At 49.6% G+C, this 922746-nt stretch carries 708 protein-coding genes, 1 tRNA gene, 20 pseudogenes, 3 riboswitches and 1 other annotated feature (1 of these 733 running past the window's edge); of the genes and pseudogenes, 179 read left to right on the top strand and 550 right to left on the bottom strand.

What is annotated here, in order from left to right; all coding sequences use genetic code 11:
• The 3 genes from MHI45_RS29165 to MHI45_RS29155 all read right to left on the bottom strand — a co-directional run.
• Window positions 1-852 carry the 5' portion of an HD-GYP domain-containing protein gene (locus tag MHI45_RS29165; protein ID WP_340899546.1) on the bottom strand. It extends 252 nt beyond the left edge of the window, so 852 of the gene's 1104 nt are visible here — the first part of the coding sequence; it begins with the start codon at window positions 850-852; the stop codon falls past the left edge of the window.
• A 150-nt stretch (window positions 853-1002) separates the two neighbouring features.
• Entirely contained in the window at window positions 1003-1830 is an 828-nt protein-coding gene (locus MHI45_RS29160) for an undecaprenyl-diphosphate phosphatase (RefSeq protein ID WP_038588572.1), read from the bottom strand.
• Between the two features lie 77 nt (window positions 1831-1907).
• Window positions 1908-3359, bottom strand: coding sequence for a bifunctional metallophosphatase/5'-nucleotidase (locus MHI45_RS29155; protein WP_076113288.1), 1452 nt, complete (start codon window positions 3357-3359; stop codon window positions 1908-1910).
• 137 nt (window positions 3360-3496) lie between these two features.
• On the opposite strand from MHI45_RS29155, the gene MHI45_RS29150 reads away from it, so the two are divergent.
• On the top strand, window positions 3497-4210 hold the full coding sequence (locus tag MHI45_RS29150; RefSeq protein WP_076113287.1) for a molybdenum cofactor biosynthesis protein: 714 nt from the start codon (window positions 3497-3499) through the stop codon (window positions 4208-4210).
• Window positions 4211-4289: 79 nt separating this feature from the next.
• Complete coding sequence (locus MHI45_RS29145; RefSeq protein WP_076113286.1) at window positions 4290-5330, top strand: HD-GYP domain-containing protein; 1041 nt, start codon at window positions 4290-4292, stop codon at window positions 5328-5330.
• 128 nt (window positions 5331-5458) lie between these two features.
• On the opposite strand, the gene MHI45_RS29140 is transcribed toward MHI45_RS29145, so the two are convergent.
• From MHI45_RS29140 to licT, 3 genes are all read right to left on the bottom strand, one after another.
• Window positions 5459-6916, bottom strand: a complete 1458-nt coding sequence (locus tag MHI45_RS29140; protein WP_076113285.1) for a glycoside hydrolase family 1 protein — start codon at window positions 6914-6916, stop codon at window positions 5459-5461.
• 19 nt (window positions 6917-6935) lie between these two features.
• A complete protein-coding gene (locus MHI45_RS29135) occupies window positions 6936-8792 on the bottom strand; it encodes a beta-glucoside-specific PTS transporter subunit IIABC (protein ID WP_076113284.1) in 1857 nt (618 codons plus the stop codon).
• A 220-nt stretch (window positions 8793-9012) separates the two neighbouring features.
• Window positions 9013-9858, bottom strand: coding sequence for a BglG family transcription antiterminator LicT (gene licT, locus MHI45_RS29130; RefSeq protein WP_076113283.1), 846 nt, complete (start codon window positions 9856-9858; stop codon window positions 9013-9015).
• Window positions 9859-10158: 300 nt separating this feature from the next.
• On the opposite strand from licT, the gene MHI45_RS29125 reads away from it, so the two are divergent.
• Window positions 10159-10407: a DUF7667 family protein gene (locus MHI45_RS29125; protein ID WP_076113282.1), complete on the top strand. Its 249-nt coding sequence runs from the start codon at window positions 10159-10161 to the stop codon at window positions 10405-10407.
• Window positions 10408-10501: 94 nt separating this feature from the next.
• Here the strand turns inward: MHI45_RS29125 and MHI45_RS29120 are convergent, their stop codons facing one another.
• The 11 genes from MHI45_RS29120 to MHI45_RS29070 all read right to left on the bottom strand — a co-directional run bounded on the left by MHI45_RS29120 (window position 10502) and on the right by MHI45_RS29070 (window position 22627).
• On the bottom strand, window positions 10502-12361 hold the full coding sequence (locus MHI45_RS29120) for an ABC transporter ATP-binding protein (protein ID WP_076113281.1): 1860 nt from the start codon (window positions 12359-12361) through the stop codon (window positions 10502-10504).
• The gene (locus MHI45_RS29115; RefSeq protein ID WP_076113280.1) at window positions 12351-14126 is read right to left on the bottom strand and encodes an ABC transporter ATP-binding protein; all 1776 of its coding nucleotides are present in this window, start codon (window positions 14124-14126) and stop codon (window positions 12351-12353) included. The genes MHI45_RS29120 and MHI45_RS29115 overlap by 11 nt, the downstream gene beginning before the upstream one ends.
• Before the next feature lie 497 nt (window positions 14127-14623).
• Window positions 14624-15172: a dihydrofolate reductase family protein gene (locus MHI45_RS29110; protein ID WP_076113279.1), complete on the bottom strand. Its 549-nt coding sequence runs from the start codon at window positions 15170-15172 to the stop codon at window positions 14624-14626.
• Between the two features lie 155 nt (window positions 15173-15327).
• Complete coding sequence (gene sufB, locus MHI45_RS29105; protein WP_038588545.1) at window positions 15328-16725, bottom strand: Fe-S cluster assembly protein SufB; 1398 nt, start codon at window positions 16723-16725, stop codon at window positions 15328-15330.
• Between the two features lie 20 nt (window positions 16726-16745).
• Window positions 16746-17183, bottom strand: a complete 438-nt coding sequence (gene sufU / locus MHI45_RS29100; RefSeq protein ID WP_038588542.1) for a Fe-S cluster assembly sulfur transfer protein SufU — start codon at window positions 17181-17183, stop codon at window positions 16746-16748.
• Window positions 17170-18396, bottom strand: a complete 1227-nt coding sequence (locus MHI45_RS29095; RefSeq protein WP_076113278.1) for a cysteine desulfurase — start codon at window positions 18394-18396, stop codon at window positions 17170-17172. Before MHI45_RS29095 ends, sufU begins: the two co-directional genes overlap by 14 nt.
• The gene (gene sufD, locus MHI45_RS29090) at window positions 18393-19694 is read right to left on the bottom strand and encodes a Fe-S cluster assembly protein SufD (protein WP_340899554.1); all 1302 of its coding nucleotides are present in this window, start codon (window positions 19692-19694) and stop codon (window positions 18393-18395) included. Before sufD ends, MHI45_RS29095 begins: the two co-directional genes overlap by 4 nt.
• 28 nt (window positions 19695-19722) lie before the next feature.
• Complete coding sequence (gene sufC / locus MHI45_RS29085; RefSeq protein WP_038588534.1) at window positions 19723-20505, bottom strand: Fe-S cluster assembly ATPase SufC; 783 nt, start codon at window positions 20503-20505, stop codon at window positions 19723-19725.
• Between the two features lie 230 nt (window positions 20506-20735).
• Window positions 20736-21308 carry a DUF1802 family protein gene (locus MHI45_RS29080; protein ID WP_341118425.1) on the bottom strand — a complete coding sequence of 191 codons (573 nt, stop codon included), beginning with the start codon at window positions 21306-21308 and terminating at the stop codon, window positions 20736-20738.
• 183 nt (window positions 21309-21491) lie between these two features.
• Complete coding sequence (locus MHI45_RS29075; RefSeq protein ID WP_076113275.1) at window positions 21492-21953, bottom strand: Dps family protein; 462 nt, start codon at window positions 21951-21953, stop codon at window positions 21492-21494.
• 371 nt (window positions 21954-22324) lie between these two features.
• On the bottom strand, window positions 22325-22627 hold the full coding sequence (locus MHI45_RS29070; protein WP_076113274.1) for a YunC family protein: 303 nt from the start codon (window positions 22625-22627) through the stop codon (window positions 22325-22327).
• Between the two features lie 201 nt (window positions 22628-22828).
• Between MHI45_RS29070 and MHI45_RS29065 the strand changes: the two genes are divergently transcribed.
• Window positions 22829-23335: a hypothetical protein gene (locus MHI45_RS29065; protein WP_340899557.1), complete on the top strand. Its 507-nt coding sequence runs from the start codon at window positions 22829-22831 to the stop codon at window positions 23333-23335.
• Between the two features lie 90 nt (window positions 23336-23425).
• On the opposite strand, the gene MHI45_RS29060 is transcribed toward MHI45_RS29065, so the two are convergent.
• Window positions 23426-23803 carry a DUF423 domain-containing protein gene (locus MHI45_RS29060; RefSeq protein WP_038588519.1) on the bottom strand — a complete coding sequence of 126 codons (378 nt, stop codon included), beginning with the start codon at window positions 23801-23803 and terminating at the stop codon, window positions 23426-23428.
• A 172-nt stretch (window positions 23804-23975) separates the two neighbouring features.
• On the opposite strand from MHI45_RS29060, the gene MHI45_RS29055 reads away from it, so the two are divergent.
• Window positions 23976-24440 (top strand): hypothetical protein, encoded by a 465-nt coding sequence (locus MHI45_RS29055; RefSeq protein WP_144024441.1) that lies wholly within the window; start codon window positions 23976-23978, stop codon window positions 24438-24440.
• A 107-nt stretch (window positions 24441-24547) separates the two neighbouring features.
• Here the strand turns inward: MHI45_RS29055 and MHI45_RS29050 are convergent, their stop codons facing one another.
• Both MHI45_RS29050 and MHI45_RS29045 read right to left on the bottom strand, forming a co-directional pair.
• Window positions 24548-25435, bottom strand: coding sequence for a hypothetical protein (locus MHI45_RS29050; RefSeq protein ID WP_340899558.1), 888 nt, complete (start codon window positions 25433-25435; stop codon window positions 24548-24550).
• Between the two features lie 173 nt (window positions 25436-25608).
• Window positions 25609-27201, bottom strand: coding sequence for an amidohydrolase (locus MHI45_RS29045; RefSeq protein ID WP_340899559.1), 1593 nt, complete (start codon window positions 27199-27201; stop codon window positions 25609-25611).
• Between the two features lie 142 nt (window positions 27202-27343).
• Here MHI45_RS29045 and MHI45_RS29040 point away from each other — a divergent pair, with 142 nt between their 5' ends.
• The 4 genes from MHI45_RS29040 (at window position 27344) to yhbH (ending at window position 37886) form a co-directional block, all read left to right on the top strand.
• Window positions 27344-27991, top strand: coding sequence for a hypothetical protein (locus MHI45_RS29040; RefSeq protein ID WP_076113268.1), 648 nt, complete (start codon window positions 27344-27346; stop codon window positions 27989-27991).
• Window positions 27992-28156: 165 nt separating this feature from the next.
• Window positions 28157-34879, top strand: coding sequence for a DUF7507 domain-containing protein (locus MHI45_RS29035; protein ID WP_083675849.1), 6723 nt, complete (start codon window positions 28157-28159; stop codon window positions 34877-34879).
• Window positions 34876-36561: a DUF11 domain-containing protein gene (locus MHI45_RS29030; RefSeq protein ID WP_076113267.1), complete on the top strand. Its 1686-nt coding sequence runs from the start codon at window positions 34876-34878 to the stop codon at window positions 36559-36561. Before MHI45_RS29035 ends, MHI45_RS29030 begins: the two co-directional genes overlap by 4 nt.
• 161 nt (window positions 36562-36722) lie before the next feature.
• Complete coding sequence (gene yhbH / locus MHI45_RS29025; RefSeq protein ID WP_076113309.1) at window positions 36723-37886, top strand: sporulation protein YhbH; 1164 nt, start codon at window positions 36723-36725, stop codon at window positions 37884-37886.
• A gap of 193 nt (window positions 37887-38079) precedes the next feature.
• On the opposite strand, the gene MHI45_RS29020 is transcribed toward yhbH, so the two are convergent.
• The 12 genes from MHI45_RS29020 to MHI45_RS28960 all read right to left on the bottom strand — a co-directional run bounded on the left by MHI45_RS29020 (window position 38080) and on the right by MHI45_RS28960 (window position 86476).
• On the bottom strand, window positions 38080-38361 hold the full coding sequence (locus MHI45_RS29020; protein WP_076113266.1) for a hypothetical protein: 282 nt from the start codon (window positions 38359-38361) through the stop codon (window positions 38080-38082).
• Between the two features lie 79 nt (window positions 38362-38440).
• Complete coding sequence (locus tag MHI45_RS29015) at window positions 38441-39433, bottom strand: BtrH N-terminal domain-containing protein (protein WP_076113265.1); 993 nt, start codon at window positions 39431-39433, stop codon at window positions 38441-38443.
• Between the two features lie 33 nt (window positions 39434-39466).
• Entirely contained in the window at window positions 39467-43177 is a 3711-nt protein-coding gene (locus MHI45_RS29010; protein ID WP_076113264.1) for an SDR family NAD(P)-dependent oxidoreductase, read from the bottom strand.
• A 110-nt stretch (window positions 43178-43287) separates the two neighbouring features.
• Window positions 43288-59031, bottom strand: coding sequence for an amino acid adenylation domain-containing protein (locus MHI45_RS29005; RefSeq protein WP_445667525.1), 15744 nt, complete (start codon window positions 59029-59031; stop codon window positions 43288-43290).
• Between the two features lie 82 nt (window positions 59032-59113).
• Window positions 59114-60370: an ACP S-malonyltransferase gene (gene fabD, locus MHI45_RS28995; protein ID WP_256718304.1), complete on the bottom strand. Its 1257-nt coding sequence runs from the start codon at window positions 60368-60370 to the stop codon at window positions 59114-59116.
• Between the two features lie 363 nt (window positions 60371-60733).
• A complete protein-coding gene (locus MHI45_RS28990; RefSeq protein WP_341119822.1) occupies window positions 60734-68491 on the bottom strand; it encodes an amino acid adenylation domain-containing protein in 7758 nt (2585 codons plus the stop codon).
• Between the two features lie 154 nt (window positions 68492-68645).
• Complete coding sequence (locus MHI45_RS28985) at window positions 68646-79451, bottom strand: non-ribosomal peptide synthetase (protein ID WP_341119821.1); 10806 nt, start codon at window positions 79449-79451, stop codon at window positions 68646-68648.
• 155 nt (window positions 79452-79606) lie between these two features.
• The gene (locus MHI45_RS28980) at window positions 79607-80305 is read right to left on the bottom strand and encodes a thioesterase II family protein (RefSeq protein WP_076113095.1); all 699 of its coding nucleotides are present in this window, start codon (window positions 80303-80305) and stop codon (window positions 79607-79609) included.
• A 192-nt stretch (window positions 80306-80497) separates the two neighbouring features.
• Window positions 80498-82609, bottom strand: a complete 2112-nt coding sequence (locus tag MHI45_RS28975; protein WP_076113094.1) for a methyl-accepting chemotaxis protein — start codon at window positions 82607-82609, stop codon at window positions 80498-80500.
• 260 nt (window positions 82610-82869) lie between these two features.
• Complete coding sequence (locus MHI45_RS28970; RefSeq protein ID WP_076113093.1) at window positions 82870-83715, bottom strand: sugar ABC transporter permease; 846 nt, start codon at window positions 83713-83715, stop codon at window positions 82870-82872.
• Window positions 83712-85028, bottom strand: coding sequence for a carbohydrate ABC transporter permease (locus tag MHI45_RS28965; RefSeq protein ID WP_076113092.1), 1317 nt, complete (start codon window positions 85026-85028; stop codon window positions 83712-83714). Before MHI45_RS28965 ends, MHI45_RS28970 begins: the two co-directional genes overlap by 4 nt.
• 110 nt (window positions 85029-85138) lie before the next feature.
• Window positions 85139-86476 (bottom strand): sugar ABC transporter substrate-binding protein, encoded by a 1338-nt coding sequence (locus MHI45_RS28960; protein ID WP_076113091.1) that lies wholly within the window; start codon window positions 86474-86476, stop codon window positions 85139-85141.
• Between the two features lie 778 nt (window positions 86477-87254).
• On the opposite strand from MHI45_RS28960, the gene MHI45_RS28955 reads away from it, so the two are divergent.
• Window positions 87255-89000 (top strand): alpha-glycosidase, encoded by a 1746-nt coding sequence (locus tag MHI45_RS28955; RefSeq protein ID WP_076113090.1) that lies wholly within the window; start codon window positions 87255-87257, stop codon window positions 88998-89000.
• A gap of 94 nt (window positions 89001-89094) precedes the next feature.
• On the opposite strand, the gene MHI45_RS28950 is transcribed toward MHI45_RS28955, so the two are convergent.
• A complete protein-coding gene (locus tag MHI45_RS28950) occupies window positions 89095-96687 on the bottom strand; it encodes a pullulanase (protein WP_076113089.1) in 7593 nt (2530 codons plus the stop codon).
• Between the two features lie 662 nt (window positions 96688-97349).
• Here MHI45_RS28950 and MHI45_RS28945 point away from each other — a divergent pair.
• The 6 genes from MHI45_RS28945 (at window position 97350) to MHI45_RS28920 (ending at window position 105828) form a co-directional block, all read left to right on the top strand.
• A complete protein-coding gene (locus MHI45_RS28945; protein ID WP_076113088.1) occupies window positions 97350-98387 on the top strand; it encodes a LacI family DNA-binding transcriptional regulator in 1038 nt (345 codons plus the stop codon).
• 152 nt (window positions 98388-98539) lie between these two features.
• Entirely contained in the window at window positions 98540-99202 is a 663-nt protein-coding gene (gene pgmB, locus MHI45_RS28940) for a beta-phosphoglucomutase (RefSeq protein WP_076113087.1), read from the top strand.
• Between the two features lie 295 nt (window positions 99203-99497).
• Complete coding sequence (locus MHI45_RS28935) at window positions 99498-101816, top strand: glycoside hydrolase family 65 protein (RefSeq protein WP_076113086.1); 2319 nt, start codon at window positions 99498-99500, stop codon at window positions 101814-101816.
• Window positions 101817-102130: 314 nt separating this feature from the next.
• Entirely contained in the window at window positions 102131-103819 is a 1689-nt protein-coding gene (locus tag MHI45_RS28930) for a glycoside hydrolase family 13 protein (RefSeq protein ID WP_076113085.1), read from the top strand.
• 100 nt (window positions 103820-103919) lie between these two features.
• Window positions 103920-104780, top strand: coding sequence for an AraC family transcriptional regulator (locus MHI45_RS28925; protein WP_341119820.1), 861 nt, complete (start codon window positions 103920-103922; stop codon window positions 104778-104780).
• A gap of 202 nt (window positions 104781-104982) precedes the next feature.
• Entirely contained in the window at window positions 104983-105828 is an 846-nt protein-coding gene (locus MHI45_RS28920; RefSeq protein ID WP_038588465.1) for a DegV family protein, read from the top strand.
• 209 nt (window positions 105829-106037) lie between these two features.
• On the opposite strand, the gene MHI45_RS28915 is transcribed toward MHI45_RS28920, so the two are convergent.
• The 6 genes from MHI45_RS28915 to MHI45_RS28890 form a co-directional block, all read right to left on the bottom strand.
• The gene (locus MHI45_RS28915; RefSeq protein ID WP_341119819.1) at window positions 106038-107717 is read right to left on the bottom strand and encodes a hybrid sensor histidine kinase/response regulator; all 1680 of its coding nucleotides are present in this window, start codon (window positions 107715-107717) and stop codon (window positions 106038-106040) included.
• 283 nt (window positions 107718-108000) lie between these two features.
• The gene (locus MHI45_RS28910; protein WP_341119818.1) at window positions 108001-108705 is read right to left on the bottom strand and encodes an ABC transporter permease; all 705 of its coding nucleotides are present in this window, start codon (window positions 108703-108705) and stop codon (window positions 108001-108003) included.
• On the bottom strand, window positions 108689-109606 hold the full coding sequence (locus MHI45_RS28905) for an ABC transporter ATP-binding protein (RefSeq protein WP_038588459.1): 918 nt from the start codon (window positions 109604-109606) through the stop codon (window positions 108689-108691). Before MHI45_RS28905 ends, MHI45_RS28910 begins: the two co-directional genes overlap by 17 nt.
• Before the next feature lie 143 nt (window positions 109607-109749).
• A complete protein-coding gene (locus MHI45_RS28900) occupies window positions 109750-110685 on the bottom strand; it encodes a sensor histidine kinase (protein WP_076113081.1) in 936 nt (311 codons plus the stop codon).
• Window positions 110682-111410, bottom strand: coding sequence for a response regulator transcription factor (locus MHI45_RS28895; protein WP_341119817.1), 729 nt, complete (start codon window positions 111408-111410; stop codon window positions 110682-110684). Before MHI45_RS28895 ends, MHI45_RS28900 begins: the two co-directional genes overlap by 4 nt.
• 106 nt (window positions 111411-111516) lie before the next feature.
• On the bottom strand, window positions 111517-111792 hold the full coding sequence (locus MHI45_RS28890) for a hypothetical protein (protein WP_340893709.1): 276 nt from the start codon (window positions 111790-111792) through the stop codon (window positions 111517-111519).
• Window positions 111793-111879: 87 nt separating this feature from the next.
• Between MHI45_RS28890 and MHI45_RS28885 the strand changes: the two genes are divergently transcribed.
• Both MHI45_RS28885 and MHI45_RS28880 read left to right on the top strand, forming a co-directional pair.
• Complete coding sequence (locus MHI45_RS28885; RefSeq protein ID WP_341119816.1) at window positions 111880-112851, top strand: phosphodiester glycosidase family protein; 972 nt, start codon at window positions 111880-111882, stop codon at window positions 112849-112851.
• Window positions 112848-113861 carry a bifunctional glycosyltransferase family 2/GtrA family protein gene (locus tag MHI45_RS28880; protein WP_076113078.1) on the top strand — a complete coding sequence of 338 codons (1014 nt, stop codon included), beginning with the start codon at window positions 112848-112850 and terminating at the stop codon, window positions 113859-113861. Before MHI45_RS28885 ends, MHI45_RS28880 begins: the two co-directional genes overlap by 4 nt.
• Before the next feature lie 534 nt (window positions 113862-114395).
• Here MHI45_RS28880 and MHI45_RS28875 read toward each other — a convergent pair.
• A pseudogene (locus MHI45_RS28875) lies at window positions 114396-114467 on the bottom strand (helix-turn-helix domain-containing protein); the annotation flags it as partial.
• Between MHI45_RS28875 and MHI45_RS28870 the strand changes: the two are divergent.
• On the top strand, window positions 114452-114754 hold the full coding sequence (locus MHI45_RS28870; protein ID WP_076113077.1) for a hypothetical protein: 303 nt from the start codon (window positions 114452-114454) through the stop codon (window positions 114752-114754). The pseudogene MHI45_RS28875 and the gene MHI45_RS28870 sit on opposite strands and share 16 nt — an antisense overlap.
• Before the next feature lie 227 nt (window positions 114755-114981).
• Here MHI45_RS28870 and MHI45_RS28865 read toward each other — a convergent pair whose 3' ends face one another.
• The 5 genes from MHI45_RS28865 to MHI45_RS28845 all read right to left on the bottom strand — a co-directional run bounded on the left by MHI45_RS28865 (window position 114982) and on the right by MHI45_RS28845 (window position 121163).
• Window positions 114982-116097: a glycoside hydrolase family 88/105 protein gene (locus tag MHI45_RS28865; RefSeq protein ID WP_076113076.1), complete on the bottom strand. Its 1116-nt coding sequence runs from the start codon at window positions 116095-116097 to the stop codon at window positions 114982-114984.
• 73 nt (window positions 116098-116170) lie between these two features.
• Window positions 116171-117967, bottom strand: a complete 1797-nt coding sequence (locus tag MHI45_RS28860; protein ID WP_076113075.1) for a glycoside hydrolase family 2 protein — start codon at window positions 117965-117967, stop codon at window positions 116171-116173.
• Window positions 117968-118030: 63 nt separating this feature from the next.
• Entirely contained in the window at window positions 118031-118870 is an 840-nt protein-coding gene (locus tag MHI45_RS28855; protein WP_218642539.1) for a carbohydrate ABC transporter permease, read from the bottom strand.
• A gap of 1 nt (window position 118871) precedes the next feature.
• A complete protein-coding gene (locus MHI45_RS28850; RefSeq protein ID WP_076113073.1) occupies window positions 118872-119750 on the bottom strand; it encodes a carbohydrate ABC transporter permease in 879 nt (292 codons plus the stop codon).
• A 96-nt stretch (window positions 119751-119846) separates the two neighbouring features.
• A complete protein-coding gene (locus MHI45_RS28845; RefSeq protein WP_076113072.1) occupies window positions 119847-121163 on the bottom strand; it encodes an ABC transporter substrate-binding protein in 1317 nt (438 codons plus the stop codon).
• A 281-nt stretch (window positions 121164-121444) separates the two neighbouring features.
• On the opposite strand from MHI45_RS28845, the gene MHI45_RS28840 reads away from it, so the two are divergent.
• Window positions 121445-122362 carry an ArsR/SmtB family transcription factor gene (locus MHI45_RS28840; protein ID WP_076113071.1) on the top strand — a complete coding sequence of 306 codons (918 nt, stop codon included), beginning with the start codon at window positions 121445-121447 and terminating at the stop codon, window positions 122360-122362.
• Window positions 122363-122636: 274 nt separating this feature from the next.
• Here the strand turns inward: MHI45_RS28840 and MHI45_RS28835 are convergent, their stop codons facing one another.
• Complete coding sequence (locus MHI45_RS28835) at window positions 122637-122801, bottom strand: hypothetical protein (RefSeq protein ID WP_179091823.1); 165 nt, start codon at window positions 122799-122801, stop codon at window positions 122637-122639.
• Between the two features lie 181 nt (window positions 122802-122982).
• On the opposite strand from MHI45_RS28835, the gene MHI45_RS28830 reads away from it, so the two are divergent.
• Window positions 122983-124377, top strand: a complete 1395-nt coding sequence (locus MHI45_RS28830; protein WP_076113070.1) for a SpoVR family protein — start codon at window positions 122983-122985, stop codon at window positions 124375-124377.
• Between the two features lie 344 nt (window positions 124378-124721).
• Here MHI45_RS28830 and MHI45_RS28825 read toward each other — a convergent pair whose 3' ends face one another.
• The 3 genes from MHI45_RS28825 to MHI45_RS28815 form a co-directional block, all read right to left on the bottom strand.
• Window positions 124722-125609, bottom strand: coding sequence for an AraC family transcriptional regulator (locus tag MHI45_RS28825; RefSeq protein ID WP_076113099.1), 888 nt, complete (start codon window positions 125607-125609; stop codon window positions 124722-124724).
• A 184-nt stretch (window positions 125610-125793) separates the two neighbouring features.
• On the bottom strand, window positions 125794-130293 hold the full coding sequence (locus tag MHI45_RS28820) for an S-layer homology domain-containing protein (protein ID WP_256718219.1): 4500 nt from the start codon (window positions 130291-130293) through the stop codon (window positions 125794-125796).
• A 487-nt stretch (window positions 130294-130780) separates the two neighbouring features.
• On the bottom strand, window positions 130781-132676 hold the full coding sequence (locus MHI45_RS28815; protein ID WP_038588431.1) for a PrkA family serine protein kinase: 1896 nt from the start codon (window positions 132674-132676) through the stop codon (window positions 130781-130783).
• A 248-nt stretch (window positions 132677-132924) separates the two neighbouring features.
• Here MHI45_RS28815 and MHI45_RS28810 point away from each other — a divergent pair, with 248 nt between their 5' ends.
• A complete protein-coding gene (locus MHI45_RS28810; RefSeq protein ID WP_341119815.1) occupies window positions 132925-133776 on the top strand; it encodes a DUF2161 family putative PD-(D/E)XK-type phosphodiesterase in 852 nt (283 codons plus the stop codon).
• Between the two features lie 3 nt (window positions 133777-133779).
• Here the strand turns inward: MHI45_RS28810 and MHI45_RS28805 are convergent, their stop codons facing one another.
• From MHI45_RS28805 to MHI45_RS28785, 5 genes are all read right to left on the bottom strand, one after another.
• Window positions 133780-134553, bottom strand: coding sequence for a hypothetical protein (locus tag MHI45_RS28805; protein ID WP_341119814.1), 774 nt, complete (start codon window positions 134551-134553; stop codon window positions 133780-133782).
• Between the two features lie 24 nt (window positions 134554-134577).
• A complete protein-coding gene (locus MHI45_RS28800) occupies window positions 134578-135270 on the bottom strand; it encodes an ABC transporter ATP-binding protein (RefSeq protein WP_341119813.1) in 693 nt (230 codons plus the stop codon).
• A gap of 201 nt (window positions 135271-135471) precedes the next feature.
• Window positions 135472-136134, bottom strand: coding sequence for an HAD family hydrolase (locus MHI45_RS28795; RefSeq protein ID WP_341119812.1), 663 nt, complete (start codon window positions 136132-136134; stop codon window positions 135472-135474).
• A 553-nt stretch (window positions 136135-136687) separates the two neighbouring features.
• A complete protein-coding gene (locus MHI45_RS28790; protein WP_341119811.1) occupies window positions 136688-137905 on the bottom strand; it encodes an aminotransferase-like domain-containing protein in 1218 nt (405 codons plus the stop codon).
• Window positions 137906-137971: 66 nt separating this feature from the next.
• Window positions 137972-138628, bottom strand: coding sequence for a response regulator transcription factor (locus MHI45_RS28785; protein ID WP_076113063.1), 657 nt, complete (start codon window positions 138626-138628; stop codon window positions 137972-137974).
• Between the two features lie 281 nt (window positions 138629-138909).
• Between MHI45_RS28785 and MHI45_RS28780 the strand changes: the two genes are divergently transcribed.
• Window positions 138910-139317, top strand: coding sequence for a hypothetical protein (locus MHI45_RS28780; protein ID WP_038588412.1), 408 nt, complete (start codon window positions 138910-138912; stop codon window positions 139315-139317).
• Entirely contained in the window at window positions 139314-140381 is a 1068-nt protein-coding gene (locus MHI45_RS28775) for a phosphodiester glycosidase family protein (RefSeq protein ID WP_076113062.1), read from the top strand. The genes MHI45_RS28780 and MHI45_RS28775 overlap by 4 nt, the downstream gene beginning before the upstream one ends.
• A 364-nt stretch (window positions 140382-140745) precedes the next feature.
• On the opposite strand, the gene MHI45_RS28770 is transcribed toward MHI45_RS28775, so the two are convergent.
• The 19 genes from MHI45_RS28770 to MHI45_RS28680 form a co-directional block, all read right to left on the bottom strand.
• Window positions 140746-141000: an AbrB/MazE/SpoVT family DNA-binding domain-containing protein gene (locus MHI45_RS28770; RefSeq protein ID WP_038588405.1), complete on the bottom strand. Its 255-nt coding sequence runs from the start codon at window positions 140998-141000 to the stop codon at window positions 140746-140748.
• 124 nt (window positions 141001-141124) lie between these two features.
• Window positions 141125-141589: a tRNA (uridine(34)/cytosine(34)/5-carboxymethylaminomethyluridine(34)-2'-O)-methyltransferase TrmL gene (trmL, locus tag MHI45_RS28765; RefSeq protein WP_076113061.1), complete on the bottom strand. Its 465-nt coding sequence runs from the start codon at window positions 141587-141589 to the stop codon at window positions 141125-141127.
• A gap of 160 nt (window positions 141590-141749) precedes the next feature.
• A complete protein-coding gene (gene serC / locus MHI45_RS28760; protein WP_038599110.1) occupies window positions 141750-142841 on the bottom strand; it encodes a 3-phosphoserine/phosphohydroxythreonine transaminase in 1092 nt (363 codons plus the stop codon).
• A gap of 105 nt (window positions 142842-142946) precedes the next feature.
• Window positions 142947-143831 carry a hypothetical protein gene (locus tag MHI45_RS28755; protein WP_076113060.1) on the bottom strand — a complete coding sequence of 295 codons (885 nt, stop codon included), beginning with the start codon at window positions 143829-143831 and terminating at the stop codon, window positions 142947-142949.
• A gap of 131 nt (window positions 143832-143962) precedes the next feature.
• Window positions 143963-146584 (bottom strand): GH36-type glycosyl hydrolase domain-containing protein, encoded by a 2622-nt coding sequence (locus MHI45_RS28750; RefSeq protein ID WP_341119810.1) that lies wholly within the window; start codon window positions 146582-146584, stop codon window positions 143963-143965.
• A 615-nt stretch (window positions 146585-147199) separates the two neighbouring features.
• Complete coding sequence (gene glnA, locus MHI45_RS28745) at window positions 147200-148624, bottom strand: type I glutamate--ammonia ligase (protein WP_038588392.1); 1425 nt, start codon at window positions 148622-148624, stop codon at window positions 147200-147202.
• A 285-nt stretch (window positions 148625-148909) separates the two neighbouring features.
• Complete coding sequence (aroF, locus tag MHI45_RS28740; RefSeq protein WP_076113058.1) at window positions 148910-149956, bottom strand: 3-deoxy-7-phosphoheptulonate synthase; 1047 nt, start codon at window positions 149954-149956, stop codon at window positions 148910-148912.
• A gap of 336 nt (window positions 149957-150292) precedes the next feature.
• On the bottom strand, window positions 150293-151249 hold the full coding sequence (locus tag MHI45_RS28735; protein ID WP_038588386.1) for a 4-hydroxy-3-methylbut-2-enyl diphosphate reductase: 957 nt from the start codon (window positions 151247-151249) through the stop codon (window positions 150293-150295).
• Window positions 151250-151307: 58 nt separating this feature from the next.
• Window positions 151308-152756, bottom strand: coding sequence for a sensor histidine kinase (locus tag MHI45_RS28730; RefSeq protein WP_076113057.1), 1449 nt, complete (start codon window positions 152754-152756; stop codon window positions 151308-151310).
• A 2-nt stretch (window positions 152757-152758) separates the two neighbouring features.
• Complete coding sequence (locus MHI45_RS28725; RefSeq protein WP_076113056.1) at window positions 152759-153448, bottom strand: response regulator transcription factor; 690 nt, start codon at window positions 153446-153448, stop codon at window positions 152759-152761.
• 122 nt (window positions 153449-153570) lie between these two features.
• Window positions 153571-155223 (bottom strand): S1C family serine protease, encoded by a 1653-nt coding sequence (locus MHI45_RS28720; RefSeq protein ID WP_076113055.1) that lies wholly within the window; start codon window positions 155221-155223, stop codon window positions 153571-153573.
• Window positions 155224-155560: 337 nt separating this feature from the next.
• Window positions 155561-156214 carry a response regulator gene (locus tag MHI45_RS28715; RefSeq protein ID WP_076113054.1) on the bottom strand — a complete coding sequence of 218 codons (654 nt, stop codon included), beginning with the start codon at window positions 156212-156214 and terminating at the stop codon, window positions 155561-155563.
• Between the two features lie 3 nt (window positions 156215-156217).
• The gene (locus tag MHI45_RS28710; protein ID WP_038588372.1) at window positions 156218-157255 is read right to left on the bottom strand and encodes a HAMP domain-containing sensor histidine kinase; all 1038 of its coding nucleotides are present in this window, start codon (window positions 157253-157255) and stop codon (window positions 156218-156220) included.
• Window positions 157256-157257: 2 nt separating this feature from the next.
• On the bottom strand, window positions 157258-158346 hold the full coding sequence (gene liaF / locus MHI45_RS28705; RefSeq protein ID WP_076113053.1) for a cell wall-active antibiotics response protein LiaF: 1089 nt from the start codon (window positions 158344-158346) through the stop codon (window positions 157258-157260).
• Window positions 158347-158621: 275 nt separating this feature from the next.
• Window positions 158622-158762, bottom strand: coding sequence for a hypothetical protein (locus MHI45_RS28700; protein WP_179091822.1), 141 nt, complete (start codon window positions 158760-158762; stop codon window positions 158622-158624).
• A 126-nt stretch (window positions 158763-158888) separates the two neighbouring features.
• Complete coding sequence (locus MHI45_RS28695) at window positions 158889-159416, bottom strand: 3D domain-containing protein (RefSeq protein WP_076113096.1); 528 nt, start codon at window positions 159414-159416, stop codon at window positions 158889-158891.
• Between the two features lie 436 nt (window positions 159417-159852).
• On the bottom strand, window positions 159853-161790 hold the full coding sequence (thrS, locus tag MHI45_RS28690; RefSeq protein ID WP_076113052.1) for a threonine--tRNA ligase: 1938 nt from the start codon (window positions 161788-161790) through the stop codon (window positions 159853-159855).
• A 456-nt stretch (window positions 161791-162246) separates the two neighbouring features.
• Window positions 162247-162417, bottom strand: coding sequence for a toxin-antitoxin system HicB family antitoxin (locus MHI45_RS28685; RefSeq protein ID WP_038588362.1), 171 nt, complete (start codon window positions 162415-162417; stop codon window positions 162247-162249).
• Window positions 162418-162429: 12 nt separating this feature from the next.
• Window positions 162430-163272: an SPFH domain-containing protein gene (locus MHI45_RS28680; RefSeq protein ID WP_038588360.1), complete on the bottom strand. Its 843-nt coding sequence runs from the start codon at window positions 163270-163272 to the stop codon at window positions 162430-162432.
• 442 nt (window positions 163273-163714) lie between these two features.
• Between MHI45_RS28680 and MHI45_RS28675 the strand changes: the two genes are divergently transcribed.
• On the top strand, window positions 163715-163897 hold the full coding sequence (locus MHI45_RS28675) for a hypothetical protein (protein WP_038588359.1): 183 nt from the start codon (window positions 163715-163717) through the stop codon (window positions 163895-163897).
• A 293-nt stretch (window positions 163898-164190) separates the two neighbouring features.
• Here MHI45_RS28675 and MHI45_RS28670 read toward each other — a convergent pair whose 3' ends face one another.
• From MHI45_RS28670 to metA, 4 genes are all read right to left on the bottom strand, one after another.
• Complete coding sequence (locus MHI45_RS28670; RefSeq protein ID WP_341119809.1) at window positions 164191-168570, bottom strand: bifunctional 2',3'-cyclic-nucleotide 2'-phosphodiesterase/3'-nucleotidase; 4380 nt, start codon at window positions 168568-168570, stop codon at window positions 164191-164193.
• A gap of 267 nt (window positions 168571-168837) precedes the next feature.
• The gene (gene mqnC, locus MHI45_RS28665) at window positions 168838-169974 is read right to left on the bottom strand and encodes a cyclic dehypoxanthinyl futalosine synthase (RefSeq protein WP_038588354.1); all 1137 of its coding nucleotides are present in this window, start codon (window positions 169972-169974) and stop codon (window positions 168838-168840) included.
• A 235-nt stretch (window positions 169975-170209) separates the two neighbouring features.
• The gene (locus tag MHI45_RS28660; RefSeq protein WP_076111521.1) at window positions 170210-171388 is read right to left on the bottom strand and encodes an aminotransferase class I/II-fold pyridoxal phosphate-dependent enzyme; all 1179 of its coding nucleotides are present in this window, start codon (window positions 171386-171388) and stop codon (window positions 170210-170212) included.
• A gap of 65 nt (window positions 171389-171453) precedes the next feature.
• Window positions 171454-172371: a homoserine O-acetyltransferase MetA gene (gene metA, locus MHI45_RS28655; protein WP_038588346.1), complete on the bottom strand. Its 918-nt coding sequence runs from the start codon at window positions 172369-172371 to the stop codon at window positions 171454-171456.
• Window positions 172372-172489: 118 nt separating this feature from the next.
• Window positions 172490-172623, bottom strand: a riboswitch (SAM riboswitch).
• Window positions 172624-173048: 425 nt separating this feature from the next.
• On the opposite strand from metA, the gene corA reads away from it, so the two are divergent.
• A complete protein-coding gene (gene corA, locus MHI45_RS28650) occupies window positions 173049-173984 on the top strand; it encodes a magnesium/cobalt transporter CorA (RefSeq protein ID WP_038588344.1) in 936 nt (311 codons plus the stop codon).
• A gap of 97 nt (window positions 173985-174081) precedes the next feature.
• On the opposite strand, the gene MHI45_RS28645 is transcribed toward corA, so the two are convergent.
• The 17 genes from MHI45_RS28645 to MHI45_RS28565 all read right to left on the bottom strand — a co-directional run bounded on the left by MHI45_RS28645 (window position 174082) and on the right by MHI45_RS28565 (window position 192201).
• Window positions 174082-174378, bottom strand: coding sequence for an immunity 53 family protein (locus tag MHI45_RS28645; protein ID WP_076111532.1), 297 nt, complete (start codon window positions 174376-174378; stop codon window positions 174082-174084).
• A 217-nt stretch (window positions 174379-174595) separates the two neighbouring features.
• Window positions 174596-175612, bottom strand: a complete 1017-nt coding sequence (locus MHI45_RS28640) for an HRDC domain-containing protein (RefSeq protein ID WP_076111519.1) — start codon at window positions 175610-175612, stop codon at window positions 174596-174598.
• 209 nt (window positions 175613-175821) lie between these two features.
• The gene (locus MHI45_RS28635; RefSeq protein WP_076111517.1) at window positions 175822-176703 is read right to left on the bottom strand and encodes an ROK family protein; all 882 of its coding nucleotides are present in this window, start codon (window positions 176701-176703) and stop codon (window positions 175822-175824) included.
• Window positions 176704-176923: 220 nt separating this feature from the next.
• Window positions 176924-178729, bottom strand: a complete 1806-nt coding sequence (locus MHI45_RS28630; protein ID WP_256718143.1) for a cobyrinate a,c-diamide synthase — start codon at window positions 178727-178729, stop codon at window positions 176924-176926.
• Window positions 178722-179837, bottom strand: coding sequence for a cobalt-precorrin 5A hydrolase (locus MHI45_RS28625; protein WP_076111515.1), 1116 nt, complete (start codon window positions 179835-179837; stop codon window positions 178722-178724). The genes MHI45_RS28630 and MHI45_RS28625 overlap by 8 nt, the downstream gene beginning before the upstream one ends.
• The gene (cobM, locus tag MHI45_RS28620; RefSeq protein ID WP_038588334.1) at window positions 179830-180633 is read right to left on the bottom strand and encodes a precorrin-4 C(11)-methyltransferase; all 804 of its coding nucleotides are present in this window, start codon (window positions 180631-180633) and stop codon (window positions 179830-179832) included. The genes MHI45_RS28625 and cobM overlap by 8 nt, the downstream gene beginning before the upstream one ends.
• Window positions 180630-181340, bottom strand: coding sequence for a precorrin-2 C(20)-methyltransferase (gene cobI, locus MHI45_RS28615; protein WP_038599100.1), 711 nt, complete (start codon window positions 181338-181340; stop codon window positions 180630-180632). Before cobI ends, cobM begins: the two co-directional genes overlap by 4 nt.
• Window positions 181341-182356: 1016 nt before the next feature.
• Window positions 182357-183586 carry a bifunctional cobalt-precorrin-7 (C(5))-methyltransferase/cobalt-precorrin-6B (C(15))-methyltransferase gene (locus MHI45_RS28610; RefSeq protein WP_076111513.1) on the bottom strand — a complete coding sequence of 410 codons (1230 nt, stop codon included), beginning with the start codon at window positions 183584-183586 and terminating at the stop codon, window positions 182357-182359.
• On the bottom strand, window positions 183579-184679 hold the full coding sequence (locus MHI45_RS28605) for a cobalt-precorrin-5B (C(1))-methyltransferase (protein WP_076111511.1): 1101 nt from the start codon (window positions 184677-184679) through the stop codon (window positions 183579-183581). The genes MHI45_RS28610 and MHI45_RS28605 overlap by 8 nt, the downstream gene beginning before the upstream one ends.
• 288 nt (window positions 184680-184967) lie before the next feature.
• The gene (locus MHI45_RS28600) at window positions 184968-185642 is read right to left on the bottom strand and encodes a precorrin-8X methylmutase (protein WP_038588327.1); all 675 of its coding nucleotides are present in this window, start codon (window positions 185640-185642) and stop codon (window positions 184968-184970) included.
• A 14-nt stretch (window positions 185643-185656) separates the two neighbouring features.
• On the bottom strand, window positions 185657-186472 hold the full coding sequence (gene cobK / locus MHI45_RS28595; protein WP_076111510.1) for a precorrin-6A reductase: 816 nt from the start codon (window positions 186470-186472) through the stop codon (window positions 185657-185659).
• Between the two features lie 5 nt (window positions 186473-186477).
• A complete protein-coding gene (locus MHI45_RS28590; protein WP_076111508.1) occupies window positions 186478-187716 on the bottom strand; it encodes a sirohydrochlorin chelatase in 1239 nt (412 codons plus the stop codon).
• On the bottom strand, window positions 187713-189287 hold the full coding sequence (cobJ, locus tag MHI45_RS28585) for a precorrin-3B C(17)-methyltransferase (RefSeq protein WP_083675704.1): 1575 nt from the start codon (window positions 189285-189287) through the stop codon (window positions 187713-187715). Before cobJ ends, MHI45_RS28590 begins: the two co-directional genes overlap by 4 nt.
• Window positions 189288-189431: 144 nt before the next feature.
• The gene (locus MHI45_RS28580; protein WP_076111504.1) at window positions 189432-190295 is read right to left on the bottom strand and encodes an energy-coupling factor ABC transporter ATP-binding protein; all 864 of its coding nucleotides are present in this window, start codon (window positions 190293-190295) and stop codon (window positions 189432-189434) included.
• A gap of 70 nt (window positions 190296-190365) precedes the next feature.
• Window positions 190366-191157 carry a cobalt ECF transporter T component CbiQ gene (gene cbiQ / locus MHI45_RS28575; RefSeq protein WP_076111502.1) on the bottom strand — a complete coding sequence of 264 codons (792 nt, stop codon included), beginning with the start codon at window positions 191155-191157 and terminating at the stop codon, window positions 190366-190368.
• Complete coding sequence (locus MHI45_RS28570; RefSeq protein WP_038588318.1) at window positions 191141-191437, bottom strand: energy-coupling factor ABC transporter substrate-binding protein; 297 nt, start codon at window positions 191435-191437, stop codon at window positions 191141-191143. The genes cbiQ and MHI45_RS28570 overlap by 17 nt, the downstream gene beginning before the upstream one ends.
• Window positions 191437-192201 carry an energy-coupling factor ABC transporter permease gene (locus tag MHI45_RS28565; protein WP_076111501.1) on the bottom strand — a complete coding sequence of 255 codons (765 nt, stop codon included), beginning with the start codon at window positions 192199-192201 and terminating at the stop codon, window positions 191437-191439. Before MHI45_RS28565 ends, MHI45_RS28570 begins: the two co-directional genes overlap by 1 nt.
• A gap of 263 nt (window positions 192202-192464) precedes the next feature.
• Window positions 192465-192653, bottom strand: a riboswitch (cobalamin riboswitch).
• Window positions 192654-192816: 163 nt separating this feature from the next.
• Here MHI45_RS28565 and MHI45_RS28560 point away from each other — a divergent pair.
• A complete protein-coding gene (locus tag MHI45_RS28560; protein WP_076111499.1) occupies window positions 192817-193794 on the top strand; it encodes an ArsR/SmtB family transcription factor in 978 nt (325 codons plus the stop codon).
• 203 nt (window positions 193795-193997) lie between these two features.
• Here the strand turns inward: MHI45_RS28560 and MHI45_RS28555 are convergent, their stop codons facing one another.
• The 15 genes from MHI45_RS28555 to MHI45_RS28485 form a co-directional block, all read right to left on the bottom strand.
• Window positions 193998-194273: a DUF6171 family protein gene (locus tag MHI45_RS28555; RefSeq protein WP_038588311.1), complete on the bottom strand. Its 276-nt coding sequence runs from the start codon at window positions 194271-194273 to the stop codon at window positions 193998-194000.
• A gap of 13 nt (window positions 194274-194286) precedes the next feature.
• Window positions 194287-195783: an alpha-N-arabinofuranosidase gene (locus MHI45_RS28550; RefSeq protein WP_076111497.1), complete on the bottom strand. Its 1497-nt coding sequence runs from the start codon at window positions 195781-195783 to the stop codon at window positions 194287-194289.
• Between the two features lie 202 nt (window positions 195784-195985).
• Window positions 195986-196912: a 5'-3' exonuclease gene (locus MHI45_RS28545; RefSeq protein WP_052091936.1), complete on the bottom strand. Its 927-nt coding sequence runs from the start codon at window positions 196910-196912 to the stop codon at window positions 195986-195988.
• A gap of 28 nt (window positions 196913-196940) precedes the next feature.
• Window positions 196941-197306 (bottom strand): arsenate reductase family protein, encoded by a 366-nt coding sequence (locus MHI45_RS28540; protein WP_076111496.1) that lies wholly within the window; start codon window positions 197304-197306, stop codon window positions 196941-196943.
• Between the two features lie 282 nt (window positions 197307-197588).
• Window positions 197589-198446, bottom strand: a complete 858-nt coding sequence (locus tag MHI45_RS28535) for an IS3 family transposase (protein WP_256718146.1) — start codon at window positions 198444-198446, stop codon at window positions 197589-197591.
• 11 nt (window positions 198447-198457) lie between these two features.
• The gene (locus MHI45_RS28530; protein WP_076111493.1) at window positions 198458-198754 is read right to left on the bottom strand and encodes a transposase; all 297 of its coding nucleotides are present in this window, start codon (window positions 198752-198754) and stop codon (window positions 198458-198460) included.
• Between the two features lie 256 nt (window positions 198755-199010).
• Complete coding sequence (locus MHI45_RS28525; protein WP_076111491.1) at window positions 199011-199997, bottom strand: RluA family pseudouridine synthase; 987 nt, start codon at window positions 199995-199997, stop codon at window positions 199011-199013.
• Between the two features lies 1 nt (window position 199998).
• Complete coding sequence (locus MHI45_RS28520; RefSeq protein ID WP_038588302.1) at window positions 199999-200562, bottom strand: cob(I)yrinic acid a,c-diamide adenosyltransferase; 564 nt, start codon at window positions 200560-200562, stop codon at window positions 199999-200001.
• A 173-nt stretch (window positions 200563-200735) separates the two neighbouring features.
• Complete coding sequence (locus MHI45_RS28515) at window positions 200736-201632, bottom strand: alpha/beta fold hydrolase (protein WP_076111489.1); 897 nt, start codon at window positions 201630-201632, stop codon at window positions 200736-200738.
• Between the two features lie 36 nt (window positions 201633-201668).
• Window positions 201669-202295: a TetR/AcrR family transcriptional regulator gene (locus MHI45_RS28510; protein ID WP_083675699.1), complete on the bottom strand. Its 627-nt coding sequence runs from the start codon at window positions 202293-202295 to the stop codon at window positions 201669-201671.
• Window positions 202296-202433: 138 nt separating this feature from the next.
• On the bottom strand, window positions 202434-202685 hold the full coding sequence (locus MHI45_RS28505; protein ID WP_256718141.1) for an aspartyl-phosphate phosphatase Spo0E family protein: 252 nt from the start codon (window positions 202683-202685) through the stop codon (window positions 202434-202436).
• 31 nt (window positions 202686-202716) lie between these two features.
• Entirely contained in the window at window positions 202717-203937 is a 1221-nt protein-coding gene (locus tag MHI45_RS28500) for an aminotransferase class I/II-fold pyridoxal phosphate-dependent enzyme (RefSeq protein ID WP_076111486.1), read from the bottom strand.
• Window positions 203938-203950: 13 nt separating this feature from the next.
• The gene (locus MHI45_RS28495) at window positions 203951-204451 is read right to left on the bottom strand and encodes an Lrp/AsnC family transcriptional regulator (protein WP_038588292.1); all 501 of its coding nucleotides are present in this window, start codon (window positions 204449-204451) and stop codon (window positions 203951-203953) included.
• Window positions 204452-204726: 275 nt separating this feature from the next.
• On the bottom strand, window positions 204727-205113 hold the full coding sequence (locus tag MHI45_RS28490; RefSeq protein WP_076111485.1) for a spore coat protein: 387 nt from the start codon (window positions 205111-205113) through the stop codon (window positions 204727-204729).
• A 60-nt stretch (window positions 205114-205173) separates the two neighbouring features.
• Entirely contained in the window at window positions 205174-205407 is a 234-nt protein-coding gene (locus MHI45_RS28485) for a hypothetical protein (protein ID WP_076111483.1), read from the bottom strand.
• A 182-nt stretch (window positions 205408-205589) separates the two neighbouring features.
• Between MHI45_RS28485 and MHI45_RS28480 the strand changes: the two genes are divergently transcribed.
• The gene (locus tag MHI45_RS28480; protein ID WP_076111481.1) at window positions 205590-206828 is read left to right on the top strand and encodes an NAD(P)/FAD-dependent oxidoreductase; all 1239 of its coding nucleotides are present in this window, start codon (window positions 205590-205592) and stop codon (window positions 206826-206828) included.
• Window positions 206829-206898: 70 nt separating this feature from the next.
• Here MHI45_RS28480 and MHI45_RS28475 read toward each other — a convergent pair whose 3' ends face one another.
• The 12 genes from MHI45_RS28475 to MHI45_RS28420 form a co-directional block, all read right to left on the bottom strand.
• Window positions 206899-208449, bottom strand: a complete 1551-nt coding sequence (locus MHI45_RS28475) for a flavocytochrome c (protein WP_076111479.1) — start codon at window positions 208447-208449, stop codon at window positions 206899-206901.
• Between the two features lie 187 nt (window positions 208450-208636).
• Window positions 208637-209776: a DUF4367 domain-containing protein gene (locus MHI45_RS28470; protein ID WP_083675698.1), complete on the bottom strand. Its 1140-nt coding sequence runs from the start codon at window positions 209774-209776 to the stop codon at window positions 208637-208639.
• Window positions 209758-210315 carry an RNA polymerase sigma factor gene (locus MHI45_RS28465; protein ID WP_256718140.1) on the bottom strand — a complete coding sequence of 186 codons (558 nt, stop codon included), beginning with the start codon at window positions 210313-210315 and terminating at the stop codon, window positions 209758-209760. Before MHI45_RS28465 ends, MHI45_RS28470 begins: the two co-directional genes overlap by 19 nt.
• Window positions 210316-210881: 566 nt before the next feature.
• Window positions 210882-212399 carry a serine hydrolase domain-containing protein gene (locus MHI45_RS28460; RefSeq protein WP_083675697.1) on the bottom strand — a complete coding sequence of 506 codons (1518 nt, stop codon included), beginning with the start codon at window positions 212397-212399 and terminating at the stop codon, window positions 210882-210884.
• Window positions 212400-212657: 258 nt separating this feature from the next.
• On the bottom strand, window positions 212658-214211 hold the full coding sequence (locus MHI45_RS28455; RefSeq protein ID WP_076111476.1) for a M14 family metallopeptidase: 1554 nt from the start codon (window positions 214209-214211) through the stop codon (window positions 212658-212660).
• A gap of 260 nt (window positions 214212-214471) precedes the next feature.
• Complete coding sequence (locus MHI45_RS28450; protein WP_076111474.1) at window positions 214472-215188, bottom strand: response regulator; 717 nt, start codon at window positions 215186-215188, stop codon at window positions 214472-214474.
• A 298-nt stretch (window positions 215189-215486) separates the two neighbouring features.
• Window positions 215487-217448, bottom strand: coding sequence for an AraC family transcriptional regulator (locus MHI45_RS28445; RefSeq protein WP_076111472.1), 1962 nt, complete (start codon window positions 217446-217448; stop codon window positions 215487-215489).
• Between the two features lie 46 nt (window positions 217449-217494).
• Window positions 217495-219099, bottom strand: a complete 1605-nt coding sequence (gene dcuS / locus MHI45_RS28440) for a DcuS/MalK family sensor histidine kinase (RefSeq protein WP_076111470.1) — start codon at window positions 219097-219099, stop codon at window positions 217495-217497.
• A gap of 37 nt (window positions 219100-219136) precedes the next feature.
• Complete coding sequence (locus tag MHI45_RS28435) at window positions 219137-220345, bottom strand: MFS transporter (RefSeq protein WP_076111468.1); 1209 nt, start codon at window positions 220343-220345, stop codon at window positions 219137-219139.
• Between the two features lie 72 nt (window positions 220346-220417).
• Window positions 220418-220960, bottom strand: coding sequence for a hypothetical protein (locus tag MHI45_RS28430; protein WP_256718139.1), 543 nt, complete (start codon window positions 220958-220960; stop codon window positions 220418-220420).
• Window positions 220961-221094: 134 nt separating this feature from the next.
• Entirely contained in the window at window positions 221095-221514 is a 420-nt protein-coding gene (locus MHI45_RS28425) for a DUF350 domain-containing protein (protein WP_038588259.1), read from the bottom strand.
• A gap of 30 nt (window positions 221515-221544) precedes the next feature.
• The gene (locus tag MHI45_RS28420) at window positions 221545-223911 is read right to left on the bottom strand and encodes an endonuclease MutS2 (RefSeq protein ID WP_076111464.1); all 2367 of its coding nucleotides are present in this window, start codon (window positions 223909-223911) and stop codon (window positions 221545-221547) included.
• 140 nt (window positions 223912-224051) lie between these two features.
• Between MHI45_RS28420 and MHI45_RS28415 the strand changes: the two genes are divergently transcribed.
• Window positions 224052-224399 carry a phage holin family protein gene (locus tag MHI45_RS28415; protein WP_076111463.1) on the top strand — a complete coding sequence of 116 codons (348 nt, stop codon included), beginning with the start codon at window positions 224052-224054 and terminating at the stop codon, window positions 224397-224399.
• An 83-nt stretch (window positions 224400-224482) separates the two neighbouring features.
• Here MHI45_RS28415 and MHI45_RS28410 read toward each other — a convergent pair whose 3' ends face one another.
• Window positions 224483-225625 carry a GGDEF domain-containing protein gene (locus MHI45_RS28410; RefSeq protein WP_076111461.1) on the bottom strand — a complete coding sequence of 381 codons (1143 nt, stop codon included), beginning with the start codon at window positions 225623-225625 and terminating at the stop codon, window positions 224483-224485.
• Between the two features lie 226 nt (window positions 225626-225851).
• Between MHI45_RS28410 and MHI45_RS28405 the strand changes: the two genes are divergently transcribed.
• Window positions 225852-226244 carry a cupredoxin domain-containing protein gene (locus MHI45_RS28405; protein ID WP_076111459.1) on the top strand — a complete coding sequence of 131 codons (393 nt, stop codon included), beginning with the start codon at window positions 225852-225854 and terminating at the stop codon, window positions 226242-226244.
• A 202-nt stretch (window positions 226245-226446) separates the two neighbouring features.
• Here MHI45_RS28405 and zapA read toward each other — a convergent pair whose 3' ends face one another.
• From zapA to pheS, 3 genes are all read right to left on the bottom strand, one after another.
• Entirely contained in the window at window positions 226447-228612 is a 2166-nt protein-coding gene (gene zapA / locus MHI45_RS28400) for a cell division protein ZapA (RefSeq protein WP_445667524.1), read from the bottom strand.
• Between the two features lie 207 nt (window positions 228613-228819).
• Complete coding sequence (pheT, locus tag MHI45_RS28395) at window positions 228820-231264, bottom strand: phenylalanine--tRNA ligase subunit beta (RefSeq protein WP_341119807.1); 2445 nt, start codon at window positions 231262-231264, stop codon at window positions 228820-228822.
• Between the two features lie 61 nt (window positions 231265-231325).
• Window positions 231326-232360: a phenylalanine--tRNA ligase subunit alpha gene (gene pheS, locus MHI45_RS28390; protein WP_341119806.1), complete on the bottom strand. Its 1035-nt coding sequence runs from the start codon at window positions 232358-232360 to the stop codon at window positions 231326-231328.
• Between the two features lie 57 nt (window positions 232361-232417).
• Window positions 232418-232706 (bottom strand) — a binding site (T-box leader).
• Between the two features lie 573 nt (window positions 232707-233279).
• Here pheS and MHI45_RS28385 point away from each other — a divergent pair.
• Complete coding sequence (locus MHI45_RS28385; protein ID WP_341119805.1) at window positions 233280-234881, top strand: sensor domain-containing diguanylate cyclase; 1602 nt, start codon at window positions 233280-233282, stop codon at window positions 234879-234881.
• Between the two features lie 108 nt (window positions 234882-234989).
• Here the strand turns inward: MHI45_RS28385 and pulA are convergent, their stop codons facing one another.
• The 13 genes from pulA to MHI45_RS28320 form a co-directional block, all read right to left on the bottom strand.
• Complete coding sequence (gene pulA, locus MHI45_RS28380; RefSeq protein ID WP_341119804.1) at window positions 234990-237383, bottom strand: type I pullulanase; 2394 nt, start codon at window positions 237381-237383, stop codon at window positions 234990-234992.
• 381 nt (window positions 237384-237764) lie between these two features.
• A complete protein-coding gene (gene ptsP, locus MHI45_RS28375) occupies window positions 237765-239477 on the bottom strand; it encodes a phosphoenolpyruvate--protein phosphotransferase (RefSeq protein ID WP_038588239.1) in 1713 nt (570 codons plus the stop codon).
• Window positions 239470-239745: an HPr family phosphocarrier protein gene (locus MHI45_RS28370; RefSeq protein ID WP_038599075.1), complete on the bottom strand. Its 276-nt coding sequence runs from the start codon at window positions 239743-239745 to the stop codon at window positions 239470-239472. Before MHI45_RS28370 ends, ptsP begins: the two co-directional genes overlap by 8 nt.
• Before the next feature lie 98 nt (window positions 239746-239843).
• Window positions 239844-241898, bottom strand: coding sequence for a glucose-specific PTS transporter subunit IIBC (gene ptsG, locus MHI45_RS28365; protein ID WP_038588237.1), 2055 nt, complete (start codon window positions 241896-241898; stop codon window positions 239844-239846).
• Window positions 241899-242149: 251 nt separating this feature from the next.
• Complete coding sequence (gene glcT, locus MHI45_RS28360; protein WP_038588235.1) at window positions 242150-243022, bottom strand: glucose PTS transporter transcription antiterminator GlcT; 873 nt, start codon at window positions 243020-243022, stop codon at window positions 242150-242152.
• A gap of 124 nt (window positions 243023-243146) precedes the next feature.
• Complete coding sequence (locus MHI45_RS28355; protein WP_341119803.1) at window positions 243147-244760, bottom strand: hypothetical protein; 1614 nt, start codon at window positions 244758-244760, stop codon at window positions 243147-243149.
• Complete coding sequence (locus MHI45_RS28350) at window positions 244753-245463, bottom strand: ABC transporter ATP-binding protein (protein WP_038588230.1); 711 nt, start codon at window positions 245461-245463, stop codon at window positions 244753-244755. Before MHI45_RS28350 ends, MHI45_RS28355 begins: the two co-directional genes overlap by 8 nt.
• 74 nt (window positions 245464-245537) lie before the next feature.
• Complete coding sequence (locus MHI45_RS28345; protein ID WP_341119802.1) at window positions 245538-247106, bottom strand: flotillin family protein; 1569 nt, start codon at window positions 247104-247106, stop codon at window positions 245538-245540.
• A complete protein-coding gene (locus tag MHI45_RS28340; protein ID WP_341119801.1) occupies window positions 247106-247642 on the bottom strand; it encodes a protease in 537 nt (178 codons plus the stop codon). The genes MHI45_RS28345 and MHI45_RS28340 overlap by 1 nt, the downstream gene beginning before the upstream one ends.
• Window positions 247643-247873: 231 nt before the next feature.
• On the bottom strand, window positions 247874-249037 hold the full coding sequence (locus tag MHI45_RS28335; RefSeq protein WP_341119800.1) for an iron-containing alcohol dehydrogenase: 1164 nt from the start codon (window positions 249035-249037) through the stop codon (window positions 247874-247876).
• Window positions 249038-249208: 171 nt separating this feature from the next.
• Window positions 249209-250789, bottom strand: a complete 1581-nt coding sequence (locus MHI45_RS28330; protein WP_341119799.1) for a UDP-glucose--hexose-1-phosphate uridylyltransferase — start codon at window positions 250787-250789, stop codon at window positions 249209-249211.
• 98 nt (window positions 250790-250887) lie between these two features.
• On the bottom strand, window positions 250888-251877 hold the full coding sequence (gene galE / locus MHI45_RS28325) for a UDP-glucose 4-epimerase GalE (RefSeq protein WP_076111435.1): 990 nt from the start codon (window positions 251875-251877) through the stop codon (window positions 250888-250890).
• 1 nt (window position 251878) lies between these two features.
• Window positions 251879-253057, bottom strand: coding sequence for a galactokinase (locus MHI45_RS28320; protein WP_341119798.1), 1179 nt, complete (start codon window positions 253055-253057; stop codon window positions 251879-251881).
• 222 nt (window positions 253058-253279) lie between these two features.
• On the opposite strand from MHI45_RS28320, the gene MHI45_RS28315 reads away from it, so the two are divergent.
• The gene (locus MHI45_RS28315) at window positions 253280-254146 is read left to right on the top strand and encodes an AraC family transcriptional regulator (RefSeq protein ID WP_341119797.1); all 867 of its coding nucleotides are present in this window, start codon (window positions 253280-253282) and stop codon (window positions 254144-254146) included.
• Window positions 254147-254729: 583 nt separating this feature from the next.
• Here MHI45_RS28315 and mgrA read toward each other — a convergent pair.
• The 4 genes from mgrA to MHI45_RS28295 all read right to left on the bottom strand — a co-directional run bounded on the left by mgrA (window position 254730) and on the right by MHI45_RS28295 (window position 258184).
• Window positions 254730-255734, bottom strand: a complete 1005-nt coding sequence (gene mgrA / locus MHI45_RS28310; protein ID WP_076111428.1) for an L-glyceraldehyde 3-phosphate reductase — start codon at window positions 255732-255734, stop codon at window positions 254730-254732.
• Window positions 255735-255862: 128 nt separating this feature from the next.
• A complete protein-coding gene (locus MHI45_RS28305) occupies window positions 255863-256600 on the bottom strand; it encodes an NAD-dependent protein deacylase (protein WP_076111427.1) in 738 nt (245 codons plus the stop codon).
• A gap of 34 nt (window positions 256601-256634) precedes the next feature.
• Entirely contained in the window at window positions 256635-257402 is a 768-nt protein-coding gene (locus MHI45_RS28300) for an HAD family hydrolase (protein WP_306080829.1), read from the bottom strand.
• A gap of 41 nt (window positions 257403-257443) precedes the next feature.
• On the bottom strand, window positions 257444-258184 hold the full coding sequence (locus tag MHI45_RS28295; RefSeq protein WP_076111423.1) for an alpha/beta fold hydrolase: 741 nt from the start codon (window positions 258182-258184) through the stop codon (window positions 257444-257446).
• Window positions 258185-258377: 193 nt separating this feature from the next.
• Here MHI45_RS28295 and MHI45_RS28290 point away from each other — a divergent pair, with 193 nt between their 5' ends.
• The gene (locus MHI45_RS28290) at window positions 258378-259418 is read left to right on the top strand and encodes an acyltransferase family protein (RefSeq protein WP_076111421.1); all 1041 of its coding nucleotides are present in this window, start codon (window positions 258378-258380) and stop codon (window positions 259416-259418) included.
• 201 nt (window positions 259419-259619) lie between these two features.
• Here MHI45_RS28290 and MHI45_RS28285 read toward each other — a convergent pair whose 3' ends face one another.
• From MHI45_RS28285 to MHI45_RS28250, 8 genes are all read right to left on the bottom strand, one after another.
• On the bottom strand, window positions 259620-260567 hold the full coding sequence (locus tag MHI45_RS28285; RefSeq protein ID WP_076111420.1) for an ArsR/SmtB family transcription factor: 948 nt from the start codon (window positions 260565-260567) through the stop codon (window positions 259620-259622).
• Between the two features lie 45 nt (window positions 260568-260612).
• On the bottom strand, window positions 260613-262037 hold the full coding sequence (locus MHI45_RS28280) for a family 43 glycosylhydrolase (protein WP_076111418.1): 1425 nt from the start codon (window positions 262035-262037) through the stop codon (window positions 260613-260615).
• A gap of 35 nt (window positions 262038-262072) precedes the next feature.
• Window positions 262073-263821 (bottom strand): glycoside hydrolase family 2 protein, encoded by a 1749-nt coding sequence (locus MHI45_RS28275; RefSeq protein WP_076111417.1) that lies wholly within the window; start codon window positions 263819-263821, stop codon window positions 262073-262075.
• Window positions 263822-263844: 23 nt separating this feature from the next.
• Complete coding sequence (locus MHI45_RS28270) at window positions 263845-265632, bottom strand: glycoside hydrolase family 2 protein (RefSeq protein WP_076111416.1); 1788 nt, start codon at window positions 265630-265632, stop codon at window positions 263845-263847.
• A 55-nt stretch (window positions 265633-265687) separates the two neighbouring features.
• A complete protein-coding gene (locus MHI45_RS28265; RefSeq protein ID WP_341119796.1) occupies window positions 265688-266623 on the bottom strand; it encodes a carbohydrate ABC transporter permease in 936 nt (311 codons plus the stop codon).
• Window positions 266624-266638: 15 nt separating this feature from the next.
• Window positions 266639-267538: an ABC transporter permease gene (locus MHI45_RS28260; RefSeq protein WP_341119795.1), complete on the bottom strand. Its 900-nt coding sequence runs from the start codon at window positions 267536-267538 to the stop codon at window positions 266639-266641.
• 11 nt (window positions 267539-267549) lie between these two features.
• The gene (locus tag MHI45_RS28255) at window positions 267550-269295 is read right to left on the bottom strand and encodes an extracellular solute-binding protein (protein WP_340893868.1); all 1746 of its coding nucleotides are present in this window, start codon (window positions 269293-269295) and stop codon (window positions 267550-267552) included.
• 448 nt (window positions 269296-269743) lie between these two features.
• Window positions 269744-270697 carry a glycoside hydrolase family 43 protein gene (locus MHI45_RS28250; RefSeq protein ID WP_341119794.1) on the bottom strand — a complete coding sequence of 318 codons (954 nt, stop codon included), beginning with the start codon at window positions 270695-270697 and terminating at the stop codon, window positions 269744-269746.
• Window positions 270698-271244: 547 nt separating this feature from the next.
• On the opposite strand from MHI45_RS28250, the gene ilvD reads away from it, so the two are divergent.
• Window positions 271245-272930: a dihydroxy-acid dehydratase gene (ilvD, locus tag MHI45_RS28245; protein WP_340893871.1), complete on the top strand. Its 1686-nt coding sequence runs from the start codon at window positions 271245-271247 to the stop codon at window positions 272928-272930.
• 789 nt (window positions 272931-273719) lie between these two features.
• Here the strand turns inward: ilvD and MHI45_RS28240 are convergent.
• Window positions 273720-274610, bottom strand: coding sequence for an AraC family transcriptional regulator (locus MHI45_RS28240; RefSeq protein WP_341119793.1), 891 nt, complete (start codon window positions 274608-274610; stop codon window positions 273720-273722).
• A gap of 255 nt (window positions 274611-274865) precedes the next feature.
• Between MHI45_RS28240 and MHI45_RS28235 the strand changes: the two genes are divergently transcribed.
• Window positions 274866-277322 (top strand): Ig-like domain-containing protein, encoded by a 2457-nt coding sequence (locus tag MHI45_RS28235; protein WP_341119792.1) that lies wholly within the window; start codon window positions 274866-274868, stop codon window positions 277320-277322.
• Window positions 277323-277459: 137 nt separating this feature from the next.
• Here the strand turns inward: MHI45_RS28235 and MHI45_RS28230 are convergent, their stop codons facing one another.
• Window positions 277460-278290 carry a methyltransferase domain-containing protein gene (locus MHI45_RS28230; protein ID WP_341119791.1) on the bottom strand — a complete coding sequence of 277 codons (831 nt, stop codon included), beginning with the start codon at window positions 278288-278290 and terminating at the stop codon, window positions 277460-277462.
• A gap of 121 nt (window positions 278291-278411) precedes the next feature.
• Entirely contained in the window at window positions 278412-279236 is an 825-nt protein-coding gene (locus MHI45_RS28225; RefSeq protein ID WP_341119790.1) for an NAD(P)H-binding protein, read from the bottom strand.
• A 120-nt stretch (window positions 279237-279356) separates the two neighbouring features.
• Between MHI45_RS28225 and MHI45_RS28220 the strand changes: the two genes are divergently transcribed.
• On the top strand, window positions 279357-280181 hold the full coding sequence (locus MHI45_RS28220) for a MerR family transcriptional regulator (RefSeq protein ID WP_341119789.1): 825 nt from the start codon (window positions 279357-279359) through the stop codon (window positions 280179-280181).
• A 136-nt stretch (window positions 280182-280317) separates the two neighbouring features.
• On the opposite strand, the gene MHI45_RS28215 is transcribed toward MHI45_RS28220, so the two are convergent.
• Window positions 280318-281697, bottom strand: coding sequence for a polysaccharide deacetylase family protein (locus tag MHI45_RS28215; protein WP_341119788.1), 1380 nt, complete (start codon window positions 281695-281697; stop codon window positions 280318-280320).
• Between the two features lie 256 nt (window positions 281698-281953).
• On the opposite strand from MHI45_RS28215, the gene MHI45_RS28210 reads away from it, so the two are divergent.
• Window positions 281954-283147, top strand: a complete 1194-nt coding sequence (locus tag MHI45_RS28210) for an AI-2E family transporter (RefSeq protein WP_341119787.1) — start codon at window positions 281954-281956, stop codon at window positions 283145-283147.
• Here the strand turns inward: MHI45_RS28210 and MHI45_RS28205 are convergent.
• The 8 genes from MHI45_RS28205 to MHI45_RS28170 form a co-directional block, all read right to left on the bottom strand.
• Complete coding sequence (locus MHI45_RS28205) at window positions 283108-284913, bottom strand: peptidoglycan D,D-transpeptidase FtsI family protein (RefSeq protein ID WP_341119786.1); 1806 nt, start codon at window positions 284911-284913, stop codon at window positions 283108-283110. The genes MHI45_RS28210 and MHI45_RS28205 overlap by 40 nt on opposite strands.
• A gap of 174 nt (window positions 284914-285087) precedes the next feature.
• A complete protein-coding gene (locus MHI45_RS28200) occupies window positions 285088-287157 on the bottom strand; it encodes a methyl-accepting chemotaxis protein (protein ID WP_341119785.1) in 2070 nt (689 codons plus the stop codon).
• Window positions 287158-287204: 47 nt separating this feature from the next.
• On the bottom strand, window positions 287205-288167 hold the full coding sequence (locus MHI45_RS28195; protein ID WP_076111397.1) for an acetylxylan esterase: 963 nt from the start codon (window positions 288165-288167) through the stop codon (window positions 287205-287207).
• Window positions 288168-288194: 27 nt separating this feature from the next.
• The gene (locus MHI45_RS28190) at window positions 288195-289217 is read right to left on the bottom strand and encodes a glycoside hydrolase family 130 protein (RefSeq protein WP_076111396.1); all 1023 of its coding nucleotides are present in this window, start codon (window positions 289215-289217) and stop codon (window positions 288195-288197) included.
• A gap of 73 nt (window positions 289218-289290) precedes the next feature.
• On the bottom strand, window positions 289291-290124 hold the full coding sequence (locus tag MHI45_RS28185; protein ID WP_038588146.1) for a carbohydrate ABC transporter permease: 834 nt from the start codon (window positions 290122-290124) through the stop codon (window positions 289291-289293).
• Between the two features lie 5 nt (window positions 290125-290129).
• Window positions 290130-291011, bottom strand: coding sequence for a carbohydrate ABC transporter permease (locus MHI45_RS28180; RefSeq protein WP_340893882.1), 882 nt, complete (start codon window positions 291009-291011; stop codon window positions 290130-290132).
• Between the two features lie 158 nt (window positions 291012-291169).
• Window positions 291170-292540: an ABC transporter substrate-binding protein gene (locus MHI45_RS28175; protein ID WP_076111393.1), complete on the bottom strand. Its 1371-nt coding sequence runs from the start codon at window positions 292538-292540 to the stop codon at window positions 291170-291172.
• Between the two features lie 332 nt (window positions 292541-292872).
• A complete protein-coding gene (locus MHI45_RS28170; RefSeq protein WP_341119784.1) occupies window positions 292873-293646 on the bottom strand; it encodes a response regulator transcription factor in 774 nt (257 codons plus the stop codon).
• A 276-nt stretch (window positions 293647-293922) separates the two neighbouring features.
• On the opposite strand from MHI45_RS28170, the gene MHI45_RS28165 reads away from it, so the two are divergent.
• From MHI45_RS28165 to MHI45_RS28155, 3 genes are read left to right on the top strand one after another with little or no spacing between them, the layout of a single operon-like run.
• A complete protein-coding gene (locus MHI45_RS28165) occupies window positions 293923-294873 on the top strand; it encodes a glycoside hydrolase family 113 (protein ID WP_341119783.1) in 951 nt (316 codons plus the stop codon).
• A gap of 20 nt (window positions 294874-294893) precedes the next feature.
• On the top strand, window positions 294894-296108 hold the full coding sequence (locus tag MHI45_RS28160) for an AGE family epimerase/isomerase (RefSeq protein ID WP_341119782.1): 1215 nt from the start codon (window positions 294894-294896) through the stop codon (window positions 296106-296108).
• A complete protein-coding gene (locus MHI45_RS28155) occupies window positions 296108-297280 on the top strand; it encodes a glycoside hydrolase family 130 protein (protein WP_341119781.1) in 1173 nt (390 codons plus the stop codon). The genes MHI45_RS28160 and MHI45_RS28155 overlap by 1 nt, the downstream gene beginning before the upstream one ends.
• Before the next feature lie 128 nt (window positions 297281-297408).
• Here the strand turns inward: MHI45_RS28155 and MHI45_RS28150 are convergent, their stop codons facing one another.
• The 23 genes from MHI45_RS28150 to MHI45_RS28040 form a co-directional block, all read right to left on the bottom strand.
• Entirely contained in the window at window positions 297409-298350 is a 942-nt protein-coding gene (locus tag MHI45_RS28150; RefSeq protein WP_341119780.1) for an alpha/beta fold hydrolase, read from the bottom strand.
• Between the two features lie 120 nt (window positions 298351-298470).
• Window positions 298471-299052, bottom strand: coding sequence for a hypothetical protein (locus MHI45_RS28145; RefSeq protein ID WP_341119779.1), 582 nt, complete (start codon window positions 299050-299052; stop codon window positions 298471-298473).
• A gap of 49 nt (window positions 299053-299101) precedes the next feature.
• Entirely contained in the window at window positions 299102-300190 is a 1089-nt protein-coding gene (gene tnpB / locus MHI45_RS28140; protein ID WP_341119778.1) for an IS200/IS605 family element RNA-guided endonuclease TnpB, read from the bottom strand.
• A 74-nt stretch (window positions 300191-300264) separates the two neighbouring features.
• Window positions 300265-300588: a class I SAM-dependent methyltransferase gene (locus MHI45_RS28135; protein WP_144024495.1), complete on the bottom strand. Its 324-nt coding sequence runs from the start codon at window positions 300586-300588 to the stop codon at window positions 300265-300267.
• Window positions 300589-300617: 29 nt separating this feature from the next.
• The gene (locus MHI45_RS28130; RefSeq protein ID WP_341119777.1) at window positions 300618-301682 is read right to left on the bottom strand and encodes a LacI family DNA-binding transcriptional regulator; all 1065 of its coding nucleotides are present in this window, start codon (window positions 301680-301682) and stop codon (window positions 300618-300620) included.
• Between the two features lie 44 nt (window positions 301683-301726).
• Window positions 301727-303034, bottom strand: a complete 1308-nt coding sequence (locus tag MHI45_RS28125) for an ABC transporter substrate-binding protein (RefSeq protein ID WP_341119776.1) — start codon at window positions 303032-303034, stop codon at window positions 301727-301729.
• A gap of 17 nt (window positions 303035-303051) precedes the next feature.
• Window positions 303052-304935, bottom strand: a complete 1884-nt coding sequence (locus MHI45_RS28120) for a sensor histidine kinase (RefSeq protein WP_076114237.1) — start codon at window positions 304933-304935, stop codon at window positions 303052-303054.
• Window positions 304936-305185: 250 nt separating this feature from the next.
• The gene (locus MHI45_RS28115; protein WP_076114250.1) at window positions 305186-307405 is read right to left on the bottom strand and encodes a methyl-accepting chemotaxis protein; all 2220 of its coding nucleotides are present in this window, start codon (window positions 307403-307405) and stop codon (window positions 305186-305188) included.
• A 259-nt stretch (window positions 307406-307664) separates the two neighbouring features.
• Window positions 307665-308996, bottom strand: coding sequence for a peptidase U32 family protein (locus tag MHI45_RS28110; RefSeq protein ID WP_076114238.1), 1332 nt, complete (start codon window positions 308994-308996; stop codon window positions 307665-307667).
• A 266-nt stretch (window positions 308997-309262) separates the two neighbouring features.
• On the bottom strand, window positions 309263-310195 hold the full coding sequence (locus tag MHI45_RS28105; protein ID WP_076114239.1) for a peptidase U32 family protein: 933 nt from the start codon (window positions 310193-310195) through the stop codon (window positions 309263-309265).
• Between the two features lie 130 nt (window positions 310196-310325).
• The gene (gene mltG, locus MHI45_RS28100; protein WP_256718277.1) at window positions 310326-311372 is read right to left on the bottom strand and encodes an endolytic transglycosylase MltG; all 1047 of its coding nucleotides are present in this window, start codon (window positions 311370-311372) and stop codon (window positions 310326-310328) included.
• A gap of 172 nt (window positions 311373-311544) precedes the next feature.
• Window positions 311545-311853: a DUF1292 domain-containing protein gene (locus tag MHI45_RS28095; RefSeq protein WP_076114240.1), complete on the bottom strand. Its 309-nt coding sequence runs from the start codon at window positions 311851-311853 to the stop codon at window positions 311545-311547.
• Window positions 311846-312154: a DUF1292 domain-containing protein gene (locus MHI45_RS28090; RefSeq protein WP_038588104.1), complete on the bottom strand. Its 309-nt coding sequence runs from the start codon at window positions 312152-312154 to the stop codon at window positions 311846-311848. The genes MHI45_RS28095 and MHI45_RS28090 overlap by 8 nt, the downstream gene beginning before the upstream one ends.
• A gap of 13 nt (window positions 312155-312167) precedes the next feature.
• A complete protein-coding gene (gene ruvX / locus MHI45_RS28085) occupies window positions 312168-312584 on the bottom strand; it encodes a Holliday junction resolvase RuvX (RefSeq protein ID WP_038588101.1) in 417 nt (138 codons plus the stop codon).
• Window positions 312581-312856: an IreB family regulatory phosphoprotein gene (locus MHI45_RS28080; RefSeq protein WP_036696603.1), complete on the bottom strand. Its 276-nt coding sequence runs from the start codon at window positions 312854-312856 to the stop codon at window positions 312581-312583. Before MHI45_RS28080 ends, ruvX begins: the two co-directional genes overlap by 4 nt.
• A 393-nt stretch (window positions 312857-313249) precedes the next feature.
• The gene (alaS, locus tag MHI45_RS28075; RefSeq protein WP_076114241.1) at window positions 313250-315883 is read right to left on the bottom strand and encodes an alanine--tRNA ligase; all 2634 of its coding nucleotides are present in this window, start codon (window positions 315881-315883) and stop codon (window positions 313250-313252) included.
• 406 nt (window positions 315884-316289) lie between these two features.
• On the bottom strand, window positions 316290-316844 hold the full coding sequence (locus tag MHI45_RS28070; RefSeq protein WP_083675942.1) for a GNAT family N-acetyltransferase: 555 nt from the start codon (window positions 316842-316844) through the stop codon (window positions 316290-316292).
• 597 nt (window positions 316845-317441) lie between these two features.
• On the bottom strand, window positions 317442-317720 hold the full coding sequence (locus MHI45_RS28065) for a hypothetical protein (RefSeq protein ID WP_076114244.1): 279 nt from the start codon (window positions 317718-317720) through the stop codon (window positions 317442-317444).
• A 1368-nt stretch (window positions 317721-319088) separates the two neighbouring features.
• Window positions 319089-319949: a hypothetical protein gene (locus tag MHI45_RS28060; RefSeq protein ID WP_076114245.1), complete on the bottom strand. Its 861-nt coding sequence runs from the start codon at window positions 319947-319949 to the stop codon at window positions 319089-319091.
• A gap of 486 nt (window positions 319950-320435) precedes the next feature.
• Entirely contained in the window at window positions 320436-321224 is a 789-nt protein-coding gene (locus MHI45_RS28055) for an SMODS domain-containing nucleotidyltransferase (protein WP_076114246.1), read from the bottom strand.
• Window positions 321225-321342: 118 nt separating this feature from the next.
• Entirely contained in the window at window positions 321343-322221 is an 879-nt protein-coding gene (locus tag MHI45_RS28050; RefSeq protein ID WP_076114247.1) for an S-4TM family putative pore-forming effector, read from the bottom strand.
• A complete protein-coding gene (locus MHI45_RS28045) occupies window positions 322222-323253 on the bottom strand; it encodes a hypothetical protein (RefSeq protein ID WP_076114253.1) in 1032 nt (343 codons plus the stop codon).
• 215 nt (window positions 323254-323468) lie between these two features.
• Window positions 323469-323636 carry a hypothetical protein gene (locus MHI45_RS28040; protein ID WP_179091880.1) on the bottom strand — a complete coding sequence of 56 codons (168 nt, stop codon included), beginning with the start codon at window positions 323634-323636 and terminating at the stop codon, window positions 323469-323471.
• A 286-nt stretch (window positions 323637-323922) separates the two neighbouring features.
• Here MHI45_RS28040 and MHI45_RS28035 point away from each other — a divergent pair, with 286 nt between their 5' ends.
• From MHI45_RS28035 to MHI45_RS28025, 3 genes are all read left to right on the top strand, one after another.
• Entirely contained in the window at window positions 323923-324231 is a 309-nt protein-coding gene (locus tag MHI45_RS28035) for a helix-turn-helix transcriptional regulator (protein WP_144024496.1), read from the top strand.
• A gap of 4 nt (window positions 324232-324235) precedes the next feature.
• Window positions 324236-324772, top strand: coding sequence for an ImmA/IrrE family metallo-endopeptidase (locus MHI45_RS28030; RefSeq protein ID WP_076114249.1), 537 nt, complete (start codon window positions 324236-324238; stop codon window positions 324770-324772).
• 298 nt (window positions 324773-325070) lie between these two features.
• Entirely contained in the window at window positions 325071-326447 is a 1377-nt protein-coding gene (locus MHI45_RS28025) for a hypothetical protein (RefSeq protein WP_341119775.1), read from the top strand.
• 540 nt (window positions 326448-326987) lie between these two features.
• Here MHI45_RS28025 and MHI45_RS28020 read toward each other — a convergent pair.
• The 11 genes from MHI45_RS28020 to MHI45_RS27970 form a co-directional block, all read right to left on the bottom strand.
• On the bottom strand, window positions 326988-327416 hold the full coding sequence (locus MHI45_RS28020; protein WP_076113578.1) for an ASCH domain-containing protein: 429 nt from the start codon (window positions 327414-327416) through the stop codon (window positions 326988-326990).
• On the bottom strand, window positions 327394-328446 hold the full coding sequence (locus MHI45_RS28015; RefSeq protein ID WP_076113579.1) for a GNAT family N-acetyltransferase: 1053 nt from the start codon (window positions 328444-328446) through the stop codon (window positions 327394-327396). The genes MHI45_RS28020 and MHI45_RS28015 overlap by 23 nt, the downstream gene beginning before the upstream one ends.
• Before the next feature lie 47 nt (window positions 328447-328493).
• Window positions 328494-329033: an ATP-binding protein gene (locus MHI45_RS28010; RefSeq protein WP_076113580.1), complete on the bottom strand. Its 540-nt coding sequence runs from the start codon at window positions 329031-329033 to the stop codon at window positions 328494-328496.
• A gap of 727 nt (window positions 329034-329760) precedes the next feature.
• Entirely contained in the window at window positions 329761-336174 is a 6414-nt protein-coding gene (locus MHI45_RS28005; protein ID WP_341119774.1) for an S-layer homology domain-containing protein, read from the bottom strand.
• Between the two features lie 20 nt (window positions 336175-336194).
• A complete protein-coding gene (locus MHI45_RS28000; RefSeq protein ID WP_076113582.1) occupies window positions 336195-337073 on the bottom strand; it encodes a carbohydrate ABC transporter permease in 879 nt (292 codons plus the stop codon).
• Window positions 337073-338050, bottom strand: a complete 978-nt coding sequence (locus MHI45_RS27995; protein WP_076113583.1) for a carbohydrate ABC transporter permease — start codon at window positions 338048-338050, stop codon at window positions 337073-337075. The genes MHI45_RS28000 and MHI45_RS27995 overlap by 1 nt, the downstream gene beginning before the upstream one ends.
• A gap of 33 nt (window positions 338051-338083) precedes the next feature.
• Window positions 338084-339493 (bottom strand): extracellular solute-binding protein, encoded by a 1410-nt coding sequence (locus tag MHI45_RS27990; protein WP_076113584.1) that lies wholly within the window; start codon window positions 339491-339493, stop codon window positions 338084-338086.
• Between the two features lie 240 nt (window positions 339494-339733).
• Window positions 339734-342148: a hypothetical protein gene (locus MHI45_RS27985; protein ID WP_076113585.1), complete on the bottom strand. Its 2415-nt coding sequence runs from the start codon at window positions 342146-342148 to the stop codon at window positions 339734-339736.
• 78 nt (window positions 342149-342226) lie between these two features.
• The gene (locus tag MHI45_RS27980) at window positions 342227-343270 is read right to left on the bottom strand and encodes a LacI family DNA-binding transcriptional regulator (protein WP_038588083.1); all 1044 of its coding nucleotides are present in this window, start codon (window positions 343268-343270) and stop codon (window positions 342227-342229) included.
• 90 nt (window positions 343271-343360) lie between these two features.
• Window positions 343361-344989: an S-layer homology domain-containing protein gene (locus MHI45_RS27975; RefSeq protein ID WP_340893908.1), complete on the bottom strand. Its 1629-nt coding sequence runs from the start codon at window positions 344987-344989 to the stop codon at window positions 343361-343363.
• A gap of 149 nt (window positions 344990-345138) precedes the next feature.
• Complete coding sequence (locus MHI45_RS27970; protein ID WP_340893909.1) at window positions 345139-349086, bottom strand: endo-1,4-beta-xylanase; 3948 nt, start codon at window positions 349084-349086, stop codon at window positions 345139-345141.
• 261 nt (window positions 349087-349347) lie between these two features.
• Between MHI45_RS27970 and MHI45_RS27965 the strand changes: the two genes are divergently transcribed.
• Window positions 349348-350478 (top strand): glycoside hydrolase family 88 protein, encoded by a 1131-nt coding sequence (locus MHI45_RS27965; RefSeq protein WP_076113589.1) that lies wholly within the window; start codon window positions 349348-349350, stop codon window positions 350476-350478.
• Window positions 350479-350671: 193 nt separating this feature from the next.
• Window positions 350672-351532 (top strand): AraC family transcriptional regulator, encoded by an 861-nt coding sequence (locus tag MHI45_RS27960; protein ID WP_340893910.1) that lies wholly within the window; start codon window positions 350672-350674, stop codon window positions 351530-351532.
• Between the two features lie 192 nt (window positions 351533-351724).
• Here the strand turns inward: MHI45_RS27960 and MHI45_RS27955 are convergent, their stop codons facing one another.
• The 5 genes from MHI45_RS27955 to MHI45_RS27935 form a co-directional block, all read right to left on the bottom strand.
• Window positions 351725-351874, bottom strand: a complete 150-nt coding sequence (locus tag MHI45_RS27955; protein ID WP_340893912.1) for a hypothetical protein — start codon at window positions 351872-351874, stop codon at window positions 351725-351727.
• A gap of 38 nt (window positions 351875-351912) precedes the next feature.
• Window positions 351913-354381, bottom strand: a complete 2469-nt coding sequence (locus MHI45_RS27950; protein ID WP_076113591.1) for a GH36-type glycosyl hydrolase domain-containing protein — start codon at window positions 354379-354381, stop codon at window positions 351913-351915.
• 35 nt (window positions 354382-354416) lie between these two features.
• Entirely contained in the window at window positions 354417-358595 is a 4179-nt protein-coding gene (locus MHI45_RS27945) for a glycoside hydrolase family 2 TIM barrel-domain containing protein (RefSeq protein WP_340893915.1), read from the bottom strand.
• The gene (locus MHI45_RS27940) at window positions 358588-359268 is read right to left on the bottom strand and encodes a hypothetical protein (protein ID WP_340893916.1); all 681 of its coding nucleotides are present in this window, start codon (window positions 359266-359268) and stop codon (window positions 358588-358590) included. The genes MHI45_RS27945 and MHI45_RS27940 overlap by 8 nt, the downstream gene beginning before the upstream one ends.
• A 225-nt stretch (window positions 359269-359493) precedes the next feature.
• Window positions 359494-360225 (bottom strand): GDSL-type esterase/lipase family protein, encoded by a 732-nt coding sequence (locus MHI45_RS27935; protein ID WP_340893918.1) that lies wholly within the window; start codon window positions 360223-360225, stop codon window positions 359494-359496.
• Between the two features lie 131 nt (window positions 360226-360356).
• Here MHI45_RS27935 and MHI45_RS27930 point away from each other — a divergent pair, with 131 nt between their 5' ends.
• Window positions 360357-361223: a helix-turn-helix domain-containing protein gene (locus MHI45_RS27930; RefSeq protein ID WP_076113595.1), complete on the top strand. Its 867-nt coding sequence runs from the start codon at window positions 360357-360359 to the stop codon at window positions 361221-361223.
• A 12-nt stretch (window positions 361224-361235) separates the two neighbouring features.
• Here MHI45_RS27930 and MHI45_RS27925 read toward each other — a convergent pair whose 3' ends face one another.
• Window positions 361236-362147, bottom strand: coding sequence for an AraC family transcriptional regulator (locus MHI45_RS27925; RefSeq protein ID WP_340893921.1), 912 nt, complete (start codon window positions 362145-362147; stop codon window positions 361236-361238).
• 132 nt (window positions 362148-362279) lie between these two features.
• On the opposite strand from MHI45_RS27925, the gene MHI45_RS27920 reads away from it, so the two are divergent.
• The 4 genes from MHI45_RS27920 to MHI45_RS27905 all read left to right on the top strand — a co-directional run bounded on the left by MHI45_RS27920 (window position 362280) and on the right by MHI45_RS27905 (window position 365979).
• Window positions 362280-364265, top strand: coding sequence for a beta-galactosidase trimerization domain-containing protein (locus MHI45_RS27920; protein WP_340893922.1), 1986 nt, complete (start codon window positions 362280-362282; stop codon window positions 364263-364265).
• 372 nt (window positions 364266-364637) lie between these two features.
• The gene (locus MHI45_RS27915; RefSeq protein ID WP_076113598.1) at window positions 364638-365063 is read left to right on the top strand and encodes a DUF5360 family protein; all 426 of its coding nucleotides are present in this window, start codon (window positions 364638-364640) and stop codon (window positions 365061-365063) included.
• A 17-nt stretch (window positions 365064-365080) separates the two neighbouring features.
• Complete coding sequence (locus MHI45_RS27910) at window positions 365081-365656, top strand: TetR/AcrR family transcriptional regulator (protein WP_076113599.1); 576 nt, start codon at window positions 365081-365083, stop codon at window positions 365654-365656.
• A 2-nt stretch (window positions 365657-365658) separates the two neighbouring features.
• Window positions 365659-365979: a DMT family transporter gene (locus MHI45_RS27905; protein WP_076113600.1), complete on the top strand. Its 321-nt coding sequence runs from the start codon at window positions 365659-365661 to the stop codon at window positions 365977-365979.
• A gap of 137 nt (window positions 365980-366116) precedes the next feature.
• Here MHI45_RS27905 and MHI45_RS27900 read toward each other — a convergent pair whose 3' ends face one another.
• The 14 genes from MHI45_RS27900 to MHI45_RS27835 form a co-directional block, all read right to left on the bottom strand.
• A complete protein-coding gene (locus tag MHI45_RS27900; protein WP_144024459.1) occupies window positions 366117-367502 on the bottom strand; it encodes an MATE family efflux transporter in 1386 nt (461 codons plus the stop codon).
• A gap of 205 nt (window positions 367503-367707) precedes the next feature.
• Window positions 367708-368868, bottom strand: a complete 1161-nt coding sequence (locus MHI45_RS27895) for an amidohydrolase family protein (protein WP_076113602.1) — start codon at window positions 368866-368868, stop codon at window positions 367708-367710.
• Window positions 368869-368870: 2 nt separating this feature from the next.
• Window positions 368871-369929 carry a pyridoxal-phosphate-dependent aminotransferase family protein gene (locus tag MHI45_RS27890; RefSeq protein WP_144024460.1) on the bottom strand — a complete coding sequence of 353 codons (1059 nt, stop codon included), beginning with the start codon at window positions 369927-369929 and terminating at the stop codon, window positions 368871-368873.
• Between the two features lies 1 nt (window position 369930).
• Window positions 369931-370698 (bottom strand): ABC transporter ATP-binding protein, encoded by a 768-nt coding sequence (locus MHI45_RS27885; protein WP_076113603.1) that lies wholly within the window; start codon window positions 370696-370698, stop codon window positions 369931-369933.
• Window positions 370689-371456: an ABC transporter ATP-binding protein gene (locus MHI45_RS27880; protein WP_083675887.1), complete on the bottom strand. Its 768-nt coding sequence runs from the start codon at window positions 371454-371456 to the stop codon at window positions 370689-370691. Before MHI45_RS27880 ends, MHI45_RS27885 begins: the two co-directional genes overlap by 10 nt.
• On the bottom strand, window positions 371453-372295 hold the full coding sequence (locus MHI45_RS27875; RefSeq protein ID WP_341119851.1) for an ABC transporter permease: 843 nt from the start codon (window positions 372293-372295) through the stop codon (window positions 371453-371455). The genes MHI45_RS27880 and MHI45_RS27875 overlap by 4 nt, the downstream gene beginning before the upstream one ends.
• Before the next feature lie 20 nt (window positions 372296-372315).
• Window positions 372316-373305 carry an ABC transporter permease gene (locus tag MHI45_RS27870; RefSeq protein ID WP_076113606.1) on the bottom strand — a complete coding sequence of 330 codons (990 nt, stop codon included), beginning with the start codon at window positions 373303-373305 and terminating at the stop codon, window positions 372316-372318.
• On the bottom strand, window positions 373302-374918 hold the full coding sequence (locus MHI45_RS27865) for an ABC transporter substrate-binding protein (RefSeq protein ID WP_341119772.1): 1617 nt from the start codon (window positions 374916-374918) through the stop codon (window positions 373302-373304). The genes MHI45_RS27870 and MHI45_RS27865 overlap by 4 nt, the downstream gene beginning before the upstream one ends.
• A 198-nt stretch (window positions 374919-375116) precedes the next feature.
• Window positions 375117-377138: a sucrose-specific PTS transporter subunit IIBC gene (locus tag MHI45_RS27860; RefSeq protein WP_341159867.1), complete on the bottom strand. Its 2022-nt coding sequence runs from the start codon at window positions 377136-377138 to the stop codon at window positions 375117-375119.
• A gap of 4 nt (window positions 377139-377142) precedes the next feature.
• On the bottom strand, window positions 377143-378636 hold the full coding sequence (locus tag MHI45_RS27855) for a glycoside hydrolase family 32 protein (RefSeq protein ID WP_076113613.1): 1494 nt from the start codon (window positions 378634-378636) through the stop codon (window positions 377143-377145).
• Window positions 378637-378757: 121 nt separating this feature from the next.
• Window positions 378758-379756, bottom strand: coding sequence for a LacI family DNA-binding transcriptional regulator (locus MHI45_RS27850; protein ID WP_076113609.1), 999 nt, complete (start codon window positions 379754-379756; stop codon window positions 378758-378760).
• A 66-nt stretch (window positions 379757-379822) separates the two neighbouring features.
• On the bottom strand, window positions 379823-381655 hold the full coding sequence (locus MHI45_RS27845) for a serine hydrolase domain-containing protein (protein ID WP_341119771.1): 1833 nt from the start codon (window positions 381653-381655) through the stop codon (window positions 379823-379825).
• Between the two features lie 222 nt (window positions 381656-381877).
• Window positions 381878-384262, bottom strand: coding sequence for a phosphoketolase family protein (locus MHI45_RS27840; RefSeq protein ID WP_341119770.1), 2385 nt, complete (start codon window positions 384260-384262; stop codon window positions 381878-381880).
• Window positions 384263-384526: 264 nt separating this feature from the next.
• Window positions 384527-385249, bottom strand: a complete 723-nt coding sequence (locus MHI45_RS27835; RefSeq protein ID WP_038588026.1) for a GntR family transcriptional regulator — start codon at window positions 385247-385249, stop codon at window positions 384527-384529.
• A gap of 234 nt (window positions 385250-385483) precedes the next feature.
• Here MHI45_RS27835 and MHI45_RS27830 point away from each other — a divergent pair, with 234 nt between their 5' ends.
• Entirely contained in the window at window positions 385484-385663 is a 180-nt protein-coding gene (locus tag MHI45_RS27830) for a hypothetical protein (RefSeq protein ID WP_038588023.1), read from the top strand.
• A 141-nt stretch (window positions 385664-385804) separates the two neighbouring features.
• Here MHI45_RS27830 and MHI45_RS27825 read toward each other — a convergent pair whose 3' ends face one another.
• The gene (locus MHI45_RS27825; protein WP_341119769.1) at window positions 385805-386881 is read right to left on the bottom strand and encodes a methyl-accepting chemotaxis protein; all 1077 of its coding nucleotides are present in this window, start codon (window positions 386879-386881) and stop codon (window positions 385805-385807) included.
• A 12-nt stretch (window positions 386882-386893) separates the two neighbouring features.
• Entirely contained in the window at window positions 386894-387925 is a 1032-nt protein-coding gene (locus MHI45_RS27820) for an FIST signal transduction protein (protein ID WP_341119768.1), read from the bottom strand.
• Window positions 387926-388174: 249 nt separating this feature from the next.
• Between MHI45_RS27820 and MHI45_RS27815 the strand changes: the two genes are divergently transcribed.
• Window positions 388175-388468 carry a hypothetical protein gene (locus MHI45_RS27815; RefSeq protein WP_341119767.1) on the top strand — a complete coding sequence of 98 codons (294 nt, stop codon included), beginning with the start codon at window positions 388175-388177 and terminating at the stop codon, window positions 388466-388468.
• 131 nt (window positions 388469-388599) lie between these two features.
• Here MHI45_RS27815 and tyrS read toward each other — a convergent pair whose 3' ends face one another.
• From tyrS to MHI45_RS27790, 5 genes are all read right to left on the bottom strand, one after another.
• The gene (gene tyrS / locus MHI45_RS27810) at window positions 388600-389865 is read right to left on the bottom strand and encodes a tyrosine--tRNA ligase (protein WP_341119850.1); all 1266 of its coding nucleotides are present in this window, start codon (window positions 389863-389865) and stop codon (window positions 388600-388602) included.
• A gap of 490 nt (window positions 389866-390355) precedes the next feature.
• Window positions 390356-391030, bottom strand: coding sequence for an SdpI family protein (locus tag MHI45_RS27805; protein ID WP_341119766.1), 675 nt, complete (start codon window positions 391028-391030; stop codon window positions 390356-390358).
• 2 nt (window positions 391031-391032) lie between these two features.
• A complete protein-coding gene (locus tag MHI45_RS27800) occupies window positions 391033-391299 on the bottom strand; it encodes an autorepressor SdpR family transcription factor (protein ID WP_038588013.1) in 267 nt (88 codons plus the stop codon).
• A 178-nt stretch (window positions 391300-391477) separates the two neighbouring features.
• Window positions 391478-391969: a MarR family winged helix-turn-helix transcriptional regulator gene (locus MHI45_RS27795; RefSeq protein ID WP_341119765.1), complete on the bottom strand. Its 492-nt coding sequence runs from the start codon at window positions 391967-391969 to the stop codon at window positions 391478-391480.
• A gap of 36 nt (window positions 391970-392005) precedes the next feature.
• On the bottom strand, window positions 392006-392437 hold the full coding sequence (locus MHI45_RS27790; protein ID WP_341119764.1) for a MarR family winged helix-turn-helix transcriptional regulator: 432 nt from the start codon (window positions 392435-392437) through the stop codon (window positions 392006-392008).
• A gap of 174 nt (window positions 392438-392611) precedes the next feature.
• Here MHI45_RS27790 and MHI45_RS27785 point away from each other — a divergent pair, with 174 nt between their 5' ends.
• Window positions 392612-393067, top strand: coding sequence for a CBS domain-containing protein (locus MHI45_RS27785; RefSeq protein WP_038588003.1), 456 nt, complete (start codon window positions 392612-392614; stop codon window positions 393065-393067).
• A gap of 74 nt (window positions 393068-393141) precedes the next feature.
• Here the strand turns inward: MHI45_RS27785 and MHI45_RS27780 are convergent, their stop codons facing one another.
• The gene (locus MHI45_RS27780; protein WP_341159866.1) at window positions 393142-393720 is read right to left on the bottom strand and encodes a TetR/AcrR family transcriptional regulator; all 579 of its coding nucleotides are present in this window, start codon (window positions 393718-393720) and stop codon (window positions 393142-393144) included.
• A gap of 190 nt (window positions 393721-393910) precedes the next feature.
• Between MHI45_RS27780 and MHI45_RS27775 the strand changes: the two genes are divergently transcribed.
• Window positions 393911-394798, top strand: coding sequence for an ABC transporter ATP-binding protein (locus MHI45_RS27775; protein WP_341119763.1), 888 nt, complete (start codon window positions 393911-393913; stop codon window positions 394796-394798).
• Complete coding sequence (locus tag MHI45_RS27770) at window positions 394795-395607, top strand: ABC transporter permease subunit (protein ID WP_341119762.1); 813 nt, start codon at window positions 394795-394797, stop codon at window positions 395605-395607. Before MHI45_RS27775 ends, MHI45_RS27770 begins: the two co-directional genes overlap by 4 nt.
• 168 nt (window positions 395608-395775) lie before the next feature.
• Here the strand turns inward: MHI45_RS27770 and MHI45_RS27765 are convergent, their stop codons facing one another.
• The 9 genes from MHI45_RS27765 to MHI45_RS27725 form a co-directional block, all read right to left on the bottom strand.
• The gene (locus MHI45_RS27765) at window positions 395776-396753 is read right to left on the bottom strand and encodes a GDSL-type esterase/lipase family protein (RefSeq protein WP_341119761.1); all 978 of its coding nucleotides are present in this window, start codon (window positions 396751-396753) and stop codon (window positions 395776-395778) included.
• Window positions 396750-398135 carry an FAD-dependent oxidoreductase gene (locus tag MHI45_RS27760; RefSeq protein ID WP_445667515.1) on the bottom strand — a complete coding sequence of 462 codons (1386 nt, stop codon included), beginning with the start codon at window positions 398133-398135 and terminating at the stop codon, window positions 396750-396752. Before MHI45_RS27760 ends, MHI45_RS27765 begins: the two co-directional genes overlap by 4 nt.
• Before the next feature lie 28 nt (window positions 398136-398163).
• Window positions 398164-399177 (bottom strand): glycoside hydrolase family 130 protein, encoded by a 1014-nt coding sequence (locus tag MHI45_RS27755; RefSeq protein ID WP_341119759.1) that lies wholly within the window; start codon window positions 399175-399177, stop codon window positions 398164-398166.
• A 324-nt stretch (window positions 399178-399501) separates the two neighbouring features.
• Window positions 399502-400371 carry a carbohydrate ABC transporter permease gene (locus MHI45_RS27750; protein ID WP_341119758.1) on the bottom strand — a complete coding sequence of 290 codons (870 nt, stop codon included), beginning with the start codon at window positions 400369-400371 and terminating at the stop codon, window positions 399502-399504.
• A 13-nt stretch (window positions 400372-400384) separates the two neighbouring features.
• Window positions 400385-401284, bottom strand: coding sequence for a carbohydrate ABC transporter permease (locus tag MHI45_RS27745; RefSeq protein ID WP_076110547.1), 900 nt, complete (start codon window positions 401282-401284; stop codon window positions 400385-400387).
• 71 nt (window positions 401285-401355) lie between these two features.
• A complete protein-coding gene (locus tag MHI45_RS27740; protein ID WP_341119757.1) occupies window positions 401356-402774 on the bottom strand; it encodes an ABC transporter substrate-binding protein in 1419 nt (472 codons plus the stop codon).
• Between the two features lie 137 nt (window positions 402775-402911).
• Window positions 402912-404528, bottom strand: coding sequence for a response regulator (locus tag MHI45_RS27735; protein WP_341119756.1), 1617 nt, complete (start codon window positions 404526-404528; stop codon window positions 402912-402914).
• Window positions 404521-406272 carry a cache domain-containing sensor histidine kinase gene (locus MHI45_RS27730; protein ID WP_341119755.1) on the bottom strand — a complete coding sequence of 584 codons (1752 nt, stop codon included), beginning with the start codon at window positions 406270-406272 and terminating at the stop codon, window positions 404521-404523. Before MHI45_RS27730 ends, MHI45_RS27735 begins: the two co-directional genes overlap by 8 nt.
• 529 nt (window positions 406273-406801) lie before the next feature.
• The gene (locus tag MHI45_RS27725) at window positions 406802-408088 is read right to left on the bottom strand and encodes a Gfo/Idh/MocA family protein (RefSeq protein WP_341119754.1); all 1287 of its coding nucleotides are present in this window, start codon (window positions 408086-408088) and stop codon (window positions 406802-406804) included.
• Window positions 408089-408235: 147 nt separating this feature from the next.
• On the opposite strand from MHI45_RS27725, the gene MHI45_RS27720 reads away from it, so the two are divergent.
• Entirely contained in the window at window positions 408236-409063 is an 828-nt protein-coding gene (locus tag MHI45_RS27720; RefSeq protein WP_341119753.1) for an AraC family transcriptional regulator, read from the top strand.
• A 467-nt stretch (window positions 409064-409530) separates the two neighbouring features.
• Here MHI45_RS27720 and MHI45_RS27715 read toward each other — a convergent pair whose 3' ends face one another.
• The 9 genes from MHI45_RS27715 to MHI45_RS27675 form a co-directional block, all read right to left on the bottom strand.
• Window positions 409531-411750, bottom strand: a complete 2220-nt coding sequence (locus MHI45_RS27715) for a glycoside hydrolase family 88/105 protein (RefSeq protein ID WP_341119752.1) — start codon at window positions 411748-411750, stop codon at window positions 409531-409533.
• Window positions 411751-411765: 15 nt separating this feature from the next.
• Window positions 411766-413037, bottom strand: a complete 1272-nt coding sequence (locus tag MHI45_RS27710) for a hypothetical protein (RefSeq protein WP_341119751.1) — start codon at window positions 413035-413037, stop codon at window positions 411766-411768.
• A gap of 27 nt (window positions 413038-413064) precedes the next feature.
• Window positions 413065-413874 (bottom strand): polysaccharide deacetylase family protein, encoded by an 810-nt coding sequence (locus MHI45_RS27705; protein ID WP_341119849.1) that lies wholly within the window; start codon window positions 413872-413874, stop codon window positions 413065-413067.
• Between the two features lie 21 nt (window positions 413875-413895).
• Window positions 413896-414603 (bottom strand): DUF1961 family protein, encoded by a 708-nt coding sequence (locus MHI45_RS27700; protein ID WP_341119750.1) that lies wholly within the window; start codon window positions 414601-414603, stop codon window positions 413896-413898.
• 28 nt (window positions 414604-414631) lie between these two features.
• On the bottom strand, window positions 414632-417268 hold the full coding sequence (locus MHI45_RS27695) for an exo-rhamnogalacturonan lyase family protein (RefSeq protein ID WP_445667514.1): 2637 nt from the start codon (window positions 417266-417268) through the stop codon (window positions 414632-414634).
• Window positions 417269-417297: 29 nt separating this feature from the next.
• The gene (locus MHI45_RS27690; protein WP_341119749.1) at window positions 417298-419658 is read right to left on the bottom strand and encodes a helix-turn-helix transcriptional regulator; all 2361 of its coding nucleotides are present in this window, start codon (window positions 419656-419658) and stop codon (window positions 417298-417300) included.
• A 105-nt stretch (window positions 419659-419763) separates the two neighbouring features.
• Window positions 419764-421350, bottom strand: coding sequence for an extracellular solute-binding protein (locus MHI45_RS27685; RefSeq protein ID WP_341119748.1), 1587 nt, complete (start codon window positions 421348-421350; stop codon window positions 419764-419766).
• A gap of 34 nt (window positions 421351-421384) precedes the next feature.
• Window positions 421385-422269, bottom strand: a complete 885-nt coding sequence (locus tag MHI45_RS27680; protein WP_076110538.1) for a carbohydrate ABC transporter permease — start codon at window positions 422267-422269, stop codon at window positions 421385-421387.
• A 17-nt stretch (window positions 422270-422286) separates the two neighbouring features.
• Window positions 422287-423258, bottom strand: coding sequence for an ABC transporter permease (locus MHI45_RS27675; RefSeq protein WP_341119747.1), 972 nt, complete (start codon window positions 423256-423258; stop codon window positions 422287-422289).
• 263 nt (window positions 423259-423521) lie between these two features.
• Here MHI45_RS27675 and MHI45_RS27670 point away from each other — a divergent pair, with 263 nt between their 5' ends.
• Window positions 423522-425510 carry a beta-galactosidase gene (locus tag MHI45_RS27670; RefSeq protein WP_076110536.1) on the top strand — a complete coding sequence of 663 codons (1989 nt, stop codon included), beginning with the start codon at window positions 423522-423524 and terminating at the stop codon, window positions 425508-425510.
• Between the two features lie 100 nt (window positions 425511-425610).
• On the opposite strand, the gene MHI45_RS27665 is transcribed toward MHI45_RS27670, so the two are convergent.
• Window positions 425611-426285 carry an SGNH/GDSL hydrolase family protein gene (locus MHI45_RS27665; protein WP_076110535.1) on the bottom strand — a complete coding sequence of 225 codons (675 nt, stop codon included), beginning with the start codon at window positions 426283-426285 and terminating at the stop codon, window positions 425611-425613.
• A 146-nt stretch (window positions 426286-426431) separates the two neighbouring features.
• On the opposite strand from MHI45_RS27665, the gene MHI45_RS27660 reads away from it, so the two are divergent.
• Window positions 426432-427406: an aldo/keto reductase family protein gene (locus tag MHI45_RS27660; protein WP_038599023.1), complete on the top strand. Its 975-nt coding sequence runs from the start codon at window positions 426432-426434 to the stop codon at window positions 427404-427406.
• A 119-nt stretch (window positions 427407-427525) separates the two neighbouring features.
• On the opposite strand, the gene MHI45_RS27655 is transcribed toward MHI45_RS27660, so the two are convergent.
• On the bottom strand, window positions 427526-428923 hold the full coding sequence (locus tag MHI45_RS27655; protein ID WP_076110534.1) for a transcriptional regulator: 1398 nt from the start codon (window positions 428921-428923) through the stop codon (window positions 427526-427528).
• Between the two features lie 151 nt (window positions 428924-429074).
• Window positions 429075-431750: a YhgE/Pip domain-containing protein gene (locus MHI45_RS27650; protein WP_076110533.1), complete on the bottom strand. Its 2676-nt coding sequence runs from the start codon at window positions 431748-431750 to the stop codon at window positions 429075-429077.
• A 243-nt stretch (window positions 431751-431993) separates the two neighbouring features.
• Here MHI45_RS27650 and MHI45_RS27645 point away from each other — a divergent pair, with 243 nt between their 5' ends.
• Both MHI45_RS27645 and MHI45_RS27640 read left to right on the top strand, forming a co-directional pair.
• Window positions 431994-432521, top strand: coding sequence for a hypothetical protein (locus tag MHI45_RS27645; protein ID WP_076110532.1), 528 nt, complete (start codon window positions 431994-431996; stop codon window positions 432519-432521).
• A gap of 237 nt (window positions 432522-432758) precedes the next feature.
• Window positions 432759-435344 (top strand): beta-L-arabinofuranosidase domain-containing protein, encoded by a 2586-nt coding sequence (locus tag MHI45_RS27640; RefSeq protein ID WP_076110531.1) that lies wholly within the window; start codon window positions 432759-432761, stop codon window positions 435342-435344.
• 125 nt (window positions 435345-435469) lie between these two features.
• Here the strand turns inward: MHI45_RS27640 and MHI45_RS27635 are convergent, their stop codons facing one another.
• The 3 genes from MHI45_RS27635 to MHI45_RS27625 form a co-directional block, all read right to left on the bottom strand.
• A complete protein-coding gene (locus tag MHI45_RS27635) occupies window positions 435470-436372 on the bottom strand; it encodes a carbohydrate ABC transporter permease (RefSeq protein WP_076110530.1) in 903 nt (300 codons plus the stop codon).
• Window positions 436373-436400: 28 nt separating this feature from the next.
• On the bottom strand, window positions 436401-437324 hold the full coding sequence (locus MHI45_RS27630) for an ABC transporter permease (protein WP_038599019.1): 924 nt from the start codon (window positions 437322-437324) through the stop codon (window positions 436401-436403).
• Between the two features lie 102 nt (window positions 437325-437426).
• Window positions 437427-439055, bottom strand: coding sequence for an extracellular solute-binding protein (locus tag MHI45_RS27625; protein WP_076110529.1), 1629 nt, complete (start codon window positions 439053-439055; stop codon window positions 437427-437429).
• 365 nt (window positions 439056-439420) lie between these two features.
• On the opposite strand from MHI45_RS27625, the gene MHI45_RS27620 reads away from it, so the two are divergent.
• Window positions 439421-440308, top strand: a complete 888-nt coding sequence (locus tag MHI45_RS27620; protein WP_341119746.1) for an AraC family transcriptional regulator — start codon at window positions 439421-439423, stop codon at window positions 440306-440308.
• An 87-nt stretch (window positions 440309-440395) separates the two neighbouring features.
• On the opposite strand, the gene MHI45_RS27615 is transcribed toward MHI45_RS27620, so the two are convergent.
• From MHI45_RS27615 to arfA, 6 genes are all read right to left on the bottom strand, one after another.
• Window positions 440396-441358, bottom strand: coding sequence for a glycoside hydrolase family 43 protein (locus MHI45_RS27615; protein ID WP_076110527.1), 963 nt, complete (start codon window positions 441356-441358; stop codon window positions 440396-440398).
• Between the two features lie 55 nt (window positions 441359-441413).
• Window positions 441414-442892, bottom strand: a complete 1479-nt coding sequence (locus MHI45_RS27610) for an alpha-N-arabinofuranosidase (RefSeq protein ID WP_341119745.1) — start codon at window positions 442890-442892, stop codon at window positions 441414-441416.
• 32 nt (window positions 442893-442924) lie between these two features.
• Window positions 442925-443815 (bottom strand): carbohydrate ABC transporter permease, encoded by an 891-nt coding sequence (locus tag MHI45_RS27605; RefSeq protein WP_144024305.1) that lies wholly within the window; start codon window positions 443813-443815, stop codon window positions 442925-442927.
• A 78-nt stretch (window positions 443816-443893) separates the two neighbouring features.
• Complete coding sequence (locus MHI45_RS27600; protein WP_038587920.1) at window positions 443894-444772, bottom strand: carbohydrate ABC transporter permease; 879 nt, start codon at window positions 444770-444772, stop codon at window positions 443894-443896.
• 82 nt (window positions 444773-444854) lie between these two features.
• Complete coding sequence (locus MHI45_RS27595) at window positions 444855-446102, bottom strand: extracellular solute-binding protein (protein ID WP_076110525.1); 1248 nt, start codon at window positions 446100-446102, stop codon at window positions 444855-444857.
• 92 nt (window positions 446103-446194) lie between these two features.
• On the bottom strand, window positions 446195-447712 hold the full coding sequence (arfA, locus tag MHI45_RS27590) for an arabinosylfuranosidase ArfA (protein WP_445667513.1): 1518 nt from the start codon (window positions 447710-447712) through the stop codon (window positions 446195-446197).
• A 359-nt stretch (window positions 447713-448071) separates the two neighbouring features.
• Here arfA and MHI45_RS27585 point away from each other — a divergent pair, with 359 nt between their 5' ends.
• Both MHI45_RS27585 and MHI45_RS27580 read left to right on the top strand, forming a co-directional pair.
• On the top strand, window positions 448072-449028 hold the full coding sequence (locus MHI45_RS27585; RefSeq protein WP_076110523.1) for an ArsR/SmtB family transcription factor: 957 nt from the start codon (window positions 448072-448074) through the stop codon (window positions 449026-449028).
• A gap of 143 nt (window positions 449029-449171) precedes the next feature.
• Window positions 449172-449330 (top strand): hypothetical protein, encoded by a 159-nt coding sequence (locus tag MHI45_RS27580; protein ID WP_038587909.1) that lies wholly within the window; start codon window positions 449172-449174, stop codon window positions 449328-449330.
• Between the two features lie 115 nt (window positions 449331-449445).
• Here MHI45_RS27580 and MHI45_RS27575 read toward each other — a convergent pair whose 3' ends face one another.
• The 12 genes from MHI45_RS27575 to MHI45_RS27520 form a co-directional block, all read right to left on the bottom strand.
• Window positions 449446-450216, bottom strand: coding sequence for a class I SAM-dependent DNA methyltransferase (locus MHI45_RS27575; protein WP_038587906.1), 771 nt, complete (start codon window positions 450214-450216; stop codon window positions 449446-449448).
• Window positions 450217-450267: 51 nt separating this feature from the next.
• A complete protein-coding gene (locus tag MHI45_RS27570; RefSeq protein ID WP_076110521.1) occupies window positions 450268-451200 on the bottom strand; it encodes a CvfB family protein in 933 nt (310 codons plus the stop codon).
• Window positions 451197-451544: a ribosome silencing factor gene (gene rsfS / locus MHI45_RS27565; RefSeq protein ID WP_038587902.1), complete on the bottom strand. Its 348-nt coding sequence runs from the start codon at window positions 451542-451544 to the stop codon at window positions 451197-451199. Before rsfS ends, MHI45_RS27570 begins: the two co-directional genes overlap by 4 nt.
• Window positions 451544-452119, bottom strand: a complete 576-nt coding sequence (yqeK, locus tag MHI45_RS27560; protein ID WP_076110520.1) for a bis(5'-nucleosyl)-tetraphosphatase (symmetrical) YqeK — start codon at window positions 452117-452119, stop codon at window positions 451544-451546. Before yqeK ends, rsfS begins: the two co-directional genes overlap by 1 nt.
• Window positions 452091-452693, bottom strand: a complete 603-nt coding sequence (locus MHI45_RS27555; RefSeq protein ID WP_076110519.1) for a nicotinate-nucleotide adenylyltransferase — start codon at window positions 452691-452693, stop codon at window positions 452091-452093. Before MHI45_RS27555 ends, yqeK begins: the two co-directional genes overlap by 29 nt.
• 75 nt (window positions 452694-452768) lie before the next feature.
• Window positions 452769-453062 (bottom strand): ribosome assembly RNA-binding protein YhbY, encoded by a 294-nt coding sequence (gene yhbY / locus MHI45_RS27550; RefSeq protein ID WP_038587894.1) that lies wholly within the window; start codon window positions 453060-453062, stop codon window positions 452769-452771.
• Window positions 453063-453099: 37 nt separating this feature from the next.
• Window positions 453100-453990 (bottom strand): shikimate dehydrogenase, encoded by an 891-nt coding sequence (gene aroE, locus MHI45_RS27545; protein WP_341119744.1) that lies wholly within the window; start codon window positions 453988-453990, stop codon window positions 453100-453102.
• A 20-nt stretch (window positions 453991-454010) separates the two neighbouring features.
• Window positions 454011-455138 (bottom strand): ribosome biogenesis GTPase YqeH, encoded by a 1128-nt coding sequence (gene yqeH / locus MHI45_RS27540; RefSeq protein ID WP_038587889.1) that lies wholly within the window; start codon window positions 455136-455138, stop codon window positions 454011-454013.
• Window positions 455135-455662: a YqeG family HAD IIIA-type phosphatase gene (locus MHI45_RS27535; RefSeq protein ID WP_076110516.1), complete on the bottom strand. Its 528-nt coding sequence runs from the start codon at window positions 455660-455662 to the stop codon at window positions 455135-455137. Before MHI45_RS27535 ends, yqeH begins: the two co-directional genes overlap by 4 nt.
• Window positions 455663-455748: 86 nt before the next feature.
• Window positions 455749-457983 carry a DUF4129 domain-containing transglutaminase family protein gene (locus MHI45_RS27530; protein WP_341119743.1) on the bottom strand — a complete coding sequence of 745 codons (2235 nt, stop codon included), beginning with the start codon at window positions 457981-457983 and terminating at the stop codon, window positions 455749-455751.
• Complete coding sequence (locus MHI45_RS27525; protein WP_341119846.1) at window positions 457980-459227, bottom strand: DUF58 domain-containing protein; 1248 nt, start codon at window positions 459225-459227, stop codon at window positions 457980-457982. Before MHI45_RS27525 ends, MHI45_RS27530 begins: the two co-directional genes overlap by 4 nt.
• 2 nt (window positions 459228-459229) lie before the next feature.
• Window positions 459230-460186, bottom strand: a complete 957-nt coding sequence (locus tag MHI45_RS27520) for an AAA family ATPase (protein ID WP_076110513.1) — start codon at window positions 460184-460186, stop codon at window positions 459230-459232.
• Window positions 460187-460402: 216 nt separating this feature from the next.
• On the opposite strand from MHI45_RS27520, the gene MHI45_RS27515 reads away from it, so the two are divergent.
• Entirely contained in the window at window positions 460403-461344 is a 942-nt protein-coding gene (locus MHI45_RS27515) for a hypothetical protein (protein ID WP_341119742.1), read from the top strand.
• Window positions 461345-461404: 60 nt separating this feature from the next.
• On the opposite strand, the gene spoVAE is transcribed toward MHI45_RS27515, so the two are convergent.
• The 4 genes from spoVAE to MHI45_RS27495 all read right to left on the bottom strand — a co-directional run bounded on the left by spoVAE (window position 461405) and on the right by MHI45_RS27495 (window position 463598).
• Window positions 461405-461761 (bottom strand): stage V sporulation protein AE, encoded by a 357-nt coding sequence (gene spoVAE / locus MHI45_RS27510; RefSeq protein ID WP_038587876.1) that lies wholly within the window; start codon window positions 461759-461761, stop codon window positions 461405-461407.
• On the bottom strand, window positions 461758-462792 hold the full coding sequence (gene spoVAD / locus MHI45_RS27505; RefSeq protein ID WP_076110511.1) for a stage V sporulation protein AD: 1035 nt from the start codon (window positions 462790-462792) through the stop codon (window positions 461758-461760). Before spoVAD ends, spoVAE begins: the two co-directional genes overlap by 4 nt.
• A 3-nt stretch (window positions 462793-462795) precedes the next feature.
• On the bottom strand, window positions 462796-463293 hold the full coding sequence (gene spoVAC / locus MHI45_RS27500; RefSeq protein ID WP_038587871.1) for a stage V sporulation protein AC: 498 nt from the start codon (window positions 463291-463293) through the stop codon (window positions 462796-462798).
• Between the two features lie 134 nt (window positions 463294-463427).
• A complete protein-coding gene (locus MHI45_RS27495) occupies window positions 463428-463598 on the bottom strand; it encodes a hypothetical protein (RefSeq protein WP_179091735.1) in 171 nt (56 codons plus the stop codon).
• A 152-nt stretch (window positions 463599-463750) separates the two neighbouring features.
• Between MHI45_RS27495 and MHI45_RS27490 the strand changes: the two genes are divergently transcribed.
• A complete protein-coding gene (locus MHI45_RS27490; RefSeq protein WP_076110510.1) occupies window positions 463751-464824 on the top strand; it encodes a M42 family metallopeptidase in 1074 nt (357 codons plus the stop codon).
• 66 nt (window positions 464825-464890) lie between these two features.
• Here the strand turns inward: MHI45_RS27490 and MHI45_RS27485 are convergent, their stop codons facing one another.
• From MHI45_RS27485 to MHI45_RS27410, 16 genes and pseudogenes are all read right to left on the bottom strand, one after another.
• The gene (locus MHI45_RS27485; protein ID WP_076110565.1) at window positions 464891-466036 is read right to left on the bottom strand and encodes a mannitol-1-phosphate 5-dehydrogenase; all 1146 of its coding nucleotides are present in this window, start codon (window positions 466034-466036) and stop codon (window positions 464891-464893) included.
• A complete protein-coding gene (locus tag MHI45_RS27480) occupies window positions 466036-466470 on the bottom strand; it encodes a PTS sugar transporter subunit IIA (RefSeq protein WP_076110509.1) in 435 nt (144 codons plus the stop codon). The genes MHI45_RS27485 and MHI45_RS27480 overlap by 1 nt, the downstream gene beginning before the upstream one ends.
• 16 nt (window positions 466471-466486) lie before the next feature.
• Entirely contained in the window at window positions 466487-468553 is a 2067-nt protein-coding gene (locus MHI45_RS27475) for a BglG family transcription antiterminator (protein ID WP_076110508.1), read from the bottom strand.
• 96 nt (window positions 468554-468649) lie between these two features.
• A complete protein-coding gene (locus tag MHI45_RS27470; RefSeq protein ID WP_076110507.1) occupies window positions 468650-470098 on the bottom strand; it encodes a PTS mannitol transporter subunit IICB in 1449 nt (482 codons plus the stop codon).
• 350 nt (window positions 470099-470448) lie between these two features.
• Window positions 470449-471548: pseudogene (locus tag MHI45_RS27465) on the bottom strand (glycoside hydrolase family 1 protein).
• Between the two features lie 603 nt (window positions 471549-472151).
• Window positions 472152-473015, bottom strand: coding sequence for an aldo/keto reductase (locus MHI45_RS27460; protein WP_076110505.1), 864 nt, complete (start codon window positions 473013-473015; stop codon window positions 472152-472154).
• 107 nt (window positions 473016-473122) lie between these two features.
• Window positions 473123-473437 (bottom strand): DMT family transporter, encoded by a 315-nt coding sequence (locus tag MHI45_RS27455; protein ID WP_076110504.1) that lies wholly within the window; start codon window positions 473435-473437, stop codon window positions 473123-473125.
• A 1-nt stretch (window position 473438) separates the two neighbouring features.
• Entirely contained in the window at window positions 473439-473771 is a 333-nt protein-coding gene (locus MHI45_RS27450) for a DMT family transporter (RefSeq protein WP_038599007.1), read from the bottom strand.
• Window positions 473772-473878: 107 nt separating this feature from the next.
• A riboswitch (guanidine-I (ykkC/yxkD leader) is annotated at window positions 473879-473986 on the bottom strand.
• A gap of 76 nt (window positions 473987-474062) precedes the next feature.
• Window positions 474063-476075, bottom strand: coding sequence for a beta-galactosidase (locus tag MHI45_RS27445; RefSeq protein ID WP_076110503.1), 2013 nt, complete (start codon window positions 476073-476075; stop codon window positions 474063-474065).
• A 21-nt stretch (window positions 476076-476096) separates the two neighbouring features.
• Window positions 476097-476924: a carbohydrate ABC transporter permease gene (locus MHI45_RS27440; protein WP_076110502.1), complete on the bottom strand. Its 828-nt coding sequence runs from the start codon at window positions 476922-476924 to the stop codon at window positions 476097-476099.
• On the bottom strand, window positions 476921-477805 hold the full coding sequence (locus tag MHI45_RS27435; RefSeq protein WP_076110501.1) for a carbohydrate ABC transporter permease: 885 nt from the start codon (window positions 477803-477805) through the stop codon (window positions 476921-476923). The genes MHI45_RS27440 and MHI45_RS27435 overlap by 4 nt, the downstream gene beginning before the upstream one ends.
• Window positions 477806-477906: 101 nt before the next feature.
• On the bottom strand, window positions 477907-479211 hold the full coding sequence (locus MHI45_RS27430; protein WP_076110500.1) for an ABC transporter substrate-binding protein: 1305 nt from the start codon (window positions 479209-479211) through the stop codon (window positions 477907-477909).
• A gap of 79 nt (window positions 479212-479290) precedes the next feature.
• A complete protein-coding gene (locus tag MHI45_RS27425) occupies window positions 479291-480376 on the bottom strand; it encodes a response regulator transcription factor (RefSeq protein ID WP_076110499.1) in 1086 nt (361 codons plus the stop codon).
• Entirely contained in the window at window positions 480369-482153 is a 1785-nt protein-coding gene (locus MHI45_RS27420) for a sensor histidine kinase (RefSeq protein WP_076110498.1), read from the bottom strand. Before MHI45_RS27420 ends, MHI45_RS27425 begins: the two co-directional genes overlap by 8 nt.
• Before the next feature lie 167 nt (window positions 482154-482320).
• Window positions 482321-483664 (bottom strand): glycoside hydrolase family 30 protein, encoded by a 1344-nt coding sequence (locus MHI45_RS27415; RefSeq protein WP_076110497.1) that lies wholly within the window; start codon window positions 483662-483664, stop codon window positions 482321-482323.
• Between the two features lie 218 nt (window positions 483665-483882).
• Window positions 483883-486153, bottom strand: coding sequence for a glycoside hydrolase family 3 C-terminal domain-containing protein (locus MHI45_RS27410; RefSeq protein ID WP_076110496.1), 2271 nt, complete (start codon window positions 486151-486153; stop codon window positions 483883-483885).
• A 112-nt stretch (window positions 486154-486265) separates the two neighbouring features.
• Here MHI45_RS27410 and MHI45_RS27405 point away from each other — a divergent pair, with 112 nt between their 5' ends.
• Both MHI45_RS27405 and MHI45_RS27400 read left to right on the top strand, forming a co-directional pair.
• A complete protein-coding gene (locus MHI45_RS27405; protein WP_083675598.1) occupies window positions 486266-487543 on the top strand; it encodes a helix-turn-helix domain-containing protein in 1278 nt (425 codons plus the stop codon).
• Window positions 487544-487610: 67 nt separating this feature from the next.
• Window positions 487611-488009: a hypothetical protein gene (locus MHI45_RS27400; RefSeq protein WP_179091734.1), complete on the top strand. Its 399-nt coding sequence runs from the start codon at window positions 487611-487613 to the stop codon at window positions 488007-488009.
• A 67-nt stretch (window positions 488010-488076) separates the two neighbouring features.
• On the opposite strand, the gene MHI45_RS27395 is transcribed toward MHI45_RS27400, so the two are convergent.
• The 3 genes from MHI45_RS27395 to MHI45_RS27385 form a co-directional block, all read right to left on the bottom strand.
• A complete protein-coding gene (locus MHI45_RS27395; RefSeq protein ID WP_076110494.1) occupies window positions 488077-488514 on the bottom strand; it encodes a DUF5680 domain-containing protein in 438 nt (145 codons plus the stop codon).
• 203 nt (window positions 488515-488717) lie between these two features.
• Window positions 488718-491543: a glycoside hydrolase family 3 protein gene (locus MHI45_RS27390; RefSeq protein ID WP_076110493.1), complete on the bottom strand. Its 2826-nt coding sequence runs from the start codon at window positions 491541-491543 to the stop codon at window positions 488718-488720.
• Between the two features lie 165 nt (window positions 491544-491708).
• Window positions 491709-492650, bottom strand: a complete 942-nt coding sequence (locus MHI45_RS27385; protein WP_076110492.1) for an AraC family transcriptional regulator — start codon at window positions 492648-492650, stop codon at window positions 491709-491711.
• Window positions 492651-492736: 86 nt separating this feature from the next.
• Here MHI45_RS27385 and MHI45_RS27380 point away from each other — a divergent pair, with 86 nt between their 5' ends.
• Together MHI45_RS27380 and MHI45_RS27375 are read left to right on the top strand one after the other, a co-directional pair.
• The gene (locus MHI45_RS27380) at window positions 492737-493939 is read left to right on the top strand and encodes a sugar efflux transporter (RefSeq protein ID WP_076110491.1); all 1203 of its coding nucleotides are present in this window, start codon (window positions 492737-492739) and stop codon (window positions 493937-493939) included.
• Window positions 493940-493964: 25 nt separating this feature from the next.
• Window positions 493965-494330: a response regulator gene (locus MHI45_RS27375; RefSeq protein WP_076110490.1), complete on the top strand. Its 366-nt coding sequence runs from the start codon at window positions 493965-493967 to the stop codon at window positions 494328-494330.
• A gap of 79 nt (window positions 494331-494409) precedes the next feature.
• Here the strand turns inward: MHI45_RS27375 and MHI45_RS27370 are convergent, their stop codons facing one another.
• Window positions 494410-494913 carry a DUF1036 domain-containing protein gene (locus MHI45_RS27370; protein ID WP_076110563.1) on the bottom strand — a complete coding sequence of 168 codons (504 nt, stop codon included), beginning with the start codon at window positions 494911-494913 and terminating at the stop codon, window positions 494410-494412.
• Between the two features lie 243 nt (window positions 494914-495156).
• On the opposite strand from MHI45_RS27370, the gene MHI45_RS27365 reads away from it, so the two are divergent.
• Together MHI45_RS27365 and MHI45_RS27360 are read left to right on the top strand one after the other, a co-directional pair.
• The gene (locus tag MHI45_RS27365; RefSeq protein ID WP_076110489.1) at window positions 495157-496200 is read left to right on the top strand and encodes a hypothetical protein; all 1044 of its coding nucleotides are present in this window, start codon (window positions 495157-495159) and stop codon (window positions 496198-496200) included.
• 106 nt (window positions 496201-496306) lie between these two features.
• The gene (locus MHI45_RS27360) at window positions 496307-496651 is read left to right on the top strand and encodes a hypothetical protein (RefSeq protein WP_076110488.1); all 345 of its coding nucleotides are present in this window, start codon (window positions 496307-496309) and stop codon (window positions 496649-496651) included.
• 118 nt (window positions 496652-496769) lie between these two features.
• Here the strand turns inward: MHI45_RS27360 and MHI45_RS27355 are convergent, their stop codons facing one another.
• From MHI45_RS27355 to MHI45_RS27335, 5 genes are all read right to left on the bottom strand, one after another.
• Entirely contained in the window at window positions 496770-497447 is a 678-nt protein-coding gene (locus MHI45_RS27355; protein WP_076110487.1) for a sensor domain-containing protein, read from the bottom strand.
• Window positions 497448-497449: 2 nt separating this feature from the next.
• Window positions 497450-498154 carry a TetR/AcrR family transcriptional regulator gene (locus tag MHI45_RS27350; protein WP_076110486.1) on the bottom strand — a complete coding sequence of 235 codons (705 nt, stop codon included), beginning with the start codon at window positions 498152-498154 and terminating at the stop codon, window positions 497450-497452.
• 171 nt (window positions 498155-498325) lie between these two features.
• Window positions 498326-499486 (bottom strand): serine hydrolase domain-containing protein, encoded by a 1161-nt coding sequence (locus MHI45_RS27345; protein ID WP_076110485.1) that lies wholly within the window; start codon window positions 499484-499486, stop codon window positions 498326-498328.
• A gap of 248 nt (window positions 499487-499734) precedes the next feature.
• Window positions 499735-500433 (bottom strand): SDR family oxidoreductase, encoded by a 699-nt coding sequence (locus MHI45_RS27340; RefSeq protein ID WP_076110484.1) that lies wholly within the window; start codon window positions 500431-500433, stop codon window positions 499735-499737.
• Window positions 500434-500570: 137 nt separating this feature from the next.
• Window positions 500571-501026 carry a VOC family protein gene (locus MHI45_RS27335; protein ID WP_076110483.1) on the bottom strand — a complete coding sequence of 152 codons (456 nt, stop codon included), beginning with the start codon at window positions 501024-501026 and terminating at the stop codon, window positions 500571-500573.
• A gap of 200 nt (window positions 501027-501226) precedes the next feature.
• Between MHI45_RS27335 and MHI45_RS27330 the strand changes: the two genes are divergently transcribed.
• The gene (locus MHI45_RS27330; protein ID WP_179091733.1) at window positions 501227-501382 is read left to right on the top strand and encodes a hypothetical protein; all 156 of its coding nucleotides are present in this window, start codon (window positions 501227-501229) and stop codon (window positions 501380-501382) included.
• Window positions 501383-501717: 335 nt separating this feature from the next.
• Here the strand turns inward: MHI45_RS27330 and MHI45_RS27325 are convergent, their stop codons facing one another.
• Window positions 501718-502551 (bottom strand): metallophosphoesterase, encoded by an 834-nt coding sequence (locus MHI45_RS27325; protein ID WP_076110482.1) that lies wholly within the window; start codon window positions 502549-502551, stop codon window positions 501718-501720.
• 204 nt (window positions 502552-502755) lie between these two features.
• Here MHI45_RS27325 and MHI45_RS27320 point away from each other — a divergent pair, with 204 nt between their 5' ends.
• Window positions 502756-503580 (top strand): carbonic anhydrase, encoded by an 825-nt coding sequence (locus tag MHI45_RS27320; RefSeq protein ID WP_076110481.1) that lies wholly within the window; start codon window positions 502756-502758, stop codon window positions 503578-503580.
• A gap of 86 nt (window positions 503581-503666) precedes the next feature.
• Here the strand turns inward: MHI45_RS27320 and MHI45_RS27315 are convergent, their stop codons facing one another.
• From MHI45_RS27315 to MHI45_RS27300, 4 genes are all read right to left on the bottom strand, one after another.
• Window positions 503667-508229: an Ig-like domain-containing protein gene (locus MHI45_RS27315; RefSeq protein ID WP_341119741.1), complete on the bottom strand. Its 4563-nt coding sequence runs from the start codon at window positions 508227-508229 to the stop codon at window positions 503667-503669.
• A gap of 63 nt (window positions 508230-508292) precedes the next feature.
• Entirely contained in the window at window positions 508293-509162 is an 870-nt protein-coding gene (locus tag MHI45_RS27310; RefSeq protein ID WP_076110479.1) for a carbohydrate ABC transporter permease, read from the bottom strand.
• Window positions 509163-509181: 19 nt separating this feature from the next.
• Entirely contained in the window at window positions 509182-510081 is a 900-nt protein-coding gene (locus MHI45_RS27305; protein WP_076110478.1) for an ABC transporter permease, read from the bottom strand.
• Between the two features lie 83 nt (window positions 510082-510164).
• Entirely contained in the window at window positions 510165-511760 is a 1596-nt protein-coding gene (locus MHI45_RS27300; protein ID WP_076110477.1) for an extracellular solute-binding protein, read from the bottom strand.
• Window positions 511761-512067: 307 nt separating this feature from the next.
• Between MHI45_RS27300 and MHI45_RS27295 the strand changes: the two genes are divergently transcribed.
• The gene (locus MHI45_RS27295) at window positions 512068-514389 is read left to right on the top strand and encodes a helix-turn-helix domain-containing protein (RefSeq protein WP_341119740.1); all 2322 of its coding nucleotides are present in this window, start codon (window positions 512068-512070) and stop codon (window positions 514387-514389) included.
• Between the two features lie 87 nt (window positions 514390-514476).
• Here the strand turns inward: MHI45_RS27295 and MHI45_RS27290 are convergent, their stop codons facing one another.
• From MHI45_RS27290 to MHI45_RS27280, 3 genes are all read right to left on the bottom strand, one after another.
• Window positions 514477-514968: a pyridoxamine 5'-phosphate oxidase family protein gene (locus tag MHI45_RS27290; protein WP_076110475.1), complete on the bottom strand. Its 492-nt coding sequence runs from the start codon at window positions 514966-514968 to the stop codon at window positions 514477-514479.
• A 125-nt stretch (window positions 514969-515093) separates the two neighbouring features.
• On the bottom strand, window positions 515094-516572 hold the full coding sequence (locus tag MHI45_RS27285) for a response regulator (RefSeq protein WP_076110474.1): 1479 nt from the start codon (window positions 516570-516572) through the stop codon (window positions 515094-515096).
• Window positions 516569-518299, bottom strand: a complete 1731-nt coding sequence (locus MHI45_RS27280; RefSeq protein ID WP_076110473.1) for a cache domain-containing sensor histidine kinase — start codon at window positions 518297-518299, stop codon at window positions 516569-516571. The genes MHI45_RS27285 and MHI45_RS27280 overlap by 4 nt, the downstream gene beginning before the upstream one ends.
• Before the next feature lie 162 nt (window positions 518300-518461).
• Here MHI45_RS27280 and MHI45_RS27275 point away from each other — a divergent pair, with 162 nt between their 5' ends.
• From MHI45_RS27275 to gtfA, 5 genes are all read left to right on the top strand, one after another.
• Window positions 518462-519730, top strand: coding sequence for an ABC transporter substrate-binding protein (locus MHI45_RS27275; RefSeq protein WP_076110472.1), 1269 nt, complete (start codon window positions 518462-518464; stop codon window positions 519728-519730).
• A 102-nt stretch (window positions 519731-519832) separates the two neighbouring features.
• Window positions 519833-520672, top strand: coding sequence for a carbohydrate ABC transporter permease (locus tag MHI45_RS27270; RefSeq protein ID WP_052092475.1), 840 nt, complete (start codon window positions 519833-519835; stop codon window positions 520670-520672).
• Entirely contained in the window at window positions 520672-521493 is an 822-nt protein-coding gene (locus tag MHI45_RS27265) for a carbohydrate ABC transporter permease (RefSeq protein WP_076110471.1), read from the top strand. The genes MHI45_RS27270 and MHI45_RS27265 overlap by 1 nt, the downstream gene beginning before the upstream one ends.
• Before the next feature lie 35 nt (window positions 521494-521528).
• Entirely contained in the window at window positions 521529-523730 is a 2202-nt protein-coding gene (locus MHI45_RS27260; protein WP_076110470.1) for an alpha-galactosidase, read from the top strand.
• Between the two features lie 33 nt (window positions 523731-523763).
• Entirely contained in the window at window positions 523764-525209 is a 1446-nt protein-coding gene (gene gtfA / locus MHI45_RS27255) for a sucrose phosphorylase (RefSeq protein ID WP_076110469.1), read from the top strand.
• A gap of 77 nt (window positions 525210-525286) precedes the next feature.
• On the opposite strand, the gene MHI45_RS27250 is transcribed toward gtfA, so the two are convergent.
• Complete coding sequence (locus tag MHI45_RS27250; RefSeq protein WP_076110468.1) at window positions 525287-525685, bottom strand: hypothetical protein; 399 nt, start codon at window positions 525683-525685, stop codon at window positions 525287-525289.
• Window positions 525686-526004: 319 nt separating this feature from the next.
• Between MHI45_RS27250 and MHI45_RS27245 the strand changes: the two genes are divergently transcribed.
• Genes MHI45_RS27245 through MHI45_RS27230 form a run of 4 tightly spaced genes read left to right on the top strand, consistent with a single transcriptional unit; the run spans window position 526005 to window position 531103 of the window.
• A complete protein-coding gene (locus MHI45_RS27245; protein ID WP_076110467.1) occupies window positions 526005-526196 on the top strand; it encodes a hypothetical protein in 192 nt (63 codons plus the stop codon).
• The gene (locus MHI45_RS27240) at window positions 526193-526777 is read left to right on the top strand and encodes a hypothetical protein (protein WP_076110466.1); all 585 of its coding nucleotides are present in this window, start codon (window positions 526193-526195) and stop codon (window positions 526775-526777) included. Before MHI45_RS27245 ends, MHI45_RS27240 begins: the two co-directional genes overlap by 4 nt.
• 52 nt (window positions 526778-526829) lie before the next feature.
• A complete protein-coding gene (locus tag MHI45_RS27235) occupies window positions 526830-529916 on the top strand; it encodes an ATP-binding protein (protein WP_076110465.1) in 3087 nt (1028 codons plus the stop codon).
• 44 nt (window positions 529917-529960) lie between these two features.
• Window positions 529961-531103: a response regulator gene (locus MHI45_RS27230; protein WP_179091732.1), complete on the top strand. Its 1143-nt coding sequence runs from the start codon at window positions 529961-529963 to the stop codon at window positions 531101-531103.
• Between the two features lie 77 nt (window positions 531104-531180).
• Here MHI45_RS27230 and MHI45_RS27225 read toward each other — a convergent pair whose 3' ends face one another.
• The 3 genes from MHI45_RS27225 to MHI45_RS27215 all read right to left on the bottom strand — a co-directional run bounded on the left by MHI45_RS27225 (window position 531181) and on the right by MHI45_RS27215 (window position 538217).
• Entirely contained in the window at window positions 531181-535512 is a 4332-nt protein-coding gene (locus tag MHI45_RS27225) for a collagen binding domain-containing protein (protein WP_341119739.1), read from the bottom strand.
• A 356-nt stretch (window positions 535513-535868) separates the two neighbouring features.
• Window positions 535869-536576, bottom strand: coding sequence for a DNA alkylation repair protein (locus tag MHI45_RS27220; protein WP_076110464.1), 708 nt, complete (start codon window positions 536574-536576; stop codon window positions 535869-535871).
• Window positions 536577-537095: 519 nt separating this feature from the next.
• The gene (locus MHI45_RS27215; RefSeq protein WP_341119738.1) at window positions 537096-538217 is read right to left on the bottom strand and encodes a discoidin domain-containing protein; all 1122 of its coding nucleotides are present in this window, start codon (window positions 538215-538217) and stop codon (window positions 537096-537098) included.
• Window positions 538218-538418: 201 nt separating this feature from the next.
• On the opposite strand from MHI45_RS27215, the gene MHI45_RS27210 reads away from it, so the two are divergent.
• Entirely contained in the window at window positions 538419-539306 is an 888-nt protein-coding gene (locus MHI45_RS27210) for a spermine/spermidine synthase domain-containing protein (RefSeq protein ID WP_341119737.1), read from the top strand.
• Window positions 539307-539420: 114 nt separating this feature from the next.
• Here the strand turns inward: MHI45_RS27210 and MHI45_RS27205 are convergent, their stop codons facing one another.
• The 12 genes from MHI45_RS27205 to MHI45_RS27150 form a co-directional block, all read right to left on the bottom strand.
• Complete coding sequence (locus MHI45_RS27205; protein ID WP_341119736.1) at window positions 539421-540524, bottom strand: efflux RND transporter periplasmic adaptor subunit; 1104 nt, start codon at window positions 540522-540524, stop codon at window positions 539421-539423.
• Between the two features lie 74 nt (window positions 540525-540598).
• A complete protein-coding gene (locus MHI45_RS27200) occupies window positions 540599-543190 on the bottom strand; it encodes a hypothetical protein (RefSeq protein WP_341119735.1) in 2592 nt (863 codons plus the stop codon).
• 77 nt (window positions 543191-543267) lie between these two features.
• On the bottom strand, window positions 543268-544239 hold the full coding sequence (locus MHI45_RS27195) for a polysaccharide deacetylase family protein (RefSeq protein WP_341119734.1): 972 nt from the start codon (window positions 544237-544239) through the stop codon (window positions 543268-543270).
• A 43-nt stretch (window positions 544240-544282) separates the two neighbouring features.
• Window positions 544283-545653: an ABC transporter permease gene (locus MHI45_RS27190; protein ID WP_341119733.1), complete on the bottom strand. Its 1371-nt coding sequence runs from the start codon at window positions 545651-545653 to the stop codon at window positions 544283-544285.
• Window positions 545653-546360, bottom strand: a complete 708-nt coding sequence (locus MHI45_RS27185) for an ABC transporter ATP-binding protein (protein WP_038587674.1) — start codon at window positions 546358-546360, stop codon at window positions 545653-545655. Before MHI45_RS27185 ends, MHI45_RS27190 begins: the two co-directional genes overlap by 1 nt.
• 177 nt (window positions 546361-546537) lie before the next feature.
• The gene (locus MHI45_RS27180; RefSeq protein ID WP_341119732.1) at window positions 546538-547686 is read right to left on the bottom strand and encodes a hypothetical protein; all 1149 of its coding nucleotides are present in this window, start codon (window positions 547684-547686) and stop codon (window positions 546538-546540) included.
• On the bottom strand, window positions 547683-549098 hold the full coding sequence (locus tag MHI45_RS27175) for a sensor histidine kinase (RefSeq protein ID WP_341119731.1): 1416 nt from the start codon (window positions 549096-549098) through the stop codon (window positions 547683-547685). The genes MHI45_RS27180 and MHI45_RS27175 overlap by 4 nt, the downstream gene beginning before the upstream one ends.
• A gap of 4 nt (window positions 549099-549102) precedes the next feature.
• Window positions 549103-549804, bottom strand: coding sequence for a response regulator transcription factor (locus tag MHI45_RS27170; protein ID WP_341119730.1), 702 nt, complete (start codon window positions 549802-549804; stop codon window positions 549103-549105).
• Between the two features lie 60 nt (window positions 549805-549864).
• Window positions 549865-551538, bottom strand: coding sequence for a polysaccharide deacetylase family protein (locus MHI45_RS27165; protein WP_341119729.1), 1674 nt, complete (start codon window positions 551536-551538; stop codon window positions 549865-549867).
• 238 nt (window positions 551539-551776) lie between these two features.
• Window positions 551777-552070 carry a putative quinol monooxygenase gene (locus tag MHI45_RS27160; RefSeq protein WP_341119728.1) on the bottom strand — a complete coding sequence of 98 codons (294 nt, stop codon included), beginning with the start codon at window positions 552068-552070 and terminating at the stop codon, window positions 551777-551779.
• A 39-nt stretch (window positions 552071-552109) separates the two neighbouring features.
• Window positions 552110-552859 carry an SDR family NAD(P)-dependent oxidoreductase gene (locus MHI45_RS27155; protein WP_340894057.1) on the bottom strand — a complete coding sequence of 250 codons (750 nt, stop codon included), beginning with the start codon at window positions 552857-552859 and terminating at the stop codon, window positions 552110-552112.
• On the bottom strand, window positions 552859-553335 hold the full coding sequence (locus MHI45_RS27150; protein ID WP_340894058.1) for a heme-degrading domain-containing protein: 477 nt from the start codon (window positions 553333-553335) through the stop codon (window positions 552859-552861). The genes MHI45_RS27155 and MHI45_RS27150 overlap by 1 nt, the downstream gene beginning before the upstream one ends.
• Before the next feature lie 294 nt (window positions 553336-553629).
• Here MHI45_RS27150 and MHI45_RS27145 point away from each other — a divergent pair, with 294 nt between their 5' ends.
• Window positions 553630-554364, top strand: coding sequence for an IclR family transcriptional regulator (locus tag MHI45_RS27145; RefSeq protein WP_341119727.1), 735 nt, complete (start codon window positions 553630-553632; stop codon window positions 554362-554364).
• 569 nt (window positions 554365-554933) lie between these two features.
• Here the strand turns inward: MHI45_RS27145 and MHI45_RS27140 are convergent.
• Entirely contained in the window at window positions 554934-555542 is a 609-nt protein-coding gene (locus MHI45_RS27140) for an ABC transporter ATP-binding protein (protein WP_340894060.1), read from the bottom strand.
• On the bottom strand, window positions 555539-556126 hold the full coding sequence (locus MHI45_RS27135) for a FecCD family ABC transporter permease (RefSeq protein ID WP_341119726.1): 588 nt from the start codon (window positions 556124-556126) through the stop codon (window positions 555539-555541). Before MHI45_RS27135 ends, MHI45_RS27140 begins: the two co-directional genes overlap by 4 nt.
• A 184-nt stretch (window positions 556127-556310) precedes the next feature.
• Here MHI45_RS27135 and MHI45_RS27130 point away from each other — a divergent pair, with 184 nt between their 5' ends.
• Entirely contained in the window at window positions 556311-556781 is a 471-nt protein-coding gene (locus MHI45_RS27130) for an SDR family oxidoreductase (protein WP_341119725.1), read from the top strand.
• Window positions 556782-556865: 84 nt separating this feature from the next.
• On the opposite strand, the gene MHI45_RS27125 is transcribed toward MHI45_RS27130, so the two are convergent.
• Both MHI45_RS27125 and MHI45_RS27120 read right to left on the bottom strand, forming a co-directional pair.
• Window positions 556866-561092, bottom strand: coding sequence for a rhamnogalacturonan lyase family protein (locus tag MHI45_RS27125; RefSeq protein ID WP_341119724.1), 4227 nt, complete (start codon window positions 561090-561092; stop codon window positions 556866-556868).
• Between the two features lie 264 nt (window positions 561093-561356).
• Window positions 561357-562199: an AraC family transcriptional regulator gene (locus MHI45_RS27120; RefSeq protein ID WP_340894065.1), complete on the bottom strand. Its 843-nt coding sequence runs from the start codon at window positions 562197-562199 to the stop codon at window positions 561357-561359.
• A gap of 152 nt (window positions 562200-562351) precedes the next feature.
• Between MHI45_RS27120 and MHI45_RS27115 the strand changes: the two genes are divergently transcribed.
• Both MHI45_RS27115 and MHI45_RS27110 read left to right on the top strand, forming a co-directional pair.
• The gene (locus MHI45_RS27115) at window positions 562352-564061 is read left to right on the top strand and encodes a glycoside hydrolase family 2 protein (protein ID WP_341119723.1); all 1710 of its coding nucleotides are present in this window, start codon (window positions 562352-562354) and stop codon (window positions 564059-564061) included.
• A gap of 133 nt (window positions 564062-564194) precedes the next feature.
• Window positions 564195-564806, top strand: a complete 612-nt coding sequence (locus MHI45_RS27110) for an SGNH/GDSL hydrolase family protein (RefSeq protein ID WP_341119722.1) — start codon at window positions 564195-564197, stop codon at window positions 564804-564806.
• Window positions 564807-565403: 597 nt separating this feature from the next.
• Here the strand turns inward: MHI45_RS27110 and MHI45_RS27105 are convergent.
• From MHI45_RS27105 to MHI45_RS27065, 9 genes are all read right to left on the bottom strand, one after another.
• Window positions 565404-566741 carry a glycoside hydrolase family 28 protein gene (locus MHI45_RS27105; protein WP_341119721.1) on the bottom strand — a complete coding sequence of 446 codons (1338 nt, stop codon included), beginning with the start codon at window positions 566739-566741 and terminating at the stop codon, window positions 565404-565406.
• A gap of 4 nt (window positions 566742-566745) precedes the next feature.
• Window positions 566746-568524, bottom strand: coding sequence for a rhamnogalacturonan acetylesterase (locus MHI45_RS27100; RefSeq protein WP_341119720.1), 1779 nt, complete (start codon window positions 568522-568524; stop codon window positions 566746-566748).
• 120 nt (window positions 568525-568644) lie between these two features.
• A complete protein-coding gene (locus MHI45_RS27095) occupies window positions 568645-569682 on the bottom strand; it encodes a glycoside hydrolase family 88/105 protein (RefSeq protein ID WP_341119719.1) in 1038 nt (345 codons plus the stop codon).
• A 72-nt stretch (window positions 569683-569754) separates the two neighbouring features.
• Complete coding sequence (locus tag MHI45_RS27090) at window positions 569755-571416, bottom strand: ABC transporter substrate-binding protein (protein ID WP_341119718.1); 1662 nt, start codon at window positions 571414-571416, stop codon at window positions 569755-569757.
• A gap of 30 nt (window positions 571417-571446) precedes the next feature.
• Window positions 571447-572346, bottom strand: a complete 900-nt coding sequence (locus MHI45_RS27085) for a carbohydrate ABC transporter permease (protein WP_341119717.1) — start codon at window positions 572344-572346, stop codon at window positions 571447-571449.
• Window positions 572347-572355: 9 nt separating this feature from the next.
• Window positions 572356-573309, bottom strand: a complete 954-nt coding sequence (locus MHI45_RS27080; protein ID WP_445322147.1) for an ABC transporter permease — start codon at window positions 573307-573309, stop codon at window positions 572356-572358.
• A 289-nt stretch (window positions 573310-573598) separates the two neighbouring features.
• The gene (locus MHI45_RS27075) at window positions 573599-575896 is read right to left on the bottom strand and encodes an AraC family transcriptional regulator (protein WP_341119716.1); all 2298 of its coding nucleotides are present in this window, start codon (window positions 575894-575896) and stop codon (window positions 573599-573601) included.
• 252 nt (window positions 575897-576148) lie between these two features.
• A complete protein-coding gene (locus tag MHI45_RS27070; RefSeq protein ID WP_340894079.1) occupies window positions 576149-576976 on the bottom strand; it encodes a polysaccharide deacetylase family protein in 828 nt (275 codons plus the stop codon).
• Window positions 576977-577059: 83 nt separating this feature from the next.
• Window positions 577060-579867, bottom strand: a complete 2808-nt coding sequence (locus tag MHI45_RS27065; protein ID WP_340894080.1) for a sugar-binding domain-containing protein — start codon at window positions 579865-579867, stop codon at window positions 577060-577062.
• Between the two features lie 191 nt (window positions 579868-580058).
• Here MHI45_RS27065 and MHI45_RS27060 point away from each other — a divergent pair, with 191 nt between their 5' ends.
• Entirely contained in the window at window positions 580059-580889 is an 831-nt protein-coding gene (locus MHI45_RS27060; RefSeq protein ID WP_341119845.1) for an AraC family transcriptional regulator, read from the top strand.
• A gap of 260 nt (window positions 580890-581149) precedes the next feature.
• Here MHI45_RS27060 and MHI45_RS27055 read toward each other — a convergent pair whose 3' ends face one another.
• The 12 genes from MHI45_RS27055 to MHI45_RS27000 are packed head-to-tail and all read right to left on the bottom strand — an operon-like array spanning window position 581150 to window position 611316.
• Entirely contained in the window at window positions 581150-586846 is a 5697-nt protein-coding gene (locus tag MHI45_RS27055; protein WP_341119715.1) for a non-ribosomal peptide synthetase, read from the bottom strand.
• A 32-nt stretch (window positions 586847-586878) separates the two neighbouring features.
• Window positions 586879-587625 carry a VOC family protein gene (locus MHI45_RS27050; RefSeq protein ID WP_340894083.1) on the bottom strand — a complete coding sequence of 249 codons (747 nt, stop codon included), beginning with the start codon at window positions 587623-587625 and terminating at the stop codon, window positions 586879-586881.
• Window positions 587588-589954: a bifunctional Gfo/Idh/MocA family oxidoreductase/class I SAM-dependent methyltransferase gene (locus MHI45_RS27045; RefSeq protein ID WP_341119714.1), complete on the bottom strand. Its 2367-nt coding sequence runs from the start codon at window positions 589952-589954 to the stop codon at window positions 587588-587590. Before MHI45_RS27045 ends, MHI45_RS27050 begins: the two co-directional genes overlap by 38 nt.
• A complete protein-coding gene (locus tag MHI45_RS27040) occupies window positions 589935-591074 on the bottom strand; it encodes a saccharopine dehydrogenase family protein (protein WP_340894085.1) in 1140 nt (379 codons plus the stop codon). The genes MHI45_RS27045 and MHI45_RS27040 overlap by 20 nt, the downstream gene beginning before the upstream one ends.
• Window positions 591075-591093: 19 nt before the next feature.
• On the bottom strand, window positions 591094-600456 hold the full coding sequence (locus MHI45_RS27035; protein WP_341119713.1) for an amino acid adenylation domain-containing protein: 9363 nt from the start codon (window positions 600454-600456) through the stop codon (window positions 591094-591096).
• Between the two features lie 37 nt (window positions 600457-600493).
• Window positions 600494-603601 carry a salicylate synthase gene (locus MHI45_RS27030; RefSeq protein WP_445667512.1) on the bottom strand — a complete coding sequence of 1036 codons (3108 nt, stop codon included), beginning with the start codon at window positions 603599-603601 and terminating at the stop codon, window positions 600494-600496.
• Window positions 603602-603630: 29 nt separating this feature from the next.
• A complete protein-coding gene (locus MHI45_RS27025; protein ID WP_341119712.1) occupies window positions 603631-605028 on the bottom strand; it encodes an MATE family efflux transporter in 1398 nt (465 codons plus the stop codon).
• Window positions 605025-606782, bottom strand: coding sequence for an ABC transporter ATP-binding protein (locus MHI45_RS27020; RefSeq protein ID WP_340894088.1), 1758 nt, complete (start codon window positions 606780-606782; stop codon window positions 605025-605027). The genes MHI45_RS27025 and MHI45_RS27020 overlap by 4 nt, the downstream gene beginning before the upstream one ends.
• Window positions 606779-608488 carry an ABC transporter ATP-binding protein gene (locus MHI45_RS27015; RefSeq protein WP_445667523.1) on the bottom strand — a complete coding sequence of 570 codons (1710 nt, stop codon included), beginning with the start codon at window positions 608486-608488 and terminating at the stop codon, window positions 606779-606781. Before MHI45_RS27015 ends, MHI45_RS27020 begins: the two co-directional genes overlap by 4 nt.
• 55 nt (window positions 608489-608543) lie before the next feature.
• Window positions 608544-610025, bottom strand: coding sequence for an ABC transporter ATP-binding protein (locus MHI45_RS27010; RefSeq protein WP_341119710.1), 1482 nt, complete (start codon window positions 610023-610025; stop codon window positions 608544-608546).
• On the bottom strand, window positions 610022-610699 hold the full coding sequence (locus MHI45_RS27005) for an energy-coupling factor transporter transmembrane component T family protein (protein ID WP_340894092.1): 678 nt from the start codon (window positions 610697-610699) through the stop codon (window positions 610022-610024). The genes MHI45_RS27010 and MHI45_RS27005 overlap by 4 nt, the downstream gene beginning before the upstream one ends.
• Window positions 610699-611316 (bottom strand): MptD family putative ECF transporter S component, encoded by a 618-nt coding sequence (locus tag MHI45_RS27000; RefSeq protein ID WP_341119709.1) that lies wholly within the window; start codon window positions 611314-611316, stop codon window positions 610699-610701. Before MHI45_RS27000 ends, MHI45_RS27005 begins: the two co-directional genes overlap by 1 nt.
• Window positions 611317-611572: 256 nt before the next feature.
• On the opposite strand from MHI45_RS27000, the gene MHI45_RS26995 reads away from it, so the two are divergent.
• Genes MHI45_RS26995 through MHI45_RS26985 form a run of 3 tightly spaced genes read left to right on the top strand, consistent with a single transcriptional unit; the run spans window position 611573 to window position 613588 of the window.
• Entirely contained in the window at window positions 611573-612571 is a 999-nt protein-coding gene (locus tag MHI45_RS26995; protein ID WP_340894094.1) for a helix-turn-helix transcriptional regulator, read from the top strand.
• 2 nt (window positions 612572-612573) lie between these two features.
• Window positions 612574-613341, top strand: coding sequence for a thioesterase II family protein (locus MHI45_RS26990; protein WP_340894095.1), 768 nt, complete (start codon window positions 612574-612576; stop codon window positions 613339-613341).
• Between the two features lie 19 nt (window positions 613342-613360).
• Window positions 613361-613588, top strand: coding sequence for a hypothetical protein (locus MHI45_RS26985; RefSeq protein WP_340894097.1), 228 nt, complete (start codon window positions 613361-613363; stop codon window positions 613586-613588).
• 272 nt (window positions 613589-613860) lie between these two features.
• On the opposite strand, the gene MHI45_RS26980 is transcribed toward MHI45_RS26985, so the two are convergent.
• From MHI45_RS26980 to MHI45_RS26970, 3 genes are read right to left on the bottom strand one after another with little or no spacing between them, the layout of a single operon-like run.
• Complete coding sequence (locus MHI45_RS26980; protein ID WP_052092472.1) at window positions 613861-614700, bottom strand: carbohydrate ABC transporter permease; 840 nt, start codon at window positions 614698-614700, stop codon at window positions 613861-613863.
• A gap of 56 nt (window positions 614701-614756) precedes the next feature.
• Window positions 614757-615647 (bottom strand): ABC transporter permease, encoded by an 891-nt coding sequence (locus tag MHI45_RS26975; RefSeq protein WP_341119708.1) that lies wholly within the window; start codon window positions 615645-615647, stop codon window positions 614757-614759.
• 21 nt (window positions 615648-615668) lie between these two features.
• Window positions 615669-617384, bottom strand: a complete 1716-nt coding sequence (locus MHI45_RS26970; protein WP_341119707.1) for an extracellular solute-binding protein — start codon at window positions 617382-617384, stop codon at window positions 615669-615671.
• 225 nt (window positions 617385-617609) lie between these two features.
• Between MHI45_RS26970 and MHI45_RS26965 the strand changes: the two genes are divergently transcribed.
• Both MHI45_RS26965 and MHI45_RS26960 read left to right on the top strand, forming a co-directional pair.
• Window positions 617610-619130 carry a response regulator transcription factor gene (locus MHI45_RS26965; RefSeq protein WP_341119706.1) on the top strand — a complete coding sequence of 507 codons (1521 nt, stop codon included), beginning with the start codon at window positions 617610-617612 and terminating at the stop codon, window positions 619128-619130.
• Window positions 619131-619153: 23 nt separating this feature from the next.
• On the top strand, window positions 619154-620854 hold the full coding sequence (locus MHI45_RS26960; RefSeq protein WP_341119705.1) for a sensor histidine kinase: 1701 nt from the start codon (window positions 619154-619156) through the stop codon (window positions 620852-620854).
• Window positions 620855-620891: 37 nt separating this feature from the next.
• Here the strand turns inward: MHI45_RS26960 and MHI45_RS26955 are convergent, their stop codons facing one another.
• From MHI45_RS26955 to MHI45_RS26870, 19 genes and pseudogenes are all read right to left on the bottom strand, one after another.
• The gene (locus tag MHI45_RS26955; RefSeq protein ID WP_341119704.1) at window positions 620892-621377 is read right to left on the bottom strand and encodes a hypothetical protein; all 486 of its coding nucleotides are present in this window, start codon (window positions 621375-621377) and stop codon (window positions 620892-620894) included.
• The gene (locus MHI45_RS26950; RefSeq protein ID WP_076110458.1) at window positions 621355-621900 is read right to left on the bottom strand and encodes a PadR family transcriptional regulator; all 546 of its coding nucleotides are present in this window, start codon (window positions 621898-621900) and stop codon (window positions 621355-621357) included. The genes MHI45_RS26955 and MHI45_RS26950 overlap by 23 nt, the downstream gene beginning before the upstream one ends.
• 215 nt (window positions 621901-622115) lie before the next feature.
• Window positions 622116-622250 (bottom strand): annotated as a pseudogene (locus MHI45_RS26945) (sigma factor-like helix-turn-helix DNA-binding protein); the annotation flags it as partial.
• A 94-nt stretch (window positions 622251-622344) separates the two neighbouring features.
• Window positions 622345-622899 carry a TetR/AcrR family transcriptional regulator gene (locus MHI45_RS26940; protein WP_076110457.1) on the bottom strand — a complete coding sequence of 185 codons (555 nt, stop codon included), beginning with the start codon at window positions 622897-622899 and terminating at the stop codon, window positions 622345-622347.
• A gap of 11 nt (window positions 622900-622910) precedes the next feature.
• Window positions 622911-624092, bottom strand: a complete 1182-nt coding sequence (locus MHI45_RS26935; RefSeq protein WP_076110456.1) for an MFS transporter — start codon at window positions 624090-624092, stop codon at window positions 622911-622913.
• 177 nt (window positions 624093-624269) lie between these two features.
• Window positions 624270-624338 (bottom strand): annotated as a pseudogene (locus MHI45_RS35275) (RNA polymerase subunit sigma); the annotation flags it as partial.
• Between the two features lie 71 nt (window positions 624339-624409).
• Window positions 624410-624829, bottom strand: a complete 420-nt coding sequence (locus MHI45_RS26930; RefSeq protein WP_144024298.1) for a hypothetical protein — start codon at window positions 624827-624829, stop codon at window positions 624410-624412.
• 175 nt (window positions 624830-625004) lie between these two features.
• Window positions 625005-626765, bottom strand: coding sequence for a glycoside hydrolase family 2 protein (locus tag MHI45_RS26925; RefSeq protein ID WP_076110454.1), 1761 nt, complete (start codon window positions 626763-626765; stop codon window positions 625005-625007).
• A gap of 44 nt (window positions 626766-626809) precedes the next feature.
• Window positions 626810-628639, bottom strand: a complete 1830-nt coding sequence (locus MHI45_RS26920; protein WP_076110453.1) for a sensor histidine kinase — start codon at window positions 628637-628639, stop codon at window positions 626810-626812.
• A gap of 20 nt (window positions 628640-628659) precedes the next feature.
• Window positions 628660-630102 (bottom strand): response regulator transcription factor, encoded by a 1443-nt coding sequence (locus MHI45_RS26915; RefSeq protein WP_076110452.1) that lies wholly within the window; start codon window positions 630100-630102, stop codon window positions 628660-628662.
• Window positions 630103-630214: 112 nt separating this feature from the next.
• Complete coding sequence (locus tag MHI45_RS26910; protein WP_256718094.1) at window positions 630215-631789, bottom strand: extracellular solute-binding protein; 1575 nt, start codon at window positions 631787-631789, stop codon at window positions 630215-630217.
• 154 nt (window positions 631790-631943) lie between these two features.
• On the bottom strand, window positions 631944-632819 hold the full coding sequence (locus tag MHI45_RS26905; protein WP_076110559.1) for a carbohydrate ABC transporter permease: 876 nt from the start codon (window positions 632817-632819) through the stop codon (window positions 631944-631946).
• Window positions 632820-632833: 14 nt separating this feature from the next.
• Window positions 632834-633784: an ABC transporter permease gene (locus MHI45_RS26900; RefSeq protein WP_076110451.1), complete on the bottom strand. Its 951-nt coding sequence runs from the start codon at window positions 633782-633784 to the stop codon at window positions 632834-632836.
• Window positions 633785-633902: 118 nt separating this feature from the next.
• Window positions 633903-634760, bottom strand: a complete 858-nt coding sequence (locus MHI45_RS26895) for a helix-turn-helix domain-containing protein (RefSeq protein ID WP_076110450.1) — start codon at window positions 634758-634760, stop codon at window positions 633903-633905.
• A gap of 163 nt (window positions 634761-634923) precedes the next feature.
• On the bottom strand, window positions 634924-636633 hold the full coding sequence (locus MHI45_RS26890; protein WP_076110449.1) for a hypothetical protein: 1710 nt from the start codon (window positions 636631-636633) through the stop codon (window positions 634924-634926).
• A 416-nt stretch (window positions 636634-637049) separates the two neighbouring features.
• On the bottom strand, window positions 637050-638108 hold the full coding sequence (locus MHI45_RS26885) for a glycoside hydrolase family 130 protein (RefSeq protein ID WP_076110447.1): 1059 nt from the start codon (window positions 638106-638108) through the stop codon (window positions 637050-637052).
• 20 nt (window positions 638109-638128) lie between these two features.
• Entirely contained in the window at window positions 638129-639670 is a 1542-nt protein-coding gene (locus tag MHI45_RS26880) for an extracellular solute-binding protein (protein WP_076110446.1), read from the bottom strand.
• 74 nt (window positions 639671-639744) lie between these two features.
• A complete protein-coding gene (locus MHI45_RS26875; RefSeq protein WP_083675594.1) occupies window positions 639745-640623 on the bottom strand; it encodes a carbohydrate ABC transporter permease in 879 nt (292 codons plus the stop codon).
• Window positions 640624-640635: 12 nt separating this feature from the next.
• Window positions 640636-641574, bottom strand: a complete 939-nt coding sequence (locus tag MHI45_RS26870) for an ABC transporter permease (protein WP_038587622.1) — start codon at window positions 641572-641574, stop codon at window positions 640636-640638.
• A gap of 233 nt (window positions 641575-641807) precedes the next feature.
• Here MHI45_RS26870 and MHI45_RS26865 point away from each other — a divergent pair, with 233 nt between their 5' ends.
• The gene (locus tag MHI45_RS26865) at window positions 641808-644135 is read left to right on the top strand and encodes an AraC family transcriptional regulator (protein WP_076110445.1); all 2328 of its coding nucleotides are present in this window, start codon (window positions 641808-641810) and stop codon (window positions 644133-644135) included.
• 56 nt (window positions 644136-644191) lie between these two features.
• Here MHI45_RS26865 and MHI45_RS26860 read toward each other — a convergent pair.
• The 4 genes and pseudogenes from MHI45_RS26860 to MHI45_RS26845 form a co-directional block, all read right to left on the bottom strand.
• A pseudogene (locus tag MHI45_RS26860) lies at window positions 644192-644344 on the bottom strand (sigma factor); the annotation flags it as partial.
• Window positions 644345-644351: 7 nt separating this feature from the next.
• Window positions 644352-644633 (bottom strand): hypothetical protein, encoded by a 282-nt coding sequence (locus MHI45_RS26855; protein WP_179091730.1) that lies wholly within the window; start codon window positions 644631-644633, stop codon window positions 644352-644354.
• Between the two features lie 41 nt (window positions 644634-644674).
• Window positions 644675-644947, bottom strand: a pseudogene (locus tag MHI45_RS26850) (sigma factor-like helix-turn-helix DNA-binding protein); the annotation flags it as partial.
• Window positions 644948-644999: 52 nt separating this feature from the next.
• Window positions 645000-646049 carry an NAD(P)-dependent alcohol dehydrogenase gene (locus MHI45_RS26845; RefSeq protein ID WP_038587529.1) on the bottom strand — a complete coding sequence of 350 codons (1050 nt, stop codon included), beginning with the start codon at window positions 646047-646049 and terminating at the stop codon, window positions 645000-645002.
• 120 nt (window positions 646050-646169) lie between these two features.
• On the opposite strand from MHI45_RS26845, the gene MHI45_RS26840 reads away from it, so the two are divergent.
• The 5 genes from MHI45_RS26840 to MHI45_RS26820 all read left to right on the top strand — a co-directional run bounded on the left by MHI45_RS26840 (window position 646170) and on the right by MHI45_RS26820 (window position 650794).
• Window positions 646170-646586, top strand: a complete 417-nt coding sequence (locus tag MHI45_RS26840) for a MerR family transcriptional regulator (protein ID WP_038587526.1) — start codon at window positions 646170-646172, stop codon at window positions 646584-646586.
• A 599-nt stretch (window positions 646587-647185) separates the two neighbouring features.
• Window positions 647186-647881, top strand: coding sequence for a response regulator transcription factor (locus tag MHI45_RS26835; protein WP_341119703.1), 696 nt, complete (start codon window positions 647186-647188; stop codon window positions 647879-647881).
• Window position 647882: 1 nt separating this feature from the next.
• Window positions 647883-648938, top strand: coding sequence for a HAMP domain-containing sensor histidine kinase (locus MHI45_RS26830; RefSeq protein ID WP_340894127.1), 1056 nt, complete (start codon window positions 647883-647885; stop codon window positions 648936-648938).
• Window positions 648939-649153: 215 nt separating this feature from the next.
• A complete protein-coding gene (locus tag MHI45_RS26825) occupies window positions 649154-650335 on the top strand; it encodes an alpha/beta hydrolase family protein (RefSeq protein WP_076110441.1) in 1182 nt (393 codons plus the stop codon).
• 72 nt (window positions 650336-650407) lie between these two features.
• A complete protein-coding gene (locus tag MHI45_RS26820) occupies window positions 650408-650794 on the top strand; it encodes an ATP-binding cassette domain-containing protein (protein WP_083675592.1) in 387 nt (128 codons plus the stop codon).
• Here MHI45_RS26820 and sigK (MHI45_RS26815) read toward each other — a convergent pair.
• The gene (gene sigK / locus MHI45_RS26815) at window positions 650776-651348 is read right to left on the bottom strand and encodes an RNA polymerase sporulation sigma factor SigK (protein ID WP_445667511.1); all 573 of its coding nucleotides are present in this window, start codon (window positions 651346-651348) and stop codon (window positions 650776-650778) included. The two genes, MHI45_RS26820 and sigK (MHI45_RS26815), sit on opposite strands and share 19 nt — an antisense overlap.
• A 172-nt stretch (window positions 651349-651520) precedes the next feature.
• Between sigK (MHI45_RS26815) and MHI45_RS26810 the strand changes: the two are divergent.
• A pseudogene (locus MHI45_RS26810) lies at window positions 651521-652712 on the top strand (transposase).
• Window positions 652713-652832: 120 nt separating this feature from the next.
• Here the strand turns inward: MHI45_RS26810 and MHI45_RS26805 are convergent.
• The 5 genes from MHI45_RS26805 to sigK (MHI45_RS26785) all read right to left on the bottom strand — a co-directional run bounded on the left by MHI45_RS26805 (window position 652833) and on the right by sigK (MHI45_RS26785) (window position 660495).
• Window positions 652833-653897 carry an HNH endonuclease gene (locus MHI45_RS26805; RefSeq protein WP_076114360.1) on the bottom strand — a complete coding sequence of 355 codons (1065 nt, stop codon included), beginning with the start codon at window positions 653895-653897 and terminating at the stop codon, window positions 652833-652835.
• A gap of 2 nt (window positions 653898-653899) precedes the next feature.
• Window positions 653900-655462, bottom strand: coding sequence for an AAA family ATPase (locus MHI45_RS26800; protein ID WP_076114359.1), 1563 nt, complete (start codon window positions 655460-655462; stop codon window positions 653900-653902).
• 72 nt (window positions 655463-655534) lie between these two features.
• Window positions 655535-658699, bottom strand: a complete 3165-nt coding sequence (locus MHI45_RS26795) for a DEAD/DEAH box helicase (protein ID WP_076114358.1) — start codon at window positions 658697-658699, stop codon at window positions 655535-655537.
• Window positions 658692-659615 (bottom strand): hypothetical protein, encoded by a 924-nt coding sequence (locus MHI45_RS26790; RefSeq protein ID WP_076114357.1) that lies wholly within the window; start codon window positions 659613-659615, stop codon window positions 658692-658694. The genes MHI45_RS26795 and MHI45_RS26790 overlap by 8 nt, the downstream gene beginning before the upstream one ends.
• Before the next feature lie 358 nt (window positions 659616-659973).
• Window positions 659974-660495, bottom strand: a complete 522-nt coding sequence (gene sigK / locus MHI45_RS26785) for an RNA polymerase sporulation sigma factor SigK (protein WP_076114356.1) — start codon at window positions 660493-660495, stop codon at window positions 659974-659976.
• Between the two features lie 303 nt (window positions 660496-660798).
• Here sigK (MHI45_RS26785) and MHI45_RS26780 point away from each other — a divergent pair, with 303 nt between their 5' ends.
• From MHI45_RS26780 to MHI45_RS26770, 3 genes are read left to right on the top strand one after another with little or no spacing between them, the layout of a single operon-like run.
• Window positions 660799-661338 (top strand): ATP-binding protein, encoded by a 540-nt coding sequence (locus MHI45_RS26780; RefSeq protein ID WP_076114355.1) that lies wholly within the window; start codon window positions 660799-660801, stop codon window positions 661336-661338.
• A 1-nt stretch (window position 661339) separates the two neighbouring features.
• Window positions 661340-662839: a PIN domain-containing protein gene (locus tag MHI45_RS26775; RefSeq protein ID WP_076114354.1), complete on the top strand. Its 1500-nt coding sequence runs from the start codon at window positions 661340-661342 to the stop codon at window positions 662837-662839.
• Complete coding sequence (locus MHI45_RS26770; RefSeq protein ID WP_076114353.1) at window positions 662817-663173, top strand: ASCH domain-containing protein; 357 nt, start codon at window positions 662817-662819, stop codon at window positions 663171-663173. The genes MHI45_RS26775 and MHI45_RS26770 overlap by 23 nt, the downstream gene beginning before the upstream one ends.
• 72 nt (window positions 663174-663245) lie before the next feature.
• Here MHI45_RS26770 and MHI45_RS35270 read toward each other — a convergent pair.
• The 3 genes and pseudogenes from MHI45_RS35270 to MHI45_RS26750 form a co-directional block, all read right to left on the bottom strand.
• Window positions 663246-663814 (bottom strand): annotated as a pseudogene (locus tag MHI45_RS35270) (restriction endonuclease).
• Window positions 663815-663912: 98 nt separating this feature from the next.
• Window positions 663913-665571 (bottom strand): restriction endonuclease, encoded by a 1659-nt coding sequence (locus tag MHI45_RS26755; RefSeq protein ID WP_083675953.1) that lies wholly within the window; start codon window positions 665569-665571, stop codon window positions 663913-663915.
• A 162-nt stretch (window positions 665572-665733) separates the two neighbouring features.
• Window positions 665734-666011: pseudogene (locus MHI45_RS26750) on the bottom strand (sigma factor-like helix-turn-helix DNA-binding protein); the annotation flags it as partial.
• A 129-nt stretch (window positions 666012-666140) separates the two neighbouring features.
• Here MHI45_RS26750 and MHI45_RS26745 point away from each other — a divergent pair.
• Both MHI45_RS26745 and MHI45_RS26740 read left to right on the top strand, forming a co-directional pair.
• Window positions 666141-666497 carry a hypothetical protein gene (locus MHI45_RS26745; protein ID WP_076114350.1) on the top strand — a complete coding sequence of 119 codons (357 nt, stop codon included), beginning with the start codon at window positions 666141-666143 and terminating at the stop codon, window positions 666495-666497.
• Between the two features lie 20 nt (window positions 666498-666517).
• Window positions 666518-668335, top strand: coding sequence for a hypothetical protein (locus MHI45_RS26740; RefSeq protein ID WP_083675952.1), 1818 nt, complete (start codon window positions 666518-666520; stop codon window positions 668333-668335).
• Window positions 668336-668437: 102 nt separating this feature from the next.
• Here MHI45_RS26740 and MHI45_RS26735 read toward each other — a convergent pair whose 3' ends face one another.
• The 9 genes and pseudogenes from MHI45_RS26735 to MHI45_RS26700 all read right to left on the bottom strand — a co-directional run bounded on the left by MHI45_RS26735 (window position 668438) and on the right by MHI45_RS26700 (window position 676599).
• The gene (locus MHI45_RS26735) at window positions 668438-669400 is read right to left on the bottom strand and encodes an SMEK domain-containing protein (protein WP_076114349.1); all 963 of its coding nucleotides are present in this window, start codon (window positions 669398-669400) and stop codon (window positions 668438-668440) included.
• A gap of 48 nt (window positions 669401-669448) precedes the next feature.
• Window positions 669449-670198, bottom strand: a complete 750-nt coding sequence (locus MHI45_RS26730; protein ID WP_076114348.1) for a hypothetical protein — start codon at window positions 670196-670198, stop codon at window positions 669449-669451.
• 308 nt (window positions 670199-670506) lie between these two features.
• Window positions 670507-670886 (bottom strand): annotated as a pseudogene (locus MHI45_RS26725) (sigma-70 family RNA polymerase sigma factor); the annotation flags it as partial.
• 62 nt (window positions 670887-670948) lie between these two features.
• Window positions 670949-671482: a hypothetical protein gene (locus tag MHI45_RS26720; protein WP_256718286.1), complete on the bottom strand. Its 534-nt coding sequence runs from the start codon at window positions 671480-671482 to the stop codon at window positions 670949-670951.
• 846 nt (window positions 671483-672328) lie between these two features.
• Window positions 672329-673057, bottom strand: a complete 729-nt coding sequence (locus tag MHI45_RS26715; RefSeq protein WP_341119702.1) for an ATP-grasp domain-containing protein — start codon at window positions 673055-673057, stop codon at window positions 672329-672331.
• A gap of 92 nt (window positions 673058-673149) precedes the next feature.
• Window positions 673150-673317 carry a hypothetical protein gene (locus MHI45_RS35265; protein ID WP_368665134.1) on the bottom strand — a complete coding sequence of 56 codons (168 nt, stop codon included), beginning with the start codon at window positions 673315-673317 and terminating at the stop codon, window positions 673150-673152.
• A gap of 47 nt (window positions 673318-673364) precedes the next feature.
• A pseudogene (locus MHI45_RS26710) lies at window positions 673365-673877 on the bottom strand (transposase); the annotation flags it as partial.
• Window positions 673878-674117: 240 nt separating this feature from the next.
• Window positions 674118-675416, bottom strand: a complete 1299-nt coding sequence (ltrA, locus tag MHI45_RS26705) for a group II intron reverse transcriptase/maturase (RefSeq protein ID WP_038587459.1) — start codon at window positions 675414-675416, stop codon at window positions 674118-674120.
• A 607-nt stretch (window positions 675417-676023) separates the two neighbouring features.
• A complete protein-coding gene (locus tag MHI45_RS26700) occupies window positions 676024-676599 on the bottom strand; it encodes a hypothetical protein (protein ID WP_052091877.1) in 576 nt (191 codons plus the stop codon).
• A 408-nt stretch (window positions 676600-677007) separates the two neighbouring features.
• Between MHI45_RS26700 and MHI45_RS26695 the strand changes: the two genes are divergently transcribed.
• The 15 genes and pseudogenes from MHI45_RS26695 to MHI45_RS26625 all read left to right on the top strand — a co-directional run.
• Window positions 677008-677532, top strand: coding sequence for a hypothetical protein (locus MHI45_RS26695; protein ID WP_038587455.1), 525 nt, complete (start codon window positions 677008-677010; stop codon window positions 677530-677532).
• A gap of 420 nt (window positions 677533-677952) precedes the next feature.
• A pseudogene (locus MHI45_RS35260) lies at window positions 677953-678198 on the top strand (ATP-binding cassette domain-containing protein); the annotation flags it as partial.
• Window positions 678161-678670: pseudogene (locus tag MHI45_RS26690) on the top strand (ATP-binding cassette domain-containing protein); the annotation flags it as partial. The pseudogenes MHI45_RS35260 and MHI45_RS26690, both read left to right, overlap by 38 nt.
• Before the next feature lie 133 nt (window positions 678671-678803).
• Entirely contained in the window at window positions 678804-679322 is a 519-nt protein-coding gene (locus MHI45_RS26685; RefSeq protein WP_038587452.1) for a peroxiredoxin family protein, read from the top strand.
• Window positions 679323-679652: 330 nt separating this feature from the next.
• Window positions 679653-680141: a hypothetical protein gene (locus MHI45_RS26680; protein ID WP_038587449.1), complete on the top strand. Its 489-nt coding sequence runs from the start codon at window positions 679653-679655 to the stop codon at window positions 680139-680141.
• A 784-nt stretch (window positions 680142-680925) separates the two neighbouring features.
• The gene (locus MHI45_RS26675; RefSeq protein WP_038587440.1) at window positions 680926-682092 is read left to right on the top strand and encodes a cysteine desulfurase family protein; all 1167 of its coding nucleotides are present in this window, start codon (window positions 680926-680928) and stop codon (window positions 682090-682092) included.
• Window positions 682093-682167: 75 nt separating this feature from the next.
• A complete protein-coding gene (locus MHI45_RS26670; RefSeq protein ID WP_038587437.1) occupies window positions 682168-682872 on the top strand; it encodes an ABC transporter ATP-binding protein in 705 nt (234 codons plus the stop codon).
• Window positions 682866-686957 carry an FtsX-like permease family protein gene (locus tag MHI45_RS26665; protein ID WP_083675958.1) on the top strand — a complete coding sequence of 1364 codons (4092 nt, stop codon included), beginning with the start codon at window positions 682866-682868 and terminating at the stop codon, window positions 686955-686957. The genes MHI45_RS26670 and MHI45_RS26665 overlap by 7 nt, the downstream gene beginning before the upstream one ends.
• Before the next feature lie 455 nt (window positions 686958-687412).
• Window positions 687413-688045, top strand: coding sequence for a hypothetical protein (locus tag MHI45_RS26660; protein ID WP_144024501.1), 633 nt, complete (start codon window positions 687413-687415; stop codon window positions 688043-688045).
• A 107-nt stretch (window positions 688046-688152) separates the two neighbouring features.
• Window positions 688153-688527 carry a hypothetical protein gene (locus MHI45_RS26655; protein ID WP_144024502.1) on the top strand — a complete coding sequence of 125 codons (375 nt, stop codon included), beginning with the start codon at window positions 688153-688155 and terminating at the stop codon, window positions 688525-688527.
• Window positions 688528-688616: 89 nt separating this feature from the next.
• A pseudogene (locus tag MHI45_RS35255) lies at window positions 688617-689854 on the top strand (ISL3 family transposase); the annotation flags it as partial.
• A 404-nt stretch (window positions 689855-690258) separates the two neighbouring features.
• A complete protein-coding gene (locus MHI45_RS26640) occupies window positions 690259-692070 on the top strand; it encodes an ABC transporter ATP-binding protein (RefSeq protein ID WP_038587430.1) in 1812 nt (603 codons plus the stop codon).
• 110 nt (window positions 692071-692180) lie between these two features.
• Window positions 692181-693475 (top strand): annotated as a pseudogene (locus tag MHI45_RS26635) (IS110 family transposase).
• A gap of 801 nt (window positions 693476-694276) precedes the next feature.
• Window positions 694277-694519, top strand: coding sequence for a hypothetical protein (locus MHI45_RS26630; protein ID WP_144024503.1), 243 nt, complete (start codon window positions 694277-694279; stop codon window positions 694517-694519).
• A gap of 530 nt (window positions 694520-695049) precedes the next feature.
• Window positions 695050-696393, top strand: a pseudogene (locus tag MHI45_RS26625) (IS4 family transposase); the annotation flags it as partial.
• Between the two features lie 566 nt (window positions 696394-696959).
• Here the strand turns inward: MHI45_RS26625 and sigK (MHI45_RS26620) are convergent.
• Window positions 696960-697529, bottom strand: coding sequence for an RNA polymerase sporulation sigma factor SigK (gene sigK, locus MHI45_RS26620; protein WP_445667522.1), 570 nt, complete (start codon window positions 697527-697529; stop codon window positions 696960-696962).
• Between the two features lie 543 nt (window positions 697530-698072).
• Between sigK (MHI45_RS26620) and MHI45_RS26615 the strand changes: the two genes are divergently transcribed.
• A complete protein-coding gene (locus MHI45_RS26615) occupies window positions 698073-701213 on the top strand; it encodes an amidase family protein (RefSeq protein WP_083675970.1) in 3141 nt (1046 codons plus the stop codon).
• 237 nt (window positions 701214-701450) lie between these two features.
• On the opposite strand, the pseudogene MHI45_RS26610 reads toward MHI45_RS26615, so the two are convergent.
• Window positions 701451-701728 (bottom strand): annotated as a pseudogene (locus MHI45_RS26610) (sigma-70 family RNA polymerase sigma factor); the annotation flags it as partial.
• Window positions 701729-701747: 19 nt separating this feature from the next.
• On the opposite strand from MHI45_RS26610, the gene MHI45_RS26605 reads away from it, so the two are divergent.
• From MHI45_RS26605 to MHI45_RS26595, 3 genes are all read left to right on the top strand, one after another.
• The gene (locus MHI45_RS26605; RefSeq protein ID WP_341119700.1) at window positions 701748-702233 is read left to right on the top strand and encodes a sensor histidine kinase; all 486 of its coding nucleotides are present in this window, start codon (window positions 701748-701750) and stop codon (window positions 702231-702233) included.
• Window positions 702234-702338: 105 nt separating this feature from the next.
• Window positions 702339-702791, top strand: a complete 453-nt coding sequence (locus MHI45_RS26600) for a MarR family winged helix-turn-helix transcriptional regulator (RefSeq protein WP_076114574.1) — start codon at window positions 702339-702341, stop codon at window positions 702789-702791.
• 45 nt (window positions 702792-702836) lie between these two features.
• On the top strand, window positions 702837-703742 hold the full coding sequence (locus MHI45_RS26595; protein ID WP_256718301.1) for an alpha/beta hydrolase: 906 nt from the start codon (window positions 702837-702839) through the stop codon (window positions 703740-703742).
• 636 nt (window positions 703743-704378) lie between these two features.
• Here the strand turns inward: MHI45_RS26595 and MHI45_RS26590 are convergent.
• Complete coding sequence (locus tag MHI45_RS26590) at window positions 704379-704675, bottom strand: Dabb family protein (RefSeq protein ID WP_256718300.1); 297 nt, start codon at window positions 704673-704675, stop codon at window positions 704379-704381.
• Between the two features lie 420 nt (window positions 704676-705095).
• On the opposite strand from MHI45_RS26590, the gene MHI45_RS26585 reads away from it, so the two are divergent.
• Both MHI45_RS26585 and MHI45_RS26580 read left to right on the top strand, forming a co-directional pair.
• Window positions 705096-705413 (top strand): transposase, encoded by a 318-nt coding sequence (locus MHI45_RS26585; RefSeq protein WP_076114677.1) that lies wholly within the window; start codon window positions 705096-705098, stop codon window positions 705411-705413.
• Between the two features lie 11 nt (window positions 705414-705424).
• Entirely contained in the window at window positions 705425-706288 is an 864-nt protein-coding gene (locus tag MHI45_RS26580) for an IS3 family transposase (RefSeq protein ID WP_341119699.1), read from the top strand.
• Between the two features lie 27 nt (window positions 706289-706315).
• Here MHI45_RS26580 and MHI45_RS26575 read toward each other — a convergent pair.
• From MHI45_RS26575 to MHI45_RS26485, 20 genes and pseudogenes are all read right to left on the bottom strand, one after another.
• Window positions 706316-706663 (bottom strand): annotated as a pseudogene (locus MHI45_RS26575) (transposase); the annotation flags it as partial.
• Between the two features lie 144 nt (window positions 706664-706807).
• A complete protein-coding gene (sigK, locus tag MHI45_RS26570) occupies window positions 706808-707509 on the bottom strand; it encodes an RNA polymerase sporulation sigma factor SigK (protein WP_038587424.1) in 702 nt (233 codons plus the stop codon).
• 280 nt (window positions 707510-707789) lie between these two features.
• Window positions 707790-707873, bottom strand: coding sequence for a putative holin-like toxin (locus MHI45_RS35250; RefSeq protein WP_368665130.1), 84 nt, complete (start codon window positions 707871-707873; stop codon window positions 707790-707792).
• 1074 nt (window positions 707874-708947) lie between these two features.
• Window positions 708948-709727 carry a DeoR/GlpR family DNA-binding transcription regulator gene (locus tag MHI45_RS26565; protein WP_038587416.1) on the bottom strand — a complete coding sequence of 260 codons (780 nt, stop codon included), beginning with the start codon at window positions 709725-709727 and terminating at the stop codon, window positions 708948-708950.
• A 43-nt stretch (window positions 709728-709770) separates the two neighbouring features.
• On the bottom strand, window positions 709771-710865 hold the full coding sequence (locus MHI45_RS26560; protein WP_341119698.1) for an ABC transporter ATP-binding protein: 1095 nt from the start codon (window positions 710863-710865) through the stop codon (window positions 709771-709773).
• Entirely contained in the window at window positions 710862-711509 is a 648-nt protein-coding gene (locus MHI45_RS26555; RefSeq protein ID WP_156130827.1) for a carbohydrate ABC transporter permease, read from the bottom strand. Before MHI45_RS26555 ends, MHI45_RS26560 begins: the two co-directional genes overlap by 4 nt.
• A 217-nt stretch (window positions 711510-711726) precedes the next feature.
• A complete protein-coding gene (locus MHI45_RS26550; RefSeq protein WP_341119697.1) occupies window positions 711727-712632 on the bottom strand; it encodes a carbohydrate ABC transporter permease in 906 nt (301 codons plus the stop codon).
• Window positions 712633-712735: 103 nt separating this feature from the next.
• Window positions 712736-714148, bottom strand: coding sequence for an extracellular solute-binding protein (locus MHI45_RS26545; protein ID WP_341119696.1), 1413 nt, complete (start codon window positions 714146-714148; stop codon window positions 712736-712738).
• A gap of 118 nt (window positions 714149-714266) precedes the next feature.
• Window positions 714267-715634 carry an aspartate aminotransferase family protein gene (locus MHI45_RS26540; RefSeq protein WP_341119695.1) on the bottom strand — a complete coding sequence of 456 codons (1368 nt, stop codon included), beginning with the start codon at window positions 715632-715634 and terminating at the stop codon, window positions 714267-714269.
• Window positions 715624-716436 (bottom strand): phosphonoacetaldehyde hydrolase, encoded by an 813-nt coding sequence (phnX, locus tag MHI45_RS26535; protein ID WP_076114310.1) that lies wholly within the window; start codon window positions 716434-716436, stop codon window positions 715624-715626. The genes MHI45_RS26540 and phnX overlap by 11 nt, the downstream gene beginning before the upstream one ends.
• 18 nt (window positions 716437-716454) lie before the next feature.
• Window positions 716455-717558, bottom strand: coding sequence for a 2-aminoethylphosphonate--pyruvate transaminase (gene phnW, locus MHI45_RS26530; protein ID WP_076114309.1), 1104 nt, complete (start codon window positions 717556-717558; stop codon window positions 716455-716457).
• An 11-nt stretch (window positions 717559-717569) separates the two neighbouring features.
• Complete coding sequence (locus MHI45_RS26525; RefSeq protein WP_341119694.1) at window positions 717570-718922, bottom strand: MATE family efflux transporter; 1353 nt, start codon at window positions 718920-718922, stop codon at window positions 717570-717572.
• An 8-nt stretch (window positions 718923-718930) separates the two neighbouring features.
• The gene (locus tag MHI45_RS26520; RefSeq protein ID WP_076114307.1) at window positions 718931-719887 is read right to left on the bottom strand and encodes a PHP domain-containing protein; all 957 of its coding nucleotides are present in this window, start codon (window positions 719885-719887) and stop codon (window positions 718931-718933) included.
• Window positions 719888-719889: 2 nt separating this feature from the next.
• Window positions 719890-720600, bottom strand: coding sequence for a hypothetical protein (locus MHI45_RS26515; RefSeq protein ID WP_341119693.1), 711 nt, complete (start codon window positions 720598-720600; stop codon window positions 719890-719892).
• A 645-nt stretch (window positions 720601-721245) separates the two neighbouring features.
• Window positions 721246-722658, bottom strand: coding sequence for an ADP-ribosylglycohydrolase family protein (locus tag MHI45_RS26510; protein WP_341119692.1), 1413 nt, complete (start codon window positions 722656-722658; stop codon window positions 721246-721248).
• Between the two features lie 83 nt (window positions 722659-722741).
• Window positions 722742-723608, bottom strand: coding sequence for an AraC family transcriptional regulator (locus MHI45_RS26505; protein WP_038587392.1), 867 nt, complete (start codon window positions 723606-723608; stop codon window positions 722742-722744).
• Between the two features lie 349 nt (window positions 723609-723957).
• Window positions 723958-724464, bottom strand: a complete 507-nt coding sequence (locus MHI45_RS26500; protein ID WP_340894163.1) for a chloramphenicol phosphotransferase CPT family protein — start codon at window positions 724462-724464, stop codon at window positions 723958-723960.
• An 18-nt stretch (window positions 724465-724482) separates the two neighbouring features.
• Entirely contained in the window at window positions 724483-725241 is a 759-nt protein-coding gene (locus MHI45_RS26495; RefSeq protein ID WP_340894165.1) for a methyltransferase domain-containing protein, read from the bottom strand.
• A gap of 74 nt (window positions 725242-725315) precedes the next feature.
• Entirely contained in the window at window positions 725316-726128 is an 813-nt protein-coding gene (locus MHI45_RS26490) for a protein phosphatase 2C domain-containing protein (RefSeq protein ID WP_341119691.1), read from the bottom strand.
• 29 nt (window positions 726129-726157) lie between these two features.
• The gene (locus MHI45_RS26485; RefSeq protein WP_341119690.1) at window positions 726158-726592 is read right to left on the bottom strand and encodes a peptidase M56; all 435 of its coding nucleotides are present in this window, start codon (window positions 726590-726592) and stop codon (window positions 726158-726160) included.
• A 127-nt stretch (window positions 726593-726719) separates the two neighbouring features.
• On the opposite strand from MHI45_RS26485, the gene MHI45_RS26480 reads away from it, so the two are divergent.
• Both MHI45_RS26480 and MHI45_RS35245 read left to right on the top strand, forming a co-directional pair.
• Entirely contained in the window at window positions 726720-727184 is a 465-nt protein-coding gene (locus tag MHI45_RS26480; protein WP_144024499.1) for a hypothetical protein, read from the top strand.
• Complete coding sequence (locus MHI45_RS35245) at window positions 727166-727363, top strand: hypothetical protein (protein ID WP_076114299.1); 198 nt, start codon at window positions 727166-727168, stop codon at window positions 727361-727363. The genes MHI45_RS26480 and MHI45_RS35245 overlap by 19 nt, the downstream gene beginning before the upstream one ends.
• 67 nt (window positions 727364-727430) lie before the next feature.
• On the opposite strand, the gene MHI45_RS26475 is transcribed toward MHI45_RS35245, so the two are convergent.
• Window positions 727431-728060, bottom strand: coding sequence for a YfbR-like 5'-deoxynucleotidase (locus MHI45_RS26475; RefSeq protein WP_038587382.1), 630 nt, complete (start codon window positions 728058-728060; stop codon window positions 727431-727433).
• 375 nt (window positions 728061-728435) lie between these two features.
• On the opposite strand from MHI45_RS26475, the gene MHI45_RS26470 reads away from it, so the two are divergent.
• From MHI45_RS26470 to MHI45_RS26460, 3 genes are all read left to right on the top strand, one after another.
• The gene (locus MHI45_RS26470; protein ID WP_038587380.1) at window positions 728436-728654 is read left to right on the top strand and encodes a PspC domain-containing protein; all 219 of its coding nucleotides are present in this window, start codon (window positions 728436-728438) and stop codon (window positions 728652-728654) included.
• A gap of 60 nt (window positions 728655-728714) precedes the next feature.
• Window positions 728715-729401 carry a PspA/IM30 family protein gene (locus MHI45_RS26465; protein WP_076114298.1) on the top strand — a complete coding sequence of 229 codons (687 nt, stop codon included), beginning with the start codon at window positions 728715-728717 and terminating at the stop codon, window positions 729399-729401.
• 300 nt (window positions 729402-729701) lie between these two features.
• Window positions 729702-730964: an IS110 family transposase gene (locus MHI45_RS26460; protein ID WP_341119689.1), complete on the top strand. Its 1263-nt coding sequence runs from the start codon at window positions 729702-729704 to the stop codon at window positions 730962-730964.
• Between the two features lie 505 nt (window positions 730965-731469).
• On the opposite strand, the gene MHI45_RS26455 is transcribed toward MHI45_RS26460, so the two are convergent.
• The 11 genes from MHI45_RS26455 to MHI45_RS26405 all read right to left on the bottom strand — a co-directional run bounded on the left by MHI45_RS26455 (window position 731470) and on the right by MHI45_RS26405 (window position 741444).
• A complete protein-coding gene (locus MHI45_RS26455) occupies window positions 731470-732807 on the bottom strand; it encodes an LLM class flavin-dependent oxidoreductase (protein ID WP_076114534.1) in 1338 nt (445 codons plus the stop codon).
• A gap of 18 nt (window positions 732808-732825) precedes the next feature.
• Window positions 732826-733305, bottom strand: a complete 480-nt coding sequence (locus MHI45_RS26450; RefSeq protein WP_076114533.1) for a DinB family protein — start codon at window positions 733303-733305, stop codon at window positions 732826-732828.
• On the bottom strand, window positions 733305-734480 hold the full coding sequence (gene solA / locus MHI45_RS26445) for an N-methyl-L-tryptophan oxidase (RefSeq protein ID WP_076114532.1): 1176 nt from the start codon (window positions 734478-734480) through the stop codon (window positions 733305-733307). Before solA ends, MHI45_RS26450 begins: the two co-directional genes overlap by 1 nt.
• Window positions 734477-735658, bottom strand: a complete 1182-nt coding sequence (locus tag MHI45_RS26440; protein ID WP_076114531.1) for an amidohydrolase — start codon at window positions 735656-735658, stop codon at window positions 734477-734479. The genes solA and MHI45_RS26440 overlap by 4 nt, the downstream gene beginning before the upstream one ends.
• 49 nt (window positions 735659-735707) lie before the next feature.
• Window positions 735708-736724: an LLM class flavin-dependent oxidoreductase gene (locus MHI45_RS26435; protein ID WP_076114530.1), complete on the bottom strand. Its 1017-nt coding sequence runs from the start codon at window positions 736722-736724 to the stop codon at window positions 735708-735710.
• 11 nt (window positions 736725-736735) lie between these two features.
• Window positions 736736-737488 carry an amino acid ABC transporter ATP-binding protein gene (locus MHI45_RS26430; protein WP_076114529.1) on the bottom strand — a complete coding sequence of 251 codons (753 nt, stop codon included), beginning with the start codon at window positions 737486-737488 and terminating at the stop codon, window positions 736736-736738.
• Window positions 737485-738195: an amino acid ABC transporter permease gene (locus MHI45_RS26425; RefSeq protein ID WP_076114528.1), complete on the bottom strand. Its 711-nt coding sequence runs from the start codon at window positions 738193-738195 to the stop codon at window positions 737485-737487. Before MHI45_RS26425 ends, MHI45_RS26430 begins: the two co-directional genes overlap by 4 nt.
• A complete protein-coding gene (locus MHI45_RS26420; protein WP_341119688.1) occupies window positions 738195-738977 on the bottom strand; it encodes an amino acid ABC transporter permease in 783 nt (260 codons plus the stop codon). The genes MHI45_RS26425 and MHI45_RS26420 overlap by 1 nt, the downstream gene beginning before the upstream one ends.
• 33 nt (window positions 738978-739010) lie before the next feature.
• Window positions 739011-739907: a transporter substrate-binding domain-containing protein gene (locus tag MHI45_RS26415; RefSeq protein WP_341119687.1), complete on the bottom strand. Its 897-nt coding sequence runs from the start codon at window positions 739905-739907 to the stop codon at window positions 739011-739013.
• 4 nt (window positions 739908-739911) lie between these two features.
• Window positions 739912-740427, bottom strand: a complete 516-nt coding sequence (locus MHI45_RS26410) for a GNAT family N-acetyltransferase (protein WP_341119686.1) — start codon at window positions 740425-740427, stop codon at window positions 739912-739914.
• A gap of 123 nt (window positions 740428-740550) precedes the next feature.
• Window positions 740551-741444: a LysR family transcriptional regulator gene (locus tag MHI45_RS26405; protein ID WP_076114525.1), complete on the bottom strand. Its 894-nt coding sequence runs from the start codon at window positions 741442-741444 to the stop codon at window positions 740551-740553.
• A 234-nt stretch (window positions 741445-741678) separates the two neighbouring features.
• On the opposite strand from MHI45_RS26405, the gene MHI45_RS26400 reads away from it, so the two are divergent.
• Window positions 741679-742227 (top strand): hypothetical protein, encoded by a 549-nt coding sequence (locus MHI45_RS26400; protein WP_341119685.1) that lies wholly within the window; start codon window positions 741679-741681, stop codon window positions 742225-742227.
• A 687-nt stretch (window positions 742228-742914) separates the two neighbouring features.
• Here the strand turns inward: MHI45_RS26400 and MHI45_RS26395 are convergent.
• The gene (locus MHI45_RS26395) at window positions 742915-743316 is read right to left on the bottom strand and encodes a hypothetical protein (RefSeq protein WP_076114672.1); all 402 of its coding nucleotides are present in this window, start codon (window positions 743314-743316) and stop codon (window positions 742915-742917) included.
• 1365 nt (window positions 743317-744681) lie between these two features.
• Here MHI45_RS26395 and MHI45_RS26390 point away from each other — a divergent pair.
• The gene (locus MHI45_RS26390; RefSeq protein WP_076114176.1) at window positions 744682-745245 is read left to right on the top strand and encodes a GNAT family N-acetyltransferase; all 564 of its coding nucleotides are present in this window, start codon (window positions 744682-744684) and stop codon (window positions 745243-745245) included.
• A gap of 42 nt (window positions 745246-745287) precedes the next feature.
• Here MHI45_RS26390 and MHI45_RS26385 read toward each other — a convergent pair whose 3' ends face one another.
• Both MHI45_RS26385 and MHI45_RS26380 read right to left on the bottom strand, forming a co-directional pair.
• Window positions 745288-745959: a vWA domain-containing protein gene (locus MHI45_RS26385; RefSeq protein ID WP_256718270.1), complete on the bottom strand. Its 672-nt coding sequence runs from the start codon at window positions 745957-745959 to the stop codon at window positions 745288-745290.
• 201 nt (window positions 745960-746160) lie between these two features.
• Window positions 746161-746631 (bottom strand): annotated as a pseudogene (locus MHI45_RS26380) (TerD family protein); the annotation flags it as partial.
• A 152-nt stretch (window positions 746632-746783) separates the two neighbouring features.
• Here MHI45_RS26380 and MHI45_RS26375 point away from each other — a divergent pair.
• Window positions 746784-747440, top strand: a complete 657-nt coding sequence (locus tag MHI45_RS26375) for a 3'-5' exonuclease (RefSeq protein WP_076114175.1) — start codon at window positions 746784-746786, stop codon at window positions 747438-747440.
• 88 nt (window positions 747441-747528) lie between these two features.
• Here MHI45_RS26375 and MHI45_RS26370 read toward each other — a convergent pair whose 3' ends face one another.
• Together MHI45_RS26370 and MHI45_RS26365 are read right to left on the bottom strand one after the other, a co-directional pair.
• Entirely contained in the window at window positions 747529-748485 is a 957-nt protein-coding gene (locus tag MHI45_RS26370) for a 3'-5' exoribonuclease YhaM family protein (protein ID WP_076114174.1), read from the bottom strand.
• Between the two features lie 220 nt (window positions 748486-748705).
• Window positions 748706-751006 carry an FMN-binding protein gene (locus MHI45_RS26365; protein ID WP_076114173.1) on the bottom strand — a complete coding sequence of 767 codons (2301 nt, stop codon included), beginning with the start codon at window positions 751004-751006 and terminating at the stop codon, window positions 748706-748708.
• A 487-nt stretch (window positions 751007-751493) separates the two neighbouring features.
• Here MHI45_RS26365 and hemH point away from each other — a divergent pair, with 487 nt between their 5' ends.
• Window positions 751494-752522 (top strand): ferrochelatase, encoded by a 1029-nt coding sequence (gene hemH, locus MHI45_RS26360; protein ID WP_076114172.1) that lies wholly within the window; start codon window positions 751494-751496, stop codon window positions 752520-752522.
• 309 nt (window positions 752523-752831) lie between these two features.
• Here hemH and MHI45_RS26355 read toward each other — a convergent pair whose 3' ends face one another.
• The 22 genes and pseudogenes from MHI45_RS26355 to ggt all read right to left on the bottom strand — a co-directional run bounded on the left by MHI45_RS26355 (window position 752832) and on the right by ggt (window position 779020).
• Window positions 752832-753284, bottom strand: coding sequence for an IDEAL domain-containing protein (locus MHI45_RS26355; protein ID WP_038587350.1), 453 nt, complete (start codon window positions 753282-753284; stop codon window positions 752832-752834).
• A gap of 380 nt (window positions 753285-753664) precedes the next feature.
• Entirely contained in the window at window positions 753665-755470 is a 1806-nt protein-coding gene (locus tag MHI45_RS26350) for an adenine deaminase (RefSeq protein WP_231578390.1), read from the bottom strand.
• Between the two features lie 299 nt (window positions 755471-755769).
• Entirely contained in the window at window positions 755770-757002 is a 1233-nt protein-coding gene (locus MHI45_RS26345; protein ID WP_076114171.1) for a pyridoxal-phosphate-dependent aminotransferase family protein, read from the bottom strand.
• A gap of 22 nt (window positions 757003-757024) precedes the next feature.
• Window positions 757025-758320, bottom strand: a complete 1296-nt coding sequence (locus MHI45_RS26340; RefSeq protein ID WP_341119684.1) for a Zn-dependent hydrolase — start codon at window positions 758318-758320, stop codon at window positions 757025-757027.
• Entirely contained in the window at window positions 758317-759711 is a 1395-nt protein-coding gene (gene allB / locus MHI45_RS26335; protein WP_341119683.1) for an allantoinase AllB, read from the bottom strand. Before allB ends, MHI45_RS26340 begins: the two co-directional genes overlap by 4 nt.
• Before the next feature lie 39 nt (window positions 759712-759750).
• Complete coding sequence (gene uraH / locus MHI45_RS26330; RefSeq protein ID WP_076114167.1) at window positions 759751-760140, bottom strand: hydroxyisourate hydrolase; 390 nt, start codon at window positions 760138-760140, stop codon at window positions 759751-759753.
• On the bottom strand, window positions 760137-760463 hold the full coding sequence (locus tag MHI45_RS26325; protein WP_076114166.1) for a hypothetical protein: 327 nt from the start codon (window positions 760461-760463) through the stop codon (window positions 760137-760139). The genes uraH and MHI45_RS26325 overlap by 4 nt, the downstream gene beginning before the upstream one ends.
• 72 nt (window positions 760464-760535) lie before the next feature.
• Window positions 760536-761057, bottom strand: a complete 522-nt coding sequence (uraD, locus tag MHI45_RS26320; protein ID WP_076114165.1) for a 2-oxo-4-hydroxy-4-carboxy-5-ureidoimidazoline decarboxylase — start codon at window positions 761055-761057, stop codon at window positions 760536-760538.
• On the bottom strand, window positions 761054-761584 hold the full coding sequence (locus MHI45_RS26315; protein ID WP_439823195.1) for a (2Fe-2S)-binding protein: 531 nt from the start codon (window positions 761582-761584) through the stop codon (window positions 761054-761056). Before MHI45_RS26315 ends, uraD begins: the two co-directional genes overlap by 4 nt.
• A gap of 7 nt (window positions 761585-761591) precedes the next feature.
• Window positions 761592-763913, bottom strand: coding sequence for a xanthine dehydrogenase subunit D (gene pucD / locus MHI45_RS26310; RefSeq protein WP_341119841.1), 2322 nt, complete (start codon window positions 763911-763913; stop codon window positions 761592-761594).
• A 36-nt stretch (window positions 763914-763949) separates the two neighbouring features.
• Window positions 763950-764858, bottom strand: a complete 909-nt coding sequence (locus tag MHI45_RS26305) for an FAD binding domain-containing protein (RefSeq protein ID WP_076114162.1) — start codon at window positions 764856-764858, stop codon at window positions 763950-763952.
• A gap of 76 nt (window positions 764859-764934) precedes the next feature.
• Complete coding sequence (locus tag MHI45_RS26300) at window positions 764935-765864, bottom strand: ABC transporter permease (RefSeq protein ID WP_038587328.1); 930 nt, start codon at window positions 765862-765864, stop codon at window positions 764935-764937.
• Between the two features lie 30 nt (window positions 765865-765894).
• Entirely contained in the window at window positions 765895-767010 is a 1116-nt protein-coding gene (locus MHI45_RS26295) for an ABC transporter permease (protein WP_076114161.1), read from the bottom strand.
• Window positions 767007-768539, bottom strand: a complete 1533-nt coding sequence (locus MHI45_RS26290; protein ID WP_076114159.1) for an ABC transporter ATP-binding protein — start codon at window positions 768537-768539, stop codon at window positions 767007-767009. Before MHI45_RS26290 ends, MHI45_RS26295 begins: the two co-directional genes overlap by 4 nt.
• Window positions 768540-768646: 107 nt before the next feature.
• Window positions 768647-769810: a BMP family ABC transporter substrate-binding protein gene (locus MHI45_RS26285; RefSeq protein ID WP_076114158.1), complete on the bottom strand. Its 1164-nt coding sequence runs from the start codon at window positions 769808-769810 to the stop codon at window positions 768647-768649.
• A gap of 217 nt (window positions 769811-770027) precedes the next feature.
• On the bottom strand, window positions 770028-770588 hold the full coding sequence (locus MHI45_RS26280) for an NTP transferase domain-containing protein (RefSeq protein WP_256718269.1): 561 nt from the start codon (window positions 770586-770588) through the stop codon (window positions 770028-770030).
• Entirely contained in the window at window positions 770536-771675 is a 1140-nt protein-coding gene (locus tag MHI45_RS26275) for an XdhC family protein (protein WP_076114155.1), read from the bottom strand. Before MHI45_RS26275 ends, MHI45_RS26280 begins: the two co-directional genes overlap by 53 nt.
• 74 nt (window positions 771676-771749) lie before the next feature.
• On the bottom strand, window positions 771750-773327 hold the full coding sequence (locus MHI45_RS26270) for a PucR family transcriptional regulator (RefSeq protein ID WP_076114154.1): 1578 nt from the start codon (window positions 773325-773327) through the stop codon (window positions 771750-771752).
• Window positions 773328-774218: 891 nt separating this feature from the next.
• A complete protein-coding gene (locus MHI45_RS26265) occupies window positions 774219-775439 on the bottom strand; it encodes an IS110 family transposase (RefSeq protein ID WP_076114666.1) in 1221 nt (406 codons plus the stop codon).
• 304 nt (window positions 775440-775743) lie between these two features.
• Window positions 775744-776184, bottom strand: coding sequence for an amidase family protein (locus MHI45_RS26260; protein ID WP_256718196.1), 441 nt, complete (start codon window positions 776182-776184; stop codon window positions 775744-775746).
• A 612-nt stretch (window positions 776185-776796) separates the two neighbouring features.
• A pseudogene (locus MHI45_RS26255) lies at window positions 776797-777378 on the bottom strand (amidase family protein); the annotation flags it as partial.
• Window positions 777379-777442: 64 nt separating this feature from the next.
• Entirely contained in the window at window positions 777443-779020 is a 1578-nt protein-coding gene (gene ggt, locus MHI45_RS26250) for a gamma-glutamyltransferase (protein WP_076112620.1), read from the bottom strand.
• 224 nt (window positions 779021-779244) lie between these two features.
• Here ggt and MHI45_RS26245 point away from each other — a divergent pair, with 224 nt between their 5' ends.
• On the top strand, window positions 779245-779823 hold the full coding sequence (locus MHI45_RS26245) for a chromate transporter (RefSeq protein WP_306080836.1): 579 nt from the start codon (window positions 779245-779247) through the stop codon (window positions 779821-779823).
• A complete protein-coding gene (locus tag MHI45_RS26240) occupies window positions 779823-780362 on the top strand; it encodes a chromate transporter (protein ID WP_076112621.1) in 540 nt (179 codons plus the stop codon). The genes MHI45_RS26245 and MHI45_RS26240 overlap by 1 nt, the downstream gene beginning before the upstream one ends.
• Before the next feature lie 22 nt (window positions 780363-780384).
• On the opposite strand, the gene MHI45_RS26235 is transcribed toward MHI45_RS26240, so the two are convergent.
• Window positions 780385-780762 (bottom strand): PH domain-containing protein, encoded by a 378-nt coding sequence (locus tag MHI45_RS26235; RefSeq protein WP_076112622.1) that lies wholly within the window; start codon window positions 780760-780762, stop codon window positions 780385-780387.
• Window positions 780763-780930: 168 nt separating this feature from the next.
• Here MHI45_RS26235 and MHI45_RS26230 point away from each other — a divergent pair, with 168 nt between their 5' ends.
• From MHI45_RS26230 to MHI45_RS26220, 3 genes are all read left to right on the top strand, one after another.
• Window positions 780931-781098 (top strand): hypothetical protein, encoded by a 168-nt coding sequence (locus MHI45_RS26230; protein WP_179091806.1) that lies wholly within the window; start codon window positions 780931-780933, stop codon window positions 781096-781098.
• Window positions 781099-781221: 123 nt separating this feature from the next.
• The gene (gene abc-f, locus MHI45_RS26225; RefSeq protein ID WP_076112623.1) at window positions 781222-783234 is read left to right on the top strand and encodes a ribosomal protection-like ABC-F family protein; all 2013 of its coding nucleotides are present in this window, start codon (window positions 781222-781224) and stop codon (window positions 783232-783234) included.
• A 35-nt stretch (window positions 783235-783269) separates the two neighbouring features.
• Window positions 783270-783743: an ASCH domain-containing protein gene (locus MHI45_RS26220; RefSeq protein ID WP_076112624.1), complete on the top strand. Its 474-nt coding sequence runs from the start codon at window positions 783270-783272 to the stop codon at window positions 783741-783743.
• Window positions 783744-783947: 204 nt separating this feature from the next.
• Here the strand turns inward: MHI45_RS26220 and MHI45_RS26215 are convergent, their stop codons facing one another.
• From MHI45_RS26215 to MHI45_RS26200, 4 genes are all read right to left on the bottom strand, one after another.
• Window positions 783948-784100 (bottom strand): hypothetical protein, encoded by a 153-nt coding sequence (locus MHI45_RS26215; RefSeq protein ID WP_179091807.1) that lies wholly within the window; start codon window positions 784098-784100, stop codon window positions 783948-783950.
• 202 nt (window positions 784101-784302) lie between these two features.
• Window positions 784303-784920 (bottom strand): NUDIX hydrolase, encoded by a 618-nt coding sequence (locus MHI45_RS26210; protein ID WP_076112625.1) that lies wholly within the window; start codon window positions 784918-784920, stop codon window positions 784303-784305.
• 34 nt (window positions 784921-784954) lie between these two features.
• Complete coding sequence (locus tag MHI45_RS26205) at window positions 784955-785908, bottom strand: methyltransferase domain-containing protein (protein WP_076112686.1); 954 nt, start codon at window positions 785906-785908, stop codon at window positions 784955-784957.
• A gap of 43 nt (window positions 785909-785951) precedes the next feature.
• On the bottom strand, window positions 785952-786407 hold the full coding sequence (locus MHI45_RS26200) for a winged helix-turn-helix transcriptional regulator (protein ID WP_256718191.1): 456 nt from the start codon (window positions 786405-786407) through the stop codon (window positions 785952-785954).
• 114 nt (window positions 786408-786521) lie between these two features.
• Here MHI45_RS26200 and MHI45_RS26195 point away from each other — a divergent pair, with 114 nt between their 5' ends.
• Window positions 786522-787202 (top strand): SDR family NAD(P)-dependent oxidoreductase, encoded by a 681-nt coding sequence (locus MHI45_RS26195; RefSeq protein WP_076112626.1) that lies wholly within the window; start codon window positions 786522-786524, stop codon window positions 787200-787202.
• 157 nt (window positions 787203-787359) lie between these two features.
• On the top strand, window positions 787360-788715 hold the full coding sequence (locus tag MHI45_RS26190; RefSeq protein ID WP_076112627.1) for a dipeptidase: 1356 nt from the start codon (window positions 787360-787362) through the stop codon (window positions 788713-788715).
• A 150-nt stretch (window positions 788716-788865) separates the two neighbouring features.
• On the opposite strand, the gene MHI45_RS26185 is transcribed toward MHI45_RS26190, so the two are convergent.
• From MHI45_RS26185 to MHI45_RS26160, 6 genes are all read right to left on the bottom strand, one after another.
• Entirely contained in the window at window positions 788866-789546 is a 681-nt protein-coding gene (locus MHI45_RS26185) for a hypothetical protein (protein ID WP_341119682.1), read from the bottom strand.
• Window positions 789547-789610: 64 nt separating this feature from the next.
• Complete coding sequence (locus MHI45_RS26180; protein ID WP_076112629.1) at window positions 789611-790186, bottom strand: hypothetical protein; 576 nt, start codon at window positions 790184-790186, stop codon at window positions 789611-789613.
• Between the two features lie 451 nt (window positions 790187-790637).
• Window positions 790638-791366: a hypothetical protein gene (locus MHI45_RS26175; RefSeq protein ID WP_144024405.1), complete on the bottom strand. Its 729-nt coding sequence runs from the start codon at window positions 791364-791366 to the stop codon at window positions 790638-790640.
• Between the two features lie 411 nt (window positions 791367-791777).
• Window positions 791778-791851, bottom strand: a tRNA-Gly gene (locus MHI45_RS26170).
• A 73-nt stretch (window positions 791852-791924) separates the two neighbouring features.
• Window positions 791925-794051, bottom strand: a complete 2127-nt coding sequence (locus MHI45_RS26165; protein WP_076112632.1) for a putative bifunctional diguanylate cyclase/phosphodiesterase — start codon at window positions 794049-794051, stop codon at window positions 791925-791927.
• A gap of 180 nt (window positions 794052-794231) precedes the next feature.
• Entirely contained in the window at window positions 794232-795191 is a 960-nt protein-coding gene (locus MHI45_RS26160; protein WP_179091808.1) for an aldolase catalytic domain-containing protein, read from the bottom strand.
• Window positions 795192-795432: 241 nt separating this feature from the next.
• Here MHI45_RS26160 and MHI45_RS26155 point away from each other — a divergent pair, with 241 nt between their 5' ends.
• The 4 genes from MHI45_RS26155 to MHI45_RS26140 all read left to right on the top strand — a co-directional run bounded on the left by MHI45_RS26155 (window position 795433) and on the right by MHI45_RS26140 (window position 798167).
• Complete coding sequence (locus MHI45_RS26155; RefSeq protein ID WP_038587302.1) at window positions 795433-795675, top strand: FeoA family protein; 243 nt, start codon at window positions 795433-795435, stop codon at window positions 795673-795675.
• Window positions 795672-797684, top strand: coding sequence for a ferrous iron transport protein B (feoB, locus tag MHI45_RS26150; RefSeq protein WP_076112633.1), 2013 nt, complete (start codon window positions 795672-795674; stop codon window positions 797682-797684). The genes MHI45_RS26155 and feoB overlap by 4 nt, the downstream gene beginning before the upstream one ends.
• A 43-nt stretch (window positions 797685-797727) precedes the next feature.
• Entirely contained in the window at window positions 797728-797910 is a 183-nt protein-coding gene (locus MHI45_RS26145; protein WP_052091870.1) for a FeoB-associated Cys-rich membrane protein, read from the top strand.
• A gap of 110 nt (window positions 797911-798020) precedes the next feature.
• On the top strand, window positions 798021-798167 hold the full coding sequence (locus tag MHI45_RS26140; RefSeq protein ID WP_179091809.1) for a hypothetical protein: 147 nt from the start codon (window positions 798021-798023) through the stop codon (window positions 798165-798167).
• 91 nt (window positions 798168-798258) lie between these two features.
• On the opposite strand, the gene MHI45_RS26135 is transcribed toward MHI45_RS26140, so the two are convergent.
• The 6 genes from MHI45_RS26135 to MHI45_RS26110 all read right to left on the bottom strand — a co-directional run bounded on the left by MHI45_RS26135 (window position 798259) and on the right by MHI45_RS26110 (window position 804558).
• The gene (locus MHI45_RS26135) at window positions 798259-799764 is read right to left on the bottom strand and encodes a leucyl aminopeptidase (protein WP_256718192.1); all 1506 of its coding nucleotides are present in this window, start codon (window positions 799762-799764) and stop codon (window positions 798259-798261) included.
• 149 nt (window positions 799765-799913) lie between these two features.
• Entirely contained in the window at window positions 799914-801017 is a 1104-nt protein-coding gene (locus tag MHI45_RS26130) for an ATP-binding protein (RefSeq protein ID WP_076112635.1), read from the bottom strand.
• Between the two features lie 369 nt (window positions 801018-801386).
• On the bottom strand, window positions 801387-801794 hold the full coding sequence (locus MHI45_RS26125) for a hypothetical protein (RefSeq protein ID WP_038587294.1): 408 nt from the start codon (window positions 801792-801794) through the stop codon (window positions 801387-801389).
• 222 nt (window positions 801795-802016) lie between these two features.
• The gene (locus tag MHI45_RS26120; protein ID WP_038587292.1) at window positions 802017-802556 is read right to left on the bottom strand and encodes a peroxiredoxin; all 540 of its coding nucleotides are present in this window, start codon (window positions 802554-802556) and stop codon (window positions 802017-802019) included.
• Window positions 802557-802804: 248 nt separating this feature from the next.
• Window positions 802805-803887: a 3-isopropylmalate dehydrogenase gene (leuB, locus tag MHI45_RS26115; RefSeq protein ID WP_038587290.1), complete on the bottom strand. Its 1083-nt coding sequence runs from the start codon at window positions 803885-803887 to the stop codon at window positions 802805-802807.
• Window positions 803888-804123: 236 nt separating this feature from the next.
• Window positions 804124-804558, bottom strand: coding sequence for a hypothetical protein (locus MHI45_RS26110; RefSeq protein WP_076112636.1), 435 nt, complete (start codon window positions 804556-804558; stop codon window positions 804124-804126).
• A gap of 186 nt (window positions 804559-804744) precedes the next feature.
• Between MHI45_RS26110 and MHI45_RS26105 the strand changes: the two genes are divergently transcribed.
• Complete coding sequence (locus MHI45_RS26105) at window positions 804745-805725, top strand: aldo/keto reductase (protein WP_038587286.1); 981 nt, start codon at window positions 804745-804747, stop codon at window positions 805723-805725.
• Between the two features lie 122 nt (window positions 805726-805847).
• On the opposite strand, the gene MHI45_RS26100 is transcribed toward MHI45_RS26105, so the two are convergent.
• The 4 genes from MHI45_RS26100 to MHI45_RS26085 are packed head-to-tail and all read right to left on the bottom strand — an operon-like array spanning window position 805848 to window position 808500.
• Complete coding sequence (locus MHI45_RS26100) at window positions 805848-806936, bottom strand: DUF4097 family beta strand repeat-containing protein (RefSeq protein ID WP_341119681.1); 1089 nt, start codon at window positions 806934-806936, stop codon at window positions 805848-805850.
• A gap of 19 nt (window positions 806937-806955) precedes the next feature.
• The gene (locus MHI45_RS26095; RefSeq protein ID WP_038587282.1) at window positions 806956-807453 is read right to left on the bottom strand and encodes a hypothetical protein; all 498 of its coding nucleotides are present in this window, start codon (window positions 807451-807453) and stop codon (window positions 806956-806958) included.
• Between the two features lie 28 nt (window positions 807454-807481).
• Window positions 807482-807937 (bottom strand): anti-sigma factor family protein, encoded by a 456-nt coding sequence (locus MHI45_RS26090; RefSeq protein WP_076112638.1) that lies wholly within the window; start codon window positions 807935-807937, stop codon window positions 807482-807484.
• Entirely contained in the window at window positions 807934-808500 is a 567-nt protein-coding gene (locus tag MHI45_RS26085) for an RNA polymerase sigma factor (protein WP_052091868.1), read from the bottom strand. Before MHI45_RS26085 ends, MHI45_RS26090 begins: the two co-directional genes overlap by 4 nt.
• A 227-nt stretch (window positions 808501-808727) precedes the next feature.
• On the opposite strand from MHI45_RS26085, the gene MHI45_RS26080 reads away from it, so the two are divergent.
• Window positions 808728-809861, top strand: coding sequence for a response regulator (locus MHI45_RS26080; protein ID WP_083675793.1), 1134 nt, complete (start codon window positions 808728-808730; stop codon window positions 809859-809861).
• 114 nt (window positions 809862-809975) lie between these two features.
• Here MHI45_RS26080 and MHI45_RS26075 read toward each other — a convergent pair whose 3' ends face one another.
• The 4 genes from MHI45_RS26075 to ilvB form a co-directional block, all read right to left on the bottom strand.
• On the bottom strand, window positions 809976-811517 hold the full coding sequence (locus MHI45_RS26075; RefSeq protein ID WP_038587278.1) for a 2-isopropylmalate synthase: 1542 nt from the start codon (window positions 811515-811517) through the stop codon (window positions 809976-809978).
• Between the two features lie 108 nt (window positions 811518-811625).
• A complete protein-coding gene (gene ilvC / locus MHI45_RS26070) occupies window positions 811626-812618 on the bottom strand; it encodes a ketol-acid reductoisomerase (protein WP_038587276.1) in 993 nt (330 codons plus the stop codon).
• Between the two features lie 192 nt (window positions 812619-812810).
• The gene (gene ilvN / locus MHI45_RS26065; protein WP_076112639.1) at window positions 812811-813299 is read right to left on the bottom strand and encodes an acetolactate synthase small subunit; all 489 of its coding nucleotides are present in this window, start codon (window positions 813297-813299) and stop codon (window positions 812811-812813) included.
• The gene (ilvB, locus tag MHI45_RS26060) at window positions 813296-815044 is read right to left on the bottom strand and encodes a biosynthetic-type acetolactate synthase large subunit (RefSeq protein ID WP_038587272.1); all 1749 of its coding nucleotides are present in this window, start codon (window positions 815042-815044) and stop codon (window positions 813296-813298) included. Before ilvB ends, ilvN begins: the two co-directional genes overlap by 4 nt.
• Before the next feature lie 645 nt (window positions 815045-815689).
• Between ilvB and MHI45_RS26055 the strand changes: the two genes are divergently transcribed.
• A complete protein-coding gene (locus tag MHI45_RS26055; RefSeq protein ID WP_038587271.1) occupies window positions 815690-816136 on the top strand; it encodes a GNAT family N-acetyltransferase in 447 nt (148 codons plus the stop codon).
• Between the two features lie 20 nt (window positions 816137-816156).
• On the opposite strand, the gene MHI45_RS26050 is transcribed toward MHI45_RS26055, so the two are convergent.
• From MHI45_RS26050 to MHI45_RS26030, 5 genes are all read right to left on the bottom strand, one after another.
• Window positions 816157-816507: a hypothetical protein gene (locus tag MHI45_RS26050; RefSeq protein ID WP_076112640.1), complete on the bottom strand. Its 351-nt coding sequence runs from the start codon at window positions 816505-816507 to the stop codon at window positions 816157-816159.
• Between the two features lie 345 nt (window positions 816508-816852).
• On the bottom strand, window positions 816853-817809 hold the full coding sequence (locus MHI45_RS26045; RefSeq protein ID WP_076112641.1) for an ABC transporter permease: 957 nt from the start codon (window positions 817807-817809) through the stop codon (window positions 816853-816855).
• Window positions 817810-818883 (bottom strand): ABC transporter permease, encoded by a 1074-nt coding sequence (locus tag MHI45_RS26040; RefSeq protein ID WP_076112642.1) that lies wholly within the window; start codon window positions 818881-818883, stop codon window positions 817810-817812.
• A complete protein-coding gene (locus MHI45_RS26035) occupies window positions 818876-820414 on the bottom strand; it encodes an ABC transporter ATP-binding protein (protein WP_076112643.1) in 1539 nt (512 codons plus the stop codon). Before MHI45_RS26035 ends, MHI45_RS26040 begins: the two co-directional genes overlap by 8 nt.
• Before the next feature lie 171 nt (window positions 820415-820585).
• Window positions 820586-821590 (bottom strand): BMP family lipoprotein, encoded by a 1005-nt coding sequence (locus tag MHI45_RS26030; protein WP_076112644.1) that lies wholly within the window; start codon window positions 821588-821590, stop codon window positions 820586-820588.
• 309 nt (window positions 821591-821899) lie between these two features.
• Here MHI45_RS26030 and MHI45_RS26025 point away from each other — a divergent pair, with 309 nt between their 5' ends.
• Window positions 821900-822442, top strand: a complete 543-nt coding sequence (locus tag MHI45_RS26025) for an acyl-CoA thioesterase (protein WP_038587259.1) — start codon at window positions 821900-821902, stop codon at window positions 822440-822442.
• A gap of 117 nt (window positions 822443-822559) precedes the next feature.
• Here MHI45_RS26025 and rplT read toward each other — a convergent pair whose 3' ends face one another.
• The 4 genes from rplT to MHI45_RS26005 form a co-directional block, all read right to left on the bottom strand.
• Window positions 822560-822919, bottom strand: coding sequence for a 50S ribosomal protein L20 (gene rplT / locus MHI45_RS26020; protein ID WP_038587257.1), 360 nt, complete (start codon window positions 822917-822919; stop codon window positions 822560-822562).
• Window positions 822920-822951: 32 nt separating this feature from the next.
• Complete coding sequence (gene rpmI, locus MHI45_RS26015; RefSeq protein WP_036696104.1) at window positions 822952-823152, bottom strand: 50S ribosomal protein L35; 201 nt, start codon at window positions 823150-823152, stop codon at window positions 822952-822954.
• 56 nt (window positions 823153-823208) lie between these two features.
• On the bottom strand, window positions 823209-823706 hold the full coding sequence (gene infC, locus MHI45_RS26010; protein ID WP_038587254.1) for a translation initiation factor IF-3: 498 nt from the start codon (window positions 823704-823706) through the stop codon (window positions 823209-823211).
• A gap of 276 nt (window positions 823707-823982) precedes the next feature.
• Entirely contained in the window at window positions 823983-825221 is a 1239-nt protein-coding gene (locus MHI45_RS26005) for a glycosyltransferase family 2 protein (protein ID WP_038587252.1), read from the bottom strand.
• 414 nt (window positions 825222-825635) lie between these two features.
• Here MHI45_RS26005 and MHI45_RS26000 point away from each other — a divergent pair, with 414 nt between their 5' ends.
• Both MHI45_RS26000 and MHI45_RS25995 read left to right on the top strand, forming a co-directional pair.
• Window positions 825636-826163 carry a phosphatase PAP2 family protein gene (locus MHI45_RS26000; protein WP_341119680.1) on the top strand — a complete coding sequence of 176 codons (528 nt, stop codon included), beginning with the start codon at window positions 825636-825638 and terminating at the stop codon, window positions 826161-826163.
• A 56-nt stretch (window positions 826164-826219) separates the two neighbouring features.
• On the top strand, window positions 826220-827335 hold the full coding sequence (locus MHI45_RS25995) for an MGDG synthase family glycosyltransferase (protein ID WP_076112688.1): 1116 nt from the start codon (window positions 826220-826222) through the stop codon (window positions 827333-827335).
• Between the two features lie 111 nt (window positions 827336-827446).
• Here the strand turns inward: MHI45_RS25995 and trmB are convergent, their stop codons facing one another.
• Together trmB and MHI45_RS25985 are read right to left on the bottom strand one after the other, a co-directional pair.
• Window positions 827447-828163: a tRNA (guanosine(46)-N7)-methyltransferase TrmB gene (gene trmB, locus MHI45_RS25990; protein WP_038587248.1), complete on the bottom strand. Its 717-nt coding sequence runs from the start codon at window positions 828161-828163 to the stop codon at window positions 827447-827449.
• A gap of 230 nt (window positions 828164-828393) precedes the next feature.
• The gene (locus MHI45_RS25985; RefSeq protein WP_038587245.1) at window positions 828394-828576 is read right to left on the bottom strand and encodes a hypothetical protein; all 183 of its coding nucleotides are present in this window, start codon (window positions 828574-828576) and stop codon (window positions 828394-828396) included.
• Between the two features lie 354 nt (window positions 828577-828930).
• On the opposite strand from MHI45_RS25985, the gene MHI45_RS25980 reads away from it, so the two are divergent.
• The 4 genes from MHI45_RS25980 (at window position 828931) to MHI45_RS25965 (ending at window position 832731) form a co-directional block, all read left to right on the top strand.
• Complete coding sequence (locus MHI45_RS25980; RefSeq protein WP_038587243.1) at window positions 828931-829884, top strand: TIGR01212 family radical SAM protein; 954 nt, start codon at window positions 828931-828933, stop codon at window positions 829882-829884.
• Window positions 829884-830489, top strand: coding sequence for a tRNA (mnm(5)s(2)U34)-methyltransferase (locus tag MHI45_RS25975; protein WP_076112649.1), 606 nt, complete (start codon window positions 829884-829886; stop codon window positions 830487-830489). Before MHI45_RS25980 ends, MHI45_RS25975 begins: the two co-directional genes overlap by 1 nt.
• A 105-nt stretch (window positions 830490-830594) precedes the next feature.
• Window positions 830595-831563, top strand: coding sequence for a type I phosphomannose isomerase catalytic subunit (locus tag MHI45_RS25970; RefSeq protein WP_076112650.1), 969 nt, complete (start codon window positions 830595-830597; stop codon window positions 831561-831563).
• A gap of 208 nt (window positions 831564-831771) precedes the next feature.
• Window positions 831772-832731 (top strand): alpha/beta fold hydrolase, encoded by a 960-nt coding sequence (locus MHI45_RS25965; RefSeq protein ID WP_341119679.1) that lies wholly within the window; start codon window positions 831772-831774, stop codon window positions 832729-832731.
• A 165-nt stretch (window positions 832732-832896) separates the two neighbouring features.
• On the opposite strand, the gene MHI45_RS25960 is transcribed toward MHI45_RS25965, so the two are convergent.
• Genes MHI45_RS25960 through recQ form a run of 3 tightly spaced genes read right to left on the bottom strand, consistent with a single transcriptional unit; the run spans window position 832897 to window position 837216 of the window.
• On the bottom strand, window positions 832897-833445 hold the full coding sequence (locus MHI45_RS25960) for a GNAT family N-acetyltransferase (RefSeq protein WP_341119678.1): 549 nt from the start codon (window positions 833443-833445) through the stop codon (window positions 832897-832899).
• A gap of 18 nt (window positions 833446-833463) precedes the next feature.
• Complete coding sequence (locus tag MHI45_RS25955; protein WP_341119677.1) at window positions 833464-835365, bottom strand: B12-binding domain-containing radical SAM protein; 1902 nt, start codon at window positions 835363-835365, stop codon at window positions 833464-833466.
• Between the two features lie 15 nt (window positions 835366-835380).
• Window positions 835381-837216, bottom strand: a complete 1836-nt coding sequence (gene recQ, locus MHI45_RS25950; RefSeq protein ID WP_341119676.1) for a DNA helicase RecQ — start codon at window positions 837214-837216, stop codon at window positions 835381-835383.
• Window positions 837217-837530: 314 nt separating this feature from the next.
• On the opposite strand from recQ, the gene MHI45_RS25945 reads away from it, so the two are divergent.
• Window positions 837531-838556: an RluA family pseudouridine synthase gene (locus tag MHI45_RS25945; protein ID WP_341119675.1), complete on the top strand. Its 1026-nt coding sequence runs from the start codon at window positions 837531-837533 to the stop codon at window positions 838554-838556.
• Between the two features lie 101 nt (window positions 838557-838657).
• Here the strand turns inward: MHI45_RS25945 and MHI45_RS25940 are convergent, their stop codons facing one another.
• From MHI45_RS25940 to MHI45_RS25925, 4 genes are read right to left on the bottom strand one after another with little or no spacing between them, the layout of a single operon-like run.
• On the bottom strand, window positions 838658-839533 hold the full coding sequence (locus tag MHI45_RS25940; RefSeq protein WP_341119674.1) for a cysteine ABC transporter substrate-binding protein: 876 nt from the start codon (window positions 839531-839533) through the stop codon (window positions 838658-838660).
• 31 nt (window positions 839534-839564) lie between these two features.
• Window positions 839565-840311, bottom strand: a complete 747-nt coding sequence (locus MHI45_RS25935; RefSeq protein ID WP_076112655.1) for an amino acid ABC transporter ATP-binding protein — start codon at window positions 840309-840311, stop codon at window positions 839565-839567.
• A 22-nt stretch (window positions 840312-840333) separates the two neighbouring features.
• Entirely contained in the window at window positions 840334-841011 is a 678-nt protein-coding gene (locus tag MHI45_RS25930) for an amino acid ABC transporter permease (protein ID WP_341119673.1), read from the bottom strand.
• Entirely contained in the window at window positions 840992-841657 is a 666-nt protein-coding gene (locus MHI45_RS25925) for an amino acid ABC transporter permease (RefSeq protein ID WP_341119672.1), read from the bottom strand. Before MHI45_RS25925 ends, MHI45_RS25930 begins: the two co-directional genes overlap by 20 nt.
• A gap of 284 nt (window positions 841658-841941) precedes the next feature.
• On the opposite strand from MHI45_RS25925, the gene MHI45_RS25920 reads away from it, so the two are divergent.
• The 5 genes from MHI45_RS25920 to MHI45_RS25900 all read left to right on the top strand — a co-directional run bounded on the left by MHI45_RS25920 (window position 841942) and on the right by MHI45_RS25900 (window position 845812).
• Window positions 841942-842457: a hypothetical protein gene (locus MHI45_RS25920; RefSeq protein ID WP_341119671.1), complete on the top strand. Its 516-nt coding sequence runs from the start codon at window positions 841942-841944 to the stop codon at window positions 842455-842457.
• A gap of 20 nt (window positions 842458-842477) precedes the next feature.
• Window positions 842478-842876 (top strand): hypothetical protein, encoded by a 399-nt coding sequence (locus tag MHI45_RS25915; RefSeq protein ID WP_341119670.1) that lies wholly within the window; start codon window positions 842478-842480, stop codon window positions 842874-842876.
• A gap of 62 nt (window positions 842877-842938) precedes the next feature.
• Window positions 842939-843514 (top strand): dihydroxyacetone kinase transcriptional activator DhaS, encoded by a 576-nt coding sequence (dhaS, locus tag MHI45_RS25910; RefSeq protein ID WP_076112658.1) that lies wholly within the window; start codon window positions 842939-842941, stop codon window positions 843512-843514.
• A gap of 218 nt (window positions 843515-843732) precedes the next feature.
• Window positions 843733-844089 (top strand): HIT domain-containing protein, encoded by a 357-nt coding sequence (locus MHI45_RS25905; protein WP_076112659.1) that lies wholly within the window; start codon window positions 843733-843735, stop codon window positions 844087-844089.
• Window positions 844090-844231: 142 nt separating this feature from the next.
• Window positions 844232-845812: an oleate hydratase gene (locus MHI45_RS25900; protein WP_038587216.1), complete on the top strand. Its 1581-nt coding sequence runs from the start codon at window positions 844232-844234 to the stop codon at window positions 845810-845812.
• A 103-nt stretch (window positions 845813-845915) separates the two neighbouring features.
• On the opposite strand, the gene MHI45_RS25895 is transcribed toward MHI45_RS25900, so the two are convergent.
• Window positions 845916-846638, bottom strand: coding sequence for a DsbA family oxidoreductase (locus tag MHI45_RS25895; RefSeq protein ID WP_341119668.1), 723 nt, complete (start codon window positions 846636-846638; stop codon window positions 845916-845918).
• A 237-nt stretch (window positions 846639-846875) separates the two neighbouring features.
• On the opposite strand from MHI45_RS25895, the gene MHI45_RS25890 reads away from it, so the two are divergent.
• Both MHI45_RS25890 and MHI45_RS25885 read left to right on the top strand, forming a co-directional pair.
• Window positions 846876-847808 carry a glycosyltransferase gene (locus MHI45_RS25890; protein WP_076112661.1) on the top strand — a complete coding sequence of 311 codons (933 nt, stop codon included), beginning with the start codon at window positions 846876-846878 and terminating at the stop codon, window positions 847806-847808.
• 205 nt (window positions 847809-848013) lie between these two features.
• Window positions 848014-849132 (top strand): FAD:protein FMN transferase, encoded by a 1119-nt coding sequence (locus MHI45_RS25885; RefSeq protein WP_076112662.1) that lies wholly within the window; start codon window positions 848014-848016, stop codon window positions 849130-849132.
• A gap of 130 nt (window positions 849133-849262) precedes the next feature.
• On the opposite strand, the gene MHI45_RS25880 is transcribed toward MHI45_RS25885, so the two are convergent.
• From MHI45_RS25880 to MHI45_RS25845, 8 genes are all read right to left on the bottom strand, one after another.
• Window positions 849263-849973 (bottom strand): HAD family hydrolase, encoded by a 711-nt coding sequence (locus tag MHI45_RS25880; protein ID WP_076112663.1) that lies wholly within the window; start codon window positions 849971-849973, stop codon window positions 849263-849265.
• Between the two features lie 14 nt (window positions 849974-849987).
• Entirely contained in the window at window positions 849988-850470 is a 483-nt protein-coding gene (locus MHI45_RS25875) for a GNAT family N-acetyltransferase (protein ID WP_256718193.1), read from the bottom strand.
• Between the two features lie 116 nt (window positions 850471-850586).
• Window positions 850587-851093: a metallophosphoesterase family protein gene (locus MHI45_RS25870; protein WP_076112664.1), complete on the bottom strand. Its 507-nt coding sequence runs from the start codon at window positions 851091-851093 to the stop codon at window positions 850587-850589.
• Between the two features lie 167 nt (window positions 851094-851260).
• Complete coding sequence (locus MHI45_RS25865) at window positions 851261-852469, bottom strand: anti-sigma factor (protein ID WP_076112665.1); 1209 nt, start codon at window positions 852467-852469, stop codon at window positions 851261-851263.
• Complete coding sequence (locus MHI45_RS25860) at window positions 852462-852965, bottom strand: sigma-70 family RNA polymerase sigma factor (protein ID WP_076112666.1); 504 nt, start codon at window positions 852963-852965, stop codon at window positions 852462-852464. The genes MHI45_RS25865 and MHI45_RS25860 overlap by 8 nt, the downstream gene beginning before the upstream one ends.
• A 272-nt stretch (window positions 852966-853237) precedes the next feature.
• The gene (locus tag MHI45_RS25855) at window positions 853238-854524 is read right to left on the bottom strand and encodes an AAA family ATPase (protein WP_038587192.1); all 1287 of its coding nucleotides are present in this window, start codon (window positions 854522-854524) and stop codon (window positions 853238-853240) included.
• 1 nt (window position 854525) lies between these two features.
• Window positions 854526-855977 carry an RtcB family protein gene (locus MHI45_RS25850; RefSeq protein WP_076112667.1) on the bottom strand — a complete coding sequence of 484 codons (1452 nt, stop codon included), beginning with the start codon at window positions 855975-855977 and terminating at the stop codon, window positions 854526-854528.
• A gap of 524 nt (window positions 855978-856501) precedes the next feature.
• Window positions 856502-856762, bottom strand: coding sequence for a YqkE family protein (locus MHI45_RS25845; protein WP_038587188.1), 261 nt, complete (start codon window positions 856760-856762; stop codon window positions 856502-856504).
• A 90-nt stretch (window positions 856763-856852) separates the two neighbouring features.
• On the opposite strand from MHI45_RS25845, the gene MHI45_RS25840 reads away from it, so the two are divergent.
• Window positions 856853-857197 (top strand): winged helix-turn-helix transcriptional regulator, encoded by a 345-nt coding sequence (locus tag MHI45_RS25840; RefSeq protein ID WP_076112668.1) that lies wholly within the window; start codon window positions 856853-856855, stop codon window positions 857195-857197.
• Window positions 857198-857240: 43 nt separating this feature from the next.
• Here the strand turns inward: MHI45_RS25840 and MHI45_RS25835 are convergent, their stop codons facing one another.
• Together MHI45_RS25835 and MHI45_RS25830 are read right to left on the bottom strand one after the other, a co-directional pair.
• Entirely contained in the window at window positions 857241-857744 is a 504-nt protein-coding gene (locus MHI45_RS25835; protein WP_076112669.1) for a GNAT family N-acetyltransferase, read from the bottom strand.
• A 13-nt stretch (window positions 857745-857757) separates the two neighbouring features.
• The gene (locus tag MHI45_RS25830) at window positions 857758-858618 is read right to left on the bottom strand and encodes an SDR family oxidoreductase (RefSeq protein ID WP_076112670.1); all 861 of its coding nucleotides are present in this window, start codon (window positions 858616-858618) and stop codon (window positions 857758-857760) included.
• 810 nt (window positions 858619-859428) lie between these two features.
• Between MHI45_RS25830 and MHI45_RS25825 the strand changes: the two genes are divergently transcribed.
• The gene (locus MHI45_RS25825) at window positions 859429-859557 is read left to right on the top strand and encodes a hypothetical protein (protein WP_341119664.1); all 129 of its coding nucleotides are present in this window, start codon (window positions 859429-859431) and stop codon (window positions 859555-859557) included.
• 51 nt (window positions 859558-859608) lie between these two features.
• Window positions 859609-860337 carry an MBL fold metallo-hydrolase gene (locus MHI45_RS25820; RefSeq protein WP_341119663.1) on the top strand — a complete coding sequence of 243 codons (729 nt, stop codon included), beginning with the start codon at window positions 859609-859611 and terminating at the stop codon, window positions 860335-860337.
• 114 nt (window positions 860338-860451) lie between these two features.
• On the opposite strand, the gene MHI45_RS25815 is transcribed toward MHI45_RS25820, so the two are convergent.
• Entirely contained in the window at window positions 860452-861801 is a 1350-nt protein-coding gene (locus MHI45_RS25815) for a PQQ-dependent sugar dehydrogenase (protein ID WP_341119661.1), read from the bottom strand.
• A gap of 210 nt (window positions 861802-862011) precedes the next feature.
• On the opposite strand from MHI45_RS25815, the gene MHI45_RS25810 reads away from it, so the two are divergent.
• Window positions 862012-863106 (top strand): M24 family metallopeptidase, encoded by a 1095-nt coding sequence (locus MHI45_RS25810; protein WP_341119660.1) that lies wholly within the window; start codon window positions 862012-862014, stop codon window positions 863104-863106.
• Window positions 863107-863194: 88 nt separating this feature from the next.
• On the opposite strand, the gene MHI45_RS25805 is transcribed toward MHI45_RS25810, so the two are convergent.
• The gene (locus MHI45_RS25805) at window positions 863195-863920 is read right to left on the bottom strand and encodes a queuosine precursor transporter (RefSeq protein ID WP_341119659.1); all 726 of its coding nucleotides are present in this window, start codon (window positions 863918-863920) and stop codon (window positions 863195-863197) included.
• Between the two features lie 388 nt (window positions 863921-864308).
• Here MHI45_RS25805 and MHI45_RS25800 point away from each other — a divergent pair, with 388 nt between their 5' ends.
• Window positions 864309-865997 carry a methyl-accepting chemotaxis protein gene (locus MHI45_RS25800; RefSeq protein ID WP_076112674.1) on the top strand — a complete coding sequence of 563 codons (1689 nt, stop codon included), beginning with the start codon at window positions 864309-864311 and terminating at the stop codon, window positions 865995-865997.
• Window positions 865998-866109: 112 nt separating this feature from the next.
• Here the strand turns inward: MHI45_RS25800 and MHI45_RS25795 are convergent, their stop codons facing one another.
• The 13 genes from MHI45_RS25795 to cobD form a co-directional block, all read right to left on the bottom strand.
• Complete coding sequence (locus MHI45_RS25795) at window positions 866110-866436, bottom strand: YnfA family protein (protein ID WP_076112675.1); 327 nt, start codon at window positions 866434-866436, stop codon at window positions 866110-866112.
• Between the two features lie 2 nt (window positions 866437-866438).
• Window positions 866439-868043 (bottom strand): cobyric acid synthase, encoded by a 1605-nt coding sequence (locus MHI45_RS25790; RefSeq protein WP_341119658.1) that lies wholly within the window; start codon window positions 868041-868043, stop codon window positions 866439-866441.
• Window positions 868044-868143: 100 nt separating this feature from the next.
• Window positions 868144-868824, bottom strand: coding sequence for an adenosylcobinamide-GDP ribazoletransferase (cobS, locus tag MHI45_RS25785; protein WP_341119656.1), 681 nt, complete (start codon window positions 868822-868824; stop codon window positions 868144-868146).
• A complete protein-coding gene (gene cobU / locus MHI45_RS25780; RefSeq protein WP_341119654.1) occupies window positions 868821-869369 on the bottom strand; it encodes a bifunctional adenosylcobinamide kinase/adenosylcobinamide-phosphate guanylyltransferase in 549 nt (182 codons plus the stop codon). Before cobU ends, cobS begins: the two co-directional genes overlap by 4 nt.
• Window positions 869366-870427, bottom strand: coding sequence for a nicotinate-nucleotide--dimethylbenzimidazole phosphoribosyltransferase (gene cobT / locus MHI45_RS25775; RefSeq protein WP_341119652.1), 1062 nt, complete (start codon window positions 870425-870427; stop codon window positions 869366-869368). Before cobT ends, cobU begins: the two co-directional genes overlap by 4 nt.
• Before the next feature lie 413 nt (window positions 870428-870840).
• Window positions 870841-872004, bottom strand: a complete 1164-nt coding sequence (locus MHI45_RS25770) for an aminotransferase class I/II-fold pyridoxal phosphate-dependent enzyme (protein WP_341119651.1) — start codon at window positions 872002-872004, stop codon at window positions 870841-870843.
• Window positions 872005-872017: 13 nt separating this feature from the next.
• Window positions 872018-873007 carry a D-alanine--D-alanine ligase gene (locus MHI45_RS25765; RefSeq protein WP_341119650.1) on the bottom strand — a complete coding sequence of 330 codons (990 nt, stop codon included), beginning with the start codon at window positions 873005-873007 and terminating at the stop codon, window positions 872018-872020.
• Between the two features lie 15 nt (window positions 873008-873022).
• Window positions 873023-874477, bottom strand: coding sequence for an aminotransferase-like domain-containing protein (locus MHI45_RS25760; protein ID WP_341119649.1), 1455 nt, complete (start codon window positions 874475-874477; stop codon window positions 873023-873025).
• Window positions 874478-874761: 284 nt separating this feature from the next.
• Window positions 874762-875484 (bottom strand): histidine phosphatase family protein, encoded by a 723-nt coding sequence (locus MHI45_RS25755; protein WP_341119648.1) that lies wholly within the window; start codon window positions 875482-875484, stop codon window positions 874762-874764.
• Between the two features lie 59 nt (window positions 875485-875543).
• On the bottom strand, window positions 875544-875744 hold the full coding sequence (locus tag MHI45_RS25750; protein ID WP_341159865.1) for a hypothetical protein: 201 nt from the start codon (window positions 875742-875744) through the stop codon (window positions 875544-875546).
• A 25-nt stretch (window positions 875745-875769) separates the two neighbouring features.
• Window positions 875770-876729 (bottom strand): adenosylcobinamide-phosphate synthase CbiB, encoded by a 960-nt coding sequence (gene cbiB / locus MHI45_RS25745; protein ID WP_341119646.1) that lies wholly within the window; start codon window positions 876727-876729, stop codon window positions 875770-875772.
• Window positions 876730-876766: 37 nt separating this feature from the next.
• Window positions 876767-877723 (bottom strand): adenosylcobinamide amidohydrolase, encoded by a 957-nt coding sequence (locus MHI45_RS25740; protein WP_256718195.1) that lies wholly within the window; start codon window positions 877721-877723, stop codon window positions 876767-876769.
• 906 nt (window positions 877724-878629) lie between these two features.
• Entirely contained in the window at window positions 878630-879724 is a 1095-nt protein-coding gene (gene cobD, locus MHI45_RS25735; protein WP_341119840.1) for a threonine-phosphate decarboxylase CobD, read from the bottom strand.
• Between the two features lie 224 nt (window positions 879725-879948).
• On the opposite strand from cobD, the gene MHI45_RS25730 reads away from it, so the two are divergent.
• Window positions 879949-880950, top strand: a complete 1002-nt coding sequence (locus MHI45_RS25730) for a lipoate--protein ligase (protein ID WP_038587155.1) — start codon at window positions 879949-879951, stop codon at window positions 880948-880950.
• A gap of 202 nt (window positions 880951-881152) precedes the next feature.
• On the opposite strand, the gene MHI45_RS25725 is transcribed toward MHI45_RS25730, so the two are convergent.
• The 4 genes from MHI45_RS25725 to MHI45_RS25710 all read right to left on the bottom strand — a co-directional run bounded on the left by MHI45_RS25725 (window position 881153) and on the right by MHI45_RS25710 (window position 884710).
• A complete protein-coding gene (locus tag MHI45_RS25725; protein ID WP_076114623.1) occupies window positions 881153-882295 on the bottom strand; it encodes an ABC transporter permease in 1143 nt (380 codons plus the stop codon).
• On the bottom strand, window positions 882292-883239 hold the full coding sequence (locus MHI45_RS25720; RefSeq protein WP_076114624.1) for an ABC transporter ATP-binding protein: 948 nt from the start codon (window positions 883237-883239) through the stop codon (window positions 882292-882294). The genes MHI45_RS25725 and MHI45_RS25720 overlap by 4 nt, the downstream gene beginning before the upstream one ends.
• A gap of 21 nt (window positions 883240-883260) precedes the next feature.
• A complete protein-coding gene (locus MHI45_RS25715) occupies window positions 883261-883836 on the bottom strand; it encodes a TetR/AcrR family transcriptional regulator (RefSeq protein ID WP_076114625.1) in 576 nt (191 codons plus the stop codon).
• A 160-nt stretch (window positions 883837-883996) separates the two neighbouring features.
• Entirely contained in the window at window positions 883997-884710 is a 714-nt protein-coding gene (locus tag MHI45_RS25710) for a metal-dependent hydrolase (RefSeq protein ID WP_038587143.1), read from the bottom strand.
• 241 nt (window positions 884711-884951) lie between these two features.
• On the opposite strand from MHI45_RS25710, the gene MHI45_RS25705 reads away from it, so the two are divergent.
• Both MHI45_RS25705 and MHI45_RS25700 read left to right on the top strand, forming a co-directional pair.
• Window positions 884952-885875: a DMT family transporter gene (locus MHI45_RS25705; RefSeq protein WP_076114626.1), complete on the top strand. Its 924-nt coding sequence runs from the start codon at window positions 884952-884954 to the stop codon at window positions 885873-885875.
• Between the two features lie 91 nt (window positions 885876-885966).
• A complete protein-coding gene (locus MHI45_RS25700) occupies window positions 885967-886773 on the top strand; it encodes a Cof-type HAD-IIB family hydrolase (protein ID WP_038587139.1) in 807 nt (268 codons plus the stop codon).
• Window positions 886774-886914: 141 nt separating this feature from the next.
• Here MHI45_RS25700 and MHI45_RS25695 read toward each other — a convergent pair whose 3' ends face one another.
• From MHI45_RS25695 to MHI45_RS25680, 4 genes are all read right to left on the bottom strand, one after another.
• Window positions 886915-888033, bottom strand: a complete 1119-nt coding sequence (locus MHI45_RS25695) for an IS4 family transposase (protein ID WP_341119327.1) — start codon at window positions 888031-888033, stop codon at window positions 886915-886917.
• 427 nt (window positions 888034-888460) lie between these two features.
• Window positions 888461-890272 carry an ABC transporter ATP-binding protein gene (locus tag MHI45_RS25690; protein ID WP_179091759.1) on the bottom strand — a complete coding sequence of 604 codons (1812 nt, stop codon included), beginning with the start codon at window positions 890270-890272 and terminating at the stop codon, window positions 888461-888463.
• Between the two features lie 13 nt (window positions 890273-890285).
• Window positions 890286-890867, bottom strand: a complete 582-nt coding sequence (locus MHI45_RS25685; protein ID WP_179091760.1) for a GNAT family N-acetyltransferase — start codon at window positions 890865-890867, stop codon at window positions 890286-890288.
• A 304-nt stretch (window positions 890868-891171) separates the two neighbouring features.
• Window positions 891172-891951: an MBL fold metallo-hydrolase gene (locus tag MHI45_RS25680; RefSeq protein ID WP_076111176.1), complete on the bottom strand. Its 780-nt coding sequence runs from the start codon at window positions 891949-891951 to the stop codon at window positions 891172-891174.
• 183 nt (window positions 891952-892134) lie between these two features.
• Here MHI45_RS25680 and MHI45_RS25675 point away from each other — a divergent pair, with 183 nt between their 5' ends.
• Entirely contained in the window at window positions 892135-892581 is a 447-nt protein-coding gene (locus MHI45_RS25675) for an HIT family protein (protein ID WP_038587134.1), read from the top strand.
• Between the two features lie 115 nt (window positions 892582-892696).
• Here MHI45_RS25675 and MHI45_RS25670 read toward each other — a convergent pair whose 3' ends face one another.
• From MHI45_RS25670 to cysT, 4 genes are all read right to left on the bottom strand, one after another.
• Window positions 892697-893764, bottom strand: coding sequence for a sulfate ABC transporter substrate-binding protein (locus MHI45_RS25670; RefSeq protein ID WP_341119645.1), 1068 nt, complete (start codon window positions 893762-893764; stop codon window positions 892697-892699).
• 370 nt (window positions 893765-894134) lie between these two features.
• A complete protein-coding gene (locus MHI45_RS25665; RefSeq protein WP_038587129.1) occupies window positions 894135-895199 on the bottom strand; it encodes a sulfate/molybdate ABC transporter ATP-binding protein in 1065 nt (354 codons plus the stop codon).
• Window positions 895200-895201: 2 nt separating this feature from the next.
• Window positions 895202-895999 carry a sulfate ABC transporter permease subunit gene (locus MHI45_RS25660; RefSeq protein ID WP_341119643.1) on the bottom strand — a complete coding sequence of 266 codons (798 nt, stop codon included), beginning with the start codon at window positions 895997-895999 and terminating at the stop codon, window positions 895202-895204.
• On the bottom strand, window positions 895996-896811 hold the full coding sequence (cysT, locus tag MHI45_RS25655; protein WP_341119642.1) for a sulfate ABC transporter permease subunit CysT: 816 nt from the start codon (window positions 896809-896811) through the stop codon (window positions 895996-895998). Before cysT ends, MHI45_RS25660 begins: the two co-directional genes overlap by 4 nt.
• A 198-nt stretch (window positions 896812-897009) precedes the next feature.
• On the opposite strand from cysT, the gene MHI45_RS25650 reads away from it, so the two are divergent.
• Window positions 897010-897411: a secondary thiamine-phosphate synthase enzyme YjbQ gene (locus MHI45_RS25650; protein ID WP_341119641.1), complete on the top strand. Its 402-nt coding sequence runs from the start codon at window positions 897010-897012 to the stop codon at window positions 897409-897411.
• Window positions 897412-897571: 160 nt separating this feature from the next.
• On the opposite strand, the gene MHI45_RS25645 is transcribed toward MHI45_RS25650, so the two are convergent.
• The 3 genes from MHI45_RS25645 to MHI45_RS25635 all read right to left on the bottom strand — a co-directional run bounded on the left by MHI45_RS25645 (window position 897572) and on the right by MHI45_RS25635 (window position 900270).
• The gene (locus MHI45_RS25645) at window positions 897572-898153 is read right to left on the bottom strand and encodes a TetR/AcrR family transcriptional regulator (RefSeq protein WP_341119640.1); all 582 of its coding nucleotides are present in this window, start codon (window positions 898151-898153) and stop codon (window positions 897572-897574) included.
• A 3-nt stretch (window positions 898154-898156) separates the two neighbouring features.
• Complete coding sequence (locus MHI45_RS25640; protein WP_038587115.1) at window positions 898157-898789, bottom strand: YigZ family protein; 633 nt, start codon at window positions 898787-898789, stop codon at window positions 898157-898159.
• Between the two features lie 125 nt (window positions 898790-898914).
• The gene (locus MHI45_RS25635) at window positions 898915-900270 is read right to left on the bottom strand and encodes a glucose-6-phosphate isomerase (protein ID WP_038587113.1); all 1356 of its coding nucleotides are present in this window, start codon (window positions 900268-900270) and stop codon (window positions 898915-898917) included.
• A 293-nt stretch (window positions 900271-900563) separates the two neighbouring features.
• On the opposite strand from MHI45_RS25635, the gene MHI45_RS25630 reads away from it, so the two are divergent.
• A complete protein-coding gene (locus MHI45_RS25630; RefSeq protein ID WP_341119639.1) occupies window positions 900564-901460 on the top strand; it encodes an NAD(P)-dependent oxidoreductase in 897 nt (298 codons plus the stop codon).
• Between the two features lie 199 nt (window positions 901461-901659).
• Window positions 901660-902145: a GNAT family N-acetyltransferase gene (locus MHI45_RS25625; protein WP_341119638.1), complete on the top strand. Its 486-nt coding sequence runs from the start codon at window positions 901660-901662 to the stop codon at window positions 902143-902145.
• 122 nt (window positions 902146-902267) lie between these two features.
• Here the strand turns inward: MHI45_RS25625 and ppnP are convergent, their stop codons facing one another.
• Complete coding sequence (gene ppnP / locus MHI45_RS25620) at window positions 902268-902585, bottom strand: pyrimidine/purine nucleoside phosphorylase (protein ID WP_038587105.1); 318 nt, start codon at window positions 902583-902585, stop codon at window positions 902268-902270.
• Between the two features lie 33 nt (window positions 902586-902618).
• Entirely contained in the window at window positions 902619-904667 is a 2049-nt protein-coding gene (gene tkt / locus MHI45_RS25615) for a transketolase (RefSeq protein WP_341119637.1), read from the bottom strand.
• A gap of 402 nt (window positions 904668-905069) precedes the next feature.
• Between tkt and MHI45_RS25610 the strand changes: the two genes are divergently transcribed.
• Window positions 905070-905714: a hypothetical protein gene (locus tag MHI45_RS25610; RefSeq protein WP_340894328.1), complete on the top strand. Its 645-nt coding sequence runs from the start codon at window positions 905070-905072 to the stop codon at window positions 905712-905714.
• A 31-nt stretch (window positions 905715-905745) separates the two neighbouring features.
• On the opposite strand, the gene MHI45_RS25605 is transcribed toward MHI45_RS25610, so the two are convergent.
• The 14 genes from MHI45_RS25605 to MHI45_RS25540 all read right to left on the bottom strand — a co-directional run bounded on the left by MHI45_RS25605 (window position 905746) and on the right by MHI45_RS25540 (window position 922040).
• Window positions 905746-909552 carry a glycoside hydrolase family 78 protein gene (locus MHI45_RS25605; protein ID WP_341119636.1) on the bottom strand — a complete coding sequence of 1269 codons (3807 nt, stop codon included), beginning with the start codon at window positions 909550-909552 and terminating at the stop codon, window positions 905746-905748.
• Window positions 909546-911816 carry a hypothetical protein gene (locus tag MHI45_RS25600; protein WP_341119635.1) on the bottom strand — a complete coding sequence of 757 codons (2271 nt, stop codon included), beginning with the start codon at window positions 911814-911816 and terminating at the stop codon, window positions 909546-909548. The genes MHI45_RS25605 and MHI45_RS25600 overlap by 7 nt, the downstream gene beginning before the upstream one ends.
• A 1-nt stretch (window position 911817) precedes the next feature.
• Window positions 911818-912408, bottom strand: coding sequence for a hypothetical protein (locus MHI45_RS25595; RefSeq protein ID WP_341119634.1), 591 nt, complete (start codon window positions 912406-912408; stop codon window positions 911818-911820).
• Between the two features lie 530 nt (window positions 912409-912938).
• Window positions 912939-913436: a hypothetical protein gene (locus tag MHI45_RS25590; RefSeq protein WP_038587090.1), complete on the bottom strand. Its 498-nt coding sequence runs from the start codon at window positions 913434-913436 to the stop codon at window positions 912939-912941.
• A 20-nt stretch (window positions 913437-913456) separates the two neighbouring features.
• Window positions 913457-913837, bottom strand: coding sequence for a hypothetical protein (locus tag MHI45_RS25585; protein ID WP_038587089.1), 381 nt, complete (start codon window positions 913835-913837; stop codon window positions 913457-913459).
• 15 nt (window positions 913838-913852) lie between these two features.
• Window positions 913853-913996 carry a hypothetical protein gene (locus tag MHI45_RS25580; RefSeq protein WP_156130821.1) on the bottom strand — a complete coding sequence of 48 codons (144 nt, stop codon included), beginning with the start codon at window positions 913994-913996 and terminating at the stop codon, window positions 913853-913855.
• Between the two features lie 6 nt (window positions 913997-914002).
• A complete protein-coding gene (locus MHI45_RS25575; protein ID WP_038587086.1) occupies window positions 914003-914212 on the bottom strand; it encodes a hypothetical protein in 210 nt (69 codons plus the stop codon).
• Window positions 914213-914271: 59 nt separating this feature from the next.
• A complete protein-coding gene (locus tag MHI45_RS25570; RefSeq protein ID WP_341119633.1) occupies window positions 914272-915141 on the bottom strand; it encodes a hypothetical protein in 870 nt (289 codons plus the stop codon).
• Between the two features lie 11 nt (window positions 915142-915152).
• Window positions 915153-916202 (bottom strand): hypothetical protein, encoded by a 1050-nt coding sequence (locus MHI45_RS25565; protein WP_341119632.1) that lies wholly within the window; start codon window positions 916200-916202, stop codon window positions 915153-915155.
• Between the two features lie 13 nt (window positions 916203-916215).
• Window positions 916216-917799: an ATPase, T2SS/T4P/T4SS family gene (locus MHI45_RS25560; RefSeq protein ID WP_341119631.1), complete on the bottom strand. Its 1584-nt coding sequence runs from the start codon at window positions 917797-917799 to the stop codon at window positions 916216-916218.
• Window positions 917796-918860 carry a hypothetical protein gene (locus tag MHI45_RS25555; RefSeq protein ID WP_341119629.1) on the bottom strand — a complete coding sequence of 355 codons (1065 nt, stop codon included), beginning with the start codon at window positions 918858-918860 and terminating at the stop codon, window positions 917796-917798. The genes MHI45_RS25560 and MHI45_RS25555 overlap by 4 nt, the downstream gene beginning before the upstream one ends.
• 17 nt (window positions 918861-918877) lie before the next feature.
• The gene (locus tag MHI45_RS25550; RefSeq protein WP_341119628.1) at window positions 918878-919669 is read right to left on the bottom strand and encodes a hypothetical protein; all 792 of its coding nucleotides are present in this window, start codon (window positions 919667-919669) and stop codon (window positions 918878-918880) included.
• Window positions 919670-919968: 299 nt separating this feature from the next.
• A complete protein-coding gene (gene purU / locus MHI45_RS25545; RefSeq protein ID WP_341119627.1) occupies window positions 919969-920865 on the bottom strand; it encodes a formyltetrahydrofolate deformylase in 897 nt (298 codons plus the stop codon).
• 47 nt (window positions 920866-920912) lie between these two features.
• Complete coding sequence (locus tag MHI45_RS25540) at window positions 920913-922040, bottom strand: deoxyribonuclease IV (protein ID WP_341119626.1); 1128 nt, start codon at window positions 922038-922040, stop codon at window positions 920913-920915.
• Between the two features lie 170 nt (window positions 922041-922210).
• Here MHI45_RS25540 and MHI45_RS25535 point away from each other — a divergent pair, with 170 nt between their 5' ends.
• Window positions 922211-922675 carry a DUF2621 domain-containing protein gene (locus MHI45_RS25535; RefSeq protein ID WP_038598797.1) on the top strand — a complete coding sequence of 155 codons (465 nt, stop codon included), beginning with the start codon at window positions 922211-922213 and terminating at the stop codon, window positions 922673-922675.
• Window positions 922676-922746: the final 71 nt, after the last annotated feature.

The raw sequence follows: 922746 nt of genomic DNA, 5'->3' as shown, positions 1-922746 counted from the left end.
CTCATACAATGTCCCTGATCCGACATACAGCGCTTCTACCGCCTGATGCGGCAGCATCGCTTTTTTATAGATCCGGTTCGAGGTCATGGCATCGTAGGAATCGGCTATCCCCAGCCACTTGGCATATTCATGGATTTGCGAACCGGTCAGCCCGCGGGGATAGCCGGAGCCGTCAATACGTTCATGATGCTGTAGGGCACAATGCGCCGCGAGCAGCGGGATATTCGGCTCATCCTTGAGAATCCGGTATCCGATTTCAGTGTGGGCCTGCATATGGCGGAACTCCTCGTCGCTGAGCATCCCCGGCTTCTGGATGATTTTGACCGGAATCTGCGTTTTGCCAATGTCATGCAGCAGCGAGCCCAGCCCAATTACCCGCAGCTCCTCTTTGCTGTAGCCATGGGCAATTCCAAGCACCAGCGTATACAGACAGACATTAAGCGAATGGACATAAAGGTAGTTGTCAGCTGTATGCATATCCGCCAGCATAATCATCGGGTCCTCCAGTGATGACATGTCTTCCAGAATGGAGTCCATCATCTTGGAGAATTTTTTGTCGAGATGATAGAAGCCTTTAGTTATGCCGGAAGCACCGGACATATCCTGAAACTGGCTCCTAATGACCTTCAGCGCCTGATTGCGCGTCTCATCATGCAGCATTCCAGTAATTACGATATCTTCCGTGATGGCATCCTCTATATAGATATAGCCGATGTCGATCCTTGCCAGCCGCTTAATTAAGGCATCCGTAAGTTCTATTCCGTCCGCTAACAGAACAAGTCCTTCATCATTATAAATTTTTTTACCCAGCTTCATTCCCGCCTGAAGCCGATTCACGGATACTAAACGCACCTTGGCTCACTCCTGCCCTTAACGGTAAATTACTATTCTGTTTCAAAATCTTAGGGTCAACACGCTGTGTCTATACCGTTGCCTTGAGCGATCCGGCAAGAAATTTGTGATGAACGGATACATCCTTGCCGGTACCAAGTTTTTTGGAGATTAACGCATAATAAACAGCCAGAAAACAGCTGCCAGAATAAACCGGTAGATCGCAAAGTGTGTCGGTCTGATCTTTTGAATCAGCTTCATGAACAGGATTACGACCACATAAGCGACTATAAATGAAATTACGAATCCAATGGCAAAATCCCAAATGGTATCACTTGTAAAATACTTGTACGAATCCAGCAGCTCATAACCGGAAGCCGCACACATAATTGGAATGGCGATGAGGAAGGAAAAATCCGCCGAAGCCTTATAGCTGACACCGCTCAGCATACCGCCTGAGATTGTAGAACCGGAGCGGGAGAAGCCGGGCCAGAGTACGGAAATAATCTGATACATGCCGATAGCCAGCGCCTGCCCGTAAGACAGATCATCAAGCTCATGCGCAGTTACACGGATCTTGCGTTTGTTCACCCATTCTGCAACGATCATTAGAATCCCGCCGGCGACCAGTGCCCATAACACCGTCGTAGCCCCGAAAAGCCCCTTGATAAAGTCACGGGCAAAAAATGCCACGGCCAGCGCCGGAGCAATTCCGAGAATGATGTGCACCAGATTGAGACGTGAAGCAGGCATCACACCGCCTCTGCCTTGACGGCTGCGTCCGATCCCCAGCAAATTCAGAACCCGCTGGCGGTAGACCAGAGCAATGGCCAGAATCGCACCGAGCTGAATGACAATTTCGTATGTCTTCATTATCGGCTCTTGCTCGTTATAGCCTAATAGTTTCGTGGTAAGAATCATGTGGCCTGTCGATGAAACCGGAATAAACTCCGTAATCCCCTCTACAATAGCCAGAATAATTGCTGTAATAGTATCCATCTTAGCCTCCTGTTCTTGAACATATGAAACTTGTTGCAGCTTGTTGCTCTAGATTTACATATGTAGGTGATGCCACATTAAGTCGCTCTGCTCTCCCAGCGGACGAGCATACATTCCTCAAGACTTCCCGGATGCTGCAGCTCCATCCGCAACAGATCGCGCAGAAAATGTGGCAGCAGATACACTGTATCACGCCCGTTAGCGATACTCTCATATCCGCTCCGAAAAGTGAACATGTCCAAAGTCCCTACTTCATATTCCCGGCTTTCCTCCAGCGGTTCTCCATCGACAAAAATGGCAATATCGTTATCATAAGGCATGACCGCCGGATCGTACAAGATTTTTAATCCATCCACAGCCAGGCTTCCCAGCACGTTCCCCCGGAAACCATAGCCGAAGATTGCCTTATTGCAGAACTCGTCTGACAGGCTCTGTTCAAGCGCCGTGCGGATGTCTTTGCCGGCAAGCTTGACAGTACAAGGATTAATCGGTGAGGGACAGAGCGCATGAAGCATCCCTGCAGTGATATTCCCCTTCGGAAGCGGCCCGAGCAGCTGTCCGGTATTGACTAATGCGATCGGACTGCCTGTGAAACGCCGCACCGCCTGCGCCAGCAGATTGCCAAAGGGTGATTCGCCCTGCAGATCCAGCGGCAGCTCGCGGTCACTGATCGCCACCGTCTCCTCCAGCACTTCAAGACCACGCTGCAAATTCATCCTAACGGCAGGAGCAATAACATTCTCTCTCAGATTAGGATCAACAGCAATACATCCGCCGTTCAAGAACTTGAACGAATCTCCAGGCGCTGTCCGTTCAAACACAAGCCTTCCTACATAGCGGCCGAATTTCCCCGCACCGCAAACGGCGGTCCCGTTAATGATGAGCGGCGTTTCCAGCATATGATGCGTATGTCCGCCGAGGATCGCATGCACACCTTCCAGCTTCTCCGCCAGCGCCCGGTCTGCAGGCAGGCCAAGGTGAGAGAGAATAATGACAAGGTCGACCTGCGGGGCCAGAAGACGGCACTCCTCACGCAGCGCCTCCTCAGGGTCCATGACATCCCAGCCCATCAAAGAATAGAAGGAAGTGAAAGCTGCCGTAGCTCCCGTAATCCCGATTCTGATGCCTTCCTTCTCCACAATCGTATGGCGTTTGATCCAGTGCGGAGGTTCTCCCGTCGACGAATCCAGGAAATTGCAGCACACCACCGGGCACTGTAGGCCGGTGAATATCGCAGACAATGTCTCTTGCGCATCTCCCTGCGAGAAGGTCAGTCCTTCGTTGTTGCCGATGGTGACAGCGTCGTATCCGGTCAAGTTTAGAATATCAATGTTCGCCTGGCCCATAGTACCTTCGGTTTCCACAGCTGCCCGGTCCATATGATCCCCGATATCCACGAGCAACACGGGATCTTCACCCGCCTCAGCCTTTAGAAGTTCTATCTGCGCAGCAATCGGACTCATCATTTCGAAGTGGCTATGTATATCATTCGTATGAAGTATGGTCAATCTTTGCGGCGCGGATTCCATCAGCTTCTATCCCTCCCACCTGTTTAGCCGTTCTGAATGTAGCGGCAGGTGTCTCATCTTATAAGACCTAGCATAACATTTTCAGGGCTAATATGGTATATTTGAATCATTATCAGAACCTAAGAGGTGAATAAACCATGCATATAACTATACGTCTGTTTGCCGGGCTGGCCGAGGTAATCGGCTCTTCCACCCTGTCTTTTCACGTTCACGATAACTCCGTAACTGCGGGCCGTTTAAAGGAGCTTCTCTCTGCCTCCTACCCTGATGCGGCGGCACAAATCAGCGTTTCTTTGGTAGCTGTTGACCATGAATACGCTCCTGATGATACTGAGATCTCCGAAACCTCCGAAGTCGCCCTGATTCCTCCAGTTTCGGGAGGAGAAGCAGTACCCTCAACGAGCGAGACCGAAGATGGTCTGTTCAGTATTACCGGCCTGCCGCTGAATGCAGAAGCTCTTCTGGATAAAGTGCTTGACAGTGATCACGGAGCTTCATTAGTCTTCGTCGGAACTACGCGTGAGATGACCGGAGACCAGCGGACAACAGCGCTTCATTATGAAGCTTACATCCCGATGGCGCTGAGCAAGCTGCAGGAAATCGGCAGGGAGGTTCAGGAACGCTGGAACGCCCGCTGCGCCATTGCGCACCGGATAGGGCTCGTAGGCCTTAAGGAAGCCAGTGTTATTATTGCGGTGTCAGCGGCGCATAGGGATGTCTGTTACGAAGCGAGCCGCTACGCCATCGAGAAGCTTAAAGCCTCCGTTCCAGTGTGGAAAAAGGACATCAACGAATCTGGAGAACAGTGGCTCGGCTCTGACCAAAAAGCACAGAATTACCAGATAGATTAACCAGTAATTCAAAACCATTGAATATTCCCGACTTTGTTGCTATGCTGGAAAAAATAGCTAATGTAAGGTGGCATATTCATTGAAAGTACACGTCATGGATCTTAAACCGGGTGATTGCCTGCGGATGGACACCTTTAATTCAAGAGGGCTGCATGTATTACCTAAAGGATCATCTCTCCAGATCGAGGAGATAGCCAAGCTGATACAGCATGGGGTAGATTATGTTGATATCGAGGAGGCGCATGTAGCACAAGTCCCAACCAGCAGGTCTTCCATCATTCAGGCCGTAGCCGCCAACTTTGATACAAGTATTGAAGGCTTTGAATCGGTATATATGGAAGCGTTAACCAAAGGGAGCTTTAATCAAACCGTAGTGGACGATATTCTCCAGCCATCACTGAACTCCTTGGATAAACACAAGGATGTAGTCTCTCTGCTGCTTCTGCTGAACCGGGATGATAATTACACTTATAACCATTCACTTCAGGTGGGCATGCTTTCTTATTATATCTCCTCATGGCTGGGGTATTCCAAGAAAGAGTGCTACGAAATCGGCCGGGCCGGATATTTGATCGATATCGGAAAATGCCGGATCTCCCCCTCCATTCTGAATAAGCCGGGCAAGCTGTCCCCGGAGGAATACGATCAAGTCAAATTACATACGATTTACGGTCACGAAATCATCCGCAGCTCCATGGACGATCCTTATACCGCGTTGGTTGCCCTGCAGCACCATGAGCGTGAAGACGGCTCCGGGTACCCCAACAACCTTACGAAATCAGACATCCACCCTTATGCCCAGATTGCTGCCGTAGCTGATATCTACAGCGCAATGACCACACACCGTGTTTATCAATCCAAGCAAGAATTGATCTCCGTACTGCGTGAAATCAACAATCTCAGCTTCGGCAAGCTAAACGGCAGACCTGTACAAGCCTTTATCCAGCATTTAATGCCTAATTTCATCGGTAAACGCGTGCTGCTGAGCACGGGAGACATGGGTGTCATTGTCATGAACAATCCGCTGGATGTTTTCCGACCGCTTGTGCAAAGCGAAGGCATATTCCTTGACCTGTCCCGCGAACGCAAAATCGCGGTGGTTGAAATTTATATGGAATAGTTAACTTCGGTTTAAATATTCCCACGCAAGAAGAGGTTCCCTTTCGCCAGTGACGGCTGAGGGAACCTCTTCTTTATGATCCATAATTATTGCGTGTGAGAAGCAGCTCACACTATTACTCCTGAGGCCTACAATTCCTCACCATTGCTGGCGATGACTTTTTTGTACCAGTGGAAGGAATCCTTTCTGGAACGGTTCAAGGTACCGTTGCCGTCGTCATCCAGATCAACGTAGATAAATCCGTAACGCTTGGACATTTCAGAAGTGGACATGCTCACCAGGTCTATCGGCCCCCAGCTGGTATATCCGATCAGCTCAACGCCATCCAGTACCGCTTCCTTCATTTGAGCAATATGCTGTCTTAAGTAATCAATACGGTAGCTGTCATGGACAGAGCCGTCTTCCTCAACCTTGTCATATGCGCCAAGACCATTTTCAACGATGAACAAAGGTTTCTGATAACGGTCATACATCGTATTCAGCATAATCCGCAGACCGATGGGATCAATCTGCCAGCCCCATTCCGAAGCCTTCAGGTAAGGGTTCTTCACACCGCCGAACAGATTGCCCTGTGCGCGTTCTCCTTCCGGACTTACAGACACGGTCAGCGTCATATAATAACTGAAAGCCACATAATCAACGGTGTGGAGTTTCAGAATTTCATCGTCACCCGGCTCTTTATGAATAACCACATTGTTTTCCTCGAAAAACCGCTCCATATACTTCGGATATTCCCCGCGGGCATGCACATCCGTAAAGTAGAGATTCATCTGGTTCTCCTGCTGATTCTTCAGGACATCCTCAGGATTGCAGGTATTCGCGTAGCTTTCCATCCGGGCAAGCATACAGCCCATCTGCGAACCCGGGATGATCTCATGCACCAGCTTGGTGGCGAGAGAGCTGGCGACAAACTGGTGATGCAGCGCCTGGTAGATTGTCTGCAGCTTGTTCTCTGCCCGGTCGATTACAACGCCGCCGCCCGTGAATGGACTTAGCGTCATCATATTGATCTCGTTGAATGTGATCCAATATTTCACTTTGTCCTTGTAGCGCCGGAATACGGTCTCCGCATAACGGGTGAAGCAAGCGATAACCTCGCGGCCTGCCCAGCCGTTATATTTGTGAGTCAAGCCCAGTGGTGTTTCGTAATGGGCCAGTGTCACAAGCGGCTCGATGCCATATTTATGCAGCTCGTCAAAGACATCATCATAGAATTGCAGTCCTGCTTCATTCGGCTCGGCATCATCGCCGTTCGGGAAGATGCGCGCCCAGTTGATCGACAGACGGAACACTTTGAAGCCCATTTCGGCGAACAAGGCAATGTCCTCTTTATAACGGTGATAGAAGTCCACCCCTTCACGTTTCGGGAAACGTGCGCTGAATTCCCCGGACAGAATCTGTTCAATCCGCTCGGAGGAGATTTCTATAGCATGGTCATTTGTCCGCTCGGCCTTAGGCACGTAGGCAACCATATCCGCACTGGACAATCCTTTGCCGTCGGCATCGTATGCCCCCTCCAGCTGATTGGCGGCTGTAGCGCCGCCCCATAAGAAGTTCTGCGGAAATCCTTTTTTGATCACTGTCATGATTTAATCTCCCTCTTTTCTAATTGATAATGGTCAACAGCAGGTCGCCATTTTGTACTTTGGCTTCAGTAGTCTTAAGCACATCCAGATAATTTGCAGAGTTGGTCACGATCACCGGTGTTGCAGTTACAAAGCCGGCTTCACGAATCGCTGCTACATCGAATTCCAGCAGCAGTTGGCCCTGCTCGACCTTATCTCCCTCTTGTACCCGTTTGTCAAAATGTTTTCCTTTGAGCTTCACGGTATTGACCCCGACATGAATCAGCAGCTCGGCACCGCTCTCGGAGGTAATGCCAATCGCATGGCCTGTCGGGAATACAGTTGTTACGGTTCCTTTCACCGGTGAGGTCAGCCGGCCTGAATCCGGTTCAATCACGATCCCCTGGCCCATGGCTCCGGAGGCAAAAGCTTCGTCCGGCAAAGCTTCCAGCGGCATAAGTGTTCCTGTCAGCGGGCTGGCCACCGTCTCCTTGTCAATCAGCGAGGGTGACGATGCGGCAACAGGCCCGGGAGCCTCCTCAGCAGGTACTGCAGGGTCATCAAATCCAAACAAATACACCAGAATAACCGCTAATACAAAAGCAACAACGATACCGATGACAACCCAGGAGAATCCGTCGCCAAAATAGGTCGGCAGAGCCAACAGACCCGGTAAGGAGAAGCTTATTGCTTTGGCTCCGCCGATAGCGATGATCGCACCACCGATGGCTCCGGAGATGCAGGCGTAGATGAACGGTTTCTTCAGCTTCAAGGTGACGCCGTAGATCGTCGGCTCGGTGATCCCGAACACAGCAGCCAGTGTTGAGGAGCCGGACAAAGCTTTTAGCTGCGGATTCTTTGATTTCAGGAACACGCCGAATACCGCACCCGCTTGCGACAAGACTGCAGCAGTAAGGATAGGCAGCATGGTGTCATAGCCCAAAGTGGCAATATTGCTGAGCATAACCGGTACGAAACCCCAGTGTACACCGAAGATTACGAACACCTGCCAGAATGCTCCGGCAATGGCACCGGCAACCAATGGACTTAAATTGTAGAGCCAGGTGTAGCCGGAAGCCAGCCCATCGCTGATCAATGAGCCTACAGGACCGAAAGCCAGGAAGGTCAGCGGAATAACGATAAGCAGTGCGAACATCGGAACCAGGATATTTCTAACCGATTCATGAATGAACGAACGGAACCACTTCTCTATATAGGACTGCACCCAGACCGCCAGAATGATCGGAATGACACTGGATGAATAGTTGATCAGTACAACCGGTATTCCCAAGAAGCTGAGCGGGTCCGGTGCGCTGACAGCGGTTATCACTGCCGGATAGACTAAAGCGCCTGCTACAGCAATGGAGACAAATTGATTAGCCTTGAACTTGCGCGCAGCCGTAACTGCCAGAAATACCGGCAGGAAGTAGAATACGCTGTCCGAAGCCGCATTCAGAACCAAATAGGTCCCGCTGGCTGCATTAATCCACTCCAGAGATAAAATTAAGGCGAGCAGCCCTTTGAGGATCCCTGCCCCTGCCAGTGCCCCGAGAATTGGGGAAAAGATACTGGAAATGATATCGACGGCTTTGCCCAGAACACTGGTACTCTCTGAAGACTCATCGGCTTTGCCGGATTTTTCGGCATCCTGGAGTGAAGTTTCCTTCATAATCTGCTCGAACACCTGGCTTACATTGTTGCCTATGACTACCTGAAACTGACCGCTGTTCTCCACCACAGTGATGACGCCTGGAGTTTTCTCCAGTGCCGCTTTATCTGCCTTCCTCGAATCCTTAAGCTTGAATCTTAATCTTGTGGCGCAGTGGAACACAGAGTTCACGTTGTCTTCGCCGCCTACAAGCGTAATAATCTGTTTGGACAAGTCTTTGCTGCTCATATTAGTTTGCTCCTTTACAGCTTAGAATGTAGATCGTTGCAGCAAGTATAGGTTGTGCCAGCTGTTGACCTTATACTCCTGCAAACAAGAAAAACCTGAACTCACAGCAAAAAGGAAACGTCATCACACGCCCATTTTGCCATCAGTTCAGGTTTTGCCTGCCTTACCAGTAACACCCTGTCAGATGATCATTATTTTGTTTTCACTTTCAACCCAAGCTTTACTCCAGATTGTTGCGTTCCGTTACCCGCTGGATATGGATGGTCAGATATACGTATTCATCCTTGCTTAAGCTTTGGCTATAGGACTTTTCCAGATAATCATTGATTTTGTTGGCGCATTCAAACGCCTTCACATAAGTCTGCTTAAGCTGATTGTACAAAAAATCCTCACCGCTGCTGCTGCTCTCCTTCTTCAATACCCGCATGGAGAAATATTGCAAATGTGTAAGGAACCGCGAATAATTCAGTGAGCTCTCGTCCAGTACGACCTTGTAGTGGTAAGTGACAATATTCAGAATGTTCTGGACAATTTCTGTCATCTTGATCGTGGACTTCATTTCACTGCCGTCCATTCTGGCATTTACCAGATGCAGCGCGATAAACCCGGCTTCATCCTCGCCCAGCGAAAGTCCGGTAGCCCTTTCAATAATCTTCAGTGCATCCATCCCAATGGAGAATTCCTTCTTATAGAAACGTTTAATTTCAAACAGCATCGCATTTTTCAGTGCAATCCCCTTTTCAAAACGTTGGACAGCAAAATGGATATGATCTGTCAGGGTCAGATAGAGATTGTCGCTAAGCTCTGTACCGAGAACTCCATTCGCATAGGTGACAATTTCATTCGCTAATTCCAGATGAGCCACCGGAATGTCGTTCAGAAGTTCAGTCAGTCTGGCCGTGAATTGATTTTCGTTCAGCAAAAAGATTTTATCGACCTTTTCCGGATCTACATAGTCGCCGGCTACTTTATTGAAGGAAATTCCCCTGCCCATCACAATGACTTCCTTGCCTTTCTGGTTCTTGGTTAAGAGCACATTGTTGTTAAGTATCTTCTCTATAATCATCTGTTGATCACCCCCCGACATATAGTTTGTACAAAAAAAGCCTAAGCTGATCCCAATATCATTAAAAAAATGATACTCGCATCAACTTAGGCATTGCCCGCCTTACCGGTCACAATCCTGTATTACTGTTATTGTAGCACAAAAAAAAGCGATTTCAAGATTTTTGTGTTCTTTTAGTCAAAATTTTATTATTCCCGGTGATTCTGCATGGTTTGGATTAACCACCGCATGGCGAGGCTTAAGAAGAGGCAGTGATTGAAGTTGTTTGCGAACTGCTCACAACCTTTGAGGAGGAAACCTATGCTACCGGTTCATCAGCGTCTGGCAGAGCTTTATACTGCAAGCTGCAGGCGCCCGCTAACGGCGGCCGAAGAAGCCGAGCAGCGCCATTGCCTGCAGGTGAACACCATGTATTGCTGGGAGATGGCAAGGCTCACCAATGAGGCTGTTCTTGCTGCGCATACAGAGGACACCGAATGGCAGCAGGAGATCAGCGCACAGATGTTTGAAGTGCGTATTTCCGGCAAAGTTGGGAAACGACGTGAATAGAAATCCCATCTTATCCGCTATTGTAAATAGGATAATCCAAAAAAAAGAGCAGCCCCTCCAGCAATTCTCATGCCGGATGGGGCCGCTCTTACTTCTATAAGAAGCGGAACTGCGCTTCGATTAAACCGTTATAAATGCCATCTCTGGCGGTAAGCTCGGCATGATTGCCTTCTTCCTTGATCTCCCCGTGATCCAGCACGATAATTTTATCGGCGTGGCGGATCGTTGACAGACGGTGGGCCACGATAAAGGAAGTGCGGCCCTGCAGCAGAATCTTCAACGCTTCCTGAATTTTGATCTCCGTCTCGGTGTCAATACTCGCCGTAGCTTCATCCAGGATCAGAATACGCGGATCGGCCAGGAGTGCCCGGGCAAAGGAAAGCAGCTGACGCTGTCCCATGGACAGCGCACTCCCCCGCTCCTCCACCTCAGTTTCGTAACCGCCGGGCAGTTTCATGATGAAATCATGGGCATCCACTGCCTTGGCGACCTCTTCAACCTCCTTATCGGTGGCATCCAGCCGCCCGAAACGGATGTTGTCGCGGATCGTTCCTGAGAAGATAAACGTATCCTGCAGCACGATACCAATCTGCTCCCGGAGACTCTGCAGGGTAACCTCACGGACATCCTTGCCGTCGATAGTAATATCGCCGCTCTTAATGTCATAGAACCGGCCGATCAGGTTAATGATCGTACTTTTACCGGAGCCCGTGTGGCCCACAAGTGCGATCGACTGGCCGGCCTTGACGTCCAGATCAATACCCTTCAGCGCCGCACGGCCCTTTTCATATTCGAAGATGACCTTGTTAAAGCGGATATCCCCTTGAATCTTCGGCAGCGGTGTTGCCCCCGGTTTATCCTGAACCGAAGGCTGCTCATCCAGATACTCAAAGATCCGTTCTGAAGACGCCATTGCTACCAGCAGCTGATTGTACATCTGTCCCAGTCTGTTGATCGGGTCCCAGAAGTTGCTCACATACGTACTGAATGCCACCAGGTAACCGACGGTCAGCTCTCCGGATTGGATCAAATATGCCCCCAACCAGAACAGGATCATGGTGCCGAATCCGCCTGTTATTTCAATAATCGGGCCAAAGGCCTGGTTCATCGCTGAAGCCTTGTTCCATGATTTCCGGCTGTCCATGTTCATGGCGTCAAAGTAATGCATATTTTCCTGTTCCTGTGTGTAGGCCTGTGTTACCCGGATACCTTGAATCGACTCATTCAAATGTGAATTGATCCGCGAGTTCTTCATCCGCACATCCTGCCAGGCAATCCGGATCTTCTGCCGCAGCTTGGTTGAAACCAGGAACATAACCGGCACCGTAACCATCACGGCAAGCCCCAGTTTCCAGTTGATCAGCAGCAGAATCACTGTAATGCCGACCAGTTGAACACAGTCGATCATTAAATTGACGACCCCGTTGGTGAACAGATCCTGCAGGGAGTTAATATCATTCGTCACCCGTACCAGTACCGAGCCGGCCGGGCGTTTATCGAAAAAGTTAAAAGATAGCTTCTGGATATGCCGGAACAGGTCCGAGCGTAAATCATAAATAACCCGTTGGCCGATAACATTGGTATATTTGATCCGGTACACCCCTGCAATCCACTGGATCAGGTACAGTACAATTACACTTACCGTAAGTGTGTACAGTAACGTTAAGCTGGGGTTTCCCTCTTTCGGGGCAATTGCCTTGTCAATAGCCATACTGGTCAGAAAAGGGACCGTGAGCTTCGTGACTGTGCCCAGAACCATCAGAGCGGAGACGAGCGGAAGCATCTGCTTCGCGTAAGGCTTCATATATCCGAACAACCTCGTGAACTGCTTCCAGTCAAAGGATTTGTCGATCTGGTCGTCATCCTTGTATACAAAGCGTTCCTCAAGCGTCTGTTCCTCGGTTTTATTGTGCTTTGCACTAGCCGCTGTGGCTTGTTTGGCTTCAAGCTTCATGCTGAATCCCCTCCCCTCTCACCGAATTCCGGGCCAGATAATCGGCGTATTGAATCCGGTACACATCCTGATACGGGCCGGGAACTTCAATCAGCTCCGCATGTGTTCCCTTTTGAACCATCCGTCCTTCATCCATCACGATGATCTGGTCGGCATGACGCAGAGAGGAAATCCGGTGGGCAATGATCAGCGTGGTCCGTCCGCGCATAACCTCCTGGAAGCCGGTCTGGATCTCATGTTCCGTCTCCATATCCACGGCACTCGTGGCATCATCCAGAATGAGGATACGCGGATTCTTAAGCAAGGCACGTGCGATAGCAATCCGCTGCTTCTGTCCGCCCGAAAGTCCCATCCCCCGCTCGCCGACTACCGTGTCATATCCATCAGGCATCTCCATGATGAAATCATGCGCTTTGGCAAGCTGTGCCGCCCGGATGATTTCCTCCATGCTCACATTTTTGAGGCCGTAAGAGATATTATTGCGGATAGAGGACGAGAACAGGAACGTCTCCTGAAACACAGTCGAAATCTGCGAACGCAGGCTGCGAATATTGTACTCCCGGATATCCACGCCATCCAGTGTAATGCTTCCTTTATTTACATCATAGGCGCGCATCATCAACTGGGTAATCGTCGATTTGCCGGAGCCGGTACCGCCGAGAAACCCGATAACCGCACCCGGCTCCGCTTCGAAATGAATGTCTTTTACAGCCGGCATTTTATTCCCGTACGCAAATGTAACATGGTCGAAAATGACCTCGCCCCGCACCTCGGAGGATACAAGCTCGCGGGCATTCTCCTTATCCTTTACATCAATCTGCTGGTTAAGGACTTCAAGTACACGTTCTCCCGAAGCTTTGGATTGCGTATAGTTGTTGATATGGAAGCCAAGACCCCAGACCGGACCGATAATATACCAGATCAGACTGAAGAAGGCTACCAGTTCACCCAGTGACATGCGGCCCTTGATGACCAGCGTTCCGCCGACACCGAGCAGAATGGCTATACTGACGGAGGCCAGAAGCTCCATGACCGGGAAAAATTTGCTCCACAGCTCGGCGGCAAAAATCTGGTTATCCTTATAACGTTCATTACGGTGCGAAAATTTCTCAACTTCATAAGCCTCTCTGGCAAACGATTTGACCGTCCGTACACCTGTAATATTCTCCTGAACAGCCGTGGTCAGAGAGCTGAGGGCCAGCCGCATCTCCTGAAAGGCCGGATGAATTTTCGATTCGAATCTGAGTGCTACTGCAGCCAGAAAAGGCATAGTGATCAGTGTGACGAGCGTAAGCTGCCAGTTGATCGTGAACATCATAATAGACCCAAACAGCACCATAAAAAATACATTCAGCAATTGGGCGAAGCCGAAGCCGATGAAATTCCGGATCGCTTCAAGGTCCCCGGTCAGCCGGGACATCAGGTCACCAGTCTTTGCCGTATCATAGTAGCGGAAAGACAGAAATTGCAGTTTCTCATAGCAGGCATTGCGCAGCCGGTAGGCCAGAAAGTTACCCAGCCGTCCTCCAAAAAAACCATGCGCAAACTGCAGGCAAGCTTTGACGATTACCACGGCCAGTACAGATAGAGCGAGTACGGGCACCTCAGTAAACTTCAGGGGAACAATCACATCATCAATTAACCTTCGTAGCAAATTCGGGGTAATAAGCCCCACTGCAGTTGCGGCAGCCAAGCATAAAATCGACAGAATCAGATAGTGCAGCTTCTCCCGATAAAAGCCCCGCAGTTGCCTGAGAACATCCATATCTCTCCTCCTTAAAGCTTTACGAAGTAAAGCTTACTTCGTAAGCATGAACTTAGCTTTACGAAGCAAAACTCACTTCGTAAGCATGAACTTGTTCCTACTGGGCGGCGCCTGCCCCGTAAGATACATTTGGCTTGCGATGCAAATCTCACATCGCAAGCCAGCTTTTTTAGCGCTTCCATTTTAGGGACTTTAAGCAGTTTATCACCCATAATTTAATGCGGCAAAGGGTAGAAAACGCCGTTTTCCACGTTTTTCCCGAATAAAGATGGCTTATATGATAATAAAAGGATACCTATAGCTTTAATTGCTTCCATTTCCTCGCAAATACTGTTCAATTAAGCAAACACAAGATTCAGGGTGTATTTTTATGCATATTTCATCCATTTCCGTGAAGCTTGTTACAACAAAAAAACGCAACAGCCAAAACATGGGGTTCATGTTCCAGCGGTAGCGTTTTTGCATTGCATTTTGTTGTTTCCTCTGCTGTACAGATGTTAGTTCTTTGCAGGCCGGTAGCAGACTACTGCGACACCGGAGGAGAACCGCTTGGTCTGCACCAGCTCAAAACCCTGCTTCTCCAGCCCATCTCCAAAGAGACGTTTGCCCTTGCCCAGCACCACCGGAAACACCATTAACCGGTACTCATCCACGAGACCCAGCGAGATCAGGGACTGCACAAGCGTGCAGCTGCCAAACACGAGAATGTCTCTGCCGGGCTGCTCTTTCAGCTTCGTGATTTCTTCCACCAGATTGTTCTTAATCAGAGATGAATTGTTCCACCCGGCTTCTGTTAGAGTTGTGGAGACTACATGTTTGGCATAACCATTCATCATCTCGCCGTATTCCCCGGTCTGCTCCAGCATATTAGGCCAGGCAGCCGCAAAGCCTTCATAGGTTACGCGCCCCAGCAACAGCGCATCGGCAGCTTTTAACTCCGCGAATTTAAACTGATCCTGCTCATCCGAGCTGTATTGAAAGGTCCACTGCGGGTCCTCCATTACACCGTCAACAGTTAAAAATTCAGACACAATCAAGTTTCTCATGTGGGCCTCCTGAATACGTAGTGGGCAAAAGCAAAACATGTGCCCGGCAGGCCTGAAAGATAAGAACATCAGGGCTGCTGCGGACACACATTATGGTGGCAACTATAAATATTAATTTAAATTGTAGGGAGGTGGAAAACCTTAGTGCAGCAAGGTTATCCGATACTTCCTTCCATTTCGAACTTGATGAGACGGTTCATTTCGACCGCATATTCCATCGGCAGTTCTTTGGTGAACGGCTCGATGAAGCCCATGACGATCATCTGTGTGGCTTCGGCTTCTGTGAGACCGCGGCTCATCAGATAGAACAGCTGCTCCTCGGAAACCTTGGATACCGTCGCTTCATGCTCCAGCACGATATTATCGTTCATGATCTCATTATATGGAATCGTGTCCGAAGTGGACTGGTTATCCAGAATGAGCGTATCACATTTGATATTCGATTTCGCGCCTTCCGCCTGACGGCCGAAGGAAGCGAGTCCGCGGTAAGTTACCTTGCCGCCGTGCTTGCTGATCGATTTGGATACGATCGTCGAAGTCGTGTCCGGTGCCAAATGGATCATCTTGGCGCCTGCATCCTGGTGCTGGCCTTTGCCTGCCACTGCAATCGACAATACGGAACCTTTGGCTCCCCGGCCTTTTAACACAACCGCAGGATACTTCATTGTCAGCTTGGAACCAATGTTGCCGTCCACCCATTCCATGGTAGCATTCTCTTCAGCAACCGCACGTTTGGTTACGAGATTGTAGATATTTGGTGCCCAGTTCTGAATAGTAGTATACCGAACACGGGAGTTCTTCATACACAGAATTTCAACAACGGCACTATGCAGGGAATTAGTGCTGTAGATTGGTGCGGTACAGCCTTCTACGTAATGCACAAAGCTGTCCTCATCCGCGAGGATCAGCGTACGCTCGAACTGACCCATGTTCTCGGAGTTGATACGGAAGTAAGCCTGCAGAGGCACTTCGCATTTCACACCCTTCGGAACATAGATAAAGCTGCCCCCCGACCACACGGCACTGTTCAGTGCAGCAAACTTATTGTCTGTCGGCGGAATGATCGTGCCGAAGAATTTCTTTAACAGCTCGGGATGCTCACGCAGCGCAGTATCAGTATCGGTGAAGATAACCCCTTGGTCTTCAAGGCTCTTCTGCATGCTGTGATAAACAACCTCAGATTCATATTGTGCTGATACACCGGCGAGGAACTTCTGCTCCGCTTCCGGAATACCCAGCTTATCGAAGGTTTCTTTAATCTCGGAAGGAACTTCCTCCCAAGTTTTTCCTTGCTTCTCGGAAGGTCTTACATAGTACTGAATGTCTTCGAAATCCAGATCATCCATGTTGCCGCCCCACTGAGGCATCGGCATCTTGCGGAATTGCTCCAGAGCTTTCAGGCGGAAGTTCAGCATCCATTCCGGCTCGTTTTTGATTGCGGAGATTTCCTTCACAATTTCGGCCGTAAGTCCTTTACCAGACTGAAATATCGACTTGTGCTCATCACGGAACCCGTACTGGTATTCCTCCATATCAGGCGCTTTCTTAGCCATGGTGTCAGCCTCCTTGTTATCTAATGTTGTTGGTGTTCTTCTTCGACGTCTATTCCTTTGCGAAGCGCGTTCCATGCCAATGTGGCACATTTGATCCGCGCCGGAAATTTATTAACACCGGAAAGGGCTTCTATATCTTCATAGTCTCCGAAATCTACTGTCTCACCCTTCATCAGGGAGGAGAACTTGTCAGCAAGCTCAAGCGCATGCTCTATAGTCTGTCCCTTGACGGCTTCCGTCATCATGGAAGCCGACGACATGCTGATCGAACAGCCTTCGCCGCTATACCGGGCATCTTTGACGATGCCGTCCTCTACCTTAAGCTGCAGCGTAATCCGGTCGCCACAGGTCGGGTTGTTCAGCTCAATCTTCACAGCGTCGTCTGCAAATGAACCACGGTTCCGGGGATTTTTATAATGATCCATAATTACGCGTCTATACAAGTCATCCAAGTTCATAGGCGAAATACTCCTTTGCCTTGATTAAAGCTTGGACCAGCGCATCTACATCCTGTTCCGTATTGTAGAGGTAGAAGCTGGCCCGTGCCGTTGAGCTTACCTCAAGCCAGCGCATCAGCGGTTGGCAGCAATGATGGCCGGCGCGGACGGCAATACCTTCCGCATCCAGCACCGTCGCCACATCATGCGGATGCACATCACCCAGATTGAACGTGACTACACCCACCTGACGATTACGCGGGCCATACAGCGTCAAGCCGTCAACCTCTGCAAGTCGCTGCTCCGCGTAAGCGGCAAGCTGGATTTCATGACGGTGAATTTCATCCAGTCCGATCTCCTGCAGGAAATCAATTGCTGCTCCCAATCCGACGGCACCGGCGATAATCGGTGTCCCGCCTTCGAACTTCCAAGGCAGCTCTTTCCAAGTGGATTCATAAAGACCGACATCATCAATCATCTCGCCGCCGAACTCAACCGGCTCCATAGCTTCCAGCAATGCCTTCTTGCCGTACAAAGCACCGATGCCGGTCGGGGCCAGCATTTTGTGACCGGAGAACGCATAGAAATCGCAATCCAGCTCCTGGACATCGACCTTCATATGCGGCGTGCTCTGTGCTCCGTCCACCACGATAACTGCACCCTTGCGGTGAGCAATGGCTGCAAGCTCTTTAACCGGATGGGTAACCCCCATAACATTGGATACATACGCGATGGCTACGATTTTGGTCTTGTCCGTAATCGTATTCTCGGCATCCTCCAGGGTGATCGTTCCATCCTTCTGCAGTGGAAGAAATTTCAGGGTTGCCCCAGTCTTCTTGGCCAACTGCTGCCATGGAATAAAGTTGCTGTGATGCTCCATCTGGGTGATGACAATTTCGTCGCCTTCACTAAGAACAGCAGGGCCATAAGAAGAAGCCACTATATTTAACGCTGTCGTTGTGCCGCGGGTAAAGATTATCTCCTTCGTGCTGCGGGCATGTATGAACTTCGCAACCTTCTCGCGGGCTCCCTCATAAGCATCCGTAGCCCGGCTGCCCAGAGTATGCACACCGCGGTGGACATTGGCGTTATCCCATTCATAATAGGATTTCACCGCTTCGATGACTTGGCGCGGTTTCTGTGAAGTTGCCGCACTGTCCAGATAAACCAGCGGATGGCCGTTAATCTTTTGATTCAGGATGGGAAATTGCTCCCGGATGTTACTGTTAATCATTGGCCTAACTTCCTTTCCACAAGAGATTGGAGCTGATTGCGCAGTCCCTCCAGTGGAATTTGCGACACTACCGGTGCCAGGAAGCCGTATATGATCAGTGTTTCTGCATCGTGCCGTGTAATTCCGCGGGACATCAGGTAAAACACTTGCTCGTAATTGACCCGTCCTACGGAAGCGGCATGGCCGGCTGTTACATCATCTTCATCTATAAGAAGGATCGGGTTGGCGTCGCCGCGTGCTTTCGGGCTCAGCATCAGAACTTTTTCGGTCTGCTGTCCATCGGCTCTTGTCGCACCTTTTTCGATCTTCGTAATTCCGTTAATAATAGAAGTCGCAGAATCCCGCATAACAGCACGGGTAATCATGTCACTCGGCGTATTCTTGCCGAAGTGCTGTGCCTGAGTCGTATAGTTCAGCTTCTGCGAACCCGATCCTACCGCGATCACTTTGGCATCGGAGCTTGAACCATTGCCTTTCAGCACCGACTTCGTGTCACTCGCTGTATCGCCGTAGTTCATTTCGCCGACAATCCACTCAATAGTTCCATCGTTCTCAACAACTGCACGGCGGTAGGTCACATCTGTAGTGTCCACGCCAAGCTGATGTACCGAGGCAAAGCGCACTTTGGCGCCCGCACCTACAAATACTTCAACCGCACCGTTATGCAGTCCGGCTTCCGTTTTGTCGGATACATAGTTGTCTACATAGGTTACTGAGCTGTTCGATTCGGCAACCACCAGAATATGCGGAACGAAAGCAGCTTCCGCATCGTCCGTCAGCAGCACCGCTTGCAGTGGAGTGTCGATAACCACATTTTTGGGAACATAGAGGAATACTCCGCCGTTCCACAGGGCGGCATGAAGTGCAGCAATGGAATGCTCGTCTGGCAGCACCGCCTTATGCAGATAACGCTGGACAAGATCTCCATGCTCTTTGACTGCTGTCTGCAAATCGGTAAAAATCACGCCTAGCGCAGCAAGCTCAGGAGACAGCCGTGTATAGACAGCGCCTGAATTACGTTGAATAATCAGACTGCCTTCCTCCTGACCCTGAATCAGGGCAGTTATGGAAGCAGGTGCTTCACTAAGTGCTGTAAAAGGCTGGCTTGCTTTGTAGGTTCCATAGTTGTTCACGTTCCAGCGTTCAATCCGTGTCTTTTCCAGTTTCGGCAGCTCCAAGCTTGCTGCCAGTTCCAGCGCCTTTAACCGGCTGTCCTTCAGCCAGCTTGGCTCGCCGCTGCTCTGCGATAATTCGCTGAGACGTCCGGCATCCACCGGAAGAATGGTTTGCGTCGTCATAAGTGGTTTCCTCCTTCCTGGCGTCTCTTTAAGCTTCCTGTCCTACAGTTTCATCTTCAATGCCGAGTTCTTCTTTAACCCATTCATAACCTTCTGCTTCCAGACGCTGCGCGAGTTCAGGTCCGCCGGATTTCACAATGCGGCCCTGCATCATAACATGCACGTAATCAGGCGTGATGTAGTTAAGCAGACGCTGATAGTGGGTAATAACCAGGAAACCGCGTTCCGGGCTGCGCATCGAGTTTACACCTTCAGCGACAATTTTGAGTGCATCAATATCAAGGCCGGAGTCAATTTCGTCAAGAATGACGATCTTCGGATCCAGCATCATCATTTGGAGAATTTCGTTGCGTTTCTTCTCGCCGCCCGAGAAGCCTTCGTTCAGATAACGGTGCAGGAATTCCGGATTCATATCCAGTTCCTTCATCTTAGCTTCCATCTGACGGATGAAACGGATGAGGGAGATTTCACTGCCTTCTTCACGGCGCGAATTGATGGCACTGCGCAGAAAGTCGGAGTTGGTTACTCCGCTGATCTCGCTTGGATATTGCATGGCCAGGAACAAACCGGCGCGTGCGCGTTCATCTACTGCCATCTCCAGCAGGTCTTCACCTTCCAGCACAGCCGTGCCTTCAGTTACTACATACTTTGGATGACCCATGAGTGCCGAAGCCAGTGTACTTTTACCTGTACCGTTCGGACCCATGATAGCGTGAATTTCGCCGCCCTTCATCTGAAGATTGATACCCTTCAGAATTTCTTTTCCTTCGATTGTCGCTTTTAGTCCTTCAATGACAAAATCTGCTGCCATAATAATTATTCCCTCCACTCATCAATTTGCAAAATCAGAAAGCTGTATTGAAACAGGGGATCCCTGTTTGCCAGCACAATTAGATTTTATATCACATTATAATTATTATAAAGTGAATTACAGTGATTATCAATGATTCTCACTAATTTTATTACAAAGGAAGTTTTTTTACAAATATCTATTTTCAATTTTCATACCCGTCATCCACGTTTAGCGCTTTTCTCAGCCTGTTACTGTCCAAGGGCAGAGATGATTTCCTCTTTCCTGATCCGGAACTCTTCGTCGCCCAGAACCGGGCGCAAGTTGCCGGCTTCAGGCGGGGACTCCAGTTCAATCCAGGAGCGGCAGCCTGAATACTCCGGCAGCACTTGAATAATGGCGGGAGCCTCGGGAACGTATACACGAAGCAGCAGGACATGAAGCGGTTCCTTCGCTTTCCAGCGCAATCTTTCGGACGCAAGTCCTTCGCTCCAGATGTGATAGGGATACAGCCGTTCCAGCTGATTCAAATCACGAACCTCCAGATCAGCAGCAACTTCAGCGTATGCATTCAATGAAATCACAGCGGGGTCAGCGCCGCCTGCTTCCAGTGTCTGGCCGACGAGCGGGCGGTATGGCTCCTTCAGCAGTTCGGCACGTTGGTGTTCATAAGTGGGATAGAGATAGAACGAAGGGCTTTTAAGTTCAAAACGCCGTGTTTCTTCCTCTATCCCCCCTTTGCGCATCAGCATAATCATCCGTCCTTCTGTCAGCGTTTGGATAGCTGAGGCCCATTCTTTTAAAGCTACGGGGTTAGCGTTCAAGGACAATCACTCCTTCCACTCATCCTGTTCAAAATTATCATCTTCACTATAAATTATATCCCTTGCCGCAGGAGTCTACAAATTTCGCAGCCTGCCAACGCTCATGCCACAGTAACACAAAAACAAAGCCTCCGCACAGGAGGCTTTGCAGAATTTCAAATGTAATTTCGGGTCAGGCTGGAATCAGCCCAGGAACGAGCGCAGCATCCATTGCTGCTTCTCCAGATCGGAGCGGATCTTGATGAACAAATCGGCTGTCGGCTGATCGCTGGCGTTCTCTGCAAGCTCAATGCCTTCCGCAAGTTCTTCGGATACCGTAGCAAAATCTTCAATGAGGGATTGGACCATGCCCCGGGCATCTTCTTTGCCCGTTGCTTCCTGAATGGTGGCAATCTCCAGATATTCTTTCATTGTAGCTGCAGGGCTGCCTTTGATACTCAGCAGGCGTTCAGCAACTTCATCCATTTTCAGCGTAATATCATCATAAAGCTCTTCAAATTTCACATGCAGGGCGAAAAATTGTTCGCCTTTGACATACCAGTGAAAGTTATGAACTTTAACGTACAATACATTCAGGTTCGCAACTTGACGGTTGAGGACTTGTTCCAATGATGCAGTGTTTACTTTGTTAGATGCTTTAGCCATGATATGATCCCATCCTTATCCATAATTTAGCCGGCTGCTTGTCCAAGGTCCGGCCTTGCAATTGTCTATACTTACTTTACCCTTCCAGCGGTTAGCCGAAACAAAATGGAAGCCACATCTGCAGTGAAATCGAGCTCTCTCCGAGGGCTTAAACCAGCTCCTTATCCGTAGGATGACCAAGATTGCCTGCCTTATGCCCTTTAACTGCCCGCATAAGTGGAAACGGATACCGTCCTCAAAAGGACGGTATCCGTTTCAGCGAGAAATAGAAGGATAATTTATAGCGTAAAGCATATAAAAATGCTTATATTTCAACAAAAGGGCCCACTGGGGACCCTTGCAACACGCCAAATTATTACCTTCATTACCGCTCAAAGCATGCGGAGCAATGCCTCACTGCCTGCCATCCCCGGCACAATCCCAAGATTTTCCGCCTCTATAGTAACAGACTCCAGCGGAGCTGCCAGGAGCTGCGCCAATGTGCGTACGCCTACGGCCCGTGCGGCAATAATCTGCCGGTCACTAAGCATCTTATTCAGCAGTCCCACATCCAGCGCTCCGCACATAATATACCCTCGGCTTGTGCTGATGGTGAGCAGCGTTGTTTTGGGAAGTTTCACCTCGACTCCAACTAAGGTGTGATCTCCGACCTGAATAGGTTCTATGGTAACCAATAGCAGCGCCTCCTTTTTTCGTCATCCACGCTCTATGTGTATGCGGAGCCCTTTTGCTGTGTGTGGACGATGGTCCTATATCCTAATAAAATACAGAGACTTTAAGCCTTATTTCCAAGCAAAGAAGTATATGATTATTGTTTATTTAATGGTATAGTTTATTTACTTTACGAATCGATTTAGTAAAAAGCTGGGGGATTTATGGACAAGAAACTACAACACACGGACGGAAATTATTTATTTAACGTCGACATCCTGATTAATGCCCGTACCAACCCGCTTGCACTGCAATATTTACTTGAAATGTTGAATAACAGCGACAAAATCACAGATTTCAACATTAACTCAGGTCTTGAGCTGGGAAGAACCATTGACAACCTTCTACGTTCTGCGAAGATAGCTCTGCAACAAGAGTCAGCCCCTCCAGTTCCATTTAAATTGCCAGTGAAGCCGGCGGACAAACAACCGGAAAAACCCACAGAGGATAAGCCGTCAGTGGAAAGCCGTGCGGATGCTTATGGAAAGATCAGACAGTACATTCAGAACAATCAACTGGTCCGTATTCGGACGAACCGTCATGGCAAGCAGATGTCCATGCCCTGCCGTATTCTAAATTTTGATGAAGCGGCCAACTCGATAAGCATCTACCACGTTGATGAGAAACAGGTCTATACCTTTAACCTCAATGAAATTGACGAATTTCATTAGCACGAACCTGTGCAGCACAAACAAGCACCCTACCGGAATGGCATTCCGTGAAAGGTGCTTGTTTTATTTGCTTATGCCATCCGGCTGGCTTCAGTTCTTACGGGAAAGGGCTTCCCAGGCCAGACATATCCAGCCGGCAATAAAACATACGCCGCCGAGCGGGGTAACCGCTCCAAGGATTTTTATTCCGGTAATACTCAGTACGTACAAGCTGCCGGAGAAGAGAACAATTCCTGCGATCAGCAGCCTGCCGCTCCAGCGCAGGCGGACACTCTCTCCCCATTGTCCTGCAATAATCGCGACCAATATCAGTCCCAGTGCATGAATCATATGATAATGCACACCGGTTTCATACACCTTCATGTAATCCTCGCTGATCGAAGCCTTCAACATATGCGCTCCGAATGCGCCGATCCCCACTGCCAGCATAGCCAGCAAAGCTCCCCAGGCGATAAATCTCCGTTGCATAATCAGAATACAACTCCTTATTATTGGACTTCCCCTATCTTACCTTATCGGCAGGGGTCAATTCCAGCGGAGTTCCGGGATTTTTTCAATGTGGGACTTGCATTTGAAGCGTTCTTATGAAAAAGTGGATAGTATCAATAACCCATTCTTTTACAAGGAGCTCACTTTTATTATGGACTATAATCCTCCACCAAAATCCGATTCACAGGAAACCCGGCAGGACAGCCTATTTCCAGGACAAAATGATCTGTCAAAACCTGAAGTGCCTTACACCTACCAAGAGAATAAACGTGATTTCAAACATTCCGGCCCGGGTATCGCCTCTTTCGTGATCGCGATGGTCACATTTATCGGTTATGCGATTACTTTTGTGATGGTAGGGATGCAGGCTTCCTCCATTCTTAGTGAAAGCAACAGCATCATCAATGAGTCTGCAGGAACGTTCATGTTTCTGGGGTTGACCGTATTGATTCTTGCAGCTGTTAATGTAATCGGAGCAGTTGTCGGAATTATCGGGCTGACTCTCCGCAACCGCCGCAAAGTGTTCGCCGTTATCGGCACCATTATCAATGCTATCATCCTTCTGTTGTTCATGCTGCTCATTTCTACCGTTCTGGTCAATGCCGGCTCCTACTGATTATCCCGCTATTTACTTCCATTTATAGAAAAGAGCCACTCCCGTTGATCGTGGAGTGGCTCTTTTCTTATTTAATACTGCAACTTAAGCTGAAATGCAGGCACCTGCTAGCGGCTTACGATGGAATCCAGCGATGCGTAGACATGTGGCCCGAAGCCTTCCGAGGCCTCTCTCTGTGGAATATTGAGTTTGATCATGTAGCCCTGACCGTCAATTTCCTTGACGATCGTTTGCCGGGTCAGGCCGGAACCTGTTGCGGTCAAATATAAGCGCAGGTCAGACATTCTGAGATCACGCTCTTCCTTGCTGAGTGCTGTCACCTTGCCAGTAACAGACAATTCCTTACGGCCTTCCTGCTCCAAAAGATCGAGATTAAAATCAGAAGGCAATTTTTCAATTTCGGCGTAATAATCAGGATCCACCTTCATAGATAACCGGTTGCTTGCCGCATCAAAGGTAAAGATATCAAATACATAAAGCGAATAACCTTCTCCGTCCGCAAGCGTGGCAGTCTTCTCTTCCGCCATGCCTTCCAGCGTAAGCTTCATGGTTCGGGTCTCCGGCAGTTTGGCCGCCGGGGCTGCCCCTTCTTCCGCCTTGGACAGCTTGGAAAGAATCCGCTGGACGACGGAAGGATCACCCTCCACCGACTTTTCTACATATTCAAAAACTACAGGGTCCTCCATCTCAAGACCTTCAAGCACACTCTCGGTGCCAGCATCCAGTTCAAAAGCGGTAGGGCCTTCTTCCGTTTCTATTTCAATCGAATGACTGTCAATTTGACCGACATAGCTGCCGGTTCCTTGGATGACCTGTGCTTCAGCAGTAGCGGTAGGACTAGGTGCAGGCGCTGCTGTGTTTGTCGCTGGTGAAGGAGAAACCGTTGCCGAAGGCTCACCCGGAGCCTCAGCAGGAGTGTTGCCTCCGCAAGCGGTTAATGTCAGCATCAATACAGCGACTGCCGCAATAGCCGGTAATGAACGTTGTGATTTCATGTTGACTGCCTCCTCATAGACGTGCGGTATGGTCAATATCTGCTTGCTACCCTTATTAACGTTTAACCCATAGTCGGGGTTGCATAAACTTTGCCGAAATTGGTGGGGAGCGCACTAGAAGTGTATGAGGCGGCATTTCTTCAGCTCATCATCCGGTACCCGGACTGCTTTTTTCATTGCGCACAGTAGGCGATTTTCCCATTGACCACAGTCATCCGTACTTTCACCAGCAGCAGTTCCTCGGGATCACTCAACACGTCACGGTCAATTACCGTGAAATCCCCCTGCAAGCCCGGTGCGATACGTCCGCGTTCCCGCTCTTCTCCCGCGGCAGCCGCACTGCCCGTTGTGAATAGACCTATCGCCTCCGGGATGCTCAGCTTCTCACCCGGCAAGTAGCCCTCATGGGATTCCCCCGGCTTGCGCCGGGTAACGGCAGCGTGCAGCCCAAGAAATGGATTCAGCGGTTCAATCGGCGCGTCACTGCCACCGGCACAGGTAATTCCGGCCTTCATCAGCTTATTCCAGGCATACAGATGCCCTGTTCTTGCCGGGCCTACCCGTTCCAGCACCCAGGGAAAGTCACTGGCCACAAAACGCGGCTGGATATCGGCAATGAGCCGAAGTCCGCGCATTTGCTCCACCAGTGCGCCATTCAGCACCTGGGCATGTATGAAGCGGTCCGGCAGGCCGGCTTCCGGAGACAGCCGGTGATGGTCCATCGCAGCCAGCGTCATCCGGGCTGCCGCATCTCCGATTGCATGCACAGCAACCGGGAATGACAGCCGTCTCGCCGCGCCGACAATTTCATTCAGCTTCTCCTGTGTGTGGATCGCAATGCCGGATGTATCCGGGGCATCGCTGTAAGGCTGCTCCAACAGTGCGGTCCGTCCGCCGATGGCACCGTCGGCGAACAGCTTGACCGCACCAAGCCGCAGCCACTCGTCACCGCTGCCTGCCTGCAGCCGCAGCTCCTCCACCTCCTGCAGATAGCCATAATACAGCAGCTGGTGTGTGCGGAAGAACAAGCCTTCTTCGCGCAGCTCACGGTGAATCTGCAGCATCGTCTCCACACTGTCCAGCAGCCGCAGATCCTCTGTATGCACGGCTGTAAGCCCCAGGGAGAGCGCGTCGGCAATTCCCCGGCGGACCGCATTCTTCTTGGCGGCATAATCGGGCACCGGCTGCACGGCATTAAACGGCTGTGAGGCATCCTCATAAACCCAGCCGTTCAGCTTCCCTTCAGCGTCACGTCCGTAAGCTCCGGAAGCAAAGTCCGGTGTGGATTCGGTCACGCCTGCCCGCCTGAAAGCCTCGCTGTTGCCGAGGAAGGCATGAAAGCAAGTGCGCGTAAGGAATACGGGATGCCGCTCTGTCACCGCATCCAGCTCAGATATATGCGGCGCTGCGGCAGGCCGGAATTCATTCTCGTTCCAGTTCAGCCCGAGGATCCATTCCCCGGCAGGCGTAATCTCTGCGCGTCTGGCAATTGCATGCAGCATCTCTTCTTTGGAGGTCATACCCGTGAAATCCAGCATGTCCAGCTTCATCCCGTGCATGCCCAGATGCACATGCGCATCGGTCAGACCGGGCAGCACATAGGCTCCGTCCCAATCGACAACGGTGTATTCTCTGCCGCTAAGCTGCAGGGCCAAATCCCTGCCCTCTCCAACGGCAGTGATCCTGCCGTCCTCCACGTATACAGCATTATCGCCGGGGTGGCTGCGAAATGGCAGAACGCCATTTTTAAATAAGATTGCGGTCATGTACTTCTGCTCCTTTGTTATAACAACTTTTATATTAAAAGCATGTTTCTTTCAATCTATGGGCATGAGCCGGAAGCATGCAACTGCGGAATTAATACTATGGTGAAGAGCCTTATTTACGTTCTAAAAAGGAGTGGTTTCCTTGAAAATCGATATCGGCTGCGGTTCCGCTAAAGAATTGGGTTATCTGGGAATCGACTGCATTTCATACCCCGGGGTGGATCTGGTCTGCGATATTAATAAAGGCATTCCACTGCCGGACAATACCGCCGAATTCATTATGGCCAGCCGCGTTCTGCCCTATGTAAACAATCTATTTGCGGTGATGAAAGAGATTCACAGGATCTGCATCCATAAAGCCGTTGTCTGCATTCTTGCACCTTATGCACATAGCTTCCCTCACGTCTCCAATCCTTTTTTTAAACAAAAATTCGACGAGTACACTCCCCGGTATTTCACAAACCGCTTTTTCCAGCCTTCCGCAGGTCCGCTCTCTCCGGTGATTCCCGATTATCCGGTCCCCTCTCCGCCCTTCGATTACAGACTGCTGCGGATGGAGCTGTTCTATCAATACCCGTTTAACGACTCGCTCTACGAAGCAGAAGAGCTTGAGATTCTCAAGACGCTGCAATCTAATGTAGTTCATGAAATCATGTACCACTTTGCCGTCATTAAGAAAGAAATCACCCCGGAGGAGCTCGAAACCATGAGCAGGAATCATTATCCAGAACCGCGTGTGCTGCTGGAACGGCGGCTTCTCTCACAGCATAGACAAGATTTCAGCAAGTAGAAAAATAAATATGATTTTTTAAAAAATCCCCCGTGGACAAACAATTATGCCCGTCACCCGTCATAGGCTAATATACCACAAGAAATTTGGCACATCGTCCTTATCCAGGAGACGGTCTGCTTTTTTTCGTCTAAGCAATTGCGCAGTTCAGCAACCTTGAAGGAGGTGAAAATCATTCCTCTAGTCGTTCGGGCTACGATTAACGCAACCGGCGCAATCACATTTACCGGCAATACACTTGGACTAAGCAGATCCGAAACGGCCGGGGTTCCCGGTACACAGGATAGTATAGGTGCATTCAGTACGGTCAACACAGCCTCTGTATTCGGCACCTATCCTGCCGGTACGACCAGCCTGTACCAGAACAACAGCTCAGCCGCCATACTGACGCTTCCCGCAGGAAGCACAGTGCTGTACGCAGAACTGATCTGGGCCGGCTCCTATATTAACGGCTCGGTTAATCTCAGCGCCTTCATCAATAATCCGGTCTCCTTCACCACACCCGCAGGGACAACGGTCAGTGTTTCTCCTGATGCGGCTACAGCTAATATAGTTGACCTGGGAGGCGGCGCCTCCGCCTATGTACGCTCAGCCAATGTCACCAGCATTATTCAGGGCGGCGGTGCCGGAACCTACACGGTCGGCGGTGTCGTAGGCACCATCGTTATCACGGGTGATGCAACCGCCAACCATGCCGGCTGGACACTTGGTGTGATCTACCAGAACCCCTCCCTCCCTTTCCGCAATATGTCGCTGCGGGCAGGAGCTGTGCTTGTACAAGCCACTTCAGCCCCGGTTGTCACGACCATTACGGGTTTCGCCACACCAGTCACCGGTGCTCTGGGCGGACGCATCTTGTTCAGCGCGCAGGAAGGCGACGCGAACCGTTCAGGCGACCAGGCGCTGTTCGGCCCGACCTCCGCCACACAGGTGGCCTTGTCGGGTCCCAACAATTTTGCCAACAACTTTTTTGCTTCGCAGATTAATAATGACAGCGGCGCTCTGAGTACGACCGGAACCTTCGGAACCCGCAACCAGACCAATGGCAGTCCAGGCACCAATATCATCGGTGGACGTCAAGGCTGGGACATAACCAACGTCGACGTTTCGGCAAGACTGGTGAACAACCAGTCCTCTGCACTGCTGACGTTGACCACCTCTGGCGACGCCTATGTAGTCAACGCGAATGCGCTCCAGATCAATATTAACGCACCGGTAATCACGCTGACCAAAGGCTCCAATGTGGCCGGTCCGATCGTCGGTGATAACATAACCTATACCGTTACCATCAACAACACAGGTACTGCCAGCGCTACGAGTGTGGTACTGTCGGATACACTGCCAACCGGCTTGACCTTTGTAGCCGGAAGTGTTGTGGTCGCCGGTATTTCCAGGCCTAGCTATGATATTTCAGCCGGCATTCCCTTAGGATCACTGGCACTCAGCTCTTCTGTAACGGTTACATATCAGGCCAGAGTGACCTCGCTGCCGCCCAGTCCGCAGACGATTGCCAACTCTGCCAATGCCGCATTTACCTTCCAGAGTGTGGCCGGCGGCCCCATTGTTTCGGGAGTTATCCCTTCCAATACAGTAACGGTTCCAGTGTACTCGCCGGTTCTGGGTATGGTCAAAAGCGCCAACACCGTCAACGCAACCGTTGGCGATGAGATTACCTATTCCGTGCAAATCTCCAACACGGGAAATATCGGTGCGTCCACGACGCTGACTGACAACATCCCTGCCGGAAGCACCTACGTTCCCGGGAGCTTTACTGTCAACGGGACTCCCCTGGCAGGCAATCCCGCCACGGGCATCGCAATCGGCACGATTGCCGCCGGAGGAAGCTCCACCGTTCAGTTCAGGGTTGCCGTGAACAGTCTGCCGTCGCCGCCGCGGTTAACCGACCAGGCCGCTGCAGCCTATACCTTCCTGGTGCCTGACGGTCGTACAGTGGCCGGTTCGGCGGCATCGAATACGCTGACCATTCCGGTGACACTGCCCAATGTTGCAGTGGTCAAGAGCACCAGCTTCCCTGACGTTGCGGTAGGGGACACTTTGACCTATACCTCCGTCATCAGCAACAACGGGATTTCGGCGGTAACACATGTGGTCCTGTCCGATCCGATTCCTGCAGGTACCACCTTTGTTCCGGGCAGCGTGACCGTTTCCGACTCAGCCCGTCCTGCCGCAGACCCGGCAACGGGAATCTCTGTGGGAGCAATTCCTCCTGGCAACAGCGCAACCGTAGCTTTCCAGGTGACGGTCACCTCTGTACCGGGAACCGGACAGCTGTCCAACCGTTCTTCGGCATCCTATAGTTCCGGGCTGTTTACAGGCATTTCCCAATCCAACATCACCACAACACCTGTGTATCAGCCTGTCATTGGCATTGTCAAAAGCGCAAGTCCGGCCAGTGCGACTGTAGGCGGCAACGTGCTTTACACCCTTCAGGTGCAAAACACAGGGAATCTGGCAGCAACCGTCACCCTAAGCGACAATATCCCCGCCGGCTCTACCTTTGTTGCGGGAAGCGTTACAGTGAACGGTTCCGTTCGTCCTGCGGATTCTCCGCTCACCGGAATTCCACTAGGGGCCGTAGCTCCCGGTTCTACGGTAACCGTCAACTTCCTGACCACGGTGCAGTCACTGCCCTCTCCGGCGGTATTGACCAACCAGGGAAGCAGCAGCTATACCTACCAGTTGCCCAGCGGGCGTTCCCTCAGCGGGGAAAGCCTCTCCAATACGGTCAGCATCCCGGTTTCAGCACCGAACATCACCTTATTCAAGACAGCCAATCTCTCCGCCATCGCTGTCGGGGAGAATATAACCTATACCGTAGCGGTGTCCAATCCGAGCGGGGTAGCTGTAAACAACGTCGTCCTGTCTGATCCAGTACCCGCGGGAGGGGTATTCGTGGCCGGGAGCGTCACGGTGAACGGGGCAGCTGCACCATCCGCCAACCCGGGGGCGGGCATTGCTCTTGGGACCATCGCGGCAGGGGGAAATGTGATCGTCACCTTCAAGGTGATTGCTGCCTTCCTGCCAAATCCCGCCGAACTGAATAACCGGGCCAGCACATCTTTCACGGCAGGAGCGTTCAGCGGAACTGCACTGTCCAATACAGTGACGACGCCGATCTTCATTCCGGTCATCAATCTCGTTAAAAGTGCCAACAGCGCCCAGGCTTCGGTAGGCAGCTCCCTATCCTTCTCGATCCTGGTCAGCAACACCGGTAATATCGCTGCCACGCTGAACCTGACTGACAGTTTGCCGCCGCAAGCAGTATTTGAACCGAACAGCGTCATCATTGGCGGAACACCGCTTCCCGGTTTTGACCCGGTAACCGGAATCCCGGTAGGTCCGCTTGTGCCGGGCGATAGTGTCACCGTCAGTTTTCTGGTCACCGTGACGGCGCTGCCCCCGGGCCAGCAGTTGCCCAATTCAGCAGCTGCCGCAATCAGCTTCACTCTGCCTGACGGACGGCAGCTCGGAACAACTGCTGTTTCGAACACGCTCAGTGTCCCTGTCTCCGCTCCCAATGTCAGTATCGTCAAAAGCGTGAACGCCATTGATGCCGTTACGGGTGACATTCTTAAGTTCACCTCGGTGCTGACAAACACCAGCATCGCGGCTGTCAGCAACATCATTCTCAGTGATCCTCTGCCTGAGAATGTTACCTTCATTCCCGGAACCGTAATTGTGGGCGGCGTTTCCCAGCCGCAATCAGTTCCGTCCGCCGGCATTCCAATCGGCAGTCTGGCCCCAGGGGCGTCAGTCGCCGTAACATTCGAGGTGAGGATAACAATGCCGATTCCTTCACAGATCAACAACCAGTCGACCGTCAGCTTTACCTCCGGTGTATTCTCCGGTTCTTCCTCTTCCAACGTAACCACGACACCGGTAATACAGCCGCAGATTTCCCTTGTCAAAAGTGCCAATGATCTTAATGCAACAGTTGGCGATACCATTATCTACACGATTGTTGTCAGCAATACAGGCAATCTGGCTGCGAATGTTACTTTGACTGACAACATTCCCGCAGGGACCACCTTTGATCCCAACAGCGTCATCGTCGGAGGCTTCCCGCAGCCGGGAGCCGCACCCGATACCGGTATTACCGTCGGCACCGTAGCTCCGGGGGCCAGTGTTACCGTCAGCTTCACTGTCTTTATTGTTTCCTTGCCTTCACCACAGCAGCTTGTCAATCAGGCCTCATCCTCCTTCACTTTCACTCCGCCTGACGGCCGGCTGCTTACGGGTACGGCTGTATCCAACACGGTAACTATCGCGGTCTCCGCTCCCAACCTTTCCGTAGTGAAGAGCACTCCTGCAACAGCAGCTGCCGTTGGAGATACGATTGCCTATTCCGTAAGCATTACCAATACCGGAATCGATCCCGTAAATAATGTATTGCTCAGTGACCCCGTGCCTGACGGAGCCTCATTTATACCCGGCAGCGTATCAGTAAACGGAGTGCCTTTCCCCAATGCCAATCCGTCTTCCGGGGTTGCGATCGGAACGTTGGCCTCCGGCGCAACTGCAATCGTCTCTTACAGCGTAACGGTCATTTCCGTTCCCGCTGACGCCTCTATTGACAACCAGGCGACCGTTACCTATACCTCTGGTATTTTCTCAGGTACTACTTTGTCGAACCCGGTAGCCGTTCCCGTCTTCCAGCCGAATGTCTCTGCGGTTAAAACGGCCAATACGACAAATGCTACAGTCGGTGATACCGTTACCTATACCTTGACTGTCAGCAACACCGGGAATTATGGAGCCGCTCTGACTGTAACAGACAATATTCCGTCAGGCACCACCTTTGAGCCCAACAGCGTCCTGATCAACGGGCTGCCTCTGCCTCAAGCAAATCCGACTACTGGCATTGCCGCAGGAACTGTCGCTGCGGGAGCCACTGTCGCTGTCTCCTTCTCAGTCGTGATTACCTCACTGCCGTCTCCGCAGGTGCTAATCAATCAGGGAACCGCTTCTTACAGCTTTACATTGCCTGGCGGACGCACAATCAACGGTTCGGCACTCTCCAACACGGTCACGATTCCTGTATCCAGCCCGAATCTCGCCGTGCTCAAATCCACCGTGACAACAGCAACTACCGTCGGGGACACGATTACCTATTCTGTGACATTGACCAATAACGGGATCGCAACCGTCAATAACGTCGTCTTTACGGATGCACTTCCTGCTGGTACCGCCTTTGTGCCGAACAGTGTGCTGGTAGACAGCGTCGGGCGGCCCGGAGCTTCACCCTCTACCGGGGTAACCATAGGCAGTATCGCTCCCGGAGCTTCAGTGACCGTAGTCTTTACTGTAACCGTAACTTCGCTGCCGGCAACCGGACTGCTGAACAATCAATCCTCCGTCAGCTTTACATCCGGAGCACTTTCCAACGTAGGATTTTCCAATATTGTCACCACACCGGTCTACGAGCCGATAGTTGCAGCAGTCAAAAGCGCAAGCTCCGTCAACGCTACTGTCGGGGATACCATTACCTATACCGTAATTGTAAACAATACAGGCAACTATCCGGCTACAGCCACTTTGACCGATACGATTCCGGCAGGAACCCTACTTGTGGCAAACAGTGTGCTGATTAACGGATTCCCGTCCCCGGGAACCGATCCCGCAACCGGCATTCCACTCGGTTCTATTGCTGCCGGTACCAGCTTGACAGTCACTTTCTCCGTTCTGATCACTACGCTGCCGCCAAGCCAGCAATTGACCAACCAGGCTACCATCACCTTTGCGTATACCCTGCCGGACGGCCGGACCTTCAACGAATCGGCAGTCTCCAACATCAATCAGATTTCCGTTTCATCGCCTAACGTATTGGTATCAAAGGCCTCCACTGCAACAGATGCCGTAGTAGGTGATACCGTTCCCTACACAGTCACCGTTACCAATAGCGGGATTGCATCGGTCAACAATGTCGTGCTTAGCGATCCGATACCACCGGGAGCTTCCTTTGTCACAGGCAGCGTAGTTGTCGACAGCACTCCTCTGCCGGGAGCGAACCCGGCCAATGGAATTTCCCTTGGCACTCTGGCTCCGGGAGCTTCTGTCCAGGTCTCCTTCAATATTGTTGTTACTGCGCTGCCGAATCCGCCGAGCCTTAACAACCAGGCGTCCGTGAGCTTTACCTCCGGTGCTTTCTCGGGTGCTTCCTATTCCAATAACCTGATTACTCCGGTGTATCAGCCGATCATCAATATCCTAAAGAGCGCAGATACAGCAAATGCAACCGTCGGAGACACTGTCACTTACTTCTTTAGCGTCACAAACACCGGGAACTTGCCGGCTGTGGTTACCCTTACGGACTCCATCCCTGCAGGAGGTGTATTTGTTCCAAACAGTGTGCTGGTGAACGGTGTGCCGCAACCAGGAGCCGATCCGGCAGCTGGAATCAACCTTGGAACGGTTGCCCCTGGAGCTACAGTCGTCATGACAGTCACCCTGCAGGTTACCGTGGCTTCGCTGCCTTCACCGCAGCGACTCGTCAACCAGGCAGCCGCAACCTTCACGTTCACGCCGCCGGACGGACGACTGCTCTCAGGCTCTTCCTTGTCCAATGTACTTGTGATCCCTGTATCGTCTCCGGACGTCACCGCAGTCAAGAGCACACCGGCTATCGATGCCGTAGTCGGCGACATCCTTACCTATACAATTGTAGTGACGAACAACGGTATCGTCGCCGTCAACAACGTTGTGCTGGTTGACCCGATTCCTGCTGGAAGCCAATTCGTTGCGGGCAGCGTTACCGTAGACGATATCGTCCGTCCTGGGGCCAACCCCGGATCAGGTGTTGTCATCGGCACGATTGCTGCCGGAGCTTCAACGACGGTGACCTTCAAGGTTCAGGTAATCGCAACATGACCCCTGCCTCATTTCCTCAACCTGTCGTGACGAATCAGTCCATGGTACTGTTCAGCTCGGCAGCGGGTATAGACGCTATAACCTATTCCAATACCGTCCATACCCCGGTCCTCAGCCCCGTACTTTCCTTATTCAAAAGTGCAGACAAAACCAGCGTCTCCCTTGGGGAGACGCTGGTATACTCGCTTGTTGCCAAGAACAGCGGCAACGTGGCTGCACTGGCAACGATCAGAGATATTCTCCCTGAAGGTGTATCCTTCATTGCTAATAGTGTGCTAAGAGACGGAGTCCCCCTTCCCGGGGTATCTCCGTCTTCCGGCATACCGCTGGGAACAATATCACCGCAGGCACAGGTCCGCATCGCCTTCCAGGTCATTGTCGTTTCGCTTCCGCCTTCACTGGAGCTTCGCAATGAAGCCAGGGGATTTTATTCGTTCACTACACCGGAAGGCAGGCTTGTGCAAAGCGAAATCCGCTCCAATCCGGTAAGAGTTTCTTTGCTTTCCTACCAGCTCTCCACCCTTCTGGCCGCAAGTACTCCGACTACATTTACCGGAGATGTAGTCACTTATACGCTGCTGCTCAGGAACGAAGGAGCACGGCTGCTGAACGATACTATCGCATTCATTCCCGTGCCGGATGGTGCCATTTTCGTTCCGGGAAGTGTTGTCGCCGGGGGGATCTATTATCCCGATGCTGATCCGGCAGAAGGAATCCGGCTGGGGGTCCTAAGTACAGACACAGCCGCCGAAATTTCTTTTCGCGTGCGGATCACATCGGTCCCTGAGAATTCCGTATTAACAACGCAGGCGCGCACCACTTACCAAGTAGATGAGGTTACTGAGGTTACCGAGAGCAATACCGTGGAAATATCCATTGTCCAGGCAGGCGTTACGGTCAGTCTGAAGGTTGATCGCTACAGCGTGGCGCCTGGAGACAACCTGCATTACAAGTTCACCGTACAAAACAGCGGAAATCTGGCTGTAAATGCTGCACTGGTGGATGCAATTCCTGCAGGAACATTGTTCATCTGGGACAGCGTTATGGTTGACGGTGTGCCCATGAAGGGGATTAGACCGGGAGAATTCATCCCGCTGGGCACGATAAGAGCCGGCTCTGTGGTCCTCGTGGAGTTTCTTGTGTCCATCCCTGCAGCCACTGACATCAAGCAGACCCCGGCGGTGCAGAACCAAGGCAATCTGCAATATACCTTCACACTGCCAGACGGACGAAATGTAAGACTGGTTGCCCGCTCAAATGCGGTTACTACCTTGATTCTCTCGCCGGCCATATCCATTGAGATGAGTGGTGAACCGCCAATTGTCGAGCCTGGTGGGACTGCCCAATTCAGGATTTCAGTGACCAACAGCGGCAATTATCCTGCTGACGTTTCTGTCATCCGGATCGTGCCCCAAGGAAGCCTAATTGAGTCCGACATCGTTACAATCAGCGCCCTTACCTCACCTGAATCCTCTTACCGGGGTACGGTGGCGATGGGCACAGTGCAAGCTGGCCAGACGGTCTATCTCACTTATTTTGTCAGAATCAATGACGATTTCATGGGCCGGGCCCTTCAAGGCTCCTCGACCGCGCTGTACCTGTTCACGATTGACGGCCGGAGATATTCCGGGGAATCCCGGTCCAACAGCTATAGGCTTTTTATTGAAGAGATCAGTGAATAAGGGATTAAAGTTCCCTGATCTGCAGTTTATACCCATTGATATCTTCACATATCCTCCCTACCCCTGAATATACTTTAGTTACAGCATGCCTCAGAGTCACTCTCTTTAAGAAGCATGTGCTTACGCCCGTACCGATTTATATTCCATGGGAGGTGGTCATCCTGTCGCAATCACCCGGTCCATATGCGTTTGTCGTGTCAAAAGAAGACTGGTCCCTTCACCGCAAAGGCCATCAGGATCAGGAACGTCATCAGCAGAAGGTCAGGGAAGCCATTAAGGATAATCTGCCCGACCTCGTTACCGAAGAGAACATTATCATGTCGGACGGAAAACAGATTGTAAAGGTGCCGATCCGAAGTCTGGATGAGTACCGGATTATCTATAACTTCCGCAAGCAAAAGCATGTCGGCCAAGGAGACGGGGAAAGCCAGGTTGGTGATGTGCTCGGCCGTGATTCGCAATCTGCCCAACCGGGCAAAGGTGACAAAGCCGGAGATCAGCCGGGTCAGGATACGGTTGAGGCTGAAGTGAACCTTGAGGATTTGGAGGACATTCTGTTCCAGGACCTGGAACTGCCCCACCTTGCACCGAAGGATAAGGAAGAGATCGAGGTCAAGTCCATCGTCTTCAACGATATCCGCAAAAAAGGCATGATGTCGAACATCGACAAAAAGCGCACCCTGCTGGAGAATCTGCGGCGCAACGCCAGCAACGGGAAACCCGGTATCCATAGCATCAGTCCCGACGATTTGCGCTATAAAACCTGGGATGATATTACGGTTCCTCATTCCAATGCAGTCATCATCGCCATGATGGATACCTCCGGATCTATGGGGACCTTTGAAAAATACTGCGCCCGCAGCTTCTTTTTCTGGATGACCCGCTTCCTGCGCCGGCAATATGAAAAGGTCGAAATTGTGTTTCTGGCTCATCATACGGAAGCCAAAGAGGTCAGTGAGCATGATTTCTTCACCCGGGGTGAAAGCGGGGGCACGATCTGCTCGTCAGCCTACCAGAAGGCGCTGGAGATTATCGACAGCCGGTATCCTCCGGCCAAATACAATATCTATCCTTTTCATTTCTCGGATGGCGACAATCTCACCTCGGATAATGAACGTTGCGTCAAGCTTATCGGGGAGCTGCTGAAGCGCAGCAATATGTTCGGTTACGGCGAGGTGAACCAGTACAACCGCAGCAGCACGCTGATGTCCGCCTACCGCCATCTGAAGCAGGAGCAGTTCATGCATTATGTGATTAAGGATAAGAAGGAGGTGTACCAGGCGCTCAAGACCTTTTTCGGCAAAAGAGATTTGGCGAAATCGTGATGAGCCGGATTTAGATGGAGAACTAATAAAATAATATTCTCTTCGAACCGCATCGGTCAGCATCTGCCGTGAGTGACATATCCCCTAAAATAAAAATGCAGCGCGTAGCCCAAGCGGATACGCGCTGCATTTTTATACTGCACCTAGCCCCTGAAGATCCCTTCCCTAAATACAAGCTTTTTCAGGGCTAACATTAATCATTCCTGTTTTTTGCAATAAATTCAGCAATTTGGATAAAACTCCGATCTGTTAGTATATTCAGGTCTCCTTGCAGCACCACGTTAAACTTTTTTTCAATATTAACGAGAATCATGATGAAATCAAGGGAATTAATATAATTGGACAACTCCAGGTCTCCTTCCAAGCTGGTCAGCAATCCAGTTTGACCCGATTTTCCTGCTTCTTCAGCTCTTTGCAAGAGATGAGCATTGATGATTTCAAGCAATTCCTGAGTAATCGTATCCATGGAATGCATAGTAGACGCTCCTTTGTATGGACCTAGTATGTGTTAACACCATCATCGATCTGTATAATCCCGTTCATCTGTGTACTCTTCATCGCTTCATTAAAAAGGTTTCGTAAAACTTTAATTCGGCATCGTAAATACTGCTGATTCGATCCGGCAATTCGGCGAATTGTTCAACATTAAACTGATTGGAGTATACATATTTGCCCACGATCGTTCTAATCATGCTCCACTCATTAGTAATACTCTGTAGAATGGCACTTAAAGGCTCCTGCTCCATCTGCAAAAGCTTCAGCTTGTAGCTCTCCGCTTGTTTCGCCAATATGATTGAATTCAGCTTATCGAGTTGCTGTGCAGCATAATCTATAGCTATGTGCGCTTGCTGCATCAACCTCCCATACCACAGCTCCGACACTTCCAGCAGCTGGTCTAGACCTTCTGTAATTACATTCATATTTGCCTGAATGAGTTCCTGGTATTGTTCCGCTTCGCCGGAAATCATTGAAGCAGCTTGATTCAGTCTATAAAATTCATAGTAGGAATCCAGCTTCATTTGTCCTTGATTGAATTCATGATCAAATTCAATATAAGCCCGCTCCAAATCTTCCATCCGAATTGTTTTTTTATCATAGGACAGGTTCTCCATCTGCAAATGTTCAATAATATGAAAATGGCCGGTACAATCATTATATCCATGAACTAAGATGGTGTGTGGCAAATGCTTCTTCCGAAAAGTGTCTTTGCGAATCGGCAATTCGTAACAATCAACCCATAGTACGACAGGTCTCCCCATGTCTACCGCACTCTTGATTTTGTCAACGACTGTTCCGGTAAACCGTTCCTTCTCGACTGCGATTCCAAGCCCTGCAAGAGCTTCAATAAGACCCTTATTGCTTCTGTAAGAGATTCCGCAAAGAGTGCCTTCCCCTGTCCGGGCCGTTTCATACACAAGCCAATCGTTAATCAGTAACGGCAATATACTAAGCTGAAAATGCCGTATAACCGGAAACAACGAATTATACAAGCAGCTTTGATAATAGATTTCGTTAAAAGGTTCTATCGGTTCAATGATTTTTGCCATCCCTTTTTCCCCGCTTTCACTTCAAACACGCACTCAGTCCTCAACCTTAGAATTCGAGTTTTCCAGAGTTTCCGCTATTTTCTCAAGCGTCCGGTCTTGTTCAATATTTAAATGGTCTACCGCCACACCATGCTTTTCCAGCTCAACCTCCACCCGGATAAGCAATAAGGAGTGTCCCCCCAAGTCGTAAAAATTGTCATCCACCCTCATCACATCACGTTCGAACAGTTCTCCCCAAATGCTTGCCAATAATTTCTCAAGTTCGGTGTATTCACCGGATTCTCTTCCAACCAGCTGTACGTTCTTGAAGAACGGTTGTTCCTGAATCTGACCATTCATCGCTACTTGATTTGCGTGTACAGCATTCATCTCTCCCAGAATCACTCTGGGCCGATTCGAATATAGGATTTGATCAAGTGCAGCCAGCGCAGAACGAGGTGTAATATGGCTAATATCTTTATCGCTTTCTTTGACGCCGTAATTAGCAGCCATACCGACTTCCTTCCAGGCCGGCCAATTGATAGAACAAGCCGTCATACCTAATCGGGATCGGTAGGAAGCGAATGAATCCATAAACCTGTTGGCAGCCGTGTAGTCCCCTTGACCCACTCCCCCAGTAAGCGAAGCGAGCGACGAGCACAGCACAAAAAAGTCAAGGTCATTGTCTTTCGTAAGCAAGTGTAAGTTCCATGTCCCCATTACTTTAGGAGATAAGACCGCGTCCATTTGCTCTTGGCTTCTCCTGAACAGCATCCCGTCTCCTGCGATGCCTGCAGCATGAAAAATTCCACTAATATTTCCGAAGCTGGCTCTAATCTGCTGGATCAGCACGTCCATTTGATCGAAATCGGTAACATCCGCGCTGTAAGAATGTATGGTTGAACCCAGACTCTCCATTTCTTCTATGCTTTCAATGATGCGTTTTCGTTTAGGATCATCCCCCGCTTTAATAGAGCTCCATTCTTCACGGCTCGGCAAGGGCGTCCGGCTTACAAGGGCAATGGAGATTTGCTGTTGTCTCGCCCAATGTTTGGCCACTTCTAAGCCAATCCCCCCATGTCCTCCTGTAATGACATAGACACCATTGTGGCGAATGGAAACGGCTTCGGTTGTTCCAAGATCCGCTGCCTGTAAGCTTTCTATATATCTAACGCCGTTGCGGTATGCAAATTCTGTCGCTTCTCTGATTGATGATAACATTTGCCCAATTACGGGAGGTTCAATCGTTATGTCCAAATCAAAGCTGCGAGTGTACAGGTACGGATGTTCTTGATGAATAACCTTCGCCATCCCGAGCATAGCGGCACCGATCGGATCGATCTGTGGCTCGTCCCCTGTCACGGCATTTGCAAATCGGGTAAGGACAGAAATCACTGTTTCTTGTCTTCGCTGCTTCTTGAACAATGCTTTTGATAAAGAAGCCAAGCTGTACACGCTGCGAACGAGGCGTTCCTGCAGCTCCAAGGTATGGTGCGGCAGCCGTTCTTCGAGATCAAAGGCATGGATGACATGCCCAACCTTTCCTACTTGCTCGAGCAATAAGAGGTAGTCAGAGTCATTGCCTGAAATCACGTATTCATAATCCGTTACTTTGCTGTACTGGGGTCCATAATAAACTTCAATATAATCCCGGTTTTGTCTTTCCAGCAATGTACAGATCTGGCCGCAAACCGGAGCCGTTGTTCGAAAGAAAACCGTCATCCCGTCAATGGGTTCCGGGAGTTTGTCATTAATACTTTGGGGCACCCATTTTGGCTGGTAATAACAATACTCCTCTTCATGCACGGATGTTAAAGTCTCACGTCTCTCAACAGGCTGTGTATGCTTCTCCGGAATGTTGATCCAGCATCTGCTTTTCGAATAGCTGTAGGTCGGCACACTGACTTTATTGTAAGAACGTGTCGGATATAACAGTTTCCAATTCATCTCTGTTCCTTGTGTATAAGCCTGAGCGAAATCATGAAACGTTCTTCCCGCACCGGACGAATCTTTGCTAATATTGGACAGAAGTTCTTTGACGTGCTCGGAAGCGGAACCGGATGCAGTTTCATAATTCGGCCAGGTGGCTTTGTTAGCGCTGACGTTATGGCTGCCGTAATAAATATGATGCTCTTCCATCGTAACGAATGGGGTTTTTAGAAATCGCTCCAATTGCTGAAGCAGTTCTTCTATGCTGCATGCCTTCAGCACCAAGCGGTGAGCGTAGTGGCCTCTCCCCGTATTAACTGTGTAGCAAATATCCCCGATTCTATGCTGGCCGGCAGAACTCGATAGGAAAAGTATATATCTGTTTACCATATCTAACAGGTTCGTTTGTTCCATGGCAGATAAGGTGAAAATATGATGCAAATTGTCAGGGGAAGCCTCTGTTCGTTCAGGAGCCTCCTCTAATACGACATGGCAATTCGTTCCGCTTAAACCGAACGAACTTACCCCGCATCTTCTTTTTGAACCTGGTGAACGCTCCCACTCGATTAACCGGTCTGCAATATAAACGGGCGAATTAATAAACGAAATATTAGGATTAGGTTGTTTAAAATGCAGCATCGGTGGAATTTGTTGATGCTCTAAGGCCAGCACGGCCTTAATAAAACCAGCGATTCCCGCTGCATGATCCAAATGACCGATATTCGTTTTGACAGAACCGATGGCGCAAAATTGCATCTTTGAGGTATGCTTGCGGAATGCATTGTGTATCCCTTGGATTTCGATAGGATCTCCCAGCTTTGTTGCCGTACCATGGGCTTCCAGATAGGAGATGGATTCGGGATCGATTCCCGCATCTTGCCATGCTCTTAGAATAACCCGCTCCTGTGCGGCTGGATTCGGTGCTGTTAGTCCTACCGAGCTTCCATCTTGATTCCATGCGCTGCCCTTAACGACCGCATAGATATGATCATGATCCAGCATCGCTTGATGCAGTGGTTTCAACAGAACAGCCGCAACTCCCTCTGCAGTATTTGTTCCATCCGATTCTGCATCGAATGTTCGCGTGTACCCGTCTGAGGATTCAGTTCCCATTTTGTAGTCATTCGCCTGACTGGCCGGTAACATATTGATTCTGACGCTTCCCGCTATCGCAGTATTGCATTCGCCTGCGCGAATAGAGCGGCATGCCAAATGAAGTGCAGACAAAGATGAAGAGCATGCAGTATCCACCAAACTGCTGGGGCCTTTAAAATCAAATATATAGGAAATCCTCCCGGCAATAATCGATTTTAGATTACCTGAAGTTGTCAGACCCACAAGCTCCGGAGCGGACATTTGCGCGAGTGCTTTGTATTCATTGAGCCCTTCGCTTGATAATCCGACGAATACTCCGGTTTCGCTGCCAACGAGCTCCCTCCCCCCATATCCCGCATCCTCCATGGTGGCATAGACAGTCTCCAGAAAGAGCCGTTGGTGTGGATCCATTAATTGAGCCTCAATAGCCGGCAGAGAAAAAAACTTATAATCGAACGTGTCGATGTTACCAAGATAAGTAGCTTTCTTAAATTCCTGAGGAGCAATGCCGCTTTGCTTTAGCACATCTGTAATATCTTTTTTGCGTGTTTGCGGAATTTCTTCGATTAGACTCTTCCCTTCAACCATACAATTCCAAAATTCATTTGTATTTTTTGCGCTCCCAATCTGACAGGATACACCAATCACTGCAATATCCTTACTTGAGATTTGTTCAAACTTGATATTCTCGTTCGTTGATAGCACTTCGGAAGTATCGAAGTCGACTAGTTTTTTTTTCACATTGCGCCCTCCAATTCGAAACTTACACTGATGTATAATTGGTAGAACAGAAGAGAAGGACCTTCGCTTGCCTTCTCTTCTCCTCTCTTCTCCTGTTCACTTCACGTCTCTTACAGACCGACCTTTTTTTCGCATTGTTCCAGCATTTTAGCCAATAAGCTTATGAACTGGCGAAGCAGCCTCTCTACAGACGCTTGTAAAATCCGGCCCTGGTTGTACTCACATGTCATGGACTGGACAATGCCAGCCTCTCCACAATTGAGCACGAGATCAAACTGCTTTGCAAAGCCTGACGGCAATGGGTCAGCGCCTGTAAATGCACAAAGGATTTGGCCTTCTTGCGGCTCATAAGCAGCATACTTCACCTGGTCCCAATGAAATCGCCCTTCCGTTTTCAGGTATCCGTCTACTATTGCAAAAACTTCCTCCAACTCTTCGGCTTCCCGGAACGAAACCTCAACCCGGCATACATCGCCGCCTTCTATCAAGCAAGGCAAAGTAACCGTTTCTGTATGTGCGTATTCCGACATTAAATATGCAAAAGCGGTCAACAGCACAGACATCTTTTGAATACTGTAGTGACCCGAAATGCGTTCCAAGCTTTGACTCGTTCGTTCCGAGAGCTCAAAGCGCAATACATCGCCAGGAATGTAGACTCCTTGCTCGGCCATACCTGACGTTGGGAAGGCGAGGGGGAGGTGCTTCCATGTAGATGCATGTTTTTGCACATGGACCGTTTCGATATACTGAGCCAATTGACGCACGTTCGGGTTTCCGAACAAATCCGCTACAACAAGTACGCCCGGATACTTTTGCTCTAGTTTGGAATATATATCCATAATGCGCAATGAGTTACCACCCACATGGAAGAAGTTATCCGTAACCCCGATGTCGTCTTTGTGAAGAACCTCTTGCCATACTTTCAAAATTCCAGACTCAATCTCAGTAGCAGGCGGTAGTTTTTCTTCTTGATCATGCATGGCCACATCTGGAACAGGCAGAAGTGTTCGGTTCACTTTGCCGTTATTATTGAGCGGAATATGGTCCAATTCCACAAAATAGGACGGGATCATATAGTCCGGCAGATGTCTGGACAGGTGAGCATGTATTTGGGCTACAGTCAGCGGCATGCTGCAAACCAGATAAGCGCATAGATATGCCTGCCCTTGCTCGTCCTTCCGGTCGACTACGACAGCTTCACGGATATGCCCATGCGCCTGAAGCTGCGCCTCGATCTCCCCGCACTCGATCCGGTAGCCGCGGATCTTCACTTGATGGTCGGTCCTGCCCAGGTACTCCAGGTTGCCGTCCGGCAGCCATCTCGCCAAATCCCCGGTCCGGTACATCCGCATCCCCGGCTCGAACGGGTTGTCTACGAACTTCTCCGCTGTCAGGTCCGGCCGGTTCAGATAGCCCCGGGCCACGCCGGCTCCCGTGAGACAGATTTCGCCCGGCACACCCATGGGCAGTAACCGGCCTTCCTGATCCAGAATATACACCCGCACATTGGACACCGGTTTACCGATCGGAACGATTCCCATCTCTTCTTCCGCCTCGTCTGCCGGCCACATCGTGGCGCACACCGTCGTTTCCGTCGGCCCGTACGCATTGATTAAGTTGACGTAAGGACTCCACTTCCGCACCACCTCCTGCGGACAGGCCGAGCCCGCCGTGATGACCGTTCTCAACGGGCGGACCTGCTCCGGATGCATCCGTGTTAAGTACGCCGGCGGCAGAGTGATTACTGTAATGCCGTTTTCCCGGATGTACTGCTCGAACTCCCCGAGGTGATGGATCACTTCCACCGGCACTATATGCAGTTGCGCCCCGCTGCACAGGCTCATCACGATTTCCGATAGAGAGGCATCGAACGAGAGCGATGCAAATTGGAGAATCCGGTCATCTCCGGTAATCTGCAGCGTACGTTGAAACATGGACGTCAAGTTGGCCACACTCCGGTGCTCGGCCATCACTCCTTTGGGCCGCCCCGTCGAGCCTGAAGTGTAGATGACGTATGCCAGGTTCTCCGGCCCGCTGACCGCTTCTAAATTGCAGCCATCGATACTGCTGCTTTCACCGACAGACATTGTACCGGTCGCAGCGGTTTCGGCCTTTGCTATCGTCAGTCCCAGCTTCGCTCCCGCAAAGGCAGTTTCCGCCAGCAGCGCCTCATCGCCTATCAGCCACTGACTGCCGCTGTCCTCCAGCATGTATTGGATGCGCTCTGCCGGATAGGCCGGATCGATCGGCAAGTACGCCCCGCCGGCTTTCAGGATGCCGAGCACCCCGACGATCATCTCCACCGAGCGTTCCATCAGGATCGCCACGATGTGGTCCGGCCCCATACCTTGCCCGCACAGCGTCCACGCCAGCTGATTCGCCCGCGCATTCAGCTCCGTATAGGTGAGCTGCTGTTCCCCGTACACGGCCGCCACCGCATGCGGCGTCTTCTTCACCTGTTCCTCGAACAGACCGTGAATTGTCGCTTCCCGCGGATACTCCGCCGCCGTGTCGTTGAACCCGTGCAGCAGCTGTTGCTTCTCCTCTGGCGTGACAAGCTCATACGAGCCGATGCTTGCCTCCGGCTGCCCGGTGATTTGCGACAAGAGCTGCATGAAGTGCATCAGGTACCGCCCTGCCGTCTCCTCGTTGAACAGCGCGCAGCTGTATTCCAGCATCAGTTGAAGTCCTTGATCACTCTCCGCAACGTTCAGCGTTAAGTCAAACTTCGTCGCCAGGTGATTTAGCTCGACCGGACGAACGTCAACATCCGCCAGGGTAAAGCGCGCCTGCTCCATGTTCTGCAGCACCAGCATCGTGTCAAACAGCGGGTTGCGGCTCCTATCGCGCCGCACGTTCAGCTTCTCTACCAGTTCCTCGAACGGATAGTCCTGATGCTCGAACGCCACCAGCGTCCGCTCCTTCACCTCGCGCACGAAGTCCATAAACCGCTTCTCCCCGGACGGGGCGTTGCGCAGCGCCAGCGTGTTCACGAACATTCCGATCATCGGCTCCGTATCACCATGCGTCCGCCCCGACACCGGCGTCCCGACCACGATGTCGGTCTGCCCCGTGTACTTGTGCAGCCACACGTTATAGGCGGCCAGCAGTACCATGTACAGCGTGGCTCCGGTCTCTGCCGCGATTCGTTTTAGGGCCTCTGCCGTCTCGGCGTTCACTTCGGTGTATACCCGTCCGCCTTCACTGCTTGGCACCGCTGGACGCCTCCGGTCGGCCGGCAGCTCCAGCACCGGTGCTTCCTCCGCATAGACCGACAGCCAGTACGCCTCATGCCCTTGCATCCGCTCCACCCCGAGCGTACCCTGCTGCCAGACCGCGTAGTCCTTGTACTGAATCCGCAGCGGCGTCAGCTCCTCACCGGCATACGCCGCCATGAAGTCCGACACCAGAAGGTTCATCGACACGCCGTCCGACACGATATGATGCATATCCCACACCAGCCAATGGCGCTCCTCCGCCAGCCGCAGCAGCCCGGTCCGCAGCAGCCCGGTCCGCAGCAGCGGCGCCTGACTCAGTTCGAACGGCCGTACGAAGCTCCGGGTGAGTTCCCGCGCCTGCGCTTCATCTGCATCCCGGCATACCCATTCCAACGCCACGTCTTCGTGCACCTGTTGCCGCGGTTCGCCGTCGATCCACGTGAACGACGTGCGTAGCGATTCGTGACGGGCGATAACCGAACGAACCGCTTGTTCCAGCCGATCCGCATCAATTTTCCCTGTTAGCTCCACGACTCCCGGCATGTTGTAGCGCGTGCTCTCCGGCTCCACCTCATGCAGCACGTATAGCCGCCGCTGCGCCGAAGACAGCGGATAATCCTTGCCCGGTTTCGCCGGTTCGATGGCGCTGTATGCCATCTTCGACATCCCCTCGATCTTCCGCGCCTGCTCCTTGATCGTCGGCAGTCGGAATACGTCCTGCAGCGTCAGCTCTACGTTCATCGTCTTCTGGATTTTGGACACCAGCGTGGTTGCCCGCAGCGAATGCCCACCAATCGCAAAAAAGTCGTCGCGCATCCCGATGTTCTCTACGCCAAGCACGTCCTGCCAAATCCCAAGCAGCTTCCGTTCCGTCTCGGTACTCGCTGCCTCATACCGTTCTTCCGAATGCATTCTGGCATCCGGCTCTGGCAACGCTTTACGGTTCAGCTTGCCGTTAGGGGTCAGCGGCAAGCGCTCCATCGGCATCATGTATCCCGGTATCATATAGGACGGCAGTGCCCGCCCGAGGTGCTCCCGAATCTCCGCCGAAGCCGTCTCCTCCTGCAGCACCATGTACGCGCACAAGTATTTCCCGCCGGCCGCATCCTCACGGGCGATCACCACTGCTTCGCGGACCGCCTCATGCTTCAGCAACTGGTTCTCGATTTCTCCCAGTTCCACCCGGTAGCCGCGGATCTTCACCTGGTAATCTTGGCGCCCCAGAAATTCCATATTGCCGTCCGGCAGCATGCGCCCCATGTCTCCCGTCCGGTACATCCGCCCCTGCGGCACAAACGGATTGGCCATAAACGATGCGCTGGTCTTCGCCGGATCGTTCAAATAGCCTCTGGCTACGCCCACTCCCCCGATATACAGCTCGCCGGCCACCCCGTACGGCACCGGATGCCGACCTGCGTCCAGAATATAGAAGGTATTGTTCGCCAGCGGCTTTCCGTACGGAATGCCCGTTTGATCCGCCGTAACTTCCTGGATCGGATAGTAGTTAGACCATACGGTGGCTTCCGTCGCACCCCCAAGTCCTATCACTTGGACGTTCGGGAAGTATGCCTTCGCGCGTTCCGCCAAATCGACCGGAATCCAGTCCCCGCTCACCAGCGCCAGCCGTAAAGCCTTCTGGCTGATCGCCTCCTCCTGTTCCTCTAGGCCATGCAGCACATGATTCAGCGTCGTCGGCACCGAGTCCCAAATCGTAATGGCTTCCTCTTCCAGCAACTGCTGCATCTGCTTAGGATCCTGCACCTGCTCCCGGCTTGCAATCACAATCTGGGCACCTGCCGCCAGCGGTCCGAAAATGTCATACACCGACAAGTCGAAGCACATCGACGTGATGAACAACAGCCGGTCTTCCTCATGCACGCCACATTCCTGATTGACCCAGCTGACCAGGTTCACGGCCGAATGATGCTCAATCATGACGCCCTTCGGCTCTCCGGTTGAGCCAGAGGTGTAAATAATGTACGCCAACTCGTGCGAATCTTTGGCAAGGCGAAGCGCCTCACTGGAATGCTCAATCAGCGAAGGGTCCCGGCTGTCGACGAATAGCACAGGCGCTTCTGCATACGCCTGATCGACGACAACGACGCTTACTCCCGCATGGCTGATCATATGTGCGATCCGGCTTTGCGGGTAGTCCGGATCCATCGGTACATACGCCGCGCCGGCTTTCAGAATCGCCAGCATACCGATGATCATCTCAAAACCCCGCCCGGTCATCAGCCCGACATGATCATTGAGTTTCACCCCCTGGGCCCGCAGCCGCCGCGCCAACCGGTTCGACCGCTCGTCCAGCTCCCGGTAGGTCAATGGCTGGCCGTTCCAGTTTAAAGCGGTCCGCCCGGGTGTCCTCGCCGCTTGTTCCTCGAACAGTTGGTGCAGCGTCTTCTCTGCTGCGTACGGCATATCCGTCCGGTTCCATTCGTACACGATCGCTTGCCGTTCCGCAGTCGCCATCAGGCGCTCTACCGACAAGATATCGGTCTCCTCGTCACATAGGGCCTCAAGGATTCGTTCGTACCAAACGAACGCCGTTTCGATCTCCTGATCCTCAAAATAAGCTGGCGCATATTTGATCTGCATGTTCAGCCTGTTAAAGTATTGCGATACTTCCAGATCAAACCACGTATTCGTCATTTCGTTTGCTTCCAAGCTCAGCGCCGCCATCTCCGATGCCAACTCTTGCCCCGGCCCCATCTCCTCCAGCACATGGAAATCCGTATAGTTAAATAGCGTATCGAAGATCGGGTTGACGGACGGGCTCGACACTTCACCAATTGCCTGGGCAATGTCGGCCAGAAACAGTTCATGCGCCTTCATTTGCCCAAGCTGCCGTTTTGTACGGTTCACCAGTTCCCGCTTGGACACTTCGCGCGCTAGCCCCATGCGGATCGGCACCGTATTGAGGAAGCAGCCTAATACTTTGTCTGCATCTTCGATGGCCGGCCGGTCGTGGCTGACCACGCCCGTGACAATCTCTTCCTCCGTCGTCAGGATGCCCAGCAAATACACGTGCGCGCTCAAGCACAGCTCCTTGACGGTACAACCGTGCCGCTTCGCCTGCCGCTTCAAGGCTCCCAGCAGCGTGCTGCTCAGTGGCCTGCGGTAAATTTTGCTGGCCGCTCCGCGGTCCCTCTTCTTGCCCGCGTAGTTAAACGGCAGCTTGTTGCGGGTATACCCCGCCAATTCGCGGATCCAATACTGCCGGCTCTCCTCGTCACTCTCCCGGAACCGGTTGATGGCCACATAATCCTTGTAATTGCTATCCAGCGGCTTGACCTCCGCCGGCTCTCCCTGCAGCAGCTGCTGATAAATGCCTGCAAACTCCTGCTGAAAGGACGCCACGCTCCATCCGTCCAGAATCGCATGGTGGAACGTAAACACCATGCAATAATCGTAGCGTACGTTCAGCCGGAACAAACGAACTCGCCACAGCACCTCGCCGTCGAACCGGAACAAGTTGCGCTGGTCCTGATCGATATGCGCACGGATGACGCGCTCCTGCTCCTCCCGGCTAAGTGAGGAGACATCTTCCACCGAAAACTCTGGCACGATCCGGTCGTGCACAAGCTGGACCTCTTCCTCGAAATGCGTGAGATCGAAGGTGGTACGCAGAATCGGATGCTTGTCGGATAACCGCTGCAGCGCTTCTGCGAACTGTTCTACCGAAACGATTTTGAAATGATATAAGAACTGATCGTGGTAAATCGGCTCCTCCGGCCGCAATCTTGAGTAGAACACCATGCTCTGTTGAATTTTGCTAAGCGGATACACGTCCTCGTAATCCTCTGGCAGGTGCTTCGCCTGCTCGGAATCCTCCATGATGCGCCGCTTCATCTGCTCCAGCATCTCCCGCCCCGACTCCAGCTGCCGGTTCGGCTTGTGCTCCTGCGCCAAAAGCTCAGCCAACTCTCCGATGGTCTGATGCAGGTACACATCTTTTAACGGGAGGGCCGCCTCCATGTCGCGATTCATCCGGCTGACGAGGCGGATCGCCTTGATCGAGTCGCCGCCCAGCACAAAGAAGTTATCGTGGACGCCGACCTGCTCCGCTCCCAGCACTTCCTGCCAAATCTCCGCCAGTTGCCGCTGCGTCGGCGTGCTTGGCGCTTCGTAGACGCTGCCGGTATGCGCCGATTCCGGCGCCGGCAGCGCCTTGCGCTCCACCTTGCCGTTAGAGTTCAGCGGCAGCTTCTCCAGCTCCACAAAATAAGACGGAATCATGTATTCCGGCAGCTGTACCGCCAGGTGCGCCCGTAGTTCTACAACCGGAACAGCTTCGTCACTCACGAGATACGCGCACAAGTATGCCTGCCCTTGCTCGTCCTCGCGGGCCATGACCACCGCTTCGCGGATCTGCGCATGCGCCAGAAGCCGCACCTCGATCTCCCCGCACTCGATCCGGTAGCCGCGGATCTTCACTTGGTGGTCGATCCGGCCCAGGTACTCCAGGTTGCCGTCCGGCAGCCATCTCGCCAAATCGCCGGTCCGGTACATCCGCGTCCCCGGCTCGAACGGGTTGTCTACGAATTTCTCCGCCGTCAATTCCGGCCGGTTTAAATAACCCCGTGCCAGTCCGTCGCCCGTGATGCACAGCTCCCCCGCGACGCCCATCGGCTGCAGTTGCTGCCCTTCGCCGAGAATATAGGCCCGCAGCGTCGGGAGCGGCTTGCCGATGTTGCTGATGCCGTTTGTGATCTCCGCCTCTCCAAGCTTCTTGTACGTCACGTGCACGGTCGTTTCCGTGATCCCGTACATGTTGATCAATTCCGTATGGGGATACTTCCGCTGCCATGCCCGCAACTGGACCGGCGCCAGCGCTTCTCCGCCAAAGATCACGGCTCGCACGCACAGCTCCGCGTCCGCCTCTTCCATTTCCCGCTCTGACAACGCATAAAACGCGCTCGGCGTCTGATTCAACACCGTCACCCGCTCCTGCCGCAGCAGCCGCACCATCTGCTCCGGGTCCCTCGCCGTCATCAGCGGCACAACCACCAGCTTGCCTCCATAAAGCAGCGCTCCGTACATTTCCCATACCGAAAAATCGAAGCAATACGAGTGGAACAACGTCCACACGTCCCGCTCGTTGAAATCAAACGTCATGCGGTCGTTGAACAACAGCCGCACCACGTTCCGGTGCGTAATCATCGTCCCTTTCGGCTTTCCGGTCGTCCCTGAGGTATAGATCACGTAGGCCAGATGCTCCGGCTTCGTCGCCTGCGGCGGATTCTCCGCCGGCATCAGCTCCGTTTCTAAGGCATATACCCGGCATCCCGCAAACGGAAGCGCCGGTGTCCGAAGCTCGACGTCACGGGTCGTCACCAGCCACTCCGCTCCGCTGTCCGCCAGCGTATAGGCGATTCGCTCAGCCGGATAATCCGGATCGATCGGCAAGTACGCCCCGCCGGCCTTCAGGATGCCGAGCATCCCGACGAGCATCTCCACCGAGCGATCCATCAGGATCGCCACGATACGGTCCGGCCCCACACCTTGCCCGCGCAGCGTCCACGCCAGCTGGTTCGCCCGCGCGTTCAGCTCCGCATAGGTCAGCTGCTGATCCCCGTACACGGCCGCCACCGCATCCGGCGTCTTCTCCACCTGGGCTTCGAACAAACCGTGGATCGTCGCTTCCTGCGGATACTCCGCCGCCGTGTCGTTGAACGTATGCAGCAGTTGTTGCTTTTCCTCCGCCGTGACAAGCGATATCGAGCCAATCCTTGCTTCCGGCTGCCCGGTGATTTGCGACAAGAGCTGCACAAAGTGCATCAGGTACCGCCCGGCTGTCTCCCCGTTGAACAGTGCACAGCTGTATTCCAGCAACAGCTGAAGTCCTTGATCACCCTCCGCGACGTTTAGCGTCAGATCGAACTTCGTCGCCCGGTGGTTCAGCTCGACCGGACGAACGTCAACATCCGCCAGGCCAAATCGCGCCTGCTCCATGTTCTGCAGCACCAGCATCGTGTCAAACAAGGGGTTATGGCTCATATCGCGCCGTACGTTCAGCTTCTCTACCAGTTCCTCGAACGGATAGTCCTGATGCTCAAACGCCGCCAGCGTCCGCTCCTTCACCTCACGCACGAAGTCCATAAACCGCTTCTCCCCGGACGGGGCGTTGCGCAGCGCCAGCGTGTTCACGAACATTCCGATCATCGGCTCCGTATCCCCATGCGTCCGTCCCGACACCGGCGTCCCGACCACAATGTCGCTTTGCCCTGTGTACTTGTGCAGCCACACGTTATAGGCGGCCAGCAGCACCATGTACAGCGTGGCTCCGGTCTCTGCCGCGATTCGTTTTAGGGCCTCTGCCGTCTCGGCGTTCACTTCGGTGTATACCCGTCCGCCTTCACTGCTTAACACCGCCGGACGCGTCCGGTCGGCCGGCAGCTCCAGCACCGGCGCTTCCTCCGCATAGGCCGACAGCCAGTATGCCTCATGCGCCTCCATCCGCTCGACCCCAAGCGTACCCTGCTGCCAGACCGCGTAGTCCTTGTACTGGATCCGCAGCGGCGCCAGCTCCTCGCCGGCATACGCCGCCATGAAGTCCGACACCAGAAGGTTCATCGACACGCCGTCCGACACGATATGGTGCATGTCCCACACCAGCCAATGGCGCTCCTCCGCCAGCCGCAACAGTTCGATGCGCAGCAGCGGCGCCTGATCCAACGCGAACGGCCGCACGAAGTTCCGGACGAGCTCCCGGGCTTGCACTTCATCTGCATCCCGGCATACCCATTCAAACGCCACGTCTTCGTGCACCTGTTGTCTCGGTTCGCCGTCGATCCACGTGAACGACGTGCGCAGCGATTCGTGACGGGCGATAACCGAGCAAATCGCTTCCTCCAGCCGATCCGCATCCACCTGCCCTGTTAGCTCCATAACCCCCGGCATGTTGTAGCGCGTGCTCTCCGGCTCCACCTCATGCAGCACGTATAGCCGCCGCTGCGCCGAAGACAGCGGGTACGATGCCTGCGCCTCTGCCGGCTCGATCCGGCCGTAGCCGCTTTCCTCCGTGCTGCGCACATAGACCGCCAACGCCTTCACCGTCGGGCGTGCGAACAGCTCCCGCAGCGGCAGCTCCACCGCCAGCTGCTGATGAATGCGCGACACCAGCGTCATCGCTTTCAGCGAGTGACCGCCGCGCTCAAAGAACGAATCGCCGATGCCGACTTCGTTTACCCCCAGCACCTCTGCGAACAACTCCGCCAATTGCGTCTCCAGTGCATCCCGCGGCGCTTCATAGCCTTCGCTGTACGCCTCCCGGTCCGGCGCCGGCAGTGCCTTCCGGTCCACCTTGCCGTTAGAGTTCAGCGGCAGCTTCTCCAGCTCCACAAAGTAGGACGGGATCATGTAATCCGGCAGCTGTGCCGCCAGATGCGCCCGCAGCTCCGGTACCGGAACGGATTCGTCGCTTACAAGATATGCGCACAAGTATGCCTGCCCTTGCTCGTCCTCGCAGGCCATGACCACCGCTTCGCGGATCTGCGCATGCGCCATGAGCTGCATCTCGATCTCCCCGCACTCGATCCGGTAGCCGCGGATCTTCACTTGATGGTCGATCCGGCCCAGGTACTCCAGATTGCCGTCCGGCAGCCATCTCGCCAAATCGCCGGTCCGGTACATCCGTGTCCCCGGCTCGAACGGGTTGTCTACGAATTTCTCCGCCGTCAGCTCCGGCCGGTTGAAGTAACCCCGTGCCAGTCCGTCCCCCGCGATGCACAGCTCCCCCGCGACGCCTATCGGCTGCAGCTGCCGGTTGTCACTTACAATGTACAGCTGCGTATTGGCGATCGGTCCCCCGACGGTCACTGTCTGGTCGACGGTCGCTTCCCGCACCGCTGACCAAATCGTCGTCTCCGTCGGACCGTACATATTGAACAGCGCGGCCTTCGATTTGCTTTGCAAATCAGCCAGCAGATCGTCCGTCCATGCCTCCCCGCCGACTAGTATTTCCGTTACGCCTTCAAGCCACGCCACGCAGCCCGCCGACAACAGCATCTTCAGCCGCGACGGCGTCATCTGCACCATGCCAATGCGCTGGCGTTCGATCAGCACCGCCAGCTGCTGAGGGTCCTTCTGCTGTTCTTCGCTCGCTGCCACGACCCGCATGCCTTGCGTCAACGCTAGCAGCGTCTCCACCACCGAGATGTCGAATGACAGTGTGGTCGCAAATAAAATCGACTTCGCCGGAGCGAATGGAATCACTCTCGTCATCCCTGTGATGAAGTTAACCACCGAGCGATGCTCAATCATGACCCCTTTGGGGTTTCCTGTTGTCCCCGAGGTATAGATCACATACGCCAACTCGCCCGACGTTGCGTGAAGTGCGAAATTCACCCCGGCCGGTGCTTGCCCGGCTTCCGCCAGGTCCAGCACCGTGCCCTCAAATCCGCATGGATCCAGGCCAGGCTGAATCAGCAGTACCCCCGCGCCGCTGTCCCCGAGCATATACCGGATGCGTTCGGCCGGCAGCGCCGGATCGATCGGCAAGTACACCCCGCCGGCCTTCAGGATGCCGAGCACCCCGACGAGCATCTCCACCGAGCGATCCATCAGGATCGCCACGATACGGTCCGGCCCCACACCTTGCCCGCGCAGCGTCCACGCCAGCTGATTCGCCTGCGCATTCAGCTCCGCATAGGTCAGCTGCTGATCCCCGTACACTACCGCCACCGCATGCGGCGTCTTCTCCACCTGCTCTTCGAACAGACCGTGGATCGTCGCTTCCCACGGATACTCCGCTGCCGTGTCGTTGAACCCGTGCAGCAGCTGTTGCTTCTCCTCTGGCGTGACAAGCTCATACGACCCAATGCTTGCTTCCGGCTGCCCGGTGATTTGCGACAAGAGCTGCACAAAGTGCATCAGGTACCGCCCGGCTGTCTCCTCGTTGAACAGTGCGCAGCTGTATTCCAGCAACAGCTGAAGTCCTTGCTCACTCTCCGCGACGTTTAGCGTCAGATCGAACTTCGTCGCCCGGTGGTTCAGCTCGACCGGACGAACGTCAACATCCGCCAGGGTAAAGCGCGCCTGCTCCATGTTCTGCAGTACCAGCATCGTGTCAAACATGGGGTTGCGGCTCATATCGCGCCGTACGTTCAGCTTCTCTACCAGTTCCTCGAACGGATAGTCCTGATGCTCAAACGCCGCCAGCGTCCGCTCCTTCACTTCGCGCAAAAAGTCCATAAACCGCTTCTCCCCGGACGGGGCGTTGCGCAGCGCCAGCGTATTCACAAACATCCCGATCATCGGCTCCGTATCTGCATGCGTCCGCCCCGACACCGGCGTGCCAACCACGATGTCGGTCTGCCCCGTGTACTTGTGCAGCCACACGTTATAGGCAGCCAGCAGCACCATGTACAGCGTGGCTCCGGTCTCTGCGGCAATCTGCTTCAGCCCCTCGGCTACGTCCGCGCTGATCTGCGCATGAACCTGCCCGCCTTCACTGCTTGGCACCGCCGGACGCGTCCGGTCAGCCGGCAGCTCCAGCACCGGCGCTTCCTCCGCATAGACCGACAGCCAGTACGCCTCATGCCCTTGCATCCGCTCCACCCCGAGCGTGCTCTGCTGCCAGACCGCGTAATCCTTGTACTGGATCCGCAGCGGCGCCAGCTCCCCGCCAGCATACGCCGCCATGAAGTCTGACACCAGAAGGTTCATCGACACGCCGTCCGAGACGATATGATGCATGTCCCACACCAGCCAATGGCGCTCCTCCGCCAGTCGCAGCAGCCCGGCCCGCAGCAGCGGCGCCTGACCCAGTGCGAACGGTTGCACAAAATTCCGGATGAGTTCCGGGGCTTGCCCTTCATCTGCATCCCGGCATACCCATTCAAACACCACGTCTTCGTGTACCTGTTGTCTCGGTTCGCCGTCGATCCACGTGAACGACGTGCGCAGCGATTCGTGACGGGCGATAACCGAGCAAATCGCTTCCTCCAGCCGATCCGCATCCACCTGCCCTGTTAGCTCCATAACCCCCGGCATGTTGTAGCGCGTGCTCTCCGGCTCCACCTCATGCAGCACGTATAGCCGCCGCTGCGCCGAAGACAGCGGGTACGATGCCTGCGCCGCTGCCGGCTCGATCCGGCCGTAGCCGCTTTCCTCCGTGCTGCGCACATAGACCGCCAACGCCTTCACCGTCGGGCGTGCGAACAGCTCCCGCAGCGGCAGCTCCACCGCCAGCTGCTGATGAATGCGCGACACCAGCGTCATCGCTTTCAGCGAGTGACCGCCGCGCTCAAAGAACGAATCGCCGATGCCGACTTCGTTTACCCCCAGCACCTCTGCGAACAGCTCCGCCAATTGCGTCTCCAGCGCATCCCGCGGCGCTTCATAGCCTTCGCTGTACGCCTCCCGGTCCGGCTCCGGCAGCGCCTTGCGGTCGACTTTGCCGTTAGGGGTCAGCGGCAGCTTCTCCAGCTCCACAAAGTAGGACGGGATCATGTAATCCGGCAGCTGTGTTGCCAGTTGCGCCCGCAGCTCCGGTACCGGAACCGCTTCTTCACTTACGAGATACGCGCACAAGTATGCCTGCCCTTGCTCATCCTCGCGGGCCATGACCACCGCTTCGCGGATCTGCGCATGCGCCATGAGATGCGCCTCGATCTCCCCGCACTCGATCCGGTAGCCGCGGATCTTCACTTGGTGGTCGATCCGGCCCAGGTACTCCAGGTTGCCGTCCGGCAGCCATCTCGCCAAATCGCCGGTCCGGTACATCCGCGTCCCCGGCTCGAACGGGTTGTCTACGAATTTCTCCGCCGTCAATTCCGGCCGGTTTAAATAACCCCGTGCCAGTCCGTCGCCCGTGATGCACAGCTCCCCCGCGACGCCCATCGGCTGCAGTTGCTGCCCTTCGCCGAGAATATAGGCCCGCAGCGTCGGGAGCGGCTTGCCGATGTTGCTGATGCCGTTTGTGATCTCCGCCTCTCCAAGCTTCTTGTACGTCACGTGCACGGTCGTTTCCGTGATCCCGTACATGTTGATCAATTCCGTATGGGGATACTTCCGCTGCCATGCCCGCAACTGGACCGGCGCCAGCGCTTCTCCGCCAAAGATCACGGCTCGCACGCACAGCTCCGCGTCCGCCTCTTCCATTTCCCGCTCTGACAACGCATAAAACGCGCTCGGCGTCTGATTCAACACCGTCACCCGCTCCTGCCGCAGCAGCCGCACCATCTGCTCCGGGTCCCTCGCCGTCATCAGCGGCACAACCACCAGCTTGCCTCCATAAAGCAGCGCTCCGTACATTTCCCATACCGAAAAATCGAAGCAATACGAGTGGAACAACGTCCACACGTCCCGTTCGTTGAAATCAAACGCCATGCGGTCGTTGAACAACAGCCGTACCACGTTCCGATGCGTAATCATCGTCCCTTTCGGCTTTCCGGTCGTCCCTGAGGTATAGATCACGTAGGCCAGATGCTCCGGCTTCGTCGCCTGCGGCGGATTCTCCGCGGGCATCGGCTCCGTTTCTAAGGCATATACCCGGCATCCCGCGAACGGAAGCGCCGGCGTCCGAAGCTCGACGTCACGGGTCGTCACCAGCCACTCCGCTCCGCTGTCCGCCAGCGTATAGGCGATTCGCTCAGCCGGATAATCCGGATCGATCGGCAAGTACGCCCCGCCGGCCTTCAGGATGCCGAGCATCCCGACGAGCATCTCCACCGAGCGATCCATCAGGATCGCCACGATACGGTCCGGCCCCACACCTTGCCCGCGCAGCGTCCACGCCAGCTGGTTCGCCCGCGCATTCAGCTCCGCATAGGTCAGCTGCTGATCCCCGTACACGGCCGCCACCGCATCCGGCGTCTTCTCCACCTGCTTTTCGAACAGACCGTGGATCGTCGCTTCCCGCGGATACTCCGCCGCCGTGTCGTTGAACGCATGCAGCAGCTCTTGCTTCTCCTGATCCGAAACCATATCGATCTGAGCAAGCGGCGTATTTATCTGTTCCATTATTAAATCAAGGAAGTAAGCGAGCTGCTGCTTCAACCTGATCAGGCTCTCATGAGCATAGCGACTTGCATCATAATGCATTACAAATGAAAGTGTGTCGTCCTTCTTTTGAAAAGATATGTGTATGAGACATTCAGAGAGGATAGGGTCAATCGTTTGGTGAATGCTGTTAAGTGAGACAATCGTACCGAAACGCAATAACTCGTTACGGTTCATAGGCAGCCCGGTTTTCTCGGCTATGTAAGGATGGGGAAATTTCTGATGTTTGGCGGCTTCCGTTAAGCCATTGCGCACCTGGATTAGCACGTCCCTGAAAGTACTCTCAGAGCGGATTTGGATTCGAATCGGCAATACAGCCGAAGCAACTTCTTCGCTTCCTTTTTTTTTCAGTGGAGGCATACCTACTAATAAATCCGTAAGATTCAGATACCGGGAAAGAAACAACAGCGTTCCGGACATTAAGACCATGAACATTGCCTGTTCCGAGTTTTTAGATAGCGACTCTACACGATGTAAGGTCTCATTCGAAAGTTGCTGCTCAACCTGTCGGAACGACTGGCCGGCTATAACGCTTTCTCTGCCTAGAGAGAGGGTTGTTGGTGCGGGAGATTCCGCAAGCTGTTCAAGCCAATAATCAACGGCCTCCGAGTATTTACCACTAGAAGCCATAAGCCTAACGGTTAAAGAATCCATTTTTGAACCTCCAATACATTGAGTAGCTTTGCGTTCGATCTATATCTCTACCAGTCAGTCAAAACATCAGCAGTCCTTGAAATAAACCGGGCATACCTGTTTCGTTAATCGCCTGTTCCAAACGTAATTTCAGCTCATCGACAGGCAGCTTCTTGCCTTTAAGAATAGTCCCAAGTAGATGTAGGACTTTCTCTGTCTGCTCTAATGTTGGTTCTTTTCCGGAAACAGTTATTTCTTCCTTCATTCTCTGGATCATCTTATACGGCCCGATCACATTTCTTTGATATTCATCCGCATTTGAATTGTGATTTTTGGTGCATACGGCAATAGATAAGCATTTATCCATCAGATTACCCGTGCTTCTTAGGTGATTTCTCTCCGAATCACCCCTCAGGTTGTCAAGACAATCTTGCATTGTCGAATGGATGGAATCTGTTGCATATACCTTCGCTTCTGGAAAACGTTCCTTCAAAAGCGGCCCTAGAGTTTCACGAGGCCCCGTCTCGATAAATGCTTGAACGGGCAGAGTTGCCATCCTGTTCATGCAAGCCGTCCACAAAACCGGGTTCATTAATTGGTCAGTGAGCAACGGAATAATATCCTGTTCACTTTTGTAAAAATCCCCCGTAACATTCGAGACAACTGGATGCTGCAAAGGATGAAGTGTAAGTCCGTCCAAGAATTCGCGAAACGGAGCTAAGGCCGGTTCCATGAGTGGACTGTGAAAGGGCGCGCTGACTTTTAACGGTATCACTTGCGCACCTGCATGTTTCATGGAAATCGCTGCTTCTTCCACTGCGCCCTTTACCCCTGATATTACAGTTTGTTTGCTGGCATTATAGTTAGATGGCACGACGGTCCCTATATTTAGCGAAATCTCCCTGCATATCTCCTTCACTTGCTCTGATGAAAGTCCAACCACGGCATACATCGAACCCCGGCCCTCCGGCACCGCTTCCTGCATATATTTCCCTCTGGCATGCACAAGCTTGACGGCGTCGGCAAACGATATAGCTTCCGCTGCACATAACGCCGATATCTCTCCAAGGCTATGCCCCGCAAGGACGGGTTGCACAATTTCAACCTCTTGAAGTATTATGCGATAGGCAATCAAACTTACAGTTAAAATTGCGGGTTGGGCGATTTCCGTCTTTCTAAGTATTTGAGTGCTTCCCTCGAAACATATTTTTTTAAGATCGAAACCAAGAGCATCGTTGGCCATCTCGAATAATTCCCGTGCGATAGGATACGCTGAATGCCATGCTTGACCCATCCCGACATATTGCGAGCCTTGGCCAGGGAATACAAATGCCATTTTATACAAATACAACACCTCACTATATTCAATCCATCAATGTCCATAAAGTCCAATCATTAACTTTTATCGAAGAGTCACAAAAATCGATGTATTCGCATTAAAAAATGAATAGGAACGTGAAATTATGCATGTAATAAATCTGACAAAATTAGAAATTGATTTTTGTGAATTCTAGTTCCAGCTTCTTTCCAGATCAACTGCCAAGCCAATGGCTCCGAAGCTTTTCATCGCTGGAACTAGAATTCTGTAACTAATTCAGATGAAAGAGTACACACTATCGGTCAGCACAGAAACTAGATTCATATAAACCGACTTGGCCATTGTTACCGAAGATTAACCCTAGTAATACAACAGACCCTGTTATTCAAAATGAATAATATCAAATAATTCGTCTTCCTCCTCTTCTTTTTCATGTTGAAAGATTTCCATTTTTAATTCTCTAATGCAAACGGAAGGAACGGTTGCCGTGGCTTTGATAAGTTCACAAAATCCTTGAAGCAGTCTCGTCGCCGTCCCATGCTCGAATAAATCCCGGCTATACTCTAAAGATAATTGAAGGCCCTGTTCGATTTCGACAACAATCATCGTCAGATCCATCTTCGTTGTCGAAGTCTCTTGTTCAACGGAGCGAACCTCAATATCTGTTAAATAGAGAATCGATTGCTCCATGTTCTGCAGCACCAGCATCGTGTCAAACAACGGGTTGCGGCTCCTATCGTGCCGCACGTTCAGCTTCTCGACCAGTTCCTCGAACGGATAGTCCTGATGCTCGAATGCCGCCAGCGTCCGCTCCTTCACCTCGCGCACGAAGTCCATAAAACGCTTCTCCCCGGACGGGGCGTTGCGCAGCGCCAGCGTGTTCACGAACATCCCGATCATCGGCTCCGTATCCGTATGCGTCCGTCCCGACACCGGCGTCCCGACCACAATGTCGGTCTGCCTCGTGTACTTGTGCAGCCACACGTTATAGGCGGCCAGCAGCACCATGTACAGCGTGGCTCCGGTCTCCGCCGCAATCTGCTTCAGCCCCTCGGCTACGTCCGCGCTGATCTGCGCATGAACCCGTCCGCCTTCGCTGCTTGGCACTGCCGGACGCGTCCGGTCAGCCGGCAGCTCCAGCACCGGCGCTTCCTCTGCATAGACCGACAGCCAGTACGCCTCATGCCCTTGCATCCGCTCCACTCCGAGCGTACCCTGCTGCCAGACCGCGTAGTCCTTGTACTGAATCCGCAGCGGCGTCAGCTCCTCACCGGCATACGCCGCCATGAAGTCCGACACCAGAAGGTTCATCGACACGCCGTCCGACACGATATGATGCATATCCCACACCAGCCAATGGCGCTCCTCCGCCAGCCGCAGCAGCCCGGTCCGCAGCAGCGGCGCCTGACTCAGTTCGAACGGCCGTACGAAGCTCCGGGTGAGTTCCCGCGCCTGCGCTTCATCTGCATCCCGGCATACCCATTCCAACGCCACGTCTTCGTGCACCTGTTGCCGCGGTTCGCCGTCGATCCACGTGAACGACGTGCGTAGCGATTCGTGACGGGCGATAACCGAACGAACCGCTTGTTCCAGCCGATCCGCATCAATTTTCCCTGTTAGCTCCACGACTCCCGGCATGTTGTAGCGCGTGCTCTCCGGCTCCACCTCATGCAGCACGTATAGCCGCCGCTGCGCCGAAGACAGCGGATAATCCTTGCCCGGTTTCGCCGGTTCGATGGCGCTGTATGCCATCTTCGACATCCCCTCGATCTTCCGCGCCTGCTCCTTGATCGTCGGCAGTCGGAATACGTCCTGCAGCGTCAGCTCTACGTTCATCGTCTTCTGGATTTTGGACACCAGCGTGGTTGCCCGCAGCGAATGCCCACCAATCGCAAAAAAGTCGTCGCGCATCCCGATGTTCTCTACGCCAAGCACGTCCTGCCAAATCCCAAGCAGCTTCCGTTCCGTCTCGGTACTCGCTGCCTCATACCGTTCTTCCGAATGCATTCTGGCATCCGGCTCTGGCAACGCTTTACGGTTCAGCTTGCCGTTAGGGGTCAGCGGCAAGCGCTCCATCGGCATCATGTATCCCGGTATCATATAGGACGGCAGTGCCCGCCCGAGGTGCTCCCGAATCTCCGCCGAAGCCGTCTCCTCCTGCAGCACCATGTACACGCACAAGTATTTCCCGCCGGCCGCATCCTCACGGGCGATCACCACTGCTTCGCGGACCGCCTCATGCTTCAGCAACTGGTTCTCGATTTCTCCCAGTTCCACCCGGTAGCCGCGGATCTTCACCTGGTAATCTTGGCGTCCCAGGAACTCCATGTTGCCGTCCGGCAGCATGCGCCCCATGTCTCCCGTCCGGTACATCCGCCCCTGCGGCACAAACGGGTTGGCCATAAACGATGCGCTGGTCTTCGCCGGATCGTTCAAATAGCCTCTGGCTACGCCCACTCCCCCGATATACAGCTCGCCGGCCACCCCGTACGGCACCGGATGCCGACCTGCGTCCAGAATATAGAAGGTATTGTTCGCCAGCGGCTTTCCGTACGGAATGCCCGTTTGATCCGCCGTAACTTCCTGGATCGGATAGTAGTTGGACCATACGGTGGCTTCCGTCGCACCCCCAAGTCCTATCACTTGGACGTTCGGGAAGTATGCCTTCGCGCGCTCCGCCAAATCGACCGGAATCCAGTCCCCGCTCACCAGCGCCAGCCGCAAAGCCTTCTGGCTGATCCCCTCCTCCTGTTCCTCTAGGCCATACAGCACATGGTTCAGCGTCGTTGGCACCGAGTCCCAAATCGTAATGGCTTCCTCTTCCAGCAACTGCTGCATCTGCTTAGGATCCTGCACCTGCTCCCGGCTTGCAATCACAATCTGGGCGCCTGCCGCCAGCGGTCCGAAAATGTCATACACCGACAAGTCGAAGCACATCGACGTGATGAACAACAGCCGGTCTTCCTCATGCATGCCACATTCCTGATTGACCCAGCTGACCAGGTTCACTGCCGAATGATGCTCAATCATGACGCCCTTCGGCTCCCCGGTTGAACCGGATGTATATATAATGTACGCCAACTCGTGCGAATCTTTGGCAAGGCGAAGCGCCTCACTGGAATGCTCAATCAGCGAAGGGTCCCGGCTGTCGACGAATAGCGCAGGCGCTTCTGCATACGCCTGATCGACGACAACGACGCTTACTCCCGCATGGCTGATCATATGTGCGATCCGGCTTTGCGGGTAGTCCGGATCCATCGGTACATACGCCGCGCCGGCTTTCAGAATCGCCAGCATGCCGACGATCATCTCAAAACCCCGCCCGGTCATCAGCCCGACATGATCATTGAGTTTCACCCCCTGGGCCCGCAGCCGCCGCGCCAACCGGTTCGACCGCTCGTCCAGCTCCCGGTAGGTCAATGGCTGGCCGTTCCAGTTTAAAGCGGTCCGCCCGGGTGTCCTCGCCGCTTGTTCCTCGAACAGTTGGTGCAGCGTCTTCTCTGCTGCGTACGGCATATCCGTCCGGTTCCATTCGTACACGATCGCTTGCCGTTCTGCAGCCGTCATTAGGCGCTCTACCGACAAGATATCGGTCTCCTCGTCACATAGGGCTTCAAGGATTCGTTCGTACCAGGCGAACGCCGTCTCGATCTCCCGATCCTCAAAATAAGCTGGCGCATATTTGATCTGCATGTTCAGCCTGTTAAAGTATTGCGATACTTCCAGATCAAACCACGTATTCGTCATTTCGTTTGCTTCCAAGCTCAGCGCCGCCATCTCCGATGCCAACTCTTGCCCCGGCCCCATCTCCTCCAGCACATGAAAATCCGTATAGTTAAACAGCGTATCGAAGATCGGGTTGACGGACGGTCTCGACACTTCACCAATTGCATGGGCAATGTCGGCCAGAAACAGTTCATGCGCCTTCATTTGCCCAAGCTGCCGTTTTGTACGGTTCACCAGTTCCCGCTTGGACACTTCGCGCGCTAGCCCCATGCGGATCGGCACCGTATTGAGGAAGCAGCCTAATACTTTGTCTGCATCTTCGATGGCCGGCCGGTCGTGGCTGACCACGCCCGTGACAATCTCTTCCTCCGTCGTCAGGATGCCCAGCAAATACACGTGCGCGCTCAAGCACAGCTCCTTGACGGTACAACCGTACCGCTTCGCCTGCCGCTTCAAGGCTCCCAGCAGCGTGCTGCTCAGTGGCCTGCGGTAAATTTTGCTGGCCGCTCCGCGGTCCCTCTTCTTGCCCGCGTAGTTAAACGGCAGCTTATTGCGGGTATACCCCGCCAATTCGCGGATCCAATATTGCCGGCTCTCCTCGTCGCTCTCCCGGAACCGGTTGATGGCCACATAATCCTTGTAATTGCTATCCAGCGGCTTGACCTCCGCCGGCTCTCCCTGCAGCAGTTGCTGATAAATGCCTGCAAACTCCTGCTGAAAGGACGCCACGCTCCATCCGTCCAGAATCGCATGGTGGACCGTAAACACCATGCAATAATCATGCTGTGTATTCATCCGGAACAAGCGAACTCTCCACAGCACCTTGCCGTCAAACCGGAACAAGTTGCGCTGGTCTTGTTCGATATGCGCGCGGATGACGCGCTCCTGCTCCTCCCGGCTAAATGAGGAGACATCTTCCACCGAAAGCTCTGGAACGATCCGGGCGTGCACAAGCTGGACCTCTTCCTCGAAATGTGTGAGATCGAAGGTGGTGCGCAGAATCGGATGCCTATCGGATAACCGCTGCAGCGCTTCTGCGAACCGGTCCGCCGACACGATCCTGAGGTGATGCAAAAACTGATCGTGGTAGATCGGCTCCTCCGGCCGCAATCTCGAGTAGAACACCATGCTCTGTTGAATTTTGCTAAGCGGATACACGTCCTCGTAATCCTCTGGCAGGTGCTTCGCCTGCTCGGAATCCTCCATGATACGCCGCTTCATCTGCTCCAGCAGCTCCCGCCCCGACTCCAGCTGCCGGTCCGGCTTGCGCTCCTGAGATAAGAAGTCGGACAGCTCTCCGATAGTCTGATGCAGGTACAACTCTCTTAACGGGAGATCCGCCTCCATGTCGCAATTCATCCGGCTGACGAGGCGGATCGCCTTGATCGAGTCGCCGCCCAGCACAAAGAAGTTATCGTAGACGCCGACCTGCTCCGCTCCCAGCACTTCCTGCCAAATCTCCGCCAGTTGCCGCTGCGTCGGCGTGCTTGGCGCTTCGTATTCCTTTCCCGCCTGAACCAGCCCTTGCGGCTCCGGCAACGCCTTGCGGTCCACCTTGCCGTTAGAGTTCAGCGGCAGCTTCTCCAGCTCCACAAAGTAAGCCGGAATCATGTATTCCGGCAGTTGTACCGCCAGGTGCGCACGCAGCTCCGGTACCGGAACGGCTTCGTCGCTTACAAGATACGCGCACAAGTATGCCTGCCCTTGCTCGTCCTCGCGGGCCATGACCACCGCTTCGCGGATCTGCGCATGCGCCATGAGATGCGCCTCGATCTCCCCGCACTCGATCCGGTAGCCGCGGATCTTCACTTGGTGGTCGATCCGGCCCAGGTACTCCAGGTTGCCGTCCGGCAGCCATCTCGCCAAATCGCCGGTCCGGTACATCCGCGTCCCCGGCTCGAACGGGTTGTCTACGAATTTCTCCGCCGTCAATTCCGGCCGGTTTAAATAACCCCGTGCCAGTCCGTCGCCCGTGATGCACAGCTCCCCCGCGACGCCCATCGGCTGCAGTTGCTGCCCTTCGCCGAGAATATAGGCCCGCAGCGTCGGGAGCGGCTTGCCGATGTTGCTGATGCCGCTTGTGATCTCCGCCTCTCCAAGCTTCTTGTACGTCACGTGCACGGTCGTTTCCGTGATCCCGTACATGTTGATCAATTCCGTATGGGGATACTTCCGCTGCCATGCCCGCAACTGGACCGGCGCCAGCGCTTCTCCGCCAAAGATCACGGCTCGCACGCACAGCTCCGCGTCCGCCTCTTCCATTTCCCGCTCTGACAACGCATAAAACGCGCTCGGCGTCTGATTCAACACCGTCACCCGCTCCTGCCGCAGCAGCCGCACCATCTGCTCCGGGTCCCTCGCCGTCATCAGCGGCACAACCACCAGCTTGCCTCCATAAAGCAGCGCTCCGTACATTTCCCATACCGAGAAATCGAAGCAATACGAGTGGAACAACGTCCACACGTCCCGTTCGTTGAAATCAAACGCCATGCGGTCGTTGAACAACAGCCGCACCACGTTCCGATGCGTAATCATCGTCCCTTTCGGCTTTCCGGTCGTCCCTGAGGTATAGATCACGTAGGCCAGATGCTCCGGCTTCGTCGCCTGCGGCGGATTCTCCGCGGGCATCGGCTCCGTTTCTAAGGCATATACCCGGCATCCCGCGAACGGAAGCGCCGGCGTCCGAAGCTCGACGTCACGGGTCGTCACCAGCCACTGCGCCCCGCTGTCCGCCAGCGTATAGGCGATTCGCTCAGCCGGATAATCCGGATCGATCGGCAAGTACGCCCCTCCGGCCTTCAGGATGCCGAGCACCCCGACGATCATCTCCACTGAGCGATCCATCAGGATCGCCACGATACGGTCCGGCCCCACACCTTGCCCGCGCAGCGTCCACGCCAGCTGGTTCGCCCGCGCATTCAGCTCCGCATAGGTCAGCTGCTGATCCCCGTACACGGCCGCCACCGCATGCGGCGTCTTCTCCACCTGCTTTTCGAACAGACCGTGGATCGTCGCTTCCTGCGGATACTCCGCCGCCGTGTCGTTGAACGCATGCAGCAGCTCTTGCTTCTCCTCTGGCGTGACAAGCGATATCGAGGACACCGGCCGCTGCGCATCCGCCAGCATTTGCTGCGCGATTTCTCGGATATGCCCCTCCATTCGCCGGATGAATGTTCCATCGTATACCTTGGCGTTGTACCGGAATTCAATCGACAACGCTTCGCCCGGGGCTAGCACGACGGTTAGGTCATAATTCGTCTGCTCAAATACTTCAACGTCACGGATCCCAAACGCAGCCTCGTCCGTTCCGCCTGCTTGGCCAATCGCTTCAGCAATCGGATAGTTCTCGAACACCAAAATATGATCGATCAATCCTTGCTTCAGCGCGCTCAGCCCCTGAATCTCATACAGCGGATAATGGCTGTGTGATTCCGACGCCAGCGCCGCTTCCTGCACCTGCTGCAGCAGCACCGTTACGCTCTGGCCGGGGGAACTGCTGACCCGTACCGGCGTCGTATTGATAAACAGGCCGATCATCCGCTCGATTCCCGGAACTTCCGCCGGTCTCCCCGATACGACAGTCCCGAATACCACATCACCGCTCTGGTTGTACTTCTGCAATAGCAGTCCCCAGATCGTCTGCATCACTGTGTTCAGCGTCACCTGTGCCTGGCGGGCCAACTGCTCCAGCTCCCGGGTCATCTCCCGATCCAGACGGAAGGCATGCTCCTGCGGCTCGGCTCCCGTATGCCCTGCTGTCCAAAGCGCTCGCGGCACACTCGCCTGTTGCTCATAGTTTGCCAAGTACCGGCTCCAGTACTGTCGCGCCGCTTCCCCGTCCTGCTTTTCAAGCCATTGCATGTAACTGTTAAATTGTATTGGCGTGTCAAGTCGAATGGGCTGCTTAGTCTTCAAGCATTGATATATATGCATAAATTCCTGCATAAGAATGCTTACACACCAACCATCCATCAAAATATGGTGGAAGCTCCAAATCATTATGTGTGAATCAGAATCCTTTTTTAGAACAGCTAATCGAATTAAAGGCCCCTTCAATAGGTCAAAGCCCTCATCTCGATCATTTTGCATGTACTCGTTCACATACCTAGACTTTTCATTTTCACTCAACTGAGAAATATCTTCGAAAATCAAGTCCGTCTTTTGATTTTTTACTACGACTTGAACAGATTTCTTCACCTTTTTCCAGACGAAGATGGTTCGAAGTATATCGTATCGCTCAATCAGCTTCGCAAAGGATTGATTAACTAGGGTTACATTTAAATCACCTGCAAGCTCCAAAGTATATTGTTCAAAATACTCATTTGATTTGTGAAGCAAAGAATGAAATAACATACCTTCTTGCATCGGCGTAAGATAATAGATGTCTTTTATCGAGTCTCTTCTTCTACTCATGTTTACCTCCCGGCAAATTGTTTAGAGACGCTATTATAAAACCTGGGCTAATTCCTCCGACCATTTAGTTTAGATACTTGGTACCTCGTTCTCTTCAATAACAACGTTAGGGGAGATGTTTTTATCTCTCCCCCTTCTGTTAACCCTTTTTTTCCTAGTCTATTTGTTCAAGCAATGAGTAAATGTTCTCTACTTCATCAATATCTAATCCACTGGAACTAAAATCGCTCGCGGTCTTCTCGCTGTGCGCCTGCCCCATGCAGTGGGCAATCAGTCTGCGAAGCTGTTCCGCATAACACGCCATCCAGCATTCCACCGTTTCCCTCCGGTACACGTCTGCTGCATAGTCGCACGTAAACACGAGCTCCCCGCCGATCACCATCCCGTTCAGGCTCAGCTTGTACTCACTGGGGAGGTTCGGGTCGATGCTGGTGCCCGTCCCGTACACCGACGTTTCGAATACGCCAGTGGTCACGTCCCGGTCCAGCTGGCCCAAGTAGTTGAAGCAGATCTCCGGGCGAAGGTCAAACGTCAACTCCTGTTTGTGCTCCGCTGCTGTCATATACTTCAGCACGCCATACCCCAGCCCTTTGTTCGGTACGCTGCGCAGCCCTTCTTTCACCGCCTTGATGCAGTCGGACAACGTCTCGCATGCCCCCAGGTCAAGCAGCGTCGGCACTATCGTTGTAAACCAGCCCACCGTACGGCTGACATCCACCGCTTCCCCGATCTCTTCCCGGCCATGCCCTTCCAGGTCCACCACAAACCGCCGCTCGCCGATCCATTCCTGCAGCGCCAGGCCCAGCCCCGTCAGCAGGATGTCGTTGATTTCCGTATAGTACGCCCGGCCCGCCTGGTTCAATAACTGCGCCGTCTCTTCCCGTGACAGCCGGATGCTCACCGCTCCGCCGGTTCGCTCCGCTTCCTTGAGCCCTTCGTCCGCCGGCAGCGCCGCAGCCGGCGTCTCCTCGATTCGCTTCCAATAAGCGATTTCATTCAGCTGTTCCTCACTGTCCGCATAGCGCGCCAGTGCCTCCGACCACGTCTGGAACGCGTCCGTCTTCTCCGGAAAGCGGATCTCCTCGCCCCGCTCCGCCTGCTCATAACCGGTCTGCACATCTTCGAACAGGATCCGCCACGACACCCCGTCCACCACCAGATGGTGGATGACGATCAGCAGATGATCGCCCTCGCCGGTCTTCATCAGCCCCAGGCGCATCAGCGGCCCCTGCTCCAGGTGCAGCCCCCGCTGCAGCCGCTCGGCTTCCGCCGCAATACGTGTGTCCACGGCGGTTTCCCCGCGCAAGTCGATCACATCCAGCCCGAAACTCGCCTCTAGAGGCCCGCGGCTCCACTGCACGATGCCCTCCGCTTCTTCCCGATACCTCATCCGCAGCGCATCATGATGCTGGGCGATCCGTTCAAACACACGGCGCAGGACACCTTCGTCGAATCCGTCCCTCCGTTGCAGCAGGACCGCCTGGTTATAATGGTGCGGCAGCTGCGGCGACCGTTCAAACAACCCTTGCTGGATCGGAGTTAATCGTACTTCGCCTTCTACCGGACGCTGATCGATCTGCCGCGCCAACTTCTGCACATGCGGGCTCAGCTCCAGGATCGTCGGATACCGGAACAGATCGCGGATCCCCAAGTGCAGCCCATGCCCCCGCAGCCGCGCGGCGATCTGAACGGCTTTGATCGAATCCCCGCCCAGCTCGAAGAAGTTGTCTTGTATCCCGACTTGTCCGACTTGGAGCACGTCCTGCCAAATCGTTGCCAGCTTCGCCTCCGTCTTGCAGCGCGGCGCCACATATTCACTTCCCGCCTGCATCCGTCCTTGCGGCTCCGGCAGCGCCTTGCGGTCGACCTTGCCGTTAGGGCTGAGCGGCAGCTTCTCCAGCTCCACAAAATAGGACGGGATCATGTAATCCGGCAGCTGTGCCGCCAGGTGCGCACGTAGTTCTGCAACCGGAACAGCTTCATCACTTACGAGATACGCACACAAGTACGCCTGCCCTTGCTCGTCCTCGCGGGCCATAACCACCGCTTCGCGGATCTGCGCATGCGCCAGAAGCCGCGTCTCGATTTCCCCGCACTCGATCCGGTAGCCGCGGATCTTCACTTGATGGTCGATCCGGCCCAAGTACTCCAGGTTGCCGTCCGGCAGCCACCTCGCCAAATCCCCGGTCCGGTACATCCGTGTCCCCGGCTCGAACGGATTGTCTACGAATTTCTCCGCCGTCAGCTCCGGCTGGTTGAAGTAACCACGCGCCAGACCGTCGCCCGCGATACACAGTTCACCCGCGACGCCCATCGGCTGCAGCTGCCGGTTGTCACCCACAATGTACAGCTGCGTATTGGCGATCGGCCCCCCGATCGGCACCGCCGCTTCCGCGAAGGTCGAAGCACTATCATAATACGCGACATCCACCGTGGCCTCCGTCGGCCCGTACAGGTTGTGAAGCGTGGCTCCGCTCCGCTCCATTAACTTGTAGAAGCCGGTCACATGCTGCGCCTTCAACGCTTCCCCGCTGGCAAATACCCGGCGCAAGCTGCCCAGCTTCTCCGGGCTAAACGCTTGTCCGGCCTGCTCCAGGAAGACGCTCAGCATTGACGGCACAAAATGCATAACCGTGACCCCGTGACGCTTGATCGTTTCGGCCAGCAGCGCGGGGTCTTTCTCTCCCTGCGGCGGAAGCATGCAGACCCGGGCCCCGGTCATTCCCCACCAGAACAGCTCCCACACCGAAACGTCGAACGTTATCGGCGTCTTCTGCAGAATGACGTCCTGTTCTCCGATGGGATAGCGATTCTGCATCCATTGCAGGCGGTTGATGACCGCGCGATGCTCAATCATGACCCCTTTGGGGTTGCCTGTGGTGCCCGAGGTGTAGATCACATACGCCAAACGCCGGGAATCCAACTCTAACGGCGGGTTGGCTTCGGATTGTGCTTGACTTCTAGAAGTCAACTCGATTACCGCGCCCTCAAATCCGCATGGATCAAGGCCGGGCTGGGACAGCAGCACCATCGCGCCGCTGTCCCCGAGCATATACCGGATGCGTTCGGCCGGCAGCGCCGGATCGATCGGCAAGTACGCTCCGCCAGCCTTCAGGATGCCGAGCACCCCGACGAGCATCTCCACCGAGCGATCCATCAGGATCGCCACGATACGGTCCGGCCCCACACCTTGCCCGCACAGCGTCCACGCCAGCTGATTCGCCCGCGCGTTCAGCTCCGCATAGGTCAGCTGCTGATCCCCGTACACGGCCGCCACCGCGTGCGGCGTCTTCTTCACCTGTTCCTCGAACAGACCGTGAATTGTCGCTTCCCGCGGATACTCCGCTGCCGTGTCGTTGAACCCATGCAGCAGCTGTTGCTTCTCCTCTGGCGTGACAAGCTCATACGAGCCGATGCTTGCTTCCGGCTGCCCGGTGATTTGCGACAAGAGCTGCACAAAGTGCATCAGGTACCGCCCGGCTGTCTCCTCGTTGAACAGTGCGCTGCTGTATTCCAGCAACAGCTGAAGTCCTTGATCGCCCTCCGCGACGTTCAGCGTTAAGTCAAACTTCGTCGCCCGGTGGTTCAGCTCGACCGGACGTACGTCAACATCCGCCAGCCCAAAGCGCGCCTGCTCCATGTTCTGCAGTACCAGCATCGTGTCAAACATGGGGTTGCGGCTCATATCGCGCCGTACGTTCAGTTTCTCGACCAGTTCCTCGAACGGATAGTCCTGATGCTCAAACGCCGCCAGCGTCCGCTCCTTCACTTCGCGCAAAAAGTCCATAAACCGCTTCTCCCCGGACGGGGCGTTGCGCAGCGCCAGCGTATTCACGAACATCCCGATCATCGGCTCCGTATCTGCATGCGTCCGCCCCGACACCGGCGTGCCAACCACGATGTCGGTCTGCCCCGTGTACTTGTGCAGCCACACGTTATAGGCAGCCAGCAGCACCATGTACAGCGTGGCTCCGGTCTCTGCGGCAATCTGCTTCAGCCCCTCGGCTACGTCCGCGCTGATCTGCGCATGAACCTGCCCGCCTTCACTGCTTGGCACCGCCGCACGCGTACGGTCGGCCGGCAGCTCCAGCACCGGCGCTTCCTCCGCATAGACCGACAGCCAGTACGCCTCATGCTCCTGCATCCGCTCCACCCCGAGCATGCTCTGCTGCCAGACCGCGTAGTCCTTGTACTGGATCCGCAGCGGCGCCAGCTCCCCGCCGGCATACGCCGCCATGAAGTCTGACACCAGAAGGTTCATCGACACGCCGTCCGAGACGATATGATGCATGTCCCACACCAGCCAATGGCGCTCCTCCGCCAGTCGCAGCAACCCGGCCCGCAGCAGCGGCGCCTGACCCAGTGCGAACGGTTGCACAAAATTCCGGATGAGTTCCGGGGCTTGCCCTTCATCTGCATCCCGGCATACCCATTCAAACACCACGTCTTCGTGTACTTGTTGTCTCGGTTCGCCGTCGATCCACGTGAACGACGTGCGCAGCGATTCGTGACGGGCGATAACCGAGCAAATCGCTTGCTCCAGCTGATCCGCATCCACCTGCCCTGTTAGCTCCATAACCCCCGGCATGTTGTAGCGCGTGCTCTCCGGCTCCACCTCATGCAGCACGTATAGCCGCCGCTGCGCCGAAGACAGCGGGTACGATGCCTGCGCCGCTGCCGGCTCGATTCGGCCGTAGCCGCTTTCCTCCGTGCTGCGCACATAGACCGCCAACGCCTTCACCGTCGGGCGTGCGAACAGCTCCCGCAGCGGCAGCTCCACCGCCAGCTGCTGATGAATGCGCGACACCAGCGTCATCGCTTTCAGCGAGTGACCGCCGCGCTCGAAGAACGAATCGCCGATGCCGACCTCGTTTACCCCCAGCACTCCTGCGAACAACTCCGCCAATTGCGTCTCCAGTGCATCCCGCGGCGCTTCATAGCCTTCGCTGTACGCCTCCCGGTCCGGCGCCGGCAGCGCCTTCCGGTCCACCTTGCCGTTAGGGCTCAGCGGCAGCTTCTCCAGCTCCACAAAGTAGGACGGGATCATGTAATCCGGCAGCTGTGTTGCCAGTTGCGCCCGCAGCTCCGGTACCGGAACGGCTTCGTCGCTCACAAGATACGCGCACAAGTACGCCTGCCCTTGCTCGTCCTCACGGGCCATGACCACCGCTTCGCGGATCTGCGCATGCGCCAGAAGCCGCGTCTCGATCTCCCCGCACTCGATCCGGTAGCCGCGGATCTTCACTTGATGGTCGATCCGGCCCAGGTACTCCAGGTTGCCGTCCGGCAGCCATCTCGCCAAATCGCCGGTCCGGTACATCCGCGTCCCCGGCTCGAACGGGTTGTCGACGAATTTCTCCGCCGTCAATTCCGGCCGGTTGAAGTAACCCCGCGCTAAGCCGTCTCCCGCTATACACAGTTCACCCGCGACGCCTATCGGCTGCAGCTGCCGCTTGTCGTTCACAATGTACAGCTGCGTATTGGCGATCGGCCCTCCGATCGGCACCGCCGCTTTCGCGAAGGTCGGAGCGCTGTCGTAATACGCGACATCGACCGTGGCCTCCGTCGGCCCGTACAGGTTGTGAAGCGTGGCTCCACTCCCTTCCATTAACTTGTAGAACCCGCTCACATGCTGCGCCTTCAACGCTTCCCCGCTGGCAAATACCCGGCGCAAGCTGCCGAGCTTCTCCGGGCTAAACGCTTGTCCGGCCTGCTCCAGGAAGACGCTCAGCATCGACGGCACAAAATGCATAACCGTGACCCCGTGACGCTTGATCGTTTCGGCCAGCACCGCTGGATCTTTCTCTCCCTGCGGCGGAAGCATGCAGACCTTGGCCCCGGTCATGCCCCACCAGAACAGCTCCCACACCGAAACGTCGAACGTTATCGGCGTCTTCTGCAGAATGACGTCCTGTTCTCCGATGGGGTAGCGATTCTGCATCCATTGCAGGCGGTTGATGACCGTGCGATGCTCAATCATGACCCCTTTCGGGTTGCCAGTGGTCCCCGAGGTATAGATCACATACGCCAAACGCCGGGAATCCGGCTCTAGCGGCGGATTGGCCTCGGATTGCACCCGCCCTCCATGCGTCAACTCGATGACCGTCCCCTCAAATCCGCATGAATCCTGGCCGGGCTGAATCAGCAGTACCGCCGCGCCGCTGTCCCCGAGCATATACCGGATGCGTTCGGCCGGCAACGCCGGATCAATCGGCAAGTATGCCCCGCCGGCCTTCAGGATGCCATAAAGCCCTACCATCAGCTCCAGCGAGCGTTCCGCCATAATTGCTACAATCGTTTCCGGCCCCACACCTTGCCCGCGCAGCGTCCACGCCAGCTGGTTCGCCCGCGCGTTCAGCTCCGCATAGGTCAGCTGCTGATCCCCGTACACTACCGCCACCTTATGCGGCGTCTTCTCCACCTGCTCCTCGAACAGACCGTGGATCGTTGCTTCCTGCGGATACTCCGCCGCCGTGTCGTTGAACGCATGCAGCAGCTCTTGCTTCTCCTCTGGCGTAACAAGCTCATACGACCCAATGCTTGCTTCCGGCTGACCGGCCATTTGCGACAAGAGCTGCACAAAGTGTATCAGGTACCGCCCGGCTGTCTCCTCGTTGAACAGCACGCTGCTGTATTCCAGCAACAGCTGAAGTCCTTGCTCACTCTCCGCAACGTTCAGCGTCAGGTCAAACTTCGTCGCCCGGTGGTCCAGCTCGACCGGACGAACGTCAACATCTGCCAGGCCAAAGCGCGCCTGCTCCATGTTCTGCAGCACCAGCATCGTGTCGAATAAGGGATTGCGGCTCATATCGCGCCGTATGTTCAGCTTCTCGACCAGTTCCTCGAACGGGTAATCCTGATGCTCGAATGCCGTCAGCGTCCGCTCCTTCACTTCGCGCAGGAAGTCCATAAACCGCTTGTCCCCGGACGGGGCGTTGCGCAGTGCCAGCGTATTCACGAACATCCCGATCATCGGCTCTGTATCACCATGGGACCGCCCAGACACCGGCGTCCCGACCACAATGTCGGTCTGCCCCGTGTACTTGTGCAGCCACACGTTATAGGCGGCCAGCAGCACTATGTACAGCGTGGCTCCGGTCTCTGCGGCAATTCGTTTTAGGGCCTCAGCTACGTCCGCGCTGATCTGCGCATGAACCTGTCCGCCTTCGCTGCTTGGCACTGCCGGACGCGTCCGGTCGGCCGGCAGCTCCAACACCGGCACTTCCTCCGCATAGGCCGACAGCCAGTACGCCTCATGCGCCCCCATCCGCTTCACTCCGAGTGTGCCCTGCTGCCAGACCGCGTAGTCCTTGTACTGAATCCGCAGCGGCGCCAGCTCCTCACCGGCATACGCCGCCATGAGGTCCGACACCAGAAGGTTCAGCGACACGCCGTCCGAGACGATATGGTGCATGTCCCACACCAGCCAATGGTGCTCCTCTGCCAGTCGCAGCAGCCCGGCCCGCAGCAGCGGCGCCTGATCCAACGCGAACGGCCGCACGAAGTTCCGGATGAGCTCCCGGGCTTGCACTTCATCTGCCTCCCGGCATCCCCATTCAAACGACACGTCTTCGTGTACCTGTTGTCTCGGTTCTCCGTCGATCCACCTGAACGACGTGCGCAGCGATTCGTGACGGGCGATGACCGAGCGAATCGCTTCCTCCAGCCGATCCGCATCCACCTGCCCTGTTAGCTCCATGACCCCCGGCATGTTGTAGCGCGTGCTCTCCGGCTCTACCTCATGCAGCACGTATAGCCGCCGCTGCGCCGAAGACAGCGGGTACGATGCCTGCGCCGCTGCCGGCTCGATTCGGCCGTAGCCGCTTTCCTCCGTGCTGCGCACATAGACCGCCAACGCCTTCACCGTCGGACGCGCGAACAGCTCCCGCAGCGGCAGCTCCACCGCCAGCTGCTGATGAATGCGCGACACCAGCGTCATCGCTTTCAGCGAGTGACCGCCGCGCTCGAAGAACGAATCGCCGATGCCGACTTCGTTTACCCCCAGCACCTCTGCGAACAACTCCGCCAATTGCGTCTCCAGCGCATCCCGCGGCGCTTCATAGCCTTCGCTGTACGCCTCCCGGTCCGGCGCCGGCAGCGCCTTCCGGTCCACCTTGCCGTTAGAGTTCAGCGGCAGCTTCTCCAGCTCCACAAAGTAGGACGGGATCATGTAATCCGGCAGCTGTGCCGCCAGATGCGCCCGCAGCTCCGGTACCGGAACGGCTTCGTCACTTACGAGATACGCGCACAAGTACGCCTGTCCTTGCTCATCCTCACGGGCCATGACCACCGCTTCGCGGATATGCGCATGCGCCATTAGCTGTGATTCGATCTCCCCGCACTCGATCCGGTAGCCGCGGATCTTCACTTGATGGTCGATCCGGCCCAGGTACTCCACGTTGCCGTCCGGCATCCATCTCGCCAAATCCCCGGTCCGGTACATCCGCGTCCCCGGCTCGAACGGGTTGTCCACGAATTTCTCCGCCGTCAGGTCCGGCCGGTTGAAGTAACCCCTCGCCAGACCGTCCCCCGCGATGTACAGCTCACCAGCGGTGCCCATCGGCTTCAGCTGCAAGTCGTCACCTACAATGTACAGCTGCGTATTGGCAAGCGGCTTGCCGATCGGCACCGCCGCTTCCGCGATGAGTGGCATGCAATCAAAATAGGAAACCTCAGCTGCTTCCGTCGGCCCGTACAGGTTGTGAAGCGTGGCTCCGCTCCCTTCCATTAACTTGTAGAACCCGGCCACATGCTGCGGCTTCAACGCTTCTCCGCTGGCAAATACCCGGCGCAAGCTGCCGAGCTTCTCCGGGCTAAATGCTTGCCCGGCCTGCTCCAGGAAGACGCTCAGCATCGACGGCACAAAATGCATCACCGTGACCCCGTGACGCTCGATGGTTTCGGCCAGCACCGCTGGATCTTTCTCTCCCTGCGGCGAAAGCATGCAGACCCGGGACCCGGTCATTCCCCACCAGAACAGCTCCGACACCGAAACGTCGAACGTTATCGGCGTCTTCTGCAGAATGACATCCTCTTCTCCGATGCGGTACCAATTCTGCATCCACTGCAGGCGGTTAATGACCGCGCGATGCTCCATCATGACCCCTTTGGGGTTGCCTGTGGTCCCCGAGGTATACATCACATACGCCAAATGCCGGGAATCCAGCTCTAGCGGCGGGTTAGCCACGGATTGTGCCTGCCTTCTGGAAGTCAACTCGATGACCGCGCCCTCAAATCCGCATGGATCAAGGCCAGCGTCAATCAGCAGCGCTTCCGCGCCGCTGTCCCCGAGCATGTATTGGATGCGCTCTTTCGGGTATGCCGGATCGACCGGCAAGTACGCCCCGCCGGCCTTCAGGATGCCATAGATCCCTACAATCAGTTCCAGCGAGCGTTCCGCCATGATCGCCACAATACGGTCCGGCCCCACACCTTGCCCGCGCAGTGTCCACGCCAGCTGGTTGGCCCGTGCGTTCAGCTCCGCGTAGGTCAGCTGCTGATCCCCGTACACTACCGCTACCGCATCCGGCGTCTTCTCCACCTGCTCCTCGAACAGACCGTGGATCGTTGCTTCCCGCGGATACTCCGCAGCCGTATCGTTGAATCCAACTGTAAGTTGACAGGTCCCCTCTTTATCCAATAGACGGATATCTTGGATCATAGGACTAGGCTCCCCAAGGATATCCTGAAGCATGACAGTAAAAGAGCTAAATATCTGTTCTACAATTCCATCCGAATGGTCAGCTTTGTAATCAAAAGCCAATTCGAGTTCACCAGTCAGAGACCAGTCTTTAATCATAAGCTGAAATGGATAAAATTGATGCCCATTGTAAACCTCGTTCGCTTTTACAGTCAGGTTTGCCAAATTCGTCACAAGTCTGGTGCCAAGATTATTTACAACAACAGAAAATAGCTGATCTATTCCCCTTTTGCGCAGTTCTAATTCTTGCACCAGATTATCGTAAGGATATTTTTGATGAAAGTAACATGACATCAATTCCTGCTGTACTTCCCTGCTAAACGAGTCGAAGCTCTGCATAGCATTGACTTGAACCCGAAGCGGCATTGTACTGGCAAACATACCAATTACAGATTTTTCTTTCACTCCGGAACGGTTTAAGACCGGAGTCCCAATGACCAAGTCGCTTTGCCCTGTCGTCCGATTCAAATAGGCGAGTATTAACGAGACAAACCAGGCGTTTAGTGAAACCCGGTTCTCATCAAGTTTTTCTCTGATCCGGTCAGAAAGCTCTTTGTTCAGTAGGAATGATTTCCGTCTCCCGGCCGAATCGCCGCTGACCCCTTTGGAAGTTCCCATAACCGTAGGGGACTCATAGTCCTGATAACGGTGTAACCAAAACTTCTTGTCTTTGATGTACCGATTAGACCTTAAATAATTTTCTTCATGATCTGCAAAATCAAGAAAATTGCTGGACCTGCCAACCGGATTGTTTTCGCCTTTCGCCAGCTTTTCATAAATTTCCAGTGTATCTTGAAGCCATGCTTGCCCTGACCATCCATCAGCAATGATGTGATGTGCCTTGATTAAATATCCCAACTCATCGTCACTGATTTTGAAGAGGGCTACGTAATATAAAGGGTTATTCTCGAATTGGAAGGGGATTGCCGCTTGCTGCTGCGTCCAAAGCTCAAGCGCCTCATTAGGGTTATTTGAAGTACTGAAATCGATTAGTGGGAACGGGGTTTTATGATGGGGCACATAATATTGATAGGGCTCACCGTCCTGGTTGCGGGAGATTCGCAATCCAAAGCCTGCGTGGTTGCTAAGATTATAGTGGATGGCTGCTTCAATCCACTCTAAATTCGCTTCTCCTTTAAAAATAAAATACAGCGTTATATTATTGAGCGAAGTGTCAGGATAATGCTGCTCCATCATCCAAATTCTCTTCTGTGCGTGCGTTAATGGAAATGCAGATTCGCTCCCGCTTAACGGTCTCATACAAGTAGTCCCCCTCATTAATTATGCTGACTCTGAATGAACTGCATGCTTCTGAAGGCAACCGCAAACCAATCTGAGAAAGTGAGGTCGAATTAGGCAGTATGATGATTGGCCTGGAATATAGGTTCTTGTTGTAAAAACACATCTTGTTGCGATTAGCGGAAATTGAGAGCCTTCATAAGAGCCTCTATAACCAATTGCGAATGACTATGAATAAAAAAATGATCTCCATCAAAACCAACATACTTGCAAGCGTTATCAGATATTTGGTCCCACTCTTCTATATCTCCTGACAAGGTGTCATCCTTGTAACCGAAGAATATGTAGACGTCACACCCAAGTTTACTGTTTCTTTCTTTGAACATATGAGTCTCTGACAACCGGAAATCCGACCTGATAATAGGCAAAAAAAGATCCATCAATTCCGTATTATCAAAAAACTGCGGCGGCGTTCCGCCTAATTCCATTAAGTGCCGCTTAAACTCTTCATCCGGGAGCGTGTGAACGATAGTTTCATCCTTGTCTGGTACATGCGGAGCAGATCTTCCTGAGAAAAAAACGACATCAGGCTCCTTATACCCCCCACTTTTCAGTTGATGAATCGTTTCATAGGCAAGATTTGCCCCCAAGCTATGCCCGAAAATCCCATAGGGAGCTCCACTTAATTGCGGCACAATAATCGATGTAATATCTTCAACTGCTTCTTCAAAAGATCGATAAAACGGCTCGTGCACTCTCCTGCCTCTGCCAGCTAACTCCACAGGAATAATCTCAGCGATTCCGTTTAAATGGCTTGACCATTGACTGTAGAAGAAGGCCGAACCACCTGCATAAGGTATACAGAATAATTTCATAGTCCATCTCTTTCATGTTTTATTAATAATTGAAAGAAAATTCCAATTAACTGAGGATATCCAGACTAGACCCCTCCAGCCCGCATCAGCGGGGCTGGAGGAATCTTGATATGTGGCAACTTGCTGAAATTCAGCTATCCGCTGCCTGCCTGGAAAGATATACAACTAATATTGAGGTTCTTCGGAACAACTCTACTGCATTTGTTCCGGACTGTCCGCTTGCGGATTTTCAGCTTGTCCGTGAAAAGATATCAGCGATTGCTTCAAGCTCTCTGCCAGTTCCTCCAGCTGCTTGGACAGCGCCACCAGTTCGCCGCTTACCGTCAATTGCCGCGAAGACATCGCCGCCACTTCCTCTGTAGATGCACTGGTCTGCTGCACCACAGAACGGACACTGCCCATCGACTCGCCAAGACGTGCCTGGAAAACGGTCAACTCAGAAACCGCAGCCGACGATTGTCCCAGGTATTCAATGAAGTCTTCCATTTCCTTGCGTACAGCCGCGAAAATCTGAGACGATTCCCGCACCGAACCGATCTGCTCGCTGAACAGCGGCACGGCTTCGCCCACCACCTTGACGGTGTCCTCGATACTCCGCCCGATCTCCTCCGTAATTTGCGAGACGGAGGCAATCGATTGGCTGGACTGGCCGGCCAGGGCGCGGATTTCGTCGGCGATAACAATAAAGCCTCTGCCGGCCGCTCCGGCACGGACTGCTTCAATGGAAGCATTAAGCGCCAGAATATTGGTCTGCTTGTTCATGGCAATCATAGGCGCCAGAATATTGCGGATCAAATGAGTGCTTTCCTGCAGCTTGGCCGAATTCTCTTCAATCAGCCGCATCATCTCCACCGTCGACTCACTTTGTGCAACCAGTGTCTTCATCAGCGCCGCTCCCTGCTCGCTGACTGCGATCACTTTCTCGGCTGCCGCATCCATTACCCGGTTAATCTGGTCCACCTCATGCATCTTGCCGCCCATCAGCTCCACATCATGGTTGCTGCTCTCGGCTTCCGCCGCCAGACTGGCAGCACCTTGGGCAATTTCATCCGTGGCTACCGCCAGCTCACGGGCGTGGTCCGAGATCGTTGCCGAAGCATGAACCAGCTGTTCGGATGTCGCCAGAACCTCTGTCGCCGAAGCGCCGCTCTGGCCGGCCAGCCGGGAAATCTGCTCCATCATTTGGTTGAAGCTATGTCCAAGCCGGCCGATTTCATCGCGGCCCTTGAAGTTGGTACGAACATTAAGGTTGCCTTGCTCCCCTTCCTCCATCAGCCGGGCCAGCTTACCGAGCGGCCGGCCAATCAGACGGACCAGCACATAGCCGATCAAGAGAGCAATCAGCGCCGCCGCGAGTACTACGAGCAGTGTAATGTACAACAGGCGTTCGGCCGACTTGGTGAAATCACTGACCGGCGCATAGCCAAGCAGTGTCCAACCACCTGTGGTCAGCGGCTGGTACACCGCCAGTTGCTCTGTTCCGGCTTCATCGTCTGCCATAAAGGAACGATCCAATTCTTGGCCCGGCTGCGGCTCGACCTCTGCCCTCGAGGGCTTGATGAATGAGGTCTGCTCCAATTGAGCATCATCCTTCGCATACACAACCTCTCGGTCAGCATCAAGGATGCGCAGCTCACCGTCTTCTCCGATGCGCAGATTCGCTAACATGTCGTTGAGAGAGCTTCGCTTGATCTCAATCAGCATATAATATTCCGCTTGCGGATTTTGCATATTGCGCAGAAGCCGTCCCATCGTGAGAGAAGCTTCCGAGTATGTATCGAAGAAACCCGTCGGCCGGACCGGGAACCACACTGGATTGCCCTTGGCCTCGTCAATCTGCTTGAATCTCGCCAGGATCCCTTCATCGGTGCGGATCCCCGTAATGCCCGAGGTTTTATAAGATTCAACTTCGGCGAGGCTGCGGGAAACAAGCCGGATGCCCAATAGACGATCATCGGAGCTTTTGACTGCATCCAGCTTGCTGTTGATACGCCCTTCGGCGGCAACCTTAGCCACGATCCCGATACCGGGATCATTTACCGCCTCCAGATCTGCCTTGAGCGCCTGATCTACGGCAAATTGCCGCGAGAGCGCTTCATACTCGACAAAGAGGAAATCCAGTTTATCAGCGGCCTGGACAATCGCTTGCGATGAAGCAGCAGCTACTTCATCGGTAATAATACCTTTGGCGGCGTAATAAGAAGTCAAACCAAGCACGGAGGACAACAACAGAATGGTACTGAACAGGATTACAAATAATTTGACGCCAACCGATTGCAGATGCAGGCTTCGCTGCCGTTTCATAAGTCTACTCTCCCATAGAATAAAATAACGCCACATTAGTGGGTTTTATCCTTGAAACCTAATTAGGTGCCCAGCTGAAGTCCCTGAATAACTCCACAAAGTGGTGATTTGCCTGGATGCCGGTTCAGATCCTTTGCGAGGGCCCCGCTATTAAACCCCATAAATTAAATAAAAATACATAAGACAAGGTACACCCTTCGCAGTCAAATGAAGGCTGTACCTTGTTTTCGTTAAATCGCGCAAAGTGGCAAAGGGCCTGATTAACCCTTGCTCGCCCCAGCCGTCAACCCTTCGACGAGCAATTTTTGCAAGAAGCCAAAGAGAATCATGATCGGAATAGAGATCAGTACAGCGCCTGCCGCAAAAGTCGTGAAATTGGAGTTCTGATTCGAATCCACCATGTCCCACATACCGACGGCAACGGTCCATTTATCCTTGGTCCGCAGAATGAGTCTTGCAAAGATAAAGTCAACCCACGGTCCGACAAATTGGGTAAGCGCCATGTAGGTAATCATCGGTCTCGACAAAGGCAGAATAATTCTCCAGAAGATTCCAAAGTTACTTGTTCCGTCAATGCGGGCAGCTTCGTCCAGCGAACGCGGTATCGTATCGAGGAACCCTTTCGCGATTAGAGTCCCGCCTAGCGGAGCACCGGCTGCATATACGATAATCAGAGCCAGATGTTTATCCAGCAGATCAAACTCTTTCAGCAGCAAATAGATGGCAATCATACTCATGAAGCCTGGAAACATTCCAAGCACCAGCAGTCCGGACATGGTGGTCTTCCGCGCCTTGAATCTGAACCGGGAAACTGCATAGCTTGTAAGCAATGTCAAGAAAACGCCCAGGATCATTGAGAACAAGGCAATCTTAAACGTATTAAGCCACCAGGTAGGGAACAGCAGGGTGTTATCATAGAATAGCGCCCGGTAATGTTCAAGCGTAAACGTTTCAGGAATCAGTGTTTTACTGTAAAGGGATTTGCCCGGCCGCAGCGACGATAACAGAATCCAAATGGCAGGATAGAGTGCTGTAACAGACAGAATCAGCAACATCAAATAACTTAATCCGAGCCGTATTTTTGTTTTAATTTTTGCTCCGCTCATTGGATCATGTCCTCCTCCTGGAATGATTTCGACCGCCGGTAATTGTAAAGCGAGAAGCTGGCTACGATCAAGAAGATAATGATTCCGACCGCAGATGCCATGTTATATTTGTTCTGGTCAAGCGTGAGCTTGTAAAGCCACGTCACGAGCAAGTCGGTGGAACCGGCGTACTGATAATCCCCATTTGGGGGACTACCGCCTGTTAACAGGAAGATCGCATTAAAGTTATTGATGTTGCCTGCAAACTGGGCAATCAGTGTAGGCGCCGTCGAGAACAGCACCATAGGCAATGTTATGATGCGGAATTTCTGGTAGTTGGTCGCCCCATCCACTTCGGCCGCTTCATACATATCGCGCGGAATCGTTGTCAGAACCCCCATAATCAGCAGCATGGATACCGGAATACCGACCCACAAGTTAACCACGATAACCGTTACTTTGGCCCAGAATGGATCCGTTAGCCAAGGAAGGCCACCGAGCCCGAAAAATTTTAGATATTGGTTAACTGGACCAAACTGGCCGTTGAACAGGTTACGCATGAGCAGAAGGGAGATCATCTGCGGAATAGCATATGGAACAATCAGAATAGCTCTCCAGAAGCCCTTGAAACGAATGCCTTTCTGGCTGACTAGCATCGCGACCAGCATACCGCCGAAATAGGTAGTAACCGTAGACAAGATCGCCCAGATAATAGTCCAAGTAAGTACCCCGTAAAAGGTCTGGCTCCATGATTTAAGTACCACCAGATTACGGAATGTTTCAAAGCCAACCCAATCTACCAGCTTGGCCGGAGGCATATGGTTAGGCGCGGCATAGTTCGTAAACGCCAGCATGATCATGAAGATGATCGGCATTACTGTAAATAACAGAATACCTACAGACGGCAGGATAAGAAATGTCTGCGCAAACTTGTAATCGAGGATATAACGGATGCTCTGTTTAAATGTAGCCGGAGTATGGCCTGCGTCTCGCGCAGCTCCAGTCTTTTGGGCATCTCGAATGTTCATATACCACGCAAGCAGAAACAGAACAAAGAATATAATTGTAATCAAACTCTGAATTAGAATAAATATAGAATGATCACCTTTGACCAATCTGGCAATCCCTTTGACCTTCTCAAAATGTTGGGAGGTTGTACCCAAGGTAACGATACCCCAGAACGCCCGTCCCAGCTTCTCAATAAAGTAAACTAAGCTTAATGCCTCTACAATCAAAAAAATAAAACCTTTGATAAATTGGCGGTTATATATTTGTCCCAATCCCATAAACAATGTAGACAGTATCGTTGCTGTTCTAGTATGGTGTCGCTGCATTTCCCTTCCGTTCTCCTCTCCTGGGAAATCAGAGAATCGCCCGCCGCTACCAGGCGGCGGGTGATTTGATTTCATAAATATACTGACTGTTGGAATAGACCTGCAGATGTTTACTTCGAAGCGCCGTTGTTCAGATCTTTGATCTGTTGGGCTGCTTTGTCCATTGCAGTCTTAGGGTCTACGCCTTTGTCCCAGATTTCCGGCAGGGCTGCATTTACAGGACTCCATACATTGCCCATTTCAGGAATGGAAGGCATTGGCTGGGAGTTGTTAGCCTGTTCAGCAAAAACGGATACATAAGGGTCATCCTTGATTTGCGGGTCTTCCAGAGCCTCCAAATTGGTTGGAATCGATCCGACCAGTTTGTTCAGCTTAAGCTGGGCATCCTTGCTGGAAGCGAACTCAGCATAGAGCTTGGCGGCATTTGGATATTGCGTATACGCGTTAACCGCGAAGATCTTGAAGCCGGCCAAGGAGATGGCAGTTTTTCCACCGACAGTCGGCAGCGGTGTCAGTCCCAGATTGTCGCCCAGAGCCTTTTTGTATCCGGCCAGTTCCCAAGGTCCGTTGATATCCATTGCGACATCGCCGGAGTTGAAGAGACTGCGCTTAATATCCGGGTTAATATCGCCACTGTTGATTGGCAGAATTTCTTTCAGTTTCTTAAATTCACTCAAGCCTTGGATTGCGCCGTCGGTATTGATCCCGATATCGTCTTTGTTCGTGCCTTTATCCCCGAAGAGATAACCGCCGTTGGAAGCGATGAACGGATAGTCGAAATACATGTTGCCGACTTCCCACATGATTCCATACCGGTTTTTGGATTTGTCGGTGAAGGTTTTGCCGAAGGCGAGTACATCATCAAAGCTCTTAGGCGCTTCAGTAACAAGGGACTTATTGTAGTACAAAGCATAAGTTTCAGCTGCACGCGGGTAGCCGTACAGGAGACCGTCATAGCTGGCACCGGTAATCGAGGATTCTGTATTGTTCTTTACTGTTTCTTGCTCGAACACATCGTTTGGAAGCAAAAGCTGTGCGCTTGCTGCTCTGCCCAGGTTGTCATGCGGAATCAGAATAACGTCGGCAGCCAAACCGGAAGGACCGTCTTGGGACAGCTTGGTAACTTGCTGTACCGGTGACAACTCTTCAATTTTTACCGGAACATTGTATTTTTCAGTGAATTCCTTCGCGATTGCGTCTGTAAAGGCTCTTTCTTCCTTACTTTCCCATACGGTCAGGGTTGCGCCATCTTCCGGGGTGATTTGTGTGGTTTCGGCGCCAGTGTTGTCTGTGCCTGCGTTTCCGGCCGGAGCCGTGCTTTCTGATGGTGCGTTCGTTGCGGTTGAGTTGCTGCCCCCGTTATTTCCGTTGTTGTTAGATCCGCAGGCAGTAACAGAAAGTGCCATAGACGCTGCGGCGGTAAGAACCATAAGCTTTTTCAACTTCATGCTTTAACCCCTCCTAATTTGTGTACGCTTGCCAACAATGATACTGCAGAACTTGCGCAAACGATTTCAGAAGATCCAAAAAAAATGTCTGTTTTATTCTTTCAACCTTCTGTATCCGCTTTAGTCAAGTTCTAGAAAGCGCTTCATTACTTAATTTATAATACAACAGGAATCTTAATTGTTAAAACGTTTGCACATGGTGTATTCGTCCATTTTCGGCTATTTATCCATGATCATAATACAATATATCCCTTATTCGCAAGATTACTCTTATTTTCTTTTGTTTTCTTCAATCTCAAGTCAATCATTTGTTTTTATTAACAATTTATAGCCACACTTATCTCCTCTAATGAATTTCTTGAAAATTGGGTCACCGTAAAAGCGCCTGATCGCAAGTGAATAATTGTGCAATGGTTTGAACAATAGTATTGAACGGCTATTTATTCCGTGCTATAATCCAAACCATTATGAGCAGCTTGATCTGTTGGAAGCAGCAAAAGCATCCGCCCTTTGTTCTTTTATAACTAAAAGGCAATGTTACTTGACACAGGTACAACCTCGGAACTATCTCTTCGGCGGCGGTTGTGCCTCTTTGCTATGGGCGAATGTAAGGGCGATATTGTGCAATCGTGGCACAATGTTTGCGCACTGCGGGCACATGTCCGTATATCACCCCTTAAGTTCCTTATATATCCACTTCATGCAAATTGCGCATAATGCACCGTCTTAGTTCTGCATTGGGATTCCACAACACAAACCAACTTTAGGAGGAATTATCATGTTATTGGAAGCTGTATACCACCGTCCGCGCTTGAATTGGTCTTATGCCTATGACCGCCAAACCATCCATCTTCGTCTACGTGCCAAAAAGGGAGATTTGACAGAGGTGTTCGCCTGGGCCGGCGATAAATATGCCTGGGATGCTACTAAAGAATTGATTCCGATGAAGCTTTTCACTTCGGATGCGATGTTTGATTATTGGGAATGCGAGTCGGTTCCCCTGTACCGCAGGCTGAAATACGGTTTCCTGCTGCAAAAAGGTCATGAGCGGATCTGGATGACGGAAAGCGACTTTCAGACAGAACGTCCGGCGAATCCGAACCGGCTGTTTGAATTTCCGTACATAAACCCTGTAGATGTGTTCGCACCGCCGGCATGGGTGAAGGACGCTGTCTTCTATCAGATCTTTCCGGAGCGCTTTGCGAACGGTGATCCCAGTCTGAATCCAGAGAATGTGCAGCCATGGGGCAGTACGCCTACACCGGAAAATTTCTTCGGCGGAGATCTTCAAGGAGTCATTGACCATCTGGATCATTTGACCGAGCTTGGCATTACCGGCATCTATTTCACTCCCATCTTCGCGGCGACTACCAACCATAAGTATGATACAGAGGACTATATGAAGGTTGATCCGCATTTCGGTGATGTGAAGACACTCAAAAAACTCGTCGATGCCTGCCATGAACGCGGCATTCGCGTGCTGCTGGACGCCGTGTTCAATCATTCAGGCAGAACCTTTGCCCCATTCGTTGATGTGCTGGAGAACGGAGAGAACTCCCGCTACAAGGACTGGTTCCATGTCCGCGAATTCCCGCTGCAGGTGGTGGACAACATCCCGAATTATGATTCCTTTGCCTTCGAACCGCTGATGCCAAAGCTGAATACAGAGAATCCTGAAGTTAAAGAATATTTGCTGAATGTAGCTGAATACTGGATTCGTGAGGTAGGCCTTGACGGCTGGCGTCTGGACGTTGCCAATGAGGTCGATCATGAATTCTGGCGCGACTTCCGCAAAGTAGTAAAACGCGCAAATCCCGAAGCTTATATTTTGGGTGAAATCTGGCATGAATCTGCCCCTTGGCTGGAAGGTGATAAATTCGATGCGGTAATGAACTATCCATTCACCGATGCCGTAATTGATTTCTTCGTCTCCGGCACGCTTGACGCCGAAGCTTTTGCCAATGCCATCGGCAAGCAGCTGTCGCGTTACCCGCTGCAGGCCAGTGAAGTGGCCTTCAATCTGCTGGACAGCCATGATACACCGCGCCTCTTGACCTTGGCCGGAGGAGACAAGAACAAGCTGAAACTGGCCACATTGTTCCAGTTCACCTTTATGGGCACGCCGTGCATCTACTACGGCGCTGAAATTGGAATGGATGGCGAAGGCGATCCGGGCTGCCGCAAATGCATGGAGTGGGATCCCGAGAAGCAGGACCGCGAGCTGTTCGGCTTTTTCCGCAAGCTGATTGAGATCCGCGGCAGCCATCCTGCACTCCGCACCGGCGCCCTCACCTTCCTGGAGGCGGCCCCGCAGGGCAGCAAGCTGGCTTATGAACGCAGTCTTGGCGATGATATTATCATCGTACTGATGAACACAGAAGGGACAGGCCAGACTTTCCACATTGGCGTAGAAGAACGTCAATGGGAGAACCTGTTCACTGGCGAATCCTTGCGCGCTGAGCGTGGCAAGCTGTCAATTAAGCTGCCAGCATACGGCTATACCGTCATTAAGGCGGTAGTATAACAAGCTCCATCAATTCAATCCAGACCTGATATCATTCATAAATAAAAAACGGCACTCTTCGCGATGAAGAGTGCCGTTTTCGTTATGTGGCTATTTATTTGCCAAGCAGATTGTAGATCACTTGTGCGCTTTCAGCGCGGGTCATCAGCTCTTTGGGAGCAAACTTATGATCGGCTTTTCCTTGCACTAACCCCAGCTCTGCAGCGGCATTTACATAAGAGCCCGCCCAGGCACTGATGCCGGAAGCATCTGCAAACCGGGTTGTCCCGGAGGCCACCTCAACCTTCTTACCTTGTTTGACTTCCAGCGCACGAATAACCATAACGGCCATTTCCTCGCGGCTGATGGCAGCATTTGGCGCAAAGCTCTCTTGGCTTCGTCCGGTCACAATTCCCCGGCTAACTGCTGTTGCCACGTACGAAGAGTACCAGGCATCAGGCTTCACATCAGCGAATGCAGCCTGACCTTCCACAGTCACACCAAGCGCACGAACCAGCAGTGCGGTAAATTCCGCGCGGCTGACATTGCTCTTTGGTTTGAATTCGGAAGAGGTAACACCCGTAACGATTTGTTTGGCGCTAAGCGATTTAATCGCCGCTGCCGCCCAATTGGCTGCCGGAACATCCTTAAATGTCTTGTCGAGCTCAAGTGCCGCATATTTGCTGAAATGCGTAACTTGTGCCGTAATGACATTCCCGTTCAAGGTTCCACCCGCATATGCCACACTTCCGCTATCGCCCAGAACATAGATACCGAGCAGATCTTTATCCGGATTGCCGGTAATTTTGAAAGCAAGCGTAACCGGCGCTTTAAAGGTCGTAACCGGAATACGGGTGCCGTCTTTTTTGACAATATGCAGTGTAAACTCATATACATCCGATGCAGCGGTCACTCTGGTATCCTGAAGCTTCAGCCCGGCCAGGAAGGTGTCTGCCGCATTGCCTTGAAGCGGACTGGTTGCGAACAGAATGTGCGCACCCTCCCCCTCAGTCCCGGACAAGCTTCCTAGAATCCCGCTCAGCACTGCACTAGGCAGGGTTACAGAAATGCCGCCCATATGAAGCACCAAATCATTTGTTCCGAGGACGCCCGCTGCCTGAATCGGTATGAGCACTGATTGCTTGCCTGCAGCAACCTGCACTTCCACCTTGCCATCCTTGCCGTTTTTCAAACTGTCTACCCCAATGCTTTGCGGATCTGCAGTTGTTGTTGGCGTTGGTGCTGGTGTCGGTGTCGGAGTGGGTACAGGTCCCGGCGTTCCATCAGATACCACCGCCAGAATAACTGTTCCGCCCTCATCTCTGCCCGGGAGCTCAAGCGTTACTTTCCGGTCGGATGATACGGCATAGGTTCTGCCGCTGTACTCATCTATTACAGAAGCAAATGCTGTGTACGGCACTGGAATACTTGCAGTTACAGCCTTCGTGCTGGTGTTGATGAGCGTCACAATATTTTGGGAACCGTACTGCTTGTCAAAAGCCAAATATCCTAGTTCATCCGAACCTGCCAGCTTCGTACGTGTACCCTTAGCATATACCGCAGAGTATTTGGCACGGATATTCAGCAGCTTCTGATAGTGGTCGTGAAGACCCTGCTCAGCAGTAAGCTGATCCCACGGCATATCCGAACGGTTTTCGCTGAATTCTCCCTTCGACATGTCTCCGGCATTTCTGCCTGAACGTCCGAGTTCTTCACCATAGTAAATAACTGGCTGTCCTTTAGCTGTAATCTGCAGAGCGGCAGCGATTTTCAGCTTGCCTTTGTCCCCGTCCACATAGTCAGACAGGAAGCCGTTCTCGTCATGGCTGCTCAAGAACTGAGCCATCATCCGGGTATTGTCAATCTTCGATTCACGGTCCTGAAGGTAAGCATCCACATCACTGATTTTGCCGTTCGTGAAATCTTTTGCCGCATTCTTGAAGCCGAAATCCAGCAAACCGTCCATTTGCCCGGTTTGCAGCATGCCGCCATCGCTGTCAATGGTGCCTCCGTAGTATTCACCGACCAGTTTGAAGTCGGGATCAATTGCTGTCAGCGCATTTTTGAATGCTTTCCATGTCGTATCTTCCACATGCTTAATGGTATCCACACGGAAATAGTCGATGGTATCGCCACGCGCTGTCCGTGCGTTGTCCAGCCAGCCCGTTTGCCACTCAATAATTTTCGCACGAACTGCAGGATCTTCCGTTTTGAAGTCCGGTAAGCCGGCAAGCTCTCCCTTGATCGGGTCAGTATCGGCCGATATACCGTCCGTACGGAGCATGCCCTCAAAGCGCGCTTTATCCTCTGCGGTAACGGCCGGATAGTTATCCTCTGCTTCCAAACCATAGCCTGCATGATTCAGCACAACGTCAACCATGATTTTGATACCCTTGTCATGTGCCTTCTCAATCAGTTCGCGGAAGGTCGCCATATCGCCAAGATGTTCATCCAGTTGGGTGAAATCCTTGGCCCAGTATCCATGGTAAGCATGCTGCGTACCGCCGAAATCAACCCCCTTATTGAAATCAATGTTGTCGACAATCGGCGAAATCCAGAGCGTGTTGATCCCCAGCTGTTGAAGGTAGTCCAGACTGTTGATCATCCCGCGGAAGTCTCCGCCGTGGTAGGCTTCAAGATGTGTTTTATCGACGTTCTCATTGTTGGTGAGGTCACCATCCTTGAAGCGGTCGGTCAGGGCAAAATAGATCCGTGCCTCATCCCAATCGAAATCCAGCTTGGCTCCCGTATAGGTTCTGGCTTTCACTTCAATGGAGGTGCTGCCTTTATGCGTATTTCCGTACTGGTCAATAAGCGTGACCGGAATGGTTTTGATGCCCGCGGCTACGGTATCCTTCACCGCAATGGTCTGTTTCATGAGCCCGGTATCGAGCTTCACTTCGCTTGGACCCCCAATGGCAGTCAGATCCATGAATCCATGCGTATAGGTTACAGCTTCTTCGGAGGCTGCACTGACAGTCACAATGGCATTTTCACTCGATGTGACAGCTTCCGGTTGAACTTTTGCACTGACTGTAACGTCTGGACGATGATATACGGCAACCGATTCACCGTTCACCGTATTTTTCGGATCGGTGAGTTCTTCAGTAACTCCATCCTTAGTGATCAGGAAGGTATACTTATACGTTCCTTCTTCCACACCAGTCAGTTGATAACTGAACCACTCACTCGACGGATCATACACCATCGGGTATTCTTTGCCGTTTACTTTCACTTTGACCTCGCTGATAGATTCCATGTTGCCGCTGCGGAAAAGCTCGTCATCACGGTACTTGAAGGTAATCGTTCCGTCCTTCATGACCGGACCGCTAATAACCGGCTTGATGTCAAGCTCCTTCACCATACTGGTCACAATGACCTTGGTGAAATTTTCACCCGGGGTAAGCGGAATAACACGGTCATCCGGGTAGTCTTGTTTGCCCGTATTCCAGTCCGTTCCTTTGCGCAGTACGAAACCCACGCTTGTGGCATTTGGCGCCACCTCAATCAGAACACTGGCTTTACCATCCTTAAACGTTGTGAAATCAATTTGATCATTTATAACTCCAGTGTTCCATATCCAGAGATTCCAATCCGTATAATCCTTGTCGTCACGGACATAGGTCAATTGGACATAACGTTTGCTATCCACCGGCTCTTTCGTTACCTTCACGGTTACCTTCGTTGTTTTTCCGCCATAGGTAATGGTAAGGTTGGCTGTTCCAGCCTTGAGCCCCTTTACGAGACCTTTGCTTGTAACGGCAGCCACTTCCGGTTTATCGGAAATATAGGTGGCAGTATTCGTAACCGACCGTTTGCTGCCGTCATCATATTTAGCATATACAACCGATTGATGTGTGCTGCCAATTTGCAGTGAGTAGCTGCTGCTGTCCGTTTCCAGAGAACTCAGCACAGCTGCTGCGGCATCCATCTTGATAATTACAGCAGTCAACGGCTGCAGTTCAATGGACGTAGCCGTTAATGCAAAACCGGACTGGGCTGCAGCAGGGATAACTTCAGTACCCGCTTCGTCATCATCGGCCAGTACGCTGCCGCCTGTTAAATCCTCGGAAAGTGTCAGCGTTCGGGATACATTGTCGCCATTCATGAACACATAATAGATGCCGGTGCCATCAGTGGCCTTGTTCTTGTACCCGATCACAAGACCGGTCTCCTTCATTTCCGGCGCCGGAATCAGGCTGACATTAGAATCCACCAGACTCATGTCGCCCAGACGGAATGCATCTGTAGACTTTCTCAGCTTAATGAGGCCTGAGGTATAATCTTTGGTCATGTTCTGCACCGGGAAGTTCACTTCATCGGTTACCTTGGACCAATCGAACATGTTGACCGCATCCGATGAATCATAGGAATCATGAATGAAATACCCGAATGAATTATTGTTTGCGTCCTTTAGCTCTGTAGCTTTTTGCTCAGGAATAGTATCTGCCTTCCACTGCTTGGTGCGTCCATACTCCTGGCCTGCCTGCAGGAAGGAGGTACCCTGGGAAGTGAATATCAGCATGTTACCGAGCCTGATCCGCTTCTGTATTTCCAGCTCGTTCCCGGGAATTGCCGGATCTTTCTTGATGGACTGCGCAATTACATCATGCAGTGTCAGATTGTCATGGGCTTCAATGTACGGCACGATATCCCCCGGATCATCCGCCGGGATATTGGACGGCTGGCCTTTAATATTGTCCAGTATCGTCTCAATGGAACGTGCCCCGCCCGTAATAAACCTCGGTTCACCTTCCGAACCATAACCTGATTTCAATTCATTGCGGAATTCATCGGAGAATACGCCGACACTATCCGTCTTATTCATCCAATCCTGATCCGCGCCTTTACCTGCAAGAGAAGGATCGGAAGCAGCTCCGCCGAACGTTTTCCAGCCCTCGCCGATGAACAGCGCCTGCGGGTTAATGGCTGCTGCGGCATCATAGGCAGCCTGCACAGCATCTGCCGTGGCATCTCCCATCATGTCCCAGCGCATGCCGTCGATTTTGTATTCACTGAACCAGTACTTGACGGAATCCACCATCAGCTTCTCCGCCATCTTATGGTTTGTCGCCAGGTTGTTGCCGAAACCGCCGATAAAGTTGCCGTTTGCATCCTGGAACGCATAATAATTAGGCACGATATCGTTCAAGAATTCCTTCTTCGCCATATGGGTATAGACAACATCCAGAACGACGCCCATCCCGGCCTCATGCACTGCGTCGATAAGCCCTTTAAGCTCCTTGATCCGCAGTTCTGGATCGGCAGGATTCTGTGAATATGCGCCATCCGGGGAGAAGTAGCTATGCGGATCATATCCCCAGTTGTACTGATTATTTTGCGCTGAATATTCACTTTCTCTTTGTCCCATCTTCGTCTCGTCGCCGTTATACCATGCCATTACAGGCATCAGCTGAATATGGGTTACGCCCAAAGATTTAATATAATCCAGCTTCTTCTCAAAAGCGGCATAGGTGCCCCAGCGTTCGCCGCCCAGACTGCTTTCGATTGAAATATCCGACGTGAAATCACGGACATGGACTTCATAGATGACGGCATCCTCGCGTTGTTCATAACCGGCGATATCTGCCTCATGGAAGTTAGCCGGATTGGTCCGGCTCAGGTCAACGATGGCCGCTTTACCCACTGTATCTCCGCCAGCGCCCGCAGCACCTGTGGTATCCACAGTGAACACAGCCATGGACTTGGCGTACGGATCAAGCACCTGCTTCATAACCCCGTCATTGGTAACTTCATATTGATAATAGTATCCGCTTACATCTGACTCCCCGGGAGCGCCTGTTAAATCAGATGCCTTCAGCTTCGCAGACCAAACGCCTTGTTCGCCCTTAGTCAGACTGATATGGCCGACAAGCTTAGTTGCATCACTCTTATCGTACACATTTGCCACAACAGAACTGGCCACAGGAGCCCATAACTTGAGCGTGGCCGATTTCTCAGCCGCATTATATTCAGCCCCAAGGTCGTCCCCTGTATAATTGTACATTTCATCGATCATTCTCCAGCCGCCGGAAGCAGACACCGTTTTACCGGAAAAAGATACACTCAGCGGCGTTTTACCCAGGTCAAAAGCTGCTGTATCCACCTCAATGGAAGTCGGGCTCTTAATGGTTACTGCATTTACCGGGACAGCTGTACCTTCTTTGTCCTTGACGGTAATTCCAGCTTTTAATGCAGCAGCATCTAAACCGTCGGTTAAGGTGAAGCCCAGAAGGATTTTGCTGGTCGATAGTACTTCAGCCGACACGAGTCCTACCGGTTGTTCCCCGAACGGAGAAACATAGACATTGTTATCCCCTTCTTTTACCCACAGCTGATTGTAACGGTCCAGCAGGCTGAAAGCTTTATCGCCGCCGTCCTTGTCCTCGTTTGTCGGGTTAACGATAAGGAAGCCAATTTTCTTGGCATTTTCTTTCAGCGGAATATCGATATACGCACCGAAGCGGTCCACATTCTCAGGGAGAAACGGAGCAGCATCCGACGGCCAGTTAACCGGTGCTGTTGCGACATCATCCCACAGCCATAAACCGTACTGGCTTTGATGATTGTCGCCTCTCATGTAATGAATCCGGACGGTATTCGCAGGAATTACTGCCGGCTCATACGGCGTCACCTGATCCGAACCTTCCTTGATCCAGATTTCATTCGCTTGCGGAGTATTGATTGTGAACAGCTTGTCGCCGCCGTCTTTGGCCTGATTGTTGCGGTTGACGACTAAGAAGGAGACTTTTTTGGCTCCTGCCTTAAGCGGCACGTCAGTATACGCCCCATAAGAATCAGTTTGACCTTCAGGGAATGGTGTGGCACCCGCAGGCCACCCGGAGGAAGGTGCAGCTACATCATCCCAGAGCCATAAACCCTGATCCGTATAATCACCGGCTGTACGTTGGTAGTGAACCCGCATATGCCCATCGGGTACAGGGGCATTGTTACCCGGAACAACCGGAGCCGTAAATTTGGCACTGACAGCATGATCCGCCGCGTTGTATTTGAAGGTGACCGGCAGATCCGCTGGCAGATTCAAGGCCTGTTCATGCTCAGGATAAGACTTATCCTCCTGCGGGGTTGCTCCCGGCACAAAGACGCTGTACGAATAGTCGCCTTTAGGAAGATCAGCCGTCCGCTCATATACATTATCAAAGTTCGGATCGGACAATGTCGTCTTCGCGTCGGCTGGCGAGGAATCGCCCGCATCGCCAAGCTCACTTTGCAGAGTACCCACCAGCCGCGGCAGTCTGTTGTCTGCTATTGGCGAGTAATACGTCGAGTCGGCAATTTTTTGGGTAATCTCGTTGAAATAGAAGGTAACCGTTGTTTCAGCAGCCAATGTAATCACGATGTTGCCGCCGTCATCGGTTCCTTCAGTATGGGTATAACTGCTGTATCCATAGCTTTCGTCCCAGGTGCCGTTAAGGGCTACCTTGTACTTATAGGTCCCTGCCGGCAGCGTGCCTGTAAAGACATAAGTACCATTGTTTGTGTAGGTCATCTGAGTGACTGTTGCATCTGGTGACCAGTCTTCCACTTGCCCTGAACCAGCAGACAATTCTGACTGGAGGTCGCCTACAAGCACAACTTTGGATGTGGCTGCATCCACTTTTGCCGTGTACCCTGTAAAGTAAGAGCACACAAGAATAAGGATCATACTGATGGCAAAAGCCTTTTTACCCCATAAAGCCAATTTCATTCCTTCAATCCCCCCATATTTGCATTCGATTCCTGAACAGAGATAACACTGATTTCTTATTCCTTGATCCAACATTTCATGCTTCTAAAGCCTGATGGAATGACACCCCCTTATAGATTTCAATTTTGAATTCATTGCGCAAACGTTTGCAAAAATAACAAACCTACACATTCACTGCAAACTTTATTTTGTGCAGCAGACATGTTGCACAAAATAAGCGCTTGTAAGCGCTTTTATACCTTGTTTAACATACTAATCTTAGTCTCAACTTGTTGTCAACCAAAAAAATAAATTGCTAAATCACCCGTCAGCCGGGACAGAAAGTTCATACTAATAGGCCTGCAGTAATGCCATTTATTGCACAGATTTGCATCATCAATAATAGAATAAACATATGTAGCGTAAGACTTTTAAAGAAAAACCGTTTGCGCATTGTATGACTTTACATTTCAGCTTACCCGGCAGCATTTTTACATCATATACAAATATTTTTTATATTTTTCCATTTCATTTGTGGAAATGTGCAAATTTAAAGCGAAGGTTCTAGCCCTTATTCCCAAATCGGCTCTAAAGGGCTTTTAGAAAGACTTTGTCTATTTACAATTTACAGCACTTCGATTAATATTACTTTGTAAAGCAAACGGTTCCATGAGGAGGTTTCTATGACAGTTACCATCAAGGACGTGGCTAAGAAAGCGGGAGTTTCTCCCTCCACTGTATCCCGGGTGTTGTCAGGTCATCCCAGAATCAGCCTAGAAACTTCCCGCAAGGTCAAAGTGATTATGGAGGAAATGGGCTACACTCCGAATATGATGGCTAAAAGCCTCGTTTCGAAGACCACTAACAGCATTTGCATCATCTTACCGAAACCGGCTGAGGAGCTGTTCTCCAATCTGTTTTTTATGGAATTAATCAGAGGGATTGTGACTCAATCGAGCCGATCCGGTTATGATGTGTTGATTAGCTCCGGAGCAAACGAAAAGGAAGAGCTTGAGGCTGTTTCCCGCCTATTGAAGGGCCGCCGTGTTGATGGCGTTATTCTGCTGTATTCACGCAAAGATGATGCGGTTATTGATTTTCTGGAATCAGGCGGCTACCCCTTCGTGCTTGTTGGGCGAAGCGACCGCTATGAGGATATTTTATCCGTGGATAATGATAATGTCATGGCCGCTTACGACGCTACAAACCACCTAATCTCCATGGGACATGAACGCATTGGTTTTGTCAGCGGACCGCCTAACCTCATCGTTTCACGCGACCGCCTCGAAGGATACCGCAAAGCCATGCTGAACAGTGGCCTGGAGATGCGTACAGAGTGGATTGTAGAGGGCGAGTTTCTGCAGGACAGCGGATATAGGGCGATGTCATTTTTCATGAATCTCCCGAACCGTCCAACAGCACTTGTTGCAGTGGACGATATGGTCTCTTTCGGAGTATTGCGCGGACTGAATGAACTGAAATACAAGGTTCCGGAAGATTTGGCGATTGTCAGCTTTAACAACATCCCACTATCGGAACTGTCCAGCCCGCCGATCAGCAGCATCGACATCGGAATTTATCATCTTGGCTATACGGCCTCCCAAGTGCTGATCCAAAGCATCAAGAAGCCGGGTATTCAGGCAGGATATACGAACCGTTTTGTCATTCCCCACCGCTTGATCGTTAGAGAGTCATCTATGTATGCTCCAGGGAAGAAATGATCAGGTCACAAGAATAAATGAAGCGAAAGTGCTTCATTTATTTTTTCGAACTTTGTTCAAACGTTTGCGCTACTTATAAACCGCAATATATCCGTCAAAATAGCTAGTCGATTCAAGGAAGCTATGCTTACAAAACTTTTAGGAGGATCAACATGTCAGAAATTAAAGCCTGCCTGTTCGATTTGGACGGTGTGATCGTCGACACTGCCAAATATCATTTTATCGCCTGGAGAGAACTCGCGGAAACCCTTGGGTTTGAATTCACCGAACAGGATAACGAACGCCTTAAGGGTGTCAGCCGCGCCGCTTCACTGGATATTCTGCTGGAAATCGGCGGACTTTCACTGGACGAGGCGGAAAAAGCCCGGCTGGCCGAGCAAAAAAACAACCGCTATGTCGAATACATCGCCAAGATGGACAGCTCGGAGATTCTGCCTGGTGCCCTGGACTTTCTGAAGAAATGCCGGGAATCCGGCATCAAAGTCGCCCTTGGCTCCGCCAGCAAAAACGCGATGACCATCTTGAATAACACCGGTCTGACACCGTATTTCGATGCGATCATCGACGGCACACATACCAGCGCGGCCAAACCTGATCCTGAAGTGTTCCTGCTGGGGGCCCAGGCACTCGCCGTATCCCCTGAGCACTGCGTGGTCTTTGAGGACGCCGAGGCCGGAATCCTCGCTGCCACCCGCGCCGGTATGCGCAGCGTAGGCATCGGTTCTCCTGCAACACTGGGGGCAGCGAACATCGTTGTGCCTTCTCTCCAGCAGATCAGCGTTACGGAATTGCGGGAATCTTTTGCAACGGTTTGACGAACATTAACATCTATCAGCAACCCTGTGAATTGTCTTTTGCCCTACTCTATTTACCTGAACTATATGTGAGAACAAAGTTACGCTGAGCAGCAGTGAAGGCGGACGGACCTTCGAAGAAGACCCTGCGTTCGTCTTTGTCCCCGGATGCTTGCCCAATACCCCCATTTCCGAGCATCCGGGGACAACAGCGATCGTAACATCCATTCGCCCGAGGGGCAGCCAGCACGTAACCTGAATAGTCGAACTCATAGTTCCATTTATATCATCCCCACCTAAAAAGGAGCCGGTAATAATGAAGCAATATTTAAAAATTGATGAATGGTCAATCATTGAAGAATCCTTCGATCCCCAGACCCAAGAAATTTCTGAGAGCGTATTTAGCATCGGAAACGGATATATGGGCGGAAGAGCCAACTTTGAAGAGAAATACAGCGGACACAGCCTGCAAGGCAGCTACATGGCCGGTGTGTATTATCCGGACAAAACCCGGGTCGGCTGGTGGAAAAACGGCTATCCGGAGTATTTTGCCAAAGTGCTGAACAGCACCAACTGGATTGGCATTAACATCGACATCGACGGCACACCGCTGGATTTGGCTACCTGCACCGTTACTGAGTTCCGCCGGGTGCTCAACATGAAGGAAGGCACACTTTCCCGCAGCTTCACCGCCACTCTTGAGGACGGCAAGGAAGTTAAGGTGGAAAGTATCCGCATCGTCAGCATGGCCCGCCGTGAGATCGGCGCGATCCGCTATTCGATCATTCCGGTGAATTTTACCGGAAAGCTTACCGTTACGCCTTACCTTGACGGCGACATCAAGAACAAGGATGCCAACTATGACGAGAAATTCTGGAACGAAGTGGAGAAGAAAGGCGAGCCGGACGGCGGATACCTCACCCTGAAGACGAAAAAACTTGATTTTCACGTCACCTCGGCATTTGTCTTTGATATTCTGGTCAATGGCGAAAAGCTTACTGCAGAAGCTGAAGTCACCGAGCAGGAGAAATATGTGGGCAGTACGGTAACTATCCCCGTGCAAACCGGCGATCAGGTTGTCATCTATAAATATGCTGCCAATGTCACTTCCCGCAATTACGGCCTGGGACAGCTGGTTGATGCTGCGCAGACGGCACTGCAAAGCGCCCAGGAAGCCGGATTCGTTGCACTTTTGACCGAACAGGCTACTGCGTGGGGAGATAAATGGAAGGAAAGCGACATTATCATTGAAGGTGATGTGTCGGCACAGCAGGCGATCCGTTTTAACATTTTCCAGCTTAACCAGACCTACACCGGTGAAGATGACCGTCTGAACATCGGACCCAAAGGCTTTACCGGGGAAAAATACGGCGGCAGCACCTATTGGGATACAGAAGCTTACTGTGTGCCGTTCTACTTAAGTACAGCGGATTCTTCAATCTCCCGAAACCTGCTGATTTACCGTTACAAACATCTGGAAAAAGCCAAAGAAAATGCGCTTAAGCTTGGTTATAAAAAAGGGGCACTGTACCCGATGGTGACGATGAACGGTGAAGAATGCCACAATGAGTGGGAAATCACGTTCGAAGAAATTCACCGTAACGGCGCGATTGCCTATGCGATTTACAACTACGTTAATTACACCGGGGACAAAGCTTATCTCGGCCAATATGGTCTTGAAGTGCTTGTGGAAATCTCCCGCTTCTGGGAAGAACGCGTTCACTACGTGGCGCACAAGGACAAATATGTGATGCTCGGCGTAACCGGACCTAATGAATACGAGAATAACGTCAACAACAACTGGTATACAAACCGGATTGCTGCCTGGACGATGGAATACACGCTGGAAGCATTGGCATATCTGCAGGAGAACGAGGCTTCCCGGTATGCAGAGCTTGCCGATAAGCTGGGGCTTCTGGACAGCGAAACCACACAATGGAATGAAATCATCGCCAAAATGTACTATCCGGCCGATGAAGAACGCGGCATCTTCCTGCAGCAGGACGGCTTCCTCGATAAAGAGATCATTCAGGTGAAGGATGTTCTGCCAGAGAATCTGCCGCTGAATCAAAAATGGTCCTGGGACCGCATTCTGCGTTCCTGCTTCATTAAACAGGCCGATGTGCTGCAAGGTTTATATTTCCTTGGCGACCGTTACGATCTGGACACCAAGAAACGGAATTTCGACTTCTACGAGCCGATTACCGTGCATGAATCCTCCCTCTCCCCATGTATCCATGCGATTCTTGCCTGCGAGCTGGGGTATAAGGATAAGGCTTATGAAATGTACCTGCGGACTTCGAGACTGGATCTCGACAATTACAACAATGACACGGAAGACGGCTGCCATACTACAAGCATGGCGGGAACCTGGATGTCGATTGTACACGGCTTCGGCGGACTGCGCGTTCAGGAAGACCGCTTGATCCTTAAGCCTTCCAACCCGGGACACTGGACTTCGTATTCCTTCAAGATCATGTTCCGCGGTTCGCGGCTTAAAGTCATTGTTACCGATGTACAGGTTACGGTTGTCAATGAAACCGATATTCCGGCGTCCATCACGATTCACGGCAAGGAGTATACTGTGAACGGACTCAGCAGCGTCACTGCTGAAGGCTCCACCGTCACGGCATAATTCCTATAACCGGCCCCGGAGGCTTCAATCTCCTTCGGGGTTGTTTTTATAGGTTAAACTCAAAAATCTGCAGAATGGGCTTACGCCGTATCTCCGGGGAATGTTTGGACTTCCGGCCGCTGTTATGTTTGGATTTCTTGATTGTTGCCGCAATTTGCGGATGAAATCCAAACATAAAGGCGGACGCTAAAGCTCCTACAGTTCCAAACTTCCCCTCCGTTACTGCTGCCCACTAAGATCTTTTTAAGTTCATCCTATATCTTTTATTATTCATTATGGTTTCATTATAAAATCACTCAAAGGAGTCGTTTAAAATGAAAAAAGCCTTTTGGAAAGAAGCCGTAGTCTATCAAATCTACCCTCGCAGCTTCCAGGACAGCAACGGAGACGGAATCGGGGATCTGCAAGGGATTATCTCCCGCCTCGATTATTTGCAGAAGCTCGGCGTCGATGTTGTCTGGCTGTCCCCGGTCTATAAATCCCCCAACGACGACAATGGTTATGACATTAGCGATTACGAGGATATTATGGATGAGTTCGGCACTTTGAAGGACTGGGAGGAGCTTCTGGCCGGACTTCATGAACGCGGCATCAAGCTGATGATGGACCTTGTGATCAACCATTCCTCAGATGAACACGCATGGTTTGCCGAATCCCGTTCCTCCCTGGACAACCCTTACCGCGATTATTATATTTGGCGGCCCGGCGGACCAAACGGCGAACGGCCCAACAATTGGAGCTCCGTCTTCAGCGGTCCGGCCTGGGAGCTGGATGAAGCTACCGGAGAATATTATCTTCATCTGTTCTCCCGCAAGCAGCCGGATCTCAACTGGGAGAATCCGCAGCTTCGCGAAGCCCTCTACAAAATGATCGCGTTCTGGCTCGACAAAGGTGTCGATGGCTTACGGATGGACGTCATTAATATGATCTCCAAGGTGGAAGGCCTTCCTTCCGCTCACAGAGAGGGTCTGGCTCCGGGAGAACTGGCCGGTGGCGGCGAATATTTTATGAACGGCCCGCGGGTCCATGAATATTTGCAGGAAATGAACCGTGAGGTTCTCTCCAAATATGAGGTGATGACGGTTGGCGAAACTCCAGGGGCCAGTGTAGAGGATGCAATTCTGTACACTGCCGAAGACCGGCAGGAGCTGCAGATGGTGTTCCAATTTGAACATATGGATGTGGACTCCGGGCCCGGCGGCAAATGGGATGTCACCCCTTGGAGCCTCAAAGGCTTGCGCGACATTCTGCATAAATGGCAGGTTGGCTTAGCCGAACGCGGCTGGAACAGCCTGTACCTGAATAATCATGACCAGCCGCGGATGGTCTCACGTTTCGGCAATGATGGTGAATACCGTGTTCTGTCGGCCAAAATGCTGGCTACACTGCTGCATACGCTGAAAGGCACGCCCTACATCTATCAAGGTGAAGAAATCGGCATGACGAATGTGAAATTCCCTGTGCTGGAAGATTATAAGGATATCGAGATCCTGAATATGTACCGGGAAAAGGTCACGGAAGGCGGCGCGGAGCATGAGACGATCCTACAGGCTATCCACACGAAAGGCCGGGACAATGCCCGCACTCCGATGCAGTGGGATGCGTCCGCAAATGCAGGTTTCACTCAGGGCGCGCCATGGCTGAAGCTTAACCCGAACTACCAAGATATCAATGTAGAGCAGGCACTGGCTGATCCGGATTCCGTGTTTTATTATTACCAGAAGCTGATTAGCTTGCGTAAAGAACATCAGATTATGGCTTACGGCGAATATAAGCTGCTGCTGACGGAGCATGAATACATTTATGCCTATACCCGGACGTTAGACGATGAACAGTGGCTTATTCTGCTGAATTTCAGCGCTGACCCGCAGCCGGTTGATCTTCCTGCTGAGCTGGCGGCTGTAACCAGCATCATTATCGGCAACTATCCGGGAGAGCCGGATGCTGCCAGCCTTGCAACCTTGCGGCCTTATGAAGCCCGGGTCTATCAAATTCGTCTATAGCATACACCCGATTTGTGTTAACCTGTCATTAATGAGCAGAGAATAACAGGCTTGATTGACTGGCTCATGATAGTATAAATGCAAAAGGGAGATGGCAAACGTGGAATGGCTGATCCGAATGAAAAATGCCTTGGATTATATGGAGAGCAAAATGACCGAACCCCTGCGCATAGAAGAAGTGGCTAAGGTGGCTCATGTCTCCCCTTTTCATTTCCAGCGCATGTTCGGCATGCTGACAGGGGTAACGGTGGCAGACTATATCCGCAAGCGCAGATTGACTTTGGCCGCCCAGGAGCTGGCCATTTCCAAAATCAAGGTGCTGGATGTAGCGCTGAAATATGGATATGACTCCCCGGAAGCCTTCGCCAAAGCGTTCCGCAAAGCGCATGGACTGACCCCCTCCGCCGCGCGTGAACCGGGTGTACAGCTCAAAGCATTCCCCCGCCTCTCCTTCCATCTATCATTGAAGGGAGATCAGGAAATGGAATACAGAATCGTGGAGAAAGACGCATTTACCGTCATCGGCAAATCAATGGAGGTTACGACCAGGGAAGGAGAGAATTTCCGCAGAATCCCTGAGTTTTGGAATGAATGCAATGCAGACGGCACTTCGGATAAGCTGATTGAAATCGGCACAGGCAAAGATTGGCTTGGCATCTGTATGAGTATGGACATGGAGAAAGAGCTGCTATCCTACTGGATCGGAGTGGAAGGGACGCCGGATACGGATCCCCAAGGCTATGAAACCGCGGTGGTTCCAGCCGCAAGCTGGGCCGTATTCACCTCAGTCGGCCCCATGCCGCATGCGATTCAAAATGTGTGGCAGCGGATTTTCCAGGAGTGGTTCCCGGGTACCGGCTATGAGCATGCAGGTGGTCCGGAATTCGAGCTTTATCCACCAGGCGACCCGGGTGCAGAGGATTATGTCTGTGAAGTGTGGATTCCGGTGATGAAGAAATAAGCAACTGGGCTACCCGATTAGGGTAGTCCTTTTTGTTTAAACCTTGCCGGAAGCAGCCGTGTAAAGAGATTGGCATATTTTCCAGCTCCTTCTCTATTAATTTTCATTTTGAGAATTGGCAATAGCTTGGTATAATAAACAGATTATATGGCTTATTCTATTATGTCATATTGTCATCCGAGATTCGGTGAAGGAGAATTTCATGTCTATCGTAAAAATCTTTTCAGACAGCACTTCCGATTTGCCGCAAGGCTGGAAGGAAACGTATGATATTGGCATCGTCCCGCTGTATGTAGTATTTCAAGACGGTACCTACAAGGATGGTGTAGACATTACACCTGAGGAAGTGTATCGTCGTGTCGCCGCAAATGGAGCACTGCCGAAGACCGCTGCACCTTCGCCCGCCGACTTCATGGCCGCTTTTGGGCCAGTCATCAGCAGCGGAGGAGACGTCGTCTATATCAGTCTTTCCTCTTCTTTATCCTCTACATATCAGAATGCCCTGCTGGCTGCAGGGGAGTTTCCTGAAGGACGCGTACAAGTGGTCGATTCCCAGACGTTATGCGGAGGGATTGCGCTCCTAGTGATGAAAGCGGTTCGCGCCGCAGCCAAAGGCCACAGCAGCAGGGAAATTGCCGCTATGCTGAAGCAATGCCGCGACCGAGTGGAGACAGAATTTGTTGTGGATACACTGGATTACTTATATATGGGTGGACGTTGTTCAGGTATGCAGAATTTTATCGGCAGCCTGTTGAAGATCCGGCCTGTGCTGCGGCTGATTGACGGTGCGATTGTACCGGTGAGCAAAGTTCGCGGCAAGAAAGAGAAAGCTGTGGAACAAATGCTCCAGCATGCCCTTGCCAATGCCGGGGAAATGGATAAGGAGCTGCTCATCGTAGCCCACACACTGGGTGAAGAGGATGCCAACTTTTTGGTGGCGGCGCTGCGTGAACAGACCGATGTTGAAGAGATTGCCGTCATTCATGCCGGCTGTGTCATTGGCAGCCACTGCGGACCCGCTACAGTAGGCCTCATGTATATGCACTAACTGTTGAACAGCCAAGTGGAAACGGCTTCGCCGTCCTCAAAAGGACGGTATCCGTTTCAGCGAGAAATAGAAGGATACTTTATAGCGCGAAGCATAAAAATTCTTATATTTTCAAAAAAAACCAGCAATGCTCCGATAACCGGAGCTTGCTGGTTTTTGTTATGCCTATGTTTAATCCAGTTCGAACATTCAATACAAAGAAGGCTTGTTCACAGGTAGGGTGTGATTCCCGCTTCTGCTTCTGATTCAGCTTCTTCATGGACGAATGGCAGCATAAAGCGGAAGGTCGAGCCCCGTTCTTCTTCACTCTCCACAAAAATCGTTCCGCCCATCAGCTCGACGAGTTGCTTGCAGATGGCCAGTCCCAGTCCCGTTCCGCCATATTTGCGGTTAATGAACGGATGCAGCTGCGAAAAGGATTGAAAGAGCAGATTCAGCTTGCTGTCGGCAATTCCCACTCCTGTATCACGTACAGAAAATTCCAGCAGGTATTCCGGTGAACCCGGCAGCGGAATGTTCTTCACCGACAAGGTTACGCTTCCACGTTCCGTGAATTTAAGCGCATTACCGACCAAATTGACAATGATTTGGCGCAGGCGGCTGGGATCGGTCTTCACTATGGCCGGAACGCTTGTATCCGCCCACCAGCGCAGCGCCAGCTTTTTCTCTTCTGCTTTGGGGGTGAATAAATCTATAATGCTCTCCAGCATTTCGCGCAGATCAAATTTCTCCGACAGCAGCGGCATTTTGCCGGCTTCCATTTTACTGAAATCGAGAATGTCATTTAGAATTTGCAGCAGACTGTAGCTGCTGCTGCGCAGAATCTCGGCGTAGCCGCGCTGCTCTTCTTCCAGCTCTGTTTCCAGCAGGAGGTCGGCCATGCCAATCATCCCGTTCATCGGGGTACGGATCTCATGACTCATCATCGCCAGGAAATCGGACTTAGCCTGAGCCGCCTGCTCTGCTGATTCCTTGGCCCGGAGAATCTCCCGTTCATTGGTAATATCACTGAATGAACCCACAACACCGCAGATGATTCCTTTATGCAGAAGCGGTGCAATCCGGTAGCTGACAAAAAAGCTGGTGCCGTCCTTCCGCCAGAAGATTTCATCCCCTCTACTACGGGTGACACCATCCTGCAGGGTCTGCCAGATCGGACATTCATGCTGCTGGTACCTTGACCCGTCTCCACGGATGTGATGGATCACATCCATCAACGGCAGCCCCCTCAGCTCGTAGGGCTCATAACCTAGCATATCTGCTCCCTCACGGTTGATAAAGAAGGTCCGGCCCAACGTGTCGAGCCCGAAGATTCCGGCTGCAATAGAGTTGAATATCAGGCTAAGATGCCTGTCCTCTGACATCTCCAGCACCAGCTCTGCCTTCTGCTGCTCCTCCACCATAGCCAGTTCTATAAGCTCCTCTTCACGCCCCGGTGTCCGCTCATCCGTCCATTCCATGGGAGAAACTTCCCCGGTCAGGAGCCTGCCGAACCATTCCTGAAGCAGAAGAGGAAGAACACGGCTCTGGTCATATCGGATAATGGCGAATACGCCTGCAATACCTTCTTCAACTTTTACCGGCACATACGTAACCGCAGCCGGGCTGCTTCCGCGGCTCTCATCCGCCTCCAGTTCAAAGCCTGAGCCGATACCCCCGAGCGCTGCAGCAAAATGTTCTTCTCCGGGAGGGTGTAGCCGCAAACCAGACAATGGCTCATGAAGCTCCGGATCTGCGCCAGCGGCAACTTCAAAAGCACGGTTGCTGTCCACATAATATCCCTGCCTGTCCAGCACAATTATCAGGTCGGGGTGATGATCGTATAACGCTTTATAAGCACCTTCTTCCGAAAGCACCCGATCCAGAATAAAAGACCATTGTTTAGTCATAGCCCACCTCCTCTGCTGCTTCAATCCTGTATCTTCATCTATTCATTAACTGCGGATAAACTGTAGACATAACTTCAATCTGTACTCCACTCGAAAATTGCTGAATTAAGAACTATTATAGCAAAAAAACCGCAGTTGGTCGCCATCTAAAACATTGGTGCCAAGCGGTTTTTCAGCAAAAAAGTCCCTCCGGCAGATGAGCAAGAACGGTTGGACCATCCTTAACCTCACAGCAGAGGAACCCAGGAAATGAAAACACTCAAAGCTGTACTTCCGGTTACCTTCAGGCAATATCCTTCTGTTCAATATTCCGGATCGACAGGTAAGCGATGGCTATACCAACCAGACTGAGGAAGATGGAGAGCCATACCAGATTAGGAAGGAAATCACCAAGATTGGAGGCAATCACGCTGACAAGCAACACTGCAGTAACTATGGTGGCTGGTACGGATTTCTTGCGCATTCCGATATATAAAGGAATTAGTCCAATCCCTGCCGCATATGCCGCATCTGCACCTATCCTGATGATTTCTCCAGGAATCACAGCCAAATCCAGCTGTCCCGGAATCGCATGGGTGAAAGAGTTAAGTCCGATCAGAAGAGCGCCAATCAGAACATCCGATACAAAAATACTGACTAGTGTAAAGAAAAACACGATGATAATTTTGGCACCCAGGAGCTTTTTACGGGAGATAGGGTACATAAAGAGCAAAGTAATGGTATTGTTCTTATATTCATCAATAACCAGCTTGCTCAGCACAACCGAAGCAAACACCACAAAGGTAGCCTTGACAAGAACATACAGACCGGAAAACATATCTGCATATGACTTGAACTCCCCGCCGCTGCCGCCGCCTTCAGAATCAACGTAAGTAAGCAGCAGCATAAAGGCAAAAATTGCGAGGTTGGCAATTGCAATGCCTTTGAGCATGCCAGCCAGTTTGTTTTTGCGGATTTCCAGTTGTATCAGCTTAAGCAATGCCCTCACCCCCCATCAGTTCCACAAAATGATCTTCCAGCGAATGATTCTTTTTACTCAGGCTTTCCAGCTCCACACCCGCTTCTACCAGTGCTTTATTCAGTTCAAGCTGCTGTATGGCATCGTAAATGCGGATCGTTCGCGGGTCGAGCACCTTGAAGTTGGTGAGTCCCAGCTTGTGCTCCAGAACATACACCGCTTTGCTGCTCTCTCCGGTAATCAGTTCGATGTATTGCGTGTTCTGGCTGCGTATCGTATCCATCGCCACTTCCTCCAGCAGAATTCCGTCACGGATCATGCCGATGGTGTCGGCGACCTGTTCAACTTCACCCAGAATATGGCTGGAGATCAGCAGCGTCATTCCGTACTCACGGCTCAGCATGCGGAACACCTCACGCAGCTCCTTGATGCCCATGGGGTCCAGCCCGTTGATCGGCTCATCCAGAATGAGCAGCTCCGGTTTCGTCATGACTGCCCGTGCAATGCCCAGCCGCTGTTTCATCCCCAGGGAAAACTGCTTGACCGGCTTTTTGTCCACACCCTTCAGCTTCACCAGCTCCAGCGCTTCTTCCATGGCCTTGGCATCGTAGTAACCCATATACTCCCCGTGCAGCTGGAGATTTTCTCTTGCCGTCAGCTTGTCGTAGAATACCGGATATTCAATAATGCAGCCCATACGTTTCAGCATTTCATAGGAACGGTTTGTCATGAACTCGCCAAAAAATTCAATTTCTCCCGCCGTCGGCTTCACCAGATTGGTGATCATTTTCATCACCGTAGTTTTGCCCGCACCGTTAGGTCCCAGGAACCCGTAAATTTCGCCTTGCTTGATATTCATATTCACGCCTTTGACAGCCTCTTTGCCTTGATACTCCTTGGTTAAATCCCAAGTACGCAGTATGGTGGTCATTTCCGTTATCCCCTTTGGCTTCTTCGTTTGTCTTCCTGGTTCTTATTGTACACAGCGGAATTTTCTTTTTTATTACCTGATTCTTACGAAAATCTTAAGATGCAGCCGTAAGTGCAGGTTAAGCCGCCGGACCAGTATAGTTTTTAGAAGGTCAGCCTGCGAAAAGAAAGCGTAAATACCGTTTTGACGTAAGGTTTGCTGCGTAAGGTAATGCTGCCGTTCATCTGTTCGGTCAACCGTTTGGTGATGGTCAGCCCAAGGCCGCTCCCCTGATAGTCACGGTTGCGGGAATCCTCCAGCGTGTAGAGCCGTTCGAAGACTTTATCCTGATGCCCTTCGGTGACGCCTTTGCCCCGGTCCCATACGTCTATGCACACCTGGTCTCCGGCGCTGTAGAGGGTGAGTCCAAGCACACCTCCGGCATCCCCGTAATTGATCGCATTGGACAGCAGATTGGACAGCACCCGGTCCAGCGCCTCCTCGTTGCCCATCATGTACATCGCCTCATCCGGAATCCCGATCTCCACCTCACTGCCCTTGGCATTCAGGATATCGTAAAAGGAAAGTATGTTCCGCCGGCAGACCTCGCCCAGCTCCACCCGCGACAGCGCGATCTGCTTATCCCCGGACTCCAGCTTGGCCAGATCAAAAAAGCTGTTCATCAGCCGGATCACCTCTTCTGCCTTGGCATGAATCATCCGCAGAATATGCGCCTGCTCCTCTTCCGTTATATTCCCGTCATGGAGAATCGTTTCAATATAGCCGAGCACCACCGTCAGCGGAGTCTTCAGATCATGAGAGATGTTCGCCAGCATGCTGCGCATAGACTTCTCCAGCTTGGCCAGCTCGACCGCTCCCTTGTGATTGACGTCCAGCAGCCGGTTGAGATCAGTCAGCAGCGTTTGCAGATGAGGGTTGCTATTGAACAGAAGCAGCCTTTCGTGCGAGCCCCGGTCAACAATGCTCGTAAGTTTGGTGTGGATATAATCGAGGTGGCGGGAATGCTCCCGCAGACGCAGGTACTGCCAGAGGATCACGATCAGCAGCAGCAGGATAGCCACACTCAAAAAAGCGATCATTCCAGCACATCCCCCAGCTTGTAGCCAATGCCCCATAACGTTTTGATGTATTCCGGCTTTGACGGGTCATCTTCAATTTTTTCACGCAGTCTGCGCATATGTACATTAATGACATTCTCATCCCCGTAATAATCGTCTTCCCAGACGACGCTGTAAATCTGCGCTTTGGTGTACACCCGGCCGGGGCTGCTCACGAACAGCTTAAGAATCTGGAACTCCTTGGCCGTCAGCTTGACCTCTTCCCCGTTCTTCAGCGCCGAGAAATTATCGAGATCGACGGTGAGTCCACGCAGTGCTATCGTGTTGGCGCGCTCCTGAACGGCAGCTGTATCCGTAACAGGACTTCCAGCAGCGGCATATCCTGCCCGCCGGATCGCCGCCTTCACCCGTGCCGCCAGCTCGATCATCGAGAACGGCTTCGTAATATAATCATCCGCGCCGAAGCCAAGGCCCAGCGCCTTGTCCACATCACTGTCCTTAGCCGACATGATCAGCACAGGCACCAGACTGTCCCGGCGAATCGTCTGCAGCACATCGTTGCCGCTTCGTTTTGGAAGCATCAGATCCAGCAGAACCAGATCATAGGTGCCGCCGCGATGAAAAAGCTTTTCCGCTGCCTCACCATCAAATGCAGTCTCCACCTCATAGCCCTCTTTTACCAAATAAGAAAATACCATTCTACTAATATCTTCATCGTCCTCAACCAGCAGTATACGATGCGTCATGACTGAACCTCCTTGCAGCTCTAATAACCGTCTTGTTGTTAAAGTATAGCAATAGATTCCTTGATACAAAAGCTAAAATCAGCGGTTCCCTCAATCGCATCATCGTTTATTCATAACCGCCTTTAGCCTCCGGCAAGCCTTTATAGCTCTCTCCGGACTCTACAATCTCAATAATGAACTTTGCGAGTGCGGTCATTTCTGTGCCATCCCTGCTATTATCGCATTCACTCCAAATGTAATGCTGTTCCCGGGCGTTGATTGCCGTCCCCAGTTCATAGCTTACATAAGGGGCAGGAGCCATTTTAAGGGACGGACTGGATTCATAGCCTTTACCCTCTTTATCATTGCTGGAAATGGCGGGGTCTCTGTTAAAGTATACCAATTGTCCGGTGCGGTTACTATTTCAGTTTCACTAAAGGTAGCCCCGGTATGATGACCTTAACAACTTACATGATGAGGTGATGGTTCAATGATGAACATAAGAAAAAAACAACCCTGGAGTTTCAAACGCAAACTTCTGATCGTGATGATCGTAGTCCTCCTGAGTCTCGGCACGGTGATCTATAGCCTGGCAGACCGTTACTTGATCGAACATGTCGAAGTCGTCGTAGCGGATGACACAGCCACAGCCGGCGTAAGCACAGCAGCAGCCACAGTTGCAGCCGAGGTTAACGCGACTTCCGACGACTGGAGTTATTCCAGCGATGATATCCAGATCCAGATCGACCAGGTACAGACCGGGTCCGGTTCAGACCAGATCACTTATTTTGTCGCCGATGTCGTGCTTAAGGAGGCAAGCAGCCTGCGCTCTGCTTTTGCCGACAGCAGCTTTGGCACAAACATCATAGAGGACACCTCAGCGATTGCCTCCAGCAATAATGCGGTCTTTGCAATCAACGGCGATTACTATGGCTTCCGCGAGGATGGGGTCATTATCCGCAATGGAACGGTGTACCGGGATGATCCGGTGCGGGATGCGATGGCGCTGTTCGATGACGGGACCATGAAGACGTATGACGAGGAAGAGATTTCTTCTTCCGATCTGCTGGCGCAGGGAGCCACCAATACCCTCTCCTTCGGGCCGATTCTGATTCAGGACGGCAACATCGTCAGTGATTTCAGCAGTGTCAAAATCGACAGCAATTTCGGCAACCGTTCCATCCAGAATGCGAATCCCCGGACCGCTATTGGCATGATTGCACCAAACCATTATGTGTTCGTTGTTGTGGACGGGCGCAGTGAAGGCTATAGCCGGGGCATGACCCTTGCCGAGCTTGCTGATGTGATGTCGGATCTCGGAGCCACCGAAGCATACAATCTGGACGGCGGCGGTTCATCCACAATGTATTTCATGGGACGGGTCGTGAATAATCCGCTGGGCAAAAATCAGGAACGCGGCGTCAGCGACATTCTTTATATCAAGGAGGGCGTAACCTCATGACGATCCTTATTCCGGCCTATGAGCCAGATAAACGACTGCTGGAATTAATTGTGCAGCTGCAAGAATATCAGCTTGGACCGATCGTCCTTGTAGATGACGGGAGCGGCCCGGCTTACCGCGGAATCTTCGACATGGCCGAAGCCTTCGGCTGCACCGTCCTGACGCATGAGGCCAACCTTGGAAAAGGACGCGCTCTGAAGACAGGCTTCCGGTATATCCAGGAGAGCGGACTGTCCGGCTATGTAGTTTGCGCGGATAGTGACGGCCAGCATCTGCCTCATGATATTAAGCGGATTGTCGAGGTTCTCCAGAACCAGACCACTCCCGGAATTGTGCTGGGCAGCCGCCGGTTTAGCGGCACCATTCCCCTGCGCAGCCGTTTCGGCAACTCGGTGACACGGGCAGTCTTTTCCCTCACTACAGGCACCAAAATCTATGATACACAAACTGGCCTGCGCGGCTTCTCCTTCCCGATGCTTGACTGGCTCTGCCAGATTCCCGGGGAACGGTTTGAGTATGAAATGAACATGCTGCTGACTGCCCATAGGGAGGGGTATACCCTTACCGAAGAATATATTGATACTGTGTATCTGGAAGATAATAAATCGTCCCATTTCCGGCCTCTGGTGGACTCCTTCCGGATTTATCTGCCGATTCTAATGTTCAGCACTTCATCGCTGCTGTCGGCCCTGCTCGACTTCACGCTGTTGTTCCTGTTCCAGAGTCTCGGCCACAACCTGTTCCTGTCAGTCGCCGCCGCGAGATTGTGCAGCTCCATCTTCAACTATTCCATGAACCGGAAATATGTGTTCACCGGTGGCAAGGCATCCAGGCTCCAGGAGTCGCTGCCCAAATACTTCGCGCTGGTCATTCTCGTGCTGCTGTTCAATTACGGGCTGCTCTATTTCTACAATGAAAAGCTGATCATCCCGCTTGTCGCCGCCAAGCTGATGACCGAGGTTTCGATCTTCCTGTTCAGCTACTGGGCGCAGCGGAGGTTTGTGTACTGAGGGGTCAAGAACTCAGAGACTATACCTTTCGGGTTCGGCCGTGACTGCGGGGAATGTTTGGACTTCCTCCGTCACTACTCCCTTTAATGGTTTATAAGGTCAAAAGATAGTGTGCAGCTCTGTGGCTTCATATCGCCAGGCTGCTCAAGCAAATAAGCTCTCCACGAACGATATGGCATCGTTTATGGAGAGCTTTTGGATTGGCTGTTAGCTGATACAATCAGGGGACAAAGCCAATCGGAGTTGCCACCTGCCATGCGATGGGATGATCGCACACCGCAAATGATCAACTCAAGACTGCTCCGCACACTTTGGGGCATTCAGTTGAACAAATACGGTAGTATGATTGCAATTTGTGCAATAGAATCATCCATTATCACGCGGAAATCGCATTCTGTTGTATTTTGTACATTTGATTTCTGGGATTTCGTCCTCACAGGGGTTTTTTATAGAATTCTAATGTACAGAGTGCAGCAGATTCTCTTTTCCGGTTAATTTGGAGGTAATCTGCTGCAGAGAATGCAATAGATTTAATCATGGAGTGTCTTCGTCAACTTTGTATTCTAAAATATCTCCAGGCTGACATTCTAATGCCTTACATATCGCCATCGCATGCCTTCGCTGCGGTCAAAGCAACGGACGGATACCTCCGTCCTTACGGAGGCCCACATCTATGGTCCTCTGACCAGCTGGAATCCGGCCGCGAGGAATGGCTGGAGCTGGCCTGGACCGCCCCGGTTACCCTCCGCCAGGTGCATGTCACCTTCAATGATGATGTGAATGAGGACCTGATCAACCTGCATCATCACATTACGCCTTACGAAATCCTGCCAACGCTCGTCAAGGATTATCGTATTGAAGCTTACATGGACGGCAGTCGCCGCAGGAAGTGACAATCACAAGCGCAAGCATGTGCACACACTTGCCGAAGCTGTAACAACTGATCGCCTGCGCGTGTGATCGGGGCGACTAACGGAAGCCAGTATGCGGAGATTATTGAGGTGCGGGTTTACGAGTAACTGGGTAAAGAAGATAAAATAGCCTAATCCTTTGGCGTAAATGCTCAAGGATTAGGCTATTTGTATCCAAGAAGAGATGAATAAATGAGCTTACGCAGGGTTTATTTTAAAGCTTCATACAAGGCAATAAGAGCCAAGGACTGTCCGTATGCCATTGGCATGAGGGTAATGTTCTTGTAATGATCTTTATCCAATCCCATACCGGTTCCGGCCGACACATTCAGTACGGTTCCATCTCCGCTAATATTTTGACATACCGACTGAATGGCCTTGTCTGCCGCAGCCTGATATGAGGAATCCAGAATACCGGCTTTAATGCCTTTTATAATACCTGCGGCAATTGCGGCCGATCCGGATACCTCTTCATAGCTGGCCCGGTCCTGCAGGACTGTATGCCAAAGACCGGAAGCCGCCTGGAGTGAAACCAAGGCATTGACCTGAGCTTTATACGTATCAATCAGAAATTTCCGGATACCCGGGCTAATCGTATCCTGGCAAGTTTCCAGGTAATCGACGATACCATAGGTGAACCAGGAATTGCCGCGGCACCAGAAGATACTGCCGAAATTATCATTGCGTTCGAAACTCCAGCCGTGGAAGAACAGGCCGGTATGTTTGTCAAACAAATACTTGATATGGAGCAGAATCTGGTGTTCAGCTTCATGCTCCCACTCCGGCCGGTTAAACTTGCGCCCGGCCTGGTTCAGAAACAGAACCGCCATAAAGAGCGTATCAATCCATAACTGTCCATTGTGCAAGTGAATTCCATCCCGATTGCCAATGGCAGTGACCGTATGCTGAAAGCCTTCTTCTTTGGTTTTGGGCAACTCATGAACGAGCCAATCCGCATGTTCCCGGCATAGCTGTTTCAGTTGGCTGGAAGGCTCAAGTTGATCCAGAAGCAGAACCAAAGCCAAATAAGGAGCTGTCGTATTAATGTTTTTTGAAGGCAGTCCAACCTTTAGATTACGGGAATACCAATTTTGAAAAAATTCCATATAGCGGTGATCGCTGTAATACTTCTGCAGCTTGTAAAGACCATAGAGACCGACGCCCTGAGGCCAGTCCCATTCTTCAATTCCGAAATCCCGTTGCACAATCCCTAATTTTGTATCGGCCTGAACCACGGTTTTATCCTTTTCATAGTCGCTACCGCCCAGATTCATAAGCTTGTCTACTACCAGTTCAATTTTTTGAAGCAGTATTTCATTTGTCATGGATTCATAAACTCCTTATCATTAAATATGTTCCGAAAGCAAGCTTGTGCATTCTTCCCTATGACTGTATATACTAAACTGTCCGTAGATGCCATTGACTATTAATTTCTTTAATTAACGACATATCGCATTTGGGTGTTCGATCATATGCCAATAGACCGTTAATTTCCTGCTCAACATCTGTTAACTGCGTATAACAATAACCATAAATAATCTTAGAAGCGTATACAGCCTTCATAATTCTTTCATATTCTAGAACAAGATCCTCTGAAGATTGTGCACTGGTATATCCCCAACCATCGTCAGCGCCAGCCTTATAGCTTATACCACCAAATTCAGTTAACAAGATTGGCTCTCCCCGATGTTGGTAACCATCTGCATATACATTGCGAGCTGATGGCTTTGAAGCAAGCATCGTTTCCTTCGTGGAAAGAATTCGCTTAAATTCTTCATACTTATCGGGCTCATCTGCTCTGCCATGCTGATAATTGTGTAGCGCACAAATGTCAGTTTGTGTCATTTCCCATCCATCATTCGATATCACTAATCGGGTATCATCCAATGAATGAATAAGACTATACATGGCTAAGCTGTGATACTGCTGCTTCTTATTCGATTTCACCATCGGAATTCCCCAGCTTTCGTTTAGCGGAACCCATGCAACAATAGATGGGTGATTGAAATCACGGTCAATAATTTCAATCCATTCTTTGGTTAACCGGGCTACAGCATCACTATTAAAAGAGGCGTTGGCAGCACATTCTCCCCATACAAGGAACCCTATTCGATCTGCCCAGTATAAAAATCGCGGGTCCTCTACCTTTTGATGCTTACGGCAACCGTTAAACCCTAATTCTTTAGCTAATTCAATATCTTTCCTCAGGTGTTCATCCGTTGGCGCAGTAAGTAATCCTTCCTGCCAATACCCTTGGTCCAATACAAGCTTTTGATAATAAGGTTTGTTATTCAGATAGACCATACCATTCTCTGTATGAACTTTCCGCATGCCGAAATACGATTGTATACAATCCACCTCAACCCCATGATCGTAAAGCTTCATTTCAACATCAAACAAATTAGGAGTTTCCGGAGTCCATGTCCAGCCGGCATGATGAAAGTTTGTTCGAAATATATTCAAACCAAATAGATCTACCATTCTACGTGTTATTGGTTGCAACAATCGTACTTGATCCTGAATAACAGGTACTCCTCGAAAAGAAATACGAATATCCAAAACTAATTCTTCTGATCCATATCCCTCAGATTTAACTTCTATTCCAATACTCCCTTGATCTAAATCGGGCTCAAACTTCACCTGATGAATATAAACAGGGTTTACCGCCTCCAGCCACACTGTCTGCCAAATCCCTGTCGTGCGGGTATACCAGATGCTAGCTGGCTTCTCTAACCAGAACTGTTTTCCCCGAGGTATAGTTTCATCCTTTGAAAGATCCTCAACATGAACAGTTACCTGTTCCTCCTGTCCGGTTAATGCATGCGTAATATCAAAAGAAAATGGAGTGTGTCCTCCCTCGTGCATGCCGATATAATGACCATTGACATAAATCCAAGCTCTATAATCTACCGCACCAAAATGTAATACAACACGCTTCTTATACCAACCTGGATCAAGTGTAAAATTACGCTTATACCAGACATAGTCATGAAAAGAGGTATCGTGTATTCCACTTGCAGGGGTTTGAAAAGCAAATGGAACTTGAATGGTCTGACTAAAATTTTCACTTGGATCAAACCATCGCTGTGCAGCTCCAACATTCCTGTCATCAAATTCAAATTGCCATACTCCATTTAAGTTAAGCCATGTGTCTCGAACTAACTGTGGACGCGGATACTCCATCCTATGTGACATCTATCTTCATCTCCTATCCTATTCATTCATATCTTGCTGCATTGGTCAGTTCTTTATCTGTTATCATCCTTTAATTCCGCCTGCTGTAGAACCGCCAATAAAGTGCTTTTGAGCAGAGAAATATACAATAATCGAAGGTATTAACCCTATAATTGACATAGCAATATTTTTATTCCAGCTAAAATCAACAGATGTCGTATCCATCGCCATTCGAAGCGCAATTGAAACAGGATACTTCTCGACTGAAGAAATATAAATTAAAGGACCCTGAAACTCAGTAAATGTCCACATGAACTGGAATAAAGCTACTGTAATAAGGGTAGGTTTAAGAATAGGGAGCAATACTTTAATTAAAATATTAAAAGAGTTACACCCATCTATTGTTGCTGCCTCGTCCAGCTCCCCGGGAATCGTTCTTAAAAATTGAACCAACATATATACAAAAAATGTATCACAAGCAAATGCAGAATTGGCAATTAGAGGGATATAAGTGTCCAATAGATCTACATTCTTCCAAAAAATATACATTGGTACTCTAGTAACGATTCCCGGAAGAAAAAGAGTAGCAATCATAACCGGAAATAGCACTTTTTTCATAGGAAAGTTAAATCTCGCAAATCCATATGCAGTCAGAATACAAGAAATCAAAGTTAATAACACTTTTGGAATTACAATCAAAAAAGAGTTTAAAAAGTAGGTTCCAAATGTATACTGGCTAGAAGTCTTCCATCCTTCGATATAAGGTGTGAAATCAAAAGACTTAGGCATAAACCATATTGATTTAAAAATCTCTGTATTACTCTTAAAAGATGCCCCAAATAACCAGAGAATCGGATAAAGCATAATTAAAGTCCCTATTATCAAAAAGAAATATTTGAAATATTTTCTCATTGCTTGCTCCATGTTATTTCCCTCCGTCAGCATAAAACACCCATTTACTTGACGTTTTGAACAGGATGGCCGTGAATATCATAATCATAATAAATAACACCCAGGACAAAGCACCAGAATATCCCATTTCAAAGTTTTTAAATGCACTATCGTATATATACATTGGTAATAGGTAGGTGCTCTTCATTGGACCTCCACCCGTAACTAAGAATGGCCCCTCAAATTCTTGGAAGGCTTGCACAAGCTGCAAGATTAAATTAAAGAATATAATTGGGGTTAGTTGGGGTATTGTCACTGAAAAAAACTGTCTAAACTTTGAAGCTCCATCAATGGATGCTGCTTCATATAATTCTTGCGGGATTTCCGACAACGCATTCAAAAAAATTACCATTGCAGAACCAAACTGCCAAATACGTAATAAAACAATAGTAAACATTGCTCCACTTGCGCTAGAGAACCACCCGATACTTTCCAGACCGATCATATTTAACGCCATATTGATTAACCCATCACTTTTAAATAAGAACTGCCATAATACTGCAATAGCTACATTGGCACCTAAAATAGATGGAATATAATAGGCGGTTCTAAAAAATCCGATTCCCTTTAATTTAGCATTCATAATATAGGCAATAAGCAGTGCAAATGTTAATTTAAGAGGCACGGTAAAGAATACAAATTTGATCGTGGCTTTCACCGATATCCAGAAGGTGGGGTCACTTGTAAACATCCGTGAATAATTATCCAGTCCAATAAAAGCAGGCTCATCCAGCAGGGAGTAGTCTGTAAAGCTGTAATACAATGACATGATAAATGGGTAGATTACAAAGAAACAAATCCCTATTAACCATGGTGTTAAATAGAATAAGCCTGTATACCTATTTTTATTCATGGCTATTCGCATTCCTCTCGTGACATTTAACGCCCAAAATCGGAATAAACTTATGCATAAAATTTTGGGCGGTAAATGATTGTTGTTCATTTATGTTTACTTTTTAAAGCTTTGTTCTTGTTCCTTGTAAGCCGCATACAGTTCCTTTGCAGCTTCTTTCGTATCGACCTCACCATAATCCAGCTTAGTGATTACATCCAGTGACACATCATTCAACTTTGCAGTATCCCATTTGAACATAGTAGAAAGCTTGCTATCATTTTTTTCATCGCCTAATTTTGTGATTTCAGCTGTTAGCGGAGTAATCAGATTGTTTTTTTCAAGCACCTCTTTTCCCGCTTTGCTGTCGGGAACACCATTTTCAAGCATTTGAATTTTATTTGCTTCTTCACTATTCATTAAAAAGTTAATTAGCTTCGCAGCACTTTCTTTGTGTTTTGTTTTTTCAGGAATGGAATATACCATGGCAGGCTTCGTCCAGACACCAGTAGATTTTTCATCCTTCATTGAAAGAAAACCAGCTACCTCTAAATCAAAGCCTTGTTCTTTTAGTTGATTTTGAATGGTATTCGTATTCGATGTAAACTCAAATAAGCTAACCCACTTCCCTTCCATTATTTCTGTTGCTGTCGCACCTTCTATTGACCCTGAGTTATCCACTTCTTTTTTGGATGGCATAATTCTTTTCTCTATCAATTCGCGATAGAAAGATAGCATGTTCTCAAAATCAGATTCTTTATAATTTAAATTTCCATTATCATCAGAAAGCGGAAGTCCAGTTTGCTGTGCGAAAATTGAGAAAAATACGATCGGGGACGCATATTTTGACCCTACCAAATTCGCCATCGGATAATGATCCTCTGGCAACTTATCTCTCATTGCAAAAAGATCATCCCAAGATTGGGGTGCTTCAATTCCATATTTATCAGTCACCGTTTTGTTATATAGTAACGGTCTATAGACAGTTGAAAGGGGAAGCCCTAACAGTTTACCGTCCTTTTCTAAGGGCGCAAGCACATTTTGTGAAAAATTAGAAAGACCCAGTTTTTCACCCAACTCTTTCAAATCTGATAATTGATTTTCATATTGATCAACCCACATGGAATCTAAACGAATAACATCAGGAGCAGTCCCTCCAGACAATTGGGTAGTCATTTTTTCTTGATAACCAGCATATCCGGCGAATTCTGCCTTAACTTTAATATTAGGATTTTCTTCTTCAAATTTACTTATAGCTTCTTGCACCGCTTTATTGCGCGAATCCCCTCCCCACCAACTGATGCGAAGTTCTTCTTTTCCGCCACTTTCTTTTCCACCATTACTAGCTGAATCACTGGTTTTCCCACACCCTGAAAGAAGTGAAACTACTATTAGTCCCGCAACAATAATAGTTAACTTTTTTGTGTGTTTCATAGTAAACCCTCCTCAAATTAACTTATTTTTCTTTGTTTCACTTGTCCAAGCAAGCAAATACTATCATTATGAAAACGTTCTTTCAAGCTTGTATCAACGTTATTCCTGATTTTCAACTTTGTGGTATACAAAAAAAAATCACCGCTTAACTAGATCTTTTATTGTAAACAAAAAAGTTAACAACCGGAAAGTATTGGCGGGGTACGAAATGTGAGTTATAATGTTCAACAGCCGCTAGAAGCTAGATTTATGAGGTAGTAAATCCGAGTGAGGAGGTACATATGTTCTTAGAACTCGATGAGAATGGTATTTCTGTTTTGAAAGCACTGGCATCTGACACAAGAGCTTCAATTCTCAAATTATTGTTACATACGCCTCTTAATGTCAGTGAGCTCGCCAAAAAACTAAAATTAAGCAAAGCTATCGTTTCACGCCATATCCGATTACTAGAGGACGCCAAAATAATCAAGCTCCAGGAAAACTTAGAGGTTACCGATAGCAGAAAGAAGAATTTTATTCTTGCTGTTGATCATATTGCCATCAACTTACCAAAAAAACTTCATCTTCCTTTTAATGTAATTACTAATGAAATCAAGCTTGGATACTATTCTAATTTTTCAGTCACCCCTACATGTGGATTAGCTAGCCAAACTAAAGTAATCGGAAAGTTAGATGATCAACGGGCATTCGTATCCAATGACCGGATCGATGCTTCATTACTTTGGTTTGCGGAGGGCTTCGTTGAATATATTATTCCGAATGATTTTAACAAAAATTTCACTGCAGAATTATTAGAGTTATCCTTAGAACTTTCTTCAGAGTTTCCTGAATCCAACAATAATTGGCCAAGTGATATCGCTTTTTATATAAACGATGTTTTTTTAGGCACCTGGACTGCTCCAGGAAATTTTTCAGATGTGCGCGGAAAATTAACACCAACCTGGTGGGATAACAAACTAAGCCAGTACGGCCTTTTAAAACATTTAAGAGTCACCAAAAAAGATACTGGAATAGACGGTCAAAAAATATCATCGGTTACACTTGCCAATTTAAAGATCGAAGATTCCCCCTTCATCAAGTTGAAGATAAGTATTGATGATAATTCTAAAAACAAAGGTGGACTTACTATTTTCGGGGAGCACTTTGGAAATTATTCGCAGAATATTCTACTTAAAATATTCTACACCGAAGCAGAATAATGAATATTACATTGTGAGTGAGACAAATTAGCAATTAACATACTTGCCCATAATCCTTGTTACGTCTTCCTGCTGGACGGGAATTATCTCTTACACGCATGAAGGAATATAAAGTAGACCCCATGAACGTCTTCAGGCGTTCTAAGTCTGTATCGGCCGATGAGCCCAAATACAAAGATGTGTTTTGGGGAATCGATCCAGATGGCGAATAGCCTACCCATTAGCGTATATCGCATATGAGCTAGGCTTTTTCTATATCCTAATTTTCCCCAAATCATATCTGGCCCGATTCTAAGTATAAAAACAACCGGACAAGAATATATCCCGCCGGCTGATTGTATTTGTTGTTATAAACTTTGCCGTTAATTAACTCCCAGGTTCCGTCCCAGGTTAGCCAATCTTGATAGGTATGAATTTTCTTCTCATCCGGATTTGACACAATGTCTGGCCTCCTTCTGATTATGCGTACGAGCTTTAACTAATTGTACCATCTTCAAACAAATCGTTGATAATTTCTGCTCGGCCGTACAGACAAGTTCAATATCCCACCATCATACTCCCTCCACTCCGCCCATATACATAAGAAGAACGGTTCACAAGCTGGAAGGAGAGATGGATGCATGCCCGGTGATGAGATTAAAGCGCTGGAGCGGGCGATTGCCGAGATCACGGAGATTGCGACCGGATTTGGGCTGGATTTTTACCCGATGCGTTATGAAATATGTCCTGCCGATATTATTTACACGTTCGGGGCCTATGGAATGCCTACCCGATTTGGACACTGGAGCTTTGGAAAAACGTTTCACAAAATGAAATCGCAATACGATTTCGGACTAAGCAAAATCTATGAGCTCGTCATTAACTCCAATCCCTGTTATGCCTTCCTGCTGGATGGAAACTCGCTGATCCAGAACAAGCTGATTGTCGCGCATGTACTGGCGCATTGCGATTTCTTTAAGAACAACATGCGCTTCTCCATGTCCAACCGGGATATGGTCGAGAGTATGTCGGCCACAGCCGACCGGATTGCCGGCTACTCGGTGACCTACGGAACGGATGCCGTGGAGAGCTTCATCGACTCTGTGCTGGCGATACAGGAGCATATTGACCCCAGTCTGATCCAGCCGCGCAAGCTGGGCAAAACCCATCTGCTGGAAGCCAAGATGAAGGAACGCAAGGACGCCCCAGCCGGCGGTACCGCTACGCCAAGTCCTTATAGCGAGCTATGGAATCTGGATCCGGCTTCAGCAGAGCCACAGGCAGCGGAAACCGCAGGAAAACGGGCCTTCCCGCCTGAGCCGGAGAAGGATATCGTCTGGTTCATCCAGCAGTATTCGACCGTGCTGGAGGACTGGCAGCGCGACATTATGACGATGCTGCGTGACGAAATGCTCTATTTCTGGCCGCAGATGGAGACCAAGATCATGAACGAAGGCTGGGCCTCCTATTGGCATCAGCGGATCATGCGCGAGCTGGACCTGACTCCTGAGGAGACAATTGAATACTCGAAGCTCAATTCCTCAGTTGTGCAGCCTTCCCGCCAGAGCTTGAACCCTTACTACCTGGGACTCAAAATTTTTGAAGACATCGAACGCCGCTGGGACCGCGACAAAATGTTTGAGGTACGTGAACTGGATTCCGACATTTCATTTATCCGCAGCTACCTGTCCAAAGAGCTGGTCAATGACCTCGACCTCTATGTCTTTGAGAAAAAAGGCCCGGAATGGAAAATCACCGACAAAGCCTGGGAAAATGTACGCGACCAGCTTGTGCTTGCCCGGGTCAACGGCGGCTCTCCCTACCTTGTTGTTCAGGATGCCGATTACGAGCGCAACGGCGAACTGCTGATCGCCCACCGCTACGAGAGTATTGAGCTTGACCTGAAATACCTGGAACGCACGCTCCCGCACATCTATGCCCTCTGGGGCCGGACGGTGCACCTCCAAACCGTAGTAGAAGACAAAAAAGCCCTTTTTACCTATGACGGTAAAAAGGTGCAGCGCAAGTTTGTGTAATAGATTGGTAGTAGCTTTGGTTTCTTGTTGTAAGATTACCTGCACATAGCTGCAGGCGATCCTAAAAATAAAGGCCCGCAAGCACATATTTTGTGCGAGCGGGCTTTTCTTAAGGTCGCTACCCACAGCGACCTTAAGAATAGGAAAACAGGCAAAGGCTGTGGAGGTGAGCGTAACGGAGAGAATTTTGGAACTGCAGGAGCGATAGCGTCCGCCTTTAAGGTTGGATTTCCACCGCTGCACAGCGGCTCAAATCAAGAAATCCAACCTTAACAGCGGCCGGAAGTCCAAATATTCGCGCAGTGAAGCTCATTCACCGGCAGCCTTTGCCCATCTTTCAAATGTTAAAGTCGCACCCTCACCGGAACATAAATCTCCATCACCGTATCCACCCTGGAATGGCAGCGTTCGTCGTAGAACTCGTAATCTAGCTTGCCTTCGTCATAGACATACCCGCTGTCCTTGAACCAATCCTCAAAAATATACTTCCAGGTGCTCTTAATCACCTGAACAAAATCCCCCTGATCCTTCTCTTCCGAAGTATCCACGGGTGGTGTGGTGAATACCGCATAGTCTGCCTCAGGCACCTCAACTGTCAGCATCTCATCGGTCACCCGGCTAAAATCGTCAACGATCACGCCAAGCAGATAAGTAGCGTTTCCGCTCTCAGCGGCCGGAACACATAAGCCGACTTCTCCGTGCCTTGGAGGTGCGAGAATTTCATACATTTTGGATTCCAGGTTCTCTCCATCATAATGGCTCCAGAAAGAAGCGATATCCTTGGTATAATTGCCTTCGGCCACATTGGTTTCAATACCGTAACCGGCGACCTTAAAGGCCGGTTTATGCATAATAACTGGATTCATTAAATAACCTCCGATTTTGACAACAGAACCGCCCTGAAGATAGCCGTCCATACGGGACGCATACTGCGATGGGCTATAGCCATAGGCCTTGCGAAACGCCTTGGTAAATCCGCCTGGCGTCTCAAAGCCATACTCCAGCGCAATATCAATAATTCTCCGTCCGCTGAACAATTCGACCGCTGCCAGTGACAGCTTCCGGCTCCGTACATATTCCATTACAGACATCTCCTTGCACAGACTGAATACCCGGCTAAAATGATATAGCGAATATCCGGCCTCGGCGGCAATCTTCTCAGCAGTCAGGTTGTCTTTGATATTTTCCTCAATATAATCGATACATCTCTCAATATCCTTGCTGTAATTCAATGAGTCACCCAGCCTTTCCCCGTACGGTGATTTCATTATAACAAGCAGTTTGCAAGCGGGCTGTTCCTCGTTTGCTGTTCGGCAGCACACGCTAAAAAAAACAGGCAAGTCCCTTATACCGGAAGCTTGCCTGTTGTATATATGATACTTTTTAAGATATTGTGTTGCTGTGCAAGAGATCTGCTTAAGGAATCGTAATGGTTAGAGAGTCCCCGGGATCTACGACCCCGGCTGCGGCTTTGAACTTCAGATTGAGCGTATAATCCTTGAAGTTATTCATGTCATTGACCCTATCGAGCTGGTAGTTTCCGTCAGGCAAGAGTACGGTGAATTTCCCGTCTTTTATTTGTCCTGAATACGAGTTATTGTTGTCAGTGTCATGCAAGTATAGAACAACGCCAGTCATAGGTTTACCGCCTTTAGTGACTGTACCGGAATACTCCACAGGCACGGTAATCACAAGCGGATTGGGCACTGACTGTCCAGCTGCAACACTAAAGGAATAGTAGATTTTAATGTCCTTCTGACTGGCTTCATCAGTGAATTTATCCACTGTGTAGTCATCCTCCGGGAGATACAAGGAGAACTGTCCGTCCTTGATTACAGCAGAGTATGCTTTGTATTCGCTGCCCCCGACACTGTGGAGAAAGATTGTTCCATTGGCAACTGGTGTTCCATTTGCACTAATGATTGAGCCCGAAACTTTTGGAGGAAGCTTCAGAATATAAGGCTGCGGGTTAAAATGACCATCAGTTACAGTGATGCCAGTATGTAATGGAATATTCTCCCTGGTATCATTAACGGTTACACTATATATCTTATACTTTCCATCGGGAAGATAAAGACTGAATACGCCATCTTGTGAAGAAGTACCGTAGCTCGTATATGTCCCTCCATCAGTGCTGATATTTAAGTAGCTCCTACCAAGTGCTGTACCATCAGCATAGGTTACCTTAATCTCGCTTTTGAAAGGGATGGTAATATCCAGGGTTTTCATTTGCTTATCAACAATTTCGAACGAGTAGGCCGGAATAGCTGAATCGTTGTAACTGTACACATCATATTTACCCGGCGCCAAGGTAAGTGTAAATTGTCCTTTAGCCACAGAAGTTCTGGCTCCTGCCGTCTGACCTCTGACTGACAATATGCCATCGGGAACCATTGATCCGTCCGGATATTTAAGTGTACCCGTTACATTATAATTGGGGACTTTAATATCCAGCAGAGCCGGGACCGGTTTCCCTCCGGCTACCGTAAAGTTGTAGGTGAGATACATATTCTCCTGTGAGCCTGTGACGTTGTATCTGTCCACTTTATACTTGCCGTCAGGCAGATAAGAGCTAAACTTCCCGTCCTTCACTTGAATCGTTACAAAGGCTTGGGTGGTCTCTTCTGTAATGGACAGAAACCCATCTTTTATTGTTGAACCGTCCTCGAATTGCAACGTCCCCGTTATGTTCTTGAGCTGCACGACTACAGACAACGGATCAGGTAAGCTTTTGTTATTCACAACTTTGAAGGTATAAGAGACCTGTTGCGATTCATTGCTGTCTTCGCTATAGTAGCTGCTAATCTTATAATCTCCATCCGGCAGATAGACACTGAAAGAGCCGTTTTTCACTTTGGCACCGACCGAAGTAAGAGTTGAGGGATTTTGATCAAAAATGTAGACCGTTCCATTCTCAACCACTCTGCCATCCGAATACTTCACAGTCCCCGTCACATTTTTCGAAGGAATAATTAGATTTAAATTGCTTGGAACGGTTTGTCCGTCTAACACTGTAAATGAATAGCTGAGTGGAGTCATGTTGTTTTGGCTGTCATAATACGTATATACCTGATATGAGCCATCAGGGAGATACAGTGTGAACCTGCTGTCTTTGATAGCTGTAGCATATTCGATTACTGGAGTGGTTGTGGTACGCACATACAGCCTGCCGGAGTTCACTGGCTGGTTTTCACTATCCACAACAGTTCCCGTAAGCTTCTTGGGAACGACAACCTTAATGGGATCCGGAGCTGACTGACCGTCAGCTATAGTGAAGCTGTAGTTCAGCGATATTCTTTCAGAGTTATCATAATTATTGAATTCGGTCAACTTATACGTGCCGTCTGGCAAGTAGACGCTAAATTGGCCATCTATTACCTCGGAAGAATAGCTGATATAACCGTTTCCGTTCGTTGTGTTCTGCAGGTACACCGAACCGTTGCCGGTGGAGCTTCCATCCGAATAGCTTAATTTTCCTGTAAACAGCTTCGGCAGCTTTATTTCAAGCGGATTCGGACTCGTCTTGCCGCCGGATACGCTGAATGACTGGTAGAAACCAATCATCTGTTCCTCGGGAGTATTAAGATTATAGGTGCGGTAATTCCCGTCCGGCAAGTAGAGGGTAAACTCACCATCCTTGATTGCGGCAAAATAGGTTGGGTAAGTGCCGGAATCTGTCCGGTTCACATACAGCCTTCCGGATGCAACCGGTGTTCCGTCGAAATTGCTGATTGTTCCTGTAACAGCTGCAGGAAGCGTAATACTTAGCGGACTCGGTGAAGATTGTCCTCCTGTAATGGTGAACGTATAGTTCACTGAAAGACTCTCTTGGCTATCGTGTTTATATAAACTGCTGACCTGATAATTGCCATCAGGCAGGTACAGACTGAAGGTCCCATTCCGGACCACAACACTGTAATTGGAAGAAGGATTGGTATTGACGCTGTTGATGCTCAGACTTCCATTGCTGATTGTGCTGCCATCGGCAAATTGAAAGGTCCCCGACAATTTCGGAGACAAGGTCAGCTGCAGCGTCCCTGAATCCAGCTTACCGTCAGCGACAGTAAATTGACGGGACAAAGCAATAACCTCTTGATTCCCCCCGGTATTAAGCTGGTTCAAGTAATACTTACCGTCCGGCAGCTCTATTCCGAACCATCCGTTCTTCAGCTCTGCTTCGTAGGTGATTCCGACTCCATTCTTCAGCCTGTATAGATACAGGGTTCCCTCTTCAACCATCGATCCGTCTGCATACGTAAAACTACCCTTAACATTGCCGCTTAATGCTGGCGGCGGGGTCGCTGTTGGTTTTGCGGTTGGCTTGGCTGTGGCTGTCGCCACAGGCGTTGCTGTAGCCACTGGTGTTGCTGTAGCCGCTGGCGTTGCTGTTGCGGCTGGTGTTGCTGTAGCCACTGGCGTTGCTGTAGCCACTGGCGTTGTTGTAGCCACTGGCGTTACTGTCGCGGCTGGCGTTGCTGTTGCGGCTGGCGTTGCTGTCACCACAGGCGTTGCTGTCGCCGCTGGTGTCGGGGTTGCCGTTGTCGACGGTACAGCCGGATTAGCGTTTCCCGCCGCTGTTGGTGATGGCGTCGCAGCCGACTTGTCAACACCGCCAATCTTGACCTTAATATCGGAGCCGCTGTCTTTACCAGCTTCCAGCTTGACTGGCGAAGTTTCCATCGTAATGCCTACGGCATTGATGACCGCAGTGTCAATTTTACCTTTGCCTGTAACATCCAGGCCAGTATTGATATTCATCGTTGTGATGCTGGCTTCATTCTTCAGTTTATTACCTGTGGCTTCTTTAGCCACGTTTAGACTCTGAATCGTGCCTTCAGGAATATCTACAGCAATATTATGTGCTTGAATGTTGACTTCCTTAAAGCTGCCTTTCAAGCTTATCTTGGCATTTGCCGGCAGCTCTTTCGATAAGGTTACTGCACCAACAGCTGCCCCCGTGATCGATTCAATCGCCGCTTCCGATTGAACCTGCAGATTGGCAACCGTTGTCGTTCCTTCAGCCACAATTCTTACACTGCCATTCTTTTTGTCGATGATGACCGTGCCAAGAATGCTCTTGTCAAAATGAATGCTGTGAGCACCGCCGCCGGAGACGGTAGTCGTTCCCTTGACGGTCACATTCTCAAGGATCGCTTCGCCTTCTGCTATACCTTCTCCTAAGAGTAAATTACCGCTGATCGTCGTATTCCGGAGTTTAATATCCGGCGCGTTGATGATAACATTCTGAAGGGTGGCGGCATTCCCTGCTTCAGGGCCATAGGTCCCTGGTGTACTGTATGTTACGCTTACTGCTGAATTATGTATGTCCAGAGCTCTATCCAAAATAACTACAGCCTCGGCGCGGGTTGCCCGATCACCCGGATGAAAGCTGTTGTCTGCAAAGCCCTGCATAATCCCCTTCTCCTGCACTGCACTGATAGCGTCTTTGCACCACGCCGGACTATCTGCTGTATCGCTGAAGTTGGCATCTGCTGATGCAGTCAACCCGAGCAGTTTGCTGACAATGACCGCTAATTCCTGTCGGGTAACCTTGTTGCCCGGTCCAAAAGAGCCGTTGCCATATCCGCTAATGTATCCAGCAGCATTTGCTTTTAACAACTCCGGATACACCCAGCTCGAAGCTGCCACATCCTTAAACTCCACGGACTTGCTCTCCACAAATCCAAAGGATTTGTTAACTAATGAAACCAGCTCGGCTCTGGTGATGGGATTGGCCGGTTTAAAGCGGCCATCCGGATATCCGGAGATGAAGCCTTTTTCCATCCACTTGCTAATTTGCGGTTCGGCCCAATTCCCGGAAATATCCGAAGCCGTCCCGGCGAATACGGAGGCGTACGGAGATATCGTGAAACAAATCACAAGTAATAAGGCAAAACCTTTCTTCAAAATCTTCATCTTCGACAACGTTCTTCCCTCCAATGATAAAAAAAAATCAATCCGCTATTAAATTACACGATCTCCTAAATTTCGACTATAAGAAAAAACTGATATTCCTATGAAAATGTCGACTTTTGTATGTATTTTTGGTGTCTTTCGGATAGTTTTGCACTTCTCGCGGACTGGGATGCAGCTATTTCTCCAAATTCGCTATATTTAACGGCATTTGCAGCATCACAAGGACTACACGGTCCGTGAATCTGGGGATATGAGCTCAAAGTACATAAGTAAGTGCTGTACGGTCCGTTGCCCCTTTGGCAAGTACAGCATGTATCGTGCACCAGTTGTCTGCTTCAGCGTTTTGCATTGGCGTTCAGCAGTACATTTCACTTAAAAAAACACCACAAAAAGGACCGCCTCATGGCAGTCCGCAGTGTTGCAGTTACATACAAAAGTATGCAGCTTGCAGATTTCTTTTTTTGGAGAATGTGCCTAATGAATGCGGTCACCGGTTCAGCAAACTTCCGACATATTTCAGCAGCTCGTTGGCGCAGATCGGGCAGTAGTTATGCTCGTCGATCAGGCGTCTGGATACCTCGTTAATCCGTTTGAGCTGGCTTTCATCCGGCGTTTTGGAGGAAGTGGTAATCTTGACGATATCCTTGAGATCGGTAAACAGCTTCTTCTCGATCGCTTCCCGCAGCCGGTCGTGGTTGTTGTACTCGAACTTTTTGCCTTTGCGGGAATAGGCGGAAATGCGGATCAGGATTTCTTCACGGAAAGCTTTTTTCGCATTTTCGGAAATGCCGATCTGCTCTTCAATGGAGCGCATCAGCCGCTCATCCGGCTCCATCTCCTCATCTGTCAGCGGATCACGAATCTTGGCCCAGTTGCAGAAGGCTTCGATATTATCGAGATAATTTTCAAACAGCGTTTTGGCGGACTCTTCAAAAGAGTAAACGAACGCCTTCTGCACTTCGCTTTTGGCCAGAATATCGTATTCCTTGCGGGCGATGGAAATGAAATTCAGATACCGTTCCCGCTCCTCCTTAGTAATCGAAGGGTGCTGATCCAAGCCATCCTTGATCGCCCGCAGCACATCCAGTGCGTTCATGCACTGCAGATCGCCTTTGATCAGGGCGCTGGAAATCCGGTTGATGACATAACGCGGGTCGATGCCTGACATGCCTTCATCCAAATATTCGGTCTGCATCTCCTTGAGGTCGGCTTCCTTGTAGCCTTCAACCTCTTCGCCGTCATACATGCGCAGCTTTTTGATCAGGTCCATCCCCTGCTTCTTGCTCTCCTTCAGCCGGGTCAGGATTGAGAAAATCGCAGCGGCGCGCAGCGCGTGGGGCGCAATATGCACATGCTTCATGTCGCTTTGGGCGATCAGCTTGGCGTAGATTTTTTCCTCTTCCGACACTCTCAGGTTGTACGGCACAGGCATGACGATCATACGGGACTGAAGTGCTTCATTCTTTTTGTTGGAGATAAAGGATTTGTACTCCGTTTCATTCGTGTGGGCAATGATCATCTCGTCCGCCGAAATCAATGCGAAGCGCCCGGCTTTAAAGTTGCCTTCCTGAGTCAGCGACAGCAGGTTCCACAGAAACTTCTCATCGCATTTGAGCATTTCCTGGAACTCCATCACTCCGCGGTTCGCTTTGTTCAGTTCCCCGTCGAAGCGGTAGGCGCGCGGATCGGATTCCGAACCGAATTCGGTAATCGTGGAAAAGTCGATGCTGCCTGTGAGGTCAGCGATATCCTGCGACTTCGGATCGGACGGACTGAAGGTCCCGATGCCCACCCGCTCCTCCTCCGACAGCAACACCCGTACAACCTTCACCTGCTCGATGTCGCCATGGTATTCATTCTTCAGCCGCATTTGGCAGGAAGGGCAGAGATTGCCCTCGATCCGCACACCCAGTTCTCTCTCGATCTCCGGGCGCAGCTCCAGCGGAATCAAATGAAGCGGGTCCTCATGCATCGGGCAGCCTTCAATGGCATACACCGCTCCTGCATCCGTACGCGAATACTGCTCAAGGCCACGTTTCAGCAGCGTAACCAATGTCGATTTCCCTCCACTGACCGGTCCCATAAGCAGCAATATCCGTTTGCGTACGTCTAGACGCCGGGCTGCGGAATGAAAATATTCCTCCACCAGCTTCTCCACCGCCCGGTCGAGTCCAAAAATCTCCTGCTCAAAAAATTTATACCGCTTGCGTCCATTAATGTCCTCTACGCCGTGTGACTTGATCATGTCGTATACGCGGGAATGAGCTGTTTTAGCGGGAGAGGGGTCTTTTCTCAGCAGTTCTATATAGTCCTTGAAGGTGCCGCTCCACGCCAAACGGTCGTTCTCAGCCCGATACGAAGCTATACGCTCAAAAATATCCATTGCTCGCTACCTCCTCTTGCGCTCCTACTTGCTCCACAGCTTTAAAAGTGTATTACATACCTATGCGGCGAGCCCGGAATAGTTTACCTCTTTTTTGCTGTGCTATAATAGAGAATCATGATTTCCCTTATAAAATACCGGCACAAAGTGCGGGCTTGTCCTCCAAGCTTATTCAGACACTTTGCCATTCAACCGTAAACCTATAGATTCAGCCGGGGACGCAACATTAGGACACAGGAGTGACAAATATGGCCGTAAAGCATGAAACGGAGCTATATGCTCCTTTGAAGAGTTTTTTTGAGAGACAAGGCTATGACATCAAAGGCGAGGTACGGACCTGTGATTTGGTAGGCCTGCGTGAGGGTGAGGAGCAGCCGCTGATCGTGGAGATGAAAAAATCGTTCAACCTCGCCCTGCTGCTGCAGGGGGTTGAACGATTGCGGTTAAGTCCCAACGTTTATCTCGCCGTGGAGCGCGTGCGTGACAAAAAAGGCGCGGTGAACCAGCGCTGGGGCGAGCTTAGCGGGCTATGCCGCCGCCTTGGCCTTGGTCTGATCACTGTGGTCTTTTACAAGACCAAGGCACCGCTGGTCGAGGTGCTCGCGGAGCCGGGCGACGCGCCGCCCCAGCCCCGCAGCCGCACACGGCGGCGCGAGCGGCTGCTCTACGAGTTCCGCGAGCGCAGCGGCGACTACAACACCGGCGGCAGCACGCGCGTCAAGCTCGTGACGGCCTACCGCGAGAAGGCGCTGCGCGTGGCGCTCGCGCTGCAGGCCGCAGAGGCCGAAGCCGCCCTTGCGGCGGCCGGCCTCGCCGCGAAGCGCGCCGGACGCGGCGGCGCGCCAGGGGCAGACGCAGCAGCGGACGCCGCTGCTGTGTCTGCCCTTAGCCCGGCGGCTGCGGACAGCCGGGCGAAAGCTCCGCTCGGCGTCACACCCGCCGAGCTGCGCAAGAGAAGCGGCGTGCCGGGCGCCGCCTCATTCCTGCAGAAGAACTACTATGGGTGGTTCTTCCGGGTGGGGCGCGGCCGCTACACGCTCACGGCCGCCGGAACAGCGGCGCTGATCGAATATGCGAATATCACCGGAAGCCGAGCCTAGACTTTATTTTCCGTACAGCTCATATTTCCGTCCGTTCAGCAGAAGGGCTGCCCCGCTGCCTGCAACGCAGGCGACCAGCAGATTCATGCCAATAGACTGCCAACTGATCGTATCGTTAATATTGGCCGCCTGCTCCTGATAGATGGGACTGACCGTCAGCAGATTGGCGTATTGCTTGAAGGACTCATTAGCCGACGTTCCTAAGCTCCAGTGCGAGCTGTCCTGGATAACCAGAGCGAACTGGACAGCAACAACCGCAACAATCAGGACAGCAATGCAGAGATGGCTTAACAACGGTTTGCGTTGTCTTTTGCCTGCAGCCAGCGCCAGTCCTATTAAGGCCAGTCCGGCAGGAATACTGCACAGCTTGGACAACAACAGATACAGGATTCCTAGCGCCGGACTGGCCGAATCAGCAATCCTCGCCTGATATAAGCCATCAGGATTTAAAAACACCTCCAGCAATGTCGTCGACCATACCGCCGTGGTGCCGAGCATAAAAACAGCCGATTTCACCAGAAACAGCGATGAAGTCTTGACAGGCAGCATATGATTAACCGGCATCGTACCCGTGAAGAATTCCCTGTAATAATCCACATAGATGTACACCGGGATCAGAATACCGATGACCATGTTTACGGTGAGAATCAGAAATGCCAGATCTTGGCCTGAGCTGAACAGGAAATACAGGTTGATTAAGCAGCTTAATCCGGTTAACGAGGCGAACACAGCTAAATGTCTTTTGCACTCCAATTTAAATTGATGGACTAGAATCACGTAATTACTTCCCTTCTCAAATGATTAAACGATGCTTTTAAACAAATCCTCAATGGGCATGCCATACTCCCGTTTCAATTCCTCCACGCTCCCCTGCAGCTGCACTCTTCCTTCGTCCACAATCGCTATATGCGTAAACAGGCATTCGACATCGCGAATCAGGTGGGTGCTGATCAGAATGGAGCTGTCAGGATCAAAATTATCCAGGATAATCTGCATGATTTTATCACGCGTTGATGGATCGACAGCCGCTAATGGTTCATCAAGTACGAATAATTGGGCCCGGCGTGCAAACGTAAGCGATATGCTCACACGCTCCTGCATTCCTTTGGACAGGGACTTCACCTTATCTTTAAGATTCAATCCGAGCATCTCTATCATTCCGCAGGCCTTGTCCCGCTGAAAATCGGCAAAAGCGTGATGATAAAAATCAATGCACTCCTCAATACTCATCCATGAATACAGAAATTCTCTGTCCGGCAGATAGGATACAATCTTTTTCGTTTCCACACCGGGATGTTGCCCACCGACTGTAATCGTCCCTTTATAATTCCGCAGCAAAGCCACGATCAGCTTCATAAGCGTCGTTTTCCCCGCCCCGTTCGGCCCCAACAGCCCTACTATACTTCCCTTGGGAACTGTTAAATTCAGTCCGTTTAAAGCAGCCTTTTTTCCATACATTTTCGTCAGATTCGCACATTCCAGTACATTTCCCACATTGCCACTCCTCTTCATTCGGTCTTTCTTATATCCATATATATACATTCCAAATTATTAGACTCCTGTACTCGAAACATCCCTGCAAGCTGCGCTGAAATGCCATGTATTTGCATAAACAAAAAGCAAGCCCCCCATACCGGAAGACTTGCCTTTTCACCAATACCAGCCTGCACACTGCCAATATCCAACGATTTGTTATTAATCGACTATTACATACTGAACTAATTCCTTAAGATCTTCAAATATTACATCCGCCTCTACATCCGTAGAAAACTGTGTACTTTGTTTCCATGCTGCTCTGAGGCCTGCGGCGCGGCTCGCCCGGATATCATTCTCCGGATGGTCGCCGACAAACAGCGTTTCCTCCGCCTTAACCCCTAGCTTAGTCAATGCCCGAAGGAAGATAGCCGGATCCGGCTTGCGCAGACCTTCCCACTCTGAAATCAACACCTCATCGAACAAAGGGCTGATCCCCAGAGCTTGAAAATTATCATATTGGAATTGTCCATAGCCGTTGGATACCAGCGCAAGTTTGATTCCGTTTGCCTTTAATGTTGTAAGCATACTCATCAAATTAGGAAATCCGATACAATGTCCTTGGAAACCATGCAGATAATCATTCAGAAGTTCTGCCCAGCTTAGCTCCCGGATAGAAAAGTCCTCAAGTAGCTGCTGATACACTTTATCTTTCCAGACATAACCGTGCTGATCCAGCTCGACAAACCGCTGCAGAAATTTTTCTTTGGGAACAGACTGAAATTGTGGATATCGTTCATACTGATCACGGACAAAAGAGACCAGAGAGGACTCGCGGTCCAATAACGTTCCATCCAGATCGAAGAGCACCGCTTTAATTTCCATCTTCCTGCCCTTCCACACGTAAGTGCGTTGATTATTGAGATTATCGGCCGCTGACTCCCGCCAACCTCTTGATTGTTGTTTGCTGCGGATGAACTCTGGTTTAGGTTGCTTGCTCCGAGTTCAGATAAGTGTATTTGGTGCAGCTATTCGGGAGCAATATAGTTGTTTCAAAGATATAGTTGTATGCTCTGCAATTAAAAATGGCGAATCCTTTCGTTTTGTCCGAATGACATCTATTTAGTTGTACGAAGTGCAGCTATCTCCTCATTCGCCCATCCATATGGAGTTTTAGATGTATAAAGTGCAATTATCGCGTAATTCGCTCATAGGGTAGAGATCACGCCCCCATGTTCACCCAAAAAGCCCATACTCGCCCAATTCTCCTGCACAGAATGCAACAGAATCCTATCAGACTGCCAAAAACAGGGAATCTATTGTACTAAATACAGCAGACGCTACTCATAGCCTCTCATATGTCACAAACTACAACCTCTAACTTCTAAACTCTAACCAATCAACCCAGCTGTCATCAATAACCCTATTCCATTCCCCCTCAGCTCCGGGCCGTAAACTCCGTCACGGCCTCGCTCATCAGGTTCATGCCCAGCAGCAGCTCATCCCGGCCGGGATGGCTGAAGTTGAGGCGGATGCGGTTGCCGCCGCCGCTGACACAACACAGCGGGCCGGGCAGGAAAGCTACGCCTTTAGCAAGTGAGGCCTTAAGCAGTGCCATAGCGTCCAGCCCAGCCGGCAGCGATACCCACAGGAACATGCCGCCTTCCGGCAGACTATAGGTGCTGCTCTTCCAGGCCGGACGCTTCAGCAGTTCAGCCATTAGCTTGAGGCGGGTATTGTATTCCCGGTTCAAGAGGGCAATATGCTCGCGCAGATCAAAAGAGGTGACATCCAGCAGATGATGCAGCAGCCGCTGATTCAGGGAGCTGGACTGCCAGTCGGCCATCTGCTTTGCGGCAGCCATCATGCCGATAAGCTCCCGGCTGCCTGCCGCCCAGCCCGTCCGCAGAGCGGGCGCGACCGTTTTGCTGAAAGAACCGATGTAGAGCACATGTCCACCCTCGCTTACATTCTCCAGCGCATAAAGCGACGGATATTTTACGGACGGATGCTGGCCATAACGCTGAAAATGCAGATCACCATAAGAATCGTCTTCGACAATCAGCACGTTATGGCCGGTACACAGCTCCAGCACCTCCTTGCGTCTTGCCAGGCTCCAGAGAATACCGCTTGGATTCGTAAAGCTCGGTGTTGCAAACAGCATCTTAGGCCGGTGCTGCCGAATTTGGGTACGCAGATGCTCCGGCAGCAGTCCGTCCCTGTCTCCCTGCACGGGAATAATCACCGCGCCCTGCATACGAAGCGCCTGCAGAATGCCCGGTGAGGTGGGATTCTCTACAAGAACCCGGTCTCCGGGATCTATGTATACCCTGGACAGCAAATCGATGGCTTGTTGACTTCCCGTTGTCAGAAGAACTCCGCCCTCGGCAACAGCCACACCTTTGGCTTTCAGCCAATCCCCGGTAAGCCACTCCCGCAGCGGACCGTACCCTTCCGGATCACCGTACTGCAGTGCCCCGGCATCTGCGGAGATGACTGTGGACGCGGTTTCGGCAAGCAAGGACAGCGGGAACAGTTCTTCCGCCGGAAGCTCTTCCGCCAGTGAAATCAACGTGCCCCGGCGCGTCTTGGTGCGGATACTCAACAGCGGTGAAGACAGCAAGGTATGTGCGCGGGCAGAAAACTCATATCTCATATGTTCCCCCCTCCCCTGGTACCAAGAATATTCCAGTCCAGCCGGCAATATGTCGTTAGGGTGATCCTATGCGTAGATTTGCTTGTTCTGCCTTGAGAAAAGAGCAAACTTCTCGATAGCCTGCGCTCTCGTCGACACTTCAAGCTTCACATAAATTTTGCGCAAATAATTGTCTATGGAACGCCGGCTTACCTCTATTTCTAGTGCTATTTTGTCATAAGTGATTCCCTGCACAATTCGCTCCATGATGAACATCTCAGTCTGGGTCAGCTGCATGACGGCATCCAGTCCCTGTGACGATGGTGCCAGCCGAAATCCTTTTTCAATCCAGTCAAACGGTATGGAGAGGAAACCTTCCCGCAATCCGTCAATCATCAGCAGCAACTGGCGGGGAGAAGCTCCCTTAGAGAGTATTCCGCTTGCCCCAAGCTCAAGCAGCGGCTGAAACAATGTCTTGTCCTCTTCTTCAGTCATGATGATGAAATGAGAATTTGGCGAACTGCTCTTCATCTCCGGCAGAATGCTCTCCACATTTCCTTCCGGCATCTGATAATCCGCCAGCACCAGGTCCGGCTGACTTTCACGCACATTGTAAACGCCTTCGTTCCAAGTCGAATACATCCCCAGAATTTCCAGCTCCCCCCCTTCCTCCAAAATCAATTTTGTTCCAAGCATACTTGTGGGATGACATCCCACGATGATCCCCCGCCACACCTTCATCATTAACTCCCTTACCTCCTGCTATCTATATAATTTACCCAGAGTGGAAAACGCCTCGGGGTTTTACGGTTATTGCGCATGCAAGGATGGTTGCATTTTTATCCTTTCTTCCTTCTTTTACCTTGTATACGCCCATCAGATATTCCAATCTATAGAAATTGTATCGCAGTAGTTTAATAGGATGCAATTACTTTTTCACGTTTTCAGACTCTCTTTCACTTTTGCGAAAACTCAAAAAGTCTGATAGAATGGGGACTTGAAAAAAAACAGCCTGAGGTGATGTAATGCAACCGCTAGCGGAATCGACCCCGGTACACTCGCGCCGTACTGCAGCGAGAAGCGGCCCTTCCGTAAAATGGTTTTTACTGTTCTGGATTTTGATGATCGGGCTCGGCTTCTATGCCGTGTACAGCTATACCAACCATCTAAAGCAGCAGGTGCTGAGCGAACTTGGCACTCAAAGCCAGCAGCAGCTTACCGTTTTGAAGACCGATTATGAATCGCGAATCGCCGTTCTCTCTGAAGAGGTGAAGGAATTGCAGAGCACTGTTCAGAGCTTTAATGAACTGCTCACCTTTACCAAAGACAATGCAAGCAGCAAGACAGACAACAGCAACAAGCTGTATACCCAGTTAAACGAGGTCCGCAAGCAACTCGATGCCCTGAAGAAAGAGATGGATCTGCTGAAATGAGAACCCCTGTCCAACGAGTCAACCGGTTCTTTATGCTGCTGACTGCTCCCTTCTTCGGGTTATTGCTCTGTCTGTGGTGGTATCAGCCGCCGCTTGACCTGAAGCTGAACACAGAACAGTTCGCTGCAGCCCCGGGGCCGCTTGAATTAACAACCTCTTTGAAGAATGATTTGAAGCTGGCCGAGTCCTCTGCTTCCTATACCATAGATTCAATAGGTGCCAGTGCACAGCTCTACAAACAAACAACAAACGCGATGAATGCCATTGTTAATACCGCCAAAGCCCAGGCATCCCGCCCGGAGCAAATCTATAACCGGAGAATTTCAGCCAGGCTGGGAATTCCTGCCGATATTGTGAACAGCGACCGCATTACCATCGAACTTTACCGGTTAAACCCCGGTAACTATAAAGCCTATGCCCTAAAAATTAAGCTGAAGGATGCTTCGGCCATGAAAATGAGCCTGGCCGGAGACGGCTCCGGCGGAGCTGAAACTACCATGCGCGCCGTCAACCGTTACGGTGCAACAGCCGGCATCAATGCCGGAGGATTTGCCGATAAGGGCGGTAAACGTTATCCCTTATCTACAACCGTTGTAGGCGGCCAATATTTGTACGGATTCGAGCCGAGTTACAAGGATCTCAGCTTCGTTGGCCTGAATAAATCAGGACAGCTGATCGGCGGTAAATTCTTCAGCCGGACACAACTCGACCAGCTGGAGCCGGTGTTCGGCGCCACCTTTGTCCCGGTCCTGCTGAAGAACAACACCAAGATGGTGATCCCGGATAAGTGGAAGACGAGTCCCAAACGTGCCCCACGCACCGTAATCGGCAAGTACAAGGATGATCAGCTTCTCGTGCTCGTGGCCGACGGCTACAACGAAAACGGCAACTCCGGAGCTACGCTGGAGGAAATCCAGAACAAGCTGTACAACATGGGTGTGATTGATGCCTACAATCTGGATGGCGGTGGATCTTCGTCCCTGATCTTTAGAGGAAAGGTCATTAACAATCCATCGGACGGGAATCTCCGCCAGGTACCGACCAGCTTCCTGTTTTTCAAATAACTTTTCCAGTTGTCTGTGCGGCATCTCACATTTTTCTTTTGTTTTTGATATAGACCAGGTTATAATCAGGATAACGAATACAGATCCTTATGGAGGTGTCCAGCATGTCGTTTTCCTTGACCTTTTGGATCATAACCCTGGTATTTCTGCTGTTCCTGACCGGAATCCTAACCTCCTCCTACAACGATGATAAGACCAAGGGCTTATAAAAGCCTGGATGGACCAAAGCATTCGCTGCTTCAAAAAAAGAGCACCGCACATCTGTGCGGTGCTTTTTTTTAGTAATGGGGACGGCAGACACCCTGCTGCGGCCATACTATGTACAATTAAATTCGCTTGCTTTCAGCAGGAGAAAGCGTAATTTCTAGGCGTGTCTTGAAAGTTGAGTCATTTCCCCAAGACATTCAGCACAAATATAACGATCTTTATATTCACTTACACCCTCAATTGATCCGCAGAATACACATTTGGGGCGGTAACGCTCCAGAATGATATGGTCGCCCTGTACCAGAATTTCTACCGGGTCGCCTTCATTCATTTGATACCTTTTACGCAGGGACTTAGGCAGAACAATTCTACCCAGCTGATCTACTTTCCGAACAACGCCAGCAGGTTTCATATCTAACTTACACCTCTCCTGTTCAACTAATAATTAGTAACTACTACTTTTTTCGGCACTACTCAACTATTTCGTTAATTAATTGTCGAATCCTGCTGAAATAAATAAAAATTCATGTCCGTTTTTAGAAAAGTTGCGGGAAATCCAGCTGGCGCAGCGCTTCATAGACAATAATGGCCGCCGAGTTTGACAAATTTAGCGATCTGACGGCATCACTCATCGGCATGCGCATTCTCGTTTCCTTCCCGGCTTCCAGAATATCGGCTGGCAGACCCTTGGTTTCCTTACCGAAAACGAAGAAATCCCCATCCTGAAAGGCAAAATCGGTATAGCGCTTCTCGGCCTTGGTTGTAGCATAGAAAAACCGGCCTTCCTTATACTTCTCCAGAACTTCCCCAAAAGAATCATGATATTCGATATTTACGGCGTGCCAGTAATCAAGTCCTGCCCGTTTCAGCGTAGCGTCGTCTGTACGGAAGCCCAAGGGGCGGACTAGATGAAGATGCGTGCCTGTTGCCGCGCAAGTGCGGGCGATATTGCCGGTATTCGCCGGAATTTCCGGTTCTACCAGCACAATATGAAGTGCCATAGTGTGAATGCTTCCTCTCTGTAGGCTCTAACAGCCCTATAATGTGTTAGTAAGGACTTCCTCTAAGGTGAGGGCAGCGCTTATAGATCATACACGGCGCGTGGTGTGCCACGCAGAAAACCTTCCGCCTGCAGGCGGAAGGTTCAAAAGCTTTCATACATTAGCCCTGAGTTTGCCGGAAATGCTGCATGAAATCGGTAAGCGCCTTAACGCTCTCATAAGGAACCGCGTTATATATGGAAGCACGCAAGCCTCCAACACTACGGTGGCCCTTAAGACCGACAAAACCTTCTTGTTCGGCAGCTTTGACGAATTGCTTCTCAAGCTCTTCCGACTGCATCCGGAATGTAACGTTCATGATGGAGCGGCTGCCTTGTTCCGCAACTCCGCGGTAGAAACCATCACTGCCGTCAATATGATTATAGAGCAGCCCGGCTTTGTCGCGGTTCTTGACTTCGATACCTGCAAGCCCGCCCTGCTCCCCAATCCATTTTAACACTTCATTAACCATATATACAGAAAAGGATGGCGGCGTATTGTAGAGTGAGTTGTTCTTATAATGCGTATCGTAACGCAGAATCGTCGGGATATTGGAAGGCGACTTCGCGATCAGCTCTTCTTTGGCGATAACTACAGTTACGCCTGACGGTCCGAGATTCTTTTGTGCGCCGGCATAAATCAGTCCGAATTTATTCACGTCAAAGGAGCGGCTCAGAATGTCGCTGGACATGTCTGCAATCAGCGGGATGGAGCCGGAATCCGGAAACTCCGCATATTGTGTTCCCTCAATCGTTTCATTTGACGTAACATGCAGATACGCTGCGTTATCCGCTGCCTTGATGCTGCTAAGCTCTGGAATCGCCAGAAACTTCTTGTCCTCTGAGGATGCGGCGACATGGGCGCCACCAACCAATTTGGCTTCCTTGAGGGCTTTATCCGCCCAGCTTCCTGTCATAACATAGCTGCCGACTTGGCCCTCGGAGACAAGGTTCATCGGAAGCATGGCGAACTGGGTGCTTGCTCCGCCTTGGATGAACAATACCTTATAGCCCTGCGGATTGCCAAGGAGTGACAGCAGACGTTCCTGAGCTTCGTTATGAACGGACTCGTATACCGCCCCACGGTGCGACATCTCCATAATGGACATTCCGCTTTCCCGGAATTCGACAAACTCCGCTTGTGCGCGTTCCAATACTGCAAGCGGCAGCGCCGCCGGACCTGCATTAAAATTGTATGCTCTCTTGCTCAAAATTGCCCCCACCCTTTCTCTCCTGCGAATATGGATAGAGATTATGATAGCAGTAATCTAACACACCATCAAGTATAATTATTCACATAGAAGGTATAATTGCCAGGCTTAAATGGTGAAAAACTGATAGCTGCGGCTCCAATCCTTGCTGTGACGCGGTAAAATGCTGATGTCCGCAAAAACTTCCGGCGAAATAACATGCTTCTCGCCCCACAGCGCCATCTGTCCCGGCTGGAAATTTCCGTATTCCCTGATCCCAACTCTGCTTGGCTGATGAGTGATTTCCCAATAAAAGGAATCCCCTGCATCTTCCCAGCCTCCCAGCTTACAGTAGAAGGGGCGGTCCGGCTCATTCTTCCAGCTTAGTTTATCTCCGGTTCGGCTGAGCAATTCCTCTGTATAAATGGATTCCGCCTGCTCTACCCTGACATTGTCCGGCAATCTCAGTTCATACCCTGATCCGACATTTTTACCGTTAATTCCAACAAAATTATGATTGTACTCCTCCGTCAGAAGCTCCTTTGACCCTCTGTTCTCCAGAGTGTAAGAGATGTTCAGCCTGTCTTCGTCAAGCGAGATCCTCTTGGTCAAAAGCATGCTGTATCCCCGGCATTCCATCGGCTGCACCGAATAGGTAACCGAATCTGTAGTGTGTTCTTCAATCACCTCAAAGGGAATCAGCGGATAACTTCCGGCAAAAAAATAGGGAGCATCTTCCTGCTTCTGCAGCAGCCCTACTCCCGGCTTTGGAAACCATTCTCCAACTTCTGCATCGTCATAGCCAATTGCCCGGGAAATGCCGAATTCATTACATAGCCCAAAACCGCCAGTACCCTGCCCGGGCACGAGGCTTTCCGGAACGCAAAACGTATGTTTACCCTGCTCCAGGGTTACCTGTGTAATAAACCCTGTCCAATCAAATCTAGTGCCGTTATAGGCTCCAGTATCAGCAATCTCTACAGTAAGTATCCCATTAGTGAGAGTGTAAGCCATAAGTTATTCTTCCTCTTTCTTTTGCTTATTATTATTGTTACCAATATTCTCAGAACCTCTTCACCGCTGAAAAAAGCGCCTGCATTCGCATTTCCTGCGAAGCAGGCGCCTTTTCGTATACTTTTATGCAGTTAGGCCAGCGCCACCTGCAGGAGATGCAGTTCTCCTTCCGGCAGCGCACGGAGTATGCTACGCGGTATCACAATACCCTCTGAGACGCGCTGAAGCGTCACCTCAGCGCCGTTAAGCAACACAGAGTGTATTTCATACTCCCCGTATTTTCTGCTTCCTGTGGACGTATAGGCGACCTCCAGCATGCGTTCCGCAAAGATCGTCTTAATCGTTGCCTTCCCCTGCTCATCGAACTGTTCCTTCACCAGTTTAGGCTGAAGCAGCAAATCGCCGAGCCGGCCCTTGACCCCAAACACCTCTGTGACCATCGTCAGCAGCAGCCAGCTCGCTGAACCGGTTAAATAGGTGTACATTCCTCTGCCCTGCTCATTGATATATTCGGGAATGCCGGGATACATCCGGCTGAGCTCGAAATTCGCGCTGAGCTTGTACAGTGAATCCAGCACTTTGCGGCCTTCCTGAACAAAGCCGCGTTTATACAGCGCGTTCCCGTACATCACAGTCATATGGCTGAACATAGCCCCGTTCTCTTTATGACCAAAGGCAAAACCAAAAGCACGGCCCAGATTCTGCTGGATGCCGCCAAAATTGGTATTCAGCCGGTATCCGATATTGTCGTCCAGCAGGTTGCGTTCTACCGCTGCGACGATATGCGGAATCTGCTCTGGCGCTGCTGCATGGCCGAGCAGCGGGAATACCTGGCCTGTCAGTGTCATGCGTACACCTTCGGCATGTTCGCCTTCGACACGGTCTCCGTCATTATTATAATAACCGTTGAACCAGCCGTCGCCATGATCACTTTGCACCCACTCATTCCGGCGCAAGTGATTAAATATCCATTCTGCCTTTTTCGCCAGATCATCTGCCACTTTCGCTATTGGCAGAGTTACCTTGACTCCGCTTACTTTGTTAGGCGCAGCGGCGTAGTAAAGGTTCAGCTGTTCCCGCTTGGCTATTATAGACTCATAGTTCAGCGATTTCTCCAGTGTATCCAGCAGCAGCGTCATCTCTTCCGCCAGCTCCAGCGACTCTAGCCCGGTACGTTCCTGAAGAGTGCGCAGCAGCACGGACAGATCATACAGGTTGCTGCCATAGAAGGCGGTGAAGGTCACACTTTCTCCCCGCTGGGCCGCCATATCCAGCCCGTCATTCCAGTCTGCGCCCTCCAGAAGAATATTGTTATGCTCCCCCACATTGAAGAACGGAACCAGATTCTGCAGCAGAATATGCTCCAGAATCGTCCCCTTGTAGGTCTCTCCGGTTGAGGTCTGCAGATGGCTTCCCCCCGCAGCGTCCCAGGAGGCGTCGCGTTCCCGGCACCGGCTCATGAAGGAGTCGCGGAAATAGCTTTGCTCCTGCAGCAGAAAATCCAGATCCCCGCTCTGGTCCAGGTACAGCATAGTGGTCAGGAACGGCCAGGCCCCATGATCCATCCAAACCCGGGGAATATTGTTGCGGTCGGCAATAAATTCGCCCGGCTGCTGGCCGATAATGGTCGCATTGCTGCCATCGATTCGCACACCTGCATAATTATTCAGCAGCAGACTCCGCACATCTGCCGGCTCCATAATAAGCAGCGCCAGGCAATCCTGCCACAGATCGCGCCAGCCGCGCCCGCCTCTTCCGTAGTCATGATAAGGAAGGAAAGAGTTGCCGTACAACCTGCGCAGCACAGGCTGCAGCGTTACCCATTTCATCCACTGGTCAGCAGCATGATCTCCGGTATGAAACTCAACTGTATTCACCTTGTCCGCCCAGAAAGCCTTGTTTTCTTCCAGTAAAACGTCAAAGGCTGCGGCGGATCCGTATTTGGCCATTAACCCCGGAATATCAATTCTTTCACTTTCAATGGCCAGAATCACCACATAGGAACGGCTTTCTCCTGGAAGCAGAGATGCAGTGGAAAAACGCAATCCGCCGAGAGCTTCATAACCTTCTTTATGTACGCCTTCTTCGCCTGTCTGAGGAGCCAAATTCCGCACAACAGCCTCAGGCCAATCCAGACTTCCACCTTCACCGATAAATTCCTCCTGCACCGGGAAGAAGCCCACAGGAGTTCTTCCTTCTCCTTCTACACCGAAGACGCCATAGGAGGTATGGTTCACGCGATGGCCCCGCTCATCAAAGGAGAGTGCCGGCTGAACCTCGACACCATGTGCTGAAATATAAATCCGGTTGAGCAGAGAGGTCACATGCCGGTGATCACGCAGATCATCCGCTGAACGGGCATACAGCGGAATAGCCGCAGTCGGCGTTATGATGATCTCAGCCGCTCCGGTATTTGTAAGCACTACCTGCATCAATTCTACCTTGTCTTGGCCGCAGGGTACAATGCTGGTGATTTGCGCCTTGATACCAAGCTCACGGCTCTCACGGGTTACCCGATGCCATAGGAGTCCTGCTTCCAATTCCGAATCATCAGAAGTAGACTCATAAGCCTGTGCATGCTGTCTGGCTGAATTCCCCGCTGCCGACCAGGCGCCTTTTCCCTCAATATATACCCAGAAATTGCGGGAAGCACGCGAATTATGCAAATCCTCCACCGAAAGCGGCGGAGTAAGAAATGTATTATGCCCTGAAGTGGCTTGGCCATGAAGATTCGGAGTGACCGAAGACATCATCCCTCCCTCATTCACCAAGGGAAAATATAAAAAACTGCTTCTTTCGGGATACTTAAGTTTAAACTCTCCATTTGTTCCGGTAAATTCCCAACCTGACTTAGACGTTTTTTCCACTGCAATCATCCTCTCCATAGCCTATTGTTTTGTTACTTTTTTATCTATTTTACAGAAACCGCTTTCGGTATTTATTATCACATCGTTAGATATCGTTGTAAAGTAATTTCCGCTTATAAACTCGATTAATAATAAAACATAGAATAAAGCCTGATATATCAAGGGATTAACAGATTTATCACGTAGGGCATCACTTTTCACCAATCAATAATAATCACAATAGTTGGACCGAAACTATTTTCGATAATTCATATTTTCGATAAATTTCACTCGAATGGGCCTAGAAATCTTGAGTTTTCTTATCAAAAATGCCTTAAACCAATCACATTACATATAAACTCTATATTTCATTCATTCTAATTATGTAAATTTATGTTATATTAACGAAACTTTTCGTAATTTTCATGAATTGTTTTTTATTTTGAGACATTGATTAAGAGATACAGACCACAAAGAAGCCCCCGGGATACCCGGGGGCTTCTTAACAAAAATTAAGCTAACTTATAGATCGAAGTACAGGGAGTATTCATGCGGATGAACACGAATCGCAACTTCTTGAGCTTCAGAACGTTTCAGAGCGATATAGTTATCGATGAAGTCTTTAGTGAATACGCCGCCTTCAGTAAGGAATTCGTAATCAGCTTCCAGAGAATCAAGTGCTTCGCTCAGGCTGCCCGGAACGCTGCGGATTTTTTCTTTGTCTGCATCGGACAGTTCGTAGATGTTCTTGTCCAGAGGACCGTAACCCATTTCTTCCGGGTTGATCTTCTTCTTGATTCCGTCCAGACCGGCCATCAGCATAGCTGAAAATGCCAGGTAAGGGTTGGCTGTGGAATCCGGTGTACGGAATTCGATGCGACAGCCTTTAGGTGTCACAGCAGCTACCGGGATACGAACAGCAGCGGAACGGTTTCCTTTGGAGTAAACCAGGTTAACCGGTGCTTCATAACCAGGAACCAGACGTTTGAACGAGTTAGTGCTTGGGTTAGTCAGCGCGATCAGTGCCGGAGCATGATACAGGATACCGCCGATATAGTGCAAGGCCATCTCACTCAGGTTGGCATAAGCGCCTTTTTCGTAGAACAAAGGAGCGTCGCCGTTAAAGATAGATTGGTGAACGTGCATACCGCTACCATTATCGCCGAACAGCGGTTTTGGCATGAATGTTGCCACTTTTCCGTATTGGCGTGCAGTGTTTTGCACAATATATTTGTAAGTCAGCAGATTATCAGCTGTTTTCTTCAAGGTATCAAAACGGAAGTTGATTTCCGCTTGGCCTGCAGTTGCCACTTCATGGTGATGACGTTCAATTTCAAGTCCGGCTTCAGCCAGCAAACGGCACATTTCACTGCGGATATCCTGTTGGGAATCCACTGGCGCTACTGGAACATAACCGCCTTTAACGCCAACTTTGAATCCCAGGTTCCCGCCTTCGTCTTTACGGTTGGTATTCCATACCGCTTCTTCGGAATCTACAAAGTAGGAAGAACTGTTCATTCCGCTCTCATAACGCACATCGTCGAAGATAAAGAACTCGGATTCTGGTGCGAAGAAAGCTGCTGTACCCACACCGCTTGCTTGCAGGAATTCTTCTGCTTTCACTGCAATACCACGAGGGTCGCGCTCGTAACGTTCACCATCAGGGGTGAAAATATCGCACATGATGTTCAGCGTCGGATGAGCTGTAAAAGGATCGATATATGTAGTGCTTGGATCAGGCATCATTACCATGTCAGATTCTTCAATACCGCGGAATCCTTTGATGGAAGAGCCGTCAAACGCAACACCATTTTCAAATGTTTCTGCTTCCACTGCGGATGCTGGCAATGAGATATGGTGAGCACGTCCACCCAAATCTACAAAACGAAAATCCACCCACTCGATATTGTTTTCCTTGATCGTCTGCAACACTTTTTCAACCGACATGAATATATTCCTCCCCAATTTCCGAACATTAGGCCGCTCACAGTATCAAATGTTCTTGTTTATAATTTTTTTGCTGTCGTCATTATAAATCTCAAACCTAACATCGTCAATGCTTATGTCAGGTATTTTTGAAGACAATGTAAGATATTCTAACGCTTTAGTGAAAAAAGCAACTTTCTCTATTTCCTATGTCACATTCATTCAATACGATACATAAAAACCGTCCTTCCCTACGCCCGTAAGCGGAGAAGAGGACGGCCTAAAGGCTGATTTCTGCTTCTTGTACTAAAGAATCGGGGCAGGCTCAAGAGACTCCGAGAACTTGCGTCCCACCAGCGGAGCAAGCTTCTCCAGATCTCTCAGCAGGTTATCAAACTGCTCAGGGAACAGAGACTGGACCCCATCGCCTGTCATGGAATTGTCGGGATCGGTATGCATTTCGATAATAAGCCCGTTGGCTCCCGCAGCAACAGAAGCTTTGGCCATCGGTGCAACCAGTTCACGCCGTCCTGTACCATGGCTCGGGTCAGAAATCACCGGAAGATGGCTGAGGTTCTGAAGCACCGGAATTGCTGACAAATCCAGCGTGTTGCGGGTGTAGGTTTCAAATGTGCGGATTCCGCGCTCACAGAGCATGACATCACGGTTGCCGCCGGCCAGAATGTATTCCGCCGCATTGAGGAGCTCATCGTAAGTAGCACTGAAGCCGCGCTTAAGCAATACCGGACGTCCGCAGGTCCCCAGCTTGCGCAAGAGGTCGAAATTCTGCATATTGCGTGTGCCCACCTGCAGTATATCAGCATGCTCCGCACAAATATCCACATACTCCGGTGTCATTACCTCGGTAATGGTCAGCAGACCATGCCGCTTGCCGGCTTCCGCCATCATTGTCAGTCCTTCTACACCGACACCCTGGAAGCTGTAAGGTCCGGTACGCGGCTTGAACGCACCTCCACGCAATACTTGGCCACCGGAAGCTTTCACCAGCCGGGCGATTTCGTCAATCTGCTCCGGGGATTCAACGGCACAAGGCCCACCCATAATGACAAGATTTTCCCCGCCGATCTTCACGCCGCGGATATCGATAATCGTATCCTCCGGATGGAAATCACGGCTCGCCAACTTATAGGATTTGGAGATTTTCACTACGTTCTCCACACCTTTCATCTGGCGCAAATGCTCGGCAAGCTTCGGTGTGACTCCACCGATCAGGCCGATAACCGTATGATCCGCCCCCCGGGAGAGATGAACCTGCAGCCCTTCCTTTTCGATAACGGAAATAATATCATTTACCTGCTCCTGCGGTGTTTGATTGGATGTAATAACGATCATATTATAGCTCCCCTTTTAGGCAATTATTTAGTAAATGTTACCTTACAAAAAACACGATACTATCACGCTACGACGCGTGTTCGCTTTTAAGCACTAAAGTAATTTTACCGCATTTTTTCCTTTTCGTCAACCTTCAATTACGGTTCCAGCTGCACTAGTTACCATTTATTAGTATTCATGAAGCTATATATCTGGTGCACACTGGAACTTCGCTTGGTATAGTATGGAATAATGAAGGGGCTTTCCTTCCAATAATAAAGAGCACACAGGCTCCGCTGCCGGAATCTGTGTGCTTCATATTTACCTAATTTATAAGTTCAAATGCCGGGACAAACCTTAGGTAGCGCTCGCAGTCTTGTTCTTCACCGGAGGCAGCAGCTTCGCCATATTCACCGTACGTTTGATTTCCCATGTCTCCGGAAGCGCCGGATCATACTGCTCCAGGTAACTGATAACTTCCTTCGTAATCGGTGTAGGCGTCGAAGCGCCGGACGTTACCCCTACCTTGGACACTCCCTTAAGCCACTCTGTATTCAGTTCCGACACGTCAGAAATACGATGGGCAGGCACGCCTGCGATCTCTTCTGACACCTGTGCCAGACGGTTGGAGTTGTTGCTTCTAGGGTCGCCAACGACGATGACCAGATCACATTGACCGGCCTGCTCTGCTACAGCTTCCTGCCGTACCTGGGTAGCCATACAGATCTCGTTATGCACCTCAGCGCCGGGGAACTTCTCCAGCAGCTTTTTCATGATATTTTTAATATCCCACTGGCTCATTGTGGTCTGGTTCGTAATAACGATACGGGAAGAAGGCACAGACAACCCTGCAATCTCCTCTTCCTTCTCAATCAGGTGGACATGCTCCGGGGCAATGCCAACAGCGCCTTCCGGCTCCGGATGGCCCTTCTTGCCAATATAAATAATCTCGTAGCCTTCCTCTGCCTTCTCCTTGATGAGGTCATGCGTTTTGGTTACATCGGGGCAGGTGGCATCTACGGTCGTCAGCCCCTTGGCGCGGGCCATCTTGCGCACCTCCGGCGAAACGCCGTGTGCGGTGAAGATAACGGTACCACTGTCGACTTTATCGAGAATATCCAGACGGTTATGGCCGTCTAGAGTAATAATTCCGTCATCCTCAAAAGAATTGGTAACATGACTATTATGAACAATCATGCCCAGTATATAAATCGGCCGGGGCAGATCAAGATTTTGTGCGGCCTGCCGTGCCATTACCATGGCGTCGACGACACCGTAGCAATAGCCCCGGGGAGATATTTTGATAACTTCCATGAATTCACCGGCTTTCTGCTGTCAATGACGGCTGTAATAGGACCTGCCTAATTATACCCTATTCCAGCGGCGGAGCAAAGAGAAGGGGCAGCCAGATGACAAAAGTAGTCCCCTCGCCCTGGCGGGTAACGACCTCCACTGAACCGCCATGCTCATCAATAATCCACTTGGCGATGGACAGCCCGAGACCAATTCCTTCCGTAATTCCCCGCGACTCATCGGCCCGGTAGAACCGGTCAAAGATATGCGGCACCTCATCCTTGTCCATCCCGATTCCGGTATCCGTGATGCGGATCCCCACCTGGCTCTGATAAAAGACAGCGTCCAGCGTCACAACACCGGAAGGTGTGTACTTGAAGGCATTATCGATAAAAATGAATAACATCTGCTGCAGATAATCCTTGTTGCCGACAATATATTTGCCGTTCAGATGCCCCATAGCCCCTACAGACCATTCCGCCTGCCGCGGCAGGAAGGACGCCCGGCGGGCGACCTCAGTCATCATCGGCTCGAGCGCTACCGGCTCCTTATCAAAGGTCCGCCCGGTATCGGAGCGTGCCAGCGAGAGCATATCTGCGACCAGCCGGCTCATGCGCTGCGATTCATCGGCAATATCCTTCACCGACTCAATAGAGAGCTGGCGGATTTCCGCCTCGCTCATTCTGCTCTCGCCCGGCTCCATCTCCCATATTTTTTGCAGCAGGTCGATGTTCCCGCGAATCGTGGTAAGCGGAGTACGCAGCTCATGCGAGGCATCGGATACAAACCGGCGCTGGGTTGCATACGAATCCTCAAGGTCCTTATAGAAATCCTCCATCCGCCCCAGCATGCTGTTGACCGTTTCAATCAGCCGCCCGATTTCATCCGGCGGACCGTCATATTCAATCCGGGAGCTCAGATCGGTTCCCGTCTGAATTCCGTTCGCAGCTTCAATGACCATGCCGATCGGGCTCATAGATTTACGGGCCAGGAACAGGCCGAAGGTGAAGGCTGCGATCAGCGTGGCAAAGGAGCCGACGAGCAGGATGTTCTTGAGCCGGGTCAGCATTGTCACTTGTTCCCCAATATATACTGCAACCTGAAGTACACCTGCATGATTGCCGCTGCTAGTAGCAACATCAACTGCCTGCTGGTAGATCAGAAAGGGATTCCCGCCATAATAGGACTGAGAGAATCCTTGCTGCTTCTGGATATTTTCTTTCGCGGGGAATTTGAATTCCAGATTGATCTGTGTCATGTTCGTGCTGAGAATCAGCTTTTCCAGGTCATAAATATACACTTGGGCAAATAAACTTTGTCCTGCAGGTCCTCTAAGCACCGGCCCCAAAGTACCGTCATTGTTCAAGCCCATGTCGGGTTGAACCTGCTGTGCCTGCAGTTTAAGCCGGTCCTTCAAATCACCATACGTATTAAAATAGACAAAACCGTAAATTGCGGCTGATAAAGCCAGCAGCATAACGGCCAAAATTCCTGAATACCAGGCTGTCAGCCGCAATTTAATAGACATGTTTAATTGTCACCTCTTAGAATGTAACCGGCTCCCCGGATCGTCTGGATCAAACGTTTGCCGCCGTGCTCCTCCGTCTTCTGGCGCAGCATGGCAATATAGACCTCAAGCACATTGGACTCCCCGCTGTAATCATAGCCCCAAATTTTATCCATAATCAGGTCGCGGGACAATACGCGCTTCGGATTCTGCATGAACAAATGCAGCAGTTCAAACTCCTTGGCCGTCAGCTCCAGACGTTTGCCGGCGCGAGTGACTTCACGCGAGTCCACATCCAGCGTAATATCCTCATACGACACTGCCTGTTCTGCGCCGCCTCCCTGCTCGCTCTTGCGGCGAAGCAGTGCGCGCACCCGGGCCAGCAGCTCCTCCAGCGCAAAAGGCTTCACCAGATAATCATCTGCTCCGAGATCCAGCCCTTTGACCCGGTGTTCGATTTCATCCTTGGCTGTCAGCATCAGTACAGGCACACTGCTTCCGCCTTCCCGCAAACGGCGGCAGACCTCAAAGCCGTCTACCTGCGGCATCATCACATCGAGTATGACTACATCAGGATCGCTGTTCAGAACAGCACGCAGTCCGTCGGCCCCATTAGCCGCAGTTTTAACATCATAACCCTCAAAGGCAAGACCACGGCGCAGCATGGAAATAATTTTTTCATCGTCATCAATAATTAGAATATTCGGTCGCATCAAGCAGCCCCCATTGTCTAAATCGTTTATCTCTATTGTAGCATGAATGTGCGGCCCAGCGCCCTGTGCAGCAAAAACGGAAGGGTTCCCCCTTCCGCTGTTCACTTTACCGTCCGGTGTATTTACTGCTTCTGAGTTTGGGTGGTGTCAAAATCATTTTTGTTGCCGATGGTAACCGGAAGCTCCAGCGTTTTGCCGTCACGGACCACATTCATTGTGACCTTGTCTCCAACCTTCAAGGATTGAATATAAGTAATCAGATCCTGGCTGGTTGCATATTTCGTTCCGTTCACACCTGTAATGATGTCATAAGGACGCAGGTCGGCGGAATAAGCCGGTGATTTAAAGACAATCTCAGCAACTACAGATCCTTCTTTGATGTCAGTACCCATTTGTTTCGCCACTTCATCTGTAATGGTCATGAGCGAGGCACCGATAAACGGAACAGGTTCTTTCGGAATTTCCTGGTTGGCTTCAAGTTTGTCTACTACCTCTTTGATGGTGTTGACCGCAATGGCAAACCCGATACCTTGAGACTGCGTGCTTACGGCAACATTCATTCCGATGACCTGGCCGTTCATGTTAAGCAGCGGTCCGCCGGAGTTACCAGGGTTGATCGATGCATCGGTTTGAAGCAGGTTTTTGTAATTGCGTGTCCCGCTGCCGTCTTCTTCGTTAATATCAATACTGCGGTCCTTCGCACTCAGCACACCAGCAGTGACTGTATGATCGAAACCTTGCGGGTTGCCGATCGCGACAACTTCAGAGCCTACCTTGATGCTGTCGGAATCTCCAAGAGCCACTGTAGGGAAGTCTGCCCCTTCGATCTTCAGCACTGCTAAATCCAGATCTTTGCTGGCGCCGAGCAGCTTCGCCTCATAAGGCTTGGTGGTTCCATCAACAGTTACTTGAATAACATCTGCATTATCAACAACATGCTGGTTAGTCAGTATATATCCGCTCGAATCATAAATGAAGCCTGTTCCAATACCGTAAGGAGTTAGCTGGGATGAATCCGACTCTGGTTCTGACTGGGAATTCTGGTCCGTCCCGGAGGATCCACTGCCTCCGAATTGATCACCGAAGAAAAATTGTGAGAACGGATCGCTCGTGTTTGGATTGGTTGAGCTTCTGCCGGAGCCCGTTTTGACCAAGGTCTCGATTTTGACGACTGCCGGTCCAACTCCATCTACTACACTCGACACATCACCTGATCCGGTAACAAGTGCCGTGGTGGACGTCGAAGGAGTAATATTGGCATTGCCGACTGCCGTCTTGGCTGCCGGGCTGGCCACTGTAGCTGTTGCCGCCTGATCACCACCTGTGAACCAGTTACCGCGGTCTGCCATGAACATCGAGCCTGACAGCACGACCATCCCGGCGAGGAAAGAAATCAAGGCGGTTTTTATCGGTCTCTGGGGCTTGCGGTTATACTGCCAGCCGTTGCCGCCATCCGAACCGTTGCCGCCATTGCCGCCACGTCCACCGCCGTCATTTCCGGTAGTGCGAAGTGAGGTGCTGTAAGGGGCCGGTTTGATCGGCTGCGGAGGAGTGACCTCTACCCGCTCCGACTCCATCCGGTTGTAATGCTGTACTTCATCCGGATTCATCTCGTCTTTGTTCAAAGATTTAAAAGGTCCATAGGAATAGTAGTATGAGGATCCTGAATCGGTTGATTGGTTATTATTGCTGCTGTCATTGTTCTTAGTATTATCCCATTCCCGATCCGGTGAAGGTTCATTATCACGATTGAAGTTGTTTTTGTTATCGTCCATGTTTACGTTCCTCCCGTGCCTTGCCTGTTCGACAAGGAGTATTGTGTTGTTCTCTTGTTCTTATTTTGTACTTTAAACCTTAAGGTCACATTAAAAACAATTTAAGCGGAGATAAAAGATAATAGGGTTCAGACATCGTAGCAGAGGAATAACCACCAAAGCTGTTGTATTTGTTACTTCAGGATATTAAAAAAACAAAAAGGCCCGCGCACACATTGCCGCGCCGGCCCTTAACAACATCTTATTATGATCAAGCTTCATTCTACCATCCAGTAAATAGTCAGGTCCTATTTACTGATAGATTCCTATAAAACCATTTGTATTGAATCCATTTCCTTTATCCCTGCGCCCAGCCCTTGCGGTGGGCGTAAATCGCCAGCTGTGTGCGGTCGTCCAGTTCGCATTTCATCAGCAGGTTGCTGACATGTGTCTTCACCGTCTTGATGCTGATATGCAGCTCCTCGCCGATGTCCTTGTTGGTTTTGCCTTCGGCAATAAGCAGCAGCACTTCCTTCTCACGCTCGGTTAGGCCGGAGGAATCCCCCTGTACGGTCCGCTGGCGGATGCCGCGGGTCAGCGCTTGTGAGACATCGCCGGTCATGACCGGCATGCCGCGGTACGCTCCTTGCAGCGCGTAGATCAACTCCTCAGCCGAGACAGTTTTGAGCACGTAGCTGACAGCTCCGGCTTCAATGGCGTCTACGACCAGATCATCTTCCAGGAAACTGGTCAGGATGACAATTTTAAGCCCGGGGAATTCGGCTAGGACGGCCCTCGTCGTTTCAGCACCGTTCATCACCGGCATCATCAGATCCATCAGCACAAGATCAGGCAGACCGTCCTGTCCGCCGGCCTTCAGCATTTCCAGCGCTTCCTGGCCATTCGCCGCTTCGCCGATAACCTCAAAACTGGGCTCCAGCATCAGATACGTTTTGAGCCCCATCCGCACCATATCATGATCATCCACAAGCAGCACTTTTATAAGACTCATGTTTTATTCCCCCTGTTCCTGATAGCCCTGCACAAACTTTGGAATATGTACGCGGATCGTCGTTCCCGCTCCCTTGCGGCTGATAATTTCCACTTGGCCGCCAAGCTTTTCCGCACGCTCGCGCATCGTGGTGAGCCCGTAGGACCCCTGCTTGTGCTGCACATGCTCAAAGCCCTGACCGTCATCGCTGATGCTCAGTACGACCTGCCTCGGCACTTCGCGCAACGACAGGCTGACCACCCTTGCTCCTGCATGTTTGACGATATTGGCCATCGACTCCTGAATAATCAGGAACAGCTGATGCTCGATCGCTTCCGACAATTCGCCCTGCAGTTCAAGCTCCTTCACGCCTTTAAGCCCATTCTGGCGGCAATAGTCCGGAAACCATTTCTCCAGCGCTTCAAACAGATTACGGCCTTCCAGTTCCACCGGACGCAGCTGTGCAATCAGCGCTCTCATCTGCTTTTGTGCCATTTGGGACATCGTAATTAACTGGTTCATCACTATCTGGCCCTGCTCTTCATTGCGTTCCAGAACTTTAGGCAGCGAAGAAGCGGACATATGAATCGCAAAAAGCTGCTGGCTCACCGTATCATGCAGATCCCGGGCCATTCGCCTCCGCTCTTCCAGTACCGCGCTCTCCGCCGCCTTTTCTTTTTCAATCACTTCCTGTTCCCCAAGCCGCTGCAGTAATTGCATCTTGTTCTCCACGGTGTCCATCATAATGTTGAATTCATGGTAGACCCGCGCAAAGGACTGATCATCACTCTCAGGCATCCGTACAGACAGATTGCCTTTGGCCACCTGCAGCATGTTCAGATCCAGATGATCGATCCGGCGCTGAATCCGCTGTCCCGCCACATAGCCGATAACCACGGTGAACAATACAATCCCAACACACAGGTACACCCACATGCGGTAATCCACAACTTCGATATAGCCCAAGCAAGTTCCGGCATACACAAGTCCGGCAGCCAAACCTCCGCTGAGCAGGAAGTAAACAAGCAGCATCCATTTGGTATTGCTAAAGATCGTCCCCATCCTTAACCTACCGTTTTGACTTTAATGTCACCGATGAAAGCACTCACGTTAATACGGACCTTTTTGCCTGCTTCCTTGTAATACGGTGTCTTGCACTGCACATTGCTCATAAACCCGCTGCGCGACTGTTCCAGCACCTGCATGTCACCAATAAAGGAACTGCTGGTCACAGAAACCCCAAGATTCATATCATCCGGAATATACACTTTGATGTCGCCGACAAACGCGGAAATATTAATCTTCGTCTCCCCGTAAGGAATTTGCGCATTGGTCAGGTCCAGCACCGTGTCACCGATAAATTGCGAAACGTTGGTATGCTTCAATTGAAAATGCTCGCGTCCCATATGGACATCTCCGATAAAAGCAGACCGGTTCGTCGTTTCCTTATGATCCTCTGTCTGGTGAAACTCCTCATGCCACTCGCCGTGTCTGCGGGCATGCCGGTCCTGGCGCTCCTGCCGTCTGCGTTCATGACGTTCCCGGTTCTCCTGCCAGCGCGATTCCGCAGCCGATTGAAAACGGCCATCCTTAGGGTCAATCTCTTCTTCATTACTATCTTTATTTAAATATTCATTCCAGTCACGCTCTCCGGCAGGTTTGCCGAACTTCTGCTCAAACTGCTCATCCAGCGTCGATTCCAGCGGCTTTGGAGGCGGGGCATCCGGTGAACCCTGGCCCGGCGGGTAGAAGCTTGGCGGCGCTGGTGGTGCTGGCGGTACGGGAGGTACCGGTGGTGTAGCATTACGCGGCTTGAAGATCACAAACAGTCCTCCGCCGATCAGCATGACGGGTATCAGCAATTTAAAAAAGTCGCCTGCTGAAACATCGAACCAGTCCAAGTTGCGGCCCAGGAAAAAGACCCCAAGCGCCAGAAAGAAAAATCCGCCAAGCGCTGATGAAAATTTTGATTGATGGTCGTCCGTGGATAGTAAACGCTGCACACCCATATAAATGAGAATAACCGGCCAGTAGTCAGAAATTAGTGATCCTATGCTGAAATCGGTGTAACCCATCTGTCTCAGCAGGAACACCGCTCCGAGTCCAATCAGGATCAGACCGCCAAGTACCTGGCTGGTGAACCTTCTTTTCATAATCCATTTCCCCTTTAGTTGTTATAGCAATCATGTGATCCGTTTCTTATAGCCTTAGTCTACAGGAATACTGGTGCGGGGAACAGCGGCGCGAGAAGTAAATAAGCCTCAGTCTCTGGACCGAGTCCATTGGTATTAATAGTAAGAAATTTCATCGATTATTTCAATGGCTACTCTTTAAAGCCGCAAAAAAAGCTGCCCCTCAGCTCAATATGAGCGTGATCGGGACAGCCTGTTTCATTGCCTTTAGATGTAACCCAGAGTCCATCACCGCATTACTGCTGCGGTTTTTGGGCCGGTTTGGACAAAGTGTTGTTGCTTTGCTTTGTTGCGCCGTCATTCTCGACAGCAAACTCAGCATTGTATTTTTCATTCGGTGTTTTGTAGTTTTCTTGTACCTTTGGTTTTTTAGCCACGGAATTCACCTCCCTTTTCGGAAGAGGCAAGTGTTTTGCCCCAGTCCGTATTATGGGAAGTGAAGGGCTGTATTATGCATACCCAAGTGAAAAAGAATTCAAACTGCCTAACGTCCGTAATTGCGTTTAAACGATTTCCTCCAGCAGGTCTTGCGGAACGGTCTTGTATGTCTGGATCGCCCGGCTGAGACTCTTCAGCATGCTCTCCGTGCATTTCCCGTTACCGCGTTTGATGAGCTGGACCACAACTGTTTTTTTGCCCCACTCCTTATACACCTGCTTGGTAGTGGAAAAATATAAGTCAATCTTCCGTCCTTTAATCGCTGATCCGGTATCTGCAACAACAGCGTAGCCATAACCCGGAATATAAAGGATGCTGCCCAGCGGCAGAACCTTCGGGTCCGCTGCGATGGTGGAGACGGTATTTTTGTCCCTGCGCACCTTGACACCTGAATACGTGATCCCGTATTGCGGATGCTTCGAGGTTTTGCCTGTAGACTCAAATCCGGCCGTATAGCCGGTTGCCATGACCTTCAGCGAAGTGATGATCTGCTCCGGCGCCGGTGCGGCTACTGGCACGGTGGCCGGCAGCTTGGAAGCAGCATTGGTCTTCTTGCGGCCCTCCGTTCCTTCCGCAGGCTGAGGCGCCTGTATTACGGCAGGACGTGTTGATCTTGAGGCACCGCCGAGTGAGGATGCTCCGCTGGAGATCGTCTCCTGGGAATGCAGGATCACGCGGCCGGTAGCCGGCACCTCTGATTGCTTGGTATTGCGAACACTTGTAAAAACAGCTGAATCCTTTGTATTTTGAGAAGCCTCTGACTCCGTTGTACGGACGTTTAGCGGATTGGCAGTGTCTCCCGTCCCGCTCGCCTCAACCGACTTGCGTCCATAATCCGGATAGATATCCGCAGCAGCCAGCATAAGCACGATGGTAACGAATAGACACCAAAACCTCTGACATAAGCCCATTTTGTTCATTTGTTAAACCTCCCCCTATTAGCGAAGGTTTCCCGTTTCACAAAATTTTATACATGAAGCACCAGGTTCCGGCTTCATGGGGCCTATGACAGAGGTTCATATCAGGTGACTAAATTACACGCTCGGCGATCTCTTTGGCAAGGGAATCAATAACTTCCTGCAGCGGCTGAGCGCCGATATCGCCTTCACCGCGCTTGCGGATGGAAACGGATCCCGCGTTCATCTCGTTCTCTCCCACGACGAACATATAAGGAAGTTTTTCCAGCTGGGCTTCACGGATCTTATAGCCCATCTTTTCGTTGCGCAGGTCCACTTCAGCCCGGATGCCGCTCTTCAGCAGCTTCGCTTCCACTTCTTTGGCATATTCGTCAAAAGCAGAGGATACCGGAATAATCTTCACTTGCTGCGGGGAAAGCCACAGCGGCAGCGAACCGGCAAAATTCTCCAGAAGGAACGCTACGAAACGCTCCATGGTGCCGAGAATTCCGCGGTGAAGCACAACCGGACGATGTTTCTGACCATCATCGCCTACATATTCAAGCTCAAAGCGTTCCGGCAGCAGGAAGTCGATTTGCACAGTGGACAATGTTTCTTCCTTGCCCAGAACTGTTTTGATCTGAACGTCCAGCTTCGGACCGTAGAAGGCGGCTTCGCCCTCTGCTTCGAAGAACGGCAGGCCCGCTTCTTCAACAACCTCGCGCAGCATCCGCTGAGCAGTCTCCCACATTTCATCGTTAGGGAAATATTTCTCGGTATCCTTAGGATCACGGTAGGACAACCGGAACCGGTAATCGGAAATCCCGAAATCGCTGTACACCTGCTTGATCAGCTCAAGCACGCGTGTGAACTCGCTCTTGATCTGATCCAGGCGGCAGAAAATATGGGAGTCATTCAAGGTCATGGAGCGTACACGGTGCAGACCAGTCAATGCGCCGGACATTTCATAACGGTGCTGAATGCCAAGCTCGGCAATACGGATCGGCAGATCACGGTAGCTGTGCATCGAGCTCTTATAGATCATCATGTGATGCGGGCAGTTCATCGGACGAAGCACAAATTCTTCGTTGTCAATTGTCATCTTAGGGAACATATCTTCCTGATAATGCTCCCAGTGGCCGGAAGTTTTGTAGAGTTCTACGTTGCCCAGCACCGGAGTGTACACATGCTGATAGCCAAGGCTGGCTTCCAGATCCACAATATAACGCTCCAGAATGCTGCGCAGCTTGGCGCCCTTCGGCAGCCAGATCGGCAGGCCTTGTCCAACCAGCTGGTTGAATGTAAAGATCTCCAGCTCCTTGCCCAGCTTGCGGTGGTCACGTTTCTTAGCTTCCTCCAGAAGATGCAGATGCTCGTCCAGCTGTGCTTTCTTAAGCCAGGCTGTGCCGTATACGCGCTGAAGCATTTTGTTCTTGCTGTCCCCGCGCCAGTAAGCACCGGCCACATTCATCAGCTTGAACACTTTGATCTTGGCAGTAGACGGCAGATGCGGGCCGCGGCACAGGTCAAAGAATTCACCCTGCTCATAAATAGTAATCACGCTATCCTCAGGCAGCGCTTCGATCAGCTCCAGCTTGTAAGGATCGCCCAGCTCGCCAAAGCGATCCAGCGCTTCCTTGCGGCTAACCTCTTTGCGTACAATCGGCAGATTCTCGGAAACGATGCGATCCATTTCCTTCTCAATCTTCAGCAGATCCTCAGGATTCAGCGGATGCTCCAGATCCATATCATAATAGAAGCCATCCTCAATTACCGGACCTACTCCCAGCTTGACTTCCTTTGTGCCGAATAGGCGTCTGACCGCCTGGGCCATCAAGTGGGCTGTACTGTGGCGCATAACTTCAAGGCCTTCCGGCGAATCCAGCGTTACAATTTCCACCAGCGCGTCTTCCTGCAGTGGAGTCGACAAATCTACGACAATCCCGTTCATTTTGCCCGCTGCGGCATTCTTGCGGAGTCCGCTGCTAATGGAGGCGGCCACATCATCGATGCTGCTGCCATCGGCGTATTCCCGGACTGAGCCGTCCGGTAGCTTGATACTTACTGACATTATTGTTCCTCCTAAAAGTTTTGTTAGCATTTACTTCGGAACGGAATGATCCACGCACACAAAAAACACCCGTCCCGCAAAGGGACGAGTGATTGCACCCGTGGTTCCACCCAAATTCGATTCCTCCCGGCTAACTACCTTAAATTAAAAGCAGCCATTTACGGGATTACATCCTTCGTCAGCATGGGAATAACGGCCATGAACCGGCGGTTCTTACTGTCCCGCAGCGGCTGTCTTCAACAAGCAGCATTCGGGAGTTCATAACCGCAGCTACAAAGGGGTAAATCGGAAGCCGGATACCGGAGGAACTTGCAGCCTTGTTTCCTCTCTCTGAAGCGGTCCTGAGCTAACGGTCCATGTCTTTGTCGGAGCTGATAACGTGAATTATGGAGTAATTATAAATCTGTCCTCACCTTCCGTCAAGCCTGTAGCCTGCCCGAACTTCCGCAAGCTGTATTATTCTTCCCGGCGTTTACTTCCCGGCAAGCGGCCCGAACGCTTCAAAGACTCACGCAGCAGATACTCAATATGTCCGTTTACGCTGCGGAATTCCTCTGCCGCCCAACGTTCCAGTGCCTCATGGAGCTCAGGATCGATCCGCAGCGGAAAGCTTTTTTTGGCCGCCATGATGAACCGCCTCTAGTACAACGAGCCGGCGTTAATGACCGGACTCGCTCCGCGCTCCGACACAATCGCTACCATTAGATTGTTGATCATCGCCGCTTTGCGCTCTTCATCAAGCTCAACGACTCCGCTCTCTTTAAGCTGGCGGATGGCCAAATCCACCATTCCAACTGCGCCTTCCACTATTATCTGGCGGGCAGACAGAATAGCGGATGCCTGTTGGCGCTGGAGCATCGTGCTGGCAATCTCCGTAGAATAGGCCAGATGAGTCAGCCGGGCTTCAATGACCTCTACACCGGATAAGGACAATCTCTCCTGCAATTCGGTTGCCAGCTCCTTGGCAATTTCATCCGCATTGGCACGCAGTGACATTCCTGACTCGTTGAAATTGTCATAGGGATACTTGCTTGCTACATGCCGCAGAGCCGTCTCACTCTGGATTTCCACAAAAGCCATATATTTATCTACATCAAACAACGCCTTGGCCGAATTGATCACTTTAAACACAATGACAGCGGCAATCTCGATCGGATTGCCTTCCACATCATTCACCTTCAGCTTGACGCTGTTGAAGTTGCGTACGCGAAGCGATACCGTCTTGCGAATGCTGAACGGGATAACCGCCCATAAACCGCTGCTTGAAATGGTTCCGACATATTGTCCGAAGAAGGTCACTACCACTGACTTGTTAGGCTGAACTACTGTAATACTCGTACACAGCACAGCAGCTAGAGCGAACAGGATGAGCGGTACTGCCACATACTCCTGAGACGCACCGTAAATGCCTCCGCCTAAACAAATGACAATTAAAGCGATAACCCAGAAACCGCTGACCGGGCGCAGTGTTTTCTCTTTCATAAAGATACCTCCATTAGATATGTATTTGATATGATTATGATATCACTTTTGGTTGTATATGTAAATCCCTTTTCTCGCCTACTTTTTTTATTCCCCCAAAAATATCACTGCATTATTGCTCATGTTTTCCTATACTACTAATCTATATAGAATGAACTTAAAAACTACACAAAAGGGCAAGTAGCGGAGGGGAATTTTGGAACTGTAGGAGCGATAGCGACCGCCTGAAAGCTTTCCATAGGAAAGCTCGCTTCGGAAGCATAACCAGTCACCGGATTTCCACCGCATATAGCGGGTTAAATCAAGAAATTCTTACGACAACAGCGGCCGGAAGTCCAAATATTCACCGTAGTTACGTCCTCGCCTAATGGGAAAATCTTAAATTCAATCTATATAGCAAAACTAATGTGATACACAAAAATCAAACGAGGAAGTGGAAAACATGAGTGTTAAAGAACAGGTATTGGATATTATCAAAGCTTCGCCGAACCCGCTTAGCGCAGGTGAAGTGGAAAAGCTGTCGGGACTGGAACGCAAAGCCATTGACAAAGCCTTCACTGAGCTGAAGAAAGAAAATGCGATTGTTTCCCCTATCCGCTGCAAGTGGGAAGCTGCAGCGAAGTAATCCCTGAGCAGCCGCAGCGGTCAGCGAGCTGCAGAGATCAACTTTCTGCCGGATATCCTCTTAATGAACAATGAAAGGCCCATGCGCATAACCGCATGGGCCTTTTTTACAAAGAAAATAAACATACTTGGCACAAGTGGAAACGACTTCGCCGTCCTCAAAAGGACGGTATCCGTTTCAGCGAGAAATAGAAGGATAATTTATAACGTGAAGCATATAGATTCTATATTTTAAAAAAAGATGTTCCGCTGCTCTCTAAGAGAGCCGGCGGAACATCCGGGTAAAAGCTGAAATTAAGATGCTTTATTCTCCAGCATGCGGTAGATGATCACCGCTGCCTGAGCACGGTTCGCATTAGATTTCGGTGCAAACTTGGCGTCATCCATCCCATTCAGAATTCCAAGCTCTGTCAGCTGTGCAACAGCTTCCTGGGCATAGGAGGCAATGGAGGACTTATCGGCGAACTTTGCCAAAACCGCAGTCTTGTCTACGGAAGGCAGCTGCTCTTTAAGCGCACCCGCAATCATAATCGCCATTTCCTGGCGGGTAATTACACGTCCCGGCTCAAAGCGGTTATCTCCGGAGCCTTTTACAAGACCGGCATTCACCGCAATAGAGATCGGCTCAGAATACCAGGTTCCTTGCTTAACATCCTTGAACGTTGCACTTCCTGGCGTGCTAAGGTTCAGTGAACGAACAAGCATGGTTACAAATTCTGCTCTGGTTACAGTTTTCGCCGGAGCAAAAGTATTGCCGTCCAGGCCTTTGACAATGCCTTTGGCGGCCAAAGCACTGATCGCTTCCTGTGCCCAGGCTACCTTGCCCAGATCTTTAAATACAGGAACCGCTGTTGCACTCGGCACCGGCGTTGCACCCGGCGCTGAAGTTCCTGCCGGCGCAGGTGTTGCGCTAGGCGACGGGCTTGCTGATGTGGTTGGAGAAGGTTTTGGTGTTGCTGTCGGTAATGTACCGCCTCCCCCTGTGCTAGGAGCCGTAAGATTATTGACGATACGTCCTTCAAGCGCCGCAGTAATGGCACCGCCCTTGAATGTCTTCACAACGTAGTCATAGAACACGTCGAGGTCAATAGGTCCCGGCAAAGTTGCGCTTGCCTTCGTCAATACGCTGTAATTGTCACCGCCTGCAGCCATGAAATTGTTGACTACTGCCGTATAGCTCTGAGTCATGCTGATCGCGGTTCCGTCAGCCTTGGTAAGGTTGGCCACACGGTCAGCAACCGGCAGGTACATGTTGGCCGTATATTTCAGACCGGAAATTTGCAGTGTTTTTGTATCTACCGTTCCATCGGCTTTAACATTCCACTGCTGCTGAAGCAGCGTTTTGATTTGTTCGCCGGTCAGGGTCAGCTTCACCAGCGTGTTGCCGAACGGCTGGATTTTGGCCAAATCGCCAAATGCCACATTTCCCTTTGGAAGGTCAGAGCGGATACCGCCCGGATTCATAAAGGCGAAATCAGCAGTCCCTTTGCCATCACCGAAATCGGCTTGGCGCATCGCATCGGCAATCAGGTTGCCGAGATTGGATTCCTTGGTGTAGGCATCGTTGCGGTTAATCGTTCCGTCTGTAGTGCCTACAGGCTGAGTCAGCTCCGGATGAAGCGCCAGATACTTATTCACCAGCGCCTCAGTCTCGGCGTCAGGTGTGATATTTTCCTGGAATGTAGTCGTAACTACAGCCGTTTTGCTCTTCACATCACGGGTAGTAGGATCAATAACAAGCTTGATGTCTTCAAAAGCGGTGCCGTAAGAGTAAGCCTGAACAACCAGCTTGCCATTCACAACCCCATTGGCCAGCGCATGGTTATCTCCGGCTACGATAACGTCTACCGGCGAGTTGGCCGGAAGCGCGTTGGCCAGATCGGCAGCTTCGCCTGTGGTCACATCATTTTTAGTTGTAGCGGGATCATGGGCAAGTACAATGATCGTTTCCACGCCTTTTTGCTGCAACTCCTTGGCGTATTTCTCAATCGCCGCAACTTCTTCCTCAGCCGACAGGAATTTCACGCCAGCCGTTCCGGCAGGGGATACTTTGCTTGGCGTCGCTTTGGTAACCACGCCGATAAAGCCGATTTGGATACCGCCAACTTCCTTAATAACGTAAGGCGTGATGATCGGTTCTCCGGTTTTGCTGTCTATTGCATTAGCATTGATGTAATCAAAATCCGAACCCGCATGATTAACTTTGCTGTTAACCGGGTCCACACCGCCGAAAATTTGTGTTTTCAACGCCGCAACACCTTGATCGAACTCATGGTTGCCCAAGGTTCCCACATCAAATTTCATCAGGTTCATCCATTCGTGGGTCGGCTCGTCGCGTTCAAGCGAGGATACCGGTGCAGATGCACCCACGGAGTCACCGTTATGGAACAGCAGGGAATTCGGATATTTCGCGCGTGCCTCTTTCAAATAGGTGGCGAGCACAGCTGCAGTACCTGCCTTCTTATCGCCCACCATAGATGTTGTATCCAATTGGCCGTGGAAGTCATTGATTCCGAGAAGGTGAACCTCGACATCCCCGGTAGGCGGAGGAGTGGTTTCCTTCAATTTCAAATTGTAGATTTCAAAATCACGTCCGTCACGCTCACCGGTATCCGTAATGTTCCCGGTCATCACTGCTGCTGCAGCTGGAGAAGAGGTAAAGGTAACGTTGACATTCCCCTTGATCGGAGCAATCGACCAGTTGTTGTCAGCAGTTGGATCAATTGTACCGGCAGTGGTAATGTAATCCATCAGCACCTGGCGGTTCTCTTCCTGGGAATTCAGCATCATGACCGAGTCCTTCACACCTGGGAAGTTGCCGCCGCCGCTGGCACGGTAGTTGTTCGTTACAACGACGAATTCCTGATTCATATCCAGCGGCTGATCGTTGTAGGTCACTTCCGTCACCCGGCTGGAAGTTGCGTCATTGATAGACCCGTCCGGCTTGTACTTCGCGTTCTTGGTCACATCAATTTGGTATTTAATTCCGTCAATTACATCGAAATTATATACGGCAAAAGAAGGATTAAGCAAAGACTGCGGCGTCGAAATGCCTGTTTTGATGCGGTTGAAGGCACCGGCGCTCATTTCAAGCCATTCTTTGACTGTGCTGCCTTTGACCAGAATTGCTTTCAGCGTATTGTCATAGAGATAGAGGTCGCTGGCGCTGCGAATCGTCAAATCGCCTTTATCAATTTTGGTGTATTCGTCAGGACCATTTCGTCCCGCTTTGAAAGGCGCCCCGACACTGAGAATTGGCAGATCCTTGTATTCAGGTGCGCTAGTGGCGATGTAATTCTCCACGTACCATTTTTGCGCATAGGTTACGATCTGTACTGTCGGATCATCCTGTACCATAGCGAAGTAGCTGTTCATCGGTGCCGTAGTTTCGCCCAGCTTCTGGCCGGTGTACGCGATTGTAGCTTCATGGTCGGCAGCAACCGCCGCATCCACTTCGGCATCCGGAGCAACATTTGCGATGTTCACTTTGTTTTCTGTGCGGTAGATCGAACGTGTGGAGGATTCCGAGTTGGCTTTATCCACCTTCCAGCCGCTGCCTCCGTCTTTGACAACCGAGAGATCGATGATGCCCAGGTATGCACCGCCGTAGCCGGCTTGTACAGCAGGAACATTATTGATGTGTCCCTTTGCATTGTCGATGACCGCTTTGTCGTTGTTGTACGGCAGCTTGGTCACGGGATCTTTAAAAGAAGCATCCAGCAGGGCGTCATTCCCGTTGGTCGGGAATACCTTGTGGCTGTGGGAGAACGTAATGGCATCAATACCCGGCACTTTGCTCAGCGCATTGACGTCATTTTCGGAAAGATCTCCCTTCACGGCAGATGCATCAAATCCGGTATGTGCCATCGCCACGATTACATCTGCGCCCGCTTGCTCCATTTGGGGAACAAACTTCTCTGCAGTTTCGGCAATATCCTTGGTGATATATTTGCCTTCCAGATTCACTTTGTCCCATTCCATAATTTGCGGTGTTACCAGTCCAAGGAGTCCAACCTTGATCGTCTGCGTCTGACCGCTGCTGTCAGTAACCGTCTTAGGAATGATGATATAAGGCTTATAAGCATTGACGTCATCTGCAGGATCCGCATTATGGTCGTCAATATAAATGTTTGCATTCACATATTTAAAATCAGCATTCGTAGCTTCGCTGTCTTCCTTACTTCCATTAACTACCCGATCCAGATACTCCAACCCGTAGTTGAATTCATGGTTGCCGAAGGTGGCTGCGTCATAGCCCATCACGTTCATTGCTGCGATCAGCGGATGAATTTTGCCCGCCTTTGTCATAATGTCCGATTTGGTTGCCATATAAGTGCCAAGCGGAGTGCCTTGAATCAAATCACCGTTGTCGAGCAAAAGATTGTTCGGATTCTCTTGTCTGGCCGTTTTAACCAATGTTGCCGTGCGGTCCAGACCTACCGTCAAGGATTTATCATTCTTGAAGTAGTCCCAGCCATAGACATTTGTATGCACGTCCGTTGTGCTCATGAGCCGCAGTTTAACTGTGGCCGAAGAGTCTGCAGCAGCACCTGCGGCTTCAACCTTTTCCGCTCCCAAAACTGAACCTGCAAACATCCCCCCCAACACTTGCGCACCAAGAACCGTGGCCGCCAGTATTGAAGCGATAGGCTTGTTCCATCTTGTTACTTTCATAAGTTAATAATCCTCCCACTTTGTCTCTTTATACCGACCGCAAAAAGTGTATCATGACAAAGTTAAGGAATCTATCGAAGTTTATCAAATCTAATAAATAGTTTTGTAAAACTTGAAATATTAGTAGATTCGACATAGCCGCTGGTTAGTTATCACCACGCAGGCACACAGCAAAAAGCACCCGCCCGTGAATTGCCAAGTACACGGACAGGTGCTCTAACGCATTGTTATGAAGGTGTATTAAACTTAGAATATCAGCGGAGCTTCCTAGTTCTGCATCACAAAATCATTGTCGATCTTCGCATTGGCATCCTCGAATGTCCGCAGAATATCGTAGCGTGTGTTGCGCTGCGCCGGTATCTTGCCCGCCTCACGGATGAGCTGGGTGATCGACTCGATGTTGACCTTGTAGGTCGCACCCGCCGAGGAAACCACGTTCTCTTCAATCATTGTACTTCCGAAATCATTGCATCCGTATTGAAGGGACAACTTGCCAACCTCAGGACCCATCGTTACCCAGGAGGATTGGAAGTTCTTGATATTATCCAGCACAAGCCGGCTGATGGCTACCGTCTTCAGGTATTCCTCCGGCGTCTGTCTGTCAAGCTTCAGGTTGGTGTTGTCCGGCTGGAATGTCCAGGAGATGAAGGCCAGGAACCCTTCGGAGTCATATTTATTGGCGATACACTCATCTTGAGCTTCACGTACGCGAAGCAAATGAAGCGCCCGCTCTTCCATACTCTCTCCCAGGCCAATAACCATCGTTGCGGTCGTGTTCATGCCGATTTTATGTGCGGTCTGCATGACGTCCATCCATTCACGCCAGGAGCCTTTCAGCCGGCTGATCTTGCGGCGGGTACGGTCGTCAAGAATTTCCGCTCCACCGCCTGGCAGCGAATCTAGTCCTGCGGCATGAATCTCCCGTACTACCTCTTCCAGAGAAAGGCCGGACACTTCCTTCATCTTCATAATCTCCGCCGGGGAGAAGGAATGCATCGTAATTTCCGGGAAACGCTGCTTAATGCCACGCAGCAGATCCGTATAGTAGCTGAACGGCAGATTTGGATTCGTGCCGCCCTGCATGAGGATTTCTGTGCCGTTTACAGCTATGGTTTCGGCAATTTTTTGATAGATGGTCTCATCCGGAAGCACATAACCCTCCTCGGATCCGGGTCTGCGGTAAAATGCGCAGAAACGGCAGTACACATCGCACACATTGGTGTAGTTAATATTGCGGCCGATCACGAATGTGGCCAGCGGGTCCGGGTGCCAGCGTTTCATAATAATATCTGCGGCAGCGCCCATTTTCTCAATTTCGTTGCTCTCGAACAACCGGATAGTGTCCTCCAATTGAAGACGTTCGCCCTTAAGCGTCTTATCCAGAATAAGATCTATCGCACTCATCGTTCGCAGCCTCCTCTTAAGCCCATTTAGTATGATGGATGAATTAAATTTGTATAACATTTGAATAAGCTCGTTTCTTCATCGTATCACAATCCGGGCGGCTTGAGAAACTTTTTGCGTACACGCGATTCCTCAGCCGAGGCAGGCATGTTTTTACATTCCTAATAAATCAAAAAGCAGCAGCACCATCAAGCGGCGCTGCTGCCGGTACCCTTTATCACTCGCCTGCTTTCCCTTAATCCGCAGCTTCCTCAAGCTCGATCCGCGCTGCTTCCAGTGCCTGGCTAAGATCGCTCTTCAAATCATTCACATGCTCTATTCCGACGGAGAAGCGCAGCAGACGGTCATCCACGCCTACGGCATCGCGAATTTCGACCGGAATGTCGGCATGGGTCTGCACCGCCGGATAGGTCATCAGCGACTCGACACCACCCAGGCTTTCGGCGAAGGCGATCAGGCGGATATGGCGGAGCAGCGGCTCCACATATCTGGCGTCTTTTACCTTGAAGGAGAAGATCCCGGTGTTGCCGGAGGACTGGCGGTTCTGAATCTCGTAGCCCGGGTGATCAGGCAACCCCGGATGGAATACCTCTGCAATAGCCGGGTGCTCCAGCAGATAATGAGCCAATTCCAGCGCATTGCTCTCATGCCGCTCCATACGCAGGGCCAGCGTCTTCATGCCTTTCATCAGCTGGTAGCTGTCATTTGGTGCAAGCACGGCGCCCAGAGAGTTATGAAGAATGGCCATTTCTGCCGACAGCTCGGTGCCCTTGGTAACGATAAGACCCGCAAGGACATCGTTATGGCCACCCAGATATTTGGTGGCACTGTGGACAATAATATCCGCGCCGAGCTCCAGCGGACGCTGGAAGAACGGTGTAAGCAGTGTATTGTCTACGATTGTGAGCAGCCCATGGCGGCGGGCCCACGTACACACGGCTGATACATCCGTAATCATCATCAGCGGATTGGTCGGGGTTTCAATAAATACAGCCTTCGTATTCGGAAGGCGTGCCGCTTCCAGCGCATCAAGATCGTTTGTATCCACATAGGAGGCGCTGATCCCGTACTTGGACAGAATCCGCTCAAGCAGCCGGTATGTTCCCCCGTACAGATCCAGCGAGACCACCAGATGGTCACCATGCCCGAACAGCGCAAACACTGTGGTCAGCGCAGCCATCCCGGAGCTGCAGGCAAAACCGGCGTCCCCGGATTCCAGCTCCGCAGCCGCCTCTTCCAGCACAGAGCGGGTTGGGCTTTTGGTGCGGCTGTAGTCAAAACCTGTGCTTTGTCCGAGTCTAGGGTGGCGGAATGCCGTTGCATTATAAATCGGATAATTTACTGCCCCTGTAGCGGGATCTTCCTGTGAACCAATTTGCGCCAGTCTGCTTTCAATCCTAAGTTTCTCGTCCATCTGTAAGCCTCCTAAATGTGGTGTAAATTATTCTATATAGTGTGAAGCAGTTAACGTCTTCTCTTTTAAATAATCGGACCAATATCGTAAGGGGTCTCCTGGTATACATAGTAATTGAGCCAATTGGCAAACAATAAGTTGGCATGGGCTCTCCAGACGGCCGGCGGTGTGCGCTGCGGATCATCCTTTGGATAGTAATGCTTCGGCAGTGCGACATCCATCCCCTTGGCTGCATCCCGGTCATACTCCCATTTGAGGGAAAAAGGATCATATTCAGAATGACCAGTAACAAAAATCTGTCTGCCGTCATGTGTCGCTACCAGATAAATTCCGGCTTCCTCCGATTCGGCCAGAATCTGCAGATCCGGATTAGCGAGGATATCCTCACGGGAAATGTCGGTATGGCGGGAATGTGGAACATGGAACACTTCGTCAAATCCGCGCAGCAGCTTGACGTTATTATGGCTCAGGGTGTGCGGGAAAACTCCGAAGCATTTCTCGTCCAAGCTAACCTTGCGCACTCCAAAGTGGTGATACAGTCCTGCCTGGGCAGCCCAACAGATATGCATGGTCGAAGTAACGTTATGTTTGCTCCATTCGAAGATTTCTTTCAGCTCTTCCCAGTAGTTCACATCCTCGAACTCCATCTGTTCTACCGGGGCGCCGGTAACAATTAATCCATCCAGACGGCGGTGGCTGATTTCGTCAAAGGTTTTATAAAAGCTCTTCAAGTGCTCTGCCGAAGTGTTCTTAGAGGTATGGGAGCTGGGATGCAGCAGAATCACATCAACCTGAAGCGGCGAGTTTCCGATTAGGCGCAGCAGCTGCGTTTCCGTTGTTTCCTTAGTCGGCATTAAATTCAGAATAGCGATTCGCAAGGGGCGGATGTCCTGGTGGAAGGCCTGGCTTTCATCCATTACAAAGATATTCTCCCCGGATAATACCTCTTTGGCCGGCAAGCTGTCGGGAATTTTAATTGGCATTGTTGTGTCCACTCCTTAACTGAATTTGAGTGCCGCTAATACGGCTTGTGTTTAAAATACAACCAAAAAAGACCTTTCTCGGGCGAGAAAGGTCATAGATTTGCAGTCATATGCGCCTCTCTCATCTGCCAGAGAACTTCTGCCGGGATTCAAATATCCCCTGCATAGCTTCCGCAAGAATTAGCACCGTGCGTTCACACGCCGGTTGCCGGGTTTCATCGGGCTAGTCCCTCCACCTGCTCTTGATAAGATTTAGCTGTATTCAGTTAGAAAAATCTAAAATGTCAAACGTTGTTTTTCTTAAAATTCACTTTAAATCATGAACCTCCTTTTCGTCAAGTCCATACAATGCTAAAGAGCCCCTGAAAGTGAAAAGAATTTTGCTTGAAAGAGGCATACCCCGGCGTTATACTAGACAAGTGTTTCATACCATAAATGACGAAAAGAAGAGGTGAGAGAAGAATGGAAGGCGACCCGGGTGCGCAATTAAGCGTGCAAAGTGAGCTACCACACAGGATTAACATCAGCTTGCCGGCGGCGGGAGCAGTTCTTCTTCATGCTCTCGAAACGTCATTTGGCCTGATTCATTGATTGTACCACCGGCCAAGCTGATCTTTTTCTCTGTGCTTTAATTAGCATATCCCTGGAGAAGACTGGGGACAGAAGGAGTGAATCAGATGAAAATCCGGCTGGTGAACGCAGGGGTTTTTACAACTATTGAGGATATTGAAGAAACACTGACAGCCCCTACAGAGGGCTTCTACTGGATTGATGCGGACGTTGAGGATTTGGAGCTGCTTCAGCCCCTATACAATCTGCATGACCTGGCCGTTGAGGATTGCCTCAGCGAAGAGGAGCAGCGCCCGAAGATTGAAATTTATGAAAGCCATTATTTTATAGTTGTCAACAGTATCCGTTTTGATGACGAGGAGATTTTCCTCCGTGCACTGAACGTGTTTCTCGGCAGACATTACATTATTACCGTCACCAAACAAAAGATCCATGAGCTGCGTGTGCTGAAACCCATCCTGTGGGAGCAGGAGGTCAGCGAGCCGGACCGCTTCCTGTACCATCTGATCGACACTGTCGTGGATAACTATTTCTCCGTCGGCGACCGGATTGAAGTGCGGATTGAGAAGCTGGAAGAGGATATTCTTATGCATACCAAGAAATCGCATCTTAGCGAGATTATCGGTCTGCGCAGCGAAATTCTCTGGCTGAAGAAGATGCTTGGGCCGCAGAAAGAGGTTATCAACACCCTAAATAAAAAAGACCTCCGCCTGATCGATGACCAGCTGCAGAAGTATTTTAGCGATATTTATGAAAATGCGGTCAAAATCTCTGAAACCTTCGAGACCTACCGCGATCTTATGGGCAACTTGCGCGAGGCATACCAATCGAGTATTGCCAACCGTGCCAACGAAATTATGAGAGTATTTACAGCCATTACAACGATATTCATGCCGCTGACCGTAATTACCGGGATCTACGGGATGAACTTTGACAATATTCCCGAGACCCATTCAGAGTACGGCTACTATGGCGTTATTGCCGTTATGGTGACGCTCGGCTGCGGGATGCTGTTTGTTTTCCGCAAAAAGGATTGGCTATGAACAACAACGGACGAATACGCTAGGCGAAGGCACCAGTACCGCAAGGGAATGGAAGCCTTCGTCTTTTTGTTTAGAAGAAGCTGAATAGCATCATTTCCTAATCTTCGTTAAGCATTGCCCATTGCTGAAATATTTGTAGGATCTCTTCTAAATTGTTCACTCCTCCTCTTCCCTGGAAAATATTATCGCTTACCTTACCGTATACCCAGTCGACATCCGACCTGTCAATATTCAGCAGTTCAAAACCTTTATCCTCCAGTTCGGTCCCCCCCAGAAAAATGTCAACAGACCACCCGGGATTATCAAGTGTCGTGATGCTGACAACCTGGCTGTGTTCCCAATCTCCGTCACATTGCCGTGAATACCACACTTCAAGCCATTGTAAAACATTCATGTATACAGCTCCAATCCAGAATATGTTCAGCGGCAATCCGCAAATCCCCTTTGATCATCTGCCTAAAGGTTAATGTTCATTACCCTGTTTGCATATTTTGTAATACAAATCGAAAAAAAACCTAAGCGGAACTCTCTCCTGCAAGGGAAAAATCCCGCTTAGCTACAATTCTTTCGCTTAGGCAACTTCATTTCGCCCCGGCATCGAAAGCCTTATTCTAAAACCCCGTAGCCATTTCCACTCCGTTCTCCGTACCGCGCCGGAAACGGATCCGGATCAGCCGCAGCCGTTCATAATACATATCCAGCCCTTCGGCAGGTGAAAATTCCTCTCCGTACGCTTTATACAGCACAGGCTTCAGGAAGGAATCCCCCAACAGTTCATAGGCGGTCCATATACTGTCCTGCTCGTTTGGTGAAATTCCCTGTAGTTCCAGCTCAATCAGCTTCTCCACGGAATATCCGTCCTTCTCCAGTTCTTCCACCGCTTCGAGCACTTCACGGCGGCTAACGCCGCTCGTCGTTTTGAGCTGGTCCATTCCCAGGCCGTTTTCAATCCCCTGGAGCACTATGCGCCGCAGCCGCAACCGTTCCAGCTGTTTCTTGTACTTAAGCTCTTTCTGCTTATAAAGCCATGAGCTGAAAGCTTCCTCTTCAACAGCCTCGTTGACCCAGCTCAGCGGATAACTGTGATCACGCGAAGCTCCCGAAGTGATGTTCAGCCATTCACCCCCATATTGCGAAGCCTTTCCCTCGCCGACCCCGGGGATTTGCAGCAGTTCCTCCGGCGTGCGGGGAAGAAATGCGCTGAGCATCCGCAGCAGACGGTTGCTGGCCAGAATATAAGGCGCTTTGCGCTCACTGGATGCCCTGCCCCTGCGCCAGGCGCAGAGCTCCTCATAAATGGCTTCGTTAGCGTGCTGTTCGCTGTAATGCTGCAGCTTGAGCTGCTCCTGATTACGGCTGTTCAGACCCTCTTCTTCATGGAATACGCCGTCGATTAACGGACGGTAGCCGTCCCCCATCTTTACCGCCAGCTCATGCCTGTATACACATAACATCTCATTCCATGAGCCGCCCTCATACCAAATGTTGTCGCTCAGCTCCTCGGCTCCGGAAAAATCGCGCCAGCCCAGACTCCAAATGCCTTCTTCCTCGCCAATCCATAGCTGGGCAAACGCCTCCTGGTCCGCCCCTGACATTCTCGACAACCGGTTCATAAATACGATCTGCATCCCGATCCCTACCTTCCTCGTCTTACAGCAAGCATGATCGCGTCAACGCCGGAGCTTCCGATCTATAGAGCACGACTGCTATATAGACCCCTTGAACGCACAAAAAGCACCTCTCTCACGCTGAACGTGAAAGAGGTGCTCCCTCTTAAATGCTATACTGTTAAATCCTAGGATACCATAGATTGCCGAACAGTCAATCTCTTTTTGTGTTAGGCTCTGTCCAATGCCATTTTGGCTAATCCAAGCGCTCCGGACAGTCCGGCATTGTCTCCAAGCTGTGGTGAAACAACATAGTTGCCGATGCCTTCATTCAGTGCAGGATGCTGCACATAGCCCCCCAGCAACTCTTGCAGCTTAGCATGGATTAACGGGAACAGCTGACTTTGCTTCATGACACCGCCGCCCATAACGATCTTCTGCGGAGACAGAATAAGCACATAATTCATTAGTGCATGCGCCAGATAATGGGCCTCCATGGCCCAAGCCGGGTGATCCGCAGGCAGCTCGCCTGCCGGCTGGCCCCAACGGCTGCCGATTGCCGGACCTGCAGCCAGGCCTTCCAGGCAATCCCCATGATAAGGGCAAAAGCCTGCAAAGTTGTCCTCCGGATGGCGCGGTACGAGAATATGCCCCATTTCAGGATGGGATAAGCCGTGAATCAGCTCACCGCCGACCACTGCCCCGGCCCCGATACCTGTGCCAACGGTAATATAAAGACAGCTGTCCAGCCCCTGAGCCGCGCCCCATTTGTATTCACCCAACGCTGCTCCATTCACATCCGTATCAAAACCGATCGGCACATTGAATTGTCCGCCTACGGCTCCTACCAGATTATATTGTCCCCAGTGAGGTTTCGGAGTCGTTGTAATATATCCATACGTAGGGCTGCCCAGCACCGGATCAATGGGTCCAAATGAGCCGATGCCGATGGCGTCCACTTGTTTATTGCCAAAATAGTCAATCACGAGTCCCATCGTCTCTTCGGGCGTTGTCGTTGGAAAGCTGACCCGGTCGATTATCGTCCCGTCCTCATTCCCCACTCCGCATACAAACTTCGTTCCCCCTGCTTCAATCGCTCCCAACAATTTCATTGCAGTGTTCCCCCTTCTCCATGAACGGCTGGCCGTTAACCGGCTCTACCGGTAGTTATACACTATTAAAGCGCTCTCTTGCCTTTATTATACGTGGGTTGCAGGGTTATGACAAGCGGTTGACATACTTCTGTTTTCCGAAAAAAAGGACATTACACGCCGGCCCCTGTTTAACCGGAGCTGCTGTTTTGTCCTTTGTCATAGCTGGTAAAGATCTGGATTATTTACGTTCATGATAGGCCCGGCAGGCTGCGACAAACCGTGCAGCCGCCGGCAGATAAGAAGCCAGATGAATATGGGCATAAGCTGCCATCACATTGCCGCTTACATAACCTTCCGGCTGGCTGCCGCCCCTCCCTTTGCTCTCATACGCAAAGGTCCTTGCCTCTCCATGGTCATAACTCATGACGGAGTAATGAAATTCATGTCCGCGCAGTGTCTCTCCCTGCAGCAGCAGCAGGCAGTCCCGGATCGCGGTAACTTCCCGGTAACCAAGCGCCGCACGGCGCTCCTGCATAACCGTATGAGCCGGAATAATCCCGGCCATCTCATGCAAGTTCCCGCTGCGGTCGGTCAGACTGCGGGCCAGTACCATATAGCCGCCACATTCGGCATAGAGCGGCATTCCGTCCGCCGCAGCTGACCGGATGCCGTTCAGGAAAGCCTTGTTCCCCGCGATTACGGAAGCAAACTCTTCGGGAAACCCGCCGCCAATATAGATGCCGTCCGCTTCCGGCGGAATACCTTCGCCGCGAAGCGGGCTGAATTCAACCAGTCTTGCACCGGCGCGAACTAACAGCTCCAGATTGTCGGTGTAATAGAAATTAAATGCCGCATCACGGGCAACGGCAAGAACCGGGCGGTAGTCGGCTGGTTCAAGGGACGGAGGGATGGGGTGAACCGGCCTGGAGCTAGCTGACGCAAGTGACGGAGCGATAGGGTGAACCGGTGACTGGTAGCTGGCTGACGCAAGTGACGGAGCGATGGGAAGATGGCCGCCTAGTGATACAGCATGGGACACGGCATGGGATACCGCCGCGGATTCGCTGCCGGTTGTCGGCTGTTCTGGCCGCTGGGAAGATGCTGCCCGTTCACTTTCCACACCCCGGGAAAGGTGCAAATCGGGAGCAGGATTAGTTGGTAATCCTGTTTCCGCGATGCCTGCCGGTTGATCTTCACGCAGGCAATCGGACGCCGCCGCCAGGTAGTCTTCAGCTGGCGACCCGCCCTGTGGAGGGTCACCAAACAGGGAGATCTCTGCCAGCGGGATCTCCGGTAAGTGGAGCGGATGCCGCAGCGGGGGCGCTGCTCCGGCAAGCTGCAGCAGCGCCGAGAGGTCGGTGCCCTCCGCCAGCAGATCGGCGGCACGGTCGAACAAGGGTTCCAGCTCCCCCCGCTCAACGGCGGGCAGCAGGCCCAAATGCCGCTCCGGAATGTCGAGCCCGCTATCCCGCAGCAGCCAGCCCAGCACGGGAATTCCACAGGCAGCTTCAATCGCCGCCTTCACTGTCTGGTAATGGCTGGCGCTGCCGCAGCGGTTCACGATAACTGCGGCAATACGTACGCGCGGCTCCAGCTGCTGGAAGCCCAGTACTATTGCCGCCGCACTGCGGCCCATGCTGCGGACATCGAGCACCAGCAAAACCGGACTTTCTGTCAGGATGGCAATCTCGGCGGTTGAGCCGGTTAGCCCTGTCGCTTCTTTGCCGTCATACAGCCCCATGACCCCTTCGATCACCGAAAGATCCGCTTCCGCTGAGGAGCGCAGAAAGTACTCCAGCAAATACTCGCCTGAGGTCATCCAGGAATCAAGATTCCGCGGTGAACGTCCGGTGACAGCGGCATGATAGGCCGGATCAATGTAATCCGGGCCGCATTTGAAGCCCTGTACATTCAGTCCCTGCCGGGCAAACGCCCGCATCAGCCCAAGTGTTACCGTCGTTTTTCCCGAACCGCTGCCTGTACCGGCTACAAGGATGCGGGCACGCCGCTGCAACGGAAGCCCGTCTCCTTCCCACTCATACATCTGAGTCGTCCTCCCCCCTGTCAAAAATAACCCTGGCCACGGCAATCGTCACATTGCCGCTTTTTTTCTTGGGCAAAAGCAAGTCCCTCGCACCGGAAGACAAAAGGGCTGCAGGCTCGCAAACACCATAGGCTCCGGTCGCCTTGAATACAATCTCCGACGGCTGGTCCAGCGGCACCGTATTCAGCTGCTCCGGCGGATACAAAGCCAGCTCCCAGCCGTGCTTGGCGCACAAAGCGAGCAGTCCGGCTTCATCGCCTTTGATCCCGGCAGTGGCCGCGTTCCGCACGCTTAGGAGAGACAGCCCCAGCTCTGCCAGGGTTTCCGCCACCACGGCTTCCAGCTCCGCCGCCGAAGTGCCGCGGTTGCAGCCCAGACCGAGCACCAGGCTGCGCGGACGGTACACTACGGTCCGTTCCGGCAAAGCCGCTGCTTCCGGCGCTTTCAGCAGCCGGTCGGTTACAACAATTGCCGCGCTGAAGGAAGCCGCGCGCATTTCAGCCATATCCCTGCAAAGCTGCACATGCTCGGGCAATGCCGCTCCAGGGTGCAGCCAGCCGCGCTCCCCGCGCTCCTGCAGGAAAGCTACCCGCTCGCCGTTCACCAAGGCGGCACTCACCGCCTTCATGTGGGTGAAACTCTCCGGCCGCCAGCCGAATTCACGGCCGAGCAAATCCACCGCGAAAGTCCCCTGAACATCCGAGGCGGTTGTGATCACGGGATGGCTGCCCAGCAGCCCGGCAATCTGCAGCGTCAGCCTGTTGGCCCCGCCCAAATGGCCGGAAAGCATGCTGATTACATGCTCTCCGCGTTCGTCAATCACGATGACGGCAGGGTCGGTTTTTTTATCCTGCAGCAATGGCGCAGCTAATCTTACCGCTGCGCCAAGCGAGAAGAAAAGAATCAAAGCCTCATAACGTTGGAATAAGACCGGCAGCAGCTCTTTTAGCGGCTCGGAAAATATCCGGCGTTCCCCCGGTATCTTTTCAAGCTTCCCGCTGTACTTGGCGTAGCAGAACACTTCGGTACTGCCCAGTTGCTCCCCCAGCGTCAGCGCAAGCTTAATGCCGTTACGTGTAATGGCGACAGCCGCATATTTCTTATCCATGATTGCCGGTCCCTTCCCGGCAGCCGTGGGTAAACGTCTTGTCGTACAGCTTTGAGCGGTGGGCATCGCGGTCGACCAGCCCGGGATCCAATGCCCAGCCGGCCAGAATCATCGCATGCATCGTAATGCCCGCTTCACGCAGGTCAGCCTCCAGTCTCTCTACCGTTGTCCGCAGAATCTGCTGATCCGGCCATGTCGCCCGTTTGACCACAGCCACAGGCGTGTCCGGACTCCATCCGGCGGCGAGGAATTCCTCCGCCGCATGTCCGGCCAGTGAAGCGCTGAGGAACAGTGCCACCGTGCAGTGATGGCTGGCCAGACGGCGCAGCTGCTCGCGCTCGGGCACGGGCGTGCGTCCTTCGGCACGGGTCAGAATGACCGTCTGCGTTAGCTCCGGCACCGTCAGCTCCGCGCCAAGTGCCGCCGCCGAGGCAAAAACAGAACTGACACCCGGCACGATCTCATAGCCGACGCCGCACAGCTTCAGCAGCGACATCTGCTCCAGGATCGCACCGTACATCGAGGGGTCGCCTGTGTGCACACGGGCTACGCTTTTGCCGGCCTGCACCGCTTCTGCCATCAGCTCCACCTGTCGCTCCAGATCCATCCCTGAGCTTTGCAGCACCTCAGCACCGGGCTTCGCGCTGGAGATCAGCTCTTCACTGACCAGCGAATCGGCGTACAATACGAGATCGGCCGAGCGCAGAATACGGCTGCCCTTAACAGTAATCAGCTCAGGATCGCCGGGTCCTGCCCCGACGATGTAGACCTTAGGTTCCAGCTGTACTTCCGTCATTTGCTCACCACCATCAGACTCAAATACTCCAGATCCGAGCCGCGCAGCTCGCGGGCATCCCGCCAGACGGTCTCATAGGGAGAAGTCACCTTGGTGACAACGGACGCTTTTCCTCCAAGACCCAGTTCATCCAGCACCTCCAGCACCAGATCAAGCACCTTCGCCACTTTAAGGAACACTACAGTATCATGATGCAGCAGTGCTTCCTTCAGCGCCTCGCGGTCATCGGTAGCCGGAATGATACCCACCCGCTGATCGCCGTCGGCAAGCGGCTGTTCGAGTGCCGCAGCGGCACCCAGCACTGAAGAAATTCCGGGAACCGATACAATCGGCACAACGGGATGCTGCTCTTGCATTAAACGGGCCAGATGAATAAAGGTGCTGTACAGATTGGGGTCACCCTCCGTCACAAAAGCAACATCATTGCCAAGGCGCAGCTCATTCCAGCACAGCTCCACAGTCCAGCGCCAACCATTCTCCAGCTGCACAGGGTCTTTGGTCATCGGAAACACAAGTCCCAGCATGACCTTTTCGTCCTCATTTACATAGGTGTCGACGATCTCCTGGGCATAGGATTTGCCGCCCTTTTTGGCAGCCGGATAGGCGATCACCGGACATTCTTTCAGCAGACGGCAGGCTTTGACCGTAATCAGCTCCGGGTCCCCGGGACCGACACCCACTCCATACAAGGTACCTACAGCCAGCAAAGCAGCTTTAGACTCAAATGCATTCTTGGCCTCCAGCTGAACTTCAACAAACTCATACTCTCCCACAGCAGTTTGGGCCATCGCTTGGCCTGTCTCTTCACCGGCAGTATTCTGCCCGCTTGTGGGCACCAGCTGCGGTTCCGCTTGATTGTTTGTCATCTCCAGTTTCTCCTTTTATTGAGCTGTATGTTTATTTGGATATATCTTTAGGTCACCACTGCCTATGGCAGGGGGGATTTATGCTGCGACAGTTTCGTGTATGTACGGCATGGCATTTTGCGGCACAGGTATGCATATAAGAGTTCGGATTGGCACGCACAGGTGCACGTATGGACTGAAGCTATTAGTAACTAAATCTGGTAGTGACTAACTCAGATATGGACTAATCTTCCATGTGCTTCGCTTTAGATTGCCGATTGCATATCCGGACGATAGTCAGTTGATTGCCTTGCAGCTGCTGATGCAGCACTCAGTTTCTCAAGGGGAGGACTGGCACAGAATGCTTGGTTCATCGCTCATGATCCGAGCACCTGGTGGCTACGCGGACTGGAGAGGCGCTATTTGCAGATTTCTTGCTGTTTTTCGCTCTTCTCGGACTCCAGAGACGTTATTAGCATCATTTACCTCCACGGTACAGCCCAGCGAATGAAATAGCGGCGCTGGGGTCCGTTTACTTGGAAAACTAAAGCTCATTGATAAAATAACGTCGCTGCGGTCCGCCTCTGCTCGTAGCTAACTTCGTGACGTTACCTACTAAACATCGTAGCTGTCTAGTCGTCTTCGTATCGCTACCTTCTTCGCACCGTAGCAGTCTAATTGTCTTCATATCGCTACCTTCTTCGCACCGTGGCTGTCTAGTCGTCTTCGTATCGCTACCTTCTTCGCACCGTAGCCGTCTAGTCGTCCTCTTATCGCTACCTTCTTCGCACCGTAGCTGCATTCATAACTTTGCTTCTTCGCACAGCAGCCGCTGTCCGCCTCACACCTATCTTCCGCTGCCCTGCAGCGTTCATCGGTTAAACCGTCTTTTGGCCGCTGACCACATAGACGGGATTCATCCCTTCAAACCGGGTCATGCCTAGAATCGGTTTGCCCCGTGAGGCCTGCAGCATCGTTACTTCCGGAGCAAATCCGGCGAGTGCCAGCGCCTCCATGCTGCCATGCAGCGTCTCAATCGTGATGGCTCCCACAACGATCCGCCCTCCGGGCCGCAGCCGGGCCGCACTATGTGCAATTATAGCTGCCAGCTCGCCACCGCTGCCGCCGATGAACACAGCGTCCGGGTCTGGAAGCTTATCCAGCCCCTGCGGGGCTTTTTCATGGATAATTGCAAAATCCGCACGAAACTTCCGCCGGTTGGCTTCAATGTTGGGCAGATTGTCTGCCCCCTTTTCCAGGGCATAGACCCTGCCAAGACGGGCAATCCGCGCACACTCCACCGCTACTGCACCGGAGCCGGAGCCGATATCCCAGACAATCGCATCCTCGGACAGATTCAGCTCCGACAGGACAAAAGCGCGGACCTCCCGTTTGGTAATCAGGCCCTTTTCCGGCTTCCGCTGCTGGAACACCTCATCGGGATATGCGAATCCGCGCTGCACCTCCAACATACTTCCCGGCTTCCGCCGCAGAATCACCACATTTAGCGCTGCAAATTCCGCCTGCTCCAGCGCCTCCAGTTCCCAGAACCGGCAGACCTCTTCCGGGCCGCCCAACCGCTCGCAGACAAAAGCCTCATACTCCGTCATACCAAACTCCCGCAGGTAAGCTGCAATCCGCGCAGGAGTGTTGATTTCATCCGTCAAAAGAGCAATCTTTTGCCTGCCGTCAATCCGCTGGGCCAGCCCGTTAATCGGCCTGCCGTGCAGACTGATAAGCGCTGCATCCTGCCAGCTGTCACCCAGCCGGGCAAAAGCAAGCTGCACACTGCTGTAATGCGGAATCACTTCGACCTGCTCCGGCCCGAACCTTTTGGCAAGGTAGCCGCCAATCCCAAAAAACAGCGGATCCCCCGAAGCCAGCACAGCAATACGTTTGCCCGCTTTCCACAATCCCTCCAGCTTGTCGGCAAAAGGCTTCAGCCCGCCATGCAGCGTGATCTTTTCCCCATCGTACCAGCTGAAAAACGACAGTTGCCTCTCCCCGCCGAGCAGTACCTCGCTCTCCTGCACTTTTCTCAAGCTTCCCGGTGTCAGTCCGCCTGCACCATCCTCGCCGATACCGATGATATAAATTACATTAGCCACAGATTCCCGCCCTTCCCAGCACTCGGCCTTTCATCGTGATCAGCACCATTTCTACCGTCATCTCCCCATTCATGTGAATCAGGCAATGTCTGCAGGCATGAAGGCATAATTGTTCAAAAAAAGTGTAATTCCCGGCCTCCGTCATCATGTCCACAACCTGTGAAGCCGTATTGGCGGCAGCAATCTCCTGCACCAGTTCGTCGTCAGCCCCGGCTTCGGACGCTACTTGGGACAGGAAACCGAAATCAACCGGCGCATTTTTCGAGTGAATCAGCATGGCTCCCTGTGCTACTTTGGAATATTTGCCCGCCATGCCGACAAGCGTCACCTTGCTGAATCCAAAGGCTTTGGCATGGCCGAGAGAGAACCCCACGTATTCGCCCATCTGTATAAAAGCTTCCTCCGGAAGCTCCGGGAACATTGCCATGGCATATTTTTCACTGCTGCCGCCGGTAGTGAGGATCAGCCCCCTGTTACCCGTAGCAGCTGCAACCGATATGGCCTGAACCACACTCGCCTTATAGGCTTCAGTGGAGAACGGCGTAACCACTCCCCTTGTGCCAAGTATCGAAATACCGCCTACGATGCCCAGTCGCGGATTGAGTGTCTTGAGCGCAATGGCTTCGCCTTCGGGCACACTGATTACCACCCGCAGTCCCCGGGCGGCGCCATGCTCTTCCAGCACCTCGGATACAGCTTCCAGAATCATACGACGGGGCACCGGATTAATCGCGGCTTCTCCTACCGCTACCGGCAGCCCCGGCTTCGTTACTCTGCCGACGCCCCGCCCGCCGTCAATCTCCACACCGGGATGTTCCAGCCAACTGACAGTGGCCTCGATCCAGGCCCGGTGAGTGGCATCCGGGTCATCCCCGGCATCCTTCACCGTGGCACAGGTTGCCATGAAATTATCCTGTCGCTGCCATCCGGTCAGTTCGAAGGTATGCCGGAATCCCGCCGGCAAGTAAAGCTCCACGCTCTCCGGCGCATCGCCTGTGATCAGCAGGAGTGCCGCGCCTTTGGCTGCGGCGGCAGCACAGGCGCCGGTGGTATAACCCCGGCGCATAGGTTTTGAAGCAGTCTCCTCGGTCATGCCGATCCCTTCTTTGCTGTATGTTATGGGTCTCTGTTGATACCGGTAATTGCTGTACTTGCTTGACTCACTAGATTTTAACTTAGTGCTTCTACGTGCTTAGTGCTGCTTCTTAGTGCTTACTTGATGCTTCTTTTTACTTGTGGTCTGTGGATGTTCTACTCTCTGTTTGGCTCTCATTAATTCGCTTCTTCTTGTCTTAGCTTGGCTAGTCTTGGCTTGTTTCTGCTTAGTTCCCGACTTCTATGATTATTTATTCTTTATTCGTATAAAACCCTACCTTTACTGCTACCGTCCAGATTCCTGTTGCTCAGTATCCTGCCGGACAGCCAGCAGGCTTAAGGCATTCACCGCTGCTACAACGACCGTACTGCCGCCTTTGCGGCCTATGTTCGTAATGTAGGGAATATCCAGCTTGCGCAGCTCATCTTTGGATTCGGCAGCGGATACGAAACCAACGGGCATGCCGATGACGAGTCCGGGCTGGGCCGCTCCTTCTTTTACCAGACGAATCAACTCCAGCAGCGCCGTGGGCGCATTGCCGATAACATATATCCCGCCGGGAGCTTCCTTACAAGCTTTGCGCGTCGCGACAATCGCCCGGGTCGTCCCCAGCATTTTGGCTTCTTCGATGACATCCGGATCGGAAATATGCACCCTGACATCTCCGCCGTATTTATGTATCCTTTCCTTGGCGATACCGGCCTCTACCATCCGCACATCGGCAATGATCGGCTTGCCCTGCAGAATGGCAGCTATACCCGCTTCAATCGCCCGGGGATGAAACACCAGACTCCGCCCCAGCTCGAAATCGGCAGATGCGTGGATGATCCGCTGCACCACCGGATACTGTATAGCGTTAAAATAATGTACTCCCAGTTCCTTCGTGATCATTTGAAAGCTCAAGCTCTCAATTTCCTGCGGCTGCACCGTCAGCGGTTTGAAATCCGTTCCAAAGTCCAAGCCCATTCCCCTTTTCATAATTCAGTAGATGTTTCCACATCTTTTCGCTCACGCCCCGCCAGTACTGCTTTTACCGCATAAGCTATCTCATCCATTGCATGATAGACACTGCCAAAATCACAATAAGGCGTGTCCGGACGCGTTATCAAAATAACGTAAAGCCCCATATCCAGCGCAGCATGCAGCTTCTCATCAAGAGATCCCTCTGCCCCGCTCTCCTTAGTGATCATGACCTGCGTGCCGTATTGTCTGTACATCGCTTCGTTCATTTCCCTTGAAAAAGGTCCCTGCACCCCAATAATATTCCGCTGTTCTATCCCAAGCGCAAGGCATTTCTCGATGTTCTCCAGGCAGGGAAGCAGCCTGACCGTCAGGCGCACCTCCGGATCGCTGAGCAGCCGCTCCGCAAAAATGTCCAGTGTTTTCCCACCGGTGGTCAGCATGACCGAGCCTTTTAATTGTTTTGCTTTGCGGGCCGCAGCTTCATAAGAATCTACACAAATCAACCGGGGATGACTGTCATAATGAAGGCTTCTCCGCTCGTAGCGAAAATAGGGCAGCCCCAGCGCTTCCGCAGCGGCCATTGCATTGGCATGGGCCTCAAGTGCAAAGGGATGGCTTGCGTCTACTACAACACTGTAATTCCCCTCCTGCAAAAAGGAGATCATCCCCGGCTGGTCCAACCTGCCAACCGCAGTCCGTATTGCGGCTGCTTTAAGCCGCTCCGCTGCACTTGGCGTTACGACAGAAGCCACCAGCGGCAGTCCGTAACATGACAAGGTCACCGCTAATTCCCGGGCATCACTCGTTCCGCACAACATAAATATCATAGCGTTCAGAATTCCTTCGGCCCGTTAGCTGAAGATACTGCCTGTACTGAAAGGTCCTGCCCAGGCTGTGTCTTGCCGTCCGTATCCATCTCGGAGTGATGCTCCTGTTCATGCTGCCCGCTGCAGCACTGATGCCCATGAGCCGCATGATTACGGCCACATTGCCCGTACTCCTGGTTATGGTGTTCTCCGTGATGATGATGGTGATGGTGATGGAGGTGATGCCCATGCTCGTGATTATGCTCTTCCCCATGATGATGGTGGTGCCCGTGTCCCTCTTCATGGCCTTCCTCACCATGGTGGTGGTGATGGTGGTGTGCGGCCGCCTCAACACGGTATTTGCAGTTATCGCAGTTGGCGAAGGATTGGCCTTCCAATGTCTCTTCAATTCGCTCCGCAAGCATGTCGGACAGCAGCGGGTGAGAACCAAGGTAACTGCCTTGCTCAACCTCGACCTCCGGATGCCCGGCAGCGAACTGCGAGATGATATCGGAAAACTGCTTCATCAGTACTCCGGTGAAAAGCAGGTACGGCAGCACCACAATTTTACGCGCACCCAATGCCAGACAACGTTCCAGCCCCTCGGGCAGCGAAGGTTTGGCAATCGCGATAAAGCAGCCCTCTACGCTTTTATAAGCAGTCCTCTCCCACAGCAGGCGGGTCAGCTTATAGAAATCACTGTTGGCATCAGGATCACTGCCTCCACGGCCCATAACAAGAATAATGGTGTCTTTGTCCTCCACTTTCGAGGTTTTCATCTCAATTGCAGCAGTGCCTGTATTGCCAGCTACGGAGTCAGAAGGTGCTTCCCCCGGACCCGCATCATTCGCATTCTCCCCCGATGTCAGCATCTTGTCTTCCGGCTGGGCCGGCTGTCTCCACGCAGTTGCTTCTGCGATCCGGTCCAGCAAAATATCCACCGCCCGCTCCTGCACGCCAACCGGACGTCCGTACACAAATTCCACGCCGGGATACTTTAGCTTCGCCTGGTCCATGGCCAGCGGAATGTCCAGCTTGGAATGGCCAGCCGCGAACAAAATAATCGGCACCACGAAAACCGTCGAAGCGCCTCCTTTTACACAAAGCTCTATGCCCTCAGCAATCGAAGGCGAAGCCAGTTCTATAAAGCAGGTTACAAGGGTCAGCTCCGGCTTGCGGGCGGCAAGCTCACTTGTGAATTTCCGCAGCTCCTCGTTGCCCTCCGCTACCCGGCTGCCGTGTCCTACGAGCAATACTGTTTTCATTCGTTGTGGCCCCCATGCTGAAAAAATGTATAAAACCGTTCATTGATTTTGCCCTGCGAACCGTATCGCAGGGCAATCGCTGTAACTGCGGCTATGAGCTCTTCTTCATCCATTCCTTCGGCGACGAGACTGCCTGCATGCGGGCCTCGTCCCGACTTCTTCCCGCCAAGGTACAGCTCGAAGCTGCCCTTGGAGTACACTACGCCGATATCCTCCAGCACGGCTGAGCTGCAGGCCATGCCGCAACCAGCTACACCGATCTGAAGTTCCCGCGGCACCGGCCGTCCGTGGAGCAGCTTATGAAGGCGGATAGCCGCATTAAGCCCGTCTTTCTTTCTTAATTCACAGAAGCCGCACGTCTTCACTTTCACAAAATCCCCCGGCAGGCTCACATTCAGCCCGGCCTCTGCCAGACGGTACGCCTTATCCTCCTGCTCAGCCCCACTGCTGCGCAGCAAAAAATGTCCGTCCCGCGTATACACCAGCTGACCTTCATCGCCTGCAAGCTCCGCAAGCAGCGCCATCTGGGTGCCGCTATATCCGTGGCTGCCAAGTGCCGGCGAAACCTCCAGTTCGGAGGCTTCGAATTGCACCGCCGGCGAAACGGCGGAAGCAAAAGCCTTGGGCAGCTCCGTCCGGGCCGCTGCAGAAGCAGCTCCGCTCTCCGCAGCCGCCGCGCTGCCCATAGGGCCAGCAGCGTTATTCACCTCTGCTGCGGCCTCTGCGGCAACCGCTGCCGCAGCCAGCGACCACGGCTCTGCCGCTGTCCGCAGCCGCTCATGCGGCTTCAGCGCCTGCGTCTCGGCGCCAAGACTGTACTTGCGCTCATAGCCGCGCGGCGTCACCATCAGACCTTCATAGACGGTAGTCGCAGAGTTGCCGACCACAACTGTGGAGAGCATGCCGATCTCATGCTCCAGCATATCCTGCAGCGTAGTTACAACCGTCTGCTGGCGGTCACGGTAGGCGCTTTTGACAATGCCGACCGGCGTGGACGGATCGCGGTAGCGAAGCAGAATGCTGCGGGCTTCCTCAATCTGCCGCGTCCGTTTGCCGCTGCGCGGATTATAGAAGGCAATTACAAAATCCGCCGCACCCGCCGCATCGACACGCGCTGCGATGCTCTCCCACGGCGTCAGATGATCGCTCAGGCTGATCGTGCAGGCATCATGCATAATCGGCGCTCCCAGCAGTGAAGAGCAGGACTGGATCGCCGATATTCCGGGAATCACCTCAACTTCCACACCGCCCGCACGTTTCCAGCCCCGTTCGATCAGCACCTCGTACACCAGTCCGGCCATCCCGTACACACCTGCATCCCCACTGGAAATGACCGCAATGCTCTGTCCCGCTTCCGCCCTGCGCACCGCTTCCTGGGCCCGGCTAACCTCTTCGGTCATACCGGTACCGACAATTTCCTGATGCTTCAGCAGCGGCTTGATCAGCTCTACGTAGGTGTTATAGCCGATGACAGCTTCACTTTCCTCAAGCGCAGCCAGTGCGCGGCCTGTAATATGCTCCAGGGCACCGGGGCCAAAGCCGATAATCAGCAGCTTTCCTTGTTTCTTCATCCTTTTTCCCCCGTCCACAAAATAACCTGATTTCATGCTTCCCTTCTGCTTGCTACAACGCTCTATATATAGCAGATGCTTCTGCCCAATCAGGTACATTCACATCTGTCATTGACGCGAACCTTCTTTTACATTTCAAACTCTCTAAACCCTTATATTTCCAGACTCGCTAAACAGCTGCTTCAGAATGGCTTTGAACTCTTCTGCATTCCGGGGAGCAGTCTGCCCGGCAGTCAAACGGCCGGGCAGGCTATGCCATAAATCGGCGAGCAGCGGCAGGTCAAGGCCGATCGCCCGAATGTCTTCCCCGTCTGCAAAAATATCCTCCGGCGATCCGGCTGCCCGGCAGACGCCTTTATCCAGCACGATGATCCAGTCCGCCCAGCGGTAGGCCAGATTCATATCATGCGTCGCCATGACCACCGTGGTGCCCTTGGCATAAATGCTCTCAAGTCCCGCAAGCAGCTGTCTCTCGGAGAGCGGGTCCAGATAGGAGGTCGGCTCATCCAGCAAAATCAGCTCTGGCTCCATCGCCATGACCCCTGCGAGCGCCGTGCGCTTTTTTTGGCCCAGACTGAGCTGATGAACCGGCTTGTCTTGCAGAGCCAGCAGATTCAGCTGCTCCAGCACTTTCAGACAGCGCTTCTGAATAGCGGCCTCATCCATGCCCGTCCCCCGCAGTCCGAAAGAAATATCCTCGATAGGCGTACTAAGAATCAGCTGCTGCTCGGGGTCCTGAAAGACGAGGCCCACGCGGCGGCGCAGGGCGGCCAGCTCTTTTTTGGAATAGGTTAGCGGGGTACCGCCCTGCAGCACCTTGCCTTTCTGCGGACGCAGTACGCCAACGGCATGCAGGAACAAGGTTGATTTGCCGGAGCCGTTGTGGCCGAGCACTGCTGTTTTTCGTCCTTTGGGGATGGAGACAGTCAGCTCCCGCAGCGCAGGTTCCGCCGTGTCCGGATAACTGTAGGCGACCCCCTCAAAGACCAGGCTATATTCGTTATTCATTGCAATCTCCTTACTCTTAGTTCAGTCTCCACTTTAACTCCTGCCGTTGGCCGCTTCCCCAATCAAGAAATCACCAGCTCCGCAAGATCCATAGCTGAGCCAGCAGCAGCAGGAAAATACCGGCGCAAGCCTGAACCGTGAATCTGCGCGGCACCGGGCGTGACACGTACGGCGGTAAAATGATCTCACCCATGTACCCCCGGGTTATCAGCCCCTGTGACAGCCCATAGTAGCGGTGCATCGTATTCGCAAACAGCGAGCCCGCCATTCCCGCAACTTCACGCAGTTTGGCCACCCGTCCTCTTCTGCCGCCGCGCAGCCGCCGGGCCAGCATCATTCCATGTGCTGTATCGCTCAGCAGGAACAGAAAACGGTACATAATCAGCATGAGCTCCAGTACGATCTGCGGCATCCGCAGCCTGCGGAGTACCTGCAGCAATTCTCCGAACGGTGTTGTAAATATGATAAAAAAGCAGCAGGTCAGGCAGGCCAACACGCGCGCCAGCAGCAACCCTGCCCGGTGCAGTCCCTCCGCTGTAATGTATAGTGAACGAGTCGAAGCCGGGAGCTGCAAGGACATTAACGCCTCACCGGCAGTTGGATGGCCAATTTCAAGCAATAGTGCCGGCAGGCTCAGACAAAAGAACAAAAGTGCCGTACCAAACAGCAGGCCGTAGGCGCGCAGCGGGATTTTGGCGTACAGGACGCACCACACGGTCATCCAGCCCGCAATCACAAGCTGCAAGGCCGGATGAAGCGCATAGGAAAGGATGAACATGACTGCTGCGAACAGGCCTTTCCACATCGCGGGCAGCTGCCTCAGCGCATTGCTGTAGGATAACGCATCAATTCTTCTGATCATTAAGCTTGCGCCGGTCCTGTCTGCCTTTCAGCAGGCCGATGGAATAGCCAATCACTCCGGCCCCGATCGCCGCCTGCAGCGCGAACAGCATGCTTTCCGTTTCGCCAGGCAGCTCCGTCAGCGGTTTGAACCACGGCTCATAACCGGGATCAATCTCTGTAATTACACCCTCTGCGGCATCATCAGCCCCGCCGAATTCCCCGTTCACCAGCAGCAGAGGCAGCACCACCAGCAAAATCACCGCCAGCAGCATCAACCCATTTTTCCACTTATTGCTCATCACAGACTTCCTCCCTTGGTTTGCCGTTTCAGCAGCGACAGCTCATTCGGGTTGTAGGATTTCAGCCAGTTCCAGAGCAGCACGGTCAGCAGCCCCTCGCTGATGGCGAGCGGAATCTGCGTCACGGCAAAAATACCGCCGAACTTAATCAGAGAAGCCAGCACACCCCCGTCTGCCGCCGGAAAAGCCACTGCAAGCTGAACCGAGGTCACCACATACGTCATGAGATCAGCCACTGCCGCCGCCATAAAGACTGCCAGCTTTTCACGCCCATTCACCTTCATTAGCAGCTTATAGACCGCATACCCGGCAAAAGGACCGGCCACCGCCATCGAAAATGCATTCGCTCCGAGTGTCGTTATCCCCCCGTGCGCCAGGAGCAGCGCCTGAAACAGCAGCACAACAGACCCGATTACGCTCATCGGCAGCGGCCCCAGCATTACAGCACCAAGTCCCGTTCCTGTAGGATGGGAGCTGCTTCCGGTTACGGAAGGCATTTTGAGTGCCGACAAGACAAAGGTAAATGCACCCGCCAGCCCAAGCAGCAGCTTCAGCTCCGGGTTGTCCTTGGTCATTTTCTTCAGCTTAAGGACTCCAAGGGTAAAAAACGGCAGAAACGCCACCCACCAGAATACGGCCCAGCCTACCGGCAGAAAACCCTCCATAATATGCATCGCGTTGGCCGTGCCCGGCTCATTCAGCAAAAAATAAAAGGTAAATCCGGCAATGAGTGCAGCAAAACTCCAAAACTTGCGTTTGTTCATCCTTTTCCCTCCATGGATTCGTCATTTTGTGCCGCATCAAATCAAAAACTCCCGCCCCGGGGGGTGGGAGTGCTATGTACGTCATCAGATATGTAAGAGATGGTGGTACCGCTGCAACATCGCGGAGAATTCGCAGAATTGTAATGTGGGGGAGCTGAAGCTGGCACTTGCTCTGCACCAAATCTTCAAAATCCACCGTCCCCAAAACTGCATGCCTTCATCTCTTTAACCAATTCGTACACCGCTCCTATCCGCGTAGAGTCGTGGTGCGCGCAAACAAGGTAGGTCTCCTGGCTCGGGATCATAACGCCTTCCTTCGTCTTCCCCGGCTGTTTGCCGAGTGACATGCTGAAGTTCAGCTCTTCCTTACAGTGGCGGGACCGCTCGGGATTTGCACCCGATTCCCTGTTACCCCTTGTAGTTACAAGGGCACCTTGTCTTATCGCTAATTTATCCTGTACATTATAGTGGACTTCGCCGGGTGGTGTCTGTGATAAAAGTGGAGCGGCAAAGTTCTCCAGCACACCATCCGGTGAACCCAACGGGTTGTAAGAAAGCCATTTAAGTAATATAATTATTAACTATATAACTTGAATCCGGAGGCGTACCCAGAAAATGAAACTTGATCTTACCGAAGATTCCCTGCCGGTGTACGAGGCGCTCTCAAGCGCTGTACGTCTGCGAATGCTGCAGCTGCTTGCTGTTCAGCCCATGAATGTAAAGGAATTGGCGGGAGCGGTCAAGCTGAGCAGCGCCATTATGACAATGCATGTTCGTAAGCTGGAAACGGCCGGACTGATCCGCACCCATATGGCTCCCGGACGAAGCGGACTGCAAAAGATTTGTTCTCTTGCCGCTGAAGGGGTGGAGATTATCTTCCCACTCCAGGCCAAAGCAGAGCGCAAGGGTCACCGGAAAGAAATACCGGTCGGACATTATTCCGATTTTGAGATAGAGCCAACCTGCGGGCTGGCCACTACCGAGCATATCATCGGCAGCTTCGACGATCCCCGTTATTTCTGGGATATGGAGCGGATGAATGCCGGAATTCTCTGGTTTGGCAAAGGTTATGTCGAATACAAAATACCCAACTTCCTGTTGTCCAGCCAGCAGCCGGAGGAGCTCATCATTACGATGGAGATTGCCTCCGAAGCACCCTCAACCAATAATAACTGGCCTTCGGATATTGCGTTTACGCTGAATGGCCAGAAGCTCGGGTTTTGGACTAGCCCAGGCGATTACGGAGACAGCCCGGGGAAATATACCCCTGCCTGGTGGCCGGCGTACACCAATCAATACGGCCTGCTCAAGCAGCTGCGCATTACCCCAAAAGGAACCTATATGGACGGCTTAAAACTCTCAGACATTACGCTGGAGCAGGTTGCAATCCGCAACAAGCAGTGGACCTTCAGGCTCTCGGTGGAAGAGGATGCCGAACATATCGGCGGGCTCACCTTATTCGGCAAAGGCTTCGGTAATTACAACGAGGATCTGGTCATAGAGCTGTTCTATACCGATGGATTCAATGGTGCTGACGCGGATAAAAGGGATGCAGCAGCAGGTGCTGACAATGGGAATGGAACAGTCTCCTAGCCAAGCGATGCCTTCACTGTAAAGTCCGCATATATATTCTTCTTTTCTCACATAAACGCCCCCATCCCTCGCGGTATTGCATCCACGAGTGATGAGGGCGTTTAAAATTTCAGTATGCCTGGGACTCCATGGGGTTCTTTCCGGTATTCACAGCCAATGATGCTTCCTCTGTGACAAAGGCTCTCCAACGGCTTGGCGGAACGCTACTCCGTGACCGGACTCCACAAACCGCCGCCCGGCAACGGGCAGCCGCGCTCCTTCAGCTTGGCCACTACCGGAATGATACAGCCACAGGCCGTGCATGTTACGCCATCCTGGAGCTTCGGACAAGCTGAGCAAAGGGCAACCCGCTCCCTGTATACTTCATCTGAAGCGGTGTTGTCCGGGGTGAACATTGATGAAGCCAGAATCCGGGCAATCTGGGCATCCGTCACCTTGTACTCTTCCCGGCAGCCCTTGCAGGTTGATAAAGTGCTCATAACGGATGCTCCCTTAAGCCTTCGGGGTAATTTCCAGCACGGTCACCGACATCGGAGGCAGCTCAACGTTAAGCTTGCCGCCTTCCAGCTTAAAGCCGGTAAACGGCTGTGGCGTCACTGCCTCCGGCTGGCTGAATGTATTGTGGGCATCAATTGCTGTTCCGGCCAGCGTCGTTCCAGTAATCCCAACCTCTTTCCCGGCAAGTCCGCGCAGCTCCAGCGGAAGCGATGCTGCTGCAGCATGATTCAGGTTGCACAGGCTGACATGAATTACACCCTCCGCCGTAATGGAAGCTGAGGCCGAGACTTCCGGAATCTCGCGGCCTTCGAAGCTATAGGTGCCACTCTCCAGCGAAAGATCAAGCAGTTCCGCATCCTGATGCACCTTGTACATATTGAATACGTGGTACGTAGGAGTCAGCAGCATTTTCTCGCCTTCAGTAAGAATTACAGCCTGCAGCACGTTGATCGTCTGGGCAATATTCGCCATCCGAACGCGGCCGCTGTGCTTATGGAAAATGTCGAGGGTTACACCGGCAACCAGCGCATCACGGATCGTGTTCTGCTGATAGAGGAAGCCGGGATTGGTTCCAGGCTCAACATCATACCAGGTTCCCCATTCATCGACAATGAGGCCCACACGTTTCTCCGGATCATATTTGTCCATAATCACACTATGGCGGGTTACCAGCTCATCCATGCGCAGCGCCTTCTCCAGCGTAGAGAACCATTCGCCGGTTTCAAATCCGGTAGCCGCCCCCTTCTGTTCCCAGGCAGGACCCGGAATGGTGTAATAATGAAGTGTGATGGAATCCATATAGCGGGTGGCTTCACGCATCAGGACCTCCATCCAGTGATAATCATCGACATTCGGACCGCAGGCAATGCGATGGATCTTATTGTCTCCATAATTGCGCACATAGGTCTGATACCGGCGGTACAGATCGGCATAATATTCAGGACGCATATTTCCGCCGCAGCCCCAGTTCTCATTGCCCACGCCAAAATATTTCACGGCCCACGGTTCCTGCCGGCCATTCTCCTGACGCAGCTCCGCCATTGGCGAAACGCCGTTGAACGTCAGATACTCCACCCACTCCGACATTTCCTGAACCGTGCCGCTGCCGACGTTGCCGTTGATATAAGGCTCGCAATCCAGCATGGCGCATAGCTCCATAAATTCATGGGTGCCAAAATGGTTGTTCTCCACCGTACCGCCCCAATGCGTGTTGATCATCCGTTTGCGGCCTTCGCGCGGACCGATGCCGTCTTTCCAGTGATATTCATCGGCGAAGCAGCCGCCCGGCCAGCGGAGCACCGGAATCTTGATTTCTTTAAGCGCTTCCACAACATCGTTGCGGATGCCGTTCGTGTTCGGGATCGGTGAATCCTCACCTACCCAGATGCCTTCATAAATACAACGTCCCAAATGCTCGGAGAAATGTCCATAAATATTCCGGTTGATTGTTCCCTTGCGGATATCCGCATTTAAAACTGCACGCTGAATCATTTTAATAATCCACCCCTCAATGGTTAATATATATATTAACCACTTAATAATTATATTAATATTATAAACACTGCTAAACCCCTTCGTCAATCTTTATATAACATGTTCCGCCCCATTCGCAAAAAAAGCACTCTGGAACCTATATGGGTTCAAGAGTGCTTTTGCAAAAAAATAATCAACCTGTATCAGCAGCTGGCGAAGATCAGCCCAGATCCCCAAGCTCGATCTGCACAATGCCCCGCTCATCCTGCACACTGCCGATCAGATGCATCAGGCTGCCGAATTCCAGCTCTTGGAACTTGCGGGCTGCCGTCTCGCGCTGCAGCGCCCACAGGCATTCAGCCAGCGTGCAGACTACCGGAACATCACAGCGGATTTCCGCCAGCTCACGGGACAGGTGAAGCATATCAAGATCAGCCTCAATCTTGGCACGCACGCCTTTGGGAAGCAGATGAAGATTCTCGATTACCCCTTCCACCGTACCGTATTCGGTCAGCAGCTTCAGCGCCGTTTTCTCGCCAATGCCTTTTACACCGGGGTAGTTATCGCTGGTGTCGCCCATGAAGCCCTTCAAATCGATCACCTGGGCAGGGGTGAGGCCCTTTTCCTCCAGCAATTCCGCCGGATCATAAACTTTATAGTTCGAGCGGCCTTTTTTCATAATGACGACTTTGACGTTATCGTTGACCAGTTGCAGCATATCGTGATCGCCGGTGAGAATGTACACCTCGGATTCCCCGCTGTAGCATGAAGCAAGCGTGCCGATGCAATCATCCGCTTCATAGCCCACTAGTCCAATATTCGGTACGCCCAGTTCAGCCACGACTTCCTTGACCAGATCAAACTGTGGAATCAGCTCCAGCGGCGCATCAATCCGGTTCGATTTGTAGCCGTCATACTTCTCGGTGCGGAAAGTCCCTTTGCCCATATCCCAGCAGCAGACCACATGGGAAGGCTCGAATGTGCTGACCGCATCGAAAAAATACTGCAAAAATCCGTACACCGCATTGGTCGGCAGTCCGGCCTTCGTCTTGCGGATATATCCTCCATAAGAGGTCGCATAAAAGGCCCGGAACAGCAGAGCCATTCCATCGACGATCATTACCCGGCCCGTTGTTACTGAACTCATGTGTAACCTCTCCTTATATTCCATCTTATTAGGCGTTGCTCCAGGCTTCGCCGTATTGCTCTTCTTTATAGCCTACAGTGACTTTCTTGCCGTCAGTGACTACCGGGCGTTTGATCAGCATCCCGTTGCTGGACAGCAGTTCAAGCTGCTCGTCTTCACTAAGGCTGGACAGCTTGTCCTTCAAGCCCAGTGCTTTGTATACCTCACCGCTCGTATTAAAAAACTTCTTCAACGGAAACCCGCTGTTCGCGACCAGCAAACGCAGCTCTTCCACAGTGGGCGGCTGCTCGGCGATATGCTGAAGCTCCAGCTCATGCCCCTGTTCCTTCAGCCATTTGACAGCGCTGCGGCAGGTTCCGCATTTTGGATATTGATATACTTTCAGTTGACTCATAGTAGCTCCTTTGGCAGTTCCCTTTAAAAATTTATAGTGAATTCAATTGCAGCCCAACTGCAACCCAACTGCAGCTAAGGAGATGACCCGTGGTGCTGTCATGTATCATTCACAGATAGAATTGTAATTCCGGCCTATCTTTTCGTTTTACAGTGCATTAGATCAGTAATATGGGCGTTACTAGAGGGAAATATGCCCGCTAGTTCCGGCCGAACCCTCAATTATAAAAGGATAGCGGGAATTATGGACCTCCGTCAAGAAAGTGGACACTAAAAAATGAAATTAGGCTGCTTTTCGTTTGAATCTAGCTGCAAACTGAACCGGCGATACGTAGCCCAGAGCACCATGGATTCGCTTGCGGTTATAAAAAAATTCAATGTACTGGTAGATGCCATCATAGGCTTGTTTCTTCGTTTTGAATCGGGTACAGTACACAAACTCTTTTTTCAATAGGCTGTGAAAAGATTCAATGCAAGCATTGTCGTAGCAGTTGCCTTTGCGGCTCATGCTGGCCTTCATGCGGTATTTCACCAAACGTTTACGGTAGTCGGCTGAGGCATACTGTGAGCCTCGATCCGAATGGTGAATGAGACCTTTCTTTGGGCGTTTGGCCTTGTAGGCGTCTTCTAGAGCGCTCATTACCAGATCTGTGGTCATCCGGTCGTCCAGCCGCCAGCCTACGATTTCCCGGGTGCATAGGTCAAGCACGCTGGCGAGGTACATCCGTCCTTCCCGGCAGGGAATGTAAGTGATATCCGCGACCCATGTTTGATTTGGTTTTTCGGTGAAGAATTGTTGGTTTAGCAGATTAGGTGCAACCGGTAAGGTGTGGTTGGAGTCGGTCGTGTTTACGCGGAATTTCTTTGCTACACAGGAGCGCAAGCCCAGCTCTCTCATGTATTTCCCTACGGTACGCTCACTGATCTTGTGGCCTTCGCGCTGGAGAAGAATCGTGATTTTAGGACTGCCGTAGCAGCCTCCTGTATCGTTAAATTGATAGGTGATTCGCTGAAGAAGCAACGCCTTTCGGGTCGCTTGTGGGCTTGGTTTTGCCGTTCTCCATTTGTAATAGCCGCTCCGCGATACCTCAAGGACACTGCACATCTTCTCCACACGAAACCGGGAGCGATGATCTTCGATGAACTGAAATCTCAGTTCTTTGGATTGCTGAAGATGTGCACTGCTTTTTTTACGATGGCCATTTCCTCCGCCATATCGGCTAGTTGCTGTTCTTTTTCCCGCAACTGTCGTTCCAGTTCTCGTACCCTCTCGGCGCTGGCCACGGGCTCGTCTGGGAACTGCCGGAACTTGCCCAGCCATTGATGCAGGGTTTTAGCGGGGATGTCCAGCTCGTGGGCCAGTTCCGCCACCGTCTTGGTCTGCTCCTGGATGTACTTTACCGTCTGTTTTTTAAATTCATCATTGTAGCTTTTTCGTGTTCCACTCATGTGGACACCTCCTCGTTATTCTCATTATTCCTGTTCTCTTAACGAGTGTCCACTTTTAACTCTAACAGCATTAATCCCTCTATAATTGTAGAAATCACGCTATAACACACTATCGATAAAATTACAGGTAGTCAATCCCGCTATTCACTCCGCTACTTCCAAAAGCGATAATTACAGGGACCTTTTCCCGTTAATCACGAGGTCCATGTGTTGCGGCGACATATGCTTGTGCAGGTGCTGTGCAGGTGCAGTACCGCTACTCCCCAGCCGTCTCCTTTTCCAGCTTCTGCTCAAGCAGCGCCATATCCGGCGGCAGCGGCGCTTCGAAGACCAGCTCCGCAAGCCCGACCGGGTGCTTGAACGACAACCGCACCGCATGCAGCGCCTGCCGCGGAATTGAGGCATCCAGCTCCGCGATGCCCGCAAGCCATGCCGCTTCCTCCGAAGTCAGCTCCTCCTTGCCATACAGCAGGTGGCGGTACATGCCGTCACCGATCAGCGGGCAGCCGATAGAGCTCATATGCACCCGGATCTGATGGGTGCGGCCGCTTTCCAGCTTCAGCTCCACCCTCGCCGCACGGCCCGGGTAGGCTGCCTTGACCTCATACCGGGTCAGGGAGGGATAGCCGTCCGGCGTCACGATACGCCGGTGCGGTTCCGCCGGGTCACGGTCGATGGGACCGTCGATATCACCGCGCGGCACCGCAGGAATTCCGTGAACAAAGGCCGCATAACGTTTGTCCACGGTTCCGGCAATCATCTGCTCGGAAATATGCTGGTGGCTATAAGGATTTTTCGCGATTACCAGTACGCCCGACGTCTCCTGGTCCAGCCGGTGAACCGGGCGGAAGCGGTACTGTTCTCCCTTCTGCGCCCAATAATGAACGACCCCATTTGCCAGTGTGTCAGTATAATGGCCATGGGTCGGATGGACAATGATTCCGGCTGCCTTGTTCACGACCAGCAGATGCTCGTCCTCATACAGGATATCAAACGGAATATCCTGCGGCAAAATATCCTCCGACGTTTCCTGCTCCATCCGGATGTCCACGGTGTCTCCGGCGCTGACCCGGACGCTGATATAGACTCGCTCGCCGTTCAGCATAATCCCCTGCTCTGTCATCTTCAGGCGGGAGAGCAGCTTGCGGGACACATCCATCCGCTTCTGCAGGATGGTCTTCAGCAGCCAGCCGTCCTCGGACGGCGGCACAATATAGGAGATCGGTGAATAATAGCTTGTCATATTATTTGCGGAACACCTTTTTGCTGCGCACATACTCTACATCAGCAATCTCCAGCCGGGTATTCGCTGTGCGGGCCAACGCAAAGAAATAGTCCGAAAGCCGGTTCAAATAAATCACAGCTTCCGGATTAATATCTGCGCTGCGGCCCAGCGTAACCGCCCGCCGCTCTGCACGGCGGCAGACGGTGCGGCAGACATGCAGCACTGAGGACAGCTGGCTGCCGCCTGGCAGAATGAAGCGCTCCAGCACAGGATTCTCCGCCTGCAATTCGTCGATCCAGCCCTCCAGACGAACCGCCATCTCGCTCTTGACCTTATATTTGCTCTCGCTGATTTTCACAAAAGCCAGATCCGAACCGCAATCGAACAGCTCATGCTGGATCTCCAGCAGTTGTTCCCGGACATCGGCGAACCTCTCGTCCTCCATCAGACTGCGGGCCTGACCCACAAAGCAGTTCAGCTCATCAATCGTTCCGTAAGCCTCGACGCGGACATCATCCTTGCCTACCCGGCCGCCGATGACCGATGTTTCTCCCTTATCCCCCGTACGCGTATAAATCGCCATCTCTTTTCTGCCCCCTTCACTCTCAACATCACATATTCATAGTTTAATCGGTAGGATGTAAGGTTGGCAAATGAAGATCGGTATTTCTGCCATGTTAATAACTGCCTGAGTCCGGGCAATCCATGGCAAGTTCAGTCAAATTACGGTTTTCGCGTTTTGTATAGCCTCTTCTATCACACCTGCGTCTCCTGTTCCTGCAGGAAGCTGATAATCTCCCTGTTGATGATCTCCGGCTGCTCATGATTAACCCCATGCCCTGCATCCCCGATCACTTTATAGCGGAAATCCCCATCCTTCAAAATCTCCAGGAAATCCTTCTTGTGGCCCAGCTTGTAATCCCCCACCAGAAAGTAAAGCTTGTCTCTGATCGCAACCGCCTTCTCTTTATCATAAAGCTGAAGCTGATGAACAAACATGGCCTGCTGATTATGGTGCTTCATTAACAGCACCAGATGCTCGGCCACTTCGGGATGCTTGTCAAAAAGTCCGGAGTTTGGCGAGCTTAGCTTTCGGGTGACCTTTAGCAGGTTATTGCGGGTCGGAACAAGAATTTCCGGGAACATCATCATCAGCGTCTGGATCATCGCCTTCACCGGAGCAGTAATCATCCCGCCTTCCATGCACACCACCCCGTCTACTCTTTCAGGCAGGCAGGTCGCATAATTAAAAGCCATGTAGGCACCATTTGATACACCCGCCAGATGGAATTTTTCGATCCCCAGCCCATCGGCTACGGCAGTAATCCAATCCACCTGTGAGAACGTCCGTTTGCTGAAATTGGCGTTTGGAATACTTTTGCCGGGTCCGCCTATCGTGTCTACCGCGATGCAATAGAAATGCCGGGATAATTCCTGCATATTGAGCATCCACATCACTGCAGAATTATCACCCACCCCGTGAAGCAGCAGCAAGGGCGGATTGCCTTCATCTCCTGCCGTTATACAATGCGTTGATCCGTATTCCGTTTCAATATCCAGCTCGCGGAATTCCGTCGCCCAGCGTCCCAGCAGCTCATTATAGGAACGCAGCACCCTCTCCTTGCCTGCTTCACGTTTAAATACCTTGACCATGACTGTTCTCTCCCTTAGGTTCAATGTCCGCTTCTGTTAGCTTCTCTTCAAAAAGCGCAGCACCAGCTCTGTAGTAGGAAAAGAATTCTGCTCCGTGGCCTGAGATCTTGCGATTCCCAGCCCCTGGATGAATGAAAAATAAGCTATCGCCAGCTCCAGCGGATCGCCATCCACAATCTCCAAGGCCCGCTGGCCTTCCATAATAAGCGGAATCAGCTGCTCAAAAGGCTCTCTAATCTTCTCCTTCGAGATCCGCTTTGCTTCTTCCGGGATAGCTTCGGAGGTTGCTGTCTGTAAAAGAATCAGCCGCCAATGCTGCATCGCAAGACTGCCCGGGGACAGAAACGCCTCGGTCAGCCAAGTGATTCTCTCCATAGCAGTCCCTTCCAGCTCCGCTGCATATTGCACAGATCGTCCTGCCCCTTCCGACGCCAGTTCGACAATCTTGGTGAAGATCTCCTCCTTCGATTTGAAATACATATATACATACCCCTGGCTGAATCCTGCACTGGCCGCAATATCCTTGATTTTGGTCCCGGCAAATCCTTTCCTCGAAAAAACCTCGAGCGCGTGAGTTATAATTTGGCGCGTTGCCTGATCTGGAGCGAGTTGCTCAAAGCCGTCGATAAATCTCTGCTCCAGCATTTTGCTTTGAATGCTCATAGACACCTCCGTAAAATGAATGATTGTTCATTCATAACCCATTATAAGGAATTTACTAGTAATATGATACATCTATTTTCAGCGAGAAATAGAAAGAGGGCCCTAAGGCCCTCCATCTCCAAATGGATGTATGTGCAGTCAATCCCTGCGCATACGTCCTCTCATATATTCATTAATCTTCAGGTCCAGCAAACTGCTGATTTCAATCACAATATCTGAGGTGAAGGATTTCTCCTGTATAAAGAGCTGCTCCATTCTGCTGCGAAGTGCCTGAATCTCATCTTCCAGAGAGAGTTTGCGAGTTAAAGCATCCGCCTTGCAGGACCGTTTTCCGTTTCCCGGATAACATTCCCCGCTATAGGAAGGCAAGTAACAATCGGCGCAGAGCACAATCATCCCTCCTAAACTTCATCTCACTGCCTTATTCAGTCCGTTCACGTTCCAGCTGTAAGACGAATTCACCTATCCGCTCTATCGCCTCGTTCAGCTGGGATACCGATGTGGCATAGGAACAGCGCAGATAACCTTCGCCGCCTAAGCCGAATACACTGCCAGGAACAGCAGCTACCTTGTACTCCAGCAAGAGACGTTGGGCAAATTGATCTGAGGTCAGTCCGGTACGGCGTATGCTTGGAAAAGCGTAGAACGCGCCTTGCGGCTCATGGCAGTCCAATCCCGCATCGCGCAGGCCTTTGACGATCAGGCGCCGCCGCTGATTGTAGGAATCCGTCATCCGGTCTTTCTCTTCCATACCGTTGGTCAAGGCCTCCAGCGCAGCTACCTGCCCCATGGAAGGGGCGCACATTACGGTATACTGATGAATCTTCAGCATGGCCGAGATCAAATCGGGGTGGCCGCAGGCATAACCCATCCGCCATCCGGTCATCGCAAACGCTTTGGAGAAGCCGCTGACCAGAATGGTCCGGTCGATCATCCCCGGCAGTGATGGGAAGCTCACATGATTGCTTCCATAGGTCAATTCGGCATAGATTTCATCTGAAATCACAATGAGATCATGCTTCTCGACGACTTTGGCAATCGGTTCCCAGTCTTCCCGGCTCATGATCGCCCCCGTCGGATTGCTCGGGTAACAGAGGATCAATATTTTCGAGCGCGGTGTAATTTTGGCTTCAAGCGCCTCTGCCGTAAGTTTGAAGTTATTTTCTCCAAAGGTCTCGATCCCGACCGGAATGCCTCCGCCAATTGCAGTAATCGGCGAATACGAAATATAGCAGGGCTCAGGTATGAGAATTTCATCTCCCGGTGCGATCAATGCGCGGAGTGCCAAATCAATTGCTTCACTTCCGCCTACCGTGGCGATAATCTGATTAGCGGGATTATACTCAACAGCGAAACGAGATTGAAGATAATTGGCAATGCCTTCACGCAGCTCCGGCATCCCTGCATTGGAGGTATATCCGGTAAAACCTCTCTCAAGCGAATAGACACAGGCTTCGCGGACATGCCATGGGGTCTTGAAGTCCGGCTCCCCGACCCCGAGGGAAATGATATCCTTGCTGCCTGCCGCCATGTCAAAAAACTTGCGGATGCCTGAGGGCTGGATTTGCTGAACCAGCGGTGCCAAATATGAATTCATTGATTTACCTGTATCTCCGGTTGGTTTGGGTTCATTGGTGATCATATCATTACTTCCTTTACGGAGATATCATCAGACGCTTGTCCTCTTCATGCTCTTCAAAGATGATACCGTCCTGTTTGTATTTTTTGAGGGTAAAGTTGGTTTTAGTAGAGAGCACCGAATCAATCGGAGACAGCTTCTCGGAGACAAAATTGGCGACTTCGCGCAGGTTGCGCCCTTCCACTTCCACTAATAGATCGTAGGCGCCGGACATCAAATAGACCGATTTGACCTGCGGGTACAGATAGATCCGTTCGGCAATGCCTTCAAATCCGCGGCCCCGTTCAGGCGTGATCTGCACCTCGATCAATGCGGTCACCCGTTCGTCATCCACTTTATCCCAATTCACGACAGTAGCATATTTTACAATGACATGATCTTTCTCCATTTGCTCAATTACCGTCTTAACATCATCTTCTTCCGCTCCGAGCAACGTCGCCATCAGCGCCGTAGAGCTTCGGGCGTCCTCCTTGAGCAGTTCCAGCACTTTCCGCTTCAATTCATTCATTTCCTTCATGCCTTCCCTCCGGATAGTTCGCACCGGCAACTGCGTAAAAATCACGCATCGTCCTGCGAAAAGAGTTTAATACTAATATGACACGAAAATGGCAGTTCTGCAAACAAAATAACCCCGCAGGAAAGACGGGGCAGTGCTCGAAATAAGGGTCGCCAACCCAAAAAACCGTCCACCCCTCCGGAGGAAATCCGGCGGATAGCGGACGGCTTTAGCTGCAGAGGTTTTTACGCACGAACAGGTCAAGCCCTTCGTTGCTTCACCCCCCGGCAGGAAGGTTACATATAGTAAGAGCTTTGTACATTCGGCTGATGCTGGGGAACATTTCCATAATGTGCGTTTGTTCCGGCTGCACCTGTTTTTTGCTGCACGAACTGCTGGCATTTCTGCTGGGTCTGGTGAGCGGTCTGAATCTGCTTGTCAATATCTTGGCGCAGTGCCTTGCCTGGCGTAGTGTACATGTTCATTTGGGACATCTTCGTGTACAGTTCCCCCTGCAGGTGTAAAGTATCCATGGTCAGGTCGTTGAACACCCGGCGTACAGTCGGACAATTCGACTCCGTCGCAGCGGTCGTATATTCGCGTACCGTCCGTTTCAAATCTGCAAGCACTGTATTGAGCAAATCCTCATCCGACATAAATGCCGATCCGTTTTGTGCGTACACAATATTACCCCCTCAATAGTTTAGTGTTGAAATTGCTTTCCATACTAACACCTGGCCGCTTTATTGCGGCTGTGTCGGTGCGTATTGCTGATGCTGCTCCAGCAGCTGTACAAGTGTATTCATATGACCAGTATGGCTTTGGATTTGTTGCACGCAGATTTGGTGCACCGTGGCGTTCTGAGTCGTCCCGGCGGTTGCGGCCAGCTGCTTGATCAACAGATCCTCATTAGAGATGGAGTCAGCGATGTATTCCACTTCTTTGCCGCTAAGCGCCTGCATTTGGTTCGATTGCATAGTGTGTATTTCCCTCCTTGTAAATGGTTCAAGCAGTCGTTATTATGCCGCGTATCCAAGCACATTATGTGTGCATGGATGTTATGCGTGCTCCCGGATGAATGCCGGTTAAACCCGTGCATAAGAGCGGGCAAAGCCGGCGAAACTACCCTATCTGTATCTCATAAAGGAGAGATCAACAAATGAAACTAAACAGCGGGCAGCTGCCTTGGGGCAGCTCATTTCCAAATCCTCCATCCTATCCTGCGCTTGAAGGGGATATTACATGCGATTGCCTGATTGTTGGCGGAGGCATGGGCGGAGCCATGTCCTCCTACCGCTTATCTTTAAGCGGAGCAGATATAGTTCTCATTGATAAAAGAGCAATTGGAGGCGGAAGCTCCCATGCCAATACCGGCCTGCTGCAGATAGCCAACGACAAATCGCTGACTGCCTGCATGAATACGTTTGGAGAAGCAAACGGTGTGCTGTTCTATAAGCTGTGCCAGCAGGCTAGCAGGAGAATTCTCGAGCTGCCGGACAAGCTGAACATTGATCCCCAGATTATTCCCCGCAGCAGCCTGCTGTATGCAAGCACACCGGAAGATGTGCCAACCCTGAAGCTGGAGCATGAGAATCTGGTAGCGCACGGCTTTGATTCGGAATTCTGGGAGCAGGACAAGGTCAGCTCACATTACGCCTTCTCCAAACCAGCCGCGCTGTATTCCAAGGGCGATGCGGAGACAAATCCTTTCCGGACTGTTCACAGCCTGATTGACAAGGCCCGTGACAACGGAGTCCGCGTCTATGAGCATACCCGGGCACGGCATTATGAATACAGCGCGGAGGGTGTAACCTGCATTACCGAGAACGGACGGATCTTCGCCAAGAAAGTGATTTTTGCCATGGGCTACGAAACCCAGGAGATGAAAAAGGACCGTGGCGCCGAGCTCATTAATACCTACGCCATTATGACAAAACCGCTTGAACATTTGCCTAAGTGGTATGAGCGGAGCCTGATCTGGGAAACTGCCCGCCCGTACCTCTATTTCCGGACTACGCCGGATAACCGCATTATTGCGGGAGGCAAAGATGAGCCGTTGACCGATCCGGAGCGCCGGGATATCCGCGTGCTCTCCCAGGGCCAGCGGCTGCTTGAAGAGCTGGAAACCCTCTTCCCGGAAATCCGGGGGATCGAAGCGGAATATTCATGGGGAGCCGTCTTCGGCTCAACCCGGGACGGACTGCCCTATATGGGCCCGCATCCAGAGTATCCCCACTGCTATTTCATTGAAGGATATGGCGGAAACGGCACGGTCTACAGCATGATCGCTGCCGAGCTTCTGGCCGATACCCTTGCCGGCAAATACCGGCCCGAGCTGGAGCTGTTCTCGCTGACCCGGTCAAGCAAGCCGTCTCCTTCTCCCGCCGTACAGGCATAAAAGCAGCAAAAAGCTTGGGCTCTGTTGAGCCCAAGCTTTTATTCTGCCTAGTAGAAGAGGTATTGATTACTTATTGTGCTTTTACGAATTCAGCAGATTTAATACCTGCCTGACGGCCAAAAATAATGATTTCTGCTACAGAGTTGCCGCCGATCCGGTTTTGTCCGTGCAGGCCGCCTACAACTTCCCCAGCCGCAAACAGTCCTGTAATAGGTTTGCCGTCTTTATTCAGAACTTCTGTGTTCGTGTTGATTTTTACGCCGCCCATGGTGTAATGGATCCCGGGGCCGATTTTAATAGCATAGTATGGCGCACCGGACAAGTCGTTGTCCATTCCTGTAGTTCTGCCGAATTCAGCATCCTTTTTATTCTTCACCGAGCTGTTCCAGGTGTCCAGTGTCTTTTGCAGCTGATCTGTCGGGACATTCATTTCTTTGGCCAATGCCTCGATAGAATCTCCTTGGATCACAAAGCCCATCTTATCGTACTGTTCAATCGCTTTAACACGGGTCTTTACGCCGGAATCAAATACAAGGAAAGCCGATTTCTCAGGAAGTGTATTGATTGCAGCCGTGACTTTGTCCCGCGTGTCCAGTTCATTGGTGAACCGTTTGCCTTCACTTGAGACAAGCAGAGCGCCTTCACCGCGGACAGCTTCCCCAATGAGATAGGATTTGTCCTGCTGCACCGTCGGGTGAACCTGAATTTGATCCATATCGACTGTCGTGCCGCCGAGCTTCTCAATCATCTGGATGCCGTCACCGGTGCTGCCGATCTGATTTGTAGTCACATATCCTTCCAAGTCAGGTCTCACTTTAGAAATCATATCCATATTCGCGCCGAAACCGCCGGTCGTCACAATAACAGCAGCCGCTGTAATGGTTTTCTCATCCTTTTGGTTAAAGAGGACTTTGACGCCGTTTGCCTTGCCGTCTTTTTCAGTTATCTCCTTCACATCCGCGTTCACAAAAAGCGGGATGCCTTTTTCTTGTACGTTTTTCACCAAACCTTTGACAAGGTATTGTCCGACCGCTGAACCATCTTCAGGACGGTGTGTACGTTTTTCCTTCATCCCGCCAGTAATCGTGATGTTGTTCAAGCGAATTCCGATGGAATCCAGCCAATCAATAGCACTTGCTGAATTGTCAACGAAGAAACGGAGCATTTCTTTATCGTTGGTATCATGACCGCCTTTTAATGTCTCTTCATAAAATAAATCATTGCTGTCTTCAATGCCCTGCTCTTTTTGGAATTTCGTTTGCGAAGCGTTCATTCCGGAAGATGACTTTGTTGTGTTCCCGCCGGCAACCGGCATTTTTTCCAAAATAACCGGATTCATGCCTTTTTCTTTTGCCTCAAGTGCAGCAGACATCCCAGCCCCGCCTGCACCGACAATGATAATATCATATTTATCTTTTAATTGATCGAACGGTGTATAGCTTGCTTCGGATGCCCCCGAAACGGCTTCAGTTTCTTTCGGCGCGTTTGTCGCGCTGTTCTTGCTCTTGTTCTCATTTGCGTTGCTGCTGGTATTGTTGTTGCTGTTTCCGTTACCGCATCCAGCGATAACAAGCATGACGGAGAGAATGAGAAGAAGAGCAGCTGCTGTTTTCTTTTTCATGTGTAATCTTTGCCCCCTTGTGCATATTTTCACAATAATCATAGCGGCAAAGATGCTGTTCTTGGAAGCTTACGTAATTAAAAAAAACATTTAGTAACTAAAGTAACTGGATTTGCTGCTGGGGCAGCGAGGGCTGTCCCGCTATCATAGGTAGCGAAACAGCCCTGAGCGTAATATCTGCATTCGTTTAATTCATCATACCGGCAGCAATGCGGATGACCTCATCCTTGGTCAACTCAGATTTCTCCTGGCGAACCGACATATTATAGATGATCTGCGCTTCCGGGTCAGACCAGACCAGTCTATACTTATACCCCAGGTCAATCTTTTCGTTGCTGGAGGGTTCGAGATAAATTAGCTGCTTGCCGCCAATATCAATATTCTCCACCTTTGTCGTTTTGGTCCACATCAGGCTTTCTGCCGGTTTAGCTTTTTCATCAACTCGTGAGGCACTGATTCTCACCTGAATCTTCCCCTTCTTGTACACAAGTGTAGAAGAATCATAGGCAATGTTCTCCGCCTTCTCCCGTTTCCAGGTCATCCGGAAGTTGTCTCCCAGGTCTATCTCGCTTTCGCCTTTAAACTGCTTGTCATCTTCAACTTTTATAAAAGAAGGCTTGATAAACGCCTCGTCCAAGGCATACCCGTCCGGCATATACCCCGGCTGCTTCACTTCCGGAGCGTGGTGCTTCTCGACACTGGTCTTATAAGTGGAATAGTCCTTGACTATGATCGGCGGGCAGTACAAGCCAAGATGAGATTCTTCTTTCCCGTCTTCACGTTTGATAACATAGGTGGCATACTCTCCAGGAAGCAGCAGCGTCTCAATGGCATTGTAGCCCTTTGCATATTTCATCTTGTAGAGTTCATCCTCTTTGCTCGGCTGCGCCTTGGCCGGCCAGGGAATCAAGGGTTCATTCGGCTTCTCTATCATACCACCTGATGTCGTCGCCGGAAGCGGCTTATACGGCAACACCTTATACTGAGCTCCAGCCCCCTGCCGGACTTCACCGGAATACTGGGTATAGCCGCCGCCCAGCAAGACCAATACAAGGAGTGCCGCCACCCAGCCCTGCACCGGAATCCGCAGGAATCTCCTCCGGCCCCGCCCAGCCGCGGCTTCTGTCTCCAGCCTGCGCATCACGTTAGGAGCCCCTTCGTTTGGCGGAAGTGTCTGCAGCGCTGTCTGCTCTTCTGCAGCAGGTAAGGTCCCGCCAAGCCCGAGCGCTTTCATTACCGGTCCATGAACATCAACGGGGATCAAATTGGCCGAACGGTCTCCATCCTTCAGAAACTGCTCCTCCGAAGTCAATTCACTCTTGCCCATAATTGTTTCTCCTTTCTCTCAATCGCTTTTTTAAGTTTGCCTCTGGTCCGTTCATATCTTTTGCGTGCGGTAGCCGTACTGACGCCCAGAATTTCGCCGATTTCCGCAAACGATTTATCTTCATATATTCGCAGAATCAACAAGTTCCGGTCTTCCACATCAAGCTTCCCCAGAGCGGCCGAGACCGGCTCGCTGAACAGGCGGTTCTCAACCATTTGTTCGGCGCTGTTCACCGCAACGTCCTGCCGGAGCAGCTTGCGCAGTTGAAGCTGAAATTTCTGCCGCCGCAACTGATTCAGACAATGGTGGTAAGCGATCTTGTAGAGCCATGATACGAAATCCGCCTGCGGCTTGTATTGCCCGATATTCTGATAGGCCTTAATCAGGACATCCTGCACCGCATCCTCCGCCTCTTCCTTGCTGTTCAGCAGCCGGAAGCAGTAGAGGTATATCCGCTGCTGGTACAGCCTGATCACATCTGAGAACAGGCGGGCCTCACCGGCCTGTATTCTTCTAATCTTCTCTTCTATAGAATCCACGTTGATCTCCTTTCTTCTATTTCTTCTGTTTCTATAGATATAACACTTGAGTAGCCTAAGGCGTGACATTTATTTCTTCCGGCTGCACAGCAAAAGAGACCAACAGATGAATCCCTGTTGATCTCCCTGGTGTAGAGCCTGCTTCCGAAACCGTCTGCTCTACTCTAACTCGACGGTCTGGTTGCGGTTCAGCTCTCCGGTATCCTGGTTGCTGATCCGCTTGAATATGTACATCACCTTCTCGGCCAGGTTCCCGCTTTTCCAGTATTCGGCTGCTTCGGCATGGACCTTAATCAGAATCAGGGCCTACATTGGTGGGGGTTGGCGGCAGTGACTTTCTCTCGCTGGCCTTTCTTAGGGATCGGTAACGTAAAGGGAGTTACACTTAGCTTAGCTGGCAGCAGCCAGACTCCACGATGTAGAATCCGGCACTTTTACTGCAAGCTAGCCGATGCGCTCTGTAAGTACTTTCCAGACCTCTGACTGGCACTAAAGTTGATTCCCTGTTTACTGAAGATATCGAATCTTCCGGCTGGAGCGTTCGGCCCCGTTTCCTCTATTCAATTCTAGCTGGCGATCGTTTTCCCGCTTCCCTTCATTCTGTGCAGACGCAGATTATGAACCAGTACAATCAGCTTGGCAGCACCGATCCCGAGAGATAGGATACTCAGGACAAAGACGAGATGTCCAACTCCAGGCAGAAAGGAGACCACCACTCTCCACGGGGCAAAAATATGACTAGGACCGTATAAAACCGTAATCGGCAGCACTATATTAAACAAAAGCAGGCAAAATGCGAATACACTGGTCCGCAACGGGGTAAATCGAAAGCTTTTCTTGCGTTTAAACAGGTTGAAAACCGACACTCCCAGCATAATTGCCACTGCTGCACAAGCCAGATCAATGATAATATGAGTACCGACAACGCTGCCCGCATCCTCGATCGGCTCGCGGCCATGTATAATGTCAAGAATTCCATCAGCCACCATGCTTAATTTGTAGCCTCGGACCAAATAATCATGAGCATTGATCAATACCACAACACCTACGTCCCCGTCCAGCTTCATATCGGAGTGAAAGCTCTCAACATCACCCGCATGCTGAACAATACCATTAACGATCTCCCAGCCCATACCGTATTCACTACCGTCGGTGGTAGGGTCTTTAATGGCCGGCTGATGCATCTTGGCAACACTTTCCGCAGTAGCCACGCTGACATCATGGAACCTTCCGCCATTGATTTGAGCAATTAAATAATGGTTCATATCTTCTGCGGTTGAGATCAGATAGGCTGACGCAAGCATGGATTGGTTGTCCGGCTGCTCAAAAGGAACCATGAAACCAAAGACAGACTTGTATCCTGTGGCCAATCCCTGCAGTTTCGCTTCGGGTGTAGAAGTAAAACTGTTCTGCATATCCAGAGGAGAATACACATGATCCTGGATATATTTAGCATAAGACTTGCCGGAAACCGCCTGAATAATTCCGCCCAGTATATCGTAATTGAAATTGGAATATTGAAACTTGCTGCCGACGGCCTCGGTTAATGGTGTGTCTTTCAGATTGTGTATAAGTGCATCTATAGTTGGCATCGTGTTGGTAAAAGCTGTCCGCCCATGTAAAGTGGACAGTCCGCTGTTCTGATTCAGTAAATGCCGGACCAGAATAGTTTTAGACGCTTCCTTGTCCGCAAGCTCGAAGTCCGGCAAATAGTGCTGCACCGGCGCATCCAGGTCAATCTTCCCTTGTTCAACCAATTGCATGATGGCCAGCGCCGTAAACGATTTGGAGACTGAGCCTAGAATAAAAGGGGTCTGCGCTGTAACGGGCTGACCATCGGGGCCGGAAATTCCATATCCCTTGGTGTAGACGGTCTGGTCTCCCTGCACAATGCCGACAGCCACACCCGGAATATCCAGCTTCTCGCGCATCATTTCCACAAATTTGTCAATCCGGGCCGTATCTACAGCAAGTGGAGCCGCTTCCGCCTGGGCCACCCCCGGTTGCAGTAAAGGCAGGATGCCTGTGACCATAACCAATATGATCATTAATGTTTGCATTATAGTCCGCTGTATTGCTTTCATCTTTCTTTACCTCTTCTCCTGATTCTGTCCCTTCTCTCATTGGACGCATGAACCAAGAATATCTCTTCAACCTTTCGGCAATATTTCAAGAATCTTAAGTTAATCTTAAATGCCTGGTGCAGATGCTTATACATGGCTGAAAGCAAAAACAGCAGACCTGTAGTTTCGGGTCTGCCGCTTTTGCATGATGCTATGATTTAGCTGCCGCTGCCGCGACACTCACCAACCAACAATTCAACTGCCTTCTGCTGTGCTGCTTTATTCAGTAACGCCGCTGCTTTCCGCTGCGTTACTGTTTTCTTTGGAGGGTGCTCCTCCTTCATTAATACTGTTGCTTTCAGTTCCGGCGCTATTATTTACTTCCTCTGCACCCTGCGGCACTGCCGTAGGGTCCGCAGCCTCTACCAGAGTAAGCGAAGTTCCGTCAATCCACCACGTCCCGTTCAAGCTCGAGACCAGCAGCCAATTGGCGTACTTGCCTTTGACCTCTACCTTCTGTGGCGGAAGGATGCCCGCCTTGGGAGCCAGAAGATCAGGATACTTATACAGCTTTGTTTGTGCATTCAATTGAGCAGTGGCTTCTACTGCCTCCACGACAGCCAATGTGCCAGGTGCAGGACAAATCCAACCCACACCGCTGCCGTACTTGATCTGGAACCAGTTTCCCTTACGTGCGATTACATATACTTCCTGCGGCTGCTGCGTGCCTATGGCTGGCGAATTGCCGGTACCGGAGAATACTGCCGATCGTGTGAACAGATTCATGGTTAGCCCAACCTGCTCCAGCGTCTGCTTCTTGAGCCAAAGATCATATGAGACCGCAGCTGCATACACTCCGACTTTCTTATTCTTCGCCCAGATGTTATTAAAAGCGCTGAGCGGCAGTGGCCCCTCACCGGCGTACGAGCCGATTTCAATCGTAAGGCCAGGTCGTTTAAACTCCTGGATGAACCAATCCTTGTAGCCTCCACCGGATGGATTCTTCTCCGGCTTCACAAGAGAATAGCCGGTAAAGAGTCCGACATCGGCGGCAATTTTTTTGTCCCGTGCCAGATTGGCTGCCAGCGTGTTGAAGTTCCAGAAAACAATCTCGCCGGAGCTGTGATAGGAAATGGTCATTTCCGGATCCAGGGTATAAGTGAAATCCATCATAAGCCGGATCTCCGGCGCTTGCGCCGGTTTCACACCCTTGTAGTTCTGGTACGACGGATAAGGCGAAGTATTCCTGATCGTGCTCCAGCTCGCTGGATACTGGCGGTTCAGGTCGAGCCCTTGCATATTCGCTTTCCAGCGTTTGAAATTACTGCTTCCTCCATTGTAGCCTACCAGTGTGGAAGCTAGACTCTTAGACAAACCCGCTGTGCCCTGCTGAGAAAGCGTGACACCATCCGGATTCACCATCGGCACGATCCAGATACTGACATTGTTCAGTAAATCTCTCACCTTATAGTTTCCCAGCTTCTGATCCTGGACATAGGCCTCAGCATACGAGTCTGCCATTTTCATGAGCAGTGAAGTCGTCATCCATTCCCGGGCATGGTGCGAGCCATTCAGAAACAGCGAGGCTTCCCCGCGACCTAGCTGAACTGCCCACAATTCGCGTCCGTATATCGTCTTACCCAGCGATTTGTAAGTGATCAGACCAGGATATCTAGCGGCCAGACTCTTGATATCTCTTTCCATAGTGGAATAGGAATAGACCTGGCCAGGGTTCACAATATTAGCCGAACCTAGCGACGGACGCGGAAAAATAGCAAGACCCAGAATTAACAAACATAGTACCATACAAAACTTGTAAAACAATGATTTCATCGACAATCCTACCATCCTGAGCATGATCCTCTCTACCAATATTTGAGTTAACACTAGTCAAAAAGGCCTATCATTGTCAAGTAGATTCGACATATTATTTAGAGAAAGGACCAATATGCCTAGTATTTGCTTCGTAAATTCATAGAGGAGTGATGAAATCTCTAATCCATAGCGAATAAGCGAGTAACCACGTCCGGTTCAACGATTGTCCAGTACAGTAAAAAGGGACCCGAAGGTCCCTCTTGAGTGGCAGCTGCCGCTTATATATATTTAGCTATAATTTCATGGCCCGTAGCAGATACTGTGTACATATATACCGGCCTGCCCACCGCTCCATAGCTGATCTCCATCTCCAGCACACCGGCCTCCGTGAGAAAAGCCAAATATTTACGGACAGATATCCGCGAAAGCGGGGCACTTGCCGTAATATCCTCGGTGGAGAATACCGGTCTTTCCAGCTGCTGTATGGTGTTCCAAATGCTCTCCAGCGTTCCTTCCGCAAGTCCCTTGGGCAGAGTGCCCGCTTTGTCTTCCTCGTTCCCCAGGGAATGCCGCAGCAGCTTGTCAAGCTGCTCCTGGCTGAGATGCTCCCTATGCTTCATCAGCAGATGATCCTCCCGGTATGCAGACAGCGCCGCCTGAAAACGTGCGAACTCAAAGGGCTTGATCAAATAATCAACAGCCCCGTGCTGCAGCGCTTTACGGATGCTCCCATTGTCGCTGGCTGCGGATATCACAATAACGTCAACCATGCTTCCCTGCTCCCGCAGGGAGGACAGCAATTGCAGCCCGTTGGTATGCGGCATATAAATATCGAGCAGTATCAGGTCTACTTCACGATCCACAAGCATCTTTGCAGCCTCATCGCCTGAAGAGGCCCAGCCTGCGAACTCAAAACCCTGCACCTGCTCCAGATAATGGCGGTTGAATTTCGCCACCATCGGATCATCCTCAACAATCAGCACCTTAATGTTCATACAGTTTCATCACCCTTTACAGCATATGGCACATCGGCCATAAACGTTGTTCCCGGCTTCCTATCATCTACAATCTGAAGCTGGATCAGTAACTTCTCCATTCATTCTGCCGCACCTGTCCCTCACCTACGTAGAGGCTCACATTGAATACGACTACAAACATAATATCATTACGGCAGATAATTTTGGAGGTATAGGCCTGAATCTTCCTGCTGCCGGATAATCTGATCTCGGAAACTAATATAGAGCACCAAAAGGAGACTCTATCCTCAGACAGAGTCTCCACAGCATTTACGGTTTATAGGTTAGCTTTCGCTGCAGTAGCCAGCCAATCGGCTAAATCATTGATTTGATTAAGCATTGCAATGGGATCGCGGTACCAGGAACTCGATTCATTCCACAAATATACGCGTCCTTCCTTGACCGGAGGAAGAATTCCCCAGATGGGATCAGCCTGCAGCTGCTCCAATGAGGATTCGGAGGTTAGCACAAGATAATCTCCCATATACTCCGGCAATAGCTCCAATGAAAATTCAGCATAGGATTCCTGAAGCATTTTTTCGGGTACTACTGCGGGAGGGTTCATCTCCAACTGCTCGTACATAATACGTCCGCCTCTGCCGGACTTGCTGCCAAACAAATATACAAGACCATCAAACTCTTGCATAACGGATACCGTTTCATTCTCTGAGACAGCTTCCTGTACCTGTTGCTTCGCGCTGGCTATCTGCTCCTTGAATTGTTCCTTCCATTTCCGGCTTTCTTCCTCCTTGCCAAGCACCTTGCCGAAATAGTCCATTTCAGCTTCAACGGATTCAAATGCATTGTACGGCATCACAACAGTAGGAGCAATCTGTTTATACTTATCATAGGTTTCTTGATCCGTTACATGACTAATAATCAGATCAGGTTCCATCTCAAGCAGCTTTTCCAGCGAGTTGCCTACATCCACCACACCGTCAAGCATTCCTTCAAGGTATGGACTTGACATTAAAAACTCCTCTGCCGCAACGGGCTTAACATCCAGTGCAAGCACAGTACCCAAATAGGAAATAGCAGCCACCCGTTGAGGATGGACGGGAATTTCCACTTCACCAAATGTCGTAGAGACAGTTTTGGTTTCCTGCGGCAATCCGTCATCCGGCTGAATGGCCGGAGTCGATACCGCTTTATTCTGTTGTTCATTTGGCGCCTGGCTGCTCCCCGCAGCTTGTGATCCGCCTTGAGATGTTCCGCATGCAACAAGCAGCAGCATGACACATAAGCTGAGCATTGTGGTCATTTTCTTGTAATGGTTAAGCATATCAAACTCTCCACCCTCCGTATATTGATAATGATTTTCATTATCATCAATATGATATCGTTGGATAAGTTTGATAACAAGAGACGGATTTAACTTCTTTATAGCATGATCCGAAACATCCCTTTGACCGGCTTCTAATTGTGCTCTAAACATTCCGGGAGCAAGACCCATGTTTTTTTTAAATATACGGTTGAAATATACAACGTCAGTATAGCCAACATATGTAGCGATTTCCTGCAAAGAAGCATTGGTAGCAAGCAGCATCTCCTGTGCTCTATGCATGCGAAGTTTGATGACATAGTCAAGCGGGCTGTAGCAGGTCTGCTCTTTGAATTTCCGTGAAATATATTGAGGACTGTAATTAAGCTGCTGTGCTAAGCGTTCAATGGATACCTGACCACGATAATGCTGTGACAAATACCGCACAACCTGCTCCGATACTGATGGCTTAGCTGCTTTCCAGTACTGCTTATCCTTTAAAGCGTGATGGAGGAATTGCATAAACATTCCCTTTATCAGCAGCTTACCTATAGGGCTTTTGTCAGAATGCCAGCCCTCCAGCATCTGTTGGGCAAGACTGAGCAGTTCCAGCGGCTCTGCTGGAGAAATTCCCCACATATGATCGAAGGGGCTGTCCGTTTGCATCAGGATATGAAATTCACGCAAGGAATTCTGCGGCAAAACAGCTTTATAGAAAATGAAATACAGCTCCATACCCTTCTCCGTATTTACTTTAAGCCTCCTGCCTTTGCCTGCGTGCAGCAGATAAAATCCATCAGCCAGCCAGATCTCTTCATCCAGCCAAAGCTCGCCGCTGCCGTGCGTACAAAATATAAAAGAACTTGCAGGCAGGACATAAGGCAGATGAAACTCACCTGCTTCTACCCGCCGCAGCCGTATATCCAGTACTCTTAGAAGCACCTGATCCCAAAGCTGCAGGTGATGATCGTTGTCCATAATCAATGTTCCCCTTTATCTTCACGGCTGGACAGCACCTTAATGGTCATACAGCTTCATCACCCTTTACAGCATATGGCACATCGGCCATAAACGTTGTTCCCGGCTTCCCGTCATCTACAATCTGAAGCTTGCCCTGCAGCTTCTCCACGCTTTTCTGGACCAGGTACAGACCGATCCCCCGTTGCTCTCCCTTGGTGGAAAAGCCTTGAACAAATACCTGCTCCCGCAGCGCCTCTGGAATGCCCGGTCCGCTGTCCCGCACGGTGCATATCAGGCGCCCCCGGTCATAACAAAAAGCAAGCTCTATCTCCTTGACGTTATGCTCCTTCAGTACCTCCATAGCGTTGTCAAGCAGATTGCCGGCAATCGTAATCAGTTCATGAATGCACTGCGGGTCTGCCGATTCCGGCAAATAGCTGTCCCCGGTCAGCTGTAGATCAATTCCCGCTTCGCGGGCCCGGCTCAATTTCCCCAGCAGGAAGCCTGCCATCACGGGGTCTTTAATCTGTCTCGTAATAGAGCCAATTTCCTTCTGGTAGTTGCCCACCATTCCCGAGATGTACTGCTGCAGCTCATCGTATAGGCCCATATGTGTCATTCCCATAATGACATGCAGCTTGTTCATGAATTCATGCGTCCCGGCCCGCAGGGCGTCCGCATATACGGAAATGCCGGACAACCGTTCAACCAGGACGGCAAGTTCGGTCTTGTCCCGGAACGTAGCGATAGCTCCCGCAATCTGGCCATTCACCCGGATCGGAACACTGTTGACGAGCAAAGTGATGCCGTTCAGCTCAAGATCCTGATCCACCTTCGCTTCCCCCGTGGCCAGCACAGGCTCAAGACGCAGCTCAGGCCAATAATCTGCAATATGCCGGGTCATCGCATTTCCAGTAATGCCCACCGTTCCCAGAAGCCGCTCTGCTTCCACATTGATCATTGTGATCCGGGCTTTATCATCTACCGCAATAATGCCTTCGCGTGCAGACTGCAGCATGGCGCTGCGCTCTTCCAGCAGCTTGGAAATATCCGAAGGCTCCATACCGAACATCATCTGTTTGATTTTCCGGGCCAGCACGATCGCCCCTCCGGCTCCAAGCACGGCACCGGACAGCAGAATCGCGATGATGGTCCATTCATTCTGCCGTACCAGACGGTGCACGCGTTCCAGCGAAAGTCCGACTACGACTACTCCCACCTGAGAACCTCTGTTGTTATAAACTGGCACAAAAGCACGCAGTGACTTGCCCAGCAGCCCCTCGCCTTCGGAGATACTCTCTTCCCCGCGCAGCGCCATCTTCTGTCCTCCACCCACAAAGTGCCTTCCAATCATTGAGGCATCAGGATGCGAATAGCGGATACTGTTCATATCGATTACGACTACAAACATAATATCATTGCGGCGGGTGATTTTGGAGGTATAGGCCTGAATCTCCTTACTGCGGCCCTCCCCTAGCCCTTCCGACACCAGCGGCATCAGGGCAAGGGTGCGGGCAATCGTAATGGCTTTATCCTCCAGGGCATGGCGGGTCTGCGGGATAATCTGATTCCGGAAAATAATGTAGAGCACCAGCATGACCAACATCACCACAGCGGATACCATAACTGCAACCTTCGTCCTTAGGCCATAACCTTTTTTCTTGGCCAAAACTTAACCTTCCCCCTATCCGGTCATCACGCCCTCTTCAAGACGGATGATATTTACCGCTTCTCAGCAGACGGCGCAAGACCAGCCAGCTGCCCAGCGGAGATGCACCCAGCAGCAGCATCAGCAGCGTGATGACCTGTGGTGAGTCGTTCACAGACAGCACCGCAATGAATACGAACATCCCTAGCAGCCGTCCGCTCATGAGGCTCAGCTCCCTCAGCACGACAAGCTCGACCCGTTTGCCGGCTGCCTCCGCAGACAGCCCCATCAAGTCAAAGCTGGTCGAAACCATGGGCAGCATATACAACGGAATACAAAGGGAGGTTCCTATGCCCATGATCAGCAGCGTCCCGTAGCTGACTTTCCAGAGCAGCGGTGTAATCACAGCCAGCAGCAGCAGGCCACCGGCCAACATGCCTGCGGAGCGGAATTTAGGCTTGAACCACTTACCGGCAGCAAAATAACTGATCAGAGATACAGCTGAGGTAATGAGAGCAAACTGCCCCAGCTTGCTCTCCTCCCTAGCCGCTATGTACACTAATAAGCCGATCAGAAATGAAAAAACGCCCTCACGCAGCCCTTGAAACAGCAGCGCAGCCGCTGCCGGTCTCCATGGGCTCCCGGCACGCCGGAGCTCTTTCCAGGGCTCCAGCCACAGGTAGGTCCCTTCGCTCTTACGCTTCTGCAGCAGAAAGCTGAGAACGGCTGAAATACCATAAGTGCAGAGCGAGATTATAAATACGACGCGGTACCCGCGTTCCCCTGGCCACAGCGAGATCAGCCAACCGGAAACCCACGGTCCGACGATGCCGGTAAAGGAACCAAGCAGCCCCATCCACCCATTGAAGAAATCGCGGTTCACCGCTTCGGTAATTTCGAAAAACACGATGTTGAACGCCAGCCAGAAGAAGCCTATCGAGAGCCCCAGGATCAGGCCGAGCGGCCAGATATAATGTACTGCTTGTCCCCCCAGCCACAGCACCAGCAAATAAAAAAAGCCCGAAACGGCGATTCCCAGCCGCAGGGCATTCATCTTATTATGCTCCTTCACCCATTTGCCGCCCACCCAGAAGCTGAGGCCAACAGCCACCTGCTGAGCAACCGTAAACCAGCCGATCATGGCAAAATTTTGGCGGTTTTTCCACAGATAGACGTTCAGAAAAGTGCCTGCCAGCACACTCGCCAGCATATACAGCCCGGCCACGGCAAGCAGCAGAACCGCCTGATTACGCAATAAGCTTTTCATAATTAACCCCCTGCCTTTTGGACATTCCTAGCTTTAATATGTCCAGAAAGCAGGGCTGACATGAATCGGCATTTATTCCGCAGAGGTGCTCAGGTTACGCACAAACTGAATACGGTCTTCCTGCGCCAGATTGTGCTGAACATGAAAACATGAAGGGCATACATAGAGATTAAGCGCAAACGGCGCTTTCAATACAGCTCCACCCAGTGCTTCGGGAGCTGATGGCTCAAAGCTGTCTACCTTCTGTGTACCGGCAAGCACCATCAGTTCATGACATTGCGGGCACTCGGGGGCTTCAAGCTGTGCAGCAAGAATTGCAGAAACGCTATGCTCATAACGCTTCATATCATAATCGTCGCTGAATTGGCTGGTGGTATTGAAGATTGGCACTACGCTCTCCTTGTCGCTGTCGTCCCACAAGTCCTCATCGCTGATTTCCTCTGATTTCGGTTCGTCCTCAGTCTCCGGCTCGTCTTCTTCCAGATCGTCACTGCCCAGAGTGACTGTACGGTAGCCGCTAAGCTCATTGTTGCAGTGGGGGCAAGTCTCTTCGGGTCCAAATTCCTCGTCCCACACGATTTCGGTATGACACCAAGGGCATACGGTTGTTTCCATCACTAAAATCTCCTTCTTACCTCACATTTAAATTCAATTCACCATTAAATAAATAATACCGGCCGCTATAAAAGCCAGGGCAGAAAAAAACAGAATCCGGATCAGCATCTTCATGATTTTCCTACTCCCCGAGTTTAGAATATAGCGGCGCCAATTACATAAGACAGTGAAACCGAGATCAGCATGGCCGTCAATCCGACAGCACGGTTATCTGCGGCAATTTCATCATCAATTGAAAAAACAGGGGTTAAAAACTCGAACAAAAAATAAGCCAGCAAGAGCAGCAGAAATCCGACAACCGACCATTTCATCGTCTCGTAAATTGATGCCCCTGCCTGTATGCTGAAGCGCAGGATATTGCAAATGCCGAAGATTTTGCCGCCTGTCGCCATGGCTACCGCCAAATTCCCTTTGCGGATTTCTTCCCAGCAGTTATATTTGGTCACCATTTCAAAAAAGGACAGAAACACCACCAGCCCCAAAATCGCCACGGTGAAGTAACCGATCAGTGCGCCCAGCGGATGGCCCAGCATAAGATCAATAGTTTCTTGCATCTTTCCCCCTCTTTCCGCCAGGCTCCGCCGCTATTGCAGTTCAGCCACGGTTACGCCCGCGCCGCCCTCATTATAATTCCCGAGCCGGTAGCTTTTGACATGCTTATGCTTGCGCAAGTACTCCTGAATACCTGTTCGCAGCACGCCGGTTCCTTTGCCGTGTATGATCGAAATCTGGCCCAGGTTGCCGAGAAAGGCTTCATCAATAAAGCGGTCGGTCTCCATGATTGCCTCTTCCAGGTTCGTCCCGCGCAAGTCCAGCTCACTGCGGATGTTCTCGTCACGGGTACGTTTCACTGTAGTAGCCCGGCGAAGAGCAGGAACGGGGACATCCGGGGCGGAAGCCAGGAACTCCAGATCGTTCAGATTAACCTTCATCTTCATAATGCCGAATTGCACCAGCGCTTCCTTCGTTCCGCTCAGCTCCACGACGAAGCCTTTCTGATTCACGCTCGGCAGTTTGACTTCATCTCCGGGCTGAATCCGCCGCGGCGCTTTGCTGCTGCTGCGGGATACCGCCTTCTTGCGCGGTGCCGGTTCGGCTTCATCGAGGCGGCGGCGTGCTTCAATCAGCTTATGCTCCTTGACGGAGGCACCTTCCTCCATCGCCAGCCTCCGCAGATCGCTGATGATTTCCTCCGCTTCCTTACGCGCCTTGTCCAGAATGGCACTGGCGTCTTTCTCCGCCTTCTCCAGCCGCTTGTCACGCTGGCTCTCCAGCTTCTCCAGCTCCAGCTGCTGCCGGTTGCGGAATTCTTCCGCTTCACGGCGGACCACTTCAGCACGCTCGCGTTCATTCTCTGCACCCAGCCGGTTCTCTTCAAGTGAAGCAATCATGTGCTCCACGCGCAGATCCTCTTCCTTGACCTCGCCGCGGGCATGCTCAAGAATGTCACTCTGCAGGCCGAGGCGTTCGGCAATGGCAAATGCATTGCTTCGGCCCGGTACACCAATCAGCAATCTATAGGTTGGGCTGAGACTTTGCACATCAAATTCCATGCTGGCATTGATGACCCCTTTGCGTTCATAGGCATAAGCCTTCAGTTCGCTGTAATGCGTGGTGGCCACCATCCGGCATTCTATCCGGTGAATATGCTCCAGAATCGCAATGGCGAGTGCCGAGCCTTCGGCCGGATCTGTTCCCGCTCCCACCTCATCCAGCAGGATCAGACTTTTCGGAGTCATACGCTTCAGTATGGAAATAATATTGGTCATATGGCTGGAAAAGGTACTGAGGCTCTGCTCAATGCTCTGTTCATCCCCAATATCGGCATAAATCGCATCAAATACACACATCTGGCTGCCTTCCTCTGCCGGAATGAACAATCCGGACATCGACATCAGGCTAAGCAGGCCAATGGTCTTCAGCGTAACCGTCTTACCGCCCGTATTCGGCCCGGTAACGATGATTGAGCTGTATTGATTGCCAAGCTCCACATCCAAGGGAACGACTTGTTCCGCCGGAATAAGCGGGTGGCGTCCCTTGCGCAGCTTGAGGTAGCCACGATCATTCATCCGTGGCTGGGTCGCTTTCATATCACGCGCCAGACGCGCCTTGGCAAAGATGAAATCAAGCTCACCAAGGATATCGACATCATAGGTCATCTCTTCAGCAATGTCGCCTACCAGCGCGGTCAGCCGGTGGAGAATGATCTCAATCTCGCGTTCCTCGCGCAGTCGGGTCTCCCGCAGCTTATTGTTCATCGCCACAATAGACTCCGGCTCAATGAACAGCGTTGCCCCCGAACCGGACTGGTCATGCACGATTCCGCCAAAATGGGCACGGTATTCGGCCTTGACCGGAATGACAAACCGGTCACCGCGGATCGTCACCAGCTGATCCTGCAGCATCTTGGCCACTGAGGAGGAACGGATCATTGAATCCAGCTTTTCACGGATTCTCGTCTCCCCTCCGCGCAGCTCCCTGCGGATCGTGGCAAGCTCATGGCTTGCCGAATCAAGCACATCCGCATTCTCATCAATGCAGGCCCGGATGTCATCCTCTACATGCTTCTGCTCCGAGAGCAGATCGCTTAAGGCAAACAGAGAATGGATCTTCTCATCCTCATGCATGGCCGCCAGAAACCGCTTGACCCGGCGGGCGCCGCCAATGGTATTACCAACCGACAGCAGCTCCGTCGTTCCCAGCATGCCGCCGATGGAGGCGCGTTTCAGCGCAGGCCGAATATCGCTAACCCCGCCAAAAGAAGGAATACCCTTCAACCGGTCAACGTTAGCCGCCTCATCCGTGGCCTGCAGCAGTTTCTTCACCCCTTCAAAATCACCGGAGGGCTTCAGGTCTTCCGCCGCCAGCCGTCCCATCGGAGTTTGCGTATATTGCATCAATTTATTTAAAATCTTGCGATATTCAAGCGTATGCAAAATCTTGTCGTCCAATTACTGTCACAGCTCCCTTCATAGATGTTTACATTATACCTAATTCGGCCCATTTGCGCTATTTAGGCATAGAATCGGCGATTCAGGTCACAATAACAACTGCACATATCCTTGAAACGAAGGCAAAGGAGGTTAGTTCAGTGAAATTTTTGGGTCATGTCGTCCGTTTCATCGTTGCAGCCATCGTGCTGCTGATTGTCGGCTGGATTGTCCCGCAGTTTACGATCGGCGGTTTCTGGAGTGCGCTTGTCCTTGCCCTGGTGATCGCTCTGCTTGGCTGGGTTATTGAGGGAATCTTCGGCAAAAAAACAACGCCCTTCGGCCGCGGAATCGTCGGTTTTATCGTCAGCGCGCTAGTCATCTGGATCGCCCAATTTGTCGTGAGCGGTGTCAGCGTCTCCATCCTTGGAGCGCTTCTGGCAGCACTCGTCATAGGGATTATCGACCTGTTTCTGCCGGTATCCACTCCGTTTGAAGCGGGAAAATAACGTATCGCCTGTCAGAGGCTCTGCAGACAACGAAACCCCCTATTTCCGGATTATAACGGAAATAGGGGGTTTATTATAGTAACTTACGCATAGGACATGACCGGATCATCGTCATGGGCTACAGATGCGGTAACCACAGTATTCTTTCCGCTCCGCTTAGCTTCGTACAAGGCATTGTCTGTCTTGCGGAACAGCCGCTCTTTGCCGTCTCCGAGCTGGTAATCACATAACCCGATGCTGACCGTAATCGGCTTGTCCCCGGCATAGGGATGCTCCATCTGGGCGATATTTATCCGCATCTTCTCTGCAGCGGCATAAGCATCGTGAAAGCTTTTATCCGTGAAGATCACTGCGAATTCCTCACCGCCATACCTCGCCGAAAAATCATTTAAGCTGATCAGGCTGCCCATCTTGGCCGCAACCTCCTTCAGCACAAGGTCTCCGACCCAGTGTCCATAAGTATCATTCACCTGCTTGAAGTTATCAATATCAAACAGCGCCAGCTGCAGCCGCAGCCCGTTGCTTTCACACTGCTCCAGCAGCGAGTCCAGATATTCATGAAATGACTTGTGATTGTAAAGACCGGTAAGTGCATCAATCTTCAGCATCTTATCGGAAATTGCCCGCTCAACCATAAGTTCCTGTTCGGATATGGTCAGCTGCTCCAGATGCTCACGGGCTTCACGTGCCCGGACAATTACGGCCTGAGCCATCACAACGAACACAATAAACACGCACTCTACCATCAGAAACTCCAGCACCGGCTTGTCCAGCACCGGCCGTTCCAGCCCCAAATAAACACCGGCATAAAACAGTAAGCTGATCAGTCCCAATCCGTGCAGCAGTCTTTGATCGAAATAAACAAGCGCAATCATAATTGGCATCATCAGGGTCATTTGTGCACCGTCAACAAACGGCTCCAAGACGAAATACATCAAATAGGAGACAATAAACCCGCAAACAACAACAGCCTGCTTGTGATATTGCAAGGTAGTGCGCAACCACATTTCGGCGAGTATCATCGCGATCACAATCATTATATTACATCCTATAAATAGGTGCCCCTTGCTCGGAATCAGCACCGTCTTGACTTCAGGCATATGGGTTGACAACATAAAGATGAGCTGGGCAGCCAGCATGAAAATTACCAGCACCCAATACCCGCTTAATATTCTCCGGTGCCATATCTCTGCATTCAACGTATCATTAGCTAAATTGATGTACATCCCCTACTTCTAACCGTTAATATAATAGCTTTCATTATAATAAATTTAATTTATTTTTGCATCATTTATTTGCATTTTTCGACAAACTTCGGACATATTTTTAGACGAAATTTTGAGCCTGATTGTTTGTCAACAGTTTTGAAAAGTTTATCCAAGACTTCCGCTTAAAAGTAAGCTATGCTATTGTCACCGAACGGTATCAAAATATAGTTATAGGAGGATGAAGATGATCCGAAGATCAGCTATGCTGCTGTCCATCGCATTTGTTCTTATACTATCGGCCTGTAGTGGCGGCAACGGCAAGCAAGCCAGCTCCACCAGCAATAATGGCACTGCCGCTTCCGGCATTAAGCCGGAGGATGAACTCGTCATTTCTGCTACGAATTACAGCTTTGACCAGGAGGAATATCATTTAAAAAAAGGCGTGCCGGTGGAGATCACCTTTAAGAACGAAAGCGGCAACCACGGAATTCTTGTTCCTGAGCTGGAGCTTCAATTAACCGCCAAGGATTCTTCCCGCGTCATTGTTCCAGAGGAAGCAGGAACCTTTGAAATGACCTGTGCAATCATGTGCGGCTCCGGGCACAGCTCGATGAGCGCTAAGATTATCGTGGAATAATAGCATACAGTTACCCGCAGATGCCAACTTGATATCTAACAAGTGGAAACGGCTTCACCGTCCTCAAAAGGACGGTATCCGTTTCAGCGAGAAATAGAAGGATAATTTATAGCGTGAAGCCTATAAATTCTTATATTTAGACAAAGACGGGGCCCAGGCAGAATTCACTGCCCGGGCCCCGTCTTTGTCTTGCGTCCGCCATTCAACTATCCTGTTCGATCAGTTGAATCCATTCATTATATTCACTTTGCAGCTTGGCATATTCCCCTTGGAGATTGCGATGTTCCTGAGAGAGCTTATCCAGCTCACCTTGTTGCAGTTCGAACTGCGCCTGCACTAAACGAAGCTGGCCCTGCACGAGCTCGTAGCTCTCACCGATTTCTGCGAGCTGCTGCTGCACTTCGCTGCGCTCCCGGTTCATGGATTCAGCCTCGGCTTCGGCTTCTCCGGCCTGCTGCTGCCAGATCTCGATTTCCTCGCGCAGAGTAGCTTCCGCTTCACTCCACTGCTGCTGACGCTGCTGAAGCTCTTCATACTTATGCTTCCAGGATGCCTCGTATTCCCGCGCTTCCTTCAGCACTTCCTGCTGCTCCGCTGCGGTTACGGCAGCTTCACGGCTAGCTTCGTAGAGCTCCTCGAGACGCCGTGTGGACTCTTCGCTTTCGGCTTCCAGCAGCTCGTATCTTTCGCGAAGCTGCTCGCCGTCCTGCAGAACATCATCATACTGCGCAATGAGTTCCTCATAACGCCCGCGCAGCGCCGAAAGTTCCTTGCGGGCTTCCGCTGCAGCTTCGCGCTGTGCTGCGCTCTCCATTTCCGCTTCTGCACGCAGTTGGGCCTCACGGTCCAGCTGCTGTACCATTCCGTCTGCCTGGCCGCGGAGCGTATCAATCTCACGCTGCAGTCCTGCTGACTTCTCTTCGGCTTCCAGAAGGTTCATCTCCAGCTCGCTGATATCCTCCATATGCTTGTCCGCAAGCTCCTGCCAGTTCCCGGCTTCTTCTGCTGTACGGGTAAGCTCCGCCTGTACGTTCAGCAAACTGTCCTTGGTTCCCTGCAGCGACTTGCGCAGCTCTGAGGATTCTTGCTGTGCCAGCTCATACCGCTGGCGTAGTCCTTCCAGCTCATCGCTGAGCAGCTCTCCCAATTCGGCTGCAGAACGCAGCTCTTCCTTGGTGTGGCTCAAGGTATCGGTTGTTGCCTGCAGAGATTCTCTGAGTTCTACGGCTTCGCGCTGTACCTGCTCATAACGCTGGCGCAGCTCTTCCAGCTCCCCATTCAGCAGTGTTCCCAGTTCCGTAGCGGAGCGCAGCTCTTCAGAAAGCTGCTCCTCCCGGCTTAGAACCGCTTCATATTGCGCCAGAAGTGTCGTACGGGCATCACGTTCACCCTTCAGCCCCGCTTCCGCCGCTCTCAGCCTGGACTGAAGCTGCCCGGTTCCGCCGCGCAGCTCGCTAAGCTGCTTCTCGAGCTCTCCGAGCTGCTGCTTATGCCGGTGCTCTTGGGTACCCTGTGACTGCCGCAGCTCCTTATTCTTGGCAAGCTCTTTCTGCAGCGCTTCTCTTTCGGTGCTGAGTTCTTTGTCCAGCGCGGATTTGGTATCCGCCAGTTCCTTGCTCAGCGAAGTGCGGATCTCCACAACCTCGCTTCCCAGCGACTCCCGGGTCTCGGCCAGTTCCTGCTGGAGAGCCGACAGCGTTTCCGCTTTCTCCTTGGACAATGTCTCGCGGAGAAGTTCCAGCTCCTGCGCATGTGCCGCTTTCAGTACTTCCAGCTGCTCCAGACGTACAGCTTCAAGCCGTTCCAGCTCCTGCCGGTGACTCTCGCGGGCAGCAGCCTGCTCATTCTCATTCGTATCCCGCAGCGTCTTCAGTTCCACCTCGCGGGCCTGCAGCTCTTCAGCCAGCTTATCCCGGTCCGCAGCGGCCGTCTTCCCTGCTTCAAGCAGCTGCTCGGCATGAACCTTGCGCTCATGTTCCTGTATCTCCAAATGCCGTTTGCGTTCCTCTTCAGCGGCGGCAATCAGCCGTGCTGCCTCTTCTTTGGCCGCAGCATCCAGCCGTTCGAATTCCTCCTGCCGCTCCCGCTGTACTTCGAGGAGACGTGATACCTCCACGCGCAGCTCCGTGCGCTCGCCGGTCAGCATATTCAGCTCATTCTTAAAGTCCTGAACCTGGATGGCCTGCTCTGCCATATGTACGGCTGCAAGCACCGCAATCCGCGGTGTATCCAGTCTGGAATGTGATTTGGAAATTGCGCGCATGTGCTCGTCCACATAACGGGCAACCTGCTTCATATATTCAGTGCTGCTTCCGACAAGTTTATAGGAAGTTCCATATATCTCCACGGCGACACGAGTCCGGTCCATAGCCACAGTTGTGCCCTCCTTTGTATGTGTGCGGATTCTAAGTTGCTATCCCTGCTTCTATTGTAGCGTTATTCTTAAACATTTGGCAAAAAAACGTCTTCATTATATTGATTTAGTCCATATCCGCCGAACCTTAGACTTATTAGAAAAAAGCCGCAGCGAATCTCTGGTTCTAAATGGATTCGCTGCGGCTTTGCACAATTCCTGCTACTTTCTTAATTCCGCACCAAAAGTTTGCTGAAGTGCGGAAACAACCTTATCATGCACTTCCCCAACTTCCTCGTCGGTCAGTGTATGTTCCGTATGACGGTAGAGCAGCGAGATCGCTACGCTCTTCTTCCCGCTTTCCATTTTGCCGCCGGTGTACACGTCGAATACCTGCACATTCTGCAGGAGTGTTCCTCCGTTCTCACGGATGGATGCCAGCAGATGGCCTGCCGGAACTTCCGAATCCACAACGACTGCGATATCCCGTTCCATTCCCGGGAAGCGCTGCAGTTCACTGTACTGCAGGTTAGCGCGCGCAGACTCATAGAGCGGCTGCAGCAGGATCTCAGCTACATAGGTATCCTCCAGGTCAAGCTTGCGCTGCAGTTCAGGATGAAGCTGGCCGATTGTTCCGATCTTCAAGCGCCCTTCATCTCCCAGCAGATACACCGAAGCGGAACGGCCCGGATGATAGTCTTGCGGGGCATCAGCTTCGTAGACTACGCGTCCGGTAAGTCCCAGATGGGCAAACACGGTTTCCAGCGCGCCCTTAAGATCGAAGAAATCGACAGGCTCTGCCGTCACATTCCACTGTTTGGCTGCGCGGCTTCCGCTCAGCAGCAGTCCCAGCACCGGCAGCTCACGCGGCTGGCGGGTGAGCTGCTCTTCGTCGGTGAAGAAGACATTGCCGATTTCGAACAGCGCCAGATCGCTTTGCCGGCGGTTGGTATTGTAGAGGGCAATATCCAGCAGCTGCGGAATGAGGCTGGTACGCAGCACGCTGCGTTCCTCGCTCATCGGCATGGCCAGCTTCACAGAAAGTTGGCCTTCTGCAAGCGCAGGGAACCATTTGCTCTGCTCCGGCTGAATGAAGGAATAACCCATGACCTCCTGATATCCGCCAAGGGACAGCAGGCGGCGCAGCTCGCGGCGCAGGAACTGCTGTCTAGTGAGTGCTCCAGGAGTGGTAATGCCTTCCATCAGGGTTGTCGGGATATTGTCATAGCCATACAGCCGGGCAATCTCTTCAATGAGATCCACATCGTAGCTGATGTCGCCGCGTCTGGTTGGCACCTGAACTTCAACAACTCCCTGGGAGGCATCACCGCATTTGAAATGCAGACGGCCAAACAATGTCTTCACTTCCAGCAGTGACAGCTCCGTGCCGAGATAGTTGTTCAACTTCTCCAGTGGCAAGGTCAGAACCTTCTCCTGTACAGAGTCTCCTCCTGCCTGAACAATGCCTTCATGCACTGAACCCCCGGCATAACGCGCAATCAGCGCTGCCGCCCGGTCCAATGCCGGAATTACGGCATTCGGATCCACTTCTTTCTCGAAGCGCAATGATGCTTCAGAGCGGAGGCCGAACTGGCGTGAAGCCTTGCGGACCGTTCCACCGTCGAATTTGGCCGATTCCAGCACCAGATTCACTGTTTCTCCAGTTACTTCCGTTGCCAGTCCGCCCATTACTCCGGCAAGCGCTACGGCTTTTGCCCCATCGGCGATCACAAGCATTTGCGGCTCCAGCTTGCGTTCTTGCCCGTCGAGCGTAGTCAGAACCTCGCCTTCCTGCGCAAAGCGGACACCAAGCACGCCGCCTTCCACCTTGTCACTGTCAAAGGCATGCAGCGGCTGTCCGTATTCCAGCATGACGTAGTTAGTGATATCCACGATGTTATTGATCGGACGGACACCTGCAGCCATCAGCCGGTTCTGAATCCAGAGCGGAGAAGCAGCAGGCTTCACTCCGGTAATATAGCGTACTGCATAGCGGGAACAGTATTCGTCATTCTCGATTTTTACGGAAATAGAGTCGGATGCCTGGCTCCCGGTCTCTACCAGATCCGCTGCCGGATCGGGCAGCTTCAGATCCCGGCCAAGAATCGCGCTTACCTCATAGGCCGCGCCAATCATGCTTAGGCAATCGGACCGGTTCGGTGTCAGATCGAATTCAAGAATTTCATCATTCAGGCTCAGCACCTTCAGGATATCCTGGCCGATCTCGGTATTCTCAGGCAGAACAAGAATGCCTTCCTGCAGTTCTTTCGGCAGCAGCTTGTCATTCAGCCCAAGCTCCTTGGCCGAGCAGATCATGCCTTGCGACAATACGCCGCGCAGCTTGGCTTTTTTGATGTCCAGGCCCGGAAGCTTCGCCCCCACCAAGGCTACAGGCACCTTTTGCCCCGCTTCGACATTCTTTGCTCCGCACACGATCTGCAGATCCTCGCCCTGTCCTGCATCCACGATACATACGTTCAGCTTATCGGCATCGGGATGTTTTTCTTTCGATTTCACATATCCGGTTACAATCCCGGAAAGCCCCTTGTTGCGGCGCTCAACACCGTCAATCTCGATGCCTGCAGTGGTGATTCTGTCCGCCAGCTCTTCAGCGGTTACTCCCTCTAACGATATATAATCAGCCAGCCATCCGGTTGATACTTTCATGTCCGCTCACTTCCTTTATTTCAGATGTATTTATCTACCAGCCCGCTCACCCGTCAAAAATCTAAATGCCCTTGAACTGCTTCACGAAGCCCATATCATTGGTATAGAAATAACGGATGTCGTCGATGCCGTATTTCAACATGGCAATCCGCTCCGCACCTACGCCGAAGGCGAAGCCGCTATACTCCTCTGGGTCGTATCCGCCCATTCTGAGTACATTCGGATGCACCATGCCAGCACCGAGGATTTCCAGCCAGCCGCTTTGTTTGCACAGCCGGCAGCCGTCTCCGCCGCATTTGAAGCAGCTGACGTCAACTTCAACGCTAGGCTCGGTGAATGGGAAGAAGCTCGGACGAAGGCGGATCCCCGCACTCGGGCCGAACATTTCTTTCATGAACTGCTGCAATGTACCCTTCAAGTCACTCATGCGGATTCCCCGTCCAATGACCAGACCTTCGATCTGATGGAACTGGAAGGAGTGGGTGGCGTCGTCATCATCGCGGCGGAACACTCTCCCCGGACAGATGATTTTGACCGGTGTTTCGCCCTGCATTGCCTGCATGGTGCGGATCTGCACTGGAGAAGTCTGCGTACGCATCAGGAGATCATCCGTCAAATAGAAGGAATCCTGCATATCGCGTGCCGGATGGTTCTTCGGCAGATTAAGCGCCTCGAAGTTATAATAATCCGTCTCTACTTCAGGGCCTTCTGCTACCCGGTAGCCCATGCCGATGAAGATATCTTCAATCTCCTGCACCACCCGGGTGAGCGGATGAATTCCGCCTTGCGGCAAACCGCGGCCCGGCAGCGTAACATCCACTTTCTCTGCCTGCAGGCGGTTCAGCGTTTCCTGCTGCTGGAACGCCTCCTGCTTGGAGCCGATAATATCTTCAATCGCGCTGCGCACCAGATTCGCCACCTGGCCGATTACCGGACGCTCTTCCGCGCTAAGCCCTCCCATTCCCCGCAGAACCTCGGTTAACTCGCCTTTTTTGCCCAGATACTTCACGCGTAAGTCATTCAGAACCTGCGGATCGGTTACTTCCTGCAGCTTAGCCAATGCCTCAACCTTCAACGCTTCCAGCTTCTCTTTCATGGCGTGTACTGCCCCCTTAATCATCATATTGTCAACAAAAAAAGGCCTTTCCTCCCGGTAAGGGACGAAAAGACCGTGGTACCACCCTTGTTAGACTCCTGTACCACTTCCCTTAAGAGCTGTATTCCCTCTTTCGGTGCGGTAAAGACATGCCTCACTTTAACAGAAATAACGGTCTGCGGCCGGTTTCCCCTACTGTCTTCCTTCAAGAAGATCTTGAAGTGAATTCAGGGAACTGCTCCGGAGTGAACTTCGGCAGCTCTGCTCTCCTAGAAACGCTCTCAATCTGCGGCGTCTCCTCCCTGTAAGCCAGGCACTGCGTACTCTTCTCCATCACTGCATTTATAATGATGTTGCTGGGAAACTGCATCTTCTTATTCAGAAGATATGTCTATTTATTATATGCACAAAATGTCGTTTTGACAAGCCGACAAATTCAGAGGAATTAATCCCTAAACTCGCCGGGAACGGCAGCTATGATATTTTAGCGCTTAGCACAGAAAGGGAGTATCGTTTGTAGAAAACTTGGGTAATAGGACTCAGGGGTTGGAGTATGAATAAGCCTGTACTATACATAATGTTTAAATCTGATGCTAATTATATCAAGATCCCCATCTCCTCCCCGGCTTACCGGATCGCTTGATGACCCGAACGGTCGGCTGGCAGGGGATTTTGGGCATTTCAGGCTCGGATCAACCTCTTATATTCCATACTCGGCCCGGATGCCCTAAGCAGGACGTCCTACATACTGATGAGAAGGATCCCTAATCGTACTGGAAGCACTATGTTTCTATGACTATTTGAAAGACACTCTCTCGTTGTCCCTGCGGCCAATTACCCGCAGCTGGGATTAGTTCCGCATAGGTATCATCTACTATCAAAGAGATTTCTCAAAGTTTTATGCGGGGAGAGGATGACAGTGGCTTTATACAAAATCAAAAACACACGCAGATTAATCCTTTTATTTGTCGCTATCTCCGTTATTCTGGCGGGCATCAGCACCGCTTCTCTGCTGTATCTGAACCACACAATTAACCGGCTTTCAGATTCACTGTACAGCGATGTCTACCAAAATTCAGAGCTGATTCTGAATGCCGACCGGGATCTTCATCAGGCTGCCCTTGCGCTGCACACCGTGATGAACCGGAACATTACGCGTGAACAGCGCGGCCTGCTGTCTCAGGAGTATCATGACAATAATGCCCAGGTGAAGCAGCGGCTGGGCATGGTCAGCTGCAACATCAACGCTATGAATCATCCGGAAAAGAGGATGACACAGAGCAATCGGCTGCTCTCCCAGCTGAGAAACGAGCTGCTGAGCTTCGAAGACGCTTTTGAAAGCTGGAAGAATACCGGGCAGAAACTGATCTCCCGGCGTATGGAAAGCAATTGGAACCCGGATACGTACTCAGCTATCATGATCAACACCCGGCTGAGTGAGGTCCGCAGCAGTCTGGATCAATCCGAGAACCTGATCGATAACTACGGACAGCAGATTACCCAAGAGTTCCGTGAGCGAAAAAGCACCCTCTTCGCGGCCTACTCCCTGATCTTGTTCCTGCTTATGCTCGTTATTATTTATCTCTGCCGCAGAGTAGTTTCGCTGCAAAGTGAGATGCAGGAAGATCAATCCCTTTACCAGCTGATCGGTGAGACCATGTCTGACTTCATTATTTTGACCGATCCAAACGGTATGATCCTGTACGCCTCACCTTCCCATTCCAGCGTGCTTGGCTACGTGCCGGACAAAGGTGTTCCTCTTTCCAACTACATCCGCGAAGCTGAAATCTCCTGGGCGAAGCTGAAGAGTGTGGTTCAGGGGACTCCACGAATTTCGGAGCTGCGCATGCGTTCGGCAAAAGGCCACTGGGTGTGGCTGGAAACGAAAATCTCACCGATCACCGGCAGCCATGCTTTTCCCGCGCAGTATATGCTTATCTCTCGTGAGATTACCCAGCGTAAGCAACATGAGGAACGGCTCCACAAGCTGGCCTTCTATGACCATTTAACAGCAATCCCCAATAGAGCCCATTTTAAAATGTACATGGAGAACCTGATTAATCAGCCTGAGGACCGCAGACAGGAAATAGCAGTTGCGCTGCTCGACTGCGACAGGTTCAAGCAGCTTAATGATACCCTTGGCCACTTGGCCGGAGATGAATTCCTGCAGCTGCTCTCCCGTGAGCTGCAGCAGACGGTTAAAGGATTCGGTCAGGCGTTCCGCATCGGCGGCGATGAGTTCGCCGTCGTGCTTCACCGCTTTACCAATCCAGAGATGCTGAACGAAATGCTGGACCGTTTACTTCAGCTGTTCAACAAATCCTGGTCTGTCAACCAAGGCTCCAGCTTTCATACTTCCGCCAGCATCGGCGTAGCCCTATATCCGCAGCATGGCGGAAGTATCAACGAACTGCTGCGCGCCGCCGACCTGGCGATGTACCGCTCCAAAAACAGCGGCGGTAACGAAGCCAATCTATACAATAAGCTTGTGGATGAAGAACATTCAGACAAGCATAAATAAAGAAACAGGCAGCAAAACAGGCTGTTCCGGAATCACTGCCCAAACGGCGGCGATGCTGGAACAGCCTTTATCAGCTGAGTGGCTATCCGTTTCTTCTATATCTTAACTTCAGCTGCTTAACTGAAGCGGATTATCTCCATCGCCGCTGCTTGCACTGCTGCGGTCTTGCACCACTACCTTAAGCAGCGCTTCACTGCCGGAGCAGTCTATAAAGCGGTCTCCGCTACCCTTCTCTTCCCAGTCATTCAGCCGCAAAATATATCCAACCGACTCTGTTCCCGGCACCACTTCGATCCGTGCTACCGCACGTCCATCCTCCATCTGCCGGAAATCGCACTGCCCATCCTGGATGCCTGTACCCCACACCCAAAGATTCCAGCCGCGGTAATCGCCGTCGGGGCGGTCATAATGAACCTCAATGATCTTTGCCCGCGGTGCAGGCTCGCCGTAGACATCATACAGTACCATCATCGACAGTCCTTCAAGCTCTACTGCATGATCTGTGGCAATACGGAAGGCTTCTGTACCGGCACCGGAATGATCCACCACAATGTTCCAGCAGCCGCCTGTCTCAGGCAGCTGCTGAGTAACAGGCCCCCAATTGGCGTTGAAAATAACAACGATATTGTTCCAGACATCACCGCCTGCATTATCCTTCAGCTGATAAGCGACGACGCCGTCTTCACAGCGCAGGAACTCCAGTGAGCGCTCGATCTCCTGCCGTCCATGCAGACGGAAGGCCGGATGCTTGCGCCGCAGCTCAATAAGCCCTTTATAATATTGAAAGACAGTCATAAATGTCTCTTTGTTATCCCAGCGGATCGCATTGACCACATCAGGGGAACGGTAGCTGTTATGATCCCCGTATTTGCTGCGCAGTATTTCATCTCCGGCATGCAGAAAAGGAATGCCCTGGGAGGTTAAAATGATCCCGTTAGCCAGCAGGGATCGGCGCACAGTTTCATTGTCAAGAACATCCTGCGGGTCGATTGCGAAGTACGGATTTGCTTTAGCGACCGCCTTTTCGACCTCTCCGCCGCCCTTCAATCTTCCATTCTCCAGTTCAGGCAGATCCGCCGCCTGGCGCTGGCCTTGGGAAGCAAGCACCTTATCCCACAGATTCAAGTTATCATGAGCGGTAACATAATTCACCGTTTCGACAGGCGAGTCGGTAAATTCATGAATCGCTCCTTTTATTCCCGACGCCACTGCGCCTTCTTTGCCATATTCACCGGTTGCGAAGCCTTTGCCCCAACCATCGCTGTCGCCTTTTATTGCCGCACGGAAGTTGTCATTGAACACGGCATAACCTTTGCCCCGCTGCACACCCTTCAGCGTTTTGTCCGCCAGTGGAGAGTCCCCTCCTGTCCACGGCTCCCCGTAGATCAGCAGATTCGGATTAATGGCAAGGCGCAGCTCTTCCGTAATTTCGCGCATGGTTACGCTGTCCATCAGACCCATCAGATCAAAGCGGAACCCGTCGATATGATACTCCGAAGCCCAGTATAACAAGGAGTCCTTAATATATTTGCGCACCATAGGCCGCTCTGTGGCAATTTCGTTGCCGACGCCCGAACCGTTGGACAGTCTACCCAAATAATCATGACGGTAGAAATACTCCGGCACCAGCGGCTCGAATGGCCCCTTCTCAACAGAATACGTATGGTTGTACACCACATCCATAATGACCGAAATGCCTCGGCTGTGCAGTGCCTGCACCATTTCTTTGAATTCACGGATCCGGGTCCCGGGTTCAGCCGGATTCGTACTGTAGGACCCTTCGGGTACATTATAATGCTGTGGATCATAACCCCAGTTATATTCGCTGTAATGTCCCGCTTCGGTGTCCAGACCATTTGCATTCAGTTCGTTTACCGTCTGGAAATCGAATACCGGCATTAGATGCACGTGGGTAATTCCCAGTTCAGCCAAATGATCAATCCCCAGTGCATTCCCTGCGGAATCACGTAATCCGGTTTCCGTAAAAGCTTTGAACTTCCCCTTATGCAACATGCCAGAGCTCTCATGGGCGGAGAAATCCCGTACATGCAGCTCATAAATTACCGCATCTGCGGGATGTTGCAACTGGGGTGAACGGTCCTCTGCCCAGGAGGGCGGATCGGTCTCACGCAAATCCACAATCGCCGACCTCACCCCGTTCGCCGAAACAGCGGTTGCATAGGGATCGGCGGCCTCCCTTATACTGCCGTCGGCAAATACGGTGCGGTACATATAATATTTGCCTTTCAGATCTCCGGTAAGCTGCGCCTGCCAAACACCGCCATCCTGGCGCTGCATGGGGATAATCACTCCACTGTCTTTGGAATAAACGGCTGATACATCTGCGCCGGTCCCGCCGGTCTCGTACAATACAACCGATACGGTAAAGGCCGTCGGGGCCCATACTTTAAACTGGCTGCAGCCTGCAGTGTAGGTTAGTCCAAGGTCTTTGCCTTCATAAGTCTCTATTATTGTCTCTGTATTTATATAATTGCTATTCATGTATTCCACCATCCCCCTGTTCTCCGCCATATTGCCGGATAACGGTTTACTTCACTTAAATCCAACTATTTCCACTATGGAAGAAATTAATACTTGCACAGATCTGCAAGCGAAGTCTATAGAGTACTGTCTTTCTTTTGAATCATAATATAATATGTAACACTATGTTCACAGGTTTGGGTTCCACCCGTTTTATGTGCCCACATTCTATTATCGGCTGCTGCGCCCAGGTATTTGAGCTTGTCCTTATAAATGACAGCACGAACAAAAGATGATGTACTGCCGCTGACAACAAAAAAACGGCCTCCTATAGAGGAGGCCGGCAGTAGTAGTTGGAAGAGTGAATTGCCTAAACGGATAATGCAAGAAAGCTTTGCGAATTTACTTCACGCTGCTCTGCACAAGTGCAGCAACTTCCTCGGCGGTGCCAAGCTGAAGTGCTTTAGCAGCCATTTCCTTCATATCTGCAGCGGACAGCTTAGAAATCTGGCTGCGTGCAGGCAGGATGGAGGTTGCGCTCATGCTGAACTCATCGAGGCCCAGACCGAGCAGCAGCGGAATCGCTGTGCTGTCGCCGGCCATTTCGCCGCACATGCCGGTCCATTTGCCTTCGGCATGGGCTGCGTCGATAACGATTTTGACCAGACGCAGGATCGCCGGATTGTATGGCTGATACAGGTAGGATACCCGTTCATTCATACGGTCGGCAGCCATCGTATATTGAATAAGATCGTTGGTACCGATACTGAAGAAATCCACTTCTTTGGCGAACTGGTCAGCCAGAACCGCCGTTGATGGAATTTCTACCATGATGCCCAACTGAATGTTGTCCGATACTTCCTTGCCTTCTTCGCGCAGCTTAGCCTTTTCTTCCAGCAGCAGATCGCGGGCTGCACGGAATTCGCCGAGCGTAGCGATCATCGGGAACATGATGCGCAGGTCACCGTGAGCACTTGCTCTAAGCAAAGCGCGCAGCTGGGTGCGGAAAATATCCTGACGGTCCAGACACAGGCGGATCGCACGGAATCCAAGGAACGGGTTCATTTCCTTCGGCAGATCCAGGTAAGGCAGCTCCTTGTCGCCGCCGATATCCAGTGTGCGCACAACAACCGGCTTGCCGTTCATGTTCTCAAGCACAGTGCGGTAAGCATTGTACTGAATTTCCTCGGAAGGCAGCTTGTCTCGGCCCATGTACAGGAACTCGGTGCGGTACAGACCTACACCTTCGCCGCCGTTCTCGATCACACCGTTCACATCATTAGGTGTGCCGATGTTGGCAGCTAGTTCTACATGTTTGCCGTCAGCCGATACGGTCGGCTCATCGCGGAGTTTTTTCCACTCGGCAATTTGCAGATCATAGGCTTCCTGTTTAGCTTTATATTCGGCGACTTCAGCATCGCTCGGGTTGATTAGAACATCTCCGCTCAAACCGTCGACAATCACCAGATCTCCCGCCTTGACTTCAGACAGTACATTCTTGGTGCCGACTACCGCCGGAATTTCCAGGGACCGGGCCATGATGGCCGAGTGCGAGGTGCGTCCGCCGATATTCGTCGTGAAGCCCTTCACGTATTTACGATTAAGCTGCGCCGTGTCGGATGGAGTCAAATCCAGGGCAATGACGATAACCTCTTCATTGATTTCCGCAGGACTTACATAGTGAATACCCAGCAGGTGGTTCAGGATGCGTTTGGTTACATCGCGCATATCAGCGGCACGTTCCTGCAGGTAAGCACTTTTCATATTTTCGAACATTTCGATAAACTGAGTGGCAACTTCATTTAGGGCATAGTCCGCATTAACCGATTCCTCGCGGATTTTATCCATTACGGGACTGATGAGTTCGGGGTCTTCAAGAATCAGCAGATGGGATTCGAAAATCTCCGCCTTCTTCTCGCCCAATTCAGCGAGCGTGCGCTCCTTAATGCCCTGCAGCTCGCCCTTGGATTTCTCCAGGGCGCTCTCCAGTTTGGCAATCTCGGCTTCCACATCGCTTACAGCAGTCTTCGTGATTGTATAATCCGGATGTTCCAGGATAAATGCACGGGCTACGGCAATACCTGCTGAAGCCGCGATTCCTGAAATTTTATTCATGGAGCTCTCCCAGCCCTTCTTTAATCATCACATCTTGCAGTGCGCTCAGTGCTTCCGCTTCTTCACTGCCTTCAGTAATCAGACTCAAGGTATCGCCAGCTTCAAGACCCAAAGACAATACGCCGAGAATGGATTTAAGTGTTACTTTTTTACCTTTGGCTTCCGCGAATGCTTCTGTGCCTTTAAACTTTGTTGCTGTATTTACCAGCGCTGTTGCTGGGCGTGCGTGAATTCCGTCTTCGTCAATAATTCTGAATGTTTTTTGCATGATAATATCCAACTCGCTTTCTGTTAATTTGAATGTTTGTCTTATGTGAAGGCCGCGCTCCCCTTCATTATAAGGGAAGCGCCATGCCAATGCACATTTTACTGAATGCTGATGATGTCTTTATCGCCTACAGCCACTTTACCCGGCTTCTTCAAGGTAACCGTGGACCCTTCAGGCAGATTGGAGAAGATGACCGGTGAAATAACGGAAGGCGCATGGGCTTTCACGTATTCCAGATCCACTTCCATAATCGGCTGTCCTGCAGCTACCAGGTCGCCTTCTTCTACAAGAATCGTGAAGCCTTGGCCTTTAAGCTTTACAGTATTAACACCAATATGCACGAGCACTTCCTTGCCGCCGTCGGACATAATCCCGATAGCATGCTTGCTCGGGAATACATTGAACACTTTACCGTATACCGGTGAAGCAATCTTGCCGTCATCTGACAGGAAGGCGAAGCCGTCACCCGTCATCTTCTGGGAGAAGACAGCATCTGGAACCTGCGTAATATCAAGCAGCTCGCCATTTACCGGGGACACGATGTCCTCAGGAATAATTGCTGCGCCTTCTTCACCGACCTGCTTCTCAAGCTCAGGCTGCGGTGCGGCTGAAGCAGCTGGTATTCTGCCGTTCATGACATCCTGTATCTGTGACTTGATTGTATCTGAACGTGTACCAAAGATCGCCTGAACGTTATTACCAACCTCAAGCACACCGGAAGCACCCAGCTTCTTCAGCCGGTTCTTATCTACGCCTGCCTTATCCTTAACCTCGACGCGGAGGCGGGTGATGCAGGCGTCCAGATGGGTGATGTTTTCTTTGCCGCCCAGTGCGGACAAAATGTTGCGCGGCAGATCATCACCGCTTGTAGATACATTCCCCGTGTTGACGTCTTCCGAATCATCGGATGCATCTTCACGGCCCGGAGTTTTCAGATTGAACTTCCGGATGACATAGCGGAATCCAAAGTAGTAAATCACGGCAATAACCAGACCTACCGGGATAACCAGCCACCACGCAGTACGGTTCGGGATAATACCGAACAGCACATAGTCGATAAAGCCGCCGGAGAAGGTCATTCCGATCTTAACATGAAGGATTTGCATAGTCATAAAGGAAAGACCTGCAAAGACAGCATGCACTGCGAACAGAAGCGGAGCTACGAACAGGAATGAGAATTCCAGCGGCTCTGTAATCCCTGTCAGGAAAGAAGTAAGGGCTGCAGAAACCATCAAGCTGCCGACAATCTTTTTGTTCTCAGGTTTGGCTTCATGGTAGATCGCCAGTGCCGCTGCCGGCAGACCGAACATCATGAACGGATATTTACCTGTTGTAAATGTACCCGCTGTGAAATCCACCCCGTCGCGCAGCTGCTGCATGAAGATCCGCTGATCCCCGCGTACCAGTTCGCCGGCTTTATCGACATAACTTCCGAACTCATACCAGAACGGCGAATAGAAAATGTGATGCAAGCCGAAAGGAATCAGTGAACGCTCAATGACACCGAAGATAAAGGCCGACAGCGTCAAGTTCGTGTTGATCATGCTTTGCGACACATAGTTCAGGCCGTGCTGGATCGGCGGCCAAACAGCCGTCAATACAAGACCAAGAATCAGGGAGGTTACTGCCGTCATAATCGGCACAAACCGTTTACCCGCAAAGAAACCGAGATACGACGGCAATTCTATGCGGAAGAACCGCTTGTACATCGACGCGGCCAGTATCCCGACCAGGATACCGCCGAAAACCCCTGTCTGCAGCGTCGGTATTCCCAAGACACTGGAATAGGAGAAATCCTTCCAGGTCAATACATAAGCGTTAATGCCCAGTACCGTTCCCATGGTTACATTCATGACGAGGAAACCGATGATTGCCGCAAGACCGGCAACCCCTTCACCACCGGCAAGACCGATGGCTACCCCGACCGCAAACAAGAGCGACAGGTTATCAAAAACAATCTGTCCCGAGTTCATCAAAACGTTGGCAACGGCCTGAACCCCGCTGTTTTCCAGTGCCGGTACGTATTGGAGGAAATCCGGGTTAACCAGCATGTTGCCGATCCCGAGCAGCAAGCCCGCCGCAGGCAGGATGGCTACAGGAAGCATAAGCGCTTTACCGACTCTTTGCAAAACGCCAAACAACTTTTTGAACATTTAGGCCACTTCCTTAATAGTAATTTCGCACAAACAGGAAACCAAAAAAGGCATGAGCAACACAGCATTAAGGTTTGTCTCTCTAACACTAAGGTTAGATTGCCCCAGCTTGGGGCCTGACAACCAAAATACTGTAAATCACTCATGCCTGATCGTATCAGTTACACGTAGGTATTCTGTTTTATTGGAACAGGGAACATTGTAGCACCGATTTTTTGAAGTTGCAAGCATGTTTTTGTAAGGGGTTCATTTCAACCCTCATGCTGCTCCATATCCTCTTCATCCTCTTTCTTCTGGGCCAGACGCTGCAGATGAATAGTCAGGTAGCTCACTTCAGCCGGATATACCGGAATACGCACCCGCTGCTCAATGACCTTAGTCAGCTTCCAGGCCAGCATGTACATTTCAGGATATTCGCGCTTCATTAACCCGTCAAGAGAAGAAGTCTCCCGCACACTCTCACCACGGCGCAGTCTTTCCAGAACAAAACGCAGATGGGTGACCAGCCGGGAATAATCCAGGGAATCCCGCGGAACATGATAACTCAGATTATCCTCCACCAGCCCCACGAGATCACCGATCAGCACGGAATGCTGCTTCACCTCGGAGATATGACGGTTGCTCAATGCGCTTACAATATGCAAAGCGACAAAACCGATCTCATCAAAAGGCAACGTTACCCCCATCGCCTGATTGATCCGCCCGACTGCATATTCGGCCAGACTGTATTCCTCAGGGTAAATTTCCCTGGTTTCGTACAGAAACGGATTATGTATGGCGATATCTTGTTCATGACGGCGGATGGCAAATGAAATATGGTCAGTGAGTGCAATATGAATATGTTCATTCAGCGGTTGGCGGCTGCTCTGCATGATATGCAATACAATCTCCTGAACTACCTCGATCAGCTTCTCGTCCACCTGCGGAACGAGCTGCTTGTATTGCTCCTGCTCCTCCTGGCTGCGGAGAATAAACATCTTCTCCACGGAAGACAGACTGATCCGATCACGCATTTTCCGGTTAAAGCCTATGCCCTTTCCGATCACCACAACCTCGGCGTATTGGGGATGCTCGGCAATAATCACATTGTTATTGAGTACCTTAGCCACTGTTATGCTGCTCACTGCTTACACCTCTTTGAATTCTGAATACCTTTGCCGCTGCGGCAGCTGCATAACTTGACAGCATGTGTAGATTATACTTGGCTACCGCCATAACATCAAGATTTCAGATGTGGAAGAGGCTGGATCATTTTACCCGGAAGGTTCTGCCCGAGTATTTATAGACCAGGAATAAGGCGATGGTCATGTAGGCTACCGTGGTCAGCAGTACCATTCCCGCAAAATAAGCCGGAGTGCTCTCCAAGCGGAGGCACACAATGGTTGCAGCCAACACAATGCTGTTGACAATGGTGAAGAACGGATTCTTCAAATTCAGCTCTGTGCTGTAAGGCTGGAAAATATAATACATGAACAAGTGATGCACGGAGAAGAACAGGGATAAGCCGAGGATAGCCCCGCAAAAACCAGCTGCATCCGCAATCCCCCAGGTTTCATCCGAAAGCAGAATGAGCAGATTCACAGCTATACAAATAGCTCCGGCCGGAATCAAATTCAGAGCGGTTATTCTCAGCAGCCGAATCCGGAAATTGCTCAGCACCGCCGTCCGTTCCCGGTAGAATCCATACCGCAGCAGACTAATATCGCAGTTGTAAAACATGGCTTTGCAGACCTTCTCACCGATCGAGGTAAAATTCATAATAAATACAAAATAAGAAAGGCTGCCGATTAAAAAATGTGACATCTTGGTAAACATTGCCGGTGAGACCATCATCGACAGCAATCCGGCTGCGAACAACACGCCAATGATAAGCATCCGCCGCTGAATCGGCTGTATTAAAAAACGTTTATGCCGCGAGAAAAAGATCGCATTCAGGTAAGCATAGCCGCTTTTCTCCTGAAATTGACCGGGACTCAGCTGTTCCGCTGAAAAATCCTTTTCTTTCGTCTCGACATCCTTAACTCTCGATTCCTTCATCATACGCCCCATATCCAGCAGCGGATCGTCTATTTTGGTCACAGCGTCAACTGCACTGCGGTAACGGGGATAACGCGCAATATAAACGGCGGCAACCACTCCTATAGCCGCAATGGCTAAACCCGCCGGCAGGTTGAACAACATAGCGCTGTCCACGAAGGACACTTCTGCATACAGCAGAGCATAGGCAAGCGGAAATCCCACGCCTATGACGGTCCACACCCACCCTGTTTTTTTGACAAGCACAATGTCCGTATGGTCGAAGAGCCATAAATGCAGCGCCTCACTTCCCAAGCGCCAGGCAGTTAACAGCAGGGCAAGCAGCACTCCCTGCCAGACCGGGGCCTGCAGCAATGAAGCGAAGAGGCACATGGCCGGTATATAATAAACAAAGAAACTGAAGGTCCGAAGCGACAGAGTAGCGTGCATGTACTGATCAGCAGGCAGCCGCATCAGCTTCACACAAATATATTTGTCCCGCTTCGGTTCCAGGATGACCGCATTTGAAACTGCGGCTACGACACAACTGATTATGACCAGCACTTGCAGATAGAGCTGATACTGTTCAGCAGGCGGCAGTTCCTTGCCGATTGTGATCACAGGCCAATAGACTACAATTCCCAAATAAGCGAATTTGGTCAGAAAGCCCCATATTATCTTCAGAATAAGCACGATTACAGTCAGCGTCTTTTTGAGTCCTGTCCGGGAATACAAGTCATTCTTTGCCATCTTCCCAATTACCGGCAACCGCTGGAGATAATAGATCAGCCGGTTCGCCCCGGATGCGCCCCTGATATCCAGTATGGTGTTCAGCGTCTTAATCATTGCTGCCCTCATCCTTTAGCAAGGTTATGATTCTCTCCTCGAATTCCGGGCTGTGCAGAGTGTCGGCAGGAATCTCCTGGAGTGTCCCGTTATTCAGGATAACGAGCTCGTCGCACAAGTCGGCTGCAAGCTGCAAAATATGGGTGGAGAAAATAATGATATGATCCTGCTTCATCTCCCGCAGCAGCTTCTTGATCTCCAGTGCCACCACAACGTCAAAAGAAGTCAATGGTTCGTCCAGCAATATCAAGGGCGGACGCGTAATGATAAAGCAGAGCATTTGGATCTTGTTCTTCATGCCATGAGAATACCCTTTGATCAGCCGGTGGCGGTCCTCCTGCTCAATCCGGATAATGTCGAAATAGTCTTCGATGCTTTTGCCAGGTTCAATCTTGTCGCGGTTGATATCCATATAGAATTTCACAAACTCATAGCCTGTAAGAAATTCCGGCAGGATGGGCAAAGAAAACACATACCCGATATCCGCCTCGCGAAGCGGACTGCTTACTTCGTTTTCCCGTAAAAAAGCCCCGCCGCTGTCCATTCCAATCTCCCCGCTCAAGCAGTTGAACAGCGAGGTTTTACCGGCACCGTTGCGGCCCAGCAGACCGTAAATCTTGCCTTTTTCAAAAGTGTAGTCAATGCCTTTGAGCACTTGTTTATCTCCGAAGCTCTTACGGATGTTATCCAAGAGCAGCTCCATACGAAGTTCCCCACTCTCCATAAAATTCAAGGTATGACAGGCAATGCGCCTGTCATACCTTGAGTTATCCCGCATTATCCTTCAAGTTTATCAGTTGGAACCACTGGCACTACCGGTACTGCAGGTACTACCGGTACCGCAGGTGCAACCGATACTGCCGGTCTGTGGTCCAGAGTTCCCGTTTTCCCTTTAGTCAAACCTTTAATCAATGCCTCTACATCAATTCCCGAGACACTCTTCAGCATTTCCGGTGCCGTCGACATCAGCTGGGTCACATAATTGCTGACCCGCGCCGCTCCTTCACCATTGCCCGTATCCACCACAGTGAGCTTGTCGATGGATGCCAGCGGCTCGGCAATTTTACCGGCCAATTCAGGCAGCATCTTCACGATGATGTCGAGCACGGCAGCTTCACCGAATTTCTGGAACGCTTCGGCCAGCTTCTCTTTGGCTTCTGCTTCTGCGAGACCGCGCAGGCGGATAACTTCGGACTCCGCTTTACCTTTAGCCAGCTCTGCGTCGGCTGTTGCCTGGCCTTCCAGGCGTTTCTGCTCGGATGTTGCCTTCGCCTGGGTCTCAATGCTGTACTGCAAGGCATCGGCTTCACGCATCCGCTTGGCCTTATCGGCTTCTGCCGCCTGTTCCACTGCGTAGCGGTCGGCTTCCGCTTTCTTCTTCACTTCCGCATCGTACTGCTTCTCGCGCACCTGTATTTCTTTGGACTGCAGGTCTATCTCGCGTTCCTTGCGAACCAGTTCGACCTTCATCTGCTCTTCCACCACCGTCTGCTTGGCGCGCGCCTCCTGGATGTGATAAGCCTGATCGGCTTCCGCCTTGGCTGTATCCTGATCACGTTTAAAGGCTGCAACCTTCAGCTGATTGTCCTTGGAGGCTTCGGCGATGTTCGTATCCCGCAGCAGTTCAGCCTTCTGCCCTTGCTCCTCGGCGTTTGCCTTCTGGATCCGCGCATCCCGCAGCGCTTCCGCTTCGGCGATTTCTGCATCCCGCTTCACTGCAGCAATCCGCGGTTTACCTAGAGCTTCCAAGTATCCGTGCTTGTCGCGCACATCTTTGATGGTGAAGGAGACAATCTGCAGTCCCATCTTCTTAAGATCGCGCGCTGCTACACCCTGAACCTCCTGGGCAAACCGGTCACGGTTGCGGTAAACCTCTTCCACGGTCATTGAGCCGAGAATCGCCCGCAGATGCCCTTCAAGCACTTCCTGCGCCTCGCTCTTCAGCCCTTCTATCGGCTTGCCCATGAACTGTTCGGCTGCCGTTGCCACATCTTCGGTAGAACTGCCTACCTTGATAATAGCCACACCGTCGGCGATAACCGGCACCCCTTGCTCAGTGTATACCTCCGGTGTCGTCACATCGAGCTTATGCGAAAGCAGAGACATGAACTCGGCCTTCTGGAAGACAGGCAGAATGAACGCCCCGCCCCCGCGGACTATCTTGATTTTACGGCCCGAGCCATCATCTGAGATATGATTGCTGCCGAGAAAGGAACCGGTGACAATCATTCCTTCATCGGGTCCGACCGTCTTGTAACGTGCCCAGAACGCAATCCCAAGCACCAGCAGAACCGCTACAACTACAATAGGAATAAACAAATAATCTGGAATGTCTAAGCCTAACATTAAGAATCCACTCCTTTTCTCTCTTCAAATTCAGTTACCAGCGCAACACCTTCCCGGACCTCTACCACTACAACCTTAATCCCGGCCGGGAGGGAAAGCTGCTCAAAGCTGGCTGCCGTATGCAGGCTGTTGCCTGCGCCAAACTTCACCATGATTTCGCCATAGCCCTGTGCCGGAATAGGAACGGTAATTTCTCCGATCTTGCCAGGCAGCTCGCTCATGGAGAACCCGTTTGACATCTCGCTTTTGTCCATCGGTTTGACGACTCCCAAGTAAAGAACCACCCCCATAAAGGCTGCGATCAGCAAGGACAAGGCAAGAACAGCGCCATCTTCCAGCCTGCTGTAACGCGTGAGCAGAATGCCTGCTCCGCCAAATACGGTGACTCCCCCGGCCAGCACAGCAGGGTTCAGGAAATCAAAGGAAGCTACATCAAATATCCCATCCAAAACATTGCCGATCAGATCTCCCACAACTACGCTGACTACGGCAAAAATGACGCTGAGCGCCAAACAGCCCAAATACAGCGTTTGCATTATTTTCTCCTCCCGTCTATAGTTCCGGACTGTCATACTAGTATAAACGTTCAAACCATGTCCTTGGTTTCACAAACTTGGATGATTATCTCAATATTGTATCGTGGAAGCAGCCTTGAACCCAAACCGGCCTATGCCAACAGTTTATGCAAAAAAGCCGTCCCCATTACCGGGAACGGCTTGATTTCCTGCCCGGAGCTCCAGTTCTGCAGCCCCTTTATGATGGCGTTCTTACAGCGCCATTGTATAAATTTTTACGACATCCTCACGCTCCAGCTTGCGGAAATTACCGAACGGTCCGAAACGCACCGCTTTGTCGGCCATATTTCCGATTTCGCTGTCATTGATATCATAGTCGCCCAAGGTCTTCGGCGCACCGATGGAATCCCAGAAGCGGCGCAGTGCTTCAATGCCTTCAAGACCGGCTTCTTCATCGCTTTTGCCGGACGGATCAATGCCGAATACGTTCACGGCCAGCTGGCGGAAGCGGGCAGGGTTCGTACTGAGGTTGTACTTCATCCATTGCGGGAAGAGAATAGCCAAACCGCCGCCATGCGGGATATCGTAGACTGCTGATACGGCATGCTCGATGTTGTGTGTTGCCCAGTCTCCGGCGAAGCCCATGCTGACCATGCCGTTCAGAGCCATTGTGCCGCAGTACATAATCGTTTCGCGCAGCTCGTAATTGTTCAGGTCCCCGATCAGCTTCGGTGCCGTTTCAATAACGGTGCGCAGCAGCGTCTCACAGAAACCGTCCTGTACAGGCGTGTTGCCGTCGGTATGGAAATAATGCTCCAGAACATGCGACATGATATCCACCATGCCGTAGACAGTCTGGTCACGCGGCAAAGTGAAGGTGTTCTCGGGATCAAGGATGGAAAATGCCGGGAAGGCATGCACGCTGCCCCAGCCCATTTTTTCCTGGGTGACTTCGTTGCTGATGACAGATCCGTTGTTCATCTCGGAACCGGTAGCCGCCATCGTCAGCACTGTGCCCAGCGGCAGCGCGGCTTGCGGAGCAGCCTTGCGTTCCACAAAGTCCCACATATCCCCTTCATATTTCGCGCCTACCGCAACTGCCTTGGCACAGTCCAGTACGCTGCCCCCGCCTACGGCAAGGATCAGCTCAATGTTGTGCTCCCGGCACAATGCCACACCTTTATGTACAGTGGACAGACGCGGGTTCGGCTCGACTCCGGCCAGTTCGGTCACGACAGCCCCGATGGAATTCAGCTCAGCCAGCACATTATCGTACAAACCGCTGCGTTTGATGCTGCCGCCGCCGTACATCAGCAATACGTTCTTACCGTATTTCGGGACTTCGGTCTTCAAAGCCTGCAATGTTCCTTGTCCAAAAATCAGCTTGGTAGGATTATAAAATTCAAACTTGCGCATATGGGTAAACCTCCATTAGTTGATGAATGTGATGCAATTTCATATTATAGACCTCCGGCGTGCGTCATTCAAATCACAGCGTCTCCCCGTATCACGCCAAGCTGAACGAACTGTATAAGAAAAGCCCCCAAACCTGCATGGCCGGGGACATTAATACTAACATTCAGTTGTTTATAGGGCTCCGAAGCTCTGCACAAACCGGCGGAAAGCGGCTTGTCCTTCCGGTGTCCGTTTGTAGACCCCGGCATGCTCCAGAATATGGGTGAACTTGATACCGACCTCATTCTGCACGATTTTGACAGCTTCTTCGTGGTTGTGACCTGTGCCGAAACGTTCGGCCAGCTCTTGTATCCACGAGGCATGCTGTGCAAGCGCGTGATCAGCTTCACTCTTCACGGCAGCCAGTAGCGGGAGATCTCCGGCAAGCACGCCTGCGATAGCATCCAGCTCTTCCTTCAGTCGTCCCGGCAGAATAGCCAGACCCATAACCTCAATCAGGCCGATGTTCTCCTTCTTGATATGGTGCATCTCCCGGTGCGGGTGGAATATCCCTTCGGGGAATTCCCCGCTGGTCCGGTTGTTGCGCAGCACCAGATCCAGCTCGAAGCCGCCGTCTTCCGCCCGCCGCACGATTGGAGTAACGGTATTATGCGGGGTTTCCACACCGTCAACTTCGCTGAAAGCTAATACCTCAGCCTCAGGATCGCTGTAGGATTTCCAGGCTTCATAGAGATCGTTGCCGCATTCCAGCAGCACTGCAGGGTCCGCTCCATGCAAACGCAGGACCGACATCGGCCACTTCACGATGCTGAGGCTGACGCCCGGGTAGGAGGCATGGGTGAACGTCTGCTCTTTCGGTGCTTTCTGGATCGGGAAGGTGTGGCGCCCGCCCTGAAAATGATCATGGGTAAGAATCGACCCGCCGACAATCGGCAGATCGGCGTTCGAGCCAATGAAATAATGCGGGAAAGCTTCCACAAAGCTGAGCAGACGCTTCAGCGACTCCTTGGTCAGCTTCATCGGCACATGATCGTGATGGAACACAATGCAATGCTCGTTGTAGTACACATACGGCGAGTATTGTAAGAACCAATTCTCATTGTTCAGCTTCAGCGGAATTACACGCAGGTTCTGGCGCGGCGGGTGATTCAACCGTCCGGCATAACCCACATTTTCGCGGCAGAGCAGGCATTTCGGATAGACCGGCGGAGGGAGCAGCCTGGCCATGGCGATTTCCTTCGGGTTCTTCTCGGGCTTGGACAGGTTAATCGTCATTTCGATATCCCCGTATGGTGATTCCTGCAGCCAGAACACATTCTTCGAGATCCGGTCCATGCGGATATAGTTGGAATCGATGCTTAATTTGTAAAAGCGGTCGGTTGCCGCCTCAATCCCCTTCTCAGCCGAGAGGCTATAGAATTGGGCATTGACTTCAGATGGCCGTGCCATCAGCAGGCCCATAATCTTCGCATCCAGCAGATCACGGTACGTATCGGTATTCTCCGGGATCAATCCGATTTCGAAGCCATAATCAATCAGAATGTCCAGCGGTCCCTGCGGGCTCTCAAGCGGTGTTTCACTGAATTCAAGGTCATACGGCTCACTGAAGCCGAACTGGTCCAACAGTTCATTGCGGCTATAGTCAACATCGGCAGGCTGGATCAGCTCCTGGTGCAGCGCAAACAGCACAAGCTGTTCGATGGCATGCAGCGCCTTCTCTCCGGCCGGAGCGGTATTAATATCGTTAGGCATTTAAATTCTCCTTAATGTGGTGTAGCGAGTTGTCTGCGTCCTTTTTTGGGGGGGCAGCTGGTTCAATAGAAAGCCAGACTACCCCGGACAGCCAGGAGTTATTCTTCTCCGTATCCTTGCGGATTCGCTGAATGCCAGTTCCATGCGCTCTGAATAATATCCTCAAGGTCCGCATGCTGCGGAGTCCAGCCGAGAATGGAGCGGGCTTTGTCAGAAGAAGCTACCAGCACAGCAGGATCACCGGCGCGGCGCTCTTGAATGACAACCGGAATGTCCAGCCCGGTCACCTTCTTGGCGGTTTCGATCACTTGTTTGACCGAGAAGCCGAGGCCGTTGCCAAGGTTGAAGATATTGCTTGCACTGCCGCTGCGCAGATAGTTGACCGCCCGGACATGGGCGTCAGCCAAATCGCTGACATGGATATAGTCGCGGACGCAGGTTCCGTCTTCGGTCGGATAGTCTTCGCCGAAGACAGCAATGCTCTCCCGCTGCTTCAGCGCGGTTTGCAGCACCAGCGGAAGCAGATGGCTCTCCGGACGGTGGTCTTCGCCAATCTTGCCGCTGGCATGTGCCCCTGCAGCATTGAAGTAGCGCAACGCCACGTACTTGATGCCAAGCACCTTGTCAAACCAGGCCATCATGCGTTCCATCGTCAGTTTGGTTTCACCGTACACATTCGCCGGCTCTGTGCGGTCGGTTTCCTCGATCGGCACCTTTTCCGGTTCGCCGTAGGTTGCGGCCGTGGAGGAGAAGACGATTTTGTCCACACCTGCATGCTGCATCGCTTCCAGCAGACACTGTGTACCATATACGTTGTTGTCATAGTATTTGACCGGGTCCTTCATGCTCTCGCCCACCAGCGAGCTTGCGGCAAAATGGATCACCGCTTCAATCTTGTTCTCCGAAAACAGCTTGGCCAGCAGCGCCTTGTCCCGCAGGTCACCTTCATACAGCTTGCCGCCCAGCAGCGCCTCACGGTGGCCTGTCAGCAAATTGTCGATAACCACAACTTCCTCGCCCCGCTCCAGCAGTTCAGCTACTGTATGAGAACCGATATACCCCGCTCCACCTGTTACCAAAATCGCCATCTCACTTCACTCCTTTCAATTCTTCCACACCATTGCCGATACCGCATACGTAGAATTCGCCTACCAGACCGGATCTGGTGGTATAGGCTTCACCGACTTGACGGATAAAGCGTTCGACATCATCCTCATGCACCAGTGATACCGTACATCCGCCGAATCCCGCACCGGTCATCCGCGAGCCAAGGGTTCCGGGAATCCGCTGCGCTTCTTCAACCATAATGTCCAGCTCCTCGCAGCTTACTTCATACAGATCACGAAGCGAGACATGGGAGTCATTCATATATTGACCAAACTGCTTCAGGTCATTGTTCTTAAGTACTTCAACCGAGTCAAGCACACGCTGGTTCTCTTCCACTACATGGCGGGCGCGGCGTCTGACGGTTTCATCTGTAATTTTGTGCTGATGGATTTCAAATTGCTGAGGTTTCAGCTCTGCCAGGTAAGACAGGGAAGGAACCTCCTGCTTCAGAATGGACAATGCTTCGTCGCACTGGCTGCGGCGTTCATTGTATTTGGAATCCACGAGACCTCTCTTCTTGTTCGTGTTGCCGATCACCAGCTTGTAGGCGCCGGTCACAAATGGAATCAGGTTGTACTCCAGCGTATCGCACATCAGCAGAATCGCGTGGTCGCGCTTGCCGTTGGCTACGGCGAACTGGTCCATAATTCCGGAGTTTACGCCGACATACTGGTTCTCCGCACGCTGGGACAGCAGCGCAATTTCTACTGTATCCGTATCCCCACCCAGCAGTGTCAGGAACGCGAAGCCGGTAACCACCTCAATGGAAGCGGAGGAAGAAAGGCCCGAACCGTTCGGAATATCACCGTGGAACAAGAGATCGTAGCCGCCGGAAACCGGAAGATCCTTCTTCGCCAATTCCACCATGACGCCAATCGGATAGTCGATCCATTCCCCTGTTTTGGCCTTGCCGATTTCGCTGAAGTCCATGGAAGCTTCATAAGGAAGATTCGTCGATGCGAATTGAACCTTGCCGTCGCTGCGCGGGCGTACAATCAGTGTTGTGCCGAATTCCAGCGCTGCCGGCAGTACATAACCCCCATTGTAATCCAGATGCTCTCCAATAAGATTGACACGGCCAGGTGCGTAGAAGACGCGTGCCTCTTCGGTACTCTCCCCGTACTTCTCAATAAATTTGCTGTTAAGTTCCTGTATGCTCATTAGTGCCACTCCATCCTTTCGCTGCTCTTGCTTCAACTTGGAATCAGTCTTGCTGTCTTCATGGTTATATTATAATAAAATCAGACTTGCCCTGATAATGCAATCATGTGTGCAATGCATGGATAAATGTGACTTCCGTGTTATAATCGGAGGACGGGCATTTCCAGCGATTACCCGTTCCCAAAGCGGTGACAGCGTTAACTCCAGAAAGGAAGCTTCTTCGTGGAACATACTTATTCCGTAGGGTCAAATCCCGTCTATTATGATAAGCAAAATCTGCATGTACTGTTTGCCGGCGAAAGCCAGACCTTGCCGCTGCATCAGGCCGGTCCCAAAATCTATGATTATTACCTGCTTCACTTCATTGAATCCGGCTCCGGGACCTTCCGCACCGAGCAGCGCAAATATGAGCTGGGACAAGGCGACTGCTTCCTGATCCATCCCGGCCAGCTGGTCAGCTATCTCTCGGACGAGAAGCAGCCCTGGCGCTACCGCTGGGCCGCTTTCACCGGTGCGGAAGCCGACGCGCTTGTGCTGCAGACCGGCTTCACGCCGCAGAAGCCGGTGCTCTCCACTGCTGAAGGCAGTGTCATCCCAGCCGCGATGGCCGGGATGATGCAGGCATTTTACGCCAATAAGGAGAGCGCCCACCTGACTTCACTCGGCTATCTGTATCTGATTGTCGGAGAAGCCGCTGAGCGGCATATCTCCTCCTCCAGGCTGTCGGGGGCAGAATCACAGGTCAAGCGCACCGTGAAGCAGATGATCCACTATATGGCCTCCCAATATGCTCACCCGGTCTCAATTGAGCAAATGTGCGGCAGCCTCGGCTATAACCGCGCTTACCTGTCGCGGATCTTCAAGCAGGAGACCGGTCTCTCACCGGTGACCTATCTGCTTAAGCTGCGCATCGAGAAATCGCGCCAGCTGCTGCGGGAACGTCCAGAATTATCCGTGGAGCAGGTTGCGGCATCCGTTGGACTGACAGATGCCCTGTATTTCTCCCGCCAATTTAAACGCTTCTGTGCCCAGTCTCCAACCGCTTACCGCATCTCAACGGCCAGACCCGGGGAGAAGAAGCAGCCTTGAGATCTGTTTTATTGAGGCCAGAATTCTGTACACCATCCCGAACCCAATAAGACACTGCGGCTCTCGATAGCCGCGTTGATCTCAGTCCACCCGGCAATCCTGCTGAATTCTCTGCACCTTGCCGTGGCCCGCGCTGAACCCTCTCACCTTATTGTGTGATGCGCTACCACACGGTATCAAGCTGATTAGTTAACCTCGTATCCCTCCGGAGATAACATGCTGCAAACGGACTCCATAGCCACTATTACGCTGATCCACCTGTCTTTTACACAAATTCGGACCTCAGAGGCGTTATTTCCAATATTGCGCGTGTTCTGCCACTTTTCAGATAGAATAACGGCTATACGGTCCGTTTGTGTAAGTTTTGGATGTTTCTCCCCGAAATAACGTCCCCTCAGTCCGATTCGCACCTCACTTCATCCCCCTCTATTCCCTATGTTATGTCCATCCCTTTCCCAGGTTGCCCTATTCCTAATTGTCCAACTACAGCAACAGCCCGTCTTCCGGTCAGGAAGCGGGCTGTGCAGCAATAGGCCCCTAAACGGGATGCATATGGAGGCCATACATGTAGTGGATGTGAAGCTTACACATCACTCTCTGTCTTGAGGATGGTCTCGATCCGATCCAGCTCCTCCTGGGTAAAGTCCGCATGGGACAACGCGGCGATGTTCTCTTCGATCTGGCTCACCCGGCTTGCGCCAATCAGCGCAGAGGTCACTCTGCCGCCGCGAAGTGTCCAGAGGAGCGCAAACTGGGCCAGACTTTGGCCGCGCGTGACAGCCATCTGGTTAAGGGCGCGGATCTTGCGCTGCACCTCCGGTGTAATCCGGCTTTCATTCAGCGCGGTGGATGGACCGGCCGCTCTTGAATCCTCAGGGATACCATTCAAATATTTATTGGTCAGCAGGCCCTGGGCCAGCGGAGTAAACGCAATGCTGCCGATACCGTTCTCTTCCAGCACATCCTGCAGTCCACCTTCGATCCAGCGGTCCAGCATCGAATACCTCGGCTGATGAATCATGAGCGGAGTGCCGAGCCCCTTCAGAATGCTGACCGCCTCCACGGTCTGCTCCGCCGTATAGTTGGATAATCCGATATATAGCGCTTTGCCTGACCGCACGGCATAATCCAGCGCGCCCATCGTTTCTTCCAGCGGTGTCTCGGGGTCCGGACGGTGAGAATAGAAAATGTCGACATAGTCCAGACCCAGCCGTTTCAGGCTCTGATCCAGACTGGACAGCATATATTTGCGTGAACCCCATTCCCCATAGGGTCCAGGCCACATATAATATCCCGCCTTAGTAGAAATCACCATCTCATCACGGTAGGGGGAAAGGTCACGGGCGAGCACCTTGCCGAACAGTTCCTCTGCCGAGCCTGCGGGCGGGCCATAATTATTGGCCAGATCAAAATGGGTAATGCCGAGATCAAACGAACGGGTAATCATCTCCCGGCCATTCTCATAAGTGTCGATCCCGCCAAAGTTATGCCAGAGTCCCAGTGATATCGCCGGAAGCTTCAGTCCTGATCTGCCAGAGCGGTTGTACTGCATAACTTCATACCGTTCATCGCTAGCCACATATACCATTGCTTATCCCTGCCTCTCGTATCCTCAGTTGTCACATTACCCTATTTTAAACCACTGGAGGCCGTTGTAATCTTGTAATCTGAAATCACCTGCAGTGATACGCACAGGATGTGAGATCTATAAGATTCTCAGAGCTGTTCCTGAACGGCTCCCATCACTTTCCCGATCCGGTCGGTAATAATCAGATCCGCCCTATGGTCATACGGTGTCGGGTCACGGTTCAGCAGCACCGTATGCCGCCCCCGGAAGTAGGTGACGAGGCTGGCTGCAGGCTGAACGGTCAGCGAAGTGCCGCCGATAATAAGCAAATCTGCAGCCGCAATCGCTGCGACCGCCCCAACCAGCACATCATGGTCCAGCTGTTCCTCATAGAGCACCACATCCGGCTTAATGATGCCGCCGCATTCCGGGCAGAGGGGCGCCCGTTCAGCAGACTGAATCACCTGCTCCAGACCGTAATAACGGTTGCAGCCCATGCAGTGATTGCGGTGGATAGAGCCATGCAGCTCCAGCACCACACGGCTGCCGGACAGCTGGTGCAGCCCGTCAATATTTTGCGTAATGACCGCCTTCAGTTTGCCTTGCCGCTCCAGCCCTGCCAGCAATAAATGAGCACCGTTTGGCTCTGCCTCCGGGTGAATCATTTTGCTGCGGTAGAAATCAAAAAAAATGTCCGGCGAGGACATAAAAAAACTGCGGCTCAGCATCACCTCGGGCGGATAAGGCGAGTTATGCTCAGTCTGGTATAAACCCGCCGCTGAGCGGAAGTCCGGAATACCGCTCTCCGTGGATGTTCCGGCTCCTCCGAAAAAAACGATGTTTCCGCTATCCTTGATCCAGGAAGCCAAAGTTTGCAATGGATCCATAGTCTGCACACGCACCCTTTCTACGAGTTATTTGTTAACAGGTAATGCGGAGCTCATGAAAGCCGGAAACGACGATGTCGGCATCCTGCAGATGTCCAGCCGCTCCGGCAGAAGAGATGCCGACCGATAAGCGCAAGCCCGCACCTTTGCCGAGCTGCATATCCGCATTGCTGTCACCGATAATAACAGTCTGCTCCGGCAGCAGGCCCAGTTCCCGGCAAGCGGTTTCGGCCATCTCGGGATCCGGTTTGCCATTCGATACCCGGTCCCTCGTGACAATAGTATGGAAGTAACCGGTTATTCCAAGTAAGTCCAGCTGCTCACCTGTGGTCTTGTCACCATCGGATGTAACTACACCCAGCTGCAAGGAAGCATCGGCACATTGCTGCAAGAACGGCAGCAGGTCCGGCAACGGCTCGATTGTGTGGCGTCCGCGTATTCCATTCATCGCATCCTTGGCAATGGCCTTCACACGGACCAGCGCTTCATTCCAGGGAACTCCGGCAGTGTACAGCTGCCACGCGAGAATGCCATAACTCTCTTCCGTAGTTGCCATAGAGAGAGGTCCGGCGGGATCATAGCCTATTACCTTACCTTCAGCATTATGAGATGTGCCAAGCACCTTGGACAGATCAACATGCGATCCGGTGCCGATAAGGGCAAGCTCATTGCCGAGACCTAGCAGCACCTCCTCTGCCCAGCTACCCCAAGTGGCGAGCAGGTCGAGCAGTGTTCCATCCTTGTCAAACAATATGCCTTGGCAAGGCACGGAGAGATCCTTTACATGCAGCAGTGGCATCATACGTCTCCTCTCATCTATCTATAGCCATGATGAATAGCCCGCTACCGCAGATTCCCCATCCAGTCCAGCATCGTTCGTGCTGTGCGGGCCTGCTGATCATCCTCGGTAATCGTTGCAGTACCGTCACCTTTTTGTGGCCCATAACTTCCAAACTGGGCATGATTTCCGCCCAGAATCGAGAAATATACCGTATTGCCCGGCAGATAGGAACGTCCCTCGTTGTATTTGTCCCTGTCAACAACCTCATCCTCCGTACCGATCAGGGATAATACGGACAATGTAGTGTCCTTCAGACTACCTTTCTCATCGGGATAGGAAGCGAGAAAAAAAACACCCTTCAGCTGATCCGGATGCTCTGACGCATAACGGGACGCCATCACACCGCCCAGCGAATGACCGCCGAGCACAAAAGACTGCTTGGGATGCACGCGGATGATTTCATCTGCGGCATCGCCCTTGATGACCGCGAGATTCAGCGGCATGCGGGCTATATAGAATGGATGCCCGGCAGCGGCAATCCGTTTGGCCAGCGGGGCATAAGCCTCTGCTTCCACCAATGCGCCGGGGTAAAAAATCACTGCCGTCCCCAAAATGACCGTGGGCTCAAAAGAGATCCAGTTGTCGTTCTGCTCAACAGACACACCTCCGGCGGACACTAGCGCAGACTCGGCCTTCTCTGCCGGAGTATAAGGGGTTAAGTATTTCCACAAGAGCAACCCCGCCACAATTAAAAACAAAAGCAGTGCTATGAGGATGCTGCGTCTGGTGATTCTTTTTTTCAATAGTGTTCACTCCCGGGTACTGCATACAAAAATTATAGAGGAATCAAGTAAATCAAACAACCTTCAACACATCGCCACAATTGAGTCTTGTGATAGCGCTTACCATTGTGATGTATTTCACAATTTATTCTTCGAAAATCTTGTATTTTAAAATTAAAGTAATTTCCACAGTGCATAATTTGGAGGTTAGGTCATGACCAGGGAAAACACGCTGGAAACGCGCGGAGAAACTTTTTTCCTTAACTTGCGTTTCATGCTTATTGTTACCGTATTTGTAGGCAACGCCATTGAACCTTTAATTAGCCGCATGGATGGAATGCACAGTCTTTATCTGTGGATCTTCAGCTTTCATATGCCGCTCTTCGTGCTGGTAACAGGCTATTTCGCCAGAAAGAGCCTCACCGGGTCCGCAGGCCGCAAGGTGCTGCTGCAGATCGCAATGCAATATCTTATTTTTCAGAGCCTATACTCAGCCCTGGACGTTTCCCTCTTCCATGTATCCAATATCCATCATTCCTTCTTCGCCCCTTATTTGCTCCTATGGTTCCTGGCCAGTCATGCCTGCTGGCGTCTCCTGATGCTGGGGATGGGCAAATGGTCCCGAGCGGCACAAATCACCTTCGCCGTAGCGGCGGGAGTGGCCGTCGGATATTTACAGCTTGACGGGGTCTGGTTCAGCATCAGCCGCACCTTCGTATATTTACCCTTCTTCGTAATCGGCTATCATTTTTCATTTAGTACCTTTGCCAAATGGGTTCAGAGGTATGTCAAAATTGCAGCAGCCGCATTCTCTGTCCTGATTTTTGCCCTCCTGGCTGTACTGGGCTCCGGGTTTCCAATGGGCTGGCTGTACGGGAGCATGACTTATATGCAGCTTGGGGCAGGCGAATGGTATGCGGGTCTGTACCGGCTGGCTGTCTACGCTCTGCAAATCACCGCTTCCCTGGCTTTTCTGGGCTGGGTGCCTTACCAGGTTAGCCGTATGACTGACTGGGGCCGCCGCACACTCTATGTCTTTCTGCTGCATGGCTTTATCGTGCGTTTGGCCGCCATTTCCGGAGTCTACGCCTATATCGGCAACGCCGCCGGGACAGCTCTTCTGCTGCTCTGCGCAATCCTCTCTACGGTGCTGCTGGCCCAGCCCGGGGTAAAACGTCTGCTTCACCCGATTGTCGAGCCTTCTGTCGACTGGATGATCACCCTGCAGCGGACCGCCCTGCGCCGCACACCCTGACTCTAGCGTGCTATAGAGGCAGCAAGCTCCGTCTTCTAACGATACGCACAGCTGTTATTTTCCTTATTGAATAGTGAACATTCGCGGAACGTCCACTCAAGCTCTTATCTATGATCGTTCGAAACAATAAAAGGGGGTGTCTAAAAGCCAATTCCTTCACGGCTTTTGAGACACCCCCTTGATGATGGAGAGTAGATAGAGCTACAAGTTTGCTTCATCCTGCTCCATCGTATATTTCACCTGCATAATAATATGCTGTTCGTAATCTCCAAATTGGCGGCCAAAAAGGTTCAACCCGCCCTGATGAACAGCATCAGGATTGATTCCAATGCGCAGCCGCAATTTGGGGCTGCGGTTAATCAGAAGATCATCTAAGGTAACACCCGATACCTTCTCCATATCGAGCGTCGTCTTTTCATGGTCAACACGCCAGGTCTTGAGAAACCCGTATTGTGTGGATCCATCCCACCACCAATTCGGATTCAGTTTGCCGCGCCGGTCACCGAAATCACCGGGACTGGTCCACATGCCGATCTCCGAACCATTCACCCATACGGAAATATTCGAAGGCCAGTTCTGGTCATAATTCGGAGCTTCGGAACACATCTCCATAGACAGCTCAAGCGATTCAATTCGCGCTCCGGAGGGGATATCCATAGGCAGCAAATATTCCAGGAATCCTTTGCGGAGCCAGATCAGCTGTGCGTTGACATGTTTAGGGTGATAAAAGCTTGACGGTTCATCATCTCTGATAATAAGGCCCTCGCTATTCGCCATCCCGCATGTAGGAGATACCTCACAATCGCTGTAATGGCCGATCGGCATCTCTACTTCATAGACATGGGTAACTCCCGTCGACATCGGCTCTTTCAGATTCAAGGCAATGTGGAGATCATCGTAATTCCTGCTGCAGACTTTCATCGCCCCGCGGGAGGCCGGAACTAATTCTGTATGAATTAACTCAGCCGCTTCCAATACTTTGATATTGCTCGCTACCGTCGAAACCGGAAGCTTCAGCTTCTCGGCTATTTCGATAATATTTAAGTTTTTAGAGTTTAAGAGCCGAAGAATATCAACCCTCGAGCGGGTTGATAAGGCATGGGTCACCGTGACCAGTTTGTCCGGGTCATTTAAGCTAAGTTCCAGCACAATTCAGCTCTCCTTATTTCCTAATCATTATACTCATCTTACTTCTTAATGAACTGAAAAACAATTAAGTCTGCTGTTCACAGGTTTGATATCAATGAAATCAATTTCTCCGTATCCTTCGCCTTTCGCAAACCGGATCTTGTTCTGTCCTGCCTTCAATTGCACCCGGGCTGTGGAGAGCCCCCAGTTCTCCCAGCCTTTATTGGTGATGTAAAACGGGCTGGAAGGTCCTGAATTGACACTAAGCTGAAGATTGGACCAATTCCCGCCAGCCGTTCCGTTCGCCGTCCGGGCCAAAAGAATATATTCGCCTGCAGATGCCGCCTGAACTGAAAATTCCACGTAGCTCGCCGCTGTATCCAGATGACCCGCTTTAAGACCTCCCGAGCCCTTGGGACTGGCTGAGGCATAAGCCTCTCCACCAAATATCCCCTCTTCCCCTTCATAACGGAAATGAGGGGCTTCGCCGGATGGCAAAGCAATCGGGTGATCAGGATCTGCGGGAGCACCGAGATTAGGCGTCTGGTCGGCATTCCAGCTGAAGGGCTGCGTGCGAACCTCGCGGTTCCATCCAGCTCCCCTGTATTTGGCGACATGGTAGACGATCCAGTCCTCCGTGCCATCTACAGATGTAGTAAACGAATTATGCCCCGGCCCGTAAAGTCCGTTTGCTGAACTGAATATAGGCTGGCTGCGTTTAACCCATGATGCGGGATTCATTAGATCACTCGATGTGTCTGCTGTGATCAGTCCCAGACAGTAATCATCGGTCCAGCTTCCGCTTGCCGAATAGACCAGACTGATGACACCCCCGCGCACTATCACCTGCGGGCCTTCATTTACATGCGGGGAATGGTTGGTTTCCCAGCTATGGGCGGGTCTTGAAATCTCTATGCGGCCGGAATCAATCGTCCAAGGATTGCTCATATGGGCAATGTAGAGATTTTGCCGCACATTGATATCACCCTCCCAGCCCGACCAGATAAAATACAGCTCGCCATTCACCTGCAGCACAGTGCCGTCTATAGCCCATTTGTCGGATGCATCTGTGATCTGGCCCTTAAACTGCCAGGTTCCCGTTGTCGGATCAGCGGAGGTATTCTCCATGACATACATCCGGTGGTTCACATTGTCTCCGTCGTCCATCGCGTAGTAGATATACCAGGCCCCGTTAATATAATGCAGCTCAGGTGCCCATATGCCGCTGCCGCCTGTATTCACAACCTTAGTGGGAGCAGCATCTATCATAGTCAGCTGGGCGGACTTCCAGAGGGTAACATTGCCGCCGGTTGTTTTGGTGAAATAGTAGAACCCGTCTGTATGCTTATAAACCCAAGGGTCCGCTCCATCCTGCATGACTACGTTGTAGAAGTTGTTATGGCTGGGGACGGCATATGTCTCCTGACCCATTGGAAGAATAAGGAGTACGCCTATGGCCAGCAGCCACTTATTGCGAATATTTCCCTTCATAACCCTTCACGTTCCTTTCGGATGATGTTAGAAGGCTACTCTTCGATGGCTGCCTTACGCGAATTGATGCGGCGAATCACTTCGGGATCAAATTTCGGCTGCCGGTCATAGGTATACAGGCCATTCACTTCCTGCTCCACATCATATAACTGGGTATAGCAGAAGCCGAACATCATCGGATGATCCAGCAGAACCTGGGTCAGTCCCTCGTAGCGTTCAATAAACGCCTCCTCAGTTACTGGACGGTCCCCATAACCCCAGGACTTCTCGTCTTTCTGCAGCGGATTCCACCAAATTCCGCCGTACTCGCTGATGAAATAAGGCTGGCCTTCATACGTTTGCCGGTCCGGGAAGGTATTGAACACTTCTCCGCCATCGTTCATCGGTTCATATCTTTCCCGGAACGTCTGCGGGTTCTGATCATAATCATGCAGATCAAAAATATCCGTCACCACATGGAAATTGCCGCTTGTATCAATTACAGGACGCGTCGGGTCCATTCGTTTCGTAACCTCGTATACAATCCGCAGCACATCGTTGTTTTGCTTGGTGCCGTCTCTGTCCCAGGTCTCGTTAAAAGGACACCAGCCGATCAGCGCAGGATGATTGTAATCCCGCTGCATGCCCTCAAGCCATTCCGGAAGAAATTGGGCCAAGCTCTCTGCTCGAGTGATATTCAGCCCCCAATTCGCATGCTCTCCCCATACCAGATACCCTAATTGGTCAGCCCAATACAGAAAACGCGGCTCGAAAATCTTCTCATGAAGTCTAGCACCATTAAAGCCCAGTCCCATGGAGATTTCGATGTCTTTGCGCAGATCCTCATCGCTTGGAGCGGTATAGATCCCCTCCGGATAAAATCCCTGATCCAGTACAAGACGCTGAAACACCGATTTTCCGTTGATCAGGAATTTCATTCCATCCAGCAATACGGTTCTGAGGCCAAAATAAGAATCGACCGTATCGCTCTCCCGGCCCTGTGTATGCAGGGACAGCTTCAGATCATACAGTCTGGCGTTGCCAACCTCCCACAAGTGAACCTCCGAGAGCGGAAGGGTAAGTTTTACGGAGTGTCCGGAGACAAGGACACGGGTCTCCCCAACGGATCTGCCGTCATACAGAGCAGAAACGGTAAGCGTATCTCCCGATACATTTCCGTGCACCTTGACTTCGAGATGCACGCAAGCATTGTCGGGATCGGAGACAACCTTCATGTCCGACAAATAAGCGTCGGGCACCTGCTCAAGCCAAACTGTCTGCCAGATCCCCGTGGTACGTGTGTAGTCGCAGCCATGCGATTGGAACATTTCACTTTGTTTGCCCCGGGGCTGGCGACCGGAACGGACATCGTCTTCAGCATAGACGGAAATGACATTTCCGCCTGGCAACAAATTGGAGGTAATATCAAAACTGAACGGAGTGTACCCGCCGCAGTGCGTGCCTACAGAGACTCCGTTAACCCATACCTCCGCCATGTAATCAACTGCACCAAAGTGCAGCAGTGTTCTGCCATTGGTCCAGTTCTCCGGCAAAGTAAACTCCCGTTTATACCATACGGCTGCCATAAAATCTGTATATTCTACGCCGGACAGCTTGCTTTCCGGACAGAAGGGGACCGTTATCGTTTCCGAGAGATCATGTCCTTTGTCATGGTAACTGCGTTCTTTTCCGCTTTTGCCATGATCAATCTCAAATTGCCATTGACCGTTCAGATTGATCCACTCGGGCCGGACAAAGTCGGGACGGGGATACTCAGGACGGGGAAGCATTGGTAGATGTGCCATTGTGTAACTCCTTTTGTGAAATATTATTTATTATGGTTATGCATCATAATATTGCGAATGGCTTCAAGCGGCGCTTTGGGCGTTCTGTCATAAGTGAGCAACCCATTGATTTCCTGTTCGACATCTGTCAACTGGGTATAGCAGTAGCCTTGAATCACCGGTGAAGTGAACATCGGGTCCACCACTGCCTTCAGCTTAATCAGGAAGTCCTCCTCATTCTCTGCTCCCGAGTAACCCCAGCCCTCCCAGTCGCTTTTCTTGAAGGCAATTCCGCCAAACTCCGATACGAGAATCGGCTGCCCTTGATAGGAAGCTCCGCCGACAAATATTTTACGGTTCGCCGGCATCGCATTCACGGCGGATTCTGCCGTGGCATATCTTTCTTCCAGCACTTGCTGCCGACTCTCATAGTCGTGAATAGTTACCAGATCCGTAGTCATATGCTCCCAACCATCGTTATAGATAACGGGTCTCATCTCATCCAAAGATTTTGTTAAATGATACATTGCCAGTCCGTGCTGCTGCTGGCGTGTATCAATCTGGACATTGGGAACTCCCCAGCTCTCATTCAGCGGAACCCAGGCCACGATGCTTGGGTGATTATAGTCCCGCTCAATAATCTCCTGCCATTCGCTGGTGTACCGCCGGACATACTCTTCAGAATATTCATAGGCATTGGCTGCTTCACTCCAGACGAGCAGGCCAAGCTTGTCGCACCAGTACAGGAAACGGGGATCTTCTGTCTTCTGGTGTTTTCTTACTCCGTTAAATCCCATTTCCTTCGCCAGTTCTACATCACGCTTCAAGGCTTCGTCCGTAGGCGCGGTTAGAATTCCCTCCGGGAAGTATCCCTGGTCCAGCACCAGTCTCTGGAAATACGGGCGGTTATTCAGGCACAGCCTGCCGTCCTCAATAGATACCTTGCGCATGCCGAAATAACTCGCAGCCTCATCGACTACCTCGCCATTCCGAAGCAGCTCGAATTGAATGTCATACAAATTCGGATGCTCGGGGCTCCATAGGCGTCCAAGACCATGATCCGTAAAATCACCCAGTCCGAGGGTCCGATGCTGCTCGGCATTCCTGATCGAGTATTGATCTTCCGCAACCACTTCACCGCTATACGATACCGTTATGCGAAGTTTAAGCTCATCGGCAGCCTTAAACCCCTGGAGGAACGTCCGGATGCGGATTTCATTGCGGTCAATGTCAGGCGTCAGCCTAGTTTTGCTCAGATGTACCGCTGACAACGGTTCGATCCAGACACTCTGCCAGATTCCGGTCGTGCGGGTATAGAAGATGGCAGCGGACTGTTCCAGCCAGTATTGCTTGCCCCGCGGCAAGGTTACATCCCGGCTGAAATCTTCCGCCCGCAGCACAATCGTGTTGCTTCCTTTAATCAGCGACGGTGTGATATCTGCCTGAAACGGCGTATGACCGCCTGCATGTGACGCCACCAGCTGCCCGTTTACCCAGACCTTTGCCAAATAATCCACTGCACCGAAATGAAGGACAAGCCGCTTGCCGTCCCAAGCCTCCGGGACCTCGAAGCTTCTTCTATACCACACCACATCATGAAAAGAGGGATTTTCAATGCCGCTCAGCTTACTCTGAAACGCAAAGGGCACTTGGATGGTTTCTGTAAATAAAGCGGGAGCATCGGCCAGGTACCATCGTTCATCCTCACCAACCCGTTCATCATCAAAACTAAAATCCCATTCTCCGTTCAAGCTCAGCCACTCTTTGCGGAGAAACTCAGGCCTTGGATACTCCGGACGCGGAACTTGTGTATTGCTTACCTCTGTCAACATGGTGTACTTCACTCCTGTTTATTAATTTCTATTTCATTTTATATAGTCTATTGCCTCATCCTTTGATCGAACCTACGTAAACCCCTTTAACAAAGTATTTTTGCAGGAAAGGATATACCACTAATATAGGAAGCGTAGAAACGACGATCGCACAATATTTAACGAGTTCGCGGAAAGCCGTTTGGCTCTGTGCACTGTCGATGACTACTCCACCTGCGCTGCCGATTGAGGTTGCGGTTGCGTCATTGGCTACTAATATTTCCTTCATTAATAACTGCAGCGGGAACAGCTCTCTGTCTTTTAGCAGCACCATCGCATTAAACCAGGAGTTCCAATTCCCGACAAGGTAGTATAAAAAGATTACGGCCAGTGTGGCTTTGGACAAGGGCAAAATGACTTTCGTTAGAATATGGGCCTGGCTCGCCCCGTCAATCGTAGCCGCTTCTTCCAATTCCTGCGGAATGGCTTGAAAGCTGGTCCGTAAGATAATGATGTTCCATGTACTTAAAGCGCTTGGCAAAATCATGGCCCATAAATTATTGTATAAGCCGATATCCTTCATTAATAAGAACCAGGGAATCAGCCCTCCGCCAAAGAACATGGTGATCGTAATCAGGATCATGATAAAGTTTTTGAAGTATAAATCTCTCCTGGATAACACATAGGCACCCAGTATGGTCATGATCATATTGACTAACGTGCCTAACCCTACATAGATAATCGTGTTTTTGTACCCGTTGATCAGACTGTTGTCTTTAAACACCAGCTTATAGCCGTCCAAAGTGAATCCCAGCGGTCTCAGCAAAATTCCTTTATGAGCCACTAAGGAGCCCAGGTCGCTGACGGAAGCAAACAAGATATGCAGGATAGGATAAAAGCACACCAGCGTTAATGCGGTTAATAAGGCATACAGGGTGAAATCAAATATTCTGTCCCCTGTGGATCTATGCTTCCTGATTTTTTTCTTTTTAGGCTGCAGGTTATCTTTCATGGCTGTCCCTCTTTCTTACCATAAGCTGACCTCGGATCTGCGTTTGGCTATTCTATTGGTCATCCACAGCAGCCCGAAGTTAACGATCGAACTGATTAATCCCACGGCCGTAGAATAACTGAGACTGGCTTCTCTTAAGCCGCGGCGGTAAACATAGGATGCAATGACATCAGCAGTATCGTAGATCAGAGGATTGTACAGCAGAATAATTTTTTCGTAACCGGAAGACATCAAGCCGCCGATTGCAAAAATAAAAAGAATGATGATAACCGGACTGATCTGAGGCAGCGTAATATGCCACATTTTCTTTATCCGCCCTACGCCATCAATTTCAGCCGCTTCATACAATGAAGTATCAATGGAGCTCATCGCGGCGAGATAAATGATGCTGTCCCAGCCGATGCTCTGCCAAATGCCGGAGAACGTATAAATCGGCCGGAAGTAAGAAGAATAGCCAAGCAGTGAGGAGTACTCTTTTCCGGTTATAAATTGAAGTATTTGTGTAATGATCCCCTCATCTGCGGCAAAAATATGAATGATCCCGCATACAACCACCAGTGAAATAAAGTGAGGCATATAGGTAATGGTTTGAACCGTTTTCTTAAACTTGGCCCCGCGGATTTCATTCAGCATTAAAGCTAGAATAATCGGCGCGGTAAATCCGAAGGCGATCCCCCAAACATTCAAAAGCAGGGTATTCTTAACGACTCTCCAAAAATACGGCCCTTGGAAAAAATCAATAAAATGCTTAAACCCTACCCAGTCGCTCTCGCTAAACCCCAGCAAGGGCTTGAAATCCTTGAAGGCGATCAGAACTCCCCACATGGGCCCGTAGCAGAAGATCAGAAACCACGCAACTACAGGAACAGCCAACAGATAGACAAACCAGTTCTTCTTCAAATCCTTTTGGATCATGAAACAACCACCTATCGTTTGTTATATCGATCCAAGGCTGCCTGATGGATACTTAAAAATTCGTCCAGTCCCATACTCTGAGCTTCCTTCAAAAATTTATCATAGGCATCAACCGGCATTTCACCCATTATGATTTTTGCAAAATACTCTCCACGGAGTGTCGACAGCTGGTTGCCAAGCTCGGCTTCCCGTGAGGCTTCCTCTTTGGTAAAGGAAATCGGCGGCATTGCCATGCTGGTATCCATATTTTCAGTCCAGAATTTCCGGATATCGCCGGAGTAGCTTCCTTTGGTGGCGATCAGCGGGTTGGCATGATGCTCATCACGGATATTCGGCCAGCTATGCATGCGGTATTTATATAAAGTAGTCGATACCGGCTGACCTTCAGGGTCCTTAAAGATATAACTGTCCTCCGGATAATAAGGCATTCCCGTCTCATCTATCAGATGTACCTTTCCGTATTCGCCAAAGTTAATCAATTCCCAGCCCTTTTTGCTGTAATTGAAATCGAGCCAGGCCATTGCCGCTTCCACATTCTCGCTTTGGGTAGTGATCGCAGCTTCAGTCCCTGCCCTTTTAAAATTCTTGTACGTAGTGGCCGATTTATCCCCCTTGTTCAGAACCGGATTCAGCGCTCCCACAAAGTCGATATTGCTCTGCTCTTTCCAGTAGCTCCACATCGTATCCGGAGAATCCATCATCACAGCGGTGTCCCCCGAAATAGCGCTTGCCATTCTTTGGTTAAAGTCGGCCGTTGCCCAATCCGGGTTAAGCAGTCCTTCTTTGTTCCATTGCTGCATGGTCGACAGGTATTCTTTGGCTTTCGGCTGTGCCGGTCCCCAGGCCACTTTGCCGTTCTCATCGAGGAAGGTCCAATCCCATACTCCATATGCACCATTAATGATGCCGGTAAAGATTTGCCCGTAAGAGGATCCGTAATTTAGCGGTGCTTTGTAGCCGGCTTCCTTTGCTTTGGTCAAAAAGGTATGCCATTCATCAATCGTATTCGGAATTTCAAGCCCTGTTTTGTCCAGCGCCTCCTGCTTAATCAGCGTTCCAAACCAGGTCCATTCGGAATACGGGGCGATCCCGTAAAAGCCCAGCAGCTTGCCGTCATCAGTGACTGTAGTTTTTCTTCTCGATTCATCGGAATTGCGCCATTTCGTATAGTTCGGTGCATTTTTTTCCATCAGATCTGTCAGATCGATATAAGCGCCGTCATTTACACCCGCTTCCAGACCGCCCGGATAACGTCCCGGCTCAATGATAATGTCTGGAAGATCACCTGAAGAAATCATCAAAGTAAAGGCGTCGGCTTCCTGGCCGATTGGCGGCGTGATGAAATTTACCTTGATTCCTGTTAATTGCTCCACCTGTTTTTGGACCACATGATTGTTCATATCCGGGATATTGGAATTTGCAGGCATCCAGACATCCAGAACAACGTCTCCTTTAACAGGATAAGCTGAATAATCGCTTGGAATCACTTCATCATAAACGTCGCCGAGGTATGTATCATTCAAGGAATGATTCACTTCGTCGGTTTGCTCCTGTGTGGGCGCTTTATTGCCGCGTATGTCTCCGCTGATATCTTTAAAAGCAACCGGGTCTTGTGCATTGGATGTGTTCTCTTTGTTGGAGTTACTGCTATTTCCGGCCCCATCTTCTGCCTTATTGCCACTGCATGCTGTTACAGTCGAAATGATCAGTATTAATACAAATAAAAGACTTAAAAGACGCTTTGTATTGTTCTTCATACTTAACCTCCCACTATAAAATAAGTTCCGCAATATCTTAGGCGAACCCAACGTTTGAAACCACGCTCCTTTGCACCATGCCACTACTCCCCTTTTACCTGTAAAATGATCAGACATAAAAATCATGTGATTGATACAGCTTTTCTGTATCTTAAGTCGAATTATAAGGATGTTGATCTTCATTGTCAACGCTTTCAAACAATATTTTTGTAATATTTTAAGTCTCAATTAAACAAATAATCCGGCTTATCAGACTACTATTCGAGTGCGAAAGGGTTTTAAAAACCTATGTTTTACCTAGTAATGCTTGATAATCAGCCGTTTAATCCGTTATTCACAGCAGAATGTTTTCTGGACTTCAATTCGCATGAAAAGGCCATTTGTTACAGTATTATTGTAACAAATGGCCTTTTCTATCTTGATTTTATATTTGTTTGATCCTCAGCACTTATTCGCCCGACGGCACGGTCAAGGCATGATTATCGCTATAGGGAACCCCGAAATCCGGTGTTCCATCCGGCTTCCACCCGAATTTCTGGATCCGGGTTGCCCGCAAAGCTACATCCGCTCCAGCGGCAGGAAGCGCATGATAGACGATCCAATCCTCCCGGTCATCGGGTGATCGGGTAAAGCTGTTATGTCCGGTAGCATAAATCCCGTTCTCCACACTTTTGCAAAATACAGGCAGCATCGATTTCTCCCATGTTAGCGGTTCCATAGGATCAGAAGCTTCGCTCATTGTGAGCATACCCAGTGCATAATCCTCAGACCAGGTTGTGCTCGCCGAATATACCAGAAAAATACGGCCGTTGCGCTGCAGGATCACCGGGCCTTCGTTAATGGCCATACCGCCTTGTTTCTCCCAAGACAAGGTTGGAGCGGTGAGCAGACGATGTTCCCCTGCAACCGTCCAGGGATCACTCATCCGCATAATGTAAACAGCTGATCCGTACTCAGGGGAATGACCATATCCGGCATACAGGAAATACAGCTCATTCCGCAGTCTCATCACCGTACCATCCAAGCCAGGAACAGGTGTCTGCAGCGCGCCTTTCCACACCCACTCCCCTTCCAGCGGATCAGACTGTTCGTTCTCCAGCACACAGATTCGGCGCGACTCATCGCCTCCGCCGTCATTGGCGGTGTAGTAGATATACCATTTGTTATCCAAGTGATGAATCTCCGGCGCCCACAGGTTGTAGCTGTAGCTGCCTCCCGGTTCGGGAGACCAAATTAATTTCTTACGGCCTTCCGCAAGACCGGTCAAAGTACTGGATTGGGTGAGTTCCAGACCTTTGGAGCGGGTAGACATGAAGTAGTAGCAGCCATCGGTATGTTTGAATACCCACGGGTCAGCTGAACTTGCTGCAATCGGATTAAAAAAGGTTGTACGCTGTGACATTTTCTTTCCTCCTCAGTGATATGATGGACAATCCCGGATCTTCCAGCACCTCCCATAAAAAGCTAAGTACCATCTTACTGAGGTCTCCTTAAGTTGTCTAGAGTGGGAGGAAAATACAATCCCGCTTGTCCGTTAGCTTCTTCCGGATTATAATCCCCTCTGGATGCACTTCCAAATAAATCCTCCCCCTCCGGGGATAGGCTTTTTCTGCGCCCCCCGGCCCATTGCGTCATCCGACAAACTTCACATTGTCCGGTAGAAAAAAGAGGCCTTTTGTGATAGACTCACTAATAACAATGGCTGGCTGCTATTCATGGCAGCTTACCGTTTAAGCTTAATCGGTCTTATTTTTTATAGAAACGGCTTCGCCCTACTTCTCCTTTAAGAAGCTGGACCCCGTTCTATCTATAAACCGCAGACACGCAGCTTTTGGGATTGTGATGCGTTAATGCGACACTATACGACACCAGGCAAAAACTTCCGTAGTGAGCTTGGATACATTCACGGAAGCTGAAGCTAACAAACTTTTCAGGGGGGAAATTTCATTATGGCAGCCAAGAAAATGCGTTCAGACATGATTAAAAAAGGCTTTGACCGGGCTCCACACCGCAGTCTCCTGCGGGCAGCCGGAGTAAAAGAGGAGGATTTCGGCAAGCCGTTTATCGCGGTCTGCAATTCCTATATTGATATCGTTCCGGGTCATGTGCATCTTCAGGAGTTCGGCAAAATTGTTAAGGAAGCCATTCGTGAAGCTGGCGGCGTTCCCTTCGAATTCAATACGATCGGTGTAGATGACGGGATTGCAATGGGCCATATCGGTATGCGCTATTCGCTGCCAAGCCGCGAGATTATCGCCGACTCGCTGGAAACCGTCGTTTCCGCCCACTGGTTCGACGGCATGGTCTGCATTCCTAACTGTGATAAAATCACCCCGGGCATGATGATGGGCGCACTGCGCGTCAACATCCCGACTATCTTCGTCAGCGGCGGCCCGATGAAGGCCGGCGTAGACAGCAAAGGCAAGAAGTTATCCCTTACCTCTGTATTTGAAGGCGTAGGCGCCCATCAGGTCGGCAAGATCAATGATGCTGAGCTGCTGGAGCTTGAACAATTCGGCTGTCCGACCTGTGGCTCCTGTTCGGGCATGTTCACCGCCAACTCGATGAACTGCCTTGCGGAAGCGATGGGACTGGCGCTGCCGGGCAACGGTACAATCCTGGCTGTAGCGGAAGAACGCAGAGATTTTGTCCGCAAATCGGCAACCCAGCTCATGGAGCTGATCAAGCTGGATCTCAAACCACGCGACATCGTGACCCAGGAATCTCTGGACAACGCTTTTGCTTTGGACATGGCGATGGGCGGCTCCACCAACACCGTACTGCATACGCTGGCACTGGCTCAGGAAGCAGGCATCGACTATCCGCTGGAACGCATCAATGAAGTAGCGAACCGCGTGCCTTATCTGGCCAAACTGGCTCCGGCCTCCGATATCTTCATCGAGGATGTAGACCGGGCAGGCGGCGTAAGTGCCGTGCTGAACGAGCTGCTGAAGAAACCGGGCGCCATCTTCGGCGACTGCATGACCGTTACCGGCAAAACGCTGGCTGAAAATGTCCGTGGACATGAGATTCAAGATACCACGGTTATTCATACGCTGGACAAACCCTACTCCGAAGTGGGCGGTCTGTCCGTGCTATACGGCAATCTTGCACCGGAAGGTTCCATCATCAAGGTTGGTGCCGTTGATGCCTCTGTAGGCGGCTACCATAAAGGTCCGGCAATCTGCTTCGATTCTCAGGAAGAAGCGCTGGAAGGCATCGCGAACGGCAAAGTCAAGGAAGGCCATGTCGTGGTTATCCGTTATGAAGGACCGAAGGGTGGTCCCGGCATGCCGGAAATGCTCGCACCGACTTCGCAGATCGTCGGCATGGGTCTTGGTGCCAAGGTCGGCCTGATCACCGATGGCCGCTTCTCGGGCGCGTCCCGCGGCATCAGCATCGGCCATATCTCTCCGGAGGCGGCTGAAGGCGGCCCGATCGCTTTTGTCGAAGATGGCGACATCATCGAGCTGGACCTCAACAACCGCAAGATCGAACTGCTGGTTGAGGAAGAAGTCCTTGCAGTCCGCCGCAGCGGCTGGAAAGAGTTCGAGCCGAAAGTCAAAACCGGCTATCTGGCCCGTTACTCCAAGCTTGTTACCAATGCCAGCAAGGGCGGCGTGTTGAAGATCTAATCAAGCTTTAAGGCATCAGCCTAATTATAATTCAGACAAAAAGAGCAGTCCCCACTACGTATGTGGGACTGCTCTTTTGTTTAGCTGATTCGATCATTTCTGTATGTAGTCCGCGTGCAGACGATTCAGGTGCACTTCTACCTCTCATTTCACTAGGGCGTGTCTTCAAACCGCTTCTCCGCCAAAACCGCTGCTGTATGCCCAAGTAATCATGGGTACAGTACCATTTTCTGATCACACGCGGAGAAAGGCATTTCGCCAATAGGTAGTTTTTGTGATGGAGGCTTACGTCTCGGGGTTTCAGAGACTTCGCTCTTCTTCCAAAGGCGTGTGTGCGTCCGGAAAGTGTATTCCTCGCTCTGAGCACAAACGGACCGAGTTGCACTTATTTGGGGTTTTTAACCTGTTACAGGAGGACAACGGACTCCAGCGCAGTTATTTCTCCCTGCTGGCCGTTTTTAGATAGAATGCAGAGCCGATAAGGTCGCCTGGGTCCGCATAAGAGAATAAACAGGGGTTTTACTCTCCATAGCGTCTCCTGAGTCCGTCCGAATACACGAACCCGCTGCGGGTTTTTAGGGACCCTACTTTCAATACTAAATCCCCTGCTTCCCCAGAACTCTTCCAGAACTCTTCCAGTTTGAAGTCACGCTCTAGGTAGCGTAAATGCGGCTTAGTTCATCCTTCTCAAATGCCTGACCGATAAAGAACTCAACATCTTTAGGCCTAAGAACTTTCACGTTTAAATGTTCAACACATATTCTATTCGCCCAGACAACAATCTTATTTTCAATCCTCAAATACTTTTCGGCGGAATTCATTAGGGGTTATTCCATATTCCTTTTTAAAAACACGATAGAATGAGCGCAAACTGTTGAATCCGGAATCAAACGCGATATCGGTGACCGGATGGGTAGTCGATAACAGCAACATGTGGGCAAAGGCTGCCCGCTGTCCATTGATGTAATCCCGAAAAGAGATGTGGAATTGTTCAGAAAAGATGCGGGAAATAATAAACTTGCTGATGCCAAGCTCTTTTGAAAGCGTATCCAGATCTATATGATCTAAAAAGTGAATGTCGATATAAGCGAGAATTTTGGGAATGAGATCCATTTCTTTCTTGTAGTCTACTTTTTTCATTAACAATAATGGCAGAGCGTGCCCTAGTACTACAGAGGTATAAGCCTTGAGCAAACGATTGTCACATTGTTCTTTATATAGTGTATACAAGGTTGTCAGCAGGCCCGGAAGCATCTGATGCTTGGGGATTACAGGGTTATCCGGGACATGATTAAACAACTCCCCCGTGAAATCCCCCGGAAATGTAGCATCGAAAAAGATCAGCAGGATCTGGTTCTTCTCTATCGTTTTGTAGCTATGAGGTTGATTGGAAAAAATGATCGCCATGTCCCCCTCTGACAAAACATAATCTTGTCCATTGATGCTGATATTGATTTTGCCGGACAAAACCATCGTGATCTCTACATTCTTATGCAGATGAAGAGGATAGGTGTTATTGGTTGAAATAAAGGAATGAAACGCCTGGTCACGATGCTGATATTTAATATTCATGTCTTCCTCCCTATCGTCACGGAATACCAAGCAGTGAAATTTCTGCAATACTAAGAACATAATATGGATTTGCTCATCTACGCAAGAACCAAGAGCAATAGTTGGCACAAAATAATTTCTTTTTGGCAGGTAAATGCGGCCTAAAAGTTTTAAAGTATTAGCAGTAGTCTGCTTGTTGCAGTAAAAAGAAACAAAAAATCACGTACGTACCCACAACATTTGACTGAAAGGAGGAAGTATAACAGGAGCACTGCCTCAAGATAAGGCTGCATCCATGTTATACGTCAAAAGATGAACAGAAAGAGTAAAAGATTCAACAAGGTTTTAGCCGTTTTCACGAGTATTTCGGTAGCGTTTTCATTTTTGGGAATCCAGCCTCTTGATGCCTCAGGACAGGCAGATGGAGACAAGATTTTTACAGGTGCCTCAATTATAGCCTTTCCGGGCGCGGAAGGTGGAGGCGCCTATACCAGCGGTGGCCGGGGAGGCGATGTATATATCGTAACCACCCTCAAAGATTACGCTGTCAATGACAAACCGATTGAAGGGTCGCTTCGGTATGGGATTGTATCTACACCTAAAGAGGGGCGTACGATTGTTTTTCATGTTTCCGGAACGATTGAACTGAAAAGCACCCTGCGGCTCAACAATATCAAAAACCTGTCCATCGCCGGGCAAACCGCCCCAGGCAACGGAATCACGATTGCAGGCTGGGATACCGATATCAGCAATTCGGAAAACATCATTCTTCGCTATATCTCTTTCCGTCCGGGTGCCACCAATGTATTTAGCGGCAGCGATTCGATGGATGCGCTTTGGGGCAGGGACAACAACTACTTCCTTATTGACCATTGTTCCTTCAGCTGGAACACGGATGAAACCTTATCGTTATACAGAGGCGAAAACGGTACAATCCAGTGGTCAATGATTTCGGAAAGTCTGACTCTATCCGGGCATACCAAAGGAAGACATGGCTATGGCGGTATTTCAGGCGGAGATAAAACAACGTTCCATCACAATCTGTACACGAACCACACCTCGCGAAACCCAAGGCTGGGCGGCGGTTATGCAGGTGCTGCGGATGCAGAGCATGTCGCAGTTGTTCAGTTCTCCAACAACGTAATTTATAATTGGGGCTTTAATGGAACTTATGGCGGGGGTTTTACCTTTACTAATTTTATGAACAATATCGAAATTGCCGGTCCAGGTACAAGAGATAACGTGACTCAAAGGGTTATTGATGCCGGGGAATCCAAGAAGCTTGGCGGCTTCTACATCGCGGGGAACCGAATCAACGGGGAGCTTACTGGTTTGCTGAATGAATCCTCTGATACTGTGAAATTTTCCGGTGACAACAGCGGTGACCAAATGACGAACTTAGTAAGCAAGCCGTATCTTTCGGCGGACAGTACGGGAGTAAATCACGGTACTACCGATAAAGCATTTGATGATTACGTTAATTCCGGTGTAAAACCCGCTAACCAACCGTTACTGAAAAGCATTCTGCAACAAGCGGGAGCTACCTATCCGCGTCGCGGCGCTATCGACGCAAGAATTGTTGCGGAAGTAGAGCAAGGCTCGGGAAGATATATCAACACGGAACATGAGGTTGGGGGATATATCTCGGCCTTTGGTGTCGTAGAAGAACAGAGAGAGGATCAATTTGACACCAATCAAAACGGTATAGACGACAAGTGGGAAAAGAAGAATAATATCTGGGGCATCAAGGATGCCTATAAAACAATTACAGAAAGCGGTTATACATGGCTTGAACTTTATACTAACGGTCTTGCCGGTATGGACCATGTTGCCGAAAATCCCGAAGCCAGCCTCATGGCACCAGGGAACAATGCCCAGTTTGCTTTAGGGAAAGAGATCGAGGTTAAAATCAAAGCTTCTTCCAAATTCGGACACAAAATAAAGAAAGTTGCTGTATACAATGGATCTAAATATCTTGGAGATGCAGTGAAGAAAGGCAACACTTACACCTATTCGATCAAGGGACTAGAGGATGCTTCCCACTATATCTCTGCAAGAGTCACGGACACCAAAGGAAATGAGACACAAACCACTGCCGCCAACATCCATGTCAATACCTCCTCCTCTGCTTTGGCTGGCAAGGGCTGGACCTCCAAAGATATCGGCAATCCGGACATTAAAGGTTCCGGAAGCATGATAGGCGATGTGATTACTGTTAAAGGAAACGGAAAGCTTGGAAGTAGCGAAGGCAGCCTTGAACGATCAGATGCGAACAATGCGGCCAAAGACGACTTTCACTTTGTGTATAAAGAAATGAACGGAGATATGGCGGTTACCGCGAAGCTGGAGAAGATTGGAGACGTTGACAACCACGCCTTCACAGGACTGATGATCCGCGATGACTTGAAAGAAGACAGTGCTGCTACGGCCCTCGGCCTCTCCTGGGTGAAGTTATTTAAAGCTACCGCCTGGTCATCTTATCTGACGGGAAGAAACCTTAAGGGCGGAGAATTCGATGTATTGACCGAAACTTTAGACAGCCCTTCTGCTGCCGAAAAAGCCGGGATTCAACTACTTCCGGATATTCCGTTCAAGATTAATGGTGTGGAACAAGGCTATTGGCTTAAACTTGGCCGTCAAGGAGATACTTTCTATGCTTATGGATCTATAGACGGAAAAAAATGGACGCTGATCGGCAAGCGGACAATCGTTATGCAAGGTTCGGTATATGTCGGATTTGCCGTTGACAGCAATGATGTTGCAAATGTGATTGAGCAACTGAACTATGCAAAGTTCTCCAATATTACTGTAGAGAATAAATTTGCCCCTATTGGCGACTAGACTGTACCCGGGGATGCTATGAATAAACGCTAAATAGTGTGATCTTCTGCACAGATGTTACACCAACACGGCAGCCGGTACAACGGCTGCCGTGTTGGTGTGTCGGTGTGTTTGTTAGGATAAGGTTACCCGTTCGTTCAGCGGTCCTCTGGTTTTTTACCACATGCCATCACAAAGGTCATCATCGCATAGGCTTCAGGAGAATAATTAAAATTCTCAGAGACTTGTTGTAATTGTTCATATTCTTCTTCATTGATAATTCCCTTATTGTAAAAAACCCTAAACCGGTTAATATCAAACTGCCGTTTAAAACCTTCCATTCCATGAAGATCACTATGCTGGATAACAGTATCCATATCTAAATCGCTATAACCTGCCTGTGCTAAGAGTCGTGGCAGCCCCCTGCCGATATACCGATTGCCCCCTTTTGCAGCTTGATGATCCGCCAGCTTCTTTATCACAGAAGGCAGTAAATCCATATTCGGGCTAACCGCTCCAAAAATCCCGTCATCAATATCGATAATGACAAGTTTCCCACCAGGCTTTAGTACACGATAAATTTCTCTTGCAGCCTCCACCGGATTATGCAAATGAAGAAACAGTAACCTTGCAATAGCAAAATCATAGGAATGATCAGGGAGTCCGGTGTCATACACAGAAGAATGTACAAACCGCAGTTTGGACGAAGGGATATGATGTAACCGGTCTTTAGCTTCAGCCAGTAGCTTTTGATCAATTTCCAAAGCTGTAATCTCACTTTCCGGCAAACTATGGACTAATTGTTCAGTAACGAAACTGGGACCACTTCCAAGTTCTAACACGCTCATTCCATCCTGCAATCCATACCATTGTAAGTTACGGAACTCTTTATCCCACCCCATCATTGTTTGTACTTTCAGCCGCTCAACCTCTTCTTCAAAACCTAGAGCAACATTGCCAATATTGTAAGTAGAATTACGCTCTTTCATATGTCACCTCCGTGATAAAACAAAATATTCGACAGTTCTTAAGTGATTCCTTCCTTTATCATGTAGACCTGCCCGTCAGCGGACTGGGCAATACCTGTAAATACGCTGAGGACATCTTATTTTACTCAAAGTAATGTTTGTTTTCAGTAACCCACTCAGCAAAAGTTCTTGCTGGTTTTCCTGTTATTTGTTCTACTGTCGGTAAAACTTTACAGTTGCTTTCTGGTGGATTCTTTACCATTCCTATGATGAAGTCTTCTATGAATTCATCATCAAATCCTTGAATTTTGGCGTTTTGTCTTACTTGTTCCTCAGTCAGTTCAATTAGCTCAATCGGTTTGCCAATAATTTTAGAAATCTGTGTAACCGCACTCCTGTTAGATAACGATTGTGGACCAGTTAAAGTATATATCTTTCCATGATGACCTTCTTCGGTGAGCGCTTTAACTGCAACAGCGGCAATATCTGCTTCGTGAATTCTAACGCTCAAAGCATCAGGGAATCCCGTTCTTACAATCCCTTCTTTTTGAATGGATTCTGCCCAAAAATAAAGTGCATTCTTCATAAATTCTGCCGGCCTTAAGATTGTCCAGTCCATTCCGCTATCTTGAATGATGCTCTCTATTGGGTTTCCTTCATAATCCATCAACGCTACAATCTTTTTAATGTTGGCATCTTTCGCCAATTGAATAATTCTTTGGTTTGCCAAAAATCTAGCTTCTGTTTGCTCGCTCTGCGTAATCAAAAATAGACTGTCAACAGTTTGAAGATGTACTTGTAGGGTTTCAGGATTGTTGAGGTCTCCTGCTACAGAATGGACTTCAGGTGAAAAACTTGAGTTTTTGGGGTTGCGAGACAAGGCCCTTACCTCAACACCATTTGAAAGAAGTTGTTCTACAATGTGTCCGCCTACTGTTCCTGTTGCTCCTGTAACTAAAATTTTCATTCCTTTTTATCCTCTCATATTAAAATTCCAAATAGATCAGAATCCCCGTGTACTACTGCTATTTGAAGGTTACTTGGTTATAATAAAGTATGGTGTAACACTATAGTCAAGGAGGGTTTTATGGAGAGAATTTTTCAAACTCATTTAACTTCTGGCCAATTTGCAAAAGTGTTGGGTATTAGCAAGGATACATTATTTCACTATGATCGACTTGGAATTCTTTCTCCTGAATTTATAGCTGAAAATGGGTATAGATATTATTCAATTAATCAAATTGATGTCTTTAAAGTGATTTCAATACTTAAAGAATTAGAAATGCCATTAAAAGAGATAAAAGAATATTTAAAAAAAAGATCACCTCATGAGTTCATTGCCCTACTTGATAAAGAAGAGAAGCTGCTGAATTCAAAAATTAAACAGCTTCAAAAAATGAAAAGTATAATATCAGAGAAGAAACGAATTACCCAAGCAGCCACTGAGATCAATTCAGCTGATATTGTTATGGAGGAAAATAACGAAGAGTTTTTGGTAATAACAGAGGCTGATCCTTACACAAATGATAAAAGCATTTACGATTCCATGATCAAACACGAAAAGTACTTGAATATTTATAGTATTGAAGCATCCCATTCAGTAGGCTGGATGAGAAATACAAAAAGAGTTTTAGCAAATGAACCATTCAATTATGATTACCTTTTTACTCGAGTTAGTAAAGATTCAAATTTTTCAAATTTCCAGCGAGAAAAAGGGACATATTTAATCGCATATCATACAGAGGGATACTCGAGTGTAAGTGAAACTTATGATCGGATAATTAAATATGCTAAGGATAAGAACATAGAAGTAGAGGGATTTTTTTATGAGGATGTTTTGTTAGATGATCTTTCAGTTAGGGGCTATGAAGAGTATTTAATTAAGATCTCTGTTCGAATTTCCAAAATGTAAAAACAAAAACTATTCCGCATATTATACTCACGATAAATCATGAATCTAACAAAAAAAGCCCCGTCAGCCAATTACGGCTGCCGGAGCATTTTAAGCCAGCTATATCGAATTATATAAAAGTTCGGGAATCCTCAAATCAATGCATAACCGTCGCTCCCGGCAGTTCAGCTTCCAGGGTCAACTCTTCTTCGCGAATACACTCACGCGGGTTCGCTTGTTTCTGCGGGCGCTGCTGATTCATCTGATCCAAGAGCTGTGAAATGGGCATCAGAATCATCTTGGGGATCAGAGCCTCGCTGCGGACTTTCAGCCTCTCTCCGCCTGAGGGATGAATAACACTAAGCAGAAGACTTAAATAAAACTTGGAGGAACGGGCAAACCAGCCGTTCGGCAGATCCAGGACCATGAAGCCAAATTTTTCCGGCCCGCGGTTGAGCATGCTGACACCGTATAGCGCCTTGGCCTCGGCCAAATCCACATCGCCGGCTATTTGCTCCGCAAGCACCGGCAGATCCTTTTCCATCCTGCGTATCATGCGGATCGCAAGCTGTGCTGAAGAGCGGGAATTCAGGCCAATCTCGAACAGCTGCCGGTTGTCGATGTGCAGCTCAATGACCTTATCGCCTTTGTTCAAGACCTCGCCGCCTTCCATCTGCACGGTGCCGCCTTGATATTTGCGCAGCCGGTAATGGAGGAACGGGTCAGCAGGTGAGATCGTCTTTAAGCGGAAGAGGAACTGGAAGACTTGCTCCCAGGCCAGCCACAGGCCGACAATCAGCCGTTTGCCGTAGGAGATCCGCTGAATCGGCGAGTTCTGCACATTCTTGATCATCTGGTCGATCCGGATGCTGCGCAAGCCCCGAAGCCGCGCTTCCTCCAGCATCCGTTCCAGGGCAACCAGCATATGCTCCGGCGCTTTCGGATCTGCACCGAGTGTTGTCCCGCAATCATGGAGCAGCATCACTTCGCCCGGGTTCAGCTTGTCGATCAGCTTCTCGGTCAGCCGGTCTGCGCCGAGCTTCTCTTTCCAGTCGCCGAACATAGCCGACCAGAGCACAATTTGAACCTGGCGGCGTTTGGAGAAGTCGAACAGATTGACTATCCCCCACGGCGGACGGTAATAGGTGCTCCGCTCCCCGGTAATACTGTAAATAATATCATCCGTGCGTTGAATCTGCCGCCTGACAGTAGCGGGACGCATCACCCAGTTGCTCTTGTGCACATAATTATGAATGCCGATAAGATGTCCCTCATCATGCATACGCTTAATAAGTTCCGGATTCTGTTCGGCATGCGACCCGACTACAAAGAAAGTCGCCTTGGCATCATAACGTTTAAGCAGATCCAGTAAAAGTGGTGTATAGTGCGGATCGGGACCATCATCAAAGGTCAGTGCAAATTCGGAGCGCCCAATCCCTTTGCGGAATACGCGGTAACCGAAGATCCGGCTGATCATTCCAGGAATGAACGCATAAAAGGTCGAGATGTAAAATAACCAGAGCAGCAAAGTCTGCATGTATATTCACCGCTTTTCCAGAGTTGACTTTGGCTCGTCTTACGTCTGCAAGCAGATATTCGGGTACGGCCAAGTAGAGTATAATATGCCTCGCGGTTTTTAGGTGAGCAGAATCCCACGAAAAAACGTTACCCCCTATTTTAACACAGGTACCAAAGAAAAAGACGCTTTTTTATTAAAATCGTGTACAATGAATTGGAGCCTAAATTGTCAAATTTTCTAAAAAAGTAATCTGAAAAAGGAGTCGTTTATACTTATGCTGCCGCTGTACAAAAAATATTGGCGCACCTTCTTTGATATTGGTTTGGTGGTGCTGACGGTGTATCTCGTAATGCTAGGTTTCAGCAAGCTGTATCAACTGGCCGCACCGGTATTCCTGTCTTTTTTTGTATTCCTGCTGATCGAGCCGCTGGCCCGCTTCCTGAACCGCAAGGGACTGGGCAAACCGTTCGCCTCCGCAATTTCCGTACTGCTGTTTCTGATTATTCTGCTGGGCGTCTTGTTCGGTGCAGGACTGCTCATTGCGACAAAGGCCCTTCAATTCTCGGATAGCTTACCTGAATACACAAAGATGCTTCAAATGCATTTTAAAGAAACCACCACTTATCTGCAGCATAAGATTGATGCGCTGCCGCCTGATCTTACAACGAAAATAAATGGCTATTTCACCGATGCCACCAACATTCTTTCCAAATGGATGGTCAGCTTCTTTAAGTATATGGTCGGTGTGCTTGGCTCTTTCTCCTCCTTTATGGGTAATTTCGGCGTTGCCATTATTCTCGCTTTTTTCCTCAGCATGGAGATCAAGGACTGGCGCAAGATCGCTCATGATAAAATGCCCAAGACCTTTAAGACGGCTTTCGCTTTCGTCCAAGGCAACGTTTTTAAAGCCATCGGTTCCTATCTCAAAGCCCAGCTAATCTTGATCAGCATCACTTTCGTTATTGTGCTGGCCGGCCTGTTCATACTGAGAACGGGAAATGAGATCACCATGGCGCTGGTATGCGCTGTATTTGATGTGCTGCCGCTGCTTGGGGTATCGACGATTCTGATTCCCTGGATCATTTATTTGTTTATCGTGGGCAATACTTCGCTTGCGATCGGACTGCTCGTCCTGCTGGCGGTTGTGCTGATTGTGCGCCAGCTGCTGGAGCCGAAGATTACCGGCAATTCGATCGGCGTATCCTCAGCCTTTCTGATGTTGTCCTTTGTACTCTTCTCCATGTCCGCCTTTGGCGTAGCCGGACTGATCCTGTCTCCGATCCTGCTTATTCTGATCAAAGAGCTGATTCAGCAGGGTTATCTCCAGCGCTGGATCTACCTGCCACAGGAGGAATTTATCGTTTCGCCGTTTGCGGCAGCTGAACCTTCAACTGCCGGAGGATCCGTCACCGGTGAAACAGAACCCTCTCAAGCTCCCGAAGACGCGGCCAACAAGTCGAATACCTGACCAAACAGCTTGGTTGCCGTATGGGCACTGCCAGGGGCCACATTCTCCACAGCGATGGATACGGCATACCGTGGACGGTTAACCGGACCGTAGCCGATAAACCACTGATTGTTGCGCGGCGCTCCCTTCACTAGGGTCTGGGCCGTGCCCGATTTGCCGGCCAGCGGCCAATGTGCTTCTTGCAGGTGTCTGCCGGTTCCCTCTGTGACGACCAGCCGCATCCAGGACAACAGCAGCCTGGACGTCGACTCCGAGATTTGTCCGGCGGAAGCCGGAGCCAGGTGTCCCGGCAGCTCCTTAAGCGTCTGGCCGTTTCTGAACGCGACCCGCTGCAGAATGCGCGGTGCTCTGACCTTGCCGCCATGCAGCAGCGTGACGACGAGATTGGCCGCCTGCAGCGGCGTCACTCTTACATCCCGCTGGCCAATGGCTGTCTGCACCCTTGCTCCGCCGTCGTCCGGCAGCAGGGTCGTAAAGATCGTTCCTGGCTGCTCCCCGGCGAGCGGCCGGAGCAGCGGCAGGCCAAGCGTGTCCTTCGCTTGCCAGCCCACATCTCTTCCCAGGCCAAGCGCCAGTGCAGTGGCCTGAAGCTGCGCGCCGCTCAGCCGCTCGGCGAGGGAAGCAAATACTGTATTGCAGGACACGGCGAACCCTTGCGCCAGCGTAAGGGAACCGTGTCCTTTGCCGTTCTGGCAGGACAGACCGTATTTGTCATAATGCCCCGAGCAATAGAACTTCTCGTCCGGCGAGGTGATCCCGGCCTCCAGCGCGGCTGCGGCCGTTACAATCTTAAAGATGGAGCCGGGTGCGGCTGCCTGCAGTGCCCGGTTATTCCACTCCCCGCCTTCAGGCGAAATATGCCCTGGATTATAAAAGGGCAGAGACACCATCGCCTGTATATCACCATTTTTGGTATCCAGCACTACCACCGCGCCCTCTTTCAATCCTGCCTCCGTAACCAGCTGCTCAATTCCTGCTTGAAGCTGCTTATCAATCGTCGTATAGATCGACAAGGGGTAATAGGGATTGCCTGGTGCCTTCACTTTTATAGGGCTTCCCGGAAGCCGGTTGCCACGCGCATCCACCTGGGCATATGCCTCCGTGTGACCAACACCTTGAAGCAGCGTTTCCAGGGTTTTCTCAAGCCCATCCGTTCCGGTCAGTGGAGTTCTTAGTCCCGTGGGCGAGTCCTTCGCCTTCGTCTTGGAAGCCTCCGACATATACCCCAGCCATTGCCGTCCTGACGCTTCATTCTCATATCTGCGGGAGAACGGCAGGACTCTGACCCCGCCCAGACCCAAATGCTCCACTTCTTGTGCCTGCTGCGGTGTTAGCGCCTGGGGGGTCTTGGTTGTGGCAGAGGGCCATAAAAACGGCTCTTTTACTCCGGAGATTCTGCTCTGGAGCTGCTCATAAGGGACTCCGAGGATCGCGGCAAGACGACGTTGAGGTTCCGTTCCCGCTTCCGTTCCCGGGCTAATGGCAGCAGCAGGTTGTTCTTCCTGCGGAAAAAAGGCTGCCGCCCAAACGGTTTCACCGGCAAGCGGCTTTCCGCTGCGGTCATAGAGCCGGCCACGCCCGCTGTCCAACACAGTCTCCCGCTCACTCTGAATCTCGGCCATCCGGGCAAGAGAATATTCCGCACCGGGGACCGGCTGATTCTTAAGCAGCAGTTGAACCCATGCCAGCCTTAGAATGAGTACTGCAAGCAGTGCCGACAAAATAAGCAGGCCCCAGAATATACGTTTATGGATTACCTTGTGCAATGCCATTCCTCCTGAATGTATGTGCGGATCAGCCAACTGCGTTGTTCCTGGGATCTATTATGCCCACCTTGCTGATTTATTACATGAGACGGTTCAAGGTATGGCAAAAAACCGCTCTACCCGTAAATGGGTGGAGCGGTGTAATGGATGCATTGCTTTTTTACATGCAAACGGTTAGACACTAAATTTGGACAGTCTTTCTTTAAGCATGCTTGAAGCATGTTCCAGCTTGCCGGAAAGTTCAACCAGATAATCGCTCACATTCTGCTGCTCACCGCTTAAGGAAGCAACCTCCTCGGAGGCAGCTGATGATTCCTCGGCGAAGGAGCTGACATTGCCAATCGTCTCTGACAGCACTCGTTGTGACTGGTTAAGTCCATCGACCGATGAAGAGACTGATTCCAGCCTGTCGATGAAATGATTCATCTGTTCCTGCACGGATACGAAGATGTCGCTGGTATTGCGGACAGAAGCCACCTGTTCATTGAACAGCGGAGCTACTTCCGACAACGCGGCCACAGTCTCATTCATATCGTCCATGATCTTGTCGGTAATCTCAGCGACAACCGTAATGGAACGCTTGGATTGGTCAGCCAATTGACGGATTTCATCGGCCACGACCATAAAGCCCTGGCCGGCCTCCCCCGCTCTTGCCGCTTCAATCGTAGCATTCAGTGACAGGATATTAGTCTGCTGCGTAATATTCTGCATAACCTCAAGCACTTTAATTACCGAAGAAGCAGTTACCTTCAATTCATTGACTTTTACCACGAGATGATGGGTCATTTCGCCTGTCGTTTGTGTTCTGCCCAGCAGTTCCTTTAACTTCACAACGCCTTCCTCACTAGCTTGTCCTACACTATGCGCCGTGCTTTCCATCTCATGGGCGGCAGCAAAAACCATATCCATCTGCCCTGAGATTGCCGCCGTCATTTCGTTTCCGCGGTCCGCTTCCAGTGCCAGATTGCCTGCACCGCCAGCAATCTCTTCCGTCGCCGCAGCAATATCCATTGCCGCAGCAGCCGTCTTGCGTGAAGCGCTGCCTAATGCATCGGCGGTCTCCAGCACTTCGCGGGCGGTCTCGTTGGTATGGACAACCAGCTCTGTAATCCGCTCCATCATTGCATTGAAGGAGCTGGATAACTGGCCGATCTCGTCGCGGGAAGTGATCTTGGTCCGCACACGCAGATCGCCTTCGGCTCCCTGAAACATCAAGTGCCTTAGCTTTGAGAGCGGCCTCGATACCATCCTTACTATCCACAAGCCGATCATAATGGCAATTACTGCCGCTGCGCCAACCGCTATGTACGTAGTGTTAAGAATACGCCCGGCATCTTTGATCAGATTCTCAGCAGGCACCACCCCGAGTACTTTCCAGCCGGAGCTCTCTAGTGTGCCGTACACCGCAAGAATGGATTCGCCTTCCTCATCCTTGGTCGGCAGCGAGCCTGAGGTTTGATTAACGCCTTTCAGCAGCGTTCCGCCCAGCCGCAGATAGGTATCCGCCTCCTGGTGCTGTGAAGAGGCAATCAGCTCGTCTTTGTCCGTCAGTAATTGAATGTAGGAGTCCATTCCCAGATTGACTTTGCTGAGCTGGTTCTCCAGTTCTGTAGTCTTGATATCGCAGACAGCGATGTAACCGGTGCCGCCGGCATCCCCCGCGATGGATTTGGCGAAATGCAGCACTCCCGACTGGTCCCCTTGCTTCAATGCCTGCGTAATCCATAAGCTCTGCGGTTTCTCCTGCAGCTGCTTGAACCAGGAGGATGCGCGGATCTCCTCCACAAAGGCGCTGTCAGTCGTTCCCGTAGCAGAGATAGAGAGACTGGCATTTAACGGTACAAGGTACACGGCTTGAATCCCGCTTACTGCAGAGAGCCAATGTTCCAGCTCCCCGGTGATCACTTTAGACTGCTCCTGATGTTGCCCGATATTTGCAGCAGACTGATTTCCTTGCATTACGGCTTTCTGAATATCCTTGTTGTAGAAAAGCTGTCCCAGGCTGTCTTCAAACCGCAGCAATATTACGTCCAGCTTCTCTGCCGTTTGCAGGACCGTCTGCTCATTGGAGGACAGCGCGTTGTTCTCGATCGTTTGTCTGGCTACGGAATACGAGGTGTATCCGAGGGACAGGACAATTCCCATCGTGGCGATGAAGAACACGAGAAATAGCCGCATCCCCAGCGACTTGGAGGGATGCAGCCGGGTTAGGAACCCTTTACTGCCTTTTGCTTGCTTGCTCAAAAAAATTCACCGCCAAATCTACTGTTTTCTTGCACGGATTACACCCGTTACAAGGTCATGAACGTCTGAAGCGTCCGATCAGCAAGATATGGAAGATACTCATGACCGTATTCATAATAAACCATGAGGTCTTTTGATGCTGTGATTTTATTGTATGCAGCAAATTGTGTCGAAGGAGGACAGATCGTATCCGCCAAACCGGTCACCCACAGCACTTTAGCCTGGATGCGGTCCGCCAAATTCTGAATATCAATATAACCCAGCCGGTTGAAAATCTCGTCCTCGCGCAGATGATGCGGATCAAAAAAGCGGAAATAGTAGTTGATCTCCTCATACGCCGAGGTTGTGATGTTCGTTTCCCAGGCCCGTTTGTAATCGGACAGGAACGGATAGACCGGCACAGCTATGGCAATGCGCGGTTCAAGCGATGCGCAGGCTACAGTAAGTCCGCCACCTTGCGACAGGCCGAAAGCGCCAACCCGCGCCGGGTCAACTTCAGGCATCGCCATCAGAATACGCGCCGTCTGGGCGGTATCCAGAAATACGTTGCGGTAATAAAGGTTATCGGGATTGGGATCATCAATACCACGGATAATATGACCGCGGATCGTGGTGCCCTGCACTGTAAGATTGTCTTCGGACGGCCCGCCCTGTCCCCGGCAGTCCATTGCCAGCACGCTGATTCCATGAGCGGCATAAGTGACCTTCTCCATCCAGTCCCCGCTGTCGCAGGAGTAACCGTGGAACATGACAACGCCCGGCCCCTTCTCTTGCGCCGCCTTCTTCGGTCTTACATATTTGCAGTGCACTCTTGCTCCGCCTACGCCGGTAAAATAGAGATGGAAACATTCCGCCAGCTCGCTGGTAAATTCCGCAGGCACAAGTTCATAATCAAGCGGCTGGGCGTTAAGGTCGTTTAGCGCCCGTTCCCAGAATAGATCGAAATCCTCCGGCTTCGGGCTGCTGCCCTCATAGGCTTTTAATTGGGGCAGGGATCGTTCGTTAGTCATTTAACATCTTCTCCTTAACCGCCTGTATTAGATCTTGCCCAAGCCCGCGTCGTCGCCGACTTCCTCATGGGTATCAATTACATAATTAACGATTTCCTGAACAGTCGTATAAGCAACGCCTACATAAGTATCTGCAGCGCCGTAGTAGATCGCGATGCGGCCGGTTTCGGCATCATTCAGCGTAGCGCAAGGGAAGAGCACGTTGTTCACGAAACCTCTTTCTTCGTACCATTCTTCCGGTGTCAGGACGAAGTTCCTGGAGCGGTATTTCACTCTCGACGGCTCATCTTTATCCAGAATAACTGCGCCCATGCTGTATACCAGACCGTTGCAGGTTCCGGTTACGCCATGGTAGAACATCAGCCAGCCTTCGGAAGTTTCAATCGGCGCAGGGCCGCCGCCAATCTTGGTGCTCTGCCACCAGCCTTGACCGCCTTTGGTCATCACATGGCGGTGTTTGCCCCAGTAGACGAAGTCTGGGCTTTCGCTCAGGAACACATCCCCGAACGGGGTATGTCCGCTGTCGCTCGGACGGGAGAGCATCACGAAATTGCCGTTGATTTTTTTAGGGAACAGCACGCCGTTACGGTTGAACGGCAGGAACGGATTTTCCAGGCTGATGAAGGTTTTGAAGTCCTGGGTTTTGGCTACGCCGATAGCCGCGCCGTAGAAATCCGTACACCAGATGATGTAATAGGTATCTTCGACTTTCACCAGCCGAGGGTCGTAGGCATAACGCGGCATGTACGGATTGCCTTCTTCATCAATGAATTGAATCGGCTGATCGTCGATTTTCCAGTCCAGACCGTCAACACTGTAACCCATCCGCAGATGTGGACGGGTCGTGTTGTCCTCTACGCGGAATACGCCGAGAAAGCTGCCATCATAAGCAACAACCGCACTGTTGAAAATCCGTGCAACCCCTTTAGCCGGATTGCGCTTAATTACCGGGTTATCATTATGTCTCCAGACCGGGTTTTCGTTTCCTGCAGGTCTGTCCTGCCATGGGATATTCGGCAAATCATTTCCAATCAACTTTACTTCTTTCATAGTTAAGTCTCCCTCCAAAGGTACTGCAGCCCCGCTGCAGTTCTTAAATGTAATGTGTTGAATCTACCTGTAACTATTTTACAGAACCTTGCGCAAACCCGTTATAAATATATTTTTGCAAAGAGACGAAAGCGACCAGTGTCGGAATAATCGCAATCATGATCGCGGCGCAGATAACCTCCCACTGCGAACCGTACGGGCCTTTAAATTTAAACAGCGCAGTCGAGACGACCTGCAGGTCACTTTTTGGCATGTACAGGAATGGGGTGTAAAAGTCATTGTATATATTTACGCCCTTTACGATAATGACCGTTACGATGGCAGGACTCAGCAGCGGCAATATAATCCGCCAGTAAATAGTCCAATACGAAGCCCCGTCCAGCATCGCAGACTCATCAAGCGACTCCGAAATCGAATCCAGAAACTGCATGAAGATGTAAACGGCGATAATATCTGTACCCAGATACATCAAAATCGGCGCCCAGCGGGTATTGAACAGCTCCAGGGAGTTGATGATCTGGAATGTAGCCACCTGAGTCGTCACACCCGGAATCAGTGTAGCCAGCAGGAAGGCGCCCATCATCAGCTTGCTGCCTCTGAATTTGAAGCGGGACAGGATATAAGCCATCATCGAACCGGTCAGCGTTGCACCGGCGATTGAAATCACCACGATAATAATCGTGTTCTTGAAGCCGAGCAGCATTTTGCCGTCGACAAAGGCCTTGGTGTAGTTCGAGAAATTCAGCCAATTTTCCGGCAGTGTTAACGGTCCGGTCGAAGCATATTCGGCGTTTGTTTTGAGTGAAGCGAAAAGGACGACAACGATTGGAATAAGTGCCACCAGCGCTCCTAAGAGTAAGGTGAGGTATTTGAAGAAAGAAGCAGCGGTATATTTAAAAGTATGCATAGTTCTTACTTCTCCTCCTTAATCAGAACACGCTGTAAAATGGTAACAAGTATAACTATGCCAAGAAGCAATACGGCCATTGCGGAAGCAAGGCCAAGCTTGCTGTATTTGAAGGCCACATCGACGGTCTGGATGACAAATGTGCTGCTGCCATTGGACCCGCCGGTCATGACATACGGAATTTCGAAGACACCGATCGCTCCGCTTACCGCGAGAATCAGATTGAGCTGCAATATACGTTTGATGCTCGGAATAATAATATGTCTGAACTGGTGCCAGCGGTTGGCGCCGTCAATTTCCGAAGCTTCATAAATATCACTTCCGATCGAGGAAATCGCTCCAAGGAAGATGATAAAGTTCATTCCCATGTATCTCCAAACGGAGGCAAAAGCAAGGGAAATATTGATCAGATGAGGATTTAGCAGCCATTTCTGCTGCCAGGCTCCAAGTCCCAACAAATCAAGCAGTGTATTGAGAGTCCCTTCCGGCTTGAAGAAGAACAGGAAGATAAAACCGATAGCCACACCGTTAAGCAGTGTCGGGAAGAACAGAATTCCCTTGAACCAATTTTTCATCCGGACATTAAAGCTTAGAATGGTGGCAAAATACAGCGCCAGTCCCATTTGGATAAAGGTAGCGAAGAAGTAATACAAACTGACTTTAAATACGGAAAAATACTCCGGTTTGGTGAAGATGGTCTTATAGTTTTCGAGCCCTACATATTCCATCTTCTTGCTGAGTCCATCCCAGCTCGTGAAGCTGTACTGGAACATCTTGAACACCGGTAAATACGAGAAGGTTAACAATAAAAGAAGCGGAACCAACGAAAATAGAAAAATAATCAAAATCCGCTGATTTTTATAACTCAAGTTAGACAATTTGGGCACTCTCCACACCTCCTAAGAACAAATGCTTTATACTCCAAATCCAGCTCCAGGCCGCAAAAGTGAAGGGGAAAATGCCTCTCTGAGCATCTTCCCGTTCTCTTGAATCTTTCTTCACCCTGCGTATTATCAAGTTAAAATGTTATAGCAATCACCGGCACTTATTTTGCAGCGGTAACTTTTGCTCTTGCTTCTTTCCATTTATCGTTCAGATCTTTCATGATATCGTCATAGGAATCTTTGCGGTTACCGATAGCCGCTTCAATGATCACTTTCTTGAAGTCAGGCTGCCAGAGGCCAATTTGAGCTTCCTTGTCGATGGCATCAACCCAGCCTTCTTCTCCAGCTTTAGCAGGAGCCAGTGTATCAAAGGTTACTTCCGTGCCTTCAAATTGTTTGAGGATTTCAGGAAGCTCAGCACCCTTAACCGGGCTCATGCCGCCGCCTTCAGTAGTCGGATAGCCGGATTCATTAATGAACCAGTCCAACCATGCTCTTGCTGCTTCTTTATTTTTACTGTGAACGCTGACACCCAGGTTGTAGTCATCAGACAGCGGAACCAGAACCTTCTCGGCATTGGTAGGGAATGGCATGAAGCCTACATCGTCAGGATTTGTAGCCACTCCTTTAATTTGGCCGATCGCCCAGGATCCGAGCATCATGGTACCGATTTTTCCGTTAGCCAGATCAGCCTTGGAAGATTCCCAGTCTGTTGTTGTAGGATCTTCTTCAATCAACCCGTTTTTGGCTGCATCGTACAGTACTTTGTACAGGTCATAGTGAGGTTGTCCCTTAACGAAGTTGTCATCGGAAGCTACTTGAGCGATATTCACATAATCACGGTTGCCGGCAACGGTAGCCAAATCCGATTCCCATTGAGTCAATGTCCAACCGGCTGCATAGTTCGTGTACAGCGGAACAGCTTCGGTTTTATCTTTGATGCTCTGCAGAGCCGTCATGAACTGGTCCATCGTTCTCGGTGTTTCCGTAATGCCCGCATCTTTAAATACTTGTTTGTTGTAAATTACGCCGGAGAAGTTAACAGTGATTGGAACACCGTAGGAAACTCCGTCTACCGAACGTTCTTCAAGCCCTGTATATTTCTGTTCAAGGTCGGACATTTGGCCCAGCGGCTCGAAAAAGTCCGGCAGATCCTTGATCGCTACGCTTGTAGGCAGCAGCAGCACGTCACCGTAATCGTCGGTGCTCATACGGATTTTGATTTGATCCTCATAGCTGGAAAGTGCTTCAAAGTTCACTTTTACGTCCGGATATTTCTCATTGAATTTTGCTGCGTAATCTTTGAATACGGTATCAACAATATCCGTTCTTTGTGTAATCACAGTGATTTCGCCTTTGATGTCCTTGGCGGCATCACCTTCAGGAGCAGCAGTAGCCTCCGTGTTGGTTCCGGCGTTTCCTTTATTGTTCGCTGTTTCATTCTCCGCGTTGTTGTTCGATGAACAGCCTGTGAACAAGCCAGCCATTAGCGTAAGTCCCATTAAACCAGCCATTACTTTGCTTTTCTTCATTGCTTTTGACCCCTCTCTTTTAGTCACGTTTCTAAATAACAAAATTCTAACACTCTACATCATTCGTGATTGAGGTAAATCACCGTTAATTCGTGTTTTATCTGCAATCGTTATGAAAAGAATGATGGTATCGCTTACAAATATATTATAAATCGTTTCCAGAGCCAAAACGATGGTTTCAATTGTTTTTTCTGGTCTTCAATTTGTTATTTTTGTTTTTCTAAATTTAAATTTGTTATCTACCTTATATTAAACAACCTGAAAAGGAGGGCTTTCGCCCCCCTTTTCACGAATCATTTCCTATTAAAGAGCAGATTACTTTGTGCCGGATGCTAGCTTTTCGGAGTCCTGCATCCGCTTTTGTAATCCTTTGGTGTCATTCCGCACATTTTCTTGAACAGCTTGTTAAAATATACAGGATCGCTGTAACCGACCCTTTCGGCAATTTCATAGTTTTTGAGATCAGGCTGTCCAATCAGCAGCTCCTTGGCTTTTGCGATACGAATACCGATAAGATAATCCGTTATCGTCTGGCCGGTCTTGAACTTAAACAGGCGGCTGATATAACTTGCGTTCATGCCAACGGTCTCTGCCAGACGCTCCAGCTCAAAATTTTGGCCATATTCCTTCTCCAGAATGCTTTTGGTCTGTTCAACCACATAATGCTCTCCACCCTCGGCAGCCTGAGCTGGAGGATTCTCCTGTTCAGGTACGGCAATCTTCAGTTCCTTGTTCTCCTCCACCCGCTTCAGCAGCTCGTACAATTGAGCCTTCTCTATCGGCTTAAGCAGATAATCCAGTGCGCCGTGACGCATGGCCCGCCGGGCATAATCAAACTCGCTAAATCCGCTCAGCACAGCGATGGATAAATTTTTCATATGGCCCCTGGCCTCTTCTATCAGCTTGAAGCCGTCCATCCTCGGCATCTTGATGTCCGTAATCAGGAGATCAATATCCTCAGGGGCCAGCTTGGAAAGATGCCCCCAAGCCTCCTGTCCATTGCCGTATGAGCCAATGACCTCCACTTCCAAGTCCATGCGGGAAGTAATCTTCTCCAGCCCGCGTCGTATTACTTCCTCATCGTCCGCAATCATGACCTTAATCAATTCGAAACCGCCTCCAATTGTAAATCCGTTACGAATGATTGCGCTACCATTTCAATTATATGCCTCATTAGCCGGTTAGAAAATGTGTTGTGTTGCTCTTTTATAGTCTTCAGTTTACTTTAATTAATTCCCCCTTGAAATCAAACACAAAAAGGTATATAACTAAATTGTATTGTTGTTATTAATAAATAACAATATTATAATAACAAGATAACGAATAGTTATTATTTGTTAGCATTATTTTATCTATTCTTCCAAGTAAAGCGAGGTTTCCAAATGTCACTGCTTAATGAATATGTCGGAGGTGTCACCTGGGGCTTTATGGGCAGACGCGGAACCTGGACTACTGAAGCAGCCGAAGCCTCGATGGGGCTTATGAAATCGGTTACGGGTGCGAACTGGACCGCAATTGCCTTCAGCGCCATTCAGGCCACTCCGCAATCCACGGAAATTCCGTACTGGGAGAAGCCGACAGTCACCGACGAAGAAGTAGTCCGGGCGATCCGCAAGGCCAAAGAGCTCACTTTAAAGGTCTGCCTAAAGCCGATTGTCAATTGTGCAGACGGCACTTGGCGCGCTCATATTAACTTTTTCGACAAGGATGTTCCCTGCGAGCCCAAATGGTCGGAGTGGTTCCGCTCTTATACTGACTTTATCCTGCATTATGCTGCGATCGCTCAAGAAAGCGGTTGCGAAATGTTCTGCATCGGCTGTGAGCTGGTTCAGACCGACCGGCGCGAAGCCGAATGGCGGGCCCTGATCGCTGAGGTACGCAAGGTCTACCACGGGATCATTACTTACAACTGCGACAAATACCAGGAGGATAACGTGACCTGGTGGGATGACCTCGATGTGATCTCCTCCAGCGGATATTATCCGGAACAGGACTGGGAGGCCCAGCTTGACCGGATTGAAGCGGTGGTGAAGTCACACAACAAACCGTTCTTCTTTATGGAAGCCGGTTGTCCCAGCCGTACCGGGAGCGCCGCTATCCCCAATGACTGGACGTTACAAGGTGAACCCAGCGAAGAAGAGCAACGCCGGTTCTACCAGGCGATGTTCGGCAGCTGCGAAAGCCGTGAATGGGTACGGGGCTTTATGTTATGGGATTGGCCTGCACACCTCTACCCGCTTGAAGAGGCGGCAGACAATGATGATTACTGCATGTACGGGAAGTCGGCAGCAGGTGTCATCAAAGCGTATTATGGCTCCAAAATCAATAACTAACGATGGGAGTGGACCAGAAAATGAAGAACTCACCCGAAGATTGGCTAAAGAAGCTGGAAGCGGAGTTGCAGGACAATATTCTTGGCTTCTGGATGGAACACACGCTGGATGAACAACACGGCGGCTTTGTTGGCGAAATTGATAACCAGTTGAATGTTGTCGAAGGCGCAGAGAAAAGCCTTGTGCTTAATGCACGGATTCTCTGGACGTTTGCGAGTGCTTACCGCATGTACCGCAAAGCTGAATACCTGTCCATGGCTGAACGTGCCTACAGCTACCTGCTGGAGCATTTCACAGATAAGGAATACGGTGGATTTTACTGGATGGTAGATGCTTTAGGTGCACCTTCCCAGCCGAAAAAGCAAGTATACGGCCAGGCTTTTGCCATCTACGCGCTAGCCGAGTTCCATCACGCTACGGGAAATCCGCAAGCCTTGGAACAAGCGGTTGAGCTGTTCCGTCTCTTGGAAAAACACGGTTATGATCCGCTTTATAAAGGATATATCGAAGCACTGTCGCGTGAATGGCAAGTAACGGATGATCTGTCGCTAAGCGCCAAGGATATGAATGAGAAGAAGTCGATGAATACGCATCTGCATGTGCTGGAGGGTTATACCGGCCTGTACCGTGTATGGAAATCCGAAGAGCTTAAGGTTAAGCTGTCCGGGCTGATCGAAACGATGCTTGATCATATCATTGACGGGGAAGGCAAGCATTTCCACCTGTTCCTGGATGAGGAGTGGCATGTGAAATCCGAGCTCGTCTCCTACGGCCATGATATCGAAGGCAGCTGGCTGCTGGTGGAAGCCGCAGAGGTGCTTGGTGATGAGCAGCTGCTCAAGCGCGTACGCACAGTTGCCCTGACCATGGCGGAAGCTGCGCTTGAAGAAGGCATCGCCAGCGACGGGGGCATCTGGAATGAGGCCGACGGCAGCGGGCTGCTGAGCAAGGATAAGGACTGGTGGCCGCAGGCTGAAGCTGTTGTCGGCTTCTACAATGCCTATCAGCTGACAGGGAATCAGCGGTTCCTGAATGCCGCCGAAGGCGCCTGGACGTTTATTGACAGCTATTTAGTGGACCGCAAGTATGGCGAATGGTACTGGGGTGTTGACGAGAAGCTGCAGCCGCTCGCGCATGAGCCGAAAGTCAGTGCCTGGAAATGTCCTTATCATAACAGCAGAGCCTGCTTCGAGATGATCGAACGTCTTAAATCAACTATAAAGGAGAATATCTAATGACAACTTTATTCGAAGAACGCAAAGAGCAATTAACAGCACGTTATGAAGCCCTGATCGGACGCAAAAATGAGAAGGTGCCTTACGGCAACGGGACTTATGACCGTTATCAGTATCCGCTGCTCACCGCGGAGCATGCCCCGCTGATCTGGCGTTATGATTATAATCCGGCAACCAATCCTTATTTTGCTGAAAGAATCGGCGTTAACGGCATCTTCAACCCGGGCGCCATTGAATTGGATGGCAAGTTCTATATCGTAGCCCGCGTTGAGGGCAATGACCGCAAATCCTTCTTCGCCGTAGCCGAAAGCGACAGCGGTGTAGACGGCTTCCGCTTCTGGGACCATCCGGTAGTATTGCATGAAACAGAAGACCCGGATATCAATGTCTACGACATGCGTCTGGTTAAACATGCCGATGGCTGGATCTATGGCTTGTTCTGCACCGAGCGTAAAGATCCGGATGCTCCGCACGGCGATCTCTCCAGTGCTGTAGCCCAGTGCGGCATTACCCGCACCAAGGATCTGAAAACCTGGGAACGTCTGGCTGACCTGAAGACCGGTTCCGCCCAGCAGCGCAATGTCGTCCTGCATCCTGAATTTGTGGATGGCAAATATGCCTTCTACACCCGTCCGCAGGATGGCTTCATCGACGCCGGTTCCGGCGGCGGCATCGGCTGGGGATTTTCCAATACAATCGAAAATGCCGTAATTACCAGCGAGTCCATTATGGATCAGCGCTATTATCACACCATCAAAGAAGTGAAAAACGGCCAAGGCCCGGCTCCAATCAAAACTCCGCGCGGCTGGCTGCACATCGCCCATGGCGTGCGCAATACAGCAGCAGGACTACGGTATGTGCTTTATGCTTTCCTGTCGGACCTGAATGAGCCGAACAAAGTTACCCATGCTCCAGGCGGCCATTTCATCGCTCCAGACGGTGAAGAACGTGTCGGCGACGTATCTAACGTAGTGTTCTGCAACGGTGTAATTGCCCGCGATAACGGAGAAATCTATATTTACTACGCATCCTCCGACACCCGCATTCATGTAGCTACCACTACAGTTGACCAAATGCTCGACTATGTGCTGAATACACCGGAAGATCCGCTTCGTTCCTATGCCTGCGTACAACAGCGCATCGCACTGATCGACCGTAACTTACAGCTATAATTACCTACACTTCCTACGTAAAAAGAGTCCGCCAGGTTAATCTCCTGGTGGACTCTTTTTACGTATTTATATGGACTGAGGTAAGAACCGGCAAGCGGAATGACCGATTGCCCGCCGGTTCAGCCGCATCAGCTTGTCATCATGTCTTTAATCGCAGCAATAACCATATCCGGTCTATGTATTTGAATTGAATGCCAGCTGTTCTCAACGAGAATGCGTTTTGTCTTCGGGGTTAATTGGGATAACCGTTCCTGCCCCCGCTTCCATTCGTCATTCTGCATGCCTGCACTTAATACCGTAATCGGTAGTTCAAGGCTCAATGGAGGTGAGATTGACAGTTGGCGGGCACTCTCCTCCGCAAACAGCATTTCAGCGTACACTGTCTTACAGGCGTTATTCCGGTATCCTAGTGCACGGGTAATTCTTTGGACAGGAGCAGGTAATCGCCTAGTGCCGACATGCCTGCCGAGCAGCCGGAGTAGACCCGTCGGCGATAATAGATAACCTAATCTGTATAGTGCGAGATTGGCTCTCCATTGCTTGTGTCTGAGCCCACTCATCTCTGCTGCAAGATACCTACTCTCATGCACTGCGTCCACTAGAAGCAGTCCCTCAACTTCATCCGGATATTCCACTGCAAACGATCTTACAATCATGCCGCCGTAGGAGTGGCCAACAAGCAGATATGGAGGTTCGCAATCCAGTGCCTGCAGCAAGTCTCTGAGCTTCACGGCATAGTTTCTGCAGGTTGCCTCTTCCAGCGGCTTTCCGCTCCATCCGAGCCCCGCACGGTCGTAGGAAATGACTTTTGCAAACCTGGAAATCTCCGGCTGCACAAGCGTCCAGTCCAGTGAGCAGCCTCCCATCCCCGCCTCCAGAACAATGGTATGAGCCCCTTGTCCCGTGAGCTGAGCATGAAGGTAGCCTTTGTCCATGCCCACCAGTTGTCCCTGGGGTTTATATCTGGAAACATCCCTCTGCGTACATAACATCTGAATCATCGTCAGCGGAAAACAAATGACCGAAATGAAGCAACGCAAGCCTCTCTCAATGCGGGGAATCCCAGCCACTGCACATCACACCTCTCTTGGTCTCAGGCCAAATTATACAGGTGGCGGAACAGCGCAAAAAGAGAAACTATACTTGCACTTTTTCCTATTTTTTGAGACTTAAGCGGACTTAGTACCAACTTACACCGCTGCGCGAACAATGTAATTATCCAAGGTTGCCTGTAACCCTTGGGATGACTGGTGCTGATTGAAGATCCGGCTGATCTCAGGCATACATTGCAACACCATTTCATGAACCGCAGGTGTCTGGCCAAAACAGCGCAACCGCACAATATCCAACGGCTCATGAAAATACTGCACACTCGTAACAATCTCGATTTCAGCGCTTGTAAATCCGCTTGCCTCGAGCCGTTGATTGATCTTGTCCAGTACCGGAGTTCCTTCCGGCTGAGGTGCGAACAGCCCGGGAAAGAGCAAGGACAGCTCTGGCGACAAACGGTCGCCGGGATGGAGAGCAAGCAGCCTCCCGCCTTTAGTGAGGATTCTCGTAAGATCGGAGTATGCGGAGGTCGGGCCTTTACGGTTGTAAGCACAATCAAATTGTCCGTCTTCGAAGGGAAGCTTGTGCTTGGTATTGGCCGTAACAAAAGAAACATTGGAAAGGGCTGTGCTACTGGCCGTTTCATTGAATCTCCACCAATTAGCTGACGCTTGAAGGGGTGGATTCTTGCGAACAGAGGAGCAACCTCCTCTTATGGGCAAGCGATCCCTGCGTTCTCGCAGTTCTACGTTTTATTTTTATAGGTAATTGCTATACCGCTACCTGTTTGATATTATGAGCCGCATTTTCATCCCGATCATGGTGTGTTCCGCAAGCTACACATGTCCATTCTCGAATTGAGAGGTTCTTCACTTCGGGATGAATCGTGCCGCATACGTGGCACTGCTGACTGGTCGGCTCGAAGGTGTCGGCAACCCGGAGGGTTCGTCCATACCAGGATGCTTTATACGTCAGTTGACGCACCCATTCGCCCCAGGACGCATCAGCGATGGACTTGGAGAGTTTGGGATTTTGAATCATATTCGCCACACGCAGATGTTCGATGCTGATCGTTTGGCACTCACGGATCAGCTTCGTTGTCATCTTGTGGAGAAAATCGTTCCGGGAATTTGCAATGTGTTCGTGAATACGAGCAATGTGTTGCTTGGCTTTCTTCCAGTTGGAGCCCCCTGGTGTGCGTCTCGCCAAACGCCGCTGCCACAGCGCAAGCTTTTTCTCGTATTGACGGTAAAACCTGGGGTTGGCAAAATGCTCGCCGCTTGAGCACACCGCGTATTCCTTAAGCCCCAAGTCAATGCCGATATGTGCATCTGCTTGTGGGAGTGGGGTCTTTTCGACCTCGCAAACCAGGGAGACAAAATACTTATCGCTGGCGTTTTGCCGTACCGTAGCGGACAGTATACGACCCTCCAGCTTCCGAGAGTTGGCGAAACGCATCCAACCGAGCTTGGGAAGCTTCAATCGGTTGCCTTCAATGGCGATATTTCCGTTCGTGAATTTCGTGGTGTAGCTTTGTACTGGATGCCTCCGGCTTTTGAAGCGAGGCGCTTGATTTTGCTTTTTGAAAAAGCGGTCAAAGCTATCTGCCACATGCCGAACGGCGGACTGTAAAGCAATACTATCGACTTCTTTGAGCCAGTCATATTGTGTTTTTAGAACGGGGAGCTGTGTCGCACAGGTCTGATATGACAACCCTTTGCCTGTCTCGGCATAAGTTTGGTTCCACTCTTCCAGGAAATGATTGAACACAAAGCGGCAGCAGCCAAACATTCGACGAATGAGTTGCTGTTGCTCGGTATTCGGGTAGATGCGGTATTTATACGCTTGATGAACGATCATGTGCGACACCCCCTTTTGTAGTATTTTCTTACAGTATAGCACATATGTTCGCTGAATAGTTGAAAACCGCCGATTCATCTCCGTCTATAGAGGTCGGAGTCTTTTCGGCTTTTGAAGATAAAATCAGCAGTGACGTCCAGCCCGACAATTTGCTTCACCACAGGACTCCAGCGAATTGTAAAATCCCCGTGGCCGCAGCCGATATCGAGCACTCTTTTCCCTGGAACCAGCCCTGCAACCTCTTCGGCGAACATCGCCTCCGCATCGGGCCCCGTGATCGTGGAATTCCAGGGGTACGTATATTTCCCCGTCGCCCCTCCCAGTCCGGCATACCATTCAAACGAATGCGGCAGTCTCCAATCCGGATGTTCTGTCGGATCTGCTAACGTCTGGTTCATTCCATCTCCTCCTGTCTTCATTGTATTTCTTAGCTCTGCGGTCCGGCCGCTGAATCCCGGTGGACGATATCGGCAGCGATCAGAATCTTCTCCAGAGGTGCTGAAGGATTATGAATCCGGTTCAGCAGCTTCTCCACTGCCGCCCGGCCCATTGCCTCCTTGGGTACGTGCACAGTAGTAAGCGGCGGAACACCTCTTGTTGCATCCTCGATGTTGTCAAATCCCGTTACTGAGATGTCGCCCGGTATGGAGAAGCCGTCTTCCTTCAGCGCCTCGCTGACTGTGAGCGCGATGAAATCATTGGCGCAGACTAGCGCTGTCGGCATGGTTTTGGCTTTTTTCCGCTTCGCCATCCATTGGTTGAACTGCTCTTGAATGATTGCGTCATCCATGCCTTCCAGCTGAAGCATCTCGTCATCACCGGCAGGGGGCTTCAGCTCACTCTCTTCCAGGGCGCTGCGGAAGCCGATCCAGCGGTCGCGGAAGCTGCGCGAGTAGCGGATATTACCGATAAAATGCAGCAGCTTATGCCCAGTTGCCATCAGGTGGTTGCTCAGCCGGTTCATGGAATCAGTATTGTTGGCGAATACTGTATCACTCGGAATTAGCGGATCTTCATGATCAATCAGCACCATCGGCAGTCCGATACGGTGCACCTCCAGCAGCAGCGAGGTAGAAATCTGTCCTACCCCAACCAGGCCGAGAAGACCGTTCGGGTTCAAAATATTGACGAAATTATCTGCACGGTGCTCGGAAACAATCACCATTCCGAGGCCTTCCTGATCCAGCGCAAGTGCGATACCGTCAACAATTTTGCCCCAATAGAGGGAATCCTGAGTCTGTGAACGGATATTGGGCATCAGCACCAGCACCGACTGCTTATTCCGGTCGCTCCCTGAGCCCTGGGAGGAACGTTTTATATTTTGCACGTATGCATTCTTCTGTGTGAAATAGCCAAGCTGTGAAGCAGCCTGGATTACCCGCTCTCTGGTTGTTTCATTGACGCCGCCCTTGCCTGAAAGCGATTTGGAGACGACAAACTTGGATACACCGAGATGATCGGCAATTTTCTGCATGGTAACCTTTTTAGCCATATGAAACCCTCCAAAATAATCTTGATTTATAAAACAATTCCCGTTTATGGCTGCGGAGAAGCCTGCTGCCCCTGACGCGCTTCCTTCCACTTCTCATTCAACATGTCAAAAGACTGCTGTAAATCCGGCGCGGCAAGCAGCTCCTGAATATAATCTCCTGACCAGAACGACAGCTTCGCCCTGTTCGCCATCTCTATAAAGGCATCACTTTGCACCGTAGCCTCAACCAGCCGGGGATTGTAGGAGAGAAACTCGCGGAATGGCTCCATAGAAGGCTCTGCAGCTCCCTCAGGAGGCAGGAAGCCCCAGTCAGCCGTGTAAGAGGTCTCTTTTACAAAATACTCCACCCAGGCCATGGAAAGTTCCTTATGCTTGCTGAATTTGCTGACTCCAATGAACCAGTCCGGATTGAGCGGAGCATAATGTTCACTGCTATTGTCATACGGAAACGGGAAGAATCCGATATCCCCTTCGGAAGCACCGGCATCCAGCACCTGGCGGATCGTCCAGTTTCCGAGCAGATACATGCCGACCTCCCCCTTCGCCAGCTTGGTCTTGGAAATCTCCCAATTGTTCGAGAACAGCTCGTCCTCCACATAACCCCTGTCAATTATCGTTCTGGCAATGGACAGAGATTGCCCCCATGCATTATCAATCTGCCACGGGCTATCCTCATGAACCATGTTGTTCATGTATTCGGGATCACCGGTCATAAAATTGACCATATTATTCCCCCATTCCCGCAGCGGCCAGACAGCTCCGTAATTTAAGTAGACGGGGGTAATTCCCGCCGCCTTCAGCTTGGCGCAGGCAGCGTAGAATTGTTCAAGGGTCTGCGGAATTTGCGTAATGCCCGCCTGCTCGAAAGCCCGCTTGTTATAAACGATTCCACTGGTTGTCGTACCTGTAGACAATCCGTATCTCTTGCCACCGTAAGTGGCGAATGTGGTGAATCTTTCCTGGGCGGACATTTCATTATCCAGGGGCTCAAAAAAAAGCTCAAGCTCTTTCGCCGGCAAATTGACGGGCAGCAGCAGAACATCCCCGGCGTCCTTGGTCGATAATCGGACGAGAATGTCGCTCGCATAATTGGACAAGCCTTCGAATTCCACATTAGCTTCCGGATACTTCTTTTTAAACTGGTCGGCATACCCTTTGAAGGTTCCATTCTCAATCAGATCAATTCGATTCGTCAGCATGACAATCGTGCCTGACAGACTGGATGTGCCCCCGTCTACGGCAGCTGATGCAGCAGGCTCCTTGCTGTTGCTGCGATTCTCGCAACCCGTTGACAGCAGCAGCAGAACCAGCAGCACCGTTTGCACAGGCCAATGCATTTTAATCCTCTTCAAGGTGTTTCCCCCTCTCTCTAGCTCTCGCCATCCGTTCGTTCGCTTGGCTCCAGCAGTGGCAGGGATAAGATTACATCCGTCCCTTTCCCGGCCTCACTGAACACTTCAATGCCGTAAGCCGCACCATAATGCAGCTGTACACGCTGGTGCACATTTTTCATACCGATGCCTCCATTGATGCTTTTCTTTCGAGGTGTCTCACGTTTCAGGCTGTCATTGAGCTTCTCCAGCGTGTCCTGATCCATACCGCAGCCGTCATCGCTGATATGAAACAGCAGCTTATGCTCCGTAATCTCACATTTAATGCTGAGATGCATCTGCGGTTTGCTGTCATCCAATCCGTGATAAGCAGCGTTCTCTATGATCGGCTGGAAGACCAGCTTAATGATGGAGTATTCGTTAAGCTCCTCCGGGACATCGATCTCCAGCAGGAAACGTCCGGGATAACGGCTGCCCAGCAGCTCTACGTAGTTGCGCACATACAGCAGTTCCTGCTTCATCGTCGTTTTGCCGGTTAATTCACTCGTGCTGTAACGCAGCAGCTTGCCCAGTATGGAGATCATGTCGGCGGCTTCCACATCGTCATTAAGCTCTGCAGTCATGCGGATAGACTCCAGTGTGTTATAGATGAAGTGAGGATTGATCTGGCTCTGCAGCGCCTGCAGCTCCGCCTCCTTCTTCTGCTCTTCAATCCGGTAGATATCCTCGATCAGCTGCCTGATCCGGGCAAGCATCCGGTTGAACTGGTGACCCAGCAGGCCAATTTCATCCCGGCGTTTGACTCGGAAGGTGACATCAAGATCGCCGTTCTGCACTTTTTTCATTAGCTGAATCAATTGAGTCAACGGTTTGGTCAAAGCAAAGGATAAAATAATCGAAATAATCAGTGCCAGCACAATGATAATCAGCGTTGCGGCAAAGGTCACATTGCGGGTCAGCTTCACATCGCGGGTCAACTCATCGACCGGGATGGAGATAATCACCTTCCAATTGGTCTTGGAGGAGCTTGAAAATATATTCAGCCTATCTCTGCCGGACACCGTGTCGTAGAAGCTCCCGGCGCTGCCCTGCGCCTTGCGGTATAGCAACGTGTGTGAAATATCCGTCGTCAGCAGCTTCTGATCACTGTCATACACAACTTTTCCGTTCTCATCCACAATTAATGACTTGCCGTGCGTAACCTTATCCAGTTCGGCGACCTGATTTTCCATGTTGCTGATATTGGCATCCACCGCAATCAGTCCGATTGGATTCCAGAGGCCGTCGACAATTTTACGGACAACCGTGAACGCATACCGGGTGCTTTGCAGATTGCTTGTGTATGCCTGAGTGCCGAAAAGCAGTGCTTCCCCGCTGGAATACTTGGCCTGCTCGCTCCAGAACTTGTAGCTTTGCTTCAGATCCAAACGGACGCCTCCGTCTTTGGCCGAATAATAACCGTTGCCATAGCCGTCAAAAATATACACAGAATTCGTACCCCGTTTGATATTGTTGATGAACGAAATATTTCCTTCGATCCCCCGCTGTATAGACAGCAAAAGATCAAAATCACCGGGTGCAATCGACGAACTGTCCGTCTCGCCCGCCATACCCTGCTTCTGCTCGTAATACCGGTTGGAGCGCAGCAGGTTCTGCTTGATATCGTTTACATAAGCGGGCATGGATGAGATTCGTTTCATATCCTCTATGTAGTCATCAATTCCGTCCATCATTTGATCAATCAGCTTTTCTGAATAAGCGATGGTATTATACTCGATAGACTTGGAGTAGCTCTTGAAGCTGATTACACTGATAAAAGAAAGCGGGAGTGTAATGATAATCAGAAAGACGAGGAGGAGCTTGCGTTCCATGCTCATATCCCCGATAAAGGACCACCAGTTGTATTTGCGTTTACCCTTCATACGGCCCTTCTCCTTCAATGGCGTTTACCTAACTTTTCTTATATTCATAACAATTTCCCTAACAAAATTATTATACGTGTTAGTGTGTGGTTGTACAAGAAGATAGCATGCAAAGTTCCAAGTTAACTTCGAAGATTGTTTCCATAGCCCTTTGCCGAAGCATTGAAACCTGTTAAAACGGAATAAGGCCGCTTCTTCCCTGTGGAAGAAACGGCCCTAACAGCTCAAAAACCTGCGGAACTCTAATGATTTATTTGATGGTAAACAGCGCCAGCTTATCCTTCAGCTGAGTTGAAACGCTCTCCAGCTTGCCTGACAGCGAAACGAGGTGATCGCTCACGTTCTGCTGCTCGCTGCTGAGTGAGGCTACCTCTTCCGAAGTGGCCGAGGATTGCTGCGCTACCGCACTTACATTGCCCATGGCATCCGACAGGACACCTTGGGAATGATTGAGGCTTCCAATGGCTCCGGTCACTGATTCGAGGCTTGTAATGAAATCCTCCATCTGTCCCTGAACCGATACGAAGATATCGCTTGTGCTCTTCACCGAACTCATCTGCTGCTTGAAGAGCGGTGCAACTTCGGACAGCACAGTTACTGTCTCGTTCATTTCAGCCATGATTTTATCGGTAATCCCGGCTACAAGGGCAATGGACTGCTTAGATTGATCCGCCAGCTGCCGGACTTCCCCAGCCACGACCATGAACCCGCGGCCTGCTTCGCCCGCTCTTGCTGCTTCAATAGTTGCATTCAATGAGAGAATGTTCGTCTGCTGTGTAATGTTCTTCATCACATCAAGCACTTTGATTACAGAGAATACCGTTTCTTTCAAATCGTTGACACGATCCACCAGCGCGGTTGTCATCTCTCCGGTATGGCCTGTCTGCTTCAGCAGCTCTTCCAGCTGCTTCGCTCCGTGTCCGCTGGCTTCACCGACACCACGAGCCGCCTCATCCATCTCTGCATTGGCAGCGATAACGCTCTGCATCTGCGTAGCGATCAGATCCGTCAGTTCATTGCCGCGTTCAGCTTCCAAAGCCAAACTTCCTGCACCACCGGCGATCTCTTCCGTAGCAGCGGCAATTTCCTTCGCGGAAATGGCTGTCTTGCGGGAAGCCTCACCAAGCTCACCAGCGGTATCCAGCACTTCACGGGCTGTGTCCGTTGTCTGTGCAACCAGCTCTGTAATCCGTTCCATCATTGTATTGAAGGAGGCCGACAGTTCGCCGATCTCGTCCTTAGATACGTATTCGGTACGCACGCTCAAGTCACCCTTTGAACCTTCAACCATAAGATCCTTCAGGCGTGCCAGCGGTTTGGCGATCATCTGGACCATCCAGAACCCCAGCACTACCGCAAGCGCGGCTGCGGCAAGCGCCGCCAGATAAGTCGTGAACAGAATCGGACGTGCTGCCTTCACCAGTTCGCCGGTAGGCACCACTCCAGTCAGCTTCCAGTCAGCCTTGGTCAAGGGATTATACACTGCCAGCACATCCTTGCCGTCGGCATCGCTGGCTTCCTGACTTGCGTTGTTGCTCTTGCTCTCCTTGATGAAGGCTAGCTCTGAAGCCACCCCATCATCAGCAGGTACATTAGAAGCGACTACTATACCATCCGGGTCCACAAGCTGAATCCGTGAGCCGTCTCCGAGGGAAACCGTTTTGAAGGCTTCCTCCAGCAGTGTGTTTTTCAGTTCAAGCATGATTACATATCCTGAATTGGAACCCATGTTTTTGAGGGATCTTACCATCGCGATATTTTTCCCTTTATCACCTTCAATGGCCGTCGAGAACCAGTAGTTCTGGGATGCTTTGGTTTCCTTGGAGTAATAATATTCATATTCCTGAGTACGGCCTACAACCGTCTTATACCAATCCTGATCTCTTATTCCATCCATCTTCAATCCGGAGTTGCCGCTTGTAATTATACTATAGTCCGCTGACTGCGGAATCAGTGAAATAGCCACAATGTTCGAATCCGTTGTCGTCTGGCTGGATAGCTTCTTGCTTATTGAATCGGTAGCTACAAATTTATCATAATTGGAACTTGCGGAAGCCAACTCCGTCAAATCACTTTGCATTTTCGTATCAAAATACAGTTGCAGTGCCAGATTCTCATACTGTTTGATAATAATATCAAGCTTATCAGAGGTCTGGATAATGGTCTGCCGGTTAGCTTCTGATACATTATCTTTAATCGTATTCTTGGCCTTGTTATAGGACAACAGTCCCAAGAGCAGTACCACAATAACAATTGAAGACAAGAAAATCAAAAACAGCTTGACGCCAACTGACTTCAGCGGGTTGACCCTTTTCACCTGACGTACCGAAGTATGTAGCACCCCCTTAAGGGTTACCTTGTCGCGCACTTTCTTGACCTTACTTTTGCTTGCTGTCTGTGTTTCATTCGTGTGGTTTTTCTCTACTTTTTGTACTGTCACCGGTTTCTTCTTGTTCTTCCCCACTCTCATCCTTCTCCCTTTCTGCTGTTCTCCTCTTTTTTCACGCTCGGGAGCCCCCATTACCATCACCTACCAATTAGTTTAGAAGATGTATGTAAGCGTTCACGAAATATATATCGGCATATTGGGTCTTTTTTCTTAGTTTTCTTTACAAATTCCCAGAGAATATTTTATATTTCCTAAGAATATCCCGAATTTTGGCGGGAGCGCAAAAAAAAAGAGATGCTCTTCAAAAAATAAGAGCATCTCTTGTACATAAATAATATAATTATTTTCTCTTCCGCATCATATCGAAATAAGCTACCGGCTGGTCTACCTTCATGCGGACACGCTGAAGCGGGTGGCGGGCAACGTCAAGCCGGTTGCCTTCTTCATCCCACAGCTCTCCGACGGTCTGCTTGAAAAAGGTGTTGTCCGGGCCGAAGAACTCCACTTCCTGCCCCGGCTTGAAGTTGTTGCGCTGCTGAATTAGAGCCATGCCGCTTTCGGCATCATACTCCAGCACCAATCCGGCAAAATCATAAGGAGCCGCTTTTTCCTCCGGCTCATAGATATGATCCTCATGATCCGGGGTATCGTAGAAAAATCCGGTGTTCAGCGGACGGTTTGCCGCTTTTTGCAGCTCTTCCAGCCACTCCGGCTTCAGCTCATAACCTTCCGGATCGGCCATGTAAGCATCAATGGCCTTGCGGTAGGCGTTGACTACAGTCGCCACATAGTGAATCGACTTCATCCGGCCTTCAATTTTGAAGCTGTCAATGCCGGCCTCAATCAGATCGGGAATGCTCTCCAGCATGCACAAATCCTTGGAGCCCATCGAGAACTGGTTATCCTCCGGCTGATGCAGTGGAAGCTGGGTTACACCGGGCTCAAGAGGCTGCGGGGACGAAAGGGCTTCGGCCTGCTCTTCTTCGGATACCCAGGCGCCCTCCGGGCGGGCATCTTCGAACAGGTCGTATTTCCAGCGGCACGACTGGCAGCAGCCGCCGCGGTTGGAGTCGCGGTCCGTGAAGTGATTCGACAGCACGCAGCGTCCGGAATACGAGGAGCACATGGCTCCGTGGATAAAGCTCTCGATCTCGATGTCCACATGTGCTTTGATCTCGGCAATCTCTTCAAGGCTGGTCTCACGGCCCAGTACAACACGCGGCAGACCTTCCTCTTTCCAGAAAGAGACAGCCTGCCAGTTCAGTGTGGACTGCTGGGTACTAAGATGCACCTCAAGGCCCGGCACCAGGCGGCGCGCGGTATCGACGATGGCCGGATCCGCTACAATAATGGCGGCAATCCCGGCTTCATATAGATTGCGCAGGTATTCTTCAATCCCGGCGATATCTTCGTTATGGGCATAGATATTGGTGGCAACAAATACCTTGGCCCCGTATTTCTTGGCGAATTCCACGCCTTCGCGCATTTCTTCAAAGCTGAAGTTATCCGCTCCGGAGCGCAGGCCGTATTTCTGGCCTCCAATATATACTGCATCCGCACCATAATGCACGGCGAATTTCAATTTCTCCAGATTACCTGCCGGAGCAAGGAGCTCCGGTTTGTCCAGACGGTAACGTTTGCCCTTAAACTTAGGCTTTGTCATGGTTCCCATTCCTGTTCTCCCCTCCATATCTTTGCTGTATAAATAAACCTGAAAATCTTCCTTTTAGATATGAACGCAACTGCGGTAAGTGTTTGGACTTCCGGCCGCTGTTAGGTTTGGATTTCCTGATTTGAACCGTTAGCCACGGTAGAAATCCAAACCTAAAGGCGTACGCTATCGCTCCTACAGTTCCAAACCTTCCCTCCGTTACTCTATCTTTAAGGTTAGGCATTAAGTTCATTTTAAAATCAGCAAATCATTGCATTATTTATATTTTAATATACCTGTTCCTTGTAGAAAAAGCCGAATGTCAGTTCACGCTCAGGGTCCTGCAGCGCCCGGATTCCGTCCATCCAGTCCTCCTGGAACGCATAACCTGCCGGATCAGCGGTGTAGAGGTCTATCGCATGGCGGTAAGCCTTAACTACAGCGGCATTGTAGGCAGCGGGCTTCAGCAGCCCTTCAATCTTCAGGCTGTGTACTCCGGCACCCAGCAGCAGATGAAGATCCTCCAGAATGCAAATATCGTCGGAACTCATAATATGTGTCCCGTTGACATCTTCATAAATCGGAAACTTCTCATTCTGGCGCTCTGCTTCAATCAGGAATAAGCCGCGCTCCTTGCCAAGGCTTCCGCCTTCACTCGGACGGCCTTGATGCGACATATAGCTCTCTACCAGCTTGCGTTTGGAATGATATATATTCGTCATCCCGTGGACGTGTACCTGGGCTTCGATCTCCAGCAGCGGTACCATATCCGTCATCTCATCCATATTCAATTCACGGGCCAGAACGACACGCGAAGCTCCCTTGCGGCCCCAATAGTTCGCTGTGGCATAATTGGTCGAGGTCATTTCCGCATTCCAGTGCAGCTTCATGCCCGGCGCTTCATGCTTCACAGCCGCCAGCACCGCTGGATCTCCGAATTCAATGCCGTCAACGCCAAGCTCACTGATCGCCTTCACATAAGCAGGAAGCTCATCCAGCAGACGGTTCGTCATCAGCCCGCCAAGACCGGCATAGACCTTGCGGCCTTTGCCGTGAGCCAGACTAACGACAGCCGCTGTGTCCTCCAGCGAGAAATGTCCGGCAAGACGCATGCCGAAACGGTCATCCCCGATGAGGAGCGCATCTGCCCCGGCATCCAGCAATACACGCGCTTCTTCCAAGGAAGCCGCCGTTGCCAGCAGCTCCGGTTTGTTATTCATGTTGATTCCTCCTAAATTCATCCGCCCAGCTCATAATCATTTATTTAAAATAGAGGGAGAATTCCCCCTCAAACCCTAAAACGCCTACTGGAATTCCTGGAACGGCAACAGTTATCATTTTACAGGTTTCCTACTGATTTTGTTCACTTTTTTTGATATTGGCTAAATGTTCCTTGTAGGTCTTGCCAAATAGATGTCCCTGCGTGCCGTCTTTTTTGGTCACATAAAAATAGTACTCTGAGGCTTTCGGCGCAAGCGCAGCCTGAATCGATGCAAGGCCCGGACTTCCGATAGGGCCAGGTGGAAGACCCGGGTTCCGGTACGTATTGTACGGGCTTTCGACCTTCAGGTCCTTATTCAGCAGTCTTTCCTTCTGCTTGTCCAGCAGATACTGGACAGTTGCGTCGATCTCCAGGTTCTGGCCTTTCTTCAGCCTGTTATAAATAACACCGGCTACAAGCGGACGTTCTTCGTCCACAACTACCTCCCGCTCCACGAGAGAAGCTACGGTCAGCAGTTCATGCAGCGACAATCCGCGCTCCGCAAGCTGCGCCTGCCAGTCCGGAATACTGTCCAGCTTCTTCGTCAACTGCTCCAGCATGGCTTCAACAACCTCTTGCGGTGTACTGTCCTTGGCCAGTTCATACGTTTCCGGGAACAAATAGCCCTCAAGCCGGTGCCGTAAACTAGCGTCCTCGGGAATCTTCAGTGTATTTACCTCAGTCAGCCCCGCCCCCGAGTTCATCATTTTCAGAAACACATCGGCCGGCTGGTTCCAAGCCTCTGCAAGCTTCTCAGCTATCTGCTTCGCCGTGAACCCTTCGGGAATGGTGAACACCACCGTATCTTCCTTCACCACATCCCCGGCATTCAGCCGGGTAATCAGCTCATCATAGGTGTCCCCTGGACTTGCCGTATAGGTGCCTGCCTTGAAGCTTGACCCTTCCTTGACCCATTTCAGATATCCCCTAAAGAACATTTCGTTACGTATAATGCCGTTGTCTTCGAGCAGGCTGGCGATTTCCGCACTCCCCATGCCCTTCTCTATCGTAAACGTGACGGCTGGCCCTGCAGGCTCTACCGGCTGCATGCCATTCCAGATATACCATGCTCCTCCCCCTCCTGCCAATGCCAGCAAAAGGATAATAATGAGCACAGTGCGGATTGCGGCTTTCAAATGTGACTCCTCACTTTCCGACTATAAAGTATAAAATTGTATTGTCTTAAATTCAACATAAATTTCATGAGAACGCTGCATCAACCTTTTATGGTCGTATATCAAGCAAAAAGAGCGCGGAAAATCCCGCCCTCTTCATGCTCAACATAATGTTGCATACAGATAAAGATGCTTATTCCGTGACCTCTGCGGGAAAAGTCAGCTCATCATACAGCTCGGAAATATCTTCCCACTCTTCATCGTCAACGATGCTCTCCAGCTCCGGAAGACCGTCAGGCGAAACTACAATCCGCAGAATCTCCTGCTCCGCGTCTTTTCCGGAACCAGTCAGCACCGCATATGCGCGGTCACCGACTTCAAACTCGGCAATAATATCGTAAACGGAAGATTTACCCTGCTCGTCTTCCAGTTCTACTGTTTCTCCGTATACTTCTTTGAGCTTAGATGTCCATACCGCTTGTTCGGCGGAAAAATCAGTCATTCTCGGCTCCTCCGTCCAATTCGTCTACCAAAGTATTGAAAGTCTCTTCAACAATGGCCCATTCTTCGTCATTCTCGATCATGAAGAGCTGCAGGTCGTCACCATCTTCCTCGTAACGGAACGCATACACCTCATCGCTCTCTTCATCCTCGGAATCGAGTGGAACCACCATCATATACTTTGCATCCGAACCGTCGACTTCAAACTTCATGATGACCTCAAATTCCTCTTCATTACCTTCCTCATCGGGAATATAGATAATTTCCGGTTCTTCTTCTTGGCCGATCTGCTCGTTTGTCATATCCGCGCACCCCTCACCTTTTACTGTTAGCATCCAAAAAATTTTGCAAAATCAAGGCTGCGGCCATTTTGTCCACAATCCCTTTGCGTTTCTTCCGGCTGACGTCCCCTTCAATCAGCACCCGCTCAGCGGATACTGTCGTCAGACGCTCATCCCAAAGGTGTACGGGTAATTCGAGTTGTTCCCGCAGCTGGCCGGCGAATTCTATACAGATTTCACCACGCGGTCCAACTGAGCCATTCATATTTTTCGGAAGCCCAACCACAATTTCTCCAATTTCGTGCTCTTTCACCAGTTCGCGGATCCGTTCGAACTCATTCCCGTTTCCGCGGCGCTCAATCGTCTCTAGAGCCTGGGCTGTCCATCCGAAAATATCGCTTGTGGCGACTCCGATTCTACGGTCGCCGTAATCCAGACCCAGCTTCTTCATTTCGGCTGATCCACCCGATGATTGGCAAGGTAGAAACGGACCAGTTCCTCAATCAGCTCATCACGTTCTTTCCTCCGGACCAAACTTCTCGCATTGTTATGGCGCGGAATGTAAGCCGGATCTCCGGAAAGAAGATATCCAACGATCTGATTGATCGGATGATATTCTTTCTCCACGAGCGCGTCGTATACGGCGAGCAAGATTTCCTGAGGAGAAGCTTCCTTTTCATCGCCCTTCACATTGAATTTAACCGTTTTGTCCATGGAGTCCATTTGTGACACCTTCCTTCTGCAAAATCACCCTAAAAGGGCAGCTTCGCAAAGTTGCTGCTGTACAGCTTACTTGCTGCCTTCATCATAACATATTCATGCCCCAACGAGGAAATCCTGCCACAATAATAACGCTTTTTTTGGCATTTTATCTACATTAATATAGATTTTTTTGGCTTTTAAGCTATTGCAGAATACCATGAAAGGCGAATATTCGCAAAAATTCAAAACTTTTTATTTTTTTGAATAAAGCAGCGGCACTGATATGGAGCACTCAGTACCGCTGCTTCTCTGTCTCACATGCTTTTACCTTGTTCGCAGGCAGAGTATCAGCCTAGGGCTGATCTGCCTTAATGTTAGTTGACAGCTACCTTGGGAACCCCTGTAGCCTGATGTTTACGCCAGTGCAGCTACCAGCTCTTCAGCCTTAACGAGTGCTTCGCCAAGCTTGGAGGCATCTTTACCGCCGGCTTGGGCCATATCCGGCCGTCCGCCGCCGCCGCCGCCGCATACCGCAGCAACCTCTTTGACCAGCTTGCCGGCATGGAAGCCTTTCTTCACCAGCTCCTGAGGTACTGCGACTACAAAGTTGACCTTATCGTCCATCGCTGCACCCAGCACAAGTACAGCATCAGGCAGCTTGGATTTCAATTCATCGGCCGTGGATCGCAGGGCATCCATATTGCCGGCTTGAACAGCAACAGCCAGCAGCTGTGTACCGCCGCCCACTGTCTTCACGCTGCTTGTCAGCTCTGCCGCAAAGGTAGCGCTCAGCTTGGATTGCAGTGACTCATTCTCGCGGGAAAGCTCACGAACCTGGGCATGCAGTGCGTCAATCCGCTTCGGCACATCATTCAGGGAGGATTTCAGCAAGCCTGCTGACTGCTTCAGCAGATCAAGCTGGCTCTCCGTGAACTCATAAGCATAACGGCCGGTAACAGCTTCAATCCGGCGTACGCCGGAGCCGATGCCGCTCTCGCTGACCAGCTTGAAGATTCCAATTTGCGAGGTGTTGGACACATGGCAGCCGCCGCACAGTTCAAGACTGTAGTCACCCACCTGAACGACACGTACCACATTGCCGTACTTCTCACCGAATAGGGCCATTGCCCCCATTGCTTTGGCTTCTTCAATCGGCTTGCTCTCGATCACGACATCCAGGCCGCGCCAGATTTGAGCATTTACGCGATGCTCAATATCACTCAGCTCCTCCGGCGTAATTGCGCCGAAATGCGAGAAGTCAAAACGCAAACGTGCGCCTTCTACTAAAGACCCGGCTTGGTTCACATGGCCGCCCAATACTTCCTTGAGCGCTTTATGCAGCAAGTGGGTTGCCGTATGGTTCTTCACGATATCCCCGCGCTGCTCGCGGTTCACTTCCGCGCGGATACTCTCGCCTACCTTCAGCTCCCCGGCTTCAACAGTAACCAGATGAACATGCTGGCCATGCGGTGCTTTGAACAATCCGGTTACCTTGGCAGTGACAGAGCCTCCGGTAAGCAGGCCGGTGTCACTGACCTGTCCGCCGCTTTCGGCGTAGAACGGTGTTGATTCCAAAATCACCTGGCACTCGGTACCTTCACCGGCTGTATCGGCAAGTTCACCGCCGACAACAATAGCAAGTATTTTTGACTCTGTTACGGAGTCATTATAACCAACAAATTCACTTTTAACCGTCAGCTCAGCAAGCGCGCCGCCCTGAATCTTCATGCTGGCTCCATCCTGGCGGGCAGCTCTGGCCCGGTCACGCTGTTCCTGCATCGCGGCATCAAAGCCTTCACGGTCAACAGTAAGTCCTTGCTCGGAAGCAAAATCTTCCGTAAGGTCAAACGGGAAGCCGTACGTATCATAAAGTTTGAAGGCATCTGCTCCAGCGATGGCAGCAAGACCTTCCGTCTTTGCTTTGGCGGTAAGCTCGCCAAGAATGGCCAGACCATCGGACAAGGTTTCGTGGAAACGCTCCTCTTCCGTACGGATGATTTTGGCGATATACTCCCGGTTGTCTACAATGGATGGATAGTACACACCCATAACCTCACCGACGGTTTCCGTCAGCTCATACAGGAACGGACGATCCAGACCCAGCGTCTTGCCGTAACGGACCGCACGGCGGAGCAAACGGCGGATAATATAACCGCGTCCTTCATTGGAAGGAAGCACACCGTCGCCTACTGCAAAAGTAACGGTACGGATATGGTCGGCAATCACCTTAAGCGCGATATCCTGCTCCAAGTTGTCTTTATAGGTAACTTTGGCCAGCTTCGCCGTCTTCTGGATTACCGGCTGGAACAGATCCGTGTCGAAGTTGGAATCGACATCCTGCAGGATGGAAGCCAGACGCTCCAGACCCGCTCCGGTATCGATATTCTTATTCGGAAGCGGTGTATAGCTGCCGTCCTTGTTATGGTTGAACTGTGAGAACACCAGGTTCCACACTTCGAGCCAACGCTCATTTTCTCCGCCCGGATACATTTCCGGATCACTCATGTCATTGCCGTAAGCTTCACCGCGGTCGTAGAAGATCTCTGAGCAAGGTCCACATGGGCCTTCGCCGATATCCCAGAAGTTCTCATCTCCCAGCTTAATGATGCGTTCTGCAGGCAGTCCTACCTTTTCATTCCACAGCTTGAAGGCTTCTTCATCCTCGGCGTACACCGTCACGGAAATGCGCTCCGGATCAAAGCCGATCCATTCCTTGCCGGTCAGGAACTCCCAAGCCCAGGTGATCGCTTCTTCTTTAAAGTAGTCGCCGATGGAGAAGTTCCCCAGCATTTCAAAGAACGTGTGGTGGCGGCGCGTCTTGCCCACATTCTCAATATCATTGGTGCGGATACATTTCTGCGAGTTGGCCAGGCGGGGATTCTCAGGAATCTCCCGGCCATCGAAGTAAGCCTTCAGCGGCGCCATACCGGCGTTAATCCACAGTAACGAAGGGTCATTATGGGGCACCAGCGATGCGCTGGGCTCGATTTTGTGGCCTTTACTCTCAAAAAACTGCAGCCATTTGGAACGGATTTCACTTGCTTTCATCATGTACAGCTCCCGTCTTATCATTAATTCGGCACTTCTGCCGGAATGCACAAAAACGCCCCTGAATGAATTCAGGGACGATTATTATCGCGGTACCACCCTGGTTATCGCCCTGCCCATATGCATGGGACAACTGCTGGCGATCGCCTTGTCGCGGCTGTTAACGGGCGCCCCCGGCGGGATTGTCCCCGCACTCCGAAATCAGCTTTCTGCCGGCCTGTCTTCCGGATTCTCGCAGCCATTACGAATCTATTCGTAACGGAATCCGTTCTCTGAGGGAGCCATGCTCCGGCGTACTTCATTTCATCAACGTTTTATCCGATTTGCATTTTAACATTTCAAGTATAGCCAGTGCCCCTAAATCTGTCAATCTCGGAGGGCAAACGGCTGATGGAAACTTCCCAGTCTATATTGTATAATCGCTCACTTTGCACAACCAAACCATGTGAACCGAATCCGGTCCCCAATAATCCTTAACCACCTTATACGGCTTGCCAAATTTCTGCAGCCATTTTGCCTGCGCACGTTGGTAGCCACTGTCTAGGCAAAACTGCCCAATCCCTTGCTTTCCTAGATATGCCATCAATTCCTTAATCAGCCTCGAGCCTACACCGAGACCCTGATAGCTTGGCAAAACGTATAAGCTTCCTAGCTCTCCCACATCATCAAGTTGATTTCCGGTGCATGAGCGAATATCCTCGTCGCAGGGTGCAAATGAAATCGTGCCGACAACCGTCCCATCTATTTTAGCAACAAGGAAGTATATAGTCGTATTCGCGGGGTTCAGAAAGGCATCAACCATTTGTTTTTTATTGTCAACTTCATGTTGAATGTCCTCCTGCAAATGCCCTAGTCCCTCCTTATCGAAGGCATCTGAAATTGAAGATTTAAAAAGCTCAGATACAAGTCGTCTATCGCCTTGAGTGAGCGTATGTATGGTTAACTGATTAGTCCTAGCCATTGTAAAAATCACCTCTATATTAAAATAACACTTCTATGTTATACAAATGCCCAAATTAACCCACTCCATATATTTCTCTAATATATAGATTCGATGTAATATTTACCCATTTGGTCGAGGACGTAACTACGGTGAATATTTGGACTTCCGGCCGCTGTAGTCGTAAGAATTTCTTGATTGTACCCGCTATATGCGGTGGAAATCCGGTAACAAAGGCGGTCGCTATCGCTCCTACAGTTCCAAATTTCCCCTCCGCTAACAAAGAAAGCAACCTTTCGCGCCCATAGTAAAATAGCACTACACTTGAAGTATTGCTGTTGGTGTCAATGGTTCCTATTCTCTTTTCCATGCTTAAAGGCAGTAATTATGTATGTAGAGCCATCCTCAGATGGCTCATAGGAAACGATATAACGATCAATACGAATATAGTAAGTGTCTTTATAAGTTTTTGACGGAAACAACTTTCCTGACCGAATCACCTTTTCTTCAATCCGCATGAATAGCTTTAATTTATACTCTGCTGTTTCCTGTGGTGAGAAGTGGATGCTTTCGATCTTGGAAAGCTCTGTGCCGCACTTTTAGTCCAGACTACCTGCATTATAGTTCTCCGTTTCTTATCATATCGATCATTTGCTTAGAAGAAATTATTGAACCATGCATAATATCCCGTTTGGACTCTCGGATCATTTCTGCAATTTCAGGATCAGCATCAAGCTCAGCAATTTGCGCAGCCGAAAGAGCATCTGAGTTGTCCTGAGACTGGATTAATTCAAACACTTCATATTCTGTGTCATTGATTACAATTACAGGCTTCTGACGGTCATTCATAAAAGAACGATACACTTTACCGCTCTTATCCTTTAATTCCAGATACATGTTCTTCAACTCCTTTGTTCAATATTATACCCTGAATTCAGATACACGGATACAACGTCATGATATAGCATAAGACTGATAATCCCAATGTAGTACATGTAGTAATCATGTAGTAACGCCGATTTTCACTCTGGTTAACACTATATAAGACCCCATAACACACCAAAAGACCCCCGCCCCATGCTTCGGGAGCAAGAGGCCGCAGGTTCAAATCCTGTCGTCTCGACCATATTACAATGCCGGAACCCTTAATCTATAAGGGTTTTATTTGTTTAGGATTTATAAATATCATCTCAACTTATTAGATACATATAAAAACTGGTGTCAGACTGGTGTCCTTTAGTAAAATAAAGCGTTTTGAGCAATGTATATTTATACACTTCAGTTCTAACATATCAGTACTGGTGATATTACTGAGGAAGGTGAAACCCCAACACTTTTATAGGGTCTTGAAATTCTTACTCCACTTGACACTCCCGACGATTGATTCGATTGTGTTATTCAAGGTGATTTTTTCAGATACTTTTACGGCGTTCGTTTAGAACGACTGTAGAAGTGACGTCCAAACGAATTAATCTTCCCGTTTGTTTCTTGCGTTGGGTAACCGACAAAGTTTCGAACCAATCTAGGACTCGCTGGAACCTGCGTACCCGAACTCACTTCAAGAAAAATTTATCATCTTATTATGAGATTCACCTAGAGTTTCATTTAGCATTAGGTCACAAGTGGCCTAGTATAGCTTTAATAAACCTTGTTTGCAGCATAAAAGGAAGAACAAGAAGTTTGTACAAATCTTGATCTGTGCTTATCTGATTTCCTTTAAAATATAGAAAAATAATAAGCGACAATATGCTCCAATAGACCAATTCTGTGTCATCAAGTACAATTCCAACTTGATTTAAATAAACTTTATCTGTTTTTCTTTTCCATACGATGTAAGCTGAGGAAACAGAAATTGAAACAAAATAACCAATAGATTTATTAATATAAACCACTTATGTTGGTTCAAATTAAAAAGGCTATCTATTTTTAATAGGAACAATATAATCAACAATTTTATTAAAACTGGAATAATAGTGATCTCAGTGAAAACCCGAATTATTGATATTGTATCTCTATTATTTTTTTATCAAAAACCCTAATAGCAATGTACCACAATATTAATAATGGGAAGGCGTATATAATTGTATCCACAGTGGCTTTAAGGAATTCGAAATCTGATGAAACAAAAGTTAAAACAAAGAAACAAAACCAAGCAGCAAGAAAAAAGCGTGCCAAATATCTCATTGTAGTTTCATCATCATTAAGTGACAGTAACATATTCTTGAAAATATCTAAGATCAGTTTGAGAGAGCGTTTATTATTTTTTTAACCTTCTATCGAGTCAATTTCTTCAGCAGGAGGACTAGTTTGACCGTAAACGGGGAAAATCTCACTGTATTTTCTTTTATACCAGCCAATTGTTTTTTCTTCTCTCTTGACAACCCAAACTCTTTCAATGCGATAACCAACAAATGAATGATTTACTAACGTAGCAAAAAGCCAAATCAAGAACATCAAAAACGAAAAAGCATAAATATATGATTGATACGGAATCAGAATTTCTACATTTTCATTTAAGAAAAGGAATTTTTTGGCCAGCAATTCGCTTAAAGTTATTAAGGATAGTCCTCCACCTACTAGCGTCAATCCGGTAACTGTTACGAAACATATACGAAAGCATTCACAAAGCAAGCGTAACACGGGATTTAATCGATCCATTTTATATTTCCAATCATAATGTTTAAATAGAAGGGATCTATGTTCTTTAATTTTAGATGAAAAAGATTCCTTTAAAGCCAGAAAAGAACTCCACAAAAAATCATTATTATCTTGGTTCGGCTCACTTTTATATGTTCTATAAGCACTTTTCAATGCATTTGCTTGTACAATTACTTGCGTGTTAGACTCTAAAAAGAGCGGTGACTTAGCTCCGGCGAGCTTCTTAATAAAGAATTCAAGTGCTCTCATTCGAGATTGAGAATGCTTTTCTGAGATAATAAGTTCCATTTCAGAAAGCAATGGTCCACAGACTTCTTTTAAATTTAATTCTGTCTTTGCAAGGAAAATTTCATGTAATTTCTGAGACCGGTTTAATATATATGTTATAAACCACCCCAATACAACCACAATTGCAGATACTAATGGTATCAAATCCTTAAGTGTGTATTCGTGAATTGTTTCTTTCACAATATCTTCTCCCTATTCCTGATAAGAATATTAATGCTCTGACGTTTATTTTTTCTTATACACGGCGTAGATCGCTGCCTTCACCAGCTTGTGGTATTTGTAAACCGTCAACGTAGTAGAAAGTTATTCCTCTCAAAACTGCATTTCCTTCGGAGTTTGCCCCATTTACTTTTACCGTGTCAACCGCTGCCAGCGCCAAATCGTGACCTTATGCCGGTCCTCAATAATTCCCGTTTTGTGCTATATCCGGATCTTAGAGAAGGTGAAATGAACCCTGTGAATGATACAGTGTTGCTTATCAGCTTTCGAGCATGTCTCTTGGAATGCAGCATCAAGTCCCGGCAGCCCGTTATTTACACTGAGAAGTACCTTCTGAGTTCAACGCTGCTAGAGGTATTTAACATAATCTTCCAGTAATTTGCGCTCTGTTGCCGTCCAAATTGTATCATTTTGCAAAGAATGCTTCCCATATCTCCCTCTTTTAAATTAGACTTCAGGAAATAGCTTTTTAATCTCCTGTTCTGCAGAAGCAGAATATCCGACAGATTCGTAATATTTCGTGTCTTTGATAATCTGTTTTGCTCGGTTAATACGATTTTGTTTATCTTGCGAATCATTCCAATTGTAAGAGAGAGATTCCACCGTGTGATAAACGTATGCTTTAAATCCCGTGCACCAAATAAAAGACAAATCCGTAATACAGTTTTCTAACTCATAGGAAGAAAAGTGGTTATTATTTTGCCTATTCCAATATTTCATCAATCGAACTAAGGGCTTAATATAGTTATAGTTATCTGTGTTTTTTCTCGTTAATTTTTGATTGAAAGTATTAGGAGTAGTACGCATCCACTCTGTATAGCTCGAACTTGGAGATGGAATGTAAATATCCCCGAACCAGTCCTTCTGAGCAGGCACCAGTTCAAACTTAATATGCTGCAACTCTAAAACCATGGTAGGATGCGACTGCTTGATCTCCGATCGAGAATAATAGTATTCTGCGAATAGCTTCAAGTGGTTTAATAATGTCTGAGGTTTATATTTATTAGGATTCGTGAAAATAACCATGTAATCAACATCAGATCGAGCGTCAGCTTCCCTGGGAAGCATTGTTCCACGGGTATAAGAACCAAATGCAAAGTGGTCATTTAATTGACCACTAAAATATGCGCCAACTCTAGACTTAATCGTTGAAACGGAAGAATCGATCTTCACTTTTTCCGAATCCCTTAAAATCAATTGATACGCCAGTGATTCCAGGTATGACTGCACACTCATTTTTAAAGATCCCCTTTTTTATTATTGTATTTTAAAATTCATGTTACCGAAATGGACAGCCGGAAGTGGTACAATCATTCATCTCCCAGCTTGTCCTTCCTAAACAAATGTACTTTCATCAAGTCATCTGGCAGTCACTCATTTCCTCGTTTACACTCTTCATGAGATCATCATCTTTATCTCTGGAAAGCCAATACAACATATTTGGAACCAAATTAATATCGCATCGTTTTTGAAAGATAAAATCTTGAAACTCTCTGCAAGTTTGCTGAATGTTCGTACTCTGATCGCGACCGCATGCTTCATAAGCATTCTTAACATCACGTCCTAAACGTTCACAACTCGCAGCTCTTCTCCAATGATCCCTACTTGTTTCAATTCCATGAAGAAAAATAGACAAAGATGGAATTATAAATGTGAGAATATACGTCCCTAAATCTATTTTGTATCCAACCAGGATTGTTACTCCTAAATAAACAACTGTCAAAAAAGCAACAATTATGGCATACCGCTTCCTTAGAGTAGTATCCCAAACCAAATTGGTACGTTGAGCCAACAAAACATTTAAAGTTTTAGTGGGCGCATTCTGTCCAACGTACCAATTTTTTAACTTATTAAGATCACCTTTAAATTTCCGCTTTGCTTTTTTTAACACCTCGGACTGAATTTGATTCCCAACTAATGATCTATGCCAAGGTAGATCAAATAATCGGGTGTCAAATTCCTCTTGGATGATTGCTGCTATTTTGACATATTCTTTCTCTTGATCCAACAAAAATAATCGGGAAACTAACGTCCAGATACCTGTCAGAACAGGCAGAGCCCAAAGCAGGGTTAACTTAATTTGAGGAAAGTAGCTAACCAAGTACCCTGCAACTAACGCCATAATAAAATTACCAAGCACACGAATTCTATGAACCTTTTTAGCCTTATTGTAGTAAAAACGCATCACTATTAATAACTCTATAGACTTGTTGTCATTCTGTATTTCAAACATTTACTCCACCTCCTGCCCATAAGCTGGAAACTCACTTCCAAAAACCTCGATCCAATGATCTAGAGCTTCTTCTTGATCACCGTCCTCAGCCGCTTGAATAGCGCTAGCAGCATATTCTTCCGCCTTCTTAGCCGCCGCTGAGATTTTCATTTGCGTTGTAAAGTCCAAGGTATTGAGATTCCCTTGAATACCTTTAGGATCTTGGCAATCCAAGTAGATGGAATTTTGAAGATCTGCAAAGAAGCCCTTTAGTGATTCTTCTGTCGCCCCTAAAAAATATTTACTGTCAAAATAGTTAAGAGCGAGATTTTCAAGCAGGTAGGAACTAATGGTCGGCATGCTGCGATTTTTATTCCAATACTTAATTAGCCGAATCAGTTTTAGCACTTTACCATTGTGTTTAGCGTTGATTGAGGTGGTTCGTGAGGCATCGATCCGAGGGTCCGTTTCTTTCCACTTTCCATTCCCATCAGGAATGAGGTATACAGTCTTGCCATAGGCGTCGGGTGCGGTAATGAAAGCAGGGGCAATATCAAAGTTCCAAGAGTAAGATTTTAACTTAAGCGTGGCAACCTCTTGGTTTCGCCCAATATCCGCCTGATCATACTGCGGTACATTAGATAATGCAGAAACTATTTTATTAATAAATTTTCTTGAATTGAGTTCCCCATTATCGCAGAGTTTATAGAGGTTGCTTGCCGTTGAAGGTACAGTAATTATAATATCGGTATGACTCGTTGTTGGCGTATACCAAGCCCCGTCAGCAGAGAAGACCAACAGAAAATCAATATCGTCCAAAGGACGAGTTTTCGTTCGTCGACTGAAGGATCCCATTTGAACATCATTCTCTGCTTCATAAATATTAGGGAAGCCATCTACTGAACCAGGGAAAGATTCTAATTTTCCTACCAACCAACTACGACTGCTTCGTGCGCTGCTTGTCACAGTTGGATCTAGATCTACAATAGTTTTTGAAAAATGCCCAAAAGCTTTGCTAACAGTTTTGATTGTTTCTTTTTCAGCTACTGACATAGGTATCCCTGCTCTCATCAATTTTTTTAAAATTTTTTTGAAAATAGCAGGGTTTAGGTAGATGATGTCGTATATATACATAACATAGCACTGTTATACATATGTACTGGGGCTTGGACAATCCTTGCCTGCACCTGCTATCTTCACTATTTAGTTTTAGTAGGCGCAATAAAAATGAAAAACAAGCTAATGTGTTGGCGCACATAGCTTGTTTTTCATTTTTCCAGAGTTACACCTTTAAATGGCGTCTTGCTGCTCGTTTTCACGTTAATGAATCGCCCCGTAATGCGGTCACGCTCCACATAGTGACCACTTGAGGTTTTGGTCTGACTTCTGTATTTAACCGCGCCAATGCGATAGCCTTGATTGGTATTCTTAGCCATGGGAATTCCCTCCTCTCTTTTTGGATAATGATAGGATATATTATAAACCCGCCATTCGTCAATATCATATTTTTTTATAATAAATAAGAAAAAAAGTTTGCGATACTCAACTTACCAATCATTCTAATACATAAAATTTTATTCATATACGATCGAATTTCTATTTTTTATCTTTTGTTTCTAGCAGAAACACTATATTATAAAAACTATAAAACTAAAAATAACTATATAGTCTTATACGATAAGGAGGTGGGAAAATATCTTTGAACAAAAAGTGTATGCATTGATGGGACAAAGGATTCGTACGTATCGAGAAAAAAAAGAATGGACACAAGATGTATTAGGTGAAAAAGTTCGACTTACACGATCATCAATTGCGAATATCGAATTAGGTAAACAAAAAGTTCCACTATCAACGATCTATCTTATCGCACATACTTTACAAGTTGAGATTTTCGACATTCTTCCTTCCATGAAAGAAATAACAACAGATGATATCAATCTAATAGATCATTTAGTTAACACAGATGAATTTACAGATGAACAATTATCTTGGGTTTCTGGAATTATTAAGAAGGGCTTAAACGAGGGATAAAATTATGAATAGAATTAAGTGGGCAGAAAAAAAAGCTTATCAATTACTAGAAGAGTATCAAATTAATGACTTTCCTATACCTTTAGAAGATATTGTAGAACGTTTAAACGTAAAATTAATAAGAGAATTCTTAGAAGATACTGTTTCAGGACTTTTATATCGTACAAGTACGAATACAATTATTGGTGTAAATTCTTATCATTCGGATAAAAGACAACGTTTCACGGTTGCACATGAAATAGGTCATTTGATTATGCATGAGGGAGACCCTGTGCATATTGATTTACAAGTAAATTTTAGAATGAAGAATTCATTATCGACTGATATGCGAGAAGTTGAAGCAAATGCGTTTGCGGCTGCACTTTTAATGCCTGAAAATTTAGTTCGAGAAGCGATACAAGAGATGAATGAAGGCATCGATTTATCTTGTGATTTGAATGATTCAGAAGAAGACTCTAAAATTAGAGAACTATCAGAGCGATTTCAAGTAAGTCAACATTCTTTATTGATTCGTTTAGGGAAACTTGGACTCATATACTAATTTAATAAATAAAAAAAGTAGTTCAAAATTATATTTGGACTACTTTTTTTGTGTAAGAAAATATTTAAATAACTATCTTTTTACTTCTAGGTTCTTAGTATGCAAGTTAGAATTCACTCGAAAATGAAACCCATTATTGGAATCAATAAGAACTTTCATTGTAAATCAAGTAATCTGGGTAGGAGTTTGATCCGTTTTAAACTGGATGTGTATTTTGATGTCAAGATCAGTAAATTTATTAATAAGTATTTATGTGTTAACCGATATTTAATTTAAAATAATAGTGGGGGATTTTTTGGTGCAGATAATTTTCGATTCTATTTTATCGTTCTTTCTCAGTGGTATGATAAATATTGACAACGCCATTCCTTTGTATTTTATAAAAGTTCCAGTTTTATATGCATTTTTAGTGTTTTTTTGGATACTCCTATTAGTTTTATATGAGGGTCTTCTTAGAGGGATATCAAGTCTGGTAGATTTTATATATTTAAATTCAAGAAAAAATAAATCTGTATCTATAATCCGTATACTATCAGAATGGTATTATCTATTTGATAAACTTATATATTTTCTTTCCCCACATTTGTTCTCATATGACTACTCTGATGATAATATTCTAAAAAAATCAAATATCCTAAGCCCAATAGTATTATATAGAACTGTTTTTTCTTATATTTACAGTATGTTTGTAGTAAATAAAAAAAATTTGCTTATTTGGGCAATTATTTTGATATATTTCAACCCACCTTTATTACAGCATATTGTAGAACTCTTTAATACCATTAAATGGTCAGACATTCTTCATTCTGTTAGAACAATCGAATTCAAGAAAATTAATGATTTTTTAAGCTTTATGTCTTTATTATTATCAATTATTGTAATTTTGTTATTAACCATCTCTACTTTTAGATGGAGAGCAAAGAAAAAAATAAGAGAAGAAAAATTTGAAAAGGTAATTAAGTACCAAGAGCAAATTGAAGAACTTCTTTGTATTATTTTATTTAAGTCTAGGAATAACATTGACCGTTTTAACAAAATGATAAAACACTGGCCAGATATGTATGGTCAAATAATCACTGGCACAGAGAAGTATCACTTAGTGGAGGGTACTCTAAAATTTCAAAATTCGAGTTATATTCCCATCACCACTGTAGATGAAATAATTAGGAATTTGGAATCTTTTCGCAATAATATAGAGCAGATAAATGAAATATTAAAAAACATATCTGATTCACGACTAAAATCTGTATTTGTTCAGGTCAATAAATCTATACAATATGAATCCTTAGAACTCGGCCTTTATAGTAGAACCTATTTAAACATGGATTTAATTGAGAGGGATACTTTTAAAGACCAATTAGACCACAGATTAAAAAATTTAAGAATGCTTTGTGATAAATTTTCTAAATTCCGAGAGGTAAAAAGTGGTTGGTTGAGTGCAGAAGATTATGAGCTAGAATACAATAAATTTGGTAGTTCATTTTCATTAAAAGAAATAGTTAAGTATGCTGAAGAAGAATTACTAGAAGCAATGTTAGACTTTGATCAATTTCTCCATCGTAAGTTAGAGGACGCAATATTTAGCACCATAATACTTGAAGAATATATTCATACTTCTCAACGTAATACTAGGTCCAATCTCTTTGAATTATTACTTAGTTTATTCACAAAATAAATAGATTTTTTCGGGACGAACTCTCTTGTGCATTTCGCTTAGAGCGAGCCACTGCTCGCCGATAAGTGGCGTTTGGTGAGCTGTCATCCCAAGTTAATTGCGCCGCCGATATTGACCTGGAAGATCCGAATTTCGAAGCAACAAGCCTTCTGCCCATTTGTTACCTATGCCCGATCAAAAATGGCCATTATCTCTTCTCAGCGGAATCCGATAAGCTACCTCACAATCGTGGCGTGATTGTGCTCAACTAATATATTCATCCCAGTTTTTGACCTCTTAACTAATGTATCTGGAATTGCATTCTATCCTCAAATATATAATATCCCAACTATTAAATCCATTTTTTCGGGTTGGTTCCATTATCTCACAAAAAACCTCTTACAATTTGCTGCGTATAGCTCACAAATAGTATGATTTATGTTTAACAGGTCAATGACAAAATAGAAAAACGAGAAGAGAAACGCTCCACTAAGTGGCTTGGTACATCTCACTCTCGTCTGTTTATTATACGCATTATATTGAATTTCAGCTAAAAAGCAGTTAAAACAAAGTCAATTCTTCCAAATGCTCATTTTTTTGGGAAAGCGGCCGGTATTCATCATCGACATATAAAAACGATTGGGGTGCAGTGAATGGAAAATCAAAACTTTTCGGATCTATTGGCGTTGCATATTTTTTAACTTCACCAATTTTAATTGCAAAAGCCTCACTTCGGTGGTCAAAATACTCCTTGAAGAAGCTATGTGTTATACCAGAATAATTATTAGTAAGACTCCATATGCTCTCAGGATTATCATGGAGAATGCTATCAATGCTGAATTCTCCGACAATTTTCCCTTCTGGTCTTGTAGCATAGATGATTACCTTGTTGACCTTTTGTTTAAATATAGACTTTCTATACTCATACTTTTTTTCATTACTAAATATTTTTTCAACAAATTCAGGTTTAATTGATAATAAAACGTTCATTGGCACCACCAGATTCAAGTATTTTTTCAAACCATTCATCATTAAGTCTAAAAAAGCCCCAATATCCTCCATCTACTCCTAATTCCAATAACGTACCTCTTGTTAATCTTCTCGTCAATGCAAGATTATAAGTCATCCTAATTACGTATAGCTTTTGCGAGTACTCGTGGACTAGTTCCTCATTGGAATATACACTATAGGCGCTACAATAAGCCAAATAATCCTCTATGCTTTTAAAGCTACTAATTGAACGAATTTCTTCAACGACACAAACAGAAGTTGCTACAGATCGATAGTATGCCTTTCCAGGTGTATCCGATGTCCGATAAATTATTATTATATCACCGTTTCTTATATTTGAAACTGCAGGTATTCCTGAGAGGTACACTTTATGTATACTATTTGTATGTGATACATCCTCAATAACATCAAAGCGCTCATTGTTTAGGATTGAATCGGGAAAAAGACGAGTATGAAACTCCGGATATATACTAAGTAAAAATTTACTTTTCTCACCCTTTTTTATTAACGGATAATCTAGCACAACATCTCCTGTGGGGTAACTGAACGTTTTTCTAAAAACCATTTCGTCACTTCCAACTTTGTAACCATGATGATAAAATCCATACTTTTCAAAGTGTTTAATCAAACCTCTATGTTTCTCAAAAATTGTAACGTACAAATCATTACAGTCATATTGCATAGCGTAATCAAGTGCCTTCTTAATAAAGCGTTCACCCATTCTCGTCCCATGAGCATCAATTTTCATTGTACCTATTTTTAATCTTCTATCCTTTGTCAGATTTGGATGAACATCCTTTACTTCTTCATCCTCTATTTTTAAATACATAAAGGCTACAATGGTGCTATCATCATTATCAAAAACAAAGGCCTCTTGCTCATGTTTTCGATAAAACCATTCTTCAAACCCAGGGTAATCAGCTTTGAGCGAGTCAAAAAAAACATCATTTAAATCAATGTCTTTAAATTTTTTCACTTTAATAAGATTATTCTCTGTATCACGACGCATATAAAATCCCGTCCCTTTATCATAGTGTAAATGTAAATTAACAAACCTTACAAGGAATCAAAAGCAATTCTTGAAAAACAGCTCAGATCTGAAAAGTCACCATTTGTAACGTCAAATAAAAGGATGGGGACTTTCAATAATTCAGAGATTTTTTTAGCATACTCTATTTCTGAATCTTGAAATCTTTCAAGTAAATCATTCTCGTATTCAATGGAATCTCTCTCAGCCAGTCTACTTTTTATGCTGGCGATAGAATCGAACAAAACGACTATAGCTCTAGGAGACATTGCTAGAAATGTTGACTCAGGGATATTTATTATTTTTTTATGGGTATTTAGAAGACAAAAGTGACCATCTAAAAAAAACGACTCATTAAACGCCGTATTGAGTTGAATTGATTGTATAAGTTGATCTTGATTAGTATCTATTGATTCAATAAATTTATTTGCTGTAAAATCTTGTTCCTTTGACATTGCTATCAACTTGCTTGCAGAGTAGCTCCTAATTCCTAGATGACAGGAAATTTTCTCAGTCAAATAACTCTTTCCAACTCCGTGAATTCCCCCTATAAATACAATTTTCTTCACAATTCCCTTCCTTTCTTGAACTCACGAATTAATGTATAGTAATATTTTACTATTGGGTATTATTTTCTACAAGAACAAAAAATCTCCAGTCAATTATCTGGTGTTATTTCAATAATGAGAATCTCACCCTTAATAAACTCAAGTCACTCAGGGCCTTATAATTGCGCTTAAGAAAAAAGTTCAAGAAAAAATAAAAAGAATCTGCAAGTAAAGGAGAAAAGCAATTGGTGAGTTATTGAATATACATACAATAAGTAGAATATTAATTATGCATACTTGGTGTCACAGTTGGTGTCCGAATAGAAAAAAACACCCCGAAATACGGAGTGCTAACTAGGAATTCAAATTGCTTAAACCCTTACTACATAAGCATTCAGAGCATTACCTCATAACACTCAGGAGGGTCACCCTTACTTCGGGAGTAAGAGGCCGCAGGTTCAAATCCTGTCGTCTCGACCATACATAAAGGCTAAAGTGGACTGTCCCATAAGTGGATTTTTCGAGAAATGAGACAGTCCTGTTATTAAATAGAGACCATAAAAAGATAACAGACCAGGGATTCTCCCGTTACTGGAGAATCCCTGGTCTGTCTTTTGGGTCATTGGCTGCTTGCTTTAACAAATTATGGGTGGGGAAACTACCCGACTTCATGTTTTAGTTCATAGTTCATTGGACGCTTGAGCCCTCGTATTCTAGCAACTACGTTATGGATTAATCCCAATGCCCGTTATTGAGCTTGCCCAAGCAGCCTGAAGATAACTGTTGCTGCTTGAGCTCTTGTGGCCTGGCTGTCCGGCGCAAACTTGCCGTCCGGCATTCCGCCAATCACTCCACTCTTGCTCATGTCTTCCACGGCATCAGCCGCGTAGGATGACACTTGATCAAGATCAGAAAATGACACAGGGGCAGCATTGTTACTGGTATTAGCATTGACACCGGCATTCGCCGCACCGCTCAACGAAACGTTTGCAAGCTGTGCCAGACGATGCAGCATGACGGCCATTTCCTCACGGGTAATCTCCTCATTCAGTCCGAAGGTGCCGTCCGGCTTCCCCTTAACAATGCCCAGCTTCTGGGCGCTGGCAACCGCTCCGGCATACCAGGCACCCTGCTTCACATCTGTAAATGTGCTTACGACTGACTCATCAACCAGGTCGAACGCATTCATCAGGATCTTGATGAACTCTGCACGGGTGACGTTGCCTGAGGGATTAAAGTTATCCGCATTTGTTCCTTGGATAGCTCCTCTGGCCGCGAGTGCTTCGATGCTGTCCACTGCCCAGGCTGCAGTTGCAATATCCTTAAATGAAACATTCGAGTAGCGTGTTGCGTAACTTCCGCTCCGGTTGAGATTGAATTCCAGGGTCCCGGCAGCGGTGTTGTATTTGCCGCTCTTCACAACTTCCAGCTCGCGCTTATCATTGAGATAATAGGCCACTACCTTGTTCGGGTTCTCACCCGGCTTCAACGTGTACGGCAGCGCGACCTTGACGCCCTTCGCCTTCAGTACGGAGGCCGGAACAGCAGTCCCGTCAACACTCAGTCCGAAATCGCTGAGCACATTCACTCCCAGCAGCGCGCTTGCCTGCAGCGGTAAGCCTGCCGGATCTATAGCGCTGACAGAAATCTCCAGCTTATTACTCTTTCCGTCGGCATAGACTTTCAGGAAACTCTCATTCAATAGAATGTCCGCCGCTCCAGTCTCAATCTTGACCGTGCGCACACCTTGTACCGCCATGAGCGCTTGCAATGGAAGCTCAACTGACAGCTGCTTCACGCCTGCCGCCGCTTTAACGGATACTGTCAACCTGCCGTCTGTTATTCCCTTGGCTGCAGCCTCTATATTCCCGGCTGTCAGCACTGCCTTGACCGTTCCGTCAGCTCCGGCCACCGGATGCAGCACAATGCTGCCTATGCTTACGGCAGCAGGTGCTGCAGTCGGCGCCGCGCTTGGCGAAGGCTTCGGCGTCGGGACATGCGTCTCGGACCCGGACGCCGGAATTCCCGGCGTAGGTGTCGGTGTCGCCGAAGGCAGCGGCGTTGCTGATGGTGTTGCCGCCGGAAGCCGCTGCAGACCGGCAACCGCCGCCGCAAGCCTGCTTAACGCGGCGTCGATTCCCGCCTGGTCAGCCGTTCCGCTCTCCAGCAGCGCAGCCGCAGCGGCTACAGCCTTCTGGAGCGCCGTCCAGCTGTCCGGTGTGTACAGCCCCTGTTCCAGCTCCAGCACTTCCTTCAGCTTCGCTTCCAGGCCGGTCGTGATCACCGGCGGAGTTACGAAAGCCAACGTCAGTGTATACGTCCGGCTCGTTGTTTTGTCCGCAGCTGTTACGGTCACCTTGTACCCGGTCTGGAGCTCCGTTGCAACGGTTATGCCGTCACTTCCATATACGGCAAAGGTTACGCCTGCCGGAACTTGCAGCCCTTCCTTCAATTCTGTCAGTGTAGTCGTCTCCGGCACGATGATTTCTTTCGCTACCTGATCGACAACGCCGCCGGGAATCGTGATTCCGCTGATCAGCGCATTGCGGCCTTCCACCGGCTGCAGCGCCTCAAAGGCCGCTTTTAAAGCTGTATAAGCAGCATTAATGTCACCTTCGGTCGAAGCCCCGTTCTCGTACACAGCTTGAGCCGTTGCCAATGCGGCATGAAGCGTCTCCCACTGCCCCGGCGTAGCGGTATAGTTCTCTTCATTCACCGCCGGATCTGCGGCCGTATCAATAGCAGTCTTCAATCTTGTCTTGTCATACTTCACAAATATACGGCAGCTTGCTGATAGCTCTGTTCCGGCAACCTTGCCGGAAATCATGAAGTCTGTAGCAATCGTAAGCTTGTTAAGCGGAATGTCCTCCCACTGCACATCTGCCATGCCCTTATTCCCATTCGCATAAGTTACCAGTACTTTGGACGGCAGTGCGGGAACAACCCCTATCGTCGTATTTACGGTAACCTGCTCTATGCTTACAATTTTGCCGAATGTGCCCGGATCGGGCGTTTCTCCCTCCGGCTTGGCCGAGATCGCGCGCCATTCCTTGACTCCCGTGAAAACACTAGCAGATTGTTTTACCAGCGTCAGCCGCAGCTTATCCGTTTCCACCTTATCAAAGGTTACATCGTTATACTTGTCCTTCTCCTTGCCCTTCTCACTCAGGTTGGTGACAGGGACAAATTTACCGGCTGCCTCATCCCAATAGTCAAGGCTGTAATCAGCTGGCACCTGCACGCCGCCGCCGTCATCGAAGAAATATATCGAGCTGCCGGAGAGGCTTACCTTCTGCTTCCAGGTATATTGCAGCCATTGATTGTCCCCTGAGCCGCCCCAGTTGCCGTACTGTGTTTCTATTGTATTATCACCTAAACCAGTAGAGAAAAGCGGAATATATCCGTCGTTAACCGCATACACCGACTCCCAGGCCGAGGTGTATGAAGCGCTCGGCACAGCCAGCAGCGCCGCATTTCTGTAGCCGAGAGTACTAACGGCTATACGCAATTGGTCGGTAGTAGCCTTTACTTCATCCAGAGTGTAGTTGCCTTTGCTCAGTAATGTTTTAGCTGTATTCAATGCGGTCTGCAGTTGCTGCCAGGATTCCGGTGTGAAGTCGCCGGAATTCCGGACAATTTTCCCTTGCGCCGAATCCCGGTCTGCGAATTTCGCAACCATATCGGCCAGTTCAGCCGTTGCTATGAACACGGACACAGGAACTTCTACGACCGTTTGCTTGTCTCCATCGCTGACGGTCAACTGATACTTATATTCACCTACAGTCTTGAAGGTGGCTTTCAAAACAGCCTGATCGAGCGCACCCTCTTCGACCTCGCCATCACCGGATATTTTCGCCCATTGATAGGTCAGCTTGCCGCCAGGCAGACCGTCATCGTAAATTTGGGGAACCACAGCCAGAAGCTCATCCTGCTGCACTCTTACCGGGGTATCTACCGTTACCTTCGGTGCCTGATTCACTGCTGGCGTGACCGTCAGACCATTATTGTAGATTTGAATTTCTTTGATCCCTGTTGCGAGTTCGAGTGCATGGGTCACACTGACACGAATCGCTGTCGTATTAACCTTCTCGAACTCCACATTGTTATAGTTGGAGGCCACAACATCCGGGTATCGGAATTGCCCTTTCACCGGCTTCCAGGTTATGCCGTCCGCCTCCAGATACTCGACACCGAACGTCTGCGGTGTACCGTAGCCATCCAGGAGACGGTTATTGTAGAAATAGACCTTCACATTGTCTACGGGCTTGGTGGCGTCAAAATTAAACGTGACCGTATCGGCAGGATTCGGCGAACCGCCGAACAGAGCCGTGTTGGACGTGTGGTCAATGGAAGCTATCGTCGAGCCGTCCGCCAAGCTTTTAATGCTTGAACCGCTCTCGATATACGTCGATTCGATCGTCGTTCCGGCAGCAGCGGCCAGATTCTCGCCACCATTGACAATATCAACGCCCGCCTTGTTGAACATATCCACCGTTTTTGCATTCGTTGCCAGTGAAGTATCATCAGCCTTGGCTAGAGGGGTAGCGCTGCCTTTTTCAAACAACACTTCCGTCTTAGAATTGTCACCAACCGCTCCGGCAACATCACCCTTAGGCATTTCCACCTTGCCAGTCGCTGTATCATAAATAATATGTGACATTTCATTCGTGGTCATTACAAGCTCACCGTTAATGAACAGCGAGAAGCCGGACGGAATGTCTTGATAAGGCAATTTTTTGTCCCCGGTGTATACCTTAGGGTCCTGCCAGACGATCGACAGATCCGCATCATGATACCGCACATTGTCTACCGCAAAATGGTCATATTCGACATTGATCGGCCACAGCTCGATCTTGTCGTCGGTTCTCGGCTGAAGACCTGCCATATCCTCCAGTACGGTGTAATTCATCATGCCCAGCGTATCGTGGTGAATCCAAGCCCGCACCATTTTGCCGCTCGGGTTCGGAGGATTCTCCTTTGTCCACGGCGTTCCGAAGAAATAGTCCTCCAGCCAGAAGAATTCATTGGAATCGAGGTGATCCGTATTGCCCGTCTCCACCGTATGCAGCCATGCACCCCAGTCGAACAACGTCTTGTAAGTATCACTGTTAATATTGTCCACAGGGTAATGGCGCAAGGAAGCACGGACAGTATTAATGTAGTTGCCGAAGTTGCACCAGGCGAACTGGTCGGTGCCGAAGGCATCCGTCTTGCCATTCTTGAAATCCTCCACCCGTTTCATAATGCTGTTCTGATCCGCTGTGAAGAACGGAAAGATCGGATAATAATCAGGATCAGCATAATCTGTCAGCTGGGTCAAATATTTAGCCTGAAAGCCCTCCTGTCCTTCTGTCGGCACAACGCCGAAGTTGAAGACAAACATGTTGTTGTCGCGCCACGGGTTGAACACATCCTCTTTACCGACAACCTTTTTATGCAAAAAGCTGCCTTCGCCGTTCGTATCCGCTGTGCCGTCTCCGTCAAAATCCTTACCGTCAAACCACATATCGTTCAAAATTGTACTCTGAATCTTCCCGGCAGTTTCATTCATCCGGGTCTCATTCGCCGTATCCCCCAGCTGTTTATACATTTGTGCTGTGGCCACTGCATTGCCATAAGTAGTCGCAGAGCCGTCCAGGCGGGCATTGTTGCCGTTGCCGTTCCAGTGCATGGAGACGGTGTCACCGTCATTTCCAGTCATCGGGCCGTGGTTATAATAGACGAGATTCGGATCATTGCCCTTGAAATGAGCCAGTGTGCCGGTCACGTCATTGGCTGAGAAATCAGCGAATTTCTTCAGGATTTCCGAACCGCCACCATAGATTTTGTACGCTTCCCAGCCTACCTGCGAGCTGTTCTGCATCATATCCCAGGTCCAGATGTTGGGCCGCCCGGGGTTGTTCTTGTAATTCTTGTTCTCGGAATATTCGCCCTGCGCCAGCCAGGTCCCATAGGCATAGGACGGATCGCGGAGCCATTTCAGATCCTGCAGCGCCCACGGCACACTGACCGTGATACCGTTGTTGTAGCCAAGCACACCCTCCATATTCATCGGGAACTGCCAGTCATTGCCGGGAATGTTGGCATCCAGGATATTAAAGCGGTTACACCACCAACGGTAATAGAGCACTTTTTTCACATTTTCATCAGGGACATCAATATACGGGATATTATCCGCCCACCACTCGTTGTACTCCTTCACCTGGGTGGAAAAGGCCTCATTATTGCCGGGCGCAGACTTGAATTCCTCATACTGCGTCTTGGAGCCGGGAATTTCATCCGCGAGCCAGCCCATAACCACCTTCTGGTCAAGCGTCCCGCCCGCAGGAACGGTAATCTCTCTGACCAGCTCATTCCCGGCAGGAGTAAGTCCGGTTCCGCTAAGATGAACATCCACATATGACATCGCTTTCACAACTTTTTGGCCGGACTTCCCGATCATCAGCGGAGCCGCTACCCGGTCACCGATCAACTCATCCCCCTCTGCCCTGGATACAAACGGAGATTTGACCTTCAGTGTCAACTGCATGTCGCTTGCCGTGGGATTCTTGAATTCCAGCAGTGTTACTGCACTGTTATCATTCGTAATAAATTTGCGCTGGTTAATCTCCAGTTCCCCGCTACGGTAGGTTTGGTTCTCGTGGCTGGGATAATTTTTCCGGGCAGACTGATCCTCCGTAACCTCTCCCGTCGAAAGAGAGAGCGTATACATAACATCCTGGTTCAACGTATCCGCATAATACACACTCCCGGCAAAACCCAGCTTCGAGTTGTCCTGTGTCTTCATGTACAGGGCGCTGCCCCGGCTGAACAATGTATTGGCGCTGGCATCATCATTCCCATTATCATCAGGAATCACGCCTTCGTTCACGAGCAATGAATCCAGCCAGGGCAGATCGGCATTATCTTGCTTAAAGGCATCAAAGTCAAAATTCTCAATCGTCTGCATCATTTCCCCGACGGTAGCTTTGCTGAAATCAATTCCTTCCGGGGTTGTGATGTTACCCACTTTCCACTCCGGTTTCCCGTAATCGGTTCCTACACCCTTATGATCGAAATCTGTCGTATAATTCGCCGATGCCGGGACGATCCCGCCATTTAGGACTACGGCAGCGCAAAGCGCTGCCACACAAGCCTTCCCTGACCGCTTAGTCTTTCTCATAACTTGTTGTCTCCTCCTTTTTATCCCTTGATTCCTGTCAACGCAATACCTTCCACAAAATATTTGTTGCCAATCAGGAAGAACACCAGGCAGGGAGCCGTAACGACCAGAGCGAGCGCCATAACCTGTTCATAGTTCGGAATGCGCATTCCGTTCACAATATACAAACCCATTGGCAGTGTATAATCCGCTTCTGTCTTCAAATAAATCATCGTATAGAAAAATTCATTCCAGCAGTTGATGAAGCTGAACAGGGCCACAACAATCATGGCCGGACGAATGAGCGGCAGCATGATGCGGGAGTAAATGCGGAAATAACCCGCACCGTCAATCTTAGCCGCTTCACTGAGTTCAAGCGGAATGGTCGTGAAAAATTGCCGGAGCAAAAAGACAAAGTATGCATTGCCGCCTGCGCAGAAAAATGCGGGAATAATAAGTGCTGGCTTGCCGGCCAGTCCCAAGGAGGTATACAGGGAATATTGCGGCAGCAGGGTTACAGCGCTTGGCAGCATCATGGTGCTGATTACGAGCACGAACCACATCCCGCGCAGCGGGAACCGCAGTTTGGCAAAAGCATAACCGGCAAAACTCGTGGTCAGGACTGTTCCGATTACATAAGGCACCACAATCGAGACGGAGTTCCAGAGCTGCCGCAGAAACTGGATGCGCTCAAGCCCCAGCCGGAAATTATCAAAGCCCGGCTCACTGGGGATAAATACTGGCGGGCGCGCCAGAATCTCTGAATGGTTAACGAATGCGCCGCGCAGCAGCCAATAAAGCGGAAAGGCGAATACCAAAGCGAGCAGGCAGGAGAGTAGGATGAGTATGACGTTCACCGCTTTTGTTTTGTTCTTTGCTCTCTTAAGACTTGAATATTTTACAGTCGCAGATACAGCCATTATCTCACCCTCTTTCTTTTGCCCATCGAATCATCCTTCTTGAGCGCGCCCTGGAAATAGAACAAAATAACCGTAATGACCAATGTGATCAGGAAGACGACCCAAGCCTCGGCAGACGCCAGCCCGCGCATCCCCACCTGCACAAAGGAATGATCATAAATCATAACGTTGATGAAATAAGTCATCCGGTCCGGTGCACCGTTTCTGGACAACACCACACTTTGGGTGTAAATCTGGATAGAGGTCATCATGCACATAATCAATTGGAAAAAGAGTACTGGCTTGATCGTCGGGTAGGTGACCTTCTGGAACTTGTGCCAGGCATTGCCCCCGTCCATCTCGATCGCCTCCAGCAGTTCACCGGGAACATCCTGCAAGGTAGCAATGAAGACAACAATCGTGCCCCCGCATGTCCACAAGCTCATAATAAACAACGTCTCGAAGATCCGCACAGGGTCTGTCAGGAAGTCTAAAGGTGCTATGCCCAGCTGCAGCAGCAGCCAGTTGACCAAACCGCCCTTGGCCTGATTCTGCAGCAGCATCTGCCAGACAATCGTGGTCGCCAGCATCGGAATGACCGAGGGCAGGAAGAAGACCGCCCGCAGCATATTTCTGCCTAGAAACTTGCGGTTCAGCAAGAGCGCGACCAGCAGACAGAAGGCAATAACAAGCGCTACGTTGATAAAAGCGTAAATCAGGGTGACCGTGATCGATTTTTTGAACTCGGAGCTTGGATTGCTGAAAATATATCTGAAGTTGTCCAGCCCGATCCATTCCATCACCTGCCCGCCGCTCATCACCGTGATTTTGTGAAAGCTGTAGAACAAGCTGGCCAACATCGGATACAGGGTCAGTACCAAAAAGCCGATAATCGCGGGTGCTGCAAATAAATATCCGGCGACCGCTTCCTTGGTGGCGCCTTTGGCAGGCTTTTTAACATAGTTGGTTGCCGTACCGGTCTTGCTCTCTGGATTCATAGCCATAGCCCTCTCTTTGAAAATAAGCTTTAATTACGAAACTTTTCCGCTTTCCCACAGTTTCTTAATCGTTGGCATAATCTCATCGTAGATGTCCTTGACGCTCTTCTGACCGGTCAGCGCCTTGTCGATGGATTTCTCGTATTCCGTATTCATCTTAAGGTAGGCCGGAACATAATAAGCAGGCCACTGTGCAATGGAATCCTTGGTTGTGGAATAACTGAGTATCGTTTCTTTGGCACTTGCCGGAAGATCGGCAGTCCATTTCTCAATGAGGGCAGGGTCGGTGTACCAGTCGGCTTGGTTAGGCAGCCATGCTCCGCTCTTGAGCAGGTCCAGGGCATTCTCCGGGTTAACCATGTAAGCGTAGAATTTCTTGGCTTCCTCAATATGCTTGGACGTATTGTAAACTACCAGTGGAGCGCCTGCGTTCATCGTTACGGCTTGTTCCATCTTTGGCAACACGCCGACACCGATATCATCATTGCCTTTGATGTTAGCCAAATCCCACGAGCCGCTGACCGCCATCGCATAGCCGCCGCTCAGCGCATCAATAACCGAACCGGCGCCGGTAGTCCATGAATAATTGAAGGGCGAGGCTACCTTGTCCTTGTTGATAAGATCGGCCAGCTTCTGGATACCCTCAACCGATTTGGGCGAATCCCACAGAAATTCCTTGCCGTCCGGAGATACAATACCGCCTCCGTTCGCATTGGCTGCCCAGAAATGATGGAACTCACGTCCCGCGGTAAACCCGATTCCGTAATTCTCTGTCAATGAAGCGTTGAACCCCTCATCTGCGGCCGTTTTGCCTTTGGTATCCGTGGTCAGCTTCTTGGCATTGCTCACAAAGGTGTCCCAATCCCAGGCATCCTCAACCTTGGATGGCGGATAGGCGATGCCCGCAGCATCGAATTTCGCTTTACTGTAGTACAGCAGCTCCAGTTGGTTGGAGAGGCCGACACCGATAACTTTCTGCTCCGGAGAATGGATTGTAATCGCTGCCAATTTCTCCGGTATCGAACCATCGGCAAGCAGGTCACTAATATCCTCGAGAATGCCCATTTCATTGTATTTTTGAATATCCCCCTCACCCATGTAGCTGATATCCGGCAGTTGATCGGAGGCTAGGCGGGTCTGAATGAAAGTATCAAAGGTTCCGTCCGCCGGCAGCACTTGCGCATTGATCTTAACTCCAGTGTCTGCTGTATATTTCTCTGCAGCCTCTTCCACCAGCTTCTTCTGCGCGTCATCGCCCCAATACAACAGTTCAAGCGTAATATCCTTGCCGGACGTGCCTCCCTTATCATTCGCGGCTTTTTCTGTGGCTTTGGCGGCAGAGTTACCCGTGTTTTCCTCTCCATTCCCCGAACAGCCGGCCAGCGAAGCGAAGACCATTGTTAATGCCAGTGATAGAACCAGAGTGCGTTTACCAAACTTCATGTTTGTTGCCTCCCTTTTCTTTTAAATCTATATAAAATGAACTTGTGAGTTTTTCATTTAGGTATCCTGTGCAACTGCGGAGAAGACTTGGACTTCCCCTTCGCTGCTCCTTTACCTAATGGCGATTTTCCAAGTTCACCTATATTTATTTCGATTATACTAAGTTAAACGTTTAATCTAAAAGCTTCGCGGGTTTTGTCCTTTAAGCAGCTTGTCCCATTCTGCCGCTTCTTCCGGCGATTATGGACAAGCGCTGAAGACGCCGCCCTGAAGTCTTACTTGGCGCTGCAGCCGGCCTTGCCCGGAGCGGAATCCCACCTTGTCTTCAAGCAGCAGGTATCTGGAAGGGTACGCTGCATAGCTCGTAATTGTCCAGCCGTCCGCCTCTTCGGTAACATAACCGTTAACACAACGCAGCTTGCCGCTGCTGTCTCTATAGAGGTAGGCGGTTGTCCCAAAACCCAATAAGTAGGCAACCAGCTCTTCACCCATGTCCCAATCATCTCCGGATACAGTGGAGAACAGCGAGGCGAATAACGGATCACTGCTTGCTACAAATACCGACTGTCCGAACCTGTTCCTCGATAACTCCGGCATATTCAGATTCGGTGCAGCCACACTGTAAGTTGAGGCCGCCTCTCCCGGCTGCAAGCGGCGCGGAGTGGAGCGCACATTCCAGTCATAACAATTGAACACGGCCATTGTAGAACGGTAAGCCGCCTCCAAATATTCGGGATTGCCCAAATGCTCATAGGCAACCCGCGCCGAGCCGGACACCAATCCCCCCCATAAGGAATGGATCATGGAAGAGAGGGCTTCCCACCAGCGGTCCGGATTCTGGACCCTGTAGTCATTACTGAACCCGATGTTCGCCAGAATCAGCTGTCCGTAGCGTTCCGCTTCGTCCAGATTCCCAAGATGGCACAGCGTTTCACAGGTAGGTCCGAACCCTGCGTTATCATAGAAGTGCTCTGTAATTGCCCCGCCGTATTGCTGTACTTCTGTCTGCAGATTCCGGCCGAACCGCTCCCATAGCTGCTGCAATTGCCCCTGCCATTCCGCAAGTCCCTCCTCCTCAAGTGCCTGCAGCAAATCCTGAATATATAGGGTGAAAATGCCGTTCAGCCCCGCCTCGTCTTTCTCGCGCTGCCTGGAATGGCAGTCCGGGTTCAGACGCAGGCATATCACTTCGGCAGCCCACTCCAGATAAAGCTGTGGCGGATGCAGCCTCAGCAGCGCAGCATCCATTCTCGACAGCAGGTAGAAAACATGCGCAATATAATCCAGATCATAAATCCGGTAGAAGCCTCCATACAAGGGGCGCGGCCGAGTAAAATCGCCCTCCTCGAACCAATGGAGCTTCATATCCAGCACTGCAGCAGCCTCGGCCTTCTCAACCTGCTCCGGCACTGCAGCCGACATGCTGTTCTTCATCAGCAGGAAGGTCAGCTTGCCAAGCGATTCTCCCTGATTGGACAAGGGACGGAACGCGTAGGGGCGTTCCACTCCATCTGCGCTTCCATAGCTATGGGCTACCAGCCATTCCGCCCGTTTCTCCAGCATAATGTCGATCGGCTCCAGCACGTTCCACACCAGGATGTCGCTGCGTCCGTCTTCAAGCACCAGCTCCAGCTTATGCTCACCGGGCGCCGGACGAAGCAGCGTAAGTGTGTACCTGCCACTCTCTCCTTTTACCGGAATCGCCTGATCTGTAATGTCTTCGCGGCGGATCTCCTCCGTTCCCGGTGGAGCGCTGAATAGGCGTATTTCACGTATAGACTGTTCCTGTCTTATCCCAACCTCAGCTTGAAAGATTCCGCCCTGTGTCAGCACAGGCGTATAGCTCCAGTGCGGGTGGCCAAACGCGGCTCCCTGGCGGTAGAAATCATCCTGATCCTGGCAAGGGAGAAATACATACTCCCAGCTGGAGGTCTGCCCGGGATCCAGATCCAGTGCATGGTAAGCGTTACCATAGATCCAATCTGCAGCTGCTGAGGCGGGCATTGAAGCTCCATCCTCCACCAGCGACAGCCGATGATACAGCAAGCCGTCCAAGGAAGGTGATACCTGCTCAAGAAAGCGGTTACTATAACGGCAATAGGAGCCTGCCGTGACTGTTCTGCCCCCAGTCTGATAAATACCCAAGTGCGGCGCCTCATTGCTGCGCCTGATAGCGGCAAACTTGGTGAAGTCTCCGCCCAAATGAGTGAACACTGCACACGATTCACGCATATTGCGCAGCACATTCTCATCCCTGAACATGATATAGGCCAGCGAGAACCATACATGCAGCCCGTTAATCCGTACAGCTTGTTCGGAGCGGTTGGACAATTCGATGCTCCACCTGAAGCGCTCCTCCTCCAGTGTGTATACGAAGCGGATCGTTACCGGAAAAGCATCAAATTCAACAGCAGCGCGATGCTCTCCCTCCTGGATCACCCTCGGCTTAAGATCCACACTGCGTATGATCTTCCCATTCAATTCGAGCGTCCATTCCCCGAACAGCTTATCCTCGTCTTCGTATCCTGCCTGTTGCAGATAAGCGGGATTAACCACCCAGTTCATTGCGGCGGGATCTTCCTGCATCACCAGGGACTGCATGGCTCCCCGGGAGCTAAGCTCCATTCTGTATTTTGCATTGCTGAGAAACGTCATCGCCATCACCTCTTTCACGTCCTGCCTTATAATCTAAACGTTTAGATAAATGAAAAAATATGATGTGAGACATCGGCTTTATCTCACATCGTTTACAGCAGCTACAGAGTCACGCTCGATTAACCGGCATTCCGGCATAATCAGGGGCGCCGACTCGTTCCCATTGATCACATTGTACAAGCTCTCTATGGCCTGATATCCCATCTCGTGCAGCGGAAGTTCCATCGTCGTAATCCGCGGGCGCAGATAATCGCTGAATTCCCGGTTATCGAAGCCAATCACCGACAAGTCCTCCGGAACCTTAACGCCTCTTTCGTCGGCTGCCTGCAATACCCCTACCACCATAACATCATTCATGGAGAGGATAGCCGTCGGCGGCTCCGGCAGAGATAACAGCTCGCCGGTCAGGCGATATCCGGATTCCCGCTCCCAGTCCCCCATCTTGATCAATAAAGGATCAAAGGGCAGTTCAAAGTCGGTAATCGCCCGATAATAACCGTTCAGCCGCTGTCTGGACGGAATGGAATCCATCAGCCCGCTAATGACCGCGATTCTGCTATGACCCTTCGCGACCAGATGGGACATGGCCTCATAAGAAGCCTGTTCATCGTTATAATGTATGGAAATGTCGTCCCGTGTATAACCATAGGTATATACAATAGGTTTGTCGTCTGCATCAATTAGTCCGGTTAGGTCACGGGTATGTACACCGATATAGATAATCCCGTCCACCTGCTTGCTGAGCAGCTCGGACACGGCATTGGAGGCGTACTTCCGGTATGCTTCTATATCAGCAAAATTACGGCCGATACGTTTATTTAGACGAAGATTGACCAGCAAAATATGCAGATCATGCCGATCGCCAAAATCATTAATACCATCAATAATCTCGGGTGCATTAAACACCGTCACATCCTCTGCGATAACACCGATCGTATTCGTACGGTTGAGCTTGAGGCTCTTGGCAATATCGTTGGGTTTGTAATTCAGCTCCTCAATGGCTTCAACGACTCGCTGACGCGTTTCTGGACGGACATTGCGGGTACCATTAAGCACATAGGAGACTGTAGCAATCGAAACATTGGCTTTAGCGGCGATATGCTTAATGCTGGTTTTGCTCATTGTAATTCTCCTATTCTATGCCGCAAACGTTTTGTTAAACGTTTAGATTGTTGAATGACACCTAAAATATACCATACGAAACTTGATGAATCAAGGGGTTTTATTGGTTAAGAAGGAATAACCGTAATATTTCTCCGCATTACTCATGCTTGTCCAAATATCCGGACTTTCCCCGCCTATGTACCAGTAGGCCACTCCCGCTAAATTTTTAGTAACAGCAAAATGATATTTGGCAATTAACGAGCGCCCGTCCTCAATCCAAATCAAGTGTTGCATGGCATTGTCCGTATAGCCGGCAACGTATTGAGCTAATGATTCATTCCATAGCGGTCTCATTGAATAGGTGCTGATTCTCTGATTTTGCTCAGTGAACGTAATGAATTCGGAGGATGAAACTGTTCCATTTTGCTTCAACATCCAGTCCCGGTTATAGAATGGCAGTGCCAATATAACCTTGTCATTTGATACGACCTTTAGCAAGGTTTCGACTGCGTTTATGATATAGGGAAGCGAAGCATTGGAGCCTGGATTGACACTTCCACCGTAATGCTCATCGTAGCCCATCATTACTACATAATCCACTTGTTCCCCAAGCGCAGCGTAGTCGAATGCCTCTGTCCAATCCGTACCAAGATCAGGCGACACATCTATAGACAACGTAGCATTAACGCCATGCAATCTCTCTGCTAATAAAGCAATAAAATCTGTAAAATATTTCCGATCCGCTGCCTTTACATTCTCAAAATCTATATTTAGCCCATCAATGTCATATTTACTTACCATCGCTGCTAATTGGGTTATTGCAGTATTTCTTGCTGTTATGCTAGATAACATTAGATGAGTAGCTTCTTGATCGGACCGGTTACCGACCATCGCCCAAATTTCTTTGTCCTTCGTCTTTGCCCACGAAACAAGCGAAATTTCCGTTGAATCCGTTACCATCCCACTTCTCCCTACAAAGTACCACCGTGGAGATAAGATGTTCACATTCGATTTCAGAATAGTACTCTTATAGTCTGCGGTTGTTTGTCCATACTGCCAGCCGATTACAATATGTTTATGCGGCTCACTCTCAAGCTCTGTGGCCCAGCTTTTATTTTGCAGCACCCGATAAATAAGTACAGTTGCTTCCTGCCTGGTAATTGCATCCGTTGGACGAAAATATCCTTTTTCATCGCCGTTCATTAACCCTAGCTTACTAACGGCAGCAACAGAATCCCTAGCCCAAGCAGCAATACAATTACTATCCTTATATGCTGTCAGATTAGCGGATTTGCCGTTCGTTTGTTGCAATGCACCAGCCATCCAAACAGCTGCCTCTTGTCTTGTAACAGCTCTTTTAGGTGCAAAAGTAGTCTCCGAGGTTCCACTTGCCAGGTTCAGCTGAACAGCCGCCTGAATCGGACCGTAATACCATTCACTCTTTACTACATCTGTAAAATCCGTTACTGGACTAGCCACTGGGTCAAGCTTTAGCAAACGTTCCAGCACAGTAATAAACTCTGCTCTGGTCATAAACTTGGCTGGTGAAAAACTCGTCAACGAGGTTCCTGTAATAAGCTTTTTATTATATAAATCTATGATCTCTTTTTGGGCATAGCTTGTGTTTATATCATCAAAAGGCAGCCGCCCATCGGCCAATATATGCTGACAAAACATGCTTGTTGAGCAAATGACAGCGGCTGCCGCTATTATGAATCTACCTAATATGGCCTTCACGAGATTCCTCCTATGACATCAATTTTAGAATTGTATCAAAGATAGAATCTTTATTCATTGATGAAATACTGGTAAATCACAGCAAAAAACAGCCAGTCGCCGGAAATTTCCAGACACTAGCTGTTTAGGTTGAGAGATGTAAATACAAGTTACAAATTCCAAATGCGGTACACAATAACTGCCGCTTCAGCGCGGGTGAGCGTATCGTCCGGTGCAAGCTTGCCGTCTTTGCCGCTCACAATTCCGAATTTCACCAGAGCCGCCAGGCTTTCTCTGGCATAATCAGCAATCCGGTCTGCATCCGAATAGGTTTCCAAAGTTGCGCTGCCAATGGCCTTTTTGCCGGCTGCCGCCAGTGCACGGTAAGCGATCACCATCATATCCTGGCGGGAAAGCTCACTGTTTGGCTTGAACATGTTGCCTTCATAGCCAGTGACGATGCCTAGTTGCTTCGCAATGGCAAGTTCATTTCTATAATCAGCGTCTTTCTGGACATCGCTGAAGGCAGCACTATCCTGATCTGTACCCTTCAATTCAAGGGCTCGCACAAGAAGCGCGGTGAAGTCCGCTCTATTCATGGCTGTCTCCGGGGAGAAGCTGGTCTTTGAGGTTCCTTTGACGATATCCCGGGCAGCCATGGCAGCAACAGCCTGCTTTGCCCAAGACAGGTTCTCCATATCCTCAAAGCTCATAGGGTTATACGCTGCCGCGTAGGTGCCAAAATAAGTCGTTTGGAACACAAGTGCTCCGCTTGCGGCGTCATAGCGGCCGTTCGGGATAGCTATCATGCTGCCATTGGCTGCACGGTACCAAACGACGAGCGAATCCGTGTGGCCCAGCTCTTCCACTGCCGGCTTGTAAGGAACGGTTACCTTTACAGGCGCATTCGGGTTGTTCCATGTCACTGCCTGGCCGCCAGCTATGACGTTCAGCTCCATTACCGGACGATTGCCAATCCTATCACGGGCTGCCGTATTCAAATTGTCCATTGAGGCCTGATTTACACGGATGGACACGGTGTCAGTATTTACTGCAGCACTGGACAGCATATTGCTCGGAACCTCGATGGCCGCTAAGTCTGTTTTTATCAAAAGCACATAGTTTTCCTGGCTCTTCAAGCTTTGAGTCGGAAGCTGCACTTCATACGAGGATACGTTTGCTTGCTTCGGCACTTCGACTATGATCTGTTTCCGTCCATTTGCTGCCGGAGCGGCTTGCTCAAGCGCTTTTTTCAGGTGGTCGCCCGAAATCGCCGCCTTCGCCACTGCGCCTTCGGTCTTTACTTCCGGTTTGATCGCCACCACACCGTCTTTGCTCTCAACGGTTCCGGTCTGCGGAGTTGATCCGTTGCTACTGTTACTGTTGTTATTGTTGCTGTTGCCGCCCTCGTTCGATTGGCCAGGTTTACCCGTAAGCGCAAGCACACCGTAAACGGAGGTGTCCTGATATCCATTGCCGGTTGTATCATTCCATGCGGCAACACTTTGCCGGGCCCCGTCTTTGGCGTCATTGATCTGTACGTCGAAACCGATCTTTTTGTCGTTGCTTGCTGAGATTTTTTTAAACGGAATCTTCACTTCTACTGTGTAGTTGGTTCCGGCAACCTTGGTTGATGATTCGAATCCGCCAGCGATCCCAGCCGGATTGAAGGAAGTCGCGTTGTCAAAATTGACTCTGAACTGTCCGTCATCGTCTTGATAGAACGTCGTTTTCCCATTGTTTTCATCCAGGAAGATTTCGACGGAATCCTGTTCCCATACGTTCTTACTGCTCTTGTCCAGCTGCGCGTCGCTGACCTGAATCAAAACATACAGATTTTGATCATCCCAGAGGGTTTTGGCCACTCCGGTCGCGCCCTGCCACGCCATCTGGTACCGATTCACCGGCAACTCCGCCGCCTTGCTCCAGACAGCATCAACCGTCCCGTCAACTACAGGTGAAGCATAAACCGCGGTGGATTGGTTTGCGCCGGTAGAATCAGGTTTATGCTCCTCCATAAATTTACCGGGGTTGATAACCCCGTAGTAAGCCGGCTTGGCCTGCAGGTTCTTATCGAATAATAACGGATTAGCAGAAGCTCTCCAGCTCGTATGGTCGTCCAAGCCCCAGAAGGTAACGCGCTCTATATTTGCGGCGTGAGTTTTGAAGAGCTCCATCAATTGCGCGTATAAATAGCCCTGGGCATTCGCAAGCTTCTCGGAAAGCTGATTGTTGCTTCCAGCCTGAATATCAAGCTCGGTGATGCTTACTTCTACGCCTAAGGAAATAAACTTCTCCAGCGACAGCTTTACGTTTTCGGGATTGGTGTTGATACTGTAGTGCCCCTGCATGCCGATGCCGTCGATGAGGCGTTTTCCCGGATGTGTAAGCGCATACCTATCATTGATGGCTTTGACCATATTATAAATGGCTGCCGCTTTATTCTGGTTATCTTCGTTGTAATCGTTGTAGTAAAGCTTGATATTCCAATCTGGATGTTGGTCCAGCACTTCTCTTGCCGCCAGGAAGGCCTGCTCCACATAATCTGCGCCAATGGAACTCTTCCAAGGGGATTCACGCAGCGAGGTTTCCCAATCTGCCGGATTACCCGGATTATCGCTCATCGCTTCGTTCACGACATCCCAAGAGATCACCTTGTCACCGAAATGTTCCACGACCGTTTTAATATGAGTCTGCAGATTTGCGAGCGCTTCGTCCCGCCCCAAGGGAAGGCTATTACCTTCCGCATCCTTTGTCGTATTCATCCACACGGGGGATTGCTGATGCCATACCAGCACATGCCCATGCATCAACATCCCTTCAGCCCGTACCTTAGCAACCATGGAATCCGCAGCGTCGAAGGTAAAATTGCCCTTCGCCGGCTGCAGCGCATCCGGTTTCATCGCGTTTCCTGCGGTAGCGACATTGTGATGCATTTTAAGCAGCTCCAGCCGCACGCCTTCCAGATCCTCGGCTGTTATCGCGTTGCCGATCAAAAAATCATTTTGATAGGCAGTCTTTACAGGAATCAGGTCCTTTTGTATGGCGATTGGACCTGTGCTTGTTTTCTCAAAATGGATGTCGTCGATATAGAAAGATGCTGCTGCGTTATTTGCGCTCTCGACATAGATGGTTAAATATTCGCCGCCCACACTGTTATAACGGTAGCTTCCCTCAAATTTAACCCAACCGTCGCTGGCACTGATTGTTTTTGGGGAAAGAGCTACATAATTTGCACTGCTTCCATTCCCGGTCTGCGTGGACAGCTGCAGCTGCGAGCTTGCGGGTTCAATCAGCTTGACCCATGCCGAAATGTTATATTCGCTGCCCTGGTCCACATACTTCTCCACACGCAAGGACGGCCCATGCCACGTAGCTGTTCTGGCCTCTACTTTCAAGGCATAGGAACCACCCTCGGTATGATTCTCTGTATCTGTAAGAGTCAGCTTCTCAGTCCCGGCTCTGCCTCCAAAACCGCCGGTAGTCTGATCCTCAAAGGTGATGGCAGTGAACGGTAAAGCCGGTTCTCTGGGCGGCTCTTCTCCACCGTCCGAAGCGATTTTCTCGGTGATAAGGAGGTCTCCGATATAGAAAGAAACCTCGGCTCCTGCTTTGTTGGAGTTCATGCGCAAGGCCTGATCTTTGCTTGTATCGACGGTAAATTCCTTAGTCAGGGTGACGGCTTTGCCCGCTTCAAAACTCACTTCCGCATAATTTCCATAGCTGTTCACAGTTTGAAGTGCAGCATTGGCGCCGCTGGGCAGATCCACATTTACATCCACATAAACAATTGAAGTCACCGTGTAGGTTTTTCCGTTTTCCAGGCCGAGGGCACTGAATTTGAAATCAGCCGCGTCCCAGTTGTTTACTCTGTTGCTTACGTATAATGCCGCTCCGTCTGCATTGCCTGCAAAAGACTTGCCGGTGACAGCCGTCAGGCTGGCACCACCCGATTGAACAGCTTTGCCTGCACCGGCCGCAAAGGTTTCGTGATAAACCGTTTTCGTGACTTCCAGTTTCGGTGTTGCAGCTTGCGCAACCGGAGCAAGACAGCCTAACGGAATAAGCAGACTCGCTGCCAGTACTAACGAGAAGACCTGTTTAATCATTTTACTCATGCGTTGCACTCCTCTGTATGAATTTGGGTTAGACAAGTTAAGCGCTTACAACTATGGAAAGCCGCCCCCCTTTCTCACCCCAAATCGTAGCATAATGCAAAAAGTGCGTCTTACTCTAAATTAAAGATTGTACCGTACTTTTTATATAACATTTGAATTGCGCTTAATCCGCAACTTACCTAAGAACTTGCACAACAAATCAACAAATTGATTGGCTTATAATAATCATAAGAACAATTGAGCGATACTATGGAGGTTATTATGAACTGGAAATCGGCGATTGAACAAACGTTGGCCACCACCCGTCTTAACATCAAGCGCTTCGGAGACCAATTTCCCATCGTAAGCCTTGGGGACGGCAAATATCATTTAACTGACCATACCAGCTGGACGGAAGGATTCTGGTCCGGGATATTATGGCTGAGCTACGAATACAGCAAGGACCCGGAGATTCATGCTGCAGCCATCAAAAGTGTGGACTCACTCAAAAAACGCTTGGAGGCTGAACAGGGACTCGATCATCATGACATCGGCTTTTTATATTCGTTGTCCGCGAAGGCCCGCTGGATTGTCGATAAGGATGAAGATTCCCGTCTGCTGGCGCTGCAGGCTGCCGATATTCTGATGAAACGCTGGCGGTCTGCCCCGCAGTTGTTTCAAGCCTGGGGGCCGGAAGGTGATAGTGCCAACGGGGGCCGGATTATCATTGACTGCCTGATGAATCTCCCCCTGCTCTATTGGGCTACTGAACAGACCGGGGACCGCAGCTATGCCGACTGCGCCAGCATTCAGGCTGAGAAAAGCCGCCGGTTCCTGGTGAGGGGAGATGACTCTTCCTACCATACTTTTTATTTTGATCAGGTAACGGGAAATTCTATCCGCGGAGGAACTGAACAGGGTTATCAAGACGGTTCCACTTGGACGCGGGGACAGGCATGGGGTGTGTATGGCTTTGCCTTAGCTTACCGCCATCTCAAAGAACCTTATTTCCTGGATACCTCTAAACGGCTTGCCCGTTATTTTCTGGAGCAGCTCCCGGAGGATCATGTTGCGTACTGGGATTTCGATGCTCCGCAAGAGCAGGACACACCCCGCGACAGCTCGGCTTCTGCTATCTTTGTATGCGGTATCCTTGAGCTGCTTGAACACTTGCCGGAAGATGATCCGGATCGGGCATTCCTTGACGAAGCAGTCCACAAATCTATAGATTCTCTGGTGAACCGCTATTTCACTGCCGGCAGTCAGACTGAGGAGGGTTTTCTGAGGCATGGTTCCTATTCCGTCAGGGGAAATTCGTCTCCCGATGATTTCATGATCTGGGGCGACTATTTTTTCCTGGAAGCGCTGATGCGGCTGGAGCAAGGAATACCGGGATATTGGTACGAACGTTAATGTGAATTTGGGCAACGGTATAAGATGAATCAACCTTACAACCGTATATGTAATCGCAAACCGGCAGGCCCCCCCATCGGAGCTCTGCCGGTTTGATGTGCTATATGGATTGCTGACGCTTTTATTAAACTATTTTATTTTTCATCGCCTGCTATTTATACTGTAAGTAAAAATGGTTGCAAGGGAGCGTTTCATGAACAGGAACGATCGTACGCCCAAAGGGCTTGAACCCGGTCTATTGATGTACAAGTATAAATATGAAGATGATGAATCCCATTGGTTTCACGCGCACAGGGGAATTGAAATATTGTACATATATAACGGTCATGGAGAAATCATGGTGGAGAATCAGACCTACCCCATTCAGGATCATACGCTGGTTTGGTTCCAGCCCTATCAGTTGCACAAAGTGATGGTTCCTCCGGCCCCCAACCGTTCTTATATTCGGACCAATCTGACCTTTGACCCCAGTTTTCTGGAGCATTATCTTACCGCTTTTCCTTTCCTGGAGAAGTTTTTCCGGAACATGTGGAAGGGTACTCTGCAGAGGCCGGTTTTCTACGCCATGAATAATACTCCGATTCTGGATTTGCTGGAGGAATTACATCATTCCGTAAATGATTCTGCCGCAAACAAAGAAGAAGATACCGGATTCCTGATGCTTCAGCTGATGCGTTTGCTTCAAAAACAAGTGTCCGGTGTCCAAACCGAAGACAATCCTATCCAGTCGCGTGGAGGCTCACATATCGAACGGATTACCGACTGGCTGGACGAACATTACAAGCAGCCCTTCAGCCTCGAAACGCTGGCTGCCAGTTTGCATCTGTCGCCTTACCACATTTCACATTTGTTCAAGCAATATGCCGGCATCACACTGTCCGAATACTTGATTCAGCGGCGTGTAAGAGAGGCTTGCATACTCTTAGCCAATACCGGTAAATCCATTCAGGAGATTGCTGTGGAGGTCGGTGATCTTTCCCCGTCATATTTCAGCCAGATGTTTAAAAAGATCAAGGGAATTTCACCGGACCAATATAGAAAAAGCATCCGCTGAATCCCTGCCATGGGCTGGATCACACAATCTCATAATAATCACAAAAAATCGCCCCTTGGTAAAATGGAAGTAATAAGCAACCATTTCAAAAAGGGGCGATTTTCGCCTGCTCTAGCTGATTCGGACACCAGAGCCGTTATTTGCAGATATTCGGCACATTTCCGGTGCTTGCGGGCACCAGTGACGTTATAATCACTTTTCACACGCTGTTTGCTGCTCTCCGGCGAAATAACGTCTTTCCAGTCCGCGACGCTGCACGCCATGCCTCTTTTCCACAAATAACAGCTCCTCAGACCTCAGCGCTAATACAATGCCCAGATTGGAACCGAAAAGATCAACCACAGCGGCATCCCCCTGCTGCTAGAGAAGACCAGCGGCTGCTACAGAATAACTTCAACCTTGACGGACGAGCGTCCAGGGTACGGCGGCAGGACGTTGCCCTCCACCCGTTCTCCGTCAACGGTGATTTGTTTGACGCCTTTGCAGACCTTGCTTACGTTCGTAACGGTGATGTCATAGACACAGCCTCTGAAGCGCCGCTTCACCGTAAAACCTTCCCAATCTGCGGGAATGCAGGGGTCGATGGACAAGCCGTTCATCACCGGCTTCACCCCCAGAATATACTGGGTGGCGGCGACATACATCCATGCAGCCGTTCCGGTTAGCCAGGACACGTTGGCGAGGCCGAACTTGTCAGACTCCGGCCCGAACAGGTTGGAGGCATAGACGTAGGGCTCTGCTTTGTACCGCCATAAGCCCGCCTTGTCCATGGCCACATTCGGCAGCAGCTGGCGGTAATATTTGTAGGCCAAATCTCCCCGGCCCAGCATACATTCAGCTATAATAGCCCAAGTGTTGGCGTGGCAGAATACTGCTCCGTTCTCCCCCGTCCCTTTGTTGTAATTGGTCAAAGGGTCGGCAGGATCGGGAAAGCTGGTGATGGAAGGATGAATTTTTTTGATGCCGAGCTCCGTGTCCAGCATGTCGCGGACGCTGTCCATCGCCCGCAGCCCCTTATCCTCGTCCGCCATGCCGGACAATGTGGCCCAGGTCTGGGCATTGAGCCAGATTTTGGCTTCGTCGTGTTCGTCGCTGCCGAGGAACCGGCCGTCGTCCATAATGGCCCGCCGGAACCATTGCCCGTCCCAGCCGATGCTGTTGACCCGTTTACGCTGCGCCTCATACATGGCTTCATACTGAGCGGTATGCTCCGGATGGCCGGCGGCGGCCGCAAGATCAATCATGCGCAGCAGCACCGTTCCAAGCTGCATCGCCGTCCAGATACTCTCGCCCCGCCCCTCGCGGCATACACGGAACAACTGGTCGTTCCAGTCCGAGCGTAGCATCAGCGGGAAGCCGTTAGGCCCCAGCTTCGACGCCGTAAAATCAATCGCTGCCTTCAAATGCTCATATACCGTGCCTTCGCTGCCGTCATAATAAGGCAGTTTGGCTTCCAGAAAAGCGGCATCTCCGGTTTCTGCAAGCAGATCCCATGCGGCAAGTGCGGTCCACAAATGGTCGTCGGAATGGATACTCGTTACCGGCTCCCAGCCTTCGTTCGGAAAGAAATAATGGTTAACATGGCCGTCCTTGTATTGTTGGCCAAGCAAAAGCCGCAGCTTGTCAAAGGCAAGCTCTGTGTCGAAGGGCACAACCGCCAAAATATCCTGCGAGGTGTCCCGGTAGCCCACTCCGCGGAACGTGCCGGTGGCGTAAAAGGAAATGTTGCGTGAAAACAGAAAGTTACGGTGCGCCTGGTACGGATTCCAGATGTTGATCATCCGCTCGGCGTCCTTGTCCGGCAGCCGGCTCTCCCACGCTCCCAGATAGCTCGCCCAATTTTCTTTCAGCGCCAGGAAGGAGGATTCTACAAATCCGGCTTCCCGGGAGTGGGCTACGGCCCGTTCAACTTCCTGCTCATCCGCTGCGGTGCCGAGAAATACATTGATGGTGCGGCTCTCGCCCGGCTGCAGCGTAAGATTGAACTGCAGCGCACCACAGGGGTCCCCGCCCATCAGCGTTGATCCGGTGCAGCCGCCGTTCTCAATCGCCGCCGGGTTGGATTCGCTGCGGTAACAGCCGATAAATTCCTCGCGGTCGCCGTCATAGCCAGAAAGTGGCGTATCCGAAGCCAGATAGACCAGCGGCGTCTCTTCCGGTTTGGGCTGGTTTTCGACCCCGTACCGGTACACCAGCGTTTCCGCTGGATGATATTGCACCGAAACCTGATGTTTGTTGTAGCATTGCCACTGCAGCTCGCGCATAAATTCCATCATGCCGAACTCGGCGTAGGCGTAAACCTTCAGTTCTTTCGCTGCACTGCCCTGGTTGGACAAGGTCAGATTCCAGATCAGCGAGTTCTCGTATGGCCCGACAAAATACACCGTCCTGGCGGCGATATCCGCCCGCTTCGCCTCAAAGCGGGTATAACCCATGCCGTGGGCGCTTTTCCACTCCTCAGGTTTGTCCAAGGCGGGCTCGCTGGTCGGGCACCAGTACCCGCCTGTTTTTGCATCCTGCACATAGATGTAAGGACCCGAACGGTCCATCGGCAGGTGAAAGAAACGGTAGCGCGTGATCCGCCAGATCTGGGGCGACTTGTAAAAGGCCACACCGCCCCCCGCATGCGACAGCATTGTGTGGAAGGTACCGTTCGACAGGTAGTTCATCCACGGCGTAGGCATATCATGCCGTTTAAATTCAACTTCCTTCTCCTCGTCGCTGAAGGTATAGTAATCCTTCGGCTCCGCGCGGTTTGTGCGTAATCCGCTTGACGGCAAGCCGCCCGCGGCCTCCTTATGTTCCTGCTGCCCGGATGGTTCAGCATGCTTGAAGTGTTCCGCTTTCACTGAGCTTCAGCTCCTTTAAGATGAAATTAGTTTGTTTATTTCGGTTCGACCTCGTCCAGGGTCAGACGGTATTCCAGGTCCTTCATATAGGTACCGTCGGCGTTCAGAAAGGTCAAACCGAAGGTCAGGTCACCACCTGTTCCATGCAGTATCGCGATCAGCCGGTTGAGGCCGCCCCGCAGGGTAAGCTCCTGCTCAGGCTCCGCCACCAGCACGCCGTTCAAATAAATCTCATAAGGCACAGCCGTATTGACGCGCAGGCGTCCGCGGCGAAGTTGTCCGGGCACCTGCACAAAGAAGCTCAGAAACCAAGGATCAAGCCCCGCATCCGCAATACGCAGTGACCCGTCGCCGGAACGCCGCTCTTTCTTCTGCATCCAGCCATAAAGGCCTTCGCCCAGATTATTCAAAGAAAACTCCGGATCGGTGTAGTAAGCCTTCATCGCCCGGTAATCGACATGGGGCGGACAAGGCAGCGCCATCGCCACTTCCATGGCCCACTCGCCGTCACCCTTCACGCTATCCAGTAAACCGTCATCAAAGGACGCGCCCAGATTGGCGAGCAGGCGGGTATACAGGCGCAGCGCCTTGTCACTCCCGGGGTCCGTCAGCAGCTGCGAGCAGAATACGGAACCCGCCCCTGTCTTCACTTCGGCAAGGAATGTTCCAGCAGGACGTGTGTTTCTGCGGTTTAGCTCCACCAGTGCCAGACGGCTGTATTCTGCCGTGTAGCCATGCACGAAATAGTCCTTCCATGGCGTGCCTTCGACACTGGTACAAAGAGCACAAGCGTCCGGCAGCTCCAGGCTGTTGAGGGCCAGCGCGCGGTTCATGACCTCGCGCGGCGACAGAAACACCTTGTCGAAGCCGAACAGGTCGACCGGGCTGAAGCCGCGCACAGCGGCGCGGGCGTAGTCCGCCGCCAAGTGATACGTCTCGTGCGGCACCACACGCACGGGGCGGCCCAGCAGGCGGGCAAGCTCCGCCTGCTGACTGTCCTCCGCCGGCAGGAGAAGCACCTGTCCGCCGGCTTCGGCATGACGCCGGAGCGCCTCGGCTGCCCCCGGCGCCTCAAGCATGCAGGCTTCGGCCACGATCAGGCCGAAGTCCTGCCCGTCCCCGGGCGCCGCTTCACCCGGCGCGTTGGCCACTGCCGGCGCTGTCGTATCCAGCGCCGTATACCGCAGCCGCAGCTTATCGAGGAACGCTGCGGCTTTCCCGCCGGGGCGCAGCAGCGCGGCCACCGGCCGGGCCTCAGCCCCGGCGTTGTCCCCGGCGCGCCCGGCGTAGGCCAGCAGGTTGCGCAGCAGCAGGCAGGCCTGCGGCACGCGGCCAATGTTCGCCATCAGCTCCAGCTGATTGGCCAGGAACAGGCCCTCCCCGCTGCGGTATTCCAGCAGCGGCGACCACAGATCACCGCCGTCGCCAAAATCGCCAGCACTGCATTCCAGCAGCAGCGTGAAATCACCTGCGGCCGGCTTCTCGAAGGCGGCATGGACAATCGGCAGCGGACCCTCTTCGCGCAGTTCCTCATGCCAGAACATCAGATCCTCGTCGCCAAGCCCCTCAAGCACGGGATGCTGGTAATTGCCCGCATGGGCGCGGAGGAAGGGCCGGCGTGAGAGCGGCAGCCTGCCCAGCGAAAGCTGGGTCTGCTCCAGCAGCAGCAGCTTGCCGCCCCGCGCGACAAACGCCTTCAGCAGCGCCTCCAGTCCGCCATCCAGATCCTCGGCCTTGCTGCCGATAACGAGCAAATGATCAGCTGCAAGCCCGACCAGTCCAGAACGGTCTACCTTTTCGCAGCCCGGAACAAGCCGGCGGATGTGTTCGTAATCCTCATCCGCTCCCCAATACACGGTCTGACGCTGTACGTTCACGGGTTGGTTCAGCAGGCTTGCGGACATGATCCTGTATTCTAAGCGCAGCTCATGCACCCGCCGCTCACCGTGAAACAGCACCGCCGTCAACACCACCTGCTCTCCGGCGGCGGCGCGGAACGGCACCCACTCCACCCCGACGACCTTATGCTCGGCGGGACTTTGGCGGAATCCAAAGCTTTGCTCATGGACGATGCTTTTCCCCTGCAAGACAACGAATTCCACCCGGACGTCCTGTGTAGAGAACGTGTCGTTGTATACGTCGAAGCTGCGGCTGACCGGCGCATCGTCATAGAAGCAGCGGTTGTACTCGGCGGCGATAATCGTAGCCGGCTTAAAGGCCTCAGCCATAATGCCAAAGGCTGGATTAGGCGTGTACAGCGGATAATCCTCCGGCAGCAGGCCGTTGTTCATTGAAAGCGAATAGGCCGGAATAAACTTTGGCTTCACGCCGGACATCCCCGGCTCGGAGGATGGCAGGACAATGTTCTGCTCCGGCATCGCCCGCATGAAATAATGGGCGAAATTGAAGGTGGAAATACCGGACACGCCCTGCCGTCTTGCATACTCCACAAACAGCCGCTCCTTCTGCGCCAGCCCCGCTGTGCTTTCGTCCGTACCGCGGTAGGCCTGCAGTCCAACATACATGCTGCTGTTTTGCGGGCATATATACCACCAGCCGCCATGTTCCCCGAAGGTCAGCGGAACTGTCCTGTCCCACTGGCCGATCGTGCCGTCGATGTTGTAATGGCGGCTTTCCACCTCCGTATGCACTTTGGGCAGCAGCCTGTTGTCTCCTTCGGCGATGATCGGACGGGTAGGATCAAGCTCGCGGATTGCAGCCATAAAGCCGGGCATATGCAGTTTGAAGCCGTCCCGTCCGTCCACCCAGCGCATTTCGTTCTGCAGACTCCAGAGAATGACAGACGGATGGTTTTTGTCGCGCTGCACAAGCCGCCGCACATGCTGCCGGCAGTTCTCCACAAAAGCGGGATGGTCTGCCAGCATGGATTTGCTCGAGCCATAAATCGCCGTCTCATCGACGATCAGCATGCCTTCTTCATCGGCAATCCGCACATAATCGGCCGGATACGGCTCGGCATGCAGCCGGATGCTGTTGACACCCACTGAGCGGCATATGCGGTACCAGTTGCGGATGTACGCTTCCGTCTGCTGCGCCCCGCCCTGAAAATGCCAGGAATCGCCGCGCAGATTGACCGGAATGCCGTTCAGTATAAACTGCGGGCCTTCGCACCAGATTTCGCGGAAGCCGAAATCTTCCACACGCCGGTCGATGATCTCCTCTCCATGCAACAGTTCCAGCACCGCACTGTATAGAAACGGCTCATCCGGGCTCCACAGTCTGGCACCGCTCCAGTCCATATTGAATGAGGCACAGTACACTGCCCCGGCCACTTCGTTTTCACATAGCCTGAGCGTCTCCACAGCGGCGCCATCGACTGGATGGGCCATGCATTCAGCAGACAGGACCGGTGCAGATTCCAGATCAACTCCGTAACATTCCGGTCTGTCTGGCCGCATGCCGGTATCGGCTTGCTCCGCTCCTGCCCCTTCAGATCCTGCGCTAGCCCTATCTGAAAACCCCAGCGCTTTCCGGCCCTCCTCAGACTGCCGCAGCACGCCTTTCTCCCGAATGCTCAGCTTTACGCGCAGCGGGCTGCGGGCCGCATCTCCCGCTGCGGAGGCAACAGCATTCACCTCTATCCGCCCTTCCCGAACGGAAGTACGAATAGTTACATTCTCCAGCGACAGTGCCGGATAACCTTCCAGATATACATCCTGCCAAAGTCCACGGCAAATCCTTCCGTACCAGGAACCCAAAAGCCCGGTTATTTTTTGCATGCCGTTTGGAAGCACCACCCTGTCGAATCCGCCGCAAACGACATGCAGATGATGCTCCCGCCCCTGCACCACCAGGGAAGTAATGTCGAGTCTCAGCGGCAAGTAGCCGTCTTCCCAAACACCAATCTCCTGCCGGTCCAAATAAATGACGGCCTTCTGCATAATGCCGTCCAGCCGCAGCACGATCCGTTGACCGGCCATGCTCTCTGGAACCCGAAAGCTTCGATGCAGCACTCCCGCTTCCGCGGCATCCCATTCCTCCGGATAACCGTACAGCTCGAACGGGGCGTAGTCATACTCCTGGAATTTGCCGAATCGTTTGCCTTCCGGGAGCGGATAAGTCCGCCTCCAGCTGGAAGGAACCTGGATCTTGCGGGCTTCATAAACTATTTTTTCCGGCAGCCTGCGGCATTGCGGCTGATCATACAGGGGCATGAAATCCCATTCCCCGTTTAGACATAGCAAATTACGCATCTCTTATTCCCAACTTTCCGGTGAAGGAGCGCACCTCAAGCACTAGATCGAGCTTCCGCCAAATATCCTGGCCGGCAGGGGTCCCTTCCCATTTGATAAAATGCGGCTCCATAATTTCGGCCCAGTTGTCCGGAGTAAGTGCCGTTTTCAGCCTTCCTTCATAAGGGGCAGGCTCCCGCGTGGCCGGCTGCTCCGCATAAAAAAACAGCACATTCTCATGAAGCCCGATAATTCCGTATTTATCTCCGTCACCCGGCCGTTCTTCCTGATATTGATAGTGGTAATAAACATAGCTGGCGGCTTCTTCCGGCTTCAGCAGTGCAAGCCGTCCGTAGGGCTCGCCAGCAGCGTTTGAGCGCTCCCAATGCTGCGCTGAAACAGGCTGCTGATAATGAAAAATATCAACCAGCGGGGCCCAGCGGCGACCCTGTTCCCCTCCCGGCCAAACTGCCAGCCGTTCTGAGGCTTCGGGCAGCAAACTTTCCGGCGGAACCGCCTCTTCCAGGCATTCATAATAAAGAAACAGCTGGTGGCTGCAGGCAAACAGGCTCAGATTGACCACATTGAGATGTTCCATCGCTTCGGCGAGCGAAGATGAGACCTCTTGGCTTCGAAAAAAAGAAGCAGGTTCCTTGCCCCTGAGCCCCTCGGCCCTGTATAAACAGCGCTTCATGCCGAACCTCCCTTTCGCTTGTTTTCCCTATCATGTTACCGCATACAATTCTTCTTCGCCTTGACGATCGGGACCTTATTTAGCATGATAGCGACATGAGATCTCAAGACCGCCTGAAACCGCAACTGCGGTGAGGAAATAGGCGTAAGAAGGTTCTTCGAAATCCAGCTCGGCATGGCAAAGGCCCGCCAAAAAGGAACACTCCCTTTTGCGGGCCCGGTTAAATCATAAATTGAAATGAATAGGTGTGGAAACAACTCCGAACAGCTCCGACAGCAGCGTCCGCGCTATCACGCGGTGACCTGATGCGTCCGGATGGATACCGTCACCATAGCTATAACTGGCATCAAGCCTCCGCTCATACCGGATATGCTCCAGCAGCGGAGTGCGCAGGTCGATCACGCCATCGGCGGGACAACCGCCGAAGAGCAGCCAGTCCGCATAACGCTCCAGCACGCGGTCATAATCCCTGTAGGGCGCCAGATAACTGAAATCAGGCGCCCCTTCAGGCAAGAGCTGGCCATTCATTGAAGCGGCGTCGAACGGCGGCGGGGTCATGAGCACCGCTTTAGCCCCGGCTTCACGGATCTGTGCGCTCAGCTGACGCATTCCCGCCTGATAGGCCGCAAACCGTTCGTCCGAGTAGGGATGGTAAATTCCGTCATTCATGCCGTAGCAGGCTACAACTACACCGGGAGCGGCAGCAGCGAGTTCTTCCGCCAGCCGGTCGTGGATACAGGGCCTTGGAAATGGATGCCTCGCTTCGCTCAGGCCTGATACCGTCTCACTGGGGATACCGCGTGCTACCAGTTCCACCGCCTGATCCGGGCGGTGCTTCCGCAGCCATTCCTCTACATAACTAATATATCGGCCATCCGCCGTAATGCTGTCCCCGAGAAACAGAATTACCGGCTTCACCGGATCATTTGTGATAGGACCGGCAAATAAATGCAACATTGTTCTCCCTCCTGACAATAACGCAGGTCTTGGCTTAGCCGAAGTCCGGCGATAGGCCCGCAACCTTAATGGTAACGCTGCCTGCCCATTTTTGCCTTGACGATCCCGACCTTCTTTAGCATAATATGGCCATGACAACAAAACTTTTTGCGCGGGACATCGGACTTGAGCCCGGCTTTACCTTCAGGATCCAGAAATGCCCGCTGACCCATGATTACTACGTCCATAGCCATGATTTCTCCGAGCTGGTCGTCATTCTGTCGGGAAGCGCCGTGCATATTATCGAAGGGAGAGAGTATCCGGTTACCGCCGGACAGGTTTTTCTGATCCACAGCAACGTTTCCCATGGTTATAAGAATGTCGATGGCATCGAATACGTTAACGTCATGTTCCAGCCCGAACAACTGCTGCAGCTGCCCGAGCTCAGGCTGCTGCCGGGCTTTCAGGCGCTGTTCTATATTGAGCCTTTCTACCGCAAGGAAATGTATTTCAAGGGCATGCTCACCCTTGACGCCGGGCAGCTGCGGGAAGCGACGCGGCTGCTTGATGTGATCCTCGAAGAGCATGACCGGCAGCCGGAAGGATACCGGCTGATGATCCGCACCTATTTTACCGCTCTGGTGGGCAAGCTTTCACGCTATTATCAGAACAGCCTCGGAAGCGAGGACAACAAGGCGCTGCGGATCGGCGAGACCGTGACCTATATCGAGGAGCATTTTCTGCAGCCCATTTCCCTGCAATCCATGGCGGATATGGCCTATTTGTCCACCCGCCAGTTTCTGAGAGTCTTTACCCGCAACTACCAGACCACCCCCATGGATTACGTCATCCGCAAGCGGCTGGACTATTCCTGCACGCTGCTGCGCAGCCCCGGCCTCACCATTTCCCAGGTGGCTATGGACAGCGGATTCCATGACCAGAACTATTACTCCCGCCAGTTCCGCAAAGCATTCAACTGCACGCCAAGTGAATACCGCGAGAAAATGCGGGATTCCTAACGTCATCTGCAGTCACTCCTTATCCTCATCCCTGCCGGCGGCCATTCCCTCATCCCTCTGACGCAGCCGCCGCCGGTACGCCCCGGGCGTCACGCCAAATCTCGCACTAAACAGCCGCGTCATGTAGTTGGGATCGCGGATGCCCACCCGTTCGGCAACTTCGGGTATGCCGAGCACTGTACCACCCAGCAATTTTTTGGCTTCTTCCAGGCGCAGACGCAGCACATACTGCAGCGGTGTTGTGCCGATATGCTGTTTCATGCACCTCGTAATATAATCCGCCTGGAAATGCAGCTCCTCCTCGAGTCCGGCAAGATCAAACGGCTGTCTCCAATGACTATCCAGATAGGCTGCGGCTGCCCGGGCCAGCCGGACCGCAGGCTCCGGCGCGGAAGTCCGGGCGCATTCCGCCTGCAGCGCGGCCAACAGCTCTGCCAGCAGCAAATGGAGCCGGACTGCGTTCTCTGCGTTTAACCGGTTGTGGATCTCGTTCATCCCACGCAAAATCGGCTCCAGTGCTTCTACATCGACTGCAGCAAATTTGGGCATATACAAACGCTGCTGCGCAGAAGGCTCAACATCCTCTACCGTCCCTTTGGCGAGCAGCGATGACCAGGGAATATCCTCCCGCCGGATATGCGCTGTCGGACATCCATGAATGAAATGCACCCAATAAATTTCCGTATCCTCCCCGCAGGGCCGATGCCCGGCATGCGGCAGCCCTGCCTCCAGCACCAGCAGCTTTCCCGGACCCACGGCATATTCCTTATCTTGTTCTGTCATATACAGCGTTCCCCGCTTCACCAGCAGCAGATCGTACACACCGAAGGTGCGGGCGAAATGCCGGTCACCCGGCGACCAGACGGCATGTCCTACTGTCACAAATTGCGGCAGCGGCGGGATGGCGAATTCCAGACACAGCACAGTATTCCTCTCCTGTCATAAGTCGATTTTGTGCTATTCAAAGTCTATATTATCACTGGTTACTCCGGCAGAAAAGAGGTACATTGACTGGGAATCCGCTTTTCATCCAACCATATAAGGGGCTGTTTATCCATGCGTTTTCGTCAGGTACACCTCGACTTCCATACTTCCGAAGCCATTGCCGGCATCGGAAGCGAGTTCTCCAAATCCCAGTTTCAGTCCATGCTGCGGGCCGGGCGTGTCGATTCCATCACCGTTTTCTCCAAATGCCATCATGGCTGGGCCTATCATCCCAGTGAAGCCAATGAAATGCATCCGCATCTCAGCTTCGACCTGCTCGGCGAAATGATCGCGGCTGCCCATGAAATCGGGGTCCTCACACCGGTTTATTTATCAGCTGGTCTCGACGAAAAGCTGGCACGGCGCCATCCCGAATGGCTGATCCGCGACGCGGAGGACCGGACGCGCTGGGTGAAGGACTTCATGACACCGGGGTATCACGAGTTTTGCTTCAACACGCCTTTTCTGGACATCTTGCTGGCGCAAATCCATGAAGTGGTCTCCCGTTATGACGCGGACGGCATCTTTCTCGATATCGTGGGCATCCGCAAATGCCGCTGCCAGTACTGCGTAGCTGCGTTGCGCGCGGACGGCCAAGACCCGCGCGACGAATCTGCCGTCGCCGCCTTGGGCGAACGGACTTACCTGAACTATGCGCGCCGCGTACGGGAGACCATAGACGCCGTGAAGCCCGGTCTTCCGGTCTTTCACAACAGCGGCCATCAGCGGCGGGGCCGCCGTGACCTCGCCCGTGTCAACAGCCATCTGGAGCTGGAGTCGCTCCCGACCGGAGGCTGGGGTTATGATCACTTCCCGCTGTCGGCACGCTACGCCCAGACGCTGGGTATGGAATTTCTCGGCATGACCGGCAAATTCCATACCTCCTGGGGCGAATTTGGCGGATACAAGCATCCGAACGCACTGCGGTTTGAGGCAGCGCTCAGTCTTGCCCATGGCGCCAGATGTTCGATCGGTGATCAGCTTCATCCCACGGGCCTAATGGATGAGGCGACCTATGCCCTGATCGGCGCTGCCTATGCGGAGGTGGAGTCGAAGGAGCTATGGTGCACCGGGACAGAGTCTGTCGCGGACATTGCTGTCCTATCCCTCGAAGCGGCGCGTGAGGCCTGTCCGGACGGGCAGGAGCTGAAGGGACGGCGCAATCTGGCCGATGCCGGTGTGGTGCGCATGCTGACCGAAGGCCATTATCTGTTCGACATCGTGGATACATTAAGCGATTTTGGCGCTTACAAAGTGCTGATTCTGCCGGACGAAGTGCCGGTATGGCCGGAACTAGCCAGCGCTATAGCGGAATTCACAGCAGGAGGCGGCAAAGTGCTCGCCACCGGGCGTTCGGGCCTGAACGCAGCAGGTGATGCTTTTGTCCTGGATTTGGGTCTGAACTGGAAAGGAACTAATCCGTACCAGCCGGCTTATTTCCGCCCGGACTTCACTCCCGGCGCCTTGCTGCCCGCCTCCTATGTGATGTACGGCGAAGGCCAGCTTGTGGAATTAAACGGCGGACAACCGCTGGGCTGTCTGGAGAACCCGTATTTCAACCGTGATGTCTTCACTTTTTGTTCACATCAGCATACGCCCAGCGCCAAGGAAGATAATGGGCCGGGCATGGTCGAAAGTGAAAACGGCATCTATATCGCCTGGGATGTGTTCAGCGATTACGCGGATGGCGGGCATCTCATCCTGAAGGAGATGGTACTCCATGCGCTATCCCGGCTTCTGCCGGAGCCTGCTCTGCGCACCCGGTTGCCGGCCCGTGGGATAACGACCCTGCAATACCAGCCGGCGGAACGGCGCTATGTCAACCATCTGCTCTATGCCGCCCCCGTGCTGAAGGGACGTATAGAAGTCATCGAAGATATCGTGCCGCTGCGGGACGTTTCCGTCAGCCTGCGCCTCCCGTCTCCCGCTCCTGTCCAGCGGGTCTATCTGGCCCCGTCGATGACAGAGCTGCCGTTTACGGTGGGCCATGGCGGTGAAATCGGCTACACGGTTCCTTATCTGGAGAATCACCAGATGGTAGTGCTAGAACTGGCGTAAGTAGAATTACCGGCCGGGAGGCTGGGTTAGCGGGAACAAGTCAGTGTTATCCTTCGGGACCCAAACGGTGAAACCTTTGATCATACAAGGGTTTCACCGTTTTGTGTTTTTTTTCAAATTCCGAACTGATATTTCTTAACTCCACTTTCGCAGAGTCAAAATTGAGTTGTTCTCAAGCCAGGGTTAAAGTGGAACAGCTTCAAGTAAAGGTCTTGCTATCATAGTTTTAATTTTCACTCTGGATTACATGATGATATCTAGGTAAAGCGGCAAATCACACTTGCCTCTGGGGATAACTTGATTTACAATAAAACAAATAAAACAAATTGTTTTATTTGTTTTCCATTACATAAGGAGGTGATCCCTCACAAGATGACAAAACCGCTAAAGCTGCTCATGGTGATTACAGACGTAGGGTTCCTGATTTACTGGTTAGTGACATGGCTTCATCTGGTGCCGGATGAATATCTGTATAAAGACTACAATAATGAAATCATGATGGCCTGGAATATATCGTTTGTGCCTCTGGATCTTTTGATCTCATTAACCGGTCTTTTGAGTATGTACTTTTTTAAAAAGAATAAGGGACAGTGGCTGCCGCTATGTCTCCTATCACTCAGTCTGACCTTTTGCTCCGGGCTGCAGGCGATAGCTTTCTGGGCGATCCGGTTGGATCTGGATTGGTCCTGGTGGGTTCCGAATTTGTTTCTCATGGTGTACCCATTGTTCTTTTTGCCTTCGATCATGAAGAAAGGGCGATATGCGGCGTCAATGACGGCCGTACAACCCAATAAATAAGTGTGGATGTGAGAGCGATGAAGGAAAGAATTATTCAAGCTTCGGTAGCTGAAATTAAGATGCGGGGGTTGAAATTCTCCATAAGAGATGTGGCAAAGCGTGCCGGCATTAGCACAAAGACTTTATATCAAAATATAGAATCCAAGGAGCAGATCATAGGTTATATTGTCGAGCAATCTGTGTCAGAAATGAGACATGCCGAGCAATTAATCATAAACGAAAGTTCTCTGTCCAATATGGACAAGTTGCATAAGACATTGGCGCTATTGCCGAGCAGACTTGTTTTACATAACGTACATTTTCTTGAAGAACTCAAGCAGCGTTATCCTGTTCAATGGGCGGAAGTCGATCATTACATCCATAATGGCTGGGATAACATTAGGTTACTAGTTGAAAAAGGAGTCAGGAATGGGGAACTCCGTGAGTTTGATTTTGAATTGTTTATTCAAGTGTATATCGGGGCGTTCTATCGTTTGATGGAGCACCAATATGAAGTTCAGGACGGGTTGTCGCTTGAGAGGGCGCTGGGGCAAATGGTGGATCTCTTGCTGGTGGGTATTTGTAAGGGCAATATTGATCACGGGGGTAAGTGAGTGTGAAAGCATATTTATTTTTGGCTGTTGCAGTTGTCAGTGAGTTGTTCGGGACATCTCTGCTCAAAGCTTCAGAGGGACTCACGAGAGTTTATCCAAGCATCGGGATGGTCCTGTGTTTCGGTGTAGCCTTCTACTCCTTGTCTTTGTCGTTGCAACAGATTCCCTTGGGGGTCGCTTATGCCATATGGTCAGGTGCCGGCACTGCCTTAACCGTCGTCATAGGGATTGTTGTATGGAAAGAAGCGGCGAATGTTACAACTACTTTTGGCATACTACTGATCATTGCTGGGGTTGTGTTGGTTAATTTGAGGTCGGCGTAGGGGAATGATATTAGATGCTGGAGTATGATCCGATAAATGAACGGATTCCCCTACACCGGTAAGGCTTCCGAAATAATACAGTTTTACAGATTTTAAAAAGGCTGCCGGGACGTTCCCGACAGCCTTAACAGGTACATCTAAATCAGCTTATGCGCAAACCACTTCTTGCCCCGGAAGCGCCATAGAAAAACTCCCCCGCGAACGGCCCACTCACAGTTCATCGCCAGCCAGACTCCCATGACGCCATAGCCCAGCACGATCCCGAGGATATAGCCAAATACCACCCGAAACAGCCACATCGTCAGCATCGAGGTGATTGAGGTGAAACGGGAATCTCCCGCTGCCCGCAGCGCAGACGGCAAAATAAAGCTGACGGCCCACAGCGGAACCTGGGCAATGGAATTCACCAGCAGCACCACAAACAAATCGTCAATGATCTCGGGAGGCGGAGAAAAGATCGACACCAGCGGGTGGAACAGCGGCATCAGGATCAAGGCGATCAATGCCAATGAAGCGGACCCGATCCAGAGGAAGGACTTGATGAACTTTCTGGCATCGGCGACATTCCCCCGCCCGATACATTGGCCGACTACCGTTACAATGGTTAGCGACAGCGCACTCGCTGGAATTTGAAACACCATGGCCAGCGAGCCGGCGATCGCATTGGTCGCAATGGCATAAGTACCAAGGCTGACAATAAACACCTGGGTCAGCAGCTTACCCCCGTTGAAGAACATCTGCTCCGCTGCGAACGGCACGCCGATGAACATGATTTTCCGCAGCATGGTCAGCGGAATATGGAACAGGTCGCGAAAACGCACACGCAGGGCCGTATCCACCTTGAAGAGATACACCAAGGCACAGACCATCCCCGTGTACCGTGCGATATTTACCGCAAGCGTCATCCCCAGCACGCCCATGTGCAGCAGATTAATGAAGACTACGTTCAGGATAACATACAGGAGGTTCATGATGAGCGACAGCATCAGAGAAGCCCGTGTCCTGCCCACTCCCCGCAGAGCTCCGCATACCGCCTGCACCACCGCGATGCCCAGATAAGAGATACTGCTGCCGATCAGATAGATCCGGGCATTGTCCAGCACGTCGGGCGAGGCGGTTCCGAACAGAAGGTTCAATATGGGAGTATGTAAGCCCATCATCAGAAGCCCGATGCCCAAGGCGATCAGCGACACCGAGGTGACCGAACCGGCCGTAGCCTGAGACACCATCTTGTCATTTCCGCTGCCTTTATACTGCGCGACTACCACCGTCCCCCCGGTTGCAACCGCAACAAACACATTGATCAGAAAAATATTCAGCGAATCCACCATATTCACCGCACTGACCGCCGCCATCCCGGACGAGCTGATCATTGCGGTATTTACCAGATTAAGCCCGATGATGAAGGCCTGGTCAATCAGGATGGGAATAAATAAAGCTATAATTTGCCGATAATCCATACCTTCGCCGGAAAGATATTTCTCCAGCAATTTTTTCTTCGGAAGACTAGCGCGAAGCTGCATAAACATATCACATCATTTTCTATATAATGGAAAAAACTCTTCATTCGAAGAGCTTTTCAACAAAATATACCCATTGAACCACAGGCACTTTACATTCAGTTTACTATAAATGCCATCTTAAGTCTTCAATGTTTTCCCCAGCACGCACAAAAACAACCCGCAGGCCTATACCAACGGGTTGTTTATTTATGATCTTGCACAAATGTTACTGAGCCTGAATCAGCTCCGATTCCTCTGCACCGGTAATGACGGAAACGATGCTCTTCCGCAGTTCTTCTGCATTAGATGCCTGATACGGATCAGCATTAAAAATAATAGCATCTGCAAGATACCCGCTGGAAATCCGCCCCAGCTCATTGCCACTTCCCAGAATCTCAGCAGCGGTTTTTGTGGCAGCCTGCCACACTTCCGCCCGGGTCATGCCGTAATCCATCAGCGTATCCAGCTCTTGAAGGTTGTACCCGTGAAGTGCAGGCGTAGCATAATCCGTACCGAATCCTATGCGGACTCCCGCCTTCTTGGCATAACCAATCGCTTTAGAGTGGGCTTCGGCAGCGCGGGCGGCCCGGTCACAAATGACCGGGTTCAGCGCCAGAACGCCTTTCGGATCTGCGGCAATGCTATAAATGGAGGTCGTAGGCACAAAAGCTGTTCCGGACTCAGCAAGTCTGCCGGCCTGATCCCCGGTCAGGAACATCCCATGCTCTATGGATTCCACACCTGCAGCGATAGACCAGTCTACCGTTACCCCGCCCCAGGTATGCACCAGGACTTTTTTATGATGAGCATGCGCATGGCGGACAATGAAAGAGAATTCTTCCTCTGAAAAAATCGGCTCCAGCACTTTTTCCGTAGGTGCACCAAGGCCGCCTGTTGCCATAATCTTAATCCAGCCTGCTCCTGTATCAAAAATCTCGGCCAGCCGCCCCTCCAAAACCTTAAGTCCACGGGCATCCGCTGCTCCAAGCATAGCGCTGCTGGTTTGCACCCTTAGCGGCTGCTGATAGTGCTGAACGAGATGCCGTACGGTGCTCGGCAGAATCCCGCCCGCATCACGCGCCGTTGTTACACCGGTCCGCAAAGTGGCTTCGAAGGCCTCAGCCTGCATGACTTCGAGCTCATGGCTGCCGCGTTTCAATTGATCCTCATGGTCAAAGTCCGTCCAAGCCAGATGCGTATGAAGATCAATAACCCCCGGACTGATCCATAAATCTTGGCCTGGATGAGCGGGCTGATCCTTAGGCGGCTCCGTTTCAGCTATAGAGGAGAACCGGCCGTCCTTAATGTTAATATCAAAACGTTTTCCTTCGATACCAGCTATAAAAATATGATTGAAGGCTAACGCCTCAGGATGTTTATTGATCATGTTCATTCCCCCCAAAGCAGGCGGATTGCCTTGAGCGCAGGATCAGGGTCCTGATTCAGCAGCCCGGCGAGCGTCGTAATGGCTTCTTCCACGCTTTGACGGGAAGCATTCGTTCCGAAATGATTAATCCGCAGAAGCTGGCCGAATAGCTCTCCGTCACCGGGAGCTACGATACCTATAGGCTGATTGATACGCAAGCCTGGTTCCCCGGAAATCCGCACCGTCGTAGTCAGCGTAGAATAGTGTTGGCTATCCTTCTGCCAAGGCTCCAGACCCAAGGCCTTGATACCGGCAACGGCCGAGGCCGCAGCCGATTCATGGCGTTTGATGACCTGTTCCAAGCCTTCTTCCTCAATGGCTGTCAATGCCGAGATCAAAGCTCTTGCCTCCAGCGTTGGAATGTTGGGAGGAACACGTAACGGTGTTGTCCCCTTCTGTGAGGGTTTAAGATCCAGTAAGGACAGAATGGAATTGCGCGGAGCATTGCTATTAGATTCGAGGAATTCCCAGCCGCGCGGTGAGATGCTTACGGCGCTGACGCCGTTAGGCCCGGCCAAAGCTTTCTGCGCGCCTATAGCTGCAAAATCAACGCCCCATTCATCCACCGGCAGGGCTTCTCCCCCAACCGCCGAAACGGAATCTGTCACCGTAACGAGGTTAGCGGCGCGTGCAAGCTTAATTATTTCTTGGGCCGGATTCGATCCGCCTGTCACCACTTCTGCCTGAACAAAGGAAAGCGCACACGGTTTAAACCGTTCAATCGCCGCAGCGACTTCCTGAACAGTAACTACTTCATCAAAGGGGACCTTTACTTCAACAACCGTTGCCCCGCCGCGTTCAAGCCATTGTCCAAACAAACTTCCATAGGGACCTGTCACTATATTTAGAATCGTACGGCCAGGCGCAGATATCCCCGCCGCTACCGCCTCGATTCCCAGAATTGCCTCTCCGGGAATGATGACCGGGGGATGACCCGTAGACAAAAGCCGGGAGAGCAAGCTTGTAAGTGTGTCAAACTCTGACAATGACAGCGGTATAAATCCTTTATGTTCTCGGCTCATATTAACCTCCTGATGTGATCGACTTCGGCATTTTCGGAACGGCGGACAAGAGCTCACGGCTGTATTCCGTTTCAGGGCGGGCGAAGAATTGATCCTTGGGACTGATCTCAACCAGCTTTCCCTGCCGCATGACCGCTACCGTATCGCTAATTGCATGGATAACTCCCAAATCATGGGAGATGAACAGCATAGTAAGATTAAGCTCATCTTTGAGCGTGTTAAACAGTTCGAGCACACTCCGCTGTACAGATACATCCAAGGCGCTGGTCGGTTCATCCGCAATCAGAAGACTCGGCTCAACGCTTAATGCGCGGGCAATCGCGATCCGCTGGCGCTGACCGCCGGAGAATTCGTGAGGATACCGGTCCAATGCCTTGGCTTCCAGCTGAACACGGCTCAACAGCTCTTTACACCGCTGCTCGACCTCCGTGCGGCCGACAATTTTATGAAACAGAAGCGCTTCGGACAGAATCTGCCTGATGGAATGCTTGGGATTCAGCGAAGCGTCCGGATTTTGGAAGATCATCTGGATTCGCTTGCGCTGCTCCCGGCTTCTCTTCCTGGTTAATTCTTGTGCACCCAGCAGAATCTGCCCCTCATCGGGGATGATTAGCCCGGCAATGACCCGTGCTAACGTGGATTTGCCCGAACCGGACTCTCCTACAAGGCCAAGGGTGGTATGCTGCTGCAGATTCAGATGGATATGATCGAGCGCAGTAAATCCGCCGTAATGAACCGCCAGATTTTTCACTTGCAGGGCTAGCTCCATGGTTGTCCGCTCCCTTCCAGCTCCGGCAGAGGAAGCACCGAGTTAATCAGCATTTGGGTATAAGGATTTTGCGGGTTCTGCAAAACGCTGAGGGTATCACCCTGCTCAACAATCCGCCCCTCTTTCATCACACACAGCTTGGAGCACAGGGCGGCTGCAATCGCAAGATTATGCGTAACAAATACCATGGCAAAGCCCAGCTCATTCTGCAGGCGGGTGATCGTTTCAATGATTTGCCGCTGAACGGTAACATCCAGCGCCGTTGTCGGCTCATCGCAGAGAAGAATGCCCGGTTTGCAGGCCAGTGCAATGGCGATGACTACCCGTTGGCACTGACCACCCGAAAGCTGGCTCGGATAACGGTCCGCCCTCTTTAAAGAATCGGGCAGGCCAAGCATTTCGAGCAGTTCCAGCGCCACCCTGTGTGAAGCCTTCCGGCTTAATTTTTGCCTATAATATACGACTTCCGCAAGCTGCTTAACCACCGGACAGAGCGGGTCCAGCGCCCCTCTCGGGTCTTGAAATACCATAGCGCTGCTTACGTCACTCTTAATGACTCCGCCTGTCTGTTCAACACCTCGTGGAAGCAATCCCAGAATCGAACGCAGGGTCAGCGATTTTCCGGAACCCGATTCGCCTACTAATCCCAGACTCTCCCCTTTGCCCAGTGAGAAGCTTACATTGCTTACTAATTTAGTATTGGACTTGGTTCCCAGCGATAATGCTTCTATTTCCAAAACCGGACTTGTAGAAATCATTTTTTCCTCCATAAGTCTGCCAACCCATCTCCCACAAGAGACAACGCAATCCCAGTATACACCACTGCGAATCCCGGAACCGCCGAGAGCCACCAGGCTGTAGTTATGAAGGATTGTCCATCCGAAATCATGGTTCCCCAATCCGGGGTTGGCGGTGCAATGCCGATGCCAAGATAACCGAGTGTAACAATGGCCACCAGAAGTCCGACCATATCCGTCATAAGGACTACAACCGCTTGAGGCAGTACATTGGGCAGGAGATGACGAAGGATAATTTTCACTCCTGGCAGCCCTAACGTCTGAGCGGACGCCACCCATTCCTGCTCGCGAAACGATGCGCTAATACCTCTGACTACACGGGCAAACACAATCCAGCCTACAAGCATAAAGGTAATATAAATGCCCCGCTCACCTGCTCCGCTGGCAAAAGCCACGATAATCACGATCAGATAAAAAGGAAAAGCGATAAACGTATCCGTGAGCAGCGTAATGACCTTATCGGCCCATTTTCCGTAATACCCTGCAACCATTCCCAAAAATACACCGGTGCAGAATGGAACAATTTCCGCCAGAACCATGATGCTCAAATCGGTTCGCGCCGCATAGATCAGTCTCGTAAACAAATCGCGTCCCAATTGATCCGTCCCCAGCCAATGTTCGGCAGAAGGAGGCTGCAAAAAGGCGCTCAAATTTTGCGCTGAAGGGTCATAAGGACTCAGAAACGGTATGAATACAGCCAAGATAATAAGCACTGCAAACATAATGCTCCCCACCAGAAGGGAAGGCGTATTCCTTATTCGATGGAGAACGTTTGTCTTCCTGGCGTCCTCAAGCAACATAGGTTCTGTTATTATACGTTTCATTGTTTTCCTTTCGTTCTGGGATCGAGCCACCACGAAATGATTTCAATCAGGAGGCTGATGATCACAACAGATATCGCACAGTAAAGCGCTATTCCTTGAATGACCGGGAAATCCCGATTCGAAATTGAAGTGAACAGCAAGCTGCCAATTCCCTTGATGCCAAACACCTGTTCAACAACCAGGGTACCGCCGATCAGATAAGAAATATTAACGCCAAGCAGCATTAGCGTCGGAAGCGCAGAGTTGCGCAGCACATGCTTAAACAGGATAACCCCGCTTGGCAATCCCGCAGCCTTCAGTGTGACTACAAAATCGGATTCCAATATCTCAAGCATCTGTGCTCTTAACGAACGTACCAGCGTAGGAATCTGCGAAAAGGCGACGGTAATCGCCGGAAGTGTAAGACTGTACAAGGTTCCTAACCAACCTTCGCCTACACCCCCAACGGGAAACCAATGAAGCCGGACACTAAACAGCAGAATCAAAAGCATGCCAACCCAAAAGATTGGCATACCCAGAGTTATTGTAGGAAAAATACGGATCAAATGATCCGGCAGCTTATCCTTGTGTGTGGCTGCAACCGTAGCAAGCAGGAGGGCAATAATAACTGCCAAGATACAGGCCATCACAATGAGCAGCAAAGTAATGGGAGCCCGCTCGGCAATCAGCACTCTTGTAGAGGTTCCGGTAATAATAGAATTGCCGGTATCACCATGTGTGAACAGCGTCTTCACAAACCGGACGAATTGTTCCCATAAAGGGAGATCCAGCCCGAGAGTATGATGCATACTCTCGAGGGCCTCAGGTGTGCTGTATTCTCCCAGAATCATTTTCGCGGGATCTCCCGGCACGATTCTGATGATGAAAAAGACTGCGGTCACTACAAAGAGGATCACTGCCAAAGCTCTTAATAGAGCGGTCACAAGCCAGCTGTAAGATGTATTCCTTCCTGACGATTGGCTTAACAGCGTGCTACTCTTCATCATTTACCGATACGGACTTCTTCAAAGCGAACGCTGCCGTTAGGTAAAACTACGAGACCATCCACTGAAGATCCTACGCCTTTCAGGATATCCGGATAATATAAAGGAATGTACGGAACTTCATCAGCAAGAGTTTGCAGCAGCTTGGTGTAGGTTGCCTCACGTTCCTTACCATCCGGCGTTTTTTGGCCTTCATATAGAAGCTTGGTCACTTCATCATTCGTGTAATGGGTCCAGTACGATTTACTGAAGCCTTCCGGGTCGGTCTGAAAAGCGATAATCGAGTTCGCTTCGGGAGAATCGGCTTGACCGCTGTTGAGCATTGCCGCAAAATCATAAGCGAAGAAACGCTCACGGAAAGTGGCCAGTTCAATGGATTCAATCTCAATGTTAATCCCGATCGATTTACCTGCTGCCTGGATAATTTGCGCCTCTTGTGCTCTTGTGCTGTTGCCGGAGGCTACAAGCAATTTTGTATTGAATCCATTAGGGAAGGCAGATTTGGCAAGCTCCGCCTTGGCCGCATCGAGATCGAAGTTCAGTGCCTTGATTGTCTCATTCGCATTATATGGAATGGTTGTCGGCAGCAATGAATTTGCAGTCTGTGCATATCCAAAGGTAAGCGCCTTAGTCAAGCCTTCACGATCCAGTGCCAGAGCGAGCGCACGACGGACATGCACATCAGAGAAATTCTTGTCCAGTGTATTGAAGAACAATTGCTCTGTCACCCAGCTGCCATTGGTTACTACTGTAGTGTCAGGGCCTTTTTTTATTTCATCGGCATTTTGCAATGCCAAAGATTCAATAGCATTCACTTCTCCGGCCTTCAGCTGGTTAATGGCCTGACTGTCATCTTCAATCAGCTTGTAAACAAGCTTATCAATATAAGGTTTTCCTTCTTGCCAATAGTTCGGGTTCTTGGTGAACGTCAGATCGCCAGCAGCATCCCACTGTTCAACAACGAAAGGTCCTGTACCTACCGGTTTCTTGAAAAACTCTTCTTCGGATACCCCGCCGAAATTGTTCGGAATTATTCCGTTGGAGAAGTTGGACAGCTCAGAGATGAACGGTGTGTAAGGCTCTTTAAGCGTAATAACAAACGTTTGTTTATCCTTCGCTACAGTGGTATCGACCTTTGCCGCTATCGCCAGCGGTCCGCCAACCTTCAAATGCCGCTGTAAGGAGAATACTGCATCCTCTGCAGTAACTTCAGTACCGTTCGAAAACTTCAAGCCGTCACGCAATACAAACGTATACGTCAAGCCGTCTTCACTGATGCTATGGGACTTGGCGAGCCAGTCCACAATTTCACCCTTGCTGTCAAAAGCAACCAAAGATTCAAATACTTTATCAATGGCAAAGGCGTTATTCGATGTAATCTGATTATGCAAATCAAGTGAGGTTACGGAAGCAGGCCGTCCATAGACGAAGGTTCCTCCCGCCGCAGGCTCCTCCGGAGTTGCGCTCTGGTTTGCCCCTTGATTCGTGTTCTGCTGGGCGTTCTTATTTGACTCAGAATTATTCTTGGAATCAGAGCATCCTGCAACCACCACTAATAATAGAAGTGCTACGGTTCCTATCCAAAATGACTTTCTAAATGCTTTAAGCTGTGACATGTCTGACTCTCCCCTCTTATAAATCATATATGTTTAGTATGGATTGTATTATGGCGTAAACCGCCTTCTCTGTCAAACAAAATATCATGGTTACGGAAGGTCAGCCCCGATTAAAACAAAACGGGACGAAGCCGGAAATCCGCTGCTTCGTCCCGTTTACTATATTGCGATAACGTCCCTAAGTCAAACATTCCGGGATCATAAAATTTCCTGGAGCGCAACTTTCACTTGCATGGCCTTGTCGATGCCGGCGGTTACTGTTCCTGGCGAAGCGGGGTTCACCTCAAGCACGTTGTCAATCCCCCCCGGAACGATAACCGGAGTGACCGTAGACAGCCCGGCACCGCGGATCACGTCAAGATCGAATTCAATCAGCAATTGCCCGGCCTTCACCTGCTCACCAGTCTCCACAAGAAGCACGAAGCCTTCTCCCTTCAGGGAGACTGTGTCAATACCTACATGAATAAGCACCTGCGCTCCACTGGCATGCTCCAGAATGACGGCATGTTTGCTTTTCTTGATCACATGGGCCACGGTACCGCCGAACGGCGCGTAGACCTTGCCTTCGCTGGGTTCAATGGCGATGCCCTCTCCCAATTGTTTGCCGGCAAACCCGGGGTCCGGCACCTGATCCAGAGCCACCAGTGTTCCTGTAAGGGGTACCAGGAATGTAAGGGTTCCCGGCTCATCTGACGCCTCAACCAGATTCGGAGCGAAGACCGGGGAGGCCGTGCGTACACTCACGTCTGCGGTATTCTCCGGCCGTATCTCTTCAGACTGAGGAAGCGCTGACGCTGTTCCCCCTGAGCCTGCCGTCTGCTCTGCCGGAACTGCGGACATCTCATCACGATAGCCGAACAGCCAGGTAAGCACGAAAGCTACAGCCATCGCAACCAGATTGACCAAAATGTACAACGGAAGTTGCCCGTTCAGATACAGCAGGGTTCCGGGAATCACCGTTATGGCCATGCCGTTGCCGGCCAGTTGGAACAGCGAAGCCAGGAAACCGCCCGCCGCGCCGCCGATGAGCCCCATTACAAAAGGTTTCATATACCGGAGGTTGACCCCGAATATCGCCGGTTCGGTAATACCGAGCAGAGCGGACAGTGAGGACGGCAATGCCAGCGCCTTCAGCTTGGTGTTCTTCGTCTTCAGTCCCACAGCGAGACAAGCTGCGCCTTGAGCAGCCATTGCGTAGGTAATAATCGCGTTAAACGGGTTGGCGCCCGTACGCTCCACCAACTGAATCTCCAGAAAATTAAAGATGTGATGCACGCCGGTCACGACCACAATCTGGTGCAGCGCCCCGATCAATAGCCCTGCAATGCCCAAGGGCAAATCAAGCACATAAGTGGTTGCATTCAGTACGCCCGTCTCCAAGGAATGGAACAGAGGACCGATAGCGAACAAGCCAAGCGTGATCATGAGCAGCAGAGTCAGGAATGGCGTCAAAATCAAATCAAGCGCTTCTGGAATGCGCTTACGCAATGCCTTTTCCAGCTTCGCCCCGATCAGTCCCATAATAAACGCCGGCAGTACCGACCCCTGATAACCTACAATCGGAATGAATCCGAACATAATCAGCGGCTCCGCCGTCCCTCCGGCAACTGCATAGGCGTTGGGCAAAGCTGGATTGACAAGCATCAGCCCAAGCACAATCCCAAGAATGGGACTGCCGCCGAATACCCGGAAGGCCGACCAGGCCACAAGTGCAGGCAGGAAAGCAAAAGCGGTATCCGTGAGCACTTGGGTGAACAGCAGAAAATTGGCTGAGATATCCTCAGGCATGAGCCCGAACAAAGAAAGAATCTGTGGCTGGGTCAGCAAACCGCGCAGTCCCATAAATAACCCGGTGGCTACCAGGACCGGAATGATAGGAACGAATACGTCCCCGAAAGTGCGAATTGACCGCTGGAACACATTCCCCGCCTTTTTGCCCTGATCTTTCAGATCTTCCTTGGAGGTGCTCTGAAGGCCCAGCTTCTCTACTTCTTCAAAAATACGGTTGACGGTGCCAGTGCCGAAAATAATCTGATACTGTCCGGAGTTAAAAAATGCCCCTTTGACTTTGTCGATGCCCTCGACCTGCTCTTGGTTAATGCTATCCTTGTCCCGCACCATAATACGCAGCCGGGTAGCGCAGTGCGCGAAGGAGATGATGTTTTCTTCTCCTCCTATAGCCTGCACAACCTGCTTGGCGATCATTTGATTTTCATTCATAACGCTATTCCTCCCCGTTGTATTCAATCTCCCATTGGACAACCCGGAACTCCGCGCTGCCGCCTTCGGCATAAAGGCGGATGCCTGTGCTTACCTGTTCAGGAAAAATTCTCGCCGAAAATACCGTTTCTCCGTCATTCACAAACACTTCAACCGATGATGTATCCACAAACATTTGCAGGGTTAGCATGCGATCCCGAAGATCGGTCGTGCAGCTCCGCACCATCCCGAACTCCAGGGCCAGGGCTTGACCTGACTCGGAACGGTCCAGTACCACTTTCCCCGCAGCGGTATCGTAATAGATGACCGTTCTCTCATTGGGGCCGACACGGAACTCAATACCAAAGCGTTCTGCTCCATCCTCCCGGATCTGGGCCAGCAGCTCATAGACGGTGCCCCCAAGCTCCTTCATCTCAGCTGTCCCGCTGTGTATTACCGTGTGGGCCTCTGTCATCCGCCCCCGGTGTTTGACCAGTTCTCTGGCCGGACGCTGGATCAGACGGCTGTTCTCCAAGGTCAGCTCGCGGGGTAAAGTCAGACAATGCGCCCAGCCATGCTGATCCGTAGGATAATCAATCTCCGGCAGCCCCATCCATCCGACCAGCAAACGTCTGCCGTCGGGTGCCTGGGTTGTCTGAGGCGCATAAAAATCAAAGCCATAATCAAGCTCCCGAAATTCACCATGGCGGAAATCCCTGTCCGGCAAGTGCAACGGATCGCCAGTGAGATATCCTGACTGATAGATATTCGGGAATTTGTCGCCCTCGTGCGAAAGACCTTGCGGGGAAAACAGCAGTACCCCCGCTCCGTCCAGTTCAAAGTAATCGGGACATTCCCACATATATCCAAACTCCATCAACCGGGTGCCAAGCTCCCCTTCAAAACGCCAATTGTGCAAATCCGGCGAGCTGTACAGCACAACGCAGCCTGTATGATCAGTGCGCTGTGCACCGATGACACAGTAGTAGCCCTTCGCTGCCTTCCACACTTTCGGATCACGATAATGATCTGTATAGCCAGGCGGCACATCGAATATCACCGGACGCTCGAGCTTTATAACCGTTCCGTCCCGTTCCATTACAGCCAGGCACTGATAGGGCAGTCTGATCCAGTCCTCGGTGCGGGTATTCCCCGTATACATCAGGAACAGCTTGCCATCCTTCTCAATCGCACTGCCCGAGAACACCCCGTGTGAATCGTATTGCCCGCCCGGAGCAATGCCGATGCCAAGGTTCTTCCAGTGCACCAGATCGGAAGAAGAAGTATGATACCAATATTTCATGCCATGCTGCGTCCCCAAAGGAAACCACTGGTAAAACAAGTGGTATTCGCCTCCGTAGTAGGAGAAGCCGTTAGGGTCATTCAGTAATCCTGCTTCCGGCTGGATATGAAATTGTTGTCTCCATGGGCTGCGTGCGACCAGCCGCTCAAGCGCTTCCCGTTCACCCGGCTCTGCTTCTTCGATAAGACGGTACAGCTGTTTTCTATCCATTTTTATCATCAGACTCTCCACTATCTATTTGGTCTAGTTCTCTTTAACGGAACCGGTTCCAAATATCTTAAAAAGAAAACCTCTTTCCAACATCGCTGTGAAAAAAGGTCCGGAACCGGTTCCAACATTATTGTATGCTGAGTTCAGTCAAATTGTCAACGCTTTCTCGCTGAATAATTTCGCAGCCGGAGACGGAGACTTTGGCGACCTCTTCTCCATTCACCAAGGCTATGATGTTCTCCGCAGCCAATTGCCCGGCTTCTCTGTAATAAAATCTCATAGTCGTCAACGCCGGATGAACAATCTCAGTGACCTCGTAATCGCCGAATCCCGTCACCGACACTCCGGAGGGAATCAGTATATGTCTGAGCGAGGCTGCTTTCATCACACCGAGCGCAATATTGTCGGTCGCGCACACGATGACTGTAGGCACCCTGTCCTCAAACAGCAAATCGGCCGCCGTCACAGCCTCGTTCATTCTGAATCCGGAGGTATAAAACCTTGCATCGCAATTCCCGTATTCGCGAAGAGCCCTTTGGAAGCCTTGCTTCCGCCTTACACCTACCGCGATGTCCTGCTCCGTAACACCAAGATAAGCGATGTGCCGATGTCCTTTTTCAAGAATGTGCTTGCCCATCAGATAACCGGCCGTTACATCATCATGAATCACGCTATGCAGGTCTGCATGCTGCTGCCCGATCAGTATAACCGGAATTTTGCAGTCCCGGACCGCCTTCAGGTGCCGCTCCGTTACTTGCGCCGCCAGCAGCAGCAGACCAGAAACTTTTTGCCTCGCCATCTCATAAATGAATTCAATTTCCCGCTCCAAGTCCTGATTAGTGTTGGCAATGAGCAGCTGATACTGGCGTCCCCGCAACTCATCGTCTATGCCCATCAAGGTCTGTGAGACTGCATAGGAGTCCAAGCGCGGAACGATTGTGCCGATAATGCTGGTCCGCTTTGCCTTCAGGCTTTGGGCGAATGTGTTGGGCACATACTGGTTCTGTTTGATGATGCGTTCGATTTTCTCTCTCGTCGCATCGCTGACAGAACCACCGTTCAAATATCTTGAGACCGTACTTTTAGCCACACCCGCCGCCCGGGCGATATCAATGATAGTTTTCATTCTCAGGGCTCCTAGCTGAATTTTACTTTCATATCCCTCTATTTTACCACATGGATACCAGTCAGCTTAATAGAACAAATCCCAGCCCCCTATAATAGCACTAAATATCAATGCCGAAGCACCAGATAACACGTACATGATTTTTCCTTTTTCACCACTCTGCGTACGCCGCAGCCACATTAGTAACAGAACGATATAACTCCCTGCCAGCAGAACATATAGGAGGTTACCTATAAAATGAATACGAATGGAAGAGTACGTGGTGTAATTTATCAATCTATAGCCTAAAATCGCATTGTTTACTATTAACAAAAGTCCGGCAGTATTCACCCATAGATGATATTTGTAGAATTCGGAGGCCGCCTTCGTCTGCCGCTTGATTCTGCGGAAGATAAATCCGGCAAGACCGCTGATCAGTGCAACGATAGTGAACAATGCAGCGATGCCAAGTAGGGTCAGGGAAATGGTTACGCTGTATGCAGTTAAGCCCGAGACTGGAAAAGCATCATTGTAGACAGTGGACTTTTTGGTAACCGTGCCATGATCGTGTATAAAATACTCCAGTCCCGATTGATGTACCGGAGCATACATATAAGGTGCGATCTGCTTAAAGGGGAGGCCGTTAGCGCTATAAGTGCGGTTGTTAATTGCTGTGATCTTTTGGCCGTTAAGGTAACCCAGGATTTTGGTGAATCCATGGACCCCTCTTCGTGCTGACAGGTATTGGCCCTCCACCTCTGAACTCTCTGGCATATCGCCGCTATAGGCTTCCGGTTTGTATTCGCCAAACACCTTATCGGTCAGACCGGTGGTATACTCCCACTCATTGGCCTGGTTAGTCAACACGACCATCCCAAAGCCGGAAGCCGGATCCAAGGTAAACTTGCTGGAAAAGGCTGCAGTATTGCCGCCATGCTCCAATGCAGGAAGGGTATGGTTGATCTCAAAAAAACCGTGGGCAATCCTTGGAATGGCGGTTCCCTCGTAATTCAGGCTTGGGGACAGCATTTCTTTTAAAGCTGCTTGGCTCTGGAACAGCGGACTGCTGCTGCCGGCTGCAGGCATCAGAGCTGCCAGGAATTTCGCTGCATCTTCTGCGGTTCCCATAGCGCTTCCTGCCGGATAAATCCCCATATACCCTCTATTCTTCTTGATTAGCTTCAGGCTGGTTGTATATCCTTGGATGTTGTCCATGCGCTGCGCAATAGCCGGATTATCCTGCTGCGCTGGGTGTATGGACGTATTGTCCATGCCCACCACCTCAAAGATATGTTGTTTCACATAGGTATAAAATGGCTCACCGCTCTGCAATTCCACTATATAGGCAGCCAAGGCCGCACCAAAATTGGAATACGCCACCACCGTTCCCGGTTGATAAACCTGCCGCGGTTCAAAAGTCTGCAGCGCCTCCCCCAGCTCAGGAATATCTTCCTCTGCAAAATAGTACAAATCGGTTATTCGATCCTGCCAGCCAGCATTGTGATTCATAAGGTTCAAGAGCGTGACAGGTTTTTCGTATTTCAGTTTTTTGAGAAAGCCCTGAGGAAGATATTCACGGATATCTGTCTCCAGATCAAGCTTGCCCTGCTCTGCCAGCTGCATCACACTGGTCCAGACCAGCAGCTTCGTAGTCGAGCCCCATTCAAAAACAGTGTCTGTATCAGCTGCGACCTGGCGCTCGATATCCGCGAAGCCATATGCTTTATCGAAGACGGTCTGGCCGTCCTTGATAACAACAACCGAAACCGCTGCTGTTGTCCGCTGACGGGCAGCGACATAAGTATCTGTAATGGTCCCGAGCGAAGACAGCGGTGAGCCTGAGGGAGTCGTATCCCCTTTCCCTCCAGCACCCTGGACTGGAAGAGCCAGTGACAGCAGCAGCAGCATGACAGACAGCATTGTGACACCTAATTTTGTAAACCTATAACTTTCGTGTTGTCTTCTCATGCATTACTTCCTTTTCTCATGTTCTGAAATTCAATATAACAATTCCTTAATATTCCACAAGGTGGCACTTAAATCCTACTATAGAATACGTTTCAAAAAAAGTGCCTGCCCCTAATGCACACTGGGACAGGCACTTTCAACTTCATCATACATTTACAAACGGATTTCTCAAACTTATTTCAAACTCTTCCAGACCCAATTCTCCACTTCAGGCAGGTCAATGCCCTCTTCACGGATATACTCATAATGCTTCTTAACCATAGCATCCATCTCATCCGCGATGGCAGTGTGTTTGTCAGCTGCAGGCAAGCTCAGAACAGCTTCCTTCGTCAGATCGAAACGGTCCATCTGATTCAGTACACGCATATCGAACGGAGTCGTGATGTCGCCGTTCTCACGGTAGCCATGCACATGCAGGTTATGATTGTGGCGGTCGAAGAACAAGTCTTTAATCAGGCCTTCATAACCATGGAAAGCGAAGATGACCGGTTTATCCTTTGTGAAAAATTGATCAAACTCATCGTCGGATAAACCACGCGGATCAAGTTTCTGGCTTCTCAGCTTAAGCAGATCGACCACGTTGATATAACGGATTTTCAGCTCAGGCAATTTCTCATGCAGGATAGAGATGGCAGCCAAAGCTTCAATCGTAGGTTCGGTACCTGCAGAAGCGAATACAACATCAGGCTCTCCGCCTTTGTCTGTGCTGGCCCAGTCAATGATCTTGAGTCCTTTATCAACCAATTCCTGCGCCTCTTGAGCAGAGAACCACTGTGGACGCGGATGTTTGGACGACACAATCAGGTTGATCTTTTGACGGTCGTTCAGGATGGTGTCAAATACAGCCAGCAGGGAGTTGGCATCAGCCGGCAAATATTCCCGGATGAACTCCGGTTTTTTGTCTGCCAGGTGACCCAGCAAACCCGGATCCTGGTGCGTATAACCGTTATGGTCCTGCTGGAACACGGTTGAAGTTGCGACAACATTGAGTGAAGGGATATCAGCGCGCCAGCCTTGATCGGTTGCTTTACGCAGCCATTTGAAGTGCTGGGTAATCATCGAATCCACAACGCGCAGGAAAGCTTCATAACTTGCAAAGAAGCCATGACGTCCGGTTACTACATAACCTTCCAGCAGTCCTTCCGCCTGATGTTCCGATAATTGGGAATCAATTACACGGCCATACGAAGCGAGGAATTCGTCATTAGGTTCATTAATTTGATCCAGCCATTGGCGTTTGGTCACTTCAAACACAGGTCCCAGACGGTTGGACATCGTTTCATCCGGTCCGAAAATCCGGAAATTGCGGTTATCTTCATTGAGCAGGACAACCTCTTTCAGGTATTTTCCGAGAACGGCCATATCCTGGGCTACTACTTTACCTGGAACGGAGTTATCAAGCACATAATCGCGGAAATCCGGCAGACGCAAATCTTTGATAAGGTTGCCAGCGTTAGTAACAGGATTCATCCCCATACGTCTGTCGCCTGTAGGCAGGATTTCGGCAAGCTCTGCGTTCAAGCGGCCGTTCTCATCAAATAATTCTTCCGGTCTGTAGCTGTTCATCCATTCAAGCAAAGCTGGAGCATGCTTCATATTTTTCTGGTCAACCGGAATTGGAACCTGGTGGGCACGGAACGAACCAGTATTCGGCACACCGTCCCATGCTGCCGGTCCAGTCCAGCCTTTCGGGGAACGGAAGACGAGCATCGGCCATACCGGGCGGGTAAGGTCGTTATTTTCACGCGCATTTTTTTGAATGGCTGCAATTCTTTCGACGATAGTATCGAGTACCTTCGCCATTTCCGGATGCATATGTTCAGGGTCTTCACCTTCAACAAAAAACGGCTCCCAGCCCATGCCTGTAAAGTAAGCGGTGATTTCTTCTTTCGATTGACGGGACAGAATCGTCGGGTTGCTGATTTTAAATCCGTTCAAGTGCAGAATCGGCAAAACAGCGCCATCTGTAACAGGGTTGATGAAGCGGTTGGAGAACCATGATGCGGCCAGTGGTCCGGTTTCAGCCTCACCATCTCCAACGACAACAGCCGAAATCAAATCAGGGTTATCCAGAATAGCGCCAGCGCCGTGGGATAAAGAATAACCCAGCTCGCCGCCTTCATGGATGGATCCCGGAGTTTCAGGTGCAGCATGGGAAGCAACGCCGCCCGGGAACGAGAATTGTTTGAACAGTTTTTTGAGACCCGGGATATCCTGCGTAATTTCCGGATAAATCTCAGTATAGCTTCCGTCCAGATAGGAATTCGAAACCATAACCTGACCGCCATGACCCGGACCTTCAACATAGAACATGTTCAAATCATATTTAGTAATTACACGATTCAAATGGGCATAAATAAAGTTCTGGCCGGGAATGGTACCCCAGTGTCCGATAGGTTTAATCTTAACGTCAGCATCTTTCAAAGGTTCTCTTAACAACGGGTTGTCTTTCAAATACAGCTGACCTACCGAAATGTAGTTGGTAGCACGCCAATAAGCGTCAAGCTTTTCCAGATACGTTTTAGACGAATAATCGACTTTCATGGTTGATAATCCCATTTCATCCACTCCTATATATATATTGTTGCTTATTGCCATCCTTTTTCTCTACAAATACATCATACCTCTGCTCAAAATAAATACAACCTTTTTGACAAGTGATACGGTCCAATTTTGTGAAAATTTGAACATAGTATGAAAAACTCAGGAAAAACGCTGTCAAAACACGGTTATATTGAAATTTATGTAAATACGTTACATCCACAAAAAAGTAAAGTATACAAAAAAATAAGACCGGGAAAATTCCCGGTCTTATTCTGCTCCTTAATGAACAGATACAAACGTATTAAATTTCAAATATTGATAATGAAACCGCATATGGGAAAATTCAAAGGGAGTACCATTGTCCAAAAAGAAAATCCCCTCCATAATGCCAACAGGTTCATTTTCTTTCAAGTGCAGCAGCTCCTGATCCGTGGACAAGGACGGCTCGGCAAAAATAGATAAAAATGATTTGGTTACGGCCAGGTTGCGCGAGTCTTCCAGATAATTAAAAATGGAGCCCTCGATAATTGTCTGATTTAAATCCTGGACGATTTTTATCGGGATATAACCCGTCTCTATCATAAAGGGATCATCATCGAACAGGCGCAAGCGGACGATTTTGTATACAAAATCATGGGGCCCCAGAAACAAATCCCGCTGCAATTCTTTTGTTGGCGGAATAACCTCGAAATTCAACACTTTGACTTTAGGTTTCTTGCCATGCATCTGGAAATTGTCGGTGACACCCAGATTGGAACCTTCGTAATTGAAGATGGATTCGTTTTTTATGTATAAGGGGTTAATAAACGTGCCTGAACCTCGTTTCTTGAAAATGATTCCGACACTTTCCATTTTGGTTAATGCGCGCTTGATGGAGCTGCGGCTAACCTGATACGTTTCGCTAAGACTGCGTTCATCGGGTAATCGCATATCCGCAAACTGTCCAGCAAAGATTTTCATTTTAAGGTCATCAATTATTTGCTTGTAGACAAATTGTGTCATGGAGTACTCCCTCTCAGGTCTTCTGTAACAATTGATATGTATTCAAACAACCTCTTCTGTCTAACGAAAGGGTTTGGATTAAAAATCAATATTAACTATATCATAATAATGAGATGGTTTATACTTTTCTCCACCCGATTTCTGCTAATTAAGGAAGGTTTATTTCAAAGAAAAACCTGATGATCTGCCGAAATATAAGAATGTGGCTATTTTTCCGGAGAGGGGGAGTTTATTATGCATATTGAAATCGTCAAAAGTCTGATCAGCCAAGTAACTGAAGAAGTCTTCTCAGAGAACAAGGATGCTATTGAGAAGGACGGAATTCAGAAAGAAAGCGTTGAATTAGCCGTTCAGTTATCCGCCTTAACAACAATAAAGATCCTTGAAAAACTTGAACTCATCGATAAAAACTAAACGTCTGTCTATCTATATTACATACACACTGACATAGACAAGAACGCAAGCAACCCGCAGCAAGGGAATCATCCTTACTGCGGGTTTTTTATTGCTCTCTTTTAAGCGGCAGACCTTTTTACTTACCATTAAAGCCGCTCTTTACAAACCGGTCTTATTACGCCGGGCGGATGTATCTCCCTCTTCATCAAGCTTCCTTAGCTCCGCTATCTGATGCAAGTGATTCAGCATCTGCTGAAAATGATCAGCTTTTTTCTGAATCGTAAGGACAAGCATCTCAAACTGTTCGGAATCCTGTCCTGATTTCTCTATGACATGCAGCAGATCGGCATTGATGCGTTCCACATCTTCAAGGCTGCTGTCCTGGGAAACCTGAATTTTCTCCAGATGCTGGAATACTTCTTCCTCCGCTTCGACGATCTCGTTCATATAAACGGTCGATTGGCCGATCCGCTCGTTCGTCTCTGCCATGGCCCGTGTTCCATCACTGGACTTGTCGTGTAGCTGTTCTATCACGCCTGTCATCCCCGACAGCGAACCCATAATTTCTTCCACGTGGCTGCGGGTCCGGTCGGCAAGATTGCGGATTTCTGAAGAAACGACCGCGAACCCCCGTCCATGCTCACCAGCCCTTGCCGCCTCGATGGCTGCGTTCAGGGACAGCAGATTGGTCTGCTCGGCGATTTCCGTAATAATGCCCGCCAGCTGCCCAATACTCTGAAAATGCTGGCTTAGCTCTTGATTTAAAGACACAAACTGGGTGAATATCGCCGAGGCTTTCTGCATTTCAGCAGATATCTGTACGTTGGCTTCCTTCGCATATTCAATTTTGTTTGAGGAAAACGCGAGACTGCCATACATTTCATTGATAAGCCTTTCAGTTTGCTCGCTGTTGGCCTTCAAATGCTCCAGCAGCCGCTGCGTTCCGCCGATCTGGCTAATCATCTCTCCGCTTCCCGCGCGCAGAGCTGCGAAATCCTCTACCATCCGTCCCTCTTCCTGGAGGATGAACCCGGTTTCGCGGCTGATCTGCTCCGCCAAGGAATAGGCATGAATGCCATAGGATAATGGCTTGGAGACGGGATTCGAATCATTCCAGGTGCTTGATTGGCCGGGCATACTGTCCTTTTCTGTCTGGATGACGCTGCCATGAGTTTCTATATCTGCGTCACGGCTGCTTTTCCCCCATGAAGCACGCAGCTTGTTGATCCATTGCATAATGAGTCCCCCTTATCCGACCAGCAGTAATACCATTGTCTGGTTGGCATGCTTTTTGTAATATTGCTCCCCGTAGCTGATGAAGCCGGCGGTATTCCCGCAGAACCCGATCATCTTGTCGTCAAATCCTGCCCACAAGCCATCCCGGAGGAACAGCCGGTCGCGCAGCGTACAATTGATGTTGAGTACAAAAGCAGGCTTAAACGGAATCTCACGCAGTGTCTGCTCCAGCACCACAAGCGGGTCAGCCGCGCTAAGCACCTCCAGATAAGTGCTCGGCATCAATTGGCTGTAGAAGGTAATAGACTTGTCCGGATTGATGACCATCGGAGATGCGATAATCAGATCGTCTTCGTACCTTTTGCCTAGCGGGTTGCTCAGGAAATGCCCGGCTAACAGGGCTTCCTCCACATCCAGCACACGCGCATATTCCTCCGCCGCCGGGCGGCCGTTAAACGAATATACCGTTCGTCCAAACACATCCGCTTCTGTTACCAGCAGTTTCGTTCCGGTGGGAACGTATATGTTCTCTTTGATCAATGCGGTACGGACGGTCAAATTGAAAAAGATTCCCAGGTTGCGCACCCGGCGGCTTCCGATATAAAGATAGGTCTCTCCGCTCTCATCATCCGCTGCGCTTCCGCCAAGCACCTTGAACTCTTGATCGATGAAATAAAGCGAGGAGAGAATCGTCTCCTCCATTGCAGCCCTTCCGTCGCACAGCAGCAGCAGAAACGCATTCACGTTGTCTTTTACTTTATGGTACGAGGCCTTGAGGTTATCGCCGCTGAGCACGGGCGGGTGCAGAACCTCCACAATATCGGCGATATCCGCATCGTATTCAAACCCCGAAACCACGCCGTTCCGGTAACCCTTCGGGGTATATTCACCTTTGGTCGAACATAACACGGCATTTGCAGGCGCGTGCGGGGACAATTCCCTGACTGCACCAGCGGAGGCGAACAGCACGAGACCACGGCTGCTTGGCTTTTCCCCCAGGTAACGTTTAACTTCGTCCAATGTGTCAAAAGATAAAGCTTTCATTATGTATAACAACCTTCTTTCGCGGGAAGCTTCCCTTGTAAACTGTTATTGAAAAATTTAGCTTTTATTTTCAATTCTCTAATGGTAAAACAAGAATGGGGATTGTTGTCTGTGAGCAATGTCGCAGGCAGCTTGCAGAGACCGCAATTCCATGGCTGAAAAAGCATACGCTTATCGGTCAGTTGAGGTCATCCCGGAAAGCTTGTATGATGAACGTACAGTTACCCGAAAGGACAGGAAAGAAGGTGCATGATGACTTATTCACAGCGTTCAACCCACAGCGCAGCCTCATCTGACTTCACGTATCTGGAGTACCAGATTGGCATCGCCGGGGAAGAATTGAAGCAAGCTGAACATGCCGGAAAAGCTTGTGAGGCAGATTTGAACCGGTTAAGAACCTCTCCGGCGTATGACCCGGTGACTGATGCCTCCGAGGAGGAGAAACTGCTGGAGCAGGCAACCAGACAACATGCCTTAGCCGAAGCTATCCGCACAAGTCTCGCCGGACTTGAGGATGAGCTTGCAAAGCTTGAGGATGAATAATATCTGATCAACCAAGCGGAAACGGATATTTTATAGCGTGAAGCATATAAATAATTATATTTACAAAAAGCCGCCGAACCTCTCAGGGTTCGGCGGCTTTTGTGTTGAGCATCGCGTAGTGCGATATTAGGTCAGTTTTGGGTCAGTTTTACCAGACTGTAATTTTTCTTGCCCTTGCGGATGATGATGAATCGTCCGCCGATAGCATGATCAGCCGTAATCTCCACTTCAAGCTCACTCACACGCTCACCGTTAATGGAGATTGCCCCTTTGCTGATATCCTCACGCGCCTGGCGTTTGGACGGCTCAATCCCTAAGTCCACCAGCCATTCCACGATATTTTTCGATTCAGCGGCTGCGGTATAGGTCGGCATTTCCTTGAAGCCTTCCTCGATTTCGTCTGCGGTCAGAGAGCGGATATCCCCGCTGAACAGGGCAGCGGTGATACGTTTTGCCTGCTCCAGCAGCTCTTCGCCATGAACAAACCGGGTCATCTCTTCGGCCAGTGCTTTCTGAGCTTCCCGTTTATGCGGTTCGGTTTGTACTTTTTCGGCAAGTGCTTCGATTTCCGTTTTGCTCAGGAACGTGAAGTATTTGAGGTATTTCACCACATCGCGGTCATCGGTGTTGGCCCAGAACTGGTAGAACTCATACGGCGTCGTTTTCTTAGGATCAAGCCACACGGCGCCCCCGGCGGTTTTTCCGAATTTGGTGCCGTCCGATTTGAGCATCAGCGGGATGGTAAGGCCGAACACCTTGGCTTCGCTGCCTTCTTTTTTACGGATAAGATCCAGTCCGCTTGTAATATTGCCCCATTGGTCAGAGCCGCCGATCTGCAGCTGCACATCCTCATGCTGGTACAGATGCAGGTAATCAATCGACTGCAGAATCTGGTAGGCGAATTCGGTGAACGAAATCCCGCTGTCGAGCCGGCTGGAAACAACATCTTTGGCCAGCATCGTGTTGATGCTGAAGTTTTTGCCGTAGTCCCGCAGGAATTCGATCACGTTAATGTTCTTCGTCCAGTCGTAGTTGTTGACCATGCGCACCTGGTTGTCACCGTCGGTAACAAACAATCTCTTCATTTGAGCAGTCAGCGCTGCAACATTCTCCTGCACCTGCTCCATCGTCTGCAGCGAACGCTCACTCTGGCGGCCGCTTGGATCGCCGATTGTGCCGGTTGCCCCGCCGATCAGAATTACCGGACGGTGTCCGGCGAGCTGGAAACGCTTCAGCATCATAAAGGGAATCAAATGGCCGATATGCATGCTGTCGCCTGTAGGGTCAACGCCGCAATAGAGCGAAATCGCCTTCGTATTCGTTAGTTCCCGCAGTCCTTCCGCATCCGTCTGCTGATTAATGGCGTCGCGCCATTCCAGCTCATCAATAATGTTCAACATGATACAGCCCCTTTTGTGTAATTATTCGTGTTCTTTGGATTTACGTTGAAGCAAGCACAGCGGCTGGGTTTCGGAGGATTTGGCCAACAAAAAAATCGCCCCCTTGTCTATGAAGACACAGGGACGACTATAATTAACCGTGTTACCACCCAAATTGCACGAACACTTAACAGCTGTGTCCGTACCACTTTCAGCGAGTTATCGTTCGCTTCCTTCCGCTTGGCATTACCCAAGATACTCCGGAGTGTAATTCGCAGTCCATGTGTGTGCCGGGTTCCATCACCCCCCGGCTTTCTGTGACAGGGACAAAGGCTGCTACTGTCTCGTTCAACGTATACCAACTATAAGATTACAGAAAGTATAGCCAATTCCAAATTTGTTGTCAATGCAGCGGCTGTGTGTAACCCAATCTGCGTCTCACTTTTGTTTCATCTATAAGACATGTTGCAGGCTATGCCCAATATTCTACCATTCTTCACAGTTACCCCTACTCTGGTTTCAGCTTTGCTTTCACATAAACGATTGGCACTATATTCACCACTGCGAAAATCGCAATTGCCGCATATAGTGCCCACCAGCCCGGCAGCAGGCAGCCCAATACCATTGCCGCACCCCCGGCGACATACCATTTTCCAGCGAAGCGCTGAGCCCTGAACCATGCCTGTTCATCTCTCATTGTCTCTTTGGTCCGCAGACCCGCCAGAGAATTCCGTCTCAGCTTGGGCATCCGGTTGCCGGTTAGCAGCATAATCAGTCCGAGCATCCCTGCAGCAATCCGCACAAAATCCATTCTTGAAAAATCAAAACTTCCCGCTTGCACAAATAATGCCTGAACCGATATTCCCGCAAACAGCACGGTGCAGCATAGGGTGGTAATATCCAATATTTTGGTGATGGATCTTGCGTTATCTTCGCCTTTACGTGCGGCGCTTCGAATGATGAAAAAGAATATCAGCTTAAAGAATATGAACCCCATCAGACCTAAAGCGGCCAGAAAGGGTACCTCCGAGCTGGATTTGGGCACAAAGCGGTCGGCATTCCCTTTGATATCGAAATGCATCGGCACCATGTCCGGCATTTGCGGGTACAGATAGAGATATAAACCCATCGGAATTAAGGCAACAAGCAGGGCAATGATGCTGGTCATCTTGAATTTGAGCATCTTTATTCCTCCTCTTTGAACGCTAGAATCCACTTCATTACATCGTCAAATACACTGGTGTTCAGTTCATAATAAATATACTTTCCGTCCCGCTCGGTGCGGACCAGATCGGCCTCACGGAGTACGGACAGATGATGCGACACGGTCGCCTGCGTCATCTCAAAGCGTTCGCCGATGCTTCCTGCAGTCATCCTTCCGCCCTTCAGCATTTCGAGCATCTCTCTGCGGTATTCATCCGACAGAGCTTTGAACGTATCCTTAATTCCCATGCGCACCTCCCGTTAACAATTAGATCAAAATCATTTCGAAATATTTCTATATGTAGGATATTCCATTTCCACTAAAATTACAATAGGGGAGCTCCCGATTATCCATGAATGTAGAACAAGCCTCGGAAGATATACCAAGGCCCGTTTTTTTCTATTTTCTAAACTATTATTTCCTCAATCATGCCCTGACTGGACCCAGCTGCTCTCTCACCTCATCCACCACATTCCGCAGGCGTTCACAAGTGTCAATCAACTGGTTGACCTCTTCCCGGCCCACCTTCTCAATAATCTCGTTCATGACGCAGGAATACCGCTCCATCTTCTTGTTGAATTCAGTCTGTCCCTGTTCCGTAAGGCTGATATAGATCACTCTGCGGTCTGTTACAGACATGGCGCGTTCAATATACCCCTTCTCTTCCAGAGAGCTGACAACCTGCGAGGCGGTGGGTCTGCTGATTTGCAGCAGCTCGCTTAATTTGGAAATCATGACTCCCGGACACTCCGGCGCCTCCGGTTCTCTACTTTCTTTCTTCATCATGACATTGATGGCGAACATCATAAGAAATTCCCCGTGGGGAATCGAATCATTCCATTTGGTGCGGGTGGTCAAGCGTTTGATGTTCTCGAATACCATTAGCAGCTTTTCTTCTTGACTATCCTGGGGATTCATAAGACACCTCCGGTTATAGTAGGTCATACCCTTACCTTACATTTCTCGAAAAATAGCGTCGTTCAGCTTCTGCAGCAGCTGCCCGAAATTCTCCCGTTCCTCTTCGGTCCAGTCCTCCAGCATTTTGCCGACCTTATCCTGGCGGATATCCATGTTCTGTTTCAGCATGTTAAGTCCAAGTTCAGAAATCTGCAGCTTATAAGCCCTTCCGTCCTGCGGGTCCGGTTCACGGAACAGATAACCCTTCTGCTCCAGCGTTGACGCCTGTCTGCTGATCGTAGAGATATCCAGCCGAAATTCCTCAGACAGCGCCTTAACACCGGCTGAGCCGTGCGAGGCGATTTGACGCAGCAGCAGATACGCGGAAAAGTCCAGCATTCCGAGTTTTTTATATGTGCTCATTGAAGTCAAGCGGCGGCTGAGAATTGACATTTCCAGTTCTATGGTTTCTATCGGACGTTTCTCCATGGCAGGTTGTAACCTCTCTCTCAGCTGAAGCATATTATAGTGATACGAGTAATTTTCATAGGAATACACGGATGATTATTGACATCATCATGGCAACTTGTATAATACAAGTATATAGTTTCATTATACAAGTTATTTTTATAAAAGCTAGTGAATTGTTACTGGGGGAACTTTATGAAAGCTCATGAATTTATGATCACGCAGGTCTACAAGGTCAAAGAATATGATACCGTACGGACCTTTATTGAGAAATGCATTCAGCACCGGATCAGCGGCATGCCAGTCATCAACGACAGAAACGAAATCGTCGCTTATTTAAGCGATGGAGACATAATGCGCTATATCGGCAAACATGATGATGTCATCGTTGATTCCTTTTTCCAATTGAATGTGATTAAAGGCGATGAGGATGAGTACGAAGAACGGACCCGGAAGCTGCTGAATCTAAATGTGATGGCAATTGCCAAAAAGAAAGTCATCACGGTATCCTGGGACGAAGACATCGAACGGATCGCCGCCATTCTGGGCAAAAAACAGATCAAAAAGGTTCCGGTTGAACGCGGACGTGTGCTCGTAGGCATTATCAGCCGCGGCGACGTCATCCGCCATTCCTTCAAATCACTGCTCTAGCCGCACATCGCTTCGAAAAGATAGACATCTTCCGGCTGTCCTCCCCAGTTGCGGACAGGTGACAGGACAGCCGGTTATACCCCGGGAAGCTCCTGCCCGCAAAGCCCATAAAAGAAAAGATGCAGCAGCTCATCCAGAAAAGCAGCTTTATCCTCGTGTTTTTCCATCACCCCAAGCATTTCCTCGGAACTCTTCATGTAGATTTGAATAAGCATCAGGAACGCCTCTACAGAGACCTTATCCGAAATTTCACCGCTCGCTTTTCCGTCCTCCAGCATTTTGACCATCAGTGGAATTATCTTGGTATCATGCTGCTCCTGAATGTACGCGTACATCTCCGGGTCATCAAACATAACCTCCTTGATCAGCGCCGGTGACAGGTTGTAATACGTTTCTTTCTCCTTAAAAATAGTGTAGCTGATCAGTTCCCTCAGCGACTGTTTCTTCAGCATTTCTTCCTCGAATTCACGGATGGCCCGCTGAATAAAATCCTTGAAAGACTCCTTAAGCAGCTCTTCCTTGCTGCCAAAATAATTATAAATCGTGACCTGCGAGACTTCCGCCTCCTTGGCAATATCAGCAATCCGCAGCCGCTTCGGCTCCCAGGTCCTCAGCATGACCATGGTTGTCTTCATAATATTCCCCTTGATCATTGCCTTTCTCTTCTCGAAGCCGTTCATGTCCTTCACCCTAACTTGACGATTTAGTGTACTGTCCGAAAAATAATGAAATATATTATTCATATGAGTTCATAATTATATTGACTTAGGTAATTCCCGGGACTATTATAACATATGAAATATACAGCCACTAATATTTCATTATTACGGCGGGGGGTGCAGCATGCTGAAGGTAGAGGGCTTAACCAAACGGTTTTCAAACGGCAGAGGGATTGAAGAAGTATCGTTCACGGTAGCGAGAGGCGAGGTCTTCGGTTTCCTGGGGCCTAACGGAGCAGGGAAATCGACAACGATCCGGCATATTATGGGATTCATGAAGCCGGACCGGGGTTCTGTCACGATTAACGGGCTGGATGTCTGGAAGGGTCAGGGAACGGTGCAGAGGCATACCGGGTATTTGCCGGGAGAGATTAACTTTATTGACGGCATGACCGGCAAAGGTTTTCTTGATTTCATGGCTTCGATGCAGGGTGTGAAAAACTCTGCCAAACGTGAACAGCTGATCGACCGGCTGCAATTTGATGCCGCCACCCCGATCCGCAAGATGTCAAAGGGCATGAAACAGAAGGTTGGAATTGTTGCCGCCTTCATGCACAGCCCCGACGTTATTATTCTCGATGAACCGACCTCAGGCCTGGACCCGCTGATGCAGAAGGTATTTATTGAACTCGTGCTGGAGGAAAAAGCAGCGGGAACCACCTTCCTGATGTCTTCCCACAGCTTCCAGGAGATCGAACGCACCTGCGACCGGGCAGCAATTATCAAGGACGGGAAGATCATCGCCGTCAAAAATATTCATGAGCTGCAGTCGATGCAGCGCAAGCTGTTCGAGATCATTTTCGAAACGGCCGAAGAAGCGGAGCGTTTCGCCTCCTCCGGCCTGCAGGTGCTTACCCGTGAAGGAAACCTGGTGCGGATTGCCGTACAGGGCAATTACAATGAATTCACCCGGGAGCTCGCCAATTTCCGGATTCGAAGTCTCGATGTATCGACGCAGAATCTGGAAGATATCTTCATGAATTATTATGATCTTGAGGCGGGTGTCCAATGAATCTTCCACTCTATAAAGAAATGATGCGGGTCAATTTGAAGGGCATTATGAATTACGCCTTTGGTTCCGCCTTCTATATCGTGTTTATGATCTGGCTGTATCCGGGACTTGCGGACAATACGAAAGCCATTGATGATCTTGTAAAAGCCATGCCCGAGGGGGTCAGCAACGCCTTTGGACTAAGCAACGGCTTCGCCAATGCCGAAGCCTTCATTTCGGGAGAATATTACGGGCTCATCCTGGTGCTGATCCTGTCCATCGTTTGTGTGCAGATGTCTACCCAGCTGGTAGCAAGGCTAGTGGACCGCGGCTCCATGGCCTATCTGCTGGCCACGCCGACCACACGCCGCAAGGTTGCCTTTACGCAGGCACTCGTGCTGGTCACTTCACTGTTCATTATTATGGCTGTAACCACACTGGCCGGATTCGCCGGCAAGCTCTGGTTTCTTGGTACGGAATATGAATTCGGCATGGGCCGGTTTACCCAGCTTAACACCGTTGCGTTCCTGCTGTTTTTTGCCATTGGCGGCCTTGCCTTTCTGGTCTCCTGTGTATGCAATGACGAGAAGAAAGCGCTCGGGATTTCCGGAGGCATCACCTTCGGTTTCTTCACAATCGATATTCTCGCGAAAATCACAGATAAGCTGGATGCGCTGCGCTACTTCACGTTGTTCAGCTTCTACCGCCCCGGCGATATCGTGCAAGGCACGGCGGATGTCGCCTGGATTTCCTTCTGGTTGCTGCTGACCGGTCTGCTGGCCTTCGCCGCAGGCATCCAGATTTTCCGGCAGCGCGACCTGCCGTTGTAAGCCGGGGGAATCAAAGGAGCCTTTGCGAGAGCGCTGCAATTTTTCACATTGCAGCAGCTCTATACAATAAGAAGAACCGACTTTGCCGTCCTTAGCAAAGGACGGCAAAAAGGGCATCCCCGCGGCAGATTATCCTGCCGGCAAGGATGCCCTTTGCTGCTATGCGGATTACCGCAGAATCCGCTCCGCAAACCGGGCGCCGAGCAGCTCATAGCCCTCGGCGTCGGGATGCAGGCCGTCCGGCAGACGTACACTGTCGGACGCGCCGAACCAGGACAGGCCGTCGCGGTAGTGCACACGGCTGTCCCCCCGGGCCCGGAACACTTCGACGGTCCGGGCTATTTCTTCACGCATCATCGGGAGCGTGAAGCCCAGCTTGTTCGGCTCGGTCTCGCGCTCCGAGCCGTAGACCGGCGAGATCACGAACAGCGGAGTGAGCGGATGCCGCTCGCGAATCGACAGCAGTATGCCGATGAGCGCCGGGGCGAAGACACGCGGGCTCAGCGTGGCGGCGCCGTAGACGTTCACGCCGACACAGAGCGTGATCAGGTCGGCGGGAAGGCTGGCGATCAGCCGTCCCGCCATCGGCTCCAGCTGGCAGTTGCCGGAGAAGCCAAGGCAGGTCAGGTTGTAGCCGCTGCGCGCTGCGGCGATGGCCGGCCAGGTGCGCGAAGGGCTGGAGGCCGCCACGCACTGGGTGATGGAGCTGCCGTAGGTGACCCACCTCGGCCGGGTATCCGGCAGCGGACGGGCGGCTGCAGCATCATCAATCCATAGGCCGGTCACCGTCAGGCCTATATTCTGCGGCAGGTAGATCTCCAGCTCCCCGCCCCCTGCGGGAAGACGGCCGAAGACGGCCGATGTCTCTCCCGCAGGGAGACGCAGCGACAAGAACAGCCGCCCGTCTATGAGGCAATCCATTGCCGCTGCCTCGGGCAGCGGGGTGAACGTCAAGGTCAGCGCGGAGGAATCGGTATGCAGCCGCAGCCGGACCCCGGCGCAGATTTCCGCCTTGCCCTCAATGCCGTCCGGCGGGTACAGCGCGTAATCGGCGTAAGGAATCCGCCAGGGCTTGATGCCCTCCTGCCGGTGCTCCAGCGACACCGCGCCGTGAAACCACGCGTCCATTAAGGTAAGCTGCTTCAAAGCCGCTTCCCCTCCATCACACCTGCATCATCCGCTGGTGTGAAATCCTCCCCCAGCCACACATCCTGTGCCAGGAGCCGGTGCTGCAGCTCGGGAATGGAGATGCTGCGTGAATCTCCCCCGTCCCGCAGCGCCAGCGCTGCTGCCGTTCCGCAGGCCTGGCCCATCGAGAAGCAGTTTGGCATCACCCGCAGCGAACCCTGAACTGCCCGGTCCGAGGACACGGATCGTCCGGCTACCCAGAGATTATTGATGCCCACAGGCAGCATGATCCGATACGGCACACCGTGGGATACGCCTGGCGGCAGATGGTTGAAGGTCATGTCACTTTTGCTGGTGGCAAGGTGAATATCAATATAATAAGCATTGCGGGCAATGTCATCCGGGAAGCTGCGTGCGGCAAGAAAATCCTCTACAGTCAGCATGTAGTCCCCCTGAATCCGCCGCGTCTCCCGGATGCCAAGCTGCTCGCCGCTGGCCACCAGATGCGCATGCTCGAAGCCCGGCACATAACTGCGGAAGAACTGCAGCTGGCGCTCCGCCGTCCGGCGGCCTTCGATCGCGCCCCGCGTCAATTCCTCGGCTTTCGTCCCGTCCACGCCGAACACATGACCGAAGTTGACGCCGACCAGATAGTCGCTGATCCAGGCTAGGCCAGAGATCGACTTGCGGCCTTCCGGCAGCGCGCCTTCAGCCATCGCCTTCTCTACCGTGCGGTGCAATTGCCCGGTATCTCCCGTCTCCATAAGGAAAGCATTGAACTTCGGACGGTCGACATTGGCCAGCAAGTAGCACATGCTGCCTGGCTGCAGCTCGCCCGCTTCGCCGCCCTTCTGGAACGGCACGCCGGACAGGGCAGCTATGTCCCCGTCCCCCGTGCAGTCAATGATATAACGGCAGCGGATGAAGGAACGGCCGGTTTTGTTGACGATGATGACACCTTCGACATTCCTGCGGTCCTGCGACAGCACAACATCGTAGACAAAGGTATGGAAAAGCGGTGTGACGCCGCTTTCCAGTATGGCATCGTCATAGACGCGCTTCAGCACCTCGGGATCTATCGGCACCCAGTCCAGCAGCTCCCGGTATTCCTCGCGGTAGCCGGGATCGCAGGCTTCCTTCATCCGGTCCATCAGCTTCAGCCCGAGGCCGCGGATAATCGGCTTCTCCTTGTCGGTAAACGGACAGAAGGCCGGGACAAGCGCAAGTGTGCCCATTCCGCCGAGAAATCCCCGCTGCTCCACGATCAGCGTGCTCGCGCCTCCCTGTGCGGCGGCAATCGCGGCGGCAATACCGGAGGCGCCCCCGCCGATCACCAGCACATCCACCTCGCATGACACCGGAATGTCGGCAGACGGCAGTGTAATATGGTCGTAGTTCATCATGAATCCTCCTTGAAAGTACACTAGTTTATGAGGGTTTCGTCCCTTCGAGACAAAGACGGAGCAGATCATCCACATGAGCGGTTGCCAGGCATTCCACCGTATCGGCGGCACCATAATAAATTTTGACCTCCCCGTTATCCTCGAGGATCATCCCGCCGGGGAAAATAACGTTGTTGCGAAATCCCCCGCTGATTTCGTAAGAGGCCTCCGGTGACAGCAGCGGCGCGGCAGCACGGCCGATAATCTTCCCGGGGTCCTGCAGGTCCAGCAGCATAATGCCCGCGGTGTAACGCTTCTTCCAGCTGTCTTCCCAGCCGTTTTTACCCCGGCTGCGGTCAAGATCCACCGCATGGTACGTGGTAAGCCAGCCTTTGTCCGTCTTGATAGGCGGCGCACCCGGGCCGACCTTGTCATTGGCATAAGCCACATCTTCAACCGCCAGCAGCAGCCGCGAGTTCCCCCAGTACTTCAGATCCGGTGAATCGCTCATCCACATGTCGAAGCGGTCGATTCCGCCACGGCTGTACACTGGCAGCGGACGCTCCAGTCGGATGTATTTGCCGCCGATCTGCTCCGGGAACAGCACCATGTTGCGGTTATCCGGCAGTGACAGGCTGAGCACCTCAAAGGAGCGGAAATCGTCGGTGACGGCGATGCCGCCGCGCAGGCCGTGCTTCGTATCCACGGCAAAGCACATATAGCAGCGCTCCCCGATGACCGTTAACCGGGGATCATACACCCGGGTCACTTCTTCGTCCTGCCACGACCAGCAAGGTTCCGGCTGCACCTCCCACTTGATCCCGTCGTCGCTGAAGGCCAGGCCCAGGTTCGTTGTGTGATGGGGAGCGACAAGCTGCTTCGCTTCATCGCCATAGTCATTGCGGAACACCATCACGTATTTGCCTTTAAACTTGGTAACACCCGCATTGAATACCATGGCCGGACCATAAGGCACATCACCGGGCGACAGGATGGGGTTCAAGGGATGACGCGAAATCAAGGGGCTTGAGCTCAGCGGCCCTATTATTAATTCACTCATATGTGTAATCTCCTTTACGGGTGTGTAATGCTTCCTTTACGCTCGATATAGATTGAACTTGTGGTTTTAGAGTACAGGATCAGTCGCAACTACGGTGAATATTTGGACTTCCGGCCGCTGTTGTCTTCAAATTTCTTGATTTAAACCGCTATTTAGCGGTAGAAATCCGAAGACAAAGGCGGACACTACCGTTCCTCCAGTTCCAAAATCCCCCTCCGTCGCTCCTTTCCCTTATCTCAAGTTTTTAAGTTCAATTTATATAGTCTGCAAAAAACGGCGGATGCAGACTCATTCCCTGCCTCTGCCTGCTCCAGCCGCGGGCAGCTAACCTTTCACCGAACCGGCCGTAACCTGGATAAAGGTCTTGTTCGCCAGAATATAGGCGAGCAGCATCGGCAGTATCGACAGGCAGGCGCCCGCCATCATCAGATGGATCTGCATCGCCGCAGAAGAGCCGTAGCGGAGGTTCGCCAGCCCCACGGTTAACGTCTGCAGCTTCGGATTAGTCATTGTGAAGACGAGCGGCAGAATATATTCGTTCCACGAATGGCGGAAGGCGAACAGTCCGGCCACACCCAATCCCGGGGTCAGCAGCGGCAGAATAATCCGGAAGAAGGTGCGGATAAATCCGGAGCCGTCGACCATTGCCGCTTCATCCAGCTCCCGGGGAATCGCCTTGAAGAAACCCTGAAGCATGAAAAAAGTGCTGGAATGGGCGCTGATCAGGATCAGAATGACTCCCCACAGCGTGGTATTCAGGTGCAGGGCGACCATCAGATCGAACTGAGGGCGCAGCACAATCGCTCCGACGGAGATAAACATCATCGATGCCTGAACCGTCACATACAGCGATTTTCCGGGAAAATCGCGCCGGTCGACCACATAGGCCGCCATCGAAGCCACCAGCAGCGTACCTACCGTAACCATGATGGAGACAAACGCACTGTTCCACGTATAACGGGCAAAGTTGGCTTGCTTCCAGGCTTCCGCATAGTTGGCAAACTGCAGTTTGGCCGGCAGCAGGCTGCCGCCGGTCATCATCTCGGCGCCGGTCTTCAGCGAACCGGAGAGTGTCATTGCCAGAGGAAACAAGGTCAGGATCGCCGTTGCCAGCAAAAACAGCCACATGACCGTCCGGGCCACTATTCTGCCGGCGTTGCCGGCAGACTGTTTGGATACCGTATGTTCGTTCATCTTGATAGACCTCCTAATAAACCTTGTTCATTTTTCGGCTGAAAAAGAAATAGAGTCCCGTAATCGTCCCGACAATCACAGCGGTCGCAAAACCCACGGCACTGCCATAGCCGAGCTGCTGCGCCACCGGCGAACCGGTAGATACCGGGAAGAGCAGTTTGTATAGATAGAGGTACATAACTTCGGTTTTGCCGATTGGCCCGCCCTCCGTAATAACCATGATGCTCTCATACCCCTTCAGAGAGGCGATAATCGCCAGCATTATGACCATCTGGGCAACCGGGGCCAGCATCGGAAGCGTAATATGCCAGAACCGTTTTCCGGCGTTCGCGCCGTCAATGGCCGCGCTCTCGTACAGGTCCTGCGGAATGCTCTGCAGTCCGGCAAGGAACAGCAGCATGTAGTTGCCGACCGCCCCCCACACCGCCACCAGAATAACGGTCAGCATGGCATGCTTGGGACCTAGCCAGTCGATAGGCTGGGAAACGATATGCAGCTTCATCAGAACTGTGTTAACCATCCCGTTATAGGAATTAAAGATGTTATAAAAAACGACAGAAATGACTGCGGTACTGATTACCGTCGGCATAAAATAAATCCCGCGCAGCAGGTTTCCGCCCCGCAGCTTGCCGTTCAGGATCACCGCCAGCAGCAGGGACAGCGGGAGCGTCAGCAGCAGTTTACCCCCGGCAAAAATGAACGTATTGCCTACCGATTCCCAGAACAGGCTGTCACGCGCCAGCCTGCGGAAGTTCTCAAGCCCGGTGAACAACGCTTCTCCATATCCGGCGTAATCGTAGAACATATAGCGCAGCATCCAAATCAAGGGATAGATGCCGAGTGTCAATGTAAGGATGATGCTTGGCAGCAGAAACAGGGAATTTTCCCCGAGCCGTCTCCATTTAAAGTTCATGATTCATTCCTCCTTCCGGGAAAGAAAAGGGGCGTTTCGCTGGAAGTCCGCAAACGCCCCATCCTTGCCTGTTATTCTCCTTGCGGCTTGCTTGGATCGAACGCCGGGTCCGGTGTAACCTTAACCTCGCCTTTCTCAACCGCCTTGGTCAGAGCAGCGTTATATCTGCTGTTCAGATCCTCAGCAATCGCCTTGGCATCCCCGCCGGACAGCATGTATTTGAAGAAGGCGTCGGCATAGGTTGCCCCTTCCGGAGTGACACCCGGCGCAGCCGGCCAGAGTGAGTCATGCTCACCGACAAGGAACCCTTCCATTCCGGCAATGTCCGGATTTTGTGCCTTCTCGACAATGCTTGGAACTACAGCGATGCCGAAGCCTTTCTCGTGATAGGTCTTCAGAATGTCGTCGCCGTACATGTATTGCATGAACTTCCAGGCCGCTTCCTGATGGGCGGATTTGGCGTTGATCCCGAGCCAAGTGCCGGCGGATACGATTTCCGAGGTTCCTTTAATCTGGCCATCAAGTGTTGGTGCCAGGGCACCCGCCCAGTTGATCTCAGTCGGGAACTGATCCTTGTACACTCCCGGCTCTGTCGAGAAGGAAAGATACATCCCGATTTTGCCTGCGGCAAACTGGGCACGCAGCGGGTCAATATCCAGCGACTCGGCACCCGGAAGAATACTGCCGTCTTTATACATTTGCTTGAAATATTCAATTACCTGGGCGTACGGATTGAAATCGAACTGGCCGGTCTTCAGATCATAGCCAAGACCTTGATAGCCGCTCAGGGAGAGGATTTCCCGGATGGAACGGTCAAACGCCTGCTTCGGATTTTTGAAGTTCAGCGCGAAGCCATAAATGCCTTCAGATTTGCCGGCTTCGGTGATTTTTTTGGCATCGTCCACCATTTCCTGCAGTGAGACCGGCGGATTCTGGATGCCTGCTTTGGTGAAAATATCTTTATTATAGACAAGGCGCATGGTCAGCCCCGTATTGGGCAGCGAATAGACCTTGCCGTCGAACCGGTTGACGTTGTCGATCATCAGACTGCCGAACTTTTGGTTCATGCCCTCATCCAGATAGGAATCAATCGGGGCCAGATAACCTTTTTTTACAAACTCGGAGGTGTTGGCGCTCTTGAGGCGGAGCACATCCGGAGCCTGGTTACTGGAGAACGCGATGTCGACGCTCTGCGCATAATTCTCGGACAGAACAGTCAGCTCTACCTGAATATTGTCTTTGTTGGTCTCGTTGAATGTATTGATCAGTTCTTTAATATATTCCTGATCATGCCGGTCATCGGTCCAGTACTTCAGCTGTACCGCTTCGCCTTTAGCTGCTGTATTGCCGCCAGCTTCAGCTGTTCCGGCCGGAGCACCGGTTTCAGCCGCCCCGTTCGTGCTGCCGTTGTTGCCGCCGTTATTTCCGCAGCCGGCGATACCCAGCGCCAGCACCAGGCTGAGGCCAAGACCCATCCATTGTTTACGCATACCTTCTACCCCTTTTAATTGATAATGTATTGTGAGCTCATATTGATTATAAATCCCGTCCTGCCGGATGGGAGTGGGGCAGCCTTACTCTCCAGGGATAGAATTCTATTGTCTCTGCAGCGTCCGGAACAAGCTGCTTACAGCTCCGGATGATAGCTCGCCCTGAACTCGGAAGGGGTCTGGCCGGTGATCTTCTTGAACATATCGCTGAAATACCGGCGTTCCTCGTAGCCGACAGCTGAGGCCACCTCCTGCACAGGCATGCCTTCGACCAATAATGCCTTGGCCTTCTGAATTCTTTCGGCGGTGATGAACTGGGTTACGGTCATTCCGGTTACCTTCTTGAACAGACTTGAGAAATAGCTGGCGCTGAGATGGACATGGGCAGCACATTCCCCGACGGTAAGATCCTCGGACAGCCGGCTTTTGATATAATCCAGCGATTCATAGATGACCTTCTGCCCTTCGGACAGGCTGTTCAGGCGCACTAGCTCCGCTCCCTCCATGCAGAGCGCCAGCAGCTGCCGCTGCAGGGAAGCCAGCGGCAGCCCCGCAGTTCCCTGGACAGCCTTGAATCTCAGCACCAGCGGCTGAATGTCGGCAAACGGCACAAGTTCATAAAAGGTCCGTATCGCAGAAGCTGCGAGTTCGTCGTAGAGGCTAAGCAGATAATCAGGGTTATGGCGGGAGCCCTGATGCTCTAGCGTGGCCGAGATCGCCGAGAGGATTACCGAGGTCCGCCCGGCATTGCCGGAACGGAGCGCCAGCAGCAGCTCATCCTTATACTCCAGCGTCAGCGGCTCCTGGCTCCCTGCCTGAAGAAGATCGTCATACATAATCGCCGCATTGCCCTCCGTGAACAGATGATAGGCCAGCGCGCGGTTCGCCTGACGGTAGGATTCCGGCAGCTCGCTGGTCTGCTCCACCCGGCCGCCAACGCCGACCGAGACAGTGAACTTGGTATACCGTTCAATATTGCGGCAGCACTGCTCGGCAATTTCGACCGGACTGGCGGCTGCCGTGTCCCCCATTACTGCCAGGTACCGGTTATGGCGGGCTCTGAATACGACGCAAGGGGTATGCTCCGAAATCGTCTCCTGTGTAATATTAAGCAGGGAGAACCGGACCAGCTCCACTTCGCGGATCGACATTTCGGCAGCCTGTTCCTGAAACCGGTCGATTTCAATCAGCATAACAATGAACCCCTGCGGATTCAGATTGATGTCCAGGAATTCCCATCGCTCCGCTGCCTGCTCCCAAGGGGTACGGTGGCTGACCAGCAGCGCGAAGTACTCCTGCCGCAGAATCGGCAGGCTCTCGCGCAGCTTGTTCTCCATCTCCCGCAGGTTCAGCAGTCTGGACCGCTGCTCCATTATTTCCGCCTTGGCCCGCAGTACGGCCGCCATGATCTCCTGCTCCGAAAATGGCTTGACGACAAAATCGAAAGCCCCAAGCTGCACCGCCTGCTGCGCATATTCGAAATCGGCGTAGCCGCTAATCAGAATCACTTTGCAGTCACGGTTCTGTTCCAGCACTGCCCGCAGCATCGCCAGACCGTCCATCCGCGGCATTCGGATATCCGTGATCACAAGATCCGGTGTCTCCCCGGAGATCAGCCGCAGCCCATCCTCCCCATTGGAGGCTACACCGGCCATAAGAATGCCATGCTCCGCCCAGTTCATTCCCTTAAGCCCGTCCACTACGCTTTTGATATCGTCAATAATACACAGACTGACACTGTCGTGATTATACATCTATTTGCTCCCCTTTCTTGGGCAATGAAATGATCACTGCCGTCCCGCGCCCCGGTGCGCTCTCCACATGGAACTCCGCGCTGCCGCCGTAGTAAAGCTGCAGCCTGCGGATCAGGTTGTACACGGCATAGCCCTTCTCCGATTCCCGCCAAAAGAGCGCACGGAGCTCATCCTCTTCCATCCCGCTTCCGTTATCACGCACCTCAAGACTCCAGCGCTCCCCCTCATCTCTGACCGCAATTCCGATCCTTCCGCCGCTCTCCATATCCTGAAAACCGTGAAGGATGCTGTTCTCCACCAGCGGCTGCAAAATGATCCGCGGTATCGGAAGCGCTGTCAATGCTGGTTCACCGATATCAATCTCGTATGAAAATTGGCCCTCGTAGCAGTTGGATTGAAGCTCCAGATATTGCCGCACATGCTCCAGCTCCTTGGACAGTGTTGTGATTTCCTGCCCCTTGTTCAGCCCCAGCTGAAACAGCCGGGACAAGGCCAGCACCATTTTCTGCGAGGGCTCCACCTGCTTCAGATTCAGCTTCCAATAGATCGTGTTCAGCGTATTGTACAGAAAATGCGGGTCCATCTGCGCCGACAACGCTTTGATTTCCGCAGCCCGCTTGTTCTCCTCGGCTTCGGTTACCTCCTGAATCAGCACTACGATCTGTTCCAGCATCCGGTTGAAGCGGAAGCCGACCTGGGCCAGCTCATCCCCGCTTCCACTCTCAAACCGTGCGGACAGGTCGTTGCTCTCCACTTTTTTCATTACCTTCATTAGTCCCTGGAGCGGTCCCAGCAGATACCGCGTAAAAGCGCCGGAGATAAACAGCGTTACTGTGAACACCACCAGCGCAACGAAGACCAGCATCCATTTGACATAGATCATATCCTTCAGCACAGCGGCTTTGGACTGGATCGTAGTCATCGTCCAATCCGTGATTCCCAAATGGGCATAATTGAGCAGATAGGATTCACCTCCGATCTCAAAAGAATCATGATCAGCTGTACTGCGCTCCAGCATTTCCGTCAGATGGCCGCTCTCCACCGCCTTCTTGATCAGCGGGTCCTTCACGGAGTATACGGGCAGACCCTCAGCATTCAGCAGGAAGCTCTCTGCACCGCCCCCGCTATCCCCCCGGACCAGCTTGCGGAACCCGTCCTCGCGGATATTGACCACAATATAGACGCCGCTGACCGGTGTATCAAAGATCGGCTCCAGAATCAGGGACAGCACACGGTCCTTGCCGGAGAACAGCATGTCCTCATGGCCCTCCACCCACAGGTTCTTTTTCTCCTGTTCAATGCGTTCATAAAGGAAGGTGTCCTGAAAAGCGGTAAGCCGGTTACGGTTCATCGAGAGCGGGTAGAAATCGCCGACCGGCGTAGAGACAAAGATCGACTGGATCAGCGGTTCGGCAATCCTCGCCTGCGAGAAAACGTTATCAAGATCATTCAAATGCGTGTAATACCTGCTGCTGTCCCCGGCCACAACATCCTTCATCATGTCATGAAAAGGCTGGCTGATCATAAACGTCATCATAATCAGCATCAGCTTGTTCAGCTTCTCGTCGACAATCTGCGCCGACTTGACCACGGTATCCTGGGTAAGCTTAAGCGCATTTTTCTCCAGAATCGCCGCCGATATGGAGTAGGACAGCCCTCCGGTCATCAGCACCGACAGCAGGATTACAGCCAGAAATGCGGTTTTGAGCTTGCTGCGGAATGATTGCTTGCGGAAAACTCCCAATTGTCTTCACGCCTTCCTGTAGATTCGTTGCCAGAGTTGTTTCTGTATGCTTTGATTATGTCACCCGGGGCCCTAATTCGACAATGACCGGCCGTTAGAAAAGTGACTTTACCGCCTGTCCACAATAGGTTGACCGCCCCTCGCAGAAAGGCGCACAAAAAACCAGCAGAAAACCGCGTTTCACGCGTTCCTGCTGGCTGTTCTGTTGTTATAGGCGGTTATAGGATCATCTGTGGTGCACCTGCGAAAGTCTGGCGGTAAAGCAACATTTCAGTAGCGGGAATTACACCCGGTAAATTACTCTAATTCGCTGCTAATATACCATTAAAAGGAAATTGTCCCTCTAATTTTTGGCGAATTAGCTTTTATTCTTCTAACGCCAGATTTAGCGGGTGCATTTCCCTATAATGTCTCCCGTTGTGTGATGGGCGTAAAATCAGCGGGCGTATTTCCCGTTATGGCTCTTAATACCTATTATATGCGCCAGGAACCTACAGCTGAATCAGTTGATCTACCTTTACCGGGGAACCTACAGCTGAATCAATTGATCCACTTTCACCGGCAGCCCGGTGGCCATGGAGCGGTTGGCAGCGATTCCTGTCATGATCGACCAGGCTCCATCCATATGGGAGGCTGCACGCCGAAACCGGTCCTCGGCAGGCCGTTCAAAAATATCCCGCAGCATCACCGGGTCGCCTCCCCCGTGACCGCCGATGCCTTCCTCAATCTCCACTTCATACGGTGCTGAAAATTGCGGATAGACAGTAATCTGCTTATCTTTTACCGCCCCCTCCAGTTCCTTGCCGCCTCCGGCATTGACATAGGATTGTTCTACGACCTTGACCTCCAGCCGCCCCTTGGTGCCGTTGAACACAACATTGAAGCCCTCCCACGGCAGATAAGCATTAAGCGAATAGTTCATAATCGTCTTATTCTTGTATTTGACCATTACACCCATCGTATCCTCAATGCTGATGTTATCGCCGAACACGCTCTGGTCACGCAAATACCCGTCTTCCTGCTCGGTATCCAAATACATCCGTTTCAGCTGCTCGTTATCTTTGAGATGGAGGGCAAACGGATCATTCTGCGCCGCTGCGCTGCCGTGCACCCGCTGATAAAATTCGGTTACTCCCCGGTTCTCAGCATTTTCCCGGCCATAAAAGCGCAAATCGCCCATTGCAAATACTGTATCCGGCTTAGAGTCCAGCCAAAAGTTCATGAGATCGAAATGGTGGGTAGACTTGTGAACCAGCAGGCCGCCGCTGTTGCGCTTATCGCGGTGCCATCTGCGGAAATAGTCCGCACCATGCTGTGTATTCAGCAGCCACTCGAAGTTGACAGACAGCACTTCACCAATAGTCCCTTCCATCAAGAGCTCGCGGATTTTGGTATTATGCGGTGCATAGCGGTAGTTGAAGGTCACCCGCAGCTTCTGCCCGGTGCGTTCGATCGCCTCAAGAATCTCCTGGCATTTCTCTACGTCCGTCGTCATCGGCTTCTCGGAGATCACATCACAGCCAAGCTCCATCGCCCGGATAATATAGCGGTGATGCGTGCGGTCAATGCTGGTTACAATCACGGCATCGGGCTGCGTTTCCGCAATCATCCGGTCAAATTCATTCGCTTTGTAGACAGGAACCTCATGGTATCCGTATTTCTCCACCAGCAGAGTGTTGGCATACGCCATTCTTGCTCCATTCACATCACAAAAGCCTACAATTTCAGAGGTTTCACGATAATTCGTGGTGATCTCACCATAAAAAAACTCCGCCCGGCCGCCGGTTCCTACGAAAGCATATTTCTTTTTGGACATAAGGATCACTCCATCACTTATTGATTTAAAAGCGTTTTCTTCCTATAGTGTATAGTATAAAATACATCTAAATCTAAGCGATTCTTAGCAGAAATCACAAAAACTTTGCATATATTATCTTCATTATCTGAAAGGGGTAAATCTAGCATGGAACAGGAGCCTCAGCCTCCTTTTATTATTGAGCAAATAAAAAGAGCCGGTCCATTCAGCATGGATTCCGACCATTATCACGATACTTATGAAATCTATTATTTACTCGCCGGGGAACGCAGCTATTACATTAACAACCTGATTTACACGCTACATAAAGGTGATCTGATTTTTATTAACAAGAACGAGCTTCATCGTACCACCTCTAAAGGCTCCGCAAGCCATGAACGAATCTTAATCAACTTTGAGGAAGTTTTTCTACAAAAAACATTGGCGCACTATGATCTGCACTTCCCCTTCTTGACTGCGCAATGTTTGCTTTTGCGGCCCGGAGTACATGAACAGGGGGCCATTGAATATCTCCTTTTCTCTATGCTAAAAGAACAAAAAGAAAAAAGGACGCAGCAAATCCCGTATTTTCAGACGCTACTCATCCAATTATTTATTGAAATGAACAGAATACAGGAAATAAGCAACGAGCCCATCACCCCTGAGAGCAGTGATAAGCAGCTTAAGGTCTATGAAATTATTGATTATTTACAGGCACATTATGCTGAAAAGCTTACATTAGAGCGGTTATCTGAGACTTTTTTCATCAGCAGCACTTATCTCTGCCGCGTGTTCAAACAGACGACTGGCTTCACCATCGTTGAATATCTAAACTACATTCGTATCAAGGAAGCTCAACGTCTCTTGCAAAGCACCAACGCTAAAGTTACGACCATTGCCGAGGATACAGGTTTTGACAGCATCGCCCACTTCGGGCGTGTGTTTAAACAAATTGTTAAACGCTCGCCTTTGCAATATCGCAAGCAAAACCGCTGATCTATAGCTGGAACTACAAACGATTCTCTGTATAACAGCTCCGTCGCCCGGAAGTACCTTATGTGAAATGCATAGGCATACGGGGGCAACTACAACACCTCGTCACTAGATTACCCTTGCGCGCGAGCAAAGTTCATAATGCTATCGGACCCAGTGGACCTTATACGCTGCATATTCCCCCATTTGGGATTTTATCGGACCCCATAGTCGCTATTGGCATAAAAAGCTACCTATATTGACCGTTCCTGAAGGAATAACGTCACTGGGGTCCGAACCCCTAACCAAAAGGCAACAAATCTGCAAATAACGTCATCTGGGTCCGCATACCTCCGCGAAGGATGAGTAATCGGCGGTGTAGGCAGCCCCTCTCAACGCATAACAAAAAGCAGCAATCCCCACTAACGGAGTATCGCTGCTCAGTTATCATTTTGTGAATAATACGGTCGTCTCATTTATCCTCATGCAATTCATTTTGCTTCGTTATGTGATTTCATTTCCAAATCTCGTACGAGCCGGTGAACCTCAATTCCCGCCAGCAGCACGATGCCAATCCCATGTGTATCGTTTAATTGCCAGGTCAATTCATCTTTATAATACAGCTTGTTAAACGAATATCCCGAACCCCGGCAGACACCATAAACATTGCCTTGTTTGTCAATACAATGATGGGTTAAGCCGCTCCAGCCGCTGATTGCGGATGTTACATACGGTTCTGGCTCAGACAACCAACCGCAACGTACACCTCTGGCAAAAGCGTAAATAAACATAGAGGTACAAGAAGCTTCTGCATAGGACTCAGGGTCCGTTAACACTTGATGCCATAAGCCACGCTCATCTTGCAGCTTAAGATAGCCCTTACTAAGCTCGCGAAAATAATCAAGCAAATCAGATCGCAACGGATGATGCTCAGGCATAACTTCAAGCAGCTCGGTCAGCGAGAAAATCACCCAACCATTGCCTCTGCCCCAAGGCACGCCATTGGGTTTATTAAACTTATAATCATATACATGATGCATAATGCCAAGCTCCGGCTGGAACAGCCGCTCCTTGTACAACAAAAACTGCGCTGCTGCATCATCAAGATAAGCCGCATTTCCGGTCAATTCATAATATTTGCTTAGAAAAGGCGTACTCATATACAGATCATCACACCACATGGTCTGCTGCATGAAATCGACAGTGCCAGTGGTCCGGTACAAAGCTCCGTCAGGCAGCCTGCTCTGTACTTCAGTAATGTAATTGGCAATTTCAGCAGCAGCATGCGTGGCGCCCTGTAGCGGACAAAGCTTATGTGCTTCCAGCATTGTGGCTCCGAAGGATCCGCAGTCGTCCAGCGAATCCATCAGCGCCAGCTGATGATTGATGCCTGGAGCGCCATAGCGATCAAGGTCCCATAAGGCATATTCATGCAGCACTGTACATTGCTCAATATGGTGTTGTGCATATTCGGCATAATGTGGGGCCTTAAGCTCTACCCCTGTTCTCAGCAGTCCATACAGGGTTACGCCTAGAGGGTAATTCCAGCGCCCAAACATAACACTCTCCAAATAAGGCCTAACCCAGCTATTCGGCTGGTCCACACGCCAAAAGGTACCTTCATCCGCTTCACCAAATAAAGTATCCATAGCCGTCAGCTCTAAGACTTTCGGCGCTGTCTCTGAGGTGAACAGTCCAAGGTACAACCAAGGATCAGTTAATCCTTCAACTGGATAAGGTTGCACGAGACTACTCTGAATACCGCCAGACCGTACATCCAGTTCAAATCCCCAGTTTTCCTCCCCACAGATGGACTCCACGACCAGTTCATGTAGTCCATAACCAAGCACCAGTTGGATATCCAGCGTGCCGTTCACGTTCTGATGCTCAGCTACAAGTTCCCCATTCACATAGATAGAGATTTCAGCCATTCCACGATAGCTGCCTAGCAGCCGAATGTCCTCTCTCTGCAAGCTTTTTACTTCCAGCTTGGACCAAGCAAACGCCGTAGCTCCTGGCATTTCCCCAAATATACGTGAACAGTTGCCATATGCCTGTTCCTGTGGCGACCATTGCTGCGTCGGAAACCAAGCGCAGCGGGCTGTCATTTGCTCTTCAGTGAATTCAGCTTCCAGCCAAGCTGCCCAAGACGTCTGCTGGGGTCCACTATATATCCAACCTTCACAACCGCTTGACTGCGCCGTTGGAGTAAGAAAGTGCACCGGTGCACCTTTGACGCTGCCCGTTCCAAAAATCCCTCCGCAACCTGTACCTGTTGCTGCATACTCCAGTACAAGATGGTTCCAGCCTTTATCCATGCCCGCCCGAAAGAACGTCCTCCGATCCGGAAACACATCATCATTTAGATTGGAGCTAAATACCAGCCGTCCATTTATGTAAACCTTAACTGGACTGTAGCAACTAACTGAGAAAGGGGCTTCTACCTCATTGTCGCTCCACAGCTTCCCCCACACATATACGAATTGCCCTGCCTCTAGCTCCGGCAGTCGTTCTTCCAGATTCATATCGTAACGGCAGTCGCGGAGCCGTTTGAAACCGTTCTGCGAATGTACCCGGTAAACCGGAGGCTGCGGCGGATAGGCACCGATAAAACGGCTGGCTACAGCGGCCAGTACATTTTCGATTTTGCCCGCATTATATTTTGCAATACAATCATGATCAGGAAAGTATTCTGGAATATAAGTACTCACTAGGCGTATCCTCCTTCACACAGTTATTTCTCCACCGGGATACAGCGTCGAGCTGTACAATCTTTTAGGCTGAGGTAAAGATTTCTCAGAGGCACATGTACTAATATCTATCCACTCGCTTGAAAATACCGTTGCGGTCTCGTCATTATAAATCACTACCTGCTCCCTGCCACATCCCATAAGATCGCCGTGAACGGCATAACCTTCCTCCTTGAATTCTGCTACAACCCTCATATGTCCATCATACAAAGCAGGATATACCCCGCCTCCCCGGCGGTAGGCGAGAATATAATCCGGAGCACCCGCCTGCCAGCTGCTAACGGCTTCAACAATGGTCAGCCAACCGTCGGTTGTACGTTCTTCTTTCCAAAGTTCCTCGCCATCAGAGTCTAGCAGGAACAAAGCATCCTTGCCTTTCAGTCCTTTGCCGTCATCTTCGCGGATCATTCGGTCCAGCCCGGCAACCTGAAGGCCAGGCAGATCAGGCCGGAATCGGCCTAACGCCAAATGCTGTGACTCTATGGAGCCGTCATAACGCCAAAGCTCTTGTCCGTCCCGATCGTACATCACCGTCACACTTCCGCCGACAATCAGTTCAGGATATCCATCTCCATTCACATCGCCAACCCAAATACAGTCTGCATGGTCATCCAGATCGTGGCAGCTCCATAATAAATTACCTTTAGCATCAAGCAGATCATAACCGGCCATCACTTGATCCTGGCCATTTCCATGAAGATCGTGAACCCACGGATAATGTCCTACATTGCCTTTGTGCGTCCATAATAAATTGAAATCCTTATCCAAGGCCCACAGCTGATGATAACGGTCCTTCAGAATGATGTCGGAAGCATGGTCTTGCCCCGTCAGATTGGCGATGATAATACAATCATGTGCATGTTCAGCAGGTAAGTCGTATATGGACTTAACCGTTCCTGTTGAACCTTCAAGAATATGAAAACGTCCATCCATTACACAAAGTACTTCCAGCGCCCCATCATCATCTATATCATAAACCTGCGCCGGATAGTCCGAGCCTTGGCTGCCAGCGTCAGGATCGGGTGTACCCACCTGCCACAGCAGCTTGCCATCCATATCAAAAGCAGTCAGGCACTGCACCTGATGGGGAATATAACGCACATCCTGGCGATTATCAGGCTGGACCAGCAGCATTTCTGCACGTCCATCCCCATTCAGATCGCCAATAAGCATTTTACATCGTGGACCGGCAGCGGAAATATCTACTTTTGCCAACGGATAGACTGATTGTGTTTCCTTCGTTTTCATTAGAATCCTCCTGTCTTCTCTCTTCGATTAGATCTCAGGGAAACGTACGGTTTGTCCGCCTGCTATTTCTATAATCACACCGCCGATTTCCAGCCAGACAGATACCGCTCCCGGATTATATACAAAATCCCGGGCTGCAGAGAAAATAAGGGCTTCACAAGCCTTCATATAATGAACGAGTTCAATATTAGTGGTGTACCAGATTTCCTCTAGTCCTCCCACTGCTTCACAGAAGCTTTCCATGAGCTCCCAGTTATTATCGTTATCAAATTCATAACTATGGCCCCACACATACATCAGATATAAATACTGCCGTTTATGCAGCTTCACGAACTGAGCCGCATGCTCCAGCAAATGATCATTATGATGGCAAGTGCCCCGCCATTCCAGCCAATCCTCCGGCAGCCCAAAACCGCCGCCAGTGGTCTGCACCACACGGGCATATTCCATGCCTAGATGAGGCAAAAGCTTCTTTATTTCCTTGTTAAAGGAACCGTTAGGATAGGACATTCCCCGTATCGGCACCTGGAGCAGTGTCTCAAAATATTTTCGGTCCTCCATAATCTCATGGATGATTTGCTCCTGCGGACAACGAGCCATCGTCGGATGGTATTGCGTATGAACAGATACCTCATGTCCCTGGTACAGCTCAGTTATTTCATCTGCCGTAATACGATCACCTTCACCCAGCAGACCTGAATTGAGATGAAATGTCCCTCTAATCCCGTGGCGGTTAAATAGTCCAACCAATCTTTCGTCAGCCCGTCTGCCGTCATCATAGCTCATCGTAAGCGCCTTATGTCTGCCCCCAGGGTAACAATAATAAATAATAGACATCATTCGGAAACCTCCTTCGCATTACTGCCCATAAACCGTCAGATCTGAGTATTCAGCTATCAGGGGTGCCATCTGTCGAAACCCCATTTTCCCGCCTGTCAGTAGCGGCCCATAGGTATCACCATCATCTATCCATGTGAAAACCGGCAGTTCATTGATCGCAAAAGACAGAACAGGTCCGCGCTTCACCACTAACATCCGGTAGGATTCAGTCATGTCACTGACACTCGGAAGCGGATCGGCTCCCTGCGCAACCAGATGAAAACCATAGCTTTTGCGCAAATTACAGGTATGAAATTCACGTTCCTCCACCCAGCGCCTGCGAAAATACGAGATATGATACGTATCCATTTGCCCGTGATGGTATTGATCATATTCACCCGTGCGGCGAGCGAGCGCGGGATCAAATAAATCCTTCCCGCCCTTTCCTTTGGCCGCGATAAACAGGATCGCCAGACCCGGCTCTCGCAGTGGGCGAAACTTCCAAGATACCGCAATGTCTGCCGGGAACTCCTCGGGACACCAGAGAACAACATTTGCTTTTTGTCCAGCCTCGGCACTAATAGTGCTCTCTAGTCTCATTCGCTGCAAAGGGAAGGAAAGAGCTCCCTCTCCCTCCATTTGAAATCCGGCAATATCACTAGTTGAAGCAAGTGGATTATGGTAGATAGGCAGCCATGCTTCAGGGATCAAGCCTTCTACACCCGCGTCCTGCATTGGCTTAGCCATAGATCATTCCTCCCCAACAATGAAACCCTCAATTCGTGCGTTCCGGTAAAGCACTACCGATTAATTCCAAGGCAATGATCGTATTTAAAGACCACTGCGACGCTTCATTTGTATTCATCCAATCAATCTCATTCAACTCCGCCATATAAGTGACCCGCTCAGCTTCCTTTTGCAGATTCACACGACCAAACGGATTCCCCAGCAAAATAAACCAACACCGCTCTGCCGTAACCAAATCCTTGCGGTAATACGCTCCATATGCAGCAATGGCTACGCTGAGTACAGGATGCTCAAAACGGAGTTTCCCTGAAATCAACCCTCCTGTAAATGCGTCCTTTTCTTCTTGTGGCAAATTATAAAATACGCCGAACTCAGCCAGCATATCTTCCCAGACCGGGTCCTCCAGCATTGCCGCCAGCTCGAACCACACCTGCGGACCTCCCATACTAATCGCTAAATGACGCCCCCAGTTATCGTCGCCCATTCCCGCCAATATGCCAGTTGTCGGATCATATCCGTATGTTGGGCCAGATAACAGCCGTAAATTTGCCGCTTTGATACAATCCATGCCTGTTATAATCTTGTCCCGATAAGCGGTATCCTCGAATCGCTCCCAGCGGGTCATCCAATTAGAGCTAAAGGCCGCCCAGTCCGGACCGACCCTGACATGAGTGGGGAATTCATCCTTCGCAAAATAAGCCCGCATCGGGTCCAGGGTAACTGTTGAATAATCAGCATCCTTAACACTGTCCATAATATCGCCGACCCGCTCGTCTCCGGTCAGATAATAATAGTAGCGATGCAGACCAGCCATGGCGATACGGGCCTCTTTGCAGCCGCAGCCCCAGTGGACGACATTATGCCGCGAGCCTAGTCCAGCGTATTCGCCAAAATGATATACATCTACCTCACTCGTATGCCTAGTCATGGCTTCGGCCATACGGAACACATCTGCCCTCCCGGACCGGAGAAACGTTACCCACAACCACATATTTGGCACAAGCTCGGAATTTTGCCAGGCACAGCCACCAAGATCATAGTTCCATACATGTCTGACAGGATCGTAGCTGTGCATGAAATCACCGTAATCCCAGAACCCATACCATTTTCGCTGCTCGATCTCTTCCTTGTAAAAGGATATGATCCCGTCCAGCCGTTCTTCCAGATACTCCTTGGCTGGCGTGCTCCGGTCAGGCAAACTCCAGAAACCAAAAGCACCCGCTTCATGGTAATAAGCTGGTTCACAGACCAGCAACGAAGGTTCTTCAGCTTCTGCCTGCATCCGCTGCAACAGTTCAGGCCCGGGAGTCTGCGCCGTACACCATAATGTTAGCTCGCTAGTATTGGCGATACCGAATGGAGTAGCCCGTAATTCTTCTGCACCTTCATACGAGGATTCCACATGTGTTTTTGTATCATAATGCCGCAAGTCCATGGCTGCCGCATCAGGTGACCAGAACCAGACAGTAAGAGCTGCCGCGTCGGTGGCAGTGGACCCCATCTCCATTCCTGCCGGATGCTTACGCCAGAAATTCTTCATCCCGGCGGCTAGCCCTCCACCCTCTGCCCCAACATAACCAAGTCCGCCTGCCCGGCGGCCTTCTGCTGCCTTGACCCAAGCGCAGCCATCTTCTGTACGCTTCCAGATCCCATAATGACCGGAAGAATTTTGAACCAGCCGAAAACTGCCCCAAGTGGCGGAGTCATCCAATAAACTAAGGAAATAGGCGTCCTCTTCTGGATCAAATTTCACAGAATGTCCCGCTGCCTGATCGACGAATAAATCACGATACTTACCTTTGGTTCGCCGTGTATGCAACGTCTTAGGAGACTCGCCAAACAAGCCGCTATCTCCGGCAAAACGAACATGGCGGTTGTAAAGCGGCCCACGCAGCGGCACTGTGAATTCTATACCTAATCCTTTAATAAAATCCTGCTGGGGATTACCATCATAATGAAACGTATGAACTAATCGAATAGACTCCAGCCCGGCATAGAAATATAGACGAAGCGTATAGGGAAGCCACTCACGAGCACTGTGCGAAGCTTGATGAAGTCCTTCTAGCTTCACCACTGCGCGAACGGGTCCGTCCTGTTCAAGGATGGCACTTAACGTTCGTCCTGCGAACCGCTCCTCATGTATGCTCAGGGTACCAGAGCCCTCATCTCTCTGCTCACGAATACATACAAGCCCGCCATTACTGCATACTTCCCTTCCTTCCGTGTCCGCCAGATTTCTGCGCACAATACTGCGGATAAGCCCCTTTCCCTGCTTGTTAACCGTGCAAATAATAACTCCTGTATCTATAATGAAGGCTTCGTCTGTTTCCTGCACAGTTAGTCGCTCAGTTACTTCAGTTGCTGGAGCCGCTTGATTTATTGTCATTGCCGCTAAGGAATAATGCTGAATATCCGAGTTTTTGCTTACTGCCGAGTGGGTGGACCACTTGATGCTCCCGTCTGGCCAAAAAGCTGCTGGCCAGCTTTGCAGCGGCACATGGTTTCCGTTCTCCGGCATACTCAAGCAGAGATTCTTTAACGCTTCCCTGTCGAGCTCTCCTTTTTTCCAAGGAACTCCCCAGGTTACACCCACATCAATATCGGGCTTTTTTAGCCAATGCAGGCTAATCGGCAGAGCCGTAGGCACAACAACCATCTCCTTCATACCTTCTTCACCGCATGCCACTCACACTTTTAAAGGGCTTCATTATTATGGCTTAGCTCTCTATAGCGGCTTGGGGTTATTCCCTCTTGTTTCTTGAAAATCCGGTTGAAATAGCTATGCTGATAACCCACCTGTTCAGCTACATCGTTAATTCGCAGCGAGGTATCACGCAGCAGCTCCTTAGCTTTTTCAAGCCGCAATTCGGTCAGATAATCGATGAAATTTTTCCCGGTGACCCGTTTGAATGATTTACTCAGTAAAAATGGGCTAATCCCTGTATAATCCGCACAACCATCCAGCGAAATATTATCCATATAATGCTCATTGATATACATCATGGCATGCTCAATCGTCCGTTTGATTCCAGCGTCAGAACGCTCACTCAGCTCCGTCAGATACGGTGCTACAACTTTTTCCTGAAACCAGGCAAGAATAAGCTTGGGCTCATGAATTTGCGACAATGCCGCGTACAGATTAGCCCCTTTGAACAGTTGGTTTGGATGAATGCCTGAGACCATAATGGCATGCTGAATACTACCTAACAAATGAAGCATGCCCTGCTGTACATCAATCACTTTCGCCCCATTGGCACACAGCGCCTCCAGAAATTCCTCCAGTAGACGGTAGGCCTCTTCCGCTTCTCCTGTTCGAAGAGCCTGAATCATACCGCGCTCCAGAGTGAACGAATACTGCGGTTCAGGTGTACTCTGCCCCTCACGATCCAGTAGCTCCATATTAATAACCTGGTTCTCACCACCAAACTGGCGATAACTGGCGGCTTGCTTCGCAGCCTCGAACGCTAACGGAATACCGGATATATTTCCGACTGGTGCACTAAACGCTACTGTTACCCTCATTTTTAACATGCGATTAATCGTTCCTGTCAGTTCTTCGCTAAAAGCCTGCACCGCTTCCAGCGATGGATTCTCAACGGGTTCAATAAGAAGTAATCCTGCCGTGAGATCATGAAAATTGATAATATCAGCCTGGTTGAAATGCTCGGCGGACAATTCTCCGATGATATTGACGGCGGCGAACGATACAAGACTTTCATCACCGTTGCGGAACTTCCCCTCCTGGCTGGAGATGCCTGTGAGCTGAATATAAAGAATAATATAATGACAATCCTCTACTTCCCACTTAAAGCGCCGCATCCGACTTTGCAGATCCAGTTCAGAATAAGAATATAGATATCCCTGAAACAGCTGATGCAGGAAACTTTCCTTAACATGCGGAAGCTGCTCGGAAAGAGTGTACTTCAGGGCATGGCTCTCCCCATGCAGGTTCTGCCAATGCCGTTCAATCAGGATGAACTCATCCTCCCTACTCGCAGCCGCCGCTTGGTCAGGCAACAAAGTCTGCAGCAAACGTCCTATCGGTGAATAAATTTTGCGGGAAGCAAACCAAGACAGAATCGCCGCCAGCAACAAAGCACTGAAGCTAACTAAAAATATCAGTCTTGAAATAAATACGACTGGTGCAGTTATGCTGGTTATCGGCGAAGCGGACACATAGAGCCAATCTGCGGAAAGCCGGGAAAACTCACCATAAGTCACTGCATATGTAGCCTTCCCCCAGTCGAAGAGAAAAGAGGACTCCAGGTTTGATTCATGGTCCGCGCTTCGTTCCAAAATTGCGGAATGCAGTGCGGTAAGTAGCGGAGAACGCTCATCGCTGTCCCCTGCTGACACGTATAAATCCCCGGTGGTCTGCAGCAAAAATGTCTCGCCGCTATTATAAGGTGTCATAGTTCGTAGCATCGCAGCTACTTTCTCCGTATCCATGCGGAGCAAAAGAGCTCCGAAGGGCTTCAGGCTTCCGCCGGGAATATGGTGGACAAGCGTTAATTCTTTGACATCCGGTTTATTGGGATCGAATGCCCACTGTGTCCAATAGATGCTTTGTTCAGTTTCAATCAATTTGTCATATTGACCAGATACCGCTTTGGAGTCAATCGTGCCATATTCGGGATTAAATAGTAATGGATGATCTCCTGACAGATAGAGTTCAACGTTACTCGTCATCGTGTTCGAGCCCTGCATCACTACGAGTGTCTTCGTGATATCCCAAGCCCGCTCATGATCCTGAATAAAATCAAGGCCATTCAAGCTGTAATCAAACTTGGTGTCAAAGGCCCAATGTGCCAGCATCAACTCCAGATTGGACAGTTGATCATCAATATTAGCCGCCCGCTGTTCAATCTGTCTGTTATGCATCTGCAGCAGCTCGCTCTCCAGACGTCCCCCAGCCATCCAGTAGACCAGCGCACCAATAATAAACCCCGGAATGGATGACACCACCAGCATAATGATCAGGTTTTTACGATAATATCGGCCTTTACAGCCTGACCAGCCTTTTATATAACGCTTCCATTTCGTCACATTTCTCATCACTATGCTCTCACCAGCCGAATCAGATTAATTTGAAGTGCAATCGAACCACATTCGTTTTGCTCCTCAGATCTTTTCCAGCCGGATAAAAGCACTAGGAAGGATCTATTGGTCAGCCTTAGCGTATAACTCGTTCATTTCCTTAACTAAATCATCTCCACCTGTTTTTCTCCATACGTCAAATGCTGATTTCAATTCTGCTTCATCAATTTGTCCAACAATATATTTTATACGTGCATCATTAATTACATTGTCGAGTTGAGCGCCTTTTTGCGAATATACTGTGGAAATAAAAGCCTCTGCCGGATTAACAACGATCGAAGCTTCATTTGCCTTTTGAACTTCAGTTTGCTTGAGGCGCAGTTCAGTCTGTGCTACAGTCTTGGACTTATCCTCAGGAATATAGGCCAATATTTGGTTTAGTCCTTCCACTTCTGACTCCACAAGTACAGTGTCTTTGGAGCGTTCAATAAAACCATCCACCATTGTGTAGTGAGTACCTTCCAAACCGAAACCTAACATGGTTTGTATTTCCGGATTATTGGTCTGATCTAGAAAAGCCAGTACCCTTTTCAGTTCCGCTTCGCTTTTCACGGATGATTTTGGAATAGCCAGCATGCCAGAGAAACCAGAGGTCGGCAATGTGTGTAGCTTGCCATCCGTACCTGTTACGCCCCCGCTTACATCTACATAATGTTTATCCGCTTCGTCTTTGCCTTCTTTTTCTAACGCAGCGTGAATTTTATCATCCACCCGGGCACCTGTATCGACCACATCGACGATTACTCCTGCCTTATTGTTAACGATCGGATCTGTCCATTTAGCACTGTCCATAACCGCGAAGTCGGAGTTGATTAATTTCTCATCATACAGCTTCTTCATGAACTTAAGCGCTTCCAAATATTCTGGATATTCATGCTCAGGCACCAGCTTACCATCCTGCACGCCCCATTTATTCGGTGTTCCAAACCATAACTTAATGGTATCAAAACCGCTGGCCCACTGGCCGCTCCATTTGACCAGCACCATGCCATACGTATCCTCTTTACCATTGCCGTCTGGATCTTTTTCCTTGAACGCTTTCAGCATATTGTAGAAATCATCCACCGTCTGCGGTGTTTGCAGCCCCACCTTCTCCAGCCAATCCTTGCGGAAAACCATACCGTTACGGCCGAGTACACGCCCCCGGTAGATTCCGTAATTCTTCCCATCAATGGCCGAGTTTTTCAGAATAACCGGATTCGCTTGGCTTAAATTCGGATAATCCTTAAGATAAGGCCCTACTTCCCAGAATGCACCCGATTTGGCAGCGTTCACAAAACTAGAAGCCTTAACATCCCCCACGTAGATAATGGTCGGCAGCTTCCCGGAAGCCAGTGTAATATTAAATTTATCTGCATACGATGCGTTCGGGACCCACTCAAAGTGGATCTTTGTGCGGGTCTGCTTTTCTAGTTCAGCAGCAACCGGGCTGCCGTCCTTCGGATAATTTGTTTTAAATATCGGCAGCATGAGGGTCAGATCCAGTGGGGACTCACTTTTCTCTTCTCCGGCATTACTACTCCCTTCACTTTTGCTATTAGAACCTGCTGATTCATTACCTGAGCAACCAGCAACAACAGTAGTAACCATCATAGCCACAAGTAAAAGTAACAACCAGCGCTTCTTTTTCACCGAATGATTAGCTTCCATTATTATACCTCCAAATTGGAATATGTTAAGTTCACTATCCTTTAACAGAACCCAGCATCACCCCTTTAGCGAAATGTTTTTGCAGGAACGGGTACACACATAAAATAGGCAGAGTACCTACTACAATAACCGCCATTTTAATCGACTGCTCCGGTGGCTGCACGAAGCTCGGATCCATGGAACTCATATCACCAGCAGCGGATTGGGACAACATTACGATCTGTCGCAGCATCACCTGCAAAGGCCATTTTGTCGGATCCGTAATGTAGAGCAGAGCCGAGAAGAAATTGTTCCAATGTCCCACAGCATAGAACAACGTAAATGTAGCGAGAACCGGTTTGGATAAAGGAAGGACAATTTTCCACAACAAGCCCAGCTCAGAACAACCATCAATACGCGCCGCTTCTTCCATTTCTATAGGCAGTTCCTGAAAAAAGTTTTTGACAATGATCAGGTTAAAGGCGCTGATCGCTCCCGGTAAAATAAGAGAATTGAGAGTATCCAGCAAATGCAGTTCCCGAATGACGAGATAGGTCGGGATCATCCCTCCACCGAACAGCATCGTAAAAATAACAAGGTTGAGTACCAAATTACGGCCCATCAGATATCGTTTCGCCATCGGATAAGCCATCGTTACCGTGAAGAATAAATTAACGACAGTTCCGATTACCGTAACATAAATAGAAACTCCTATACTGCGCATAATCGTATCTGTCGAAAAGATAAACCGGTATGCATCAAATGAAATTGTGGTCGGGATCAGGAATACAGCACGTTTAGTAATTTCCGCATCTGTAGCGAAGGAGCCCGAAACCACAAAGAGGAAAGGGAGGATTGCTACGATTCCGATGATCCCTAAAAACACATAATTGAATATATCAAATGCAGTTCCACCCGTACTCTTGTATTGTTTGGCCACAGCAAGCTTCTCCCTTCTTAATAAAGTCCAGATTCACCAAATTTTTTGGCGATCCAATTCGTCCCGAGCACAAGCGTCACACCAATTATCGATTTGAATAGTCCAACAGCCGTACTGTAGCTAAAGGCTCCCTGGGTTATTCCCAGTGCGTATACATAGGTGTCGAACACCTCACCTACTTCACGATTAAGAGCATTCATCATTAAATAAATTTGTTCAAAGCCATTATCCAAAATCGTTCCCATACGAAGAATAAGTAAAATAACGATTGTACTGCGGATAGCAGGCAACGTAATATGCCAAATCTGCCGCCAGCGGTTCGCACCGTCTACTACCGCAGCCTCATATTGCTCCACGTCTACCCCAGCCAGCGCTGCCAGGAATATAATTGTCCCCCAGCCGCACTCCTTCCAGATCGTCTGGAGAATAATCAATGGACGGAACCAGTCGGGATTAGCTAGAAAGTCTATTTTTCTTCCTGTAAACGTATACAAAAATTCATTTACAGTCCCGCCTTCCGTAGTCAGAAACACATAACTCATACTGGCCACAATGACCATGGATATAAAGTGCGGAACATAAATCATCGTTTGAATCGTCTTTTTATAGAAGGAAAGACGTATTTCGTTTAGAAGCAGTGCCAGAATAATCGGCGCCGGAAAAAAGAAAATCAGATTGTAAAACGATAGCAGCAGCGTATTGCGCAGCAGCATATAGAAATCGGGATTCTGGAAAAAAACACGGAAATGCTCAAAACCTACCCATTCACTTTTCTGAAAACCAAGAAACGGCTGATAATTCTTAAAAGCCAGCAGCACCCCCCACATCGGAACATATTTGAAAATAAGAAAATAAAGGAGCCCAGGGAGCAACAGAATATATAACCATTTATCACGTTTTAAACGTTTCCATCTTCTTACCCGGATATTTCGATATGTCTGCGGCTTTGGCTGTTGTTCTGCATTTCCCGGAACTGTTACGTGCTTCATCCTGTTCACCTCCATTTGTCATGTACAGCTCGCGATTACTGTAGCCATGGATTACTGCAATCACCCTTACTGCGATTCCTATTATGCTGCTACTTATTTTTTCCAGCAATTGGACTTTTTTGAACGCTCTATATAAGCTAAAAATCCAATCTTATCTAAAAAGTCCAAACCGTGCAAAAGTTTACTATTGCCCGTAAGAGGCTAAGCACCTATGCTTCCAAGTGATGATTTCCAGCAAATGTTTGCCTTAAGGGGGAGCTGAAGTGAAGAACAAGTTATATTACGGTGCTGCTTGGTATCCCGAGCTATGGAGTGAAGAGGTGCTTGAACAGGACATCCTTCTAATGAAGGAAACGGGTATTAATCTCGTGCGAATCGGAGAATTCATTTGGTCTGCCTTGGAGCCAGAGGAAGATAAGATTGTTATCCGTCCATTCGTGAAATATATCGAAAGGTTACATAGAAACGGAATTGACACAGTAATGTGTACGCCGACACCTACACCCCCCATCTGGCTTACCCATGGACATCCTGAGCGCTGTTATGTGGATGAGAGTGGAACGGTAATGGGACATGGAGCACGGCAGCATATCTGTACGAACAATTCTTACTTTCGTGAGCGGGCTGCCATCATTACGGAGCATATAGCAAAGGAGATCGGAGCACTTCCGGGGTTAACCGCCTGGCAGCTCGATAACGAATTCAAAGCGCATGTGGCGGAGTGTATGTGTGAAACCTGTAAAGGCTTATGGCATATATGGCTGCAGCAGCACTACAGCTCCATTGAAAGATTGAATGAGGCATGGGGAACAGCAGTCTGGAGCCAGACTTATCAACGTTTTGATCAGGTACCACAGCCAGGCCCCGCACCTTTCCTCCACAATTCATCTCTGCGGACGATGTACCGCTTATTTTCAATGGAAAAGATCGCTGAATTCGCCGACGAGCAGGCTGATATTATCCGCCGCCACTCCTCTGCGCCAATTACCCATAACAGCAGTGTAGCTTTTCATCTCGATAATGAGCGACTATTTCAGAATCTCGACTTTGCCGCCTACGATACTTATGCCTCACAGGAAAATATGCATGCTTATTTGCTTAACTGTGATCTTTGGCGAAACTTCAAGCCGGGAAAAGATTTCTGGATTATGGAGACAGGGCCATCGTTTGCCGCATCCCTAGTGAGTTTTGGTGTGCCTCACCCGAACGGATATCTGAAGGCAGAAGCAGTTGCCGCCTATGCGCTGGGTGCAGGTGCATTTTGCTATTGGCACTGGCGCCAGCATCGTTCCGGAAGTGAACAAACGCATAGCTCGATCTTAAGTGCTTGGGGAGAACCGGCTCTAGGTTATGACAATGTGTTGGAAGCCAATCAGGCACGGCAAGAAATTGAACAAATTATGTTATCCACTCGGCCGCTTCGTGCGGATGTAGCGATTACTTATTCAGACAGAACCAAAGCTTATCTCGCCACTGAACCTCACCGGAAGCTAAATTATCGTAGTCTGCTGGGCGATTTCTACAAGAGAATACTACACATGGGCATTCACCGGGATTTGCTGCCGGAGGGCGGGGACTTAACCGGATACAAGCTGTTATTCACTCCATTCGTACATTATTTGTCCCCTGAGTATGTGCAAAGTGCGCTGTCATTCACAGCAGCTGGCGGGATTTGGATTGTCGGTCCTCTTACCGGAGGACGAACGAAGGAGCATACCATTCATACGAATGCCGGGCTTGGTGAATTGGAGCGGCTAGCAGGAGTCAAAACTAAGTTTACATATCCGCTGGAATCAACAGGTACGATTGGACACGCTTTTGGAGTATCTGCTCCTTTGTCCTTGTGGAGTTCTGTCTTTGAACCCGTTTCAGAGTCCGCTTCCAGTATCGGTATGATTACGGAGGGGGTGACGCCGGGGTTGTCCTTCCTGACGGAGCAGCCTTACGGACAAGGTACTATTGTTATGCTGGGTTCAATGCCTGCCGGTGAAGAAGGCGACCTAATGTTATGTAAACTGATTGATCATTATGCAGAACGTTCTGGTGTTACCGTACGCAGTGATGTCACCAAAGGAACAATTGTCTGCCCTAGAAACGGAGATCAAGGCGAACTCTGGACGATTATCAATATGGATGGATGCGGGGGAAGTCTCACACTACCACGGGACGGACATGATGTTCTCTCGGGCAAATCCGTCGCCTGCGGCCCACTCTCAATTGGTGAATATGAATACAGAGTAATCCGATTATAACTACTTATTCTTGAAGCATAAGAAGCCGTTAACTGCTTGGTCACCCAAGCGGTTAGCGGCTTCATTTCCGTTCTTCGCCAGTAAATGAGAGAGAATGACTTTATAACTTAGTTGTTATAAGACCACTTTCCTGGGCGACCTTCAGCCACTCCCTAGCAATCAGATCATGCCCGGCAGTCGTCGGGTGAACGCCATCCCACAGCCAGTAGGCTGCCTCTGCTCTCTCCACAGCTGCGTTGAAAGCATCCTGCAGCGGAACATGCACGGTGCCGAATTGCAGCGAAAGCTCGCGGACAACCCCCTGATAATGGCTGATCCATTTGGACCATCCACTCCAGTCTTCCGCGGGTGCTCCGGTATTCAGGATAAACGGCTCGACCAGCACCAGCTTCGTATCCGGCAGCACTTCGCGCGTCTCTTCCAGCACATGGCGGTAAGCACGTTCGTAACGGTCGGTGCAGCCTCCCGGCTCGCCCTTCATCATTCTCCAAATATCGTTGACCCCGATCAGGATGCTGAGAATATCCGGCTGCAGATAGATCGCATCCTCATTCCAACGGGCATACAGATCGGAGATCCGGTCACCGCTCACTCCGCGGTTGTAGAACATAGGCTGCTGCTCAGCCAGCTCATTGCCCAGCTTGCCGCCAATGATGTAGGCATAGCCATGCCCCAGAATATGATTGGGATCGTTATCGCGGCCACGGTTGCCGTCGGTGATGGAATCTCCCTGAAACAGAATAACTTTGTTTGGCTTAGCAAATGAAATAGACATCCAGCTCACCCTTCAACTATTATAATTAGATAGATTTGGCACTATCTATGATTCTACCGTAATTGCGGCCGATGCTTCAATGATTTGTGATGCTCTATGCAATGTGATAGGATTTAGCAAATGACATGGAAGGGAATGGAACAAGAATGAAGTATAGAAGATTAGGCAATACAGGCCTTAAGGTCAGTGAGATCGGCCTGGGCAGCTGGCTTACCTACGGAACAGCCGCAGAGCAGAAAGCAGCGGACGCCTGCGTGGCCAAAGCCTTTGAATGCGGTATCAATTTCTTCGATACCGCCAATGCCTACAACCGCGGGGAAGGCGAGAAGGCGATTGGCGCAGCTCTCCGCTCCTACCAGCGGTCGGATTATGTGCTCAGCACCAAGGTGTTTTTTCCGATGGGAGACGGGGTGAACGACCGGGGGCTTTCCCGCAAGCATATTATGGAGCAATGCGAGGCCAGCCTGAAGCGTCTCGGAACCGACTACATTGATGTGTATTTCTGCCACCGCTTTGACAAGGATACGCCGGTTGAAGAAACCTTGCGCGCGCTGGATGACCTTACAGCCCAAGGTAAAATCCTCTATTCCGCAGTCAGCGAATGGAGCGCGGCACAAATCGCCCGTGCCGGAGGCATCAGCCGCAGGCTGAATCTCCGCCCGCTGGCCTCCAATCAGCCGATCTACAATATGTTCGAGCGTTATATCGAAGAAGAGGTGCTTGAGGTATCGGGGCAGGAAGGACTGGGACAAGTCGTCTTCTCGCCGCTCGCCCAGGGCATTCTGACCGGCAAATACAAGCCGGGACAACAGCCTCCGGCCGGGACACGCGGCGCAGACGATTCAGTGAACGGCGTTATCCGCAGCTATCTGCGCGACGATGTCCTTGGCGTCGTTGCCCAGTTGGATGACCTGGCGGCCAGCCTCGGCCTGAAGCTCTCACAGCTGGCGCTGGCCTGGGTACTCCGCCAGCCAGGTGTCAGCTCTGCACTGATCGGAGCCAGCAAGCCCGGCCAGGTTGAAGAGAATGCACAGGCCTCCGGCATTCTCCTCCAGCAGGAAACGCTGGAGACCATCGACGGCCTGCTCCGCCAGGTGGCCGATTTCGCACCGGCGAGATAGGGAAGCTGAGTGAGAAATAGAAGGATCATTTATAGCGTGAAGCATATAAATACTTATCTTTACAAAAAGGACTGTCTTACCCGCAGAGGTTCTCTACGGATGAGACAGTTCTTTCCATACTAATAATGGCCAGGCATCAGGCTGTCTTTCTTTTCACTCATCCGCCCTGCCCCGCCGATTAGTGTTTTATACTTCTTTTGGTCCTCTATAGTGGCCAGATGCCTGCATTCTTCAAATAATCTCACGCACCGGAGTACACATGCATCACCATTTATTTTGGCGGAATACTCCAATGCCTTTAACGTATAATGAATAGCCGCCTCATATCGTTGTGCATTAAAGTAATAGGCGGCCACCTCACAGAGAAGGTCTGTATATTCATCCCAGGTAACCCGGGAATTAATGATGCCGATTCTGCTCCGCTGCTCTTTGAAATCCAACTGATCCTGAAAACGTTCAATAATTCCATCCACATTGAACTGATAGCGGTTGGCGGCCTGCATAATTTTTATTAAAGCCGGAAGAATTTCATTTTCCCGGTCAGCAATGAACTCGGCATACTCTGTAAGCACATCCATTTGACCAGCCATTAACCGATGGAGATAGGAATTGGCAATCGCCCATTCCTGAAACTGTGCCTTCACCTCCCGGACTTTCTCCGTGTCCTCACGCACCCAGCCGGAGTCCGCGTAGAGTGAAGCATAATGCAAAGCCCGTTCGTATTCTCCACGTTCATGGCATACCGCCGAACGAAGCAGATAAGCGTAAAGGATGTAGAAGCAGATTGGTCTTGCCGGTTCCTTACGCGTCTCACGCTGTTTGGTCACCAGGTACTGGTTCTGGTATTGGATGGAGGCTTTCCGCTCCATTTCCTCAGCCAGAATATTCACTTTGCTCCAGCGGTGCAGGGAAATATAAATATTCGCCAGCGCGTGCAGCGCATCAAGCTGATCGGCCTCATCCAGCCGTTCGACAAAATATTCAAATTGGGTGGCAGCCTGCAGGTTGATATCCTGATTGTCACCCACAGCGATCGTGAACAAGCGGTATTGGCAGAGCGCCAGCCGTTCGGAATGCTGATACTTCTCGCTCTCCGCTACGCCTTCATACAACAGCGCTGCAGCTTCTTTTTTGTCATTCCTGTAAAATTCCTCCGCCGTGTCAAACAGCGCTTGAGCATAGGAGATATTATCCATCAGATTATGTACCACTTGCCGGATGCATTCCAGCTTGTCCAGTTCGGCGCAGCGGTGCAGAAACGGACCTAACCGCCGCCAGTCCGGCGTGGAATGAATAATGCATTCATCTATATACATTTCATAAAACGCACCTTCAGGCAGACCCATTCCGGCGGTTATCCGGTCCAGCTGCTGCATTGCAATCGGGCGGTTGCCATTGATAATGCTGCTGAGCGTTCCGGAGTTGACAGCAGATATTCCAGCAAATTGATTAATGGTTTTGCCTTCCCTTTTGAGAAAAGCGTCCAGTTCCCCTTGGATCGTAGTCTTAGGCTCCAAACAAACTCCACCTCTCAAATCCAAATATTTGAACAATAATCCAGATATTCCTACATAATAGGTGTAAATATTACACAGGTCAACATCCATTGGCACGTTCAAAAGTGGTTGACAGATGGAAATAAAAGCTCTTATCTTCTAATTCCTTACATCAAGAGATCAGCTTGGACTTCTCAGCCTGTTCTGCGGCTTTGCGGATGAAGCGTTCAAGCGGTTTCTGCAGCGTAAGCCCCAGCAGCAGCGCCAGCACGCCGAAAAGCAGCAGAGCCAACGCATCGCGGAAGACCACCTCCGGCAGAATCCCCCCTACCGCTTCCCGCAGCAGACTGATCGCATAGGTAAACGGCATAAAAGGATTCAGGATCTGAAAGAAATGCCCGGTGGTACTGATGGGAAATGTGCCTCCGGAGCTGGAGAACTGCAGCACCATAAATACAATCGCAACTCCTTTTCCCAGATTGCCGAAGACCGAAACGAGGGTGAACACAATCGTCACAAATACGATGCTGATTAACACAGCAAACAGCACAAACCAGCCTTTATCCGCGACATAACAGTTCAGGATATAAATATTGCCAAAAACCGCTACCAGCGCCTGAAGGATTCCGATGGTCAGAAAGGTCAGCAGCCGCCCGAAATACAGCTGGTAGCCGGTATATATGATGCCTTCTGTATCGACTCCCGTTCGCAGCAGGGAAATCATCAGGGTTCCCCCCACCCATAAGGAGAGCACGACATAAAAGGGAGTCATCGCCGAGCCGTAATTCGGAATCGGGTAGAGCGTCTTCTCCTTCAGGACGACCGGACTGGCGAGAAAATCGCTTTTGCTCTTGATATCTCCGCCCAAGAGCTGCGCGATATCTTCCAAATTCACTTCACTTTTGATTTGCCGGATGGTCGCTGCTGCTTTACGGACTGCGGCTTCAAGCGTGGGAAGATCCTCACGAACCAGCTGTGCAGCGCGCTCTACGCCCTGATCGGCACGCGGAAGTCCGGTAGTGATCAACGCCGCTGCCCTGCGGAATTTCTCCTCTGCGGCAGGCAGATCATTGCGGGCAAATTCAGCAGCTCTATGGATCGCTTCTCCGGCAGCGGGGAGTCCGCTCTCAATCTGCGGAAGAACATCCGTGACGAAATGTTTAAACGTAGCCATCTTGTCCTCAAGGCCGCTGGCTGCCGCATGCACATCTTCGCGGACCGCAGGCAGGTTCTGCCGCAGCGAAGCAAGGCCCGACTCTCCGTATCCGATTGCCGCCGCTGCCTCATCCAGAACTGTATTCAGTGCGTCAAGGCGCAGTGGAACATTCTGCAGCGCCTTGGCGGCAGTCCCTGCTGTGCTGATTAGCTGCTTCATGGTGTCCATTACCGCCGGCATGCCTTCTGCATTGTAGCGCGCAACAATTCTATCCAGCGCCGCTTGGCTCTGCCCGGCGGCCAGGCTAAACTGCTCAAGCGCGCCGGCGTCCGGGCCGCCTCCGGCCTGCAGCGCCGCCGCAAGCTTGTCCGCCCGGGAAGCAGCGGATGTGAACTGCTCCTGCACTTCACTTAAAGCATGGATGTCGCCGGTACGCACCGCCCCGGGCGACAGGCTGTTCACCGCGCCAAGCAAAGCAGCGGTGTGGCCCAGTGTCCCGCTTCCGGCCGACAGCCGGGCTGAAGCGTGCTGCAGCTGCCGGGCGGCAGCCGGCTGCTGTTCCTTATTGTTCTGCAGCTCTTCGGCAAGCTGCACGGCGGCATCCCCGGTCTGCTGCAGCAGATAGAAATTCTGCTGCACAATCAGGGGAATGCTCTCGAAGGCCGCGCCGTTCTGTTCCAGAAACTGCTGCAGCTCCTGCCCAAAGCTGCTTCCGGCCGCAGCCAGCCGGTCCGCCTGGGGCAATGCCTTGGCCGCGGCATTTACCACTGCACCGGCTTCCGACAACCGCTCGGAAGCCCGGTCCAGCACCTCGTCCACCTTGCCGAAATTGGCATCCAGACCGCTGACCAGAAGAGCGGCCCGCTCCAGCTCAGGAAGCTTGCTTCTCAGCGTCTGCAGCTGCCCGGCGGCTTCACTGATCTGGGACCAGTGCCCGTCGATCGTCTCCGCCGCCGCTCCAGCCTGTTCCACCTCCGGCAGCTTGCTGGTAAGGGAAGCGATCCTCCCGGCGGAGGAGGAGATCTCCGGCCAGTTCTGCTGCAGCTTAAGCACCAGCTTGCCCGCCTTGTCTATTTCCGGCAAGCTGGCCTCCAGCTTGAACAGCCCCTGCTCCACCTTGCGGATTACCGGCAGCTCGGATTGAAATTCCTCATCAATGTGGCGGAGGGCATTAAGCACCGTGCTGCTGAGTGTTTCGATAAAATGCTCACTGATCTGCGTCGTGATCGTCGAAGCGCCTTTCGCAGTGATTTTGGGCGCGATGGCATTGATCTTTTCGTTAACGGTATATTCTACCTCGGGCTTCACCAGGTTGCCCTCAACGATTCCGGCCATCCGCTGCGAGAACTCTGCGGGAATGACGATGCTCGCATAATAGTCTCCGCGCCGAACCCCAATTTCAGCGGCCCGGGCATCCGTAAAGGTCCAGCCCAGCGTCTTATTGTTATGCAGGCTGTCCAGCACCTGATCACCGATATTGAAGCTCTTCCCCTGCAGCTCCGCCCCTTTGTCCAGACTGGCCACGGCGATTTTGATGCCGGAGGTGTTGCTGTATGGATCCCATACTGCGGCTACATTTACCCAATCGTACACAGAGGGTAGCACAATAAGCGCTGCAATCAGCAGCATCGCCACCGGAATCCTTAACAGGTTGCGCCAATCGTTCAGATAGATCCGCCATATTTTCGCCATCCGCCAGTCACCTCCAAGCCGTTATTTGGATATTTTAATATGCCCCGGCATGAAGCTTTTTACAAATACGGTGCCGTCTTTCACATCTTCTGCAGTTTTGATGGGCCTCAGCAAAATTTTTGCAACATTTCTTGCTAATTTACGTTAATAGAGGTACATACCCCGTTTGAGAACTATAGCGAAGGGTAAAGAGGTATATAGGCTATTCACAAGCCATATTTAAGCCAAGGGGGAAACGAAAAGATGTTATTGAAAAACTCCAAGTATGTACTGCCTTTGCTGGTCCTGCTGTTTCTTTCCCTCGCAACAACGGCAAGCACAGCGGGAACACGTGCGGAAGCGCAAAGCGGCGGGCAGATTCAGCATCTCACAGCATATATTCACGATCTACAAATCGTAGACGGCAAGCTGATGCTTAATGCGGACGATATCGAATGGTTTGAAGGCGCGGAAGCAGACCGGGTGTTTGCCGAGCGGGAGCCGGATGGCGCGGCAGAGCTGGGAGGCGCACCGGACGGATATTATATCGTTAACGACAGCGATTTGCTAACCTCTTATCCGGTTGCCGATATTGCCGGCGTAACCATGCAAATCTATGATCATACCGGAACGATCGAGGACCTGGATATCAACTGGAACGAGGGAATTTCTCTACCTCAGTTCCAGAAGGAATTCGCCAAGACCGATATTATCGACTTAAGCCAATTTCCATACCATCTCACGATCGAAGAGGGTCAAGTAACTTCAATCGTGCAGCAATACATTCCATAACATTGTTATAATCGTACAAATTAAGACGGTGTCTGCCCATCCGGGCAAACACCGTCTTTTTGGTACGCCTTCTTAGTGCGCGACACATAGTTTTAAGTTGAGAGTTTCCAATAAATCTAACCTTTTCACACATATTCGAACGTTGCACTATTTACCCGAAAACACTATACCTATAAGCTTATTTATGAATCAAGCTTCGTGTATCATACTTTATAGATTATAGGATTGGTGATAAATATGACTATTGGAACAACACCGCACACTGCGGCAAATAAACCTGTACTGCACGATTTCCGGATGGATCAGGTCAGCATTACCGATCCCTATTTCATGAATGCGTTCGCTAAAGAAATCCAATATCTCAAAAGCTACGATTCCGACCGGCTGCTCGCAGGCTTCCGGGAGAACAAGGGACTGGCTCCCAAAGCCGATAAATATCCCGGCTGGGAAAATACAGAGATTCGCGGCCACACGCTGGGGCATTACCTTGCCGCCTTGGCCCAGGCCTATCAGAGCACCAAAGATGATGAAATTGGCCTGAGACTGAAGTATATTGTCTCGGAGCTTGCACTCTGCCAGCTGGAGAGCGGATATCTTTCGGCTTTTTCCGAGCAGCTGTTTGACAATGTGGAGAATAAACAGCCCGCCTGGGTACCCTGGTACACCATGCACAAGATTATCTCCGGTTTGACAGCCGTTTACTCCGCCACCGGAAATGAAACAGCTTATGCCGTTGTAACAAAACTGGGCGAATGGGTGTACCGACGCACCTCCTCCTGGTCTCCCGGGATCCAGCAGATTGTCTTATCCGTGGAATACGGGGGAATGAACGATTGCCTGTATGAGCTGTACAAAATCACCGGAGATGAGCATCATTTGAGCGCAGCCCATCAATTCGATGAGCTGACCTTATTCACACCGGTCCGTGAAGGCAAGGATATTCTCAAAGGCAAACATGCCAATACTACCATTCCGAAATTCCTCGGGGCCTTGAACCGCTATCTGGCGCTCGGCAAGAGCGAGCAGTTCTACCTCGAGGCTGCCGCGCAGTTCTGGGAAATGGTTGTGCATCACCATAGCTATATTACCGGAGGCAACAGCGAATGGGAGCATTTCGGCGATCCGGATATGCTGGACCGGGAACGCTCCAATTTCACTGCAGAAACCTGCAACAGCTACAATATGCTGAAGCTCTCCCGTGAGTTGTTCAAGCTTACCGGCGACGTCAAATATGTCGATTTTTACGAAAACACCTTTTTAAACGCGATTGTCTCTTCTCAGCACCCGCATACCGGGATGACGATGTATTTTCAGCCGATGGCAACAGGCTACTTCAAGGTATATAGCTCACCCTTCGAGCATTTCTGGTGCTGCACCGGAACGGGCATGGAGAGCTTCACCAAGCTGAATGACAGCATTTACTTCCACAATTCCGGCAGCATTTATGTGAACCAATATATAAGCTCGACGCTGCTTTCTGAAGAACACGGCCTTAAGCTGACGCAAACTGCCACCCTTCCGTACAGCGATACCGTGCAGTTCACGGTGCAGACCCTGCAGAATAAAGATACCGCTCTATCGCTCAAGCTGCGGCTGCCGGACTGGATTGCCGCTGAACCCGTGCTGAGCCTGAACGGAAAACCCGTCAGCTTTGTGACTGAAGAGGGGTATGCCGTACTGGATAGGGTTTGGGCGGATGGGGATATCCTGAAGCTTAAAGTGCCCATGAAGCTTAACTATTTCAACCTGCCGGATGCAAAGCATGTGGTTGCCTTCAAATATGGCCCGGTGGTGCTGAGCGCCGCCTTGGGACAGGACGATATGTCACAGTCGGCGACAGGAGTGGCCGTCAGTGTGCCGACCCGAAACATGCTGGTCAAGGATTTCATTACTACGGTTAACGCCAGCCCTGAGGAATGGCTGAACGGTTTCGCTGACCATTTTGAGACTGTGGAGGATGGCCTGGCCTTTGCCCTGCGTGGTACTGACGAAGACAACCGCCTGGTATTCACTCCTCACTATAAGCAACACAGTGAACGTTACGGAATCTATTGGCGCCTTGTTGAAGCAGACTCTGCGGAGCTGCAGGCCCATATTCTGCAGGCCAAGCTGCATCAGAGAGTACAGGATGCCACCATCGACAGCCTGCCGGTCGGCAATGACCAGTACGAGCTGGAGCATGGGATACAAGGCGAGAACACCTCTGTAGCCACCTGGGACGGATATAACATCCGCAAATCGGAGAATAACGGCTGGTTCAGCTATAGACTGAAGCTTGTGCCGCAGACCGACAACTACTTGTCCGTTACGTACTTCTCCGGCAGCAACGGCAAGGAGATCGCTATTTATGTGGACGGCGAGCTGCTGGCCAGCGAGACGCTGCACACGGATAAGCCGCGCAGCTTCTATAACAAGCGGTATCTCATCCCGGCCGCAAGTGTACAGGACAAGACAGAAGCGGAAATCAAGTTCGTGATCCCGGGTCAGGAGAACGGCATCTTCGACCTGCTGCGTATGATGACAGGCTTTGACGCCGATGCCCGGCTGCAGGAGCTGAGCTTTAGCAGAGGGGTCTTATCCGATCCGTTCAGCAGCAATACCACTTCCTACACGCTGACAGTTCCGCAGGGGACAGAGCTTCTTGAGATGAAGGCGGTGCCGAAGCACAAGAACGCGCTGGTCTATGTGGGCGATATTCTGGTCGAGGATACGTCACCAAGGGAAATTGCACTGGAAGACAGCCGTACAGAACTGACCCTCACTGTCAAAGCGGAAGATCATTCCACGGTTCAAGAATACAAGGTTACTGTATTAAAGAAATAATGCTCAACCCCATCCCAAGCAAAAATCCAGCCGCAGTTGCGGCTGGATTTTTGCTTGCACATATAGTCTACCTTGTAATAAGGGGTGGAGACCGGATGAATCAAGCATGTAATTGGACAACATCATTACCCTTTGACTGAACCGATCATGACCCCTTTATCGAAATATTTCTGGATAAACGGATACACAATCAGAATCGGCAGCGTGGAAACGATAATGACCCCATACTTGACCTGATCCGCATACTGCTGGGCATAACCTCCGGCCGAACCACCCGCACCTGCGCCTTGCGAGAACACCTGATTGGACAGCAGGATATCTCTTAACACAATCTGCAGCGGCTGCAGGTTGTTGCTGCGGATGTAAATCAGGCCAGTGAAGAAATCATTCCAGTGTGCAACCAGATAATATAGACCGATGACCGATACTACCGCCTTCGACAAAGGCAAGGCTACCTTAAGAAAAAATTTGAAATGCGTGCACCCGTCCATGGAAGCAGCCTCGAACAGCTCCTTGGGGATGGAATTCTCAAAGAACGAACGGGCAATGATCAAATTGTAGACGTTCACGCAAAACGGAAAAATAAAGACCCACATCGTATTAGTCATATGCAGATCCTTCATCAACAGATAAGTCGGAATCAGTCCGCCGTTAAAAAAGAGGGTGATTACAAATGTCAGCATCAGGAATCGTCTGGCCCGGAATTCCTGTCTGGACAGCACATAAGCCGCAGGCAGCGTGAACAGCAGGTTCACCGCCGTTCCGAGAACCGTATACAGCAGGGTATTTCCGTACCCCGTCCAAATCCGCGAGTCCTTGAAGATTTCACTATAGCCAAAGAAGCTGATATTTTTCGGGAAAATCGTTACCTGCCCCGTCGACACCAGCGTGGAGTCACTGACGGAGGCGATAATTACAAAATACAGCGGGTACACGATGCTCAGAAAGATAAGCAGGCACACTGCATATATGACGGCATCAAAGAGGACATCCGTCAACTTTTTACCCTTTTGGTTAATAAGCTGCATGAACACTCCACTCCTTCCCTAAGTGCTGCTACCACAGGCTGATGTCAGAGGATTTCCGGGCAACCAGATTCATCGCATACAAGAAAATAAAGTTGATCACGGTATTGAACAGGCCAATGGCCGCGGAATAGCTGAACTGATTGCTGATAATCCCGATTTTGTAGACATAGGTGGCAATGACCTCAGATACCGGAAGGTTGAGGGCATTCTGCATCAGGAAAACTTTCTCGAAGCCGGTACTAAGCACGTTCCCCATACTAAGCACGAACAAAATGATAATCGTAGGGATCAGCGCCGGAATATCGACATGCTTGATCGTCTGCCAGCGGCTGGCTCCATCAATTTTGGAAGAGTCGTAGAGCTGCGGGTCCACCGTGGAAAGTGCAGCCAAATAAATAATGCTGTTCCAGCCGCAATGCTGCCAAATCTCCGATAACACATACACAGGAACAAAGGTTTTGGTTGAGCCCAGCAGGTTGATATCACCCAGACCGATCGAACTCAGGATATGGCCGATAACCCCGGAGTTCGGGGAGAGTAGCACATTCAGCAGCCCCACCATCACGACAATGGAGATAAAATGGGGCAGATAAACGGTCGTCTGCAGTGTTTTCTTCGCCCGCTTCCAGCGCACCTGGTTAATCAGCAGGGCAAGAATAATCGGTGCGGGAAAACTCAGGATCACGGTTGCCAGACTGATGGCTATCGTATTCTTCATCAGGTCCGCAAACATATAGCTGTCGAAAAACTGCCGGAAATAAAACAGCCCTCTCCATGCGCCTCCCGTCAGCCCCTTGGAGAAGTCATAATCACGGAACGCCAGCTGGATGCCGTACATCGGAATGTAGTTGAAGATAAAGATCACAACGATTGCCGGAAAAATCATAATCCACAGCTGATAATCCCGTCTGAAGGTATTCACCACGGTAGGCTTTTTATGAGCCGATTTCATCAGAACCATCACTCCCATTAAGGAGCCGGAAGAACGGATGCCTTAAGTCCCCCGGCACGGCTTCTTCCGGACTCAGTTTCTCTTAGGGTCTGCGCTTGCTGCTTATTGATTGCTCTTGTAATCGTCGTAATATTTCTGTATGATCTCGATATTTTTGGAGACGCCGGTCTTCTCAATGTTTTTCACATAAGCATCCCATTCCGAATCAATTCCGCCCTTGGTGATCCATTGAGACCACTTCGAGAGGGCCAGAGACATCATGCTCGTATTGTTAAGACTCATCGCGTTGTTGTCCGCTGCACTGTATTTGATAAACATACTTGGCAGCACATCCGTATCCTTGTTGATGGCGTCCAGGGCCGCCTTAAGCGGTTCGGTCTGTTTACCGACGGACTGCATATCCGTCCCCAGCGTCAGCTTCAGGGAATCCGCAATATACATCGACCCGTTATCCGCCCAGGATGAGGTCCATTTCCAGGTGCCCGGGTCCATCGCTGTGTCTGTAGGAGGCAAAATAGTATAGGTTCCGTCCCCGTTGTCGCCAATATTAGTGCCAAGCGAGCCGAACAGTACCTGCATACTTACTGTAGGATCATACAGCTCATTAATGAACTTCATGGCCGCTTCCTTGTGTTTGGATTTGGCGGACATTTGCACGGTATTGACCCCATAGTTCAGCGAATTATAGTCATAACTCCAGGAAATCTTGCTGGTTGAACCGGCTGACACTTTCAGAGGTGACATCGAAGTATACTGCGGAGCCAGCGCATTGCCGACTCTGTCGGTCACTTCCCAGCCCCAGGTGAAGCCGACAGCCGCCGTATCTCCGTTGCCCCGGGCGACGGATTGGAATTTGGTGTAGTCCTGGGTGAACACCTCAGGATTGATAAGTCCTGCGCTGAAGCATTTATTCAGGAAAGTTACCAGCGTTTTGTAGCGTTCATCCGTGAAGAAGTTCTTCACCTGTCCGTCCTCCACAAAATAGCCGAGTCCGCTGTTATCCGTCAGTGTAATACCTTCGCTGCCCAGCAATACCGTAGGCATGAAAGCACCAAACGCTACAGTTCCTGTAGGCGCAAAGTCCATAGGAATTTCGTCGCCCGGATCGCCGTTTCCGTTGGCGTCTTCATCCTTGAACGCTTTCAACACATCGTATAATTCATCCCAGTTGGTCGGCATTTGCAGGCCCAGGTTATCCAGCCACTTTTGGTTGATGAACTGGCGTGTGGTCGTTTCCGGCCAGAATCTTTGATATTTAGGCAGGCCGTAGATTTTACCATCGAGCTGTGTGGCAATTACCTTGGTCTCCGGCTTGGCGTCGAACATGGCCTGCACGTTAGGGCCGTACTCTTTGATCAGCCCGGTCATATCCTCGAACAACCCCGGGAACTGCGAGAAATCCGCATCGGTGATGGAGTTGACGCCTACGATCAGGTCGGGAATATCTCCGCTGGCCAGCAGCGTGCCTTTTTTCTGATCCCAGTCCGCCGTGACCTCCTGCCACTCAATTTCAACCCCGGCCCGTTCTTGGGCTTCCTGCAGCCATTTCATTTTAGAGAATTCCTGAGTTAACGGATGTTTGGTCATGATGGCGGTAAGCTTAACCTTCTTGCCTGTGTTGCCTGCGCCGGCAGCCTCTGTATTTGTATTTGTATTGTTGCCGCCTGAGCACCCGGACACCGTTGCTGCGCTGAACACCAGCACGAGCAGACCCACTAGAAATTTTTTCATTTTGTATCCTCCCTTTTTCTGTTCGATCGTAGCAGGAAAAAGATGATATACTTCATGAATATCTAAAATTAACCAAATGAAACTGAAATCCAAATACACATATCATCGTATTGTATCCGCTTTCAAATGCAGTTTAAAAAATAGAGATCATAATCTCCGGGAATCTAAGCGGATTTATGAGCCTTTTCATCCTTCTCCTTCCTTTGGAACGTCGTTTTGTTATCTCTAGCTTACGCTTGTTTTAAATTTGGATAAATAGTTTAAAGTTCGAATATGTGTGAAAAGGTTATCAATTACCTAAACATTTTTAAGCGGTAAGCGCTTTACTTCGGGCCGGCTTTCCATAATAATAAGAGTACGCAAGAGTGTACAAAAGTCAGATTAAAGGGGACAAGCGGATGATTGCTTTCGAGCTGATCGTAGATACGCCGGTCGATTTGGAGATCACAGGCAAATTTATCGCCCCCTCCTCCGATTGGATTCACTTAAGCAGAATTTTGCAGGATTACGAGCTTATTGTCATGACCGAGGGGGTATTGTACCTGGCGGGAGACCAGCAGCATTTTGTTGTCTCCAAGGGAGAGTATCTGCTTCTGCCCCCCTCTACCAAACAGTACGGTTATAAGGCTTCGGAATGCAGCTTTTACTGGCTTCACTTCAAGTCCCCGGACGGGATCAGCATTACCGACATCTCCACCCATCCCCGAAACAGGGAGGACAACAAACTGCTGCTTCCCCAGTACGGAACCTTGAAAAGTCTCGAGAAAATCATTGTCATGATGAAGCAGCTTCAGGATTCGGTCCGGGGCTACAATCAAAAGACACTCAATAATTATATGTCCACGGTCATTTTGTGCGAGCTGTACAACCAGGTCTTTCACAGTGAACATAATCCCGCCAAAAAAAACAAGCAGGAACAGCTGTACAATGACATCGTGGACTATATCAAGTGGAGCAGAAGCGAGCATATCAAGGTATCGCAGATCGCCACCTACTTCGGTTATAACGAAAAGTATTTATCCCATCTCTTCACCCGGATTTCGGGCATCTCCCTGAAGCAGTATATTTTGCAGCAAAAGATGGAGCTGGCCAAATTCCTCCTGTCGGACACCAACCAGAATGTAAGTGAGGTCTCACAGCAGCTTGGCTACAAAGACTGCCATAACTTCATGAAGTCCTTCAAGAAGATCGTAGGCTTAACGCCCACGGATTTCCGGAATGCCTACGCCAAACGGCTGCTTTTTTATGAGTGAATACACCAACAGCAAAGAGTCCAGGCCCCCACTGTTATACGGGATTCCTGGACTCTTTGTTGGTTTGCAGTTGCTCAGTTCAGAACCTTACTTGCTGCTGTCCTTCACGGGCAGGCCGAAGTTAGGTGTACCGTCTTCGTTCCAATGCAGCACCTGTGCACGGGTATGACGGTTCGGGTCATAAAGCGGATCGCCGGTAATTTCTTTATAATTGCGGGCATGGTAGATCAGCACATCTTCACCTTGTTCATTCACAGTGAAGCTGTTGTGTCCCGGACCGTATTGTCCGTTCTCTTCACTGGTCTTGAACACAGGCTCGGGATGTTTAGTCCAAGATGCAGCATCCAGCAGATCGCTGTCTTCATCGGCATACAGCAGGCCCATGCAGTAATTGTAATCGGTAGCACTGGCCGAGAAGCTCATGAATATGCGGCCGTTGCGTCTCAGTACCGCTGCGCCTTCATTTACACTGAAGCCAATTTTCTCCCAGGAATACTCAGGTGTCGCAATCATGGTCTGGGGGCCGGTCAAGGTCCAGGGGTTGCTCATTTCGGAAATGTACAGGTTGGAGTTCCCTGGAATTTCAGGGTCCTTCTGCGCCCATACATAATACAGCACTCCCTTGTGCTGGAACGTAGTCGCGTCCAGGGCAAAGGACTCCCAGGCTGTTTTCACCTGGCCTTTCTCTACCCATGTACCTTCGAGCGGATTGGCAGATTCGTTCTCCAGGGCAAACATACGGTGATCGAACAAGCCCTCGTTCGTTTCGGTTGTGCGGGCAGCGGCGAAATAAATGTACCATTTCCCGTCAATATAATGAATTTCAGGTGCCCATATATTCGCGCTTAGCGGTCCCGTCTCATATTTCCGCCAGGCTACAACCGGTACGGCTTCAGTAAGTCCTTCAATGGTCTCTGACCGGCGCACCTCGATCCGGTCATATTCCGGCACGGATGCGGTGAAGTAATAATAGCCATCAGCATGTTTATACACCCATGGATCAGCGCGCTGTTCCACAAGCGGATTGCTGTATTCTCTATTTGTGTTCATAATGGTTTCTCCTTTGATCTGATCAGTAAATATAAAGAATGAATTCGCTGCTTCTCTACTCCAAAGTAAGCACAACTACAGACGCAGGCGGAAGGACACAGTTCAGCACTCCATCCTCCAAAGCTGCAGCTTCATAGACAGACGGCGCTACCTTGTCTGGCGTCTGGAACGTGTTATGTGCACCAAGCTCCGTATGCGTCAGAATTTGCCCGGTTACCCGGGTTGGCGCTGCGCCACCGATACCAAAGCTGAGAGTTGCACCGTCCTCATGGCTCAAGTTGCAGATCGACACATAGATTTTGCCTTCCCCGTCACGTGAAGCAGATACGCTAAGCTGTGAAATAGCAACCCCGCCGCAGGTGTATTGCGGACTCTCAAAGGCAACCTCGAGCAATTCATTATCCTGATGCACCTTATACATCTCAAACACATGATACGTAGGGGTTAGCAGTAATTTATCGCCTTCGGTCAGGACCAGCGCCTGCAGGACATTTACCATCTGCGCTATATTGGCCATCTGCACCCGGCTGCTGTGATTCTGAAAAATATTAAGATGGATGCCTGCTACCAGCGCATCTCTCAAAGTGTTCTGCTGGTACAGGAACCCTGGGTTCGTTCCGGGCTCGCTCAGGAACCAGGTCCCCCACTCATCTATGATTAATCCTACCCGCTTCTCCGGGTCATACTGATCCATAATGGCCGAATGTCGGGTAATGAGCTCATCCATATGAAGTGACTTCTGCATCGTTTCGAACCATTCAGCTTCGTCGAACCCGAGCGCCTGGCGTTTCTCTTCCCAACTGCCGGGAATGGTATAGGAATGCAGGCTGAGGCCATCCATGAAACGGCCGGCTTCCCGCATTAATACTTCCGTCCAGTTGTAGTCGTCCACATTCGCTCCACCGGCAATTTTGTACAGCCGGTTATCCCCGTAATTTCTGGAATAGGTCTGATAGCGCCGGTACAGGTCCGCATAGTATTCGGGACGCATATTGCCGCCGCAGCCCCAATTCTCATTGCCGACACCGAAGTATTTAAGCTTCCAGGGCTGTTCTCTTCCGTTCTCCCTGCGCCAGTCCGCCATTGGCGATTCGCCGTCAAAGGTCATATACTCGACCCATTCCGACATTTCCTGAACCGTACCGCTGCCTACGTTGCCGCAAATGTACGGTTCGCATTCCAGCAGCTCACACAGGCGGAAAAATTCATGGGTGCCGAAATGATTATTCTCCACTACACCGCCCCAGTGCGTATTGACCATCCGCTTGCGGCCTTCCCTCGGTCCAATTCCGTCTTTCCAGTGATATTCATCGGCAAAACAGCCACCCGGCCAGCGCAGCACCGGAATGTCCAGTTTCTTCAGCGCTTCAATGACGTCATTGCGGATGCCGTCTGTATTGGGAATCGGCGAATCCTCGCCTACCCACAGACCTTCGTAAATGCATCTGCCCAAATGTTCTGCGAAATGCCCATATATATTTTTGTTGATTTTGCTTTTGGGCAGGTCAGCGTGAATCACAAGCTTTGCAGTCATAGTTTCTCTCTCCTTGGCTAATGTTTTTTTATTTAGCCCTTTATCCCTGAATTCAAATTAATCGATTGTACAAAGTATTTCTGCGCGAACACGAACAGCAGCAGCGTAGGAATAATAGCGAGAATCGCCGAACCCATGAGCTGTCCGATCATCCGGTAATTTCCATAAATATCTTGCAGCAACAACAACCCGGCAGTAACCGGCATTTTGTCAACATCCGTGAATACGATTACCGGCCACAGGAAGTCATTCCAGGATCCGGTGAACGAGAACAGGGCACACACGATCAATACCGGCTTGATCAGCGGCACGATAATCGACATGTAAATTCTGTAATGGCTCGCACCATCGACATGGGCCGATTCGTCGAGTTCCTTCGGAATGCCGTTCATAAACTGTCTGACCAAAAAGATATTCCCCATACCCGCGAGTCCGGGGATTACCATTGCCCAGGAGGTATTAACCCAGCCCAGAGCATCAATAATTTTGTAGGAAGGAATCAGATTCACGACACCCGGGAAGAACGAAATACCGAGCAGGGTGAAAAAGAGCGTGTCTCTGCCTTTAAATTTCATCCGCGAATAGCCGTAACCGGTAATGGAGATTACCACAACCACCAAAAGAGTATGCATTGTGGCAATAAGCAGTGAGTTCATCAGCCAGCGCAAGATTGGTGCGGTAGAGGTGTTTTCCAAAATCGCAATATAGTTGTCAAAAATCCACTCTTTCGGGAACATTCTGAACCCGGAGCTGACCACCTCGGTTTGCGACCGGAAGGAGGTTGTGATTCCGAAGATGACAGGAACGATCCAAATAATGCAGAGAATAATTAAGAAGAGATAGGAAAGATATTTAGAGATACTGATGCCGGAGCCTTTTCTTTTCCCTGCGTTTTGTCCATTAAGAAGCGGACTATTATCCATTTGTTGTGCCGCTTGGTTTGACATACGGGTACACCTGCCTTTTCAATTTCCATTGCTGGTCCATTGTCTTATCGAGTGTTAAGCTGCATTCCGGTTCATCACATAATATTGCAGAGCCGAGATGACCAGGATTATAAGTCCCAGCAACACCGCCATCGCCGATGCCATTCCCGCAATGGATTCCCCGTTGCCGAACGCCAGTTGACGAATATACATCATGAGTACATGCGTGCTCTGCCGTGGTCCGCCGTCGGTCATCATGAGCGGCTGCCCGAATACGTTAAAGGCTCCGGCAGTAGTCATGACAAAGGTATAGATGAGCGGAAAACGAATGGAAGGCAAAGTAATACTCGTGAATCTGCGGACGGGTCCTGCCCCGTCTATTTCCGCCGATTCATACAGATCCTGTGCCACACCGCTTATGGAGGCACGGTAAATAATCATATTGCCCCCGACGCCGCCCCAGACTGTAATGATAATAATGATAATCCACGCATATGGCTGATTTGCCGGCCAGGATACGTCTGAGCCAAACACATTCCCCGCCATTCCGAGCTGCTTGTTAAAGAGCAGCAGCCAAATCAGCGCGCCTGCAGATATGGAAATAAGGCCCGGAATGTAGATGATGGACTGGATCAGGCTTTTCCCTTTGACTTTCTTATGTTCCAGTGCAACGGCAACAAGCAGCGGAATCACAATCAACAGCGGAACACTGAGCAGCACAAAAATCAATGTGTTCTTAAGCCCGTTGTTGAATTGGGTATGAAAGGTGGAACTGTTGTCAAACAAAATGGTCTTGTAGTTGTCTAAACCTACCCAGACCGGATCATTCATCAGATTCCATTTGGTAAAGGAAGCGTAAATCCCGTAGATCGTGGGCAGTAAAATAAATACAGCAAATAAGATGACATGTGGACCTACAAAGAAAACAGGCGCCAAATTAAGTTTCTTTTTCATAGGCATTCTTTTCTCCTTTGGCATAAAGCAATGTGCCGTAATCCGGCACATTGCTTCATGCAATCATTTCCGCTTCCTTTTACTACTTCGCTGCTCCGCTTGTGCCCTCAGCGATTTTATCTTCTACAAATTTCTGCATTGTCTGAAGAGTTTCATCAATATCTACATTGCCGCGGACGATATCTCCGCAATACGTATCCACTGCTTCTGCAATATATGGGTAGTATTCATAAGTGTAGATGTAGAGGGATTCAATCTCTTTCTCATTCGAAGTAAAGAAGGACTGCATGTAATCCTTATACTCAGGGCTCTCAATAACTTTTTTACTTGCTACGGTCTGTCCCGCTTTGGCCCATTCAATGGAATTCTGACGGATGAACTCCAGGAAATTTCCGATTCCGGCTACCTTTTCTTCAGATCTGTCTTTATTCTTGAACATGGAGAACAAGTGCGAAGAGGATCTGTTCGTGAACTTGTCAGCCGTGTTGGAATATACGTTGGTTACTCCGAAATTGAGGCCTTCAACTCCGGCATGCGCTGTGGAGCTCCATGTGCCGTCTGTGGAGAACAATACATTGCCCGATTGGAACATCAGGTATCCGTCTTCACCAAACGGTGTCATCAGACCGGCATCGTTGATCTTTTTAACATTTTCAAAAGCTTGTTTCATCACCGGTGTGTTTACCGCAGGTTTTCCATTCTCCTGGATATCTCCGCCAAGGTTCTGAACTTGCCCGAGGATAACCCAGCCCAGCAGGGCATCGTTGACAACAAAGTCGCCTTCAGCCAATTTCCCTTTCAGCGACAGCATTTCATCTATCGTCACCACATTGTCGTCGAGGAAGGATTCCGCGCCATATTTCTTAAGCAAATCTTTATTGTAGTACATAACATTACTGTGAATATCGAGAGGCACTGTATATTGAGTTCCATCTATTGTACCTGTTGACCACGCTTGCGGCAGGTAATTGTCTTGTTTAATTTCAGGCTGAGCTGTTGTTACTGCAGTCATTGGCTCCAGTGTTCCTTGCTTCACATAACCCGGTACACGGTCAGCGTGGATAATGGCCAAGTCAGGCACGCCTTTGCCGGAGTTCAGAACCGTCGAAATTTTGGTATACATATCCGCGGTAATTACATGCTTCACCTTTATCTCTGGATTGGTAGCATTGTAATCTTTAACAAGCTGGTCCATATAGGCACCGTCATCACCGGTCAGCGGCGTCCAGAAGGTTATTGTCTTTGAATCATCCTTCCCGCAGCCTGCCAATACCGTCGATAATGATAGAACAAGTGCTAATGCCGAAAAACCCCACTTTTTCTTCAACACTTTCTCCTCCTAATAATTAAATTAGTAAATCATCTACAAAAATGTTTTTGCAAACAATGAACTCAGCATGTTGCCTGCCAGGGAACCCAAAATCAGTTCACCTTGCCTAAACGAATCACATTCCATGAGGCCTTGGACAGCAGAGTCTCTACAAAACCGTCCTTGCATTCGGTTCCGGTTGCTTGTCTTGGTTTCACATGTTCTTCCTTGGCTGTATTAACCGCTTTCAGATCCTCGTGATGGAGCTCAATATGCTCGATTAACCGGTAGCCCTCAAACCCGCGCACATCGCATTTTAAATGCAGTGCTTCTTCCAAATGCCGGTTAATGGCGAAGATCGTTAGCTCATCGGCTTCCTCATTATACACAAGGGCACTGTCGAGATAAGGAACATCGGTATAATCCTGAGCGTCATATTTCGGCGAATTGACAATCGGCTGAAGCGAAACGCCTCGTCCATATTTGGAGGTATGCAGGTATGGATAGAAGATTGTCTGCTTCCAGGCTGCTCCACCCGCTTCTGTCATAATGGGGGCAATTACGTTTACAAGCTGTGCCAGACAAGCCATCTTCACACGGTCCGCATGTCTGAGGAAGGTAATGAGCATACTGCCGATCAGCAGGGCATCTTCAAAATTATAATGATCCTCAAGCTGAGGCGGACCTACTGTCCAAGGCTCAATCTTCGTATCCGACTCATTGGAGTGGTACCAGACATTCCATTCGTCAAAACTGAGATACATCGTTTTCTTGCTGCGCTTCTTGGCTTTGATGTAATCGCAGGTGGCCGTTACGGTGCGGATGAAATGCTCCAGGTCCATGCTGCGTGCCAGGAAATTGGCAGAATCGTTGTCCCGGTTTCCATAATATTGATGAAGGGAAACATAGTCGGCGACATCATAAGTATGTTCCAGAGTTACCGCTTCCCATTCAGGGAAAGTCGGCATCGCTGAGCTTGAACTTCCACAGGAAACCAGCTCAATGTCCGGATCTACCAGGCGCATCGCCTTGCCCGTTTCATAAGCCAGTCTGCCATATTCGGCAGCTGTCTTCTGGCCGATCTGCCAGGGTCCATCCATTTCATTGCCGAGGCACCAGGTTCTGATCTTATGCGGCTGCTCCACACCATGATTGCGGCGCAAATCACTCCAGTAAGTTCCGCCGGGATGATTGCAGTACTCCAGCAAGTTACGTGCGGCATCAATACCTCTTGTACCCAAATTGACAGCCATCATCACCTCTGAGCCTACTTCCTTGGCCCAGCTCATGAATTCATTCGTCCCTACCTCATTAGGTTCGATAGTTCTCCAGGCCAGCTCCAGCCGCTTCGGACGCTGTTCTACCGGACCTACGCCATCTTCCCAATTGTATCCGGATACAAAATTCCCTCCGGGATAACGGATAATCGGCACACCCAGTTCCTGGACCAGTGATTTCACATCACCTCTGAAGCCAAGAGAATTGGAGCTGGGATGACCAGGCTCATAAATTCCGCCATATACTGCACGGCCCAAATGTTCAATAAAGGAGCCGTAAATCCGTTTATCCACTTCAGCGATAACAAAGGACTTATCGGCGATAAGCGTCGCTCTTAGTGTGTCTGCCGACAATCTCATCACTTCCATTTCACATTTTTATTAACTAATTAAAAAACATTTGAATGTATTCGCTTACAGATATAAAATAACATATATAAGCCTTCATGTAAATATAAAAGTATAAACCTTTTTATATGTATTCAAAACAAAATGAATTTAAGGCTGTTTTCAGAAAATAATAGCTCTTTTTCATCTTATTTCACGACAGTACCTTTATAGTTATATGAATCAAAGGACTTATTATCTTAAAAAATGACTTAAATTTAATTGTATTACACAAATAAAGGAAGAAGTCTTTCCTTTTTACCTCAATTAGTTTATAATTTTATAAAATAGTCTTTCATGACGTCCGCGGAGGAAGGTATTGTACAATGATTTATATTAAAGATTTAATGAGTGGCATTGATATTTTCAAAGCACTGAGCTCCGAGATTCGAATCCAAATCCTTGAGCTGCTTGCCACCAATCAGGCACTCAACCTGAATGAAATTGCCAAGAAGCTGAATCTCAGCAATGGCGCCATCACGATGCATATCAAGAAGCTGGAAGAGAGCGGCCTGATCGAAATTAATACTTCTGTAGGCAAACATGGCATTCAGAAAGTATGTTACCTTAATAAAGATAAGCTGATGGTTGATCTCCGCAGTAAGGATGTCGACAACCTTTATGAAGTTGAGATTCAGGTTGGCCATTACAGCAACTATCAGGCTGTTCCTACCTGCGGGCTGGCCACCAAGGACAGCATTATCGGTGACTTCGACGAGCCTCGCTATTTCGCAGATCCCCAGCGGATTGATTCGGAGATTATCTGGATGGCTGAAGGATTCCTGGAATACCGCATTCCGAACTATCTTAAGGCCAATCAGACCTTCCGTGAAATTCAATTCTCCATGGAAATTGGCTCAGAGGCTCCCGGCTTCAGCGATAACTATCCTTCAGACCTCTACTTTTATGTAAACGGCATCGAAATCGGTTACTGGACCAGCCCCGGAGACTTCGGGGATCAACGCGGTACCTTTAATCCAGACTGGTGGCCACCTCACCTGAATCAATACGGGATGCTCAAACTGATCCGGATCAACAATGAAGGAAGCTTTATCGACGGCTGCCGCATTTCGGACATTACCCTTGATGATATTAAGCTGGACTACAAAAGCGAGCTGACCTTCCGCATTGCCGTTACCGACAAGCCGGTCAACAAACGCGGACTGACCATTTACGGCAAGCATTTCGGCAATTACAGCCAGGATCTGATGGCCCGCGTGCTTTATAATGTACATGAGGTTGAAGAAGTTGGCAGCTGTGTTTCGATGACAATAAGCGAGTAATCACACAAGGACCATCCCAGGCGGCTAGCCCAGAAGATGGTCTTTTTTCATGTCTATGTGAAGCATTTCCTGCCTGTATAATTGTCGTCGGCTTAACCCACACTAACCGATGTCTCCCATACCACCGAGAAGGAGTGTTTTATATGCGTGAAGGTCTGATCCCTGCCGTTCTTGGTACCGTAGTTTCCGCTTCCGGCGCAGCTTTTCTGGGAAGCAAATACAAGCTGGCCGCAACCGGCGTGCTTGGCTTTGGTCTGGCGCATATTGTCTTAGGCGCAATCGATTTGTTTGAGCACCGGTAAAAGGTTGGAAGATGCCGGCCCTTGCCCATGTACGGGCCGGTTCCTTATCGGAACAATCGGATTATACGCAAAAAGGCCCTCACCCTCCGGGCAAGGACCCACATAAGCATATGGTTTATTTCACTGCTACATAAAACAGCCGCTGGGCACTGTCATCCGCCTCTACCCATTCGAAGTCGGCATAGGTCTTCACATCACTGAACCCGGCTTTCAGCAGTTCCGCTGTCATCCACTCCGGATCATAAGCCCGCTGAACATGAGTCTCCTCAAAACGGCGGTACAGATCACCCCGTTCCTCTTCACGAACAAAGATAGACAGATGATGCTCAATTTCCCGCCGCGGCACATCCAGCTCACTGGTCCAAATATACGATATGGAGGGCTCATTCATGAAAAAGGGCTGCTCTTCCTCGTAACGGATCAATGTATTGGGATGATGCACGTCAAACAGAAAGGTTCCTCCCGGCTTAAGACCGGCAAAGGTACTGGCGAAAACTGCCTGAACGTCCTGCTCTTCCAGCACATAGTTAAGGCAATCACAGAAAGAAATAACGGAATCCACCGGTTCCGGCAGCTCCCATTCCTTCATATTCTGCCTTACCCAGCGCACACTGCCCTCCCGCAAGAACCTGCGGCCCTGCGGATGCTCCTCCAGCTTCTTCTGCGCCACAGACAGCATGTCGGAAGAGAGATCAATGCCCGTCATATGATACCCTGATGCGGCAAGCGGAATGGTAATGCTGCCGGTTCCGCAGCCGAGTTCGGCCACGGTGAGCGGCTTTCCGTGCAGCTTCCAGGCGGTTTCCGCAAACTCCAGCCAATCCGGATATGGCATATCGGCCATAAGCTCGTCGTATACATATGCAAATTTCCCATAGGAAGACACTGCGCACACCGCTTTCTATAAATGCCTGTAATCAAATACTGTCATAACCGCTTAATTCTCCGTTGTTCCTTCGTCACCCTGATTCTCATCCGGAGCTGTGTCTTCCTTGCCTGCAAGGTAGGTCCAATTCTCCTTCTGGGTAATGAGGCCCTCCTTCATCAGCTTGCCCATCGCCCGTTTGAAGGCCGACTTGCTGATGCCGAAGCGCTGCTTGATAATATCCGGAGGCGTGGCATCCGAATACGGCATGGCACCGCCCGGTCGGGAATTCAGAAATTCCAGCAAGGCAGCGGAATCCACATCACGTCCCACTTCCTTGCGGTGGGTCATGGAAAGGTTGACCCGGCCATCCTCGCGGATATGTGAGACCCGGGCTTCAAACTGCTCGCCCAGACGCAGCAGACGGCTGCGTTCCGAGGAATGAACCATTCCGATAATGCCGAAGCCCAGCACTCCGCCGTCCACAAGCACGAAGGTGCCCATTTGCAGTGGCTTGTACGCTCTTGCGGTCACCATTTGCCCCATCCATGAGGTTGGCGCAGGAAGCGCCAGCGGAGCAAGCTCCTGTTCACCGGCCAGCTTGGCGCGGAGACGCCCCTGCTTATCGTGCTCCATCATGACAAATACTTTGTCACCAACCTGCGGGCGCAGCTCGATCAGTTCAGGAAGCTCGCGGATCGGCAGCAGGAGCTGGCGTCCAAGTCCCATTTCCAGAAAGCAGCCGAGACGGGGATGAATATCCGCGACTTCCAGCAATGCCATTTCACCAAGTGTGAGAAAAGGCTTTTTCATTGTTGCCGCGAGCCGGTCTTCCGTATCGAAGAAGATAAATACTTCCACTTTATCGCCCGGCTTGGGCTTGCTGCCAACAAGCTCCGTATAATGCAGCATAACATCCTGATCACCGGCACCCAGGAAGTAGCCGTAAGGCGATACTTCCCGGAGTACATCCAGTTTAACTACAGTTCCGGCAATCAGACTCATACGTTCTCCACAATCTTGGCGTCAGACCACAGGCGCTCAATGTTGTAATATTCGCGTTCATCGCGGTGGAACACATGCACAACGACATCGCCAAGATCCATCAGCACCCAGCGCGCCGCATCCATGCCTTCGATTCCGCGAATCATACCGCCTGCTTCATGAACAACCTTGCGTACTTCGGTGGCAATCGCTTGCACCTGGGTATCGGAATTACCGTGACAGATCACGAAATAATCACTGATTGGGGAAACATTGCGCAGATCCAGCGCGACAACATTCATCGCTTTTTTATCTTCCACAGCTTTTAAAGTCAGTTCCAGCAGCTTGCTTGATTGTACACTCATTATTTATCCTCCAGTATTCTTACTAAATCATTACGCGCCAGCACCGTTAACGGAAACACAATCCGGCGTTTCTGCAGCAGCAGGCTGATCGTCGAATCAAATCCGGCTATCAGCCCTTCCTCCAGACTTACTTTGGAAAGCCTGCGGATTTCGTCCACACCGGGAAAATCCCGTCCGGGCTCGATATAATCAGCCAGGCAGACAATCTTCTCCAGCAGGCTCATGCCTTCACGGCCCGAAGTATGATAACGTATGGCTCCCAGCACTTCTGCATCTGTAATTTCATAATCCCGTTCCGCTACAAATGCCCCCACTTCCGCATGCCACAGCTGCTTATCGTAGGATAACAGCTCGGAGGGCAGACCATTCTGCTCAATAATTTCCTTCATTCTCTCCACAGGCCAATATTTGGCCACATCATGCAGAATCGCCGCTGTCTCCGCACGGGCAGGATCGGCACCATAACGCTCAGCCAGCTTCACTGATGACTCCATTACGCCAAGGGTATGCTGCCAGCGCTTATCAGGCATCTGCGAAGAGACCGCTTCAATCAGCGCTTCCCGGCTGTAGGCCATACAATCCACTCCTTTGCACATAATCGAAAACCTTGTCCGGTACCATATAGCGGATTGATTTTCCTTCAGCGGAGCGCGCCCGGAGCATCGTGGACGAAATATCCACCAGCGGCATGTCCGCCAGCAGCACCTTGTCGGCGATATAGCCGGGCAGCGCTGCCAGATCCAGCGGTGTGCCCGGACGGCCCACACCGATAAAGGTCAGACGCTGCACGAGTTCTTCAATCCCCTGCCATTTCGGCAAATATTGCACCATATCCGCACCAATGATGAAATAAAACTCATGGTCCGGGTATTCCTGCTGCAGGCCGCGCACGGTCTCCAATGTATAGGAAACGCCGCCTCTGAGGACTTCCCAATCCAGCGTGCGGAAAGACTCATTGTCCTCGACCGCACACTGCACCATTGCCAGCCGGTCTGTACCCGAAGCTCCGGCTTCATGCTTGTGGGGCGGGATATGCGAAGGCATAAACCAGACCTCTTCCAGCAAATAGGTATCCCTCGCAGCTTCCGCCGCCATCATATGTCCTATGTGAAGAGGATCAAAGGTTCCTCCCATTATTCCAATTTTCAAGAGAGGCCTACCTCCTCTTATCTTCCTGCGTAATGACTCCATGTGACTGCAAGGCAGCCGCAAGGCGCAGCTTTCCTAGCGTGGAAGCTCAATCGTTTTGTTGTCTCGTGACTCTTTGTAAAGAACGATGGTTTTGCCGATAACCTGCACCAGCTCGGAACCGGACTGCTCAGCCAGAGCTGCACCGATTTCCTTCGGGTCATCCGCATTATTGTTAAGCACGCTGATCTTCATCAGCTCGCGTTTTTCAATAGCTTCTTCAATGTGACGGACCAGGTGGTCGTTCACACCGCCTTTGCCGACCTGAAAGACAGCGTCAAGATGATGAGCCAAAGAGCGGAGATAGCGTTTTTGTTTTCCAGTTAACATAAATGAACAAACCCCTTAATTAACATATATTATTACCCTAAACTTGCGGATCCATTTCACTGGCACTGCCGCCGAGGCAGTCGATAATCGTCTGCCGCATAATATCCACGGGTGCAGCCTGCCCTGTCCAATACTCCAGCGCATAGGCGCCCTGATATACGAACATTCCCAGCCCCCCGTGAATTGTGCAGCCCCGCTTCAAGCCCTCGAGCAACAGCCGGGTGCGCAGCGGATTGTAGATAAGATCGCTTACGACCATTCCTTCACGCAGCAGTCCGGGATCCATCGGCAGGTCATCCGGATGGGGAAACATTCCGACAGATGTGGTATTGATTACAATATCCGCATCCTTAGCCGCTTTAGCGATTTCATCCATGCCCACTCCGGCAACCTTGCCCCTGCTCTGGAATAGTGCCGCCAGTTCCCCGGCCTTTCCAGCAGTACGGTTAGCAATCTTAACCGAATATGGCTTCTCGGCCAGCAAAGCGCTGACAATTCCTCTCGCCGCGCCCCCGGCACCGATTACCAGAATACGGGTTCCGGACAGATCAGGGACCGCTTCCGCCTTCAGCGAACGGACATAACCGATGCCGTCCGTATTGAATCCGGTGAGTACCCCGTTGTCATTGACAATCGTATTCACTGCACCGACAGCAACCGCACTTTCATCCAGCTTGTCCAGATACTCCATCACCGCAACCTTATGCGGTATGGTTACGTTGACTCCGCGAAAGCCGAGGGTCTTGATGGCCTGCACCGCATCGCCAAGCTGATCTCCGGTAATATGCAGCGGGACATATGCCCCTTGTATACCCAGCGCTTTCAGCGCAGCCCCGTGCATGATCGGGGATTTGGACTGGGCAATCGGATCACCCATTACCCCCAGCAGCAGATCCGTATTTCTGTCATTTCCGTTTTCACTTGTCACAGGCATTGCCCCTCCCTTCGTCAGATCAGCGAAGGGCGGGTAACCACCTTCACGCCGCGCGGAACGTGAACTGCCACAACGGCACCTTCGGTTCCGTTCACCTTGATCCAGCCCAAGCCGGAGATGAACAGATCGGTCTGGCTGCCCCGGCTGATCCGGAATTCATGACGCTGCCACTGCGGCAGCTTGTCCATATCGGCAGTTACCGGTGGAGCCAGCATCACACCGCGGTGATCCTGATACAGGGAATCCGCACGTTCCAGCTTTGTACGGTGAATCTTGAGCGTAGTGCTGATGAAGCAGGTGAAGGATTGCCGGGCACCCTGAATGAAATCAAAACGCCCCAGACCGCCGAAGAACAGCGTCTGGCCTTCATTCAGCTGATATACCGCAGGTTTGAGCGGATTCTCCGGCATAACGGCACCGAGGTCCTTGCGCTCCACCAGTTCACTGTACCGCCAAGGATATACAATCCCCGGAGTATCAATGATATAGTGGCCATCATCCAGCGGGATTTTGACCGTATCCAGAGTCGTTCCCGGATAACGCGAGGTCGTCAGTTCCTGCTCGAGATCGCTGTAATCGGAAATAAGCCGGTTAATCAGCGTAGACTTACCTACGTTGGTTGCCCCTACGACATAGACATCACGCTGTCCGCGAAGCTCATTCACCGCTTCCAGCAGACGTTCGAACCCTTGATTGCGCTTCGCGCTGCAGAGTATAATCTCCGCGGTCCGCAGTCCATGCTCCTTGCAACGCTGCTGCATCCAGTTGCGCAGCTTGTTCCAGTTCGTTACCTTGGGCAGCAAATCACATTTGTTCACTGCAAGAATAACCGGATTATTGCCGACAAAACGCTGCAGGCCGGAAATCAGGCTGCCTTCGAAATCGAAGAGATCGACAATATGGACAACAAGCGCGTTCTTCTCGCCCACTCCGCTGAGCAGGTGAAGAAATTCATCCTGGTCGACGGATACCGAAGAAGCTTCATTATAGTTTTTGATGCGGAAACAGCGCTGGCAGATAACCGGTTCCCGTTCAAATGCAACCTCCGGAATATAACCCGGGAGATCCTTCTTTTCGGTCTGCAGCTTAATGCCGCAGCCGCTGCATTTTACAGGGCGCTGTGTTTCATTCTGTTGATTCATTGGGGTTTATCCTCCTCATGCCACAATCCTTGCTTGCGAAGCCGTGTCAGGGCAATCTGCTCGACCCGGCGGTTAATTCTTGTTCCAATGCCTTCATCCTTCACAGAGATAGGCAGCACCAGTACCGTATACAGGCCTAGCCGGTTGCCGCCGAGTACATCCGTAAGCATCTGATCGCCAACTACGATCGTCTGTTCCGGCTTCAGATCCATCAGCTTCATCGCCTTCACGAAAGGCGTATTGATCGGCTTGCGGGCCTGATGTACAAATTCAATATTAAGCGGCGTTGCAAAGCGTGACACCCGGTCCATGTTATTGTTCGACACAATGATAAGCTTGAAGCCCAGCTCTTTCACCTTCTCGAACCATAACAGCAGCTCCGGAGTGGCCAGAGGCGCTTTGGCGCCGACTAGCGTGTTATCCAGATCCGTAATGATACCGCGGTATCCCCGGCTGTATAGTTCTTCCAGCCCAATATCAAATACCGTATTCACCCGGAGTTTTGGAACCAACCTTTCAAACAATACGTTCACCTCGATTTCATACGAAAAACTATATCATACTCTTTGCGCTTCGCAAATGAATCTGCGACGATGTAGGACTGCCGCGTTTATTTATCTGATTTCAGGAGACCGTGCAGCCGCAAAGCTTCAGTATACACGCTGCGCCAATCTTTGTCTTCTATAACATCCGGGCTGTACTTCGCCTTCTCGAACATTTGCAGCAGCGACGCCAGACTTTCTGCAGCCGCCGGACGTTCACGGCTCCAGCGGGCCACCGATTCACGAAGCGTTTCGTGCTCTTCTTTAAGCATGCCCTTTCTGCGGGCATACTTTACCCACCGCTCGGTTTCAGCCACAACTTTCTGCACCGGAGACAATGGTTTGCCGTTGCGCAGCCGCCCAAGCAGGAACCGGAGACTGAAGCGGTAATGCCAGAGCAGATAACCTCCCCACAGCAGCAGCACTGCTGCAGCGGCCGATACGGCCCAGACGCCCACATGAAGGCTTCCACCGGTTTTGCCGGGATCTGCCACGGCTTGCTCAGGCTCAGGTTTATCCTCTTCCGGCTGTGTATCTTCCTTACTCTCAGGCTCTTCGTTCTGTGTCAGAAGAGGCACATTAAAGCCCGGGGTCGCTTCCACCGGAATCCAGCCGTATTCACCGAAATAAATTTCCGCCCAGGAATGGGCATCAGCATTCGTAATCGTATAATTATTATTGGATAATCCCTGCTGGGCCAGACTGTCCGGCAGCTGTGCCTGTTCGCCGGGTGCATACCCCTTGACCCAGCGTGCCGGAATATCCAGCGAACGCGCCATGGTCACGAGTGCGGTGGAATAGTAGTCGCAGTAGCCTTCCATAATCTCGAACAGGAAACTCTCCACGAAATCCTTGCTTTTGCCGCGAGACAGATCCGGCTGATTCGAGTATGGATAGGTTTGCTGCAGATATTGCTGGAGCAGCGCAATTTTGTCATAAGGGGTCTTCGCGCTTGCGGTAATTGTCTCTGCCAGCTCTGTGACCCGCTCTGGAAAATTGTCGGGCAGTTGCAGGTATTGCGTATTATTCTGGCCGGCGTACAGCTGCTCGAAGGTCTGTTTGCTCAGCTCCTGCACGGATACGACAGGGACCTCCGAAGTAAGCACGTAAGTCTGGGGATAGTTTCCGCTGTTCCCATCCGTATCCCACAGCATTTCGCTGTCTGCGCTTCTCCATAATAAGCGGCTGCTCTGTTCCTTGCCGTCTATGGAATCGACCTTCGCAATGGAATAGGCTCCGAACAATACCGGATAATCAATGTTCCCAAGCAGCTTTACCGTCTGCTTCAGGGTCTGCGTCTCCACCTTGGAGCCGGGTTCCCTGTCCAGCTCTTTGCCTACTGCTGCCCCGGACAGCGGACCGCGTGTAAGCCGGTCGTCATCACTCCATCCTTTTCCGGAATATACGCTGCGGGTTTCCCCCCGCATGTAGGAACGTATATCCGAGGTCACCGTCATGACTGGCGAATAATCATAGTTAAAGCCCCCGCCCAGATTATCGTCGTTCATACTATAACCCGAAGTAGTCCTTCCTGCAGAAGCATCACTGGTTCCGGCGTTTGTTGTTCCCGATGTGCCGGAGCTTGCCGATAATCCGCTGCCGTTCCATTTATGCCAGGCAGTATAAGGATCTGTCAGCGTCGGCCGCACCTCGGGCATGTTCACACCTGTAATAATGACAAACGAGAAAATGATGGCGATATTAATGAAGATCTTGAAAGGATATTTCAGCAGATAAGTCCAGCCGCGGGGATAATGCAATTGAAAGCTTCTCAAATGCTGGGTAACAAGCCAGCCCATCCCCGCGAACACCGTCCAGGCGACCTCCTGCCAGAGTATGGCCGAAGTGAAGGAATCCAGTGCCGCAAAGGCTACAATATTCGTGGTGATAAACAGCAGAATCCTCGCCTTGGAGGAGACCCACCACGATGACAGGAGCAGCAAGGCCAGCGCACCCGCAGCAAACCATAGATATGGAACCATATTTATGGCGATGTCAGGCAGACGGTCGCGCAGTGAAGGCAGCAATGGATCAGGAACATAGAGTTCATAGCGCAGAATTACCCTGTACACGAAATATAGCATGGCGCAAACTTCAAGAATTAGCCGATATCCCCGTTTAACAGGTAAAAGAATTTCAACAACCCCCGCCGCAGCCAAGGTCAGCAGTACGGCGGCAGTGGTCGCCTTCAGCCAGAAGGGCTCTGTATAAGTGAGCCATTGCAGGGCGATAACCATCAGCCATAGCAGACTGAAGGAGTAATGCCATGAGGACTTCATCCCGCTCCACCAGCGTCTCATCATACTTTATCACCTCCGAGCACTGAGGGCAGCTCCTGAAGCGAACTTACGCTATAGCCGGTTGCCCCGCGGGATTTCAGCACATTCATCCATTCTCCGCCGCGGTTGCCCGCTGCAGGATTGCGCACATGAATATGGGAAGGCGTCATTCCCCGGCTCTCTGCCCAGCGCATGACATCCAGTACAGGCTGTCCGCTCTGCGGACTGATCAATACCAGATAGGAGCCTTTGGGAAACATACGGTGTCCTTTTTCCAGCCTGGGAACCAGCGGCCCCCGGCCTTCGGCATTAATATCAATCAAATATTGGATCATCTTCTGCCGCTCCGCAGCGCCCTCAGCAGGCATGAATATCTTGGTGTTCTTGTCCAGACAGCATAAACCGATGCCGATCCGGTCGCGGATCCCAAAGCCGAGCAGGGAGGCGGCAATGGACACCGCCAGCTCAAACTGGTTCGAGCCGGCATATACCATGGCGCTGCCGTCCAGCACAATCATGGTCTTGGGTACGGATTCATGCTCAAACTCCTTGGATTTCCAGTTGCCTGTCTTGGCGGTGGCATTCCAGTGGATTCGCGTCAACCGGTCGCCATAGACGTAATCGCGGACCCCGTTGATCTGCGTTGTCTCTCTCCGGGAATGGAGCAGCGAGGCTTGCTGCCCCGCCAGCCGTGACTTCCGCTCATAAAGCTGCCAGCGCGGCACGAATACCGCACGGGGCAGCACGCGGAATTGCCCTTCGGCCATAAAGGTGCCCTTATGCTCCACCAGGCCAAAGATATCCTCACTCAGGATATCCGTTCCTTCGAACGTATAGCGGCCGCGCTCCAGTACCGGCGTCTGAAACAGCAGTTCCCCCTGCCCTCTCAGGCTGGGAACCATGCTCTCCTCAAATACCCAGGATTCGCCGTTATGGCGCTTCAGAATTTCTCTCACCACCACATACGGCAGAGGCAAAAAGCCTGGAATTGTAACGTCCAGCTTCACCCGCAGAAAGCCGCCCGCATAGAGCAGATCAGGCTTATCCAATTCGGAATACAGGCTGCGCGTGCCTTTGGCCCGCCGTACTCCGCCTAAGCCTCCAATCAACAGATATATCATTAGTACAGATACCATTATAAACAGCATGAATGATGTTTTGCCGCCTTGAAACAGTACATAGAGCAGCGTGATGCCCCAGATCGCAAGGATGCCGGCGAATTTCCCCGGCTGAATGACAGCTGCCGCTCCGGACAAATAGCTTTTCATCATTATTGCCTCATCGTCACAGGCACATGTATGCTCTGCAGCAGCTTCTGAAGCAAGGAATCAACACTGATATTGTCCAGCCGCGATTCCGGACGCAGCAGAATACGGTGTCCCAGCGCATACGGGGCAAGAATCTTCACATCATCCGGAAGAACATAATCGCGCTCCTGCAGGAAAGCATAGGCTTTGCAGGCCATCATGAATGAAAGCGAAGCACGGGGGCTGGCACCAAGCAGGACTAGCGGATGCTCTCTGGTCTGGCGGACAACATCCAGCAAATAGTTCAGGACAGGATCGCTGATATAAATCTCGCGGATTTCTTCCTGGATAGCCGCAATTTGTTCCATGCCTGTTACCGGGCTAAGCCTGTCCACCGGTTGTCCCTCCTGATGGCTCATCAGAAGATTCTTCTCGGTAACCGCATCGGGATAGCCAAGGCTGATACGCAGCATGAAACGGTCAAGCTGTGCTTCAGGCAGCGTGTAGGTGCCTTCGAAATCAATCGGGTTCTGGGTCGCACAGAGCATAAACGGATGCGGCAGCGGATAGGTCTCTCCGTCGACGGTTACATTCCTTTCTTCCATCACTTCTAGAAGCGCAGATTGCGTCTTGGTTGTCGCACGGTTGATCTCGTCGGCGAGCAGAATATTAGTCATCACGGGACCGGGACGGAAATGGAACATCTCATCGCGCGGATGATAGACCGATACCCCCGTTATATCACTAGGGAGAATATCGGGATTGCACTGAATCCGGCGGTACTCCCCGGACATTGATCTGGAGAGCGCCCGAATGAGCTGGGTTTTGCCCGTTCCCGGAACATCCTCGATCAGGACATGCCCACCGGCCAGCAGCGCCGTAAGCAGCAGCTCTATTTCAAATGTTTTGCCGAGTATACAGGATTCCAAATTATGGCGAACAGCCTTCATGATGTGAATTGATTCTTGACGTACGGGCATATATAGTAAACCTCCTATGTCAGAATAAGCGTAATACTTATATTTTACATGATTATGGGTCCCAAAGTACATTATTGCAGCCCGTGAAATTAAAGATACACCAAACAATGGACAAGGAAATCTCTCTATTATATAGAAGGAAAATTATTGTTCCTATAGAAATGATTATAAACCGAATCCGTTTTTCTATTCTGGCAGGCGAAAAGAGGGTCATCCATGGACAAGTTTTATGCCCTATGTCTTCAAGGAGACATTAACCCGGCAATGGCGTATTTGCGTTCAATCCAGCCCAAAACCGAGCAAATCGAAAAGATTGAGGCATTGTATATCAACAGATTTTTCAACAAGCATGACGAGGTAACACTCAAGGAAGAAGATCCTTGGGTTAGACGGGTAATTTCGGCCTACCACGCCTACTTCCGCATGGTGCTGACCCGTCCCGATGCAGCGGATGATGCTGAGGTTAAGCTCATGGAGGCACTCCGCAATTTGATTGAGATTGAGCAGCCCGCCGCCCTTGATTGCATTGAAGATCATCTGAAGGAAGTATTTGCACAAAAGGGCTATTATTTTTGGGGCGGAGTCACCCCTCCGTACAGAGGACCTTATATATGGCGAAAGATGGAGACGTTAAATTTCACTGTGGAGCTCCCCTCCATCAGCCAGCCCGTAACCGTACATATGATGAAGGACTTTATTCTGGAAAGCTGGATCAGTTTCGCTACGTGTGAACAGAGAAGCGTCGGGGGCTGGGCTGTGAAGGAAAGCCTGTATTGCAATGCCAAACGTTATGAAGATATCGAAGGCGCAGAGTTTCGAATTTCTTACCTGAAGCACGAAGCACAGCATTTTTATGACTTCAACCAATTTCCCGGGCTTGAGTCCATGGATTTGGAATACCGGGCTAAATTAGTTGAGCTTATCTATTACAGCGATCATTCCGTGCTCACCAAATTTTTGCTTCAGGCCAAAAATGCCCCCAAGCTGCCCCATCCGTATGCTTCCTATCACATCATCAGGAATTTATCGGCGCTAATCTTCAAGAAGGATTACGAGCCCGGCATAAAGCAATGGCTTGATCAGGAGTACTCACTAATTTCCGCTGCGGCGGAGAAACTTCTTGAGCAGAGCACGCAGGAATTAAGGAAGGTTATGTAGACAAAACAAAAAAGACCGCCAAAGTGGCGGCCGGAAATGAAACCTATAGTTTTCAGCTGATCAATGCGTTCCCTTAGGCCGTACAAGCAGGGCTGCCAGAAACGAGAATACAATGGCTGACGAAATCCCCGCACTGGTCACGTCGAAAATCCCCGTCACCACGCCGACCCAGCCGTCCCGTTCCAGTTCCGTAAGCGCTCCGTGCACCAGCGAGTTGCCGAAGCTGGTAATCGGAACGCTAGCCCCTGCCCCGGCAAATTTCACCAGCGGGTCATACAGTCCAAACGCGTCAGCGATCGCTCCGGCAACGACAAGTGTGCTCATCGTGTGAGCGGGTGTCAGCTTCAGTACATCGAACATGAGCTGCCCGATGACACAGATGGCGCCTCCAATCAAAAATGCCCATACATAAATCATGCTCCTTCACCTCCGCTCTCCAGAGCTACAGCATGTGCCACGCACGGTATGCTTTCTCCCTGCTGGTATGACAGCGGTGAAAGCAGCGCTCCGGTTGCCACGATCAGCACCCGCTTCAGCTCGCCTTTTTTCATCCGTTTGAGAATATGTCCATAGGTGACCACAGCCGAGCAGCCGCAGCCGCTCCCTCCGGCGATGACATATTTCTGCTTGTCGAGATTATAAATGAGCAGCCCGCAGTCATCAAATGTCGTCTGCTCCATGGGAATGCCTTCTTTGGCCAGGAGATCTTTGGCAATGGGCAGGCCGACGGAAGCCAGATCGCCGGTTACAATTAAATCGTAATGGCCGGGGGACAAGCCCGTATCGCGGAAATGTGCAGTTATCGTATCCGCGGCGGCCGGAGCCATGGCTGTGCCCATATTAAAAGGGTCCGTCAGCCCCATATCCATAATGCGTCCAAGGGTTGCCGACACAACATAGGGGCCTGCAGCGGTGCCGTCATTGCGGCCGACAATGGCACAGCCCGAACCGGTTACGGTATACTGGGCAGTCGGCGGCTTTTGGGAGCCGTATTCAACTGGATAGCGGAATTGCTTCTCCACGGTACAGTTATGGCTGGAGGTTCCCGCGAGCGCGTATTTGCCCCCGCCGGAATCCACAATCATCGAAGCGATGGCGAGACTCTCCATGGAAGTGGAACATGCGCCAAAGACGCCAAGATAAGGCACACCAAGCTTTCTCGCCGCAAACGAGCTGCTGATAATCTGATTCATTAAATCCCCGCCGACGAAAAACTCCAGCTTCTCCTGCTCGAGTCCCGCATGCATCAGCGCCAGCTTGGACGATTTCTCGAAAAGGGCTCGTTCTGCCTTCTCCCATGTCTGTTCGCCCATTTTGAGCGAGTCATAGATAAAATCAAAATCGGAAACCAAAGGGCCTTCCCCTTCTTCCGGCCCTACTACTGCGGAAGAACCGAGAATGACAGGACGGGTTGTGAATTGCCAGGTCTGGCTGCCAAGCTGCTTCATAGTTTAGTGAGAACCTCCCCAGCCCATAATGGCATATACTACCCCGACTATAAAGGCCGCGACGACACCGAATACAATGACGGAGCCGGCTAGCTTGAACATATTGCCGCCAACTCCGAGCACAAGACCTTCGGCACGGTGTTCAAGCGCTGCGGAGCACATACTGTTGGCAAAACCCGTGACGGGAACAGCAGTGCCTGCTCCTGACCATTGGGCCAATTTGTCATATACACCGAAGCTGGTCAGGATGACGGAGATAAGGATCAGAACCGCAACGGTAGGGCTTGAGGCTTCCCTGGAGGTCATATCGAATATCGCCATAAATGCCTCCTGGATGCCTTGTCCGATCACGCAGATCAACCCTCCGGACAGAAAAGCCCGGATGCAGTTTTTGAACACAGGGCGGCTGGGCACATACGGCTTGGACAATTTCTCATAATCCTGTGGGGTCATGGTGTCAAGCCGAAGCTTGACACCGGACTTTCTAGTTTTGGCCGGCAAATGAGGACACCTCCTGGAATGTATGCGAGGGGAGGGCTGGACCAGTGAGTGCGGACATTTCCCCTCGGACTTTTCTTCGCTTAGAAGTTTTTCCTTATTGTTCGCCGTAAGCCGCTTCGTTATGTCTCCCCAGTTCAGGAAAAATACAGCAGTATTACAATCAGCAGTATAAACAGAATCAAAATCAGCACAGCATCGCGCTCCGGCCCATACCGGCGGAGGTATCTTTTCGGCACCCCACGGGCATTCACTTTACCGTAGTAGCCCTGCGGGTTGTCCGCGGACCTGCTTCCAGCCACCCTCATCTTCCTCGCTTCCTTTCCCGGCTCCTGCCTGCAGAGCCACTACTGCATAATATTCGCAAAGGCGGCGCCCAGTGTTCATTTCCCCCTTTGAAGACATGGACAAGTAGCGCGACAATGTTCATACTAGACAATAGTAAAGGAGCGATATGTATATGAATCAAGAAACGACTAATCTGTTCAAAACATTAACTGAATTCCCCGCAGCTCCGGGCTTTGAGCGCGAGTTGCGTGCCTATGTCAAGGATGCTATGACACCGTATACCGAAGAGTTCGTCCAGGACCGGCTAGGCAGCCTGTTCGGCGTACTGCGCGGTGAAGAGAACGGCCCCAAGATTATGGTAGCCGGACACTTTGATGAGGTGGGCTTTATGGTCACCGGCATCACCGACAACGGAATGATCCGCTTTCAGCCGCTCGGCGGCTGGCTGGCTTCGGCTGTAGCCTCACAGCGGCTGCAGATCATTACCCCTAAGGGAACATTGACGGGTGTTGTCGGCAGTACGCCGATCCATCTGCTGAGTGATGACGAACGCAACAAAACCGGTGATATCCGCAGAATGTACATAGATATCGGTGCCGACAGCCGGGAAGAAGCACAGGGCTACGGCGTAGCTCCGGGACAGCAGATTCTGCCGATCTGTCCGTTCACCCCGCTGGCCAATCCGAAGAAAATCATGGCCAAAGCGTGGGACAACCGCTATGGCTTAGGCCTTGCCATTGAGCTGGTCAAAGCGCTGCACGGCAAAAAACTGCCAAACACCGTGTTCGCCGGCGCTACGGTACAGGAAGAGGTCGGCCTGCGCGGTGCCCGCACAGCAGCTAACCTGCTGTCGCCGGACATCTTCTTCGGCCTGGATGCCAGTGCCGCCGCCGACATGACCGGCGACCGCCAGGCCTTCGGCCAATTGGGCCAAGGAGCGCTGCTGCGCATTTACGATCCGACGATGATTACCCACCGCGGCCTGCTCGAATACGTTCAGGATACGGCAGATACCCACCGGATCAAATACCAGTATTTCGTCTCCCAAGGCGGAACCGATGCCGGGCAGGTGCATGTCAGCGGAATTGGCGTGCCGTCCACAGTGATTGGAATCTGCTCGCGCTACATCCACACATCCTCTTCCATCATTCACAGCGATGATTATGATGCCGCCAAAGAGCTGCTGATCAAGCTTGTGGAAGGGCTGGACCGTACGACGCTGCAGACCATTATTGAGAACAGCTAAGCTACGCTATTCGAAGAGCCGCAGGGGACAGAATCTCCCCTGCGGCTCTTTATGAGCCCTACATCGTTATTTCAGTTTGTCATACTCTGCCATCACCGACCGGTGCACCGCATGATCTGCGGCCAGGCCGGTATATTTCGCAACTGCCACTGCGGCACCAAGCTCTGCGACAGCCGCCTGAAGCTCAACCGCTTCTGGATCATCGCTCACGTTGAACAGCAGTGCTGCCGCCATGGAGCGGCTCAGGGCCGTGTACCCAAGCCCTCTGTCAAAAGCCTGGAGCGCCGGCGATACCAGCCGGTCATTCGGCGACAGCTTGCGGATCGGTGAACGTCCTACACGGGTAACTTCATCTGTCAGGGCCGGATTGCGAAAGCGCTCCAGTATTTTGTCGATATACTTGCTGTGCTGCTCCGCGTCGAACCCGTGCTTCTGAACCAGCACCGTCCCTGTCTCCTCCAGCACTTCGCGCACAAGCGCGGTCAAACCCTCATCCGCCATGGCCTGCTGGATCGTCCCGTAACCGCGCAGGTACCCTAGATACGCTGCCGAACAGTGCCCGGTATTCACCGTGAACAATTTGCGTTCAATATAAGGTTCAAGATTATCTACATAGTGAACACCTTCTACCGGACGGTAACCCGGAAGCATCTGAGAAGCGTCTACCACCCACTCATAGAATGGTTCTACCATTACCTTGAGGATATCCTCATGCTGCTGCAAGGGAACAATCCGGTCTACAGCCGCGTTCGGAAAAGCTACGGATATATCCGCTTTGGCCCGGACTTCTGAATCCAGCTTGGCATATACGAGCTCTTTCAATTGCGCACTCCCGCCGATGGCATTCTCGCAGGCGATGACATGCAGCGGAGCGGTGGAACCCGCAAGCCGTCTGCCGATCCCCTCAGCCAGCACCCCTGCAATATGCTTCAGGATGGATACTCCGACCGCTGTCGTAACAAGATCCGCTCCGGCAATGGCCGCCGCAACTTCTTCGGCATGGGTTACACTGCTTAGTGCAGTCACGTTCTTCACGATCACCGTTTCCTGACCCTCGCTGGCCAGCGTCACCGGATATTCCCCGCGTTTTTGAAGCTGTGTCACGAAGGTTTCATTCACATCGACGAAGGTGACCTCATAGCCCGCCTGCGACAGAAGCAGACCGATAAAACCTCTGCCGATATTGCCGGCACCAAAATGAACAGCCTTCATCATTCCAGGCCTCCTTCGAAGATGGCGATCACATCGGCCGGGGTTGGCGCATTCATAACCCGCTCAATAGCATCCTCTTCCGAGAAGATCATCGCCACATTCGTCAATACTTCCATGTGCCCGTCACCTGCCGCTGCAATGCCAATCACAACAAAGGCCGGTTCATCTCCGCCAAAATCAACACCATCCGGAAAGCGGATAATGGACAATCCGGTAGATTTAATGAAAGGTCTGGCTTCTTTGGTTCCGTGGGGAATGGCCAGTCCTTCGCCCATATAAGTGGAAACGACCTCTTCGCGCTCAAGCATCTTCGGCACATATTCTTCTGTTACATGTCCGGCATCCACAAGCAGCTTTCCGGCCATGGCGATCGCCTCGTATTTATCTTTGGCAGCACCGTTCATAATCACTTTATTCTCTGACAGTATACTCATATGGTTTCTCTCGCTTTCACATTTTATTTTCGAAAAAACGCAGCAGCTCTGACGACAGATATCGCCTGATCTCGGACTCCGTACGCTCCTCAAGCAGCTTCACCAGCTCGGAATTAAGCAGCATTGCACTGATTTCACTCAGCACTTCCAGGCTTTCCTTGGACAGCTTGCGCGGTGCAAGCATCAGCAGGATGACCCTGACCTCGGTATCCCCATCCAGCACAACCGGCTGGCGCAGACGGTACAGCGTCAGGGAAGACATCAGGATGTGGCTGCTTCTTGCATGAAACAGAGCAAGCCCAGTGTCCGGAATGACCTGGCTGGCCATCCTTTCCCGTTCCAGCAGCCGCTCCAGCAGGATATCTGCATCGCCGACCACCCCGCTGCCATCCAGAAAATCGAGCATCGCCGAAATCGTTGCGGGCAGCGTTATCCCGCTGTTATCAAGCGGATAGAAGCGGAACCGCTCCAGCAGGTTGACCGTTTCATCCAGCATGCCCTGGTAGCTTTTCAACCGCTCCAGGGAATGCTCTTCACTCGCTGTTCTGTCGTACTCGCCTTGCGGAACGCTCTCCCGTTCTCTCAGCGTGGTGTTCTGGATATAACTCAGCAGTTTTTCTATTTCTTCCCCCGTCAACAGAGGACTGATTTTGATATAGCGGTCTTTGTCGAGCGGCAAATCAATCGTTGAAATAATCAGATCGTAGTCAACCGCAGGCAGTCGCGCCGCTTCGTACCAGGAAATATTGCCGAGAATTTCAATCTGCGGCATTTCTTTGGCCAGCCGGGTAGCCAGCAGCCGGGAAGAACTGAGACCGCTGGCGCAGACCAGAATTGCCCGGACGCCCCGCCTGAGCTGATTCAGACGTTCGACAGAAGCGCCGAAATGCATGACCAGAAATCCGATTTCCTCATCGGGGATGTCCAGTTCCAGCTCCAGCTCCTCCACCGCGGCCCTCACAATCTGGAACAAATATTCATAATCCTTACGGATGGGACCCAGCAGCGGATTGCGGATACGGGTTCCCTCCCGGAGCCGCTTGAATGCCGGATCCATATGCTCCAGCAACCCTTCCCGCAGGGAGCGGTCGCTTTGAAACGGAACTCCGGTCCGTTTGACCACGCTTTCCGTCAGCTTATATACAATCTCCATCAGCTCAATGTCACCGGAGGCGAATCCGGCAGAGGAGAATGATTCCTGGACCCTGTCGAACAGACCGGCTATATATAGAATCTCTGCCCGCGGAATCTCAGCTCCCAGCGCCTGGCCCAGCCGCTGCCCAAATTGCTCGGCGGCGGTAATTAGGCGGTGATCTGACATTCGGGGATATCCCGCTTCTCCGCCGTTGTCGATACTCCGGCCAATCTCAATCCGTCTGGTGGTTACAGCGAGGCCAAGCAGCATTTCCATATAAACGATCTCCGGCAGTTCCGCCGTCCATTTCCATTCCATATCCCACAGCGTGTTCTCCACGTCCATCAGATTGGTTTTGCCTACCGTATCCAGAAGAATCCGGAAGACCGGACTGCTCGCAGGCTGCGGATTATGACCCACCAGATCTGAAAGATCCAGATGCTCGGCGGCCAGCCGGCCAATCGCCCTGCGCTTGTCAATCTCGCTGCCGGTAATCTCAACACCGTAGCCCCGCCTGCGGACCAGCTGCAGGCCGAACTTGCGGACCCAGGGCTCCAGTTCATCCAAGTCATAGCTCACGGTAGCAACCGTAACTTTGAGCCAGTGGGCCAATGTGAACAGCTTCACCGGCTCTTCTGCCTCCAGCAAGGAGCAGAGCTCATACACCTTGCGGTCCTCGCTGGAATGTTCCGCTGGCTTCTCTTCCCGCAAAAACAGGCGCAGCTCAGCAAGACCGGCCGCCGGGCCGCTCAACTGAATCCCTTTTCCTGATTTACGGATCAAATCCAGACCGAAATCCGCCAGCGTAAGCTCGATGTCTTCCATCTCCCGGTGAACCGTTCTTACACTCACACCGGTACTCTCGGCGATTTCGGCGGCAGTAATCTCTTCACTGACCCCTAAGAGAAGCCAGATGATTTGACGCTGCCTCGCGGTAACTTTTCTCATAACCGTGTACCCCCGCCCTAAATAGAGACAAACGCCGGCTTTGCGGGCCAGCGTCTCCTGAGTTAGCGTTATACATCATTTCTATGCTTGTTCCGCTTACTTTAAACGTTCCACAAGCTCATCATATTTAGGGCTCTTCAAGAAATTGTCGATAGAAATATGCTCTGCTTTCGGATTGCTGGCAATCGCCCGGTCCGTCAGCGTTTTTTGGGTAACCACGATATCAGCATCCGCAGGGATTTCGCTGACTGCGGAATTGACAACCGTAATATTGACTCCGGCAGCCTGCAGTTTTTTTCTTAGCACGGATGCGCCCATCGCGCTGGACCCCATGCCTGCATCACAAGCAAAGACGATTTTGTTCACATCAGACTTGCCGCGGACATTTGCCGCTGTAGTTACAGTTGCGGCAGCAGCAGCGGTTTGCGCTGCAGTCCCTGCCGACTTCATGTCTTTCACTTTTGCCGCAGCTTCTTCCAGATCCATCTCTTCTTCGTTGTTCTTCTTCACGGTCTTAAGGAGCAGTGTAGCCAGCACGAAGGATACGGCTGTGGCAACAATGACTCCGGCAAGCATTGGCACATATCCGCCCTTAGGTGTCATGGCGAAGTAAGCAAAGATACTGCCTGGCGATGGAGAAGCTACCAGACCTGCGCCCAGCAATTGCAATGTGAACGTTCCAGACACGCCGCCGCCGATAACAGCAAGGATCAGACGTGGATTCATCAGAATGTACGGGAAGTAAATTTCATGAATACCCCCCAGGAAGTGAATGATAACCGCACCCGGTGCGGAGGCCTTCGCCGAACCGCGTCCTACCAGCCAGTAAGCAAGCAGGATACCCAGCCCTGGTCCCGGATTCGATTCCAGCATGAACAGTACCGACTGTCCCAGTCTCTGTGATTCTTCCAGCGCAATCGGTCCGAGTACGCCGTGGTTGATTGCATTGTTCAGGAACAATACTTTTGCCGGCTCAATGATGATGTTGACAAGAGGCAGCAGGTTATGGTTGACCAGAAACTCCACACCACTCGAAAGGATGTTGGTCAAACCTTCGACCAGAGGTCCGATTCCCTTCAGCGCAGCAATGGACAAGCCGCCGCCGATGATGCCGAGCGAGAAGTTGTTGACAAGCATTTCGAACCCGGCTTTGATCTTGCCGTCAACCGCACGGTCGAATTGCTTCAAAACCCAGCCGGCCAGCGGGCCGACAATCATGGCGCCGAGGAACATCGGAATAGAAGAACCGACGATAACCCCCATCGTGACTACCGCCCCGATAACACCGCCGCGTTTACCGTGTACCATCTGTCCGCCCGTATACCCGATGAGCAGCGGAAGCAGAAATTTGATCATTGGATCTACTAGAGCTGCAAGGCTTTCATTTGGAAACCAGCCTGTTGGAATGAATAAAGCCGTGATTAAACCCCATGCGATAAAAGCGCCGATATTCGGCATAACCATACCGCTGAGCATGCGGCCGAATTGTTGAACTCTCACCCTTGTACCACCGGATGAAGTTTGCGTTGTTGCCGTTGTGGCCATTTAAAATGCCCCCTTAATAAATTAAATGGGATGCCTTTGTTTAAGCTTTCTTTAAAGGATATCCCTTATGCACACAGCGTAAATCAAAGCGCTTTCTTTGTCATCAAATTGAAAACACGGTTTCGTCATGAACGTTGTTGACAACATTTAAGAGCTGTTGCCACAGGCTTTTGGACATGCATCCGGCTTATGGACACAAGAAAAAACGGTCCTGCCATCCCTATGGGATGAGGTCCGTTTCTTTAGCAAAAACAAAAATAATTTATGGCGTGAAGCCTAAACATCCTTATATTTACAAAAAAACGGAAGTCTGCATTGGCTGCAAGACTCCCGTTTAGGATGTGCTTTATTTAGATTTCCACTCCGTTATTTTCAATCGTATTCTGATACCAATAAAAGCTGTCTTTTTTCGTTCTTGCCAGTGTATTGTAGTCGACATGAATTAATCCGAACCGCATCGTATAGCCGTAAGCCCACTCAAAATTGTCCATCAGCGACCAGGAATAATACCCCTTGACCGGAATGCCCGAAGAGATGCAGCGCTCTAATTGAATCAGGTGCTTATGAATATAGCTGATCCGTTTCTGATCCGCCACTACACCCTCTATCGGCTCATCGTTATAACAGGCTCCATTCTCCGTGATATAGATCGGAAGATCACCGTACAGTTCATGAATGCGGCTGAGCACATTGTAAAAACCCTGCGGATAGATCGGCCAGCCGATGTCCGTATGCTCATAGCCCACATCGAGGGTTTCGATCTGCATAAGTCCGCCTTCGCTGTTATGGCGGGCCACGCTTCCGTTGTAATAGTTAATGCCTAAGATGTCTATCGGCTCGCTGATCAGTTCCATGTCGCCTTCGGCAATATGCAGCTCCGCACCGGCAGCCTTGAACCACTCTACCAGGAAGGAAGGGTACTGCCCTTTGAACACCGGGTCCATAAACCATTCCAGGAACCAGCCGATCTGCCGTCGGCAGGCATCCATATCCTCCTGCCGGGTGGTGTACGGCTCCATCCAGGTGACGTTCGGCGCATAGCCGATCAGCCCCTCGAACCCAAGCTCCCGGAATTTCCGGACGGCTCGGCCATGGGCAACCATCAGATGATGGGCAACATCAAGTCCGGTCTGGAGATCCTTGTTGCCCGGCGCATGCTCGCCGTAATAGTTGGACAGAAATGAAGCACACCAAGGCTCGTTGATGGTGTACCACTGCTTGATTTTGCCATGGAACTCACGGAACACCGTTTCGCGATATCCTCCGGGTAGCGGTGGTAGCTGTCACAGGCTGTATCTCCGTTATCGCCATTGATCACTTTGCCCGGGATGCGGGAAAATGTATCCCAGATGGATAAACCCCGCCCGTCTTCCTGATAGGCTCCCTCAATTTGATAGGAGGCTGTGGCAGCGCCCCAAGTGAAATCCTGCGGAAATTGAATCTTAGTCATATAATGATTTACCCCCTGCAATTCCTGTTAGTATGTTGTTATCTATATTTTATTTATTATATCAAACTTTTCAGTAGTTTTTGATAACAAAATTAGGACACCTTCCTTAGCGGTGAAAATCCGGAGACCAAGGCGACCGCTGCTGCTTTTCCGCGGGTCTGTCCGTTCTCTCCACTGTTTAAGCGGAAACACACTTACAATCTTTATGAAGCGTATTCTGAGATGAGCAGTGAAAAACTCGAACAAGTGGTGCGGCAGCTGGAGGCTCAACTGCTGACCCAACCTAAAAATAACTCCTTAAAGAAAGCTGTTCGGAAGCTTCGTAAGGACCTACTTTCCCGGCTATAAAAATACGAAAACTACCAGAAACTGCTAGGGGAGTCCAATTATCTTAGCCTGCATTTTCACCATAGACCTAAGGATACCCGCTGCTTGCAGCTGCTACATAGTTCAGTAGATCCTGGCTGTTGACCCAAACGCAAAGCAGCGATCCTCCAATAACAGGAGAATCGCTGCTCTGTTGACTATTACGGTTTTGAGAATGAATGTGGTCTGTCCCCGCTCGTAGAAAATCCACTTTCAGGTCAGCCTCTTTAGATGATTTTAGATCATATCCAGCGGAACTCTCCAGGCGGGCTGCGGAAAAGCCTCATCCAGCTGCCACAGCTCATCAGTACTGAGCTTGATTTCCCCTGCTGCCGCGTTCTCGGCTACATGCCGCGGGGTCGATGCTTTGGGAATAGCGATTACGTCGTCTTCCCGGATGCTCCAGGCCAGCAGAATTTGCAGTGGTGTCGCTCCGTGTCTAAGGGCAACCTCCTGCACCGCAGCATTCTCCGTCAGCCCTTTTCTCAAGGTGCCTGCCTGTGCCAGCGGAGAGTAGGCCATTACAGGTATTTTGTGGCTCCGCTGCCAGGACAGCAGCTCATGCTCAATACCTCTGGAACCCAGGTGGTAGAGGACCTGATTAACAGCGCAGCGGTTGCCTCCGGGGATGCGCAGCAATTCCCGCATATCGTCCGTGTCCAGATTGGACACGCCCCAGCGGGCTATTTTTCCGGCGGCCACCAGTTCCTCCATGCCTTCCACCGTCTCCTCCAGCGGAATCTTCCCCCGCCAGTGCAGCAGATATAGATCCAGATGATCCGTACGGAGCCGCTTCAGACTGTCCTCACAGCTGCGGGCCAGCTGTTTCTTGCCTGCATTTTGCGGATACACCTTGGAGACCAGGAATACGCTGTCGCGGATTCCCCGGATCGCTTCGCCAACAAGCTCTTCCGAGCGGCCGTCTCCGTACATTTCTGCCGTATCTATCACACTAAGACCCAACTCTACTCCATGCCTCAGGGCAGCTATCTCCTCAGAACGTCTGGAAGCATCATCACCCATACACCAGGTTCCCTGCCCGATTCTCGGCAAGTCTGTTCCGTCCGGAAGTTTAATCCGCTCGGGTATATTTTCATTCATAGTGGAAGTCTCCTTATACGATGGATTAAGTACTACTTACTATACTTACCATGTTACATCATTCGAAACATCGTACAGGTGTCTATTTCTTTAACATCTCAGCGTCGTCAGCCTACCATTTTCAAACCGACGGCAGCTCCGAGAATCACCACAATACAGATGATCCGCCGCAGATCCCGGGCTTCACCATACAGGACCATGCCCAGAATCGCACCTCCGGAAGCACCAATTCCTGTCCATACCGCATAGGCCGTGCCCATCGGGAGACTTTCCATGGCGAGCGACAGCAGCAGAAAGCTGCCTCCGAATCCGAGAACCAGCAGGGCAATCGCCTGCCAATTGCGGTCCCGGTGCAGCTTGCCTATCATCGCCACCCCGAACATTTCACAACAGCCGGCAGCAATCAGCATTAACCAAGCCATTTTAGGACACCTCCTTCTCTTTAGAATCACCAGTCACAAGCTTCAGCCCGATAACACCCGCCAGCAGAACCAAGACCAGCACCAGCTTCAGCGGCTTGAACGGCTCACCGAACCAGAGGATATCCGCCAGGACGGTCCCGGCTGTGCCGAGTCCGACAAATACAGAATAGACTGTACCTACGGGCAGCTTGCTGCTCGCCGAGATGATCGTATAAAAACTGATGATAATGGCCACTACCGTAACGAGCCACTCCCACGGAGCCGAAGCGTGCTTCAGCCCGATGACCCACACGACCTCGAAGCAGGCAGCGCCTGCGATCTTAACCCATGCCATACTGTTATTCACTGCCATTTCCTCCTCTTCCCCTAAATAAGTTATGGTACAAACCTCTTAACCGCGGAAACAAAATAAGCCCGGAAGGCCATCGTCTAATTGACGATACCTCCCGGGCTTTTATCCCTCCGTGTAGACATGTACATCGCAGTACATGCGTTTTCCCTCGGACCAGCCCAGCCTGTAGCAGCTGCGGAACCCTAGAAAACAGAACAACTGATTAAGTTACATTATATGTTAGCAAATACCGCCGATAAAAGCAACCCTCTATTATTCCCGGGGCCTCCGGTCTCATTGTCCGCTTGAATGCTCCAGGAGGATGTGCACACCCCAAGGCTCAAGCTCAAGTTTTTCCTCAGGCTGAACCTCTCTTCCGGACAACAGCTCTGCTGCCGCGCCATGCCGGTACACCATAGACACCGGCTCATCGCTATAATTAAAATAATAGCGTACCCTCTGCTGCTGCCGGTTCACTCCAGTCTTCACAATCAGCGGAAAAGCCAGCTCCTGATCGGGCCCCCATAATCCGGCCTCCTGCGCAGCGGATTTCAGGATGCTGCCGGCCAGCCCGCTGCTTGTCATGCAGCCGATATAGGTTGCCGTACCGTTTCCGAACCTGTTCCGGGTGACGGCCGCATATTCGCCCCAATGAGGATGCTCATAACGGAACAGCACCTCCGCCGTATCCGGTGTAATCAGCTCCATCCATGTATTCACCGCAGGATCTGCCGCACCGGTATCCAGAGCTTCGCTGCGCAGTGTCACCTCATGCGGAGTCACAAACATGCTGTAGCTGATTCCGCAGGCCTCGCTGATAATGCCCGGCTGCTCTGCCGTGCGCACTTTGAGATCTTCATCCGCGAAGCCGGATTTGAAGGAATAGACGGCGTGGCCTCCCTCGCGCACATATTCATTTAAGCGCAGCAGTGCTTCATCCGGAACAGCATAAAGTGCCGGAACAATGATGAGACTATATCTCGAAAGCTCGGTACAGCCGGGCTGAATGAAGTCGCATTCGATATTCATCCGGTACAGCTCATCGTAAAGCCAGCGAACCACATCATTGTAGTTCCTGCCATCCGGCAGCTTGAACCATTCCATCGCAGTCAGGGCTTCATTGCTGACCATTACCGCGACCTTATTATCCTTGCGCAGGTCCACCAGCGCCTGACTTAAGCGGGCAAAATCCCGGCCGATAGTCTTGGCCTCGTTGTATACCGGATTCGGCTTAAAGTCGTGGCTGAGCAGCCCCTTCCAGTAGGTCTCAAACGAATTATGAATGGAATGCCAATGCCAGTAAGCCACCATATTTGCCCCGGAGGCGAGATGGCTGAAGGCCTGGAGCCGCAGCTGGCCCGGATAGGGTGTCCAGTGGGGAAACGCCTGGGCCTGTGTCTCCAATACAAGATAATTGCTGCGCTTCAGGGAACGGGCGATATCCCCTCCGAAGGAGATTTCCGTTCCGGTCAGCTCATGCTGCGAGGGATGATAAATATCCACTCCGGCGATGTCGAAGGCTTCAGCCGCGGCAAAATGATCCACGGATGGCTGTACGCCATACGAATAGCCGCGCCATTCAAAATCAAAATTCTGTGTGACGAATTGTCCCGGCTGCTTGTACTCGTTCACCAGCGACACCTGCCAGCCAAGAAATTCCGTCACCAGACCACGCTGGAAACGGGCGAATTCCGCACCCAGGCTGCCGTTGATCGTGCCGACAGCGGACGGAAAGTCCTCCCAGCTGTTAATCCGGTTGCTCCAGTAATCCAGCCCGAACCGGTCATTGATCTCATCCAGTGTTCCATACTTCTGCCGCATATGCTTAACAAACAGCAGCTGCACATTCTCTCCGGCTGTCCCGTAGTGCTTCGTCTCGTTGTCCGTCTGGTAGCCAATGACCGCCGGATGCTTGCTGACCCTGCCGATCAGCTTGCGGATGATCCGCTCCGCATGGAACAGGTAGACCGGGTTCGTTATATCCATGATCTGCCGTGCGCCATACCGGCCGGGACCGTCCGCCGTTACAGCCAGCACTCCGGGATGCTCTTTGACCAGCCATGTGGGAACGGCATAGGTTGGGGTCCCGACAATCACGGAGATTCCTGCGGCATGCATCGCATCCAGCACCCGGTCGACGGAAGTGAAGTCGAATATCCCGTTCTGCGGCTCATGCGTGCTCCAGGTCGATTCGGCGATGCGGACGGTATTGATCCCGGCCTCCAGCATCATAGCAATATCCTCATTCAGCCTCTCATAAGGCATATATTCATCGTAGTAGGCGACGCCGTAACGTAATTGACTCATTACTCTGTTGCTCCTCTCGCTTTAGCCTTTTATTGCCCCTTCGGCAATGCCCTGCATAATAAACTTTTGGAAGAATCCATAGATAACGATCACAGGAAGCGCAGTCAGCACCAGCGCTGCCAGAATCAGCGACCACTCCTTATTGTACTCTCCGAACAGTGTGTTGGTCGATAGAATCAGCGTATATTTGGTAGAGTCGGTGAGCATCAGCAGCGGCAGCAGGAAGTCATTCCAGATCCACAGGAAGTCCAGAATCGCAATGGTTACCGTAATCGGCAGCAAGAGCGGAAAGATGATGCGGAAGAAGGTCTGGAACTCGCCGCAGCCGTCAATCCGTGCCGCTTCCTCAAGCTCGCGGGGGATCGACTTCACAAAGCCGTGGTACAGGAAGATCGCCATGTTCACTCCAAGACCAATGTAGATCACAGCAAGGCCGTAGGTGCTGCCGCTGACATGCAGTGCTTTGGCCATCCGTGTAAGCGGAATCATAATCGAATGAAACGGTACCAGCATGGAAGCAATGAATAGCGAGAAGATCGCCGCGCTAAGTCTGCCGGAGGTCCGGGATAATTTGTAACCGGCCAGGGCAGCACAGAAAATGATGCCTCCAATACCAATGACCGAGACAATAACCGAGTTCAGGGTGCTGCTTAGCAGGTTGATTTTGCTAAAAGCCTGGCTGTAGTTCTCAAAGTGCAGCTTGGTCGGCAGCGCCGTGAAGGAAGCGAACATCTCGCCTTGGGTTTTCACGGAATTAATAATCGCCAGATAAATCGGGAAAAAGGACATGACAGCGCCGATACAGAGAAACAGCGTGATGAATAGGTTGGCTCCCTTTCTCAGTCTCATGCTTCCACCTCTTTTCTCTTCATGACACCGATCTGGATAAAGGTGAAGAGCAGGATAATTACGAACAGAATCACCGATTTGGCGCTGGCATATCCGTAGCGGAAGTTGTTGGAGAACGCCTCTTCGTAGATATTCATCGTAATGACCTGTGTACTGCGTCCCGGACCGCCGCCGGTAAGCCCGTATACCACCTCAAATACCTTGAATGCCCCGTTCAGCGTAAGGAAAAAACAGATCGTAACCGCATGCGTAATCATCGGCATCGTCACCTTGCGGAACGTCTGGAACGGGCTGGCCCCGTCAATGACGGCAGCTTCCTTCAGGCTTTGCGGCACCCCCTGCAGGGCGGCCAAATATATAATCATCATATAGCCGACGCCATTCCACAGCGATACGATAATGATCGAATAGAAAGAAACGTTGGGATCTCCGATCCACAGCTGGTCCAGGAACGACGCTGCCGTCTTCTCGGCAAGCTGCGGCAGCACTTGGGAGAACACGAAGGTCCACATAAAAGCGCTGATGATGGTGCTGATCATATTCGGCATGAAGAAGATCGTCCGGAAAAAGCCTTTGGTTCTTGTTTTTGTCTCAATGAACACGGCAAGCACAAGTGCGAATACATTTTGCAATACGATCATGAACAGCACGTATTTCAGTGTAAAGAGCAAGGCGTGCACGAAATCCGGGTCCTCGCGCAGCGCTTCAATGAAATTGCCGAGGCCGATAAAAGAATAGTCGCGGTTCAGCCCGTTCCAGTCCGTGAAGCTGTAGTACATGCCGCCGATGGTCGGAATCAGCAGAAACAATGAATAAATGATAAATGCGGGTGCAACGAAAGCAAGCAGCGAAACAACACTTTTATAGCGCTTGACCGGCATAATATCCGCCCCTCTCCCTCTGTGGTGTGCAAAGCAAACGGGATGGAGGAAGGAGGGCCAGCGCCCCCGGTTTCTTCCATCCCGGACTGTAAAGCTGTTGCTTATTTGTTTACCTTATTGTAGGATTTCCAGGCTTTGTCGAGCGCCTTGAGCACATCATCCTGGCTCATTTGTCCTGCATAATATGCCTGCAGCCCTTTGCCCACCTCATCCTTGACGGATTGCGGAATGGCCGGGTCCTGCACCGACTTGCCAGCTTTGACATAGGTGGTCGCTTCGGTGATCCAAGGATAGCTCTCATAGGTGTGCACCGTGGACACCGGATTGAATTTCATTGCCTGGAATAAGCCGTTGGAGGCTTGATCATCCAGCACATAATTCAGGAAATCAAGCGCAACCTCCTTGTTCTTGCTGGTCGGGGATACCGCGAGCGAAGTCGAGGCGCTGAGATTGATCAGGGTCGCATCCGCATTGTCGCTGATCGGCAGCGGAGCAACACCAAAATCCAGATCCGGGTTCGACTTCAGGATGGTTTCGGCATACCACGGTCCCATCAGCCACATAGCTCCTTTGCCAGCGGCAAATGCCGCCGCACCGTCATCGCCGCCGACTTCGGTGGCCTTCGCCGTGCCGTTTGCGTTGATGAGATCAAACACATCAAAGATCGCGGATTTCATCTCGGTAAAGGAGCCCTCATCCTTGTTCATCTTGTTGACGAATTCAGGGTCCGCAGTTTTCATCATCCCCCCTACAGCCAGCGGAAGCACCAGCTGCGGAATCCATGATTCCTTATAAGAGAGCACGAACGGCGTTATGTTCTTCGCCTTCAGCTTCTCGGTGACGGCCTTCATCTCTGTCAGCGTTGTCGGCGGGGTCAGGCCATTCTCGGCAAATATGGTCTTGTTATAGAGGTAGCCCCAGGACAGGGTTTCCAGCGGAAGCGCCACAACCTTGCCGTCCGTAGTGGTTACAGAGGGCTTCACGCTGTCCAGCAGCTTGCCGACAAAGGGCTGATCTGTCAGGTCTTCCAGGTACCCGGCCTTGTAATAGGATGGAATTTCGTTCACAGCATGGATAGCGAATATATCCGGTGCATCATTGGAGGCCAGGCGCGTCTTCAGAATTTGCGAGGCATTGTCTGCTGTCGGCATTTCGAGCTGTACGGAAACATCAATATTTTTGTCCGCTTTCTCTTTCTTCACGAACTCGGCAATATAATTATCATATTGTTCCTTAAAGCGCGGCTGCGCGATGAACATCTTCAGGGTAACGCTTTTGGCTGTACCGCTGCCTGTATTTCCTTCTTCCGCAGCATTGCTGTTGTTTGTACCGTTGTTGCTGCCGCAGCCGGCCAGCAGTGTGGCGGTGAGGAATGTACAGAGTACACCTTTGGTCATCTTGTTCATGTTGTAAGACCTCCCAATGTCTATGTTTTGTTTACGCTTTCATTGTATCTTTATTATGAAAGCGGTTAATTGGACGGAATTACCCTTTCGGATTGGACATTTTTAAACCGGCTGCTTGCTTGCGCATTTCACCGGGGGCAACGCCGTAATGCTTCTTGAACACTCTGTAGAAATAGCCGACATCCTCATATCCGGCCAGAGCTGCCACCGTCTTGATCGGAATGCTCTCCTCAGCCAGCCATTCCTTCGCCTTCTCCATCCGCAGCTGCAGGATATAATCCGTAACATTGCAGCCATACTCCAGCTTGAACACCTTGCTCAAATATTCCTTGCTGACGAAAAAAGCTCTGGCCAGCCCTTCCAGCGTTACCGCTTCGGCAAAGTGGGCATTGATATACTGCCGGACCTCATCCAAGTTCAGCTTATTCTTGAACTTGCGCTGTCCGATCAGCTGCTCCAGACTTGTCCCGTAGAGCTGTTTCAGATACGCTGCGGTGCTGCTCCCGGACATCAAAACCTCACGGGGGATCTCCGCCTTCAGGACATCCTCCTCCAGTGCGTTGCTCCGCATAAGCTCCTTCAGCAGCAGCAACATTTCACTTGCCGCCTGCCGCAGCATCCCCGGTCTGCCAGAGCCTCCCTGCACCAGTTCCTTCTCTATGCCTTCAAGAACAGCATTGACCCCTTCGGGATTCAGCTCATTGAAATGCACCCTCATCAGCTGCTTGTAAGAAGACAGCGAGAAGGATACCTCAATATCGAGGGCATACGGCTCCCGGGCATGGGAGTTCTCCTCCAGCTCCTTCCGGCATTTGCGCAGCACGTCATTCAGTTCCCCCGGATCAATCGGCTTCAGCAAATAATCCACCGCACCGTAGCGGATGGCATTCTGGGCATATTTGAAATCGTCGTAGCCGCTCACTACAATCACTTTAATCTCTGGATAACACTCATGAAGCTGATTCATCAGCTTGACACCGTCCGCACCAGGCATCCGCATATCGGTAATGACAATCTGCGGGGACAGCTCACCGGCCAGGCGCAACGCCTCGCTCCCGTCCTCTGCTTCTCCGGCAATCTCCATGCCCAGTTCATCCCATAAGCCAAACGTCCGCACAATGTCACGGTTCCAGCTCTCATCATCCACCAGCAGCACTTTAAGCATGGTTCGCACCGTCCCTTTCCAGTGGTATTGTTACAGTCACCTTTGTGCCTTGCCCCTGAATGCTATCTAGACCAATCCCGTATTTCCCGCCAAAATGCATCTGAATCCGTGAAGCAACATTGCTTAGGCCAATCCGCTCCCCATGCGTCCATAAATCGCCGCTGCGCCGCTCCAGTCTTCCCCGCAGCTCCGCCAGCTTATCCGGCTGCAGCCCGATCCCGTTGTCACAGATGGTAATGACCGTGTCCTCCCCTTCACAAGTTACCTTGACCTCCAGCACCCAGGGACCCGACTGCTGTTCCAGCCCATGAAAAAAAGCATTCTCGACAATCGGCTGCAGGCTCAGCTTCGGAATCAGACTGTCCGTCGCCTGCTCATCCACTTCGATCGCATAGCTGAGCCGGGCCGCGAAGCGCTGCTGCTGGATCTGCATATAATTGTTCAGATGGTTCAGCTCCGCCCGCAACGGGGCCAAGTCCTCCGGCTCGCGGATGATGTAGCGGAACATGTCGCTGAGCGATCTCAGCACCCCGTAGCTTTCCGCCGGGCTGTTCTTGAACAGCATGCTGCCGATCATCTGCAAGGTGTTCTGCAGGAAATGCGGATTAATCTGCGCCTGCAGTGCTTTAAGCTCGGCACTCTTTTTCTCCAGGCCGATAACATATTCCGTCCGGATATGCTCGCGGATGCGGTACGACATCTGGTACAGCTTCGTCTCCAGAAGGCCAATTTCATCGACCCGGTTGCTGAGCCGCACTTCACGCTCCTTCATTAAGCCGAAGCCCTGGATGGACCGGGCCAGACTGACGATTGGCGTCGCCAGCCTCCAGGCCAGAATGACGGCGAGCAATATCGCCACGACCACGGTAATGGCGCCTACAATCAATCCGAAGTTCATGGTCGCCAGCGCACTCTGGTTAATGAAGCTGTTCGGAATAACGGTGACCAGCTTGAGACCCACTGGATCAATCGTATTGTAGAACACATAGGCCTGGTCACCGCGGAAAAAGCCCTGTGCCTCACCGGTGCCAGCAACCCGGTCCAGAATGGCTTCCGAAGGAGTCACTCCCCAGGGCTGGTACAGCACCTTGCCGTCGCTACTAGCGATAAATACCGTATGATCGTTGCCCCGGCCTAATAGATTCAGCGTCTGATCCAGTACACCCCAGCGGATTTCCAGGGAGATGCCTCCGAGCTTCTCCTGGTTCTCAAACCGGTTAATGCTGCGGATCAGCTGGAATTTCCCGTTGTCGTTGCCGCCAACGGCTATTGTGAAATCCTTGTTTTGCTCAAAAAGCAGCTTATACGGAGCAGGAATTCCGGCTGTTGAGGCAATGTCACTCTGCGAGGCGTTGATAGTAAACAGCTTGTTATATTCTTTCAGATACAGTTCCACCCCCACCACATGATTGCCCGCAGAGTAGAACAGATTCGTCAGCGTATCAATAATGTTCCGCTGTGCGGCAAATTGGCTGGACAAGCTGGACTCCTCTACATTCGCAAGGTATTCGCTCAGGTGGGGGCTGATCAGCACGGTATAGATCAGATTATTAAGCTGGGCGAACTGGTCACCCAGATAGACACCGGTCCATTTCATATTGGAAAGATTCGTGCTGATGACCTCGGCCTCCATTGACCGGCGGCTGTTCTCGGCTGCCAGTGCTGTAATCGTCACAATCGGCACAACAGCGAGGATAATCATAGTCAGAATAAGCTTATTGCGGATACTGCGGCGGAAAGGCTCAGTAAGTTTCATGATCCAACCGGCAACCCTCATTGCTGCACCAACCTCCAAGTTTCACTTGCCATAGTTTGCCCAAGTCAGAATGGAATTTTCTTGGGTTTAACAATTCATGTTAAGTGTTGAATGCTTTAAATTATTTTATCTTAACAAAAAACTAACGCCCCGCGAAGAATGGACGTTAGTTTAAGGAGAATGCCCCGTTAACTAAGGACAAACGTATGGAAGGATTCCGGTTCAAGCTCCAGGGAGTACGACGAGGAACCACTATGCAAGTGCAGCATCCGCCGTTCCTTGAATGGATTGGCCAGAACGAGCGTGATCCCGCCCAGCGGTGTCCGGAAAGCAACGGCATGGCCGCTCCACGGACCTTTAAGCCCTACTCTTACTGAACCAGGGACGGCAAAACGGGAGAAATGCTTCATCACGTAATACTCCGGATTCACGGTCGCTTGTCTTTGGCCGGGGTCAATGGTCAGCAGGGAATTCTGCTCCCAGCCCCAAGTGCTCCTTCCCTTGGGTTCAAGCACCATGTTCCAATAGATATAAGCGTTCACACCGTTCATGAAATAATGCTGGTACAGGTTAAATACATATCTCGCATAAAACCACGTGTTTTTGCCATCGCCGCATTCATTTTCGGTCTGCATATATCGCAGCTCCGGGTAACTCTGCACGGTGCGTTGGATGGCATATTTGCCGGCCCATTGATAACCTACGCCCTTGATATATTTATAGGCTTCGGGATCACCGAGCACCACCCCGGCGAAGGCATCATGATCGCTTGATTTAGCTTTAAGCCACTCATCCCATGGCTCCGGGGCATTGATCGTCCCCAGCCAAATTTCCGTCTCCAGCCCATGCTTCTCGAATGCCGGGCCAAGGTAGTCGCGGATGAAGATCCTCAGCTGCTCCCCGGTCCAGACGCAGGAAGGAAACTTCTGGTCGGCAACCACCTCATTCTGCACATGCACCTGATGAATCGTTATGCCTTCTGCACGGTAGGCTTCCACGAACTTCACGAAATAAAGGGCGTATGCTTCAAGAACTTGCGGCTCCCAGCGTAGTGTTCCATAGTTATACGCTTTGGGGAACTTCATCCATGTCGGCGGGCTCCAGGGGGACGCGAACAGCTTGAGGTCCGGGTTCAGCTGCAGGGCTTCCTTGATGTAGGGAATCAGCATCTGCCGGTCACGCTCAATGGAGAAATGCTCCATGGCGTAGTCTCCGTCATTCTCGTTCAGGCTGTACCATTCCAGCGCATAATCACTGGCTCCAATCGGCAGGCGGCAGATGCTGAACCGTTGCTCCCCTTCGGGATGGAACAGCTCATGCATCAGCCCCGCCCGTTCTTCCTCCGGCAGATGGCCCAGCGCCACAAAGCCCAATTCGTTAAAGCAGCCGCCGAAGCCTTCCAGCGTCTGGAACGTCTCTGTGGTAACGGTCAGATTAGCGGCCGTCCCGGCTTGTTCTGGACCAGGGATGTTTTGGGCCATCCAAGGTGCTTTTTCCGTGCTGGCAAACCATTTCTGAATTGTATCAGCCATATTATAAGTTCCTCCATTGGTGTAGTGTGGAGCTGTATTTGTTTTTAAATGATTACGCTTTCATTATATCTCGGGTCATTCATAATGGAATTGGATAATCCGGCAATCACGGATTGGATTATTTTAACCTGTCAAAAGGCAGCGGCCTCATAACGGGGCGCTGCCTTTTCTATTCCTAACAGGTTATGTCTTCCTGCCAGTGATTCGGCAGGCGGCGATTATTGCTCTGCAACCAGCGCGTTCAATTCCCGCAAATTTTCGGCCAAATCAGCCTCGGTATATTTCCCTTGGCCAAAGCCGATCATCGCACGCAGCGGCATATATTTCATCATGGCAAGGAACATTTCCGGATTATCATCCATTGCATCTTCCAGGCCAAAGATACTGCTGTAATTCTTTGCTTTTTCCGCAGTCAACGGATTTTCCAGCAAATCGCCTACCGTGGTGTTGCGGTGGAAACTTACCGTAATCTTCGTTGTCGAAGTTACCGTAAGTGGAGCGGAGAGCCGGATATCCCGCGATGAAGAGCCTACGGCAATATTGAACGTTCCGCTTTCCACATGCCAGTCCGCCAGCTTCACGTTATAATAGGCAAAAGCACGCTTATTCAGGGTGAAGGAGACTTCACGCTGTTCCCCCGGCAGCAGCTCCAGCTTCTGGAAGCCTTTAAGCTCCTGCAGCGGGCGGATGACACTGCTCTCCACGTCACTGACATAGAGCTGAACCACCTCTTTGCCTGTCCGGCTGCCTGTATTTTTGACATTGACCGTCACCTGGACAACATCTGTATCCCTGATACTGCTCTTGTCCAGTTTCAGACCGCTGTACTCGAATTGCGTATAGCTGAGTCCAAAGCCGAACGGGAACAGCGGCTCGATTTCTTTTTTATCATAATAGCGGTAGCCGACGAACAGGCCTTCCTTGTATTCCACCGTATCGCCTTCACCGGGGAAATTGAGGAAGGAGGGATTGTCACTCAGCTTCTGCGGGAAGGTCTCGGCCAGTTTGCCGCTTGGGCTTACTTCACCAAAGAGCAGATCGGCAATCGCGCCGCCAAAAGCCTGCCCGCCCAGATAACCTTCCAGAACGGCCTTCGTATGATTCAGCCAAGGCATCTCAATCGGGGAGCCGTTGCTCAGCACCACGATAATTTGGTCTTGAACTTCAGCCACCGCCTTGATCAGCGCCTTATGGCTCTCAGGCAGCGACAGATGGCTGCGGTCATACCCCTCCGATTCATAGCTGTCAGGCAGTCCAAGGAACAACACCGCAGCATCTGCGCCTTGTGCTGTTTCCTGTGCTTCCTTCAGCAGCTCACTGTTGATTTCATCGCTGTTCAAGTCATAGCCCTGTGCATACAGGGAGCTTGCGGAATCGCCCGCCACCGCCTGCATTTCGGCAAAAGCATCATCCAGCTTCGTCGGATTGACATGCGAGCTGCCTCCGCCCTGGTAACGCGGCTTTTTGGCGAATTCGCCGATAATGGCAAGCGTTCCGCTCTTGGCAAGCGGCAGAATATTATCTTCGTTTCTCAGCAGCACCATACTTTCCCGGGCCACCTTTCGTGCCAGCGCATGATGCTGCTCCAGATCGAACGTTGCATTCTCCTTGCGGTTCTCCACTCTTTTGAAAATAAAGGACAGCAGCCGCTCCACAGCTTTATCCAGCGTTTCCATGGACAGCTCCCCGCTGTTTACTGCGGCCACGATTTTGGCATCACCAATGCCTCCGCTTGACGGCATCTCCAGCTCAAGCCCGGCCTGCAGCGCCTTCACCCGTTCATTGACCGCTCCCCAGTCGGACACGACGAAGCCCTCAAAGCCCCATTCCTCTCTAAGCACCTTCGTCAGCAGTGTTTCACTTTCGGAAGCGTATTCACCATTCAGCTGATTATAAGAGCACATTACACTCCAGGGCTGGCTTTGTGTCACTGCGCCTTCGAAGCTGGCCAGGTAAATTTCCCGCAGCGTCCGCTCATCAATGATGGCATTCGTAGACATTCTGCGGTGTTCCTGGTTGTTGGCGGCAAAATGCTTCAGCGAGGTGCCCACGCCCTGGCTTTGCACTCCTTGGATGTGGCTGGCGCCCATTTCCGAGGATAGATAAGGATCTTCCGAGAAGTATTCGAAGTTCCGCCCGTTCAGCGGGGAACGTTTAATATTGGTTCCCGGTCCAAGCAGGACCGCTACATCCTCCGCCTGGCATTCCTCGCCGAGCGCCTTGCCGACCTCATGAATCAGCTCACGGTCCCAGGAAGATGCAAGCCCGGCTGCGGATGGAAAACAGGTTGCCGGTACACTATTATGGAGTCCGAGATGGTCGGCGCTCCCTTGTTGCTTCCGCAGTCCATGGGGACCGTCGGTTAGCATCAAAGAGGGAATGCCCAGCCGCCCGATGCCTTTCGTGTGCCAAAAATCCAGCCCGGAGCAAAGTCCGGCCTTTTCTTCCAGTGTCATTTGCGAAATGAGGTTTGAAATGTGAGTTGTCATCATATGCCTCCTCGAAATAGGTTTTTCTACTCCCATTCTAATATACTTCAACCTGCATTTATGGTATTACTATTGTATTATTGGTATTTTCATTGGATCGGGAGGTCGATGGATGAAGATGTTAGACTACCTGGAGGAAACAGAAGGATTACAATACATCTGCAAATTAATCTACGAAGCTTACCAGATTCCGGTCTGCTGGCTGGACAGTGCAGGCAACCTTCAACTGGCGCTCCCTCCTTCTATGGAAGAACGGCCGGCTGCGCCCACCCACGCCGGGATGCTGGCCGAAATTGCGGAGTTCGTCTTTGGACTTGAAAACAACCTTCCCCGAAACACCGGGGGGACTTCCTTTTTGCCGTATCTGCACACTACCGGTTTTCTGGAAAATTTCATTATGCTTAAGCTGCCTGCAGAGCTTGGGACTGGCGGAACGATAATACTCGGCCCTTCACTGGCCGCTTCAATGACCGAGAATACTGTAGCCAGCCTGATGAATGACCACAACCTCCCGCTTGGCCATGTGGAAGAGTGGCTTCAGTATTACCGCGGCCTGCCGGTGCTGAGCCGGACGAGATGGTACCATGCCGCCCTGCTGCTGTACTCACTGGTCAACGGACAAGCCCTTTCGGTCACGGAGCTGCTGCTTGCCTCTACCCATCATGAGCCTGTGCAGCATACGGAAAGCCGTTCGGATCTCGATCACTCCTACCGGCGCGAGAACACCTGGCTGCATCATGAGCCGATGCTCGAACGGGAGATGTTCCGCCATATCGTAATCGGAGACAAAGCAGGACTCCTGCGGTCCCAAGCCTCCTTCTCCGAGGAAAGCTTCGGGCGGCTCTCCAAGAAAAGCCAGCTGCGCAGCAAAAAAAATCTGGCCATCTCCTCCATCACACTGGCAACCCGGGCCGCGATCGACGGGGGCCTGTTCTGGGAAATCGCCTATACGCTGAGCGACTTCCACATTCAGCATATCGAAGAACTGAAGGATATTCCCGCCGTTGACAAAGCCCAGCTCGCGGCTCTGTGCGATTTCGCCGATCATGTGCGCGACAACCGCCGATCAAAGCTGTCACGCACTTCTGCACTATGCCAGAACTATATTTTCAACCACATGTACGAGGAGCTTACTTTGAACAAATTGGCTGAGGTGGCCGGGCTGAATGCCAGCTATCTCTCTCAGCTGTTCAAGAAGGAGAATGGAATTTCTGTCAGCGATTATATCCAGCGGGAGCGGATTGAGGAGGCCAAGCGGCTGATCGAGCTGCCCGGGGTCACGTTGTCGGATATCGCCACCCGGCTTCATTTCAACGACCAGAGCTATTTCACGAAAGTCTTTAAGAAATATACCGGAGTAACACCCAGGCAGTTCCGGCATGACCGCTGAATTATCTACTAGATGCGTCAGTCTCCTGTGCAATTAAGGTGCAGAGCTGCAATAATATGGTACAATCTTGGTAAGAAACCTTGAAGGAGCGATTACTTTGGGCATCGGCATTGTTTTTATTGGTGTGTTAGTGTTTATCGTCGTCCAGGCGGTTATCCGTGAGAACGGCAGGAAACACGGCGGCAGCAACCGGCTGCGGAACCGAAATAATTCGGCTGACAATTATTTCTTCCCCGGCGCGGATCCAAATCTCTTTACGGGCGATAACGACAACAACAATCACACCCGCAATCACCATGACGGAAACAGCGGGAACGGCGGTCATCACGGTCATAGTCATGGCGGCAGCAGCTGGGACAGTCATCATGGCGGGCATGGAGGCTGGGATGGCGGCGGCCATAGCAGCGGTGGCGATTCCGGCGGTGGTGGCGATTCTGGCGGTGGCGGAGGTGGTGGGGGCGATTAAGCTTGCCTCCAACTACATAATGTGCAAAAAGAACCCACAGGCGTTAGCCGTGGGTTCTTTTTATACCCTATTGAATTACACCGCCATGAAACATACATTCATAGACTTTAATGTCTCCTGCCCATATTTCCTCGTAACCGCTGAACCATCCGAAATCACCATCAACCTTACAGTTATAAGTGAACCTGTCCTTTGAATAACTATCAGGTCCCCTGAAAGGTTTATTCTGGGGTACTTGCAGCAGTGCTTCCTTCAAGAAATCTCCACTAAAGCCCTCAGCGATTATGCGGCCAGCATAATTCATCGCCCAAATAGGAGTGCCGTCTTCCCATAACGCTTCTTCCCCAGCGAACTTTTCGGAACCCAGGTAGGTATCAATATACCGCAAATTCCCTCTAGCAAACTCCAAATCATGTGATTCTGGACGGGACGGGGATAATTCCGGGCCCTTTCCTGCGTACGTTGCTTTCTTAGCCTCCAATAGAAAATCAATCATTCCTGTCATTCAGATCAACCTCCTCCGACTCATTATTCCAACCTCCTCATAATAGAACACAAGTTCCCATTTAACAACCTATATTTTTACACTTACTCAAGCTTAACTTGCCTTCCGCAGCAGTAAAAAGCCCCGAGTTTCTGAAATTCAGAAACTCGGGGCCTTTGCATACCCGATATAAGATTATACCCAATTACGTTTAGTTAGCTGGGCTACACGGAAAAATGGAAGCGGCTGAGGAGCACCTCGCCTTTAAAGACCAGATACACATCGTTTCCGCCAGCTTCAATTTCAGCTTGCACAGATAATGTTTGCCACTGTTGCAGGCTTTCGCCCGCCGGAACCTCAAGGGTCGCCGCCAGTTGTCCTGCCGGGCCTTCTGTTCTGACCTCAATGCTGCCGCCGGTCACGGAGGATACGAGCGCGTGGAACGTTGCGGTACCTTGACCGAACTCCACATCTTTGAAGGCGATCCATGCTCCTTCACCTGCCGGATGGACAGAAGCGCCGCCCGCCTTGCATTCATCCAGATATACCGCTTCATAGTCGTCATAGTTCTCGGCTTTGACCGTCGCATAGAGATTGCGGGCCGGAATCGTTTCGCCATGCACTTTGATCTGGGCGGTCAATTGAATATCACTTGAAGAGCGGCCGATCATGACGGCATATTCGCCGTTTTCAACACAGTATTGTTCACGCGTTACATCCCAGAAAGCCAGCTCGGCAACCGGCAACGTGAATTCCACTGTTTGCGTATGTCCTGCGGCAAGCCGGATCTTTTGGAACCCCTTCAGCTGCTTCAGTGGACGTTTGACTCTGGAAGACAAGGACTGCACGTATAATTGAACGACCTCGTCGCCATCCACGGAACCGGTATTCTCAAGCTGAACGGACAGGCTGATCGTTCCGTCCTGCTCCACTTCCCTGGCAGCCAGCGACAGGCTGTTATAAGTTACCTGTGCGTAGCTCAGGCCATGGCCGAACGGATACAGCGGCTCACCATCGAAGTACATGTACGTTCTTTTGCCTTTAATAATGTCGTAATCCATCAGCGGAGGAAGCTGATCCACCGACCGGTACCAGGTCATATTCAGCTTACCGGACGGGCTGTAGTCGCCGAACAGCACATCGGCTACCGCGTTGCCCAGCTCTTGCCCGCTGTGGGAAGTATAGAGGACCGCCGGGATATGCTCATCAATCCATGTGGAAGTGATCGGATAACTTCCGACGATAACCACCACCGTATTAGGGTTGGCTTCATACACAGCCTTAACCAGATTCTCCTGCTCTTCCGGCAGAACAATATCCGGTCTGTCGATCTCTTCCTTGCCGTTCAAGAGCGGATGGTTGCCGACGAATACAACGGCAACTTCTGCGGCCTTCGCGGCTTCAACTGCAGCTTCTACACCGTTCACGACAATGTTCTTGTGGAATGTGTGCGCCTTGGCATCAGCCTCCTGCTCATTCGCCAGCAGTGTGCCGTCTTCGGCATGGATCGAGATCGGCTTGTCATTCCAGGTTCGCAGGCTGACTGTACCTTCGGCTTCCGGTACAATATTCAGTGCTTCCTTCACATACCAGCCATAGATTTCATCAGCGGAAGCCGTCAGTGTACCGGCGTCGCTAAGGGTGACATATTGTCCCCGGCTTGTAGCTTCAAGAGTGTTGCTCGTCCAGCCCCAGGCCGTATGGCGGAACAATTCTCCGCGCTCCTTAGTCTCATGTTGCACTGCCAGTCTGCCGTCCTCGCCGGTGATTCCTACGGCTTGGCCTGTTGCTGCCGAAGTCAGGATGATCCGGTCATCGCCGCTTTCGAACGATACCTGTTTGCCTGCAAGTTTCTTGGTCACTCCCTGCAGAGGTGTGACAGCATAAGGCAGGGTGCCGGAATACCAGTCTCTGAAAGCTTCGTCCCCGAGCGGACCGATGACCGCTACTTTGGACAGCTCTTTCGGGTTCAGCGGGAGCGTGCTGTTCTCATTCTTCAGGAGTACGATAGACTGCTTCGCAGCTTCCAGTGATAACTCGCCATGCTCCTTACTGAGGATGACGGAATCGTCGATTGCCGCATACGGATTACCTTCTTCAGGATCGAACTCGCCCAGAAGGAAACGGACACGGAACGTGTTGAACAGCGCACGGTCCAGATCTTCCTCGGCAAGCAGCCCTTCAGTCAGTGCTTCATGAATAACCTTGATCGTCTCTGCCGTTTCTTCTGTCACGCTGTCGATCCCGTTTTTGATCGATTCAGCCATCGACTGGGCGAAAGACTCATAATATTTATGATCCTTCACAATACCGAACAAATCCCCGGCATCGCTTACAATAAAGCCGTCCATTTCCCATTCGCCTTTGACAATATCCATCACCGCAGGATGCAGGATGACCGGTACCCCATTAAGCGAGTTGTAGGCGGTCATCATGGACTTGGCGCCGCCTTCCTTGAAGGCAGGCTTAAAGGCTTCCAGATAATATTCACGCATATTTCTCGGATCAATGCTCGACGAGTCAACGCCGCGGTTGATTTCATTATTATTGCCGAGAAAATGCTTCAGTGTTGCTACCGCTTTCAAATACTTGGGATGATCGCCTTGGATCCCCTGCACCAGTGAGGTACTGAGGCGTCCGGTTAATTCCGGATCTTCGCCGTATGCCTCTTCCGTGCGGCCCCAGCGCGGATCACGTTCCATATCCACTGTAGGTGCCCACAGCGTCAAGCCGTTAACGGTCGGATTCTTCTTATAGAACGCTCTGGCTTCGTCACCGATGGCTGAGCCGATCTTTTTCAAGAGTTCCGGATTCCAGGTGCAGGCCAATCCGCTGACCTGAGGAAAAGCAGTTGCCTTGCCCAGCCACGAAATTCCGTGAGCCCCTTCCGTACCATGTTTATAGGCTCCTACGCCCAAGCGCTCTACAGCGGCTTGATATTGCGGCATCAGGTTTACCTTTTCATCCAAAGTCAATCTGGAGATCAGATCTTGTACGCGTTCATTTACCGGTAAATCCGTCTGCTGATATGGGTATGTAGCTGTTTCCATTAGTAGTTCACTCCTTCAATCTTTGTGATAACGGTTTCATCGTAGCGCATGGATAGCCGATTAAGGCGCTTCCACAGGACTCTCCTTCACCATCATAAAAGATTACCGTGAGCAGCAACACCTTAACAATTATAATAAAAATCAGTTCATAATTAGAGATTCTAATCATGAACTGAGAAAACGCCGGGCATCAGGGGAGATGCCTGACAGATTACCATCCGGGTGATGGATAACAAACCTGCTGTCCTGGTAGTTCAGCTCTGCCGCAGCCGGCTGGCTGCGGATTTCCTTGGGAGAAAGGCCGTACCTGGCTTTGAATACCTTGTGAAAATAGGAATACGTCCCGAAGCCGCAGCTCCCGGCAATATTCTCCAGACTTAAGTCGGTAAACCGGATCCGCTCCAGGGCGTTGGACAGGCGAATCTCCTGTGTATACTGGATAATGGTATAACCCGTCAGCTCTTTAAAAAGATGTACGGCTCTGGATACACTCAGTCCGGCAAACCTGGCAACTTCCTCCACTCTTAACGGATTCAGCGCATTTTTAATAATATAGCGTCGCATCCGCAAGACCAGTTCATTCGAGCGTCCCTGCGGGTTATGCCCTGAGACAGCTTCTCCCGACAAACGGTCAAAAGATAGGCATAGGGCACACAATAAATGCCGGATCAGCTCGGGGTTACCTTGTGCGATACGGTGCTGCTCGATGCTGAGCTGCTGCCACAACGAGAGCATACCTTCATCCAGATGAACTCTCTGCTGAGTCAGCCGGGGCTGGGATTCCCACCACTCTTCGATCCAAGAACCTTCACACAGTAAATAATAGTCGCCGCTTTCGATTTTTCCGTCAATCGCATCCACCGCTAAATGATAAGGCTCTCCAGGACGATAGATTAATAAGTCGCCTGGCTGGACAAGACTCATCTTGCCGCCTACAAGCGCCCTGCAGCTGCCCACCACCTGCAGCCGGAACAGGAAAAACGGTGGCGGCGTAAAGGAAGATTTAAACGGAAGTGTATGAAAAGAATAGGCGCAGGCATGCAGCCTCAGGTCCATATCGTTCACCGCCTCAGCCAAATAGTAGAGCTTTTCGATCAGATAAAACATTCAATAATCGCAAGCCATTATCTATACTATAACCAAATCAAAGAGAAAGCCGCAAGGCTAGAAAGTGAAGGAGAAACTTTACGTACATGTTGACGCGAACCCGCCAGCTTTTCCTGATTCCAAGCTACTCCCTGTTTATGATCTGCATGATGCTGCAGGGGATGGCCATTTCCATCAGCTCTCCCTTTTTGGCCGTTTATTTCACAACAAAGCTGGGGGTTTCCGCAGGAACCTTCGGAATCTTTACCGCAGTGACCTTAATCAGCGGGGTCTGGCTCAGCTCGATCATTGCCAAACGCTCCGATTCCGGACTGAACCGTAAAACACTCATGGTCACAGCCATGCTGTTCAACGCGCTGGCTTTTGCCGGTTATTTATTCATCCACGAATTTTATGCGCTGCTGCTGTATATGACGGTCTTCACTGCGATTGGCGCTCCGGCCATGCCGCAATTGTTCGCCAGTGCACGGGAAGCAGTAAATGCCAGTCTGTCCGCTGATCATGCCTTTGCCAATTCAAGTCTGCGCTCCATGTTCTCCCTGGGGTTTATTACCGGCCCGCTGATCGGCTCGATCCTCCTTAATCACTTGGGGTTCCAGGGTATTTTCATGAGCACCTCACTGATCTTCCTGCTTAATGCCTTGCTGGTCTGCTTTTTCGTGAAACGTCCTGTATTAAAGAAGCCAGCCGGTATTCAAGCCGCAACGCAGCTGAAGCTGCATCAGAACGCCAGAGTGCTTATCCCGTTTCTGGTGCTGACCCTGTTATATGCCGGGCACTGGCTTAACAATCTGAATATCTCATTGTTCATCATTAACACCTTGGGCGGCAGTACGCAGAATGTAGCCACGGTCTCGAGTATTTGTGCGCTGCTGGAGATTCCATTCATGCTCGTATTAGGGGTATTGTCTGCCAAAACCTCCAATCGGGTACTGATGTTCTGGGGAATACTACTGGGAGCGGCTTATTATATTTTGGTGCTTGCCTCGACACAATTGTGGCATCTCTTGGCCGGACAGGTGCTGCTGGCTTTCTTTGTTGCCGTGATTTCGGCCATCGGAATCAGCTACATTCAGGATTTGCTCCCTGATCTGCCCGGATATGCTTCAACGTTATATACCAATGCCACTACCATCGGACGGCTGGGCGGAAGTCTGGCCGGAGGGGCCGCTGCCGAGTGGGTCGGATACCGGAATGCTTACTGGGGCTGTTTGCTGCTTGTTGTATTCTCCCTTGCACTTATGTTGCTTCCCCAGCGCTACTCCGCTCAAGAGGTAAATGAATCCTAAATGCAACCAGACAGGAGGGAATATTATGAAAATCATGCTTGTTGACGACAAACCCCATGTACGCAATCATCTGAAGCTGATGCTGAAACAGCTCCATTTTAAAGAGGATGTTATTCTTGAGGCCAATTGCGATCAGGAAGCCATTCGGCTGATTACCGAACATGAACCGGATATTATTGTGACCGATGCCAAACTGCTGCTGCTCGGAGAAGCGCCTTTATCTGAACGCCTTGCCAATGCCCAATATCCGCAGAGTACAATTATTGTCACCAGCAGCCATCCGTTTGTCCTCGAAGCCTTCAGCAAAGGGGGCATTGCTTCCTTACTGAAGCCCTTTAATACTCGCGAGCTGGAAGGTGCATTAATGAGAGCCTTTGCCGTCACGGGATAGTCGGGACAATACATCCTTTGATTTTGAAAAAAAAGAGTGCCCTATCCAATGATAGGTGCACTCTTTTTGCATTCATCCACTATCTTCTCCGTTTTTTAGGCACGGCTCTGCGGTTGACCGAAACCGGTCTTCCCGGGGTCAGCTTTCTGGCCTTCAGCGGAACTCTGCGCACAATCGGTTTTCCAGGCTTTGTAGGCAATGCTGTCCGAAGATGAGGTAACCCTTTTTTGCTTCGGCTACTGCTGGAGATTAACACAACTGTAAAGTTGCGGACGCTGGATCCGACAGGAATTCTGCGAAATCCAAGTTCTCTGCAGTTGTCGCAGTCGCTGTCCCAGCACTGATGGAAGGCTTCATAAGGGATCTCTGTATAGTAGTCCCCTGACCAAGTATAGCTGTCACTCTCTGCATAGTAAAAGAATGTGTTGCCTCCGGCATGCCCTCTCCACACTTCTCTCGTCTGGCCCGGTTCGATCCGGTAGTAGCCAATTGTGGCGTAGTTAATTGGAGTACAGTTGAAATTCGGGTAAGCATAGGCAACAAATACCGTCTCACTTGTACTGTTGCGAAATCTAAGTCCCATTGTCATCATTCCCTTCATCACTTTTTTCCTTACCCTGCATCATATGAAAATAGTGAATAAAGGGGCTGGACAATGGTTTATTATTAGACAAATAGGGCATATTGTCATTCCAGTCATTGTGCGGCATGTAAGACGAAATAAATAAATCGCCTCTGGACTTCAAAAAAGAGCGGATAATCGCCCATGCCTTTTACACCTCAGGATAATATACTATCTTATTCTAATGAGGTTAGGTGATGAACAGTGGCAACATTTGCTGAAGCTCTTGTGATAAAGGAAAACATAGCAAGTACCGTGCTCAAGAACCGGAAAGTTCATGGAGTCGGGATTGGGTATTACGACCCCAAACATCCCAAAAAAGGCGCAGCCGTGATCCTCTACGCTAACGCCGTGAGCAGCACCGCCCTGGGTTTGGGCGCAAAATTCTCCTCGCAGGTCAAAGGCAAACCTATAAATGTCCCCATCCGGGTAGTAAAGACCAAAAAAATACGCAGCAATGCAAGTTACCAGGACCGGATTCGCCCAGTCGTAGCAGGCTACAGTATTGGTACGACCGGCGGTTCAGGAACCGCAGGCTTAATTGTCAGCAGCGGCAATCAGCTGTATGTGCTCAGCAATAACCACGTGCTTACCAATCCGACCAACTCCAACAACCGGGCGGAAACGCTGCAGCCGGGCGGTGCGGATGAAGGACGGACCGTAAGGGATCGGGTCGGGCATTTATCGCGTTTTGTAACTTTGAAGACAAATGGTACTAACCGCATAGATGCGGCCTTGTCCCGCCCTGTAAGAAACAGCATTCTCAGTCCGAAATATGCAACGGTAGGCAACATTCCCGGTCATGTCACTTCCTACCGTGTAGGGGAGCGTTTCAAAAAGGTAGGGCGGACAACAGGTCTGACCAGGGGAAGAGTCGATTCGGTGAATACGGATGTACAGGTGGATTATGGTAGGAATGTAGGCGTGCTATCCTTCCGCAATCAATCGATAATTCTGAGTGATACACCGGTATCGCTTCCCGGAGACTCCGGTTCTGTCTGGCTCAGAAGCGCGGATAATTTCGCGGCGGCTGTGAATTACGCCGGTACAGAGGACGGAAAGACTTCGGTTGCCTTTCCCGTCGATTGGGCACTCCGGGCACTCCGGGTGCGTGTAGCACGTCCTGCGGGACAGAGAGCGGGCCGGGTAAAGGTTGTAGATACCCATAACGGCAATGCTGCTTATACCCGCCGCCTCACTCCGAAAGAGCTTTCCATGCTTAAGGTAATCCGGCCAAAATCTAAATAAGCAATTATAGAATAATTTGGATTAATTTCCATGTACATTCATACAAGCTCACAACCCTCTTTTCTCGTAAGATAATCTATCCTACGAAGAAAGAGGCGAGCAGCAAATGGTAATAAAAAAACTATCACTTAGAAATAAAGCCAAAGGTAAAGGTAAAAGAGTCACCCTGCGGCCAAACAGAGCACGCTCCACGCAAAACCTTGGGAATGGTTTCCGCCGTATTCAGTTTCCCGCTGTAACCATCGGAGCCAACGACTTTCTTTTCCTCTTCTTATCTGCTGGAAGAGGCAGAGCTGTCGTTAGTGCGGGATGGACAATTTCCAATTTGACTTCCGCCTGGCCAACAGACAGCTTCCCGAACAGCGACTCGGAGTGGGTTATCATCCTTGAAAACCCGACTGGCGTTGCAAGAAGCGTCATTCCGTTCCTGATTACCAAGTCACGCCGCTAATAGCAGAGGGTGCAAAAAGAAACGGCGGCTCCCCCTTTGAGGGGAGCCGTTGCATTTAAAAGAGACACGATATCCCTAGGGTATCGTGTCTCTTTTTATTAGAGATTACACTGGCCTGCTATACTCTCGACCCTGCATCCTTGTTAACAGACGCTGGTTTCACTCCATAGGTGAAGTCACCGGCTATCCCCCGAATCCAGGCGGAATACAATCTCCCCAAACCTCTCAGGGTCATAGGCAGCAACAGGGCCAGCACTATGCCGATTGCAGCCGCTACCCAGGAACGCTGATATACATTGAGCCACGGCAAGAAAAGACTCATCGTCCCGTCAAAGGAATACAGATTAAAAGAAAGGGATAAGACCTTGCTTAACTTGTAAGCTGCCGGTGACAATATAATCGCAATAACAACGGCGGGAAGCGTGACAGCAAGGGTAAACCCGGCAATGCCTACGGGAAGCTGGGCTATACTATAGAGGATCCCCCGGTAGCTCTTACTATTTAAAAGGATAGACAGCATGGAACGCCAATCCTTCCAATCCGCAACGGATCGGGAGTTCTCAGCTTGAAGCGGTTGCTCTTCTCCCTGCATCCACCCTGTTACCGCCTGCTCTTCCTTGGCCATCATCCAGCGGCATACGGTAAATGTTGCAGCCAGCAAAGGCAGCCCAATCCATACAATAAGCAGCGGCAAGCCGGCACATATGCCTGTAACGGCAATTACAAACGCTGCGATCCCCTTCGGAAGGGACAGGATGAGCAGGAGCCAGGACCTTAGCGCGCTTGGTTTACGCATAATTAAAAGCCTCCTAATAAGGTCATTGTAGAAATGTACAAGCTGTCCATCAGCCGATCCACACTCTGCCGCACACTTAATTCAGCAGGGAGCTCATCACCGGCAAAACACAGCTCCAGCGTAGCATCGCGGATGATTCCATCCACAGTTACCTGAATGAGCATCAGAATGTCGGTTAAGGGAATAAGGGGCCGGAACTGGCCTTTAGCTTCACCTTCTGCACAATAATTCATCAATTGCTGAAAGAAATAGTTGTAGCCATGCCCGGACTCGGCTTCTGCTTCCGCAGCCTGCTCAGCAAGCTGCTTCTTAACCAGCTCCGGCTGACTGGCATAGATTGCATTTAGCTCAAAGGCCAATTTGCTGTAGCCACTCTCCATAGAAGCCTTAATCTCTTGCCCTATGAAGGTAAAGATTGCGCGGAGGGTCTGGTCAGGTGAAAGGCTGGCCGCAAAAAGCTGCGTTAAAAAACCTTTGAAATCTATCTCAAGATCAAAACGGTTGGACAACGCAAACCACACCTCTTCAATATTGGCAAAATACTTATATACGCCCCCTTGGCTTAGTCCGGTCTGCCTCACGATATCCTTCATTGTTACTTTATGCAGCGGTTTACGCGCGCTAACCTCCAGCGCTGCATCCAAAATTTCATTGATTCTATTCTCTGTGTATGCTTCGCTAACCTTTGGAATACATTGTCCCCCCATACTCAAAATAACGACACATTGTCGTTTTATTTATTCTCATCTTACGCAGCATCAGGATCATTGTCAATATTTAGAAATTGAAGTTTTTTACCGGTCACGCAAAAAAAGCAGCCTGTCCTTAGACAAGCTGCATATAAGCTTCAATTTGACGAGATGCCGAAACGACTACCCTTACAGGTCTGTTATTGCCGCAAGAACGGTATTGTTGAAGTAATCAACGTACATATTTTTAAATGGCTTCCGGTGATCTAGCTCCACAGAAAAATGAACGGTTACTGTCTGAAAGACCGGATCGACGCAGAGAAAAGGACCCGCTGCACCCCAATGTGAATAGGCTTCCGGTGAGAATAGGTCTCCGCCATCACGTTTTGTCCCGTTAATCGCCCAGCCGTATCCCCAATACGCTTCAGGAAATACTTCATCCCGATATTGCGAGGATACACCGGGAATTTGATTACGTGTCATTTCTTTTACAGTTACCGGGCTGAGCAGACGTGTCCCGTTATAAATTCCGCCGTTCAGAAACATTTGGCCAAATACAGCCAGATCCAGGGCAGTGGAGTAAGCACCGCTCCCGGCTGATACAGAATTTAATTGATCTTCGGTTTCTATCCACTCTGCACAAGCTGCCTCCGGTATGCGTCTAACGACTCTGCTGCGTGCTTCCTGCGGAACCCGATAATATGTATTTTCCATTCCAAGCGGTTCAAAAATGCTTTCCTTTACGAACTCATCATACGCTTGACCGCTGGTGCGCCGGATAATTTCACCCAACAGCTCATAACCATACCCGCAATAAGACATGACAGTCCCTGGCTCGAAGCTAAGCGGTGCATCATACCCGCCGTACAAGTATTGATGAATTTCCGGGTCCTGATTGGGTTCGCTTGCAGGGAACTCTTCTTTTGCCAGTTTCGCAGTTCCATTCAACCGGATCACCTCAACATCCAGACCAGAGGTGTGTGTCAACAAATGATGCACGCAAACCTTTGTTTTTCCTTCTCCTGTAAACTCGGGGATATAATCCGAAACAGGTCTATTCAGTCCGATCTTCCCTTGTTCAACCAACATCATAACAGCTGTTGCGGTAAACAGCTTCGTGATGGAGCAGAGTGGAAATAACGCGTCAACAGCTAATTCGGCTGCGTCTGGCTCAGGTCCGAGGGTTCCATTCGCTTGATGGACAATTACAATTCCCCTTCTCGCGGCCACAATCACTTGTGCGGGCGTAATGTTGTCCTTAACCATTTGCGCTGCAGCTGTCTGAATGCGTTGAACACCGCAAGCTGAAACACCCGCCTGTTCTAACGAACTCAACGATAGTTTTTTCATAAATATTCCTCCATTAAGCACTCATTAATATATGTGTTAAGTACTATGTAAATATATTAACATCTCCATTTTCTGGAGTACATGGTTTGTTTCTATAATATTAGCTGCCAGAAAAATAAAAAAAGCTGACTCCGGATTTTCCGGAAAATCAGCTTTACCTTCCCCGATTGTCTTCCCGCCTTATAAAACTCACAAATACAGCCTTATCCGCATACGCTTCCGGGACCGCAGCACCTGGCTGCGGCTGATTATATCTTCATATCTTTGCCGGTATAATCCACGAACCTGAAATGCCCTTCCGGAGCGCGGCGTTGCTCGATCAGGCTGATAATGCCCTCGGCACTGCTGCGCGGGTTCGTCGGCGCCTCTTCCCCGCCCATATCCGTATGCATCCAGCCGGGATGTACGCTCAGCACCTGTACGCCGCGTTCTTGCAAATACACATGCAGCTGCTGAGAGAACATATTGAGTGCTGTTTTGGAGATCGCATAAGGATAATCGCCCGGATAGGCATTGGTGATGCTGCCCGCTTCCGAAGAGATGTTGATGATTGAACGGTCCGGCTCGGTGAGCAGCGGCAGGAAATGCTTGACCACCCGCATCGGCCCGTACAGATTAATATCCATTGTTGTCAGCATGTCCTTCAGATCCAGCTCTTCAACCGGCGTATTCCGGGCGGTCAGGATCGCCGCATTGTTGATGATCGCACCGAGCGTCCGCCCTTGCCCTTTCAGACTAGCAGCCAGCTCCGCGATTCCCTCTTCGTTCGTCACATCCAGCGCGGCCACGGTCAGCTTGGTTCCATAGGCTGCAGCAAGCTGCGACAGTGCGGTCTGTTCTTGATCGGGATAGCGAACTCCGGCAATCACTCCATGCCCGCGCTTCAGTGCTTCGGCCGCCAGCTCAACACCCAGCCCGCGTCCCGCACCGGTAATTAGAATGTTCATCTTTCGCTCCTCCTCTATTGCATAATTTCCCCAAGCGCCGCTGTTCTGTTCATGAATAGGCAAAATTCACGGCGGGAGAATATCCATTTGTATGGGTGCATTCTGCTATTGCACTCTATTGCTGATTTATTGCTAATTTATTGCTTATCGTTCTCCAACAGCTCCACGAGCACCTTCAAATCCTTGAACGTATCCATATAAGCATAACGTCCCCCGTCATACTCGCCCTTCTGCTGCAGCGGGAACCCTCTGCCTTCGAGCAGCATAATCTTTTCCGGCATTCCTTCGATTACAAAAGCGATATGATGAGGCCCTTCCCCATGCTCATTCAAGTAATCACGCCAAGTGCTCGGCTGATGATCCGGCTCAATCAGTTCCAGCTGCAAGGAGCCCATGTCAAAAAAAGCAAGCTTGGCCCGCGCCTCCGTCGCCCCGCCGTTATACCGGGTCTGGGCAATATCTGCCGTATCGGTAATGATAATTTCCGGCACCGCAAGTCCAAAAAAGTCCGCATACGCCCGGCTTACCTTCTCAATATCATTCACCAAAATTCCAATCTGCGTAACGAAATGATTGCCGAGAACTCCTGACATGTGCCTCAACCTCCTTCTAGTGTGACCAATCTACCATACCCACACTATGAAAGGGCTGTCAAGCCTGAGCTGATAATCGTTCCTAGTGAGTGAATCCGCGTACAAATCTCCGTACCTTCTCACGGGAGGAGTGATATTAGAGGCACATTTACAGTTAGCATAGAAAGTGGACACCGAATAAAAACATGAAGAGGATCTCGGTGCACTTGGCGCTGACTTGGAACTGGTCACGTCTGCCGAACGGAATGCCGCAGGAGTTATCCAGCAGCATTCAAGGTTATCTCGGCGGCAATCTGACCAAAGAAGGCATGCTGAAGGAGTTCCAGATCAATTGGGATAATCTGAGTGTGCAGTAATTGCATGAGGACTTTTTTCATAAGATTGCACTTTATACAGCAGAATGCTCATTATTCTCCGGTAAATCGCATTCTGCTGTATTTCGTGCAATTGATTTATTGGTTTTTAGTCAAAACCAGCTTTCCCACAAAATTCTGCTGTACAGAGTGCAATAGAGTCTGCTTCCCGGCTATTTTAAGAAGATTATGTTGTAGAAAGTACAATAGAATGCGTCTCGACCTGAACTTGAGAGGGTTCGGGTTCGGGTTCGGGTTCGGGTTCGGGTTGAGGTTGAATTGCTAAATAGTATCGAAAGCAGTAAAGTTGCCGAATTAGAATTTCAAACCAGATCGAGCTACATAACCGGCACCTTATAAGCATTTACTGTGACAGCAGACCCATTAATGGTCAATGTGGCGTTGTAATACCCCCGGTCACCGTTTGGCTTGCATTTATAATCCCCTGAACATCCGCACACGAAGAATTTAGTTGTAGGGAACCCCGGATAAATATTGGCCAGCTTCCGATAAAACAAATGCCCGTGGTGTGTAAATATGGCCAGCACTTTATCTCTAACTTTCGCAGGAATCGCCGTGAAAAACTTATTCGTCTCCGCCCCGCTTAACACATGACTGGGAGCAACCGTAATCCCGCTCACTTTCAATGGCCAATGAAAATCAATAATATAATAATGGCGGTCATCTAAATTATTCAGAATATTTAGGCTTTCCGGTGTGAACGCCCCTAGCGCACAGTCCAGCCATACATACTTCACCTTTGCCTGAGTACCCGGGAAATTCATTTGCCCGGCAACCGCACCTAAATATTGTTTGAACAAGGACTGAGTGCTTGCCTCCCAATTTCCTATCGTTGCTTTATAAGGAATGCTCCCGAGCGTGCTGGTAACCGTATCCTTGAAGTCCTTGTAGAAGGCATCGGCATTATTTCCATGATTGGCTCCTGCCTGGGCATTATCCCCGCCAAAAATCACAAACTTCTTATTCCCGCTGCTCACTGCTTTTGGCAAAAGCTTTCTAAATATAGCCGAGCTGTTCCCATACCCCACATGACTATCTCCGATCACGGCAAAGTTAATGATCTGCGCCTGCACCTTAAGCTTCAAGCTGTCTTTGGGTCGGGGTCTGGGTGAAAGGTTCCGTTTCTTAACTGGCCCTGCCTGCCTTCTCACTTGGAAACCACCTCTTCGAACTGGATTAGAATATCTGGTTATATTTATATTCGATTCGGATAGCAAGTTCTTGGATTCGCTGGCGGCCTAGATAGTTAGAACCATTTTGAGAACTTTGAGCCTTTTTTCACTTGATGCTGATTGTGCCAATATTTACAATATAAATTAAAATGTTCCACTATCCAAAAGGAAGAAGGATGACGTATGCGTATCAACAAAAAGGTGTCCCGAATACTGTTACCCATCATGGTCTTGTCTGTGATGGCGGGATGCGGAAGCAACGAACAGAAGGACGAGGCAGAAGCGAATAAGGAACCCGCTACCACAGTAAGCGCCCACCCTGCGCATTGGTCCTATGAAGGTGAAACGTCCCCGGAACACTGGGCTGAACTGGATAAACTGTTCACTACCTGCAGTACAGGTACGGCCCAGTCGCCGATTAACATTCTTCATGAGAAAGTGCAGGATGATGAGAGCCTGTCCCCTATCAAAGTTGAGTATGCACCGTCCCCGGTGTCTATCATTAACAACGGCCACACGATCCAGGTTAATCTTAAAAATCAGGACAACCGTATCACCCTTGAAGGAAAGACGTATATCTTGCAGCAGTTTCATTTCCACCTGCCCAGCGAACATGAGGTAGATGGCAAACATGCCGATATGGAGCTTCATTTTGTCCATAAAAGTGAAGACGAGACGCTTGCTGTACTGAGTGTCCTAATCACTAAAGGCTCCGAAAATGTTGAGCTGAAAAAGCTTTGGTCCGTGCTCCCCTCCGAGGAGAGCGAACAGGAAGTCCCGGTTGAGGGCGTCTTCGACATGAACCAGCTGCTTCCAACAGACCTTCACTCGTTCCGCTATCAAGGATCACTCACCACACCTCCATGTACCGAAGGGGTACAGTGGATCGTCCTGGAAAATCCCGTTCAATGGTCTGATGAGCAAATCGGCAAATTCGAAGGCATTTTCCCGCATGACAATCGTCCCGTACAAGCGCTCGGCTCCCGGGAGATAGATAGCGATAAATAGGCTGCTGTTCTCTTAAGAATGAACAAGCAGCCAAACACAAAAGCCTTGGACAACTTCGTCCAAGGCTTTAGTTTGTTTAATTCCCTTTAGCCGGGAATCCCATCCTGTAGTTTATCTTGCGCTCCCATCCCTTGCAGGATATGGTTGGCATCCCGCAGCAGATAGGAGGCCGCTTCAGCCTGGATATGTTTGCCGCTTTGGGCTTGCACCTGATGAACGAACGCTTCCATTTCACCGTGTACCAGTTTCACGAGCAGACTGTTCGCAATCCCGTGATTGTCTATCCAAGACTTCTCTTTGAACAGGCCAACGAGTGTTTTCAGCGAGCTTACGTCGGCATACGTTGAGAAAGTCACCGTGCTCTCCTGCCTGTTCCCCGCGCTGTCGCTGACGGATACCGCGAACGTGTGAGAGCCGATATCCAGCGTGTACAGTGGAATCTGCGTTCCCGGCTCTACGGCTTGCTCATCCAGCCGTGCGACGGTTTTGGCGGAATCCACCCCGGACATCGCATCGATGGCCGCCCAAGACAAGGTTAGCGATTCTGTCCCCGCATAGACTTTCGGGGCCGGCTCTGCCACAGTTAACTCAGGGGCACTGCTATCCAGCTTGAAGCTCAAGGTTTTCGATTCCTCGCTGTTTCCGGCGTAGTCAACCGAGCGGTAGAGCAGCGAATACTGGCCGTCTTGGCTAAAGGTCAGCGGTCCCTGGTAAGGCAGCCATGTGTCTCCGCCATTTATGCTGTATACGGTGTCCGTTACACTGGTACCGGTATCTGCAGTATTCAATTGGACCGTAACGGGCTGAGTATACCAGCCGTCCGCACCATCAGGCAGCGCCGGAGTCAAGACGGCTGTGCTAACAGGTGCGGTCTTGTCAATCCTCGTAAACTTCACGTCGTCGAACCACATTTCACTGAAACCGCCCACATAGAAACCTACCGTTCCCGAAGCATTATGTTTGGGATCGGAACCATCCAGTCTCAGCTCTCCGTTCACATAGACGCGGATGCTGGCACCATCCACCAGAATACGAAGATTATAGTCGGTATCCGGCTGCAAGTCTTGGGTTGGAAGATTCTTCGTCTGAAGCACCGTCCAGGTTGGACCGTAGAGAATCCACTGTGAAGTGCCGTCCGCCAATTTCTTGTATGCGATCTTGCCTGAATTGCTGGCGACAGAACGGTCATACACATAGAGGGTCCCAAGATCCGGCATCACAGCAGGCGTTCTCAGCTTGAAGGTCAGTTCATAGTCCGTGAACAGCTTCGGATGAAGCGCAGAGGCGCCCTTCAGAATTTGGTACATCTTGTTTCCGTTCACCGCTACAATGCTGCGGTTCGGATCCACCGGCCACCCGTTCGCTCCCGAATCGTAATCTGTATAATGAAGAATATCAGACACGATAATCCGGGCAGAAGCGTTGGCCTCCGGGTTGGCAACGGAGGCTACCTTGACAACAGTCTCCCCCTTAGCGTGGGCGGTGACTGTTCCGTTCTCATCGACAGAGGCAATTTCCGGGTTAAGAGACTGCCAGACGACGGAACGATTCTCGGCATCCGACGGATCGAACTGGACCTGCAGTGGCGTCTGTTCATCAATTACCATATTGACGCTGCTCTTGTCGAGCATAAGCCCGGAGACATTTTTTGTCGGGACCATAAATTTGATGTCATCGAACAAGAGATAGTCAAAGCCGCCGGCGTAGAACCCGACTTTGCCGGAAGGATTAAAGGTCGGATCAGTGGCCTTCAGCTTGAGTTTGCTGTCAGCATAGACGCTAATCTCCGAACCCTTGACGATGATCTTCATGTTGTAGACGGTATCCGGCAGCAGGTCCGGGGCAGACAGTGCATTCTGCTTAACGGTTCCCCAGGCTGCATTGTAGAGAATCCAGGAAGAAGTTCCGTCAGCATACTTCCGGTATCCGATTCTTCCTCCGTTGCCGCCCGGATTCAGCCGGTCGAATATATAGAATGTGGCCGATTCCGGAATCACTGGAGGCGTCTTCAGCTTGAAGCTCAACTCGTAATTATTGAAGTCGTTCTCATTCAGCGTGGTCGCACCTTTGAGCAGCTTATACATGTGATTGCCGCCGTCGGCCTCCACGATACTCCGGTTGGCATCGGCCGGCCAGCCATTCCGGCCGTTCTCGAAATTTGTATCATCTATAATCCCGTCACCGACTTCGACCGTCACCTGAACCTCATCCTTTAAGAGCGGGTTGTCGGCGGATACTGCTGTAACAACTGCGGTCCCAAGGTTAACCCCTCTCAACTTGCCGGTGGCATCTACGGTCACCACGGAAGGATCACTGGAGGTATACTGCAGTTTATTGTTGGTGGCGTTCCAGGGAAGAACCGCCGAGTACAGGGTATGTGTTTTCCCGATGCCAAGGGTAAGGCTATCGTCATACAGCACGACACCTTGGACGGGAATATTAACCGGTGCGAGATAAGGGCCTGCCTTACCTGAGATTCCCATCTCACTGAAGGGGATCGCCTGGAAGCCCGGTATCTGCTCAAATACCGCTGCATCCGCTTTCAGATTCAAATCGCCGCCCGCCAGATTCACGAAGCCGGGATCCTGTTTCGTTACCCAGTTGTTTGCGTATTGGACCAGATTGAACTTATCATAAGCACCATTCGCATTCGTCGTGCTGCTTATCGTTTTTGTCGGATTGTAGATCACATTCTTCTGGAACGTGTTCGTGTCCGGATAATACCGGTTCTCTGTGAAGAAGTCCGCCAGCTCCGGGTATTTGACCAGATGCGGCATGCCGGCGAAGTTATTGTATTTTTCGAACAAAGCGTGCCATGGCTGCATATAGTTTTTGGAGATTTGCTGCTCCGGACCGTCGCCCAAATACAGATCCGCATAATCATACGGAACCTTGGCATCGACAAAAATGTTGTTCTTCGTGCGGACATGAGCGCCCCCGTTGTTCAGAATGGCTGAATTGCCCATCTTGTAAAAAATATTTTCTTCAATTGTGATTCCCATGGTGAAGTTATCCGGATAGATCCCCTGAACCCCGGCTTTGCCTTCTCCAATGTTATGGAAGTAATTCCTCCAGATGACCGTTCCCCGCTCCTGCGGTGCAGCTCCCAGATTCATGTAGATGGCTCCGAGATCCGAGAACGTCTTGCACACATCATAGATGTTGTTGTATTCCACAACATGGTCGTTGCCGAAGATCAGAATCCCCGGATGCGGGGCGTCATGAATTTCACTGTGTGATATGCGGTTCCCTGCTCCCGTCAGAATTACGGCAGGGTTATACGCTTTATGATAATAAGCAAAGTCATGGATGTGGCTGTTCTCCACCACATTGTTGCCCGGCTCAAGCGTCAGCCTGTCGCCGCCGTTCAGAATGACTCCTGTTCCCCCTACATGATGGATATGCGTATTCACGATGGCATGGTTGACCCCTGTGCCCTTGGCAAAGTCATTGTACAACCAGCGGCTCTGGGTATTGATCCGTACGCCTCCTTCGGTGAAATTGCGGATCTCAGAGTGCACCAGCCGGACATGGCTGCCGCCCATGATGACCGCCCCGGAATCCCTGCCGTTCTCCAGAATCAGGTCCTCGAAGGTTACATACGACGTATTGGCCGTATTGATCATGGGTGTCTTCAGCATGGATACGGTGATCTCCGGATCGTCTGCCTGGAAGGCGGCTGTCGGCATGAAATACAGGATGCCTTGGCTCCGGTCAATGTAATACTCCCCTGGCATGTCGATTTCTTCCAGCAGGTTCTGGGCGAAATGGAAGTCCGGATACCAGTTTTTAAAGAGGCCGCTCATTTCTCCGTAGGCTAATGTGATCGACTTATTCTCGGTATCAATAGAAGCAATTTTATTGTACGACCATTCCCAGCTGTAGCCGAAAATCCCGTCAAGCCATATATCATCCGCCTGGGTCCAGAGCTCAGGCCGCTCATAGGTATAGGTGAACGTGCCTCCCCGGGTCTGCAGATCGGCATCCTTGCGGGTGGGTCCCGGATCAAGAATATTGCCCATTTGGACCGTACCCTTATTGGGCCATCTCGCCAGAGTCATCCCTTCACCTTCAATGTACAGCTCCATGGGGGGAGTCTGGCTTACGTCATTGGCTTTGTAGTAGCCATGACGGCTCATGACTCCGTAATCGGTAATGCCATGCCCCGGCAGCTCCACCTGCAGAACCTTGGATCTTGCATCGGGACTGATGATCCGGTTCAGAACCGCTGGATCTGTTACCGGGGCGAACCATGACTTCTCCAATTGCCGGCCGCCGCTCAGCCGCACGGATTCACCCGGATATGCCTTGTAGGTGACCGGTTTGTCTGCCGTCCCCGAATCCTGCTCCTCCAGCAGGAAGCTTGCGGTACGGCTGTATGTGCCGCCTCTCAAATAAACCGTAACGCCGCCGTCAGGCAGACCCGTGCCCTGCTTCAGCTGGCGGATGGTGTCCCTGGCCTTCTCCAGGGTACGGAAAGGAGCCGCCTCCACACCAGAGTTGGAATCGCTTCCATTTTCCGCTACGAAATAGACTGCTCCGGGACTTGGGGCTTCCTCCGCTTGAATCTCCGTACCCGGGACAAACCCCGGGGTCAAACCTACTATCAAGGCAATAATCCAGAAGACAATGACCGCTTTTCTCTTCATGTCAGTACAGGCCTCCTTGTTATCGGTTTTAATTCGAAAGGGAACCGTGAGGTTCCCCGGAACTTACCCTTTCACCGACCCGATCATTGTTCCTTTCTCAAAGTACTTGAGCAAGAAAGGATAAATGATGAGCACAGGCAAAGAACATACGATTACTGACGCCATCTTCAGGCTCTCTGGTGCAGGAGGCACCAGATTGGTTGCCGTAGTGAACGGATCGAGCTTGTTCTCAATGAGGATTTGCCTTATGACTTGCTGCAGGACAAATTTCGATTGGTCGGTAACGTACAGCAAATTGTCCATGAACGCGTTGATATGATGAACCAGCGACCACAGCCCGATCGTCACGAGGGACGGAATGGAGAGTGGCAGCACGATACGGAACAAGATCCTAATGTCTCTGGCTCCGTCGATACGGGCCGCTTCAATCAGAGCATCCGGAATGGAGCGGAAGAACGAAAGCATGACCAGAACCTGGAAGGCGTTAGCTGCCGAAGGCAGCACATACACCCAGCGTGAGTTCAGCAGATGCAGCTCCTTAATGAGCAGATAATTCGGCACAATGCCCCCGTCGAAGATCATGGTGAACAGCAGGAGCATAACCAGGACACGCTTCATCGGAAAATCCGGGCGCGACAGCGGATAAGCAGCGCAGACGGTAACCAGAAGCGTCAGGAAGGTGCCTACGATCATGCGGAATATAGTATTCGCATAGCCCGACCAGATGAATGGATACTCCAGCAATTCCTTGTAAGCTCTCCATTCAAAGTCCCTTGGGATGAAATGGAATCCGCTGCGGAGTGCCTCCCCGCGGCCGCTGAAGGATACTGCGATAACATGGATGAACGGGTAAACGACGATAAGCGCGAGTAGCGATAATACAAAATAGATCATTGCCGGGGCAATAAGATCCTGCCATTTTTTCACCTTCATGACTGACTTCCTCCTGCTTCTACCATAATCCGTTCTCCCCTTGGCTCATTTTCCTCACGGTCAGATTGGCGCCCAGAATGAGCAGCAGCCCCACAAATGATTTGAACAGACCGATAGCCGCCGTATAGCTGTATTGGAACTGCTGCAGCCCCACCCGATAGACATAAGTGTCGATGACATCGCCGGTTTCGAAAGTGACCGGATTCAGCAGGTTAATGATTTGTTCAAAATTTGCACTTAAGAACCCGCCGAGACTCAAGATGAACATGATCGAAATGGTAGGCATGATCGAAGGAATATTGATCCGGATGATCCGCTGCCAGCGGTTAGCTCCGTCAATAATGGCTGATTCCTGAATTTCAGGGTTGATCCCCGACAAAGCTGCAAAATAAATGATTGAACCCCAGCCCAGATCCTTCAGGATGGAGGAACCTACGATGATGCTCCGGAAGTATTCCTTCTTGCCCATGAAGAAGACGGGCTCCATTCCGAACCAGCCTACGATTTGAGCTACAACTCCGGTAGTTGGCGATAGAAAATAGATAAGAAGACCCGACATAATTACCCAAGATACGAAATGGGGCAAATACATAGTCGTCTGAATAAATCTCTGGAAGCCGCGGGAGCGGACTTCGTTCAGGAGTATTGCCAGAATGATCGGTGCAGGAAAAGCAAAGATCAGCTGGTACATGTTCAGAAGGAGCGTATTTTTAAGCAGACGGTAAAAGTCGCTGCTATGAAACAATTCCTGAAAGTGATGGAAGCCCACCCAGGGACTTCCCCATATTCCATCCACAACCCGGAAATCCTTGAAGGCAATGATCACGCCGTAGAGCGGACCATATTTAAAGATGACGAAGAAGATAAAGGCAAACAGAAACAACGCCATTAGTTCTCCATGCTTTCTTATGGTTTTCATACTGCACTCCCCTGAAACCCCGACCGGCTCATTTCCGCAAGAACCCTTTTTTGCCCTTGCGGAACCACCGTAACCGGATTTATTTATTTTTTAAATTGAGCCTGGTACATCTCATTAGCTTCCTTGGTCAACTCATCGCCGCCTCTGGATTTCCACTCTGTAACGAACTTATCGAAATCATCGAGTGGAATTTCACCGCTGATGATTTGGGCGAAATATTTTTGCATCAGCGAAGTCAGGTCATTCTTGTATTTGCCATCGGAAGGCAGCGCCGAGAAGAGCAGCGCATCCGTCATATTTGGAGCGGAGGAATAGGTTTTGATGGCTTCATTCAAGTCCGGATTAGAGTATTTCTCACGGTAGGCCTGCGTCGTGATGTTACCGAATGAGAAGAGTCTAACGCCGATCTGATCGCGTGCTTCCTGCTTCTCGAAACCAGTCAGGAACGTAGTGGCTCCAGAGGCGGCTCCGCTCTCAACGAAGTCCCAATGAGTGCCCTTCACCCCGAGGCTGGTCATGTTGATGGTTTCTTCGTCACTGCTTTCTGCTCTCAGTATTTCGAACAGCTTCTCAAGCTTTTCCGGTTGATCCTTCACTTTGTTGCTGATGACGACAAAGTTGCTCTTCACTCCCCAGTCCCAGGAGCCGTCACCACCAGGTCCCTTAGGATTCTTAGCAAAGACCAGCTCCGAATTAGGATTCAAAGACTTCATTTCCGTCACGGTTCCCGAAGTCGGGAGCGCACCCTTGGCAATCTGCTCCTCAATGACACCAATCCGGTTATTGTAAAGCTTCTTGCGGTAGGAATCCTGTGTATCCGTGATAAACTCAGGGTCAATGACCCCGTCGGCATACCACTGCCGAAGTTTGGCCAGCGCTTCCTTCGTTTCCGGCATCACGGAGCCGTTCATCAGTTCTCCGTTCTTCTCGTGCCACATGGTCGGTTCCACGCCGAACGCACCGAAGATGGAATAGAAGCCGGATGACCAGGTGGACGTCGCCGTACCCGTCAAGCCGTAGGTATCTTTTTTGCCATTTCCGTCCGGATCCTTCTCAGCAAATGCATAGACTGCCTTCTCGAACTCATCCAGTGTCTCCGGAGCCTTTGTGATGCCTACCTTATCCAGCCAATCCTTGCGCCAGAGCATCGCCAGATCATATGGCTTCAGATCAATAAACATTGGGATGGCCCATAACTTGTCGTCTACAGTAACGGTTTGAAACAGCGCGTTGTTTTTTTCAATATCTTTGGAATACTCCGGCATTTTTTCCTTCAGCATGTTCGGATCAATATCCATCAGAACACCCTGATTCATATACGCCGACACGTTGGAGGGATCGCCCAGCATGAAGATATCAGGAATCTCTCCGGATGCGATGCTGGCATCGGTCACTTTCACCGGTTTGATCTTTACATTGAATTTCTCTTCAAGCCACTTCTGAACGGCGGAGTCCTCTACAACTCCCTGAGCCTGGAAGTGAATACCCCATGTAATCTCCACCGGCTTTGCTGCCGCCTTTTCGGTGTTTGCAGTGTTTGCGCTCTTGCTTGCTTCTGGCGAAGCCGCGTTTTTTCCGTTGTTCCCGTTATCTCCGCCATTGCCGCACCCGGCAAGCAGGCCTGCCACAACGATCACCGGCATAATGGCATTGCCTAGTTTCTTAAGTTTAGTCTGCACAAGAATGTCCCCCTAATCGAAACTGTATTAGACCGCATCCTCACGATAGCTCCCGGCCGGGGTTATGGTAGCGGTTACAACATTTAAGATAGCCTGCTCTGACCAAGTACACAATCCTCTCTTTCGCTTCTTTTTATGTTTTTGGCCATTTCTGTCCCGGAAACCGGATTATGTTTTTCTTTTTTTTATATGTTTTTCGGTCTTCCCCTTGCCGGAAAAGCCATCTGTGATATAATCCCCCTGTACCTCGCTGTGTCGCTGGTTAAATATGTAAGCGTAATCATCTTAGAGAAGTGGAGTGAGTACCTTGCTGAGAAACCGCTCGATCAAACATAATACAATGTTCGTCAAGCTGCTTCTATCCTTCACTGCCATTGCCGTGATCACCGTCATTCTCATTTCCACCATTACTTACTCCATTTCGGCGGACAATAACATTCAGAACGCCATTGCGTACAACGAATCCATATTGACACAGCAGCAGGAGCTCATCCACAAGGAACTGACCGCCATCAAATATGCCGCCACCGGCATGATTACGACCCAATCCTACCTGTATCATACAAACGGCAGCAAATTAAGCGTCAGCTCCCTCATTGATCTCACCGGCTTCGTGGAAGAACAGAAGAAGGTCAGCCCCTACATCGATTCCATCTATTTATATTACGCCCCCTTGGAGCTTATCCTGACCTCGCGTCCCGAGATCAAGGCATCACCCATCTCCACCTTCGTGGATACCTCCTGGATTGAGGTCTGGAATCAGCCTTCTGACAGCCGCACAATCTGGGTTACCGGACGGCAAGACGGTTTCTCACCAGATCATCCTGCCGCCAGTCTGCTTCAAAAAATGCCTTTAATCGGTCAAGTCGACGGTGCCATCGTCATGAATTTGAAGCTTCAGCTGCTATTCGACGACTATTTAAGCCATTATCATAATAAAAAAGGCAACACCCTTGTTTTAGGGCCGGATTCTGAGCTGCTCTATTCCGATGCTGCAGCCGGGGAATCCCTGCTTCAACAGCTGGACCCCGGCCGGCTGACCGGGGCAAGCGGCTTCTACATTGATGATTCCGACCGGATCGTCTCCTATACAACCTCGGAGCTGACCGGCTGGAGATTCGTGGACATTACCAAACGTTCCGCTCTTCTGCAAGGAATGGACCGGATCAAGGTCATTGTCATCACGGTTGCGGCGGCATATCTGATAGCCGCGTTCACCTTATCCTTTTTCCTGTCCAGAAGATTGTACCGGCCGCTCCAGAGTGTAATTTCCTATATCGGCGGCTCCCAGGCCGGTCAGAAGGACGGAGAAGCCTCCCAACTGCCTGCCGGTGACGAAGCCGGCTTCATCCGTCATATCTTCGATCAGCTGGCCCGCAACTGGGAGACGCTGATGACGGAGAAGGGGAAGGTAGATTCCCTTCTTACCGATAACCGGACAGCGATCAAGGAGAAGTATTTGAACGACCTCATCCAGGGCGGCAGTACAGATCAGGCAGCGGAGCTGCTGGGGCTCCGGCTGGACTTTAGCCGGTTTGCTGTGCTGACTCTTGAGCTGGAGGAGCCTTATCCGTTGAACGGACCGGATGGCAACCTCCAATTCCACCTGTTCCGCTACGGGCTGATGGAAGAGCTGGGAGGCGACATCAATGGTGAAATCTTCGCCAAGGATGAGAAGCGGACGGTGATTCTTCTGACCGTTCCTCCGGGCGACGACGAATTCCCGCTAGAGCAAGCCAAGAAGCTGAAGCAGCTTCTGCTGACCCGGTACAGCATGAACGCGACCTTCGCCGTCAGTCCAATTTACAAGGGGGAAGAAAAGGTCCGTTTGGCGTACGAGAATACTTTGGAAGCTCTGAATCTGAAAATGTACATCGGCAAAGGGGAAATTCTGTCCTATGACATTCTCGCCGACTGGAAATCAGAAGAGGAGGCTTATTATTATCCGTACGAGCTGGAAACAAAACTGCTGCAGGCGCTGCTGCAGACGGATAAAGAGGAATGCTTCAATGCCATTCGGCAGATCACCCGGACCGTGATTGACAAGAAGCTGGGGAAGGCCAATATCCAGCAGCTGTTCTTCCAGCTGAGCGGGGAAATTATGAAGACGCTTGTCCAGACCCGGGGCGATATGTCCGCAGTGTTCGGGGACAGACCGGCTTACGCAGATGTGCTGGCGCGTGCCGAGACCTTGTCCGATATGGAAGAGTGCCTGCTGGACATGTGCAGCCGGATCATCACCTACCACAAGGAGAAACGTTCCAAGATGACGGATGTGACCCTGCAGCTGGCGACGGACTATATGGATGCGAACTTCAATAATAATATTTCTGTGGACACGGTAGCCGAATATGTTCAGCGCAGCTCATCCTACTTAAGCCGTATCTTCAAGGAGTCCACAGGGATGACCGTCAACGATTATTTGATCCAGCTTCGCATGAAGCGGGCTATGGAGCTATTGAAGCAGCTCGACCTTTCCATTGAGGAGATCTGCCGGGAAATCGGATATGCGAACGTAAGTTATTTCAATAAGATGTTTAAGACCCGGACGGGGCTGACTCCCGGACAATACCGGCAGCAGCAGGCGGCCGACAAGCTTCTCGCTCAAGGAAAGGAAAAGGCGGAATAATCCGGCGAAAAGCCGCCGGGAAAATTCCCGGCGGCTTTACTTGCGGATCAGGCTATTTATGCATTGTGTAATAATCGTTACGGACTCCTACTTCAAATCAATCGTCTCATTGAGATTCGATTGCTCCGTATCCTGCTTCGTTAGCCGCTTAAACAGGTAAGTCACTTTCTCGGCCAGGTTGCCGCTTTTCCAATATTCCGCCGCTTCGGCCTGGACCCGGATCAGAATTACGTCGGGGTCATCATAGCTGGTCTGCAGAAAAGCATCGTAGCCTGGATTCCAAAATTCTTTTTTCTTCTCCACATCCTGGACGAGCTTGGCCGTTCCACGGATGGAGACATAGGATTTATCAGCGTATATGACATTAACCCTCGGGTCATGAAGAATTTCCTCGAATTTGCTGGTATCCTTCTTGGTAAGAAACCATAAATCTCCGTCGAACTCGACTTCCTGTGTCTTCATGGGACGGGATACCAGTCCTTCGGCCGAAATCGTTGTTAACATGGCCGTATCAATGCCTTTGATCAAATCTCTAACCGTCTCGACAGCTTCCTGATGACTGTTGTTCAAATTGGACATGCTTATCGCCTCGTTTCTTCCGGGTTATGGATAGGTTATCCAAATGCATATCAATTATTACCCAGAAAGCACAAAACATTACCTGTTCATTTCAGTTCAGCGGCGTGATGGTGTGTAATGCTAACCTATAGCCGAGCCTGCTTCTTGTATTCTGTCGGATAGCAGCCTTCGGATTCTATAAATAATTTGACGAAATGTCTGGTGCTGTAATATCCCACTTGCAGGGCGATATCTTTTACCGGAAGGTTGGTCGTACTTAAAAGCTCCTTGGCCCGGTGAATCCGCAGACGGGTTAAATATTTCGTAAATGTGGTCCCTGTCTTTTTGTGGAAGGTAGAGCTCAGATAATTAGGTGTGATTCTCAGCCTCTCCGCTAACTGGGCAATGGAGATATTGCTGGCATAATGTTGTTCAATAGAATAGATCACTTCTGAGATCATATCCGGTGGCTCGCCCTCCAGTTTCTTCTTGTCAGATAGCAGCTTATCCGCATGGCGGGTAAGTAGGGTCGTCAGCTCAGCGGTTTCAAGCTCAGCACTATCATTCATTCCATATTGAATAAAACTCCGCATATGCTTTATTTGTTGCTTGGAGTGTTGTTCCGTCCTTAACAGGGTCGTAATTTCTTCCAACTCCCTGCAGTAATCCATATAGAGATGGTGATGGTAATCATCGACCAGCTTGGTCATTACAAGTCCCATATGAGCTGCCGCAGGAGGCTGCTTCTGGAGCTCTTCAAGCGAAAATCTGTGGTTAATTCCTATAACGGCACGCAGCGGCAGCAACCGGCGAATGTCCTGCAGACCTGCCAGCATGCCGCCAATATTTGCGTATATGCTGCTATCAACCTGAGTATAGGCAATCCTTTGGTTTGTCAGACGGTTTATTCGGTGATATATGCTGTCCGTCATAACTTCCATCTGCAGATCGTCCTTCGGCTCCCCCTCCTGCCAACACATCGCCACCGCTGTTTCCCCGCTAGTCAGCGTAAATATTGCCACACGGCAAGTTAAAGAGGACCATCCGCTGACAGCTTCCTGTATTGCCCTGTATAAACAGTGCTTGGCTTGTTCCATTTGTCCCGGGAATGCATGCGTATCTGTCGCAATCAGTAATACCTTATATTTCGTATAACGGGCTTCGGAGACGAATTCTGCCAGGCCGGGGGACTGCCCGTTATTCAAAGCTGCCAGTATGTAGTGCTCAAACTCGTCGTCAAGCCTTTGGTAGGTCTGATCAATCTTAGTAAAAAGTGAATCCAGGACCGCTCCCAGCTCCTCCATTCCCAGAGGCTTTAATAAATACATAAAGGCTCCCAGGCTAAGCGCCTTGCGGGCATAATCAAACTCGGAAAACCCCGACAAAATGACCCATTGGGTATGGGGAGAAAGCTTGCGGCCGCGTTCAATCGCTTCCAGTCCGTTCATTTTGGGCATTCGGATATCGACAAAAGCTACATCGGGCTGCATTTTTGACAAAGCATTCAGCAGGTCCTCCCCGTTAGTTGCCTCACCGGCAATTGAAATGTCGCGCTCCGATTCCTCCAGCATGCTGATCAATGAGACTCTGGATAGCTTCTCATCATCTGCAACAAGCACTCTCATTTCTCCACATCCTTAAGCGGTATTCGAATGGTCACGGTGGTCCCCATTCCGGGCGAGCTGTGAATATCAAAGACAGCGGACGGATAAGCAAATTTCAATCGCTCCTGCACATTACGCAGTCCAATGCTATCCTCTAATTCAGCGGCTGGTTCCAGGAACCCGACTCCGCTATCTTCTATTTTTATGTACAAGCAATCTTCGCCCTTCTGTTCAAGTCCCGCATCGACAACAAGGCGGCAGGGCAGGGCTGAAGGTTCAATCCCGTGAATAATCGCATTCTCGACCAGTGGCTGGAGCAGCAGTTTGGGAATTTTAAATTCTGAAATTCGGGGATCGAACTGCAGGCTGAACTCCAAACGGTCATCAAAACGCAATTGCTGCAAGCCGCAATATTTGCGCAGAAAAGTAAAGGTTTCCCCTATGGTAGTCCAATTCTCCTGAACAAGCGTATATCGCAGCAGTGAGCTGAGGGAAAGGATGGCCTCCTCCAGCTTTTTCTTTTCACCGATCCTGTTCAGCGCGAAAAATCCATTTAACGTATTGAACAGAAAATGAGGCTCTATCTGGGCTTGTAACGCCCGGAATCTCATTTCCTTTTCATTTAAGACGGCGACGTATTCTTTTTGGATCAGCTCGTTGATGGTGTCAATCATATGGTTGAAGGAGTATCCCAGACTGGCGATTTCGTCTTTGCCGACGGGCTCCAGCCGGACCTGGAAATTCCCCCTTTCCACCTGCTTCATCGCCTGTTTCATTTGAAGAAAGGGACCCACAATCCAGCGCGAAACATAACGCAACAGCAGCAGTGTGAGCAGCAGGCCGATAAAGGCAAACAGCAGCCCTACGATATACATCCATTCTACCTTTTCCCTCAACTCTGATTTCGAAAGCAGCGCAACCATTTTCCAATTGGCCTGGCGAATCGGTTTGGAGATGACGACATAAGATTCTCCGGAATCTTTAACCTGGGATACCCCTGCACTGGAGATCTCTTTGATAATATGCTCTGACAAAGGGGCCGTGGAATAAAAGACCTCTCCCTTTTCATTGAGAATCGCACTAATGGACCGCACGCCAAAATCTTTGATCACAATCTCGTCCAGCAAGCTTGTCTGCGCATCAGCCATAATGACAGCCAGCGGACGAAGGGATTCAGGATCTTTAATAACGCGGGCTACGGAGAATACACGTTTGGTCAGCGGGGCTGTAAAATAATCCTGATGGTGGGTGCTTATAAAGGTTGCTTTGCCATCGGCCTGCACCGTTTGAAGATACCACGGCTGTTCAAAAAACGGATAATCTTCAACGACATCCGACAGACCGTTGGTCTGGCTGTAGACGTCACCATTTTGAGTCAGCAGCAAGGCGGCTGATAAATTGTTGCCGTAGGTCAGCAGAAATGCCGGCAGGAAGGTATTTAAGGTCAGCTCCACCGGGTATTTGACGAAATCGGTGTTGGAAGAATAATCAGAAGTATTCTTAGTAATCAAAGCTTGCATTAATTCCGGGCTAAAATAGGGAAGATAAGTGATTTGCTCTAACTGTTCCAGATAGGTCACAATATGTTCGGTCATGGACGTAAGCGTGTTCCGCGTCAGCGCTTCGGTCTCCCGTTCCAAAAGATACTGATAATAAGCCGGCATGCAAACCATAATAATCGCCACAGGTATGGCTATGATCAATGCGTAAGAAAGGGTTAATTTGGATCGCAGCGTATGCAGTTTCATGGGAAGCCCCTCCTTTACTACAACAAGAATAAGGAAAGTACACCCAGAAGTCAATTCGAGAAATGAGCGCGTAAATCGTAGAATGGTGTCATTTGATAGCGCTTTTATAAATGCTATTCTTTTGTATGTAAGCGCGTTAATTAATAATTGGGGGATGAAAAAATGAAGAAGAAATATCTAAGTTCTGTACTGGCTGCCAGTCTCTGTCTCGGACTTGCTGCATGCAGCAATAACGAAAACAAGAATGTGGAAGGTGCAGCAGAGAACGTCAAGCTGACCATGATGCTGACCGTAGGTGAACAGGGTGTACGGGATGTAATCCAGGAAATTGTAGCGAACTATCAAACGGAGCATCCGGAGACAAAAATTGAGGTTCAGTTCCCAGGCTCCAACTATGAAAGTATTATGAAAATGAAAATGGCCTCCAACGAATTGCCGGATATTTTCGATACCCATGGCTGGGCCAAGCTCCGTTACGGTGATTACACCATGGATCTGAAAAACGAACCTTGGGCAGCAAAAATGACCGACACGATCAAACCGACGCTTACGGATGAAAGCGGTAAAGTCTATGCGCTGCCGCTCAACGAAGCGAAAGACGGCCTATTCTATAATGTTGCTGTACTTGAGAAATACGGTGTGACACCGCCGGCTACCCTGGATGAGCTGCTGGCTTCCGCCGAAAAAATCAAAACGGAAAGCAAAGGCGAAGTCATTCCGTTGTTCTTCTCCGGGCTAGATCCTTGGACCATCGGCCAGTTCTTTGATATGATGGCAAATCCGCTTCTGATTACTCCGCCGCAGAATGAAGCCCAGGCACTTCTTGATGGCACCTTCGACTGGAATAAATGGACCTATCTGCCTGAGAAATTCAAGGAAATATATGACAAGGGCTATACAAACAACGACTTGCTGACGGCAAAATATGCGGATGAAGCCCGCCTTTTCGCTGAAGACAAGCTGGCATTTGCATTCCACACTCCTTCGTCCTATGCAGATATCCAAAAGATCAATCCTGATGTGAAAATGGGAATCGCCCCGCTGCCAGCTATTGTTGAAGGCGACGAACCTACCTTTGCCGGAGGCGAACGCCTTGCACTGGGGGCATGGAAGGACACCAATTATCCGGAACAGACGAAAGATTTCCTGAATTATATGGCGCAGCCGGATAATGTCAAGAAAGTATCCGATGCTACCCTTTCTCCAGCCGCTCTCAAGGATGTATCCGGCGGTGGCGCTTTCAGTGATTACTATGATCAATATAAGGATACCAAAGTACTGCCTTATTTTGACCGGATATACCTTCCTAACGGCATGTGGGATGTAATGATTACGAACGCCCAGGAATTGTTGGCCGGAAATATCACCGCTAAGAAATACAGCGAGAATATGAAGTCAGAAGTAGAACGGCTAAAAGCTCAGCAGAAATAGAAATAGATATAGAGCAGGAACAGAGAGTCCTCACTGAAAGAGGGCTCTCTGTTCCTCATATTGGGAGGGAATTGTGTGAAGAAATCATTACTCGGAATCAATATGATGTATTTGCCGGCATTGATTTTGTTTGCTGCATTTATTTTTTACCCGTTTATGAACGGCATACGGATCTCTTTTACAAACTGGGACGGCTATTCGCAAAATTCCGCCTGGGTTGGCTTAGCCAACTATAAACGCTTATTTACAGATCCGAATATAGGAACGGTTGTCAAAAATACATTAACCTATGGTTTGGGCAGCACTATTCTGCAAAACTTGTTTGGCTTGCTGTACGCGCTTTTGTTGAACCAGAGCATTAAAGGCAGAGGGATCGTCAGAACAATCATCTATCTGCCGGTCATTATCAGCCCTTTGATCATGGGTTACATATGGTATTTCATCTTCCAGATGAACGGCGGCGCCTTGAACGATCTGGTTAAGCTGTTCGGCGGAGATCCGGTTAATTTCCTGGCCAATCCGCAGCTGAATGTCTGGCTGATTACGCTGGTCAACACCTTTCAATTTGTCGGTACGGCCATGATTATTTATTTGGCAGGCCTGCAGTCCATTTCAGCCGATTATTATGAAGCAGCTTCATTGGACGGCGCGTCCGCTTGGCAGCGTTTCAAGAATGTCACCTTCCCTCTGCTAGCCCCGTCAATCACTATCAATGTGGTCATTAATATCATTGGCGGACTGAAGCTGTTTGACGTAATCATCGCTCTAACCAACGGAGGTCCCGGCTACGCCTCACAGTCTCTGTCAACGATGATGTACCAAATGTATTTTGCCAGACAGGATGCTGGATACGCAGCATCTATGGGTAACTTAATGTTCTTTATTACTAGCATTATCGGCATAGCTGCGTTGATTCTGCTGCGGAGAAAGGAGAATGCATAATGGCAACCCCCAAAATAAATAAGTGGCAAATCGCGTTGATGGCGCTGATTGGCGTAGTTCATATTGTTCCGCTGTACCTATTAGTCAGCACCGCGTTCAAAAAGGAAAGTGATTTAAGTTCGAAGTGGGTTCTTCCGGGTTATTTCAATCTGGACAATTTCAAGAATGCTTGGCAATATGCCAATCTAGACCGTGCCTTTATTAATAATATAATCATAACGTTTTTTGCCGTTCTCCTTATTCTGGTTGTCGGCTCGCTTGCCTCCTATCCGTTGTCCCGTTTTCAGACACGCTTGAATAAATTCGTTTATATTCTGTTCATTTCCGCGCTAATCGTTCCCCCCTTAACCGTATTGGTACCGCTATACCAGTTCATCGTGGATTTGAATGGTCTGAATACGTATTGGGGTGTAATCCTGCTCAATGTAACCTTCAATCTTCCGATGACCATTTTCTTGTACACCGGTTTTATCGGCACCATCCCCAAAGAACTGGATGAAGCCGGGATGATTGACGGAACCTCCAGAGTAGGACTATTCTTCAAAATCATTTTGCCGCTGCTGCAGCCCGTAACGGTGACGGCGATTATTTTGTCAGGCGTTTCGATCTGGAATGACTATCAGTTCTCGCTGTTCTTTCTGCAAACAACAAGCATGCATACGCTGACAGTGGCCTTATCCGCATTCTTCTCCCAGTTTACCAGCAATCTGAGCTGGGTAGCCGCCGGATCTCTGATGTCCATGCTGCCGCTTACGCTGTTGTATCTTTTCCTCCAGCGTTTTTTCATTGCCGGTTTATCCGCCGGGGCTGTAAAAAGCTGAACCTTGTTAATTAACCGTTAAAGGAGTGAGCCCAGATGAGTATACAATTCGATGCCGAATCCCGTACGTTCCATTTAACAGCGGGTGAGACCAGCTACATACTGCGAATTATTGATGGGGACTATCTGGCCCATCTCTATTGGGGCAAACGTCTTCGCCGGTATGAAGGCAGTAATGCACTGCAATATTTGGACCGGGGATTCTCTCCTAACCCCAACCCGGAGGACCGCACATTCTCTCTTGACACTCTTCCGCAGGAATACCCGGCTTATGGAGGCACTGATTTCCGCAATCCGGCCTATCAAATCCAGACCACAGATGGTACAACCATCTCCGATCTGCGGGTGATCTCCCATCAGATCGTTCAGGGAAAACCGTCCTTAGACGGTCTTCCCGCTACTTACGTGGAAGACGAACACGAAGCGCAGACCCTGCAAATCCATCTGCTGGATTCCCTCCTTGGTCTCTCCGTTACGTTGTCTTATACCGTTTACGAAAGACGAAATGTAATTGCCCGCTCCGTCCGGCTGCTGAATAAAGGAGCCGAGCCCTTGCAGGTCCTGCGGGCTTTCAGCGCCAATGTCGATTTCCGCGATGACAATTTTGATATGGTACATCTTCCCGGCGCCTGGGCCAGAGAACGGCATATTGAACGCCAACCGCTGCATAAGGGAATCCAGTCTATTGAGAGCCGCAGGGGCGCCAGCAGCCACCAGCACAATCCCTTTCTTGCCTTGGCACGAAAAGGAGCTACAGAAGAATGCGGTGAGATCTTTGCATTCAGCCTGGTGTACAGCGGAAGCTTTACAGCCTCAGCGGAAGTGGAACAGTTCTCGACCACGAGGGTCTCTATGGGGATCAATGATTTTGACTTCAGCTGGAGTCTTGAGCCTGGCGGGGCATTTCAATGTCCTGAAGCAATCCTTGTCTACTCACCGAATGGGCTGGGAGGAATGTCCCGGACGTTTCACGGATTGTTCAGAGAACGTTTATGCCGCGGGGAATACCGCGACCAGGTCCGCCCCATTCTGATTAACAACTGGGAAGGAACCTACTTTGACTTTAATGCAGACAGTATCGAACGGATCGCAGAAGCCGGCAGCTCACTTGGCATGGAGCTGTTTGTCTTGGATGACGGCTGGTTTGGCAAACGCGATGATGATAAATCTTCTCTCGGAGACTGGTTTGTCAATGAGAACAAGCTGGAGGGCGGATTGAACAGGCTGGCCGGGCGAATCGTGGACAAGGATATGCAATTCGGCTTATGGTTTGAGCCGGAAATGGTCTCCCAGGAAAGTGAGCTGTACCGCAAGCATCCTGACTGGTGTCTGCATGTTCCCGGCCGCAACCGTTCAGAGGGACGCAACCAGCTGGTTCTCGACTTCTCGCGGACGGAAGTATGCGGCGAAATCGTCTCCATGGTTTCGGGCATCCTGTCTTCCGCCCCGATTACCTATGTCAAATGGGACATGAATAGACATATGACAGAGATTGGCTCGGCGACCCTTCCGCCGGTGAGACAACGCGAAACCGCTCACCGCTATATCCTTGGCTTGTATAGTGTAATGGAGGAACTGACGACAATGTTCCCGCATGTCCTATTCGAAAGCTGTTCAGGCGGAGGCGGGCGTTTTGATCCAGGTATGCTGTATTATATGCCTCAGACCTGGACAAGCGATAACACGGATGCCGTGTCCCGCTTGAAGATTCAATATGGAACAAGCCTTGTCTATCCGATTATCACCATGGGTGCCCATGTTTCCGCTGTTCCGAATCATCAAGTGCACCGCAGCACTTCACTGGACATCCGCGGGCATGTCGCCATGAGCGGGAACTTCGGATACGAGCTTGACGTAACCGCGTTAAGCGAAGAAGAAAAAACTGAGATTCGGAGGCAGATTAAGCTTTATAAAACAAACCGGATACTGATCCAATTTGGCGGTTTTTACCGGCTGCTCAGCCCGTTTGAAGGTAATGAGACCGCATGGATGTTTGTTTCCGCCGACCAGAGCGAAGCGCTAGTCTTTTATTTTAGAACCGGAGCGGAGGCAAACAGCCGGGTGAGCTCGGTTCGGCTGCAAGGTCTGGATGAAGGCAGCGATTATTCCTGCGACAAAGGCGGAGTCTATGGCGCGGATGAACTGATGAACAGCGGACTTGCCGTTCCCGCACTATGGAAAGGCGATTATGAAAGCATCATGTGGAAATTAACACGAGAAACGAACATCACCCACTAACAAAACTTACAGGGCAGAGAGGAACATTTTATTATGCAAATTAAAAATGAAGCCATGCTGATCACCTATGCCGATAGCTTGGGACGCAATTTACAAGAATTGAATGAAATATTGGACAAACATTTGAAAGGAGTGGTCGGCGGGGTCCATTTACTGCCCTTCTATCCTTCGTCCGGCGACCGCGGATTTGCACCCATGGATTACACCCAAGTGGATGAATCCTTTGGATCATGGTCTGAGGTTGAAGAGATGAGCAGGAAATTCTATATGATGTACGACTTTATGATCAATCACATTTCCAGACAGTCGCCTTATTTCCGGGATTTTCTGGATAAAAAAGAGGATTCGGAATATGCTGATCTGTTCATCCGGTATAAGGACTTCTGGCCCGGCGGCGAACCCACAGATGCGGATGTCGATCTGATCTATAAACGCAAACCCCGTGCACCGTACGTTGAAGTCACATTTAAAGACGGAACTACGGAGAAAGTCTGGTGCACCTTTGATGAGCAGCAAATTGACCTGGATGTGACAACAGAAACCACGAAGAAGTTTGTCCGGGACAATCTGACTTTTCTCGCCGGAAAGGGAGCCTCGATTATCCGCCTGGATGCTTTCGCTTATGCTAACAAAAAGCTTGGAACGAACTGCTTTTTTGTAGAGCCGGAGATCTGGGAAATGCTTAAGTATTCCGAAGATATTGTAAATCCTACCGGTATCACCGTGCTGCCTGAAATTCACGAGCATTACAGCATTCAGCTGAAGATTGCCGAGCAGGGTTATTATGTCTACGATTTTGCGCTCCCGATGCTTGTGCTGCATGCGCTGTTCAGCGGGAAGGCCCATCGTCTGGCCCACTGGCTGCAGATTTGTCCGCGCAAACAATTTACCACCCTGGATACTCATGACGGCATCGGAGTCGTTGATGTGAAGGACTTATTATCAGATGAGGAAGCGGAAATGACCCGTGAACATCTCTACAGCCAAGGCGCCAATGTTAAGAAAATTTACAGTACGGAAGCTTACAACAATCTTGATATTTATCAGATTAATTGCACTTATTATTCTGCACTTGGAAACGACGATCAGGCCTATCTTCTGGCAAGGGCTCTTCAGTGCTTTGCACCGGGTATCCCGCAAATCTATTATGTAGGCTTGCTGGCCGGAGAGAATGATATTGAACTGCTGGAGAGCACGAAGGAAGGACGCAATATCAACCGGCACTATTACACCAAGGAGGAAATTGAGGTTGAGACCAAACGCCCCGTTGTACAAAAGTTGTTCCAGTTGCTGAAATTCAGAAACAGCTGCCCTGCCTTCAGTGGCGATATTACAATTCAAGAGAAGAGCAGTCATGAGCTGGAAATCACGTGGAAACATCAAGCTAGTGAGGCAAAGCTTGCAGCGAATCTACTGACCAAGCAATTTACCATTCTGGCTAGAGAACAGGCAGGAGAGTGGACTGAGGTATTTGGGTAGGGTAGAATATAAACAACCAGCGCGCACGGATGCGATCCGTGCGCGCTGGTTTTATTTTTATATCCGATAAAATAAAATCAACTATCATACATCATGGAGCAGATGATAGAACGTTGAAGATCTATTTCTCTTTTTACAATCTTAAAAACTTCTTCCAGCGATGAGACAAACACTAAATCTTCTTGAGCGAAATAAGCTAGTGTTACTTTTACGCTCTCTTCATACGTTATAAAATAAGGACTATCCTTACTTTGCAGGGTCTCTCGTGCAACTTTAATTAAGTCTATGTAATCAGCATATAGGCGCTCTTGGATTGATGCTGCATCTGCACTTAGGGGACTCCAAGAATAAGCTCCTCCTTCAACAACTGCAGTTGAACCTTCAAGAAAAGTTAATCCCGAATATTGGTTAACAAGTTCTTCATAACGTTTTTCAATCCCCAAATATGCCTGTACAAGGATGCTTACAGTACTCAAACAAACTTGCCTCCTATCTTAATAATTATATGAAGACAAGATTCTATTTCTTTTTTAAAAATGATCTCAAGAGCTTCATTTTAGCTGACTCAAGTATATATGTATTTAAAGTTTCTGTATATATATATGAATATTTTAATATTTGAAAAATAAGCTTTTTCCTCGGACCGTTGTTCCAATTGAATCTCTGCTCCCTGCAGAATTCAAATTTAACTCCCCCCTCTATTTCAATGTAACTTTTTAACAAATAATAAGTCTATATAATAGAAGTTCCAGAATATGCACCGGTTACAATACAATTGAGGATGGAGGATTCACAATGAGAAAGGAACAATATTTCATGAAACTTAGCTGTGCCGTCTGTGCTGCTCTGATGCTGCCACTCGGAGCGGGTGGTGGAACAGCTCAGGCAGAAGAGGCAGCAGTAAGCACAAGCAACATCTATTACCAGCAAATACAGGCACCGGTGGTACAACCTGCGAGTTATTCATGCTGGATGATGACCCGGTGAACCGCAAAATCAAAATCGCCGCCTTCAATCTCCGAACCGGAGCACTCAAAGGAGAGCGGACCTACGGTTGGACGGACAATGCCGTAACGGACGGAATATATCACGGAGGCGGCTCTTATGGCTCCGCATTTCTTAACGGGAACGATCTGTACATTCACCAAGGGCAGCGCCTCGCTCTATACGATTTCAATAACTATGTGCCCGGCGCAGAGCCGGTGAAGAAATGGGCCCAGGAGAGATATGATCAGCGCTCCCCGCTGGGCCTGGTGCATCAGGACCGGGTCTATTTCACCGATTACAACAGCCATGGCCTGATTGCCATGAAACTGAATACCGGACAATATATACACTTCGATGGGGGAGAGAACGCTACGGTGCAAGCGGCTATATTCGGCAAGGGGGTTTATGTCGGACAGTCCGACGGACTGCTGCATGCCTATGACCTTATAAGCTCGAAGCCCGTATTCACCGTCCGTACCGGATCACGAGAATTCGCCCCCCTGCTGAAGACCGGCGGCATGCTGCTGGTTCAATCCGGCGGCAAGCTGCATGGGATTAAACTGCCCGCTTCACTGAATTAGCCGGAGAACAAGAAGGTTCAGGCATATTGTCATGTCGAATGAGAGGTTCATTATGAAGAAAACTAAAATATGGATAATATCCACAATATTTATGGTCGTCTTAACCGGTTTACGTCTGGAATGGCTGCAATATAATCTGGCTGCAGACTATCCTCTTGCGGAACAAGGGGTACTGGATCTGCGGGGATGGGATTCTCTGACCGAACACTCTCTGCCGCTGAATGGCGAATGGGAATTCTATCCCGGTGTGCTCCCATTCAGGAATGGCAGTTCATTATCTGAACTCCAACCACCAAGCCAATGGATCCAAGTTCCGGCTACTTGGAATTTAAAGGATGATTTATATGGCAAGGGCAAGTATGGTTCCGGTACTTACCGCTTGAGGATTCTTCTGGACCCAGACAAGGGAGAGTCTTACGGCGTCCACATCACGAGGATAAAAAGCTCGTCAGAAGTATACATAAACCGTCAGCTGCTAGGTCACTCAGGACAGCCGGGAATGACCAAAGACAACTACACACCACTAGAAAAACCGTATACAATGTATTTTACAATAAAAGATCAGAGCGAAATTGAACTTATCATACAAGTCTCTAATTTTGACGGAATTCGTAGTGGCGGGATTGTTCATTCCGTTGAATTCGGACTGGAAAACGCTCTTAGAAAAAACATAAAAATAAAAGAAAATGTGCTCTGGATTGCCTGTGTGGCTTATGCCCTTCATGCCCTCTACGGATTTTTGTTATATGTTTTAGGAGCCCGGAACAAGCAACTGATTTCTTTCTCAATGATGATGGTTTGTATTATTTTCGCAACGTTACTAACCGATGCAAGGTTATTGTATAAGTGGCTTCCCTTCACCTATATCTGGGGACAAAAAATTGTCTATATCGTTATGCTGTCAGGTGCGTTCTTTTTGCAGCAATTGATTAAGGACAAGCTTCCTTCTTGGGTGCCCCACCGGGCGGTTCGAGTCTACAATCTCCTGTGCTGCATTGCAATTCTGGCGGTGTGCCTTCTGCCTTTACATCTTGTGAAGGGTCATGAAACACTATATTTCGCTCTAATGTTCATTCCTTGCCTGCTTACTCCTTATGTGATGTACAGATCGACGGTCAAGCAGGTTTCGGATAATATTTTTCTGTTCCTAGCGGCTCTTGCTGCTGTCAGCAGTATGATTTGGCTTGTTATTTACGAAAAGGCCCGGATTGAGGTGCCCTCATATCCTTTCGACCTTATTATTGCGATGATTTGTATTGCAGCCTTTTGGTTCAAGCGCTTTATCGGGGTGTCACGGGACTCTCAGGAGCTGGCAGGTATACTGCAAAAGGCGGACAAACAAAAGGATGAGTTTCTGTTTACTGTAGCCCATGAACTACGTAATCCACTGCACGGTATGATTAACCTCTCAGAGTCGGTATTCGACAGAGAACAGAACAAGCTGGGGATAAACAGTGCTAACGACCTTCATTTGCTGGTCAAGGTTGGCCGGCGTATGTCTTATATGCTGAACGATCTGCTGGATATAGCCAGACTGAAGGAAAATCAGATTCATTTAAACTTTGAGGCTATTTCCGTACATGGCGTTGCTTCAAGTGTTCTCGATATGCTTCGCTTTATGATAGAGGGCAAGCCTATTCAGTTGGTCAACTGTATACCGGCAGATTTCCCGCCAGTATTTGCTGATGAGTACAGATTGAATCAAATTCTGTTCAATCTTTTACATAACGCTATAAAGTACTCCGAAGCAGGCGAGGTTTCAGTGTATGCCGAAATTAAAGGCGAATGGGCGAGCATTTCGGTTGCAGATACGGGGATGGGGATGGATTCGGAAACAATGAGTAGAGTATTCGAGGCGTACGTTCAGGCACCTTTAGACTCGGCTTCATTCAGGGGGGGAGTTGGCCTGGGGCTTAACATATGCAAACAGCTTGTTGAAATGCATGGTGGAACGATAGAGGTACGATCGGAGATCAATATCGGCTCTATTTTCACTTTCACATTAAAGCTTGATGCAGATGGAGCTGATGGAAAGCTACCTGAGCTGGTACCTGAAGCTCCAGATAATACAGCTGTAAACAATGATGTTAGAGCTTCTCTTGACACGAGCTCTCCTTACACAGAGCTAAATCTCACTTCACCTACTGACAGGATACAATTGATGGTTGTTGATGATGATCCTGTTAATCTAAATGTGCTAAAGTCAATTTTTGCGAATGAACATTATGATCTGTTTTCAGCAATCAACGGCGTAGAAGCACTAGCGCTGCTGGAAACAGGCGTATGGGACCTAATCATTTCCGATGTAACCATGCCGATAATGTCCGGTTACGAACTGACTGCACGAATTCGCGAACGTTTTTCTATCGCAGAGCTTCCAGTCCTTCTCTTGACGGCCAGTAATCGAGAAAAGGATATTGAAGCAGGATTCCGGTCCGGGGCAAATGACTATGTAACCAAACCAGTGAATGCAACCGAACTGAAATCCAGAGTAAGATCGCTGACAAATCTCAAAAAATCGGTAAATGAAGGATTGCGTATGGAAGCAGCATTGCTGCAGGCTCAAATCAAACCTCATTTCCTGATCAATACGTTTAATGCAGTATCTGCCCTCAGTAAGATCGACCGGGGAAAAATGGATGATTTAATTGATGAACTCACCAACTATTTTAGGCTTGGCATAGATTTTCAAAACTCTGACCGTCTAGTAACACTTGATCGGGAGCTTAGTCTTATTCGTTCCTATCTGTATATCCAACAAAAGAGATTCCAGGATAGGCTTCAGGTGGTATGGGAGATCGACGATAACATACAAGTCCAAATTCCTCCTTTGACTATTCAACCGCTTGTAGATAATGCCGTTACCCATGGCATATTAAAGAGGCCTGAGGGCGGGGAAGTACGAATTAGAGTAGCCGATATTGGCCAGGCTGTCGAGATTTCCGTTTCCGATAATGGTATGGGGATTGATGAAGAAACCCTCAAACATATTCTAGATATAAAGACAAACAGCCGAACGGGTATTGGTCTGTTAAATACCGACCGGCGGTTAAAACGATTTTGTGGGAGTACGCTGAAAGTGCAGAGCGTAGTCGAATCAGGGACTGTAGTCTCTTTCAGTGTGGCGAAAAAACTTTAAGTTAGCTGAAATAACTTATTTTGTAAATAGGTGGTGGAATGACAATGATTCAAGCTTTGCTTGTTGACGATGAGCAGCTGGCCCTAATGAATCTGGAACTGATGCTGAAGGAAATGCCCATGGTTAACGTTATCGGTGCTTACACTGATCCGGCCAAGGCTGTACAAGCATCTGCACAGTTGAATCCAGACGTCATATTTCTGGATATCGAAATGCCGGGACTGAACGGCATGATGGCTGCAGAGCTGCTGCAAATACAGTGTCCGCGAACCAAGATAGTCTTTTTGACCGCCTATAATAACTATGCTGTGGGTGCTTTTGAGCTGAATGCGCTGGATTATTTGTTGAAGCCTGTAAAGCTGGAGCGATTGCTCAAAACCATTCAGCGTCTTGAGGAGCAAAAGGTCGAGGAATCTGCCGATAAGCACGAAAATAAAACCGTGATCCGTAGTTTTCAGTCGCTCCGGTTCGAACGTTGCGGACAGCCGCTTCTAAATATCCGCTGGCGCACCTCAAAGTCTCAGGAATTATTCGCCTATTTACTACATAACCGCAACCGTTTCGTCGGAAAAAATCATCTCATTGAGATGTTATGGCCCAATATCTCATATAAGAAGGCTTCCACTTTACTGTACACAACAATTTACCAGGTTCGGAATTGTTTGAAACAAGCTGAAATTGATCTGCTAATCAACAGTGTCAGTACCGAAGGAGGATATATCCTAGAGACAGACAACTTACTTATCGACGTTATGGAATGGGAAAAAGGTATTCAGGCACTCCCCGCCATTAATCACGATAATTATGCGGAACATCAGCGGTTATTTGATTTTTATGCAGGAGACTATCTGGGAGATTATGATTATTTATGGGCGGAAAGTGAACGGCAGCGATTAAGATCCATCTGGCTGCATCATGCAATGGGCATGGCGGAGTTCTGCACCAGTAGCGATAAAATCCCCGAGGCGCTTACTGTATACCAGCGGGTTGTTCAGATGTATCCCTATTTCGAGCAGGCCCATTTCGGACTAATGAAAGTTTATAACAGCATTGGAGAACGCGCGGCAGTCGAGGAGCGCTACAACCTGCTAGCAGAGCTGCTTAACAGAGATCTCAGCATCGGCCCCCCGGCAGAAATAACAAACTGGTATGAAGAATGGAAGCAGCTTAATTTAAGAAAGCTATAGTCTTCTTTGCCTCATAAAACATACAAAGACACCCGCTCTTCAGCTGGGTGTCTTCGTATGTTCCAATGAGTTCTCGATTATTTATTGCGTGTCTTATATCTTCTGGAGAGTCCTGCACCCAGAATAACCAAGACAACTCCGGTTAAATAAAACAATAGCGGACTTTCTTCTCCGGTCTGAGGCAGCCTGTTTGGCACGTCTTGATTTTCAGGTTTTTGCAGTGTGCCTGTAGGCACTTCATCGACCAGAATCTCAATCTCGACCTCCTCGGAGTTCCCATCCTCATCGGTAATGATAATCGTAAACTTGTCTTTTCCGGTAAAGCCGTTGTCAGGCACATATTTCCACTTGCCATCAGGTTTAAGCACTATTGTCCCATGTTCAGGATCACTTCCGATACTTGGTACGCCGCCAAGCGGAATTTCCCCTTCAATCGGTATTTCTTTCAATGTGCTGACCTCGGTCCGCTGCGGAGCAGGCGTGATGGCAGGTTGGGTCGGAGCCGCTGACGGTACTGCAGTAGGTACGACCGACGGGGTCGCCGTTGATGTCGGCGGAGCCAGTTCCGTTGGCGTTGGCGCTACCGTTGGTGTTGGTGTTGGTGTCACGGTCGGTGTCGGCGTCTGTGGTTCTGCCGGTGTCGACGGTTCCGTTGGCGATGGTGCTACCGTTGGTGTCGGTGTCGGCGTTGGTGTCGGCGTCGGCGTTGGTGTCGGCGTCGGTGTCGGTGTCGGTGTCGGTGTCGGTGTCGGCGTCGGTGTCGGCGTTGGTGTCGGTGTCGGCGTCGGTGTTGGTGTCGGTGTCGGTGTTGGTGTTGGTGTCGGCGTCGGTGTTGGTGTCGGCGTTGGTGTCGGCGTCGGTGTCGGCGTCGGCGTCGGCGTCGGCGTCGGTGTTGGTGTTGGTGTCGGTGTTGGTGTCGGCGTCGGTGTCGGCGTCGGTGTTGGTGTCGGCGTCGGTGTTGGTGTCGGCGTCGGTGTCGGTGTCGGTGTCGGTGTCGGTGTCGGCGTCGGTGTCGGTGTTGGTGTCGGTGTCGGCGTTGGTGTCGGTGTCGGTGTTGGTGTTGGTGTCGGTGTCGGTGTTGGTGTTGGTGTTGGTGTTGGTGTTGGTGTTGGTGTTGGTGTCGGCGTCGGTGTTGGTGTCGGTGTCGGTGTTGGTGTCGGCGTCGGTGTTGGTGTTGGTGTCGGCGTCGGCGTCGGTGTTGGTGTTGATGTCGGTGTCGGCGTCGGCGTCGGCGTCGGTGTCGGCGTCGGTGTTGGTGTCGGTGTAGGCGTCGGTGTTGGTGTTGGTGTTGGTGTCGGTGTCGGCGTTGGTGTTGGTGTCGGTGTCGGCGTCGGCGTTGGTGTCGGTGTCGGCGTCGGCGTCGCAGCTTTTTTGTTGGTAATCTGTTGCTCTACGCCTGTTGTCGAATTAATCGTGACCCTATGAGGTTTGGTATCCAGCAGATAGCCACCGGGTGCTGTTTTTTCGATCACAGCATAATTCCCCCCGATCAGTTTAGTGAATTCCAGCTTACCCTCTGCGTCCGTTACACCCTCACTGATCCAAACCATCTCATCATCAAATACACGGAACAGATCAAAGGCTGCACCGCTTAACTTCTTGCCAGGATCACTGTAATCCATTTTAATGATGCGTAAAGGTCCTCTGACACCGTTGCCTGTGCCGGAGCCGCTTGAAAGCTTGACCGTGATTTCCTGGTTACTCTCATTCGTAATTTCTTTTACATTTTTACCTTCGAAGCTTACTTTGTTGCTGACTTTTTCATTGTTTTGTGCAGTGATCAGCGACTGGTATTTCAGAATGTACGCCTCCGAAATATCCTTCTCAAACTTCAGTGTGAAACTTTCCTTCCCGTCGCTGTCTTTTAGAAGAGCCAGCGTATAATCCGAATCCTTCTCCAGTTCCTCCCCGGTTGGGCTAATCGTTCCATCGCTGGAAACCGTTGTTTTGTAGAGATGAAATGTGCTGCTGAGCAGGATTTGATTTTCACTCGGGATGTCCTTAATCACAGCATCTTTAACAAATGATTGGTTGCGGTTGATGTTGATGGACCAGTCAATTTTATTGCCGTTTTGGGTCCCCTTCTTGTTGATATATTCTCCCCCTTGAGGGATATTGACGGAGGCGCTCAAGTCTGCGGACTCCTTCGTTGTGCCGTTATACAATACAGCCGTATTGTCAACCTTATTCAGATCAATAGCCTGGTCGGCAAACGATGTTTGGAAGGAAACATAAAACGCATAACCGATCTCCTTGTTAAAGCTTATTTTCAGCTTGCCACTATCCACTACTACTGCATAGTCATCTTTACTTACATTGGAGCTTGTGGATGGATTCCCATTCGCACCGTAAACCCATTTGAAGACCTTAACCGATCCCATATCGACGATCTGTCCGCCGGCAATGGTATCCTCCAAAACGGCGTTAGCCAGTGTCTTCATATTATAGTTAGCCCCAATATTCCAGGTAATTCTCTTCGTAGTTGCATCATAAGAACCGTTCTTGAGTCCGTTGTTCTTCACTTCACCTCTTGGGTTCAAGGTAGAAGTCACCGTTTTCCCGCTTGGAGTCGCTGCTCCATTCTCGTACCATTCCAGCCCGGCAGTGTTGATAAATCTGTCTTTGCCTGCGGACAGCCAATCATAATTGAATGTTGTGGTATAAGAAATTACATAGGGTTCGGAGATCGGATCATCAAAGGTAATGGTAAAGCCGTCATTCGCAGCTGCAGGATCATGTGCTGTGTAGACCACATCATTGCTGACTGCAGCGCCGACGCCAATAGGTTGAATCACAAGCGAACCCTTAACAAGCTTTAGCCCCGCATTGCTGAACGTATCCTTAACAATCAGGTCGTTCATAATTTTGGAATCCTTGTTAACGGTAATCGTCCATTTTACAGTCTTGTTCAAATAATCAACATTGCTGTAGTTCTTAAATAGAATTTGCTGACTTATACCTTGCGAGGCCGATACAGTTTCTCCATTGTAAGTCACTTTATTGGTAATCGTATCATTGTCAAAGACACGATTCTTCGCTTTCGTCTGATACTCGATCCGGTAGGCAGACTTAACGTTATTGTTAAATTTCATTTCAATATCATAGGTGCTTGCAGTTACAGAGGTGGTTATCGTGTAATCAGTATCAGGAAGCGGCGTACCACCCTTTACTACCTTTCCATTAGGCTCAATCGTAACCGGGAATACCTTTAGCGAGCTTGGGATGAGCTCCTGGGTAGCATTCAAGGAATCCTTCAGTACTGCATTGCTTGCCGGAATCAATTTTTGATTGTAATTGTATTCTATCGCCCAGGAAATAGTCTGACTGGCCTCATCGTAGCCTGCTGCCATTTTGTTCAGTGGTTTGCCCCTTCCCGCCGTTACAGTGACCGTAGATTCCTTGGAGAATCCGTTACCTCCACTAAAAACTGCAGTATTGGCATAGCTGGTAGCATCGGCACCCGCACTTGTAATATCCGTAACGAATTCAATTCGGTATGCCTTGGTCATCGGACTCTCTGTGAATTTCAAGTTCAATTCATCCGGAGTTGAAGATGTAAGATCATATTTGCTGCTGTCAAGTATATTGCCCGCTGTGACCGAACCATCCAGATTCACATCAAGTTCATGTACCAGGATTGAAGCCGTATCCAGCGACAACCCGTCCGGAATGTCATCCTTCACAGCTGCATTTCGCACACGATCCAATGCCTTGTTCACATCCACGGTCCAGGCAATTTGCGTCGGATTGTAGAACTGCGGAAGAGGAGTGCCTTTCTTCTCTATAGTTGAACCGGCTTTCGGCTTGAACTGGAGTTCAATGATCTGAGTACCGCCATGGATCGGAAAAGTCAGAATCTGCTTAGAAGAGCCATGGATTTTCTTTGAGCTTAGAAGGGATCGGACCGTAAACGTTCCACCCACTTGGTCATGTTTTTCAATATAATCATTGAATGTGAAGATAACATGATTGTTGTCTTTATTGACCGTATAAGTGCCGACGGATTCGCCTTCTAACAGAAGATCTCCGTTCAGATCGTTGTAAAGTTCAAACTGCCCGGGAAGATCAAATTCAAATGTCGATCCCGCCCCGTACCCATGTCCATCAGCAAGCGCCCATGTATAGTTCAGCGCGCTAAAGGAGTCAAGCTGATATACATTTCCTGTCACGGTCTCCGTGTAATTATCATCGGTGTACACGGCCAGAGTAACGCTTGTGATCAAATGATCTGCAATATTTTTTGGCTCTGCGTATACGCGGTCATTAAACCCAAAGCTGTAGGTCCACTGCGTTAACAGCAGAATAACAATTAGCCAGATATTTAACTTCCTTCTTCTCACTTGTGAACTGTCCTCCATTTCGTAAAGTCCCTCTTTTACTATTAGCAGCGTCTCAATGAGACGATTCATTCCCGTGATTCCCCCGTTACACTCCATCCCCCCTTGTCCCTTTGACCTCCACAAGTGCCCAACTGCATAGATGCCTGGTACTGTAATAGTAAATTTCCGGTATGGACAATTTCTGAACATTTCCCCAAAATACAATTAAAAACTTTCATTTTCCGACAAACACCAACCATTCATCTTTACATCGCTTCCTTCCGAAACGACAAATAACCGCATAAAAGGGATGCCTCCGCGCCATTTCATAGTACGCGGGGCATCCCTTTCAACGGTGAATGATACATAGCCATAAATCTGTCGGTGTACAGTTCAGACTGGTCAAGGAAACTAGCCTGCAATTCCTTTTCCGGGGAGACGGACGGTCAGCATCTTACATGCTTGCGTTTAAACCCAACCCGACCTTTGCCGACTGCCTGTTGAATATTTTCATAAGCGTGAATAAATTTGCTTTTGGCCTTATCCTTATTGACTTCTACCGGGCCTACGGCTCTTGCGGTCTCGCACGCCTGATCATGAAGCGGCAGATAGGATACCGCCACGGTGTATAAAAAGTTATTCATCGCGTACTTGGTGCGTTCCGGCGATTCATGAATCGTTTTTTTCACAAGCTCAAGCATACCGGCAATTTTGCTTTCGGAAAATTCATCGTCCGGCCGGTTGCCGAGCAGCCAGCAGTAACAGTTCCAGCCCCCTGACATTCTCAGCTCCTCACCGCTCGCGATCCATTTATCGGCAACCTCTTGTGCAATATCCGCTTCTGCCAAAGTTACTGCAACTACAAAATCGGACAACATATAAAAATAAGCCGCATCCATCCACCGGTCATAATCCGCTTCTGTCATTGCATTGGGGTCGGCAATAATGCCGGCAAAATACATGGCGTCGTAGTTCCCTGTCGCGTATAGCTGCTCAGCCAGTGGCTGATTTATTTTGGTTTTCTTAAAGATAGGCTTCATTGCGCCGGTGGCCACGCCAAAAAGCGGTTCCTGTGCGCCATTCGAGCTGTATATTTTCTTGGTTCGTTCCTTGCCTAGCGCCTCAAGCTCCTGCATGACCATCTCTACATTCATTGTTTAACACTTCCTTTTTTACTGGATACAGAAAGTGTACTTCACAGATTCCTCTATCGCAAGCTTGTCCCCTTGAAGAACATTAACAAAAAAAGTTTGTAGACTCGCGTCTACAAGCTGAAGCTGCTGAATGCTTCTCTTCTGGTTCATACTATTGTGGTTAAGCTGCTTATTGGTTGTAATTCCTTACAAAAGAACCGGACAGATAAATCTGTCCGGGGAGGTCTTGTTGTAAAGTAAGTTATTTAGTTGACGCTGCCGTAAACTATTCTGTAAAGTTATATAATGTGATTAATTGTAAATTAGGACGGTGTATCTTAATGAAAAAGGATCGTTGGGGAATATTTATATGTATAGTAATCATCTTAGAAATTATTGATGTGTTCTATAGTTTAATATTTAAACAATCTATAGAATGGTTTTCTTTGATTGTCTTAACTCTCCTTTTATTTTTTATTCTTACCTCTTATAAAAGTAAAGACAGAAAAAATGATTAGACATCACTGCCCAGTGATACTCTTATGAGATGGTAAATTCCGAGACACAAGTGTCGTTATACTTAGAGCCTAGGTTGACTTCTAATATGGTGAACGTAATGCTGGTTGTTGCTTTAACTTTTGGCAGATCCCATACAGATTCCTTCGTGAAATCAGCAATGACAGAAGTTCCATCGGAGAAGGTTATTTTTGCTTTACGCACACTGTTGTTCTCCAGATATGCGGAGACGGATTTACCATACCCCGGAAAAACCTTCAAGCTGCTAACCTCAGTTTTTTTGGGGAAGCTAACCGTAAAGCTTTGTCCTATTCCACTCCCTTTAACCCCTTCGCACCAGCATGTGGCTGTATCCCCATCGATTACTTGATTTGCACTATAAGAGCCGGCCTTCGATTTAGGTAATGTGGATGATGCTGTGATTTTTGAAACTTTAACTTTGTTAGCAAAATGAAAGGATTGCGACCATAAACCCTTGATTTCTGTTGCCTTATTGGTATGCAAATTCACTTTATATTCGGTTAAGAGAATCCCTCTTACATACACTTCGATATAAACAATCCAATTTTTATTGCTTTCATTGTCTGCAACGGGGTAAATAAATTTCACCAGATTGGACTCTTTGCATTTGCAGTATTGGGATACAACAGCTATGGCATCCTCAGGCTTTGGAACCCGGTTCGCATAAGGATCACGAATGAAGGTCCGCGGCTGAGCAAAAATTTTGTTTATGTCCGGGGGAAGTCCTCCCATTTTAATCACAATTGCGCCAGTTTTAAATTCAATGATACCCTCTCCTCGCATAGTTCTTGGATTTTCATGCTCGGTATAGTCCAGGTATTCGTAGGTGAATTTCACGGGTTTCTGTTCATTAACAGTAATAGGTGCCGTTGATTGAAAGGTATAATTTTCTTCGTCCCAGACTGAATACTCTAAAGCAGCCTTGCCCGTATTCTTATCAAATGTAAGATTTATCGTACCGTCGAGATCCTCGACCTCAACCAATGCTTTGTCAACCCATTCACCTCCGTAAGACGCCCCCAATGAACTGGAAGTTGGAGACGCCGCATACAAACTGAAGGTGAATAGGGAGTTAACAACCATAAAGATAATCAAAACATTAATCATTAGTTTTCGAATTGCCATCGCATCCTCGCTTCTTTTCTTATAAATTACTATATGATGAACAAATACTCAGTTAATATAGTCGCTTTACAAACTCATGTACAAGCTTAGAAATAAAGTGAAGGTTCAAAGCATTACCCAAAAATAAAGCTATTGACTTCCACCCCCATATACACTAGTACTTGACAGCCATATGCTATAGTAAAAATAAAAGGTGAAGGTATGGAACGTAATAAAGCAATAAAAGACAAAGTTAATGAAGAGGATAACAAAGTATTTGCTTTATTAAGCAATTATTTAAATAATAAACCTGACTTCATAAGCAAAGAAGAAATTGATGAGATTGTTAAATATGGTGTATCTATCGAATATGCGTTTAATGTAATATTTGCAGCTGCTTTAGGACTAGATATTGTTGATAAGGTTGATGATGCAGACTTATTCAACAAATATTTCAATAAGATGTCTCATAAACTGGATGCCAATGAGTATTATAACAATTCGTATTTTAAGAACATTAAGATACCAACAATAAAAAAAGGCAATAGTGAACTAAAATATGAAAAATACAAACCTTACGAGGTCTTTGTTTGTAATGACATAATCACAACACGCGAAGGAAGACAAATTCCACAGATTGGTTTCTTTGAAACTGAATTCATATTCCCGGCAATTCTAGAGAATAATAGAATCTGGATGACCATTACACCGAATGAAATAGAAACCATGAAAGAAGCTGTTGCCAAGGCATTTGGTAATGTGCTTACTTTTGGACTGGGGCTTGGTTATTATGCCTATATGATCTCAGAAAAAGATCAGGTTGAAAGTATTACGATTGTTGAAAGCAATGAAGATGTTATTCAATTATTTAGCAAATGTATATTACCACAATTCAAAAACACTCAAAAAATAAAGATTATCAAAGCAGATGCCTTTGAATATGCAAAAGAAGATATGTCTAAGGGGAATTATGATTTTGTCTTTACGGATTTATGGCATGATGTTTCTGATGGAATTGATATGTATTTAAGTATGAAAGAGCATGAAAAACAAAGTCCATCAACTGTATTTATGTATTGGATAGAAAAATCTATTTTGTGCTATCTATAACTATGTAACTTAATTCTAACGCAGCATCAGCGTCCGACGACGGCTACCTTTTCACGTTCATTTCAAAATGTCCAGGTTAGACGTCGTCGGCTTCCGAGCCGAGGATTTCTCAATCTACTGAAGAACTACATTGTCTCCAGCCTTCAGTCCAGACAGCACTTCAACCTTATCCGTTGTTTCCAATCCGATTTTTATTTCTTTTCGTTCTATTTTTCCGTTACCTTTATCCAGCATAACATAAGAAAGGTCTCCTTCATGAATGACAGCAATGTTGGAAAGCACAGTGACATTTTCTTTACGTACAATCTCAACCTCGCCGTTCAAGCTAAGACCGCCGATCAAAAGCTCATTCGGCTCGAGCGAAATGACTACTTCGAACTGAGGAGGCTGAGTAGAAGCACTTTCTTTACCTGATGTAGCTTTTGCAAATTTAGAAACTTTCACTACTTCTCCTGACAACTTAACATCCTTGGAAGCGGTCATTTTGACCGTAACCTTCATGCCAGCCTTAATGCGGAATACTTCCTGTTCCCCCACAAGAGCTATAAACGCCAGTTTGTTCAAATCCACAATTTTTCCAATATACTGGTTATCCGTAACTAATTGTGGGAGTTCACTATTGTTTTCGAACAAGAAAATCCCAGAGGAAGGGGCCTGATAACTCGCCGATTGGATCTTTTTCTTCTTCTCTGCAATCTCCCGCGCTTGAATATCTGCATTCACATTATTTAGATCTTCGCTAATTCGTCCTGTCTCCTGTGTAGCCAAACTCTTTAACCGTTCTGCTTCGGATGCACCTACTGTGATCGTCTCATCATTCTGCTGGCTTACAAATGAATTTAGTTCAGCTTCCAGCTTCGCCTTGCGAATAGCCGCCTCTTGGGTTGCGATTTCATTCTTGAGTGTGCTGGTATCAAGGGTATACAGCAGCTCCCCCTTCTTCACTTGATCACCGTTCTTTACTTTCCAGCTTGTCACCTTGGAGGCAAAGGGAGCATACACAAGGGTCTCGTGCTCATATTTGGATGTCCCTTTAACTTGTATGGATTGAGTAATCGTTTCTTGAGTGACCGGAAAAGTAATAGCCTCCATCGGCGGTAATTCGCCCACTACTTCCTCCGCCTTGTTAAAAACCTTTGCATACAACAAGTAACCTGCGGCAGCGATGACCGCTATGATAATAACCCACTTTATAATTTTCTTAATGGTACTCTTCATCACTTTGGCTTCCTTTCAATTAACAGTGGATAATTATATTTAATGGTGAACAGCACATTTCCCTTCTTCCATTGTCATTTAGCGTTGGTATCTTTCTGAGTTATCAGCTGGCGGTCGATGAACAGGTTGAAAACCTGGCCCCCAAGCTCCTGCCGCTCGCCTTGGAATTCATCAAATAAAGTTAATTTGTAAGTGCCGCTCTTGAGCTTCATGTACAGATTTTTGCTGAAGGACATCGAGAAGGTATTGCTCTTTCCTTCTGTCAGATCTGTGCCTATAGTCAGCACTTTATCCTGTGTTACGCCAAAGGGATCCGTCATTCTAAGCACAAGCTTATGTTCCAAATCGCCACTGTCGATGCTGTTATCCCGGGTCAGATCATAGGTCATTACGATGTTGATGGTGTCGTTTAGTTCCAAAAGTCTGCCTTCCGAGTTGATGACCGATAAATTATAGGGGAAGAACGTGATCTTCGTTAAATTGCTTGCCGGTGCAGTGGTTTTAGGTGTGAGCAGCAGGGCGCTTGCATTCATAAAGCCGGTCGCCTCTTGTCCGCTTTCACTTAACTTGTTTCCTGTCACCCCGGAGCCTAATACCAGTGAGATGTCATCGGCACTTACCGTCTTCGGCAGCTTCGCCCAGAATGAAACCAACTGCATACCGCCAGGTGTTGCAGCATTGTCCGGTTGATTAGGTTTCGCATCAAAGAACTGCCCGTCCTTCGTTCTGTAATACGCCTGCAGACGCGCCATCTTGCTTTGTCTTTTCTCCTGGCTGCTTATGAGCAGTTCCGTGTACACAATTTTGGAATTGGTCCCCTCATAAACAGTCGTACGGCTCTCCTGAACATTGGCATTTTTACCTTTGCCGCTGATTTTGTAGGTGCCCCCGCGGTCAATGTTATCTATTGCATTCAGTGAATTACTCATGCTGAGGTCCAGGAACGGCACCTTTTCGGTATTCACCGTACTGAATAAATTGATTCGTACATCTTCGAAATCCTCGGTATACGGAACTTTGGACATCACTACGATCTCGGCGGACTTGCCCGGAGCCAGCGTTGCGGCCTCTTTATCGATCAGCAGATTCGTAGTCGCCGCTAAATCATTGCTATCCAGTTTAATCGCTCCTGTAAGTTCGGGAAGCGTAAGGGTTACGGACTGGGTGTTGGTGATGTTCAGCTTGGCCATGACGATATCATCATCCTTCCAAGGATACCGTTGTAATGACGTCAGGTTGTAAGAGAAGGAGCCAAATTGATTCGTCCGATTATAGACCTCCCCCCTTTGCACATCAGCACGAAGCGCATAAGGAATGGTAAAGTAGGCTACCGGAAAAATCAGTTTGGGAGCCGCCGCCGCTACCGTTCCAGGTGTACCTGCGGTTTCGCCAGTGGTTGGGCCGGCCGTTTCTGTTGCACTGACAGCTTCAATCATCTGCAGCTGCAGCCCGGCTTGCTCGACCTCAAGGGGTACCTGCACCGTCAGTGGAACAACCTTTGTTTCCAACGGTTTTAGCGTGAGACCACTGAGCGCCTTAGCGTTCACCGGGAAAGCTGTCCCTTTGGTCGACTTCACGGCAAGCTCGTAGTTCGGCAGGGTCACCGCCTTGTTGCCGGCATTCTTCAGACGTAACTGAAAGGACCATACTCCGTGGGCGTCCTCTGAATAAACCGAAGCATTCACCAGCTGCATTTCCACTGTATTGCTGTTAATACCGACTTTTTTGACAGCACCTGGATTCACAACAAAATTAGGAGTAGACGCAACTGGAAGCTTGAAAGACATTTTGGGAAGCTCAAGCTTCAGGGTCTCATCCTTTTGGGTAAACTGCAGCTTCATGTTGTTGGTATTCAGGGCTGCGGGAATTTCCGCCAAATAGTAAATGCTCTTTTTCTCCTGCGGCTGAATCTTGTAACCTGCCTGTGCGCTGTTCACCGTCAATTCGAAAGAGGTGCCGCTTGCCGTTTGGAGATATGGAGTGTATCCGGCTTCATTCAGAACTTTACTCCCCTTATTGGTAATGCTCAGCCCTACCTTGGCGTACACTTTACCGCTAAATTTATAGAGCTGCAGGGAATCCGCACTTGCTGTAACTGGAATGTCATTCATGGTGGTGCTCAGGATCTTGCCGCGTTCAGCGGCTGTGGAATAGCCCGCCGGAATTGCCAGAGAACCCGCATTCTTTAGATACCCCTTGGCTTTGGCGTCCCATACGTACATAGCAATCTTCATTCCCTGCAGCGAAGTCGTTTGACCGACATTCACATAGTAGGTCACGCGCAGGCTGTCCTTGGCTCCGACCTTTTTCTTAAGCGCATCAGCAGTTACTGGATTGGCGGGAATGGCTGAACCCCCCGGCGTGACTACACGCGGAAAATAATGCACCAGATTGGCACTAGAACTGCCGTTGTTAGAGAGCTTAAGCGTATAGGCCAGAATATTGCCACCGGTTTGCGGCCAAATATTAACATCCTCTACGGTAGCTTTTACATTCGCTCCCAGCAGGATGGCCCCTAGATTCTTTGCTGTGACGCTTTCTCCTGCGGACATCTTATAGGCACTACCTACTGTTGCCGGAGCAGCTGAAACAGTATATCCAGACAATTGGCTGATAAGAAGAATACTTAGCAACAGAGCAACACTTTTACTTCTATGTAATCTCATGGTTTCCTCCTCAAAATCTATACAACATTTACAGATAACAAATTTAGTCATCTATAGCTGATATCGCATTTTTTAGATTACTTCATTGTTCTGAATTTATAGTCATGTTCTTTCAGATACTTTATCATTTCCGGCAAAGCCTTTGCGGTTTCTTCCTTGTCATAAGTATCGTGCATTAATATCACTGCTTTTTCTCTGCCTGCTACTGTGTTCGTGAATTCTCGCATTAATTCTTCTTCGTTCTTGGGTGCACCTTCTGCATCTTTCGGCAATACATTCCAATCCACATGGTGATAACCCTTGGCATATAGAGCTTTATCCAGTGAAGCCACACCTGTGGGATCACTTTTAGCCCATGTCATATGACCGCCAGGATATCTGACTGCCCTGGTAGTGAAGTCTTCTCCTAATACGGTTTTTAAGGAGTTGTTAGTCTTTTCGATGTCACTCATAAAATGGTCTAGATTCACCTTCTTATTAGGATACAAATAATCATAGTTATGCGAATATGAATGATTGGCTATAGCATGTCCTTCTTCAATCATTCTTTTGATTAAATTTTTAGTAATATCACTTTTATCCACTTCCTGGCCTAGCACAAAAAAAGTTGCAGGTACCTTTTCTTCCTTTAGGACATCCAGTATTTTTGGAGTTACGGTTTCGGAGGGCCCGTCATCAAATGATAAATAAGCAATTTTTTCTCCATTCGCCCCATCAGGCATATCCCCCGAAATTTGCTGCTTCAGATACTTCTCAACGAAGGCGATGTCTTCAACTTCATAAACGCTTTTTAATGAAGCCGTCACATCTTCTGCTCCCTTTTGAAGCCCATTCTTTTGCTTAAAAATTACCTTTTGGACTGCTGTCATTTCTTCTTTATTTGCAGTGGAGGTTTGAACTTTATGTTTGTCAACCGTTGGCTTCTTTACGATCATCATATTAAAACCAACTATAAACAACAAAATCACAATAAACAGCAATCCTCTCCGGTTCCTCTTTATACGTTGTTTTCTTCTTTTATCATGTGCAAAATCCTTATACTCTGCCATCGGCTTTTTCACCTCATTGCTGACTTATTATTTTCTGTAAAGCCTAGTCTTTCTTGATCGCTACCAGAGCATTAGTATTGGAAGCGCTAATGGCCGGATATATCCCCGATAGAACACCTGTCATTACTGCAAACGCAATACCTAGCGGGATATTTTTTAAAGATATAGAAATCGTCATCCCCGTCGTTGACTCTCCAAGGGGGATAATAGATGTTGTTGTTAGCAACTCATTCACTCCAGATAGGGTTAAATAAGAAATCAACACCCCGATCCCCCCGCCGAGCAATCCTAGCAATGCAGCCTCAGCGATAAACATATTACGTATTTGCCATAAATTAGACCCCAAAACTTTCATAATACCGATTTGTCTGCGCCGCTGATGGGTGGACATGGTCATCGCTACAATGATAGATATAGAGGCAATCACAAGAATGAACAAGCCAATTCCGAGGGCCGTCTTTTTGATCATGTTGAACTTCTCATTCACTTCGGCTTGATGGTGTAAGTTTGTTTCTGTAGACAAGATCAGCTTTTGAATTTGCCCTTCTACTTGTGCAACATAATCCTGACTCTCTACCTTAACCAGCATTGAATCGTAGCCTTGTAATTCTGAAGAGTCTGTTCTTAAACCAAACTCTTCCGAAAGCAATTGTGCAGTTTCCAACGAAACATAGGCTTTTTTATCATAAGCAGCCTCCTCCTTCCTAACTCCACTTGGCTGTTTTAGTATCCCAATGACGCGAAGAGAAGAACTGAGGGTGTTCTGCTGTAATTCCGCATTATAATACCGATATTGAATTTGCTGCTGATATAATTTTGAAGACTTCATATTTAGATTATTGAATTGTTGGATTAAACTATCATTATAAGGATCCTCTTGTAGTCGCTCCATCATTTTATTGACCGTAACAACATCCATCAAGCCAATAGTCGCCCCGTAGTTTAATACAACCGTGCCCACCGCATCTGAAGGTCCCCCCTGTTCGAAAGATTTGTCAAAGCTTGTGAGCGACTGAAGATCCGTGCCAAGGACCTCAACATAGTTAATGTTATTGTCTATCGTGACCATCTCAAAGCTTTCAACCTGCATAAAAGGTGCTACTGCTGTAACATGCGGGAGATTCTTAATAAGCTCTATCTTCTGCTCGGTCAGCTTTCCTCTATCAAAGTTTCCTTTTTTCGAAGTGCCGCTGCCTTTTGTAGATATCCCTACATTTGGTTTAACGGTGATTTCATTCATCTTGAAGTTCCTGTTCATCTCATCTAAGGAATATTGCTGGGCAGATTCTCCAACACTCATGGCGACTATAAGAGAGGCACAACCTATGGAAATCCCTGTCATACACAATGCCGTGACTACTTTACGTCGTTTAATTTGATCCCAGGCCAAGCTTGTGATGTCGCGAATCCGCACTAAGCCCCCCTCCCTGCAGGCATACTTTCACTATCAGCTTGTTCTGTTACCAGATATCCGTTCCGCAGTGTAATCACACTTTGCATCTGCTCCGCAACCTCGGCTTCATGCGTTACAATGACAAAGGTTGTATTCCTTGCCTTGTTTAGCCGCTGCAGAATTCCGATAATCTCTTCCTCTGTTTTGGTATCCAAATTCCCGGTAGGTTCATCAGCAAAAATGATAGAAGGCTCTGTAATAAGAGACCTTGCAATACTTACGCGCTGTTGCTGGCCACCCGATAGTTGTGAAGGGAAGAGATCAGATTTCCCCGGCAGCCCCACTTCCTCAAGTAAAGCAAGTGCCTTCTTTCTGCGCACAGAGGGGCGGACCGATTGAAAAACAAGGGGTAATTCCACATTTTCACGTACCGTCATTGTGGCGATCAATTCATAGGATTGAAAAACAAAACCGATATGTCCACGCCGGAATTCGGCCAGTTTATTCTCACTCATCTTGACGATATCCTGGTCCGCAATATAAATTTGGCCATCTGTTGGCTTCATTAAGCCTGCCATAAGATTTAACATGGTCGATTTACCTGATCCTGAGCTCCCCAGCAGAGCAACCATCTCTCCCGGCTTCACTCGAAAGCTGACTTGATGCAGCACCGGCACTAACTCTGTGCTGTTTCTAAAAGCATGTGATAAATTCTCTACTCGAAGCATGTTAAGAACTCCCTTAATATAATGACTTGTGTTTCTTGTGTTTCGTTATCTCCATTATAAAAAGTGATTGTATCGGTCTTTGGCAGACTTGTATCCAAGTTGTAAATCATTCACTGCTGCGCACAAATAAGACCAGCGCAATTAGATATACGCTGGTCTTATCTGCAGTTGCCTTGTCTAAAACGAAAAACGGTAAATTTCGCTTTTACTTAATTGGCTACCGATAATGAATAGATCATCCTCATGCCATTTCATCGTTTGTGCAGAATGGATATTTTGATATATCACTGTATCTGAATCCAGGCTCCCATTCTCCAAATAAGCAGTATGCAGGTCCCCTGTTTGATTGCTGTTTAGCATAAAGTAAGCGATTCGGCTTTCATCGGACTGCAACGCATAATTTGTTATGATACCTTCCTTCAATAGCTTGAATTGACTGGTACCTCGGTTGTACTGAAAGAGTCCATCTGTATTATTTATTTTCCCCTGTAGCACAAAATCGCCATTATTCATTACTAAAAATTGATTGATTTGTTCACTTTTGGCCACTAACTTTACCTTACTTGTATTCTTCAAGTCCATTTCAAATATACCGTAGCTGCTGTTAATTTCCGCTAAAAAACAAACCTTATTTTGTCCTGACTTCTGGATGATATCCCATCTAATTGTAATTCCGTTCAGATTGCTGGAGCCAATGGCAGTTCCTATTAATTCCAGTAATTGATCATACGTGATCAACTGCTGAACTTCGCCCGTCGAGACATTAGTTAGTATAACGTCGCTCCCGGAGAGACCCAAATAACGTTCATGATCAATGAACATGTTGGAATATGAATTATCGTTGTTCAACTGTTTCAGATCCTTATTCAACTCCAGGCTGTACACATTAGTCCTTAAGCTCTCTCCCCCATACTCAAACCTCGAATAGATTAGCTGTTTCGCATCGGGAGTCAAGGTAATTCCATATTCAACATTCTCAGCAATATCAGACATTTGATTATTATCCAGATGCAATACTGCTATTTTCAATCCACTTAGAGAGTTGTCTGGCACACTAAGAATAACATTATTGTGATCCCGCACTTGAAGATCATATATAGGATAATTATTAGTCAGCTTGGTTACAGCTTTAATCTCAAAGGCCTCAGTATTGCTTGAAATAAGACTCGTATTGAACTGACTACTTTTAAGAACCACCGTTCTAGAGTCAATGCTGCTTAGGGCATAGATGTTGCTAAGTCCATAGAATCCCAATATAAATACAAGCAGTAACAGGCCCAAGATCATGTAGTGCCGGTAACTCCCCAACAAACTCACCTTCTTCATTTCCAATCCTCCGGCAAGCTGATTTTGATTTCTGTGCCCTCGTTCAAGATGCTCTGTAGTTTAATGGCTCCGTGATGATCCTCGATAATGTTTTTTACAATACTTAATCCAAGCCCGGCACTTCCCTTCTCTTTGAGCATGTTCTTCTTCGCTCTGTAGAACGGTTCGAACACATGGGTGATATCCTCTGCAGGAATCCCCTCCCCCTCGTCTTTGACCTTAACCACTACCACTTCTCTTTCCTTGAAGGATTCCACGTAAATTACAGAGTTTACATCCCCATACTTAATGGAGTTGTCTAACAAATTTAGAAATACCTCTTTCAGTTTATCCCGGTCCCCTAAAACGAATAATCCTTCTTGAAGCTCGAAATGAATATTAATGTTATATTTTCTAGCTTTAATCCTCATATCCTCACATGCTTCTTTAGCAATTTCCGACAAATTAACCTTCTCAAAGTGATAGGTGGTACTCAATGTTGCCGATTGGGATAGTTCCAGTATTTCAACGACTGCCCGGTTTAACCGCTGACTTTCATGAATGATATAATTCATTCCCTTTTCAAAAAAGGGAGCGTCTGTAAATCCGTTATCCTTCACAATCTGTGCATAACCGAGAATGGTCGTTAAGGGGGTCTTTAGCTCATGCGTAACATTGTCAAAAAAAACTTTACTTTGGGCCTGAGCCTGTTTGACTTCATCCCGTTCTTGTTTAATAATTTCGATCTGATCTTTAATGTGTTTAATCATGATCTGAAATCTGCGGGCTAACTCGCCAACCTCGTCGCTGGATGAGATTGGAATGTCTATATCAAAATTACCTAAAGTAACCTGATTGGAACGTTCGGTCAGCTCACGGATCGGTTTGGTGATTTTTCTGGAGATAATGATGGAGGCAATAAAGATAAAGCTGAAAATAATGGCGGCAAACATTTTGATGATCGATTGAAAACGAGCGTTCCTTTGATAAAGCTGACTGTAATTTTTCTGATAATTCAAAAATCCAATAGGCGACTGCTTCTGCAGGATAGGGAAGGACAAAGTAACAATCACTTGCTGGTCAACCCTATTAATCGTGTAAGCAATTTGGGAGTGCGAGGCAGATTCACTCTTTACTTCATCCCCATTTATATAAGAAATTGTTACAGGTCCGCCAATTCCAGCCGATAATTCCTGAGAGAGTCTATTTTTTTCCGTGACTAATGTTTTTCTGCTCATCCTTTTTTTATGGACCAGAAAATATTGATTGATATAAATATCTAAATTTGTTTTCGTATTTATCATGTCCTCATTAATGATCCGATACATATTTTGTTCCGTAACTCTGTAGGATACAAACAGCATTGCAGAAAGCCCCACAAAAATAACAATTGAAAAAACAACCACAATTTTAAATTGAATTGGAAATTTCATGGTCTCACCTCGATACCAGCTTATACCCGATACCAAATATCGTCTCTATTATGGATAGGCTGTTTTCTTCATCCAGTTTTTTACGGATTCTTTGCACGTGGATATCTACAGTTCTGGTATCTCCAGCAAAATCAAAATCCCACACCTTATCTAAGAGATCCGATCTGCTGAATACTCTTCCCTTATGCTCTGCAAAAAATAATAGAAGATCATATTCTTTATTGGTGAGTCCGACTTTCATTCCGCTTTTCAGCACTTCCCTTTTACCTTTATGAATCTGTATCTCTGACCCTACATTGATAACTTCAGAGGTTTGGTTCTCCAAAGAATCTCCTATTAAATCAATTCTGCGGAAAATCGCCCGAATTCGGGCGATCACTTCTCTAATATCAAAAGGTTTGGTGATATAATCATCGGCTCCAAGTTCCATGCCCAGAACTTTGTCTATCGTGTCGGACTTGGCTGTAATCATGATAACCGGGATCGCGGAGTCCAAAGAAACTTGTTTACAAATATCAAAACCGCTCATGTCCGGCAACATCAAGTCCAGTAAAAGCAAATCTGGTTTGAAATGCTTCAGAATTTCCAGACCCTGCGTTCCTGTAGCCGCTCCTTTGATAACAAATCCTTCTTTGCGAAGGGAGTACGCAAGTAAATCACGTATGGGGTCTTCATCTTCAATTAATAATATCGTTTTCTGATTCATGGCTGCGTTAATCTCCCTAATTCCAATATCTAAAACCGTCTCTTTATCTTCTTTATTTTATCAGAATTTCAGTTCTAACATCATATTTACAATTTCCACACCATATGATGGGCTGCCTGCCCACGCTCCGCCTAATGCTTCAACTGTAACGGCCTTACCCATTAAATGCGGAAAATGCCTTGGGTCAGTGGTATCCAGTTTAGGATAACCAAAGGCGCCCGCGTACAACGCTAAATGATCGATCTGCGCCTTAACTCCTTCCTCCCAACTGAAAAATCGTTGGTGTGCTCCCTCATCTATATCAGAACCACCGGACTGTGTTTTTAAGCCCGCAGGATTCAAAAATGTTTCATCAAGTACGCCTCCAAATTTTCCATAACCGGTTTCTTTTGCAGACTGACTATATACGACAACGGGGTCGACCCCGGCTTTTGGAGCCTCATTCCAGATAATATCCGCCAGATCAATAAATACATCTGTTGCCCCCTTGGATTTCGCCCAATTTTTAGCTTGTTGAACATTAGCTCTTGGTGCAGACAATATAGGAGTTTCGCTGGTCTGATTCCCTTCATCAGTATTGTTATTTATAGCATTCTTGTAAGATAGCGTAACCGTATTATTGACAGAGTCCCACTTAATATCCATGCCGATAAGTTCACCTAAAAACCTTAACGGGACATATGTATTATCATGAAGTATCGTTGCGGCTGTATCCATTTCTAAAGGTATTCCATCAACAACAGCAGATTGATCCCCAATATTCAATTCTACATTTAAATTATCTTTGGTAAGGGTAATCGTTTTAGCACTGCCACTTTGTTTCCAATTGACATTAAAGTTCAAGAACTCGGCTATGAATCTTAAAGGCGCCAGCACCCTGTTATTCTTATCTACATACGGCTTCGCATCCGGGAAACTGACTTTCATTTGATTGAATATTAAGAAAACATCTTTCTCACTAGCAGAATTCACAGTACTGGATTGGGATGAATCACCGCTGTCTGAATTCTGTTTGATACTCAAATAATCAGTTGAATCTGCCGGTGACTCGATTTTGTCATCCAAACCATTAAGTACAGACATCGTAACAAAGGTGTAGCCTTGAGATTTATAATAATCAATGATTTGGGGAAGCGCCTTGATCGTATTATCCCGGTTCCCGCCGCCTGAATGCATCAGCAGAGTGATCTTGTTGCTAGAGTTTGACTTCACCGTTTTGAGAATCTCAGCAACTGAGTTGCCCGTCCAGTCACGGGTATCTACATTCCATAGGGCCTGCACATATCCAGACGCATTAATTTCTTTCTTCACCTGATCTGATATAGCACCGTAGGGAGGGCGCATTAGTACTGGTGTAATACCCGTACTATCGCGAATCGCCTTAGTTGTGGTTAATAGTTCCTGATGAATCTCTTCTTTGTTAAGCTTAGTTAGATAGGGGTGGCTCCAAGAATGGTTGCCCAATTCATGCCCCTCCCTTGCGATACGTTTCATAACATCGGGATACTGTTTGACCTGTTTTCCTATTACAAAGAAAGTTCCCTTGACTTGGTTATCTTTCAGAATATCAAGCACTTTCCCGGTATACTTTTTTTCAGGTCCATCATCAAAGGTTAACGCTACCATTTTTTCAGACGAACTGGCTACCGACTTCCCGGTCCCAACTGTGGCAATCGAGGCTACTATCATTATAGTAAGGATAATGCGCCTTGCTAGATCATGTTGTTGTTTCATAATATACTTACCTACTTTCAGTACCCATCATTGGATTAGTGTACTTATGAGTATAGGTAGTAATTATTTCGGAATTTAGAGAACTTGTATCCAAATTGTAACTTTCACTAGAAAAAAAGACCGCTTCTTTACGAGCGGCCTTTTAATGAGAAAACTATGGCAGATTTATGCATTGCGATATTTATCCTATAGTTCAACTGAAAGGGTACAATTCTAAATAAGAATCCACCTTGAACATTTATTTCGTATCTGTTGTTGTAAGAACCTTCATCGTTTTTCCACTTGTTAAAGATGGTACCAACTTATCGAAGGTTATAAAGTGATCGGTCGCGTTGTGGAAATCGAGAGCCGCTTGATCCTTCCACTCCTCCACAAATGTGTAAATAAGCTTTTCTTCTCCAACTTCATGCATAAGCGTGTAACGAATGCAACCATTTTCCGCTTGAGAAGCACGAATTAACGGTTTAACCGCCTCTATAAAAGCCTCTTTCTTGTCTGGAAGTACATTCAAATCAGCATGAATAATAATCATGTTCTGTTCTCCTTCAACTTAATGGATTGGTTTACATTTCTATTGAAGCGGCTGTCCCGTGTGCACTTCCAAACCTCCGGAAACGGTCAGGTTCAAACCATTCGTTGAGCTTGATTCATCAGAGGCCAAGAAATACATGGCTTTTGCCACTTCCTCCGGTGTACAAATTCGTCTTAACGGGTTGGCTTGATTAAACGATTCAATAACTTCCGGTGGATTCGACAAAAACATAGGCGTCGCGCAAGCCGCAGGGCAGACGTTGTTTACCCGAATATTATACTTTCCGTAATCCAGTGCCATAGCTCTGGCCAGATTAACGACAGCCCCTTTTGCGGCATTGTAAGCAGCCATATCGTAATCTCCGACCATGCCGGATACAGATGCGGTGTTCACAATCGTCCCTCCGCCATTCTGGATGAGGTAAGGCACAAAGTACTTAGAGGTGTAATAAATAGATTTAACATCAACATTAAACAATCGATCCCAATCATCTTCTTTCGTTTCGTGCAGCATCCCGCCGGCCCAAATACCTGCGTTATTTATGATGCTGTCAGTACCACCCATGGTTTTCATTGTATAGTCATATAAGTTTTGTATATCCGCTTCAACAGCTACGTTGCATTTGAAAAAGTACACCTCTTTATACCCCAAATCTTGTAGTTCCTCCATTACAGCAGCGCCGCGCACTTCGTTGAGATCAGCCAGCAACACTTTCCAGCCTCTTTCAAGAAAGAGCTTTGCCGCACTTAAGCCCATGCCCGATGTCCCGCCTGTTATAACCACCCGCATTAGTTGTTCCCCTTCTTTCCCAGATATTTTCGAATACCTTCCACACAGATTTGATGGTCAAGTTCACCCGTTAGCCCGCACACTGTAATTGAACCCACAACACCTGCATTTTGAATGCGAAGCGGATAAGAGCCGCCTACAGCTTGAAACTCTCCAGGATCAAGAAGACTGCTTTCGCTAAAAGTACTTCCTGAAGCTTTAAACATTTCTTCTGCGAATTTCGAAGAATGAAAATAACGGTCAACGACGTTCTTTTTCCGATCATACCAGTATGAATTTTCTGGCATTGTCCCATCCATGAGATGTGTGAATAAGACATGTCTATTTTTTTCGATTTTAACGCCAATCCCTCCCATGTTCATCTCCTCTGCAATTTCAATAAATAGTAGTCCAAGCTGTATTGCGTCTTTGCTGGTAAAGGAAGAAAACTGAAGCTCATCTTCTTCAGCTAGCAAATTTTCCATTATTTCATTCATTATGAATCATCTCCTCAATTCATTTACGACATTGTCGAATCCATTTCACTAATATCGTATAAAAAGATTATCATGGGCACTGAGCGAAGTCAAATGAATTCGGTAATGTCATATTGATTTCGCTATAATTGAAGTGTTGACAAGCAACTGTTATAATTTGTCCATAAAAGACATCAGCTTGAATATTCATACCTAGATATCCCATTGTTTATGGGCATTGATCTTTGATCTACAACTTTGTTGTTTGTGTTCGACCAAATACATTACAAAATATAAATAGTTTATGGGGGTACTATGAAAACGATTCAATCCATAGATAAAGCCATTTTCGTGCTGGAACATGTTTCGAAACACAACGGAAAACTATCTTTGACGGACTTAAGCCATTTGCTAGGTATGAAAATTACTACATTACACGGGATCGTCTCCACTTTGGAATACGGAAAACTGCTCTACAAAAATCCGAGCAGCGGGAAATACTCATTGGGGTTGAAATTGTTTGAATGGGGGAAACAGTTCGAAGCCGATTTTTCAATCACAGAAATTGCACACCCTTACATGGAGGAACTTGCAGAACAATATAATGAAACCGTTCATCTGGCTGTGCCCTTTGAAAATAAAATTTTATATATCGACAAAGTTGAATCCGTTCACAAATTCAGATTTACGTCTATGGTTGGGACGACTGAGGAAGCCTTCCGCTCCGCTATCGGACTTGTTATCCTGGCCAATCTTCCAGCCCCCCATCTACCAGAATTTCTTGGAGGCATTGATGAATACCATGAAAAGCAACATTTCGAAACTCCGCTCCCAGCATTATTGTCTTCAATAAAGCAGGAGGGTTATTACACTCAATTCGAGTCTCCAGATGATTATTATTGCATCGCGGCTCCTATCGTAAAGGCAGACGCTACCGTAGCTGGTGCAATCAGTATTGTGCTTCCTAGCCATCGATATCAGGAAGACTTGTGTCATCAGATTGTAGAGCAGTTAAAGCGAGTTGTTTCCGAAATCGCTTCTAATATTTAACAATCGGCCAGGATAGGAGGGCATGCCCGTTCGTTACTTTCACTTTAGAGTTGGCGTACAAAACAAAAAGCAACTCATCCGCAGACAAGTCGCTTTTTGAACGCTGTATTCTTCTCTATTCATCACTCTTTAAGAGAACCTACTACAATTCCTGTAACAAAATATTTTTGCATAAAAGGGTAAATTAAGAGCAGCGGGTAGGCTTAGTGGAGAGACAATACAGCTTGGGTACAGCCATCGGACTCTTGCGGTCTGTTGTCGGAATCGTCCTCATTCTTTCTGCCAATAAGCTAGCTCAAAAGTTAGCAGATTACCGAATTTTCTAAAGAGGGAGGTGTTTTCCATTTATGTCTGTAACTTTACCTGACACAAGTCAGAACATAAATCCTTATTTTATATTTAAATTATCATTATTTTGTCTGACTAAGGTAAAAAATATATCAATTCTACCTAAACAATGAACAACCGAACGATAAGCAATTTAATCAGACAACTGCTTTTTGTGCATCTGAGTCCCTGTACGGTCACAATCAGCCCTTAAGGAACCACACAGTTTATTCAAAGAATACTCAAGATACGGCATCTGTCTCCAATTCCATTCCCCTAATGGTAATACCATACTTCTGGTTTAACCGTTGGATCAGGTCTATAATCTGAATCTGGTAACGAATATCGAGGTGTGTGGTGGGCTCGTCCAACAGCAGAATACCAGTCTTCTGTGCCAAAGCCATTGCAATCCAAGCGCGCTGCTTCTGTCCACCGGAAAGCGTATGAAACGGCTGATCTTTAAATGTCAGCAATTCCGTCACCTCCATCGCCCATTCCACAGCCTGCTCATCTTCCTCGCTGTTACTGCTTAAAAAGGCTGTATATGGCGTGCGGCCATTTGCGATAAGTGACTTTACGGTTAGGTCCTGAGGGGCGGAATTGACTTGATGCACAATGGCAACACGTTGAGAAAATTCCTTCAAGCGAATGCTCCGAATATTCAGACCGTTTAAATAGACTCCACCGTCTAAAGGCTTCAAATTTTTAGTCATCAGCCCGAACAGAGTGGATTTACCGCATCCATTCGGACCCAGGACAGCCGTTATTTTCTGCATGCTGATTGAAGCTGAAATGGATTTCAGGATATCCCGTTCTCCATACCGGAAAGATAAATTATTGATTTTGATCAAGGTTTATCACTCCTTCTGAGCAAAACAATGAAGAATGGTCCGCCAATGACGGCCATAACTACAGCAGCAGGAATCTCGTAAGGCTGAGCAATCGCCCTGCCTACCGTATCCGCAAACAGGACGGTAAAGCCTCCTAACAGAATAGAAAAAGGAATCAGTACCTTATGATTGGAGCCAACCATGATTCTGGCTATGTGGGGGGCTATCAAACCGACAAAGCTGATTGTTCCGGCAACAGCCGTGGAGATGCTGGCCAATAAGACAGCAATGCAGGAAACAGCCAGCCGCAATGCGATTACATTCACTCCTAAATTTCTTACCGTCTTATCTTCCATTGCCAGCAAATTACTCTTCCCCGCTGCCAGTACTGCCGCTGTCAGGCCGATAAGAACATAAATCAGAAGATTATATACATCGTCCCATGTTTTCATGGAAATATTAGCATTGACTATCGCCATGACGCCGCTTTGCTTACTTCCGGTTATAGATCCCAACGCGCTTATGAGACCGGTAAATACGGCATTTATTGCAACGCCAATCAGAATAATTCTTACAGGGCTAAGTCCCGATCTCCATGAGAGCAAATATACTGCCCCACAGCCCAGAAGTCCGCCAAGAAATGCAAATCAAAAATAATGTCTACCTTATCGTTGTATTCAACAAACAAACCCCGCAGCAATGCAGGAAAGCTTACACGAATACTTCCAAGATTCACAGCGGCAAAAAATAGAATAGCTAGCATTAGCCCCCTTTCTGCTAACCCATTTGTTGCTTGATCAATTAAAGGCTTCTGGTGCTGGTCGTATTATCAATGTTGCCTCTAGCGCCCAAACGAAGCAATGGGACATTGAACAACTCAGCCAGCAGCAACGCAAATTTTCAAGTATGGATGCATACAAGGAAGCCAAAACAGTTGTTCTAATGATGACATACTACATGGCTAAGCAAATATCAGATATGAAAGTGATTGTTAACGCACTCCATCCCGGAGTTATATATACCCCACAGTCGTCAAGAACAGCTCCTGCATTTGCAAAACCTCTGCTCAAATTATTCATGAAAAGTCCGGAACAAGGGGCAGAAACTTCAGTTCATCTAGCTTCATCTCCTGATCTAACCAATGTTACCGGCACATACTTTGTTGGAAAGCAACCCACGAAAACTGTTACAGTTTCTTATGATACTGTTCTTCAGAAAAAACTATATGAACAGAGTCTTCAATGGACCGGGTTATCCTAATCCAGCTCTGAATGCTAAAGACCTCAGATATCTACTAATACCTGAGGTCTTTTCCTTCTATTCCATCGCTAGAATCGTAGTCCTTTACTTCACCGTTACTTTCATTATTGCGCTTTCAGTTATACCTGTATTATTCACCAGCTCCACCCGGTATTCATATACTCCGCTTGACCGATTCGAAATTACAGTCACAGCAGACTGTGAATTAGATGAATTAACGGAAAATATCTGTGTGTCGACCAGCTTATCATTTTCATACAACCGATAGGTCGTGCCGTTCGTCCCCCACCACATATTCATCGTTATCTTATAGTTGCCGTCCCCGTCCCAGTTGTCATTCGACAAGACAGGCTTGGAGGGAGATGCATCTTTAACTGTCACTACAAGTGGGACGGAGACGGTCGTGCCAAAAGAATTACTGAGCTCAGCTGTGTAGGTATATGTGCCATTAGCTTTTCCGGTAACGTTGGTCAGCAGTGTCTGCTCCGCTGGAGAATCATCTGTAATAGCGCGGCTGTCGATAAGCTTGCCATTCTCATACAGCTTATAGCCGGTACCATTGCTGCCCCACCACATATTCATTGTAATCTGGTAATCCCCGTCAAGCAGCCCTGTATCCTGTCCATTGTTATTGGATAGAACCGGCTGTCCAGGCGCATCCGTCGCCTTCATAACGCCGCCGACAATCTGTATAGCCGGTGCTTGAGGTGGTTCCATTCCGCTACCCAGATAAAAGCCAGGGTGCGGCGGCTGATTGTAACCTACGTTCTGCCACGCCACTGCCAGGCGGTAGATTGGATCATGCATGAGTGTGCGGATACGGATATCTGTCAGATCCGTTGTGGTGTAAATCCGCATTTCACTGCTGTCCGTGGAGCGCCACATAATTTCCTCGCGCCAGTCTCCAAACAAATCGGCCTGCAGGCTCGGGTTAGCTTTAGTTGAGTTATTTGACGATGCCCCAGCTGCTGTTAACAAATTGACAGTAGTCTGGTTTTCATAGTCCCACTTGTCGACCCGGTTATTATCCATAAGCTCCCTCAACAGGTCACCGTCCCACCACACGCCAAAATTCGTTGAGGACGGCAGCTTTGTGGTAATTAACTCTCCCTTAGCGCTGTAAATGCCCGTTACAGGGATATGCTGGCCGTCTGTGATCGTTGCCGCCCATGCTTCTTCACCCACATAATTCGGATCAATGTCAGCGGACATTCCACGTCCGGTATCAAGACCAGTATAGATCCCCCAGATTGCCTCACCAGTCTCAGCATCCCGCATTTCCAGGCCGTATTTGGCGTTCGTATGCTCATGCACATCGACTACTTCCAGTCCTGGTCTTGATGGATCCAGATCTCCGAAATGAATGGCATCACCATGTCCGAGCCCTGTGTTGTATAACGGCAGTCCGTCATCATCAATTGCCATTGCTCCAAAGGTAATTTCATCCTTGCCATCCTGGTCAACATCGCCTACCGAGAGATTATGATTACCTTGGCCGCTATACTCCTCATATCCTTCCTCACTGGAATCAAATCGCCACACCTTGCTCAATTTCCCATCCTCATAATCATAAGCAGCGAGTACAGTACGAGTGTAATAACCTCGGCTGAAGATAGCGCTTGGATGTTCGCCGTCCAGGTAAGCTACTGCAGCCAGGAAGCGGTCAACACGGTTTCCGTAGCTATCTCCCCAAGATCCTACATCTCCACGCGGAGGATCATAATCGACAGTATCTATGGCCTTGCCGGTCAGTCCGTCAAAGACAGTCAAGTACTCATCTCCCAGCAATATATAACCTGAGCTGTTACGATGATCTGCACTGGCATCACCAATTACATTGCCTTGACCGTCAACCGTTCCATCTGCTGTTTTTAACATAATCTCCGCCCGTCCATCACTGTCAAAGTCATAGACCAGGTAAGGAGAGTAGTGGGCTCCTGCGCGGATATTCGGTCCGAGTGTAATCCGCCAGAGCCGCGTCCCATCCAGCTTATAAGCATCCATGTACACAATGCCGGTATATCCGGAATGTGAATTGTCCTTGCTCTTTGAAGGCGACCACAACATCACTATCTCATACTTCCCGTCTCCGTCCAGATCGCCTACACTGGCATCACCTGCACTGTAGGTATACGGCTGACCATCTTTGGTATAGCTGTCGGCAGGCTTCTCCAGCGGAACTGACAGATATTGCTGCTGCCACACGCCAAATGCTTCTGATGCAAGCTGTTCTGAGCCGTTTATTACAGACTTAATCGTATATTCGGAGCTATCTGTGCCTTTAGCATCCAGCAGATTCGTACTTCCAGTCAGCGGTGAAGCATTAAGCTTAATCCCGTCACGGTATACATTGAAGGCAATGAAATCAGGATCAAGCCCCAACATACGCCAGCTGATATAGTTACCGCCGCTTGTTGTAACAGCTACCGGCGCCCGGTCAAGCCTTTCCATGTTACGGAATAATGATGTAACAACGGGAGTATCCAGAACCGGTGAGGAATCGGATATCCCACCCGTATTGACGGAAGCTACTTTGTAATAATAAGGAATCGTACTCAGAATGGTACTGTCTGTGTAGGATGACTCCTTTGTTTTACCAATCAGTGTATAATCACCATCCGCCGACTTAGAGCGGTAAATATTATACATTTTTGCAGAAGAATTATTATTCCAGCTGAAGCTGACATCATTTTTGTGAATAGAGTCCAGCTTCAAACCGCTTGGTACTGTGGCTTTAGCAACGGAAGGATCAATCATGGATATCAAGAGCACATTGGATGAGACGGACTCCTGTCCGGTACTGTCCACCCCAGTTACCCAGTAATGGTAATCAATCCCGAGATCTGCTGTTACATCTGTATAATTGGTTTCAGATGATTCACCTAGTATCTCAGCCTTCAGGGCTACACTAGCCTGACGGTATACTTTATACTTTGCCGCTCCCTCAAGCTCATCCCAGGATAAGGAAGCCGTTACAGGCTCGCTGTTTAAATCGAGTTGATTCAGCTTCAGATTAGAGGGTGCCAGCATAAGCGGTGTAATCTCTATTCCGTTCAGATGAGCAGTTGTGCCGCTGAATACCATATTTATCTGCCCATCCTTCACCGGAAGCTGACTATATTCTTTCTCTGAAATTTTCCCTTTATTAGAGGAAATGGTGCCGTAGTCCTTACCTTCAATCGCAACATTTGTTTTGGTAGCGCCAGACCAGTCCCCGGCATAGATCTTGGCCGAATAATAACCATTCGGCAAATCAACCTTGAATTCATAAGACCCGCCATAATCCATGACAAAATCCCGGCGTAATGCATCCGTACCATTACCGCGGTCACGGTCACTCATTCCAGCACTGGATACAAGCCCGTAACCCAACTCCGGTGTATAAATAACATTACGCGTTACTTCAGTGAAGCCTTCGGCAACTGGAGCGCCGACAGGGCCAAAGTCAAAACGATATTGAGATTGCTTGGTTGTAAAGTCTTTAACTTTTACAACCACGGGGGTGCTTAAGCCTGATTCTGTATCCTCCAAATTGATAGCGGTTACATAGTAGGAGTAATTAATATTTTGGGTTACTTGTTCATCCGTATAATACGTGGCGTCAGTTACTCCTAGTAATAAAGTATCCTCAACTTCAGCACTGCGATACACTTTGTAATATACTGCATCAGTCACTGTACTCCATTTAAGCGATACACTGTTATCTTTAACGGCAGTAACAGCAAGTCCCTCAGGTGCTGCAGGTGGTGCCGCCAATACTCTTTGAACAACCAGTGCATTTAAATATCCGCTGCTGTCATTTCCGGAAATGTCTACAGTAAGTTGGCCATCGCTTACCTTAGTATGATACGTAGCCTGATTGACCTGTTGTTTGCTGGTAATCATGCCGGCTGCTATGCCTTCAAGTGAAACCTTTGTTTTGGTTGTACTTGTTCCCGTAAGCAGATCCCCTGAATAGACCGTAATGTCATAATTGCCGTTTGGCAGGTCTACCAGGAACTTATAGGATGAGCCAAGCACAAAATCATTAGTAAGCTCATCGCCTCCTGAGCGATTTCTGGATCCTATGCCCAGGTCTAACCCGTAGCCAAGCTCACCCGTGTACAGCAAAGATTCATGCACACCGCTATAGCCCTCCATAACGGCGCCCGAAGCTGTTCCGAAATCATATTTAAGCGACAGTAGTGAAGGCTGTGCCTGAGTAATTTCCACCTGCTCAGCGCCATATGCGAATGCGGGAAACAATGTTGAAACAATGATAAAACACGACAGTACAACCTTTGTCATTGCGCATTTCTTTACAAAGTTCATTTTTTGTGCCTCACCTGCTTTCAAAGTTTAAAAACATTTAACAGCACATAGCAGAAAACGCTTACATTTATACTCATTTATAATTTTTTTTATTTTCCACACTCCCTCCACATAGTAAGCTGACATGGATAACCTTTTCAGTTCCAATGTCAACTCTTATAAATGAGATAATATCATGCAGGGTGTTGGTTTAAAATGGAAAAAAACATCGAGAAATTGTATGTTTCGATGCTTTAACACCGTCTATGGTTCTTTTGAGATTATTTATGTCTCCTCCCTCTGTCTGCTCCGATATACCGTTGGCGGGATTCCGTTCATTTGTTTAAATATTTTGCTAAAATGATATTCCTCGTAATATCCGCATAACTTGGCAATTTCCTTAATTGTATAATCCGTGAATACGAGATAACGGCAAGCCTGTTCGTTTTGAATGTGCATATGATATTCCTTAGGACCCCTGCCTGTATATTTTAAGAATAGTTTTCTCAAGTGAGAGGCTGAAATTCCGTACTCATTGGCCAGTTTTGCAATCCTGTGGTGGATCATATATGAATTCTCAAGCTTATTCTTAATCTGTTCAAAGGCGGCCATAGCTCCAGAACCTGCTAAATTCCAATCCGCCTGCAAAGTCTGGTGCAGCTTATACAGTAAAATCTGTAATTTCGCCTGGGATACAGCTGCACCAGCAGTCATTCCCGGCATCCATTCCTGGTGAATATCGCGGAACAAATACCCTAATTCTCCAGCTTCATTTTGGGAGTAATGGCTTAAAAAGGGGATATTCAAGGCCTCAATTTGAACTATGTCCTTCCATACCGCATCATACGGCAGCTCCGCGCAATCAAATAAAAGCATCGTCATTCGAAGCGGATCATCCGACTTTGAGCGCATAGACATTTGAAGGCCAGGCTTTAAGTAAATCAGCATTCCTGCTTCTACCTTGTGTTCAATATTGGTCTTAAATATGCCCTCACCCTCGTGAACCCAATACAAGCTATGAACATTCACCAGATTACGGATATCCTCCCAGCCTGGATATGTATTTTTATTTAACACAAAATGAATGTGTACGGTGAGATTATTCAGATTATAGCCGTGTGTTTTCAATAGACATCCTCCTCTTTCTGTTCCAAAGCGCGTTTTTTACAAGCTATTAGCTATTTTTTCTATTCAATGCCTGCACTCTTAATGTTACTATCCATACTATCATGATATCTGCAATTCGCAATTAATAAACGTAATAATGAGGAGGAACACAATTGGTAAGAACTTTTCGTGAGCATCACACCCGGAGAACAGAGCTGCTGGACGGACCTTGGGATTTTGTAAAAGATCCATTAAATATAGGTGTCCAAGATAAATGGTATAATCGATTTCCACATCCCTCACAATCTGTTTATGTACCCTCATGCTGGAATAACGAGCTTGGCTTATACGAATATGAAGGGATAGGCTGGTATAGAAAAACAATCCATATCGAGAACACACATAACATTAGACTAATCTTTCATGCCGTGCTTGGGCATTCCGATGTATATCTGGATGGGCAGCATCTTGGATATCACTATGGCGGATATACTCCATTTGAATTTATAGTTCCCTCCATGGCAGCAGGAGAGCACGAGCTTGTGATCCGGACAAACAGCACGCTGGACCGTCTTACGATTCCGACCGAGCAGGTAGACTGGTTCCATTACGGCGGCATCATCCGGTCGGTGGAGCTGCAACACTTGCCTGATCTTTATATTGAACAGCTGAAGATTGCCTATGAGCTGAAAGGTACAGCTGCAGCTGTGTCTGTTCATATACAGCTCCGCTCCTTCCTCCAAACCGCACATACCACGAAACTGGCATTCAGTGAAGGTGGACAAGAATTGCATTCGGAAGAAGTACAGATTGAAGCAGGTCAGACCTTAAGCCATACGTTCAAGTTGCTGTTGCCGGAGGTTCGTCTATGGAATATCGGCCGTCCGGAATTGTATAGCTTCCAGTTACGGACAGAGGAAGACGACAAGATTGAGCGGACCGGCTTCCGCCATATTGAGACAAAAGACCACCGAATTCTGATTAACGGCGCTCCTGTTTATCTTAAGGGTGTAAATCGTCATGAGGAGCATCCCGAATGGGGCTTTGCCTTCCCTCCGAAGCTCATGCATAAGGAACTAAGTATCCTCCTTGAGCTTGGCTGTAATTCCGTCCGTGGCTCACATTATCCCCAAAGCCCCTATTGGCTTGACCTGCTCGATGAGCATGGCATCGTCTTTTGGAGCGAAATTCCAATTTGGGGAGCTTTCCTGCCGAACGAAACGGTAAGTGAGCCACTTTTCCAGGAGCGCGCGCTAACTATGATCGAAGAAATGATCGGCTTGCATGTTCATCATCCGAGTGTGGTATTCTGGTCTGTTCATAATGAAATTGATACCCGTACACAGGAAGCTTTCGCATTTACACAGGCTCTGGTCGAACGGGTGAAGACATTAGACACCTCTAGACTCATCGCCTATGCTACAATGCACCCGCTTGAGGATATTGTGATGCCTCTATTCGATGTTATCGGCATAAACAAATATTTGGGCTGGTATGAAGGAGAAGTTAGCGGATTCGAAGGGTTGTTGGAACAATTCCATAAGCGGGCAGAGCAGTTAGGCGCCGGTGACAAGGTGGTGCTTATGACTGAATTTGGCGGCGCCGGGCTGTTCGGAGACGTAGGCTGGGAACCAAGGTTATTCAGTGAAGATTATCAGGCCTATATCGTCACCGAAGCATTACGTATCTTTAAGAATGACCCAAAAATTGGCGGTACTTACATTTGGCAGTTTGCAGATATCCGTGGCGATCTGAAGAGCAGCAGCAAACATTTCCGTGATCGTGCCCGCAGTTTTAACAACAAGGGTCTGGTTAACGAGTATCGTAAGCCTAAGCAGTCCTTCCGCGAAGTACGCAGGATCTACCGCTCCTGGACGGAATAATTCTTTTACATTGTAACTCGAGGCGCTGTCCCTCTATTGAGACAGACCCATTATGCTGTTGGCCTTCATGTTTGCATATGGTAATTTATGTTTTTATCTGATCGATAAGATATGTCTAAGGAGACGTGATTACATGAGAAAACTCTTTGTTGTGGGAGATAGCATTTCCATCAAGTATGGCCCCTACTTAAAAGTAATGGTCGGAGCGCGCTTTTTTTATGACCGGAAACGGGGAGAAGATCAAGCTTTGGCTGATCTAGACAAAGCTGTAGGATCTAATGGAGGAGATAGTGGAATGGTACTGGATTACCTCCTCTCGGAACAGAAAAATGGGGTGAAGTATGATGTGCTGCTCATTAATTGTGGCTTGCATGATATCAAAACCGATCCTCTTACGGGACAAAAACAGGTACCTACTCCCCAATATAAATATAATATAGAAAATATTACTGAATTAGTTAAGAAAATGGCAACAGTGCCGATTTGGGTCAGGACCACGGACGCAATAGAGTCCATTCATAATTCAAGATCCACCATCTCTTTTCACCGCTACCATGAGGATGTGGAGGCTTACAACGCCATCGCCGATGAAATTATGGCTGCCGGCGGGATTTCCATCCTCGACCTATATTCGTTTACTAAAGTGTTTGGTGACGAAGCATACATCGATCATGTGCATTTTAACCAGGATGTTCAACGTATGCAGGCAGCGTTTATTGCCGGATTCCTGGATAACAGGATTTAGATATTGGCGTAAAGTTGAAAGAGTACCTCAAGGCCTCTTTGCTTTGATGTAGTCGTATATTGCAGTCACGCTGTCAATGAATTGATCCATATCCATCGAACTTGTCGTTGTCCCGGCTGCCATGATACACCCCTTCGCAGTTTTTTGCGGGAGGATATGACGTTATCTGACATGTCAATCCTCCTTTATGAGTCACATTTTTCCGCTCAATTGATGACATTGGCAACCAGTTACAGTCAAAGGCTGATCTGGCTTTATTCAGTCATTTCAAGTCCAATCCATAGAAACCATCCTTAATTCCAGCATGGGCATGCGCGGGATTAAGGATAGCGGATTCAAGGAGGATATGTCCTTGTCCGAAGGTGAGAAGGTGGACGCCAAGGTCCGGCTTATGGGCTAGGTGATTCGTGATCAGAAGCAGATTCTTGCGGATGTGCTGGGGATGGGACAAGCTTTTTATTCAAAGCGATATCCCCCCTCAGTTTGCTGCTAAAATATCCTTCTTACTAACAAATGGTAAGGAGACCTAATTACTTAGGCCTCCAAGTATCCCTCGTCCGTAATGAAATCTACGTCACATCTCTTGTGGTTATTAGATTACTTCACTGAAAACCCTTGAACCTTCAAACTATTGATATTCACAAATTCCGTACTCTTATTGACGTTTGCATGGATATCGATTTCCCGGAGTTCTATAGTTTCCACGTCGGTGCAGACTATTGCCGTTTCAGCATTTAGTTTGATATTCTCAAGGCAGATATCCTTTAGTCGGTGTTCAGGTAACCCTCTAATTTCTACTGCGATCTTGGCACCTGTTCCCGTAATATGTTTGATTGTTATGTTTTTGAAATCTGAAGGTGTAGCCGTTTTGGGAGCTACCGTACTATAGGGATAGTACATATTGATCTGTACTGCCTCTTCCCTTACGTCGCTAATGTCTATATGTTCAAACCAGACATTTTCAACGAAGCCGCCCCTGCCACGCATTGACTTCAGACGAATGCCCCGATCTCCCCCGCCAATCTGGCAATGCGTCGCATAAATATTCCTCACTCCCCCGGACATGCCACTGCCGATGACTAATCCTCCATGACCTTCCTTCATCACGCAGTTCCTGATTACAATATTCTCGCAAGGCTTATTCACCCGCCAGCCATCCTCATTCATGCCGGAATTGATCGCGATGCAGTCATCCCCAGTCTCAAAGCTGCAATCCTCAATCAGCACATTTCTGCAAGAGTCAGGGTTAAGCCCATCGGTATTGGGGCCACAGCTGACAATATCAATCCCGCGGATAATCACATTCTCGCAATACACCGGATGTACAGTCCATTGAGGGCCGTTATGAATGGAAACTCCTTCAATTAGCACATTCCGGCAGTTGACAGGTTGAATGAAAGAGGGTCTTAATGCAGCCTCCTCCGTACCATATACTCTCTCCTGTACAGGGATTCCGTCTCTCTCGGCATAGCACAGCTTATCTGCTGCGGTCTGCTGCAGCTGCTTCCAATGCCACCAGGCTTCTCCGCTTCCGTTCAGCGTGCCTTCACCTGTAACCGCAATATTCACACAATCAATGGCGTAGATCAGCGGAGAATAATTGTAGCATTCCATACCTTCCCATCTCGTAAAAACTACCGGAAGATAGTCGGTGAAGGTATCGCTGAAATGGATAACGGTATCCTTCTCAAGTGACAGGTGAACATGACTTCTTAAATGGATTGGACCTGATTTCCAGTCTCCCCGGGATACAATTACTGTACCGCCTCCTTGAGCGGAACAAGCATCAACCGCCCTTTGAATTGCTTGATAATCATCAGATTGCCCCTTAGCAGAGAGCCGGTAATCCTCAGCACGGAAATATTGCCCCGGAAAACACGGTTCCAGTATTTCTTCCATTTCAAAAGGGGTTCCATAAAAATTATTTTTTAGCATTGTTTTATCTCTCCCTTATAATTTTGGATAACTTGATCATTCGTACCAGGGCAATTACACAATCTGCCCGATTGACCTTCTTAGAGGGCCCGTAACCCTCCCATATTAGACCTATACTCCGTGCCTGCATCTCGCAATCTTCAAGGCTGTAATTTTGGCCATCTTCTCTATAAAGGTGACGGATGATGAAGCTAAGTAATTCTTCCCCAGTCAGTGCATCGTCAGGTCTGAACCGTTCCCCGGGAGTAGTCCGCTCATCGATAAGCCCTCCGTCAATCAAGGCTTGTACATTCTGGGCATCAAATTCATAATTGTACAGATCACAATACCGGCCCTGATAAGGCCGCTTAGGGTAAGACGCCGCTTTAAGAAATACAAAGGCGAATTGTCCCCTTGGCATCTCGGCATAGGGATGAAAATATTTCAGTGTTGGATCAAGTAATCCATTAGCCAATGCTTCCTTTAATCCATCCAGCTCCTTGATGCCTATACAGTCTGCATAAGGCAGCTCAGGCAAATCTGTAGGAAGGATAGGCAGTTCGGGCTGCTCAAGAGGTGACAGCTGTTCAGGAGGCCTTAAGGACTCATCTGGTACCCAGGGCAACGGGCTGAATCCATTCATATACCTGCATAGAGGCTCAATTTTCTGACGTTTGATCTCTGAGGCAATAAATTCTGCCATCAGCATAGCACCATAATCATTTGTATGTGCCTGATCTTTAAAGTACCCTTTAAGGTTGTTCCTTCCCATCTGGCAGAATAACCGGAAGCTGTACTCATGCAGATCAATAACAGGTACCTGCCACTCCCTTCCTACTCTACGGCAGGCTTCAGCATGATCTTCAAGCAGATCATACCAGCCTTGATCATCCTGTCCGGGAATTCGGCTAAGAGATGTAACAATCACAGGAGTTGCGCCCTTGCTTCTTACTTGGTGGACATACCAGCGTAAATTTGCAGAATATCCAGTAAAGGCGGCTAGTCCTCTTCTTTTTTGATCATTGTGGCCGAATTGAAACATGAAGACATCTCCTGGACGGATACACTGGCTGACAATCTCCCAATGGCCATCATCCCGGAAACAGTTCGTCGTCATTCCGCCATGCGCCTGATTGTCGATTGCGGCCCTATTAAAATATTGAAGCAGATGCTGCCCCCATGATCCACCTGATGTAAGCGGATTGTAGGGATACTGGGTGACATAATCCGCCACAATAGAATCTCCGCCCAGAAATAACGTCGGAGCCTCGGATTTCTTGATTATGATTTCACTTATACGGGCTATAGTGCCTGTAGCTGTGATATAAACAGACAAGTCATCTCGTGGTGGCTGTCCGACAACCGGTATATAATCGCAAAGATGTACCCTGTATTGATAAGTGAAGATCTCTCCGTGAGCAATCTGAATATCACGTCTGACCAGATTACGGCGACCAGAGTACAGATTCAGCTTTGATATTCCTTCTTCTCCTCCAGCAATCTGGATCTTCACTGAGTATATTCCCGGTTCTGGAACGACCGCTCTGAAACGCAGAGGCCACCCCTCCTCATGCAGTTCAACCCCATATTCTGTCTGAAGCAGTTCGATTTGTTCTCTTGCTTGTTCTACTTCCGGGTTAGGGTACCAGCCTGCATACCCTTTAAATCTGTCCTTTCCTTTACCAACTGGCTCAATATATGGAATGAATCCGCTACCAGCTTCTTCCTGAAACATATATTCAGCTGGTAATTGAATCATTCTGTCACTGAGATGTCCAGAGAACGTATACGTCCTTGAATACATGTTCCTGCCTCCTCTTAAATCTTTTGGGCTAATCACTATAAATGACGCCTTCTTCCTTTAGGGGAGTGGCGTCATTTATAACTTAATAATCATTTGTCTAGTGATGGCCCTGTCAATGTTCTACTTATTTATGTCCGTTTTTTCAATGACAGCGGACAAAAAGGCAAGCGCCAATCCTTGCCCCCATCCTTGTGCCCACTTCCTGTCAATATTCAGATAGCCGGAAAGATCATTCATAACAGCTGTACCGCCTGATACATTCAGTACACGCCCGTTATCAGCAATATTATCTAACAAACCTTGCAATGACCGGTTAACATATTGATAATGCAAAGGATTTCCCTGCATAACCATTGCCGCAGCAATCCCCGCTGTAGCTGATACCTCACCGTAGGCTTCAGGGTAATCGAGTACTGTACCCCAGAGTCCATCAGGTTTCTGGAGCTTTTTGACGGCAGCTAACTGGTCACGCAGTGAGCTGGAAATATGCATATACGGTGGATACAGGTAGGATTCTGGCAAAACCTTGTTTACTCTAGACATCGTATAGGCCGCCCAGGCGTTGGCGCGTGCCCAGTAAATACCAGACATATGGTCCTGCATAATATGATTGTATCCGTGATACCACAGGCTGGTGCCTTCATCCTGTAAATAGTTGATATGCCAGAAAAATTGATGAAGTGCATCTTCAATCAGCTTCTTCTCTCCAAGCAGCACACCTGCACGCAATTCAAAATATGCTGCCATAAAGAGAGTGTCTGCCCACGCCTGTTCCGGAAAATCATTTTTTTCTGATACGGTATGCTGGAACACCCGGTCTGCGAAACGCAAAGCCTTGTTATCCAAAAAGTCCAGCTTGCTTACGATAAGATCAAGAAACTTCTGTTCCTTGGTCTGTTCATACAGAGTTAGCAGCATATGACCCATGGCACAAGTGTTGACTGTCCATTGCGCCGGGAGTCCCGCCATAGAATATTCGTCACACCAGTCAGCCATTCGTTCAAGATAACGATGCTCTCCTGTCACTTCAAATGCGCGACTGACTCCATAGTAGGCAACTCCGCAAGGCCAGTTCCATGTCATATCCATGCCAAGCGTGTAATCAACCACGCTGTCTACAACCTTCTTGAGATTCACATCTGTCGTTTCTAATTTCAAAACGGTGCAATCCTCCTTTTAGCAGAACCCCACCTGAAAGGTGAGGTTCTACTGGTCCTCATTTATAGATTTCTAATTGAATAGTCCTGCATCAATTGCTTGCTGCTTCTCATCCAGAATTTCCTGGTAGCCTGCATCCAGATATGTTTTCTTAGCAGCCTCATAGACAGCGTCGAACTGATCTTCTGGAGCAAGAGCACACTTGATATACAGCTCTTGGAAAAGTGTGTTCAGGTCTGTCTTATACTCATTCACTTTTTCCAGCACAACACTGAACAGCGCATCCGGTGTACGGTACTCGGCAGTCTCTGCATAATTTTCGAGCATATCCTCAGCCAGATACTCGTAGCCTGGAGGCGCCCACTGACGAATATAGGCTTTGCGCGTTGTTTCTGGGTCGTCATACTGTACCATCTCAGTAATAAGCGCCCAATAGTCCTTGTTGTTATTTTGAGCCAGTACAGAGTCTCCCTTGAAATCCGAATTGACAACAGGGATTCCCTCAGTATCCAGCGTATAATTCTGGCCTTCAACACCGTTCTGCATAAAGAACAGGTTCTCCGGCTGGCTTAGCCAGTCTAAATACATCCACACGGCAATGCGCTCCAGATCCGTGGAATCATAGTTAATTCCCATAATAAGACCAAACGGCCAATAGGCCCGTGCCTGCGGTTTATAGCCTTCTGGTACCAATGACGCACGAGGCAATACGGCAAAATCAGCCTTCGGATCATTTTTCAGCGTTGCCTCAATGACATCTGTATTGTTGGTTAAATAAAGATTGAAAGTGCCCGTATTTCCGGCTACAAACTGTGCTTTGGTCTTTTCCGCATCACCACGCAGATAGAACTCTTTATCAATCAAACCGTTGTTGTATTGGTAATTCAGATTGCGCAAATACCGTTCTGTAGCAGGAGTCGTCAGATCCGCAACTCCCAGATCGGAGTAAAGAGCTCGTTCTTCTTTAATAATCGGCCAATCCCGGAAGTTATAGTTAAAGTTATAGTTGTTTTGCTTCAGGCCCTCAGCTCCTGTTCCGATACCGGCTTCTTTCCATTTCATAAGTAATTCATTGTATTTCTCCATGGAGGTGATATCCTCCACTTTCATTCCAACCTTCTCCACCCAGTCTTTGCGGATTAGAAGCACAGAATTATCTGCATCCGGACGGGCTGCGAAGAAGAAGGTATTCTTGCCATCGACTTGGCCATACTGCTTGATGGTATCTTGCATATTGTTCCAGTAAGCCGGAGCATAGTAAGCGATTTCATTAAGATCCAACTCTTGCATGACATCTTCACTATAGTAGGCCAGAGCCTGAGGCATATCATAGTGAAAAATTATATCTGGAGCATTGTGGGAAGCCAGCAGCTGCTCGTAATCTGTTACTTCACCTTTGCGTGTAATCGGAACAAATTTTACATTAATATTATATTTGTCACCGAATTCCTTCTGAATCCAACGTGTATAATAATTATCGGTCACATTCCAACCTTCGAAGGCACGCTCATAGACAGGAAGCTCAAGGGTGACCTTCTCGCTGAACCCTTTGGAATAATCAGCATATTCCCCTTCTGCAGCACTGTTTGTTTTGCTTTCTGAATTTGTAGGAGCAGCCGATTCTTTAGTGCCTGAGTTACTGCTTTTTGAGCTGTTGTTGTTCGAACAGGCAGCCAAGAGACTGCTTACCATCATTAACGCAAGTACAACAAGAGATACTTTCTTTAGATTCATTCAAATTCCCCCTATGATAATTTGCTTGATTTACTCCTTGATCGCTCCCAGCATAGAACCTTGAACAAAATATTTCTGGATAAACGGATACACACAGAGAATGGGCAGGGTGGCGAACACCACGCACGAGGCCTTCAGGATTTCAGGGTTGCTCAATGACACCTGCGTAGCTTCCAGTTGGAAGCTTTCACTCGCCTGGATAATCAGGTAATATAACTTAAGCTGTAAGGGCCGTAAATCCGTATTCTGCTTAATATAGAACAAAGCATCCTGATAGGAATTCCATCGACCCACGGCATAGAATAGGGACAGCGTCGCAATAATCGGTTTGGATAAGGGGAGCACAATGCTCCACAGTATCCGGAAGTGTCCGGCACCGTCAATTCGGGCTGACTCCTCGAGACTTATAGGAATAGTGTTCTTGAGTGCACTTTTCATAATAATCAGGTTAAACGAACTGAACGCCAGCGGCAAAATGAGTGACCATACGGTGTCCAGCATCCCCAGGTTATTGATCATCATATATTCGGGAATGATTCCCCCATGGAAAAACAACGGGAATGTAAATATCATTGTAAGTACCGCGCGCCATCTCAACTGCGGACGTGATAGGGCGTATGCTGCCAAAATGGTAATAACCATCCCAATAAGTGTGAACAGCACAGTTATAGTTACTGAAATATAGAAGGATCTGAGAATGCTTTGATCGGCAAATATTTTCTTATAAGCTTCTGTATTGAACCCCAGGGGCCACAAGAAAACCTTGTTGGCTATAACATACGCATCTTGGCTGAACGATTTTGCGACTACATGTACAAAAGGCAGCAAACAGATTAGAGAAAAGACAATAAGTGCAAATCCGATTAAAATCCCCCAGATATCAATCTGCTTTTTGGAGTGTACGGCCAATCCGCCGTTAAATGATTTCATGTTGCCCTCCTAAAATATTCCGTCTTCACCGAGCTTTTTGGCAACACGATCAGCCAGTAGTACCATTGTCAGCCCAATGATTGCCTGAAATAACCCGAGTGCCGTGGCGCGGCTAAAGTTGCCGCTTTCTATCCCCCAGCGATACACCAGTACCGGTATTGTCGTAGTGAACTCCGTTGTGGCTTTATTCTGAAGGGAATATATTCGCTCGAATGAGCCCTCCATTACTTTACCTAGGTTCATAATAAGCAAGGTGATAATGGTAAACCGGATCGAGGGAATTGTGATGTTCCACATTTTGCGAAACCGTCCTGCTCCATCAACAATAGCCGCCTCGTACAATTCCGGATTAATTCCGCTGATTGCTGCAAGATATAGAATAGTTCCCCACCCCATGCTATGCCAGACACCTATAAACAGATAGCTGAACAACCAGTGAGTATCCTCCTGCAGAAATGGAATTCTATTTCCTCCTAAGCCAGAAATCGCATTATTAATTGCACCGCTTCCTTCTCCAAGAAGCTGGTAGGCTATCGCACCGATAATAACCCAGGAGAGAAAGTGCGGCAGATACAGCAGTGTCTGATTCACTCGTTTAAATTTTACATTTTTGATCTCATTAAGCATTAGTGCAAGAATAATGGGCATTGTAAAGCTGAAAACAAGATCGAGCAGATTCAGCATTACTGTATTGCGGAGCGCACGGGCAAAATCGGGTTTTGAGAAAATTTCACGGAATATCTCAAAACCAACCCAATCACTACCCCAGAAACCTTGCGCAATCTTATAGTCCTTAAAGGCGAGTATCAAACCGGTCAATGGAGCATATTTAAAGAGGATAACAAAGCACAATGGAATGACCAGAATCAGATATAGCTGCCAATCCTGCCGCAGGCTATTAGCAATGCTATGTTGTGATTTTAAACCCGGACTTTTCTTTTTTGTAGCGCTTTCAACTTTCACCTTTTTGCCTCCTTAACTGTAGACGTTCAGCTTACCCTGACGTCATTTGATTATCATACTCACCTCCAGTTAATGACATCTGATTTTCCTTAGAGTTTCTTAACTCCAGCCACCGCTGCTGTTTCAGAATCGGGTTTCGGCTTGTCGCAATCATCATATCCCTGCCTTTCACAGACCGTAAATCCTGAGTATTCGTTTAGACGTTCATTTTTGAGCATTAGGACGCCTATAACTGATTATTCAAATGAAAGGAGGCAATTCTGAGTCAAAAAAACAAAAGTGAACGTTTTCATTCCTCTTTTTCTTGGCTCAGGTCTGCGCTCTTTGCATGCTTAAATGCTTTATAACTGCCTGGAGACATTCCTTCATACTTTCGAAAAAAGCGATTCAAGCTTTGCACATTATAATAGCCTACCTGCTCTGCAACTTGGGTCATGGTTAGACGGGGCTCCTCCCACAGAATCTCCTTAGCCTTCTCGATGCGCAGCAGATTGGTGTAATCAATCAACGTTTTCCCTGTCAACTCATAGACAATTTTGCGCATATAAGAATAGCTGATGCCAATCTCTCTGGCTAAATCCTGAAAAACAATGTCTTCACAGAAATGTTCCTGAAGATATCCAATGATTCGTTCACCATAACTGTCCTGAGCACAAAAATGAGTGAGATACCGGCCGATTTCTGTAAAAAATCCGTTTAAATAGTCCTCCATTTCATCAAGAGTATCTATGGAGGCGATCGCACTGTAAATGTCCCTCCGGCCAGCAAATATACGTGCCGTATTGATGTTGTTCTCTCTAAGATATTTAATCGTTAAACCTATTAACTGGTTATAGATGAACAATATATTGTCGTAAGAGATGTACTCTGTTGATTGAATCTCTTGCCTGATGACCTGCAGCTCCTTCAAAATACTTGGAACATCCCCCGTTGTCAGATAGTTAACGATCCGTCTTTCGCAATTGGTAGGATACATGTATTTATTATCCTCATCAGCTTCTTTTGCCCAGAAAAAGATGCAACCGCTGCCTTCGGTCATCCTCTTTTTAATGACTTCCATCGCTTCACCGACCTGGTTTAAGACCCCGGAGCCAAATTCTCCTCGGCTGCTGACCCCGAGGGTTACTGTATGTCCAAAGACCTCTATGGCACTCTCCTGGATTGCACTCAGTGATGCCCTAAGCTCTGTAAGGCTGTGGTTGAAATCATCACAGCTGTCATTTATCACAATGACAAAACAGCCTTCCCCCTGATAGACTGTCCGCAGATGGACCATATCCGGGAATAGAGTATCGCATTGAGAGATAAATACGTAGCGATGATAGCTCCGTGCCTCTGGATTGGTCTGGCTGATATACTCTCTGTACTGATCAATGGAGACAATGACAACACTAAGATAGGGCAATGGAAACAGTTCATAAATCTGTTTGGTGACTTCTCCGCGTAACAGGTTGTGAACTGCAAGACTACGGGTATCGACTTCCCGCTCCTTCAGCAGGTTAAAAAGCTCTTCCTCTTCCTTTTGCATTCTCTTAAAAGCCGTATCCAGGAAGACCAGCTCATTTCTATTTGATACTCCGATGTTACTTCGTGTACGTACTGTTCTCGCCAACTCACGTACCGGTCTGGAAAACCAATTCGCAATTAAAAAAGTTAACACGGCACCTATAAAAATAATTATGACTGTAAGCAAAATTATGCTTCGTTGCAGCATATGCGCCTTTGTCATTAGATCATCCATTGAATAAATATTTACATTCCACCACCCGAGCTGTTCTGATCTTGACCAGGTGTACATTAACCGTTCACCGCCTGCATCATGAAAGGTGTAGCCCTCTTTAGCGTCATTCTGTACAATCTCTCCAATAAAAGGCTGCTGTTCACCATCAGTCAGCAGCAGACTCTTATCCGTATGAGATATAATCGTGCCGTCAGCCTCCATTAAAAAAGACCCCTGCTTACCTCCTCCTGAAGAGGTGAAGTGATCAGCGATATGACTTTCCTGGAGGTTGACCACAATTATTCCACGTGTAGGTGTCGACAGGCGGTTAAGTGGGAGCACATAGGATACTACGGTGTTTCCTGAATTCAACTTCCGGGGATACCATACTCCGCCAATCCCTTTCCTTCTGGCAAGAGCGTCCTCCATCCAGTCGATGGATTCATAGTGTTCAAGTGGAGTAATGCCCTTATCCGTTGAAATCACATAATCGGAATCTTTAAGATAGAAATAGGAAGAATAGACCCCTGCCGTTTTCTGATTCAGGCTTAGAAGCTCATGCTGGACAACAAGTGCATTGCTTACATTATCGTAATTGGCATTCAATTCATTATAAGTTTCGAAATAACGAATTAGATCAAATACCTTAGTTACGTTAAGACCCGCTACAACTTGTGACAAATTTTTCAGTGCTGTCTCATTCAGCCTCCTGTTCGCGTTTAGTTCTGCTAGTGAAGATTCTGCAATTACATTCTCTGAATTGTGCAAAATCTCTTTATCGCTATACCAGGTAAGTATGGTGATTGGAACAGCCATCACACAGAACAAAATCAGTGACATCTGAAGAATGATCGGCACTCGCTTCATGTATTCCACTCCTTTTCATAAAATCACAGTAATTATCTTAACTCCAAACCATTTTTAATGGCGCTTACATCTTTGAGCATTATTGTATAACAAAAAGATAGTATCATGATGAAATTCAGGCATGAATAGAAAAAGAGATAGCATCACTTGTAAAATTCGAGCTTGCCGCAGATAAAAGAAGAATAAAAAAGCAGCCTGCGTCAAGCAGACTACTTCACTTTAACCGTTATAGAAGTTTGCGGATCTGAACCGTTACTTTATCCCGCCGCCATCCCCTTTATTATCAAAAAATACCTGACTTTCTCCCTTCACTTCAACAGTTCTGCTATCTACACTGAGCCATACCGATGCTGCTCCCGGGTTCCAGACAAATTGGCCCGAGGCAGCAAACTTAAGCTGCCGGTATGCGCTTAGATAGTCGACAATCTCCATGTTGGTGGCATACCAGATATCCTCCCTTCCACCGGCCAGCCTGCAGAACTCTTCGATTACTTCCCAGTTATCATCCTGTTCGAACTCGTAGCTATGGCCCCAAACGTACATCATGTATAGATACTGCTGCTTGTTAAGCGAGAGGAATTTCCGCCCAAGCTCCAGCAGATTCTCCTTGTGATGACAAGTCGGCTTCCATTCGAAGAGATCCTCCGGCATAGTGAACTGTCCGGTGCTTGGAACCACTCTGGCATATTCAATGCCCAGATGCGGTAGCATCTCCTTGATCTCCCGGCTGTAGGATCCGTTGGGATAGGACATTCCGCGCACAGTATAACAAGTTAAAGCTTCCAGCCGTTCACGGTCTTCCAGAACCTCCCGGACTACCAGCTCCTTTGGACATCTGGCTATCGTAGGGTGCGTAACTGTATGAGCGGAAATTTCATGTCCCAGGTATAACTCTGCCGCTTCTTCCCCGGAGATCCGGTCCCCCTCACCAAGTAATCCTGAGTTAAGATGAAATGTCCCCTTGATTCTGTAATGGTTAAATATAGAGATCAGCCGCCTGTCGAATTCTCTGCCATCATCGTAGCTCATAGTCAGCACCTTATGTTTACCTTCCGGAAAAGCCATATATATCTTTGGCATTCCACTGCCTCCTCAGCTGATTATTAATTTCGATCATACCTGTCTAATACAAGATAGTTTTATCCAACTCGATATCCTCCTTTCTACAACTGATTTACATGTCCACCGTTGTCGTATCCTTCATCAGTGGAAAAATCGACGTGAAATTTTCGCGATGAATTTAACCTTTTAACTAGTTGTTCGGGAGTTATCGAAGTCTTGGGTGAAAAACCATCTGATTCAAGGTACGTTAACATCTGTTGTTTGAGATAGTTGGCTCCAGGATCGGATGGTTCAAGATTCAATGTACAGACGAGCAATCCACCTTTTCGAATACGTAATTCAAACAAACTTGCCTGCTTGCGTATCATTTTATAGCTGCTGACAACTTCTACAATGGGCTCGAACGGAATGTCCAAATCGTTAAAAACGACAGTACTTGCTCCTTCAATCATAGAAAAAAACTGCCAGTCGCAATATCCTTCATTCGGGAATGCGCTCATTATCGGATGCTCGTAAATAACTGTCGCATTATTCCCTTGAACCCGGCCTCCCGACATAATTTGATAGGTGGTGGCCAATGTAGGAAACGGTCCCCCTCCTAACAGCAGTACTCTTCCTCCATCAACCATGTAGCTTAAGAGATCGGGATCCAGTTCTCTCACAATCTTTATTTTGTTTGTCTGGCCGGGGTCGGATAAGCTAGGGAGCGTAAGGTCGGGAAACACCCAATAATCCCATTGGTTTGTAATCTCATATATGCCTCCCGACAATCGCGCCTGAAGTGTCAGGTGCTCAGCTGTCATACGGTGAGGGACGTCCACTTCTAGAGAATCTAGGTACGTCACCTTTCCATTGCAGACCTTATTTACTTCCTTCACTCCGCGGGAGTATACCACCTGTCGGTCATCGACCAGCTGCCAGTGCAGGGTCCCCTGTTCCATGTCGCAGCCACCATATAATGAAACTGACATCCTAACCGTCAGTCTTTCACCACTGCTTAAATTTCTATGTGTACCACCGTCGGTAAGGAGCACACTTTCTCCGTTATAATGAATCACATCTTGCTCGGTAATGCCTGCCTTTAACTCATAAAACTCATTAAGCAAACCAACGGCATAACCTGTCCGGTGCCAATGGCAGTCTATTGCTCCTAAAAGATCGTATCCTGATACATAGTCACTGCGGCGTGCCTGCTCAATGCTGTATTTAACAATTTGGTGCATCCATTTGCACGAGTTTTTATAATAAATTGGAGCGTTTTTAAGCAGTCCCATTTCATTTAGATAAGCACGCGCAGCGGAGAAGAGGCCTGGACCGGTGCGTGTACCTACATAGCGGTGTTCAAGATCTAGGTTGAGATAACTGTCGTTAATCCCCACCTCATGCATCAAACAAGGCTTATTCAATATCGATAGTCTTTGCTCCATCAGGCCATCATCCGTTGCCAGAGAGTGGTAGCTATAAATCGAACCATGAGGCGCATACACATCACTGAAAGTATCCAACCGGCTCAGCCTGGCTGCGTTATGAGGATACGGCTCCTGAACGTAGCCCGGAAGATTCTCGTCAAGGTCATACTCAACAGCACGAAGTCCTTCCATCGGATTAAACAGGCAATCCGGTGCAAGACGCTTGCAGTGTTGTCCCATATGCTCCAAATGAGCAAGCATGGGCTCATCCAATGCAACCTCATTGCCGCAGCAGTAAACAACAACGGAAGGATGTTTCCGGCAAGCAGCCAAAATATCAAGCCAGTCACACTCTTGAAAGCCGTTCGGCGCTTCTACTTGAAGCATCATTCCCAACTCGTCCGCAGCAACCAGACATTCCTCTTGCGGCGTCCAGGTATGGAATCGAATCCAATTGAAACCGAGCCGTTTTAGAATTTTAAAGGTATCCATATAAAAGGCTTGAGATGTCGGGACCGTACAGGTCTCTGGAAAATATGCATGGTCGGTTAATCCGCGAAGCAGCACTGGATCCCCATTTAATAACATCTTTCGTTCATGCGCTTCCATATATCTTAACCCGAAAGATTGCTCATGCTGATCCAGGACGCAGTCGCCATTATGCAGGGTGAACCTCAACTGATATAACCTTGGATGACGATCCGACCATTCTTCCAGTCCGTACACTTGCGTCGTCCATTGAGTCTGGGGATACTGAGCTTGGGTAGAACCTTTTGCAACGATCTGTCCGGTTAACGGATCTGCAATTTCCCAGTACATACTGACGGGTTTTTCCTCCGTGTTGTGTGAAATCCCGACCTCCCAGACAAGCTCAGTTCGTGCAGCGTTTGTCCTGATATAGCAATCCTTAATTCTCGATTTTCCGGTAACCTGCAAATAGACCGAACGTGTAATCCCTGCACTTTTGCCCATATATCCTCTAATACTACATCCGATCCGGTCCGTTCTTGTATTGGCTACCGCAATAATCAATTCGTTTGATCCTCCAGACAATAGAGCTTCATCTAGATTAAATTCAAACTCAGTCAAATGACCCAAATGATAACCAATAAAGTGACCATTCAACCAAGCCCACGCCTCCAGCGTTACCCCGCCGACGTGCAGCGTAACGGATTGCTTATTCCAATCTTTATCTGCCTTGAATTGCTTCTTGTACCAGCCAGCACCTACTAAAAAGGGAAGCGATGCATCCGGGGGCTTTGCTGCTCCCAATGGGAATGTCCCAATCGGTCTGTACTCCGGATTGAATTTACAGTCTCTTGACCAAAATTCAGCATATCTTAGTCGCTCCGTGTAATCATCCCAGTAACCCGGAACTGGCATTTTAACTTCGTACTCTTTATCTGACGGAAATTCAATCCGACTCATGTCAGGGGCCTGCTCTTGATATGCAAAATCCCATTCTCCATCTAATTGTATTGTTTTCCTAATTCCACTCAAATGCTTCACCCTCCAGTGAGTTTGTATAGTTCTAATTATAGAAGGAGGGTTGAAAAGTAGAATATTGGATAGTATGAAATACATGTCAAATAGTATGATAATATATAAGAAGGAAATTCAATAACATACTGAACCAAGACTTAGAATGCCCTACGGTTAAGAAATGAGTGATAGTTACGAATACTATAGACATGGTCATACTAAATGAATTGTCAGAGTATATCTCACTTCGCATGAAATCCTATTTTGAGCCTTCCCACGAGGGAAATTGGATCGAGCACAAAGCTCATATCGATTATGACCTTTGGTTCATTCAATCCGGTATCGTTAACATTACGATCGACGGTGTTATACATACTGCAAATCCAGGAGACGTTATCTTCTTGTATCCTGGTGTTCCCTACAGAGCATCAACCAGCGATATGGGATGCCGATTTATATACATCCATTTCGATTTTGAGATCGGCAAACAGCAACGCATTCTTAACGATTTCCCACTCTCGGGAGTCATATCGAAAGATATGATTCAAGAAGAATTTATTAGGTTGGGAAACGCCTTTTATCAATTAAAGCTGCTAACCAGCTTACCAGGCAATCGTTTATATTTGAAATCTTGCTTAATGGCCGTTATTGCGAAAATCATTGAACTCTACGGACAAGGCCAGTATATTGGCCAATTTCTGAACGAGAAAAAATTCAGAAAACCCACAACGAATCTGGATGTCTTAAAACCGGTATTCAATTACATTAATGACAATCTGCAAAAATCAATTAAAATGAATGAACTTGCAGCACTCGTAGGCATTTCCGAAAAATACTTCATTTCATATTTCAAGAAAGCTTTGGGCATTACTCCAGGACAATATATCTACCAAATTAAAATGAATCGGGCAAGAGAGTATCTATACTCAAAGAAATATACGGTTCAAGAAATATCTAACCTTCTAGGATATCCTGATCCATTTACGTTTTCGAAGGCTTTTAAAAAATACTACAATGTTCCCCCGTCAAAATTTGAGTAATGATTAGCTTCTCGTTTTCTTCAATACATTGCAGACCGATTAACCTGTTGTGAAATTCCCCACTCTATCACTCATCAACCGTTCTTATTATGTTAAATACCGCCTTCAATATTCGGGGCTCAAATCTTATAGATAGCGCCCATGCTGGGCGCACTAAAAGATCAGCCAGAGCGTTATGGCTGATCTAATAATACAAAAGGCATCTCACATTTCTAAGCTGTTCAACTAATTGGCTCCCTTCAACTCTACCTTACCACTCTCTAATTCTTAAAAAACGGCGCCAGAATAAGCTTCGCCAGCTCAGCTGCATGCGGTTCCTCCTCGATGCAGCTGAAATGATTGCCTTCTATCTCCGTAACCTCGAAATCGCCAATACACAGTTCCTGCCAAAAATCGAGCGTCATTTGCCCGGTGCCCGGCAAAAAAGTGAACGGCTCCTTGGCCAGCAAAAACCGGATATCCCCGACATAAGGCGGCGGAGTAAATTGCGCGGCCTTGAAACTCTGGCGGTAAAGCCTGAACAGCCCCTCGGCCATTTCGGCCGGCATCCGCTCTCCGGTCGTCCGTGCCACAGCATCGACATAAGCGGCGAACCGTTCTCTCAGGCTGAGCGCGGACAACGTGCGGAACAGCCGTCCGGTCCGCTCCAGCCCATCGTCTCCGCCAAGACTGCAAGCGGAGTCCTCCGGTATCGTCCTGTTGTTATGCTCATAAATATGGAGCAGCCCGCGCGTAAGCTCCTCCGGATGAACATCGCCAAGGCCCACTCCGGTAAATGAAATATTCATATTCGGTACAAACAGCGATTCAATAACAAGCTCATCATCAATGGCAAACCGCACAGGATGGCTGTCGATCAGCACAAGATCGGCTACGCGCACACCTTTTTCCACCAGACGCCGCGCTACCTCTACCGCAATCAGCCCGCCGAGGCAGTAACCGACGAGCTGCATCTCCCGATGCCCCGTATCTATCAACTGCGCAGCATAATCTTCGGCAATCTGTTCGATGAGCCCTGAGGGCTCATGCGCGCAAAATTGCTCCGTATCCGCAACTGTTATGCCGATAATCGGTCCAGCCTCCTGCGCCTTCATATGCTCAAGCAGGAAACGGAAGCAGTTCATTGTCCCAAGCCCGGCATGGAAAACAACGCGCAGCGGTCCGTCTTCCCCGCCTCCGTATGGCGTCAGCACCGCGTTGCTGCCCCGGCCCGTTCCGGCGGCAGTACTCGTCTCGGCTTGCCCGGAGTAACCCGCTTCACGGCTAGGCCCCGTCAGCGCATTACTCGGCAGCCACTCCGCCTCCAGGCTGCGCTCGCGGATAAACGCCACAAGTGCCACAATCGTCGGATGATTGAGCATTTGCCGAAGGAGCGTGTCAAACGGGATGGCCGCATGCCGGCCGCCCGCAGCCAAAGCATCGCGAAGCTTGCCTGCCACCTGGGCCATAATAAGCGAATCGGCCCCGAACGTATAGAAGCTTTGCGTTCTGCCAATGGCGGGCACGCCGAGCGCATCCGCCCAGAGTGCGGAAAGCTGTGCCTCCAGCTCATCTGCGCCCTGCACTTCGGTTTCCGCTACAACGTGCTCTGCGGCCGGCTTGGGCCGCCAGGCCGCCAGCTCGCGGCGGTCCACCTTGCCGTTCGCTGTAAGCGGGAGTGCATCGGCAATTTGTAAGTGGGACGGCAGCATTGCCGCCGGGAGCCGCTGAGCCAGAAAATCGTTCAGCTCCGCTGCCGTCACGGCAGCTCTGTGCTGCTTGAAGCGCCTCGCATACAAATGGAAGCCAAGCGCTTCAAGGCGATCTCCCTCCCCGGGCAGCACCAGCACCCCTTCGTCGCCGTACTCTCTCAGCAGGTGCAGCCACTCGCCGCGCTCCAGATAGGACGAATGCCCGCGTAGCTTGTCCCCCGGCTCCATCATCATGAAGGCCTGCGAGGCCAAAATCCAGGCGTGCTCACCAGTCGGCTCGGTAAAAATAAACCAGCCGCCGGGACAGATCAGCTCCGACACCCGGAGCATGCTGGCCGGAATATCCTTGGCGTTCTCCAGCACACCGGCCGCAAGCACAACATCGAAGCTGTTAGGAGCAAAACCTTGCCCGCGGCAGTCCTGGTCGATGTCTAGCAGACCGAAGCGCAGGCCCGCCCGGCTTCCGAAACGCGCTTTGGCGCCCGGGATAAAAAAGGATGAAACATCGGTAAACGTATACTCCGCCTCGACGCCATCAAGGGCGGCGAGCGCATGCTCCGTTGTCGCGCCCGTTCCGGCGCCGATCTCCAGCACCCGCAGCTTACGACCCGTATGTTTCCCGGCAATCCGCTTCAGCAAGCTGCTGATGCCGCGATTGAGATAGCCGGCCATCAGATGGTCAACATACAGGGAGCGGACAAAATCATCGCGCCCTTCCGGGAACAGCAGCTCAACCGGGTCCTGCGTACCAAGCAGCAGTTCCGGAAGCCGGTCCGCGCTGCTCCGCACATAAGCAACGAAGCCCGCCGAGCTCAGCTTGCCTGTCCAAGCCGCTTCCGCCTGCTGCCACTGCTCGGCCAGCCGGTCCGGCTCCGGCCCCCGCGGGCAGGTGTACTGCCGTTCGCCATGAACGGCGAGCAGCCCGGCGTCCGTCAGCCGCGCTGCCCAACGCCTCACAAGCCAATGATGCGCGGGAGCGATGCCGGCCCGCTGCAGCCACGCTTCCAGATCCGCCGGTTCCCCGCCGGCAAACAGGCCCAGCGTATGCAGCGCCCGCAGCATAGAGCCGTACACGGCTTGATCCAGCTTCTCCACCGCTGCCTCCAGCTCGGCTCGATCCGGGGCGGCGGAATCCGCCACGCTGGCGATGCCACTCGTCAGCTTGGCAAAGGATTCTTGATTTGCTTTTAAGTTCACCGCTTGCTCCCTTGCCGGCTCGACGACAGCGAGCAGCGCTTTGTCCTCTCCCGCTCCGTCAACAACGACGGCGGCCGCAGCCACAGCAGGATGCTTGAGCAACACGGCTTCGATCTCGCCAAGCTCGATCCGGTGTCCTCTGATTTTGACCTGATGGTCCTCGCGCCCAAGAAACTCCAACTCGCCGCCGGGCATGTAGCGCCCCAAATCGCCGGTGCGATAGAGGCGCTGCCCGTCCTCAGGATGGAAAATGAAGCGGCTTGCCGTTTTTTCACAATCGCCCAAATACCCCTCGGCCAAGCCGTGACCGCCGATATACAGCTCACCTGGCGTCCATACCGGGCAGTCTCGCATTTGCTCGTCAAGCACCCGGAAGCTTTGATTCGCCAGCGGTTTGCCGTAGGGAATACTTTCCCAGCCCGGCTGAAGCCCTTGGTACACATGGCAGTTCGACCAGATCGCCGCCTCTGTTGCACCTCCAAGAGCAACCGTCTGCACGGAAGGCAGACGCAGCAGCATATTATCCGGCAGCGAAAGCGGAATCCAGTCGCCGGACAGCAGCGCCAAGCGCAGCTTTGGCAGCCGGATGCCCGGCTCGGACTGTAAATAGCCCATCATCATCTGCATCGGAGCCGGTGCGGAATTCCAAATCGTAACGTCGTGCCGCGCCATGCATTGCGCCCACTGCGACGGATCAGCCAAGCCGTCATCCGGCGGATACACGAGAGTTCCCCCAACGGACAACGGTCCAAACAGGTCGAAGACGGACAAGTCGAAGCCGAGCTGCGCCAGAGCAAGCACACGGTCGTTCTCGCCGATTGCAAAGCGGCGATTGATGTCCGTTATCGTGTTGGCGGCGGCGCGGTGGCTGACGACGACCCCCTTTGGTTCCCCGGTGGAACCTGATGTATAAATGACATAAGCAGGCAGATCAGGATCAAGGCATCTGTCCCCCTCACCAGACAGCGTCACTTCCGGATGCGGCGTCAACCGGTCAACCTCAATGGCGGATACGCCCTCCGGCCATCGCAAATTCATTTGCGAGTGCGTCAGAATGAAGCGGATGCCCGCCTGCTCCAGCATTGCCCGGCGGCGCAGCTCCGGCTGCTTCATATCCAGCGGCACATAGACGGCGCCTGCCAGCATCACACCGAGCACCGCCGCGGCCTGATGAATGCTTTTGTCCATCACGATCGCCACATGCTCTCCTGCAACGCATCCGGATGACTTCAACCGCCGCGCCGCCGCCGCCGCGCGTTCTGCCAGTTCCCGGTATGTTGCCGATTCCCCGCCGTCAATTACCGCAATGCGGCCAGGCGCCGTCCGGGCCTGCGCCAGCACCGCCTCATGCAGCTGCCGCTCCGGCAAAGGGTACTGCACGGTGTTCACTTGCCGCCGTTCCTCAAGCTGCCACTGCGGCAGTTCCACCGCTTCGGTGGCGTACAAGAGGTAATCGCCATGAGCGAGCCCTTGCAGCAGCTTGCTGAAGCTGTCAAACATATCGTCGATCATGCCGTCCGGAAACACGCCCTCACGCACATCCCAATTGACCTGCAAGCCGTGGCGGTTGTCCATCGCTTGGCAATCAATGAACACCTGCGGTGTTTGGCTGATGCCATAGCCGCCGATTGTGCCTTCAAGCCGCCCTTCTTCACCGCTTTCAACCAAACCGATGGAGCTGGTAAACACGATCGGCATCAAAGCGGCTTCCCTGCCCCGCCGGCGGGCCATTTCCCGCATCACCTCGACCCCGGTGAACAAGCGATGGTCCAAATCCTCGAACAGCTGCTTTTGCAGCGCTTTCGCCTGTTCGACAAACGGCTTGCCTTCGCCCCATTCGACCGCTAGCAGATTTACCGACGTGAAATCACCGACAATGTGCCGGATTTTCGGATGCAACGGCAACCGGTTAAGTATTGTCAAATTGAGACAGAACGAACGGCTGCGGCTCCATCGCTTCAATACGGCCGCATAGGCGGTCATGACGACTGCAGTCGGCGTCAGCCCCTGTTTCTGCGCCTGCCGCTTGAGCATCGCCCACTCCTGCGCATCCAGCTTCAGAAGGCGGCGCCGGAAGCGGGCCTCTTTTTCATCTCCCTGCCGCTTAACCAGCGGCAAGTCGGGGGCAGTCGGGAGCTCACCCACACGCTCCAGCCAGTAAGCACGATCTCCCGCATAAGCCGGGGTATCGCACAAAGAACGCTCGGCGAGCACATAGTCGCGGAAGCTCAGCTCAAGTTCGGGCAAACTTCCCTCTGCCCCGCCCTCCGCTATCTTCGTTTCGCCAAGGGCTGTTGCGGCTCCGGGATGATGATCACCTTGCTTGTAAATCGCCTCAAACTCGGCCAGCAACAGCCAAATACTCATCCAATCGGCAATCAAAAAATCCATGGAAACATGCAATATCGCGCCATCCCCCGTGTTGGTCACAGCCAGGTCAAACAAGGGCCACTTGGCCGCATCGTAAATGCGATGGCCCATGTCCTGGCGAATGGAATCCAGCCGTTTCGCCGACAGGTCCTTATCCTTCCAAGCGCCAATATCGGTATAGGGCACCTTTAGCAGCGCCACACTTTCGCTAACGCGCTGCTGACCGTTTTCGTCTATGGTCGCCCTGAGCATGTCATGGCGGGATACCAGCTGGTTCCAGACCGCCTCTGTCCGTTTACCATCAAGCTGCGGGTAACACACCTCCAAATAGACATGGCAGGCTACGCCGCCATAGTCAAACAAATGCTGGCGGCCAAGCAGGTAGGCTGACTGCACATCAGTGAGCGGAAACGGTTCAAATCGCGCCGACTGATCCACAGCGATCGACGCCGGGCCTGCATGGGCAACCGCTGTTGCCAGCGTCTCTTCTTCTTCAACTGCCGAAGCCGCTGCGGCCTCGGCACGCAATACCTCAAGCAGTTCCGACTTATATTGTCTGAGCAGATTCTTGTGCATATCGGTCAATTGCCCTTTGGGCGCGCGAAAGCGCAGACCGCCCTGTTCCTCCCACACGGTAACCCCGTCCCGGCGTAGCTGTTCCAGCTGTTCTGCCGCCTGCAACGACAATGGTTGCGACATCATAACCCCTCCTCTTCCCCGTTTATCAGCTGTCAGATTCGAACCAGCTCTTGTCCAGCTGGCTTCAATACGGCACCATGCATCCGGCTGGCGTCCAGCAAATCGTCAAGACCGGAAAGTCCCACCTCCAGCACCTTCGTTTGCGGTGCGTCTTCGAACCGAAGCCATCTATCCCCAGCGGCAAGCAGCTTCATTGCCGGCAAATGTTCGGCGGCAACTCCCATTCGCACCCATCCGATGCCGGTGGCACCATTGGGATGCCGGATCATCTCCGGCCGTTGGGGCGGATCGTAGACCGACACAATAAAAGGAAGGCCAAGCGGTTCCGTCGTGAACAGACTGTACTTCACCTTGGTGCGGTCCGGACGCGTCCGGTTCCCATGAATCACCCGCGAAGTCGCAAGACCCGCCTCCCGCAACGATTGCCGGATGGCAGCCAACTGTTCCACACGTCCTACATTCTGCGGCTGCCCCTGTACGGCTGCCCGCTCATCCGGCTCCAGCGCCACATCACACCAGCCTTCCTTCGCTTTCGCCCAGTAGGTCCAGCGCCTGCCGGCAGCGCGTCCGAACAGCAGGCCAAGCGGCGGTATGAGAAACGTCAACGATTTGGGAACCTGAAACAATTCGATAAACGGCCCTTCCTCAAACCAGATCAAGGCATTGAGCGCCCGTTCCGGCGCACTGCCCCACTGGACGCTGAAGCCCAGCGCTTCATAATTCCGCACGACTTCAGCAATATCATTTACTCTGCACAAAATGTGGCTGCACTTCAGCATCGGTTCCCTTCCTCACTATAAATAGTTTTTGCCCCAGCGGCGCAAGCGCATGCCGCCCGTCAGGCAGCGATGTCACATGGAGGACTTGCGCTTTGCGGAACACCTCCAGCCACTGTTCAACAGACATGAAGGTCGTATCCGAATTTTTCCGGTCATCCTCCGGCCTTGTCATCATAAAAGCTTGTGAAATCAACATTTCCGTGTACTCCCGGGTAGGTTCGGTAATCAGCATCCAGCCGCCTGGAGCAAGGCAGCCCGTCAGTTCACGGACAACGGCGTCTGTATCGCGGGCATTGTTGAGCATGCCGGCGGCGATGACAACATCGGCGCCGGCAGCGGCCAGCCCTTGCGCGGTCAGGCTTTGGTCGATATCGGCAAGCTGATATTTCATCCACGGGCAATGCTTGTACCGCTCCCGGGCACCGGAGATGAAAAACCACGATATGTCGGTAAAGGTGTATTCGACCCGCAAGCCTTCGACCACAGCAGGTTGGAGCACACGCACAACCTCGTCGGTCGTTGCGCCGGTGCCTGCGCCCAGCTCCAAAATCCGCAGCACAGGCGCGGCGGCTGAACCGGCTGTAGCGCCCGCCTGCTTCCGCCTTTGCTCGGACAAGCCCAGCACCGCTCCCGCCACCGCCTTGTTCAGGTAGCGTGCCATGGCCGTATCGCGATAAAGGACTCCGGCAAGCTCCATCCGGCCTTCCGGGAACAGCAGGTGCGCCGCCTGCTGCTCATCCCGCAGCAGCTCGGGCAGCCGCTGCGCGTTGGCGATAAAATAATCTGTTATGCTGCGGGGGCCAAGCTTATTTTCCCACGCGGCTCCGGCCGCCTCCCAGCATGCATCAACCCGGGCCATTTCCGCCTTTTCGACACTGGCGTAGCTGTCTCCTCGCCGTTCCAAATACCCCCGGCTTGCCAACAGCCGTAACCAGCGCCCGACAAGATAGCGGTGGCGCGGCGCCGCTTGGACAGCGGTGCAAATATCTTCGTCCCGCCTAAACCCGCCTTCTGCCGGCAGCCCCCCAAGTGATTGCAGCGTATGCAGCATCGACAGGAGCGCTGCACGGTCCAACCGATCTACGCAATCGCTGACCTGCTGCGCGGTCAAATGGCGGATTTCCGCCTCTGCGTCTGCCGTGTACTCCAATACCCCGCTTACCGAAGCTTCGTCCTTAGACAAATCAGCCGATATTCCGGACTGGAGGGACGTCGCCCCTGCCGCTCCCGCACTGCCAGCCGCGCACTGCAGCGCCGCTTCTTTTAGTTTGCTCACCGGAAACGGCCGATGATCGCGCTGCGGCCGCAGTACCGGGTAGCCGAGCACCTGGGTCAGCTCCTGCCATTGACGGGCGCACAGCAATTCCAGTTGCGCCCTCGTATCCGAAGTATCCGCCCCAAGCCATTTGTCCCTTACCGCCAGCAAGTCCTGCCCGATCGCTTCAGCCCATTGTTTCAGCAGAATATCGCTGTAGCAGTCCAAATCCGGCGTACCAAGTACCTCGGCGCTGCGTTCTGTCATGCGGGCCTCCGCCAGCAGCTCAGCCGGCAAATCGGGCACATCAGGCACATGAAGACGGGGGTGCCACAGAACGGGACCGTGGGTGTCCACCAGCGACAGCCGGCCACCGTTCGTGCCGATGGTTATACTGTGCAGCAAATGCAAGTGATTGTCCGAATCATCAGGGTCTACCTCGTTATGCGCCCGCAGTGTAATCGGAACGCCGCCGAGCAGACCGCTCACCAGTTGAAATGGCCCTTCGTCCTTGACAACGTGATTGATTTTCCAAGGACGGATCGAAGGCAATGCCTCCATCAACATATGCACCAGCGGGTAAGAAACCTGTGTTGCACAAGCAGCGTCAATATACAGCGGTTCTTGCAGGGCTAACAGCGCCCGGGCGCAAACTGCGAAGCGGCGCACTGCCGGCAGATGCGCGTATAAATCGCCGATCGCGTAATGCACGTTGCATTGCCGGGCTTTTTTCATACAGGCAGCCATATCCTTGTGATGTACCGGATGCTCTTGCAGGACGGAAATGCCTCTCTCCAGCAGCGCAAGCGCAAGCTCACTGCCGCCCCCACCCATGACGCCGGAACGCAATACAACGCAGGCCAGATCAATTCCGCCGGGAAGCTGCGCGGCGTCGGTGTATAACGGTACACCGAAACGCGCCGCGCATTGCCGCGATCGCTCACTGCCCTTCGCCAGCAGGCCGACCAGTTCAAACTGCTCCGGCAGCGCTTTTACGGCTTCCAGATAAAACTGTCCGAACCTCGAGCCGCACACCAGTGTTCTGATTTTTCCTTTATGGCCGTTGCTGTTCATGCCTGCCTCCTTCCGGTTCGAATATAGAACAGGTAAACACCGCATTTTGCAGACGAAGCGCCTCGATCATTCTGCCCGGATTCACCCCTTGCGAGGCAAAAAAGCAGCCTGGCTCTGCGCCGCCGTCCTCCAGCACCAGTTGAGCGGTACTGGCCGCAACAATGCCGGAGAGCCGGTTCCAGTCACCGCTATACAGCAGTTGACTGGAAAGCTCCAGCTTTCGGCCGTCCTTCGTGCCCTTAGCCAGCAACTGATACTGCGCATAACTTCGGCCGGAACTTCCGCTTGCAGCATAATGCTCCGACAACATCCGGGCAGAGGTCATTTTTTGCTCTTCCGTCTTATACTGCTGCAGCGCTTTGATGGTCATGAACTTAGCTAGCATGGCCCGGTCCGGGTACGTATTGTAAAACCAGGCGGAACGCAGCCTATTGCGGCGGGCCATCTCCAGAAACTCAAGGTTCAGCACGGGATAGGCGTCGCGCTTGCCTGCGGGTAAGGGAAACGTGTACGTCTGCCGGAACGGCCCGCTGATTTTACTCGCCTCTCCATTTAGACAATAGGCCATCCCCATCCCGGTCCCCTCCTCAATGCTGCATACGATGTCATAAGCTGCACTGACTGAAAAATCACCGGCCCCCGCAAAAAACAGCTCCAACTGTTCCACTTCATTAAAATAGGTCTGCGAGACATACGCCGGCAGCACTTCTGACAGGCCGGGATAGATGCCGGCCGATACGATAAAGCTCAGCCGCTTGGCCTCCAGCTCCGGCAGATGCTCCATTAGCTGCCGGTAAAGCCGCTCATCCCCAGCGGCATCCACATAATGCGCCTTTTGCCGCAGTGCCGCAAGCGCCACTCGGTCTTGTATTCGCTTGGCCGGCCCTGCGCAATTGATAACGACATCACACTCGCCGCAGAAAGCCAGCAGCGCTTCATCGTCAAAGATATCCACCTTTATCAAATGGGCAGATTTCGCCAGTTCTCCGTACTGCCCGCGAAGCTTGTCCGTGTCTCTTCCGCCCAGCACCAGCCGGCAACCGGAGGCACCTAGCAGCAGTTCCGCCGCCCCCTGTCCTACTTTGCCGGAGGCCCCAAGCAAGCCGATTGTTCCGGTCATTGTCAATACCCCCTTCGCTTTAAATAAAGCCCTCTTCATACTCGTCCTCGCCGTCCTCCGCATTATGCTGCACTTCAAGCAGACCGGCGAGACTGCCGATTGTTGGCGCTTCAAACCATTGCTGCAGCGTCACCTCAATGGCAAAGCGCTCCTTCAGTATGTTGACGCATTGGATGGCACGCAGGGAATCGCCGCCCTGTTCGAAAAAACTGTCGGCCAGACCGGGCTTTCGGCAGCCAAGTACTTCTTCCCACACAGTGGCAATTTGTTGTTGCAATTCCGTTGCGGGCGCAGCGCCCGGGTGTACCTCCGGCCGTTCCGCCGCTTGGGCAAGGGCAGCTAATGCCTTGCGGTCCACTTTGCCGTTTGCGGACAATGGCAGCTCATCCAGCAGCACATAAGCTGTTGGAACCATATAGTCCGGCAGCTGCCGCCGGAGTACTTCCGCCAGCCGCCCCGGCTCGAAGTACGCCGCCGTCCCGGGCGCCTGTGCCACAAACAGCTGCTGGCCGAATACCGCTGCGGCGCGAAGGACTTCAGGACAGCCGCCAATGATGTTAAAGCCAGCCTCCCTCAGCAGCTCCTGCCACCGCTCTCCCGCCAGCAGCGGAAGCTTGCTCTCCTTCCGCTCATCCGCAAAGCGGCTGAAGCCATCCTCGAAAAAGCCGGCCGTCGTCAGCAGCAGGCGGCTGCCCCTTGTAGCTTCTGTAAATAAAAGGAGGCCTCCGGGCGCCAGCAGTTGCCGCAAATACTCCAGCGTCACTTCTATATTTCTGGCGCGGTGCAGTGTATTGTCCGCAACGATGACATCGTACACATGCGGCCTGTAGCCTTGAGCCAGCGGTTTTTCGTTCATATCGAACCGTCCGTACTCCAGCGCGGCGGCATGCGTATGTTCTTCCCTTGCCCGTTCCGTGAAAAAGTCGGATTCATCCGCATAGCGGTAATGTCCGCGCCCTGCAGACAACAACGGTGCCAGGCCATCGGCAAAGCCACCCGATCGCGTTCCGATCTCCAGCACATGCAGCGGTCTGTCCAGCGGATGTGCCAGTACGATTGCGCGCATTAGCGCCTGTGACAAATCGTTGTAGAACGGCCCGGCGATGTTAAACGGGCGAAGCGCATCCGGCGTCAGAAAAGCATCCTTCGCCAAAAACAGCTGCAGCGGTTCAATGCTGCCTTGCAGCAGCCCGGCAATGATTGCCTGTGATTGACGGAAAAGTTCTTGCAGCTGCCGGATTTTTTGACGCAGCTCGGGAGCGCTCTTCAGCACAGCGCTGAATTGTCCATCCCGCTGCTGCCCCATAAGCGGCTGAAGCGATGTATAGGCGGCGTTCGCCTCTTGCCGAAGCCAGCCCTCTTCCGCCAGCGCCTCCAGCCAGTGAGCCAAAAGCGTCTCATAGCGTGGTTGTACCTGCATCAGTTGCATCAGCTCATGCTGCGAATGGTGCTCCCCTTCGCGTTTGTACAGGCCGAAGGCGGTAAGAGCTGCGCGAATCGCGTACATGCCGGCATTGTCCAGCTCCTGCAAAAACGCGGCTGTCGCCTCTGCATCAACGGCTGCCATCAGCTTCATTGATTGCAGCTGTTCTGCCGCCGCAAGCTCCTGCCGGCAATACCGCGCCGCATCGGCATCGGCGAACTTCACTTCGAACAGATCTGATCGCTCGTCGTCTTGCGGAACGACAAAACCAATCAACTGCTTCTCGCCTTCTGCTTCACCGGTGACAAGGACGACTGCCTCCTTCACTCCTGCCATCTGTTTCATCGTTGCTTCGATTTCGCCAAGTTCGATGCGGTGTCCGCGGATTTTAACCTGGAAATCCTCACGCCCCAGAAATTCAAGGCCGCCGTCAGGCATATAACGGCCGTTGTCACCCGTATGATACAACCGCTCTCCGGTCCGGGGGTGGCGGATAAACCGCTCGTTCGTCTTCTCCTCGTCCCGCCAATAACCTTGGGCAAGTCCGATTCCGCCAATGAACAACCCGCCCGGCACCCACACGGGACAATCCTCCAGCAGCTCATTCAGCACGTAGTAGCGCTGATTCGCCATCGGATAACCGTAGGGAATGCTTTTCCAGTCGGGATCAACAGTTTCAACGGTAAACAGATTTGACCATATCGAAGCCTCAGTCGCCCCGCCGAGTCCGACCACCTTCGCGCCGGAACAGTGCTCCCGAATGCGGTCCGGCAGATCCAGCGGAATCCAGTCGCCGCTAAGCAGCACAAGCCGAAGCGCTTTCGGCAGCGTCTGCCCGGAAGTTCGGGCAGACGGCGTCCCGGCCGACCGTCCGCCAACATGCTCCAGCAGCATTTGCATAAAGGCTGGAACCGTATTCCACAGTGTCACCTGCGCCCGCTCCATCCAGGAAAGCCAGCAAGCCGGATCTCTTGTGCTGTCAGGTTCGGGAATGACGACAGTACCTCCCGCCGCAAGCGTTCCGAACAGGTCGTACACCGAAAGATCGAAGTTCAAATTGGATAATGCCAGCACACGGTCCTCCGGCCCCACTTCAAATCGCCGATTGATATCAAGCACCGTATTGACCGCTCCGCGATGGTCGATCATGACCCCTTTCGGCTTGCCCGTCGATCCTGACGTGTAAATGACGTAAGCCAGATGCTCCGGCTTGGCCGCAGATTCCGGTATAGCGTATTCCCCGTGTTCCTGCCCGCCGGGCATAATTTCGTCAACAACCAACCGCTCTACATCCTCTGGCCAGGCGAGCCGTCCATCGATTTGGGATTGCGTCAGCACAACGGCCACCCGGCCGTCCGCAAGCAGTTCCTGAAGCCGTGACTGAGGATGGGACAGATCAAGCGGCAAATACGCGGCCCCTGCCTTCAAAATGCCGAGCGCCGCCACCGCCTGCTCCCAGCCCTTCTCCATGACAATCGCCACAAGCGTATCCGGCAGAACGTTCCTACTGCGCAGCAGTACCGCCACCTCATTAGACAGATGGTTCAACTCGCCGTAGGTAAGCGTACGCTTCGCGCTAATAATCGCCTGTTGTCCGGGACGCAATGCAGCCTGTCGTGTGAACAGCCGGTCAAGTGTATCGGGCGATACGGACATTTCCGTCGCATTCGCTTTACGTCTTGGCCCAAGGCGCGGGACCTCAATGAGGCTGGGCCTAACCGCCTGCCATGTCCCCTCGTCTGCTGCCAATTTATGAAGCAACTGGCGATAGGCTCCAAACATATCCTCCAGCAGCCCCTCAGGAAAAAGCCCTTCCACTGCGTCCCAGATAAGCAGCAGTTGACCATCCTGCTCAACAACCTGATGATCGAGCCATACTTGGGGAGTCTGGGTAATGTTGTACACCAACTTGCCCAGCCATTTTTCGCCGGAGCCGTCCTCATTCCAGTCATCAACGCCAAGGGCGCTTGTGAAGACGATCGGCATGCTGCCGCCCGCATGGCTGCCGCTGCGCTTCGCCAACTCGCGCTGAACCTGAACCCCGCCTACGAGCGGATGGTCCAAATCCGCCCACAACTGCTGCTGGATGTTCCGTGCCCGGTCCATAAACGTGCGGCCGGACGCCTGATTGACGGCAAGCAGCGTAAGCGAGGTGAAATCGCCTACGATGTTGCCAACCTGCGGATGAAGCGGAAGCCGGTTGAACTGGGTTAAATTGATCGTGAAGGCCGGGTGTCTGCTCCATGCCGCAAGCGCCTCGGCATAAGCCGCCAGCAGCAAACCGGACGGCGACAAGCCCGCCTCTGCCGCCCGCTTGCGGAGCCGGACCCAGGTCTCGCCGTCCAGCCGGGCGTCAAGGCGGCAAAACCGCTGCTGCACGATGGACTCCGGACTCTGAGCCAACTGCAGTTCGGGAGCGGGCGGCAAAGCATCCAGACGGCCCAGCCAGTATTGCATATCCCTCTCATACTGCTTGCTGCTTTTGAGCTGTTCCAGCGCCAGCACATAATCGCGAAAGGTCAGCTCAAGCTCCGGCAAAAGCGCTGCGGGATTTCGATACAATCTCCCCCATTCGCTCAGCAGGTGAAACATGCTCCAACCGTCAAACAGCAAATTGTCAAAGCTGATATGCAGCCGCAACCGGTTGCCGGGCAGCAGCGAAGCTCGCACTTCGTACAGCGGCCAGCGGTCGGCGGCGAGCACCTGATGCGACATTTCCTCGCGGACGGCCATAAGCCGGGCTTTGGCTGCTTCCGGACTCAGTTCACGCCAATCGGCAGCTTGAATCCGGTAGGCGGGCGGCTCCTGCAATATTTGCTGCTGCTGCCCATCTGACAGCACAACCGCACGCATCATGCCATGCTGCTGGATCAGGCGCTGCCATGCCTGTTCAATTCGCCTGATATCAAGGTCATGGCCTTCGATTTCAAAATAGCAATGTGTTGAAACATTCCCCAGCGCATATACGCCTTCCCGCCCCAGCCAATAGGCCTGTTGAATGTCGGTCAGCGGGAACGGACGCTGTTCCTGCCCTGCGGCAGGCACAATCTGCGGCAGTTCGGCAGCACCAGCAGCACGCTGCCCTCCCTTATGAAGCAGCGTCTCAGTACACTCAGCAAGCCCGGCAATCGTCGGGGCTTCAAACAGGCTACCAAGCGGCACCTGGACCTTCAGCCGCTCGCGCACTTCAGCGATCAGCTTCGTCGCCAGCAGCGAATCACCGCCAAGCGTAAAGAAATTTTCATTGATTCCAATTTCCTCCTTTCTGAGAATACCGCACCAAATGTCGCCAAGTTTGCGCTCTACCGGCGTGCGCGGCAGCCCGTCGGCTTCCTTCGGCTTCATAGCCTGACACTCTGCAGGAGCGGGCAGCGCCTGCCGGTTCACCTTGCCGTTCGAAGTCAGCGGCAGCCGATCCAGCGGGATCAGTGCTGCTGGAACCATATACTCCGGCAGCCTGCTGCTCAAATAACCTGCCAGCAGTTCCGGATTAAAACGCCGGATACAGGACGGAGCCTGCGCGGCAATAACATGCATGCCGTAAACACTTTCCGGCTCCTCCGGCCCGGGAAACGACGCAGCCGCCGTATATTGATTCTCCAGCAGCAGCTCCCGCCACTTCTCCGCTCCGTGCAGAGGCTGTTGCGCAGTCAGCCGCTCATCTGTAAAGCGCGTAAAGCCATCCTCCAAAAAGGCGGTCGTGATTTGCTGCAGACGGCTGTTTTGGGTCATCTCAAGCGCCAGCAGCAGCCCGCCGGGGGCCAGCAGCAAACGGACATTGGCAAGAGCAGATTCGATATTGCGGGCACGGTGCAATGAATCCGTGGCAAGAACAATGTCATAGCTGTGCGCCATATAACCCTGTTCCAAGGGGGAGCGCTCGATATCGAGCAGCCCGTATTGGAGGCCGACGCCGCGGCTTTCGAGCTTATTTTCCGCTGTCTGGAGAAAATAAGCGGAGGGATCAGTCATTGTATACGCGGTCTCATTTCCGTTCCACCGCTCAAGGCATGAGAGTATGGTATGCGTGAAGCTGCCGCTTCGCGCTCCGAGTTCGATAATGCGCAGCGGGCCTTGTCCGGCACGCTGCCGCAAAACGGCCTCGACCAGCTTCTGTGCAAGATCAAGGCGCATATCCGCGCCGGGCATCAGCCGCATCAGCCGATCCGGCGACAAGCCGTTATCCTCGGCAAAAAATAGCGTCAGCGGATCGGCATTCCCCTGCAGCAGTTCGGCGCTGCTGCGGCTGACCTCTAGTAAATACGGCAAAATTTTACCTACCGGATTGTCTGCGGCATGCAATTCGCTTTCGTTTTCCGGGAACTCCCTGCGCTTTGCTTGATCCGGCTTGCCCGGCTTCTGAGCCAGGTGCGGCCATTCCAGTTCTGTTGCTGTCGCCAGTTCTTGTTCTGTTGCGAGTTTACTTGACGCCGCTATTTCTGTTGATGTTGACAGTTCTGTAAATGCCGACAGTTCTGCCGATAGCCCGGCAACTGATGTCAGTTCATTCGCTTCCATCGGCTCTGCCGCTGCCGCAACGGGCTGTACAAGCGCAATTTCGCCCGACTCCAGCCGGCTCAGGCAGCCGCTCGCCTCCAGTTCAATAAGCCAGCGCTCCATCATGGCGTGGTATCTCGGCACAATCCGGCCTTTCTGCAAGAGCGTCTCCAGCGTACACACCTCGTCAGGCCGAATGAAAACACCCGTCCTTTGCAGCGCCAACAGCATGTGCTGCGCGCTCAACCGCTCCATTTGCTCCCGGAAAAGCAGGAAATCACCCGCGGGAACCCCTGGCGCAGCGCTCCGATGAGCCCGCCCTTGGACCGCCTCCGTTGCATCGGCCCACAACGCTTCCGCCTGTTCGGCATCTACAGCTTGACTCTCCATCAGGACGGACTCGCCCTCCGTCTCCGGCACGATATAGCCGGTCAGGCGTTTTGTTCCCTGCTGCTCCGTTACCGTTACGACGGCGTCGCGTACACCGGGATGCTCCTTCAGCGCTGTTTCGATTTCGCCAAGCTCAATGCGGTGGCCGCGGATTTTGACCTGAAAATCCTTGCGGCCCAAAAATTCAATAATATGCTCCGGCCAGTACCGTCCCAAATCGCCTGTCCGAAACCAACGTGAGCCGTTCCATATGACAAAACGCTCTGCAGTCAGCTCCGGGTCGCCCCGATAACCAAGCGCAACACCGGCGCCGCCGATCCATAACTCGCCGGCCACCCATTCTGGACAATCTCTTCCCTTCCTGTCCACGATGCGGTAGAACTGCTTGGAGAGCGCATGCCCGTACGGAATGGACGTCCAATGCTTGGGCAGCGGCAAATCCACCCCGAAATAATTGGACCATATCGACGCTTCCGTCGCTCCTCCCATTGCGACAAGCCTGCTGTTCCCGGCAGATTGCCGCAGCCGCGGGGGCAAATCCAGACCGATCCAATCACCGGACAAGAGCGCAAGGCGCAGCAACGGAAGCGGTTGCCCCGCGCTATCCGCTGCTACAAGCAGCATGTCCAGCAGCACCGGCACCGAGTTCCAAATCGTTACTTCATGGCGCAGGCACTGCTCCAGCCAATAGTCTGCATCACGGTTTTTTTCCTCCGGCACAAGCACAAGCGTGCCGCCGGCACCGAGCAAACCGAATATATCGTAAACAGAAAGGTCAAAATCAAGTGCGGATACAGCCAGCATTTTATCGGACGGGCCCACGCTGTAGCGGCGATTAATGTCCGCAAGCGTATTCCATGCACCGGCATGGCTGATTTCAACCCCCTTGGGTTCTCCTGTGGAGCCCGAGGTGAAAATAATGTATGCGGGCTGCTGCACATCAGCCTCAAACGGCTCCACAAGCGGAGCGGTGGCTGCGGCATCTGCTATATCGAGCACGCCGCCCACGCCTTCCCAGCCCGATGTGGAATGTTCGGCCTGCGAGCTGGCAAGAATGAAGCGGACACCCGACTTCCGATGAATCGCTTTCCGCCTGGCGGGCGGCTGCTGAATGCCGATCGGCACGTAGCTGGCTCCGGCCGCCAAAATGCCAAGCACCGCCGCGATTTGATCGGCTCCGCGCGGCAGCGTAACGGCAACCGCATCCCCTTCCTGCACCCCCTGCTCAAGCAAAAAGGCCGCAATCCTCAAGGCATGCCCAGACAGCTCGCCATATGACCTCATCGCTCCTGAGCCGCTGTCGATCAGCGCCGGGTGCTCCGGCTGCGCAGCAGCCGCCCGGAAAAAGGGCGTATGCACGCAGTTCACCGGCCCGGCAAAACAATCTGAACTATCCACCGTCTCCGTGATACCTGCTTTGTCTGCCTGTTCCGTCTCCCATACCTCATCAACTGAAGCGCACCAATCATTAGAGAGGTCAGAGAGCCAGTCCATCAGACGGGTAAGCGCAGTAAACATGTCGTCAATCAGCCCCTCGGGGAACAATTCGTCGACCGCATCCCATGCGAGCAGCAAACCGCCGTCCATTTCATAGATTTGAAAATCAAGCCACACCTGGGGGGTCTGCGAAATCATATAGGCCAGCTCGCCAAGCGTATTCCGGCACTCCCCGCCGAGCAGCGGCGTTCCCAAATTACAAGCGAACACTACTGGAGCAAAATCCCGCTCTCCCGGGCGGTGATGCGCCAAATCCCTCTGCAGCTGAACGCCGGAATAGGCGGCATGCGCCACATCTTCATGGAAGCGGGCCTGAATATCCATCACGCGCTGAACAAAAGACTGCGGTGCTTCACAATCGACGGCAAGCAGCAGCAAATTGGTAAAATCGGCCACCGCCTCCTCAATTCCCGGCTCATCGCTTTGCCGGTCAAAGAGCGGAATATTGATGAGAAACCGGGAGTGGGTACTCCAGCGGTCCAGCACTTCCGCGTAGGCAGTCAGCAGCACCATGGCCGGCGTTACTCCGTTTGCTGCCGCCCGTTGTTGCAGCAATTTCCATTTGTCCGCCTCCACCATTAACGTGCGTCTTGCAAAAACAGGCTGTTTTACTGCCTCCGGCCTCACTTTTAACGGCAGGCCCGGCGCTGCCGGCAGCGTCGAAATCCGCTGCTGCCAATACGCCGCCGCTCTTTCCTTCTCTGCAGCGCGGCGCTCTGCCTCCCGCTTGAGATAGGCGGCAAAGCTCCAGTGCTCCGGTGCAGCCGGTTCACTTCCCCGCGCATACGCTGCGGCCAAATCACGCAGCAAAATATGCAGGCTCTGCACATCCGCCGCGAGCAGATCGACATCCATATGGATGCGGGTATAGCCTTCCGGCAGCAAGCTCAGCGACAGCCCAGACATCTGTCCCTTCTCCACATCAAGCAGGCGGTGCGACAACCGTTTCCGTATGGCTGACAGTTCCCGTTCCAGCTCCTCCGCCGGGCATGACTGCAAATCATACACTTCCAGCGCATCTGCATAAGGCTGGTCCATCAGTTCCTGCCGCCCGTCCGGCAAATACCTCGTGCGAAGACTGCCGTGATGCATCTGAACTTGCTGCCAGGCCCGCTGCAGCCTCCCGGCAGCCACGCCACTGCCGTTCAGTTCCAGATACGCGTGGCAGCCCACGCCGCCGAGCGGCTGATCGTCGCGGCGGCCGATCCAGTACGCGTGCTGCACATCGGTCAGCAAAAATGGCTCATTTGACGGAAGCCGGGCTGTCGTCTCCTGGCACAACGATTCGCTTTGCTCTGCAGCGGCCGTTCGCATGTCCCTCCCCAACAGCTTCCACCAGTCGCAAAGCCGGGGAGAAGCTATCAGTTCGGCGAAAGTAACAGAACTGCCCAAACGCCGCCAACTGCTGACCATTCGCATCATTTGTAATGAATCCAGACCCAGTTCGATCAGATTTTGTTCATCGTCGAAATCGGAGAATGCCGGTAGTAGACTTTGAATCTGCCGGCGTACCTCCTCATAACGCAAGGAAGCATTGACTGCCTTAGCGGCAGCCGGTTGCAGCTTCTCATTCATGATGTCATTTCCCCCTTTCTTTGCAGAAAAAGTAAATTTATTGACGTGCGTCTTCCTCGCGATCGTCTGAAGCAGCTATCAGCTGCGCCGAGAAGCTGCTCAACTTCTCCCTCGTCTCCTCCAGTTCCCGGGACGGTGAAGACATACTCACAATACCTGCACCAGCCTGGAGCCAAGCTGCACCATTTTGCTGAAAAATCGTCCGCAGCACCAGAGCCGCATCAAGGGCGCCGCTGCTGTCGACCGTCATGACCGAACCGCTGTAGAGGTTCCGGGGCTGCCCTTCGATTTTGCCTATGGCTTCGATTGATTCCCGCTTCGGAATGCCGGATGCGGTCACCGCCGGAAACAGCGCTTGCAGCGCGTGCCATGCCCCGCATTCCTGCTTCAGCTTGCCTCTCAGGCGTGAAGCCAGATGCTGCACCGTCCCCCGGTTGGCCACGGACATAAAGTCATTGACGACGATCGTGTCACTCTCGCATACCTGCTGCAGCTCCTCAAATGCCAGTTTGACGGATACTGCATGCTCGGCAATCTCTTTCGGATCGTTCAGCAGTTCGGCTTTCAGCCTGCCTTCCTCACTGCTGCTTGCCCCGGCAGAGCGCGTACCGGCCAATGGAAACGTACTAGCCCATCCATGGGCATCCACCTCGACGATAGTTTCCGGGCTGAACCCGGCTGCCTGCAAGCCTTCCAGATTCAGCAAATACGATCTCGCCGGACAATTGACCCGCCGCCCTGCCACGTAGCTCGCAACCATGTCAAGCTCCCGGTCGAGTGGAATTTTCCGGGACAAAATTACCTTCCGGTAGCTGTGCTGCCGAATATCCCCCACCGCCTGCCCCACCCGGTTCATGTAAGCTTCGGCATCGTAAACGCCGACTTCAGGAAATACCGCTCTGGCTTGCTCCAGCCTGCCCGAAAGCCGCTGTGCCGAATCGCCGACCAGCAACCGCTTCACCAGCCGCTTCAGCGTCTCCAGCCGTTCCGGGGTAAGCGCCCGGAGCAAAATTTCACCTTCCCGGAAACGCACCTCGGCTTCGGGTATAAACAGCTTCAACAGGCAGGGGTTCTCATCAAGTATAGGCAGCTGCTGATAATGGCGGGCCAGCCCGAAGTTCGCAATGCCGTAAGCCCGCCAGTCGGCAAGCCTCACCTGGGACAAAGCCTGCTGCACTCCTCCGCTCAAGTCAATATTTGGCCATTTCCGTGTATGGGGACCGGATTGCAGCACAATATATTCACTGTCCACAGTCAACAAGACATGAATTCCCAGTCCGAGCGACAGCTCGGCTCCGTTTTCATAAAGTACATAGTTGTCAAACAGGCCAAAATCGATAAGCTGCGCTGCCGCAAAATGGACGTCTCCGGCAAAGACCAGCTTCCATTCCAAATAACATGTCTCGGCACACCATGCTGCCACGCTTTCCAGCGCACCGCTGTGCGCTGCGGCGCTCTCTACTGCCGCACTCTCCGGCACGCCGTTTTGCGCTGCCGTCTGACCGGCCGCAGCGACGCCAGAGCACCTTCCCTCCTCCGCGGCAAAATGAGATTCGGCGGCTATGAGCTTCAATTTTGTTTTGTCGATTTTTCCGACGCTTGTCAGCGGCCAATAGGAAACGCATAACAACTGGTCCGGCATTTTATACCGGGACACGCCTTTTTCACGGAGGAAACGGTGCAATTCAACCAGACCGGGCTCCTCCGCTACGGCAATAATGCATACACAGCTTCGTTCACCCAGCCGTTCGTCAGGCAGGCCGATCAGAACAGCATCCTTGACACCCGGATGCTCGCTCAAATAGGCTTCTATTTCGACCGGATCGATTTTTTCGCCCGCGCGGTTAATCTGCTCCTTCATCCGTCCGCCAAGCTGTATATCACCTTCCGGCGTCAGTCTTGCGCGGTCACCGGAGCAGTAATAGCCGTCTGCTGTAAAGGATTTTCGGTTTTGCTCAGGCGCCTTGTAGTAGCCGGCAATTGTATACGGGCCCCGTACCATCAGTTCACCGAACTGCCCCGGGGCAGCGTCACGGCCGCACTCGTCGACGATTTTAATTTCGTCTTGCTCCGACAAAGGCTTGCCCTGGCAACTCATAATCATTTCATCGGCGTCATCCAGAGAGGTGCAGCAAATCAGCCCTTCCGCCATACCGAAAACCTGCTGCAGCTTGCAGCCGAACTCCGGCATAATCCGCCGCACAAGTGCCTCCTCCAGCATTGCGCCGCCGACTTGGAGCACCTCCAGGCTGGAGAGGTCGCTCGACCTGTCCCATTCCAACTCCTCAAGCCACAGCTTTACCAAGGCCGGCACAAGCGCAGTTATAGTGACGCGCTCGCGGGCAATCAGCGGAAATGCCTCGTCACAGCTTGTCGTCGCACACATGACCACCTTGCCACCGGCGGCAAGGGTCCCGAGCATGCCGGGACAGCATAACGGGAAATTGTGGGCGATCGGCAGCACAGCCAAGTACACACTCTGCTCCTTAAGCCCGGCACGCCTTGCCGCAGCCTCAGCGTTGAAAGCATAGTCCGCATGCGTGCGCGGAATAAGCTTCGGCGTGCCGGTTGTCCCGCCGGACAGCAGCAGCAGTGCAGTATCCGCAGGCGCAGGCCCATTCAGCGGCACCGGCGGTTTGCCTGCATCGGCAAGGCAAATACCAGCCGCATTTTCCCCGTCAATGATCAGATTTTTGACACAAGGATGGCAATTCAATAGCCGCCGGGCCATTTTTGTATACTCAAATCCCATAAAGGTATCCGGAATAATGTAAGCAACCGGCTGAGCAAGGCGAAAAATCCCGTCCAACTCAGCTTCCCTGTGGGCGGGCAAGGCAAGTACGGGCAGCGCTCCGATTCGGAACAAGGCAAAGCAGGCAGCCGCAAAAGCTGCACAATTAGGGAGCTGCACAACTACGTTGTCCCCTCTCTCGATGCCCAAATGAACAAAACCAGCCGCCAGTTCATCCGCCCGGCGATCCAACTCTCTGTAGGAGATTCTCTTGCCTCCCTCTACGATTGCGGTGTTGTCGCCATACCGGTCGGCCCATTCTCTCAAATGCTGTCCCAGCGTCAATTGCCGGTGAATACCGATCCGCTCATCTCGATCGAGGTTACTGTCATGCCCCATTTTGCTATTCAGCATATCAACCCTCCTCGTTATTCAACCTGTTCTTAGTGCACTGCGATACCTTCATCCGCCAAATACTTCTCCCGCTTACGGAGCGCAGTGAACGCTTTCTTGACCAGAACAACCGTCCACAGCACAATTAGCGCATCGATTGCAAGAGAACCGTAATATACGCCGGCCACGCCCATTACCCGAGGCAAAAGCAGCATCACCGGCACATAAAAGACAAGCTGTCTCGCCATGCCGATCAGGGCGGCGGGCTTCCCCCGGTCAATCGACGGGAAAAACGTCATCGCCATAAAAATCGCAGACAGCAGCGGTAGAATCGCCATATACAGCCGGAAATAGAGCAGCTGATCCGCCGCAAACGGCTGATTTGGCATCATTAAGCCCATGACAAATTGCGGTACAGCCATTGACACGATCCAGAAAGGCAGCGTCAGCAGTAGGGAGGCAATGGTAAAGATTTTATAGGCTCCGATCACCCGCTCTTGCTGCCCGGCTCCATAGTTGATGCCAATGACAGGCTGCAGGGCCCGCATGAGGCCAAAAATCGGTGTCAGCAAAAAAGTGAAGACACGATAAACAACGCCGTAAAAAGCGATATCCTGTACGGTACCGTAGCGGGCCAGCGCGTTGAAGACGACGATTCCCTGCACAAGGCTCATGACGACCATAATCAGGGAAGACAGGCCGAGGCCCAAAATTGATTTAATAATGGCGGTATCCCAATAAAAGGCGGAAGCTCTTGTCTTAAACGAAGAGAACCCCCGGCCGAAATAAAGCCAGCCCAGCAGAGCATAGACGAACATCCCTCCATTTGTAGCCCAAGCCGCACCTTCAATACCCAGATCCAGCAGGACGACCAGTACGTAATTAAAAAGCACATCGGCAGCAAGCCCGATACCCATCACCAGAGCGGCGGCTTTCATTTTGCCTTCGGCTCTGACAATCATGTTCGTAGCCAACCCGTAAATCCAGAACAAGGCGCCAAGGACAGTAATGGTGAAATAACGTTCACCCAGCAGCAGCGCCTCTCCTTCTCCTCCCATTAATTGAATCAGCCTGCCAGAAAACAGCAGTCCGCCAATCATGTACACAGCGGTAAAAACAAGCGAAAGGCTGTTCACATGACCCAACAGTCTTTCCTGCTTCGCTTGGTCCTTGCTGCCGATGGCAATGCTTAGCACGGCTCCTGCCCCTACGCCGATCAGCGAGCCGATGCCGGTGCTGATCTGAGTGAGCGGATAGGCGACCGATACGCCGGCAAGTGCCGTCTCCCCGATATAGCGGCCAACGAATACAGCAGCGATGACCGCATTAAGCCCGTACAGCACCATCGCAATTATTGCCGGCCAGGACAGGCGCACCATCACCTTCCACAAATCTCCGTTTAGAATAAATTGCTGCTCCACTCTCTCGGCATTGCTCCCCTTACTCACAGTCTCGCCTCCTTTACGGCGGCTATTTTCCAGCCGCTGGTTCTACTTTGAATCTCCCAAAGCTTGGCGTAAAGGCCGCAGGTCTGAAGCAGTTCCTCATGCCGCCCTTGACTGACCACCCTACCTTTGTCCAGCACGATAATGTTGTCCGAACGGACAACCGTCTTCAGCCGATGGGCAATCATGACGACAGTGCGGCCCTTGACCAGACGGCCGATAGCCCGCTGCATGTCGGCTTCATTCTCCGGATCGAGTGAGGAGGTCGCCTCATCGAGCAAAATAACCGGCGCATTCTTTAAAATTGCCCGGGCAATGGAGATACGCTGCTTCTCGCCGCCCGACAATGTAGAGCCCCCCTCTCCTACGATCGTGTCGTAACCGAGCGGCAGCTTCATAATGAAATTGTGACAGCAGGCTTCCCGCGCCGCGGCTTCGATTTCCTCCTGTGAGGCGTCCTCCCGGCCATAGCGGATATTGTTGCGAATCGTATCCTGAAACAGGTAGACATCCTGAAACACCATGGAAATCTTTTTCATCAGCTGCTCAGGCTCCACTTTACTGTGGTCCATGCCGCCAAACTCTACCCTGCCGCTTTGCGGATCGTAAAAACGTGCAATTAGACGCAGCATCGTGCTTTTCCCGCTACCAGACGGGCCGACGATCGCAGTCAGCGTTCCCTCCCGCATTTCTGCCGACACATCCTGCAGGACAGGTTGCCGGCCATAGCCGAAGGTGACATGCTCAAAACGGATATGATGGCCCGCTCCCGTCTCCTGTCCTCCGCCCATAACGGGTTGCTCCAGCAGGCTTACAATCCGCTCTCCCGCCATGGCATCGTATTTGAAGGCCGGCAGACGCATAATCGCAACCGACAGCGGATCAAAAACACGGGTGCCGACAAGTAAAAACATCGCGAAGGGCGGCACTGTCATATCTCCACCTACAATGTGATACACTCCGACCATTGTGATGAGCGACAGGCCGGTCTCCAGAAAGGCGATCGCAACGAGGAAAAATGGCCCCAGTGCACCTTCCAGCTTTATGCTCTCCCGCATATAGTGGTGGAACGCCCGCTCCAGCCTTTTGAAATTGACGCCGCGCAAATTGTACGCTTTAATCACCTTCATACCGAGCAAATATTCATGCAGACGATTCGACTGCATGATCCGCGCATCGGAATGGCTTTGCCCCAGCTTGCGCTCCAGGCGGGCCACGCCCCATAAGATGAGCAGCGTGACGGGAAAGCCCGCCAGCATCGCGGCCGTCAAGCGCCAGTCGATAAACACCAGTCCGACAAACGCCATCAGCGGAATGACGATGCCGCTAACGAGCTGCGGAAGCACATGAGTCGCCGCATTTTCGGTCTGGGTAAAATCGTTCATCATCGTATGGCCGAGCTCACCGGAGTCCTTCTTGAGCAGAAAGCCAAGCGGCAGCTTGCGGATATGCTCGGCCAGCTCAGTTCGGCCGTCTGCCGATGCCTCATAGGCCCCGCGAAAGACTGCCCGGTATGCTTGCCGTTCAGCGGCAAACACAAGTCCCAGGAGCAACAGCATCCCTCCCCAGGCAAGCCATAGCCCCTGCATAGGTAGTGCGGTGTTCCCGTCCGCAAAGCTCTCGTAGATCATTCTGACCGCCAGCGTCATGCAGCCGAAGGGAAACAGATTGGCCAGGTTGGCGAGTACGGTCCAGATAATCGGCTTGAGCATTTTCCCCGGATTGCCTGCCGTAATGGCATGCAGCCGCTTCATCATCGCGCCCGTACCTCCTCTCTATGCTGTGGTTGATCGATTTCCCAGCCAACAGCCATGGTATAGGCATCCCACATGTTGCGATACAGGCCTCCGCGGCCAAGCAGTTCAGCATGCGTACCGGTATCGCTGATTTCGCCGTCCTTCAACACGATAATCCGGTTCGCCTCACAAATGGTCGTCAAACGATGGGCGATGATGAGTACCGTCTTCCCGGCAATGAGCTGCTGAAGAGCAAGCTGCATCTGATATTCATTTTCCGGGTCGGCATAAGCCGTCGCTTCGTCCAGTACAAGAATAGGCGCATTTTTCAAAATCGCCCGCGCCACCGACACCCGCTGCTCCTCCCCGCCGGACAGATACACCCCGCCTTCGCCGATCAGCGTATCATACCCTTGTGGCAGATCCTCGATAAAGCTGTGACACTGGGCCGCCCGTGCCGCAGTCTTCACCTCCTCCGCCGTCGCCGACGGACACCCGACCAGAATGTTGTTGTACAGCGTATCCGAGAACAGGAAGGTATCCTGAAACACGAACGACATCTTGTCCATCAATTTCTCCGTTGGGATAGACCGCACATCCACCCCGCCGAGAGAGATGCTACCCTGCTGGACATCCCAGAAACGCGGGATGAGCTGGGCCACGGTCGATTTACCGGAGCCGGACGGACCGACAAGAGCTGTGATTTCTCCCTGATGGGCCGTAAAGCTAAGCCCTCTCAGCACATTCACTCCGCCTCCACCACCATACGAAAAAGTAACGTCACGAAACTGCACATCATAGGAAGCCGGAGTCTGCGGCGCATCCGGCTCAGCCACAGCCTGTTCCGCCAAAATACCGTCAATGCGTCTGACCCCTTCGGCAATGACGTTCATCGTCGAAGCCATATTGTTCAGCTTGAAAATCGGGGTGGAAATCCCCGGCGCCATCACAAGAAACAGCATCAGCGTGGCTGCAAATGCAACGCTGTCCGGCTGCCCATCAATAAGAAACAAGCCGACCGGCAATATAAAGGTGGCCAGCGACAGCACGATGACCTTGAACGAGACGTAGCCGTTTTGAAACTGGTCGGTATACTCAAGACTGAAATCACGGTAGCGAACGATATCCTCATGAAACTTCTGGAAGGAGCGCACCGTCTGCCCGAAAATTTTGATCGACGGCATCCCCTTCACATACTGGATCGAGGAAGCATTGATATTTTCCAGCGCGTCAAAATACTCCTTGAGCCCCCGTTTCGCATTCTCTCCCGCCATCATGGAATATTGCGCCGCAAAGCCGATGATCATCGGGATCGTACAGGCCAGAGCGAACCAGACGTTCAGGGAAAACATGACGATGATCATCGCCGCAATCATTACGGCGGTGCTGATCAGATCAGGCAGCTGATGGGCGATGAACAGTTCGATTTTTTCGACATCCTGCTCGATGTTTTTTTTGATTTTGCCGCTTGCATTTTTGTTGAAATAGCCAAGCGGGAGGCGGCCGATATGCTCGGACAGCTTCACCCGGATGCCATATAAAATGCGGAAGGCGGCGATGTGCGACAGCATGCCGCCGACATACATAAAGAAGTAGCCGAGCAGCATGCCGCTTCCTCCGTAAATCGCCCAGCGTATCATAAACGGCCCGTTTACGGCCGAAATGTCCGCCGCATGGCGCAGCAGCTCGCTCATCACCATGTAGACCGATACGTACGGCACCAGCATCATCATGACGCTGACCGCTGATAAAATCCCCGACCAAGCGAGCAGCGATTTTTTCTCACCAGCCAGCTCCAATAACCTGGGTATCCCCTGCTTTGCCCGTTTGCTCAACGCGACCCTCCCCCTTTCTGTTTAATTCCAGCACATAATCACAGGCCAGCCGGGTTAGAAGCGGGTCATGGGTAATCAGAATGACCGTTTTGTCCGACCAGGCCAGTTTTCTGACCCAGGAGACCACATGAAGCACGCTGTCGCCGTCAAGTCCGCTGGTCGGCTCATCCAGAATAATCAGCTCCGCATCCGAGCAGTAGGCCGCCGCCATCGTTACCCGCTGCTTCTCACCGCCGGACAGGGAGGCCGGATGCCGATCGCGTAATGCGCTTAAGCCAAACGCCTCCATTGCCGCGTACGCCTTACGGCGCAGCGTCTCATCGAGCCGTCGGCCCAGCACCAGCTCATTGCCTACACTGTCGGCATAAAGCTGGTAATCGGCGTCCTGCATGACCAGATAGCTCATCGCACGCCGCCGGCCAGCCGACAATACGGCGCCGTTCTGGGCAATCTTTCCGCTGCGCTGGCGCAACAGGCCGCTCAATATTTTGCCCAGCGTCGTCTTGCCCGCCCCGTTCTCTCCCGTCAATGCGGTTACACTGCCTTTCGGAAGCACAAGATCAATGCCGGCGAGTCCTTCGTCACTGCGATTGTGGCGAAACGAGAGACTGTGCCCCGTCAGGACGGGGGCTGAAGGGGTATCCTGCAACGCCTTGCCTGCAATGTAGGTTTTCACCATATCGGGATGGCGCAGGCCATAAGGCTGCACCTCTTCGTAAGAAAGTGCTGCAAACTGCTGCTTCGTCCATGTTTGCGAAATCCTCCCCTGCTCCATACAGACAAAGGAATCAGCGATTGGCAGCAAGGTGTGCAGCCGATGCTCGCTGATGACGATCGTCGTCCCTTCCCGCTTGAGCGTATCAAGCAGCTCGACAATCGCTATTGTCGCTTGCTCATCCAGATTGGCGGTCGGCTCATCCAAAATAAGCAGAGGCGGAGAAAGCACCGAAGCGGCGGCGATCGCCACCCTCTGCTTCTGTCCGCTGGACAGCCGGGCCAGCTTTCGCTCCAGCAAATGCGCAATGCCGAGCAGCTCAGCTTGCCGTTCAATGCGCTCTAGAATCATCTCCGGCGGCAAACCCAGATTCTCTGCGGAAAAAGCGAGTTCATCCCGGACGTTGTCCATAAAAAACTGGCTGCGCGGGTCCTGAAAGACAACGCCCAGCTTTCGCGTTCGCTCCTCTGGCGGCATCACAGCCGGATTGCTCCCGTCCACAAGCACCTCTCCCATTAATTTGCCCGGATAACAGCTCGGAGCAAGCCCGTTCATCAGCCGCAAAACCGTGCTTTTGCCGCAGCCTGAGCGCCCGCAAAGCACAACACATTGCCCGGAAGAGACCGACAGGGAAATATTCTTTACACCCGACTCCGTCTCAGACTCGCCATCATCCTGACCGTATAGAAACGTTACATTGTTCAGCGTAATCATAGAATACTCCCCCCTGCGGCAACCGTCAGCGCGCCCAGCAGGGCGTAAAGCCCAATCGCCGCAGCATCCATTCCCCGCAGCTTGGCCCGGTGAGTGGTCGAACGATTGTTGACGCATTCGATTCCCCGCAGCTCAGCCGAGGAAGCCAGCTCGGACGACAGCTTCAGACATCTCACCATCAATGGCACAAAATAGCACTCATAGATGACAAGTGGCTGCCTCAAGGCGCTGTGCCAGTGCGGAAAAATACCTCTGGCCCTGATGCCGTCCCGGATTGCGAAAATTTCCATAAGCAGTACGGGGAAGAACCGGATCAGAATGCACAGCATTACCGTAATCGGCTTGGGGCACTTAGCCCGCTCCAGTGCATACATAATACGGCTGGGAGACGTATGTACCAGTACCGCACCAATCATCGCAACCGGAATCATGCGTGAGAAGGTATAAAAAATCAGGCCAAAGCCGGCAGACCGGCCTGCCAGAACGTCTAGCAATACCAATATCGCCAGGTACGCCAGTACAAAATAAACCGCCTTCCTCAGAATGCCGTGACCGAGCATGTAAAATGCACTGAGGCCAACCAAAGCGTGCAGCTGCCAGGGATCGCTCGTCAGTACTAGGAACAGGGTAGCTGCAAATAAAATAATTACATGCGTTCGCGGATCGAGCTGCATCAGACTAATCTCGCCTTTTTAACATGTTTACGGAGCAGCGCATGGCCTAGCAGGCACCCTCCCACAGCCCCGGCGATTGTAATCGCGCACATAATCAGAACCATATAGGGGGTCTCATAGTAATAAAGCATGTCGGCCAGTGCTTCCGGCGAATAGCTTTTCTCAAGTCCGGCTACATACTGCTTCCTGAAAAAGATCAAAGGCACTACGCCGCACATCATGTAGCCCACATAAAACAGGCTGTAGGCGACGGCATTACGCACCGGTTGTCTGTACCCGGCACCTCCCCGGATAATCAGTTCACACAGCAAGCCCGTTATCGCAAAGACAAGCAAATAATAGACTTGGCCAAACGCTACGAAGAATAGTCCGGTTAGCAAGGCACTGAAAAATAGAACTCCCCTTTTGTTGATTTTGCTGGCCATAACCATGTAGATCGGACCGTTGATCAGCGCAATTACGCCGGCACCGATCAAATAATTGATTGGATAGGCAAACATTCCGTTGACTGTAATCACGATCAGCATAACTACATTGAAAATGGCCAGAGTGATAAAGTCCCTCATTTTCCAATTGTTTCTTGCAACATTCCCTTGAGCCTGCAACCCTGTTTGCATAACAATTCCCCCTGAATAGTTGTATAAAATTAGCAAATCCAATATAATCGTAATGATTACGATTATATTCCTTCGTTGATAACCGTAATCATTTCCATTATGATAGTTTTAATGATTATGATTATCATTATCAATTGTGTACCAGCCTGCTTTTTACTTTAATTTCTTCTAAGATGCTTGGTCAATAGAATTGGTTCAATCTCGTCTTTTCCAGATATGTTTTCGTCCGATCCTATTAAAAAAGGGGTATCGTACAATGAAGGATATAATTACAGAAGTTTATCTGCCCTGCTTGGCGGAGACTGGCTTCTGCTTCGATGAAAGATGCAGGCATGGCTGTAAAGCGGGGATTTGCTACACACTTGCCCCTGAAAAGGGGAACGGTTACTTTTGGGCGTATTGCCATCATAATTTGTTTTCTGTATTTGTTCAGGATTTTGTATTTTTTGAAGACCTGCACTTGAAATACCTGCAGCCCGAATATATTTGCCTCAGTTGCTATGATTCGATTTCCGGCGAAGAACTGGAGCCGGGTGGTCAGCTAACATGCAATCATGTTAAGGGGCATATGAGCAGCGGCAAGCTCTATCAAGCGGTCTATCGCAAAAACGTTCCCATCCGTTCGGTAGGAATCGTCATCATCCCCGAGTATTATGAAAATTACATAAATGCAAAATATCCGGGGGAGTACAGAGATTTGCGTACCGCTTTTACCGGGGTGGACGGCATGACCGATTTTCCCGAACTCGCCGTTCTTTTTCGCCAGCTTCGAAACTACCGGGGCTCAGGTATATCGGCCAAGCTGTATTATGAAGGTAAGGTCGCTGAGGCCCTGGCGCTCGTTGTTGAACAAACCCTGCAGGCGAAAGCTGAGCATTCAGCATCAAGCTTATCCAGTCAGGATTTAACCAATTTATCGGCAGTTATGTCTTATATCAACGGAAACTACGCAGCTGATATTCACTTGAATCAACTGGCGAGAATCGCCTGCATGGGCACGACCAAGTTGAAGACTGCATTTAAGCAGGCCAATCATTGCACAATTACGGAGTATATTCAGAAAACGAGAATGAATCATGCCGAAAACCTGCTGACAAATACAGAATATAAAATCAGTCAAATTGCCCAAATGGTCAGCTACAAAAATGCCAGCCGTTTTTGCGAGCTGTTTCGTAAAAGCACAGGGCTGACTCCAAAAGATTACCGCAGAAAAACCCGATCCTACGCTCTGCTGAATATGAATGGAGGAATATAATTATGGCTTCTGTCAAAAAAACGGCATTTCCATGGCTTCTATCCGAACCCGATCATCAAGATACCCTGCGTATATTCTGTTTGCCGTATGCGGGCGGGGGCGCGTCGATGTACCGTGGCTGGGAGCAGGAACTGCCCGCACGGGCAGGCATGTATCCGATTCAACTTCCCGGACGGGAACAGCGGATGGCTGAAATACCCTATACTGAAATGGCCGCACTTACTCAAGCAATTGCTGAAGCGATTGCTCCTTATCTGCAAACTCCATTTATATTGTTCGGGCACAGCCTGGGCGCCCGGATCTCATTTGAGCTTGCCTGCCTGCTACGGCGCAATCCGGGCCTTCAGCCTTGCTGCCTTATTGTTTCAGGCAGCCGCGCTCCGCACCTCCCTGAACCAAGGCCTCTCCACAAGCTGCCGGATGAAGCGTTTGTGCAGGAGCTGCGCCGCTTTTCCGGTACGCCGGAGACACTGCTCCAAAACAAGGAGCTCATGGACCTGTTTCTACCGACCTTGCGTGCGGACTTCACGCTGGACGAGACATACAACTATTCGGAAGAAGCCAAGCTGGACTGTCCCATTTTGGCATTTGCCGGTACAAAGGATCCTGAAGCGAGCCGGGAAGAAATGGAGGCGTGGAGCGGCTGTACCCATGGAGCGTTTACACTTGACATGATCGAAGGCGATCATTTTTTTATCAAATCGAATAAAGCTCCCCTGCTGACCACGCTGGCCGCTATCATTCGGGACCATATGGAGTCAGAGGCATGAGCTTGCAGTCATTTCGATCTTGAAAGCTGATCAAGCCTTTGGGGTAGACGGGCCTTCTCTGTTACCGTTCGTGCCGCCGCTGCGCAGTGATGAAATCCATGTCTGGAACGCCTCCGTAGGGCCGCTTCGGTATCACTTTGAGCAATGGGAGCAAATCCTTTCGCCGGAGGTTATCTCCTTTAAGCTTGCTGCCTACGGAAAACCCGAGCTGCAAGGCCCTGGAACAGGGCGGCGCCCTCCAGTTTAACCTGTCCCATTCGCAGGACATCATAGTTGCCGCCTTCTGCCCCTCGCACCAGCTCGGTGTTGATGTGGAGCAGATTCGGCCTATAGCTGATTACGAGCAGCTGACAAGCCATTTTTCTCACCCGCTGGAAATGGCGGCTTTACAGCGGCTGCCCCCCCTTCTAATAACATTTTTCTTTAATCTCAAATTCCCAGATGTATCCTACAAAAAAGTCAAAAAGCAACTTATCCGCAGACAAGTCGCTTTTTGAACGCTGTAATCTTCTCTATTCATCACTCTTTAAGAGAACCTACTACAATTCCTGTAACAAAATATTTTTGCATAAAAGGGTAAATTAAGAGCAGCGGCAATGTTGAGACAACGATTTTGGCGGCATTTAGTGTCCGGTTCGAAATCTTGGCGTATTCGATCAGCTTTTGCGGATCGGTTATATTTTGCGCGTCTACGCTGAGCTGCTGGATATAAGTCTGCAACGGATAGTTTGACGTCTTATTTATATACACCAGAGCACCGAAATAATCATTCCAATGCCCAACAATCGTGAACAGCGTTACCGTAGCAATTGTAGGCAACACCACAGGCACGTATATGGTTGAGAGAATTCTCCACTGCGAAGCCCCATCAATGGTTGCAGCTTCCTCCAAGGATTTGGGTACTGCCCGGAACGCGTTCATCAATAGAATGACATTCCCGACCGCCACGGCTCCCGGCAGAATCAGAGCCCAGATGGAATCGAGGAGATGAAGCCCTTTGACTACCATAAAGGTTGGAATTAGCCCCCCGGAGAACAGCATGGCGATAATCACAATATTCATGTACACCTTCTGCGCCCGGAATTGTTTTGAGCTTTTGGATAACGGATAAGCGGCCAGAATCATCAGACTCATGTTGACGATCAAACCAAGGACAACCCGCTCTACCGAAATCATAAATGAGCGCCAGAACTGGCTGTCCGAGAATAGCTTCTCATAGGAACTGAACGTAGGATGAACCGGAAAAATACTTACCATGTTGGCAGAAACCGCTGCGTTGTCACTGAACGAAATGGCAACCAGATTAATTAAAGGGATCAGGCAGGACAAAGTGAGAGCTAACAGCAATATCCAGATCATGATGTCCGCAATTCGGCTTTTTGTGGAATGCGCGTAAATGGAAAACACCTCCCTCTTTAGAAAATTCGGTAATCTGTTAACTTTTGAGCTAGCTTATTGGCAGAAAGAATGAGGACGATTCCGACAACAGACCGCAAGAGTCCGATGGCTGTACCCAAGCTGTATTGTCTCTCCACTAAGCCTACCCGGTATACATAAGTGTCAATAATATCGGAAGTTGCGTAAACCAAGGGATTATAAAGATTGAAAATTTGGTCAAAACCGGCATTGAGTACATTGGGCAAATTTAAAGTCGTAACAAGTAATATGGTAGGCATCAAGCCGGGCAAAGTCACATACCACAGTTGTTTAAAACGATTGGCTCCGTCGATGGAAGACGCCTCATAAAGTCCCGGATCAATAGCCGTCAATGAGGCTAAGTATATGATGGAGCCATATCCAAACCCTTTCCACACATCAGTCAGCACCAGCATAGGTCTAAACCAATGATTGCTGGCCATAAACAAAACCGGATCAATGCCAAGCCATCCCAATAATGCGTTGACCGGACCTTCGTACGAAAAAATATTCATCACGACTGTAGCCAATACGGCCCAGGAAAGAAAATTAGGCAAATAAACAACGGTCTGCATAAACTTTTTGGCAAAACGTAGGCGGATTTCATTTAACAATAAGGCGAATACAATCGAAACAAAGGTTCCCACAACAATTTTCCATATGGCAATTACCATTGTGTTGATTAAAATCTGCCTGCTGTCGGGAATTTGAAACATAAACTTGAAATTATCAAGTCCCACCCATGCTGATCCGCTGATACCCTTGGCCGGAATGTAATTTTGAAAAGCCATTACGATGCCGAACATCGGTATGAAGGAGAAAATAATCAAGAATACCATACTCGGTGCGAGCATAAGGTGGAACGCAGATTGGTCTTTTTTATTTTTCATCAAGAATCATCTCTTTCAGCATCATTTGGAGGTGAGTGCTTCGTTGACTTCCTTTGTAATCGTATCGCCGCCGGTTTTTTTCCAGCTGCTCACAAAACTATCAAATTCATCAGGGGCTTGCTCTCCGGTAATGATCTTCAAATACATTTCAAGCTCCATTTTGGTCAATGTCGGCAACTTCAGCGCCATGGAAGGCGTTGTTCCAAAAAAGATAGGGTTAATCTCCTTGACCTTTGAATTCTTGACCAGGTTGGCAGTCGTGATACTCGAAGTATACCCGGCCCACGCGGTCGGGTCCGGCTTCTCTCCGTTTTTTACACTGTCCAAATATTTCTTGTAGGAGCGATAGGAGTTCTTATCACTGTTGCTGAGCAATTTGCTGCTGTCACCAGTCTTTAGCGCATCCTCATAAATCCCGACATTACGGTAAAATGCATCATAGTAATCGATATTAATGGCCAGCGGAGAGCCTCCGATATTATTGCTGCTGTAGTCCTCAAACTGCTTCAAAACGGTTGTGTCCTTTTCCAGATAACGCTGGTAATCAAACTGAAGGCTGGCCATTTTTACAGCAACCTCCGGATGCTCGAACCCCTTCCGAACCACAAGGTAACTACTCGCAGGATTGCCGGTGAACATCGTAACTGAGCCATCCTCCGATTGCGGTGCCACATAGGAAACCCACTTGGCATCCGGGTTCAGCTTAAGCGTATCCGCCACCGTCCAGCTTCCCCACCAGTTGTCCATGAACGAACCGCTCTTTCCGCTGGTAAGCAGCGCCTTTCGGTCGTCGGATGTCCGCACGGCAAATTGTTGGTCAATCAATTTCTTGTTGTATAGATCCGCCAGCTTTGCAAGGGCAGGTTTCATTTCAGGCTGCACGGAACCATAAGCCGCCTTGCCGCTTCCATCCTTAATCCACTGTTTTGGGAAAGCGCCATACAGCGCAAAAATGTTATTCAATTCATATTGCCCCCCGGATATTCCGGCGACATTTTCATTATCGACCACAAGACCGACCGTTTTTCCGGCTCCATTGCCGCCGGGATCTTTCTCTACAAATTGAGTAATAATATTTTCTACATCATCCATCGTTTTGGGCTCGGAGAGGCCCAGTTTGTCCATCCAGTCTTTACGCAACCAAAGCACACCCGGGCCGTGAGAAATTTCGGTAGTGGGCAGCGCCATTATTTTATCATCAAATCTGGCGGTCTCCAGGACACGGCCATCATAGGAATCGTAAATCTCCTTGATCCGGTCGCTGGCACAGTTTGTATAAGCATCCGTCAAATCCGCAATCAGATCGTTCTCATAGAGCTGTTGCAGGGTGGTCTGGTCGGAAACCACCATGATGTCGGGAATAGTGCCCCCTGCAATGGCCATCGAAACCTTTTGAACGTAATCTGTGCCGTCATTCGCTTCAAATGCAACTTCGTTTTGCACGTTGAGTTTATCTTTAAAATACCTCGTCCACACATTGTTGGTGGAATTATCCCCCTCATAAGCTGTCCCCTCAAGCGGCGTATAACTAGTTGCTGTCGCTCCAACCGTATAGTTAACGGTTTCAGGATAGGCTTCATAAGGTGTTGTCATGGCTTTCTTCCATGCCGGATCATTCAAATTGACCGCAGAATCTTTGGTGGTATTGTTGGAATTGGAGTTTTGACAGCCTGCGAGAGAAGCGGATAAAAGCGCTGTCAACAAGATAGAAGCAGACTTTTTAACTGTCGATTTCATTACATAATCCCCCTTAATTGATAAGAACGAAAGCCCATATTGTTTTGCATCTTCATTGTAGAACTATGGCCATTTGACCGTATACGCAAATAAATTGCGTTTTACACAAATATATAACTCACTTTAAGCAACATGTTTTGCCCGCTGATTGAATTCATTTAAACCATGGTACAATCAAAATGAATTACTGGGTTTGGCATACTGCGCTTGGAGAGGACGACCGAAATGTTAAGCATATTAGTAGTAGATGACCAAAGGGAAGAACGGGAGGGTATCGAATTTCTCATTCATGAACTGGGGTTTCCCCTCCATGTTCTAACGGCGGAAAACGGACGAAAGGCTCTCGATTATTTAGAGCATAAGTCTGTAGATATCCTCTTTACTGATGTTAGAATGCCATTAATGGATGGACTGCAGCTTTCAAAAAAAGCTTTAAGCCTTCAATCCAGCTTGAAAGTTATTCTGTTCAGCGGCTTCGCCGAATTTGAATATGCAAAAACGGCCATCTCCCTTGGTGTCTCGGAATATCTCCTCAAACCGATCAATGTTGAAGCCTTTCAAAATACCATGCAAAAAGTAATGGATCAGTTAATGGACCAAAAACAGGAAAATGCCGCTTCGCAAATTAAACAAGGTTATGTTAAGAAACATGTGCTTTTTAATCTGGTTAACGGCTTGGGAATGCCGTCCTCTATAAAGGATGTTTCGTTCGGTCTGCCCAATCATTATCATGGAATGGTTTTGATGGAATTTGAAAAGAATTTTTTTGAGAATGTCGAACCGGATTTCGAGGAATTTATCTTGTCTTTGTTAGAGGGGGAGATTGATTACTTAAATCTAAATGATTGTCAAAGTCTGCTGCTGTTTTCCCAGCGTCAATCATGGTCTTTCTCTTCATCCCATGAATTAGGCATGCATATACGAGACAGCATACTAAAGAAATATAAAGTGAATTGCTACCTTGCTATTCATGATGAAATCACTATGTTACCGGATCTTTCAACGGCTCTGATCCAATTAGATCAACTGATGGAATACCGGTTCTTCTCAGCGGATTTTTTTGTATTTGATGTCAAAAAAGATTTTTATTTTGCTGATGATATGCTCCCCGAACTATCAGATAATGATTTATTAGACAAAATCAGAAGTGATTTGATGGCTAGAGATTTTTTTAGTCTTAGAGCCAATACAGATTTATTGTATCAAAAATATGCGAAGCAGCTTCAATTTTCACAATTATATGTCAAGTATATGTTCTCCTCTTTGTATCAGGAAATTATGACTTATTCAGCACCTATTCCTGAAATAGAGCTCTGCCGGGGAATCGAAAAACTATACAAAACAGAAGAATTAAAGGAAATAAAAGAAATCATATTTGAAGGAATTGCCCGTCTTGAGCAAGAGTACAGCAGTTCGGAATTTTTAAATCGGGATATTGCCTCTGTAAAGCAGTACATCGGGGATCATTACGGCGAGGATTTGAGTTTGGAGCTTCTTGCTGCAAAGGTACATTTGTCTCCCCATTATTTAAGTTCAATTTTCAAAAAAAATACGGGAAACGGATTAAATAAGTATATTAAAAATGTTCGTATGAAAGTAGCGAAAGACTTGCTGATGCAGACACATCTAAAAGTATCGGACATTTGCTATACAGTGGGATTCCAAAACGTTTCTTATTTTTGCCAAAATTTCAGAGATTTTTTCGGGCAAACTCCTGAGAAATTTAGACAGTTGAATCAGAAATAGACTCAACTTGGGAGAGGAATAGCATGCAGATATGGCGGGCTTTTAAACAGAGAATTGGTGACTTTCGATTTCAAACCAAAATAAAGCTTTCTTTTTTACTGGTAAGTATGATTCCTGTGATTGTTCTCGGAAGTTTTTGCTTCTCAAAAACCAGGTCACTCTTAGTGCAGCAGGCAAAAGCCGATCTAAATGCCACATTAACTCAAAGTGTCTTAGCTGTAAACAATCAACTAGATGTTTATAATAAATTCATGAACTTTCTGAGCTTCAATCAAGAAATTGTAAATGCTGCCAACAACACTTATACCAGTGAATATGAAATGTATGATCAGTTAACTAACGTAATCGATCAAAACTTCTATACCGCACGTTACTTAAATCCTGGAGTAGAACAAATCACGCTTTATACTGGGACTAATTTACCTCAACACGGAAACACCGTAATCCCTATTAATGAAATAAAGAGAACCTCCTGGTACCCGAATGTAATGAAATCGGTTGATGTTCTTTGGTCTGCCAGTGAAAAAAACATATACAGTGTCCGCAGAATCCTTAGCACGAAACAGAGAAACCCCAAAGATAATATTCTATTTGCACGGGTTAACTATGATAAGCTATTCAAAACTTTTGAGCCCCTCCAATCTCACGGCTCGGAGATTATTATATTGGACTCCAGCGGAAATACTGTCTATTCCTCGAGAGCCAACCGTGAAAACCCGGATTTTCCGGTTACCGCTAAGCTGCATTGGCATGGTGAGAGCTACACCGTCTTGTCTTCTACTGTCCAGCTTGCGGGATGGAACGTATATTTATATAAGCCGACAAGTCTAATCACAAAGTCCGCATGGTGGATTGCCTTGATCGTCCTGTTGATGATTGCCGCCTGCATCGCGGCAGTTGTCGTGGCGGGCACTCTCTTTTCTCGTAGAATTATGTTGCCTATTCATCGGCTGCATAAAAGCATGAAGCTTGTCGGAGAAGGGAATTTGGATATTAAAGTCTCTAGCGAGTCTAAAGATGAAATTGGTGATCTGATCAGAGGATTTGGAAATATGGTGGGGAAAACCAAAACTCTTATTGATACTGTGTATGTGGCAGAAATCGCACGCAAGGAATATGAGATGAAAGCTCTGCAGGCGCAAATCAACCCTCATTTCCTTTACAATTCCCTCTCTATAATTAATTGGAGAGCACTGCGAATCCATGCGACGGATATTAGTGAAATGGCACAGCTTTTATCAACATTTTATCGTACAACTCTCAATAAGGGGGAGAATCTTATATTGGTTTCGGATGAAATTCTTAATGTGCAGTCCTATATTAATATCCAATTGATTATGCACAGCAATAATTTCAAAGTGGACTATCAGATTGATGACTCCATTCTTTCTTGCCTTATGCCCAATCTGATGCTCCAACCTTTAGTTGAAAATGCGATCATTCATGGAATTGAAAACCGTGGAGACGGTGATGGAATAATACATCTCTCAGCCAAGAAAGAAGAGCAAAGTATTGTTCTGCAGATCACTGACAATGGGGTTGGAGTGGAGCAAGAGCAGCTTGTTCTTTTGCTTAAATCTCAATCTAAAGGGTATGGACTTAAAAATGTAAATGATCGGGCGGTTCTAATGTACGGCGAGCAGTATGGACTAACGATCCATAGTATTGTCGGGGAAGGGACTCAAATCACACTCAAAATTCCTTATGGCGAACTTAAAGTATAACCCTGGCTCAAAGTATCTTCCCCGGTGTTATGATAAACTATTTATTAAATTTATTTTCTATATCTTTAGCAAATTTCTCGCCCTCATCGGCTAAATGTTTTCTCATAAAGAATCCGCCAAAACCATTTATCCATGCTGCAAAAGCCAGTAGCCGGGATGGAAAGTCCGCTCCAATCGTACAACTAAGTTCGCAAGAGTAGTTATCAATTGGAGTGACCTTCATTTCCCATGGAACTCCAACAACGGCTGGTATCCATCGGTATATATATGCTTTTGTCCTGTCAGAGTAGAAACGCAAATGATCCTCTGTGTGGTCTTTTAATTGATAGTGCTGAACAATCATTTCATTCCCCATATTTTCCACATTAACCATATAGAATTCCCCATCTTCAAAATAACTGCCCATTGCCTTGTGACCTTTTGAAAATGATTCATATTCAGCTGGAGTCATCTCAGTTACCCATTTGTACAAATCCACATTTTTAGCAGCAATCTGCAATTTAAATTTCTTTGTCATTCGCATGTTCATTAGCCTTCTTTCCTGTGATTTTTCCTGTGAGTTCATCATGCCAGTTCATAATCATTTGATAATATTCTTTGCCAAACATCAACGTCGCGTGCTCATACCCCCCCATCTCATGACCGTGTTGCTCTTCTATCAAGGCAAGCTTGTTATATTCACTGGCGACAGTGGTTTGAAAGCTGGCAATCAATCGAACAACCTCAAGATCCTCAAGATATTTATAGAAGAAAAGCTTATTCAAATACTCATAATTAAAAGGGGAAAAAGTACAGGGTGTTTTTAACCATTCTATAAATTCACTCTTCCCTCTTTCCGTGATACCATATGATTTTTTAAATCTGCCTTCCTCTACCACTTCTTCAAACTTGATAAGCTCCCCCTTTTCCATTTTTTTCAGCATAGGATATATGCTTCCGAAGCTGGCATCAATAAAGTTGGAAGTACTTAACGTCATCTTCTGCTTGATTTCATATCCTGTCATATCCTTTTCGCAGAGAAACCCAAGTATTACGTAAATCAACATAAAATCCATCCCTTCTTAAAAAACTTATATATACAAGCGATATATATCGTTTCGATACATTAAACTTAAAGGCTGATGATCGATTTGTCAATAGGGTATGCGGAATTTTATTTAGTAAGCTTATTTTAGCTACGCTGGACAAGAAACAAAGAATGACGTACTACGCTTTCAATCTAAACAAAAAAATCCAAAAGGATGTTATCCCTTTAGATTTCTCAAAGTAAACTGCAATTTTCAACATCTCTATCGCTTCGCTTTATAAACTCATGGTACATCAGCGCCCGCTTCTCTATCCGTGACACATAACTGCGACTAGTGCCGAGATCCTTGGCGATCTCCCGGTACATCCTCGATCACAAGCAAAACAAGAGGTTTCATATGAACTGGATATTCCTGGCATTAAACCCACCATTAGAAGAACCAACATCACTATTAAAAATCCACTTAAGAAATCCCTCTCCAAAAAATTGTAAAAGTAGTGTCAAGTAATTCTTCGTAAGCTTGATTCGGCTCATATATTATTTTCGCTAAGAGACCATCCCAAATAATGAGAAAAGCCATCGAACTTTCTTCTGTGGAAAAGGTAGTATCTACTTGACTAAAAGCTGATAAAATCTCCCTCTTAACAACATGTAGATACTTGTTGTACTCAGAAGCTACAAAATTCTTCAATTCAAATGGTGCCATATAGGCAGTCATCTGCAAAAATACCACATGGGCTTGTTGTTGAGACCGCACTTTGAATTCTGATAAAAATTTATATAGTTGCTCTTTGATCGAAAGATCTTTGTGCTGTTGAAAAAATGCTTCTACGTACTTTATTTCCTTTTCCACGACTTCAGTATAGAGTTCAATAACTAACTCTTTCTTTGATGGATAGTAATAAGATAGTGACTGCTTTTTTATACATGCTTCTGTTGCAATATGTGCCATTTTGACACCTTCATAGCCAAATTTATTTAAGTGTAAAATTGCTATTTCTTTAATCTGATCCTTCATAGTGCTCACCTTTATTTGATCATATTTTTTCTGAATTTATAAACAGTATACATCATTAAGAAAAAAATATAACAAATCATTGCTACTAGAAATACCGCCTGATAGGAATATTTCGCCGCTAATAATCCAAGTAATACTGCTCCACCGCCAATACCAATATCAAAAAAATTATAGAAACTAGCCATCGCATCTTCATGCTGGTGCTCTTCTACTAAATTCAAGCACCATGTTTGAATGGCCGGAAAAATTGCTCCAAATCCAAAACCATATAGAAATGCAGCAATAAAGAATGAGGGATTAGAATCAGCATTAAATAGTACAAAGAAACCTAAGAGACTTAGAATTGCACCAGGTATCAAAATAATACTTGGACCATATTTATCAAATAAACTGCCCGAGAAGAAGCGTACAATAAAACTAGCTATTGCTATTGTAAAGAAAAATAAACCGACCTGTTCAAAATTTTTATCAAGTGCATAAAGTGATAAATAAGACATTATACCCGATGCTGCAAACCCAGTGAAAAACACCAAAAAAGAAGGAAAAAACACACGTTTTTCGAATAACTTCACACGCACCTCTTGTAATGGCACTTCTTCTGTTACTTTTCGTTTCACTAAAAATATCGACATGATGGATAGTAACAGAATAGCCATCCCTCCTAAAAATAGACGCTGATAACCATAGAGATCAAGTAACATAATACCAATCATGGGACCAATTGATATCGCAACAGTTTCACCTACACCAAAGTAACCAATACCCTCTCCACGGCGTTCCTTTGGAATAACTTCGGCTACAATTGTTGCAAAATAGGTTGATGCTAGTCCAAATCCGGCACCATTCACTAAACGGATCGCCACTAATATCGACACATTTGGAGCAAGATAATAAGCCCCCGTAGTTAGTGTGCAAATCGCTACACCAATAATGAGTAAATACTTCTTGTTTATTTTTGTAGCAAGTACCCCAGCAAAAATACGTACCAAAATAGCAGACAGGGTGAAGCTACCCGTTACAAGTCCAATTTGAGCTGCATCTCCACCAATCGTTCTAACAAACAGTGGCAATGTTGGAAGCATCATCTCAAATACCATAAAGAGTAAAGCATTTGAAACCATAAGAAAAACATAAGGTAATGACCAGAGCTTTTCCGAACTCATTTTTTTATAAGTTTGGACTTCTTGTTGCATAGTATTTTCAAACCTCCAATTATAAGAATGTCTGTAATTTTACCTGATCGCGGTCAGAATATCAATGCTTATTATACAAGGTAATAATTAATTATTTGTCTGACCAAGGTAACAAATCTTCTTAATCGATACTTTAAGAAGCGCTGGAACAATCAAGAATCACAATTTTCAACATCTCTAACGCTTCAGCTTATAAAACTCATGATAAAACTTCATCAGCGCCCTTTTTTCTATTCTTGAAACATACCTAAATACACTTAAAACCCTACCTTCACCTGTAACAGGTAATGGTAGGGTGTTGTGCAGCAGGTCTGATGTTATTGTTCCGGTCTCATGCTGCGCCGCAGCAATCGGGCTATGACCAGCAGAAGAGCTCCACCCCCAGCTACAGTAGGCTTTACCAGAAGCATCGTCTGTTCCACTGGTTCATTTAAGAAATCCCCTACTGCGTAATCAATCCCGATCATCAGTGCTGCCAATACTATTAAGGCAAAACGCCACTCCACCGTTCCGCCTATGTTGATGCCTAGAACCTTAGCGGTCCGTTCAGAGAGCACAATTCCGCTGGCAGGCAGCTTCATCGGTTCCCTGTTGTCCATGTCGAGATTGATGTAGTCACCCGTATCAGCAATCTTGACCGGCTGATTACGGCGCACCTCACCGTTGCGAAGTTCTAGTTCCCCTTCCTGAATATACTGGTAGTCATTGCCCGAGATTAGCTCAGTATTTGGAGCCACTACGCGGTTAAGCTCCGCTTTATAAGTATAGAGGTACTGGTTCTCATAACGCATCAAGGTTCTGAAGATGGTGGCCCAACTTTCAAAAAAGGCCTTGTAGTCCGCTTCAGTCCACCATTCACGCAGACTACCGTACTGGTCAACTTCGCTCTATAGTGTTGTGCGATCTATTTCCCTATACCTTCCCGGCAACGATTTGTCTTATTTTTTCCAACGGAACCTTGAGGGCCCGGTCATAGGTCAACAAACCGTTGATCTCCTGTTCCACATCGGTCAGTTGAGTATAACAAAAGCCTTGGACATGAGGCGATTGCAGCAGCGGCTCTATCACGTCGGCGAGCTTAGCCAGGAAATCCTCATCGTTGTCTGCACCGGAATAGCCCCAGCCCTCCCAATCGCTTTTCTTATAGGCAATACCCCCGAACTCCGTCACCAGAACCGGTTGGCCCGTATATGCGGTTCCCCCTACAAACAGCTCCCTGCTGTGCGGTTTTCCTTCCAACGTCCGCTCCAAGGTGCTGTAGCGCTCCGTCAAATCCTCCCGCCTCCATTCATAGTCATGGATGGTGACCAGATCCGTGGTCATCTGCTCCCAACCGTCATTGGAGATAACCAGCCTGCTGTCATCCAGGGATTTGGTCAGATAATACATCGCCATGGCATGGCGCTGCTGCCGCTTATCGATTAAGATGTTGGGCACCCCCCAGCTTTCGTTAAGGGGAACCCACACCACCAGAGACGGATGGTTGTAGTCCCGCTCCACCGCCTCCTGCCATTCCGCCGTTACCTTGCGCACATATTCCTCCGAATACGCATAGGCATTGGCCATCTCCCCCCATACCAGATAACCGAGCCGGTCCGCCCAATACAAGAAGCGGGGGTCCTCTATCTTCTGGTGCTTGCGTGCGCCGTTAAAGCCCATTTGTTTAGCCAGTTCAATGTCCTGCTTCAATGCCTCATCACTGGGAGCCGTCAGAATCCCGTCCGGGAAGTACCCCTGATCCAGCACCAGCCGCATAAAATAGACCCGGTTATTCAGCATCAGCTTGCCGGCTTCCACCGCTATTTTGCGCATGCCGAAGTAGCTTTCCGCTTGGTCCTCCTGAATGCCGTCCACGAAGAGCGTAACGGTTACGTCGTACAGATTCGGATGCTCCGGCGACCACCAGCGCCCTAATCCGTGATCGTTAAAGTCATGGAGTCCGATGGTGCGGGCTTCTTCCGCATGATCCATCGAGAAGCTGGTAGTAGCCAGATATTCGTCCTTGAAGCGGATGCCGATGGTGACTTCCGCCTTGCAGCCAACCGGAGCTTGATTAAGAAACGTGCGGATTTGGATTTCATTGCGGTCAATGTCCGGCGTGAGCTTCAGCTTCTTGATATGAAGCTCCGCAACAGGCTCCAGCCATACGGTCTGCCAGATTCCCGTTGTCCGGGTATAGAAGATAGAAGCCGAATCCTCCTTCCAATATTGCTTCCCCCGTGGCAAGGTCACATCCCTGCTGAAATCCTCGGCCCGCACCACCACAGTATTCTCTCCATCCAGCAGAGCGAACGTGATATCCGCCTGGAACGGCGTATGGCCGCCTTCGTGATAGGCTGCTTGCCTGCCGTTTACCCAGACTGTAGCCTGATAATCCACTGCGCCGAAGTGCAGGATAACCCGCCGCCCCGCCCATTCCGCCGGAATCGCAAAGCTGCGCTTGTACCACACCAGATCATGGAAAGCCGCTTCTCCAATGCCGCTCAATTTGCTTTGGTAAGTGAAGGGGACCTGAATCTGACGGCTGAAGGCTTGCTGGCCGCTGCTCCATTGCGCGGTATCGCCGACACGTTCGTCATCAAATTCAAACCCCCATGTTCCATTCAAATGCTGCCAGTCTGGTCTTACGAATTGCGGACGCGGATATTCTGTCCGCAGGATGGATGAAGTCATAGCTCACATTCCCTTCTTTTATGTTATACAAAACAAATTTCCTGCTACTCTTCCAAAGGTTTGCGGTCGTTTAACAGCTGCGGAATCTTCACGGTCACTGTCGTCCCATGGCCGACCCGGCTCTCTATGGTGATCCCGTAACCCTCTCCGAACAGCAGCCGGAGCCTGTTATGGATATTGGTTAGCCCAATGCCTTTTGTTGGTTGACCGTCTGACGCATGCTCCGGGTACTCCATGCCCAGCTTGGCTTGGAGGGCGGCCAGCACCTCCGGCTCCATTCCCTTCCCTGTATCTGTAATACAGAAGCACACATCCCCATGCGCATCCACGCTTCCGGTAACCTGGAGCCGCCCCCCTTGGTCCATCCGCTCCAGCCCGTGGTAGACGGAATTCTCCACAATGGGCTGGAGTATCATTTTGGGCGTTTTCATTTTGAGCAGCCTGTCCTCCACATCAAGCTCCATGGAGAACTTATTCTCGTACCGAATTAAGATAATCTTCATATAAGCCTGAATACAGTCAACTTCTTCCCTGATCTGTACAAGATCATCCTTTTTGATGCTGTAACGGAATATCTTAGACATGCAAAATGTAATTTGCGCAATCTCTCTGCTTCCGTATTCCAATCCGATGCTGCTGATACAGTTCAGCGTATTATAGAGGAAATGGGGATTGATCTGGCTTTGCAGGGCAGAAAACTCCGCCTGCTTCTGGCTCAGCTCGGATTCATATAATCTGGCCTGGGTATTGAACATGTCTCTTGCCATTTCCTCCATTTCATCCATCATCCGGTTAATGTCGCAGGCCAGCAAGCCCACCTCATTGGTGAACCGGACTTTAATGCGGAAGCCCATGTCCCGCCTCCCCACCCTCTTCATATCCATAACAAGTCCCATCAGCGGACGCATCAAATTGTTCATGAAAAAACTGCCTGTGATGATCATAGTTAGAATAATGCCAATTCCCACGATAATGCTGACCTTCCGCATGGGGGTCATGTCCGCAGTCAGTTCATGCACCGGAATCATACTGACGATTCTCCACCCGTCTGCCTGCTCCAAACCCTTGACCTGGACAAGAATTTCTTCCCCGTCGATGGTTTCTTTTACACCGTTAAGCAAGATGTCCTTATCCATAGATAGCACATCCCTGAACAATGTGCCGCGGGCATTGGAATTCGTGGAGGCAATCACCTCGTCCCGGCTATTTAGAATGTACAAGGTGGAGCTCTGCGTTAATTCCGTATTTTCCACAAGCCCCTGCATCTTTTCCATATTGACCATCACTGTGCAGTAACCCGTAATTTGAGAGAAATAGATTCCCCCGATAGCCTCCACAATCGGCGCGATATAAAAAAACTGTTCCGTTTCTGTTCTGTCGTCTTTTAAAATCGTAGTGAACATTCCCTTCTCCCGAAGCGAAGGATCATCCTTATACTTGCGAATAAAGGTTTCATAACGATTGATAAAAAAAATATCGCCGCTTGCGGACGCCAGACTGTAAAGCCGCCTTCCCCGGATGTCATTAATTACAATTCCGTTCACATATGAATTAAAGGATCTCATATATTCCATGAGATCCAGTGCATATGGACCACTATCAAACGCCCTTTTGTAATCATCATCCACTACGGAAAATTCCTGAATCAGTTTACTATTGACGGCAATACTGGTGCTGACCCTGATATCATTAAACACGGAATCAATCTTGCGGCGTGTTTGCTCAATCATCTGGTTGCCGTAAGTGGCGGCTCTCTTCTGGGTTAAATTAGAGAAACTATAAAAAAAATAAAATTCCATGACTGTGAATATAACGATAGAGAAAAAAAAGATAAGCCATATCTGATGTTTCAATTTCAGTTTACTGGTCTTCATGGCCCACCGCTCCGTTCATATTAACTTTTTCTGAATTTGGTGGGCGTCATCCCGCAATGCTTCTTGAAAACTTTATTGAAATAATAATAATCCACATACCCGGACTTAATGGCAATTTTCTCAATAGACAGGCCAGTTTGCTTCAGAAGCTCACGGGCTTTCTTGATCCTGAGTTCCGACACATATTCGGAGAAGGTTTTGCCCAGATTTTTTTTGAATAATTGACAGCAATACACCTGATTGATGAAGAATTGGGCGGACAAATCCTTCAAATACAATTTCTGCTCAAAGTGCCGGTCGATATAGGCTATCATCCGGTTGAAGCAGGACAGGATATCCCCTTCCTGCAAGGAGCGGCTGTTCTCTTGCCTGATGGAGGCGAGGACGTCATGCAGAAAGCTGCACATAGATTCAAAGTGTTCAAATCGTTCCTTGATCTCGGAATAATTCAGGAATTCCAGTTCCATGTCCTTCAATTCCTCGGAATATGCGTTTACAAGTATCCCCACTGCCTGATTCCACAAGTAGACAACCTCACACATGCCCAGATGATGATCCCTAAAGTATTCCTGCAGCCCTTTGATGTACACACCCACGTTGTCAAATTGATTCTCCTGAATGATACTATAGAGCCCATCAATACATGGTTTCACCAGATGAAGCTTCGGCTCGTAGTGAACGGCGCCTGCAGCTTCCTCCAGAAAAACTTGGGAGGCGGACAGGTCTGCTTCTTTAATCAGCTTGCTCATATGCTTAAGCTGGCTGGAGATGCTGCTAATGCCCACAACATGGATGCCAGTCTTATTCAGAACCAATTCATCCCAATTCCCTTCCAAACAAGCCCTATGCTCCGTCATCAGAACAACCAACATTTTTCTGGTTCCGGCTTCAACTTCCACAGCATAAACAGGCCTTCCCTCCAAAGACAGCAGCTTTCTGAAATCCTTATTCTCGCCCTCGAAATAGAGAGCAAGCACCTGGTAATAGCATACAGCCGCGCAATCGGAAAGCGGCAGGAAGCGCTTTATCTCATCCTGATCCGCTGACGTCAGCGCATCCAGAAGGAGGTGATTGCGTGCAGCGCTTCTCCGGGAGAAGTGCATGGCGAGCTTCGCAATGAACTGATCAGCCATATCAACATCCAAAGGCTTCAGGAAATAATCCAGCGCGCCGTAACGCATCGCTTCCTGGGCGTATTCAAATTCCGCATATCCGCTTACGATAACAAACTCAATGTTCATACCATGTGCTTTGGCCCTCTTCATCAGATCCAGTCCGGAAATGTCCGGCATACGGATATCAGTAAACACCAAATCCGGTTCCTTCGCTCTTATGGCATCCCACGCTTTGTAAGCGCTTGTAAACTGTCCAACGATTTCAAAACCATACTTATCCCAGTCAAAGGCGTTGCGGATTCCTCTAATCGCCCACGACTCATCATCTACAATCATGACCTTGTACATGGGTATCCTCTCCTGAACATATGGATTAATAGAATAACTGTTCGAGAATAACAAATGAAATACGGATAAACCACGGTGAAGAACAATAGATGGCTTATCCGTATACAATGAATTACTTTTTGTTGGCTATGACTTCTCTGTAGTTCTTCACATTCTCATCTTGAACAGCCTTACCGCCGGCGTCCATATATTCTTTCACCAGCTTGTCATACAAGGCATCGAACTCTGCCGGCTTGGCAACGACCAGCCTGTCAATCATTTGCTTGTTCATGTCACCGAGCGTTTTGCCGTACTTGATATTAGCTTCGTTCGGGACGCCATAGTAGAAGCCGGTATAGCCGTCTGTCGTATTGATCTTGTACGAATCGATAGCCAGCTTCTCATAGTTCTTATCTCCGGCTGCCAAAGCTGCTGCATATGTTCTGACATTCTTTTCGGTATCGCCCAGCTCTGCGCCGTTTACAACCAGAGTATAATCCAGATTCAGATTGCTCATTTGCATATTTTCTCCGGTTTGGGCAATCCCCTGGGGGATGCCGTCTACCAGCTTGTGGTTGATGCCTTCTTGGCCGAACTGCAGGAAGAACAATACTTCCGGGTTAGCCATCCAGTTCAGATACTTCATGGCCAGCTCCGCATTCTTGCTGCTTTTCGGGATAAAGGAGAACAGCCCGTTCTCATTATATACCTCTTTCAGGTACTTCCCCTCATAGTTCTTGAAGGTATCTACAGGCACATAGTTGGCATCCGGCGCATTTTGCAGCAGCGGATCACGAATTTTCTGCAGCAGCGGATAATCCCAGTTGGCAGCGTAGAAGCCTACCTTGCCGTTGCTCACATCGGCATCCGCTTGCTTGGTTGTTTTGTCCAGCGCAAAATCGGGGCTGATCAGCTTCTCATTGTACAGCTTGTTCAGCCATTCGAATGCCTCCTTGTTGCCGGGCTTCAGCCAGTTGGTGGTGGTAACGAATTCCTCCTCCGACATGTCACCCCAAAAGGATTGTACCAGGTTGCCGAAAGTGTAATTCATGCCCGCAGCCGCTGTGGCCCACGGAATGACACCATTTACATTGCCGGGGTTCTTGTCGCGGAAGGCAACCAGCACCTCGTACAATTCATCCCGGGTAGTCGGAACAGGCATGCCCAGACTATCCAGCCAATCCTTGCGGATAAACATACCGTTCCAGGCAATCAGCGTCCGCTTGCCCGGGATGGAGACTTGTTTACCATCATATTTCCCGTAGGAAAGAACTTTCTCGCCTAAGTAAGACTTCAATTGCTGGCCCTCTTTCTCAAGCAATTCATCCAGTGTATAGAGGCCATTGCTTTTGGCGTAGCGGGTTACTAAAGTCCCGTCATAGGTGAAGGAAATATCAGGCGCCTGGTTGGCAGCCATCAACACATTCAGCTTGTCTACCTCCTGGGAGCGGGGTACAGAAACATATTCTACAATGGCGTTATTAGGCTTGCCGAATTGTTCATTGACGTATTTGGTCCACATGTTGTTGTTGAGGTCCGGTTGTCCCTGAACACCTCTGTCGAACACTTCCACAGTCAAGGTTACAGGAGGATCAGAAGGTGATGCGGATGCCGCGGTTGACGCCTCTGGTGATGCCGTCTCTCCACTCTTCTTGTCATTACCGCCACAGCCTGCCGCAACACTGGCCAGAAGCATTATACTAAACATAATTGATGTTGTCTTCTTCATACCCGTATTCACTTTAAACCACCCTTTCATGCCCCTATTTATTGAAATTGTCCATGCTGTAAGTCCCTTGCATCTTTACATCCATCATCTACCAGCCCGGGAATCCCCCCCCTTCAATCTGAACAGTTTATCCTCAGCCCTTGATCGCTCCGGTCATCACACCATCTACGAAATACTTCTGCAGTTTGGGATAGATCAATAGAATCGGGATGGTTGTAAACATAACGCTGGCCGCTTTCAATGACTCAGGCACGATGTAGGAGCCGATACTTCCTTCTCCTCCTTGTTGGCTGTCGAGCTGCTGATTGGCCGAAATGATCTGGTACAGCTTCAACTGCATGGGATACAGTTCTTTTTTCGTAATGTAGAACAGAGCATCCTGGAATCCGTTCCATCTGTCCACCGAATAGAAAAGGCTTAATGTGGCAATCGAAGGCAACGAGAGGGGGAGCACAATCTTGATGAGAATGCCCAGATCCGAACACCCGTCAATAGCAGCCGATTCCTCCAGACTCTCTGGAAGAGAAGTGAAGAAGGTCTTCAGGATAATCAAGTTAAACACGCTCATGGCGCCCGGCAGCACCAGACTCCACACCGTATTCATCATGCCCAGGTTTTTAACCAGAATATAGGAAGGAATCAAACCACCGCTGAAATACATGGTGAAGACCAGGGCTGACAAAATAAAGTTTCTTCCCCACAGCCGCTTCTTCGTTAACGGATACGCTGCACAAATGGTCAGGAACATACACACGATGGTGTAAAAAATCGTAAGCACGATACTGTATCCAAGCGTATACAGCATATCCACATCGCTCAAGATGGTTTTGTACGTTTCTGTTGTGAAACCTACCGGCCACAGTCCTACTTTTTGCGAAACAATCGCTTCGTTGGAGCTGAAAGAAAGCGCTATCATGTACAGGAACGGAACGATACATGTGAAGGATAATGCCACGATAAATACAATAATCGCAATATCCGCTACACTCATTTTTTTCTTTTTGCGCATAGTGTCCGCCATCCTCACCATATCCCATCCTCACCTAATTTCTTCGCGATATAGTTGGCAGAAACCAGCAAAGTCAGGCCGACCACGGACTGGAACAATCCTACCGCTGTTGCCTGGGAGAAATCTCCCGAGCTAATACCCACTCTGTACACGAAAGTACTGATCACATCGGAGTATTCGCTAACCAGTGAATTCCCCATCACAAAGGGACGATCGAACCCGATGGAAACCATCCTGCCAATTTGGAGAATCAGCAAAATATTGATGGTTGGCTTTATGCTGGGCAGTGTAATATGCCACATTTTACGAAGCCTGGTACAGCCGTCCATATCGGAGGCCTCATACAATTCCTTATTGATTCCGGTAATGGCCGCCAGATAAATGATGGTCCCCCATCCGACATTCTGCCATACGCCAACGGAGATATAAGTGATCAGCCAAGGTGTTTTTTGCGACAGAAACTCGATCTTCTCCAAACCAAGACTAGCCATGAAATGATTGACCATACCGCTATTGGAGAACATCAGGTATACGATACCCCCAATAATAACCCAGGACATAAAGTGAGGCAGATAAAGCACGGTCTGGGTCAATTTCTTGAATTTTACCTGTCGCACTTCATTGAGCAGAATCGCCAGCAAAATAGGCGCCGGGAATCCCGCGATCAAATCCAGAACATTCAGAACAAGCGTATTCTTCAGTGCACGATAGAAGCTGTCCTGCTGGAAAATAAACCGGAACACATCCAGCCCCACCCATTCGCTCCCTCCGATTCCTGCGAAAATGTTGTAATCCTGGAATGCCATAATCAAGCCATAGATGGGAGCATATTTAAAAATGGCAATGTACGACAGAGGCAGCAGCAAAAGGGCATACAGGATAGCATCTCTTTTTATTCTGAACCAAAAAGTATTTCTCTTTTTTATTCCGACATGATTTCGTTGACTGTCTAAAACCGCTTTCATTTCTCTCATCCCTCCGGCTGTATTAAGGAGCTCTCATGTCCTTCATTATAGCTTCCGGGGCAAATAAGAAAATGTACTCCCTTAAATGAATTTGGTAATAACTTAAAATGTGGGAGGGCTACAGCAATTTTTTTCTGAATTCCTTTGGGGAGCATTGGTTGTATTTATAGAAGATTTTATAAAAATTCGCCATGTTGGGCATGCCGACCAAAGATGCCGTTTCCAATACGGAAACATCCCGCGTTAATAAAATCAGCTCCGCATTCACGATTTTTTTGTAATTTACATACTCGATAAATGTTTTTCCCATGATTTTTTTGAAGACCTTGCCGAAGTAAAAGTAATCCAGATTCATGATTTGGGCCGCTTCCTTCATATCGACCTTGTAATGGATGTTCTTTTCAATGTAGTCCAGAGCCGGCAGCAATTTCAACAGTTCAGCGTCCTTCTTGACATCCATCAAAGCACTCCTGTCGCTGCGCAACAGAGTCAATATAATTTTATAAAGAAGACTGTGGATGGCGATTTCATAACCCTTTTGTCTTTGGGCATACTCCATTGCAATTTCATGGATATAATCGAAAATCCGCCGTTTCACCTCAGGACTCTCCACAAATATATCATTGAGGCTGCTGTACAGCCGGCCGGCTTCCGTAACATATTTCATATATGGGATGAGATCCTGCCCCAGATACTTGAGAATGTCGAACTGGAGAACAATATAATCCATTACACCCTCATCCTTATATGAGTGATGGGGCTCGAAGGACCCGATGATGGCAACATCGCCGGCAGACAGCTTGAACACCCTGTCTTTGGTATATATACTGAATTCGCCTCTGACGACAGCTATAAGCTCCAGCTCATGATGGTAATGCCATTTGCCTACAGCCCTTTCATTCCGGTGCTGGTGCAAAATCCTCACTGGCTGCAGAGGATTTTCATATACAATTTGCTCACTGATATGATTGGCCATCTTATTCTCCCTGCCATTTCGGCTATGATGATTTTGCTCCTATTATAACAATCAATCTGCACAAAACTATCCCCCCAAGTGGAAGTGGACACAGAAAAAAGCCATAGCCCGCAAAATCACTTTTGCAAGTTGTGGCTTTTGCGGTTTGTGATTTTTCGGGTTATTATTTTGTTTGCGCCTGCTGGGTGGGGCCATAATTGGCGGCGCCGGTAAATTGGACATCTTCCGTAGAGGGGTAGGTTTTGGGCACACGCAAATCCCGCTGATACAGCCTCAAATGCTCGCCTCGCGGGAATATGTCGACCACATCACAGCCTCGCCACGAAATCGAATATTCCTCGCCACGCGCCGTTTCTGTTACAACCACAGTCTCTAAGGAATGCTCCAGTTCCACTTTTGCCCCTGCCGCTACATTCCTGAAGACGGCAAGCTTGCCCTCCATTTCGGGAGTATAGGCTGTTCCATTGATTTTGGCCCGGATATCCTTACCCATCCATTCATACATCCGTATGGCAACATGGCAATGCTGCTTAGGCGTGACGGACATATAGCCTGATTCGGGATAATCCATGGTCACCGAGGCTTGTTCGGTTTCCTTATCAACGGGAATATTGACGAAGAGCGTTCCATTATGAAATTCAACGGACCTGTTCCACACAATCTCCAACGCTACAGGCGCCATTCCTACACAGCAGCCTGCAATGGAGCGGAACTTGGACAACGATATGGAGTTAACCAATGCACCTCCGGTAAAGCCTCCAATCATTCTCTTGTCAATGTCTCTGTACGTAATTCCGTTGGCGTCAGGTCTTGTATTGTCTGTAACCACATAGGAGGAAACCTTCACCTGATTTTCCACCAGTTGGTTTCGCGCAAACAGGGTCATATCCTTCCAGTATTCCTCGTAACCCGCAAGAATCAACTCATTGGCGCATTCGATCATATCTTTGATGCAGCAGGTTTCACAGTGTTCCTCGTTCAGGGGATGCCATTGTGCATACTCGGGAACCCACCCGAAGGAAGAGGACAGGGAACGGATATAGTCATAGATCCCTTTGCCGGCAAGGATGTACCGCTGCTTGCCAGTGGTACGGCCAAGCCGGACGAGTCCGGATGCAACCCAGCCCGCCGAATGGATATGGCCGAAAAATTCCATTTTATAATTAAAGTAACGCGAGGGTCCCAAAAGATGGTTGGCAATGCCAATGGCCAAATCAAGAGAGACCTCGTCCTTCGTGATCTCATACCTCCGTACCAGAGAATGAAGCACGATTGCATTGCGGATAGCCTGCTCGCCCCGCCCGCTGTGTCTGGTCATATCAAAGCCGTCGTCTTTCAGATAGACATCATTGGGGAATTCGTAGACCGGCTCCTTCTCTTCATTATCGCCTGACCAGAAGGTTCTCACCTTCCGCTCTATCACCAGCGAACGCAGCCCTCGTATAAGTTCAGAGGCCCTCTTCTCCGCCTCCTGATCCCCGGGATGATTCTCTATCATCTTGTTCAGCGCCGGAAGAATATAACCCATTTCGTGAAAGGAGCTGTGATTCGTATGGGTCCAGGGATACTGTTCATGGAAGCGAAGTCCATGCTCTCCCCAAGATTTCATGACATGCCGGTAAAAGGATTGCTGAACCGAAGCACCCTCTTCTGTCTTCAGCATTTTCCGGACAGCATCAATGGCTTCATACCAGGAGCCAACCAGCTCCGCATCGTCCACCCGGCAGTGGGCCGCTTCAGCAGGCTTTTTATGAGGCAACACAAGCCAGTACGGAAGGTTGTCCGCCTTCTCATCCACCATGGACGTCAAATACCCCAGCACAAGCCTCGCATTTTTTAAAGGCTCGAATTTTTCATATATCTGTTTTGGCATATTCATCCCTCCAAGATTTCCGCAGGTTTATCATACCGATCATACCGCTCGGGGTCCCTGGAATGAAATCAGCCTTTTAGTGAGGTTTGTATGCTTTTTTGTCTTCACTCATTAGCAGGCAATGGCATTGGAGTTGGCCTTGGTTACCACATCCATTCCCCCTTGGAGGAATTCTCGGATGATAGAAGTAAGGCTCAAGTTGTCGAAGCGCAACATCAGGCCGATGACGACCACGACGAACCAATGAAAAGCGGCTCCTTCTCTTCAGTAGCCGTGTTCACTCCTCCCTCCGCCTGCCGGGGACAGGCTGCGCTCAAGCGGCTGGAGGAATTAAGGTAAGCAAGCAAAGGGAGCACCGATTATGGCGCTCCCTTTGCTGAACTATTGCGGTAAATACGATATGCCGGATAGACTAATTAATTCTCTTCATATAACAGGGTATCAAAAATATCATTCAGCTGAATATCGGCAACTGCCATGACTTCGTCAGCAGCCCCATAATACATCCGGACGGTATCCCCGATTAACAGGGCGCCGCATGAGAAGACCACGCCGCCGAAGAAACCGTTCACTTCATAATCCGCCTCCGGCTCCATGAACGGCCGGGTCGAACGTGCCAGGACTTTGCCAGGATCTTCGAGATCCAGCAGTACGGCTCCCATACAATACCGGTGTTTGGTATCGGCACCGTGGTACAGCGTCAGCCAGCCCCGCTCAGTCCTGAGCGGTACGGCTCCGCCGCCCATTCTGCCACCGTCCCAGGACGCCTTGCGGAGTCCCATCAGGAAACGGTGATTGCCCCAATGCAGCAGGTCCGGCGATTCTGCGATCCACATTTCCGGCGCACCGAAGGAATGCGGTACCGGACGGGTTAAGGCATAATATTTGCCGCCAATCCTCTCAGGAAACAGCATCACGTCCTTGTTCTCCGGAGCCAGGATTATTCCGTGGCGCTTGTAGGTTACAAAGTCGTATGTCTCAGCCAAGCCTACGCCTACCCCGCGGGAAGAAGCCGCACTGTATGTGATGTAATACTTATCTCCGATCTGCGTGATGCGGGGGTCCTCCACTCCCCAGGCTTCAAGCGCCGTCTGCGGGAAGATCGCCGGCTGATCCTCCACAGTGAAATGGATGCCATCCTTGCTGCGTGCCACGCGAAGATGGGACATGGAGGTCAGCATCACCATTTGACCCTTCTCCGCAACAAAGCGGGTATCGCTGAGATCATACCGTTCATCGTTTGATGACAAACGTTCTACCATAATCTCTCCTGTAGCATCATTCAGCTTCGGGACCGGTACCTCTCCTTCTGCGCTGCGGACCGGCGCTTCGGCCACACGGAGCAGCAAAATGGTTTCTTCTCCATAAACAGCAACTCCAGCATTGAAGGCTCCAAGCACTTTGAAGTCCGGCCGTGAAGGCTTCACATCAGTCGTCCTGACGATAGGATTATGTTCTGAACGTATTACTGTCATTCATATCTCCTCTTTCTGCTCTATTTGGCTACTACCGCATCGATTTGCTTCTGAATCTCGTCCATTACCTTTTGACCGCCGACACCGAGAATCTTGTCTTTCAGCATTTCTTTGCCTTTATCTGCCGGCAGTACACCTTGGGACAGCGGCAGGAACACAGAATCGAAGAATGGCGTGGTCTTGGCATATTCGGTCTTCACCTGTTCGGCGTCAAAGCTGAATCCGGTGATGGGGCTTATGTTGAAGAAATCAGCTGCGCCGGCCTTTTCAACCCATTCCTTGTCACCGGCCAGCATGTTGTCCGGAGTACGCTCCAGTGTTGGACGCCAGGTGAGCACAAACCCGGGGAATACATACGCAGAAAGCTGTTTGTAACTCGAATCGCCCACAGATTCCCAGTCTTTTCCTTCAACACCATACTCCAGCAGATCGTGATTTTCTTTAACCGACAGCCAATTGGCTACATCCATGACCAGCTCGGCATGCTTCGAAGCTTTGGGGATCGTGAGGAAGTTCCACTGCTGGTAATTGGAATACGGCTTGGAGGTCTCGTCGTGGGGAACCACCACTTCAAGCTCGGCTCCATCAATCTTGAGCGCGTCCAGGTACTTCAGACCTTCTACGCCATCGGCCGCATAATAGGTTGCTGCATACTTACCCTGGTTGAATAAGGTCTGGGCATTCTGCTCCTGGGCAATATTCTTAGACAGGATGCCGTCCTCATAATACTTTGTCGCCCGTTCAAAGGATTGGTCCAGCGTCTTGGCATCCCACGCTCCTACAACCTTCTTATTTTCAAGCGAATAATAGAACATTGGCACTAAGGTCTCAATATAGCTTACTTTTCCAGTGTTTAAGGTATCATTAAATAATACCGGAAGCTTGTCTGCTTTGCGGCCGTCGATTACAAACGGCTTAATCGTAGTTTCCTTTTCTTTGACGGTATACAGGAATTTCTCTACATCAGCTACTGTCTTCAGCTCGGGCATCCCGTATTTCTCACGCAGATCCTTGCGGATAACGAAGCCGTACAAGGTTCCCTGCACAGTCCCGAGTGGAATACCCATGATCTTCCCGCCAAATTTGTTGGCATCCCACATTTGATCGGGAATGGACTCCTTCAATTCCTTGCGCGAAGCTACCATATCATCCAGCGGAATAATCGAGCCGCTGGCAATCATCTGCGACATCGACAGCCACGGGGCGTCCAGATACATGTCGAACTCCTCGCCTGCCGACATTTTAACCGAGACCGAATTGCCATAGTCGGACCAAGGGAGAAAATTGATATTTAATGAAGCGCCTACGTTGTCCGCTTTCAGCTTTTCATTGACTGCCTTGAGCACATCCTCGAAGCCAGAAGGCTTATCACCCGGGAAATATGCTTTTAATTCCACTGTCTCCTTCGGGCTGTCCGCTGAATTGCTCTGACCCTTGCCCTCTCCGTTGTTCGGAGTGTTTGCTCCGGTATTATTGTTTCCGTTTCCCCCGCAGCCGGATACCAGCATGGATAGTGACAGTACCGCAGCTATTGTGATGCTGAGCATTTTCTTTGATCTCATTTTAATAACCCTCCCCAATTCATAATAATGCTTATATGCAATAACCGGAAATCCGGTTGATGCCAGAAACTGGCTTACCCTTTGACTGCCCCTACCGTCAGCCCTTTGACAAAATATTTCTGCAGCATGGGATAGAGCAGGATAATCGGACCGATAGTCAGCACTGTCGTTGCCATGCGGACCCCGTAAGTCGGCGCCACGGTAGAGATTGCAGCGGAAGCCGGAATCAGATTTTTGGCCGCTTCCATATTAGAGACCATCCGGCGCAGTATCAGCTGCAGCGGGAATAGCTTCTCGTTATCAATAAACATCAGTCCCATGTACCAGTCATTCCAATAATAAAGGGCGTAGAACAGTCCCACTGAGGCCAGAATCGGCTTGGAGATCGGAAGTATAATCTGAAAGAACACTCTCATTTCATTGGCGCCGTCTATACGTGCCGCTTCCTCCAGCTCCTCCGGAACCGTTCTGAAGAAGCTTACGAGAAGGAATACAAGGAAAGGCTGGCAGAGCAGCGGAAGAATCAGCGCCCAGATTGTATTTTGCAGATGCAGCCATTGGCTGACCACGATATAGAAGGGAATAATTCCTCCCGAGAATAGCATAGGCAGATAGCAGAAAAGTAAAAATGGAGTTTGCAGCACATTGCGCTTATTGGCCAATGAATAGGCCAGCATGGCCGAAATGCAGAGTGCAGTGATCGTACCCGCAACTGTAATGATTATGGTTATGCCATATCCATTGTATAAGGCGTCCGAATGCAGGAGCGCTCTGTATGCGGCAACCGAGAATGCTTTAGGGAAGAGCGTGTAGCCGTTCACAATCAGCTCACTCTCCTCCGTAAACGAGCCGATGACCATCAGCAGAAATGGAAGAATGCAGAATAGGGTGAACAAGATGAGGACAGCATAGGCAACAATGCTAAATAAACGGTCAGACAACGTCTGTTTCAAGTGTTTTCCCTCCTAGAACAAAGCGGATTCTTTAGACATTTTGCGCGTAACCGCATTGGCGATAATCACGAAGATAAGACCCATGACCGACTGGAACAAGCCCACCGCGGAGGACATCCCGAAATCATGAAGCTGCCGCATGGAACGGAATACGAAGGTATCAATCACATCCGTCGTCGGGTACAGCAGAGAGTTATCACCGATAATCGCATAGATCATGGCAAAGTCGCCGTTGAAGATTCTGCCTACCGACAGAAGGGTCATAATGGAAATGGTCGGAACAAGCAGAGGCAAGGTAATTCTCAGCATAATCTGCATTTTGGAGGCGCCGTCTATCCGCGCTGCTTCATATAAATCCTCGGAGATACCCGTAATGGCCGCCAAAAAGATAATTGACAAGTAGCCGGCTCCCTGCCACACACGGATAATCGTAAGGATCCATGGCCATAAGGCAGATTCAAACATCCAATTGACCGGCTCAAAGCCCAAATTCTGAATCCACGCATTGACAGGCGGAGATTCACCTCCCAGGAAAGATTGAACCAGCATGCCGATCACAATCCATGACATGAAGTAAGGAAGAAAGATCAGCGACTGCGAAATCCGTTTGAAATACTTATTGCGGATCTCATTGAACATCAGAGCGATAAGAACCGCTGCAAGCGTTGTAAAAACAATGAACAGCACATTCAGCAGCAGGGTATTGCGCAGGATGATCCAGAAGTCGTCCGATGTAAAGAAATAATTGAAGTTGCGGAAGCCTACCCACTCACTTCCGGTAATCCCTTTGGAAAAGTCATAATTCTTAAACGCAATAAGGATTCCGTAAATCGGAAAATAACTGAAGATAAGAAAGAAGAGCAAGCCTGGCACCGCCATCCCGTATAAAAAAGGATTACGTGCAATTTGCTGCAGTTTGTAGCCTGCCCCGCGTTTCCGGACATTTGGCATTTCTGTGTACCCCCTCGTGAATAATTCGTTACAAGCTTTGTCTGGGAAAAACATACCAGGCTTTGATATTCCAGACCATTGCGGGAATTAACGATGTCTACTGTATGCATGAATCAGCGGACTTCCCAAAAGCATCACAGTTTCAGGAACCATCGATTGTCTTTATCAAATGCAGCGATATGATACAATAAATCTGCCTTATCAATCCACAGAGATACAGACGGGGGTACAACATGCCTAGATTAAAACTATCCCGGTTGAATTTTTTGAAGCAACGCTCTACTTTTATCAAAATCATCATTTATTTTGTCAGCGCCAATATTATCGTACTGGCGGTTTCATTCATTGCCCTCTATTCTCTATCCTCAAAGACCCTGCTCAAGGAAATCGGCGACCACTCCGAGTCTCTGTTAGTCAATGGAGCCAAGAATACAGCGCAGCTCATGGAATGGTCTATCAATTACGCTTATTCCTCGAGCTCCGATGTCCAGATCGAGTCTTATGCGCTCTCAGAGCAGCACAGCGACCTGGACACCTATGCGGTTTGGAGCCGGCTGATGAACATCAAGAAGGGAAATCCCTCCATCGATTCGGTCTATCTGATTAATGATTATACGCATCAAATTATCGATTCCCGGCTGGGCGTGAATGAATTTGACAGCTTCTATGACCAGGAAGTATTACAGCGGCTGCGGACCCGGAAACTGACTGACGGAGCCTTTCTTATTCCCCGGACCCTTCTGCTGCCGCTGGAATCCGGCAAGGAGAAGAAAGTGATTACAGCTATCGTCCCCTATGAGACCGGCAAATCTATTTCCGCTTTCGTACTGAACGTCGATGCTGACAATATCATGACGCTGCTGCAGAATAACAGCAATGTTCTGGAGACCAGCGTCTTTGTACTCAATGACAAAAAGGAGCTTGTCTTCAGCACCGTGAAGCTGGACGCAGAACAGATACAAGAGTTCAGCCAGGCCGTGGAAAAGGAGGCGAACGGCTGGAAGATCGTGAAGCCGCAGAAATCCCCGGAGCAAATGCTGGTCTACGCCAATACCTCCATCAATGGCATCCAAAGCTGGAGATTTATCGAGACGATTCCCAAATCGATTATTCTGAGCAAAATCACATGGCTGCGGAATTTGACACTGCTACTGTTTGCAGGACTGTTTGCCGCTTCCCTGTGGGTGATCATTCTATTGTCGAAACGGGTGTATTCGCCAATCCAGGAGCTTGTTCACAATGTTATGGAGCAGCATCATGCGGAGCAGCTGGACGGGCAGAACGAAGCCAATGAGCTGGTGTATTTATCCCAGGTATTTGTCTCCCAGAATGAGCGGATCCATGAGCTGACCGAGCATGGGCGGAAGAACAAGTTTCTGGCCCGGGAGCGGTTTATACGTGAATTATTGGGGGGGCTTACCTTATCCATTGCGGAAATCCGCAACAATTGCAGCGAGCTTGGCATTGAACTGTCTGAGGAGGGAGTATCTGTAGCTATCTTCCGGATAGACCAGTTTGCTTCCTTTACAGTGCGGTATTCGGAGAAAGACCAGCGGCTGTTGCGCTTCGCCATGGCTAATATTATCCAGGAATCCCTGCAGACAGACGTTATGAAAGGGATTCTTACCGTCGATATGGGCAAAGATCATGTTGCAGTGATTCTCCCGGCTGGCAGGGGGCAATCTGCGGTTATGTATGCCGGGAAGCTTCAGCAGGCGCAGCGGCTGGTAGCACAATTTCTATCCATCGGAACCACAGTAGCCTGCGGCAAACATTTGGAGGGATTGAACGAACTTCATGAGGGTTATATGGAGACCTATGAGATGACCCAGGAGCGTTTCCGTTTAGGGCAAGGAGCCTTTGTAATAGAGGAGTATGCAGATGCAAGTCCTGCTGAGCTGTATCATATGCCGCTGGAGCTGGAAAGGCAAATGGTACAGGCCATTCATAGAGCGGATGCTTCCGCCTTCCTTAACAGCCTGTATATGGCTATTTCCTCGCTTAGAGAACGGCCATACTTCGAATGCAAAATGTCATTAATCACTTTATTCATGGAAATCCGCCGCTCGATGCAGGAGATCACCCATCAACCCGTGCTGCCCAGCTCCTGGAGTCTGACCTCGGTAGAGAATCAGATTATTAAGCTCGAAACGCTTGAAGCCGTTGTGGAGTGGATGGCAGGAGTATCCGCCAAATTTCTGGATGAGATCGCAGCCGTCCGCAGTGTCTCAAGAAATGCCGGTCTGGTCGGGCAGGTTGAACAGCTCATCGAAGCACATCTGACCGATGCTAATTTGTCCGTTAAGATGCTCTCCGATGAGCTTGGCCTGTCGGTAAATTATATTAGAAATTTGTACAAGAACGAGACGAACCGCTCCATTACGGAAACGATATCCGAGAAACGTCTAAGCATCATCTGTGAGGAACTGATATCCAGCGAAGCGCCGATTGAGCCAATCGTACTGAAATATGGCTTTTCTTCATTAAATACCTTCTATATTGCTTTCAAAAAAAGATATGGCGTTACTCCGGCAGTCTACAGGAAATCCAATCAGAAATAGATCCGGGCCGTCTGTAGTGAAATCTAGCTCACTCCCCAAGAGAAGAATTCCCACCTGGAACGGTAACTTTCAATGGCCTTGATCAGTCCGATCCTGCCGATGGAAATCAGATCCTCCATATCCTCGCCTGTGTTATCGAACTTTTTGAGGTTATGGACACGATACGATGTCAAAAAAATAAACCAATTACGATCGATCCCGATTCTAATTGGTTTACTATTGCGTTTTATATTTAATCTGTAATTTCAGATCAATTATTTGTGCCCATTCAGGCAATCCATCTGAATAATATTTCATTCCGCTTTTATCCGCTCCAAGAATAATTTCACCATCTGCTTTACTATTATCAATAACAACTAATTGATCTATTTGGTCTAAGTGAGACAACAGATTATTCATACTCGTTACATTACGTCTAATAATATCCTCTGTTTCAATATGATGACCACCCATTTTCCACACGCGCAGCAACGCAAATAACCTGTAGGATTGAGACATTAATATCTCATCCCTACAGGTTATTATTCTAAATTTTCAAGTTATCTTTTCGCCTTATAAAACTCATGATATGGCTTCATCAGCGCCCGTTTCTCAATCCGCGATACATAACTCCGGCTGATGCCAAGTTCTTTGGCTATCTCCCGCTGCGTCCGCTCCCCGCCCCCAGTGTCCAGAACGAACCGGCCGACTACTACCTCCTTCTCCCGGTTATCTAAAATGTCGAGGATGCAGTAGATTTTGCTCTTCTCGATCTTCAGATCGACCTCTTTAATGACATCATCGGTCTCGGAGCCAAGGATATCTATAAGAGTGTGAATTTTTTGGAATTATGGACACGATATAATGTCAAAAAGAGAACAATCCTTATTCATTCCCCATCGTGCTGATATCGATTACAAACCGGTAACGGACATCTGAAGCGAGTACACGCTCCCAGGCTTCATCAATCCGGTCGGCAGAAATAACCTCGATCTCAGATGCAATATTGTGTTCAGCACAGAAATTAAGCATTTCCTGCGTTTCACGGATTCCGCCAATCATTGATCCGGCAAACGAGCGGCGGTGGCCGATCAGCGAGAATACGTTAACTGCCAATGGATCAGCGGGTGCACCGACATTGACTAATGTACCATCCAGCGCCAGAAGCGAAAGATAGGCATCAATATTAATCTGCGCACTTACTGTATTTACGATCAGGTCGAACGAACCGGCAAGCTGCTTAAATGTCTCCGGATCGCTAGTCGCATAATAATGGTCCGCCCCTAATTGCAGACCGTCTTCCTTCTTTTTCAGTGACTGTGATAAAACGGTAACCTCAGCCCCCATGGCATGAGCGATCTTCACAGCCATGTGTCCAAGTCCGCCAAGACCCACCACAGCTACTTTTTTGCCTGGAGCGGCACCCCAATGGCGCAGCGGTGAATAGGTTGTGATTCCGGCACACAAAAGTGGTGCAGCAGCATCAAGCGGAATAGCGTCAGGAATCCGCACCACGAAGTCTTCTGTTACAACAATGTGAGTGGAATACCCGCCCTGGGTATAGTGCCCGTACCGGTCGATAGCTCCATAGGTACCTGTACTTCCATTAAGGCAATATTGCTCCTCACCTTTATGGCAATTGCTACACTCTCCGCAGGAGTCAACCAAGCACCCTACCCCTACCCGGTCACCTACTGAATACTTTGTGACTTCGGAACCGACCTGGCTAACAATTCCGGCGATCTCATGCCCTGGAACGAGTGGATAGGTGACCGGCCCCCACTCCCCGCGGGCTGTATGAATGTCCGAGTGGCAGATCCCAGCGTACTTAATCTCAATAAGAACATCGTGCGGCTGAAGATTCCGGCGCTCAATGGTGGTTAGCTTGAACGGACCTTCCTGGCTGAATGTAGCGCGTGCATTAACTTTTATCATAGTGTAACCTCTCTTCTAGTTAATATTAAAATCTGTAACACCGGCTTTACAAAACATATGTTATTACTTAAAGTTAACTCTAAGTCAAGCAAAAAATACAATTGAGACTGGAGATACATAATGAAGACATACTCCATAAGTGAAGTTGCAGAACACTTTAACATGACACCACATACCCTGCGTTACTATGACAAGGAAGGTCTTATGCCCTTTATAGAAAGGACCTCCAGCGGGAAACGCGTTTTCAAGGAATCGGATATGGACGCTTTAAAAGTCATTGAATGCTTGAAGTCATCCGGGATGCCGATTAAGGAAATTAAACATTTTATTGAGTGGTGCTCTGAGGGGGATTCCACCTTGCAGCAAAGATATGACATGTTCCTTGAGCGGAAAGCATCCGTAGAAGCACAGATGGAAGAATTAAAAAAAACGATGGAAGTCATAGAACATAAATGTTTATATTACAAGACCGCCTTGGATAGCGGTACGGAAGATGTTCATAAAAACAATAAAATAAAAAGTTCATCCGCTCATTAGAAATGGACTTTCAAATTCGTAAGCTTCTTGATTGAGGCTGCCATCTTTAACCGCTTCGCCTTATAAAACTCATGATACAGCTTCATCAGCGCCCTTTTCTCTATTCTTGAAACGTAGCTGCGGCTGATTCCACTATCAATAAATTTAAAGATAGCGAAGATATTTCATTAAGAGCATTAACAAAGTTAATTTCCCCTAGTGATTTTGTGCTGATTGGTGCTTTAAAGAGACAGGTTTACGAAGTGGAGAATTGCATCAACAAGATTATGGAATTATTATTTATATCAGATCCGGTTGCGTAATTCTGATCATCAATTGTTTAAAAATAAAGGGCAGACCAGCTTGTTGAATCCAGAATTCCCCAAGGCGTTGCTCAAGCTCTTATTCCAGCGTATCCGGAACTGGAGAGGCGCTTTGAGCGCGACTTTTTTTGAAATATAAGCGTTATATGTTTCACACGATAACTTATCCTTCTATTTCTCGCTGAAACGGTACCGTCCTTAAAAAGGACGGCAAAGCCGTTTCCACTTGTCAATTCGAGTCCATGCGGCTCTTGTGTTATAAATGCAGTCTATTTAAAGAGGTTGGGAGGTATAAAGATGCCAAAAACGATATTAGTTGTAGACGACGATGAAGAAATCGTAAAACTCATCACAAAGAGTTTAAGGTACGAGCAATTTGCAATAATTCCGGCATGTTCCGGGAAAGAAGCCTTATCTGCATTGGAAGAAAACCACATTGATTTCATCGTTCTTGATATAGTGATGCCTGATATGGATGGACATGATGTCTGCAGAAGTATCCGAAAATCTTATAATGTTCCAATTCTTTTTTTAAGTGCGCGTGATAAGGACATTGATAAAATCGTCGGGCTCGAAATAGGAGCAGACGATTACATGACCAAACCTTTCAGTATTCAGGAGCTTGCCTCCAGGATAAAGGCCCACTTCAGAAAAGTGGACAGGCTGTTTAAAGAGTGGGATGAACTTAGTCCCAGTAACGAAAAGGCGGATGCTCCGCTCATTTTGAACGATAAGACGTTTGAAGCATTCCTGCATAGCAGGAAGCTCGACTTATCAACGAAGGAATTTCAAATTTTGTCTATCCTTATGCGTCACCCCAATCATGTATTGACTCGTGAGCAGATATATGAAAACGTCTGGGGAGATGAATACGGAGAACTAAATACCGTAACGGTCCATATAAAAAATATCCGTAAGAAACTTGGTCCTGAAAATGACTTTATTAAAACCATATGGGGCATAGGATATAAATATACGGAAAGAGAGCAATAGTATGAAACTGAAAATAAAACTTCCCCTCTTATTCCTGCTGATGCTTATAATTTTTATGTTTTCAATTGGAATGTACCTGAAGCTTGTCTTTGCAGTATATTCCCCTATACGCAGTTCATTGCTGGACTCGCGATATATAGCATTGCTCCTGCCCATATTTGCCATTGCCTTTTTCATATTTATTATTCTGATTATCTATATTCATTTTTGCATAGAGAAACCCATTCAGCTTCTGAATACCAGGCTGGAAGAAGTAAATAGTGTACATCCAATGCCTCCGCTAGCTTTGAGGAGTAATGACGAGATCGGAGAACTTTATAAGCACTTCAATAAGATGGAGCATAGGCTTCAACTCGCCCACAGAGAGCAATCCGATATGATTGCCGCAATCGCCCACGATTTGAAAACACCCCTGACATCTATTAACGGTTTTACTGAACTGCTGGCTGCACACAAGGACTTACCAGAAACTGAAAAGCAGGAATATTATGAATTGATTCAAAGGAAGTCAGAATATATGGTCGAACTCATCAATGATTTCTCCAGCTTCACCAAAGAAAAACTGGAGTTGGAATCCATGGTAGCTAAACCTGTAAAAGCATCAAAATTATTTGAAAAAATTGCCCTTGAATATGAGTACGAGCTGGCGGGACTTGACAACGAGCTTACTTGCCGCCATTCATTCACGGAAAATATATTGCTAATGGTCAATGAACCGATGATCCGTCGGGTTTTCGGCAACCTCTTTAGCAATGCTGTAAGATATGGAGGGAAGAATAAGCTGAAAGTGTATATGACGGGATACCCGCTAGGACATTATGCCTATTTCCAAATCGAAGATAATGGAATTGGAGTGCCGGATAAGGATATTTCTTCTCTGTTCCTCAAATTTTTCACTGTGGATAAATCGCGGCAAATTCAAAAGGGCGGGCTGGGGCTGGGGCTTGCAAGCTGTAAATCCATTATTGAGCATCACGGGGGCGAAATTGTTGCCTACCCTTCCGAATATGGCGGTTTGGGGATAAGATTCAGCCTTCCCCGGGCGGCACAACGCTGACTTTATTTTTGCACATCTTCTTTTACAACAAAGTTAAAGGCTGCTGCCAGGTGTGAACACCCAGGCAGCAGCCTTTTTTTTCAGCGGTTTATAGTTTTTTATATTCTCTTTATAAACATTTATTTTTCTTTTAAAGAAGCTTTATCTTTGTGTTGTAAAAATTAATTGTAGTAAAAAAACTACAATCACTAGAACTGGAAAAGGAGGATGTTGCAATGTCAATTGAGTTCAGCCGTTGGCCCAGTAACTACATGATGTCATACCAAGTCACCAAAGCTTTGGGTATGGCAAGCCTCGGTGCTACGGATGTCACCGAGATCTACGAGGCCTGCAAAAAAATCGACCCCGATGACAAGGATACGTGGCACAGGGAATGGCTCATAACCGCTCAGGCATTGGAAAGACACGGCAAGGAGGCCGAAACGGCTGGAAACTGGTATACAGCACGAAACTGCTACATTCGTGCCTGCAATTACTACAGAATCGCAGAGTATGCGGTGATGGATGATGACATCGAGAAAATCCGTATCTTTAAGAAGGTAAATGAACTCTTCGAAGCTGCCGGAAAGTACTTCGATGTCCGCCCGGAGAAGATCCAAGTCGATTACGAGGATGTCAAGCTGGAGGGGTACTTCTTCTCCCCTTCCTGGATAAAAGGTCCAAAGCCGACCCTTTTTGCGCTTAACGGTGGCGACGAGTGGTCAATTGAAAATTATTTCTGGCTAGGTCCCGCCTTCATTTCGTGTGGATATAACTTTCTGGTCTATGACCAGCCTGGCACCGGCCTCTCGCTGTACGAAAAGGGAAAGGGGAGACGGGCGGACAGTGAGGCTTTCCATTCCCGAGCAATCGACTTTCTTCTAACACGGCCGGAAGTCGATCCCGATAAGATTATCGTGCACGGGGAGAGTTTTGCGGCTTACGACTCGCTGCGATTCGCTTCGTTCGATCACAGGGTTGCTGCCGTCATCTCCGACGGCGGTACGCACGCCTTCGACTGGGATGCCATGCTTAAATGGATGCCGCCGAGTCTGGCCGCACACGGCATGAGAATTCTGGGGGCAAAAAGCTTGGAGGATTTTGCGGGGAATCCGCGTTTTGCCTATGATCTTGAGGGCGTGCTCCACCAGATAGAATGTCCGCTTCTTGTAATGCATGGAGCGGAAGAGATATTGGTTCAGCCAAATCCGCTGACACAAGCCTTGAAGAATTACGAGCAAGCGGGTTCGAAAAACAAGACGTTCTACCCGATAGAGGATAGACGACTTGGCGGATTAGAACACTGTCAGGTAGACAACATCAACGTGCTGCATGAGGTAGCGCTGAATTGGCTCTGCTCAATTGGGCTTGGGCCAGCCTCGCCTCGCTTAAGCGATTGCCAGGACATCATAAAGTAGATTTATTGAAAGATTTCTGATTGAGCTTGTTCAGGAGTGTCGTACTTAGAATCCTGAATAAGCTCTCTCTTTATGGAGGAGTTGAAGTTTGGCGACTATATCGCATTAAACAATCTTTCGCTGGAGGTGAGCCGAGGAGAGATATTTGTATTTTTGGGACTGAATGGCGCTGGAAAGATAACGACCATAAAGATGCTCTTGGCGATGCTCAAGCCAACCTCCGTGTACCTCTTCCGGCTTCCTTCAGATTCCACCTCACGATGGACAACCTTATCCTTGGCTAATGTTAGGCGCTCGCCAGCCTCCCTTCGGGACTTTCAGCCTAGAGATGACGCCCATGCTGGGCGTACTAACAAAAAAAGCAACTTCCCTGTTGGCAAGTCGCTTTTAAAATGTTCTATTGTTAATCGCTACTTATTACTTAAATTATCATCCAGACCTCACCGCTTCGCCTTATAAAACTCATGATACAGCTTCATCAGCGCCCGCTTCTCTATCCGTGACACATAACTGCGACTAATGCCGAGATCCTTGGCGATCTCCCGCTGCGTCCGTTCTTCACCGCCTGTGTCGAGGCCAAAACGTCCGACAACTACTTCCTTCTCCCTCTCGTCCAAAATGTCGAGGTTGCGGTAAATCTTGCTCTTTTCAATCTTCAGATCGACTTCTTTAATGACATCATCAGCTTCGGAGCCAAGGATATCGATAAGTGTAATTTCATTACCTTCTTTGTCAGTCCCAATTGGATCGTGTAGGGATACGTCTTTACGTGTTTTCTTGAGCGAACGTAGGTGCATCAGGATTTCGTTTTCAATACAACGAGCAGCAAAGGTTGCGAGCTTCGTACCCTTGTTCGGACGGTAACTTTCGATGGCCTTGATCAGTCCGATCGTGCCGATGGAAATCAGATCCTCCATATCCTCGCCGGTGTTATCGAATTTTTTGAGGTTGTGGACACGATGCGATGTCATTTCCAAATGACACTTACATCCAAAATACATGGTACGCTGCATTGACGATTATTAATTCCCTTTAGATTAATTAAATAAATTTCTTAATTGAGCATTTTGCATTAATCTAAGCCCTTGTTGCACAAAGGGATTTTGAGCATAGAAAAGGACTTCACCCCAACTTGGAGAAGTTTTCAAGTGACCAAACGAGAAAACCCAAGGGAGTGAAGTCACTATGTATATTCTCCAAGAAAGTCTTTTTTCCTTTGAGGAGCTTCAAAGAATCGAATCCAAAGAACGACTGCCTATCTTTTTCAGCGCACTCGACCTGCGACCTTACGCGAGAGAATTGAGAAGTCGCTCACCCCGAGGAGCGGATGGGCACTGCCGTCAAGGCATTCTTCGCGCGTTACTCGCGGCTCCCTTAGAGAACATCGATACGTTTAGCGGCCTACAACGCAGACTGGAGTTTGACCTTCGTTTCCGTTACCAATGTGGGCTTGCTTGGATCGTCCTGCCCCTTCCATTTCTACGTTAAGCCGAGTCTTCGCCGGGTTGACTCACAAAGGCCTTGCCCAGCGGTTGTTTGAGGATCTTGTGGCTCAGTGTCAAGAGGCTGGAATTATTGACGGCACTCATGTCGCCATCGACAGCGCAACCATTGACGCCTACGAGAAAAAAGAACCCAAGCGAAAAAGCGAACTAACCGGCAATGCTAACTGGGGTGCAAAGTTTGACACCTTTGGCAACAAAGTCAAGTGGTTTGGCTATAAGTTGCATCTGGCCGTCGATGCCAAGAGTGAACTACCCATGGCGCTCAAGGTGACCCCTGCCCATGTGAACGACGGAGACGAAGGGCCTTCGCTTATGGCGCTTATCGCTGCGAAATCCAAAACGAAATTCTTCATGCTGGATGCGGGCTATGACCAAATGAAAAACTACGAGGCAGCCCGGAGCGCCAAGGCACAAGCCATTATTCCGCTGAATCCCCGAAATGAAAAGGAACCGCCAGCAGGGATCACACGAAAAGGCACGCCCTGTTGTTCGATGGGTTTTCCCATGACGTATTGGGGACACGAAAAGGCACATTTGAAATTCCGTTGTCCGCATGCGACAGGTCAAGTGGATTGTCCTTTAGGCATGGCCGCTTGTTCGTCCTCCAATTATGGAATGGTGATCAAAATCAACAGTCAAACGGATCTCCGGCGCTATGCGTTACACATCGGGAAAGCCGAGGCTGGAAGGAGCTTTACAATAAACGAACCAGTGTGGAACGCTGCAATTCTCGAATGAAGACCTATTTAACCGCAAACCAGCTCCATGTCTGGGGGATTCAAAAAGTGACAACCCACCAATATTTGAATGCGATTGTGATACTTGCCTCTGCACTCGCCATTGCGAAGCAACAAATTCACAACGCCGCTTAAAAACTTCAGCTTCACCAAAATTCTGCCCGTCTGCCTATTTATAGCTCAGCTCTCACAAAACTGGAATTTCGCTGTGGTCTGAACATGACTCTGAAACGAAGTAAGAATTATGCAAAATGCTCAATTAAATAAATTTCCTATCCCTCCAAATTGTGATTCCAAATAATCGATATCACTTTGAAAATCACCTCTTTGTAGAATTTGGTTTATGTAATCATTTTTTATTTTCGTACCATCAACAGCTCGGTGTAATAATTCATTCTGAATGATTGCTTCTTTATAAGAATTTTCAGTACACTCTCTAATGTCTACATCAGTAATATTACGGTTTCGAGCAATCCCTCTCAACTCTGCATATGCTCTTTTTCTAATATCTTGTCGAAAATCTTTTAAGTCTCCAATCATATCTATTTCATATCGTTCTTTTATTTTAAATAGCGATAAAAAATTCTGTACTTTCTCACTCAACAGCTTAGAGTTATCCTTATTCATTTTTATTTCGATTTCAAACTTTTCCTCGTTACTATCATTTATCACAAATGTAAAATACGAGGAAACATCTTCATAGTATGGATGAATTATAGGAAGTAAATAATTTTCACCCTTTATACTTTCATTACAAGCCTTGCAAGAAACTATTAAGTTGTCAGGATAGATTGATAGTATCGGAAATGTTGATTTCGGCAGATAGTGATCAACAGAAACCGAGTCTTTGTTGATTTTATTTATATCACAATAGGGGCAGACTTTATTTAATGACATGATAGCTCTAAAATTAGATAAGGAATTGACATTTTGGAAAAATGCTTCATTTAAAGTTTTGTACTCTACTAAATTTTCATAAAAGAATATAAAAACATTCTTAATTTCTTTACTACTTGTATGATTTAATTTACTTCTACCGTTCCATTTTCTATTAAGGATAGATTTGTATCTCCTTACAGAACTTCCATACTCTTTATATATATCAACTTGTGAATCTTTTAATTTATGAATATTATCTAAAAAGGCCCCCCTATTAACAATAGAAGAAAATAACGGATTTATAGAAATTAAATTGTTTTTTAGAGTAAGTTTAGTATAAGTAACATTCTGCCTACTTGACCTTCTTAGTGCTTTTAATATATCACACACTAATTGATGATACGGTCTAAGAAAATCTATGTTCTCAATAACTTTATACATAATTATTCACTACTCTTTCTTTGATCATTGTACCTCTTTATTTTTAAAAATAGATCAAACTTTGTAGGGCTATCTCCTAACTGATCATATAAATTTATAATTGTTGCAACATCATCCTTTTCAATACTCTCTAGAATTTTATTTTCGTAGCTTTCAAGAACAGTTCCTTTTATATCATTAAATTCAAATATTCGTTTCAGAACTTCCTCATATTCAAGCCCTATAGTTTCTTCTTGAATGTAACTTTGCTCGATTAAATGCTCATTTCTTTTTAACATAATAATACTTTCTTTAGGTATATCTGATATTATTAACGGAGCGTGAGTAGCAATAATCACATGGCAATGTATATCTCCTATAATATCTTTCAACAATTTTATGTAGTTTCTTATCCATTTAGGATGTAAGTGCGTCTCAGGTTCATCAATTAGTACTATCGAGTTCTCGATAACTGAATTTGATATCTCGATAAGTCTCAAGAAAAGGCTGAACTCACCTGAACTCCAAAGAGATAACGGTACTAAGTCAGGGGTACCTTTTGCTTCAAACCAAATATCATTAAAAATATACTTTTCAAATGCATCTAAAAATGATAGATCTTTTATAAATTCGTCCAAACCATGGAAGTACATATCTAAATCAGAATTTGAAATAAGCTGAGTTTCATTGTACTTATAATTTGTATATTTTTTTTTAGAATAATTCCTAAAAAATGTTCTCATTTTTAATAGTATATAAATATATTCTAAATAAATACGTCTTAAAATGGAGTAATCTAATATTGATTTTTTAGAATACCCATGATTATTACTCCAGTATGCATCAAATCTTCCCATATAATCTATTATTGTATTTCTAAATCTGTACCTATGATTATTAAGTTCATTTTGATAACTAGTAATAAGGCTTGTTACATCAATTTCAGGTTCTTGAATTATAATTTCTTTTTCGATAATTCGATCAAAATGTCCATTGTACAATGATTTTATAAAGTTATCTGAGTTCAGTGAAGTAAATATCCAATCATTGCTTTCCAAAAAATACTGAGCCGGGTTATAACCAATGTAATCAATTATTCTATTGATTTTATTTATATTGGTTGTATTCTCTATTATTCTATTGATATTATTTGTATTGTTTGTATTCTCTAAAATATACTTTCCGATTATCTCTTTTAATTTGCTGTTACCCATTTCAGAAAAGATTATTGGACACAATGATGAAACAGATTTTTTAGCCATTATGAATATTTTCTCTACAGGAGAAAATGATGAGATAACCAAATTGGAGGGTACCTTTGTTATTTCATTATCATCATTCAACTTATGTGTCTGAGTATTCATCTCATATTCTATTTCATAATTCAACATCTTATCTTTCTCTTTTGAATCAGAAAATACATTTGCAATTGCTTGAAGAATTGTGCTTTTAGCAGTCCCATTTTCCCCTATCAATACTGAAATATTAAATCTTTCACCTTTAATTTTATTTGTTATTTTTTTGAATTCAATATCAAAATTATTAAGCTTCTTATATTGACCTATATGAATTTTTTTTATAAACATAATTTCCCCCCATTATTTTAATATAGGAACTATTTCTTTATAGAATGAAACTTCTTCCGTCTTAAAAAAATACTATATTATTTCAAAAATTGCATTCTTTACTTTTTCTGTGTATTCCATTCCAGGAATGTCTCCAGTTTCTTTCCATTCATTTATTAGCGTCCCTAAATAACTAACATCTCCAAACTCCTTTCCCAACTGTGTTGACAATAATCGTGGTAGCCCTCTCTTTCTGAATTTCAAAGCTTCGTTACTTTTAACTCCCCAGCTAATAAAAGATGGTAGCATCTGTAGGCTCTCAGGGACTAAATAATCATAGCCAGTTTTCTCTATGATTGATTCTATAATTGTGATATAACAATTTGCTAAGTGGGATATATTTCTTATACCATCCTGAAGAATATGTACAACTTTAGCTATAGGACCTTGATTATTTCTATTGTGGTTTCTTCCTTCTACTCCTACACCATGTATTACCATGATATCTCCAATTTCCTTGATTGTTTTTCCATTGGTCCATGCTATTAAGAACTCGCATAATATCTCAGAATGTTTAAATGAGTTATGTACATTCTCAATTAAAAATTCACCCGCTAGTTTTCTTATATTATTCATATACCAGTTTAGCCAATCCCCTACTGTTGCATCTGTATAGCTAACAAGGAATAGAGTTCCTTCTTCATCAATACTTTCCAAGAGAGTTTTGGCAACCTTAATTGAAACAGCAGACTTCTTTGCAATATCAACATATTGTTTCATAAGTGGATCGTCTTGTACAATACTGAGCCATTTATCACAATTATCAGTAGCATTGTCAATTACTTCTGAATCAAGTAAGTAACTAGCTAACGTTTTACGTATAATTCTTTTATTAATTTGATCATCTTTAGTAGTAGTGTTTAATAAAAATGTATAATTATCTAATGCATTTTCAAATGGACTACCAGCTACCGAATTTAATATTTGCGTCAGTCCAGATCCTACAGGAACTACTGCATCGATTCTTTCTAAATATTCATTATATTCCGGCGCTAATGTAAATCCATTCTCATTATGGCTTGAAGGATATTGAGGAATAATAACACCAATAGATTGAAAAGCCAGCCCTGGTCTTCCTGCTCGACCAAGCATATTAATGACTTCCTCTTTTGACATAGGTTTTGGGATATCATCTGCATTGTATTGTTTTGTTGTATTCACCACGACAGCAGAAGCAGGTAAATTTAATCCTTGCGCTAATGTACCTGTAGCACATACAACTCCTCGGTTACAACTTTTAAAAAACGCCTCTACTGCTTCTTGCTCTTCGTCTATTAATGCCTGAGAATGAATTCCTATTCCATTAATGAGTCCCTCCTCAAGATCTGATACTTCACCCAATTCAATTTCAGCAAAAGTTAAATAGGCATCTACTCTACGGTTCATAATATACTCAAATTTATTTATTTTTTTATGTGCTTCAATCTCACCAATTAGATGACGGGTAGTTTGTGAGAAAATAAGAACGGGCAGATTACATGTAGCAAGCCAGTTCCCAAGTTGTCTGGCCATATCATTTCCATAACCTTCCGTTGTCCAATTACCAAATTTAGATAATTTAAATCTTATTTTCAACTTATTTGGTAGCCGTATTGGATATGCTGATTTCTGCGTTTCATCATTCCAAACATCCTGTACGCAAAAAAACAAATCAGTAGTTAATTCTTTTGAATAGCTCTTTTTTCCACTTTTCCTTGCTTCATCTAAAGCGTTATTGTATTCCCTCAATGGATGTGAAATAAATCCTCTAAGCGTTCTCGCAGGTCTCCATCTTGTATAAACTGCATCGGAAGGCTTATTATTCAAAGCCTCTAACCATTTTGGTAGAATTGTTGATTTATCTAATAATGCAGACATTAATAAGTAAACTGCGTTTTCTGAATTTTCAGAGACCCTTGCCAATAATGAATCTAGCAAAGCTCCTCTATTTCCTTCTTTTATATTATGAAACTCATCAACAACGTATAAACTAACGTGTATAAACAATTCAGAACGTTTAGCATATAGAGAAGTACATTTTTCCGGTGTCATAACTAAAATTAGTTTCGAGCTATCAAATTGCTCAAAGCGGTTTAAATTATCCAAATCATCAATAAGTAATATTTGGTCTGAAAATAAATTTTGAACAGCTATAATTTTCTTCATTCTCTCCGAAATTTGACGGCACAAAGCATGAGTGGGTGCTAAATAAATAATTATTGATCCTCTTTGTAAAGAAGAAATTACTTTATGTTCCGCAATCAAGCTTTTCCCAGTACCTGTTGGAATAGCTATAATATTATTCTGATGATTTAAAAGCCCCTTTTCAATGGCTTCTTTATGTGGCGGCCAAATAATAAATACGCGTTCATCTAAATATCTTTGCATATGTTCATTCCAAATATTAAGTGGACAATCTCCAGGAGATTGTAAGATAGAGATGGCTCTAGATGGAAAAGTTCTATTCACTAGTAGTAATATAAGAGCTAATAGTAAGATTGTACTTTCCCCACAATTCGTAGAAATACGATGCAGACGTAATAATCTCTTTTCAATGTCAATGTCCCACTCATTATGTACTAAAGTAAGTTCTTTTTTGAATAGCACCAAACACTCATTCAATTCCCACAGCATTGCTTCCCTTGTTACATGCTTTAAATCTCGGTAGTCCTTAATTCCCTCTACTTTCTCCTTTGGAGCCTCTTTGTGTACAATATACTGAAGTTCTAAAGAAGCAAATCTTATTAGATTCTCAATGATAACTGGCTCAATAGAATTCTTTGGGGAAGTAATTGAGTCACGATGGATACTTTTTGCAGATTGTGCTGCATTAGGGTCATAGCCAGCAATATAATATAACAACGAGGTGACTATTCTATTTATGAACATAGAATCATTTATTGTGTATTTATTATATTCAATAATAGTCGGAGTCAACGTTTCAAAAACTTGTGCGCATACTAAAGCAGCAGCCTGTAGAGTTTCGGATTGAAGCTCTGTATCAAAAACAATTCTAATTAACAAAGCTTTTGCTAACCTTTCTAGTATAAGATTATCGCTTTCATCAACTACATTATTCATCTGGGTTGTTTTAAAATAATTCACTCTAGCATTCTCTATGGTGACTTTTAATAATAATTCTCTTATATCTTCCCCATTTATATCATCTAATAATGTTGAGGCAACCTCATATTGCTCTTTAGCATATTCATCAAGCAATTACTCCCTTCCCCTTTCCTACAATGTATTCCACAATCATTTGTGATACCTTATCGTAAAACTCGGTTAACCTTTCAGTTCCGAATGATTCACATTGTCTTCTTTCAGCTTCAAAAACATTAACTGTACACGCTGAAAAGTCTTTGAATTGAGAACCACCATGCGGATTAGCTGATTGATGCTCAATAGTGAGTCTATATATAAATTTCCCCTCCCAAATAGATTTCCGAGACAATTTACGGCTTAACAATACCCCATCGTAGTCGCTTAACTGTGCCGCATCTGAGACAATACAAATTAATTGACGTATATCAGCCCAGGTTTTACCGGAGTCGTGTTTTTTAAAAGCTTCAAAAGCCTCAGCAGTACCTTGAGAAGGTGTTTCTCTATTTTTAGCTTCACCAATAATTATGTAATAATCCAAATCTTCTGTAGATGCAAGTGCTGCTGCATCAAGTCCTTGGATTTTAGAGTCCAAGTGAATTCTATTCATTGCTTTTAGGGTTAGGTGTAAATTCGGTGTCACTTCTACACAATATAGCATGCAGTTTGCTAAAACTTCTAAGATGAATGGATTTCGCTGCTTCTGAAAATGTTCTTTCCTTTTATCACCTTCAGCATACTCGTCTCCTGAAAAGTAATTTTTAATATTCTGGTCATCTTCAAAATCCACCATAGAATCTGGAAGTAATTCCTTCAATGCCTGTATTGATGCAGACCACAAACCAGATTGGATATGGTAGCAAATTGAAGCTACCAAACCGATCTGTTCTAATGAGTTGACATTTAAGCCGACAGGCTCAAACTCTATATGCTGTTTCTCTGAAAGTTCATTGTGATAATACTTATACTTAACTGTTAGTAAGTTGAATAACTTCCTAATTTGTTCACCAATGGGAGTTACAATATCTAGCATTCTTTCAACCTCCACCTTTGTTTATCTTACTATTACATGAGTTAATCTCAGCGAAGTACGCCCCCAATATCTCTTACTCGATCAAAAGGTAATAATGTTATGGAACATCTCTATTATTCCAACACTTAAAAATACAGCCTATATAAAATAAAATATAACATACAATTAGGCTTTTAATAACAAAATATCCCTTTAAAATAGTCCAAAGGACTTAATTTCTTTGTTTACATAAAAACTTTTATATCGAATGTAAGAAGACAGTTGAACAAAAAATCATTAAAACAAAAGCAACCTATCCGCAGATAGGTTGCTTTTGTTTTAATGTTATAATTAAAGAGGTACTACTTTTTATTCATCGTTACCGCTTCGCCTTATAAAACTCATGATACAGCTTCATAAGCGCCCTTTTCTCAATCCGAGACACATAACTCCGCGAGATCCCCAGATCCTTCGCAATCTCCCGCTGCGTCCGCTCCTCCCCGCCGGTGTCCAGGCCGAACCGGCCCACGACAACCTCTTTCTCACGTTCATCGAGAATATCGAGGTTACGGTAAATCTTGCTTTTCTCTATCTTGAGATCCTCCTCTTTAATAACATCGTCTGCCTCAGAACCGAGGATATCAATCAGGGTAATCTCATTGCCCTCTTTATCCGTCCCGATCGGATCGTGCAGGGATACGTCCTTCCGGTTTTTTTTCAGCGAACGCAGGTGCATCAGGATTTCGTTTTCAATGCAGCGGGCAGCAAAAGTAGCGAGCTTCGTGCCCTTATTCGGGCGGTAGCTCTCAATCGCCTTGATTAGCCCAATCGTACCGATGGAGATGAGGTCCTCAATGTCTTCGCCTGTATTGTCATGGAGTTGTGGATGTGTAAAGAGCATCGGTATGAAGCAATGGTACTCTTCATAGATGCCTGTTGTAACTGGTAATTATACTGGTAAATAGTATACAGAGCATGTACGAAATGCATTTCACTTCACTTCACAGTTGGACCTTTGTTAAGAAAAGCACTACTTTCATGTACGTGTCATTCAGCGATGAATTGATTTTCACGAGTTATACATAATGGACAAATTTGGCGCCCCCTCTATTTCCTTTTTTATAATACAGCATTCTCCATGTTCCAAAATATACATTAGAATGATATGATTAGGAAAAAAGTCATGTTTTGAGACGGGGTGCCTATGTCGAATCTGATTTTTGTTGGTGGAATCCATGGAGTTGGTAAAACGACCATCTGTAATGAGTTGACAAAGTATTTCAATATAGACCTTTATTCAGCAAGTAATATTATCGCTCAGACCAAACAGCAAAGTTTTACATCAAACAAATTCATCGCAGACATTAATAGTAATCAAGAGTTCCTTGCGGAAGGTCTCAAGCAAATCAATTCAAAAAATAAATATGGTTTGCTTGATGGGCATTTTTGTCTTTTAAATAAAGGCGGAAAAATCACTAAACTCTCCGACAAAGTATTCAGTGATATTCGACCGCTTGCTTTCATTGTAGTTACGGACGACATCTTGAAAATTTCCACGCGTCTTCAAAAACGTGATAATAAAAAGTACGACTTAGATTTTTTGGACAATTTTCAAATTGAAGAAATCGCTCACGCTACTTCAATTGCAAACCAATTTTCAACATCTTTATATATTTTTAATAATAGTAATGATATTTTGATAAATTTAATTCATTTTATCACTAATCTAGGAGTGATGAATTAACATGAAAGTACTTTTAGATACTAATATTATTATTTACAGAGAAACAGCCAATGTTACGAAGAATGATATCGGGATACTTTTCAGATGGATGGATAAACTGAAATACACAAAGTGTGTACACCCTATTACTGTTGAAGAAATTAGTAAATACAAAAATGCTCAGACAGTTGATTCAATGATCATAAAACTAGACAGTTACCATATTTTAAAAACAATCGCACCAATGAGTGAAGCTATTAACCAGATTTCAAATCAATTTGATAAAAATGATAATGATAAAAATGGTACAAAATTATTAAACGAATTAGCTGCTGATAGAGTAGATATGTTGATTACCGAGGACCGAAAACTTGCTCTTAAAGCGGCAAAACTAAATCTCTCAGATAAAGTGTTTACAATAGATTCTTTTTTGGAGAAAGTTACCTACGAAAATCCCGACTTGTTGAGTTATAAGGTTTTATCTGTAAAAAAAGAATACATAGGTAACATTAATATTGATGACAACTTTTTTGACAGCTTAAAACAAGACTATCCCGGCTTTGTTAAATGGTTCAACAGAAAAGCAGATGAAATGGCCTATATATGTAAGATAGATGAAAATATTGCGGCATTCTTATACTTGAAGGTAGAGGACGAACATGAAGATTACTCAAGTATTTATCCTCCCTTCTCCCCAAAAAAACGTTTGAAAATCGGTACATTTAAGGTAACGCTCAATGGTTATAAACTTGGAGAGCGCTTTATAAAAATAATAATTGACAATGCCCTGAACTTCGGGGTTGATGAGATATACGTAACTATTTTTGATAAACGTATGGAACAAATTAGATTAATAAATCTTCTTAATGATTATGGTTTTACTAAACATGGCACAAAGAACAATACTGAATTGGTTTTTACACGTGACTTTCAAACTGCTTTTGATTCCTCCAACCCAAAGCATACATTTCCGTATATCGACTCTAGTAAACAAGTATTTTTAAATCCAATTTATCCAGAGTATCACACCAATCTTTTCCCTGACTCAATACTCCGTACTGAATCACCTGATGACTTTATTGAAAATGAACCTTATCGAAATGCAATTAGTAAAGCATTTATTTCTCGTTCAATGCAGCGGAATTTAAATAAAGGTGATATTATTGTCTTTTACAGAACAGGGGGTTTTTACACAAGTGTAGTAACTACCATTGGGATTGTTGAAAGTGTTATTAAGAATATAACTGATCCCGACCACTTTATTTCTTTAGGCAAGAAAAGAAGTGTCTTTAATGATAAGGAGCTGTTGGACTGGTGGTACGGCGGAAAATCCAAACCGTTTATTGTTAACTTTTTATATACCTATTCTTTTCCAAAACGGATTAACATGGAAAAATTAATACAAATGAAGGTCTTAAAAGGTGTTCACTCTGCCCCTAGAGGTTTTACGCGGATAACTCACCAAAATTTTAAAGACATCATTAAGGAGGCGCAGATTGATGAACGTATTATTATCAATTAAACCACAATTTGTGGATAGGATCTTTTCGGGTGAGAAAAAATATGAATACAGAAAAAATATTTTTAAACGAACAGATATATCTCGAGTTATTATTTACGCTACTGCTCCTGTAAGCCGTGTTGTTGGAGAATTTGAAATCGATACGATTATATGTAAAGATATAAACTCCCTTTGGGAAGAAACTAAGAATGACGCTGGAATCGATGAACAATTCTTTTTTGAGTACTTTACAGAAAAAGAAAAAGGATATGCAATTAAAATTAAAAAACATAAACAATATATACAATCCCGAGCTTTAAACGATGTATATCACTCAACTCCTCCACTTGGTTAACAGTCTATTGTTTTCCAACTATTTCATTAAAGTTTACTAGTTAACAAACGCTGTAGTAGAGTCATGCATTTATCAATAACCCAATACTTTCCTTTTAATTTCTAATAACATTGTTTCCGATGGATATATTTGTTTATCAGGAAAATCCTCTAACATTGTGCTCCATTGATAAGCGTAAAATTTAGGAGACTGTTTAATAAATGCTATTAATTTAGGATCTAATTGGGGATTGCTTGAGGCTTGAATATGTATTACTTCCTTATTAAATATTTGCAATAATGCAATTCCATGTTTTTTCGCATATTCTGTCGCTCCACTTTGAAAACCTGATGTAGAAATTAACATTCCTTTATGTGCACCTAAGGTCGTACCTTGTCCGCTAAAACTATTATCTTCTCACGTTCCACTGGTCGTGAATAACGTTTGCATTCTACAATAACTTTAAATCCCACAGACAGTGCCACAAATTCAGCAATAATATCAATTTGGTACTCCTCATCATTGGTCTGAGCTTTTTGGTTATGAAGTATGGAGAAGTCTTTAAGTGCTTCGGCTTCAGCATATGCATTCAATATTTCCAAACAATACTTTTCAAATTCTATTGCAGAAATACTTGCGACAAATTCACGATATGGATTCATTGTGTCCACCTCACATTCCAAACCTATAAGTTAGGTTCTATTTAGCTTAATCTAGTTGGAAACCCGATAAATTCCTTCAATCAACTCCACAGAGTATTTCACAACTGTATCTTCGCATAAATCCCCTGCTCCTCTAACATATGCAAAAGCACCCGGCCATCGATTAATTCAATGGGCTTGTCCTTGGCGAAACTTCTGGCATCGGGTCCATACGTTGATGTGGTAACCAAAATCCCCTTGGATGCATTCTCGTTCATCATGGTACCATATAAATCCCTAACTGCAGCTACCTCTACAGTATTCTTATATCTTTTCGCCTGAATTACGTATTTCCCACCAAATACCGGACGCGGATCAAAAGCAATGACATCAACTCCACCGTCTCGGCTAGAACGTGTCAGTTTGGATTCAAGACCTATTTTCGAAAACAAGTTACAAACCAGATGTTCAAAATCAAAAGGGTCCATCTCCAAAAGATTGGTTCGTGCATCAAGCGTAGATATCATATCTCTTTCATTTACAAATCGTTTATCGTACATGACAAGATCAACAATTGGCTTAACTGGGGTGAGTTCAGTTACTGAAGGGGAGAGCTGGGCTTTAAGGCCTTTTACACAGGCAAGGATATCCACTCTAGCAAGATCAAATTTAGTGAACTCGTCTTTCTTGGTCTGAATAGTTAAAATACAAGGCCGGATATCGAGCCCTGTACTTAAGTCCACTGTGAATACCACTCCATTAAATACAACAGAATCCAAATGGTTGCCATGGTCAGCTTCAAAAAGCTCATGAAGTGTACGGAGTGCTATTGAAGCCACAAGTATAGAGTAGATTTCATTTAATTCCTTGGGTTTAAACGGAACGCCTTTGATCTCATCTCGGCTCTGTGTATATTTATATTCTTTATTCTTCGGTACAGCCGTTACATTCGGTAATTCATACTCTATTAGTAATTCTTTGCTCTCTTCCAAATAAAACAAATTAAAGGTTTGTGGAAAGATATCACTGTAGTTAGAACGTTCCAAAATCAATGTGTTATAAGCTTCAATGGCCTCTTTGTCTTTATCGAAATAGCTACTCTTAAAATCATCAATGAAACTATTATGAGAAGCTATTTCTTCAAGATATAAACGCTTTGCTTCATCATATTCAGCTCTTGCAGAGTTGAGGAATGTTTCATTTTCCTTAATCAGTTCGTTTCTTCTCATTTCTGCAGACTCATAATTACGAAGGGCATAGTTGTATGTATTCTCCGCTGCTTCAATAGATCTGAGACGCGCTTTTTTCCCGAGGCCGGTGATTTTCTCTATAAAAGGGGCTTCCATAGCCACTCCTGCAAAAAAGCTTTCTCGCTCTGGTATCGAATTAGCTGGAAGTCGCTTAACATGGGGTTCAACGTACGCAGGATATTCATCCTTCTTATAAAGTGATTCGAATGAGATCTTGTCATCCACACCGAGCGTTTCACTTATAATTGTTTTAAATTCATTCAGCCGGTAAAGAATTTCTTCATTATAATCATTTGTTTCTTCTTTTCGCCCTTCTATGTATAGTACCTTTTGTTCTTTTTCATATGCCTTTTGTTCGCGTATTGACTGCCTAATAGCACGCTCATTCTCACGTTCATATTGCCGCTGCAATCTTAAATGTCTTTCCTGCTCACGAATAGCGGCATTTCTGGATCTTTCAGCTGCACGTTGCGCTTTCGCAGTTTCTTTAATCATTTTATTAACTGTACTTCCAAAACTCCGAGCCACCTTAACCCCTCCAAATTACCTTTTATAGAAACACATTTATCCAAATTATAACATCATATTTCAAATGTTTTACATGGGAATCCTGCTTTTTACATAATTCTTTTGAACTACATGTTTAAATTTCGACAAAAAAGAGTCTGTCAAAAGACAGAACCGATAATCTCACCGCTTCGCCTTATAAAACTCATGATACGGCTTCATGGCGCCCTCTTCTCTATTCTCGAAACATAACTCCTCGAGATCCCCAGATCCTTCGCGATACCCCGCTGCGTCCGCTCTTCCCCGCCAGTGTCCAGGCCGAACCGCCCGACAACAACTTCCTTCTCCCTCCCGTTCAGAATGTCGAGGTTGCGGTAGATCTTGCTCTTCTCGATCTTGAGATTAACCTCTTTAATAATGTCGTCTGTCTCAGATCCAAGAATATCAATCAGGGGGATTTGGCACATCAGCCCTGGTAACGTTACATGAGCACTGAAAAACAACTGTACTACACACCATTTTATAGTATTATCAGGATATAAATTCCAGTATATCGATATAGCTGAGACCATATTAAGGAGGTGAAACATATGGCTAAGTATTCGGATGATGAGATCAGAAATATGCCCAAAATTACAATTAAAATTGCTGCGGACTATTTGGGAATATCTCCAAATTTGCTGACACTCGGCATGCGCAACGATTTGTTGCCTATTGGCTTTGCAATCAATAATGAAGAGCAATACAGAGAGCGCTGGTCTTATTCCATCGTACCGGAGCGACTTATTGCCTATAATCACGGAAAGATCAATGCAATCCAGGTTGAAAATATTGAGAAAAATCTAAATACGATTATTAATCAATTCGAAGAAATGAAACGGGATTTGGTTTTTCTATTAAGCGAAAACGAGGGATTGGGGGGATCAAACAATTCGACGCAATCTTAGTACCAAATAGAATTCATGAAATGCGGAATGAAGATAATGAAACAAGTTTTAGTGATTCTTTTAAAGAAGATCAACAAGTAGTACAAACAGAGCAAACCATCAGGATGACGTCTGCGGTTTTTCCCACTATTGAAGAGAACTGGTCGAGTGAAGGAAAGGAAGAAAGTGCTATGCCTGAGTATTCGGATATTGAAATGACTCGCAAGCAATTGTATGAAGAAATCTGGAGTATATCTGTTGCTGGAGTAGCCAAAAAGTATAATCTTACTTACGCTCACCTTATGAAGCAGATTAAAGAGGCGGGCATTCCGATACCCGCGTCTGGATACTGGACCAAGCTCAATTTCAACAAGCCTGTAACCAAACTGGAATTACCGGAACCGGCAGACGAGAAAGTTGCAATTTCAAGAACCATTCCGTCTACTCGTAAAAAGAAGCAGCAAATCATAACTGATGAAAATTCCGGTAGATCTGCAAAGGATGCGGTTGTTGCCGAATCCTCACCAACACTCGAATCCTCTGCATTACAAGTTGAGGGACAGATACTCTTTCCTTCGACAACAAAGAAAGATGAGCCCAGCGAAGTCGCTCAAATGATTGGACCACCAGAAACGTATGAGCAATTTGGACGAACCTACAATATTTATGATCGTGAGATCTTATACAATGAAGTATGGCTGGCCCCCGTAACCGAAATAGCAAAGCGATATGCTGTCTCGGATGTCGCAATCCGCAAGATCTGTCAATCGTTAGATATCCCCACACCTCCAGTTGGATATTGGGCCAAGCTTCGTGCAGATAAACCTGTAACTCGCATACCGCTTCCGATAAGCAGCAAGCCCACCAAAAAATCAGGCGCAAGAACTGGAACGGATTTTACTCCACAGATTGAAAAGGAAACACTTAGCTTTCTGAATGAAGAAGATAGACGTGTCATTCTTTCCGTTGCAACGCAAATCATGCTTCCCGGTGAAAACGCTAAAATGCATTCGACAATTGTAGCCCACCGCAGAGCAATAACGGAATGGAAGAAAAAACACAAGGAACAAGAATCCAGAGGTTACAATCGGAGAAGTATGGATACTACACTCTTTCTTGCCGATGCAGTGTCTGAAGAATCTTTGCCTCGGGTGCTACACATCCTTGATGCGCTAATCAAAGCTATGGAACCGCTCGAATGCTCACTAACTAATGATCTAAGATTTATTGTCAACGGCGAAACGGTCTCTGTTTCAGTGACAGAAGCACAGGACGAGATTAAGCATATTCCTACTAAAGAAGAAAATCTTCAACTACTACAGTATGAGGAAGACAAGCGCCGCAATACATGGGCGTCAAAACCAAAAATCAGAAAGCATGACTATGTTTACAATGGCCGGATTACAGTTTCGGTATACAGTGCTAAAAGCTTTCGTGATTGCAAATCATACGTTATTGAAGAACGCCTTGGCGATCTAATGATCGCGTTTTACGAGGCATCTGATATACTCCGGCAAGAGCGCGAGGCCCGAGAAGAAGCCGAACGCAAACGCAAAGAAGAGGAACGTCGAAAAGAGGAATATCGTCAACGCTTTAACGAAGAAGTCGACCAAACGCTTATGCTAGAAAATCTTTCGGAGGACTACGATATCGCTTGCAAAATGAGACGTTACATTGCAGCTGTTGAGGTGTCTGGAAACTTCAATCCTAAGACAATAGAATGGATTTCATGGGCAAAAGCCAAGGCTGACTGGTATGACCCCACAATCGCTCGTGAAGACGAATTGTTCGGAAGAAGGAATCACAAAAAGAACGCAGACCAAAAAAAGCTGGAGCGTAATAGGTACAAATGGTGGTAATAGACATGAGCTGCAAGCGGGCCAGTGTCACTGGGTCCGCTTGCTCTAGCTGTTTTTAGTTACTTGTTATACTCCACACTCATCACAGGCACCGAGTCATATTCAGTATCTTATCTTCATTTCAAAACCCCTATAAATACCTTTAAATTTTAATAGTATGTTCTTCCTCGCTCTATCCATTTCTTCAATTGCATAAGGTGAAATGAAGTGAACTCCACAGTTTTCATCATTACATCCACATAACTTAATTTCGTTTTTGCGAATAAGCTCTTCATACAAATACCTCAAGTCAATAAGGTCATCGATTATCGAAGATACTACTTCTCTTATTCCTTTATCATTTAATTTTGATCTCGGACTTATGTTCTTAATGACACTTCCATCTCTGAGTCTGTATACTCCAGTGTTCAGAGCTTCTATCGTTCCTTCAATAGCTTTGATAAAACCTGGTAAATTACTTTCTTGATAAAAAGGAGTTGAAAAGGCAGGTCTATCAAAACAATTATAGATTTCCTCTAGGATTTCAAGATCATCTTTAATCCTTACATTTTCAGCGCCAAATTCATGCCGCATTTTTTTTAATAAAGATAAGAATTGATTATAGTTCGTTTGATATACTTCTTCTATTCTTTTTATAAGCATCTTGTCTGTTATTACATCAGTTGAAAAGTCAAAATCCTTGTAGATACTATTATATTTATAGTTTCCTTTCTTTACCGTTTCAAAATTTAAGATTAGAAATTTGATACCATTTTTATAGGACAGCTCCATTCTATTTTCAATGAAATCAGATAATGTCTTTTTTATTTTTTTACCATCAACCCTTGAAGTAACCTGAACAGCAATATTATTTTCACGATCTATTAAATCAACAGCACAAGCATTAGTGACTTCACTATTAGCATTAATTAAATTGTATCCATAAAGCTCATTTAGGATAAACGCAGATAAGTTTTCTGAAATTTTATTAATATCGTAGTATCTAATCGCATTTTGTAATCGTATCTCGCTTATCCATCGAGTTAGATAACTTATACATTCATTTAATTCGATTTGATTTCTCATTAACTCACCTCTAAAATGAATTAAAAACTTGTTCGCTCACGACCCACGTTATTTCCTAAGTCCAAATATTTTACTAGCCACATCAAATTCCTTCTCATAAGGTTTAAGTCTAATCATATCCGCCATGCAAACATATACATTGGTTTGTTCATAGAATTTTAAAGCTAAGGTTTGCGACCCAAAGCCATCTAACGGACTAAATTGATATGTAAAAACCATAGGATTTTTCCCTTGTATTGGTGTATTCCAGTAACCTTGCTCCTTTTCAAACATTCTTATTCCATTTCTAATAAATTGATTTGATCCCGCAGCCGATGCATCTGGTGATAAAAACATATCCGATGCAACGACACATTTCCCTTTATGCTGAGCACGATACTCATGAAAAAATAGAGCTCTCGCAATTGCTTCAAAGGAATAACTTAACCGAGGAACATCAAGATTGATTATTGAGACAGGAACCTCTCTTTCATTAATTATAATGTTTAAATTCTTCTCAATTTCTAACAAATTTCTATGAAGCCGCAAAGATCGTCTCAGCTTGGTTTGTGTATGTGCATACGCTATAAGATTGTTGCCAACTCTTGCAGTCAAACAAGCCATTAGATATTCATCTTCACCTGATTTCAAAGAGTTATGCTCGTCACACGAAGGAACGGTGATTAATTCGGAACGGAAAGATTGATTAAAATGTTCCCCTACATCTTTATCTGTTGGAAAAAGACACCTTGGTGGAACATGCTCACGTGTAGTTGCTTTTTTTCCACACCAATAACATTGCTGATCGATCTTTTCCACATTTTATCTCCTTCATTCTGACATTGATGCCATTTCAATTCTGTCTTATTGCTATTCTGCTGAGTGATCCTCTTTCAAACAAATTCCGCCTCATTCTGCTTCCACTCATAACTTTATATTTTAAATACTTTTCTATAGATCTAATCATTTATCCCCTCTAAATTACTATAGAATCACATTTATCCAAATTATAACATCAAATTTCAAATGTTTTACATTAAAATCCTACTTTTTACATATTTCTTTTTGAACTATACGTCCACATTCCGACAACAAAAAGAGTCTGTCAAAAGACAGACCCGATACTCTCACCGCTTCGCCTTATAAAACTCATGATACAGCTTCATCAGCGCCCGCTTCTCAATCCGCGACACATAACTCCGCGAGATCCCCAAGTCCTTCGCAATCTCCCGCTGCGTCCGCTCTTCCCCGCCAGTGTCCAGGCCGAAGCGGCCGACGACGACTTCCTTCTCACGTTCATCCAATATATCAAGATTACGATAGATCTTGCTCTTCTCGATTTTAAGGTCAACTTCTTGATCACATCGTCAGCCTCAGAGCCGAGGATATCAATCAGCGTAATCTCATTGCCCTCTTTATCCGTCCCAATTGGATCATGTAGGGATACGTCTTTACGTGTTTTCTTGAGCGAACGTAGGTGCATCAGGATTTCGTTTTCAATACAACGTGGACACGATACGATGTCAAATAAAAATAAACCAAATGCGATCGCTCCCGATTCGATTTGGTTTACTTTTGCGTTTTATATTTAATCTGTAATTTTAGATCGATTGATTGTGCCCATTCAGGCAATTCATCTGAATAATATTTTATTCCGCTTTTATCCGCTCCAAGAATAATTTCACCATCTGCTTTACTATTATCAATAACGACTAATTGATCTATTAGGTCTAAGTGAGACAACAGATTATTCATACTTGTTACATTGCGTCTAATAATATCATCGGTTTCAATATGGTGGCCACCGTTTTTCACACGTAGAGCAACACGTTCAATATTTAGCCGAACATCCCCTAGTCCCACATAAAACACAATAATATCAAAGCCTTGTTCCTTTGCATCCCTCATCTGCCTTATAACGTTACCACCCGCTAAGGTGGTTTCCACAGTGAAATCCCACTTATTTCGGATACACTCCCTGGCTATTCTTATGGCTTCTTTCCCAGCAGATACTTTACTCTTTTCAGGATGTCCATTATTAATTTTACGGGCGAGTGCATCCGGATCAATATTTACACTTACTCCAAGCAGGTCAACAATCAAGTTGCGGATTGTGCTCTTACCACTTCCATTATTACCTGCAAACACAACATCGTTGCAGTTGTCTCATTCATGGGTAAAGTTCTGTTCATTCATTTTCTCGATCTTACCTGTGCTGTATTCTTTAACGATGTGCCCCTCATTTGTCTTATATACTATATATGTCCCATTTGCTTTAGCATCCAATTTCGCACGGTCACCTGTTAGTCGGATCAATTTGGCAAGATCCTGCGTAAGGTCCATCAATATAGAAACACCTCATTTCCACTTATATTTCGAGTATACCACAGTACAGTACTTTTTATATCTGTCTAAAGCTATACGTATAATTCAGCGATCATTGAGTTTCTAAATAAAAAATACAAATAACCTGCAGGATTGACACATTTAATCTCGATTCTTTGTGTCTACTCTGTTGACAGAGGTACAGGTACAACCTTAAAAGTTCTAAGATAATCTTAAAAATGATTTCTTACAATTTTCTTCTTGCAATACACGACACTTCAAAAAAACAAGCATTGCGTCATCTCAATTTGAGAGAACGCCCTTCTCCTTTTCATTATTCAGGTCGGTAATAATGGTAATGTTGATTTCTGTTTTTTTTAGATACTCTGTACTTCTCTGTTCATCGAACTGCCGTAAATGTACTTTGCCATTCTTTCCTCAGTCTAATCCCAATAACATGAAGAGTCCAAACGAAATAAACCCCATCCGTCATACCGGTTCTCCTATAGATTCGAAAGTAAGGTGAATTATTATCATAATAGGAAAATATAACTTATTGCTGGTGCTTCCAACCCATATGCAGAGGTAAGTAAGTTCAATAATTGCTGTATATGTTTTTGTGACTTAAAAGGCGCATTCATCAGTCGTATTCGTCAATTCTGACCATCTTGCGGATAATAACTTCGCATAGTCCAAAGAAAACAGCCCATAATGTCCCAGCGCATACCCATCATTAACTTCAATTAGTAAAGTTTCTCCTTTATCGGTTATACCAATATCTACAGCGTATCCTTGGGGAGCAGACTTGTATTGCAAGACAATATTTTCAATGACTCGATAGTCGAACTGCGATCTCCAATTCCCTCTATACCTGCGAACATCTAGAATATTCCCGTATCTGACGAAGCATCTCCACTCCGCTACGAATTTGACCACATCCGAGCATAGTATCACAGGATCTTCACCGTATGTCCCGCATCCCATTAAATCCTTCGTGCTTCTAACCACAACTCCGGTAAACTTTTTATCCTCAACCGGCTTAATGAATACATTCCGCTCTCCTGGATTATTTGCAATTATGCTCAGTCTTGACTTCCATACTTTTCTCCCCAAAAATGCAGTTAATTCTTCTGGATAGTCCATTTCTGGTGCAACAATCTCGTATTTGCTAAGCATGGTTCTGACGTCCTCGACATAACTGACAATAACATCTTCCTTTTGATGACCAGACAACTCATTCACGTCTTGGAAATAGCATATTTCATAACCCATTTGTTTAAATCCGTCATAAGCAGCATAAAAATTATGGTTCGCGATTTCATTATCAGGGCCTTTTTTTATGTATATCTTCAAGAGTAACTCACCACCTCAAATTTTTGTTGATCCCATAATCTGAAATGAACTTTTTTAGAAAACGGGCAAGACTAATGACTCTTATTCTTATACTACCTTAGAATCTCTTCGTAGTCTTGATATGTGAACCCCGACATACGGTATTCCCGTACGTTCGCAGGAGAATCGATGTCTAATTCCAGCTGATAAATATTAAATAATTGCTGCCAGCATGATTGTTTAATACTTAAAGATTCTAGAGATTCACGCAAGAGGTACATAGTCGTTTGATTGAAGCCGGCTTTGCGTAAGATGAACAAGTTCGCAGCGATTTCCCATTTCTTATTAACTCAACCTCAAGCGGAGCAAAGCTAAAGCCGCCCGACCAACCCAGGGTTAGTATGGTGTAGCCCTTGGTAAATTTGCCTGTGGAGTGGTCAAAAACTCGTGCTAATAACTCTGCTTTTTTGCTCCGGTTTCGGAACAAAACGGAATCGTCGATAATGAATACACGTACGCGCTGAGAGGAAATGAGCGATTCGAAGTGACGCACGATGCGAAGACTTAAAGCCTGCAAAAAGCGCCGCCAAGCAAAAGATGCTTGATTCAAGAACCGATAAATAACGTCCTTGCCGGGAAGATCTGCTCCGCGGTCACTTTCCAGAAGTCGGAACCAATTCTTCCCTTCGAAAACCAAAGAAAACACGATTTGAAAAACGGCTAGACTGGAAACACCGAAGGTTTTAGAAATGCCCGCTTGTCGCAGGGTTTTTCCAATGTGAAGAGTGGCAAAAAGTTTGGAAAAGCGAGACTGTTCAGACAGGGAATGTTGTTGTAACATAGGGTTACGCACCTTTCTTGTTGGCATGGTTGCTCGACACTTCCATGATACCAAACAAGTGAGGTTTTTTTTGTCAATACGAGTAAATCCACTGAATTCTCCTTACGCGCTCAAGGGTTTAAGCCATTTTTTCAGGTGGTCGAGTAGACGTGAACCTCACGACTCACGCCCCTCACAGATCCGTACGTGCCCAATTAAGGCATACGGCTCCTCATATCATCTTTCGCAATACTGCATGGATTATCCGTATATGTTCACGTAGATTTTAGGTTCTGGTAAAGGATTACGCTGCAGGAAAAGGTTATATTTATCTGCCGTGAAACTCCTTCTCTGGCTTCTGCGATTCAACCATTTCAGTAACGTTTTAGATATCTGGAATTTGTATACGGACATTGCTCTGCTGTTGTCCGTTATTCCATAGTAGCGATAATGCCCGATTAGTTTGGCTCGTATCGTCTTCATTAGTTCCTCCACGTCTTGATGGCGTTCCGTTCTCAGCCAATTCTTGAATGCTTTCACTTTAGATTTGAACTTCTTCGCACTCGTTTTTCTCTTCACTCTGAACTTTCCCTTGCTGCTCCTGCTGCAATAATGAGTAAAACCCAGGAAATCAAACGTTTTAGGCTTTCCCTGTCCCTTTCGCTTCCGGTTCTCTTCGGCAAAACGTCCAAATTCCAGAATTTTCGTTTTCTCTTCTGCAATTTCCAGATCGAATTTGGCCAACCGTTTGATTAATGCCTCATAGAATCGTTCTGCATCAACCTTGTACTGAAAGCAGCATACGTAATCATCGGCGTATCTAATCATACTTGCTTCGCCCCGGCATGCTTTCTTCACTACGACCTCAAACCATAAGTCCAAGGCGTAATGCAGATAAAGATTTGCCAATACCGGAGAAACAATTGAACCTTGTGGGGTTCCGGCTTCTGTCGGCTCCCATCTCCCTTGTTCCATGATCCCGGCTTTCAGAAAACGTCTGACTAGCCTTTGGATATGTGAATCTGCAATTCTTACTCCAAGGAATTTCATGAGCCATTCGTGATTGACCTTCGTAAAGAAACTACGAATGTCGGCATCCACGATGTAGCTGGTTCTTCCATATTCAATATTTCGATTCAATGCTTTCAGTGCGTCATGACAGTTTCTCCCTGGGCGAAAACCGTAGGATAGGTTCAGAAAGTCCTGTTCGTAAATGGCTTGGAGGATCTTGTTCAGTCCCAATTGCACGATTTTGTCCTCGTAGGAAGGGATTCCGAGCGGTCTTGTGCTCTTCTCATCCTTGGGTATATAGGCCCTTCTTACAGGTTGTGGTCGGTAGCTCTTCCTCTTCAGCCGTTCTACCAAGTTTTTAATGTTTGATTCCAGATTCTCTTCATATATTGCCTTCGTAACTTGGTCGACACCCGTAGCTTTGCTACCGTCTAGTTCAAGGTGGCATTGTGTCAGCAGTTCCTCATTCAAGAGGTGATACAGCGATGTGAAAGACTCCTTTGGATTTTCTTTTGCTATGTTTGCTATTCTTGCCAGTTTTGTTTGCACTTTTAACCTACCCCTGTGTGTAGAAAATGTGTCCTTAACAAGATTGATGATATGTCACTGCCTTCCCTTTGCCGACATTACTCGGCTTCATCGGTAGTACGCAGTGATCCGACTCCCTGTTCGTCATTTGACATTCTTCCTTTTGATCGGTTGTTTGTCATACTCCCCCACCGGGAGAACTGACAGGGTCTCCCAAGTTGCAGTGAAGTCATTGTATAGCATGCCTGGCTCTCCGACCCCGGGAGAGCTCATCCCTACTTGCCTTTAACGCATGAATGAGTATGGTCTTCCGTACTTTCGACAACGTCGACCTCTCCGGTTTACTCTTTTCGAGGCTCTATCACTTTCAGGCCTACTATCTGGCTGTCTACGCTTAACGTCTGAAATTACTTCCAGCCGTCCAAGACTCGCTATTGATGGCTTGGCTTTAGCCTTTCCAAGCAGGATTTCCACCTGCTAAACTTCACAACCTAGGCTTGGTCGCACCGAAAGTTGAGTAAATTACAATAAAATAGTTCCGGGAGGTAATTTCTAATCTGCGATGAACCTAGGCACGCTCCCTATGGATGGTCCCTATTCAAGCAGCTTCAACGAAATTAGCCGAAATTCAGTCAACCCATTCGGAATCGGACAAGTTCCAAACTTCCATTGAACCTGCGTTTTTACGATATTCCTTGATTTCACCAGTACTCCTGGCCCTCAACAAATAAAACCATTTGGGATCAAACATAATGGACAATTTATCCGCCCAACAGAGCTTGATTGGTAATTCGCTGTGCAACTTTGCATAATGCCTGCTGTGGTATAAAACCAGTTTTTGATACTCCTCACCAAGCCATCTCTTAACGATTTTAGCACGCACCTCCGGATACCATCCTCCTTCTTCACCGTCCATATTGGGCTTACCCCAATAACCAAGATCGTGTGAGAAGATAGAGATGATCTCCTTCCAGGTTGGCTTGCCATAAAGGTAACACCAAGCTCTATAGACTGTCACAGATGCCAAAAAAACTGATGCACCCCAAACAATAGAATATGGGTACCCACTGGCATAAGCCTTCTTAAGATATTCATATTCGCTCCCTCTCGCCCTCACCCAGTCACGCACCTTCACGAACCACCTAACTATCTTGCGGAAGAGCCAGTCGGCCTCATCCAGGCGCTTCCACTCTTCATCTGTCATACTCCCTTCCTCCTCCATAAGCCGGCCAAAAAAGGCTCCCGGTATATTCCCTCCATAGGGTAGTAATGCCGGCGCCTTTGGCGGTCCAATCGGCTCAGGTGATTATTTCACAATTCATTTAATTAGTGATGAACTATTGATGTAATAACCCCCTTTAAACCCACCTGTATTAATGTTTTCTGTTTTTTTCAATACTTTTTGATATTTAGCGCAGATTAGTTCGCTCTTTCCTTAAAATCAAAACCTCATCAGTCCGACATATTCAGATAAAATTTAACTTATGATTCTTCTTAAGTATTTATTTTACATTTCTCGACATAAAAAGGTAATAAAGACTCATGTTTTTTTCCATTATAAAGTATATTATTTTCTCATGTATCAAATATACATATTTTGGAGGTAAGCAAATTGAATTCCTATATTATATTTTTTGTATTTTTTACACTATTTTTTATTTGTTTATCCATTTCAAAAATGACTATCAGTAATTTTCAAATCCTCGTCCCGATATTTTCAAACGTTTCACAAGTTAAATTAAGGAACAAAGCCAGTAAAGTGGGACAGAATGTTAATGCTCTTTTCCAATTCCCCCTGCGTCTTTTTAATTCTCCATTTATTATAATTATTTCAAATGCAAGCTGTTCAGTATGCTATGAGAATTTGGAACGTCTTTTGAATGAGCATGCCACTGAAAATTTACCACTCACCAGCTTGTTAGGCAGTGAGTCCGAAACACCGCTTAAAGAAAAATTCCATCAGCAGTTTCAAAGCCGAATATCCATTTTTGATATTGAAGATAATTTGCTTGCTAACAATGGCTTTCCAATAGCGCCGTACTATTTATTAGTAGATTCCAAGGGAAATATAATTAAAGGCAGTGCGATTTTCGATTCGGTAGTTGAAGACTGGAGGAGGTTTAGTGGAAAACTCTGAGAAGCGGGGATTAGTTCATGTACTTTAAATTATTTTCCTGGTGCATCAGCTACCTATGGAGGAGCAGAAAAGTCATTATTCATAATAAAAATGAGTACTGAATCAGCCACTTCTGTATTCTACATTTTCACCTCTGTCTTTGTATTAGTTGTAATGAGACGGATAGGGTCGCTTCAGATCGGTGACTTTTTAATAGTCAATCAAGCCCTGAACAATACCCAAACTGCTCTCAACCGGTTAACGGTAATTTACTCAGACCTAAAGGTCAGCCTATTATATCTAAAAGATCTCAAGGTCTTTTTTGACCTGGAGGAGCACCTGGAAGCCGTGTGTTTATCCCCAGAGGAAACTAGCAGTACGGAATATTTATCTCTTCAGAATGTGACATTCCGTTATCCGACTCAGACGGTTTGTACACTAAAGGGTATAAGTTTCTCCATCAATAAAGGTGAAAAAATAGCGATAATAGGCAGCAATGGCTCCGGAAAAACAACTCTTATCAAATGTCTGCTGGGACTCTATAAAGAGTACCAGGGTGAAATCCGCATAATGGGCGAAGATATTAAACATATGCCTGACGATCGCTTAAGAAAAACATACGCTTTTATTTTTTCAGGATTTCTTAAAATTCCCTTATACTGTAAAGGAGAATATATACTTCGGTGATGTTGATAGTGAATCTTCCCATTCCGATAGCAGAGTGATCTCTGCTAGTACGAAGGCGGGAATACACGGAATGATTTCAAATTTACCGGAAAAGTACAACACATATCTGGGGAATTATATCCATTACGGAGTTGACTTCTCTGGAGGGCAATGGCAAAAAACCGCATTAGCCAGAGCTTTGTACAGGCATTCAGATATATTAGTGCTTGACGAACCAACAGCTTCGTTGGATTCAAGGTCCGAGATGGAAGTATTTAAAGAGTTACTTACTAATTCTGAAGATAAAACAGTTATTTTTATATCTCATAGAATTGCTTCTGCCCGATACGCTGATAAGATCATTCTGTTAAAAGAAGGTGAAATCATAGAGCAAGGTACTCATAATGAACTCGTTGCGAAGCACGGAGAGTATTATCAGCTTTACTCCATGGGAGAAGAAATAGAAGTAATGAACGAGACTATCCCCTGTTAAGGAGGACATAAGTAAATGTTTTATATTGTAATTCAGCTTATTCTTGCAGTACCTTCCTATTTCACATTTAAAAAAATCAAAGAAATCGAGCACCTGATGAACAGAAATCAGTAATAAGGAGAGCTTAAATTATATGAATACTATTTTAATGGTATCCAACATATTACTTTGGGTATTTCTAGGTATTATACTCGTTTTTATTTACTTGTTAACAAGAATATTTGTTACTCATATCAATAACTTCAACGAAAACACTGGAAAAAAAGCATTAAATATTGATGATAAGCTACCTAGCTTTAAGGCAAAGGATCAGAGAGGCGGGCTTATATCGTCGGATCAAATAATGGGCAGTGTAACAAAACTGGTCTTTCTAAGTGACCACTGCGGCTCCTGTTACCGGGTACTCGATATGCTGCAGCATGGAACTGGCAGACAGAATTATTTAGTTTTAAAACCAGACAGGCCAAAAGATTCCTCCATGAATATTAATGACAAACAGTACAACTTCCCTTTAATACGTTCTACCCGCTTAATGAATAGTTTCGGAATTGAAAAAGTACCATTAATTGTTTCCTTTAACCAGGGAGGCGTCATTACAGAAATTCATGAATTAAAAGATACAGAAGAATTAACATCTATTCTGGCAGGATAAAAAACCATTATATTTTTGAAAGGAGGTGAAAATAATGGAATTTATTTCAAAAGCGTTAGGTATTGAACCTAGAATACAGATTTGCCAATGTCAGGTAGACGGACCTGAAGTATGCCGTCAAAAAACCTTCTACCTATGCAGTCAATTTACCGGGAATAATTTTTCGGAAACCCTCTTAATTGACTGCACCACACGGGAAGAATGCGGATCTAGATCGAATTTTAGTTGTTGTTAGAATCCTAATTAAGAGCTGTGAGTTGAATGTGTAATTGCCTCAGCTCACAGCTGAATGTGTTATTGTATTTCCAGTAAATTGTATTTGGAGAAGAGATGATTCCAATAATACCTATAATTATTGTTTTTTTTACTTTTATAGTCACCAGTTCTATTTACATCGCCCTCAAGAGACAAAAAAAGAACAGCTCTAATAATTTATTAAGTGACCACGGCTTAGCAATAAATAGCATATTTCCAATGTCTGACAAACAGCAAGTTAATCACGATAGACTTGTGTTATTTCTGTCAGATACCTGTCTCACATGCCTGGAAATCATCAAAAATATAAGTGAGATTAAAAATTCCCTGGCTCCAAAAGTGATCAATGTTTATCTATCAAAAAAAAAACCGGAAAATGAAGAAGTTAAAAAAATGAGACAGCTAGGAATATCTGTTGTTGAATATCCCCCAATAGATGAAATTATTTATAAAACTAAGATTTTTCCCTTTGCCTACTATCTTTCAAAGGATAAGAAAATAATATCAAAAGGTGCCGTAAGTCACCTAAAAGACATCCAAAAGGTTACAAACAATAACACTTGACACTTAAAACCTCTTGAAAGGGCTGGTTTAAAATGTATTTAGACAATGGTCCTGACATCGGATCTATTGTTTTGGATGATTTCTTTACTTTCAAGGAAAAAAACCTCGAAATTAGGAAAGAAACACTATTATTATTCACTTCGATTTATTGCATTAAATGCATACAATCACTTCCTTTGTTAAAGAAATTATCCGACTCTTTTGACCTTATATTATTTTCAAACGGATTATCGCAGGATATTGAAGAAATGATCACTAATTTTAAATGGGGATTCCCGGTAATATCTATCAATGAAGAACATATGGAGAAGCATTTTTCGATTAGAGTCCATCCTTCGTTCATATTAATTAATGAGCAGAGAATGGTATGCAGTACAGGAGTAATCAATGATTTTAGTGATCTAAAATATCTTTCACCACAAAAAAAGTCCCATTCCTTACTCCGTCTTTTAAATAATAATATCCGTTAGGAGGTGAAAAAGATGGATTACATTTCGAAAATGCTTGGGATAACACCCAAAATAGCTATTTGTCAGTGTCAGGTTGAAGGCCCCACTGTATGTATACAGATACTCGGAAACAGATGTGGAACTAATAACTATTTTGATGGTTACGAACAGGTCTTGTTACTAGATTGTACTACCAGAGAAGAGTGCAGTTCCAAGCCTACTTACAAATGTTGCGCATAGCATAGATTTAAATAATTCACGCAAGAACTGCTATGTTTATGGACTAGCAGTTCTCATTATTTTGGAACAAACCTAAAAGGAGGGAGATTGTATTGATGTACTTTGATTATTGTGCATCTACACCTGTTAATCCGGAGGTTCTGGATATTTTTTGCGCGGTGTCTAAAAACATGTATGCCAACCCCTCGTCTGTTCACAAATTAGGGTATCAAGCAAGTAGTCTAATTGAAGAATCCCGAGAGAAGATCTCCAAACTATTTAAGATAGCTCCAAGTGAAATAGTATTCACTTCCGGCGCAACCGAAAGTAATAATTTGGCAATTTTAGGAGTTGTGCGTGCCAGCAGAAAGGTCTTTGCCTCCCCCCATATTATCATATCCGCTATTGAGCATTCCTCGGTATACAGCTGTGCTGAATATCTCAAAAAGGATAATGTTGAGGTTACCATATTACCCGTAGATTCTAATGGTCTTGTATCTATAAAGCAATTAGAAGAATCCTTAAAAGAAAATACAGTTCTTGTGAGTATTATGTATGCTAACAATGAAACAGGGGTAATTCAACCAATCAAAGAAATTGGTGAAATGCTTAAATTGCATAATCAGGTTTCTTTTCACGTCGATGGAGTACAAGCAGTTGGGAAAATGGAAATAGCACTAGGTAGTATCGATCTATTTACATTTTCAGGCCATAAAATCGGAGGTCCTAAAGGTATTGGTGCCTTGATTGTTAAAAGCAACACGGTGATTGCACCTATTATTTGGGGAGGAGGCCAAGAATATGGAATTAGACCCGGAACAGAAAATGTCCCGGCAATCGCAAGCCTTGCCCATGCCGTGGAAATTTGTATATTGGAGCAGCTTTCTAGAACCAGACATTTACAAGATATACATCACTATATTTATAACGAAATCAGAAGCATTCCCGAGCTTGAAATTAATAGTCCTCGGGGTCATTTGTGCGCACCCCATATCTTAAATTTCTCTTATAGAGGTGTCCCCTCTTCTATTTCAATAAATATACTTACACAAAAAGGTATCTTAGTCTCATCACAATCAGCCTGTTCTTCCAAATCAAATAAATTTAGCAGAGTTTTGTTGGCCATAACTAATGATAAGGATATCGCTTCAAGCAGTATAAGGTTGAGTTTTAGTGAAGCTACTACATTTAGTGATGCTGATGTTCTATTACAAGAAATTCAAGACATGGTTAAACAAATTAAAACTAACGGAAAGTATTCATACGCCCATTATTCGGCATAAGTGTTGACGGAGCGCCGGCATAACGTTACTCTAACTTTAAGATATATACCTTTATTTGGGATTGGAGGATATTTTGTGCTCGAAGAACTTGCGGTAACTGGTATCTGTAAATCATATAGGATAGGTGAGGTTGAAACCCCAGCGCTGCAGGATATTACCTTGTCCTTTCGACAGCGTGAATTTACAGCCATTGTAGGTGCCTCGGGTTCCGGCAAATCAACGCTTCTAAGCCTGCTTGGAACACTGGACAAGCCAACGGCTGGACAGGTCAAGATCGGGGACGTTAATGTCTCAACATTAAAGGGGAACCAGCTGGCAGATTTCCGGTTTTCGGCGATTGGACTTGTGTTTCAGCATTTCCACCTGCTACCTACGTTAACCAGCATTGAGAATGTCATGTCGCCCTTCTACGGAAGAAGAACCTCTGTTAATTATAAAGCACGTGCCGAAGCGCTATTGATACAGCTTGGGCTCGCAGACAAAGCCAGGTCTCTGCCCTCCCAGCTGTCCGGCGGTGAACAGCAGCGGGTGGCCATTGCACGGGCTCTAATCAACAAACCGCAATGGCTGTTGGCAGATGAGCCTACAGGAAATCTGGACTCCCGAAATGCCGAGGCCTTCTATGAGTTGCTTCAGCAGCTAAAAACAGAACTCGGATGCGGAATCATTGTTGTCACACATGATCTTCAGTTAGCCGGGAAGGCTGACCGGACTATTGAACTAAGAGATGGACGCGTTATTCAGGAAAGAAATGTGACTACAGGCGGTGCTTTATGCTAAAGCTACTGGGATCATTCTGGTGGGGGAATAAAGAACGGTTCATCGTGCTCCTGATCGGAGTTTTAATAGTTAGTTCAGGTTTAAGCTTCCTTTCGGGATTAACGGAATCGAATAAAGGCACGGTGATGGAGACACTGCAGAATAAATGGCAGGTCTCTTATCATATTCTTGTGCGTCCGCCGGGGACAACTTTAACAGATGAACAAAATCAGCTGATAGAGCCAAACTTGCCGGGCGGAATTTCCGGAGGGATAAGTACACAGCAATGGAATCAGATCAAGCAAATATCCGGAGTAGAGGTAGCCGCCCCTTTAGCGGTAATTGGTTACAGCGATTACGGCCTATCACTGGATGGATATGCCAAGGTAGAAGAACCCGGAATATACAATTCGAAACTTAAAGTTTCGATTAACAACGGTGTGCAGCTTCAAAATACCGAGGATTATAATGTGTACGGGACCTACAAATTCCCTCTTGCTAAAGATATCGCTCAAAAGTTTAGAATTATCGATTATGGAACTAATAACATATTTGTTGATACTGTTGAATACAAATCGTTGCTAGTAGGCATTGACCCTGACGAAGAAAACAAGCTAGTTGGACTAGATCAGGCACTGGAACCCCTGGAGGAAGAAAATAGCCGATATTTCAGAGCAAGTGATACGAGTAAATCAAAGCTTAACGCTCAGTTTCAATCCAGAGAAATTGAATTACCCATACTTGTAAGCCGTAATGTCCTACCCGAGAACGCTACATACACTTTTGAGACAACTCGGTTGGATCTTCCCTTTTCCGCACCAGAGAAAGCTAGTGCAGCTATAGCCAAATTGAACACCGGCGAGGTCAAATCTTTTTTTCAAAAAAGCCCAGTGGCGTCCAAGCAATCACACACATACAGTTCGGAGCAAGTATATCAAGCACTCGTTGCCAACCTTTTTAATCAAAATATGCAAATTCAGGGAATTAGAAGTTTCCAACTCTCTACTCCTTTGAAATTTAAGCCAGTCATTAGCCCTTATACAGATAGATGGCCTATTGCTTACCAACTACAAAGCTATGATTCGCCACGAGCCACAGCGGTTACGGATAGTTCTATATCTAACTATGCAGCTTTCACCGATCAATTCCCTGAGTATTATCGGCCTTTGAAGAAACTGCAGGAAACACAGAACCCAAACAAAGTAGCTCAATTTCAACTGCTCCCGAAATACATTGGCATGTATGATCCCGCCAAGCTACAAATCACCAAAGATTTAGGCAATCTGTTCCCAATGGATACCTATAGTACTCCTACAGCAAAATCTGTACTGAATAAAAAGGGCCTGCCGGTAAATCCTCAGGTGGGGCTCTCGTCGATACATAATCCTCTAGGATTTATGACAAGTCCGCCTACAATGCTGACTACACTGGATGCAGCCGGATTAATTATGGGGGATAAGCCCATCTCAGTTATTCGTGTCAAAGTAACCGGAGTGGTTGAAATTACGGAAACGAACCAGGCGAAGCTGGAGCAGGTTGCAGCAGCAATCCGGGAAACTACCGGATTACTTGCCGATGTTACCTTTGCCTCTTCACCACAATCGGTGCTGATTCAAGTTCCGCCAAGCGGTACACAGACTGACCTCGGCTGGATTGAGCAACAATGGATTAAGCTTGGAACGGCGTTTACCTTGGTAAGTGAAGTAAAGGTCGGTTTTTCCGGTATGCTCGTTCTGATCATGTTCGTAGCAGTAATCTATGTGGCAGTTACGAATCTGGTCTCTTTCCTGGTTCGTAAACAGCAATTTGCTGTCTTGCTCTCCATTGGCTGGCGTTATTCGCAGATTAACCGCCTAATACTTACTGAAGCTGTATTTATTGGGCTGGTTGTTATGCTTGTGACCTGGTCTATAGAATCTTACTTTATTTTTATAGAGGGGCGTCAAATTGCCTTATCGGAATTCCTTGCAGTGGGAGGGCTTGGCTTCTTAATCTATATATTAGGTACCGTAGCACCTATGATTTTGGTGCGAAGAATCTCACCTATGGAATCGCTGCGGTTGGGAGAAACATCGGCTAACGTTCGGCGCGTAACTCCAGTCCGGCATTTGTTTCAGCTCGCTTTGGCGCATTTCACCGGGAAACTAAAGCGCAATGCCTTATCAATTCTGTCCATGACCATACCCGCAACGCTCATGATGTTTCTTGTATTTGTCACGCTACGCCTGAAGGGCACTTTCTATACTTCCTGGCTGGGACAATATGCTGCAGCGGAGATTGGTCCCATGCATTATGTGGCGGTGGTCATCTGCCTGACCATCTCCGTCCTGACCATTGCTGAGATCATGTGGCAAAATGTCACGGAACGCAGTGCTGAAATCTCTCTGCTGAAGGCGATCGGCTGGCGGAAGAATATAATTCGCCGTTTAATACTCTGGGAGGGTATTATTGCGGGAGTCCTTGCAGGCGTGCTGTCTCTGATTCTAGGTATACTGTTCATCACAGGAATTTATGGTCAATTCCCGGGCAAGGAGTTGTGGGTTACCCTACCGGTTGTTCTTGTACCGCTGATTGCAGGTCTTGCCGGCTCCATTATTCCGGCTGAGCTGGCCGCGGGTGCCGGACTTCGAAAAGGCCTGTCCGGCAAGATATCCGCCTCGAAGCTGTCCACGCAGCTGCTTAAAGCCGCTTTGGCCATAACCCTACTCCTAATGCTGACTCTCTCAGCAGCTTCTGTCCAGCGGATATTGCACCCGGTAGACGTTCCCGGTGCGGGTGCTGTCGTAACGGAAACGGAAGATATCAGGATTTCCGAACCTGTTACTGCGCCTGCAAATACAGGCGATTTATCTCAATTTACTCCGCATCCAATAGTGAATGGCAGCAAAGCCGTCTATGATCTTGACCTACAGATGGATGAACAAAGCCAATTTACTGTTAAAGCTATAATCGATGTTACCAATACGTCAGCAGATCACTGGGATCAACTAATGTTCTATATGATCCCCAATGTCTTCACGTTGCCGGATGAACATTATATCTACCGAAAGGATGCCCAGTTTATCCTTAATAATGTACTAATTAACGGGAACAAGACCTCTTACACACTGGATCAGGATTCATTAGCGGTCCCGCTAAAAGACTACCTTGCTCCATCTGCGCACACGAAGGTAGAGGTGAATTATACGTTCACTCTGCCAGAGAAGGGGATCCGCTTCGCTAGAACTGGCCAGAGCTATGATCTGGCCCAGTGGTATCCCATGCTGGCCACCTATGAGAACGGCTGGAACAAACAGCCTTATATCCTGGCTATAGAGTCCTATCATACGGATTTCAGTGACTTCACCCTACATTATAAGCTACCCGGCAAATATCGTGTGATCAGCACGTCTGATCTCGATCCAGTAGAAAGTGTATCAGGTGGTGTATTAAAGGCCGAGCATGTGAAAGAATTCATGGTCAGCTTTACCAAAGACCTGAACCCGGTCAGGCAAATCGTAGATAATACCGAAATCAAGGTCTGGGCGGGGACAGAAGACAAGCCGCACATGGAGAATGCGCTTAAGACTGCCGCAGGAGCGCTCCACTTTTTCAATCAAAACATCGGAACTTATCCACACAAGCAGCTTGATGTTATTTTAGGCGATCGTTTATCGATGGAGTATCCGGGAATCGTTACGATCTATTCAAAAGAAGATATCAAACATGTGATTGTGCATGAGATTGCCCATCAGTGGTTCTATGGCGTTGTCAGCAGTGATCCGTTTCATGACGGCTGGCTGGATGAAGGGATGACTGAACTTGCAACCTCACTGTATATGCAAGATTATTCTTACTCAGAAAGTTTGTATAAACCATACAAGCAATATTCCAACCTTCCGCTCTCTGATTACCAGAATGGGGAAATCGGCACCTCACTCTATGCTCAGCCACCCCTAAAATTTAGGGAGCTCCTTGAACACCGAAAGGATGACGGAACCGATTTTCTGCAGGCTTACTATAAGACCTATCAGTATAAGCAGGTAGATACGAAGGAGTTCGTAGATTTCGTAAAGGCTTATTTCGGGATGGAAGATCAATCTTTTTTTGACGGATGGATAAAATAAGGAATACTCGAAAAGGCGGCTGTCCATTAGATGGATAGCCGCCTTTTCCACACCACGGGACGGACAAGCGGTTGCACGCAGCACGACAGAATCACGATAACCGGATCACATATGTTGTGATCTGATAGACGTTATCCTTCAGCACGACCGATGAAGCCAGCAGCTTCTTGCCAGAAGGACTCCTGCGCAGCGATCGGCTATTTCAATATCTCCGGTAATAAACACACCGTCCTGGTCATCTGCAGCGTTCTTGGCGATCAATGAATACGCCAGCTTGCTGCCATCCGGCGACCGTCCAAGCTTCTTTTGACAACAGACAAATTCAAATGATTAGCAGAGTTGATCCTGAAATTGCAAGACCATTTGAACGATTAAACGATGTGTTAGGACTTTGGTTACAATAAGATTTCGGATTAAATTATCAAGTCACACCTCTACTCGCTCAAATTGGCCCCATGAACCTTAATTTAAACACGATAAAAGAAGTACGCTTTTTACTATGTCAAGACATCATTGGTAAACGAGAAATTCATCCCTTTGAGGCAATGCGAGCTCTCAGATACTTTGTTGGAGCAGAAGCTTATAACGAAACAGGTTTAGTTTTACTATTAAGTCTTGAGCAGATTGAAAAACATGAAGCCTGGAATGATATCTGGGGCTTTACTCTGGTTTGGATAGAAACTCCTTTGCCTGAAACAATGGAATTAAAAATGAAGTTTGCTATTCGTATGAAACAAATCAGCATTTTTAATAGAATAGGCAAATCCGTAAAGGAACTTCTTGATAAAATTGAATTATTATTACTGGTTGCTGATACCCAGGAACCTTTCATTTATGATGTCAGCTTGTATGTTGCAAGTCAGCTTGCCCTTATCTCACCAATAAACGCAAACGCACACATTTTAAGAGCTCTTAGAATCTCCCAGTTAAGCGCCAATAACCAGGAAGATGTTGATCTTATCCATCCAGGTACAATAATTTGGATGACAGCAGCTGGTGTCCAAAATGCATTGCAGCTTGATGACTGGTTAAGTACTCTTCTAAAGTTTTCAGATTTCCAACTATTCTTATATCCCTGGAAAAAATAAGAAAGTGCTCTAAAAAACTCAAACTCAAAATCGTATGGGCCTGTTCTATTAGGAGCACTATTATTGTCTTAGGAGAGTATCAAGATCAATTAACAAGAGCTGAGCAATTGGCGTTATATACTTTAGATACAAGTTTTGATTCATCAGCAGATTCGATTGATTCGATTGATTCAATTGTTCAATTCCCTATAAGAGGCGCGATGGGCGGTCAATATGTCTATAAAGAACAATTTACAGATGCTATCACTTGGCTTTCAAATGCTTTTAAATCATCAATAGATTCATTCCCATATCAACAAGTACACTCATATCTTGAATTGAGTAAGGCTTATGGTTCATTAAACCCTGCACTTTCAACTTACTTTTCTGGGAAAGCAGTCGAAATTTCACAACTATATGATTCTATTCCTAATATCTTACGTATAAAGTCGATTGGAGAGCATATTTTAGCATCTTTGGCTGAAGGAAGTATTAAAAATTGACGAAGTGACCGAAGGATGAAAATGGAAAAACATCTGCTACTCCTGTATTGTTGTAAGTCTCACCGAACAACAACAAAAGGAATAAACAGATGCAGATCCAGTATATCAATGAAATGCTTGACATACCAGAGTTACAAGTTCGCCAGATTCGGTTCATGGCTACCGACGAACTTCACATCGAAGCCATCCCCCGCAGCCATAAACAACGCTGTCCCTTGTGCAAGTCCGACCAAAACTTGATTCGTAAGGGAAGCAATGGTATTCGGACGGTAAGAAATTTGCCAGTGTTTGCGAAAAAAACCTTTCTGCATGTACCTTCCATGCGTTTGTCCTGCACCACTTGCGAAGTCGGATTTGGATGGTTCTATGAATTTGTCGGACCCAAGCAGCGCTACAGCTGGCTGTTTCGTTCCCATACCGTCGAACAAGCGCTGGGCTCAACGGCTACACATAGCGCCCGCATCCAGCAACTACCCGCCAGTACCGTACAACGCATGCATGATGAGGCTGTTCCGGTGGAGTGCCAAACGCATCGAGAAGCACGTGTGGAACGAAGCGAAAGAAATATCCAATCTGGTTTTAGGTGTCGATGATTTTGCCATCCGAAAAGGTCATACTTACAATACCGGTATCCATAATCTCAAAGGCGAGACCATGCTCGACCTGTTGCCGGGTCGAACACTGAACGACTTGCGGGCGTATGCTAACGCTCATCCGAATTCCCTCCTCCTCAACCCCAAAGCGGTCGTCATGGATTTAGCGCAGGCGTATCATACCTGGATCAGCGAGTGCTTTCCTCGCGCAATTCGTATTGCAGATCGTTTTCACGTTCATGGTTATGTGATCGACAGCGTACAAGAGGTTCGAAAAACCGTTCAGCCTACGCTATCCCCACGGGCAAGAGCTTACCTGAAAGCCCATCATCGCTTGCTTAATCCTCCTGCGGAATTGCCGGAAGAGCAGAGCCTGGCGTGACTGGAGATGCCGCTAACCTTCTCCCCGCTACTTCGCAGCGTCTGGGAATGGAAGGAAGCCTTCGCGATCTGGTATGACTGTTCGCCGAGCTTTAGTGCTGCCAAACTAGGATTTGAGCGTTGGTGTGGGCAAGGAGAAAAGATAGACCATTCTGCTGTTCGTCGGACCTTAAAGACGATGCGCAACTGGAACATAGAAATTGTAAACTACCATCAATGCCGATGGGACAAACGCTATGGTGGAAGGTCGTCACAACCGTATTAAAGCCTTCCAACGTCGCCATTACTTTACGCGAAATCGAAACCACTATAAAGCCGGCATTCTCATTGAATGTAACCGTCATCAGATGATGGGTGGATACTCAAGCACTGATTTTGAGATTGAGCCGTTTTTTTCAATACTTTTTGATATTTAGCGCAGATTAGTTCGCTCTTTCCTTAAAATCAAACCCTCATCAGTCCGACATATTTGGATAAAATTTCACTTTTGATTCTTCTAAAGTATTTATTTTACATTTTTCGACATAAAAAGGTAATGAAGACTCATGTTCTTTTCCATTATAAAGTATATTATTTTCTCATGAATCAAATATACATATTTTGGAGGTAAGCAAATTGAATTCCTATATTATATTTTTTGTATTTTTTATTTGTTTAACCATTTCAAAAATGACTATCAGTAATTTTCAAATCCTCGTCCCGATATTTTCAAACGTTTCACAACTTAAATTAAGGAACAAGAAGCAGGGATTAGTTCATGTACTTTAAATTATTATCCTGGTGCGTCAGTTACGTATGGAGGAACAAAAAAAGCCTTATTCTATCTTCAATACTTTTTAGTGTAGTGCTGGGCATTATCCCTTACTTTTCTTTAATCATCAGCAAAAAATTCATAAACGAATTATCGCTATTTATCATGAGCAGCAAGGAAATACCGGGATATTCAAATATAGTTATTTTGTTACTGGCACAAGTTGCAATTCAGACCTTTAGTACAGGTATCGGGTATCTGGATCAGTATCTCGAGAAAAAAAACTTATCCTTACTCGAACAAAAGCTGGTTATTGAAATGACATCCAAACTTAGTAAAATCCCGTTATTGACTTATGATGATCCTGAATTTCATAACCATTTCGGCAGAATCAATACTAATATTTCTGAACGTTTCTGGTCACCCATCAGAAGTATTAAGGAATTCATTAAGACCGTTCTTAGCATTGGTTCATATACTTTTATACTTCTGGCCGTAAGTTATAAATTAATAGTACTGTGCGTTATTGTTACTATTCCACTATTTTTCATCCAGTCCCGACTGGGCAAAAATAAATTCCATTTCAGCATAGAGGTTTCTTCATTAATGAAGGAAATACGCTATATCTATTCAATTCTTACGGACAGAAACTATGCAAAGGAGATGAGGGCATACTCCTTGAATAATTTTTTCCTAAACAGATGGAGTCAAAAATACTTGGACCATACCGGTAGAACTCTCTCTCTGGAGAAGAAGCAATACATAATAAAAATGAGTACTGAATCAGCCACTTCTGTATTCTACATTTTCACCTCTGTCTTTGTATTAGTTGTAATGAGACGGATAGGGTCGCTTCAGATCGGTGACTTTTTAATAGTCAATCAAGCCCTGAACAATACCCAAACTGCTCTCAACCGGTTAACGGTAATTTACTCAGACCTAAAGGTCAGCCTATTATATCTAAAAGATCTCAAGGTCTTTTTTGACCTGGAGGAGCACCTGGAAGCCGTGTGTTTATCCCCAGAGGAAACTAGCAGTACGGAATATTTATCTCTTCAGAATGTGACATTCCGTTATCCGACTCAGACGGTTTGTACACTAAAGGGTATAAGTTTCTCTATCAATAAAGGTGAAAAAATAGCGATAATAGGCAGCAATGGCTCCGGAAAAACAACTCTTATCAAATGTCTGCTGGGACTCTATAAAGAGTACCAGGGTGAAATCCGCATAATGGGCGAAGATATTAAACATATGCCTGACGATCGCTTAAGAAAAACATACGCTGTTATTTTTCAGGATTTCTTAAAATTCCCTTATACTGTAAAGGAGAATATATACTTCGGTGATGTTGATAGTGAATCTTCCCATTCCGATAGCAGAGTGATCTCTGCTAGTACGAAGGCGGGAATACACGGAATGATTTCAAATTTACCGGAAAAGTACAACACATATCTGGGGAATTATATCCATTACGGAGTTGACTTCTCTGGAGGGCAATGGCAAAAAACCGCATTAGCCAGAGCTTTGTACAGGCATTCAGATATATTAGTGCTTGACGAACCAACAGCTTCGTTGGATTCAAGGTCCGAGATGGAAGTATTTAAAGAGTTACTTACTAATTCTGAAGATAAAACAGTTATTTTTATATCTCATAGAATTGCTTCTGCCCGATACGCTGATAAGATCATTCTGTTAAAAGAAGGTGAAATCATAGAGCAAGGTACTCATAATGAACTCGTTGCGAAGCACGGAGAGTATTATCAGCTTTACTCCATGGGAGAAGAAATAGAAGTAATGAACGAGACTATCCCCTGTTAAGGAGCCATTCCTGTAATGAATTAAATTGAGGTTTGAATGAAAAAAGCGCCAGCTGTATACTGGGAAACGTTCCGACCAAAGAACAAATTCCAGCACAGGAGGCACTCAACATGAAGTATAAACAATCGAAGAAACAGAATCAACGGATTACACGAATTTCTGACAAGACCCTTGTCGTAGGCGTAGACATTGCTAAAGAAACCCATGTGGCCCGTGCCATCGATTTTCGGGGGATTGAACTGGGAAAGGACTGTGTGTTCTCTAATACCCGTACCGGACTGGAACAACTGGTTCAGTGGATGAAGGAGCTTCAGCAGGAGCATGCCAAGAGTGACGTCCTCTTTGGCATTGAGCCCACCGGACACTACTGGTTTAATTTGGCCGAATACTTGGGACAGCAAGGGATTCCACTCGTCATTGTCAATCCGCATCATGTTCACAAAAGCAAAGAACTGGAAGATAACTCACCGACGAAAAACGACTATAAGGATGCAAAAGTCATTGCCGATTTAGTGCGTAACGGGAAATATAGCGAACCGAAACTGCCAACAAACCTCTATGCAGATCTGCGGATTCTCATGAATCTTCGCGAGAAGATCATGGTAAATCTGGGGCTGGTGCAAAGACGAATGCAAAACTGGCAGGACCGATTTTTCCCGGAGTACACAGAGGTTTTTAAAGACTGGGAGGGTAAAGCCTCTATTATTACGTTAAGCGAGTTCCCAACGCCAGAAGAGATCGTAGCGCTCGGGACAGAGGCCATTGTGAAGCGATGGAAGAAGGACGTGAAGCGCGCCGTAGGACGAAGCGAGCGGAGCAACTGGTCGAAACCGCGAGAAGTTCCATCGGGCTTACCGAGGGGCTTACCGCAGCCAAAATAGAGATTAAAGCGCTTCTAGAGCAGTACGAAATGTTCGCCAGACAACTCGAAGAAATTCTATTCGAAGTGGAACAATTGCTTGAGCAAATTCCGGGAACGAAAGAGATGCTCACCGTTCCGGGCGTGGCAGTGGTTACCTTGGCGGGGTTCCTTGCAGAAGTAGGAGATTTGAGCGGTTACGAGCATGGACAGCAAATTATTCGGCTGGCCGGATTGAATCTCAAAGAGAATAGTTCAGGAAAGAGAAAAGGAAAGACAGGCATTAGCAAACGTGGACGTGCACGCTTAAGGGCCTTGTTGTTCCGGGCGGTCATGCCCATGGTAGCAAAGAACGCAGAGTTTAAGGCACTACACCAGTACTTTACGACACGAAGAGAGAATCCATTGAAGAAAAAGCAATCCCTGGTGGCCTTGTGTGGAAAACTCATACGTGTTTTGCATACGCTAGGCACCAAGCAACGACCATACAATGCAAACGACGTTTTAGGGCCGGTACGTCAGGCCCAGATTCAGATGGCAGCTTAAGAAAACCAAACTCATTTTTGCTCAATGAAGTAGAAATCACCAAAGACAACAGAAGCACGGAGCAGCCGTAGGAATCAATTCCATAAGGGCAATGACCCTGTTAAGGAGCAAGAAAAACGGCGTCCATCTCTTGAAAGGCAGAACGAAGGAATGTAAGGGCAAAGACCCCGCGTGACATGGGAGGGTAAGCCGTCAGGAGATAGGTGTGGATATCCAAAGTGCGATCACAGCATGTATCTTTGGGTTGGGGATAACTCCCCCACTCACTATTCCTGCCACCGGCTCACCAGAAAATAATGTAATCCTTACATGACTATTCCAGCTCTCGATCTGTCAATGGCTGAAAATCTGAGAATGAGTGAGTAAACAAGAGAAAATATTAATTTATAGTGGGAGGACATAAGTAAATGTTTTATATTGTAATTCCGCTTATTCTTGCAGTACCTTCCTATTTCACATTTAAAAAAATCAAAGAAATCGAGCACCTGATGAACAGAAATCAGTAATAAGGAGAGCTTAAATTATATGAATACTATTTTAATGGTATCCAACATATTACTTTGGGTATTTCTAGGTATTATACTCGTTTTTATTTACTTGTTAACAAGAATATTTGTTACTCATATCAATAACTTCAACGAAAACACTGGAAAAAAAGCATTAAATATTGATGATAAGCTACCTAGCTTTTAGGCAAAGGATCAGAGAGGCGGGCTTATATCATCGGATTAAATAATGGGTAGTGTAACAAAACTGGTCTTTCTAAGTGACCACTGCGGCTCCTGTTACCAGGTACTCGATATGCTGCAGCATGGAACTGGCAGACAGAATTATTTAGTTTTAAAACCAGACAGGCCAAAAGATTCCTCCATGAATATTAATGACAAACAGTACAACTTCCCTTTAATACGTTCTACCCGCTTAATGAATAGTTTCGGAATTGAAAAGGTGCCGTTGATTATTTCTATTAGCCAGGGAGGTTTCATTACAGAAATTCATGATTTAAAAGATACAGAGGAATTAACATCTATTTTGGCAGGATAAAAAACCATTATAATCTTGAAGGGAGGTGAAAATAATGGAATTTATTTCAAAAGCATTAGGTATTGAACCTAGAATACAGATTTGCCAATGTCAAGTAGAAGGACCTACTGTATGCAGGCACGTCTTATTCTCCTGCAATTCAATTCCCGGGGCTGGTTTTTATGAAACCCTCTTAATTGACTGCACCACACGGGAAGAGTGCGGAACTAGACCACTTTATACTTGTTGCTAGTAGAATCCTCATTAACAGCTGTGAGTTGAATGTGTAATTACCTCAGCTCACAGCTGAATGTGTTATTGTATTTCCAGTAAATTGTATTTGGAGAAGAGATGGTTCCAATAATACCTACAATTATTATCTTTTGTACTTTTATACTCAACTTTCGCAGAGTCAAAATCGAGTTGACCCCAAGCCGGGGTTAAGGTGGTGCCTTTTAAGTAAGGGTCTTGCCAACATAGAAAAACACCACTTCATTTGGTAAAGTGAGATTGTCGAAGATCCACTAAACCACAGAAGAGGTGTCCTCCCTATGATAAACCAAAAGTCTTCCTTAGATCAACTCCCACCTGAAATGAGACCGGCCTTTCAGGAGCTTGCTGTACTGAAGCACCTAAGGAAATCAGGATTCAAAAAAGCTTTTGGCTATACCTGTTCCCATCTGTTCATGCTCGTTTTCGTGCTACTCTTCCATCAGAAAAACTGGTTTCGCCTGCTGGAAAGTGCCAAAAGTGAAGCCTTTCCCGGCAAAGATACCGTTTATCGTTTTCTCAATCATAGCGGCTTTGCTTGGCGGCGCTTCTTGACTTCGCTTAGCAGTGACACCGTGCAGCGGGTCGAAACCCTGACTTCCGTCACGCGAACCACCGTGTTCATTGTGGACGATTCCATGTTCGAGCGAAATCGGAGCAAAGCTGTCGAACTGCTCGCTCGTTTCAAGGATCACGCAACAGGGGCCTACTACAAAGGGTTTCGCATGCTGACCTTGGGCTGGTCGGACGGCCATACATTTCTTCCTTTGGACTTCGCCTTGCTGAGTTCCGAGAAGTCCGGAATCACCGGTGTACATCCGGGAATCGACAAGCGCTCTTGCGGTTACAAACGACGGAAAGAAGCGTTGCTTTCCGCCCCGTATCTGGTCTCCGAACTGCTCGATCGGGCCATTGCTTCTGGGGTTTCTGCGGCTTACGCACTCATGGATAGCTGGTTCACGCATGCCCCCCTAATCGGGCGGATGGTTGAACGGGGTCTCCATGTCATTGGCATGGTGAAAAACGACAACAAGCGGTATCTCGTTCATGGCAAGCAGGTCGATCTCAAAGGTCTTTACCAAGCCGCCCCGCGCGTCCAGGGGAGGCACCGGACTATTTTGCGCCAGATTCATACGGAACTGGTTTCCGGTATTCCCGTCGTCGTGGTTTTTGTCCGCCATCGCTCCAAGAAAAACGAGTGGCTCGCGATTCTGTCGACGGATCTGACGCTGACAGCACCGGAGATCATTCAAATCTACGCGATTCGCTGGGACATCGAAGTCTTTTTCAAATGCGCTAAACCCCTGCTGCGCCTGCAAAAAGAGTTTCAGGGCTGCTCCTACGATCTGCTCATTAGCCATACAACGATTGTCTTTTCCCGCTATATTCTGCTGGCCTGGCAGCATCGGCAAAGTACGGATCAACGAACACTCGGTGGACTCTTTTATTTGCTTTGTGATGAAGTCGGCTCCTTGGACTGGGCGGTGGCTTTACAACAACTGGTGGAATTGATGAATGAAATCGCCAATCAAGTCGGCAAGAAACTATCCGCCATGATTAAAAGTCAACTCCAGCACTGGATCTCCGCTCTGCCCAACTATATCAAGGCTTATCTGCCGATTTCAGGCTGGTCGAGTAGACGTGAACCTCACGACTCACGCCCCTCACAGATCCGTACGTGCCCAATTAAGGCATACGGCTCCTCATATCATCTTTCGCAATACTGCATAGATTATCCGTATATGTTCACGTAGATTTTAGGTTCCGGTAAAGGATTACGCTGCAGGAAAAGGTTATATTTATCTGCCGTGAAACTCCTTCTCTGGCTTCTGCGATTCAACCATTTCAGTAACGTTTTAGATATCTGGAATTTGTATACGGACATTGCTCTGCTGTTGTCCGTTATTCCATAGTAGCGATCTTCCTTAGATTTCATTAAAATGTACTATTATAAACAGTTATAAACAGTTTTAGTATCCGTTTTATAAAATAAAAATGGACACCCTCCCGTTTAAAGGATTAGCGCTGGCCTTGATACTGTCCATGTTTCTCATAGATATGTAGCAATTCAACATGGAGATCATGCATTTCCTTGTAGCTCATTGTAGTGCAGCTCCATTTTATAGAACTACTCGCTCTGCATATATTAAAATAAAAAGCAACTCATCCGTAGACAAGTTGCTCTTAAAACTCACCTCTTCGCCTTATAAAACTCATGATACAGCTTCATCAGCGCCCGCTTCTCTATCCGTGACACATAACTGCGACTAATGCCGAGATCCTTGGCGATCTCCCGCTGCGTCCGTTCTTCACCGCCTGTGTCGAGTCCAAAACGTCCGACAACTACTTCCTTCTCCCTCTCGTCCAAAATGTCGAGGTTGCGGTAAATCTTGCTCTTTTCAATCTTCAGATCGACTTCTTTAATGACATCATCAGCTTCGGAGCCCAGGATATCGATAAGTGTAATTTCATTACCTTCTTTGTCAGTCCCAATTGGATCGTGTAGGGATACGTCTTTACATGTTTTCTTGAGCGAACGTAAGTGCATCAAAATTTCGTTTTCAATACATCGAGCAGCAAAAGTGGCTAGTTTGGTACCCTTGTTCGGACGGTAGCTTTCAATGGCTTTGATTAATCCGATCGTGCCGATGGAAATCAGGTCCTCCATGTCTTCGCCTGTGTTGTCGAATTTTTTGAGGTTATGGACACGATACGATGTCAAAAAAATAAGCCAATTTGAATCGATCACGATTCGATCGATTAATTTAGCCCATTCAGGCAGTTAATTTAAATAATATTTCCTGCGATTTTAGCCCCAGCGATAGTACAGTTGTGCCATACCCCAATATAGAAATCTTCCACTTTCATGAAATGAAAAATATAAAATTCTCCGTTAATTTCAGCTGTTCTTTTTCTTTACCGGGAGTGCTGTGTTCCGGTCAATTTCCATTTGCGCGCCATAAGACAGGAATAAAAAGCCTCTTGCCGGTTTCAGAACCTGTAGGTAACCCAGAGCGTCAATTTTGTCGGATATATGGAAAATGAGTATAAGTTAATCAATATCATGATATTTCATAGGATACTATCATTTAAGGATAGTCCATCTAATACATATCATTTAATGTAAAGTAAATTGCGTATATCATACCATAAATTTCATATTTTATAATAAATATAGTTTTTTATTCTTGTTAAAAGCCTAGAAGTATATTAATTTTAAAATATTAATTGACTGAAAGGAATATCGATGTTATATTCTCTAACATATTTTATAAACATACATATGGAAAAGGAGATTGCCCAAATGAATAAGTTGAAACGTCTACGTAAAACTAAAAGAAATCATTTTGATTCTACCCGATCCGAATATTCACCCGCAAAAAAGAAGTGGAGTAAAAAGCAAGTTATAGCTACTTCCATTGCGTTATCTGTTATTGCTTCGGGAGTCATTCCGCTTCAAACAGCTGATGCTTTAACTAGAGTCACTTCAGAAAGCGGCACAGTATGGGAGATTCACGATGTATTTGCTCCCAGTTTAGACACAGGAAGTTTACGCACAGTCGGAGCTACACAAGTACAGGGCTTCGGGAATATCTTTGTTAAGGTGTCCTCACCCTCCGCTTCCCTGATGAATGGTCAAATGATGCGCGGGTTTAACTTGAAATACGATGGCGTTAATAAGTTTACTTCTGCTCAGTCTGTAAATCTGGGAAATGTAACTGTAACACGTGAGGTGTATGTGGATACTACTCTCAATCGAACGAGATTCTTTGATACTTTCACGAATAAAAATGATATGGATGTAAAGGTTGATGTATCTTTCGGCGGCTCTTTAGGCTATGGTACAACGACAAATGCTTCCGTAGTCAAGGCAACCTACTCGGAGGATCTGGAGGTGACTACAGAGGATTCATGGATAGTTGTAGATAGCAGTACCAGAAACAATAAGCCGCTAGGCGTTGCCGTTGGCTCTCCACATCCCTTTGATAATGGATTAACCGGTCTAGGTAATCAGCAACAGAATCCATTCACAACACCATTAGCCAAGTCCGGAAATGAGGCCAATTTCTACGGGTTCATTAATACATTAACTATTGAGCCGGGTGAGTCGAAATCCCTGGTACATTATGTACAAGTGGGTGAAGCTGGTGAAGAAGGGCTGAGGAATCTGGTTACTATGCTCAATGGACTTCAAGGTCAGCTGGATGTAACCGGATTAACAAACGCTCAAATTCGTTCGATCAGTAACTGGGATATCTCTGCTATAGAGGGACTTGATACTGGAGATACCCTGGTGATTCCAGATGCTCCTGCAGCCAAAGCATTAGTAACTTCATCCCCGTATGATGTTACAAATAAATCCATTGCAGAAATGCAGCAGGATATGGTGAATGGCAAAACTACTTCTGTACAGATTACTCAAGCCTATTTAGATAGAATCAAGGTATACGATGAGGGACAATTGGGATTCCATGCCTTCCTGCATGTATCTGAAACTGCGCTTAACCAAGCCAAAGCTGCTGACGATGCCCGTGCACAAGGTGCAAAGGGTGATCTGCTGGGTATTCCAATTGCGATAAAAGATATCTATGATACAAAGGATATGCCTACCACCGGCGGCAGCAAAGCTCTTGAAGGCTGGCAGCCTGATTCGGATGCCTTCCAGGTGAATAAGCTGCGGGAAGCCGGAGCTGTAATTATCGGCAAAGTAAATACTTCCGAGTTCGCTAACAGCGGAAGCTTTAGTGAGAGTGGCTGGCTTCAAACCTGGAATGCATTATATCCATCGAAAACCTCTTTTGGCTCAAGCGGCGGCTCGGCAGTATCAGTTGCAGCTGATTTTGCAGCGGCAGCCATGGGATCGCAAACAGGGGTATCCCTCTATGCTCCTACTACAGGCTCCAGCCTTAAAAGCTTCCGCGGTACAGACGGTATGGCAAGCACTACAGGTGTACTGCCACTCACTTGGGGACAAGATTATGCAGGTCCTATTGCCAAAACCGTAACTGACCTGGCAATTATGCTGAATGCTACAACGGGTACGGACCCGCAGGATATTTTCACAGTGACTGCTGATGCAGATCATAAGCGGCCCGGTGACTGGAAAGAAGCTCTGGATGTTAATGCCTTGAAAGGAAAAAAAATCGGATATATCCCTGCATCCTTTGTCTCTAATTATGCGGATGATGATACGGGACAAGCCGTAATGAACAAGTTCTCAGAGCTACAAGCAGCGGGCGCAACAATGGTTGAAATGTCAATAATACCAGCAGCTCCTAGCCGTCCTTCAGGCATTAATGGATCTACTGAAGGTTGGGCGCGTTATATTGAGCTTCACAAGGACTTCCCTTACCTGGATGGAGCAAGTGTACTCGCTTCAGATAAGGTGCTTATCTATAATAAAAGAGGATATACTCAACCTGTGCGTATGACGGAACAGGCCGTACAAGATTACATCAAGTATAGAACAGACTATAAGGAAGTGATTAAAGGCTGGATGGACGAGAATGGCGTTGATGCTGTTGTGTATGCAGGTTTCATTAGTGACGTGTATAACAATGACGCAGCAGCCTCTCAATTAAGTTCTGACCGCAACACGGGCGTATTAACATCTAATGTTGGTCTCCCAACGGTAGTGGTTCCTGTAGGAACGAACGACAGCGGATATTCTATCTCTATGCAGCTTGTGGGTAGAGCATGGGACGATGCCGATATTTTGGGTATGGGCTATGCTCTGGAGCAACAAAGCCAAACCAGACTCCTTACAACATTTGCTCCAGCACTTCAATACGTTTCAAACCCTGCTACTCCTGATCCAGGCGTAGATAATGGACCAACCAATCCAGCTCCAAGTACTGGAGTAGGTACAGTGACTCCTCCAGCAACAACAACGCCTATAGAAACACCAGCACCTCAGCCGGAAATTGTTAGTTTCGCAGATACAATGAATCATTGGGCACGAGCAAGCATTGACACGCTTATTGCTAAGGGATTACTAACGGGTTATGCCGATGGTACCTTCCGTCCAAATTCAGGTTTGACCCGTGCCGAAGCCATCAAGGTAATTGCAACTTACATGGGACTTGAAGGACAAGCAAGTAACTTTACAGATGTATCTTCAACGCATTGGGCGGGTAAGTATATTGGTGCAGCTGCCGGATCAGGCTTGATGAACGGATATAGCGATGGAAGCTTCCGTCCAGACCAGAAGATTAGCCGCAGTGAATTAGCGGCACTCATCACTAGAGCCTTTAAGCTGACAGGTACCGGAAACTCATCTTTCAAAGATGTTAACAGAAACGCATGGTATTATAATTCCATTGATGCACTCGCATCCAATAAGATTATTACCGGATACGCAGACAGCACCTTTAAGCCTCAACAAGATATTACCCGGGCAGAGTTTGCAACAATGGTGTCCAGATTACTAGAAACTGCGAATTAAAAGAAGTAGGAAGGGCCATCCCGAAAAGGATGGCCTTAATACTTGTCGTTACAGATAGTGCAGTGAACCGTATCATAGGTAGGGCGAAACATATTGTAGGTCATATAGCTAATCGGTAACTATAAATGTGCAAATTCACTTCCAATAATCTGTAAAACAAAAAAAACACCCCATCCGTAGACAAGTCGCTTATTAATACATTATATTGATATCGCTACTACCTTGTAGCTTAAAGTCTCACCGCTTCGCCTTATAAAACTCATGGTAAAGCTTCATGAGCGCTCTCTTCTCTATTCTCGAAATATAACTCCGCGAGATCCCCAGATCCTTCGCAATCTCCCGCTGCGTCCACTCCTCCCCGCCGGTGTCCAGGCCGAAGCGGCCTACCACTATTTCCTTCTCCCGTTCATCCAATATATTGAGGTTGCGATACATCTTGCTCTTCTCAATCTTCAGATCACCTCTTTAATCACATTGTCCGTCTCCGAACCAAGAATATCAATTAGCGTGATATCAAAATTTGAAAACCAAGAAATGCTGACCAATTATGTCGAGTACAGATTGGATGAACAGATCCGGCAATCACTGCTACTACTAGAATCTGTTTGGACAACCAAGGGCCTCTTTCTAAATATTGACTTACAGGAACTTATATACTATGGAAATGAAGAATTGATGTCACAAGTTTGGCTTAATGTCATTGGTAATGCTATTAAATTCACGCCCAAAGGTGGAGAAATAACTGTGGCTCTCCGCCGTAATGGCCAAACAATATCCGTTGTCATCTGTGATACAGGAATAGGTATGTCACCTGAAACGTTAAAACATATCTTTGAAAAGTTCTATCAAGGTGATCCAACCAGATCAGCCGATGGTAATGGTCTCGGTTTAGCTCTTGTAAGTCGTATAATTAAGTTAAGTGGCGGCACTATCGATGTGAGCAGTACACCTGGACAGGGGTCTAAGTTTTCATTCATACTTCCAATGCCAGTTGATAGTGAACTTGACACAATGATATGATTCGTCTAAAATTTATTTAAACTATTTAAATATTAAACAGTGAAAGTATCAAGATCTATTGTTAGAAATCACGGAAAATGAGGATTCAAACAGAAAGGAGTATCCATGCCCCACTTCCATGCAGAAGATCAAAAAGCTATTTATGCCGAAAGGTTTCAAAAGGCTCTGTCCACAACGAACAAAAAGCTATTCACCTGGGTGGGTGCCCGCAGAGAGGATGGATTAACTAGTCAACAATTTTTTATTTTGAAACAAATCGCTGATGAAGAAAGAATGACCTCCTCTTTATTAGCCGAAAGAGTAGAAGTCAAACCGAGTGCCATTACAGTAATGATTGAGCGTCTTGTCCAAAATGGGTTCGTCGAGCGTTATTATGATCCAAGTGACAAACGCCTAACACTTCTAAGACTTAGTAAACAAGGAGTCCTTACATTGGAAAATGTTTGGAAACAATTTCTTGACATAATAACTCAACTACTTGCGGTTATGGAAGAGTCGGAAATTGAACCATTTATCCAGTCATTCGAGCGTATCTCCGAGAAAGCCTCCACTGTTTAACACGCTAATTACCAAACTAGAAAAATTTATTAGGAGTGAACAATAATGGACAAAATGAGTCAACAACAACAGTATGAAATTGCTAAAAAAATGGCTGATCAATTCGTCGGTTCGATCGATCCTTCTAAGCTCAAAAAGACACCTCCACCATCTGCGCATAAGAATGAAAGAATCATTCCAACTTCTGTTGGAAATACGCGTGTATTGATATTTACACCAGACAAAATTCCTTCCTCTCCCTTACCTGTCTACTTTAATATGCATGGAGGCGGATTCGTATTGGGAAGCGCTGATATGGAGGATGTTTTTTGCGGAATGATTGCTGAGTATGTCGGATGCGTTGTGGTCAACATTGATTATAAGCTTGCTCCACACTACAAATTTCCTGCGGCACTGAATGAATGTTATGACGTTGTCAAATGGATTATTGACAATCATGAGCAATTACACATTCAGCCTGATAAAATAGCAATTGGTGGGCACAGTGCAGGTGGTAACCTGGCAGCAGCTATCTGTTTGTTAAATCAACAACGTAATAACGAGCTCCCCATACTCTTACAGATAATCGATTTTGCACCTCTCGATTTAAATACAGACCCTATCCATAAACCGAATGCTATTGAAAACTTGGCGAAGATCGCCAGAATGTTCAATTCATTTTATATGAATAATGAAGAAGAAGCCTGTAATCCTTTAGTTTCTCCGATTTTTGCAGAATCTCTTTATAATCTGCCAGAAGCATTAGTCATTACGTGTGAACTAGATACCCTTGCTACAGAAGGACAAATTTATGCAACGAAATTGGAACAAGCCGGCATTAAGGTTACGTATAGGCAGTACGTGGGAATTGATCATGGATTTACTCGTAACGGAGAGGTAGTTGTCGAAGTTATCGAGGAGTCTTGGCATCTTATGGCCTCCAAATTGAAAGAGGTATTTACTGCTTCATGATATTTAACAAGGCCGCCTTCTTGATATATGAACCAGTACCGCATACTAAAAATAGTAAAAGTCGAGCCACTAACATCTCGACTCTTACTATTGTATCGTTATTTTACTTGCTCAAATGATTAATCATGTACAGCTTCCACCTTATATGCATAATCAAGGAATACATATGTTCGTTCGCTTCGACTTCAACCCCTTCAGGTAATACGGTGTCCAGTTTTCCAGGGAATTCAACATCAATTAAGATGCTCTTGAAATCGCTACCTTATAACCAATTTCCAAGCCATTCGCTGTTTCCTCTACTGTACGAATGTATGGAATGGAATTGACGCATTTCTACCATCAATAGTATCTCTAACTTCTTTATCATACTCTGAACGAGAGACGTGGATATGTTCTCAAAACATAACCAAACATAATTAGTTCTGTGACACCGGAGAACAATACAGTAAAGATATTTGAAAAGCCCACATTCTTTCGTTCATATATTTGGTTCAAAGAACTAGTCCAAATGGAAGTGATCATCGCGCCAAGTTAGCTGCAAGCCACAAACCATATAAACTACTCATCCTGGTAGTAGAGGTATCATTAAATAGCACCGTTTCTTCTCACATCGACGCCGCACTTTTTTTAGTTTGATTAGATTTCTTTATAATCTATTTCCATAAATTGTTTGACCTCTGTGTCCCAACGGTTGGCTACAAAATCAATATGAACGGGGTGGACATTGTAAGCTTCATAATCCAATTGAGTTTCAAATACCATAGAAAAACCAAAATCATATTCGTTTTTTTGGCTTACTTGGCGAAAAACCTGAAATTTATTTACGCATGGTATTGAACTTAGTTTTAATTTTCCTTCTTCCAAAAACTGAATTTCTTCGGATGACCCTTTTTCGTGTGTTAAAGAAAAAATAACAGAATGAATTATGCCCATACTCATTTGCTCCTTTATCCCGAGTTATTACTACTACTCTCGTCAGGAACGAATTAAACGCTCTGCCAACTTATGGCTTTCCATGACTTGTCTGGCACTAATCTGGCAATCATTCGGTCGCTTTAGACAAAGTAGAAAATCATTCACCGCTCCCTCGAAGCCACGTCTATGCAAGACATTGTCCCAACTCCCAAAGGTCTCTTTCTGCATCAGTGAACCGTGCACACTATAGGTAACATAATCCATATTCGTAACATTGCGCTTAAATCAGCCACTAAGTGTACCCCCTATTTTTAAAAAAAGATGTGATTTTGTAGGCTTTGACAAGATTGCTTTAAATTAAATCTTGTGCAATTAGAATAAATAGTGGACACCCGTTAACGGACGGACCGATAATGATAGCAACGGAGGTGTGTTCACATGGGAGAACAACGACAACGGTATAACGAAGAGTTTAAGAAGCAAACCGTGAAGTTCATTCAAGAACAGACGAAGACCTTAGGCGACTTAGCGGAAGAGCTTAACATCCCGCAAAGTACGCTGCATCAGTGGATGGGTCAATATCGGGAGCTGAAGAATGAACCGGCGGCGAGTATGGACCGGGTACGAGAACTCGAAGCACAGTTGAAAGAGGCGACCCGTCTGCTCCAGGAGAAAGAACTCAAACTTGCCGATGCAGAAGAAGAACTGGCGATTGTAAAAAAAGCTGTGCACATCTTCAGCAAACCAAGGAACTAAGATTCCAGTTTATGGAGAACCATCGCTCCGAGTTTCGCTTGGAGAAGATGTGCGACACCCTACACGTTTCAAGGAGCGGTTACTACAAGTGGCGGACGGGAGAAACCAGCACACAGAAACTCCGCAAAGCAGCGATCATGGAGCGAATCCAGTATCATTTTGCCGATCATAAAAAGCGTTATGGAAGTCCGAAGATCACCCGTCTGCTGCACCAAGAGGGCTATACCGTTACCGAACGCACCGTGAGTGTGTACATGCGACAAATGAAGCTCCGCTCCGTCGTGTCTAAACCCTACCGTGTACAGACTACCGACTCTAAACATAATAATCCCATCGCACCCAACACACTGAATCAAGAGTTTAAAGTGCTCAAACCCAATACCGTATGGGTCACGGACATCACATACATCCCTTGCCGGGGAGGCCGCTTGTACCTAGCCAGCGTCATGGATTTATGCACGCGTGAAATCGTAGGGTGGCGCTTGTACAACCATATGGAAACCAGTCTGGTCCTGCACGCCTTGCAGGCTGCTTACGCAGCCAAGCGACCTGGTGAGGGGTTGCTGCACCACTCCGACCGAGGGTCTCAATATACCTCTAAGGATTATGTCGAACAGTTGAAGACGTACCACATGGAATCCAGTATGAGTCGCAAAGGGAACTGTTACGATAACGCCTGCATCGAGTCTTGGCACAGTATTTTAAAGAAGGAGCTCATTTACTGTAACCCGCGTTTCAAAAACCAGGAGCAGGCTTACAATGCCATTTTTCAGTACATTGAGTTTTACTACAACCGCAAGCGAATGCATGGCGCACTGGGGTATCTTTCTCCAGCTCGTTTTGCTAAGCAATTTACTCAAAAATCCGTTGCGTGACCGTCTACTTTCTTGACAGAGGTCCAGTTGATGGGCTTTGACCGATGTAGAATCAATGCTCAAGTTTTCAAAGTCAGGTTCGACCTGAAGAGTTTGGAAGATCGCGACAAGCAGTCCGGTATCTCGCCACTTGCAGAAGCGACTGTAGACCGTTTTCCATGAACCATAGCGTCCCTCCGGTAGATCGCGCCAGGCATCACCACTTCGAGCGATCCATAGAAAAGCGTTAAACATGGTTCTTTCACTTAATTTTGACGGACGTCCTGTTTTGCAGGGTGGAAACATGCCCTTAATTTGTTCCCACTGTTCATCGCTTATTTCGTACCGTCTTTGAATCGTGCTTGACGCCCCATTCGTTTTCTCAAATCTTACCATGTTATTTAGTTTTCAGACACATCCTAGTATTTTCTCATAATTTCACACTAATCTAATTTAATTGAAATAATAAAAGCAACTCATCCGTAGACAAGTCGCTTTCTAGACACGCTATTCTTAGTGGGTACTACCTTTAATTCAAGTTTACCTCTTCGCCTTATAAAACTCATGATATAACTTCATGAGCGCCCTTTTCTCTATCCGCGACACATAACTCCGCGAGATCCCCAGATCCTTGGCGATCTCCCGCTGCGTCCGTTCTTCACCGCCTGTGTCGAGGCCAAAACGTCCGACAACTACTTCCTTCTCCCTCTCGTCCAAAATGTCGAGGTTGCGGTAAATCTTGCTCTTTTCAATCTTCAGATCGACTTCTTTAATGACATCATCAGCTTCGGAGCCAAGGATATCGATAAGTGTAATTTCATTACCTTCTTTGTCAGTCCCAATTGGATCGTGAAGGGATACATCCTTCCGGGTCTTTTTCAAGCTGCGTAAGTGCATCAAAATTTCGTTTTCAATACATCGAGCAGCAAAAGTGGCTAGTTTGGTACCCTTGTTCGGACGGTAACTTTCGATGGCCTTGATCAGTCCGATCGTGCCGATGGAAATCAGATCCTCCATATCCTCGCCGGTGTTATCGAATTTTTTTACTATGTGGGCAACTAAGCGCAAATTGTGTTCGATTAGCAAGTTACGAGCCTTAGCGTCGCCCTCAGCCATCATCCCTAAGTATTTGCTTTCATCCTGCTCCGAGAGCGGCTGGGGAAAAGCGTTGTTTCTTACGTACGATACCAGCAGCGTCAGTTCTTTGATCAGTAGCGCTATCGTGCTTATGATTCCTGGCAACTTGGCGACACCTCCCGCACATGTACAATGAAACCGATCAGCAATGAGAACTACGGGTTCATGGTCCTTTTATTGTATGTAGGTAGATGCCTAGAAGTGCCTGTACGGGAGAAATAGGTACGGGCTATTATAACAGGGGTTTTAGGTATACTCTTTGGTGTGATAAGATAAGAATATAAAAGGAGCCGTGCGTCAACACGACTCCCGTGTACAATCCGCATTAAGAGCGGCGGCTTACGGAATGGGCCAGAGATAGACCGTTATCCTTCGTCGGGGCGGTCTATTTCTTTTTGTGGAATGAAAGGATCAACACAATCCGCGTCGCAAATGAAATCATTAGCGTCAATGTTTGGTATACCTCCACTTTCCATATTTGCAATCAGTTTTTGAGCATTTTTTTGCCGACAGTAAATTCGATGAATCCCAACAATAATCCCATGATCATAATGTACCAGTAATCACTGAATAAAGGTGATAATGTCACCAGAGTGAAAATAATTGTATATAAGCCGTATAAAAGAATAGATCCACTTAACAATTTGTAAAACCTATTTCTTTTTGTAATAAAAAATAAAGCAATAAAAAAGATTAAACACACTGATAGCAGAATAGATGGGAAGTAGTAGAAAGAGGTTGTTAATGAAGTGTTGAACCCGATTGATTGGGTTTCACTTGTTAAATTATAAAAATTTTTAAATCCATCTGTTACTATTAAGATTACTATGATGATCTGAACCGCTTTCCAATCCTGTTTCATATTAAACTCCTTTCGTTGAAACTCACACCATAACCCTCTTTATGTAATTATAGGTAAGATGAAGAAGAAATTAAAGGTGGATTTCTCGTGATAGATTAGAGCGTGTCTTCAAACCGCTTCCCCGCCAAAACCTGCTGCTGTATGCCCTAAGGAATCATGGGTACAGTAGCACTTTCTGATCACACGCGGAGAAAGGCGTTTCGCCACTAGGCAGTTTTTTCGGTGGAGGCTTACGTCTCGGTGTTTCTAAGACTTCGTTCTTTTTCAGAAGGCGTGTGTGCGTCCGGAAAGTGTATTCCTGGCTCTGAGCACGAACGGACCGAGTTGCACTTAATTGGGGCTTTCAGCCTGTTACAGTAGGAAAACGGACTCCAGCGCAGTTATTTCTCCCTGCTGGCCGTTTTTAGATAGAATGCAGAGCAGATAAGGTCGCCTGGGTCCGCATAAGAGAATAAACAAGTGTTTTACTCTCTATAGCGCCTCCTGAGTCCGTCCCTCGAGTAAACGAACCCGCTGCGGACTTTTTAGGTCCCCTACTTTCAATACTAAATCCCTGCTTCCCCAGAGCTCTTCCAGTTTGAAGACATGCTCTAGAAAGGCCAAAAAAAATGACCTCAAACCACAATCTGTTACAGATCGTAATTTAAGGTTTCATTCATTAAAAACTTATGATTTCCAGCCCTAAGGATGGATCCATCTGACATCGCTATCCTTAAGCTTCGGAATCCAACCGTTTGGAGGCGCCTGATCGGAAACGATAACATGCACCTCATGAAAGTCAACAATTTTGGCTAATGTTCGTTTAGCGATTTTCGACTCATCTGCAACTACAATCACCGTCTCTGAACAACGAATTAATTCCCTGGTCAGTACCGCCTGCTCGTAGTCATAGCTTGTGATCCCATACTCCAAGGAAACACCATCCACAGAAATAAAGGATTTATTGACATAGAAATCCTCCATAATTTTCTCAGCAATCGGACCGGATACCCGCAAGTGTTTTACGTTGACTTCTCCGCCTATCAAAATAATTTTACCGTCGAAGGCCCCGCGTTTTTTATTTTCTATCAGTAACATCATCGCTGGTATAGAGTTGGTCAATATCGTTACATTATGCTTGCCCTCTAAAAAATGAATAATTTGCAGAGCTGTACTTCCTTCATCTATTATAATCACATCGTTGTGATCAATTAACTCCGCAGCGAGAAGCCCGATCTTGCTCTTGGCTTCAGCGTTTAATAATTCTCTTTCATAAAGCGGAGGCTCCATTCCCACCTTGAACTTAACCGCACCGCCATATATTTTTTTCAATTTATTTTCTTTTTCCAGCTCATCGAGATCTCTTCGTATCGTTTCCGTTGAAACTTCAAAGAGCAAAGAAAGCTCTCTGGCAATTACTTTGCCCTTCTCATTAAGCAGATTCATAATACTGATCTTTCTATCCTCCCCAGCAAGCGACAACTTGCTCCCTCCCTTAACATAGTTTCAAAATTCATCTTGCGTATTAGGTGATGACCTTGCCGGTTTCTTCATCGAAAATATGAATAGCCTCAGAGTCTAGTGTAAGATAAACACGTTCATTATACGACACATTTAGATCCGAAGGGCTTAATATACGAATAAAATTTGTCGTGTTTTCATTATCGCCCAACATGACCTTGATCAATTTCTCCCGCCCAAGCTGTTCGACCAGCACGACCTTCGCCGGAATACTATTCTCCAGCTGTACTTTGGAAATCTGAAGATGATGAGGCCTTGCCCCTAGGGATACCTTTGTTCCTTTAAATTCAGTATTCAATTTTTTTGTCGATAAAAGCTTATAGTCAAAGCCGTCTCCACGCAAAACACGTTCATTTCCGTTGCGGAGCAAATCACATTTCAGGATGTTCATTGGCGGATTCCCCATAAAGTGTGCGACAAACAAATTAACAGGTTTCATAAATAACTCGTCCGGTGTACCGTACTGCTGAATTTTCCCATTTTGCAGGATCGCGATTTTATCAGCCACCGCCATCGCTTCTTCCTGATCATGGGTCACAATAATTGTTGTGATTCCCAGTTTCAGCTGCAGGCGCCGGATTTCGTCGCGGACATCAACCTTTAAGCGGGCATCCAGATTTGACATAGGTTCATCCAGCAGCAGGAACAAGGGGTCTTTAGCAAGTGCCCGGGCCATCGCTACCCGCTGTTGCTGTCCGCCTGAGAGCTGGCTTGGCATCCGGTCTGTCAATTGATCAATTTGCAGCATTGCAGCAATCTCTTGGGCTTTTTGATGACGTTCTTTTTTCTTCACTTTCCGTTGCTTTAATGGAAATGCAATATTATCAAGGACAGTCATATGCGGATAGAGCGCGTAACTTTGAAATACCATCCCGATATCTCTATCCTTAGGCTCCACATGATTTACGATCTTCCCGTCAAAATATACCTTTCCGCTCGTAGGCTGCAGAAGTCCGGCCAGGATCATTAACGTGGTTGATTTACCGCAGCCGGATGGCCCTAGAAGCGCGACAAACTCACCCCGCTTAATATCCAAGCTGACATTCTCCAGCGCTGTTGAATCGCCAAACTTCTTCGATATTCCCTCTAGTTTTATCATACGCCTTTGGAACCTCCTATGGTCACCTTCATCATCGTCCGTTGGGTGAATAGATAAAATATGCCGATTGGAATGGTATAGAAGAGTCCAATAGCTGTAATTAGCCCAATATTTGTAACCTTATCATCATCTGTAAAAATCAGTTTGGCCAGGTAACCGGCAAGCGTCAATTTGGTGTTATCGAAAATAAACAGCTTGATTAGCAGCCATTCCCCGTAGGCCCCCATAAAAGCATAGATGGCGATCGCTGAAATGCCCGACAGCATATTCGGCAGAATAATCTGATAAAGACATTTGAAACGGCTGCACCCGTCAATCATGCCGGAGAATTCCAAGTCCCAGGAGACTTCATCAAAAAACCCCTTCAGAATATACACATGCCAAGGAATCATTCCTGCTGCAGACAGCACAACAACTGCAAATACAGTGTTGAGCAGCCCTAAGTACATCATTATAAAAAAGCTTGTAATCAATAATGTAATCCCGGGAAAGGACCCCATAATAAACAGAAATTTCAAAGCAAATCCTTTGCCAACAAAATTCAACCTGGAAAAGGCATACGCTGCTGGAACAGCGACCAGAAGGTCAATCACCGTGATGAGCAGCCCAAACACAACCGTATTCATCACAATCGGCCAAATCATCGGAAAACTTATTCCTTCAAGTACAAAAGATCTCCTTAAAAACTGCCAATTCTCCCAAGACAATCTCCCTGAATTATAGTTGTATACCGATGATACAAATAACCAAATGATCATAAAAATGATAGGCAGCATTAACAGGACCATGAAGAAATGAATCATATTCCGTTTGCTGAATTTCCATAAGCTCACAGGGTTTCACCACTCTTATCTAGTATGGTTAGTCTTCTATCCGGGGAGGACGAATCAGTTTATTGAAATCAAATATCCGAAATAACAGCAGGGTTAGCAGAAGTGAAATAATGACCACTATGACCGATATAGCAGCGCCATATCCATATTCCAACCGATTAAAGGCCTGCTGATAACCATAGAGAGCCAACGTTGTGGTATCAAACACGGGACCGCCTCCCGTAGCAAGCAAAATAAAATTATAGCTTGCAAACAATCCGATCGTCGAAGTCACCGTAACGTACATAATCGGCCATTTTAATGCAGGAAGTATGATGTCCTTAATAATAGAACGGTCTTTGGCTCCATCCACCCTTGCTGCTTTATATATATCTTCGGGAATTGAATTGATCGAAGCCGAGAACAGAATCATGCCACCCGAGGCACCTGAAATGACTCCGGCAACAATAATAATTAATAGTCCTGCTTCATTGAACCAGGATACCGGTTGTTCCAGACCAAAGTACATGATGACTTTATTCGCAAATCCTCCTGGTGTCGGGTTGAATATATATTTCCAGAATACAACATACACTAAGCCAGGCATGGTGCTCGGAATGAGCCATATGACACGATAAAGGGCACCTATTCTTTTATTTTTCACCAGATACTGTGTGCAAATCGCCAAGAGCAAGCTGAAAGCGACGGTAAGGATTAAGGAGAAAAATACATAAATCAGGGTTATCTTAATGATCGGCCATAAATTAATGTCTGCAAGGATTTGCCGGAAATTCCCCAGCCCGATGAAATCCGCCTTCATCTTACGATCTAGATTTGTTGTGGACATCCATATAGTCGCAAATGCAGGAATGACAAAGAATAATAAAGTTAAGATCGCAAACGGCGCCAAAAACAGATAGGGGTAAGATTTTTTCTTCAATCTGGCTAAATTCATTGGCCCCTTCCTCTCTCATATGTGCGGCTTGCCATAGGAGGACTTTACAATCCTGCACTATGCAAGCCGTTGTTTCTTCTATTATCGAAAGTGTTGCTGCCGGCTATCTGAAAATGACTTGGTCCTGATCCACATTTTGCTTATAGTTTTCTTCGAATAACTTATAGGCTTCTTCTGCCGACGCACCATTAACCATGATTGCTTCAAGACCTTTAATTTGCTGCTTCAAATAATCAGGGTAGGCAAGATGCGGCGGACGTACCTTGGTATAATCCAGCATGTACGCTACATCATGTAAAAATCTCAAATCACTAAACCGCGGATCTTCTTGTCCCGATTTTGTTACCGGCAGTTTGCCTGATGCTATGGTGTGGTCCATTTGTAAGTTTGGAGCCATTGCCAATTCAATGATTCGTTGAACATAAGGCATTTTCTGCTCATCTACCTTGGAGCTGACATAATACAGACGCGGATAGGCCAGTGAACCCGGCTCCCCGCCCTTACTTCCAGCCGGAATTAGAGTAAAGGTACTGTTTGCATAAAACCAATCCTCGAATTCCTTATCCGTTTTCCCGTAAGCTTCCTTCATACTATTGTATGATCCGGTACCTCCAATGAAAAACATGACATCTCCGTTAACAAAATATCCGAAGCCCACATCTTCCAATGCGGCAAAGTCTTTCGTAATGGCACCACTCTTAATTCCTTTCTCCCAAAAACTATAAGTATCTGTAATGCCCTTTTTATCGAAAATCACTTTACTTTGTTCCTGATCGTAAGGCTCAAAGCCCATCATTTGGTTGTTGATGTCCTGAACACTGATGTTGTCCAGCCCATCACTCACCAAGCCGTACTTCGTCACCTTTTTCTCAACAGCTTCAGTAGCAATGTTCAGCATATCCTCCATCGTCCAATCCCCTTTAAGCACCCGATCCGGAAGTCCTTCAATATCCGCATCAGACCAACCCAGTGTTTTTAAAGCTGTTTTGTTTATATACAGAGGGGAAGCGTCCATATCCTGAATTGCACCGTATACATGCCCTTGGTATTCCATGATATCCCATAGATTTTGTGGAAGAGTTTTGAATACCTCCGACTCCTTCAGCCAATCAATGGGTTGAATAAGTCCTGCATCCAGTTCCCAGCCAATATCCAGGCTTGAATTCATAGAAATATCGCGGTATTGGCCGGCTTGTGCTTGTAGAACAAGTTCATCATCACCAACAGCCGGCAAAATGTCGGCAACTACTTCTACATTTTTGCCTTGTGCCGTCAGCTCTTCATTTAAGGCTTTAAAAGCAGCGGCATAGTTTGACATCCGGGCACCGTAATCGTCCTCACCTACACTGATTTTAATAATTTCTTTTGTCTTGGCATCCTTCGGTGCATTAGATTTATTCTGAACATCTGCCGCAGAAGCTGTTTCTTTCCCCGTATTATTCTTCGCACTACATGCTCCCAATACCACGGTCAATCCTAGCAATACTACAAATAGCATGGATAATTTGGTCCGCATCTCCATTTCCCCTCATCCCATTTTTTATAATCTAGTACCATATTAGTATAAGATTAGAGTGTAATAAGAGAATTAATTCCACGTTAAATATATGTTTTCATGTTGTTTTATTATGTTTTCATGTTGTTTGACGTGGAAACACTTGCGAGATCGCCGTTTCAATACACTGGAGGGCATGCTGCAGCTGCTCTTGAGTTGTAATTAAGGGCGGTACCAAGGTTAACACGTTGCCATTAGAAACCTTAAAGCTCAGTCCCATCTCCATACAGCGGTACATGACCTTTTCTGCCCCTTCTACCGCCTCTTTCTTCGTTTGGCGATCGGTAACCAGCTCAATCGCAGCGAGCATTCCAATCACCCGGACATCCCCAATGACCTCATGTCTATTCATCATGGCCATCAGCTCCCGCTCCAGATAAACTCCCATTCGCTCCGCATGTTCGAGCAATCCATGCTGCTCAATATATTCAATTGTCGCCAAAGCAGCGGCACAACCTACCGAGCTCTTCTCATGGGTATAATGCCCGAGGGAAATATCATGAGCCACATCCAAGCCTTCACGTGCAATGATGCCCGCCATTGGAAATAATCCGCCCCCAAGCCCTTTGCCAATAACCACAATATCCGGAACAATATCGTAATGCTCGTGAACGAACATTTTGCCGGTTCTCCCGAGGGCTGTTGGAATTTCATCCAGCACAAGCAGAACACCGGATTGATCGCATATTTGACGTAATCTTTGGAAATACGCTTTCGGCGGAATCTGCACATCTGTGCTGCGTACCGTCTCCATGATAACTGCCCCGACATCTGCCTCCCGCTTCAACATGTATTCCAGATAATCAAGGGTTTTCGAGCCGTCAGGATCGGAATCCCCATAGAAGCTGCGATAGGAATTATAAGGCATCATATGCTCTGTTCCCGGCAGCAAGGGTCCCATATGGTTTCGGAATACACCTTCTCCTCCTATAGAAATCGCATCTAGGCTTGCCCCGTGGAAAGAGTCCCAAGTAGAAATTGTCTTGAAGTTTCCCGTCGCTTTACGAACAAGCTTCATCGCGATTCCAATGGCACTAGTACCCCCAGGTGTGAATAGCACCTTATTCAGATCACCAGGTGCCAGCTCTACGAGCTTGCGTGCTAATTGAACTGCAACCGGACTCGTATAACGCCGCGGCAGAAAAGGCAGCTCGTCCAATTGCTTCTTGACCGCATCAATAACATAACTGTTCTTATGCCCAACCTGATGTACGCTGTTACCGTGAAAATCCATATATTTGCGGCCATCCAGATCTTCTAAATAGATGCCTTCAGCATTTGTAATTACATTCAAACAAGGCGTTGACATCGATTGATGCAGAAAGTAGCGGCTGTCTTCTTCTAGAACTTCTCTAGTGTGGCGGCTTAAATTCGTTTCTTGCCATTGCTCGCGTTCTGCCGATAGATTAATGTCTCCTTCACTTCTCTGATAAGGCTTAATATCCATGAGGGCTGTCCCCTCCCAGCAAACGGCTGTTAATCGTTTCAATGAGAGCAGGCAGCTGAGACATATCCTCAATAACATCATGCGCTCCATACTCGATAAATTGCTGCTTAGCCGCTTCAACTAGAAGCTTCAAAGCCGCCGGCTCCATCTCATTCACTTCTTCCTGCGTCAAACCTAATATGGAGCTGCCTTTAACGATGCCAACCGCCCATACTCCGGCATTTCTTGCCTCTTGCATATCTGATTTCGTATCCCCAACTTTTACAATTTGAGAAGTCATGCCCATATCCAGATGAATCATGTTCGCGTAGATCATATAAGGATACGGACGCCCTCTGCCATGGACAGAATCAGGAGTCAGCCAATAATCTGGTGCGTAACCGTTCATCTCTGCCCTGCTTGCGACAATTTGCATCATGGTGTCGTTATATCCTGTCGTCCCGCCAATTCGTAACCCTGACTCTCTAAGCTGCTGCACGGTATCGACAACATGCTCAATAGGTTCAGCAAAACGATGTAAGATTCCTAGCAGCTTCGGTTCAAAAGCATCATGCAGCTGATCCACATCGCTGTCGGTGAATGGACGCCCCATCTTTTCTTCAAATTGGCTGCGAATCCGCGGCATTTCCAGCATCATCTTGATATGATCCCGTTTTAAGCACCCCATTGGAGCTCTGACTTCTTCCATCGTCGGTTCGATCCCAATCATCCGGAAGATATCGAAGAACACATGCACGGGAGCCATACATCCATAATCGACCGTCGTTCCGGCCCAGTCTAATATTATTCCTTGTACTTTCATAAACGAATCGCTCTCCATTCATTCCCCAATGTTTGTCGCATAGGACAATATTGCCGCACACAAACCCACCATATCTTCTAGATGCACATCGCCAATTGAACCGATCCGGAATACTTGTACGTCGCTTAATTTACCTGGATAGATTACATATCCTCGCTCTTTCAGAAAGAGATACATAGACTCAAAGCTGAAATGCTCAAAGTCAGGATACCTGAACGTGGTGATAATCGGCGACTGCAGCGCCTCGTGAAGGTATGTTTTAAATCCCGCACTTTCCATTAAATGAACTAATATTTGTTGATTCTCAAGATATCTGACATAACGCCGCTCGACTCCGCCTTCTGCCTCTAATTCAAGCAAGGCCTGAGAGAAGGCCCGTACCACATGCGTCGGAGAGGTGAACCGCCACTTCCCCTCCTCCTGCTCCATCACTTGCCATTGATCATACAGATCTAATGATAATGACCTTGCATTATGCTTACACTTTGCCAATTCATCCTTGTTACAGAGAACAAAGCTGAAGCCAGGTACGCCTTGAATACATTTATTTGAGCTGCTGACTAAGTAATCAATGCCCCACTTCTCAACTTCTACCGGTATCCCTCCAAAGCTGCTCATGGCATCGACAATAGCTATTTTCCCGTGTCTCTTAATCGCCTGTACCAGCTGTTCGAGCGGATTAAGAATACCTGTCGTTGTCTCACAATGTACGAACGCAACATGGGTTATCGCTGGATCTTGCTTCATCAAGGTGTCCACTTGCTCTACATCAATAATTTGGCTCGGGGCGAATTCTAAAGTTCGGTAACCAATTCCGAGTATCCGCGCAATTTGCTCAATTCGTTTGCCATACGCTCCATTAGCCAGAATAAGGAGTTTGCCATCCTGGGGGATAACCGTTCCAATCGTTGCTTCGATTCCGAAGGTTCCACTTCCTTGCATTAACACTGACGTATAACGGGCTTCCGATGCTCTGCCTATATGAAGCAGCTTGCTCCGAATCAACTGAACGATATGTTTATAACTGTCATCCCAGGTACACCAGTCCTTCAGCATCACTGCTTTGACGGAAGGTGTTGTGGATAACGGTCCCGGTGTTAATAATAAATAGTGGTCTCCCATCGTAGTACCTCCTACATATTTCGAACAAGATTTCTTGCCCATTTATTTGATCTGTATCTGAAATAGCCAAAACCTGCCTTCGCAACTTCCTCGAAAACGAACAGCATATACACGATCTCGACGGGCAGGTGAAAGACATACACCCCAACAAACACTAACGGAAGAGCAATAAGCCAGGTCGTGACTAAAACTAGCTTCATTGTATACAGATTATCGCCGCCCGCTCTGAACATGCCGACAATCCACAGGTTATTTAAGAAGAACATGATCATCACTACAGCTTGAATGACCATCACATGCCGGAAGGAGGTTCGCACCTCAATGCTAATGTTGGGGAATAGATGTACAATGTACGGATTTAGCAGCAGTATAAGAGCTCCAACGACTATACCCGAATAGAGGGCAATCCGCGTGAATTTACGGGCATAGATAAGGTATTCACCCGATTCGACTTGACTTAACTTCTCGCCAATCATGACTCTGGCTGCGTAGGCAAATCCGAAAATTCCCATCATGAAATATCGGTTAAATGTGAGCGCTAATTGGTAAGTTGCTAGAGCTGCCACTCCTAAATGACCAAAGGCTACCGCATATAACATATTGCCAACCGACCACATCCCTTCATGGAACAAGAGCGGCAGTGTGGTTATGTATATTTTTCGGGTGAAATCCCAGCGGATAGAAAGAATTTCTTTCAGCGTGACATTGAAATAATACTTGTTCCAATAGACGTAACCTAATAGAATAACCGCGCTGAGCATAGAGGATATTAAGGTTGACCAGGCTGCTCCAACAATACCGTACACAGGAAAACCAAGCTTTCCATAAATAAGCGCATAGTCCAGTAAAATATTGACGAACATAGCCATAACCCCAACAATCAGAGTCAGCTTCACCTTACCTATCGAACCCAATGCGTTGCTAAATGCATCTTTAATAGAATTAATTAAGAAAACGAACACGATCACAGATAAATATTGAATACCATATGCGATTGCCGATTCATCCTGGATAAAAAGTGAGATTAACGGCGCTTTAAACATAGAAACTAGAATAAATACAATCAATGAAAGGAGGATGCTTGAGATCAGCATAAGACCAAATGCTTTTTTAACATTTACAAAGTCTTTTACTCCATAAAATTGTGTAATGTAAGCTGAAATACCATAAATCGCTGCAAGAAGCATTCCAAGAATAAAGCTGATTTGACCCACAGCAGCCGTTATGGCAATCGCCGTATCCCCTAATCCTCCGACCATTAATGTATTGATCAAAGAAAATGAATTCCCGAGTAGCATTTGAAGTACGGAGGGGATGACTAACCTCTTCATGTCTTTACGAAATTGCATATCAGAACCGTTCATCTCTGCCCCTATTGCAATTCATCCGGAAAAATTGGATTTGACCATGCAATATTCCCTTCGAAATCAATGCATTCCACGCGAATATATTGCTCTGTACCCTCTACCTTGAACTCGCCGCTGGTAATGGGAGAAGCATCTTTGTTGTATAACGCACCCCCATTATTGGGATGTGTAATGAACTTAATGAATTTTACCGGTGAGCATTTGATTTGCAAGAAGCCATTCTCTACCCGCAGATCCAGAATTTCCGGCCCCTGTGAAGAGTAGAACTGTCCGCTCTTTAGCGCCGTGATCAACGTTTGCTGCTCCAGCTTGTCCGCATCGACCGAAATCCATCCACCAAAAAATTCCGAGATTACCTCATCTATTCGCCCTCCATGAGCATCATCGGCAGCCACGCCGAACACTTTACGCCCGTTCTTCAATAAATAATCCCAATGGCGAACGCCGTACCCGACAGCTTCGTCGATTTCGGACTGGTGATTATAGATTTCTACCGCAAAATAGTTCTCTAGCTTCAGCAAATCCTCAGCGCGGTTTCTGGACCATTCCGGATGATTCATAATAATTAAATTCCCTTTATGCCTCATCTCTTCAATCAGGGCCTGGATCGTATCCAAGCTTTTATATTCCGGCTTCGCATGTTCTTCGTCGTGCTCGAATCCGTATTCTGAGCCTAGCGATTTATCGAAAAGCCCGTGTATATGGTATTGCTGGCCCGTTTCTTTCCTGCTCATTTCACATGCCATTTCATAACCATCCAGCATGATAAATTTTTCGTCGTCATAGCTATCGGATTTGAAATAAATTTCATGATCGCTTAAACACATGAAGTCATAACCCTTATTCTTATAAGCTTCGATTACAACCTCAGGAGCATATTGCCCATCACTGCGAGTTGAATGGGTATGGAGATTCCCTTTAAATTTGCGCTTACTCTCGTCTAAATAGATTTTTGACTTCATAGCTATTCTCCTCCCTGCAGCAAATCGGATACAAATACAGGGTTGGACCATGCCACCTTCCCTGCGAAGTCAATACATTCCACGCGAATATATTGCATATCCTTATCGACTTCCATGGACGCTTGAGTCAATGGCTCACCGCTCTCAAAATCCCCTATAAAAGCTCCTCTTTGGGGAAATGATTTAAACATAATAAATTTACAGGGAGAGCACTCGATCGTGAGTTTGCCGTCCATCACCCGCAGATCGTAAATTTCCGGACCGCTGCTGGAATAAAATTCACCTTGCTTCAAGCTTTTCACAAGGTCCACTGGGTTCAGCGCTGCCGATTGTACCTGTACCCAGCCTCCTCCGTACTCAGGAATTCTCCAATTCGGATCATGTTCGTGAGAATCATCCGCGGCAATACCGAATACTCGTTTGCCATTCTGCAACGCATGATCCCAGTAAGCTGCGCCATAAGAGCTTGTGGTCGACCACTCCGTAGCATGGTTGTAAATCTCAATCGCGAAAAACCCATCATATTTAACCATGTCTTCAAATCGAGTCAAGTGCCACTCCGGATGGTTGAAGATGACCAAATTCCCGTGCGCCCGCATTTCGTCAATGAGCAGTTGGGGCGAGTGGTCCCCTACCCATGGAATCGGCACCGGGAACTGCTCTAAATGTTCGAATCTTTCCAGCTCTGAATCTGCAGTAGGATCATTTAACACACCGAAATGGTAGCCTGGATTTTTATCTGCAACCTGGTTTAATCCCCCTCTTTCCATCCCTGGGAGAGTGACGAAGTCAACCGTATTGAATTCTTCCGTTCTGGCATAAATATCGTGGTCGGTAATCGAAATGAAATGATAGCCCTTGGCTTTAAAAGCTTCTACTACTTGTACTGCAGGTAAACTGCCATCCGACCAAGTGGTATGAAGATGCAGGTTGCCTTTATATTTAGTCTTTTCCCGGTCTAAATAAACTCAATTATTCATAACTTGCCCTCCTAATAATTTAAGTTGCTTTCATGTGTTTTCATTTTGTTTTCTGTTGTTGTTTTGATCATACAACCTGGAGTAAGAGCCTTTCAAGCCATTCGCTTATAATTAACAGTGGGCTAACAAAATTCATCATCCGTTAATAAAATTGCAGCTTACGGACATCAAAAACGGACATAAAAATAGAAACGGAAGAGTTCTTTTATGGACGTCTCCCGTTTCTCAGAGCAATAAATATTATATTTTCAATCATACCCTGCTTTTGTTAGTCCAATATTATGCGTAATCATAAATACAGCAAGCAGCCATACCTTTGTACAAACTAAAGAAACCTAAAAGGTTGCTAGACCTTTTAGGTTTCCATGTTATTCTTTATTAGCAACAGGAGTCAGGGTTCAGCTTCTTAAACACCTCAAAGCTCCGGGCCGCACATTCAGAAATCGGGATGGGATGGAAACCATTGATTTCTGCATACAGGATATCATTTAATGGTGCAGTCCATGAGCTAGGGATTGCCTCTGCTCCCAACATAGCTCCCATAATAGAGCCGACTGTGGCCCCGTTGCAATCTGTATCCCAGCCACCCAGAACCGCTGTGGTAATGGCTTTTTCGAAGTCCCCTTGACCGAAGATCAGTGAAGCCGCCACCAAAGCCGCATTGTTGTTGGTATGAACCGGATTATAGTGCTTGAAGGCTTCCCATATCCGGTTAACCAACTCCACTTGATCCTTCGTGCTACGTGCAATCGCAACGGCTTCCCTAACATCCTTCGCCAATCTGCTGGCAGCAGGAATCTCGCTTAAGCCGATTTCGACGATCCGCTCAGGATCGCGTTCCGAGAATGCAGCAGCAATCATGGCGGCTACGAACATTTCTCCATATATGCCGTTCTTTACATGCGAGAAAGAAGCATCACGCCATGCCAGTTCAGCCGCTAGCTCCGGTTTGCCGGCTGCGCCATAGGCTAATCCGTCTGCCCGGATCTGGGCGCCGATCCATTCGCGATAAGGATTCAGATAGGTACGGACCCAATCCTTCTGCTGTTCCCAGTCTGAATTCCGGGCATTCCCTTCATTTTTCAATAAATTGTTAAGATGTGAGGTTACCTGAGCAAAGTTTAAATACGCCTGCGTTTCAGCTGTACATACCTGAGAATAAGACAAAACTCTATGCCATAACAGACCCACATCCCAAGAATCCCACTCCAGCCCTTTTTCTTCCAGCATAATGAGGCCAAGGACCGTATACCGGATATCATCGTCGCTCTCCATGTAGCGGATGTTTTCACGCAGGCTCTTAGGGGAGACATTAGCAATGTTCAGACCAACTTCCTTTTGTGCACGGGATTGGGCAGGTACGTAAGTCGTTATAGGCCATGCGTCTGCACCTTGGAACCAAAGCTGAACATTCTTCCAGCCTGGATTGCCGAAGCTGCCGGCCATATACTCCCACTGCTCAAGGGGTTTGCCAAGTGCACAGCCAACACTACGTCCAAGCCATGCTCCATAAAATTTGTCCCGCCAGACTGACTCGGAATGTTGCGGATGAAGCACTCTCGGCCCTTCCGGACGCTCTTTACGGATTTCATCCAATTCAGACGGCTCGGCAAACGGGAAATCCGGTCTAATCGGAAGCCTCATCAATTGCTCATATATTGCCATCAATTGCTCACGATCATTGCCTGCCGTCTCTATCTTTTCAATAAAGCCCTCTGTATTGCAGCCCTCATCTCTGCGCTGAATAACCTCTTCTTTCACCAAGCGCTGTAAACTATCCCATCCTGCCATGATACGCACCCCAAACTTTGTATTTTATATTCATTATAGAACCCGTTTGGAGGAGAGGCTTCTCAATAACTATAGGGAAATTCTCAAATATTGCGAAATGTTTGATATTGCTGCCGGTATTCAATAGGAGAAAGCCCAATGATTGACCCAAATAAACGGTAGAACGTCGATACGCTTTGAAACCCACTTGAGAAGCATACTTCTGTGACATCCAGGCTGGTATTCACGAGTAAACGTTTCGCCTCGTTCAATCGGACCTGCAGGAGGCAATCCTTGAAATGGCGCCCGGTTGCTTCTAGAAATACATGGCTTGCACGTGAGGGGCTGACTCCCAGATATTTAGCAACCTCCTGAAGGGTTAAAGCTTCCGTGTAATGTTCCTTAATGTAATCCATCAGTTTCCGGTACTCCCTGATCGTACGTGTCAGCTTCTGCCAATCCTTCTGTTGCAGTGGGATCGAGCGATTCCGAAGCAGGAGGGTACATATATGCAGCAAGGTTGCTTTTACCATGCTGGAGTAACCCTCCTGTTTATCGACAAGCTCGGATCGGACCCGTTCGATGAGTTGTCTTAATTCAATGGCTAGGGGTTCGCTGTGTGGAATCCGGTTCTGATAGAGTCCGTTAGAATAACAGAAAGGAATCAGGAGCCTCTCGTCCTCTGTAAGCAACAACCCTGGATCGAAATTCAGAAAGATATATGTACTTGGGTCCTCTTCATCAGACCAGGCAATATGCAGCTCCGAATGGTTAACTATGAATACATCCCCAACCTGAACAGGGTACGTGTTTTCTCCGAAATGAAACCATCCCTTTCCCGAAATACAACAGCCGATCTCTAGACTGGAATGGTAATGCAGGGGCTGCATGAATGTGTTCGGTGACCAAACAAAAGCATTAACGGGTATTTCATGCTCATACTGTATGTTTAATTGCTCTCCTTCGCTCATGCATTCACCCTCCTATCGTCCAATATTCATAGAGTAGCATAAGCGGAGTAAATTGGGATATAACGTGTTACTCCATGAAATTAGTAAATCCATCCGCTGACCGAAATATCAGGATTAAATTGTAAATACACCCTTCAAAAATCATTATCGGAATATTATATTAGTACATGTAGGTCTCTTTTGTTTTAAATGAACTCGTTGATTTCCCTCCTTTAAGATTGGTTGGCACGACGCCCTGCACCTATCTTTTGAAGAGCAAAATTCCGCCGCATGCAAAGAGGGCTCAAGCTTGTCCGCTTGAGCCCTTTACGTGTTATTTACGGTTTCATGAATAGCTATGCCATAGGTACTATTCCAGCTCTGCTTGCATCTGCTGAAGGATTTTCTCCACACAACCTTCCAAACCATTCCTAAATGTATCGACCTCCAGGTCATACACCTCTTCCTTATGGACAAACTCCAGCTGCTCTTTGGCTTGCCCGATTCTGCGGTCTCCTCTTTCCTTTTCCCTGCGCTCAAGCTCATCTAGCGGGCAAAACACGCCCACAGACATCACCGGATATCCGGACAGGCTTTTTTGCCAGTCCTCTCTTGTAAAGGCGTCATGGATCACATGATCCACGATAAGATTAACCCCGGTATCCGCGAACATCGCGATCGTCCGGTGGAAATAATACTCTGTTGCAACAGGAATTAGCCGATTATTGTCCCGGTCCTCCATCTGTTCGATGACAAGGTCGAAACTATCTAGACTATAATGGAAGTAATCCGGCAGTTTGTTTAATAATGCCTTGGCTACCGTTGTCTTGCCGGAGCTTGAAACTCCATTTAATAAAATGATATTTCCCTTTTTCATGCTTAACTCCTCCGGCAATTAATTGCTTTTCTTAGCGATAATATGTGTAAATATGGCTATATCCCTGTATGGACTGTGATTGCCGATTTCAAGCTCCAGCCGCATGGTCTGGTTATGCCATTCTTCAGTCTGCTTAAGCTCATTGTCAGCGATATATCCGTACAGATTATGTATTCCAAAATGACCTTCAATCTCATAACCCGCTTCGTTGAGCCATTCCACTAACTGAGAGTAAGGATATACTGTGATATCCGTTTGAATAATTCCGCTATACTCCCGGCTGCTGCCTATACTTGCAAGCGCATCTTCAGGATCTTTATTGAGAATTGCCTTTTTCATTACCTTCGCCACCGGATTATGAGCGATCAGTGACAAGTAGCCATTTGTGGCCTGGCAGTTGCTGATCTGCTGGATAAAAGGCTGGGGATCCTCCGTATATTCAAGAATGTTATGGCAAAAGATCCAATCGTATTTCCCCAAACTCCCGGATGCCTTTTCAAAAGAATTCTCCAAATAAGACACTTCCGGTCCAGCCTTTTTGGCGAGCTCGATCATCTCATGGGCAGGCTCTACCGCAGTTACCCGATGCCCTTTCCTGCTGTACTCATTACTGGAAATACCGAAACCGCAGCCGATGTCCAATATAGCTTGTGCTTGCTCACCTAAGAACCGGTCTATTTGATCCCAAGCCGTCTGATAAAATAATCGGCCCCAAGGCATTTGCGTATAATGCCAATAGGAATCCAATGCCGCTGCAAAAGCTCCCGCCTTACTCATCGTTTATCCCTCTTTTCAACTTAGATAATGTTACTTAACATCATTGGTGTTGTGGATCAAGTCTCCAACAGAATTCACTGGTCACTTGGCATTGTTGCTGTCATCTTATTATCGAAGCTCCAGGCAATGACAGTTGCACTGTCACGGCCTTTTTCCTGATGTACCTCCATTAGCGCAGCACCGATGCACTCCTTCATATCCCTTGCCGAATAGAAAGCATCAAACAGCTTTTGCGGATTTGCATAGGACTGTGCCCCATATTCCAGAAGACCGTCAGTCGTCATGACGAGCACTTGATGTCCTTCTCTCAGTTCTCTGACTCCAGTTGAATAGCAGGGAACAGGCTGGGCAAAGGTGTTGGCATACCCGATCCATTCATAATAATTCCGCTGGTTCAGTAAGAATTGCCCCCGGGCAGCGAGGTCCGGATGAAGCAGGTAGAGTGAGTTGTCACCGACAGACAGCCACCATATGTAATTCTCTTTGCGGGCGCAGATCAGGCATGCCGTTTCACCGGTCACTTCCCTGCATCTGTTAATGAAGGCTTCCGAGGTAAAGAGGGATAATAGATACTCCTGTAAAGCATCCAAAGCCTGTGATATGGGCTGTGATAGATGTCCGGTAATTTCACTGGCTGCACTGTCAATGGTGCTAACCAGCAGCTCTGCACTTTCTGCCGTTTTATGGGCATCCAGCAACATAACGAACTCCCAGCTTCCGTCCGGGTCAAGCAATACAAAGAGGCCGTCTTCGTTTTTGTCCGCACCTGCTGCAGTATTTCCGCCATAACAGCCGATAGCCATATTACCAAAATTCATGGCCGCAGGATCGTCAAGGTACATTGCGTGACTGCCCACCCAGCTAAACTTAATCCTATCTCGTTCCATTTTTCATCTCTATCTCCTATCTATTCACTTTAATACCTCTCTACAATGGACCAGACAATCTTATCGTCCGGGGCATTTTTAGGATACACGAAGCTTGCTTTGATCCGGTTTTCTTTGTCGTAATACACCCTTGCTTTTAGGCCCTGGGCGGAGTCGTAGCTTTGAACCTTGTATTGGTCTCCCAGCTTGCTTTCCACCTCGTTCAGCACTGTCAGCTCGTCACCGGCTTGGCTCATTATTCCATGCTCAGACAAGGTTTTTAATTTGATAATGGCTCCGTCACTTTCATAGACAACGAGGAAATCCTCATAATATCTGTATTCAGCAGCTTTAGTGCTTTTATCCACAAAACTTGGATTCTTCTTGTACACATCCCACTGCACATCCGCGATATTCTCGTTTACAGCGATTCCATTGATCGTCAGTGAAGACAAGTCCGTAGATTCAACACCGAACGCCGCCACCTGATCTCTTCAGCCCCGTTTATTCATATACCCACACGCTTTCTTCATGTTATATTTGTCATATCTATCCAATCCGTAAAGCAAGAAAATCAAATTAACTATGCTGTAATCCGCCGGGAGGACTGAAGTGCAAATGCTGTGGTCTTTGTTCATTGTGATTCTATTATCGTTTTCGTTCAGGATTGTTCAAAGCGTAATTGGGCTTATCTATAAGCAGCATCTACGGTTCTCTGTCTATTATTGGGGAATTATGGTTATCATTGCAAGCTTATTAATAAAAAACACTTATATCTACAGCTTCCCGAAGAATCTATCTACGGTGCTGCCTTTGTTCTTTATCATTCTGATTGTCAATTGCCTCATCGCGAGATCCTCCGGCTATTCTCCCGCAGGCAGGTTTGACCGGTTCAACTTCGTGATTATCTTTCCCGTGCTCGAAGAGATTGCCTTCCGAGGGCTGGCTCTGCCTGTTCTCACCCGTCATCACAGCCTCGGCCAAATTCATCATACGCCTGTAATCGAACTCAGCTTCGCTGTCGTAATCACAGCTGCGCGCTGTTTGCAGTCTCCCATTTGCAATATTATAAGCTGAACAGCCAGAGCATCAGATTTATGATATTCGCATTTGCCGGCGGGCTGTTCTTTGGGCTAATCGCCCAGGTGACAGAGTCTATTGCGCTCACTGTCCCACTGCATATCGCTTTTAACGGTTCAGCAGCCTTTTATGTATATTTGATCGCTAAGAAACAATCCAACTCTATGTATAGCTGATCTCTGCTGCCCAGTTTCGCTCTTCATTTATTTCTATGTATACAAAAAAAAAGCCCCCGACCCTAAACTACAGAGCCAGTGCCTCTTCCGTGATCCGTTTGATATCAATGGAGGACAGTGTTTCCTCATTGACCATATCCGGCAAAATCTCAGCCAGGAAATATTCCACGCATTTCAGGTCTATGTTCTTGATCTTGATCAGGGCATTGCGGTACATAACCACAAATTCCTTTTCCGTATTACCTCTTTGCAGTTCGGCGAATGCCTCGTAGACCTGATCCATCTTGTCGGCTACCTCCAGAATCAGCCCCTCCAGCGATTCATCCTTGCCTTCACGTAATTGATGGAAGAAGATGCTTTTGAAATCCTCGGGAATATGCTCTTCAATGAAATTGTGGACCATACCTTCCTCGACCTGCTGGATTAAAGAACGCAGCTGCAGCGAGGAATGTTTGACCGGTGTTTTAATATCGCCGATAAAGATTTCACCGTAATCGTGGCTGCTCGTAATCTCGTATAGCTTCTTCCAGTCAATAACTGCACCATGCTTTTCTTCGATATCTGCCAAGGTTTTGGCGTACTGCACGACCTTCCAGGAATGGGCCGCTACACTGTGCTCCTCGAATTTGAATTTCCCCGGACAGCGGATGATCCGTTCCAGTTCGTTCAGAGAGCGGAAATATTTATGAATACCCATGGGGCCAGTCCTCCCTTATCTTCATCATATGATCCGGCTGTTTACAATCTCTTAAGCTATTGGAGGAATAGAGATAATAACAGTATAGGTCCCCATTGTTAAATGCGGATTAATCAGTTGACGTCTTATGTTAAAAGAGAGAAAGGCGTTCTCCCGGCACAACATATTACAAATGGCAGAAGGCCTTCCGTTCCCCGTTGTACTCGTTCATCCCCGCCTTACTGCGGAACCTTTCCCCGCCTCAGGTCTGGATTGAAAAACAGTCTTCAGGCCGTTTTGCCGAACTTCATATAGCCTTACAATAAGTACATAGACACCGGATATTAAAAAAAGATTCATTCTGGTAAATCCCAATGGAGAGGACGCGATTCAACCATGACAAAACTATTCCGTTCCGAAAGAGACAAAAAGCTTACCGGCTTATGCGGAGGATTGGCCCGTACACTGAACATTGACGCCACACTTATTAGACTGCTTGTTGCGGTCACTGCCGTCTTCAGCTTCGGCACCGTTGCTCTCATTTATATAGTGGCCAGCCTCATTGTCCCTAAAGAGCCTATTACTAGCTTCACGGATGACTACCATTCTTTTTAATCCATTTAAATTAAACCATTGAAACTATTAAATTCATCCAAACCTAAAGGAGAAATGAACATGAGCATATTCCAAAGAATCACCACCCTGACAAAGGCAGCAATTCACGAAGGTCTGAATAAACTGGAGGATCCGATTCTGCTGACTGGACAATATTTGCGGGAACTCGATGATAAAATTACAGGCGCTGAAAATAAACAACGCGAATTCAAGGCAGCTGCCAATGTGCTGGAGCGTCGTATCTCCGAATATCAAATCCTTGCGGAACGCAGTGAAGCGGATGCGGTCAAAGCAATGAGCGAAGGAAATGAGCCTGCAGCCAGAGCCGCAGTAATGGCTAAGCTGCGCTACCTGGAAAGCGAAGCAGAATGCACAGCAGGTCTGGAAGAAACCCGGCAGACTCTGGCTGCCCTGGAAGTCAGCATCCAAAGTGCCAAAGCAGAGCATGAGCGCCTGAAAGCCAAAAGAACCGAGCTGGCTGCCCGTGCGCGCAAAGCGGAGGAACTGGCGAGACAGCAGGCTCAGAACAGCGGTCACCCTGCTTATCCCGGAACCCGGGGCCATGTTATCAACGCCGGTACAGCATCACGCGGTTTTGAACGTATGGAAGACAAAATCAGCGAATGGGAAGCACTTGCGGAAACCTCCGCACACCAATCTGCTGAGGCAGCTGATTCCCCGGTTAACAGTGCAGTAGAAGCCGAGCTGGAACGGCTCCGCAGCAAGAAAACGGACAGCAGCAAGTAACTAAAATACACAAAAAGGATACTTCCCTTTCAAGGGGGAGTATCCTTTTTTGTGTACTATATAGATTGAACTTAAGGTTATAGAGTACAGGATCAGTCGCAACTACGGTGAATATTTGGACTTCCGGCCGCTGTTGTCTTCAAATTTCTAGATTTTAACCGCTATTAACGGTAGAAATCCGAAGACAAAGCATTCCTGTATACTCTTAAATTTCGAATTTGAAATTTAACGAGCACCTCCTTATGATGAAAAGGTGTCCACGACGACAACCAAAACATCTATAAGGAAGGTGCTCTTATTATGAAGTTTAAACAATCGGCTAAACAAAATCAACGCATTGAACGCATTACCAGCCATCATCTTATCATTGGTATCGACATCGCCAAGTTCACTCATGTCGCTCGTGCGACAGACTACCGAGGCATCGAACGAGGAGCCTATCTTGCCTTCTCTAATGACCTGGAGGGTTATGAAAAGTTGCTTCAGTGGATGCAGGCTCTCAGGCTCCAATTCAACAAGACCGATGTCATCTTCGGTGTTGAGCCAACCGGTCACTACTGGTTTAACTTAGCGCTCTGGCTTCAAGAGAAGCAACTCGAACTCGTTCTCGTCAATCCTTTCCAGGTGAAACGCAACAAAGAAAACCGGGACAATTCTCCAACTAAAAATGACGTTAAGGATGCTTTGGTGATTGCCGACATGGTGAAGAATGGCTACTACAGTGACGTTTATCTCCACGCCGAATCGTATCGGGCGCTTAGACAACTTGTCACCACCAGAGACTATATTTCCAAACAAGTCTCCAGCGTTGTCAACCAAATGTACCGGTGGACCGACATGTACTTCCCTGAGTTTCAGCAGGTATTTAAAGACATCACTTCGAAGACGGCTCTGGCGACGTTGGCCGAATTTGCGCATCCCTCTGATCTTCGTTCCTTATCGGTTCAAGATGTCATTTCAGGGTGGAAAAAACGGCTAAAACGTGCGGGCAGCCGCATGGCAGCCGCCGCCCTCATCCATGCGGCGCAGCGAACCGTAGGTCTCCCAGATCTTGTAGAGGAAGCCAAACTCAGTATGTCGATACTTTTGCAGCAACTACAGCTGTACAACGACCAGTTGGATCAACTGAAGGAAAAGATAAATCGGATTCTTCAAAACATTCCCACAGCGAAGATCCTGCGATCTATTAAAGGGATAAATGACATTACGCTGGCTGCGTTATACAGTGAAGCGGGTGATTTAAGCCGCTTTGTTCACGGCAACCAATTGCTTCGATTTGCCGGTTTACATCTGTCTGAGAACAGCTCAGGCACCTACAGAGGCCAAGTGAAAATCACGAAGCGAGGGCGACCCGGACTGCGAAAAATCCTCTTTATAACGGTCTTTCAGATGGTCTCTGTTAATCCGGAATTTCGGGCGCTGCATCAGCATAACAAACGAGTGAAGAACATGACCGGCATGAAGTCAATTATGAAGCTGTGCGGGAAGCTTGCTCGCATGCTTGTAGCGATGTCGAAGAGCCATTCCGATTACGATGTGTACAAAGTAAACCCAGCAGCCTAATAAACCTAGCACCCGCTTGCCAACTGGCTCATTCGCAGGATTCACAATGAAGCATGAGGTACCGCTACGACCGCCTAAAGGGCTCAGACCCGTGGACAAAGCAATGACGGACTTCATCTCCTTGATAGGTGTAACGAAGGAATGTAAGGGCATAGACCCGTTGAGACATGGGAGGGTAAACCTCAAGGATGAAGATGGAGCACGCAAATAAAGGAATATAATGGGAATTTTTCATATTCCCTTATTTCGTTATGCCCGTGCCGCCATTCCCCCCCACTCTCGTCTGCTTCGTTACCACATTCGTGTTCACAACGAATGAAATCCTGCGAATTAGCGAGCTAGCGCAAGAAAACTGAATCATAAGGAGGGAGGCGGACGCTACCACTCCTCCAGTTCCAAAATCCCCCCTCCGTTGCTCCTTTCCCTTATCTCAAGTTTTTAAGTTCTATCTCTATAATCAGGGGCATCAGGCTTAAACTGCCTGTTAAACCAGCTGGCCTTATCCTCAAACTCTCCCTGCGGGCTCCGTCGACTTGGAATAACGGTTCTCCGGTACCGGTATACCGAGATTTCCGCGCAGTGTATCGCTTTCGTATTCGTTACGGAACAGTCCCCGTTCCTGCAAAATCGGCACCACCCGGTCCACGAATTCCTCCAGGCCGCTCGGTACAGCGGCAGCTATCATAAAGCCGTCTGCTCCACCGGACTCAAACCAGTGCTGGATTTGATCCGCCACCTGCTCCGGTGTGCCAATAAAGCTGCTGCGCGGGGTAGCAGATTGCAGAGCGACCTGGCGCAGTGTCAAGCCTTGCTCTTTGGCATTTTTCTTTATTTTGTCCGTTCCGCTCTGGAAGCTGTTTCGGCCTAAATCGCCAAGCTCTGGAAACGGCTCATCCAGCGGATACTGTGAGAAATCATGATGTTCAAAGAATCTGCCCAGATAGTTCAGCGCGTTCTCAATCGTCACGAGGCCGGCAACCTCCTGGTATTTGCGCTCCGCTTCCTCCGGGGTATCGCCAATGATAGGCGCAATGCCCGGGAAGATCAGCACCTCATCAGGATTCCGGCCGAACGAAGCAATCCGTGCCTTCACATCCCGGTAGAATGCCTGTGCTTCCTCCAGCGTGTCATGTCCGGTAAAGATGGCATCGGCCTCTTTCGAGGCGTAATTCTTGCCGACCTCTGAAGAACCTGCCTGGAACACAACCGGCTGTCCCTGCTTCGAGCGGGCAATATTCAGCGGTCCTTTTACAGAGAAGAATTCTCCTTGATGATCCAGCGTGTGCATCTTGTCCGGATCAAAAAAGACACCGCTCTCCTTATCGCGTACAAACGCGTCATCCTCCCAGGAATCCCATAATCCGCGCGCCACCTCCAAATATTCCGCGGCGATGCGGTAGCGTTTGCCATGGTCAGGATGCTCTTTCTTGCTGTAATTTAAAGCAGAGCCTTCCAGCGGAGAAGTTACAACATTCCAGCCTGCCCGTCCGCCGCTGATCACATCCAGAGATCCGAACTGGCGGGCCACGGTAAAGGGCTCACTGTAGGAGGTGGACAAGGTGCCTACCAGGCCTATTTTGCTGCTGACGGCAGCCAAGGCGCTGAGAATGGTCAATGGCTCGAACCGGTTCAGGAAATGGGGAATGGATTTCTCATTAATATATAAACCATCAGCTATAAAGATCAGATCCAGCTTGCCTTCCTCAGCCTTTTGCACCCACTTCTTGTATAGCTCAAAGTTCACACTCGCATCAGGCTGGGCTTCAGGATGACGCCACATCGAGGTGCTTCCTCCTACCCCGTGCAGCAGCGCCCCCAGTTTCAGTTGTCTTGGCTTGGTCATATCCATTCCTCCTCTTAATTATTGAATATAAGAAGCTGCGTTAGCACTCTGCTTGATGCGTTCGATCTGGCCAAGGTGGGTCTGTACATGTGCGGCAAACAAACGTACGATGTCCGTAATCCTGACCGTTTCCCCTTTGAAGTTAATGCCGCTTTTCTCCCAGTCTTCCGGGTTGAGCCGTCCGAGGAGCAGGCTGTTGTAGTGAAGCAGGCTGCGGAACAACTCCAGGCTGTCGGCGGCATTCCCGCTGTTGGCATACTGGCCGCTGACCCAGGCATCCTGATTAAAGACCGGCAGCTGCACTTCGGTACCCGCCAGAATATCGCGGATGCGGAATGAAACCACTATGCTGTGATCGGCCAGATGAGCCAGCACCTCGGTTACACTCCAGCTGGCCGGCCCGGCCCTCCATTTTATTTGCTCCTCCGTCAAATCCTCCAGTGCCTGAACCAGCTGCTGATGCGTATTCAAATAATCCCTGATTTGCACATTGCCCATTAGATCCCCTCCAAAAGTTGTCCGGCTTGCGATTGACCCGGTGTCTCAAAGCGTGCTAACGAAAACGGCCGGATATTGTGGCGGGTCTGTCCGTCTGCCGCTAAGTCAGCCAGGATTTCCCCCACAACACTGGAAAATTTGAAGCCATGTCCCGAAAAGCCGCCGGCCAGAAGTACATTCGGATGAAGAGGATGACGGTCGATAATAAAATCCTCATCCGGTGTATGCTCATATTTGCAGACTGCCCCCTTCAGCAGCCGTCCGGCTGCGCCGGGCATATACGCCTCCAGGACACGGCGGAGATCCCCTTCGTCACTCTCTTCAGTGCCGAAAGGAGCCAGCTTCTCACCCGGCTTCCATTCCAGGCCCGTGTCATGCCGCCCGATCTTCAGGCCGGCTCCGCCAATACCGGGAAAGCCGTAATATCCGCCTTCCTCGGTGCCCAATGTAAATCCGGGGAAGTTTCCGCTGTCAAAGTCAGGCGCACTCTGAAACCAGCCAACAACCTTGCGGATCGCCTTAATCGGCAGTGTGATGAATGGCGACAACGCGCCAAACCAGGCCCCGGCACTCAGAATGGCCGCCCCTCCATGAATCTCCCCGTTCTTCGTGTGGACCGTGACACTTCCTTCGCGCGCAGTCACATGAAGTACTGCTGTATTCGTCAGCAGCTCTGCACCATGAGCCAATGCCAGCCCGCGGTAAGCGGCGATACATCTCTCACTGTAGAGATATCCGGCATCCGGCTCATACATGGCTTCGAACGAATCCGGGAGGTTCAAGGCAGGCCACCTCCGGCGGATTTCCTGTGCATCCAGCTGCTCTACTCGTACCTTCTGCTTCCCGGCTTCCGCCAGCTGGCTGCGGAAGGAGTATACTGCGCTGTCTGCCAGATTCAGGACTCCCGAAGGCACAAGCAGCTCGGTTCCGCTTTGCTGCTCCGCTTCTTTCCACAGCACATGGGCACGCAGGGCCAAGTCAGTATAGGCGGGGTCACCGCTGTAGGCATGCCTGATCAACCGCGGCTCTCCGTGATGGCTTCCTTCCGTATGCGGCGGATCGAAAGCATCGATCAGCAATGTCTTGATCCCCCGCCGGGCGAGATGATAACCGGCACTCATGCCCATTGAACCCGCCCCGACGATAATCACGTCATAAACAGAGTGGTTCGTTATGTCACTGCACCTCCCTCCGAGGAGAACTGTTCCAAATAACGTACAGCCAGATTGCTGAAGAATGCGGCGCCTACCGGCAGTGCACGTTCATCGAGATTGAAGGAAGGATGATGCCACTCCCGGCTTCCGGCGGTGCCCATAAAGACGAACAATCCGGGAACCACCCGCTGATAAAAGGCGAAATCTTCACCAGCCGGTGAAGGCACCGGCTTCACGGAGGTGTAGCCCAGCTCCTCTGCCGTCTGCTCTCCAAGCCGTGCAAGCGCGGCATCATTGACTACCGGCGGCGGGCCTTCGATCCAGCGAACAGCCGCTTCTGCTCCTAAAGCAGCAGCTACACCGGTCGCCACCTGACTGAATCGCTCAAGCACCTCACCGCGCACCTGTTCATTGAAGGTACGAATCGTGCCTTCCAGCACTGCAGACTCCGGGATAATATTCCATGAGTTCCCGCTGTGAAGTTGCGTCACACTGATCACTGCACTGTGCAATGCGCTGACATTGCGGCTGACGATAGACTGGAGTGCAGTCACCACATGTGAAGCTGTCACGATAGGGTCGACTCCGGCCTCCGGCACAGCAGCATGTGATCCTGCTCCTTTGATCTCAACCACAAAACCATCCGCAGCAGCCATCAAGGGGCCGCTTGTAATGCCGATAGTTCCGACCGGCAGATCTGGCTTATTGTGCATTCCAATGACTGCACGGACATCTTTCAGCACCCCGCTGGCTATCAGCTGCTGCGCACCCTTCGCCTTCTCCTCCGCAGGCTGAAACAGCAGGCGTACGGTTCCCTTCAATTCCTTCTCCCGTTGTTTAAGCTGATAAGCAGCGCCGATCAGTGCCGCAGTATGAAAATCATGTCCGCAGGCATGCATTTTTCCGGGATGTTGTGAGGCATAGGATAATCCGGTTTCCTCCTGAATCGGCAAGGCATCAATATCAGCACGCAGGGCGATTACCGGCCCCTCCTGCAGTCCGCCGATCTCCGCGACAACGCCGGTCTTCAGCCCGTAATCCAGGGTAGTTACTCCGGCCTGCTCCAGCAGGGCTGTAATATATTTCGTGGTTTCATACTCTTCGTTGGACAGCTCCGGGTAACGGTGCAAATGGCGCCGGACCCCGGTTATGATTTCATAGAACGCCTCCGCGCTGGGCTCGACGGTTTTGCTTGTCATGAAAGCCCTCCTTCCCTTCGATAATGTTTATCGGACTAGCCCCTTCTTGTCAGGCCTCCGCAGGCACTTCGGCCAGTGCTTCATGCAGTAGTTCAAAGGAACGGAGCCGCTTATCGAAGGGCTGCACATTGGTCGTGACGATAAACTCGTCGACGCCTGATGCTGAGGACAACGCCAGCAATTGTTGCCGTACGCTGGCTTTTGTCCCCTTTGTAATTTCCGGCTCCCGCTCTTCTATGGTGTAATCTTCCGTACTCTGCCGGGTAAATTCCTCTGCCTGCTCCCGGGTAGCAACCGTCAGTGTTTTGCCGCTGGCCAGATTAATCCGGATCAGCTTATGCGCTCCGGCCAGTTCTTTGGCCTCCTCCTCGGTTTCGGCAGCCAGGACAGACAGCGCAATAATTGCCCGGGGTTCTTTTCCCGGCGAAGTCTCGAAGTTGTTGCGGTAAGTCTCGATCGCTTCCAACGCTATCGCCTGATCCCCATTGATGAATAAAGAGAATACGTACGGCAACCCCAGTCCGGCAGCGATTTCCGCACTGGCTACACTCGCGCCAAGCACATAAATTTCGGGAGGTGTCCCTGGAATCGGGCCTGCTTTCAGCCCCGCCAGCGGATGGTCTTCCTCCAGCCGGTTATGTACATACTTTTCGAGTTCGATAATCTTGTCCGTCAGGCTGGAGGGTTCAAAGCTGCCCTGCTGCAATGCCTGTGTGCTCCTCGGCAGTCCCCCGGGAGCACGGCCAACCCCCAGATCCACCCGCCCCGGTGCAAGCGAAGCCAGCACGTTAAAGTTCTCCGCTACCTTATAAGGGCTGTAATGCTGAAGCATAATGCCGCCAGAGCCGATCCGGATGCTTTCTGTCTTGGCGAGCAGATGAGAAATCAACACCTCCGGGGAAGAACCCGCTACCTGCCCGGAGTCATGATGCTCTGAAACCCAGAAACGGCGGAATCCCAGCTGCTCGGATAATTGCGCCAGCTTAATCGTATGCAAGAAGGCTTCTTCCGGCGTTTCCCCCGGATAAATTGGACTTTGGTCGAGGACACTTATTGTAATCGCCATATTTTGGCCTCCTAAATGGAATAGTTCAGTTCCGGTGTAATCCGCTTCAGGAACTGCTTCGTTCTTTCTTCGCGCGGATGATTGAATAACTCTGTCGGTGTCCCTTCCTCAACAATCACACCGCCATCCATAAACACGACATGATTGGCGACATCCCGGGCAAAGCCCATTTCATGCGTCACGACAATCATTGTGATGCCTTCCTTGGCGATTTTGCGGATGACGGCCAGCACCTCGCCCACCAGCTCCGGGTCCAGCGCCGACGTAGGCTCGTCGAACAGAATCACTTCCGGCTCCAGCGCCAGGGCGCGGGCAATGCCTACCCGCTGCTGCTGCCCGCCTGACAGCTGGCTTGGATAGGCGTCCAGCTTGGCTCCAAGCCCCACCTTCTCCAGCAAAGCGATACTCCGTTTTTTCGCTTCCTCCTTCGGAAGCTTTTTGACGATAAGCAGCCCTTCCATCACATTTTCCAGCGCGGTTTTATGCCGGAAAAGATTATACTGCTGGAAGACCATCGCCGTTTTTTGCCGCAGCTGATGAATCTCTTTTTTGCGTGCATGCCTGCAGTTCACTTTGAAATCGCCGATGGCAATCTCCCCGTCACTGGGCTTCTCCAGATAGTTCACGCAGCGCAGTAGGGTAGTTTTGCCTGAGCCGCTGGGGCCAAGGATGACAACAACCTCGCCTTTGGTGACGGTTAAATCAATATTGTTCAGCACCTGATTCCGTCCAAACGACTTCGAAATACGCTCCAGCTTGATCATGCCACTCCACCTCGATTGTAAAGATTGATCCGTTTCTCGATCAGGGACGTCAGCCGCTCGATCAGGAATGTAAGCCCCCAGAAGATCAGCGCCGCCGCCAGGTACGCCTCAAAGAACTTCCAGTTCGTCGAAGCCACAATCTGCGCCTTGGCGTTGATATCCACTACGGAAACGGTAAAAGCAAGCGTTGACCCATGCAGCATACCAATAACGGAATTGGACAGATTGGGCAGACTTGCCGCCAGCGCCTGGGGAAAGACAATCCGCCGCAGGGCCTGAGGGGTGGTCATGCCTATGGAATGTGCAGCTTCCAGCTGGCCCCGGTCCACGGCAAGCAGACCGGAACGGACGACCTCGGACATATAAGCACCAGCTGTAATTGAGAACGAAATATAGGCAAAACCGATCATCGGAACCGACACCGACCTGAACCCCCAGCCAAAGTGGGCGGCCAGTCCGTCAATAAGGACAGGAAGTCCGAAATAAATCAGCAGCAGATGCGTCAGCATCGGAGTGCCCCGGATAAAGGTGACATACCCGACCGCCAGCGGATACAGGACAGGCACTCTGTAAATCCGGATCAATGCGACACAAATGCCGATAAGAAGGCCCACTGACACGGAGACAACTGTAATATATAGGGTGGTAGGAATGGCGCTCAAGATTTGCAGGAACGCCGTCCAGATAAATGATGGATCCAGTTTCATTATCCTGCGCCTCCTTTACCCGATCCCATTTCCGCAATAATCCGCCGGTAGGACCAGTTTTTGTGGACTCTAAACGATTTTTTCTCAGGGGTGCTCCGCTTTTCATGCCGCAGCAGCCGGTGCTCCGCCACAAGCAGCAGCTTCTCAATTGTATAGCTGATGACCAGATAGATCAGGGCAAGGGCAATGTAGGTTTCGATAAAATGCTGTGTCAAGCTGCCAAGCGTCTGTGCTTTGCCCGTCATTTCCATCACACCAAGCGTGAAGGCCAGCGATGTATCTTTCAGCAGCGCAATCACCAGATTGGAGAATACCGGAATCGCGATGCCGAGCGCCTGCGGCAATACGATCCGCGTAAAAGCCTGGAACCCCGTCATTCCCGTAGCATAGGCAGCCTCCACCTGCCCCTTATCCACCGCCATCACAGAAGCCCGGATCATTTCGGACATGTATGCCCCCGTATGCAGGCCGTAGGTTAGAATCACAAAGACAAGCACCGGCGTCCGGGTCATATCCACATGAACCAGTTTTAGGATTTCAGGCAGCCCGTAATAGAACAGGAAGAGCTGGATCAGAATCGGCGTTCCCCGAAAAAAAGAAATATAGATTTCAGAGAAGGTTTTCAGCACCGGCACTTTGTACAGGCGGGGCAGAGCCACGAGAAAACCGACTATAATTCCTGCCAGCAGCGAGCAGGCGACAATCAGCAGTGTGGTGTTTAACGTCCCCAGCAGCTTAGGCAAAAATGAAAATACATAGCTGATATCAAATGGTTCGCCCATAAACTCCCTCCCTTCCCACACTCACAGGCTTAATCATTGAACCGAATTCGCTGTAACATCCGCACCCAGCCATTCCGTGCTCAGCTTGCCCAGTGTACCGTCTGTCTTAAGCTCCTTGATCGCACCGTCAATCGCATCCGATAGCTTCTGCGAATCAGCATCATCCTTGCGCAGCACATAGAGAATATCTGCCGATGACAGCTCGTCGCCCGTTGCCTTCAGCTGGCTCTGCGGATCAATGATCGGAAGGACAAAATCGGCAGCCAGCGTGGCGTCTACACGGCCGGAGCTGATCTGGGCAGCTGTATCGTTAGCCGTACCGTTTTGGTACACGATGTTAATCGCATTGTCATGCTCTTTATTGTAGTTCTCAAGAATTTGCGCCTGTGCACTGGTTGCACCCGTCAGCACCTTTTTACCTTTCAGATCATCCAGCGAATGAATCGACTCATTGTCCTTAGCCACCACAATGCGGTTTCTCCAGTGGGCGTAAGCTTCTTTGTTAAAAGAATACTTCAGCTCGCGCTCCGGATTTTTTTCCATAACATGGGCGACCAGGTCGATTTTTTTGGTTTCCAGACTCAGCAGCAGGTTGCTGAAATCCATCGTCTGCAGTTCGAATTCATATTCCGGCAGGCGATTGTCAATTTCTTTAATCAGCTCCACATCAAACCCGGTCAGCTTGCCGTTCTCGTCGATGTAGCAGACTTTTGGAAAACCTGTGCCTGTGCCCACGATGATCTTCGTTACCTTGGCCGGCTCTGCCGAAGCATTACCCCCTTGCGCATTAGCCTGTGCTGCAGCTTCTGCCACATTCCCGCTCTTGCTGCTGTCCGTGTTGTTGCCGCCAGCACTATTACTGTTATTTCCGCAGCCGGCAATCGCCAGCGTGAGTATTGATGCAAATACCAGTGAGATTGACTTCTTCATGTTTCTATCCCCTTTGAATGAAATGTGGTTTGTTTATAAGTGTCTTTTTCAGCAGATACATGATGCCGTCGCCATTTTGCAGATCAAGCTCCAGGAACTTTTCATAACCCCGCCGCTCATACATCTCAACCAGCCACGGATGTTTTTTCGCCGTTGCCAGAGTGACTTCGGGTGAGCCCAATTGTCCGAGAATAATATGCTCCTCTACCCAATCCAGCAGCTTTCCGCCATAACCCTTGTTGCTGTATTCCGGACTCACGGCGAACCATTTGATAAAAGGCAGCGGGCTGAGCTTCTTGACCTCTTCTTCTTTTGACAAAGTGATTGTCGCAATAATCGTTCCGCTGACTTCAAGCACATAACATTCATTGGTTGAAATATTGTCTTCAACCAGCGCCAGATCAGCGTTTGCCGCTGGCCAATGCAGCCCCAGTTCACGAATCAGCTGATAGGCACGATATGTAATATCCAGTAATTGCTCCGCATCCTTCTGTTCTGCCAGCCGGTATACTTCACCCATCGCATGCCCTCCAACCTTTCGAATTTTAATTTTATAATCCCTATCGAATTAGTCGTGATTATGATTATGCAATTAACTTTATCACCGCAGGTATCCATGCGCTAATAGAGTTTTTTAATACATCTATACAAGAAGTCGATCGCCGGCTTTACCTATGCTAAGTTCCAGCAGGGTTTCGATAAACTCCGCATTTTCCCCGTTCAGGGAAATCAGGCTGGTCCGCAGCGAAATCCCTTCCGTCTCCGCGATATCCACCCGGATCAGCGCCCCTGCCGCCACTTCCTCCTGCACACTGAGTGCCGGTAGAAAGCAAATCCCTGCTTGTTTCAGCACCAGCTTCTTGGCCGTCTCCAGATTATCCACCTGATATTCAATATTCGGCGGCTGCTCCATACTCTCAAATACACGGTGCAGCCGCATCCAGTCCAAAGAGCCGCATTCAAAGAAAACCAGCGTCTCCTGACGGATATCCTGTATTGAAGCACGGCCTCCCTTGGCCAGGCGATGCCCCTTGTGCACATACAGCGAAATGGGGTCCTCGCAGAATGGAAAAGCCTGAATCGCCGGATTTACGACTTTACGGATAAAAGCCAGATCGAGCTCCTTCGACTTCAGCTTGCTGATCAGCACTTCCGTGGACGCTGTCGTCAGCTTGATCGTGATATGCGGATACCTGCGCTTCAGATGAAGCAGCAGATGGGGCATCAAATAATTGGACACCGAGACAGTGCTGCCGATTCTCAGCTCATTCGGAATATGTCCTTTCGATTGTATTTGATGCTTGCCGGTTTGATAGACCTGGAGAATCTGCTGGGCATAGGGGAGGAACTGCTTGCCTTTATCGGTGAGATTAATCTGCTTGCCCAGCCGGTCAAATACCCGGCAATCCAGCTCCCGTTCGAGCGATTGTATACGGGCGGTAACTGTCGGCTGCGAGATATACAGGACTTCGGCCGCTTTATTGAAGCTTCCATAATGGTTGATGTACACAAAGGCCTCAATATTTTCAATGTTCACACCTAGCCCCCCTTAGTTGGGTTTAATTTTACTATTCCGATGAATTAACAATGAATTATGGCGCTGCGTTCTTATAGATTTTGTATATATCTTATTCACGGCATATTTTTTTGTCAACACATATTCCGTGTATTTCAGTCGGATTTCCATTAAATGCTAGGTCTGCTCGTTTGACTAACGGTGTGGAAATATTCTCCTAAGGGGTAATAAAGGGTAAGGAAGGAGGAGGTATTCATGCCTTCAACTAAAAACCGGATTACCCCGAAAAAAAGAATGTATTTCCATAGCGAACTGCGGCAATGTCCGCACTGCGGAACGAAATTGAAGCGGCACCATACTGCTTGGCATAAATACGTCAATACCCTGAACGGAATCTTCGATATCTGGAATATGGCATACGTCTGCCCGAATTTGGAGTGCCCGTATCCGGAATCCTATTTTCGATCCGCCGAGGCCGATGCGCTCGTGATTAAACATACTTCTTACGGATTCGATGTTCTTGCCCTCGTCGGAGAGCTTCGGTTCAAGCAGCATTACACACTTTCCGAACTGCACGAGGAGCTCAATCAACGGGGAGTCATTACTTCCGAGCGGAATTGTGAACAACTGTACGAGCGATATCTGACGCTACTTCGCGCATCGGTCACCGACCATCTCCGCGAAGTCTTGGCGGGGGTGGCGCGCCGTTTTGCTCGAAGATGGGAATCCACCGCTCGATCTTCCGGGGATTCGCGTATACGAAGAAGCCTTAGCGATTCAAGGTTCGCTTCAACGAAGCGCTAAAAAAGGGGGTTCGCCTACAGTGAGAAACTCCTGAAGTTGTTTGAAACATTGGATAGCTTCTGCTCCTCATACCACAAAGTAAAGCATTGGCTGAAGCCTCTTCAAGATGCTGCCCATATTTTGAGTGCGCACGCACCGCAAACCGCAGAATGCGTTCGTGTGCAAATGCAGTGGCTCCGCACCGAATTGAGACGGTCCTATACCCGAAAAGAAGATACCGAAATGGTCGGGAATTTTGAGCGATATAGCACCGGATTTTGGCAAGGATTGTTTGCGTGTTACGATACGCCGTACCTACCAAGGACAAATAATGACCATGAACGATTTTTCCGTCGGACCAAGATGCGTCACCGCCGAATGACGGGGCTGCGCAGTTGGAATCGCTACATCTGGCGAAATGAAGAATTTGTTGTTTGGGTCGAGGATGCCTTGAAACAAGAGAATCTCTTGAATCGGCTGAGCTGTGTGGAATATGAGTGTTACCTTCGCGAACGTAAGGGATGGGAATCCCGACTTCTCGAAGGTAACAAACGCCTTCGCTTCCGCCGAGACCCTAACCGTTATTTACAGTGTCTCGAAAACCGTGTTTGTTTGTTAATTGGGCAGACCTAGAAAAAAAAAACAACAGGGCAATTTTATCGCCTGTTGTTTTTTTATATAGACAAATGCAGGAGGTATACAAAGTTACTAATAGATGACGTAGAAGGTTGATCCAGTTGATTGATTAGAACTAATTAAATTTAATTCAATCTTGTAGTAACCATATAGTTTAGTTATTAAGGATTCCTTATTGTTCAATTGTCCTAAGTAAGTTCGGTTATTATATTGATCAATAGCATGTACAGTGCAAATATCTCCAAATTGACCATTTAACACGACTTTTATTTGCCCATTCATGTAAATAGGTACGGTTTGCTGTCCAACCTGTGCCCATTCTGTTCCTTGTAAAGTAACATTGCCTAAGGGTTGCGTTTCTTGTGACAGCAACGTGTTGTTTGTAACAGCTTCTTCAGCGAAAATTGCACTTGTAGGTGCTAGAACCATCATTAGAGTAGCTAAAGATACTGATATTTTTTTTATATGATTCAACGTAAACATCTCCTTTAGATATATATCGAATTAAATAATTTAGCCATCATTAGTATGTGTTTTTTTTCACGAGTGATTATAAAAAAATATTTAGTTATCGTTTAATCGAACTCAAACTTTCAATTAAACTAATTCCGAGAAAAAACTTAAATACCAAAAAAAATCAAAGTAAGTTAGATTCTACTAAACTTTATTTTTCATGTCACACGCCCCTTTGGGAAACATGAGTTATATTACATTTAAATACTAGCATATATTGCAATAAAATTCAATATTATTCCACTTAATTTAGAATGGTAAGCGTTATGTCAGAGTGCTAGTAAATGATGTTGAGCAACATGTTAAGCGTAATGGAAATCTTATAAACACACTTTCCGAACTGCACGAGGAGCTCAATCGACGGGGAGTCATTACTTCCGAGCGGAATTGTGAACGACTGTACGAGCGATATCTGACGCTACTTCGCGCATCGGTCACCGACCATCTCCGCGAAGTCTTGGCGGGGGTGGCGCGCCGTTTTGCTCGAAGATGGGAATCCACCGCTCGATCTTCCGGGGATTCGCGTATACGAAGAAGCCTTAGCGATTCAAGGTTCGCTTCAACGAAGCGCTAAAAAAGGGGGTTCGCCTACAGTGAGAAACTCCTGAAGTTGTTTGAAACATTGGATAGCTTCTGCTCCTCATACCACAAAGTAAAGCATTGGCTGAAGCCTCTTCAAGATGCTGCCCATATTTTGAGTGCGCCTGCACCGTAAACCGCAGAATGCGTTCGTGTGCAAATGCAGTGGCTCCGCACCGAATTGAGACGTTCCTATACCCGAAAAGAAGATACCGAAATGGTCGAGAATCTGAGCGATATAGCACCGGATTTTGGCAAGGATTGTTTGCGTGTTACGATACGCCGTACCTACCAAGGACAAATAATGACCATGAACGGTTTTTCTGCCGGACCAGATGCGTCACCGCCGAATGACGGGGCTGCGCAGTTGGAATCGCTACATCTGGCGAAATGGAGAATTTGTTGTTTGGGTCGAGGATGCCTTGAAACAAGAGAATCTCTTGAATCAGCTGAGCTGTGTGGAATATGAGTGTTACCTTCGCGAACGTAAGGGATGGGAATCCCGACTTCTCGAAGGTAACAAACGCCTTCGCTTCCGCCGAGACCCTAACCGTTATTTACAGTGTCTCGAAAACCGTGTTTGTTTGTTAATTGGGCAGACCTAGTTAAATAAGTCACAAAGATGGATAGAACTTTTCTATTCATTTATCAGAATCATTAAATTCCTCTTATGTCTATGCGATTTGTCAGTTATAATAATGTCACTCGCCTGATCTTTCTATCTGACTTATGCAAGGGAGGTATATCGTGAATATGTCAAAAGAGATCATTATTCGTGACGCTGCAGATAATGAGCGCGAAGCCATCGCCGAAGTGCTGCTGTCCGCATACAGCCAATATTCTGCCGACATGCCTGAGCCGCAGTGGGAAGCGTACCGGAATTCAATCCTTGATTCCGTACACGGTGATGCCCCGTTCGCGCGCATTATCGCTGAAACCGGCCAGCAGATTGTCGGCAGCGCATTGTTGTTCACCTCCTCGGAAACGGCTTACGGCAAGCCGGAGCTTGGCATCCACTCCCCTGTACTGCGCCTGCTTGCCGTCTCCCCTGACCTACGCGGCCGCGGCGTTGCTGCACTCCTGATTCGGGAAGCCGCCCGGAGATCCCGTGAGTTGGGCGCCTCCACCCTGAACCTGCACACCTCGGATATGATGGTCTCGGCGATCAGGCTCTACGAACGGCTGGGCTTCAAACGGCATTTCGAGACCGATATTATGAACGGGAATACTCTGGTTAAAGGTTTCCGGCTGGATCTGCAATCCTTCCCCGGTGCTGAGAGGGAACAACCCCTAACCACAAGAATAGGCTAGCCCATGGGCCAGCCTATTCTTGCAAAAATGTTGAACTTCCTCTTACGTCGTGAGAATCCGTTTGTCCTTGGCCGCCTTCAGCCAGTGCGGAAATTCATTGAGCAGCCTGTCGTACAGCTCGTCATCCGATACTCCTTCAATCCGGTCCAAGTGAACAAAGTCCGCATTGTCCACGACTCTGCCGGTCATGTTGTCCAATCCTTCCAGCACTTCGAAATCCGAATTGCCGATCCCGACAAACTGCCAGAATATCGGCTGGACGGCTGCCTTCATAATCACCTTCTTGGTTAATTTCAAGACGCCTCCGTCATTGATAAATATGATAAATACCGGAGTAGAATCCTTATCTTCTTTGGTATACTTGCGGATCACATCCTCCATCACCGGAGGTTCATTGTTCCGCCCGAATTTATGAATCGAAGGATTTTTTAGAATATGTCTTTGTACATATTGTTCAAAGTCCCGTTCCGTAACCGAAGGGAGCCGGCTGAATTCGTTATCGTACACCCAGACATCCAGCGAACCATTGTCGTCAAATTTGCAGGCAACGGCCAATATCCGTTCCACGACTTCCTGCACGATGCCTCGGGCATACAGATCTCTCATGGAGCCGCTGATATCCAGCACAACCCCAACCCGGGCCGTTACTCCGGTCAACTGCTTCTTTTCGAGTGTGAACTGAACTATTTTTTTGCGCAGGTCAATGGTAGACAGGACAGAATTCTTTACAGGTTCCGGTGGAGCGGACGGCTCGGCTGGTGCTGGCGGCAGCGTTGGTGAAGGCGGTTCAAGCGGTGCCAGCACTTCAGCCGCAGCAGCAACCTCCGCAGAACCCGCCTCTTCCACTTCAAGTCCGAAATTGACGCATAGTGCAGCCAAGCCTCCATTAAAACCGCTGCCGATGGCGTTAAATTTCCACTCCCCGTTATGGCGGTATAATTCTCCCGCTACGATCGCTGTCTCATCGGATAAATCAGAGCCATACTCAAAACGGAGCAGTTCCTCGCCGCTCTGACGATCCTGGAGCTTCAGATAAAGGCCGGATACATCTTTCATGCGATGATTCAGCTGTTCGCCTTCATAGATAGTCAATGTCAAGGCGATCCGGGCAACCTGCTGCGGCAGACGGGACAATGAAACCGAGAGACTTTCCTTATCTCCCTGCTTCAAGACTGTGTGTGTTACAGCTCCATCCTGTGATACCGGATTTCCATAGAAAATAAAGTCCTCATCACGTTCGCAGCGTCCCCGCTCTGACAACAAAAATGCAGCGGCATCTATCCCCATCTCTTGATTAGCGGTTGACCATCCGAAGGATAACGTAAGCTCATTTACGTTTTTCCCTTTTGTTACATCTACCTTTTGACCCTTTAGCAGCTGCAGCATAGCCTCATCTCCTCATCCCTCGATGTACTCTTCCAATTTTTCATATATAAGGAATATCATACTCACAAGGTTTTGTAAAATTGCTAGATTGTATTTACCCCCTCACTACTTTAGTATTAATGATATACCTGATAGATAAGGGGCTTTACCAAATGAACTTTACAGCAATTGACTTTGAGACGGCTAATTCCAGCCGCTCCAGCGCCTGCTCCCTGGGTCTTGTCCAGGTTAGAGAAGGCGTTATTACAGCCGAGCATGTCTGGCTGATTGACCCGCGCCAGCGGTTTGACGGGATGAACATTGCTATTCACGGGATCACGCCGTCAATGGTCCAGGGGCAGCCTACTTTTACTGAGCTGTGGCCATTGCTCGAACCGCTGCTGCAAGGCGAAATCGTCGTGGCGCATAATGCCGCCTTCGATATGAGCGTGCTCCGTTATTGTCTGGACGCCTCAGGGACCAGCTACCCGAATTTTCAATATATGTGCACCTATCTGCTGGGAAAAAAAATGCTCCAGGAATTGCCTTCCCATAAATTGAATGTAATCTCACAGCATTTCGGCATCCGTCTGAAGCATCATGACGCACTCGATGATGCCCGGGCTGCGGCTATCATCTTATTGAAGCTGATGGAACAGCAGCAGCAATTCGAACCGCTGCTGCTCGCGGACAGCCAAGGCTATAGAGCCGGAACGATGTATTCGGGCGGGTATACTCCTTTTAAATCGCCGCCCAAAAAAGCAGCAAAGAAACCCGGCAAAAAGCGGGTTCCGCTGCTCCCTGCAGCACCTTTTGAGCAGCGCTTCTGAGACAGCCCTGCAACCCGCTGTGGATCAAAATAAAGAGCAGGTCTTCTCCGTTACTCAAGAAGACCTGCTCTTTGCGTTTTTGACGATTCTAGATTTTCGACCGGTAAACCGCCTTGTTCTCCAGTCCCCGGATAAACGGTGTCCATTCTTCGGTTTCCGGGGTCGTATCCAGCGCATCCTCCACCATCTGCAGTTTGGCATCCATCGCATCGATATGATGCAGCGCCACCGCTTCCGCCGTTTGCGGCTGAACAGGGCTTCCCCATTCGCCCAGATTATGATGGGATAAGACCAAATGCTGCAGCGCGATAACCTTTTCCGAATCCAGAGTAAAACCTAAACGAATCGCGGCCTCGGTAATCCAGTTCGACGCCATCGAGATATGGCCGATCAGCTTCCCCTGCACACTGTAATCCGACACAATGCCAAACTGGGAAATCATCTCCTCCGGCTTGGCGATATCATGCAGAATGATCCCCGCCTTCATCAGATCAGGGTTCAGGAACGGACGCTGTTTGCAGAGAAAATCACCAATCTCCAGCATCCGCACCATATGATAGGCAAGTCCGGCAAAATAAGCATGGTGATAGGTCTTGGCTGCGGGATAATGCATCAGCTTCTCTTCCACCTTACCGACACAGAAGGAGACGATAGCGGAAATCTCCTGATCGGCAATGCTGCTCATCACCCCTTTAATCGTATGGATAAGATCAACGGGACGGATTGGAGCAGACCGGATAAAATCAGTGAGTGATACACCGTCCGTCTCATTAGCCAGCCTGATCTTGGTAATCTTGACCTGCAGCTTCTCACGGTAGGTATGTGCTATGCCGCGCACCTTCACCAGAGCCATGGGGAAAAAGGTTTCTTTATCAGTTGTGCTGACATCCCAATATTTGGATGTTATCTGACCGCTTGAATCACCGAGTACAATATCAAAATAATCCTTTGGAGGAGTACCGTTTGTCTGTTTGAGCGTCAGCTCCCGTAACAGATAGAACCCGACAAATTCGTCCTGCGGAGATAGCTGTTTAATTAGTGTCATGTTGGAGCCTCCCATTACTAGCAGGTATTATATCCTGCTGTGTATATTAAACTTTTGACATTCACCTTCGAAATCCCTTTAAATTACTATACGATAACGATTCATAATTATGCCCGGGCCTGTACCAAGCCGGTCAATAGCCTTTGCTTACAGCATAAAAAGAGGCTATCCAGAGCCATTTGCAGGGCCCTGAATAACCTCCTCTATAGACGTTGCTGAATTATTTGCCTGCTGCTTCCAGGGCAGCTTTGATTGCTTCTACTGCTTTGGCGGAAACATCCTTCTCAGCATCATTGGCTCCGAAGGCTGCCGGGCGGTATCCGTATTTATGCAGGCCATTGTTGCTGGAAGTGGACTCAATTTCTGTCTTCACCGCAAGCTCAGCCGGTGTTAATAGATATGGGGTCTTCACTTTTCCGGCACCGTCGAGATAATAGACCAGCATCAACACAGGAATATTATTTTTGACAGTAACCATAACATTGACGGATTTGTCGGCACTTGCTCCAATGAAAATTCCATCGAAGTAAGCTGCTTTGTCGGTTTCTACAACTTCAGCTTTACCATAAGCTCTGTCTACGGCAGCTTTCAGTGCATTGCTGCTGCTTGTAGCGCCGGAGATGGCATCTACTGATTGCACACCTTCTCTTGTTCCTGCAGCAAGGAAGCTGGTAGTCAGCTGCGGAATTGCTTTTTGAACTTCAGCATAAGCCGCTTTACCTAAATCCACCATATTCATACCTACACGGGAAAGAGCAACATTCACAATCTTGCCGTTGCGCAGAGTAACGTCTGCTTTGTTGGTTCCTTTATCATAAGCATCACCGAAAGCGGTGAAAGTGCCGTCTTTATAAGTGCCTTGTACTTTGGAAGCATTGGTCAAAGCGTCTGTCAGAGCTGCTTTTGCTGCTTTGGACAAAACTTCTTGACCCGGAACATCCGTCAAATCCACGCCTTGTTCAAGCAAACCTGCAGTCAGCAGTCCAACTACAGTTTTTTGTTCAGGTGTCAGCTTGTCATCGGCAATAATTTTGCCGTCAGCTGCAAAGAGGCTTACTTTAATGCCGCTTACTTTGTCGGCAGCAATGTCGACCAGCAGCAGGACTCTGTTCTGGTTGTCTACGCCGGCGAATTTGCCTTCAAAATATTGGCCTTCTGCAGGAACTTTCAGTGCCTTCTCGTAAGCTCTTTCTACAGCTTGGTTCCAGCCATGACTGCTTTCGGTAGCGCCGGAAATACCGTCTACCTTTTCATCATAATTGGCCAAATAAGAACCGTTGGCAAGTAATTTGGCTGTCATTGGTGCATTTGCTTTCACAACTTCTGCATAAGCAGTTGCGCCTCTGTCTACCAGATTGGAACCCAGTCTGTACAGCTTCACATCTACCAGCTTGCCGTTGCGGATAACGATATCGGCTCTTTCCACGCCTACGCTTCTTGCAGTACCGTAGGAAGAGTAGAATCCGTCAACATAAGCGGAAGTATTGTTGATAAGGGCGTTTTGCTCTGCATCCCAGAATGCCTGGATTGCAGCTTTGGATTCAGCTTCAAATCCGGCTACAGGTTGTGCGGACGAACCGTTTGCGAGCAGTACAGGTGTGATTGCCGCAATCGCTGCAGTTTGCTCTGCAGTGTAGGTTTTTTCATCCACGAAATCTCCGCTTGTTGTCAGCGGATACAGTTTAACCGCAGTCAGCTTGGCAGCATCGTAGGTTGCGAATACCGCATATTTACCTTGAGGATCAATACCCATGATGTCGCCTTCAAAATAAGTGGCATCAGCCGGTTTTACTTTCAGCGCTCTTTCAAACGCTCTGTCTACCGACAATTTCCAGCCGTTGCTCGAGCGGGTTGCGCCGGAAACGGCATCCACTGCAGCAGCTCCGACTCTTGTCTTGCCGAGCAGTCTGTCTTTCATCAGACCATATGCCGCCCAGAGGCCGCTGTAATTCTCACGGACATTTCTGTCGATCAGCTTCGGAGATGTTCTCAGCAGATCAATGGAAGCGATTTTGCCGTCTTTAATCGTTACTTTCGCGCCTTCGGTACCTTTGGAGTAAGCATCGCCGTAAGCTACATATACCCCGTCTTGATACACATCTTGTTGAACCGTTACAGGCTTAGCAGTAGCGGCTGGTTTAGCTGTGGCAGTCGGTTTAGCTGTGGTAGCTGGTTTAGCTGTTGCAGCTGGTTTAGCCGTTGCAGCTGGTTTAGCTGTGGTAGCTGGTTTGGCTGTTGCAGCTGGCTTCGCTGTTGCAGCTGGCTTCGCTGTTGCAGCTGGCTTCGCAGTCGCTTTGGGCGTTGCAGCCGGTTTCTTTGTTGCTGCTGGTTTTTCAGTCGCTTTGGGCGTTGCAGCCGGTTTGGCTGTTGCCTTTGGTGTTGCTTCCGGTTTAGCCGTTGCTTCTTCCGAAGCGGCAGAAACTGCATCCACCTTCAAATTCAGTGCAGGTGCATTAATTGTGTAAGCGATTGGCGCAAGCAACAAGGCTGCGCTTACAGTCAAAGAAATCAGTTTTTTCAATGAGTATTCTCCTTTACCATATCCCCAGTAGTATGTAGCACTTTACAGCTGATCTTCCGTTTGACCATCTCTCATCCCTTCTTAAGAAGAAGATCCTGCTTCCTCCTAAGAGGTCATCCCCCCTTTCCCGTCCCCCGTCAGCTATCCCATGCACCATAGAAGAGCTCTTACGAATATCCCATTCAAAAGGTGAAACAATTCACATATATAGGTGAATTAATTCACATTTATTAGTTCATGTCTGCTAGAGGCAATTTCTGGCTTGATGGTATCAAATCAAAGCTTGGCTTCTCTGTACATAAAATCACACACCCTATTAGAAACATCACTATTTTCATTTTATTTTAATTCAATAAATTTTTTATCTCTCAAATACTCCCATTTACTCCGTCATATGATAATAATGTGATGTCCTGTATTGTACTTACTAAGAGGATTATGATACTTTATAACGATGTCATGTTAATGTAAAGGAGCGTTCACTACGTTGAATCAGCCCTCTATCGGCGTCATTCTCGCCCAAATCGGAACACCTGACGCCCCCACCGCCAAGTCGGTACGCCCTTATCTGCGGAGGTTCCTGTCCGACCGCCGGATCATTGATTATCCCCCTCTGCTGTGGCAACCGCTGCTGCGCGGAATTATTTTACGGGTAAGGCCACGCCGGTCTGCCAAGCTCTACAGCGAAATCTGGCTCAAAGAAGGTTCCCCACTGCTGCTTCATTCACAGGCCCAGGTGGCTGGACTGCAAAAGCTGCTCGGCAGCCATTATCAGGTGGAGCTGGGTCTTGCCTACAGTGAGCCCGGCATGGAAAAGGCATTTGCCAAACTGGAGTCCTCCGGAGTGACCCGGATCATCGTGGTCCCCTTGTTTCCACAATATTCTTCTACTACCACAGCATCCGTCTACGACGCCGCCTGCTTTGCCGCTCTCGGACGCCGCAGCGCTGCCGGACCGGTATCCAAACGTTTTGTACCCGCACTCCGGTTTATGGAAGCCTACTATAATGCACCGGGGTATATCCTTGCCATGAAAGAGCTTTTACTGCGAGAACTACGTAAAATAAACACCAAACCGGATTACTTCGTGCTGACCTTTCACGGGATTCCCAGCAGGTATGCAGAGACCGGAGACCCCTACCCGGAGCAGTGTCTGGAAACGGCCCGCCTGCTCGCAGAAGCGATGAATTGGGCGTCCGGGGATTGGCAAATCTCATTTCAATCCCGTTTTGGCCGCGAGGAATGGATCGGGCCATCTACAGAGGAAGTCCTGAAGGGGCTGGCCGGACGCGGGATTCAGCGGCCGATGATTTTTTCGCCCGGACTTGTGACCGATTGCCTGGAAACATTGCATGAGCTTGCTGTGGAAGGAAGAGAACAATTTGCTGCCGGAGGTGGACAAGCAGACTCCTTCCTTGCCGCCCCCTGTTTGAACGACAGTGAAGAATGGCTGGACTTTCTGGCACAAAAGGTCAGTGAGAATGCTCAAGGCTGGCTGAAGGAAGCTGTTTTATAGTGCATTTGAACCCATAGTAAAGGGAAAAGTAGCAGAGGGGAATTTTGGAACTGGAGGAGCGATAGCGTCCGCCTGAAAGCTATCCGCAGGAAAGCTCACTTCGGAAGCATGGGCAAGGTTTGGATTTCTACAGCGATTCGCGGTTAATTTCAGGAAGTCCAAATATTCTCTGGAGTCACGGCCAATCCCAAAATAGAAGAATTATAAGTTCAATCTATATATCAAAGAAATAAGCCGCCCCTTGCGCAGATGAACACTGCGGACAGGGCGGCTTATTAAATGCGGGTATGATAGAACTGTGCATCAATCTCATGCAGTCAGTTGTTTGTATTTGGAGGTCAGTTCCTCAAACCATTGTTTGTCCTGGAGGGACAGTGCAAAATCAATCAGTTCGGCAATTTCTCCCGGCTGCAGTTCCGGTGAATCATTAAAGCTGACTTCCGCAGATACCGTTGCCGCTCCGTCTGCACCTTCGGCAAAATCATAGGAGAAGCTGAGCTTGATGTCGCTCTCCAGAAATTCATTGCGCAGGAAGTAGAGCACTTCACACATCAGAACCGGTCTGACATGATTGTCGAAAACACATTCCATAACTTTTGCCCAGTAATGCTGGTTGTTGAGATGCAGCTTGTCATTCGTTAAGAGATATTGTTCTCCTTGAAAATCATTCACAAATCTCAACTCAAGCGGCTCCATTTTAAAAATACCGGCAATTTGCTTTATAGTAATATTCACGATATCCTGCGTTTCTAATTTGATCATCTCATCCACCCCGTTCCATATATTTGAGCTTTCAATCATTTTGTCTGATAATCACGATTTGGCAATAATTTTAATTAATTTATAGGTATTATCGTCTATTTTCATTATTTTGTTAATGTTTTTCATTAAAATTTTATAATAATTAGTTTCAATATGTGATGAAATGGTTAAATATATGCCCTCAAATCTAAGAGGATACCTTTCTTCTGCGACTTCCGACTCAAAAAAAGAACTTCACCACATGTTGCCACGCCGCCATATAAGGACCAATTTCATAGCGAAATGGGGTGTCTCTGTCTGCATTCAGACTAAGAGACACCCCATTTAAGTAGAGAGCATTCTATTTAATTCAAACTTGTCACTGTAAGACTAAGACAGCCTTAGCAAAATAATGTTACCAGCTGGATTCCCTCTTCCGGAGAGATGCGTACCAGTCCTTTATCCGAAATGCGCAAGGTCGGAATTACCGCAAGCGCAAGCAGTGACAGCGTCATAAAAGCATAATTCAGTGTGCAGCCCGCATCGTACAGAGCTTTGCTGATAGCAGCGGACTGGGCGGCAGCGGTCTCAAATGGTTCCGCGGACATAAGTCCGGCAATCGCAAGCGGGAACAAGGTCGTGCCGCCGCCGGTAATTACAGCCACTCCACCCTGCGCTTCAGCTACAGCCCGGGCGGCCTTGGCCATCAGTTCATCATCGTTGCCGATGATCAGCACATTGTGGCTGTCGTGGGCAACGGTCATGGCGATTGCCGCCGGTTCATGGAAGCCAATTCCCTCCACAAGCCCGACCGATTTGTTGCCGGTTCCTTTATGCCGTTCGAATACAGCGATTTTGCATAGGCCGTCTCCCACCTGCAGCTTGCCGTCCTTCACAGGACGCTGCACAATGAGTTCACCGGTCTCCACATGGTTCTCGATGACCTTAATGACCCGGACAGCAACACTGCCCGACTCCACGGGAGCATGGATAATAAAATCATCCGGAACCGGAAGCTGCGGCAAATGAACGGACGCCAGCACTTCCTGCGGGTAGGTGAATGCCGGCAGCGAGGCCGTCATGATGCCATTCTCGGCCACGACCACACCTGCAGCAATGGTCATAACGACGTTGACATCGGCCAGATTTCCGTCCAGCAAAATAATATCTGCGCAGGAGCCCGGAGTAATTGAGCCGATATCGCGGGCTACCCCGAAGCGCTCGGCGGTATTGATCGTTGCCATCTGGAAGGCAGTGACAGGCTTCACACCCTGGGAAATGGCATGGCGCACCACAAAATCCATATGTCCTTCATCCCGCAGTGATTCCGAGCTGCGGTCATCGGTAACGAGCATCATACGGCGCGTCTCCAGCCCGTGTTCGGTATGCGCTGTGATCGTCTTCGCCACATCATGCCAGGCGGAACCGCGGCGCATTTTGGCATACATCCCCAGACGGACACGCTCGATCACATCTTCTGCGGTAACACACTCATGGTCACCGGTTACACCCGCTGCCGCATAGACCGGAAGCCTCCAGTCACTGGACGGCCAGGTAAAATGCCCATCCACATATCTGCCGGCCCGCAGCGTAGCCTGGATCTCGCCGAGCATTTTCTCATCGCCGTAGACTACACCCGGAAAGTTCATCACCTCACCGAGGGCAATAACATCCGGCCCCCAGGTATAAGCCTCCGCCACTTCCTCCGGTCCAATAGAAGCGCCGGTTGTTTCGAATTCAGCTCCCGCCGAAGGCACACAGGACGCTACCTGCATATAAGCGGCAAGCGGTGTGCCGCGCATCTCATCCAGCATCAGCTTGATGCCCTTCAGTCCGAACACATTGGCAATCTCATGTGCGTCGAAGAACCCGCCAGTTGTCCCTAGCGGCAAGACCGCACGGGCAAATTCCGTTGCTGTCAGCTGTGTGCTCTCAATATGACAATGTCCGTCAAGCAGTCCCGGAGCGATATATCTGCCGGCTGCATCAATGACCTGTGTGCCTGCTCCTATCGTGTGCGAAACATCCTTACCGACATAGGCGATGCGTCCCCCCTGTACCGCAACAGACATTCCCTCCAGAATTTCACCGGAGATTACATTGACCAGCTTCCCGCCGGTTATTACCAAAGATGCCGGCTGATCGCCGCGGGCTGTAGCCACAAGCTCAGGCACACAATCCGCCAAAGGTTTTCTAATATAAGTCATGACTTCCACTCCCCTCCGATATCTTGCATTTAGCTACAAACTGAGTTACAGCGTTAAACAACTATGACCTTGTATTACAAGTGGAAACGGCTTCGCCGTCCTCAAAAGGACGGTATCCGTTTCAGCGAGAAATAGAAGGATAATTTATAGCGTGAAGCATATAAATTCATATATTTTAAGAAAAACGGCCTTACTGCCCTTTGCAGGACGCAAGCCGTTTCTTGGTTAAAGCGCGGGCCGTCCGCTTCATCCGGACAGCACCTGTTCCCTACATTCGACCGGCTGCAGTATTCAACCGATTATCTTACTTTTGCATCATATACGTCAAGTGCCGCCTGAACACCAAGCCCGGCGGGAACAGCATGCCCATGCCGCAGCAGCGCCCCCTCCAGCGCACCGAGCAGGCGCAGCACATTATTCTCCCGGCAGCTGAAGCCCATCGTGCCGATGCGCCAGATCCGCCCTTTTAACGGCCCGAAAGAACTGGCAATCTCAATGCCGAAGCGTTCCAGCAGCATCGTCCGCACGGCTTCCCCGTCAACGCCCTCCGGAATAAGCACACAGGTCACCACCGTCAGTTTGCTCTGAGGATCTCCGTACAGCTTCAGCCCCATTGCCGTAAGTCCGGCTACTAGCGCCTCTTCATGCAGCGCATGCCGGGCATGCCGGGCCTCCAGCCCTTCCTCAAGCACCAGCCGCAGCCCTTCGCGCAGCGCATAAAGCATGGAGGTCATCTCTGTATGATGATTCAGCCGCTGGGGGCTCCAGTAATCCTGAAGCATTCCCAGGTCAAAATAATTGCTGCGCACAAAATCCAGCGCTTCAACCTGCACCTCACCAGTCCTCAGGCCACGCTCCACCCGCTTGCGCTTCAGTAGCTTGGCCTCCGCCCGTGCATTGTACGTAACCGGGGCCATGCCCGAAGGAATGGACAGGCATTTCTGCGTGCCGCCGATCACGGCATCCAGCAGCCAGGCATCTGTCTCCACAGGCACACCTCCGATCGTCGCCACCGCATCCACAATCAGCAGGGCATCCTGCTCACGGCAGGCCCGCCCGATGCCGGCCAGCGGCTGCACACGTCCCGTGGAGGTCTCTCCATGTACGATTGCCACGATATCAGGCTTGAAGCTCTTCATGGCTGCAATCACTTCCTCGGGGTCAAACACGCACCCCCATTCCTTCTCAAGCGTCAGCACCTCTGCCCCGCAGCGTTCGGCGATTTCATGCAGCAAATGGCCGAAGCGGCCAAAAATCGGAATCAGCACCCGGTCCCCCGGAGCAATCAAACTGACCATTGCCGCTTCAATTCCGGAGCGTGAAGTGCCGTCCACAGGGAAAGCCCATTGATTGTCCGTAACGAACAGTTCCCGCAGCATCTCCATCGTTTCATTCATAATACCCGTAAATTCGGGATCGAACTGTCCCAATACCGGAAAAGACATGGCCCGCAGCACGCGCGGATCGACTTCCACCGGACCCGGGGTCATAATGCACCGCAGAGACGGCGACAAATCTTCGTACCGCTTCATAATCATCTCTCCCTAGGCTAACTCAGCTCTCTTTATAGGCTAATTCATATAACATAGCTGTTAAGACATCCAGCCCGGCTGCCAGCTCCTCCAGCGACGAGTATTCATCCGGGGAATGGCTGATTCCCGCCCGGCTGGGCACAAAAATCATGGCTGTCCGGCATCCGGACGCAAACAGCTGGGCATCATGCCCTGCTCCGCTGATCATGGTGCGGAAGGTTCTTCCCTGACTCAGACAGATCTGTTCCAGCGTCCTGCTCAGGCCTTGATCCATAGGCGCAGGCGCTGTGGACAACGTCCTGACCACTTCCAGCGTCAGTCCCCGCCTGGCTGCAATGTCCTCAAATCCGGCCATCACTCCAGAGCAGAAGCTCTCCAGCCTTTTCGCCTCACTGTGGCGGATGTCCAGCGTAAACTGCACGTCCCCCGGAATAACATTTGATGTGCCCGGGTAAACCTCAAGCCTGCCTGAAGTGGCTACCAGCGGATCTCCGGCTTCCACCGCAGAGCGTTCCAGCTCCAGCAGCATTTCCGCTGCACCGGCAAGCGCATCCCGCCGGTGCAGCATCGGTGTTGTGCCGGCATGATTGGCAGTTCCGCCGACCTTAACGGTAAAGCGCCTCTGTCCGGCGATGGCCTGCACGACCCCAATCTGCAGCGCGGATTGTTCCAGCACAATCCCCTGTTCAATATGCAATTCGACAAAAACGCCGATATCTGTTCTGGCTGCCGTTTGTCCTGCCGCAACTGCTCTATGATCTCCCAGATCCCGGAAATCTCCTAGCGGGTGCTCCGAGCTTAAGCCGCAGGCTTCCATCGCTGATTTTATCGTTACACCCTCTGAATCGGCGGCTGTCTCGGCTTCGCTTCCATCATACAGGCCCGTAACATGGCCCGAGCCCCAGAAGGTCAAGGGAAACCTGCTGCCTTCTTCTTCGCTGAAGGATACAACCTCCAGGGTCCGCAGCGGCTGCCCGAAGTTCTGCTGCAAATAATTCAGAGCCGTCATGGCGGCGGCTATTCCATAAGCGCCGTCATATTTGCCGCCGTTCAGAACCGTATCAATATGAGATCCGGTTAATATCACTTTACTGTCCGGTTGTGATCCGCCGAGCCGTCCATAAACATTCCCCACCCTGTCTGTCCTGACCGCCAGGCCCATCCCGGCCATCCGCTCCTGCAGAAACTGCTGGGCCTGAAGCCATTCCGGTGTGTACAGCAGCCTGGTAACCCCGGGTCCGGGGGCGCTGAAAGCGGCAAGCTCCTCCAGCAGCATCAGCATCTCCCGGGCCGGTGCCTGAATCAGCGGCGTATTCATATAGAAGGCTGCCCTTCATAGGTCCGCAGCCACTCCCCGCCGCCTTCGGCCACCACACCTTGTTCCGCATTGTAGACAACCGTACCCCGGCTGAGCGTTGCCATTACCTTGCAGGACAAGGTCATTCCGGTATAAGGACTATGTTTATGACGGTATAACAGATCTTCTGCCGCCAAGGTATAGGAGTGATCCGGATTCAGCAGTACCAGATCGGCATCCAGTCCGGGTGCGATCGAGCCTTTACGGTGATCCAGCCCGAATCGCCGCGCCGGAAGTCCTGACAGCAGCGCAGAAATCTGCGTAACTGGCAGCCCACGCACATTCACCCCTTCGTGGAACATCAGCTCCAGGCTGCTCTGTGCGCCGGAAATACCGCCCCACGCTTCAAAAAAAGACAATCCGGGAGCAAGCTTAAGCTCTGTCGGACAAGGCGAATGGTCTGAGGCGATGAGATCGATTTTACCGTCTGCGAGTACCTTCCACAAGCTTTCTTGTTCCTCCAGGCTGCGCAGCGGGGGTGCACATTTGGCCAGCGGTCCCAGTTCCTCCATGTTATCCTCATTCAGGATGAGATAGTGGGGGCAGGTTTCCGCAGTAACATCAAGGCCGCGCAGCTTGGCAGCATGAATCATTTCAATCGCGGCAGAAGTGCTGATATGCACGAAGTGCAGCCGGCAGCCGGTTCGCTCACTGTATAGCAGCGCTTTGGCTACCGCTTCCAGCTCGGCTTCCGCCGGGCGGGAAGCGGCAAAATCGCGCGCTCCGGTCCGCCCGCTGCGCAGGGCGTCGGCCGACAACGCCGCCGTCAACTCCTCGCTCTCTGCATGCAGTGCAAGAATGCCGCCGAGCGCAGCAATTTTCTTCATCCCTTGATAGAGGGTATCATCGTCCACCTCGCGGAATCTCCCTTCCCCTTCACCGCCGGGGTTGGAGATAAAGGCCTTAAAGCCTGTAACCCCGGCTGCCGCAAGATGCTCCAAATCTTCCAGATTACCGGGAACGAATCCGCCCCACAGCACATAATCCACTGCAGAGTTCCCGGATGCGGCTTCTGCCTTGAGCTGCAGTGCGGCTTGATTGACCGTTGGCGGGTTGCCGTTCAGCGGCATATCTGCATAACAGGTGATGCCTCCTGCCGCCAGCGCCGCCGAACCGGTACGGAAGCCTTCCCAATGGCCCAGTGCCGGTTCATTAAAGTGGACATGCATGTCAATCATGCCCGGCAGCACATATAGTCCTTCCGCATCAAGGATGCGGGTATCCGCTCCTGCCGCAAGCTGCTTGCCGAGGGCAGCGATCTTGCCGTCCTTCACCCCGATATCCAGCTTAAGCACTTCCCCGGGGAGCACTACATCTCCATTTGTGATGATAAGCTCATAGGTTTCTTCCATGAATCGGTCACCTCCGGTCATCTGATCTTTATGATTTCATTAGCTTCCCCGGTACGTGCTGTACCCTCCGGGAGCCACCAGTAACGGAACATGATAATGGGCGGACGAATCAGTTATATTGAAGCGGATCGGGATTTGTTCGAGAAAGAATGGAGCGGCTCCATCAGCACTGCCCCCTTCTCCGGAGGCTTCAAACGGCAAACTGCTGCTGCGAAAATAATCTCCGGCCATAAACAGCAGCTCATAGGTGCCGGCTGCCAGTTCTGCACCTTCCAGCAGCGGAGCGTCCAATCTGCCATCGGCATTCGTTACGGCTTCGCGCAGCAGTGAAGCTGCCCCGTCTTCCAGCCTCCATAGCTGAAGTGCCATGCCGGCAGCGGGGATGCCCCCGGACAGGTCGAGAACGTGGGTAGTCAGCCGCCCGCTCATGCCGGAATCCCTCCAGGAACCACGGCACTAACTATAATCCGGCATGGCAGTCCATCCCGCAGATATATCCTGCGGAGCATGCACCGGCCCCTGTCCTTCCAACCTGACTTCAGCAAGAGAGATATATCCATCACACGGATGCCCGCCCACTGCCAAGCTTTTTCCGTTGAATTTTCAAAGTTGAAGTTATCGAAGCCTTTCGTTCCATGCTTTAGCAGTTCAATCCAATGTTTAATCCAATGTCCGTTCAGTGGTCTGTTCAGTTGCTCATTTAATTGCTCATTTTGCCGTCTTTTGGCGTGTACCTTCATCCGTTCCGGCATGGCTGATCCCTCCTGCGGGTTGTGTAGCGAATGCAGCATTGATTCAGTTTTAGCTGCATCGTTTTAAATGCATCATTTTTCTTCCGTTATCAGATCGCGGAGCCGGAAGCTGGTGATTTTGCCGATTTCATAGAGCGCCTGCTCCCATTCCTCCGCCAATGAACGGTTGACCCGTTCCCCGATCGCTTTGATAATGTCATCCTTGTTTTTGCCGCGTACAGCGAGAATAAAAGGGAAATGAAACTTCTCCGTATACGCCGCATTCAACCCGGTCAAACGCTCGAACTCAGCAGGTGTCAGCTGATCCAGACCCGCCCCCTGCTGTTCTGCCGCCGACAGCGGCGTGACCTGCAGCCGCGTGGCCAGATCAGGATGGGACCTCAGCAGCTCCTCAATCCGGCTTCGCTCCGCACTTCGTGCCGTTTCCAGCATGACACCGTGCAGCTGTTCCACGGACTGAAAAGGAATGTACGCGTAAGCCCCCTCCGCCACCCAGGGTGAATGCTCAAATATCCCTCCAAGGGTTCTCACGAATTCCTCCTTACCTAGCCCATTGATCTTATCCAGCGTTAAAAAATCATCCGGCACAGTCATCGGCCCACCCCGCTTTCTATCGCTTTGTTTACCGCACGCAAGATCCCGCCATAACCGGTACAGCGGCAAATATTCCCAGACAGCGCTTCTTCCACTTCCTCCTGCGAAGGCGACGGATTCTCCTCCAGCAGGGCGACTACCGAGATCACCATCCCCGGTGTGCAGTAGCCGCACTGAAATCCTCCCTCTTCCAGAAAAGCACGCTGCACAGGATGCAGCCCCGCTTCGCTGAGTCCTTCAATGGTTGTAATCTCCGTTCCCTCGCATTGATAAGCCATCGTCAGGCAAGAGTTGACCGGCCGGCCGTCGATCAGAACCATGCAGGCTCCGCAGCGGCCAATCTCGCAGGATCTTTTGGTTCCGGTAAGCTCCAAATCCTCGCGCAGAATGCTCAGCAGCCGGCGGGCCGGCGGAACCTCCGTAGACACCTCTTGGCCGTTGATGTTGCAGCTCAGTGTGAACCCCGCCCCGGTATCCCTCGCTGCCTGCTGTGGTGCAAGCCCTGGTTGACTATCCTTGATGTCCAATTCGTAGTTATCCGACATGCGTCTTCACCGCCTTCTGCGGAATAAACGGCGTAGCCTGCAGCCATTCGGACTCGATCGGCAGCCGGTTGACCCGTTTGCGAACCGCCTGGAATACAGCAGAAGCGACTGCGGGGGCCAGATTGACCGAACCGACTTCCCCAATGCCGCGGGGGCCGTAAGTATCATGCTCCGGTAAATCTTCAATCGGCTGCACCTGGATGCTGCCGTTCATATCGACAATCGTAGGAACCAGATACGTATCCATGTTCTTCGTTACATAGCTGCCGCCAGCCATCACCGCATCTTCCGTTAATGTAAAGCCGATGGCCATACTGCTGCCGCCTTCAATCTGTCCCAGATAGCCTTGCGGATTGGCAACGGGACCGGCCGCTACCGCATGATACTGATCGGTCACGCGGACCCGGCCGGTCAGCAGATTGATCTCCACCTTAACCGCGATGGCGGAATACGTGTACAGAAAATGGGCACCCACCCGTTCCAGCTTGGTGGTCGGATATTTGAACACTGTCTCACAGACAATCGGCTCTGTGATGCTGCGCGCAAGCTCCGTATAGGACAGCAGCAGCCCGCCATCCTTATGCCGGATTCCTCCGGGGCCGGGCTTCAAGCCTTCAACCGCTGCTCCCGTCCTGGCCGCTGCAGCTTCCAGCAGCCGGGCTGTAAAATCCGGATGCAGCCGCTTCAGCGCCATCCACATCATGCTTGTGGAGCGGGAAGCAGTGCTGGAGCCGCTGTCCGGCACTACATCCGTATCGCCAATGACAATCCTAAGGTCATCTGCGGCAAATCCGTACTGCTCGATCAGCATCTGCTCCATTGTCGCTATCAGCCCTTGGCCGAATTCCTCGTAGCCGAAGACCGCCTCGATCTTGCCGTCCAGTGCCAGCGACAGCCGTCCGCCTCCCGGATCGGGAATGCCGTAACCGAGGCCTGCACCGTGCATGGCAATCGCCGCGCCGGTTCCGGTCACAATCCACGGCTCCTTCGGCATCGCAGCCGGAGTACCCGGAGCCTCTGAATCATCAGCTCCAGTATGAGGCAACTCCGCTTCCTGCATCAGCGGAGATGCCGCCAGCGCCTCCCACACCTGCATCGCCCCGTGCGTCTGGGCGATCTCCTGCCCAAGCGGCCCTGGATCGCCGTAGCGCCGCAAGTTCCGGCGGCGCAGCTCCCACGGATCCAGATTCAGCCGTTCAGCGAGGCGGTCTACCTGGCCTTCCAGGGCAAAGATCGCCTGATTGCCGCCAAAGCCGCGGAATTCACCGGATACACCATTGTTCGTATATACCGCAAAGCCCTCCACCTCCACATGGCAGATCTGATAGGGACCTACCACATGCTCCGTGGCAAAATTCAGCACTTCCGCTCCCAGTGTCGCATAGGCCCCGGTATCAGAAATAATCCGCACCTGATGGGCCATGATCGTCCCCTCGCTGTCGCAGCCGGTCTTCATTGTAATCTTCATGGGATGGCGCTTCAGCCCGGCGCGCACCGATTCCGCGCGGGAATTATGCAGCCGGACCGGACGCCGGGTCCGCAGTGCGAGCAGCGCTCCATACGGCTGGACATTCAACTCGTCTTTGCCGCCGAACGAACCGCCGATCGGACTGGAAATGACCCGGATATCCTCCTCCGGGAGGTTCAGTATCCGCGAAAGCTGCCTGCGGTCCATCAGACCATGCTGTGTTGCTGAGTAGACCGTAAGCCTTCCGTTTGACTCCGGGATAAACAATCCGCCTTCGGTCTCCATGTACGTATGCATCTGGCGCGGCGTCCAGTAGGTCTCTTCTACAACATGGGCACAGCCTGCGAACGCCGCTGCCGGTTCGCCCTTGCGGTATTCCGCATGATGAAGCACATTGCCCTCTTCATGCAGCAGGATCGCCTCGGGCTTCATGGCTTCCTCAGCATCCTCCAGCAGCGGCAGCTGCTCATAGTCCACATCAATCAGCGATAGCGCATATTCGGCAATTCCATCGCTGTCCGCAGCTACAGCGGCAATCGCGTCGCCGGTATAACGCACCCGGTCGCTGCAGAAGACCGGCTGATGCGGCAGGGCAATACCAAAGCCGTTCAGCCCGGGCACATCCTCATGGGTAATGACCGCATGTACTCCAGGAACCTCAAGTGCCTTTGCCGTGCGGATAGACAGAATACGGGCATGAGCCTGATGGCTGCGCAGCACCCGTCCGGTCAGCATCCCTTCGGCGCTCATGTCGGTTAAATACTGCAGCTTGCCGGATACTTTCCCCTGCCCGTCGGGCCGTGTACGCCAGCGGCTTCCGCTGGATTCCTTGTTCAACAGCATTCCCCTCACCCCAATCCACCTAATTTTCTATAACGTTTACTCTCCTCCGCCTGCATTCAAGCCCTTCCACAATTCAGAAACGATGAGATTGCCCGCGGTTTTCCGCTTATAGGCTTCGGTGGAAAAAGGATCACTATATGTGTCAAAACTGCTCTCCACCGCCTCGTACACTGCAGCCATCAGACTGTCGCTGTAGACAGCACCTTCCAGAAGCGCTTCAGCCGCCGGAAGCCGCTGTGGTCTGCCAGTACCTCCGCCTGCTGCAATGCGGACACCACTCAGGCTGCGGCTTGCGGCATCGAGACTTGCTGCAACAGCTATGGTAACGAGCGAGGCTGTAAAGGCATCCCGCCGCCCCACCTTGCGAAAGATCTCCAGCTTACTCTGCTCCCCATGTTCATGCCCTGCCGAAGGAAAGCGGATCCCGGCAAGAAGTTCAGCTGCCGGCTTCTCCCCGCTCCAGCGGCGTTTCAGCCAGGCCTCAACAGGCTGCACCGAAAGGAATTTGCCGTCAAAGGAGGCCACTTCGGCATCGTAAACCAGCAGCGCCGGGAGAATATCTCCATAACCGGAAGATATATTGCCGCCAAGTGTAGCCAGATTGCGCACTGCGGGTGCGGCGATGTTGCGGACCGCCTCCTGCACCGCCGGAGCGATCTCCCGCAAATCCAGGTTCCCGCGGCATTGCGACAGCGAAACCAGAGAACCTATGGTTAAATAATCTTCGGCGAGTCCGATTTCACCCATCCCGGCGATATTCCGTAAATCGATCATCTGCTGCGGCAGAGGAGCCGTCCCCGCTTCCCATTGTGTCCGCAGCAGCGTTCCGCCGGATACATATACGGCTCCTTCGCCTAATATCGTCTTCAGCTCCCATGCCTCCTGCAGGCTGCGGGGCTGATGCACTGCCGGGGGAGCCGGCTTTTCACTCCAAATAGCTCCCATCACTTCCGCCTCCTCACCAGTTGGCATTTCTTCCATGCATTATATTCATCTCGCTGATTCAATCAGCGCCGCTGCGTCAAAAACGCTGCTCGCGGATATAAGGTGTACCCAGTGACTCCGGCGTGCCGGATGGTTTGTTGCGGTTGCGGTAACCGAGGTACATCAGCACGAGAATCGTTACGACGTACGGAATCATCTTAAGGAAATAAGGCGGAATTGCGCTGCCGAGCAGCTGGAGGCGGAAACCAAGCGAATCCAGTGCACCGAAGAAGTAAGCGCAAAAGAGGGCACGCAGCGGATTCCATCTGGCGAAGATCACCAGCCCGACGGCAATCCAGCCGCGTCCTGCCGTGAGGCCTTCATTCCAGGTTGGCGCGTATGCCAGCACCATATCCGCACCCGCAAGGCCAATCAATGCCGCACCGGCTGTCACGTAGCTGTAGCGGATCAGCTGCACGCGGATCCCCATAACATCCGCCGTGGCCGGACTGTCCCCGACCGCACGTAAATGCAGTCCCCAGGAGGTATGGTGAATCAGCAGATGCAGCACCAGAACGAGCAGCAGGCTGAACCAGGTCAAGTAATCCAACCTGCCGAAGAGATCTCCTATCACCGGGACTGACTTGACCCAGCCGAGATCCAGCTTCGGCGAAGTTCCCGGCAGCGGCAATCCGCTGATGGACTTGCCCAGATAGGCGCTGAGCCCGCTGCCGAACAAGGTCATGGCCAGGCCGGACATCGTCTGGTTCGCCCGGAGTGTGACGGTGAGAAACGAATGCACCAGGCCTAGCAAGGCGGTGACGGCCACCGCTGCGAGCAGAGCCAGCAGCAGGCTTCCGCTGCGGATGTAGATGATGCAGGTGGTTACCGCTCCCATCAGCATCAGCCCTTCAGCGCCAAGCTGGATAATCCCTGCACGCTCATTCAAGATGCCTCCCAGTGTAGCCAGCAGCAGCGGCGTTCCGGCGGAAATGGCGGCTATTAATAACTGTGTAGTGAAATCCATGGCTTAACTCCCTTCTCTCAGCAGAAACAGCTATGCGCTCCGGCGGAAGCGGAAACGGTGAATCATATCCCCTGCAATCAGGAAGAACAGGATCGAGCCCTGCAGCATTTCCGAAATGGACGAAGGCAGTCCGATGGTCTGCACACTATAGCCGCCGACAATCAGGCCGCCGAACAGAATCGAAGTGACAATCAGTCCGAGCGGATTCAGCTTGGCAAGCCAGGCGACAATGATCGCAGTATATCCGTAACCCGGAGAAATCCCCTGCATCAGCTTATGTGTAACTCCGGAAACCTCCGCCATTCCGGCAATTCCGGCAAGACCGCCGCTAATCAGCATTACGACAATAATATGGCGTTTGATATGGATACCTGCATAACGGGCAGCCGTCGGATTGGCACCAATCAGCCGCAGCTCATAACCCCAGCGGGTGAACTTAATCATCAGATAATAGATAGCCACAGCGACAAGGCCGAAGATCAGCCCGATGTGCAGCCTTGTGGTGCCGAGAACCGGCAGGGACTGGGCGGCGGTAAACATCGGAGAGCCCGGGAAGTTAAAGCCCTTCGGATCTTTCCAGGGCCCGAATACCACATAATCAAGAGCAAGCAGGGCCACGTAGTTCAGCATCAGGGATGTAATCAGCTCATTGACCCCGAAATGCGTCCGCGGAATTGCCGTCATCAGCCCCCAGAGCGCACCTGCGGCAGTGCCGAACACTAGCATCAAGGAAATGGACCAGAACGAAGGCAAATCAGGAAAATAAATCGTCACTGCCGTAGCAGCCATCGCTCCGACCGTCAATTGTCCTTCCGCGCCGATGTTCCAGACGGAAATCCGGTAGGCTACAGCAATGCCAAGTCCGCAGAGCAGCAGCGGAATGGCTTTGACCATCGTTTCGGTAAGACCGTAAGAGGTGCCAAAAGCACCGCGGAACATCTTCTCGTATACGACCACGGGGCTCATGCCGTTGGCGGCAATAAACACCGCGCAAAGCAGCAGGGCCAGAATGACAGACAGAACGGGAGTCCACCACGGAGAGCGGGTTCGGCTTGAATCATACTCCAGCCGCAGCTTGGACCGGTTGCCCGGTTTGGCCGGAACAGGATCAAGCGCTGCAGCATTGCTTATATTCTTCGGACTCATACGGCGCTCTCCTCCCTGTTCTGAATCCCGGCCATCAGCAAGCCAATTCTCTCTCTGTCTGCATTCTCATGGTCACTTTCCCCAAGGATCGAACCGTTATAAATCACCAATATCCGGTCGGATAATTGCAGCAGTTCATCCAGATCCTCCGAGATGAGCAGCACTCCGCTGCCTGAGCCGCGCAGCTCCATCAGCAGTTCATGGACACCGGCTGCCGCGCCTACATCCAGACCTTGCGTCGGGTGAACCGCCACCATCAGCTTAGGGTTGTGGCTGACCTCCCGGGCAAACAGCAGCTTCTGCTGATTGCCGCCCGACATTTGCTGGACTGGCGTATCCAGCTCGGGAGTTTTCACATTGAAGCGCTCAACCAGCTCCCGCGACCAGGAACGGTTCTTCGCCGCCTTCAGAAAGCCGAGTTTGGAGTGCTCTTCACTGCGGTAGGACTTGAACAGCAGATTGTCCACTGAGCCCAGCCGTCCGGCAAGGCCGCTCTTCATCCGGTTCTCCGGCACATGAGATATTCCCGAATCAATTGCGCCCCGCACCGAAGCCGCTTTTACCGGACTGCCGTCAAATATAATCTCGCCGCTCCGCCAAGTCCTAAGTCCCGTAAGCACTTCCGCCAGCTCCTTTTGTCCATTGCCGGCAACACCTGCGACCCCTACGATCTCCCCTTCATTTACAGTCAGGGACAAGCCGTCCAGCGCTTTACGGCCGTGATCGGCAGCGACGTCCAAATTCCGTACAATTAGCAGAGCCTCACCTTGGGTAGCTTCCCGCTCCTGGCGGCTGATCGTAACCTCCCGGCCTACCATCAACCGGGCCAGCTCCAGTTCATCTGTCTGCGCCGTGTTCAGCGTAGCGATCATTTTCCCTTTGCGCATAACGGAAATACGGTCGGAAGAAGCCATAACTTCCTTCATTTTATGTGTAGTCATGATCACCGTCTTCCCCGCATGCTTCATCACCTTCAGCGTTTCGAACAGCTGCTCCGCCTCACCCGGGGTTAACACGGAGGTTGGCTCATCCAGAATGATGATATCCGCACCGCGGTACAGCGTTTTGACGATTTCCACACGTTGCTGTTCACCGACAGACAGCTGCCAGATCGGGCAGTCTACCGGAAATTTCAGCCCGAAACGCTCAGCCAGCGCCTCAATCTCCAAATGCTTATTTTTCAACCATTTGCTTCCACGCCAGAAAGACGACTTTTCGCCAAGCACGATGTTCTCTGCTGCTGTGAGACTTTGCACCAGTCTGAAATTTTGAAATACCATGCCTACGCCGAGGGATGCTGCATCCTTGGGGGAACGGATTTTGGCCAGTTTACCGTGAATGAAAAGTTCGCCTTCATCCGCCCGGTATACCCCTGACAGCATGCTCATGACCGTGCTTTTCCCTGCTCCGTTCTCACCAAGCAACGCATGAATTTCACCCGCATTTGCCGAAAAATCGACTTGATCGCTTGCCGTTACAGCTCCGAACCTCTTCACAATTCCGCGCATTTCAACTGAATGATTCTGCATTGTGGGACGCTCCTTTCCTTATACTTGTAGGACGGGTGGGGAAGGTTCCCCTTCCCGGAACCCGCCCCACCCATAAGGCCATACTGTATGCAATTGTAGAAAACGAATTATTTCGAGATCGTGCCTATTACGCCTTTGGCCAGCCATTCCATGGAGAGGACTTCCTCAAGCGTCAGCTTTTGGCCCTCCTGAACCACAACATTGCCTTTGTTATCGGAGATCGGTCCTGTGAACACATCCAGTTCACCGCTGATGATCTTGGCTTTGGCAGCTTCCACCAGCTGCTTCACATCCTCAGGAACCTTGTTGCCAAACGGCGCAAGCTCTACCATGCCGTCCGCCATATCCCCGGAGTATTGTCCGCTCTTCCACGTTCCATCCATTACGGACTGGACAGCCTTCACGTAGTAAGGACCCCAGTTCCATACAGGATTGGTCAAATAATTGTCCGGTGCGTACTTACTCATGTCGGAGTCATTGCCTCCGGCAAATGCACCACGTTCTTTGGCCGCCTGCAATGTGGCCGGAGAATCCTGATACGCCAGCAGCACATCCGCGCCTTTATCCAGAAGACTGATCGCCGCCTGGCGTTCGGTTGCCGGGTCATACCAAGTATTCGTCCACACTACATCCACTTTAATGTCCGGGTTGACACTCTGTGCTCCCAGCGTGAATGCATTAAGATTATAGATAACTTCACTGATCGGAAAAGCTCCTACGTAGCCAAGATGATTGTTCTTGGTCATTTTGCCTGCCGCGATACCGCTCAGATAACTCGCTTGATAATTTTTTCCGAAGTAAGTGCCCATGTTCTCCGCTGTTTTGTAGCCGGAGGCATGGAGGAATTTCACATTTGGGAACTTGCCCGCTACACTCAGTGTGAAGTCCATATATCCAAAACTTGTAGTAAATACGATGTCATGGGACTGTGCAAGCTCCGTGATGATACGCTCTGCATCGGCACTTTCCGGAACATTCTCTACGAAGTCCGCTTTGATGCCGAGCTCTTTCTCCATGTACAAACGGCCTTGATCATGCTGATACGTATAACCGCCGTCACCCGGAGGCCCGATATAGACAAAAGCAACCGTCGGCTTCTCTGCTGCCGGCTCTGTTGTTGCCGCCTCTGATGTTGTACCCGCATTGGTTGCCGCCGGTGCTTCTGTTGCATTTGAAGCCGCATTGTTGTTGCTTCCGCAGCCTGCCAGAACTAACGCCATGAGGAACATTAGCACGAAGCTGAAAGTAAATCCCTGACCCCTTTTTTTCATAACTCTCCTCCTCCAGGAAATCTCTCCTAATGACCGCAGTCATTAATGTATCTCTACTATACTGAGACCTGAAGACTACGTAAATTTATATAACATACGTTTGTGTCATTTTATAAGAAGTTTAGCTTTTTTTGTGCTTCATGCACTATAAAGGGGTCGAAGAAGCTTAAAATATGTGATTATTTCTAACATCAATCTGTAAACCGCTCAAACCATGTCAGCTTCCACTCCTAAGGCTCCATTCCTTGCGGATCTCCCCAAAATCCACTTCTGTGTCAGCATCCATAAAGCAATGGGCGGAATCTGTCTCCAGCACCATCCCCTTATAATCGGGCGAGCGCAAAATCCCCGCCGCGCCTTTGTCGCCGTCCAGTCCCTGAAGCACCGTGAACATCTCTTTGGAAAAGAGCGCCGGCGGCATGGCCAGACCTTTATGGGTGCTGGCTATATAGTCCAGCCCCGGATTCCGCTCATAAGTGTCTATCAGCCGCTTCACCAATGACGCAGTAATAAACGGCTGGTCAGCCAAAGCCACGATAGCAGCATCAGGCTGCATAGGCAGGATCGCATTCAACCCGCAGCGCAGGGAAAAGGATAAGCCCAAGTGGGCGGTCAGGCAGGTTTCCGTACGCCTAGTACTCCGCTCACCGGCTGGAGGCAGCCATTTGAGGTCATCATCGGCCCGCACAACAACGATTAACGGCGAAAGGGCACAGCGGTCCAGTTCACTGAGCGCGACGCTCCCGAGTGACACCTCTTGCGACAGCTGAAGTGACACCTTGGATACTCCCATTCGTCTGCTCTGCCCTGCTGCCAGATAGATACCGGCTACTTTCAACGCTCTCCACTCCTTTCGGCAGCTCATGCAAGCCTGCCCTTCTGATTTGAATAATCTCGGCCACAATACTGACTGCAATTTCCTCCGGCCCTTCCGCGCCGATAGACAGCCCTACAGGAGCGTGCAGCGATGCAGGCGGCTCCAATCCCTCTACCAACAGCGCAATCCGGGCCTTGGAGCCGATGATTCCGATATAACGCGGAGACACTGGCAGCAGGCTTTCCAGAAACTGCCGGTCGCGCTGAGATTGATGGCTGCAGATCAACACATAATCCTCCCGGGTTATTCTAAGACGTGCTGCTGCCTCGGACGGGGAACAAATCACTCGTTCGGCCCCGGGAAATTTATGCTGCAGGCTGCCTTCCCGCCAGTCGGCGACGGCAATCCGAAATCCGGATTTTGCCGCAAGGTCCGCCACGGGACGGGAATCCAGTCCACCGCCAAAGATAATAAGCCGCGGCTTCGGCACGAATAGAGTGTTGAAGAGTTCGAGGGGCGGACCGGCCGCTGCCGTTGTTCCTGGAAGCGGACTCCGCCCTTTTTTCACCAGACAGCTCCCCCCTGCACTTCTCTGATTAGAAAAAGATTGTTGTTCAGCGCCGAAAGTTTCGACAGTATACCGGTATCCTGCAACGGCGGCAGCTTCACGAAAAAGCATCAGGCCCTCACCTGCGGCCATCCGCACATATACTTCTTCCAATAGCCGGCGCAGCTCTCCACGGACCGGTTCAAGAATCACTTTGATTTTGCCGCCGCAGCCGACAGCCTCCCCCCAGGAAAAATCATCGGGAGACAGCATGTCATACTCCACCAGTTCCGGAAGGCCGCGATCCCAAACCTCCTGCGTACGAAGCTCCAGGTCGCTCTCCAGGCAACCCGGACTAAGACTCCCCAGTGTTCCTCCTGCAAAAAACAGCATAGCCGCTCCCGGTTTCCGGTAAGAATGACCTTCCACCCCAATCAGGGTTGCAAGCACCGCAGGGGCAGCATTGTCGTGGATGTGCAGTACAATATCATGTGTACTCATAAAGCTCGCTCCCTCCTCCGTATTCCGCCCCGTTCAGGGTGGCGGCTCTTGCGCATACAATTCGCAACAGCCGCTCAGGTTTCGCGCTCCAGCATTTTGCGGAACAGGAATACCAGCTTCAGCCTCATCAAATCATTGATCTTCTTGAAATCGACATCCAGCAGCTCGCTGAGCTTCTCGATCCGGTAGGTAGCGGTATTGCGGTGAATAAACAGCTTTTTGGCTGTCTCGTTTACATGGCCGTCATTGTCCAGATAGACCTCCAGCGTGTGCAGCATTTCCTTGATATATTCCGGCTCCCGGCTCAACAGCCCGCGCAGGCTGCCGTTGCAATATTTCTCCATCGTTTCTGCCGGTATCTGGCTCAGCAGAAGATTCAGCTCAAGCTGTCTGTAATGCACCACATTTCCGTGCGCACCCCAGTGCTGCACCATACCCATACATTCCTTGACCTCTGCAAAAGCTTCCTTCAGCCCTTCCGGCTTAACCTTGGTGCTGCTCACAGCTGCCCGAGGATAATAACCCTTGCCGAACTTGAGATTATGAAAACAATCATTGATCAGCTCACGGAACTGATCGGGACTGTGCTGACCCGCAGGGTACAGCGAGAGCAGACCTTCATCCACAACAACATGAATAGCTTTCATTTCCCTCAGTACCGGATGCTCGATGAACTCTTCCTTAAGGCGGAGCAATTCGCCTTGTCTGGATTCCCCGGTGGCGGCCGTATCGGTTAGCAGCAGCTGGAAAGGGGATTGCAGCAGCGTCACCTCCAGCCTGGCGGCAGCCTGGGACAGATCGTTACACGACAATCCGCCGCTCAGGCAACGGCGCAGCAGTCCACTGAACTCCCGGTGCTCGGCATGCTCGAAATAGTCCTCATAACCCGCATGAATATGATAAGAAATCAGTTCAGCTCCTTGAACAAACAGGCTTTCTTCCACAGGCAGCAGCAGAGGATCAATAGAACAATATAAAAGATAACCTGTGCATTTCTCCCCTTGCAGCAGCGGGATACGGAAACCAACCTTGTCACCGATGCGGAAGCGCCCATTGCGGTTCTGCCAAGGCCAGCCCTCCAGCAGTAACGCCGCTGAATACTCCGAATTGTTGTAAATGGCGTCGCCCCGGGCACTGATGACCGCCAGCGGGTAACCGATCACCTCGGATACGGAGTCAAATAACGGACCGCAGCGTCCCGAGCGGAGCGCAAACCGCATCAGCTTCCGTTGCTTCTCCATCATGCTCTGCAGCACGCTTGTGCTGCGCGACAGCTCGGCGCGAAACAGGCCGTTCATCTGGTCCGAGAACGTAAATTGGAACGGCAGCTCGATCAGCGGAAAGTTCAGCATTTCCGCTTCGGCTACGAGCTTCTCCGGAACAGCGTCCCAGAAACGGCCCAGCTTGATGCCAAGGCCAGCGGAGCCGCGGCGGTTCAGCGTCTGCAGCAGTGCGGAGGCATCCTGGGGACTATCCTTGATCAGATAAGCTGTTGTAAGCAGCATTTCTCCTTCTTTGATCCAATCTGAGATATCAGGGGCATCCATCACATTAATCGACTTGATAATCCGGTGTTTCCCCTTGGAGCCGGCAATCAGTCTGGCTTCAGATAAAGGATAAATGGACAACGCCTCTTCAACCGTAAGATGCATGCCACCCCTCCTTATACAAGTTCATAGATAATGAATTCCGTATTTATGTTACTTTATGTAACATTATAAATAAAATGAACCGTTATGGAAAGATAAAAGTGAAAGTTTAGATTATATATGTAATAAAACATAACACGGATCGCAAAGTTTTAACTATTGCTTATGGACCGTCTGCAAAATCATGGGAACGTAGCCGTGTATTATGCGTTTTATCGCATCAGCAGGGGTACGGCAACCATGAGATTTGCAGCAGCTGACTGCCCTTCGGCTCCTCAACGTTCGATAATTGCACTCTGTACAGTTACTGTGTATTATGCGTTTTATCGCATCAGCATGGGTACGGCAACCATGAGATTTGCAGCAGCTGACTGCCCTTCGGCTCCTCAACGTTCGATAATTGCACTCTGTACAGTTACTGTGCATTATGCGTTTTATCGCATCAGCAGGGGTACGGCAACCATGAGATTTGCAGCAGCTGACTGCCCTTCGACTCCTCAATGTTCGATAATTGCACTCTGTACAGTTAAATAGTGAATTTCTCCCGCCACGCAGCCTTTAATTGTATTCCGTACATCTATTTGAGCTGATTTTAGCCGAAAGACTCAAATTCACTGTTTTTAGTTGTACAGACTACATCTATTCTCTGGTTTCCGGCTGAATTAGCTCCAATAGTTGCAGAGAATACACCTAAATCATTCATTGTCCAATATGCATACAAGTGGAAACGGCTTCGCCGTCCTCAAAAGGACGGTATCCGTTTCAGCGAGAAATAGAAAGATAATATATAGCGTGCAGCATATAAATTCTGCCCTGAAAATAAAGTTTCTTCAGAACACCAAAGTACACATACCAAAACAAACCCCATGTTTTTTATTTTTTTGAAATCGGCTGTCAGGCCAATTGTTCACTCAGGTTTACTTGATACCCCAACGATTCCAAGCGTTTTATGGATCGGTTCATCACCATCTCGTGGTTTCGTTGGTCGAAGTAGTCAAACCCTAATTCTTTATATGCCTGTCTTCGCGTTAACAAGACATAGACTATCGCTAAAATGCTGTGACCGACGGCTACGGCCGCTCTGTTTTTTCCTCGCCTGCCTGCGATCCGGTGATATTGGGCCGACAGGTAGGTATTCTTTTTTCGTCCTGCCGCGCGCGCGGATTCTACGAGTGCGCTTCGCAGCTTTTTATTTCCTTTTCGCGTCCTCGCCGATCGCTTCTTTCCCGCACTTTCATCGTGACCTGGAGTCATTCCTGCCCATGAGCACAAGTGCCCCGCGCTTGGAAACCGTGTCATGTCCGTTCCGATTTCTGCCAGAATCTGCTCCGCAGTTCGTTTACCAACACCGGGAATGGTATCCAATAACTTCAGGTCCTCCGCAAAAGGAGACATCCGGCGTTCCACTTCTTCATCCAGTTCTGTGATGAGCTCATTCAGTTGGTCGATATGCGACAACTGTTTTTCCAGCATGAGCAGTTGATGTGGACCCAGGCTACCCTCAAGGGCAAGCTTCAATTGCTCTTTTTTCGCCTTCAGCTTCTTTTGTGCAAAATTCGCCAAAGTCGATGGATCCGTTTCGCCCTGAATCATGGCTTCCAGCATGCTCCGTCCAGACACCCCCAGCACATTGGACGCCACCGATGAGAGCTTGATATTCCCACCCTCCAGCACCTTCTGCAGACGATTCACTTCCCGGCTCCGTTCTTCAATTATACTTCGCCGGTAGCGAATGATTTCCCGAAGCTCACGTTGCTCCCGACCCGGAATATAGCTCCCCTGCACCAGTCCATGCCGGAGCAACTTTGCAATCCACTCCGCATCCTTCACATCCGTTTTCCGCCCGGGTACTGCTTTGATATGCTGCGCGTTTACCACGACCGGCTTGACGTCTTCCAGTTCAAGCAGGTTATCAATCGGTTTCCAGTAATCCCCCGTGCTCTCCATCGCGACATGGCTGCACCGCTCGCTTTTGATCCAATCCACCAGATCGACCAGCCGACGAGTCAGTGTTTCAAAACTTCGAATCTCCTTTCCTTTCGGCGTAATGATACATGCTGTGATGCTTTTCTTGTGTACATCCAGTCCACAGCAACGTTCAATGAGTACTTCCATCTTTGCTTCTCCTACCTGCTGGCCGTGATTAAGGCTGGTGCAAAGACCAATGCTAAGGTTATTCTGCCCTGCGTGCTTCCCCATGGGAGCAACAATCTGTGATGCACCGGGTCGTTGGGGTCCGTCTTATATGCGGGTTCGTATCACCAAGAATTTCCGACCTACCTTCGCCAGCCCACTACCCAGTATCGCCCATATTTTCATTCCTCAGTGGTGCCGCGCAGCAGCATGGGGGTCTTATATTTGCAAAAAAACTCCCGCTCTCCGCCAACAGCGGAGCCGGAAGTTCTATGTTCCCATGCGCTTATTGCCATAACCGCCGGACCCATGAGAGCAGGCGGAGATCCTGTCCATGTCCGCCGATCACTGACAATCCCAGCGGCAGCCCGCCGGGACCCGCCACAGGCAGCGTTACCTGCGGCAACCCTGCCAGCCCGGCAATGCAGCTGAGCATCATCGCCCCGCTGCGGTTCAATTCCAGCTGCCGCAGGTCCCCGCCGCGCAGCGGGGCGGGTCCAGGCACGGTAGGGATGACGAGACAGCCGTCCTCTCCGAGCAAATGACGCAGCCGGGCCGTTATATCGTCACGTTGGGACTGCGCCCAACTGTGATCCTGCCCGGCCACACTTGCCGCCCAAGCGAAGCGGGCAGCTATGTCAGGCCCAAAAGCCGGCTGCTCCCGTTCGATCCAGGCTCCGTGGGTCGCCCAGATTTCAGCACCCTGCAGCTCGCGGAACACATCCATCCAGCTTGTTAATCCTTCCGGCGAAACTTTAGTTTCCAGCGTTTGCCCCACTCCTGCCTGGAGAAGGCCCAAACCTTGCTTCAGGCTGGCCGAAATCTCCGGCTCAGCCAAGGCCCAGCCATCCATGCCGATGAACAGCTTGGCCATTCTGCTTCCTTCCGGCACATTACGGGCGAATGAAGCAGGGACCCCAGCTGCCTTCAGGAGGGGATGTTGCATGACTGGCTCCCCGGGATGTTCTGGTTTACGTCCCCTGGCATGCTCTTGAATATGTCCTCCGGTATGCCCCTGTACATGTCCTCCGGCATGCTCTTGAATATGTCCCCCGGTATGCCCCTGTACATGTCCCTTGGCATGCCTTTGAATATGTCCTCCGGTATGCCCCTGTACTTGTCCCCTGGCATGCTCTTGAATATGTCCTCCGGTATGCTCTTGAATATGTCCTCCGGTATGCCCCTGTACATGTCCTCCGGCAGACTCACCGTTACGCTCCGGGCCGTCCCCTCCATAAAGCACCCGGCCATATTCCAGGTGCTGTCCTACACGCGCGCCATCCCGCTCCACACTTTGCTGCAGGACATTACTCTTCCCGGAGGAATCCTCCGGTTCTCCCGCTCCGCCTTCCACTCTCCCGAGCAGAACCTCGCCAACCTGCAGCAGCATTCCGGCGCTGTCTGCGATCCAGCCCACGGTATCAAAACCCGGTGCCAGCGGGATTACCCCGTCTATCTCCACCACCCCGTGGGTCGGGCGGAAGCCGTAAACGCCGCAGTACGCCGAAGGAACACGGATGGACCCGCCTGTATCGGTTCCCAAGGCAAAGTCCACGCTTCCGGAGGCTACGGCCACCGCCGAGCCGCTGGAGGAGCCTCCGGGAATACGCCCCTCCGCACGTGGGTTGACCGGCGTGCCGTAATGATAATTCTCCCCGCCCAGGCTGTACATCAGCTCATCGGTATGGGCGGCACCGTGCAAGGAGGCACCCGACTGCAGCAATTTCAGTACGGCTGCGGCATGCGCCGATGAAGGCTCATGACTGCGCAGCCAATGCGGATTGCCTGCGGAAGAGCGGTGCCCGGAGACCGCGAACACATCCTTAACAGCGAAGCTCAGCCCATTCAGCTTGCCACTCGCAAGGCTTGGCACCTCCAGCTCCGGGTCAATAAATGCGCCGAAACGATTATTAAGGACCATCTCTTCCCTCCTCCTCCCGGACTGTCCGGGGAGCTTCATTGTTTACTCTTACTTGTTTCAAGCTCTACCAACCGATGGCTGCTCCGTCGCAGCGCGGATCAGTGCCGCCGCTGCGGAAGCCGTTGCCATCGATGGCAATCGCATGGGCATGCCCCATGATTCCGTCATAGTCTGCGGCTTGGCGGACCAGATGACCGGCCCCGGCCAGCTCTTCGAGCACTTGCGGAGCTACCCGCTTCTCCACCTTCAGTTCCTGGGTCGGTTCCCCCCAGGTCCTGCCCCAGACGAACCGCGGCGCATTCACCGCCTCCTGCGGATTCATGCCATAATGCAGCATCCGTGTCAGCAGCAGACTCTGCGTCTGCGGTTGCCCCTCCCCGCCTTGCGTGCCGTAGAGAATGGCCGGCTTGCCGGCTTGGCAGGCCATGGCCGGCATCAGCGTGTGGAACGTGCGCTTATGCGGTTCAAGCGTATTGATATGCGAAGGGTCCAGCGAGAAGAAGGAGCCTCTATTCTGCAGCAGAATCCCTGTATCCCCGGCGACCCTTCCCGAACCGAATTCAAAATACAGGCTTTGGATAAACGAGACGGCATTCCCCTCCCCGTCAACTACAGCGGCATAAGCTGTATCCCGGCCAACCGGCTCACTGCCAAGCGCAGCCGCCCGGCGGAGCGAAATGGAATCTGCCAGCTCCATGGCATACTGCTTATCCAATAGCCGCTCCAGCGGAATCGAGCTGAATTCAGGATCAGTCAGCACCTGATCCCGGTCCCTGAAGCTCAGCTTCAGCGCTTCAACCAGCAGATGATAGTACTCGAAGGACCCATGCTCAATCTCTGCGAGATTAAACCGCTCCAGTATGTTCAGCGCCATCAGCGCAGTGAAGCCCTGCGAATTCGGCGGCACCTGATAAACCTGATGCCCGTGGTAATCCGTGGAGATCGGCTCCACCCAATTGCCCTGATGGTCGGCAAAATCATCACGGGTGAGATATCCCCCGGAAGCCAGCATATCCTTGCTTATCTCCTCTGCGATCACGCCCTTGTAAAAAGCATCACGCCCTCCCGCCGCCAGCGTCCGCAGCGTCCGGGCCAACTGCTTCTGTACAAACTTCCCGCCGGCCCTCGGAACCTTGCCACCGGGCAGATACACCGCCGCCGCGCCGGGGGACAGCGCGGCTCCCGCCAGTATGCTGTTGCCGTGCTGATCAGGCGACAGCGGAAACCCATCGGTGGCGTAGCCGATTCCCGGCTCCAGCACCTCCGCCAGGGTCAGGCGGCCATACTGGCGCTGGACCGCCTCCCAGCTGTCCGCCATTCCGGGCACCGTAATGGCGCTGCGCACACCCCGCCGGGGAATGGAACTCTCCCCGGCATAGCAGTCCCTGCGGACGCCGTAGCCGGATCGTCCGCTGCCGTTGTAGGCCCGGACGCGCCCTTCACCGGCGCTGTAGGTCAACCAATAAGCATCGCCGCCAAGGCCCGTCATATGCGGATAGACCACCGCAAGCGTGGCGCTGACCGCTACCGCAGCGTCAAAGGCATTGCCGCCGCGCTGCAAAATACGCGCTCCGGCAGCAGAGGCCAGATAATGGGGACTGACCACCATCGTTTTTGTACCGATTACCGGCCCTATTGTCATGACTCCCAGCTCCATTCCCATGTCAATCAAGTTAGTGCCATTTAACAGCAGATCAAAAACCCCTGTCAATCGGTTACACACAAACTCAAATTCCCCGGCATTATTTTGTGAACGGTGCACAAAGATTAATCGAAATACACCCTATCCTGTAGTTGCAGTCATACAAATTGATATAGAATGGGCACAAAAAAGCTAAAGTCTGTTTATCCCGGAGGAGGAATCCCGTGAAATCCATCAGTAACGAATATGTACAGATAGCAGCCGCGATGTTCAGGACGGGAATTCTCGGCTATGGCGGGGGCCCCTCCGTAATTCCACTGATCCGGCATGATGCCGTAACCCGCTATTCCTGGCTGAGTGATGATGAATTCGGGGAGACGCTGGCCATCGCAAATGCCTTGCCCGGGCCCATCGCCACCAAGATGGCGGCATATCTCGGCTACAAGCTTAAAGGGGTAAAAGGTGCGCTGCTTTCCGTACTGGCGCATATTCTGCCTAGCTGTATTGCGATGATTGCCCTGTTATCCGCGGTGAATTATTTAAGCGGCTCCAAGGTAGTGGCAGGCATGATTGCTGCTGTCTCTCCCGTGATTGCAGTGATGCTGGGAATGATGGCTTACGAGTTCGCGCAAAAAGCGTTCAAAGGATTGGGGAAATGGATCGGGGGTGCTTTCCTGCTGCTGGCACTGGTACTGCTTGAGGTGCTTCACCTGCATCCTGCCATCGTGATCGTACTTTTTCTTGGCTATGGAACGGTTCATTACCGGATAATGGCAAAGAAAAATAAAGGAGGAACCGCCTGATGGAATGGCTCAAACTGATTTACGGCTTTTTTATGGCCAATCTGCTGGGCTACGGCGGCGGCCCTTCCTCCATTCCGCTGATGTACGAAGAGATCGTGCCGCATTACGGGTGGCTGAACGATGAAGAATTCTCCAATATGCTGGCGCTCGGCAACGCCCTGCCCGGACCGATTGCGACCAAAATCGCCGCTTACGTCGGCTATGACGTCTATGGCTGGTTGGGACTGAGCGCTGCTCTCGCTGCTACGGTTCTGCCCTCCGCTGCCGCACTGATCATCCTGCTCGGAGTGATGCAGAAATACAAGCAGTCGCCCGTCGTTAAAGGAATGACCTTGCTTGTACAGCCGGTGATTGCCATAATGATGGCCGTCCTGACTTTCAAAATGGCCAAAGGTCCGGCGGACGTTATCGGCATCTGGCAGACGCTGATCATTGCCGCAATTGCCTTTTGGGCTATGAAGCGGCTGAAGCTGCATCCCGCACTCGTGATTATTGCCGCTTTTGCTTATGGAGGGCTGGTGCTCCGGTATACGGTCTAGCGGCGGCTGCCGCAAGGACCTCCTATTTCAAAATGTACTGCGAAAGCACCGACTGAACCTCATAGATATTGACGGATTTATTGAACGTCTTCTTCAGCGGCAGTGAGCTGCCGGATACATAAAGACACAGCTCTGCATCCAGATCAAAGTGCCCCGCCGTCTCCACCGAATAATGGGAGATGTTTTGGTAGGGAATGGAGTGATATTGCGTTTTTTTGCCGGTGATCCCCTGCTTGTCAACGAGAATCAGCCGCTTGTCCGTAAAAATGAACATATCCCTGATCAGCTTGTAGGCCCGCTCAATTTTTTCATGGGGGGTCAAAATCCGCGCGTATTCACGCTGCACTGCCGCCAGATCAACCTTCGTTGCATTGCCCAGCAGTCCATTAAAAAGTGCCATCACTGTTCCTCTTTCCTGTTGCTGATTTGGTGAGCTGCCTCAGCCATATAACATCCTATTGTGCAATTCCAATTATATGCTGTGGTTCATTCCGCTTTTTTTCTATTGCTATTATTGCGAATATTAGGTAAACTACTGTTAAATTTGTATCGAAGGAGGTGTAGAGGAATGGATCGCAATTGGACCAACAGTGTTATTAGCCGGCTGCCTATCGCTATGGCTGGCATCGTTCATGTAAATGCCGACAACGGGAGAAGTCTGTCCATTTACAAGAATTTAATAACACTACACAATTGTGAAATGCCTTTCCTGCCTACACTTCAACGGATCTCATAAACCGGAGAACAATCAGGCCGCGGGGAAATTTCCCTGCGGTCTTTTTTTGTTCCATGATGTCCTCCTGGAGGCATCCCCTTTGAAAGACAGCGGAGACAGGGCATTCTTAAAAGGAGAATACCTATGATCATTTCATGTCAAAACGTACAAAAATACCACGGTGCCCAGCTTGTGCTGAGCGATATCACCTTCGATATCCGCCAAGGCGAGAAAATCGGCCTGATCGGCCGCAACGGCTGCGGCAAAACCACCCTCTTCCGCCTGCTGAGCAGTGAAGAACGCCCCGATCAAGGGCAAATCTCCATCCGCAGAAACAGCATCATCGGACTGCTCTCACAGATCCAGGAAGCGGACGGCGACGAGACGGTATATGCCGTGCTCCAGCGCAGCTTCGCGAAACCCCTGGAGTGGCAGCAGCGCCTGCGGGAACTGGAGCAGGAAATGTCCGGGCTGAACTCCGGAACGGACGAACAGGACTGGAACAGACTGCTCAAGGAATACGGCAGTCTGCAGGAGAAGTTCGAAGCAGCCGGAGGTTATGAGATTGAAGCCTCAATCCAGCGTGTAGCGGCAGGCCTTGGAATCGGAACCGGGCAATACGACCGCCGGTTCGCTTCCCTCTCCGGAGGGGAGAAGACAAAGGTCGGCCTCGCCGAGCTGCTGCTGCGCCGTCCCGATATCCTGCTGCTGGATGAGCCGACCAACCATCTGGATATGGAGGCCATAGAATGGCTGGAGCAGTTCCTCCAGACTTATGACGGCACAGTCCTTGCAATCTCTCATGACCGCTATTTCCTGGATGCCGTAGTGAAGAAGGTCATCGAGATTGAAGATGGCGAAGCCATCACATATCACACGAATTACAGCGGATACCAAGTGGAGAAAGAAGCCCGTCTGCTTCAGCAGTTCGCCGATTACCAGGAACAACAGAAGAAAATCAAGCAGATGCAGGAGAGCATCAAACGGCTGATTGAATGGGGCAACCGTTCCAATCCGCCGAACCCTTCCTTCCACCGCCGGGCGGCCTCCATGCAGAAGGCGCTGGACCGGATGGTCAAGGTCAAACGCCCAATTTTGGAGCGCAAATCGATGGATTTGCAGCTGCAGCAGGATGACCGGACCGGCAACCAGGTCGTCATCCTCGACCGGATCACCAAAGGTTACGGTAACCGCAGGCTGTTCTCAGAGGCCAGTGACATCCTGCGATATGGCGAGACTACCGCACTAATCGGCGGCAATGGCGCGGGCAAGAGTACGCTGCTGCGGATGATACTCGGCCAGGAGTCCCCGGATAGCGGAAGCTGCACCCTTGGATCAAGGGCTGTCGTTGGTTATCTTGCCCAGGAGGCAGTGCCGGAGGGCGGCGGACAATCGGTGCTGCGCTATTTTCGGGAGGAGGCCGGGCTTGAGGAAGGCGAAGCCCGCGGGCAGCTTGCCCGGTTCCTGTTCTACGGCAGCGATGTGTTCAAGGACATCACCAATCTCTCCGGAGGCGAATGGACGCGGCTGCGTTTCGCGATACTGATGCACCGCCGTCCAAATCTGCTCATTCTGGATGAGCCGACCAACCATCTGGATATTGATTCCCGAGAAGCACTGGAAGAAGCGCTGGAGGAATTTCCCGGCACGGTGCTGGCTGTTTCCCATGACCGTTATTTCATTAACCGCTGCTTCGGCAAGCTCTGGGCGATTGATCAAGGCCGCTTCACCTCCTTCTCCGGAAATTACGAATATTATAAAGAAAAGCAGGCTGAGAAGGCTGCCGCTGCAAGTCTGCAAACCGGAATGAGCGGCCAAGGCGGCAAACAAATGGCGAAGCCGGATACATTGCCCAAATCAAAAGTCCCTGCTGAACTAGCTGAGACTGCGGATTCACGATCTGGTACCCCGGCAAAAAGCGGGTCCAAACCTGAACGTTCCACCGATTCCCGCAAGCAGCGCTCCAGTATCTCCTGGGAGCAGGAAATAGCCGCAGCGGAGGCGCAATTAGGCCTTATTGATGCTGAGATGCTGAATCCCGTTATTGCCAGCGATGCTGGAAAACTGGCTGAGCTTCAGCATAATAGAGATGCCGCACAGGAGAAGCTGGATGACCTCTATGCGTCCTGGTTGAGCGAAGCAGAGGCACACCAATAACATTTATAAACATAGGGAAAGCAAAGGTGATAACAATGACAGACACTCCGGCCGTGGAGGCCTATTGGAGTACTTATATTAAAGCCCATCCCGAAGCTGCAGAACTGTATGACAGCGCGTGGTCCTTCGGCGACAATCCCCGGCTTGCCAACGAATTGCTTGAGCTGGTGCTGAAGGGAACCAAGACGGGAACCGCCTCCGATTATGATTTGAACGAAATCCGCGGACTCACCCAGCCCTTTGTTCACGGCCACTCCATCCTTCTGGATGCCAGCGGCGAACCGCGGGCAATCATCGAAACTATAAAGGTAGAAGTCATTCCTTTTGACAAGGTAACTGCGGAGTTTGCCTATTCCGAAGGCGAGGATGACCGCAGCCTGGAATCATGGCGCTACAATCATGAGCTGTATTTTACGAGGGAACGCAAAGCCTATGACAAACCCTTCGATCTTCAGATGAAGGTGGTCTGCGAGAATTTTCAGATTGTCGATATCAGACAGCCCCAGTAATTCTTATATTTTCAAAAATGGCTGGCCTTCCTTATGTTAAGGAGGCACAGCCATTTTTTGTTCATTGCTCATGTATACGCCCTTGTATCATCCCGAAGTTGATATCAGTTCTGATCCATTAAAAAAGGCCGCTTCCTCATGACGAAGAGACAGCCTTCATTGTATAGTTACAATTAGTGTAAGTTGAATCCTTAGGATTAAGGTTTAGTGCCAGATCCCCATGATCCAGCCAACCACCGAGATCCATAAAGGAATGCTAATCAGAATGCCCCAGACCAGTCCGGTAGCAATATTACCTTCTGCAGGACGTGTTGCATTCTCCTGCGTTAGCGGAAGTCTTAACTCTTCTTGTTCCATGCGATCCCCTCCTAAATTTCTTATCGACACAGTAGAGGAAAAAATGTAGACCGCCTGACCCAAAAAGTTGTGTTTCCAAATATTTTTTTAGATACAAAGGCTCAGCGGTCCTTCTATGCAAAGGCTTACATAATTAATATTAACCAATTTTTGTCTCAATTAAAACTTATATTTTATCTATTTCGTACATTATATGCATTAACTAGTCCAAAATTACCGGCTTCTGCGGATCATTCAAGAATTGAAACATTGTTCGCAGCTGCTCCGCCGTATTCCGCTCCACAGACAGCTCAGGCAGCTCATCCTCAGCGAAAAAATCCACCTCGCTGGTCTCCACGCCTTCCGCTGCCTCCCCGCCGACAATCTTGCACAGGATAAACATTTTGTAGACATGATAAGGCTCCGGGGGATGATTATGGAATTTCTTATCCAGCACGGCCAGCAGACGGACTGCTTCCGCCTGAAAACCCGATTCCTCGGAGATTTCCTTAACGACTACCTCGCTCGCAGACAGTCCAATATCGGCCCAGCCGCCGGGAAGCGCCCAATTGCCGTCCAGCTTCTCGCGGACCAGCAGAATTTTCCCCTCACGGAAAATAACGCCGCGCACATCTACCTTCGGTGTGCTATACCCGCCTTCACCCGCAAAAGAGAGCCGGATCCGCTCCTTGCTCTCAAACGTATAATTCGCCAGAATGTCCACGCTCAGCTCACGCAGTGCTTCATAACGTTCGATGTCGTACACGTCTTTGGCGTAGGTAAGACCTGTCTGGGCAATTCCCTGAATCTCCTTCGCCCAAGCTAACCATTTCTGTTCCATAGTTTTATCGCCTCCATTAACATATCGAAAAGGATTATTGGCATAGCATTAAATGACGGGAGAACATCCCCTTTTTAGCAACACAGCGGTCGATAATTTCAAATCCTGCTGTCTCTATCATCTCATCCATCGCTTCGATAGCCACGATGACAACCCTGTCTGCAATCCGGCGCGCGTTCACGAGTATGGCATACTGCTCCTCTGGGGTAATGCTGGAATATAGATTGTAAGGCATGTCCACGATGGCTGTGTCATAATGTTCCTCAATGTCTGCAATATCTCCCAGCGCCACTTCAGCCTCGAAGCCGAAATGGGCAATATTCGTCCGCGCTCCTGCCGCAATAAAGGGGTTGATATCGCGGCCAACGATATTGATGCCCATCGACAGTGCCTCTACCATTACTGTACCGATGCCGCAGCAAGGATCAATGACTTTGACGCCTGCCGGAGTTGGGACCGCCATATTGACAGCCGCACGGGCCACTCTTGTGCTGAGGGCAATAGAATAGCTGCGCGGTTTTTTCATCTGCCGGAACCAGGTTGCCTTGTTCTTGTGATAAGCCCCGAAGTACCAGCGGCCGCCCAGTGTTACTATACCGTATACAAGCTCCGGATGGTTCACATCCGCTTCTCCCTCAATCCGCAGGCCGATCTCCCGCTCAATAATTCTGCGTTCATCATACTCTATTTTATCCGCAGGGGACAAATCATTAGTTTTCACAAAAATCACCTTGAAGGTTTTGCCGTTCAACTCCACCTGCTCGGTCTGCTTATAAATTTCCTGCAGGCTGTCCCCCCCGTACATCACGTCAATCCGTTCCTTAATAAAAGGGCTGCGGCTGACATCCGCTTCAATCTCACTTGCAAAAATGGCAGGCGGAATCTCCCGGCCAAACAGGCAGCGCAGCTCCATTCCGCATAAAGAAATCTCGTCCTCCGAGCATGCGTAAGTATAGATATACGCGGGATTCCCGCCCTTATTAGGCATGTTTGCTTCTTCTTTCAGATCTGTATATGAATTCAATGACACGTTATTCCGCTCCTATCGCTCCCGCTGCTGGCGGGGCTTCTGTTTCATTTAGAAATTCTCCTGTATCGGCACCGGTATGCCCGTAGTCATAACTGATCCTCGCCCCGGCGATTTCTTCACGATTTCCGTTAACCCATTCAACAAGGGCGGTCAGCGGCTCCAGCAAGGACTCACCCAATGCTGTAAGACCATATTCAACGGTCAGAGGCACGGTAGGCGTCGCTTTGCGCCAGACTATTCCGTCCCGCTCCAGATGGCGGAGCGTTTGGGTGAGCATACGCTGCGAAATTCCGCCCGAGCGCCGCTGCAGCTCCTTGAACCGCAAAGATTCCACACCTAAATTCACGATAATCAGCACACTCCACTTATCTCCAACCCGGTCCAGAATCTGCCGGGCTATGGTGCAGTCCTCAAGCATCGGCAGCTGACCGTCTTGCTGAGTCAATAATCGATCCATTATGGTTACCTCCATGTAACTTGAGCATATAATAGTGCCTTCTTGCTGCACAAGCCAACTAAGTTTATCATGGTTACTGTTAGTAATCAACAACCGGAAGGGAACTGATATCAAGTGAAAACAATCGCTATCGTAGGGGCCGGTCCGGGACTCGGACTCTCCATTGCCAAGAAATTTGGTACAAACGGTTTTCAAGTCGCTTTAATTTCCCGCAATGCGGACAAGTTAAATCATCTGGTGGACGAATTAAAGGGGCTGGGCATCGAAGCGGCCGCCTTCCCTGCTGATCTTTACAATAAAGAACAATTGACTGCCGCTTTCCAGGGGATCAAAGAAAAGTATGGCTTCATCGACGTGCTGGAATTCAGTCCAACCAGCGGCAATTATCCGCCGACTCCGGCGTCACAGGTTACTGAAGAAAATGCACTTGATGCGTTCCAGGCACTGGTAGTAGGCGCTATCCGCAGTGTGGAGCAGGTCTTGCCGGAAATGCTGGCCATGCAAGACGGGGCTATCCTGTTCACAACCGGCCTCTCTTCCCTCTATCCCATACCGATGATGGGCAATATCGGTATTGCGCTAAGCGGGCTGCGCAACTATGCCAACAACCTGCACACCGACCTTGCTCCTCAAGGGATCTACGTCGCTCACTTGGCGCTGGGTGTATTTATTAAGCCCGGTACAGCTACAGATCCGGGTCTTATCGCTGATGCATGGTATGATTTATACACCAGCAAGTCACAAGCTGAGGATACCTTCCCGCAAGGCGTCACTCCGGCCACAATTATCTGGTAAGCCATTTCACCAATCCATTTTGATCCATAGGGAGTTCTCCAGTATAATGGAAGCATTACACTGCTAAACCATGACGGCGGTGCATTGCCCTGAGCTCTAGGCTCAGGGCTTGTACTGCCTGTTTTGCGCAGCGAACTCCAAGGAGGTACATATCACTATGTCTTATGAAACTTATTTTCAGACTGAGCGTGAAGCTCAGCTTGTCGAATTGAAGGAATGGCTGGCCATTCCCAGCATTTCCGCCCTGTCCGTGCACAAGGAAGACGTCAATTCAGCCGCACATTGGCTGATGGACACGCTGAAGCGCGCCGGGCTGGAGAATATCGAAATCCATCCCACAGCGGGCCATCCAGTAATCTATGCCGATTATCTTCACGCGCCGGGCAAGCCGACCATTCTGGTATACGGCCACTATGATGTCCAGCCGGTAGATCCGCTTCATTTGTGGACGACCCCGCCGTTTGAACCGGAAATCCGTGACGGCAAGCTGTACGCACGCGGAGCAACAGACGATAAGGGTCAGGTCTTCATGCACATCAAAGCGATCGAAGCCATTCTCAAGCAGGAAGGCACCTTGCCGGTCAATATCAAGCTGTGCATTGAAGGCGAGGAAGAAATCGGCAGCGTGAATCTGCCGCCATTCCTGGAAGCAAGCAAGGACAAACTGGCTGCAGATGCCGTGCTTGTCTCCGATACAGCCCTGCTGGAACGCGGACGCCCTGCCATCTGCACCGGGCTGCGCGGATTGTGCTCACTTGAAGTCAGCGTAAACACCGCATTGACAGACCTGCATTCCGGCTCCTACGGCGGCGGTGTGCCAAATGCGCTGCATGCACTCGTTTCCCTGCTGAGCTCGCTGCATGATGGCAACGGCCGTGTTGCCGTCGATGGTTTTTACGATGGCGTCCCTGATCTTTCTCCTCTGCTGTGTGAGGAGTTCGCCAAACAAGGTGTGAATGAAGAGAAGATCAGAGAAGCCCTCGGCCTTGAACAGCTGTACGGCGAAGAAGGATACAGTTTTGTAGAGCGTGTCGGCGCCCGCCCGACCCTTGAACTTAATGGGGTTTACGGCGGTTTCCAGGGTGAAGGCAGCAAGACGGTCATCCCTAAGGAAGCCCATGCCAAGATCACCTGCCGCCTTGTCGGCGACCAGGATCCGCAGCATATTCTGGATGTTGTTGAAGCTCATCTGAAAGCGAATATCCAAGCCGGAGCGAAACTGCATGTGAAACAAATGGAAAAAGCGCGTGCCTTCAACATCGACCCGTCGAATCCGATTCTGCAGACTGCGGCAGACGCTTTTGGCAAGGTATACGGCACTCGGGCACTCTTCACCAAAGACGGCGGATCCATTCCAATCATGGAGAGCTTCTCGCGTATCCTCAAAGCACCGGTTGTCCTGATGGGCTTTGGACTGGATGACGAAAACCTGCACGCTCCGGATGAACATTTCAATCTGGAGAATTTCGATAAGGGACTGCTTACGATTGTCGAGTTCCTGAAGACAGTTTAAACAAGAAGCCATTCTCCGCTGAGAGTTGCTTATCTAAAAAGGCCGGATTTCCCGTTATTGAGGGAAATCCGGCCTTTTTTTCTGATTCGTTAATAGCCATTAAGTAGAACAATCCCACGACCAGTTAAGGTTGACAGGCTTTAATTCACTTCATGCCACACATATCAATGTTATCAAATTTGTTTCGTCTGAAACCGAAATAAACATTTCTTCACAGACGCTTGAAAGCCAGCGAATGGTCACACGGTTCTTAAACGAATCATTAAGCGTCCATCCATTAGGTGGAATATTAAATATCCCACTTCGGCGAAGATATGATAATTCCAACAGTCTCCATATTTCATCCATTTCATCAACAACTAAACTATCAATTTTATGGAGATCAACTTTATAGATGGTAAACTTTTGTTGAACATATGTTTGTTTTATGTCCTGACTAAAGTCCCTATCTTCAAACAATTCCTTTAGAACTTTATTCAGAAAATTATCATTCTCGAATTTTTCATTAAAAATTTCAACAGAATTACGATTCATATTTTTAAAAGATAAATCCAATCCCACATTACTTATTATTTTTGTTATATCTTTAAAATGTACTCCTAGATCACCTAGCATTTTATTATAAACCCATGGATCATCTGCGGGAATTACAACCCTCCCATCTTCAATGTGTCCATTAACTAATAAAGGTGCAAGTAAGAATTTAGCCGTTAAAGTTAAATCTATGGGCAATCCTACACCAAGATTAATTTTTTCAAAACTCGGATTAGCTGCAAATTCCATTCTTTTTATAGGAATATCGTTCTCATTAATCTTTGTTAAGAAATCCATTAGACCTCCATCTCCGCCTTCTCAAAAAAAGAAGATATCTTAGAAATTAGTTATTCTAATTATCTCACGTAGTAGTAAATGATACAACGATTGGATTCTTAAGATAGCCTATTTCACCATTCCCATCTTTGATATATCCCCAGACGTCAACTGAATGAAGTCCTGTGTTACTATACTCAGTTTGAGATTGATCTTGAGCAAATTGTTGTGGAGAACTGTGCGTCCCCACTGCATGATCAGTTTCTCCATTAGACCACTTCACATCTAAATTCCAAGATTTTATTCCAACAAAACCGCTGGAATTCATTGTCAAATTGGCATATGTACGTCCCTCAGTTGTTCCGAAAACAGTGACACTAAGGTCTCCCATAACTTGAGATGGACCTTCAAAATTGCCTGTTGAAGCTACTCTAGCTTGGGAGTCAGTTGTTTGGGAGTTGATCAGTTCTTGGAAAGCCTCTACGTCTTCTGGATTCACCGCCGTAATTTGACGAGTTTCAGTATTTAAAATTAAGGTCTTGCTAATGACTTGTGTAACTTCATTCACATCCTGTATTCCTACACTTGCAAAAGCACTAGTCGGTAAAACTAGAATAAGAGCAGCGACAACAGTAACTATTACTTTTCTCAACTTAAACAAATGCTTCACTCTCCTTTAAATTTATAATACATACACATTTTTACATATATTATCTTTAATATTAAGAGTCCCCAGAACTTTAAAGATAGTTCTTGTTAACTGTTTCAATTCCCATTTAAGGGTTTATATTACAAAAAACACTCTTCTATGCTTTTCGTCCTATATAAAACAACTCTGTCAACACACTCAGAGTTTACCCATTAGCTAAAGCTGATGGGCAGTGAACCAAAGTTACGATTCTTTTTGACCTTGCCTTCGAATTTAAACTAAGCATTTTCAATCGCCGCGGCGATGAAATACAGGAACAAAAAATACCCGTCGACCAGTTAGGTTGACAGGTATTTTCCCGGACCAAAACCGGCATTCTGCGGAGTCAAGTTTTACAGAGTTTATCTTATAACAACAATAACCCGTCAGTTCAGTTTAGCGAGACTCTGTATATGAGAGTATTTTATTTTGTCTTGAACCAAATACCGCCAGTTCCATCATAATTTCGAGAAAAAGCAATTAGCGGAGAAGCATCACTCGTTTTCACTTTGTAGCCAACCCAACCTTCATGAGAAGAACCAGCATATACATTTGTACTTATTGACGGTTCTGGGGAAAGAACGATATCAGCACCATACTCAGTTCCTGATGTCGATATGAGCTTATAATCAAACTGATTTAAGTCTGCTGTCGCTCCAACCTTGTCCACTTTTTGTATGCTCACTTTAATTTTAGCAAATAAGTATTCGTATCCAGCATCTGGCTCACTTGCAAAATCACTGTATTGCTCTTTTGCAGCCTCCCAAGCTTCTGCACCTCTAAGAACTTGCGTGACAGATACAGTACCTGAATATCCGCCATTTTTGTTATTAAAATTAACAGCAGTTCCTATAGCAGTAGGATTTGCGCGGCTAGAAACTGAGGCACTGTTAGAAGTTGAAGTGGATGGACTTCCAATAATAACCTTTTTATTCTTTATTGTGACTTCTGTTCCAGTGGCTTTTGCGAATGCTTGTATCGGAGCGTATATAGATCCATTAATCACAGCGCCATCAGCAATTTTAACTCCACCTTTTTCTATCGTTACCACGCTCTGAACTTTCTGGCCCAAAAGTCCCGTTGCTGCAAAGACTGTCACACCGCTAAAAAGAACAGCGCCAGAAACAAAACCTATAACAAATTTCTTCATCATAAATCCCCCAATGGTAGTTTTATCCTATACTACCATTGTCCTATAGCAACGTAAATGAGAGATTTACTATTTTTGGAGCGCAGCAATTTGGGCGTCCAGATATGCTAGTTGCTTCTGCAGGTCAAGTTGCACGGCCTGCGGCATACTGCTGGTATGCTATACGGGAATCCGGTTCCGATCTTAAGACAATCCAGGAACGGATCCGTCATGCTAAGCTAGACATGAGCGTGGAATATACTCATGAGTTCGATATTATTAACCGGGAGGTAGTCGATAAACTTGTAGGCCTCAATCCAAAAAACATCAAATTCGCCCCATGAACTGCTCCATGAATGAATTGTCACCTATCGTATGTCGAAAATTGCGCAAATAAAAAACCCTTGCATGACAAGGATTTCGAAGTTAAGTGTATGGAGCGGGTGATGGGAATCGAACCCACGCTATCAGCTTGGAAGGCTGAAGTTCTACCATTGAACTACACCCGCAATGCAAAGTGAAGACAAAAAGTATTGTATCATTCCTATGAATAAAATGCAACCCTATCGGCTCACGGAATTGCTACGAAGACGGCGATACAACTAATGGTGTGAGGAAAGCCTGTTCAAATTCAGCCGCCTTGACAGGCTTGCTGAAAAGGTAGCCTTGCGCCTCATGACAATGCTGCTGGCGTAAAAATTGCAGCTGCTCCTTGTTCTCGACACCCTCAGCGGTTACCTTCAGCTTCAGGTGATGCGCCATGGATGTGATCGTCGATACAATTGCTGCGTTGTTGCTGTCTTCCATAACTTCTGAAACAAAGGACCGGTCGATCTTAAGCCGGTCGATCGGCATATTCTTCAGGTAGTGCAGCGAGCTATAGCCTGTACCAAAATCATCTATACTGATGAACAGCCCCAGCCGTTTCAGACGGTTAAGCTGATCAAAGGCAGTTTCTTTGTCCAGAGTCATGCTTTCGGTAATTTCCAGATCGACATAACAAGGATCAAGCCCGATCTCCTGCAAAATGGCAGCAATTTTGCCGTCCAGGTTCGGCTGAAGAAACTGACGCATGGACAAGTTGATCGAGACACATATCGGCCGGTACCCTGCTGTCTGCCACTGTTTGTTCTGGAGGCAGGCCGTTCTAAGGACCCATTCACCGATTGGAACAATCAGCCCGCTCTCTTCGGCAATCGGAATGAAATCGATTGGTGAAACAAGTCCGCGCTTGGGATGATCCCAGCGCAGCAGTGCTTCCATCCCGACAATTTCTTCGGTATCCAGCTGCACCTGCGGCTGATAGACAAGATAGAACTCATTGCGTTCAAGCGCTCTGCGCAGATCATTCTCCAGCTTGAAGCGTTCCTTGGCCTTCATCTGCATGGCCGGGATGTAGCGGCGGATTTCTACGCCCTGTTCTTTAGCATTATGAACAGCGGTATCCGCGTTCTGAATCAGTTCTTCTGCAGTATCCCCGTCTCCAGGGTAAATGCTCATTCCGAGACTTAGTGAAATGTGATATTCTCCCGACTCCAGCTTTACCGGTGTTTCAAATAACCGCAAAAGCTCTGTCGCCCGGACCAGACAGTTTTCCACACCGGTGCGGTCTGTCATCAGAAAAGCGAACTCATCGCCACCCATACTGTACATTTCTTCGTTTGACTTCACTTCATTTCCTATGCGCTCTGCAACCATCTGCAGCAGCAGGTCCCCTGCGTAATGACCAAGTGAATCATTGATGTTCTTAAAGTGGTTGATATTCATAATCAAAAATGCTGAGAACCCCTGAGTCTTGTCTTTTTCACCGCGTTGAACGATTTCTTCGGCGCGCTGCATCAGACACCTTCTGTTCGGCAGTCCTGTTAATTCATCATGATACGCCAAATAATTGATCCGCGCTTCCGCCTGTTGGTTCTCATGAAAAGGCTCTTCAATTGTCAGCCGGTAGACTCCGGTAAGCAAAAGGTAATAGGCTACTCCGCTGCTAAGCATTCCAAAGAGATAATCCATCTCGCCGATACTGAACAGATTCATAAAAAAGACCTGGCCCATGGCGAAGAAGATCAGCGCACGGATAATAATGAGCAATGACGCCGATTTTTCAATTTTGCCCGGGTACACGATAATAGCTACTCCAAGCAGATAAACAAAAAGCACGGCCATATCCACAACATGCTTTAAAGTGCTTATCCATGAATACCCCCACTGTTCCGCAGCAATAGAGTGGCTGAAGATTACTCCCCCCAAAGAGAGCACAATCAGCAATATAGCAACACTGAAGACCTTCTTCTTGCCTCTAACAGATACCGGCTGGTCCTCTCTGCTAAAAATAACCAGGATTCCAAGTGCACTTGCCAAACGGGAGAAGGTGAGCAGCCAAAGCGATTGTTCTGAAGTAATGTACGAAGAAATCCCGGGAATACCTGCAAAGCTTAACGTGTGTAAGAAATCAAAAATACATACTCCAAAAAATAAAGCAGAGGTGTAAAGTCTTGCCTTGGATAATTTATCGGAGAAAAACAGCCAGCCCTGAGCAAAAATTGCGAAACCAAAAGCAATATTGCAACAGCCAATCATAAGATATAGGGCCGAAAGCCAATTCTGATTCTCAATATTACTGAGCGGTGTACGAAAAATCTGAATTAGAAGGAACAGCACAGCTCCTACTATAGCCGCTTGAATGGTCTTTCTCTCTTCTTGTCTCATAAGTCCCTCGCGTCTGAAATGATATCTATTTTAAAATATACGGATATATTAAGTCCTATGTATAAATATCGGCTTGGCTACCCCATAAAGTTACATTCAACTTTCTGCATTATAAAAAGAAAAAACAGCAAAAAAGCACCTTCCCCTGGCGTAGAGGTCAGTGCTTCTGCATGTAGTCAATTATTTATCTCCGAAGTTCACCTCAGGAGTTGTAAGCTTGTCATAAAATTCTACAGCCTTATCTTTGTCTTCCGAAGAACGCAGCGCCATTGCAGAGCGCGGATGTTCATCCAGTGTTCCGGTGATCATGTAAGGAATAATATATCCCCATTCTTCCTTCTCGCGCAGAGGAATCATCAACCGCTCAACGATATCCAGAACAGGCCGCAGCGTATATTTTGTATTTTTTAGATGGGTAACCAGCAGCTCGGTCGGGCAGTTGCCTGCGGCGCGGCCCATGCCGTAACAGGAAGCATCAAGCAGTTCTACACCCTTCTCGGATGCAATAAGAGTATTGGAGAAGGCCAATTGCAGATTGTTGTGGGTATGTACGCCCAAACGTTTATTCGGCAAATGCGTTCTGAACTTTTCCACCAGATAATGAATATCATTATGATCCAGGCTGCCGTAAGAATCTACAATATATACAACGTCAACCACACTCTCGCGGATCTGTTCAAATGCCTCCAGCAGCTCATTCTCCATCACGTTCGACAAAGCCATAATATTAATCGTTGTCTCATACCCAAGATCATGGAAGGTCTGCACCAGCTGCAAGGCCTTGTCCACATCCTTGCTATAGCAGGCTACACGAATGAGATCCAGCATGCTCTCACTGCGCGGCAGAATATCATTAACATCCACGCGTCCGATATCTACAAGCGCGGAAAGTTTGGTGTTCCCCTTTTGCGGGATGACCTTGCGCAGGAAATCATCGTTCAGAAAACGCCACGGTCCTGCACCCTCTGCTCCTTTAAGCAGCTTGGGCGAATTTTTATATCCGATTTCCATATACTCAACACCGGCCTCGTTCAATCCGGCGTACAGATTCTGCACAAATTCAACACTAAAATCCCAGTTGTTCACCAGTCCTCCGTCACGAATGGTGCAATCTACAATTTTACTCTGATTACTCTTCACTATTTGTTCTCCCTTCCACATATCCTTCATTATTTCCGCCAGCATAGACTTACTATGCAATCATTATCGTACAATCATACTTTAGTGAAGAAGAAGTTGTAAAGAAAATTCCAGGTTTCTTTCATATCCTTTTTCACAGCAACATAACAATGACATAAATCACAGTAAATCTCTATACGAAATGCTACAGTACAAGAAAATGAATGAGATTGATTATCAGTCTCTCTCGGAGGGATAGAAAATGGCTTCTACATCCTGCTCCTTACTGCGCTTACAACCGGGCTCTACAGGCTCCATCCATAAAATAGAAGGAATGAACCCCATATTACGGCGCCGTCTGGCTGATCTAGGGGTGTCCGAAGGCGTTAATATCCGGCTAAAGGGAAAAGGACCTTTCTGGGGGCCTGTTACACTGGAGTGCAACGGCCAGCTGTTTGCCATTCGGCGGAAGGAAGCCTCCCGGATTGAGGTGAATGTATCATGAGTTCAATAGCACTTTTGGGTAATCCCAATACAGGGAAAACCTCACTTTTCAATACTCTTACTTCTTCCTATGAATATGTAGGGAACTGGGCCGGTGTAACCGTAGAGAAAAAAGTCGGCAGCCTGAAAAACGGTGCAGGAAAGCTGATCGACTTGCCCGGGATCTATTCGCTTCATCCGCTCTCCCGGGATGAGGGTGTAGCTGCCCAATACCTGATCGATGAATCGCCGGAGGCCCTGATCAATATTGTGGATGCCTCCCAGCTGGAACGGAACCTGCTGCTTACCCTGCAATTGCTGGAATACGGCAAACCTACCGTGCTTGGTCTGAATATGATCGACGTTGCCAAAGCACGGGGCATTGTTGTAGATCATGAAATATTGCAAGAGCGTCTCGGCATTACCGTGCTGCCCCTGATCGCCAGAACCGGCAAAGGAAGCGGACAAGTGCTCAGCGTTCTGGAGAAAAGAACGACAATCCCCCCGGTCAACTTCAAACTTGATTATGGTGAATTGGCTGAAGCGGCCATTTCTTCGATTGAGCAGGAATTACAGCATACCCCGGGCTTACCAAACCGCCGCTGGGTCGCGCTCCAGCTGATGGAACAAAATCCTGTCGTCCTTGAACTGCTCAAGAAACGTGTAAATACGGACCGCCTGCTGATGATTTGCGACAATTGTCAAAGCGAACTACAGAACAAGAAGCTGGCGTTGACCCTTCCGCAATGGATTCGTTCAATCCGAATGGATTATATTCGTGCCGTATGTCTGGCGGCGATGGATACAACAGCACAGAAACCGCATAATCTGACGGAAAGACTCGACTCCATTTTGACACACCGTTACTTGGGATTGCCTCTGTTTATCGCCTTTATGTACGCGATGTTCAAAACAACCTTTGACTGGGTAGGCGGACCTTTATCGGATATTGTAGACGGATGGATTTCCGGCCCGATCAGTGAAGGCGCCACTTCCCTGCTTCAAACGATTGGAGCTTCCGGCTTCACGCATGCGCTTATTGTAGACGGTATTATCGGTGGTGTTGGTGGTGTAGTCGTTTTCGTTCCACAGATCTTCATCCTGTTCCTGATGATCTCCTTCCTCGAGGACTCCGGTTACATGGCGCGTGTCTGCCTGTTGATGGACAGCACGATGGAGCGGATGGGTCTTAACGGCAAAGCCTTTATTCCGTTCATTATCGGCTTCGGCTGCAATGTGCCGGCCATTATGGCTGCGCGCAGTATTGAACAGCCCAAAGACCGTATGCTGACCACACTGCTGATGCCGCTCATGTCCTGCTCAGCAAGACTGCCGGTATACCTGCTGTTTGCAGCGGTCTTCTTTCCGGCCCAGCAGGCGACTGCCGTACTGGCAATGTATGTCATGGGTGTCGTGTTTGCCCTAATCCTATGTAAGCTGTTCTCCAAACATCTGTTTAAGAATGAATCGTCCATCTTTATTATCGAACTTCCTCCTTACCGGATGCCGCAGCTCAAAGCGCTTGGCCGCAGTACCTGGGAGAAGGGCAAGGGCTTTCTGCGCAAGGCGGGAACTATTATCCTCGCCGGCTCGGTAATTATTTGGCTGATGTCTTACGCAGGTCCCGGCGGATTCAACGTTGAAATGGATCATAGTTTCCTGGCAAAATTCGGGGGAATGATTGCACCACTGCTATCCCCGCTTGGCTTTGGGACCTGGCAGGCAGGCTCAACGCTTGTACCCGGATTCCTGGCCAAAGAGGTCGTAGTATCTACCATGAACATCATCTATCATGCTCCGGATGCTGCTGGACTGGAAGGACAAATTTCCCAAGTCTTTACTCCGCTAAGCTCAATTAGCTTCATGGCCTTTATCCTGTTGTATATTCCTTGTCTGGCTACTGTAGGGGTTATTAAGAAGGAAACGGCGTCCTGGAAGTGGACCTTCTTCTCCATGGGCTACTCCCTCGTACTGGCATATATCGTATCTCTGGTTATTTTCCAGGGTGGACGTTTATTGGGATGGTCGTAGAATCTGCAACAAACAGATTTCTTGATGAAAGCGGGGCTTGGCAATGATAATAAATATTTTAATTATAGCGGCTGTGTTTGGTTACTCCGGCTGGATGATTTACCGGCATGTTCAAAAGGGCAAACAGGGGGCTTGTGCTGGCTGTGACAAGGGGAAAACCTGCTCGGCGGCATCCCTGGACTCTCCATTCTCCTGCGGTGGAGGAGCAGCCAATAACAAGCTTTAACCCTAAGCACGGACGGACAGGAAGAAATAAACGGGTTTGAATTCCCCGCCATACGGGTATGTTTGTTATAAGCAACTGCAACGAAGACCAATACCCAAGGAGGAATAACCATGAACACCAAAAAAACGTTATTTACCACGGTAGCATTGGGAGCAGCCTATTTACTGAAAAATAAAAATACCCGTGACAAAATCATGAACGGTATACAGTCCTTTACTTCTCAAGTAAAAGCCAAAAAATCCAGCAGAACCGTATAGGCTGCTCTGCCGGATGAATAATCAGCATTGGAAAAGCCGTAAAGCTCCGTATGATGGAGTTTTACGGCTTTTTGTTTGATGAGATCATCCTCTAGGAATGGGGCTGCTGACTTATTCCCAGCAGATATTCCAGCAACGTCCGGACCATTACACCCGTGGCACCTTTGGGATTAACCCCCCGCTCCCTGGAGAGGAATGCCGTTCCGGCAATGTCCAAGTGAATCCAGGGCAAGCCTTCAGCAAACTCGCCGATAAATAATCCGGCTGTTGTAGCCCCCCCGAATCTCCCGGCAGCATTGCGGACATCCGCGACCTCGCTTTTCAACATCTCACGGAACTCGGGATACACCGGCAGCTGCCATATCTTCTCCCCGGACAACCTGGAAGCCTCCATGAGCTCCTGCATAAAGGTCTGGTCATTGGTAACGGCTCCTGTGGCAACATCCCCCAGTATGGACAGCACAGCCCCTGTGAGGGTAGCTACGTCTATGAACCGTACCGCTCCCCACTCCCGGGCATAGGTGAGTCCGTCTCCCAGTACTATCCGGCCTTCGGCATCGGTATTTAGCACTTCAATGGTTCTTCCACTGAGAGAGGTCACAACATCACCTGGCTTAAAAGCACTGGCTGAAGGCATATTTTCGGCAGAAGGAATCACTATTACAGCATTGATCTTCGGGCGCAGCCTGCCCAGCGCCTCTGTGACCCCAAGCACGGCTGCCGCACCGCCCATATCGCTGATCATCTCTTCCATGCCTGGTGCTCTCTTCAGTGAGATGCCGCCGGTATCGAAAGTGATGCCCTTGCCGACAATTCCCACGACGTCCTTCCACTCGTTTGTTCCCTGATAACGAATGACGATCATCCGCGGCGGATGAATGCTGCCTTTGCCGACAGCAAGCAAGCCTCCCATGCCCTTCTGTTCAATCTCCCGTTCATCCAGCACTTCAGCGGGAAATCCATAACGTTCAGCCACATCAATCGCCGCGGCCGCAAGCGCAGACGGTGTCAGTTGATTGCCGGGCAGGTTGGTTAGGTCCCGGGCCAAATTCGTTGCTTCACCAAAGGCCAGCCCGCGCTCAATCCCCTGACTCCAGCTATTCCCCTCAGCTTCTTCCACCTTAAGCTCACTATGGAATGTAATGGTGGTCAATCCTCCAACCGGAGGCTGGTCCTGCTTATAATGTCTGCGCCGGTACGCCCCCAGTACAAAGCCCTCTGTAAGCGCCTGCGCAGTCATTTCCGTCTCTTTCACCTTTAAAGCGGCAGGTAAATGGATCACGAGTGTCGCCGCCTTCAGCCGTAATGCAGCCCTGGCCACTTGTGCCGCCAGCACCCTGATCTCCTCTGCCTCCAAATCTCCGCTGCCGCTCCCCGCCAGCAGAATGACAGGAATTTCAAATGCCTCCCCTGCAGGCAGTGTATAGGTCTTATTCAGCTTGCCCGTAAAAAGCCCGGCTTTGACCAGCGGATCCATTCGCTCCTTCCACTCTGTTGCAAGACTGCCTGCCTCAATTTCAGTTTGTGAGACTATATAGCAAAGCACATCGCCCTTTATGGCAGCTATTGAACTTCCGCAGCTCCATTCAATATTCAATAGAACCCCTCCAATCATCCATCTTAATCATCCGGCTAATAACGCAGATAAGGCTGATTCCTGCACTAAGCTGTGCAATGCAGGAATCAGCCTCTTTCGCTTATTAAGTATAACTCAGTATTGTCCAAAAATCCGCCCAGAACACCCTTTTACTGAATAAGCGGCAAAGAAATGACAAACCGGGTGCCTTCGTTGACTCTGCTGCTGACAGAGATGCAGCCGCCATGATTTTTGATGATCCTGTCACTTACGGACAGCCCAAGCCCCGTCCCGTTTTCCTTCGTCGTAAAGAAAGGGTTGAACAACCTGTCCAGTGTTAAGATATCCATCCCTTTGCCATTGTCGGAAATAAAGATACGGACCTCCGCCCCTTCCCGGCGTGCCCCTACCTCAATCTTTCCAATTTGGTCATCATCTCGCTCTGTAATCGCTTCCATTGCATTTCTAATCATATTCAGCACCACCTGCTTCATTTGCTTGACATCGCCGGAGATGATCATATCGCCATGTAGCGGGTGGAGATTAATCTGGCAGCCTTTCATCAAGGCTTCGCTCTCTGTAAGCAGGACAACCTCTTTAAGTAATGCCGATACAGGAATCATGCTGACCTGCGGGACCGAAGGTTTGGAAGAAGTCAGGAATTCATGAATAATGTCATTGGCGCGGTCAATTTCAGCCAGTATAATTCTGCCGTATTCTTCTTTGCCCAGTTGATGCAGATGAGGATGCAGCAATTGAATAAATCCGCGGATCGCTGTGAGCGGATTACGAATCTCATGGGCGATGGAAGCGGACAGCTTGCCCAGCATAGCCAGGCTGTCATTCTGGTAAGCAGTTTGCTCAATCAGCTTGTAATCGGAGATTTCTTTGACCGTAAACAAATAACTGCCCTTCATTTGCTCTCCGCAGCATAATGAAACCCGCCAGTAACGGCCGTATTCATCTACGAATTCATAGCTCTGCTTCCCCTTTTGCACCATCTCCCGATAACTCCGCAGTACCTGCTTCTTCTTAAAGCGGCCGAGCTGGATGTGGGATAACAGATGGGCCATCGTGCAGCCCAATAGAGAATGGCGGTTCAGTTCAAGCATGCCATACATTTGTTTATTAACAAAAGTTAGAACTCCCTCTTCATCAAAAAGTAATATCCCACTGTCAATGTGCTCCAGAACATCCTCATATGTAGTGTCCATTGATCCGGATTGAAACGTTCTTGCCGGTAAAAGCAAGCTTTCTTGATATTGGCTTATCACGATACGAAGTTCCCCCTTTTACTGCATTTGACGAAGACGCTTAAGCGACATCAAATTACTATGTATTTGAGTATATGACGAAGCCGCCAGAACATTCGGAAATCGTATTATATTATCCAACCGTTTCAACTATATTCCAATCATATCCAAGAGAAGAAGACAACGCAATCGGAGAAACTGTCGAATCCTAAAAATATTTCTAAAATGATTCTTAAGACACATTAAATATCGATCCAAAACAAAATTCCGCTCTTTTTCCGTACCAAAGGTTGTCCATTATTAAGGAATACTACAAAAAAAAGCCTTCGCTGCCGCGAAGGCTTCCGTAATGAAATATTCCAGGGCTATCCCATCGTATTCTTGATGACCTTATGCTTTCTGCTGCAAGCGATGGCGCCGCTGGCTCATTACGGCCAGGCGCTTCTTAAGCTCACGTTCCCATTTGGTATCTTCGATCTGCTTGGCAACAGCCAGCAGGTCAAGCGCCATATCGATCTGATTCCGCACAATGGCGAGAGGATCTTCACTCTCCACATTAATGACGTTTTCGAAGATCGCTTCCTCGTCTTCCATCACATAGTCTTGAAAATCAACATCGGTTACCCCGTCGCCATGAGCATACTCTGCCAGAATCTCATACTCATTTTCGACTTTGTAATGTACCTCTACCCGGTGGCATACCGGACAAAAAAGCAGGGGAACATTATGGACTTGCGTGCGATAATGTTTTAGGGTTCCCTTAGTTCCAACCATACTCGCTCCACAGCAAAAGCTCATACTTGTTCACCCTCCTTGGTAAGTTCCATTGATTTGGTATTATTGTATTACAAGATGCGGGGAGAGATTCCTCTCCTTCAGGCTATATATTAACCTCTGCGCCCGTTTTAAAACGAAATACCGTTAAATAAGGGCTCTTTGTTGCAAAAAACCCCCTTTCCGGGAAATGCTCCCGCAAGGAGGTTCTCATTAGTATATCAAAGAACGCTTAAAGACATAGGCTTACAGGTTCTTGTCGCCTGGTTTCCAGTTCATAGCGCACAGTCCGCCGGATTGCAAGGCTTGCAGAACACGAAGCGTTTCTTCCACGCTGCGGCCTACATCATTGTGGTTAACCACTTGATATTTCAATTCACCTTCAGGATCGATGATGAACAGTCCACGAAGCGCCACGCCTTCTTCTTCGATCAGGACGCCGTAGTCACTGGCAACTTTCTTCGTGATGTCCGAAGCAAGCGGGAAGTTAACTTGTCCAAGACCATTCATATCTTTTGGTGTGGTAAGCCATGCTTTGTGGCTGTGGATCGAGTCGATGCTCACACCCAGAATTTCTGTATCGAGTGCTGCAAAATCAGCAGCAGCATCGCTCAATGCTGTAATTTCTGTCGGGCACACAAAAGTGAAGTCAAGCGGATAAAAGAAGAATACAAGCCATTTGCCGCGATAGTCGGACAAGCTTACCTTACCAAAATCTTTACCGTCGCCCGTTACTGTTTCCATAGTGAAATCAGGGGCTGGTTTACCTACCAAACGTTCTGCCATTGCTTAAATCCTCCTTTGATTATGTAAGAAAAACAACCACTTGTGACAGCTCCGTGAGGAAACCGGCGCAATATGCTTTTCTTGAATTATGATGGTTGGTCAATTTCTTATTGCTATAGACCAAATGGTATCATCGTACAAAATCAAAGTCAATATTACATTCATTACTTTTTTATAATTATTATAAATAAGCAACTTTCTGTGAAGTTTTTTGTTTTTCTGAGTCAAAGGAGGTAAGCTGTGGTACCTTACGCTTTGCGGATCGCCGCAACAATCAGATCGCCCATTTCGGTTGTGCTGATCGCTTTGCTCTTGTCTACTGCAATATCGCTCGTACGGTGGCCTGCATCCAGCACTTCAGCCACAGCGGTCTCAATTGCAGCTGCTGCCTCCTCGTAGCCAAAGGTCGTGCGGAACATCAGCGCAAGCGACAGGATGGTCGCGATAGGATTGGCCAGACCTTGACCGGCAATGTCAGGCGCGGAGCCATGGACCGGCTCATACAGGCCGTAGCTGCCCTCACCCAGTGAAGCCGAAGCCAGCATACCGATGGAACCGGTCAGCATTGCCGCTTCATCACTCAGGATATCTCCGAACATGTTCTCGGTAACAATTACATCGAAGCTGGAAGGACGGCGCAGCAGCTGCATTGCACAGTTGTCCACGAGCACATGCTCCAATTCCACCTGCGGATATTCCGGAGCAATTCTGTTCACAACCTCACGCCATAAGCGGGAGGTTTCCAGGACATTCGCTTTATCGACACTCGCCAGCTTATTTCGGCGTTTACCGGCAATTTCAAAGGCCTGGCGGACAATACGTTCCACTTCCGTTACGTTATATACGCAGGTATCAACAGCTTCTTCCCCATGCTCACCTTGGCGGCGCAGCTTCTCTCCGAAATAAATGCCGCCCGTCAGTTCCCGCACAACCATGAGGTCAGTGCCTTCCAGCACTTCCGGTTTCAGCGTTGACGCATCCTTCAGGCAATCGAATACAACAGCCGGACGCAGGTTGGAGAACAGCCCCAGTGCTTTGCGGATACCGAGCAATCCTGTTTCCGGACGCAGCTCCTTCGGATTGTTGTCCCATTTCGGTCCGCCGACGGCTCCGAGCAGCACTGCATCTGCACTGCGGCAAATTTCCAGTGTATCTTCCGGCAGCGGGGTTCCCCGTTCATCAATCGCAATGCCGCCGAACAGCGCATGCTCAGTTTCAAAGGTGTACCCGAATACCTCTTCCGCTTTCTTGAGTACTTTTTCAGCTTCAGCTACAACTTCAGGTCCGATACCGTCCCCGGCAATTACGGCAATTTTTTTAACCTCGCTCATTCCAGTCACTCCTTAGATAGCCTGCTGCAAGCAGACATAGTTCTTCTTTATATTGTTGTATCATACCGCCGGGAAAAGGACAAAGATATAGATTCTATGGAAGTGATAGGTATCTCCTATAAGTCAACCAGACTTGAAGTTAGTGCTGTATTCACAAGTTCGCACAAAAGGCTCCCCAGTCATCTTCTTACAGTCTGACTGGAGAGCCCTTTTACCACAAGCTTGTCATTGATAGATTAATGATTATCAAATCTGATCTTAAAAGCATTCTGCGAATTGGCATTGGCGTTCTTCACGGTGACTACCAGAGAAGCATTCGGAGCCAGATAATTGTTGAGTCCTCCGGACAGGCTGGAACCCCCAATCGTCCCCAGGTTTATTGTTTGTCCGTTGGCATAAACAAGAGAATAGCTGCCTTGAAATTTACCCGTTACCTGGTCGGTTCCCGTATCCAGAGGACCTGCGTTGGTAATTCTGAAAATTGCGGTTTGCGTTGTACTCGAAGTATTTTTGTACTTGAAGGTGACAGTATCATCATTTCTCAGGCTGTGCTGGACAAAATAATCCAGGTTGGGAATAAGAACGGTGGAAGAGACAGCGAAAACGGAAGACACCATACTGAACATCATTACTAATGCGACTACAGCAGATAAGACACCTTTTCTTCTCATAATCTTCCTCCTTTAGAAAATGTAAGCGAATTTATACGCTTGTCTCCATTCTACCATTATGGTTAAATTTGTATATATATTTATTGCTGATTTCTGCAAGTGCTGCTGTGTTTGCTCTTGTTTCTTAAGTTGTTTACAATTAGTATGCAGTTGTTCGTCAAAATGGATTGAGGGAGTGATTGCGGAGTGCAATACACGAAGCTTGGCAAGTCCGGTCTGAAGGTTAGCCGCCTGTGTCTGGGAACGATGAACTTTGGTCCGATTACGGACGAGAAGGAAGCCTTCCGCATTATGGATGCTGCGCTGGATGCCGGGGTCAACTTTTTTGATACCGCTAACATTTATGGATGGGGTGAGAACTCCGGACTGACGGAGACGATCATCGGCCGCTGGTTCAAGCAGGGCGGCGGCCGGCGTGAAAAGGTCGTACTGGCCACCAAGGTCTACGGAGCAATGAGCGACAAACTGGACGGACCCAACGATGAAGCCGGCCTGTCCTCCTATATTATCCGCCGCCATCTGGAAGGCTCACTACAGCGCCTGCAGACCGATCACATCGAGTTGTACCAGATGCACCATATCGACCGTAAGGTTTCCTGGGGTGAGCTGTGGGGTGCATTTGAGCTCGCTGTAAGCCAAGGCAAAATCGGTTATGTCGGCTCCAGTAACTTTGCCGGTTGGGATATTGCCGTGGCGCAGATGGAAGCGAAAGCCCGCGGTTTCCTAGGTCTCGTATCAGAGCAGCATAAATACAGCCTGACCTGCCGTCTCCCTGAGCTTGAGGTGCTGCCTGCCTCGAAGAATCTCGGCCTCGGCATTATTCCGTGGAGCCCGCTAGACGGCGGACTTCTTGGCCGCAATGCGCTCAAGAAGATTGAGGGCAGTCGCAGCGGCGGCAACTCTGAACGTGTAGAGCAATACAAGAGCCAGCTTACGGCTTTTGCCGATTTAAGCCGTGAGCTCGGAGAGCCACAGGATAATATCGCTCTGGCCTGGCTGCTGGCCAACCCTGCCGTAACGGCGCCGATTATCGGACCGCGGACGCTTGAGCAGTTCGAAAGCGCCCTGCGCTGCCTGGAGATTGTGCTGGAGGAATCCGTGCTGAAGCGTCTGGATGAAATCTTCCCGGGACCCGGTGGGGAAGCCCCGAAAGCCTACGCCTGGTAGACGCAGCGGGCCGTTAACTACAGCCAATCGGCAGAAGCAGACCGGCAGAACCCTGTCCTTCTATTGATCTTATAAAGCAATAAGGAGCTGCCCCCTTACTGGGGAACAGCTCCTTATATTTGTTATTCAGTCGTATCCACGGTCACTGCACCGTTGCTGGTTGATAAAGATACCTTATGTGTTCCGTTGCCAAGTACGGCGGTTCCATGGTTATCGCCGTCGCGCTGCCAATTGATATTTCCCTTTAGCGCACCGTTGCTGGTGTCGGCAGTAATCTTTGCATCGCTTGCTGCCGGCAGGCTGGCGGTAATTTTGCCGTTGCTGGATTTGAGATCCCAGTCGCCTGTAGCCGCCGAGTCAATGGTAATCCTGCCGTTGCTGCTCTTGGCCGTTAAGGAGCCGTCTATATTCCCCAGGGTGATCGCTCCGTTGGAACTGACAAGCTTCACTTCCCCCTGGACCTCCTTCACCACCATCGTGCCGTTACTCGTGTGGGCATCTACACCTCCGGCAACATCATGAATATCCAGGGTGCCGTTGCTGGTATCGATTTCAATGCCAGCCTTCAGGTCTGAAGCCTCAACTGAACCATCGCCGGTGTCAACCTCCACAGCCAGATTCATAGGAAGATTGACGTTCAGGTACGGATCCTTGAAATTAAATCCGATTTGAATATCGAGCCAAGTCGTTTCTTCGTCCAGCTCCAGCGTTAGGGTGTCTCCTTCCGTCGTCACCTTCCACTTCTTTTCCAGCGCACTTGCTGCTTCACTTGCCGATTTACCCGGAAGCTCCAGACTGCCTTCATAATCAAGCGTGCTGCCTTCCACACCTTGAACCTTAACCTTCCCGTTCGGCAATTCAATCTTAATTTTCTTGATTTCCGGCTTTACCTCCACGGTTCCGCTGAGCGGAGCCAGCTGTGTCTTGCCGAGAATGCGGCTTATTGAGCCGCCGGTCAGCACAGTCTGTGCTCCACTGGCTGCGACCAGCACAATGATCAGGACAACTGCCCAACCGCTGACACGGCTCTTAACCTCTGATCTGATGAAAAGCCTGAGCAGCATTTCCAGGCCGAACAGAATGAGCAACGCAGGCCAGATAAAACCCAGTGCGTCATACGTTACCACATCAAATTGGGCAAGTACAATAATGACACCCAGCACGATGCAGCCAATTGCGGCCGTGAAACTGCCGATTTTCCATCTCCCCATGGATCATTTCCCCATTTCTCTATACTTTAGGATTTTTTCTAAGCATACTAAGCCCGTACCCGATTAAACCAAGCGACAGCAGAATTGCCCCGATGTTCATATCTGTGAGAATGTGCCAGAGCCATGGGAAAGCAGTAATCAACAGCAGCAAGAAACCCACTACTACACAGCCGATCCCCACCCAGACCGGATTCAGATCGTCATGCGGATAATCTGGAGCTGCAGGCATCCCCATCGTCCACGGGGCCCCGAAACTGTCTGGATGAAACATCATCCGCTCATGCTCAGCGGCGGATACTTTCATCCAGGCCGCTTTCTGCAGCGCATCAAACAGCTGGTAGAACCATAAGGCCGCGAGGGCGAATGGAAATACCGTCGGCATGGAAGGAATAAGTATGATGCAGAGCGATGCTCCAATCATATACTGAAGGCCCAACTTTTTGAATCCCAGATATAAGTGGCCAATCCCTGGAACCATCGCGAGCAGAAACGTCAGCCAGCGTCTTTTTTTAATCATCTAATATGCTCCTTTAGTGTTAATTTTTCTATTTAGCGCTTCCCTGAGCATTAAACCAGGAAGTGACTGAAGTTGACATATGCCCGTTAATTTCATTGATACCATAAGCCAGATTCTCAAATACCCCAAGTTGCAGCAGCAGGAAGGTTAAGCAAGCAGCAAGTCCATAATGCATCCATGAGGTTCCTGGTGCAGTCCGGCGTCTGGACATAGTCGATTTAACGGTACGCTCTCTGCGCCCGGTTTCAAGCTGTTCAATACGTGACATCACATCAGCGGTAAAATCGGGATACTCCGGAAGATCCACCGGCTCACCGCCCGCCTCCATCTCGCTCCACAGTGCCGCCAGCCCTCTGGCTTCTTCCAGCCATTGCGCGCAGTCGGGACAAGATTCAATGTGCAGACGAACATTCAGCTCCACTTCTGGAGATAGCAAGCCTTCGATATAATGTGGCATCCATTCTTTTACTGTTGCACAATTCATCGCCATTCCTCCCCGCTTTTACGCATCATCTGTCTGGCCCTGTAGAGCTGCGATTCCACTGTTTTGACTGAAATCCCTTTTTGATCAGCAATTTCCTGATAGGAGTGACGCTGAAAATAATACAACTGCACGACCGACCGGTACGGTTCTGTGAGGTTGTTCAAATTCTCGTCCAGCTCCTGCGAGGCTTCCTTGCGCAGCACCGCAGACTCAGGTGTTTGCGTCGTTACCCAGTCATTCTCCGTGTAATCTGCCATACTGCGGTGCCGCCACTCCCTGTCATTCGCCCGTTTCCAGTCGAGACAGGTCCGGTAAGCAATCCGGTACAGCCAGGTGGAGAATGAAGACTGCCCCCTGAAGGAGGGAAGTGCCTTGTAGGCTTTAATGAAGACTTCCTGGGCCATATCCTTGGCCGACTCGGCTTCTCCCGTAATTTTGATGCATACTCTGTACACCATGCCTTGATAACGATTGACCAGATGCCCAAAGGCTTGGTGCTCGCCGCTTAGCACAGCAGAAATCCACTCCGTCTCTTCCAGTATTCTCCCCTCCTTCAGCTTCATTAAGTTAGACGCCGGGCAACCGGAGTTCCCTGCAACGTTTTTAAATATTTTTTTGTCGTGGACATTCAAGTCCATTATGTATATCTTACAACAGGATAAATTCCTTTTTGAAGGATTAATGCCTTTTCTTGTCGAAATCACCTCATTATTATGGCAAAAGCAAACTTATTCTAGTGATTGCCTTAACATCCCGAACTAAAAACTCATAGTAAATTGGCGGTGATTCAATGATTCGCGCAGTGCTTGTGGATGATGAGCGGCTTGCTCTCATGAACTTGAAGATGATGCTGGAGGAGCTGGAGACTGTTGCGATTGTAGCTACCTTCACAGATTCAAGGAAAGCCGTCAGCGAAGCTGCTTACCTGAACCCTGACGTTATCTTTCTCGACATCGATATGCCCGAATTAAACGGACTGCAGGCAGCAGAAATCATTCAAATTCACTGCCCCCGGACGAGCATTGTCTTTGTGACTGCTTATAACAGCTATGCAGTGGATGCCTTCGAGCTTCATGCCCTTGACTATGTTCTGAAGCCTGTGCGAAGGGAACGGCTGATAAAGACCCTCTCGCGCGTGGAGGAAAAAATGCACCAGGAACCGCAAGAGAATAACGGGAATGAAATGATGATCCGTTGTTTTCAATGTCTCCGGTTCGAACGGAACGGACTGCAGCTGTACGACATCCGCTGGCGCACCGCAAAGGGGCAGGAATTATTCGCCTATTTATTTCATCACCGAAACCGCTTCATCAGTAAAGACACGCTGATTGATCTGCTGTGGCCTGATTTCAATTTAAAGAAGGCTTCCAACCATCTGTATACAACTATTTATCAGGTGCGTCAATGCCTGAAGCAAGGGAAGACAAATCTGCGGATCAGCAATCTAAGCGGCGGGGAAGGTTATAAGCTGGAAACAGGAAGCATGCTGGTAGACAGTGCAGAATGGGAAAAAGGAATCCTCTCCCTTGAGCCGATAAATGCAGGCAACTATGGGCAGTACCAGTATTGGTTTGGCTTTTACTCGGGCGATTATTTGGCTGACTATGATTATTTATGGGCAGAAAGTGAACGCCAGCGCCTGCGAAGCATTTGGCTGCATCATGCGATGGAGATGGCCGAGTTCTATATCGGCTGCGGAAAAATCCCGGAGGCGGTAACCGTATATCAGCGGATTGTACAGCTGCAGCCTTATTTTGAGCAAGGCCATTTAGGCCTCATGAAGGTCTATGACCGCATAGGAGAACGTTCGGCGGTAGAGGAGCAATACAACATCCTCACGGATTTGCTGAACAGGGAGCTCAGCATTGAGCTGCCCGTCAACATTGAGCGCTGGTATCATAATTGGAAGCAGCACATTCACTGAATCCTCTAGAATGTCCCCCTCCTTTTTTGCAATCAAAAAAGCTGCCGGTACAGCAGACATTATTCCACTGTACTGACAGCTCGATAAGAACTTGTATAGAGAAACTGCACTTCTTTACAGCTGGGCGTGATCACGCTGCGTGTAGGTTTTTCGTTTCTCCAGCAGCTTGTTGAGCGCATCCAAATAGGCTCTGGCACTGGCTTCCAGAATATCCGTGCTCAGTCCGCGGCCCTGTGCGGCCACTTCACCCTGCGACAGTACGACATGCACCTCGCCCTGCGCGTCCTTGCCCCGGCTGACCGCTTTAATCGAATAATCTCCGAGTGTCACTTCCTCACCCGTAGCCTGATCAATGGCATTATAAATCGCATCCACCGAACCGTTGCCTTCGGCCACCGCCACAATCGGCTGCGCTTCCTGGCTTTTAATAACCACCTTGGCGGTTGGCGTAGCTTCATTGCCATAGGTAACGTAAATCGTCTGCAGGCTGAAAATTTCCGGCGTATCAATCAGCCTCTCTTCCAGCAGCGCCATAATGTCCTCATCGGACACTTCCTTCTTCTTATCCGCCAGATCCTTGAACCTTGCGAAGGCAACGTTCAACTCTTCTTCAGAAACATCGTATCCCAGATCGCTAAGCTTATCGCGGAAGGCATGACGTCCGGAGTGTTTGCCAAGCACGAGCTTGCTCTCTTTGAGGCCGATGGTCTCAGGTGTCATGATTTCGTAGGTAGTCTTCTCCTTCAGCATGCCATCCTGATGAATACCCGATTCATGGGCAAAGGCGTTGGCACCAACAATCGCCTTGTTGCCCGGTACCACCATCCCGGTCAGCTTGCTGACCAGACGGCTTGTGCGTGAAATTTCTGACAGCACCAGCGAAGTTTTTGCATCAAAAAACTCACTGCGCGTCTCCAGCGCCAGCGCGACCTCTTCAATCGCCGTATTTCCGGCACGCTCACCGATACCGTTGATTGTGCCTTCGATTTGATCCGCACCATTCTGGATTGCAGCCAGCGTATTGGCAGTAGCCATACCCAGGTCATTATGACAGTGGGCGCTAAGCTGAACCCGCTCGATGTCCGGTACATTGTCCTTCAGGAATTTGAAAATAGCCCCGTATTCCGAAGGATTCAAATAACCTACCGTATCGGGAATATTCACTACATTGGCACCCTCACGGATGGCCATAGCCACCATCTCAGCCATGAAGTCACGCTCTGTACGCCCCGCATCTTCCAGTGAAAACTCCAGCTTGGAAAAATATTTCTTAGCATAGCGGATAGCGGACTGCGCGGTCTCCAGCACCTGTGCTTTATCCATGCGCAACTTGTGCTGGCGGTGGATGGGTGACGTGGCGAGAAAAATATGAATGCAGGGGTCCTGCGCTCCCTTCAGCGCTTCTTTCACCGCATCAATGTCACTCTCTCTGGAGCGGGAAAGACCGATCAGCGTAACATTCTTCACGGCTTTTGCTACTGCGTTTACCGCTGCCAAATCACCCGGCGAAGCCGCAGGGAATCCCGCCTCCATCCGGTCAATGCCCAGCTTTTCCAGCTGGTAAGCGATTTCGACTTTCTCTCGTGTGTTGAGGTTCACACCCGGCGACTGCTCTCCGTCACGCAGCGTCGTGTCGAACACATAAATTTTCCGCATGCTGAGCACCTCCTGAAAATTGTGCTTAAACCCTCAAATGCGGCCCGCAAAAGTTACGGCCGCATCTGAGGATTGCACTATAGTTTCAATAATCTTAAGTATATGAGCCTATTTCTTAATCCAATGCATCATTTCACGCAGCTGGCTGCCTACTACTTCTACCGGATGAGCAGCTTCGTTGCGGCGGGTAGCTGTAAGGAAAGCACGGCCGGACTGGTTCTCAAGGATAAAGTCACGGGCAAATTTACCTTGTTGAATATCGGTAAGCACAGCCTTCATTGCTTTTTTGGTTTCATCCGTAACAATGCGTGGGCCGGTTACATAGTCGCCGTATTCAGCAGTGTTGCTGATGGAATCGCGCATAGTAGCAAGTCCGCCTTCATACACGAGGTCAACGATCAGTTTAAGTTCGTGCAGACATTCAAAGTATGCCATTTCAGGAGCATATCCTGCTTCTGTAAGAGTTTCGAAGCCCGCTTTGATCAGAGCGGATACACCACCGCAAAGTACAGCCTGCTCGCCGAACAGATCGGTTTCGGTTTCTTCACGGAATGAGGTTTCTATAACCCCTGCACGGGTACAGCCAATGCCTTTGGCATAAGCAAGGCCGATTGCTTTGGCATTTCCGGTTGCATCCTGCTCGATGGCGATCAGGCCAGGAACGCCGAAGCCTTCAACATAAGTACGGCGAACCATGTGACCCGGGGATTTCGGTGCTACCAGCAGCACATCTGCATCCTTAGGAGCAACGATTTGGCCGAAATGCACATTGAAGCCGTGGGAGAACATCAACGCTGCGCCGCTTTTGAGGTTCGGTTCAATTTCATTCTTATATACGGATGCCTGTGTTTCGTCCGGCATGAGAATTTGCACTACATCTGCACGGGATACTGCTTCAGCTACCGGCAATACTTCAAATCCGTCATTTTTGGCGGTTTCGAAGGATTTACCTTCGCGCAGGCCGATGACAACCTGAAGCCCGCTGTCGCGCAGGTTTTGCGCCTGGGCATGCCCTTGGCTACCGTACCCGATTACTGCAATTGTCTTCCCTTTTAACACACTAAGTTCTGCATCCTGTTCATAGTACGTTGTCACTGCCATTGTCAATATCCTCCTTTAATTTGGGACCCATCGTAAAGAGCGGGTACTTCAAGAGCGCCAACTCGCGGTGGTAATCCGGATTGGGATTCAGGCTGCTCCTCAAGTCCCCGCTCTTTAGCGGGGAAATTCAAAATGATCTTATCAAATTAATGCAAACCAGCAGTAATCCGTTAAAGCCGTAAATTATGACAATTAAGCATTGCCGCGAATCATCGCTGTAACTCCTGTACGGGAAAGCTCCTTGATGCCGTATGGCTTGAGAAGTTCAATCATAGCATCGATCTTCTGAGTGTCTCCCACAACCTGTACCAACAGGCTTGTTGTACCGATATCGACTACAGAGGCACGGAAGGTTTCAACTACGCCCATAATTTCTGGACGTTCGGCCGGATCAGCTTTGACCTTAATCAGCGCCAATTCACGGGCAACCATCGGTTTAGCGCCAAGATCCACTACCTTAATAACATCAATCAGCTTATAGAGCTGCTTCTCAATCTGCTCCAGAGTATGCTGGTCACCAAGTGTAACAATAACCATCCGGGATAATCCAACCTCCTCGGATTGGCCCACGGTAATGCTCTCAATATTGAACCCCCGGCGGCCGAACAAACCTGAAACCCGCTGCAGCACACCTGGTTGGTCATTCACAAGCACAGCAATCGTATGTCTCATCACTGTCATTCATCCCCCATCAGCATTTGATCAATGGTTGACCCTTGAGTTACCATCGGGTAGACATTTTCGTCTTTGGGAACAACGAATTCTACCAGAACAGGTCCCGGCGTTTCCAAAGCTTCCTTCCATGCTGCGCCAGCCTCTTCCTTGTTCGTGGCCCGCAGTCCCTTTACGCCATAGGCTTCAGCCAGCTTTACGAAATCCGGGCTGCCGGCGAGGTCGGTATAGCTGTAACGCTTCTCATAGATCAGATTCTGCCACTGCCGGACCATACCAAGCACCTGATTGTTAATAACTACAATCTTGACCGGAATGTTATTGATAGCACAGATGGCAAGCTCCTGGGAACACATCTGCATGCCGCCGTCACCATTGATCGATACAACCAGCCGGTCCGGATGCGCCATTTGCGCTCCGATGGCTGACGGAAATCCGAAGCCCATTGTTCCAAGTCCCCCGGAGGTGATCCATGAGCGGGGATGATTAAATTTATAATATTGTGCAGCCCACATCTGGTGCTGTCCTACATCTGTAGTAACGATAGCTTCACCTTTGGTGGTGTCATTTATCATTTCAATAACCCATTGCGGTTTAAGCTCAGTCTCCGAATCCTTGTAGCGCAGCGGCTGATCCAGCTTCCACTGGGCAATTTGTGTTCTCCAGGCATCGGCACCTGCTGCCCGGCGTACATCGGGAATCAGCATCTCCAGCACTGTCTTCACGTCGCCAACGATCGGAATGTCAGGCGATACATTTTTGCCGATTTCTGCCGGATCGATATCAATATGAACAATCTTGGCTTTTGGCGCGAAGCCGTCCAGCTTGCCGGTAACACGGTCGTCAAACCGGGCACCGATATTAATCAGCAGATCACACTGTTGAATAGCATTGTTGGCGGTATATGTGCCATGCATACCCGGCATTCCCATCCATAGCTCATCCGCACTCGGGAAACAGCCCAGTCCCAGCAGAGTAGTCGTAATCGGAATTTCCGTCCGTTTTACGAATTCATACATCTCTTCATGCGCTCCGGAGTAGATGACACCGCCGCCTGCAATAATAATCGGACGTTCTGCAGCATCAATGGCCCGGATCAGCTTATCGAGTTGAAGTTTGTTCGGAACGGTCCGCGGGTTATAACCACGAAGGTTAACGCCTTGCAGCTGCACCGGATTGAATAACATTTTGGCTGCCGAGACATCTTTGGGAATATCAATCAGCACCGGACCTTTACGTCCTGTATTGGCAATATGGAATGCCTCATGAATGATTCGCGGCAGATCCTCAACATCACGTACCAGGTAGCTATGCTTCGTAATCGGCATTGTGATGCCTGTAATATCCGCTTCCTGGAATGCGTCGGTTCCAATCAGGCTGGAGAAGACGTTCCCGGTGATGACCACCAGCGGAACAGAATCCATAAAGGCGGTGGCAATGCCGGTTACAAGGTTGGTAGCTCCGGGTCCGGAGGTAGCGATGCATACTCCCGCTTTGCCGCTCGCTCTGGCATATCCGTCAGCCGCGTGAATAGCGCCCTGCTCATGCCGGGTCAGAATATGTTTGAAATCATCGAAGCCATGAAGCGCATCGTAGATGTACAGCACAGCCCCGCCCGGGTATCCGAATACAGTATCAACACCTTCCAGTACTAGACTGCGCAGCAGGACTTCGGATCCCGTAATCACCTCGGGATTCTTCCATTTCTCACGTAACTGCTCTGTAGACCGCACTTCCGGTATATTCGCGCTCATCAGTATTCCTCCCTTCGATATTTAACATTCATTATTCAAATGACAGACCGTCTTTTATACAGCTGTAAGAATTGGCTATGCTCCTTTAAAGTTAGTGTTCACCAACCCAGTGCAGCTAACCATCATCTTATGGGCAACAAAAAAACCTTCCGCCACCCACGCGCAAAATAGAAGCGCGTGAGGGACGAAAGGTTGATCTTCCGTGGTACCACCCATGTTTGCATTACATCTCGCGATGTAACGCCTTATCAGGTAACAAAAATCCATCGATGTAGGCAGGGCCCAAATCTTTGTAACCTGAAGTCCCTAACGCGGACTAAACGATTCCCCCTAATAATTCCACCACTGTTGCCGATGGGCCTTTCAGGAAAACAGCTCCGAGGTGAGCTCGTATATAAGGGATTCTGGTGGAGGTTGCAGCAATTCCTCTCACTCTCTGAGCAAAAGAGCCCTTAAAACTTCGTCCTCATCATTGCCGATGCATGTATGTTCGATAAAATGTTTAGACACATTATATGATTCCTCACACAGTTAAGTCAATACCCTTATTTCCGTAACTGACACAAATTGTTGTTCTGTTCTACCGTAACGCCCACACCACCCTGGGCATATGATGTACGACAATGCGTGGAAAGGAGGCGCTCTATGATTCGTTACCGTAGACCCAAGCAGGACGACACCGTCATTCTGGATCTGATTGAAAAGCAGCTCGTCCCTTTATCCCATCTCCCCCAAACCGTAATTAATCAGGTCAGAAAAGATCTGCCCCGCCGCTTGGGGCAAGGAGTTACACTGGTAGCCTGCCCAGACTATGAGAGCGATCCGCTGGGGTTTGTCCACTTTATGCTGCACGGTGATCTGCTGTATATTGATATGCTGGCCGTAGCCCCTGCAGCAAGACGCAAACATTGGGGGAATATGCTCATGGACCGCGCAGAGCGATTTGCATTATCTCGCGGTTGTCAGCGGGCCAAGGTTGCTGTTGATACTGGAAATACTGCCGGTATTTCCTTTTATCAAAAAATGGGCTACAGAGTAGCCCGTTATCAGGCACAAAACTACTGTTATGAGTTTGAAAAGCAGTTCAATTGACTCTGCTGCTTATAATCTTCTTAGAAAAATCCAATCGGAGGTACCGGAGCTCCGCCATAAGGTCCAGGAGCATATCCTCCATACTTGTTATAACCGTATCCACCATATGGATTGCCTCCATACGGGGAGCCTCCATAACCAGGGCCATATCCGCCGGCATAAGGGGCCGTACCTATGGCAAGCAAATCAAACAGCACCAGCGGAATCAATGCTTTGGTTTGTACTTTCTTACCGCTGACACGCTGTAGGATCAGACGGTTTCCAGAAATGCGGAGCAGCTTGCCCGTCACTTTAGAACCATCTTTTTTCACTGCAACGATATTTCTGCCCACCAGCTTCATTACCTGTTTCTTTGTAACCGGCTGTGCCATAATATCCCTCCTAAAATTTTATAAGCATCTGCTTACACACCTGTCTCATATGCATTCGCATAAGTTTCAACACAGTTTATTCGGCGCGTCTGCTGTTCGCCTGTACACATGCCCTGTCCAGCGAAAGAGTAGCAATAACTTGCGGCTTAGCCACACTGCATCCTCTGCAGATATGGCTCAAAGCCAAGTAGAAATGGCTTTGCCGTCCTCAAAAGGACGGTATCCGTTTCAGCGAGATTTATAGCTGAAGCATATAAATTCTTATATTCGCACAAAAAAACGCATTTTCGGCAACAGCCGGAAATGCGTTTTTGAATAATACCGCTATTCAAATCAACTGCGGGTCTAACGTTTGCTGGGATCGTATGGCTCACCGAGCGCTTTTGGCGCCGAAGAGCGGCCTACAGCACTTACCAGTACTATAATCGTCAATACATAAGGAATCATAAAGATAAATTCCTGAGGGATACTATTGGACCATTCAAACAACTGCACATAGTTGCGGATAGCCTGGGAGAATCCGAAGAATACTGCGGCTGCAAATGCACCAAGCGGATTCCATTTGCCGAAGATCATCGCTGCAATGGCGATAAAACCTTGACCGGAGATCGTATTGTGCCCAAAGGTACCTGTAGTCGTCAGCGTAATTGTCGCTCCGCCGATACCGGCCAGCAGGCCACTCAGCATAACTCCGATATATCTCATCCGCTTTACATTGACACCCAGCGTATCTGCAGCACTCGGATGTTCGCCAACTGCGCGCAAGCGAAGGCCAAACGGAGTCTTAAACAGCACAAAGTAAATGACAATAACCAGCACAATCGCCAAATAGGTCGTCGGATAGGAATTAAAAACCCCTTCGCCAATAACCGGAATCTTCGAAAGACCTGGCACCGGTATTTTTTTGAAGCCATCCAGCAGCGGTGTTTCACCAGCGCCATCAAAAAGCAGCTTAACTATATAAAGCGTACTGCCGGCAGCAAGGAAGTTAATTACCGTACCGCTGATCGTCTGATCGGCTTTAAAGGTAATTGCGGCCACCGCATGAATCAATGAGCCAATCACACCCACAGCCATAGCGCAAATCACACCAACCCACGGAGCCCATGCCCCCATTCCGGCATCCTGGGCATAATATCCGCCCACGGCTGCCGCAAAGGCACCAAACATCATCAAACCTTCAAGACCGATATTGACTACCCCGGAGCGTTCAGAGAAGATGCCGCCCAGCGCGGCAAAAATGAGCGCTGTGGAGAATACAAGCGTTGTATTGAGCAGTTGTCCTAACGTCTGCAGATCCATCTATAACACCTTCTCTTTCTTGCGCTTGAAGTAAAACGGTTTAAGCACCCAGCGGACAATTCCTTGTGCCGCAATAAAGAATATAATTGAACCGATTACGATACGGATCAGTTCCGGTGGAACATCTGCTCCAAAGCTCATGCCTGCCGAACCATACGTCAGTATTCCATATAGGATAGCGGCCAGTACGACTCCAAGCGGATGAGTCAGTCCAAGAAGTGCGACGGCGATGCCGTCAAATCCATAACCCGGCGAGGCTGCGAAGACGGATTGATAGTGGAATACGCCCAGCACCTCACCTGCTCCCGCCAGCCCGGCGAAAGCGCCACTGATGAACATCGCCTTCACTACATTGCGTCCAACATTCATCCCGGCATATTCTGCGGCATGCGGATTGAGTCCAACCGCACGCATTTCATATCCCTGTTTGGTCTTCCATAAGTACACGTAGAAGAACAGCGCTGCAGCAAGCGCAATAACTGTACCCCAGTGCAAACGGGCGTTATCAAACAGAGAATTCAGGAAGTTCATGGAAAGCGAAGCGGGAATATCCTCCGAACGGTTTTGCTTTGGAAGGAGCAAAAATGTTTTGACAATGTAATTTGCCAGATAGAGCGCGATCCAGTTCAGCATAATGGTAGTGATAACTTCATTAATTCCGCGTTTCGCCTTAAGAAATCCGGCTATTCCGGCCCACAGACCGCCGCAGAGCCCTGCAGCGATAACAGCAAGCGGGACCAGCAGGAATGGCGGCAGTCCGGCCAGCTTAATACCGATCACTGAAGCGGCGGTCATACCGATAAGCACTTGACCATCCGCACCAATGTTAAACATTCCTGAGCGGAAGGCAAATGCTACGGCAAGCCCGGTAAACATCAGCGGCGTCATTTCACGTATTGCCTCACCGAAATCATAAGCACTGCCAAATACACGCTGGAACAGGGATGAATAAGCGAGGATAGGGTCATATCCGCCGACCAGCATCACGACAGCTCCTACCAGGAAACCCAATATGATTGCAACAATCGGCACAATATAGCTGTCTGTCGCAAATATTTTTTTCAGTCTATGCACCCGCTTTTCCTCCCCGCTTCAAGCTGCCCGCCATCATCAGACCCAGTTCCTGGTCATTCGTATCCTGCGGGAATACTTCGCCGACGATTTGCCCTTCATAGATAACGGCTATTCTGTCGGAAACATTCATAATCTCATCCAGCTCGAAAGAAATCAGCAGCACGGCTTTGCCCTGATCACGCTGGGCAATCAGCTGCTTCTGCACGAACTCAATCGCTCCGACATCAAGACCACGTGTCGGCTGAGCCGCAATCAGGAGTGTCGGATTTTTGTCTATTTCCCGCGCAATAATCACTTTTTGCTGATTACCGCCTGACAAAGAGCGGGCTTTGTTCTCAATCGAAGGCGTACGCACATCAAACTGTTTGACCAAATCCTCGGCATGCTGATTGATTACGTCTTTCTTCAGGAAGCCAGACTGGTTATACGGACTCTTGTAGTACGTTTCCAATACCATATTTTCACTTACACTGAAATCGAGCACAAGCCCGTGTTTATGACGGTCTTCCGGAATATGGGATACATTCATTTCCGAGATTTTGCGTGGAGACAGGTTGGAAATTTCTTTACCGGATACGGTAATAGAACCGGAATCAATTTTGCGGAGTCCCGTGATGGCCTGGATCAGTTCACTTTGTCCGTTGCCGTCAACGCCTGCAATCCCAAGGATTTCACCGGCCTTCACTTCAAAGCTGAGGCCATTCAGCACAGATACGCCTTCCTTGCTCTTGCTGCTGACATTGGACAGCTTAAGGACACTGGATCCCACATGCGGAGCCTGCTTGTCCACTTTGAATGTCACGCCGCGTCCGACCATTTTTTCGGCCAGCTCATTCGGATTCGTCCCGGCAGTCTTAACAGTATCAATCACCTTGCCACGACGGATAATCGTAACCCGATCGGAAATCTGCATGATTTCTTTAAGCTTATGTGTAATTAGAATAATGGATTTGCCCTCTGCAACGAGCCGCTTCATGATCGCCATAAGCTCAGTAATCTCCTGCGGCGTCAATACAGCAGTAGGCTCGTCGAATATAAGTATATCCGCTCCGCGATACAGGGTTTTCATAATCTCTACCCGCTGCTGCATGCCGACCGAAATGTCATGAATTTTGGCATTTGGATTGACCTGCAGGCCATATTGCTCCGATAGTTTGCGAACCTGCTCCGAAGCGGATTTATAGTCGATTTTAAGTCCTTTTTTCGGTTCCATGCCCAGAACAATGTTCTCGGTGACCGTAAAAGGCTCTACAAGCTTGAAATGTTGGTGGACCATACCAATGCCAAGCTCAATAGCTTTATTAGGGCTATCGATAATAACCGGTTTCCCGTCGATTTCGATGCTGCCTTCATCGGGCTGGTATAGTCCGAATACGATATTCATCAAGGTGGACTTGCCTGCACCGTTCTCACCGAGCAGCGCATGGATCTCCCCTTTTTCCAGCGTCAGACTTATAGAGTCGTTCGCTACAATACCGGGAAAGCGTTTTGTGATTTGCTTCAACTCTACGACAGGAGCCGCAGCACTCATGGAATCACCCTCATCACAGAATATATAATAGACATACAGACACGGCTGTACCGCCCCTTGCGAGGCGGCACTGCTGTGTTCACGTATCACTTTTAACAGGGAACAAGGCCAGCTTTAGAACCGGCCTTGTTCCTTATACGTTATTGTAAAGCTGTAAGAATGACTCAACGCTTACTCGGATGGAACTGTGATCTTGCCATCAATAATTTGTTTTTTGAAATCCTCAACTTTAGCCAGAATTTCTTCGGATACGTTGGCTTTCGATGTTTCAGGAAGGCCCACGCCGTTGTCTTTCAGACCCAGTACGGTTGTAGTGCCGCCTTTGAATGTTCCGTCAACCACTTGTTGGGAAACTTTCTTAACCGCTTCGTCAACACGTTTGATCATGGAAGTCAAAGTTACATCGTCGCCAAATTCTATGGATTGGTCTTTGTCTACGCCGATTACCCATACTTTATCGCCGCCTGCATCATTGCGGGATTTAGCTTCATTGAACACGCCGTTGCCAGTTGCGCCGGCAGCAGGGAAGATGATGTCGTTACCGGCATCGTACAGGGTAGCAGCCAGGGATTTACCTGTATCAGGCTTGTCATAAGCGCCTGCATAAGTATTGGTTACTGTTGCTTCCGGGTTAACTGCTTCTACGCCGGCCTTGAAGCCAACTTCAAAACGTGTGATAACCGGGCTTTTCATACCGCCTATGAAGGCTACTTTGTTAGTTTTGGTTGTCAAACCGGCAACAACACCCACCAGGAAGGAACCTTCATTCTCAGAGAAAGTAACGGACTCAACATTTGGAGCGTCTACAACGCTATCGATGATTGCCAGTTTGGCATCCGGATTTGCTTTAGCTACTTCCAGCAAAGCATCTCCAAGGTCAAAGCCGATCCCCCAAGTCAGATCGTAGCCGCCTTTTACGAATTGGTTAAGGTTTGGCACATAGTCTGCGTTGGCTTTACTTTGCAGATATTTAATTTCCACACCGGATTCTTTATTAAGAGCTTCCAGGGCTTCCCAGGCAGATTGGTTAAACGATTTATCGTTTACCCCGCCTACGTCTGTAACCAGCCCTACCTTAACGTCGGACTTTGCGCCGTCATTTTTGTTACCGCAACCTGCCAAAATGACACTGGTTGCCATCAACATAACGAGTGACAATTTGAAAACCTTTTTCATCGAATGTGATCCCCCTTAAGAAATTGGATGTCTTCTATGTTCTGCTTGGACATACCATTAGATCAAATTATAACTGCAAAAAAACCTAAAATCCAGTCTATAAATGACCTCAGGTCAATAATAATTTGCATTTTTCACCAAGAAAACGCTTTCCCTGACACAAAGTGTTATATTTATGTTTATATGATGTTAGAAAAGCTCTAAATAGTTAAACATATTCCTATAACCTTATAAATATTATTGCACACAAATGTGTTTTCTATTATCATGATTGTTTATATCTTGTATGAAAAGGGAGTACTGAAAAACATGGATGAACAAAACACCCCACAAGTCGCGCCCGCCTTTAAATACAGCCGTGAATCCCGCGTGTTCAAAACCGGCCGCGTCTTCCCGAATGATGTCAACAACCACAAAACCCTGTTTGGCGGCAAGCTGATGAGCACCATTGATGAAGTTGCCTCCATCTCGGCTATGCGCCATTGCCGCACGAATGTGGTAACCGCCTCTGCTGACTCCGTTGACTTTCTTCTGCCAATCAGACCTACGGACTCCGTGTGCTTCGAATCCTTCGTCTCCTGGACAGGACGCACAAGTATCGAGGTCTTTGTGAAGATTATCTCGGAGAACTTATACACAGGCGAGCGCGTTGTCGCCGCTACGTCATTCCTGACCTTTGTAGCGGTGCACGAGGATGGTACACCTGCTCCAGTTCCGGCTATTATCCCCGAGACCGATGAAGAGAAGCTGATCAGCGAATCTGCCAATGAACGTTCAGAGCTGCGCAAACTAAGACGGACAAACAGCAAAAAGCTGGCTTCACAATTGAGCACCACCAAGTACTGGGAATAAAATTTCAACTGCAAGCCCCCTCCCTTACAGAATCTGGCCGGCAGGGGGCTTTTCTGAATGTCGCCGCGCAAAAAAAGCACCACCCGCAGGTGGTGCTTTTCGGTTTATTTATTCCTCTTACGCGTTGATCTTCTCTTTGGCTACAACAGCCAGGGAGTTGAATGCGTTAAGATCGTTTACTGCCAGGTCAGCCAGCATTTTACGGTTCACTTCTACGCCAGCCAATTTAAGGCCGAATACAAGCTTGCTGTAGGACAGGCCGTTCAAACGAGCTGCTGCGTTAATACGAACGATCCACAGTCTGCGGAAGTTACGTTTAGTTTGACGACGGTCACGGTATGCGTAAACCATCGATTTCATTACTTGCTCGTTAGCTGTTTTGAAAATGCGGTGCTTGGAACCGAAATAACCCTTTGCCAATTTCAACACTTTTTTATGTCTACGACGAACTACAAATCCGCCTTTAACTCTTGCCATATTAATAAACCTCCCAAAAATGTGTGATAAAACTATTTCAAGTTAGCGAGTCCTTGTTTCAAACGTCTTACATCCCCAGGGGCCATTACAGGATTGCCGTTCAATACGCGTTTAGCGCGTTTCGATTTGTGGGACAGCAAGTGGTTCTTGTGAGCTTTGTAACGCAGTACTTTACCAGTTCCGGTAATTTTGAAGCGGCCTTTCAGGCTGCTATGTGTTTTCATTTTAGGCATGGTGTTTCCTCCTTGAATATTATGCGGCGCCAAATTGCTGTGCAAGTGACTCCAAATTATTGGGCTTTAGGAGCCAGAATCATAATCATGCTGCGGCCTTCCAGCTTAGGCTGGCGCTCAACAACAGAGATATCTTCCACTTCGGTCTTAACACGTTCCAGGATCTTCTGGCCGATGCTAGCATGGGTAATCTCACGTCCGCGGAAACGAACGGAGCACTTCACTTTATCACCTTCGCCCAGGAACTTAATCACATTGCGGAACTTGGTTTGGTAATCATGTTCCTCAATGTTGGCACGGAACCATACTTCTTTAAGATCCACGATCTTCTGGTTCTTGCGTGCTTCCTTCTCTTTCTTCTGTGTTTCATAACGGAACTTGCCGTAATCCATGATGCGGCATACCGGCGGTTTCGCCTGCGGTGCTACGTTGACTAAATCAAGATTAAGATCAATCGCCATTTGCAACGCTTCGCGGATCGGCTTAATTCCGATTTGCTCGCCTTCCGCTCCAACCAACCGAACCTCTTTGGCCCGAATTTCATCATTGATCATATGTTCCTTACTGATAATACTCCACCTCCGGATCTACTTTACAATTATTTACGGTTCTCCATAAAAAAGGGATGCCGGTAATTCCCCGACACCCCGTTTGATCAACGTTCATGAATTATAACCATTCATAAAGCATTGAGATCAAAACCAGCTGGCGTATTTGCCAGTCAGGTGAGAAGCCGGTGCTTCTGCTTGCAATCCCTATGTTTTGCATACTTGAATACTATACAACACTCCGCAAGGAGTGTCAACATGTTCTTTTGTGAAAATCCGGGCTTATCCTTGCTTGCTCTGAACTTCCTCCAGACGCACGACACGCGTGTGCTTGGTATGGCTCCATTGCTTGTTGTTCTGCGTGAAGAAGGCATAGAACGTAATTGGATACCAGGAAAGCAGATACACCGGAAAGACCAGCAGGTAAAGATACACTTTTTTGAACTTGACCTTCTCCAGCGCCATGGCCAGCAGGAAGGTGATAATATTGGCGCCGACTGCAAAGAAGCTGAGCCACAACGGCAAATAACCGTAAATATTGGCAATATGCGGACCATTAAGCAGCGAAGTATCTACCCACATTACAGCAGTCATCAGGAATGTCAGTAGCACGATGTACACATTCACCCCATACAGCGCGAGATCCAGCTTTGTCAGGCTGCGTTCTTTAATGGCTTGCCACAGCAAAGGGAAGAAGTAGCGGCGGGCCACTGTAAAGTGTCCCTGCATCCAGCGCAGCCGCTGTCTGGAGGATGCTTTGAACGTAAGCGGCTTCTCATCAAATACCTTGGCGTCATAGTTGAATTTTGGGAATACGCCTTTGGATGCGCTGCGCATCGTAAACTCCAAATCCTCGACAAGGCTTGTTGCTCCCCAGCCCATCTCTTTAAGCAGATTGGTTTCGAAGCACATGCCGGTTCCGCCCAGGAAGTTGGCCATGTTCAAATTATGGCGCGACAGCTGCCACAAGCGGTTGATGTACCAGTAAGATACGCCGTATGCAGCAGTAATCCATGAATCCTCCGGATTCTTCGTATCAATATAGCCTTGAATTACGCGCCCGCCTGCGCAAAGATCATTATTCATCTCAGTGAGGAATTCGGTATGCGCAAGGTTGTCGGCGTCGAACATAACAACTGCATCATACTGTCTCGGCATCGCCCATAGTTCCTTGAGCATCCATTCGATTGCGTAACCCTTGCCCCGAAGGTTGGTATTGGTGCGGACACAGGCATTCATTCCGTGCTCGCGCACAATTCTTGCGGTGCCGTCTGTACAATTGTCGCAGATGACAAATACATCGTACAACTCTTGGGGATAATTAAGCTGTTTCAAATTCTCCATCAATGCGCCGACGACTTCTTCCTCGTTGTGCGCGGCAACCAATACAGCAAATGATTTTTCCGGCCCGAACTGTACCTTATTCTTTTTCTTGCGCAGTCCAAACAACGATAATGTGAACTGATAGACTGCGATTGCCGCCAAGATCACTTGGAGCGTAACAAACAATGCGTCTGTCATGATCTTTTGATGCCCCCTTTTTCACTCTTGGTGTGCTTTTTTCTTTTTTTCTCTCTCTGTCTTATTAAACGTTCTTTCTGACCCTTTTGTTGCATTCCTTACAGTAGACCAAGAGTTTCCCCTTTTTGTGGAGTAGGCTTCAATTTATATCTATCCCGTTTATAAAGATGTTATAGAGATACCAAATGGCGGACTCCTCAATTCTCTGTAACCTTATAAACATGTTTAGCCTACTTGAATCATTGTAAGGTGTAAGGGGTTGTTAAGTCAAAACTGGCATTTTCCGACCTTAACCGAGCTTTTTCTTGAAATGGACTGCTTTAAAAACGTATGATAAAGACAGCTTTCAGGTCTTGGATCGAGTGGCTGCTGCTGCGTTTATTATCCTCAGCCGGACTATCGGAGGGACAAAGTATGAAACATTTATTCATGAAACTACATCTCTGGGAACGGCAAATTTTCAAGTGGATCAACGGACGATTGCACAACCCTTTTTTGAACTTTTGGCTTTTCTATCTTACCCATCTGGGCGGAGCTACAAGCGCTATCGGTATCAATGTGCTAATCTGGGCGCTCTCACCCCAGCCTTTGAGAACAACGGGACTCCAGGCTCTCACGGCTCTGGCTGTCAGCCACCTGCCCGTCGCTGTTGCTAAAAAGTTATACCCGCGCATGCGTCCTTATCTGGCGCTGCCGGGAACGAATACGTTTCACAATCCGCTTAAAGATCATTCTTTTCCATCAGGCCATACTACAGCTATCTTCGCCTCAACGGTGCCTTATATGGCGGCTTACCCTGCCTTGACCGTTTTCCTGCTGCCTCTGGCCGCTATTGTCGGTTTCTCCCGCATTTATTTGGGACTGCATTATCCTTCTGACGTTCTTGCAGGAGCGGTTATCGGCACTGGCGTTGCGGCAGGCACCGTTGTTTTATGGATCTGAAGCCTGCATCACAAGTCATATCGGCGAAATCCATCCGGGAACAGGTGAATCCAACATTGCGCAAAAAAAGAGTTTTATTGCTGTCGGAAGGTTTTGGCGCAGGGCATACGCAGGCAGCTTACGCGCTGTCGAGCAGTCTGCGTAAGTTATCGCCCCAAGTGCAAACCAAGGTGCTGGAGCTAGGAAATTTCCTGAATCCAAAGCTGGCGCCTCTTGTTGTATCGGCATACCGCAAAACAGTGACGACACAGCCCCGCTTGATGGGGTACGTGTACCGTCACCAGAAATCATTTAATCGTCTTACCACGCTTGCCTTGCACCGCTTATTTTATACACATACGCAAAATATTGTGAAGCAGCTGAGGCCCGATATTATCGTCTGCACTCACTTTATACCCAGCGCTGTGGTGTCGCGCCTGAAACGGCTGGATCCGGCCTTCAAAGCGCCGCTCGTTACGGTGATCACGGATTATGATGCCCATGCCACCTGGATCAGCCCTGAGGTAGACCGGTATCTGGTGTCCACTCCGGAGGTCAAAGCCAAGCTGCGCCGGCGAAACGTATCCTCCGCCAAAATCCAGGTTACCGGCATGCCCGTTCATCCCAACTTTTGGGAACATCCCGGAAGAGCGGAAATTCTGGAACAGTTCGGCCTGCAGGACTTGCCGACGGTTATGGTTATGGGCGGGGGCTGGGGCATGATGAACGATGAGGTCGTGAACGAAGCGCTGGCGAGCTGGCGGGAGAAAGTCCAGATTGTCTTTTGTCTCGGCACGAATGATAAACTGCTGAGTGAGATGAACGAGGACCACCGGTACATTCATCCCAATGTCTCCCTGATCGGGTTTACCCGCGAGATTGACAAGCTGATGGAGGTATCCGATCTGCTCGTTACCAAGCCAGGAGGAATGACCTGCAGCGAAGGGCTGGCCAAGGGTATTCCCATGCTCTTTCATCACCCCCTGCCAGGTCAGGAAGAGGAGAACTGCCGCTACTTCACGGCAGCAGGTCTTGGAGAACCCATATCATCGCTGGATGTAGTCGACAAATGGATGGAGCGGCTGCTCTACAACTATGAGGACGTACAGGCCAAACGAAAAAGCCATCTGGAAGAGATCGCCAGATTTCATCCGCTGCAAAGCGCCCAAAGCATTATTGATATGCTCGAATAACGCCCGCAAGAACAAGGGGACATATAAAAATGGCAGTCCGGGAATTTCTCCTTGGACTGCCATTTTTGTATGCTTCTGCTCTGGTGGAGACATAAATCGGCACTAACTGTTCTACAGCCGGTATTTGTCCAGCCGGGCGGCCTGATACCGCTCCAGCGCCTCTGCCCCGACAATCGCTTCGCAGCGCTGGATATTGACGCCACGGCCGTAAAATTTGGTCTCATATTCCGTCATGACATGCTCTTCATTAATGACGCCGTCCGCATGCAGGTCGAGAGAGATATTCTTCATTTGCAGGCCATAGTCGGCAAACGCATTAAGGGAGAACTCAAACAGGCTCCGGGAATCCGTCTTCAGATGAATTTCCCCCAGCGGACTTAGTAACCCGCGGTATTTGTCAAGAAAACGCGGATGCGTCAGGCGGCGGCGGGCATGCTTGCTCTTCGGCCAGGGATCGCTGAAGTTCAGATAGATACGTTCCAGCTCTCCTGGAGCAAACACTTCCTCCGCATAGTTAATATTGGCGAGTGCCACTCTGAGATTAGGCGGCGTCTCATGTCCTGCCGGCTCCCACACCAAACGGGCTTTCTCAGCCGCGCGGCGGATCAATTCATCGTACATATCAACGCCGATAAAATTAATATCGGGATATTTGAAGCTCATTTGACTAATGAACTGTCCTTTGCCCATTCCGAATTCCACATGAATCGGATGATCGTTGCCGAACAATTCAGACCACCGCCCCTTGAGGCTGCGTGGATCGAGGATTACCAGATCGGTCTGTTCCTCCAGGCTTTCACGTATTCCTTTTCTTCCGCGTAAACGCATAGGTATTCCTCCGCTTATTCACTTATTACAATAACTATCACTTGCAATATTGTGCCGAACTTATCTGCAAAAGTAAAGGGATTTCAGTGAAGAGATGCTGATTCCGTCATTTTCTACATATATTTGCCAAAAAGGAAAAGGGAATTCTCCGACGGGGGCAAAAAATCCGCCGGAGAATTCCCTTTATGTTGTATTTGGAATTGGGGTCCACTAGTTCAACAGTTCATAGTCTACCTTGCCGGTGTATTAAAATCAAATTTCTTCTCGAAGGCATTTCTGATCTTGCGCTGCGCTTCTGTCTTAATCTTATGGTTGCCATTAAACTCCACACCCGTAAGCGCAAGCGCTTCATCAGGAGTCAATTGCACATCAATGGAGCCTTTGCCTTCGGCATATGATGTTTGAGAATTCATCGTGATCACCTCTTGGGTTTTATTATGGATCGGACGACACGAAATTATGAATTCAATAAATGAAGATTATGCTTGCTGTATCAGGTTTTTTACAATTTAAATATAACATAATGTGTAAGCATTAACAAGTGAAAACCCTTTATTTTTAGCCTTTTTTTCACAGGTTCCGCAGGTGCCAATGTTACGCTGGGCGCTGTTTTTTGTTACAATGGATAGGTTAAAATAAAATGGCTCTACGTTGCCTTTCCGGAACACCGTCATTTTAGCGACAATATAAGGATAACTTCAGGGGGAAAGCAGTCATTCAGCCCTAAAAAATAAACGTTCTTATATTTAAGAGAGGAGCTGCACCTGTTGAGTCTTCTAGAGACCTCTTCTCCACTGCTGTGGGGAGATAAACGATTCCATACCTGGAACTACGAAATGCGCGAACAGATGGATACCAAGGTATTCAAAGTAATGCTCGACGCCGGTTTTACCTGCCCTAACCGTGACGGCTCTATCGCCAAAGGAGGCTGCACCTTCTGCAGCGCCAGAGGATCAGGCGATTTCGCCGGAAGCCGCCGCGACGATCTGGTTACCCAGTTCAACAATGTGCGCGACAGACAGCATCTGAAATGGCCGAATGCAAAGTATATCGGTTATTTCCAGGCCTACACCAATACGTACGCTCCGGTCGAGGAGCTGAGAGAATATTATGAAGTGATTCTGCAGCAGCCGGGTGTGGTCGGACTTGCCATCGCCACACGTCCGGATTGCCTGCCGGATGATGTCGTCGAATATCTCGCCGAGCTGAACCAGCGTACGTACCTGTGGGTGGAGATGGGTCTGCAGACCATTCATGATTCCACTTCCGAACTGATCAACCGCGCCCATGATACCAAGTGTTATGTCGAGGCTGTCGAGAAGCTGCGCCGTCACGGCATCCGCGTCTGTACACATATTATCCACGGGCTTCCGCAGGAAACTCATGAAATGATGCTGGAAACTGTTTCGGCTGTTGCCCGCATGGGTGTGCAGGGCATCAAAATCCATCTGCTGCATCTCATGCGCAAAACGCCGATGGTCAAGCAATATGAGGCCGGTCTGCTGCGCTTTTTGGAGCAGGACGAATATGTCAAGCTGATCGCCGACTCGCTGGAAATCCTGCCGCCGGAGATGATTGTTCATCGTCTGACTGGGGATGCCCCGCGCGATCTGCTGATCGGGCCCATGTGGAGCCTTAAGAAATGGGAAGTGCTGAACGCAATTGATGATGAACTGGTTGCACGCGACACCTGGCAGGGTAAGTACTGGAGGAAGAGCTAATGGGCTTTATGTCCGTCCTTAGCTTTGCTCATAAATTAACCGCCGAACGCCTAATGTCCGGCGGCAGAGCCATTGACGCCACCGTGGGCACCGGTGCCGATACGCTGTTCCTCGCCAAGGCGGCCGGGCCGCGAGGCGGGGTGTACGGCTTCGACATTCAGCCTGCGGCGCTGAAGCTTGCGGAAGAGCGCCTGCGGCTGGCCCGGGAGGAAGCGCCGTCAGCGCTTTCTCCCGTGACGCTGCTGCAGCGCAGCCATGCAGCGATGGCGGATGCCGTTCCGCCGGAGTGGCGCGGAACGGTGTCGGCGGTGATGTTCAACCTCGGCTACCTGCCTTCCGGCGATGCCGACAAGACCATCATCACCGAGCCGGAGAGCACGCTGGCCGCCTTGGAGGCCGCGCTCTCGCTGCTGCGCCCGGGCGGCATCGTCACGGCGGTGCTCTACCCGGGCCATGACGGCGGAGACCGCGAAGCCTCCGCCGTTGAGTCATGGGCGGCAGGGCTTGCCCAGCAGGAGGCGCAGAGCATTGTGTACCGCCAACTCCAGCGGTCTTCTGCTCCCTACGTAGTAGCCGTAGAGAAGAAAAAAGGAACTGAAGCCTAAATAGCAATGAGCAAAATCGGGCATTCTGGCATTCAGGTCACGAAATTCACACGCTGCAAGTAACAGAAGCAAGTAAATATTACAAATTGGAAGGAAGATGTTGTGATGACAAAACCATATCCTTTAAAATTTCAGCCGGAGTTTAAAGAACGCGTCTGGGGCGGCCGCGCACTGGAGAAATTCGGGCTCGAACTGCCGGAGGGCCATATTGGCGAAGGCTGGATGATCGCCGATCACCCGAACGGCACCTCTTCCGTCGTAAACGGCGAACTCGCCGGACAGGGTCTCGATCAAATCCGTGAGCAATTCGGACAGGAATGGTTCGGCAGCAAAGGCATCAGCGAAGAAGGCGGAAGATTCCCCCTGCTGATCAAGCTGCTGGACTGCAATGACAACCTTTCCGTGCAAGTGCATCCTACAGATGACTATGAAGGCCTGCCGAAAGGTGAACTGGGCAAGACAGAAATGTGGTACGTGCTGGACGCCAAGCCGGGTGCCAAAATCATTTACGGCCTGAAAGAAAATGTCACCAGGGAGACACTGCGCGATGCACTGGAGAATGGAACCGTCATGGACAGTCTTCAGGAGATTACCGTCTCTGCCGGGGATTCCTTCTATATTCCTGCAGGCACCGTTCACGCTCTCTGCGCAGGAGTCGTTGTTGCCGAAATCCAGCAAAACTCTGACACTACATACCGGATTTATGATTATGACCGTCCGGGACTGGACGGCAAGCCGCGCGAGCTTCATATTGAGGATTCATTGAATGTAACTGCCTATGAAGGTGCGGGAGCCACCTCTATGAAGACAGACGGCGCCGTTCCCGGAGAATGGCTGCAAATCGCCTCTTCTCCTTATTTCATCGTTGAAAAAGGCCTCGTAAACGGACAATGGGAGCTTGCCACCACTCCGGACAGCTTCACCATTCTCGTCATCTGCGAAGGCAGCGGACACCTGACGTGGGAAGGCGGTTCCCAGCCTTATGCAGCAGGGGAATGTTATCTGCTTCCGGCAACCCTTGGCTCTTACGAAATCGAAGGCCACTCTACCGTGCTGCGTTCTTATTTGCCCTAAAATTCATACTTATAAGGCAAACCCGCAGCAGGGAATCAGTGTAAAGCGGGGTTTTCTCTCGTTACTCTTTCCGATAAAGAGCTGTATCAGCGATTCCTACAATACTCAGATGTATCACTCACATAACAAGCTAATGCTTCAGAGCGGAGTGGGTACGGCGTATGATCAAGGAAGCAGATGTTTTACAAACTTTTAGGAGGGCAGGATAATGCAGGAAAACAGCTTTACAATGACCGATCCCCTCGGCGTGAATATTCATGTGTACGAATGGCTGCCGGAGCCAGAGGCTCCGGTCAGGGGCATCGTGCAAATTGCGCATGGCATGTGTGAGACGGCTGCACGTTATACCCGCTTCGCATTAGCGCTCACCGGGGCCGGATATGCGGTTTATGCCAATGATCACCGTGGGCACGGTAAAACTGCCGGGAAGGTGAACCTGCTTGGCGACACCGGGGAGAACGGATTCTACTGGATGCGGCGCGATTTGCTGCAGCTTGCCGGGATTGCCTCTTCCCGGCATGAAGGTCTGCCGATCTTCCTGCTCGCCCACAGCATGAGCTCCTTCCTGGCACAGAAGCTGATGTGTGAGCATGGCAATGAGATATACGCCGGTTTTATTCTCAGCGGCACCAATGGTCCGCGCAATATGCTGAGAGCCGGAGAAACGCTGGCCGGGATGCAGTTCAGACTGCAAGGAGCCCTTCATCGCAGCGTAATGCTGAACGGCCTCGTATTCGGCTCTTACAACCGTTCCTTCTCTCCGGTAAGAACGGCTTTTGACTGGCTGAGCAGTGACACGCAGGAGGTAGACCGTTACATCGCCGATCCTTTCTGCGGCGCGATCTGCACCACCCGCTTCTTCCGGGATTTCTTCCGGCTGCTGCGCGAAATCCAGGCCCGCGAAACACTGCTGACATTATGCAAGAATAAGCCAGTGTATCTGTTCGCCGGGGCCAAGGACCCTGTGGGCATGCAGGGGCAAGGTGTGCTGCGATTGGCCAGCATCTACAAGGAGCAAGGATTAGGCGATGTGGAGTACAGGCTGTATCCGGAAGGCAGACATGAAATGCTGAACGAAGTGAATCATAACGAGGTCACAGCCGACGTGTTAGACTGGCTGGTCCGGCACCTCCCTGCCGAGTCTCTGCTTCAATCGAATGCAATATAAAAGCGAACAAAAACAGGCATTCCAGAAATAATGGAATGCCTGTTTTTTTGTATGTAAATTTTTAGTCAAGCCGTCGAAAGTCCAGCATATGAACAAACAGAATAATGTAACCGGACACTCCGTTAAGAACGTAGCAAAGGCAGCAGACTGCGGGTCATGCTCTGATCAGCCGCTCCCGCAGCCGTCCCCGTTGTTCATGCCCCCGCCAAAACCGGTTCTGTTTTCCTCAAGCGAATACTGCAGAATCATCTGCGATCCTTTTGCACCTCTCCTGCGCAGACCGTAATCCCGAAAACCGGCACGCAGGTACAGATGCCCAGCCGGGAGATTGCGCTCGTTCACAGCCAGCACCACCTCACGGACTGCCGGAAAATGAATACGGACAAAACCCGGCAGCAAAGCCATTGCAGCCTTGGCAAACCCTTGTCCCTGGCTGGCATAGTCAACAAGGAACGCACGCAGCAGCAACGCTTCAGACCAATGGTTGTAGAAGTCGGCGATACCCGCTCCGGTATGCAGGATGAAGAATCCCACCGGCTTTTCTCCAGCAACAATAACAACCGGAACCTTCCCCTCGTCCTGCAAGGCACCATCTATAGTCTCCTCAGGCAAGCCAGTGAATTCCGCCTGCTCCGCAGGAAGCTGAAACGCCAGCAGCTCTTCCCGCAGCTTCTCTTCATACAAAGTCAATCTGACCGGAGGTTGATTGCTCATAGCGGAAGAATCCTCCTTCTACAAAGGCAGTGTATAATACTGTGCCCGCTGGCTGTCATCCTGCTGGTACAGCACAATCAGCAGCGTGTTTCCTTCCACTCCTGCCTCAGCTTCGGCCACAGCCGTGGCCCTGTCATTTACCGCTACGGCTGCCGCTGCTGCGTTCGCTTCACCGATACTGCCAGACACACCACTCATCTCCACATTCGGTTCTGCATTCGCTTCTCCATCAGCCAAGCCTTCATCGGCCCGCAGGCCGCTGATCGAATCCAGTACCGTCTCCAAACGGAAAGGCAGCACTTCCAGCATCATGAACTTCTGCAGCTCACGTTCACTGTAACCAGCCTCAGCCAGCTGCGGGGATATCAATCCCGGATGAGCAGCGATATCCTTCATATGTTTGGACCAATCCGCTTTATCCAGCAAGACATCCCACCAGATTTTGCGCGGCTTATATTTGTGCCCCAAGAAATAATCAAGCTTCATCAGCCCGGTAATGATGTTCATGGCATCTGTCCCGCGATCTGTAAGGAAGGCATGCAGACGGGTGAACAAATCCTCCAGCTGGTGGCCGATCTTCTGCCAGCCCCGATCTTCCCAGTAATCCCCGAATTCCTGAAAGAAATCGAACGGCGACTGGAACACATGGCGGATCAGGTATTTCACCGTATGGTCGAGCCGATGGCTGTTCCAGTATTTCTCCAGCACATCCTCCAGCCGTTTGAGCCGGATAATATCGGAGAATGGCATCACATGGCTGCTGAGAATCTCATACGGGGCATGCTCCATATAGGTATAGTCATATTTGGCTGCCTGGGCACGCAGACCGGTGCCGCGCAGCATTTTCAGGAACCCAAGCTGCAGCTCCTCCGGCTCCATGGCAAATACATCGTTGAAGGTTTTACGGAAGGTGGAATAATCCTCCATGGGCAGTCCGGCAATTAAATCGAGATGCTGATCGATATTGCCGCTGGCCTTAATCTTCATCACCGTACGCGATAGCTTCGTGAAATTCTGGCGGCGTTTGACCAGCTCGTTGGTCTCATCATTGGTTGACTGCACGCCAATCTCGAATCTAAAGACGCCGGGAGGAGCGTTCTGGGCCAGGAAATCCAGGACCTCGGGCCGCATGATGTCTGCGGTAATCTCGAACTGGAACACGCAGCCCTGGTGATTATCAATCAGAAACTGGAACATCTCCATGGCATAGCTGCGGTTGATATTAAAGGTACGGTCCAGAAACTTGATCACCTTGGCTCCGTTCTCGATCAAATACAGCAAATCGGATTTGACCCGTTCGATATCATAATAGCGTACGCCTACCTCAATGCTGGACAAGCAGAATTGACAGTTGAAGGGGCAGCCCCTGCTGGTCTCAAAATAAACGATCCGCTTGCTGAGATCCGGCAGATCATCCGGAAACCGATGCGGTGTCGGCAGTGTATTCAGATCCGTCTTCGGACGCGGCGGATTGACAATCAGCTCTTCGCCCTTACGGTAAGCCGCACCGTACACAAAATGGAACTTGCGCTCATCCCGCAATTCCTGCAGCAGATGGTGGAAGGTCTCTTCCCCATCGCCGTTTACAACAAAATCAATCCCGGCTTCCCGCTTCATCCAGTACAGCGGCTCGTAAGACACCTCCGGCCCGCCTAGCACGATAGTGACCTCCGGCATCACCTGTTTGAGTATGCCAATCAGCTTGACGGTCTCCTCGATGTTCCATATATAACAGGAAAAGCCGATAACATCGGGCTTCTTCTGGAATAGGTCTGACACGATATTCATCACGGGATCTTTGATAGTGTATTCCGCCAGAAGGATATCTTCGAATTCATGCTCGCTGTACGCCTTCAGAAGACGGATGGCAAGCGAGGTGTGGATATACTTGGCGTTTAATGTGGCCAGGACGATTCTCATGCCTAATAACCTTCTTTACATTTCATTTTGAAAAAACTCCAGAAACGGCTTGCCGTATTTCCGGTACTTCACTTCCCCGACACCCTTCACCCTCAGCATCTCCGCTTCGGTCTGCGGGCAAACCACACTCATCTCACGCAGGGTCGCATCATTAAAAATGATATAAGACGGGACATGCTCGCGTCCCGCCAGCTCGCGGCGGATCAGGCGCAGCTGCTCGAAGACCGTCTCATTGACGGCCGACGGCGAAAGATCCCGCGACCGGCTGCGGTCACGCCCACCGGATGCTCCGCCGGTACGTGAAGGACGGGCCACGCGCTGCTGCACCTCACGCTGGCCGCGCAGTACCTCGGCAGCCAGCGGCTGCAGCCGCACCACAGGATATTGGCCTTCTGTCAGGGCTAGATATCCCTCCGAGATCAGCACATTGATGCTCTCGGTAATCTCTTTCTCCGTACGGCTCGACATCGCGCCATGAGTCGGCAGCTGCTCGAAGCCGTATTGCAGCACCTTCTGGTTGCGTGAGCCCTTGAGCACCGAAGCAACCAGCGCCACACCGTAACGTTCACGCATGCGGTGGATGCAGGAGAAAATCTTCTGCGCATCCACTGTCATGTCTACCAGCTCCCGTTCATCCGTACAGGAGCTGCAGATGCCGCAGGGCTTGTCCCCGTGATCTTCACCGAAATAATTCAGCTGTGCGCTGCGCAGGCAGCGGGTGGTGTAGCAGTAATCGATCATCTGCTGCAGCTTGCGGTATTCATTCGCCTTGCGCTCCGAGTCCTGCGGATTCTGTTCAATCAGAAATTTCTGCGTCATAATGTCCTGCGCGCTGAAGAGCAGGATACACTCACTCGGCTCACCATCCCGCCCGGCGCGTCCGGCTTCCTGGACATAAGCTTCCATATTTTTCGGCATATTGTAATGGATAACATAACGTACGTTGGACTTGTCGATCCCCATCCCGAAGGCATTGGTAGCGACCATCACACGGATGTCGTCATACAGGAAACCTTCCTGGCTCTCTGCCCGTTCCTGGTCATTCATTCCGGCATGATAGCGTCCGGCAGCAATTCCCGACGCCTGCAGTCTTTGATAGAGATCATCAACCTCTTTGCGGGTAGCCGCATATACAATACCCGGCTGATGAGAATGAGTAGCGGTATAATCCAGAACGAATTCGCGTTTGTTCTCCCCGCGCAGCACAGACATCGCCAGATTATCCCGGCCAAGCCCGGTCATGAAGACGCCCGGCTGGCGCAAACGCAGCAGCCGGACCATATCCTCCATGACCTCTGGGGTAGCAGTCGCGGTAAATGCGGCAAGAATCGGCCGCTGCGGCAGTTCCTCTACAAAGGGGGATACCGCCAGGTAGCTGGTGCGGAAATCATGGCCCCATTGGGATACACAGTGCGCTTCATCCACAGCCACGCATGAGATGGATAACCCGGCCATCTCTAACCGGAACCAGTCCAGCTCCAGCCGCTCGGGTGCAACATAAAGCAGCTTCAGCTCGCCACGGCGCGCAGCGCGGATGCGATCATTCACTTCCTTGCCGCTTAAGGTGCTGTTGATATAGGCAGCAGGTATCCCCGCTGTGGTCAGTGCATCCACCTGATCCTTCATCAGCGAGATCAGAGGCGAGATGACCAGCGTCAGCCCCGGCTGCAGCAGCGCCGGAACCTGATAGCAGATCGATTTCCCGCCTCCGGTTGGCATGATGCCCAGCGTATCATGGCCCTCCAGCAAGCTCTCGACAATCTTTTTCTGGCCCTCCCGGAAGTCGGGATAGCCGTAATATTTTTGCAGTTCAGCCTGCGCCTGTTCCATAGTAGGTGCTTGCATCTTCATATCTCTCAAAACTCCTTAGAACTTTCTCTCTTTAGTTTACCGGGCAAAAGACTAATGAGCAACAACCGGAGAGGTAAAACCGGAGGTTCATTTTCAAATGATTACATAAAAATCACCGTTCGAAGCAACACTTGATAGGTATCCGCAATTTTCCTTTCCAGAAAATTGGCCTTTGCGCTGGCTGGATCTATGGAGCTCTCTCTATCCTCATTATTGTCGGGCTGATTATTGTTATGTAGGGACCCCTCCGTAGTATTTCTTCACGGCCCATGGTATATTGAGGAATACAATATTAGAGGACGGAGAATGCAGGCATGAACACCAGACGAAATCCCAAAGAGGCAAGCAAACGGGGCGGCAAGCCCGGAGGCCCCTCCCAATCACAGCCAAAATCAGGGGCAAGAAACCATAAATCAGGCGCTAAGCCTGGAATCACTGCCAAAGCGAAGGGACAGGCTGCCGTCAAAAGCTATTCCATAACTGAGCCCGCAGAGCTGCTGCCTTTTTTGCTTAGCGTAATCACAAACAAGGGTCGTAACTCCGTGAAGTCACTGCTCACCCGCGGACAGGTCTCCGTAAACGGCAAACCAATAACCCGGCACAATTTTCAGCTGCATCCGGGTCAGACTGTAACCATTGACCAAGAGAAGCAAGTACAGGCCAAAGAGATGACCCTGCTGACCATCGTTCATGAGGACGATGATCTGATTATTATCCAGAAGGATGCAGGACTGCTGTCCATCGCCACCGGTGAAGACAACGAATTAACGGCATACCGCCAGCTGATGGAGCATGTCCGCCTCACCAATCCGCGCAACCGTATTTATGTCGTTCACCGGCTGGACCGTGATACTTCAGGCGTGATGATGTTTGCCAAGAGTGAAGCCATTCAGCAGAAGCTGCAAAATACGTGGAAGGAAACCGTAAAGGAACGTTCCTACGTGGCACTCGTGGAAGGGGCCGTCAAAAAAGCCGAAGGGACCATCAGCTCCTGGCTGAAGGAAACTTCGACCCTCAAAATGTATTCCAGCCCCCACGAAGGCGACGGGCTTCATGCCATAACTCATTACAAGCTCATTCAAGCCAACCGCCATTTCTCTCTGCTGGAGGTACAACTGGAGACCGGACGCAAAAATCAAATCCGTGTGCATATGGCTGACATCGGCCACCCTATCGCCGGTGACAAAAAATACGGCGCAGAGACTAAGGCCGTAGGCCGCCTTGGCCTTCATGCCCGCGTGCTTTCCTTCGTTCATCCGACTTCGGGAGAGCTGCTGACCTTTGAAAGCGCCATTCCCAAGACGTTCCTGAAATACACAGCCCCTGCGCCAACCAACTGATTCCTGATCACACCAAGCACCTGTATTTCAGACCTGTTATCGTCATTTAGGTGGCCCCGCATGGATGCAAAAAGACACCCTCCAGGGTGTCTTTCTCTGTACTACTCGATCTTTCCGCCTTCAACGACCAAATCATCGGTGTAGCCTTCCCCGTATACTTCATTTAATGTTTCTTTATACGCCTGATGAATAAATTGCTCTTTCCCCAGCGTCTCAAGTTCGGTGTTGATCCAGTTCAGCAATTCCTTATTGCCCTTGGCAACTGCCGGTGCTATCGTATCCTGGCCGCCAAAAGCCGGGATGCTTACGGTAAAGCCGGGATTGGATTTAGCCCAGGCGATCAGTTCCGTATTATCATTGGCAATAGCTGCGCCGCGTCCGTCTTTAAGTGCCGCAAAAATCTCTGTGTACTGGTCGAATTTAAGCAGCTCGATTTCCGGATGTTCTTTTGTGAAGTAGGTTTCGGCAGTTGTACCTTTGGCTACGATCAGCTTTTGGCCCTTTTCTTTCAGCTGGTCAATGGAAGTGATCGGCGCGCTGTCAGGAGAAACGATCCCAAAGGACAACTTCATGTAAGGAGCGGCAAAATCCACTTTTTCTTTGCGTTCATCGGTTACTGTGAAGTTAGCCATAATGATATCAACCTTATTGGATTCCAGATAGGCCACACGGCTGGCTGCATCCACAAGCACAAACTCTGCCTTGGATTCATCCCCCAGCAAATCCTTGGCAAATCTTTTGGCGATATAAACGTCGAACCCCTGGTTTTTGCCTTCGGAGTCCACATAACCAAACGGCGGCTTGTCGGCGAATACACCGATCCGGATCTTGTCGTTTTTCTTAAGCTCTTCAATAGAAGCAAACTTTGAAGAAGCGGCCCCTTCCTTGTTGTTCCCCGAATTGCCGCATGCGGTCAAACCCAGCAAAAGCATTCCAGCTGCCATAACCGATACTGCAAATTTCAAACTCTTTTTCATCCCTCTTCATCCCCAATTTCTATATAGTTTCTTAATACTGAAATATATCCAGAAAGTGCTGGGCACGCTCTGTCGCCGGTTTGGTGAAAAATTGCTGCGGAGCCGCAGTTTCGCAAATTTTACCTTGGTCCATAAATATGATCCGGTCTCCAACAGACTTGGCAAAACCCATTTCATGGGTCACAATGATCATGGTCATTCCCTGCTGGGCCAGACCCAGAATGACATCCAGCACTTCCCGCACCATCTCAGGATCAAGAGAGGCCGTCACTTCATCGAACAGCATAATTTCCGGATTCATGCATAACGCTCTGACAATCGCGATTCTCTGCTTCTGCCCCCCGGACAATTGACGGGGATACGCATCCTTGCGGTCCAGCAGTCCAACCCTGCTAAGCAGCTCTTCCGCCTGCTTCAGCGCTTCCTTGCCGTCTCTCTTCTGTACCTTAAGCGGGCCGAGCAGAATGTTGTCTATAACCGTCATGTGGGGAAACAGCTCATAATTTTGAAAAACCATGCCGATATGCTGCCTTACTTCACGCCAATCTACAGCGTTCCCGGCAAGATTCTGCCCCCGGTACCGAATTTCTCCCCCCTGAATCGGCTCCAGGCCGTTTAGACATCGCAGGAAGGTACTCTTCCCGCAGCCCGACGGACCCAGAATAACTGTAACTTCCCCCTTCGCCACCTGCAGCTCTATATTATTCAGAACCTTCCGGTCTCCAAAGCTTTTCTCCAGCCCTTTTACCTCCAGCAAAATCTCTCTGGAATCTGCCATCGCCCTTCTTCCTTCCTGAATGCTAATTTTGCCATCTGCGCTCTATTCTCTTGGAAATCCTGGACAACGGAAAACATACGGCGAAATAAAGAATGAAAATAAAGCCGTAGACCCAAAAGGAAGCATTCGGCGCCTTGATCACGCCAAGCTCAATAATCTGCTGTCCGATCTTCACCACCTCGATCACTCCGATCAGTACAACGAGCGAGGTAGTTTTGACCATGCGAGTGGCCAGATTGATCGAACCCGGCACCATTCTGCGGACCGCTTGCGGAATCAGAATATACCGGTACAGCTGCCCTTTGCTGAGGCCCAGCGCTTTGCCGGATTCGTCCTGATGTTTTGGCATCGATTCCAATGCCCCGCGTACGATATCTCCGATTTCGGCTGCTCCCCATAAACTAAATACCAGGATAGAGGTAGCCTCACCGCTGATATCGATATCGAGCAGGGGAGTAAAACTAAAATGTACCACGTAGAGCCAGACCAGAATCGGGATGATTCTGAAGGCCTCCAGATAGAGCCGCAGGACAAATCTTAGCGGTTTCGAATTCAGGGTTCTCAAGAGCCCCATCACAATGCCAAGCACCATTGCAATTGCAATGGAAATGAACGAAATCTCTATCGTGACCAGCAGACCGCCCAGCAGCCGCTCAAAATTCGATCCTTCAAACAGCACCTCAATCCCCAAATTCTGCATATCTTACCTTCCTTTCCAGCCATGTCAGGACCAGCGACAGTGGAAGCACAAGGACAAGATAGGACAACACCAGAAGCGACAGGGATTCCGCTGTTTTGTAATGCATACCGATCAGATCCTTCGCCACATTCATCAGGTCCATTAAAGCAATGGCGCCGACAATCGAGGTTTCCTTCAGCAAAAAAATCACATTGGCTCCCAGAGAAGGAATGCTGATTGCAAACGCCTGCGGAAAAATCACATACCTGGCTAGCTGAAATTTGGATAGCCCGATGCTGAGCCCGGATTCCAGCTGTGTTCGGCTTACCGCTTCAATTCCGCTGCGGAACGCCTCGGTCATATAGCTGCCGCCCAAAAAGGTCAGGCCAACAATGGCACAGGTCACTTCGCTCAGGCGAAGGCCTACCCTGGGCAAGCCATAATAGAGAAAGAACAGCTGGACCAGCAGAGGCGTATTTCTCGACAGCTCGACGTAGGCATGAATCACCATCCGGAGCCCCCGCACCTTGTAATACAAAATAATGCTGAACAGCAGTCCCAGAACAGTGGAGAACAGAATCGCCCAGAATGCCAGCTTCACTGTCAGCCACATCGCATCCCCGTAAAGCGGCAAGCTCTCCAGTATAAAATCCCAATCCAAATTCATAAGTGCACAACCCTCTGTCGTAAAATCAATGGATAATATACAACTATATAAATGTGTATAGTCGGTTATGTAATCAGCCATGAGTATCAGCTGACACTCAAAGGACTGCAGCCCTTTCAATGGCTATTCTAGCTTATTGTAAATATTTAAAATTTAACCAAAAACCTCACATAATGTGGTAATCATCTTATTCTCATAATGCCTACTTGTCAACTGTGTTTTGTGAATTTTCACTCTCATTCCCCACATGGTACAATGTAGAGAAAATCAAGAAGGTGCTTTCAGTGTTCCACCCTACTGTCTTTGAGAATATTAAGGTTTCCTTAGAGAATCAGATCTATGACTATGATAATCTGGATGGAATTCTGGTAGTCACAAACCGTTCCGATCTGCTGGACCTGGCGTTGATGTCCAGGGAATTCAACCTCTCCTTCAAGCTGGCCGGCAGCAGCAAGGTAACAAGTGAGCTGGTTCTCCGCTCGTCGGTGAAGGATCTCAGTGATGAAATACTGGAAGTCCCGGATTCCGTTCCCGGCTGTAATCTGCTGCTGCGTTTTCATTTGGAAATCGGGGATATCCCCACCCAATGCTCTGCTATCGAACAGATTCTCACCGGGATTTGGGGCCCGGAGCTTACTCCCGTACAATCGCTAAGCTTCCCCTTCGGCAGCAATAGCGGCCTATACACCTGCTGCGTCTCTCTCACATTCAAGAGACAAATTAATGAAGAGCAAATGGACGATCTGCCGGAGCTGCTCGAGTTTCTGCTTAGAAGCGCTGAGGAACTGGAGAAGGTCTAAAATCACAGTGAGGTGAAGCCATGTTGAAGTTCCTGCCTCCCGCCAAAAGCAATCGCTGGTTCGTCTGGTACCTGATTTATACCTTGATTCTCTGGCTGCTGCTGGCTCTGCACCGGTTTTTGCTGCTCGGGGAAAACTTCGACCTTCCGGTCTTTGCCCGTATTGCGGCGCTCGCCCTTGTAGTCTCCGGAATTCTGCACAGCTTCGGGTGGTTCGGCGCCAAGCTGGTATGGCTGATCAGCACCATTGGCATTGTTTTTGGACTGGGCACCATGTATCAATACACTTACCAGGACATGTCCGGCTGGGAGGATCTTGCGGGATTCCTGTCCTTGATCGTGTTTACAGCGGGCGGCTTCGTTCTGGGTCTTATCGTCGAAGGCAGTTATCTGCTGATCAGGAAGCTGCGGAAACCTTAGATCCACGGGCTCCACAAGCGAAATAATTGAATAATCCGAACAAATGATGAGGTGATATCGCCATGTCCACTTCCTATTTGACCAAAAAAGCGCTGGCCCAGTCGTTAAAGCACTTAATGGAGCACACCCCGCTCAATAAAATCTCGGTAAAGCATCTTGTCGACGATTGCGGGCTGAACAGGCAGACGTTCTACTATCATTTTCAGGATATTTTTGAGCTGCTGGGCTGGATTTACAAGACGGAGGCAGTAGAGAGCATTGCTGAGTACCGGAGCTACAACACATGGACGGACGGGTTCTACAGAATCTTTTGTTATATTGAGAGCAATACAACCTTCTGCTGCAATACGCTGGATTCTCTCGGCAGATCCCACCTTGATGCTTATCTGTACGACGTGACCAACGGCCTGATTATGGGCGTCATTCAGGAGCTGTCAAGCGGAATGGAGGTTAGTGCCGAAGACAAGCGGTTCATCGCCAACTTCTACACTCTCGCCTTTACCGGACTCATCATTCAGTGGATGCGCGACGGGATGAAGGATCAGCCGAAGCATATGATTGAGCAGCTCAGTGTGCTGATTGAAGGGAATTTTCTGAAGGCGCTGCATAAATACGAGAAGAAGCTGTCGTTACCTTAGGGTGCGCAGCTTTTTTGGAAATATAAGAATTTATATGTTTCACACGATAACTTATCCTTCTATTTCTCGCTGAAACGGATACCGTCCTTTTGAGGACGGCAAAGCCGTTTCCACTTGGCTAATTGGATCCAGTTGGCGATCTATTGGGCAAGAATTGCAGAAACGATGCGGAATTTAAGACTTTGAAGTGAAAAATATGCAAGAATCAGGAGGCCACCATGACAGAGGACTTTTATTGCGATGAGGTATTGAACGGCAAAACCCAGGTACATAAAGTGCTGGAGACAGAAAATGTGCTAGCCTATTATCATACGAAGCCTTTTTATCCCGTGCATATTGTAGCTATCCCCAAAAAGCATATCTCCTCACTTCTCACCCTTGAAGAAGAGGACACTGAATTATTTCTTGAGTTATTTGGCGTTATCAAGCAGGTCGCCGCCATGGTAACGCAAGAGCACGGAGCTTGCAGAGTTCTCACGAACTTAGGCAATTATCAGGATTCCAAGCACCTGCATTGGCATATTGCCTTTGGCAACCCGCTCAGATCACCTTCCTTCCCTGTAGAACCTTGTTAATTACTGTAAAAAAACTATACACTTTGCCTAAAGTGACCAAAATCCATACACTCTGGCGGTTTTGATTATACCTTCTGGACCGGCCTAGGGTTACATTAGGGTTAGCAACAGCAATCAGCAACCCTATGGAGGCGAGTATTCAGTGAAAAGAGAGTACGGTAACCAACAGGTTTATTTTGTCGGCGGCGGGATTGCATCCCTTGCGGGTGCGGCATACCTCGTCAGAGACTGCGATTTTCCGGGAAAGAACATCCACATTATTGAAGAGATGAAGATCCTCGGCGGCAGCAATGACGGCGCAGGCAGTGTAGAGCATGGATATGTCATTCGCGGCGGACGGATGCTGAACGATGAAGCCTATGAGAATTTATGGGAGCTTCTCAACACCATCCCTTCGATCGACCATCCGGGAAAGTCCGTCCGGGAAGAAATTACCGAATTCGACGACGCCAACCCTACCCATTCCAACGCCAGACTTGTGAACAGCAAGGGTGAAGTTGAAGACGTATTGTCGATGGGCTTCGATATGGCCGACCGGCTGGCAATGGGCAAGCTGATTATTACACCAGAGGAAAAGATGGGCAAGGCCCGGATTAACGACTGGTTCGCTCCACACTTTTTCGAGACGAATTTCTGGTATATGTGGGCGACCACCTTCGCCTTCCAGCCTTGGCACAGCGCCATTGAGTTCAAAAGATACATGCTGCGCTTTATTCACGAATTCCCAAGAATTCAAACGCTCGAAGGTGTCACCCGCACACCTTATAATCAATACGATTCGATCATCCTTCCGCTGCACAAATATCTGGAGCCGTTCGGTGTAGACTTTACGCTGAAATGTACAGTAACTGACCTGCAGTTCAAAGACGGCGACGGCATCACCGTCACGAAGATGAACGTGCTGCGTCAAGGCGTGGAAGATGTCATTGAAGTGAAAGACGGCGATCTGGTTATCGTCACTAACGGCTCCATGACCGAAGGCTCCAGCCTCGGTTCGATGAGCACCGCACCGCGTCTTAACGGCAAAGGCAGCTCGTGGAAGCTCTGGGAGAACATTGCCGCTAAAAAGCCAGGCCTCGGCAATCCATCTTCCTTCGACGATCATGTCGACGGCTCTAAGTGGGAATCGTTCACTGTTACGTTCGAAGACTCCAAATTCTTTGATCTGATGGAGAAATTCACACGCAACCGGGCCGGCACCGGCGCACTCGTCACCTTCAAGGATTCGAGCTGGTTCATGTCCGTAGTGCTGGCGTTCCAGCCGCATTTCCGCGATCAGCCTGAGCATGTTACGGTATTCTGGGGCTATGGGCTGTATCCGGACAAGGTAGGCGATTTCGTCAAGAAGAAAATGAGCGACTGTACCGGGGCAGAAATCATGGAAGAGCTGATCGGACATCTGCACTTTGAAGAGCATAAAGCTGAGATTATGGCAACCGCCAACTGTATCCCGTGCATGATGCCGTATATTACTTCCCAATTCATGCCGAGACTCGGCAGCGACAGACCGCTGGTCGTGCCAGAGGGCTCTACCAACCTCGCATTCGTCGGCCAATATTGCGAAATTCCGGACGATGTGGTGTTCACCGAGGAATATTCCGTCAGAGCGGCCAGAATCGCCGTCTACACCCTGCTCGGCATCAACCGTCCGGTTGAGCCAATCAATCAGTACCAGTATGATGTGCGGACATTGCTTTCGAGCCTTGTGACTTCATTAAGATAATAAAATCATAGATAATCAAGAAACCTCTCCCTTGATCACGCAAGGGAGAGGTTTCTTTGTGCATTGACTAACTATGGGGTTATATGGACCCTAACGAGCTCAATCAGATGCTGCAAGAACCGTCATCGCAGCCTTCGGCATCCGGTGCCTGAGACTGTGGTTTGCCGACAACCTGCAGTACCGGAGTGTTCTTCTCCTCCGCCCATACTGTCTCCAGCACCTCGGAGAATACCGGGCCGGGCTGTGCACCGGATACCGCATATTTATTGTTGAATACGAAGAAGGGGACGCCGGTAATGTTCAGGCGTTGCCCTTCTTCAATATCTTCATTCACTTCAGCCGCGTAGGCATCGCTTTCCAGCATCGCTGCGGTTTCGGCAGCGTCCAGTCCAACCTCGCCGGCCAGCGAAACCAGAACACTGCGCTCTCCAATATTAACCGTATCGGTAAAATAAGCGCGCAGTAGCCGCTCGGTCATTGCCGCTGCCTTTCCTTGAGCAGCGGCATAATGGCTCAACCGGTGGCTGTCGAAGGTATTGGTATGCACCACCGTATCGAAGTTGAACTCCAGGCCGACACCTCTGGCTTGCTCCGCCAGCTGTTCGTTCATCGCTTTGGCCTTCTCGCGGGTCATGCCGTATTTGGCGGCCAGCTGATCATGAATATCCCTGCTTGCATCTGCACGGGCATTCGGATCCAGCTGAAAGCTGCGGTACACCACTTCCACCTTGTCGCGGTCAGGAAATTGGCTCAGCGCGTGTTCAAGCCGTCTTTTGCCGATATAACAGAACGGGCAGGCGTAATCGGACCATATATCTATTCTCACATTGAATTCCTCCTAATGGGATTGTGAATACATTGATATTACCATTAACAAATAATACGTCACTTACAATTATATAGTTAAAAACCAAAAAACACAAATGCTAAATAAAAGTAAACGAAAGTGGTATATACGCCCTACTTATGGGGGAGTAAAATTAGATCAACACGTACTTTCGGTGCTTTACATCATTACTACTATTACTAGCGGACGATAGGCGTCCCAGAAGGAGCCAGCGGCATGCATGATGTGTCTATAGTAATTCCCACGCGCAACCGGATCAGCGATCTTACGCTGTGTATTGAATCCATCGGCAGGCAGACAGAGCTGGAAGACGTCTCGATCGAGCTATTGATTGTTGATGATGGCGATATTGAGGAGAATGTCCTGGACTATTTGCGCAAGGTGCTGGCGCAGATGCCAAGTGCTGAGCTGCGTTATTACCGCAAAACCAAACCTGGCGTCTGGCTCTCCCGTTACGAAGCGCTGAACCTGATCGACGGAGACATTGTGCTCAGCTTCGATGATGACGCCGAGCTGGATGATCCGCTGTATATCCGCCGGATGCTGGACACCTATGCGGCCGATCCGGCGATTGTCGGAGTAGGCGGCATCGCCAAAGGCCTCTCCAGCAGCAAATCCGGCAAGCTGCTCGGCGTGCTTACCTGCCAAATGTCGGCTTCGCCCGGCAGACTGTCGGCCAGCACGCTGGCAGGCTCACTGCTGCTCTGGGGAGAAACGGAGGATACCTTTGAAACGGATTTCTTCCACGGCTGCAATATGTCTTTCAAACGTGAGGCGTTGAGGGATATGAAACCTTACCCCTGGATGACCAGCTATGCCGTGGCTGATGATATTTATATGTGCCATCTGGCCAGCAAATACGGCAAGCTTGTAATCAACCCGGATATGAAGATTACCCATCATGAATCCCCAAGCTCCCGCGATAAAGCGGGACGCGTCGCCCGTGCAACCGCGGTGAACCATTATTACCTGCTCAATCTGCGCAAAGCCCCGGTGAAGAACTACGCTGCCCTGCTGTGGACGCTGACTTATTTGACCGGCAAATCAACTCTGAAGCGCAACTTCAATGCGGTTTCAGGCTATATCAGCGGCATCCTCTTTGTACTCAATCCCCTCAAGAATAAATACAGCGAATATATGCTGGACTAACGCTCTCCACACAAACTTCATAATGGACAACAGCAGAAACACCTGCCTGCCCTTTCGGGAAGCGGGTGTTTCTGCTGTTTCTGCGGACTGCTTCTTCCGGTCATCTTAATCCGCAAAATGTCATGAAATTAGTATCCATTGCCATTCTATCTGGGGTATGATAGTAAAGATGAGTTCAAGAAACTACTTTTATGGATGGTGGAATATGTTTAAAAACAAAAAAACGGCGATAATTCTGGTCGCTCTCGTCATCATTATCGTTGCCGTTGCCGGCATCTGGATGCTTACAGGCAACAAGGATAAAGACGCTGCCAGTACCTCCGATACCTCAGGCGGTGCAAAAGTTTCGGAACAAGGCGGAACGAAATCCCTTGAGCAGACTTTTTACATTTATGATACGGTCGTTAACATTAAGGTCTTCGGCGATCATGCCGAGCAGAAAAATATGGACGACATTCAGGCCATGCTGGAACGGATGGATATAGAGTTCAGCCGCACTAAGGAAAATGGAGAAATCTACGCGGTCAACCAGGCTGCAGGCAAGGAAGCTGTTACTGTATCTGATGAAACTCTGGACATCGTCAAGCTTTCGATTAAATATGCCGAAGAGATGGACGGGCTGTTCGATCCGACGATTGGGCCGCTGGTGGATCTGTGGGATATCGGCAACGACGGTAAGCAGGTTCCACCGCAAGCAAATATCGAACATGCCAAGAGCCTGACCAATTACAAGGATATTATTGTAGATGAAGCAGCGAAGACCGTGATGCTGGCTAAAGAAGGCATGGTGCTCGATATGGGCGGAATCGGCAAAGGTTATGCTGCTGACCGGATCGCCGATTATTTGAAGGAGCAGGGTCTGGACAGCGCGATGATCAACCTTGGCGGCAGCAGCATCATTGCCCTCGGCAACAAGCCGAATGGATCGCAGTGGAACATCGGCCTGCAGGACCCCGATAAGACCCGCGGCACACAGCTGGGCACTATCAAGATTTCTAATGAGGTCATCGATGCTTCCGGCGTTTATGAGCGTTACTTCACGCAGGATAATATTCGCTATCACCATATACTTGACCCGCGTACAGGATTCCCTTCCCAGAACGGCTTAAAGAGCATTACGATTATGAGCCCGAACGCAACGGATGCGGATGCCTTGTCCACCGGCGTATTCCTGATGGGGCTTGAGGAAGGCATGGCCTACCTTGAAGCTCTGCCGGAGGACGTGGAAGCCTTCTTCATTACCGATGACAACAAAATCTATGCCACTTCAGGCATTAGAGAGAGACTGCAGCTCACGGATCCAACGTATAGCTTTGCGGAGTAACTAAGAAGAAGAAGATAAGGGACAATCATTATCCGAAGCCTATACACTCTTGTCTTTCGGAACCATAGAACGAATAAGCGGCGGAGCTGAGGCTCCGCCGCTTATTTATTTTCGTTATGAGTACGTGTCCTCAGATCAGCGGAAGCTCGCTGAATTCTTGGTAACTGGCAAAGGTGAAGCTTGGGCTATGACCGGTTCCCGGCTGTCTGCCGCGCGGATTGTACCAGCATACTTTCCAGCCTGCTGCAAGCGCGCCAACTACATCATTGTTCCAGGTATCTCCGACATACAGCGAGTTCTCCGCTGTTGTTCCGCTCACGCGGTTAACATGGGCAAAGATCTCCGGGTCCGGCTTGGCCAGCCCAACGGCATCCGAGATGAAGATCATCTCTTCCGGAATCAGCTTGTCGATGCCAAGTCCGCGCAGCTTGCTCATCTGGTGAGCCTTCGGGCCATTGGTGATAATCCCCACCTTGTGCCCAAGAGCGATGAACCGCCGCAGCTGCTCTTCTACACCGTCTATGAACTGAATGGAATACTGCCGGCCAATGTAGGACGCCTGAACTTGGGCTGCCTGCTCCCGGCTAAGGTCCATCCCGTATTCGGCAAAAGCCAGCTCCAGACGCTGCACCCGCGTCTCCTCCAGCTCAAGCTCGCCCCGCAAATACTTTGGCCAGAGCTGGTCACTGTGATGCCTCACTTTATAAAATAGCTCCGCATAGTCCAGACTGTCCTCATCCGGGGCCAAAACCTCGCGTACCGCTTCCCGGAAAGGCACCAAATGATCGTACAAAGTATCATCCAAATCAAAAAAAACCGCCAGTTTATTGCTGTTATCCACATTAACGCCCCTTACTATTCATGCTTGGTATTCAAAAATAGATTATAAGTGTAGAACTCATCATCCCGGACATAGCCTTTCGCAACGTATAGACGCTGCGCAGTAGTATTATCTGTCATCGTAGTCAAGGTCAGCCCTTTGCTTCCAGTGCTCAAAGCGAACTCCCGGGCACCGTCCAGCAGTAAGGAGCCCAAACCCTGTCCGCGCAGCTCCGCGGCCACATACAGATCATTCAGTATCCAGAGCCGCTGCATGCTCACCGAGGAGAAGGATGGATAGAGCTGGGCAAACCCTCCGGCCTCCTTATTAGCGCCGTTCCCCGTTACAGCCATCCAAATTGCGGACTCATCCGCCTCCAGTCTGGCTTTCAGGAAAAACTGGACTCCTTGAAGATCGGAAACCTGGCCATAATACACGCGATATTCATCAAACAGCAGAGCAATCTGTTCAAGGTCTTCAAGGCCAGCACGTTCCAAACGATACTCCGGCATCATCATTCCAACTTTCCGGCAACAGCCAATAATAAGATGTATACATTATTTTAAAAGTTCAGCTGCCAGGTGAACATGGAGAGAATGCACTTTAGTTTGGACAATGCTTCCGATTTCCTTACTTAGTCCCTGGAGTCATAGAAGACATGCCGGGCACTGATTATGCCGTCTTCGATGTCCAGCAGCCCGAATGAATACTGCTTCTCCCGCCGTTTGTCGGTCGGCGACCCGGGATTAAACAGCAGAATGCCGTTTTCCCTGCGCATCAGCGGCTGATGAGAATGACCGAATAGAATGCAGTCCACTTCATCGCCTTCAAAAGCGAGCAGTGCATTCCCATCCGTACCTTTGCGCGAATACGGGGCATGTCCGTGGATCATCCCGATACGCACACCTTCCAGCGTAATGATCTTGCGCTCTCCGAACCGCTGAATAATCTCGGCTCCATCATTATTGCCGGCAATTCCCTCGACCGGCGCGAGCTGCGACAGCATTTCATAGATCTCCAGCGCCACCCAATCGCCGAGATGCAGAATCTGGTCAACATGGCGGAATTCCGCCACAAGCGCCTGCGGCAACGACTTCGCGTTCCGTGACATATGCGTATCCGATACAACTCCTATTTTCATCAGCTTCAGCTCCCAATCCCCATATTGCCCGCGCAAGTATCGCAAGCAGCCATAATCATTAATATTCTGCTAATTGTACGATTTGCGCGTGGGAGAAGCAAGTAAACCGGTTGTTTCCCTTAAGCGATCGAGTCCAAAATGCATGATTGCCTCTATAGTTCAGTTCCCTATTCCCGCCAGTTCCACAGCCGAACTTCCCCAATCCGGATATTGCTGATCCATGTATCCTCCCGGAGCTTCAGCAGCTCCTTTACCGGACCCGTAACAACAACTCCATACAGCTTAACGCCGTGCTCCCCGAGATAACTTATGGATTCATCCAGATCAATGAATGGGGCTACGTTGTTTGATATTTTTTTATGCTGCTGCATTAGCCGCAAGGTATCCATGAAGTTCTCCTCACGCAAAGCGCCGTCCCCGTAGGATTCAACAGCTGGAGAGACCGAACTGCTTGAAGTCACCTTGCTGAACCAGCCCGATTTCTCTTCTGAGATCTTTGTTACCTTCATGTCATCGGCATGCCACAGCGGTGTATAAGGAAATCCAAGGGGAGTGCCGGCAAAGCGTTCACGCGAGAATTGACCGGCATCTGCAGCGAACCACACAGGCAACAGATTCAATGGCTCCAGCTTCTTCAGCAGCTCATCCGTTGTGTATAACCGGTCTAAAGACAGATAAGCCTCAGCCACGGTGCCCTCGTGAAGCTTCTCCAGCATCCGCCACTCCACCCCGTCGCTGCGCAGACTGCCTGAGTTCTTCGCTGTTTCCGGGTATTGAAAGTAATAATTCCCGCCACTCCGTTCATCCGTCCAGGAGAACTTGCCTACACCGCCCAGCCCCAGCAGAAACGGAGTGGAGTAGCTTCCCACATCCACCGTTTCCCCGCCGATTTGCTTCAGCAGCTTACCTGACATTTCCATTCTGAAAAAGAACTTCGCGTTGCTGCTCAAATGGACAATCGTATTCGGGCGGGAGACAGCTACCGCTGATGATACTACATCACTGTAAGTCTCCCCCCGGCCACCGGTACTATAGAACACTGCAGTGATAATACCGCTGATGGTCCAAAATGCCAGAAATGCCGCCAGTACAGTAAACGTATTGGCTATTCGCGCCCTCCATTTGCCGCGGCGGATAATGCCCTTTTCCCTGGCGGACGCAGATTTCCTCTTGCTTTTCCCCTTACCCTTGCTCTTGCCGTTGGAGAGATCTACCTCCTGATGTTCAGACAAGTGGTCTTCCCGTTCCATCAGCTCATCCACATAGACCTGATAGGCCTCCAGCTTCTCCAACTCTTGCTCCAGTTCAGTCCGTTCCTCTTCCGGCAGCGTCCCCTCGCTGTACTTCCGCAGCTTCTCCTTGAACTCCTCACTCATGCCTGCTCCTCCTCCGCTCTGCCTCCCGCAGCCGCTGTCTGGCGCGGAATAACAATATTTTATATTGAGACAGCCCCACATCCATGATCTCCGCCGCTTCCTTGTAAGACATTCCGTGAAAATCGTACAACAGCAGCGCGTGGCGCTGCCCCTCCGGCAGGCTATCTACAGACAAGGCCATCTCTTCCAGACGTTCCTGCCGCAGCAGGGTGCCTTCGGTCGTATCCGGATGGGCCAGCTCATTGAAATAACCCGCTTCTTTGGTGACACTCCGGCTCTCTTTCCGCTTGTAATCCACAAAAGCATTATAGGCGACGCGGAACAGCCACGGCTTGATGGTGTCTTCACGGCAATTCTCCAGGTACAGATAAGCCCGGTAAAAAGTCTCCTGCATTAAATCTTCGGCCACATGGTGATCATGACAGAGGGAGCGCAAATAGCGGTAAATATCCTGAACATAACTCTGATAAAGATCATCCAGCGAATTTGGCTTCATTCCCTCCCCCCTTACTCTAACCACGTATAAGATTGGAAAAAGTTACATGGTCAGGATAATAATTTTTTTTGCTTATTAAACAGGTGAGGAGCAAAAGGCCAAACAGATATTCATCCAAGATGAATCAATCAGGATAACCCGGTCCATCGATGCAAAAAATACCGCGTACAATCTTTCGGTAGGCAGACGGGTGCCCTAACCAAGATAATGAAACGTAAATACAAAAAGATAGCCCGGTGTCTCCAGGACCCGGGCTTCTTTGCCAAATAAAATCAGTAAAATCCAATCGTGGACGAGCCGTCCTTCATCCATTCGCGCTTGCGTCCTTTGTCCAGCTCTCCGCGCATTCCGCGGACAAGCGCCTCCACATCGGCTCTGCCGTTCTCATGCCATTCCAGTGCCGCACTGACATACAGCTCGCCAAGCTGGGTCAGGGAGAAATCTCCGGTCAAGCGTGCCGCCAGATCGACTCCCTCATCACCGGCAAAGGTCGAGAAGCCGCGCAGCCGCAAATACTCCAGCCTTAGCTCCTCATTCGGCATTTTGATCTCATATGCCCGGTCAAAACGTCCGGCGCGGTTCATCAGCCCGGGATCTATCTTCTCCGGATAGTTGGTCGTGCCGATCAGAAAGATGCCTTCCTTGGAGGTCGCCCCGTCCAAAGTATTCAGGAAAAAGGATCTGACCTCCTGCGGCATAGAGTCGATATCCTCAATCACCAGCACCATCGGTGCCAGCCGGGCTGCGGCTTCAAACACCTCGCCTACCGACTCACTGCTTGTATATTCGGTGATCTGCCAATAGATCACCGGTCCGGGCACACTTCCGGCGATGGACTTGACGAGCGTCGTCTTGCCGTTGCCCGGATGCCCGTAGAGCAGAATCCCCCGTTTATAAGGGATATCATAGGTCACATAGAAGCTGCGGTCCGAATCGAAAAACTGGTCGAGCGAGCGGTAGATTTCCTTTTTGATCGCGACATCCAGCACCACTTCCTCCCGTCCGACAGAACGGGTGATTGGCTCATCTTCCCGGAAAATACCGTTGCGCCGATCGGTGAACACCGTCACCTTATTGATATTCTGCTCCCGCTGCCGCGTGCGCACATTGCTCAGGAAAGCCTGCAGCTGCGCGTCGGAGGCGGCAAATACAAAATCCTGAAAGTTGATGCCGTTCTCCTGAAATACGGGCACGCGTGCCAGCGCCACGCCCATGGCAGGATAAGCCAGCACATTGTTGCGGATCGACAGGTGAATATTATACTCCGGCTGCTCCTTGTCATCGTCGTAGACAAAGGTACGGTCCTCCAGCCGGTCAAATATCCGCGCCACATGCTCTACTCCGGGATTGCCGGACTGCACATCATTCTCCAGCAGCTTCCAATACTCACTGTTGGGGTCGTCGCTGGCGTACAGCTCATAGCGGACACCATAGCGGGCATAAAGAGCTTCAAGGATACCGTCTACTAGGCGGGCGTAGACGTCGTACCCTTTGATCATGCCACTCGTGCCTCCATCGTATTCGTAAATCACAGCCTGTTTCTTGCACTCCTGCTCCATCCTATTTGGTCCCCTTTATCGCTGCGAGCGGCTTGCACTTGGCCACAACGGCAGCCAGGCCGGCGCCCGTAACGCTTTCTATGATCTCATCTACATTCTTATAGGCTTGGGGAGATTCGTCAATGATAGATTCCAGGGAATGCTGGTTTACTACAATCTCATCTTCTTTGCCTACCTTTAGCGACTGGGAAAATTCATGAACAGACACCAGCCGTTTCGTTGCCGTGCGTGAACGGATCCGCCCTGCACCGTGGCAGATGGAATAAAAGTTCTCTTCCCCGCCGGGCTGGCCGACCATGATATAAGAGGCGGTGCCCATTGAGCCGGGAATCAGCGCCGGGTGACCGGTCGCGGCATAGGGCCGCGGATTGTCCGGATGCTGAGCCGGCAAGGCACGGGTTGCCCCCTTGCGGTGCACAAATTTGGTCCCCGAAGAGGTCTCTTCCTTCCAGGCATAATTGTGCATCAGGTCATACAGGGTGCGCAGCTCACATTTCGTGCCGAACACCTCACGGAACGCTTCGCGGACACCGTAGGCGATCAGATGCCGGTTCACGACAGCGTAGTTCAAGGCGGAGTACATCAGATTAACATAGCGCTGGCCTTGCGGATGTTCCAGCGGGGCAAAGATCAGGCGCGGATCGGCGCTGCCAAGTCCTAGCTGCCCCATCACCTTGGCGAAGGCCGGGGTGCAGAACTGGTTGACCATGCCGCCCCAGGCCCGTGAGCCGGAATGGATCATCACGGCAACCTGCCCGTCCTGCAGCCCCCAGGCTTCCGCCACCTCCCGCTGTTCCTCCGCAATCTCAATCGCCTGAATCTCGACAAAATGATTGCCTCCTCCAAGGGTACCCAACTGGCGGTGTCCGCGGTGCCAGGCCATATCGGGCAGCTCATTCAGTATTTCCTCGTCAAAAGCCAGCTTGCTGACCTCCACATGGGAAAGCGCGCTTGATTTCTTCGGAGTGTAGCTGTCGGGTACATATTTGTTCGGCAGCCCGTGCAGCCCCTTGCGGACCACATTCTCCAGCCGGATATCGCCGTAATGACCCCGCTGCTGCGCCTCCATCGGCAAATATTTCTCGATGGCGCGGACCAGCTTTCTCCGCAGCTTAACCTCACGCAGATCATCCTTGTGCAGATTGGTGAGATGCACGCGCATTCCGCAGCCGATGTCGCTGCCCACGATAGAGGGCGACACATATCCTCCTGCCGCATCCCATACCGCAGTTGTGCCGATGCAGGTGCCGACGCCTACATGCACATCCGGTGTATAGCTCATATATTCAATATTCGGGATTTGCAGGTTGTTGTTCGCCATTTCCATGACCTTATAGTCCAATGTGGCAAATAATTGCCCGCTGGCATAGACCTTCAGGTCGCCTCCCGGAAGAGCCACCCGGTGTTTATATTGCGGCTCATCGAAGCCCGCTTGTTGTGAATTACTATTCATAAGTTATTTTCAATTCCTCTCAAGTTCGTTGATAAGTTAAATTATCTTTCCGTTCGTGAAATCTTTAGTGTTTCAGGTACGCAAAAAAAGCCGCAGATCAGTTCTGATCCACGGCTCCCGAAGAGCTAATCATTGCTTCAAAATTACCTAACATAATTTAAAGCTTACCCATGTGCAAGAATGCGACAGGATGAGCCAAGGGCGCATCATGTCTCCCGGACGAAGGCGATGAGATCAGATGGTTCATATGCGGTTGTAATGTGGCAAGGCAACAATTCCAGTACAATAGTTCCAATCATGGCCCATCGGCCTCCCTTCTCTAAATGATAAACCCAATAATATATGGCTCTGCTGCAGATTGTCAACCCTAATATTGGAAGTCCTGTCCGCCAGCCTGCAAAAAAAACCGCAGAATCTACTGAATTCTGCGGCTCGCCTGCGCAAAAAATACATCAAAAGGACTACTTCCCCTGCACGCAAAAAAAGAAGACACCCTCCCAGGCGCCTCTTCATAGGTTATTTGTTTACTTGAATTTATGCCAATCCTGTTTGCTGTTCTCCAGCAAATGGGCAAAATCATTCTCCAGCCGCTTCTGCTCGGCTTTCCGCTGATCCTCTACCGCTTTGCGGGCTGCCTCTTTCTTGTCATTCTCCTCGGCTTTGAGCGCATCGGACTGCGCCTTCAGCTTGTCAAGCACATCACTGCTGAGGAGATCCCGGAGTGTTGCCGGAGCATCCGATGCAGCGGGACGTGGAGCAGGGGTTATTTTCTTTTTTTTGGCCATGTAGCTCATCCTTTCGGGCATTGCATGTAGTTCAAATTTGTTTTAGTTATAGGTCTTTTCGTTTATAATGTTCAGTAAGAGGTGAGCCTTATGAAATCCCTAGATTTATGTCCAAAGTTACAGAAAAGCATGGATATCATCGGCAGACGTTGGACAGGCTTAATCATCTATCAGCTCCTTCAGGGACCACAGCGCTTCAGTGTTATCGAGTCTTCTCTGCCCGTCAGCGGCAGACTCTTGTCCGAACGGCTTAAGGAACTGGAGCTGGAAGGCATTGTCCTCCGCGAAGTATTTCCCGAGACACCCGTAAGAATTCAATACTCCTTGACGGATAAAGGGCGGGCGCTGGAATCGGTCATCCGTGATCTGCAGAAATGGTCGGAATCCTGGATTGAACCGGAAGGCTCCGGGCCTGAAGGAATTCCTCCAGAGTAAGGGTTAGCCTTCTCATAGTGCACAAACAATGGTGCGCTGTTCCTTACAGCTTGCGGCCGATAATGACCAGATCACGTTGAATGCCGTCCATTTCAGCAACTCCAGGCAGCAGTCCCCATTGTTCAAAACCAAATTTCCGCAGCAGAGCCAGGCTTGGCTCGTTGTGGCCGAATACAAAACCAACTAAATTCTGAAGACCAAGGCGCGGGCATTCTTCCAGTGCCTTGGTCAGCAGGATACTCCCGGCACCCCTGCCGCGGAACTTCCCGCTTACATATACACTGACTTCTGCGGTTCCATTATAGGCCGGACGTCCATAGAACGACTGGAAGCTGAACCAGGCGGCAACCTCGCCGTCCTGCTTCAGTACCCACAGCGGGCGATGATGGCTGTTATGCTCATGGAACCAGTGCAAGCGGTCCTCCACCCGAACCGGCTCCAGGTCGGCAGTAACCATCCGTCCGGCTACCGTCGAATTATAAATCTCCACAATTGCCCCTAAATCCTCTAGTGTTGCATCTTCAATGCTGTAATTGTGCCAAGCCATTTTTCAGATCCTCCTAAAAGTTGTGTAAGCCCTTGTCTGCTCCGGTCTGTTCCAGGCTCCACTGCCACAAACGTTCGGCATCTTCCTGATTCAGTGCCCGCGGTGACAGCTCTTTGATCTTTCGGCGGTAATAATATTGTCCGGTCACTCCCAGCAGCTCCGGCGCCGTCGCGAGATAGATTGCCGTGTCCGCCCCCTGCTCGGGTGTCAGGAAGAAATAGGACAACAGCTTGAGCACCGAGCGGCCAAAGCCTGTCTCCCGGTTAACCCCGATACTGGTCCCCACAGCACCCGGATGTACAGCATTGACCGTAACTTCCGTGCCCTGCAGGCGCTTGGCCAGCTCTCTCGTAAAAAGGATATTAGCCAGCTTGGAACGTGCGTAAGCCTTGGCCGGATTGAAACCGCGCGACAGAGTAGGATCGTTCAAATACAGCTTTCCGATCTTGTAGGCACCGGAAGCAACGACCACGATCCTGCCTTGCTCTGCCGCCTTTAGCTGATCCAGCAGCAGACGGGTCAGCAAGAAGTGTCCCAAATGGTTCACGCCGAAGTCCTGCTCGAAGCCGTCCGCCGTAAGCTCACGTCTAAAGGCCACTACACCGGCATTGTTAATCAATACGTCGAGTACGGGGTGGCTCGCCTTGAATTCCGCTGCAAACCCGCGGATGCTCTGAAACGAAGCCAAATCGCATAACATCAGCGTGATATGGTCAGATCCGCTCTCCCGCTTGGCTTCCGCCAGCGCCTCTTCCCCGCGCTTGCGGCTGCGGCAGGCCATCACCACCGTTGCTCCCTGGCGGGCCATTTCAACCGTCGTTGCCAATCCCATCCCGGAGTTACCTCCGGTTACAAGCACCGTCTTTCCATTCATGGCCAATCCCCTCTCTAGCAACCTGCCAATTACACCTGCCAGCCTGGCCTTTCCACAGCATATGTTTTAAGATTATGTTACATCAAATCAGGTGCACAAGAAAAGCCTTTCAGTACATATGGCTATCAAGCTCTATGAATCGCTCATCCTGATTGCTGCATTCCTGTAATTGTATCATTATTTGAATAGGGTACGGCGTCAATCGAATGGAGTACAGCATAAGTCAGCCGGCAATCAGCATCTAGCGGCTCGGACTGTCTCGCGGACTCAGGAGACGTTATTTTGTACAAAAAGGACTCCTCACTCTTCGAACGGACACCAGCGCCGCTATCTCATTGAAAATGGGTTGTTTAGCCTGTTTTCCAGGCAAATAAGGGCTATGCAGTCCGCGTGGAGTGCTGATCACGGGATTTGAGCCAAATAAAGAACATACAGTCCGCCGAGCAGAAACAGCACCAAAACCATGCTCACGGATATACGTTTGGCGGATTAGCAACGGATGCTCAGAGATTCACGATTGGCGGGTTACGGATCGCATGCTCAAAGTTTCACGATTGCGGGTTACGCAACGCATGCTCAACGCTTCACGATTGGCGGGTTACGCAACGCATGCTCAAAGTTTCACGTTTGGCGGGTTACGCAACGCATGCTCAAAGTTTCACGTTTGGCGGGTTACCCATCGCATGCTCAAAGATACACGTTTGCGGATTAGCAACGCATGCTCACGGATATACGTTTGGCGGGTTACCCATCGCATGCTCAGAGATTCACGTTTGGCGGGTTACGCAACGTAGGCTCAAAGATGCACGTTTGGCGGGTTACCCATCGCATGCTCAAAGATACATGTTTGCGGGTTACGCATCGCATGCGGAGGAAGGCGAGGTCATCCTGCTGGCTCCGGACCGCAAGGTCCCGAACGGAACGCCGATTGCTAACTGAGAAAACTTATATGGAGGTGAATTCCGGGAATCCTGTTCCCGGAGCTGAACTATGAATATTGGCCCAAATGTTATCGTACTGACTGTCCCCATGATCTCTCCCGTAATGGGTCCTACCAAGATTTATCCGGTGCTGCTGAAAGATGGGGAGGACTTGACCCTCATAGACACCGGCATGTTAGGCCAATACGATGCTCTGCTGCAAGCTATAGAGCAAGCGGGCGAACAGCTTTCCAGCATTAAACGCATCATCCTCACCCATCAGGATATTGATCATATCGGCAATCTCCCTTTGCTCGTCCAGAAGCTCCCCGGCGTTGAGCTGTTCGCCCATCCGGGCGATATTCCGGCAATCACGAACCGCCAGCCGATGCTGAAGATGAATCCGCAGCGGGTCGCGCAGATGCCGCAGGCATTTCAGGAGCAGTTCCATGCGTTTCTGGAGCAGCTGGCGCAGCTCGGCAGCTTCACGGAGCTGCATGACGGCCAGCAGCTGCCGTGGGGCGGCGGCATCGAAATTATTCATACCCCCGGCCATACGCCGGGGCATATCTGCCTTTATGTGCAGGAACAAGCGCTGCTGCTGGCAGTCGATGAGCTGCTCGTCGTAGACGGACAGCTGACCGGACCGGCAGAGTCGGCCACACCGGACATGCCGCAGGCGCTGCGCAGCCTGCACAAGCTGGAAGGACGGTTAATCCAGTCCGTCCTCTGTTACCACGGCGGACTCTTCGACGGCAGTCCGCAGGAGCTTATCAACCAATTGACGGATGTGCTCTAACAGAGCATGTCCGGCTTATAGTCCAGACATAAATCAGGCCCGCAAGTAGAGTAATCTACGAGCGGGCCTGGTTTTTTATCATGATGGGATATCAAACGAGGAGCGGTACTAGGCTCATTTCCAGTTTGGCTTCAGGGCAATCAGCTTGTCGTCATTGTTTCCGGGCTCCCCCCTGCCATCCCGGTTATTCGTCATTACATATAAGGTACCATCCGGCCCCTCGGCCACATTGCGGAGCCGTCCCCATTTCTCCTGGAACAATGCTGTTGCCTTAGCCTTCCCGCCTCCGGATGACGGGGAGATCCACAGCAGCTGTTCTCCGGCCAGCCCGGCAACCAGCAGTTCGCCGCTCCATGGACCCTGTGTAATAAAAGCCATTCCCGACGGTGCCCAGGTTTGGCTGCCGCTATGCAGCAGCGGAAGCTTCAGACTCACCTCACCTTTGCCTGCGGTTTCATCGCCCTCAATAAGCGGCCAGCCGTAATTGGCGCCTGCCTCAATGATATTAATTTCGTCATGGCTGGACTGCCCATGCTCCGAGCTGTAAAGCACTCCAGTGTCCGGCTGCCAGGCCAACCCTTGCGGGTTGCGGTGGCCCCAGCTGTAGACGGGAGAATCCGGCCAAGGGTTATCCTCCGGGATGGACCCGTCAAGGGAGATTCGCAGGATTTTCCCGCCCAGACTGTCCTTATCCTGTGCCAGCTCCGGCTTATAACGTTCACCGGCAGTGACGTACAGATATCCGTCCGGTCCTACTTTAATCCTGCCGCCGTTATGATTGGTGTCTCCATGGATGCCATCTAGCATCACCTTGTTAATCTCCGCTTTGCCGCTGCTGATCTTGAGCCGCAGTACGCGGTTCTGCACTCCGCCGTCTGTATGGAGATAGGAATGGTAGACGTAGGCATATCCGCTTTTTTCAAACGCCGGATCCAGCGCAAGTCCCAAGAGACCGCCCTCCCCCTTGCTGACAAACGGCGCAAGAAGCTCCAGCAGCGGAGCCTTTCTCAGTTTACCGTTCTCAATCACCCGCAGGCTGCCGGGCCGTTCGGTAAAAAAAATCCGCCCATCCGGAGCAAATACCATTTCCCAAGGGACATTCAGCCCCGTTGCTACTGTTTGAGCTGTATAGGGGAAGGATGCTTTGGACTTTACAGAAGCTGTTGTTGCAGGATCCCCAGGCACTGGAAGTGGAGTTGGTTCTGCAGAGGGAGCGGGACTCGGTGAGACCTGCGTCTCTGCCTGCTGATCCTGATTGCCATCCGATGTATAATTTGACGGAGAAACCAAGGATGGATCTGCGCTCTCTGCAGGGTTTCCCGACAGGCGCGGCCCTGCACTCTTCAGCGGTTCCCCCGCATTACTGGTTTCGGAAGAAGCTGTGCAGGCTGACAACCCTCCTGTCAGCAGGATCAACATACAGCACCCTAGAAGGCTGTGGTGGACTTTTCTTTTGCCGGACATGGCTGTCACCTCCTGAAAGAATATATGAACACTTGCTTCAAAGCTTGTTATGTTCAGTCTGCAATCAATTTGGGCAACTATTACCCGGCCTTGCGGTTCGCTAAACCCTTTGGGCAAGCAAATCTACAGAGACGTGCACCCTGCCGGTTAATGATCTATAATGAAAACATTGCTTTTTTTTATCGTGATGACGAAAGGGGAACACCTGAAATGAATGATGCTCTACAAAGTTTGGCTGGGGGAATGGCGGGAGAAGGGCTGGACGCTCTGCTCGTCACCGATCCCAAACATGTCTATTACTTGACCGGGTTTGCCAGCAATCCGCATGAACGTTTTCTTGGCCTGCTGCTGATTCGCGGAGAGGTGCCCGTCCTGATTGTTCCGGCACTGGATGCCGAAGCGGCGCATGCGGCTTCCTCCGTGACGTCGATCCTGACACACAGCGATACCGATAATCCGTATGAGCTGCTAAAGTCGCAATTTGGCGGCAAAACACCTGGATCACTCGGCATAGAGAAAGAGCATTTCTCCGTAAGCCGGTATGAGCTGCTCGCCGATTCTGTGCCTGCAGCACAATTTAGCGATATCGGTCCCCTGCTCCGGGCGATGCGCGCCAAGAAGACACCGGAGGAAGTCAGCCGGATGAAACATGCCGCCGAGCTGGTGGAGGAGGTTCTGCGCCGCGGTCTAAACCATGTGAAAAGCGGAGTCAGCGAAATTGAGCTGGTGGCCGAGCTGGAATATCTGATGAAAAAGGTCGGCGCCTCCGGTCCTTCCTTCGACACTATGGTCCTCAGTGGTTCTAACACTGCCCTTCCGCATGGTGTGTCGGGAGACCGCATCATCCAGCCGGGTGATTTCCTGATGTTCGACCTTGGCGTATATGCCGCCGGGTATGCTTCCGACATCACACGGACCTTTGCCGTGGAGGAAGCGGACAGCAAGCTGAGCGAAATCTACAACACGGTGCTGGCCGCTAACCTGGCAGGCATTGCCGCTTCCCGAGCAGGAGCTACCTTCGGCTCAGTGGACCGGGCAGCGCGTGAAGTGATCGAAAATGCGGGTTACGGGGAATATTTCATGCACCGTGTCGGCCATGGACTTGGCATGGATACCCATGAGTATCCTTCCCTTCACGGTTTAAATACGGATATTATCGAGAACGGCAACGTATTCACCGTGGAACCGGGCATCTATGTGCCGGGCGTAGGCGGTGTACGTATTGAAGATGATGTCTTTATTACGGCAGAAGGTCCCGTAACGCTGACCAGCTTCCCGAAAGAGCTGACTATCCTCCATTTGTAACAGTATTCCAATATAAGATATGTCCATCAAAAAAAGCAGTGAGCCGACCCCATAACGGGAGACTCCCTGCTTTTTTTATGGTCACAATCTATGAAATGCTGCGGCTATCCGCATCCTTCAGGGCCGGCTCTTCCTCTTCGGCAAACTTAAAGGAGCGGGCAATGTAAAGGATTGGCGTGCCTGCACCGGTCAGCAGGAATTTCACTACGTAGGTAGTCAGCAAAATTTCGATCCACACCTGCATATCGAATCTGCCGGCAAACGCAATGGTGCAAAAAATCAGCGTATCAACAAATGAGCTGATCATCGTACTGCCGTTGGAGCGGATCCAAAGCTGGCGCGAGGTGCTGTAGTATTTGCGGATCCACGAATACAGGCGCACGTCGAGGAACTGGCTGATGAAATAGGCAGCAAGGCTTCCCAGCGCCAGACGCGGCATCAGTCCAAAGATCGTTTCCAGCGAGGTCTGGAAAATGGGATCTCCCTGCGGTTTGAACACCAGCGCCATCTGCATAATCACCGTAGTCATCAGCAGGGTGAAAAAGCCGAACCATACGGCATTGCGCGCTTCCTTCCGCCCGTACCGTTCATTAAGCAAATCGCTGGTCATATACAGCGTTACATACATCGTATTGCCCAGCGTCATCACGATGTCCAGCGGCATAGCAATCGTCTTGGCCACTTGAATATTGGCGATGACCGTAGCAACTCCAACCCAGGCATACAGCCCCTTTTTACCAAAAAGACGGTAACAGAGCAAAAATAGGCCGAAGTTGACAACAACGAACAAAATTCCCCACAACAAATTAAACATTTTTCTATACTTCCTCCTAGTTTTGGTTACGCGGGATGGTTACGAACCGCGGATATTTTGTTTATAGGAACAAAACATTAATACTCTACCATATAAAAAGCTAACATTCTATGAGAATTTTAAATTTTCAGAAAAGAAGAATGTTGTCACTTATTTTCGGTAAACAAATGGTTCATTCGACAATTATTCATATTTTTCTGAAAATATGCGTTATAATTCAATTTTTTCACTATTCAACCGGAGGTTAATTCTATAGAATAGTTATCAATCATATCCCCGGAACGATAGCCTGATATATGACCAACATCAATGGAGTATATAGCTGTATGCCCGCTTATAAGCGTTGGCATGGGATCGATGCATTCAAATAGAAAAGGAGAGAATGGATATGTCACGCTTTAAGAATTCAATCAGCCGCAAATTTACACTTTTGTTGTTTGTCGTCCTATTGCTCACATCTCTTGTGTTAAGTATCAGCTTCTACTTTATATCAATGAGTACCATCGACGGCTACGTAATGCCGCAAATTAACAAGCTTCTGACCGGGGCCGCTCAGGATGTCTACAAGAATTTGAACGCAACCCACGCCCAGCAGACCCTGAGTAAGAGTGCACAGGCCACCACGAATGTCGAATACTATTTCCAGGAAAAAAGAAAGCTGCATGATGTGGAGACCATTTTCCTCATCGAAATGAAAGATGGAAAGGCCACCGTACTGGCCGCAGATCACGGCTCAAAGCTGAAGGCTGAAGAAAGCCTTAAGGTATTGCCCGCTATGGAACAAGCCGCTAAAGGAAAAACGGGGCTCAGTGAAATCTATAGTGACAGTCACGGTATACATAAGACCGCCTATGTCAGTGTTCCCGGCAGCAGGATGGTCATCGGAGTAAGTTCTGACGTTGGTTTTGTTGAAGACAAGATAAACAGCATCGTCTGGGCAAGTATAGGAATTACACTGCTGTCGCTGATCATTGGAACCGCCGCCGCTACCTTCATGAGCCGGAAAATCACGCGGCCGCTCTCTCAGCTTACCGCTTATAGCAATAAGCTCGCTGCCGGTGATTTCACGCAGAATCTGGTTATCAAGGGCAACGATGAGGTCGGCCAGTTGTCAGTGAGCTTCCAAAGTATGGGACAACGGCTTAAGGAAATGATCGGGCAGGTGCTCGATACTTCAGGCAGTGTCGTTGCCGATGCCAATGATCTGAAAGCGCGTGTTGAAGTGCTGGGCGAAATGGCCGAGCGTTCGGCGTTATCCGTTACGGAGATCGGCAAAGGCAGTACAACCATTGCCAGCAGCGCACTGGAGAACTCCAGAGCCATGGAAGAAATCAATTTCGGCATTCAGCATATCGCATCCGCAGCCGGTGAAGTCACCGAGCAGATCAGTGAAGCTGCAGCGGAAGCCATGGGCGGCAATGAGGTTGCCCAGAGTGCTGTACAGCAAATGCGTCAGGTGGAGCATGCCTCTCAGAAGTCGCTGGAGCAGTTCCGCATCATGAATGAACGTTCCCTGATGATTGGCGGGGTTGTCCAGGGCATCACCGAAATAACCAAGCAGATTCAGATGCTGTCGCTGAATGCTTCCATTGAAGCGGCACGCGCAGGCGAGCATGGCCGCGGTTTTGCTGTTGTAGCCGGAGAAGTCCGCAAGTTGTCCGAGCAGTCCAAGGAATCCAATGAGCAGATCCGTGACTTCCTGCTTAGCCTGCAGGAGGATATGAACCGTTCGGTGGAAGAAATGAATCATGTGAACTCGGAAGTAGCTTCGGGCGTAGGCAAAGCGGTGGAAGCCGGTAATGCCTTTAATCAACTGCTTATTCTTATTCAAAGCATCAATCACAGCATTCAGTCCGTATCTGCCGCCACCCAGCAGATTTCGGCCGGCACCGAAGAAGTAAGCGCCTCGGTGGAGGAAACCGCACAAATCACCGGCAAATCGCAAGCCAGTGCAGAATTGCTTGCCGAGAACTCCTCACGGCAGCATGAGGAGCTGGATGGCCACTCCCTGACCGTGGAGCATCTGCATGAACAAGCGGTGAAGCTGCAGGAAGCTGTGAAACAGTTCAAGATTTAAAGAGAACCCGCCTCTTTCGAACCATATCAAAAGGCAGTCCACAGCTTATCAAAGCTTGGACTGCCTTTTTGTTAGATTGCGCTGCAATTTAATAACGCTCTTCCCCTCCAGATCAGTGTCTCGGTGCCCACAGGATAACCGATACCCCAATCACACAAATACCTGCACCGATCCAGTCATACAGATCCGGTGTCTTCTTGTCCACCAGCCAGCCCCAAAGAACGGCAAGCACGATGAACACACCGCCATAGGCGGCATACACCCTGCCGAAAGAAGGGAACTTCTGCAAGGTGGGGATGATGCCGTACGCAATCAGAATTAGTGCACCAACGAGGCCGTACCAGAGCGGCCGCGACTCCCGCAGCCACAGCCAGATCAAATAACCGCCGCCGATTTCAGCCAGACCGGCAACAATAAACAGCAGAACCGCCAGCACCATTCTTAGCCCTCTTCTCCGGGAAGACCCATTATTCTGTAAACTGCCTCCATATCAAGGCTGGCTCTTACGGCATCTGCCAGACGGTCGAATTCCTGCTCGCGGAGCGCTGCCGACGAGAAGGTCCTGGCCAGCGGGGCAAGACCTTTGGCCTGCCGTATCCCGTCAAGCCAGGCTCTGCGCAGGCTATCATTATGAAACAAACCATGCAGATAAGTTCCCCATATCTTGCCGTCCGGCGTACCCCAACCTTCAGGCAACGTCTCCCCATCCGGTCCCGTCAGGTGGAACAGGCTTCTGACGCCTGCACCTTCATGCTTTGTCGTGGTACCCATATGAATCTCATATCCGGCAACGGGAATTTCCTCAGCCGCTCCGGGGTCAAGGCCGCATAATTGCAGCGGATGATCCTCAGCCAGCGTGCCGCTTACACGCACCGTCTTCTTATGCGGCAGAAATTCCGTGGACAGGGGCAGATAGCCCAGCCCGTCACTATCCCCCGGCTCTGTATTTTCAACAGCATGCGGATCGAGCAGCCTCCGCCCCAGCATCTGGTAACCTCCGCAAATGCCGGTAAGCTGCGATGTTCCGTGCTCCAGCGCATTCGTTATTGCTTCAGGGAAGCCCTGCTCCCGCAAATAATTCAGGTCTGCCGCCGTATTCTTCGTACCCGGCAGAATGATGGCATCCGGTGTGCCCAGCTCCTCTACGGAGGTCACATAACGCACAGCGGTATCCGGCTCATCCTCCAACGGATCGAAGTCGGTGAAGTTCGATATTCTCGGGTAGCGGATGACTGCAATATCCAGCTCCTTCGCGCTGCCGGGCTGCATACGGCCCGAAGTCCCTTCCAGTACTACGGAATCCTCCGCCTCTATCCGCAGCTGCGGCAGAAACGGCAGCACACCAAGCACCGGGATCCCGGTGCGCTGCTCCAGCCAATCCAGACCGGGCTGCAGCAAGGAGAGATCGCCGCGGAATTTATTGATAATGAAGCCTTTGACACGCGCCCGCTCATGCGGCTCCAAGAGTTCGAGTGTACCCACCAGAAAGGCGAATACGCCGCCTCTGTCAATGTCTGCGATCAGCAGCACCGGCGCATCCGCCCAGCCTGCGAGATTCATATTGACGATATCCCGCGCCTTCAGGTTGATCTCTGCCGGACTTCCCGCCCCTTCCATCAGCACGATATCATAAGCCGCCCGCAGACGATCCAGCGCGTCCAGCACCGTCCCTTTGGCTTCCGGCAGAAACTTCTCGCGGTATTCCCGCGCGCTCAGCGCCGTGTGCGGTACGCCATGGACGACGATTTGCGCGCTCATCTCGCCCGATGGCTTCAGCAGAATCGGATTCATGTCGCTGGTAGCCGTAATGCCGAATGCTTCGGCCTGCATGCCCTGGGCACGCCCGATTTCTTTTCCGTCCACGGTGACATAGGAATTCAGCGCCATATTCTGCGACTTGAAGGGCGCCGTCCGGTAGCCGTCCTGTGTCATAATCCGCCCGATGGCTGCAGTGACGAGGCTCTTGCCGACATCCGAAGCCGTTCCCTGCATCATCAGCACGGCCGCCCGCTGTTTCTTCTCTTGTGTGTCCGCTTGGTTCTTCATGCTCTTCTCCCCGCTTTCTTCCTGCTGCCGGAGTACTGGCGAAGCAGTTGTTCTTGTTCTAGCATACGCCGGAAATGTAGCTCTCCGCAGAGCCTTCCGGCTACATCAGGTTGTGCAGCAGCACCACCAGCAGGAGCAGCAGCGCTACCTCCAGCAGCTCGTTCAGCGCGCCGTACACATCGCCGGTGAGCCCGCCGAGCCGGCTGCTGATCCGCCGCGCCGCGAGATGGCCGCAGAGCACTGCGGCCACCGGGGCAAGGCAGGCCGCCGCCAGATGCTGCGGCCAGGTGCCGCTTGCCGCGCCGAGCGCAAGTGGCGCAGCGGCAGCGGCCAGTGAGAGCAGCGCGGCGGTGAGCAGCGTGCGCCGCTCCTGCCGGGGCTGCAGCTCCGCGAAGCTGGCTGCCAACCCCTCATTGCCGCGGGCAACAGGATAGCGGGCCATCGCCCGCACCATATACCAGCGGCTCCAGACCGGCGGCAATAACAGCAGCGGCAGCTCGTAGAAGGTGCCGCCTTCAATAAATGCCGCCAGCAAGGCGGCCTTCAGCAGCAATAGCAGCACGCAGGCCAGGACGCCCATCGCTCCTACGCGGCTGTCCTTCATGATCTCCAGCATCCGCTCCCGCGAGCGGTAGCTGAGCAGTGCGTCGGCACTGTCCATCCAGCCGTCCAGGTGCAGCCCGCCGGTCAGCCCTACCCACAGGATGAGGGTGATCACAGCGGCAGGCCATGCCGGCAGCAGCCAAGCCGCTGCAGCGGCGGCATCCTCCCGCGCACTCATAGCAGATACTCCCTGCTTTTCAGCTCAACCGGTATTCCGGCGGTGACGAGAAAGACCTGCCGGCACTGCCGGGCCAGCAGCGCATTCATCCGTCCGGCGAGATCACGGTACAGCCGTCCCAGTGCATATTCCGGCACGATGCCGTCGCCAACCTCGTTCGTAACCAGAACGAGCGTCCCCTGGAAAGACGCCACACTGTGCTCCAGCCTGGCGATTTCCTGCTCCACCCGCTCTTGTCTGTCCGCCTGCCCTTCCACGGCCAGTAGCACATTGGAGAGCCACAGGGTCAGGCAGTCTACAAGCACCGCCTTCCCCCCGGAGAGACGCTCCAGCAGAGCCGGCAAATCCAGCGGCTCCTCCAACGTCTCCCACTGGCCGCCGCTTTCTTCGCGCTGCTGCCGGTGCAGGGCAATCCGCGCCTTCATCTCTTCATCGAACGCTTGCCCGGTCGCCACATAGAAAGCCTGACCGGCCAGCGACAGTGTCAGGCGTTCGGCAAAGCTGCTTTTGCCGCTGCGCGCGCCGCCTGTTACAAGGATGCTCATCGGTTCTCCGCCCCGGATACCCCTGCGCTTTCGAAGGTGGCCATTTCGCGCATAATCCGGCACACCGCCTCAATCAGATGAAGGCAGAGGGCGCCCCCTGTTCCTTCGCCAAGACGCAGCCCAAGGTCGAGCAGCGCTTCCAGCCCCAGCCGCTCCAGCATCAGCTTATGCCCCTGCTCCCCTGAGACATGCGAGGCAATCATATAATGGATGGACTCCGGTGCAAGTGCTTTGGCCGCAAGCGCTGCAGCGCCGGAGATGAAGCCGTCAAGCACAACGGGAATCCGTGCAGCGGCTGCGCCCAGAATAAGACCGGCCAGACCGGCGATTTCAAGGCCCCCTACCTTAGCCAACACGTCGATAGCATCGTCCGGATCCGGTGTATTGATCTGCAGCGCCCGTTCCACCACTGCGATTTTATGGCGCAGCCGCTCATCATCAATGCCAGTGCCCCGGCCTACAGCGATCTCTGCGGGAATGCCTTCCAGTGCACACATCACCGCAGCGCTGGCTGTCGTATTGCCGATGCCCATTTCGCCAGTGATAAGTATCTCCGTTCCACTCTTCACCGCTTCCTCCGCCACGTTCACCCCGGCCAAAATGGCTCTCAGCGCTTCCTCCCGGCTCATCGCCGGTCCCTGCGCCATATTGCAGGTTCCACGCCGCACCTTGCGGTCAATCAGCTCCGGATGGCTCAGGTCACCGCCTATTCCGATATCCACCAGCTTCACTTCTGCCCCGCCTTGGCGGGCCAGCACATTCACCGCCGCGCCGCCGCTGAGGAAATTATGGGCCATCTGCACCGTAACCTCCTGCGGAAATGCGCTGACTCCCTCACTGCAGACACCATGGTCTGCAGCCATAACCACTACGGTGCGTTTGCCGTAGCTTGGCTGTTCCACACCGGAGATTCCCGCCAGCCGGACGGCCAATGCCTCCAGCCGGCCAAGGCTTCCCGGCGGCTTAGTCAGACTGTTCAGCCGGTCCCCGGCGCGCAGTATCGCTGGTTCATCGGCGGGGACAATCCGCCCGATCACTTCTTCCAATGCTGAAATCATAGTTACTCCTCCTGTTTCTTCTATTACAACTCTATTTGAATAACCGTAGCTCCACGCAAGTGGAAACGGCTTCGCCGTCCTTAAAAAGGACGGTATCCGTTTCAGCGAGAAATAGAAGGATAATTTATAGCGTGAAGCATATAAATTCTTATATTTGCACAAAGCCCCCTTCTCCAAAGAAGGGGGCTTTGTGCTGCCACTGCTGCTGCCGCGAACTATTTTAGTGCATACCCCTATTTCTTCCTTAAGGATTATAGGTGATATAGCAGGATCATACAATTACATTTTTACCTTCATGCGCTTGGAAAGCTGTCTATACCGCTGCTTCCGGGTGCAGAGCTTCAATACTGTCTTGCGGAGAACTTCTTCACACGTATGATCATTTGCATTTACGCTTGCATTTTCGTTTACATTCATATTCTTACTTTCATAAACCCTTCCATCCGCTCCAGCGCTTCGGTCAGCCTCTCTGTGGATGTCGCATAGGAGCAGCGGATATGCCCCTCGCCGCCGCTTCCGAACACATGTCCCGGAACTGCGGCAACTCCAGCCTCCCGCAGGAGGCGCAAAGCAAATTCCTCCGATTTCAGTCCGGTATGAGCGATCGACGGGAAGGCATAGAACGCACCTTGCGGCTGATGGCAGTGAAGTCCGATGGTTCTGAGGCCCTCGACAAACAGGGTTCTGCGCTGGCGGAAGCATGCCTTCATCCGGTCTTTGTCGGGCAGCCCGCTACGCAGGGATTCGATGGCGGCAATCTGGCCCAGCACCGGCGCGCACATCGCGGTATACTGATGTATCTTCAGCATCGCTGCCAGCAGCTCATGGTTCCCGCAGATATAACCGACGCGCCAGCCTGTCATGGCGAATGCCTTCGAAAATCCGCTGATCACTATCGTCCGCTCCTGCATACCGGGGAGCGAAGCGATACTAACATGAGTGCTGTCATAGGTAAGCTCCGCATAGATTTCATCCGACAGCACGAACAGATTGTGCTCTTTTACAACTTCTGCAATCGGCAGCCAATCCTCGTAGGACATGACCGCTCCCGTAGGATTATTCGGGAAATTCACTACCAGCAGCTTCGAGCGTGGGGAAATGGCCTTCCGCAGCGCTTCCGCTGTAAGCTTGAAGCCCTGCTCTGCCGTAGCCTCCACCTCAACCAGCGTCCCTCCGTTTAAGTGAGCAATTGGCGAATAGGCAATATAGCTTGGAGAAGGGATGATGATCTCATCACCCGGAGCCGTGAAAGCGCGCAGTGCCAAATCGAGGGCTTCGCTGCTGCCCACCGTAACCATGATCTCGTCCGCAGGATGATACTGCAGTTTAAAGCTGCTCCCCAGATATTGGGCGATCTCTTCTCTAAGCTCAAGCAATCCGGCATTCGGGGTGTACATCGTTTCCCCGCGGTTCAAAGCACGGACGCAGGCAGCTCTTACATGCTCAGGTGTAGCGAAATCCGGTTCACCTACGCCCAGTGATATAATATCGTTGTTACCGGCAGTGAGATCAAAAAAAGCCCGGATGCCCGAAGGCGCAATCTCCCGCACACGGGGAGCTATCCAATCCTCTGCCATCTTGCGGTTCTCCTTAAGCATGACCTGCTACCTCTGGCCTTTCTTCTTCCATCTTCGTCACCATTACCTCTTGCGTTACTTGAACTGCCTGATTCGCTCGCCGTTCCTTCAGAGAACTTTCGATAATCTCATCCAGCAGGCTGCTGAAGGTGAATCCGGCCGCAAGTGCGCTTTTGGGCAGCAGGCTCGTTTCGGTCATGCCCGGAAGCGTATTGACCTCAAGTACGTAGGGATTCTCATTCTTCAGCAGCATATCCACCCGTGCATATACCGAGCATTTCAGCGCACGATAACAGGCCAGCGCCGCCGCTTGCACCCGCTCCAGGATCTCGGCAGGCAGCTGAATTACCCGTTCGTCGGCTCCGCCCTGCTCATATTTGGAGCTGTAATCGAACCAGTCCGCGCCCAGCGCATGGATGCCGATAACGGGCAGCAGGGTTCCGCCGAGGATCGGGCAGGTAATCTCCTGACCTTCGGTATACGATTCGACGAGTACCGACTGGTCTGCGGCAAAAGCTTTCTCCACCGCGCTCCGCAGCTCCTGCGAGCTATTCACTTTGGTCATCCCGATGCTGGAACCGCCTGAGTTCGGCTTCACCATCACCGGGTAACCGAGCCGTTCCAAGGCTTCCGGCGCAACATCCTCCGTCCGGTCCCAGCACAGCCAGTCAGGCGTAGGAACACCTTTGCTGCGGAGAATTGTTTTGGACAGATGTTTATCCATGCACAGGCTACTCGACAGCACGCCACTTCCGGAATATGGGATGCCAAGCGTCTCCAGCGTCCCCTGAACCGTTCCATCCTCACCATAGGTTCCATGAAGGGCCAGCAGCGCAAAATCCAGACCTTTTACCTGTCCGATCAGCTGTTCACGCTCTGTAATAACCACCGGGACAACCTCATATTTGCTCCGGTCCAGGTGCTTCAGCATTTCTCTGCCGGTATTCAGCGACACTTCATATTCAGAGGAAACCCCGCCCATTATTACGCCTACTTTTATCATCCCCATAACCCCTTTTCATCCCAGTAGTTGCCGTGCTGCCCTGCCGATAATCTCGATTCCCCTGCGGATATCCCCGTCAGCCACCCTGGAGAAGCCCAGGCGCAGCGTATTATGTCCTGTTCCATTCGTGAAGAAGATATCCCCCGCTGTAAAAATAACCCCCCGCTCACGGCAGGCATCCAGCAGCTCTCTTGTACTAAAGCCTTCGGGAAATGTTACAAAAAGATGCAGTCCGCCGTCTCCGCTTAGCCCAACATACGGCAAATACTCCTTGCAGCATTCCAGCGTCAGCTCGTATTTCCGTTTATATTCCGTTCGCGCACGTTTGAGGTATTTTTCCAGATGGCCACCGAGCAGATATTGATACAGAATGGATTGATCCAGCGTTGAAGTATGAATACTGCGGGCTCTTTTGACACTTTCCAGATAGTAGATCAGCTCCTGATCAGCCAGCACCCAGCCTACACGCAGTCCGGGAAACAACACTTTGGAGAAGCTGCCAAGATAGACGACGCTGTTCCCGCCGCCCGCCGCCGCGATTAACGGGGCTACATGTGAGCCCGAATAGCGCAGCTCTTCGTTGAAGCCGTCCTCGATGACCGGCACCCTGTACTCCGCCATCAGCTTCATCAGCCCTTGTCTTTTTTCGGGGGACATGACGATGCCGGTGGGATTGTGATAGGAAGGCACAAAATACGCGCAGTCATACTCCCGCTCCTCCAGCGCCCGTTTCAGTTCACCGAGGTGGATGCCGTCCCGCTCCATGGTTACTCCAGTGATATCAAATCCATTCAGCCGCATATTTTTGATAGCCGTATGATGGGTCGGATTCTCGCAGAGCACACGCCCATGCTTCTGGCCAAGTGCGGACAGCACCAAATCGAAACCTTCCGTAAAACCATTCGTAATCAGCATATCCTTGCCGCGCATATCCACGCCCTTATGCTCCATATATTGCCGCAAATAGTCTATTAAAGGCTTATACCCCTTGGCATAGCCATAGTTCAGCAGAACGTTGCCCTCTACGGACATGCGGTCCAGAAAGGCCCGCTTTACATTATCCAGATCAAACAGGCTCTCATCAGGCGCAATACTGGTAAAAGAAATCGTGCCCTTCTCCGCGCGGATTCCGCGCTTCATTATATCCAGTTCCTCCGCCAGCAGCGCGCGGCTGTTCATCCGCTCTTTCCAGTCCACAGTCCAGGAGGGGGCCGCCGCACTCTCAGTAGAGGCAGCAAGCGAAACATAACTTCCTTGACCCTGCACCGTATACGCAAAGCCGTCATCCGTAAGCCCCGCATAAGCGGAGATAATTGAATTGCGGCTGACTTTCAGCAGTGTGCTGAGCTCGCGTGTCGACGGAAGCTTCTGGCCGCCTTGGAGGGCGCCTTTTAGAATGAGATGCTTCAAATAATCCTTCACCTGAATATATACCGGACGTCCGGCAATGAGCTTGAAATCCTTAAACATGCTTCAATCGCCCCCATAGCTATCATGGCACAGTCGCCAGCGTAAAAAAAGAACCACAACCCCGGGATTTTCTTCCGGTGTGGTTCTATGGCGGGATAACCCGTGCTTCCAACGGTGATATAGCTTTTTAATTACATAATGTGGGTACTTTTCTGGGCACCGAGTCTCTGCGGACCCACAGCTTCGCAGTTGTATACTCATCACACGGACTAATCAATGCCTGCATCATGGGATTTCTTCTAGTGCTTACAGATACGTTTGGCTGAACGTTTTTTTGAAAAGGATTACCACTGCCACTTGCCTGCGCTCCGTACCAGTGTAAGTACTACCGCCGTTCCAGGCGGCGGAGCAGCGGCAGTACGGAAAGTCACGTCCTCCAAAGCCCGTGCCAGCAGCTGGCGGATTACACCGCCGTGGGTCACCAGCAGCACACGCAAATGCAGCGGCTCTTTACTAGGGTGGTGGTCCGGAGCGGCAGTTTGGACGGTACTGTCTTCAGGGAGCGGGCTTAATTCAGCCTCATCCCCGTTTGCTTCGGCTGCCTGCCTTAGTTCCTTTAAAAACGAGTCCAGCCGCGCTTCGAACGCCTGCCAGGATTCCCCGTCAGGCGGTGTGACCTCAGCAGGATCATCAATCCAGCTTCGATAATCGAGATTATTCTGCAGCTGCTCATAAGTACAGCCCTCCCACGCTCCGAAGCTCATCTCACGCAAACGGGAATCATAAAGGGCCGACGCCTCAAGACCTGGTGCGATGCAAGCCAATGTCTCCCGGCATCTGCGCAAATCACTGCAATATACCCGCCAGAAATCTCCGCGCAGTTCAGGCTGCTCCCTGAGCGCAGTCAACTCCTCCTGTGCTCCGGGCAGCAGAGGAATATCCGTGCTCCCCAGATAACGGCGTTCCTTATTCCACTGTGTATGGCCATGGCGGAGAAGAACTAACTGGAGCTTGAGTACTTTGGGCAGTACTTTGGGCAGCACTTGATCCAGTTTTGGAGCCAGCACCTGTGCTTTCTCATCCCTCGGCCTTGGCTCTTTCCTTATCTCCTGCTCTAGCACTTGTTTTAGTTTTGACTCTTTTCCGTGCTTTTGCCCTTGCTTTTGCTCTTGCCTTTGTTCTTGCCTTTGTTCTTGCTCTTGCCTTTGTTCTTGCCCTTGCCTTTGTTCTTGCCCTTGCCTTTGTTCTTGCCCTTGCCTTTGTTCTTGCCCTTGCTCTTGTTCGCGCACATGCTCATGCTCAAGTTCTTGTCCATGTCCTTGTCCATGTGTTAGATCTGTCATGCTCGCCGCTCAGCCTCCAATCCAAACCCATGCCAACGCTGCGCAGAAGCAGACGAATATTGCCGAAGAGAGCAGCATCAGCCGGGAGGTCACAATAATATCCTCCGGTTCCAAAGCACGCAGCGGGTCCCCCATGTAAGCCCGGAACGAAGTGATGCCGTGATAGACATTTTCGCCTCCCAGCCGAATGCCCAATGCTCCGGCAACTGCCGACTCCGGGTAGCCGCTGTTCGGACTGGGATGAAGGCGGGCATCGCGAAGCACGGTGCGCCAGCAGCCCCGCCAATCCAGCCGCAGCAGCCAGGCGCATAAGGTTAACAACAGCGCAGTGATTCGCGCCGGTATGTAATTGGCCACATCATCGAGCCGGGCAGATGCCCAGCCGAGGTCGCGGTATTTGTCGTTCTTGTAGCCGACCATGGAATCCAGCGTGTTCACTGCACGGTAAGCCATGGCCAGCGGTGCACCGCCCAGCAGGGCGAAGAACAGCGGGGAAATAATCGCATCGACGATATTCTCCGCCACGGTTTCCACAGTGCCGCGGACAATCTCCGGGCTGTCCAGCCCAGCCGTATCGCGGCCAACGATCATCCCCAGCGCCCTGCGCGCTGCGGGATGATCACCCTTGCGCAGCTCGACGTATACGGCAAGCCCTGCCTCCTTCAATCCTTTGGCGGCAATCGTTGTGGAGATCAGCCAAGCCCCGGCTGCCCAGCCGAGCCAGGGAGATGCCCAGGATAGGAGTCCGACAAGGAGTGCTGTCAGCCCCCAGGCTCCGCCCGCCACCAGCAGCGGCAGCAGGACCCCGGCCCGCTTCAGACTCCGCGGCTGCGAGACAAAGCGGCGGATCAGCCGCTCGATCGCAGAAATCGCCTTCCCCATATACACTACGGGATGGGGAAGACTCCTTGGATCGCCTACGATCAGGTCCAGCACATAGGCTGCCAGCAATATTAAGGCAAGACTCACGGGCGCTCACCCCGCCGGGTTATCAGGAATTGGCTGCTCATTGCCCGCCCTTCCTAGCCTGCTCCTGTAGAGCAGATGGCACAGCTTGGGTCAGTCGAGCGGATGACACAGTTTGAGCCAGTGGAGCAGGTGGCACAGCTTGAGCCATGGAGGCGCTTTGGATGGCTTGCGCCTTGGAATCGTGCTGCACAACTTGATCTGTTTGAGCCGATATTACTGGTTCAGCCAATTGTTCCACCTTGGCTGGCTGCGCAGATTGCGCCGGCTGCACGGATTTCACCGACTGCAAGCTGCCTGTAACAGCGGCATACACTAGCCGGCCAATGGCGCCGCCAAGATCAGTCGCTGTTCCTGCGTAGACATGCTCCGCACCGTAGCGCACGCTTTGGCTCACGGCAAGCACAATCGCATCCGTGGTTGTGCCGGTTGCAATCAGGCCGTTCTCGGGATCGGTGACGCCGAGATCGGCCAGGGCGGCAGCTTTGGCTTCGGCTGCCGTCATTACAGCATTGACCATCGCCGCCGGAGTCAGCCGCCCGTCAATGCCGACCATAATATTGATCGTGCCGGGGCGGTAAGCCGCCAGCACGGGACGTTCCACCCCGGCACGCGCGGCATTGCCCGAAGCGGCCGTCACACAGCAAAAGATGCCTGCCGAGCCGGTATCTTCTTCTATCACAGCTGCGTGCTCCAGCGGCACAGCAGTCATAAGGCCCGCACAGCCTTCTTGCGGGTAGCCCCATTCGTGCAATTTAAGCTCCATATCCCGCACAGGATCGCTGCACTCGTAATCACGGCTGACAAATTGGTTGACGGCCCGCTGTAGACGCCCCATTCCCCCGCCGTACACCGCACTCGAAATCCCATCCGCCTCAGCCGGGAACTCCAGCAGCAGATGTCCTTCCTTCCATTCCAGCACAAGCCCCGGCCATACCCTGCTCAGGTACACAGTTTCCCCGCCGGTAAGATTAAAAGGGATTTTCACTTCATCCATCTTCTATCCGTCTCCCCTCACAGTTCTTTTCCAAACTCTATGTACAGCATCAGCCTTGTTTGCAGTTTCAACCTCGTTTACACTTCAGCTCCTTGTTCACAGCTTACTGCGGCTCCGTAACTCCTACTGTAATTGTACTCAAAAAGCGGGCAAGAAGAAGCGTGCCATCCAACCGATCTCCCTAAACATTGCCGCACAAGGAGTGAATAACATAAAACTCTCATCGACGTTGGATTCTTGCTAAGTATTGAAGGACAGCCAGATCACTATGACTATGACTTTTATAAAAATAACCTTGCCTCTCAAACAAACCTTTTCTCCTCTAACCTGCCTCTTCTCAGCTAACCTACTTCTTCTCAACTAACATACTACTTCTCCTTTTACCTGCTTCTTCTTAGCTAACCTGCCTCTTCTCAGCTAACTTACTTCTTCCCCTCTAACCTACCTCTTCTCAGCTAACCTACTTCTTCTCTTCTAACCTACTTCTTCTCTTCTAACCTGCTTCTTCTCCTCTAACCTGCCTCTTCTCATCCTCAGCTATAGGGATAACTGCATTCTGTACAACTAAAAGCACTCATTTCAGGAGGAAATTTGATTTAGTTGCACTCCGTACATCTAAAAAGCCCGGTTTCAGCAGAAATGTCCATTTCAGCTACTCTTAATTGCACAAAATACAAGTAACTCTCAAACTACCCTGCAGCCGCACCTGATAGTTGCAGAAAATACATTTATTCCTTCATCTCATCACACTCATATTCGCTTCTACAGCCAGCAGATCTGCAAGCACATTACAAATAGTTGCAGCTCGGATCGCTATGACTGCCCCCTCTGCTAATCTCCGCAGATTGTTAATGTTCGCAGCTTATGCCACCTGCATCTATCTGTCTGAGCATGCAGCCCAGCCGATCATAAAAATTCCCCCTGCATAATCTCCGCCATCTGCCGGAGCAGCCGGGAATTGTCCTCGCGCCCCCGGACCGCGACGCGGATATGGCCGGGCCCCAGGCCGGCATACATGGCGCAGCTGCGCACCAGGATGCCACTGCGGCCCAGCCTGGCCTGCATTTCCTGCGCGGTCCATGGCGCAGGCAAGCCGGCGAGCAGGAAGTTGGCCTCGCCCGGCGGCACAGCGCAGCCGAGGTGCAGCAGACCCTGCCGCAGCACCTCCCGCTCCCCCGCGATTAACTCGCGGGTGCGTGCTTCATAGGCTTGCCCGCTACGCAGGCAAGCTTCCCCGGCCAGCAGCGCCAGGCCGTTCACGCTCCACGTCACCTGCTTGGCGGTCATTGCCGCCGCAAGCTCGGGATGCGCGACCGTGAATCCCAGGCGCAGCCCCGGGATGGCATAGAACTTCGTCATCGAGCGGATCAGCACCGACTGACGGTACTCCGCCAGCTCCGGCAGCAAAGATTGCCGCCGCTCCCCGGGAATGAAGTCGATGAACGCTTCATCGACCGCAAGAATGGCCCCGCGGTGCTCCGCCTTGCGTGCCAGCAGCCGGAGGTCGTCCAGCGAATACTGGACGCCGTTCGGATTGTTCGGCTGGCCGAGGAACAGCAGATCGACCTGCTCCAGCAGTCCGGCGATGCTCTGCACACCGGCCCGGTAATCCTGCTCCTTCGTTCCCTGAACGGACAAGACCTCCGCACCGAATTGCTCGGCAAGCTGGCGGTACTCGGAGAAGCAAGGCTCAATGATCCCTACCTTGCGCGGTGCTGCAGCCAGCAGTAGCAGCGCCATTGACTCTGCTGCCCCGTTGCCCACCGTAATCCAGCTGCTGTCCACTCCAAGACTCTCCGCCAGCAGCGACTTTAATCTGCGGTGTCCGGGATCGGGATAAGCCGTGACGGCTTGCCTGGAATCACGCAGCAGTTCAAGCACGCCGGGCGGCGGGCCCAGCGGGTTAATATTGGCGCTGAAATCAAGAAACAGGCCGTCCCCTACCCCATAGAGTTCCGCTGCTGTCAGCAAATCACCGCCGTGGCCATATTTTTCAAGCATAGTTCTGCACTCCCTCTGATCTTCCTCGCGGGTATGTTCTTCATTGACCCAATTATTGCCCCTTTGCCAAGAGTACGTCAATGCCCCGGCATCAGTGAATGCACAGTTGGGCACTTCAGCACACACGGCTGCTTATATGAAGAATGTTTTCTATTTTGTGAAATGCAAGCTTTTAGTTTAGAATAAATGCAGTAGTTAATCATGCCTAAGCGGAGGAATACACTATGCTTTTTATCGATAACACAGGAATCACAGACGCATCGATTAATCTGGCGATTGAAGAGTTTGCGCTTAAAAACCTGCCGATGGACGAAAGCTATCTGCTCTTTTATATCAACAGTCCGTCCATCATCATCGGCAAACACCAGAATACGATTGAAGAGATCAACCAGGAGTATGTAAAAGACAACAACATCCAGGTCGTGCGGCGGTTGTCCGGCGGCGGGGCTGTCTATCATGACCTCGGCAATCTCAACTTCAGCTTCATTACCAAAGACGACGGGCAGTCGTTTCATAACTTTCTCAAATTCACCCAGCCGGTCATCGACTATCTGCAGTCCATGGGTGTAAATGCCGAGCTTAGCGGGCGCAATGACCTTCAGGTCGGCGAGCAAAAAATCTCCGGAAATGCCCAATTCTCCACACGCGGACGGATGTTCAGCCATGGAACCTTGATGTTCAACCTCAATTTGGATGATGTGCAGGCTTCGCTCAATGTCAATCCGGAGAAATTCAAATCCAAGAGCACCAAATCCGTGCGCAGCCGTGTAGCCAACATTAAGGAGCTGCTCGGCACTGAAATGACGATTGAGGAATTCCGCGAAGGCCTGCTGCGTTCCATCTTTGGCATGGAGCCTTCCGAGGTTCCACAGTACAAGCTGACCATGGACGACTGGGTACGGATCAATGAAATTTCCAAGGAGCATTACCAGAACTGGGATTGGAACTATGGCCTGTCGCCGAAGAGCAATGTGAAGCATACCCGCAAATTCCCGGCAGGACTTGTCGATATCCGCATGGATATTGAAGACTCCATTATTCAAGAGATCAAAATTTACGGTGACTTCTTCGGCGTCGGCGATGTGGCAGACGTAGAGAACGCGCTGCGCGGCAAACGTTATGAGCAAGCTGAGGTCAGAGACGCTCTGTCCGGGCTCGATCTGAAGCATTATTTCGGCCGCATTGAGCCGGAGGACTTTATCGGGCTTATTTTCCTGGAAGAATAGCTTTTCGCAGTGGAAACGGCTTTGCCGTCCTTTTTAAGGACGGTACCGTTTCAGCGAGAAATAGAAGGATAAGTTATCGTGTGAAACATATAAATTCTTATATTTGAACAAGAACCAGCCAAGCTCCATTAACCCGGAGTCTGGCTGGTTTTTTAATGAAACAGCGGTTTCCAGCGCCGTTCCTTCCTCTCTTCACATTCAGTTATGCTTTGGAAAGCTTGCGCTTCTGGTACAGCAAAAGTCCTGTTACAAAATATATTACAGTGAGCAAAGCAATCATTGTGAAATCAAACCATACCTCATGTAAGCCTGCTCCATCGTTCAAGATGTGATTAAAAGCATTGGCAGTATGCGTAAGCGGCAATAAATCTGTGATCCCAAAGGAATGCCCGTGGATTGTAAATATACTCATCTTCGGCAGGGGGAACATACTCCCTGAAAAAAACATTAGAATAAAGAAAGGAAAACAGCCGACAGTTAAAACATCAAAAACGGTATTCAGGAAGCTTGCTACTACTAAGCTTATAGCAACCATGGAGAAGCTCGACAGAATCCCAACGACAAGGATAGCGCCAAATCCTCCTGCCGGTCTGTAGCCTAACCCAAGCGCCGTCCAATAGGACAGAACAATGGCCCCTGCTGCTACGATGGCTTGCGTAATACATATACCGGCAAGGAAATTGAATGCTCCAAGACGGCTGAGCTTCAACCTTATAAGTGTCTTCTTATCATTTTCCTTCACAATGGAAGCTGTGGCTGTAAACAGGATCATTAAAACAGCCAAAGAGATTAAACCCGGAACATAACCTTCAAATTCGTTCAACGGCTGTTTTTTCTCCAGAAAAGTTTCATTTATACTTGCGGGTAACGTTATTTCCGCTGCATCCAGCCCCTGTTTGCTTACAGCATCTGCCACCCATACCGCCGCAACCGAATATCGCAAATTTCCCATGCTTCCATAAAAGTTTACATGAGCAGGGTCTCCATTGTTCCCGGCAGCCTTGCCGGCTAATTTGTCAGAATAATCTTCAGGGATCACGATTCCTATATCTACGGCCTTTTCCTTTACCTTTGCCCTTAATGGCTCCTCGCCACCGAAACCGGTTAGATTAAATAGTTGCGAGTTGTCCTGCCCCTTCATATTCTCCAGATTGCTGATTAATTCGATGGACGCATGGCCTGAATCCAAATTCAGAACGCCTAAGTGATAGGTGGTAGGCCCTCCCCCGTAAAAAAGGTTCATCAGTACTAAAAAGAAAGGAGAGAACATCAAAACCATCGCGAGAACTTTCCAATCCCTTATATTTTCCTTAAAGGATTTGGTAACCGAAGCCGCCAGTCTCATTCCCGCAGCCCCCTTCCAGTCACAGCAATAAATGCATCCTCAAGCGTCCGCTTCCGGATCGTCATATCCTCTATATGTATGTTAAAAGCTTGCAATCTCTGGTTCACCTTCGGAATAAGCTCAAGAACTCCACCCGCCCCCAGCAGAAATAATCCATCCGAATAGGTTCGCTCTGTACATTCTTCCGGCATCGACTTCAGGACTTGATGGGCCAAATCTGCGCTTACCCCATTTACCCGTATCTGCAGAAGTTCTCCCTCCCCGGATTTTGCCTTAAGCTTCTCAGGAGTGTCTATCAAAAGCACCTTCCCATGGTCCATGATGGCTACTCTGTCTGAAAGTCTGTCGGCTTCATCCATATCATGTGTGGTGAGGATCACCGTTCTTTCTTGTGCCAGCTGTCTGATGAAGTCACGTACGAGTATCCTGCTCTGGGGATCAAGCCCTGCCTGAGGTTCATCCAAAATAATCAGCTTCGGGTCATGGACAAGTGCCAGCGAGATATTGAGTCTTCTTTGCATACCGCCTGACAGCGTCTTGGCAAGCTTATTTCTTTTCTCCCAAAGTCCAAGCGATTGCAGCAGGCTTTCTGCCTTATTACCGGCTGCTCTGGAACTTAGCCCGTAGGCCATACCGGCAAATTTCAATTGTTCAAGGCAGGTAAGCAGCTCCCAGATGACAATTTCCTGCGGACACAGCCCTATCATCCCTTTTACACGCTCATAGCCGGAGGACATGGAGATTCCATTTACAGTAATACGGCCTGAATCCACTTTGAGAAGACCGCACAGCATTCTTATGGTAGTCGTCTTACCGGCACCATTGGGTCCAAGCAACCCGAATACCTCTCCCTTGCGAACCGAAAAGCTTACATTGTCTACTGCGGGCAGTTCACCATATGTTTTGCTTAATCCTTCTACAGAAAGAAAGTTCTCATGCTCCATACATTGGATTACTCCTTTCGTTTATTTCAGCCAGACCTGTTCAAACCGTTCAACCAGAAGCTCAATATCCTCCTCAGGATGAATCATCGCATAAGAAACAACCCCATCGAGTGCCCCCATCAAGGAGATCCCATAGGCTTCAGGGTCCCTCAGATCAGCCTCTCCGGATTCCATTGCTTTTTGAAACATCCCTATAAGGAACGCGGTACTTTGATTTACATATTCTCTGTAATACTCCATAAGGGCCGGAGCTTGCAAAGCCTTTGACATCGATAAGAAAAAAAAGCTCAATTCTCTTGGCCTGCTTGCCCAATAGTTCAGATATTCTTTAATATATTGTCTTAATCCATCCATAGCACTGCTGTTCGAGTAAGCCTTTTCTGCCATTTCCATGATTGGCTCCGAAAGCTTCTGATTCGCCTCCATCAGGAGGACTTCCTTATTGGGAAAATGATGATAGAAGCCACCTTTGCTGACACCGGCCCGCTTGGCTATAGCATCTACAGATGCGCCATCATAGCCCTTTTCGAGAAACTCTTCTACGGCTGCCAGGAGCAGAGACTCCACTCTATGTTCCTTTAACTGTTTTTTTGTCATATTCCGTTCTCCATTCCGACCGTCGGTATGTTCAATATAACAAGGACTATTGGTGATATCTGTGAATTAATTAACATCTTGCTCAAGAAGGACGAGAAAAAAGGCTCCCCGCTGCTTGCAGCGGAAAGCCTTCAGTCCCCCAGGAGGGGCTTCGCCCGTCTCAAGGGGTGAGTACAAATGCATAAATGACCAGTACAAGCGTAAACACGATACAGAGATTCTCTACTGCATCGCCCTTCTTCGTGCCGGTGCTCATCAGCTTAAGCCGAAGCTTGAAGGGGATCGGAGGCAGCGGGGTAATTCCGCGCTGAGTCAACGAATCCGCCAGCAGATGCAGCGCATAGGACAGGCCGCCGGCAATCCACAGGCTGCCGCCGTCATTCATTTCCAGGGAGGCAAAATAGAGCAGCGCTCCCCACCCGGCCACGGCGTAGAGTGTATGTGTCAGCCCGCGGTGCGGGACCACGGAGGACACGACCAGCACGCAGGCGGCAATGTAGTTCCACGGGTCGTAATCGTCCGCGAACGCGAACAGTGCCAGCGCAATCAGCAGCATGACGAGATGCCGCAGCCTCCTGCCCGGCAGGAAGGACACGCTGCCCACCAGCAGCGCCAGGGCGATATTCCAGGGCGGAGCTGCAACCTCAGCAAAATAGAGATACACCGCTGCTCCGATCAGAGCCACCTGCAGGATGCGCAGCAGGAATTCGGGAATCGCCTTGCGCACCAGCAATGAATTCGGCTCATCAATATCGGGGAGAAGTGCGCTGACTGCCGCCACGGCGATCGCCGGAATCGTGATTTCATAGCCGAGCAGATTCATAACAGAGAGGGTAACCCCGGTGCTGATTACTAAATGGGATTTGCCCATCATAGAGAACCGCTCCTTTCTAAGTTGTCGAAATAAGAACAAGTGTGCGGTTATCGAAGTATACCAAGGTCTGGATTTTTTGTCCAGCCTGGCCTGAATGATTGAGCTTCACTCCTTATACCAGCTGGCCTTTTGCGCAGTTTCGGCTTGTCCTTCCCCCTGTTTTAGGATACAATTTGGACAACTTGATACAGCAGCTGAACTCTATCTAACCCTTCTTATATTCCAGGAAAGGATGACCACTGTGACCCGCTCCCGAATCGCCGATCTCAGTCTGCTGCTGGTAGCGATGATGTGGGGCTCAACGTTTCTGATTGTACAGCATGCCGTCAGAGTGCTGCCGCCTCTTGCTTTTAACAGTATCCGGTTTACGGGTGCCGCTCTGCTGCTGGCGCTGATTACCGCTGTTTTTTACCGCCATGAATGGAAAAAGCTAAGCTGGCGCATGGTGGGCCACTCCCTGCTGCTCGGCCTTTTTTTGTTTATGGGCTATGGCTTTCAGACGATGGGCCTGCTGTACACGACCACTTCCAACACCGGATTCATTACCGGTCTGTCGGTGGTGCTTGTCCCCTTCCTATCCTTGGCGCTGCTGAAACACGCTATATCCCGTTATACCTGGTTTAGTGCAATCCTGGCGGTGGCGGGACTTTATCTGCTGACCTTTACCGGCTCGGCATTCTCCCTGAATAAAGGCGACGGCCTGATTCTGCTCTGTGCTGTCGCCTTTGCGCTGCAGGTTGCCTATACTGGCGTGTATGCTCCGCGTTATCCGGCGCTGCCGCTGGCGACGCTGCAGCTCGCTTTTGTCGGACTGTTCAGCATTGTGGCTTCGCTCCTTGTGGACGGAACCGCACCGCTGGCTCACAGCGGAGCGCTGATCCTGAAACCGGATGTGCTGTGGGCGCTGCTGATATCCATTGGCCCGACGAGCGCGTTTGCCTTCTGGATTCAGACCGCCTGCCAAAAGTACACCACCCCGTCACGGGTAGCCATCATTTACGCTACGGAGCCGGTATTCGCCGTCTTGACCGGCCTTGCCTTCGGCGGTGAGACACTAGGCATCTCCGCTGGTTTCGGCTGCCTCTGCATCCTTGCGGCCATGCTAATGGCGGAGCTCAGCCCTGAACCGGCCAGGAACGGAGTTCTGCAGCAGGATAGAAACTGAGCCTGAAGCAGGTCTGAACAGCAGTACAAACCATCACCACAAGCCGGAAATACAAATACAAATAGATAAAACTAAGGAGAGAACCACACACATGTACAAATTGATTGCTATCGATATTGACGACACCCTGATCAATGATGAGAAAGAAGTAACCCCCGCAACACAGACCGCACTGGAACAGGCCGTTGCCGCAGGCGTTGTCGTAACTCTGGCTACCGGTCGCGCTTATGCTTCAGCACAAGCCATCGCCCGTCAAACGGGACTGAATGTGCCAATCATCACCTATCAAGGCGCATTGGTGAAGAACCTGATGGATGAAAAAGTACTGTACGAACGTTATGTCCCGCAGGATGCCGTACGCAAGCTGTTCACCTACTGTGTGGAGCATGACCTGCATCTGCAGACTTATATTGACGACAAGCTGTATGCCCGCGAAGAGAACCAGAAGCTGATTGATTACTCTGCGCTGAACGGAACTCAATACTATATTGAGCCGGATTGGGAAAAGCTCGTTCCGCAAAAAACGCCAAAAATGCTCATCATCGACGATCCCGCATTCCTGGACGAACTGTCACCGATTCTGCGTGAGCTGCTGGGCGATTCCGTCCACATCACGAAGTCGAAGCCGCATTTCCTGGAAATCATGCATCATGAAGGCACCAAAGGCCTGGCGCTTGAGTTCCTTGCGGCCCACTTCGGCTGCGAGCTGTCCGAAACCATTGCTGTGGGAGATTCCTGGAACGACCACGAAATGCTGGAAGCTGCCGGCCTCGGCGTCGCTATGGCCAATTCTATTCCTGCGCTGAAGGAAATCGCTGATTTCATTACACTCAGCAATAACGAAGACGGTGTTAAGTTCGCTATTGATAAATTTATTCTGAATAACGTAGAAGCTTAAGCTGAGGTAAACCTTAGGTAGTGTGCTGTAATGATAGGGAATGCGGATGATTCGGCGGGAACCGGGATTTTGAAGTGTGCGATTGAAGATCGCATAAGTAACCCCCTGCTTAAATGTATTTGCTGCAGGTCTGTTGATTAGCTAAATTATGGAAGTGGGGAACACTACATTGGCTAAATAAATCCTCCATTCCGGTGGTAAAGTTTCCAAAGTAAATAACCGGTCAAAGTCGACGAATGTTAATTTAGCACTCGGATGCACCGCAGCATTTCCCTGCTCAAACAGGAACTTAAGCAAAACATAAATCAGTAAAGCTGTGTACAGCTGTCCATACACTGCATTTGGTGTTGTTCCGAATAATTTTGGAATGTTTAGATGCTGCTTAATCCAACGAAAAAAGACTTCGATCTGCCACCGTTTTTTATAGATTTCTGCAATTCCTTCGGGGGAATACCAGTGCAGATTTGTGGCGAGAATAACGGGATTTCCTTTGGGATCCTCTAGGATGACCACCCGAAATCTGTTCTGGGAGAGTGCCATGTTCTTTCCCAATTGGCAGGTCAAATCTTGCTTAATACTTCCCGAAAAGGGACGCTTTCGACATCGTGAGATTGGATTCGTAAAGGTTGTATTATCCCGAAGCCGAATCACAAAATACTGCCGGTTTTCCTGCTCTTGGTAACTGTCAAACAGCTTGTGTTTACCATAAGACCGGTCTGCCACCAAAATAAATCTTCTGTCCAGCAGGTCAGGGCAACTCTTCAAATCAGGCTCATATCCAGTCGTTTCGGTAACTTTGTGCAATTCGCCTTGGTCTCCAATGATCCCCACGTGTAGCTTAACGCCTGCTTTTTGGCCTTTGTGCGGAGCCCAAGTCAACCGTCCCAGACCTACCGTAATCGTAGTGGAATCAACGATTAGCAGCTCCTTCGGAATACCGAGTACACGCCGAGTCTTTCGATTGCACAGCCCAATCATGAGATCTAGCAAACGCTTGAATAATTGAAAAGGAACGTCTTTGGCTTTTTTCGAGAGGGTTGAGTGATCCACAGAACGCTGCCCACAAAGGGCCATTCGCTGTTCTCCGTCCCGATACCCCTCCCACTGCTGGAAGGCGGCTTCGGCCAAAAATAGAAATAAATCATAGACAGTAAACTTTCGCGCCACATCGATATACTTTAGTTCTTCCAAGAATGGGAGCATTTTTTCTTCGGGAATCACCAATTGCAGAATATTCGATAATGAAGTAGACTTTTTCATGAGGTCGCCTCGTTTCGGATGTTTGTAGGGGTACAAACACTTTACCGAATGAGCGGCCTTTTTTCTACCTTTTTCTGGTTAATCAACATGCCTATATGAAATACAGTTAACCGCAATTGCGATTAAGCAGATCACTCAGTCTGTACGATGAACCGCTCATTACCTGACTGCTGATTACTCAACTAACTAATAATACGCGTTCTGTCGCTCAGGGCCGCATTGGTGCTACTGTATATCGCATATTTATTCTCCGCCCTGGCCATTATGCAAAAGGGTGCTTAGTCCCGGGTCTGTAGACCTTGACTAAGCACCCTTTTGTTGTCTAGCGTGGCACACAGCTAGCAGAATGCCGGGAAATCTATTGGCTCCGCGCCTGTCATCATCGCTTTTACCTCACCAGCACACCTACGCTCCGCGCCTGTCATGCTCACCTCTGATCCGCCAGCTCCCGCTCTCCGCCGCCAGTGAGCTCCTGCGCTGCGCTCCAGTCCTCCAGAGCATCTCCCTCTTCCAGCTCCAGCTGGGAATGATAGAGTCCATGGTAACGCCCCTCAGCAGCAAGCAGCTCATCATGGCTGCCGCGCTCCACAATCTCTCCGTTCTCCATCACCAGGATGACATCGGCGTTCTGGACCGTTGAGAGCCGATGGGCGATGACGATCGTTGTTTTGTTCTTCATCAGCTTGCGGATTGCTTGCTGGACCATTTTCTCTGATTCGTTGTCGAGCGCAGCCGTCGCTTCATCCAGCAGCAGGATCGGCGCGTTCTTCAGCATCGCCCTGGCAATCGATAACCGCTGGCGCTGGCCGCCGGACAGCCGGGAACCGTGCTCACCAATATCCGTGCCCAGCCCCTCCGGCAGCTCCAGCACAAAATCATAGGCATTCGCCTGCTGCAGTGCCTGGATAATCTCTTCTTCCGACGCATCCGGCTTGCCGTTCCTTAGGTTGTCGCGAATGCTTCCGGTATATAGACCCGATTCCTGCGGAACGTAGGCGAAATAGCTTCGCAGATGCCCGAGGCTCATACCGCCAGTTGAATTTCCATTGATCAGTATTTCACCGTCATCCGGGGTGTAGAATCCCAGCAACAGCTTAAATAATGTCGATTTACCGCCGCCGCTTGGCCCGACTATGGCCACATGCGAACCCTGCCGCAGCTTCAAGCCAACCGTGCTCAGACTCCATTTGTCAGACTCCGGATAACTGAACGATACATCTGAGAGCACTAATTCCATAAACTCAGGTTGCTCCGCCTGCGGCTTCGGCAATGTATCTACCTCGGCGGGAGCATCTATCACTTCAAAGATCCGCTCCGCCGCACCCAGCGACTGCTGCATGGAAGCAACAAGCCCCGGGAGTGACGAAAACGGGCCCACCAGAAAATTCATCAGCTGAATAAACGCAATCATCGCCCCAACCTCAAGCGAACCCTTGGCGACAAAGAAACCGGCAGTAATCAGCGCCAGAATAAAGGTTGCGTTGCCCAGAAACGAAGATAACGCCCCCGTTGCTCCCTCGATTCTTCCCCGTTTCATCTCTCCCGAAATAATACTTTCACTATGTCCACGGTATTGCTTAAGCAGCCTCCGCTCAATCGAGAAGGACTTGAACACCATGCTGCTGCCAAGAATATCATTCAGGAATGAAGTCGTCCGGCTCATGCTCTCCTGAAGCCTCACACTGTTCACACGCATCGCTTTGCCGAATATTTTCCCGGTCAGAAACAGCAGTGGCCCCATTGCAAAACAAATCAACGCAAGCAGCCAGTTAATATACAGCAAATAAGCAAATGCAGCCAGCGCCAGCACCGGATTGCGCACAAGATCAATCATCACCTGTCCGCAGGCTTCGCCGACCGATTGGTTATCATTGGTGAACCGGGACAGCAAATCTCCGGAATGGTTACGGTCAAAATAGGACTGCGGCAAGCTAAGAGTGTGTTCCATCATCTCCAGGCGGAGCCCGTTTCTGATTTTGGCGGAGACATTATTTTTAAAATATGAATCCACATAACCGTTCAGTCCGACAGCCAGCAAGTAGACAACGCCAAAACCGATCAAGCCCGTAAATGCACCCACATCTAGCCGGACAGCAGCATCCGTTATTTTGGATAGATACCAGGCTATCGTAAGATCTAGAACAACACTGAAAAGAGTAGTGAAAACTAATACAGTATAGATCCCCTTGTGCCTCAACATGTATGTACTTAACCTCGAAAATACCCCTTTTCGCTTCAAAACATCGCCTCCATTAAAATTCAGCCCCCCGCACCTTCGCATATACCTTGCTGTCATGCAGCTCCCCGTCCGTGCCACGGTTGCTCTTACGAAGAATACCGTCCAGCTTAAATCCCGCCCGTTCGGCTACAGCCGCGCTTCTGGTATTTCTTGCACTGCAGCGGATTTCGATGCGGTTCGCCTCAAGCTCCCTGATGGCAAAATTGGTGATTCCGTTCACTGCCTCCGTGATATAGCCCTGGCCCGTGCAAGAGCTTCTGATCCAATAGCCGATCTCAAAAGCGCGGATATCCCAGTCGATATGATGCAGGCCACTGCAGCCAATGAATGTACCGTCAGCTTTGTTGAAAATGTGCATATTGAGCATGGAACGTTTCAGAAAGTCCACCCGCGACTCCCTAACGTATTGCTCGGATTCCTCCAGTGTAGGCATGCTCTGGGCGAAGGGCATCCACGGCTTCAATTCATTCAAGCTTTCTCCAATACCTTCATTTACCGCAGCCCCATCCCCCCAGAGCGGAGCACGGATAAGCAGGCGTTCGGTTTCCAGACTTTCCGGAATATCAAGCATAATTGGAATCAATGGTTTAGTCATAACCGTTCAGTTAGCCTCCTTAGATAAATTGTTCATCAAAAACCCAGAACAGCATATTTTATCCTCCTTATTGTAGTTCTTCTGTAACTTTCTGAAAATAAAAACTAATACACTGCATACAAAAGAGAGTAGGATGAGGCAAATGGTGAAGGGCCACTTATCTGCGGGATGAGCATAACCCTGCCGCTGTCGCCGCTGCATTGGCGAAAGTGCTGCACAAGGTGCGTACTCTATTCCTATGCCTGCCGAACACAAATAGGGACCTCATCCAGTGCTGTACAGCACTGGATGAGGTCCCTATTCCTTACTCTGAACGTGTGAGCGGGAGTCTTAGGCCCGTAACCGCCAGCGTCACATTTTCCGGCAAAATATAAGCTTTTCTCAGATCCACATCATGCGACATATGTGTGTACACGGCGCGTGCCGGCTGAACTGTCCGCAGTAGATCTGCTGCTTCCGTCATATCGTACACAGAGCGGGTCGACAGCTCCGCCGCCTCATAATAAAAGCTTGTACCCAGTACCAGCAGATCCAGGCCATGCATGCGCTCCGTTTCCTGCGGTGTAAGGGAGATGGAATCCGGACAATATACCCACTTATACCCCTCCTTTTCCAAGCGGAAGGCGTAGGAGTATCCATTTTTGCCGTGATTCACTTTCCACGTGTCGATCTGCCAGCCATCCAGCTCGATCCCGTCATCGCACGGTATCATCTGTATATTGCGGTCCAGCCATGGATATTGCCGCAGAATCACCGGAATCACCTCCGCAGGCGCGAACAGCTCCCCTTTATATCCCATCCAGCGGCAGGCATCTGCCCATTCGGGCAATCCGCCAATATGGTCAAAATGAGCATGGGTCACCAGCAGCCTGCGCATGGTACGTTGCCCAAGCGATTCCATCTGCCGCCGCCAGTCCGGACCACAGTCAATCGCCAAAAAATCACTGCCGTTATCTATAAGCACGGAGGAGCGAAGCCGCACATTCAGCCCGCCCGCTCTAGCCTCCATGCAGGTCTCACAGCTGCAATATACCCGGGGAACGCCCATTGCGTCGCCTGTCCCCAAAAACACCAAGTTATCCATCTCTAATCTCTCCTTCAGTTCCCGGTGCGGAAGTTTAAGTAACCCCCATTATAGTACATCTCCCTCTTCATCTCATTATTATTAAAGCTCTCCATGCAACAAGCATATTTAGCACAGCGGTGAAAGGGGGGAACTGTTAATGTAAAATGTGGATTTGAAGAACGCATACAGGAGGTTATTTTCATGGAAGACTGTTTGATCTGCAGACGGATTGACATGATTAAAGAAGACACCAATCCCTACTTCGTAGCTGAGCTCGAAACCGGCTATGTGGTCATTGGCGACCATCAGTATTTTGAAGGCTACACTCTTTTTCTCTGCAAGGAACATAAACGGGAGCTTCACGAACTGGACAGCGGCTTCAAGCAGAAGTTTCTTATGGAAATGAGTAAAGTCGCCGAGGCGGTCAACATAGCTTTTGAACCGGATAAGCTGAACTATGAACTGCTTGGCAACGGTGATTCCCATATACACTGGCATATCTTCCCGAGAAGATTAACAGAACCGAATCCTACTCATCCTGTTTGGTGGACGCCCAGAGAGACGATGTATTCAGAAAGTGTCAGACCGAGTCATGAGGCATTGGAAGAATTGAAGCATAAACTGCGGGGCGCGTTGGAGAAGTTGTAGGCTGACAAGTATAGGCTTTAAGATTACATATAAAAACAGAGCAAAGACCGCCCTCTGCGATGAGGTACGGTCTTATTTGCTGCAGCTTTGGTCTGCGCAATCCTATCCATATGGGCTATATTCCGGCCAATACCTGGTACCAGACTCCACGTTTGGCGTAGAGTGTGCTGCGCACTTCATCCCAGCCGCCAAGATACTGAATATCAAAAAGCCCAGCCGGGACAGGATAATGGTCTGCATTCTCCGCATACACCTGCTCATTCACCGGACGGAAGCCGTATTCGGCGAAAACCTCCTGGGCCCCCCGGGTTGTCAGGAACTCCACCAGCGCCTCCGCTGCCTCGCGGGTTCCATGCTCATCCGCGTATTTGTCCACGACCGCCGCAGGATTCTCAATCAGGATCGTATTCTGTGGAATAATAACCTCATAATTTACTCCCTGGGCAATCCGCGCCAGCAGCTCATTCTCATAGGTGACAATAACATCGCCCACGCCGTATTCAAAGGCAGCCATCGAAGCCCGCCCGCTTTTGTCCAGAGATTCTACATTCGCGTGTATGCTCTCCAAAAAAGCTTTGGCGGCAACAGGGTCTTTCACCCCTCCTTGCGCCTCAGACAGCTTGAGACCCGCCCCATAGATGGCGTTGATGTCCCACTGTGCTCCGCCGGAGGTCTTTGGATTGGGATACAGCACCTTAACGCCGGGCTTCGCCAAATCAGCAAAGTCGTGAATTCCCTTCGGGTTGCCTTCGCGTGTCCCTAGAGCGACAACCGAGCGGGTCACCATCCCGGCTTCTCCCCGCTCCTTCCAAGTCTTCTCTACCAGCCCTGCCTTCACCAGCTTATCGACATCGCCTTCCATAGCCAGCAGCGTCACATCAGCTTCGAACCCGCCGGCAATTGCCCGGGCTTGGGTCCCCGAAGCCTCATAGGATTCCTGAAAGGCGATAGTCTGGCCGGTCTCCGCCTTCCACTTCGCTGCGAACAACGGCAGAATATCACCCATCGCGTCTTTAGCCACACTATAGGCACCGACCACAAGCGTCAGGTCTCCTTGCTGGGGAGTTTCCTCCGCTGCGGTGTCCTGTTCCTCCGCACAGCCGGCAAGGGCCAGCGCGAGCAATACCAGCATTAAGGCAGCTAGCCATCCGTGCAGTTGTCTGCTCCTTTTGAAAAGCCTCATACCGGCTCCACATCCTTCGGGGTGTAGGGTTTAACAATCTGTGTTGACGCTTGGCTGCGGGGAGCATTTGCCTAGTGTGCAGCTATCAGCAGATATAAGATGTACTTTAAGCACTGCTCAAAGGCTCGCTCACAACTGCGGTGAATATTTGGACTTCCGAACGCTGTCGCTCCTACAGTTCCAAAATTCCCCTCCGTTGCTTCTCAGCCCTATCCGCTTTGTATAGTATCTCTTCTAGAGGCCGCTATCGCTTGCTCCAGCTTCAACTCTCCTCTTGCCGCTTGGCAACAGATTGTTAACCCTGTTTTATAATTAATAAAACTGCACCGTCCTGCTGTGGACGGTTAACGATATGAAATATAGTGAGTGATTAAATGAATACAGGCATTGGGTCTTCCTTCAGCCCGTTCTCCTGAATCCAGCTCCGCTCATCATTAAACAGATAGGCGCGGTGGACAAGCACGGCGATCTCCTGGCCCGGCTGCAAGGTTTCCTTCTCCAGTGAACGGTAGGTCACCAGCTTGTGGCCGTTCACTTCCACCTCTACCAGCCATTCGCTGCCGCGGAAATGCAGATGCTTCACGACACCCTGTTCCGTGGCCGAAGCCATTTTAAATTCATTCAGATGGCCCACTTCGATATACTCGGGGCGGATCAAGGCTTTGGTCGGCTTTCCGCCGCCCGCATTCTTAAAGCCCTTCAGCTCCGAGGCGCTTTCGATCAGTGTGGACTCGCCGATAAAGGTCGCCACAAACGGCGTCTTCGGCTCCTTGTAAATATCCCAAGGCGTGCCTTTCTGCTCCAGCCGGCCCTGGTTGATGATCATGATCTCATCGGCCACTTCTATCGCTTCGTCCTGGTCATGTGTAACGAAGATGGAGGTGATCCCGACACGCTCGATCAGCTCGCGCAGCCAGGAACGCAGCTCCTGGCGGATCTTTGCATCAATCGCCGCGAACGGCTCATCCAGCAGCAGCAGCTGCGGCTCAGGCGCAAGCGCCCGGGCAAAAGCCACCCGCTGGCGCTGGCCCCCGGAGAGCTGATGGGGATACCGTTTCTCGAACCCTTTCAGGCCTGTGAGCTCCACCAGTTCCATAACACGGTTCTGGATCGTATTTTTGTTAACTTTTTTCACCTTAAGTCCAAAAGCAATATTCTCATAAACGGTCATGTGCTTGAACAGTGCATAGTTCTGGAAAACAAAGCCGATTTCCCGCTCCTGCGGCGGAAGATTGTTCACCGCCCGGCCGTGAAAAATGATTTCACCGCTGTCCGGCGTCTCCAGTCCTGCCAGCATGCGCAGAATCGAGGTTTTGCCGCCCCCGCTGGGCCCGAGCAGCCCGATCAGATGACCTTTGGTAATCCCGAAATCAACGTCCTTGACGGCATGAAAATCTCCAAAATGTTTATTCAGACCCCGAACCTCGACATGCATACCTAATGCACTCCCTTTCTTCTCTTGCTCCATTCCATCAACAGCAGCAGACCCGCGGAAAATGCGGCCAGCACCAGCGCTATCCCGCCCGCAGCCGATACATTGAAATTCTCGACATCCTGGTAGACCAGCGTGGTCGCGGTCTGGGTCTTGTTCATGATGTTGCCGGAAACGACAAGCACCGCACCAAATTCACCAAGCGAACGCGCAACCGTTAGAATTACACCATAGATTACCGCCCAGCGGATCGACGGCCAGGTCACCTTCCAAAATGTTGTCCAGCCATAGGCTCCAAGCGTTGAAGCCGCCTCTTCCTGCTGTGAACCAATCTCCTGGAGCACCGGCATCACTTCACGCACCATCAAAGGGAAGGTTACAAAGAGCGTTGCAATAACCATCCCGGGAAAAGCGTACACAATCTTCAGTCCGATTTGTTCAAAGATTGACCCCAAAGCGCTGTCCGGGCCCAGCAGCAGCACAATCATCAGCCCGCCGATAACCGGAGATACCGCATAGGGCAAATCTACAATGCTGTTAAGCAGCCCTTTTACCCGTTTCCCCAGCCAGTTTGCCCGCACCAGATAAAGAGCCATCATAATGCCAAACAGCGTATTCAGCAGCGTAACGACAACTACGACAAACCCGGTCATCATCAGCGCATGCAGCGCCTCCGGTCTGCTCAGAGCGGCCCAGAAGCCGCCGAACCCTTCACTGAAAGCCCCCATTGCCATCTTGCCCAGCGGTGCAGCAATCAGCAGGAAAAATACTAGGTAAGTTAGTCCAATCCATAATTTTCTCATGACCGTCTCCCCCGCATCTGCAGCAGATTGATCATCCAGAGAATAAGAAAGGACAACGTCAGCAGAATGATGGAAACCGCAGCAGCCCCCACCGGATTATCACTCTCCACTTCCCCGAAAATAAAAACGGAGGAGACGAGTGTACGGCCCGGAATATTGCCTGCTACCAATACAACCGCTCCGAACTCCGCGAGCGCACGCGAGAAGGCCAGCATCCCGCCGCTGATCATCCCCGGTGCCATGGAGGGCAGAATTACCTGCCTGAATACGCGGCTGCTCTTGGCTCCCATCGTATAAGCTGCTTCTTCCTCGGAAGGGTCAAGCTCCTCCAGCAGCGGCTGAACCGCACGGATTACGAAGGGGAAAGTTACAAAAACCATTGCGATTACAATCGCCGGCTGATGAAACACAATTTCAAAGCCCAGCGCCTCCGCGAGCCCGCCAATCAGGCTGCCTGGACCCAGCAACAGGAGAATCATTAGTCCACCTACTGCTGTTGGCAGGGCAAAAGGCAAATCGACAAGACTGTTCAGCAATGCCTTGCCGGGGAATTGATAACGAATAAGGACCCAGGCAATCATCGTGCCGAGTACAACATTAATAACTGTGGCAATAACGGCCAGCTTTAAGGTCAAGAATACCGACTTCCAGGCAATTGGGTCGCTTATGGCTTCAGCAAAACTGCCGAACCCTAGCGAAAATGAATTGTAATAGACGCCCAGTATAGGCAAAACGATAAGAATTACGAAATACAACAGTATAGTTGAGCGAAATCCCCAAGTCCAACCCTTGTGTCTAAGCAGCGAATTCAAATTATAAGTCCCCCCACCTCCGGCTTACCGGTCGGTTTACTTGCCTTTATACCCATAATTATTCCTATTAATATACTTGGTTTAATATTATCACTACTTTACCAAATGCCTCTGGTATCGTCAATTACTTTCACAGACTTTTGGGGTAAAATATATAATCATTCCAACTTCTGCAGCACCGAAAGGAGATACTTACTAATGCTTCATACCATGGAGATCACGACCAGCAAGCGGGACGAATTGCGGGATATTACCCGCGAAGTTATTTCCTATGTTAAAAAGAGCGGTGTACAGAACGGGATTATCATCGTGTATTGTCCGCATACCACCGCAGGAATTGCGATCAACGAAAATGCCGATCCCGACGTGAAGCATGATGTGCTGATGAGACTTGACGAAGTTTTTCCCTGGGAGCATCCCAACTACCGTCATGCGGAAGGAAATACCGCCGCTCATCTGAAATCAATTACGGCCGGTCCCTCACAGAGCATTATTATCCACGAAGGCGCGCTACTGCTTGGACGCTGGCAGGGCATCTACTTCTGCGAGTTCGACGGACCGAGACGGCGGCAGTGTTATCTGAAAATTGTCGAGGGGTAGGCAGACCGGAAAGTTATAGCTATTATTGTATAGAAAAAGCGGCTCCGCCAGTTTCGGGGATCCGCCTTCTATACAATGCATAGCCTCTATAACACTTTCGCCATGCAAAGTTATACCAATGCAACGTTCTAAAGTGTGAAGGACTAGAAAAACGGTATTTTTACAAACTACGGCTTAGTACTTTGACATGTGTCAATGCGGCCTCTTTGACATCATCGAAAGAAACTTTGTCCTGAATGTAATAAGAAATGAATCCGTGAGCGGATAAAAACAAGGTTAATGGCACGCTCTGCCAATCCTCCGAAACATAACCCTCTTCCTTCATATGGCTGCGTACAATACTTGAGAATAACTCAAAACATCGTCCCTGTTCCGCTCGACAATAAGCAAGCAGCTCTTCATCCCGGATCATGAACATAATCTCATATTGGTAAGGATGATCCAGTCCGAAGCGGATAAACTCCATAATAAGCTGCTCCACCCGGGTCATTCCCGGTTCAGGCGGTTTGTTCATTGCTTCATTAAGCAGTGTTGCCACATGATTGAAATCCTCTACTACAATGGCGTAGAACAACTCCGCCTTTTCCTTGAAATGATAATAAAGAGAGCCGTGGCTATACCCCAAATGCTGACCGATGCTGCGCATGGAAATCGCCCGGTATCCTTTGGTGATAAACAGATGCCTTGCCGCCTCCAATATTCTTTCCCTCGACAACTCTCTCTCCACTGCTCTTCTTGCCATATCTTATTCCCCTTCGCTGTAGTAAAGCCGCCGCCCTTCAGTTACCAGGGATTGCCCCTCGGTAAGATCTGTTATCCATGCCTTAAATGCGTCGCCTTCATCATTTCGCGGGAGACACAGCAGCTTGACTTTATCTGTGAACGAAGTTTCTCCGGTCTTAATGCCTTTATTTCTCAGCTCATTTTCGACCTTGCCCAGCCAGGTGTACTCGATTTCCACGAATACTTCCCGCCTCAGCACACGGGTGATCACTTCTCCAGCTTCGAGTGCCAGCACTGCCCCATCCGTATACGCCCGGATAAGTCCTCCTGCTCCCAGCATGATGCCTCCAAAATAACGGGTAACAACAATTGCGACATTTTTAACACCTTGGTTGCGGATTACCTCCAAAATCGGTTTACCGGCCGTTCCACTCGGTTCCCCGTCATCCGATTGCCTCTGAATCTCGTCCCTCTCACCAATCGTATAAGCAGAGCAGTTATGTGTAGCATTCCAATGCTGCTTCTTGATGTTCTCGATAAATTGCACCGCTTCTTCTTCATTCTCCACCGGCATTACATGGCCGATGAAGCGTGATTTACGGATTACGACTTCCCGGAAACCGGGAGAACGCACCGTCCGATATTGTTCCAGCATCCTTATTCCAGTCCTTACCTACGTATGATAACTTGATATAGTTTAGGAGCAGCCCCGGTATGGATTACCTATGGACTGCTCCCTGATGATTACTTAGTATGAATGTTCTGTGTTAGGCAGTGGTACTACTCAGTAAGTCTGGCTTCGAGCTCAGCCTTTTCTTTCTCGTAACCCGGTTTGCCCAGCAGCGCGAACATATTTTTCTTGTATGCTTCTACGCCCGGTTGATCGAACGGGTTAACACCCAGCAGATATCCGCTGATACCGCAGGCTTTTTCAAAGAAATACACCAGATAACCGAAAGTATATGGCGTTTGATCAGGGATGGTAACGATCAGGTTCGGCACTTGTCCGTCCGTGTGCGCCAGCATGGTTCCCTGGAAAGCCTTCTTGTTAACGAAATCCATTGTTTTGCCGGTCAGGAAGTTCAGACCGTCCAGATCATCCGGATCGTTCTCGATTGTTACATGATGCTCCACCTTCTCCACTTGGATAACTGTCTCAAAGATGTTGCGGTTACCCTCCTGAATGAATTGGCCCATCGAGTGCAAATCTGTGGAGAAGTCTACAGAAGAAGGATAGATTCCTTTGAAATCCTTGCCTTCGCTTTCGCCGTAAAGCTGTTTCCACCACTCCGATACAAAATGCAGGGACGGCTCGTAGTTTACGAGAATTTCCGTTGTTTTGCCTTTGCGGTATAGAGCGTTACGTACTGCAGCATATTGATAGCTCTGGTTAGTAGCCACGTCAGGGTTGTTGAACTCATCTGCTGCGGCTGCGGCCCCTTGCATCATTTCTTCGATGTTGATTCCTGCTACGGCGATTGGCAGCAAGCCTACCGGCGTCAGCACGGAATAACGGCCGCCTACATCATCAGGAATAATAAACGACTCATAGCCTTCTTCATTCGCCAGCTTCTTGAGCGCGCCTTTCTCCTTATCAGTAGTAGCGTAGATGCGTTTGCGTGCTTCTTCCTTGCCGTATTTCTTCTCCAGCGCTGCGCGGAAAATGCGGAAGGCAATAGCCGGTTCAGTGGTTGTTCCGGATTTGGAAATGACGTTCACGGAGAAGTCTTTGCCTTCTACAAGATCAAGCAGGTGCGTGATGTATGTAGAGCTGATATTGTTACCGGCAAAATAAACTTCCGGCGTCTTGCGTTGGTCCTTCGAAAGGTTATTGTAGAAGGAATGCGAAAGTGCTTCAATGGCAGCACGTGCGCCTAGATACGAACCGCCGATACCGATAACGATCAGTACATCGGAATCATTTTGAATTTTCTTGGCAGCTTGTTGAATACGTGCGAACTCTTCCTTGTCATAGGCTGTAGGCAGATCAATCCAGCCAAGGTAGTCGGAACCTGCGCCACTCTTGTTGTGAAGCTGTTCATGAGCCAATTTCACGGGAGCGGCAAAATAATCGATCTCTTGCTGGCTGAAGAAGGAAAGAGCTTTGGTGTAGTCAAAATTAATCTTCTTGGACATCGGTAATGGTAACCTCCTGTTTATCTCTTTAGATTTGACACCGTTTGTTACAACTTTATAATTAGGATACTTTAAATCGCCTTGACTGGCAAGGTCTTAAGGCACATCCCCGGCTTTAGAACCATGTTTTTGGAAGTTTCATGGAAGCGTTTGCCGTGTAATCATGGGCGCCTCTCCTGTGGAACAAGCCCGGGTGCCGTGATAGAATGTAGAAAAACATGGCTAAAGAATCTGAGCCGGGAACTACAGGTTCAATTTCTATAGTAATCTCAAAAAGCGAAGGTGGAAATGGAATGAAACAGATCGGCTTTATTGGACTCGGTACAATGGGAGCCCCTATGGCTTCCAACCTTCTGCGCAGCGGTTTTCAGGTTACGGTATATAACCGTACAGCCGCTAAATGCGAGCCTCTCGTTGCAGAAGGCGCGTTGAGTGCATCTACTCCGCAGGACGCGGCAGAGGGTAAGGATGTTATTATGACCATGATCAGCAATGATGATTCGATCCGGGAAGTATTCTACGGCCAGGGCGGCATCCTGGAGGCCCTTAAACCGGGAGCTGTTATCATCGATTCCAGTACGATCTCACCCGGACTGGTGCGGGAAATCGCAGCCGCGGTGGAAGAACGCGGCGGGAAATTCCTCGATGCGCCTGTCACCGGCAGCAAACCAGCAGCTGTCGAAGGCACGCTGGTATTCATGGTTGGCGGCAGCGCAGAGGTGATTGAAGAACACCGTGATATTTTCGACTCTATGGGCAGACTGCTGCTGCACATGGGTGACAACGGCAGCGGAGCCGTTGCCAAGCTTGCCCATAATGCCATGGTCGGGATTCATAATGTCGCCCTCGCCGAAGGCTTCTCTATCGCCGTGAAATCAGGCGTTCCTGCGGACAAATTCCTCGAGCTCGTCCAGAACGGTTCGGCCGGCAGCAAGCAGGCAGAGCTCAAAGGCCGCAAAATCATCGAAAATGACTTCAGCAACCAATTCTCACTCGCACTAATGCTGAAGGACTTGAAGCTCGCCTCCTCGCTCAGCGATTCCACAGGTGTGCCTTCACCAATGCTTGGCCTTGCCAAAAGTATGTTCCAAGCCGGATACACCCAAGGGTACGGTGATGAAGATCTCTCTGCTGTCGTCAAATGTTATGAAGAGTGGATCGGCCAGAAGATTGGCGCTGGCCAGGAGTAGAAATTTATTATAGCTGAATTTTCAGACGCAGCCGGAAGTACAGGCTGCGTCTTTTTTTGCTGTATGGCCGGGGTTGTCGCACCGCTCTCTGTGAATCCGTTATTAACCTATTGTAAGAAGCATCCACGCAGGATTCTATCCGTCCATTGACGAATATTGATTGTGAAATTAAGCACATATCATTTCAAGGAGGAACCCCATGCTGAACATTCATCCCGCTGACCCTTCGGATGCTCCGGTATTGGCTGAAATACAGAAAAGAACATTCGACGAAGATGCACTTAAGTATCGGAATAAAGCGGAAGACGGACCGCCAGGTTACGATTCCATTGCTTGGCAGGCAGAAATGATGAAGAAAGGCCATTATTATAAGCTTCTTGCTGACGGCGTTATTATCGGCGGAATGATCGTGTTTCCTGCTTCAGGGGAAGACGAATTCCTTCTCCTCCGGATCTTTATTGACCCCCTCCAGCAGAATCACGGATTCGGACAGGAAGCATTTCATTTCCTCTTTGCCAGCTACCCAAGCGCGAGGAGATGGTCACTTGACACCCCTTCCTGGGCCGTCAGAAATCATCACTTCTATAAGAAAATGGGATTCGTCCAGACCGGAGTAATCGGGGACCCTGACAGTCAAGACGCATTTTTTGAGTACGAGCGGATCAGCTCCAATGTAACAGCATAAATCATCCCTTGAACGATCCAATACGGCAAAAGCGGCATGAGGGTCCCTATCATTTTTTCCAGTGAAGACAAAAAAAGAAGCCCCGCCATAAACGCGGGACTTCCAGGTTGAAACACTTATTGTTACAGAATCGGGTAAGAACAGCAATAATCAGTTAAGCCGAATACTTCCAGTGCAAACTTGGAGTTTCCGGGAACGTGGAACGTCTCCGCTCCTTTAATTTCCTTCCACACCTCAGTGCCGGGAAGCAGCACTTTTAGATCACCGGACAAAATTTCCATGGTCTCGGGACCATCCGTGCCGAATTCATACACACCAGGGAGCATAATGCCGAGTGTCACCTTAGTTCCGTCCTCCAAAATGACTGTACGGCTGGTAACTTTTCCATCGTAATAAATATTGGCTGCTTTTTGAATTGTCGCGTTGGTGAACTGACTCATGTGCTCATTCTCCCCTTGTCCTTAATGCGTATATTATAGCAGGGCTTTTACGCGGCTGACTACATTTTCCACAGTGAAGCCATATTCTTTAATTACAGTATCGCCAGGTGCAGAAGCTCCGAAGGTTGTGATGCCCAGAATGTCGCCTTGGTCACCTGTGTAACGTTCCCAGCCGAAGGTTTGCGCCATTTCGATCGCCAGACGAGCTTTTACTTCAGGCAGAATGACGGAATCACGGTAGGTTTTATCCTGTTTCTCGAACAGATCCCAGCTCGGCAAGCTGATAACACGCACATCAATACCTTCTTCAGCAAGCGCTGCTTGTGCTTTTACAGCCAGCTGTACTTCAGAACCGGTAGCAATGATTTGTGCTTGCGGTGTGCCATTCTTGGAGTCGGAGACAACATATCCGCCGCGTTTGATATTATCGCGCACTCCTTCAACTGTACCAGGCAGGATTGGCAGGTTCTGGCGGGTAAGCACCAGCGCTACCGGATTCGAGGTATTCTCCACTGCATATGCCCAAGCCGCGGAAGTTTCGTTGGCATCCGCCGGACGAATCACGGTAAGACCTGGAATAATACGCAGGGAAGCCAGTTGTTCAATCGGCTCATGGGTAGGGCCGTCTTCGCCGACAGCAATACTGTCATGGGTCAGCACATAGGTTACCGGCAGCTTCATGATCGAAGCCAGACGAACCGCAGGACGCAGGTAATCGGTGAATACGAAGAAGGTACCGCCGAATACTTTGAGACCGCTATGCAGGGCAATTCCGTTCATCGCTGCAGCCATACCGAACTCGCGTACGCCGAAGTAGATGTTGCGGCCGTCATAGGAATCGGAAGTAAACTGTGTCAGACCATTCAAATGTGTCATTGTCGAGCTCTCAAGGTCAGCGGAACCGCCCACCAATTGAGGAACACCGGCAGCAAGGGCGTTCAGTGCATTACCGGAAGCTACGCGGGTGGATACCGCTTTGTCTTCCGTTTTGAAGAATGGAAGCTTGGCATCCCAGCCTTCAGGCAGCTCGCCGCTGATTGCAGTTTCGAGCTGTGCTGCAAGCTCAGGGTAAGCCTTTTTGTAGGCAGCGAACTTTTCATCCCAAGCTTTGTTAGCGGCGATGCCATTTTCCTTCACTTCAGCAAAACGGGCGCGCACTTCGGCAGGTACATAGAAATCTTCTTCATATACCCATTTGTAGAAGTCTTTCGTAAGTTTCGCTTCGTCTGCACCGAGCGGGGAACCGTGAGTACCGCCATGGCCGCCTTTACCCTGTTTGTTCGGGCTTCCGTAGCCGATAACAGTCTTGACTTCGATCAGTGTCGGTTTGCTGCTGTCCGCTTGCGCTTCGGCAAGTGCTTTACCCAGCGCAGGAAGATCGTTGCCGTCTTCTACACGCAGAACCTGCCAGCCATACGCTTCAAAACGTTTAGCTACATTTTCGGAGAACGCAAGATTCAGCTTGCCGTCAAGGGAGATATCATTTGAATCGTACATTACAATCAATTTGCCCAGCTTGAGATGTCCTGCAAGCGATGCGGATTCAGAAGAAATCCCTTCCATCAAATCGCCGTCGCCACAGATTGCATACGTATAGTGGTCAATTACATTATGTTCATCTTTATTATAAGTAGCACCAAGCTGAGCTTCAGCCATAGCCATACCTACCGCCATACCGATACCTTGTCCAAGCGGACCCGTAGTAGCGTCAACACCGGCAGTGTGTCCGAATTCCGGATGGCCTGGTGTCAAGCTGCCCCATTGACGGAACTGCTTCAATTCTTCCATTGGCAGATCATATCCGCTAAGGTGCAGCAAGCTGTATAGCAGCATGGAGCCATGTCCTGCAGACAGTACAAAACGGTCACGGTTTACCCAAGTCGGGTGATCCGGGTTGTGGTTCATTGTTTTCGCAAACAGCTGGTAGCCCATTGGGGCTGAACCCATCGGCATTCCTGGATGTCCGGAATTGGCTTTTTCAATTGCATCGATTGCCAAAGTACGGATGGTTGTGATGGCCAGGTTATCCACCGTTGAATTTTCTTCTTTGTGGATCGCTTGTTCTTTTGCCTGTTCTGTCATTACAATAATCCTCCTCTAAATCAAGAATGTCATTTTGACTATTATTGTATCACTAATGTGGAAGCAATTCCAATTGTTTTTGTAAACTCTAGGTTTCAACAGCTTATATTTTGTATCTCCCAAACATCCTATACCTGATTTCCGCTGCATCAAATAAAACTTATATCTTGAAGCATGAACCCCTAGCGGCTCTTCCGTTAAATAAATGCTGTGCTAACTGGCGGGAGCAATTTTATAAGCGTTTAAGGTGAAGTTTAACTTATGTCAACTTAGCCTTTGGTCCAGTTTTGAGTTAAGACTAAAGTTTGTTTTACAAAGCTGGATTATACAGTAAGATGAAGATACTTCAATTAACGGTTTAACCGGATGATATAATACTTCCAGAAGAAAGGAATTTCGAACATGACCGCAAATAGAGATATCTATATTGTGCTTACCGGGACGGGTACCGCCTTCAGCGGATTAATCAAATGGTTCACGAAAGCTGAGCTGAATCATGCTTCGATCGCCTTTGACAGTGAATTGCGCGAGGTATACAGCTTTGGAAGAAAAAAAATGTACAACCCGTTTGTTGCGGGGCTCATTCACGAGAACTTTATCGACCCCTTTTACAGCAGTGCGAATTGCGCAATCTATCAGCTCAGAGTCAGCAATACGGAATACGAGACGATGTACAACCATGTGCAGGGCATGATGCAGCATCAAGAGCGCTATAAATACCATCTCCTGGGCCTGATTGGAGTCCTGCTGAATATAAAAATAGACAGGGAGGACGCTTATTTTTGTTCCCATTTTGTCGCCTCCTTGTTTGAAGAGATTACGTTTCAGCCTGTAGATAAGCCCTCTTGCTTCGTGACGCCTGAAGATTTCGCCTCATCGCTGTGCGCTCATAAAATTTACAGCGGCAAACTGTCCTACTATATGCGCAGAACTCAAAGAACGGCTTACATAACCCAGGGAATGAAAACAGGATCTGCTGCTTCAACTGCCTCACTTGGTTCAAGAATGTTAAGAGCAGCAGAAGAACGAGCCGAGGGAATCGTCTAACGATTATCCCTCCGCCCGTCCGGTTTTGCTTTTATTTTATCCGGTGACTCTGAAAATATTCGGTCCATTCCCCCATGATAGTTACTGTCACAGCATCCGTTTTGGTATTAAACTCATTTTTAGCGGTAAAAGTGAACGCAAGCGGACCATCCGGCAGCTTTTCAAAAGCAGGATCATACAGTTCGCCAGTCCACAGCGTTCTGTCGCTGTTCACCGGATTCAGTTGAACCGTGTAGCCACCCGTCATGGTCACATCAACCGTATCTGGCATACCCGTAGCTTTTGCCTCAAGTACAAAACTCTCTCCCGCCCAAAAGATGTTATAGCCTCGCGGACTCTCCGCATTCCCGCTCTTTTTTAAATTATAAGCTTGCCTATTCTTGTTCCACTCCCCTGTGTGCTGCACTCCGCCCTTCACCGTCAGCAGATTGACCATAAAATATTTACGTGGAGACACGTTGCTCCAGTCGAAGCCATCATACGCCTCTACCTCCACTGCATACTTCTGATTTTCTGCCAGGCTTCCTGCCGGGATCTGCCACTGCTTCGCACTTGAAGTCTGTTCCCCCGACTGTACAGTCACAGCCCCGGTCGTAAGATTAATAATTCGCATTTTATACCGCTGCTGCAGATCTCCATCCTCGTCCTGGTACTCCCACTTCATAATCGGTGTTAGCGTATTGACTACCGTTGGACTCGCCTGACTGCTGCTGGTCGGGTACGTAATGTTAACCGTAGGCAGCCGATTGGCCACAGTGATGGACTGCGACAATTCCCGGTACAGCCCCAGGGAGTCTGTCACTACCTGCCGCAGCGTAAAGGTACCGTTCATGGCGAACTGCTTGCTGAAGTTACTCTGCCCGCTGACTAAGCTCTCGGTTCCGCCGGCCGGCTTCAGATAATACTTATGGCTAATGCTGTCGCCCTTCACGATATCCGGATCTGTCGCCTTATCCTGTATATTCAATACATCCGTCCGGTAGATCGGCACCAGGGCTGCATTACGTCCTGTGTCCGTCAGTAAGGTGAAGCCCGGCTGCGGCGGATTATCGAGGATGAAGGCTTTCTCATTCGAAATTTCCGACCAGGAACCTTTGGAGTATGCGCGGCCGTACAGATAAAAGTATACGAACCGCTCAAAGGTCGGGTTCGGAATCTGATACTGCCGTAGCGTGCCGGTGGGATCATTGTTCTGAATGGTTTTAACTAATGATCCGTTCTTGTCATAAAACTCTAATAAATACTTCTCTTGCGCGTCGTTCTCCGGATCACTGTATGTCCACTTCACTAGCGGATCTCCCAGCAGCTGCGCATCAATGACGGAAGGATTCGCTGCCGTTCCTACCGGAGTGGTGAGTGTCAGCGATGGCGGCAGGTTTGGAATAACACTAACCTCCAAGGTGGCGATATTGGACTTCGCTCCAATCTGATCAATCGCCCAGTGCTCAAAACGGTAGGTACCCGTCTCTGGAAAGCTCACCTCTATATTCGGGGTAGTATAGCTCTTCATTTGGCCGCTGCTGTCCGTAACATTCCAGTAATACCGAAGTGTGTGCTGATCCGCTGTATCTTCGTCTACGTCCGCTGAATTGAATGTAAGTATGTCATCCTGATAAACTTGTGTCTTCCCGATAATCTTCGCTGTTGGAATATGATTCAGCACGGTGAACGCCCGGGAAACCGTTGAACTCAGCGATCCGTCGGATGCGGTCAACTTCATCTCCCATCGATCCGAAATGGACTGTTTGGGCGAAAGACTGTTCGCATTAATTAGATTTTGCATGACCACAGTCTGATTTCGATTGGTCCCTACAGCATAATATGGACCTTCACGGTTCGCTGTTTTCCAAACATAGGACAAGCTGTCACCATCCTTGTCCGGATCTGGAGTCAAATTTTCTAAAGCAATGACCGTATCCCGGTATACCTCCGTAGGCATATTAAAGTCAGCAATCGGGGGATGATTCATTACTGTCACGCTCTGGCTGTAAGGCTCAGACCATAATCCGCGGTTATCGCGTACTTTTAAGGTCAGTTGATAACTTCCCACTCCATAGCTGGCGATATTCGGCGGGGTACTGGCTCCACCGGTATAGGACCATACCGTCTGTGAACCATTTTTCACGACGGACCATTGATAGGTATCCAGTGGGTCATTATCGGGATCAAAGGATTTGTCAGTGATCGTGGTTGCCTTCCGGTAGGAAACGGTGCTCGGCTCTACGGTAAACAGTGCTACCGGAGGCAGGTTCCCCGCCGCTGTGCCAACCGTGCGTACGCACCAGTCACTCCACACGCCCAAAGCATTTTCTCCGTCAATGTCCCTCACCCGCAGGCGGATAACATAGTTTTCGGTAGATGATAACGTCCCTGAAGGGGTACCCTCTTGCCATAACTCTTCATCGCCTTTTTTATATTGCCACTGCCGCTGCGTCAGCCCCTTATCCACTCTGGAGATATGATCGGAGTCATAGGAACTGTCGGTGATCTGCAAAGCTCCTCCGACTAATTTAGCAGTGAATAAGGCAATCGGCTTACGGTGTACCTGGAAGGATAGCTTCGTAAAGTTGTCACTGCCCCACATCCGGTATTCATCAAAACGGTTATCTGCTGTTGGCGTATCCTTGGGCTGATAGGTGACGACATAGTAACCGGTGAATGGAAAGGAATCATACGGCGAATTCCGCCAGGCTCCGGAATCAGCAAGCAGTCCCATACTGTTGTCAAAATAATCGGGATTATGCTGGTACTTAAAGCGCTCCGCGTATTTGGCATCTCCCTCATAATCGCTGTATGATGTGCTGTTCTGGATTTGGCTATTAATAAGCACGAATGCACTACGCTTTAACCGTTGCCTCACTTTAAAGGACATCGAAGCAGAGGCCGAAGCATTCGAGGGATCGACCGCCTTCACAATTACCGTGTAGTCACCTGGAGGTATCGCATCCTCTAGGACATCAATAGGGATCGAAAACGCTTTGGTATTATGTGCTTTGGGTACGATAATTTTCTTGTACAACACATTAGGGACTTCTACACTAACGGTAACATCATTATTATCCGCATCCTGTACATAGCCCTCCACATTAAGAAGGCTTTTACCTGCATCATTTTGCAGCGTTTGGCCGCTTGGTGTTGTGAGTGACAAAGTAGGCGTTGAGTTCACTACCAGATCAAAATTCATAATTTTGCTTATGCTAAAAGATCTCGAATGATTGTAATCAACTACATCATTCTGCAAGATAACCGTAACTTCCATTTGTGTTGGTGGATTGACGATGCGCTTTTGAACCCCCGGATATTCGGCTTCATATTCTTTGAAAGTCTCATGACTATCATGTAGAATATCCACCATCGTATCTACTTCTCGTTCATTTTGCTCTGGTGGGTTTTTTTCCGGGAGATAATCTTGACTGGTTCTAAAATGCATTTCATCCACTGGATTGTGCCAAGGGTAATCCGGAAGATCATCTCTAATCCCCATATACATACCGAACTGAACCTTGTTTCCTATATACATATCTCTAGAAATATTTGTTCTCCTTGCCCGATACTGGGCGGGAAGAATTTTATAATTAAATTCTTTAGTGATTTTATTAAACGTTATATTTGTAAAAGTTGTCTCAGATGCATCTAATATCAAAGTACCGTTTCTTATAATTCCGTATTCATCGTCGGAATAAGATAAAGTATCGCTCCATGCGGGTATGATTACATCCGCATATTGGATAATATTTGTATCCAGGGCATTCACTTTAGCTGTTCCCGGAAAAGCTTCCGGGAACACTGAAAGGACCATCAACCAGCAGAGCAGTACAGTTACAATCCGTTTTACCATGCCCAATCCCCTTCGGGTCCAAGATTCATTACCTCCACAATTTTCTCATCAATATGCTGATCCGATGAATCGGCATGTCTCCGATCTGCTGCTGTCACAAATTCATCAATGGTCGGTTGATTGAAGGTTTCATATGCAGTGTGCCGGATCTCATATCTACCCACATGCGAAAGTTCCAAATTTAGCCGGTGCTCATTTGCATCGCTGAATACCACCCAGGATTCGTCCGAAAAACTCTTATCGTTGTCCGAATCAAAACGGTACTCCCACACTCTACGGCTGATGATATCGCCGTCAGGCGAATAGGACAGATCATCCAGAGTGACTATCGCTTTGTTCCCCTTTTGTGGATCTCGGTAAACTCTCCCCGGTGTGGAAAAGTACATGATCGGAGGATCGTCCGGCACAATTTCAAAGGTGACTTCGTTCGTTGCGCTATACCCTAAAGTGTTCTCTACATAAATGGTAGCCTTATATAGCCCCGGCTCCCTAAATAGAACATCTTTTTGATATATACCATTTAAGCTGCCGCTATACTTGATGGCTGCATTACTGCCTCCAGCCCCGGCCACCGCAGAAATGGTGATTTTGGTTTTATCGGTTTTGATTGGATAATGTTTCGGGCTGGTACTCTTGTCGATCAGCGTCACCTTGCGATTCTGCTTCTTCGTCCCGCCGATCTCCAGGAGCGCTTCCGGAATCGGCTCAATGACCCGGATGAAGGTACCGGCACTGTCGATCATCATGTCCTTGTCCACTACCGTAAGCCCAATGGAATTTTGCCCCACTCGTTCGGAGGGATACCACAGGGTGGCCAAATCTCCTTTTTGAGAGTAGGACACGAAATTGGCTCCCTCAGAGGCGAAATAATAACCGATGATGTCTCCATCCGGATCATAAGATCCCGAACCATTAGCAACAAGTTCATCCCCGGCTTTAACGATAGGGTTAGCAAAAATGGAAGCTACAGGAGGTCTTCCCTTTGGAGTTGGCGGTTCTTCGATATTAGGAGGGAAGCTAACAGTGGGTTCGCCCTTATAGACTTCCACGGTAGCCTCTAACTTTTCGGAGAGTTGATCGATCTTCCCCTCTTTCGTTTCAATCGGCTTGCTGAAACGTACCGTAACCCGTAATTCATAAACCTGCTGATAATTATCTTTACTGTTTTCAACTTTCATCTTTGGGATCTTAAATTTACTAAATGCCTGACTGCTTGTTTTACTTTTCTCAAAACTTTTCTTGGTGTCTAACGTACTGGGGCTTTCTTTTTCCTGCGCATAAAACACCCATTCTGCGATGTTAGAGGAATTTTCATACCCCGAAAGTATTCCTTTTAGGGTCAAGTTGACCGGCACATCCGCATTAGCATATTTGAATGGATTGGGATCGGGTTTGTTAACGATGACTAATCCGGTAAGGGATGGTCCCTCTTGAAGAGCATAATCAAAGGAAACATTGCCGGCATAGCTGTATGTGGTTTGTTTGACTTTACCCTCGAAGTAATAAGGGATAGTAACATAATACAACCGGCCAATTACATTGGTACCATCAAACGAAGCAGGAGGAATTTCCGGCCAAAAACTCCCAGATGGTACAGAGTAGTTGACGATATAAAACCGTTCATTTATTTTATCAATTGTTCCTGGGCTACCCTGTATCGTCCCCATATTTGTTTTAATGCTAGACGATTCGACGCTGCTGTATGGAACAGTCTCTGTCCCATCAGTCGTATACCAAGTTGCGCTACTGGGATCTTTAGGTTCAGAATAAGTTGTTACCTCTGTTAAAGGTGGAACCTGAGAAGGAGGAGGATCACCTGCATTACGATTGTAAGTTTGTTGAATTTTAAGTAAAGGTTTATAATCATTGATCTGCCATCTTTTCCCGTCGGAATATCTCCAGATGGAGTTGCCTACGTTAGAGAAGAATTTCTTGTTAAATGGACCGTCTTTACCTATAACATCTGTATTTTCAAATTTTTCATTACCCTTAAGCGTAACTTTAATTTTCCCATTCTCCACAGAAATTGCACCGATTACTGCGTTATTACCGTTATATTTTAGTGTTCCTGTTTTAATAGAGGTGCTAGTTACTCCACTGGGAAGATCCAGAGTGAAGGTCTTTGCGCTATTATTAGATCCTATCAATCCCGTTTTTATTGGGATCGCCACTGATACAGATTTCGTATCAGCGGCTTTTGCGGAATGTGTAAAAAAAGGAAAACACAACAATAAACAAAAGATAATAATAGATACTTTTTTCACTTTATTTCACCTGTGGAACTACATACTTAAATTCACTACCCTTTTTGTTGTCTACAGTGATAAGGAATACATCGAAAGAACCATCATAACTATATGCCTGATAAGTTGAGAGTTTTTGACCCGGTGCTAACTTCCAAGACCATAAAGCTTCTTTATTATTTACTAAATCAGCCTTTAGGGCAGGCATGGATTTATAGGCGTCGTCTTCAAAGATCAACCGCCATTTATCACTCATATCCTTTGAAGATTGTTGCACAACAACCTTACTATTATTTGCAATCGTCATTTTTGTCCAAATGAAATATTTCTTGTCTACTGAATAACCGTATTTTTTTATCAATGCCTGAGCAGCAGCAGACTTTGTTTCCATGATCATGATCTTCTCAAGCGTATAACTGAAACCACCTGTCGTCACAGTCACCGGCAGTTCGATATCCTTTTTCAGACCATAGCTTGAAAGGTTGTCCCTTACGACTGGAGCAACTGTAGCTGCCGGTTTTGCTGCTGCTGCGTTTGTAACCCCAACCTGCCCTAACACCAAACTGAACAACATCGATCCTGCTAAAGCTGCTTTAATCATTGTCTTTTTCATTTTGAATTTCCCCTTATATTCATATTTAGTAAGGCATCTATTAACAGGATCGATAATCATACCTGTGGGAGACCTGGATAAGACATCAATAGTCTTATTCAGGTTAAGCTGTCAAATGGCTTTCCCTATCCAACGAATCTATCATCTCAAAATGCATAGCAGCGGATATTGTCGGTCTGTTATCATCCGCATCATTAATAACGTCACGAACGACGGGAAGACGGATGGCGATTACGATCCCATACAAGGAAAACCAATCGCGATAAACAATCCTGTTGAGATAGGATCTTTTTTCAAGATTAACGTCTCCTCTAATTAGACTTGGTTAGTTTCTCCTCAGCCTGTTCGTTGATCTTGTTACTTACCGATTACGCTGTTGTCTCCGGATTTCTTGATTTATACCGCTTTTTGCGGTTGAAATCCGGAGGGAGGCGGTTGCTATCGCTCTTACATTTCCACCCTCCCACTGCTTTAGTCTCTAGCCAGTCCTTAGTTCAACTGATATAGCAGATATCTTGCATCTGACAAAATCACTCATTCAGCTTATACTCCTGCACCGCCGGTACAATAATGGCCTCCTGAACTTTAGCTCTGGTGACCAGCACCGGATGTTTGGTCTCGATAACAGCGATGACCGAGGGGCCTTGTATGTATTTGGCGATGCCATGAGCGCTGTCTTCGTAAAGGAACGGAAAATTCACTCCGGTGGATTCATCCACAATGTCGAACTTTACAATTCTCACCTGCGTCTGGAGCCTGCTGCCTGCCAGGGGGGAGAGGCCGCCATCCAGGCCCAGATTAATCTGAAGCGACTGCCGGAAGGTGGCGTATGCTTCAGCCGGGTCGATGATCAGACGGCCTTGTGCCCGTGCGGCTTCATTCAGTTCCTGTGATGCATCGTGGACAGCCATATTGTTGGCATCCTTCAGCATACTGCGCAGCATGTCCCACTCCTGATTCTGGATCTGAAAAAACCAGGAATAAATAAAAATCAGCAGAACAAAGGCCAGCTTAATAATATAATCCATAAATTAGATTCATCCCTTAATCAGTCAAGATACTCACTCATGATCGATCCATGGCCATAATAACGTGTCGGTTGAGACATGCCTGAGAAATTATAGGGAAACAGGTTCATCCGAGGTGCGGTCACATACACATCAAGCCGCTGTTTGCGCTCCTGCACACTCGTCGTGCTGCTTGTGATTGCAATTGAAGCTTCAGGAAATCCAACTGCCTTCAGATTCGCAATGACCTCACTTCGCAACGAAGCCGTAACCATGCCTTCTGTTGCCGCTTTTTGCGTAATATAGGAGGTGTTGGCTTTGACCTGCAAATCCAGCAAATAATCGATGTACGTAAAGATCGGCTGCAGGATGATGAACAAGACAAGCCACATAAACAAAGCGCGGAGGACGGTTGCCTTCAAACTTTACGCCCCCTTTTAATACTGCTCCACTTGCTTGGTATGTGTAATGATATCGTCCTGGCTTCCGCCAATGATGTCTGTTGCTGCCGCAATAAAGATCCCCGCAATCACAAAACCGATAGCCAGAAACATAGCGACTGAAATGGAGTCTTTTTTCATATCGTCTTAACCCACTTGATGGAGTGAAATATCACCCAGAGCCATTTGCCCCGGCTGGGCAGGTTGAAGCATAGTTACACCGGGGATATCGGGTCTGTTATCATCCGCCTTAGAGACCACATCACGTACCAAAGGAACCAAAATGGCAATTACAATGGCAACACAGAGAAATCCGATAGCGATGAACAGTCCAGTAGAAATAGCGTCTTTTTTCATTGTTAATATCTCCCTTTTAATTGTATATTTTATAGTGATGCTTGAATATAACAAAAACCTCACTGAAACATCCCCACACCGTTAAAATTGCCCTTAATCAGCATGATGTACTGCATGGCCAGCGAGACGATCATCAGGAAAGTGGCAAGCGACGGGATCACGTTGATAATGGTGGAAACGTCGCCGATAAACGACCATTTTTTGAGATATTGATCGCTGGAGATTTTAGTGATGATCTTGCCTTGTTCCCGCAAATAGTTCGCCGCTTCCGTGTCATCATCCATCCCCTCCGTGGCCAGCAGGATTGAGCGGATATCGTTGATAAAAGCATGACCGTCTGGGAATTTACCGCAGAACCATTCGATTGCCCGCTCGTTCCCTTCATCGACTGCCCGTTCGGACAGCTCATATAAATCCTGACGGATGTATTGGAAATGGCTGGCCGTTCCTGCACAGAAGGCACCAAACTGCATGTACCCCCGCTTGCGCAGCCGGTTGTTCTCGTAGAGGCGGATGAAGGAGATCAGTTCACCGTCTTTTTGAATCAGTGCTTTCTGATGCAGCCAAGCGAGCAGCCAGCCGAAAGGCAGATAACGCAGCGGACTGGTGATGAGCAGAATCAGTAAAGCAATCAGCAAATCATAGATGGAAAAGGGAACTGCGCGGATGAAATCACCCGTCACCTGAACCGCTAAATAAATCAATGCCGCCGAATAACGAAACAGTGTGATTTTGCTTGCAGATATCGAGAGGCCGCTACCATGCAGTAATTGCTGCAGCCGCTCATTTTGCACACGTTCCCCCAGCGCCTTCCACTTCACACCTAACCGGTGAACATATCGTTCCTGCCTGCTGCTGCTGCTCACAAAGACCAACAGCGAGAGATATACAACACCAAATATTGAGATTAATAGCAATAATCTATCCATAGTTCATCACCTTAGTGGTAGTCCAGTTTGGGTCTGGCGAGAATGGTACTAATGATGAAAGAAATAAAAAGTCCAGAGATAATGATTGTCAGAAAAATAATGCCGACTGAAGTTTCAAACTGCAGCTTAAAATAAACATCAGGCTTCAGCATGTAAATAAAAGTTCCGACAGAGGATACGAGCACTATCAGGTTGCCGTACAGCCCCAGGCTGATTGCATCCCTGCTCCCGGCTTTTACCGTCAGAATCGTCTCCCGCTGCTGCTCCATGGACCGATTCAGCATCATGAGCGAGCTTTTTAAATAACGGGTGCCTTCCTTCTCGCAATACAGCAGGTCCGACAAGAATTCTACAGCGAAGGTTGTCCCGATCGCCCCGGAGAATCTGGCCGCTTCCTCATTCAGCTCACTTTCATTACTGTAATTAGCGAACGCCGCGCCCAGTAACCGTAGGGGGGTCTTCAGCACATTATCTTCAGTCAGGAAATCAGATGTTCTGGACAAAATAGCATCTACCGATAAATGCGTGAATTTGGTAGCAATTTTGATAACATCGAGCAAATCGTAGCTTCCGCGCACTTTTCTCTGGGCATAGGTGTATCTCATCCGCAAATAGGGAACGCTCGCTGAGATTGCTGCCACAAATAACGGAAGGCGCCAAGCACCTTTAACCGGCAGCCGTTCATTGAAGCTGATCCCCTCCAAAAAAGGATTGCTGAAGCTCATCTGTCCCGGCAGCTCTTTTAACGTCAACAAACAGGACAAGAAAACCGCTGTGAACAGAAAGACCGTCCGCATGGAGAAACGCATGACACTGAGGCCAGGCTCATATTTCCGGTGTGAGAAATACAGCAGATCATCCAGATGCCGGTACAGCCACATTCTTTTTTTGATCCCGCTGACCTTTTTGCCGAAAAGACTGACCCTCAGGTTCATCCGATAGTCTATTTTTTGTCCGAACTCCCGCAAGTGCCGATCCACAAGCGGCTTCACCAATAGCCAGATGCCCCAGACAACCAGCACATGAAGAGCAAAGCGGATTATATAAAAGATTAGTTCCACACTCTCCGCCCCCTCATTCGTTTAACACAATCCTCGATTTCAGGCTTTCCTTCAGCGGCCCTTCCATCGGTTTCATGGCGGCCAGATGCCCCAGCTCATGGAGAAGCAGACGTGTTGCCTGCGGATTTTTCTTTTTCATCTTGGTCATCAGGGCTGTTGTCAGCTTGTCATTATAGCTCCAGGCGGATTTCTCATCCTCCCAGCGCATCAGATCATTGGCAAACACCGAATTGCTGCCTTCCTCATAAAAAACCTCGGAAATCCGGGCCAGCCGCTTTTTTCCGTCCGGAACGCTTTCCAGAATAAACACCAGCTCACAGGACTTCAGCGCGGAGATCAGATGTCCCTTCAGACTGCCTCCGATCCGTGTGGACACGGCAAAAGCGCCCTGGTAAGGAATATCCTCCGAATCCACCGTATGAAAGGTTCCCGTGATGCCGTCATAGCCCTTTTCTCCGCTCCACAGGTAAAACTCCCATTCGTTATAGCGCATCTCCGTCATATAAAGGATATTGGGATCATGCCGCAGCGACTCTACCCCGACTTCCATCAGCTCTTCGTTGGCAGCCTGGATCGGAATGATCCGGTGACCTTTAATCTGATACGGCAAAATCGACTCCGGATGTTTCTCGATCATCACCACTCCCATGCAGGAGGTGGAACCGAGCAGCTGCTCCCCGACAATCGTGTTGGCAAAAGTGGTTTTGCCCGAACCCACTGCCCCGGCAATAATCGTGTTGCGGAACGTGGCCGCTAACGCCCGGATCAGTTCAATTGCTTCGGCAGGAATACATTCCGTACCGGCCTGATCCTCCAGATCCAGAAACTCCACAACCTGGCGGCGCAGCGAGATGGTCGTAAAGCCGTCCCACACCCTTGGCGACACCCAGATCGCGAGCCGGATGAACCGTCCGGGCCAGAGCGGATCATCCATTTTGAACTCTACCGAAGGATTGTCCTTGTTCAGCTTTTTGTTGGGATCACTTTTCAGCAGGGAGCGCTTCAGCTGCTCGACCCGGTCAAGCGAAGGCATTTCATACGGATAAGGCACAAATTTCCCGCGATGGTTATAAAAAATTTGCTTCCCGATCATCTGCAGCCCGGTAGATTCGCTGTAAGCCCGGTCCGTGAACCAGCGGTAGGCTGGCCCAAAGCCCTTCCATTCGTGAAAAAGCGCCTCTGCCGCGGTCCGGTATGCCTCCGGCAGCTTGCCGGTGAACGGTGTTTTGCGCAAGTATTTCTCGATCTCGTTCATAAAAAAGCTAACCGCCTGCGGATCACCGATCAGCGCCTTTCCATTCAGTTCAAAATAGCTGTCATCCTCCCGCTCCAGTCCGGCGTTCATATCGTTTTTCATCTTTTGCAGAAAAGCGTAAAAGTCCTCCTTGCCCGGCTTGCTGGTGCGAAGCAGACTCTGCTTCAGCGAGAAGGGCCGATGGGAGTCCAGATAACTGTGCCGGTTATTCGGCTCAAGACCGGACGGACTATTGTCCCCCGCATACGGACGAGGGTACAGGTTACCTTGCAGCTTCCTGTGATCTTGCTTCTGGCCCGGCTTCTGTTCTGCTTGCCACATCTCTTCCCGGTATTCGATCATTGAAAAATCCCTCTCTTTCGGGCTTCCTGCGCCAGTCCAAGACTAACCAACAGGGAGTGGACCTTGTCGTCTACCTGCTGAAGCTCCTTTTTGCCAAGCGGCAGTGATTCCAGAAAAGGCTGATAATACGGCAGCTCAAGCAAAATCTCACTGCCGAACCGCAACGCCAGATTCTTAGGCGAGGTCAGCTCTTCGACATTGCTGCGGTTTATAATCCACTGGAAGTCCTGCGGATAGAGGTCCATGTGTCCGGCCAGTTCCATCAGGGGCTGAAGACGATATTCGTGTTTGGGATGGGTTACGATCATCCGGAGCACTGATTTCTGCATTCCTATGTACCACGCGGCACTTTCAGGAATGGAGCCAAAATCGGCAACGACCAGGTCAGCGTTCGCCTTAGCTTCCGCGAGCAAATATTCGATCTCCTCCTCCTGATAATCCTGTGCGCTTAAGTAATCGAAGTTGCCCGGTAAATAGCTATATCCATCCTGCTTAACCAATCCTGCGAAATCCTCGGGGTGGAGCATCTTGCCGGTAATACGCGGCCGCAGCCTGTCCAGACTTACGGACGTTTTGGGATCATAGCCTGGATCATACAAATCCAAACCGAGCAAAATCACACGCAGTCCTGCTGCCGCAATCCTCCTGGCGAATAGCTTGGCCACACTTGTACAGCCAATGCCCGGACCAGATCCGAAAAATCCGACCAGACTTCCGCGCTCCTCGTGTTCCTCCTCCAGAATGTACCGCAGCTTCTCCACCACCGCCGATGATGTTGAGCGGGGCGGAATGAAGAATATGCCAAGACTTTCACACAACATATGTATAGACTGATAGCCGCGGACTCCCTTTTGCAGATACATATATAAAATAGTTGAACCCGGGTATCCTTGGCGAAGTCCGCTTAAGGCTGTAACAGGTACCTGCTCGCTTGTTACCATCAGCATGTGTCCTTCGGCATGTTGGACTTCGGGCAATACACTTTGTGTGATGACCGTGAACCCGGCAAGCTTGATTTCGTTAATGGTTAGCTGATCCATACCGAGACTGAAAATTTTCAAGACTTCCTTCCTCCTTTCTACTCAACTCGTACAATCCATAGCTTCTTGCCTTGCTCCAAATATTGTCCCAGCAGCTCACCGTCGCTTTTCTTCAGCTTCAGTTCCGGTGCCGCAACCTTGCCCGTGGAAGTAAAGCGGTTGTTATTGTTGCCGTTCTCTGTATCCAGCACATCATTGTTATCCTCTGTACGGACATAGTTTACAGTGACACCGCTGAGGAATACCTGACGGGCAGGCTCAGCCGGCTGGGCGGCCTCATTTGCTGAGCTGCTTGCCGATGAATCATGCATGACTCCTGTAGAGTACGCCGGACCTCCGGATGCATTGGGAGCAGTAGGAGTGGCGGTTTCGGATTTATCCGGCGGATCTCCTTCCACCAGATAGATATCCACCTTGTCTCTGCTGCGGAGCGATCCGTTGATTGCAAAGATGGCTTCCTTCGGAATAGGGAAAATCCCCTCATCCTGCTGCGGCTCCAAATCACTGACATCGACCAGCGATTCCGTCAGGATACTGCCGTCCATCAAATTCACATTAGTTATCTTGTGTTCCACCTGGCTGACTTCCGTAATGACCCCTGAGGGAATATCCTTGGTCTGGACAGAATCCAGGTAGAGATCTCCCACTTTCAGCTCATAATTTTTAGGTAAAAAACCACCCTCAGCCACCTTCACCTTAACTACTGTCCGTGACAGCACATACGGCTTGAAATAGAGATCATAGCCAAGCAGACCGCCGAAGCCAATGATCAGTATAAGAAAGGCGAAGAAATAATTTCGTTTTAACAGATGTCCCCGCTGTGATCCCAAGCGATTTACCTCCTTTGAAATACGGTCATTTGCGCATGACAAAATGCACTTTGGCATACGTAGCCAAAATGCTGGTAAAATGCTTTTTTACCTGATTGAGAATAAGAAGATTATTAGATTATACATATGAGGTAGCAAATCTTGAGGCAACTGCGGGATAAAGTATCCCGGCTGGAGAAAGGATTCCGGTAAAAGCCAGGCCAATACTGCCGTCAATGACACTAGCGATACAGTTGGTATTCCCATTGGGACAGAATTGGCAGCGATATTACACGCTGGCTTTCACCGGATGAATTCAATTAATTAAATACTACTGTCTTATTGTGATGAACAAGGATTCTATCCTCAATATGCCATTTGACCGCACGGGCCAGAACAACCCGCTCAATGGTGCGTCCAATACGTTTCAGTTCATTTACATCATCGCTATGGCTAACCCGCTGCACATCCTGCTCGATAATCGGACCTCCGTCAAGCTCTTCGGTCACATAGTGGGCAGTAGCGCCGATGATCTTCACCCCGCGCTGATAGGCCTGGGCATAGGGTTTGCCACCCACAAATGCCGGCAGGAAGGAATGGTGGATATTGATGATCCGGTGCCGGTAATGCTCAATAAATGAAGGAGAGATAATCTGCATGTAGCGGGCCAGAATGATGACATCAATATCATCACCGATGACTTCCAGCTGGCGTTTCTCTGCTTGCATCTTGGTATCCGCCGTAACCGGGATATGATGGAACGGAATACCGAAAGACTCAACGTACGACTGCATGTCGGTATGGTTGCTGACAACAAGCGCAATATCGGCATCCAGATCGCCTGCCTGCCACTGCCAGAGCAGCTCTACCAGACAATGATCTTCTTTGGAGACGAAAATCGCCAGTTTCTTCTTATGGCTTACATTGAAAATTTGCCAGTCCATCTTGAACCGCTCGGCGACCCCTCCGAAGATGGACCGTACCTCTTCCAGACGTTCTTCCAGCTTTGGCAAGTCAAACTCCACTCTCATAAAGAACATTCCGCCATCCGGATCCATTGTATATTGATCGGATTGCACGATATTAGCTCCGTGCTGGTATAGAAAATGCGATACAGCCGCAACAATCCCCGGTCCGTCGGGACAAGAAATGAGCATGCGCGCCCGATTCGGGTATTGTTCGCCTGATGAATGATCTCTTTTCACATGTAATTCCATAATCCCCTGTCCATCCTCTCATCTACTTGCGCAATCTGTAGTTTAGCTTAAGCGTTCACGAGAACTTGTCTGCCGGCCAGCCAGGCGATCAAACGCTGATTGATGGCTTCCTCGCTAAGCTGCGGGAACAATCCGGCAGAAGCGATATTATCATATAAACGTTCCAGCGGTTCACGCGGATCAGCCTTTTTGGCTTTGGCATCATTCTTCAGCAGTTCCCACACATCAAGCACATACTTGCGGGAATCCAGCTCCTGCTTGGCAAAGAAAGCATGCAGCTCTTCTACCTCCTGCAGGAATTCTGCTCCGAACCGTTCAGCCACATTGCCGCGAAGCAGAGCAATCTCCACTTCGTACATCGGGCGAAGTGTCTTGGCGTCCTTCCCGATCCAAGGGGTCTCCAGAATGAACGGCAAACCTGCCAGAGCTTCATGGTGAACCACATTGTTTATCGTTTCGAAGCCAATCCAGCCAGACCCAATCGGGGTATGGCGGTCTTTTCCCGCTCCGCGCGGATTTTTACTGTCGTTAATGTGGACTACGCCAAGCCGTTTCAGGCCAATCACCTCATCGAACTTCCGCAGTACACCATCAAGATCGCCAACGATATCGTATCCGGCATCATGAATGTGACAGGTATCCAGACAAATGGACAGCCGCTCATTATGTACGACCTTGTCAATGATCGAGGCAATTTCCTCGAAGCTGCGGCCGATCTCTGTTCCTTTGCCGGCCATCGTCTCAAGAGCAATGTGTACTTCTGTCTCGTTCGTACCGCCAAGCACCTCGTTCAGACCCTCGGCAATACGCTGAATTCCGTACTCGGCATCCTTGTCGGTATACGCTCCGGGATGTAATACAATGTGCTTGACCTCAAGTGCATGGGTACGGCGGATTTCTTCCTGCAGGAAATCAACCGCCAATTGGTAGGTGTTTTCCTTGTAGGAGCCCAAATTGATAATATATGGAGCGTGAACGACGATTTCCTCGACTCCGTTAGTCTGCATAGCGAGCTTCCCTTCAGCAGGGTACATCGCTTCGATCGGCTTACGGCGTGTATTCTGCGGAGCTCCCGTATATATCATAAACGAGCTTGAACCGTACTCATTTGCTTCATTGGCCGCGCTCAGGAGACCCTTGTCCGCGCAGGACACATGTGAACCTATTTTCAGCATGCCTTTTCCCTCTTTCCTTCACGAATTAACCCTTATTCTACCGTGATCGGGAAAATAAATCTAGGCAAGCTCCCGCGGACGTCTTTCGCTTCGCAAAACTGTGGAAATACGCTATACTTTAGTAGAGATTAAGGATTGTGACAATCATCATTGTCAAAGGCGGTGTATACATGTCTTTTAAATCAGACTTGAGCTTATTATCCGCAATACCAAGCAATTGGTTTATGAACTCCATCGCATTCTGGACTTTTCTGCTGCTGGGCTGCATGTGCATCGGCGGCTATTTCATGTTCCGCAAGTTTTTGAAGGTGCTGCCCAAAGCCGACGGCAAGTCCAAGCTGGACTGGCAGAATTACTGGGTGGAGCGCAGCCGTCCGCTATGGAGCGACGAGACGAAGGCTTTCCTGGATCAGCTTGTGCAGCCGGTGCCCGGACCTTTCCGCGATATTGCCAAACATTCCATTGCTGCAGAGATCGGTAAAATCGCGGTAGAGAGCAATGCTCCGGCAGTCACCCGCGAGCACTGCATCAAAGGCTACATTGTCGCCACCCCGCGGCGTGATAACCGGTTTCTTATCACCTTCCTTGAAAAGAACGGCATCGACTACTCACCTTACCGGCATTTAATCAAGTAACAATCCGCCTATCTCCTGCTGTAGATATACCACTAACGTCTCTTCAGGACGTCCTGAAACGGAGATTGCCA

This window comes from Paenibacillus sp. FSL H3-0321, from assembly GCF_038002865.1.
Taxonomy (GTDB): Bacteria; Bacillota; Bacilli; order Paenibacillales; family Paenibacillaceae; genus Paenibacillus_AQ.
The sequence above is the reverse complement of the archived record's forward strand: the minus strand, read 5'-3'. Positions and strand labels throughout refer to the sequence as shown.

Coding starts and splice junctions, on each gene's coding strand:
- MHI45_RS29160 (WP_038588572.1), bottom strand. CDS start 1,830: ATGGATACTATTACAGCAATTATTCTGGCTATTGTAGAGGGGATTACG.
- MHI45_RS29155 (WP_076113288.1), bottom strand. CDS start 3,359: ATGGAATCCGCGCCGCAAAGATTGACCATACTTCATACGAATGATATA.
- MHI45_RS29150 (WP_076113287.1), top strand. CDS start 3,497: ATGCATATAACTATACGTCTGTTTGCCGGGCTGGCCGAGGTAATCGGC.
- MHI45_RS29140 (WP_076113285.1), bottom strand. CDS start 6,916: ATGACAGTGATCAAAAAAGGATTTCCGCAGAACTTCTTATGGGGCGGC.
- MHI45_RS29135 (WP_076113284.1), bottom strand. CDS start 8,792: ATGAGCAGCAAAGACTTGTCCAAACAGATTATTACGCTTGTAGGCGGC.
- licT (WP_076113283.1), bottom strand. CDS start 9,858: ATGATTATAGAGAAGATACTTAACAACAATGTGCTCTTAACCAAGAAC.
- MHI45_RS29125 (WP_076113282.1), top strand. CDS start 10,159: ATGCTACCGGTTCATCAGCGTCTGGCAGAGCTTTATACTGCAAGCTGC.
- MHI45_RS29120 (WP_076113281.1), bottom strand. CDS start 12,361: ATGAAGCTTGAAGCCAAACAAGCCACAGCGGCTAGTGCAAAGCACAAT.
- MHI45_RS29115 (WP_076113280.1), bottom strand. CDS start 14,126: ATGGATGTTCTCAGGCAACTGCGGGGCTTTTATCGGGAGAAGCTGCAC.
- MHI45_RS29110 (WP_076113279.1), bottom strand. CDS start 15,172: ATGAGAAACTTGATTGTGTCTGAATTTTTAACTGTTGACGGTGTAATG.
- sufB (WP_038588545.1), bottom strand. CDS start 16,725: ATGGCTAAGAAAGCGCCTGATATGGAGGAATACCAGTACGGGTTCCGT.
- sufU (WP_038588542.1), bottom strand. CDS start 17,183: ATGAACTTGGATGACTTGTATAGACGCGTAATTATGGATCATTATAAA.
- MHI45_RS29095 (WP_076113278.1), bottom strand. CDS start 18,396: ATGATTAACAGTAACATCCGGGAGCAATTTCCCATCCTGAATCAAAAG.
- sufD (WP_340899554.1), bottom strand. CDS start 19,694: ATGACGACGCAAACCATTCTTCCGGTGGATGCCGGACGTCTCAGCGAA.
- sufC (WP_038588534.1), bottom strand. CDS start 20,505: ATGGCAGCAGATTTTGTCATTGAAGGACTAAAAGCGACAATCGAAGGA.
- MHI45_RS29075 (WP_076113275.1), bottom strand. CDS start 21,953: ATGGCTAAAGCATCTAACAAAGTAAACACTGCATCATTGGAACAAGTC.
- MHI45_RS29065 (WP_340899557.1), top strand. CDS start 22,829: ATGGACAAGAAACTACAACACACGGACGGAAATTATTTATTTAACGTC.
- MHI45_RS29060 (WP_038588519.1), bottom strand. CDS start 23,803: ATGCAACGGAGATTTATCGCCTGGGGAGCTTTGCTGGCTATGCTGGCA.
- MHI45_RS29055 (WP_144024441.1), top strand. CDS start 23,976: ATGGACTATAATCCTCCACCAAAATCCGATTCACAGGAAACCCGGCAG.
- MHI45_RS29050 (WP_340899558.1), bottom strand. CDS start 25,435: ATGAAATCACAACGTTCATTACCGGCTATTGCGGCAGTCGCTGTATTG.
- MHI45_RS29045 (WP_340899559.1), bottom strand. CDS start 27,201: ATGACCGCAATCTTATTTAAAAATGGCGTTCTGCCATTTCGCAGCCAC.
- MHI45_RS29030 (WP_076113267.1), top strand. CDS start 34,876: ATGACCCCTGCCTCATTTCCTCAACCTGTCGTGACGAATCAGTCCATG.
- MHI45_RS29020 (WP_076113266.1), bottom strand. CDS start 38,361: ATGCATTCCATGGATACGATTACTCAGGAATTGCTTGAAATCATCAAT.
- MHI45_RS29015 (WP_076113265.1), bottom strand. CDS start 39,433: ATGGCAAAAATCATTGAACCGATAGAACCTTTTAACGAAATCTATTAT.
- MHI45_RS29005 (WP_445667525.1), bottom strand. CDS start 59,031: ATGGCTTCTAGTGGTAAATACTCGGAGGCCGTTGATTATTGGCTTGAA.
- fabD (WP_256718304.1), bottom strand. CDS start 60,370: ATGGCATTTGTATTCCCTGGCCAAGGCTCGCAATATGTCGGGATGGGT.
- MHI45_RS28990 (WP_341119822.1), bottom strand. CDS start 68,491: ATGAGTAGAAGAAGAGACTCGATAAAAGACATCTATTATCTTACGCCG.
- MHI45_RS28985 (WP_341119821.1), bottom strand. CDS start 79,451: ATGAGACCGTTAAGCGGGAGCGAATCTGCATTTCCATTAACGCACGCA.
- MHI45_RS28980 (WP_076113095.1), bottom strand. CDS start 80,305: ATGAAATTATTCTGTATACCTTATGCAGGTGGTTCGGCCTTCTTCTAC.
- MHI45_RS28975 (WP_076113094.1), bottom strand. CDS start 82,609: ATGAAACGGCAGCGAAGCCTGCATCTGCAATCGGTTGGCGTCAAATTA.
- MHI45_RS28970 (WP_076113093.1), bottom strand. CDS start 83,715: ATGAGCGGAGCAAAAATTAAAACAAAAATACGGCTCGGATTAAGTTAT.
- MHI45_RS28965 (WP_076113092.1), bottom strand. CDS start 85,028: ATGCAGCGACACCATACTAGAACAGCAACGATACTGTCTACATTGTTT.
- MHI45_RS28960 (WP_076113091.1), bottom strand. CDS start 86,476: ATGAAGTTGAAAAAGCTTATGGTTCTTACCGCCGCAGCGTCTATGGCA.
- MHI45_RS28955 (WP_076113090.1), top strand. CDS start 87,255: ATGTTATTGGAAGCTGTATACCACCGTCCGCGCTTGAATTGGTCTTAT.
- MHI45_RS28950 (WP_076113089.1), bottom strand. CDS start 96,687: ATGAAATTGGCTTTATGGGGTAAAAAGGCTTTTGCCATCAGTATGATC.
- MHI45_RS28945 (WP_076113088.1), top strand. CDS start 97,350: ATGACAGTTACCATCAAGGACGTGGCTAAGAAAGCGGGAGTTTCTCCC.
- pgmB (WP_076113087.1), top strand. CDS start 98,540: ATGTCAGAAATTAAAGCCTGCCTGTTCGATTTGGACGGTGTGATCGTC.
- MHI45_RS28935 (WP_076113086.1), top strand. CDS start 99,498: ATGAAGCAATATTTAAAAATTGATGAATGGTCAATCATTGAAGAATCC.
- MHI45_RS28930 (WP_076113085.1), top strand. CDS start 102,131: ATGAAAAAAGCCTTTTGGAAAGAAGCCGTAGTCTATCAAATCTACCCT.
- MHI45_RS28920 (WP_038588465.1), top strand. CDS start 104,983: ATGTCTATCGTAAAAATCTTTTCAGACAGCACTTCCGATTTGCCGCAA.
- MHI45_RS28915 (WP_341119819.1), bottom strand. CDS start 107,717: ATGACTAAACAATGGTCTTTTATTCTGGATCGGGTGCTTTCGGAAGAA.
- MHI45_RS28905 (WP_038588459.1), bottom strand. CDS start 109,606: ATGACCACCATACTGCGTACTTGGGATTTAACCAAGGAGTATCAAGGC.
- MHI45_RS28900 (WP_076113081.1), bottom strand. CDS start 110,685: ATGATCGCTTTTTTGAGTGTGGCTATCCTGCTGCTGCTGATCGTGATC.
- MHI45_RS28895 (WP_341119817.1), bottom strand. CDS start 111,410: ATGACGCATCGTATACTGCTGGTTGAGGACGATGAAGATATTAGTAGA.
- MHI45_RS28885 (WP_341119816.1), top strand. CDS start 111,880: ATGATGAACATAAGAAAAAAACAACCCTGGAGTTTCAAACGCAAACTT.
- MHI45_RS28880 (WP_076113078.1), top strand. CDS start 112,848: ATGACGATCCTTATTCCGGCCTATGAGCCAGATAAACGACTGCTGGAA.
- MHI45_RS28870 (WP_076113077.1), top strand. CDS start 114,452: ATGCCTTACATATCGCCATCGCATGCCTTCGCTGCGGTCAAAGCAACG.
- MHI45_RS28865 (WP_076113076.1), bottom strand. CDS start 116,097: ATGACAAATGAAATACTGCTTCAAAAAATTGAACTGGTAGTAGACAAG.
- MHI45_RS28860 (WP_076113075.1), bottom strand. CDS start 117,967: ATGTCACATAGGATGGAGTATCCGCGTCCACAGTTAGTTCGAGACACA.
- MHI45_RS28855 (WP_218642539.1), bottom strand. CDS start 118,870: ATGGAGCAAGCAATGAGAAAATATTTCAAATATTTCTTTTTGATAATA.
- MHI45_RS28850 (WP_076113073.1), bottom strand. CDS start 119,750: ATGAATAAAAATAGGTATACAGGCTTATTCTATTTAACACCATGGTTA.
- MHI45_RS28845 (WP_076113072.1), bottom strand. CDS start 121,163: ATGAAACACACAAAAAAGTTAACTATTATTGTTGCGGGACTAATAGTA.
- MHI45_RS28840 (WP_076113071.1), top strand. CDS start 121,445: ATGTTCTTAGAACTCGATGAGAATGGTATTTCTGTTTTGAAAGCACTG.
- MHI45_RS28830 (WP_076113070.1), top strand. CDS start 122,983: ATGCCCGGTGATGAGATTAAAGCGCTGGAGCGGGCGATTGCCGAGATC.
- MHI45_RS28820 (WP_256718219.1), bottom strand. CDS start 130,293: ATGAAGATTTTGAAGAAAGGTTTTGCCTTATTACTTGTGATTTGTTTC.
- MHI45_RS28815 (WP_038588431.1), bottom strand. CDS start 132,676: ATGGATATTTTTGAGCGTATAGCTTCGTATCGGGCTGAGAACGACCGT.
- MHI45_RS28810 (WP_341119815.1), top strand. CDS start 132,925: ATGGCCGTAAAGCATGAAACGGAGCTATATGCTCCTTTGAAGAGTTTT.
- MHI45_RS28795 (WP_341119812.1), bottom strand. CDS start 136,134: ATGGAAATTAAAGCGGTGCTCTTCGATCTGGATGGAACGTTATTGGAC.
- MHI45_RS28790 (WP_341119811.1), bottom strand. CDS start 137,905: ATGAGATATGAGTTTTCTGCCCGCGCACATACCTTGCTGTCTTCACCG.
- MHI45_RS28785 (WP_076113063.1), bottom strand. CDS start 138,628: ATGATGAAGGTGTGGCGGGGGATCATCGTGGGATGTCATCCCACAAGT.
- MHI45_RS28780 (WP_038588412.1), top strand. CDS start 138,910: ATGCAACCGCTAGCGGAATCGACCCCGGTACACTCGCGCCGTACTGCA.
- MHI45_RS28775 (WP_076113062.1), top strand. CDS start 139,314: ATGAGAACCCCTGTCCAACGAGTCAACCGGTTCTTTATGCTGCTGACT.
- MHI45_RS28770 (WP_038588405.1), bottom strand. CDS start 141,000: ATGAAACCTGCTGGCGTTGTTCGGAAAGTAGATCAGCTGGGTAGAATT.
- trmL (WP_076113061.1), bottom strand. CDS start 141,589: ATGGCACTTCATATTGTGCTGGTAGAACCGGAAATTCCGGCGAATACC.
- MHI45_RS28755 (WP_076113060.1), bottom strand. CDS start 143,831: ATGGCTTACACTCTCACTAATGGGATACTTACTGTAGAGATTGCTGAT.
- MHI45_RS28750 (WP_341119810.1), bottom strand. CDS start 146,584: ATGATGTCTTCGGTCACTCCGAATCTTCATGGCCAAGCCACTTCAGGG.
- glnA (WP_038588392.1), bottom strand. CDS start 148,624: ATGTCGGTTGAAAAAGTGTTGCAGACGATCAAGGAAAACAATATCGAG.
- aroF (WP_076113058.1), bottom strand. CDS start 149,956: ATGATCGTTATTACATCCAATCAAACACCGCAGGAGCAGGTAAATGAT.
- MHI45_RS28735 (WP_038588386.1), bottom strand. CDS start 151,249: ATGGAAGTTATCAAAATATCTCCCCGGGGCTATTGCTACGGTGTCGTC.
- MHI45_RS28730 (WP_076113057.1), bottom strand. CDS start 152,756: ATGTCTATTAAATTGCGGCTGACAGCCTGGTATTCAGGAATTTTGGCC.
- MHI45_RS28725 (WP_076113056.1), bottom strand. CDS start 153,448: ATGCGACCGAATATTCTAATTATTGATGACGATGAAAAAATTATTTCC.
- MHI45_RS28720 (WP_076113055.1), bottom strand. CDS start 155,223: ATGGACGATAACAAAAACAACTTCAATCGTGATAATGAACCTTCACCG.
- MHI45_RS28715 (WP_076113054.1), bottom strand. CDS start 156,214: ATGAGTCTTATAAAAGTGCTGCTTGTGGATGATCATGATATGGTGCGG.
- MHI45_RS28710 (WP_038588372.1), bottom strand. CDS start 157,255: ATGGGGACGATCTTTAGCAATACCAAATGGATGCTGCTTGTTTACTTC.
- liaF (WP_076113053.1), bottom strand. CDS start 158,346: ATGAAAAGAAGGTTCACCAGCCAGGTACTTGGCGGTCTGATCCTGATT.
- thrS (WP_076113052.1), bottom strand. CDS start 161,790: ATGTCAGTAAGTATCAAGCTACCGGACGGCTCAGTCCGGGAATACGCC.
- MHI45_RS28685 (WP_038588362.1), bottom strand. CDS start 162,417: ATGGCGGCCAAAAAAAGCTTTCCGCTGCGGATCGATCCTGAGCTCCAT.
- MHI45_RS28680 (WP_038588360.1), bottom strand. CDS start 163,272: ATGAAAGAGAAAACACTGCGCCCGGTCAGCGGTTTCTGGGTTATCGCT.
- MHI45_RS28675 (WP_038588359.1), top strand. CDS start 163,715: ATGAGTGTTAAAGAACAGGTATTGGATATTATCAAAGCTTCGCCGAAC.
- MHI45_RS28670 (WP_341119809.1), bottom strand. CDS start 168,570: ATGAAAGTAACAAGATGGAACAAGCCTATCGCTTCAATACTGGCGGCC.
- mqnC (WP_038588354.1), bottom strand. CDS start 169,974: ATGAGTGCGATAGATCTTATTCTGGATAAGACGCTTAAGGGCGAACGT.
- MHI45_RS28660 (WP_076111521.1), bottom strand. CDS start 171,388: ATGGACGAGAAACTTAGGATTGAAAGCAGACTGGCGCAAATTGGTTCA.
- metA (WP_038588346.1), bottom strand. CDS start 172,371: ATGCCAATTAAAATTCCCGACAGCTTGCCGGCCAAAGAGGTATTATCC.
- corA (WP_038588344.1), top strand. CDS start 173,049: ATGAAAATCCGGCTGGTGAACGCAGGGGTTTTTACAACTATTGAGGAT.
- MHI45_RS28645 (WP_076111532.1), bottom strand. CDS start 174,378: ATGAATGTTTTACAATGGCTTGAAGTGTGGTATTCACGGCAATGTGAC.
- MHI45_RS28640 (WP_076111519.1), bottom strand. CDS start 175,612: ATGCAGATCGTATTTATGAACCGGTTGTCGAGAATGTCAGGGGCGGAC.
- MHI45_RS28635 (WP_076111517.1), bottom strand. CDS start 176,703: ATGAAATTGTTGGGAGCGATTGAAGCAGGGGGAACGAAGTTTGTATGC.
- MHI45_RS28630 (WP_256718143.1), bottom strand. CDS start 178,729: ATGTATGAGTGGGAAGGAGACGGGCTTCCGTTGCAGCGGCGTGCCCGC.
- MHI45_RS28625 (WP_076111515.1), bottom strand. CDS start 179,837: ATGGATAAGAAATATGCGGCTGTCGCCATTACACGTAACGGCATTAAG.
- cobM (WP_038588334.1), bottom strand. CDS start 180,633: ATGACGGAAGTACAGCTGGAACCTAAGGTCTACATCGTCGGGGCAGGA.
- MHI45_RS28605 (WP_076111511.1), bottom strand. CDS start 184,679: ATGACCGAGGAGACTGCTTCAAAACCTATGCGCCGGGGTTATACCACC.
- cobK (WP_076111510.1), bottom strand. CDS start 186,472: ATGATATTTATGTTGTGCGGAACGAGTGATGCCCGGGAATTAGCGGTG.
- MHI45_RS28590 (WP_076111508.1), bottom strand. CDS start 187,716: ATGAAAACAGTATTGCTCGTAGGACACGGCAGCCGGGTAGCGGAGGGC.
- cobJ (WP_083675704.1), bottom strand. CDS start 189,287: ATGAAGAAACAAGGAAAGCTGCTGATTATCGGCTTTGGCCCCGGTGCC.
- MHI45_RS28580 (WP_076111504.1), bottom strand. CDS start 190,295: ATGAATAACGAATATAGCCTGGTCTTTGAGGGGGTCGCCTACAGTTAT.
- cbiQ (WP_076111502.1), bottom strand. CDS start 191,157: ATGATCAGAAGAATTGATGCGTTATCCTACAGCAATGCGCTGAGGCAG.
- MHI45_RS28570 (WP_038588318.1), bottom strand. CDS start 191,437: ATGAGCAATAAGTGGAAAAATGGGTTGATGCTGCTGGCGGTGATTTTG.
- MHI45_RS28565 (WP_076111501.1), bottom strand. CDS start 192,201: ATGAACAAACGCAAGTTTTGGAGTTTTGCTGCACTCATTGCCGGATTT.
- MHI45_RS28560 (WP_076111499.1), top strand. CDS start 192,817: ATGAAACTTGATCTTACCGAAGATTCCCTGCCGGTGTACGAGGCGCTC.
- MHI45_RS28555 (WP_038588311.1), bottom strand. CDS start 194,273: ATGAGCACTTTATCAACCTGCAAGGGCTGCCGGGAAGAGTACAAGGTG.
- MHI45_RS28550 (WP_076111497.1), bottom strand. CDS start 195,783: ATGATTCAGCGTGCAGTTTTAAATGCGGATATCCGCAAGGGAACAATC.
- MHI45_RS28545 (WP_052091936.1), bottom strand. CDS start 196,912: ATGAGTTCAGTAACAACGGGCCGGGTAATGATCGTCGATGGAATGGCT.
- MHI45_RS28540 (WP_076111496.1), bottom strand. CDS start 197,306: ATGAGTCAACTGAAAGTATATCAATATCCAAAATGCGGAACCTGCCGC.
- MHI45_RS28530 (WP_076111493.1), bottom strand. CDS start 198,754: ATGAGTGGAACACGAAAAAGCTACAATGATGAATTTAAAAAACAGACG.
- MHI45_RS28525 (WP_076111491.1), bottom strand. CDS start 199,997: ATGACAAGCTATTATTCACCGATCTCCTATATTGTGCCGCCGTCCGAG.
- MHI45_RS28520 (WP_038588302.1), bottom strand. CDS start 200,562: ATGGCGATTTATACGCGTACGGGGGATAAGGGAGAAACATCGGTCATC.
- MHI45_RS28515 (WP_076111489.1), bottom strand. CDS start 201,632: ATGGTCAAGGTATTTAAACGTGAAGCAGGCAAGGAGAGGGTGCTGCGT.
- MHI45_RS28510 (WP_083675699.1), bottom strand. CDS start 202,295: ATGAGCATTCAAAGCAAAATGCTGGAGCAGAGATTTATCGACGGCTTT.
- MHI45_RS28500 (WP_076111486.1), bottom strand. CDS start 203,937: ATGATCACCAATGAACCCAAACCAACCGGAGATACAGGTAAATCAATG.
- MHI45_RS28495 (WP_038588292.1), bottom strand. CDS start 204,451: ATGAAGGAAATGAATGAATTGAAGCGGAAAGTGCTGGAACTGCTCAAG.
- MHI45_RS28485 (WP_076111483.1), bottom strand. CDS start 205,407: ATGCAATCGAACCAAATGCAGGCGCTTAGCGGCAAAGAAGTGGAATAC.
- MHI45_RS28480 (WP_076111481.1), top strand. CDS start 205,590: ATGAAACTAAACAGCGGGCAGCTGCCTTGGGGCAGCTCATTTCCAAAT.
- MHI45_RS28475 (WP_076111479.1), bottom strand. CDS start 208,449: ATGAAAAAGAAAACAGCAGCTGCTCTTCTTCTCATTCTCTCCGTCATG.
- MHI45_RS28470 (WP_083675698.1), bottom strand. CDS start 209,776: ATGGGCAAGAGTGAATTGACTTCGGAGGAGCAGTTTCTGAAGGATGGA.
- MHI45_RS28460 (WP_083675697.1), bottom strand. CDS start 212,399: ATGAAAGCAATACAGCGGACTATAATGCAAACATTAATGATCATATTG.
- MHI45_RS28455 (WP_076111476.1), bottom strand. CDS start 214,211: ATGAAATCATTGTTTTACAAGTTTTGTATGGTACTATGTTTGTTAATT.
- MHI45_RS28450 (WP_076111474.1), bottom strand. CDS start 215,188: ATGAACATTAAGGTGCTGATTGTTGAGGATGATCCGATGGTGGCGAAA.
- MHI45_RS28445 (WP_076111472.1), bottom strand. CDS start 217,448: ATGGACAACGATCATCACCTGCAGCTTTGGGATCAGGTGCTTCTAAGA.
- MHI45_RS28435 (WP_076111468.1), bottom strand. CDS start 220,345: ATGAAAAGCTTATTGCGTAATCAGGCGGTTCTGCTGCTTGCCGTGGCC.
- MHI45_RS28430 (WP_256718139.1), bottom strand. CDS start 220,960: ATGGAAACAACCGTATGCCCTTGGTGTCATACCGAAATCGTGTGGGAC.
- MHI45_RS28425 (WP_038588259.1), bottom strand. CDS start 221,514: ATGCAAGAAACTATTGATCTTATGCTGGGCCATCCGCTGGGCGCACTG.
- MHI45_RS28410 (WP_076111461.1), bottom strand. CDS start 225,625: ATGTACATCAATTTAGCTAATGATACGTTGAATGCAGAGATATGGCAC.
- MHI45_RS28405 (WP_076111459.1), top strand. CDS start 225,852: ATGATCCGAAGATCAGCTATGCTGCTGTCCATCGCATTTGTTCTTATA.
- zapA (WP_445667524.1), bottom strand. CDS start 228,612: ATGGACCGGACTCGTGTCGCCGTGGAGATATATGGAACTTCCTATAAA.
- pheT (WP_341119807.1), bottom strand. CDS start 231,264: ATGAAAGTATCAACCGGATGGCTGGCTGATTATATATCGTTAGAGGGA.
- pheS (WP_341119806.1), bottom strand. CDS start 232,360: ATGAAAGAGAAGCTGGAAGCGTTGAAGGTTGAGGCATTGGCTAAGCTG.
- pulA (WP_341119804.1), bottom strand. CDS start 237,383: ATGAATAGCAATTATATAAATACAGAGACAATAATAGAGACTTATGAA.
- ptsP (WP_038588239.1), bottom strand. CDS start 239,477: ATGAATAAAATTTCAGGAATCGCGGCTTCAGCAGGTATTGCCGTAGCC.
- MHI45_RS28370 (WP_038599075.1), bottom strand. CDS start 239,745: ATGCAAAAAACATTCAGAATTATTGACGAAGACGGAATTCACGCACGC.
- ptsG (WP_038588237.1), bottom strand. CDS start 241,898: ATGTTCAAAAAGTTGTTTGGCGTTTTGCAAAGAGTCGGTAAAGCGCTT.
- MHI45_RS28355 (WP_341119803.1), bottom strand. CDS start 244,760: ATGATTAAGACGCTGAACACCATACTGGATATCAGGGGCGCATCCGGG.
- MHI45_RS28350 (WP_038588230.1), bottom strand. CDS start 245,463: ATGGAGCTGCTCTTGGATAACATCCGTAAGAGCTTCGGAGATAAACAA.
- MHI45_RS28345 (WP_341119802.1), bottom strand. CDS start 247,106: ATGTTAGGCTTAGACATTCCAGATTATTTGTTTATTCCTATTGTAGTT.
- MHI45_RS28340 (WP_341119801.1), bottom strand. CDS start 247,642: ATGCAAACGCTGTATTTGGGCTGTTTGGCGCTCAGCGTCATTTTTGCC.
- MHI45_RS28335 (WP_341119800.1), bottom strand. CDS start 249,037: ATGCGCAAGTTTGAATTTTATAATCCTACCAAGCTGATTTTTGGACAA.
- MHI45_RS28330 (WP_341119799.1), bottom strand. CDS start 250,789: ATGCCTAACGATATTAATACCGCTCCGGCCGGAGAGAAGGCGCTGCAT.
- galE (WP_076111435.1), bottom strand. CDS start 251,877: ATGGCGATTTTGGTAACAGGTGGAGCGGGGTATATCGGTTCTCATACA.
- MHI45_RS28320 (WP_341119798.1), bottom strand. CDS start 253,057: ATGAGCATACAGGAACTTAACAGCAAATTTATTGAGAAGTACGGGGAG.
- mgrA (WP_076111428.1), bottom strand. CDS start 255,734: ATGGTATATGTGGCTAGCGATGAACGGTATGAAGTTATGCAGTACAAC.
- MHI45_RS28305 (WP_076111427.1), bottom strand. CDS start 256,600: ATGGATCCATTGCAAACTTTGGCTTCCTGGATCAAGGATAGCGGAAAC.
- MHI45_RS28300 (WP_306080829.1), bottom strand. CDS start 257,402: ATGATGCCACTGCTGCATGTAAAGGATCTCTCCGTGCCTTGCCAAGGC.
- MHI45_RS28290 (WP_076111421.1), top strand. CDS start 258,378: ATGACCAGGGAAAACACGCTGGAAACGCGCGGAGAAACTTTTTTCCTT.
- MHI45_RS28280 (WP_076111418.1), bottom strand. CDS start 262,037: ATGAAGGGAAATATTCGCAATAAGTGGCTGCTGGCCATAGGCGTACTC.
- MHI45_RS28275 (WP_076111417.1), bottom strand. CDS start 263,821: ATGGCACATCTACCAATGCTTCCCCGTCCTGAGTATCCCCGTCCCGAC.
- MHI45_RS28270 (WP_076111416.1), bottom strand. CDS start 265,632: ATGTTGACAGAGGTAAGCAATACACAAGTTCCGCGTCCGGAGTATCCA.
- MHI45_RS28265 (WP_341119796.1), bottom strand. CDS start 266,623: ATGAAAGATAACCTGCAGCCTAAAAAGAAAAAAATCAGGAAGCATAGA.
- MHI45_RS28260 (WP_341119795.1), bottom strand. CDS start 267,538: ATGATCCAAAAGGATTTGAAGAAGAACTGGTTTGTCTATCTGTTGGCT.
- MHI45_RS28255 (WP_340893868.1), bottom strand. CDS start 269,295: ATGAAGAACAATACAAAGCGTCTTTTAAGTCTTTTATTTGTATTAATA.
- MHI45_RS28250 (WP_341119794.1), bottom strand. CDS start 270,697: ATGTCACAGCGTACAACCTTTTTTAATCCGATTGCAGCAAGTTCAGCT.
- ilvD (WP_340893871.1), top strand. CDS start 271,245: ATGGCAGCCAAGAAAATGCGTTCAGACATGATTAAAAAAGGCTTTGAC.
- MHI45_RS28230 (WP_341119791.1), bottom strand. CDS start 278,290: ATGAAAGAGCGTAATTCTACTTACAATATTGGCAATGTTGCTCTAGGT.
- MHI45_RS28225 (WP_341119790.1), bottom strand. CDS start 279,236: ATGAAAATTTTAGTTACAGGAGCAACAGGAACAGTAGGCGGACACATT.
- MHI45_RS28220 (WP_341119789.1), top strand. CDS start 279,357: ATGGAGAGAATTTTTCAAACTCATTTAACTTCTGGCCAATTTGCAAAA.
- MHI45_RS28215 (WP_341119788.1), bottom strand. CDS start 281,697: ATGCAGACTTTGCTGCTCTGGTTATTTTACATCTCGACCTTTTATGCG.
- MHI45_RS28210 (WP_341119787.1), top strand. CDS start 281,954: ATGCTGCCGCTGTACAAAAAATATTGGCGCACCTTCTTTGATATTGGT.
- MHI45_RS28195 (WP_076111397.1), bottom strand. CDS start 288,167: ATGACTAACGAACGATCCCTGCCCCAATTAAAAGCCTATGAGGGCAGC.
- MHI45_RS28190 (WP_076111396.1), bottom strand. CDS start 289,217: ATGAAAGAAGTAAAGTTGATTGGAAATGATTTGCCGAATATCCCATGG.
- MHI45_RS28185 (WP_038588146.1), bottom strand. CDS start 290,124: ATGCATACTTTTAAATATACCGCTGCTTCTTTCTTCAAATACCTCACC.
- MHI45_RS28175 (WP_076111393.1), bottom strand. CDS start 292,540: ATGAAGAAAAGCAAAGTAATGGCTGGTTTAATGGGACTTACGCTAATG.
- MHI45_RS28165 (WP_341119783.1), top strand. CDS start 293,923: ATGTCACTGCTTAATGAATATGTCGGAGGTGTCACCTGGGGCTTTATG.
- MHI45_RS28160 (WP_341119782.1), top strand. CDS start 294,894: ATGAAGAACTCACCCGAAGATTGGCTAAAGAAGCTGGAAGCGGAGTTG.
- MHI45_RS28155 (WP_341119781.1), top strand. CDS start 296,108: ATGACAACTTTATTCGAAGAACGCAAAGAGCAATTAACAGCACGTTAT.
- tnpB (WP_341119778.1), bottom strand. CDS start 300,190: ATGATCGTTCATCAAGCGTATAAATACCGCATCTACCCGAATACCGAG.
- MHI45_RS28135 (WP_144024495.1), bottom strand. CDS start 300,588: ATGAACCAGACGTTAGCAGATCCGACAGAACATCCGGATTGGAGACTG.
- MHI45_RS28130 (WP_341119777.1), bottom strand. CDS start 301,682: ATGGCTAAAAAGGTTACCATGCAGAAAATTGCCGATCATCTCGGTGTA.
- MHI45_RS28120 (WP_076114237.1), bottom strand. CDS start 304,935: ATGAAGGGTAAACGCAAATACAACTGGTGGTCCTTTATCGGGGATATG.
- MHI45_RS28115 (WP_076114250.1), bottom strand. CDS start 307,405: ATGAGAGTGGGGAAGAACAAGAAGAAACCGGTGACAGTACAAAAAGTA.
- MHI45_RS28110 (WP_076114238.1), bottom strand. CDS start 308,996: ATGGGAACCATGACAAAGCCTAAGTTTAAGGGCAAACGTTACCGTCTG.
- MHI45_RS28105 (WP_076114239.1), bottom strand. CDS start 310,195: ATGAATAACAAACCGGAGCTGCTGGCAACGGCGGCTTCCTTGGAAGAA.
- MHI45_RS28095 (WP_076114240.1), bottom strand. CDS start 311,853: ATGACTGATTTTTCCGCCGAACAAGCGGTATGGACATCTAAGCTCAAA.
- MHI45_RS28090 (WP_038588104.1), bottom strand. CDS start 312,154: ATGACAAACGAGCAGATCGGCCAAGAAGAAGAACCGGAAATTATCTAT.
- ruvX (WP_038588101.1), bottom strand. CDS start 312,584: ATGAAGAAGCTGGGTCTGGATTACGGCGACCGTAGAATCGGAGTCGCC.
- MHI45_RS28080 (WP_036696603.1), bottom strand. CDS start 312,856: ATGGACTCCATGGACAAAACGGTTAAATTCAATGTGAAGGGCGATGAA.
- alaS (WP_076114241.1), bottom strand. CDS start 315,883: ATGAAAGCAAGTGAAATCCGTTCCAAATGGCTGCAGTTTTTTGAGAGT.
- MHI45_RS28070 (WP_083675942.1), bottom strand. CDS start 316,844: ATGGCTAGGACTAATCAGTTAACCATACATACGCTCACTCAAGGCGAT.
- MHI45_RS28065 (WP_076114244.1), bottom strand. CDS start 317,720: ATGTATCTGGAATTAAAGGATAAGAGCGGTAAAGTGTATCGTTCTTTT.
- MHI45_RS28055 (WP_076114246.1), bottom strand. CDS start 321,224: ATGAGTGTGCAGTCATACCTGGAATCACTGGCGTATCAATTGATTTTA.
- MHI45_RS28050 (WP_076114247.1), bottom strand. CDS start 322,221: ATGTTTGAAATACAGAATGACAACAAGTCTATAGAGTTATTAATAGTG.
- MHI45_RS28045 (WP_076114253.1), bottom strand. CDS start 323,253: ATGTCAGTAGCTGAAAAAGAAACAATCAAAACTGTTAGCAAAGCTTTT.
- MHI45_RS28040 (WP_179091880.1), bottom strand. CDS start 323,636: ATGGCTAAGAATACCAATCAAGGCTATCGCATTGGCGCGGTTAAATAC.
- MHI45_RS28035 (WP_144024496.1), top strand. CDS start 323,923: ATGGGACAAAGGATTCGTACGTATCGAGAAAAAAAAGAATGGACACAA.
- MHI45_RS28030 (WP_076114249.1), top strand. CDS start 324,236: ATGAATAGAATTAAGTGGGCAGAAAAAAAAGCTTATCAATTACTAGAA.
- MHI45_RS28020 (WP_076113578.1), bottom strand. CDS start 327,416: ATGAACGTTTTATTATCAATTAAACCTGAATTTGTTGAAAAAATATTT.
- MHI45_RS28015 (WP_076113579.1), bottom strand. CDS start 328,446: ATGCGTCGTGATACAGAGAATAATCTTATTAAAGTGAAAAAATTTAAA.
- MHI45_RS28005 (WP_341119774.1), bottom strand. CDS start 336,174: ATGAGAAAGACTAAGCGGTCAGGGAAGGCTTGTGTGGCAGCGCTTTGC.
- MHI45_RS28000 (WP_076113582.1), bottom strand. CDS start 337,073: ATGGCTGTATCTGCGACTGTAAAATATTCAAGTCTTAAGAGAGCAAAG.
- MHI45_RS27995 (WP_076113583.1), bottom strand. CDS start 338,050: ATGAATCCAGAGAGCAAGACCGGTACGGCAACCAACTATGTTAAAAAG.
- MHI45_RS27990 (WP_076113584.1), bottom strand. CDS start 339,493: ATGAAGTTTGGTAAACGCACTCTGGTTCTATCACTGGCATTAACAATG.
- MHI45_RS27985 (WP_076113585.1), bottom strand. CDS start 342,148: ATGACGTTTCTCAGCAATGCAAAATACAGAATGGAGCTTAGCTCCCGG.
- MHI45_RS27980 (WP_038588083.1), bottom strand. CDS start 343,270: ATGAGCAAAACCAGCATTAAGCATATCGCCGCTAAAGCCAATGTTTCG.
- MHI45_RS27970 (WP_340893909.1), bottom strand. CDS start 349,086: ATGAGTAAAATGATTAAACAGGTCTTCTCGTTAGTACTGGCAGCGAGT.
- MHI45_RS27965 (WP_076113589.1), top strand. CDS start 349,348: ATGAACTGGAAATCGGCGATTGAACAAACGTTGGCCACCACCCGTCTT.
- MHI45_RS27960 (WP_340893910.1), top strand. CDS start 350,672: ATGAACAGGAACGATCGTACGCCCAAAGGGCTTGAACCCGGTCTATTG.
- MHI45_RS27945 (WP_340893915.1), bottom strand. CDS start 358,595: ATGCGTAATTTGCTATGTCTAAACGGGGAATGGGATTTCATGCCCCTG.
- MHI45_RS27940 (WP_340893916.1), bottom strand. CDS start 359,268: ATGAAGCGCTGTTTATACAGGGCCGAGGGGCTCAGGGGCAAGGAACCT.
- MHI45_RS27935 (WP_340893918.1), bottom strand. CDS start 360,225: ATGTTGCATTTATTTGCCGGTCCTATCACAAATGATCCGGTGAAGCCG.
- MHI45_RS27930 (WP_076113595.1), top strand. CDS start 360,357: ATGACAACAAAACTTTTTGCGCGGGACATCGGACTTGAGCCCGGCTTT.
- MHI45_RS27920 (WP_340893922.1), top strand. CDS start 362,280: ATGCGTTTTCGTCAGGTACACCTCGACTTCCATACTTCCGAAGCCATT.
- MHI45_RS27915 (WP_076113598.1), top strand. CDS start 364,638: ATGACAAAACCGCTAAAGCTGCTCATGGTGATTACAGACGTAGGGTTC.
- MHI45_RS27910 (WP_076113599.1), top strand. CDS start 365,081: ATGAAGGAAAGAATTATTCAAGCTTCGGTAGCTGAAATTAAGATGCGG.
- MHI45_RS27900 (WP_144024459.1), bottom strand. CDS start 367,502: ATGCAGCTTCGCGCTAGTCTTCCGAAGAAAAAATTGCTGGAGAAATAT.
- MHI45_RS27895 (WP_076113602.1), bottom strand. CDS start 368,868: ATGATCAATAAACATCCTGAGGCGTTAGCCTTCAATCATATTTTTATA.
- MHI45_RS27890 (WP_144024460.1), bottom strand. CDS start 369,929: ATGAGCCGAGAACATAAAGGATTTATACCGCTGTCATTGTCAGAGTTT.
- MHI45_RS27885 (WP_076113603.1), bottom strand. CDS start 370,698: ATGGAGCTAGCCCTGCAAGTGAAAAATCTGGCGGTTCATTACGGCGGA.
- MHI45_RS27880 (WP_083675887.1), bottom strand. CDS start 371,456: ATGATTTCTACAAGTCCGGTTTTGGAAATAGAAGCATTATCGCTGGGA.
- MHI45_RS27875 (WP_341119851.1), bottom strand. CDS start 372,295: ATGTTGCTTGAGGACGCCAGGAAGACAAACGTTCTCCATCGAATAAGG.
- MHI45_RS27870 (WP_076113606.1), bottom strand. CDS start 373,305: ATGATGAAGAGTAGCACGCTGTTAAGCCAATCGTCAGGAAGGAATACA.
- MHI45_RS27865 (WP_341119772.1), bottom strand. CDS start 374,918: ATGTCACAGCTTAAAGCATTTAGAAAGTCATTTTGGATAGGAACCGTA.
- MHI45_RS27860 (WP_341159867.1), bottom strand. CDS start 377,138: ATGAATGAAAATCAAATGATCGCCAAGCAGGTTGTGCAGGCTATAGGA.
- MHI45_RS27850 (WP_076113609.1), bottom strand. CDS start 379,756: ATGAAAACTATCATTGATATCGCCCGGGCGGCGGGTGTGGCTAAAAGT.
- MHI45_RS27845 (WP_341119771.1), bottom strand. CDS start 381,655: ATGCTGTCTGTCATGCTGCTGCTGCTGTCACTGGCTCTTCCAGTCCAG.
- MHI45_RS27840 (WP_341119770.1), bottom strand. CDS start 384,262: ATGGGATTATCAACCATGAAAGTCGATTATTCGTCTAAAACGTATCTG.
- MHI45_RS27835 (WP_038588026.1), bottom strand. CDS start 385,249: ATGACACAATTTGTCTACAAGCAAATAATTGATGACCTTAAAATGAAA.
- MHI45_RS27830 (WP_038588023.1), top strand. CDS start 385,484: ATGCATATTGAAATCGTCAAAAGTCTGATCAGCCAAGTAACTGAAGAA.
- MHI45_RS27825 (WP_341119769.1), bottom strand. CDS start 386,881: ATGCAATGGATCAACAAGCTGCGTGCTTCATGGGGGAAAAGCAGCCGT.
- MHI45_RS27820 (WP_341119768.1), bottom strand. CDS start 387,925: ATGAAAGCTTTATCTTTTGACACATTGGACGAAGTTAAACGTTACCTG.
- MHI45_RS27815 (WP_341119767.1), top strand. CDS start 388,175: ATGATGACTTATTCACAGCGTTCAACCCACAGCGCAGCCTCATCTGAC.
- MHI45_RS27805 (WP_341119766.1), bottom strand. CDS start 391,030: ATGCTCAAATTCAAGATGACCAGCATCATTGCCCTGCTTGTTGCCTTA.
- MHI45_RS27800 (WP_038588013.1), bottom strand. CDS start 391,299: ATGGGAATTAAGGATACGTTCAAAGCTCTGTCGGATGAATACCGCAGA.
- MHI45_RS27795 (WP_341119765.1), bottom strand. CDS start 391,969: ATGAATCCCCAGGATAGTCAAGAAGAAAAGCTGCTAATGGTATTCGAG.
- MHI45_RS27790 (WP_341119764.1), bottom strand. CDS start 392,437: ATGGAGAAACGTCCGATAGAAACCATAGAACTGGAAATGTCAATTCTC.
- MHI45_RS27785 (WP_038588003.1), top strand. CDS start 392,612: ATGAAAGCTCATGAATTTATGATCACGCAGGTCTACAAGGTCAAAGAA.
- MHI45_RS27780 (WP_341159866.1), bottom strand. CDS start 393,720: ATGATCAAGGGGAATATTATGAAGACAACCATGGTCATGCTGAGGACC.
- MHI45_RS27775 (WP_341119763.1), top strand. CDS start 393,911: ATGCTGAAGGTAGAGGGCTTAACCAAACGGTTTTCAAACGGCAGAGGG.
- MHI45_RS27770 (WP_341119762.1), top strand. CDS start 394,795: ATGAATCTTCCACTCTATAAAGAAATGATGCGGGTCAATTTGAAGGGC.
- MHI45_RS27760 (WP_445667515.1), bottom strand. CDS start 398,135: ATGAACTACGACCATATTACACTGCCGTCTGCCGACATTCCGGTGTCA.
- MHI45_RS27755 (WP_341119759.1), bottom strand. CDS start 399,177: ATGAGTGAATTAATAATAGGGCCGCTGAGCTCAAGCCCCTTGATTTCG.
- MHI45_RS27750 (WP_341119758.1), bottom strand. CDS start 400,371: ATGAACGAACATACGGTATCCAAACAGTCTGCCGGCAACGCCGGCAGA.
- MHI45_RS27745 (WP_076110547.1), bottom strand. CDS start 401,284: ATGAACTTTAAATGGAGACGGCTCGGGGAAAATTCCCTGTTTCTGCTG.
- MHI45_RS27740 (WP_341119757.1), bottom strand. CDS start 402,774: ATGCGTAAACAATGGATGGGTCTTGGCCTCAGCCTGGTGCTGGCGCTG.
- MHI45_RS27735 (WP_341119756.1), bottom strand. CDS start 404,528: ATGTATAATCACGACAGTGTCAGTCTGTGTATTATTGACGATATCAAA.
- MHI45_RS27725 (WP_341119754.1), bottom strand. CDS start 408,088: ATGTCCAAAAAGAAATATGCTTTCGTAGGAACCGGCGGCCGGGCGGAG.
- MHI45_RS27720 (WP_341119753.1), top strand. CDS start 408,236: ATGGAACAGGAGCCTCAGCCTCCTTTTATTATTGAGCAAATAAAAAGA.
- MHI45_RS27710 (WP_341119751.1), bottom strand. CDS start 413,037: ATGAAAACGAAGGAAACACAATCAGTCTATCCGTTGGCAAAAGTAGAT.
- MHI45_RS27705 (WP_341119849.1), bottom strand. CDS start 413,874: ATGTCTATTATTTATTATTGTTACCCTGGGGGCAGACATAAGGCGCTT.
- MHI45_RS27700 (WP_341119750.1), bottom strand. CDS start 414,603: ATGGCTAAGCCAATGCAGGACGCGGGTGTAGAAGGCTTGATCCCTGAA.
- MHI45_RS27695 (WP_445667514.1), bottom strand. CDS start 417,268: ATGAAGGAGATGGTTGTTGTGCCTACGGCTCTGCCGATTAGCCTGCAT.
- MHI45_RS27690 (WP_341119749.1), bottom strand. CDS start 419,658: ATGAGAAATGTGACGAAATGGAAGCGTTATATAAAAGGCTGGTCAGGC.
- MHI45_RS27685 (WP_341119748.1), bottom strand. CDS start 421,350: ATGGAAGCTAATCATTCGGTGAAAAAGAAGCGCTGGTTGTTACTTTTA.
- MHI45_RS27675 (WP_341119747.1), bottom strand. CDS start 423,258: ATGAAGCACGTAACAGTTCCGGGAAATGCAGAACAACAGCCAAAGCCG.
- MHI45_RS27665 (WP_076110535.1), bottom strand. CDS start 426,285: ATGTCTATTTCATTTGCTAAGCCAAACAAAGTTATTCTGTTTCAGGGA.
- MHI45_RS27660 (WP_038599023.1), top strand. CDS start 426,432: ATGAAGTATAGAAGATTAGGCAATACAGGCCTTAAGGTCAGTGAGATC.
- MHI45_RS27650 (WP_076110533.1), bottom strand. CDS start 431,750: ATGGCGAAAATATGGCGGATCTATCTGAACGATTGGCGCAACCTGTTA.
- MHI45_RS27645 (WP_076110532.1), top strand. CDS start 431,994: ATGTTATTGAAAAACTCCAAGTATGTACTGCCTTTGCTGGTCCTGCTG.
- MHI45_RS27640 (WP_076110531.1), top strand. CDS start 432,759: ATGACTATTGGAACAACACCGCACACTGCGGCAAATAAACCTGTACTG.
- MHI45_RS27635 (WP_076110530.1), bottom strand. CDS start 436,372: ATGCAGCTTATTAACCAAAAGGGTAAAAAGTTGACGGATGTCCTCTTT.
- MHI45_RS27630 (WP_038599019.1), bottom strand. CDS start 437,324: ATGAAATCGGCTCATAAAAAGCCTACCGTGGTGAATACCTTCAGACGG.
- MHI45_RS27625 (WP_076110529.1), bottom strand. CDS start 439,055: ATGAAAAAATTTCTAGTGGGTCTGCTCGTGCTGGTGTTCAGCGCAGCA.
- MHI45_RS27615 (WP_076110527.1), bottom strand. CDS start 441,358: ATGAACACAAATAGAGAATACAGCAATCCGCTTGTGGAACAGCGCGCT.
- MHI45_RS27610 (WP_341119745.1), bottom strand. CDS start 442,892: ATGACTGCAAAGCTTGTGATTCACGCTGACCTGCCCAAAAGCAAAATC.
- MHI45_RS27605 (WP_144024305.1), bottom strand. CDS start 443,815: ATGGATAATAGTCCGCTTCTTAATGGACAAAACGCAGGGAAAAGAAAA.
- MHI45_RS27600 (WP_038587920.1), bottom strand. CDS start 444,772: ATGAAAAAGAAACTTAATTTGGCGCCTGTTTTCTTTGTAGGTCCACAT.
- MHI45_RS27585 (WP_076110523.1), top strand. CDS start 448,072: ATGATTTATATTAAAGATTTAATGAGTGGCATTGATATTTTCAAAGCA.
- MHI45_RS27580 (WP_038587909.1), top strand. CDS start 449,172: ATGCGTGAAGGTCTGATCCCTGCCGTTCTTGGTACCGTAGTTTCCGCT.
- MHI45_RS27570 (WP_076110521.1), bottom strand. CDS start 451,200: ATGAGTCTGATTGCCGGAACTGTAGTTAAACTGGATGTACTCCGGGAA.
- rsfS (WP_038587902.1), bottom strand. CDS start 451,544: ATGAGTGTACAATCAAGCAAGCTGCTGGAACTGACTTTAAAAGCTGTG.
- yqeK (WP_076110520.1), bottom strand. CDS start 452,119: ATGGCCTACAGCCGGGAAGCGCTGATTGAAGCGGTCTCTTCGCAGATG.
- yhbY (WP_038587894.1), bottom strand. CDS start 453,062: ATGTTAACTGGAAAACAAAAACGCTATCTCCGCTCTTTGGCTCATCAT.
- yqeH (WP_038587889.1), bottom strand. CDS start 455,138: ATGAATCAACAGAATGAAACACAGCGCCCTGTAAAATGCAGCGGCTGC.
- MHI45_RS27530 (WP_341119743.1), bottom strand. CDS start 457,983: ATGATGAGACGCTGGTGGAGCGGGATGAAGTCCTCATGGCATTACTCC.
- MHI45_RS27525 (WP_341119846.1), bottom strand. CDS start 459,227: ATGAAAAGCTATTTGTCCGGAGCGGCAGCTGTCATTCAGCCGGGGAAA.
- MHI45_RS27520 (WP_076110513.1), bottom strand. CDS start 460,186: ATGCCCGTACGTCAAGAATCAATTCACATCATGAAGGCTGTTCGCCAT.
- MHI45_RS27515 (WP_341119742.1), top strand. CDS start 460,403: ATGGACAAGTTTTATGCCCTATGTCTTCAAGGAGACATTAACCCGGCA.
- spoVAE (WP_038587876.1), bottom strand. CDS start 461,761: ATGATTTATGTATGGGCATTTTTGATTGGAGGCGCCATCTGTGTCATC.
- spoVAD (WP_076110511.1), bottom strand. CDS start 462,792: ATGAAGCAGCTTGGCAGCCAGACCTGGCAATTCACAACCCGTCCTGTC.
- MHI45_RS27495 (WP_179091735.1), bottom strand. CDS start 463,598: ATGAGGGTGGCTGGAAGCAGGTCCGCGGACAACCCGCAGGGCTACTAC.
- MHI45_RS27490 (WP_076110510.1), top strand. CDS start 463,751: ATGAATCAAGAAACGACTAATCTGTTCAAAACATTAACTGAATTCCCC.
- MHI45_RS27485 (WP_076110565.1), bottom strand. CDS start 466,036: ATGAAGGCTGTTCATTTTGGTGCCGGCAATATCGGCAGAGGTTTTATC.
- MHI45_RS27480 (WP_076110509.1), bottom strand. CDS start 466,470: ATGAGTATACTGTCAGAGAATAAAGTGATTATGAACGGTGCTGCCAAA.
- MHI45_RS27475 (WP_076110508.1), bottom strand. CDS start 468,553: ATGAGAAAAGTTACCGCGAGGCAGCGTCAAATCATCTGGCTTCTCTTA.
- MHI45_RS27470 (WP_076110507.1), bottom strand. CDS start 470,098: ATGGCCACAACGGCAACAACGCAAACTTCATCCGGTGGTACAAGGGTG.
- MHI45_RS27460 (WP_076110505.1), bottom strand. CDS start 473,015: ATGAATGAAAATATACCCGAGCGGATTAAACTTCCGGACGGAACAGAC.
- MHI45_RS27455 (WP_076110504.1), bottom strand. CDS start 473,437: ATGGCTTGGTTAATGCTGATTGCTGCCGGCTGTTGTGAAATGTTCGGG.
- MHI45_RS27450 (WP_038599007.1), bottom strand. CDS start 473,771: ATGGCATGGGTTAAGATCGCAGGCGCTGCCTGCTTCGAGGTCGTGTGG.
- MHI45_RS27445 (WP_076110503.1), bottom strand. CDS start 476,075: ATGAGTCAATTACGTTACGGCGTCGCCTACTACGATGAATATATGCCT.
- MHI45_RS27440 (WP_076110502.1), bottom strand. CDS start 476,924: ATGAGACTGAGAAAGGGAGCCAACCTATTCATCACGCTGTTTCTCTGT.
- MHI45_RS27435 (WP_076110501.1), bottom strand. CDS start 477,805: ATGCCGGTCAAGCGCTATAAAAGTGTTGTTTCGCTGCTTGCTTTCGTT.
- MHI45_RS27430 (WP_076110500.1), bottom strand. CDS start 479,211: ATGAACAAGATGACCAAAGGTGTACTCTGTACATTCCTCACCGCCACA.
- MHI45_RS27425 (WP_076110499.1), bottom strand. CDS start 480,376: ATGCTTAAAGTGCTGCTGGTGGATGATGAGAGCTGGAACCGTGACATT.
- MHI45_RS27420 (WP_076110498.1), bottom strand. CDS start 482,153: ATGAGGGTTGCCGGTTGGATCATGAAACTTACTGAGCCTTTCCGCCGC.
- MHI45_RS27415 (WP_076110497.1), bottom strand. CDS start 483,664: ATGGCTGATACAATTCAGAAATGGTTTGCCAGCACGGAAAAAGCACCT.
- MHI45_RS27410 (WP_076110496.1), bottom strand. CDS start 486,153: ATGACAACTCACATTTCAAACCTCATTTCGCAAATGACACTGGAAGAA.
- MHI45_RS27405 (WP_083675598.1), top strand. CDS start 486,266: ATGAAGATGTTAGACTACCTGGAGGAAACAGAAGGATTACAATACATC.
- MHI45_RS27395 (WP_076110494.1), bottom strand. CDS start 488,514: ATGACAGGAATGATTGATTTTCTATTGGAGGCTAAGAAAGCAACGTAC.
- MHI45_RS27390 (WP_076110493.1), bottom strand. CDS start 491,543: ATGGAAACAGCTACATACCCATATCAGCAGACGGATTTACCGGTAAAT.
- MHI45_RS27385 (WP_076110492.1), bottom strand. CDS start 492,650: ATGTTTTATCTGATCGAAAAGCTCTACTATTTGGCTGAGGCGGTGAAC.
- MHI45_RS27380 (WP_076110491.1), top strand. CDS start 492,737: ATGTTGACGCGAACCCGCCAGCTTTTCCTGATTCCAAGCTACTCCCTG.
- MHI45_RS27375 (WP_076110490.1), top strand. CDS start 493,965: ATGAAAATCATGCTTGTTGACGACAAACCCCATGTACGCAATCATCTG.
- MHI45_RS27370 (WP_076110563.1), bottom strand. CDS start 494,913: ATGGGACTTAGATTTCGCAACAGTACAAGTGAGACGGTATTTGTTGCC.
- MHI45_RS27360 (WP_076110488.1), top strand. CDS start 496,307: ATGGTAATAAAAAAACTATCACTTAGAAATAAAGCCAAAGGTAAAGGT.
- MHI45_RS27355 (WP_076110487.1), bottom strand. CDS start 497,447: ATGCGTAAACCAAGCGCGCTAAGGTCCTGGCTCCTGCTCATCCTGTCC.
- MHI45_RS27350 (WP_076110486.1), bottom strand. CDS start 498,154: ATGGGGGGACAATGTATTCCAAAGGTTAGCGAAGCATACACAGAGAAT.
- MHI45_RS27345 (WP_076110485.1), bottom strand. CDS start 499,486: ATGAAAAAACTATCGTTGAGTTCGTTAGAACAGGCGGGTGTTTCAGCT.
- MHI45_RS27340 (WP_076110484.1), bottom strand. CDS start 500,433: ATGAACATTCTAATTACCGGTGCGGGACGCGGGCTGGGTGTTGAGCTG.
- MHI45_RS27335 (WP_076110483.1), bottom strand. CDS start 501,026: ATGTCAGGAGTTCTCGGCAATCATTTCGTTACGCAGATTGGAATTTTG.
- MHI45_RS27320 (WP_076110481.1), top strand. CDS start 502,756: ATGCGTATCAACAAAAAGGTGTCCCGAATACTGTTACCCATCATGGTC.
- MHI45_RS27315 (WP_341119741.1), bottom strand. CDS start 508,229: ATGAAGAGAAAAGCGGTCATTGTCTTCTGGATTATTGCCTTGATAGTA.
- MHI45_RS27310 (WP_076110479.1), bottom strand. CDS start 509,162: ATGAAGGTGAAAAAATGGCAGGATCTTATTGCCCCGGCAATGATCTAT.
- MHI45_RS27305 (WP_076110478.1), bottom strand. CDS start 510,081: ATGAAAACCATAAGAAAGCATGGAGAACTAATGGCGTTGTTTCTGTTT.
- MHI45_RS27290 (WP_076110475.1), bottom strand. CDS start 514,968: ATGTCCAATTTGAACAACAGTCATCAGGAAGCTGTCGAGACGGTTAGA.
- MHI45_RS27285 (WP_076110474.1), bottom strand. CDS start 516,572: ATGAGAGTGCTTGTTGCAGATGATGAGAAGCTATCCAGAGTCTCATTG.
- MHI45_RS27280 (WP_076110473.1), bottom strand. CDS start 518,299: ATGAAACTGCATACGCTGCGATCCAAATTAACCCTTTCTTACGCATTG.
- MHI45_RS27275 (WP_076110472.1), top strand. CDS start 518,462: ATGAAGAAGAAATATCTAAGTTCTGTACTGGCTGCCAGTCTCTGTCTC.
- MHI45_RS27270 (WP_052092475.1), top strand. CDS start 519,833: ATGATGTATTTGCCGGCATTGATTTTGTTTGCTGCATTTATTTTTTAC.
- MHI45_RS27265 (WP_076110471.1), top strand. CDS start 520,672: ATGGCAACCCCCAAAATAAATAAGTGGCAAATCGCGTTGATGGCGCTG.
- MHI45_RS27260 (WP_076110470.1), top strand. CDS start 521,529: ATGAGTATACAATTCGATGCCGAATCCCGTACGTTCCATTTAACAGCG.
- gtfA (WP_076110469.1), top strand. CDS start 523,764: ATGCAAATTAAAAATGAAGCCATGCTGATCACCTATGCCGATAGCTTG.
- MHI45_RS27245 (WP_076110467.1), top strand. CDS start 526,005: ATGAGAAAGGAACAATATTTCATGAAACTTAGCTGTGCCGTCTGTGCT.
- MHI45_RS27235 (WP_076110465.1), top strand. CDS start 526,830: ATGAAGAAAACTAAAATATGGATAATATCCACAATATTTATGGTCGTC.
- MHI45_RS27230 (WP_179091732.1), top strand. CDS start 529,961: ATGATTCAAGCTTTGCTTGTTGACGATGAGCAGCTGGCCCTAATGAAT.
- MHI45_RS27225 (WP_341119739.1), bottom strand. CDS start 535,512: ATGAATCGTCTCATTGAGACGCTGCTAATAGTAAAAGAGGGACTTTAC.
- MHI45_RS27220 (WP_076110464.1), bottom strand. CDS start 536,576: ATGAATGTAGAGATGGTCATGCAGGAGCTTGAGGCGCTAGGCAAGGAA.
- MHI45_RS27215 (WP_341119738.1), bottom strand. CDS start 538,217: ATGGCAATTCGAAAACTAATGATTAATGTTTTGATTATCTTTATGGTT.
- MHI45_RS27210 (WP_341119737.1), top strand. CDS start 538,419: ATGGAACGTAATAAAGCAATAAAAGACAAAGTTAATGAAGAGGATAAC.
- MHI45_RS27205 (WP_341119736.1), bottom strand. CDS start 540,524: ATGAAGAGTACCATTAAGAAAATTATAAAGTGGGTTATTATCATAGCG.
- MHI45_RS27200 (WP_341119735.1), bottom strand. CDS start 543,190: ATGAGATTACATAGAAGTAAAAGTGTTGCTCTGTTGCTAAGTATTCTT.
- MHI45_RS27195 (WP_341119734.1), bottom strand. CDS start 544,239: ATGGCAGAGTATAAGGATTTTGCACATGATAAAAGAAGAAAACAACGT.
- MHI45_RS27185 (WP_038587674.1), bottom strand. CDS start 546,360: ATGCTTCGAGTAGAGAATTTATCACATGCTTTTAGAAACAGCACAGAG.
- MHI45_RS27180 (WP_341119732.1), bottom strand. CDS start 547,686: ATGAAGAAGGTGAGTTTGTTGGGGAGTTACCGGCACTACATGATCTTG.
- MHI45_RS27175 (WP_341119731.1), bottom strand. CDS start 549,098: ATGAAATTTCCAATTCAATTTAAAATTGTGGTTGTTTTTTCAATTGTT.
- MHI45_RS27170 (WP_341119730.1), bottom strand. CDS start 549,804: ATGAATCAGAAAACGATATTATTAATTGAAGATGAAGACCCCATACGT.
- MHI45_RS27165 (WP_341119729.1), bottom strand. CDS start 551,538: ATGAAACAACAACATGATCTAGCAAGGCGCATTATCCTTACTATAATG.
- MHI45_RS27160 (WP_341119728.1), bottom strand. CDS start 552,070: ATGATTATTATTCATGCTGATTTGAATGTACTTCCAGACAAGAAAGAG.
- MHI45_RS27155 (WP_340894057.1), bottom strand. CDS start 552,859: ATGCGGGTGGTTATAACAGGCGGGACATCGGGCATGGGCTTAAGTGCG.
- MHI45_RS27150 (WP_340894058.1), bottom strand. CDS start 553,335: ATGAATGAAATAATGGAAAATTTGCTAGCTGAAGAAGATGAGCTTCAG.
- MHI45_RS27145 (WP_341119727.1), top strand. CDS start 553,630: ATGAAAACGATTCAATCCATAGATAAAGCCATTTTCGTGCTGGAACAT.
- MHI45_RS27125 (WP_341119724.1), bottom strand. CDS start 561,092: ATGAACTTTGTAAAGAAATGCGCAATGACAAAGGTTGTACTGTCGTGT.
- MHI45_RS27110 (WP_341119722.1), top strand. CDS start 564,195: ATGAGAAAACTCTTTGTTGTGGGAGATAGCATTTCCATCAAGTATGGC.
- MHI45_RS27105 (WP_341119721.1), bottom strand. CDS start 566,741: ATGCTAAAAAATAATTTTTATGGAACCCCTTTTGAAATGGAAGAAATA.
- MHI45_RS27100 (WP_341119720.1), bottom strand. CDS start 568,524: ATGTATTCAAGGACGTATACGTTCTCTGGACATCTCAGTGACAGAATG.
- MHI45_RS27090 (WP_341119718.1), bottom strand. CDS start 571,416: ATGAATCTAAAGAAAGTATCTCTTGTTGTACTTGCGTTAATGATGGTA.
- MHI45_RS27085 (WP_341119717.1), bottom strand. CDS start 572,346: ATGAAATCATTTAACGGCGGATTGGCCGTACACTCCAAAAAGCAGATT.
- MHI45_RS27075 (WP_341119716.1), bottom strand. CDS start 575,896: ATGAAGCGAGTGCCGATCATTCTTCAGATGTCACTGATTTTGTTCTGT.
- MHI45_RS27070 (WP_340894079.1), bottom strand. CDS start 576,976: ATGCCAAAGATATATATGGCTTTTCCGGAAGGTAAACATAAGGTGCTG.
- MHI45_RS27060 (WP_341119845.1), top strand. CDS start 580,059: ATGGTCATACTAAATGAATTGTCAGAGTATATCTCACTTCGCATGAAA.
- MHI45_RS27055 (WP_341119715.1), bottom strand. CDS start 586,846: ATGTCGCAACCATTGTCGTTGCAGGCGGCAGAACAGCTGGAACAGCTA.
- MHI45_RS27050 (WP_340894083.1), bottom strand. CDS start 587,625: ATGCTGAAGTGCAGCCACATTTTGTGCAGAGTAAATGATATTGCTGAA.
- MHI45_RS27045 (WP_341119714.1), bottom strand. CDS start 589,954: ATGAACAGCAACGGCCATAAAGGAAAAATCAGAACACTGGTGTGCGGC.
- MHI45_RS27040 (WP_340894085.1), bottom strand. CDS start 591,074: ATGACCGGAACAATCGGCTTGCTTGGGGCCTCCGGCAAAGTAGGACAG.
- MHI45_RS27035 (WP_341119713.1), bottom strand. CDS start 600,456: ATGAATGAGAAGCTGCAACCGGCTGCCGCTAAGGCAGTCAATGCTTCC.
- MHI45_RS27030 (WP_445667512.1), bottom strand. CDS start 603,601: ATGCTGAATAGCAAAATGGGGCATGACAGTAACCTCGATCGAGATGAG.
- MHI45_RS27020 (WP_340894088.1), bottom strand. CDS start 606,782: ATGATGAAGCGGCTGCATGCCATTACGGCAGGCAATCCGGGGAAAATG.
- MHI45_RS27015 (WP_445667523.1), bottom strand. CDS start 608,488: ATGCTGGTGCCGTACGTATCGGTCTACATGGTGATGAGCGAGCTGCTG.
- MHI45_RS27010 (WP_341119710.1), bottom strand. CDS start 610,025: ATGATTACGCTGAACAATGTAACGTTTCTATACGGTCAGGATGATGGC.
- MHI45_RS27005 (WP_340894092.1), bottom strand. CDS start 610,699: ATGCAGCTCGATCCGCGAACGCATGTAATTATTTTATTTGCAGCTACC.
- MHI45_RS27000 (WP_341119709.1), bottom strand. CDS start 611,316: ATGCAAACAGGGTTGCAGGCTCAAGGGAATGTTGCAAGAAACAATTGG.
- MHI45_RS26995 (WP_340894094.1), top strand. CDS start 611,573: ATGAAGGATATAATTACAGAAGTTTATCTGCCCTGCTTGGCGGAGACT.
- MHI45_RS26990 (WP_340894095.1), top strand. CDS start 612,574: ATGGCTTCTGTCAAAAAAACGGCATTTCCATGGCTTCTATCCGAACCC.
- MHI45_RS26980 (WP_052092472.1), bottom strand. CDS start 614,700: ATGATCTGGATATTGCTGTTAGCTCTCACTTTGTCCTGCCTGATCCCT.
- MHI45_RS26975 (WP_341119708.1), bottom strand. CDS start 615,647: ATGAAAAATAAAAAAGACCAATCTGCGTTCCACCTTATGCTCGCACCG.
- MHI45_RS26970 (WP_341119707.1), bottom strand. CDS start 617,384: ATGAAATCGACAGTTAAAAAGTCTGCTTCTATCTTGTTGACAGCGCTT.
- MHI45_RS26965 (WP_341119706.1), top strand. CDS start 617,610: ATGTTAAGCATATTAGTAGTAGATGACCAAAGGGAAGAACGGGAGGGT.
- MHI45_RS26960 (WP_341119705.1), top strand. CDS start 619,154: ATGCAGATATGGCGGGCTTTTAAACAGAGAATTGGTGACTTTCGATTT.
- MHI45_RS26955 (WP_341119704.1), bottom strand. CDS start 621,377: ATGCGAATGACAAAGAAATTTAAATTGCAGATTGCTGCTAAAAATGTG.
- MHI45_RS26950 (WP_076110458.1), bottom strand. CDS start 621,900: ATGTTGATTTACGTAATACTTGGGTTTCTCTGCGAAAAGGATATGACA.
- MHI45_RS26940 (WP_076110457.1), bottom strand. CDS start 622,899: ATGAAGGATCAGATTAAAGAAATAGCAATTTTACACTTAAATAAATTT.
- MHI45_RS26935 (WP_076110456.1), bottom strand. CDS start 624,092: ATGCAACAAGAAGTCCAAACTTATAAAAAAATGAGTTCGGAAAAGCTC.
- MHI45_RS26925 (WP_076110454.1), bottom strand. CDS start 626,765: ATGACTTCATCCATCCTGCGGACAGAATATCCGCGTCCGCAATTCGTA.
- MHI45_RS26920 (WP_076110453.1), bottom strand. CDS start 628,639: ATGAAGACCAGTAAACTGAAATTGAAACATCAGATATGGCTTATCTTT.
- MHI45_RS26915 (WP_076110452.1), bottom strand. CDS start 630,102: ATGTACAAGGTCATGATTGTAGATGATGAGTCGTGGGCGATTAGAGGA.
- MHI45_RS26910 (WP_256718094.1), bottom strand. CDS start 631,789: ATGTTTAGTATAATGCTTCTGGCCAGTGTTGCGGCAGGCTGTGGCGGT.
- MHI45_RS26905 (WP_076110559.1), bottom strand. CDS start 632,819: ATGCGCAAAAAGAAAAAAATGAGTGTAGCGGATATTGCGATTATTGTA.
- MHI45_RS26900 (WP_076110451.1), bottom strand. CDS start 633,784: ATGAAAGCGGTTTTAGACAGTCAACGAAATCATGTCGGAATAAAAAAG.
- MHI45_RS26895 (WP_076110450.1), bottom strand. CDS start 634,760: ATGGCCAATCATATCAGTGAGCAAATTGTATATGAAAATCCTCTGCAG.
- MHI45_RS26890 (WP_076110449.1), bottom strand. CDS start 636,633: ATGCCAAAACAGATATATGAAAAATTCGAGCCTTTAAAAAATGCGAGG.
- MHI45_RS26885 (WP_076110447.1), bottom strand. CDS start 638,108: ATGACAGTAATACGTTCAGAACATAATCCTATCGTCAGGACGACTGAT.
- MHI45_RS26880 (WP_076110446.1), bottom strand. CDS start 639,670: ATGAGATCAAAGAAAATGCTCAGCATCACAATAGCTGCGGTACTGTCA.
- MHI45_RS26870 (WP_038587622.1), bottom strand. CDS start 641,574: ATGCCAAATGTCCGGAAACGCGGGGCAGGCTACAAACTGCAGCAAATT.
- MHI45_RS26865 (WP_076110445.1), top strand. CDS start 641,808: ATGCCTAGATTAAAACTATCCCGGTTGAATTTTTTGAAGCAACGCTCT.
- MHI45_RS26855 (WP_179091730.1), bottom strand. CDS start 644,633: ATGTCTCAATCCTACAGGTTATTTGCGTTGCTGCGCGTGTGGAAAATG.
- MHI45_RS26845 (WP_038587529.1), bottom strand. CDS start 646,049: ATGATAAAAGTTAATGCACGCGCTACATTCAGCCAGGAAGGTCCGTTC.
- MHI45_RS26840 (WP_038587526.1), top strand. CDS start 646,170: ATGAAGACATACTCCATAAGTGAAGTTGCAGAACACTTTAACATGACA.
- MHI45_RS26835 (WP_341119703.1), top strand. CDS start 647,186: ATGCCAAAAACGATATTAGTTGTAGACGACGATGAAGAAATCGTAAAA.
- MHI45_RS26830 (WP_340894127.1), top strand. CDS start 647,883: ATGAAACTGAAAATAAAACTTCCCCTCTTATTCCTGCTGATGCTTATA.
- MHI45_RS26825 (WP_076110441.1), top strand. CDS start 649,154: ATGTCAATTGAGTTCAGCCGTTGGCCCAGTAACTACATGATGTCATAC.
- MHI45_RS26820 (WP_083675592.1), top strand. CDS start 650,408: ATGGAGGAGTTGAAGTTTGGCGACTATATCGCATTAAACAATCTTTCG.
- sigK (WP_445667511.1), bottom strand. CDS start 651,348: ATGCAGCGTACCATGTATTTTGGATGTAAGTGTCATTTGGAAATGACA.
- MHI45_RS26805 (WP_076114360.1), bottom strand. CDS start 653,897: ATGTATAAAGTTATTGAGAACATAGATTTTCTTAGACCGTATCATCAA.
- MHI45_RS26800 (WP_076114359.1), bottom strand. CDS start 655,462: ATGTTTATAAAAAAAATTCATATAGGTCAATATAAGAAGCTTAATAAT.
- MHI45_RS26790 (WP_076114357.1), bottom strand. CDS start 659,615: ATGCTAGATATTGTAACTCCCATTGGTGAACAAATTAGGAAGTTATTC.
- sigK (WP_076114356.1), bottom strand. CDS start 660,495: ATGCTCTTTACACATCCACAACTCCATGACAATACAGGCGAAGACATT.
- MHI45_RS26780 (WP_076114355.1), top strand. CDS start 660,799: ATGTCGAATCTGATTTTTGTTGGTGGAATCCATGGAGTTGGTAAAACG.
- MHI45_RS26775 (WP_076114354.1), top strand. CDS start 661,340: ATGAAAGTACTTTTAGATACTAATATTATTATTTACAGAGAAACAGCC.
- MHI45_RS26770 (WP_076114353.1), top strand. CDS start 662,817: ATGAACGTATTATTATCAATTAAACCACAATTTGTGGATAGGATCTTT.
- MHI45_RS26745 (WP_076114350.1), top strand. CDS start 666,141: ATGGCTAAGTATTCGGATGATGAGATCAGAAATATGCCCAAAATTACA.
- MHI45_RS26740 (WP_083675952.1), top strand. CDS start 666,518: ATGCGGAATGAAGATAATGAAACAAGTTTTAGTGATTCTTTTAAAGAA.
- MHI45_RS26735 (WP_076114349.1), bottom strand. CDS start 669,400: ATGAGAAATCAAATCGAATTAAATGAATGTATAAGTTATCTAACTCGA.
- MHI45_RS35265 (WP_368665134.1), bottom strand. CDS start 673,317: ATGTACCTCTTGCGTGAATCTCTAGAATCTTTAAGTATTAAACAATCA.
- MHI45_RS26700 (WP_052091877.1), bottom strand. CDS start 676,599: ATGACAGATGAAGAGTGGAAGCGCCTGGATGAGGCCGACTGGCTCTTC.
- MHI45_RS26685 (WP_038587452.1), top strand. CDS start 678,804: ATGAATACTATTTTAATGGTATCCAACATATTACTTTGGGTATTTCTA.
- MHI45_RS26680 (WP_038587449.1), top strand. CDS start 679,653: ATGATTCCAATAATACCTATAATTATTGTTTTTTTTACTTTTATAGTC.
- MHI45_RS26675 (WP_038587440.1), top strand. CDS start 680,926: ATGTACTTTGATTATTGTGCATCTACACCTGTTAATCCGGAGGTTCTG.
- MHI45_RS26665 (WP_083675958.1), top strand. CDS start 682,866: ATGCTAAAGCTACTGGGATCATTCTGGTGGGGGAATAAAGAACGGTTC.
- MHI45_RS26660 (WP_144024501.1), top strand. CDS start 687,413: ATGAACCTTAATTTAAACACGATAAAAGAAGTACGCTTTTTACTATGT.
- MHI45_RS26640 (WP_038587430.1), top strand. CDS start 690,259: ATGTACTTTAAATTATTATCCTGGTGCGTCAGTTACGTATGGAGGAAC.
- MHI45_RS26630 (WP_144024503.1), top strand. CDS start 694,277: ATGCTGCAGCATGGAACTGGCAGACAGAATTATTTAGTTTTAAAACCA.
- MHI45_RS26615 (WP_083675970.1), top strand. CDS start 698,073: ATGAATAAGTTGAAACGTCTACGTAAAACTAAAAGAAATCATTTTGAT.
- MHI45_RS26605 (WP_341119700.1), top strand. CDS start 701,748: ATGCTGACCAATTATGTCGAGTACAGATTGGATGAACAGATCCGGCAA.
- MHI45_RS26600 (WP_076114574.1), top strand. CDS start 702,339: ATGCCCCACTTCCATGCAGAAGATCAAAAAGCTATTTATGCCGAAAGG.
- MHI45_RS26595 (WP_256718301.1), top strand. CDS start 702,837: ATGGACAAAATGAGTCAACAACAACAGTATGAAATTGCTAAAAAAATG.
- MHI45_RS26590 (WP_256718300.1), bottom strand. CDS start 704,675: ATGGGCATAATTCATTCTGTTATTTTTTCTTTAACACACGAAAAAGGG.
- MHI45_RS26585 (WP_076114677.1), top strand. CDS start 705,096: ATGGGAGAACAACGACAACGGTATAACGAAGAGTTTAAGAAGCAAACC.
- MHI45_RS26580 (WP_341119699.1), top strand. CDS start 705,425: ATGGAGAACCATCGCTCCGAGTTTCGCTTGGAGAAGATGTGCGACACC.
- MHI45_RS26560 (WP_341119698.1), bottom strand. CDS start 710,865: ATGATAAAACTAGAGGGAATATCGAAGAAGTTTGGCGATTCAACAGCG.
- MHI45_RS26555 (WP_156130827.1), bottom strand. CDS start 711,509: ATGATTTGGCCGATTGTGATGAATACGGTTGTGTTTGGGCTGCTCATC.
- MHI45_RS26550 (WP_341119697.1), bottom strand. CDS start 712,632: ATGAATTTAGCCAGATTGAAGAAAAAATCTTACCCCTATCTGTTTTTG.
- MHI45_RS26545 (WP_341119696.1), bottom strand. CDS start 714,148: ATGCGGACCAAATTATCCATGCTATTTGTAGTATTGCTAGGATTGACC.
- MHI45_RS26540 (WP_341119695.1), bottom strand. CDS start 715,634: ATGGATATTAAGCCTTATCAGAGAAGTGAAGGAGACATTAATCTATCG.
- phnX (WP_076114310.1), bottom strand. CDS start 716,436: ATGAAAGTACAAGGAATAATATTAGACTGGGCCGGAACGACGGTCGAT.
- phnW (WP_076114309.1), bottom strand. CDS start 717,558: ATGGGAGACCACTATTTATTATTAACACCGGGACCGTTATCCACAACA.
- MHI45_RS26525 (WP_341119694.1), bottom strand. CDS start 718,922: ATGAACGGTTCTGATATGCAATTTCGTAAAGACATGAAGAGGTTAGTC.
- MHI45_RS26520 (WP_076114307.1), bottom strand. CDS start 719,887: ATGAAGTCAAAAATCTATTTAGACGAGAGTAAGCGCAAATTTAAAGGG.
- MHI45_RS26510 (WP_341119692.1), bottom strand. CDS start 722,658: ATGGCAGGATGGGATAGTTTACAGCGCTTGGTGAAAGAAGAGGTTATT.
- MHI45_RS26505 (WP_038587392.1), bottom strand. CDS start 723,608: ATGAGCGAAGGAGAGCAATTAAACATACAGTATGAGCATGAAATACCC.
- MHI45_RS26500 (WP_340894163.1), bottom strand. CDS start 724,464: ATGAAAAAGGGAAATATCATTTTATTAAATGGAGTTTCAAGCTCCGGC.
- MHI45_RS26495 (WP_340894165.1), bottom strand. CDS start 725,241: ATGAGTAAGGCGGGAGCTTTTGCAGCGGCATTGGATTCCTATTGGCAT.
- MHI45_RS26490 (WP_341119691.1), bottom strand. CDS start 726,128: ATGGAACGAGATAGGATTAAGTTTAGCTGGGTGGGCAGTCACGCAATG.
- MHI45_RS26475 (WP_038587382.1), bottom strand. CDS start 728,060: ATGGGTATTCATAAATATTTCCGCTCTCTGAACGAACTGGAACGGATC.
- MHI45_RS26470 (WP_038587380.1), top strand. CDS start 728,436: ATGACAAAACTATTCCGTTCCGAAAGAGACAAAAAGCTTACCGGCTTA.
- MHI45_RS26465 (WP_076114298.1), top strand. CDS start 728,715: ATGAGCATATTCCAAAGAATCACCACCCTGACAAAGGCAGCAATTCAC.
- MHI45_RS26460 (WP_341119689.1), top strand. CDS start 729,702: ATGAAGTTTAAACAATCGGCTAAACAAAATCAACGCATTGAACGCATT.
- MHI45_RS26455 (WP_076114534.1), bottom strand. CDS start 732,807: ATGACCAAGCCAAGACAACTGAAACTGGGGGCGCTGCTGCACGGGGTA.
- MHI45_RS26450 (WP_076114533.1), bottom strand. CDS start 733,305: ATGGGCAATGTGCAAATCAGGGATTATTTGAATACGCATCAGCAGCTG.
- MHI45_RS26440 (WP_076114531.1), bottom strand. CDS start 735,658: ATGACAAGCAAAACCGTCGAGCCCAGCGCGGAGGCGTTCTATGAAATC.
- MHI45_RS26435 (WP_076114530.1), bottom strand. CDS start 736,724: ATGGCGATTACAATAAGTGTCCTCGACCAAAGTCCAATTTATCCGGGG.
- MHI45_RS26430 (WP_076114529.1), bottom strand. CDS start 737,488: ATGATCAAGCTGGAGCGTATTTCGAAGTCGTTTGGACGGAATCAGGTG.
- MHI45_RS26425 (WP_076114528.1), bottom strand. CDS start 738,195: ATGAAACTGGATCCATCATTTATCTGGACGGCGTTCCTGCAAATCTTG.
- MHI45_RS26420 (WP_341119688.1), bottom strand. CDS start 738,977: ATGGGCGAACCATTTGATATCAGCTATGTATTTTCATTTTTGCCTAAG.
- MHI45_RS26415 (WP_341119687.1), bottom strand. CDS start 739,907: ATGAAGAAGTCAATCTCACTGGTATTTGCATCAATACTCACGCTGGCG.
- MHI45_RS26410 (WP_341119686.1), bottom strand. CDS start 740,427: ATGGGTGAAGTATACCGGCTGGCAGAACAGAAGGATGCGGAGCAATTA.
- MHI45_RS26400 (WP_341119685.1), top strand. CDS start 741,679: ATGCCTTCAACTAAAAACCGGATTACCCCGAAAAAAAGAATGTATTTC.
- MHI45_RS26375 (WP_076114175.1), top strand. CDS start 746,784: ATGAACTTTACAGCAATTGACTTTGAGACGGCTAATTCCAGCCGCTCC.
- MHI45_RS26370 (WP_076114174.1), bottom strand. CDS start 748,485: ATGACACTAATTAAACAGCTATCTCCGCAGGACGAATTTGTCGGGTTC.
- MHI45_RS26355 (WP_038587350.1), bottom strand. CDS start 753,284: ATGATCAAATTAGAAACGCAGGATATCGTGAATATTACTATAAAGCAA.
- MHI45_RS26350 (WP_231578390.1), bottom strand. CDS start 755,470: ATGACTTATATTAGAAAACCTTTGGCGGATTGTGTGCCTGAGCTTGTG.
- MHI45_RS26345 (WP_076114171.1), bottom strand. CDS start 757,002: ATGAAGCGGTACGAAGATTTGTCGCCGTCTCTGCGGTGCATTATGACC.
- MHI45_RS26340 (WP_341119684.1), bottom strand. CDS start 758,320: ATGAATACGCCGCTGATTCAGGCACCGGCCCGGGAGATGCTGATGCTG.
- allB (WP_341119683.1), bottom strand. CDS start 759,711: ATGGAAGAAACCTATGAGCTTATCATCACAAATGGAGATGTAGTGCTC.
- uraH (WP_076114167.1), bottom strand. CDS start 760,140: ATGAGCGGGCGGCTGACTACCCACGTTCTCGACCTGTCCGGGGGCATC.
- MHI45_RS26325 (WP_076114166.1), bottom strand. CDS start 760,463: ATGCCGGAACGGATGAAGGTACACGCCAAAAGACGGCAAAATGAGCAA.
- uraD (WP_076114165.1), bottom strand. CDS start 761,057: ATGACTGTGCCGGATGATTTTTTAACGCTGGATAAGATCAATGGGCTA.
- pucD (WP_341119841.1), bottom strand. CDS start 763,913: ATGCTGTTGAACAAGGAATCCAGCGGAAGCCGCTGGCGTACACGGCCC.
- MHI45_RS26305 (WP_076114162.1), bottom strand. CDS start 764,858: ATGGGAGCTATTTGGAGTGAAAAGCCGGCTCCCCCGGCAGTGCATCAG.
- MHI45_RS26300 (WP_038587328.1), bottom strand. CDS start 765,864: ATGGATTTCACTACACAGTTATTAATAGCCGCCATTTCCGCCGGAACG.
- MHI45_RS26295 (WP_076114161.1), bottom strand. CDS start 767,010: ATGAGTCCGAAGAATATAAGCAATGCTGCAGCGCTTGATCCTGTTCCG.
- MHI45_RS26290 (WP_076114159.1), bottom strand. CDS start 768,539: ATGCAGAATCATTCAGTTGAAATGCGCGGAATTGTGAAGAGGTTCGGA.
- MHI45_RS26285 (WP_076114158.1), bottom strand. CDS start 769,810: ATGAAAAAAAGGGGTCAGGGATTTACTTTCAGCTTCGTGCTAATGTTC.
- MHI45_RS26275 (WP_076114155.1), bottom strand. CDS start 771,675: ATGAGTACACATGATATTGTACTGCACATCCACGACAATGCTGCCCCT.
- MHI45_RS26270 (WP_076114154.1), bottom strand. CDS start 773,327: ATGCATCTTACGGTTGAAGAGGCGTTGTCCATTTATCCTTTATCTGAA.
- MHI45_RS26265 (WP_076114666.1), bottom strand. CDS start 775,439: ATGGAAGTACTCATTGAACGTTGCTGTGGACTGGATGTACACAAGAAA.
- MHI45_RS26260 (WP_256718196.1), bottom strand. CDS start 776,184: ATGGATGTGTTCCGCGAGCTGCAGGGTGCTGAAATCTGGGCGACCCAC.
- ggt (WP_076112620.1), bottom strand. CDS start 779,020: ATGACAATAGGGCCGGTAATCGGTACAAAAACGATGGTGGTCAGTCCC.
- MHI45_RS26240 (WP_076112621.1), top strand. CDS start 779,823: ATGGAATGGCTCAAACTGATTTACGGCTTTTTTATGGCCAATCTGCTG.
- MHI45_RS26235 (WP_076112622.1), bottom strand. CDS start 780,762: ATGGCACTTTTTAATGGACTGCTGGGCAATGCAACGAAGGTTGATCTG.
- MHI45_RS26230 (WP_179091806.1), top strand. CDS start 780,931: ATGGATCGCAATTGGACCAACAGTGTTATTAGCCGGCTGCCTATCGCT.
- abc-f (WP_076112623.1), top strand. CDS start 781,222: ATGATCATTTCATGTCAAAACGTACAAAAATACCACGGTGCCCAGCTT.
- MHI45_RS26220 (WP_076112624.1), top strand. CDS start 783,270: ATGACAGACACTCCGGCCGTGGAGGCCTATTGGAGTACTTATATTAAA.
- MHI45_RS26215 (WP_179091807.1), bottom strand. CDS start 784,100: ATGGAACAAGAAGAGTTAAGACTTCCGCTAACGCAGGAGAATGCAACA.
- MHI45_RS26210 (WP_076112625.1), bottom strand. CDS start 784,920: ATGGAACAGAAATGGTTAGCTTGGGCGAAGGAGATTCAGGGAATTGCC.
- MHI45_RS26205 (WP_076112686.1), bottom strand. CDS start 785,908: ATGCCTAATAAGGGCGGGAATCCCGCGTATATCTATACTTACGCATGC.
- MHI45_RS26200 (WP_256718191.1), bottom strand. CDS start 786,407: ATGGATCGATTATTGACTCAGCAAGACGGTCAGCTGCCGATGCTTGAG.
- MHI45_RS26190 (WP_076112627.1), top strand. CDS start 787,360: ATGTCTTATGAAACTTATTTTCAGACTGAGCGTGAAGCTCAGCTTGTC.
- MHI45_RS26185 (WP_341119682.1), bottom strand. CDS start 789,546: ATGGATTTCTTAACAAAGATTAATGAGAACGATATTCCTATAAAAAGA.
- MHI45_RS26175 (WP_144024405.1), bottom strand. CDS start 791,366: ATGATGAAGAAATTTGTTATAGGTTTTGTTTCTGGCGCTGTTCTTTTT.
- MHI45_RS26165 (WP_076112632.1), bottom strand. CDS start 794,051: ATGAGACAAGAAGAGAGAAAGACCATTCAAGCGGCTATAGTAGGAGCT.
- MHI45_RS26155 (WP_038587302.1), top strand. CDS start 795,433: ATGGCTTCTACATCCTGCTCCTTACTGCGCTTACAACCGGGCTCTACA.
- feoB (WP_076112633.1), top strand. CDS start 795,672: ATGAGTTCAATAGCACTTTTGGGTAATCCCAATACAGGGAAAACCTCA.
- MHI45_RS26145 (WP_052091870.1), top strand. CDS start 797,728: ATGATAATAAATATTTTAATTATAGCGGCTGTGTTTGGTTACTCCGGC.
- MHI45_RS26140 (WP_179091809.1), top strand. CDS start 798,021: ATGAACACCAAAAAAACGTTATTTACCACGGTAGCATTGGGAGCAGCC.
- MHI45_RS26125 (WP_038587294.1), bottom strand. CDS start 801,794: ATGAGCTTTTGCTGTGGAGCGAGTATGGTTGGAACTAAGGGAACCCTA.
- MHI45_RS26120 (WP_038587292.1), bottom strand. CDS start 802,556: ATGGCAGAACGTTTGGTAGGTAAACCAGCCCCTGATTTCACTATGGAA.
- leuB (WP_038587290.1), bottom strand. CDS start 803,887: ATGAGCGAGGTTAAAAAAATTGCCGTAATTGCCGGGGACGGTATCGGA.
- MHI45_RS26110 (WP_076112636.1), bottom strand. CDS start 804,558: ATGAGAAGAAAAGGTGTCTTATCTGCTGTAGTCGCATTAGTAATGATG.
- MHI45_RS26100 (WP_341119681.1), bottom strand. CDS start 806,936: ATGGGGAGATGGAAAATCGGCAGTTTCACGGCCGCAATTGGCTGCATC.
- MHI45_RS26095 (WP_038587282.1), bottom strand. CDS start 807,453: ATGATTAAAAAAAGACGCTGGCTGACGTTTCTGCTCGCGATGGTTCCA.
- MHI45_RS26090 (WP_076112638.1), bottom strand. CDS start 807,937: ATGAATTGTGCAACAGTAAAAGAATGGATGCCACATTATATCGAAGGC.
- MHI45_RS26085 (WP_052091868.1), bottom strand. CDS start 808,500: ATGAAGCTGAAGGAGGGGAGAATACTGGAAGAGACGGAGTGGATTTCT.
- MHI45_RS26080 (WP_083675793.1), top strand. CDS start 808,728: ATGATTCGCGCAGTGCTTGTGGATGATGAGCGGCTTGCTCTCATGAAC.
- MHI45_RS26075 (WP_038587278.1), bottom strand. CDS start 811,517: ATGCGGAAAATTTATGTGTTCGACACGACGCTGCGTGACGGAGAGCAG.
- ilvC (WP_038587276.1), bottom strand. CDS start 812,618: ATGGCAGTGACAACGTACTATGAACAGGATGCAGAACTTAGTGTGTTA.
- ilvN (WP_076112639.1), bottom strand. CDS start 813,299: ATGACAGTGATGAGACATACGATTGCTGTGCTTGTGAATGACCAACCA.
- ilvB (WP_038587272.1), bottom strand. CDS start 815,044: ATGAGCGCGAATATACCGGAAGTGCGGTCTACAGAGCAGTTACGTGAG.
- MHI45_RS26055 (WP_038587271.1), top strand. CDS start 815,690: ATGATTCGTTACCGTAGACCCAAGCAGGACGACACCGTCATTCTGGAT.
- MHI45_RS26050 (WP_076112640.1), bottom strand. CDS start 816,507: ATGGCACAGCCGGTTACAAAGAAACAGGTAATGAAGCTGGTGGGCAGA.
- MHI45_RS26045 (WP_076112641.1), bottom strand. CDS start 817,809: ATGGATCTGCAGACGTTAGGACAACTGCTCAATACAACGCTTGTATTC.
- MHI45_RS26035 (WP_076112643.1), bottom strand. CDS start 820,414: ATGAGTGCTGCGGCTCCTGTCGTAGAGTTGAAGCAAATCACAAAACGC.
- MHI45_RS26030 (WP_076112644.1), bottom strand. CDS start 821,590: ATGAAAAAGGTTTTCAAATTGTCACTCGTTATGTTGATGGCAACCAGT.
- MHI45_RS26025 (WP_038587259.1), top strand. CDS start 821,900: ATGGATGAACAAAACACCCCACAAGTCGCGCCCGCCTTTAAATACAGC.
- rplT (WP_038587257.1), bottom strand. CDS start 822,919: ATGGCAAGAGTTAAAGGCGGATTTGTAGTTCGTCGTAGACATAAAAAA.
- rpmI (WP_036696104.1), bottom strand. CDS start 823,152: ATGCCTAAAATGAAAACACATAGCAGCCTGAAAGGCCGCTTCAAAATT.
- infC (WP_038587254.1), bottom strand. CDS start 823,706: ATGATCAATGATGAAATTCGGGCCAAAGAGGTTCGGTTGGTTGGAGCG.
- MHI45_RS26005 (WP_038587252.1), bottom strand. CDS start 825,221: ATGACAGACGCATTGTTTGTTACGCTCCAAGTGATCTTGGCGGCAATC.
- MHI45_RS26000 (WP_341119680.1), top strand. CDS start 825,636: ATGAAACATTTATTCATGAAACTACATCTCTGGGAACGGCAAATTTTC.
- trmB (WP_038587248.1), bottom strand. CDS start 828,163: ATGCGTTTACGCGGAAGAAAAGGAATACGTGAAAGCCTGGAGGAACAG.
- MHI45_RS25985 (WP_038587245.1), bottom strand. CDS start 828,576: ATGAATTCTCAAACATCATATGCCGAAGGCAAAGGCTCCATTGATGTG.
- MHI45_RS25975 (WP_076112649.1), top strand. CDS start 829,884: ATGGGCTTTATGTCCGTCCTTAGCTTTGCTCATAAATTAACCGCCGAA.
- MHI45_RS25970 (WP_076112650.1), top strand. CDS start 830,595: ATGACAAAACCATATCCTTTAAAATTTCAGCCGGAGTTTAAAGAACGC.
- MHI45_RS25965 (WP_341119679.1), top strand. CDS start 831,772: ATGCAGGAAAACAGCTTTACAATGACCGATCCCCTCGGCGTGAATATT.
- MHI45_RS25960 (WP_341119678.1), bottom strand. CDS start 833,445: ATGAGCAATCAACCTCCGGTCAGATTGACTTTGTATGAAGAGAAGCTG.
- MHI45_RS25955 (WP_341119677.1), bottom strand. CDS start 835,365: ATGAGAATCGTCCTGGCCACATTAAACGCCAAGTATATCCACACCTCG.
- recQ (WP_341119676.1), bottom strand. CDS start 837,216: ATGAAGATGCAAGCACCTACTATGGAACAGGCGCAGGCTGAACTGCAA.
- MHI45_RS25945 (WP_341119675.1), top strand. CDS start 837,531: ATGAACACCAGACGAAATCCCAAAGAGGCAAGCAAACGGGGCGGCAAG.
- MHI45_RS25940 (WP_341119674.1), bottom strand. CDS start 839,533: ATGAAAAAGAGTTTGAAATTTGCAGTATCGGTTATGGCAGCTGGAATG.
- MHI45_RS25935 (WP_076112655.1), bottom strand. CDS start 840,311: ATGGCAGATTCCAGAGAGATTTTGCTGGAGGTAAAAGGGCTGGAGAAA.
- MHI45_RS25930 (WP_341119673.1), bottom strand. CDS start 841,011: ATGCAGAATTTGGGGATTGAGGTGCTGTTTGAAGGATCGAATTTTGAG.
- MHI45_RS25925 (WP_341119672.1), bottom strand. CDS start 841,657: ATGAATTTGGATTGGGATTTTATACTGGAGAGCTTGCCGCTTTACGGG.
- MHI45_RS25915 (WP_341119670.1), top strand. CDS start 842,478: ATGTTGAAGTTCCTGCCTCCCGCCAAAAGCAATCGCTGGTTCGTCTGG.
- dhaS (WP_076112658.1), top strand. CDS start 842,939: ATGTCCACTTCCTATTTGACCAAAAAAGCGCTGGCCCAGTCGTTAAAG.
- MHI45_RS25905 (WP_076112659.1), top strand. CDS start 843,733: ATGACAGAGGACTTTTATTGCGATGAGGTATTGAACGGCAAAACCCAG.
- MHI45_RS25890 (WP_076112661.1), top strand. CDS start 846,876: ATGCATGATGTGTCTATAGTAATTCCCACGCGCAACCGGATCAGCGAT.
- MHI45_RS25885 (WP_076112662.1), top strand. CDS start 848,014: ATGTTTAAAAACAAAAAAACGGCGATAATTCTGGTCGCTCTCGTCATC.
- MHI45_RS25875 (WP_256718193.1), bottom strand. CDS start 850,470: ATGATGATGCCGGAGTATCGTTTGGAACGTGCTGGCCTTGAAGACCTT.
- MHI45_RS25870 (WP_076112664.1), bottom strand. CDS start 851,093: ATGAAAATAGGAGTTGTATCGGATACGCATATGTCACGGAACGCGAAG.
- MHI45_RS25865 (WP_076112665.1), bottom strand. CDS start 852,469: ATGAGTGAGGAGTTCAAGGAGAAGCTGCGGAAGTACAGCGAGGGGACG.
- MHI45_RS25860 (WP_076112666.1), bottom strand. CDS start 852,965: ATGAAGCCAAATTCGCTGGATGATCTTTATCAGAGTTATGTTCAGGAT.
- MHI45_RS25855 (WP_038587192.1), bottom strand. CDS start 854,524: ATGGAGCAGGAGTGCAAGAAACAGGCTGTGATTTACGAATACGATGGA.
- MHI45_RS25850 (WP_076112667.1), bottom strand. CDS start 855,977: ATGAATAGTAATTCACAACAAGCGGGCTTCGATGAGCCGCAATATAAA.
- MHI45_RS25845 (WP_038587188.1), bottom strand. CDS start 856,762: ATGGCCAAAAAAAAGAAAATAACCCCTGCTCCACGTCCCGCTGCATCG.
- MHI45_RS25840 (WP_076112668.1), top strand. CDS start 856,853: ATGAAATCCCTAGATTTATGTCCAAAGTTACAGAAAAGCATGGATATC.
- MHI45_RS25835 (WP_076112669.1), bottom strand. CDS start 857,744: ATGGCTTGGCACAATTACAGCATTGAAGATGCAACACTAGAGGATTTA.
- MHI45_RS25830 (WP_076112670.1), bottom strand. CDS start 858,618: ATGAATGGAAAGACGGTGCTTGTAACCGGAGGTAACTCCGGGATGGGA.
- MHI45_RS25820 (WP_341119663.1), top strand. CDS start 859,609: ATGAATATTGGCCCAAATGTTATCGTACTGACTGTCCCCATGATCTCT.
- MHI45_RS25815 (WP_341119661.1), bottom strand. CDS start 861,801: ATGTCCGGCAAAAGAAAAGTCCACCACAGCCTTCTAGGGTGCTGTATG.
- MHI45_RS25810 (WP_341119660.1), top strand. CDS start 862,012: ATGAATGATGCTCTACAAAGTTTGGCTGGGGGAATGGCGGGAGAAGGG.
- MHI45_RS25805 (WP_341119659.1), bottom strand. CDS start 863,920: ATGTTTAATTTGTTGTGGGGAATTTTGTTCGTTGTTGTCAACTTCGGC.
- MHI45_RS25800 (WP_076112674.1), top strand. CDS start 864,309: ATGTCACGCTTTAAGAATTCAATCAGCCGCAAATTTACACTTTTGTTG.
- MHI45_RS25795 (WP_076112675.1), bottom strand. CDS start 866,436: ATGGTGCTGGCGGTTCTGCTGTTTATTGTTGCCGGTCTGGCTGAAATC.
- MHI45_RS25790 (WP_341119658.1), bottom strand. CDS start 868,043: ATGAAGAACCAAGCGGACACACAAGAGAAGAAACAGCGGGCGGCCGTG.
- cobS (WP_341119656.1), bottom strand. CDS start 868,824: ATGAGTGCGCGGGAGGATGCCGCCGCTGCAGCGGCTTGGCTGCTGCCG.
- cobU (WP_341119654.1), bottom strand. CDS start 869,369: ATGAGCATCCTTGTAACAGGCGGCGCGCGCAGCGGCAAAAGCAGCTTT.
- cobT (WP_341119652.1), bottom strand. CDS start 870,427: ATGATTTCAGCATTGGAAGAAGTGATCGGGCGGATTGTCCCCGCCGAT.
- MHI45_RS25770 (WP_341119651.1), bottom strand. CDS start 872,004: ATGGCAGAGGATTGGATAGCTCCCCGTGTGCGGGAGATTGCGCCTTCG.
- MHI45_RS25765 (WP_341119650.1), bottom strand. CDS start 873,007: ATGATAAAAGTAGGCGTAATAATGGGCGGGGTTTCCTCTGAATATGAA.
- MHI45_RS25760 (WP_341119649.1), bottom strand. CDS start 874,477: ATGTTTAAGGATTTCAAGCTCATTGCCGGACGTCCGGTATATATTCAG.
- MHI45_RS25750 (WP_341159865.1), bottom strand. CDS start 875,744: ATGGACAAGGACATGGACAAGAACTTGAGCATGAGCATGTGCGCGAAC.
- MHI45_RS25740 (WP_256718195.1), bottom strand. CDS start 877,723: ATGGATGAAGTGAAAATCCCTTTTAATCTTACCGGCGGGGAAACTGTG.
- cobD (WP_341119840.1), bottom strand. CDS start 879,724: ATGCTTGAAAAATATGGCCACGGCGGTGATTTGCTGACAGCAGCGGAA.
- MHI45_RS25730 (WP_038587155.1), top strand. CDS start 879,949: ATGCTTTTTATCGATAACACAGGAATCACAGACGCATCGATTAATCTG.
- MHI45_RS25725 (WP_076114623.1), bottom strand. CDS start 882,295: ATGAGACTGGCGGCTTCGGTTACCAAATCCTTTAAGGAAAATATAAGG.
- MHI45_RS25720 (WP_076114624.1), bottom strand. CDS start 883,239: ATGGAGCATGAGAACTTTCTTTCTGTAGAAGGATTAAGCAAAACATAT.
- MHI45_RS25715 (WP_076114625.1), bottom strand. CDS start 883,836: ATGACAAAAAAACAGTTAAAGGAACATAGAGTGGAGTCTCTGCTCCTG.
- MHI45_RS25710 (WP_038587143.1), bottom strand. CDS start 884,710: ATGATGGGCAAATCCCATTTAGTAATCAGCACCGGGGTTACCCTCTCT.
- MHI45_RS25700 (WP_038587139.1), top strand. CDS start 885,967: ATGTACAAATTGATTGCTATCGATATTGACGACACCCTGATCAATGAT.
- MHI45_RS25695 (WP_341119327.1), bottom strand. CDS start 888,033: ATGAAAAAGTCTACTTCATTATCGAATATTCTGCAATTGGTGATTCCC.
- MHI45_RS25685 (WP_179091760.1), bottom strand. CDS start 890,867: ATGACTAAACCATTGATTCCAATTATGCTTGATATTCCGGAAAGTCTG.
- MHI45_RS25680 (WP_076111176.1), bottom strand. CDS start 891,951: ATGGATAACTTGGTGTTTTTGGGGACAGGCGACGCAATGGGCGTTCCC.
- MHI45_RS25675 (WP_038587134.1), top strand. CDS start 892,135: ATGGAAGACTGTTTGATCTGCAGACGGATTGACATGATTAAAGAAGAC.
- MHI45_RS25670 (WP_341119645.1), bottom strand. CDS start 893,764: ATGAGGCTTTTCAAAAGGAGCAGACAACTGCACGGATGGCTAGCTGCC.
- MHI45_RS25665 (WP_038587129.1), bottom strand. CDS start 895,199: ATGCATGTCGAGGTTCGGGGTCTGAATAAACATTTTGGAGATTTTCAT.
- MHI45_RS25660 (WP_341119643.1), bottom strand. CDS start 895,999: ATGAGAAAATTATGGATTGGACTAACTTACCTAGTATTTTTCCTGCTG.
- MHI45_RS25650 (WP_341119641.1), top strand. CDS start 897,010: ATGCTTCATACCATGGAGATCACGACCAGCAAGCGGGACGAATTGCGG.
- MHI45_RS25645 (WP_341119640.1), bottom strand. CDS start 898,153: ATGGCAAGAAGAGCAGTGGAGAGAGAGTTGTCGAGGGAAAGAATATTG.
- MHI45_RS25640 (WP_038587115.1), bottom strand. CDS start 898,789: ATGCTGGAACAATATCGGACGGTGCGTTCTCCCGGTTTCCGGGAAGTC.
- MHI45_RS25635 (WP_038587113.1), bottom strand. CDS start 900,270: ATGTCCAAGAAGATTAATTTTGACTACACCAAAGCTCTTTCCTTCTTC.
- MHI45_RS25630 (WP_341119639.1), top strand. CDS start 900,564: ATGAAACAGATCGGCTTTATTGGACTCGGTACAATGGGAGCCCCTATG.
- MHI45_RS25625 (WP_341119638.1), top strand. CDS start 901,660: ATGCTGAACATTCATCCCGCTGACCCTTCGGATGCTCCGGTATTGGCT.
- ppnP (WP_038587105.1), bottom strand. CDS start 902,585: ATGAGTCAGTTCACCAACGCGACAATTCAAAAAGCAGCCAATATTTAT.
- tkt (WP_341119637.1), bottom strand. CDS start 904,667: ATGACAGAACAGGCAAAAGAACAAGCGATCCACAAAGAAGAAAATTCA.
- MHI45_RS25610 (WP_340894328.1), top strand. CDS start 905,070: ATGACCGCAAATAGAGATATCTATATTGTGCTTACCGGGACGGGTACC.
- MHI45_RS25605 (WP_341119636.1), bottom strand. CDS start 909,552: ATGGTAAAACGGATTGTAACTGTACTGCTCTGCTGGTTGATGGTCCTT.
- MHI45_RS25595 (WP_341119634.1), bottom strand. CDS start 912,408: ATGAAAAAGACAATGATTAAAGCAGCTTTAGCAGGATCGATGTTGTTC.
- MHI45_RS25590 (WP_038587090.1), bottom strand. CDS start 913,436: ATGGATTATATTATTAAGCTGGCCTTTGTTCTGCTGATTTTTATTTAT.
- MHI45_RS25580 (WP_156130821.1), bottom strand. CDS start 913,996: ATGAAAAAAGACTCCATTTCAGTCGCTATGTTTCTGGCTATCGGTTTT.
- MHI45_RS25575 (WP_038587086.1), bottom strand. CDS start 914,212: ATGAAAAAAGACGCTATTTCTACTGGACTGTTCATCGCTATCGGATTT.
- MHI45_RS25570 (WP_341119633.1), bottom strand. CDS start 915,141: ATGGATAGATTATTGCTATTAATCTCAATATTTGGTGTTGTATATCTC.
- MHI45_RS25560 (WP_341119631.1), bottom strand. CDS start 917,799: ATGATCGAATACCGGGAAGAGATGTGGCAAGCAGAACAGAAGCCGGGC.
- purU (WP_341119627.1), bottom strand. CDS start 920,865: ATGGAATTACATGTGAAAAGAGATCATTCATCAGGCGAACAATACCCG.
- MHI45_RS25540 (WP_341119626.1), bottom strand. CDS start 922,040: ATGCTGAAAATAGGTTCACATGTGTCCTGCGCGGACAAGGGTCTCCTG.
- MHI45_RS25535 (WP_038598797.1), top strand. CDS start 922,211: ATGTCTTTTAAATCAGACTTGAGCTTATTATCCGCAATACCAAGCAAT.